Source organism: Lactobacillus paragasseri (assembly GCF_003584685.1).
In the GTDB taxonomy this organism is placed as follows: Bacteria; Bacillota; Bacilli; order Lactobacillales; family Lactobacillaceae; genus Lactobacillus; species Lactobacillus paragasseri.
On record NZ_AP018549.1, the window covers coordinates 57672 to 980417 of the forward strand.

Genomic DNA, 922746 nt, shown 5'->3' on the forward strand with positions numbered 1-922746 from the left:
AGCAATTAGCAACTTCTGGTGACTTGACTGGTAAGAGCGGTTCAGAAATCAACTACTCAACTGCTGACCAAATTAAGGAATTAATTAGCCAAGGCTACGTTCTTAAGAATGATGGCTTCCCAGCAGGTGCTGTATTTGATAATGATGACAGTAAGAATCAAGTATTTTATGTAGACTTCATTCACGGTCAAGTTCCAGTTAACCCAGATAATCCACATGAAGGTATTGATCCAAGTCAATACGAAAAGACTGTTAAAGAAAAAGTTCATTATGTAGGTGCGGGCGATAAGACTCCAGCTGATAATGTTCAAAACTCTAAGTGGACCAGAACTTTAACTGTTGACACAGTAACTGGTAAGGTTGTTGAAAATGGTCAATATACTACTGATTGGTCAATCGCTAAGGGTGAAAAGACTGTTTACGATCAAGTAAATACTCCAGTAATTGATGGTTACCACGCAGATAAGAGAGAAGTTCCTGCTACTGCTGTAACTCAAGATGATATTGAAGTAACAGTAACTTATAAACCAAACGGCAAGATCATCCCAACTGATCCAAGTGGCAACCCAATTCCGAACGTATCAACCCCAACTTACCCAACAGATCCAACAGACCCAACCAAGGTAGTACCAAATGAACCAGTACCTGATATCCCAGGCATGACACCAAGTACACCAACAGTAACTCCAGAAGATCCAGGTAAGGATACCCCAGTACCATATAACCCAATAGTTCCAGCTAAGGATCAAGCAGCTATTGTTAGCTACGTTGATGCTGATAATGGTAACGCTGAAATTACTAACTCAGGCAATTTGACTGGTAAAGCAGGCGACAAGATCGACTACTCAACTAAGGCAACTATTGCAAGTCTTGAAAATAAGGGTTACGTACTTGTAAATGATGGTTTCCCAGCAGATGCTACATTTGACAATGATGACAACACTACTCAAAGATTTGTTGTTGTATTGAAACACGGTACAGTACCAGTAACTCCTGAAAACCCAGGTAAGCCAGGTGAACCAATCAACCCTAACGATCCAGACGGTCCTAAGTGGCCAGAAGGCACTGATGAAAATAGTGTAAAGAGAACAGGAACTCAAACTATTCACTATGTTGGTGCAGGCGACAAGACACCTAGCGACGATGTACAAACATTTGACTTCACTAGAAATATGGTGGTTGATAAGGTAACTGGAAAAGTCATTGATGGTGGTTCATGGAACGTAACTAGTCACACATTTGGTTACAAGGATACTCCAGTAATTGATGGTTACCACGCAGACAAGCGTAACGCTGGTGGAACAGTTGTTACTCCAGATGATTTGAACAAGATTGTGACTGTAAACTATAGTCAAAACGGTAAGATCATTCCAACTGATCCAAGTGGCACCCCAATTTCAAACGTACCAACTCCAACTTATCCAACGGATCCAACAGACCCAACTAAGGTAGTGCCAGATCAACCAGTTCCAAAAGTACCAGATATGACACCAAGTACACCAACAGTAACTCCAGAAGATCCAGGTAAGGACACTCCAGTGCCATATAACCCAGTTAAGACTCTTGATAAAGTAACAACTGTTGAAGGCAAACAAATTGTTCACTTTGTAGATGGTGACAATGGTAACACTCCACTTAGAGATCCAAATACTCAAACTCATGAGTTTAAGATCACTAATGGTGTACCGGATGAATCAAGCCACACATTTACTTTGGTTGATGTTCCAGTAATTCCAGGTTATGTTGCCGAAGTTAAGTCTGCTGGCGGAAAGACGGTAACACCAGATACTCCTCTTGCAGAAGTAACTGTTGTCTACCATAAGGTTGGTAAGATCGTGCCAGTTGATCCAAATGGCACCCCAATTCCAAATGTACCAACTCCAAGCTACACTAACGATCCAACTGATCCAACTAAGGTTGTTCCAGATGAACCAGTACCAGCTATTACAGGTAAAACTCCAGATAAGACTTCAGTGACTCCGGTTGATCCAACTAAGGACACTCCAGTTGTTTACAAGGATAATGAAGTTCCAGCAACTCCAAATTCACAAAAAGCTGTAGTTAACTTTATCGATGTTAATACTGGTAAACTCATCAAGACTTCTGGTATTCTAAGTGGTCGTCCAGGTGAAGACATCAATAAGTTGTACTCATCTGCTGAAGTAATTAAGCAATTAGAAGAGGCTGGTTACGAAGTTGTTTACAATGCATTTGATGGCGATGGCGTAACTAAGTACTTCGACGATGATGACAATACAACACAACAATTTACTGTTGCTTTGAAACTAAAAGAAAAAGCTAAGACGCCAGATCCAGTTGTTCCTGCTCCAGAAACCCCAGCTAAAGAGCCAGAAGCTCCAGCAGAAAAGGTATCTAGACCTGAACAATCAGTTAAGCAAAATGTTAGTGTTCCAACTCCACAAAAGCCTGTAGAGAAGAAGACTAATAATAAGAAAGAAGTTCTACCTCAAACTGGTGCAGATCATAATGAAGCAGCTTCAATTTTGGGAGCTGTTGCAGCAGCAATCGGTATGACTAGCTTAATTGGAGCAAAGAGACGCAAGAAAGATGATAAATAATTTTTAAAATTAAATATCTTTTTCAAATTAGCTAATAAAAAGGGCGTTGAGACTTGATTCTCAGCGCTCTTTTTTAATACATTATATTTGTAAATAATACGTATATAAGGTAGGAAAAGACATACAATGATAGAGAGTAATTCGCTTTAATAAGGGGCAGCTAGTGTATGAATAGTTTAAGTGAAAAAGCCGCATCCGTGGTTATCAAGTATACCGATTTAGATAATAACTTAGCCGAGCTTTCAAACTCTGGAAGTCTTACAGGGAATATCGGCGAAATAATTAATTATAGTACGACAGATGAAATAAAAGAGTTAACAAAGCAAGGATATGTATTAGTTAATAATCCTTTTGATAATAAAGAAAAAGCGCCAGTATTTAGTGGAGATCAAGACAGCTACATGATTACTTTTAAACATGGCAGAGAACGTGTGACTGCTGATGATCTAAAATACGGCTGTAAACTTGAAGATTTACAAGTAAAGGGAACACAAACTGTTCATTATGTTGGTGCAGGAAGTCGAACTCCGCGAGATGAAGTATCAACAATTACTTTTAATCAAATCCTGGTTTACGATCAAGTAACTGGTAAAAAAATCGGTAGCAAAGGCTGGGAAAAAGTTGAACAGTCTTTTCCCGTAGTTGCCGCCCCGAGCATTTTAGGTTACATTCCTGATCAAGTATTAGTCGGAGGTAAGGCAGTCACTGCTGATAATCCTAACCGTGAATATACTATTACTTATCAGGTTAATGAGCATATTTCTAATAAAGAGCAAAAGGCTGAAGTTAAGTATCTTGACATTGATAGTAATAATGAAGAGATTGTAGAATCTGAACTTTTAACTGGAAAACCTAACACTAAAATTAACTATAGTACTATCGATCAACTTAAAAAGCTAGGTGAAAAGGGATATGAAGTTGTAAGTAATGGCTTTGACGCTAACGGCGATGTCCAATTTTTTGATACTAGTGATGAATATGTCCAAACCTTTATCGTTACCTTAAAGCATAAGCAAGTCTTGGTAAATGCAGAAAATCCACTCGATGGGATTGATGAAACAGAATATCATAAGACAAGCAAACGCGTTATTTCTTATGCTGGTGCTGAGGATAAAACACCAGAAGAAGTAGTTCAGTTAGTAAATTGGAATCGAAATCTTACTGTCGATGCAGCTACAAAGCGTGTTATCGCAGACGGAAAATATACTACTGATTGGAAGCCAGAACAGGAATCGTACTCAGCAATTTCTGTACCAGTAGTTAGTGGATATCATACTCGTATTAAAGAAATACCCGAAGAAAAGGTAAGACTAGCTAATATAACTGAAAAGATTAGATATGTAAAAAATGGCTATGTGATTCCAATTGACAAAAATGGACAAAAAATCGATAGTTTACCAAAATTACATTTTGTTTCAGATAAAGATGATCCAACTTTAGTATCCTTGCCAGAGAACAGCTTAGAAGATGAAAAGTATGAGCCAGAAGAGATTGATCTTACTGGAATTGATCCAGCAAAAGATTTTGAAGCTAAATATCTTTTGAAGCATAAGTATGTGACTATTAACAAAGATAACTCTCATTTTGATGTTAACCCTGGTTCATATCGTCGTACTGCTACGGCAATAGTTCGCTATGAAGGAGCAGGAGATAAAAATCCTAAGGATTCTATTCAAACTGTTCAGTGGAATAGAAATATCACTTACGATGAAGTAACAAAAGAAATTTTAGAGGATGGAAAATATACTACTGATTGGAAGCCAGATAAAGAATACTTTGAAGCTGTAGATACGCCAGTAATTTCTGGATTTACTGCTGATATCGGTGTTGTTGCTAAGCATGATGTAACGCAAAGTGATCTTTTCGCGACGGTTAAGTACCAAAAGAATGGTGCTATTATTCCGGTTGATGAAGATGGAAAAGAAATTGCTAAAGCGAAATCAATCCCATTTCTTAATGATTTAACAGATCCAACTAGAGTTTTAGCAACTGAAGAAGTTCCTGAAATCAAAGGCTACCGTCGTACTGAAGAATCAGTTTTAATTAAGGATCCAGCAGAGGATATTAAAGTTATCTATATCTTAAAACCACACTATGTCTTAGTTGATAGTGAACACCCATATCGAGCTGTTAAACCGTACAACTATAGTATTCCTGTTAAAGAAACTATTCATTATGTAGGTGCTAATGAAGAAACACCAGCTGATCGAGTTCAGGGTGCACGCTGGCGCAGGTCTTTGACAGTAAATGACAATAATGGAAAAGTGATTGAAGACGGAAAATATACTACTGACTGGAGCGTTGATAAGAAAGAATATAGTGCAGCTGTAACGCCAGTAGTTGATGGCTATCATGCGGATCAGTATCAAGTTAAAGCCCGTGAGATTGATAAGGAAGATATTGATGTAGAGGTAAAATACCAGAGAAACGGTCAAATTGTACCAGTAAACTCTAAAGGCGAAAAAATCGAATATGCAGATTGTCCAACTTATATCACTGATCCAACAGATGCGACAAAGGTTCTGATGGAGCAACCTGTACCACGATTATTGAACTATATGGCGCAAGATTCTTCGATCGTTGTCAAAGATCCGAGTCGTGATACTAAAGTTACTTATTATACTTTTACTGAAATTAAAGAACTTAGCTCAGCTCAGAACTTGAAAACTGAGATTCAGTCAATTGATGGAAAGAACGAATCTTCAAACGTCGTCTCTCTTCCAGTTAGTGGCAAGAGAAGAAAAGCTATTGTTACATTTGTTGATTTGAATAACAATGCAATTCAAATTGCATCTTCTGGTGTTTTAAGTGGAAATGTTGGTGATAAAATTACTGACTTATATAACACGAGTAAGCAAGTTGAAGAGCTCAAAAAGAAAGGCTATGAAGTTGTTTACAATGGTTTTGATCCCAAAGGTGCAAGCAAGTATTTTGAAGAAGATCAAAGAAGGGTTGCTACCTTCACAGTCGCTGTCAAAAAAGTAAAGCAGGTAAAACCTAAGAAAGAGATGCAAGCTGAAAAAACTTCTAAAATAGAAGAAAAGCCAAAAGCAGCTAATTCTGATCAAAAAAAGAAGCAAGATCATAAGGTTTTGAAGCATATATTTCCGTGGATGAAATAGAAGATAGAAGGCTAGATTTGTTTAAGCAAATCTAGTTTTTTTATTGCAAAATTTTTAGACCAATTTTTATGAAGAAGTGTATAATTAATTTTCGAAAAAACTTTTTCGGAGGAAATATTGTGTCTGATAAAAGCGAATCGCTGACTAAATTAGAAGAGGATGAAAAGTATAATCGACTAACAGCATTGAAGTTATTTGCGATGACTTCATCGATGGTTATTTCAGTTAATGAACTAGCTCCTTTTGGAAAAACTGGACCAACCGCAGTCTTTTATTTACTATTAGCTGGGTTAATATGGTTTGTACCAATTACGCAGATGGCAGGAGAAATGGCTTCTGTTGATGGCTGGGATAAGGGTGGAATTTTCACCTGGGTAAAGGGATCGCTGGGAGATCGTGCTGGCTGGACCGCAATGTTTTATCAGTGGATTCATATTACAGTTGGGATGAATACGATGATGTACGTTATTATTGGTGCATTGTCGATTACCTTTAATACTCCTTGGTTTAATACAACACCAAGTATTAGATTTTTACTGATGATGGTAATTATCTGGTCAATTACTATTGTTGAAATGGTTGGAGTTAAAAAGATTGGTCATATTGCAGAATGGTTATTTGCATTAGGAATTGCGTTACCAGTCATTTTACTAATCGTTACGTTCTTTATATATTTAATTCAAGGCCGTCCCTTATATATGCATTTAAACTGGGATAATATTATTCCACATCATTTAACTGGGACTACCTTAGTAGCTTTTGTGCCATTTGTACTTGCCTTTTGTGGTGGTGAAGCATCTGCACCACATGCTAAATACTTAGAAAATCCAAAGAAGTATTCTACAGTTATGCTTGCTCTAGCGATCACTGCTATTTCTTTTGATTTATTAGGTAGTACGGCAATTGGAATGTCAGTTCCTAAAGATCAAATTCAAAATTCAACTGGCTTTGTTTATACTTTCGGAAAAATTTTAGATTCAATTGGTTTACCTGGCGACTTAATTAAAAAATTTATCGGTGTGTTATTGGCAGCGGGTATTATTGGGGAATTAGGCAATTGGCTTGCTGGTCCTAGTCAGGGAATGTTTGAAGCAGCTAAAGAAGGTTATATGCCTAAATTTTTTGCAAAATCTACTAATCGTGATGTTCCGATGAGATTAATTGTTTTACAGACTTTGATTGTAACGGCATCGGCTGTTTTAATTACTTTTACCAGTGGAAAGAACTCAGATTTTGCCTTTAATGTTTCTTTAGCAGCAACTACTGCGCAATATTTAATGGTTTATATTTTGATGTTAATTTCTTATATTGTTTTGAAAATAAAGCATGGAAACTTAAAGCGTAGTTATTATATGACTAAAAATAAAGCGTTAGGCATTACGATTGCGATTATTGCCCTGGTAATAACTGTAGTTGCTTTCTTTATTTCATTTATTCCTGCTCAAGGTACGCCAACATACTTAAGAGGGGTTTATGTTTGGACGATGATTGGGCTTTGCATGATTGTTACGATTCTGCCACTGGTGATTTATCATTATCATCGCCACTTTTAAGTAGAATAAATGAAAGTTTAAAAAATATTAATAAAATAAACTTTTTACTTGTAAAAAGTTATTAATAAGATTACATTTAAGATGTATTCAAGTAAGAAGTGTAAAGCAAAAGAGCTATGGTAAATTTGAGGTATCCATAGCTCTTTTGTTTTATTAAATTTAATGACTTAAGGAATAAAAAAGAATGAATAATCCTGAAGAAATACAGTACTTCATTGACGTTTTAATTAAAGAAGATAGCTTTGTCAAAGCTGCTAAAAAATTATATATTTCGCAACCATATTTAACTCAACTGATCAAAAGAATTGAAAGTCATTTAGGTACTCCAATTATTAATCGAGATAAAAAGCCATATTCACTAACGCAAGCAGGGCTACTTTATTACCAATATCTAGAAAATGTTTCTTACGATAAACAGCAATTAAATAAAAAGATTGCTAAATATACACACCCTAATAAGGAAATTATCAAAATTGGTATTCTAGAAAGTTTAGGAACGTATTTGCTACCAGAAATATTGCCAGATTTTTTAAAGCAAAATCCGCAAGTAGAGATTCAGCTTTTCGAAAATTTCCCTAGGGAAAATGAAAAGAACTTGCTAAGTGGAAATATTGATTGCTACATTGGACAAACTCCTGAAGCAATTGATTCAAGCCTAGATATTGTTAGTAATGGTGGGGAAAAGTATTATATCGTAATTTCACCAGCTTCTCCTTATTATCAAGCTGGAAAGTTTATACTTGATCCACATGAATTAGATCTAAAAGAGTTACTACAAGAGCCGTTCGTTTTAAGCGTTCCGGGTTCTGCAATTCGCCATCAAGTGAATGGCGTGTTTCAAAGGTTTCACTTAGAGCCCAAAGTGATTTTAGAGTCTAAAAGTATTATTACGGCTACTAGTTTGGCAATTCATGGGATGGGGCTCACAATTTCCACTGCTAGTATTATTAAACGAATTGGTGAGACACCCATTAATTTGTTTCCTATTAGCCATGACCTAATTAATGTCGTTTTCTTTATTGCATCTAGGCGGGAAAAAACTAAATCAAAGGCTCTAAAAAATCTAATTAGAGAATTTAAGAATAAAAACCTGCAAGCAATTATCAGGTAATATTCTCTACTGTAAATTAGCTATAACAAATTTGTTATTGGTAAGTTACAAAAAAGATATTTAAGCAGTGCGTTTCAATCACCTATAATTTAGGTATGAAAAAGGTTTAAGAAAGGGCATTAGAATTATGAAATCAGGAAAGTATGAAGTAAGAGCTAAGGGCCATGGCGCAAGTTTCATGCCTATGGAAGTAACCCTCTCTGAAGATAAAATTGAAGATATTAAGGTAGACGCTAAGGGCGAAACTAAAGGTGTGGCAGACGAAGTCTTTAGACGTTTGCCAGAGGAAATTGTTAAAAATCAGACTTTAAATGTTGATACCGTCAGTGGTGCCACTATTTCTAGTCATGGTGTGATTGACGGAGTAGCCGCTGCAATTAGTGAAGCTGGTGGTGATCCTGATGAATGGAAGAAACGTGCTAAGCCTGCAGAACAAAGAGAAAAAGATGAAACGTATACTACTGATGTTGCAATTGTAGGTGCTGGTGGTGCCGGTTTAGCTGCAGCAGCAAGAAGCATCCAACATAATAAAAAAGTTATTGTGCTTGAAAAATTCCCACAAATTGGTGGTAATACCAGTCGTGCAGGTGGTCCAATGAATGCGGCTGAACCTGATTGGCAAAAGCAATTTAAAGCTTTAGCTGGTGAAAAGGAAACTCTTGAAGAATTGGCAGCAACTCCAGTTGAAAAAATTGATCCAGAATATCAAACGGATTTTAAAGAGTTGCAAAAGCAGATAAAAAAATATGTTGCTTCTGGAGCTAATTACTTATTTGATTCAAAATTACTTCATGAAATTCAAACTTATTTAGGTGGTAAACGTACAGATTTGAAGGGTAATGAAATTCATGGAAATTATGCCTTAGTTAAAGAATTGGTTGATAATGCTTTAGATTCAGTTCACTGGCTGGCAGATTTAGGAGTAGATTTTGATCGTAGCCAAGTGACAATGCCGGTTGGTGCTTTATGGAGAAGAGGACACAAGCCAGTTGAGCCAATGGGTTATGCTTTTATTCATGTTTTAGGTGACTGGGTAAAAGAACATGGTGGCACAATTTTAACCGATACTCGTGCTAAGCATTTAATTATTGAAGATGGCAAAGTTTGCGGTGTAATTGCAAAAAGACCCGATGGCAGTAAAATTACTATTCATGCCAAGGCAGTAATTTTAACTGCTGGAGGATTTGGTGCAAATACGCCAATGGTTCAAAAATACAATACTTACTGGAAACATATTGATGATAATATTGCGACTACTAATTCTCCAGCTATTACTGGTGACGGGATTGGCCTTGGTAAGGAAGCAGGCGCAGATTTGGTTGGAATGGGCTTTATTCAAATGATGCCTGTTTCTGATCCTAAGACTGGTGAATTATTTACTGGTCTTCAAACTCCTCCAGAAAACTATATTATGGTCAATCAAAAGGGAAAGCGTTTCGTAAATGAGTTTGCAGAACGCGATGTTTTAACTAAGGCAGCGATTGACAATGGCGGTTTATTCTACTTAATTGCCGATGACAAGATCAAAGATACTGCTTATAACACAACGCAAGAATCAATTGATGCGCAAGTTAAAGCAGGTACCTTATTTAGAGCAGATAGTTTAGAAGAGTTAGCTAAACAAATCGGTATGGATGCAGATACTTTAGTCGATACAATTAAGAAATATAATTCATATGTCGATGCAGGAAAAGATCCTGATTTTGAAAAGTCCGCCTTTAACTTAAAATGCGAGGTAGCACCATTTTATGCTACGCCAAGAAAGCCAGCCATTCACCATACAATGGGTGGTTTAAAGATTGATACTGGCGCGCATGTTTTAGATAAAACTGGCAAGCAAATTTCTGGTTTGTATGCGGCTGGTGAAGTAGCTGGTGGTATTCATGCCGGCAACCGCCTAGGTGGAAATTCTCTTGCTGATATTTTTACTTTTGGTAGAATTGCCGCAAACAGTGCTATTGATGAATTAGAAAAATAGTATAGATAGATTAAAACGTTGTAAACACTGGAGTTTGCAACGTTTTTTTGCTAAAATACTAAAAATACTTGATTTTTTTGGAGGACTTGAATTGAGAGAAGCGCAGGAAAAAAAGCTAACTACAAAACAGTACTTAATTGTAGCATCAATGATCTTTGCACTGTTCTTTGGCGCAGGAAACTTAATTTTCCCACTTCATTTAGGTCAGCTTGCTGGTAAAAATTGGGGACCAGCAGCAATTGGCTTCTCAATTACAGGGGTAGTCTTACCTTTACTTTCACTTCTTGCAGTTGCAATTACTCGCAGTAATGGTGTTTATCAAATTGGATTACCAGTAGGAAAGATCTTTGCTCTTTCTTTCATGACCTTAATGCAGCTAGCAATCGGTCCATTATTTGCAGCACCAAGAAATGCCACTGTATCTTATACTGTGGGGATTGCACCGCTTTTGCCTAAGCAATTTCATGGAATTGGTTTGATTGTCTTTACGATTATCTTTTTTGCCATAGTTTATGTGATTGCCTATAACGAGAGTGATATTCTTTCTTCTTTAGGTAAGGTTTTGAATCCGATCTTTTTAATTTTGCTTTTTATTGTCTTTGTAATTGCGTTTGCTCGCCCGCTTGGTAATCCTGATATGGCTACAACTACTAAAGAATATATGAACGGTGCGATAGTTAAAGGCTTTTTAGAGGGCTATAATACTATGGATGCTTTAGCTGGTTTAGCCTTTGGGGTTACTGTAGTAACAGCGATTAAAGAGCTAGTTAATAATGATGAAAAGAAAACTGCTAAAATGACTGCTAAGTCTGGGTTAATTGCAGTTATTGCAATTGGTGTAATCTATACTTTATTAATCGTTATTGGTGCGATGTCATTGGGGCATTTTAAAATAGCGAGTGATGGCGGTATTTTATTTTCAGAGATCGTTAAATATTATGCTGGTATTTTTGGGCAGGCGTTGTTAGCTGTTTTAATCTTTTTAGCCTGTTTAACTACCGCAGTTGGGGTCTTGGCGGCTTTTGCCTTAGATTTCAGTGCCCATTATTCAAAGATTAGCTATAAGGGGTGGCTAACAATCGGATGTCTAGGTTCGTTAGCTACAGCAAATTTGGGCTTGGAAAAAATCATTCATTGGTCGCTTCCTGTTTTAATGTTTTTATATCCCTTGGCTATTGTATTAATTATTCTATCTGTATGTTCACCGCTATTTAAAGACGACATGGTAGTATACAAAATTACGATGCTTTTAACTCTAGTTCCAGCGATTTTTGATTTAATTACTAACTTGCCTGCACCAATTTCTGGAACACAGTTTTATAAAGTAGTAAGTCAGATTCGCTTGCAATATTTACCTTTAGCCAATATTGGCTTATCTTGGGTTGTACCAACAATTTTAGGATTAGTTATCAGTGTCTTGATTCATTTTTGGCGCCGTAAAGCTAATAAAATATAGTAATTCAGCTATGGTTCATTTGAATCATAGCTTTTTTGTTGGGATAATGAAGCTAGGTGATAAAAATGAGTTTAACCAATAAAGTGCCCGAAAAAGATGTGCATGATTTATTTACTCGGGTAGCTCTGCATTATGATCAGATGAATAATTTAATTAGCTTAGGTACGCAAAAAGGTTGGCGCAAGAAATTTCTAAAAGAATTAAAAGTAGCACCGGGTGAATTTGCCCTAGATTTATGTTGTGGTACTGGCGATATCACGATTGCTTTGGCAAAACAAGTTGGTCCGTCAGGAAATGTAATTGGACTTGATTTTAACCAAGAAATGCTTGATTTAGCTGAGCAGAAAATACGCCAGCAAGATTTACAAAAAGAAATTCAATTAAAGCAAGGGGATGCAATGGAATTGCCATACCCAGATCAGAGCTTTGATATAGTAACGATTGGTTTTGGCTTACGGAATGTTCCTGATGCAAATCAAGTCCTGAAAGAAATCTATCGAGTATTAAAGCCAACTGGTAAAGTGGGAGTGTTAGAAACATCGCAGCCAACCAACCCGCTTGTTAAGTTAGGATGGAAGAGCTATTTTAAGTTATTTCCTAGCTTTGCAAAATTATTAGGTGCTAATGTATCTGATTATCAATATTTGTCTCATACTACCGCCAAATTTGTTTCTGCGGAGCATTTAAAAGCAATGCTTATAAAAAATGGATTTAAAAATGTGCATGTAGATAAATTAAATTTAGGTGCGGGTGCAATTCATATCGGAATTAAGAAGTAAATGAGCTAAAATATAAAATAAAAACTAAAAAAGGAGAATTTTATGAAAACTGGTACTAAAATTATTACTTTAGACAACGGTTATCACTTGTGGACTAATACTCAAGGTGAAGGCGATATTCACTTATTAGCGCTTCATGGTGGACCTGGTGGCAACCATGAGTATTGGGAAGATGCTGCAGACCAATTAAAGAAACAAGGATTGAATGTACAAGTTACTATGTATGATCAATTAGGTTCATTATATTCAGATCAACCAGATTACTCTGATCCAGAAATTGCCCAAAAATATTTAACTTATGAATATTTCTTAGATGAAGTTGATGAAGTTCGTGAAAAACTTGGCTTAGATAATTTTTACTTAATTGGTCAAAGTTGGGGCGGTCTTTTAGTTCAAGAATATGCTGTTAAATATGGCAAGCACTTAAAGGGTGCAATTATTTCATCAATGGTTGATGAGATTGATGAATATGTTGATTCAGTTAACAGAAGAAGACAAGAAGTTCTTCCACAAACAGAAATTGACTTCATGCATGAATGCGAAAAGAATAATGATTATGATAATCAACGCTACCAAGAGGATGTGCAAATTTTAAATATTAATTTTGTGGATCGAAAGCAACCATCAAAGCTTTATCACTTAAAAGACTTAGGTGGCAGCGCAGTTTATAATGTCTTCCAAGGTGATAATGAATTTGTTATTACTGGTAAGCTTAAAGACTGGCATTTTAGAGATCAACTTAAGAATATTAAGGTACCAACATTAATTACTTTTGGTGAAAATGAGACAATGCCAATTTCTACTGCTAAAATTATGCAAAAAGAAATACCAAATTCACGTCTTGTTACTACGCCTAATGGTGGACACCATCATATGGTTGATAACCCTGACGTTTATTATAAGCACTTAGCTGACTTCATTCGTGAAGTTGAAAATGGCAATTTTAAGGGTGAATAACGATAAAAAGTCCATGCGATAGCTTCTATATTGAAGCTATCGCATGGACTTTTTAAGCATATAAATCGCTTTCAAGGTATGTATCCTATATAATTAATAGTAAATATAGCTTTATTAATTTAAGGAGAAAAGCCATGAAGAGAAAAATAAGTAAACTGCTAGCAGCAACTGCTTTAATAGGGACATTAGGAATCTCAGTAGTGGCTTGCAACAATAATGATTCAACTAGTAAAACTAAGCAATCAAGTGTAAAGAAGACCGTTAAAGATAAGGCAAGTAATACAAAAAATACAGCAAGAAGAAGTAAGATTAAACTTAGTCAAACTGAAGCAATAAATAAATTTGATAAAAAGTATTCTGATAAAAAATTAAAAGAAATAGATCTAAAATTAGATGGTAATAAGTACTTTTATGAAATTACAGGATTTGATAAAGATAAAGAATATGAAATGACCATTAATGCTATAAGTGGAAAAGAAGTCAAATCTAGTTCTGAAAAATTAGACTTAGATGAACGTTTGCAAAAAGGACTTGATTTAGATAAGGTGATTTCTCGTGATCAAGCAAGTGAAATAGCAGAAAAAGAAGTTAAAAATAGCACTGCTAAAGAATGGACTCTAAAAATGGATCAGGATAAAGTCATTTGGGATGTAACTGTTGAATCAGGTTCAAGTAAACATGAAGTAGAAATTGATGCTATTTCTAAGAAAGTTATTAAATCAGAAAAAGATGATTAAACAAAAAATTCAGAGTTTTTAAGCTCTGAATTTTTTTATTAGTATTTTTGTAGAAATTAATTTAATAAGTAATTAGCTTATCGGCGTTCATTGTTTTATCGTCTAACTTGTAAGTCTTTAATTCAAAATCATTTTCAAAGTTGCAGTAATAAGTCTTAGTAGCAGCAGAATAGCAAGCAGTATAGACAGTGTATTCATTGCTACCTTGTTTGTTAACTACGCTGCCTTTAATCATCGCAACAGACTTTAAGATGTTAAAGAACTTGGCAACGTTAGCTTTTTCACCTTTAACAGTTGGATAATTAACATTTAAGTAAGCTGCTTTAACAAAGCGATCTGCTGGAATGCTATCACCTGGTAAACCTAAGCTGCCAGTGCCAACGCCCCATGGAGCAACTTTTTGACCGTTCCAGCTTTGAGCTGTAGCGTCATGTGGATCTAATCCAGTATAGTTGCCGAGATTAGTAAGGTGCCAATTAAAGTCTGGGCTGTTAGTTAGAATGCCAAGCTTATCATCAAAGACTTTCATTCCGTATTGCTTTGAAACCTCGACAATAATAGCTTCATCTTTGTCACTAATAATCCAGTGAAGAGGAGCAACTGCAAACGATGAATTAATGGCTTCATTAACTAAGTTAACGTTCTTTAAAGCTTCTTTTACGTCGCTGACTTTAGTAAAGTTTTGGGTGACCCAGAGCATAATTTCGTAAGAAGCTAAATTAATTTTTCCATCGATTGGACCGTCACTGAATTTGGCAAAATGCGGGAAGTTTAGACCAGCAATTCCCAAACCATCTTCATTGAAACAGTCAAAGTAAGAAGGATAGCCATCGACTACAATTCCCATGCCGATAACAGCCTTTTTAGTAGTTGTATTATCTAAAAATTTATATGGAAGAGGATAGTTGCGAGGTGTAATAATTACACCTTCACCATAATCTTGTCCAACGTCTAAGTTACGTCCAAAGTATAGATTTCCTTGATCATCAGTAAATCTTAAACCAGTACACATTTTAAAATCCTCCTTATTTATTCAGTAGTAGTTTTAGTTTCTTGCTGAATGATGTATTTCTTTTGACTTCTCTTAATTTGAATAACAGCAAATACTAAGATGATAAAACCAATTGCTACAAAGGCAATCATGAAGTACCAAGCGACTGTAAAGCTGGCTTTTCCTTTAATAATTCCGAATAATGGAGCACCAATAGCATATCCAATCGCATAAGCCAAACCAACGTATCCTAACATTACACCCTGATCTCTTGAACCAAAGAGGTCCTTAGCCATAAATGCAGGACCAGACATGTAGCTAAATACGGCTAAACCACAGAAGATAGCGTAAGCAATACCTGCAATTTTACTTACGTGAGCGCCATAAGGTTGAAAACTGATCAAAACCATCATTAAGATGGATAAAACATACATGCAGCCAGCATAGGTCATTGATTTAGCAGTACCAAATTTATCAAATAAGAATCCACCGGAAACATTTCCAATTAAACAACCAACACCGTACATTGATCCAATGAGACCAACATCGGTTAGTGAAAGTTTAGTATCAAGAAAGGCTGCATAATCTTCATTTAAGGAAGCTAAGCCTAAGCCAATAATTAGAAAACCAAGACTGAAAATCCAGAACCATTTCATTTGTAAAACTTGTTTACTAGTCCAGCCTTTAAATTCCTTAGCTTTAGCCAATTCTGCTTCTTTCTTGCTTTCAGCTAACTCAGCATCAGAAATAACGATTTCATCTTTCTTAGGAGTTCTAATAAAGCAGGCAATAACTATACCAATTACTAATAGAGCAACTGCGAAGATGAAAAATGGTGCCATTGAAGTCAAGTGACCGGTCTTAGTATTACCAGTCATAAAGTGCTTTAAAATAGCTTGCGTTGCAGGTTGTAAGAAAATATTACCAATTGAGCCACCGCAGAAGGCAATTCCTAGAGCAGCTCCACGTCCTTTTGCAGGGAACCAGTGGTTAATAACCCAAGGCACACCTTGACCGGAATAAAAAGTTGAGCCAATCATACAAATGATAGCGGCAATATAGAATCCTGGTAGTTTTGTACTAATTCCAAAGATTACATAGGCAATAGCGGAAAGACCAATACCGATTAAATACATAAGTCTGAAATTAACTTTCTCTAATGCTTTACCAATAAATGGCGAAGCAACTGAAGCAAAAACTGCCCCAAACGTAAAGATTAATGTATATGATGCTAAGGTAAAGTGAAAAGTATTAACTAAAGGGTGGATAAACAAAGGTTGAATATTTTGAGCAATCCCGTAAGGAATGGCTTGGGTTAACATACAAAGGAAAACCATAAAATACTTATAGCCTTTGCTGACGACCTTATCTTTAGTAGCGACATCAGTAGACATGTAATTACCTTCTTTCTAAACTAATTACTTATCTAAAATAATATTTGGTTTGCTGACGACAATATTTTTTTGCATTTGCTTAATTTTAATAGCTGCAAAAATTAATAATATAAAACCAATTGCTACAAAGAAAGTAGTGCAGCACCAAGCAGTTGTAAAACTGGTAGCGCCTTTTATGACGCCAAATAATGGGGCGCCAATTGCAAAACCAACAGCATATGCCAGGCTAATGTAACCTAAGTTAACACCTTGGGCTTTTGCACCAAATAAGCTTTTTGACATAAATGCGGGACCAGACATATAGCTAAAGACAGATAGACCACTTGTAAAGGCCCAACCCATACCAGCGTAGAAATTAACGCGATCGCCATAAGGATGGAGGCTAATAAAGATCATCATTAGGATAGCTATAATTAACATTATTCCTGCATATGCCATTGATTTTGCTGTGCCGAACTTATCAAATAAATAACCTCCAGAAATATTTCCGATGATACCAGCGAGTCCAAATACCGAGCCAATCATTCCGACTTCAGTTAAGGATAATTTAGTATCAAGGAAGGCCGCATAGTCTTCGTTTAACGAGGCCAAGCCTAAGCCGATAATTAAAAATCCAATACTAAAAATCCAGAACCATTTCATATGTAGAACTTGTTTACCGCTCCAGCCTTGAAATTCATGTGCTTGCTTTTGAGCAGCTTCGTGCCGGTTTTGCTCAACTTCTTGAGCAGAAGCTAAGATTTCATCTTTCTTTGGTACTCTAATAAAAGCCGTAATAATCAATCCAACTATTAGCAAAGCAATAGCAAAGATAAAGAAAGGTGCCATGGAAGTTAAGTGACCAGTTTTAGTATTACCGGTCATGAAATGCTTTAAAATTTCCTGGGTAATAGGTTGGAGGAAAATATCACCAATCGAGCCACCGCAGAATGCTAAACCTAAAGCAACGCCGCGTCCTTTAAACGGAAACCAGTGGTTGATAATCCATGGAACACCTTGACCAGAATAAAAGGTTGAACCAACCATACAAATAATTCCAGCTAAATAAAAGCCAGGTAACTTTGTGCTAATTCCAAAAATTACATATGCTCCAGCTGAAAGACAAATACCAATCAGATATAAAATTTTAAAGTTTACTTTTTGTAAAGCCTTACCAACTAATGGTGAAACTAAAGACCCTACGACAGCCCCAAAAGTAAAAATTAATGTGTAAGAAGCTAATGTAAAATGAAAAGTATTAACTAGAGGGTGAACAAATAAAGGTTGAATTAATTGAGCGATTCCATATGGAACAGCTTGAGTTAACATGCAGAGAAATACCATAAAGTATTTGTAGCCTTTACTGACCACCTTTTGTCTATCGTTTGACATCGTATCTCTCTTCTTTCTGACAAAATACTATTAGCTTGATAAGTTATATATTATTAAGTGCGTGAGCTTTGACTATAGCCACCTATATTGTGGCTCACTGAATCGAGTAAACCAAAAATAACGGCTTATAATGTTATTTAATAGGCATAATAAAAAGCCTATCTTTTTTAAGATAGACTTAAGAAAATTATTTTTTTACATATCCTGCGATGTCATCATCGTCAAAACTATAGCTTAATTTCTTGCCATATGCCTTTTCATAGGCTTTTTTCTTTTGTAGATAATCAATATCACGCATTCTTTTGGCGTTTTGATCAACTGTTAGACGGTCAATTGGATAGATTGTTGGCAAAACGTGAAGAATGTAGCGAGTTTTATGGAACTCGCTACTATTTTTCTCCATTTCAGGAAGATCCTGAATCTCTACAAAACAGGAAATAATTGGAACGTTGGCCTTAGCTGCGTAGTAGTAGGCACCTTTTTGAAGAGGACGCGGCTTTCGATAGTTATACCACATTTCTTGTTCTGGATAGATCAAGACCCAGCCCTTTTTATCAAAAACTTGCTGCAAATGTTTAGGAAATTCACGCCCCAAATATTGGTAGCTTTGAACAATTGGAATTGCATTAATGTTGTTCATTAAGAAACCAAAGAAACCGGGTAATTTTAAATTAGAATCTTCAATCACAATATAAAGCTTTTTGTGACATTTGTTGGCTAATTTTTTGATTGGAAGACTATCAGTTTGTTTGAAGTGATTACTAGTAACAATTGCGCCATATTTAGGCCCTTGAGCACGATGTTTATTCTTGATTTGCGTGTGGGCCATCAAAATTAAAGTATCAATATTAATAATGCCTTGGGCAATAATATTCTTTAGTTTATGACTAAACTTTTTTTGTTGTTCCCAATAATCATTAACCAGCTTGATTCTTTCGCTTTTAGTTAGGATAGGATCGCCTAATTCGACTTTTGCATGCATTTTTCCTTTTTTAACAGCTGCTTTGATGTTTTCGATAACTTTTGCGCGATTTTCTCCAATAATCATAATTTAACCCTTTCGCCTTTTCTTTTAACTTGAGCCCAATTATTTGGATCAAGTGCTGTGCTAGCTTCTTTTTCAAGCATATGATCTAATTTTGCTCGGTCTTCGGCTCGCTCTTGGTCAGTATAGTTGTCTAATTCTCCCTTTAACTCCTCATAAAAAGGTGTGCTAGAGGCATATTTCCAGAAATAATCATTATATTGGACATCTTTAAAGTGCCAAGGTTTGAAAAACAAATTATAGTGAATTAGCCCAGGTTTAGAAATGGGTTCGGTATTTTCATTAGGCATTGCATCCCAGCGTGGATCAAGATGCAAAATTCTTCCATCGCCAATCTCATTTAGGTAGTCTTGATCAGGAGCAATACAATCAAAGTGATATCGTTCAAGTAAATGCATAAAGTGATCGATAAAGTGTTCATCCCTAAAAGCCTTAGAATTTAAGACTAACATCCCCGAATTGATATATTTCTTTGGATCGAGAGATAGAACCTCTTTAATATATTTCACCATTTTATCTACATATTGAATCGATGAGTCTGTACAAGCGGCGAATAGCTTATTATCTAAGTCGTTATTATACAGCTTAGCAATGTCATCAACGACGACGGTGTCACTATCGATGTAAATTGCTTTATCATATTGTGGAAATAGGTCCGGAATAAAGAGACGATAAAAAATAGACATTGTGAAAAAGTCTGCTCGAAGGTAGTTTTCTTTACGATTCTGGATCGGTTTTACTAATTTTTCATCGATATGGAAAAATTTAACATGTACATAGTCATTAGCAAAAGCTGCAAGTTGCTTTTGGTGTTTCTCAGACAGGTCTTGGTTTAAAAAAGTAACTGTGTAATCATTTTGCGGACTAGCATTCTTAACTAAGGAGTTAAGCGAAACAGCCGCATACTTGGTAAAATCATCACTAATACTATAAAAAACAGGGATAGTCATTTTTAGTCCTCTTTATATCTTTACAGATGTTGTTTTCTTAACTTTTGCCCAAGTTACATCTTCATCTTTGATTTCGTCAACTTTTTTAATCATCCAATCAAGGTCAGTACGTGCTTTTTTACGGTCCTCATCGGTAAAGCTAGCTAATTGTGCTTTTAGTTCTTCATAATATGGAGACTTCTTAGCAACATCCCAGAAGTATTTGCCATATTGAACATCTGCAAAATGCCAGGGCTTGAAGAAAAGATTATAATGAACAATTTTAGGATTTTTAATTTCATCCATGTGTTCATTAGGCATTGCATCCCATTCAAGTGGTAAATGATAAATTTTATCTTCGCAAATCTCATTCATATAAGCTTGATCAGGATCGATATTATCGAAATGATACTTTTCAATTAATGAATAGAATTTATCGACAAATTTCTTATCTCTAAAGGCTTTCATATTGAAGAGAATAACGCCGTTATTAATATATTTTTCTGGTGGAAAAATACCTTGACATTCCTTGATATAAACTTGAAGTGGTTTAATAAATCTGATTGACATATCTGGTACGCTGGCAAACATGTTATCACCAATTTCGGTGTTGTAAAGCTCAGCGATGTCAGTACAAATAATAGTATCAGCATCTAAATAAACAGCCTTGTCATATTGAGGAAAAAGGTTAGGAATAAATAGACGGTAGAAAATAGACATCGTGAAAAATTGTGCCCGTAAGTAATTCTCTTCACTGTTGTGAATCGGAGCTACCATTTCGTCATCAATATGAAAAATATTAACATGGACATTTTTGGTTGAAAGATCTTCCAAATCTTTCTTATGCATATCACTAATGTTTTGAACTAAGAGAGTAATGGTATAGTCCTTGTTTGGATCAACATGGTCAATTAGTGACTGAATTGAAACAGCTGCGTAAGGTGTGTAGTTGTCGCTAATTGTATAAAAAACAGGTATAGTCATCAAAAATAGACTCCTTATATATTAAAAGTTCCTAGGCCCGCTTTAATTGTGACCTAAGCTCTGTATACTGCTTAAGTAAATCATCATATTCATGTAATTTCAAGACGCTGTGCACACGCTCTATATCCCATGGTTTAACAGTTAAAGTATGGAAGTATGGCTTAAAGCGAAAGCTAGTTGTAAAATGTTGAATTTTAGTATCGGGTCGTAAACGATATTGTTCATTGTAGCAGCGCGGAGCAATTTTCTTCTCAGTAGCAAGTTTATTTAGAGCAGACTGATCTGGGAGAAGCATTTTTTTATCACTCATTTTTTCTCTAACTTTGGCAAATAATTGTGTTTTTTTAATTTCAGACATATTAAGAAGCAAGACGCCTGAGTTTAAGTAATCAAATGGCTTATGAGTATGGATATTATGAAAGAAGAAACGACCCCAGAAGTCTAAAACACCAACTAGCTCGATATTAGTTAGATCTTGATTATAAAAGTCGCTAATATCTTTACGCACAATAATATCATCATCTAAATATAAGATACGATCAGGAATTTGTGGTAGTTGATCCGCAAAAAGGCGTAGCATTGCATATGGAGTAAAGCGTGTTTCCATATTTGCTCGTGGAGGTTCTTTTTTAAATAATTCAGTACAATCGATTAATTCAGCAGTATTGTTAGGATCTTTTTCCTTCAGCAGTTTTTTAATTAGTCTAAATGCTTGCTGATTAAAAGCTGTGTATCCCTCTGCGTGCATCGTTAAAATGTAAAAGTGTAGGGGAGTTGATGTGTTTTTTAGTAAAGATAGTGTTGTAATTAAAATACCATCTTCGGCATGAGAATCGCCGCAAAACATAATGTTCATTTTTATCCTCCGATTTTTCGCTGCTGGTAGCGATAATACTCATAGTTGCTTAATTTTTTTGAACGGTCCTTTAATTGAGTAAATACTTGATCATGTAGCTTTTTTTGCTGTAATTTTTTAGGCAGAGAAGTATCTGGGAAAAAAGGCCCATCAATATAGACAGTAATCCTAGGTCGCTTGCTGAATTTTCTTTTCTGGTAGGTTGTCGTCATGACAAAGCTTGGCTTATTCGTTTGAACTGGAAAATTAAAACTAGTTGCTGGAAATGGGCGAATATCAGTATAGTAAGGCCAGACATGTGCTTCTGGGTAAATAATAATATGGGCATCTTCCTTAGTTAGAGTATTAACTGCCTTAAGCAAATGAATTGCTTGTTTAATATTTTTGCCAACTGGTAGTCCTCCATAAGGTAAGAGAATTTTTCCAATTATTGGAATTCCCCAGTTTGCTTGATTAGCAATTGCATAATAATCTTTCCAGCCAAAGAGGGTTAGAGGCATAAAGGCATCATTAACCATTTGAGTGTGATTTCCATAGACAAAATAGCTTTGATGTTTATATTTAAATAACTTATCTCTCCCTATTACTTTAACATGCATTACGCCATAAGTAAAAAGATAAGCAAAACCAGTAGCTAAAAAACGCATTAAATAGTTAAGAGGAGTACGTTTAATGATTTGATAATTGCTAGGTAGGGTGAAATCTTGTTGCTTACTTTTGACAATGTCATCAGTTAAAGAATTATAGTAAATAACATTACGTTGAGATGTTTTAGTATTCATGATATTAATTATAAAAGAAGTTTAAAAACAAAAAAAGACATCGCCACAGCGATGCCTTATAAATATGGGTGGTCAGGGGATCGAACCCTGGACCCACGGATTAAGAGTCCGTTGCTCTGCCAGCTGAGCTAACCACCCAATTGGATAACCAACAGATACTATTATGCCAAAAAAAAATAAAAATGCAAGAACTTTTTTGCCTTTTTTAAATACAAGGAGCCAAAAACAAAAAAGACATCGCCACAGCGATGCCTTATAAATATGGGTGGTCAGGGGATCGAACCCTGGACCCACGGATTAAGAGTCCGTTGCTCTGCCAGCTGAGCTAACCACCCAATTGGATAACCAACAAATAGTATTATGCCAGGAAAAGAACTAAAGTGCAAGCTTTTTTTGCATAAGTTTAAAAAAAGTGTGGAAAACAGTATAATATAGTTATTAATATTGAGGAGGCATCATTTATGCCAAAAAAGATTTTAGTCGTTGACGATGAAAAACCAATTTCTGACATTATTAAATTTAACTTGACTAAGGAAGGCTTTGATGTCGACACTGCTTATGACGGCGAAGAAGCGGTAAAAAAAGTTGATGAATATGATCCAGACTTGATGATTCTAGATTTAATGTTGCCTAAAAAAGATGGCTTAGAAGTTGCACGGGAAGTACGTCAAACTCACGATATGCCAATTATTATGGTAACTGCTAAAGATACTGAAATTGATAAGGTATTAGGGCTTGAGATGGGGGCAGATGACTATGTTACTAAGCCTTTCTCCAATCGAGAGCTAGTTGCTAGAGTAAAGGCAAACCTACGTAGACGTGATTTAACCCAAAAAGCTACTGAAGATGATGAAGATAAGAATATTACTATTAGTAATTTAGTAATTATGCCTGAGGCCTATATGGTCGAAAAAAATGGCGAAAAAATTGAATTAACGCATCGTGAATTTGAATTACTTCATTATTTAGCTCAGCATATGGGTCAAGTGATGACTAGAGAACATTTGCTGCAAACCGTTTGGGGCTATGATTACTTCGGGGATGTTAGAACTGTTGACGTAACTGTGAGACGTTTACGTGAAAAAATCGAAGACAATCCGAGTTCGCCAACAATTTTAGTTACACGGCGTGGAGTAGGATATTACGTTAAAAACCCATCAGATGAATAAGGATCAAAGTCACTAGTAATAGTGGCTTTTTTTGCAATTAGGACAAATGAAGAAAATAAAAAGTGTATTAAATTCTATCAATTTTAAAATCGCAGTAATTTTTATGCTGCTCTTATTAGCAACGATTGAAGTGGTTGGTGCGTCTTTTACAAGGCAACTCGAACAAAATTCAATTCAAAATTTTGAATCATCAATTCAAGTTCCCAATATTATTACTAACCAAATTTCTAGTCAATTAAGTAGGGCTAATTCTAAAAAGGCTAATCAACAGTTAAGCCAGATTATTTCAAACTATAATTTAGGCGATATTAGCCAGTTAATGGTAGTTGACAATAAGGGAGTAATTAGAGCTGTTTCAAATGTGAATGATCAAAACCGGATTGGACAGCGAACTAGTAATGTAGATATCAAGAGCGTACTCTCAAATGGCAAGCAAGTTTCAAAAGTTATTAATGACAACGGAAATTATATGGTGCAAATTTCACCTTTGACTTCTGCTAATGGAACTAATACTCCTGTAGGAGCAATTTATGTCCGCGCTAGTTTACAAGGTGTCTTTAATAACTTAAGACAGGTATCAATTTACTTTCTGATTGCTTCACTGATTGCAGCTGTTTTGGGAGCAATTGTAGCCTTAGTCATTTCCCGGGCAATAACTAGACCTATTGAGGAGATGCGTAAACAAGCATTAAGAGTTGCAAATGGAGATTATTCTGGACATGTTCGAGTTTATGCGCAAGATGAATTAGGTCAACTAGCTGAGGCCTTCAATACTTTATCAGTAAGAATTGAAAGAACTCAAGAAATTTCAGATAGTGAGCGAAGACGGCTAGATAATGTCTTAACACACATGACAGATGGCGTTATTGCAACAGACAGACATGGAAATATCACGATTATTAATGAAACGGCACTTGATTTTTTAGGAAAAACTGAAAAAGACGTTATTGGAAAGCCAATTACTAATTTACTTGGACTAAAAGATGTCACTATCCAAGATTTATTAAGTACTCAGCAAGAATTAGTTGTTCGAGTTAATGATAATACGCGCGATGAAATGATTTTGCATGCTAACTTTTCTCTGATCCAGCGTGTAACAGGATTTGTTTCTGGCTTAGTTTGCGTGCTTCATGATATTACCCAACAACAAAAAAATGAACGTGAGCAGCAACAATTCGTTTCAAATGTTTCACATGAGCTTAGAACACCGTTAACAAGCTTAAGGGCATATGTTGAAGCATTGAATGATGGAGCATGGAAAGATCCAAATATTGCACCGCAATTTCTCCATGTTATTCAAGATGAAACTGAGCGAATGATTCGAATGATCAATGATTTGCTTAGCTTATCAAGAATGGATCGAGGAGTAGCAAGGATGGATTTAGAATGGGTTAACTTAAATGACTTTGTTAACCACGTTTTAAATCGGTTTGATATGATGCTCAAGTCTGATTCTGATAAGATGCACAAAAAGAAATATACGATTAAGCGTGAATTTCCTCATCAAGCCTTATGGGTTGAGATTGATACGGACAAGATGATGCAAGTAATTGACAACATTATGAACAATGCTATCAAGTATTCACCTGACGGTGGCGTTATCACAGTTCGCTTATTGCAGGCTCAAAAGCACGTTATCTTAAGTATTTCTGATCAAGGATTAGGAATTCCAAGAAAAGATTTAAACAAAATCTTTGATAGATTTTATCGTGTTGATAAGGCACGTTCTCGTAAACAAGGTGGAACTGGTCTAGGACTGGCTATTTCTAAAGAAATAGTAGAAGCACACCATGGTCGAATTTGGGCAGATAGTGCTGAAGGAGCTGGCTCAACTTTCTACATTTCTTTGCCATATGAAGCAATTAGCGAGGAGGGAGAAAACTGGGATGAGGTTTAAAGATAAGTTTTCTAGAATTACATTACGAATTAGTTTAATTGTAATGGTTGTCTTATCAATTATCTTATCAGCTATTATTTGGGGTTCTGATGCACGATTTTCAAGAATTGAAGAGACGTCTAATCAAACTCAAACTAAAGATTTGGGTCAACGTTCTTTAAGAGATATTTATTTGCCTACTCAAACTTTTTATTTTAAAGATAAGCAAATGTATCAGGTTTACGATACTAAAAATAATCTTCCGCTAGAGTTTTCAAAATTAACTCAATCAGTTAAGCCATTATTGCCAATTAGAGTTTGGTCTAGTCAAAGTAAATATGAAAAGTTATTAAAAAATCCTAACTATGTTCAGTTGACATATCCAGATCAGATAACTATCTCCTTATTCTTAACTAATGTAAGAAAGGCTGATAGTCGGGAATTTAATCGCTTTTTTGTACCCGCTCGATCCAGTAAGTATATCTATTTAGGTAATGACGAAAACTATACTATTTATCGAGTTCGTCTAAGTGATGTATCATTTGACAATTTGGTAGAACATATTCAAAGTGCTAAAACACAGATGCCAGTTACACTTCAAAAAGTTCATGATGATTACTTGCCCTTCTATGACAAGAATTTAAGTTTACCAACGTATAGCTATTTAACTAAGGAAGAGTCAGATTCATACTTTGTGTATCGCTTGCTAGGCTCTAATAATCCTACCCAGCATAGTTCTGGAGAAAGCATTACATATTCTAATGGAGTATATGAGCGGTTGATTGCCGCAAAGCATACTCATAATTATGAATATATTGATTATCAACAAGATCAGGTTCCCAAGACTATTAGTCGAAAATTAAATGATAGTTTATATTTTGTTCGTAAAATTGGATTATCCGAGCCAGATTTAAGGTTCTTTGATGCTGATAATAATACAGTTATTTATCAAAATTATGTTGAAGAATATCCGATCTTTTTGCCAGGAAAATATAAGATGCGGGCGCAAGTTAAGTTTGCTTCTAATGGAATGACAATTAACTTTAATAGCTTAGACTTGCAGATTCCAATTCCAACTAGTGGAGAAAAGAAGACGCTTATTCCGACTAATGAAGCGATGGATGAATTATATCAAAAGGGATACCACCAAAAAGATATTGAGCGCATTGTTATTGGTTATACGGCTAAATCTGATAATAGTAAAAATAAAAAATTAGTAGATCTAGAACCAACTTATTATGTAAAAATTAATAAGCAGTGGAAGACTCTAGATGAATGGCTGAATATTAATAATCAAGTTGTGAATTCTGGAAAGGAGGGGCTAGTAGATGGACTTTAAGAGAATTGAATGGATTTTTTTAGTCGTATTTATTGGAATCAATATCTTTTTGGGTATTGAACTTTGGCAAACGCCGACGCTTTTGTCTGCTGGCTCTACTCCGGCTCAAACTGATATTAAAAGTGAAACAAGCGCAGATCAGATTACTATCCCTAAAGTTAATGATAAGCAAGAGGATGGGTATTATTTAGCTGCCAAAGTGGACAATTCTTGGACAAAAAAAGCAGCAGCACAGGTAAATCAACAAGTAGAAACTAATGCAAGTGAAAATAGTATTTCAGTTAATTTGAGCAAACCAATTGCTCTATCGAAAGATTCCAAAAAAGCCCTGAAAGAAATTATTCACTTTAAAAACAATAGTCAAAACGTGTATGAGGGTAAAGATTATGTCTATCTTTCAGAACTATCTGAAGGGGATGATTATGTCTTTAATCAGAAAACAAAGTATGGAGAAGTTTTTGCTGCAACTGCACGATTGCACATTATTGTTAAAAATAATCAAATTGTATCTTATTCGCAACGCTATGTTAGCAATTTGAACCCGGTACGCGAAAGACAAAATACAATTAGTTCAAAAGCTGCTGTAAATTCCTTATATACTTATAGTGAATTACCAAATAATTCCAAGATTATCTGGTTAAAGCAAGTTTATACCAAGTTGATCACTGTTCGAGAAAGCGAAATTTATATTCCTACTTGGGTGGCAGCGATTGAAAATAATAATTCGCATACGATGACCCTTAAACGCGTAAATGCATTTACAGGGACAATTATCCAAAATAATATTGCTGCTGATGATTCAAAGGAGTAGAGAAATTTGAAAGTATCGGTTTTATCAAGTGGTTCAGCAGGTAATTCTACGTTGATTGAGACTCCGCAGCATAAAATCTTAATGGATGCAGGTTTATCTGGAAAAAAGACTAAAGATTTACTGGCACAAGTAGGCGTTGATATTAAAGATATTGATATGGTATTTATCAGCCACGATCATACTGACCATTCCGGTGGATTAGGCGTATTAATGAGAAGATATCCTAAAATTTCGGCTTATGCGAATTCAGGTACTTGGAATTATTTAATTGAAAGTAATAAGATAGGAAAATTACCTGTTGAACAAATTAATACGTTTGAATCTGGTATAACTAAGACTTTTGGTGATTTAGACGTGACGAGTTTTGCGACGAGCCATGATGCAGCGCAGCCACAATATTATGTCTTTACAAGTGGTGGTAAAAGATTTGCGTGTTTAACAGATACTGGTTATGTTTCAAGTACTGTTAAAGGTGAAATAAAAGATGCAGATGGTTATTTGATGGAATTTAACTATGACGATATGATGCTTAGAAATGGTCCGTATTCTTGGTCATTAAAGCAACGAATTATGTCTGATGTTGGACACCTTTCAAATGATCAAGCAGCAGACACCTTACTTGATGTGGTTTCTCCAAAAACTAAACATATATTTTTAGCGCATCGCAGCCAACATAATAATACCCAGTATTTGGCGCATGAGACGGCTGAAGACTTATTAGTAGCTGGGGATGCAAATTTACCAGCTGATGTTAAGATTATTGATACTAATCCAATGCAAGCTGGCTCTTTAACGAAAATATAAATTTTTAGCAAATAATTTGACTTGAATTCATAAAAAATTCAAAATTTGTGATTAGGCTAGAAATGAAGAGAAAAGGAGAAATTTTTATGGCAGAAAATAATACTAAGCACCCTACTAAACATAACGCTTTAATCAAAACTGGTATTGTTGGAGTGGTTGCCGGACTTCTTGGGGGCGGAGTTGCTTATGCAGGTTTATCTCAAGTTAATGGACAAAATGCACCACAAACAAGTATCGTTCCAACGACAAAAGTTGAAAAGTCTAGCAGTAAAAATAGTAGTCAGATGACTAATGCCTTTAATACTGTAAAAAAATCAGTTGTTTCTGTGGTTAACTTAAAGAGACAAAGTTCATCTTCAAGTAGTGATCCGTTTGGTATTTTTGGCTCTGATAGTTCTAGTTCTTCAAAGAAAAACTCTAAATCTGACTTGGAAACTTATAGTGAAGGCTCAGGTGTTATTTACATGAAGTCTAATGGTAAAGGCTACATTGTAACTAATAACCACGTTGTATCTGGAAGTGATGAGATTCAAGTCATCTTAAGCAATGGTAAAAAAGTAACTGCTAAAAAAGTAGGAACTGATTCAGAAACAGACTTAGCTGTTTTAACCATTGACGGAAAATATGTTACTCAGACTGCGCAATTTGGCTCATCTAAGAATTTAGAGCCAGGTCAGCAAGTTATTGCTGTAGGTTCACCTTTAGGTAGTGAATATGCTACAAGTGTAACTCAAGGTATTATTTCAGCTAAGAATAGAACTGTTGATGTAACTAATTCTGCAGGCCAGGTTACTAACCAGGCAACAGTTATCCAGACTGATGCTGCTATTAATCCGGGTAACTCAGGTGGTCCACTTGTGAATATGTCTGGGCAAGTAATTGGGATTAACTCAATGAAATTGTCCTCTTCTAGTGACGGTACAGCTGTTGAGGGTATGGGATTTGCAATTCCAAGTGATGAAGTTGTTTCTATTATTAATCAATTAGTTAAGAATGGAAAAATTACTCGTCCAAAATTAGGTATAAGAATTGTATCAGTTGATGAATTAACAGAGTATGGTCGTAAGAAGCTCGGTTTACCTGATAGCGTTAAATCTGGTGTCTATGTAGCTAGCGTTACTAAGAATGGTAGTGCAGATAAAGCAGGAATTAAGTCACATGATGTAATCACCAAGATTGATGGCAAAGCTGTTGATAGTGTTGTTTCACTACATACTGCTCTTTATACACATAAAGTTGGCGATACAGTAACACTTCAGGTTGTTAGAGACGGTAAGTCACAAGATATCAAGGTTACTTTAAGTTAAGTGAATATTATTAAATAGAGATAAAAAAGCTATGATTATGCGTTTTGTAAGCGGTAATCATAGCTTTTTCTTAATATTTAAAGTGTGAAACGTAATAAAGTTCGACTTTTAATGCTGTCAAGAACTGAAAGTTATCCATAAGATTGTGGGAAAATGTGGAAAACTCTGTGGATTGTGCATAACTCGGTTAAAATAAAAATAAATTGTGTGGAAAACCTGTGAATTGTGTGTAAATAAAATTTTAAATTTATCTGTTCTGAACGGCTGTTCAAGTTGACTATGTAAGGAATAGACTAAAAAGTTTGGAAAAATAGTAGTGTTTATAAAAATGTGGAATAAATTCAGTAAAAAAGTTATCCACTTTTTTATAAACCACAATTTATTGATAATCAATTAGTCTGACCACTAAATATAGTTTTTAATAATCCACAGTTAGGGGAAAACTGATGTGGACGCTATGTCAATTAGGGGATAAAATTAAAAACTAGATGCGTGAAAGGTTAGATAGTTATAATGAATATCAAAATTGTTTGTGTAGGTAAACTAAAAGAAAAGTATTTTAAAGATGGAATTGCTGAATACGTCAAAAGAATGGGTCGTTTTGCGAAGATCAAAATAGTTCAAGTACCCGACGAAAAAGCCCCCGAAAAACTAAGTCCTGCTGAAATGGAACAGGTCAAAGAAATCGAGGGGAAAAGAATTCTAGATAAAATAAAAGATAAAGAATATGTGTATGTGACGGCAATTAAGGGCAAAGAAAGAACTAGCGAAGACTTTGCCAAGGAGCTAGCTGACTTGACTACCTATGGACATTCAGATATTACCTTTGTGATTGGGGGAAGTTTAGGAACAAGCGATGCAGTAAATAAACGAGCTGATGATTTAATTAGTTTTGGTAAATTTACAATGCCGCACCAATTAATGCGCTTAGTTTTAGTTGAACAAATTTACCGTGCGTTTATGATTAATAGCGGAAGCCCTTATCATAAATAATTATTTTATAAAGAATAAGATTGGTTGAAGTAGGATTAAAATACTACTAAAAATAAGCCAGTCTTTTTTTGTTAGAGTAATTGGCACGATGATGCTTCGTGCTTTATCTTCACGATATCCATGTGAAATCATCCCTTCAGCTAGGCTATTTGACCAAGAGATAGCTGCTAAAATTGCTTTAAAATATAATATTGGCGAATAAAAGGAGAGATGATAATGGCGCATGTCCCCAACTAAGCGAATACGATTAACTTCAGCATGGATTTTAGGAATTACGTTGAATGCGGCTAAAGTTCCATAGGTAAATTTACTTGGTAGTTTGAAATTTTGTTCTAATGAGCGAGCGAGCGCAAGGACACTGGTGGTTTCAGTAAATGTAGCTCCTAAAAATATATAAGCGTAAATTCGCGTAAATAAGACGCTGGCTTGGTAGAGGCTATGGCCGGGAGTAAAGTAATAGATTGTAATAAAGACCACTAAAGCTGCAAATAATGGAATTAAAAAAATCAAGAGTAGTTTTTTAAGACTTAGATGCTTAAATGCGAGATAGCTAAGACTAGCTACAATAATTATTATATTGGCGATCAAATTAGGAATAAGCGATATTTCAAGCGAAATAATTAAAATCAAAAATAGTTTCAATCCGGGATTCATGTTATTTACCTTTTTTATTTAGTGTAGAAAAGTTTCTGATCTTTGATAGTTAAGTGATAGTCACAGAGATGCTGAACTTGCTCAAGTTGGTGGCTAATGACAAGTAAGGTGTGGTTAGAATCTAGAAAGTACTTTTTAAGCAAATAAATGACCGCTGAGACGCTTTCTTGATCTAAACCACTAAATGGTTCATCTAGAAGTAAAACCTCAGGATAAGCCATTAACATCACGAGAATTTGCAGCTTTCTTTTTTGTCCTCCAGATAGAGAATAAACAACTTGTTCGTCTAAATTCTGCAAGTTGAGTTTAGTTAGTAGGTGTTCTAGCTTAATTTTATTTAAGGAAAGATTTCGATTGTACTTTAGGCTAAAGTCTAATTCTTCCTTTACTGTAACATTTAAGAATTGTTCATCTGGATTTTGAAAAATTTGTCCTACTTTTGCTAGATAGGGCCTCCGATGCCATTTCTTGATGTCTTTACTTTCAAATATTAATTGTCCTTGATACGGAATAATTTTGGTTAGAGCCTTAAATAAGGATGTCTTACCGCTTCCGTTTTCTCCAGTTAATAAAGTGGCTCTTCCGGGATAGATTTTTAGATTAGTTGGAGAAATTAGATTTTTTTTTGGAAAAGATAGTGAGAATGATTTAAGGAAATAGACTGGATTTTGTTTTAAGTCAGGAAGAGAGAAAGATAATGCTTGATTTTTTAGCGTGTTGTCAGGCAAAGTAATAGTCTTAATATTTTTGTCGTTAATAGCCAAGACCATAGAAGCTAGCTTTTCATAGCCAGAAAAATTATGGTCACTAATTAAAATCGTTTTTCCTTCTTTGTGAAGTGTAGCTAAGCAAGTTAGTAGAAACTGTCGATTGTGAGAGTCGCAATTAGCAAAAGGCTCATCTAATAAGAATAAGTCGCTTTTCATGGCAATCAGGACGGCTAAGGCAACACGTTGCTTTTCACCACCCGAAAGCTGAAGAAAAGGTTGGTCTAATAAAGATGAAATATTAGTTTTAGTACTTGCGTAATTAATACGCTTTAAAGCAGAAGTACGATCAACTAGTTTGTTTTCTAAGGCAAAAATTAGCTCTTCTCGAGGAGTCGCCATCGTGAATTGTCGACTAGGATCTTGAAACACCATGCCCCAATTAGTGAATGGCTGTTTTAAAGAACCGGCAGTTATTTTGCCATTGAAAGTCGGGTCAAGACCAGAGATAAGCTTTAATAGAGTTGATTTGCCACTACCAGTTGGACCAGTTAATAGAACAAAATCGCCTTGATTTATAATCAAATTTAAATCTTTAAAAATTGGCTGATTTTGATATTGAAAAGATAGCTGATTAAGTTTAATTTGTTTGGACGACATGAGCTTTTACCAAGAGATTAATGATTAATTTAACTAAAACGCAGGTAAATAAAAGCATTGAAAGCCAACGAACTACAAAGTAGAAAATCATGTTAAAAGTTGAGAAGTAGCTGTAGCCGTTCTTAATGAAGTCGTACAGGTAAGTAACAATTGTTGTCGTTGTAGCAGATAAGAAAAGCGTGAACCAATTGTAGCGGTGGTAGCTAGTAAAGGTAAAACCTAATTCACACCCTAGGCCTTGAACAGCTCCAGAGATTAGATTTACTGCGCCCCATTGTTCTCCAGCAAGTAGTTCAACGCAAGAACCTAAAAATTCTCCTAGAAAAGCAGCTCCAGGAAGTCGAACTAAGAATCCTGCTAAAGGACCTGCCATACACCAGATTCCCATCATAATATCATTGGCTAACATTCCATAGCCAACTGGTGTAAGGAGGGCAGTCAAGACGTTATAAAGACCGTCACTAGCTAAATAAATTAAGCCAAAAATAATAGCAATTAAAGCAATTAGGATAATATCTCGAACATGTAATTTCTTCATTTTTTCCTCCCAAAATAAAAAAAGCCACCTCAAAGAGGTGACTAAATAAAAGTCTAAAAATAAATCATTTTCCCTACGCTGATGTTAATCAAACAGGTTCAATGGGTATATTCTCAGCCATCTGGCACCCCAGTTATATTTCTAGGTTTAGCTTACGCTTAATAAGCCGAAATGACAATTAAAAATAGTAAAAAGGTTATAATTAAAATAGAGTAAAAGCAAAGGGGACCAGTTGAGATGGCAACAGCGACATTAAAAAGTTATTTATCAAGTTTAATGCAAAATACTCAAGGTACTGAAATAGAAATCCGTACTGAAAACCTTCTTTTGCCGTATAGTCTTTATTTAGAAAAAGTGCATTATGATTTTACTGAATATCAATCTAATACTAGTCAATTAATTTACTGCTTAGCGGGTAAGTGTGAGGTTGAAATTAATAATAAAACTTTTTATTTGGAGGCAGGAAATATCTTGCTAATTGAAAAAGACACTGACTATACAATCAAAGTTAGCGATAAAAATGCAATTATTGTTAAATTTAAACTAGATAACGATTTTTCATGGCGAAAACAATTAGAGCAGGTAGATGCCAATACACCTAATGAACAAAGATTGAGTACATTATTTTTAGAAAAGTTAAATCAAGATCGTGCCTTTTTATTTACAACTACTTCTGTGATGTGGGGGAGTCAAAACTTGAAAGGTATAATTCAAGACTATCTTAATAATGTCGCTTTTAACGGAACAATTGGCTTAGAGCTGCTTAAAATTATAATCTTGCGCAATTTGCGTGAACAAAACTTTAAATCCAACGAAGTAAAAGAAAGCACATTTAAGGATGAAACGTTAGATCAGTACATCGACCAACACTATAATGATATTAGTTTAGCGCAAGCTGCCAAATACTTTGGTTTTAATCGAAATTATTTTTCTACAATGGTAAAAGAAAAAACGGGAAAAAGCTTTGTTGAGCATGTTGATGAAAGACGGATGAAAGAAGCTAGAAGATTATTGGCCAAGCCAAATATTTCATTAAAAGAAATAATCGAAACTATTGGATATTCAAGCAAATCGTTTTTCTATAAGAAATTTAAGCATTATTATGGCATGACTCCAGCAGAAATGAGAAAGAGACTATTTAGAGAGGCTCATATCAATTTGAAATAATAGATACGTAAAAAGGGATGCATGTGCATCCCTTTTATTACATGTTTTCTAATCTCTTAATTCTGTCAGCTGTAGGCGGATGAGTATCAAATAGTGAACTCAACCCCCGCTTGTGCAGCGGATTTTCGATGTATAAGCCAGCACTTGACGGATCTGGATCTTTCATCGGTTCACTATTTGAAATCTTTTCTAAAGCTGAAATCAAACCTTGGGGATTTCTAGTGAGCTCAACCGAACTTGCATCAGCTAAATATTCACGATTACGAGAGAGAGCCATCTGAGCTAGTGCGGCAGCAAGAGGTCCTAAAATTAGTGTGAAAACAATGGCCACTATTTTAAAAATTATTTCTAGAGGACTAGAGTCATCGTCATCACGGTCAGAATTGCCGCCCCACCACCAAATACGGGAGGCAAAACTAGAGATAAATGAAATTACAGCAGCTAAAGCAACTCCAATTGTAGATACTAAAATGTCATAATTTCGAATATGAGAAATCTCATGGCCAAGAACGCCCTCTAATTCACTTCGATTAAGTCGCTTTCTTAATCCAGTAGTAACAGCTACGAAGCTGTGTTTAGGATCACGTCCAGTCGCAAAGGCATTAGGACTTTCATCGTTGATAATAAAGACTCTTGGCATTGGAACCTGACCAGCGAGTGCCATATCTTCTACAATATGCCACAGTTCTGGGTCATCTTCTTCATGAATCTCTCGGCCATGATTCATACTCATGACTAAATTTCCCGGATTTTGAAGAACAATAAAAAGATAAATTAGGCTACCAATTAGGGCAATTACAATTCCTGATAGCGGTTCACCGTTAATCAAATATCCTAGCCCACCACCAACAAGAGCTAGAATAATAACGAATATAACAAGCAAAAATGCTGTTTTACGCTTATTGCGTGCTATTTGTTGATAGAGCATTGATAAACCTAGAATTTAACTTTAGGAACAGCCTTTTCTTCAGTTGGTGTTTGAAGGTAATCCATATTCTTAAATCCGTGAATCTTAGCGACTAAGTTAGATGGGAAAGTTAATAGTTTCTCATTAAACATAGCAACAGTTGAGTTGTATAACTGACGTGAATAAGCGATCTTATTTTCGGTGTTTGTAAGTTCTTCTTGAAGTGACATGAAGTTTTGATTTGCTTTTAGGTCTGGGTAATTTTCAGCTAGGGCAAAAATACTCTTCAACGAATCAGTAATTTGGTTAGAAAGCTTAATAGCTTCTTCGTGATCAGAAGTAGGAATATTTACTAATTGATTCCTTAGGGCAACTACTTTTTCTAAAGTGCCACTTTCATGCTTGGCATAACCCTTAACTGTTTCAACTAAGTTAGGAATTAGGTCGTTACGACGTTTTAATTGAACATCAATTTGACTCCATGCTTCATCGGCATGAACTTTAGCTTTTTGTAAGCCATTGTAGATTCCGATATAAACGGCCACCAGTAAAATTAAAATGATAATAATAATCCATGTTAAAGTCATAGAAGTAAATCCTTTCTATTATCATAAAAATATGGTTAAAATGTTAGGAACATTGTACCAAATAAAGAAAGTTTAGAATATAAAAAAAGCGCAATTTTGCGCTTTTTTATGATATTTAAATAACAAAGTCCAAAACTATCCAACCTAGAATTGTCAGAATAATTAAACCTGCAAATTCTAATACTGAAAATACCCAGAAAAATTTTCTCTTTGAAACAGTCCCGTTTTCAACAAAACTCTTGAAAACAAGCATATTGGCCATTGAACCAACGATTGAACCAAATCCTCCAATATTTGAGCCAAGGAATAAGGCTTCCGCAAAGTTGGTAAATTTACCAATTAAAATTGTTGAAGGAACGTTAGAAATGAATTGACTTGAAATAATAGAAGTCAAGAATACAGAATGTTCAGAAAACATTGTCTTAGAAATTAAAGTAACAATAAATGGAATTTGCTGGATATCGCTAATAAAAATGAAAAAGCATGTGAAAGTTAGAAGTAGAGCATAATCCACATGTAACATAATAGAGGGATTAATAATAAGAGCAAGGATCACTGCAACAATTGCAGGGACGTATGCGGGTACAATATTGAAAACACCAAAGAAGAAGAAAATTGAAACAGCAATCGTTAAAAGCATTGGTCGAATGCTGATTCTAATGTCTTCTAAAGGCATAGTAGGGATTGGCTTATCTTTAACAAAAAAGATAAACACTAAAACAATAATTAAACTAACTAGTAATAATGGAATTGACCAACTAAAAAACTTAATCGGTGAAACATTATAACGGTTAACAACAAATATATTATGAGGATTTCCCCATGGTGTAAAAGCAGCACCAATGTTTGCGCCCATCCCAATTAAGGTGACAGGCAAGATTTCAGGTAAATGATGGCGTCTAGCAATCGTTAAATATAACGGTATAAGAGTTAAAACAGTTATATCATTAGTTAAAAACATCGCAGAGATAATTGACAAAATTGTGAAGATTGCAGTTAATCTTCGGGTACTCCTAGCGCTTGCAGTTAGTTTGTAGGCTAAGACATCCAAAACGTGTAAGTAGGAAAAAATTTGGATGATTGTAAGCATTGCTAGAATTGAGTAAAGTGTATGAAAGTTAATATCTTCAATACGCGGTCTTGCGAAGAATAAGCTTATGATCGTTATGACAACCGTAATTTGTAAAATACGGTCTTTAGCAATATTTTTGATGACGGTCATTAAGGTCCCCTCTTAAAATTAATTCAACACTACTATTTTGAACTCTTTACGGCAAGTTCGCAACGCTTTTTTCGCATTAGTCCTTCCTATTAGTAAGATTTTGAGCATTTTATTAGGGAAAAAGGTAATTAACCTGCTATATTTAAGTTAGTAAAAGAGGACGGAGGAAAATAAATATGGTTGATTCTAAGAATCTCGAATTAAAAATCAAAGATAGTGCTAAAGACGTTTTAGAAAAGAAAATTAAGCCAGGACAAGTTGTTTTGCTGGCTTTAAATGATGGTTCAAATGGTTATTCTAAATTAGGGGGAACTTGTACTATCGGTGCTAATTTTCAACTGGTGTTATTAGATCATCCGGATCCAGAGTTTTCAATTGAGGTTAAAAACAACATGGGTTTAGATATGTATACATCTGATAAAGAATTAGCATTTCTAGACAATGGCTTAGTTCTTAATGCGCGCAATGCTACTCTATCCTTATCTTCTAATGAAGGAATCATCGATGGTGGAGTTACTATTTCTGAATTCAAAGGCGAAAAACTTTCTGCTGATGAGATGAAAAAATTAGGTGGAAAGATCTGCTAGGTATTGAAGTGACGTGCTTCTTCGTGGTATGATAATAAAAGATTTTCGAAAATTTTATTTGAGAGGAAGTATAGATCTATGCGTAAAGGTGAAAACTACAACACTGGTGTTACACCAAACTTAAGACCTAAGAACAAGAAAAACTCTAAGGCTCGTGTTAAGAGAGCTGCTGAAGTAGTTGCTTTCTTAAACAAAGCTGCTAAAGATGAAAACAAGTAATTAAATTTACTGCATAAGATAAAGAGAGACGCTAGTTAGCGTCTCTCTTTTTTGCATGTAAAAGTTATATAAATCCTAGTTTATTTAATAACATTTTGTTGTAAATGAAATTATATTACTATATAAAAAGACTTATAAAATGTGACAAATTAAGCATAGGATAGAATTTTAAATGAATAACATTTCAAGAAAAGGGGTAGAAGTAAAAGCAATTTTTGCCCTTGTTTTACCGTCTATTTTTTTAGGACTGGCAAGTAACTTTTCTCGTAATATTTTTTTAGGGGTTATGCTGCTCTTAATTCTAGGAGCAGTTATTGGATTGAGCGCACCAACTATTGTTAGTACCTGGCTTATTTTAATTTTGACTGTGCTAGGAATTAGTGCTCTAACTCTTGGATATGTAGCGATAGATTTTTATGGGAAGGCCTTGCTACTTGTTTCCTTTCCCTTAGAAACATATTTAACTAGTCAAATTAAAGAGTGCATCTTTAGATGGCAAATATTTAAGAAAAATCAGTCTAGCGCCTATCGCTATCTCAAGCACTATGATCAAAACGTAAAATTACAAACGACATATAATGCAGAAAAGTTATATAAAAAGATTAAGAAAATTTTAACAGAGAAAAATTATTTACCTCTGTGGTGTGATTTTACAATTATTGATTGGGAACATGATCAGCAATTTGCGCAATTTAATTTAGAAGATCATGACGAGATTTTGCGGCAGATAGCAACAGTACTTAAAAAGAGCAGGTTAGTTGATGAGAATTTATATTACCTGGGAAATGGTCAATTTCTGATTATCTCTAATACGATCGCACCGGGTACATTAATGGTTTTAAATGATGAACTAAAAGCTGAGTTAAAAAGGCTACAGTACAAGGAATATCAGCCTGCTTTTAAGATGGCAACTCAGCATATTACAGAGAAAGATTTACTTGAATATCCTGACTTTAAAGCCATTCTTAAACGTCTAAAAAGAAAACTTGAAACAGACTTAGTTGTTGAATATTTAAAGGGAGTAGAAGTATGAGTAATTGGTTCTTTTTCTTAGTAATTTTGATTACTTTAACATTTTTAGTGGCATTTTTTGCTATGTTTCGTAACCTCTGGACTATTTATCATCAAACCGAGCATACAGTACGTCATTTAGGAAGAAAGCATAATGTTAAATGATTTTTTAGCTGTTTCAACTTTAGTTTCAATTTGGTTTTCACTTTTAGCCTCATTAGTTACGCTTTATGGTGCAACTTGTTTTTGGCTTAAGCATAGTAAAAAAGTTATTTCAATTACGCCATTAAAGCGTTATCCTACAATTACGATTGTTGTTCCAGCACATAATGAAGAAGTGGTGATTGCAAATACCACCAAGGGAATTCTTAACTTGAATTATCCTGCATCAAAGATCGAGCTCCTCTTATATGCCGACAATTGTCAAGATAAAACTGCAGCTGAAATGCGTAAGGCGACAGATTTACCTCAATATAGATACAGAAATATACAAATAATTGAACGTCATGGTTCAGGCGGTAAAGCAGGTGTCTTAAATGATGCTTTAAAGATAGCGCAGGGAGAATATATTTGTGTTTATGATGCCGATGCATTACCTGAACAAAATGCTCTCTATTTTTTAGTGAAAAAAGTTTTAGAGAATCCCCATCGATATATGGCAACTTTTGGCAGAAATAAAACACGAAATGCAAAACAAAATTTTTTAACTAAATGCATTAACAAAGAAGTTATTGTATCTCAAAGACTTCAACATGTAGGCGTTTGGAATTTATTTAAAATTGGGCGAATTCCAGGAACGAATTTCATCATTAATACAGAATATGTAAAAAAGATTGGTGGCTGGCAAAGCGGCGCCTTAACTGAAGATACCGATATTTCTTTTCGGATTATGGAAGATGGGTACTTGATTGCTCTGGCATATAATTCAGAAGCTTTTGAGCAGGAGCCTGAACATTTACGTGATTATTATTATCAACGATTACGTTGGGCTAAGGGTAATTATCAAGTGGTGATGAATAACTTTAAGCACTTATTTGATAAGAGTAACTGGCGTGTGAAATTAGAAACTTTTTATTTAACATGTACTTTCTTTTGGTTTAATTTAGCTGTTATTCTTTCAGATATTATTTTTTTTGTGGATTTGGGATGTATAATTGCACGATTTTTTAATCCGGAAATTCCAATTATCTTTGCGATGAATTCTAATGTTCTCTTAATGCAGCTACTATTAATTAACTGGTTATTAATGATCTTGCTCTATGTAATTCAAATAAATCTAGCTTTAGCTACCCAATATGGTCAAGCCACTAGTGACCAGATCTGGCTAGCTTTAGTGTCATATTTTACTTATTCACAGCTCTTCATTGCTATTTCTCTTCAAGCAGTCTGCTCAGTAATTGGAGATAAGTTGTTTAGACGTGATGGTACTAAGTGGGTGAAAACCAAGAGGTTTGCAGATTAGGAATAAGAAATGAAAGTAAAGAATTTAATACTAATTTTAGGAACTATTATTGCTTATTTAGGAATCATTGGCTATGTGAGGATGAGCAATGATCGAACTCTAGAAGAGCGATATTATCATGAGTGGCGTGAAGATTATATAAAAAATAAAAAATAAAAATCAAAACGAACAATACGTAAATGCAGCAGGGGAAAAGGGCTCTTCGTGTGCTTTATCTGAAGCGCAAGGCTATGGAATGTTATTGGCTGCTAAAGCAGGAGAGAAACATCTAGGAAGCCGGATTGATTTTCAAAAGCTAGACAATTATTACTTGGCTCATCGCTTAATAAATTCAAACTTGATGAGCTGGAGACAGAAAGATAGGAAAAATATTTGGCGTGATAATCCTGTGAGTGCAAGTGATGGTGACATAATGATTGCTCAAGCTTTGCTACATGCTAATAGAGTTTGGCCAGGACATGGCTACAAGTCACAAGCTGTTAACTTAATTAATGATATAAAAAGGTTTGAGATTAATCAGAAAGCTAAAATGGTAACTGTCGGAAATTGGGCTAATAAAGACTCACGCTTTTATAATGTCCTGAGGACATCAGATGTAATGCCAAAAGCGTTTGAAGAATTTTACCAAGCGACCGGTGATCGGGAATGGCTAACAATTAAAAGCAAAATGCTTAACTATTTGCAAAAATTAAGCAAGGAACACGATACTGGTTTAGTTCCTGACTTTGCATGGGTTTCTAATAATTATGTGAAACCCGCAAAAGCTAATGAAGTGGCGACTAATGATGATGGTCACTATAGTGCAAATGCTTGCCGAGTCCCAATGCTATTAGCGGAAAGTAATGATAAGAATGCGGCTCAAGTAGTAAAGAAAATGCTAAAATTTTTTAAGAAAAAAGGAACTTCGGCTGGTTTTACCTTAAAAGGTAAAAAATTACATTATTATCAATCAGCGAGCTTTAGTGCACCAATCTTTGTAGCAGCTAATAAGTATCGTAATCAAGGCTATGACACTTTGGTTGAACAAGAAAAGTATATCTTTTCAAGACCCCTTCCGAAAGATAACTATTACGATGCTACTTTAACGACTTTAGCTGCTTTAAATACAAATGAGTTGACTGGATTAGAAAAATAGAGAAAGATTAAGTTGTTGAATCTTTCTCTATTTTTGATTTGCAAGAGTAGAACGGTTTTGCTATGATAGTAGAAATTTTAGACATTTTTATATTTCTGGAAGGGGTAAGTTTTTATGGGATTAAATGCATATATTCAAGGTTTTAATAGTTTAGAGTCAATCGATCGTGCACCAGGTTATTTTAAATATCAGCATCATTCTGTCGCTGATCATAGTTTTAGAACGGCTGAACTTGCTCAAATGATGGGAGATATTGAAGAAGTTGTTGGTAAGCAAAAGATAAATTGGAAAGCTCTATATGAAAAGAGTCTTAACCATGATTATACTGAGCGGTTTATTGGTGACATTAAGACTCCAGTTAAATATGCAACTCCACAATTGCGAAAGATGATTGGAGACGTTGAAGAAACAATGACTGCCAAATTTATTAAGGACGAAATTCCAAAAGAATTTCAAAAAATTTACACTAAGCGTCTATCTGAAGGTAAAGATGATACTTTAGAAGGTAAAATTTTATCTATTTGTGATAAGTTAGATTTACTTTATGAAGCTTATGGTGAAATTGAATTAGGAAACCCCAATCCAGTTTTCATGCAAATGTTTAAAGAAAGCCTTGAAACGATTAAAAAGTTTGATGACTTAACTTGTGTTCAATACTTTATTAAGAAAATTTTGCCAGACTTATTTAAAGGCGACTTTGCTGGTAAAGATAAGATGCAAAGAATTGCTTTTAGTATTTTACTAATGGGGGAAGAATAGTTTGAAATTACAATGCGCATCCTGCGGGTTGCGACTTGATAGCCTTCATTTTAAGCAAGAAGGATTAATGAATCCCAAGTTAACAAGCATTTGTGATATTTGCTTAACACGCAATCTGGATGCAGAAGATTATGAAAACTTAGTAATTGAAAATATTTCCCAGGTAATGCTCTATGGCTTTGTAGGAAAGAAAAATACGGGCAACGCTAATCCGGAGGCTTTAAATCAGTATCTTGTAGGAAGCGATCATAGACGCCAATATGAATCTTTTATTCAAGACTATGATGGTAATGAAGTAGCTTTGCAGCAATTGCCACGATTCAAATTTAATCAGGCAATTATTAAGAGCGAAGATAAAGAAATAGATTATATTCCTAATAGCAATGTTGATTTTGCTGTTAATATGAAAAACATGGGAATTGAAGTCGACTTCTCCTTAAATGAAGTAGATTTTGTTGACCGTGAAAGAATTCGTCACAAATATAATTATCGTTGCCAATATTGTGGTAGACGCGGAACAAGCGTAGATCACAAAGATCCAGTTTCTTTATCGCATGATAATTCTTTTGATAATCTGATTTTGTCATGTAGCGAGTGTAATCGAATTAAATCTAATATGCCCTATAAATTATTTATTAAGTTGAATAATCAACTTAGTGTTGTAAATAAAAAATTGGTTAAGTACGAAGACACTCTTGCTAATTTAAAAGAAGAATTTCAGCAGGCAAAACGTGATTTAGCTGGACAAGTTCATTTGAAGGGAATAGTTAATGACCCTGAATTAAATGCGATGAGAAAGCAAAATAAAAAGCTTCAAGATGCGATTGATAGCTTACAAAGTGATTATGATGCCTTAAGAAAATTGCGTAAGACATATTTTGAAACCGGCTGGAAGCTAGCACAAGAAAAAGAAAATAGTGAGATTATATAGAAAAAATGCATTGGACAAAAATCCAATGCATTTTTTTACTATCTTAAAGTTCATTGCTTCTAAAGTTACGTAAGAACTTCTTAGTCTTCTCTTCTTGAGGATTATTAAAGATCTCTTGTGGTGTACCTTGTTCCGTAATAACTCCATCGCTCATAAAGATAACTTGATCAGAAACGTCACGAGCAAATCCCATTTCGTGAGTAACAATGACCATTGTTAATCCAGTTTTAGCTAGTAACTGGATGGTATTAAGTACTTCACCAACCATTTCAGGATCTAGCGCACTAGTTGGTTCATCGAAAAGTAAGATTTCTGGATCCATCGAAATTGCCCGCGCAATAGCAACACGTTGTTGCTGTCCACCAGATAGTTGTTGAGGCTTTGCAGTTAAGAAAGGCTCCATACCAACTTTCTTTAAGTTTTCAATTGCAATTTTCTTGGCCTCCTCTTTAGAGCGTCCAAGAACCATTTCTTGACCGATCATACAATTTTGAAGCACATTTTTATTATTAAACAAATTAAATTGCTGGAAAACCATACCAACCTTTGATCGAAATTTATTACGATCAAAATGAGAATCTAGAATATTGTTGCCATGGAATAAAATCTTACCATTACTTGGTTCTTCAAGAAGGTTAATACATCTAAGCATGGTTGATTTACCACCACCAGATGGACCAATAATGGTCATTACTTCACCTTTATTGATATCAAAAGAAATGTCTTTTAATACTGTGTGATCGCCGTATTTCTTTTGTAAATGTTGTACTTGTAAAATGTTTTCTTCGTTATTATTGTTCATGTTCAAATCCAGTCTCCTTTGGATCTTCTACTTGTAATTGATTAGCCATTAAGTTGTAGTTCTTTGGACCTTCAAGCTTCTTTTCAATGAAATTAAAAATTCTAGTGATTGAGAATGTCAAAATTAAGTAGATCATTGAAATAATGAAGTAAGTTTGGAAGAATTGGAAGGTTTGACTGGCAACAGTTGTACCAACAAAGAACAATTCTGATACAGAAATAATACTTAATACTGAAGTATCCTTAATGTTAACAATAAATTCATTAGTAATTGATGGTAAACAGTTTCTGATTGCCTGCGGTAAGATAATATGCCACATTTGTTGTGAGTGAGTCATACCGATAGCAGAAGCTGCTTCAAACTGACCTTTAGGAGTAGCGTTAATACCACCACGAATAACTTCGGCTAAGTAAGCACCAGTATTAATTGAAACAATTACTAGAGCAGCTATTGTACGGTTTAAGTTAAGGTGCCATAATTGGGCAATTCCGTAGTAGATAACAGCTGCTTGAACCATCATAGGAGTTCCACGGAACACTTCAATATAAACTGCTAAAATCCAGTCAACGATCTTTAAGCCCCACTTTTTACCAGTAGACTTAGGGGTTGGGATAGTTCTAACAATCCCAACAAGTAAACCGATGAAGAAACCAACAATAGTACCAACTAAAGCTAAAAGAAGAGTCATTCCAACACCGCCAAGGATCATTGAACCATAGCGATGCATAATTGACATGAACCAGTTTTCTTTCTTGCTGCTACCGGCTTGAGGCTGCTCTTTTACAGCATCAGCCATTAATTGGTCGCGCTTTTTCTTAGAAATACCGTTTAAAATGCTATTAACTTGGTTAAGTAATTCAGTGTTGCCTTTCTTAACACCAATTGAAGTAATTGAATCATCGTGGGTAACCTTGAATCCCTGCATCTTGTTTAAGTTAACGGCAACGATGTTAGGGTTAACTGCCTTATAACTTTGGTATTCAATATCTTCTGCAACATAACCATCAATAGTACCTGATTGCAAGCTTTGACGCATTGCAGAAAAGCTTCTCATTGCTGGTTCACGCTTAGCACCATGTAATTGCTTAATTAAGTCGTAGTGCAATGTACCTTGTTGAGCAGTTAATTTTGCTCCCTTAAAATCGTTTAAGCCTTTTGCTTGAGCAAATTTTCCAGTCTTGCTTGTAATAACAACGAAAGTACTCTTTCTGTATGGTTCAGAGAAATTGATTGCCTTTCTACGTTCAGCAGTAGGAGACATACCAGCAATAATTAGGTCGATTTTGCCAGAAGTTAAAGCTGGCAATAAACCATCCCATTCGGTTTTTTCAACGACAACTTTACGATGAAGCTTTTTACCGATAATTTTTGCGATTTGTACATCATATCCATTTGCATATTGCTTAGATCCATCAATTGGAACTGCGCCATTTGCATCTGTAGTTTGAGTCCAATTGTATGGTGGATAATTAGCTTCCATACCTATTTTTAGGGGTGCTTCCTTTTTAGCCGCTTCGGTTTGGGTAGAATTAGAACTAAAACCGATAACCAAACTTAAAATTAGGGCTAATAAAGCACTAAACCATCTTATTTTTGACTTCACTTTGAAATACCTCCAAAAATTATTTCAAATAAAGCCAATACAATAAAAGCGTAAATAAAAAGCCTCGCTGTTTACCAAAAACAACGAGGTTTGAAAATCATCAGTAATTAAACCAAATCATATAGCGCTCCCTGGGGACTACCAGGACAGTATGTAAGATATGCTCTCACATCCCAACAAGCTTAATTCGCGAAAGTAAGCTTGTTTCGGCGATAATCCTAAAAAACTACTGTCAATGTATTCGCGTACTCAAGTAGATTTTGTGGTTATCGCAACCTCTATTGCATTGGGGATTTATTTAACTGATGAAAAGATTAAACGATTTTTAATCTTTTGTCAAATAAATCCGTGATTTTTTTTAACATCTTTTTTCTTAATATCTGAAACATAGGGATTACCAGCAACTATAAATCTTAGTTTTTTCTTGGCCCATTTAGGATCTGACTGATTGATCCCGACTCTTGGAAGAGCAGTAATTTCTTCAATTTTACGTTTATGATTAATGTCAATATCGAAGGGAGAATCTTCTAACCGAGCTAAATCCCATTTTCTACTAGTAATTCCTAAAGCCTGCATCATCTTTCCAGGACCATTAGTTAAAAGCGGACCAGTTTTGCCATTACGGTTTTTAATCATGGTATCAATTCCAGTTAGTGGGTCAATGGCCCTAATTAAAACTCCTTGTGGTTCGCCTGCTGCTTGGCAGGCAACATCAAAGAAAAAATATTGCCGCTGAGAATAGATATATAAACTGCCACCAGGACGATATAAGCCTTCATTTGCTTGACTGCGTCTACCACCATAAGAATGAGCAGCACGATCTTTTACACCAACATAGGCTTCTGCTTCAACTATTGTGCCTGATAAAATTTCGTTTCCATTATTGAAAGATAGAGTTCTACCCAACAGATCTTTGCTAATTTCACTAGTAGACCGATTAGTAAAAAAATCTTCATAGTTCATATTGCTACTTCTTTCTAAAAATGTTGTACACTCGTATTTGAAAGTAAATATAAATTGTAAGGAGGAACTAAAAGGTGAATGAGATAAAAGTTGTTAGAATTTATGATCATGAGCAACCCGCAGGTTATAGAATCTTAGTAGATCGTTTGTGGCCAAGGGGAATGAGCAAGGTAAAGGCTCATTTAGATGAATGGGATAAGGAAATTGGACCAACTAATGAGTTAAGAAAATGGTTTAATCATGAAGACGATAAGTTTCCTGAATTCAAGACTAAGTATATAGCGCAACTGAAAGCTAATCCAGTAACCCCGAATTTTATTAAGAATGTGAAAGAAAAGTTAGCTCAAGAAGATGTTATTTTCTTATATGGTGCTAAAAATAAAAAGCACAACCAGGCCGTTGTGCTTAAAGATTTTATTGATAGTCAATTAGGTTAAGGCATTTTTTTGCCATGTAAGTTTTGTCGAACGTAATGAAAAATAATTGTTAAAATAACTGTACCAAAAACAATGCAGGCAAAGATTGCATCGGGCAATTTAAAGTTTAGCGGTGGCAATGAAACAAGTAGTTTAACTGCAATAATTGTAATTAAAACATAGGCCATTGTTTGAAGTTCAGGAATAATTTCCATTAATTTGATAATAACTTCTGCAACTCCTCGCATGCATAAAATACCAATCATTCCGCCAACTAAGACGACAACTGGATTATTTGACATTGCTAAAGCTGCTAAAACAGAATCAATTGAGAAGACGATATCCATTGACTCAATTGAAATAACAGTTCTCCAAAATAATGAAAGATGGTGCTTTCTTGTTTTGGAGTTCTTTTTCTTGTGGGCTTCTTTTTTTGCTGCTTCTTTCTTAGCAACTTGTGCAGGATGGCGAACATCATAAAAATACTTATAAACTAAATAAAGTAAATATAAACCACCTAAGAGTTTGATTTCCCAGAAATTAATTAGGTAAGTACCGATCCCAATTACAATAAAACGGAATAGATAAGCACCCCAAAGTCCATAGACCAATGATTTCCTTTGCTCATCTTTAGTTGGTAAAACTTGCGTTTGTGCGGCTAAAACTACCGCATTATCAACTGATAGCAAACACTCCATTAGAATTAGAGTCAGAATCATCATCCAATCTTGTCCGCTAGTTAGGACATGAGCCCAGTTATTAGCGTCAAAAAAAGGCTGATAAAGTTTAATCAATTGCATTCAAATAGCCTTCTTCAAGTTTTATTAAGCGTTGCTTTTCCTTTTCTCCCATTCTATAACTTCCCACCTTGTCTGACGCTAAAATTACGCGATGACTTGGAATAAAAATTAGGGATGGATTTAGGGCTACCGCATGTGCAACTGTTCGAACAGAAGTTGAGCCATTAATAGCAGAGGCTAAATCATTGTATGAGATGGTTGTTCCGTAAGGAATATTTTCAATCATTTTAACAACTTGATTTTGAAATGGAGTACCAAAGCTTGAATAGTCGATAGGAACGGTAAAAGAGCGACGCGTGCCTGCAAAATATTCTTTTAATTGTTGAACATAAGGAGCCAATTTTTTTGAATCTTGAACAAGAATGTGGTTAGGATAAAATCCTAAAATAGAAGATTCAATATTACTATTCTTGGAACCAACGAATGCTAATCCCAAGTTACTGATGACTAATTCATAGGTCCATGGCTTAATTTCAACAAAATCGTAATAAAAAACTTTTGCTTGGGCAAGTGGCATTTAATCCTAACCTTTCTTTTAATTAATATATTAACTCCATCTTATATTGTACAACAAAAAATAACAGAAAGAGCTATGGATAAATTAAATAAAATGTTAGTTAAGATAATATCGGTTATATATATAATTTGTCAAATACTTTTTCAGCATTTTCAATAATTGTTAAAACTTCTTTAGGAGCTGGTACAGGAGTATTATTGATAACCCATACTTTAGCAGCAGCTTGTCGATAGGCAAGAAGTTGAGCGAAAGGATAGACAACAAAACTAGTTCCAGCAATAATAACTAAGTCACTATTTTGAATTGCTTTGATTGATTCAGTTAAAACCATTTCATTAATTGGTTCGCCGTATAAAACAATGCCAGGACGAATTATTCCGTGGTCTTTTGCGTGTAGATATGATTCTTTATATTCTTCGTATGAAATTTTTTCATGACACTTAGTACAAAAAATATTATAAAGATTGCCATGAAATTCAATGACATGTTTATTGCCGGCTTTTTTGTCCAAGCCATCAACATTTTGGGTAATTAAAGTGCCATTTTTATTACAGCTAGCTGCAATTTTTTGGTGAATAATATTTGGCTGAGCATTAGGAAAATACATATTCTCCATTACAAAGTGATGGAACTTAGCTGGTTCGTGAAAGAGGGTGTCCTCGCTTAAAATTTGTTCCGGGCTTTCAGATATGCCATTATAAATGCCATTTTTTGATCTGTAGTCAGGAATATGAGAGGGCGTAGAAACTCCGGCACCAGTTAAGTACGTGACATGGTGAGCATTGTTGAGATCTGCTTGCAGAGCAGCAATTTGATTGTCTAAATCCATATGAAACCTCCTATACTTTTAATTTTCAACTAAGTCAATTATAGAATGCTGAGAGAAAAAGTGGTATTTGTTATAATTGAAGTAAGAATTTTAACGTTAATAAATAATTTTAGAAGGAAAGATATGTCACTTTTGTATATTGCTTTTGATATTTTGCTAATTGGCTATATTTTTTATAGTTGGTATTGGCAAGCAAACATTGATTATAAGGCTCGCTTTAGAAGTTCATCGGTTATTTGGGCCTTGATTTTTCTATTAATTGGATTTTATTTAGATTACTTTACTGATCCAACTTTACTCATGAATGTGTTTATTGCAACATTCTTGTTAATGAGCATTATTGATGGCGTTAGTGGATTAGCTAAAAAGAGATTAGTTGTAAGTGGATATTTTAAACGAACAGTTAAGTATAGCGACATTGCACATGTTACTTTAATTGCAGTTCCTAATCCTAAAAAGCCTACTGTAATGGCGATATTTCAGACTAATAATCGGCAAGCGTATTATCTACGCTTTTCACAGCAAATTAGTGATGTAATTGCTAACATCAGAAAATATTTAGGTTCAAATGTTGGTATTGAAGTGCAGTCAATGATGTAAATGTAAAAATACGAATATAAAAAAAGGATAAGTACTCTGATCACTACACGAAGAAGCGAAAGAGTGCTTATCCTTTTTTGTTTTTTATAAAATTGGAGAAAGTAATCTAGAAAAGGCCTGTTTAAAGCGAAGATAACGAGACCAATTATTGGTGATGTCTAAAGTTAATTCAGTACAGTTAGTAAGATCCTTTTCAAAAATCTGATTTAATTCCCGGGTAATATTTTTATCGTAGAAAACGGCATCGGTTTCAAAATTCAGACTATATGAGCGAAAGTCTTGATTCATAGAACCAACTGCTGAAAATCGTTCATCAACCATGACAGTCTTAGCATGAATAAAGCCATTGTTATAGACATAAATTTTTATTCCCTCATGTAATAAGTAGTTTGCATACCACTGAGTAGCGCGGTAAATGAAGGGGTGATCGGGCATTGAAGGAATCATGATTCTGACGTCAACTCCTGAACGGGCAGCAATAACCCAGGTCGCGATCATTGGATCGTCTGGAACTAGGTAAGGCGTTTGAATCCAGAGCGTTTTTCTTGCCATCATCATCATTCTAATCATCCCATTACGTAAGTAAGGGGTAGAGGTATCAGGTCCATCTGACACGATTTGCGTTGCAACATCATCTTCAGTTAGCTTATTTTCTTCAATCTTGGGAAAAAGTTTTTCATTGAATGAAATTGTCTCATTCTTATTAGTAACTGAAGCATTCCAGTCCATTACAAAACGTTCTTGGAGCAGTAGTGAGGCTGATCCTACAATTCTAAGATGTGTGTCGCGCCAGTAACCGAACTTTTTGCTTTTACTTACATATTGGTCGCCAACGTTGAAACCACCCGTCCAAGATATTCGGCCATCAACAACAACAATCTTACGGTGAAGGTGATAATTCATCCGATATTTTTTGATCATATTCTGAGACGTGATAAAAGCTGCCACTTCTCCCCCTAGATCAGTTAAAGGCTTAAACCAAGCTTTTGAAGCACCTGGCGATCCCCACGGATCATAAATCAATCTTATTTTCACGCCTTCACGAGCTTTTTTGATTAATAAATTAAGAAACTTGTTTCCTAAATCATCATTCATGAAGGAATAATATTCAACATTGATTGTTTCTTTAGCCTGATTGATATCATTAAAAAGAGCTTTGAATTTTTCTTCTCCGTCAGTATAAAAACTAATTTTATTGTTTTTAGAAAGCGGGGAGTCATATTTAAAGTTGAAATAGTCAATTAAAATTTTTGCTTCTTTAGAAGTATCTGTTGGTCCAGTATCCTTAGGGATACGCGGAATCATCTTATTTACTTTATTTAAGCCGATGTGTTTTTGATTATTAATTGCAAAAAGGTTTTCTTGCGATAATCCACGCCCAATAAAACCGTAAAGAATAAAGCCGAGTACAGGAAAAATAAGTAAAATAATTAGCCAGGCCCAAGAGGTAGCGACCGATCTTTTTCTATGGAACACTACGTAAAAGGCTAAAAGTGTATTAACTGCCCAAAGAAGTGTCCAAAATTCATTTGAAAAAATAATTATCCCTCCCTGTTAACTCAGTTGTTATCGTTGTTATGTCCTCCAAAAATAAAAAGAAGTCTAAATAATTGTAGCATGCTTGTTAAAACTGCTGCGACATAAGTTAAAGCTGCCGCAAATAATACTTTACGTGCCATCGGCATCTCTTGTGGAGATAAAATAGCGCCATTATTTAGCATTCTTAGTGCACGGTGTGAAGCATTAAATTCGACTGGTAAAGTTACTACCTGAAAAAGAAGAACTAGTGCAAAACACCAAATGCCAATTCTAATCAAAGTTTGATTCATTCCTAAGACTAGTCCCAGAAGAATTAATGGCATTGATAAGTTAGAACCAAGAGAAACAATTGGCACTAAGGCAGAACGCATACGCATTGGTGCATAGTTGCTAGCATCTTGTAAAGCATGTCCGACTTCATGTGCTGCTACTCCAACTGCGGCAATAGAAGAAGAGTTATAAACAGACTGCGAAAGGCTGAGAACTTTATTAGTAGGATTGTAATTATCGGTTAAGTTTCCAGCAACCTCACGAATTTCTACTTCATATAAACCAGCTTGGTCTAGAATATAACGAGCTGCTACTTTACCAGTGTAATTACCTTGATTTTGAACCTGATCGTAACGGTTAAAAGTCGAATTAACATTCATTGAGGCCCAGCCGGAAATTGCTACGCCTAAAATAATCATCCAAAAATATGGGTCATAGAAAAATGGCATATAGTACATAACGATTTTCTTTCTTTATAAAATTAATCAGTTAACTTCAAAAACTTATTGATAATATTAATTACAAAAGGATTATCATGTAGAACACTATGCTCAGCTGCGTCCCCGCGAACTTCGACTTCTTGGAAGGTGTGGGCACCAGGAGCGAGGATATAGCGAATTGATTTAGCAGAAACAACAGAAATAAACCTATCTGTATTAGTTTCATCTAAGATATTTCCATAAATATTTAAAACAGAAATATTAGGATTAAAGCGACGCTGATTGAATAGCATTCCTAAGTAGGAAATACTCATCAAAATAGGACGTCCTTTTTCATTAAGACGATTAACATTGGGTAAATCACCTAAATACATTACTCCATCAAAAGGACCAGCAATTAAAGCACAATGATCTAGGTGGGGAAAGTTCTTTCTTAAGCTTGTTTTCATTTCAACCTTTACTACTGAAGGGGCGCCTAGAGAATGGGCGACCGCACTATATTTTTTGAAATGGTATCTCTTACTTAAGTAAGACAAGGCAGTGCGCAAGTAATAGGAACTTGCATAAACGCCAGCAATTCGGTCTTTAAAAACTAATTGAACGATGGGTTGTGGATCAGCTGTCCAAGTTCCTTCCAAAATAAAATTACCAAAGGGATCAATTGTAACTTTAAGAAATTTATCTGTGCCTTTTGCCTTGCAAGCAGCATGAACCATTTTGTTAGTTGTATAATCGCCTCCGCGAAAACCATGTACGTAAAAAATTGGCGTTTGCGTAATTGTAGAAGTTGCTGCTTCTGTTGTTGAACTATCTTCAACTTTGCGTTTGTGCATTCTGAGCAGCCAGCGAGTAGGAGTAAAAGTAGCCATTAAACCTAAAAAAGTCATTCTTGCAATACTAGGTTCTTTATTTTTATGTTTATTATTCTTTTCAACTTCTTCGCTATATCTTTTTTGAATAAAAAACATGCTACATCCTCCCTTCGTATTAGTTTTAGCGTTAAAATTATTCTAACATTTTATCAGCTAGAGCAGATAGGAAAGGAATATTTATGAAATACTATGCAGTAAAAAAAGGTCGTACACCGGGTGTTTACCGAACATGGGAAGATGCTAAAAAACAAGTTGATGGCTTTTCCGGTGCGGAGTATAAGTCTTTTGAAAAGATAACTGATGCGACTGAGTATTTAGACTGGAATAAAGAAACACAACCAGATATTGTTAAAGAAGATTCTTTAAGCAATGCGATTAAGAAAATCCAAGCTGCTAACATCACACACCAGTCTAAGAAGCAAAAAGTAAAAAAGACTAGTTCTAATAATTCAGCAGACTATTTTGCAACAATTTATACAGATGGTGGATCACGAAATACTGGGGTACATAAAGGTGGGCACGTTAATAAGACTGATAGAGCAGCTTGGGCTTATTTAATTGAATGGCAAGATGGCCGTACTTATGGATCTGGCGGAGAATTCGGCGCTACGAATAATAAGATGGAATTATTGGGTCTAATTAATGCTTTAGAAAAATTGCTTGAGTTGAAATTTAATGACAAACATCTTTTATTTGTTTTAGATTCACAATATGTTTTAAATGGAATTAATAAACACTGGATTGAGGGATGGAAGAAACGTGGCTGGAAGCGATCAAATGGCCCTTTAATTAATGCTACCGAATGGAAAAGGCTAGATAGTTTACTAGGTCATTTTCCGGATAGTACTTTTAGCTGGACCAAGGGACACGCTGATAATGAAGGCAACGTTTTTGTGGACCATGAATTAAATCGTTATATGGATAAAATGAAGTAATAATCTGCTTAGTAAACAAAAAAAGTCTGCAATTTGCAGACTTTTTTAATGCACTTTTTTTAGTAGTTGCTATAATAATAACTGAAAGACTAGAACGCACGCAGGTACTAGTTTTTGACGACGGAGACGGCTATTTTAAGCCGTCTTTTTTTTAACGTTTTAGTTTAAGATAATGACACCGCCAAAGATACTTCTAAACCAGCTAACGATTGAATCAATTAATTTTTGAAACCAGTTACGAGTTTCAGGAGTATTAAATTTTGAAAAGATGTTCTTAGCACCAGATTGAATTTGGTCTGCTAGTTGACCAGCTTGTTGTTGGAAGTTTTTGTCTTTTAATGCACCAGAATTTTTAATCTTAATTAAGACATTAATAATTTGTTCTTTTTGATTATTTGTAATAGTGTCACCAAGGTGGTTAATGTTAATTTGGTTATTAACAATATCCCTGATTTGGCTATCAGAAATATTTTGTCCCTGTTTAGCCATTTCTTTTTTTGCACCAGCTATGGCATTGTTTAATTGGGCGTCAGAATAGCCATCTTTTCCCTTGTTTTGGCTAGTAATCTTACTTAAGGTATTCATTTCAGTTTGTGCTGCATTAATTTGATTTTGATTTAAAGAATTGCCATTTTTAGCATATGCGGCATAAACGCCGGCTAGGGCACCTGATCCGTCAATTGGTGTAGCAGAAGTGACGTAAATGTCCGCGTCAGAAATACCAGCAGTTAAAGCAGCATTTTTGTATTGGTTAGCAGTAATAGTTGTAATGTTATTATGGCCATTATAAGGTAAAATATGAACATTAATCCCGCTACCAGAGCTAGTTTTTTGGATCATGGCACTAGACCAAACGCCCGAATTATTAGTGAAGTCATAGCCTGAAGGATTAAGATATTTTACAAGATCTGCGCCAGTAATAGTGATGGTGGTATAATTACTACCATTTAAGGACTGCGTCAGAGTGTTAATTGTTCCCTGCTTTTGAGAAGAGGTAAGGGATGTACCTAAGGTTACAACAGGAGTGTCATTTTCATTTGCCTTAACTGTTTTAGTATTACTAATAGCAGTTAACCCTAAAATTCCGCTTGTTAAGATAGCTACAAGCGCGGTTAGTATTTTTTTCATAATAAAATTTTCTCCTTATGAATAAAATATACTCAATATGATGGCTATATTATAACCTAAATAGCTAACTGAATTATGTAAATAAGTATTAAGATGCTATAATCATAAGCAAAAGGAGGCAGACGCTGTGTTACGCCAGCCAATGTTAACGGTAATTATGCCTGTCTACAATATGGAAAAATATTTGGGCCGGGCATTAGAAGCTTTAGCAAAACAAAAAGATAAAAATTTTAAATTATTAATTGTTAATGACGGATCAAAAGATAAAACTCGCGAAGTAGCTGAGAAGTATCGTGATCGGTTTCTTTATTTTGACATTATTAATAAAAAGAATGGTGGCCTTTCTGATGCTAGAAACGTTGGAATGGCTCATGTAACTACCCCATATTTTACTTTTCATGATGGGGATGACTGGGTTGATCCTGGCTATACTGCTTATTTTGTAAGAGCATTTGATGAGCATCCAGATGTAGATATTGTTTCTTGTGGTTTTTGGATTGATTCAGAAAAAAGACATGAAAGTCATCCAGTAGGAAGTAAGCAAAGCGGGGGCTTGATCGACAAGAGAGAAGCTTATTTGAAGATGACTAATGTCTTTGGGTCACCTGTAAAAGGATATACCTGGAATAAGGGATATAAAATTAGTGTCATTAAGAAGTATCATTTGCGTTTTGTTGAAGATTTAGCCTTTATGGAAGATCAAATCTTCAACGTTAAGTACGTATCATTGACTAATGGTTTTTACTATAGTTCAACACCTTACTATCATTATTGGCAACGTGCGGATAGTATGGTGCATGATCTTAATCCCAAGAAAATACCAGATAATTTCCGAGCTAATTATCGTGTATGGCACCAAATTATTAAAAGCTTGATGGCAGAGCGTGAAGCTCAAAAAGAGAATAAAAAGATTGCAAAAAAAGCATCTTTAAGTGATTTGGATCATCAAGATTTATAAGAATTTATAGCTAAAGGAATTGGTATGAAAGTAAAAGTTAATGGAGTTGAAATTTACTATCAGAAATTAGGTAAAGGGCATCCTTTAATTTTGTTACATGGGCACCACCAAGATGGTGGAATCTTCGATAAATTAGTTGCGCCGCTTTCTTTATATTACACAGTTGTGGTTCCTGATATGCGAGGCCACGGTTTAAGTGAAGGAGAAGCAAGCGAGCATTATCAAACTGAAGTTGAAGATTTACGGGCTTTTATTAGCGCGCTTAAACTTGAAAAGCCTTATATCTTAGGCTTTGGGTCTGGAGGTTTAGTTGCTCTTTCTTTGGCCGCCCAAGCACCAGAACTGGTTTCTAAAATAATTGTTGCTGGAACTTACGTTAATGGAAATGGCGTGAATGCAAAGCACATTGCGGCTAATACTATTCGAGGCTTTTTTAAGGGAGATCGTGACAGCAGAGTGGCTTTAAGAGAGAGTCATATTCCGGTTGAAACGTTAAAACGGATTAAGACGCCTACTTTATGCGTAGTAGGTGAAAAGGATTGGGTTAAGGTTGAACATGTTCGCTGGTATAGTCAATTGCTTCCTAATTGTCGTTTAGTTTTAATGCCTCGTCAGACGCATTATAGTTATGTTGTTCATAGTTTAAAGTTACTAGATTTAATTAAAGATTTTTGTAAAGAGAGCTAAAAAAGTAGCGCTCTTTTTCTTTTTGATCTAAAAATTCGATAGAATTAATATATAAATGGAATTTAATAAATAGCAGAAGGTTAGAATAATGACAAAAATAGTGGTTCAGGGGATGAATGGCGAGATGTCTATAAATGATGACAAAATTACAATTAAGCATACTGCGCCGTTATTTCCAGGTAAACGAGAAGTAATACTAGATGTTCACAGTTTACAAGCTGTTGTATATAAAAAAGCGCATATCTTAATTAATGGCTTTTTAAAATTAGTTCCTAAGGGTGATAATCCTATGATTTATCAAACGGCTAGTTTACACCAAATGGGAAAAGATGAGCTGGCAATTGTTTTGAGAGCTTTTGAAAATACAAATCCCAAAGATGCAGAGGATTTTTATAATTATGTCGTTGGTCGCTTAGATCAAATCAAGGCAGCAGAAAATAATCAGTTATAATCTATAGCTAGAAAAGTAGAGCAAAACAGGAATTTTTAGTTATAATAAAACTAGCTGTTAATTTTACAAGGAAGGGCAAATTGATGAATAAAGAAGAATTGCACGAAATGTTGCACCCAATGAAATTAATCGGTCTTGGTGGAAACCAAGCTTTAGCAGAGAGAATTGCGGCAGCTTTGGATAAACCATTGTTAGAGACTGCTGTTCAACACTTTAGTGATGGAGAAATTCAAGTTAACATTACGGAAAGTGTTAGAGGCTGTGATGTCTACGTAATTCAATCTATTCAAGATCCAGTAAATGAAAACTTTATGGAATTGATGATTGTATTGGATGCTTTACACCGTGCATCTGCTCACTCTGTTAACGTAGTAATTCCTTATATGGCATATTCACGTCAAGATACTAAGAATCGTTCACGTGAACCAATCACTGCTAAATTATTAGCTAACTTGCTTCAATTGACTGATATTGATGACTTGATTGCTGTTGACTTACATGCATCACAAATTCAAGGCTTCTACAATATTCCTGTTGATCACTTGCACGCTATGCCAATCTTAGCTCAATACTTCTTAGATAACGGTATTGCAAGTAAGGATGATGATGATGTAGTAGTTGTTTCTCCAGATCACTCTGGTGCAAAACTTGCACGTACTTTTGGTTCTTACTTTGATGCACCTATTGCTATTGTTGATCAACGTGGTGCGCGTTATGACGCAGAAGCTCATGATATGATCGGTGACGTTAAGGATAAGACTGTTATTATCGTTGATGACTTAATTGATACTGGTTCTAGAATTGCTTCTTCAACTAAGTCAGTTTTAGCTGCTGGAGCTAAGAAAGTTTATGTTGCAGCAACTCATGCTCTGCTTTCACAAAATGCAACTGAGGTTTTAAATGGATTACCCGTTGAACAAATCGTTGTAACTGATACTATCAAGCACAAGAAGTATCCAGATAGAATGGTTCGTTTATCTGTTGCACGTTTGCTTGCTAAGGGTATTGATTACATTTACAACGATAAGTCAATTCACCGAATCTTTGATGAACAAAATAGAATTCAAGGATGATTCACATTAAATTTTAATATTTATTAAAAGGCTGAAAATTAGTAACTATGCTAATCTTCGGCCTTTTTATTTACGATAAATTTATCCTATTGTTGAATCCTCATCAATAATTAAGATATAATTAAACGAAAATTAGCATAAATGAGGTGATGAGGATGAAGAAAGTGTTTCAGGCGCAACTATATCTAAATATTTTGATAGCTGTAATTATTTTAATTAATTATCATACAGTTAAGGATTGGATTTATCTTGGAATTTTAGCTCTAGCAGTTGTAGTAAGTAAAAATAAAAGGATTTCGCAGCTAATAAATATTGTACTTATACCTATGATTTTTATCGATCAAGTTAGAAACTTGAGTGATATTCTCATTCAGCACTTTTCTCAGTTAACACTACTCATCTTTTGGATTTATGCTGTTGGGACCATAATAGTATTGATTCCGGTTACAATAGTCGAATATGGGAAAATTAAAAAGCCAATTTGGCGATTGATAGCATCGGTCTGGATGATTAATTTTGTTATTATGTTTTGCTATCTTTTAACCTTAAAAAATGTAAATCCAGACGGCTTTTTAGTGAGTTTAAATAAATCTGGCTTGGTTTATGCTTTAGCAATTTTAGTTTATGTATATTTTGCTGTTAAAAGTTGGGGTTATGAATTTTGTTTTAATTTACCAACTTTTAAAGGCAAAAAATTGCAGCTGCTTTCATTTATTTTAATTTTTGGGATAGCGATTTGGCTTTCATTTTTCCAAACATTCAGTAGATTTGCTCAGAGATGGCAAGAATTATTCTGGAATTGGGATTTTTCTTTACTTAATCCTACTGAGTCGGTCCGTCTAAAAAACGCTTGGTCTGTCTTTCTCTACTCAATAGAAGCGGAAATTGGTGAGGAAGCAGCCCGATATATAAACTTAGTTTTATTATTAGTGATTTTTAAAAGCAAAAAGTGGCAAATTAATGGTGCAGTTTTAGGCAGTGCTAATTTTATATAGCGGTAAATTATGGCCGACAATGGTAATCCATGCACTATATGATATTCTTACATTTTCTGAAACCCCATTGACTCAAGATGGCGTGGGAATTTTTGGTGGAAATATAGGTTCGCTTATTCATGTAATTATTAGTTTAGTACTTTGGGTAAGTTTTGCCGCTTTTCTTTTAATCAAGAACAGAAAATTAATAAAACAGAATGTCCAAATCTTGACCCAAGTCCAAAAAACAGATTTGACAATTTCATGAAGCAAGTTATAATACAAGCAAATAAAATAGCTAATTGATTTACTATACAAGAATTTTAATTTCATAAAATAGAAATGCCTCTAGTATAAGTTAAGTACTAGAGGCATTTTTGTCTTTAAGGGGGAGTATAAAATGGATGAAAAGGAGAAGCTAAAACTAAAGAGATCGCTTAAGAGCCGTCATGTAACAATGATTGCAATTGGTGGAGCTATCGGTACGGGGCTGTTTTTAGGATCTGGTACAGCTATTCAAAGTGCTGGTCCATCAATTATCTTGTCTTATTTGATTGTTGGTATTATTAGCTTTTTCATGATGAGAGCGTTGGGAGAGCTAATCTTAACTGAGCCTGATCAACATTCATTTATTGAATCAGTGAAAAAGTATCTAGGAAATAGAATGGAATTTGTTGCGGGGTGGACTTATTGGTTATGCTGGCTTAGTTTAGCAATGGCTGATTTAACTGCAACTGGAATTTATTTGAAATATTGGTTTAAAGATTTACCTCAATGGGTAGGGCCGTTAGTCATTGTTGTGCTGCTAATGCTTGTTAACATGGTTAATGTTGGACTATTTGGCGAGCTTGAAAGTTGGTTTTCAATGATTAAGGTTCTAGCTATCTTAGCCTTGATCATTACTGGAGCGATTCTACTCGTTATGCATACCAAAATTGACTCTAGAACAGTTTCTCTTACTAATCTGGTAAATTATGGGGGCTTTTTTCCAACAGGCTCATGGGGCTTTTTAAAGTCATTTCAGATGGTAGTTTTTGCCTTTGTCGGAATAGAAATTGTCGGTTTAACAGCAGGTGAAACGGCCAATCCAGACAAGGATATTCCCAAGGCAATTAATACTTTGCCAGTCAGAATTGGATTATTCTATGTTGGTTCCATGATTGCTATTATGGCTGTTTACCCTTGGAACAAGATTGTTACTACAACTAGTCCATTTGTACAGGTTTTTGGCGCAATTGGGATTCCTGCAGCAGCTGGAATTTTAAACTTTGTTGTTTTAACGGCAGCAATGTCCGCTACTAATAGTGCTATCTTTTCAACTAGTAGATCACTATATGCACTTTCACGTGGAAATAATGCCCCTAAAAGATTTGGAAAGTTAAGTAGAAAAGCGGTTCCTAATAATGCCTTGACCTTTTCATCGTTAATTTTATTTATCGTTGTAATTCTGAATTATATTATGCCAGCACAAGTTTTCGATATTATTTCTAGTGTATCAACAATCAATTTTATTATGGTATGGATAATTATTATGTGGACGCATTTGAAATATCGCGCAGAAAATAAAGGAAAACTAGGTAGCTTTAGAATGCCGGGATTTCCAATAACTAGCTGGGTTACAATCATTTTCTACTTAGTAATTTTAATAATTTTGGCGCTAATCCCAGCAACGAGACTACCATTACTTATCTCAATTATTTTTATTTTAGCTTTATCATTGAGCTACACTTTTTTAGAAAGAAAAAATTAAATATCACGTAAAGACTGACAAATAAAATTGTCGGTCTTTTATATAGCATTAAATTTGAAAAAAAGCAAAATCCTATCTCGTTATTAGTAATAGGGCTTGGTATAATGATTGTAATTAATGCTGTGAAAACGCTATACTGTATAGGAATAGAATAATAATAACGAGGCAAAGGATATGGCAAGACAAAAAAATTTAGCAAGACGACATGAAATACTGCGCAATACTTTTATGCTCCTGAAAAAAAGAGGCATGGAAAATGTATCACTACAAATGATTGCAGATAAATCTGGCATTTCTAAATCACTACTCCAGTCATATTACCCACATAAGAATCTATTAATTACCGAAATTGTTACTAATTTTATGACAGCAGTCTTAAAGAGTTTAAATGCGACTGATTTCAAAAATTTGAATACATATTCTAAGATGAAAATCTTTATTTATTTGATTTTAGAACAAGGTATCCAAGATGAAGGCGTTGAACGCGTTGTCAAAAGTATTTTAAGTGATGGTGATTCATTGGATCGCTGGAGCCAGATTCTTGATGATTGGCTTAAGCATGAAGGCGTTAAGCATGATTTGGGAAATGATCGTCAAGTTCAGATTGGTTTAAACTTTATTGTTACAGCTGGAGGAGGTCTATACGTAAAACGGACTGAATTTGATTTAGATGCTGATCAAATTTCTGATATAATGGTAAAAACTTTTATGTCAACATTTTTATCAATAGATGAGTCAAAGATAAGTCAAACACTTGCAGAGGCTAAATCTGCCTTACAAAAATACGAATTAACTACTTTAACTCAGGCTATTAATAAAATGTTCGACAATTAATTTTAAGGAAGGTCGAGGAAATGGCAGTACGCACACGCAGTGAGCTGCGTAGAATTGATCAGGCTCAAACTGTGCATGATAAAAGATCTTTTGGAATTGCAATCTTTACAATTGTGGTTTTGTTTTTCAGCTTAGTAACTTTTATGAACCCGATTTTTATGAGGAGTCAGATTGCCAAAGAAAGCAATGGAGTTGTAGCTGAACGCTATATCAATCAGAAGTTTGATAATTTCGCTGCAGCAATTGGTGCTGATCGAAGTAGTAACAACAGTACTAATAATCTATTAACTGTTGAGCAAACAAGACCGATTGCGAATGCAATGATTGACTATACTTTGGGAATTCATTTATTTAGAGCAGAAAATTCTAGCTTAGCTAGTCAAATTCGTAAGGTTATCTTGACTAAAATTGATGACAATTCTTCCATGGAAGCTAAGTCTGTTCAGGAAAAATTGAAGAAGAATAAGGAAAGTGGGCTTTACGCAATTATTACAAGCTTTGGCTTGGCTAATGCCACTTTAGCAGCAAATGTTGAGCTTGTATTTTTGATTTTAAATATCTTGGTTATCATTTTTGTGGGCATCTTAGCTTATCAACAAATTAAAAGACTCAAAGAAATTGTTTCAACTGGGCGCTTAATTAATATGTTTGCCGCTGGAGGGATGAGGGCATCACTAGGATTGATCGTGATTTTTGGACTATTGGCGTTCATTCCGACAATTTTCAATGTTGAAGGTTTGATCTTGAATATTGGCTATTTTTTGGAGATAGCGAGTGGCATTTTCTTAGAGTTAGTAATTGTCGGAGTAGTTTTGTTTGTAATTAGCACTGTTACTTGGCAGCTTACGAGTGCAAAATAATAAGAAGTTAACGAATATACAAAAAAGGTCTCAGGTTTTTACCTGAGGCCTTTTTCTGGGAAATGGCGCCGGATTGGATGATCTTAATTGTATTCAAGTAAGTGTAAAGTAGTTAGGGTATAAAATAATTGTAATATGCAACAGCCATAACGGCTCTTGTAAGGGTCCTCAACCATTTCTCACTACTTATTTTTACAGTAATTAGGGTTTAAATCAAGTTGAAAGGCCTAATTATTCTTAAATAATATAATATGTTTGGCTTGCGCTGAAAGAATATTCTAAAATTATAAATTCGTTACTTTAAAGCCTTTTTCAAGATGTTAGTTTATTAATTATTCTGCCTAATCCACTGGTTTTTGCCGAGATAATACCAAGTTATATGATCGGTAGTAATTGATTGACCATAAGCGTAACTTTTTCCAGAAGTAACATGATTGGCAGTGCGTTTTCGTAGATTTGGATAAGGACTAGTATAAATATTTGTATCAAATGACTGGTTATTGATATTGACTACACCAGCAGTAAAATCTGGATTGTTGTAAACATAAAAATTATGAAACCACTGATCATTGCCTAAGTTGTAGTAAGAATAACCATCTTGATAAGAACGGCCAAAAATCACTGTATTCATCTGGCGCTTTTTATTCAAAGAATCACGTAGTTTTTCTGCTTGAAGTAAAAGAGCTGATTTAATTGTTGTAGATGAATCAGGATCAGCTACTTGGTTTAAAATTTTGCGAGTTGTCTTGTCGCTACTATCTTTAATATTTTGCGAGGAGGATATTTTTTCAGAGCTCTTTTCTCCGTTCTTAGTCTTAGTGTTATCGTTTGAAGTTTTTAGTTTAGGCTGATTAGCAGCAACTTGATTAAATAATTTAAAACTATATTGGTAGACATTATCAATATTTACGTTATATTCATGCCCTGAAACTAACTTAATATCTCCTGGGAAGTAAGTGATAATTGTTTTGAAGTAGCCATATGCCTTATTACTGAAATTATTAACATTTGTGGCTTGGCTAACTTCGCCTGTATCTAAATCGGTGACGGTGATTTTAGGAATACCGGAGGTAGTTTTATCAGATAAATAAAGAGACCAAGCAATGTTATTTCCTTGAAGTAATTCTATTGGGAAAACGCCACTATTAGGATAGGCAACGGCACTTTTAGCAGCAGCCTTATAGCCATCGCTTGAATATGCAACTTGCTGGACTGAATAGCGGTAGCTATTTTCACCGTATGCTGCACCAATACCAGTGGTAGTAAGTCTACTTGATAAAAGCCACGCACGATGTCCAGTATCCGATCCATCAAGATTATAGGTATCAGTTAATAAATCTGTGATTACATCACCAGCAGATTGATTGCTTACATTAAAATTCAAATTAGAGCTAGCAGAAACATTTTTGGCAATTGTCCAGTAAGTATCGCTAATATAGTTCGGTCGTGTTTCACTAGGTAACCCGTGTTGATTAGTAAATGGGTTAGCCTTAATTGCAGCCATAACACTTGCGGTAATTTGCGCGTTGTCATTATCTGTCTTATTTGTAGAAATACTTGGCAGATCAAACAAACCACGATAAAAATTAATATAGTCTAATTGAGAATTAATATAAGAATTAGTAACAGAACCAGGTGAAAATGGTGCTGTTAAGTGAGGGCTACTTGCATAAAGATTACCAGAATTAAAAGTTTGTTTGGGTAATCTTGAATATTGATTTTGAATTCGATGAACTTCTTGGATTTCATCTTTGGTAAATGTTGCGGCCAGCGCTTCGCTAATCGTAACGGTGCTAGTTGTAGCACTGAGTGTAATAGCAACTAAAAAAGCGGTGGCTTTTTTTGTAAAATTCATCTTATCTCCTTTGCGGGATTTATTATTAGAGTAATAGTAATATATATAACTTAATTATAAAAAATTTTCATTCTTTTGGGACTTTTTTTCAAAAATAATGCATTATAGCGTCACGATTGTTTATAATAAGGTTTCGAGGACAAAAAGGAGATAAAAATATGACTGACAAAATTAAGGTAGGTTTGATCTTCGGTGGAAATTCTTCAGAATATGAAGTTTCTATCATGTCTGCCCACAACATTTATGAGGAAATTGATACTAATAAATTTGATGTTTATCCAATGTGGATTACGAATGATGGGTATTTGGCTGACGATGCCGATTCTCGCAGAGTCTTAGACAATCCTAAAATGGAAGTAGCTAACCCTCATAAAGTAGCAAATATTTCTAATATTGTTGAATTAAAAGATCGTCCCGAAATTGACGTATTTTTCCCAATTGTACACGGAAACTTGGGTGAGGATGGTTGTTTACAAGGTTTATTTAGAGTTCTAGATAAGCCATTTGTTGGGGATGATGTCTTAGCTGCAGCTGTAACGATGGACAAGGAAATGACCAAAATTTTAGCTCAACGTGCTGGTGTTCCTGTCGCAAAGTGGATTGCAGTTAAGCGTTTTGAATATAACGATCCAGATAATGAAAAGTTAGACTATGAATACGTAGCTAGTCAATTAGGCTCAGATTTATTCGTTAAGCCATCAAATCAAGGATCTTCAGTTGGTGTAAGTCACGTTACTAACGAAAAAGAATACAAGGTCGCTTTAGCTGAAGCTTTTAAATATGATGATAAGGTTTTAGTTGAAGAAACTGTTCACGGTACTGAAGTAGAAACTGCTGTTTTAGGTAATGATAAGCCAATCGTTGCTGGTGTTGGTCAAATTATTAACGCCAAGGATTCATTCTATACTTATGAAAATAAGTATGATGATGATTCAACTTCAACTTTAGAGATTCCGGCTAAATTGCCTGAAGGGATTGTTGAAAAGGTTAGAAAAAATGCTTTAAAGGTATTTCAAGCAACTGAATGTAGTGGCTTAGCACGTATTGACTCAATGCTTCGTACGGAAGACAAGGAAGTTGTTTTAACAGAAGTAAATGCTCTTCCAGGATTCACTAATATTAGTATGTATCCTAAACTATTTGAAGAGGTTGGAATTCCATATACTGATTTGATTACTAAATTAATTGACTACGCAATGGAACGCTACGATCACAAGAAAACTTTGTTACATAAACATGATTAAACTTAGTTTAAGTAAAGGGAGAATTTAGGATGGCAAGCGACCATAATTTTGAAGAACTTGAGGCCCCAGCAAAAACGGCGGAAGAACTTCATATTAGCGTAGCAACATTAAGAAAGTATTCCTTAATTGTTGAAAAAGTTACTGGAAATAAAGACTACTATGAGAGGACTAAGCAGAAGTCTCGCTTATATTCAGCTAAAGATATTGAAGACCTAAAAGCTTTTAAAGCTCTGTCTAAAAAAGCTGATCTGACTTTACAGGAAGCAGCAAGACAAGTTTTTGCAGTGAGTGATAAAAAAGCTGAAGAAGCCAAAAAGGCTGCAAAAATGCAAAAAGAAGTTGCAACTAAGACTGCTACTGTAGACGCTGATCAAGTAGTTAAGCTTTTGACTATGCTCCAAAATACGATTGCAAGTCAAAATCAAGCAATTCAGGATTTGCAAAAGCAAGTAGCGCGCGTTGAAGCTCAAAATAAGAAGTTAATTGATAGCTCACACCAATTAGCTGAGCCAGAATCAAAAGATTCACAAAAAGAAGTTCAAGCTAATAAAGATCAGGAAGCTGCCGATAAGATTACTTAAGAACAAAAGAGTGAGCAAGAGGCTCATGAAGAAATCTTAAGAAAAGCTAGAGAGAACGAAGAAAAGCGTCGTAAGCAAAAAGTAGAAGAGAATATTCATCGTACTTTAGCTCAGATGCAAATTCATCCCAAGAAAAAACACCATTGGTGGGATCGCTTTTTTAATTAAAAAATAGGATGCCTGTTTGTAGGCATCCTATTTTTATTCGTCTTCAGGTTCAATAATTAATGACTCTGCTAACAAAACGTCGTTATATAGATTTAAAATATAGGTTCGATATTTGCCTTCCTTTTGTCCAATCATTTCTAGATATTCGCGTTCAATCGCAAAAGCCCTAAAAAAAGCAAGACGCTGTAGATACTGTTCTGATTTGCTTAGGTTAGGCTGGTCAATCGTCTTTAGCAGAACTCGCATATACTCACGCGTTTTAACAACTCGTTTTTGATTAAGTAGGGTATAGATAACATGGCGTTTTACTCTTTGCGGTAAATACATTTTATGAACAGCAATTAAGGCGCGTTTAACCATTTCACTTCGTATTTTATCCATTACGATGTGGGCCTCTTCGTCACTGACATTATGCGGAAGAATAAATTGAAAGACAATTGTTGGAACAAGCATACTTAAAATAATTAAAACAGCCTCAGACATGATGACTAGGTTATAACTTTGACTTCCTAGGAAGTCAACGCTTATCGTTAATGCTAATGCTAAAGTAACTGCACCATGAATCCCTCCAAGTGAAAAGACTATGCTTTCTCTTCGATCATAACGAATAATTAAGCGACCATATAGGTAACGAACTAGCAAGTTGGCAAGGTAGACTATAATGCCAACAATAATCCATTTAGCTAGATCTCCATTAAAGAGCTTATTACGTGAAATTCTTACCATCATCAATCCTAAAATAATGAAAACCATACTATTAAAGATATCAGAAATAAGATTTTGTAAGTCTTGGCTCATATGAACCTGTCTTGAATTAAGCAATAAGCTTTGTTGAGATTCTGCATTATGTAAGAGACCAGCAACCACCACCGCGATAATTCCAGAGACATGGAGATGTTCTGCTAGAGCATACAAGGCTAATGGGGTAAGAATATAAATAAGATTTTGAGCATTTAAGGAATTAAATCTGGATCTGACAAGAGTCTGACGAAAAATAATTATTACCCATGCTACAGCGAAACCTAGAATTGCACCGCCAATCGAAGAAATACAAAAGTCCTGAATTGTCTGTCCATAATTAATATATCCATTTGCAAACCAAAGAAGGCTCATGTTGAGCAAGATAATTCCAGATGCATCATTAAAAAGTGATTCAGCCTTTAATGCTGACGTTACACGGCGAGGCATTCTTAGGCCATTAGTTACTGCTTCACTTGCTGTGGCGTCTGTTGGCGTACTAATACTGCCAATAATAAATGCAAGCGGTAAGCTAACGTCAGCAAGCAGATGAATGCTAAAGCCGCTTACAATTAAAGCTAGTAAAACCATGATAATAGTTAGCCCAATTATCTCTTTAATACGTCTACCAACGTTATGAATCCTAGTCTTTTGCCCTTCAAAAAATAAAAGTGGCGCAACGATCAACTCCATAAAAATTTCTGAATCAAAACTAGCTATTTGTTGGTTTAAAAAGGGAATAAGACCAATAATAATTCCGATGATCATACTTATATAGTTAACTGATACTTTATCAATTGCTTGAGCAATAATAATACTGATAGCAGCTGCAATTGCTAGAGTAAAAGTTGAAATCATAAGTTCCATATTTTAGATTTACCTCAGATAAATTACTATTTTTTAATAATTAGTAAAAACTTTTAATGCTACTATATTAGCATACTCACCATTTAGGTTATTAGGGAAGGTGAAGATGTGAAAAAGAATCAAAAAGTTTGGCTTAGTTTAACGACTTTAATTGTTGGCATAGTTTTTACGGTGATTACGTATTTTTCTACAACTTTTGCTAGCAAGCCAATTGCTGTAATTACCGATAATCACATTCAAGACACGCTAATTAATAAAACCAAAGACAATTATGAAAATAAAGATGAAGTTAGGCAACAAATATTGCATTTAAAAATCATCTCAGGAAAATACCGAGGTAAGAGATTCGTTGTTACCAATACCTACTCTCCTTCACAGGCTGTTTCACAAAAATATCGTCCTCATCAACGTGTGATTGTATCTTTTATTAAAGAAAAGCCAAAATTAGTTGAACCTAAACGTGATTGGGTAGTTGTCTTGAGCATGTTTTTAACTATTAGTCTGATCATTTTAATCACCGGAAAACAAGCTAGTTTATTGTTAATTTCAATGATTTTGAATAGTATTATTTTTTATTTTGTGATTAAGAATGATATTAAAGAAAATGGAACCAAAATTTTCTTAGTTTATGGTATTGCAGCTATTTTGTTTACTTTTATTTCCCTGATAATTGTACAAGGATTTAATCAAAAGATGCTTGTTACACTAGTTGCTACGCTTCTAGGTGTTTTTGTGTCATTTGGAATTTTTTATTTAGTTATGAGATTGACACATGAACGCGGGATTGACTATGAAGCAGTTGATTATGCAACGCAAGATCCACGAGCGCTATTTTTATCTCAGACCATTTTAGGAGTTCTTGGGGCAGTAATGGATGAAGCAACTGATATTGTTTCGAGTCTTTATGCGTTAGCTAAACATAAGGTTGACTTAACCTTTAAGGAGTTATTTCTTAGTGGCCGTACATTAGGACAAGAAATTATGGGACCATTAATAAATGTATTAGTACTGATTTTTATGGCCGAAGCACTGCCAATGACAATTTTGTATCTAAGAGATAATAATACTTTAGTTTATACTTTTAAATATACTCTTTCTTTAGGTGTAATTCAGAGCTTAAGTTCAGCAATAGGCATAGTTTTAACTGTGATTTTTGCCACTCTTGCTAGTTCTGTCTTTTTAAAAAATAAAAAAATAGAGGAGGCAGCGAAATGACAACTTTAACGGCTCTATTGATAATTCTCTTAATTTTAATGATTATTGTTGGTGGAAAAACGGGCCTTAAAAGTTATCTTAGTGTGGTTATTAATGCCTGTTTGATAATTCTTGTTGCTTTGTTAATTTCTTGGGGAGTAAATATAATCTTGGTAGGAATAATTTTTATTCCTTTAAAATTATTAACAATTATTTATTTAGGGACACACGATTATACTGTAGCTAAGAACGCGTTTTTAACCGCTTTATGCGTGAGCTTGATCGTAATGCTGATAATTATCCTGCTTGAAAGCTTAGCTCAAACTCAGGGCTTTGGAGACCAAGCAGGAGAAGAATTAATTGGTTTATCGTTGAATGTAGGAATTAGTTTCGCTCAAATAGCTATTTTAGTTGCAATTTTTTCAATGCTAGGGGCAATTGCAGAAGCAAGTGTAGCGATGAGTGCAGGCTTACTTGAATTAAAAAGGCACGATCCGAATATTACGCAGAAGCAATTGATCAAGAGCGGAAATGAAGTTGGTTCTGATGTGTTAGGAACAGCCATGAACACAATTTTATTTGGTTTATTTGGTAGCTTTTTGCCAATATTTATTTGGTATATGAGGTTAAATTATTCATTATTTGAGATTTTAAATGATAAACTTTTTGTAGATGAATTCTTAATTATTGTGTATTCATTTATCGGCGTACTTTTAACAGTCCCATTGACAACAATATTTTTAGCACATACGTTGACGCATAATGAACTTAAGAAATAAATAGCATAGAGGCTTAGCAAGATGAAAGTAGAGTATTTAACACAAAAAAATTTTAATAATCGCGAATTTAAAATCACGTATTATGGATTACAAGATAATCCGCAGCTTTTGCAAAAAAAGAGACCATTGATACTCGTTTTCCCTGGAGGAAGCTTTGACCATTTATCTTTAAGAGAAGGAGAACCAGTAGCATTGGCATATGCAGCTCATGGTTTTAATGCTGCCGTTGTTTCATATAATCTAACTACCGATCCAGGTAAAATATATCCTGATGCAGCCTTATCAGGATTAAAAGCTGTTTCTTATTTTAGAGAAAATAGTGAAAAGTTAGGAATTGATCAAGAGCGAATTACTACAATTGGATTTTCTGCTGGCGGTCATGTTGTTAGTTCAATGAACGTGATGGCAGAAAGTGAAAAATGGCAGGCAAAATATGATTTTAACCATGATCAAGTAGCGCCTAATGCCACAATCTTGGGCTATCCTTTAATTAATATTAAAGATATTGGTTTTCCGTTGCCAGCTGATGCTAATCAAAAAATGCCTACTGCTAAAGAGTTATTAGATACAGCTTTAGGAGTGACGCCTGATACGCCCCCGACTTTTATTTTTCAAGCTGTTGATGATCCAGTTGTCTTGATTGATAATACAATCGAATATATTACAGCTTTAAGAAAGAAAAAAGTTCATTTTGAAGCACATTTGTTTAATAAAGGCGGCCATGGCTTTTCACTTGCTACTCCTGAAGTGGCTGTGGCTGGACGTGAGCCCGATTCGCATCTTGCACATTGGTTTAAACTAAGCCTTAAATGGTTAAAAGATAGAAAAATTTATATTTAGTTTCACGTGAAACAAGACCTGATTTTATATAAAAAAGTCCGAAAAGAAAATGAAGTTAATCATTTTGCTTTTCGGACTTTTTGTTTAATATTAGATATTTTTATTCTTTAGCCATAAAGAATAAAACTTCTTTCCCAGAAGCTAGATTATCAGAGGTAGCTAAAATTCTAAGTTTAATTGCTTTTGCTACTACGTCTCTTAAACCGATTACTTTGTTTTTAGCATCATTTGGCCAATTAATTTCTTTACTGAAATCGCTGAAGTTTTCACCGTCTTTTGAAATGGCAACTTGAACTCGCAAAATATGACCTATCCGGTCTCGTGAACGAGGTACGTAAACCATCCGGCTCAGCTTATAAATGTGATTGAAATTAAAAGTCAAGTCTAGTGGACTATCTTTACTAATTTGGTCTTTTGAGAGCCATTCACTAGCTAGCTTAAGATCAGTTAAGTTTTCGACTGGAGAATCTTTTTCACTTTCTGCTGTGCTAGTAACTTTTACATTAGAAATTGCATAATCCATTTGATCGCGCTTGGTATGAGTTCCAAAGTATTCAGACCAATCTGATACCTTGTTACCGAATTTATTTCTAATTCTAAACCGATAGCGTGTGTTAGGTTCAAGCTCGTGGAAAGTGAAGGTATCTCCATCAATATTAGTATGAACAATTCCATTAACTTCGATATCAGCCATTATATTTTTACCGACGAAGTTAGTTGGATTAGTCCAAGTAATGGTGATGCTCTTTGAAGTTAAACGGTCCGTCAAAATTGCGGCACTTCTTGGTGAAGCCATAGCTGAATCGATAATAGCATGTTGTTCGACTTCACTACCATAACTAAAGTTTTCAATCGTAAGTTCAAATTTATTGTCATGGATGTCAACAACTGGCATTTTTACCTTAAGAGCAGGCTGCAGTTGACCTGTAAATTGACCAAATTCTTTGCATGGCACGTAATCTTGCTGGTAGAAAATACCTTCTTCTGATTTGTTAAAACTATCTAAATCATTATATTCAGGTAGTGGAATAATTTGATCATTTAATTTAAGTGAAACTTTACCAGGATAGCGATCGGCCATGATTGTTAAGATAGTAGCTTGTTTTTCTTCAAGTCCTTCATAGCTTCCCTCGGTTGGATAAACCGTAATATGAAGTTTAGATCCATTAACCGAACTGGTAATTTGTGTTGTAGCTGCATTTCCCTTTTCATAATCATTAGTTTGATTATCATCTTCATATAAGATGGCAGAACTCTTATTTTGTGGGTAAACAAGGGCACTTCTAAGTGATTCCTGTAAGATTGCCCCTCCGCGAACGTAAACAGGAAGATGCCACAATGGATAGTGTAACTTATCGTAAATTCTGCCACCGATTAATTTTTTACCAGTAAAGAGATCGATCCACATAGTTCGATGATCAGGCAGGTAAAGATTGTCTTTTAATGAAGCTCCACTTGGATCTTCTCGACCATTAGTAATTGGGGCTATTAATAAGTTGTTTCCTAGCATAAACTCATGTTTTACCTGATTTGTGTAGTTAACTTTTTCGTGCGGGAAGGACAAAAACAGAGGTCTAACAATCGGCATGCCATCTTGAGCAGCTCGGGTAAGAGTATAGAGATAAGGCGTAATTTCTTCCCTAAGTTTTAGGTAAGCGCGAGTAATTCGCGTCATTTTTGCATTAAATGCAAACGGTGTTTTTTGGATATTGCCGTAATTATCAATTGAGTAAAGCAGAGGCGTGAAGACTTTCCACTGTAGGTCACGGATGTTTACTTGAGCATTACCGCCGCCTTCTTTTCCATCAATAGCACTTCCGATATTTGGTTGACCAGAAAGAGACATACTTAAGAAACTAGCAATCTCTGTTGCAATTTGTTCCCACTCGCCTCCTACACCTTCATTTGCGGTGGTAGCTAAGGTTTGAACAGCGCTCCAGCCATTACTTGCCATTGCCCAAGGACGATTAGTTTGGTTTTTATCAACTAAAGGCTCACTAGCAATTGCAAAATCTTGCATAATTTTGTCATTAGCTAAATTAGGAGCTTCTGTCTTAAATTTTAAGAAATTAGCTGGTGCATTTGCAGGTAAAGCTCCGTAGAAACCAAGTTTTATATTTTGCTCCTTGGCAAAATCAACTAAGTTAGCTAATTCGGTTTCATTTAAAGTTTGCTTACTCTTGTAGTTAGGAACAAACCAGCTAAGTGGAAAATGATGTGAGCGGTAACGTTCAATCATTGCACGAGCAGAAAATTGATACTGCTCTTCACCATTAAGAGAAGACTTAGCAACAATTTCATTATCAGCATGGGCAATTTTATAAGTATTACCATCTTCAAATTTAATGGCATTATTTTCTTGAGGCTTCGCAACACTCCAGCAAGTATCAAGATAGTTACCTAAGTATCCTAGACCAAGAGCATATTTAGGCAAGAAGAGGGGAGAGCCGGTAATTTTGTAGTACTGACGTAAGATTTCAGCTGGAGAATCTCCTAAAAGATAAAAATTATCAAAAATGGGAGTTTGATGGGTAAGAATAGCAGTATTGCCATTTTCACCTTTAAAGTCATAAATTCCGTTTTTCCAAGTATTGCGCAATTCTGCAAAGCCAGCATTGGACCAGAAAAAGCCTTCTGGACAAGCAACTGCACCAGGACCGGTTAAATTTGTATTTTTGATTTCAATTATTTTTCCTTTATGACTAAAGCTTCCATTTTGCATTCCGCCGCCATAATAGAATTCATTTTTATTTTGACGTAAGAATTCACTAGAATAATCTGCTCCTAGTTCAATCGGACTACTTTGCATCATACGATAGCGATGAAGTTGATCATCAAAAATGCTAAAGATTGCAGGATTTTTTTGTAAACGAAGTGAAAATTGACCACTTTTAATCGTGAAAGTTTCATCAGTGACTAAAAGTTGTGATTCTTCAAAAGGACGCAAACTAAAGTTACCTGCGGTAATCGTTAAAGACGGCGACAAAGGTTTAAATTCTGCTGCCGGATCGATAATTAAGCGAAAGATTCCTTTAGCAATAATGTATAGACGTGCTCTTTTTCCATCTGCAAATTGCAGATCGTAGTAGCGAGTACCTTTCGCTACTTGCACTAAACGACTTAATTGTTGTGGTTGTTGGTTGTTAGTAATTTCAGACATATTACATTTCTTCTTTAAATTAAATTTTTCATTTACGTATAGTTCATATTATAACGAAAAAATGCATTTCGTGTTTTTTTAGATTTGACATAAAGCGCTTTCTAGAATATTCTGTAGAAGGTGGTACTAACCAGTTGAAGATTGGATGGGGTTAGAAGATGAAAAAGCCACTTTATCAGCAAGTAATTTTAGATCTTGAAAAGAAAATTAAGACTGAAATGAAGCCAAATAATCGACTGCCTAGTGAAAGGCAACTTTTAAAAGAATATGGTGTGAGTCGAAATACGATTCGATTAGCATTAAATAATTTAGAAGAGCGAGGCATTATTTATCGATTGCATGGAAAAGGTACATTTGTTTCCACAATTTATCTAGATCAGACCAACTTAGGAAGTATGTATTCATTTAGTGAACAGATGTCAGAAGCAGGACACAAGCCAACAACACAAAACCGCACATTAGAGCTTGTTGTTCCCGACGCAGCTGTCGCAAATCAGCTTAATTTGAAAGCTCAAGAAAAAGCGTACAAGTTAGTTAGGTTACGTCTAGCTGATGGAGTACCACTAATGTATGGAGAAACATATTTACCAGAAAGTATTTTTCCGGATCTAAAAATGTCGGATTTAAATGAAAATCATTTGTACACTGTTATGAAGCAAAAATACAATGAACAAAGTGTTCTTGCCTTTGAAGATGTACAAGCGGTTAATTTAGATGAAAGAGACAGTAAGATTTTAGGCGTAAAGCCCGGGGATGCTAGTTTAAAAATTTTTAGACGGGCAATCAATGATAAAAACGTGCCGATTGAATTTACCATTTCTCTAGCTAGAGGGGATAGATTCATTTATCGATCACGGCAATACAATCATTTAGTTTAGTTATCGAAAGGAATAGGCCAATGTTTACAAAAAGTGATGCAGAACTAAAAAAGATGGGCGCAGATATTACTACTAGAGAAATTCAGCAACAACCTTCTTTATGGAAAGAGACTTTTAAGATTTATCAAGAAAAGAAACAAGAAATTGATGAATTTTTAGCTAAAATCAATCAAAAATTTAATAAAGTAAAAGTCATTTTTACAGGTGCAGGAACAAGTGCTTATGTTGGCAACACTGTGATGCCATATTTGAGAAAGCATGCCGATCGTACTAAGTATGATTTTGAAGCAATTGATACTACTAAGATTGTTTCAACACCAGAAGATTATCTTGAAGCGGAAACACCAACAATTCTAGTTTCTTTTGCTCGGAGTGGTAATTCTCCTGAATCAGTTGCAACCGTTGAACTTGCTAAGCAATTAGTTACGAATTTATACCAAATTGCTATTACATGTGCTCCAGAAGGACACTTGGCTCAAGACTTAAAAGATGATCCAAATGGACTTGTTCTTTTAATGCCTGCTAAGTCATTAGATCAAGGTTTTGCGATGACAGGTTCATTTTCATGTATGAGCTTAGCTACTTTATTGGTATTTGATACCAGAAGTGATGCAGAAAAAGAAACAATTGTTAATGAAATTGCTGAGATGGGCGAAAGCGTAGTTGATCGTGAAGCTGAAATTCAAAAATTAGTTGATACTGACTTTGACAGAATTACTTATATCGGTAGTGGTGCTTTAGGCGGCTTAGCTGAAGAAGCTCGACTTAAAATTTTGGAATTAACAGCTGGAAAAGTTGCGGCTTTATTTGATACTTCAATGGGATTAAGACATGGTCCTAAGTCATTTTTAGATAAGAAGACGATTGTTTTTGACTTTGTTTCAAATAATTCTTACACCAGAAAGTACGATTTAGATATTTTAGATGAGATTAAAGCTGATGAAATAGTTCCATTGGTAATGGGGGTAGGACAACTTAAGAAGGGACAAGACTTTGATGGTAAATTCTTCGCCTTTTCTGGAAAAGAGTTACCAGATGCATATTTAGCATTGCCGGATATTATGTTTGGTCAAACAATTGCCTTGCTTACTTCGGTTAAGGTTGGAAATACTCCAGATATTCCTTCACCAACCGGTACAGTTAACCGTGTTGTTAAGGGAGTAACAATTCACAAATTCATCAAATAAAATTCAAATTTAGAAAACACTTTCAATTTAGAATAGAAGTTAATTTAAGGAGTTAAATACTATGTCATATTATATTCATGCCGGAAAGTTCTTTTTAGAAAATAAAACTGAAAATGGTGGTTATCTTGAAGTTCAAGATGATGGAAACTTTGGTTTATATTATCGAGAAGATGAAAAGCCCAGTCATGGTCTAATTAAGGAATATGGCGATCAATGGATTGCACCTGGTTATGTTGACACGCATATTCATGGCTTGCTTGATGAAGATACGATGAAGAGCGACTGGGAAGGCGTTAATAAGATTTCTGAAGGTTTGCTTCAAGCTGGTGTAACTAGTTGGCTACCAACTACAATTACTGCAAGCGATAAAGAATTAACTGAAACTTGTGAAAAGTTTGCGGCACATAAGGGTGAAGAAACTGGTGCTAAAATTCAAGGATTACACTTTGAAGGTCCATTCTTTACTCCTAAGCATGGTGGGGCAGAAAATCCTAAGTATATGACTGATCCTTCGATTATGCTTTTAAAGAAGTGGCGTAAAGCTTCAGATAACATGTTGATTAAGATCTCAATGGCACCTGAAAGAAAGAATGCCCGTCAATTTGTACGTGAAGCTGTAAAGATGGGCTTAGTAGTTGCTTTGGGACATTCAGATTCTGATTTTGAAGATGCTATTGCTTGTGTTGAAGCTGGAGCTAGCGTCTTTACACATACTTTCAATGGGATGAATGGATTGTCACAACACTCACCTAACATTATTGGTGCCGCATTTTCTTCTCGTTTAACAACGGATGAATTAATTTGTGACGGTCACCACGTTGAAGAGCCAGCTGTTCGCGCCTTAGTAAATGCACGTGGGCCAGAGCATATTGCCTTGATTACTGATTGTATGCAGGCTGGATTAATGCCTGATGGTGATTATGTTTTAGGTGAATTGCCAGTTTATGTTAAGGACGGTATGGCTCGTTTGAAAGATACTAATAACTTAGCCGGCAGTATTTTGCTCTTAAAGGATGCAGTTAAGAATGTAGTGGACTGGAATGTTGCAACACCTGAAGATGCAGTTATGATGGCTAGTTATGTACCAGCTAAGAGTTGTAACTTACTCGATAAGTGTGGTGTGATTAAACCTGATCACCCAGCTGACTTTGTTGTTTTGAATCATGATATGACTGTCAGTGAAACTTATCTAAATGGTGAGTCACGTTACAAGGCTTAAAAGAGTATACTTTTAGTAGGGACTTTAGAAATTCTTAAAAAAGTGGTCACAACCAGTTGACTAGTAAAAGTTAATATACTAAGATTGAAACTGTAGAAAGCGTTTACAGAAATATTTTACGGAATATGGAGGAATCTATATGAATATTGTGGGAGCTAGAATTGATGGACGGCTGGTCCATGGTCAAGTAGCTAATCTTTGGACCCCGAAGCTTCAGGCGGATCGCATTATGGTTGTTGATGAAGATGCAGCAAAAAGCGATATCCAAAAAAGTGGTTTGAGAATGGCTACGCCTCTTACGACTCGTCTTAGCGTTTTGCCAGCACAGGTTGCAGCAGATCATTTGATTCATGAGCGTTATGGTAATCAGCGAATATTTATTGTCGCTAAAAAGCCAGCAGCCTTCTTAGATTTACTTAACTTAGGTCTTAAGCTTGATACTTTAAATGTAGGTACAATGTCTCAAACAGATACTACTAAGCAAGTAACTAAGCAGATTAATGTTGAAGAAAAAGATGTCGAAGATTTTAAAAAGATAGCAGATAAGGGCGTGAAAATCACAGCTCAGTTAACTCCAAGTGATGATTCTCATGACTTTATGAAATTAATGAATGAAAAGATTAAATAGGAGGTCTAACGATGGCTTGGTGGCAAATATTACTACTTACCCTCTATGCTGGTTATGAAATTCTTGATGAATTGCAAATTTATTCATCTTTGAATACACCAGTTGGTGCCGGCTTAATTGCTGGTTTAGTTATGGGCGATTTAAAGACTGGTTTAATTATTGGTGGTGCCATGCAACTTACTGTGCTAGGTGTTGGTACTTTCGGTGGTGCTTCTAAGATTGATGCAACTACCGGTACAGTTTTAGCAACAGCATTCTCTGTAAGTATTAAAGGAATGAGCCCACAAGTAGCTATTTCTTCAATTGCGGTTCCAGTAGCTGCAATTATGGTTCAATTGGATGTTTTAGCAAGATTTGCTAACACTTACTTTGCACACAGAATTGACCACTTAATTGAAGAGAACAACTACAAGGGTATTGAAAGAAACTTCCTCTATGGTGCAATTCCTTGGGCTTTATCTCGTGCAATCCCTGTATTTATTGCTTTAGCATTTGGACGTGGTTTAGTTCAAACTATTGCTAACTCATTAAACGGAAACTTGAAGTGGTTAGGTACTGGTTTAACAGTAGCTGGTGCGGTACTTCCTGCAGTTGGTTTTGCTATTTTGCTTCGCTACTTACCAGTTAAGAAACACATTGCTTACCTAATTATGGGATTCACATTTACTACTTTATTCTCAGTATTATTCACAAGTATTCAAACTTTAGGTACAGGTCTTCAAGCAGCAAACAAGTCATTTACTGCAACTTTCAACGGCTTGCCAATGCTTGCAATGGCTTTAATTGGATTAGCATTTGCAATCTTGCACTACAAGGATGAAATTAGTGGTAAAGGTGGCAGCGGTAAAGGTGGAACCAAAGAAGCCGCAGCTACTACAGAATCAACTAATGTAGCTTCAGAGGGGGAAATCACCGATGATGAACTCTAAACCAAAATATAAATTAACTGACAAAGACTTTAATCAAATTAACAGACGTTCTTTATTTGGTTTCCAACTAGGTTGGAACTATGAAAGAATGCAAAACACTGGATATTTATTCTTGATCTTGCCACAACTTCGTAAGATTTATGGTGATAATACTCCAGAATTACAAGAAATGATGAAGACACACGTACAGTTCTTTAACACTTCTAACTTCTTTAACACAATTATCACTGGTATTGATTTAGCCATTGAGGAAAATGAAGGTGTTGAAGGTAAGGATACTGTTACTGGTTTGAAGGTTGGTTTAATGGGACCATTTGCCGCAATTGGTGACTCAATCTTTGCTGCTTTGATTCCAACCATCTTCGGTGCCTTGGCTGCTTCTATGGCTTCACAAGGAAACCCAGTAGGTGTATTTATTTGGATTGCCGCTCAAATTGCGATCTGTTTCTTCAGATGGAAGCAACTACGTTTTGCTTATGATAAGGGTGTAACTCTTGTTACTGAAATGAGAGACCGCTTGAATGCTTTAACTGATGCTGCTACAGTACTTGGTGTGTTCATGGTAGGTGCTTTAGTTGCTACGATGGTTAATGTTAAGTTTGCTTGGGTACCACAAATCGGTAAAGTTACGATGGATATCCAAAACAACTTAGATATGATCATTCCTAAGTTATTACCTGCCTTGATCGTCGGCTTTGTTTACTGGTTACTTGGAAAGAAGAAGATGACTTCAACTAAGGCTATTTTAATTGTTTTAGTTCTATCAGTTGTTCTTGGCGGTATTGGTGTTCTTGCTAAGATTTAGCAGTCAATTAAAGGAAAAATATTATGGCAAAAGAATTAGTATTGATCAGTCACGGTAAGATGGCTGAAGAAGTTAAAAAGAGTGCAGAATTAATTATGGGTCCCCAAGAGCATATTCATGCTGTATGCTTGCTTCCTGAAGAAGGACCTGAAGATTTTGAAAAGAAGTTTCAAGATACTATTAATGGCATTCCTGAAGAAGATTTAACAGTATTTGCTGATTTAATGGGAGGTACTCCTGCTAATACAGTTAGTCGTTTGATTATGGGTGGTCAAAATATTCATTTAGTTGCAGGGATGAACCTAGCAATGGTGATTGATTGGCTCAATAGTCAAATGATTGGCAATGATTCAGATGCTGTTAATGCTGGTAAAGCTGGAATTGTGGATATCAATCAAATGCTTGCTAGCATGAAGAAATAGATTATTTAGATAGATGTTGAAAACGACTCACGGTGGTAAAACCACACGTGGGTCGTTTTTTATAATAAAAAAATTTATAGATTTATGCGTAATAAACATATGGGATAACCCCTCAAATATTTTTAGAGAGGATTCTATGAGTCGTACCATACTTATTCTGATCAAGATAGATCAAAACAATTGCAGGATGGCGTGACAAAGATTATTATTATTAATTCACAAGTTTCAGCTGAGGGGCAGAGTGAAGACTTAAAGGCTCTAGCTAAACTGATGAATAATGAACCTGTGAATTTAAATAAATATTTTGATTACGCGCAAAGAAGAATTAAGGAAATCAACGAAGATCCAGAAATGAGGGAAAAGATTATGCTTTACGAAACAAGAATGCTAGAACGTGAACAAGCTGCTGGGAAAATCGCATATGCAGAGGGTAGAAAAGACGGTGTTGAACAAGGAAAAGTAGATTCCGCCAAAGTTATTCTTGAGAATCAAATGGATAATGGTAGCACCTTAGAACAAGCTACAGAATTTGTTAGAAATTTGAAATTGATTTCTGATGAAGAATTGAACAAGCTAATTGCCTTGTATAAATAGTTTGTAATTACACAAAGGCTATAAAAAGCTGATAGATTTCATTTCTATCAGCTTTTTTTGTCGAGTAATTTGTTACAATATAAATAATTTGATGATAGCGCTATAATTTACCCTTTTAGAAAGGTCAAGATATGAATAAATTTTGTCCCCATTGTGGGAAACCAATTAAGCCTACGGATCGATTCTGTTCACATTGTGGAAAGACAGTTATATCTTCCAAATCTGGAAAACAATCGATGCCTAAAAGAAGTGAAATTCACAGCAATAAATTAAAATCACAAAAACGAAATATCATTATTGGAGCAATTATCGCTGTATTTGTCCTTATTCTTGGTGGTTGGGGATTATATCAACATGGTCGAAATTCAGCGGAAAGCACAGTAATTGGTGGCAACGGAAGGCTAACTAATGCTGAGATTAAAAAGATCCCGCGTAAGCAATTAGCAGCTTGGGCAATTCTTTATGCTGATAAAAAATATGGCAAAAAATGGGGCGAAGCAGCCGATGATCTAAGAAGTGGTCACTTGACAATCAAAAGTTATTCAAAATATCGTTTTGGAGATTATGAAATCAGTGCTACTGACGGAAGTACTTTATATGTTATAAATGATCAGGTTGGCTATTTGGTTTCTAAAGATAACAAAGAGATAACTTATGTTGGAAATAAGTCTAGCTATAGTAACAGAAGTGTTTTAAGTCAGATTTATCCAGAAATTAAATCTGAAAATACGGAGAAAAATGTAAATATTTGGAATGATAATCTATCGATTGTTGCTGGTAAGTCGGATGAAAATGTTAACGATCAGAGTTCTAAAACTAGCACAAAATCTAAGAAGACTACGTCTGAAAATAAATTATGGTCAAGCAATCAAAATGATGAACTAATTAGTTACATGGATGAATTTGGGGAGAAAATGCATCAATCGTATGAGCATTATATTGATGGCAAAGATGATCTAGTAACGTTAGCTGGAGAACATTTTCCAAGTGATATTAATGAAAATACTTATCCATTTAAATTGAGTTCTGGAGATCATGATAGTAGGGATCCTAAAGATATGGACAGCATTAAATTGAAATGGAATCCGCAAGTAACTAGTAAAGATAATGACAGTGATACATATAATGTGGTTGCTATTTTTAATCATAATGGTAAAAGTGCAGAAGATCATATAACGTATCTGTTCTGTTTTTACCATGGGGAACCTGTTGCCTTGGTTGATCAGACGACAAATGGTGGTTATGTAGTAGTTCACCCAACGGCTAACCAAGACTTAACTTCTCACTTTGAAGAAATTGCGAATAATGATTAAAAAACTACTTGGAGATAAAAATGAAAAATAGAGTATTTATTTTTTTACTAGTAGGATCTGCTGTTTTAGCTATGGCTGGATGTCAAAGCCGTTATAAGCAAGAAAAAGGCAGTAATGAACAAGCTAAAATTATTAAACAAAGTATAACAAATAAAAATGTAAGTATCGTAGGAAGTTATCGTGATGATACTGATGGAGCAGCAATTGCTTTTAATTCTGATCATACTGGAAGATATGTATATGCTGATCCTAAGAATTCAGATACTGATGATCGGTTAACCTGGAAGAAAACTGGTAAAAATACTTATATAATTAGACTTAATGACAATGATGTGAATAGTGCCTTAACTGCTAAGCTTACTGGTAGCACTTTGGTTATATCAGGGGATGACGACTGGAATACAGAAACGTTTAATAAAACAAAGAATAAACTTAATTTGGATGACTTTCTTTCAAGCAAGAAAGTAGAAAGTTCAACATCAAGTAAGGCTAAAAATAATGTGAAAAATTCTAAGTCTACAAATAGTGTTCCAGGTGATGAAGGACTATTTGATATGCCAAATGAATTACGTGGTACATGGTATTTAGCAAATGAAAGCGACGGAAGCGTAAGTAAATTGATAATTGATAAAAATACCATTACTGGTGAGGGATTTATAGAAAAATTGCATAAAATGAATAAGAACTTTGATTTTACCAGTTATGCTCAAAATCATCCGTCTTATCAAGATATGACGAAGGATTGGGCAAGAGTAGTTGTTTTATCTGAAAATGGCGAAAGTAAAGTTAACGTTCGTGGTTGGTTGCAAAGTGCTGGAGCTGGAGAATATTATAATTTAGCTACAGAACATGGACAAAAAGTTTTAGTAATAGGTGGCGGTGCTGAGGCTTGGGTAGATGGCATTGGCTGGAGAAATAAAACCGATGCCGAAAAATATGGAAAAGAAAAATTTAGTGATCTTCATTATCGAGAAGACATTAGTTTAGAAAATAATGATGATTCTGATAGCGCTGCCACAAATGACGAAGATTAACCAATGAATAATTGGAGAAGTTCTTTGGTTAATAATTTATGTACAAAAATAAGCTGATAGAGTAAAAGAACTCTACCAGCTTATTTTATCTAATTAATATACAGCACCATCGTAGAAGTTGTATCTTGGACGGTTGAAATCAAATGTAGCTAATTCGCTCATCTTGATTACGTTGTCTGCAACACCCCAGCTCATCAAGTTGATTGATTCGCCGTATAATTCATCAGGAATTACAAGTAAAACGTATTTACCTTGAGACATTGCATAACCTAATTCCATACCTAAACCAACATCTTCTTCTTTAGGAACGTAAACGCCAAGCATGATGTCGCTAGTTTTAATTCCGACTAAATCTCCATTGTAGGTAGCTTGAGCCCATTCTTTGTCGTGTAAATATTCAGGGTGTTCATCAACACGAATGTCTTTGTATTGATTTTGAAGTGGAACATAGCTGTTTTCTAGATCGATAGTTGGGTTAGCATTTAAAGCACTCATTGCATCTTTGTATGCCTTGTTTTGAGTTTCAGTGAACCAACCAGCACCAAAGTAAACTGTCTTTTGTTTTGTCATGGAAAAACCTTTCTTTCTTATCGGTGGAACATTTTTACATTAACTAACTTTAACAAAATTTGAACAAAAGGAACACCCACTTTTGTGTTTTTGAAATCGGTTTTATATAATGAAACTAGAAATTTTTGCTTAGGAAAGGCGGAACCTACTACGAATACTAAAAAAAGTCTTTTCGATCCAGAAGCTGTCTTTGTAACAGATTTAACTGATCGAAATGAAATCTTTAAGACCGTTTCTCAAAAATTATATGACTTAGGCTATGTTAAAGAAGATTTTTTAGGCGATATTATTGAACGCGAAGATAAATATCCAACTGGAATTTCTATGAGACCCTTATCTCGAGAATTGCCTGATGTTGCCGTACCTCATACTGAGGGTAATTATGTTAGCACGCAATTAATTGTACCTATTGCTCTTAGAAACTCTGCAACCTTTAATAACATGGTTAATCCAACTGAAAAGTTAAAGGTAAAATTCCTGTTTTTAATTTTGAACAATGACCCAGATATGCATTCAACTATTTTGGCTAAGATTATGGACTTTTTAGCTGGAACTTCAGTTGATGATCTAAATGAATTATTTAATTCGGATTCAAATGAAGAAATTTATGATTTCTTAGAAACTAATTTTGAAACTGAGAAATAAAAAAAGAAGCTGCTTAGCAGCTTCTTTTTGTCTCCAGATTAAATTATTAAACTCCCGGATAGTCAGTACTTGAGAATGAAAGTGAAAAGTAATCGCAACGCTTATAGCCAACGACTAATTCAACTACTTCTCCTGTAGAAGATAAAATAGTTTTCTTGACTTGGCGTACAACGGGATAATCTTTAGCAATTTTGAGTTGCTGGCTAATTTCACTATCAGCTTTTACAATTGTATCCGTTTCTGTAAAGGGCTCATCGAATAAGTATAATTGCTTATCTTTTTGAAGCGTTTCATAAATACTATGATAGTTATTAGGATCTTTAGCTAAATTTTTATTAATGAATTTAGCTGGAATAAAAGAACGGTGCACCATAAAAGGTGTGTCGTCAATTAAACGCAAGCGTTCAATATAGTAATAACTCTCATATTTTGGTAAACCAAGTTTCTTTAACATTTTAGCTTGGTTATCTTCTTGTAGCTTTACAACTTTAACTCTGTCTTCTTCTTGTTTATCAGAGAAAACTTCATTATCACTTAAACGGACTAATTTATCCTTTCTTGAGCGTGAAATGAATGTGCCTTTACCTTGATGACGAACTAAGTATCCTGCCTTAACTAGATCTTTAACAGATCTAATAACAGTAATAGATGAAACATTAAACTTTTCTTTTAATTGAGCTTCACTATAGAATTTATCTCCGTATTTAAATTTGCCAGAGATAATTTCTTTCTTTAGCTCGTTTTCAATTTGTAAATATTTTGGAATATCCATAATATATCAATCCTTAAGATAGATTCTCCTAAGATCCATGATATCACGGCTTGAGAGCTTCATGGTAGAACGAAGGTATTCATTGATTCCACCATATTGCTGGTTTAGAACGTGTATGGCATGATCTAAGTATTCTGGATAGACTGACTGAATATCCTTAATAGATTGCAAGACGCGCTTGCTAGAGCCGTCAGCGGCAGCTTGCTTAAGCATTCCATCAACGAAATCTTTCGTGGTAACATTTGTTAAAGTGTAGTCATATTTGATAGTAGTAAAAGGTACACCTAATGCTGATAAAACTAGCAATGCACCGAATCCAGTTCTGTCTTTTCCTGCGGTACAGTGGAAGAGCAGGGCATTTTTCTCTTGATCGTTAGCAAGTAAAAGATCGAAAAACTTACGATAGGCTTTTTGAGCTGTTTGTCCATTAATCATATCTTCATATGCAAAGAACATATGCTTAAAGCCGAATTCGGGATCCTTTTCCGCATTTTCTTCTAAAGCAAAAATCCCTTTAGAAGCGTTAGTTAAGTCATCGCTGAAAACTGGATCAAAAATATATTTTGCACCTTCAGGTACACGATCAGGATGCTCAGTTTTTTCTTTTTCGGTTCTAAAGTCAACGTCATATTTTACGCCGTGTCTTTGCAATAAATCTAAGTCTGATGAAGAAAGATCAGCTAAATTTCCGGTTCTAAGCAATTTATTGTATTTGATAGTTTGACCAGATACGGTTTTATAGCCCCCAAGTTCGCGGAAATTGCGACCATTTTGGATGCCAATTAATTTTGTCTCATAATTTTCGCTCATTAATATTTTTCCTCACTAAAGTTATTTAAATACAGTATTATTACTTTAACATATTTTTTCATAAATATTTTAGATTTATTAGATCTATAAAAAGAAAACAAATTTATTAATTGTTATAATTAATGGTAAAATTACAATGTAAAGATGCAAATTCCATTTGGAGATGATTACTTATGGTAAAAGATTATAACAATATTTTAGTTCCTGTTGATGGATCTGAAACAGCAGAGCGTGCATTTGATAAGGCAGTAAAGATTGCTCTTGATAATAACGCTCACTTGGATGTATTAAACGTTATCGATACTCGTCAATTCATGGGGGAAATGCAAGATACTTTGATTTCTGGAGACACCATTTATCAAATGACCCAAGATTCTGAGGAGTATCTTAAGAGCTTAAAAGAATGGGCTAAGGAACATTTTAACTTTACTGATGTTTCTTATCACATTCGTTACGGTTCGCCTAAGAGAATCATTGCGGTTGATTTTATTAAGGACCACCACAATGACTTAATTATTATGGGTGCAACTGGTATGAATGCAGTGGAAAGAATGCTAATGGGAAGCGTTACTGCTTACGTTAACCAACATGCTTTATCTGATGTTTTAATTATTAAGACTGATATTGATAACAAAAAAGTCGCAAAACCTAAGAAAAAATATTTCTAAAAAGCGAACATTAAAAAATCACTCTATTATTTACTAATGGAGTGATTTTTTTATAAAGTGGATCGATCCAATTCAATCAATTAAAAATTACGAGCGCTTTCATTAAAATAATAGTATCCAAGTACGAATATTTTTGGTATGATACATAAGAACGAACGTTAGTACTAGGGAAGGAAGAGCGATGATGGTGAATTTCGATTACAACATTATAAAACGTAACCAAGATTCAGTGGCTCGTTCTTGGGCTGGTTCTTTCTGGGAATCAGTCTTCATTGGTGTTGGCGCTTTCGTTGGTTTTTTAGCGACTTTTAAGACTCAATGTGATTAGCTATTTTTGTCAGCTTATCATATTGAGTCTTTTTTTTGTATTTGTCATTTAATGTGTTTCATTAGGAGGAAACGATGAAAAAGTTCAAAAAAGTCTTGGTTGGCCTTTTTGCAATTTTACTTGCTGTTGTTGCAACTGCTTGTTCTAACAAGTCAAATAGTTCAAAAGATGGTTATACACCTAAGTCATTAACTATCCAATTTGTACCTAGTCAAGCTGCTAATAAACTTGAAGCTCGTGCTAAGCCTTTAGAAAAGATGCTTTCAAAGAAACTTGGTATCCCAGTTCATGTTTCAATGTCAACTGACTACAACACTGTTGTTGAAGCAATGAAATCTAAAAAGGTTGATGTTGGTTTCTTGCCACCAGATGGTTACGTATTAGCTCACAAGCAAGGAGCAGCTAATGTTTTACTTCAAGCACAACGCTACGGTGTAAAACAACCAGGTGGTCAAGCTACTAAGAACTTGGTTAACTCTTATAGAGCCGAAATTCTTGTTAAGAAGGGTTCTAAGATTAAGTCTTGGAAAGATTTAAAGGGTAAGAGTATTTCAGTTCAAAACCCAACTTCTTCAGCAGGATATGTTTTCCCAGTTGCTGAACTTGAAGAAAAAGGATTAAACGTTCCAAAAGATTGTAAGTTAGTTACTGTTACTGGACACGACCAAGCAGTGCTTAACGTATTAAATGGCGATACTGACGCAGCATTTGTTTTTGAAGATGCTCGTAACATCGTTAAAAAAGATAACCCTAAGATTATGGACCAAGTTGTTCCAATTTACTTCACTAAGCCAATTCCTAACGATACTATTTCTATTAGAAGCGATATGTCTAAGTCATTCCAAAAGAAACTTGCAAAGGCATTTATTGAAGTTGGTCAATCTAAAGAAGGTAAGAAGATTATCGAATCTGTTTACAGTCACGAAGGCTACACTAAGTCTAAAGACAGCAACTTCGATATTGTTCGTAAATATGACAAGATTATTGCCAAGGACAAGAAATAGTCAATTAAATATAGCTTAGTTAGTAAAAAGATAATTGTCTCTAAAAGATGATTATCTTTTTATGCACTGTAAACAATATAAATATGTTAAGGAGAAATTTAGATTAAATGGCAGCTACTAATCAGCCAATGATTCAACTTAAAGACGTTAGCAAAATTTATGATAACGGAACAGTTGGTTTAAAGGATATTAACTTAAATATTGATAAGGGAGAATTTGTAGTAGTGGTAGGTTTATCTGGTGCAGGTAAATCAACATTACTTCGCTCTATTAATCGTCTACAAGATGTTTCTAAGGGAGATATCTTAATTGATAGTAAATCAATTACGTCTGCTAAAGGAAAAGACTTGCGTGAAATCCGTCGTGATATCGGTATGATTTTCCAAAGTTTTAACTTGGTTAAACGTTCAAGCGTTTTGCGAAATGTTTTAACTGGTCGAGTTGCATATTATCCAACTTGGAAGACAACTTTTAACTTATTTACTAAAGAAGATAAGCAAAAAGCGTATGAAGCATTGCAACGTGTTGATTTGGCAGATAAGGTTTATACTCGCGCAGACCAACTTTCTGGTGGACAACAACAACGTGTTGCTATTGCTCGTGTACTTACTCAAAATCCTAAAATTATTTTAGCCGATGAACCAACAGCTTCTCTAGATCCTCAAACTTCACGTCGAGTTATGCATGACTTAAAGATGCTTAATGAAGAATACGGTATTACAGTTGTTGCTAACCTTCACAGCGTTGAACTTGCTAAAGAGTTTGGAGATCGAGTAATCGGTGTCCGTGCCGGTCAAATTGTTTATGATGGCAAGATGAGTGAAACTTCTCAAGCTGTCTTTGACGATATTTACAATGGCGGAAACGGCAAGAAAGGGGAAGAAGATGCCTAAATCTAAGGAACAGCATTTAGCTGAATTGCCTAAAAAGAAATTTAAAATTATGAACCTTGTTTGGGTCGTAATTATGGTTTTAGGTCTCTTTCTTTCGGTAAATGTAACCAATACGCACATTAGCGTTTTGTTTAATAACTTTAGCCAATTTACCGATATTTTTGTGCAAATGTGTCACCCAGACTGGGGATATGCTGCTACAGCAGTTCCGCTTTTAATTGAAACAATTAAAATGGCTATCTTAGGAACTGTGATTGGTTCAGCTATTGCATTTGTATATTCGCTTTTAATTGCAAGAAATATTGTTAAAAATAAGGCAGTTACTGGCATTTTGAGAGTGATCATGAATATTGTTAGAACTATTCCAGATTTACTTTTGGGTGCAATTTTTGTTGCAATTGTTGGTATTGGCCCAGTTGCCGGTGTTTTAGCCTTATCAGTATTTACTTTTGGTGTAGTTGTTAAATTGTTTTATGAAGCAATTGAAACCATTGATCCAGGTCCAATTGAAGCTTTAACTGCTGTTGGGGCAAACAAGCTTCAAATTATCCATTTTGCTGTGATGCCACAAATTATTACTTACTTTATTTCTTATGTTTTATATGCATTTGAAATTAACGTCAGAGCTTCAACAGTTCTTGGATATATCGGTGCTGGTGGTATCGGTCTTTACTTGCAACAAACTCTACAAGTCTTTGACTATGCTAAAACTGGTCTAATTATTTTGATTATTATCGTCGTCGTAGTTCTTATCGACTATGTTTCTACTAAATCTCGGGAGGCGTTGATGAAATAATGGATACTACAATGAAAAAACTACCTCCTAAACCAATTGACACTAAGAAAAAAATTAAGCATTGGGTAATTGCAATTGTTACTGTAGCTTTAATTATTTGGTCATTTGTAGGAATGAACTTTGGTGGAATAAAAGCGACTGCTGGTCAAATTGCCGGTGCTATTTTGGCTGGTATTTTCCATCCAGATTGGTCTTATGTATATAACGGAAGCGGCGAAGATCTAATTTCTCAATTATGGGAAACAATCTGTATTGCTTTCTTAGGTACTTTTATTTCTGCAGTTATCTCATTACCTTTTGCTTTTTGGGCAGCTAACACGCGCCACAAAAAATGGTATACTTCCCGCTCGGGAAAAATTGTTTTAGCTGTTATTCGTTCTTTCCCAGAAATTGTTTTGGCTTTGATGTTTATTAAAGCTGTTGGACCTGGTTCAGCAGCCGGTGTTTTAGCTTTAGGTTTTCACTCCGTGGGGATGCTTGCTAAATTGTTCTCGGAAGCAATTGAGAACCTTGAAGAAGGAGCTAATGAAGCTGTTACAGCAGCTGGTGGATCTAAGTTTAACATTATTATGTTTGCAACAATGCCAAACTTAATACCAGCTTTAATTTCTAATACTTTGTACCGTTTTGACGTTTCAATTCGTTCAGCATCCATTCTAGGTTTAGTTGGTGCTGGTGGTATTGGTTATCCATTAATTATTGCCTTGCAATATCGTCAATGGAACCGTGTAGGTGTTATCTTAGTTGGTATTATTGTCATGGTTGTCATTATTGACTGGATTTCTGGCTGGATTCGAAAGAAATTAGTCTAATTTATTATTTAAACGAGTAGAATTTTTAGCTACTCGTTTTTATTTTTGTCAAATTCTAAATTTTTTTGTAATATCTACCTATAATAATGATAAGTAAAGGAAAAAAAGAACTTTTTTGTTATAATGGAAGTTGTATTTCAAGGAGGACAATGATGGATAATTTAACTACCATGACATTGGCTGATGATATTGCTTTATCACAAGAAAAAATTATCAACGGTCAACAAGACCTGAATACCAAAAGAATTTATAATGAAATTAATAGTCTAGGCATTCTTGATAAGCCAATCGAAGAATACTTTGATATGACTCAAGATGAATACTACAACAGTGAATCTGATGGTAAATTAACTCTACTTCATTTAGATCAACCACTAAGTGAATTAAGCGATCGCATTTTGACTAATCATGTAGATGGCTATGTTGATAAGGATGAAATTAATTTAACCTATAATCATGAAGATCCATTGCAAGATGGTAGCTATGATCGTGCTACTGACTTACATGTACTTTTATATAGTTTGAAAGTTATTGGTGCTGTCAGAGCAATTGCTCCAGATGACTTAAAAAAGGTTTTGTCTAAAGATGCGGTTTTATCATTGGGTCTTGCCGCAGCTGCTTTGGCAAAAAATTAACCCCAAGGCCAATTAAAGGCCTTTTTTTGTGTGATGAGTGGGGAAGAGTATCATGAAAATTATCAACAAAACCAAAGGTATGATTGATAAGTTTTCCGGGATGACTCGGAAGATGATGCGAAAGAAAAATAATGTTCCATTTGACGGAATGCAAAAATACATGACTGTCGGTGAGTATAACGTTGGAGCACCAGAAGGCACGCCACATGGCGAAGAATATAAGCTTATTGTTTACAAAGATACTGATAATGTTTTGCACCAAGCTTTGCGTTCAGTGGACGCTTCTGATTTAGCACCAGCTTATGTCAGAAAGTTTGATAAAAGGTTAAATCGGTATACTGCCTTTGTTAATAAGCGGACCGGACGTCGTTATATCGTTGAAGATCAGTTAGATCAATTAGTCGACTATGTAAAAAAGCATAGCAGAAAAGGCTATAATTCGATTAATATTGGCGTTTTAACTGATACTCATTATAAAGATACTGATAGTATTGATTTTTATGGCCATAACGGTTTAAGACATGTTAAGGAATTTAATTATCTTGAAGACAAAGACATTTTAGACTTAAAAGCTCATTTAGGCGATTGGATGGATGGGTCTGATCCAGGCTTAGTAGGTGAAGCCGAATTAATTTCCTTATCACGAACATTTCGCTCTAAAAAGACTAATTTTGCTGTGATTAAGGGGAATCATGATGAAAATGACAAATTTGATGAACATCATGATTTAAGGGCTAGTTTTCCTGAAAATGAATTCGAAGATATTATGTGGCCAAGCATGTATGCACAAGATGGCATTCATTACATCACGCGTAAACATGGTGTCGCATACTTCGATAAAGATGATGTCAGAATTATTACCGTTAATACTTCTGACTTACCCTATGAATTAGACGATCAAGGAAAGAAAAAGTATGACACGAAGCTTTCTTTAGCTATTCGTGAAGACCAGATGCAAGAAATTATCGAAATTCTTGAAAATTCAAATGGTAAAACGATTATTTTCATGAGTCATGCTAACCCTATTACTCGCAAGGGAACAAATGCCCTAAAATTCAATGGGCGTTCGCTACATGAATTGATGGTTGCTTTTAATCAACATGAAAAAGGATACCTTAATTCTAGAGACGTTCCTCCTGAATTTACCTTAGCTAATAGCTTTGATTTTACGAAAATTAAGAATGCAAAAATAGTTGCATATTTCTGTGGACACCGTCATACTGAGGACCAATATCGGATTAATGGTATCCAATATATATTTTTTAATTGTTCGGCCCTTATGGGACCAAACCATGCGCTTACTACGCAATATAATAAGCGCTGGAATAGACAAATGGATCATGCTAATGAAGCAGCAGGCTACATTGTAAATGTTGATATTAAAAGACATTTACTACAGGTATTTGGTTATGGTGCGGCTTCTAAGAGAAGATTCTATCGAATTTAGTTTTTGAAATGTAAATAGCTTATAATAAGACTACTGTTTATTTTGAGGTGAAAGTTACTTATGTGTGGAATTTGTGCGTTTTTCGATCCTGAATTGAAGGATAAAGACTGTGCTATTCAAGGAATGATGGACACGATCAAGCACCGTGGACCATCTTCAGATGGAAAGTATACCAATGATCAGGTGGCTTTAGGTTTTAGACGTTTATCAATTATTGATTTGCGTGGCGGAAGTCAACCTATTTTTAATGAAGATAAAAGTAGAGCAATTATTTTTAATGGTGAAATTTATAACTTTAAACCATTAAGAAAAGAATTAATTGATGCTGGTCACACCTTCACTACTAAAGCTGATACTGAAGTTTTACTTCACGGCTATGAAGAATGGGGAATGGACGGCTTATTGAAGCGCGTTCGTGGTATGTTTGCCTTTGTAATTTGGGATGATAATACTAAGACTTTATATGGTGCACGTGATTTCTTTGGAATTAAGCCAATGTATTATTCAGACCAAAATGGTAAGTTGATCGTTGGTAGTGAATTGAAGAGTTTCTTAGCTTATCCTGGCTTTAAGAAGGAATTAAATACTGAAGCAGTTAAGCCATATTTAATGAATCAATACAATGACTTAAAGGAAACTTTCTTTAAGGGCGTTTACCGTTTTCCAGCAGGTCACTGGTTTGAATATAAAGATGGTAAAATGAAGACTCATCAATACTGGGATGCTAAGTATGTTGAGAATAGCTTAAGCTTTGAAGAAACTTTAGATAAGATCAACGAAGATTTAAAGGAAACTGTTGACTTATATAGAAACGCTGACGTACCAGTTGGTGCGTTCTTATCTGAAGGTATTGATTCTTCTTACTTAACTAGCTTACTTGATCCTGAAGATGTCTTTTCAGTTTCTTTTGATGATTCAACTTATAACGAAGCATCGAAGGCTAAGGCACTTTCTGATTTACATGGCTGGAAGTTCTTCGCTGATAAGGTTGATGCAGATGAAGCCATGCGCGACTTTCCAGAAATGCAATATCACATGGATGAACCAGATGCTAACCCATCAATTATTCCATTATGGTACTTGTGTAAATTGGCTAGAAAGCATGTTACTGTTGCTCTTTCTGGTGAAGGTGCTGATGAATTATTTGCTGGTTATGTAAACTATGGAATGCATACGCATAACGACGTAATCAAGGTCTTTACTGCCGGTTTGAAGAAATTACCTAAGAAGAGCCGTGTTCGCTTAGCTCATAAGATTAAGAAGATGCCTAACTTCCCAGGTAAGGTACATATGTACACTAACTTAGCAGAACCAAGCGAGTTTTACGTTGGTCAATCCGTAATTTATGATATGGATTATCCAACTATCTTTACTTCTAAAGATGCTAATAATATCTTACGTGATAAGTACAAGAATGATTTGACAGTTAATGGCATTTATCAAGAAGACTTCAAGAAAGTTAAGAATATTGATGAAGTTAAGCAAATGCAATATATTGATCTTCACCACTTTATGCTTAATGATATTGAGCAAAAAGCAGATAAGATCTCAATGGCTCACTCATTAGAGTTACGTGTGCCATATCTTGATAAGAAGATTGCAGAGCTTGCTAACTCAATTCCAACTAAGTATTTAGTTAACCGTCATGATACTAAATATGCTCTTCGTAAGGCCTCTGAAAAAGTCTTGCCAGAAGAATGGGCACAAAGACCAAAGCTTGGCTTCCCAACTCCAATCAAGCAATGGCTTAAGGAACCTAGATTCTATAAGCAAGTTAGAGAATTGTTTACTGAAGACTTTGTAAATGATATTTTTGACCAAAAGAAGATTGTTAAATTACTTGATGATAACTACAAAGGCGATGGCTCAGCTCGTCGTCAAATCTGGGCAATTTACACTTTCTTAGTATGGTACAAGTTGTTCTTTGTTGACTATGATGAAACTGTTAAAAAGTATCAGCATGTTCAACCAGAGGTTGCAGAGTTAATTGAAAGTGGCAGACTTGTTTAATTAAAGTTAGAGAGAAGTACGGATACGAAATGGTACAAGCAAAATTTACTCCTATTTTATTAGGTAGCGACATCAATGTTTATGGAATGGCACGTTCATTCAATGAAGCCTATGGAATTAAGGTTCAAGCATGGGCAGCTAGCCAATTAGCAGCAACGCGTTACTCTAAAATTGTTGATGTGGAAGTTCATGAAGGCTTTGAAGAAGATCCAGGCTTTATGAACGTAATGAAGCAGAAAATTGAAGAATACAAGAATCACCCAGAACCAGTTATTTTAATCGCTTGTGGGGATGGATATGCAGAATTACTTGCTAAGCACAAAGATGAATTAAAGGATACTTTCGTTGTTCCTTATATTGATTATGACTTGCTAGAGAAGTTAATTTCTAAAGAGGGATTCTACGAAATTGCTGAAAAATATGGTCTTCCATATCCACATACTAAGATTGTGACCATGGATGACTACAAGGCTGAAAATTACTTAAATTTACCATTTGATTATCCAATTGAATTAAAGCCAGAAGATCCTGTTTCTTGGTTAAATTGTCAATTTGAAGGCCGTAAAAAGGCATTTACTATTCACGATGAAACTGAATTAGTCGATATTGTGGGCAAGATTTATACTAACGGTTATACTGAAGACTTGATTTTGCAAGACTTTATCCCAGGTGATGATTCTAATATGCGTGTTCTTAATGCCTACGTTGATAAAGACCACAAGGTTAAGATGATGTGTCTAGGCCATCCACTTCTTGAAGACCCTACTCCACAGTCAATCGGTAACTACATGGCAATTTTGCCAGCATTTAGTCAAAAACTTTATGATACAGTTCAATCATTCCTTGAAAAGTTGAATTACACAGGAATGGCCAATTTTGACATTAAATATGATCCAAGAGATGGAGAATACAAGTTCTTTGAAATTAACTTGCGTCAAGGTCGTTCAAGTTTCTATGTAACTTTAAATGGCTATAACTTGGCTAAGTGGTATGTAGATGATTATGTAGAAGATAATTTAAAAGATAAGCCAACTGTATACGGCAACAAAGATGGTGCTAACTACATGCTTTGGCTTGGTGTTCCTAAAAAAATCTTTAAGGAATATGCTTATGATAACGGCTCAAAGCGTTTAGCTGAAAAATTAATTGATGAAGGTCATTATGGTACTACTGTCTTTTACGATAAAGATCGGAGTTTCAAACGTTGGCTATTAATGCGTTACATGTTCCACAACTACTATGCTAGATACAAGAAGTACTATGAGGTAAATAAGGGACAATATTTTGAAGAAGAAGCTAAGAAGTTAAAAAAACAAGCACTTCGTGATGGTCAACAAGAAAACCATGAAAGTGAAATTTAGTTAAGGAATACCCTCTAAGTAGAATGAGATTGCTTAGAGGGTATTTTTGTATCTAAAAGTATTAAAATAAAGATGATAGGAAAGCTACTTGAGAAAGTAGGAAAATAGAATGATTGACTGGGGATTAATGGCTCTATGCATAGTAACGATGTTACTAGGATTTTTTGAGCTGTACCGTACTTTTAGATTTTATAAATGGGATAAAAAAACTAAAGAAATGCCAACTGCACCTTATGTGATTTATTTTGGAACGTTTTTTAGTGGGGTATTAATTGTCGTGTCAGCTATGTTTATGATGGGGAATACTTCATTGACACTTCCTAAAATTTTTTACATAATTTTGGGAATTATTCTAGTGGTCGTGGCAGTTTTAATGTATCGTCGTGGGCACCAAATGGCGAAGAAATTAGGTAAGGATGATAGTAACATTGCTGTTTGGCAAACCTATTTGATTAGCACAGTAATTTTAATTACTGGCTTAATTAATTTTCTTAGATGATAAAAGAGAGCTGAAATTCAGCTCTTTTTTTGTCCAATAAATTGTGGCTTATTATTTGCTAATAATTTTCTACTTTACTGATTATAGAAAAAGTTTAAAATTCTCTTCTTTCTTGTCTGACGTGAATTTTGCTAAATACAATATATATGTTCTGAAAAGTCAATACCTACAATATCATGTAGTTTTTGGTAGAATATAACCATACATATTGTGAAAGAAGAGAATGACCATGTTACAACAAGATGCTCAAATTAAATCAATTACTCAAATGACCCTTCCAGAAACAGCCATTAAAAGAGATGGTAGCATCTATCCTTTTGCTCTTTACAAAATTGAAATGGTCTTAGACAACTTGCATCTTACAGAACATGAAGCAGATATTTTACCTTCTATTTTGAAAAAATTAAATGGTGTAAAACAAACTTCTACGAAAGATATTGCAGATGCCTTTGTCCAAACTTTAACAGAACTAGGATTTGATGATGAGGCCAATGCTTACGTAGACTACCGCAGGGAAGACGAAGCTAATTTTGAAAAGCAAACGGAAACTACCAACCGTCTGGATCGTTTAGTCCACCATGATCCAACGATTGTTAATGAAAACGCCAATAAAGACTCACGTGTTTTTTCAACTCAGCGTGATTTAACTGCTGGTGTTGTTGGTAAGACGATTGGATTGACAATGATGCCTGAACATATTGCTAAGGCGCACCTACGTGGCGATATTCACTGGCATGATTTAGACTATACTCCACTTAGCCCGTTAACTAATTGCTGTTTGATTGATTTTAAAGAAATGCTTAGTCATGGCTTTACGATTGGAAATGCCAATATTGAGTCTCCTCATTCAATTGAAACTGCTACGGCGCAAATGTCGCAAATTATTGCTAATGTAGCTTCCAGTCAATATGGTGGCTGCTCAGCTGATAGAGTTGATGAAGTTTTAGCTCCTTATGCTGAAAAGAATTACCATAAGAATATTAATGAAGCGCGCGAATTTTTTGATGATGAAGAAAAAATCAAGGCTTTTGCAATCAAGAGAACTAAGAAAGACATCTACGATGCTATGCAAGCTCTTGAATACGAAATTAATACCTTATTTTCAAGTCAGGGACAAACTCCATTTACTACTTTAGGATTTGGTTTAGGAACTTCATGGATTGAGCGCGAAATTCAAAAGGCTATCTTGAAGATTAGAATTGAAGGTTTAGGTAAAGATAAAAGAACTGCTATCTTTCCTAAATTAGTTTTTACCTTAAAGAAGGGGCTTAACTTACATCCTGGCGATCCAAACTACGATATTAAGGAATTAGCCTTAGAATGTTCAACTAAGCGGATGTACCCAGATATTGTTAGCTATGACATGATTAAGAAAATCACAGGTTCATTTAAGGCTCCAATGGGTTGTCGTTCATTTTTACAGGGCTGGAAAGATCCAGAAACTGGTAAGGAAGTAAATTCTGGTCGAATGAACTTAGGTGTTGTTACTTTGAATTTACCTAGAATTGCAATGGAATCAAAAGGTGACAAAGATTTATTCTGGCAAATCTTTAGAGAAAAAGTTCAAACAGCACATGAAGCTTTACAAATTAAGGCTAAGCGTTGTACTGAAGCCGTTCCTGATAATGCCCCAATTCTTTACGAATATGGTGCTTTTGGAAAGCGTCTGAATGCAGAAGATAATGTAAATGACTTGTTTAAAAATGGTCGTTGTACTGTTTCTTTAGGCTATATCGGCTTATATGAAGTCGGTACCGTTTTTTACGGGCCAAACTGGGAACACAATGAAGAAGCCCATCAATTTACAATTAATATTGTTAAAGAGCTTCATGACTACTGCGCTAAGTGGGAAAAAGAAGATCCAAATCACTACCATTACAGTGTTTACTCAACTCCAAGTGAAAGTTTAACTGATAGATTTTGCCGTTTAGATACTAAGAAATTCGGTAAAGTGAAAGATATTACTGACAAGGAGTACTACACTAATTCTTTCCACTATGATGTTAGAAAACACCCAACTCCATTTGAAAAATTAGCCTTTGAAGCACCATATCCATTTTATGCGGCTGGTGGCTTTATTCACTATTGTGAGTACCCAAACCTTAAACAAAATCCTAAGGCTTTAGAAGCTGTTTGGGATTGGGCTTATGACAAGGTAGGATACTTAGGAACTAACACTCCAATTGATCAATGCTATAAGTGTGGTTTTAAGGGTGAATTTAAGGCAACTGCTAAAGGATTTGAATGTCCTCAATGCGGCAACCACGACCCAGAAACTTGTGATTGTGTAAAACGTACTTGTGGCTATCTTGGTAATCCTTTGAAGCGTCCGATGGTTCATGGTCGTCACGAAGAAATTGTTCACCGTGTAAAGCACTTGAACTTAGGAATGGAAGAAAAAATGGCTAAGGATGAAGTTAGAAAGAATGACGAATATTAATGCCAGAAAAAGATAAAAACAGTCAAGAAGGTCCTGATGTTCGAGGTAACTTAATTAAAGTTAATGTTGGTGGCGATACAATTTTTGTGGATTCTAACCAATATAAGCCGCAAGTTGAACATGCTAAAAAATTAAAGCAGCAACATAGGAAACCTAAAAATCCTAAACCACAAGAATGGATATCGGAAGAATATTCTAAGCATAAAATTGCGGACTATAAACCATTTAACTTTGTTGATGGGGAAGGCGTTAGATGCAGTTTATATGTAAGCGGATGTTTATTTGATTGCCCTGGCTGCTATAATTTGGCAGCGCAGAACTTTAATTATGGACGTCCTTATACACAAGAGTTAGAAGATAAAATTATTGAAGATATGTCTCAATCTTATGTGCAAGGATTGACTTTATTAGGCGGAGAACCATTTTTGAATACTTGGGTTTGCTTAAAATTAATTAACCGAGTGCGCAAAGAATTCGGACATACTAAAGATATTTGGTCTTGGTCAGGTTATACTTGGGATGAACTCCAAAAAGAAACGCCAGATAAGAAAGAAATGCTTTCAAAAATTGATATTCTGGTTGATGGACGTTTTATGGATGACTTAAAGGATCTTACTTTACAGTTTCGTGGTTCAAGTAACCAAAGAATTATCGATGTTCAAAAGTCTCTTAAAGCTAAGAAAGTCATTATTTGGGACAAGCTAGTTAGATAAGTTTGATAGAATAAGGGAAACGATAAAGTTTCTCTTATTTTTTTAGGTGAAAAAGATGCAAGAAAAGAATTTGAAATTAGTCGATAAAATTATGACAGCTCTTCAAAAAGTAGAAGATCCTGAACTACTAGTTGATGTGGTTAATCTAGGCTTGATTTATGGAATTGATATTGAAGGAGATCATGCCACGATTAAGATGACTTTAACTATTGTTGGCTGTCCCTTGTCGACATATCTACAAAATGCAATTGAAAAGGCAGTTTTGACGGTTCCTGAGATTAAGACTTGTGATGTGAAATTAGTTTGGTACCCGGTTTGGAGTCCAGAAAGAATGACGACAGCTGCTAAGCAGCAATTAGGGATGCTTGATGATGAACAAGCTCTTGATCAAGAAGAAGAAATTGAAGACACCGAGGAAAAGCAAAGGATCATTGACTTTTCAGTGCCGATTAAGAAACTAGCTGAAGAATATCCGGATTTCGTTCAAATTATGTATGATTGTGGTTTTACTAGAATTAAAATTCCGGGCTTATTATCAACAGTCGGACGTGTGATGACCATTCCGCTTGGAGCACAGGCAATGAAAATTGATTTGAATAAGATAAAGCAGGCTTTTGAAAATAAAGGCTACAAGGTGATTGATAAATGAAAGAATTAGCTAAACAACGCCAAGAGGCAATTTTGAAAATTTTAAATTTTATTCAAAATGGTGGAGAATTAGAAGAAGCAAAAAAAATGTTTCAAGCTGCTTTTGATCAGGTTGATGTAGCTGAAATTACAGCAGCTGAAAGAGAATTAATTGCGCAAGGACTTGATCCAAGAAAGATTCAATACCTGTGTAATGTTCATGCGGATGTTTTTAAAGGCAATATTAAAGAAAATAAAGAAAGTCCAGAATTCGAAACTCCTGGTCATCCTGTTCATACTTTTAAGTTAGAAAATATTGTAATTAAATCTTTAATTAATGATGCCTTGCTTCCTGATTTGGCTAAGTGGGAAGCTGGAGCTTCTAATGCTCTACCTAAGTTGAAGCAAGAGTTAAAAGATCTGGCAAAAATTCACTATCACTATGCCCGTAAAGAAACTTCTATGTTTCCACTTATGACTAAGTATGGTATTACTGCTCCACCTAAAGTTATGTGGGGTGTTGATGATAAAATTAGAAAATTAATTGGTCAAGCTAATATGCTTGTTAATCAAAAAAATGTGGACCAAAGTGAAGTTGCTAGTGTAATAAAAAGTGCTGCTCATGAAGTTCTTGAGATGATTTTCAAAGAAGAAAAAATTATGCTTCCAATGCTTGATGAAGTTGCTAGTGAAGAAGACTGGGGCAATGTTAAGAATGAAGAAGAGCAGATTGGCTATACTTTAATTCAAAAGCCGATGAACTGGAAGCCAAAGATAAAGCCAAAAGTTGCAGGGCCGATCTCTTTAGATAAGTTAAGCAGTTTAGCCTTGAACTTTGCAGAAGGTAGCTTAAATTTAGAACAGCTGTCAGCAATCTTAGACTTATTGCCATTTGCGATAACGTTTGTCGATGAAAATGACAAGGTTGCATATTTTGGTGGGGGAGCAAGTATTTTTCCGCATTCTAAAAATGCGATTGGCAATAGTGTATATTCTTGTCATCTTCCTGAGAGCGTTCCACGAGTTAAGAAAATTTTTGATGATTTCCATCAAGGAAAGAAAGATAAGTATGAATTTTGGTTTGAGCCGCGGCATATAGGGCGATATTTATATTTGCAATATTTAGCCGTTCGAAAAGATGGAAAGTATCTGGGATGCTTAGAGGTTGCACAGGATGTAACAGAAATTAGAAGCTGGAAAGAAGAAAAAAGATAAAAAATAGCTCGTATTTTGCGAGCTTTTTTTGTTTGGGATCTATTGTGTGTTATGTTAAAAATGTAATCTATAAAACTTAATTTTGTTTTCCATTAGTTTACGTGAATGTCAATCATAACTTTTATTTAACCTGTAAAGTATATGTATTGGAAATTCGTAATAATGTAATAATTGATAAAATTCTAGTATAATAAGAATAGCAATCTCTAGAGTTAATACTGATAAAGTAGTAAATTGAGTTGTTATAATAAATTAATCAAAAATCCTATAAGAATTATTTTTAACGCGTTAAAATAACTATAGAAATCTTATAACTATTACCAATTTAAAATTGAAGGGACAGGCTAAAATGTTATTCAATAAAAAAGACTTTGATTCTAAACAACGTTTTAGTATTAGAAAATTGAGCGTTGGTGTTTGTTCTGTTTTACTTTCAACTTTATTTCTAACTTTTAATGAAGGTCAGACAGTTCACGCAAGTACGAATGTTAATGCGGCGGACACTACAACGACTAGTGTATCATCTAATACTACTAATAATAGTTCTGATAATAATACTGATAAAAAAGATGACTCCAAAGTAGAGGCATCTTCTTTGGCAACCGCTGAAAAGCATGCTCCAATTCCAATTGCTGCTGAAATTAAGAGTAACAAGTCAGAAGATCAGACAAATAGTGCATCTGCTGAAACTGATACTCAAGTAAGTAAATCTAAGCAAGCGCAAAATCAAACAACTACTAATATTGTTAAAGCTACTGATACTCAAGCGGCAACTTCTTCAAAAGATAGCTCTGACACAACAAGCTCTAAGGATAATTCTGCCCAAAATACTGTTGAAAAAAATAGATCAACCTCAACTTCAAAATATACACCTGTCTTAACTAGCGAAACTTCCGTTTCTACTAAAACTAATCAAAGTAATAGTAATTCTGCTACTCAAGAAAAATCGAATATTAAACCTGTAACCCCTCATGCTGATTCAACCGAACATATTGCACCAGAGACTTATACTATGGATAGCGACACACCTGCTTATGTGATTGCTGGGAGTGATTTGACAAATTTAGCCTCAAAATTTATTTCCAATGCGGCTGCTTTAACTCAAAGCGGGGCTACTTTTTCTTGGGTTGGCAATGCCCCAACTGCAACTCAACAAGATGCCATTGATGGTAATACGATATCTGGGATCATTAAAGTAACGTATAAAGATGGTACAAGTACAACTGCTGATATTGAATCTTACGTTGAAGCACGATCACAGCTTCAACCAGATACTTTCTACTATGTGAATAGGGTAAACGATACCCCAGACTTTAACACCGCCGATGCTAACGGCAATAACTTTTCTACGATGATTGGCAATCAATATGCATATGATTCTACTGCCTTTTCTTACAAGATATTAGGGACACTTGATACAAGTAGTTTAGGCATCCACTGGGCCAATGTTCAAGTTACGGATAACAATACTTTTGCTGGTGATTCCGATGCTCCTAAAGTTATCGGTGATCCTTATGTTGTTAAGGTTCCTTATGTAGTTCAAGGGCTTAAATTGCGGGATGATATTCCAACTGATTCTAATGGTAATCCTGTAATTAATGCTCAGCTGGCAACAATGCCGAAATCAACATCTGCAACACCGACAACACCAGAACTTGCTTTTGATCCTGTCAAAGGTGAGCCTTCGACTAATAATGTACCAGCGGGCTTATGGGGACAATATTTCTACCAAGATTATGCTTTGGCTTACGCATTAGGTATCAAAGTGCAAGTAGCTGCAGATGACCTAGATAATAATAGAAAGTGGAAAAACAAACCAACTGATTTAGTCAATACTAAGACCAACCACTTCGCAATAACTTTTAACAAGTTGTCTAATGCTACCCAGCAGAAAGTAGACATAAATTACGTATCTGCTCCACATGCTGAGGATATGTATATCTATAATGCCGCAAACAAAACTTATATGACTGGTCGACCAGAAAATGTGCAAGCAATTAAGGATTTGCTTGCTGCCGGCTACATGAATGATAAAGTTTGGGTAACGTTAGCTGATGGCACTAAGGTCTATGCTTCTAAGCTTGAGTATATTGAAAATCGTAATAACTTTGTTGTTGGTGGTGCAAGAAGCGGCAAATACAACATTAACTTCAATGCTAGTTTTAACCAAACAAATAGCGCTGGCCAACCGTTGATTTTTTCAAATAACATTTTTAGTACAGCAAGTGCTGACTTTAATGCTGAGCTAAATAAGTGGTATCAGAAGACCAACAATACGACGGTTGCTAATTATGCTGCACCTACTGCCGCAACTTGGGATAAGGTTTCAACTAATGGGATTTCCTTAGCACCAACGATCAAAGCCAGTGATGATCCCCACGTTCAAACTTTAACCAACGGTCCAGTTACTTTTGATAGTGAGGCACTCGAAAAATTAGTAAAAAACCCAAGTACGGGTGTAGAAGTGCGTAAAGTTCAACATACTTGGCTGGCTAATATAGTCCCTAACCCAATTCTGGACAATAACACGAAATGGCCAGAAGGTACTAAACTCACTTGGGCCGGTAATGATGGCAGTACCAAATTAACCTTCGATAAAGCCGGTGAAAGCAAGACCGGGAACGTAACAATTACTCTTCCCAGTGGTTCGTCATACACGGTTAAAGACATTACAGTTATCTCTAAAGCTAATGTGATCGCAAAGAGTGAAACTGTTGACTATGGGACTACTTTGACAGCAGCTGACTTAGTAACTAATAAGAATGTCTTCCCAGAAGGAACTACTTATCAATTCGTTGATAATTCAGAACCAACCTGGGGGACAGCTGGTTCATATAATAATGTTAAAATTACAGCTACTTACAAGGATGCTAGCGGAGCAAGTGTTACTACACCAGTTGCAAACTGTGCGGTTGCTATTAACGATAGCCGCAGCATCAAGGTATTAGTTGGCAGTGATGTTCCTTCAGTTGATAGTGTCTTGAACTTGCCAAGCACTTGGGAAGAACATACTGCATCTTGGACTACTTCACCTAACACCAACTCGACTAATGAGGGTGTAATTACGATCCATTATCCAGCTAGCAATTTGGATCAACAAATTAAGGTTTATGTAACGGTTATTCCGAAGACCACCGCAGTTGATGGACAAAACTTCTTCACCAATGGCGAGAAGTATGATGGAACTACTGGTAGTATTGCTAACGGCAATAACCAGGGAGCAATTTTAACCCAAGCTAATGGTCAAGCAATTGACTATACCACTTATAGTGGTCAAAAGACGCCGGGTGAACAAACAGTTTATGATACGAAGACGACCAGTTACACACCAACTTACAGTTTGTCTGGTCTTGAAACCAATAGTGATGGTAGTTTAGTTAGTGGCGTTCAAACCGCAACAGTTCGCGTATCTGTACCTAAAGGCACGATTGGTGCCAAAGTAGACGCTGATGGCACTTACTACTATGAAGTAAATGCGAAGGTAAATATTGCTCAAAAAGTTAATTTTGAGTTTGTGGATGAATATAATGATAACAATGTTGTTGGTGAAACTTACTCACAAGAATTTGTTCCTGGAGTTGAAACAAATCTTAAATTCCATATGGCAATGCCAGACGGCTATGAACTAGGAAACGGTGCGTCAATTCCAAGTCAATATACTTTGGCTGCTTTTAGTCAAACGACGCCTGTTGTTCAAGTTCCAATTCACCAAAAGATGCACTTCTACATTACTTTCCATGATGAAGATTCAAATACTAATCTTGGGACGGTAGAAGTGTCAGGCAGTGCTGCAGCAGGAACTGGTGGCTATTATCCAAGCATTAACACGAAATTAACATTTCCAGCAGGTGCTGATGCTGGTGACTATTATTCTGTTTCAACTTCTGGCGTGCCGGATGGGGTGTAGTTAGTTGGGAGTTACGGGGTATCGCTTACCAATCCAACCGCCGATTGGACAACTCCAAACTATCAGTGGGAGAATACTTTCTCCGTTCTTAAGGCTTTAACCGGTGCAACGATGACCATTAATCTTAAGCACAAGATCCAGGAAACACAAGAACAACAAACTCGTAAGCCGACTGTGAACTATATTAAGGCTAAAGTTAATGCCGATGGTACTTATACGCCAGACGGGTCTGCATTTACTTCTGCTGTCCTTGATGTGTACTACTCAAGAACTAAGTCAAAGGATCTGGTTACTAAGAAAGTTACCTACACTCCATGGCTTTGGGATACCAAGCAAGGGCAGAATGGTTACCATGTTGAATCAGGTACATGGACTAGTCTGCCACAGCAGTGGGCAGCTGTTGTTGCAGATGTGCCGACATTAGATGGTTACACTGCCGCTAAAGTTACCGATACATCAGGTAAACTAGCAAATCAATTTGTCTTCCCAACTTGGAATAATTCAGATCAAGGGACATCTGATATTAATAAGGAATCTTTAGCATATACTGAGAACGCCCCAATCTATGAAGCACGTCCAGTTCATACTGTTTTGTATATTCCTAATGAAACTACTTCAAGTACAGTAACTGCGAAATTTGTAATTGCTGGCGGTGACAAGAATGGTCAACAATTTGCGCCTGACTCACAGATACAAGTGTTTTATGACCGAACTGGTAGTTTAAACGTCGCCAATAATAAGATTACTTATGGTAATTGGCAGTTTGATCAAAACGCAGGGGATAAAACTACTCCAGGCTTCCATGTGATTTCTGGTAACTGGTCAGATGGAATTAAGACAGGAGCTACGGCTGGCTTTACAGTGATTCCGCCTGATGGTAATAATGAGTACGTTGCTGTAACAAAATCTATTCACCCTTATGTTGCGGGATTTTATTACTCTACGATTCAGTTTGCTAATCCGACAGGAACCACCTTCCCAAATGCTACTGATAACACTTGGTTTAACCGTAATGTACTAACTACTTACTATGTGCCAACTTCAATGGTAAATAAGACCGTAACGCGGACAATTACAATTACTGAACCTGGTCAAGATAGTAAGACGATCACGCAAACAGCTAAATTAACTAGACAGGTAAGAGTTAACAATGATGATACCGGTGTTGTTTATGATGGCTTTGCAGGTAGCGGCTGGAGTACTGGTAACTGGGCAGCTCAAGATGTACCAACTTATGCTGGTTACACGATGTCTGTAAATCAAACAGTTAACGGGATTACTACTCCAATTCAACTTGTTAATGGTCAAATTCCAGCTGAAACGGTTAATGGTACTACCCAAGATACTGCAATCACCATTAGTTGGGGTGCTGTTACTACAGCTGCATTAACTGGTAATGGCAATAGTACTTACAATGGTCAAGCAATTACTAATGACGAGCTTAACAATGCATTGAAAGTAACTGTTACAGGACCTACTGCTAGTGCTGGTGCTTATACTCTTCAAGCGGGGGATGTTGCATTCTCTACTGATGGCACTAATTGGACTACTGCTTTGCCAACTAATGCTGCTAAGTACCAAGTTCGTTTAACTGAACAAGGCAAAACGAATATTGTTAACAAATATGGCAATAACAGTATTATTTGGACTCAAGATGGTAAGTCAACAATCACCAGTGATGCAACTTACACAATTAATAAGCTTGCTAGTGATGCAGTAATGGCTAATGCCCAGACTGGCAATTATGAGATGACCTACAATGGTGCTGCGCCAAGTTCAATTGATCCAAGCAAATTCGTCTTTACAACGACTGTTAATAGGCAAACTGTTACCCTTGATGCCACTGGCTTAGATAGCGGTGACTTTACTTGGGCTGATGGCACTGCGCCGGTTAACGTGGGTACTTACAAGGTTGTCTTGACTGCTGCTGGGTTAGCTAAGCTGAATGCTAATAATCCAAACTTTAAGTTAACTAATTCTGGCAACGGGACTTTCACGATTAACCAGGCAAATGCTTCAGCTATTCTTTCCGGTAGTGCAAGTCGTGAATACAATGGTCAAGCAGTCAGCGTTGATGATATCAACTCAACTAGCACTGGCGACAACATTACTTTGACCTTGCACTATCCAAAGGATGGTAATGCTAACTACTCGACGACTGTTAAGTTGAACAGTGGTGACTTCACGTGGAATACACCAAATGGTCAGGCACCAGTTAACGCAAGCGATCAGCCTTACACGATTAGTTTGAATAGTGATGCCATTGCAGAGATCATCAAGCAAGCTGTTGGTAGCGGTCAAAATGATGTAAGTAACGTTAAGTTTGCTAGTGATGCAATTAGTGGTAGTGCAAATTACACAATCACACCATTAGAAAGTTTAGCAGAACTTTCTAATATTACTAATGGTAATTACACGAAAGTTTATAACGCTGAAACTACTAACCAGATTGATGCTTCGAAGTTGCACATTACTGCAAATCTTGGCGGTCAAAATGTGGACTTAGATACTACAGGAATCACTGGTAGTGACTATCAATGGGTTGATGCAAGTGGTGCAGAATTGACTTCTAATCCAAAGAACGTTGGTACTTACTACATCAAGTTAAGCGATACTGCTTTTGCTAGATTGCAAGCACAAAACCCTAACTTCAAATTGACAAGTAACGACGGATTAGGTGTTTATACGATTACACCAGCTACTGCTAATATTACTTTTGGCGGTACTAACTCTCGTGTTTATAACGGTCAAGGTACCACTACTACAGAAATTAACAGTAACGGTCAAATTAAAGTTCACTTTACTTTCCCGGGCTCAGTTTTAGATGCCTCTTATACGCTTAAAGATCGTGATTATTACTTGGTTGATCAGGATGGGGCTGGTTATGATGGTGCTCAAATAATTAATGTTGGCACTTATACGATTAAGCTGACCCAACAGGGGATGCAAAATGTCATTGATACGATTCATCAACTATCAGGTAGTGGCGATAGCGGCTATAACATTAATGTTGACCCCGCAACTCAATTGGGTAACTTAACTTCAACATTTAATATTGTTCCTTCGCAAAATACGATTAGCGTTTCTGGTACACAAACTGAAACCTACAATGGTTCACCAATTAATGTTGTCTACAATGCTGATGGCACTAACAGTGTGAAGGTTTCAATCGCTCAAACTAGTGGTAATACCACTGGCGCTGTCGCAAGTTTAGCCGATGTAGCCCTTGATTCAGGTGACTTTGCAATCGTTAACGATCCAGCCGAAAATGCAGGTAGCTATCAAGTTAAGTTGACTGATGCTGGCTTAGCTAAGATTCAAAATGTAGTTGGCGATAATTATCATATTAGTATTGATCCAAATGCTTTTGGTACTTTAGTAATTAAAAAATACAAGGCTAGTGCAGTCTTCAGTGGTGATCCTTCATACACTTATACCGGAACGCCTGTTAGTGCTGATGATTACTTGGGTAAATACTCAATTACGTTAAATGAGCCTAACAATCCAACTTATAACTTGGTTGCTGGCGATATTGAATTTAAAGTTGACGGTAATTGGACCCCCCAAGCTCCTGTTAAAGTTGGTAAGTATGATGTTCGCTTATCACAGTCAGGCTGGAAGCACATTAAGGCAATTAATAGCGATAATGTTGAATGGTCTGCTACTGCCTCTGCAGGAACCGGCACTTACACTATTAATCAGGCTAAAGTTACCGCTGAGCTTAGTGGTAATAACTCAATGATTTACAATGGCTCACATGTAACTACTGCTGACTTGTATACTGAGGGTTCAACAATTAAGGTAGCTATTAACGGTACTGGAATTGCCAACTTGCCAAAGAGCTTCACTTTAGAAGATGGTGACTATACTTGGTCAACGAGTGATAACCAATCGCCAGTAAACGTTGGTAATTACACGATTAAGTTGACACAGGCTGGTATCAATAAGATCCAAAGTCAGATTGATCAGGTTGTGGGTGCTGGTAACGTGGGCCTTACGACAACTACTGACGACGGAGGCTCTGCAAGCTTTGAGATTAAGCAGGCAGTTGCTGCTAACGTTCAACTATATGGTGGAGAAAATACTATCTATAATGGCAATCCAGTCAGCTTTGATCCAACTAAGACTGAAACAGCTAACAACTTTGGCTTCCATAACGTTGAAAACTTAACAGTTCCTACTTTCACAGCTAGTGACTTTACTTGGTATGATGGTCAAGGCAATAAACTTTCATCTGCACCAACTAATGCTGGTACTTATTACTTGAAGCTGAATACTCAAGGTGAAAAGGCCTTTGCGGATGCTAACCCTAATTACACTTTTGAAGAAAATGGTAAGAGCACAATTTCTGGAGAAATCCCATATGTAGTAACTCCAGCTGAATTAACAATTGGTGTTTCAGGTAGTGCTTCTAAAGTCTTTAATGACAAGAATGCTGAAATTACGCAAGAGCAAATCAACAATGGCGATATTAAATTAGTTTGGGGCAATTCAACTACTGAGCCAACTGATTTAGGTAAATTTACTTTAACTCCATCTGATCTTGAAGTAGTTGATGCCAACGGCAAACATGCTATCCATGCTAATGCCGGGATTGGTGCCGATGGTCAACCTGTAAAAGGTAATCCTTACAAGGTTCAATTGACTGCTGACGCTATTAAAAGAATTAAGCAATTATCAGGTGCTGCTAATTATAAGATTAGTCAGTCAGCTAAGAGCGGTGAGTACTTCATTTATGAACATAAAGCTGAATTAACCTTAACTGGTAATCAAACGACTGTTTATGGAACAGCAATGCCATTTAGTCCAAGTAAGTATCAATTAGCCTTTACTAATTGGCTTTCTACTGATTTACCAGTTCCAAACTTAACTTGGAAAGACAACAAGCTTTTAAATAATGATAATGATACTGGACTTACCTGGACAGTTGGTGACTTATATGTTGAAGGCTATCCGGATGGTGGTGTTCCAACTAATGTCGGCACTTACCGCGTAAAAATTTCTAAGCAGCTAACTGATAAGTTACGCCAATTATTCCCAGACTATGACTTCTCGGGTAACATTGGGGAAAACGGTGTTGATGAACAGGATAATGAAGAGATTGTTGAACCAAGTCATACACCAGCTTCATATGTTATTACGCCAGCTAATACAACGGTAAAAATTACTGGGGCTCAACATGTGAAATATGGTGAATCGACTAACATTAATGTTGGTGATTACAGTATTTCTATCACCGCACCTGTTCACAATGAAACTGTTGATAATAATGCAGAACGAATTTATACAAACGTAACTTTAGCTGCTGGTGATCTTGAGTTTGTTACTGTACCTACTAATGTGGGTACTTATCAAGTTAAGTTATCAGCACAAGGTTTGCAAAAGCTTAAAGATTTAACGGGTTCAAGCAACTATGATTGGACGCAAGCTGCGGATGCTAAGGCTAACTTCTTTGTTGAACAAATGCCAGTAACTATTGCTGTTTCAGGTCAATCAAGTGTAACTTATGGTACGCAAGATTGGCTCAATGCAATTAAAGTAAACCCATCTGGCTATGTATTAACAATTACCACTGAAAATGGGGCTGCTCTAAGTTATCACACAGTTGATGGTGATCTAGTATTTAACCAAACCCCAGGTAATGTTGGTGAATACCAAGTAGAATTGTCTGCACAAGGTTTGGCTAACATTGAAGAAAAGCTCGGCACTAATTACTCATACCCACAAACCGCTGCTGATGTAACTGCGAAGGGAACATTCACGGTTAAACAAGGTGAAGTTACTGTTACTCTTAATGGTAGTGACGGCAAAACTTATAATGCCGTACCAACCTTATCAAGTGGTCTTAACTTAGATAAGTACAACGTAACTTACTCTGCTACGGTTTACTCCGCTGATGGTAAAGCACAGACTCTAACTTTGACAGCTAATGATTTACAAATTATTGGTGATGCAACTAATGTCGGTACTTATCAAGTAAAACTATCAGAAATTGGCCAAGAAAAGCTAAAAGCATTAACTGGTAATCAGGGTGCTAACTACAAGTGGGCATTTAATACTAATGCTGATTATGTAGTAAAAGCAGCCACAGCTAGTGCAGAACTTAGTGGCTCTAACCAAAAGACTTTTGATGGAACTGCTGTAACAACTGCTGAAGTTAATAGCAATGGGCAGATTTTAGTTCACCTTACTTACCCAGGCTCTAATGTTCAAAGTACTTACACTTTGCAAGACGGTGACTACATTTGGGAGACTGAGGATGGTCAAATAATTTCTGCACCGACAAATACTGGTACTTACACTATTAAGTTGAACAAGTAGGCTATCTTAGTTCACTTACAAGCTGCTCTGAACCAGCAAGCTGGTTTAGGTGACAATGATCAGTCTAATGTGACTGTTTCAGCAGATAAACTAAGTGGTCAAGCAAGCTTTAAAATTAATCCACAAACACTCACTGACGTAACAATTTCTGCACCTGATCAAAGTAAGACTTATGATGCTCAAGCAGCGGATCTTGATGTTAATGGAATAACTATTACTGCAAATGGAATCGTTGCTAATAATCCATTAGTAAATCCGGGTATTAGCGCTAGCGACTTCACTTGGTATGATGAAACTGGTAATAAGCTTGAAAGTGCACCGGTTGATGTTGGAACTTACCAGGCACGCTTAAATGCAAGTACGCTTGCTGAATTGCAAAATACAAATCCAAACTATCAATTTAGCTCTGTAGCTGGTTTGATTAACTACACAATTAATCCAGCTCCTGCCACTGCAAAAATTAGTGGTTCAGCTGATCGTGACTACAATGCTCAAACTACTTCTGTTTCGGATGTAATGAACAATATCAAGTGGAAGGCAACAGGTTTAGTTACTGACCAAGAGCTTAATCTTAATGGTTTAACTGCTAATAGTTATGCTTGGTACAGTAAAGATGCTGACGGTAACTACGTTGCAATGACTGGTAATCCAGTAAACGCTGGCACTTACTACTTACGCTTGACTAAGGATGCAATTGCACAAGTAAAAGCTGATAATTCAAATTACAACTTTACTTCAGTTGATGGCGAATTTACTTACACGATCAACGTTGTAAACGGTACTGCAACTCTTAGGGGCTCATCTTCTAAGACTTATGATGGTCAAGCTGCAACTACTGCTGAAGTGAATAGTACAAACGGTGATATTATTGTTAACTTTGCTTTCCCAGGATCAAGTGCTCAAAGTACTTATGCTTTGCAAGCTGGAGATTACATTTGGGAGAACAAGGATGGTCAAGAAATATCAGCACCAACTAATGCTGGTACTTACACTATTAAGTTAAGTGCAGATGGTATTACAAACTTGCAAAACGCAATCAACCAATATGCTGGCCAAGGAAATGTAACTTTAGACACACAAGATCTTTTAGGTGCTGCTGTTTACACAATTAAGCAAAAAGCTCTTAATGTAATCCTTGGTAATAATAGTACTGGTACAGATGGCAAGACTTACGATGGTCAGCCAGCAGTAATCAATACTCAAGCTGAAAACTTTGGCGTGTTCACCACTAGTGGCCTAGTAAATGGCGAAGACTTGAATGCCGCTAACTTAACTAATGACGACTACGAATGGGTAGACGCAAATGGTAAGGCAATATCAGCACCAACTAATGCTGGTACTTACTACATTTCTTTGACCGCAAATGGATTGAAGAAATTACAAGCTGACAATCCTAACTACGCAATTTCTGAAAGTGGACAATTTACTTACGTAATTAGTCCAGCTGAAGAAAATGTAACAATTTCTGGTAGTCAGGAAAGCACATCAACCTCAATTGATAATGCAAACTTCACGGTTCACGCTCCAGCAGGTATTACAGTTCCAACAGGGATGACTTATGAGTTTGCAACTGGAGTTCCATCTGAATCTGGCGTTTATGTAATTAAATTAACTCCAGAAAGTATCGCTGCTCTTGAAAAAACAAATCCAAACTACAAGCTGAATATTTCTTCAGACGCTAGATTTACCTTGGATGCAACTTTAAGTATTGAGTTTGAAGATACACAAGATGGTAATAAGCAAGTCGGTAAGACAATTACTAAGACAGGTGTTGCTAATTCAACTATCAATGATCTTAAATTAGTTGTTCCTGACAATTACGAATTAGCTCCAGATCAAGAATTACCAACTAGTTATACTTTTGGTAAGACATTGAATCAAAACTTGTATATCAAGTTAGTTCATAAGTTGAATGAGCTTAATCCAACTGATCCAAGTACTAATCCACATCCAACTAATAAGAATTGGTTCAGAGAAAATGGCTTAGTTAAGGACGTTACTCGGACAATCAACTACGAAGGATTAAGTACAGCCCAATTAGCTCAAATTCCAGAAACTCAAAAAGCTCAAACTGTTGAGTTTACTAGAACTGCTAAGTATGACTTAGTTACTGGTAAGATTGTTGTAAATAGTGAAGGTTCATGGACTGCAGTAGATGGTAAAGATATCTTCGCTGGCTTTACTCCATTTGCCTTTGCTGGATACACAGCAGCTCCTGCTAAGGTTGAGCAAGTGAAAGTAACTGGTAATGATAAGAATAGTCAAATTACTGTTACTTACACTGCAAACAATCAAACAGGTAAGATATCTTACGTTGATAGTGATGGTAAAGAAGTTGGCCAAACCACAATCAGTGGTAAGACTGGTGAAACTGTCAAGGTAACGCCAGAAGCACCAACAGGCTGGCAAATTGTTTCAGGCCAAGATATTCCTAAGAGTGTTACAGCAACAGCTACTGGTATTCCAACAGTAACTGTGAAAGTAGAGCACAGTACAATAATCGTTACTCCGGAAACCCCTGAAAAGGATATTCCAACAGGTCCAGTACCTGGTGATCCAAGCAAGAATTACGAGAAGATGGAAAGTTTAACAGCTTCACCAACTCGAACAATTGTTGTAACTGACCCAAGCGGTAAGACTACTAAGGTCACTCAAACTGTAAACTTCACTAGAACAGCAACGTTTGATGAAGTAACAGGCGAGATAACTTACAGTAACTGGGCAAGTTCTGAACCAACAGAATGGTCAGAATACACAGCACCGGAAGTGGCAGGCTACACCGCAACTTCAAGTGTCAGTGCAAAAACGGTGACTGCTGAAACTGCAGATGAAACGGTAAACATTTCTTACACTGCAAACAATCAAACAGGTAAGATTTCTTACGTTGATAGTCAAGGCAATGAAGTTGGTCAAACTGCATTAACAGGCGAGACCGATCAAAGCGTTGCAGTAACTCCAGAAGCACCATCAGGCTGGAGAATAGTTTCAGGCCAAGATATTCCTAAGAGTGTTACAGCAACAGCTACTGGCATTCCAACAGTAACTGTAAAAGTAGAGCATGGAACAGTTATCGTAACTCCAGACACACCAGAAAAGGATATCCCAACAGGCCCAGTACCTGGTGATCCAAGCAAGAATTACGAGAAGATGGAAAGTTTAACAGCTTCACCAACTCGTACGATTGTGGTAACTGATCCAAGTGGTAAGACTACTGAGGTAACTCAAACTGTAAACTTCACTAGAATGGCAACATTCGATGAAGTAACAGGCGAGATAACTTACAGTAACTGGGCAAGTTCTGAACCAGCAGAATGGTCAGAATACACGGCACCAGAAGTAGCAGGTTACACTGCAACTTCAAGTGTTAGTGCAAAACCAGTGACTGCCAAAACTGCAGATGAAACAGTAAGCATTTCTTACACTGCAAACAACCAAACAGGTAAGATCTCTTATGTTGATGGCGATGGTAAGGAAGTCGGTCAAACCACAATATCTGGCAAGACTGGCGAAACAGTCAACGTAACTCCACAAGTTCCATCGGGTTGGAAGATTGTACCAGGTCAAGATATTCCTAAGACAATAACAATTAGCGAAAATGGTATTCCAACAGTAACTGTGAAAGTAGAGCGCAGTACAATAATCGTTACTCCGGAAACCCCTGAAAAGGATATCCCAACAGGCCCAGTTCCAGGAGATCCAAGCAAGAACTACGAGAAGATGGAAAGTTTAACAGCTACACCAACTCGTACGATTGTGGTAACTGATCCAAGCGGTAAGACTGCTAAGGCAACTCAAACTGTAAACTTCACTAGAACAGCAACGTTCGATGAAGTAACAGGTGAAGTTACTTACAGTGACTGGCAACTTGAAAAATCAACGTCTGCTAACCATACAGCTCAATGGGATAGCTACACTCCTCAGTTCATTACACACTATGTTCCAAGCATAGCTGAAGTACCTGCTGAAGAAGTGAACGCTAATACTGCTGACCGCCAAGTAACAATTACTTACACTCCTGCTTCAGAAAGCCAAGTAATTCGCTATGTTGATCAGAATGGTAAAGAAATTAGTACCCAAATTGTTTCAGGTAAGTACGGCTTAGATACAACATTTACACCAAAATTACCTAACAACTGGCAAGCTGCTAATACTATTCCAACTTCAATCAAGATTGGTGAAAATGGTGGTTTGACTACAATTGTCGTTGAAGCTAAGACTGAAAAAGTACAACAAGCTAAGACTGTTACTGAAACTATCCATTATCACACTGCTAATGGCAAACAATTATTTGCTGATAAAGAAATGGAAGTTAACTTCTTTAGAACTGGTGTAAAGAATCTTGTAACTGGTGAGATTACTTGGAATAACTGGAATAAAGATAAAGAAAGCTTTAATGAAGTTCTTTCTCCAAAAGTTTCTGGATACACGGCTTCTCCAGCTAAAGTTGCAGCTCAAACTGTAACTCCTAACTCAGAAGACCTAGTATTCAACGTAATTTACACTAAGAATTCACAAACTTATCCAACAATTCCAGAAAATAAACCAAATAAGCCACAAGAAGAAAATGTTTCTAAGCAAGAAACTAAGACTCAAGATAAACTCATTCACGAATATGGATATAAGAAACGTGCAGATGGTCGTTTAGTAGACCATACTGGTCATGTATATCCAGCAAGTAGCAAAGTTAAAGAAAATGGAGCTATCTACAGTGAAAATGGTGAACTATTATCAGTTGGTTCAAGAAGAAAACATGAATTGCCGCAAACTGGTCTTCATGACAATAGTTTAATTGCTGCAATTGGATCACTTCTTGCTGGTATTAGTATCTTTGGTTTACTTGGTGGACGGAAGAAAAAGGATGATGATAAATAAAACTGAATAGGTTTTGAAAGAGGCAATTTGCCTCTTTTTTTTAACTCTCGTGCAAAATAGTTCATTAATTGCTAGACTGAATGTAAGAGTTTTAGAGAAAAGGGTGAAAAAATGCACGGCAAACAGAATATTCAACCAGATGATGAGATTAAGCTTCATTGGCTTCTATTAGGTGAGTTATTTACCTGGATTGGAGCTAGTTTTATCTGGCCATTGACTTCGGTTTATTTAAATAAGAGATTACACGTATCTTTGGCGATGATTGGAATTGTACTGCTCTTTAACTGTTTAGCTAATATGCTTGGCTCCTTTGTTGCAGGTTGGGCGTATGATCATTTCAATCCCTATTATTTAATTATTGCAGGAGCAGGTTTAGATGCCTTAGTTTTGTTTGGAATGGCTGCTAATCATACTTGGCCGATTTATTGGGTTTGGATGACTTTGACTGGGCTACTTGGTGGCTGGAATGGGGCTTTAATTAATTCAATTGCAACTAGCATTAAGTCTAAGCCCGGCAGGTATGTTTTCAATACGATCTATTTTGCACAAAATCTAGGTGTGGTACTTGGTACTTTAATCGTAGGTTATATTTATGATTACTCTGTTACGATTTTATTCATTATTGCGGCTAGTCTTTTCGTAATTGTATGTATAAACTCAATTATTAATTATCGTCCAATTATTAAGTTTCATTTGGAAAGAAAAGCTCAGCAAAATACTAATAGTAAAAATAAGATAACCCCAATGCCTAGTGCTAATCTAAAATTAACTATTGGCTTTTTTACTACTTTGGCTGTGATCTGGCTAATGTACATGAACTGGGAGTCTAATCTTTCAGTTTATATGGTTTCTTTGGGCATTCCATTTCACTTATATAGTTTACTTTGGACAATTAATGCCAGCATTATTGTGATTGTACAGGCTTTTTTAAGTCGTTTTCCTAATACTTTTAAGAATTTATTCCATCAAGTTGTGTTCGGAGTTACAATGTTTGCTATCTCTTTTGTAACTTTAATTTTCGCAAAAGATTATGCACATTTTGTATTCTCAATGGTTACTTTGACTTTAGGTGAATCCACTGCGATGCCCGCAATGCCAGCCTATGTAAATGATTTATCTCCAGTTGAAAGTAAAGGAAAATACCAAGGATTAACAATTTCAACGTCTGCGATTGGTAGAGCCTTTGGTCCTTTATTTGGAGGACTAGTGATTGATAAGTTCGGCTATATCAATTTCTTTATTGTAGCTGCAGCTGGAATCTTTATGATGTTGGCAATTATTGTGCCGCTCCACGCACAATTGAAAGATAAGTTGAAAATATTTAGGTAAACTTTTACATGATTTTTCTCTTTAGATGAAAACCTTTACAGAATGTAAGCGATCTCTTCTATTTGTGAAAGCGCCATCTTATAATATAGATGTGCGGTTAAGTAAAAGGAGATACACAATGAGAAAAATTTCACCTGAAGTTGCAAAACATATGGACAATTTGTCTAATGAAGCTGGAGTAATCAGCGCATTAGCAATTGACCAAAGAGGATCATTAAAGAGAATGTTAGCTGAAGCAGCAAATAAACCTGCCGATGAAACAACAATCGTAGATTTTAAAGAAGCTGTTTCTAAAGAATTAACACCATATGCTTCCGCAATTTTAACGGATCCAGAATATGGTCTTCCTGCAACTAAGGTAAGGGATAAGAATTGTGGTTTATTACTATCTTATGAAAAGACAGGTTATGACACCACTGAACCAGGTAGAATGTGTGATTTAATTGCCGACCAATCAGCTTTAAGAATTAAAAATGATGGTGCCGATGCAGTTAAATTCTTGCTTTACTACGATCCAGACGAAAGTGATGAAATTAATGATAAGAAGAAGGCTTTCGTTGAAAGAGTAGGAGCTGAAACTAAAGCAAACGGTCTTCCATTTTTCCTTGAATTATTAACTTATGATGGCAAGATGGATGACGTTAAGAGCGAGGAATATGCTAAAGTAAAGCCTGAAAAAGTATTTAAGACAATTGAAGAATTTTCAAAACCTCAATATGACGTTACTGTTCTTAAGGTTGAAATTCCATTCAATATTAAGTACGTAGAAGGTTTCAATGGCGACAACAATGTTGTTTATACTCAAGAAGAAGCAAAGAAGTTGTTGAAGAAACAATCAGACTTAACTGATTTACCATACATCTTCTTATCAGCTGGTGTAACAAGTGAAGAATTCATTGCCGAAATTAAGATGGCTGAAGAAGCTGATGCAGACTTCAATGGTGTTCTTTGTGGACGTGCAACTTGGAAGCCAGCAATTAAGCCATTTGCTGCCGAAGGTGAAAAGCAAGGTAGAGAATGGTTATCAACTGAAGGTAAGAAGAATATCGAGAACTTGAACGATGCACTTAAGGGTGCTAAGTCATGGAAAGATAAGCTCGAAGTTGAAGATTAATAGATTAGTTTAATAACTAATGAAAAACAAGGCTAGAAATTTAGCCTTGTTTTTTTGTGGAAAATTTAGCTTGATTTTATATGTAAAATGCCAATGTTTATGCACTTGAAAAGCCATTTATAAGTTATTAGAATAAAAGAGTAATGTTAATTGGAGGAGAAAAAATGAAAGGATTAAAATACACAAGTTTAGCTGTGGCAGCATTAACTGCTACTATTTTGGCAAGCACCAATAATGGTAAAGTTCAAGCTGCATCAACTAATGAAAACGATACTGTTACTGTAGCAAAATCAGATCAAGAAAATGCTCAAGCAGCTGTTAATGAAGCACAGAATTCAGTTAATAATGCTCAAGCAGCTGTTGATAGCAAGAAGAGTGCATTAACTGATGCTCAAGCAAAAGCTAAAGCACCGGATAATGCTTACTCTGCTCAACAAGCTAAAGTAAATGACAGTCAAAAGAATCTTTCTGCTAAGCAAGCTATCGCAAAACAAGCACAAGATAAATTAAATAGTGTCACTGAAATTTCAAAGAAAGCTACTCCAGAAAATATTCAAAAAGCACAAAAGAGTATTGCCGCTCAACAAGATGCAATTAAAAATGCTAAGCAAAATGTTAGTGATGCAAATGTAGATTTGAATAAAGCACAAGCTCAATTAGCAACTGCTAAGCAAAAACAAGCTGATGCTCAAAATGTAGTTAATGCTAAAGAATCTGCTAAACAAACAGCCGATAAGAATGTTGCTAAGGCAGAAGCTGATGTTAAGAACAGCGGTTTAGATGAAGCAAAGCAAGACGTTGAAAAGGTTCAAACGACATTAAACGACATTAAAAAGACCAATGCTAACAATGAATCTATTTTAACTACAAATAAGTCTGCTTTAACTGAAAACAATCAAAAGATTGCAACTGTTAATAATAAGATTGCAACTGCAAATCAAGCTGTAGTAGATGCCCAAAACAATGTTAATACTAAACAACAAGCATTGGCTGATGCTAAAAAGGCTTTAAAAGATTTACAAGATCAAGTTGCTAAAGATCAAGCAAGTGGTGCGGCTGGTTTCTTTAAGTCAATTGCCGATAATAAAGATAATTCTGAAAGTTTAAGAGAAGATGCACGTACTGCATATGATATTGTTACTGGTAAGCCAAATGCTTACCAAGATATTACTGTAAGATGGGTTAAACAAGCTGTTGAGTTGGGTCAAGAAAAAGACTCTACTTCATTCAGTAATATGGAAAAAGCTCTAGGATATTATGAACATTGGATGACATACCGTGATAAGTATGGCTTGAGTCATCCATCAATTTCTTTAACTGCTGTTGCCATTGCAATGCTTAGTTCTGATTTTCAACATTATTCTGATGAATTTAATCACCCTATTTTATTAACTGCTAAATATGGTCCATTTTATGAAGATGAAGAAGATATTTCAGCTGGAGACGTTAATCCAATTGATAACTGGATGAGTGAAAAAGAAGATATCGATAACTATATTAAGGATCATCCAGATGCAGCTGCTTATAGTTTTGAAAGTAGTCATCCATTAACTGAAGATGATTGGGCAAGAGATGTTGATTTCTGGAGTAATAAACCAGTAGATATTGGTCACTATACTTCTATGATAAAACCAGATGCCAACTATGTTGGATTAGCTGGAAATGAATATGAGATTGAACCATTCATGGATAATGCAGATAGCATGGATGAAATTGAATTTGATCCAATTAACGGTATGGACTTCAATAGTTACCAAAATCTAGTTCACTCATATTTGCAAAACATTAAACAAGAAGATCAAATTAACACTCTTAAAGCTAACGTAGAAACCGCAAGCCAAAACTTAACTGCTGCACAAAATGCCGTTCAAGCAGCCCAAAACAATGTTAAGAGTTTACAAGCTAACTTAGCAGAATTAAACAATGGTTCTACTAAGATTAACAAGGCAATTGCTGATACTCAAGATGCTCTTGCAAAGGGCAGAGAAAATCTCGAATTTGAACAAAAGCAACTAGATCAAGCAAACAAGAATTTAGCAGCTGTACAAGCTAAAGTTGGTGCAAAGGCAAAAGCATTAGATGACGCAAAAGCTGCTCAAGCTAAGGCTGCCGATGCTTTAGCTCAAGCTCAAAATGTTTTAGCTGGAGCTACTGCTGCAGTGAAGTCAGCTCAAACAACTGTTGATAATGCACAAGGTAATGTTAATGCCAAGAACAAGGATCTTAAGGCTGCACAAGCAAGTCTAGAATCATTGAAGCAAACATTAAGTAGCTTAGAAAATGCTAAGGCTAACTTAGCAGCAGCTCAAGCAGCTTTAACTACCGCAAACAATGATGTATTAACAGCTGATAAAGATGTAAAAGCACAAGAATTAATTTTATCTTCTTTAGGAGAAGCCAAGGGTAAGTCAGATGCTCAAGTTGCAAGTGCAGAAAAAGATTTGGAGAAGGCTGAGTCAGATTTAGCTAATGAACAAAGTAAATTGGCTGCCGCAAAAGCTAAATTAGCTGAATTGAATAAAAAAGCCAACAACAATACTGGTAAGTCAGATTCTAAACCTGAAATTAATAATCAAAAACCTGCTAAACCAGCAACTAAGCCAGGTTCAGAAAGTGTAAATACTGAAAAGCCAGAACCTGATTTTTCAGGTAATAACAAATCAGATTCAAAGAAAGAACAAAATTCTACAGATAATGTAAAATCAGATGTTAAATCTGAAAACAAGTCAAATAAGACTAAGGAAGAATCAAAATCATCATCTTCTGTAAAGATTGTTGATAATGGTGACGACTCAGCTGCATCTGTTGTTTTAACTGGCTCTGATACCGCAGTTAAAGTTTTTGGTGAAAAGACTGTAAACGGCACGACTTACTACAAGATCGGAGCAAATCACTGGGTAAAAGCTGATAAAGCACATGTTGTTTCTATTGGTGGTCAAGCAACTACTAAACACTTGCCACAAACTGGTGCTAAGAATGAAATTATTGCAGCAATCTCAGGCTTAACAGTTGCTTCAGTTGGTATTGCTAGTGCAATGGGCATGAGCCGTAAGAAAAAGAATAACTAATTTATAAAATTTAAACATTTATACAGAAAGAGTTGATAAACAAATGGTTTATCAACTCTTTTTTCTATCTTTAAAATCAAGTATTAACAATAATTATTGCCTAGCAAAACCTGTTCTAACTGAATAAGCATCTGAAAAGATCCGAGTCATAATCTGTAAAGGTAGTCTAGAACGTACTTCATAGTCGGGGAAGTAGTTGGTTTTAGACATGTATCCCATAAAAGTTAATGTCGAAAGCGAAGCGAGTTGGCCGTTGGGATTAGTAGTAAAGGTAATAATAGGAACATCGTGGTGAGATAAGCTTTTAGCTGCATCAACTAATTCGGGCGTATTGCCGTTTAGGCTAATAAAAATAACCAGAGCGTCTTGTTTAATTCGCTTAGAGGCGGTTTTAATAATGTTAGGATCAGCATGGAACTCGACATATTTACCAGTTAGTTGAAGTTTAACCATAATTTCTTGACCAATCGATTCAGATAAGCCACGCGCAAAGATATAGACTACCTTTGCTTGTTTGGTCATAGAAATACTATCTTCAATATTGCTATAGCTAAGATTATGGAGAGTATTATTCATTTCAATCTCATTTTTGGTGATTACGCTCTTAATTTTATCGTCAGCGTCATTTAAAACGTCAAAGTTGCTATTAGAACGATCTTGCAACTTTAAAGATTCTCGATAAGAAGTATAGCCACTATAGCCCATCTTTTGCATTGTTCTAACAATAGTAGCTGTTGAAACATGAGCAAACTGGCTCAATTTTACAATTGACATTTTTGCAATTTTTTGCGGATTGTTTTGAACTATTTCCCATAAATGTAATTCCGCATTACTAAGATCATTATTTTGCATATTAGTACTTCCCTTTCTGTAAAACTTTACCACTTATTTTATAAAACGCTTTCAATTCGGAAAATCCTTACGTTCATATCTAAGTATACTAATAATGTAAGCGGTAAGAAAAGGGAGAAAACTCATGATTTATACAATAACACTTAATCCAGCGATCGATTTGGTAATTATTACTAAAAAATTAGAATCAAATACTGTTAATCGAACTGAAAATTTTGAGCTTCAACCTAATGGTAAGGGTGTAAATGTATCGTTTATTTTAAAAAAAATGGGTATAAAAAACATGGCGACCGGAATTGGAGGAGGCTTTACTCTTGATTACATTACAGCAGGTTTAGAGGAAAAAGGCATCAAGACTAAGTTTCTTAAGGTAAAAGAACCAACTAGGATTAATGTCTTTACACGAGTTTTAGATCAAAATGTGGAATACAAAGAAGTAAATCCTGGTCCAGAAGTTGGACAAGAGGTTCAAGATAAGTTCTTGAAATACTTAAAAGACACCTTAAAAGCAGACGATACTTTAATTATTTCAGGTAGTTTTTCAAGAGGAATTAAAGCAGAATATTTGGTTGAAATTGCGAAGATTACAGCAGAAAAGAAGGTCAAACTAGTAATTGATTCTAGTTCTAAAGTTGTGTTAGATACGCTGGAGTATCAGCCGTATTTATTAAAACCAAACGATCAAGAGCTAGCTAGTTTCTTTGATCTGAATGAAAAATTAGATCAGAAAAAGATTATTGAATTAGCTCGTAAGTTAATTAGTGCTGGCTGTCAAAATGTCTTGGTTTCACTTGGAGAGAATGGAGCAGCCTTAATTAATAAAGATCATGCCTACTTTGGCAATGCACCGAAAATTCAAGCACTTAATACGGCTGGTGCTGGTGATACAATGCTTGGAACCTTTATTGGAGAAAAAGAAAAAGATAAAAGTGATACTGCAGCTTTAAAATCTGCAATAGCAGCGGGTAGCGATACAGCTAGCCGATCGGGGTTAACAGATTTTAAATTAGAAAAATATTTAAACGAAATTCAAGTAAGTGAAATTAAGTAGTAGGAAGGATGAAATAAGATGGCTCAATATGATTTAGTTGGGGCAACGGGATGTGCTACTGGAGTTGCCCATACCTTTATGGCTGAAGAAGCTTTAGAAAAAGCTGCCCAAAAATTAGGCTATAAGATCAAAATTGAAACACACGGGCAAACTGGTGTTGAACACGAACTTACACCAGAAGAAATAAAAGAGGCAAAAGGTGTTGTTATTGCTTCTGATGTTGACGTTGATCCAGATCGGTTCGCTGGAAAAAGAGTGGTAATTGTTCCAGTTGCCAAAGGTATTAAAGAACCTGAAACTTTAATTAGAGAGGCATTAAGTTCGGACACGCCAATTTATAAGCCAGGGCAAACGGCTAAAAGTTCTACTGGAAAAAGTAGTGCTGGTGCTGAGAAATTAGGTACTAAAATTTATACTTCATTAATGAATGGTGTTTCCCACATGTTGCCATTTGTTGTGGCTGGTGGTGTTTTAATTGCTGTTTCATTCTTCTGGGGTATTTATTCAGCTGACCCTAAGAGTAGCCAGTATAATCAATTTGCCTACATGCTAAATACAATTGGTAGCACAACAATGGGATTGATGGTTCCAATTTTAGGTGCTTTTATTGCAGAAGCTTTAGCTAAAAGATCAGGGCTAGTTGTTGGTTTTGCAGCCGGGATGATTACCAGCGTTGGTGGTGGTGGCTTCTTAGGTGCGATCATTGGTGGTTATTTAGCTGCTGTTGTAGTACTTTTATTGCAAAAATTAATGAAACCATTGCCAGACAAAGAATTTAGAGGATTAAAATCAATTTTCTTATTGCCTGTATTAGGGGTATTCATCACTGGTGCAATTATGTTCTGGTTGAATGGACCAATTAAGGCAATTAATACAGGAATGATGTCTTGGCTAAAAGGTTTTGAAAATTCAAGTCCAATTCTTTTAGGTATTATCATTGGTGTAATGTGTGCCTCTGACTTTGGTGGACCAATTAACAAGGCTGCTTATGTAACTGGTACTGCACTTCTTGCTCAAGGTAATTACTACTTCATGGCAGGTGTATCTGCTGCATGTATTGCACCGCCTCTAGCAACTGGTTTTGCAGTTTTGTTAAACAAGAAAGCATATTCTAAGAACGAGCGTACTGCTGGATATGTTAACTTCTTATTAGGATCAACGCACATTACAGAAGGTGCAATTCCATTTGCTGCTAAACACCCATTATGGAATATTCCAGCATTTATGGTCGGTTCCGCAATTGCAGCAGCTTTGACTTATGTTTCTAGAATTCAAGTTCCAGCTCCTCATGGTGGTTTTATTATTTTGCCACTCGTTAATAAGCCATTTCTATGGGTATTATGGATCGTAGTCGGTGCACTAGTTTCCGGAATTTTACTAGCTTTAATTGCCGGTAGATTTGCTAAGACAGAACCACAATTTGAAGATGGTCCAGATATTGATGTCTTTGGTGAAGAAGAAAATGTTAACAAACCAGTAGCTGAAAAAGAAACTACTGACTATAACCCTAAAGATATTTTGGATACTCAAAATATTAAAATTAATGTTGATGTTCCAGATAAAGATTCAGCACTAAAGTATTTAGCTAACTTAGCTGTAAAGAATGGCTTAGCTTCTGATAGCGAGGAAGTTTATGATAAATATTTAGCTAGAGAAAAGGAAAGCCCTACAGGGATGACTGATGGTTTTGCAATTCCACATGCACAATCTACTGCTATTAAGCAATCTGCCATGCTTGTTTTGAAGTTGAAAAATCCGATTGATTGGAATTCCTTAGATGGGCAAAAGATTGATACGGTGATTTCTTTCTTAATTCCAGCAAAGGACAGTAAGACTCACTTACAGTACTTATCTAATACAGCTAAGTTGCTTACGCATAAAGACTTTATTGAAAAATTGAAGCAAGCTAACACGCCAGAAGGGATTAAGAAGTTATGTGATAAGGAATAGAAAGTTGGATTTTAATAATAGACTAAAAATTTTAATAATGATATCATCTATATAACCACTTATGAATTACAAGGAGGAATTAATTAATGGCATTATTCAATGTACGTGGCGGTGCTGGTGATATCACTAAGCCAGATCTTAACGCAAGACCACAAGATAATCTTTACTTAGCAGTGAACTCTGAATGGATTGAAAAAGCAAAGATTCCTTCAGACCGTTCAAGAATTAGCTCATTTGATGGCATTGACTTGAATATTGAGAAGAGCTTAATGCAAGACTTTGCTGATTTTGCAGATGGTAAAAAAAAATTGCCAGAAGTTCCTAATTTTGAAAAGGCAGTTGAACTTTATAAGATCGCTAATAATTTCGATAAAAGAAACGAAGATGGTGCGAAGCCAATTAAGGCTGACCTTGAAGAAATTACTAGTTTGCGCAACTTAGCTGATTTGAACTTAAGAGCAGCTGATTTCTATAAGAATGCCTTTGACTTGCCAATTAGCGTTTCTGTTGATGCCGACATGAAGGATACAAAAGTTCACGTTGTTTACTTTGGCGGACCTGGTTTGTTCTTGCCTGATACAACTACTTATGACAATCCTGCAGCTGCTGATTTATTAAAGGTATTGCAAGACCAATCTGAAAACTTGTTGAAGATGGCTGGTGTAAGTGAAGCGGATGCTAAGAAGTATGTCGAAGATGCATTGAAGTTTGATAAGAAACTTTCTAAAGTTCTTAAGTCAACTGAAGAATGGGCAGATTATCCAGCAATGTACAACCCAATGTCTTTAGCTGAATTTGAAGCAAAATTTGATAGCTTTAAGATTGATAACTTCTTAACTAGTTTATTTGCTCAAAAACCTGAAAAGGTTATCGTAACTGAACCAAGATTCTTAGATCATGTTGAAGAATTGATCAACGAAGATAATTTTGACGAAATTAAGGGATGGATGGTTGTTAAGTTCATTAACGGCGTAGCTGCATATCTTTCTCAAGACTTCCGTGAAGCTGCCTTTCCATTTAGTCAAGCTTTATCAGGTCAACCTGAATTATCTTCTGGAACTAAGCAAGCTTACCGTTTAGCTAATGGTATGTTCAGTGAAGTAGTTGGTGTTTACTATGGTCAAACTTACTTTGGTGCAGAAGCTAAGGCTGATGTTGAAGATATGATTCATAAGATGATCGATGTTTATGAAAAGCGTATCTCTGAAAATGACTGGCTATCTGAAGACACTAAGAAGAAGGCAATCGTTAAGTTACGTGCTTTAATTTTGAAGATTGGTTATCCAGAAAAAATTGAAAAAATTTATGATCGTCTTCAAGTAACTCCTGAATCTGAAGGTGGCAGTCTTTACTCAAATGAAAGTGTCGCTGCTGTTGAATCAGTTAAGTACAACCTTGAAAAATTAAACGAACCAGTTGATAGAACTGTTTGGTTAATGCCTGGTAACTTAGTCAATGCATGTTACGATCCACAAAGAAACGATATTACTTTCCCAGCTGCAATTTTGCAAAAGCCATTCTATGACTTAAAGCAATCACGTAGCTTGAATTACGGTGGTATTGGTGTGGTTATCGCCCATGAAATTTCTCACGCTTTTGACAACAATGGTGCTAAGTTTGATGAATTCGGTAACTTAAAGAACTGGTGGACTGATGAAGACTTTGCTGAATTTAAGAAGCGTACACAAGATGAAATTGACTTGTTTAACGGCATTGAATATGGTCCAGTTACCTTAAACGGTAAGCAAATTGTTTCAGAAAATATTGCAGACCAAGGTGGTTTAACTGCTGCTGTTGAAGCTAATAAGGGCGAAAATGGCAATATGAAGGAAGTCTTTGAAAACTTTGCTCGTGTTTGGGCAAACAAGCAACTTCCAGAGTCAATTAAGACGCAAGTTTCAGTTGACGTTCACGCTCCTGGTCCTGAAAGAGCTAATGTTCAATCACAATGCCAAGAAGAATTCTACAAGGCATTTGATGTGAAGCCAGAAGATGGTATGTGGCTTGATCCAGAAAAACGTGTTGTAATTTGGTAGGAATTAAATAAGAATTATTAAGAATCAAATGGTAAAAAGCTGTTTGATTCTTTTTTCATAGTTTGCAAAAAAAATTCGTTAATAATATTATGAATTGGTATTCTTATTACCTAAGACAATCTTCTTAATTAGAAAAGGTTAAAAATGTTAGAAAAAATAAAAACTAATAAGTTCTGCCAATTTATTTGGCCATATCTATTAATTGCTTTGGCCACTACAATCGTTATCTCGCCACAATTAATTTCGCATACTATTCTAGCTAGCGATGATACAGCAGATACTTTGTTTCACTATAGTCGTTTTTATGATGCAGGAATGCAGTTAAAAACTGGAATTTTTAGTATCTTTCAAACTAATTTTACTTTCCAGCAAAGCGGCAGAATTATTAATGCGATTTACGGGCCATTATTTGCCTACTTTAATGGAATTTTAGTTCTTATTGCTGGTAATTGGTTTAACTACCAAGTCATTTTAGCCTATGTCATTTCGCTATTAGGCGCTGGTAGTATGTATTACTTACTTCAAAAAGTAGGTATTAATAAGCTACTAGCCACAGTAATGGGAATTATTTATATTAATATCGGGATGATTCCAGCCTTTATTAACCGTAGTTCATTTAACGGTTGGGGACAAGCATTAATGCCGTTAGTTGTGTTATGCGGCGTACGCATGATTCAAGATAGAGAAAAGCCAATTAACTGGATTCAGTTAATGTTAGTAATGAGTTTGTTAGTGCAGGTTCATGTTTTAAGTACCTTAATGGCAGCTCTTTTATTACTTCCTTTCTTTCTCTATTCCTTAATTATTAATCAAAATTCTAAAAAGATATGGATACCTTTTATTAAGGCTGTTGTCGGAACAATTGTACTATCAGCTAATGTCATTGGGGCCTTTTTAGTTTTAATGCCGAATAATCACCTAGCTGCAAATACTGAATTTGATCTATCTCGTGGTGGCTTACGTCCACATGTGCTATGGCATAATGAATATGGCACAGCCTTTGCCTATATTTTGCCAATTTTTGTTTTATTAATTATTGCGCAATTTGTCTATGTTGTAATGCACTACAAAAAAGATAAATTAAATACTTTCGTGACTATTTGGGGTACGGTCTTACTAGGATTATCTTCATTTGTTTTTCCTTGGGGATTGGTTCAAAGTATTTTTCCAAGTTTAAAGTCATACTTCCAATTTCCGTTTAGATTAACTGTTGTTGCCTATCCACTAATTCTGCTAGGGATGGCGCTAACTGTTAATCAATTACTAAAGCAAGGAGTTAAGCCAAGGGCAGTTGGAATTAGTTTAGTAGTAGTTCTTCTTTTAGAAGCTGCTTTGCCGAATATCATTACTAATCACATCTTTACTGTTGCTTGTGGAAAAGATGCGCAAGTTCAAACAGTAGCTAAAGCATCAAACAGTGATCAGATGCTTAAGATATTGAAATGGCACTACTTGCCTGATTATTTACCAACTAAAGACAAGTCTATTGACCAAAACGCAGCTTATCTTTACAAAATAAATGTAGTTGATCAATATCAAAAATTTAATCATAAAGTTGCTAAAAATGGTGATTTGATTCTTTCTTGGAAAGGAAAAAAGGATAAAGATATTGTTTTGCCCGTTGTTTTATACAAGCAAAGTGAATTAACTGTGAACAGTAAAAAATTCACTGGTGCAAAAAACGTAATTGGAAATCCAATTATTTCTCAAAAATCAGGTCTAAATCGTGCTGTTTTACACTTTATTGCTCCGGCTTGGTTCTATGTAGTCAGCGCAATTTCGTTAATAGCATGGCTTAGCGTACTCGTATTTTACTTGTGGAAGAAATTTATTAATAATAAAAACAATAAAATAAAAGTTGCTTAATCATATACAAAAGTAGTCTTTTAATAAGATAGTCTTATTAAGAGGCTGCTTTTTCTTTGTATGGTTTTACTTACTATTAATATCAATTTATTTTTTGATTATTACATGGCTATAGCTGTCTTGTTATGTTATGATTTAATTGTAATCATTGAAACCGCTTTCTATGGTTTCAGAGGAGGAAAAATAAGTTGAGTACACAAGAACGTTATTCTCATGATGAGTTAAGAAAAGCTAACAAAAAATTTAGTCGGGTTCGTTCTACTATTGAATCTGCCTTTTATGGCAACAATGTACACGAAGTAACTAGTGTTGCTGAAGCTTATAATTTAGCTAAGAAACAATCTGGTGTTATCGAAACTGACCTACCAATTTTACATACTAAGGAACTAGGTTTGCCACAAGGAGCAAAGCAGTTAGTTTATAACCACGGTAAAATTTTGGGTAGAACAGCAAGTGCACGTCACTTTGTTGATGATCCAAAAGAAGATCCAGAGGCATTAGCAGGTAACTTACGTGAAGATATTTATAAGGGCCACGATCAAAAATTCTTAAAGGCAATAGTTCTAGTGGGATTAGACCCAAGCTTTACTGTTAAGGCACATATTATGATGCCAGAGGATCAAGCCTTTAACTTACTTTCATATATTTTGAATTTCCACTTCTTTGATGAAGAAGCAGAGAAGATTTACAAGAATTCTAAAGTATATGACGAAGGAGATATTTACTTCTACTTCGATCCAAATACTCAAGATGAAGATTATCCTAAAGGTTTTGGCGTCTTTGACGCACCACATAACTGTGCTGCAGTCTTTGGCTTACGTTACTTTGGTGAATTGAAGAAGGGTACTTTAACTCTTGCTTGGGCTATGGCTCATAGAAATGGTTATACTGCTTGTCACGGTGGTGAAAAGTCATTCCACTTTAAAGATAAGGACGATAAAGTATTTGCCTTCTATGGCTTATCTGGTTCAGGTAAATCTACTTTGACTCATGAAATGTATGATGGTAAATATGATATCACCGTTTTACACGATGACGCATTTATTATTTCTCGTGAAGATGGTTCTTCAGTAGCATTGGAGCCTTCATACTTTGATAAGACTCACGACTATCCAGCAGGTCACCACGAGACCAAGTACTACACTACAATTATGAACTGTGCAGTTACTCAAGATGAAGATGGTAAGAAAGTTATTGTAACTGAGGACTTACGTAACAACAATGGTCGTGTCATTAAGACTCGTTACACTTCACCACATAGAGTTGACTACGAAGATGCCCCAATTACTGCTTTGTTCTGGATTATGAAGGATGGTTCACTACCACCAATCTTAAAAGTTGATGATCCAGTTTTAGCAACAACAATGGGACTTACTTTAGCTACTAAGAGAACTAGTGCTGAAAACTTACCAAAGGGCTTTGACATGAATACTTTGGTAATTGAACCATTCGCAGACCCATTCCGTGCTTATCCAGTATCTGGTGACTACTCAGACTTCAAGGAATTATTCACTAAGCGTGGAGCTTCTTGTTACATCTTGAACACCGATGCCTTTATGGGTAAGGACATTCCAAAGGAAGTAACTAAGAAGCTAGTAGAAGATCTTGCTAATGGCAGTATCAAAGATAGTGATTGGAAGCCATTTGGTAACTTCAAGGGTGTATCTTACTTACCAATTGAAGGTTATGAAGTTCACCTAGAAGATCCTGAATACCAAAAGACCTTAGCTAAGAGAATGCAAGACCGTTTAGACTGGTTGAACAAATATGATGAAGAACATCCTACTCAACCAATCCAAGAAGAAGCTAAGAAGACTTTGGAAGGTATCATTAAAGAATTAAATTAGTTAATTGAAAAAATCCCCTATCAATTTCTATATTAGAACATTGAAAAACGCATCCCAATTGGGATGCGTTTTTTGTATGTCTATATCTATTTATTACTCTTTGAGTTCGCCTTCAGCTCGAAGTCTCTTTTTGATATCTTCAAATTTCTTTGGTGCGATGCGAGTAATATGTTGTCTTCGTTGATCTCCTAAGATCAATGGTACCCGTTCAATAACTGTATCAGCATAATCTAAGCCAAACCATGAAGCTGGGTTAGAAGATAGATTTTGAAGCCATACACGTGCTTCAACTAAGAATTTTTCATAACTTCTAAGTTGTGTTTGTGGACTAATTACATCGTTAACGATGACGAATGAAAAATCACCAACATCTCTACCAGGTGTAGTAGTGTATTCCTGCGGCTGTGATTCAATCGTGCCATCAGCAATTAGATCATGTACGATTTGACGTAAGTATACATTCACACTAGTTTGCTGCTTGAATCCTAGGAAGAGTTGAACGTTAATTACGTTTTTAGTTCCGTAAGTATTAACGGCGTATTCAGCAGTAAATGGCTCATTAGTAACGTTAACCGTTACGAACCAGTATGCTCGTGCACGTTTAGGACGTTTATCTAAGATAGAGTAGAGAATTTCTCGCTTAATGAATTTATTGTATTTAACTTTGGCCATGTAAACGAGGTTAGTAGCAAAAGTAGGGTAATCTTCATCATGACTCAAGTTTGTTAACATATCTACATATTCATCAAGCCTTACATAAGCATTGCGCGATTCACGTTTGTCTCTGATCTTATTACCATAGAACCAAACATACATAATGATTCCGATGAAACCGGCAATAATTAATGATACGTAACCACCATGTGTAAATTTACTCAAGCTGGCCAACATAAACATGATGTCTAAAAAGCCAAAGAAAATTAAGAATATCCAGTTCCAGATTGTACGAATGCCCTTCATTGCTAACCATTCGTAAAGCAAGATCGTTGTCATTAACATTGAAATAGTAATTGACAAACCATAGGCTGCTTCCATGTGAGCGGAAGTTTGGAAGAAAAGAACAATCGCAATTGTTGCAATACAGATCATCTTATTAACAGAAGGAATATAAATCTGTCCCTTTTTAGTTGAAGGATACATAATATTCATTCTTGGTAAGAACTTCAATCCACTAGCTTCAGCTACTAAAGTAAATGAACCAGTAATTAAAGCTTGTGAAGCAATAACGGCGGCAATAGTAGCCAAGACAATGGCAGCTAGACGAATATTTTGTGGGATGATTTCAAAGAATGGGTTGAAATCACCGTTTCCAGCGTTATAGTTAGGATTATTTAGAATCCAAACGCCTTGACCAAAGTAATTGAGTGATAAACAAACAAAGACATATGGCCAAGAACCAATAATATTTCCTTTACCAACGTGACCAACGTCAGAATATAATGCTTCTGCACCAGTAGTAGCAAGGAAGATGGATCCTAAAATAAAGATTCCAACCTTGTTATATGGACTAAATAGAAGCTTAATTGCGTAATAAGGGTTAAGAGCTTGTAAGATAGATAAGTCACCCATCATATTCATCAAGCCCATAACACCTAAAAAGGTAAACCAGATAAACATAATTGGTCCAAAAGCTTTACCAATAATACTTGTTCCCATTCGCTGAATCGAAAACAGAATCAGCAAAATTACTACCGTAATTGCAATAACGGCTCCCTGCGTAGAAACTGGAACGTTGCCGTGACCAAATTCAATTCCTTTTAGCCCTTCAATAGCTGTTGTAACAGTAACAGCAGGAGTTAATGTACCATCAGCTAAAATTGCAGCTCCACCAATTAAAGCGGGAAGCACTAACCATTTTGCACGTTTACGTACTAAAGTATAGAGAGCAAAAATACCACCTTCACCGTGGTTAGTAGCCTTTAATGCAATAAAGACAGTCTGCAAAGTTGTTAATAAAGTAACTGTCCAAAGTACTAGGGAAATAGATCCGACAATGAAGTCACGATTTACGTGAGCAATCCCACCATTTCCGGCGACAATCGACTTCATAACATATAACGGACTGGTTCCAATATCACCATAGACAATACCAATCGCAATTAATAATCCCGCGGCCGATATATTTTTCCGTGTTTTTTCATTCATTTTTATTCTCCCAATAAATAGCCAAAATGACTAAATATCTAAATAACGTAAAAAAAGAATGCCAAAAAAGGGACATTCTTCTTTAAACATATCTATTTTCATCTATTTATGCAAGAGTTGCAAGTATCTATCGGAGAATAATTTAAAATAATTATCTTAGTTTGGTTCTGTGAATAGATTTAACATCTTGCGAACCTAGAATTAATGGTACGCGTTCAATTACTGTATCGGCATATTCTAATCCAAACCAAACAGCAGGATTAGAGGATAAGTTTTGAAGCCAGACCCGGCTTTCAACGAGCCACTTTTCATAAGAACTTAGTTGAGTTTCAGGACTAATTACGTCATTTACAATTACAAACTTAAAGTCACCAACATCTCTACCTGGAGTAGTAGTGTATTCTTGTGGTTGCGATTCAATTGTGCCATCTTTAATTAAGTCATGGACAATCTGACGTAAGTAAACATTAACTTTTTGCTGCTGCTTAAATCCTAAGTATAGTTGAACGTTAATTACGTTTTTGGTGCCATAGGTATTAACTGCATATTCAGCAGTAAAAGGTTCGTTAGTTACGTTTACGGTTACAAACCAATAAGCATGAGCTCGCTTTGGACGCTTATCTAAGATTGAATACAGCATGTCACGCTTAATAAACTTGTTGTATTTAACTTTGGCCATGTAGACCAAGTTTGTTGCATATAGCGGAATACTTTCGTCATGGCTTAGATTGCTGAGCATAGTAGTATATTCGTCTAAGCGAACATAGGCATTTTCGGCTTCACGTTTATCACGAACTTTATTACCAAAATACCAAACATACATAATTGCCCCAATAAAGGCTGCAATAATTACCGTGACATAACCACCATGTAAGAATTTAGCTAAACTAGAAATCAAGAACATGGTTTCAATTGCCCCGAATAAAAGCAAAAAGATTAGTCGCAAACTAAAGTTAACTTTTCTAAGTGATAGGTATTCAAAGAGCAGAACTGTCGTCATGAGCATGGTTACAGTGATTGCTAAACCATAAGCCGCTTCCATGTGTTCAGAGGTTCTAAATAAGAAGACAATTCCGATTGTAGCAGCGCAAAGCATCTTATTAATTGACGGAATGAAAAGCTGTCCCTGTTCAGTAGAAGGATAAATAATTTTCATTCTCGGTAAAAACTTCAAACCACTAGCTTCAGAAACTAGGGTAAAGGAGCCGGTAATTAAAGCTTGCGAGGCAATGATTGCGGCTAGGGTAGCTAGAATTATTGCAAAGAACTTCCACTGGCTTGGTAGAGCTTCAAAGAATGGGTTAAAGTCTGTGGCACCAGCATGATAATTAGGGTTCTCTAAGATCCAAACGCCTTGACCAAGATAGTTTAGGGCTAAGCAAATAAAAACGTAAGGCCAAGAACCCATAATATTACCTTTACCAACGTGTCCAACATCTGAATAAAGGGCTTCCGCACCAGTAGTAGCTAAGAATACTGCTCCTAGAATTAAAACACCGACTTTATTAGCAGGACTAAATAAAATTTTGATAGCAAGAAGTGGATTGAGTGCTTCAAGTAAGGACCAGTCATGACTTAAGTTCATAATTCCAGTTAATCCTAAGAAGGTAAACCAGACCAGCATGATTGGCCCAAATGTCTTACCGATAACGCTCGTTCCCATTCTTTGGATAGAGAATAGGAAAAGCAAGATGACAATTGTGATCATAATGACACTATTTTGATTTGGCACTGGAATATCGTTACCAAATTTCATATTTTTAAGACCTTCAATAGCGGTTGTAACAGTAACTGCTGGTGTTAAAGTGCCATCAGCCAGTAAAGCAGCTCCTCCAACTAAGGCAGGGATAACTAGCCATTTAGCCTTTTTTCTAACTAAAGCATAAAGAGAGAAAATTCCACCTTCACCATGGTTAGTTGCTTTAAGGGCGATTAAAACATACTTAACAGTGGTTAAAAGTGTAATCGTCCAAAGAATAAGTGAGATGGAACCTACAATATATTCGCGGCTAACATGAGCAATTCCGCCGTTTTCGTTTACGATTGCTTTCATAACATAAAGTGGACTTGTACCAATGTCGCCGTAAACAATTCCAATTGAAACTAAAAGTCCCGCTAAGGTGACTTTTTTACGTAAATTACTATTCATAATGAGCTTTCCTCTTAAAAAGTATTAAATAACATTTTGAATAAACAAAAAAGAATGTATTGTAATAATACATTCTTTTTATTTTCGCTAGCACTATTTTGGCTCTTTGGAACCTAATATGCAAATAATAAATTGTGATTTTTTTATGAAAGAGTTTGTTTGATTTCGTTACGACGATCAGTGTACCATTTGTTCCAATCTTCGTAAGTCTTCATATTTTGTGGATCTACGCCAGTTTGCTTTTGAATATTGTTAAGCATATCCATAAAGCGTTCAGCATGAATATTTAATACGTGCTTGACTAAGTTTTGACGGCTGAAGGCCATGTTGTTAGTTAAGTAAGTGTTAATTTCAATAACGTCATGATTACCATCGTAAACATCCATAATTTCAAGATCGCTTTCGTCGAATTTTGAAATATAGAAGTTAGCAAATGTCTTTAAGTAATCAGGTTGTTCTTTAAATTCAGTAGCTGGCATTTCTACACGATTTGCCTCTGGCATAACTACTTCAAATTCTTCTTTTTCTTGAGTTTCTTCGGTGTTCTTCTTGTCTTCAGTCAAAGTTAAGAGCTCCTTTACTGTTTAGCTGTACAAAAATTCAATATAATCTTACATTGAATTACAAGCAAAAGCAAATTTTGTAGGGTTTATTGGAAGTTTTCTACATCTTGTTTAGTGTATGAATCAATTGTAGTGTGACCATTATTAGCAGCTGCTCTCATGAAGTTAACTACTTTTTGGTCAGACCAAGAGCTAGTATCAACACCAAGTGAACTTAATTGGTTACGAGTTTGTGCAATTACTCGACCAGTAACTGTTTGACCATCGATCATCATGCCACTATTTGAGTTTGATGAAGAATTGGTATTTGAGCTATTGTGAGCATTACTATTTGAAGTGGTAGCATGGGATGATTGTTTGTTTGCTGCAGAGTTGTTTTGAGCGTTAGCAGTATTTGAATTACTTTGGTTAGAGCTAGAACTAGTATTGGTATTACTACTATTAGATGAATTAGATTTTGAACTAGTAGATTTGTGTGAAGTAGTTGCTTCATCGTCATCATTAGCATCTAAATTATCAGTATCAATATCGTCGTTAACGTCTTCGCCATTTAATTTAGCATTAGCAACTTTACGTAAATGCTTTACATTTTTCTTTACTTTTTTGTAGTACTTACCATTAATGTAAGATAAATCTAAAATTTGATCGCAAGATTCAACTGTTGCTTGATAGTTACCATCACGATAGCTTAATTTAGCTTGCTTGTATAAAGGATTGATATCGTGAGTGATATGGTCTTGTACCTTGTTAATCGTCTTATAAAGCTTAGCAGCTTGCTTAGTCATTACAGAATAGCCATTAGTTTTGTTAGCTGCCTTGTCTAATTCACCTAAAGCATCTTTAAATTCGTACTCTCTGATTTCTTCTTGAGCATCCTTCATAGCGCCTGCTTGATCGGCATAGGCTTTTGATTCAGAAGTTGCTTTTACATCGTGAGCATCTTCAAATTTTTCTTCAGCTGCTTCGTACTTTTGACTAGAGGCAGCATCTTTTCCTTGACTCATATAAGTAGTGTACTTGTCTGAGCCATTATTAGATGAGCTATTTGATGAATTAGAACATCCAACTGCGAATAAGGTAATAAAGAATGCCATAATGGCAACTCCGATTTTTGATCGTTTCATTGTTTCTTCCTCCTATAAAAATGAATTTATCTTACTTAAATTATACCAAATTTAACTCATAAAAAATTCATTGAAAAAATTGGCACAAATCTTTGTGGTAAATCGTTAGTAATAGTGTAAGGCAATTCACCGGTGATAACTTACAAAATATATTTAGTTACTAATTAGATTATCAGAGGTAGAAAAATGGAATTTGTTTTAAAAGATCAATCAGTTCAATTTACTTTTGCAGGTGAAAAATACAGCAATGGTAAGAAAAACAGAATTTTGAAGAACGTTAAAAAGCAAGCTAGTGCTGAAGACGTGATGAAAGTTGGCAAGGCTTTGTCTAAATTGCAAAAAGATGATGGTATTAAAAGTGCTAGATTAATTTCTTATTCAGATATTCAAGCTTAAGAAATGAAAGAATAATATATAGAAAATTTTAAAGGAGAATTCAAAATGACTACTACTAAAACTTTAAGACTTACATTTAAAAATGCTAAAAATAAAAAAGTAAACTTATCATTACCTGATGCAGCAGAAAATTTAACCGAAGAAGAGGTTAAAACTGCCATGAACGAAATCTGTGAAGCTAACTTGTTTGTCAAGGAAGAAGTTGATCAATATCAGGCTCCTTTATCTGCTCAATATGTTGAACGTACAGTTACTTCTGTGTTTGATGATAGTGAAAAGAATTAGAGCAATATTTTATGAGATAAGGGTCTTAATTAAGTTATTAAATAAACTCTTAAAAGGGTAATGTTTCGGCATTACCTTTTTTATTTTGAGACGAAAGTATGTAATTTATGTTACTTTTTTATTTCAGAATGTCTGTTCGGTTGTATCTGACAACTTGCCACACTACAATAAAGGGTGTATGTAAATTGGAGGGAGTTTAAGCAATGAAAAAAAGAACATTCACTGGTATTGCTACCGCGGCACTTATCACAACTGCCGGTATATCAGTTACCAACAACCTTAAACCAGAAAATCCATTAAAAACTGGTGAAGGTACTGTTCAAGCTGCAACATATCAACAAGAATTTTTAAACAAAGCTATTCCAGCTGCTACAACTGCATCATCTAAGTATGGTACTTATACTTCAGTTATGCTTGCTCAAGCAGCGGTCGAATCAGCTTGGGGTCAATCAGGTTTGGCACAATCGCCTAATAATAACTTATTCGGTATTAAGGGCTCTTACAATGGGCAATCAGTAAATATGAATACTGGTGAGTACGGCAGCAATGGTTATTACACTACTAACGCTGGATTTAGAAAGTATCCATCATATACTGAATCATTTGAAGATAATGGCTCTTTATTACGTAACCAAATGGGTAACTATTACTCTGGTACGTGGGTAGAAAATTCAAAGAACTACGCTCAAGCAACTCAAAATGGTTTACAAGGTAAGTATGCAACTGCACCAAACTATGCTCAGACACTTAATAGTGTTATTGCAGCTAATGGATTTGATAAGTACGATCCCGTTACCCAAGTTGTTAACGAAAATCGTACAGTTGCACAAACCACACCAATTATGAGTGCCCCAGTTGACGCTAGCGTTGGTACTCAAGTTGGTACTGCAAGAACTGGTCAAAACGTAAATGTTACTAAGTACATCACTTATAACAATGGTGTTAAGCGTGCATATATTGGTACTGGCTGGATTAACGCACTTGCATTTAGTCCAATTACTACTAATACAACTACTAAGCAAAATACTGCCGCTAATACTAATAATCAAGCAAGTCAAGCAGTTAAGACGCCAGTAGCACAAACTCAACAAGTTAAGAGTCAAGCACCTGCAGCTCCAGTAAAAACTGCAACTGTAAAAGTAAAGAGTGCCGCTGAAGTTAAAACTCCAGTTCAAACTACCACTTTAAACGTTAAAACTGAAAATAAAGCAGCACAACCTGTAAAGCAATTAGCTGTTTCATTAGCTGTTGCACCTAAGAAGGTTGAAGTTAAGAAGAACGTTGTGAAAGCTGAACCAGCTAAGACAACTCCAGTAAAAACTGAAACTACTAAAACTGAAAACAAAGAAGTTAAGACTGCAACTCCAGTAGTTAAAACTACTGATACAGTTAAAAAAGTTGAAACTCCAGCAGTTAAACCAGTTAAACCAGTTGAATCTGTAAAGAAGGAATCAACGCCAGTTGTTAAGACTACTCCAGTTACTGTAACTAAAGAAGCTGCAAAGACCACCGAAGCTCCAGTAGTTAAACCTAAGAAAGTTGAAGTTAAGGAAATTAAGACAACTCCAGTAACTACTAGTGCTAAAACTGTTGTAAAGCCTGTTCAAAGTTACCAAAGTGCAGTAACTACTGCTGCAAACAATAACTATGGTACTCAATGGATTAGTACTAATACTGCTCCTAAGGCTGCATCTACTGTTTTAATTAAGGTTACTAAGACTGTTGATGTTTTATCAGCACCAGATGGTCAAAAATTAGACCAACAAGTTGAAGCTGGCTCAGAATTTGTTGTTATTGCTTCTAAGTACTACAATGGCAACTTATATTACGAAATTAGTAATGGTAAATGGATTATGGCAAAATATACTACTCAAGAAGCACAAATTACTGCAAAATCTGGTGTATTAACTATTAATTCTAAGCCAGACTATGGTGTACCAGTATGGCGTGTTCCAGGTCAAGATCAAATTGCTGGTAAGTTCTTGAAAGACGGCTCAAGCTGGAGATACTTCCGTGTAGCAAACGTTCAAGGACAAACTTGGTATGACCTTGGCGGAAATCAATGGGTATCTGCCAAGTCTGTACTAGTTCGTTAATGTATAAATTGGGATAGAATTTAATTCATTAAAATTTTTTGGAGGAGAAGTTTTTAATGCGTTCAACAAATAAAAGATTTATTAGTGCATTGGCTTGTGCTAGTGCTATGACAGCTTTGGCAATTGCTGATCCAATGGGTATTACTAAGACCCATCAAGTAGTACAGGCCGCAACTGATAATGTACCTGCAAGATCTGCAGGTGTGGATGTTTCAAGCTGGCAAGGTACTAATTTGACTCAACAAGCTAAGTCAGGTGCTAAATTTGCTGTAGTTAAAGTATCTGAAAGTACAAACTACCAAAACCCACATGCTCAAGGTCAAATTAATAATGCTGAACAAAACAATATGATGCCAATGGGTTACCACTATGCTCACTTTGGTGCTGATAGCAACAGAGCTGTTCAAGAAGGTAATTATGCTGTTAATTCAGCTCAACAAGCTGGTTTGCCACAAGGTTCATATTTAGCAGCTGACTGGGAACAAGATGCACATAACAACACTAACGGTGGTCGTGAAGCAAGTGCTAACGCAATTACTAGCTTTATGGATACTGTTCACAATGGTGGCTATAACCCAATGCTTTATTCAAGTGAATGGTTATTAAAGGCTAAGGTTGATACTAACAAGGTTACTCAAAAGTATCCAAATTCATTATGGGTAGCTTCTTATAAAACTATGGGTCGTCAAGATCAACCTGACTATAACTACTTCCCATCAATGAATAATGTTGCTATTTGGCAGTATACTCAAAATTGGCGTGGTCAAAACGTTGACGGAAATGTTAACGTACTCCCTCTTTCAAATAAGAGTAACAACGCTAGCCAAGCTAACACCAACACTTTGAACGTTCATACTAATGGCCAAAGCAGTAGTCAAGCCCCTTCGAATCCATTTGTTAATACTTCTAACAAGGCAGTTAATACTAACTGGGTTAAACAAGAAGGTACTTTCACTACTGGTGGTGCAATTAACTTGAGAACAGGTGCAAGTACTAATAGTAGTGTCATTGCTCAACTTCCAGCAAACAGTGAAGTTAAATACGATGCTTATAGCACTAGGGGTAACTACACATGGTTAAGACAGCCACGTGCTAACAACCAATATGGCTACTTAGTGGGACGCGCAAATGGTCAAGATTGGGGTACTTTTAAAGTTGCTCCAGTTACTAACCATGTAACTAAACCAACTACTAACACTGTTAAGCCAGCTAACAAGCCAAGTCAACCAGTACACGTAAATACAAACAATAATGTAAACAATAACTGGACTAAGCAAAACGGTGTATTTATTACCGGTGGAGCAATTAACTTAAGAACAGGTGCAAGCACCAATAGTAAGGTAATTGCATTATTACCAACCAATACTGAAATTAAATACGATGCTTACCGTACTGAAGGCCAATATACATGGTTGAGACAGCCACGTGCAAATGGTCAATACGGTTATTTAGTAGGACGTGATAATGGTCGTGCATGGGGCACTTTCAAAGCAGGCTCTGCTGTTGCAACTAAACCAGCAACTAATAATAAGCCAGCTCAAAAACCAGCAACTAACAATAGTGACTGGACTAAGCAAAACGGTGTATTTATCACAGGCGGCGCAATTAACTTAAGAACAGGTGCAAGCACTAACAGCAAGGTAATTGCATTACTTCCAACAAACACTGAAATTAAGTACGATGCTTACCGTACTACTGGTCAATACACATGGTTGAGACAACCACGTGCTAACGGTCAATACGGTTACTTAGTAGGACGTAACAACGGCAATGCATGGGGTACTTTCAAAGCAGGTTCTGCTGCAGCAAGTAAGCCAGCAACAAATAATAAGCCTGCACAAAACACTAACAAGCCAAGTCAACCAGTACACACTAATACAAGCAATAATGTAAATAGTAACTGGACTAAGCAAAATGGCGTATTTATCACAGGCGGCGCAATCAACTTAAGAACAGGTGCAAGCACTAACAGTAAGGTAATTGCATTATTGCCAACAAATACTGAAATTAAGTACGATGCTTACCGTACTACTGGTCAATACACATGGTTAAGACAACCACGTGCAAATGGCCAATACGGTTACTTAGTAGGACGTAACGACGGCAATGCATGGGGCACTTTCAAAGCAGGTTCTGCTAAGGCTACAACTCCTGTTGTTCGCCAAAATACTCAAAAAGTAGTAGCTACAACTAACAATAATGCTACTTGGACTAAGCAAAACGGTACTTTCATTACCGGTGGCGCAATCAATTTGAGAACAGGTGCAAGTACCAAGAGTCCAATTATTGAAACTTTACCAATCAACACTGTAATTAAGTATGATGCTTACTACCGTGCTGGTAAATATGTATGGTTAAGACAACCACGTGCCAACGGTCAATACGGCTATTTAGTAGGTCGTTTAAACAACCAAGCATGGGGAACTTACAGATAGTTTTCAAAAATAAATGAATAACTTGAAAAGACATGATCCGAATAGGAATCATGTCTTTTTTGTCTTATAATAAATTATGAAAAAAGTATGGAGGACATAGTTTTGATTTATACAGTAACTTTAGATCCTAGCGAAAGTGTAGTAGGTAAGGGAATTAATATTTCACTTGTTTTAAAGAAATTAGGTATTGAATCGATTGCAACTGGTATTGTGAATCATAAAAACGTAGAACAAGTTGCAGAAGAACTTGATAAAGCAGAGATTGAAAATCAATTTATTGAACAAAAGCGTGGAATTAAGATCACCGCTAAAAATCAACAAAAGTTATTAGATTATTTGAAAGTCTTAAAAGCCGGCGACATTTTAGTTATTGCCGGTGGTTTTGCCAAAGGAATTGATCCAGTTTACTTAACCGATCTTGCTAAAGTAGCTGATAAAAAGGCAGCAGGCTTAGTAGTGGATGTTCCTTATGAAAACGTACTTGATATCTTACCAATGAATCCTTTATTGATTAAGCCAAATGAAACGGAATTAAAGCATTGGTTTGAAAAAGATAATCAAAAGGTAACTACGAAAGAATTAATTAATATGGCGCATGACTTAGTAGTTAAGGGTGCACAGCATGTTCTTTTGTCTTTAGGTGCAAATGGCGCTGCAATTGTTAATATGATGGATGCCCTGATGGCACATGCACCTGAAATTGAAGAAGTAGTTGATAGTACGGGTAGTGGTGATGCGCTCCTTGGTACTTTTCTTGCTGGGATGCTAAAAGGCTATATGCCAGTTAAAAATTTGTCAGATGCAATCGCAGCAGGAAGCGATACAGCTCGAAGCGACTGGCTTACTGATTTTAGAACTACACCAGCACTTCAAAAGCAGGTAATTGCAAGACGTATTACCTTTGAAGAAGCAGAATAAAGAAAATAAGTTGGCTTTTTAGGGCCGACTTATTTTTTGATGCTTTTTTTAGTATAATGACAGTAATTTTATAATAAGGGAGAAGAAAAGTGGACTTATCTCTATTTATTGTTAGTCTAGCTGCTCTAGTTATTCCAATTATTATGGCACGGTTCAAGATCAATGCTATTCCAACTGCCGTTGCTGAAATTGTAACTGGAATAATTTTAGGTAAGAGCTTATTAAATACAATTAAAATTACCAGTAGCGTATCACTTCTATCGAATTTAGGCGTGATATTACTGATGTTTCTATCTGGAATGGAAATCAATTTTGACTTATTCAAGAAAAAAGATTTACCTGATACTAAGCAAAGTAGCATTAATCCAGCTCGGATAGCAGTTTTTTCTTTCGCAATGATTACAGCTATGGCACTTATTTTAGCTGAGGTATTAAAATTAATCGGACTCTTTAGCGATGTAATGCTAGCAATGATCATCTTTATGACTGTAGCTTTAGGAGTGGTTATTGCAACCTTAAAAGAAAAAGAAATCTTATCTCGTCCAATTGGACAAACAATTTTACTAACAGCAGTTTTAGGAGAAGTAATACCATTACTGCTTTTAACTATCTATGCTTCGATTAATGGTGGTAATGCAGGAAAATTATGGTTAATCATTTTATTATTCCTAGTGGCAATTCTTCTACTAAAAAGATTTAAACAGCCATATCAGTGGTTTAACCGAATATCTAAATCTACTACGCAATTGGATATTAGACTAGCCTTTTTCTTAATTTTCACTTTAGTGACAGTTGCCGAACGAGTAGGTGCTGAAAATATTCTTGGAGCCTTCTTAGCCGGAATGGTTATGAAATTACTTGAACCAAGCGAAGCAACGATGGATAAATTAACTTCTATTGGTTATGGCTTTTTTATTCCAATTTTCTTTATTACAACTGGTGTTAAGCTAGATCTTAAGACTTTAATCACTAATCCGAATGCCTTAATGTTAATTCCAGTTTTGGTTTTATTCCTGCTTTTATCAAAGCTGCCAATCTTTTTAGTTTATGTTCGTAGCTTTAATAAGCGTAATAGTATTGCAGGAACATTTTTAATTATGACTACGATTACGATCGTGCTTCCAACTTTAGAAGTTGCTCGTAAGTTAAATGCAATTACAGAAACTCAATCAGATGCCTTTATTTTAGCAGCCGTTGTGGTATGTATTTTAGGACCAATTTTGTTTAACTCAATCTTTAAGCTGACTAAAGAAGATAAGATTAAGCAAAGAGTTGTTATTATGGGGACAAATGTGATGACTGTACCGGTTGCGCAGGAATTACATGATAACTGGTACGACGTTCTTTTAGTAACTCATAAGCAAGAAAATTATGATACTTATAAGAGTAAGGTCGCTAATTTAAAGTTGATTTCAAGTCTTGAAGAAACTTGTTTAGAAAAAGCCGGCGTCTTTAACTGTGATATTTTGGTAGCTGGATTTATTGAAGATGAATTAAACCGTAAAATTGCTCGAATGGCTAAAGAACATGGCGTTCAAAGAGTAATTGCAAGTCAAGAGCGACCAAAGCCAGAAACAATTAAGAACTTAACCAATGAAAAGATTGAAATCTATAATCTCTTTAATGTTCAAACTTCAGTTTTACGTGCTTTGATTGAATCGCCATCTATTCTAAGAATTCTAACTGATACTAAGAATGGTCTTTTTGAAGTTACGGTTAGAAATCATAAATATGCTGGTCAAAAGTTGATGAATCTTGACTTTATTGAACAAATGACGGTAAGTCGAATTTGGAGAAATGGTACTTGGTTAGTACCGCATGGTAATACGATTATTGAAACTGGTGATCATTTGATCTTTACAGCTAAAGGTGAAGATGCAGAAAGAGTACGAGAAGAACTAGGAAGAAAAAATTAATAAAATAAAAGGGCAGGATTTTAATTCCTGTCCTTTTGGTTAACGTTGACTTTTAGCTTCTTGTAAAACAGATAAGGTATTTAAACTATGGACAAAGGCGTGATCAGCTTCTTTGAACTTATGCTGATCAATAATTTTAGTAAATTCAATAAATTCAGCCACCATTCGGTGAGAATACTTATTGTTGTTGATAACTTTAACTTCTTGTCCTTTTAATTGCATTCCGACTTTAGGTATTTCATTAGGATGACCATAAATAATAAGTGCACCTTTTTCACCTTCAATAGTGCTGACATTAGGTGAAAAACTGTCTTTAGCGGCGATTGAACTAGCTTGTTTGTCAGAATAACTGAGGTGCAGGATGCCTGAGGTGTCGATATTTTTCTGCATTGTAGGGAAATAATTGATAGATTCTGGCTTACCAAATAACTTGATAATAATATGCAAATTGTAAATTCCTAGATCCATCAAAGCGCCACCGTCTTTTTTAGGATCAAAGGCTGGTTGAATATCTCCAGCTAGAAAGGCATCATAACGGCTAGAATATTGAGTGTAATTAAGGTTAACTACGTGAATTGGAGCAATTTTATCTAGATTTTCTTCGATAAATTTAAAGTTTTCTAAATAAATGTTAGTTATGGCTTCAATAATGATCAGCTTCTTTTGATCAGCGATTGCTTTTAATTTTCTTGCTTCATCAACAGTTGCAACAAAAGGCTTTTCGCAAATAACATTTTTACCTGCTTCAAGGGCTTCTTTTGAAATAGAAAAGTGCAAACTGTTTGGTACCGCTACATAAACAGTATCAACATCAGGATCATTAAATAAGTCAGCATTATTATCGTACAATTTATTAATCTGATACTCTTTTTGTAAATCTAGGCCAATTTTATGACTTCTCTTAGTAGTTGCAAGAGCTGTAAGTTCGAGATCGGGAATTTGATCAGCAATTGTTAGAAAATCATGGACAATTTTTCCAGAACCAATAATACCTAATTTCATAAGTTTCTCCTTTAATTTGATTTAATATTTAGCTTTTTTGCATTTTTAGTAACCGAGGTTGGAATCTTTAGTTTCTTAACTTGGTTAACATCATATAAATGAAGTGATAAGGTGCCTTCTTTTTTACTATAGTACGTAACTTTGTAGTATAGATCGGTTAGTTCTTTTTGGCGGTTAACCTTAACTCGAAGTTCAATTCTTTTTACATTACTTGACTGCGGGTCACTTGTGGAAGCTACTGAAGTGGCTTTTTGCATGCTTTTAATGACATCTTGATCATCGCCATGGTAAGCAATTACATAGCCATTGAAGCCATTAGATTTGAGTTTTAACTGCTTAAAAGCATCATCAGAGAATTGCTTGAAGTTATGAGCTGTATAGAGTTTTTTGTAGCCAGAGTAAACTTCATTAAAGATTGCATTTTGCTTAATATAATTCCACGCTTCATTATTATCACGATGGTAGACATAGTGATCGTTAGTCCAGAGCTCGGAATTTGTATCTGATTTTGGAATGCTTTTCATTGTGATATGAATTGTATTATTAGGACCAACGACGTAATTTGAGTACATTTTGCCTTTTGAATTGGTAGTTTTAACATCAACACGAGCTGTTTTGATAGCAGTATCTGCTGCTTTGGTTAAGGCAGCTTTAGGACTAGGCTTGCCAAAGGCTAAGATGGCACCCCAAATAATTACTACTAAAATAATAATGGCTAAAATTAAAGCGGCAATTTTGCCGCCTTGATTGTTAGGAAAAATAATCTTTTTATTTTTTGCTTTATTTTTCTGCATTAGTTTTTCTTTCTAGAATGATTATTGATTGTTTTGCTCAGCTTGAGCTTTCTTGATCTCTTCAGCGTCAATCGCATTCTTCTGAATATCAGCAGGAACTGCTAAGTCGGCATGTTGGCCAAGTTGATCATAAGTTAAGTTCCAAGTGAAGTTATATTTTCCACCAGCAGTGTATTGAGCCTTGAAAGTCATCGACTCAATCTTTTTTGTTGCAGGATCAACTAAATAAGTAACTTTTAAGTTCTGTACTTGAGCTGATTTAACTAGACGAGCTACTTGCATGTTTTGTGAACCTGGAGTGTTCATAGCGTCAATGACAAGTGGATTAACTGCATTCCATAGGTTAGAATCAGTACCGTTAAAGCTGATTTCATAGTTGCCGTTTTTCTTTTGAACAGTAGCCTTTTTAGCAAGTGCTTTATTGATTTTCTTAAAAGTTGCAGGATCAAATCTTTCTTTTACTTGATCTGGATCAAAAGTATCGGCATTAACCGAATTTTTAATCCAGTGCCCTTTATTTTGCTCTAAAAGAAGGTACATGTCTTTTTTAGTTAACCACATTTGTTCCGTTTGTGATTTTTTCTTTTGAGTCAAGGTGTAAGTGAGATTCGTTACATCGCCTTTATCTTTAAAAAGACCTTCCGATTTTGATTTTTGACTCATTTCATCAGAATTAATTGTTTGAGTGAAATGACCGCTGGCTAAGCTAGAATTAAATTTGGCATTAATTAGCGAACTTGCAGAAGGCTCAGGATTAGTTTTGGGTTTACTGGTATTCTTTGAACAAGCTGTAGTTATAGAAACTAAAATTGCTCCCAATAAAAGTAGCAAGCCGAATTTTTTCTTCATAAAAATATTCCCCCAATAAATGTATCTATCGTATACTATTTTACTCTATTTTCTGTTGAAAAAAGTATTATAAGAGCTTAACTTTAGTGCTTTTTAAGGACATTTAAAATATTTCGTAACTTACTACCCTTGACTTGCAAATTTTTAACTGCTTGTGTTACTTCGATGCAACCAATATATTTTCCATCTTCGTTGTGGAGACTATAGAAAGAAATATTTATCGGCTGTTCATCTTTAGTGATCATAATTGAAATATTTTTACGATTACCTGCGTGCATTTGGTTTAAAACTTCTTTAACGTGTCTTTGGCTATGGCCGGGATGCACCTCAAAAACAGTTTTACCAATATCTTTTTTTGTTCGCTTGAAGAGGCGATTTTTATTCATTGATGACCAGACAATGCGGTCATTTTCATCTAAAACGTCCATTTCTTGTGGAATAGTTCTAAAGATTGCATTTAGCTGTTCAAGTGAGAGATGACCTCCGTCTAAATTGATATTATCCATAGGTAATTCTTCCAATCTATCCAAATTAATATATCTATTGTTATTTTAACATTAAAAAATTGTGGATTAATAAAGCTTTTTTTTCGTAATTCCTATGAAAATTTCTCGTAAGCGTGTAAAATAGTTAATGAAACATTGAATTTTAAAGGAGATACAGTTCATGTCGAAATTAGTTTTAATTCGTCACGGTCAAAGTGAATGGAACCTTTCTAACCAATTTACTGGTTGGGTTGATGTAAACCTTTCAGAAAAAGGTGTTGAAGAAGCTAAGAAGGCTGGTCGTTTAATTAAGGAACACGGTCTTGAATTTGATCAAGCTTACACTTCATTATTAACTCGTGCTATCAAGACTTTGCACTACGCACTTGAAGAAAGTGACCAACTTTGGATTCCAGAAACTAAGACTTGGAGATTAAATGAACGTCATTACGGTGCTCTTCAAGGTTTAAACAAGAAAGCTACTGCTGAAAAATATGGTGACGAACAAGTTCACATTTGGCGTCGTTCATACGATGTTTTGCCACCAGCTATTGATGATGACAACGAATTTAGTCAAGCACATGACCGCCGTTACGCAAACTTGGATCCACACATCGTTCCTAAGGCAGAAAACTTACACGTATGTCTTGACCGTGTAATGCCATTCTGGGAAGATCACATTGCTCCAGATTTACTTGACGGCAAGAACGTTATTATTGCTGCACATGGTAACTCACTTCGTGCTTTAACTAAGTACATTGAAAACATCTCAGATGATGACATCATGAACTTAGAAATGAAGACTGGTGAACCAGTTGTTTACACATTTGACGATAAGTTAGATGTTGTTAACAAGGAAAAGCTTGACGACTAATTTTTAGTTATTGAGTATTAAAGAACTCCGACGAAAGTCGGAGTTTTTTTGTTATAAAAAATTTTTTACTCTTTTGCGTAATTAAATATAATCTTTGATTTACTAACAAAGATTAATTTCTTAAGGCTAAACAAAAAAATAAGAAAAAAGCCTCCCATTTGGGAGGCTATTTAAGTATGACTATTATATTTTGTATTTAAGTTTTGCTTTAACTAAGAGCTAGTCTTATAATTTTTACCAACTAGCCTTACGTACACCAGGAAGTTGTCCTTTATGTGCTAGTTCTTTGAAGCGTAAACGTGACATACCAAACTTACGCATATAACCATGTGGTCTACCATCGTGTAGATCTCGATTATGATAATGAGTTGGGTGAGCATCAAGTGGCAGTTTTGCTAATGCTTCTACGTCACCAGCTTCTTTTAATTCGTAGTATTTTTTAATTAATTCGCGCTGCTTAGCAGCTTTAACAATTTTTGATTTTTTTGCCATATATCTTTCCTTTCGAATATAGAATTTGAATGTGATAAAGATTAACTATAATAATTTGAGCTAACTTAAAGTAAGCATATTGTATTAAATTATTAATAATTTGTCAAAAAGAAAGTATTTTAAAAAGAATTAGTTTAAAATAAGTAATGATTGATTAAAGAAGGGAAAAGAAGCCGTGGGTATTTTTAAAAGAATACTTCATAATGAAGACTTGCGACAGCTGATTATTTATGTATTAATTGGTGTGTTAGGATTAGGTGTTGATTTTGGAATTTTCGCACTCCTTACCCATTTTAAGATGCAAGTCGAAGTAGCTAATTTTATTTCATCATCTTGTGGGTTAATCAATAACTTTTTCTGGAATAGTTTTCTTAACTTTAAGGTTCACGATAAGTTGTTAATAAGATTCGTTTCTTACTATTTAGTTGGACAAATTACGACTTTATTTACTACATTATGTTTATTTATCTTCGTAACTCAGTTAGGTTATAATCAACTAATTGTTAAGGCCGTTTCTACATTTATCGCTACCTTAATTCAATTCGTAATTAATAAGTTACTTACATTTAGAAAAATTAAAACTACTAAGTCAAAAGTAGACGTTAGAAAGTAATCAGAAAGCCTGTTAAAGTATGAAAAAATTGTCAATTATTGTTCCGTGTTATAACGAAGAGGAATCTGTACCACTTTTTTATCCAGCTGTGAATAAAGTAATGGATACAATTCCAGATTTAGAGCCAGAATATTGGTTCATTAATGATGGTTCAAAAGATAATACTCTTAAGGAAATTAAAGAATTACGTAAAAAAGATCCAGAACATGTTCACTTTGTCTCATTTTCAAGAAACTTTGGTAAGGAGTCTGCGCTTTATGCTGGACTTCAAGCTGCAACTGGAGATTATGTAGTCGTAATGGACGTTGACTTACAAGATCCACCTAAGTTTTTACCACAAATGTATGATTTGATTAAGACTGGAGAATATGACTGTATTGGAACTCGTCGTGTTGACCGTACAGGGGAAGCTAAGTTTAAGTCTTTCTTAAGCGATATGTTCTATAAGGTTGTTAATAAGATTTCTGATACTGAAATTGTACCAGGTGCTCGTGACTACCGAATGATGACTCGTCAAATGGTAAATGCGGTTTTAGATATGCCTGAATACAATCGTTTTTCAAAGGGAATCTTCTCTTGGGTTGGATTTAAGACTAAGTATTTGGACTATCACAATGTTGAACGTGTAGCTGGCGAAAGTGATTGGAACACTTGGAAATTGTTCAAATATGCAATGGACGGAATTGCGGACTTTTCACAAGCACCACTTAACTTAGCTGTTTGGATTGGTACTGGATCATTTGTTTTATCAATTATTGGCTTGATCATTGTGATTATTCGCAGAGCACTCTACCCTGGTTCAAGCATCTTTGGTTGGGCTTCGATGGTATGCATTATTTTGCTGCTGGGTGGTTTGCAACTACTCTGCATTGGTATTTTAGGTAAATATATCGGCAGGGTATATATCCAAGTTAAGAATCGACCAATTTATATTATTAAAGAGAAAAAATAAACATGGCAAAAAGTTTCGGAATTATCACCTAAATTCCGAAACTTTTTTTGTGAGATTATAAATTTGAAAAGTGAGATAATCTTAACGAGGGAGAATTTTAGAATGAAAAACTTTAGTCAAAATACGTGGATAAAAATTGCTTTATCTATTCTTGGAGTTTTGGCTGCAATTTTGGTTTATGTGCCTAACTACGCAGCAGTTGATCAGGGACTTAAGGGTAGATGTGCAATTTTCTTTATTATTGCAGTGGTCTTACTCTGGCTACCAATGGAATTAAAAAGCAGTATTTTTGCTTTGAATTTCTATTATGAATTAGGATTGATTTTAATTATTGTCTTTTTAATGACTAATCAAATGGCAATGAATTTCGTTATTGGTCTAGTTATTGCTTTCCTTTTATTAACCTGGATTGGGATGGTAATTTTTAAAAATAATCTTGTAATGAAACAAAAGAATAGTGAATTGTTAATTATTAGGTTAGTGATGATGCTGGCTTTAGCCTATTTGGCCTATATCAGCGGTTTTGCGGCACTAATGGGTGCTGAAATTTTTACTGTACAAGGACAAACTTGGCTACTTATTTTAGGATTTCTACTTTGTGTATACTATCTAGTTTTAGCAGGAAGTATTTGGCAGCCTTGGTTTAGAAGATGGACTTCTTGGATCATGATTTTAGCGGCAGTTGTCCTGCACATGATCTTTGCAAGTGCAACCTCGTTAAATATTATCTTTTTGCCAATAATCGGTGAAATAATTATGCTAATTTCAGTCTGGCGTAGCAATCGGATCTTAATGAAAAAGAAAAGGATTTCATAATTGACTCTTGCCAGACAGTATTAATCCCTGATAGAATAAATTGTTTAAAAGTTTAGGGAGAGATACAAAATTATGAAATATGTTTATTTGTTTTTACCAGCAATTGGCTGGGGACTGATGCCCCTTGTTATTGCTAGTGTAAAGAATAGTACAGTTTATAATCAAATCGTTGGTACAGTTGCAGCTTCATTTATTTTTGGTGCAATTGTAATGGCAATTATGCATCCAGCAATGAGCTGGTCACTATTTTTGCTTTCTGCATTAGGTGGTGCTTGCTGGGTAATTGGTCAAGTTGGTCAATACATTTCTTATGAAAAAATTGGTGTTTCTGAAACAATGCCGATTTCAACTGGTTTGCAGTTGATTGGTGTACCTCTTGTAGGTGTGCTTGCTTTTGGTGAATGGGCTAGTCCGCAAGCTAAGCTTTATGGCTTTATTGGTATTCTAGTATTAATTATTGGAGTTGTTTTAACTTCATTAACTGATCGCGGAACAAGCGAAGGTAATAAGTCTAATCAGATAAGTACAATTATTTTGCTTGTTTTAACTTCACTTGGCTACATTACTTCAAGCTCAATTCCAAAGGCTTTACATGGAAGCAGTATTTCAATCTTCTTTGGTCAAACCTTTGGTATGCTTGTAGCTGTGTTTATCTATACGCTTGTTACTAAAAATTTACATGTTTGGAAAGAAAAATCTACTGTTCAAAGTGGTGGAGCAGGTATTCTATATGCAATTGCTGCTTTAGCTTACATTCTTTCCGTTCAAGATAACGGAGTTAACATGGCTTTTGTTATTTCACAACTTTGCGTAGTTATTTCTACTTTAGGTGGCTTGATTTTCTTACATGAAAAGAAAACTCGCAACGGTTTGATTTTTACCATTGCAGGCCTAGTTTTAATTATTGGCGGTGCAATGTTAACTACATTATTCTAGAAATGAAAAAAGGCATCCCAGAGGGATGCCTTCTTTGTATCAACTTGTCCTAATTCTTAAATATTTTTAGTATTAGAACACTTTTAATTGTATTAGAACCAAATTAAAAGTCAAGTTAAATACAATAGAGGTTTAAAAGGTATATTGTACGTAAAAATTAAATAACAAATTAAGAAATAAAGAATCCAATAATAAACTATATGTTATCGCTTACAGTTGACATATTGAGTGTGGCGTGATATTTTCAGAATAGGATCGGTCGAAATTGTTTAGGAGGACAATGGATGCTAACAATTGAAAACAACCAGTTAAAGGTTGAAATTAATGAGGTCGGTGCTCAGCTTACGCACGTAGTCGATAAGACTACTAATGCCGACTACATTTGGAATGGGAGCGAGTGGGAAAGACATGCTCCAATTCTTTTTCCGGCAATCGGAAGATCAAATGACAATAAATATATTTTAAATGGGAAAACATATGAAATGAAGCAACATGGCTTCGCTCGTGACTATCCTTGGACAGTTGTTGATAAGGGAGACGATCGAGTAAGTCTGACTTTAACTGAAAATGAAGAAACTCTAGCTGTTTATCCATTTCATTTTAGTCTGATGGTTACCTATACGCTAGAAGCTAATCAATTAAAGGTAGAATTTTTGGTTAAAAATAATTCAGAAGAAACGATGCCATTTGGACTTGGTTTTCACCCAGGCTTTAATGTGCCAATAGCTGGAGATGAATTGAAATTTTCAGATTATGAGTTAACTTTAAGCCCAGAAGTGACAGAATTAACTCAATTTCAAATTGATCCAATTCCATTTAGAAATGGTAAGGTCATTCCAGTACCTAATGCACAAAAGGGAACTTTGCCGCTATCGTATTCAGAATTTGATGATGGTTTGATTATTATTAATAATCCAGGTTTAACCGGGATTGAGTTAAGTAGTGCCAAATCAGAACATAAAATTTCTTTAACGTTGGAAGATTTCCCATATGTAGCGCTATGGACCATGACTGATCCAGAAGCTAAGTTTTTATGTATGGAACCTTTTGCTGGCTTGCCAGATATTAAGAGCAGTGAATTGACCGACTGGATGGAAAAAGAAGGCAATAACTTCCTAGCACCAGATGAAAGTTCACATTTTTCAACTACAATTACTTTAGAATAAATATGAAAAGAGGGAAGCTGTGTGAAGTTTTCCTCTTTTTTTACTAATTGTTTAAGATTTGGCATAATAAAGTTTTCAGAGTGTAATTTTGCTATAATATCCTTGTTTTAAGAAAGTTTGAGAAAGAATATTATGGATAATAAGCCCAAAGAACCTGTTCTCTCAAGAGTTGAGCTGAACAAAGAAAAACATAGTAAGAAAAAGCCAATCCGTATTATTATTGCGGTTATTTTAGTGCTGGTTTTAGGACTTGGAGCCTATGCAGGATCTGTTTATTTAAAAGCTAAAAATGCCTTTGATAAAACATATGACCCAAAGACTGCTGTAAAACAAGATAGCTTTTCTGGTAAAGAACCATTCAATATTCTCTTGTTAGGTACAGATACGGGAGCTTTTGGTAGAAAAGAAGTTCGCGGGAACTCAGATACAATGATTTTGGTAACCGTTAATCCGGCTAAAAAGAAACTTTCTCTAATGTCGATTCCGCGTGACACCATGGCAAGAATGATTGGCACCGAAAACTTTAGCGTTCATAAGATTAATGCCGCTTATAATATTGACGGTGCCAAAATGGCAATGAAGACTACAAGTAAGGTCCTTAATGTGCCAATAAAATACTATATTTCAATGAATATGGGCGGAATGAGAAAGATTGTAGACGGCGTTGGTGGCGTTACAGTGACGCCGCCTCTTACCTTTACTTACGATGGCTACACCTTTACCAAAGGTAAAAAGGTACACTTAAATGGTAGTCAAGCCTTAGCTTACTCTCGAATGCGCTATGACGATCCTCGCGGAGACTATGGTAGACAATTACGGCAGCGTGAAGTAATTATGTCCGTTTTAGAACATGCAATGTCATTTAGTACGCTAAAGAATTTAGATTCAATCTTAGGCTCTGTTTCAACTAGTTTGAGAACTAACTTAACTTTTGATTCAATGGTCAAAATTAGTAAAAACTACCGTAAATGTACTCAAAACATGTCCAGCGACTATTTGCATGGAGTAGGAGCAATGATTGGAGATGCTTCATATCAAGTAATGTCTGATAGAGAATTGCAACGAACATCTAATATTGTGAGAAATGATCTTGGTTTAGATTCAATGAATATTGATAATAATGAAACTTATCAAAATTCAATGAATTCTCAATTTGATTGGACCAGTGGTGATTCTAATCAGGTATACTACATATATGATCCTTATACGGATGAATTATGGAACGGAGATCGTGCTTATTAATGAATGAATTAATTTCACTAGTAATAGGATATTTCCTCGGAAATATCCTTTTTGCTATGATTGTCGCAAAAATATTTTTACATAAAGATCCAACTAAGTATGGTTCAGGTAATCCTGGTACAGCTAATATTGGTGCAGTTTTTGGTAAAAAATGGGGTATTCTCACTTGTATTGGAGACTTAGCTAAAACTTTGGCAGCATTATTAATTGTCTACTTTCTTTATCATGGTAATCGCTTAGATTTATCTTTTGCTGGTATTGGAGTCGTCTTAGGGCATTCATTTCCGTTCTGGAATCACTTCAAGGGTGGTAAAGGAGTGGCAGTTACTGCATTGTGGATTGTCTTTTTTGACTGGCGAGCTGGTTTGATTGCTTTATTAATTGGCTTGTTTTTAGTGATTATTATGAAAAATCTTACTATTCCGCCACTTGTATATATGTTGGGGTTCAGTATTTTTACTTGGCTTAACTTTGGCTGGGAACAAGGATTAATCTTTTTAATTGCTACTTTAATCATGATTTTTCAATTTAGAAAAGATATTGTCGACTTCTTTACTGGACACGGTAAGCGAGTAGATGTTTTGGTAACAATTAAGAAAAAGTTAGGGATATACAAATGAAATCAGCTTTAAGAAAAACAATCCAGTGGATCTTACTTTTGTGTTTGTTGCTGGGAATATTAATTCAAACCTTAGGCTTTTGGAATTATAATCCAACGTCAGTTTCTACTAAAACGCGAATTGGCATGGTAATTAGCTTAATTCAATTGATAGTGGTTGTCTGGTATGGGATGAGTTACGGCAATAAGGAGTATAGCTTTAAAGAGGCAGTTAAGAACTGGCTTGAAGGCGTCGTTACTCTTATTATTTTCTATTTAGTATTTGTCATTTCGTTGCCACAGTTTTTCTCAGCTTGGAATTTATGGGGAATCTTTTTCCCAGTTTTAACTAGTACATCAGCTTTATTTAGCGGAATTATAATTTCTTTATTCTTTCAACCATTTATTTTTAGATTACAAGAGAAATTAAATACTAAGCAAAATGTGTTGCTGCTGACAGCCATTACAGTTTTGATTTTTGCCTTAAGTGCAGGAAATTCGCTTTTAACTAGTTATAGTATTTTTGGCCTTTACTTAGCTGTACCTTTTGCCTGGGGAATGCTTATTTCAAAGATTAAGGCATCTAAGAAAGTAGTTCTTGGCTTAGTAGTAGCAACGATTATTTTGCTACCAGCAGTTTATTATCTTACGATTAAATTAATGCCGATTCAGACGCCGCAAGGATTCATCTTTTCTCAGATGAATATGTCTTGGAATACTAGTCTTTTAATGGCGCCATCATCACCATTGATGATTTTATTTGTCATTGCTGGAGCATTATTATTTAGAAGTTCAATGCTTGGAGTATCTCACAGATTATTTTCAATTCTAATTCCAGCAATTATCTTTGGCACTACTTCTTATGGGATGAGTTTGTGGAAGGAAAAATTGCAACTTTTGCTTGCACCTGTAAGTAAGAAAGTTACTGTTTTATTGATTCTTTCTTTATTAGTTGCAAGTTTCATTATTAATTTTGTTTTTGTTAAGTTTCTACTTTCAAATAAGCATGTTCAGAGATTTTTGAATAAGTTTGATGAAAATAATCTGGATGGTCTTATTAAACTTTTAGAAGCGGGAGTAGACTTTTTAAAGCGACACTCTAAATCAATTATCTTATTTGCATTCCTGATGTTCTTAAGTGTCATTGGCTTTTATACTGTTCGAGACATTCAATCTGCAAGTGACTTTTGGGCTGCTCTAGTCTTTATTTTTACTAGCAAATTTGGCACCTTAGTTTTATCGTCGATTTTCTTATTTACAATTTATGAGATCTTCTATGTAATCACTACTAGGTTCTGGGTATCCGCAAGTATTCCAACTGTTTTGGCTTTAGGAATTGCAATTGCAGATGGAATTAAGATGGATTTAAGAGAAGAGCCAGTTTATCCAAATGAAATTAGTGAGATCGTTAATTGGAAGACGCTGATTCCAATGATTGGTGTGCAGACTCTAATTTACATTCTTGTTGGTATTGCACTTTTAATTGCAATTATTGTTTATCTAGAGCTAAAGCACCCACATAACTTAAGAAGAAAGAAAAAGAGCTGGGTTGCTTTAATTGGAAGTCTTTTAATTTTGATTACACCGGTGTGGTTTAATGATGAAAATTCAGCGATTTACTATATTTCAAAGGGTTTTGATAATAATCCTGACTTTAGAAATCCACCGGATAGTACAGCTAATAATGGTGCTGTCTTAACTTTCTTAGATTTCATCAAAGTGCCAATTATGGAAAAAGTTGATGGTTATTCTGAACATGCCATCAAGCAAATTACTAAAAAGTATGAAAAAGAAGCTATTGCTATTAATAAGACTAGAAAGAACAAGTTATCCGATCAAACAATTGTCTTTAATCTTAGTGAAAGCTTTGTAGATCCAGAAGAATTCCCAGGAGTCAAAATTTCTGATAATGTTAGAGATCCGATGAAGTATATCCGTAGCTTAATGTCGCAAACGACTTCTGGCAAGATGCTTAGTGCTGGATATGGTGGTGGAACTGGAAATATGGAATATGAGTCCTTGACTGGATTTAATATGGGAAACTTCTCGAGTGCTCTTACTCCATATACTCAGGTAACTTCACGTTATAATTTTTACCCAACAATTGGGATGAATTTCCCTTATAGTAGCGCAATTCATCCGTTTAATGGTACTTATTATGGCCGAATTGATAATTATCGCCGGTTTAAATTTAATAAGTTTGCTTATTTAGGCTCTAAATATAAGATCTATGATAAAAAGTCGCTTGGAACGAGTCCATATCTTTCTGATGAGACGGCTTACCAGAATGGCTTGAGACAAATTAAGAGTAGAAAAAATGGTCAATTTATTAACTTGATCTCAATGCAAAACCATATGCCATATGGTGATTATTATTCACCAAATGAATATAAGGATAATGTCAGTGGCTCTTCTCTTGCAGATGATAATGTTAAGACTAGCTTTGCGGCATATACAAAGGGTGTTGAATATACTGATAAGGCAGTGAAGAAGTTTATTAAAGAAATCGATGAAATTAATAAGCCAATCACGCTTGTCTTTTATGGCGATCATTATCCATCAATTATTGATCAATCGTTATTATCTAAGTATCCAATTAAAATGCATTCTACTACTTACTTTATTTATTCAAATAAGTACGCTCGTGAGCATGGTGCTAAGAATAAAATTGTTCCAGATAAGTATGTTGCAACGAGTTCCTTTATTTCGATGGCTTTAGAGCAAACGAATTCTAAAGTTACAGCTTACCAAGCATTACTTACTCGGATCTACAAGGATCTTCCTGCAATGACAATTAACTATAGTAGCAGTGATGGTTTTGAACTAGTTGATCAAAATGGTAAGAAAGTTTCTGAAAAGAAATTAACTAAGAAACAAAAAGAACTACTTAAAGACTATCAATTGATTCAATATGATATGTCAGCAGGGAAGGGATACACATTGGACGTCAAGGGCTTTTATAAATAAGCGGTTGACTAAAAGGCTATTCTCCCTTATTATCATAGGTAAATAAAAGTAGCTACTTAATTCAGTGTTCAGAGAACTAGCGGTTAGTGTGAGCTAGGCAGGTTAAGCAAGCGAAGTACGTAATGGGGTAGTTTCCTTATCAACTGACTTAAGGCGCATTGAGCGCAAACGTGGGTGGTACCACGGCTAATGAAGTAATTTAGTCGTCCCTAGATTTCGAGAGAAGTCTAGGGACGTTTTTTGTTAGGAGAAATTATTATGGCAAAATTTGACATTTTAGAAGATTTAAAATGGCGCGGTGCTATTAACCAAGAAACCGATGAGGAAGGTTTACGCAAGTACTTAGCAGAGCATGATGATTTAGCTCTTTACTGCGGAACTGATCCGACTGGAGATTCACTTCACATTGGTCACTTGATTCCATTTATGATTTTGAAAAGATTCCAAATGGCTGGCTACCATCCAGTAATTTTGATTGGTGGAGGAACTGGTTCAATTGGTGATCCATCAGGTAGAAAGACCGAACGTGTTCTTCAAACTGCTGAACAAGTTAAGCATAATGAGGAAAAGTTGACTGCTCAAATGAAAAAGTTATTCGGTACGGAAAACTTTGAAATTAAAAACAATGCTGATTGGCTTGGAAAGCTTAATTTGATTGATTTCCTGCGTGACTATGGTAAATTTTTTCAAGTTAATAATATGATTAACAAAGATGTTGTTGCTAGCCGCTTAGAGAATGGTATTTCATTTACTGAATTTAGTTACCAAATCTTGCAAGCAATTGACTTTTACCACTTGAACAAAGATAATGGCGTTCAACTTCAAATTGGTGGTTCTGATCAATGGGGCAACATTACAGCTGGAATTGACTTAATCCACAAGCTTGAAGGTGCAGATCGTCCTGCCTTTGGTTTAACTATTCCATTGATGCTTAAGGCTGATGGTACTAAGTTTGGTAAATCTGCTGGTGGTGCTGTATGGCTCGATCCAGAAAAAACTAGTCCTTATGAATTCTACCAATTCTGGATTAACCAAGATGACCGTGATGTTGTGAAGTACCTTAAGTACTTTACTTTCTTGAGTCGTGAAGAAATTGAAGACTTAGCCGAAAAGACTGAAAAAGAACCTTGGAAGCGTGCAGCTCAAAAGAGATTAGCAGAAGAAGTAACTAAGTTTGTTCATGGTGAAGAAGGCTTAAAAGAAGCTCAAATGATTACTGAAGCACTATTCTCAGGTAACGTTAAGAGCTTGTCTGTTCCTCAAATTGAACAAGCTTTGAAGAACGCACCAAGTGCAGAAGCAACTCATGAAGCTAAGAATATCGTTGAATTCTTAGTTGAAACTAAGATTGAACCATCTAAGCGTCAAGCACGTGAAGATGTTAAGAACGGTGCTATTTATGTAAATGGCGAACGTCAAAATGATGTTGACTTTATTGTTGAACCAGATAGTGATTTTGATGGTAAGTACGTAATTATCCGTAAGGGTAAGAGAAAGTACACTCTAGTTAAAATTAAATAGTAATCAAAAAGGGAAGACGAGGGATGCAATAAGCGTTCCTCGTCTTTTTTGTTATAATTAAACTGTATATGCCGTTTTAGCTCAGGAGGTAGAGCACCGCCGTGGTAAGGAGGAGGTCCCCAGTTCAAATCTGGGAAACGGCTTAGTTATTAAATAAGCTTAGGCTAGCAGAAGCTTTTTTGATGGATGATGCATTAAGGGATGGTCAAAACGACTGTCCCTTTTTATAATGGAGATAAAATATTGTAATTTATGAAAGAGGAATAGACATGGCACATGAACTTACACTAGAAGAAATTGAAAAATTTCAACAAGATTATCAACAAAACAAACAAAATAAGATCGCTGAATTAGCTGTTGTGAATAACGGCGTGCAAAAAGCCAGCTTCAACAGTGAAGGAATTCGTGATTTAAATCGCACCTTCTCAATTGAAATTCCAACTGATAATGTGACTGATCAAAAACAATCAGGTCGTTGCTGGTTGTTTGCGGCATTGAACGTTTTACGTCACAAGTTCGCTAAGCAATATCATGCAAAGAACTTTACTTTTTCACAAAGCTATCTCTTTTTCTGGGATCGAATCGAAAGAGCAAATATTTTCTTCAATCATATCTTAGAAACTGCGGATAAACCTGTGGATGATCGAACTGTGCATTTTTATTTGCAAGCTCCAGATACTGATGGTGGACAATGGCATATGGCTATCTCCTTGATTAGAAAATATGGCTTAGTGCCAACTTATGCACAAGATGAAAGTTTTACTGCTAACAATACAGCAGCGTTTAATCAAGCCTTGAACATGAAGTTACGTGAAGATGGACTAGTTTTACGTAAACTTGCTCAAGAAGGAAAAGAAGCTGAAATTGAGCAAAAACGCCAAGAATTTTTAAGTGAAGTTTACCGTATGGCTGTGATCGCTTTTGGACAACCTGTGCATAAGTTTGATTTAGAATTTAAAGATGATGATGGTAATTACAAGTTAGATCAAAATCTTACCCCACTAGACTTTTTCCACAATTATTTTGAAGATGATTTGGATGACTATGTTGTTCTCTTTAATGCGCCAGATCATGAATATGACAAGCTTTATGCTTTTCCATTTGAAGATAATGTTGAAGGCGGTAGTCCAATTAGATTTTTGAATACAAATATCGAAAATCTTAAGGAAGCTGCTATTAAGCAATTAAAAGATGGTGAAACGATCTGGTTTGGTTGTGATGTAGGCAAGCAAAGCGACCGTCAAAAGGGAATTTTAGCTGCTGATTTATATGAAACAGATACTGTTTTTAATATTGAAACTAAATTAAGTAAGAAAGAGCGTCTTGAAACTGGTGCTAGTGGCTCTACTCATGCAATGACCTTGGTTGGTGTAGATGTAGTTGATGGTAAGCCTCGTCAGTGGAAGGTTGAAAATTCTTGGGGAACCAAAGTTGGTGAAAAAGGCTACTTTGTAATGGACGATAAGTGGTTTGACGAATACCTCTTTAAGGTTGTAGTGAAGAAGCAATACTTACCTGAAAAATTAGTAAAGATTGCTGAAGGAGAAGCTACTCCAGTTCCTTGCTGGGATTCAATGGCTTAATTTTGGTGATAAACAGATGGATATTGAATTAGTTAAGCAGTTTACCCAAGATCATTTAAAAGGTGAAAAAACAGGACATGACTACTATCATGGACAACGAGTAGCAAACTTAGCTATAAAAATGTATTTAAGTGATTATCCCGATGCGCATGCAGATAGCCGAGTTGTTGCTATTATTCAGACTGGTAGTTACTTGCACGATACAATTGATGAGAAAATTTGCGATGACCCAAGTAAGGTAATTGCAGAAATTAAAGAGTTACTACCTAAAGTTGGATTTACTGAGTTAGAAGCACAGGATATTTTATTTACGATTCAGCACATGTCTTTTTCCGCCAATATTGAACATCACTACAAGTTGCCCTTGAGTGGACAATATGTGCAAGATGCAGATCGAATCGAAAGCTTAGGTGCAATCGGAATCGCACGAGCATTTACTTATGGCGGAAAGCATGGAAATAAGATCTATGATCCAGAGATTAAGCCTGAAAAGTTAGTAAGTCATGACCAATATCGTAACCATGTTGAGACAACGATTAATCACTTCTATGAAAAATTATTTGATTTAGAGGGATTGATGAATACTCCTGCTGCTAAGAAAGAAGCACATCGAAGAACTGAATATATGCGTGAATTCGTTCAAGAATTTATGGATGAATGGAATGTGTAAGATAATAAAGCTAGCTAATCTTTTGGCTAGCTTTATTATTCACTTAATTAAGGGGATGAAGTCATGTCTTATATTGCAGATTATACTAATAGTTATGACATTCGTGGACAACAAATTACAATTACTGCGTCTGCTCGTTTTGACAAGAATACTGGTAAGGTAATTGCTGACTTAGAACTTGATGATCATGCAGCAAAATTAGCTTTGGAAAAGTATCGGAGAAAGTTTGGTATTATTTCACCAACTGATCTTAAAAATTTACGACATCATTGGAATTTTAGTAAAGAAAAATTTGCTGAAGTTTTGGGATGGAATGTGGCAACAATAGCTCTTTATGAAGCCGGAGCTGTGCCATCGATTAGTGATAATCGTTTACTAAAGATTTTAATTAAAAATCCCAAACTTATGGAAAAGTTTATTGAAGATAGTGAAAAAGAAGAATTATAAAAGGGATCTGTGTCTATAGCGACGCAAATCCCTTTTTATCAATATATTTTATTTTCACTAAGCAAGTGAATCCCAAGCTGGAAGTGGAGTAGGCTTGCTTTCTGCAAGTTTCTTTTGATCGTCAGTTAAGAATTCTTTTCTAACAACTACTTCATAAACAAACTCATCAAACCATTTATCACTCATTGTGAAGTAACCCTTACGGCCTGACTTTTCACTCCATGAGTTTTCAACTTTCCACTTACGGATTTCGCCTTTGTCTAAGTCGACACCAACTAAGGTCATTGCGTGACTAACTTCACCTTCGCCAGTAGCTAATCTTTCAGCCTTAGTCATGTAAGTATCAACGTCAAATAATTCGTCGGTCTTGTATAACTCAGTATCTAAGTAACCAGTCTTGCGGTCCATTTCTTTTAAGACATCATTACCAAACCAAACGCTTTCGCCATCCTTAAGTTGCTTGATTGCAGCTTCTTTTAAGTATTCGATTGGTACATTCAAGAAAGTAATTGGAAGTCCGCCATTAACGTTATCTTCGAATGGAAGTGAGTAAAGCTTGCCATATTCGTGGTCAGGTGCATTAGTCAAACAAACGTAGTCATCGAAGTTAACATCCCAATACTTGTTGAAGAATTCAACTGGAGTTAAGTTCTTATCTAAGTGCAATTTTTTATCGTCGTCGCGATACTCTAAGTCAAAGGTCTTAGGAGGCTCGCCAACAGCAATCGCAGTCATACGGTAGATTTCACTTAAGAATTCTTTGCGCTTCTTTTCAACTTCTTCAGTTTTGCCTGCTTGAACTAATTTACGTAAAACTAAGGCATCTTTTCTTTCCTTACGAGCTAAAGCATCAGCTAAGCCAGCAGTGTGATTGGTATTAAAACTTTCAGGCATTGCATTAGTTGGTACAACGCCGTATTTCTTAACTAGTGAAGCAGCCATTGCCCATTGACCACCATCTGAACCGGCAAAATTCATATATGCTTTAACAGTACGATCATCTAATGGCTTATCAGCAGAATCAATGATTGCGTCGTAGAAGATATTTGCACGTTCAATTTTATCCCAGAAGAAGTTATATGCTTGAGATAAAGTGAAGTTCTTAGCCTTATACTTTTTACCAAAGTCATGACGTAAGGTGTTTAAAGTAGCAAATAACCAGCAACGTCCTGATTGCATTTGGTTAGTAACATTATCAGTTTCCACTTCAACAGAGAAAACATCATTTAAGCGGTTAGTAACTGTTGGGTTAAATGAGGCTTCTAGAACACCGGAACGCATTGCTGCGCGAGAAACAACTTCATTGCGTGAATTATCAAAGTCATTACGGAATTGATCAATTTCTTGTAGGGTTAATTCGTGAGACATAAATTACACTCCTTTAATTTTTTTATAATATTTTTCATTATATTTACTATACAGCAAATAATGATTTAATACACTAATTTTATGAATGAAAGTAACTTTCATAAGTATTTCAATAGACGTTATGAAGTATAATGTTTATAACAATATCGGAGGAAATGAATATGAAAAAGAACATTTTTGTATCAGGAATAACTTTAATGACAATGCTTCTTGCTGTAGGTTGCAGCAATAGTGCCAATCAATCTAGTACTAATAACGAAGCAAAAAGCAGTAAGACAAGTCACAAGAAGAGTCATAAGGCTAAGAAACACACTACTAAGAAAGATAAGACTGATGTAGATACTGATGATTCAGAAACTACTAACTCTGATAAGAAGAGCGATAAGAGTAGTGAAAGTTCAAGTAATACTACCAGCAAAAAGACTAATAAGAACAAATCAACTGACTCTAACAATTCTTCTGATTCAACTGGATCAACTAATTCGAACAATGCATCAAATTCAGCTGCATCTAACACCCAAACTAATGGTAATAGTCAAAATGCATCATCATCTCATAATGCTTCAGATGCTATGTTTAACAAGATGGTTTCTGACACAATTAAAGAGCATGGTTATTCAAGTAATTATGGTCCAGACAACTTTACCTTAATTGATGGTGGCAATGGTCAATACTCTTTAGCTGAAAAGTCAACTGGAACAATTGTTGGTCATTATTCAGTCAAGAATGGTGAACTTTACAAGCAAGACATTCTTACTGGAAACGATGTTAAGGTTAAATAATGGTTTACTATCAAAAAATGACGCCAGAAGGCTATCAAGAAATTAAAGACGAGATAGCCCGTTTAAAAAAAGATCGACCACGTAGAATTAAAATTTTGCAAGAAGCTCGTAGTATGGGAGACTTGTCAGAAAATTCAGAATATACGACTGCTAAGATGGAATTAGGGCATTTGCAGAGTCGACTGCGTTATCTAGATAAACAATTAAGATATTCAGAAATTATTCAAAAAGATAAAAGTGGCACAATTGATTTAGGTTCAAATGTAAAACTGCTTTTTGAAGGTGATGATGATGCGGAAGAATACCGGATTGTTGGTAGAATGGAAGCAGACCTGACTAAAGGAAAAATATCTTTTGATTCTCCTTTAGGACAGGCCTTAATGAAGCAAAAAGCTGGTGCAACAGTAACTGTTGAAGCACCAGCTGGAAGTTATGATGTAAAAATTATTGCAGTAAATTAAAAAGCACCTCGCTTTGCGGGATGCCTTTTTTTGTAAGCAATCAAATTTATTCAATTGTGATTGTGTTTTCTTTGTCTTCTTCAGTTAATTTTGGCAAGGTAATGGTTAAAACGCCGTCGATGTCCTTAGCAGAAATTTCTTTAGAATCAACATCAGGAATACGATAGCTTCTTTGAATGTGACCAACGCTTCTTTCACGGTGAATAAGGTTGCCATTCTTGTCATCTAAGTTGTCAAATGAGTCACGGCTACCTGAAACATTCAAGATGCCATCTTTATAAGAAACTTTAATGTCTTTCTTATCCATTCCTGGCATGTCGACTTTAACGATATAGTCCTTGTCTGTTTCAGCTACATCAGATTGCATAATGTTCTTAATTGAACTATCGTCAAAAAAGTCTTTTGGAAAACTAAACCAATCGCTTAATTGATCCATCATATTATCATTGTTACGATTCTTCATCATTTCGTTTGCCATAATAAAACTTCCTTCCATTACGCTCTCTACACTTTCTATTGTAGTAGGTCAGAATAGAATGTAAAATATTTAGCACTCTAATTGACAAAGTGCTAATTTTAGCACAAAAAAATAGGATTTAGAGTAATTCTAGATCCTATTTTTCATGATTAGTCTAAGTCTTTGCCGTTAGATTCAATAACTTTCTTGTACCAGTCAAAGGAATCTTTCTTTGAACGCTCAAGTGTTCCTTCACCCTTGTCATTTTTATCAACGTAAATAAAGCCATAACGCTTGTCCATTTGACCAGTTCCAGCTGATACTAAGTCAATGCATCCCCAAGGAAGATAACCCATCAAGTCAACACCATCTAAAACGACAGCCTTTTCCATTTGTTCAATGTGCTTTCTTAAGTAATCGATTCTATATGGGTCATGAACTGAGCCATCAGCTTCGCGTTTGTCGTAAGCACCAAGACCATTTTCAACAATAAAGAGTGGCTTGTGGTAGCGGTCAGTTAAGTGGTTAAGAGAAATTCTTAAACCTTCTGGATCGATTTCCCAACCCCAGTCACTACGTTGCAATGTAGGATTTTCAACAATTGCTTCTTGTAAGTCAGTTAACTCATCAGGTTTAACTTTCTTACTTGAGACAGTAGTTGATTGGTAGTATGAAAAGCCAACGTAATCAACAGTACCTTCCTTTAAGGCAATCTTATCTTCTTCAGTAATATCTGGACGGTAGCCATTTCTTTCAATGTAGTCTTCAACTGCGTTTGGATATTCACCATTAACGTGAACGTCAGAGAAGAAGTCACGTCTTTGTTCAAACTTATCAGCAAGTAAGACATCGTCTGAAGATGGAGTTAAAGGCCGAACAGGTGAGTAATTAATCATACAGCCAATTTGGAAGTCTGGATTAATCTTGTGTCCTTCTTTAACTGCTAAAGCAGAAGCAACTAATTCATAGTGAGCTGCTTGATACATTGCTGCTTCTTTTTCTTTATCGCCCATGCCATTCTTGAATAAAATTCCGGAGTTAGTAGCCATCAAGAAGTCATTGTTAAAACTAGATTGGTTATCAATTTCGTTAAAGGTCATCCAGTACTTAACCTTGTTCTTGTAACGCTTGAAGCATACGCGAGCAAAGCGAACAAAGTAGTCAATTAATTTACGGTTAGTGAAGCCGCCATATTCTTTAACTAAGTGATAAGGAATTTCAAAGTGAGAAAGAGTAATTACTGGTTCAATTCCATATTTGTGACATTCGTCAAATAAGTCATCATAGAACTTAAGACCTGCTTCATTAGGTTCTTTTTCGTCGCCCTTAGGAAAAATTCTAGTCCAAGCAATTGAAGTACGAAAAGCTTTAAACCCCATTTCAGCCATTAATTTGATATCGCCCTTGTAATGGTGGTAAAAATCAATAGCATCATGGTTAGGGTAGTTCTTACCAGGGATGACGCCATTTGTGATTTCACGTGGTTTAGTTGCGGATCCTACAGTCATTACATCGGCAACTGACATTCCTTTTCCGTCTTCATTCCATGCACCTTCAAGTTGGTGGGCAGCAACAGCGCCGCCCCATAAAAAGCCTTTTGGCATAGTGTATCCAGTCATATTCAATACATCCTTTCTAAAGTAAGCGTTTTCGAAGTTCATTCTACAAATTAAAAACTCGCTTGTAAAGTTAAAAAGTATAGAATTTTATTTTTCATAAGAAAACAGTCTTCATTGTTGCAACCGTTTTCAATTAGTAGTATTATACAGGTGTTGTCTGAATTGTTCGGGAACAATATTGAAAGGGCAGATACAATAATGACTAAAAAAGATCAGAGTTTAGAACAAAAGAAACATGACATGAGTGTAAGATCTATAAATTTTAGCCGCTATTTAATGATTCGTTATTTTTCTGCGGCGTTCTTATTCACTAATCTATTTTGGTTAGTTTTTGCAATTTGCTACAAAGATATTGTTGCTTCGATAATTTCGGGATTATTGTTTGTTTTATTATTAGTAGCTTCAGTTGAGCAAGTAAGTAAATGGAATGTGAGAAATACTGATTTGAAATTTACGAAACTTTATTATCAACTGCAGCTAGGTGCAAATGTAATCTTTGCTATAGGTTGCTATTTACCATTTGGAAAGCTTCTATTTCCTTTTATGACTACAAATGATGTCGCAAATGTAATTGTTACGATTTTAGTAATTGGAATGCTAGGTTCCATTTTGATCTTAAGAAGAATTAGTAACATTCAAAATGGTCGCGACAAATATGCACGAGCAATTAAGACATTTGAAAGTAATAGACAGTAGGACAAATTGAGGGGGATGTACTATGTCTGACACTGCGCAACCATCATTTAAAGATAAAATGATGAAGATACTAGGCAAGTTCTCAGGTTCACGTTTTGTACGTGCAATTATGGGTGCTGGTTATTCGATTATTGCCTTTTCTATCATTGGATCAATGTTTTTGGTCTTAACAGTTTTAACGCAAGTTATTACTGCTAAAGGATTTGTAGATTTTTACAATAATACATTTGGACGTTTTAACAATATTTATACTGTTATTTACAACGCCACGATGGGTATTATCGCAATTTACTTTGCTGGATCATTTGCTTATAACTATGCAGATATTTATCGTAAAGAAGAAAACTTATTGCTTGATCCATTGAACGCAGTTTTCTTAACTTTAATGGGTTTATTCATTACCGTTCCACAATTAGTATGGAAGGGCGGTAACACTGTCTTTGTTAACATTTTGAAGAAAGATAATGTTATTGCTGGTGGTTATGGCGTTTCTGGTTCTGGTTTAACTAGAATTGGTGCTACAGGTATCTTTACTGGTTTAATCGTTGCCTGGTTAACTGTTCAAATTTATCGTTTCTGTATTAAACACAATTGGCGAATTAAAATGCCCGCATCTGTTCCATCAGGTGTTGCTAACTCATTTACTGCTTTGATTCCTGGTTTTGTGATTGCGATTGTCATTGCTTTAATTGACGTTATCTTAATTGTTCTTGGTACAGATATTTTCCAATTATTGTTTATTCCATTCTCATTTGTTTCAAACATTGCTAATACCTGGTGGGGAGTTTTGATTATCTTCTTCCTGATTCACTTCTTATGGTGGTTTGGTATTCACGGTGCGACTATTATTTCAAGTTTCTACCAAGCAATTGTTTTATCAAACATGGCTGCTAATGCTTCTGGTGCTCACTATGTCTTTGCTGGTGAATTCTCAAACGCATTCGTAATCATGGGTGGTTCTGGTGCTACTTTAGGTATGGCACTCTGGATGGCTTTTGCTTCTAGATCTAAACAATTACGAGAACTTGGTAAACTTGAAGCTGTTCCTGCTGTATTTAACATTAACGAACCTTTACTATTTGGTTTGCCAATTGTTTATAACGTACGTTTATTTGTTCCATTCTTACTAGCACCTATGACTTGTTCAATGGTTGCTTATGCAGCTATTGCAACTCACTTAGTACCTAAGATTATTGTTCAACAACCATGGCCAATTCCTGTAGGTCTTGGTGGTATGATGGCCACTGCTAGTTGGCAAGGTGCTGTTTTAGCTTTAGTCAATGCTGTAGTTGCATTCTTAATTTGGTACCCATTCATTAAGCATTACGACAATGAATTGCTTAAGAAAGAGCAAGCTGGTGCTGAGAAAGCTTAATTATAAAATATAGACTTTGAAAATTCTCATAGTTAGAATATAACTATGAGAATTTTTCATTTAGGGATGTAAATAATGAAGAAATATGAATTAGTTGCGGATAAAATAAAAAATTATATTAATAAAGAGCAACTTCATCATGGTGATAAATTGCCAACTATAACTGACTTAATGAAGAAATATCAAGTCGGAAAGTCAACTATTTTGCAGGCAATTACTTTACTTACACAGCGAGGGATTGTCTATAAGGTGCAAGGGTCGGGCGTCTTTGTTAGGCCTACCGGGCAAGATGGTTATATGTCTCTAACAGACAATGCTGGTTTTGCCCATGTATTAAAAAAGCCGACTACGGAAGTAATCGAGTTTTCGGAGAAGAAGGCACCTAAACCAATCAGTGAACATCTTCATTCTGATGAAGAATGCTACTTTATTAAAAGATTGCGCAAGCAAGATGGTAAGCCCTTTGTCTTAGAAGAGTCATATTATCGTAAAAGTATAGTTCCCTTCATGAGTAAAGAAATCGCAGAAGGCTCGATTTTTGATTACATCCGAGAAGGACTAAAGAAAGAAATTCGGTTTTCTGATAAGTATATGCGTGTTAGAAAATTAACTGCTGATGAGGCAAAATACCTTGAATTAAAAGAAGGAGATCCTTGTTTAGAAGTCTATGATACCTTCTATCTAGCCAATGGAACTGCTTTTGATAGTTCTAAATTAGTTTATAATTACAAAAACTCTAAATTTTACGATCAAAGTTCTGATGATATTATTTAACAAAAATAGCCCTAATCTCGAAATATTGAGACTAGGGCTATTGTTATTTGGCGTAAGCTAACACATTATTCTTCATTTGTTTTAGTTGTTTTTTAGCACCTTGTTTTAACTGCCAGTTGTAAAACCAGGTACCAAGATTAGAATGTTTCTTTTCATCAAAACTAAGAACGTCTTCTTTAAAAGTGATCTGACAGCCACGTTCATTGTCTTCTAAGTAATAAGCAATTTTAACATCTAGCTTAGCAGATTTAAAAACCGAAACATATTTTTTGCCAAATTCGTACTCAGTAATTTCAGCTTTTACATTTTTTTCTAATAGGTAGTTCCTGCGACAATTTTTACTGGTAAGTCATTGCCTCGTGCTTTTTTAATTGCTTGTGTGAGCTGCATATTAAGGTAATTAAAGAAATCTTTTGCTTTAAACTTTGCTTGGTCTGTAATTGTAATCATTTTGCGTCTTTCTAATATTAATTTGTCAAAAAAATAGAGCCTAGAAAATGCTAGGTTCTATTTTGCCTTTAGTCTAAATCTTCACCTGTGATGCAATAACCTTTTTGTACCAGTTAAAGGAATCTTTAGGATACCTCTTTAATGAGCCGTTACCCATGTCATCGCGGTCTACATAAACAAAACCATAGCGCTTCTTCATTTCGCCAGTTCCGTTTGAAACTAGGTCAATTGCTGACCACATTGTGTAGCCCATTAATGGAATACCGTCTTCATTAACTGCTTCTTCCATAGATTTAATTTGGGCACGAAGATAGTTAATGCGGTAATCATCATGAACCTTATGATCTTCAGTTAATTCATCTCCCCAGCCAAGACCATTTTCAACAATAAACAGTGGCTTGTGGTATCTATCCCAGAGATCATTTAAGGCAATTCTTAAAACATCAGGGTCTGTTGCCCATCCCCAAGCATTATAGCCAAGATATGGGTTCTTAACGCCACCTGCTGACATATTACCGTTTGCTTTAGCATCAGCTTCATGAGTAGTGAGGACATTAGATGTGTAGCAAGAGAAACTTAAAAAGTCAGCGGGATATTCTTTGATTAATTCATAATCTTCTGGGCGGTCATCTAGCTTAATTCCATCTCGTTCATACTCCTTAAGGCGGTATTCAGGGTAGTGGCCACCAGTTTGAACATCCGAATAGAAAAGCATCTCTTGCTTAGCTTTCATGACTAAAAGCTGATCTGCTGGATCTGATGTATATGGATAGTAAGCAGAGTAGGCAAGCATTTGACCAACTTGGTTATTTTTATCAATTTCATGAGCTAACTTAACGACTTTGCTGCTGGCTACAAATTGATTATGAGCTCCTTGAGCACGATTTTGCTTGCTTCCATCAATTAGACCTCCACCCATATAAGGAGCCATATCCATCGCATTAATTTCGTTAAAAGTAAGCCAGTACTTAACTTTACCCTTGTAGTGGTTCATAACGATGTCTGCATAGTGAACGAAGATATCGATCATTTTTCTGTCTTTCCAGCCGCCAAAGCGATTGATCAGAGATAGGGGAGTTTCATAGTGTGAAAGGGTAACAAGTGGCTCAATTCCGTACTTAGCACATTCATCAAAGACCTTGTCATAGAAAGCTAAACCTTCTTCATTTGGTTCTTGATCGTCTCCATTTGGTAAAATACGTGACCAATTCAGGGATAAACGGAACATATTAAAGCCCATTTCAGCCATATATTTAATATCTTCTTTATAGTGGTGGTAGAAATCGGTTCCTTCATGGCTAGGATAGTAATAGTTATCTAAAAGTGCAGGCTTTGCACCATCAGGTAATTTAAATTCTTTTCCCCACGTCATTGGAGTAACACCAGTTTTGCCATCGTTTGTTTTCCAAGTTACTTTTCTTGGCTCAGTAGCAGAACCATTAGTCAAAACATCAATAGCGTTTAATCCTTTGCCACCTTCGTTATAACCACCTTCATATTGGTTAGCAGCACTAGCACCGCCCCAATAAAAATCTTTCGGCATTGAGTAGGTTTTAGTCATTATTTTTCCCTTCTTTATTTGTTTAAATTTATAAAAAAAGTTCTAGACTTGCTCTAGAACTTTTACTTAAAAGCTGTTTGTCTCTAAAACGACATAATTTCGTTCATCGTAACGATTACGACTGGTTGAATATTCAACTGGTTGACCATTATTTAACCATACGATTTGCTCAAGCTCTAAAATTGGGTCATCTTTTTTAGCTTTAAGATATTTTTGATCCCAATCGTCTGCTTTAGCAGCCTTGATTTTACGATATGCGACGCCAAACTTAAGTTTTAAGTCATGATGAAGATAATTATAAATAGAATTATGCAAGATATCCTCAGTTAAGTTGGGAACTAAGTGAACTGGCATAAAAGTATGTTCAAGAATCAATGGCTTTCCTTCAAGTCTTCTTAAGCGACGGATATTATAAACTGGGTCGCTAGACTTTAATTTTAGGTAATGTTGAATATCTTCACTAGGAAACTCAACGTTAAACTCAATAATATCGCTAGTAACCTCATCTGATCCAAGTAGATTGGCTAAGCCACTAAAGGCATTTGCTGGTGAATCAAATTTATCCTGGATTGGAACCGGACCTAAGACAAAAGTTCCTAAACCAGATTCTTTATATACAAGACCTTTTCTTTGTAATCCATCTAAGGCTTTTTTGACAGTTAACCGGCTTACTTGTAATTCGTCTGCAAGTGTTTTTTGGTCAGGAAGGGGAGCTTGAGTTTTGTAAACTCCATCTTCAATTCTTTTTTGTAGAATTCGAGCAACTTTTAAGTATTTTGCTTCCGTAGTCATTATTTTTCAGCCATTTTTTTGTAAACAGCTACTACTTCTTTAGCTAAATCAATAAAGGTAATAGCTGTCATTAAGTGATCTTGAGCGTGAACCATGTAAAGGTCAACTTTTACGTGGTTACCTTGTGCTTCTTGAGTTAACATATCAGTTTGAACATTATGAGCATTTACTAAGCCTTCATTTGCTTGCTTAATAAATTCATCAGCCTTGTCAAAGTCGCCCTTCTTAGCAGCTTGGATTGCTTGCATAGCAGCAGCTTTTGCATTACCTGCTTGCATAATAATTCCCATTACAACTTGCATGTTATCGCTATTTTCTTGTGCCATGATTTAATTCTCCTAGATAGTATTTTCAAAATAAAAGATGCTCCTGACAATATTTTATTTTACTATGTCAGCGAGCATCTCCCATAAATTATTTCTGTTTTAATTTTTGAATTCCTTGATCAACTGCTGCATCACAGTCAATTGGTAGTTGCAGCATCAATTTTCCATCTAATTCAAGTCCCTTAGGAATCTGAATAATACCTGGAAAATGATAGCCGTGGTGAGCTTTAGTTTCATCGTCTATATAGATAGAAACTTGTCCATCTGCATTAACGCCAATTTTGAAGTGATGACCATCACGATCAAATTCATTAACAATTTTTACTTCGTCATTCATTTTGACTATTTGTCGCCCATTAATTCTTGAGCAGTTTCAAGAACATGTTCACCATTCATCATGCCATAGTCTTGCATGTTGATGACTGTTAATGGGATGCCTGCTGCATCAGTAATCTTCTTAACACTGTCTTCCATGTATTGAACTTGAGGTCCAAGCATTAATACATCTGGGTGTTCCTTGTCAATTTCATCTTGAATGCCTGATGCTGCAGTAGCAAAGATCTTATAGTCCTTGCCTTTTTCTTTAGCTGCGTTTTGCATCTTTGATACTAATAATGAAGTTGACATTCCTGCTGAACAAGCAAGCATAATAGTTTTGTCTGCCATAATAATTATCTCCTTTGTGAATATAATTAAGTGTTTTTCAGTGTCTGAGTGTTGATCTATAAATTAAATGTATGCACTTTCATCATTGAAAGCATTTACATTATAGCACTTTTTTAATGATAAGTGTCAATTAATAACTGAAAAAATTATTTACCTTCAGCCTCGTCTTTCTTGAGAGCGGCAGCTTCACGTTTAACAAGAATGTTGTCGTATTTCTTAGCAAATGGCCAGTAGATTAAGGTTGAAATTACTAAGGTACATGCTTGCCAAATTGCCATCTTCCAGCCGCCAATTAGGAAACCAGAAATAACTGCTGGCATCGTCCATGGACAGGCAAAACCATTTAGAGGAGGAACAATACCAGTTTTAATTACGAAGTAGGTTGAAATAGCAACTACAACTGGAGTTAAGAAGAATGGTATTGCAAGGAATGGGTTCATAACAATTGGTAAACCAAATAGGAATGGCTCATTAATGTTAAAGATACCAGGAACTAATTCAACTTTACCAATTGAACGTAATTGTGCTGACTTAGCTGCAATTAAGATAAAGATAATTAAACCAATAGTAATACCTGAACCAGTTAAGTTAATGAAGTTGTTGTAGAATTCGTTAGTAACAACGTGAGCACCATTAGCAATGGTTAACTTGCCAGCCTTGTATAATTGAGCGTTGTCAAATGAGTTTGCTTGAAGCATAGGACCAGCAAGAGAACCGACGATTAAACCACCGTGGACACCGAAGAACCAGAAGAATGGTACTAAGAATCCAATGGCAATTGCGCCACCAAGTGAGTCAGAGATACCTTGAAGTGGAATTTGAAGAGTTTGGTAGGTCCATTGTAAGAAGTCTGAACCAGTAGTTAACTTGAAGCCTGCGTAAATAAGCATAGTACCAATTAAGATAATTCCTGATGGAATCATAGCAGTAAATTGGTTAGAAACAGCTGCTGGAACTTGTTCAGGCAACTTAATAGTCCAGCCTTTTTTCATAATAGCTGAGTAAATCCAGCCGACTAATAAACCAACAATAATTGCGGCGATCATACCGTCTCCGCCAAGCCAGGTAATGTTAAATACACCGGTAACTGGAGATTCTAAAAATGTTTGTAAAGCATGTGGTAACTTGTCGATATTTTCGGTTACGGCTTTAGCAGTCATTTGACCGTCAATACCTTTAGCCATAGCATTCTTTAATGGACTGTCAATAGTTAAAGTTTGAAGCATTAAGAATGCGGCTAAAGAAGTAAGACCGGGAGCTAATGGCTCGTAGCCTTCATTTTTAACATAAATATAAGCTATACCAACTGATGCCCACATAGCCATAATACTAAAAGTAGTAGTGTAGGCTTGGTTAAAGAAAGCTCCCCAACCAGAAGCATTAATGGCATCAGCTACTGATTTGATCGGAATATTTCCTAGAATAAGGAAGATAGAACCGATTAAGATAAATGGCAAGGTGTAAATCATACCATTTTGCAAGGCCTGAATAGCCTTGGTGTTAACAAATTTCATTACTGGGGGCAAGATGTGTTTATTAACGAAAACACTAACGCCCGATTTTTTCTGTTCACTCATTATATTTCGTCTCCATTATCTTTTAATACTTTTTGGAACCAATAAAATGATTTCTTAGGAACACGTTTTAAATCTTTCAAATCATGGTTTGACCGGTTAACATAGACAGCGCCATAACGCTTTTCCATATCGGCATGTGAACTTGGAATATCAATTAATCCCCAGCCTAGGTAGCCAAGAACTTTGGCACCATCTAAGAACATTGCATCTTTCATTGCTTTGATATGTTCTTCATGGTAAGCAATTCTCTCATCGTCTTCGATCATATGCTCGCCATCCCAAGTTTCTTTTAAGCCAATTCCGTTTTCAATTGGGAAGACTGGGATCTTGTAATGGTTGTACATTGTCGTAATGGCGTTTCTAAAACCAAGTGGATCAATCGTCCAGCCCCAATCATTAGTCTTGAGATATTTATTTTCAACACCGCCATAATTCATGTAACGGTTAGGTGCTGCATCTTTTGGAATTTTATCGGCTGAGAGAGTCCAAGAAGAGTAATAGCTGAAAGCTAGAAAGTCAGCTTTTGCTTTTTTCATTTCTTCTTTGTCTTCCTCAGTAATATCCCAGTTAATATGATGATCTTTTGCATACTGCATAACTTCTGGCGAGTAACCACGTCCAGTATCTGCATCATAAATATTAAAGTTCAAAAATTCTTGAACTTGCTTAGCAGCCCAAACGTCAGTAGCCTTTGAAGTTTCTGGATAAATTTGTTGGTAGGCTAGCATGCCGCCAATTTTTACATCATCATATTTTTCATGAATATAATTAGCTAAACGAATGTGGCTAATCATTGTATGGTGAAAGATTGTGTACATGTCGTCTAAGGTTTTGTCGCCTTTTTCATAGCCAGAAATATTAAATACTTCGTCTTGGAAGTAGAGATTATGTTCATTAAAGACAATCCAGTATTTAACACGGTCTGAAAAATGATCAATCATCTTTTTACCAAATCTAACAAAGGCATCAACAACATGTCTTGACATAAAGCCGTTATAATTTTGGGCTAAATGTAGTGGCATGTCGAAGTGATAAAGACAAATCATTGGTTCAATACCACGTTTAAGCATGGCATTAATCAATCTGTCGTAAAAATCGATTCCTTTAGGATTAAATTCTCCATCTCCTTCAGGACAAACTCTTGACCAGGAAATTTGAATACGATACATATTCATATTCATTTCTTTCATCAGGTCTAAATCTTCATCATAACGGTGGTACTCATCAATTGCGGTGTGCCAATCTGTGGTGTTTTCTGTAGCAGGTCGTACATCGTAAACTGATAAGCCTTTACCATCCTCATTCCAGGCACCTTCAGTTTGCATACTTGAAACTGAATTACCCCAGAAGAAGTCTTCAGGCGTTTTCTGCTTATTCATAACATTCCCTCTTTGCAATCGCTTACATATTTTACGTGTATAAATATAAACTTATTTCTAATAAAAGTAAAGCATTTTTATATAAAAATATATATTTTTATAAAATTGAATAACAAAAAAGGACCGAGATAGTATTCTCAGTCCTTTTTGTGATGCTTTCAAACACATTTATTTAATAATAAAAAAGTGTCTATATAAAATTTAATGCTCTTTTTCAAAATCTGCAACAGCTCCACGCAAATTTGCTTCATTTTTTAAGGTACAGATGTCTAAAATTGGCTTAACAGTCGCAATATTTAATTTATTTCTTATTTTTGAAATTTCATCATTAAGAAGAGGTATTAATTCTTGGTTTTGAGAAATTCCGCCACCGATGATGATTTTTTCTGGATCAAAGCTATGTTGAATATTATAAATAGCAGTAGCTAAAGCATGAATCAGCTTGCCACGTTCTTCCTGTGCAACCAAATCATCAGTGTCAGCAAGTTCAAATACTGTCTTTCCATCAAAATCTTTACCAGTTTTTTCATTATAGCGTTTAGCCATTGAAACCGGAGAAGCCAAGGCACTAAGTTGCTGACCATCAATAATCATAAAGCCAAACTCACCGCCATATAGATGAGCACCATGCCAAATTTGATTATTAATGATAATACTACCCCCAACGCCAGTTCCAATTACTAAAAATGCCATACTGCTGCAATCTTTAGCTGACCCGGCAACTAATTCAGCTAAAGCTGCACAATTTGCATCATTTTCAATACTTACTGGCAAGCCAAAGCGTTTTTCTAACTCAGGTACAATTTTGAAATTGTGAATATAAGGTAGGGCACTAGCACCTTCGATTACCCCAGTCTTTTTATTAACAGAACCAGGTGAAGAAATAGCTACACCATCAATTTTATTACTAGCTTTGATTTCGTTTACAGCATCAGTTAATTCTTCATAGAAAGTATCTAAATTATTAGGTGTATCAATCGTAAAGACCATTTTTAGTTTTTGGTTTATCCAAGTAGCGATCTTGATTGTTGTACCGCCAATATCAATTGCAATTAAGTTCATAATAAATATGTCCTCTCTTATTTATGTTGCTTTTATGCTAATTATATATGAAAGCGATGTTAATAAGTATATATTTTTCATGAACTATAAATAACGTTATCTGCTTTGCTATAATGAATACAGTTGATATAAAGGGGAAGAAACCATGAATACGCCATCATCAAGACAAGGAAATTTAACTAGGTATGCTGTTTATTTAGTTCTTTATTTGATAGTAGTTGGAGTAAAGAAATTAACATTATTAAATGATCAAGTAAATAAGATTGGATATTTTTTCTTTTTAATTTTTTCGCTGTTTGCCTTATATTTCTACATTAGGCAATTTAATCGCGAGCAACGGTTCTTTGAAAAAAAGCCAAGTATGCCTCTTTTAGCAGATTACGGATTTATTGTGGGAGTTTCGATCTTAGTGATTCTAGGAAGAATTTTTATTTCATATCTACAGGCTAAAGGAACGGTTCCGTTGATGAATTTTCAAGTAATTTATCAAAAGGGTGAGTGCAATCTCTTATTTTGGTTTTTCATTTTTTCAATCGGAATATTGATACCAGCGATGCAAGTGTATTTAACTACCGGCTTTTTCTTTAATTATGGTTTTAGAGCACAAAATATGACTAGCGGAATAGTTGGGATCATTTGTTCAGGTTTTTTCTTCGGAATTCTCAATTTTCAAACTTCATTTGCCTTGTTTATTATTAACAGTCTTTATGGGATGCTTCTTGCTTGGTCGTACCTATATTCACAGCGAATAATGATGCCAATTTATCTAGCAATTTTAAATGGAATTTTTATGGTTATCTTGGCATAACAAAAAGGAGGAACAAAAAGTTCCTCCTTTTTTAATATAAGCGGATAGCGTGAATCGAACCCGCATCTTCAGCTTGGGAAGCTGACATTTTACCATTAAACTATACCCGCGTAAGCAAAATGATTATATCATTTTTGTTAACGATGTGGCAACTGATGTCGAGCCAAATTATATTCTGAACGGTTAAGTAGAGAAGTGAAGTTTTGAAAGAGCCAGCGACGTAATTCGGATGGCTTTAAGACTAATGGCATGCGTTCATGAACAGGAAGAACGGTACTGTTAGCAGCAGTTGTTACCATTGAAAAATCGTCGCCTTGATAAATGCCAGCGATTAAAGTCATTGGTTCTTCTTTAGCAGTAAAAGAAGAGTGTTCATGGTAGGTCTTATTATTTGAAGCAAGGTAAGTTTGTTTACTGCTTTCCCAAAATTCATTGGCTAAGATAATGCAGCGCTGCCGAGCAAATGAGTTGTCCCACATTGATGGTTTTTCTTCATAAAAACGTTCTATGCGAGCGTTGTAAAGAACACGATTCTTTTGAAAAGGGCTCGGATAGCCCCATTTCTTTTCAACGAGTTTTAATTCGTTGTTGCTGTAAAGCATTACTAAGGATGAAGATTTAGGATAGATTTGCGTGACAGCAGAAAATTTTTCTTCAATGTTTTTAGGTACAATCAGTGGTAATTTTAAATCAGTTGTCAAGTAAGTCTTAATTTCTTTAAGAGAGGGCATTGCATAGTGGCTACACATGATTTTTCATTCTTTCTAGTTTGATTAGTTCTTTCAATTTAATTCTAGCAATTTTTGAGTAAGTTTAAACGAATAAGGTTTTTTGCTAGAATTGGAGGTAAAGCTAAAGATTAACAAATATTGGAGAAAATTATGACGAAAGAAATTTTATTAACTGGAGATAGACCAACTGGTAAGCTTCACATTGGTCACTATATTGGGTCCTTAAAAAATCGTGTTAAGTTACAAAATGAAGGTAAATATGAGCCTTATATTATGATTGCGGATACGCAAGCCTTAACTGATAACGCAAGAGATCCTGAAAAAATTAAAAATAGTTTGATTCAAGTAGCTTTAGACTACTTAGCTGTTGGTTTAGATCCTGAAAAGTCTACTATTTATGTTCAATCGCAAATTCCCGCTTTGTTTGAGTTAACTGCATATTACATGGATTTAGTAACAGTTGCACGTCTAGAAAGAAATCCAACTGTTAAAACTGAAATTAAGCAAAAGAACTTCAAGGATTCAATTCCCGTAGGATTTTTAAACTATCCGGTTTCTCAAGCAGCAGATATTACTGCTTTTAAGGCAACAGTGGTCCCAGTTGGGGATGATCAAGAACCAATGCTTGAACAAACTCGTGAAATAGTACGTACTTTTAATCGGGTTTATAACACTGATATCTTAGTTGAGCCAAAGGGCTACTTCCCACCAAAGGGTCAAGGAAGACTTCCAGGATTAGATGGAAATGCCAAAATGTCTAAATCATTAGGAAATGCAATCTATTTATCTGATGATGCAAAGACTGTTCAAAAGAAAGTAATGTCCATGTACACTGATCCAAACCACATCCACGTGGAAGATCCAGGACAAGTTGAAGGAAATACTGTCTTTACTTATCTTGATGTGTTTGCACCAGACAAGGATAAAGTGGCTGAACTTAAAGAACAATACCAAAAAGGTGGCCTGGGCGACGTTAAAATTAAGCGCTACTTAAATAAGGTTCTCGAAGAAGAGCTTGGACCAATCAGAGAACGTCGTGAAAAGTTTGCTCAAAATCCAGACGCTGTTTATGAAATGCTACTAGAAGGATCAAAGAAGGCAAATAAAGTTGCTAACCAAACTTTAAAAGAAGTTAGAGAAGCAATTGGTTTAAATTATTTTGACAGATTAAATAAATAATTTAAAGAGGGTAAGAACAATGACAAGAGACAGGATTCCGTGGAAGCAATATTTTATGATGCAGGCTTTAGTTATTGCACAACGTTCTACCTGTGATCGTGCCTTAGTTGGAAGTGTATTAGTTAAAGATGACCGGATGATTGCGACCGGATATAATGGTAGTGTTTCGGGACAGCCTCATTGTGATGATGTTGGTCATTTGATGGTGGATGGACACTGCGTAAGAACGATTCACTCTGAAATGAATGCCTTAATTCAATGTGCAAAAAATGGTATTTCCACTGAAGGTACTGAAATTTACGTTACTTATTTTCCTTGCTTTAATTGTAGCAAGTGCTTAGTGCAAGCTGGCATTAAGAAAATTAACTATTATTATGATTATCATGATAATCCTTTAGCCTTAAAACTATTGCGTGAAAAAGGTGTTGCAATTGAACAAGTAACACTTGATCATAAATACGTTCAAAGCTTAGCAGACAGGCTAGAGAAGGCTGACAATGAAAAATAAAATTATTGGTTTGGTGTCACTGCTTATTTGTTTATTAACGTTGACTGCTAGCACCAAGTCTTTTGTTAGTGATCCGCAAGGATTATTTGATAATCAGACAAAAGAACTTGTTAATCAGAAAAATGAGAGTTATCAAAAGACTAAAACTAAACCTGAAATTCGCCTTTTAAGCTTAAAAGACAGCAATGATTTAAATCGAATTCAGCCACTAAAGAATCAGATAATTATTGCTGTTGCTCTTCAAAACAAAAAGAAAAATGTTCAAATTATTGTCGGTAAGAATTATCAAGATCCTTTAACTCAAAGTAAATGTGGCAATATTGTTCGTTATGCGGGGAATAAATTAAGAAGTGAAAAGGCAGCAACTTTTAATTCCGGAATTCGATTAGTGTTTAATGCTTGCGCTACTTTGGTTGCCCAAAAAGATAAGCTGTCTTATGATAAAAATTCGCTAACACAAGATGAACTGCAAAAAATAGATCATCCACAGAGTGTAAACTTGGTTTGGGGATTAGTAATTGCAGCTTTAATCAGTTTCGGACTAGTTCTATTTAAGAGTTTTCGAAAAAAGAAGTAGGGACTTGACTAATTCTTAGTTAGCCGTTAAAGTATCAATAGAAATTAAATATTAGAGCAAATAAACTGTTAGGTGAGACTCCTACGTGAACATATGCTGTCGCCCAGCAACATCCAGAGATGCCAACGGGTCAAACAGGGATCGTCGATATAAGGCCCTCCCCAGCCAGCTAGTTATGTTAAATAACCTTACGTCACGTAGTGTTAAAACTGAACGACGAGTATAAAAATCGCTTGGATTTGAGCCGATGCAGTTTTTGCATCGGTCTTTTTGTTTGTTTGCTAGGTTCTTAAGAAAGGATGTTGAAGATGTTCAAAATCAACACTTCCGGCACAAGAAATACTACAGACACCAAGCTGGTGCGCCGGATTGCATGCGAAGATAAGTTTGCGACGCTGCAACGATTAAAAACCTCAATTAGCGGCCTTCAAAGTAAAGATGCGAGGCAACGCTTAGCAAAATACGGATCTAATGAAATAATAATTAAACATGATAAGACAAAACTTCACTATTTGTTAAAGGCTTTTATAACTCCTTTTTCCCTTGTTCTGCTTTTTTTAGCAATTGTAGCAATTTTTTTAAATTCCTCTCAACATACTCTTAACCTAAGTCCAGCAATTTTTGTTTTAGCAATTTTATTTATTTCAGCCATTTTAACTGCTATGCAAAATATTCGTATTAATACTAATATTCAAAATTTGATAAATCGAATTTCTAGAACAACTCAAGTAATGCGTGATTGTGAACCACAGCAACTTTTAACCCGTGATCTAACAATTGGAGATGTGGTACTACTTAAAGCTGGAGATATTGTTCCAGCTGACGTTAAATTACTGAAAAGTAATGATTTAGAGTGCTCATTACTTGGTGAAGAAGACACTGTGAAAAAGAGTGCTACTAATTACACTGGTAAAAATAATAACTTAGATTATGCTAATATTTTATATGCAGGCACAATTATTCTTTCAGGTTCAGGCATTGGCGTTATCTTTGCGACTGGTAAAGAAACTGTTTTTGGAAAGGTAGTTCAAAATCTTTCTAAGATTAATCTAGAGAACCATCTCTTTAATTCTAGTATGAAAAAATTAACCAAAATCTTTTTAACATTAATTCTAGTTATTGTTCCAGTTGTTTTGCTAATTAATGAAATAATGCGCGGTAATTGGGAGAATGCTTTAATTTTTGCTGTAGCAATTACTATTGGCATAACGGCTGAGGTAATGCCAACAGCTATTGTAAATAACTTGGTAAAAGCCAATATCGATATGCCTAGGATTCGAGCGACATATGACAATTAATTATCTAAATAATTTATAGGAATTCCGTATTTTATAGAATTCCTTTTTTTAATGTACAAATTAAGTCCTACATGCTATGTTATACTAGCAATTAAAAGACTTATGAGAGGAAGAATAAAGATGGCTGAAAAGAAAACTTTCTATATTACTACACCTATTTATTATCCATCTGGAAAATTAACTATCGGTAATGCTTATACTACGATTGCTGCTGATACAATGACTCGCTACAAAAAATCTCGCGGTTTTGATACCTTCTTTTTAACAGGTACTGATGAACACGGTTTGAAGATTGAACAAAAAGCTGAAGCACAGGGTATTAAACCTCAAGAATTTGTAGACAAGATGGCAGCTTCTTATAAAGAGTTATGGAAGATGTTAGATGTTTCTTACGATCGCTTTATTAGGACAACTGATGAAGACCACGTTAAGGCTGTTCAAAAGATTTTTGAAAAGTTGTTAAAGCAAGGCGATATTTATTTAGGCGAATATACTGGCTGGTATTCAGTTGAAGATGAAGAATACTTTACTGAATCACAACTTGCTGAAGTTTATAAAGATGATAATGGTAATGTTATTGGCGGTAAAGCTCCGTCAGGCCACGAAGTTCGTTTGGTTAAAGAACCTTCATACTTCTTTAGAATGAGTAAATATGCTGATCGTCTTTTACAGTATTATAAGGATCATCCAGACTTTATTTTGCCTCACTCTCGTGAAAAGGAAATGATAAATAACTTTATCAAACCAGGTCTTGAAGATCTTTCAGTAACTCGTACAACAGTTGACTGGGGAATTCCTGTACCAAGCGATCCTAAGCACGTAGTTTATGTTTGGATTGATGCACTTTCTAACTATATTACTGCCCTAGGTTATGGCTCAGATGATGATTCATTATTTAAGAAATACTGGCCAGCTGATGTTCATTTAGTAGGTAAGGAAATTGTGCGTTTCCATACAATTTATTGGCCAATTATGTTAATGGCATTAGGCTTGCCACTTCCTAAGCAAATCTTCGGCCATGGCTGGGTTTTAATGAAAGACGGTAAAATGTCTAAATCTAAAGGTAATGCCGTTTATCCAGAAATGATTGTTAAACGCTATGGATTAGACGCTCTTCGTTACTACTTGATGCGTGCAATTCCATTTGGTTCAGATGGTATTTTTACTCCTGAAGATTTCGTTGAGAGAGTTAACTTTGATTTAGCTAATGACTTGGGTAACTTGCTAAATAGAACTGTTTCAATGATTAACCAATACCAAGATGGTCAAGTTGCACCAGTTGCAGCAGAACAAGATGAATTTGCTCAAGACTTGATGAAGACAGCTAAGGAAACAATTGCTGAATATCAAAAACAAATGGACGCTCTTCACTTCTCTCAAGCTCTAGATAGTGTTTGGAAGCTTATTTCTCGTGCAAATAAATACATTGATGAGACTACTCCTTGGACTTTGAATAAAGAGGGCAAGAGCGAAGAATTATCTAAAGTAATGTCTAATTTAGCTGAAAGTCTTCGTTTAGTTGCTATTTTAATTGCACCAGTAATGACTCAAAGTCCAGTTAAGATGTTTGAACAACTTGGTCTTGACTGGAATAATGAGGAACAAAAGAAACTTGAATTTGGCGGCTTTGACTGGAATGTTAAAGTAACTGAAAAACCAACTCCAATCTTCCCAAGACTTAAGAATGATGTTGAAGTTAAATACATTAAGGAAGAAATGAAGAAGGCAAAACTAAAGAAGAAGACTAGAAGCCAGCAAAAAGAAGAAAAGCATATCACCATTGATGACTTTGACAAGGTTAAGATTCAAGTTGGTCAAATTTTATCAGTAGAACCAGTAAAGGGTTCAAGTAAGCTGTTGATGTTTAAGCTAGACTTTGGCGATGGAAATGAGCGTCAAATTTTGAGTGGTATTCGCAAGTTCTATCCAGATGCAAGCGAACTTTTAGATAAAAAGGTGCTAGCAGTAACTAACTTGAAACCACGTAAAATGTTAGGTCATGAAAGTCAAGGTATGCTTTTATCTAGTGAAAAAGATGGTCAGGTTAAATTAGCTATTGTAGGCGATGAACATGAAGTTGGGGCTGAATTAGGCTAATGAAAATTTTTGATTCGCATACGCACTTAAATGACGTGCCTTTTCGAGGAAAAGAAGAGATCTACCTTGATCGAGCAAGAGAATTAGGTGTGGTAAAAAGTGCGGTTGCTGGACAAGATCCAGAATTTAATGAACGAGCAGTTGATCTAAGTCAAAGATTTGATAATTTATATGCTATTGTTGGCTACTGTCCAGACGTAGCTAAGGATTATGATCAAAAATCAGAAGATAAGCTAGTTGAGCAGCTAAAAAAGCCTAAAACTGTTGCTTTAGGAGAAATTGGACTAGATTATTACTGGGATGAATCGCCAAGAGATGTTCAACGAAAAGTTTTTGCGCAGCAGCTTGACTTAGCTCATAGCTTAAAGATGCCAGTAAATATTCATACACGTGATGCTTTTGAAGATACATATCAAGTTTTAAAAGATAGTCATGTCGGTGAATATGGAGGAATAATTCATAACTTTAATGGTGATCCTGATTGGCTTAAAAAGTTTCTTGACTTAGGGATGATGGTGTCATTTTCTGGCGTTGTTTCTTTTACTAAAGCAACTGACGTACATGCTTCTGCCAAAGTTGTACCATGGGATAGATTTCTGATTGAAACTGATGCTCCATATTTAACGCCAAAGCCATACCGCGGAAAGCAGAATGAAACAGGATATGTGCGTTATGTTGCAGAAGCGATCGCTAAGTTACGTGACACATCTGTTGAAGAAGTGGCAAAGCACACGTTTGAAAATACGATGAGGGCATATGGAATCAAATAATCAAAAACAGTTTAATGCGGTAGTTGTTGTTGAAGGACGAGACGATACCAAGAGATTAAAACAGTTTTTCCCAGGAATTGAAACTATTGAAACTAATGGCTCGGAGGTATCTGATCAAACTTTAGCAGAAATTAAGAAACTGGCAAAAACACGAGAAATAATTATCTTTACAGATCCAGACTATAATGGTGAAAGAATTAGAAGACTGGTGACTAATGCTGCACCCAATGCTAAACAAGCTTTTATCACTCGTAAAGAGGGAGAGCCAACTAAGAGAGGAAATAGCTTAGGAGTTGAACATGCGTCAAAAGAAGCACTAGTACGTGCTTTGGGTGATTTGCACGAGGTTCAAGCAGTAGAGAGTGATATTACTAAAGAAAAGTATGATGATTTGGGTCTAGCAGTTAGTCCAGAAGCGCGTCTTTTACGTGAAAAAGTTGGGATTAAGTTAGGAATTGGATATGGAAATAGTAAACAATTCTTAAAGCGCTTAAAAATGTTTGGAATTACTTATAAAGAATTAAAGAGGGCAGTTGAAGATGTCAAATAGTATGCCGATTGCTAGTCCAGTTCGGACTCAGGCGATTGTTAATCGCTACTTTATGCATGCAAAAAAGAATTTGGGGCAAAATTTCTTAGTAGATTTAGCCGCAATTAAGGGAATTGTTGAAGCGGCTGATATTCAAACAGGTGATCAAGTTATTGAAATTGGACCAGGAATTGGGTCTTTAACTGAGCAGCTTCTTTTAGCTGGTGCCAAGGTGTTAGCTTATGAAGTTGATCAAGATTTACCTGAAATTTTAAAAAATGAATTGCCACAAAAAGTTGCTGGTGAAGAATTAAGCAATCGCTTTAAATTAGTCATGAAAGACGTATTAAAGGCAAACTTTACTAAAGATAGCGATGGTTTTCTTGATTTAAATAAGTCGGTTAAAATTGTTGCTAATTTGCCTTACTACATCACAACGCCGATAATTTTTAATCTAATTAAGAGTAATTTAGCTTTCAGTAGTTTAACGCTAATGATGCAAAAAGAAGTGGCTGAGCGTTTAGTTGCTAAACCCAAGACTAAGGAATATGGCCCTTTAACAATTGCTGTTCAAAGCAGAATGAATGTGAAGCTAGCAGAAGAAGTGAAAAGTACGTCATTCATGCCACGCCCAAAGGTTGACTCTGCAGTTGTTGTCTTGACGCCACTTACTGAAAAGCCAGATATTGACGATTATTCTTTCTTTGATCATGTTGTAAAAATGTGCTTTGCTCAGCGCCGAAAAACACTAGCTAATAACTTAAAATCCTTAGTCAAGGATAGAGATATGCGTGAAAAAATGATTAATGATTTAGGACTAGATCTTCGAGTTCGTCCGGAAGAATTAACGCTAAATCAATTTGTAGAGTTAGCACATCTTTTAAAAGATCAGCAAGCATAGAACGCTTACAATTTACAGACTTGAAAAAATATTAATTTTTTGATAGAATAGTACCCAAGCAAAGGAGTGACGTCCAGTGCCAACAACACTAATGGCAATTAAACATAATTTGGATTCTCATTTGGGCGAAAGCTTGGTAGTAGTAGCTCAAGCAGGAAGAAAGAAAGTAACACGCCGTAAAGGTAGATTAACTAAGACTTATCGTGCAGTGTTTGTAGTTGACCTTGATCAAGATCAAAACAACTTTGAACGAGTATCTTACAGTTACACGGATTTATTAACCAAGAACATTGAGCTTGAGTTTGATGAAATGTAAGCGACAATAGAATATATTACGAACAATCACTAGTATTTTTCTTAAAATGCTAGTGATTTTTCTTTAGATAGAGTATATTTAAGTTTAGAAATTTAATTTAATGTTTAGGAAGGTAAAAGCATGAAACGTTCAGAAAGATTAGTTGATATGGTTAAGTATCTTTTAGCTCGCCCTCATACTTTGATTGCATTGCCATTTTTTGCAGATCGCTATGGCGCAGCTAAATCTTCAATTTCAGAAGACTTGGCAATTTTACGTCAAACTTTGGCTAGCGACCAAAATGGTATTTTAGAAACTGTAGCAGGAGCTGCTGGTGGAGTGAGATACATTCCTTTTGTTGGGAAAAAAGAGGCTACTAACTATCTTCATGATTTAGCTGACCGTATCGAAGATCCTGATCGTATTTTGCCTGGTAATTTCGTTTACTTATCTGATATTTTAGGCTCACCACAAGATTTGCAGCAAATTGGACAATTGATTGCAACCAAATATGCCTACAGTAATGTTGATTATGTAATGACAATTGAAACTAAGGGGATTGCTATCGCGCAAGCAGTTAGTCGCTTTTTAAACGTACCATTTGTGATGGTTAGAAGAAGACCTAAAATTACTGAAGGATCAACAATCTCGGTTAACTACGTTGCTTCGTCAAGTGAACGAGTTGAAAAAATGGAATTAGCAAAAAGACTACTTCCAGAAGGAAGCAATGTATTAATTGTTGATGACTTCATGAAAGGCGGCGGAACTTTAACTGGGATGGAAGAACTAGTTAAGGAATTTAAGGGAACAGTTGCTGGAATGTGCGTTCTCTGTGAGACAAAATACGCTTCTCAAAAGGTCGTAGATGATTATCAATCACTGATTAAGATTACTGAAGTTGACAGAACTAAAAAGCTAATTAAAGTGCGGCCAGGTAATTTCTTAGAGCAGACGGACTTCAATCGTTTTCCAAAATGATATACTGATAGTTGTTTAAATATAAAAATTGAAGGGATATAAAACTAATGAATAAGTATATTGTTATCTTAGCTGCTGGAAAAGGTACCCGCATGAAGTCCCAACTTTACAAGGTATTACACAAGGTTTGCGGTAAAACTATGGTAGAGCATGTGGTGGATGCTGCTAAGGGCACTAATCCAGATAAGATTATTACTGTAGTTGGAAATGGTGCAGATAGCGTTAAAGATGTTTTATCAGGTCAATCAGACTTTGCTTTTCAAAAGCAACAATTAGGTACTGGCGATGCTGTACTGGCAGCTAGTGATTTATTAGCAAATCTTGAGGGTTCAACTTTAGTTGCTACTGGTGATACTCCGTTATTTACTGCTGAAACTTTTAACAACTTATTTAAGAAGCATGAAGAAAGTGGAAATAGCGCAACTGTTTTAACTGCAAAAGCGCCAAATCCATTTGGTTACGGCCGTATTATTCGTGACGAAGATGGAAATGTTTTAAGAATTGTTGAACAAAAAGATGGTACGCCAGAAGAATTAGCAGTAGATGAAATTAATACTGGTGTCTTTTGCTTTGATAATAAAGAACTATTTAAGGCTTTAAAACAAGTTGGCAATGACAACGCTCAAGGCGAATATTACTTAACTGATGTTTTAGAAATTATGCGTAAAGCTGGTCATAAAGTTGGTGCGTATGAAATGCCAGATTTTAGTGAGAGCTTAGGAGTTAATGACCGAATTGCTCTTGCTCAGGCAACTAAGATTATGCAAAGAAGGATTAATGAAGAGCACATGAGGAATGGTGTTTCATTTATTGATCCAGATACAGCATATATTGATAGTGACGTTAAGATCGGTAATGACACTGTTATTGAAGGAAACGTTGTTATTAAAGGAAACACTGAAATTGGCAGTGACTGTTATATTACTAATAGTTCAAGAATAGTTGATTCTAAGATTGGTAATCATGTTACTATTACTTCTTCAACTCTTCAAGAAGCTCAAATGGATGATAATACTGATATTGGACCTAATTCTCACCTTCGTCCAAAGGCAATTATTAGAAAAGGTGCTCATATCGGAAACTTTGTTGAGATCAAGAAAGCTGAAATTGGTGAAAATAGTAAAGTAGGACACTTAACCTATGTTGGGGATGCTACTTTAGGTAAAGATATTAATATTGGCTGTGGTACTATTTTCTCTAACTATGATGGTGTGAAGAAGTTCCATACTAATGTGGGGGATCATTCATTCATTGGTGCTGGTGCTACGATTATTGCCCCAGTTAATATTGCAGATCATGCATTTGTTGCAGCTGACTCAACTATTACTAAAGATGTTGAACGCTATGATATGGCAATTGCTAGGGGAAGACAAACGAACAAGCCTGATTACTGGCATAAGTTACCGCTCTCAAAAGATAAAGAATGGGAATAAATTAAAAGAAGTTGTTAAACACAACTTCTTTTTTTGCTATTTACAAGCGTAAAGGATATTTTTTTGCTATTATTAAGTATGGAATTGTAATTTTTCAGTGGAGGAAATTATGTCTCAATTAGACAAAGAAATCAAAATTTTTGCGCTTAACTCTAATAAGCCTTTAGCAGAAAAAATTGCTGATAAGGTTGGAGTTAAGCTTGGTAAATCTGATGTTAAACGTTTCAGCGATGGTGAAATCCAAATTAACATCGATGAGTCAGTTCGTGGTAAAGATGTTTACTTGGTACAATCAACTTCAGCTCCAGTAAATGATAATTTAATGGAATTATTGATCATGATTGATGCTGTTAAACGTGCATCAGCTAGAAGCGTAAACTTAGTTATGCCTTACTACGGATATGCACGTCAAGATCGAAAGACCCGTGCACGTGAGCCAATTACAGCTAAGTTAGTAGCTGATATGTTGCAAAAAGCTGGTGCTGATCGAGTTCTTTCGCTTGATTTACATGCCCCACAAATCCAAGGATTCTTCGATATTCCAGTTGATAATTTAATGGGTGCCCCACTCCTTGCTGACTATTTCTTGAGTCATGAATTAGAAAAAGATGCTGTTGTAGTTTCACCTGACCATGGTGGCGTAACTAGAGCAAGAAAATTAGCAGAATTTCTTAAGACTCCAATTGCTATTGTGGACAAACGCCGTCCAAAGGCAAATGTTGCTGAAGTTATGAATATTATTGGTGATGTAGAAGGCAAACGTGCAATCATTATTGATGATATGATTGATACCGCAGGTACCATTACCTTAGCTTCTCAAGCTTTAATGGATGCTGGTGCAACTGAAGTTTATGCATCTGCAACTCATGCTGTTTTGTCTGGTCCAGCAATTGAGCGTTTAAATAATTCTCCTATTAAGAAATTGATTTTAACTGACTCAATCAATCAACCTGAAGAAAAAGACTTGTCTAAGGCTGAAATTGTTTCTGTTGGGCCATTGATGGGTGAAGCAATTAAATTGATCCAAGAACATAAACCAGTTAGTCCACTGTTTAATACTCGTTTTCAATCACATAACTAAATGAACTATAAGGTGATACCTATAAGTAGGTATCGCCTTTTTTTATTGCTTTAAAAATAATAGTTTTAATTTTTAGACTCGCTAAGCGTTTACATTATTAGAATAATTACGGTAATATTAAGTTATACAGTTTTAAAAAAGGACTTAGAAGTATTATGACTACTTTATCTGATGTAGCAAAAAAAGCTAGCGTGTCTAAGATGACGGTATCACGCGTCATTAATCATCCTCAACAGGTTACGCCTGAATTAAGAAAAATTGTCGAACAGGCAATGGAACAACTAAATTATCATCCAAATTCAGTTGCTAGTGCACTAGCCCACCACCGTACAAATGTAGTTAAATTAGTAATTCTGGAGGATATTGATACAACTGAACCTTACTACATGAATTTACTTTTCGGGATTGCTAGTGGATTAGGTAAAAAACACTATGCACTACAGTTAGCAACCGATAGTGAGGTTGGTGGCGGCGATGGTTATATTATCACAGGTGGCAGAGCAAATGATGCCAAATGGCTGGACCAATTAAATAAACCATTTGTGTTATTCGGTGAAAATCGCTATGGCTATGATTTTATTGATACCGATAATAAATTAGGTGAACAAATAGCCACACAATATGCTCTGGATAAAAATTATCAATCAATTGTTTTCATTGGAATTGATGAAAAAGAGCCTTTTGAATATTCGAGAGAAGCTGGATATATCAACACCTTGCAGAAGCATAATATGATTCCTAAGATTTTTAGAATCCAAAATCATAGTAGTTTAGCTGAAAAACTAATTATTAGTAATTGGAAAAAGTTTGCCCCCAACACTTGTTTTATTTGTGCAAGTGACCGAATAGCGGTTGGGGTTGTACGTGCTATTCAAAGAAAAAATGGAAATATTCCACGGGATTTTGGAATTATTGGCTTCGATGGAGTTTTCTTAGATCAGGTATCAAATCCTAAGTTAACAACTATTAAACAAAATTTATTTAAGTTAGGTGAACTCTTAGCAGAAATGATTTTGCAAAAGATTCAACAAGGCGGAGCTCAGCAGGGCGAGGTTCTTATTGAACCGGAATTAATAAAAAGTGAATCTACTAGAATTTAAGAAGCTATGGATGAGCTTCTTTTTTTGATACCGGTAACATTTAAATAGCATTGTAAGCGCTTAAAATTATTGCTTAAAATAGGATTTATGGAGGAAGTTTATTATGAGACATTGGTATGACCAAGCAATTATTTATCAAATTTATCCTAAGTCTTTCCAGGATTCTAATGGTGATGGTATTGGTGACCTAAATGGTATTAGGAAAAGAATACCGTATTTGAAGGAATTAGGGGTTAATGCTGTCTGGCTGAATCCGGTCTTTGTTTCCCCGCAAGTTGATAATGGCTATGATGTATCAAACTATTTTGCCATTGATCCCAAAATGGGAACTATGGAAGATATGGATAATTTAATCAAGGAAATGCATGAAGCTGGAATTCATGTAATTATGGATTTTGTTTTAAATCATACGTCTGATCAACATCCCTGGTTTCAAGATGCCATTAAAAATCCTGATAGTATTTATCGGGACTATTATATTTTTGCCGGCCAAAATAATCAGCGACCAAATAATTGGGGAAGCTTTTTTGGAGGTAGTGTTTGGGAAAAAGATCCTGCTGGAACAGGACAGTTTTATTTTCATCTTTTTGATAAAAGAATGCCTGATTTGAACTGGAAAAATCCTGAAGTTAGACATGCAATGAGTGAAATTGCAAAGTATTGGCTAGAAAAAGGAATTGATGGTTTGAGATTAGATGCCTTTATTCATATTGCTAAAGCAGACTTAAGACAGAATTTCCCAGTTAATAGTAAAGCTGAAGAACCCGTAGTAGCCGAACCATTTTTTGCTAACTTACCGCAAGTACAAAAATGGATGCGACCTTTCTGTGAGGAAATAAAGCAAGATTATCCTGATGCACTCTTGTTAGGAGAAGCAGCGAGTGCGAATGTTAATTTAGCAGTCGATTATACAAATAAAGATAACCACTTGATGGATAGCGTAATTACTTTTAGGTACTTTACAGAAGATCAAAGTCAGGTGGATCCTAGTTTTTCAGCTCAATATCAGCCGAAATCATTAGATTTAGTAAAATTTAAGCAAAATCAGGCTGTCTGGCAACAAACTTTAAGTGGCGTGTCTAAGCCCACTTTGTACTGGAATAATCATGATATGGCTAGAATAGCTACTAGAATTGCTAAAAATGATATTCAAGCTCGGAGCTTAGCCATGCTAATGTATTTACAAAATGGCCTGCCGATTATTTATTATGGCGAAGAACTCGGAATGAAGAACTTGGAGTTTGAAGACGTAACACAATTTGAGGATGAAACAGTTAAAGAATTTATTGAAAGTGCCAAAAAAGCTGGAAAAACTAGTCAAGAAGCATTGTTAATGGTAAGTAAAACTCATAAATTGCCAGCTAGAGGGCCAATGCCTTGGAATAATGCAAAAAATAATGGATTTAGTGATGGGAAACCTTGGCTTAAAGGAAAGAAAGTTGATCATGCTAATGCGGCTGATGAAATAGCAGATAGCCATAGCATGTTTAATTTCTACAGAAAATTAATTAGCCTAAAGAAAGAAGCATTGTTTGAAGATGGGGGCTATTATTTATTGCCAACGTCAAACGATAGTTATGTTTATGAGCGTAATTTAGGAGATCAAAAAGCATTAGTCGCTGTTTCTTTAAGTAAAGATGCTATAGAACTTGACGTAGATCCTGAATTTAAGCAAGAAAAATTAGTAGCAGGCAACTACCAATTGAAAGATGGAAAATTAAAATTGGCTCCGTATGCAGGAGTAGTATTAACAAAAGACTGAGGAGTAAAATATGCAACTAGCAGCTTTAAGACATAGAACTGAAAGCGAAGACTGTACTGTAATTGATCATTCGCACGTGAAAATTAGACTTCATACTGCTAAAAATGATGTAAAAAAAGTTATTGTTCACTATATTGATAATTATTTGCCACCTGCAGATGCAGCAACGCTAGAAATGAAAAAAGCAGGTAGCGGCCAAGTAAACGATTATTGGACAGCGACTTTAACAGCACCGTATCATCGAATTAAGTATACTTTTGAAGTTATTGGTAATGATGGCAGCCACGTTATTTTTGGTGATCGTAGTATTGAAAAATTTAGCGATGAGAAATTAAGAGAAGATGGCTTATATTTTAAAGTGCCATATTTTCATGATATTGATCGTATTAAAACGCCTGCTTGGCTCAAAGACATTGTTTGGTATCAAATTTTTCCAGAACGCTTTGCTAATGGAGATAAAAGCAATGATCCAGTTAACGTTAAGCCTTGGAATCCAGAGGATCATCCCGGCAGAGAAGACTTTTACGGTGGAGATTTGCAAGGAGTGTTAGATCATTTAGATGATTTACAAAAGTTAGGAATTACTGGCTTATATTTTTGTCCTATTTTTAAGGCAAGCTCTAATCACAAATATGACACCATTGATTACTTACAAGTTGATCCAGCTTTTGGCGATAAAGATTTATTTGCAAAAGTAGTTAATGAAGCCCACAAGCGCGGGATGAAAGTGATGTTAGATGCAGTTTTCAACCATCTTGGTGACCAATCAATGCAGTGGCAAGACGTGGTTAAAAATGGTGCCAACTCTCGCTTTAAAGACTGGTTCCATATTAATTCTTATCCTGTTGAACCTTACCGGGATCCAAGTAAGGGAGAAAAGAATCCGCCATATGAAACTTTTGCTTTTGAAAAGCACATGCCCAAATTAAATACTGCTAATCCAGAAGTACAAGATTTCTTATTAGAAATTGCAACTTATTGGGTAAAATATTTTGATATTGATGCTTGGCGCTTAGATGTAGCAAATGAAGTTGACCATCACTTTTGGAAGAGATTCCATGACGAATTAATTAAAATTAAGCCAGACTTCTATATTGTTGGCGAAATATGGCATTCAGCTCGCCCGTGGCTTCAAGGAGATCAATTTACGGGTGTAATGAATTATCCATATACTTTGCAAATTGAGGATCATTTCTTTAAGCACAACTTAGATGCTAAGGAACTTAGTGAACACTTAACTGATCAATTAATGATGTATCCAGATATTGTGGACCAAGCGATGATGAATATGCTTGATTCGCATGATACAGCTCGAATTTTGACTTTAGCAAAAGGTAATCAAGACTTAGCTTTGCAAGCGATAGCTTATGAATTTGCTCAACCCGGGATACCATGTATTTACTATGGGACAGAAATGGGGATGAGTGGCGATAACGATCCTGATTGTCGTAAGCCGATGGATTGGAGTAAGTTGAATGGACCAGTCTGGAAGAGAGTTCATGAATTAGTCAAATTCCGTTTAAAACATCGAGATACTTTAAATCAAGGTGACATTAAGTTAACGGTAACAGAAAATGGTCTACTAAAAGTTGAACGAATAGGAAAAGAAACAATAAATGCATACTATAATACCAGTGCTCATGATGTGAAAATTGATAAGAAACCAGCGCTTAGTCAAAACTATGAAGACGGTATTTTAGCGCCAGATGGCTTTTTGGTAGAAGTAAAAGCTTAAATTTATGATAAGAAAAAGCAGCGATAAGAGGCTGCTTTTTTTCTTATAATTTTTTGATACCGGTAACATGAAAATAATCATTGTTAAGCGCTTTCAGTAAATAGATAATAGACTTGTAAACAAAAAACCTCACAGAAGTGATGGAGAATGATGATGAAGAGAATTTTTGAAGTTGATCCTTGGAAAGTAACAACGCATAAATTTTCTAAGGAAGATAAAAGATTACAAGAAAGTATTACCGCAATTGGTAATGATTATATGGGAATGAGAGGAAACTTTGAAGAGGGTTATTCTGGTGATACTCTTCAAGGAACCTATTTAGCAGGTGTTTGGTTCCCAGATAAAACTGTTGTTGGTTGGTGGAAAAATGGTTATCCAAAATACTTTGGTAAGACTCCAAATGCACCAAGCTTTATTGGAATTGGAATTACTGTTAATGGTGAAAAGCTTGATTTAGCAAAAGTTAAATTTAGTGATTTTGAATTATCACTTGATATGCATCAAGGTCTTCTCTCAAGAAGCTTTGTCTATGAAGGAAAAGATGTCAAAGTTAAGTTTGAATTTGAACGTTTTCTTCATATTATTCAAAAAGAAGCAGCCTTAATTAAAGTTAAAGCAACTGTACTTGAAGGACATGCAAAAATTGATTTTGATTCAACTTTAGATGGAACAGTTGTTAACGAAGACAGTAATTATGATGAACGTTTCTGGGTTCCACTTGGTGAAGATAAAGATAGAAGAACTATCCAAGTAAAAACTAAGCCAAATCCATATGAAGTTCCTCAGTTTACGGTTTTGCTTAAGCAAGCATTACGCCATAACGGGGAAGCACTTCAAGGTGAAGTTTCAAGTCAAGAAGCCAAGTTAAGTGAAAAAATTTCAGTTGAACTAGATCAAGATCAGAGCTATGAGCTTGAAAAAGACGTCATCGTTGTAACAAGTCGTGACGTTGAAGAGAAAGATCAAGCTGATGTTGCAGAAAACTTAATGAGCAAGCTTCAAGCAAAAAGCTTTGCAGAAAACTTGGCTGAACATACTGCTACCTGGGAAAAGCGTTGGGAAACAAGTGATGTTGAAATTGCTGGGGATGCAGCCGCTCAACAAGGCATTCGTTTCAATATTCTTCAATTATTTATGACTTACTATGGTGAAGATGAAAGATTGAATGTTGGTCCAAAAGGATTTACTGGTGAGAAATATGGTGGTGCTACTTATTGGGACACCGAAGCATTTATTGTTCCAATGTACTTAGCCATTACTAAACCAAGTGTTACTAAAGCATTGCTAGAATATCGTCATAATCAATTACCAGGCGCTTATCACAATGCTAAGGAACAAGGTCTTCCAGGTGCGTTATTCCCAATGGTTACCTTTAACGGTATTGAATGCCACAACGAATGGGAAATTACTTTTGAAGAAATCCACCGAAATGCTGATATTCCGCACGCAATTGCAATGTACACCGAATATACTGGTGACGATAGCTATGTTAAGAACGAAGGCATGGATGTCTTAGTTGGGACTGCAAGGTTCTGGGCAGCTAGAGTTCATTGGTCTAAATGGCGTAATAAATATGTAATGCATGGTGTTACTGGACCAAATGAATATGAGAATAATGTCAATAATAACTGGTTCACTAGTACTATGGCAAGATGGCTCTTGAAATATACGCTAGAGCGTTTGCCGCTTGCAACTAAAGAAGCTCAAGAAAGAGTTCATGTCACTGAGGAAGAAAAGGAAAAGTGGCAAGACATTGTTGATAAAATTTATCTTCCAGAAGATAAAGATTTGGGCATTTTCTTACAACAGGATGACTTCCTTGATAAAGAAATTCGTCCAGTAAGCGAAATTGAGGATCAAAGACCAATTAATCAACACTGGTCATGGGATAAGATTTTAAGATCGCCATTTATCAAGCAAGCAGATGTATTACAAGGAATCTACTTCTTCCCAGAAAATTACACTAAAGAACAAAAAGAGAAGAACTTTGATTTTTATGAACCATTAACCGTTCATGAAAGCTCATTATCTCCTTCAATTCACTCAGTTTTAGCAGCTGAACTAGGAAAGAAAGATAAGGCTGTTGAGCTTTATGAAAGAACTGCAAGACTTGACTTAGATAATTACAACAACGATACAGTTGACGGTTTGCACATTACTTCAATGAGTGGCTCATGGCTAGCAATCGTGCAAGGCTTTGCAGGTATGCGTTATGATCACGATCAATTAAAATTCAAGCCATTTATTCCAGATAACTGGAATCATTACAGCTTCAAGATTAATTATCGCGGTCGCTTGATTGAAGTTTATGTTGATCACCAAGAAACTAAGATTTCACTGCTTAAAGGTGAAAATCTCGAAATTTTAGTTAATGATCAAAAAGTTATGCTCAAAGAAGGTGAAACTGAATGCTTAAAGGCTTAATTTTTGACTTAGATGGGGTTTTAACTAACTCGGCTGTTTACCACTTGACTGCTTGGAATAATTTGGCTAAAGAATTAGGAATTAACCTAACAGATGAACAGCTTAATAGCTTAAGAGGTATTTCAAGAATGGATTCATTAAATTTGATCTTGAAATACGGTGGTCAAGAAAATAAATATTCTGAAGCAGAAAAAGAAAAATTTGCTGCAGAAAAGAATACTAAGTTTGTTGAACAAGTTGAAAAGATGACGCCAGCAGATATTTTACCGGGCATTCCTGAATTACTTAGTGATGCAAAGAAGCAAAATTTAAAGATGGTTATTGCTTCTGCCTCAAAAAACGCACCTAAGATCTTAACTAAATTAGGAATTATGGATGAGTTTGATGGCATTGTTGATCCAGCTACTCTTCATCGAGGAAAACCAGATCCAGAAATTTACGAAAAAGCACAAAAATTACTGGGTTTGAATGCAGATGAAGTTATTAGCTTTGAAGATGCTCAAGCTGGTGTTCAATCAATTAAGAGTGCTGGACAATTTGCAGTAGGGATTGGAGATAAAGAAGTCTTAAAAGAGGCTGATTATGTTGTTCCAACTACTAAAGAATTAAAACTTTCAGAAATTGAATCAGTTTTTAATAAAAAATAAGAGGGAAGTAGGGAAAGAGAATGGTTGAAGTAGATTTAAACCATATCTATAAAAAGTACGAAGGAAATGATAAATATTCAGTTAATGACTTTGATTTACACATCAAAGACAAAGAATTTATCGTTTTTGTTGGGCCATCTGGTTGTGGTAAGTCAACTACTTTAAGAATGGTTGCTGGTCTGGAAGATATTTCTAAAGGTACTTTAGAAATTGACCATAAAGTAATGAACGATGTTGCTCCTAAAGATAGAAACATTGCGATGGTATTCCAGAACTATGCTTTATACCCTCACATGTCAATTTACGACAACATGGCTTTTGGATTGAAGCTTCGTCACTACAAGAAAGATGAAATTGATAAACGGGTTAAACATGCTGCTGAAATTTTGGGCTTGTCTGAATACCTTGATAAAAAGCCATCGGAATTGTCTGGTGGTCAAAGACAGCGTGTTGCCTTAGGACGTGCAATTGTGCGAGATGCACCAATCTTCTTGATGGACGAACCTTTATCAAACCTAGATGCAAAATTACGTGTCACAATGCGTGCTGAAATTGCTAAATTACACCAAAACTTAGGAACTACTACTATCTATGTTACTCACGATCAAACTGAAGCTATGACTTTAGCTGACCGAGTAGTTGTTATGTCAGTTGGTCAAGTTCAGCAGATCGGAACGCCACTTGAAGTTTACAACAAGCCTGTAAATATGTTTGTTGCTGGTTTTATCGGTTCTCCGCAAATGAACTTCTTCAATGTTCACTTTAAGGGTAATCGAATTAGTGACGGCAAAGGTTTAAATATCGAAATTCCTGAAGGTAAGGCTAAGATGCTTAAAGATAAGGGATATGAAGATAAAGACTTAGTCTTTGGTATTCGTCCAGAAGACATTCACTCAGAAGAAGCCTTCCTTGAGACTTGGCCAAACCAAACTGTTAAATCTACAGTTGTCGTTTCTGAATTGCTGGGATCAACTATTCAACTTTATCAAAAAGTAGATGGCACAGAATTTGTAGCCATCGTAAATGCCCGTGATTACCATACTCCAGGCGATAAGGTAGAAATGGGATTTGATGTCAACAAAGCTCACTTCTTTGATAAAGATACAACGAATGCCATTCGTTAACTTGCAGAAGAGGACGCTTCTGCAAATATTAATTAAGCTTACAACGAGTGTGAAACTTGGTTCACGGTTGTAATAATGTGTTTAGCCTTTTATGGCTAGGAGGAAATATCATGAAGTTATGGAAAAAATTGGCTTTAGGTAGTGTCGTAGCTTTATCAGCTATTTCATTAACTGCCTGTGGTAAGAGTTCTAATTCAAACGAATCAAAGAGCTCAGATAAACAACTAACCCTTTGGGTAGATACTGCTCGTGTTAGTTGGTACAAGGGTGTTGTAAAAGACTTTGAAAAAGAACACCCTAACATTAAAGTTAAGGTTACCCAAAACCCTAATGGTTCTGCTAATGCCAAGACTGACGTTGGTAAGGACCCTTCAAAGGCCGCAGATGTTTTTGGTGTTCCAAACGACCAATTAGGTCAAATGGCAGATTCAGGTTATATCAACCCACTTTCACCATCTGATACTAAAGAAATTAAGAAAAACTCAGTTCCAGAAGCATATAAGGGTGCTGAATGGAAAGGTAAGCTTTACGCATATCCATACGCAGAACAAGCACAAACCGTTTACTACGACAAGTCTAAGCTTTCTCCAGAAGATGTTAAATCTTGGAAGACCATGACTTCTAAAGGTGTAGTTGCAACCGACTTTACTAACGCTTACGTAATGTGGCCAGTAATGTTCTCAGCAGGCACTAAGCTATTTGGCGACAGCGGAGAAGAAGTAAAGGGTTCAACATTTGACTCACAAAATGGTGTTAACGCAATGAAGTGGTATGCAGAACAAAAGAATAACAAGGGTGTTATGCAAACCTCTAACGCACTTAACCAATTAAAGAAGGGTCACGCTCAAGCTATCTTAGATGGTCCATGGAATGCAGCAAACATTAAGAAGATCTTAGGTAAGAACTTGGGCGTTGCACCATATCCAACTATTGAACTTGGTGGCAAGACTGCTCAAATGGAAGCTTTCTTAGGTATTGAATGTTTCGCAGTTAACTCTCATACTTCTAACGCTAAGAATGCTGCAATATTGGCTAAATACTTATCAAACAAAGAAAACCAATTAATCGTTCACAAGAATGCTGGTGAAATTCCTGTAAACAAGGCAGCTCAAAATACTACAGAAGTTAAGAATGATCCAGTTGCTAAGGCTGTAATTCAAATGGCTCAACCAGGCTACTCAGTTCTTCAACCAAAATTGCCACAAATGTCAATCTTCTGGAACGACTCAGCTCCATTAATTAGTGGTGCATACGACGGCAAGATTAAGCCATCACAATACAAGACTAAGCTTGCTAAATTACAAAAGAGTATTTCTAAGAAAGAATAATCTTAAAAAATCACATAAGCAAAGGTTTGATTAATTATGTTTAAGAAAAAACATGCTACGCCTGCGGTTACCTTAAAGGAAACGTGGAAAGATGGAGATACCGCAACCAAATTAACATTCTTCATCATGGGTTTAAATGCTATAAAGCATCGGCAATGGCTAAAAGGATTTTCGCTTTTATTTTCCGAAATTGTATTTTTAATTTGGTTCTTTTTAAGTGGAATTCATTCAATTGCTGGCTTGAGCAATTTAGGTGCAATAAAAACGAAACGAGTTATATTTGATAAAGCACAAGGAGTATATGTTACTCAGCAACCAGATAATTCAGTTTTGATCTTATTATTTGGTATTTTGGCTTTATTCATCGTTGCTGGCTTTATTTACCTATATATCATTAATCTGAAATCTAATAAGCATACTTTCTTATTAGAAAAAAGACATGAACATATTCCAACTAACCGCGAAGAGATTGCATCTTTGTTTGACCAAAGATTACATGCAACCTTGATGACAATTCCAATTGTTTTAATTATCTTATTTACTGTTTTGCCAACTGTCTTCATGATTTCCATGGCCTTCACTAATTATGATCGTCAACACTCAATCGGATTTTCATGGACTGGATTCCAAGCATTTGGAAACGTGTTAGGAGGAGACTTAGCTGGTACTTTCTTCCCAGTTCTAGGTTGGACTTTGATTTGGGCAGTGGCAGCTACTGCTACTACTTTCTTCTTTGGAGTTTTGCTTGCACTTTTGATTGAATCAAAGGGGATCAAGCACAAGAACTTATGGAGAACAATCTTTGTAATTGTCTATGCTGTACCACAATTCGTTTCTCTATTAATGATGGCTCAATTCCTTGATTATCAAGGACCATTGAATACATTACTTATGAACTGGGGCTGGATTAGCCACCCAATTCACTTCATTGATAATCAGGCTAGTCCACTTGTCGCAAGAATTACAGTTATCGTGGTTAACATGTGGATTGGTATCCCAGTTTCAATGCTAACTTCAACTGCTATTATTCAAAACTTACCTCAGGACCAAATTGAAGCTGCACGTATTGATGGTGCAAGTCCAGTACAAATTTTTAATCACATTACATTCCCACAAATTCTCTTTGTAATGTCTCCAGCTTTGATTCAGCAATTTATTGGTAACATCAACAACTTCAATGTTATCTACTTGCTGACTGGTGGTGCGCCAATGAATAATAACTACAACGGCGCTGGTTCTACTGACTTGCTAGTAACTTGGCTATATAACTTAACATTTGGTCAAGAGCAACGCTACAATGCCTCAGCTGTCTTAGGTATCTTGATCTTTATCATTAGTGCAACATTCTCACTAATTGCATATCGTCATACTAATGCGTACAAGGAGGGCTAAAAATGAAGTCTTATCATAATCAAAGAAAGATTGCATTAATCTTTAGATATGTTCTATTAGCCATCTTGGCCGTTTTATGGATATTCCCAATTATTTGGATTATTTTAGCTAGTTTTTCATACAACAACACAGGATTCGTATCTACCATTTGGCCAGATAAGTTTACTTGGCAAAATTATATTGGTATCTTTACTAACTCACAGTATCCATTTGTCAACTGGGTATTAAATACATTGTTTGTCGCTGTTATCTCAGCAACATTATCAACTTTTGTTACAATTGCGGTTGCTTACGTATTATCAAGATTACGTTTCCGCTTCCGTAAGCCATTCTTACAAATTGCTTTAGTTTTAGGGATGTTCCCAGGCTTCATGTCAATGATTGCTTTATACTACATCTTAAAAGCTTTGAACATGTTAAACCTTGGCGGCTTGATCTTAGTTTATGTTGGTGGTGCAGGATTAGGTTTCTACATTGCTAAAGGATTCTTTGATACAATGCCACGTGCAATTGATGAAGCCGCTGAAATTGATGGTGCAACTAAGTGGCAAGTATTTATTCATATTGGATTGCCACTTTCAAAACCAATGATCGTTTATACCGCACTTACTTCATTCATGGCTCCATGGGTAGACTTCATTTTCTCAGGTATTATCCTCTCTACCTCTGGAAATCCGAAGACTTACACGGTTGCGTATGGTTTATACAACATGGTCCACTCATCAAAAGGTATGATGGCTCAATTCTTTACTCAATTCATTGCTGGTTGTGTGGTTATCGCTATTCCAATTACAATTTTGTTCATTGTAATGCAGAAGTTCTACGTTAACGGAATTACAGCAGGTGCTGATAAGGGTTAATCAAATTAAAGTTTATGTGAAAAAAGTGTTCTGCGTTTGCAGGACACTTTTTATTTAAAGGAGGAAATTTATGACACCATGGTGGAAAAAAGCAGTTGTTTACCAAATTTATCCCAAGTCATTTCAAGATAGCAATGGAGACGGAATTGGAGATATTCCTGGGATTGTCTCAAGACTTGAATATTTAGAAAAATTAGGAATTGATGCAATTTGGCTGTCGCCCGTTTATTTATCGCCTGGGATTGATAATGGGTATGACATTTCTGATTATCAAAAAATTGACCCACAATACGGCACGATGAAAGATATGGATAATCTAATTAAAGAAGCTAAAAAACATCATATACGGATTATTATGGACCTTGTCGTAAATCACACTTCTGATCAACATCCTTGGTTTGTTGAAGCAAAGAAGAGTAAAGATAATCCATACCGTGATTTTTATATTTGGCGTGATTCAGTAGATGGACATGAACCCAACGATTTAAAATCTGCTTTTTCAGGATCAGCTTGGAAATTTGATGAAAAAACAGGACAATATTATTTGCATTTTTTTGCAGATCAACAGCCAGATTTGAATTGGAAGAATCCGAAACTAAGAAATAAAATTTATGACATGATGAATTATTGGATTGATAAAGGAATCGGCGGCTTTAGAATGGATGTCATTGAACTAATTGGTAAAGAGCCAGATCAACGAATCCGTGAAAATGGTCCAATGCTTCACCCATATTTAAAAGAAATGAATGAGCATACCTTTGCCCGTCAAGATATGATGACCGTGGGTGAGACTTGGAATGCAACGCCTAAAATTGCAGAAGAATATTCTGACCCAGCACGTCATGAATTGTCGATGGTCTTTCAATTTGAAAACCAAAATTTAGATCAAGAGCCAGGAAAAGAAAAGTGGGATTTAAGACCGCTTGATTTGGGAGAATTAAAAAAAGTATTAGTTAAATGGCAGACAGAAATTGATTTTAACCATGCTTGGAATAGCCTTTTCTGGGAAAACCATGATATTCCACGTGTTATTTCACGTTGGGGAAACGATCAAGAGTACCGCGTTCAATGTGCTAAAATGTTTGCGATAATTTTACATTTAATGCATGGAACTCCTTATATTTATAATGGTGAAGAAATTGGTATGACTAATTGCCCTGTTAAGTCTATTGCTGAGGTCGAAGATATTGAAAGTATCAATATGTATCATGAAAGACTAGAGCAAGGATATAAAAAAGCTGATCTAATTAAGTCAATTAACGCCAAAGGCCGCGATAATGCAAGAAGGCCAATGCAATGGTCTAATGAAGAGAATGCAGGATTTACTAGTGGAAAACCGTGGTTAAAAGTAAATCCAAACTATCAAAAAATTAATGTTAAAGCTGCTCTAGCAGATCCAGGTTCAATTTTTTATACCTATCAAAAATTGATTAAGCTTAGACATGAAAATCCAGTCGTAGTCGATGGTGATTTTGAACTCGTTGAAAATACTGGCGATAGTGTGCTAGCCTTTTGGCGTAAATTAGGAAATGAGAAGTGGCTAGTTGTTGCTAATTTGTCTGGTGAAAAACAAGGATTTAATTTAGATAGTGATTTCAAAGAAGTTTTAATTAGTAATTATGAAAAACGAGCTAGTTTAAAGAATATTGTTCTAAAGCCATATGAGGCTTTTGCAGTTAAGGCGTAAAGAAAAAGTACATTGATTTCTGCAATCAATGTACTTTATTTCATAACTATTTTTTCTTATTTGGACGTCTTAAGTAACGCAATGTATTGTTTCTGATATACTTTTGAAATTCTTGATAAATTGGATCAAAAATTTGCGGCTCATCAGTTTCTTTAACCATTACTTTAGGAAAGAAGAAACGTTCGTCTCCTTGAAGCGTACCATTTAAGGATTTAACTAGGGGACTTAACTCAGATAGTTCTACTAAGCTACCATCAGCTTGCATGATTTCAATTGGGCTATGAGCATTTTTACCGGTGGGCTTGTAAGCGTCATATGGTTCATCAAATGCAGAATTAGTGGCAGTGTAGTAGTTAGGATCAAAACCTGCTTGTTTAATTAAATTCTTTAATTTGGGTAGTAAACTCTTAGTATCTTCATTAATCTTGACACTTTCAAGGGGATGACGATATAAATAACGGCTTGAAAGATCTGATAGAATTTGGTCACCTGAATTAGTCCATAATAGAAAATTGGTTTCCATTACGCCATCATCTAAATTCAGATAATCTTCAAGTGTCCAATTTCCTTTTAGAAAGGCCTCTAGTTGTGGAGTAACTTGGAGCTTACCTGCTTCATATATGATTTGCGCTCTTTCAAGTAAGTGATGCAAGATGACTTCCATTGAACGATTTACGCGGTGAAAGTAAACTTGTTGATACATCTGGTAGCGACTAATAATATAGTCTTCTACAGCGTGGATACCCTTATCAGTGAAGCAAATTCCATCACGGTAAGGACGAATCACTTCTAAAATTCTAGTTAAATCAAAACTGCCGTAGGTTACTCCGGTAAAGTAAGCATCGCGAAGTAAGTAATCCATTCTATCAGCGTCTGCTTGACTAGAAATTAATTTCACAACTTGTGGGTTAGAGTAGGTCTTGGCAATTACGCTAGCTACTAATTCTGGAAAATTAGGACTAACTTGTCTTAAAGCTTGATTGACTTCAGTATTTTTATCAGTAATAATTTGTTGGCCCATTTTTTCATGGTTAGTACCAAAGAGATGCTCAAAGGTATGAGAATATGGACCATGGCCAATATCATGAAGTAAGGCAGCACATTCTGCTAAAAGACGTTCGTTAGGATCCCATAACCCATCTCCGGGTTCTTTGCTAGTATATTTTTCTTCAAAAATATCGCAGATTCGGCGTGTTAGTTCATAAACACCTAAGTTATGTTCAAAGCGGGTATGTGTTGCTCCCTGAAAAACATAGGAAGCGGGTCCTAGCTGTTTAATACGACGCAGGCGTTGAAATTCTTTTGAATTAATAATGTCTAGAATGACTTTATCTTTAACATGAATATAATTGTGGACAGGATCACGCAATACTTTTTCATGATCCAACTTTTTACTTTGAAATTTTTCCATTTTTCTTATACTATTTTCTCGGATAATAAAATAATCGGTTAACTCTTAATTAACTTGATTATAACAATAATGCTACTGTAAGGCTATCTTAGCATGGATGAAGGTGAAAATAATGAATAAAGAAGTTGAGATAAAGATTACCAGTGAAATTCATCAAGAAGATGATTCGGCTGTTTTTGAAAGAGAAGGTTTGGGAAGCCTTGAAAGAATTGGTAATAATTGGCGATTAAAGTATAACGAAAAAAACAAGGAAGGCGACGTTGAGGTTAAACTATTAATTAAGCCAAATGAATTAGTAATGCAGCGAGGAGATATTAAAGGCGATCATACATTAATGAAATTTGAACCAGGAGAGAAACAAAAATGTAAAGTTATGGCTGCTGGTAAGCAAATGGATTTAGTATCTTTGACCAATAAATTAGATTTTTCCAAAATTTCTCCAGGAAAGATGCAACTTAAAGTTGAATATGATCTCTTTTCTGGTCTATACTTAGTAGGTAACTATGCAATAAAGATTGAAGTAACAGATCTTTAGCAAATTTAGATAAATTGATTACGTGAAAGGACGTGCCACTGTGGGGTTAGATGATTTTAAAGGCCAAAATAAAGACGAATTGTCAATGATCGAAGTTGCTCGTGCAATTTTACAAGATAGCGGCAAGCGAATGGCCTTTGCTGATATCGTTAACGCCGTCCAGAACTTTCTGGGTAAGAGTGACGAAGAAATTCGTGAGCGTTTGCCACAATTTTACACTGATATGAACACTGATGGTGAATTCATTTCAATGGGTGATAATGTTTGGGCATTGCGTTCTTGGTTCCCATATGAATCTGTTGATGAAGAAGTAAACCATCCAGAAGATGAAGATGATGTGCCACGTAAGAAGCACCACAAGAAGGTTAATGCCTTTATTGGTGATTCTGACGATGATGACATTATTGACTATGATTCAGATGATCCAGAAGATGAAGATTTGGACGTTGATGACGACGACAATAATGAAGATGATTACTCAGATGATGATCTTGACGATGCTGACGACAATGAATTAGATGACGGTATCGAAGGACAATTATCAGAACTTCATCAAGATGATCTTGATGACGATGACGATTAAAGTACTTGACGGGAAGAGAATTTCCCTTTAGTATTTTGTATGGGCACTCTGTGTGCATTTAAGCTCCCATGAACTTGGGAGCTTTTTTTGATTTTAACGAATAATAAAAGAAAAGAGAGGAAGCACGGCATGACAAAGTATATTTTTGTAACTGGTGGGGTTGTTTCATCATTAGGTAAAGGTATTTCAGCCTCAAGTTTAGGACGCTTACTTAAAAATCGTGGTTTAAAGGTTACCATGCAAAAGTTCGATCCTTACATTAACATTGACCCAGGTACAATGAATCCATATCAACACGGTGAAGTTTACGTTACTGATGATGGTACTGAAGCCGACCTTGATTTGGGTCACTACGAAAGAATTGTTGATGTTAGAACAAGTAAATATTCTAACGTGACTACAGGTAAGATTTACCAAGAAGTACTTGATAAAGAACGTCGCGGTGACTATCATGGTGCAACTGTTCAAGTGATTCCACACATCACTGACATGATTAAGAAAAAGATCATGCGTGCTGCCTTAACGACTGATTCAGATGTAATTATTTCTGAAATTGGTGGTACAGTAGGCGATATTGAATCAACTCCATTTATGGAAGCAATTCGTCAAATGCGTCGTGAAGTTGGTGAAGAAAATGTAATGTACATCCACTGTACTTTAGTACCTTATCTTCATGCAGCTCACGAAATGAAGACTAAGCCAACTCAACACTCAGTTGCTGAACTTAGAAGTATTGGTATTCAACCTAATATGCTTGTTTTAAGAGCAGAAAAACCAGTACCTCAAGATTTAAAGAATAAGATTTCAACTTTTACAGATGTTCCAGTAGATCGAATTATTGAGTCTATTGATGCTCCTTCACTTTTTGATTTACCACTTGCCTTTCAAGCACAAGGGATGGATCAAAAGGTTTGCGATTTCTTACATTTAGAAAGTCCAAAGCCAGAAGCTGATATGGAGGCTTGGAAGAAGCTTGATGAGCGTGCAAAGAACTTGAAACACGAAACTACTATTACTTTAGTAGGTAAGTATGTAGAGCTTGAAGATGCATATATTTCAGTTACTGATGCATTGCAACACGCAGGCTACTTGTACGATACCAAGATTAAAGTTAATAAAGTTCAAGCAGAAGATATCACTGAAGATAATATTGCAGAAATCATGGAAGGTTCTGACGGTTTAATTGTACCTGGTGGTTTTGGTACACGTGGTCTTGAAGGAATGATTACTTCAATTAAGTATGCTCGTGAACATGACATTCCTTTCTTGGGTATTTGTTTAGGTATGCAAATGGCAAGTGTCGAATTTGCTAGAGATGTACTTGGATTAAAAGATGCAAATAGTGCAGAGGCTGATCCAGAAACTAAGAATAATATCATTGATATCATGGCTGACAAGCGTGACGAAGAAAATATCGGTGGAACTCTTCGCTTAGGGTTATACCCAGCAACTTTAAAGAAGGGTACCAAGACTCGCGCAGCTTATGATGATCAAGATGTTATTCAAGAAAGACACCGTCACCGTTACGAATTTAACAACGATTATCGTGAAGCTTTTGAAAAGGCTGGCATGGTCTTCTCCGGCGTTTCTCCAGATAACCACTTAGTAGAAATTATTGAAATTCCAGATAAGAAATTCTTCATTGCAGCTCAATACCACCCAGAATTTTTAAGTCGTCCACAAAGACCAGAGGGTTTATTCAAAGCCTTTATTGGTGCAGCTAGTGGTCTTCCAGCACAACATTTTAATTAGGCTTTTCAAAAATTAAATTTCGGTAACAAGAGGGCCATAATACACGGGTTCTCTTGTTTTTTTTGCGTTTTTCATTTAATATATTTTGTGATACATTTGGGTATTACAAATAGAGAAAAGGATTGTTTCCCCAATGAAACAGATGATTATTCATGGTGGAAAGCCCCTGAAGGGCGACGTATGGATCGGCGGTGCTAAGAACTCCACTGTAGCACTGATTCCAGCGTCAATACTTTCGCGGACTCCTGTTACCCTAGAAGGGGTTCCGCGAATTGCTGATGTAGATAATTTGATGGATCTGCTTAGTGAAATGGATGTGAAGTGTGATTTTCACGAAACCACTTTACGGATAAATCCTGATGACATTAAGCGTAGTCCCCTTCCAGCAGGTAAGATTAAGAGTTTGAGAGCTTCTTACTACTTTATGGGTGCATTGTTAGGTCGTTTTGGTAAAGCTGTAGTAGGCTTTCCAGGCGGCGATGATATTGGCCCTCGTCCTATTGATCAACACATTAAAGGTTTTGAAGCACTAGGCGCAACTGTTGAAAATGAGAACGATCAAATTATCATCACAGCTCCTAAGACTGGGCTTCGTGGTGCAAAAATTCATTTAAAGATGCCGTCTGTCGGCGCAACAATGAACATAATTATGGCTAGCGTAATGGCTAAGGGACAAACTATTATTGAAAATGCAGCTAAAGAGCCAGAAATTATTGATTTAGCAACATTTTTAAATAATATGGGAGCCGTTATTCGTGGTGCTGGTACTGATGTAATTCGAATTGAGGGAGTAGAAGAGTTAAAAGCTCAAACTCCGCATACTATTATCCCTGATCGAATTGAAGCTGGAACCTACGTGGCTTTAGCTGCATGCATTGGTGATGGAATTAGAATTCATAATATCATTGAAGAACACCTTGATTCATACTTAGCAAAAGTAGAAGAGATGGGTGTAGTAATTGATGCGGACGAAGATTCACTTTATGTGTATCCAGCAGGTGACTTAAAGATGGTTCAGGTTAGAACCGACGTCTATCCAGGATTTGCAACTGACTTGCAGCAACCAATTACTCCACTTCTTTTAACCGCTAAGACGGGTGAGGGTGTAGTAATTGATCAGATTTATCCTAAGCGAGTAGGACATATTCCTGAACTTCAAAAGATGGGTGCAAACATCCATGTTGAAGATAATATTATTTTAGTTCACCCAACTCATCATTTACATGGAGCACACGTCAGCGCAGGTGAAATTAGAGCAGGAGCATGTTTAATGCTAGCTGGTTTAATGGCTGATGGCGAGACTATCATTTCAAACGCAGGTAACATTTTGCGTGGTTATGATAGAATTGAGCAAAAGTTGCGTCAATTAGGTGCAGAAGTATCTGTAATTGATGTTTAAAGTTTTTGAAAATAGAAAAATAATTTAAAGATAAAAAGGTTGATAGTATTTTGTTTAAGAACAACGATATTATCAACCTTTTTGCTTTGTAACCGAAATAATGCAAAAAACATAGCTGATTATTAATTTAAAATGAAAATATTTGTTGAATTTAATAAAACTTAATGTAAAATATAATCTATCAATTGGGAAACTGAGGTGAATTAGCTAATGATAAAATCATTTTTTAAGTCTAATTATAAATATACTTTTATTTTTATTGTTTCGACTGTTATTGGCGGGGCCTTAGTTGCTTATGGAAGCTATGGCTTAACTCCTGCGACTGATTCCTTAAAAAGTCTTGATACTAAAAAATTTATTTTATGGATTGTTGTAATAACAATCGCATCAGCTGGTGGTAGAGTATTACAATTCTCAGCTGGTTATCTCTTTGCAAAACAGGAGCAGGAATATTTTCATAGTTTAAGGAAAAAACTTATAAATCATTATTATGAAAGTACATCTATAGATAAGCTATCTAATATGCAAAATAGATTAACAAATGATCTAAAAATTATTAGCGATCAAGCTTTAGATCCAGTATCTAATGTAGTCCTTTGTGTAGTTGATTTAGTATTTTCTGCATATGTAGTTTTAACTTTTAATTTTTGGCTGCTTTGTTTAATTTTAGTTTTAGCAGTAATTATGCTTTATTTGCCAGATTTGTTGTCTAAGCAATTAGAAAAAGCAACAAATGAAGTTTCCTCTAACTATAGCAAGTATATTGATACCATTGAAAAATGGTTAGCAGGGCTAGCAGTTTTACAAAGATATCGGTCAAGGACAAAATTATCTGCTGCCTTAGCTAGAAGTTCTTCAGGATTAGAAAAAGCCACAGTAATTCGAGATAAAAAATCTGTTGAATTACGTAATCTCACTTATACTGCTAATATGGTTGCTCAAGGAGCTGTTCTTCTGGCAACTGGATTATTAGTATTGAATCATCAGTTAACTATTGGTACCCTTATGAGTATTGCGAATTTTTCTAGCTTAATTTTTTCTCAGCTTGTTAATGTTACTTCACAGATTGGTTCAATTAAGTCAACTAGATCGTTAGCAGATAGTGTAATGAAAGAAATTAAAGAGTTACCAAATTCAGAGAAAAAAGAAGGCTCTCTAACAAACTTTGACACTCTTTCTACTCATGGTTTAGTTCTTCAGTATCCTAATGGTGAAAAAATCCAGTATCCTGATATTCAGATTAAAGCTGGAGAAAAAGTACTTTTAAGTGGTGACAGTGGAACAGGTAAGTCAACGCTGTTCAAAATGATTTTAAATGAAATAAAGCCTACTCAAGGTAAAATTGTTTTTAAAGATAAGCTAGGCAAGATTCTCAATCCTGATTATTCACAAATTGGATATATTCCACAAGATCCAGTTGTTTTTCCAGGAACAATTGAAGATAATATTACGATGTTTAATAGTAGACTGAATAAAAAGGCAGCGAATTGGGCACAAAAGGTTCAGTTAGCAACAGACTTTGAAAAGTTCCCTGATGGTATTAAAACCGTTGTAGATCTAGATAAAAATAATCTTTCTGGAGGGCAAAGACAAAAAATAATTTTGGCTCGAACTGAAGTATATAACAGTAAGATTATCTTAATTGATGAAGGTACTTCAGCAATAGATTCGGTTGCGACAGAGCAAATTCTAAAAAATATTCTTAAAGAACCTGCAACGGTAGTCTTTATCGCGCATAATTTAACTGATGAAATGGTTCAATTATTTGATCGTAGGATTAACTTAAGTAAGTAAAAAGGACTTGGAAAATTCCAAGTCCTTTTTGTGTGGTTTTAAGAAAAATTTTTAATTAGTGTTGTACCTCAATTTTTTCTGGTGCAGCAGGGATATGCTGCTCTTCTAAGCCAGATTTTCCTTTAAAGAGGAGGTTGAGGATAGTAGCACTTAAGCTAGCTACAACAATACCGTTTCCAAGGAATAACTGAACAGTTTCAGGTAAAGATTGGAAAACTTGCGGATAAACAGTAACACCTAATCCTAAACCAATTGAAATGGCTACGATTAAGATGTTGCGAGTATCATCGAAATCAACTCGCTTGAGCATCCGCATTCCTTGGACGGCGATCATAGTGAACATTACTAGCATTGCACCGCCCAAGACAGAATCAGGAATAATAGTTACTAAAGCACCAAATTTTGGTAATAGTCCCATTAACATTAAAAATCCAGATGCCCAGTAAATTGGTCGTTTAGTGGTGATGCCTGATAATTCAAGCAAACCAACATTTTGAGAAAAAGTAGTATATGGGAAAGTGTTGAAGATACCACCGAGAATTTGAGCTAATCCTTCAGCACGGTAGCCCTTCTTGAGGTCATCGCTTGAGATATCTTTGTGGAGCAAGTCCCCAATAGCAAAGAAAACACCCGTTGATTCAACCATTGAAACTAGTGCAATGATAATCATGGTTAAGCTAGATGACCACTCAAATTGTGGCATACCGAAATAAAATGGTTGTGGTAAGTGGAACCAAGAAGCTTGTGCAACTGGTGTTAGTGATACCATTCCAAGCATACTTGCAATTAGAGTTCCCGCAATTAATCCAACTAAAACAGCAATTGATTTGATAAATCCTTTGCCCCAAACCTGTAATGCCAAAATAATTGCTACAGTTATAAAACCAGTTAAAAGATTTTTGGGATCACCAAAGCTCTTAGCAGCAGAATTTCCTCCGCCAAGATTTTGGATAGATACTGGAATTAAAGAAAGCCCGATAACTGTGATTAAACTTCCAGTTACAACTGGTGGAAACAATTTTTTGATTTTTGAAAAATATCCTGCTACTAAGAAGACGAAAATACCTGCGACAATAATAGCGCCATACATCGTTCCGATAGTAAATTTCTTACCAATCATTTGAAGAGGAGCAACTGCTTGAATTGCACATCCTAAGACAACTGGCAAGCCAATTCCGAAGTAGCGATTACGCAAGAGCTGCAGTGCAGTGGCTAAACCACACATAAAAATATCAATTGAAACTAGATAAGTCATTTGTGTGGAGTTAAATTTTAAGGCTGTACCAATTAAAAGAGGAACAGCGATAGCTCCAGAATACATCGCCAATAAATGCTGCAATCCTAATAAAGCTGCTTTTTTGTGGTTAACTTGCATATGCTTCATTTATTTTTCTCCTACAAAATGTACTTGATTATTTTCAAAGTTAGCAATTCTAGCTAGGGCTTCAAGACGATAGCCATGTTCTTTAACCCAGTCGCTACCACCTTGGAACTCTTTGGCTACTACCACGCCGACGCCTGCTACAGATGCATCTGCTTGCCTGGCAATATTAAGCATTCCCTTAACAGCTTCACCGTGTGCTAAGAAATCGTCGATAATTAATAAATGGTCATCACTACTTAAAAATTTCTTTTCAACACAAATTTTATTGTTAACCTTTTTTGTATAAGAAAATACATCGGCCCAGTAAACGGCATCATTGAGAGTAGATGGCTTTTTCTTTCTTGCAAAAACCATTGGAACACCCAATTGATAAGCTGCCATAATACCAGGTGCAATTCCTGAAGCTTCGCAGGTAAGAACTTTAGTGATTTTTTCGTTTTCAAATAAACGTTTGAATTCTGCTCCTACTTGCATCATAAGTTCCGGATCGACTTGATGATTAAGAAAAGAATTAATCTTTAAGACGTCACCATCTAGTACTTCACCATCTTTGCGAATCCGTTCCTCAAGTAATTTCAATTTGTTCCTCCTGCATAAAAAAGACTTCTTCTACCCGTGAATTTAGGGTAAAAGAAGTCTATTGTAGTGCTACTTATGACATCGATTACCTATAGTCCAGAATTAATTGGTTCCGGGTAGAAACTGTCGACCTTATTACGACGATATATAGATATTTTGATATTTAGAGTGTAGCAGAATCATTTTCCGAACACAAGTGCCTTTTTAGCGATGAATCATTCTGAAACTGCTTTTTTCTTTTTTAGCGACATGACTGCTTCAAAGATTCCATATGCAATTCCAGCTAATGGCCAAATGATCCAGCTCTGGTTCCAGTTATTACTTAAAAAACTATAAGCAAGATAGATAAAAGAAATTATCATCCAGTAAATAGTTGCGTATTTTTCAATCAACTTTTTACCAGCTTTTTTCTCACTTGTGTAGTCATCAAGTTGTAAGATAATATTGAAACTATCATGAATGATATTGGTTTTAACTAAGAAAAAGACGCCAATGCCAACGAGTAAAAGCGTCGCTGAAGAAAAGCCAGTCATTAAGTCATCAAGTCTACTGCTAGCAAGTGCATCTACAAATAAGGCGCCACTCATTAACGGAATAGCAGACAAAATGCAAAAAGTAATGCCAATAATTTTAAAAATCATATGTTGGTTTTCATAGACTTTGTTTTCTTTGATAATTTTTTCTCTTACATTGTTTGAAAGATTACAGTCTTCATATTCGTAATTTTCATGAACTTTAAGCCATCGATTCCCAGCTATGAATAACGCAACTGCTGTGGCGATAAAAGTTAGTAAAACAATTACTCCAATTCCAGTTGCAAAATTGATTGACCAGGTTAAGATGTCTAATCTAGTAAGACTAATTAAAATTAATAAGACAATTGGTGAGAAAATACATAGCATTACGCCACTAGCAATTAATGTAGAACTGCGTCTTCTGGCAGATAAGAAATCTTGGGTAGCAGAATAAGATATGTAATTTTCGTTAGACATGATAATCACCTCTTTAATATATAAATAGAAGTTTGTATAGACTATTTATATTTTATCGATCAAGAAATGAATACGCTATTTTAATGCTTAGGGATAGAAAGATAAAAGAAATGATTGACCAATCGAATTTTTCTTAGTAAAGTTTCTAGTAAATAGGGATGAATTATTTTAGAAGGAGAAAATTGTGGCTAAGACTAATCTAAATGACTTTGACAAGATTATCGTGCTTGATTTTGGTAGTCAATATAACCAACTGATTACCCGTCGAATTCGTGATTTTGGTATTTATTCAGAACTTTTGCCTCATGACTTGAGCATTGAAAAGATTAAGAAAATGGCACCTAAAGGAATTATCTTTTCAGGTGGTCCTAACAGTGTTTATGATGAAGGCGCATTAAAGGTTGATCCTGAAATCTTTAAGCTAGGTATTCCAATTTTAGGTATTTGTTACGGGATGCAGCTGATGAGTTACGACTTAGGTGGCAACGTAGAAAAGGCTGATAATTCAGAATATGGCCGTGCAGATATCGAAGTAACTGATCCAAATGCGGTCTTGTTTGAAGGTTTACCTAAAGAGCAATATGTATGGATGAGTCATGGAGATTTAGTGACTAAGGCACCAGAAGGCTTTAAAGTTACTGCTAAGAGTAAGAACTGCCCAATTTCTGCAATTGCTAATGATGAAAAGAAATTCTATGGAATTCAATTTCATGCGGAAGTTCGTAATTCAGAATATGGGTTAGATATTTTAAAGAACTTTGCATTCAATGTTTGCGATGCAAAAGCTAATTGGACAATGGACGATTTCATTGACATGCAAGTTGATGAAATTCGTGAAAAAGTCGGTGATAAGAAAGTCATCTTGGGCCTTTCAGGTGGTGTTGATTCAAGCGTTACAGCAACACTTTTGCACAAGGCAATTGGTGATCAATTGACTGCGATTTTTGTTGATCATGGGATGCTTCGTAAGGACGAAGGCGACCAAGTAATGCAAGCCTTGAACAAGGATCTTGGTGTAAACATTATTCGTGTTAATGCACAAAAGCGCTTTTTAGGTAAACTTAAGGGCGTAACCGACCCTGAGCAAAAACGTAAGATCATTGGTAAGGAATTTATTGAAGTCTTTAATGAAGAAGCTAAGAAGCTTAAGGATGTTGATTTTTTAGCTCAAGGTACGTTATATACTGATGTGATTGAATCAGGTACTAATACTGCTCAAACAATCAAGTCTCACCACAATGTTGGGGGCTTGCCTAAGGACATGCACTTCGAGTTAATTGAACCACTGCGTAAGCTTTTCAAGGATGAAGTGCGTGAACTTGGTGAAAAATTAGGTATTCCTCATGACTTAGTATGGCGTCAACCATTCCCAGGTCCAGGTCTTGGTATTCGTGTACTTGGCGAAGTTACCGAAGATAAACTTAAGATTGTGCGTGAAAGTGACGCAATTTTACGTGATGAAATTAAAAAAGCAGGACTACAAGAAGATATTTGGCAATACTTCACAGTACTTCCTGGTATCCGTTCAGTTGGTGTTATGGGGGATGGACGTACTTACGACTACACTATTGGTATCCGTGCTGTAACTTCAATTGATGGAATGACAGCTGACTTTGCAAAAATACCATGGGATGTATTAAGTAAGATTTCTACAAGAATTGTAGATGAATGCGATCATATTAACCGTGTAGTTTACGATATTACCAGTAAGCCACCTTCCACAATTGAGTGGGAATAATAGAATATATAAATAAAGCTCGCAATTAGATTTGCGAGCTTTTAGTTTTTAAAATATGCTATAATTTAAGTAAAGAAAAAGGAGATCCGATGATCTCCTTGCAGCCCGCTTTAAGAGCGGTGGTCGACATTATAAAAAAACGTTGAAAACGACGCTCTATAACTCGCCAAAGTTATATAAGTAGAGCGGCGTTTTTATTTTTTGTGGTGGTCGATATAAGTTAGCAGAGCTAACACAAACGTACCAAACAAAAGCATTAAAGAAATACTTTCGTAAACCGACATGGTTGACCCCTTTCTGTAGTATATTGACCATAGGCCTCACCTCCGGGAGGAAAAACAACCGCCGCTCATAAAACTTTCTGCTATAAATATTATATCGAAAACTTGTTCGTAATAAATATGATCAAATTAAAAAGGCTCGCAATTTATTTTGCGGGCTTTTTGAGTAAATTATTCAGCTTTTTCTTTAATAAAGAAGTATGTAAATAGACAGTAAACAATAATACTGAAGTCTATGAAAAGTGCAGGATTAAAAAAGGGTATATACAAGCCATAAGGAAGTCTAGTAGTAATATAAAAAATACCCAGGACACAGAAAGCATAAATCCAACTGCCATAGACAAACAATCTGTGGAGCTTAATTGGCAAATGCTTTTTATGCTTAATCAAAATAGAAAGATAATTTCTTTGGAATAAATAAAAAGTAAATAAATATGAAGCACCACTAAAAATTATAAAAGTTATTCCCCAGGTAATAATAAATCCTATGCTGGAGCTTGAAAAATTACTGAACCAATTAATCATTGGTCCGATAATACTTAAAACGGCTAAAATACTAGCAAAGACTACGTATTTATCATTATTTTGGTGAAATAATTTAATTGTGAATTCTAATTTCTTTCTCTCTTCAGTCAAATCAAAGTGTTGCTTTTTGATTTGTTTGAACTCACGCATATTTAATAGACTATAAATAAAAAGTCCCAATGCAATGGCAATAGTAATAATAGCTGCTACGTAGCCACTGAGAGAAATTGTGAAAGTTAGAGGAGTTTCATAGTGACTGTCGTGGTCGAAGAAGATAGATAAGATACATGCAAAACATATCCACACAGGACTAAAAATAATTAAGGCAATAGCTAAAGCACGTAATTTGGAACTTTTCTGACTAGCAGTTAAATATTTTTTAACTAATTCATCAGATAAAACAGGTAATTTATCTTTATCATTAATATCTTCATTTTTAAGCTCAAATGAGGGCTCGCCGCTCTTTAATAGATAATCAGTTGTTACACCAAATAATTCTGATAAATTAACTATTTTTTCAATATCTGGAATTGATTGTTCACTTTCCCATTTTGAAACTGCTTGGCGACTAACGTTCATTTTTTCAGCTAAGCTTTCTTGAGAAAGATTATTCTTTTTCCGCAAGTCTGCGATTTTTTGACCTAATCTCATAATAGATCGTCCTTTCTGTTTTTATTGATCTTAATTTATAAAAAATCTTGGTTGCAGACAACCACTTTTTGATTGCTTAGCACGCAACTATTAGTTGCAGCCATCTATTTATAGGCTAAATGACGCCACATGTATCTACAAAATGATAAAATGTAATCACATAAAATGATTGGGAGGTAGTCTTATGGACTTTTTGAAAGGTAAAGAAAATAATAAAACAGCCAAAGTTTTTAAAGCAGGAAATTCAGAAGCAATTAGGTTAACTAAGCAAGATACTGCTATTTTTAAAGTTAAGCCTGGAGATCAGGTAATCAAAGAAGTCGCTCCAGATGGAATGTCAATTACATTTAAAAAAATGCCTGAAGTATCAGAGGATGTAAAGAAAGAAGTTAGTAAGATCTTAAATGAAGATGCAGATTTAATTCAAGCGTTAAAGGATTTATAAAATGGAATATAGATATTTATCTGCTAGCGATTTGATATATGTTAACAAAAGAGTTCTAGAATTTACCGGCGAAAAGCAAGAAGTTATTCAATACCCCGAAGGATTAAGTGTAATTATTGAACAGCCACAAATGGTTCTTTTTGGACATGAATTATATCCAAGTTTATGGTTAAAAGCTGCCTTTGTTTTGCAAAAAAGTACTAAAAAACATATTTTTACGGATGGAAATAAGAGAACAGCATATGTGGTAACGAAATTATTTTTAAAATTAAATGGATATAGTTTAAAAGTCTCAAAATCTCAAGGCATCGCGTTAATGCTAAGTGTAACTACGAGTGCAGATTCAGAAGAAATGATGCAAAAAGTAGCAATATTTTTGCAGAAAAATAGTGTAAGGATCAATAGGTAAGTTGTTTATAGTTTAAGCAGCATGATCAATTTGTATAAAGCTGTCTTTGTCCCAATTTATGACTTAGAAGTGCTGCGATTATTCCATAATGGGGAAATGTATGATCTATGATCCATTAGTAAAAATATGCTATAATCAAAATAAAGAAAAAGGAGATCTTCGGATCTCCTTTGCAGCCCGCTTTAAGAGCGGTGGTTTTAAACGTTAATTTTTGCGATGAACGCTACTCAATAACTGGCCAAAGTTATACATTGAGCGGCGTTTTTATTTTTTGTGGTGGTCGATATAAGTTAGCAAAGCTAACACAAACGTACCAAATAAAAGCATTAAAGAAATGCTTTCGTAAACCGACATGGTTGAACCCTTTCTGCAGTGTGTTGACCATAGGCCTCACCTCCGGGAGGAAAAACAACCGCCGCTCATAAAACTTGCTGTGAAGATAATTATAGCGAAAGTTTGTTTGTAAAAGAAGACGAACAAGATAAAAAGCTCGCAATAAAAATTTAAATAAAATATTAAAACTCCCAACAAAAATTGGGAGTTTTTTGCGTAATAAGGATTAGAAATAAATTTTTTAGTAGAAGAGGAAAAATCATGGAATATATTAAAAAATTATTTGCTGATCCAAAAATGTACAATGAAGTTGAGTTTGGTAAGAAGATTCGTGAAGAGAATGTATTACTAAAATTGATGCAAGAAATTCTTCCTGAAGAACATGTTGTATCAGCCGGATTTCGTTTTCCCGAAGATAAGGATAATCGAAATATTTTTGCTAAAACTGCTGATGGAGAAACTATAATGATTGGACTGCTTGTAGCTGATAAAGAAACTTGGCCGAGTGGTTTAAACTATCTTCAAAATATGTTGAAAGATGAAGTCTATCGTTTTATGAGAAATGAATTATTGCTTTGTAGAACTTATTTTATTTTGTTAACTCCAGTAGATCCATGGAAAAATGGAAGAGAAAAATACACTATTTCATTTCTAAATGAGCAATCAGAAGAATTGACTGAGATGCTTAAATCTAAGTTAGTTATTGTTTGTCCAGAGAATTAAGAGGTAATAGCTTTGCGCAATTTAGATATAGATAGGTAAAATAGAAAGGAGAAGATAATGATTTTACTGATGAGAAAAGGTGAGAGAATGTTATATCCATACATTGAATTGCCAGATGAAACGATTATTACACATTCGGAAATTTTAGAAAATAACTCCGTTTTGATTAATTTTGAACAGCCTTATGATGACGGATTTAGGGAAGCAAGAATTGAGTTGCCAAGTTATAAGTGGTTATATAATGACGGCTTTAGTAATGAACAAATAAAGTTCTTTGTTCAATTTGCACATAAAAATGCTGCTGTAATTTATAAATATGCTAGATTAGGTGGAATAGATAATGCCTAATATTTTTAGTACTTTAGGATATCATATATATTTTTAGTCAAATGAGAATGATGAACCTATTCATGTTCACGTATCTAAAGGAAGACCAAACGCTCATGCAACAAAGTTTGGCTTACTAAATCTGGAGGATGTGTGCTGGCTAGTAACGGAAGTAATCTTAGCAGTCATGATATTAATAAATTGATTGATGTTATTACGGCGCAATACGATTTGATTTGTGAAAGCTGGTTGAAATACTTTAATGCAAAACAAATTCAGTTTTATATATAACCAAATGGTTCTAAATCAAAACTATATTTTATAATTAATGCCAAAAAGCTCGCAATTAATTGCGAGCTTTTTACTATGCTTAGATTAATTATTACCATACTAATCCTATAAGCGAGAAGATGATTTCACTGACTAGTACTAACAAAACATTCGTTAAAATTCCTTTAAACGTAGTTTCTTTATGAGGATCCTTAACAAAGGTTCTAGTTGAACGATAGACTAGTGGAATGGTGAGTAAACCGCCTAAAGCAAGGGTAGGTAGATAGTGCAAGACAACGCTTAGAATTAAAAAAATATATGCTAAAACGTAATATATGCATAGAACAATCAAAGCATTCTTACGACCAATATAAAATGGGAGAGTTTTACGACCAATTTTAACGTCTTCTTCTACGTCACAAATATTGTTGGCTAGCATTACGTTGGCAATAACAAAGATCGCAGGGCAGGCAACAATGATTGCTTTAGCCCAGAAAAAACTATCAAAGGGATGGATGTTGTAAATATTGACGTAGATACCTAAAAGAGTGATGTTATAGCCCATTGTAATTCCAGAGGCGGGTTCGCCAAAAGGAGTTTTCAGAATTGGGTAAGGACCGCCTGAGTAGCAATAACCAATTAAGTAGCTAAAGAAACCGATTAAGAGAATTATCCAACCGACTTTAAAACTAAGTATGATGCCAATAGTCGCGGAAACAAGGGTTAATAGAATAATTACATTTCTAGCCCATTTTCGGGAGATGTTGAATTTTTCTAAAATATTATTGTAACTAGTAACATGATTTTTCTTATAGCGAAGATAATCAGTATATTGATTATGACCATTAACGGCTAAATGAAAAGAAATTACGGCTAGAAAAAGCCAAAGACAATAAGATAAATTGAAATGGTGATAATAGTAACTAGCCATTAATGAGCCAATAATATATGGCAAGGCTGAAATGATAATTGTCTGTATTTGAACAAGTGCGTTAAATTTTTGAATTATAGAGTATTTTTTCATAAGTAATTACCTTAAATAGTGATTACTTAAAATTATAGTCTAAACTTTGCTAAGTTGAAAAGAATGATAAAAATGGAAACTCAGTAAAATTATATACAAGTTTATTTTTATTAAGGCTTTTTAAACTGGCTTATGTCTACTCCTTCAAGTTGAAGTAGTTTAATCTTTTTATCAATACCACCACCATAACCGGTTAAATTGTGGTTAACGCCGACAACACGGTGGCAAGGAACAATAATGCAGATATGATTTCGACCAACAGCCCCACCAGTTGCTCTAATAGGTAAATGTTTTTTATCTTGTGCAGCTTTCATAGCGGTATCTTTATAAGTAGTAGTTGTCCCATAAGGGATTTTTAACAATGCTTGCCAAACTCTTTTCTGGAAATCAGTACCAGTAAGGTGCAATTGAGGAATAAAATTAGGCTCTTTTCCTTGAAAAAAAATATTTAACCATTTTTTAGCAGAAGATAGATATTTGTTTTCTCCTTCGGAATAGTTTTTTGCAAGAATATCTCCATAGTAACGATCAGTATCTAGCCATAGACCAACTAGACCTTGCTCGTCACTAGCGAGCAATATTTTTCCAATAGGTGAATTGTAGTAAGAAATAGTTTGCATGAAATACATCCTCTTTTGTTTAATATATATCAATTCTAAGCCTAGCAAAAAGACCAGTGACTTGAAGTGTTCACTGGTCTTTTCATTATTTAGCGATCTTATGTACCTTATGTGCAATGACCATTTCTTTATTACGGTCAGTATAAATCGCATCTTTGAGATAATTTAAAGGTTGTCTTAACAAACCTTTATTAGCTAAGAATAAAAAATCTGCATGATGATGATTCAAATGACGCAAATATCTTTTAGCGTTCTTAATCTTAGCATGATGCTCTAAAGCAAGTTTGGGCTCAAAGTCAGTAATCTTGTGTTCAGCATTATATACTGGCGTAACTTTGTGATGCCACTTGTCGATATGGTGGGTATTATGTGCACCAATTTCTTTACTTGCCTTAACAATGTCTTTTTTAGTGGCTAAATTATCTTGATGCTTTAACTGTGAGTTTTTGTCATAGTAGTAATTTCCAAGGCCATCTTGACGATAAAGCTGCAAATTCTTTAATGACTTATCTTTATTATCAACAGTTACCTTCAGAACATCGCCATTTTTATGATTCATAAGATACATATCATGGTCAATTGTGTAATTATCCTTCATGACTAAAATATCCACCTCTTTTATTTATATCTGAATGATATTATAGCCACATTTTAAGAGAAAGTATAGTGATTAAGTTATAGTTTTAATCAATTATTAAATTAGTTAAACTTTATTAATAATTAAAAAAATTATTACGCTAAAAGGCAGTTAGAAATTAATCCTAGCCGCCTTTTAGTGTATATACTTAAATTTATTAATCTTAATTAGTGTTCTTTTCCATCAATGATAACGTGAACACGAGGATTCTTTGGACCTTTGGCTTTAGAAATAACGCCCTTGTTAACTAAATCTTCGATTTGATCTGCATCATAACCAAGTTCAGTTAAAATTTCCTTGTTGTTTTCACCAAGGTCAGGTGCTCTGTCATAAGCTGGTTTGTAGTTTGAAAGACTGAATGGTAAACCAATAGTCTTGAACTTACCACGATTACCACCTTGGTCGATAGTAACGATTGTACCATCGCTATTTAGATCTGGATCGTTTTCAAGTTCGTGCCAGTCTAGAACTGGTCCAACTGGAACGCCAGCAGCACCGAGCTCTTTAGTTAGAGTATATTTATCGTATTGCTTAGTGTAGGCTTCAATTAATGGGTATAATTCTTCTTTGTGTAATTGACGGTGTTGCCAGTCGACAAATCTTGGATCTTTTTCCCATTCTGGGTGACCCATGGCTTCACACATCTTATCCCATTTCTTATTTTCGTTTTGAATAACGATGTATACATATGCATTAGGATCAGTTTCCCAACCCTTAGCCTTGTAAGTCCAACCGATAACTTGTCCACCTTCAGTGTTCTCAGCACGCGGAATTGCCTTGCCCCACTTCCAGTCAGGGTAAACTGCATAGTGAGGTAAAGCACCCAAGTTATCAAGCATAAGTTGGTCACGTAACTTAATACGGCAAAGGTTAAGAACAGCATCTTGCATTGATTGATAAACAAAAGTACCTTCACCTGTGTGCTCACGTTGTAATAAAGCAGCTAAAATACCGATAGCTAAGTGCATACCAGTATTTGAATCACCTAGAGCAGCTGCAGATTGAGTAGGAACATTGTTTGCACCTTTGTTCCAACCTGTTGCAGATGCAGAACCACCAGCAGCTTGAGCAACTGGTTCAAAGGCTTTAACATTTTCAAAACGTGATCCTTCGTTAAATCCCTTTAATGAAGCATAAATTAATCTAGGATTGATGGAGTGAAGCTTTTCCCAACCAAAGCCGTTACGATCAGCTGAACCTGGTGCAATATTTTCAACAAAGACATCAGCTTTTTTGGCTAAATCGTACATAATCTTTTTACCTTCAGGAGTCTTAATATCCAAAGTTAAAGATCTCTTGTTGGCATTTAATTGTAAGTAGTAAAGACTCCATGAATCTTTAATATCAAGCAATTCATTTCTAGTTGGGTCACCGGTATTAGTACGTTCAATTTTAATAACATCAGCACCGAGCCAAGCTAAAAGTTGAGTACATGATGGACCTGATTGGACTTGAGTCCAGTCAACAATTTTAATACCTTTTAATGGAGCATATTCATTTTGTTCGTTTTTTTCGTTTTCACTCATCTTAATTACTCCTCATCAATTTTCTTTTGTTCAGCTTCTTCAAGAGGCTTTAAGTTTAATTCTGGGTTTAAATTACCAATGTGGCCTGATTCTTTGCCCATTGAAGGATCAATTTGAACGTTGATAATACTTGGGCGGCCTGAGTCAACAGCTGTAGCAAAAGTATCTTTCATTTCTTGATAGTTAGTTACGTAGTAATTATCACCGCCGAAGGCTTTAGCAATTAGGTCATAGCGACCAGTTGGATCAAGTGTAGTTGGACCCAATTGATCTGGAACAACATTATCAACACCATTATAAATACCACCATTGTTAATAACGACAACAGTAATTGGTAAATTGTAACGGCACATTGTTTCAACATCCATACCGTCAAAACCAAATGCACTGTCCCCATCTAAGGCAACAACATGCTTACCAGTTTCGACAGCAGTAGCGATGGCATACCCCATGCCAACACCCATGACGCCCCAAGTACCAGTATCAAGTCTGTGGCGAGGAAGTTTCATACCAATCATGTCACGACCAATATCAAGGGTATTAGCACCTTCACTTACAAGGTAGGTGTCTGGATGTTCTTGGAAGTAATCATTAATAGGTTCGATAGCGCCATAATATCCAAATTCTGGGTTAGTTTCCCCAGCTTTAATTCTTTTAGCGAACTTAGCGTCATTCTTAGCAGTATCTTGAGCAATTGCATCAAGCCAGTCAGAAGGCACCTTGTAGCCAGTTGCAGTAAGAGCTGGAACTAATTTATTTAAAATAGAGGTTAAGTCACCTTGAAGTGGTGCAGAAATCTTTTGTGCAGAATCAAATTGGGTTGCATCAATATCTAATTGGATAAACTTAGCATCTGGGTTAAATTGTGGTGCATCACCATATGAAAGCATCCAGTTTAATCTTGCGCCAATTAGAATTACTACGTCTGCATTCTTTAATGATAATGAGCGAGCAGCGGCAGCAGAGTGTTTGTCGTCATCTGGAACAAGACCTTTAGCCATTGACATTGGTAAGAATGGAATATCAGTCTTGTTAATCAATTCTTGAACTTGCTTTTCAGTTCTGTCATAAGCAGCACCTTTACCAAGAATGATCAAAGGCTTTTTAGCTTGTTTAATGATGTTAACTGCGCGGTTAATTGCATCGTCACTTGGTTCTTGAAGTGGAGCTGGATCAACTAACTTGTAAACACCCATGTTCTTTTCACCCAGGTCATCATTAAGTTGGGCAATAGTGTCAGCTGGTAAATCAAGGTAAACACCACCTGGTCTACCAGATACAGCAGTACGAATAGCACGTGCAACTGCTAGACCAACATCTTGTGCTCGATCAACACGGTAAGCTTTCTTACAGAAAGGCTTAGCAACATTATATTGATCTAAACCTTCGTAGTCACCTTGAGCTAAGTCGATAATATGACGTTCTGAAGAACCAGAAATCATAATTAATGGAAAACAGTTTTTAGTAGCTTGTGCTAAAGCAGTTAATCCATTCAAAAAACCTGGTGCGGAAACAGTCATTGCTACACCAGGTTTTTTAGTTAAAAATCCGGCAGCTGCGGCAGCGTCTACGGCTGAGTCTTCACGACGAAAGCCATAATACTTCATTCCTCTTAATTCAGCTAATCTAGCTAAATCAGTAATCGGAATACCTACAACTCCGTATAAGTTGTTAATACCATTTTTTTGTAAAGCGTCAATTAATAAACTGGCACCAGTTCTATTTAAAGAGTCATCTACCATAACGTAACCTCCATGGTAATGATAATTACTATTTTATATAAAAGCGCTATTCCAAAATGGGATTGCGTACAACTAATTTATAACTTTTTTTGAATTTGTTAGCAAGAAAAAAACTATAAAAAAACTTTTATTTCAATATAAAAAGCGCTTTCTAAGTATGAATATATAATAGTTATCTTCTATTAACTGTTTCTTATATATTGCTTCTGATATACAGTGAATTTAAAATAACGATTTTGTCAGAATTATGAAATCGTTCCACTTGCTTATATTTTGATAAAGTCTATATTTAGTTTGTGATGAAGAAAGTTTTCATCGGGAATAAACTGGTCAGATTATGAGCGAGGTATAGAGATGATTAGTATCTTAATCAATGACATAATCCCAATTTTGGTGATTATGTTACTAGGTTATCTCTGCGGAAAGTTTTACTTTTTCGATAATGATCAGAGACAAGGATTAAATAAATTAGTTCTTGATATCGCATTACCAGCAGCTTTATTCATTTCAATTGTTAAAGCTACCAGAAAAATGTTTGCGCAAGATATCGTATTAACGTTAATTTCTATTGTTGGTGTAGTAGGTCTATTTATGTTGAGCTACTACTTAGATAAATTGTTGTTCCACAGAACTACGCAACAAGCAGCTGTTTGTGCTTTAATTGCAGGTTCCCCAACAATTGGTTTCCTTGGTTTTGCTGTATTAGATCCTATTTATGGAAATAATGCAACAACTAACTTAGTTATTGGAATTGTATCGATTGTGGTTAATGCTATTACCATTCCATTGGGATTAGCTTTAATTAACAAAGGTCAAACCTTAACTAAGAAGAAAGCTAAAGCAAATCCAAATAATAAGGGAACTAAAGTTGAAGTAGAAGACATAAAGGGAAAGGGCTTAAATAAGACTAAGAAGAAGGTCGTAGTAACTATTCCCGATGGTGTTCCAGTTACTGATGCGGAAGCTAAGGCTTTGAAAGAAAAGGGGATTGAGCGTGAAATTGATTTAGCTCGAGCAGAAATTGCTGATCATGCTGATGAGCCTCATAAGCCGATGAACCCAACTTTGAAGTCTGTAATTAATGCTATTAAGCAACCAGTTGCGGCAGCTCCATTAATTGCGGTAATTTTAGTTTTGATTGGTATTAGAATCCCAACTTCTTGGGCCCCAACTTTTGATTTAATTGCTAAGGCTAACGCGGGTGTTGCTGTTTTAGCAGCTGGTCTTGCCTTATCTACAGTTAAATTTTCAATTGACAAAGAAGTTATTTGGAATACTTTCTTTAGACTATTCTTAACACCGGCAGTGATTGTTGCAGCAGCATATCTTTGCGGTATGGGATCAGATCCTACCAAGATTTCAATGCTTTGTTTGGCAACCGGATTGCCACCAGCATTTTCTGGAATTATTATTTCCAGCCGCTACAACATTTATGTCAAGGAAGGTGCAAGTTCAGTCGCAGTTTCAACTGTATTCTTTGCAGTAAGCTGTATTTTCTGGATCTGGCTATTACCAATCTTGGCACATATGTTTTAGAGAGAATTTATATATAATTAAGAGACAGGATGTTAACCTGTCTTTTTTATTAGGAATAGAAAATGATAGATAATAAAAATTTATTGAAACTTTTACGAATTGAATTGCGAAAGATGAGTAATGGTAACAAACTTAAATTTTTAACTTATAAAAAGGATCGCAGCGTTCTTGTGGAAAAGAATGGGGATAATTTTAGAATTGTTGAAGATGGCTATCGTAAAATCGTTTGGGATGATTTGACTGAAGCAGAAGTTTTGAAAAGAGTAAAAAGATTGCAGAAAATAGAGTTTCCCAGGAGCAATAAATTATATTTAGCTAGAGAAAGATAGAAAAAGACAGGCTTTATAAAACCTGTCTTTTTTACTCACTATTTAATTTTAATATCTCCGTCTTGGCTAGAAGCTGTTAATACATTAGAGCTATTTTGATTTTCAACAAAGAAGTCATTAGAAGAGCGGCCCTTAATGTTAATATCTCCATCACTTACATTCAGTTTATAGCCAGTAAAACTAGACTGAGTTATCTTAATATCTCCGTCGTCTGTATTTACCTTAAAGTTATTTTGGTTACTTAATTTGTTAATGGTGATATCACCATCGTTTGTATCAATTTTTCCACTTGGAGCTTTTAGGTTGTTAATGTTAATATCACCATCATTTGTCTCAAGTGAAATTGGACTTGTTGTAGCAATATTTTCAACTTCGATGTCTCCGTCGTTAGTTGATAAGGTCAGATTCTTTAATAGTTGTTTGGGAACTGTGATTGTAATAGCTGGGTCGCCGTTAACATGATGGATACCAGTAGCTGATTGTTTAATAGTTAAAATACCGTTTTTTCTGCTAACAGTTGGCTTCAAATTCTTAGGCCCTTCATATTCAACCTGATATTTATCGCCATATTTGACAGAAATATCAGCGAGAGCAACAGAAATTTCTAGTTTATTGAATCCTTGATTACTGATTGTAGTTTTGATTTCTGGCTTAGTATCATCATGATTCGAAATGATAATACTACAAGCGGAAAGGATCATTGCTAAAGAAAATAGTAGAGAAATTAAGCCAAACTTTTTACTAATATTTTTCATAAAAAACTCCTAAGATAATAGTTAGGTTAATTATCTTATATTCATTAAATGAAGTAAATTCAAACCAAAAGCAGGAGGATAAGTTAATGAAAAAATTACCACCAATTCAAAAAATTTTAGAAGCTTATACTGCAATTGTGGATAATCATGTGAATTTAACAGAGAATGAGGCAAAAGTAACATCATCTAATGGAGCTAAAACTTACACAGTAAGTTGGGAGAACGATGTATATCATTCAAATGATAACGCGACTTACTGGCAAGGATATGCTGGCTATCCCGTGATTGCGGTTTTAATGCTGCAGGGAAAATTACCGTTTAATCAAAAACTAGCTGATAATTTTAAAGCAGTTAATTGGAATGAAATAAATTTAAGTTTTAAGCGCAACTACGCCAAGGCTGCTACTGAAGTTATTGAAGAAAAGGGGCTAAATGAAAATGAAGTAATGGCAGAACTTGAAGTTGTTTATGAAAACTTAAAAAAGTTACCAATTACAATTAAGCGTGGGTCTCTTAGACCGCCTAAGGCTAGAAAATAATTAAGAAGTACATTATTTTTCTATCCTACTCCTTATTTGCTAGCCAGTTCTTATATATTTGAATTAGATCTGTATTAATAGGATCTTTTTCAGCTTCAGGGTTACCTTGATTTTTAACCATGATCATTCCTGTCAAAACGTTAGGATCATCGGGAAAATCTGGTCGATCATTAGCAATGACAATATTAGTAGGATAACCATAGCCAGCATTACGTTCTTCTTTTAAATAACGACGACAGTTTATTTTCAGTTTTATTCCAGGATTTAATATTCCTAGGCTTTTAAATCCTTTAGTTAAATTGAATAATAAATAGTCTGGCATTTTTAAATCTATATTATTCAGATCTTTACAATCTTTCATGTATACTACAGGACGATAATAGAATGTTCCGTTGCTATCAACACTTTGTTGAACACCGTAGCGATGAAATGTTCCGATAACTTTAACACATTCGTAAGTACCTTGCATATTATGTTTCCTCTTTATCTTTTTAGATTTGGTTTTCACATTATTATATACGCAAAGAATACTAATAATTTTTTATTAATTTTTCAATTTTTAATTTCTATAAAAATATTTAATTTATATTTTCTGATAATAAAATCTGGGATAAGATAATATTCTAGACCGTAAAAAGAACGTTGAGTTTTATGCTCAACGTTCTTTTTACATCAATGAATTTTTACAAATTAATCAAGTAAATCATACTTCAAAGTCATTAAACCATGACCTTCGTTAACCATGTTTCCTAATAATTCAACAGTATTATTGTAGACCGTATCAGCCATCTTTTGGTTTGCTTCATTAAGCTTGTCTTGAAGTTCGTCGCCAGAATATTTTTCGGCTTCTTTGTCAGTTTCATGTTGAATTTTATGGCATTGAGCAAGACTCTTTTGTTCAAAGTCAGCTTCTAATTCGCCATAAACGCGGAAGTTAGTATCACCTAGCTGAGCAGTTAACTTGTTTAACCAGAAGATCTTATTTAGATCAAACTTAGGGCCAGTTTGAAAGCTTGCTGGAGTAGTAGTGATATTAGTGTAGAAAGGAACCATGCTGTTAAAAGTATTTGGACCAAATGCTAACCATTGAACACCAGCAATTTTTTCTGGAACATCATTTCTAATTTGTAAGATATGAGTTTCAAAGTTTCTGTTAATACCAATTGGACGGAATGTCTTCTTTTGTTCAGCACTTCCTTGATCACCATATGCGTCAAAAGGTGTGTCTTGGTAGTGAGAACTTTCTGCCCATTTAATATCTTCAATGCTAATCTTACGGTTAGCGTGACAGATGAAGGGTTGATCTTGATCACTTGGCTCGCCGCCAAAATCAGGGTCAAAGTAATTGTGGATATACCAAGCACGAGGATTATTGTAGTGAGCATCTTTGATTGTTGATGAACCAAAAATATGACGTAAATTGTAGCCTTCGAGATCTGGATTTAAGTGATATTCTTCAATTAAATCTTTAAGATCTTTTGATGAAGCAAAATCATCGTCATCAAAATAAAATTCATCAATGTTTAAACGGTTAGGTGCAATAACATAAGCGTTATCTGGAATACGTCTAGCAGCCCAGTGGTGTCCGCCAATAGTTTCAAGATACCAAATTTCATTCTTATCAGAAAAGGCCATACCGTTCATTTCGTAAGTACCATACTTTTCAAGTAGATAACCTACACGTTCAACACCTTCATATGCAGAATGAATGTAAGGAAGGGTCAAGGTAACAAAATCTTCTTCACCTAAGCCGCCTTCTTCAAGTAATGGATCAATACCTTGAATACGTGAGTTAGTAGTAATTGTTTCAGTTGCAGTCATAGCAATATTATCTGAGTTGATACCAGCAGCTGCCCAGATTCCATTTTCACCAGATGCATCAGGTGCACTAGTGTAGCGGAGCGGATTAGGAAGAAGATCTTTGTCATCAATCTTTTGATGGCTAATTACGCTTTCGTAGTGCTTGGGTTGATCTTTTGGCATTACTACGTCGAATCTCTCAGGAATAATGGTACGACCACCATCTTCACTACGAGCGATCATTGTTGAACCATCAATAGTTGCATCTTTTCCGACTAAGATAGTAGTACATTCGGTTTGTTTCATTAAAAAAGCTCCTTCTCTATTAACGTATTTATTTATATTTTAAAAGATCTTTCTAATATAAAGCAAACCTTGAAGCTAAATTTACAACAAATATAAGGTATAATTTGGTAAAGCATAAAGTTTCTGAAAGCATGGGAGGAATTAATCGATGAATTATGGAGAGAAAGCACCAGCACTTTGGGATGCAATTAAGAGTGAAGAAAAAAGGCAAGAAGATACAATAGAGTTAATTGCATCAGAAAATATTGTTTCCGATGCTGTCAGAGAAGCACAAGGATCTGTGTTAACGAATAAATATGCAGAAGGATATCCGGGTAAAAGATATTACGGTGGTTGTCAATATATTGATCAAGTAGAACAATTGGCGATTGACTATGCTAAAAAATTATTTAATGCGGAATATGCAAATGTTCAACCACACTCTGGTTCACAAGCTAATATGACAGTTTATAATGCTTTATTAAAGCCAGGAGATACAATTTTGGGGATGGGAATGGATGCTGGTGGGCACCTTACTCATGGCTCAAAGGTTAATTTCTCAGGAAAGATTTTTAATTCTGTTAGTTATGACCTAAATCCAGAAACTGAAGAATTAGATTTTGAAAAAATTAGACAAATTGCCTTAGAAAATAAACCCAAATTAATTATTGCTGGGGCATCAGCATATAGTAGAATTATTGACTGGCAAAAATTCCGTGAAATTGCGGATGAAGTTGGTGCTTATTTAATGGTTGATATGGCTCATATTGCTGGGTTAGTTGCTACAGGGGCTCACCCAAGTCCAATTCCGGTTGCAGATGTAGTTACTACTACTACTCATAAAACTTTACGTGGACCACGGGGCGGGATGATTTTGTCTAATAATAAGAAATTAGGTAAAAAGATTGATTCTGCTCTTTTCCCAGGTACTCAGGGTGGACCGTTAGAGCATGTAATTGCTGCAAAGGCACAAGCTTTTTATGAAGATTTGCAGCCACAATTTTCTACATATATTGAGCAAGTGGTTAAAAATGCCCAAGCAATGGCAGACGAATTTAAAAAGAGTGAAAATATTCGCGTAGTATCAGGCGGAACTGATAATCACTTGATGATTATTGATATTACTAAAACCGGTGTAACAGGAAAAGATGCGCAGAACTTGCTTGACTCAGTAAATATTACAACTAACAAAGAATCAATTCCCGGTGATACTAGAAGTCCGTTTGTCACTAGTGGATTGAGAATTGGAACGCCAGCAATAACTAGTAGAGGCTTTAAAGAAGATGATGCAAGAGAAGTTGCAAGAATCATTATTAAAGTTTTAGATAGCCCTGAAGATAAAGATGTATTAACAAATGCCAAAAGTAGCGTTAAAAGCTTGGTGGAGAAGCATCAAATCAAATAAAAAAGAGAGCTAGTTTACTCAGAAAAGACGCAGTATTTGAATAAGTTAGCTCTTAGTAAGGTTGAAACAAATGATTGATGTAATTGATAATAAATATTTCTATCTACATAATAAAGAAGTTGCTTATTTATTTGATTTGTTACCTAATCAACAATTAGAGCACTTATATTATGGTGAAGATTTAGGTAAATTATCTAAGAACGATTTGGAATATATGTCGCTTCATCCAAATAAAGCTTCTGGAACAGTAAAATTTTCTAAAAAAATAAAAAATTTGACACTCGCTGATCGAATGCAGGAATTTCCAACGTATGGTACAAGCGATTTTCGTGAGGGCGCTGTAAGTATTGAAAATGAAGACGCTTATCTATATCCTGAGTTTAAATATGATCATTTTGAGATTACAACAGGTAAGAGGAGGAGCTTAGATTTTCCTACTTCATATGGAAATGATAGTGAAAATTTAATTGTCTACTTAATCGATACTGAGCATCAATTAGAATTGCAACTTTCATATAGTATTTTTGAAAACTTGTCAGCAATAGTGCGTAAGGCAGCAATTATTAATCATGGTCAGCAAGAGATTAAACTTACCAATTTGCAAAGTACAGTTCTTGATTTGCCGAATGATAGTTATGATTTTCTTCAATTATCTGGAGCTTGGACCAAGGAGCGGCATATTATCAGGCGCCCTCTTACACAAGGAATTACCAAAATTGAATCATTAAGAGGAGCATCAAGCCATCAAGAAAATCTTTTTATTGCACTTGTGGATAAGGATGTGACAAATGATGGTGGAAATATTTATGCAAGCAATTTGATCTATTCCGGTAATTTTATCAGTCAAATAGAAGTTGATGAGTGGGGACAAAGTCGGTTGATGACTGGAATCAATCCAGCTACCTTTACTTGGAAATTAAGTCGGAATCAAGTATTTTCTACACCAGAAGCTGTTTTGTTTTATAGCAGGCATGGATTTAACGGTTTAATGAAACAGACGCATAATTTTGTTACAAAGCACATCATTGATCAAAAATGGCAACGGCGAGATAGACCAATTGTAATAAATAATTGGGAAGCTACTTATTTTGAATTTAATGAAGCTAAATTGTTAAAGCTTGCAAAAGAAGCTAATAAACTAGGAATTGAGTGTTTTGTTCTTGATGATGGATGGTTTGGTAAACGAGATAGTGATAACAGTTCATTAGGAAATTGGACAGTAGATAAAAGAAAGTTTCCACAAGGATTGGATCATTTTAGTGCACAGGTGCATAAAATGGGGATGAAATTTGGATTATGGTTTGAACCAGAAATGGTTTCACCAGACACCGAACTCTATAATATGCATCCCGACTGGATCGTTAGACACCCCTATAATCGTTTTTCTGTTGGACGGAGCCAATATGTCCTAGATTTTGCTAATCCAGAAGTAGTCGATAATATTTATAGACAAATGGAAAAAGTAATTGAAACAGCCCAGGTTGACTATATTAAGTGGGATATGAATCGAAATATTACTGAAGCATATTCACCATATTTGAACAAGTCGGGTTATTCACAGGGAGAGTTTTTCCACAGATATATTCAAGGCGTTTACAAGTTATACGCAAAATTATTAACAAGTTTTCCCGATCTGTTAATAGAAGGATGTGCTAGTGGCGGTGGTCGCTTTGACTTAGGTATTCTATATTATAGTCCACAAATTTGGCCAAGTGATGACAGTGATGCGGCAGAAAGGTTAGATATTATGTCAGGCACCTTACTTGCTTACCCCTTATCTACGTTTAGTAATCATGTTTCTGCTGTTCCTAATGATCAAGTAAAAAGAATAACAAGTTTAAAATTTAGACAAAATGTTGCTTGCTTTGGTCCTTTAGGATATGAGCTAGACCTAGGTAAGTTATCAACAGAAGAAAAGAACCAAATTAAAAATTGGATTAGATGGTATAAAGAAAATCGTAAATTGTTAGTCAATGGAACTTTTGATCAACTACTAAAATTTGATCCCTCACAAAATACTTATGCTTGGAGTGTAAGTAACTCTAACAAACAAATTGTTGGATTTTATCGCAAACTCGCTCGACCTAATGAAACTTTAGATCAATATCTCCCTCTTAAACATTTAAATGATCAGCAAAAATATCAGATTAATTCTGACCAACTGGTATCGGGTAGAGTTTTACAAAAATTTGGATTACGTGAACCATATCAATTTAATGCTTCAAATCCTGACACTGCGCAAATTAGCGGTGACTTTCAATCGTATTTATATCAAATAAAAGCTATTGACAGAAAAATATAAGCCAATTACAATATAGATAAATTTTTTGAGGAGTACTTAATTATGAATACACAAGCTAAGTTTATTAAGAATAATCGTTGGCAAGGCCAGTAAATCAGGTTGTTAGCAAGATACAACCTGAAAGATTCAGATTGTATCTGTGCTGGCTGTGTATTTATTGTGGTCTGCATGGAAGAAACATGCAGACCTTTTCTTTTACAATAAAAAATGATAGGGATCTGCATGGAGTCAGATTCCTATTTTTTGTGGAGAAAAATTATGAAAAGAATGTATGGATTAATTGCAATTTTAATAGCTTTTTTAGCAATGGCTTTTTTCACTGAAAATCGTAAACAAGAAACAGAGAGAAAAGTACCGCAGGTCGGTGTTTTAACTTTAATGCATCACCCAGCTCTTGATGAAATATATCGTGGTTTTAAAGCTGAATTAAAAGCAGCAGGTTATGTAGATGGGAAAAATATCAAGATTGATTATCAAAACGCAAATAATGATCAAAGCAATTTACGTACTATGGCTACTAAGTTAAATGATGAGCAGTCAAAAGTCCTTGTTGGGATCACTACGCCGGCTGCGCAAGCATTAGCAAATTCAACTAGTAAAACACCAATTGTTTTAGGAGCAGTAACAAATCCGAAAGCAAGTGGTTTGGTAAAAAATGAACGTCATCCAGAATCAAATGTAACTGGTGTATCCGATGCCGCTCCGATTAAGCAACAATTAGATTTAATTAAAAAATTTATGCCTAATCTGAAAACATTAGGGGTAATTTATACTTCAAGTGATTCTTCCGCAGTTAGTGGCTTTCGTGAAATCGAGCAGGAATGTAAAAGAAGAAAAATAAATTTAAGAGTATTTTCAATAGCAAATAGCAATGATCTTAATCAAGTATCAGAGCAAATGTTTAGGCAGGTGGATGCGGCTATAGTACCTACGGATAACACAATTGCTGGAGCAATGGAAACCTTGGCTAAAAATGGCAATGCAGCTAAGAAACCTATTTTCCCAGCGGCCGCAACGATGGTAAAGCAAGGGGGCTTAGCAACTTACAGTGTTAATCAGTACAAGCTAGGACAGATGACTGGAAAAATGACGATTGCTATTTTAAAAGGTAAAAGGGTCAGCTCATTACCAGTAGAAAGAGTTCAAAAAGGAGAACCTGTGGTTAACTTAAAAGAAGCAAAAGAATTGAATCTCCAAGTGCCACAAAGATTTCTAAAAGAGTGTCAAAGAAATGGGGTTGTTTACAGATGAATTTGATCGTATCTGCAATTGGTCAAGGATTATTATGGGCATTATTAGGCTTAGGGTTATATTTAACTTTTAGAATCTTAAATTTCGCTGATATGACAGTCGAAGGAACTTTTCCCTTAGGAGCAGCTGTGGCTGTTGCTAATCTTGCTCATGGGATGTCACCATATTTGGCTACTTTTTTAGCTTTGCTTGCGGGAATGATCGCAGGATTAGTGACCGGTTTATTATATACAAAGGGAAAAATTCCGATTTTGCTTGCTGGTATTTTGACGATGACTGCAATTTATTCGATTAACTTAAGGATTATGGGCGGTTCTAATATTTCATTAATTGGTAAGAAAACCCTGCTTAATAATGAGTTTTTGAAATCTCTACCTCAGTATTTTAATAGTGTGGTCTTAGGAGTAATAGTTGTAGTAATTATTACAGGAATTTTGGTTTTCTTTTTAAATACGGATTTTGGCCAGGCTTTTATTGCTACGGGAGATAATCCTAAAATGGCTAAGTCTTTAGGAATCTATACTGATTCAATGATAATTATTGGTTTAATGCTTTCAAATGGAATTGTTGCTTTATGTGGAGCATTAATTGCACAAAATAATGGCTATGCTGATATTAATATGGGGATTGGAACGATTGTCATTGCCTTAGCTTCAATTATTATTGGTGAAGTAGCTTTTGGCGAATTAACCTTAAATCAAAGATTAGTAGCAGTTACTCTAGGAAGTATTATTTATCGCTTAATTTTATTAGCAGTTTTACAACTAGGCTTTTCAGCTAATGATTTAAACTTAATTTCTTCAATTGTTTTGGCACTTTGCATGATGCTGCCACAATTAGAAAAAATTGTACATTTGAAAAAACCAATAGAGAGAGGAGTGAAGAAGCATGACTAAGCCAATTTTAGAACTAAAAGATGTAAAAACCACTGTAAAGACAGCTGATGGTGAAATAGTTCCTATTTTAAAAGGAATTGATTTAAAAATTAAAGCTGGGGATTTTATTACTATTATTGGAACGAATGGGGCAGGTAAATCTACACTGTTGAACACTATTGCGGGTAGTTTGAGACCGGATAGTGGTTTTCTTCTCCATAATGGACACGACATTACTAAAATGAGTGAGGAAAAACGGACGCAATTTATTGGACGCGTTTTTCAAGATCCTAAGATGGGGACTGCTCCTAGAATGACAGTGGCGGAAAATCTTTTGTTAGCAACTAAGAGAGGTAAGAGAAGATTTTTGAAAATAAGAAAGTTAAAGCAAAACTTACCACGTTTTAAAAAATTGGCTGCAGTTATGAACAATGGACTAGAAAATCGCTTAAATACTTTCGTAGAAGGTTTATCAGGTGGTCAAAGACAGGCTCTAAGTTTCTTAATGGCTACGATTGAAAGGCCGGATATTTTGCTGTTAGACGAGCATACGGCAGCACTAGACCCACATACAAGTGAAAATTTATTGGCTGTAACTGATCAGCAGATTAAGGAAAATAAATTAACTGCCTTAATGATTACGCATCACATGGAAGATGCTTTAAAGTATGGGAACCGTCTTTTAGTTTTAAAAGATGGGAAAGTTAAAGCCGATATTAATGAACAAGAAAAGCAAAATTTAAAAGTAAGTGATCTATATAAATATTTTGAAGATTGAAATGAAAGCTAGAGCCAGTTGTCGGCTCTGCTTTTTTTAGTTAAAATAATTTTTAATTGTTTTAAGTGTGTATTTAATAATAAAAATGGGGGAAGCTGTGAATAATAAAGGACATAAAATAAGTTTATTTTCAGCAATAATGCTAGCCCTTAATTCATTGATTGGATCGGGATGGCTTTTTGGATCGGGATCAGCAGCCAAAATTGCAGGTCCAGCAGCTATCTTGTCGTGGATAATTGGTGCAGTTATTATTATTGCAATTGCTCTAACTTATGTTGAACTCGGAGCGATGTTTCCTGAGAGTGGCGGAATGAGCAAATACGCTCAATATAGTCATGGTCCCATGCTTGGCTTTATTGCTGCTTGGGCAAATTGGATTTCTTTAGTAACTTTAGTACCAATGGAAGCAGTTGCTGCAGTTCAATATATGAGTTCATGGCCTTGGAAATGGGCAAATTGGACCCATCATTTTATGCAAGGTGGTAATATAACGACACCTGGATTATTAGTTGTGTTTGCGTTCATGATTATTTTTACTTTAATTAACTTTTGGTCAATTAAGATTATGACGCACTTTACTAACTTGATTTCTGTTTTCAAGGTTTTACTACCTACAATTACAATTATCATGTTATTTGCATCTAGTTTTCACCCTGCTAATTTTGGTCATGATGTGAAAACTTTTATGCCTTATGGAAGTCGAGCAATTTTTGAAGCAGCTTCCGGAGCTGGGATTATTATGTCTTATGATGCTTTTCAGACGATTATTAATATTGGTGGAGAATTAAAGAATCCACGTAAAAATATTATTCGCGGAGTTTTGATATCGATGCTGGTAACTGCAGCTATCTACATCTTGCTTCAAATAGCCTTTATTGGCGCAGTAGATCCTGCGATAATTGCTAAAAACTCATGGCAAGGAATTAACTTTGCTTCTCCATTTGCGGATATTGCAATTTTGTTAGGAATTAATTGGTTGGTTATCTTACTGTATATGGATGCCTTTGTTTCGCCATTCGGTACTGGGGTAGCTTTTGTAGCAACGGCTTCTAGAGCATTGGCTGCAATGACTCATACTAAACATTTACCAGCTTGGCTAGGTAGACTCAATCGACGCTACTTAGTACCTCGCTTTGCGATGGTTGCTGATTTAATCTTAGCGATGATTTTAGTTAGTGTTTTTAGAAATTGGAATTTATTAGCAACGGTAATCACTTGTGCAACTTTAATTGCTTATTTAACTGGTCCAGTAACTACGATTACTTTAAGAAAAATAGCACCTGACTTAGACCGCCCGTATAAGCCAGTATATATGCGATGGTTTGCTCCATTAACATTTGTACTAACTAGTTTGGCTATTTATTGGACAATGTGGCCAACAACAATTCAAGTTATTTTGGTAATCGTGTTAGGCATACCGATTTATTTCTATTATGAGGTTAAATATCAAAAAAGAAATTTTAAGTCACAGTTTAAGCATGCTGCTTGGCTTTTAGGTTATTTAGTATTTATCTCGATTATGTCTTATTGCGGTAGTGATGGTTTTGGCGGTCAAAATTGGATTTCATATCCTTGGGATTTCTTGGTTATTAGTATTGCATCATTATTGTTCTATAAATTTGCAATCAACAGTGGTCTAGAAAAAATTGATGCTACTGCGATAAAAGTAAACGAAAAAATTAAGCTTGAAGAAGACTAGGATTTGAAGTCGTAACTATAAAATAGCTTGAATTATGGTTAGAAAGGTGCTATTCTTAACTAGTCGTGAAATAATCTATGATCTGAAATATTGGTCATGGCAAAGGAGTATTAAACAATGAGAAAAGGGATTCATCCAGATTACCAAGAAGTTGTTTTCATGGACTCAGCAACTGGTGCTAAGTTCGTAGCTGGTTCTACTTTAAAGCCAGAAGAAACAATTGAATTTGAAGGTAAGACTTACCCATTAGTTCGTGTTGAAATTTCTTCAGATTCTCACCCATTCTACACTGGCAAGCAAAAGTTTGCACAAGCAGATGGTCGTATCGAAAAATTCAACAAGAAGTACGGTATTTCTTCAAAGAACTAATAATTCTTGGTATTTTTTACCAAAAGAGCAGCCCACTTTGGACTGCTCTTTTTTCATGATTAACGTGGTATAATTCTTATTGATATGCAGGTGACCTTTTTCTGATAAGTGTAAATCAGTATAATATGGTTACATGCAATTTTAGGTAGGAGTAATTTATTTATTATGAAAATGCAACTTGCTGAGATCGCCAAAGCATTAAATAGTTCAGTTAATATGGGAGAAGATAAGGTCATCACTTCTGTTGTTTTTGACTCAAGAAAAGCAACACCCAATTCTTTATTTATCCCATTAGCCGGTGTAAGGGATGGACATGATTTTGTATCGAATGCAATGGCAAATGGAGCAGAAGCAACTTTGTGGAAAAAAGGTCATGAAGGTAAGCCAACTGATGTGCCAGTTATTGAAGTTGAGGATCCATTAACAGCACTTCAATCTTTAGCTAAATATTACTTAGGTAAAGTTAACCCAACCGTTGTTGGAATTACTGGTTCTAACGGTAAGACTACAACCAAGGACATGGTTGCAGCTGTTTTAGCTAAAAGATTTAACGTTCATAAGACACAAGCCAACTTTAATAATGAAATTGGTGTTCCTGTAACCATTTTAGAGATGAAGCCATCTACTGAGATTCTAGTACTTGAGATGGGAATGGATCGTCCAGGACAATTACATCATTTAAGTGAATTAGTAAGACCAGATGTTTGCGTGATTACCATGATTGGCGAAGCTCACATTGAATTCTTTGGTACTAGGGATAAAATTGCTGATGCTAAGATGGAAATTACCGATTTCTTAAAAGAAGACGGTAAGTTTATTTATAATGGCGATGAACCATTGTTAGAAGAACGTGCAGCTAAGATTAAGCAAGACAAGAGTACTTTTGGATTTAGAGAAGAAGATACTGTTTTTGCAACTACTTTTAGGTCTTACATGCACCATGCTACTTTTGAAGTAAATGATTCAGAGCAGCAATTCAAAATTCCAATGATTGGTAAGCATAATGTATCAAATGCTCTTGCGGCAATTAGTGTAGGACGTCACTTTGGCGAAAATGATGAACAAATTGCTCAAGCCTTAGCTAACTTTACCCCAACTGCAAATAGAATGCAGTGGAAGAAGGGAGACGTAGGCGAAGCAATTATGGACGATGTTTACAACTCAAATCCAACTGCGGTTAAGGCTGTTACTACTTCATTTGGTCAGGTGATGGTTAAAGATGGCGGACGTAGAATTGCAGTCTTAGGCGACATGTTAGAGCTTGGGGATGAATCTGCTGAGCTTCATGCTTCACTTGCTAATGCGTTAGATCCAGCAATTATTAACGAATTATATTTGTATGGCCCAGAAATGAAGAATTTATATGATGCACTTGTTGATAAGTATCCAGCAGCCAACTTGCATTATTATCCACAAGATGAAATGAATCATATGATTGATGACTTAAAGAATGATATTAAGCCAGATGATATTGTTATGCTAAAAGGATCACATGGAATGCATTTAGAAAAGGTTTTAGACCGCCTAATGTAGGAAGGAATTAGATATTTGAAATTTTCTGAAATGAACTTGAAACCTGAAATTTTAAAAGCTATTAAACGTTCAGGTTTTGAAGAAGCTACTCCAATTCAAGAAAAGACTATTCCCTTAGTTTTAGAGGGAAAAGATGTAATTGGTCAGGCACAAACTGGTACTGGTAAAACTGCTGCTTTCGGTTTGCCAATTTTACAGAATTTAGATAAACAACACGACTCGATTCAAGCCATTGTTATTGAGCCAACGCGTGAGCTCGCTATTCAAACCCAAGAAGAATTATTCCGTTTGGGTAGGGATGAAAAGGCTCGTGTCCAAGTTGTTTATGGCGGGGCAGATATTCGTCGTCAAATTCGTGCTTTAAAGCAAACCCCAGCAATTTTAGTAGGAACACCAGGACGATTATTAGATCACTTGAAACGTGGAACAATCGATATTTCTAAGGTGAAAACAATTGTTTTAGATGAAGCAGATGAAATGCTTGATATGGGATTTATTCAAGATATTGAAAGCATCTTGAATTATGCTTCAAGTAAACATCAAACTTTGCTTTTCTCAGCAACCATGCCTAAGCCAATTCTACGAATTGGTGAGAAATTTATGCATGATCCCGAAATTGTAAAAATTAAGGGAAAAGAATTAACTGCCAATTTAATTGATCAGTATTTTGTAAGAGCAAAAGAAAACGAAAAATTTGATATTTTATGTCGTTTGATTGATGTCCAAAATCCTGACTTGGCTGTTATTTTCGGTAGAACCAAAAGACGTGTCGATGAATTAACACGTGGTTTACAAGCTCGCGGCTATAACGCTGCTGGAATTCATGGTGATCTTTCTCAAGCTAAGCGCATGAGCGTGTTAAAGAGATTCCGTAAAGGTAAGCTTGATATTTTAGTAGCAACTGACGTGGCTGCCCGAGGATTAGATATTTCTGGTGTAAGTCACGTTTATAACTATGATATTCCACAAGATCCAGATTCTTACGTTCACCGTATTGGTAGAACTGGACGTGCTGGTCAAAACGGAATGTCAGTAACTTTTGTTACACCAAATGAAATTGGCTACATGCGTACTATTGAACAATTAACGCATAAAAAGATGATGCCGCTAAAACCGCCAACAGATGAAGAAGCATTTAAGGGACAATTGAGTGCAGCAAATAAGAAGGTAACAGAATTATTAGATGGTGATCTTTCTAAATATACTGCAGAAGCATCACAACTACTTGATGACTATTCTGCTGTAGATTTAGTAGCTGCCTTGTTAAAGAATTTATCTAAAGATGCTGAAAGCGTAAAGGTAAAAATTACACCTGAAAAGCCATTGCCATTTAAGTCAAAGCATGGTAACAATAATCGCCATTTTAAACGTAACTTCAAGCGTGGTGGCGATCGTAATGAAAGATATCATCGTAAGCCAAATGCCCGTCGTGGTGGTAGAAAACATGACTTTGTAATTAAGAAAAAAGACTAGTTTTTAATTGGGAGCTGTAGTTGCTACAGCTCTTTTTTGTAATATAATGTATCAATGTGTGAGGTAAAAATAATGATTAGAGGCTTTGGAATTGACTCTGTTGAAGTTGAACGCATGAAAAAAATTGTTGAAAAAGGCGATAAATTCGCTAAAAGAGTGTTAACTCCAAAGGAATTTACACAATATCAACAATTAAAAGGAAAGCGAAAGGTTGAATATCTTGGTGGACGTTTTTCATTAAAGGAGTCTTTTTCTAAGGCATTAGGGACAGGTCTAGGTAAGTATGTTGGCTTTCAAGATATTGAAACCTTATGGGATGATTTAGGACATCCAGTAATGACGTCGACTAAGTTTTCTGGAAATATTTTTGCCAGTATCACGCATGATGATCATGAGATTATAACAGGTGTAGTTTTGGAGGAATTAAATTAATGGTTCCAGGTATTCATCGCCCAGCTGTAGTAAAGGTTAATTTGGGCGCAATTAAGAGAAATATTGAAAATGAAATGCAGCATCTTGAGCCAGGCCAAAAGATGCTTGCTGTTGTAAAAGCTAACGGTTATGGCCATGGCGCAGTAGAAGTAGCTAAATTAGCAGATCAGGTTGGAGCTGCTGGATTCTGCGTGGCAATTTTAGATGAGGCGTTAGAATTAAGGCGTGCAGATATTACTAAAACGATCTTAGTCTTAGGTGTTGTTTCTCCTGAATATGCTCCTATTGCTGCAGCCAATGATATTTCACTGACTGTTCCAAACCTAGAATGGCTTAAAGAAGCAGAAAAATATTTAGAAAATTCAGACTTACAATTGAAAATTCATTTAGGTATTGATTCAGGAATGGGTCGAATCGGATTTAATGAAGATAAGGACTTTATTGCTGCTAACAAATTTTTGAAAAATAATGACAATTTTTACATTGAAGGAATGTTTGCTCATTTTGCTTCTGCTGATAGCAGTGATGAAACTTACTTTAAACATCAATGTGAAAAATTTAACCATATGAAGAGTTTGCTTACAGTAAAGCCAAAGTGGATTCACGTTGATAATACTGCAGCAAGTATTTTTCATGATGGAATTAAGAGTGATTTAGTTAGATTTGGAATTGGTATTTATGGCTTAAATCCTTCATCTAATCCTAATTCAACTGATTTGAAGTCAAAAATTGCCTTAGATCCAGCTTTATCATTTGAGAGTGAATTAACACATGTGAAGACAATTCATCAAGGCGATGGGGTTGGATATGGTTCGACATTTGTTGCCAATAAGGATACGATTATTGGAACAGTGCCAGTTGGTTACGCAGATGGTTTTATCAGAAAATTCCAAGGTTTTAAAGTTAAGGTAGGTAATGCATATTGCCCAATTGTTGGCCGTATTTGTATGGACCAGTTCATGGTTGAAATGCCAAAAGAAATGCCGATTGGAACTAAAGTAGTAATTATTTCTAATAATCCTGATGATCCAAATAATATTAAAGCAGCAGCTGATTATGTTGATACAATCCATTATGAGGTTGCTTGCTTATTGAACGATCGTTTACCGCGTGTTTATTACGAAGATTAAATTAAAAAGAGCTCGTTTAGCCAAATTAAAATGGCTAAGCGAGCTTTTTTATTGATTAAAATTTAATCTTTTAATTCCCCAGGTTGTTCTGCGCTACGAATTGTTAGTCCAGATTGAAGATCTTCAATTTCGGGAACTACAAAGCCTTTCTTTTCTAGGCGATTTACAATTGCAGTCATAGTTTCGCGAGAGACACCGATTGGCAAAGTAAATAAATTACGACGAACTAGTTCGCCAGTTTTAACATCTAAAGTTAGGCAGCCTGCGATATTACTGTACTTAGAAATGATTTTTGCCATTTTAACTAAGTTACCACGATCATTGTCAGAAAGAATAGTTAAAACATAAGAACCATTCTTAATGTTCCAAGCATCGGAAAGCATGTCTAGTAAACGAGCGTGAGTTAAAATTCCATAGAAGTGGTTTTCTTCATCCAATACAGCGATGTATGGGAGGTCTTTAATATTAAAGAATACACGGAAGAAAGGTGAATTTACCTTAATAGTTTTAGTAGCATTCTTAAGCAAGTAAGTTACAGGTAGATTCATGTCGCCACCTTGGGACTTATGACGGTAGATATGCATCTTATAAATATTTCCGCGGAAAATAGTTCCTGTATCATCTAAAATAGGAACACAACGGAAACCGGAGTCTTCTAAGATTTTTAATGCTTCGGCAAGAGTAGCTTTTTCGTTGACTGTAGTTAAGTAATCTTTTTTATAAACAAGAGATTTAATTAGCATGATTAGCCTCCATACATCTGAAATTTACAAGCCATTATACCATAGTTTTATATAAAAATTAAAGTCTGATTAAACAATTTTAATTTGAAGAAGAAAAAAGCATTCACGATAAGTGAATGCTCTTCCGTAGAAAAAGTCTTAATTATTGACGAACTTTTACGCCAGTTTCTTTGAAGGCTTTGTCCATAACTTCTTTCAATTGTTTTGCAGAAGCTTCCATCTTAGCTTGTTCGTCAGCGCTTAATGGCATTTCAATAACTTGCTCTAAACCGTGACGACCAACAACTGCTGGAGTACCAATGTGAAGATCGTGTAAACCGTATTCACCGTCCATAGGTACTGAAAGTGGAAGAACTCTGTGTTCGTTGTTCAAGATAGCTTTAGTAATAAATGCTAATGCAGTACCGATACCGTAGAAAGTAGCACCCTTTTTGTTAATGATATCGTAAGCCATGTCAGCAACTTCTTTGTGGATTGCTTCAAGCTTGTTTTCACCAACTTCTGGATGAGCCTTTACCCAGTCGCTAACTTTTACGCCACCAACATTGTTGTAGCTCCATACTGGGAATTCGGTATCACCGTGTTCACCAAGCATGTATGCATTAACTGAACGAGGATCAACGTGTTCCATTTCACCGATAACTTTTTGAAGACGACCAGTATCAAGTGAAGTACCTGAACCGATAACACGATCCTTAGGGAAACCTGACATTCTCCAAGTTGCGTGAGTTAAAATATCAACTGGGTTAGCAGCAACTAAGAAAATACCATTGAATCCAGATTCAACGATTGGTTCAACAATTGAAGATAAAATCTTTAAGTTCTTGTTAACAAGGTCAAGACGAGTTTCACCTGGCTTTTGTGGAGCACCAGCAGAAATAACTACTAAGTCAGCGTCTTTTGCGTCTGAATATTCTGCAGAGTAAATAGTCTTTGGTGCAATCCAAGGAGTTGCGTCTGCTAAGTCAATAGCATCACCTTGAGTTCTTTCTTTAACGATATCAACGATACCTAATTCTTGGGCGATACCTTGTTGAACTAATGAAAATGCGTAAGTAGAACCTACAGCACCGTCACCAACAAGAATAATCTTATGAATTTTTTCTTCTGACATTTGCTAATACTTCCTTCCATATTAGTGATTTATTTAACAATAAGATTATATCATATTGAAATTTAAAAATTAAAAATATAACTTTAAAGATGTAGTTTATTATTTGTAAGTAAGCCTGTGCTATAATCTCAAGAGCGAAAGAATATAGAATTAGATATTTGTCAAAGAGGATGAAAAATAATGAAATTAATTGCAGGTTTAGGAAATCCGGGTAAAAAATATGATCAGACCAAGCATAATACTGGCTTTATGGCATTAGACCATTATTTAAACAAAAACAACTTAGATTTAGATAAGGATAAATTTGAAGGATTATGGACTAAGCAGAAGATTAACGGCGAAGATGTGATTTTTCTTGAACCGCAAACTTTTATGAATGATTCCGGAAAGTCAATTGCGCAAGTGGCCAATTTCTTTAAGATTGCTCCAGAAGATATCTTAGTTATTCACGATGACATGGATATGCCAATCGGGAAGATCAGAATTCGTGCAAATGGAAAATCAGGAGGTCATAATGGAATTAAGAGTATTATGGCCTGTTTAGGAACAAATAATTTCAACCGATTAAAGATTGGAATTCGTCATCCGCAAAAAGAAAGCGTTGTTTCTTGGGTATTAAGTCCTTTTAATGATGAACAGCAAAAGTTAATGGATGCAGCTTTTGATGTTAGCGAAAATATCATTAACGATTTCATTAAGGGGAAGAATGCCCAGTATTTAATGAATCAGTACAATTAGAATGAACATTACAGAATTACTTAATAAAGACAAAGATTTAAATAATTTTATTAATAAAGTTCCAAAAGAAAAACGTTCACTTTTAACTGGAGTAAATTCTGGAGCTTTTAGTGCTGTCTTGATGCAAATGCTAAGCACTTGGCAGCGCCCATTAATTTTGGTTGAAGATAGTGAAGACAAGGCACAGATGCTTTTAGATGAACTAGGAAACTTATTACCTGATAATATGGTATTTAGTTTTCCAGTTGATGCCACAATTGCAACACAAACTGCTATCGCTTCTCCAGATGAGCTAAGTCAAAGACTGCAAACTTTGAAGTTTTTGACTGAAAAAAGAGCTGGAATTGTAGTAGTTACTCCGCAAGCATTGCAATATAAGTTAAGTGATCCGCGAGATTTTACTAAAGCAAAGCAAGTATTTAAACCTGAGGCAGAATTTGACTTAGATGAATTAACTGCATGGTTCACACAAGCTGGATATCGTAGAGAAAATATTGTCGCACGTCCAGGAGAATTTGCTCGTCGTGGCGATATTCTTGATGTTTATCCTTTAGACCAAGAAAATCCTTTTAGAATTGAATTTTTTGGTGATGAGGTTGATACCGTAAAAGAATTTGATGCAGCAACACAACGTAGCTTAGAAGAAAAAGATATTGTTTCAATCGGCCCGGCTTTAGATAGAGTGTTTTCTAGTCGTAATCTTCATGAGGCAGTTAAGAAAATAAAACAAGACATGAAGGAATCAATTGCCAAAGAAGAAAATGTTAAAAATCATTTTGTTAAAGCAATTGATTTGCTTGAAGCGGATGGACTTCCTGAAAATTATGCTTTTTTAGTTGATTACTTGCTTCCAAAGTCATTCAATTTGATTGATTATCTTGATAAAAATGGACTACTTTTATTTGATGATTGGCAAGCAATCAAAAAGAATGTTGCTGATGTAGATGCTCAAAATGAAGCTTTTATTTCCGAAGAAATAAAAGCAGGTGCAATGTTAAATAGCCAAAAATTACGACATAATTTTGAGCAAGTAGTTCAAAAGGTGAAACAAGCACAGGTAATATTTTCACTGTTTCAAAAAGGAATGGGTCGCTTAAAATTTGACCAAATACTTAATTTTACTACGCGAGAAGTCCAGCAATTCTTTAGTCAAATGCCGTTAATTAAGAGTGAATTGAAGCGCTTTGCGAATGAAGAAAATACGGTTATTTTACAGGCTGATTCTGCAACTCGTGCTAAGCAAATCACTCAAAATTTGGTAGATTATGGTGTTGATCTTCCGATTGTTAAATCTGATCAAATTTTGATAAAAAAAGCTCAAATAACTGTTGGTGATTTTGCACACGGTTTTGCACTTCCTAGTTTGAATTTAGTGTATTTAACTGAACGTGAACTATTTAATCAAAGACCACACCATCGTAAACGTATTAAAACACTCGAAAATGCTCAGCGTTTGCGAAACTATAACGAATTAAAGCCAGGTGATTATGTCGTTCATGTTAATCATGGTATTGGTCGTTTTGAGGGAATTAAGACGTTAGATGTAGATGGTAAAAAACGCGATTACATAACAATTACCTATCAGCATCATGATCAATTATTTGTTCCAGCTGATCAATTAGGATTAGTTCAAAAATACGTGGCATCAGAGGGTAAAGTTCCTCATATTAATAAATTAGGAAGTGCAGAGTGGGCCAAGACCAAAAAACGAGTTCAATCAAAGGTTGAAGATATTGCAGATGATTTAATCGAACTATACGCCAAACGTGAATCTGAAAAAGGTTTTGCCTTTAGTCCAGATGATGATTTACAAAAAGAATTCGAAGATGCTTTTCCTTATCCAGAAACGCCTGATCAATTGCGTTCAATTAGAGAAATCAAGGCGGATATGGAAAGCCCTAAGCCAATGGATCGCCTCTTAGTTGGAGATGTAGGTTTTGGTAAGACTGAAGTTGCTTTAAGAGCTGCTTTTAAGGCTATTCGTGATGGAAAGCAAGTTGCATTTTTAGCACCGACTACTATTTTGGCACAGCAACATTTTGAAACAATGCAAGATCGCTTTAAAAATTTGCCAGTCAATTGTGCGCTTTTATCGCGCTTTCAAACTCCTGCTGAAGTAAAGGAGATAATTGAAGGTGTAAAAAATGGTCAAATTGATATGGTTGTTGGTACGCATCGCTTATTATCAAAAGATGTAAAGTTTAAAGATCTTGGTTTATTAATAGTTGATGAAGAGCAGCGATTTGGCGTTAAGCACAAAGAAAGATTAAAGGAATTAAAAGCTAATATTGATGTTTTGACTTTGACAGCTACGCCAATTCCGCGTACTTTACACATGTCAATGGTTGGCGTGAGAGACCTTTCTGTAATGGAAACGCCGCCAACTAATCGATATCCAATTCAAACCTATGTCATGGAAGAGATGCCTAGTGTTGTACGCGAAGCAGTTCTTAGAGAAATGAAGCGAAATGGACAGGTATTTTTCTTGCATAATCGGATTGATGACATTGATAAAGTAGTTAGCCGATTAGAAGAACTGATACCAGAAGCTAAAATTGAATATATTCATGGTCGCATGAGCGAAAACCAAATGGAAGATATTATGTATCGTTTTTCAAGAAATGAGTTTGATATCTTAGTAACAACAACAATTATCGAAACTGGAGTTGATATGCCTAATGTCAACACAATGATTGTTGAAAATGCAGATCACTATGGATTAAGTCAGCTTTATCAATTACGTGGTCGAATTGGACGAAGTGCTCGTTTAGCTTATGCCTATTTCTTGTATCAGCCTAATAAGGTTTTAACGGAAATTGGTGAAAAAAGACTAAGTGCTATTCGCGATTTTACTGAATTGGGATCTGGCTTTAAGATTGCAATGCGGGACTTGTCAATTAGAGGAGCCGGCAACATGCTAGGAAAACAGCAACACGGCTTTATTGATAGCGTTGGTTATGATCTATATGCTCAAATGCTAGATGATGCAATTAAGAAACGTAAAGGCAAGAAAGTTGCTGTTAAATCTAATGCAGAAGTGCAATTTAATTTGGAAGCATATATTCCCGATGATTATATTGCTGATCAGGAACAGAAGATTGAATTTTATAAAAAAATTAAAGGGATTAATGATCAAAAAGAAGCAGAAAGTATTGCTGATGAATTAATTGATCGTTTTGGAGATTATCCATTAGCGGTGGAAAATCTGTTAAATGTGTCAAAAGTTAAAGCAGATGCTGATTTAGCTCAAGTTGTAGCAATTAATCAGAAGTCAGATGATAAATTACAGGTTATTTTCAATAATCGTGCTAGTGAAGAATTAGAAGGGCCAAATATTTTTAAGGCATTAGAACATGTGTCGTTAAGAGCTAGGATTAATATGGATCCACAAAAGAGAATGAATGTCATGCTTGAACTTAAAAAAAAGATGAGCACTAGACAATTATTTAATGAATTACATGTATTTTTGGCAGCGGCGAGCGATATTGTTCAAAGATAGAGAGGAAAATAAAATGAGAATCGATAAGTTTTTAAAAGTATCTAGATTAGTTAAGAGACGTACAGTTGCTAAAGAAATGGCAGATCAAGGGAGAGTAAAAGTTAATGATCGAGTAGTTAAATCCAGTTATGACGTAAAAGTCGGTGATGTTATTGAAATCGGATTCGGTACGAAACAATTGAAAGCTCGTGTACTTGACTTGAGAGAAACGACTAAGAAGGCTGAAGCAAGCGATTTGTATGAGCTAATTGATTAATGACAAGGGAAGAGTAAGGTGTTATATTAATAACAAGTGGTGATATAATTAAGATTTAGAATGTAAACGAAAAGGCAGGGACACGCGTATGCAGAGAGGGCCACGACTTTATAATGCCTTAAGCGATGAAGAACGCTTGGCGCGCTTACGGCGCAAAGCAGCTAGGAAAGAAAAAGAAGTTCATCGCGTTCGGCGAAACCGAATTGTTGCTTGTTTTGCAATTGCAATTTTAATTTTTGGACTACAGTTAATTATGGTCCATGTACAAACGGGTAGAATTAATAGTCAAATTCAAACGAATAAGACAGAGTTAAACCAAGTTAATAAAACTAATAAAAAATTAAAGGCGCAAGTGGCAGATCTGAAAGATCCTGATTATGTGGCTAAAGTAATACGTTATAAGTTCTACTATTCTAAATCTGGCGAATCAATATATACTCTTCCTGATAAAGAGGAGGATTATTAGTGAAATTTCCAATTGGATTAAGACTTAATGCTAAAGTTAACAATATTACTAAACTTGGGATTTTTGTGACTTTACCGCACCATCATCATGGCTTGATTTTTCATAAAGATTTTGGTGATAAGTGGGAAAGTGCTAGGAACAAGTACAGTATTGGAGATGAGATCAGGGTAGTTATTATCAATAATCGTGAGGGAAAGCTTTCGCTCTCTCTGAGTCAAGTAAATAATCCTGATCTGATTGATCCGACTAATGAATTTAAAGATAGTAAAGACTTTACTCCTTTAGCAAAGCTAGTAGAAAGTTCTACAAAGAAAATAGCAGATTTAAAGAATTCAATTGAGTTAAGTGACCAGTAAAGGTCACTTTTTTATTTAACAATGACAGAATTTACAAATTTTTTTACTAAAAATAATATTGAAATTAAAAATAAAAAGTTCTTGTTAGCTGCAAGTGGTGGACCTGATTCAGTGGCATTATTCCATATGTTAGTTAACTTCTTACCTGATCCTTCAGAACAGTTAATTGTGGCACATTTGGATCATTGTCTAAGAAAAGATAGTTATTTAGAAAGTGAGTTACTACAAAGATTAACCACTGCTTTTAAAGTAAAACTAATAGAAAAAAGCTGGCCCCTTGCGCTTCATCCTCAAACTGGTATTGAAGCAAGGGCGCGTGAGTTTCGCTATGCATTTTTAGCCAATACCGGGAAAAAATATCAGGTTGATTACTTGTTAACAGCACATCATGGCGATGATTTAATTGAAAATATTTTACTCAAATTTATTCGTTCAGGGGATGTAGCTGAAATGAATAGTCTTCAGGTCGTAGGAAATTTTAACTCTATGAAGCTATTACGGCCGTTAATTAAGTATTCAAAAGATCAGTTGTTAGAATATGATAAGCAGAATGACTTAGACTATATTGAAGACGAGACTAATTTTGAAGATGATACTTTAAGAAATCGTTTAAGGCATCATGTTGTTCCTTTATTGAAAAAAGAAACGAATCATTTAGTTGAAAATGCCTATCGTTTTAGCGAAAGTGCAGCGCTACTTTCAGACTGTCAAAGTAGCTTTTTTGAAAGTTTGATTTTAACTGTTAGCTTTGGTAAAGCTTTACAAGGTAGGAAATCAGATCTAATAGACTTAAATAAAAATCAGTTAGCAGCTTTTTTTGATTATCTAATTTATAAAAAGTGGCATCAACGAGTTCACTTTGATGAAATTAGGTGGAGCAAAAATGCAACTTTTAACAAAGAAAATTTTCAATTAATTTTTTATCAAGATTATTATTACTTGATAAATAGAAACCAGTTAACGCCAATTGACGTTAATAAAAAGAAAATTAAGCTCGATGAAAAGTTTTCTTTAAACGGAAAAGAATACATGATTTCAAATGATAAAAAACTGGGCAACTTAGTTGGATATTTCTATGGAGCAAAAAGTGATTTCTTAGAGGTGGGAAGTTTACCTCAGGGAAGCAAATTAAGACTAGCTGATGGCAGGCAAACAAAAGCTAAGAAAAAATTTGCGGAGAATGGAATTCCTTTGATATTAAGGCCGTATTGTCTAACTATTTGGCAAGGAAAAAATCCAGTTTATGTTGAAAATGTCTATCAAAATCAAGAATATAATCCAGATTTTATTCGATATAATGTATATATTTATCTTTAAGTTTGTGCAAAGTTCTATGGTAAAAGCGTAATTTGTGGTAAAATCGTTGGAGTAATTCCAAGAAGTGTCGCGGAGGTTTATAGATGAAAAATAGAAGAAATAGACTGCTTTCTAACGGTCTTTTCTATATCATAGTATTCGTGATCCTCTTGGCTGGAATCAATTGGGCTGTGGGTGGCTCAGGTAGTAATGGTTCCACAGAAAATATCCGTTATTCTCAATTAGTAAAAGATTTAAAAGCGGGTAAAGTCAAGAGTATCAATGTACAACCATCGAATGGTGTATATACGGTTACTGGATCTTATAAGAAAGCTCAAAAGTCAAAGAATCAAAATAATACTGGATTTGGACTTATTCCAAGTTCACAAAGTAGTAGTGAAGTAACTCGTTTCAGTACTACGATGCTTCAAAATGACTCAATGGTTAAGACAGTTTCAGATCTTGCTCAAAAGAGCGGAGCATCAATTTCTGGACAAGGTGAATCTCAATCTGGAACCTGGATTTCTACTATTGTCATGCTTGTTCCAACTTTGATTTTTATTGTCATGCTTTGGATGATGATGAACCAAGGTGGACAGGGTCGTGGTGGCGGCATGATGAACTTTGGAAAATCTCATGTTAAGCCACAAGATCCAAGTAAAAATAAGGTTAGATTCTCAGATGTAGCTGGTGAAGAAGAAGAAAAGCAAGAGTTAGTTGAAATTGTTGAATTCTTAAAGAATCCAGCAAAATATACTAAATTAGGTGCTAGAATTCCGGCTGGTGTTCTTCTCGAGGGTCCTCCTGGTACTGGTAAAACTTTACTTGCCCGTGCGGTTGCTGGTGAAGCTGGCGTACCATTTTATTCAATTTCTGGTTCAGACTTTGTTGAAATGTTTGTCGGTGTTGGTGCATCTCGTGTACGTGACTTATTTGAAACAGCTAAGAAGAATGCCCCAAGTATCATTTTCATTGATGAAATTGATGCCGTTGGACGTAAACGTGGCAATGGTGTTAGCGGTGGTCATGATGAAAGAGAACAGACTTTGAACCAACTATTGGTTGAGATGGATGGTTTCGAAGGTGATGAAGGTGTCATTGTTATGGCAGCTACTAACCGTTCAGATGTTCTTGATCCGGCACTTCTTCGTCCTGGCCGTTTTGACCGTAAGGTTTTAGTTGGTCGTCCAGATGTTAAAGGACGTGAAGCTATCTTAAAAGTTCATGCTAAGAATAAACCTTTAGCACCAGATGTCGACTTAAAAGAAGTAGCACGCCAAACTCCTGGTTTTGTGGGTGCTGATCTTGAAAATGTTTTAAACGAAGCTGCTTTAGTTGCTGCTCGTCGTAATAAGACTGAAATTACAGCATCTGATATTGATGAAGCAGAAGACCGCGTTATTGCAGGACCAGCTAAGAAAGACACTGTTATTTCTCCTGAAGAAAGAAAGCGTGTTGCATACCATGAAGCAGGACACGCAATCGTTGGTTTAGTCCTTAGCGATTCTAGAACCGTTCGTAAAGTTACGATTGTACCTAGAGGTCGTGCTGGTGGATATAACATTATGCTTCCAAAAGAGGATGAAAATATCATCACTAAGAAGCAATTAATGGAACAAGTTGCTGGTTTAATGGGTGGTCGTGCTGGTGAAGAAGTAGTTGTTGGTGATAAATCTACGGGTGCTTCAAACGACTTTGAACAAGCCACTAACATTGCTCGTGGTATGGTTACTCAATATGGTATGACTGATGTTGGTATGACTGAGCTTGAATCTCCAAGTATGCAATCACCTTATGGAACTAAGCCATACAGTGAAGCTACAGCTGCTAAGATCGATGAAGCAGTTAAAGAAATTCTTGATGAAGGTCACAAACAAGCCGTTGATATCATTAAGAGCCACCGTGAAACTCACAAGATTATTGCAGAAGCATTGCTCAAGTATGAAACTTTAAACGAAAAGCAAATTCTTTCATTATTCAAGACTGGTAAAATGCCAGAAAATGATGAGAATGAATTTCCAAGTGAATCTAAGGCTTCAACTTATGAAGAAGCAAAAGCTGCAATGGAAAAGAAGGATCAACAAAGAGAAGAAACTGAAAATAAGGATGACAAAGAAGACGTTCATCCACTTCCTGATGATCATAAGAATATTGACGATATTCCACTTAATCCACCATCTGAAAAGAAAGATTCTGACGAACACAATTCAGATGAAAACGAGGATAGGTAAGAGTTTATTGTAAGAGTAATGTTTATACTCCTTTCTAATACTGAAATTACAGATTTTAGAAAGGAGTTTTTTGGTATTAAGAATGAAATATTTAAGTAAAAAAGACAAAAAGATTTTAAAATTAAGCTTAATAAGTTGTTTGACAACTATAGTGCTCTTTTTCCTTTTATCTACTTTCACTGATTGTAATCCAATCTTTGGAGGAGTATTGTACGGAGGAGATTTACCTAATCAGTACTTATCTTTCTTTCAATACTATCGTCATTTAGTTTTAGGAAATTGGGCTAGTGCTGGGTATACTTTTTCTAATGGACTAGGTGGAGATATGGCTGGTAACATTGCTTACTATGTCTTAAGTCCGTTAAATTTTATAGTTTTTCTTTTTCCTGCAAATAAAATCAATATTGCCGTTTATGTAATAATCCTGCTTAAGCTAGGTTTGATGAGTGGTACATTTACTTGGCTTATTTTAAAATGGTTTAACTTTAAATATCAGGCCTATGCAATTTTTTTAGGAATTGCGTATAGTTTAAGTGGCTATTCAGTTGCTTATGCTGGAAATGTCATGTGGTTTGATGGATTAATTTTGTTGCCTTTAATCACTTATGCTTTGGTTAGAGGAATCAAGACTAATAAATGGCTCGCGTATAGTATCTTACTGGCTTGTGCCATTATATTTAATTACTATATTGGTTACATGATTTGTATTTTTATGGTAATTATTTTCCTAGCATATACAATCAATAATTTTAAAGACATAAGACTATTTTTCCACCAATTCTTGAATTTTGCGATCAGTTCAATTATTAGTGGTTTAATTAGTGCAATAGTCCTATTACCAACTCTATTTAATCTCTCAAGTAATAAATTAGCACAGTCGGATTTTAATTCAGATTTTAATATTAAGCTACTTATTACTGGGGGAAAAACAGTATCAAGACTGTTTATTGGGGATACTTACAATGATTGGCCGCCAATTTTTGTAGGTACATTAGCTGCTATAATTTTTATTATCTACTTTATTGATTCTCGTAATTCAGTTAAAGCTAGAATTACTAATCTGATAATTGGAATTATGTTTGTCTTAAGCATTATCGTGCGTCCGTTATACTTATTCTGGCATGGTGGACAACAAACTATTGCTTATCCTTATCGGTTTAGTTTTTTAATCGTATTTTGGATTTTGCTTTTAGCAGCAAAAGAGCTGTCATATCAAGACTTTAAGAGAAAAGATAGAATTATAGCTACCACTATTTATTTATTGCTGAGTTTGATGACTGTATATATTCGTCGTCGAATTGGACCAAATAATTTTTATGAATGGATAGCCGTAGCTTTAGTACTTCTCTTTGGACTATTAATCTACTTTTCAAATAAAAACTTCGTTCGAATTATTCTAATATTAGTTGGACTAGTCGAATTATCGGGAAACGCATATACTGGCCTTAGCCATCTTGGAATGAAGAGTGATTACTATCCTAGATACGTTGCAGAAAATAATGAAATAATTTCGAAGATCCCAGCAGCTGATAAGACAGGTAGAATCGCTAAAAATTATGAACTAAATAATGATCGCGGTGAAGGATATACTTTTAATTATCGTGGGGTAGAAGAATTTTCATCCAATAATGATTCACGAATTAGTAGTTTGATGACTGATTTAGGATTTTCAACATTTAGATACTTCTATTATTATCAAACTGGTACTGTAGTTACTGATGCTATTTTTAATGTTAAGAGCTTTATTAACAGTTCTTTGACTAATCAAAGCATTTCACCAGAATATGTTAACTATGGTTTAAGAGATGATTTAAAAACTAGACCAGTTATTTTAAAACAGGGCGATAAAACTGTGTATCGAAATGAAACACTTCCATTTGCCTTTGCTGGTAATTTATCCAATAAATTAAAGTTTAAAGATGAAAATCCTGTCTATAATCAAAACTTAGTTTTAAATTCTTTGACCCAATCTAAATCAAATGTGTTGGATTATAGTACTAAAAAGGCTCGAATTACAACAAATAACTTGTCAGTGAAATATGGTACAGTAAAGTATCATGTCATAAAGAAACATAAGAAGATTACTAAACGTACTGAACAAAAATATTTCACAATTAAAAGATATGATAAAGAGCGTCCTGGTACGATGAGTTTCACCTATGATAATCTGAAACCTAACCAAGTGGGATATATTCGATTTAGCAAAAATTTGATGCAATTAGTACTTCCTTTAAATAATTATCAATGGAATAAAAATCCTGATTATCGTCCTCCATTTAGTTTGACTATAAACGGTAAACAAGTTCAACTTCAAGAATATACAGATCAACTAATTGGCGTTCAAGCCGATAAGAATGGAAAAGTTGATATTAAAATGACCATAGATGGAAAAGGCGGCAAGTTCATTCTCAAATACCCTAAATTTGTGAATATCGACTTTTCAGCTTTGCATGATAAAGTCAAAAAAGCTCGTAACAGAGAAATGAAATTTACAAGCTTTAAAGATGGATATGTAGCTGGTAAAGTTACAATTGATAAAAGTCAAAACTTAGTGACTACTATCCCTTATAGTAAGGGCTGGCAAGCTAAAGTAGACGGAAAACCAGTTAAAATTAATCGTACATTGGGTGTATTTATTGGATTAAAGATGAAACCAGGAACTCATCAAATTACATTGAAATATAGAACCCCAGGTGTATTAGTAGGTGCTATCTTGAGCATTATTGGTATTATTTCCTTAATTGTATTTACTTTATTTTTAAAGAAAAATAAGAAAGATTAATTGATTAGATACACTTCTCGATGCTTGTTTTGGAGAAGTGTATTTTTTAAGTAGGTAAAAATTCAGTAATATCGACAGTATTAAATTGCTTATTGGCGCTGTAACAAGTATCATAGGTATAATCCTACTAGTGGTATTTAATTTTTTTGAAAAAGAAAAAGTATTAGTCAAAAAGTAAAGTCTATGTTTTATAGGCTTTATTTTTTAGGGGAAAGAAAAAATGAAAGATTATTTAGTAAAAGCAATTGATAAAACTAAAAACTTACGATTGATTACAGTTAATGCCAAAGGTCTTGTTGGTGAAGCGCAAAAAAGACATGATACATGGAGCGCATCGTCAGCTGTACTTGGTAGAACTTTAATTGGCGGTCTGCTTTTATCAGCAGCCTTATTGAAAGATAAAGATGAATTGACAGTTAGATTACTAGGCAACGGTCCAGTAGGAGCAACTGTTGTAACAGCAAAAGCTGACTTGACTATTAAGGGGTATATACAAAATCCGCATATTGCTCTTCCTCCTAAGAAAGATGGACATATTGATGTAGCAAGAGCTGTTGGTGAAGGTTGGCTTGAAGTAACCAAAGATCAAGGCCTAAAAGAACCTTATACCGGTCAGGTTCCAATTGTTAGTGGAGAAATTGCGGAAGATTTTACATATTATTTAGCAAAATCTGAACAAATTCCTTCAGCTGTTGGCTTGTCTGTTTTTGTTGAACCAAACAATAGTATCGGAGCTGCGGGCGGTTTTGTATTACAAGCATTGCCAGGAGCAACTGACGAACAATTAGCTCAAGTAGAAAAGAGAATTAAAGCTCTTCCGAATCTTTCAACTTTATTCCTAGATGGAATGACACCTGAAAATCTAGCCGAAAGGATCCTAGGAACTGATTGCAAGATTTTGGCTAAAGAAGATGTTGCGTTTTCCTGTGATTGCTCAAAAGAAAAATACAGCAAAATTTTAGCTACACTTAAGCCAGGACAACTAAAAGAAATGATTGAAAAGGATCACGGTGCAGAATTAGTTTGTCGTTTCTGCAAAGAAAAATATCACTTTACTGAAGATGAATTAAAAGATGTCCTTAAGAAGGTAAATTAAAGTGGTGTGTAGTAGATAGTTTTGCTATGATATTAGGGTATTTGAAAGGATGAGCAAGTGTGAAAAACGATAGTTGGAAAATTAGGGATGTTGAAATTCCTAATCGTGTAGTAGTTGCACCGATGGCTGGAATTTCAAATGCTGCTTTCCGAGTAGTATGTAAAGAATTTGGCGCAGGCCTAGTGGTTTGTGAAATGATTTCAGATCATGGAATTATTTACCGCAATAAAAAGACTTTAGAGATGTTGACAGTTGATCCTAGAGAGCATCCGATGAGTATTCAAATTTTCGGTGGAAGTGAAGAAACTTTAGTTGAAGCTGCTCATTATGTGGATACTCATACTGCAGCTGACATTATCAACATCAATATGGGTTGTCCTGTACCAAAAGTAACCAAGACTGATGCTGGAGCTCGTTGGTTATTGGATCCAAATAAGATTTATCAAATGGTTCATGCTGTAGTGAGAAATGTGAACAAACCAGTAACTGTTAAAATGAGAACAGGCTGGGATCAAAAGCATATATTTGCTGTTGAAAATGCCTTGGCTGCCCAAGAAGCTGGTGCTAGTGCTGTTGCTATGCACGGACGTACTAGAAAACAAATGTATATGGGTGAGGCAGATTGGGAAACCTTAAAAGATGTTGCAGATGCATTAACCATACCTTTTGTTGGTAATGGAGATGTTACAACACCTGAAAAAGCAAAATCAATGCTTGAAGATGTTGGAGCTGATGCAGTAATGGTCGGTAGAGCAGCCTTGGGAAATCCATGGATTATTAAGGACATGGTTCATTATTTAGACACTGGTGAAAAACTACGTCCACAAACTGTTGAAGAAAAAGTGGCAACTGCTAAAGAACAGTTAAATGGCTTAATTGATCTTAAAGGTGAAAAAATTGCTGTACCGGAATTTAGACGTCAAGCTGCTTATTATTTGAAAGGAATTCCCCGTTCAGCTCGAACCCGTGCTAAAATAAATGATGTTTGGACGAAACAAGAAGTTTTTGACTTGTTAGATGACTTTGTGGAAAAATATGAAGCAAGACAAAAGCAAATTAATCGATAAAAGGAGTTTTTAGAGTGGCAAAGAATGAAATGAACGACCAACTAATTGTTCGTCGTGAAAAAATGGACGAAATGCGTGAAAATGGCATTGAACCTTTTGGTGTAAGAAAGTTTGATCGTCAAGACTTAGCTCGTACTTTGAATGAAAAGTATAGTAAAGAAGATAAAGATGAATTAAATGCCGATATGCCTATGACCAAAATTGCAGGTCGTATGCTTGCCAAGCGTGGTAAGGGTAAAGTAGGTTTTGCTGATCTTTATGACCGTACTGGTAAGATTCAAATTTATGTACGTAAAGATATTGTTGGCGAAGACAACTACAAGATTTTTAAGAAATCAGATATTGGTGACTTCTTAGGCATTGATGGGGAAGTAATGAAAACTGATACTGGTGAGTTAACTATTCGTGCTACTCACGTTACTTTCTTAGCTAAAGCTCTTCGCCCATTACCTAATAAATGGGACGGTTTGAAAGATGTTGAACAAATTTATCGTCAACGTTATCTTGATTTGATTACTAATCACGAAAGTTACATGCGTTTTGTTCATCGTACTCAAATTATTCAAGCTATTCGTAACTACTTAAATAACCAAGACTTTTTAGAAGTTGAAACTCCAGTTCTTCACAATATTCCAGGTGGTGCTGAAGCACGTCCATTTATTACTCACCACAACGCTTTAGACATTGATCTTTACATGAGAATTGCGTTGGAACTTCCACTGAAGCGTTTGATTGTTGGAGGTATGGAAAGAGTTTATGAAATTGGCCGAGTATTTAGAAACGAAGGTGTTGATACTCGCCATAATCCTGAATTTACTGAGCTTGAAACTTATGCTGCTTACTGGGATTTCCACGATGTCATGGATGAAGCGGAAGGAATTATCAGAGCAGCTGCTAAAGTAGTTTCTCCAGATGGTAAGATTAACTACCAAGGTACTGATATTGACTTAGGTAAGCCATTCCGACGCGTTCATATGGTTGACTTAATTAAGGAAAAGACTGGTGTTGACTTCTGGAAAGAAATGACTGACGAAGAAGCTAAGAAGATCGCCGAAGAACATGGAATTCATACTGAACCATTCTGGAAAGTCGGTCATGTAATTAATGCTTTCTTTGATGAATTTTGTGAAAAGACTATTGTTGATCCAACCTTTGTTTATGGGCACCCGGTAGAAATTTCACCACTTGCTAAAAAGAATGCAGATGATCCAAGATTTACTGATCGTTTTGAAATCTTTATTTTGGGAATGGAATACGGAAATGCCTTCTCAGAACTAAATGATCCAGTTGATCAACGTCACCGTTTTGAAGAACAAATGGAAGAACGCGAAGCTGGTAATGATGAAGCTGATATGATTGATGAAGATTATATCCGTGCAATGGAATTTGGTATGCCTCCTACAGGTGGTCTAGGTATTGGTATTGACCGTTTGGTAATGCTTTTAACTGATGCTCCAGCTATCCGTGATGTATTGCTCTTCCCAACAATGCGTCCTGAAAAGGTTGAAGACGTTGATGCCGAAGTGCAAGAAGACTTGAAGAAAAAGAATAAATAATTTAAAAAATAGGCTGTCTTTGAAGATGGTCTATTTTTTTGATTTTTTCAGAAAAAGTACTTGCAATCGAATGATGTTTTGCTATACTAGTAAATGTACTGCGGAAGTAGTTCAGTGGTAGAACATCACCTTGCCATGGTGGGGGTCGCGGGTTCGAATCCCGTCTTCCGCTCCAGTATAAAAGACTCACCGAAGCGTGAGTCTTTTTTGATATTCGGGATGTGGCTCAGCTTGGTAGAGCGCTACGTTCGGGACGTAGAAGTCGCAGGTTCAAATCCTGTCATCCCGATTGAATATTATTTTTATTAAAAGGTTCGTCTTAAGCTAGAAAGACGAACTTTTTTGTATATAATGTTCATGAAATATCAAATAGTTTACATTTACTAATTGTAAGTGTAAGATATTTGTCTAAAGATTGTAGTATGATCTTAAAAGAAATAAGGCGGTGCAGAATGGAAAAATCATATAGTGATAGTGCAAAGAATGTTCTTGAAATTGCTAAAGAGCAAGCACAAAACTTTCACCATCGAATTATTGGAACGGAGCATGTTTTGCTTGCTTTAGTAATTGAAGCTAACGGAGATGCCGGTAAGCTTTTGCGTGAAAGAAACGTAACACCAACCTTAGTGCGAGAAGAAATTGAAAGATATACTGGCTATGGTTCAAGTCCCAAAGCTACATATATGGAAATGTCACCACGCTTAAGCTTAGTTTTGAATTTTGCTAAGCAAAAATCTGACGAATTAGGCACTCCTCAAATTGAAACAAAGCATATTTTGCTAGGGTTATTAGCTAGTGACCAAATTTTGGCAAGTTTAATTTTGAAAAATATTGGTGTAGAACCACGTGACTTAAGTCAAGATATTAATGATAGTTTCATGGATGATTCTGGAGAAGCAAACAATATTTTTGATGTTTCTTCTGCAACTAGAACTAAAAAAGGCAAGTCACTGACACCTAATTTAGATAAAGTAAGTGTAAATTTAAATAAACGTGCACGCGAGGGTGCAATTGATCCAGTAATTGGTAGAGATAAAGAAATAAAGCGAGTAATTCAAATTTTATCTCGAAGAACTAAGAATAATCCTGTTTTAGTTGGAGAACCCGGAGTTGGTAAGACAGCAGTTGCACAAGGAATAGCTTCTGCAATTGTAAATCGTGAGGTTCCGGATAACTTAGCTAAAAAACGTGTCATGGCACTCGACATGGGAAGCTTAATTGCTGGAACTAAGTATCGCGGGGAATTTGAAGATAGAATGAAAAAAATTCTAAAAGAAATTCAACGTGATGGTTCTGTAATTCTATTTGTTGATGAAATGCATACCTTGATTGGTGCAGGTGGAGCAGAAGGTGCAATTGACGCTTCCAATATCCTGAAGCCATCTTTAGCGCGTGGTGATATTCAGATGATTGGTGCCACTACTTTTGATGAATACCAAAAATACATTGAAAAAGATCAAGCCTTGGCAAGACGTTTTCAACAAGTGAAAATCGGTGAGCCTTCAAAGGAAGAAACAGTGGACATCTTAAAGGGGTTACGTCCTAAGTATGAAAAATTCCATAATGTAAAAATTGAAGATGAAGCAATAAATGATGCAGTAGAATTTTCAACAAGGTATATTGCTAACCGCTTTTTACCTGATAAGGCAATTGACTTAATCGATGAAGCAAGTGCAGCGGTCAAGATTCAAGCAGTTGGTAAGGCTGATCCACGTTTGACTAAATTAGATACACAAATTAATGATGTTATTCACCGAAAAGAAGAGGCTGCTGAAAATCAAAACTTTGTTCAAGCGGCTAAATTACGTGATGAAGAAAGCAAGCTTACACAAGATCGAGATAAATTAATTGCAAAAGTAGAAAATAAGAATTCTAAGAAGTCTATTGTTGATTCAAATAAAATTGCCCAAATTGTATCAGAATGGACTGGCGTACCAGTTACTCGAATGAAGAAGAGTGAAACGAAACGTTTAGCTCACCTCGAAAGCATTTTGCATGAACGCGTAATTGGACAAGATAAGGCAATTAGTGCAGTAAGTCGTGCGATTAGACGAAGCAGAAGTGGAATTAAGGATGAAAATCGTCCAATCGGTTCCTTCTTGTTCTTAGGTCCTACTGGTGTTGGTAAGACTGAATTAGCAAAAGCATTGGCAGCAGCAGTCTTTGGCTCTGAAAGGAATATTATTCGAGTTGATATGTCTGAATATATGGATCAAGTAGCTACAAGCAAGTTGATCGGTTCTGCTCCTGGTTATGTAGGCTATGAAGAAGGTGGACAACTTTCAGAACGGGTAAGACGTAATCCATATTCAGTAATTCTGCTAGATGAAGTAGAAAAAGCTCATCCGGATGTTTTCAATTTATTGTTGCAAGTTTTAGATGAAGGTTTCTTAACTGACTCTAAGGGAAGAAAAGTTGATTTCAGAAACACAATCATTATTATGACTTCTAACCTTGGTTCTCGTAGCTTGCAAGAAGATAAAACTGTTGGTTTTGCAGCTGATAATGAAGATAAAAATAAACTTCAACAAGAAAAGGTTACAGCAGCAGTTAAGCAATTCTTTAGACCAGAATTTTTAAATAGAATTGACGAAACAGTTGTCTTTGATAGTTTAACTAAGAAACAATTGCGTGAAATTGTTAGTTTAATGACTAGTCATTTGATCACTCGATTAGCTCGGAAAGAAGTTACTCTAAAAATTTCTCCAGCAGCGTTAGATGTGTTAGCTAAAGACGGTTTTGATCCAGAAATGGGTGCTCGTCCTTTACGTCGTGCAATTCAACATGAACTTGAGGACGTGATTGCAGAAGATTTAATTAGTGAAAAGGTTAAAGCCGGGCAAACAGTTAAGGTTGGCGCTCATCAGGGAAAATTAAAGTTCACAATTGTTGATGAGAGTAAGCCTTTAGTTAAAAATTAGTTCCTTTTGACAAATTAGTAATATAAGTGTAAAATACAAAACGTTTAAAAGGCTGAAATTCAGGATTTCGCTGATCTATTGTCCAGCGAGATGATAAAACAAAAACGACTATTACGTTGTTTTTGTTTTTTTGTACCCAAATTTTGACTTTTTGCAATTTGTAACACAAATGTAATATTTAGATTCTTATATAAGAAAGGATGTTTTCTTTGTTAGGACACGCTGTGAACTACGGTAGTCACCGGACAAGACGTAGCTTCTCTCGAATTAAAGAAGTATTGAAGTTACCTAACTTGACTGATGTGCAAACGCAATCTTACAAGTGGTTTCTTAATGAAGGTATTCGTGAAATGTTTGACGACATTATGCCGATTTCAGACTTTTCAGGAAAACTTTCTTTAGAGTTTGTTGACTACAAACTTCTGAAGCCAAAATATACTCTTGAAGAAGCACGTGATCACGATGCTAATTATTCTGCTCCTCTTCATGTAACTTTAAAGTTAACCAACCATGAAACTGGAGAAATTAAGACTCAAGATGTCTTCTTCGGAGAATTCCCATTAATGACCGATTCAGGTACTTTCGTTATTAATGGTGCTGAGAGAGTTATTGTTTCTCAGCTTGTTAGATCTCCTGGTGTTTACTACCATTCAGATTTTGATAAAAATGGTCGCCAAATTTTCGGTGCTACAGTTATTCCTAACCGTGGTGCATGGCTTGAATATGAAACTGATGCTAAGGATTTAGCTTATGTTCGTATTGACCGTACTCGTAAGCTTCCTTTAACAGTTCTAATTCGTGCTTTAGGATTTGGCTCTGACAGTGAAGTTGCTGATATGTTTGGTGAAAGTGATTCACTTCGTTTCACTTTAGAAAAAGATATCCATAAAAATCCCGCTGACTCTCGTGTTGCCGAAGCTTTAAAGGATATCTATGAAAGATTACGTCCAGGTGAACCTAAAACTACGGATTCATCTCGTTCACTTTTATATGCTAGATTCTTTGATCCAAGAAGATACGATTTAGCTCCTGTTGGTCGCTACAAGATCAATAAGAAACTTTCTTTAAAGAATCGTTTATTAAGACAAACTTTGGCTGAAACTTTAGCTGATCCTGATACTGGTGAAATTATCGCTAAGAAGGGTGACGTTGTTACTCATGAAATTCTTGATAAATTGTCACCTTACTTAGATCGTGATGACTTTAAGATGGTAACTTATGAACCTTCAAAGGAAGGTGTATTACCTGATCCAGTAACAGTTCAAGAAATTAAAGTATATTCCAAAGTTGATCCTGAACGTGTAATTAAGTTAATGTCTAACGGTCATATTGCTGATGACGTTAAACACTTAACTCCAGCTGATGTTTTGGCATCAATTAATTACTTCTTTAACCTTCAAGATAACATCGGAACTACTGATGATATCGACCACTTAGGTAACCGTCGTATTCGTCGTGTAGGGGAATTACTTCAAAACCAATTTAGAATTGGTTTAGCAAGAATGGAACGTGTTGTGCGCGAAAGAATGTCAATTCAAGATATTTCTACAGTTACACCACAACAATTAATTAACATTCGTCCTGTTGTTGCTTCAGTTAAGGAATTCTTTGGTTCATCACAATTGTCACAGTTCATGGACCAAAACAACCCACTTGGTGAGTTAACTCACAAGCGTCGTATGTCTGCCTTAGGGCCTGGTGGTTTATCTCGTGATCGTGCTGGGTACGAAGTTCGTGACGTGCACTATACTCACTATGGTCGTTTATGTCCTATTGAAACTCCTGAAGGACCTAACATTGGTTTAATTAACTCTTTGGCAACTTACGCTATTGTTAATAAGTATGGTTTTATTGAAACACCATACCGTCGTGTTTCTTGGGATACTCACAAGGTTACTGACAAGATTGATTACTTAACTGCTGATGTTGAAGATAATTACATTATCGCTGGTGCCAACGCTCCATTAAACGAAGACGGTTCTTTCAAGGATAAGATTGTTTTAGCTCGTCATAAGGAAGATAACCTTGAAGTTACTCCTGATAAGATTGACTACATGGATGTTATTCCTAAGCAAGTAGTTTCCGTAACTTCTGCATGTATTCCTTTCCTTGAAAACGATGACTCTAACCGTGCCTTGATGGGTGCTAACCACCAACGTCAGGCTGTTCCATTGATTAATCCACACGCTCCAATTGTTGGTACTGGTATGGAATATCGTGCAGCTCATGACTCTGGGGATGCATTAGTTGCTAAAGCACCTGGTGTAGTTGAATACGTTGATGCAAACGAAATTAGAATTAGAAGAGACGATGATACTTTAGATAAGTATGTTCTTGAAAAATTCCGTCGTTCAAATGCAACTAAGAACTACAACCAAACACCAGCTGTTAAGCAAGGTGAAAGAGTAGTAGCTGACGAAGTTATTGCCGATGGTCCAGCAATGGAAAACGGCGAATTAGCTCTAGGTCAAAACCCAATTATTGCTTTCTTGACTTGGAACATGTACAACTATGAAGATGCCGTTATGATTTCTGAACGTATGGTTAAAGATGATGTCTACACATCTATCCATATTGAAGATTATGAATCAGAAGCTCGCGATACTAAGCTTGGACCTGAAGAAATCACCCGTGAAATTCCAAACGTTGGTGAAGATGCACTTAAAGACCTCGATGAAGAAGGTATTGTACGTATTGGTGCCGAAGTTCAAGACGGTGATATCTTAGTTGGTAAAGTTACTCCAAAGGGTGTTACTGAATTATCAGCTGAAGAACGTTTGCTTCACGCTATCTTTGGTGAAAAAGCTCGTGAAGTTCGCGATACTTCCTTACGTGTACCACATGGTGGCGGCGGTATTGTTCAAAACGTACAAGTCTTCACTCGTGAAGCAGGAGACGAATTACCACCTGGTGTAAACAAGATGGTTCGTGTCTACATCGTTCAAAAGCGTAAAATTCAGGTTGGTGACAAGATGTCTGGTCGTCACGGAAACAAGGGTACTATTGCCTTAGTTTGTCCTGAAGAAGATATGCCATACTTACCAGATGGTCGTCCAGTAGACATTTGTTTGAACCCAATGGGTGTGCCTTCACGTATGAACATTGGACAGGTTCTTGAATTACATTTAGGTATTGCAGCTAAGCAATTGGGTATTCATGTTGCTACTCCAGTATTTGATGGTGCTTCTGAAGATGATATGTGGAACATGGTTCGTGAAGCTGGTATTGGTAAAGACGGTAAGACTGTTCTTTATGATGGCCGTACCGGTGAACCATTCCACAACCGTGTTTCAGTAGGTATTATGTACTACTTGAAGTTGACTCACATGGTTGATGATAAGATCCACGCACGTTCAATTGGGCCTTACTCACTTGTTACTCAACAACCACTTGGTGGTAAAGCACAATTTGGTGGTCAGCGTTTTGGTGAAATGGAAGTTTGGGCTCTTGAAGCTTACGGTGCTGCATACACATTGCAAGAAATCTTGACTTACAAGTCAGATGATGTTGTTGGTCGTGTGAAGGCATATGAAGCTATTGTCAAGGGTGAAAGAATTCCAAAACCAGGTGTTCCAGAATCATTTAGAGTTCTTGTTAAGGAACTTCAATCCTTAGGTTTGGATATTAAAGTCTTAGATATGGACCACAAGGAAATTGAATTACGTGACATGGATGATGATTCTAATGATCACTTCAACATTGACACTTTATCTAAGCTTGCTGAACAACAAGAAAAGAAGAAGTTAGCCGAAGAAGCTGCAAAGAAAGATGATAAGTCAGCCGAACCTGTAGATCAGAGTGATTCTTCAACTTCATCTGATGATAAGGTTTCTAAGTAATAGGAGGTTAAACTTTTGATCGACGTAAATAAGTTTGAAAGTATGCAAATTGGTTTGGCTTCTCCAAACAAGATCAGAAGTTGGTCTTATGGCGAAGTTAAAAAGCCAGAAACTATCAACTATCGTACTTTGAAACCAGAAAAAGATGGTTTGTTCGATGAAAGAATTTTCGGACCAACTAAGGACTGGTCTTGTGCTTGTGGTAAGTACAAGGGTATTCGTTATCGCGGTATTGTTTGTGACCGATGTGGTGTAGAAGTTACTTCTGCTAAAGTTAGAAGAGAACGTATGGGTCACATTGAATTAGCTGCACCAGTTTCACATATCTGGTATTTCAAGGGTATTCCATCTCGTATGGGATTAGTGTTAGATATTTCACCTCGTGCACTTGAAGAAGTAATATATTTTGCTGCTTACATTGTAATTGACGCAGGTGATACTGATCTTGAAGATAAGCAACTTCTTACAGAAGCTGAATATCGTGAAAAGAAAGCAAAATTCGGTAACCGTTTTGAAGCTAAGATGGGTGCTGAAGCTGTAAAGGAACTTCTTGAGCAAGTAGATATTGATAAAGAAGTTCATGACTTAAAAGAAGAATTAAAGACTGCTACTGGTCAAAAGAGAACTCGTGCTATCAGAAGATTAGATATCTTAGATGCATTTAAGAATTCAGGCAACAAGCCTTCATGGATGGTTATGGATTGTATTCCAGTTATTCCACCTGATTTAAGACCAATGGTTCAACTTGATGGTGGTCGTTTTGCAACTTCTGACTTGAATGATTTATATAGACGTGTAATTAACCGTAACAATCGTTTGAAGAGATTATTAGACTTAAATGCACCTAGAATTATTGTTCAAAATGAAAAACGTATGCTTCAAGAAGCTGTTGATGCATTAATTGATAATGGTAGACGTGGTCGTCCGGTTGTAGGACCAGGTAACCGTCCACTTAAGTCTCTTTCTCACATGTTAAAGGGTAAGCAAGGACGTTTCCGTCAAAACTTGCTTGGTAAGCGTGTTGACTACTCAGGTCGTTCAGTTATCGATGTTTCACCAAAGTTGAAGTTTTATCAATGTGGTGTTCCACGACCAATGGCTTTAGAGTTATTTAAGCCATTTGTGATGCATGAATTAGTAAAACGTGGTTTAGCATCTAACATTAAGAACGCTAAGCGTAAGATTGATCGTGAAGATGACGATATCTGGGATATCTTAGAAGATGTAATTAAGGAAAGACCAGTTCTTTTGAACCGTGCACCTACTCTTCACCGTCTAGGTATTCAAGCATTTGAACCAGTTTTGGTGCCAGGTAAGTCAATTCGTCTTCACCCACTTGCTTGTGAAGCTTACAATGCCGACTTTGATGGTGACCAGATGGCCATTCACGTTCCATTATCTGATGAAGCTGTAGCAGAATCACGTTTGCTTATGCTTGCTGCTCACCATATCTTGGCTCCTAAGGATGGTAAGCCAATCGTTACTCCTTCTCAGGATATTGTTTTAGGTAACTACTGGCTAACTCAAGCAGAACGTGGTCGTGAAGGCGAAGGTATGATTTTTGATTCACCAGCTGAAGCAGCTATTGCATATGCAAATGGTGATATTCACTACCACACTCGTATTGGTTTAGCGGCTGATTCAATGCCTGAAAAGCCATGGCCGAAGGGATATGAACACGGAATTTTTGTAACTACTTATGGTAAGTTAGTCTTCAACCAAATTTTTCCTAAGGATTTCTTCTACATTAATGATCCTACTCAAGAAAATCTTACTCATCCTGTGGATGAAAGATACTTCTTACAACCAGGTGAAGATATCCATGAAAAGCTTGACAATATGAAGCTTGGAAAGGCATTTAAGAAAGGATTCTTATCAGATTCCATTGCTCAAATTTACAAGGATTATAAAGTTCAAAGAACTTCTGATTTCTTGGATGACTTGAAGGAATTAGGTTACACCGTATGTACTACTTCTGGTTTGACTATTGGTGTCGAAGATATTCCTACAATTACTGATAAGGATGATATCGTAGCAGAAGCTCGTAAGAAAGTTGATGTAGTTTCTAAGCAGTATTGTCGTGGTTTGATTACTGATGAAGAAAGACATGATCGAGTAATTAGTATTTGGAATAATTGTAAAGATATTGTTCAAAACGAAATTGCTCAAATTCATGCCCCAAGAAACCCAATTACAATCATGGCGGATTCTGGTGCTCGTGGTAACATTTCTAACTTTACTCAACTTGCTGGTATGCGTGGATTGATGGCCGCTCCTAACGGAGGAATGATGGAAATTCCTGTTACCTCAAACTTCCGTGAAGGATTATCTGTTTTGGAAATGTTCATGTCTACTCACGGTGCTCGTAAAGGTATGACGGATACTGCTTTGAAGACTGCCAACTCAGGTTACTTAACCCGTCGTTTGGTAGACGTAGCTCAAGACGTTATCATTCGTGAAGAAGATTGTGGCACTGATCGTGGCTTGACTGTTCATGCAATTACTGAAGGCGATGAAATGATTGAACCATTATTTGATCGTCTAGTAGGTCGCTACACTTCTAAGAGCGTTTATGATCCAGAAACTCATGAAGTTATCTGTCCAGCAGATGTCTTAATGGATGAAGATATGGCTCATAAGATTGTTGATGCTGGCGTTACTGAAGTAACTATTCGTTCCGTATTTACTTGCAACACTCAACATGGTGTATGTAAGAAATGTTATGGTATGAACCTTGCTACTGGTGACGATGTTGAAGTTGGTGAAGCAGTAGGTACTGTTGCTGCTCAATCTATCGGTGAACCTGGTACTCAGTTGACTATGCGTAACTTCCACAACGGTGGTGTTGCCGGTGCTGCAGATATTACTCAAGGTTTACCTCGTGTTCAAGAATTGTTTGAAGCTCGTAATCCTAAAGGACGTGCTACAATTTCTGAAGTAACTGGTGAAATAACTTCCATTGAAGAAGATCCAGCAGAACACACTCGTCAAATTACAGTAAAGGGTCAAACAGATACTCGTACTTATGATGTACCATATACTGCATCTGTAGCAGTTGCTGAAGGTGACCATGTTGTACGTGGAGATAAATTGACTCTTGGTTCTATTGATCCTAAGGAATTGATTCGTGTACGTGATGCATTGACTACTGAAAAATACATTCTAAGCGAAATTCAAAAAGCTTATAGAATGCAGGGTGTAGAAATTGCCGATAAGCACGTTGAAGTTATGGCACGTCAAATGCTTCAAAAGGTTCGTATTCTTGATCCAGGTGAAACTGATATCTTACCAGGTGAATTGATGGATATTGGTGAATTTAAGGCAAGAAACCGTGAGGTAATTATTTCTGGTGGTATTCCTGCAACTGCACAAAGTGTAATTCTTGGTATTACCAAGGCCGCTCTTGAAACTAACAGTTTCTTGTCTGCAGCTTCATTCCAGGAAACTACTCGTGTTCTTACTGATGCTTCTATTCGTGGAAAGAACGATCCATTACTTGGTCTTAAGGAAAATGTTATCATTGGTAAGATTATTCCTGCTGGTACTGGTATGCCTGTTTACCGCGAAATGGAACCTAAGGTTGACATTCCTGAAGATGAAAAGAAAAAGTCAGTTTATTCTATAGCTGATATTGAAAAAAAATTAGCTGCAGCTGATGCAGAAAAGAACGATGGCTCAGCTGACTAACTATCCTTTTAAAACTTAAACATTTGTGTTAAAAAAGTCTATTCGCTTTTGTGCGAATAGACTTTTTTTATATGAAATTATAAAAAATAATACTCAGAAATATAAAAGGTATGAAAGGATATTGTTTTTTGTTCCGAGCAATTAAATGAGTAATTATCAGAAAAATGGATGACAATAGGAAAAGATACTCAGCAATGTAGAAGTTATAGTAAAAAATAAGAATAATAAAAATTATTGTATCGCCATAACCAAATTTCTTTTTCAAATTCATTATTAAAAAACTTAATATAACGAAAGAAATTAACATCCATTCAATTGGAGTGTAATCAGAAATAAAGTAGGAAATTTTAAATCCTACTACTGCTATAAGTGGGATAAGGATTTGAACTGGAAAAGATTGATCAAAATAATCAAAAATACTAATTAAAAAAATAAAAATAATGAAAAAGTATGAAATTTGATTAGTAAGCGGATTTAACGGCATAAAAGCTAATCCACCTAAAATTTCGCAATAAAATGTTTCAATAGGAATATAAGCGTGACAGAAGAAACATTTTCCTTGATATCTTAGAAAAGAAAAAATAGGTATTTGGTTAAGAAGCGTAAGTGGGATTTGGCAGTTATCACAATGAGATTTATCGGTTATAAAGTCTTCTGTCTCAAAGCGCTGAACAATTACTAGTAAATGAGAACCAATAATACTACCGATTATAAAATTAAGTATATAAATAAATGAATTTGACATCTTTTAACCTCCAATATTTATATACGCAAAATCAAAAAATTTTTTTAAAATGTTTACGGAATTAAAAAATCATGTTACACTAGCCATTGTGCTATTAAAAACATGATATCCGTGAGGTCAAAAAAGAAACTCCCGGATGTGTGAACAATTTTAGGAGGAAATTTTAATGCCAACAATTAACCAATTGGTTAGAAAAGGCCGTCACTCAAAGACGACTAAATCTGATTCACCAGCTTTAAACTATGCTTACAACAGCATGAAGAAAAAGATGAACTATAATCCAGCACCTCAAATGCGTGGTGTTGCAACTCGTGTAGGTACTATGACACCTAAGAAGCCTAACTCAGCTTTACGTAAGTATGCTCGTGTTCGTCTTTCAAACTTAATCGAAGTTACTGCTTACATTCCTGGTATTGGTCATAACTTGCAAGAACACTCCGTTGTTTTAATTCGTGGTGGTCGTGTAAAGGACCTTCCTGGTGTTCGTTACCACATCATTCGTGGTGCTTTGGATACTGCAGGTGTTGATGGTAGAAAACAAGGCCGTTCTAAGTACGGTGCTAAGAAAGGTTAAAACAGTTAAATAGGAGGGACTACTAATGCCTAGAAAAGGTAATGTTGCTAAGAGAGATGTTTTAGCAGATCCAGTTTACAACTCTAAATTGGTTACTAAATTAATTAACCACTTAATGATTGATGGTAAGAAAGCAAAGGCATCTTCAATTCTTTATGATGCTTTTGGTATTATTCAAGATAAGACTGGTAAAGAACCAGTTGAAGTTTTTGAAGAAGCAATGAACAATGTTATGCCAGTTTTGGAAGTTAAAGCTCGCCGTATCGGTGGTTCTAACTACCAAATCCCAGTTGAAGTTCGCCCAGAAAGAAGAACTACTCTCGGCTTAAGATGGCTTGTTTCTTACGCTCGTTTACGTAATGAACATACTATGGATGAACGTCTTGCAAACGAAATTATGGATGCTGCTAACAATACTGGTTCAGCAGTTAAGAAACGTGAAGACGTCCACAGAATGGCAGAAGCAAACCGTGCATTTGCTCACTACCGCTTCTAATCGTTAGTTTGTAAAAGGAGATTAATCTTATGGCTAACAAACGTGAATTCCCTTTGGATAAGACACGTAACATTGGTATTATGGCTCACATCGATGCCGGTAAAACTACCACTACTGAACGTATTTTGTACTACACTGGTAAGATCCACAAAATTGGTGAAACTCACGAAGGTGACTCACAAATGGACTGGATGGATGAAGAAAAGGAACGTGGTATCACTATTACTTCCGCAGCTACTACTGCTCAATGGAAGGATTACCGAATTAACATCATTGATACCCCAGGACACGTTGACTTTACTATCGAAGTAGAACGTTCCCTTCGTGTTCTTGATGGTGCGGTAACTGTTCTTGATGCTCAAGCTGGTGTTGAACCACAAACTGAAAATGTTTGGCGTCAAGCTGAAACTTACGGCGTTCCTCGTATTGTTTTCGTTAACAAGATGGATAAGATTGGTGCTGACTTTGATAAATCTGTTAAGTCATTGCACGAACGCTTAAACGCAAACGCACATGCTGTTCAAATGCCTATTGGTTCAGCAGATACCTTTGAAGGTGTTATTGACTTAATCAATATGGTAGCTGATGTTTACGATGAAGATAAGCTTGGTTCAAAATGGGATACTATTCCTGTTCCTGATGAATACAAGGAAGAGGCTTTAAAGCGTCGTAACGAATTAATTGAAGCTGTTGCTGATGTTGATGACGGCATTATGGACAAGTACCTTGGCGGTGAAGAAATTTCTAATGATGAATTAAAAGCAGCTATCCGTAAAGCTACTTTGAACTTGGAATTCTTCCCAGTTTATGCTGGTTCAGCATTTAAGAACAAGGGTGTTCAAATGATGCTTGATGGTGTTATTGATTACCTACCATCACCACTTGACGTAAAACCTTACGTTGCTCATGATCCTAAGACTGGTGACGAAGTTGAACTTATGGCTGACGATAAGAAACCATTTGCAGCTTTAGCATTTAAGATTGCAACAGATCCATTTGTTGGTCGTTTAACTTTCATCCGTGTTTACACTGGTTCACTTCAATCTGGTTCTTACGTATTGAATGCATCAAAGAATGCTCGTGAACGTGTTGGACGTTTACTTCAAATGCACGCTAACTCAAGAACTGAAATTCCTGAAGTATTCTCAGGTGATATTGCTGGTGCTATTGGTTTGAAGAACACTACTACTGGTGATTCTTTAACTGATCCAGATCACCCACTTATTTTGGAAAGTTTACAAGTTCCAGATCCAGTTATTCAAGTATCTGTTGAACCTAAGTCAAAAGCTGACCGTGATAAGATGGATGTTGCTTTACAAAAGCTTACTGAAGAAGACCCAACTTTCCGTGCTGAAACCAACCCAGAAACTGGTCAAACTTTGATTTCAGGTATGGGTGAATTACACTTAGACATCATGGTTGAACGTATGAAGCGTGAATTTAACGTTGAAGCAACTATTGGTGAACCTCAAGTTGCTTACCGTGAAACCTTTACTAAGGAAGCTAAAGCACAAGGTAAGTTCGTTCGTCAATCTGGTGGTAAAGGTCAATATGGTGATGTTTGGATCGACTTTACTCCAAACGAAGAAGGAAAGGGTTACGAATTCGAAGACGCTATCGTCGGTGGTGTTGTTCCTCGTGAATTTATTCCTTCAGTTGACCAAGGTTTACAAGAAGCTATGAAGAATGGTGTTCTTGCAGGTTACCCATTAATTGATGTTAAGGCTAAGTTGTACGATGGTAGTTACCACGAAGTCGACTCATCAGAAGCTGCTTTCAAGGTTGCTGCTTCTCTTGCTTTGAGAAATGCTGCTGCTAAGGCTGGCGCCGTTATTCTTGAACCTATCATGAAAGTTCAAGTAACCACTCCAGAAGAATACTTAGGTGATGTAATGGGATCAATTACAGCACGTCGTGGTTCTATGGAAGGTATGGAAGACAGAGCAGGTGCTAAAGTAATCAACTCATTTGTTCCACTTTCAGAAATGTTTGGTTACGCAACTACTTTGCGTTCATCAACTCAAGGTCGTGGTACGTTTACAATGGTATTTGACCACTACTCACCAACTCCTAAATCTATTCAAGCTGAAATCATCAAAAAACGTGGTGGAGAAGACGCTGAATAATTTATAAATAGAGAGTTTGAAAAAGAGATATCATTTGATATCTCTTTTTTTGTATAAAAAAATAAAATAAATGCTGAGAAAGCTTGATATTTAAGGAAAGACAAAGTACAATAGTAAACGTGCGAAAATATTGGAGGGGTATACCCCGCGCACAAAAAGCAATGCTTTGACGCAAAAGGTTGCGGCACACCAGGCTGCATTGCCACAGAGGTGAGTCGGTAATTTTTGCCGAGCTAGTCATCTTTTAAAGAAGACGAAGGAGGTTATTAGATGGCAAGTCAACAAATTCGTATTAGATTAAAGTCATACGAACATGGTATTCTCGATGAATCAGCTGCTAAAATTGTAGCTACCGCTGAAAGAACTGGAGCACAAATTTCTGGTCCTGTTCCACTACCTACGGAAAGAACTTTATTCACTGTTTTACGTTCACCACACAAGAACAAAGATTCACGTGAACAATTTGAAATCCGTACACATAAGCGTTTAATTGATATTTTGAATCCAACACCTAAGACTGTTGATTCATTAATGAAGCTTGATTTACCAAGCGGCGTTGATATCGAGATTAAATTATAATTTAAAACATATATGGAGGTGTAATCATGACCAAAGGAATCTTAGGAAGAAAGGTCGGTATGACTCAAATCTTCACTAAAAACGGTATTTTGGTTCCTGTAACTGTTATTGAAGCAACCCCTAACGTTGTTTTACAAGTTAAAACTAACGAATCAGACGGTTACGAAGCAGTTCAAGTAGGTTACCAAGACATGCGTGAAGTATTGAGCAACAAACCTGCCAAAGGTCATGCTGCAAAAGCAAAGACTTCACCTAAGCGCTTCATTCGGGAAATCCGCGATGTCGAGCTTAAGGATTACGAAGTCGGCTCAGAAATCACGGTGGACTCATTTAGTGAAGGTGACGTAGTTGACGTTACTGGAACTACAAGAGGTCATGGTACTCAAGGTAACATCAAGCGTTGGGGCCAATCAAGAGGTCCAGAAACCCACGGTTCTAGATACCACAGAATCCCAGGTTCAATGGGTTCAATCATTAACCGTGTACCTAAGGGTAAGAAGTTACCTGGTCACATGGGTGGCAAGAAAGTTACCGTACAAAACTTAGTAATTGAAAAAGTTGTGCCTGAAAAGAACGTACTTTTAATCAAGGGTAATGTTCCAGGTGCAAAGAACTCATTAATTTTTGTAAAATCTGCTGCTAAAGCTGCTAAATAGGAAGGAGGACTATAATGGCTAATTTAGAAATTATCGATCAAAAAGGTAAGTCTGCAGGTAATGTAGATTTAAATGAAGAAATCTTCGGTATTGAACCTAATGAAAGTGTTGTTTTCGATGCAATCATTAGACAAAGAGCTGGTAAGCGTCAAGGCACTTCTGCTGTAAAGAACAGATCAGCTGTTCGTGGCGGTGGTAAGAAACCTTGGAGACAAAAAGGTACTGGTCGTGCTCGTCAAGGTTCTATTAGAGCTCCACAATGGCGTGGTGGTGGTACTGTATTTGGTCCAACTCCTCGTTCATACAAGATGGACATGCCTCGTAAAGCACGTCGTTTAGCTATGAAGTCAGTTCTTTCCCAAAAAGTTGCTGACAAAGATTTAATCATTCTTGATCAATTAACTTTAGAAGCACCTAAGACTAAAGAATTAAAGGCTATCTTAGATAATGCTAATGTTTCTGGTAAGGTTTTAGTTGTGTCTGATGATAAGAATGTTCAATTATCAGGTAAAAACCTTCCAAAAGTGAAAGTTGTACCTGTTAATGGCTTAAATGTTGTTGATGCGGTTGACTACCAAAAACTTGTATTAACTCAAGACGCTATTAAGAGAATTGAGGAGGTTTTGGCATAATGGATGCACGTGATATCATCTTACGGCCTGTAGTTACCGAAAAATCCATGAATTTAATGGATGATAAGAAGTATACTTTTGATGTGCTTGTATCAGCTACCAAGACTCAAGTTCGTAATGCTGTTGAAGAAATTTTTGATGTAAAAGTTAAGAATGTTAACATTATGAACGTTCGCGGTAAAGAAAAGAGAGTTGGTCGTTACACTGGTAAGACTGCTCGTCGTAGAAAAGCAATCGTTACTTTAACTGAAGATTCTAATGATATTAAGATCTTCAATGATAATAAAGAAAATTAGTAAATAGGAGGTCAGTCAATTGGCAATTATCAAATATAAGCCAACTACAAACGGCAGACGTAATATGACTTCTTCCGACTTTGCTGAAATTACCAAGAAAAAGCCTGAAAAGACTTTACTTGAATCTCAAAGTCATACTGCTGGTCGTAACTCATACGGTCATATTACTGTTAGACACCGTGGTGGTGGTCACAAACAAAAATACCGTATCATTGACTTCAAGCGTAATAAGGATGATGTAAAAGCAGTTGTTAAGGCTATTGAATATGATCCAAACAGAACTGCTAACATCGCTCTTCTTCACTACACTGACGGTATTAAAGCTTACATCTTAGCACCTAAAGGTCTAAAAGTTGGTACTGTTGTTGAATCTGGTCCAAATGCTGATATTAAGCCTGGTAATGCATTGCCATTATCTGCTATTCCAGCTGGTACTGAAATTCACAATATTGAATTGAAGCCTGGTAAAGGTGGTCAATTAGTAAGAAGTGCAGGTACTGTTGCACAAGTTCTTGGTAATGATGGTAAGTACACTTTAGTTAGACTTCAAAGTGGCGAAGTTCGTAAAATCTTATCAACTTGCCGTGCTACTATCGGTTCAGTTGGTAATGAACAACACTCATTAATTCAATTAGGTAAAGCTGGTCGTAAGCGTTGGTTGGGCAAGCGTCCACAATCTCGTGGTTCCGTAATGAACCCTAACGATCACCCACATGGTGGTGGTGAAGGTAAGGCTCCAGTTGGTCGCCCACAACCTATGACTCCATGGGGTAAGAAGTCTCGTGGTATTAAGACTAGAAACTCTAAGGCTAGAAGTGAAAAACTTATTATTCGTCACCGTAAAGGTAACAAGTAATTAAACGAAGGAGGTTAATTAATGAGCCGTAGTATTAAAAAAGGTCCTTTTGCTGATGCAAGCCTTTTAAAGAAGATCGAAGCCCAAGAAGGTTCCGAAAAGAAGCAAGTAATTAAAACATGGTCTCGTCGTTCAACTATTTTCCCTTCCTTTGTTGGTTTCACAATAGCTGTTTACGATGGAAGAAAACATGTGCCAGTATACATTACTGAAGATATGGTTGGTCATAAGTTAGGTGAATTCGTACCTACTAGAACTTTCCGCGGTCACAAGGTCGCTGATAAGGCCACTACTACAGTAGGTAAATAATAGGAAGGAGAGACATCTAAATGGCAGAACAAATTAGTTCAGCTAAAGCTGAAGCAAGAACAGTTCGCATCGCTCCTAGAAAAGCCCGTTTGGTAGTAGACCTTATTCGTGGAAAGAGTGTTGCTGAAGCTCTCGCAATTTTACAATTTACGCCAAGAGCTGCTTCCCCAATCGTTGAAAAAGTGTTGAAGTCAGCTATTGCAAATGCTGAACACAACTACGATCTTGAAAGTGCAAATCTTTACGTATCAGAAGCATACGTTAACGAAGGTGCAACTTTAAAGAGATTTCGTCCACGTGCTAAGGGTATGGCTTCTCCAATTAACAAGAGAACAAGCCACGTAGTAGTTGTAGTATCTGAGAAGAACGATTAAGGGAGGTAAATTTAATGGGTCAAAAGATTAACCCAAATGGTTTCCGTCTCGGTGTTAACCGTGATTGGGAAGCAAAGTGGTATGCAGACAAAAACTACGCTGACACTTTAAATGAAGATTTACGTATTAGAAAGTTCATCTCTGAAAAGTTAGCTGATGCATCTGTTTCCACTGTGGAAATTGAACGTGCTGCAAACAGAATTAACATTTCTATCCACACTGCAAAACCTGGTATGGTTATCGGTAAAGGTGGTAAAGAAGTTGAAGCTTTAAGAAAACAACTTAGTGCTTTAACAAAAAAGAACGTTCACATTAATATTGTTGAAATTAAGAAGCCTGATTTAGATGCTAAATTAGTAGGCGAAGGTATTGCTCGTCAACTTGAAGCAAGAATTGCATTTAGACGTGCAACTCGTCAAGCAACTCAAAGATCTATGCGTTCTGGTGCTAAGGGTATCAAAGTTCAAACTGCTGGTCGTTTGAATGGTGCTGATATGGCAAGAAGAGAATGGCATACTGAAGGTAGTGTTCCACTTCATACTTTAAGAGCAGATATTGATTATGCTTGGGTAGAAGCTGCAACTACTTATGGTCAAATTGGTGTTAAGGTTTGGATCAATCGTGGTGAAATTTTACCACAACGTAAAAACAAACCTTCTAAGAAAGCGAAGGGAGGAAACTAATAGTGTTAGTACCTAAGCGTGTAAAGCACCGTCGTGAATTCCGCGGTAAAATGCGTGGTGAAGCTAAAGGCGGAAAGACCATTGCATTTGGTGAATATGGTTTAGAAGCTGTTGAATCTCACTGGATTACTAATAGACAAATCGAAGCCGCTCGTATTGCTATGACTCGTTTCATGAAGCGTGGCGGACGTGTTTGGATTAGAATCTTCCCACAAAAATCCTACACTGCAAAAGGTGTTGGTGTTCGTATGGGTTCCGGTAAAGGTGCACCAGCTGGTTGGGTAGCTGTTGTTAAAAGAGGCAAGATTATGTTTGAAATCGGTGGCGTTTCAGAAGACGTTGCTCGTGAAGCTTTAAGACTTGCTTCAAACAAGCTTCCAATTAAGACTAAGTTTGTTAAGAAGAGTTCGGAAGTAGGTGGCGAATCTAATGAAGGCTAAAGATATCAGAGCATTAACCACTGATCAAATGTTAGAAAAGGAAAAGCAATATAAAGAAGAACTTTTTAATTTGCGTTTCCAACAAGCAACGGGTCAATTAGAGAACACCGCTCGCTTGAGACAAGTCCGCAAGAACATTGCTAGAATTAAGACAATTCTTAGCGAAAAAGAATTGAGCAAGAATTAGTTAACGGAAGGGAGTTATTAACTTGAGCGAAACTAACGAAAGAAATAATCGTCACGTATACCAAGGTCGAGTTGTTTCTGACAAGATGGATAAGACTATTACAGTTGTTGTAGATACCTACAAGAACCACCCTGTTTATAAGAAGCGTATTAAATACTCAAAGAAGTATTACGCTCACGATGAAAACAACGAAGCTAAGATTGGCGATACTGTTCGTATCATGGAAACCCGTCCATTATCACATGCGAAGCGTTACCGTCTAACTAAGATTGTTAAGAAGTCAATTTAATTACGCGGATTTTATTGAGGGGAGGATAAACTAGTGATCCAACACGAAAGCCGTTTAAAGGTTGCTGACAACTCCGGTGCAAGAGAACTCCTAGTTATCAAGGTTTTAGGTGGTTCTAAGCGTAAGACCGGTAATATTGGTGATATCGTAGTTGCTGCTGTTAAACAAGCAACACCAGGTGGCGTTGTCAAAAAAGGTGATGTTGTTAAAGCAGTTATTGTTAGAACAAAATCAGGTGCACGCCGTGAAGATGGTTCATACATCAAGTTCGACGAAAATGCAGCAGTTGTAATTAATGCTGATAAGAGTCCTCGTGGAACTCGTATTTTTGGGCCTGTAGCCCGTGAACTGCGTGAGCACGATTTCATGAAGATCGTATCTCTTGCTCCTGAAGTCTTATAATTTTTTAGGGAGGTGCACTGATGTTTGTTAAAACAGGTGACAAAGTAAAAGTTATTGCCGGTAAAGATAAAGGCAAAGAAGGCACTGTACTTTCAGTCAACGCCAAGACTAACCGTATTGTTGTCAAAGGTGTTAATAAGATCAAAAAGCATGAGAAACCTTCACAAGCCAACGCTAATGGTGGTGTGGTAGAAAAAGAAGGTTCTATCCATGCATCAAATGTAAAAGTTATTGCTAAAAAAGAAGATAACAACAAATAGGAGGGAGGACGCACATGGCAAACAGTTTAGTAGAAAAATATTCAAATGAAATCGCACCAGCTATGAACAAAAAGTTTAATTACGATTCAGTTATGGAAATTCCTAAAATTGATAAAATCGTTTTAAACATGGGTGTCGGTGATGCAGTTTCTAATGCAAAGAATCTTGATGAAGCTGTAGAAGAATTGACTTTAATCTCAGGTCAAAAGCCTTTGATTACTAAAGCTAAGAAATCAATAGCAAACTTCCGTTTACGTGAAGGTATGTCTATTGGTGCTAAGGTTACCCTTAGAGGCGATAGAATGTACGATTTCTTGTACAAATTAATCAACGTTTCTCTTCCTCGAGTTCGTGACTTCCGCGGAATCAGTTCTAGATCATTTGATGGTCGTGGTAACTACACTTTAGGTATCAAAGAACAATTGATTTTCCCAGAAATCGACTACGACAAGGTAAACCGTGTTAGAGGTTTGGACGTTGTTATTGTAACTACTGCCAATACAGATGAAGAAGCTCGTGAACTTCTTACTGAGTTTGGTATGCCTTTTGCTAAATAATTTGGAGGACATTAATGGCTAAAACATCACAAATCGTCAGAAATCATCGTCCTGCTAAGTTTTCATCTCGTGAATACACTCGTTGCGAGAGATGTGGCCGTCCACACTCTGTTTACCGCAAGTTCAAATTATGCCGTATTTGCTTAAAAGACTTAGCACACAAGGGTCAAATTCCTGGTGTTAAAAAGGCAAGTTGGTAATTAACGGTAAAGGAGGCAAATTAAATGGTCATGACAGATCCAATTGCAGATTACTTGACTAGAATTAGAAATGCTAACATGGCAAAACACAGTTCTGTTGAGATTCCTGCATCATCAATGAAGAAATCACTTAGTGAAATCTTAAAGAACGAAGGCTTTATTCGCGATTACCAAGTTGAAGATGACAACAAACAAGGTATGATCAAGATCTTCTTGAAATACGGTCCTAATAATGAACGTGTTATTTCAGGTTTAAAGCGTATTTCTAAGCCTGGTTTAAGAAACTACGTAAGTGCAGAAAACTTACCAAAAGTTCTTAATGGTCTTGGTATTGCTATCATTTCTACTTCTGCAGGTGTGATTACTGATAAAGAAGCTAGAGAAAAGAACGTCGGCGGCGAAGTTATTGCTTACGTTTGGTAATTTTGACAGAAAGGAGAACTATTAATGAGCCGAATTGGTTTAAAGGTCATCGAGGTTCCTGAAAAGGTCACAGTTACCAAAAATGGTGACGACATCACTGTTAAGGGACCAAAAGGTGAACTTACTAGATACTTTGATCCACGCATTACCTTTGAACAAAAAGATGGAGAAATTCATTTTAGTCGTTCAAATGAAGCTGATAAAGCTCTTCATGGTACTGAAAGAGCAAATCTTGCTTCCATGATTGAAGGTGTAACTGATGGATATGTTAAGAAGTTAACTTTAGTTGGTGTTGGATACCGTGCAGTTGCACAAGGTAAGAAATTAACTTTAAATGTTGGTTACTCTCACCCAGTTGTATTTGAAGCACCAGAAGGTGTTACAGTTAAAACTCCATCAGCAACTTCAATTGAAATTGAAGGTATTTCAAAACAAGTTGTAGGTCAATTTGCGGCAGAAATTCGTGATGTTCGTCCACCAGAACCTTACAAGGGTAAAGGTATTCGTTACGAAGACGAATATGTACGTCGCAAGGAAGGTAAGACTGGTAAATAATAAATAGAAAATTTTTGAGGTGAAATTGTGATTTCTAAACCAGATAAAAACAAATTACGCTTAAAGCGTCATAAACGTATTCGTGGAAAGATTTCTGGTACTGCTGAGCGCCCACGCTTAAGTGTTTTCCGTTCAAACAAAAACATCTACGCTCAATTAATTGATGATGTAGAGGGTGTAACGCTTGCAAGTGCCTCAACAAATGATAAAAATATTTCAGCTGAAGGTTCTAAGATGGAACAAGCTGCTGAAGTAGGTAAAGCTTTAGCTGAAACTGCTGCTAAGAAGAACATTAAGAGTGTTGTATTTGATAGAAGTGGTTACTTATACCACGGCCGTGTACAAGCTCTTGCTGATGCAGCACGTGAAAACGGATTAGAATTCTAGGAAAGGAGAATTAACTAATGGCAAACCGCAACGATTCTCGTAGAGATTCTCGTAAAGATCGTAAAAAAGACGATATTGAAGATCAATTAGTAGCAATTAACCGGATCACCAAGGTTGTTAAGGGTGGTCGTCGCATGAGATTTGCTGCTGTTGTAATCGTCGGCGATAGAAAAGGTCATGTAGGTTTTGGTACTGGTAAGGCTCAAGAAGTCCCAGAAGCTATCCGCAAGGCTGTTGAAGCTGGTAAAAAGAGAATGATTAAGGTACCTACTGTTGGTACTACTATTCCACATGAAGTTATGGGCCATTACGGTTCTGGTAACATTATGTTGAAACCTGCTGAAGCTGGTTCTGGTGTTGCTGCTGGTGGTGCTGTTCGCATTATCATGGATTTAGCTGGTATTTCAGATGTTACTTCTAAATCACTTGGTTCAAATACACCAATCAATGTTATCCGTGCTACTATGGACGGTTTGAGTAAGTTAAAGACTCGTGAAGACGTTTTGAAACTTCGTGAGTCAGCAAAAAGCTTAGAAGATTAAGGAGATTAAATAATGGATTTAAAAGTTACCTTAATTAAAAGCGTCGCACACCGTCTTCCAAAACAAAGAAAGATTGTTAAAGCTCTTGGTCTTGGTAAGGTAAATAGCACTGTTGTTCTTCCAGACAACGCTGCAACTCGTGGCGCTTTATTGAAGATTGCTCACCTGATCTCAGTTGAAGAGGTTAATAAGTAATTAGAATCCAAGGAGGTGCCAATTAATGAAGCTTAATGAATTAAAACCAAATGAAGGTTCACGTCGCAACAGAAAGCGTGTTGGTCGTGGTACTTCTAGTGGTTACGGTAAAACTGCTGGTCGTGGTCAAAAGGGTCAATTAGCTCGTACTGGCGGTAAAACACGTTTAGGTTTCGAAGGTGGTCAAATGCCATTATTCAGAAGAATGCCTAAGCGTGGTTTCAAGAACGTTAACCGCAAAGAATACGCTATTATTAATTTAAATGATTTAAATAGATTTGATGATGGTAGCGAAGTAACTATCGATACATTAAAATCATCAGGTTTAGTTAAAAAAGAACTTGCAGGAGTTAAGTTGTTAGCTAACGGTGAATTAAAGGTTAAGTTGACTGTAAAAGTTAATAAAGCCTCAGAAGCTGCTAAAAAAGCTGTTGAAGCTGCTGGCGGAACTGTTGAGGTGATCTAATGTTCTCGACCTTGAAGAACGCCTTTAAGGATAAAGATATTAGATCTAAAATCTTTTTTACACTCTTTATCCTGTTGCTTTATCGAATCGGAGCTAATATAACAGTTCCGGGAGTTAATGCAAAAGCTATTACACGGGTTGCACAAACTGGTTTAGTCCCAATGTTGGATACAGTCAGTGGTGGTGGATTAGATACATATTCAATCTTTTCTCTAGGTGTTTCACCTTATATTACTGCTCAAATTGTTATTCAATTACTCCAAATGGATATTGTTCCTAAGTTAGTTGAGTGGGGAAAGCAAGGAGAAGTTGGAAGACGAAAGACAAACCAAGTAACACGCTATCTTACTTTAGTAGTTGCTTTTGTTCAAAGTCTTGGAATTACTCTTGGCTTTAACGTTTTAACCGAAATGGGTTTAGTTAAAACGCAAACTCCTCAAACCTATATTGAGATTGCCATTATTATGACGGCTGGGACTATGCTTTTGACCTGGCTGGGTGATGAAATTACTGATAAAGGTTTAGGAAATGGTGTATCTGTAATTATTTTTGCAGGTATTATTGCCCGTCTTCCTAATGGAATTTATCAACTATTTAAAGATTTCATTATTAATAATAGTGCTAGCGATCGTTGGCAGGGGATTTTGTTCTTCATCGCGATCATTATTGCCATTTTACTAGTAACTCAATTTGTTACATGGTTTCAACAGGCTGATTTGCGAGTACCTATCCAGTATACTCGTAGGGCAGCAACAAGTGGCTCCGAAAGTTTCCTACCTTTAAAGGTTAACGTCTCTGGAGTTATTCCAGTTATTTTTGCCAGTTCCTTTATTATTACACCAGCTACAATTTTGATGGCTTTTCAAAGATCTCATGGAAATGAACAATGGTTTAAGATTTGTAATCAAATATTTAGTTTACAAACTACACCAGGTGCATTAATTTATACACTTTTGATTATTTTGTTCACTTTCTTCTATGCCTTTGTTCAAGTAAATCCAGAAAAGTTGGCTGAGAACTTGCAAAAGCAAGGAGCCTACATTCCTAGCGTTTGGCCAGGAAAAGATACACAAAAGTATGTATCTAAAATTTTAATTAGATTATCAACAGTAGGTGCGGTATTTTTAGGACTTGTTGCCTTGCTGCCGCAGCTTGCTACAAATATTTTTGGTTTACCAAGTTCAATTGGACTTGGCGGAACAAGTCTTTTAATCGTTATTGGTGTTGTTTTAGAGTTAGCCCGTCAAGTTGATGGACTACTAATGAAGCGCGAATACGTTGGATTTATTAGATAGTAAGGATAAAAATGATTAATTTAATTCTTTTAGGATTGCCTGGTGCAGGCAAAGGAACAGCTTCTGAAAGCATTGTAGATAAATATCACTTAGCACATATTTCTACAGGTGATATGTTCAGAGAAGCTATGGCTAATAAAACTCCAGTTGGTTTAGAAGCTAAAAGTTATATTGATAAAGGCGATTTAGTGCCAGACGAAGTTACTGCTAAGTTAGTTGAAGAACGTCTTAAGCAACCTGACACTAAGAATGGATTCATCTTAGATGGATTTCCAAGAACCACTGTTCAAGCTGAACTTCTTGAAGGTATAACTAAACGGTTAGAAAAGCCGTTAACTAATGTAATTGCAATTGATGTTGATGAAGATGTTTTAATCAAGCGCTTATCAGCACGCTACATTTGTAAAAATTGTGGTGCAACTTACAACAAGATTTCAAATCCAACTAAAGTAGAAGGTACTTGTGATCGTTGCGGAGGACATGAATTTTTCCAACGCGAGGATGACAAGCCAGAAGTTGTTAAAAATCGCTTAGAAGTTAACAAGAAGATGAATACTCCTCTTCGTGATTTCTATGAAGAAAAAGGAATTCTTTCAACTGTTAACGGTGAACAAACTCCGGAAAAAGTATTTGAAGACATTGACAAAATCTTAAGTAAAGATTAGTCTCTTATTGTTTTTTTTACATTCCGTGTTATAATGCCTAAGTGTGACTATTTGTTCATGTGGAGGAACAATTTTGGCAAAAGAAGATGTCATCGAAGTTGAAGGTAAGGTAGTTGATACCTTACCTAATGCTATGTTTAAAGTTGAATTAGAAAATGGTGCAACAATTTTAGCTCACGTTTCTGGTAAAATTAGAATGCACTACATTAGAATTTTACCTGGTGATAGAGTAACAGTTGAATTATCACCATATGATTTAACCAAGGGTAGGATTACGTATCGTTTTATTAAGTAATTACGGAGGCAAACATGAAAGTTAGACCATCTGTTAAACCAATGTGTGAACATTGCAAGATTATCAAAAGACATGGTCGTGTTATGGTGATTTGCTCTGCAAACCCTAAGCACAAACAACGTCAAGGTTAATAGTTATATATTTTTATTAGGAGGTGCAATTTAATGGCACGTATTGCTGGTGTTGACTTACCCAGAAATAAAAGAGTTGTAGTCGCATTAACTTATATCTATGGTATTGGTGAATCAACTGCAAAGAAGATTTGTAAAGATGCTGGTATTTCTGAAGATATTCGTACTAATGACTTGACCCCAGAAGATCAAGAAAAATTACGTAGCGAAGTAGATAAGTACCGTGTTGAAGGTGACCTTCGTCGTGAAGTTAGTCTTAACATTAAGCGTTTAGTTGAAATTGGTTCATACCGTGGTATTCGTCACCGTCGTGGATTGCCAGTTCGTGGACAAAATACCAAGAATAATGCTCGTACTCGTAAGGGTTCAAAGAGAAAATAATTTATTAAATAGGAGGTTAAGTTAATGGCTGCAAAGAAAACAGCACGTAAACGCCGTGTAAAGAAGCATGTTGAAAGCGGCGTTGCTCATATTCATTCTACGTTTAACAATACCTTGGTCATGATTACTGATGTACAAGGTAACGCAGTCGCATGGTCTTCCGCTGGTGCTTTAGGTTTCAAGGGTAGTCGTAAGTCTACACCATTTGCTGCTCAAATGGCCGCAGAAGCAGCTGCAAAGTCTGCAATGGATCAAGGCATGAAGCATGTTGAAGTTTCAGTTAAAGGACCAGGTGCAGGTCGTGAAGCTGCTATTAGAGCACTTCAAGCTGCAGGTCTTGAAATCACTGCTATTCGCGACGTTACTCCAGTGCCGCACAACGGTTCCAGACCACCAAAACGTCGTCGTGTCTAGTTTATTCCTGCGTGCAGGACATTACGTTTTGAAAGGGGCCCAGTAATGATTGAATTTGAAAAACCAAATATTACCGTAGTAGACCAAGAGGAGGCATACGGTAAGTTTGTTGTCGAACCACTGGAACGCGGTTTCGGGACTACTTTAGGTAACTCACTCCGTCGAGTTTTACTTACTTCTATTCCAGGTACGGCACTTTCTTATATTCAGATTGATGGTGTGTTACATGAATTTTCAACAATTCCTGGCGTTAGAGAAGACGTCACAAAAATTATTCTTAATTTGAAGAAACTAGAGTTAAAGTCACTCTCAGATGAAGAAAAAATTGCCGAAATCGATGTAACTGGTCCAGCAATCGTAACTGCTGCTGACTTAAAGGTCGACTCTGATATTGAGGTCTTAAATCCAGATCAATATATTTGTAGTATTGCTGATGGTGGCCATTTGCATATGAACGTTGCGATCAAGAATGGTCGTGGTTATGTTCCCGCAAGTGAAAACAAGACTGATGACATGCCTATTGGCGTCATCCCCGTTGATTCACTCTTTTCACCAATCAAAAAAGTTAACTACCAAGTTGAAAGTGCTCGTGTTGGTAAAAGAGACGATTATGACAAATTAACTTTAGAAATTTGGACTGATGGTTCAATCACACCTAATGATGCCCTTAGTTTCGCTGCGAAGATTCTTGTAGAACACTTCAAAGTATTTATGTCTACTGATATGGATGCGCAGTTTGATGATGTAATGGTAGAAAAAGAGGACGATAAGAATGAGAAAAAGCTTGAGATGACGATCGAAGAGCTTGACTTATCTGTTCGTTCATATAACTGCTTGAAACGTGCAGGAATTAATACTGTTCAAGAATTAACTGATAAATCTGAAGCAGATATGATGCGCGTACGTAACTTAGGACGTAAGTCATTAGAAGAAGTAAAGAATAAACTTGCCGAACTTGGTCTATCACTTCGTCAAGATGACTAAGTTGGAAAAATAAGGAGGGAAAACTCATGGCATACCGTAAATTAGGTCGCGATAGTGCACATAGAAAAGCAATGCTTAGAGAAATGACTACCCAATTGATCATGAACGAACGCATTGTTACTACTGAAACCCGTGCTAAAGAAATCCGTAAAACTACCGAAAAGATGATTACTTTGGGTAAACGCGGTGATTTAAGTGCTAGAAGAAAGGCTGCTGCTTTTGTTCGTAATGAAATTGCTGATATTCATGAAGAAAAAGATGCAGTTGTTGTAAAATCAGCACTTCAAAAACTTTTCAGTGACATTGCACCTCGTTACAAAGACCGTAATGGTGGTTACACTAGAATGTACAAGTTAGCTAACCCACGTAAGGGTGATGCTGCTCCAATGGTAATCATTGAATTAGTTTAATTGCGCAAAATATAATATTATTTTATAAATCTTTCACAAAAGCGAGAATAAGCGTGATGATGGTGGCTTTTGCCTAGTCTAGCTTAGATGTTAAATCATCCCTCTTTGTGGATGATTTTTTTTTGCTCTTTTTTTATAATTGATACAATGACATATTTGAAAAAGAGAAAGTGATATTTATGAAAGACAATATAGTAACCGTCGAGCATCTTTCTTTTACTTATAAAGACAGTGAGGAACCTGCAGTAAAAGATGTTAGTTTTTCAATTCCTAAAGGTACTTGGACCACTTTGGTTGGTCATAACGGAAGTGGAAAATCAACTATTGCTCGTTTATTGAATGGTATTCTTTTACCAGATGATAATCCTAATACTTTGATCAATATCGATGGTATAACTCTAACTGAAAAAACTATGTGGGATATTAGAGATCGTGTGGGAATTGTATTTCAAAATCCTGATAATCAGTTTGTGGGAGCTACGGTTGAAGATGATGTAGCTTTTGGTTTAGAGAACCGTCAAGTCCCTCGTACCAAAATGAAAAGCATTGTTCAGGATGTACTTAATCAAGTAGAAATGATAGCTTTTCAAGAAAGTGAACCCCAATATCTTTCTGGTGGTCAAAAGCAAAGAGTTGCTATTGCAGGAATTTTAGCAATTGGTCCGAAATTGATAATTCTAGATGAATCAACGAGTATGCTTGACCCAGCAGGAAAGTCAAAAATTCTTAGGCTTATAAAAAAATTACAAAAAGAAAATGAGCTAACAATATTTTCAATTACGCATGATATTAATGAAGCGGTGCACGCAGACCAGATTTTAGTTTTAAATAAAGGCAGCTTGCTGGCTAGCGGTTCGCCTGGAGATATATTTAAAGATGATTCTCTTATTAGAAGCGCGGGGTTAGATCTTCCTTTATTTTATAAAATAAAAAATAAGCTAATAAATGAAGGAATAGGTATCCCGCAAGAAGTCAATACTGAGGAAAAGTTGGTGAACTATTTGTGTCAATTGAATTCAAAAATGTAGATTATATTTATGCGCCAGAAACTCCATTTCAGACTCAAGGATTAGCTGATATATCTTTTAAAATAAAAAGTGGCTCATTTGTTGCAATTGCTGGTCATACGGGAAGTGGTAAATCTACCTTAATGCAGCATTTTGATGGCTTATTATTGCCAAGTAGTGGAGCAGTTAATATTGATGATAAGACTATAACTTCTAACACTTCTAGCAAGTCTTTAAAAGAAATTAGAAAAAAAGTTGGTTTAGTATTCCAGTTTCCTGAAAGCCAATTGTTTGAAGAAACAGTTCTTAAAGATGTCATGTTTGGACCGCTTAATTTTGGCTTTTCGGAGCAAAAGGCTAAAGAACAAGCTATTGAGTGGATAGAAAAAGTGGGTTTATCTGAGCAAGTTATGAATAAATCTCCCTTCGAACTTTCTGGTGGACAGATGCGCCGAGTAGCAATTGCTGGCGTAATGGCTTATGAACCAGACATTTTATGTTTGGATGAACCAGCTGCTGGCTTAGATCCTGAAGGACAGAAGCAAATGTTTGATATATTTAAAAATTATCAACAGGAAGGACATACTGTCATTTTGATCTCGCATAATATGGATGATATCAGTCAATATGCAGATGATATGCTGGTTCTTGAACATGGTCGTTTAATAAAGCATGCAAGTCCAAAGGAAGTTTTTTCTGATCCTAACTGGGTAAAGGAGCATTTTTTAGATGAGCCTGCTACTAGTAAATTTGCTAGAGAATTAGAAAAGGGTGGCTTTCAATTTTCAGAAATGCCTTTAACTATTGATTCTTTAGTAAATAAAATTGCGAATGAATTAAAGGCGAAAGGAGGAAATGAATGAGTAAAATTATTATCGGTCGATATATTCCTGGGAATTCTGTCGTCTATAAGATGGATCCAAGAGGGAAAATAATCGCTACTTTTTTGTTTATTGTCATTATCTTCCTAGCTAATAACTGGTTATCCTATCTCTTTCTATCTTTTTTTACTTTACTTGCTGTTGGAGCAACTAAATTAAAACCAAAAGTATTTTGGGATGGAGTGAAGCCTTTAATTTGGCTGATCCTTTTTACATCAGTTTTACAGCTATTTTTTACTACTGGTGGAAAAATCTATTGGCATTGGGGAATTTTTAATGTTAGTGAATACGGCATTCAAAACTCTATTTTTATTTTTATTCGTTTTGTAATGATTATTTTAATTTCTACCGTTCTCACTCTGACAACAACTTCATTAGAAATTGCAGATGGAATGGAATGGATTCTAAGACCTCTTGGCTACTTAAAAGTTCCTGTAGCCCAGATTGCACTTGTAATGTCGATAGCACTCCGTTTTGTACCGACTTTGTTAGATCAGGCTGTTAGAATTATGAACGCTCAGAGGGCACGTGGAGCAGATTTTAATAGTGGTGGATTAATTAAAAGAATTCATGCAATTATTCCAATTTTAATTCCTTTATTCATTAGTTCCTTAACAATTGCAATTGATTTAGCTACTGCAATGGAAGCTAGAGGCTATCGAGAAGGGACAAAAAGGACGCGCTATCGTGTTTTAAAATGGTCAAAGTATGATTGGATTAATCTGGGATATTTTGCCCTCTTGACGCTGATTTTATTACTTACAAGGACATATTAAATAATGACTACGAGATATAAGTTGACAATGGCATATGATGGACACCTTTTTCATGGCTTTCAAATTCAGCCTAAGGAGCGGACTGTGCAAGGCGTAATTGAAGAAGCACTAAAAAAGATGACCAAAGGAAAACGGGTAGTGGTGCATGGATCTGGAAGAACTGATGCTGGTGTTCATGCTAAAGGTCAAGTTATCCACTTTGACTATCCAGGAAAAGAAATTCCAGCTAAAAATATGATGCTTGCTCTAAATGCATTAATGCCAATTGATACAGTTTTTTTTGATAGTGAAATTGTTAATTCAGATTTTCATGTGCAATATTCTACTAAAGGAAAATGGTATCGCTATATTGTAGATCAACATCGTTTTACTGATCCTTTTAACCGTTTTTATACGGGACATTATCCATATCCGTTAGATATTGATTTGATGCAGAAGGCTGCTAAAGACTTGATCGGAAAACATGATTTTACTAGTTTTGCAGCAAGTGGTGGACAAATTGTTGATAAGGTACGAACAATTTATTACGTAAATATCACTTCTGATCCAGATAATAAAAAAATTATTTTTGATTTTATTGGAAATGGATTTTTATATAACATGGTTAGAATTTTAGTTGGTACTTTACTGGAGATTGGTAATAAAAAACGTCCAGTTGATGATATACCGAGAGTTTTAGCAGCAAAAGATCGACAAGAAGTTCGCACAACAGCACCAGCAAGTGGATTATATTTGCAGCATGTTTTTTATGAAGAAGTTCCTAAAAAATATCGATTAGACCTTAAAAAAGATTGACTTTTTGAGCAAAACGACGTAAATTAGTATACGTATGTTTGTCCACGATAGGCCCCGGAAACTTATTGTTTGTCAAACAGAAGAAAAACGGAGGAATTTAAAGTGCGTACTACCCCATTAGCTAAAACTAGTGATATTAAACGTAAGTGGTATGTTATCGATGCGACTGATGTTTCACTTGGTCGTTTATCAACTGCTGTAGCATCAATTTTAAGAGGTAAGAATAAGCCTCAATATACACCAAATGTAGATACTGGTGATTATGTTATTGTTGTTAACGCAGGTAAATTAAAGTTGACTGGTAAAAAGGCAACTGATAAGATCTACTACCACCACTCAGATTACCGTGGTGGTTTAAGAGCTACTCCTGCCGGTGAATTATTAGCTAAGAACCCAGTAAGATTAGTTGAATTATCTGTAAAGGGCATGTTGCCAAAGAATACTCTTGGTCACCAAGAATTCATGAAGATGCATGTTTACGCTGGTGAAGACCACGAACACGCAGCACAAAAGCCTGAAAAATTAGACATCAACGAATTAATCTAGGAGGTTTTAAATAATGGCACAACAAGCAGCTTACGCTGGAACTGGTCGTCGTAAAGATTCTGTTGCCCGCGTACGTTTAGTACCAGGTAACGGTCAAATTACCATTAACAAAGAAGACGTAACTAAGTACATTCCATACCCTAACTTGGTTCAAGATATGAAGCAACCATTAGCATTAACTGAAACTGAAGGTCAATACAACGTTGAAGTTAATGTTAACGGTGGTGGTTTCTCAGGACAAGCTGGTGCAATTCGTTTAGGTATTGCACGTGCACTTCTTGAAGTTGACCCAGATTTCCGTGGTCCACTTAAGAAGGCTGGCATGTTAACTCGTGACCCAAGAATGAAGGAAAGAAAGAAGCCAGGTTTGAAGAAAGCCCGCAAAGCTTCACAATTCTCAAAGCGTTAATATTTATATTACGTTTTTATCGAAAAGACATCTCGAAAGAGGTGTCTTTTTTTGTCAGGTGTAATTATTCAATATAAAAATATTATGTTTTTAGAGAGTTAAAACTAATAATAGGGAATAATAATGATTATATACACTAAATATAAATTTAATGGTGAAGTATTCTTTTCAAGATTTTTCAATTTTGAAGAGATAATGGATCGTAAATATAGTTGCTTGGGATAAATGACTCGAGTGACTATAAAAGGTGGAAAGACTTATGAAGGTTTTGCTGATGAACCTTATTTGTCAGATAAAGGTAAATGTTTAACTTTAATATGGTATGATATCGATTATGGCACTTTAGGGTTAAGAAGTGGTAAAGTAACCACAATATTTATACCGTTAGACATAATTATTGGAATTGAGTCAATTTTACACAGTAATCCACGTTGGGGACATCCACCAATTAATGAATTTATTTTTAGTAGTGAGTTAAGATCAAAATTAATGGAATTGCATGAAAAATATATGCAAAGTGAGAGAAAAAAGTAGTCTAATGAACTATACTTTTAAACTTCGCTTAAGAAATTGTGAAGGTTTTGAACTATAATAATATAGACAAGTTATCCTAAGAAAGGTTCTATATTGTTTACATGAAATATTTAATTACCGGAGCAACAGGTAACTTAGGTGAAAAGGTTACTCGTTGGCTTAGAACTATGACTCCCGAAAATAATATTCGAGTTGGAATTCACAATTTAAAAAAAGCGAATAAGTTTGACGACTTAGATGTTGAAAAGATTAAACTAGATTACTTTGATTTAGATACACTTGAAAAAGCAGTTTCTGGCGTTGATTTGGTTATTTATATTCCTAGTATTACTTATGATTTGCAGAGAAGAATCACAGAATTTGAAAATGTACTGCAAGCTGTGAAAAAGGCAAAAGCAAAGTTGATTTTTGTCAGCTTTTTTGCGGACCAAGAAAATAATCCCTTTGTGATGTCACCATTTTATGCTTATGTTCCAAGGCGACTAGCTAGTTCCAAGGTCGAATATAGTATTGTTAAAAATAGTCTTTATGCTGATCCTTTAGTTCCATATCTTGAAGAATTAATTAAGTGTAAGAACATTATTTATCCTGTTGGTGCACAACCACTTTCTTTTATTACTCGAAATGATAGTGCACATGCGATTGCATGCCTAGCTATGCAGTCTATAATGCGTGACCAAGGTCAGTCTTATTTACTAAGTATGGATAAAAACTATAATATGGTTGAATTGTCCTACATCATGTCGCGAATTACTGATCATAAAATTGGTTATGCACCAGTCACAATTACTGAATTTGCTAAAATTTATGCCCAAGAAGGCGATGGAAAAGAATTAGCATCAATGTATGCTGGTGGTGCAAAGGGCCTATTAAGCGAAACATCAGACGATTTTCATCGCTTAACTGGACGTGAACCAGAAGAGATGGAGCATTTTCTGCGAAACGGCTACCAGATAGCTCGTTTATAAAAGAATTCTATATTAATACATAATATTTCAAGTTAAAATAAAAGATGTTATACTATAGATAGTAAGTGCTGAGAGAAAATTAATTGTAATTAAAGTGTAGATGCAGAGCTGAGTAAGACCGTAGGCATGCTAGTAATACACAGACTTTTAGCTTAGGGATGAGGGTAAAAGTCAACTTCTTATTTTAACTGTTATATACGAAAGAAGAGATCAGACATTAAAATCTGATCTCTTTTTCGTGAAGTTTATTAATTAAAGACTAGCATTAATATTCTTAGCCAAGTAGTCGTAAAGCATACCTTTCTCTAAGTCACTGGTATCATGTCCGAGTGTCCGAGCGATAGTGTAAGCATATGCCCAAGCAGTAGCTGGACCACGACTAGTGATAATTTTATGTTCTTGGTCAACAACAGTGATGTCAGTGCTAAAGTGACCATTTGGACATTCTTCTTCGATTTGTTTTTCAAAGCCTGGATAACAAGTATAGTTAGCACCTTCAAGTAAACCGTAGTGCCCTAAAGCGATTGGAGCTGCACACATTGCGGCATCCCACTTACCTGCTTTATTTCTTTGAATCATCAAGTCTGCAAGCTTTTTATTATTTCTTAAATTCAAAGCGCCAGTTCTGCCACCAGGGAAGGCAACAAGATCATAATCAAGAAGTGAGTCATCCACAACCTTATCACAGGTAAGTAAGATATGATGATCACCATCAATTTCTTTTTTATCTAGACCGACCATGTCGCAGTCAATATTTAAACGACGTAAGACATCAACGACACTTAAGCCTTCAACTTCTTCACAACCGTCTGCAAAGACAACAGCTACTTTTGTCATAAAAAAGTCCTCCTTTTTAGTAATTACTATACATTCTTATTTTAACGCAATGACTTTATCTTTTTTTATTTGAAGATTGAAAAAAATAACTAAAAATTGCGTATATAAATATAGAGAGGAAAATGAAAGAATGGGTGAGGATCTTGTAGTAGAAAATATGTGAAACACTAAATATAGTATTGATTTTTAAAATACTTGAAATAACGCAGTATTCTGTTAACATTGAGATAATTGTAATAAAATTTGTGAAACAATTTAAGGAAAGAGGGTAAAAAATGGCTACTGAAGTTTATTTAGTAAGACATGGAGAAACGATGTTTAATCAGTTGAATAAAGTTCAAGGGTGGGCTGATTCTCCATTGACTGTAAAAGGAATTAATGATTTAAAAGTAACTGCTGCTAATTTATCTCAGGTTCACTTTGATAAAATGTATAGTTCTGACTTGAAGCGAGCCATTGATACGGTTCACTTAATTGCAGATACAAATGAAGTTTCAGAAATTGGCAAAATAAAAAAGCTTCCAGCCTTTCGCGAGGTATTTTTTGGAACTTTTGAAGGCGACGATATTGATGAAACTTGGAGAAAAGTTGCGAAAGCTGGTGGCATGAAACCAACGAGTGATGTGGTAAAAATTATTCAGACACTTGGTATTCATGATTTTCGCGAAGCTACTAAAAAAGCTGATCCCCGTCACTTAGCTGAAGACGCCGAGGCACTAGATGATCGCATGGATCAAGCAATTAGTCAATTAGCACAAGAAACTAAAGGATTAGGAAGAGTATTAGTAGTATCTCATGGTGACTTTATCAAGACTCTAGGTATTAAATATTGGGATCAAGCAAGTGGTGACCATGATATTCCATTTCCTGATAACGGAAGCGTTACTCGAGGAATTATTGACGATAATGGAAAATTTAGAATTATTAATTATGGTGTAAAAAATACTGATATTCCAAATTTATAAGATGTAACTAGTTTGTTGCATCTTTTTTAGTATAGGTTAGAGGGATGTTCTTTAGCGGTATGTTCAACATGCTCAATCATTGCGTCGATCATTGATAAGACATCAGGATCATTTAAAAAGTAAAAAACGTGTGTCCCATGCTTATGATGTTTAACTAGATTGTACTTTTCTAAAATTCCTAATTGTTTTGACACGACGGGTTGAGCCAATTCAAGTGTAGTTGCAATTGTTGAAACATCGACTTCTTTAGAAGAATTGCGTAAGAAAAATAAAATTGAAATTCGTCTGCTATTACTCAAAACCTTGTATATCTTAGCTGCTTCGTTAACTAGGGATGTGTTTAAACTCATTATGATCACCAAACCTCATTGACAATATATCGAAAATGGAATATTATACTTTCTGCATATAAGTATACCAGATTCGATATATTTATGGAGAAAAAACATGAAAGATAAATCATCATTACGCTATTTTTGGGTAACACTATTAAATATTATTATTACAATTGCTGAATTTATTGGTGGGGCAATTTCTGGCTCGTTAGCTTTGCTATCTGATGCTGTGCATAACTTAAGTGATGTCGGTTCGATAGTTTTAGCTTTTGTAGCTAATTCAATTTCTAAAAGAAAAAGAAATACTAGCAAAACCTTTGGTTATGATCGGGCCGAAATTTTAGCAGCTTTTACTAATGGAATTATTTTAATTGTAATTAGTATCTATTTATTTATTGAAGGGATTCAACGCTTCAGCCATCCAGAACCGATTAGAGGGACAATTATGTTGATTGTTTCTTTAATCGGTCTAGCCGCAAATGTCATTTCGATGTTTGTAGTTATGAAAGAGGCTAAGACTAGTCTTAATGCTAAAGCTACCTTTTTAAATATGCTTTCTGATGCAATTACGAGTGTAGCGGTAGTTTTAGGCGCAATTGTTATTTCGATCTGGAAAATTTATTGGATTGATCCAGTATTAACAATCGCTGCGTCGGTATTTTTACTCAAAGAAGCATATGAAGTAACAATTAAGGCAGCTAATATTTTGATGGAGACAAACCCAAGTATCGATTTGAACAAGGTAAATGAGTTAGTCTTGTCTTGTCCACATGTGAATAATATTCACCATGTCCATGTCTGGCAATATTCAGATAATGTGACAATGCTAGATGCTCACATTAATGTGGATAAGAACTTAGATGCTGTTCAGCTAGAAAAAATCTATACAGAAATTGCAAAAAAGTTAAAATCTCTTGGAATTAATCATGTAACATTGCAAGCAGAATGCACGCGCGGAATTGATGATAAGATGATTTTTGCAGATAAAGAAGATTAGTTATTCTGGTTTTGCTGCTATTTGGTAAAATAGGGGCAAAGCCTTTTATTTTTAGGGAGAAAAAAATGAAGTTCGATACAGATGACTTAAAAGCAAGCCTAAAAAATTATCAACAAAAAGCTAGTGATCAATTTAAAGATTTCGCTGAAAACGATTGGCCTGACATTAAAGATCATGTGACAGAAAAAGGACAACAAGCGGGCGACTATTTGAAGAAAAATGGTGGAAAAGTTTATCAAAATTCTGTTAAAGCTTTTAAAAAAGGCGTTAGAGATCTTGATCAGTGGGTAAACGGAACTAGCGTACATAAGGACGATAAATAATATGAAAGTAAATATTTGGGTAGCATTAATTGTCTTGGTAGTTGGTTTATGGGACTTATATTATGCTTATAATCGTTATCAAGAAAAGAAGATAACTAAAAGAGGTAGTAAAGCAGACGCTATTTCTTTTGCAATTTTAGGGACAATTTTTACAATTGGCGGAATTATTATGCTGTTTATGCATTAGGATTAGGTGGTAAGAATTTTGGTTAAGTTGGTTTTAGTTCGACACGGCGAGAGTATAGCAAATCGGGACAATGTTTATACTGGCTGGAATGATGTGCCATTGAGTAAAAAAGGAATTGAACAAGCAAAAGATGCGGGACTCAAAGTAGCAAAAATTCCTGACTTTGTGCCAACTCATATTCATACTTCCGTTTTGTCGCGTGCAATTATGACTGCAAATATAATTGCGGATGTTTGTAGTTTTCTCTATTTACCAATTACTAAAACTTGGCGCTTAAATGAAAGACACTATGGAGCTTTGAGAGGTATTAATAAAGATGTTTCAAAGAAGATCTTTGGTAAAGAACAAGTATTAAAGTGGAGACGTGGGTTTGATAGTGTACCACCGCTTTTAACTCAGCCCGTTCAAGACCGCAGATATCAAAAGTATGATATGCGCTTAATGCCGCAGGGAGAAAGTTTGCATCAAACTCAAGAACGATTGATGCCATATTTTTGGGATCATATTGCACCTGAATTAATGTCCGGCCATGATCAATTGATTGTAGCTCATGGCTCAAGCTTGCGCGCTCTTATTAAAAAAATTGAGGGTATCAGCAATGAGGATATTGTGAAGGTTGAAGTTCCAAATGCAGAACCAATTGTTTATACTTTTGATTCTGACTTGCATATTATTAAAAAAGAAATTTTACACTAAGCGAGCAGACTTTCGGTCTGCTCCTTTTTTAATAGTTTGTATAGGTGGTTTTATGGTAAAATTTTTTACGAGTATATTTGAACAAATTCTTGTAGAGTAGGAGAAAATAATGCGTAAAATATTTTTATTAAGAGGAGCACCAGGATCAGGTAAATCTTCCTTCATTGCTCGTCACCACTTGCAGCCTTACGCTATTTCTCGTGATGAAATTAGGCTGCTCTTGGCGGATTTGACGGTCTATTATGAAGAAAGTACTGATCATTTGCACCAAGTTATTCCTCGTCATGTAACTGTGCGTACAGAGCAAATGGTTGATAATTTGGTCCAGCATAAAATGGCCTACGGCGAAACTGTCATTGTCGATGGCACACATATCACACCTGATAAAATTGAACATTTTCGTCCTTGGGTTGAAAAATATCGCTACGAACTATTTGTAGTTGATTTAATGCAAAATAATAGCTTAGAAAGCTTACTACGCAGAAATCAAACTAGAATGCACTATGACTGGGTTAAACCTGATGTAATTAAGATGATGTATGAACAATATGAAGCAAATCCAGAAGTACCATCTTGGGCCTATTCGATTTTACCCAATGGGATGGAAAGAGCTTTGAGCCAAAGGGAAAAGAACCTAGATCATTATTCACATGTGGTTTGTATACCAGATAAGGTTAAGCCAGAAGATTTTCCACATGTTCATATTTCTAATTTTTATTTTTCTTTTAATGATGAATTTACTAGAAAATATGGAACTTATCGAAATGTTATAACCTTAGCTAAGACTCAGGATGAGGTAATTGAACAATTTAGACTTCCATATTTTGTATTTAAGTTCCACCACAAGCATTTCTTAATTTCTGCTTATCCAATTCGAAATGAAATGTTAGATCCTATTCGAAAAGTAAAAGGAGTTTGGTCTTACTCGACTGGGCTATATAATGTAGCTGATTTTGTAAAAGAATTTCCAGAAAATGAACATCAACATGTTCATCAGTTCAATTTAAGTAAGATTGACCCTACTCGCTTGCTACATATTTGGTAAAAAAAAAACACTTCAAACTGTATTCTTAACAGTTGAAGTGTTTTTTGCTTGTTTTAAGAGTTAAAATTAATAGTTTTTAGCTAAAGCGCCCATTGGATCCCAAGGAAGTAATTGAATTGGGGCTTTGCTTCCTTCATCAAATGCCTTCTTTAAGTCGTCGCTAAGGTATTTCTTGTTGATAACTGCTTGGTAAACAAATTTATCAAACCATTTATCACTCATGACAAAGTAACCTTTAAATCCTGGTTTTTCGCCCCAAGAATTTTCAATCTTCCACTTAGTAGGTTTGCCATCTACTAAGTCAACACCAGTAATAACCATGGCGTGATCCATCATGCTTTCCCCTGAATCAAGCATATCAGCTTTTGACATATCAAAGTTAACATCAAATAAATCATCACGCTTGTATAATTCGGTGTCTAGTAAACCGGCTTGGCGTTCAGAGTCCTTAACAACATTTGAACCAAACCAAACAACTTCACCATTTTTAAGTTGTTTGATAATTAAGTCCTTCATTTCATCAACTGGTAAATTCAAGTGACGAACTTGACGACCGCCTTCAACATTTCCTAAGTATTCAACAGAAAATACCTTATGGAAAGGCTTATCTTTAGTTGGTGCATTAATTGTGGAAATGTATTCGCTCAAGTCCCAGTTAACATATTTCTTGAAGAAGTCTTGTGGACTCAAGTCAGCATCTCTGTGGTAATTACCATCATCATCTTTATATTCAAAATCAAATTGCTTAGGTGGAACACCAAGAGAAATTGCTAAAATACGGTAAACTTCGCGAAGCATTTCATTCTTGCGTTCTTGAACTTCCGCTTCACTCTTACCAGCTTGAACCATCTTACGTAATTCAAGACCATCTTTTCTAAGTAAAGTATTCAAGGTATCGTTTAATGCACTAGAGTTAGTTGCATTAGCTGTTTCTGGGTAAACTTTCTTAGGAACAATACCGTATTTTTCAATAATTCCGCAAAGCATATCCCATTGACCACCATCTTGTTGCGGAGTAGCAAATAGGAAAGCAACTTTACGATCGCCTAAGTCCTTGTCAGCAGTAGCGATTACATTTTCAAAGAACCAGTTTGATTTTTCAAATTTATCCCAGAAGTTAGTGTAGTTTTGAGATAATTCAAAATCTTTAATTTTGAAGTTCTTTTGAATTGAATGACGCATAGTGTTTAAAGCACTGAACATCCAGCAACGGCCAGATTGTTTTTGGTTAGCAACTTTACCAGTATCAATTTCGATTGAAAAAGTTGGATCTAAATCAATCTTAGTTTGTAAATTTTGACTAGCCTTGAAAATACCGTTTTCTTGAGCAGCACGAGCTGCAATTTTGTTAGCTTTACTTGAGTTAAAGTCATTTTCAAAGTCATTAATAAGATCGTTTGTGATTTCCTTACTCATAGTCTTCCTCCTTAATTAAAAAAAGCTTAAGTATATTTTAACTTAAATTAAAGATAAATGTCTAGTGATTGAGAAAAAGAATATTGGTTCATAAAATTTATTAAAAAAATAAATGATTTTTTTCGTATATATAATCAGGGACATCTTACGAGAATTAACGTAAAATATAGGTCTAGGAAAAAGAGGGGAAAATAATGAAAAAACGTGGTTTTGAAATAGTATCTAAATATCATAATGCAGGCTTGCACTTGCCGCAAAGACAAACAATTGCCAGTGCAGGTTATGATTTTGAATGTGCGCAAGATATAGTTTTACCATCAATTTGGTGTATGAATTTTGTTAGAATTTTCAGATTAATTAGAAATAGCCATGAGCTGAATGAACGAGACCTTGAATTAGCAGAAAAAGTTTTAAAGCCTTTTTTAGTACCAACGGGAATTAAAGCCTATATGCCAGAAGATGAAGTTTTGATTCTTGCCAATCGCTCGTCGAACACTTATAAGCGTAATGTTACCTTGCCGAATGGGATTGGAGTAATTGATAGTGACTATTATAATAATGAAAAAAATGAAGGTGAGATTTACTTTCAGATGATTAATTACGGAGTTCGTCCACTAAAAATTAAGAAAGGCGAACGAATCGGTCAAGGAATTTTTATGCCTTATCTAAAAGCTGATAATGATGAACCAGTTCAAAGACAACGTCTTGGCGGATTTGGCTCTTCTGGAACAAGGAATGAGGAATAATGGCAAAAGTTAAAACACGTTATAAGTGCCGCAATTGTGGTTATATTTCAGCTTCTTATTTAGGTAGATGCCCTAATTGCGGTGCCTGGAATCAATTTGAAGAAGAGACGCAAGAAGTAAAAAAAGTATCAACTAAGGCAACTGCTAGTCGCTTAATGACTAAAATTGGAAATAATGATCCAGTAAAATTAAATGAAGTAAAAGCTGAAAAAGAAAAAAGAATTGTAACTCCTTTTGAAGAACTAAATCGAGTTCTAGGAGGCGGAATAGTTCCGGGTTCTTTAGTTTTAATTGGTGGAGATCCTGGAATTGGTAAGTCAACTTTGATGCTTCAAATTACCGGTGCTTTAGCTAAAGAGCATAGTGTTTTATATGTTTCAGGAGAAGAGTCGGCTAGTCAGATAAAGATGCGAGCTGATCGTTTAGGTGTAAGCAACAGCGGAATTTTGCTTTATCCTGAAACCAATATGCAGAATATTCGCGAACAGATTGATGAAATTAAGCCGGATTTTTTGGTAATCGACTCTATCCAAACAATGAATGAGCCATCTCTTGATTCGATGGTTGGATCAGCTTCTCAAGTTCGAGAAGTTACGAGTGAGTTAATGAAGATTGCCAAGAATGATCAGATTACTACTTTTGTTATTGGACATGTGACTAAAGAAGGTGCAATTGCTGGCCCTAAGATTATGGAACATATGGTTGATACTGTACTTTACTTTGAAGGGGATGGCCACCATTCATATCGAATTTTAAGGTCTGTCAAAAATCGTTTTGGTGCAGCTAATGAGATTGGTATGTTTGAAATGAAAAATGAAGGACTAACAGAAGTAAATAATCCTTCAGCGATTTTCTTAGACGAACGTTTACCAAATTCTACAGGTTCAGCAGTTGTCGTTTCGCTTGAAGGAACAAGGCCACTTCTAGCCGATATTCAAGCTTTGGTAACTCCAACTGCCTTTGGCTATGCTAAAAGAACTACTTCGGGGTTAGATTTCAATCGTGTAGCCTTATTATTAGCGGTTTTAGAAAAACGTGGTAACTTAATGTTACAAAATCAAGATGCATTTTTAACGGCAACAGGTGGAATTAAATTAAATGAGCCAGCGATTGACTTGGCAATTTGTATGGCTGTAGCTTCTAGTTATAAAAATAAAGAAATTTCTTCTACTGATTGTTTTGTAGGCGAAGTTGGCTTAACCGGTGAAATTAGAAGAGTTAATCAAATTGAAGCTAGAGTTAAAGAAGCTGCTAAAGTAGGCTTTAAGCGAATTTTTATTCCAAAACATAATTTAACTACTGAGCTTAAGAATAATTCTGAGATTGAAGTAATTGGTGTAGCAAGTTTGCCGCAAGCTTTAAAACTGGTTTTTAATTAGAAGATAGATTGAACTTTTGCTCGTTAAAAGTTACACTTAAATGGATGAATTTTAATAAATTTTGAAAGAGGCGCTTTAATTTTGGCAAAACAAAAAATCCGTGTTCGTTACGCACCAAGTCCAACAGGTCACTTGCATATTGGTAACGCACGTACTGCATTATTTAACTATTTATTTGCACGTCATAATAAAGGGACTATGGTCTTAAGAATTGAAGATACTGACCAAAAACGTAATGTTGAAGGCGGTTCTAAGTCCCAAATGGAGAACTTGCACTGGTTAGGTATTGACTGGGATGAAGGTCCTGATAAGGGCGGCGACTTTGGCCCTTACCGCCAATCAGAGCGTAAAGATATTTACAATAAATACATTAAGCAATTAATTGATGAAGGTAAGGCTTACTATTCATACAAGACTGAGGAAGAACTAGAAGCACAACGTGAAGAACAACGTGCAATGGGAATTGCTCCTCACTACACTTATGAATACGAAGGTATGACCGCTGATGAAATTAAGCAAGCTCAAGCAGATGCAGAAGCAAAAGGCTTAAAGCCAGTTGTTCGTATTCACATTCCCGAAAATAGAACTTATGCTTGGGATGATATGGTTAAGGGTAAAGTATCATTTGAATCTGATACTATTGGTGGCGACTTTGTTATCCAAAAACGTGATGGTATGCCAACTTATAACTTCGCAGTTGTAATTGATGACCACTTAATGGAAATTACTCACGTTCTTAGAGGAGACGACCACGTAGCTAATACTCCTAAGCAATTAGTAGTTTATGAAGCACTTGGCTGGGAACCACCTAAGTTTGGTCATATGACTTTGATCATTAACTCTGAAACTGGTAAGAAGCTTTCTAAGCGTGACGAATCAGTTCTTCAATTTATTGAACAATATCGTGACCTTGGTTACTTGCCAGAAGCAATGTTTAACTTTATTACTTTGCTTGGTTGGTCACCTGTAGGTGAAAGCGAAATTTTCTCACAAAGAGAACTAATTAAGTCATTTGATCCTAAGCGTTTATCTAAGTCACCAGCTGCTTTTGATCAAAAGAAGCTTGAATGGATTAATAACCAATACGTTAAGAAAGCCGATCGTGATGTTTTATTAGATCTTGCTTTGAACAACTTACAAGAAGCAGGATTGGTTGGCAAAGAAATTTCACCTGAAAAGATGGAATGGGTTCGTCAATTGGTAAATATTTACGCTGTTCAAATGTCTTACACTAAGCAGATTGTTGATATTACTAAGATCTTCTTTGAAGAAGCTCCAGAATTATCTGATGCAGAAATCGAAGAGATTAAGAAAGACGACGCTCGTCCTGTAATTGAAGAATTCAAGAAACAATTAAATGCAATTCCTCGCTTTACTGCTGTTCAAGTAATGAACGCAATTCAAGCTACTCGTCATGAAACTGGCGTTAAGGGTAGAAAATTATTTATGCCAATTCGAATTGCTGCTACTCGTTCAATGGTTGGACCTGGTATCGGTGAAGCTATTGAATTAATGGGTAAAGAAAAAGTTAACAAGCACATTGATTTAACTTTGAAGCAATTAAGCGATTTAGGTCTTTAATTATTTCTGATAAAGTTAAAGCTACGTGAAAGCGTAGCTTTTTTTGTTAGAATATACTAGGAAATAAATGTCTTAAGTGAAAGAAGGATGATCATGAAGGTCTTTAATACTTTAACTCGGCAAAAAGAAGAGTTTAAGCCATTAGTAGCTGGTAAAGTAAGCATGTATGTCTGTGGACCAACTGTTTATAACTATATTCATATTGGAAATGCCCGTAGCGTGATTGCATTCGATACAATTCGTAGATATTTTGAATATCGCGGCTATGATGTGAAATATGTTTCTAACTTTACAGATGTTGACGATAAGATGATTAATGAAGCCCGCAAAGAACATACAACTGTGGGTGAACTGGCTAACCGCTATATTAAGGCTTTTATGGAGGATACAGAGGCATTAAATATTGAGCCAGCTACTCTTCATCCTAGAGCCACTCATGAAATTAAAGAAATTATTGATTTTGTTCAAGATCTAATTGATAAGGGCTTTGCTTATGAAGTTGACGGGGATGTTTATTATCGTGCTAAAAAGTTCCCTCACTACGGTCAATTAAGCGATCAAAATATTGCTGAACTTGAAGAAGGTGCTTCTGAACATATTAATGAAGAAGAACAAAATAAGAAGGAGGATCCAATTGATTTTGCCTTATGGAAGGCTCAAAAAGAAGACGATGAAATTGCTTGGGATTCTCCATGGGGAAAGGGGCGTCCAGGTTGGCATATTGAGTGTTCAGTAATGTCAACTAAGTATCTCGGTGAGACGATTGATATTCACGGCGGTGGTCAAGACTTAGAATTTCCACATCATGAAAATGAAATCGCTCAAAGTGAAGCTAAAACTGGTAAGAAATTTGTTAATTATTGGATGCACAACGGTTTTGTAACTGTGGGTAAAAAACAAGAAAAAATGTCAAAGTCGCTACATAATTTTGTAACTGTGCATGATATTTTAAAGGAAATTGATCCACAAGTTTTACGTTTCTATATGTCTAGTGTTCAATATCGTCGTCCAATTAATTATTCTGAAGACGGTTTAAAACAAGCAGAGACTGTTCTTAAACGTTATCAAAATACCTTGCGTAATCTTGATGCTCGCTTAGCAGATGAGCAAGAACCTCTTGAAGATAATACTTTAAGGGATAATTTAACGCAGGCAAAGGCTGAGTTTATTGAAGCAATGGATGACGATTTTAATGTTCAAAATGCTTTGAGCATTATGTATGACCTAGCTTCAAACCTAAATACGCATCTTCAAAAAGATCAAGTGGATAAACCTGCTTTAAAAAAGGCCAAGAAATTGTTGCTTGATTGGCTTGAAATTTTTGGTGTTAGCTTTAATGAAAAGCAGGCTGATGACGAAGACGAGATCGAAGCTATGGTTGCTAAACGTGATGAAGCTCGTAAAAATAAAAACTGGGCTGAAAGTGATCGTTTAAGAGATGAACTACAAGCAAAAGGCATTGTAATTGAAGATACCCCACAAGGAACGAGGTGGCACCGTGCTTAAGCCAAAGGTTTTGACAGAAAAAAAGACTAATCCAGATGCCTTAGGACCGCTTACCCTAGCTTATTTAGGTGATGGAGTGTATGAAGTTTATATTAGACGCCACCTTGTGAAAGGCGGTATTGTGAAACCACAAATGCTTCAAAGATATGCAACGCACTATGTTTCAGCTAAAGCTCAAGCTGCTTTGATTACAAAGATGCAAGACTTAAATATGCTTGATGAAAATGAATTAGCAGCCTTTAAGCGTGGAAGAAATGCTAAAAGTCATACCCACGCTAAAAATACTTCGATCAATACTTATAAGTTATCAACTGGTTTTGAAGCAATGTTTGGCTATTTAGATTTATTAGGCAAAAAAGAGCGTGTTGATGAGCTAGCAAATTGGTGCATTGACCAAGTAGAACAGGGAGGATTAGACAACTATGAGTTCGAATAATGATGAGTTTGTGTATGGACGTCATGCAGGAATCGACTTCTTAAAGACGCAAGATGCTAACTTAATTAATAAAGTTTTTTTACAAAATGGCGTTCAAGAAGAATTTGCTAATCAAGTTTATCAATTAGCACGTAAAAAGAATTTAGTTGTGCAGAATGCTCCGAAAAATAAATTGGATCAAATGGTTAATCATGAAAACCATCAAGGATTAGTTTTAACAGTCGCTCCATTTGAATATGCGGATTTAGATAAGCTTCTTGATAAATTTGACCAAGATGGGAAAGATCCCTTTATTTTAATGCTTGATTCAATTGAAGATCCTCATAATTTGGGTTCAATCTTAAGAACTTGTGATGCAACAGGCGTTGATGCAGTAATTATTCCAAAAAGAAGAGCAACTGGCTTAACTTCTGTTGTTGCTAAGACTTCAACTGGTGCTATTGACTATGTTCCAGTTGCTCGAGTTAATAATTTAGTACAAACTACTAAAATGCTTAAAAAGCGCGGCTACTGGATTTTTGGTACTGCCATGAAAGGTGAAGATTACCGTAAGTGGAATGCTAATGGTAAGACTGTACTTGTAATCGGCAATGAAGGTAAAGGAATTTCACCTCTTCTTTTAAAGCAAATGGATCAAACTTTAACGATCCCGATGGTTGGACATGTTCAATCGCTAAATGCTAGTGTAGCAACTGGTGTTTTACTTTATGGGATGTTTAATAGCCGTCATCCAGAAAAATAAAAATGTAGGAAAACGCTTGCATATATTAATTGAACCTGATATGATAACAATCAGTAAGAGATTGAAAAAGTAGATTGTTACTATTGGATTAGGCGAGACTACTGAATAACTCTAACTAGCAATACGTTAGTGGAGTTTATTCAGTAGTCTTTTTTTATCCTTTTTTAAGGAGGTGGGGAGAATTGTTGTTGATCAAGCGCGTGTTTAATAATAATTCAGCTTTGGTTGAGCTAGGCAATAATCGTGAAGCAGTTGTAGTCGGAAACGGAATTGCTTTTAAAAAAACTGAAGGAAAGGAGATAGATACGAGTAAAGTTGAAAATATTTTTTATCTTGAAAATAGTGCAACAAAACGGACTATTTTCTCATTATTAAAGAATACACCAGTAGATATTGCTGTAACTACTATGCATGTCGTTGATCACGCACATAGAAAGTATCACTATGAATTATTTGATTATTTTTACTTGTCGTTGAGCGAGCATATTTTAGGAGTATATCGTCGAATCTTGGATAATACTTATCAAGCAAGTCAAATTCCTGATATTAAAGATGAATATCCTCTGGAAAATAAAATTGCACAAGAAAGCGTAAAAATAATTGAACGGGATCTAAAAATTAATTTGCCGGTATCAGAAAGAAAAAATATTATGTTGCATTTAATTAATGCAAAGATTCCTGAAAAAAAGCAGTTTAATCAACCAAAAAATATGATCAACATTGAAGAAATGCTGCATATAGTTCAGGTGATCCTTGATCAACATAATATTTATCGATTAGCTAGTAATAATGATGAATATGAGCGTTTTATGATTCATTTGCAATATCTTTTCAGGAGATTAGAGCAGGGAGAAAAATTTCGCTCATCGGATATTACTAAAAAAGTAAAGGATGAATTAATATCCGAATATCCGGAATCATTTGCAGTAGTAAAAGAAATAGATGAACAGTTGAAACAAGATTTTCAATGGAAAATATCGGATGAGGAAAAGTTGTATTTGATTGTTCATATTCAAAGAATTTATGAGAAAAGTTCAAAATACTAGGAGAAAAAGATGGTTAGTAAAGAAGAAATTTCAATGGTTGGATTTACAATTGTTGCTTATGCTGGAGACGCAAAAACAGACTTGTTAAATGCTCTTAAATTAGCTCGTGAAGGAAAATTTGAAAAAGCTGAAAAGTTGATTGAAGAAGCAAATAATTCATTAGTAGATGCGCATAATGCACAGACTAAGTTAATGAGTCAAGAAGCTAATGGAGAAGAATTAGAGACAACTTTTATTATGTCTCATGGACAAGATACACTAATGACAACAATGCTTTTACGTGATGAAGTTAAATATTTCATTGACTTGTATAAGCAAAATTTAGCTTTGCGAGCTGAAATTGAGCAGCTTAAAGAAGAAATGAACTAAATAAATGGAGGAGTAAAAATGGATGGGTTGGTAAAAAGAATTGAAAAAGCGCAGCCATTTTTTAGAAAAGTTGCGACTAATCAATATTTAAGAGCAATTCGTGATGGCTTTATCGCGTTAATGCCAATTATTATCTTTTCAAGTTTTTTCTTGTTAATTGCTAATGTGCCTCAAATTTGGGGATTTGTTTGGCCTAAAAAAGTAGCTACAGCTTTAAATTTATTTTATAACTTATCAATGGGCTTTTTGTCCTTAATGGCCGCTTCTACTGTAGCTAAGGCCTTAACTGGAAGTTTAAATCTAAAGTTGCCAAAAACTAATCAAATTCCAGTTGCTGGAGTTCAATATACAGCTCAAATTTCCTTTGCATTTGTGGCAATAGATACTTTGTTAAATAAAGGAAATTTATATTTAGCTACTGATATGATTGGAACTAAAGGATTAATTTGTGCCTTCTTGGTAGCATTTATTGTACCTAATATTTATTATTTTTGTTTTAAACATAATGTCACGATCACGCTACCTGATGTAGTACCTCAAAATATTGCTCAAGCTTTTAAGAATATTATTCCGTTTGCTTTAGCAACTACTTTCTTTTGGGCATTTACGCTAATTTTTAGAGCTTTAACTAATATGAATTTGGCAGCTTGGATAATTAAAAGCCTAACTCCACTTTTTACCGCAGCGGATGGGTATGTTGGGTTAGCAATTATTTATGGTGCAATGGCGTTTTTCTGGTTTATCGGAATTCAAGGGCCCTCAATCGTTGAACCAGCAGTTACGGCAATATACCTAACCAATGTTGAAGCTAATTTAAGAGCATTTAATTCTGGAAATATTCAAGGCGCTAATCATATTTTGTCACAAGGAATTCAAATGTTTGTTGCTACTTTAGGAGGAACTGGAGCAACTTTAGTAGTAACGTTTATGTTTGCTTTTTTATCTAAGTCTAAACAATTAAAAGCAGTTGGACGTGCATCAACAATTCCAGTTATTTTCGGTGTTAATGAGCCTATATTGTTTGGTGCTCCATTAATCTTAAATCCGATTTTCTTTATACCTTTTATTTTTGCACCAATTCTTAATGTTTGGATCTTTAAAATTTTTGTCGATGTGCTTCATATGCCGTCATTTATTTATAACTTACCATGGACCACGCCGCCAACATTAGGATTGTGGATGGGAACTGGTTTTAATATTTTGGCTTTATTACTAGGAATTTTATTACTAGTAGTTGATTCATTATTATATTATCCATTTTTTAAGGCTTATGACGCTTCAATGCTAGCCCAAGAAGAAAAAAAGGAAGAACTTGAAGAAAAAGATGATAAAAAATCGGTTGTAACGTCTGCTGAACCTAAATTTAATGAATCTGAAATTCCACTTGGCAAAACTAAAGATCAACAAGCACTCAATGTTTTAGTTTTATGTGCCGGCGGTGGGACATCTGGAATTTTAGCTAAGTCACTTAATAAGTTAGCTAAAGAAGATAAATTACCTTTAAATGCAGCAGCTGCTGCATTTGGATCACATCATGATTTAATATCTGGAATGGATGTAGTAATTTTAGCGCCACAAATGGATACCATGAAAGATGAACTTGCAAAGGAATGTAAACAAAATAATGCTCGTATGATTACCACTACTGGGAAGCAATATATTTATATGACGCAACATGCTAATGAATGTTTGAAACTATTAATCAATGATATTAATAAATGACGGAGGCAGTATGTCAACTTTATTGAAAAGGGTAAAAAAGTTACCCAAGAATTTTGTATGGGGTGCAGCCACTGCGGCTTACCAGGTTGAAGGAAATACAAATTTAGATGGTAAAGGAAAGATTATGTGGGATGACTATTTGAAAAGTCAAGGAAATTTCTCACCCAATCCTGCTTGTGATTTTTATCATCGTTATCCAGAAGACTTAAAATTGGCCCATAATCTGGGGCTAAATGCAGTTCGTATATCAATTGCTTGGACTCGTATTTTCCCTAATGGTTATGTAACGAACAAGCCAAATGAAGCAGGGGTTAAATACTATCATCGACTTTTTCATGAATGCTTAAAAAATAATTTAGTACCATATGTAACACTACATCATTTTGACAGCCCTAAGACTTTGTTTGATCAAGGTGATTGGCTTAATAGAGAAATGATCAATGAATTTGTAAAATATGCAGACTTTTGTTTTCAAGAATTCGCCGAGGTTGATAATTGGTTTACGATTAACGAATTGATTTCATTAGCTATGTGTCAGTATATTCAAGGCACTTTTCCCCCTAATAAGTTATTTGATGTTTCTGATGCAATTCAGGCTCAGCATAATGAATTAGTAGCACATGCAAAAGTAGTTAATCTCTTTAAAGCTAAAGGATATAAGGGACGAATTGGGTTAATTCATGTGATTCAACCTGTTTATCCAGCAACAAATTCAGAAGCAGATCGACATGCAGCTGATTTAAGAGATGCATTTATGAATCGCTTTTTATTAGATGGAACCTTATTAGGTTTTTATTCTGATCGAACGCAGCATTTAATTAAGGAAATTTTAGTTGCAAATAATGCTGAATTAAAGATTCTTCCTGAAGATCTTGAGATTCTCAAACAGGCAAGTAAGCAGAATGATATGCTGGGGATTAATTATTATCAAAATCAAACCGTTGCTAGTTATGAAGGACCAAGTGAAACTTATCATAACGGTAATGGAAAAAAAGGCAGTAGTATTTTTGCCTTTCATGGAGTTGGTAAAGATGTGCGAAATCCCGCTATTCCGACAACAGATTGGGACTGGAATATATATCCTGAAGGGCTATATGACGTACTAAAGAGAATAGAACACGATTATCCTGACTATCCTGTGATCTATATAACTGAAAATGGAATGGGTGCAAAAGAAGCGTGGGATAGTTCGAAACAGTATCTTGATGATGATTACCGAATTGATTTTATTGACCAACATTTGGCAGCTATCTTAAAGGCTCGAAATGAAGGAGTTAATGTGCAAGGATATTTCCTTTGGTCTTTACAAGATCAATTTTCATGGTCAAATGGCTATAATAAACGTTACGGCTTAATTTATGTGGATTTCGCTAGTCAAGATAGGCATTTAAAAAGAAGCGCCTTGTGGTTTAAGGCCCTAAGTAAGACTATGCAATAATAATTTTTTAACAGATAAGAAATTATCGTTCCGAAACTAAGCACAACTTTGCTATACTTGTATCCCATAAACATTCGTTCCCTTAGAAAGGATTCATTCTTTTTTTATTCTGATTATCAAATAGAAAAAGGAGGAATTTCCTGAGATGGAAAAAGTGAATGAAGTTTACTTGATTAGAAGGGTGAAAGAAAAGCAAGATATGAAGGCTTTACATGAGCTTTTGGATCGCTACCGGCCTTTAATCAATGGCGCTAAAATGAATTTTTTCATTCGTAATTTTGATAACGATGACTGGGAACAAGAAGCGTTAATTATGTGTTATCAGAGTTGCTGCACATATGATGAAGATCGAGCAGATAATTTTGGTGCCTACTATCGAACGAAATTCTATAATCATTTAAGATCGCTTTTAAGGTATGAACTAGCCCAAAAAAGGACCGCTTTTACTAAATCAATTTCTTACGACAATGTAGTGCAGAAAAATTTAATTAAAGAAGAAGTCGAAGAAATGCATATCACGCCTCGAAAAGAAATGTATCAAAAGTTTATTAAAAAGCTTTCTGATAAAGAAGTAATTGCTCTAAAAGTTTTTTTAGGAGAATTAACGATCGAAGAGGCAAGTCAGAAAACAAAATATAGCCGTTATCAATTATTGCAAGCAAAGGCTCGCTGCAAAGCAAAAATGCGAAAAGAATTGTTTTAAATTCGCATAGAGGTGATAAAAAGACTATAATAATATTTGTAGAATTTATTTAGGAGGTAATTTTAAGATGGCAGATGAAGTTATTAAGACAGAATTGTTAGACCGTCACATGAAGGAAGTTTTTGATTGGAGCGACTCTGACATCCCTGTTAGAGATGCACTATGGGACTACTTTATGGAAAAGAATGGTAGAGATACCATGAAGACGGAAAGTGACATGCTTCCGTTCTTGAAAGACTCTGACGATAAGATCGAAGCCTTCGTCAACGAAAATCTTAAGAAGTAACATCACCTAAAAACAATAATTCTACGCACCGTGGTCACGCATTGTTTGACCACCAAAGAACAATCTCTAGGGATTGTTCTTTTTTTGTGAGAAAATATATTTTAAAAGAAAGGGGTGGCAGAATGAACTATATTATTGGAATGGATATTGGAACTACAGCAAGCAAGGGTGTTCTGTACCGAGAAAATGGAGAAATAATTGAAGAATTATCCATACCTTATCCCTTGATTCAGGAAAAAGTAGGCCAAGCAGAAGAAGATCCGCAAGTAATTTTTGATGCTGTGCAAAAGATTATCTTTGACTTGAGTAAAAATGTTTCAGGAAAAATTAGTGCAATTTCATGGTCGAGTCAGATGCATAGTCTGATTGGTCTTGGTAAAGATAATCAGTTATTAACCAACAGCATTACTTGGGCAGACAATCGCAGTAAGGATGTTGTAGCTAGAGCAAAGAAAAGTAGATTAGCTAATAGTATCTATCAACAGACAGGGATGCCACCCCATCCAATGGCTCCTGTATATAAATTGCTGTGGATTCAAGAAGAAATGCCAGAACTTTTTGCACAGGTGCAAAAGTGGATTGGAATCAAAGAATACATTATCTGGCGTTTAACCGGAAAAATAATGACAGATACAACAATGGCAGCCGGTACTGGTTTACTGAACTTAGCTACTTTATCTTGGGATAAAAATTTACTTAAGCAAATTGGCCTAGCAGCAGAAAAATTGCCAGTTTTAGGCCGGCCAGAAGATATTTTGGGAAGAGTATTGCCTGAGTATGTGCAAAAATTAAACTTAAATTCTGAAACCAAAATTATTTTAGGAGCAAGTGACGGGTACTTATCAACAATTGGAGTTGGCGTTTTAGACGAGAAGTCATTTGCTTTAAATGTAGGCACTTCTGGAGCTGTGAGAGTAATTGCACCTGAAGCAGTAGTGGATTCAGAAAATCGATTTTTCTGCTATCCTGTTGATAAAAAACATTATTTATTGGGTGGACCGGTAAATAATGGTGGCATCGTGTTTGAATGGGCTAGAAAAACTATTTTCGGTCCTGATCAGACAGCTGAAGATTTTATCAATGTGGCAGAAAGTGTCCCTGCTGGAAGCAATGGGTTGATCTTTCATCCTTACTTGGGCGGAGAGCGGGCTCCAATTTGGAATGCCCAGGCGCGTGGATCTTTTATTGGACTCACTAGAAATCACACTAAGCCGCAAATGGCACGCAGTGTTTTAGAAGGAATTGTTTTTAATCTTTTGGGTGCAGCTAGAGGCTTATGTGAAAAAATTGGTGAACCAGAGGCACTAAGAGTGACTGGTGGTTTTGTAAAGAGTGATTTTGTGAGACAGCTAATTGCCGATATTTTTAATTTGCCAGTAATTATAATTAAAAATGACCAAAGCGGAACTTTAGCAGCAATGTTTTTGGCACAAGTGGGGATGAAAAGAGAAGCAAATTTAGAAAAGATTGTTAAGAAGATTGATGAGAGTAAGGTCTATTTCCCTAATCCGAAAAATGTAGCAGTATATCAAGATATAATTCCAATTTATCGTGAAGTTGAACATGATTTGGATCAAAGCTACGAAAAAATCGCGAGCTTTCAGGAAAAATACCCTAAATTGTTTGAATAAAGTAAAATGATCACCTAGTTTAAGTACTAAGTGATCATTTTTTTGTTTACTTATTTTTGAATTGAATGGGCGACATGTCATAAATCTTATAGAAAGAATTATAAAGATTTCGATATGTTTTAAAACCGGTTTTAACTGCAATTTTTTCTAATGGTAGTGAAGTTGAGCGAATTAATTCAATTGATTTGTTAATTCTAATAATTCTAAGTAAGTTTGAAAAAGAAACACCTAAATTTTCGTTAATTAAACGAGAAGTGTAATAAGTCGAATAAGAAAAGTGTTGTGCAATATCATTTAAGGTTAAATCAGAAGTATAACTCTTTTCTAAATAACTTAGAGTTTTTGTAATGAAGCTAATTCGATTATTAGAGTATGAATTAACATTGTCTTGAGCATAGAATTGTACCAATAAACGGATAATTCTTGTGACATTGGTTAAAATCATTAAATTTTTAACTATACCTTTGGATTGAAAAGTTTCTCGGAGAGTTAAAGTTTGGGACATATTTTTAATTAGTTCGGCATCACTATCTTGTTTTTGCTTAGTCGAGTTTGCGGAAAAAGTAAACTGATTGTAAAAAGAATTACTTGTAACGTATGAAAGAAAGGAGAAAGGAAGTTGAATACATAGAATGTGATTTTCTATTGGACTCTTTGAGGTGTGTATTTCGTAAGGATTAATAACAATGAAGTCATTCTTTTTTAGCAGATATGATTGATTTTTTACTGTAACTTGTAATTCTCCAGATTCACAATATAAAATTTCTGTACTTTGATGCCAATGAAGTGGGATCACACGAGCAAGATTATGGGCATGAAAACTAAAAAGTTTAAATGGGAGCTGAGGATTATTTTGAATATATTCGTGCGAAATATGATGCATAGCTTGATACTCCTTTGAATTGTAAATACTTTGAAATGACAAATATTTACATATTTTTCTATATTTATTTGTATTTTAACATTTTAGAAAGCGCTTTAATATAGTAGCTGAAGAGTGAATTTGGAGGTCTATCAACATGAAAAAGAAAGTCATAGCATTTTTTAATCGATTGCAACCTATTTTTGGAAGGTTAGGAAATAACAAATATTTACAAGCTATTATGGGCGCTATGATGGCAACATTAGGACCTATGATTTTAGGGTCGTTAGCAACTCTAATAGCTGTATACGCTGGTAAATGGGGATTAAAACCATTAGCTAAAATCATGGGATTTGTTAATACAGCGACAATAGGTGCGATTGCACTCTATGTAGCTTTTTTGATGGCTAAGCATATTGCACATATGGTATTGCAAGAAAGTGATGATGGCACTAATGCGGGGATAGTATCATTAATGTGTTTTTTGATTATTACTCCATTAACTAGTTTAAAGAGCGTAACTGTAATACCAACAACTTGGCTTGGATCAGATGGATTGTTTTCAGCAATTATCGTCGGACTAATTGTCGGGAGATCATATGCTTATATGAAGCAACATAATTGGACGATCAAAATGCCCGCTGGAGTCCCACCAATGGTATCGAACACTTTTGCTGGACTAGTACCAGCATTATTAATTGGTTTGTTCTTTATTTTAGTTGCATTTGGATTCAGCTTGACGCCATTTGGTAGTTTTCATCAATTGATATTTACGATGATTGAGGCTCCTTTACAACACTTAGGTGGATCATTCGGAGCAATGATTTTAATTTGTTTAATTGAACAATTAGTATGGTTCTTTGGCATTCACGGAACTAGCGTCATTGTTCCAATGGTGATGCCGATTTGGATGTCATTGGATATGCAAAACTTAACTGCTTACCAGGCAGGTAAGAATGTGCCACACATCTATGGAAATGCATTTTTTAATATTTATACATGGGGTGGTACTGCTCTGGGATTAGTATTACTAATGCTATTTTTTGCTAAAAGTAAAAGATTCAAAACTCTGGGTAAAGTTGCAATAATTCCAGCTTTATTCGGAATTACTGAACCAGTTATTTTTGGTACACCATTAGTTTTAAACTTCGATTTCTTTGTTCCATTTATTACTAACAATGCAATTGCTGTTATGATTGCTGGTTTATGTACAAAGCTCGGCTTAGTAGCAAGGTGTACTGGGGCACAACCAGTGTTTGGATTGCCTTTAGGCTTTCATGCTTTATTAGGTGGTCATATTTCGATCGTAGTTTTAGTATTAATAATTCAATTAATAATTTCACCACTTTTATGGTATCCATGGTTTAAGATGGCAGATAATAAAGCAGCAGCTGAAGAAAGTAGTAAGAATTAAGCTAGAAGAGATAAAGTTATGAAACAAAAGGAATTAAAAGCATTATTAGATGATATGAGTCTTGATGAAAAAATTGGTCAGTTAGTTCAATTATCAGGAGAATTTTTACAAGCTAATGATATTTCTTATGGCCCTCGAGAAAAGTTAGGCATTACAAAAGAAACTGTTAATTTGATTGGTTCTGTACTAAATGTAGCTGGAGCAAAAGCAACTAGAAAAGTGCAAGATATGCAGATGAGAGTACAGCCACATCATATTCCAGTCTTGTTTATGTCAGATGTTATTTATGGGTATAAAACGGTATACCCAATTCCTTTAGGTTTGGGAGCTACCTGGAATCCAAAATTAGTTGAAAATGCATTTCAAAAAGCTGCTAATGAAGCAAGTGCAGCAGGAATTCAAGTAGCGTATGCCCCGATGATAGATGTAGTACATGATGCAAGATGGGGCAGAGTTTTAGAATCGCCAGGAGAAGATCCATATTTAAATTCAGTTTATGCTAAAAGCATGGTAAATGGATTTCAGAAAAAATTAGGAGAAAAGCAAGGAGTGGTGTCTTGCTTTAAGCATTATGCAGCTTACGGAGATGTTGAATCTGGTAGAGAATATAATACAGTAGATATGTCTCTTAGTAATCTATTTCAAAATTATTTACCGCCTTATAAAGCTGCTGTTAAGGCTGGAGCCAAGATGGCTATGACTTCTTTAGCTTCTTTAAATGGTGTTCCATCAACTGCTGATAAATGGTTATTAGACACAGTATTAAGAAGAGAATGGGGATTTAAAGGCATAATTATTTCTGATTATGCTTCTATTTACGAATTAATTAAACATGGCTTTGCAGGAAACATTGAGCAGGCCGCAAAAAAGGCGATTAATGCTGGTGTTGACATTGACATGAAGTCGCCATGTTATGCAAAAGGGCTAAAGTCTCTAGTTACTGACGGTAAACTTGATGAAGAAAAAATCAATCAAGCAACGTGGCGAATCTTGTGTTTGAAGAATGAATTAGGATTATTTGAAAATCCATACTTTGGTATAAGTGAAGAAAAAGAAAGTAATAAAAATGTTTCATTATCTAATAGAAAATTAGCAAGAAAGTTGGCAACTGAATCTTTAGTATTGCTTAAGAATAAGAATGGAGCACTACCATTACATAAAGAAGAAAAGGCTGTACTCATTGGGCCTTATGCCGATAATCATCAATTGTTAGGCATGTGGGCTATTCATGGAAATTCACAAGATACGGTTTCTATTTTGGAGGGAATGCAAAAATATAATCCAGATATTAAAGTGGCGAAAGGCACAGATATAAATAGAAATCGTCATCTTTTTGAAGAAATGGGATTCTTTTCTGAAAAACAAATTGATCAGCTGGTCTCTGCTCCAGAAGTAGAGAAAGAAAATAACCAAGAAGCCCTTAAATTGGCTGCCGGAGCTGATACCGTAGTTCTTGCACTAGGTGAAAATTCGCTTGAATCTGGAGAAGCAGGTGCTAAGACAAATTTATGTTTACCAGATAACCAGCTTAAATTAATTAAAGATATTTCTAAATTAGGAAAGAGAATTGTTGTCTTGGTAATTAGTGGTAGACCTCTGGTTTTAACTAATATTGTTGATAAAGTAGACGCGATAATTGAATGTTGGTTTCCAGGTACTGAGGGAGGAAATGCAATCGCTGATGTTCTTTTTGGTAAAGAAAATCCCTCAGGTAGGTTGTCAATGACTTTCCCATATGATGTGGGGCAAGAACCGATTTACTATAATCATTTTTCAACTGGCAGACCATACCATGGTTCACAACATAAGGGACGGTTTGTATCAAAGTATTTAGATGCTCCTGTTGATCCTTTATATCCATTTGGGTATGGCTTATCTTATGGAAAGACCAAGATAAAAAACATAGAATTAAGTAACAAGTATTTTAAACAAAATGGAAAGGTAAAAGTAAAAGTTAATTTAGAGAATACAAGCGATTGGGATCAAAAAGAGGTAATCCAATTATATATTCATGATAAAGTTGCAGGTTTAGTTCAGCCGGTAAAGAGATTGATAGACTTTACAAAGGTGGATATTAAAAGGCATTCAGAAGAAGAAGTTTCTTTTGAAATTTCACCTAATCAATTAGCTTACTTTGATAACACTGGAAAGGAAGTAGTAGAAAAAGGAGAATTTGATATTTTTGTAGGTAAAAATTCGATGGAATGTTTATCTACAAAACTAGAATTAATCTAATTTAAATATGCACTTTCTTAATTTGAAAGAAAAACTTCTGAAGTTTATAATTCTTCAGAAGTTTTTTAATTTACCACAATTTTTTAATCAACCGGCCAATATTTTCACTAATCTGAGCAAGATCATGTTGACTATCCTTAATTGCTTGTTTCAAATCCTTAGCGCCACTTTCAGTCGCAAAAATTGCATCAATTGGACCATAAAGCTCGTCAACTTTTTTACCAATATTACCAGTTAAGCAAATTACAGTGGAAGTTGGTGCGACTTCTTTGGCTGCTTTAGCAACACCATATGGAGTTTTACCAAACTTGGTTTGAAAGTCAGTTGCTCCTTCGCCGGTAAAAATAAAGTCTGCATTCTTTGTTTTTTCTTTGAAATGGGTCATTTCAAGTACGGCTTCAACGCCAGACTGGATAGTAGCATTTGTAAAGGTGAGTAAACCAAAGCCAAGACCACCAGCAGCTCCGGCACCAGGAGTATTTTCATAATTTTCTTTAACATCTCTTCGTACAACAGCAGCGAAATGATGTAAATTTTGATCTAATTCTTCTACCATTTCAGGCGTAGCTCCTTTTTGCGGACCGAAGACAGAAGAGGCACCATTTTTGCCAGTAAGTGGATTAGTTACGTCGCTAGCTAAAATGATTTCGGTATTTTTTAGCCGAGGATCAATTTTAGAGTTATCAATTCTTACTAGATGATTTAAGTTTCCACCGCCTAGAGGAAACTCTTGGCCCTGTAAATTAAGCAGTTTAACGCCAAGTGCTTGAGCCATTCCAGCTCCACCGTCATTAGTACAACTTCCACCTAGTCCGACAATTATTTTTCTAATTCCTGTGTCTAGAACTGTTTTAATTAATTCTCCAACACCGTAAGTAGTAGTTATTAGTGGGTTTTTAGTTTGATCATTAACATATTGCAGACCTGCTGCTTCGGCCATTTCGATGACAGCAGTTTCTTTGTCGCCTAAAATACCATAATGAGCAGTGACAGAAGTATTTAAAGGACCGGTAACTGATTTAGTAAAAATTTTTCCATTTGTGGCATCCACTAAGGCTTGCATTGTACCTTCACCGCCGTCAGCCATTGGAATTTCAATGTATTCGGCAGAAGGGAGGGCTCGTTTTAGGCCAGTATAAATGGAATTAGCGACTTCTTTTGCAGTAAGTGAGCCTTTGAATGAATCAGGTGCGATGATAATTTTCATAGATATACCTTTTCTCTTTAATAAAATATTTTTCAATAAAAAAGGTGTAAACTGTATAACCTTAAGTACAATTTACACCTTTTGACAAAAATATCTAAATTATTTAATTATCTCCAAAATTTCACTGGCAATTTGCTCTGGCATCAAATGATCACGCTTATAAATAGATCCTTTTGGTTCGTTATCAGTGTATTCTTTCTTAGCACCGTAATTCTTAACCATCATCTTAGTTGGTCCGTAATAGCTTGCGACTTTTTGACCAAAACCACCATCAATACTATTATCTTCAAGAGTAACAACTAATTCGTGATCTTTTTGTAGGTCATCTAAAGTATCAGTATCAAGGTGAGCAGCAGATTTTGGATTAATTAAAGTGGCGTTGATATTGTCTTTCTTTAGTAAATCCACTACTTTTTCACCTAATTGATAAAAGTCGCCTAAACCAATAATTGCTACTTTAGAACCAGATTTAACATCATAGTGAATAGTTGAGTAATCTTCACTAACTACGTTGCCTTCAGGAAGTGGGTTAACTGGAGATTTAATTGCTACGGGATGCTTTCTTTGCTTAACTGCCCATTCGAGCATTGATTTTAATTCATTCAAGGTAGTAGGAGCCAAGTATTCCCAGCTAGGCCAATTTGCAACCATTGTATTGTCGAAAATACCTAAATGAGTTTTAGAAGCAGCAGTAATTCCACCACCAGCAACAATCATTACGACTGGTAAGTCATTAGCAGCAACATCGTGAGAAAGTTGATCATATGCACGTTGTAAGAAAGTAGAATTTTCAAATAAAACTGGCGTAATTCCTTCCTTAACAGCACCGGCAGCAAAGGCAACTGATTCTTGTTCAGCAATTCCAACATCCTTGTAGTTCTTTGGATAATTCTTTTTAATCGCACCTAAACCAAAGACGCCTGGAATAGCAGCATTGATTGCAAGAATATTTTCTTGGTTTTCAATATGTTTCTTTAATAAATCAAGAATTACAGTACTTGCATTTGGAGTTTTTGGTGCAGGAACAGTGGTTTTATCAGTCTTAAGGTCAAATGGAAGGACCCAGTGGTGACTAGCTTCATTTTCAACTGCTGGTTCATATCCCTTACCCTTGAGAGTATTAATGTGTAAAACGATTGGATGATCAATATCCTTAACTGCTTTGAAGGCATCGATCATAGATTTAATATCGTTTCCTTGACCAACATATTTATAGTCAAGTCCCATAGCTGTGAATGGATTGTCTTCAGCTTGACCGTTTGATTCACGTAATTTCTTTAAGGCAGTTACTACGCCACCAACGTTGTTATCAATAGACATTTGATTATCATTAACAACAATGATTAAGTTGTGCTTTTCATCAGCTGCATTATTGAAGCCCTCAAAAGCTAAACCACCAGTTAATGAACCATCCCCAATTAAAGCAGTAATATTTTCATGTTTGCCCATCATGTCACGTGCTCTAGCCATCCCTGTAGCTAAGGCAACAGAAGTAGATGTATGACCTACTGCGTAATAATCATATGGACTTTCATCGGGATTTGAATAAGGAGTTACATCTTCGTACTTATCTGGATCAAGCCAGGCATAAGCACGACCTGTTAACATCTTATGTGGATAAGTTTGGTGAGAAACGTCCCAAATAATCTTGTCCTTTGGTGCATCAAAAACATAATGATAAGCAATTGTAGCTTCGACAATTCCAAGGTCTGGTCCAAGGTGACCACCTTCTGCAGCATCTTTTTCTAGGATTAACGTTCTAATCTCACTAGCTAATTTTTCTAACTCTTTTAAATCTAATTTTTTAAGATCTTTTGGACTTTCAATCTTGTTCAGTAAAAATTCTGGATGTTTGTTCATGTTTTTTTCACCCCAACATTAATAAAAAAGCTTACTCATTTATTGTAGGTCAATGAGTAAGCTTTTACTAATATAAAGTTAGCATAGTGATCTATATATTTAATCTATACTTTCTTCTAATTCTTGAGAGGTTGCTTGTTTTTTAAGGGTCAAGAATAATGCAATAAAACTAAGGGCAAAAGCTGCGGAGTTAATTGCCCAGCCAAAGTTGTAAGAACCAGTTGTATCAAATAACAGACCATTCAAGTAAACAGAAGCAGACATTGCAAATGCCCCAGTCATGTTAATGACAGAAAGAATTGTACTGTAATCTTTAGCACCAAACTCTTCACGAATGAGGTAAGGAAGAGCAACTAAGCAAACACCTTGTCCTAATCCTAGAATGAAGGCAGATGCGATAAGAGGCAAACTAGTTTTAAAGAAAATCTCACCGCTCCAGCCTAGTAAACCAAATAAAGAGTAGATTAATAAGGTTAGACGAGTATTAAAACGGTCAAGCATAAAACCAATAGAGATTTTACCAGCTGCTGCCCCTAGCATTACTCCTGATACTACTGATGCTCCAATTGTTAAAGGCAGACCTTGACTAGTGATATGTCCTGAAATGTGCTGTACAGATCCAGAAACAAATTGTAAAGCTAGCATTGCGAAGGCTAGAGCATAGAAGACTGGGGTCTTTAAGGCAGCTTTTAGGCTAATACCAGTAGTTTCAAGAACTTTTTCTGGAATATTTTTAACTTTGCCATAAGCATGGTGTTTTTCATTTGGCTTTTCACGTAAAAAGAATGCCGCAGGAACTAAAATTCCAAGAATTAATAGACCCTCACAAATAAAACCGCCTCGCCAGCCAAAGTTAGTAATAATATCACCAATTATTGGATTAAAGATTGTACCACCGAAGGCAGAAACGCCAAGTGCAATCCCCATAACTGTACCTAATTTTTCATTAAACCAATTCCCTAATAAGACAGGAATTGATAAGGTAATGGCAATTGGCTGACAAATTCCAATAATGATCCAAGCAATGTAAAAATGAGTCAAGCTTTGTGCTACAGACAAACTTAGCATTGAAAGACCAATTGTGGCAAAACAGAATGTTAAAAGCCAGCGTAAATTAAGCTTGGTCATAATTTTACCAGCAAATAAAAGCGTAATAGCTGCCGCTGCATTTTGCAGAGTGGTCATTAAAGCAACACTTGCTCGGCCAACATGGAAACTCTTACTAATTGGTTCAAAGAAGAGGCCGATTGTATTAACTATTAGACCGAAGCCAACTAATGAAATCAAGCATGAGGCAATAAAGACCCACCATGCAAAAAAGTGTGAAGTATTTTGTTTTTTGTTCACTTCTTATCCTACTTTCTAGAGTATTTATCCAACCAAATATTATATCGAAAGTGAATGTTAGAGGAAAAGAAAAGAGCGTTCTTCTTAACGCTCTTTTAATATTGTCTTTTTAATAATCTACCTGTTAATTGTTCGATCAAAGCACGATTCTCATTATCTGGCCAATGTTTTTTTAGACTAGCTAGGGCTTTTTCGGTATATTGATCAGCTAACTTTTGTGCTCGTTCCACACCGCCGAGATGATTAACCAAATTTTCAATTTCATGTAATTGATCTTGGGTCAGATCTTTTCCCATTTTTACCAATTCGTGTAAATGATTATTATTATCGTTTTGCAAGGCGAAAATTAAAGGACCCGAATAGATTCCATCTTTAACATCAAGTAAGACCGGCTTTTTAAAAGTAGAGCTTGTAGTTGTGTAATCTAAAATATCATCTCTTAGTTGAAAAGCTTGCCCTAGGTATTCTCCAAACTGTTTAGCTTTTAAGGCTTTAGTTACTTTAATTCCACTTTCATAAGCACCAATAAAACAAGCTAAGCCAAATAAAACGCCAGTTTTGCCCTTAATTTGGTTTAAATATTCTTTTTCAGAAATATTGATATTATAGGCATTGTTATATTGTTCAGTTTCCCCAACTAGGATATTTTGCATTGTTTTTCCGTCAGCAATTACACTGTGTAAACTTTGAGCATTTTCACTTAAAAGCGTTAACGAAAGGGCGAATAAATAGTCACCTGCATAAACGGCGATATGTTTGCCGTACTTAGTTTGAATAGATGGACGCCCATGTCGCATACTAGATTCATCAATAATGTCATCATGAATTAAGGTTGCGTTATGAAGCGTTTCAATAGAAGTTGCTATTTTCTGGAGATCGTCATGTTTTTGAGTAGCGTCAGGACCAAATGCACCAAAGAGCATTACACAAGCAGGGCGGAGCATTTTTCCAGGAACAGCAAAAGTATCTTCTAGTGCTTGTCCTAATAAACCGGGAACGCTATTAATGTGTTTTAAGATAATCTGATTAATCTCAATCATATCTTTTTGCACTTGAGGGAAACTATCCCAAAAAGTGAATTTATTTTTGATATTATTTCTTTTTTCTAGCATAGTATAGGTAATTAAAAGACTAAGTTATTAACTTGTCTTTTGTCTTTGATCCTTCCAGTCATTGAATATTGGTTATAAGAGTAGTCAAAGTTAATAAAAATAAAGTAAGTTGAAGCAATGGATGTTATTTTTCCGCAATATTTTTTAATTTGAATTATTAAGAACTAGAAGATGTAGATCTAAATAGATAATTATAAAAAATGCGATATATCAAGACTTACTATTCTTTATGATTATATAAAATATCTTTATTTTTAGTTAAATAAGATCTTATAATGTATAATTTTACACTATCTGGGATCATTATTTAAAAGTAGATATTGAATTTATATTTATTTATTAATTATGCTAAAATTAATAAATAAATATTAAAAAATATTGAAAATATTAAATAATTCGACTATAATGCAATTAATAAATCTATTAAATGTAAAGGAGAATCAAGATGAAATTAAAAAAGAGTTTATTAACTATTGGTGTTGTAGTTACTTTGGGGTTAAGTGCATCTGTTGTTTCTTCTAACAAAGTTTCTGCAGCAGAAGTAGGTAATACCGAGACAACAACATTTGAAATCAAAAATAATGTACAATCTTTTAATCAAGAACATCTTTTCTTGGAAAGCAAAGCAGGAGGATGGCTTAATCATATTGCACATACAGGATACTGGGGAGGCGGTCCTTTAGGCGGTGGAGAGAGTCCAACTAATCCAATTAAAGAGTATTATCCTTGGAGATAGCGAAAATTACAAAAAAATATTTAATGTACTAATATTATTTTTAATAATATATTAATTTATTTACTTATAAAATCTCCAAGTATACTAAAAGGAGAACCGAAATTTCGGTTCTCCTTTTTATATAAACATAGAAAAAGGGATTATGAATTAATGAAAAAAATCAGCTATTCCAAAATTTTAACAATCCAGATAGTACTAAATATAGTATTTACGCTACTTATATTTAATCAAATAGGTATATTTTTCTTTATTTTTCAAGAGATTATTTTAATACTCGTCTTATTCTTAAAAAAGAAAAATATTTATTTAAGTGTAGTATTTTTGCCATTTATTTTTATGTATACGTATGGGTTAATACTTTATACGATAGCTCAAACAAATCTTAAACTAACTTTGCCCATATATATAGTCTATTTTACTGGTATGCTTCTAATCTTAATTCCAGTTGTTAAAGAAAAATTTGGAAAGATAAAGCAAGAATTAATCAGATTAATATCTCTAATTTGGCTTGTTTTGATAAGTATTCATTCAGTAGGTATTTTCCCAATAGTTACAAGGGAACAAAATGAATTATTATATGCAATAAATGCGAGTGGAATTTTATATGCTTTTGTTACATTTATTTGTGTATATATATTGTTAAAGCTTTGGGGACATGATTTTCACTTTAATCTTCATGTAAAAAATACAGGAATGAGATATTATGGTGTATTATTATTGTCGCTTCTATTTATTATTTGGTATACTTTTTTCTCTATTTTTTTAGGTTTAGCACAATCAAGTAATGAGATTTTTAATAATTGGAACGTTTCTTTGATAAATCCAGATTATTCAGCAAAATATATAAATGTTGTAGAAATTGTATTGAATTCTTTAGATCCCGCTATCTATGAAGAAGTAGAAAGATATGGATATATTATAATTTTATTAGTTATTTTTAAAAGCAAAAAATATCAAATGCAAGGGGCAATATTTATAAGCGCTTTATTATTTTCCTTAAGTCATATTGGTAATTTTTTCACTACCGACATGTCTTTCAATGACGTTATATCCCAAACTATAGTAGCATTTGGATTAGGCTGTTTTTTAGCTGTAATGCTACTATATACTGGTAAGGTATGGATAAATATTTTGATTCATTTTAGTTTTGATTTTTTAGTTTTTTCGATAACGGATATTGGATATTTAACTGTAAGTATATTTAATAAAAATAATGGTTGGCTATTAAAGTCAAGTATAGAGCTATGTATTCTGCTTTTTGCTACATTTATATTTGCGAAATTTAATAAAAAAATATTGAAAATGAACATTGAAGAATTGATCTAGCCATAAAATATAATACTAATTAGAAAATCTATGAATATAAAAGAGGATCAAGACGAGATTAGTCTATTGAAATTCTTGCTATGAAGTACAATTATCTTACACTTTACTTTTTAGATAGTAATTGCTAAAATAACGTTTTTTTGCTAAGATAAATGCAGTTTAGGAGTGGTTTTATGGCAGTAAAGAAAGCAGCTCTTGCATGTACTGAATGTGGCTCTCGCAATTATTCAATTGCAGCCAGCAAGAATAGAACGCAAAGACTTGAACTTAAGAAGTTTTGTAAGCTCTGCGGCAAGCAGACTTTGCATAAGGAAACGAGGTAGGTAAGCGATGTTTAAATTTTTTAAGAGTGTTAATCAAACTATGGCAAAGGTATCATGGCCAACTTGGAAACAAAATAGACGTGATACCGGGGTCGTAGTAATTAGCTCAATTTTATTTGGTGCTTACCTTGGATTGCTAGATTTATTATTTAGCTACTTAACGCAATTGTTCTTATAGTGACAGTATATGTGTTATAATTGAATCAGCTAAAAAGCCTCCCTTGGAGGTTTTTTTATTTGCACTAAGGTATTATTTTAAGGAGTTTAAAGACAATGGTTGAAACCAGCGAAAAGAAATGGTACGTTTTACACACTTATTCTGGCTACGAAGAAAAAGTTAAGAAAGATTTACTTTCTAGAGCCCAATCAATGGGAATGCAAAACTATATCTTTCGAGTAATTGTTCCTGAAGAACAAAAGACTGAAACTGTTCGTGGTAAGAAACAAGAAGTCGATGAAAAGGTATTTCCTGGATACGTTTTGGTAGAAATGGTAATGACTGACGAAAGTTGGTACGTTGTTAGAAATACGCCAAACGTTACTGGATTTGTTGGCAGTCACGGTGGTGGATCAAAGCCATCTCCTTTATACGATGAAGAAATCGAAAGAATTCTTAAGTCTCAAGGACAACCAGCTAAGGAGCAAAAAGCTGACTATGAAGTTGGTGAAACAGTAACTATTATCGATGGTGCATTTAGCGGCATGAGCGGTAAAATTACTGAAATTAATCCAGAAAAAGATAAACTTTATGTTTCAATTGATATGTTCGGCAGAGAAACAAATGCTGAACTTGACTATAACCAAGTAAAAGAATTTGATGAATAATAAAGTCTAATTAACTATTGTCAATTTGAGTAATTGCTGGTAGTATATTAGAGTATCTTTATTATTGTGGGAGGAGAAGAAGGAAAATTCTCCATTATAACCGCATCACGGAATCAAGGAGGTATTGACCGTGGCAAAGAAAGTTATTAACGTAGTTAAACTGCAAATTCCTGCTGGTGCAGCAACTCCTGCACCTCCAGTTGGTCCTGCATTGGGTCAAGCTGGAATCAACATTGTTGGTTTCACTAAGGACTTCAATGCACGTACTGCTGATCAAAAGGGTATGATTATCCCTGTAGTTATTACAGTATATGAAGATCGTTCATTCGAATTCATTACTAAGACTCCACCAGCAGCTGTTCTTTTGAAGAAGGCTGCTAAGGTTGACAAGGGTTCTGGTGAACCTAACACTAAGAAGGTTGCTAAGGTAACTAAGGACCAAGTTAAGGAAATTGCCGAAACCAAGATGAAAGATCTAAACGCTGCAGATGTTGAAGCTGCTATGCGCATGATTGAAGGTACTGCTAGAAGCATGGGCTTCACTGTAGAAGACTAGTGTTTTTAGGAACGTCGGATCGTTAATCAAAATTAACGAATCAAGGTGGGAGAGTTTGAGAAGACTCGTTTGACCACATTTTCAGGAGGATTTTTACATGGCAAAGCATGGAAAGAGATATTTAGAAGCAGCTAAAAAAGTTGATTCAACTAAATTTTATTCAGTAGATGAAGCTATGAAGTTAGCAAAAGAAACTTCATACGCAAACTTTGACGCAACTATCGAAGTTGCATATAACTTAAGCGTTGACCCAAAGCAAGCAGATCAACAAATTAGAGGTGCATTGGTACTTCCAAATGGTACTGGTAAATCTAAGAAGGTTGTTGTTTTTGCTGAAGGTCCACAAGCTGACCAAGCTAAAGAAGCAGGTGCTGACGAAGTTGGTTCTGACGATTTAGTAGAAAAAGTTCAAAACGGTTACTTAGACTTTGATGTAGTTATTGCTACTCCAATGATGATGGCTAAGGTTGGTCGTTTAGGTCGTATCTTAGGACCTAAGGGCTTAATGCCAAACCCTAAGACTGGTACTGTTACTATGGACGTTGCTAAAGCTGTTGAAAACCAAAAAGCAGGTCAAGTTGAATACCGTGTTGATAAGCAAGGTTTAATCCACGCACCAATCGGTAAGGCTTCATTTGACGCTGATAAGTTGGCACAAAACTTTGATGCATTACGTGACGTTATTCTTCGTGCACGTCCTGCATCAGCTAAGGGTCAATACATTAAGAGTGTTGCCGTTTCTGCAACCTTTGGCCCTGGTATCCACTTGGATCCATTGAACTTAGACTAATTAATAGTTACTTAATTAAGCAAAAAGACTTCACATTTGTGAAGTCTTTTTTTGTACTAAGGTTGAAAGTACAATTAGATTTTAGTTAGAATTAAACAATACGCTATTTTTAGAACAGGAGGTGAAGGAAGTGCTAAATTATATTTTTAGTATTTTACCTTCATTGTTTTCCGGTGCTTGGTTAACTATCGAAATCTTTTTTTGGACGACTGTAGTTTCTATTCCATTAGGTTTGTTAGTCGCTTTTGGCTTACATTCAAATTTAAAACTGGTTAAGGCTATTTTGAAATTCTATGTATGGATTATTCGTGGTACGCCGCTTTTACTCCAATTAATTTTTATTTTTTATGGCTTACCAACTGTCGGAATAGTTTTTCCAAGATATGAGGCTGCTTTAGTTGCTTTTATTATTAATTACGCCGCATATTTTGCTGAGATTTTTCGTGGGGGTTTACAAGCCGTTCCTGTTGGACAATTTGAAGCTGCACAAGTGCTGGGGTTAAGTCGCTGGCAGACTATTAATCGAATTGTTCGACCACAAGTTGTTAAAATCGTTCTTCCTTCAATCGGAAATGAATTAATTAATTTGGTCAAGGATTCTAGTTTAGTTTATGTAATTGGCTTAGGCGATTTACTTCGTGCTGGAAATGTGGCAACGGCGCGTGATGTATCTTTAGTTCCACTTGTCTTAGTAGGATGTGTATATTTGGCAATGACTGCGGTTTTAACAGCTTTATTACGAGTAGTGGAGAAGAAGAGCAATGTCTGGAAATAAAGTTTTAGAGCTTAAGAAGATAAGCAAGAGCTTTGGTACAAGAAAAATTATTGATAAATTAGATCTCTCACTTGATCAAGGCGATATCCTAAGTATCATTGGGCCATCAGGCGCAGGTAAGACAACATTATTACGTTTAATTGCGGGCCTTGAAAGTGCAGATAGTGGAAAATTTATCCACAATGGAAAAGAATTTGATCCAACTGATCGTAATAATCATTTGGTAGGGATGGTTTTTCAAGATTATAATCTTTTTCCTAATCTTTCGGTGATGGATAATATTACTTTGGCACCAATTATGGTGAATAAGGTGAGTAAAGAAGATGCTGAAAGGGCGGCAGAACCTGTTTTAAAGCAGTTAGATTTGGAAAAGTTTAAGAATTTGTATCCTTACCAATTGTCAGGTGGACAAAAGCAACGTGTAGCAATTGCTAGAGCATTGCAAATGAAGCCAGAAATTTTGTGTTATGATGAACCAACTTCAGCTTTAGATCCTGAATTGGTAGGAAAAGTAAAAGAAATTTTCTTAAAGCTTAAACAAACTGGAATGACGCAGGTTGTTATTACGCATGATCATCAATTTGGGAAAGCTGTCGCTGATAAAATCTTAAAAGTTGAGCCAATAGAAAAATGATGAAAAAAATAATAAAAGTTTTAGGCTTACTGATGATTGTTATTACAGCCTTGGGATTATATGGTTGCCAAAGACAGGAAAGCTCTTGGCAAAAAATTAAAGAGCGTGGAACCTTAGTAATTGGTGTGGATGATAGTTTTGTGCCGATGGATTTTAGACAAAAAAATGGTAAGTTAGTTGGCTTTGATGTCGACTTAGCAACAGCTGTTTGCAAGAAAATTGGTTTAAAACCTGATTTTCAAACTATCGATTGGTCAATGAAAGAAACCGAATTGCGTAATGGAACAATTGATGTTATTTGGAATGGTTATACCAAAACGAGGGCTCGAGCAAAAAAAGTAGCATTTTCACGACCTTATCTTGAAAATGACCAAATTTTAGTTACGCGTAAGAAAGATAAGATAGATAATTATCGTCAAATGAAGGGAAAAGTCCTTGGCGTTCAAACTGGGTCTTCTGGAGCAGACGATTTAGATAATTATCCTAATGTTCTAAAAAAGCGGGTTAAAAGCATAGTTTTATATGATACTTATAATAATGCCTTCATTGATTTGAAAGCCGGTAGAATCACCGGTTTATTGATTGATGGAGTGTATGCCAATTACTACCTAGCTCATAGTAAGTATCAAAAAGAATTTAAGAAAGAAAAACTACCATATCCGAGCGAAAAGTTTTCAGTAGGAATAAATAAGAAAGACAAGATTTTAAAAGATAAGATTAATCAAGCTCTTGAGCGTCTAGAAAAGACAGGGGAGTTAGAGAAAATACGACAAAAATGGTTTAATTAAAAAAAGCTATTGACGACTTATCTAATTTAAGGTAATATATTGTACAGTAAATTCTACCTAAGACTCGGGTGGCTAACGTGCCTTAATATCCCGCCGAGGCCAGAAAAACTAAGAGTTTTACAACTCCATGTCTTTTTGGCATGGAGTTTTTATTTCGGCTGATAGAATTTATCTTAAAGTAAATTTGGAGGTGAATTCGTTGAGTAAAGCAATCATTGCTAAAAAAGAAAAGCTTGTTGATGACTTTGCAGCAGAACTTAAGGAAGCTAAAGCTATCTTAGTAATTGACTACTTAGGTTTAACTGTTGAAGAAGTAACTAACTTACGTAAGGATTTACGTGATTCTAACGTTAAGATGAAAGTTATCAAGAATACTTACTTAAAGCGTGCTGCTGAAAAGGCTGGTATCGAAGGTTTAGACGAGACTTTTGTTGGTCCTACTGCTGTTGTTTACACTGCTGATGCAGATGACATTACTGAACCAGCTCGTATTGTTTCTAAATACGAAGACGATATCGACGCATTATCAATTAAAGGTGGTATGCTCGAAGGTAAGGTTGCCAGCCAAGAAGAAATCAAGAAACTTGCAGCTATTCCAGGTCGCGAAGGTTTACTTTCAATGCTTGTATCTGTATTACAAGCTCCAGTTCGCAACTTTGCATATGCTGTTAAGGCTGTCGCTGATTCAAAAGACGAATAATTATAGTAAATTTACACATATCTAATTTCGGAGGAAACTTATAATGGCTTTAGATACTGAAAAGATTATTGAAGATTTAAAAGGTGCTTCAATCCTTGAATTAAACGACTTAGTAAAGGCTATTGAAGACGAATTTGGTGTTTCAGCTGCTGCTCCAGTTGCTGCTGCAGGTGCTGCAGGCGCAGGTGCAGAAAAGACTGAATTTGACGTTGAATTGACTGATGTTGGTCAAGAAAAAGTTAAGGTTATCAAGGTTGTTCGTGACATCACTGGTCTTGGCCTTAAGGATTCTAAGGACCTTGTTGATGGTGCTCCTAAGAACGTTAAGGAAGGCGTTTCTGAAGACGAAGCTAACGACATCAAAGCTAAGCTTGAAGAAGTTGGCGCAACTGTTACTGTTAAGTAATAAGGTCTTAACTGAACACACTATTAAAAATGAGGACTCTATTTTACGGAGTCCTCATTTTTGTTTACAATAAAATTATGCTTAAGAAAAATTTTTATAAATGGTTTAAGGCTACTTTAGCTATCATTTCAATTGTATTGATCGTTCTAGACTTTGCAGCCATAATTGATATTAATGGTACTAATAGTAAGTGGTTTTGGCTTAACAATATTATTTTAATTATTTTAGCAATTGATTATTTTTATAGGCTATATCTTGCTAAAGATAGGCGGGCTTTTTTTAGCAATAATATTTTTGAATTAGTGGCAATTATTCCGGTTGGAATTGCTTTTAACTGGATGAAATTTGCGCAATTGGGAGATATTGGTCTATATTTTAGACTTTTGCGTTTAATTCGCCTGGCCGGACTAGTGGGGATGCTGAAAGATATTTTGCACACTCATGGCATTTTATACGTAATATACTTTAGTATTGCATTTTTAATGTTAGGATCAGTTGCAATATCAATTACTGAACACGTTTCACTTGATCAAGCCTTTTGGTGGGCGATTACCACTGCAAGTACGGTTGGTTATGGTGACATTTCACGGCATACAATTTCTCCACAATCTTTGTTGGGAAAACTAGTGATTCTAGTAATGATCTTGATTGGAGTAGGAGTAATGGGAATTGTTACTAGTTCTCTTACTGCCTACTTGATGAGGAGAAATGAAGGAAAAGTCAGTATTAAAGATAAAGATGCAGAATTAACCTTAATTTTAGATAAATTAGACCGGCTAGAGCAGCAAAATAAGCTTCTCGCTCAGCAAACCCAAAATTTACAAGAACAAATTCAAGAATTAAAAGATAGTCATACACCTAGCGAATGGAACAAGTTTAAGGATTGGATAGAAAAAAGAAAAGATAAAAATTAAAGCGTAAATTCAAAAAAGATGAATTTACGCTTTTTTACATGGTTAAATAAAAATGTAAAATGATCATGAATAAAAGATAGCAGCCCGCGATGATAATAATAACCCACCCAGCAGTCAGCCAAAATCTAGCCCAAGTTTGACTGTTAGTTGAAAGAACACGGCCAAAGACAGCTTGATTGCCTTTTATTCTGAATCCCATCCATAGACAGAAAATTCCGACAATAATTGCTAAAATAAATATAGGAATAGAAACTAACATTCTATCTCTTCCTTTCTGTAATCATTCTAATTATAAAGCTTTGTAGAAAAAAGCAAAGTAGAATTGATAAACTATAAGATAGAAATTGAAGAAGCGAGAATAATTATGACAAAAAAGAATCAAATGTATTTTGCGGCTAATCCGGATGCTAAACATGATGAACATTTAGTTGATTATCATATTGACGATATTGATTTGAAATTTACAACTGATGCAGGCGTATTTTCAAAGCTAAGAATTGACTATGGTTCTGGTGTATTAATCAAAACCATGAAAGACTTAACCTTTCCAAAAGCTGGGATTTTAGACGTTGGAACAGGGTATGGTCCAATGGGCTTATTTGCAGCTAAATTTTGGCCAGATCAAGAAGTTGATATGGTCGACGTAAATGAACGAGCTCTTGATTTAGCTAGAAGAAATGCAAAGTTTAATCAAATTAACAATGTTAATATCTACCAATCAGATATTTATGAACAAGTGGATAAAAAGTATGGGCTAGTGATTACTAATCCACCAATTCGGGCTGGAAAGAAAGTAGTTGACCAAATTTTATCTGAAGCTAAAGAGCACTTAGTGGAAAATGGAATTTTGCTAGTTGTCATTCAGAAAAAACAAGGAGCCCCAAGTGCAAAGAAACTAATGACAAAAGTATACGGAAACTGTGAAATTTTAGCTCGGGATAAGGGATATTACATTTTAATGAGCAAAAATAATTAAAAAGATAACGATAATGGTTTATAATGAAAGCGAATACAAAGTAGAGAAGATAATACTTTGAAAGAAGTGAATCATTATGAAGCTATTGATTAATATTATTTTAGTCTTAATTGTTTTGGCTGGGTTTGGTGGAATGATTTATTTATCAGTTAATGGTAATAGATTCCTTGGTGCAGCTGGTTTGGCTATGCTTTATTTTGTCGGATCAATTGGCTATTTTGTTAACTGTTATACGATTAAAAAACGTGGCCGAATTTAATAGAAGAGATCCAAAAGATCTTTTTTATTTTTACTTTTTATACTATACATGAATATGTTTAATAATGAACTTCTTTACGTTAGCAGTTAATTTAACTGGCTTTTTCGATTACAATAATAATGATTAATAAGAATTATAGGAAAGATATTGAATAAAATATATGTTTGAAAAAAGCGATAAGGAAGAATACATGCAGCTAGCTTTTGCACAGGCAAAAAAAGCTGAAGACCAGGGAGAAGTACCGATTGGTGCAATTGTTGTGGATAAAGATGGAAAAGTAATTGGCGAAGGCTACAACAGACGCGAGCTTGATGAGGATGCAACCCAGCATGCAGAAATGATTGCGATTAGAGAGGCCTGCAAAAATCTGGGTTCTTGGCGTTTAGTTGATTGCAGCTTGTTTATTACCCTTGAACCATGTCCGATGTGCAGCGGTGCAATTGTTAATTCACGGCTAGCTGAAGTTTATTATGGCGCTTTTGATCCTAAGGCCGGAGCTGCTGGAAGTGTAATTGATTTATTCAAAGTAGAAAAATTTAATCACCACCCTCAAGTTTTTGGAGGCTTATTTAAGGATCAAGCAGCGCAAATGTTAAAAGATTTTTTCCGTGAAATTAGGCGTAAACAAAAGCAAGATAAATAGTGGAAAAAATAGTTAAAATACTGTATTATAGTTTGTGGGCAATGTCCGACCTCCAAATTGTGTCAGGACCGGAAGGTAGCAGCACTAAGGTTGCTTGGGCATGTGCCTTTTTTTGAGAAAATAAACAGCTCTTAGCTCGTTTGAGCTAGGAGTTTTTTTGATAAAGGAAGTGCAAAATGGCTTATCAAGCGCTATATCGTAAGTGGCGTCCTAGAACTTTTGATGGAGTTGTAGGGCAGACAGCGATTACTGATACATTAAAAAATGCAATCAAGCGTGGCAAGATATCACATGCTTTTTTGTTTGCGGGACCACGTGGTACTGGTAAAACATCATGTGCAAAGATTTTTGCAAAGGCCTTAAATTGTACTAATTTGCAAGATGGTGAGCCATGTAATGAGTGTGAAAACTGTCTTGCGGCAGATCGAGGGACGATGAATGATATTATCGAAATCGATGCAGCATCAAACAATGGTGTTGATGAAATTCGTGATATCCGCGATAAGGTAAAATATGCTCCCACACAGGGGAAATATAAAGTTTATATTATCGACGAAGTTCATATGCTTTCGATGGGTGCCTTTAATGCCTTACTTAAGACACTAGAAGAGCCACCTGAGCATGTAGTATTTATCTTAGCTACAACTGAACTTCAAAAAGTCCCAGCAACTATTATTTCAAGAACTCAGCGCTATAATTTTAAACGGATTGATCAACATGATTTAATTGCTCGCATGACTTATATTCTTGGTCAAGAAAAAATTGGCTTTGAAGAAAAGGCACTTGAGGTAATTGCTCAAGTTGCTGATGGTGGAATGCGGGACAGTTTAAGTATCTTGGATCAAATTTTATCCTATGATCAGGATAAGGTTAAGTATGACGATGCCTTAAAAATTACTGGTTATGCTGCTCAAGAAAAGATTGAGCAAGTCTTATTAGACTTACTTAAGGGCGAAACGTCAGAAGCATTCGAAATAGTTCATAATTTACTTCAAGATGGGGCATCAACTAAGAATATCTTAGATGAACTAATTAGCTTAACTGTTAAAGGGATGCTGGTTATTAAGAGCAATAAAGAGGCAACTTTTTTAACTAAAGATTATGCAGCAGAATTAGCTAAGATCCCAGAAGAAAAATTTTATAATTTAGTTCAAGCAGCCAATACTGCTTTAAATGATTTGCGCTACACTAATCAGCAACAAATTCCACTTGATGTGTTTGTGGTTCAAGTCACGCAAGGGGTAGGCGGAAATGCACCAGTAGAACAAGGTGATTCAGTTTCTTCAATTGTCGTTCAAAAGTTAAAAAATGAAATTGATAATTTAAGTAAACAAGTTGCTGAACTAAAAAATAGACCAGTTCAAGTAACTAATAGAAGTAGCTCTGACTTTTCTGGGACTATTAAGACAGAAACTAATTCTCGTCCTAAACAAATTGCTGCTCAAACAGCTAATACTGATCAAAAACCTAAGAGAAGAAAAGCTAGTGCAAATAACCAAGCAGCACAGGAAAATAATCGCCGTCAAGTCTACCATGTACTTGAAAATGCGACGAAAGAGGACTTAAATACAGTCAAAGATATTTGGCCAGATTTATTGTCTACTTTGAAGGTATCTCAAAGAGCCGTCATGGAAGTTTTGAATCCTGTAGCTGCAAGTCATGAGCAAATTGTTTTAAAATGTAAATATGAATTATGGTTTAAACGGGCAAATCAAGATGGAGATTTAATTTCTCAGCTTGAAGCTGAAATTGCCAAGTTAACGAAGCATAATTATAGTATTGTTTTAGTTGCAGATTCTTCATGGCTAAAAGTACGGCATGATTTTGTAGCAAGTCATAAAGAAGAATTACTTGCTAAGAAATTTCAAAAAATAGAAAAATCTGAACAAGAAACAAATGAAAATCAGGTAGATCCTCAAGCTAAAAAGGAAGTTATCGATAAAGCAAAAGAACTTTTTGGAGATCTAGCGCAGATTAAAGATTAAGGAGAGAAAAAATGAGTAGAAGACCTAATTTTGGTGGTATGGGCATGGGCAACATGCAAGGCTTAATTAAGCAAGCTAAAAAGATGCAACAACAAATGGAAGCTGAACAAGCAAATTTAGCTACTCAAGAATTTGTTGGCAAGTCTGCTGATGATATGGTAGTAGCAACTTTTAGTGGTGACCGTCAATTAAAAGACTTAAAGATTGATAAGGAAGCAATTGATCCAGATGATCCAGATATGCTTCAAGATTTAGTTATTGATGCTGTTAATAAAGGAATTAAGGCAGTCGATGATGCTACTCAAGCATCAATGGGAAAATACACTAAAGGTTTGATGTAATTATGCAATATCCATTACCAATTGCACGTTTAATTGATAATTATATGAAGTTGCCTGGTATTGGTGAAAAAACAGCAACGCGGTTAGCTTTTTATACAATGGACATGCCTGAAGATGATGTGGAAGACTTTTCCAAGTCATTAATGCAGGTAAAAGAAAATCTTCACTCTTGTTTTATTTGTGGAAATATTACCGAGAGCGATCCATGTGAAATTTGCCGAGATGCAAATCGTGATCGTTCAACAATTATGGTGGTAGAGCAGCCAAAAGATGTAATGGCTTTTGAAGAAATGGGTGAATATAACGGTTTATACCATGTTTTACATGGTGTTCTGTCCCCAATGGATGGTGTTGGCCCAGAAGAAATTAATATTAAGAGCCTAATTACTAGACTGCAAAAGCAAGATGAGGTTAAAGAAGTCATTTTGGCTTTAAATTCTAGTCCAGAAGGTGAAGCAACTGCAATGTACTTAGCTAAGCTAATCAAACCAGCCGGCTTGAAAGTGACGCGCCTAGCTGCAGGGTTAGCTGTAGGTAGCGATATTGAATATGCAAACTCAATTACTTTGAAGCGCGCTGTTCAAGGGAGAACAGATCTATGATTGGAAAAAGGCATAAAGTTAAAAAAGCAGGCGATGAGCGACTATTAAAAGTAGTTGCTCAATTACAAAGACAACTTGCAGAACAAAAAGTTTTTGATCAGACAACAATTGATTATTCATTTGATAATCGCGTTTTAAATAAAATTCTACATGCAAAATTTATTTTTTTGTATGAAGAAGCAAGAAGAAGAAACACTAAATCTAGTAGCTCATCAAGCGTGATTACTAGATAATGTAGTCCACCACTGGTGGGCTTTTTTTGTGGAAAAATAAATAATCTGAAAAAAACAAGTCTGTCTTTCTTTTTTCTTTTACAGTACAATGCCAATTGGGGGTAGACATGAAAGGATATTTAATTACATTTGAAGGCCCAGATGGGGCAGGAAAAACCACAGTTATCAACGAGCTTATCAAGCAGTTGCCAAAAGAAATACAGAAAAAGACGATTATTACACGTGAACCTGGTGGATCAAAAATTTCTGAAAATATTAGGACAATTATTTTAGATCCAGCAAATAAGGAAATGGATGATCGAACTGAAACTCTTCTTTATGCAGCTCAAAGAAGTCAGCATGTTAGTGAAGTTATTCGCCCAGCTTTGGCAGCTGGAAAAATTGTTTTATCTGATAGATTTATCGATAGTTCTTTGGCATACCAAGGTGTTGGCAGAGATTTAGGCGTTGAAGCTGTAAAGCAAATTAATGATTTTGGAACTGGCGGTCTTGAGCCTGATTTGACGATCTTTTTAGACTTAGATCCTGCAACTGGCTTGGCTAGAATTGAAAAGGAACGAGCAGGGCAAGAAGATCGACTTGAACAAGAAAAATTAGCTTTCCACAAAAAAGTTTATGCCGGATATATAGACTTGTTAAAACGATATCCTGATAGAATTAAAAAGGTGGATGCTAATTTGCCAATCGAGGAAGTTGCAGCTAATAGTGTTAAAATAATAAGAAAGCAATTACCTGATATTTTTATGTAAGGATTTGGTAAGAATGAAACTCGTTTTAGCAATTGTACAAGATAAAGACGCGGATGCATTGGCAAGAGAATTTATTCAAAATAATGTGCGTGCAACAAAATTAGCTACAAGCGGCGGCTTTTTAAAGGCAGGAAATACAACTTTTATTGTTGGGATTGAAGATGACCGAGTAAATGAAGTATTAGAAATTATCAAAAAGAGTTCCCACACTAGAGAACAGTATGTTTCTAATATGAATATGGATGCAGCGGGAACTTCAATGCTAGGTAAGCCTGTCCAAGTTACTGTAGGCGGAGCAACGGTCTTTGTATTACCAGTTGAGGAATTTAAGCACTTTTAATGATTGATTTAAAAAATATAGGTCAAAAGCAGACTGATCTTTTAAGGGATGCATATTTAAATAAAAAAGTTGCCCACAGTTATTTGTTTGTCGATCCAATGCAAAAAAAAGGACTTAATACAGCTTATTGGCTGGCATGTCTTTTTAATTGTACAGGAGAAAATAAGCCTGATGGGACGTGCAATAATTGCCAAAGAATTTTAGATGGCAATCATCCTGATGTCTTTTTAGTAAAACTAGAAGGAAAACAGACGCTTTCAATTGATCAAATTCGTCCTTTGAAAGAAGAATTGGCAAAAAGTCCTGTTGAAGGCAAGCGACGTTTTTTTATCATTGAAAATGCTGAAAAGCTAACTTTAGCTGCAAGTAATGCTTTGCTTAACTTATTAGAAGAGCCGGTAGCACCTGTAGTTACGATTTTGATAACCAATAATGAAAATCAAATCTTGCCAACAGTTAAGTCTAGAACGCAGATTCTTAATTTCTCTGATGAAAAAATTGATAGTAAGAGAGCGCAGTTGCTTGAATATGGCTTAACTGATGAAGAAATTGATGATCTAGGCGATACGGCTAAGCTTGAAGAAGAAAGTAAGTATTTGTTCCAAGAGTTATTAGAGCAGAATGATTTAGCACTGGTACGCGTGAGCCAGATTAGCGGTCTTGCTACAAAGCCAGCAAGTCAAAAATTTGTTTTTTATCAACTTAAGACTTTAGCGATGAAGAGTCTAGCAGCTGGTGAAAAGTTAAGGAAAAGTGCATTCTTATTGGAGTTGTTGATGACTGCTGATAAGATGCGAGCTAGTAATGTTAGTTTCCACAATACGTTAGATTATTTAGTATTGAGTTTTGAACGGTAGGTGTTTTTGAGTGGATCCATTTTCACAATTGTCACAATTACAGCAAAATCTTCAGGCAATGACAAAAACTGTTGCCGGTCTGGAAAATGACATGCTTGAAGTATTGAAAGAAAATACAGAGTTAAAGGTTGAAAATCAACTATTAAGAGAAAAAATTAGTAAATTAGACGCCAACAAAGAACCAGCAGAAAGTAAGTCCCAAGCTGGTCTAAAATCACTACGTAATATTTACGATTCTGGCTATCATATTTGCAACATGTATTATGGCTCTCACCGTGAATCTGGTGAAGATTGCATGTTTTGCTTAGATATTTTAGATAATTTCGTAAATCACGGACAAAAAAATAGGGGATAAAAGATGCAAGCGCAAAGTAGTTTTAATGAAAAAGATAAGGGGCGTCTTTACCTTGTCCCTACACCAATTGGCAATTTAGAAGATATTACTTTAAGGGCGAAGAGGATTCTAACTGAAGCTGATTATATTGCTGCTGAAGATACTAGAACCAGCGGAATCTTACTTGAAAAAATTGGCGTTCATAATAGGATGATTTCTTTTCATAAGTATAATTCTAAAGAACGTGCGCCAGAATTAATTAAATTGCTTAAAGAAGGAAATACGATTGCCGAAATTTCTGATGCTGGGATGCCGGTTATTTCCGATCCTGGTTATATTTTGGTCCAAGAATGTATCAAAAATGATATCCCGGTTGTTTCGCTTCCAGGACCTTCAGCTTTTGCGACAGCTTTAATTGCATCTGGCTTTGATGCTCAACCATTTACCTATTATGGCTTTTTACCGCGTAAGAGTAGTGAGCAAAAAGTATATTTTGAGATGATGAATCAGGCACGTGCGACTTCAATTTTCTATGAAGCACCTCATCGTTTAAAGAAGACTTTAAAAACTTTGGCTGAGGTAATTAAACCAGATAGAAAAATTGTGTTAGCTCGTGAACTAACGAAGATTCATGAGGAATATTTAAGAGGTACAATTAGTGAAATTAATGAATACTTCACTAAGAATGATCCTCGAGGCGAGTTCGTAGTTTTGGTTTCACCAAATGATGAGAAAGAAAAGCAACTTTCTTGGGATGAGCTAATCAAGCAAGTGGCTGATCGAGTTGAAGCTGGCGAAAGTAAAAAGGATGCTATTAAGTTAGTCGCTAAGGCTAATAAAGTATCAAAGAATGAGCTCTATGATAAATATCATCAAAATTAATTGCGTGGTGATCGCTAATGGAAAAGATTTTTAAAGAAGAACATCAGGTTACTTATGGCGACTGTGATGAAACGGGGAAAATTCAGCTTCCTAAATTAATTGAACATTTTATGAAAGTTTCAAATGATCAATTAACTCAAGGCAATGCTGGGATTCATGATTTATTAAAACAAAACTTAGGCTGGGTGGTAGTTGAATACCATCTTGATCTTGAGCGTCTTCCTGAAGCTGGTGAAAAAATTACCGTTACAACAAACGGTAGCGGTTATAATCGCTTTTTTGAATATAGAGATTGTGGTATAATAGACTCTACTAACAAAAAGATATTAGATGTCAAAAGCCAATGGGTGATTTTAGATCTAAAAAATCGAAAAATTACTGAAGCAGATAGTCAAATGATGGAAAAGTTTGGAAATCCATACTTGAAACATATGCCACGTTTTAAGAGATTACGTCCTTTGAAGGATTATGAATCGAGTAAGACATATGCGGTTCGTTACTATGATTTAGATACAAATCATCATTTAACTAATAGTGTTTATTTTGATTGGATGATTGATACTTTACCAAGAGAATTTTTGAATTCTCATACTGCTAAAAGTGTCGATATTTCATTTAAAAAAGAAGTACAATATGGCGATCAGGCCGTATCTGAGCTTACGCTTGATCAAGATACGCTTACGTCGTATCATTTGATTTCTAATCAAGGTGAAATTTCTGCTTTGGCTGAAATTAGTTGGAGAGAAAATTAAGAGCATGACTTGTTAGTACAGTCGTGCTTTTTTGGAAGGTAGGGATGCCAATGAAGACGGGAATAAAGAAAATAGATTTGCAAGGTTTAGTTACTTTGGCACTATTTGTAGCGATGGATATTGTATTAGAAAAAATTTCTTTTGGTACTTCAACTGTAAAAGTAGGATTGGGATTTATTGGAAGTGCGCTTTTAGGATATTATTTCGGTCCACTTTGGGGTGGAATCGGCGCATTAATTAGTGATTTATTGCGGTCAGCTATTTTTGGAGTTGAGGGAGGTTTCTTCCCCGGCTTTACTCTGTCAGCTATTGTTGGCGTGGTGATCTATGCCTTATTTTTATACCAAAAACCAATTAAATGGTGGCGCGTTATTGCAGCGACTTTATTAGTCACTTTAGTAGTTAATGTATTAATGAATACTTATTGGCTTCACCTACTATATGGCCTAGACTTACGAGCAGCCTTCTTACAAAGAATCTTGAAAGAGTTAATTACGCCATGGATTCAGATTGTTGTACTTTACGTGATTTTAAATGCTTTTCAACGTGTTAAAATAAGAAGGTAATTTCGATAATATTAAGGATAGAGTTTAAATGAAGATATTAAGTATCACGACTGCAACCAATCATTTGAATGTAGCTTTGAATGATGGGGATAAAATTGTTGAAAAAAATGAAGAGGATCATCGCAACCATAGCGAGCATTTAGATCCTTTGATTACTGAATTACTAAAAGAAAATAATCTTACCTTAAAAGATATTGATCGTTTTGCAGTGGCAGAAGGGCCAGGTTCTTATACGGGATTGAGAATTGGAATTACAACTGCTAAGATGTTTGCTTCTATTTTAAATAAAGATTTAGTCGGAGTATCAACTTTGGCTGCTTTAGCTAATGGAGTAAATGACGGAGTGATTGTAAGTGAGTTAGATGCTCGTAACAAGAATTTCTTTGCTGGGGTTTATCGAAAAGTAAATGGTAAGCTAGAGAACTTAGTTCCAGATGGTCATTATCATTTAGACGATTTAATTAATAAGATTAAAGAATTGGGTCTGCCTGAAGAAGTTGTCTTTGTCGGCAGTCCAATTGATAAATATCAAGATGAGATTGAAGACTTGTTAGGGTCAGACAACTTTAAGCAAGCTGCAGGCGATAATCAAATTCATGCTGGGGAAATTGGTAAGTTAGCACTTAATAAGAAAGCAATTGATCCTGATAAGATGGTGCCAAAATACTTGAGACGTACGCAAGCTGAAATTGATTGGCATAATAAGACTGGAAAGGCATTTGGTCCAGATAGCGACTATGTTGAAGAAGTTTAGTTTATTTTTTCATCCAGCAGAAATTGACTTGAGTTTTTCGCCTTTTGCTTTGAGACTTGATAATCAAACTTATCAAATTATGAAGGCAAGCGATGAAAATATTGCTGACTTGTTGGGCTTAGAGCAAGAAGTTTATTTTGGCAGAACCCCATGGAGTCGATTTTCTTTTAAGAGCGAATTGAAAAAGCATGCCAATTCTTTGTATCTTGTGGTTTATCAGGGTTCAACCTTGGTAGGCTTCGTCGGGATGAGAATGCAGGCACAAGAAGGACATATTACTAATATTGCTGTTAAGCCTGCTTTTCAAAAAAGAGGAATTGGTGGATTTTTGCTCAGGACGATGATTGAAATTGCTCAAAAAAATCATGCTGTTCAGATGACCTTAGAAGTTCGAAGCGATAATTACAATGCGCAGAGCTTGTACCGGAAGATTGGATTTAGGGATAATTTTATTCGGAAAAATTATTATTCGGCTGAACATGCGGACGCCGTAAGCATGATTAAAAAGATAGCAGATAGAGAACAGGAAGAAGTAAATTGACAAAAAAAGATATTCGAATTTTAGCATTTGAAAGCTCATGTGATGAAACTTCTACCGCCGTAATTAAAAATGGGCGCGAAATTGAAAGCTTAATTGTAGCTACTCAAATAAAAAGCCACCAACGTTTTGGCGGGGTAGTGCCAGAAGTTGCAAGTCGTCACCATATTGAAGTAATTACTCAAATTACTAAGGAAGCTTTAGCTGAAGCAAACGCTACTTGGGATGATATTGATGCAATTGCCGTTACCTATGGACCAGGTCTAGTTGGAGCTTTGTTAATTGGGGTTAGTGCCGCAAAGGCAGCTTCAATGGCAACTGGGATTCCATTGATTGGCGTTGACCATATCATGGGTCATATTATGGCAGCGCAATTAAAGGATGAAATTGAATATCCAGCACTTGCCTTGCAAGTTTCTGGTGGTCATACTGAAATCGTCTTGATGAAAGATCCAATCCACTTTGAGATTGTGGGTGATACAAGAGATGACGCAGCTGGTGAAGCCTATGACAAGATTGGTCGAGTTTTGGGAGTTAATTATCCAGCTGGTAAGACAATTGATGAGTGGGCACATAAGGGTAAGGATACTTTCCACTTCCCACGGGCAATGATGGAAGATGATGACTATGATTTTTCATTCTCAGGCTTAAAGAGTGCCTTTATCAACACTTGCCACCATGCAGATCAAATTCATGAAAAACTTGATAAGTATGATTTAGCTGCAAGTTTTCAGGCTTCAGTTGTTGATGTGTTGAGCCACAAGACAATTAGAGCGATCAAAGAATATAAGCCGAAGACATTTATCTTAGGCGGCGGTGTCGCCGCGAACCACGGCTTACGCGATAGATTAGCAGAAGAGATTGAAAAGTTACCTGCTGATATTAAGCCAAAGGTGATTTTACCGGACTTGAAACTTTGCGGAGATAATGCGGCAATGATTGGTGCAGCTGCATATAACTTGTACAAGGCTGGTAAGTTTAGCGATGAGAATTTGAATGCAGATCCATCACTTGAGTTGCCATATGCAGAGAGCATGTTGAAATAGAAAAATAGTTATGAAGAGAGTCGAACAGGGATGTTTGGCTCTTTTTTGGTAGAATGTTTTTATTTTCTAGTTTTAAATAACTGACACATTAACATTTCATTAAAAACAAGCAATTTCTCCGTTGCTTGTTTTTTCTTATCACTAACATGTTTCCGCAAGCCCTTATTCTGCCGTTTTATAACGATTGTTGTTATAATAAATACGAAAGATAAATAGTCTTGAGGAGGAATTATTATGAAAGATGAAGTTCAATCTCCACAAGAAGAAACTCCTAACACTTATTGGCGTTGGTTAGTAGAATCATGGCGCTATCCTTTAGGCCACAATCCTGCAGAGAAGTGGTATGGAGTTGTTACCTTATTAGGTGAAGATATTGTATTATTCATTGGTTTAGCAGTGGCAGGTAATTATATTGCTAACCTGTTTGACATGCCATTAGTACATCATGGATCTGGTGCAACTTTCTGGGCAATAGTAATTTTATTTGTTGTTCAGATTATTACAATTCTTTGTTCCATGGTTGGTCACTTATTCGTGTTTGGTAACACAGGTGGCTTTTGGCAGTATGTCAATAAGGTTGCACAAGTAACTAACTGGAACTTCTGGATTGCAATTTGTGCATTCTTTTTCTTAATTTTGAGCTTAAGCTCAGGCTTGCTGGGATTTGGAGAAGGTTTAGTTTGGATTTTCTACGCACTATTTGCATTGGGATCATTTCTTTTAGTTGTCTGCCCAGATCCAGGAACCGAAAAGATGATTCACGACCCATTCTGGGGAGCAGTTATTTACTTAGTAATGGTAGCTGTAGTTTATGCCATTATTTGGGGCATAGCATTAAGTATTTTAATTAACTTGTAGAAGGTTATTATTTCTATATAAAAGGGTGTTGATCATCTTCGCTTATTGCGTTGAATGATCGACACCTTTTGTTTTGAAAATATTTATGAATTATTCTTCTGCATGTTTAACTTTAGGCAAGTTAGATAGCTTGTGATAATTCATCTGAATTCTTAGAGCTGCGTAAATTGGTTTTCCACCTAAGAGATCTAACACAAAGTAAGCGATAAAAGTGGTGATCAGCATTGGAAAAATCTGTTCAACTGAACCTACCATTTCTGTTAAAAGCGTCAGCGCAGTGAAAGGAGCCTTTTCAATAGTACCAAAGTAAGCACACATCGAAGTGACAATAATAATGCCATAGCAGCGCTTTGGCGCAATATTGAAGTGAATCATAAGCACAGCGAATACTACGCCGAGAAGGGCTCCTAAGACTAGAATTGGCATGAAGATACCGCCAGGAACAGATGCCCCATAAGAAATCATTGAAAAAATAAACCGAACGGCGAACCAAACAAGTGGTAATAGTATCAGACTTAAGGCTCCAGTTTGAATACTTTTCATGAAAGTTGGGTCAAATAGACTTGAAATAAAGTCGTGTGAGCCGCCAAGTAGGTTAGCATTCCATAAACCAATTGGAATTACGAGCAGAAGCGGAATAACACTAATGATAAATTGCTGGAATTTTGGTGATCTTTGCATAGACTGGTTTAAGGCTTAAGAGGCAGTATTGATAAAGGTATGCGAGTAAGCCTAAGACTACACCAATAATTGCTACAAACCAATAAGAAGTAAGTGGCAATGACTTGTCTAAAGGAAGATATAGGCAAGGCTGCGTGCCAAAGAAGCAAAGCGTCATTAAGTCAGATGACATGGCAGCAGCTAAGGCAGTCAGGACTTCTTTGGGAGTGAAGTTAAAGGTTATTTCTTCTACTAGGAAGAAGACACCAGCTAGCGGTGCGGAAAATGCGGCGCTTAATCCAGCAGCTATTCCGCATCCCTGGAGTCTTTTAAGGTCATCTGGATCAGCATGGAAGAGATTTTCACCAAAGGCCTGACCAACCATTGCGCCCATTTGAATACAAGGACCTTCTCGTCCTAAGAATAGACCGGGACAAATAGCTAGCAAGCCACCTACAAACTTACGCCATAGAATGCTCCACCAGTTCATTTTATTTTCGTTAAGCATCACAGCTTCAACTTGCGGCACACCGGAACCAGTAATATTACTTAGAACGGGTTTAATAATTTTTCCTAGAATTAGAACGATTGACAAAGTTGCAATGATGTAAGGAATTAGGTAGATCGGTTTTTGCCGCATTAGGGGATAGATAAAGAATAAGAACTTCATTGTGTGGTCGATAATCCACCTAAAGGTACCGACAATTAATCCAGTTATGATCCCGATGATAATTCCCTGTAAGAAGATAAAGAAGAAGTTTGATGTAAACGGCTTAGCTAAGACTTGCTTGGCAGTTTTAATCAATTTTTTCGCCAGCTTTCTAAAAAGTACTTGCTTAATTTAGTTTACATCAATTAGAAGTTAAACTAATAAAAATAACGATAGCTGTGCGCCATCGTTGTTTTTATCAGTATTAATCTGTTGGTAACTTATATAGTTGAGGATTTTGCATTAAATAAAGTTGATTGTTGTCGACCATTAGTCCTTTATGCTCTAAGTTTTCATACATTTCATAGAAATATTGTGGATCTTCTTCATAAAAATAATCCGGTGGAAAACATAGAAAATTATAGACTTTTGATTCTTTAAATAAATTTTCAGCTTTTTCGATCGACATATGATCATTTGCAGCAATTAAAATACTGACTTCCTTAGTAATTGCATTAATAAATGATTCGGTTACGTATTTATTTTTCTTCATAAAAGACACCTCCATATTTTAAACAGTTAATTGAATTTTGAGTTTTAAAGGCCCATTGGTCAGTTAAATTTTCTGGTTTAAGACGAGATATAGCTTTCTCAAAAGATATTGTACCATTAGAATATAGTGCCAATGCTTCCCAGGAATTTGCTCCATCAACTACAGGACCTATAACTAGATCATAATCTGTATTTAAAGCGAAATCGATATTCTTTCTATTTTTTATGATATAGTTTAGCCAATCTTCGCTTACATGATCAAATATTTTGACTCTTAATGAATAGAATTGGTTTGTATCAAATACATATTTAGAAATTAAAATGTTGTACGGATTTTGTTTTAATTTTGAAGAATTAATTTTTATTTTATGTTTGCTCCATTTTGCTGCTTGATTAATATCTGTAGTTAAGTAAAAGCCTTTACCGAAGTCATGTCTTGGTTTTCCCGCATGAATATCTGGTTTTTCTACAATAACGTCATTGCCATGGTACAAAAGATTTGGAATGGAAATTTTCATACTAAATCAACTTTCTAAAAATATATAGAGAAAAAGTTAGTCTCTATATAAATAAGTACGCAAAAAGAAGATGATTTTTTGTATGAAAATTGAATGAATATAAAAACCGAAGTATCCACTTATATGAATACTTCGGTTCTCATGATTTAAATTTTATTTATCGCCATCAAAAATGGAAGATTTTACAATAACATAATCTACTACTCGAATTGCACTCAAGTCTTTACCGCCAGCATATGAAATAGAAGACTGTAAATCTTCCTGCATTTCACGCAAGGTATCTTTAATAGAGCCACGATAAGGAACTAACATTTGCTTTCCTTCAACATTGCGGTAAGCACCTTTTTGAACTTCAGAAGCTGAACCCCAATATTGCTTATATCTCTTGCCATCAATTGTAATTAAGTTGCCAGGAGATTCCTCGTGTCCTGCAAATAGAGATCCAATCATTACCATTGAAGCGCCAAATCGAACAGACTTGGCAATATCCCCGTTGTGGCGAATACCACCGTCAGCAATCAATGGCTTTCTAGCAGCTTTAGAACACATTCTAAGTGCTGCTAATTGCCAGCCTCCGGTACCAAAACCAGTTTTTAACTTAGTGATGCAGGCGCGTCCTGGACCGACACCGACTTTAGTTGCATCAGCTCCGGCATTTTCTAATTCACGAACTGCTTCAGGAGTTGCAATGTTGCCAGCTGTTAAAAATGTATCGGGCAACTTATCTTTAATGTATTTAATCATCTTAATTACATAATCTGAATGCCCGTGAGCTACGTCGATTGTAATATATTCAGGGATGATCTTTTCTTTAGCCAAATAGTCGATAAAATCGTATTCGCTATCTTTAATCCCAACAGAAATTGAAGCAAATAAGCCTTTATCATGCATCATTTTAATAAAATCAGCGCGCTTTTCTGGATAAAAACGGTGCATTACATAGTAGTAGCCGTTTTCCGCTAACCAAATAGCTAAATCATCATCAATTACGCTCTCCATGTTTGCTGGAACAACCGGGATTTTAAATGTTCGGCTTCCAAATTTTACGCTTGTATCGGCCTCTTTACGGCTCTTGATAATGCATTTATTAGGTACAAGTTGGATGTCATCATAATCGAAGGCTTCCATACTAAAGTAATTGCTCATCTAATTTACCTCGTGCTTTTTAAAAACTACATGAGTTAATATACGGGGGTTATGAGGTAAAGTCAAGAGTAAAAATGAATGTTTATTTTATTGATTATTAAAAATGTTCGGAAATTAATTGACTATTAAGATATAGATTGTTAAACTAGTCTTCGGTTTTAAGAAAATGATTTTTATGAGGTGAAATCAAATGACAGCAATAGCAGTTGTAGGTAGTCAATGGGGCGACGAAGGAAAGGGTAAAATTACCGATTTCTTAAGTAAAGATGCAGCAATGGCTGTACGTTCAAATGGTGGTAACAATGCAGGCCACACTATTGAAATTGGTGACAAGACTTTCAAGATGCGCCTAATTCCATCTGGAATTTTTGCTGCTAAGAAGGGTGCTGTAATTGGTAATGGTGTCGTTATCAATCCAGAAGTAATGTTCGGAGAATTAGACAACCTTGAAAAAGAAGGTATCGATATTAGTGGCTTGAAGATTTCTAATCGAGCACATGTAATTATGCCTTACCACATTTTGCAAGATACTTATCAAGAAGAAGCTAAGGGTGACAAGAAGATCGGAACTACCAAGAATGGTATCGGCCCTTGTTACATGGATAAGGCTTCAAGAATTGGTATTCGTGTTTGCGATTTACTTGAAAGAGATACTTTTGAAGAAAAATTACGTACTAATTTAGCTGAAAAGAATGCTTTATTTACTAAGGTTTATAACAAACCTGCTCTTAAGTTTGAAGATATTTTTGAAAAATACCTTGAATACGGTCAAAAGATGAAGAAGTACGTTACTGATACTTCAGTAGTAGTTAATGATGCGTTAGATAAGAATGAAAAAGTCTTATTCGAAGGTGCGCAAGGCGTAATGCTTGATATTGATGAAGGTACTTACCCATACGTAACTTCATCAAACACTATTTCTGGCGGAATTGCTTCTGGTATCGGTATGGGAGCTAACCGTTTGAATACTGTAATTGGTGTCTGCAAGGCTTACACTACTCGTGTTGGTGAAGGTCCATTCCCAACTGAATTATTAGATGAAGTTGGTGATCGCATTCGTGAAACTGCTCATGAATATGGTACTGTTACTGGTCGTCCACGTCGTGTTGGTTGGTTTGACTCAGTAGCTCTTCGTCACGCAAAGCGTGTTGCGGGTATCAATGCTTTAAGCTTGAACTTATTAGATGTATTTTCTGGCTTTGACAAGATTAAGATTGCTACTGCTTATGAACTTGATGGTAAGAAGATTGACTACTACCCAGCAAGCTTGAAAGAATTATACAGATGTAAGCCTGTTTACGAAGAATTACCAGCTTGGGATGAAGATATTACTAATGTAAAGACTTGGGAAGACTTACCAGAAAACGCTAAGAAGTTCTTGAACCGCGTTTCTGAATTAGTTGGTGTTCCTCTAGTTACTGTTTCTGTTGGTCCAGATCGTGAACAAACTATTGTTTTGAAGAATCCTTGGGAAATGTAATTTATGCTAGAACGTTATACTCGTCCCGAAATGGGCAAAATTTGGTCATTAAAAAATAAATATGCTGCTTGGTTAAAGGTTGAGATTGCAGCAACTAATGCTTGGGCAGAGCTTGGTGAAGTTCCTGCTGAAGATGCTAAGAAAATTGCTGATAATGCTTCTTTTACAGTAGAACGCGTTAGTGAATTAGAAGCAATTACGCACCACGATGTTGTTGCTTTTACGAGAACAGTTTCTGAGAGTTTAGGCGAAGAAAAGAAGTGGGTTCACTTTGGCTTAACTTCAACCGACGTTGTGGATACTGCACAAGGCTATATCTTAAAACAAGCTGACGAAATTATTCTTAAAGATTTAGAGACCTTAAAAGAAACAATTGCAGATAGTGCTCGTAAGTATAAGTACACCGTTGAAATGGGAAGAACTCATGGTGTTCAAGCAGAACCAACTACTTTTGGCTTGAAGTTAGCTCGTTGGTATGCAGAAATTAATCGTGACATTGAACGCTTCAAGGCAGCTGCTAAAGATGTTGAATCTGGTAAAATTTCTGGAGCGGTTGGTACTTTTGCCAACGTTCCACCAGCAGTTGAAACTAGCGTTTTGAAGCAACTGGGATTAACTCAGCAACCAGTTACTAGTCAAGTTTTGCCAAGAGACTTACATGCTTACTACATCGCTACGATTGCTTTAATTGCTACAAGTATTGAAAATTGGGCAACAGAAATTCGTGGTTTGCAACGTAGTGAAATTCATGAAGTTGAAGAGCACTTTAGAGCTGGTCAAAAAGGCTCTTCTGCAATGCCTCACAAGCACAATCCAATTGGTTCTGAAAACTTATGCGGTATGGCTCGAGTAATGCGTGGCTTTATGGTGCCAGCTTATGAAGATGTAGCTTTATGGCATGAGAGAGATATTTCTCATTCAAGTGCTGAACGTGTAATTTTACCTGATGCAACAATTGGAATTGATTACATGTTAAACCGGTTTAACCGGATTTTGACTAACTTAGATGTTTTCCCTGAAACAATGCTTAAGAATATGGATCGTACTTATGGTTTGATTTATTCACAACGGGTGCTTTTGAAGTTAATTGATGAAGCAGGTTTGTCACGTGAAAAAGCATATGATATGGTGCAAAAATTGGCTAATAAGTCATGGCAAGAACAGACTTCATTTAGAAAGTTAATTGAAGATAGCGAAGTTATGAACTACTTGTCTGAAGCTGATTTAGATGATGCCTTTGATTATCATTATCACTTGAAGCATGTAGATGAAATTTTTGAAAAATGCGGCTTAGATTAGGATAGAAATAGAAACGTTTTGTTGGATATAATTATGTCTGACAGAACGTTTTTTATTTTGGGGAGAGATATTTGATCATGAAACATGAACATTCAGCAGGTGCAATTATCTGGCGCAAGAAAAATAACGAAATCCAATATTTATTAATTCAAAGTCAGCCTTATAAGCAATTCAAGAGTGCATGGGCTTTTTCAAAAGGACATCTTGAAGCTGGAGAGACAGCGCAAGAAGCTGCAAAACGAGAAATTTTTGAAGAAGTAGGTTTGAAGCCTGAATTTAATTTTGATTTTAGTGAAAGCTATTCATATCAAGTTACTTCAGAAATTGAAAAGACTGTAACTTTATTTTTAGCAAAATACAATCCTGACCAGAAAATAAAACGGCAAGAAAGTGAAATTAGGCAAACTGCTTGGCTAAACTATGAAGATGCGCAGAAAAGAATTAGAGAGCAAAACTTTAAGGAATTCAGTTTCGAAGATCTGTCTTCTATTTTGGAAAAGGCTAATGATTATTTGAATGGACATTGATTTTGAGAATAGAGCCTGATGAGATTCTTTATAATTCAAGTAAGATTATATCTAGTTAAAATTAAATACAATGTATATAAATTGTAGTATAATTTTAGAAAAGGGAGTGATTAATATGGCACATACATATAGTTATCGTGCAGATTCTAAAGATCATGATGAAGTTAAAAGAATTTTAGATAATCTAGGTTTAGATATGTCTACTAGTATTAAAATGTATTTTAAACAAATTATTAGACATAATGGAATTCCCTTTTCAGTAACTAATTCTGATACGCTTACAGAAGATACTAAGAAAGCTCTTTTACTTGCGGAAGCTAAGGATATGGGCTTAATTGAAGACGATACTCCAGCCTTTAAAGATACTAATAAATTGATTAGTTATATGAAAAAACGTGCAAAGGAATTAGAGTAATGTATGAAATAAAAGCCGAAGATACTTTTATTCAGGATGTAAATCGTTGGAGTAAGAAAGTTCCTGAGTTATGGGATGAAATTCAAGCAATAACTTCATATATGCAAGAAACTGGAGAAATACCGGAAGAATATGATCCACATCTTTTAACTAATGAAGAGCTGAATTATGTAGGATATTTTGAGTTTCATTTATATTTGAGGGGAAACTTGACTTGCTTGTTATTCATACAAAAAACAGAAATAAAAAAGTCTTTCGATTGGTTAGACTAGGGTCTCATAATGAATTATTTCATTCTGATTTACGATAATTAAAATTAAAGTCGTTGCTATCAAACGGCTTTTTATTTTGCTCATTTTTATCTAAAATAAGACTTGAATACAGTTAAAACAAGAAAGTGTATATAAAAATGTCAGAACCAAATTATGCCAAGTTAGAAGCAAGCAACCCTCATTTAGATAAAGAGAAGCCATATCCATTAGCAGGAATCTTGGTTGTGGATTTCACCCATGTCTTGTCAGGTCCAACTTGTACAAGAATGCTTGCCGACGCAGGTGCACGGGTAATCCACATTGAGAGAAAAACAGGGGATGATACGCGTCACATGGGACCATACATTGCGGATGGTTCAAGCGAATATTTCAGAATCTGCAATGCAGGAAAAGAATCAATTGCCTTAGATCTGAAAGATCCAAAAGACCATGCCTTAGCTGAAAAAATGATTGCCAAGGCAGATGTAGTTGTAGAAAACTTCCGTCCAGGTGTTATGGCGCGTTTAGGTTTTGATCCAGAAGAAATGGTAAAAAAGTATCCTAAATTGATTTTTGCATCAGTATCTGGCTTTGGACAATACGGACCTTGGTCAAAGCAAGCTGCGTACGACACAATTATTCAAGCTGTTTCGGGATTAATGGATGCTACAGGTGAACCGAACGGTAAACCAACTCGTGTTGGAACTTCAGTTTCTGATGTTGTTGCAGGAATCATGGGTTATAGCGCTATTACCACCGCATTAGTTGCAAGAGAGCGCACTGGAAAAGGAACCACAATAGATGTTTCGATGCTAGATTCCACATTTTCATTAATGGTGCAGGACTTGATGCTTGCTCTTGGGCCACATGAAGTACCACACAGAATTGGTAATCGCCACCCTGACATGTATCCATTCGATACCTTTGATTGTCAAGATCAGCCAATTGCTATTTGTTGTGGTAATGACCACTTATGGAGTTTATTATCTAAGGCATTGGACCATGAAGAATGGATTAATCAAGCAGATTTTAAGACAAATGATTTGCGTGAGAAGAACTGGCAAAAAGTTAAAAATGCAATGCAAGATGTACTTAAGACCAAGCCTGCTGCTGAGTGGGACAAGATCTTACACGAAGCAGGTGTGCCAGCTGGTTTAGTGCTCAATGTGGATAAGACCAGACGCCTTGATCAAATTATTGAGCGCGGGATGGTTAAGACTTTGCCCGATGGAAATGAAGTTTTAGGTTCGCCACTTAAGTATGGAACTTGGAATTCTTATGGATTGCAAAAAGATGCACCGAAATTGAACGAACAAGGTGAGCAGATTCGTAAGGAATTTGAATAAAAATATACATGAAAAAAGATCAAGATTTTCTATTTTTTGAGAATCTTGATCTTTTTCATATGGCGTAAAGATTTTTTTAACATTAGATCTTTATTTCTAGCCTATTCTACTATATTCTAAACTCTACTATTGTTATATAATTAACAAAAAAATTAATAAATTATAAAAATACTAGGAGATGAAATTATGGCAATTGGAGAAGCACTGTATGAAGAGCGACAAAAATTAGGATTAACGCAAGAAAATATGGTGAAGGGAATTATTAACAAAGGGCATTATTCAAAAATTGAACGAGGATTGGAAAATATTTCAATTGATACATTGTTTAGAATTATTTTGAAACACCATATTGATATTAGTGACTTTTTCAATAAAGTGAAAGATACCTATTATACTTTTGAAGATAAAAAAGCTGAAAAACTAAAGCAAAAGATAATGTATGCTTTTAATAATAATCAAAGAGATGAATTAAGAATTTACTTAAATGAAATTTTGGATTTAAAAGAGCATCAGATTTTTAAATATCGAACCGTAATTGCTATTGCATCTTTAGAAAATAATTTAGCTGACTTAAGTCCATCTTTTAAAAGTAAGATAGTTACTAAATTTTCCGAGCATGAAAATTGGTTTGAAAATATTGGAGCATTACAGTTATTTTCTGACTGTATGAAAATATTTACTTTGGAACAGCTAGACTATTTTCTTGGTCAACTATTAAAACATTATCAAAAACATACTTATTCTGAAAGTATGCAAGAAAGAATAGCAATTATTTGCAATAATTATCTTTGCTATTGTTATAAGCAAAAAATAGTTGGAAGTAATATTCAAAATGCATTGAGCTATTTAAAAAATTTAGAACCGATTGGTCATTTTTTACTTTATAAAATATGTTATGATCTATATTTTTATTTATTTGAAGGCAATACAGAAAAAGCAGATGAAATAAAGAAATTACTGATTAATTGTGGATATCAAGACTGTATTGAACGGTGGCAAATTTAGTTGTGTCTGACGCAACTAATTAAGTAAATATGAAGAAAGATGTGATAATTATGAGCAACAAATGATAAATTTTAAGTTGTCATTTGTGAAAATGTAATATTTATGCTTATGGAGGGAAAAATGAAATTTAATCTAAAAAAAATAGTAACTAGTTTATTAATGTTGTCAATCTTAGGTGTTTTTGAAACATCTAAGGTTGATGCGGCTGAAGTAAACACTAGTAGGAGTGAGTCATCAGTGAGTGTAAACCAATACACTCCTTCAAGAATTTGGATTACTTTGGGAGCTTATGATAACAGTCCGACTCATTATTTTGAATATAATGGTTATCGTGGATATTTATCTAGAGTTACTCGTGAAAGGATAGTTGGGAGAGGATCGATGACTTTTTATAGAGGCTACCTATATAGCAGAAATGTACGTAGTATACCTACCCCTTATTCTCGGAATCCACAATTATTGAAAAATGTCTTAAGTTTGGAGGATAAATAAAATGTCAGTGAAAAAATTATTATTAGCAATGCTTTTATCATGTAGTGTAGGAGTAACGTATGTAAATAATACAGCTAAAGCACAAGTAGTATCTCAAAAAAATGAGGTTTCCGTCCAGGTATATGGACCTAGTAAAAATGGACCGTTATATAAATATGTATCCAATGTTTATAGATATAGTGCTTGGCAAGGAGGAGATAATTGGAATTTAGCCAATACTACTCCCGGTAAGGTTTACTATAACGATGGTAAATATAACGGGTATCTATATCGAAAGGGCACTTGGATGGAACATAATTATAGAACTAATAAAACCAGATGGGTGTCAGTATATGGGGGAAATGTTAGGTTAGTAGCATATGGACTTGCTACGAACTATTAAATGTACGAGGACAAATATGAAAAATAAGAAATTAGTTGTGACTGCTTTGGTAGCTTTATTACTTTTAGTAGGCGGTGGAGTATGGTTTTATCATAATCAGACGACTGTCCCTAAAGGCTGGGTTAATCAAAGCTTAATGACTTTGGAAAAATCAGATAATAAACTGAGTAATTCTTTTTATTTGATGTTTGACAAAAATACAGCCTATCTGGCTACACGCTTAGGGGGTAATGAAGAAAGCAAACCTTCAAAATTAAGTAAAGATATTTTAAATGCTTTTTCATTGAAAGAAAATGAACGCCCACAAGCAGGTCAATGGGTAAAATTGGGCAGAGTTAAAACCGAAAAGTTGAAAAATGGTTACAAATTTAAAACGCGTAAAGTAACTTTTATTTTAAAGAAGACTGCTAATGGTGCTTATCAAAGCCAAGATGGTACTTATTGGCAATTTGTTCCAGAAGGAGTGACAGAAAGTAAATAATCAAAATGGATATAAGTGATATTAATATTAACCAATATAAAAAATATGCCTAGTTAGACTAACGAAATCTAATTAGGCATATTTTTATTTATAAGTATTGTAGAAATTGAGTATAGTCAATCTTGATCTTTTACTTTATTCAAATTCATCTAGTGCATCCAAGGCATTTTCCCACTCATTATTTGCCTGGTCTAATTGCTCTTGAACAGCAGATAATTTTTCTTGCAATGGTCCAAGCTTTTCAAATGAAGCGGCAATCTCTGGATTTGCCATCTCAGTTTGAATTTCTTTTTCTTCTGCTTCTAATTTTTCAATCTTAGCTTCAGCATCGCTAACTGCACGTTCTAATTTTCTCTTTTGAGAATCGCGTGCTTTTTGTTCTTGATAAGATAGTTTACCTTTATTTTGACTGGCAGCCGGAGTGGTTTCAGTTTCTGCTTTTTGTGCTTCTGCTTCTTGAGCAGCTGCAGCTTGCTTAGCCTTTTCATCTAGGTAGTAAGAATAGTTACCATTATAGATCTTAGCGTGGCCATCGCGAACAGAAATAATCTTGTTAGCTAACTCATTAATGAAGTAACGGTCGTGAGAAACGAAGAGCAATGTTCCATCGTAATTATCTAGTGCTTCTTCAAGAACTTCTTTAGCTTCAATATCTAAGTGGTTGGTAGGTTCGTCCATTAGTAAGAAGTTATCTTTTTCAAGAGACAAAACGGTCAGAGTCAGCCGCGCTTTTTGACCACCAGATAATTGACCAACTGTCTTATCAATATCTTCGGCAGTGAACAAGAAGGAAGCCAAAATAGATCGGACGTCTTTTTCAGGCATTGTCTTGTGACGATCCCAAATTGTATCAAGAACAGTTTTTGAAGGATCTAAACTTTGGAGTTCTTGATCATAGTAACCAATATCTAAACTTGCACCATATTTAATTGAACCACCTTTTGGTTCAAGCTTTTTCATGATGGTCTTGAGCAAGGTAGACTTACCAATACCGTTAGGTCCGATAATAGCAACTCGGTCATTCTTATTAACTTGGAAGTCGATATCGGAAACCATTACCTTATCTGGATAGCCAATGGTTAGATCTTTAGCGATCAACACTTCCTTACCAGAAGGACGTTCACTAGTGAAGTTAATACGAACTTTTTGCTTGTGCCTAGGTAGCTTGATACGCTCCATCTTGTCCAAAACTTTACGCCGGCTTTGGGCGCGTTTAGTAGTTGAAGCACGAACCAAGTTCTTTTGAATGAACTCTTCTTCTTTTTTGATCTTTTCTTGTTGTTTTTCATAAGCGGCTTCTTGCTGGCTATCCATCAATTCACGTTCTTTAACGTATTGACTGTAATTACCCTTGAAAGTAGTCAGCTTTCCAAAGTTCAGTTCAAAAATTTGATTAGCTAAGTGATCTAAGAAGTACTGGTCGTGAGAAACAGTAATAATTGCGCCTTGATAATTCTTTAGGAACGCTTCTAACCAATCTAAAGTATCTAAGTCAAGGTAGTTAGTAGGTTCGTCAAGCAGCAGTACTGGTGGCTTTTGTAAAAGCAATTTAACAAAGGCAAGTCGTGTCTTTTCACCGCCAGAAAGGGTGCCAATTACCTTATTCCAAGTATTTTCTTTAAAATTAAAACCGTTAAGAATACTCTTAATTTCAGCCTGGTAGGTAAAGCCGCCTTCTTGTTCGAAGTCGTAAGCTAATTGATCATACCGCTTGAGCAAGTCTTCATCTTCGGGATGGTCGGCAATTTGCTCTTGCATTTTAGTGATTTTTTTATTTTTTTCGATTAAGTCATTAAAGACAGTAAGCATTTCATCCCAGATTGTTTTGTCTTCATCGAGGCCATTTTCCTGAGCGATGTAGCCGACTTTTAATCCCTTATTAATAGTAAATTGACCACTAGTTGGTTCTTGTTGACCAGTCATGATCTTTAATAAGGTAGTTTTTCCGGCTCCGTTAGGTCCAACAAGACCGATTCTGGCATTGTCAGGAACCGAGAAAGAAATGTTACTGAAGATAATATTGCCTCCAAAACGTTGTTCGAGGTCTTGAGCTTGTGCAATAATCATAATTATTTTCTCCTAGTGCTTATTTTAACATAGTGAATCTTTTAAATTTTATGAAAATATGACCTTTGTGAAAATTGTTTCTTGATTTATCCTTAAAGAATGCCTATTATTAGTTTGATTAGTAAATATTTCACATTCGTATTTATAAAAGAAAGAGGCCTCTTAATGGATGAAATTAAGATTCCTAAGGCTACTGCCAGACGCTTGCCGCTATATTATCGCTATTTAATCTTTTTAAATGATGAAGGAAAAGAAAAAGTGTCCTCAACTGAACTTGCGGAAGCAGTTCAAGTTGACAGTGCTTCAATTCGTCGTGATTTTTCTTACTTTGGTGCCTTGGGTAAGCGTGGCTATGGCTATGATGTTAAGAACTTGCTTAATTTCTTTAAAAAGATTTTGAACCAAGATACTTTAACTAACGTTGCCTTAGTTGGTGTTGGTAATATGGGACATGCGCTTTTGAATTATAACTTCAAGCGTACTAATAATATCAGAATTAGCGCTGCTTTTGACATTAATCCTGAAATTACTGGAACAATTATGTCAGGTGTGCCTGTTTATGATATGAGTGAAATGAAGAAGCAGCTTCGTGAGCAACAAATTACGATTGCAATCCTTTGTGTACCGCAAACAGCAGCGCAAAGGACTGCCAATGAAATGTTTGATGCCGGAATTAAAGGAATTATGAACTTTACGCCACTTCGTTTATCTGCACCTTCTAGTGTTCGTGTACAAAATGTTGACTTGGCGACTGAACTTCAAACTTTAATCTATTTCTTGGATTCAGATAAAGATAAGAACAAAAAATAATTTACTATTAATATAGCTTTTGCACAAGCTTAACTAGGCTTGTGCATTTTTTATACATTTTTATTTGTAATCAGAGAGAAAATAATTTTAAGATAAATAGGCATAGAATTTTTAAATTTAGAAATAAGGTAGATAAAATGATTAAAAAAATGGCAGTTTATTGTGGTGCACGCTCAGGTAACCGTCCTGAATATGCCAAGGCTGCTTATGAATTTGGTAAAAAAATGGCAGACCACCAGATTGAGCTAGTCTATGGTGGCGGTAAGTATGGTTTAATGCGAGCAGTTGCTGATGGCGTTTTAGAAAATGGCGGTATTGTTCATGGCATTATTACTGAAGAATTAAAAGATCGTGGTGCAGCTTACAATAAGGTGCAAGATTTTCGCGTGGTGCCAAGTATGGATAAGCGCAAAGATACGATGATGAACTTGGCTGATGGGATGGTAGCTCTTCCTGGCAGTATTGGTACTTTAGAAGAAATAAGTCAAGCTATTTCTTGGACTGCAATTGGCGATAATGCTAAGCCCGTTGCTTTTTATAACTATGCTGGCTTTTATGATTATTTAGATAAGTTGTTGAAGCGCATGAATCAGGATGATTTTTTAGAAAATATTTACTTAGATACGGTCTATTTTGGAACTGATTTTGATAAGATTTTGCAGTTTATGGAGGATTATCAGGCTCCGGCTTATCGTGAATATTGATTTATTAAACTAAAGAAGCATAATCTAAATTTCCCCCTCGTATTTAGGTTCATACTTCTTTTTTTGACCACTTAGAACTTTAAAATGACCGCTTAGTCAATTTCACTAGATTTTAATCTTATATTCATGTTTAATATAAATATCAAGAACGAAACAAGGAAGTGAGAATTGTGAAAGTTAAGCTTGAACTTGATCCAGATCAGCAAGAGACAGAAATAACAATTCATGCTAAAAGCTTAACGCCTGAAGTAGAAAGAATATATCATCAACTTCAAACTGATTCAGAACATCCTGATCAAATTGAGGGGATGATGGACAATACTTCTTATTATTTAAGTATTAACGATATTCTCTTTTTTGAAACAGACGCTAAGCAGGTAATGGCGCATACGACGAGGAATGCATATTTTGTTAAGTATAAATTATACGAACTAGAAAACTTATTAAGTGGACAGTTCATGCGAGTATCGAAATCGACTATTTTAAATTTAGATCAGATTTACGCTGTTACTAAATCGATTTCTAATTGTCAGATTAAGTTTCATGATTCCTATAAGACAGTCTATGTTTCAAGAAGATATTACCGAGATTTAAATGAAAGATTAAAAGAGAGAAGGGCATTATCATGAGAAAGGCCAGTTTTGGAAGAATTCTTTGGGGGTTAGGTTTGCTTGCGGCAGCTGCGTTTTTAGTTTTAGATCAGCTCCACTTGATGCCATTAGAATTAGGCTTTTGGGCAATTTTTTGGACAGTAGTCTTTGGAGCAACCTTAATTACTTCTTTAATTAATAAAAGTTTAGGCGGCAGCATTTTTTCACTTGCTTTCCTATTAATCATTTATGCTAAACCACTTCATATTGAAAGTATTGTTCCTTGGACAGTACTTTTAGCAGCGTTCTTAATTTGGGGAGGTTTGAGATTAATCTTCAAAAAAAGCTGGAAGCCGACTGTGATTATTAATGGTGAAAAAGTTAACGCTAATTGGTCAGACTTGAAGGCACCACATAAATTTAAGGCTGAGCATGTATTTTCTGATACGTCTAGTTCAGATAATGATGACAATATTGTGATTAGCGAAAAGTTGTCTTCTACTTCACGTTATGTTCATTCGCAACACTTAGAAACGGTGACTGTGAATGTTTCAATGGGAGATGTTAATGTATATCTTGATTCAGCTAAGCCTGCTGGGGATGAAGTACTTGCTAACATCAATATGTCGATGGGAGATATAAATATTTACATTCCAACTTCTTGGCGAGTTGATGATCAACTTGAACATAAATTTGGTGATTTTACTATTGATGGTGATCAGCCAGCAGAAGGTCCAACATTAGTACTTCAAGGTCGTGCTAATATGGGGGATGTTACTATTAAGAGAGTTTAGAACTAGAAAAGTCGATCAGCTCTAATTTGAAGTAAAAATTAATTTGCTGTAAAATACTTGTAGTAAAGAAATACTTGTAGTATAAAAAAAGAGAGCTACTGAGAATAGCTCTCTGAAGCACAAGCCGCTAAAAGTGCGGTGGCAAAATTATTATTAGCAAACTAAAAAGTCGCTATCAAACTCGGCCAAAAGTTATGGAGCGGCTTTTTTTGTTTGCTTATTTTTTCTTCCACAAATCGTGGATAGCCTTTATGAGCTTTTTTACGGCTTTTACCAACTTGGTCATATCTCGCACCAGCTTTACCAATAACAAGACAATACAATCCAAGAGCCCAATAAAGACATAGACAGCGCCAAATAAGGCAACCATCAAGCAAAGTGTACCTCCTTTCAGTAAGATTCTGAACAATAGCTATTACACCATTGGCATCATCTCCTTAAACGAAAGTACCACCGCATATTTAACTTTTTGTGCTTGTTTAATTTTATCAAAAATTACAGACAATCCATATTGAATTTTTAAATAAATATTAAATAAATTAGCACTTTTTAGCACTCAAGCAAGAAAAGTGCTAATTTTTGTGTCTAAATACTTGCTTTTCTTTTATAAACAAGGTACTATCGTAAATGTAAGTTAGCACTTATGAGATATGAGTGCTAAGTGATGTAATAATAGATTAAATATGTACAGGAGGGACTAACGTGTTACAACCAATCGGTGATCGCGTGATCGTTAAAGTAAAAGACGAAGAAGAAGAAAAAGTTGGAGGCATTGTCCTGGCTTCTAACGCTAAAGAAAAGCCTCAAATGGGCGAAATTATTGCCGTAGGAAATGGTAAGCGTAACGCAAATGGCGACTTAATTCCTATGTCAGTTGCAAAAGGTGAAACAGTATTCTTTGATAAATACTCTGGCACTAACTTGAAATACGAAGGCGAAAAGTACTTAGTACTTCGTGAAAGCGACTTATTAGCTGTCGTTAAGTAATTAAATTAGAAATAAAAGGTGGCATATAAATATGGCTAAAGACATTAAATTTTCTGAAAATGCAAGACGCTCATTATTAAAGGGTGTTGATAAATTAGCAGACACTGTTAAGACAACTTTAGGACCTAAGGGTAGAAATGTTGTTTTGGAAAAGAGCTATGGTGCTCCTGACATTACTAACGATGGTGTTACTATCGCTAAGAGTATTGACTTAGAAGATCACTTTGAAAATATGGGTGCAAAGCTTGTTTCTGAAGCTGCACAAAAGACTAACGATATTGCTGGTGACGGTACTACCACTGCTACTGTTTTAACTCAAGCAATTGTTCGTGAAGGTATGAAGAACGTTACTGCTGGTGCTAACCCAGTTGGTATTCGTCGCGGTATTGAAACTGCTACTAAGGCAGCTGTTGACGAATTACACAAGATCAGTCACAAGGTAAGCACCAAGGATGAAATTGCTCAAGTTGCTTCTGTTTCATCAGCTTCAACTGAAGTTGGTAACTTAATTGCTGACGCAATGGAAAAAGTTGGTCACGATGGTGTTATCACAATTGAAGAATCAAAGGGTATTGATACTGAACTTTCAGTAGTTGAAGGTATGCAATTCGATCGTGGTTACTTATCACAATACATGGTAACTGATAACGATAAGATGGAAGCAGACTTAGACAACCCTTACATTTTAATTACTGACAAGAAGATTTCTAACATTCAAGACATCTTGCCATTATTGCAAGAAATCGTTCAACAAGGTAAGAGTTTGTTAATCATTGCTGACGATGTTGATGGTGAAGCTCTTCCAACTCTTGTTTTGAACAAGATCCGTGGTACTTTCAATGTTGTTGCTGTTAAGGCTCCTGGCTTTGGCGATCGTCGTAAGGCAATGCTTGAAGATATCGCTATTTTAACTGGTGGTACTGTAATTTCTTCAGACTTAGGTCTTGAATTAAAGGACACTAAGATTGATCAATTAGGTAAGGCTGGCAAGGTCACTGTAACTAAGGATTCAACTACTATTGTTGAAGGTGCTGGCTCAAAGGATGCTATTAGTGAACGTGTTGACCAAATTAAGAAGCAAATTGCTGACACTACTTCAGACTTTGACCGTGAGAAGTTACAAGAACGTCTTGCTAAGCTTGCTGGTGGTGTTGCTGTTATCAAGGTTGGTGCTGCTACTGAAACTGAATTAAAGGAAAGAAAGTACAGAATCGAAGATGCCTTGAACGCAACCCGTGCCGCTGTTGAAGAAGGTTACGTTGCTGGTGGTGGTACTGCATTAGTTGATGTTATGAAGTCCATCCAAGGTAATGTTAAGGGCGATAGCCAAGATGCACAAACTGGTGTTAACATCGTTATGAAAGCTTTAGGTGCTCCTGTACGTCAAATTGCTGAAAATGCTGGTAAAGATGGTGCTGTTATCTTAGATCACTTAGAACATGAAGACCCAGAAATTGGTTACAATGCTGCAACTGACAAGTGGGAAAACATGGTTAAGGCTGGTATCATCGACCCAACTAAGGTAACTCGTTCAGCCCTTCAAAATGCTGCTTCAATTGCTGCCTTGTTGTTAACTACTGAAGCTGTCGTTGCTGATGCTCCAGAAGATGACAAGAACCAAGCCCCTGCAGCTCCAAACCCAGGTATGGGAATGGGAATGTAATTTAATTCCTAACAAAAAATAAGAAAGAATTATCATTATGACACTATTAGTTTACTGATAGGCATAATGTAAAAGAATCGAGCAATCGCTGATGGTTGCTCGATTCTTTTTTTATGGGCTTTGTAAGATTAAGGGATATTTCTTTAGGTTGTACGGCAATAAATATAAAAAAGTGAAATCGAATTCAATATTAGTATAGAATTTATAAAAATAAGTGTTATTATATAGTTGTCGATTGAAAACGTTATTTAATTAAGGAAATAACCATTTAGGTCTATTGGAGGTAATTTGTATGAGTAGTAAGATGTTTGGAGATAAACACAACCATTATAGTATTAGAAAACTTTCCGTTGGGGCAGCATCTGTTTTAATTGGTGCCACAATTTACTTGGGAGGGGTAAACGCCCAAGCTGTACGCGCTGATAGTGTTAATGAGGATGCTACTGAACAAGTAGAGAAGAAGGATGAAGCTAATGTTAAGGCAGCAGAAGTAAAGACTACTGAACAAAAGCAAGAAAATAATAAGACATCGGTTTCTGCTACTAATGAAAATGCTAAGCAAAATGTTGCTGAAACTACATCAGATAGCAAAAAGGTTGCATCAAATGGGGATGTTAATGTTATTAAAAACGATGTAACTACTGATGAAGAAGCAGCTACTAAGTCTAGTGTTCAAGCAGATAAAGATGTTAATGCAAATAAGTTGGACACTAATACTGTTTCAGTGAATAAGCTTCAGAGAAATTTTAATGTTGCTGGACTTACTGAGAGCAAGGCTGCTAGTGAGAATGTTGAACAAGAAGCTGAGGAGAGTCCACTTGGTGCACGTTTTATGAACCATGTGAATGAATTTCAATCTCTTAGTGATGTTACAACAACGCGTACAGTAACCTTAAATAAACCACAATCTGCTGGTGGTAGGGAAACTATTACGCAAAAGTTAGGTGGATTTGGCTATCCTGAAGTAACAAAAGCAAGTAATGTATCAACAAACATAACTACGATAAAGTTTGAGTTTACTGTGATGCTAACCCTTAACGGTCAAGGACTGGATACTGGTATTCGTGATTTTTCAACAAATTTAGTCCTTTATAATAACAGCTGGACATTTGCATCTGCGGAAGATGAAGAAAATTATAATAAATTCCTGGCTTTTCAACCATCTGATTATAAGGGAACTTTACCAGCTATTAAGAATAGTGAAATTGCTGTAGATGGATATACTTGGAAGATCACAAGTGCTACTCCAGATGGTGCAGGACTTGGTGCTGAAACATTATCACCATATGCTGGTATTTCACAAAATATCGTTATTGATTATACAAAAGAAGAACACACTGTAACTTACAAATTTAAAGATCCATTTGGTAATCAAGTAGGTAGTTCAGTACCAGTAACCGGTGCAGCTGGTAGCAATCAATCAGTTAGTTTAACTCTTCCAACTGGTTACCAACTTGCGTCAGGAAGCCTTCCAACTAGTGTTACTATCCCTGATAAAGATAAAAGTATTTCAATTCCTGTAAAACATCAACTTACAATCACTCTTTTAGGTGAAAGCACATTTAATTATGCGGATGATAACTGGAAAAATTTAGTTGAAACTAATGAACTTCCGGCTAGTGGCTATGATATTAGGTTTAATGATGTTAACGCTAGAGTACAACTGTCTAATGGCGATGTAACGTATAATGAAAATAGAAATGCTGGAACTTATACAGTTAGTCTAACCGAAAAGGGTCTTAATCACATTAAGGGTCAATTTCATGATAAGTTCATTTATCCAGATCTTAAGGATGTCAAAAGTGAGGCCAAGTTTATTATAGATAAAGGAAATAAAACAATTTCTCTTATGGGAGGAGATACAAAGGTATTTGATAATACTTCTACTCTTCCAGATCAAGGTACTTTCTATTCGGGACTAGGTCTTGCGGATAATGATCAAGGTAGAATATCAGTTTACAATTCAGATGGCACTCTTAGAACAATTCAATTAACACCAGCTGATGTAGAATTTTGGTTTAATGGACATAAAATCGATAAAGACCAAGCTAAAAATGTTGGAACGTATAATCTTCGTTTAACTGATGACTTTATTAATAAAGTTAAAGCTGCTGATGGTAATAATGGAAATAACTATGAGTGGGCTTATGGAACGCACACGCCTACTGGTAGTGATACTTACACTGCTGACTATGTAATTTATCAAGCAACCGGTAAAGCTAACTTAAGCGGTAACAATTCTAAACTTTATGATGGCAATGCTGTAACTACTGCTGATGTCAATAAGGATGGGAAGATTACTATTGATTTAACTTTACCAGTCTATAAACAAGCTGATGAACCAGGTGATGTGCCTCAATTATTGAGAACCGTTCCTTTAGGTAAGTACACACTCCAAGATGGTGACTACACTTGGAACACTACTGATGGTTCTGCACCAACTAAAGGTGGTTCCTACACAATTAGTTTGAATAAGGATAAGATTTTATCTCATTTGCAAGATCGTTTAAAGACTTTAGCAGGTGTTGGTACTGATCCTGATTCAGAAGATCCAGATAATCCTACTCCTATGGATAATGTTACTGTTTCAGCTGAAGATCTTGCTGGTACAGCAAACTATGATATTAATACTAGCGTTTCTTATCAATTCATTGATAATGATAACAATGATAGTAAAGTTGGTGCTCCTGTAGTTGTAACGGGACTTAATGGTGAATCAAAGGATGTTAGCTTAGTTGTACCAGAAGGTTATGAACTTGTAGATGTATTACCAACTAAAGCAACTTTTGGTGATATTAATCGAACTATTAGAATTAATTTGAAGCATAAGAAAACATCAGTTGATGGCAGAGATCATAAAGATGATAATGACATTTATCGTACAGTAACTCGTACCATTACAGTTAATATTGAAGGACAACCTACACAAGTTATATCTCAAAAAGTTTCACTATATAGAATCAAGACAGTTGATGAAGCTTTAAAGGCAGCAGGTAAGCCAGAATCTGAGTACACAACTTACAGTGCTTGGACTTCAAATATGTCTGATGGATCAACTTCATTTGCAACAGTATCAGTACCAGCAGATGGAAACGGTTATGTTCGTTCAATTACTGGTGGCACAATTGAAAAGGATAAAGTTACAGAACAATCAGCTTTAAACAACGGTGAACCAGCCAAGGATAACTGTTAACTATGCAAAGGCTGAGCAATCTACAACTGTAACTTACGTTGATAAAGATGGTAATGAAATTAAGATGCCAGATGGTCAGCCAGTAGCAGGGAGTCACTATGAAATTTCAGGTAAGACTGGAGACACAGTTAATACTGATGTAAAAGACAAAGTACCAGCAGGCTGGGAGATTATTCCAGGAACTAAGTATCCAACTACAGTAACGTTTGGCTCAACTCCAACTAGTCCAATTAAAGTTAAAGTAGAGCACAAGATTACTAAAACTGATGGCAGAAATCACAAAGATAAGCAAGATTTGTACCGTGAAGTCACTAGAACAATTTTAATGAATGTTCCAAATGCAACGAGTCAAGGTAAAGAAACTGAAACTTTGAGTTTCTACAGAATTATGACCCATGATGAAGTAACTGGTGATAATACTTACAGTGAATGGAAATCAGATGTAGCAGGTGATAAGACTGCCTTTGATGAATTTGATGTTTCAAAGACTAATGATGGTAAAGAAATCGCTGCTGGTTATACTCCAACTTCAAGAGATGTAACGTTAGAAGCTAAGAACGGCGACAAATTTGTACCAAGTCAATCAGCCTTGAAGAATGGGGTTCCAGCAGATAGTTTCATTGTTGAAGTTGCTTACACACCAAATGCACAAAAGACAACAGTAACTTATGTTGATGAAAGTGGTAATGAAATTACCAATCCAGATGGTAGCGTAATTCCTGGTAGTCACTATGATTTAACTGGTGTAACAAATAAGAAAGTTGATACTAATATTCAGAAGAATGTACCAACTAATTGGCATATTACTGATCCAGAAGTTCCAGCAACTATTACCTTTGGCGCAGATGGTCATACTCCAATCACAGTTCACGTAGCTCACAACACTAAGCCTGTGGATAAGAATGATGTTCCAGATGGTTACACTAAAGATAATTTTGTTAAAGAGATTAAACGCTCAATTACTGCTAAGGAGCCAACTGGTGATGTTGATCTAAGTCAAACAACTGAATTGACGAGAACTGGAACTTATGACGAAGTAACTAAGAAGGTTATTTCTTATGGCAACTGGACAACTGGTAGCTTTGATGAAGTTACAGCTCCAGAAGTTGCAGGTTACACACCAAGTCAAGCTAAAGTTGATAGAGCTGATGTAACAGTAGATAGTAAGTTTGATCCAACTGTTATTACATATGCACCAAATGCACAGAAGACAACAGTAACTTACGTCGATAAAAATGGTAAGGAAATTACCAACCCAGATGGCAGTGTAATTCCTGGCAGTCACTATGATGTAACTGGTGTAACAAATAAGAAAGTTGATACTAATATTCAGAAGAATGTACCAACTAATTGGCATATTACTGATCCAGAAGTTCCAGCAACTATTACTTTCGGTTCAGATGGATATCCTGCAATTACAGTTCATGTAGCTCACAACATTAAGACTGTGGATAAGAATGATGTTCCAGATAACTACAAGGAAAGTGACTTTAGTAAGACCATTAATCGTACAATTACTGCTAAGGAGCCAACTGGTGATGTTGATCTAAGTCAAACAACTGAATTGACGAGAACTGGAACTTATGACGAAGTAACTAAGAAGGTTATTTCTTATGGCAACTGGACAACTGGTAGCTTTGATGAAGTTACAGCTCCAGAAGTTGCAGGTTACACACCAAGTCAAGCTAAAGTTGATGGAGCTGATGTAACAGTAGATAGTAAGTTTGATCCAACTGTTATTACATATGCACCAAATGCACAGAAGACAACAGTAACTTACGTCGATAAAAACGGTAAGGAAATTACCAACCCAGATGGTGGTGCAATCACTGGCAGCCATTACGATGTAGATGGTGTAACTGGTCAAAAAGATATTCCAACTAACATCGAAAAGAATGTTCCAACAAATTGGCACATTACTGATAAGACTATTCCAGGAACTATTAGCTTTGGTCCAAATGGACATGATCCAATTAAAGTTCATGTAGCTCACAACACTAAGCCAGCTGATAAAGATAATGTACCAGATGGCTACAAGAGGGAAGACTTTGATAAGACTGTAACTCGTACAATTACTGCCAAAGAACCAAGTGGCGATGTTGATCTAAGTCAACATGTTGAATTAACAAGAACTGGTACTTACGATGAAGTAACTAAAGAAGTTACATACAACCCTTGGACTACTAGCAGCTTTGTTGAAGTAACTGCTCCAGAAGTAGCTGGTTATACTCCAAGTCAAGCTAAGGTTGATGGTGTTAAAGTAACTGCAGATAGTAACTTTGATCCAGTTGTGATTACTTATGTTGAAGATCCAATTGGTCAAGACATCACAGTAAAGAAGGGTGACACCCCATCACCAGAAGATGGCGTTAAGAATCATGGTGACTTAGACAAGGTCACTGATCCAAAGCATCCAGATGCTAAGACAACCTACACTTGGAAGAAGACGCCAGACACAAGCGTTCCAGGTAATGTCCCAGCAACAGTGATTGTTCATTACCCAGATGGTTCTAATAAGCCAGTTGATATTACAGTTCATGTTATAGATGAAACTCCAATACCAACCAAGGACCCAGATCCAATTGGCCAAGACATCACAGTAAAGAAGGGCGACACCCCATCACCAGAAGATGGCGTTAAGAATCATGGTGACTTAGACAAGGTCGCTGATCCAAAGCATCCAGATGCTAAGACAACCTACACTTGGAAGAAGACGCCAGACACAAGCGTCGCAGGAGATGTCCCAGCAACAGTGATCGTTCACTACCCAGATGGTTCTAATAAGCCAGTTGATATCACTATTCACGTTGTAGATGACACTCCAGTAGTACCAACTAAGAATCCAGATCCAATTGGTCAAGATATCACAGTGAAGAAGGGCGACACTCCAGATCCAGAAGATGGGGTTAAGAACCACGGTGATTTAGATAAGATCACAGATCCAAAGCACCCAGGCACTAAGACAACCTACACTTGGAAGAAGACGCCAGACACAAGCGTCGCAGGAGATGTCCCAGCAACAGTGATCGTTCACTACCCAGACGGTTCTAATAAGCCAGTTGATATTACTGTCCATGTTGTAGATGACACTCCAGTAGTACCAACCAAGAATCCAGATCCAATTGGTCAAGATATCACAGTAAAGAAGGGTGACACCCCATCACCAGAAGATGGGGTTAAGAACCACGGTGATTTAGATAAGATCACAGATCCAAAGCACCCAGGCACTAAGACAACCTACACCTGGAAGAAGACTCCAGATACAAGCGTCGCAGGCGATGTCCCAGCAACAGTAGTTGTTCACTACCCAGATGGTTCTGAAAAGACAGTTGATATCACAGTTCATGTTGTTGACGATACTACAGTAGTACCAACAAAGAACCCAGATCCAACTGGTCAAGATATTCATACTCCACAAGGTAAGGTTCCAACTCCTGAATCAGCTATTACTAACAAGGACAAGATGCCAGATGGAACTAAGTACACTTGGAAGGAAATCCCAGATGTTAATACTTTAGGTAAGCATCCTAGTGTAGTTGTTGTAACTTACCCAGATGGAACTGCTGTTGAAGTGAAAGTTAATGTCTTTGTCGACGGCACTCCAGAAGCAAAGAAAGAAACTAAAGCTCCAGTAGTTAAGAAACATGTTGTTGAACCAACAAAAGTTGAAACAAGACAAAAGTTGGTTAATAATTACGTGGCTCCTCGTGCAGTAGAAGTTCAAAGAGCTCAAGCTAAAGGTAAGCGTCAATTACCACAAACTGGTGCTAAAGAAAATATTGCAAGTGAAGTACTAGGCATGCTTTCAGTAGGCTTAGGTGCATTGACTGCAGGATTTGCTTCAAAGCGTCGTAAGAAGAATAGATAGTTTTTAGGATAACTAATTAAAAACACTCCATGATTTTTCAGAAATCACGGGGTGTTTTTGCGTAGAAAAAACATAAAATTTTAATTTAAAAATAATTTTGCATGATATAATTTAATAAAAATATTATCTTAGGAGGATGAAAAAATGATCATGGTAGTAACAAACGCTCATCAAAATGTACAAATCACTAGATAATAGATGAGCGGAACTTAATTAAATTTCATTTTGTTAAATCCGTTCATCGAGGAGGCAAAATGAAACATTTACATAAATTAAACCAATACTTCAAAGAATTAACTCGAACTTATCACCTGTTCTTTAAATCAGCTCCTTTAGTTGCCGCTTGTGTCTTATTACTTGCACCACTTCAAGCAGTAATTCCTTTACTTGCTGTGGCAGCAGGACAAAAGGTAATTGATCAAGTTACTAATCATTCACCTTTTATGGAAATGATCATTGTTTGGATTGTGGCAACGGCATTTCAACAATTTTTACCATCGCTTTCGACAATGGTTCAAGGAGTTCTAACTGATAAATTAACAGGCTTTATCAATATTAGCTTGATGAAAAAGTCGGCGGACTTACAATCGATCAGTATTTTTGATGACAGTAAGTATTTTGACGATTTACAAATGCTCAGAGATGATGCAAGCTGGCGTCCAGTTAATTTAATTGTTTTTGGTGTATCGGTTTTGCAATCATTTCTAACGCTAGCTTTCATGCTAATATATCTGGCGCGATACAATTGGTGGTTAGCCTTGCTTTTATTAGTAGTGATGGTGCCGCAGAGTATTTCTTACTATCGTATTCAGCAGCAGTCATTTGAGACAATGGTTGAAAGAAGCAAGAACGCAAGATACTTGCACTACTATAGTGGATTGTTGCTTGACCGCAGGGATGCTAAAGAAGTTAGACTTTTCAACATGTTTCCAAAGATCATTGAAAAGTACATAAACTTGTTTGAGCAAACGAAAAAAGATGTTAATCAAATTCGTAAAAGGCAACTTGCGACTAGTTCGCTATTTGTTGTATTGACTGTTGGAGTGTTTGGCTATGGCTTTTATTGGTTTACTAATTCAGTAAGAACAGGTGCATTAGAAGTTGGTGTCTTATTGATGTTTGTTTCAGTAATTGGCTATATTTCTACCAGTATGGCGCGAGTAGTAGAAGACAGCAGCTTGTTATACGATTCATTATTATGGATTGAAAAATACTTTAAGTTTCTTGAGTATCAAGATAATTTTGAAAACGGCAGCCAGAACTTTCCGGATGATTTTGATGATATTAATGTTAAGAATCTGTCTTTTACATATCCGTTTTCTGATACTGAAATTTTACACAATGTTAGTTTCTCAGTTAAAAGTGGAGAAAAAATTGCAGTTGTTGGAGAAAATGGGTCGGGAAAGTCTACTTTGGTAAAATTATTAATGCGTTTTTATGACCCGACTAATGGAAAAATTTCTGTTGATAATTATGATTTAAAAGACTTTAATATTTTTGACTTACATAAAAATTTATCAGCTACTTTTCAGGATTTTTCTCGCTTTAAATTAACGCTTCAAGAAAACGTGATTACTGGATATTCATTCAATAAAGATAGGGTAAATAATGTTCTTAAAGCATCTGGATTGGGTGATTTGTTAGCTAATGACCATCTTAATCTGAATACGATGCTGGCTAAAGATTTCAAAAATGGAACTGATTTGTCAGGTGGTCAATGGCAAAAAGTAGCTTTGGCACGAGACTTATATGCTGATGGTAAGATTGAATTTTTAGATGAACCAACGGCAGCTTTAGACGCTAAGAGCGAAGCAGAAATTTATCAACGTTTCTTGAAGGAAAATGATAAGAAGACAATTTTCTTTGTTACTCACCGCTTGTCAGCAGTTAGATTTGCTGATAAAGTGCTATTTTTAGATGGTGGAAAAATTAGCGGGTTTGACACGCATACTAATTTGTTGCAAACTAATCCAAAATATAAAGAAATGTATGACTTACAGAAAGATGCATATCTGTAAAGTTAAATTTTAAATAAGTAATAAAATTCTTCATGCAAGCAGGCATGGAGAATTTTTTTTGCCTTTTAACAGTTAAGATTTTTTATCAGTTTTTACGTTATAATAGAACATAGGTTTTTGGAAGAAAGGATATTTGGTAACGAATGGCAAAAAAAGATACGACACCAATGATGAAGCAATACTACGAGATTAAGGAACAATATCCCGATGCGTTTTTGTTTTATCGTGTGGGCGATTTCTACGAATTATTTGAAGATGATGCAGTTAAGGGTGCACAAATTCTAGAATTAACGTTAACTCATCGTTCAAATAAAACTAAAAATCCGATTCCAATGGCAGGAGTTCCTCACCTAGCTGTGGATACTTACGTCAATACTTTGGTGGAAAAAGGATATAAGGTTGCACTTTGTGAACAACTTGAAGATCCCAAGAAAGCTAAAGGAATGGTCAAACGCGGGATTATTCAATTAATTACGCCAGGAACCATGATGCAGGAGCGTCCTGACCAAGCAAAAGATAGTAACTACTTAACTTCAGTTATTTCAACAAATTCTGGCTTTGGCCTAGCTTACAGTGACTTATCCACTGGGGAAACTTTTTCCACACACTTAACTAATTTTGAAGGTGTCGCAAATGAATTATTATCCCTTCAAACAAGAGAAGTTGTGTATAACGGGCATTTAACAGAAGCAAACAAAGACTTTTTGAAGAAAGCTAATATTACTATTTCTGAACCAGTTAAAGTAGAAAGTGAACATGCAGAAATTTCTTATGTAGCCCAAAACTTAACTGACGATGCGGAAATTAAGGCCACTAAGCAACTAGTAGCTTACTTACTGTCAACGCAAAAGCGTAGTTTAGCCCACTTACAAGTTGCTCAAAGCTATGAGCCGACGCAATATTTGCAGATGTCTCATACTGTGCAAACAAACTTAGAATTAATCAAGTCAGCTAAGACTTCTAAGAAGATGGGCTCTTTATTCTGGCTCTTAGATAAGACAAGTACGGCAATGGGCGGTAGATTGTTAAAATCATGGATTGAGCGTCCGCTTTTATCAGTTACTGAAATTAACCGACGTCAAGAAATGGTTCAAGCACTTCTTGATGATTACTTCACCCGTGAAAAAGTTATTGACAGTTTAAAGGGTGTGTATGACCTAGAAAGACTGACTGGTCGAATTGCTTTTGGCTCAGTCAATGCACGTGAAATGCTACAATTAGCGCATTCTTTAGGTGCAATTCCTGATATTTTGAATTCCTTGCTTGAAACGAATAATCCACATCTGCAAAACTTTGCTAAGCAAATTGATCCTTTAAAGGGAATCCATGATTTGATTGTTAATACTATTGTGGATAATCCCCCACTTTTAACGACAGAGGGTGGTTTGATTAGAGAAGGAGTTTCAGACCAATTAGACCGCTACCGGGACGCGATGAATAATGGTAAAAAATGGCTATCTGAAATGGAAAGCCACGAACGTGAAGTGACTGGAATTAACAACTTAAAGGTTGGCTATAACAAGGTCTTTGGTTACTATATTGAAGTTACGAATTCAAATAAAGATAAGGTGCCCACTGATCGCTACACTAGAAAGCAAACATTAACTAATGCAGAGCGTTATATCACGCCTGAACTAAAGGAACATGAATCATTAATTCTAGAAGCAGAAGCTAAGTCAACTGGCTTAGAGTATGACTTGTTTGTAAAGCTAAGAGAAGATGTTAAAAAGTATATTCCAGCTTTACAAAAATTAGCTAAACAAGTTGCAAGTTTAGATGTTTTGACAGATTTTGCGACAGTTAGTGAACAAAATAATTATGTTCGCCCAGACTATACAGTTGATAAGCAAGAAATTAACGTAGTTAATGGTCGCCACCCAGTTGTTGAACAAGTTATGACTGCTGGTAGTTATATTCCAAATGACGTGAAGATGGATCAAGATACTGATATTTTCTTAATTACTGGACCAAATATGTCTGGTAAGTCTACTTATATGCGTCAAATGGCCTTGATTGCAATCATGGCGCAGATTGGTTGTTTTGTTCCAGCAGATAGCGCAACTCTACCAATTTTTGATCAAATCTTTACTCGAATCGGAGCAGCAGATGATTTGATTTCTGGTCAGAGTACTTTTATGGTAGAAATGAGCGAAGCTAATGATGCTTTGCAACATGCGACAAAACGTTCTTTAATTTTATTTGATGAAATTGGACGAGGCACTGCTACTTATGATGGGATGGCTTTGGCCGGAGCAATTGTGAAGTATCTTCATGATAAGGTCGGAGCAAAGACGCTCTTTGCGACTCACTACCACGAATTAACTGATTTAGACCAAACACTAAAACATTTAAAGAACATTCATGTTGGTGCGACCGAAGAAAATGGCAAGTTGATTTTCTTACATAAAATTTTGCCAGGACCAGCTGATCAATCTTATGGTATTCATGTTGCTCAATTGGCAGGCTTACCACGTAAAGTTTTAAGAGAAGCAACTACGATGCTGAAGAGATTAGAGCGGCAGGGAGCAGGAGAGTTACAGCCGGCTAGTGAGCAACTTGATCTCTTTACCGCTGAAGAAGCAAGTGAACCGGCAATTTCAGATGATGAAAAAGATGTCTTGGATGATATTCAAAATGTGTATCTTGCTGACAAAACTCCTTTGCAAGTCATGGAACTTGTATCTCAGTGGCAGCAAGAGTTGAAAGATAAGGACTAATAATCATGAGTAAGATTCATGAACTTTCACCTGAATTAACTAATCAAATTGCGGCTGGTGAAGTTATTGAACGACCAGCTAGTGTTGTTAAAGAATTATGTGAAAACTCCCTTGATGCTGGTAGTAGCCGGATTAGAATTGATTTTATTGATGCGGGCTTAAAGCAAATTACGGTTCAAGACAATGGAAGCGGAATTGCAAAAGATCAGCTTGACTTAGCTTTTACTCGTCATGCAACAAGTAAAATTGCAACTGAGCGAGATTTATTTAATATTTCTACTTTAGGATTTCGCGGAGAGGCCTTGGCTTCAATTGCCGCAGTTTCTCATGTTGAAGTAATAACTAGTAGCGATAATTTAGGCGGTGTTCGTGCAATTTTTGTAGGCAGCGAAAAGAAACTACAAGAAGATGCAGCTTCACCAAAGGGAACTAAGATTTCAGTTAGTGATTTATTTTTTAACACGCCAGCTCGGCTTAAGTATTTACGCTCTGAAAGAACGGAAATTCTAAAGATTGTCGATATTGTTAACCGACTTGCTTTAGGACATCCTGATGTTGCTTTTACTCTCACTAATAACGGTAAGATCTTACTAAAAACCAATGGACGTAATGATTTAAGACAAGATATTGCGAATATCTATGGCCGTCAGCTTGCGGAAAAGATGGAGGTTCTTAAGGGCACTAGTCCTGATTTTAAGATTACTGGCTTACTTTCTGATCCTAATACAACTCGTTCAAATCGAAACTTTATTTCTTTATTATTAAATGGCCGCTATATAAAAAATTATCGTCTGACTCAGGCAATTATAGCTGGTTATGGCAGTAAGTTAAGGCCGCGCCGTTATCCAATTGCTGTTGTCAACATTGAACTTGATCCACTTTTAGTTGATGTTAATGTCCATCCAACTAAACAAGAAGTGCGCTTGTCAAAGGAGCAGGAATTAGAGCGTTTATTAACTACAAGTATTTCAGAAGCCTTAGATCAGACCAGTCAGATCAATTCAGGTTTGAATAATCTATTAACTCCTAAAAAGTCGACAAATATTGACCAATTAAAATTTAACTTAAATAAAGATGTGGTTGATACTGTTCGTCCAGTGGAGTTTATTCCGCAAGTGGAAGCTGATAAAAGTGCTGAAGTTCATGAAACAGCAGCGAGTTTTGTCAGTTTAGATAAGGTTCGCAATGACGATAAATATGTGATTACTGCAAGCTGGGATGAAAATGTGGATAAACAGGTGCGGCTAAGTCCATTTGATGAAGAAAAAGATATTCAAGGAAAAGATGATAGTCTTATTTCTTCAGGGGATGAAATTTTAGCTAACAATTTACCCGAATTAATTTATTTAGGTCAGACTAAGTCATATTTAGTTGCGCGCCATAATGAAGACTTATACTTAATTGATCAAATAGCAGCTTATCGGCGTTTAGCCTATGATCAAATTTTTCATGATTTAAATAGTGAAAATATTTCTCAGCAGGGTTTACTTAGTCCTTTGATTTTAGATTTTAGTAATGTTGACTATTTGAAACTAAAAGAAAATCTTAATAATCTACAAGAATTAGGGATATTTTTAGAGGATTTTGGTCAAAATAGCCTGATCTTAAGAACTTATCCGATCTGGCTCCAACCTGATGTAGAAAAAAATGTGCGCATGATTTTAGATTTATATTTAAATCAAAATGAACAAGATTTTACCAAGCTTAAAGCACAAATTGCTGGCGAAATAACAATGCGCCAAAGTACTAGAAGAAGAAATTTAAATCCAGTTGAAGCACAAGAACTATTGAAAGACTTGAGAAATAGTAGTGATCCTTATCAAGATTTTGAAGGAAAAATCATTATTATTCAATTAAGTGAGAATGATCTCAATAAGATGTTTAAAAAAGATGAGTAGGTAAAATGTTTGAATATCTCAAAGGAATAGTAGCAAAAATTGATCCAGCTTATGTAGTATTAGATGTAAATGGCATTGGGTATAAGATTCTTTGTCCCACTCCTTATAGCTATCAAGAGAATCAGCCAGCAACTATTTATGTTGAACAAGTTGTTAGAGATACAGGAATTACCTTGTATGGCTTTTTATCTTTAGAAGACAAAGAATTATTTTTAAAATTATTAAGCGTTTCAGGAATTGGACCAAAATCGGCCGTAGCGATTATGGCAGCTGAGGATACGGATTCGTTAGCCAGTGCAATTCAAAATGGAGAGGTAAAATATTTAACTCGTTTTCCAGGAGTCGGAAAGAAGACTGCTTCTCAGATTGTCTTAGACTTAAAAGGAAAGTTAGGCGACTATGTGAAGAAATCAACAGTTGCTGCCGATCTTTCGCCGAGCCTGCAAGACGCTGTGCTTGCCTTGGTAGCACTTGGTTATACTCAAAAGGAAGTTGATCGAATTACTCCAAAATTAGCCAAGTTACCTGAAAATACTGCCGATGGCTATATTAAAGAAGCGTTGGCTTTACTACTTAAGAAGTAAAAGTAAAAATTAGTTAAGGATAAGGAAGTGAAAGATGTGAATGATGAAGAACGAATTATAGGCGCTGAAAGTAGCGAAGAAGATGAAACGATCGAATTGTCTTTGCGTCCGCAACTACTTGCTCAATATATTGGACAAGATAAAGTAAAGAGCGAGATGAAAATCTATATTAAAGCTGCTAAAAAGCGAGACGAAGCCTTAGACCATGTTTTGTTATACGGACCTCCTGGTTTAGGTAAAACTACTTTGGCATTTGTAATTGCTAATGAAATGGGTGTTCACTTAAAGAGTACCTCGGGCCCAGCAATTGAAAAAGCGGGAGATTTGGTGGCTCTGCTTTCAGAATTAAATCCAGGGGATGTCTTATTTATTGATGAGATTCACCGCTTAGCAAAGCCAGTCGAAGAAGTCTTATATTCAGCAATGGAAGATTTTTATATTGATATTGTGGTCGGAGAAGGGCAAACAACTCATGCAGTGCACGTGCCACTTCCTCCTTTTACTTTGATTGGAGCAACTACCAGGGCTGGTCAATTATCTGCGCCGCTAAGAGATCGGTTTGGAATTATTGAACACATGCAGTACTATTCTGTTGATGATCTAGAAAAAATTATTCAAAGATCAAGCGTAGTTTTTAACACTAAGATTGATCCAGAAGCAGCAATTGAATTAGCGCGACGTTCTCGTGGAACGCCACGTGTTGCTAACCGTTTACTTAAGCGGGTTCGCGATTTTGCGGAAGTAAAGGGAGAAGAAGCTATTTCTTTAGCAACTACTAAGCACTCACTTCATTTGCTAGAAGTTGATGATGAAGGATTAGATCAAACTGATAGAAAACTTTTAAGAATGATGATTGAAAATTATGGTGGTGGTCCTGTTGGAATTAAAACCATTGCAGCTAATGTTGGTGAAGACACGGATACAATTGAGGAAGTTTATGAACCATATTTACTTCAAAAAGGATTCATTACTCGAACTCCTAGGGGAAGAAGCGTTACGCAAAAAGCTTATTTACAATTAGGATATCCACCAAAAAAAGCAGAGTAAGTTTTTAGTTAGACTAAAAATACGGTATAATTATTATTTGAAAGTTAATTAATAAAAATAATGAGGTGTAATACTTTGAATACATTTTTCTTAGCACAAAGTGCTGCTGGTATGAATAACATGTTCATGATTATTGCAATGATTGCAATTTTTGTCTTCTTCTACTTTTCAATGATTAAGCCACAAAAGAAGCAACAACAAGAACGGATGAAGATGATGTCTGAACTTAAGAAGGGCGATCAAGTAATTATGGTTGATGGTCTTCACGGTAAAGTTGATTCAATCAATGACGCAGATAAGACTGTTGTGATTGATGCCGATGGAATCTTCTTAACATTTGAAAGAATGGCTATTCGTCGCGTTCTTCCAACTGCTGCCGCTCCAGCAAAAGATGTTGAAGCTAATGAAGCAAAAGAAGAAAAGGTTGAAACAGAAGAAAAGCCTACTGAAAGTAGTAAAACAGAAGAAACAACTTCTAATAAAGCTGATAATACTAATTCTGAAGATAAATAAAAAACGTCCGCAAGGACGTTTTTATTTTTTCATTGTCATAGATTAATATTGTAAAATATGAATTGGTAAAGTAAATTTTAATAAGTTTAATAGGTAGGTAGTTAGAATGGAAAATATTCCAGTTGTCATGATTATTTTTGGTGGCTCGGGTGATTTAGCTCATAGAAAGCTTTATCCAGCCTTATTTAACTTATATCAGAAGGGATTAATTCATGATCATTTTGCCGTAATTGGTACAGCTAGAAGACCATGGAGTCATGAATACTTACAAGAACAAGTTGTTGCAGCAATTAAAGAAAGCAACAATAGCTTTGATGAGAAAGATGCAAAAGAATTTGCTTCGCATTTTTATTACCAGTCACATGATGTAACTGATGTTGATCACTACATTGCTCTTAAAGAATTAGCTACAAAGCTTGATAAGAAATATCATGCAGAAGGCAACCGTATTTTCTACATGGCAATGGCACCAAGATTTTTTGGCACAATTGCAACTCATATTAATGATCAAAAGCTAGTTGGTAGTGGTTTTAACCGCTTGGTAATTGAAAAGCCGTTTGGTCATGACCTAGCTTCTGCTGAAAAATTAAATCAAGAAATTGGAGAAAGTTTTGCTGAAGATTCGGTATATCGAATTGACCACTATCTCGGTAAAGAGATGGTTCAAAATATTATGCCGCTTAGAATGACTAATCCAATTGTTAATAATATTTGGTGCAAGAAGTACATTGCTAATATGCAAGTCACTCTTGCTGAAAGCTTAGGCGTTGGTACTCGTGGTGGATATTATGAAACTTCTGGTGCTTTACGCGATATGGTTCAAAACCATATTTTTCAAATTATTACTCTCTTAGCAATGCCAGAACCTAAAGCCTTAGATTCAGATCATATTCATGAAGCAAAGCAAGAACTACTTGATAGCTTGGTTATTCCAACTCCAGAAATGGTAAAGAAGCATTTCTCACGTGGTCAATATTTAGCAAGCGACGATGAAGTAGAGTACTTAAAGGCTGACCAAGTTGCTCCTGATTCTAAAGTAGAGACATTTGTTGCTGGTGAAGTTAACTTCAAAAAGGGTCCTGTAGCTGGTGTTCCAATCTACTTTAGAACTGGTAAGAAGATGAAGGATAAAGTTTCTAGAATTGATATTGTGCTCCACCACATGAATAATTTGTACGGCAATGCACATTCAAATAATATTTCAATTATTATTGATCCAAGAAGCGAGATTTTCTTTACAATTAATGGAAAGAAGATTACTACTGAGGGCTTAAGAAGAGAAAATCTTAGCTATAAGTTTTCTAAAGAAGAAATGGATCAAGTTCCAGATGGCTATGAAAGATTACTTCATGATGTCTTTGTAGCTGATCGTACTAACTTTACGCACTGGTCTGAATTAAAGCAATACTGGAAGTTTGTTGATGCAGTTGAAGCTGCATGGCAAGATGAAAACAAAGATATTAAGCAACTTGAGCAATATCCAAGTGGTGAATTTGGTACTGAATCAAGTAACCATATTTTTGAAAAAGATACTGAGCATTGGATTTACCGTTAATGGACTTACTGCCTAAAAATAATATTAAGCGTAAAATTATTCATCTGGATATGGATGCTTTTTATGCCTCAGTAGAGATTCGAGATAATCCTGCTTTAAAAAATAAAGCTGTTTTAATTGGCGGCGATCCTAAAAAAAATAGGGGACACGGGGTTGTGGCAACTGCTAATTATTTGGCCCGTCAATATGGTGCGCATTCAGCCATGCCAACTGCTAAGGCAGTTAGGTTAATTCCAGCAGAAAAACTTGTAATTATTCAACCACATTTTGAAAAGTATCGAGCTGTTTCAGCTGAAATTCACCGTTTAATGCATGAGATGACTGATCGAGTAGAATCAGTTTCTTTAGATGAAGCATACTTAGATGTAACGGAGAATAAGCTTCACTTAGATGATCCTGTTCGAATTGCAACTATCCTTCAAGAGCAAATTTATCAAAAGGTTGGATTGACAAGTTCATTTGGCGTTTCTTACAACAAGTTTTTAGCTAAAATGGGGTCGGAATATGCTAAACCCTTTGGTAGAACTGTAATTAAGCCTGAAACTGCACTTGATTTTTTAGCAAAGCAAAAAATCGAAAAGTTTCCCGGCATTGGACCTAAAACGCAAGAAAGATTAGCAGAGATGGGAGTCTACACCGGAGCTGACCTAATAAAAATTCCAACAGATGTGTTGATCAAAAAATTTAATCGTATGGGCTATTTGATTGCCCAACATGCACATGGTATTGACTTGAGAGAGGTAGTTACTGATTCAGAAAGAAATCGAAAGTCGATTGGGATTGAGCGAACTTTTAATCAAAGTTTATTTGATGAAAATGAAGCTTTAACTAAACTGCGAGCTTATAGCGGTGAACTTGAAAATAAGTTAAAAAAACGACATTTTCTTGCAAATTGTGTTGTTTTAAAGATTCGCGATGTTAATTTTAAGACAATTACTAAGAGAAAGAAGCTAAAACAAGGCACTAATGATAAAATTGTTATTTACGACACTGGTCGTGTCTTGTTTGAAACAGAAAAAGGGATGCTCGCAACTGGAGTACGTCTGTTAGGACTTACTGTAACCGATTTTGAAGAACATCCAGTTGAGAACTTATCGTTAGATATTTTTGAAAACAAGTAATGATAAAATAAATTTAGTAAACAACAAGGAGAACAGATTAATGGCAACTTTTGATGAAATTTATGAAAAGATAAAAGAATACCCAACAATTATTTTGCACCGTCACACTAGTCCTGACCCAGATGCAATTGGCTCTCAAGCTGGTTTAGCAAGATCATTGAGATTAGCTTTTCCAGATAAAAAGATTCTTTGTGCTGGTGAAAATGATGAAGGTGACTTGATCTGGATTAATAAAATGGATGAAGTAACACCTGAAGATTATCAAGGAGCTTTAGTAATTACTACTGATACTGCAAATACTCCACGTATCTCTAATAAGAATTACGATAAGGGAGATCTTTTAATTAAGATTGACCACCACCCAGATGTAGATCCATATGCAGATATGAGCTATGTAGATCCAGACGCACCAGCTGCTTCAGAAATTGTCTTTGACTTTTTGAAAGCAGAGAACTTACCAGTTACTAAGGAAGTTGCGGCAGCTTTATATGCAGGTATTGTCGGCGATACAGGTAGATTTATGTATCCTGAAACTTCAGCGCACACTTTTGACGTTGCAGCCGAATTAACTAAGACAGGAATTAACATTACTGATATTGCTAGAGAAATTGCAGATGTTACTTTTGATGAAGCCAAGTTGCAAGCTTTAGCAATGGATAAGATGGAAATTAACCCAGTTGGAGCAGCTTACACAATTTTGATGCAAGACGATTTAAAGAAGATGGGATTAACTGACGATCAAGCAAATGTTGCTGTTTCAACTCCAGGTCGAATTAAGGACGTTTTAGCTTGGAATGTATTTGTTGAAAAACCAGACGGTACTTTCCGCGTTCATTATCGTTCAAAGGGTCCTGTAATTAATCATTTAGCTGAAAACCATGATGGTGGTGGCCATGCATTAGCATCTGGTGCCAATGCCAAGGATATGGATGAAGTAAAACAAGTCTTTGACGAAGTAGTAGAAGTAACAAAGAAGTACAATGAAGAACATGGCACAAACAAATAGTATATTTCAAAGTGAAAAGATTAGACCAGAATTACGAACTGGTCTAGAAAAAATTAACTTTAGTAAACCCACTAAGGTTCAAGCTGCAGTTATTCCGGCTCTTTTAAATAATAAAAACGTCGTAGTTCAAGCAGCTACTGGTTCAGGTAAGACTCATGCCTACCTGCTTCCACTTTTGAACATGATTGATGAAAATGCCCCAGTAACGCAAGCTGTAGTAACCGCGCCTAGTCGTGAATTAGCAAATCAATTGTATAAAGTAGCGCGTCAATTAAGGGATGCGAGTGGTCTAAATATTTCAATTGAATATTTAGGTGGTGGCAATGACCGGAATCGCCAAATTGAAAAAGCTGAAAATAGGGCTCCACAATTAATTATTGCTACTCCTGGTCGTTTACATGACTTTGCATCAAAGAAAGTTATTAATTTAGATAACGTCAAAGCCTTTATCATTGATGAAGCAGACATGACACTTGATATGGGCTTTTTAGGGCAAATGGATGAGATTATCTCTAAGTTAGATAAAAAAGTCATTTTAGGTGCTTTTTCAGCAACTATCCCAGTTAAGCTAGAAAATTTCTTAAGGAAGTATATGTCAAAACCAGACTTTATCGTTATTGATAATCCGGCAATTATTGCTCCAACAATTCAAAATGACTTAATTGATGTTGGTTCAAGAGATAAAAAAGAAATTTTATATAAGCTCTTAACAATGGGACAACCATATTTGGCCTTAGTTTTTGCTAATACTAAAAAGACTGTTGATGAATTAACTGATTATCTTGAAGAGCAAGGACTTAAGGTGGCTAAGATCCATGGCGGAATTACTGAACGTGAGCGCAAGCGTATAATTCGCCAAGTTAGAGAAGGTCAGTACCAGTATGTTGTAGCTAGCGATTTAGCTGCTAGAGGAATTGACGTACCTGGCGTTAGTTTAGTGGTTAACTATGAGATTCCTAAGGATCTTGAATTTGTTATTCACCGAATTGGTAGAACTGGTCGAAATGGCCTTAAAGGTCACGCAATTACCTTGATCTATGATGAGGAAATGCCACAAATTGAAGACTTAGAAAAATTAGGTATTCACTTTGACTTTAAAGAAATTAAAAATGGTGAATTAGTTGAAAGAACACACTACCATCGTCGTGACAATCGTCAAGCTCGCAGTCACAAGCTTGATAATCGCATGATTGGAATGGTTAAGAAGACTAAGAAAAAAGTAAAGCCCGGTTATAAGAAGAAAATTAAGCAAGCCATTCAAAAAGACCGCCAGCAAAAGCGTAAAATCGAAGAGCGTCATCAAATTAGAAAAGCTAAACGTAGACGTAAGCGTGAGCGCGAACAAGCACGCGAAAATTTTGACAACTAGAAAATTTGTAGTAAAATAAATCACGTTTAGGACATATTACTGAAGTATTTTCTTCAAAGAGAGGACCAGGCGGGTGAGAAGGTCTAGAAGTACTTAGTAATGCTACCTAATTTAACTAAGAAATTAAATATTTAAAGAGGTAACAAACACTGTTGCAATCAAGGTGGTACCGCGCTGGGAGCGTCCTTGTTTTGTGCAATAGTGTTTTTTATATTTGTAGGAGACTTTTTATGAAACAATTGACTAGTTCACAAGTACGTCAAATGTTCTTGGACTTTTTTAAAGAGCATGGCCATATGGTTATGCCTAGTGCATCATTAATTCCACAAGACGATCCAACCTTATTGTGGATTAACTCTGGTGTTGCTACGATGAAGAAATATTTCGATGGTTCTGTTGTACCTAAGAATCACCGAATTACTTCTTCTCAAAAATCAATTAGAACTAATGATATTGAGAATGTTGGTAAAACTGCACGTCACCAAACTTTCTTTGAAATGCTTGGTAACTTCTCAGTTGGGGACTACTTTAAGAAAGAAGTTATTCCTTGGGCATGGGAATTTTTAACTAGTCCAAAATGGTTAGGCTTAGATCCAGATAAGCTTTATGTAACTGTTTATCCTAAGGATACAGAAGCATACCATATGTGGCATGATGTTGTTGGCTTACCTGAAGATCACATTGTGAAGTTAGAAGATAACTTCTGGGATATTGGTGAAGGTCCATGTGGTCCTGACTCAGAAATTTTCTATGATCGTGGTCAAGAAAATAACGATGTTGCTGAAGATGATCCTGAAAACTTCCCAGGTGGGGAAAATGCTCGCTACCTTGAGATTTGGAACATCGTATTTTCACAATTCAATCACTTACCAAATGGTAAATATGTTGATCAACCACATAAAAACATTGATACCGGTATGGGATTAGAGCGTGTTGTTTCAATTATTCAAGATGCACCAACTAACTTTGAAACTGACTTGTTCATGCCAATTATTAAAGAAACTGAAAAGTTAAGTGATGGCAAGAAGTATGCAGCAAACAAGGAAGATGATGTGGCATTTAAGATTATTGCTGACCACGTTCGTGCTGTAAGTTTTGCGATTGCTGATGGAGCTCTTCCTTCAAACTCAGGTCGTGGATATGTTTTACGTCGTTTAATTAGACGTGCCGACTTGAATGGTCAACGTTTGGGTATTAAGGGTGCATTTTTGTACAAATTAGTACCTGTAGTTGGCGAAATCATGAAGAGTCACTACCCAGAAGTTGTTGATCAACAAGCATTCATTCAAAAAGTAATTAAGAACGAGGAAGAAAGATTCCAAGTAACGCTTTCATCTGGTTTGAACTTACTTGATAACATTATTGCTGAAGCTAAGAAGAGCGATGACAAGACTGTTTCTGGTAAAGATGCGTTTAAGTTATTTGATACTTACGGCTTCCCATATGAATTAACTTTTGAAGCTGCTCAAGATGCCGGTCTTAAGGTTGATAAGAAGGGCTTTGATGAAGAAATGAAAGCCCAAAAAGAACGTGCTCGTAAGGCTCGTGGTAACTTGCAATCAATGGGATCACAAGATGTTACTTTGATGAACATCAAGGACAAGAGTGAATTTGAGTACGGCACTCTAGAAGAAAAGCATGCTAAGTTAATCGATATTGTTGTTGATGATAAGCTAGTTGATAAAGCCGATGGTGAACACGCAACTTTAATTTTTGATAAGACTCCATTTTATGCAGAACGCGGTGGACAAGTTGCTGACCATGGTGAAATTTTGAACCAAAATGGTGAATTAGTTGCTCGCGTAACAGATGTACAACATGCACCAAACGATCAAAATTTACACTTCGTTGATATTATTTTGCCACTTGAAAAGGGACAAGAATATGTCTTGAAAGTTGACCAAAAACGTCGTCGCGGCTTAAAGCACAACCATACAGCTACTCACTTATTGCATGCTGCTTTACGTGAAGTTTTAGGTACTCACACTCACCAAGCTGGATCTTTAGTTGAACCAGACTACCTACGTTTTGACTTTACTAGTTTAGAGCCAATGACTAAGAAGGAAATTGCTAACGTAGAAAAGATCGTTAACGAAAAGATCTGGGAAGAAATTCCAGTTAAGACAACAGTTACTGATCCTGATACTGGTTTAAAGATGGGTGCTTTAGCCCTATTTGGTGAAAAATATGGTGACACAGTTCGCGTTGTTCAAATTGATGACTTCTCAACTGAATTCTGTGGTGGTACCCACTGTGAAAACACTGACCAAATCGGTATGCTTAAGATTGTTTCTGAATCTGCTGTTGGTGCTGGTACTCGTAGAATTATTGCTGTGACTGGCCCAGAAGCTTATAAGTATGTAACAGACCGTGACGAGATCTTGAAAGAAGTTCAAGATGAAGTTAAGGCAACTAAGGCTGAAGATGTAACTAACAAGATTTCTTCTCTTGAAGAAGACTTACGTGCAAGCCAAAAAGAAGCTGAACAATTAAAGGCACAAATTAACAAGGCAAAAGCAGGCGACTTGTTTAATGATGTCAAGCAAGTTAAAGATTTAACTGTAATTGCTGCCCAAGCTGATGTAGAAGGCATGAATGATTTACGTGAACTTGCCGACAATTGGAAGAGCAGTGCTAAATCTGATGTTTTAGTTTTAGCTGCTGAAGTTAACGGTAAAGCCAACATGGTTATTAGCTTGAACGATAAGGCAATTAAAGCTGGTCTTAAAGCAGGCGACTTAATTAAAACAGCTGCTCCAATCTTTGGTGGTGGCGGTGGCGGTCGTCCAAATATGGCACAAGCCGGTGGTAAAAATCCAGCAGGTTTAAAGGACGCTATCGCTAAAGTGTTACAAGAAGTTGAAGAAAAACAAAATTAATTGAGTTCGTTCGATATTTCAAGTAAAATTAAGAAGAATAGGAGGAATTTTATTATGAGTTCGCTAGATAAAACAATGCATTTTGACTTTAACCAAAATAAGGGTAAGAATGTATACGACACTCTACAAGACGTATACAATGCACTTGAGGAAAAGGGCTACAGCCCAATTAATCAAATTGTTGGTTACTTACTCTCAGGCGACCCTGCATATATTCCTCGGCATAATGATGCCCGTAATTTAATCTTGAAACATGAACGTGATGAAATTATTGAGGAATTGGTTAAGAGTTATTTAGGTAAAAATAAATAATGCGATTACTTGGACTGGACGTTGGCTCTAAGACTGTGGGGGTCGCAATTAGCGATCCTTTGGGAATCACTGCTCAAGAGCTTGAAACAATCAAAATTGACGAGAGCAAGTTTAGTTTTGGCATGCGTCAAATCAGAAAGATTGTCCGTAAATATGACGTCGAAGGTTTTGTTTTAGGGCTACCCAAAAATATGGATGGCAGTAGTGGGCATTCTGTAGAAAGAAGTAAGCAGTACGGTGAACGCTTGAAAGAGAAATTTGACTTGCCTGTTCATTATATGGATGAGCGGCTTACAACCGTACAAGCTGATCGTATTCTAGTTCAAGAAGCTGGCGTACATGATCGTGTTGAAAGAAAAAAAGTTATTGACCAAATGGCTGCTGTTTTGATTTTACAAAGTTATCTAGAAGCAACCAGAAAGGATAAGTAAAATGAGTGAAAAAATTAGCGCTAACCAAGATAATGATCGTCAAATCACTTTAGTTGATGATCAAGGCAATGAAGAACTTTTTGAAATATTATTCACTTTTACGTCTGAAGATTATGGTAAATCCTATGTTTTACTATATCCAGCAGCCGTTAGCGACGATGATGATGTGGAAGTACAGGCTTTTAGCTACGATGCTGACGAAGACGGTGATGTAACCAGTTCTGACTTACATGAAATCACTGATGATGACGAGTGGAATATGGTACAAGGCGTTTTAAATACATTTTTGTCAGACGATCGCTTAAGTGGCGAATAATCTTCAAAAAAGACTGGCGGATGGGCTAGTCTTTTTTGCTTAATAAGGATGAACAATGATTTCTATTCTCATTTTATTAATTTTTATTTATTGTTGTTATGTAGGTTATCGACGTGGCATAGTGTATGAAGGCTTGGCTGCAGGTGGATATGTAGTAGGGTTGATTTTTGCAACATTATTGTACAAACCCTTTAGTAACTTCTTAAATCTTTGGGTGCCATATCCTTCAGCGAGTGATCGAAGTAGTTTTGCCTTCTTTGATAAGACTACAGGATTAACTTTAGATAAGTCATTTTATGCAGCAATAGCTTTTTCGATTGTTTTGTTGCTTGTTTGCTGTATATGGCGTTTGGTGATGTTAGGTTTTAATCAGCTAAGGTATATTACTGTAGATGCTAGATTAAATACATGGGGCAGCATTATTATTGCTTTTATTGTGACCCAGATTAGTGTTTATTTGCTTTTATTTATTTTAGCTACGATTCCTAATAATAGTTTGCAAAATATGCTGGGGCATTCTATTTTAGCAAGTGGTATCTTGCATTTTTCTCCAGGAATTTCACAAATTTTCATAAAATTATTCATTACAACAATATAAAAAGTGGGCCCAGTTATGGGGCCCTTTTTGCTAGGTGGAAGATATGAACTCTAAAATTATTGAAAAATTAGAATATAATCGCATAATTAAACAATTAAGTGACTTGGCAATTACTGCACCTGCAAAAGCTCAGGCTTTGAAATTAATGCCAAGCAGTGACTTTGATGAAGTAAAAAAATCGATTGATCAAACTAGAGTACTTTCGAATATCTTGCGGGTTAAGGGACCAATGCCGATAACGGACTTTAAAGATGTTCGACCTAGTTTGAAGCGACTTAAAGTTAAGGCTAACTTAAATGGCGAAGAATTAGGTAATATATTTCTAGTCCTTAGTCTGGCTAAAGACGTGGGACAATTTACATCGGACCTTGAAGAGCGTGAAATTGATACACGTCCTATTGAAAAATATCTCAAAAATTTAGCAGTTTCAGAAGATTTGTTTAAAAAATTAAATCAGTCAATTGAATATGATGGAACAGTTAAGGATACAGCTTCTTCAAAATTGATGCAGCTTAGACATGATATTCAGAGTAATGAAACTGATATTAAGAACCACATGAATGACTATATTAGTGGCAAACATACGCAGTACTTGTCTGAAAATATTGTAACTATCAGAGATGGACGTTATGTTTTGCCGGTAAAACAAGAATATAAGAATAAATTTGGTGGAGTTGTTCATGATCAAAGCGCTAGTGGTCAAACTTTATTTGTTGAGCCACAAGCAGTCTTAGTACTTAATAATCGTCAGCAAAATTTGCTGGCTCAAGAACGACAAGAGATTCACCGTATTTTAATCGAGTTATCAGAACTTGCTGGTACTTATCAAAAAGAAATTAAGAATAACGCAGTAGCTTTAGCTCAATTAGACTTTTTAAGTGCTAAAAGTAAATTAGCAAAGAAGATGAAAGCTACAGAGCCTGTTCTAAATCGAGATCATGTTATCAAATTAAGAAAGGCACGACACCCTTTAATTGATCCTAAAAAAGTAGTACCCAATAATATTGAACTAGGAACTACTTTTGATACTATGTTAATTACAGGACCAAACACCGGTGGTAAAACGATCACGTTGAAGACTTTGGGATTACTTCAATTAATGGCACAAGCTGGCTTATTTATTACTGCAGAAGAGGGGAGTCAGTTAACGGTCTTTAATGAAATCTATGCAGATATTGGAGATGAACAATCGATTGAGCAATCTTTAAGTACATTTTCATCGCATATGGATCAAATTATTAAGATCATGAATAATGTTACTGAAGATGATTTGGTTTTAATTGATGAACTTGGTGCTGGAACTGATCCAGAGGAAGGTGCAAGTCTAGCAATCGCAATCTTAGATGATTTACGCCAAACACAAGCAAAGATTGCGATTACTACGCACTATCCAGAATTAAAACTGTATGGTTATAATCGCGAGCGAACTACCAACGCTTCAATGGAATTTGACTTAAAAAAATTGGCACCAACTTATCGCTTGAGAATTGGAATTCCTGGTCAAAGTAATGCCTTTGCGATTGCACATCAATTAGGGATGAATGAAGCTGTTGTAGATAAGGCTAGAAGTTTAATGAACGATGAAGACAGCGATATTAATAAAATGATCGAGCGTTTAACTGAACAAACTAAGGCTGCTGAACAACTTCATGAAACTTTGAAGCAAAATGTTGATCAAAGTATCACGCTTAAACGTCAACTTCAAAATGGACTTGATTGGTATAACCAACAAGTACAGAAACAACTTGAAAAATCTCAGGAGAAGGCTGATGAAATGCTTGCTAAGAAACGTAAGCAAGCTGAAAAAATTATTAATGATCTTGAAGAGCAAAGAAGAGCTGGCGGACAAGTTAGAACAAATAAAGTAATTGAAGCTAAAGGCGCTTTGAATAAACTTGAGCGTGAAAATCAAAACTTAGCTAATAATAAGGTGCTACAGCGTGAAAAAAAGCGTCATGATGTAAGTGTAGGCGATAATGTTAAAGTCCTTTCATATGGCCAACAAGGTGTAATTACGAAGAAGTTAGGCAATCATGAATTTGAAGTCCAAATTGGTATTTTGAAAGTGAAGGTAACTGATCGTGATGTTGAAAAGATCGCTGCACAAGCCAGTCAAAAAAAGCCAGAAAAATCTGTTCGCTCTAGCCGCGGTCTTCGCTCTAGTCGTGCAAGCAGTGAACTTGATTTAAGAGGGCAGCGCTATGAAGAAGCTTTAACTAACTTAGATCGTTATCTTGATGCCTCGCTTTTAGCTGGTTTGAATACGGTAACCATCATTCATGGTATTGGTACAGGTGCAATTAGAAATGGTGTTCAACAGTATTTGAAACGTAATCGACATGTAAAGAGTTATAATTATGCTCCAGCCAATCAAGGTGGAACAGGGGCTACAATAGTTAATTTGCAATAAGCAATATACTTGCAAAAAGTAAGTAGTTCTACTAAACTATATTTATAATTTAAAGAATTTATTTTGTGAGGTAATAACTATGGTTGATGAAATTACAGATGCAACTTTTGAAGATGAAACTAGCGAAGGTGTTGTTTTAACTGATTTCTGGGCAACTTGGTGTGGTCCATGTAAAATGCAATCACCAGTAATTGACCAACTTTCAGAAGAAATGGACGATGTAAAGTTCACTAAGATGGATGTTGACCAAAATCAAGAAACAGCTCGAAACTTAGGAATCATGGCAATTCCAACTTTACTAATTAAAAAAGATGGTAAAATTGTTGACCGCCTAACTGGCTATACTCCTAAGGAAAAGCTTGAACAAATTTTAGATCAATACACTGATTAATTTACAGTCAAAAAGGGTACAAACTATGAATTTTAAATAGTTTGTACCCTTTTTAGTATTAATATTTTTTCTTCATTAAGAGTAATTAATCAGACTGAGCTGTGATTTGAACGACATGTTTTTTAGTAATCGTAGCTGAAGCCTCAGTAGGAGTACCATTTTGGCGTTCTAAACATTCTGCAATAATTCCACTTTCTAATGAAAACTCATCACTTTGACTATCTAGTCGATCAGTAACAACTTGTCCTGAAAGTTCGAAAACTGCAGTGTGTTTACGATCTTTGAGTACTTTTAAAGTTCCAAATTGAGCCATGTCAAAAAATTCGATTAAGTCATCGATATCTGATAAGTCATATTTACGACTGACATGTTTACCAGCCCAGTAAAGAATTTCTTTATCTTCGCTACCTAAGATAGTAGGCAAGATAAAGTCACGGTATAATGAATTTAAAAAATAAAGATGTTCGTTTGTATGTTCCATGCTTTCATTTCCTTTTGTCTTCTATAACATTTTAACTTAAAATAGGTGGAGGGGAAAAGAGATTTTAATCATCATTTGTTTAAAGGAGTTTTTTTAATGGATAATCGACCAATTGGAGTTTTAGATTCAGGCTTAGGTGGCTTAACTGTATTAAAAAAAGTAATTGAAAAAATGCCTAATGAATCAACTATTTTTATTGGTGATCAGGCTAATATGCCATATGGAGATCGCTCAAAAGAAGAAATTATTTCTTTAACTCGCGATAGTGTAAACTTCTTATTAAGTAAAGATGTAAAGATTATTATTTTTGGTTGCAACACAGCGACTGCAGTTGCAATGTCTACTATTCAAAAAGAAGTTCCTTTGCAAATAATTGGAGTGGTTCAATCTGGTGCCTTAGCTGCAGCTAGAACCACAGAAACAAAGAATGTTGCGGTAATTGGTACTAAGGCAACTGTTAATAGTCATTCTTATTTAAAAGAAATTCAATATCGTGATCCAGAAATTCAAGTAAGCGAATTTGCACAACCTAAATTAGCACCTCTTGCTGAGGAAGATCCTGCTGAAGAGATTAAACAGGCTGTTGTCAGCGAAAGCTTAGCGCCATTGAAAAATATTGATTACGATACTCTTGTTTTAGGCTGTACTCATTATCCATTATTAAGAGATGAAATTGTTGCAGTGGTTGGTCAAGATAAAAAAATTGTTGATCCAGCTGATCAGGTGGCACAATATACCTATAACGTTTTACGGCGTGACGGCTTATTTGCTGCTGATGATTCTGATACAACACATGAGTACTATACGACAGGGGAAGCTAAGAAGTTCACTGAAATAACACGTCAATGGATGAATGATGAAACAATTGTTGGTCATCATGTAGATGCTGAGGATTAAAATGGATACTTTATTATTTGCAACTAACAACAAAAATAAGGCTAAAGAAGTTGAAGAAGCCTTACAAAAGAATAACTTTCCAATTCATGTGATTACTAATCAAGATTTAACTGATCCGCCACATGTTTTAGAAACTGGTACCACATTTTTAGCTAATGCCAAGCTAAAGGCTCATCAGATGGCAGAATTTAGCAATCTACCGACTTTAGCTGATGATTCAGGATTATCGGTCGATAAATTAAATGGTGCTCCTGGCGTCTATTCTGCGCGCTATGGCGGGGAAGCTCATAATGACGCTTTGAACAATGCTAAATTATTAGCTGAATTAGGCGGCGTGCCAAAAGAAGAAAGAAAGGCTACTTTTCATACAACAATGGTTGTTTCCTGGCCAGGTAAATTTGAGGATGATTTAGTAACCGAAGGCGAAATTCGCGGTGAAATTTTAACTTATCCACAAGGTAAAGGCAATTTCGGTTATGATCCGCTTTTCTTTGTTCCTGATAAGGGCAAAACGTTTGCTGAAATGACAGTGGATGAAAAGAATGCAATTTCTCATCGAGGTCAAGCTTTGAGAAAATTACTTACTGAATTGCCAGCCTGGTGGAAAAAGATGGAAAATAAATAAATTTCGAAGAACTTATTCTGATTAATGGATAAGTTCTTTTATTTTCTACTTTTAATTGTTAAGATGAAAGCGCTATACTAAAATTATGAGTTTACTTGATAAATGTAAGTTTAGTTGAAATTGAGGTTATAGCGTATGAAAAAAGTTTTAGCAATTAATTCAGGAAGCTCTTCCTTTAAATATAAATTATTTTCTTTCCCTGATGAAAAAGTCATTGCTTTGGGAATGGCTGATCGAGTGGGGATGGAAAATGCTGTCTTTAAAATCAAGCTAAGTAATGGCCGAGAATATATCAAAAATATGCCTATTCATGATCAAGAAGAGGCAGTGAAGCTTTTAATTGAGGATTTGAAAAAATTTTATGTAGTTGAAGACCTGAGAGAAATTACTGGAATTGGTCACCGAATTGTAAATGGCGGTGAAATATTTAAGGAATCTGTTCGTGTTAGTGACAAAGAGTTACAAGAAATATTTGATTTAGGTGAACTTGCACCTTTGCACAATATTCCTGAGGCAAATGGAATCAAGGCCTTTTTGAAAATTGTTCCTAATGTTCCACAGGTAGCGGTTTTTGATACTTCTTATCATCAAACTTTAGATCCAATCCACTATCTATATTCGATTCCTTATGAATATTATGAAGATTATGGCATCAGAAAATATGGTGCGCATGGAATTTCTATTTCTTATGTTGCACCGCGTGCAGCCAAGATGCTTAAGAAAAATCCTAACTTAGTTAACTTGATTGTTTGCCACTTAGGATCAGGTGCTTCAGTTACTGCGGTTAAACGTGGAAAGTCTTATGATACTTCAATGGGAATTAGCCCGTTAACTGGTGTAACAATGGGAACGAGAAGTGGAGATTTTGATCCTTCAGCGCTGCAACGTTTAATGCATAAGACCGGAATGAATATTGATGAAGCAATTGATGTTTTGAATTATAAGTCAGGATTATTAGGTATTTCAGGTGTATCTTCTGATATGCGTGATTTAATTGAAAGTAAAGATAAGCGTGCTAAGTTAGCACGTAAGATATTCATTAACCGAGTTGTTCGCTATGTTGGCGCCTATGCAGCAGAGTTAGGCAGAATTGATGCAGTTGTCTTTACTGCAGGAGTAGGTGAACATGATCCTGGCATTAGAGCTGGTATTATGTCTTCATTAAGATATTTGGGTTTAGAACCAGATTTTAAGGCTAATCGAACAGATGGCGAAAAGTTTATTTCTAAACCTAAGTCTAGAGTAAAGGCACTTATTGTCCCAACTAATGAAGAATTAATGATTGCTCGCGAAGTAGTTCGCGTTGTGCAATAAAAAAGGATTAAGCAATAGATAAAAGTCTAGTTGCTTAATCCTTTAAGATGCAGAACTATTTTCTTGTTTTGTTGGCATGGGACTGAATTTAAGCCCGCGTTGATTGAATTCTTTGATATAAGCACTGAGATAGGCATTTTTAATCGTACTTTGGCTATTTGCAATTACTTGAAAATGAATTTGATAGGTAATACTTGAGCCGGTTTGATTAATGATTCCAATAATTTGAGGGCCCTTTTTGATTTGTTTTTTAAACTTATCTTTTAAAGCGGCGTTTACCGTATCAACGGCATGATTAATTTCAGTAAGATTATTTTCTACTGAAAGATTTAAATTAATATCCATGCTCCAGCCGGAATGTGAACCATGACTCAAATTTTCAACTACGGTAATGTTACGATTAGGAATATAGATTACAGCGCCATTAGTAGTTTTAAGGTGGGTATTGCGCAAGGTAAAGGAGAGAACAGTTCCGGTGTAGTTGCCAATTTTGACAGTATCGCCGATATTGTATTCACCTTCGCTTAAGATGTTCATCCCAGTTATGACATCGCTAACTAAGCCCTGTGCGCCCATTCCTAAGGCTAGAGATACTAACCCTACACTAGCTAACAACGTGCCGACTGGGATTCCCATTAATGTTAAAACGCTATATAAATAAAATAAGAGAACAGTATATTGAAAAAGAGCAATTCCTAATTGAGCTAGAGTTCTTTTCCTTCCAGTCATACGTTCTTGAAATTTAGGATTCTTTAATAAATATTTCGTTAATAAGCGTTTCCCTATATGCCAAATTAAAAAGAAAATAATTGTAGTAATAATAATTTGTATACCACGACTTAATAAAGTATGAAGTACATTGTCCCAATTAATTAAGGAATCAATGTTATTAGTTTTTTTAGTTGTAGAAGTTCCTTTTAGAAGAGTAGACCAGTTCAACTCATGCCCTCCTTATCTAATTTCTTTAAAAATAGTATATCAAAAACTTGGGTACTATTTCATTGCTTGAGGGGAGGAATAATGCTAGACTTTTTTATGAGAGGAATAATTAATGGAGGATAGATTATGTCAATTTCATATGGTGCATTAGCTGGCTTAATTGCAGCAGTTGCCTTTTTAATCTTGGTCTTATTTACTTTACCTTTAATTGTTAGAGTTACTAAGACAATGAAAAAAGTTGACGCAACTATGGACAGCGTTAATACAGCTGTTGATGATTTAACGAAACAAACTTCTGTATTAATGAAGCAAAGTGAAGATTTATTAGAAAAAAGTAATGCTCTTCTAGCTGACGTAAATGGAAAAGTAACAGAATTAGAACCAGTTGTAAAGGCGGCAGCAGATTTAGGTGAAAGCTTGTCAGACATCAATTCTTCATCAAGAAGAATGGTTGAACGCTTCTCTGGTATGGGTATTAGAGGAGCCGGAATTGGCATTTTTTCATCTCTAGTTAGTCGCATGTTTGCAAGACGTAAACGTCGTCGCGGTGAAGACTAATATTTATTAAAGGAGAACAATTATGCGTAAACTTGGTGGATTTTTATTAGGTAGCGTTGTTGGTTTAGGTGTTGGCTTAATTGCTGGCTCATTATTGTTGCCAGAAGACGCAACTGACGATGTAAAGAAAAAACTTGCTGAAAATGAAAAATTGCAAGATTTGAAAGAAAAGTATGATAAAGGAACTGAAGCAATTAAGAATCAATTAGCTTCTTTCCCTAAGTCAGTTGAAGATGATTCAGAATTAAGAGATTTTGATGATATCGTAATTGATGACACTAACAAAGATCTTGGCGAAGATGAAAAATCTGATAAGGATGCTGTTAGTGACTTAAACAATGCTGAAGATACTGAAAATAACTAAAATTAAATATTTATAAAGAGAATCAAGTTTTGCTTGATTCTTTTTTTTACAATAAAAAACCTGCTGATAAAGTTTATCAACAGGTTTTTGATTAGTCTTTAACTGGAATGTATTTTAATTCCTTACTTGTCTTAGTGAAGGTTTCAAAACCGTTTTTAGTGACTACACCACAATCTTCAATTCTAACGCCTGCTACGTTAGGAATGTAAATACCAGGTTCAATTGAGAAGCACATACCTTCTTCAAGAACTACGTCGTTTCCTTCCATGATTTGTGGAAATTCGTGAACGTTCATCCCAATACCATGACCAAGACGGTGAATAAAGTATTCTCCATAACCAGCTTTAGTAATAGTATCTCTAGCAACAGCATCAAGTTCGCTGGCAGTAATACCTGGTTTCGCTGCTTCAATAGCTGCTTGTTGTGCTTCACGGTCGACTTCATAAATTTCTTTTTCTTTAGCAGTTGGTTCGCCGTAAGCGACAGTTCTACTTGAGTCAGAAGCATAGCCGTTGTGCATGGTTCCAAGATCGAATAAAACTAATTCGTTTGGTTCAATTTTGTTCATTGTTGGACCAAGGTGAGGGTTAGCTGCATTTGTACCTGCTTGGACGATCGTTTCAAAACTAGTATGCATTACACCTTTTTGAAGTTTTAGTTGGTAATCAATTTGTCCAGCAACATAACGTTCAGTTACGCCGTTTCTAAGAGCATTGAAACCAATTTGAAAAGCAAAGTCAGCTTCTGCACCGGCAGCTTTTAATTGTTTTACTTCTTCTGGGGTTTTACGTAAACGTGCTTCAGCTACGAATGGAGAAACGTTATTGGTAAATGAAGAATCAGGAAAGGCAATGCGTAATTGTTCTAAACGATCAACTGAGAGATGTGATTTTTCGATTGCGATATTATTAGGTTTACCGACACGTTGATTTACTAGATCAGCAATTTTTGCCCATGGATTTTCATGGTCAAGATAGCCATAAACATCACCATCCCAGGCAGAATTTTTAGCTTCTTCAACATTTAATTCAGGCGCAAAGATAAATGCAGGCTTGTCTTTAAAAGCAAGTAAAGCAAAAATTCTTTCATGTGGATCCATGCTATAGCCAGTGAAATAATTAATACTGATTGGATCAGAAATATAAGCAACGTCATTATTGGTTGAAATTAACCAATTTTGTAACTTGTCTAAGTTCATAATTTTGGCTCCTTTTTTAATATATACTGGGAGTATACCATATAATATGGTAAAATAATGAGTTTTTAGTCGTAAACGGTTGCAATGTGTGAATATTCTTGATAAGTTATAAAAGAGTGTTTTTACAGGAGTGTGAGAAATTTATGCAAAAGCAAGAAGTAACTATTTATGATGTTGCTCGTGAAGCAAAAGTTTCTATGGCTACTGTTTCAAGAGTAGTAAATGGAAATAATAATGTACGTAAAGAAACACGTGAAAAAGTATTAGCTGTCATTGATCGCTTGCATTATCAACCTAATGCAGTTGCTCAAGGATTGGCTTCAAAGAGAACTACAACAGTTGGCTTAATTATGCCAGATTTGACAAATATGCACTTTGCTGAATTATCTAAAGGAATTGACGATATTGCTACGATGTATAAGTACAATATCTTACTTTCCAGTGTTGGTAATACTTTGTTGAATGAAGATCAAGTAATCCAAAACTTACTTAATAAGCAAGTTGATGGTGTAATTTACATGTCAAACTTAATGAGTGAAAAGGCTCAAGAAATCTTCAAGCGTACAAATACACCAGTTGTTTTAGCTGGTACTGCTGATGCTAACCAAGACTTTCCAAGTGTAACAATTGATTATAAGGCTGCTGAAAAGGAAGCTTTAGGTTTATTGTTGAAGAATGGTAAGAAGAACCTTGCTTTAGTTGTTGGTGACGGTAAAGCTTATGTTAACAAGGACAACCGTTTCGTTGCTTATAAGGATTTCATGGAAGAACATAATTTGAAGAATGTTCATATCTATGAAGATGCTAAAACTTATGAAGATGGCTATAAGTTATTTAAGCAAATTAAAGCTGACAAAGTAGATGGAATTATTGCAACACGTGATGTAGTAGCTGCTGGTATTGTTAATGCTGCTTTTGATGCAGGTGTAAAAATTCCAGGAGATTTAGAAATTATTTCTGCTGCATCAACTAATGTTGCTAAAATTGTTCGTCCGCAATTAACTACAGTTCAACAACCACTTTATGATATTGGTGCTGTTGCAATGAGAATGTTAACTAAGTTGATGAACGATGAAGAATTAGATGATGCTCATGTTATCTTGCCATATACTTTGAAGAAGTCTAGTTCTACTAAGTAGATAAGTTAATATTAAAAAAGTACTGTTACTCTGCGGTTGAAAAAACGTCGATGTTAACAGTACTTTTTTGTATTGTGAATTTAAATGGTTTCACTAGCTGTATTTTTTATTTCATTTAAATTAACTACTTTGTTAGCTAATTGTTCGATTTCGTTCCTTAAGTGATGAGTTACCATAATCACTGTTTTATCCTGTTTAGTCAGAATCAAACGTTCGAGCTGTGTACTTGAGGCTTTATCTAATGCAGACGTTGCTTCATCTAGTAAGTAGATTGGAGTATCACGTAATATTTCTCTAGCAAATGCAATACGTTGTTTTTGTCCGCCAGATAATTGCTTTCCTTGATCATCTAAAACTGTATCAATTCCATTAGGTAGTTTAGTAATTAAATCTTCTAGGCCACATTCTTTGATTACCTTATTAATTTTCTGAGTTGATATCTTTTTTCCTAAAGTTAAATTCCATTTTAGGGATGCTGAAAAAATATACGGATCTTGCTGTAAATAAGAAATTTTCTGATGTAGGTCATGATCTGAAATTTGATCGTAACTCATATTGCCAAGATTGATTTCTCCTTTATAGTCTCTTAGTAAACCACCAATTAGATTTAAAATCGTTGATTTACCAGCTGCAGAATCTCCTGTTAGTATATATTTATTTTGCAATATAAAATCTAAATTCAAATTATAGAAAATTGGTTCATCATTTTCAGCATAATGATAGGAAACATTCTTTAAGTTGAGTTTTCCTAGTTGCCAATTAGAAATTGAATGCGGCTCACTTTCATTGTTAGATACAGATTTAAATTTTTCCATTATTGGTTTTATAGACTTAAATTCCTGCCAATTAAAACTAATACCACTTAATTCAGCGAAAATTGTACTAGCAAAGAATTGTGCACCACTAATCGTACCAACTGGTGTAAGATGATGTAAGATTAGCCAACCAGTTTGTCCTAAAATAATGACTTGGCTAATAAATGCTAAGCCATTAGTTATTGCTTGAGTTATTCCAGCGGTTTTACTGTAGTTTAGTGTATGCTTTTTTACATCGTCTGAAGAACCATCGATTTTTTTTACGATAGTCTGAGGGAGATTAGCTAAAAAGAGTGTATTGAAGCCATTTAATATATCATTAATTGTATTAACTAATCGTTCGTTAGCATGAGTATATTCTAATGATCGTTTAGCTAAGATTTTAGAAAACATATTTGGCACGATTCCCATAATAACTGTTAAGACAACAACAGTTACTACCAAACTTATATTGAAATATGCTAGTGTAAGCATCCCAAAAACTATTTCACTAACTTGTCTGACAATCATTAAAAAGTCAGTAATTCCGAAATTATTAATAGTAGTAATATCATTAGTTAGCCAAGAACTGTATGTTGCTACAGTTTGTTTATGAAAAGTAGCATAATTTGCCTTGGATAAGTCTGTTGCAATACTATTTCTGATTAATTTGTCTACATTTTGAGATAAACGTGTCTGTTCTACGTTAACAAGACAATTAACAATAGCATAAATGATATAGGCTCCGCCCATTATTGCAACCCACATAAAGAATTCAGCGGCACGTAATTTAGCAACCGAACTCAATGCATTAGCGCTAGAAATACCTGCTAGTGTTAAAAATCCAGCATTAACAACTATGAGAAAGACTACTAATAGAAATTCCCATTTTAACTTTTTGAAATATTTTAGTAATTCCATTAATTCTCCTTTAAATATTAAAATTTGATTTAAATAATAATACTTTGATTAATTTTATTCAATATATTTTAATAATTAGTTTGAAAATTATAGTTTTAGTCAAACAAAAAACTGATAATCGTTAATTTTGATTATCAGTTTTTATTGATTTTAAAACTATATTTTTCTATGGAGCAGTTGGACCATTATTAGTGGCTGTACTGCCTTCAGTGGTCTCGCTGCTAGTATTTGTGTTAGCAGCTGAACCTTCATTAGAACTAATATTTGAATTTACATCATTTGCAGCATTGTTGCTCTCGGAATTACTACTTTCCGCGGAAGAAGATGATTCACCTGTGGAACTTGAACGATTTCGCCTAGTAGAAGTAGATGATGAAGAACCATTATTATTTCCTCCTTGACCAGTACTTCGAGCTTGTTGGTCATTTGCTCCGACATTTCGGTTAGTCGAAGATGAGGAATTATTATTTGATTCACGGTAAACCTCGTGGTTTTTGCCGTAATAATTTTTAGCATCTTCTGAAGTTGAACCATCAGCGACAGCAAATAGGCTGTTGATGTTTTTCTTCTTAGAAATTGTCTTGCCAGTATAGATTAAGACTTTGCCATAATCATTATTCTTGCCTTCTAAGTAATCATAGAAGAGGTTGTAGTCTTTAGTTGATCCACCGATACCAAATCTAGCAGTAGCAGCTGGAGCAGGGGACAAACTTAATGCAGTAGTCTTTTTACCAGAAAGCTCAATATTATCGCCATCATAGCTTACAGTTCCTGGTAATGTTCCAGTTCTTGCTAAGACTCTATTTTTATAAACCGAGCTTGGAGGACTTGGTGCATCATTTAATTTAAAAATTGATGGATCTTCTTCGTAAAGTGCATTAGCGATATTTGCCCAAAGGTTTAAGTTGGTCTCACTAGAATTAGAATCTAGGTTGTATGAGTGACCGTAGAAGTTGTCATAACCCATCCAACTAGAAATCGTGATTCCAGGAGTAGACCCATTAAACCAAATATCACGATAATCGTTACTGGTTCCAGTCTTACCAATTAAGTTCTTGTAATTAAACTTCAAAGTACCGGTTAAACTTGATGCAGTACCCTTAGTTACTACTTGGTGAAGCATCTTCTGCATAATGTAAGAAGTACCAGTAGAGAAGACCTTTTGTGGGTTTTGCTTATGCTTATAAATTACTCTACCTGATGGATCTCGAATTTCTTCAATGTAGTAAGGATCAGCACGCTTACCATTGTTATAGAAGTTAGAGAAGGCACTAGCATTATCGGCAACTGAAAAACCATAATCTGTACCACCGAGGGCCAAACCTAGGTTTTCAAATTCGCTTTTACTCAAGTTTAAGCCGAGTTTTTTCATATCCTGACGCAAGTTAATGTTCTTATCGTTGACTAACTTACTGTATAAGTTTACGGCAGGTAAGTTGTAAGATTTACTTAGAGCTTCTTGAGCTGAGATAAACCGGTTTTCTACAGTTGAATTATAGTCAGTTGGAATATAGTTGCCAAATCTAGTAGGGAAATCTGCCAGTGCTGTTTGGCTAGAAATCAGCTTATGTTCAATTGCTGGACCATAGACTAGGTATGGCTTAATAGATGAACCAGGTGAACGATAAGTATCAAAAGCGTGGTTAATTTGAGAGTTCTTAAAGTCAACTCCGCCACTGAATGCTAATACCTTGCCAGTTGCGTTATCAATTACGACACTACCATTTTCTACATGCTCAGTAGTATTAACCCACTTGTTAGTAGATGAGTCAAAATCACGAGATGTCTTATCTTGACCATATTTATTTTGCTTAACTATACGTTGCATGGTTTGATAAAGTGGCTGTCTAATCGTGGTCTTAATATGATAGCCCTTTTGATGAAGTAATTCAGTTGCACTAGTTAGGTATTGATTATAACGGTTAGTATCTTGTTTAACATCTGATACCTTTAAACCATCTTGCTCAATTAATTTTTCTGCTAAGAGACTGGTACTCTTATTCATTACTAGATTATATAAGTAGCCACTTTGCTTCTTTTGTTTGGATGCTTTTTCAGGAGCAAGAAAATCAGCGCGTAAATCATATTTTTTAGCTGCAAGATAGTCTTTTTTACTAATATCGCCATTTCGATACATCCGAAATAGAACAATATCTTTTCTGCGCATTGCTAAATCAAGGTCTTTTTTAATTTTTCCGTTTAAACGATATGGGGTATAAATAGATGGACTTTGAGGTAAACCAGCAATGAAAGCAGCTTGTGGCAAGTTAAGTTCAGAAATAGACTTACCAAATATACCTTGTGCCGCAGTTTTAATACCCACAATGTTTTCTCCACGGTTGTTTTTACCATAAGGAGCAGCATTTAAATATGAACGGAGAATATCTTCTTTTGAGAAATGCTTTTCGATCTTATGAGCATAAAACATTTCGGTAACTTTTCTTCTCCAAGTGGTCTGACTAGTTAAAAACTGCATCTTAACCAATTGCTGAGTTAAAGTTGATCCACCAGTTTGTACACCAACACCAGTTAGTTCAGAAAGGACAGCTCTAACTAGGGATTTAGGTAAAACTCCCTTATGAATATAGAAATTTTCATCTTCAGTAGCTGTTACAGCATTCTTAACTAAAGGGGTTAGTTCGCTTTCACTTGCCTTTTTGGTGACTGTATCTGAGCGAACCGTAGCAATTTTTTTATTGCCAGCATAGTAAAGTGTGGCTGAATTTTGTGCATGGTTTATTTGCTGATTTAATTCGCTAATTGTTGGAATGGGCTGCTGGCGAACAATGCCAAGGGCGTAGCCACCACCAAAACCAATTAGGAGAAATAAACCAAAAACTGCAATTAAGATCAAATAATGGAAAACACGACGTAAAGTTAAATAAACGATGCCGCTGTAAAATTTCCATTGGCTTTCGTCTGATTCGCTTTGAAGTGTTTTAACTTCTGGCCCCGCAGTTAGGAACTCTATGATTTTTTCTTTTAAATTTTTCACAGATCAGGATCCTTTGTTAATTACTTTCCCCCTATTATAGCAAAAAAAGGACTAGCATTGACGCTGTCCTTTTTTACGAATTTATTAATATTTTGATTTATTTAGTTAATTCATAGATTGCTTCAGCATAAATAGCAATTGAATTAATCAAATCTTCAACCTTCATGTATTCATTTGGTTGGTGCATAACAAGTGGGGCACCTTCTGGTTGAGCACCAAAGGCTACACCATGTTTAAATAAACGACCATATGTACCGCCACCAATGATAACTTCATGACCTTTCTTGCCAGTTTGCTTTTCATAAACTGACAGAAGAGTTTTAACGATTGGATCGTCTCCAGGAACATAATGAGGAGCTTCTGCTGAGCCATCAACTCTGGCATCTAAGATATTGCCAAATTTTTCGTTGATGTTTTTAACCATTTCTTCTGGTTCAATACCTTGTGGGTAGCGAACGTTGTTTAGTAGGTATGCATTTTGACCTTCAAAGTTAAACATACTTGGTGAACTGGTTAAGTCGCCCATTAAGTCGTCATGATGGAAAATACCTAACTTCTTACCGTTAAAGTCTTTATGTTCAACAGTTGCAAGGAAGTGTAAGAAATTCTTGGCTTGACCATCAAAATTAAGACTATCAAGGAAAAGAGCAAGATAAGTAGCAGCATTTCTACCAGTTTCAGGAGCTGAAGCATGAACACCGTGACCGGTTAGAGTTAATGAAAGACGACCGCTAAGCATTTCTGCTTTTCCTTCAAGTTTATGTTCTTTAAGGAATAAGTTGAATTTTTCTTTGATGCCATCAATATCGCCTTCAAGTTGAGCATGAGCGGTTTGAGGGATGACATTAGTTGCAATTCCTGATTGGAATGTCCAAAGTTTAACGTCGCCTTGGTTTGGATTATCTTTAAAGTCAAGTTTTAAGGTAACAATGCCTTGTTCACCATTGATAATTGGAAATTCTGCGTCAGGTGAGAAAGCAACATCTGGGGCAGGTTGATGCTTTAAGTAGTAGTCAATTCCAACCCAGTTAGTTTCTTCATTAGTTCCAACTACGAAGTCAATTTTCTTTTTAGGTTTAAAGCCGTGTTCTTTTAAAATTAGCATCCCATAGTAAGCTGCTAATGATGGGCCTTTATCATCGGCACTACCACGTCCATAAATTTTGCCATCTTTGATAGTCATCTTAAATGGATCGGTCTTCCAGCCTTCACCAGCAGGAACGACATCCATGTGACCGATAATACCGACACGCTTGTCGCCAGAACCCATGTTGATTCGACCAGCATAGTTATCAAAGTTTTCAGTATCAAAGCCGTCACGTTTAGCAAATGATAAAAACTTTTTCATAGCCTTAACTGGTCCGGGACCTACAGGATATTCTTTGCTAGTATTATTTAAATCTTCAGAAGAATCAATTGCAATCAATTCTTTTAAATCATTTAAAATAGCATCCTTCTTTTCTTGTGCTAATTTTTTATAATCTAGTTCTTCCATAACATACTCCTTTATTTTTATCTCTGATTAAATATTACAGCATTTACATCTGAATAAGTCGACCAAAAGCTTTTATTTGGGACTTTTTCAACTGGTAAATAGGGAAATAGGGCAACGTTTGTTTGACGATAAGCAGGATCAAGTTTTTGATAATTCTTATAGGCAAATGTATTTTTATTAAATAAGCCATAATATAAGACTTTAGAAGACTTAACCCAGCCATCATTAGTAAGAAGCCATAAATCTTTAACTCCGCCACTTACACCTAGTATTTTATAGTGTTTTCTTGGCATAAGTCGATTCTTTTTACCAGATTGCTTATCAGGTTTATTATAAGTGAAAATTGGATTTTGAGTAGGGTTAATAATGCTTAAATTCCAATATGGCAGAATCCATTCTGGCTGTAAGTCTAAACTAACCAGGTCGGCAGGAACAAATTCCTTATCGCCAATTTGATAAAAAGTTTGTCCTGAGGCGATAACAGCTGAAGAAACATGAACTGGGTCTAAAAAGTTAAGTTCTTTTGATGTTGTCACTTTTAGATATGGATTTTCACTAATTGCAGTAGGCATCCGACCAAAGTAAATTCCATCTTTATTGACGTCATATTTTTTAGTACCAGTTTTAGCTAATTTGTATTTATAGCCTCTTGCGGGGAAGTTAGTGACAACTCCATCAACATCATTGTTGATTAACCAGTTCCATAGCTTCGGCGTTTCATTCATTTCAGCCCAAACAAATACTTTTTGATGTAGTGCATGAAGCTGGCTAATTAGCTTGGGATTTTGAGTAATTAGATCAGACGAGATATTGATCCCGTTTACGTAACTTAATACTTCAAAATTAATTCTTTGCAAAGAACCAACAATAAAGATTCTTGGAACATCTGGTAGCAGTTGACTCATAGTTTTTAAGCTCGGTGCAGAAAAGCTGTGAATCATTACCCGATCTTGCATATGGTACTTTTTGATACTGGCAGCAAGTAATTCTTCCATATTTTTAGGACTATTATGTTTAGTTTTTTTGGTTTCAAGTAGGAATTTAGTGTTAGGTTTATCTTTGTAGTAATCAAATAATTGATCTAAAGAGATAATTGATTCACCATTAGCTTGTTTTAAGGTGTTTAAATAGGAGAAATTATTTTGTGATACAATAACCGATGATCCAACAACTCGGCTTAAATCACGGTCATGAGAAACAACTAAGACGTTATCTTTGGAAACATGCAGGTCAAGTTCAACATAGTCCGCGCCATCCGCAAAAGCTGAGTTATCACTTTGAATTGTTTCTTCTGGATATTTACTGGGATTACCGCGGTGACCAATGACTAGGAATCCCGATTCAAAAATAAAAATCAAACTAAAAAAAAGGGCTAGGAAATAATGCCTGCTTGTTTTCATGTGTACACCTCTATTCTTTTTAACAATAGCATGGATGTATACTTTTTTCTATAATTAATATAGTAGTTAATAATCATTTTAAGAAAGTAGATGCTGAAATATGGCTTATGAGCAACTAGATTTAATCGAAGAAGTTACTCGCAATGACGGATCTAAATATTATGAAATTTCAAATATTGATCAAAATGGTATCGCTGAATTAGCCGTAGACCGTGGATTAATAAAGAAAGTACGGATACTTCAGCTAAATTTGGCTAGAACAAAGGCACTTCAATTATACGAAGAATATATTAATAAAACATATCAACTAGAAACTTTAACTAATGAGGATGATTGGAAAGATCCGCAGTGGGTTGAGTGGGAAAAACCTAAAGGAAAAGTTTTAGATGCCTTTAATACAGTATTAAAAGCCAATCATATTGGTTAGAAGAGAGTAAAGTATGGAAAAATTACGTATTGTTCATACCAATGACTTACATTCTCACTTTGAACAATTTCCTAAAATAAAAAGATATTTACATCAAGCGCAAAATGATAAAAGCGTTGATCAAACTTTTACCTTTGATGCTGGCGACTTTATGGATCGTTCTCATCCTTTATCAGATGCAACTGAGGGTCAAGCTAATATTAAATTGATGAATGAATTTAATTATGATGCGATCACAATTGGTAATAATGAAGGAATTTCTAATTCACATGCAGTTTTAGAAAAATTATTTGATCATGCGAATTTTCCAGTTATTTTGGCTAACTTACGTGAAGAAGATGAAAGTATGCCGAAATGGTGTACTTCATATAAAATTTTTGAAACTAAAAAGAAAACGAGGATTGCAGTTGTTGGTTTAACTGCTGCTTATCCAATGACGTATGGCCCTAACCATTGGCATGTAAAGTTGATTTCTGATACTTTAGATAGATTACTTCCTACAATTAAAGGACAATATGATATGTTAATCATTGTTAGTCATATTGGCTTAAGGATGGATCGATATATTGCACATCATTATCCAGAAGTGAACCTGATTGTTGGTGGACATAGCCATGATTATTTGCCCAAGGGCGAGAAAGTAAACAAAACATGGATTACTCAGACTGGAAAATGGGGTCAGCATGTCGGCGATATTGCGATTCAATTAAATGATAACCACCAGATAGTGTCAATTGTGCCAAATACTGTCAAAACAGCTGATTTACCAAGTTTAGAATCGGACCAAGCTAAAATTACTGCTTGGCGTAAGCAAGGTGAGCAGATGCTTCAATCACGTCAAATTGCAAAGTTACCTGCTAAATTTAACAATGATAAAATGGCGGCAATTCAAGTTTCTCTCGATGCAATTAGTAATTTTGCTGGAACTGATATTGCGGTTTTAAACAGTGGCTTGTTTTTAACGCCATTTCATCAGGGAATTTTAACAGAAGCTGATTTACAAGCTGCTTTGCCTCACCCAATGCATGTAGTGTAAACTAAATTATTTGGAAGTGATGTTTGGCGCATGGTAATGGAGATGGAAAAGAATCGTCATTTTCTAAGTAAGTTTGCTCTTAAAGGAATGAGTTTTAGAGGAAAAATCTTTGGCGATCTTGTTTATAAAGGTATTCAAGTTGATCATGCAAGTAGAACAGTCTACATCAACGGAAAAGAGATTGATCCTGAAAAAGAGTATACGCTTGCCTTGCTTGATCATTATGTTTTAATTCCATTTTTCCCTACCATTTCAATTATGGGCAAAAACAAGTTTTTGTTCCCTGATTATTTACGGACTGTAATTGGAAACTATTTAAAAGAAAAATACCCGATAGATAAATAGAAAGAAAAATAATGGAGTATAAAGAAGCAGATAAAGAACAACCGCTTTATCATCCTTTGGCTCATGTAATTGTCAATGAAGACACGATAATGATTAATGGGCGAAAGTATGAAATTTTAGCTAATGTAAAAGATGCTCTAGATATTGAATTGCTAAAGGAAAAATATGATCCTTACCTTGATCAGTACGATTATTTAGTAGGGGATATTTCAAGTGAGCATTTAAGATTAAAGGGATTTTATGATGAAAAAGATCGCGTTGCAATTGATAAAAAGGCTAATGCGATTGTGGATTATTTAGAGGAATATTGTAATCCCGGCAGTGCGTATTTTGTTTTACGACTAGCTCAAGAAAATCAGATCAAGAAGGTTGCGTTTGGCAGACAAAATAAGAGAAAAAACATGTCTAATAATCGCTATCATTCTAAACGTCCCTACTTTAAAGAAAGACGTGTCCACAAAACAAGAATTGGTGGTCATAAAACAGCTGTAAAATTTCAACGTGGAAAGGGAAGTCATAAAAATAGGGGCTTCGTAATTAAGAAAAGAAAGGGCTAATTGTGGAACATAAAGATTATAAATGTTACTTAATTGATTTGGATGGAACTATCTATCGCGGTAGCGATACGATCGAAAGTGGCGTGAGATTCATTCATCGTTTGCAAGAAAAAAATATTCCCCACTTATTTTTAACTAACAATTCTACTCGTACGCCGCAAATGGTAGTTGATAAGTTGCGCGGACACGGAGTTAATACAGATATTTATCATATTTATACGCCTGTTTTAGCTACAGAGTCTTACTTGCTAGCTCAAAATCCAGATACTGCTAAGATACCAGTTTATATCATTGGACAAACAGGATTAGTGCAAGGGCTATTAAAAAATGAACGTTTCTACTACGATGATCGAAATCCTAAATATGTGGTAGTTGGAATGGATACGGATTTAACTTATCATAAAATTCGCGTGGCTACTCGCTCGATTAGAAATGGTGCAACCTTCATTGGGACGAATGCTGATAAAAATTTACCTTCTGGAGATGAGCTATTGCCAGGTAACGGTGCACTTTGCACAATGCTAGAAGTAGCAACAGGTGTTAAGCCTATTTATATTGGTAAACCGTCATCAATTATTGTGGCTAGTGCTTTGAAGATGCTAAATGCTCAAGGTAAGGATGCAATTTTGGTTGGGGATAACTATGATACTGATATTATGGCAGGCGTTAACTGCAATATTGACTCTTTGTTAACTTTGACTGGTGTAACTACTAAGAAACAATTGGCAGAAAGGGATAAGCAGCCAACTTACGTTGTAGAAAATCTGGATGAATGGAAACTATGAAGAAAAAGCCAATCGTTGCAGTTGTTTACAATTGTTTGATGGCTCTTGCTACTGCTACTTTGGGAGCAGTAGTTTTAAGCTGGCCGTTATTAGCAGTTTTTGTAAAAATCCAAAAAACAAATTTAATAGTAAAAACAACCTTAGCAACAGTGATGAAGAACTATACACAGCTCTTAGATTATTTATTGTTGCCATTTAATGATAAACTTCAGATGTCTAATTTTCCGACTTCTTCAAGCGCAGCGCGTCATTTTTATGAGTGTAAGTTATTATTTGAATTAGCAATAATTGTTTTTGTAGTTGGATTACTTATTCTTATTTTCTTAAAAATGAGAAAGAGAATGAGTTATATTTATATTTCGAGAACAACAGCGCTAATTTTCATGATTTTACCTGTGATAATCTTACCGTTTGCTTTAATGAATTTTGATGAATTTTTTATAGCATTTCACCATCTCTTGTTCAACAATGGTGATTGGCTGTTCAATCCTGCAACTGATCCCATTATTAACGTATTAACTGAAGAATTTTTTGCTGGTTGTTTTGCAACTGGCGGAATAATTTATGAGTTATACTTCTCTTGCTTTATTTTGTCAAAAAAATAAAGGAGCTTTAACGAAGCTCCTTTTTTAATACTAATTTTTTCTTTAACCAGATAATTAAGACTGGCAAAACCGAAATTAAAATGATTGCAATCACGATCAATGAGAAATGTTCCTGGACAACTGGAATGTTCCCAAAGAAGAATCCTAATGCAGAGAATAGAGTTACCCAGAGAAAACCACCAATAAAGTTATAAATGATGAAAGTTCGATAATGCATCCTACTTGCACCTGATACAAATGGAACAAATGTACGAATAAATGGAATAAATCTTCCAATTACAATAGTAATGCCGCCGTGTCGATCGAAAAAGTTTTCAGCGGCTTTTCGTTTATCTTGATTAATTAATTTGTTGAACCAACTATGTTTAGTTCCTTCAGCTTGCGACCAGTGTCCGATTTCATAGTTAATCGTATCACCTAAAACAGCAGCTCCTATGAAGATTAGATAGCAAACCCAGAAATGAAGATTATATTTAGGTGTGGCTGCCATAGCACAACATGCAAATATAAGTGAATCTCCAGGTAGAAATGGAAAGATAACCAGACCCGTTTCGATAAAGATAATTGCAAATAAGATTAAGTAAGTCCAGTTTCCAAACATATTCACAATGGTGACTAAATGGTCATCAATATGAAGAATAAAATCGATAAGTCCCATAAATAAAAATATATTCCTTTCACAAATTAAATACTGGTAGAATGAAGAGTCATTGTTTTTTCTGGAAATAGGTCTTGCATAATATTGCTAATTGCAATTTGTGCTTCACCAAATCCTAAAGCAATCATTGGTACTCTTCCAGGATAAGTAATAGCATCGCCAATTGCATATACATGGGGAAGATTAGTATGCATTTGTTGAGAAACAGCGATTAGATTATGGTCTAATTTGATTCCCCATTTACGTAATTGTCGATTATCACTCTTGAAGCCATATGCAACTAGTATTTCATCAACATTTTTAGTAACAAAATCTTGACTTGCACCAACTTTATGCAAAACTAATTCCATTCTATTATTGTTTAACTGCACATTTTTTGGAAGATAAGGAGTTAAAAGTTCAACATTTTTTAAACTTTTAAGCTTGTTGACGGAGCTTTCAAGACCACGAAACTCATTTCTACGGTGAATTAAAAATATATCTGATGTGGTTGCTAACTCTAGCGCCCAGTCAAGTGCAGAATCTCCACCACCAAGAATAGCTACTTTTTTGTTAGCAAAGATTTCAGGATGCTGCATTGAGTAATGGATATGTTTTTGTATGTCTAAAGTAGTTGATAAAGGAAGTGTTTTAGGCTTAAATGCTCCAAGCCCTGTAGCAATTAATAAACTTTTAACTTCATATGTTTTATCGATTAGGATATTTTCGTTTTCTAAAAAAGAAATCTCTTTTACTTTATGAGAGAGTATGAATTTAGTATTAGTGTTTTGCTCAAGTAATTGAGAAACTAGTTTTTCACCTTTAATAGAAGGAAAAGCGGGAATATCCTTAATATTTTTTTGTGGATAAAGCATATTAATTTGCCCGCCAACTTCGTCTAATGCATCAAAAGAAATTGTCTTTAATCCGTGTAAATTAGCGAAAGAGGCTGCAAAAAGTCCAATAGGACCTGTACCAATAATAGCTAAATCATATTTTTCCATCTTTATAAGAAATCCTCCATAAAAACTAAGCATAGAAGTCATGTCTTTAGCGTTAATTAAAAAGACAGTTATAATTAATATTAGTAAGGGATGAGATAGTATGCAAGTTAAAATTGGCGATATAGTTCATGGAAAAATTAGTGGGATACAACAATATGGAATTTTTGTAAGGCTAGATAGCAAGGTAGAAGGCTTGATCCATATCTCTGAAATACATGGTGGATATGTTAAAGATATCGGAAGAGAGTATCAAGTTGGCGAAACAATAAAGGTACAAGTTATTGATATAGATCCATACTCTAATCAGATTAGTTTATCAAGAAGAGCAGTCCTTCCAGAAGTAAAAGAAGCAAGAAAAAAGCGAGTCCATTTTTGGACTTCAAAACGAGTTAAAAAAGGTTTTACTCCTTTAAAAGAGGTACTGAGTACCCAAATTAAAGAAGCAAAAAATAGATATTCGAAATAAAGAGCAAATAAACATGTTAAGTATTACTGCTTAACATGTTTATTTTTATATCCGAATTTTTAAAATAAAGATTGCTTTTAAGTTGGAAAAATAAAAGACGAAAATCAGACAATTGAAATCTATTAATAGTTAATATTCGGAATATATCTTTTTGTTAAAAATTATATTGACGAAAAGGAGAAAAGTCTGTAAAGTAATACATGCTGTTTGAGGCAAGCAAGAAGCAGAGCGAGGAGGCAAAGCGAGAAGCTTGTCAAGAGAGCAGAAAGATGATAATATTATAAAGCTGTCATTTGAGAGAGATGAGAAAGAGAAAAAAGACTTGTCAAAACTCAAGAGGCATGATATAATATAAAAGTTGTCACACGGCAACGGTAGTACCTTGAAAACTGAACAAAGTTTCGCTGAAAGTGTGCGGGATATAAAAATCCCAAACAAAAGCGAAGTCAATTCGCAAGCAATAAATTTGAGATAACTCAAAGAAAGTTTTAGAGCTAAACGATAAAAAGCTCATTTTCAAGAAGGAAAATGAGAGTTTGATCCTGGCTCAGGACGAACGCTGGCGGCGTGCCTAATACATGCAAGTCGAGCGAGCTTGCCTAGATGAATTTGGTGCTTGCACCAAATGAAACTAGATACAAGCGAGCGGCGGACGGGTGAGTAACACGTGGGTAACCTGCCCAAGAGACTGGGATAACACCTGGAAACAGATGCTAATACCGGATAACAACACTAGACGCATGTCTAGAGTTTAAAAGATGGTTCTGCTATCACTCTTGGATGGACCTGCGGTGCATTAGCTAGTTGGTAAGGTAACGGCTTACCAAGGCAATGATGCATAGCCGAGTTGAGAGACTGATCGGCCACATTGGGACTGAGACACGGCCCAAACTCCTACGGGAGGCAGCAGTAGGGAATCTTCCACAATGGACGCAAGTCTGATGGAGCAACGCCGCGTGAGTGAAGAAGGGTTTCGGCTCGTAAAGCTCTGTTGGTAGTGAAGAAAGATAGAGGTAGTAACTGGCCTTTATTTGACGGTAATTACTTAGAAAGTCACGGCTAACTACGTGCCAGCAGCCGCGGTAATACGTAGGTGGCAAGCGTTGTCCGGATTTATTGGGCGTAAAGCGAGTGCAGGCGGTTCAATAAGTCTGATGTGAAAGCCTTCGGCTCAACCGGAGAATTGCATCAGAAACTGTTGAACTTGAGTGCAGAAGAGGAGAGTGGAACTCCATGTGTAGCGGTGGAATGCGTAGATATATGGAAGAACACCAGTGGCGAAGGCGGCTCTCTGGTCTGCAACTGACGCTGAGGCTCGAAAGCATGGGTAGCGAACAGGATTAGATACCCTGGTAGTCCATGCCGTAAACGATGAGTGCTAAGTGTTGGGAGGTTTCCGCCTCTCAGTGCTGCAGCTAACGCATTAAGCACTCCGCCTGGGGAGTACGACCGCAAGGTTGAAACTCAAAGGAATTGACGGGGGCCCGCACAAGCGGTGGAGCATGTGGTTTAATTCGAAGCAACGCGAAGAACCTTACCAGGTCTTGACATCCAGTGCAAACCTAAGAGATTAGGAGTTCCCTTCGGGGACGCTGAGACAGGTGGTGCATGGCTGTCGTCAGCTCGTGTCGTGAGATGTTGGGTTAAGTCCCGCAACGAGCGCAACCCTTGTCATTAGTTGCCATCATTAAGTTGGGCACTCTAATGAGACTGCCGGTGACAAACCGGAGGAAGGTGGGGATGACGTCAAGTCATCATGCCCCTTATGACCTGGGCTACACACGTGCTACAATGGACGGTACAACGAGAAGCGAACCTGCGAAGGCAAGCGGATCTCTGAAAGCCGTTCTCAGTTCGGACTGTAGGCTGCAACTCGCCTACACGAAGCTGGAATCGCTAGTAATCGCGGATCAGCACGCCGCGGTGAATACGTTCCCGGGCCTTGTACACACCGCCCGTCACACCATGAGAGTCTGTAACACCCAAAGCCGGTGGGATAACCTTTATAGGAGTCAGCCGTCTAAGGTAGGACAGATGATTAGGGTGAAGTCGTAACAAGGTAGCCGTAGGAGAACCTGCGGCTGGATCACCTCCTTTCTAAGGAAGGCGAAAGATGATGGAGAGTGCGAGAGCACTAAAGAGAAGTCATCGAGAAAGCCAAGCGGAAGCACACTGAGAAACTTTGTTTAGTTTTGAGGGTATTACCTCAAACAACTTGAATAACAAGCCAAGCACAATCGGGCCTATAGCTCAGCTGGTTAGAGCGCACGCCTGATAAGCGTGAGGTCGATGGTTCAAGTCCATTTAGGCCCATTCAAAGTGAAAGCTTTGATAAAAGGCAATGATGGGGGCTTAGCTCAGATGGGAGAGCGCCTGCTTTGCACGCAGGAGGTCATCGGTTCGATCCCGTTAGCCTCCATTGAGACCTTGTGTCTCAAGGGTTAGTACATTGAAAACTGAATATAATCTAAAGCAAAAAACCGAGACAATCGAAAAAACAGATTGAAGAGCGACCGAGAAGAGAGAGAAACTCAACTTGAAATAGGTCAAGTAGAAAAGGGCGCATGGTGAATGCCTAGGCACTAGAAGCCGATGAAGGACGTGACGAACCACGAAAGGCTTCGGGGAGCAGTAAGTAAGCGATGATCCGGAGATATCCGAATGGGGGAACCCAATACCGCGAGGTATTATCAAGAGCTGTTAAGGCTGTTGAAGGAAGACGCAGTGAACTGAAACATCTAAGTAGCTGCAGGAAGAGAAAGAAAAATCGATTTCCCAAGTAGCGGCGAGCGAACAGGAAAGAGCCCAAACCAGCTGGCTTGCCAGTTGGGGTAGTAGGACTGCAATAAAGTACTTGAAGCGATAGCAGAATTATCTGGAAAGATAAGCCAGAGAGGGTGAGAGCCCCGTAAGCGAAATTGCAGAGAGACTTAGCAGGATCCTGAGTAGGTCGGAACACGAGGAATCCCGATTGAAACCGCGAGGACCATCTCGCAAGGCTAAATACTAACTAGTGACCGATAGTGAACCAGTACCGTGAGGGAAAGGTGAAAAGAACCCCGGAAGGGGAGTGAAAGAGAACCTGAAACCGTGTGCCTACAAGTAGTCAAAGCACATTAAAGTGTAATGGCGTGCCTTTTGTAGAATGAACCGGCGAGTTACGTTATGGTGCAAGGTTAAGTCAGAAAAGACGGAGCCGGAGCGAAAGCGAGTCTGAAGAGGGCGAGAGAGTATCATGACGTAGACCCGAAACCAAGTGACCTACCCATGACCAGGTTGAAGGCGTGGTAAAACACGCTGGAGGACCGAACCCACGTGAGTTAAAAATCGCGGGGATGAGTTGTGGGTAGCGGTGAAATTCCAAACGAACTTGGAGATAGCTGGTTCTCTCCGAAATAGCTTTAGGGCTAGCCTCGTGTGAATGATAATGGAGGTAGAGCGCTGTTTGGACTAGGGGCCCGTCAGGGGTTACTGAATCCAGATAAACTCCGAATGCCAGATATCAATGCACGGGAGTCAGACTGCGAGTGATAAGATCCGTAGTCGAAAGGGAAACAGCCCAGATCACCAGTTAAGGTCCCCAAATCTATGCTAAGTGGAAAAGGATGTGGAGTTGCGTAGACAACTAGGATGTTGGCTTAGAAGCAGCCACCATTTAAAGAGTGCGTAATAGCTCACTAGTCGAGTGACGCTGCGCCGAAAATGTACCGGGGCTAAGCATAGTACCGAAACTGTGGATGCATATCAAAGGATATGCGTGGTAGGAGAGCGTTCTAAGTGCGGAGAAGTTAGATCGAGAGGACTAATGGAGCGCTTAGAAGTGAGAATGCCGGTATGAGTAGCGAAAGATAGGTGAGAATCCTATCCGCCGAAAGACTAAGGTTTCCTGGGGCAGGCTCGTCCGCCCAGGGTAAGTCGGGACCTAAGGTAAGGCCGAGAGGCGTAGCCGATGGACAACAGGTAGAGATTCCTGTACTGAAATTGTTCGATAAGAGCAAAGGAGGGACGCAGGAGGCTAATGACGCATGTAGCTGGAAAAACATGTGCAAGCAGTAAGAAAAAAGATGAGTCAAATGCTTATTTTTAGATTTCAAGCTGTGACGCGGAGTGAAATCAAAGTAGCGAAGGTCATGATGTCACACTGCCAAGAAAAGCTTCTAGCCAGAGCAATTTTACCCGTACCGCAAACCGACACAGGTAGTCGAGTGGAGAACACTCAGGTGAGCGAGAGAACTCTCGTTAAGGAACTCGGCAAAATGACCCCGTAACTTCGGGAGAAGGGGTGCTGATGGTAAAAGATCAGCCGCAGTGAATAGGCCCAAACAACTGTTTATCAAAAACACAGGTATCTGCAAAATCGTAAGATGACGTATAGGTGCTGACACCTGCCCGGTGCTGGAAGGTTAAGAGGAGAGCTTAGCGTAAGCGAAGGTTTGAATTGAAGCCCCAGTAAACGGCGGCCGTAACTATAACGGTCCTAAGGTAGCGAAATTCCTTGTCGGGTAAGTTCCGACCTGCACGAAAGGTGTAATGATTTGGGCACTGTCTCAACGAGAGACTCGGTGAAATTATAATACCCGTGAAGATGCGGGTTACCCGCGACAGGACGGAAAGACCCCATGGAGCTTTACTGTAGCTTGATATTGAGTATTTGTTAAACATGTACAGGATAGGTAGGAGCCAGAGAAAGTAGGACGCTAGTCTTACTGGAGGCAATGTTGGGATACTACCCTTGTTTGATGGATCCTCTAACTCGCAGAGCTGAGCGTTCTGGAGGACAGTGTCAGGTGGGCAGTTTGACTGGGGCGGTCGCCTCCTAAAATGTAACGGAGGCGCCCAAAGGTTCCCTCAGAATGGTTGGAAATCATTCGCAGAGTGTAAAGGTATAAGGGAGCTTGACTGCGAGAGGTACACCTCGAGCAGGGACGAAAGTCGGGCTTAGTGATCTGGTGGTACTGCATGGAAAGGCCATCACTCAACGGATAAAAGCTACCCTGGGGATAACAGGCTTATCTCCCCCAAGAGTTCACATCGACGGGGAGGTTTGGCACCTCGATGTCGGCTCGTCGCATCCTGGGGCTGAAGTCGGTCCCAAGGGTTGGGCTGTTCGCCCATTAAAGCGGCACGCGAGCTGGGTTCAGAACGTCGTGAGACAGTTCGGTCCCTATCCGTCGTGGGCGTAGGAAATTTGAGAGGAGCTGTCCTTAGTACGAGAGGACCGGGATGGACATACCGCTGGTGTACCAGTTGTCTTGCCAAAGGCATCGCTGGGTAGCTATGTATGGAAGGGATAAGCGCTGAAAGCATCTAAGTGCGAAGCCCCCCTCAAGATGAGATTTCCGATGCGCAAGCAGTAAGACACCTTAAAGACGATGAGGTAGATAGGCTAGGAGTGGAAGCATGGCGATATGTGGAGCGGACTAGTACTAATCAGTCGAGCACTTGACCAAAGCTCAAAGGTTTAGAGCGGAAGATTATATTCAGTTTTGAGTGTAAAAGCTCAGAAAGAGTACGGTGGCGATGGCAAGAAGGATACACCTGTTCCCATGCCGAACACAGAAGTTAAGCTTCTTAACGCCGAGAGTAGTTGGTGGGAAACTGCCTGCGAGGGTAGGCAGTCGCCGTGCTCTTTTTTAATATTCCGGCTTAGCTCAGTTGGTAGAGCACCTGACTGTTAATCAGGTTGTCGTCAGTTCGAGTCTGACAGCCGGAGTTTATGGCAATAATAAAATGATGGAGTGTTGTCCGAGTGGCTGAAGGAGCATGATTGGAAATCATGTATACGGGCTTTACCTGTATCGAGAGTTCGAATCTCTCACACTCCGTTGGAGAATATTTTTCGCCATAATGTGTATTTCATTTATTGAGTATTTTTCAAAAAAAGTTCTTGATTTTTGAAAATCATCTGGTATAGTAATATATGTGCTCAATTGTGAGATCTGACCCGTTGGTCAAGTGGTTAAGACACCGCCCTTTCACGGCGGTAACATGAGTTCAAATCTCGTACGGGTCATTACCATATTAAATATGGTTGTTGGAGGATTAGCTCAGCTGGGAGAGCATCTGCCTTACAAGCAGGAGGTCACAGGTTCGAGCCCTGTATCCTCCATCGTTCATGGACTACCGAATATGGTAGTCTTTTTTTGTGTTTAAAAATTAATGAACGAAATTTTGTATATATTGTTATTCGGTTAAGGTCCCGAAAGGATTCGTTTTTTAGCGAAGATGCCTTGTAACCGAAAGATGGGGGACTCTATGAGAAAAGAAAAACGTTTATTTACTTCAGAATCAGTTTCGGAAGGACACCCTGATAAGGTTGCCGATCAAATCTCTGATGCAATTTTGGATGCTATTTTAGCTAAGGATCCAAATGGTCGTGTCGCATGTGAAACTACGGTTACTACTGGTCTTGTACTAGTAGTTGGTGAAATTTCTACTTCTGCTTATGTAGATATACAATCAGTAGTTCGAAAGACAATTTTAGAAATTGGTTATAATCGTCCTGAACTGGGTTTTGATGGTAATAATTGTGCCATTTTGGTTGATATTGATGAACAATCGAGTGATATTGCTGGCGGTGTTAATGAATCTCTAGAAACACGTGAGAATCATGAAGATAAAGATGATTTGGATAAGATTGGTGCTGGAGATCAAGGCTTAATGTTTGGGTTTGCGATTAAAGAAACACCTGAATTAATGCCACTTCCTATTTCTTTAGCACATTCATTGATGAGACGGGTTGCTAGTCTTCGCAAAGAAGGACGTCTTGATTGGCTAAGACCAGACGCAAAGGCACAAGTAACTGTGGAATATGATGATGACAATAAGCCAAAACGTGTAGACACAGTCGTTATTTCTACTCAAACTGATGCAACAGTAACTAATGATGAAATTCGTGAAGCAATGATTGATATGGTAATTAAGAAAGTTATTCCATCTCAATATCTTGATGAAAATACTAAGTTCTTAATTAATCCTTCTGGCCGCTTTGTCATTGGCGGACCTAAGGGAGATTCTGGTTTAACTGGTCGTAAGATTATTGTTGATACCTATGGTGGATATGCCCGTCACGGTGGTGGTGCATTTTCAGGCAAAGACTTAACAAAAGTTGACCGAAGCGCTAGTTATGCAGCTAGATATGTAGCTAAGAATATTGTAGCTGCTGATCTAGCTTACCAATGTGAAATTCAACTTGCTTATGCAATTGGAGTTGCTCATCCAGTTTCAATCATGGTGGATACTCATGGAACAAGTAAGGTAAGTGAAGATTTGCTAGTTGAAGCCGTTAGAAATGTCTTTGATTTAAGACCAGCTGGTATTATTGAGATGCTTAACTTAAGACGTCCTATTTACCGTCAAACAGCCGCTTACGGACATTTTGGAAGAACAGATATTGACTTACCTTGGGAACATACTGATAAAGTAGAAGCTTTGAAAAATTATGTGAGTGAGCATGCAAAATAGAAGTAATACTAAAATTGTTACAATTGCTATCTTTTTGACGACTTTTATGACTGCAATTGAAGGTACCATTGTTTCAACGGCGATGCCAACTATCGTTTCTGATCTAAATGGATTAGAAATCATGAATTGGGTAGTTTCAACTTTCTTATTGATGACTGCTGTTTCAACTCCAATTTATGGAAAATTAGCTGATAGTATTGGCAGAAAACCTGTTTTTCTGTTTGGAATTGCGGTTTTTGTAGTTGGTTCTGCGCTCTGTGGAATTGCTCAAAATATGGTAGAACTGATTCTCTTCCGTGTGATTCAAGGATTAGGTTCAGGTGCTGTTCAGCCGGTGGCAGTTACAATCATCGCTGATTTATATACACTAGAAAAAAGAGCAAAAATGTTAGGATTGAACTCCGGCTTTTGGGGAGTAGCTTCTGTTATTGCTCCTTTATTAGGTGGATTTATTGTACAGCATCTTTCATGGCACTGGATTTTTTATATTAATGTGCCGTTAGGAATCGTAGCTTTTCTTTTGGTCGTTTTCTTCTTAAAGGAAAGGAAAACTAGCAGTAATTCTACTTTGGATTTAAAGGGAACAACTTGCTTGGTTATCTTTTTATTGGCTTTAATGGTATTTTTACAAGAGTTAGAAAATGGCTTAAATATTGTCTTATTAGGTTTAGTAGTTATTATTATTGTTTCGGCGATTATCTTTTTCAAAGCTGAAAAAAGAGCAAAAGATCCAATTATGCCACTGGATATGTTAAGCAGTAAAGAATTTACAATGATTAACTTGATTACGTTACTTATTTCTGGTGTGGTTATTGGTTTTGAATTTTATATTCCGACATGGATGCAAGGAATAAATGCCACAAGTGCGTCTGTTGCTGGCTTTGCAGTAACACCAAGTTCTTTAATGTGGATCGTGGGTTCATTTTTAATTGGTGGTATGTTAGGTCGATGGGGGATAAAGAAAACATATGATTATATGTTGCTTATCTTGATAATCGCTGATTTAGCATTAATTTTAGTTCCGATTTACACATCGTTTTGGGTATTTTGCTTAATTGCGGCCTTTAACGGAACAGCTTTTGGGGCCATTACTACAGCTTCACAAGTTCGCTCTCAAGTACTTGTTGGACGCGATAAGATTGGTGTTGCTACTAGTTTTAATACACTAATGAAATATTTAGGACAGACTATGATGGTATCGATCTATGGTATTACTTTTAATGTGGTCGTAGCTAAACAATTATCGCATCATCCAAATTTAACGCAAAAGATGATGAATGATATAGTTTCAGCTGATAAGGCTAAGCATTTGGCTGCTAATTTAATACCAGGTTTAAGACAAGTATTATTAAGCGGGTTAAAGTCTGTATATGTAGTTTCTTTAATTGTTATTGTTTTATCTTTAATTCTTAATCAACTTTATAAGCAAAAGAAAATTGCAAAATAAAAAGCGCTAACTGAGATTGATCTAGATTAGATCTCAGTTAGCGCTTTTTTTAATTATGCTTTTTTAAGTAAGAATGGTACAGAACTGAAAAACCTAGTAAAACAAAAGTAGTACCTTCTAACCATCCACCGACTACATCGGAAGGATAATGAACATGACAGAAGATTCGAGTATAACCGATAAACAGTGGAAAAATAATCCAAATAATAATTAGCGTGGTGCGCCAAAATTTATTTTTAACTAATAAGATAGTTAAAATAATTAGAATTCCGAAGAAAGTTGCGCTGCCGACAGAGTGGCCTGATGGAAAGCTATAACCATCTGCAAAAACTAAATGATGAACTAAAGGACGATGGCGTTCAACCGCATGTTTAGTAATCCAATTGTAGCCATTGGCGCATATCATTAATCCCGCTGAAAAGAAAGCATAACTAAATTTTTTAGCGATAAGTAAACCGATGAATAAAACGATAGTTGCAATCGTTAAAGTACTAGTATTCCCGATCACAGTTAACTTAGTTGCAATTGCAATGTTGACTGGATTGTTATTAGAAATAAGATGAATAATTGTTTGGTCAAAAGAATGAATAAATGGATTTTTATATATGACCAAAAGGGCCCAGACTACATAGAGAATTAAAAAAATAAATCCTGGAACCAGTGTGTCATGAACGACTATATTGTTATCTTTCTTTTTCAAAAAAATTTCTCCCCTTGTAATTTCTAGTAGATGTGGTAAATTATAATCATTATCCATAAAAAAATAAAGACTAGGGAGTAGTAGCAAGTCATAATTGTTTTTAGAGATGAGCTGGTTAGGTGCAAAGCTTAACAGTTATGCTGTGAACTTACCCTTATGAGAAGTCTATCGTTTGCTTTCCGCGTTAAGGGGCATGAGTGTCGCACATAATCTGTGTGGAACTTAGGTGGTAACGCGAAAATGAAGTTCGTCCTATGATTTTTATCATAGGGCGTTTTTTAATTTTAAGGAGAGATTTAGGTGTACAATCACAAAACTGTAGAAAAAAAGTGGCAAAAATATTGGGCAGAGCATGATACTTTTAAGACAGGAAATGATCCTAAGAAGAAAAACTATTATGCTTTAGATATGTTTCCATTTCCATCTGGTAAGGGGCTTCATGTAGGACACCCAGAGGGCTATACCGCAACTGATATTATCTCTAGAATGAAGCGAGCACAAGGCTATAATGTGCTTCATCCGATGGGATGGGATGCATTTGGTCTGCCAACAGAGCAATATGCTTTAAAGACTGGTGAAGATCCAGAAAAAGTTACTAAAGAAAATATTGCTAACTTCAAAAAGCAGCTTAATAAGCTTGGCTTTTCATATGATTGGGATCGCGAAGTAACAACCTCTGATCCTAACTACTATAAGTGGACTCAATGGGTTTTTGAACAGATGTACAAGAAAGGTTTAGCTTATGAAGCTGAAGTTCCTGTTAACTGGTCACCAGATTTAGGGACAGTTGTTGCCAATGAAGAAATCGTTGATGGTAAGACTGAACGTGGTGGCTACCCAGTTTACCGCCGTAATATGCGTCAATGGATGCTTAAGATGACTGCTTATGCAGATCGTTTACTTGAAGATTTAGACGATTTAGATTGGCCAGAACCAGTTAAAGAAATGCAACGCAACTGGATTGGTCGTTCAGAAGGTGCACAAGTTACTTTTAAGGTTAAAGATAGTGATAAGACTTTTGATGTCTTTACTACTCGTCCAGATACTTTGTTTGGTGTTAGCTACACAGTACTTGCTCCAGAAAGTAAATTAGTCCAAGAAATCACTACCCCTGAACAAAAAGCAGCAGTTGATTCCTACATTAAGAAAATTGAATCTAAGTCTGATCTTGAAAGAACTGATCTAAATAAGGATAAGACTGGTGTATTTACAGGTGCTTATGCAATTAATCCTGTCAATGGTAAGGAAGTTCCAGTTTGGATTTCTGATTATGTCTTAGCAAGTTACGGTACTGGGGCAGTAATGGCAGTGCCGGCTCATGATGATCGTGATTATGCTTTTGCTACTAAATTTGGTTTACCAATTAACCGAGTTATTGAAGGCGGAGATTTAGAAAAAGAGGCCTTTACTGGCAATGGTAAGCATATTAATTCAGACTTCTTAGACGGCCTAGATAATGAAGAAGCTAAGAAGAGAATGATTGAATGGCTTGAAGATCACAATGCTGGTCAAAAGAAGGTCAACTATAAACTTCGTGACTGGGACTTTTCTCGTCAACGTTACTGGGGTGAACCAATTCCTGTTATTCACTGGGAAGATGGTACTACTTCATTAGTTCCTGAAGATGAATTACCACTTCGTTTACCACATGAAACTGACATTAAGCCATCTGGTACTCCAGAAAGTCCACTTGCTAACTTAACTGATTGGGTCAATGTTGTTGATGAAAATGGTCGAAAAGGTAAGCGTGAAACTAATACGATGCCTAACTGGGCAGGTTCTTCTTGGTACTACTTGCGTTATGTTGATCCACACAATGACAAAGAATTAGCTGATTACGATCTCTTAAAACAATGGCTTCCAGTTGACCTTTATATTGGTGGTGCAGAACACGCAGTTCGCCACCTGCTTTATGCTAGATTCTGGCACAAGGTACTTTACGACTTAGGTGTTGTACCAACCAAGGAACCATTCCAACGTTTGTATAACCAAGGCTTGATCTTGAAGAATCACGAAAAGATGTCTAAGTCTAAGGGTAACGTAGTTAACCCGGACGATGTGATCGATGAATATGGTGCAGACTCACTTAGAATGTACGAAATGTTCATGGGTCCACTTGATGCTTCCATCGATTGGGATGACAATGGTCCAGCTTCAACTAAGAAGTTCCTAGATCGTGTATGGCGTTTATTTGTTAACGACCTCGACTTAAAGGCAATTCCGCAAGAAAGAATTGTTGACAAAAATGACGGTGAACTTGATAAGGTTTATGCTGAAACCGTTAAGAAAGTTACGGAAGATTTTGATGCCTTACACTTCAACACAGCAATTAGTCAAATGATGGTATTTATAAATGCTGCTCAAAAGGCTAAAACTATTCCACGTGAATATGCTGAAGGTTTTGTTAAGTTACTTGCTCCAGTGGCGCCACACATGATGGAAGAAATCTGGCAAGTCTTGGGTCATGATGAATCAATTACTTATGCTAAATGGCCAACCTATGATCCAGCTAAATTAGTTGAATCAACTGTTGAAATTATGGTTCAAGTTAACGGTAAACTTCGTGGTAAATTTAAGGCTGCTAAAGATTCTGATAAAGATGCCTTAGAAAAAGAAGCTCTCTCTCTTGACCATGTTCAAAAATTCTTAGATGGAAAAGATGTTAAGAAAGTGATTGTTATTCCAAACAAGATCGTTAACATTGTTGCTAAGTAATTTAAGTTTTTCCTAAATAATTAATATTTGTAAATACTGTTTACATTAATGAGTAATATATAATTCAGACGCTTAACTGGATATAGGGAAAATTTATTTTTATGGAAAATAATACTAAAAATACTAAAGAGACAATGGTCAAAGGCTCCGCATGGATGACCTTTGGCTCTATTGTGTCACGAATTTTAGGTGCATTGTATATTATTCCTTGGTATGCCTGGATGGGAAGCCATGGAAATATTGCTAATGCCCTAACAGCGAAAAGTTATAATATTTATAGCTTATTTATCATTATTTCTACGGCTGGTATTCCGGGTGCAGTTGCTAAGCAAGTAGCGAAATATAATGCTCTAAATGAATATGACATTGGACGTAAGCTGTTTAGACGTGGCTTAATTTTGATGGCAATTTTTGGCGTAATTTGTGCTGCTATCATGTACTTCGGTGCTCCAATTTTAGCTACTGATAATATTATTGGCGCACTCTTACATGGGGCAGAAAGTGATCCACGACAAGTTGCTGTAATGAGAAGTTTATCTTATGCAGTTTTAATTATTCCAATTTTGAGTATAATGCGTGGATATTTCCAAGGTTATGCAGATATGATGCCTCCAGCTATGTCTCAATTTGTTGAACAATTAGCTCGTGTATTGTGGATGCTTTTAACGGCATATATCATCATGCAAGTTCAACATGGTTCCTATGTCCATGCCGTTGTTCAATCAAATTTAGCTGCAGCCATTGGTGCGGTATTTGGAATTTTGCTTTTAGTTTGGTTCTTATATCGTAGAAGAAATGAATTAAACGCATTGATGGAGCACTCAAATCATGCAATTAAAATTTCTACTGCTGGGATTTTTTGGGAAATTATTAATCAGTCAATTCCATTTATTATCATTGATTCAGGAATTACATTATTTCAATTAATTGACCAATACACTTTCCACCCAATGATTGCGATGTTTGTTCATGCAAGTTCTGATCAAATCGAGTCATGGTATGCGTTATTTGGATTAAATGCAAATAAATTAATTATGATTATCGTGTCTTTAGCTACTGCTATGTCAGTAACTGCCATTCCACTTTTGTCAGGTGCTCATGCAAGACGTGATTATGCTAGCATTTCTAGCCAAATTGAAAACACATTGGAACTATTCCTATTTGTTATGATTCCTGCTTCTTTAGGGATGGCTGCAATTGCAACACCAATTTATACGATTTTTTACGGCTATGATCCATTAGGCTCAAATGTCTTATACCTGTCGTCTTTTACAGCAATCAGTTTAGGACTTTTTACGGTTTTAATGGCAATTTTACAGGGACTATCAGAAAATGGACTAGCAATAAAATACTTAGTTTTGGGAATCATTATTAAATTTGCTGTTCAGTTACCAATGATTCAATTATTTAAGGTATATGGACCACTTTTAGCTACAAATATTGGATTAATTATTACTATTTGGCTTTCTTTGAAACATTTAAAGGTTAGATACAAATATAATAGTGGGCGTACATCCAGAAGATTCATTGGAATCGCAATTTTCTCAATGGCTATGTTTGTTGTAGTTACTGGAGTAGTTGATTTTGGTGGAAAACTCATTTCGCCTGAGCGTCGTCCAACTTCCTTTATTTTAGTTATACTTGCTGTTGCTGTTGGTGGCATTTTGTATGCATTCTTATCAGTGAAATTTGGCTTAGCGCAAAAGATTATTGGACCAAAGGTTAACCGAGTATTAGCAAGATTGCATATTAGAATTTAAGAATATAGAGAAAAAGGGAAACTTAGTGATTATACCTAAGTTTCCCTTTTTTGCCCCTGCCAAGGAACTTCATTATATAATATTCTAGAGAAAGTGAGGAAGAAAAGATGAATAATATGCTTGTATATGCTGCGAAAGAAAGGAAAAGCTTTAGTGAAGCTTCTTTAAACGAGATAGACAGCATGATTTTTTCACAGTTAGCATATTGCAATTTTGATCTTCTTCCTCAAATCACTAAGTTGACCGATTTGGTTTCAGACGACGAAATTAAGACTTTAACACAAGGCAATCTTGGCGGAAAAAATACCGAAAAATTAATCAAGATTATGATTAAAAATCCACGTTTTAAAAATGTATCTTGGCATCAAGCCATTAGTAAGGTTGATGCAAAAACACAGATGCAGTTTAATGCTGTTACTTTTTATGTCGCTACGGGCGAGTATTATGTTGCTTATCGTGGAACAACAGCGACGACTATTGGATGGAAAGAAAACTTTAATATGTCTTTTAGAGATTGGGTGCCAGCTCACTATTTTGCCCGTTCATATTATCGAAAAGTAAGAAATAAATTTCCCGGGAAATTTTATATTGGAGGTCATTCGAAAGATGGTAATTTAGCTTTTGCCGTTGCATTAGGCCTAAAAGAGGTCGATTTAGCTAATATTGTTAGAATAGACTGTTTTGATGGTCCCGGCTTTCATAATCAAGATCGATTAAAAAACAAATTTTTAAAATTAAAAGGAAAAATCCATAAATACATCCCACAAGGATCCTTAATTGGAATACTTCAAGATGATCTTATTGGAGAAAAAGATTACTGCACAATTGTAGCAGCTGCGGGTGTGAATATACTTCAGCATGACATGTTTAATTGGCGTGTAAAAAATGGCAAGTTTGTGACTTTAAAACAATTAGATAGTACCTCTGAAATTTCCTGGAAGGCAATTGCTGAATGGCTAAAAAATACTACTGATGCTGAACGAAGAGATTTCATTGAAATGTTGTATTTAACTGTTAGCGATACTAATCAAATTTATTTTAGAAATCTATTAACGCCTAAAACAACGTATAAACTAGCCACTCGTTTAATTAAAAATAGTTCTGTCAAAAAAGAGGTATGGGAACCAATAATTAGAAAATTATTTCAAGCTTATGTTAACTCAGGTACAACAACGCTCAGTGAGCAGAGAAGAAATAATTTAATGAGTTTTAAAAATATTTTAGATGAGCAACGCCGATAGTAATAAAAAATTTAAAATTTCCCGCTTATCAGGAAAAAGAGTAAAATAACGTTTGAAAGAGGTGGACAAAATTGAAAAAAGATACATATATGACTTTGCTAGGATTGCGTGATACTTGTTATAACAATTTCAATTTTGATATTGATGAAAAAGATTTCTACTTAGGAACCGATACATATAAAAAGATAGATAAGATCTTAAAAAACGCACAAGACGAGCAGCTTCTAATTCAGTTTGAAGAAGGTACTCACCTTTATCAAGATTATGATCCCGAATATTTGAGTGTAGCTCAAAAGAGAGAAGTGCAACATGATATTAACGCAGCTCGTGACTTTTTAGATAACTATGATGGTAGCAATGATGATAAGCATGATAATTATGCTGCTTACTTAGATGACAATTCATTAAGTTATTCTTTTGGCGCAGATAGTAGTTTAGATGAAGTGCAAAATAATTTAAACGATATTGAAACTGACGCAGTTATTGTTTGGCAAAGAAGAAAAGATGAATATATCTTACTCCCACATACTATTCACAGCCTTGAAAGAATTAAAAAACAAATTTCATCGAATAAGCATGTTGATGATAAAAAACTTCGTTATGCAATGGAGCGTTTGTTTGATAATATAACTGATTTCCTTAAGCCATTTAGTGATAGCGAACTAGGAAAATATGAAAATTCGATTTCTGAAGAGTTAAAGGACAATTTTGAGCATTATGCTTTAGGCGTTCAAACAGATGCACGAGAAACAGCAGCTGATAAATTGACAAAATATGCTGTTGAACTTGCAGAAAAGGAAAATAACGATAAATTATAAAGCTGAAGCTCATCGATTTGATGGGCTTTTTTGGATAAGATAAAAATGAAAAGTATTTCAAAAGAACTAATGTCTGAGGTAATTAAAAAGCGTGAAAGTGCCACACATAAGGGTAATTATGGGCGAGTACTATTAATTGGTGGTAATAAAAAATATGGTGGTGCTCTCATTATGTCAGCTGAAGGAGCACTAAACAGTGGTGCTGGTTTGACTACGGTGGCGACAGATTCAGTAAATATTAGTGCCCTACATACCAGAGATCCTGAAATTATGGCTCTTGATTGGGATAAAAGAGATGAATTAAAAAATCTAATTGTGGGCTCTAATGTAGTAGTTTGTGGGATGGGACTTGGTTTAGATGACCAGGCACGAGATATTTTGGCTCTTATTAGAGATAGCATTAGCTTAAAGCAAGTATTGATTTTAGATGCAAGTGCACTTGATTTAATTAGCCAGCAAAAAGATTTATTGCCAGTAAACTCAAAATTAGTAATTTTTACACCTCACCAGATGGAGTGGCAAAGATTGAGCAAAATAAAAATTGCTGACCAAAATGATCAATCGAATCAAGCTTTTTTAAATGAATTAGTCCCCAGGAAAAATGCTATTTTAGTATTAAAATCTAATCATACTAAAGTTTATGATCAAGCAGGAAATATTTATCAGAATCCTTTTGGCAATCCAGGAATGGCGATTGGCGGAATGGGAGACACGTTAGCTGGAATCATTGGTGGTTTCTGCGGTCAATATACACCTAATTTAAAGACTGTCGCAGGTGCTGTGGGCATTCATTCAATAACTGCTGATGAAATTGCGAAGAAACACTATATTGTTCGACCGACACAACTGTCAGCCCTTATTCCTGCAATGATGAGAAAATATGAGAAGTGAATAAAATGAAAAAGATAAGTAAATATCAAAACTCTGTTTTAATTATTGGAACAATACTAACTATTTTAGTATTTGCAATTATTTTATTTCCTCATCGTAATGTATCGCTGGCAAGTCCAAATAAAATAGTAAACAGTAAAGTAACAAAAAAAGTAGCCCAAAAAGTAAAAAAAGTTACACATAAAGATTCTAATTTACCATATCCGGATCCTAAAGATTTACAGCCAGCTGGTAGCTGGAAAGTTAAAAGTGAAAGTAAGGCACATCCTGATCTGGTAAGACTAAATAATTTGTGTATAAGAGTTTCAATTAAGGGAAATCGTGTTTATATTATGGATGGTAACAAGCCAGTTTACACAATGCTTGCATCTTGCGGGGTGTATCATAATGGTAAATCTGCAACGCCAACTGGAACTTATGCTGTCGAAGCTGAAAGGGGAGCAACATTTTTTAACCAGAGTCTCCAGGTTGGCGCACGTACTTACATTAGCTGGCACGGCCATGGAACTTATCTCTTTCATTCGGTCCCAACAGATGGTAATAATAAAATCATGAAAAATGAAGCAAAGAAACTTGGTAAAACCCAAGCCTCGCATGGTTGCATTCGCTTGAGTATTCCTGATTCTAAATGGCTATATGAAAAATTACCTGTTGGCACTAAGGTTGTAGTAAAGGATGAGTAGACTAAATATGTGCAGCGAAAGAAATTAGGTGACGAAATGAGGCATGCAAAAAAGAAATCTAGAAAAAAATTTCTGTGGATAATAGGTATAGCAATAATTATTATTTGCTTTTTTCTGTGGAAAAATGATCATGGTCCAAATGGGATGCCGTCTAATTATCATGCCGATCAAGTGAACTTAAATGTTAAAGCTGCCGTAGCAATTGATGCCAAAAATGAAAACGTCATTTATGCCAAAAATGCCAATCAAAGTTTGCCAATTGCTTCAATGACTAAGTTGTTAACTGCTTACTTAACCTTAAAAGCAATTAAAGAGAAGAAAATTTCTTGGGATACAACTGTTAGTCCTACTCAAGAAATCATTAATTTAAGTTCTAATCCTGATTATGCAGGTGTGCCACTTAGTTTAGGTCAAAAATACACTGTTAGAGAACTTTATGATGCGGCATTGATAAAGTCAGCTAATAATGCAGCTCGTATGCTGGCGATTGCAGTTAGCGGAAGTGAGACTAATTTTTTAAATCAAATGCGACAGCAAGCCAATAAATGGAAACTTTATAATGTTAAATTGGTAACAGTTGATGGGTTACCGGAGAAAAATAAAAACTTCTTAGGGATGACAACGACAATTGAAAATAAAATGAGTGCTAATGATATGGCAATTATTGCGAGAAAATTAGTTACAGATTATCCTGAAGTTTTAAGTACGACTAAAGTAGCAAAGTCCGATTTTAGAAATACATTAATGACTAATAGTAATAAAATGCTAAGTGGACTTTCAGACTACGATCCTAATTATCCTGTCGATGGGTTAAAAACAGGAACAACTGATGGAGCAGGCGCTTGCTTTACTTGTACAATGAATAAAAATAATAAGAGAGTAATTACAGTGATTTTGGGTGCTCAAAATGATAACGAACGCTTTTCAGAAACCAAAAAGTTACTTAATTATTCTTTTAATTAAAATTTAGCTATGAATTCGTTTTAATATTGCACTTTGGCTAAGATTGCTGATATAATCTTCATGATAAAGAGTTAAAAGTAGTAATATTAATCTATTTTCAGCGAGTCTATGGTTGGTGGAAGTTAGGCAATAGAGTGATATGAAGGCGTGTTTAACTACAATTTTAAAATCAATTAATAAGCGGATACTTTGTATCAAGTAGAGTGGTACCGCGGGAAACTTTCTCGTCTCTTTCTAGATTAGCTAGGAAGAGACTTTTTTTATGCAAGAGGTGTTATCAGTGGATTTTAAACAAAAAGTCGTAGATTTAGTTAGTGAACAGGTAGATTTGCCTAAAGAAAAAATTGCAATGTTAATTGAAAGACCGAAGAATGCTAAGATGGGAGATTATGCTTTTCCAGCATTTGCTTTGGCTAAGATTGAACACAAGAATCCAGCTTTGATTGCAAAAGACATTGCAGAGAAAATTAGTGACGATAATTTCACTAGTATTCAGGCAGTTGGACCATATGTTAACTTTGCGATTGATCATGCTAAACTTGTTAATGCAACTTTAAATGATGTTTTGACAGAAAAAGACCATTTTGGTGATCAACAATTAGGCGAAGGTAATGTACCAATTGATATGTCTTCTCCTAACATTGCTAAGCCAATGTCAATGGGGCATTTACGTTCTACTGTTATTGGTAATTCAATTGCTAAAACTTTGGAAAAAGTTGGTTACACTCCAATTAAGATTAATTACCTTGGCGACTATGGTACACAATTTGGTAAGTTGATTACAGCGTATCGTTTATGGGGCAATGAAGAAGATGTTAAGAAAGATCCAATTACTAATCTTTTCCATTATTACGTTAAATTCCATGAAGAAGCTGAAAAAGATCCTAAATTAGATGATGAAGGACGGGCTGCATTTAAGAAACTTGAAAATGGTGACGAAGAAGAGATTAAATTGTGGAAATGGTTCCGCGAAGTTTCCTTGCAAGAATTTAACCGTATTTATAAAGAATTAGGTGTAACTTTTGATTCATACAACGGTGAAGCTTTCTTTAACGATAAGATGCAACCAGTAGTTGACGAATTAAGAGAAAAAGGATTACTAGAAGAATCTCGCGGAGCTCAAGTCGTTAACTTAGGTGAAGATGAGAATCCAGCATTAATCTTAAAATCTGATGGCTCTAGTCTTTATATGACTCGTGATTTAGCTGCTGCATTATATCGTAAAAAAGAGTATGACTTTGTTATGTCTCTTTATGTTGCTGGTGGTGAACAAAGCGGTCACTTTAAGCAATTAAAGCAAGTTTTGAAGAAAATGGGATATGACTGGGCTGATAATATTCACCACATTCCATTTGGTCTAATTACGCAGGGCGGTAAGAAGTTATCAACAAGAAAAGGTAATGTTGTCTTCTTAGATAAAGTATTGAAAGATGCGGTTTCTTTAGCAGAACAACAAATCGAAGAAAAGAATCCTAACTTAGCTAATAAAGACCAGGTAGCTCATGATGTTGGTGTGGGTGCAGTAGTATTCCACGACTTAAAGAATGATAGAATGGATAATTTTGACTTTGACTTAGAAGAAGTTGTTCGTTTCGAAGGGGATACTGGTCCATACGTTCAATATACTAATGCTAGAGCACAAAGTATCTTGCGTAAGGCAAATAAAGAAATCTCAATGGATAATTTGAGCTTAAATGATGATTGGTCATTTGCAGTTGCGAAAGCTTTAGCTGATTTCCCAGCTATTGTAGCAAAAGCTTCAGAAAAATTTGAACCATCAATCATTGCCAAATATGCGTTAGATTTAAGTAAGAAATTTAATAAATACTATGCAAATGTGAGAATTTTAGATGAAGACGATCAGTTAAATGCTCGTCTTGCACTAGTTCAAGCAACTTCAATTGTTTTAACTGAAGCTTTGAGACTTTTAGGCGTAAATGCACCTAAAGAAATGTAATATTTATCAAAATAAAAATATTCACTGAATTTTTTTGAGCTAAAGTATGTTAATTTTTGCACTAATGGGTTAAACTAATGATGTGTTAAAAATTTAGGAGGTATTTTTTTAATGGCTTATTTAGTAAATGGTAATGACATTTTCAAAGCTGCTCGTGAAAACCACTATGCTGTAGGTGCATACAACACTAACAACCTTGAATGGACTCGCGCACTTTTAAGAGGTGCTAAGGAAACTAGAACTCCTTTATTGATTCAAGTTTCTACTGGTGCTGCTAAGTACATGGGTGGTTACAAGACTGTTAAGGATTTAGTTCTTAACGAAATGGACAACATGGATATCGATGTTCCAGTTATTTTGAACTTGGACCACGGTGACTATGAATCTGCTAAGGAATGTATCGCACTTGGTTACTCATCAGTTATGTTTGATGGTCACAACTTACCAACTGACGAAAACTTAGCTAAGACTAAGGAAATCGTTAAGTTAGCTCACGAAAGAGGTATCTCTGTTGAAGCTGAAATCGGTAAGATTGGTGAAAACCAAGGTGCCGATGGCGGTGAATTAGCATCTGTTGAAGACGCTAAGACTTTCGTTGCTGCTGGTGTTGACAAGCTTGCTTGTGGTATTGGTAACATCCACGGTGTTTACCCAGAAGGCTGGAAAGGCTTGAACTTCGATCGTTTGAAGGAAATCGCAGAAGCTGTACCAGGTGAACCACTTGTTCTTCACGGTGGTTCTGGTATTCCTCAAGACCAAATTGAAAAGGCAATTAAATTAGGTATTGCTAAGATCAACATTAACACTGAATTCCAATTAGCATTCCAAGCTGCAACTCGTAAGTACATCGAAGACAAGATGGACTTAGACAAGGGCAACAAGGGTTACGACCCACGTAAGCTTTTGAGAGCTGGTACTGACGCAATTACTGATTCTATGAAGGAAATGATTTCATGGATGGGTACTGCACCAATCGACTCAAAGGAATCATCAGTTAAGTTTGACGAAGCTTCATTAAACGAAGAATAATCAACTAATTCTATTAAAAAAGACCTCAGTTTTTCTGGGGTCTTTTTTGTTTAGGTGAGATAAAAGATAATGCGTGTCGAATTTTACGAAAAGGGTTGTAAAAGTTTCTTTAAAAAATATAATAAGCAAAAAGATACCATTGTAGAATTTGTTGAAGACACAATTGACAAAGAAGTGGCTAGCGGGATGACAAAGGTTAAATTGGCGACCAGAAAAAGAATAAAGGGTAGAAATATTTATGAATTTCGTCTTAATGTTGGTACAATAGGTTCGATTCGAATTGCATTTTCAATTTTTGATAAAAAAGCAATAGTTTACTTTATTAGTAAGAACATTCAAAAATCAGCGTTTAGTAAAGATTTTGAGAAAATAATTTCTAAGTTATAGTAAAATACTTTTAACGCAATACATATTTAAAAAGTAAGAATTTGTTACTATGAAAATTTTGAAAATTAAAGATCTAGATCAAGAAATAGAAAATAAATTATTAGTAATTTGGGAAAGTAGCGTCAGAGCTACGCACAATTTTTTATCAGATCCAGAAATCAACAATATTAAGAAATATGTTCCTCAGGCTCTAAAAGGAGTAGCGCACTTAGTAATTGCATACAATGATGCAAATGAATCTGTTGCCTTTATGGGAATCAATGATCAAAAGTTAGAAAGGCTTTTTGTTGCTGCTAATCTTACGGCATCAATAATTTAGATATTAATGAGCTTGCCGTTAATGAGCAAAATCCAGGAGCTCGTGGTTTTTATGAACATATGGGATTTAAAGCAGTAGAAAGATCTGAGTTTGATGATCAGGGTAATCCTTACCCAATTTTAATTATGAAAAGAATTTAGAAAGAAGGATTTAGATGTCTTTAACAGTTAACCTTTATTACACTGGAAAAAATGGAAGTGCCCGCAAGTTTGCTGAAGAAATGGAAAGTAGCGGTGTGGCTGATCGTATTAGACAAGAGCCAGGCAATGAAAAATACGATTATTTCATTCCTATGAATGACCCAGAAACGATACTTTTGATTGATAGCTGGAAGAACCAAAAATCTTTAGATGCTCATCATGCTTCGCCAATGATGAAAGAATTAGCAGATTTACGTGAAAAGTATGATCTACATATGCGTGTTGAACGTTATATTTCTGATGAGAATGGGATGCCAGATACGGATCAAAAGTTTATTAGAAAATAGTAACAGAAAAACTCGTTGATCTATCAATCAACGAGTTTTTGCGTTCAATACTAAAAATAGAGGAAAATGAAGAATAGAATTATAGATTTATTTCCGACGAACCTTTACAGGAACTGGAACTGGTTTATTTACAATAGCGGCATTTGCAGCAAGTACTGCCATAGCGCTAACTCCTAGAATTAATAATAATTTCATTAAACCATTCCTTTCTTTATTTGATTGATATCCATCTTAAAGTGAAGTTGTGAATTTTTTGTGACTTATATTTAAGAGAAAATCTAAAAAACTATAAATAATTTTATTCCCTTTATAAATACGAACAATTTTGCAATATTAAGTAAAAATAATTAATAAATAAGTGTAAAAAGACTAAAAAAATCTCTTTATTTATGTTAAAATTTCATCATTGACGATTTTAAGTAAAGAGGAATTACAGAATGAATAACGATATCGAACGTATATTGTATACTCAAAGCGACTTAGATAGTCGTATGGATGAAATGGCTGCGGAATTAAATGTGAAGTATAAGGACGAAGAGCCGATTGTCGTGCCCGTCTTAAATGGAGCCATGATTTTTGCTAGTGACATGATTAAGCGATTGAATTTTAAGTTGACTATTGATCCGATTAAGGCCTCTAGTTATGCTGGTACGCAATCAACTGGAGAAGTAAAGATTACGCAAGATATTAAGTCAGATGTAAAAGATCGTCCAGTAATTTTTATGGAAGATATTATTGATACTGGTCGGACTTTACAAGCACTCAGTGAAGTCATGAAAGGTCGTGGAGCTAAGAGCGTTGAAGTTGTTGCAATGCTTGATAAGCCAGAAACACGTGTAGTAGATTTTCATGCTGATTATTACGGTTTTAAGGCACCAGACGAGTTTTTAGTTGGCTATGGCTTAGATTATAATGGGTTGTACAGAAACCTTCCTTATGTGGGAATTTTAAAGCATGAGGTTTATGCTAAATAAGGGGGGATAAGTAATGCGTGTAAATGTTTTACAACATACTCCAAATGAAGGACCTGGTTCAATTAAAACTTGGGCTGATCAACATCACTATGATTTCTATGTTTATCATCCTGAAACTTTTGGTAAACTGCCAACTGTGGAAGAAACAGATTTATTAATAATTCTTGGCGGACCAATGAGCCCTAATGATGATTTAATTTGGATTAAGCAAGAGAGAAAATTAATTAAAGCAATGCTTGATGCGCATAAACCAATGTTTGGTGCATGTCTTGGTGGACAACAAATTGCAAAAACTGTGGGCGCTAAGATTTTAGATGCTCCCCATAAAGAAGTTGGATGGGCACCGGTTTACTTGAAGGATCAGACAATTCCTAACTTACCGGAAAAATTAACAGCTCTTCATTGGCACCAGCAAATGTTTGAAATTCCAGAAGGAGCTAAGTTATTGTTCTCAAGTGATTTAGTAAAGAATCAAGGCTTTTTACTTGGTGATAATGTGATTGGTTTACAATTTCATTTTGAACCAGAAGAAGATAATGTGAGAGAAATTGCAATTAATGATGTTGATTATCCGTTAGAGAATAATGATTTACATCAAACTGGTGAAGAAATTATTGCTCATGGGGTACCGAAAGAAAACCAGAAAGTAATGTTTAAATTACTTGATTTCATTACTAAATAAAAAGTGTAAATTCTATGCTACTAATAAAAAGTAAGCTAATATAAAGCTGTAAGTTTTTCGAGGAGGAAAATGATTATGGCGAAGATTTTTATTTTTGGTGGTTCTGGAAGAGTTGCTACAGACTTAATTAAAAACTTAGTAGCAGATGGCAATACTATAACAGCAGCTGCACGCCATCCAGAAAATATTATTAAACTTGATGGTGTTACGGCAGAAAAATTAGATTTACATGCTGATGTTGATGATATTGCCAAGCAAGTAAAAGGTTTTGACGCAATTTACTTTACTGCTGGTTCACGTGGTAAAGATCTTATTCAGACAGATGCCATGGGTGCAATTAAGACAATGATGGCTGCTGAAAAGGCAGGCGTTAAGCGCTACATTATGCTTAGTTCGATGCTTAGTTTAGATATTAATTCATGGAAGAAGATTCCAAGCTTAGAGGATTATTTAGCAGCTAAGTTCTTTGCAGATACTTATTTGATGGATTCTACAAATTTGGAATATACTATTTTACAACCAGGCAGTCTTATTGAAGAAACTGGAACAGGTAAAATTCAACTTAATGTTGAAGCGACAGATTCGAATCCAATCCCTGATGTTGCCAAAACATTAGCAGCAATTCTGAAATATCCGAATACAATAGGCAAGGTTATTCCAATGAGTAGTGGTAAGACACCAATTGATGATGCTTTGAAAGAAATCTAATAAAGAGAAAAAAGACTCCATTATGGGAGTCTTTTTGTGTGTTAAGGAAATATGCTATTTAAAATTTAAAGACATTAGAAATTGCTTCCAAATATTTTTGATCTAACTCATCAAAATTAGCAATTTTAGTTGAATCAAAGTCAAACACACCCCATAATTCACCATTTTTCTTAAAAATAGGAATAACAATTTCAGAATTTGAATCACTATCACAAGCAATATGTCCTGCAAACTCATGTACATTTTTTACAATTTGAGTTTGCCTTTCTTTTGCAGTTGTTCCGCAAACTCCTTTACCAACAGCAATATGAACGCATGCTGGTTTTCCCTGAAATGGACCAAGGATTAATTCATTATTTTCATAGCGATAAACACCAGCGAAGTTAACATTATCAAGTGAATTAAATAAGAGTGCAGAAATATTTGCAGTGTTAGCAATCCAATCACTTTCTCCGTCTACTAGAGCTTCAGCTTGTTTTACTAATAGTTGGTAATTGCTTTCTGTTGTTGCTGACATAAGTGGTACCTCAATTTTTAGTAAATTTATTTAATTTTAACACTTATAAAACATTTAATAGAGAAAATTATATTTTTAATTTAAACATTTGTCTTTCTTCACATCCTAATCAGATTTATGTTAGCAGTTTACTTTATTTGTTGTCTGGATTCAAATCGCTCATAATAAAATTGAGAGAAGGGTAAATGAAGAAAGGATTTGTCCAAATTATGATTGGAAAAGAAACTCAGCTATGTTTGGTAAATAAATTAGAAAATATACATCACGTTGTTGTTCAGGCTTCAGCAATCGATGGAAATAACGTTTTTGCTTTACAGCTCCTTCATAAACAGAGCGATGTTATTGTTTATCAAACTCCAAATGATAGTGAAACTGTGACTTTTAATGAGGATCGTCCAATTTTATACTTGAAAGGACCAAATTCAGCCGGTACAGCAGGTGGACATACTCAAACTTGGGTACAAAGCGGAGAAAACAATAAGTGGTTTGTAGGTACTAAGCCTAAGCGGCATGGCAATACTTATTGGACTACTCAAATTGCGCGCGTAGCAGTTTCTGGATATCAAACTCAAACTTTTACCAATAATACTGAATTACCACGACTTTCTTATCTTAACCGAGCAGGCTCAGGTTATGGTGATGGAAGTGTGGCTTATCCCGGAAAGGATTTAGTTAGGGTAGAAGCAGCTGTTTCACCGAATAGACAATATTTTTTGATTGCAAGTATTGACATCAACCATACAGGGCATTTTGCTGTCTATAATCTTGATGAAGTTAATAAAAAACTAGATGAAGCAGAAGAAAAGGCTGAAGATGTCAATATTCAAAACCTGAATTGTCTAGGCGCGTTTAATGTCCCGCATTTTAATGATCAAAAGATTATTTCAATTCAAGGCTACGGAATTGATGATAATAAGAATATTTACATTTCTAGTCAGCCTAGCCCGCATACAACTTTTTTAGGATTTCCAAAACAAGGCAAACCACGTGAAATTGTTAAAATTCCCTGGGGAATATCCGATCCAAGTAAATGGTCAGTGGTAAATTTAGACAACAGTTTAAAATTAGATGCACTAAACTTTTGTACTGAATTTGAAGGAATACAAGTAACAAGTGATTGTCTTTACTTAACCGTTGCCTATCACCAACGAAACAGTGATTTGACTACTTTGATGAATCGAATATATCAGGTTGAAAAATTTTAGAAAATGGACAGACTATTGAGTCTGTCTATTTTGTTATAATTGATAAAAATGAGGTGTAAAAATTGAAACTAAGTCGTTGTAGTTGGGGAAACAGTAAAAATTCTCTGTATCAAAAGTATCATGATCAAGAATGGGGAAAGCTTAATTTAGATTCAACTTATTTATATGAAATGCTAGTTTTAGAAAGTTTTCAGTCAGGATTATCATGGGAGACAATTTTAAATAAACGAAGAAATTTTAGAAAAGCCTTTGCAAATTTTGATTATCATAAAGTGGCTGAATTCAATCAGGATGATTTTGAACGATTGATGCAAGATAAAGGAATTGTACGCAATCGTTTAAAGATAAATGCAGCAATTAATAATGCAAAAATATTGGTTAAACTAGAAAAAGAAAATCGGACTTTTGAAAATTTTCTAACTGAATTTATTCCTAAGCCAATAATGCATCATCCACAAAAGATGGAAGATATTCCTGCTTCGGATGGTTTATCTACGCAAATTTCAAAAGAAATGAAAAAACTTGGCTTTAAATTTGTAGGACCAGTAACTGTGTACTCTTTCTTACAAGCGGTTGGATTAATTAATGATCACTTAGAAAATTGTAGTTTTAAGAATGGAGGACGTTGATGTCTTTATTACTGCCGACAAAACAAGTAGTAATCATGTTCATTTTGATGATTGTCGGCTGGATTTGTTATCAAGTTAAGTTTCTACATGAACAAACGGTTAAGGATCTAAGTAAGGTCCTTTTATATGTAGTATCTCCTTGTTTGATTATTAACTCATTTCGACAGTCCTTTTCGGCTGCTAGATTATTACAATTTGGGCTAGTGTTTTTACTAGTAATTGCTTTATTTATATTTAAAATTATTACTAGTGAGTTTATTTTTGGTAAAAATTTAGTCAAAGATCGTCAGAAAAGAACAGTATTGCGATATGCAGGCACCTATACCAATGCAGGCTTCATGGGAGTTCCATTAGTACAGGCAATTCTAGGAACTAAAGGAGTCTTTTTTGCAGTTCCTTATTTAATTGCTTATAACATTTTCATGTGGACACATGGAATTAGAATGTTCACACAGAAAAAACAGTCATTTAGAGAAAGTTTTCGGCAAGCCGTGATTAACCCTAATATTATTGCGGCGGTTATTGGGATGATTTTATTTATAACGCAAGTTAAATTACCTGATGTAGTTTCAGATCCAATGAATTATATTGCTAATTTAAATACTCCCTTAAGTATGATCGTAATCGGTACAAATCTTGGTTCCATTAATTTAAAAGCAGATTGGCAAGATAAGCTAGCTTGGAGCGGAGTGTTTGTTAGAAACCTATTTTTTCCAATAGTCATTTTAGGGATCTTATATGCCTTACCATTACCGGCAATTGCCAAAATGACTACGTTAATTATGGCTACTTGTCCAGTTGCAGGTGTTGTAGTTCTCTTTAGTTTACTTAGTAATTTTGATGTGAAATTTCCAACGAAATTAATGTGTTTATCGACTTTAGGAGCGATTATTACTATTCCTTTAGTGATTTGTTTAGCTACGTTGATAGGCTTATAAGCTAAAGGGTGAGGAAAGATAATGAAAAAAGATAGTTATTTAGCAATCAGTAAAACAAACGCATCAATTAAATGGATGCTAATTGCGTCTATAATTTATCTAGTGGTTTATTCCCTAGCTGGGAGATTAGAATTTCAGTCTCAATCGATTTGGATGCAAATCTTGTATTTAATCATTGTCTGCGTTTTGGCAATAACGTTTAAAAAGTTCTATAAGACAGACAAAGTTTTTATTAAATTGCCTAAAGAAGGAAAAGTAAAGATCATCACAATTATTTTTTGTACTCTGGTGATCTTACTCTATGCTCTATTGGGTAGTGTGGTAAGTTGGGCGGAAGTTTTAAATTCAATGCCTGAAATGATGTGGGGATCCATTTGCGTTGCTTTGGCTGCAGGAATTGGCGAAGAAGTTTTATGCCGAGTTTTACTATTTAATTTGTTTGCTAAAATTTTTGAAAATAAAAAATATGTTTTAGTTTGGGCTTCTTTAGCTTCGTCAATCTTATTCGGATTATTTCATTTGATTAATTTAACGCATGGAGCAGCTATTAATGCTACTATGCAACAAGTATTTTACGCAACTGCTATTGGATTAATATTTTCATATATTCATATTTTTACTAATCGAATTTGGTTGTGTATTGTGATGCACTTTTTATTAGATTTACAGCCCAATATTGGAACGATGGAAGCACAGGCATCTCCATGGGGGTTAATTTTATTAATCTTTGGTACAGCAATGATTGTTTCTTTATTTTCTATTTATGTATTTAATAGAAGAGCTAATAAGGTGTTTGAACATTAAAAAAAGCAGATCAACTGATCTGCTTTTTTACATACTTAATTAATTTCCAAAAGGAATTTTGTAAAGAAAAATTCCGATAATTGCACCAAGAGTAGGAGCGATAACAGGAATCCAGCCATAACTCCAGTGTGCGCCACCCTTTTTATTAGGGATAGGTAATAATGAGTAAACAAGTCTTGGACCAAAATCACGTGCTGGGTTAAGAGCTGGACCAGTTGGACCACCAAGAGCCATAACTAATGCAGTGATTAAGAATCCTACACCGATATTAGCAATATCAACAGCCTGTTTGAAAAACATACCCTTGTAAAGTCCGATTGCAACAAACATTAAAACTGCAGTACCAACAACTTCTGAAATAAAACCGTTCCATTTGCTGTTAGTACAATCGCTAGTAGCAAAACAAGAAAATACAATGTCAGGATCAGTAGATTCTTTAAAGTGTGGCCAATACATTGCTAGAACAAGAAGCTGACCACAAATTGCACCTAGTAATTGGCAAATTATATAAGGAGCGACTTGTGACCATGGAAAGTTACCAGCAGCTGCTTGAGCAACAGTAACGGCCGGATTAATATGGTTACCAGAAATTGAACCAAATAGCATGGCAGGAAGCATAACACCAAAGCCAAAACTGAAGGCAACCAAAATCCAACCACCATTAGCCTTACCGTCAGGTGCATTACCAGTTGTTCCTTTTAAGAAAGAGTTGGCAACTGAACCATTACCAAATAATACTAAAATTAAAGTACCGAAAAATTCGGCAAAATACTTGAGCATCCAACTATGTTCCATAGATACTTTTTCCTCTCTTGAAAAAATAAGTGAAAAATAAACACAGCTACTGATTATACCTAAAGTTCTAGAAAAATCCTAGATATTTTTTAAGATTCTTGCATTTTTGAGCAAAAAGTTTGCATAATATAAAGATAAATGTTTTAGCTCTAATTACTTGATGTAATAAGGGCTCTTTTTATTGTTGAGGAAGTGCTTTAATGAACAAGAAACAGATCAGGATGGTAACAGTGGCCTTGATGCTGGGAAACGTAATGGCTGGACTAGATGGAACGATCACTAATACTGCAATTCCAGCAATTGTATCGGCTTTACACGGAATTCAATTTATGGGTTGGATTGTAGCAATCTATCTTTTAGGAATGTCTGTTTCAATACCAATTTGGACCAAAATTGGTGAAAAAATCACTAATAAATTAGCTTTTGAAATTGCATTAGGTCTGTTTGTTTTAGGGTCAACTTTAGAAGGGTTAGCACCAAACATCTACTTTTTCTTAGTGGCAAGAATGATCATGGGCATTGGTGGCGGTGGTATGGGATCACTACCTTATATTATCGCTGGCTATGTTTTTCCAAATATTAAAAAGAGAACACAAATTTTAGGTTACTTGACTGCAAGTTTTAATGGTGCAGCAATTCTGGGACCTTTAGTGGGTGGCTGGCTAATTGATGCCCTATCTTGGCACTGGGTTTTCTATATTAATATTCCAATCGGATTAGTTGCTTTACTAATCGCCCTAGTTTACTACAAACCGGTGACACCAAAATCTGCACCAGTCTTTGACTTAAGAGGAGCATTTTTATTAGTTAGTGGTTTGATTATGTTTCTGATGGGGATTCAACTCTTAGGTTTAACTGCAACTTGGATTGTAGTCGGATTAATATTATTGAGCTTAGTTCTTTTAATTTTCTTCTTCTTACACGAAGCAAAGGCTGAAAATCCAATTATTCCATTATCGATCTTTAGAAACAGAGATTTAAATGGTGATCTAATTCTATTTGCAACTACCTGGGGTGCCTTCATTGCCGTTAACACTTATTTACCAATGTGGGCACAGGCACTTTTAGGGATGTCGGCGTTAATGGGTGGAATGACTTTAATTCCTAATTCAGTTGTTGAAATTATTGCTTCGCAAACTGTTGCTACAATTCAAGAAAAAATTAGAACTTTTACCTTAGTAATGATTGGAATTGTCACAATGATGATCTCTTCTGGTGGACTATTTTTAGCAAATAATCATACACCGCTATGGGTATTAATTGTAGTCGGTGCTTTTTCTGGAATTGGAGTTGGTTTTATCTTCGTGGCACTTCAAGTAAAAGTTCAGATTGATGCTGGAATGAAAGATATGGCGACTGCCACTTCGACATCTTACTTAATTAGAATCTTAGCGCAAACAGTAATGGCAGCAGTATATGGTGTGATTATGAATTTGGCTTTAGCTAGCGGAATTAATTCACATAGCAATATTACGATGAAGATGATGAATGAATTGAGTGATGCAAAATCTGCTAAATTATTACCACAACACCTTTTGCCAGAGATGCGTGAAATTTTTCATAGTGGTATCCACGAAATAATGGCAGTTTCTTTTATTCTATTGTTGATTGCTACTGTTTTTAATTTCTATTTCAACTTCAAACAGCCAAATAAAAAAATTAAAAATTATTCAAAATAGTTCTTGTTTTTAAGTAAGTGAGCAAGTATATTTTAGATAGATTATTAGCCTTGATTATTGCGAAATAATTGGGGCTTTTTATTTTTTAGAAAAGTAGGTGTAGACATGACAAAAAAGCAAGTAACGATGGTGACGTTTGCCATGGTTTTAGCAAATGTAATGGCAGGATTAGATAGTACGATTATTAATACCGCGATTCCCGCCATTATTGCGGACTTACATGGAATCCAATTTATGGGCTGGATTATTGCAATTATGCTCTTAGGGATGTCAGTTTCAACCCCAATTTGGACCAAAGTCGGTGAAGAAATTGGTAATAAAGCCACCTTTGAATTGTCGTTGCTCTTTTTTGTTTTAGGCTCTCTATTTCAAGGATTGGCTGATAATATGTATTTCTTCCTTTTGGCACGTGCTTTAATGGGGATCGGTGCTGGAGGAATGGGATCGCTGCCTTATATTATGGCTGGGTTTATTTTTGATAATATTAAGGCAAGAACCAAGATTTTAGGTTATTTAGGTGCTGCTTTTAGCGTTGCAGCGATTGTGGGTCCACTAGTTGGTGGCTATTTAGTAGATTCTCTTTCCTGGCACTGGGTCTTTTATATTAATATTCCAATTGGTCTTTTAGCAATTTTATTATCGTTAATGTATTATCACGAAGGCAAGATCAGAAAAACGCCTAAGTTTGATATACTGGGTTCTTTTTTAATCATTGTTGGATTAACTTTGCTTTTATTAGGGATTCAGTTGCTTGGTCTAACTAAGCCATGGAGTGTAGCAAGTTTAATTATTGCTGGTTTAGTGTTATTAGTTTTATTCTTTATGCATGAAGGAGGGCACCCCAATCCTGTAGTACCGATTAGTATGTTTAAAAATCGAGCTTTAGTCGGTGATTTTTTACTCTTCATTTTTAGCTGGGGTGCATTTTTAGCAATTAATACATATTTACCGATGTGGGCGCAAGGTTTGCTTGGCACAACTGCGTTAATTGGTGGAATGACCTTAATTCCGAATTCCTTAGTTGATGTGGTAGGAACTTTAGTGGTTAATCCCTTAAAGGCGCGTTTTAATAATCGAACACTACTTTCGATGGGATTAATTTGTATTTTGATTTCGTCCTTAGGACTAGCACTGGCATCGCAAAGTACTAATATTTGGTGGTTGGCAATTATTGGAACTTTTTCTGGCTTTGGGGTGGGGTTTATTTTTGTATTGCTTCAAATTAAAGTTCAAGTTGATGCTAGTGAGAAAAACATGGCGCCTGCAACATCACTTTCATATTTAATTAGAATTCTGGCTCAAACTGTCATGGCTGCTGTTTATGGTGTGATTATGAATGTACAATTGGCCAAGGGAGTTGCTGAAAATTCAGGTATAACGATGGGAATGCTTAATAAGTTAAGCGATGCTTCATCTGCTAAAAGCTTGCCACAGAATTTATTACCGACAATGAGAAATATTTTTCATTTAGGATTGCAAGAAATTATGTGGTGTGCCACTGCTTTGCTTGTAATTGCGATTGGATTGAATTTTATTTTTAATGAAAATAGTAAATAAGAAAAAAGCTGGTAGACGAATCCTAAAGTTGGAATTGTCTATCAGCTTTTTTTGTAGTATCAAATCGCTGTAGTCTAAACACTACTTAGTGCTGGCACTAATAAATTAAAGAAATATTGACATTTTAATAAAAAAATAATATTATTGTGGTAATTTTTAAATGGTTATCTCCAACTAACAGATATGTATATTTATCAGTTCCCTTAGAAAAAGCGGACGCTATTAAAAATAATTATAGGATCTAGATGATTAAAAATGAGTTTTCAAAAATTAATTAAAACTAATTTGCTCTTATTCATTGTAATAATTGTTTTAGAGATTTTGTTTGCAGCAGGATCTGCAACAAGTTCGTATATTATACAATTCGCTTATAATCAACTAGTTAAAAATATTCTTCTAGGTTTTTTGCTAATTATTGCCAGTAGTGTCTTTCTTTCATTCGTTTCTTATATTTTGAGTTCGTTAGCTACATATCTTTTTTGTAAGCAAACGCAAAAATATATTCACAGTATTAGGCATAAATTAATAAGCAAATACTATCATGACAAGGCGCCTAAAGTAGCTGAAATGGAAAATGAATTAAATAGCAATTTACAAGTGCTGACTAAAAATTATGCCGATCAGTCTTTGAGTATTATCCAATCAGGTTTTTTATTGGTTACGTCAATTAGCAGCCTTCTTCTAATGAATTGGATGCTGACATTGTTAGCAATAATTCTATCAGTTATTACGCTTTATATTCCTCGCTTTACAAGACAGAAAGCTTCTAATGCAACGCAAAAAGTAGTTAATAGAAATAGTAAATACTTGTTAGCTATTGAAGAATGGTTTAATGGTCTAGAAGAATTAAGAAAGTATACTGCTTTTAATAAATTAGACTTAGTCATGCAAAAAGTTAGTCAGAATCTAGAAACAAGTTTCGTAAAAAGAAAAAAGGTAATTTCTGTTGCTGATTTCCTTAATGGATGTGCTAATTCTTTTTCTCAAATTGCGATTACTTTGTTAGCCGCAATTTTGTTTTTTAATCATCAAGTAACTTTTGGAGTAATAATAGCAGCAGGTAACTTCTCCTCTATGATTTTAAATTGTTTATTGACAATTACTACATCGCTAACAAGAATTCAGTCAGTTCAAGGTCTTAACAAACAAATTATTGAATCCCAGAAGTTAGCCTCTTCTCATAAAGAAACTAATACTGATGAAATATACTCAATTAGTACGCATAATTTAAGTATTTCATTTAAAAATGGAGAAACGATCTATTTCCCAGATATTCATATTGAAAGAGGAGAAAAAGTGTTGCTTAGTGGCGACAGTGGTACTGGTAAGTCTACGCTATTTAAGCTAATTCTTAATAAATTACAACCAACTAATGGACAAGTTGTTTTTGAAAATAAATATGGTAAAGAAGTTAGTCCTGATTATGCTGAGATAGGATATATTCCTCAAGATGGGAAGCTTTTTCCTACTTCTATTATCAACAATATTATTATGTTCGATAATAAATTGAAAAAACTGGTTAAAAAAGCAGTTGAAAATAATGATTTAAGTAAAGATATAGCTAGTATGCCAAATGGACTTGAAACGGGAATTGATTTAGATACGAATAATTTTTCTGGAGGTCAAAAACAGAAAATTATTTTAGCTCGTAATGAGATACATAATTTTTCTATTATTTTAGCTGATGAGGCAACCAGTGTGATAGATTCAAAAAGTAGCTATCGAATTCTAAAAAACTTAGTATCATCGAATAAAACAGTTATTGTAGTAGCTCATAATTTAACTCCAGCCATTGAAAAACTATTTAGTAGAAAGATTAGCCTTGTAAATAATAAGAGGTGACTATAAGTGTCTTTTAAAGATCTGTATGCTGTTAATAGAATAAGAATGATATCGCTATTAATTCTAGAATTCCTAACTTCTGGTTTAATAATTGGGGTCAGCTATATTAATACATATCAAATAACAGCCATTAAGAACCGAAAATGGCAACAATTTATTTTCTTGATTACTCTATCTTTGATTTTGTTCATTATAAGCTATGCTGGCCTTAATGTTTGTCAGTATTGGATTGAAAAACAAATTCAGCAATACAATCATCAAATAAGATTTAAAATAGTAAATCATTATTTTTATGATAATAAAACGCATAGTACTGCCCAAGTTCAGAATCGATTAACTAACGACCTGAACTTAATAAAAGATTCAAAGCTTGCAGTATATACGGATATTCCATACTATTTAGCGCAAATTATCTTTGCATCAATTGGCTTGCTGCTGTTTCATTGGAGCCTATTAATTGTCGTTTTGATATTAGGAACGCTTAGTTTTTACTTGCCTAAACTTCTTCGTCCCGCCATGCAAGCAGCTGCTCTAAAGTTATCTCAAGCAAATAAGCAATATTTAGATACAGCTGAAAAATGGTTAGATGGTCTATCAGAGCTCAAAAAGTTTTCAGTGGGTTCACAGTTGTCTAAAATTATGGATCATGCATCTGATACATTAGAAAGTGCAAATATAGCAAGAACAGGTACTATGCAAGGCTTAGCTGTATTGAATAAGGCTACTTCCGCCTTGTTACAATTTGCTTTATTAGCCGTTACGGCTATATTAGTTACAAACCATATCGTTATATTTGGTGTAATAGTAACTGTTGAAAGCTTTAGCTCTTATATCAATGTATCAGTTAAGATGCTTGCAACTGAATTAGGACAGATTCACTCAGTAGACCGTTTAAGCAGTGAAGTTAATGCGGACACAGCTGTAGTTGAGCATACGGGCGACTTACAATCTCCAGCTAGTTTAATTACAAAAAATGTGTCAGTAAAATTTCCTAACGGTAAAATAATAAAATTTCCTGATTTAAATATAAAAACTGGTGAGAAAATTCTGTTGACTGGTGACTCAGGATCCGGAAAAACTACTTTATTTAAAGTACTTCTTGGTAAGATTAAACTTCATACCGGTATGATCAATTTTAAAAATAAATATGGTGATGATATTAACGTCGATAAGGCTAAGATAGGATATATCCCACAAGATCCGGTTTTATTTCCTGATAGTATCGAAAATAATATTACGATGTTTAATTCAAAATTGAAAAATAAAGTGCTAGATTATGTTAAAGACGTTTCTTTTGAATCTGATATTAGAAAAATGCCGCTAGGTCTAAAGACAGAATTAAATTTGCAAAAATTAAATATTTCTGGAGGTCAGCGACAAAAAATTGTGTTAGCTCGGGCTTGCGTTCACGATGACGATTTTATTTTGATTGATGAGGGTACTAGCGCTATAGATAAAAAAGCAACGCTTGATATCTTAAAGAAGTTATTAGATGGCCCATACACTGTGATCTTTATAGCTCATAATTTTAATGAAGAAATGAACAGTCTCTTTGATAGAGAAATACACTTAACTTAGATGCGTTTTTTGTATTATTAATTATTTGCTTTTTCTATTTTTCCAACTGCAATTGGAAGAGTAACATGTGGACCATATTTTACTACATTTATATTGAAAGGAACCATTGTTGTGCCTGACACTAGCTCAGTTTCTGGTAAATCAACAAATCCATCTCCATTTAAGTCATTGTCCATTGTTGCTACATGAGCATCTTTACCATCAGGGAAACCATGGAAGTGTTGCCAGTATTCGATGTTTGCTGGAGTGTCGAACATTTCAATCATAATATGTAAGGTATCTTGTTACTCATCTTCAGTAAAAGTAGCAGTTCCGTGAGGAGAGCAAGCTATTTTTTCGGCATTAAGTGGTCCAATTTTAGCAATATATTTCTTTGTTTCAATTTCCTTTCTAAAAACTTAAACTTTCAACTGTATTATAGAAAACAAAATTGAGAGGAAGAAAATATTATGCTTATAAATTAGTAATAGATAATGATAACGGAGAATTTAGCTATTGATGACGATATGATTCTCAATATATGATAAGAGCTCATCAATTGGCTTTTGATAATTATGACCAACCCACCAGACCAACAGCATGTAAATGCCACCTGACTGGTAGCTAATTGCACCAGAAAAGGATTTGCAAGATAAGAAAATTAATGAAGTCTTTGACGATGAATTTTTAAGTCAAACTTCTGGTTATATTGGCAAACAATGTTTGCATTTATGCTTTGGGCAAGTGCAATGGAAATGCGTCGTTACTTAATGCGGTTTGTACAGCACGTAGCAACTTTGAAAAATCTATCGTCACTTCGTTTTACTAAGTACAACCAATACGAAGACTTAATTATGCCTTTGATTAGTTACTTAAAGAAGCATGACGTAAAATTCCATTACGATACAATTGTAGATAACATTATTGTTAACAGAATTGAAGATGAAAAGGTAGCTACGGAAATTAAGATGACTGAGAAGGGTGAGCAAAAAGTTATCAAATTAACGCCTAACGACTTAGTCTTCGTAACTAATGGCTCAATTACTGAAAGCACAACTTATGGGGACAACACGCACCCAGCTGAACAAAAACATGAGCTTGGACCAAGTTGGCAATTGTGGAAGAACTTAGCAGCGCAAGATGAAGACTTCGGTCATCCAGAAAAGTTCTGCGAAAATATTCCAGCTGCTAACTGGGTAATTTCAGCTACAGTTACTTTCACTAATGATGATATTGTGCCTTACATTGAAAAGGTTAATAAAAAGGATCCACATTCTGGTTCCATTGTAACTAGTGGTCCAACTACGATTAAGGATTCTAACTGGTTACTTGGATATTCAATTAGTCGTCAACCACAATTCCATAAGCAAAAGCCAAATGAACTGATTGTTTGGTTATATGGCTTGTATTCAAACACTAAGGGTAACTATGTCAAAAAGACTATGCCTGAATGTGATGGTATTGAACTTTGCGAAGAATGGCTTTATCACATGGGTGTTCCTGAATCTGAGATTAAGAAGATGGCAATTGATGCAACTACGATTCCAAATCATATGCCATATATTACGTCTTACTTCATGCCACGTGCATTAGGCGATCGTCCAAAGGTAGTGCCAAAGAATTCCAAGAATTTAGCCTTCATTGGTAATTTTGCTGAAACTGAGAGAAACACTGTCTTTACTACTGAATATTCAGGACGTACTGCTATGGAAGCTGTCTACACTTTGCTTAATGTAGACCGCGGTGTTCCTGAAGTATTTGCTTCGGCATTTGACGTGAGAATGTTAATGAATGCAATGTACTATTTAAACGATAGAAAGAAGTTAACTGAACTAAATTTGCCTTTACCTGAAAAATTGATGGTTAAAGAAGGTTTGAAGAAAGTTAAGGGAACTTACGTTGAAGAATTACTTAAGAAGTATAAGTTGATATAGATAAAAATTTAATTATTTGACTAATAGGGATGAGTGGAATAGCTTGTCCCTATTTTGTATAGTATTAGAAATTTGCTTTTTATTGAAAAGTATTTTTTAATTAGAGAAGTAAATTATATTATTAGAAAAGAGAAGGATTTTTATTTTAGACGAACAACCCGCCCGATGGGGCTCTAAGAATTATCGTAAAGTTAAAGATTTATATTATAGTGCTTTTCCAGAATGGGAAAGATTTTCATGGATGTCAATGGTATTAATGAGCTTGCGCAAGAAGCTACAACTTAATGCCGTCTATGATGGAGAAGTATTTTGCGGGATGGTTTGTTACTACATTAGTGACAATACTGTTTATCTGGCTTACTTAGCTGTTGAATCCGAATTACGTGGTAATGGATATGGAAGCAAAATTTTACATATGCTTGAAGAAAAATATCCAGATCAGCAAATTGTGTTAGATATTGAACCGCTTGATCCTGATGCCGAGAATTATCATCAACGTGTTAGCCGTCTGCGTTTTTATCAAAAGAATGGATGGCGTAGAACTCACCAGATGTTAGTTGACGCAGATGGTGAATTTGAAGCTTTAGTTGATCAAAATCATTTTGATAAAAAGGATTTTGCTAAGACCTTGAAACAAATGAGTTTAGGCTTTTATCGCTTTAGAATTGAAAAATAATATTAGCAGTCACTTAACTATTGAGTGACTGTTTTTTATGAAAGTATATTTAAAATATAAAGTTGAAGAATTTGGCGATATGTATTAGAAAAAGTAAAAAGGCTTGAAACAGAGAGGGGGATTGTTTCAAGCCTTTTTACTAGAGAATATTATTTTTAATGTAGGTGAGAACACCTTGTTCATTGTTTGATGTTGTTGTATGATTCGCGACCTTTAAAAGTATTGGAGCTGCATTTGACATAGCTACGCCATCGCCAACTTCTTTAACCATTTCTAAGTCATTTCCACCGTCACCGAAAGCAGTCATTTCAGTAAGAGAAATACCAAGTACTTTACCTAATTCTGCTAAGCCATGTGCCTTATGAATTCCTGGTAAGATAAGATCGATATCGCCGTGCCCACTACTTGTTACATTACAGTAATTGCCAAGGTTCTTTTTTAGAAAACGAATATAATAATCTGTCTTTTCATCAGGACAGGAAATAGAAAATTTCAGAACTTTGTCGCCAATTTCACTAAAGTCGTGTATTTTCTTTAAACGATAGTAATACTTAGTAGAGATTTCGTAATAAGCGTCCGTAAATTGAACTGGAAAATAGGCACACTCTACTCCTGATACTAAAAATTGTAATTCAGCTTGCTTTAAAAGAAAATCTTCAATCTTTTTAACGTTTTCTTCAGAGAAAGCATGTAGGGCTAGAATCTTTTCTTTGGTTCTAACTAAGGCACCATTTTCTGCAACGTAAACTACAGCAGGAAATTTCTTAAAGAAAGTAGTAATTTGATAATATTGATTACCACTAGCAACTGTGAATATAATGTTTCTTTTTTCTAATTCCTGGTAGATTTTAGCAAATTTTTCTTCATCATAGCTTTTATCGTCTCTTAAGAAAGTACCATCCATATCAACGGCAATTAATTTTGTCATTTTGCAGTCTCCTTTTAATAATTTATTAAAAAATAAATTTATCTAAAGCCTTTGCGATGCCGTCATCATCGTTTGATGCAGTGATAAAGTTTGCGTGATCTTTAGCTTCTTGACTTCCATTACCCATAGCCACAGCAGTTCCTACGATATCAAACATAGAAATGTCATTTCTTTCATCCCCAAAAGCAATCATTTCGTTAGTGCTAATGCCAATCTTTTCACCTAATTCTTTCAAACCGTTTCCTTTGTTTACATTTGGATGTAGACATTCTAAGAAATGGTCATCTGCACGAACAATATATAAATCTTGATCAAACTTTGTTCTTAATATTGGTTCAAATTGATCAAGAAGAGCTTTATCGCCAACAAAGCAGCCTTTAGAAATCTGAAAGTCGTTAGGCATTTCATCAGGAGTTCTAATGAACATGGGAGCAGTATTCTCCCATGCTTGCAATAATTCAAAGTAATCTACGTTACGGTCGGCGGTAATAATTCTTGAATCTGGATCAACAATATTGAAAGGAACTTTTTGCTCTTTAGCAAATTTAGTCAGCTCGCGGTAAAGCTTATTGCTGACAAGATCTTGCGTCATTATTTTTCCGTCTGCGGTTTTCGTAATTGCACCATTTAAAGTTACGGCATATTGATCACTGCCTTCAATTCCAAGTTCTTTCATGAAATGCGCAAGCCCCGCGATTGGTCGACCAGAGCAAAGTACGACCTTGATTCCCTGATCTAAAGCTTTTTTAATTGCTGCTTTAGTAGAGGGAAGAATTTTATTTTTAGAGTTTAAAAGTGTACCGTCTGTATCTAGGGCGATTAATTTAATCATTTTTATTTCCTCCTCGTATTTTTTACACTATTAAGATACCATTTATAAATAGAAACTAAGTGTAATTTCTGTAACTAAGAAGTAATTATTTTGAAAGGGATTACAATGGCTGAGCATGAGGAAGTTCAAAATAATCAAAGACTGCCATTTTATTTTTATCATGATAATCAGGTAAATGAGCCAGAGCATTGGCATCAGGGAATTGAGCTAAACTATTTAATTAAAGGGAAAGATTTGCGTTTTGCACTTGAGGGTAAAACTTACCATTTCGATAGCGGCGATATCTGGCTAGTTAACCGCCGGCAAATTCATAGTGCTTCAGGTGAAAATGAAGACTGGGAGTATGAAGGTTTTATTATTGATGATGACTTTTTATTGAGCCAGTATCCAACGAGTATCAATTGGAATCTTGATTTATTAGGTAAAAATAGTACTAATAATCAAACTGCTTATAAGGAGTTAAAAAAAGAAGTTGTTGAACTTGGTGAATTGTGTCAAAAAAGCTTGACTGACGCTCGACGTTTTATGATTTTGAGTCATTTAATGAGAATTATTGTCTTACTTGATCAGAATTTTAATAAGAGAGAGCCAGTTACTAGAAGTCCTAATCTTCCCTTGGGGGATGAAATAATTAAATATATTAATGATCATTTTCAAGAAGATATTCAGGTTAGTGATATTACAAATAAATTTAATATTTCGCATGTAACTCTGAATCGGCAACTTAAGCAGAGCAATAATATGAGCATGGGTAAATACTTAAAGCTGGTTCGTTTGATGCACGCTAGAGAATTGTTGTTGAGCACAAATAAGTCAATTGAATTGGTGGCGTTTGAGAGTGGATTTTCGAATGCACGGGTGTTGAATAGAAATTTTAAAGAATGGAAACATAAGACGCCAACGGAATATCGAAATGAGTTTAGTAAATACTTTATTAGATGAATTATCAATATTTTTTAGCAATAAAAATACAATAAGATACACAGAGATACACAAAAATATTTAGTAATTTGTCGAAACAAGATAAAAAATTTGTTTTGGCAATGGCACAAAGCTCAAACGAACGGGTAACTATTAAAGAGATACGAGAAAAATTAAATCAACCAAGTAACTTTATTGCTAATTATCGAAGACGTTTATTAGACGATGAAATTATTAAAGCTACAAATTATGGAGAGGTTGCATTTACTTTGCCATTTTTTAAGGAGTATATATTGCAACAATATAGATTTGAACAAGAATGGACTACTAAAAAAGCTAGAATCCGTATTACACGGGTTCTAGCTCTTTTCATATATTCAACTAATTAAAGTATTTTTGCTCTTTTTCTTTCTTTTCAGCTTCTAATGCTTTTTCACTGGCTGCCTTCTTAGGTAAGATCCAGTTCATTAACATACCGAAGATTGTACATAAAGCGACTGAAGTTAATTGGAAATTACCAAGTTGGAGGTAGGCACCACCAATACCGATAACTAAAATAACTGAGGCAATTAACATATTACGTTTTTCACCAAAATCAATCTTGTCGTCAACTAAGATCTTAAGACCGTTAGATGCAATAGTTCCGAATAATAGGAAAGAAATACCACCAATAACTGGCATTGGAATTGATTCGATAACCGCAGCGACTTTACCAACAAAGCTAAAGATAATTGCAAATACAGCAGCTCCAGCTAATACCCAGACTGAGTGAACCTTAGTCATTGCCAAAACACCAATATTTTCACCATAAGAAGTGGTAGGTGGACCACCGATGAAACCAGCAATAATTGTTGAAAGACCATCACCCATCATAGTTCTGTGAAGACCAGGATTCTTAAAGAAGTTTCTCTTGGTTAAAGAGTTAAGAACCATAATATGTCCCATGTGTTCAGTCATAGTAACAAAGGCAATTGGAGCCATAGTTAAAATAGCTGCAGGATACCATTTAAAGTGGTAGCTGATTCCAGGTACATCTAAAGCTGGCATGGAGAACCAAGCGGCTTTTGCTACACCAGAGAAGTCAACAATTCCTAAGACGCAAGATAAGGCATAACCACAGACAATTCCAAGCATAATGGAAACTAGACTAGTAAAGCCTTTAAAGCACATTTGGAAAATTAGTGTCATAACTAATGTGAAGATTGCAACTCCAAAGTAGGTTAAGTTGTATTTAGTGCCTTTCATCATGGCGTCGTTAGCGGCAGTAGTTGCTAGAGATAAACCAATTACGATAATAATTGGACCAACTACAATAGGTGGCAAAACTTTATTAACCCAATCAGAACCAACTTTTGCAATGACTAAAGCTACAATTACATATACAAGACCAGCAGCAATCGCACCTTGAGCAATTGCTGGATAGCCATCTTGTCTCATTAAGGCTTGCATAGTAGCAACAAAGGCAAAACTTGAACCTAAGTATGCTGGAATCTTGAAGTGGGTAAGAAGCATGTGGACTAATGTACCTACACCAGATGAAAGCAAGGCAATACTTGGATTGATTCCGACTAAAATTGGAACTAAAACGGTTGAACCGAACATGGCAAACAAGTGCTGCATTGAAAGCAAAATTCCTTGTCCAAGTTCAGGCTTTTCATAAACGTCTAAGATCGCATCATCATTATGAAATGTGTCTTTAGGCATCTTTTTCATTTTTTCCTCCTTGAAAACGACATTTGGATGACCTAAAGAAAAAACGACTATCTAAAGAATTACCTTTAAGATAGTCGTTTCTGTTTAAAACTATGCAAAAAATAGTTTACGCGCAGACTTCCTTGATAGCCTCACAGGACTAAATTAAAGGTCATCACTTATATTTCTTTTTTATTTAACTAAGTTATAGGAAAAAAGTCAAGTGTGAAATTTGAGCTGTTCTAACTTGTGAGTTTGAAAGTTCACAAAAAATTTAAATATTTTATTTGTAAGCGATATCGTTGCTATAATACGGCTTAGAAGGGCTATTTGGCAATTTTTAATGAAAATGAACACAAATTAACTTTGACAAACATAAATGAACATTTATAATAAAGATGTAATGAGTTGGTTAGCCAAATAGAATTAAGGTGAACAATGCTAAAAAGAGAACGATTAAGAAATATTTTAGAAATTGTGACTGATAGAAGGTTTGTGACCGTTGATGAATTGGCTAAGGCGTTGCAAGTTTCAGATATGACAATTAGACGAGACCTCAATGAATTGAATACGACTGGTAAAGTGATGCGAATTCATGGGGGAGCGCAAGTGATTTCTCAGCAAGATTCAGTTGAAAAGAATTATATGCAAAAAAGAGAAATCAACATTTCTGAAAAAAAAGCAGCTGCTGAAGTTGCAAGTAAGATTGTTCAAGATGGCGAAACTATTTATGTTGGACCAGGAACAACCTTAGAGTTTATGGTTGCTAAATTGAATCAAAAAAAATTACGAGTTGTTACTAATTCTTTACCTGTTTTTGAAGCAGCTAAAAAGAATCCAAACAATTATGAACTAATTTTGATTGGTGGCTCATATCGCAGAGTTAGCGGAGCATTTATAGGTGCATTGGCAAATAATCAGTTAAGAGGAATATCTTTTGATCGTGGCTTTGTTGGCGTAAACGGAATCAAGGACACCTCAATGATGACTGCTAACTTAGAAGAAGGACAGACGCAAGGCTTGGGATTAAATCGCTCACGTAAAAAGTATGTTGTGGCTGATTATCACAATATTAACCGCAATGACTTTTATGAGTTTTATCACTTATACGATGTTGATGGTTTGATTACAAGTCCTGGGCTTGATCCGGATATCGTAAAGCATTACAGCCAAATCACGACTTTATATCAGGGTAGTGAATAGCGAAAGGAGAACAACATGAAAGTTGTTATTGGTAGTGACAAAAAAGGTTTTGAATTAAAAGAAAAAGTTAAAAAGTATCTAGAAGATGGCGGCTATGAAGTATTAGATGTAACGCCAGAACCAGCAGAAGACTTTGTAGAATCTAGCTTAAAAGTTACGCATGAAGTCTTAGACCATGGTATTAAGAAGGCTATTATGTTTGATGAATATGGCGTTGGTTCAGCAATGGCATCAAACAAGGTTAAGGGCATGGTAACTGCTGATGTTAACGAAGAAAGAACTGGACACATGACTGCTATGCACAACGGGGCTAAAGCCTTGGCAATTGGTAGTGGCATTGTTGGTGAAAAGCTTGCCGAATCAATCATTGATTACTACTTGCATACTGAATATGCAGGCGGACGTCACCAAGTTCGTTTAGACATGCTTGAAAAAATGATTTAGAGGAGGCTTGAAAATGTTTGATAATGATAGACCACAACCAGAATTTGTAGATCCAAAGATTGATAAACATACTGTTGTTGCATTAGGTAATGACCACATTGTTACGCCAATTAAGATGGCATTATCTGACCATTTGAAAGAAGAAGGATACCAAGTCTTAGACTTTGGTACTTATGACAACACTAGAACTCACTATCCAATGTATGGTAAGCGTGTTGCTGAAGCTGTTGCTGACGGCAGAGCTGATGTTGGTATTGTAATGTGTGGTACTGGTATTGGTATTTCAACTGCGGCTGATAAGAATGAAGGTATTCGTGCCGCAATGGTTGGCGATGTTGCTCAAGCTAAGTATGCTAAGCGTGAATTAAATGCTAACGTCTTAGGTATGGGCGGTATTGTTTTAGGAAGAGACTTTATTTTCTACATTGCTGATGCATTTTTGAATGAAAAGTATCAACCAACTGAAGAAAACAAGAAGTTAATCGAAAAGATCGATAGTATTGCTAAATCAAATCCTGACCAAAAGGACAATGAACACTTCTTTGACGAAGAAAACAAGAAGTGGGCTGAAGGTGTATATCACGATTAGTTAGAATGGGGTAATAACATGAGTAAATTAGAAGAATTTAGAAAAGCAAATCCCCAATATAAGATTTTAACTTTGGATGATCCATCTTTTAAAGAATACGGTGTACTCTACACTAATGACTTTAATTTAGATGATGTTTATAAGGTAATGGAGAAGGTTCCAATTCCCGAAACCGGCATGAAGTATATTGCTAACATTCCTGAACTAGCTGACACTTATACTATGCTTGCTGTAAAGCGTGATATTTTTGGTGAAATTCCAATTGATGCTGGTGTTACATTAGGGCATTCCGATACCTTTACAGCATTTGAATATCACCAATGTTCAGAAGTGAACATTATGCTTGATGATGTGTTAATGGTGCTTGGTAAGCGTGAAACTTTGGAAGAGAAGCATTTTGTTGATCCAAATACTGAAGCTAGAATGTTCTACATGCCAAAAGGTACTATTGTAGAACTCTATAATGATACTCTTCACTATGCTCCAATTCAGATAACTAAGAAGGGCTACAAGGTAATTGTGGCTGTAATTCATGGTACTAACGCTGTTTTACCTGAAGGCGTTAAGAGTCTGAATCCACGCGTAGTTAAATGCGGAAAGTTCCAAGTCGTTCACCCTTCTCGTAAAGATAAGATTGAACAAGGTTATCAAGTCGGTTTAAGTGGGGATGTAATTAAAACAACTCCACTTGATGAATAAATAATAAGCGCAATAAACTACAATATTTATAAATTTCCCTCAACTTTTATTAATAGAAACTTATGGAGCATATGATTATATGTTCCATTTTTTTATGCAAAAATAAGTTCAAAATTATTTTTGAAAGCGCTTGTAATTTAACGAACAGTATTATATGATAATGGTGTAGTAAATGAACAATATCTAACATATAAAAACAAAAGTAAAAGTTCGTTTACAGATACTGGAAAGGTGGTTCATATGACAGTGGCAACTAGTTTATTTGCTCCTGACGCAGTTTTTACCAGCGACAAGACAAGTAAGGCAGAAGTCCTAAAAGAGGTCTATGGTAAATTATTAAAGGCTGGCTATGTAAAAGGAAATTTCCTTTCACATATTATTGAAAGAGAAGAGCATTATCCAACTGGAATTGACACTTCGCCAATTTCGAAAGAGTTGCCAAATGTCGCAATTCCTCATACAGAAGGCGAATTTGTAAATGCTCGTCTGATTGTTCCAATCGCTTTGAAACATCCAATTAAGTTTCAAAATATGATTGCTCCGGATGAAAGTTTAGAAGTTAAATTCTTATTTATGATTTTAAACAATGATCCGGAAGGACAGGCAAATGTCCTAGCACAGATTATGGGGTTCTTATCCACAACGCCAGTTGAAGATTTAATTAGGCTGTTTAATCTCACTTCAACTAAAGAAATATTTGATTTTATGAGTGAGAATTTTAAGCAAGAATAGCAAGAATAGGAAGATATTTTTTGGGAGGTATTTATTATGGCAAAGGAAGTTAAGTTATTAGCTGCATGTGGTGCAGGGGTTAACTCTTCTCACCAAATTAAGGATGCTGTTGAAGAAGAAATGAAGAAACGTGGACACAATGTTCATGTTGATGCTGTGATGATTAAGGATGTAAACGAAGATATGCTTAATCACTATGATGCATACTTGACTATTGCTAAAACTGATTTAGCATTTCAACCTAAAATTCCTTTAATTGAAGCAGGTCCAATTCTTTACAGAATTCCAGCAATGGCTCAACCTGTTTATGACAAGGTTGAAGAAGTAGTTAAAAAGGTAGAAAACGAATAGCAGTTATTCCTGGGGGAATAGAAAATGAACGCGATAATTGATTTTGCGAATGCTATCTTTAAGCCTTTAATTGATATGGGAGCACCAACAATCATGTTGGTTGTTCTTACTATTATTGCTCTATGTTTCAGAGTTAAATTTAGTAAGGCTCTTGAAGGTGGTATGAAATTAGCCATTGCCTTAACGGCGATCGGCGATGTTATGAACTTATTGACTACCAGTTTTGCACCAGCGATGAATCAATTCGTTAAGAATACTGGTATGCATAAAGATATCATGGATATGGGATGGGCACCACTTGCTACTATTACTTGGGGTTCACCATATACTTTGTACTTCTTGTTAGTTTTAATCATCTTGAATGTTTTAATGTTAATCTTCAAGAGAACTAACACATTAGATGTCGATATCTTTGATGTTTGGCACTCAGCTTTCGTTGGTTTGTTTGCAGTATTCTGCGGCGCACCACTTTGGTTAGCAACTTTATTAATTTTACTTATTGGTTACTTAAAGATCGTCAACTCAGACTTAATGAAGCCAACCTTTGACGACTTGCTAGATGCTCCATCAAGCAACCCAATGACTACTACTCACATGAACTACATGATGAACCCAGTAATCATGGTCTTCAATAAGTTTTTTGATAAATGTTTACCATGGCTTGATAAATACGACTTTGACTCAGCTAAATTAAATGAAAAAATTGGTTTCTGGGGCAGTCGTTTCGCAATTGGTGTTTACTTAGGTATCTTTGTTTCATTACTTGCTGGCTACAACTTTACAACTGAACAAGGTTGGAAGACAATGTTTACTCTTTCCTTCACAGCCGGTGCATGTATTGAGTTGTTCTCAGTTATTGGTTCTTGGTTCATTGCTTCTGTTGAACCATTATCACAAGGTATTTCAAACTTCGCTACTTCAAAATTTAAGGGACGTACATTCAATGTTGGTCTTGACTGGCCATTCATCGCTGGACGTGCTGAAATTTGGGCAGCTGCCAATGTTTTAGCTCCAATTATGATGGTTGAAGCTATGGTTATTCCAGGCAACAGATTAATGCCTTTAGGTGGTATTATTGCCATGGGTGTTACTCCAGCCTTGTTAGTTGTAACTCGTGGTAAGATTATTAGAATGATTATCATTGGTACCATTGAATTACCAATCTTCCTTTGGGCAGGTACTTTAGTTGCTCCATTCGTAACTCAAGTAGCTCACCAAGTTGGTGCTAACATTCCTGCTCACACTTTAGTATCAGATACTACTATGGAAGGTCCTATTGAAAAATTCTTAGGTTACTTAGTAGGTAACGCTTGGAAGCATCAAGGAATGTTCATTGTTTATGCAATCTTAGCCATTGCTGCTTACATTTTAATCTTCTGGTGGTACTCAACAGAAATGAAGAAGCGTAATGCTAAATATGCAGCAGCTGCTAAAGAAGCATAGTTAATAATATTATTTAGAAACGGTAGAGATGATTTTTATGAAGACAAAGAAAGTTAGCCGCGAAGAAGAAGCACGACGTAAGCGAGTATTATATTGGACAATATTTGTAATTGCGATTAATATTCCACAACTTTTCTTTAAAAATATTTTTATTGAAGGCTTTGCAATGATTGGTACTATTTATGCCCTTTATCGCTTGGTGGTATTCGATAATAAAAAGAATCGTCTCAGCCGTAAATATTATGACTGGAAGGGCAGACCTTTAGACGCCAAGAATAAGAATTAAGACAGTTTAGAATAAGTTATTAAAAAAAGTTAAGATTTATATTTTTAGAAAAACCGCACGCAAAAAGAGATTGGAATTGAAACCAATCTCTTTTTATTTAGGGACAATAAATAATAAAATAAAGTAATTCTAATAAAAGCGTTTACATTAGACGGATTACATGCTAATATACATGTGTAAGCAAAAATAAATGTGGATTGTTACTAATACGATTAGGCAAAACCGCGAATTTTTAATACAGATGACTAACTGTAATCTCGTATTAAAATTCGTGGTTTTTTTATTTTTCCTGGAGGGGTGAGAGATGGAATACCGAATAGTTCAAATATTAAACAATAATGTTGCTATTGTTCATACCAGGAATAATAAACAAAACATTGTTATGGGAAGGGGTGTTGCTTTTCATAAGCAAAAAGGAGATTTAATCCAAGAAGAGAATGTCGACAAGATATTTGAGATAAGAGATAAAAATACCGTTAATGATCTAACAACTTTGTTATCAAACGTACCGCTAGATTTTGTAACTACAAGTTATGACTTAATTGATCAAGTGCAGGCAAAATATCATTTTGCTGCTGAACCTTACATCTACGTAACTTTAACAACACACTTGTTTGGTGCATATCAACGCTTAATCAATGGCGATGATGATGTTAATTATTTACCAGATTTAAGTGATAACTATCCAGTTGCTTATCAAATCGCGGATGATGTAATTAAAGGTTTTCGGAATAGTTTAGATATTTCTTTTCCAGAATCAGAACATAAGAGTATCGCTCTTCATTTTATCAATGCTCATACTAGTGGAAGCGTTGAAGAAGAAAAGAGTCAGACAGGAAATGATGAAATTATCGAAGTTGTTCAAAAAGAACTGGAAAGGAATGGAATATATCGAACGCAAAAAAATGCCAACGATTATGACAGATTGTTAGTTCATTTGAAGTATTTTATTAATCGGCTTAATAATCATGAGCCAGCTAATTTACCTATTTCCGAGGGAATGATTGGAGAAATAGAAGCTAGTTATTCGAAGGCTTGGAGAATAGTTCAGAGAATAAAAGAATTAATGCAAGAAAAATTAGAAATAAAGTTATCGTTAAGCGAACAAACATATTTAACAATTCATATTCAGAGATTGATCTAAGGAGAATAAAAATGGACGCAGAAAATCAAATTACTAAAAAAGATATTTCAATGACTGGTTTTTCAATTGTTGCATATTCAGGGGATGCAAGAACTTACTTAATGCAGGCAATGGATAAAGCTAGTGAAGGAAAGATTACTGAAGCAAAAGAACTTGTTAAGAAGGCGGAGGAATCAATCAACTTAGCTCACAATGAACAGACTAAGCTCTTGAGTAAAGAAGCTGGAGGAGATGATATGGATGTAACCTTCATTATGGTCCATGGACAAGATACATTGATGACCACAATGCTTTTAAAGGATCAGATGAGGACAATTATTAACCTTTATGAACGAGTAAATAAGCTCGAAGGAAATAGTATTGAATAAGTAGTTTAAAAATAAATGATTTTTAAACTTAGGATGAGGAGGAAGAAAAGATGAATGGTTTTACCAAAGCAATGGATAAAATGAAGCCAAAATTCGAAAAAATAGCGGCTAATCCATATGTTTCAGCAGTTCGTGACGGCTTTATTGCTGCCATGCCAATTATTTTGTTTTCAAGTTTGTTTACGCTGATTGCATATGTACCAAACGCATGGGGATTTTATTGGCCAAAGGCAGTAGAAAACGCATTGGTTTTGCCTTATAGCTATTCAATGGGCTTGCTTGCTTTATATGTAACTGCAACTTGTGCGAAGAATTTAACTGATTATAAGAACTTAAAGCTTCCTAAGACAAACCAGATTAATCCAATGAACGTTATCTTGGCTGCTGAAATTTCATTCATTATTATTGCTATTAAAGTTGGTAAAAATGGATTAGATTTAACTTACTTAGGTACGCAAGGATTAATCGCTTCATATATTGTTGGTTTGATCGTACCTAATATTTACTATGCATGTGTTAAGAACAATGTAACTATTAAAATGCCTGATGTTGTACCACAAAACATTGCTCAAACTTTTAAAGACATTTTCCCAATGACTTTCTCAGTTGCATTGTTCTGGATAGTTCAAATTATTTTAAACCAACTCTTTGGTGCAAATTTATCAGAATGTGTAGTAAAGGTTCTTTCACCATTATTCCACGCAAGTGATACTTATGGTGGTTTAGCATTAGTTGCTGGTGCGATGGCATTCTTCTGGTTCGTTGGTGTACAAGGTCCTTCAATTGTTGCACCAGCCGTAGCTGCAATTGAGACTACTAACGTTGGCTTAAACCAACAATTAGTTCATGCAGGAATGCAAGCAAGCCATGCTTTAACTATTAACTGTCAAGACTACGTTATAAACATGGGTGGTACTGGATCAACTTTCGTAGTTCCATTCATCTTCTTACTTTTAGCTAAATCAGCTCAAAACAAGGCTGCTGGTAAAGCCGCCGTTATTCCTGGATGTTTCTCAGTTAACGAACCTATTTTGTTTGGTGCTCCAATTATCATGAACCCAGTATTCTTCATTCCATTTTTGGTAACACCAATGTTCAATGTCTGTGCTTATAAATTCTTTGTTCAAGTTCTTCACATGAACGCTTTATACAACACTTTACCTTGGACTGTTCCAGCTCCAATTGGTATTATCGTATCTTCTGGTTTTGCTGGTTTATCATTTGTTTATGTAATTTTAACTTTAGTTGTTGATACTTTAATTTGGCTTCCATTCTTTAAATTCTATGACAATGACTTATACAAACAAGAACAAGCTAAGCTTGCTGCAGAACAAGCTTCTGGCGTAGCTACTGCTACTGATGATTCAACTGCTAGTCTTGCAGCTACTGACAAAGAAGCTAAAGAAGGTATTACCAAAGATACTAACGTAATGGTTATCTGTGCCGGTGGTGGTACTTCAGGTATCTTAGCTAAGGCCTTAAACAAGATGGCTAAAGAACGTAATTTGCCACTTCACGCAGCAGCTCGTGCTTATGGTCAACACATGGATATTATTCATGATATGGACTTAATTATTTTGGCTCCACAGATGGATAGTATGAAGGATAACTTGAAAGAAATTGCTGATCATGACGGTTCTAAATTAGTCACTACTACTGGACGTCAGTACATTGAATTAACTCAAAAACCTGATTTAGCATTTAAGTTTGTTGTTGATAGCCTTGAAGGCAAGAATGAAGATAAATAATTGAGGTAAAAATTAATGAAAGAATTTAAATTTCCAAAAGGATTTTACTTTGGCGGTGCAACTGCTGCTTACCAATGTGAAGGTGCAACAAAAGAAGATGGTAAAGGTGAAGTAATCTGGGATAAGTACTTGCGTGAACAAGGAACAATTAATCCAGATCCAGCTTGTGATTTTTACCACCGTTATCCAGAAGACTTAGAATTATGTAAAAAGTTTCACATTAACGCAATTAGAGTTTCAATTGACTGGGCAAGAATTTTCCCTGAAGGTGAAGGAAGAATTGAGCCAAGAGGTGTTGAATACTACCACAAGTTATTTAAGAAATGTCATGAAGAAGGCGTAGAACCTTTCGTAACGCTTCATCACTTTGATACACCACAAGCCTTACAAGACAAGGGCGGCTGGCTATCACAAGAAATGTTAGATGCTTTTGTTGAATATGCTAAGTTCTGCTTTAAGGAGTATGCTGGCGAAGTTAGATACTGGATTACCATTAACGAACCTACATCAATGGCTGGTCAACAATATGTTGGTGGAACATTCCCTCCTGCATACAAGGATCAACTTGATAAGTGTTTTAAAGCTGAATATAACCAGAATCTAGTTCATGCCCGAATTGTTAATGCTTATAAAGAAGCAGGCTATACTGGCCAAATTGGTATTGTTCATGCTCTTCAAACTGTTTATCCAGCAACAGACAGCGAAGGTGACAAGCATGCTGCTGAATTAAAAGACGTTTTAGAAAATAAGTTTTATCTTGATGGAACGTTAGCTGGTAAGTATTCTAAGCATACGCTTGCTTTAGTAAAAGAGATTATTGATGCTAATGGTCAACAAATGATTGACATCAAGCCAGAAGATGAAAAAGTACTTCTTAAAGCTGCAAAACAATTAGACTTTGTGGGAGTTAACTATTACTTCTCGAAGTTTATGAAAGAATATCATGGAGACACCGAAATCATTCATAACGGTACTGGTGAAAAGGGAACTGATGTCAACCGTATGAAAGGCGTTGGTGAAGAAATTCACCCTAAGGACTTACCAGCAACTGACTGGGATTGGATCATTTATCCACAAGGGATGTATGATCAATTGAAGCGTGTTTACGATGATTATCCTTTAGTTCATTCAATCTATATCACTGAAAACGGAATGGGTTATAAGGATAAGTTTGAAGGAGAAGATAAGATTATTGATGATACTCCAAGAATTGATTATCTAAAGCAGCATATGGAACAGGTAGCTAAGGCAATTGAAGCTGGCATTCCAGTTCATGGTTACTTTGTCTGGTCATTGCAAGACATGTTCTCTTGGACAAACGGTTATTCTAAGCGTTATGGCTTATTCTATGTCGATTTTAAGACGCAGAAGCGTTATGCTAAAAAGAGTGCATATTGGTATAAGAAATTAGCTGAAACTCGAGAAATTCCTTCTATTGATTAAAAATAAGCATTTGAAAAAACTAAGTACTGAATAAAAGTACTTAGTTTTTTTGATGGAAAAGTTTAAAAGTATATATTAAGTTCAAGTAAACGTGCAGGTAAAAACCAGCCAAGCATTCAGTGCTTAGTTGGTTTTGTTTAATTTAGATGGAACTTCCGAAGAATGTCAATTCCTTGTTTTTGATATTTATTGGGAATAAAACTTTTTCTCATTGCAATTTGCATGTACGCCCAGAGTTTTTGTCCTGAACGAAGACGAATTATGTGGAGATCCTTTTCCTCTTTAACGGAATTCTCCATTGCTAGAGCAATACCAACGTTTCTTTTAACTAAATCGATCATTAGCTTCATTGTTCGAGCCGTGTATAAAATGTTTGGAGTAAAATCGCCGAGCTTTGCCTCTTCTTCCAAACATTCTCTGGTTAAGTAACCTTTTTGTCTGGCCACAAACTTGCGGTTTCTTAATTCCTGGGCATCAATGACTTTTTTATTTTTCCAAGGATCATCTTTACCGGTAATGATAACTAACTCTGTTCTATCTAAATTACGGATAAAATAGGCAGGATCGTTGATTGGCACCATCCAAGAATAGATAGCAACGTCTACATCGCCATTATTTAAATCTTTAAATGCAGTCGCACTTCTTTCTAAGCGAGCATCTAACAGGTTAACAATATCTTCTTTATAAAATTTTTCTATAATTTCAGGAATATAAATACTACCAGCAATCCCAGAAAAAGCTACTCTAATTTTTTTAATATTGGCGTGTTTAACGTCGTAATCGATACTTGCCATTTCTTTTAAAAGATATTTGGCTTTCTGATAAAGTAATTCACCTGCGGGTGAGAGTGTAATTTTACTTTTGCGATTCTTTTGAAAAATCAAGGGATCATCAAATCTATTTTGAAGTCGCTTGATCGCCATCGAAATTGTCGGTTGTGTAACGTTGAATGAATTAGCAGTCGCGGTATAGTTCTGCGTTTCAACTAATTTGCAAAAATATAATAGATCCTTATCGTTCATATTATTATCTCTTTTATAAATATTTTTTATAAACTAATCTTTTTTAATTATAAGTTACATTTTTCACAATTGCAAGGAAGCTATGATATATGCGGTTTTATAGAGTTGAGTAGTTCAATTTTATTCACAATTACCCACTAGAAAAAGTTTATAAAGAGATATAAATTGCTATGTGTAAAGGATGAAACAAGTTTGTGAGGAGAAGAGCATATGGTGTATAAGACGAAAGTATCTTGGGATGCCACATATGATGTAATTGTAATTGGTTTTGGTGGCGCCGGAGCAGGTGCAGCGCGTTTTGCTGCTGATAATAATGCAAAAGTTCTTTTGATTGATGCTGCTCCTGAAGGAAGCGAAGGTGGTAATACTAGATATGCTGGCGGTGCTTTTGCTTGGGGATCAAATTTCGATCAACTGAAAGAATACTATAAGCAGACCTATTATCCATTTGAGTATGATGAAGAAGCTTTAGATACCTTTATCAAAAATGTAATGCAAATGAAGGAGTATTCAAAAAAGTATTTTGGAATTGAAGCTCAACCAACGGGTAGAAGACCAAATGGAGAATATCCAGAATATAAAGATGCAGCTTCTATGCAGTCTCAAAGTATGACTAAAGGGATGTACAATGGCGGATTTTGGAAATTGCTTCGTAAGCAAGTTTTTGATCGATTAGACAAAATTGATATTTGGTTTGAATCGCCAGCAGAGCACTTAATTCAAGATCCAGAAACTAATACAGTAATGGGTGCTGTTATTAAGCGAAATAATAGAGAAGTAAATGTTGCTGCTAAAAGAGGAGTTGTCTTAAGTCTAGGCGGTTTTGAAAATAATCAAAGTATGATTCAAGACTTTTTAGGTCAAGGCTCGCTTGCGCCAATTGGTACTTTGTATAACCGTGGTAAGGGAATTGATCTTGCTGTTGAAGCAGGTGCGCGATTATGGCATATGTCTAACTACGATTCACATGGCTTATCACTTAGACAAAATGAACCACGAGAAAAATTTGCTTACATGATTAATTGGAAGAGCTTATTTAATGGGTCAATTTTTGTGGCAGGGGATGATGGAACTCGTTACTTTAGAGAAGATGAAGAAGATCGTCATGGCTACAAGTACAATCATGGAAATTGGGTTATGATTCCTAATCAAAATCATCCACATATCATTATGGATCAAGCTCAATATGAGCAGCTTTCTAACGATCAGTCAGCTAAGGCAGATCAAATTAAAGAATTGATTTCATATGCAATTAAAGCTGATTCAATTGAAAAATTATCTAAAAAAATTGATGCGCCATATTTAAAGCATGCAGTTGAAGACTTTAATTTCTTAACTGATGTGAAAAAACGAGATATGTTTTTGAACAGAAAAATTGAAACTATGAGATCTTTAAAAGAAGGCCCATACTATGCAATTCCTGTTCGTCATAATATTTTGCATACACATGGTGGTGCACAGAGAAATTCTAAATGTGAAGTAATTGGACTTGATGGAAAGGCAATTCCTAATTTATATGAAGCCGGAGAATTAGGAGACATTTTTGCCACTAAGTATTTAGGGGCCAATTCAATTGCTGATTTATTAATTTCAGGAAAGATTGCTGGAACTAATGCAGCAAAAATAAAGAATAACGTAGATCTTTCAGATGCTGTTACTAGCGCAAGTCAAGTTCATGAAGATTTAAAGAGTGATGCACATCAAGTTAAGATGCATTTTGAAGCTGGTAAAAATCAAGGAATTGGGTCAAGCGATCAAGGGATTAATGATCTTCCAATTGTTGTTCGTGTAACTTTAGATGAAAATCAAAACTTAAAGAATATCGAAACGCTTCAAGAAAAAGAATCTGGCGATTTGGGTGGTCAGGCAATACCAAAATTGACCCAAGAAATGCTCGACCATAATTCTGCTGACGTGGACTCAGTTTCTGGTGCAAGTACAACTAGTAGAGCATTTAAAGATGCTGTTAAACAAGCAATAGAGAACGCTCGTAAAAGCAAATAGCTTTGGTTAGGGGAGAAGATATACAAATGTTAGCAAAAGTAAATTGGAAGGGATTTATACTTCCAGTAATTATTGGATGTGTATTGTGGATCATTACACCTTTTAGACCGGCTGCAATAACACCAATTGCATGGCATTTATTTGCCTTATTTATTGCTACAATCGTGGCATGTATTACTAAACCATTACCGATGGTTGGTTCTACTTTGGTTGCTGTTACAATTGGTACGCTACTTCATATTTTTAATATTAAAGAAGTATCTGCATCTTTTGGGAATACGACTGTTTGGTTAATTGCAATGTGCTTGTTCATGTCTGCTGGATTTATTAGATCAGGATTGGGTAAACGTGTTGCTTATCTATTTATTAGGTCTTTTGGTAAAAGAACAATTGGCTTAGCTTATTCACTTTCAACGGTTGAAACCTTAATGGCGATTGCCATTCCAAGCAATATTGCACGTGTTAATGGTATTATGTATCCAATTATTGACGCCTTATCTAGACAAATGGGGTCAGATCCAAAAGAAGGAACACAAAGAAAGTTAGGATCGTATTTAATTTTTAACGAATACGAGGTAAATATTGTAACTTCAACCATGTTTTTAACTGGATTAGCTGGAAATATGGTTGCCTTGGGTATTGCAAAAACGCAAGGAATTACTGTCTCATGGATGCAATGGTTTTTAGCAGCAATTGTTCCAGGTCTTATTTCTCTGATTTTAGTACCATTTATTTTATATAAAATTTATCCACCAGAAGTTAAAGAAACACCTAATGCTAATGCATGGGCAAGTAAGAAGCTTGAAGAAATGGGGAAAATGACGCCTGCTGAAAAGATCATGGCTTGCGTATTTGTTTTGGCACTACTTTTATGGTTATTAGGATCAAGTATCGGAATTGATGCAACTTTAGTTGGTTTTATCGCAGTTTCAATTTTACTGATTTCTGGTGTCATTACTGTTAAAGATATGATGGATCAAAAGGGTGCTTGGAGCTTGATTGTATGGCTATCAATTGTGATGCTTATGTCACAGAAATTAATGAAATTAGGATTTTTCCCTTGGTTCTCAAAGGAATTAGGTCTAATGCTTCATGGCGTTAACTGGGTTTGGGTCTTAGTAATTCTATTCTTGGTTTACTTCTATATTCACTATATGTTCCCATCTATTACTACGCAAAGTTCAGCCGTTTTAGCAGGTTTTCTATCAATTGCACTTGGAGCTGGTGTTCCAAAGCTAATGGCGGGATTAATGCTAGGCTTTGCAGGGTCGATCTTTTGTTCAACGACTCCTTATTCAGCTGGACCAGCTGCACTTCTTTCAACTACAGGATATGTAAAATCATCAGATTGGTGGAAATTGTCCGCAATTTTCGGTGTCTTTTTGAATATTGTATGGCTTGGCGGCGGTCTGCTTTGGACTAAAATAATTGGTTTTTGGTAAAAAAATAAAATATCAGCGGTGCATGTTATCGCTGATATTTTATTTTGTAATCTCAAATATTTCACCTAATCAATTGAATCATCTATGCTTAAAGTGAGAGTGTGTTTTTCATAGAAAAGAAATAGCTATGATTCAATTAGAGCAATTAGTTCAGAAAAATTTAGCTAAGGAAAAAGAAGGTAAAGTTGCAAGTTATATTCCTGCCTTAGCAGAAGTTAACCCTAAGCAATTAGGAGTAGCGCTTTATGATTTAGATGATGGCGAAATCGGTGAAGCTGGGCAAAGTGAAGTTCGATTTGCAATCGAGAGTATTTCAAAAGTAATTACCTTGATGCTTGCTATAAAGAAGATGGGGATCCAAGAAGTATTTAAGCATGTTGAATTTCGTCAAACCGGTTTTGCCTTTAATTCAATTCTTAATATGGAGATTGAAAAGGTAAAATATCCACTGAATCCGTTTATTAACGCCGGCGCTATTGCCACAACATCGATGGTAGTAAGTAAGACCGGAGAAGGAGCATTTGAGGAAATCTTATCATTTGCCCGTGATATTTGTAATGATCCTAATCTTTATTTAGATCAAATTATTTATCATTCTGAAAGACGGACTGGTAATCTCGACCGGTCACTTGCATATTATATGGAATCTAAAAATATGATGCTTGGAGATGTGGTAACTAGCCTTGATACGTATTTTAAGCAGTGCTCAATGATGGTTACAGCTCATTCTTTGGCTAATTTAGGTGCCGTTTTGGCAAATGGTGGGGTGAAGCCATGGGATAACAAGCGGATTATTTCTGATGAAGAGGCTAGATGTGTTAAATCGCTGATGATGACAACGGGTCTTTATAATCAATCAGGAACCTATTCGCGTTTAATTGGCGTGCCAACTAAGAGTGGGGTTGGTGGTGGTTTAATGTCAGCAGCTCCACATAAATATGGAATTGGGATTTTTAGCCCTGTACTTGATAAGGCTGGCAATAGTGTTGCTGGATTAGAGTTATTGAAGGATATTGTTGAAGACTTAGAGTTAGATATTTTTGATTAAATTATAAATTTTGATAGAAAAAGCTAAGTTTACTCGCTGTTTTTTGCGGGAGGCTTAGCTTTTTTATTGTCCTTACATCGAATATTTTTCAATTAAGCGTATTCAAATTATATTGGTTAAAATATATTTAATACTAAGAAAGGAGTTAGAATCATGCTTATTAAAGATCAACTTAGAGAAAAAAAGAATATGAGTAATAATGAAAAAGTTGTTGCAAATTATCTTTTAAAAGCTGATGAAAATATAGAGAAAGATACAGTAAGAACAGTTGCAGAAAAAACATATACTTCACCATCTACAATTATTAGATTATGTCATAAGCTAGGCTTTACTGGTTTTAGTGATTTTAAAAATAAGTTTTTAAATGAAGTTAAATATTTTAATTTGCAGTTTCAAAATGTAGACGTAAATTTTCCATTTAGAAGAGAAGATACAGCACGCGAAGTTATGTCTAAAATAACTGATTTATATATTGAGACGATTAAAGATACTGAAAAAGTAGTAGATATGAGAACACTTCTTCGTTGTCGTAAAATTTGTAGCGAAAGTGAGGAAATTCATATTTTTTCCTATGGTACTTATTTGAATCAAGCCTATTCCTTTAAAGAAAAGATGATGAAAATTGGAAAGAAGGTTATGATTTCTTCTAATTTGAATTATCAATTGTATGAAGCAGAAATTATGCAGGCCGGCGATATAGCTATTATAATTTCTTACTCTGGGGAAACGAATAATAGCTTACTTATAGCGAAACAATGCAGGAAAAATAATATACCTACTATTGCTATTACTTCAATTGGAGAAAATGATCTAACAAAGATTTGTGATGAAACTTTATATATTTCTACCAAAGAATCTCTTTATAAAAATATTGGGGATTATAGCATTCATTTATCAGTGAGTTATGTGTTAGATGTTTTGTATTCATTAATTTTTCAAAATGACTTTGAGCATTTTTATGAAACTAAGATGAATCTAGCAATGTCATTAGAGAAAGATAGAAGATCTAGTAATTCGATTATTGATAATAAAAAATAGTAGAAGCATAATTAAATATTTAATATTGAAACTATGTTTTAAAAAATAAGGCATAAAAGGAAGAATTGTTAGAACAAAATTCCTTTTATGCCTTTTGGCATTGTATGCGCTATCAAAAGACTATAAATTAAAAATGTAAGGAGGGAACGGTATGAAATTAGATAATACATTTCTTTGGGGAGGAGCTACAGCGGCTAATCAAATTGAAGGAGCATATTTGGCTGATGGAAAGGGACTGAACATAGCTGATGTAGAGAGAGTAGCTAATGATAAGCATATTAGAAAAGTAGATTCTAAGCCATTAAAAGATATTTATTATCCCAGTCATGAGGGAATCGATTTTTATCATCATTATAAAGAAGATATTAAACTGTTTGCAGAAATGGGATTTAAATGTTACAGAATGTCTATTTCGTGGGCGAGAATATTTCCTAATGGTGATGAATTAGAACCTAATATAGCTGGATTAGAATTTTATGACAAGATATTTAAAGAACTAAAAAGATATAATATTGAGCCTGTAGTTACGTTATCACATTATGAAACCCCATTAAATTTAGTACAAAAATATGGGTCATGGAGAAACGAAAAATTAATAGAATTCTTTTTGCGATATTGTCGTGTAGTATTTGAAAGATATGATAAATATGTTTCTTATTGGGTAACTTTCAACGAAATAAATGAGATTCTTAATCAAAATGAGCCATACCATCAGGCTGGAATTCTCTTTAACGACAATGAAAATCGATTTAAAACTAAAATTTTAGTAAGCCATAACATGATGGTGGCAAGCGCCAAAGCCGTAAAATTGGGACATGAGATTAATCCTAACAATAAAATCGGATGTATGGTCCAATGGCCACTAACATATACTGCTACTTGTCGTCCAAAGGATATGCTGGCAAGACAAAAATTCATGAAAAATGATTTTTATTATACAGATGTTATGTGTAGAGGATACTATTCAAACGTTTGCAGGTCAATCTGGAAAGAAGAAAATTTAACGTTCGATTTTAAAAAAGAAGATTTATATGCGTTAAAAACTGGAACGGTGGACTTTATTTCGTTTTCATATTACTTTTCTTCAGTGGTAAAAATGAATTCAAAAGACAAAGTTGAGAAACTTGATGGTAATCCTTATGTCAAAAAAACATCGTGGGGATGGGATATTGATCCTATTGGACTAAGATTGTCGTTAAATCAGTTGTATGATCGATATCAATTGCCGCTCTTTATAGTTGAAAATGGTTTAGGAGCAATTGATAAAAAAGATGAGAGTGGAGATATTAATGATGATTATAGAATTCAATTTTTAAATGATCATATTAAAGAAATGATGAAAGCGATCATTGAGGATCAAGTAAAAGTAATTGGTTATACTTCTTGGGGACCTATAGATTTAGTGTCTGTTGGTACTGGTGAAATGAAAAAACGTTATGGTTTTATTTATGTAGATAAAGAAAATGATGGAACGGGGAGTTTAAAAAGAAAAAGAAAAAAATCATTTTATTGGTATAAAAATGTAATAAAAACTAATGGAGAGTCAATTGAGTAATGAGGTGTTATTATGAACAAGTTTATGAGTGTTTTACAAACTAAAGTAATACCTAAAGCCAATAAGATAGCTAGTGAGAAACACTTATCTGCTCTTAGAGATGCTATGGTTTTAACAATACCATTTATTATTATTGGTTCAATATTTTTGATATTGGCTGATTTTCCAATACCAGCATATCTTTCCTTTTTAAAAGCACATCCTCAAATTCAACAAGCATTGTTATATCCATATAACGCAACATTTAATATTGTTGCATTGATTGCAACATTTGGAATGGGATATAAGTTAGGAGAGAGCTATAAAGTTGATGGTATAAGTTCAGGATTGATATCATTAGCAGCGTATTTTTTAGTAATACCAACTAATGCTGTAAAAATAGCTAATAATCCAACTACAGTGATTAACACAAATTATTTTAGTAGTGCAGGTCTATTTGTAGGATTAATTATGGCAATAATTTCAACTGAAGTTTATCATTTTATAGTTAAGAAAAATATTGTAATAAAAATGCCAGATGGTGTTCCTCCAGCCGTAGCGAAGTCCTTTAATTCAATCATACCTGGATTTTTTGCAGTTATTGTTATTTGGATAATTAGATTAATTGTAGAAATAACACCTTATAAAAACGTTCAGAACTTAATTCAAAGTATAATTGCACAACCATTAACTAAATTAGGAACAAGTTTTTGGGGAACTCTGGCAGTATTTTTAATAATTAACTTGTTGTGGTGCATAGGATTACATGGATCAATTATTGCTAATTCCGTAATGTTACCTATTTGGCTCTCATTAACTAGCCAAAACGCTGCTGCTTTGGCTGCAGGTCATGCCGTTAAAAATATCGCTTCTGCAGAATTTAGATATATTATATTTGTTGGTGGATCTGGTGCAACTTTAGGATTGGTTATTGCTATGGCATTCTTTGCAAAAAGTCAGCAATATAAAAAACTTGGAAGATTAAGTCTGGCTCCAAGTATTTTCAATATAAACGAACCAGTATTATTCGGTTTCCCGATAGTTTTTAACCCAATTATGTGGATTCCATTTTTATTAATGCCTATTATTACAGTTACTATTACCTATTTATCTATGCAATTTGGAATTGTAGGTAAACCTATCGGAGTATTACCTCCTGGTACAACCCCAATGATTATTGGTGGTTATATAATGACTGGCGGCATTTCTGGTGCTATCTTACAGATTGTAATTTTTATAATTTCATTTTTTGTATATTACCCATTTTTCAAAATTGAAGATAACCTTCAATATAAAAAAGAAATGGAAGGTGATACTAAAAAGTAATTGTGTTTAATGATTTATTAAATTAATTTGTTGTTCTATTAATTAAATGTAAAAAGCTAAGCTTACCGCTGTTTTTTGCGGGATGCTTAGCTTTTTTATTATGCGGTTAAAAGAAATTGTAAATATAAAAATGATCAAATCACAACATTTATTTGATTAAGTTCTGGTATTTATATGAATCAATATGATAGATAATAACCATAGATATCAATGAAAGCGCTTTGATATAAAAGATATCAATGATAATTGAACACTAAAAAATTTTTTTGAGAAAGGAGAGAAAAATTTGAAATTTTATTTTATTCAGAACAATGACAATATTGTGATAAATCCATCGCATATTTCAAATCTAATTAAACAAAAATTTTCTCCCTCAAGTAATTTTGAAATAAAGAGTTTAACGTATAAAGGTGACAAATGGAAACAAACTGATATTAATCAAGATGATGTTGTTATCCTAGGATTAGGTCATTTATTTAACCCAGAATATGTAAGAGGTGAGATAAAAGCTCAAGTTAGTTATTTCTTGAAGAAAAAAGTTAAAGTCGCTCTCGCAACAGAGTATCGTTATTTTAATTATTATCGAAATTATTTCGATAAAGATTCCGATGGAATGGCTATTCATAATCTAGCCTGGAAAAATAGATTACCGGTTTTAGATGTATACAGTTTTCTTAATTCATGGTATTTAAGCGATGTCAGAAAACAGAGTGATTTAGAACCCGTTAAATATAGAGATAATGAACAGCAAATCAAGTCAGGTGTAAAGCAACAATTATTTGAAAATTTTATTTCTACTTGGTTATATCGTAAATTTATTAAACCTAATCGCTCTCAATACTTATATGGGGCCTCAATTTATCCTGAAGTATGGAGTGATGAAATCAATGAAGAAGATATGGACCATATGGAAAAAATTGGTTTTAATACGGTTCGAATTGGTGAATTTTTCTGGAGTAAATTAGAACCAGAAGAAAACCACTATGATATGGAATATCTTCGAAACTTATTAGAGAAATTAAAGAGACATCATCTTAAAGTGATCTTGGGAATCCCTTCCCCAACGCCTCCAAGATGGTTTACATTACATTATCCTGAAGCACGAGTGGTTAATAAAGATGGTCAAGTTGATGAACATGGATCAAGACAACATGTTTGTACGAATAATTTGGTTTTTAGAAAAAAAGTTTATCAACTAACTAAAAAAATTGCAGCAGTTGCTAATGATTTTGACAACATTGTTGCTATTCAAATTGATAATGAATTTAAATGTCATGTAGACCAGTGTTTTTGTGAATCGTGTAAGAAATTATGGCCGAGATGGTTAAAAGAAAAATACGGAATAATTGAAAATCTAAACAAGTCTTGGGGAACAAATTTATGGAGTGAAAGATATCCTAATTTCGATTCGGTAGTAATGCCGACTAAAACGCCATTTACTCATAATACCGGATTAGAAAATGCTTTTGCTGATTTTACTGCTGATACAGTTAATGATTTTGCTTCTGGAATAATTCAAATATTAATTGATAATACAAAAATTCCAATAACTCATAATTCGTCGATGAACTTTAACTTGAATAACTTTGAATTATTTAATCAGCTGGATATCGCAGGCTACGATACTTATCCAAGGTTTGATCAATACTGGAACTTTCCAATTAATCTTGATTTGTTTAGAAATGTAAAAGATACTAGTAACTTTTATTTGCTAGAAACGTGTACTTCACATGTTGGATATATAGGTAATTATGTTCCACCTTACTCTAAAGGATATTTACCTGTAGAGGTATTTTTAGGATATGCAGCAGGGTTAAATTCGATTTTGTATTGGCCTTATCGTGGGCAACGTGTTGGTGTTGAACAAACGCACAGCGCAGTTGTTACACAAGCAGGAACACCAGATCTTGGTTATGAGGATGTCTTAAAAGGTGAACAGATTTTAAACAGAATAAAACCAATATTAAAAGAAACTACGGTTCGAAAAGCAAAAGTAGCAATAATTTATTCTGATGAAACTAAACGTAAGATGAATACAGAATCGGGTGGAATATATCAATATCGTCCAACGTTTACGGAAGTATATGAAGCAATTACAAGACTTGGAATATCAGTTGAAGTAATTCAACCAAATGCTGATTTTAGTGAGTTTAATTGCATTATTGCTCCGTATATTCGGTCAGTTGACCAAGATTTATTAAATAAATTTAAGTACTTTTCTGAGAACGGAGGTGAATTAATTTTAGGACCTTTAACAGGAGATAGAACGGTTGAAGGAAATTGGCATAATAATGATAACGGGTTAGGGCAACTAGGAATTTGGCTAGGTGTAAAAAATGTCGTCCAATATCTTTCTAGTGAGGATAAAACTGCGGCTAGAGTTCAAGTAGATAAAAAAGAGGATAGATTTAGTGGTTTAGTAACTTTATTTGATACCGATCATGAAATGAAGGATGTAAGAACAATTGCACCAGTTGCCGGAAACCGATCAATTACTTATCAAAATAAAAATGTAATCTATATAGGCGGAATGCCAGAAGATTGTATGAAAAGTTGTTTTTGGGATTATGTAATTGATAAATATATTAAAACAAACAGTGAGCAAATTATTGAACAAATGGACGATGGTATCTATAAATATGAACGAGAAAATGATGACTTCGTGTATATATTTATTGCCAATATGTCTGATAAAAGTAGGAATATACGAGTAGATAAAGAAAATATACTTAACGAAAATAATGAAAAAATAAGTGTAGGATTACATAAATTTGAACCATATACATATCGAATTTTTAAAATTAAGAAAGAGAGGAAATAAAAATGGATGCAATGAGTGATCAACAGCCGTTGGCTGTAAAAGTTAATGGTGGAAAACCAATACCTAAGTTTGGTTTAAGAGATAAAATTGGTTACGCTTTTGGTGATGTAGGTACTACCTTTTTAATGGGTATTTTAGCCTCATTTGAATCAATTTACTTTACTAACGTTTTGGGAATTTCGCCAGTTATTAGCGGGACAATCTTATCGGTTACAACAATTGTTGGTGCATTTACTGATTTAGCCGTTGGTAGAATGGCAGATAAACGTCATTTAGGAAAGAAAGGTCGTTTTCATCCTTGGATTAAATCAATGAAGTGGGCATTAGGATTGTCAGTTTTGCTAATCTATATGCCGTTTATTCAAAGTTGGTCAATGGGAGCAAAGATTACATATATTTCATGTGCAAGTATTTTCTATATTGCTTGTTTATCTGCATTTAATATCCCTTATGGATCTTTAGCTGCTGCTATTAGTTCTGATCCAGATGATAGAACGTCTCTTTCAATTTATCGTAGTGTAGGTTCTGCTATTGGTGCTGGTGGTACAGGATTTGTTTTACCATATCTTGTTTATACGACCTCTAAGACAGGACAGCAAATTTTATCTGGTACTCGTTTATTCTACTGTGCTATTGGTTGTTTTGTATTAGCAATGATCTGCTACACAATTATGTACACCTTAACTACTGAAAGAGTTGTGGTTGAACATAAAAATCCTGTTAAGGGTGGAAAACTAGCCGCTTCATTATTTAAGGACCGTGCACTAATTTCATTCTTAGCAGCAGAAATTGTCATTGTTTTATCAACGAGTTTTTCATCATTCTTAACTACTTATATGTTTTCAACTTACTTCCAAAGTAAGCAAGCTTTATCAATTGCATTATTGTTTAACTATGCCAATACTATTGTTCTTTCATTCTTTGCAAAACCATTAGCTTCAAAATTTGGTAAGAAAAAGATTGTTTCAATTGCCTTATTTATGTCGTCAATTTTGTATTTAGTTGTTTACATTATGCAAATCCATAATGTATGGCTTTACTTAGTTTTAAGTTTCTTTACTACATTATGTTTCTCTATGTTTAATATTATGACTTGGGCCTTTATGACTGACGTTATTGACTACCATCAATATGTTTCAGGGATGCGTGAAGACGGGACTATTTATAGTGTAAATATGTTTGGACGTAAAATTGCACAAACTTTGAATTCATTCTTTAGTGGTGCAATTTTGACAGCAATTGGTTATAAGGCATCAACAACTGGTAGTTTGACACAATCACCAGAGGTTCTAAGAGGAATTTACGCTTTGGCAACATTAGTTCCATTTGTTTTATTAATGATTGGTGCTTTGATCTTAACTTTCTGGTATCCATTAAGTAAAAAAGAATTAGAGAAAGTATCCGCAAAATTAAAGGTGGTTAATAAGACTAATAAAGAATAGAGAAGAGATAAAATGAGATATTTTTCACAAAAAATAAACTCACCACTTTCTGAAAAAGCAGTATTAGATTGCTATATTCAAAACACAGAGAAATGTGCTCAAGGCAGGAAGAGACCAGCAATTATTATTTGCCCAGGTGGTGGCTATGAAGAAATTGCTGATCGAGAAGGTGAGCCAATTGCAATTAAGATGATGTCTTATGGATTTCAGTCTTTTGTATTGAACTATAGCCTAACGCCAGCCCATTTTCCAATAGCCTTAACTGAACTAAGCACTGCAATAGAATATGTTAGAAAAAATGCTAAAGAATTTCATATTGATCCAGATGCTATTTGGGTAGCGGGATTTTCTGCTGGAGGTCATTTGGCGGCTAGCTTAGGAGTTTATTGGCATACTGATTTTCTGCAAAAATATGGTTATCAAGCCGAAGGAATTAAACCTAATGGATTATTGCTTGGTTACCCTGTAATTACAGCAGGTAAGTATGCTCACCGTGGATCAATTGTTAATTTGCTAGGTAAAGACAAAGCAAATGAAATTGAGTATTTAAATGAAGTATCTTTAGAGTTGCATGTAGATAGATTTACCCCACCAAGTTTCATTTGGCATACAGCAACAGATGATGTTGTACCTGTAAATAATAGCTTAATGTTTGCGAATGCTTTGAAACAAAATGATGTTAAATTTGATTTGACCATTTATCCAGAAGGTGGTCATGGATTAAGTTTGGGGACTATTGAAACAGCCCATAAAAGTGGTCACGATATTGTTCCTTGCGTAACAAATTGGCCAGAAAAATTTGTTGAATTTGCTAAAAATGTAGGAAATACCTTTCTGAGTGAAAGCAAATGATTATGTTAACTAATTTAGATAAGTATAAAAATTATAAGGGAGTCGGTGAAAGACCAAAAGATTTTGACAAGATTTGGAATCAAGGGAAAAGAAAAGTAGACGAAATAGGTTTTGATTATGAACTGCAAAAAGTAAGTGAGCCTTCAAATATTGTAGATTTTTATCATTTATATTTTTATGGAATCGGTGGAGCCAAAATTCATGCTCAGCTAATTGCCCCTAAAAAATTAATTGGTAAGCATGCTGGACTATTGTACTTTCATGGTTATCATTGTAGTGCAGGTGATTTTGAAGATAAAGTTGGTTGGGCAGCTGAAGGATTTATTGTTCTTGCTTTAGATTGTCGCGGACAAGGAGGTTTATCTGAGGATAATGTTTCTGTAAAAGGAGATATTATGAATGGACTAATTATACGTGGCGTTGAAGAGTGGAATCCAGAGAAACTATACTTTTATCGCCAGTTTTTAGATACTTACCAAGCTGCAAACATTCTCATGAATATGACTCATGTTGATGAAAAGAAAATATTCATTAAAGGAATTTCACAAGGTGGTGGTTTAGCACTAGCATGTGCAGGCTTAGTACCAGAAACTTATAAAGTTCAAGTTGCGTATCCATTTTTATCAGACTATCGAAAAGCATATCAGTATGGACCAACGACAGCTTTTGGTGAATTATCTTATTGGTTTCATTATCGCGATCCTCTTCATAAAAAAGAAAAAGATCTATTTAATCTTTTAGATTATATCGATGTTAAATTCTTTGCTGATAAAATAAAAGCTCAAGTGTTGTGGGAAATGGGTGGTTCGGATAAACAGGTCCCTCCTGAAACACAAATGGCTGCTTTTAATCGGATTACGTCTAAAAAGAAGATTTATTTGGCTCCAGAATATGGACATGAATTTATTCCTCGATTAGGTGATGAAATTAGAGACTTCTTTTTCAAATAAAATGTAAGCGAATACATCTTATGCTACAATTAAATTGTAACTATAGATGAAAAGCGTAGATAAGATGAGTATAAAATTCAATTCTTCAGAAAGCGAATATCCACTAAAGTTTTATGATATCGGATTAAAGTGGGTACAACATAAAGTTTATCGTCCTCATGGATTCAGATATTATCATTGGCTTCAAACAGATAAAGGTACTGGTTTTATAAAAATCGGTCAAAAAATAATCAAATTATCTCCCCATCAAGGTTTCCTAATGAGACCATATACTCCCTATTCTTGCTATCCTGATACAGATCAAATTTGGATAACATCATTTTTAACTTTTGAAGGAACAATGATTGATTCCATGGCATCATTTCTTGACTTAAATGAATTTCAAATTTATCAGGATCTTGATAAAAATCTGGAGAATTTTATTGAGAATAATTACAAGTCATTTACAACGTATGATTATTTATCTTCATTAGAACAATCTACCTTAATTTATACATTTTTGATGTATTTAAAGCGTAATGCCTATATTAATGAATTGGATTTTTCGCAAAGTAAAATAGTCAATAAAATTATTGAGTACATTAGACTTCATTATCAAGAAAAAATAAGTAATGAGATGCTTGCATCACTTAGTGGTTATTCTATCCCTCACACTGTAAGATTATTTAAAGCCGAAGTTGAGGTTACTCCAATGGAATATTTAACACGTTTTCGCTTGAGAATGGCTAAGACACTGGTAGATTTTAAGCCAGAGATTAGTATTGATGAAATAGCCTCGTTAGTTGGCTACTCGAATATTTCTTACTTTATTCAACAGTATAAAAAGATGTTTCAAACAACTCCTGGGCAGGAACGACATCATGTTTTATAAAGTAATATTTTAATTATATATAAAAGCCAATCATATTATGTTTGGCTTTTTTATTAGGAGAAAATGCCATGTTATCTAAATTAAAAGACCACATAGAAGATAGTAATAAAGAATTATCTTTAAGCAATAATGAAGTACAAATAACTTTCACTAAACAAGGCTATGTCACAAAGCTACTGTATAAAGGAAAAAATGTCTTAGAAGACTTAGCAGGTGAACCTCATGATCGCGATAAAAATTATAGTTTCTATTGCGATTATCATATGGATGGAAAAACAAGACATATGCATATTGATCAAACAAAAACTATTGAAAATAATGATCAGATGATTCATGTGGCGTTTATTGATTCAAAAAGTGAACTTGGAATTGAATATCATATTATTTTGAAAAATAACGATTCTGGCATTTATTCGTATGTTAAGGCATGGAACAATACTGATCATCCCTTGAAAGTAAATGAATTAAGAACTGTTTATCGTTTTAATCAAGGCTTGTTTAATTGGAGTACTAATGGAGTTCGATTCGGCAGACAACCTTCATCAAAGGAAATGCTGAGAGGTAAAAAATTCCAAGATGAAACTTATAGGATGAAGCGGGGAGCTTTATTTTCAAACAGTCAGATTTATTCCAAATATGATTATGCTGGTTACTATAAAGATACAGATTTCTGGGGACAAGCAGGAAATAATTTTGGTGCATGGCTAATTACACCAAATAAATCTTTTTATGGTTCAGGCCCGTTAAATCAAGATCTTATGATTCATTATGATGGATTAATCTTGAATTACTTATTTAGTGAACATTTTGGTAAGGGACTGAATGTTCTGCCAACTGACTTTAAGAAAATGTATGGACCATGGTGTCTCTATTTAAATAATGGCTCATTTGAAGATGTAGTAAAAAGAAGCAAGAAAGAAAAACAGGCTTGGCCATATTCCTGGTTGGATGATCTAGATTATCCGTTAGAGTTAAGCGATGTTGTTGGTCAGATTAGTTCAGCTGTTTCTAAAAAATATGAAATTATTTTGATTAGTAATACTAAGGATAAAAAGACATTTATCGAGCAACAAAATTCTAATACCTATTACGTTGAGACAGATAAAAATGGAAAATTTAGTTTAAAAAATATTCGACCAGATAGCTATTCCTTATATGCTTACGCTTTAGATGGTACAGATCTTGATGAACATTTATTGATAAAAGATATTTCAATCAATCAAAGAAAGATTGATTTAGGAGAATTTGAAATTCATCCATCTACAAAATCTATTTGGCAAATTGGTTATCCTTCACACACAACCGATGGATTTAAGTATAGTGATCAGCTACGTAATTATGTTTGGCAAGAATTAGTGCCTAACAATTTAACATATCGGATTGATAAAAATGATGACTGGTATTATCTCCAAAATGATAGTGGGAAATGGAATATTGAATTTTCTTCTAATAATTTATCTAATAAAAATTTATTACTTAAGGTTGCGTTAGCAGGAGCAACGCAAAAACAAATGGATCAAGGAAATGGGGTCCTGATTAATATCAATTTAAATGGAAAAAAGATTTTTTCTGAAAGATTTGAAAATGATCGGGCTGCATATCGTTCAGCCTTAAAGAGTGGAAGATATCATCTGATAATAGTGCTGATTACTTATAATCAACTAAAGCAAAATCAAGTTAATACTATTAGTTTTACTACTGATGGATATTTAATGTATGACGCAATCCAGTTAGGAGAGGAGTGTAAAAGCAATGAATAAAAAAAAGATAAAATTGCAAAAATTAGCAATAGGCGGAGAAAATGCAAAGATCCCTATGTGGCGTAAATTAGGGTTTTCGGCATTTCAAATGTCTAATATTATGATGACCTTGGTCACAACATGGTTGATGTATTACTACACTACATTTTTGAAAGTGCCAATTGTTACTGTAACTTTGATGTTTACGACAGCCAAAATTATTGGAGCAATTATTACACCAATTTATGGCTATTTTTCAGATCGTTTATATCAAACAAAATTTGGACGTAAACACGGTAGACGCAAATCAATGTTTCTAATTGGCGTACCACTTAAGGCGATTACTTATATCGTGATGTGGATACCAGGATTAACAACGCCATTTTATTTCATTTTCTTTATGCTGTATTTCCTTGTAACACCAATGCTTTCTACCTCTCAATTAACTTTGACTTCAGAAATGTCAGAAAGTTCTGGGCAAAGAGCACAATTAGTTGGCTTTAATCAAGCGGGGAGTGCAATTGCTGGTATCTTTGGTTCTTTATTCATTGCTTGGATTTTTAAGCTTTGCGGTCAAAACAATCTAAAAAGTTTTGTAATTGCAGCAATTATTTATGACATTATCGGTACTATTATGCTGATTATTTTCTATAATTCCGTTTATGAAAGACCAGTCGATGAATCAACTATTCTTGAAAATAATAAACTAGGATTGTGGGAGAGATTAGTTAATATTTTTTGGAATTTCTTCAGTGCAATCAAGAATAGATCTTATTGGACTTATGTATTAATGTGGCAGAGTGAAGAACTTTTTAGAACAATTCGTGGTGACATTAATACTTACTTTATTATTTTTGTATTGTTATTAACGCCATCGGATGTTGCGGTCTCAACTAGTGTTGGTTTCTTCTTTGGTATTTTGTTTTTACTATTCTTTATGTGGTTGCAGAGCAAGACAAATGGGATGCTCTCATATCGTATCGGTGCCTGGGCAGGAATTGCTGTCTTTTTGTTCATCGGATGCTTGGCTATCTTTAGACCAGCACATTTAAGTTTATGGTGGATTGTGGCAATGATTGCATTAAACTTCGGTATTACTGGAGTTGTTAATTCATCACAATATATTTTTACTTTTATTCCAGATATTGACGAGATGGTAACTTCGAAGCGTCGAGAAGGTGAATTTGCAGGTATTAATACAACTTTAGATACGGTTTTAGATTCTCTGTTCACCTTAATTGTAGGTGTTGTTTTGCAAGTTACTGGATTTAAACCAGGCGCAAAAATTCAGTCAGCTACAACAGTAAATGCGTTGATGATTTTATATATAGCTGTCCCAATTTGCTTGTTATTGTTAGGAATTGCTTTTTCTTATATTTGTAAATTAAATGTTGAAAATCATACGATTATTTTGAATGAAATTAAGAGATTACGTAATGGTGGTTCAATGAGAGAAGTTACCCCAGAAACTAAGAAAGTAGTAGAAGATCTTACTGGTTTTAAGTATGAGAACTGCTGGGGTAATAATGATGTGATGAATTATCGAAAGAGTAGGAAAAAGTCGAAAGAGATAGAAATGAATTAAAGAAAAAAGAAAGCAGAAACAAAACTGCTTTCTTTTAATATATAAGCTACATTTAAGGCTTAATCTTTAGTAAAATATAATCCAGGTTCAAATATAGCAGGTAGCTCCTGCTAGAGCTTAGTAACTTTAGCATGGCTATACGCCCCTCAAGCATTTAAGTTACGGAGGTGGAAGCTCATGCAAAACTGGGTGGACTGGAGAGTTAGATTGACGAGTGATATCTTTCGCTATTGCGGTAAGTATTATCTTAGGTGCTCTTGGAACATGTGCCATACGTATCGCAAAAGCTTACGCAATAATAAAAAAAGCTAATCACAAGGATTAGCTAAACTCAAAAGTCATCTTAAGTTACGATTGGAGTTAGTGACTCGCACTCACTAGCTCCTTTTCTTTTACAATTATACACTAAAAAGTTCATTTATGGTGTGAAAGCGTATGTAAAAATCATATATGATAAATTAAGTGGTAAAATAATAAAAAACATTAATGGAAATAGGAGTAAAAATGAAAAAATACGCAAAAGCAATATATTGGGGATTACCAATCAGTTTAATCCTTGCTATTTCAATTATTTTGCATTTAGGTTGGATTAATGCCTTTGATAATTTCTTTGAAGGATTAGTTCATATTGTGCCTAATTTAAAAGGGCTAATGCTAAAGATTACGTTTTTAGCTGATACCAAGGTTGATTTGGTTTGGATGGTTTTAATTGCCGTAATTCTATGGTTTAGAAAACAACGTCCTCTTGCGACTAACTTGGTTTTAACAATGATTACTGGGGATGCAGTAGGTTGGGTAATTAAGCATTTAATTCAAAGAGCACGTCCAGTACAACACTTGGCAGTTGATGATGGATTTAGTTTTCCGAGTGGTCATACCTTAGGTATGGGGATGATTGTAATCTGGATTATTATGGTTCTTTTACCAGTTGTCTTGAAGGATAGAACTAAACGTTTTTGGATTGATTTTCTTTTAATTGTTTGGTTAGTCATCGTAATGATTTCTAGAGTGTACGTATATGCTCACTATCCATCAGATGTTTGTGGCTCCGTTGCAATTGCCTTAACTTGGGTTGCTGTCATGCAATTTGTGTTTGAAAAGATTAAGCAAACGATAAATAAATAGTAAAAAAAATAGGGTTAAGCGTAAATGCTTAACCCTATTTGTGTGAGTAGTTTTATAATTATATTTCTGATTAAGTTAATAGAAATTTATTTAGTCAAATAATGTCCAAGGTTGACTTGGTCTGTCATACAGATAACCTTTTTGCCAGTTCCATTCTGGATGTTGCTTCATAAAGTCTTTTGCATCAAATGGCTCGCCATCGGCTCTGCCAAAGATGCCCCACATATTCAAGTTTTGAATATCAGTAGCATCTGCGCATTTACCATCGCATGAGCCACCTGGGAAGAATGGAACATTCCATACACCATGTGGATCATCAGCATAATATTGTGGGTCAACATCATAGTGAGCACAAATATTACGTGAAGAAGCACATTGATAACCAAGATATGGATCATATTTATCAGCTAAAATCTTTTTAGCTACTGAATCGTCAATTGTGCCTGATACTTCTGGCAATAATTGCTCAAAGCGAGCCCGGCGAGCACCAGTTTGCTGACGAGTATCATTATAGCCGTTGTCGACACACTCAAGATTGCGAATTCGAGGATTATGACAAGCATTGCAGCCATAGTAGAAACCATCAGTTGATTCTAGTAATTCTTGATTCTTTAATCCTTGTTCATAACGGGCAATTTCACCGGTATTAATATTGCAAAGAAGCCAAATATTAGCGTAGCCACCGTTATTCCCTTCATTGACTAGTTTTACCCATTGTTCAATATTATTAGCATATTGAGTAGCTTTACGAGCCCGGATAAATTCTGGCATCCCGTTTACATCATAACCAACAAATCCAGCAATAGTGGTTTCAGTAATGCCAAGACCTGCATCTGTTACGTAAAAGTCGGTCATTGAATCGATGTAGCCAGGAACGGTTTGCATCTTAAAGGCATGACCATTAGTTGGGTGAACTTCTTCGCAAACGTTGAAGTATTGTCCACTCCAAAAATCGTCAAAACTTTCGTGAGCAATGACAGGTTTTCCATCCCGCGTAGCAGATCCAGTTGCAACAAAACCAGAGCAGTGTGATCCGCGTGGACCTTGAGGTGGATTGTTTGAGTAGTTAGCTGCAACTTGTGGCCACCAATAGCCGGTTAACTCCATCCAATCGTTCCAGCCGATAATGTCGTCAAGGCTAGTTTCAAAGCCATTTGCTGTAAAGCCATCAGCCATCCCTTGCATTTCTTCTAGGTATTCTTCAGAAATCTTATTTTTATGCAATTTAACAGCTTCCTGAACAAAGAATGAATAATCCATTCCATATAGTTCAAGAGTCATATGTGTGTAAACACGAATTGCATCCCTGAACTCATCAGTTAAAAGATAGCCATGTTGAAAGCCAATTTCATAGGGATCTCCCTGAACTGATAAGTAGTGCCAGCCATTGAGATCTTTTTTACTAGCTTTTGCAATAATTTCTTTTTGCGTATCTGTTAATGTCATAGTATTTGCCTCTATGTTTTACTTTTAAAAGAAAAAGCTAGATGAAATTGTCACCTAGCTTTTAAAAATTTTATAGCTATGGGAGCTTTAAAGCTACTAAATTGGGTTCATTGCGTTCCAGTATGGAAGCATTACAGGTTCTTTTTCGTATGCGGCAAGTTGCTCATCAGTTAAATACTTCTTGTTGACAACTGTTTCGTAAGTGTATTGTTCCATCCAATCGTTACCCATAATGAAGTAACCTTTGTGACCAGGCTTATTGCCCCAAGAGTTTTGAATCTTCCATCTAATTGGCTTGTCATCACGCATGTCAACACCAGAAATAAGCATTGCGTGTGTTGGAAGACTTTCACGATATTCAAATCTCTTGGTCTTATCAGTACCTAATTTAATTCCAAATGAACGATCCCAATCAAATACCTTAGTATCTAACAAGCCGGCGTTTGGAGCCCATTCTTGCAATACATCACAACCAAACCATACAGGTTCATCATCTTTCAATTGCTCAATGGCGGTCTTTTCCATATCTTTCATTGAAACGTTAAAGTAACGACTTGGTTGACCACCAACCATATTTCCAGAAATTTCAACGCCAAATGGAGTGTTATATGGATAATTTTCACCTGGTAAGTTCATTAATTCAACATAATCATCAAAGTTAATGTTAACGAACTTCTTGAAGAATTCCATTGGAGTAACTTGACCAGTGGTGTGGTATTCATTGTTTTCGTCACGATATTCATAAGTAAACTTCTCTGGAGGAGTACCTAAAGAAATAGCTAAGACACGATAGTTTTCTGCGTTTAAGTGGTGAAGAACACTCTTCATCTTTTCATCAGATGCATCGCTGTTTGCTAAATCACGTAACTTTAAGGCATCCTTTTGTAATTTTCTATTAAACATCCGGTTTAATTCCTGAGAGTTAGCACTGACTGCATCTTCAGGCATAGCTTCAAATGGAACAATACCGTACTTCTCAATCAAATCAACTAATAATTGCCAGTCACCACCATCTTGTTGTGGAGTAGTAAGTAACCAGTTAACTAAACGATCTGATAGGGGACGATCAGCAGTGTTAATAATGTTTTGATAGAAGTAATTAGCTTTTTCTAACTTGTCATAGAAGTAAACATAAGTGCCAGATAATTCCATATCCTTGATATGATGTTCTTTTTCCACGTGATAGCGGATAAAGTTTAAACCTGAAAAGTCCCAGCAACGGCCAGATTGCTTTTGGTTCATAACTTTGTTTGAGTCAACATCAACTGAAAATACGAAGGGTTGAGAATTAATTACGCTTTGGTTCGTAATTGATTTCTTAATGCCATTCTTCATGACAGCATTTTGTGTATTGCGGTACTTTGGAGTATCTAAAAATTCAGATCTAACTTGTTTTAAATCTTCATTATCAATTTGTACCATAATATAATCTCTTTTCTTTAAATCGATAATTTATTTAATTTTTACCAGTAGAAATATTATTCTCTTCATCAGCTTTAACTACATGCTCAGAAACTTGTTGGTCTGGCTTGTATGGACGCTTGATTGGCATACCCATTGGATTTTGATCTTTAGACATAAGTGTAGTAGGTACATTTGATAATACCTTGCCAGGCTTCTTAAGACCTTCAATTTCCCAAGTAAACGGAGCAAATTCATTATCTGGATTTACCCAATCGTGGTGCTTTGAAAGTTGATACAAGGCTAGACAAATAGCAAGAATAATTGCAACTAAAATTACAATTACTGAGATATAAATAGCTGGTGAACCAACTTCTGACTTAACTTGTGCAGGTGGATAAATAGCTAAAACAATCGCAAATACGCTTGAAATTAACCCTATACCAGCAACGATCCATGCACCGACCATACCGCCAGGAACTTTAAATGAACGTGGACGGTTAGGTTGATCGTAACGTAAACGTAAGAAAGCAGTGAACATTAAAATGTAGTAGAACATGTATAAAACGGTAATTGTTTGTGTTAGTAAAATAACGAATCCTTCAACATTTGGAATTAATTTTACTAAGTAGGCAATAATCGTCATACCTGCAATTTGCGTGTACATTAAGTGAGCAGGCATATTATGCTTGTTCTTTTCTTGAAGCCAATGTGGTAAAAATCCACTACCGCCAGCTTGACCAAGCATAAATGAAGGACCAGCCATGTTGGTAACAACCATCGCAATTGTGTTGCAGAGCAACGCCCAGACAAGAACCATGTATAACCATGGCATTCCGATAGTTGATCCTAAAATCCTGAATACAGAGTAGAGAGTGTACAAAACGTTAATTTGTTTTTCAGGAATAATCATCGCAATGATGACAGTACCAACAACGAAGATTAAGAAGGCAAGAATAATAGAAATAAACATTGCCTTGGTAAAGTCCTTTTCAGGGTGCTTCAATTGCTTAATGTGGGCGGCGTTCATATCAATACCAGTGTATGAGAAGAACACACCAGCAGCTAATGCTAAAGTACTCATTCCATTCCATTTAGGAATTAAATCTTTTGGTGTCATTGGAATAGCAGGAGTATGTCCTTGAGCTACCCAAACAATAGCTAAAATAACCATGACTGCTAAAGGAATTAAACTTCCGATAATAACACCGTATTTGGCAAGGTTTGAGAAAGTTTTAACACCTTTAGTTGCTAAATACGCTAAGACCCAATATAGGATGATCCAACCTGTCATGATTAATAACTCATGCTGTGGGTTTTGAGCGAATTTTACAGCGGCATCATAGTTCGGTGTATAGAACATAATCGTGGCAGTAAAACTAGGCATTCCCATCCCAAAGTTCAGCATTGTCTGGAACCATAGGATAAACAAACAGGTTAGTCCCCAGCCTTTACCTAAACCTTCACCAACCCAGCGGAAGATTCCTCCGCGGTTACTCCAACCAGAAGCAAGTTCAGCCGCAACCAAAGCGGTTGGGATGAAGAAGCAAATAGCTCCGATTGCAAAGTACGTTACTGATGCAAGTCCGTAGAATGATTGCTGAACATCATTTGCAAGACCGGCAACCATAGAGACATTCATCATTGTCAAGGCAAGGACGGATATATAGGTCTTCTTTGTTTTGGTTTTTTCGTCTTCCATGAAAATACCAACTCCTTACTAGAAAGGCAAAAGAAGCTAACTAAAAAGATGCTTAGCTTGTGATAATCATTAATAATAACTTATGTTATAATCAATTGATTAAAAAACGCTAAATTAATTTAAAATAGCGATTTACACGAGTTTTCATCAAAATAGAAAGTTTAAATATTTCAAATAGATATTTACATAACAACTTGCAAGCTAAAAAATAATTATCTATTCGTTTCTTAAGATAGTTTCTTATAGACGAAAAAGCAAATAAAAGGAACCGCTTAAGTAATAGTTTTTATCGAAATTCATACTATAGTAATAAATAATAATAAAATAACATTAATGAATGCCGTATTAATAAAGAAAAGGTATTCGTATTATAAAATTATATTTTTTATAAATAGTTAATATTTTATAGGTAAGTTAGATTGTTTTATTGAACTCGGTTTCTTTTATTTGCTTTTAAAAAAGACAATAGTTATCGTTGAGGTGAGAGTTAATATTTTAAATTAATAAAGTGAACAGTTTCAAAGGTGGTAAGTACTTATGGTTAAGAAAACTGTTCCTAAAAAGTTAACTTTTATGTCGATTTACTTTTTGGGAATTAACGGAATTATAGGTTCTGGGGCGTTTTTACTTCCACAATCTATCTATAAAGACATGAATTTGCTTAGTGTAATTGTTTTACTATCTGCTGCCTTAACAGTTGGCTTAATTGCTTTGTGTTATGCAGATTTGGCGAGTCGTTTTACAGGATCAGGAGCTGCATGGCTATATTCATATAACGCTTTTGGTCGATTTGCTGGTTATGAACTAGGTGTATTTACCTGGTTTTTGGGTTGTTGTACTTATGCAGCTGAAGTCGTAGCATTTTTAACAACGCTTAAGAGTTTTGTACCTGCTTTTAATCAAAGCTCAATATATTTTGCAGTAGGGATCGGATTGATCCTATTATTCTCAATAATTAATTTCTTTGGTCGAGCTTTAGTTAAAGTGATTGATAATACTTCATCAATTGCAAAGCTTTCAACGATTATTCTATTTATTGTGGTTGGGATGTTCTTTATGCATATTACGAACTTCCATCCAGTACTGCCAGTGGCTGCTGCAAAAGGCGTAGGACCATTCTTCCATCACTTTGGTGCAGCATTCAGTGTTGTCTTTTATTTGTTTAGTGGCTTTTCATTTATTCCAATTGCTGCTTCGCAGATGAAAGATCCAGCTAAAAATATTCCACGAGCCTTAGTTGCAGTAATGGTAAGTGTAAGTATCTTATATACATTAATGCTTTTAATTGCTATCGGTATTTTAGGTCATAAGATGTCTTGGTATACCATTCCAATTGCAAATGCCCTTAAGTCCGCTGTCGGTGAATGGGGCTACATTATTATCATTATTGGAGTTGTATTAAGTATCTTTGGTGTAGCATTTACCTGTTCATTTAATACGCCAGCTTTAATTGCTTCACTAGCGCTCGAACACCAATTATTACCAGCTTGGGTAGGTAAGAAGAATAAGTTTGACGCTCCATGGGTTGGTATTATTCTGACCGCTGCGGTAACTTTGCTTTTGATCACGCAATCTTATTTGTTCTTAGTTGGCTGTATTGTTTTAGCATCATTTGTTCAATATGTACCATCGATTTTTGCTGTAATTAAGTTTAAACACACAGGTCAATATCCAAATCATGGCTTTAAACTTCCCGGTGGTTATACGATTCCAATTTTGGCCTTATTAGTAGCATGCTACTTAGTATTTAACTTTACTTGGGAAACCATCTTACTTTCAATCATTGTAGCAGCTGTAACTGCCATTCTTTATCTATTCTTGGGTAAAAAGAGATTGGCAAAGATTGGCGGTATTCCTACTGCAATTAGGGAACAGAAGAATCATCAAGACGCTAAGAAACAAAATTAATTTTTTTGAAGTATATTTCAATTTTTAGCAATTTATGTGCTGAAATGAAGTATACTTCATTTTTTTATGAATTTAAGGCAAATTTGAAGTATAATTCAAGAAAATAATTTAGAAACAAAAATACGCCATTTCTATCTAATTTAAATTAGGTAAGAAATGGCGTTTTTTGTTAGTTATTAGAATTTAAGAAAAAGCGACTATATAAGCATTATAATTTCTCAAATAAAGGTATTTTTTCCTGAGATTTTACATCGAACAACCCTTTATCAGAAATTTTTATTTGAGGAGAAACCAATAGAGACAGTGTTGAAAATGACATAATTTCGTTTGTATTTTTATATCCTAAGTCTTGCAGAGTATGTCTAATGTTACTAATTTTTTCTCCTAATTTTGTCATTGGTTCATCACTAACAACTCCGCCGATAGGTAATGGAGCATCTTCTATGATTTCGTCTCCTTTAGCAACCACATAACCACCTTGTTCATCTATTAATTGATGTTGTATTTTTAGCATAGCCTTAATGTTTGTTCCCATTATCATTATATTGTGGTGATCATGAGCCCATGTGGCTCCAACAGCACCGTCTTTAGAAATTCCGCGATCTACTAGTCCTAAAGTGTAGTTACCATTGTTTTTGCCATAACGGTCTTGCACCATAATAAGATTTAAGTTTGCTTTTTTCCATTGCACTTCATGATTTTTAACTTCTAGTTTTACTTTAATATGATTGGTAAAAGTTCCAACAGGATTAATTTGGATTCCATTGGCAACTACTTGACCATTGTTAATCAGATCAGTTTTTAATTTGAAATCATTGATTTCTAGTTTAGGAGCTTTAACTGATGATCTTAGAGAAGGCAAGAATTGATAATCAGATTTCTTAAATTTGTTTTCTATAGGAAGGCCATTTTTGTATACGGTATTAATAGATAATGTTCTAGGATTGTCTAGAATTATAAAATCAGCTATTCTTCCTGGTGCAATACTTCCGCGATCCCATAAGCCCATATGTCTTGCAGGAGTATATGTTGAAATATAAATTGCTTGCTCTGGGGTCATTCCCATATCAATTGCTTTCTTTACTAAAGCATTTAAGTGGCTATGAAGAAGAGTATCAGGCATTGAGTCATCTGTTACAAGAGCAACATGTTCGAAAAAGTCATTTTTAATGATAGTGTCAATTACATCTTGATGCATAGACTTTAGTTGGACTTCTACAAACATTCCATTGCGAACTTTTTCTTCAACTAGTTCGGCAGTTTGTTGAGTATGATCAGTTGTAATGCCAGCATAAATGACCTTTGTTAAGTCTTCTCCAGTGTAAGCTGGAACGTGACCTTCAAGTGGCATTGTAGGGTGGATGTTTCTACACGTTTTTATTATTTTCTTGATTAAAGTATTATCAGGGGAAGTCATACCTTTAAAGTTCATTACTTCACCCAAACATATGAAGCGGGGATCCTTTAATAGCTCTTTAACTTCATCGGGCCCAATTTGACCACCAGTAGTTTCCATATGTGAATTAGTTGAAGGAACTGATGATGGTATTCCGAAATAGATGTCTATTGGAGAAGGCTGATTAATAAAATTTTTAAGACCTTTTATACCAGCGACGTTAGTAATTTCATGATCATCTGCAATAATTGTCGTTGTACCATATTTTCCAATTGTTTGTCCCATGATTTCTGGTGTTGTCATTGAACTATCAATATGCATATGAGCATCAACAAAGCCAGGAATAAGATATTTACCTTTCAGATCTATAACTTTTTTAGCTGTAACGTTAGCTAGATTATCGCTAATCCAATAAAATTTATCATCTTTTATAGTTACATCGCTGTGAATGAACTTTTTCAAGAAGACATTGAAAACTTGAGCGTTTTTAATTAATAAATCTACCTGTGTCATGTGTTGCTCCCTATAAATAAAAGAGTTGGTAATTCCAACTCTTTTATAATGTTTGCGTTAAAAACTAATTATTCATTATCTTGTTCCATTGGTTTATTCATTTGGAAATATGGCTGTTAACATAGAAGAAATCAATGGTTTTAGCACGTTTAGCTACATCACCGTAAGTTTTATTAGCTGCCTCTTTTTTGCTTAAATTAACTTGTTGATTAACAGGAGCGTTATTAAGTGATTTAGTATTAGCAACTTTCTTTTGCACTGATTCGCTTAAACGGTAATTAATATATTGATAAGCTGCATTCGTATTTTTACTATTTTTCAAAATAGAAACATTATCATAGTTAGCATAAGTGCCAGAAGCTGGTACGAAATATTTTAAATCAGGATTAGTTGCTTGAAGCATTCCGACAGCATAGTCACCTACAACTGCAGCACTAATTTCTCCAGTCTTAAACATATTACTTAAATCAGAACTTTGAGTATAAGTTTTTACGATGTTAGGTTTTAATTCCTTCATTGCTTTAAATGCGGCAGTACCATCATCTTTAGTAACTTGGGTACCAGCATGATCACCGGCAATATATAGCATAGCAGGGCCAAATGTAGTAGTCATATCTGGAACGGATATTTTTTGCTTGAGCTTATCAGACCAAAGATCGTTCCAATCTTTAATGTTTACTTTTTTAGGATTATAAATAATTCCTACACTATTTACTGTATAGGGAACAGTATTGGTTTTCTTAGCTAATTGCTGTTGATCTTTAGATAGATACTTGAAATTTTTGATTTTTGAAAAGTCTAGTTTTTTAAATAATTTCTTTTTTGCTCCTGTAACAGCATTATTTTGAGCGAGTTCAATAACATCGACATTAGAGTTGGGATTATGTTCTATTTGAGTTAGTCGAGTTGAACTGTCTCCAAATTGAGTTGAGACTTTGACGTTATATTTTTTTGAGAAGGGATTTAAAACATCTGAGCGCATTTGCTTAGTAGATAAGCCAAAGGTTGAAACTACCAATTTTTCGCTTGATTTTGATGAACAAGCAGAGGTACTAATGGCAACACCAGCAGTAATTAAGATAAGGGACCAAAGGTAAAACTTTTTGAATTTCATGATATTCCTTTCTGAAAACAAAATTCAATTATTCTGATAGAGGATGAAGATGTTTAGCTGGGAGAGTGAGAGTTACTGTATCTCCTGAACTGCGCATCTTTGCTCTAGCTTCTTCAACTTGAAAAATTCCTAAATCACTTGTAATTGTGTATTTAAAACTTTGTCCTAGATATTCACGAGATGTAATAGTTCCTAAGAAAGAGTTTTCTGAATGATTATCTTGATCAAGAAGAATATTTTCTGGTCGAATGGTTAAAATTTTGGCATTGCTGTTTGATTCTTTTGTGGTTAGCAAAGTGTTTTTAACTAGAATATGATGGTCGTCGTTTCTTTCATTAGAATTTATAGAAATGAAGTTATCGTAACCTATAAAACGAGCTACATATTCTGTACGAGGGTGATGAAAAATATTTTGCGGAGTATCGTATTGCTCGATGTGACCATCTTTCATAATTAAAACTTTGTCAGAAATTGCGAAACATTCTTGCTGATCATGTGTAACGAAAAGAACAGTCATTTTTAACTTTTGCTGTAAATTACGAATTTCTTCTCTCATTTTTAAACGTAATTTTGCATCTAAGTTGCTTAGAGGTTCATCCATCAATAATAATTGTGGATTTGTAACTAAAGCACGTGCTAAAGAAACTCTTTGTTGCTGCCCTCCTGAAAGTTGAGCAGGGTATTTTTCCTTTAATTGATAGAGTCCTGTTGTGTTAAGGATTGAAGTAACTTTATCTTTTATTTCATCTTTAGAGACTTTATGCATTTTTAAACCAAAAGCAACATTATCAAAGACATTTAGATGAGGAAACAGAGCGTAGCTTTGAAAAACCATCCCAAAGTTTCGTTTATAGACTGGAATATTTGTAATTTGTTTACCATTGAGTAAAATTTGTCCCTTACTTTCTGGAATTAAGCCAGCAATAATTCGTAATGTTGTAGTTTTACCACATCCAGATGGTCCTAATATTGAAACTAAATCACCGTCTTTTATATTGAAAGAAATATTTTTTAAAATGTTGTTTTTTCCATCGTATGACTTAACTAAATTTTTAATTTCTAAATTTGCCAAAATAATACCTCTATTTAGTAAGACTATTAATCCCAATTGCTTTTTCGACTAAGACCATCATTAAAGCTGTAAAGATCATTAAAAGAACGGAGATAGCTGAAACTGTTGGATCATAATTGTTTTGCAGATAATTTAAAATTGCTGGCGGAAGCATTGTTAGAGAAGGACCATTCATAAACAATGAAATTGGAATGTTGTTGAATGAGTTAATAAAACACAGCATAAAAGCCGCAATAATACTGGATTTAATATTAGGTAAAACTATTAAGAAAAATCCTTTTCTTGGTGAGCATCCATATATCCAGCCCGCTTCTTCTATGTGTTTATCCATTAATAGCATGCTAGCTGTAACTAGGCGAATTACGTAAGGTAAACATAGTAAGAAATGGCCTATAACTAGACCTATAAAGACTGGGATTCTTAGAGTAACAACTACGGCTTGATATAGGGCAAAACCAATAACAATTTCTGGGATTAATGTAGGGCTGAGGAAAAATGATTGAAACCAAGCGGCATGTTGAATATGAAATCGAGTTAGTGCATAAACAGCTGGAATACCAATTAACAAAGCTAAGCTACTAGCTAAAAGAGCTACTATTAAACTTGATTCAAAACCAGAAATAAAGTCAGGTTGCTGAAAAATATTCGCATACCAATTAAAAGTGAAACCTTTTATAGGTAAAGAAATTGAACTCTCAGTATTAAATGACGTAATAATAACTAGAATTAAAGGAATCAGTAATAACGCTAATATGATAAGTGAAATAGCAGTTAAAACTTTATTTTTTCGATCAAGCACGGCTAGGTCTCCTATCTAAAAAGTAATTTATTTTTTTCATAATCCACATAGATAGTGCAGAAATAATAATTAAAATTAGAGCAATTACGCTAGCTTTTTGCCAATTACCTAAAGTCATTGCTTGTTGGTAAATTAACGTAGACATAACCAAATGACGATTTCCTCCCAAAATTTGAGGAGTAGTATAAGCTGTCATTGTTCCTGCAAAAACCAAAATGCAGCCTGTGAAGATTCCTGTCGTTAACTGAGGGATTATTATTTTAAACAAAGTTTGTAATGGAGTAGAGCCAAGTACAGCAGCAGCTTCTTCCACTTCTAGATTGAGTTCAGAAATATTACTAGTTAATGTGATGATCATAATTGGTAAAAATAGATAAATGGATCCGATTATGATTGCTAGATTGGTATAAAGCAGTGACAAGGGATGATTAATTAAATGCAAATTTAATAAAAATTTGTTTACTATGCCATCTCGTCCTAGGATGATAATCCAAGCAAAGTTTCTGACAACTGCGTTAGTTAACATTGGAAATAAGATTAGGATCATTAAAATTTGTTTAATGGATTTTTTCTGACGAGCAATCCATAGAGAAATGGGTAACCCTAAAATTAAGACAAGGATAACTGTTACGATAGCTATAAAAAATGTTCTTCCAATTATTTGCCAATTATAAGTATTCCTTAGGAATGTAGAATATAGTCCCCAGAAACCATATCTAGTTTGAAATGTAGGAATAATGATTTGAATGATGGGAAAAAGTGCGAATAATAAAACTCCCATAAAAGCTGGAAGAAGTAACCAAATGACTGATTTTCGATTCATTTTTAACCTCCGATTTGTCTATTAGCTTAAATGATTGTAAGTCTAAAGTCAATGATAAATACGAATATTATTAAACATATGCTTGTCTAAAGATTGCATTTATGCATAAATAAAGCTGATAAAATTTTTTAATAATGAATCAAATAAATAAAAACACGAACATTAAAAAGGAATAATGTTTTTGTAAGATATAGCATTACTATAAATAATTGGATATAAAAAAACTGATATACCGGCGTTGTGATTATAACGTCTGCATATCAGTGCTGATTTTTTATTTTAGATTTTAATTTTGAAAATTATACATAAAAATATAAACGCATTAGTTTTTATGCGAATCATACAAAGCAATAATTTTCTCTAATTCTTTATTAGAAATCAGTTTCAAATTTCTAACAAATTCTGTAGCTTGTGTCAAAGTACTACCATTATTCAGTTGGTTTTCGAGAATAATTTTGGCAGAATCGACTTTTCCTTGTTCTAGTCCTCGAGCTACTCCTTGTTTAAGGCCTTCCTGTTTTCCTTTTGCTATACCGCGTTGCATTCCTTGCTCATATCCTGCTTTCCCAGCAGCTTGTTCTCGTTCTAACATTCTTGTCTCGTAAAGCATAATCTTCTCCCTCGTTTCCGGATCTTCGTTAATTTCTTTAATTCTTCTTTGCGCGTAATCGAAATGTTTATTTAATTTAACTGGCTCATTATTCATCAGTTTAGCTAGAGCTTTTAATTCTTCGCTTTGACCTTCAGCTGAAACTTGTGAATTAATGATAATCTTTGTCACGCCATCTTGCAATTGCTTTGATCTATCTTGATCAGAATAAGTATGGTACGACTCATAAAATTTATCATCTTTCTTGGGTTTGAAATTACAGAGAAAAATAATGAAGGCGTCTTTCAAATTTCGATAGGTCTTGCCTTTATTTAAAGTATAGCGTAGATCAAGTCTTGAAAGATAGTAGCGCATGCGTCTACCAATATCATCCTGATCCGTTGTTTGCATTTCTATATTAAACACGCGTCCTTCATGGTCTGTGACTAAAACATCAAGTCTAACTTCTTTAGCCTTATTCTTGCGCTCAGAATTATTAATCTCAACTTGCTTATCTAACCAGTCTATATTCTTAATTTTCAAATCTGGAATAATAATTTCAAGCAAATACTTGCAGAAGTCCTTGTTTTCCATCACCATCCCAAAGACCTTATCTTCTGTGAACCCAAACCATGGTTCAATCTTTTTAACCATATGAGCAGTCCTCTCTAAAGATATTTGAGGAAGTAATCCCATATGTTTATTACGCAAAGTAGTAAGATTTTTTATAATTAATTTAAAATTTATTCTAGCTAAAAAAGCATATCCCAATATAAAATCAGAATATACTTTTTCACTCTAATTAATAATGTACTTTAACAAATAATTATTAGGGCCTTTAATCTTCTTCAGCCTTAAAACCATTGGCTAGGTCAGGTTTTCTTCTACCAATTAGCCAAACAATCAGTAGACTAAATATACTTTCAACAGCAATGTAGATTCCACGTCCAGATAAGTGCTTTAATCCTCCTAGGTAAATTCCGAAGATAATTGAACACATAATGATTGCAATCATTGAAATCCATTGAACCTTATCAAAAGCAATACCGTATTCAACTTCTCGGTGTCTGATTCCAGGCAGAATTGCACCTAAACCAATTAAGACGATTACAGCAACAATATTAATAATTAATTCATACCACCAAATACTGCTTCCTTCTGGTACATCTTGTGGCGTAATTCCCATAATCGTGGCTATAGCAGTAACAAGAAGGAGAATTAATCCAACAGCATAGGCAATTTTGTCGTTTTTAATAAAGACATATTTTGAAGGGAATTTTTTCGAATCTTTTCTAACCCGCATAAATGAGTAGAAGATCCAGCAGGTAACACCTGGTGAAACGATTGCGTTTAAGTTAAGCAACCAGTTAAAAATATCGTTCATGTCAGGCAAAAAGATACCTAAGATCATAATGAATGATGACAAAGCTACAGTTAATATATATCCATTAATTGGTAAGCCATTTTTATCCTTTTTTCTAAGGAACTTAGGCATATAGCGACTACCAGTATCGGAAATTAACATTCTAGTCATTGCATCAAGTAAAACTGCTAGCAACGCACAGTTAAAGAAGAAAGATGTCCAAGCCCAGAGATAAAGAAGAAAATTGCCCCAACCATATTGGTGACCAATCATCTTAAAGGCATAGTAAGCACCGTTCATTTTTAAGTCGTTTGGCATATGATTAGCGTTAAAGTAGATTCCTAGAGCAAATGAGCCTAAAATTGTTAAAAATGCAGTCATTGCTGCTAAGGCAATCATTGCCTTAGGGAAGTCATATTGTGGCTTTTTCATTTTGGTTACATAAGGAGCCACTAGTTCAGCACCGTTCATTGCATAGATTAACATGGCAATCGTTGAGAAATAGTGCCAGTCAAATTTAGGAAAAATATCTTTCCAAGTAAAATTGGTTGTCGCCATATGACCGCCTGATTTTGCCAAGCCTACAAAGGCAAGAACAACAAAAAGAATGGTCATAATTACCATTAACCCACCACCAATTGTTGACAAGAATTCCATTGAATTTGAAAAATGGTGTTCAATAATAATGAATACAATAAAAGTTACAAAAGTTAATAGGGCAAATAAAGAATTGGGGATTTGATCTTGAAATTTTTCTGATCCAGTAAGGGCCCAACCTAAGTCAACGATAACTTCATTAGCTGAATCAACAGCATAAGGAATTGAAGCAGCCCAATAAGTCCAAGCAGTGAAATATCCTAAGAATTCACCATCAGTTCCGCGTACCCAGGAGGAAAGCCCTCCACCCTCTGTACTAAAGGCAGAGCCTAATTGGCCAACCATTAAAGAGTAAGGAATGACATAGAATAAAACCATTACAATCCATGAGAATATGACAGCCATTCCTTGGTTTTGAAAATTGAACATGATATCGTCTAAACCAATAACAGTACAGAGCGCCATCAAAAATAAAGTCTGCCAAGAAATAAATTTCTTATCTGGGTTTAATGCATTTAATTCATCCACGTTTAAATTTTCTCTCTTTTCTAGTAATAATTATTTATGCGTTATTACTAGGATTAACTCGGTGACTTATTTTTAAATTTAATATTCATAAATCTAAAATCGATCCTTATATATTTTTTCTTTATCTAGTATAGATTAAAATTGTCGTTAAAAATAGCACCTCTCAAATTTATGAGGGATGCTATTTTTGTTATTTGGCAAGATTTCTAACAACATTAAGATTAAACAAAATTAAATTTAAGACTACGATTGCTGCAGTGACAATAAATACCATGCTGTAGCTGGAAATTCCAGCGATAAAGGAACCAAGAAGAGGACCGACAATATTTCCAATATACATTGAACTTTGATTCCATGAGAAAATTCGACCGGTTACTGCTGCCGGGGAATTTTTAGTAAGCAAGGTTTGTACTTGAGGAAAAAGACAAGCATCAGTAAAACCAACAAAAAATCGTAGAATACCTAATTGAATTGTATTATGAACAAAAGCAGTTAAAAAGAAGAGAATTGTCGCTCCGATAAAACCACCAATAATAATCTTGTGTGTACCAATTCTGTCGCCTAAAGCACCAAAGCGAGAAGCAGCTAAGAAAGTTGCAATTCCGGGAAGCGCCGCGATAATTCCGGAAACAAAAACGACATTGCCATTTCCATTCATTAATTGTTTAACGTAGAGTGAGACGATTGGATTAATTGAATTATTGGCAGCCTGGATAATTAAGGTTGTTAAGAGTAAACCAAAGATTAACGCAGGCGAGCGAAGAGTCGCAATAACGCCACTTGCTTTATCAAGTTTCTTTTCAGTAATAGGTTTAAATCCTTCTTCATGAACAAAGAATAATGAAAGAAGGAAAGAGATTAATAATAAACCGCCCGTAATAAAGAAAGTAACACGGTAACTAAATGCAGAAGCAAGTGCCCCTCCTAAAAATGGTCCCAGCAAGTTGCCGGCAGTAAAAGATGAAGCCATGGTTCCTAAAGCTTGACCAGATTTTTCCTTTGGCGTTTCTGTAGCAATTAGAGCATTTGAATTTGATACAAAACCCGCAAAAACTCCTTGTAGCATTCTTAGGAAAAATAGTTGCCAGACGTTAGTAACTAGTCCCATGCTTCCAAGAACAATTGCCATTCCTAGAGAAGCTCGCAAGATCATTAGTTTTCTACCTTTTTTGTCAGCTAATTTTCCCCACCAAGGCGAGATAATAGCGGAAACAAAGTATACTCCTGAAAAAATGAAGCCAGACCAGAAGTTTAATTGCTGGTGAGTAAAATGACCAAGAGTATCAATATACAGAGGCAAAAAAGGCATGATTTCTGAAAAAGCGATTCCCGCAATAAAAACGGCAATTGAAAGGACATAAAGGTTCTTTTTCCAAATAGGTTTATCAGATTTTTTTGTCATCCTATTCCTCCAACTTTTTAAAGTTTACGGTCTTATTTTTCAAGGAGATCTTTCCTACTTCAAATCCATAATCTTTGAGTTCTTTTTTATAAGTTAGAAAAGAATGGTCGATTGGCAGACCAGCAATTTCTTGAATTTGATCAAAGGATAACTGGAAATCACTATTTTTATTGTTTTTAATATATTCCCATAAGGGATTAAACTTACTCATCATTATGCCTTCTTTGAACTTGTTTTTCTAAATTATTTGATATTTCTTCTAGTTTAGTTAAAGTGTCAGATTTTACCGTGCCGACTAATTGATTAACTTCTTCAAAAGCTTGATTAACTTGATCAAGAACATCTTTGCCAGCTGGTAAAAGAAATAATTGCTTCTTTAAACCGTTCTTGGGATCAGGACGGCGTTCAATCATCTGCTTTTTTTCTAATAATTTAACTACATTGGTAAAGCTAGCAGGTTGATAAAAGAGATATTCAGCAACTTCTTTTTGGATACACCCGGGATGTTTTTGAATATAACGTAAGGCATGAGCATGCGTCATCCTTAAGTTAATTGGACTCAATTTTTGATTAATTAAAAGATTCTCTAGTTTACCAATATGATATAGAAGATTGGCTAGTGGTCGTTTTCTCATAGAATTCCTTCTTAAAAAGTTGTAATTACAACTAATGTCAAAAATAATTATACCGTAATTAATTGTAATTACAACTAGTCATTGATTAATTACTTGGATTAGTGACTTGTGAGAAATCATATTTACGATATTTTAAAGCAGCTTTTCGATCCTTAAAAATAGCACTGTGAATATCACCTGATGAATATGCTAAATAGAGGCAGCGATGCCTTTTAAAAGTACCTGTAATATAAATAATATCAACAGTATCTAAGAAACCATGTGCTCGTAACCACTGAGAGCCGTTTTTGTCTTCAAAAGATACCATTGTTGCGTTTCCAGCATAGGTTTTATTGTCTTTTTCAGAACGATGGCTCAAATTTAAGTTGGGATCTGTTTTTTGATAAACCACAGAATCCATGATTGTATGTTTGGTAATGATAAATTTTCGAGCCTGGGTGCTATAGATATCAGTTTGGTACCAAGTACCTTGAAAGTTGTCTGGAATTGTAGCCAGTTTAAAGCCTGGATATTTTTTATTTAAGTTTGGTTTAGGCGTGGCTGTTTTGCTCCTCTTTGAAGTAGTGATTGAAGATTTTGAACTGGAAGATTTATTTTCGGTATTATTAGACGAAGTATTGCTGCAAGCAGTGAGCAATATGGTTGAAAAAAGTACTAGGACCAGCTTTTTCATGTTTTTTACTTCCTTAAGATATGAATTTTTGCTATAAGTATAACAAAGGATAGGAAAATCTATGATATTTTTTAACCGTAAAACAAAAAGCAGACATCTGGGGGAATAGAAGTCTGCTTTTTTAATGTCGTATGTTATTCTGGGAGAATAAGTAAGGTGTAGAAGTTCACTTACTTGTCTAATAGAATACCTTTAATTTTTTAAATAAAGCTAGGCATAAGATTTAAAATTTGCAAAGAATTTCTTTAAAAAGTTTAAAGAAGTAAATATAATTAAAATAAAGACGTTTGCGAGAGGAAAAATTATGAAAAAAGAACAAGAAATTGAGATGCTAAAAGAATTCTCTGATGCAAATTCAACCTCTGGATTTGAAGAAGAATTTGTAAAATTATTTTCGACTTATGCTAAAAATACAGCAGATATTACAGTTGATGGCATGCTTAATGTGTATGCTGCAAAGAAGGAAAATAAGGGAGATCGTCCTGTAATTCAGATGGATGCACACTCAGATGCAGTGGGCTTCATCACTCAAGCGGTTAGACCAAATGGTTTAATAAAATTCGTGCCACTTGGTGGCTGGGTAAAATATAATATTCCTGCATTAAAAGTAAAAATTAGAAATCGTGAGGGTGAGTATATTCCAGGTGTAGTTGCAACTAAGCCACCACATTTTATGACTGCAGCTGAAAGAAATTCGATTCCAGAAGTAGCTGACATGTCAATTGATGTTGGCTCATCAAGCAGAGAAGAAACAATAAAAGACTATAAGATCGATACCGGTTGTCCAATTTTTGTTGATGTGAAGTGTGAATATCATGAAAAATCAGGTCTTTTCTTTGGAAAAGATTTCGATGATCGATTTGGTGCTGGTGCAATGGTCGATGTTTTAGATAATTTAAAAGGTGAAGAAACTGATTTTGATGTTGTGGCTGCTTTATCAAGTCAAGAAGAAGTTGGTCTTCGCGGAGCTTATGTAACTGGTAGAAAGATTAAGCCAGACTTATGTATTGTGCTTGAGAGTTGTCCAGCAGACGATACTTTTGAGCCAGACTGGCTATCTCAAACTGGATTAAAACGTGGTCCAATGTTGAGAGATATGGATACGACATTTTTACCAAATCCTAAATTCCAACAATATGCTTGTGATTTAGCTGATAAAAATAGAATACCGTATACTCGCTCAGTAAGAACTGGTGGAGGACAAGATGGAGCTGCCATTTATTATGAATATGGTGCACCAACAATTGTAATTGGAATTCCAGTACGTTATGAACATTCTCCATATTGTTTCTCTGCGTATAAGGACTTTAAGGCATCAGTTGATCTAGCAACTGCAATTATTCGCGATATGACGCAAGAAAAATTAGATAGTTTTAAGGAGGTAATTTAATGGATTGGAAAAGTTTCTTTAGAAAAATGACAATTATCATTTGGATGCTATGTTTGATTAATTTGTTGGTGCTAATAGTTCGCTATACTGCAAGCGATATTGGAACGTTTTTTTCGTGGGATTATCCGCTAATATGGGCTTTTATACTGGGATGTATTTTTTGTATTTTGGCGATTTTCTGGCCCAAGAAAAATAAATAAAAGTATGAAAAAAGTGAAGGTACATTGAAGTGCCTTCACTTTTTGTGTGATCTGATTTTATTCTACGCGTGCAATTTCATCATGAACCTTAATATTGTGTGAACCTAGACTTGGCTCTTGACCATGAAGATTAAATTTGACGTTAACACCAGGTCTAAATAGAAGTACATGAGTTGAACCACCAAAGTGGAAAATACCTAATTGATCACCTTTATTAATATGTTGACCAACTTTAACTGTTATTTCATTACCAGATACTTCTGCCATACCTACAGCAACAAAGCACATTAATCCAATCTTTGGATTATCAGCTTTGATGAAAATAACAGCACGTGATGCAGTTTCAGTAATATAAGCTTGAGAATCATTAGGTGCAGCTGGGTCAGGACCGTTAGGATTTTCAAAACCTTGTGGTAAAGTTTCAGAATAGTATGAACCATATAGGTTATAAGCTTTAACAACCGTACCACTAACAGGACTATTCCATCTGTGGTAACTTAGTGCACTAAGAAAGGCTTGATAGAGAGTACCACCAACAAATTCTGATGTTAATGAGTCATTGTGAAGCAAATCGATTAATGAATATGGTTGTCCCTTAATCCAGAATTTAGCTTTAAGTGGAAGGTTATGTGCAATACGATATGGTGCTGATTCACAAGCATTAGCAATTGAATCAGGGTCATCAGCATTAGCAACAGGACGAACGCCAGGATTAAAAGTTCTCGTGAAGAAATGATCCCAAGATTTAAATCCGTATTGCTGATCAATATCATTATTAGGACAGGCAAAAATGTCATGGAAGTTTTCGCCATAAGCAGCATTACACATACTCTTTAGTGCTTCGTCTCCAAGCCATCCTTCTTTAGAACGATTAAGAACATATGTAGAATCAGGAGATTGTAAAAATCTTCCCCAATAATCTAAAATATCACGTAATTTTTGATTAACACGTGGATCCATAAAAGCGACATAGCCAGCTTTGGTTGCCATTGGGTAATCTAAGATAGCATTGATTGGGAAGCCGACTAATCCAGTAGCATTGAATTCTGGAGCCCGGTGCATGACACGGTTAATAACTCTGAGCATTTGATGATAATTATGAACAGCTGGGGTGCCCATTGGTGTTTCGACATATTTAGCTGGAACTTCTTCAAACATCATATGGAATAAATTCCAAAGATACCGATCGGATTCAATTAGATCTTTCAAGGCTTGAACAGGTGGTAAAAGAGTTTGATCTTGTTCTGCTTCAGCTTCTTTTAACACCTTTTTTAGCCAATTATTGTAAAACTCTTGATCGCTAGGTAACCATTGTCCAACATTAAATTTTGCATCTTTTTTCATTTTTAACACCTTTTAATATTAATAACTATAATGAAATCTTCTTTGTGACTAGAAGGTAGACAGAAACAACAGCCAAAATACAAATGATAATAGCCAATGCTAATTCCCATTTGTTAAATAGAGGGGTACCTTTTTTGTCGTATTCTTTTCTGGCAAAGTAGTAGAAGATTATACCTACAGCATAAATAATTGTTGAAATCAGTAGGTAATTAAGTCCTGCTGCATATAAGAGCCATAGACAATAGATGGTTGATAAAATACCTATGAATAAACTCTTATTACGTTTACGAGAATCATTAGCAAATATTTCACGTTTTTGAGCAATTTTCCATAAGTACATTGAACTTAATAAGTAACAAGGTAAAATTATTACCCCGGTAATGTCGATACATGCGAGATAAACATTATTAGCTGTTACTACTAAGATCATGAACAAGGACATCAAAATACTTGAAATGTATAAGGATACACTAGGTACCTTTTTCTTATTTTCATGAGCAAAGAATTTTGGCAATACATGTCCTTTAGCTGCAGCATATGGAAGTTGAGCCATCATAACGGTCCATGCAACCCATGAACCACCAACAGAGATAATTACGGAAATTGTGACGAAGTCTATGAACCATGGGCCTAATAAGTTTTTCATCAAGTAAGCTGTTGATGGATCAGTTAATTTAGAAAGAGTTGGTTGATGATAAATACCATAAGCAACAATACTAATTAGAACATAGGCGATTAATGAAATTAAATAGCCCATTACAGTTGCTTTACCAACATCTTTAGGATTTTTAGCGTGGTTAGAAATAACAACCGCACCTTCAATACCGATAAAGCACCATAATGTTACTAACATAGGAGCTTTAATTTGGCTAACAAAGTTTCCTAAGTGAAGACCTTGTCCCCAGAATCCCCAGAAAAATGTTGGGAAGCGGAAGAAGATTAGCATACAAATTAGAATGATTCCTAAACTAATGAACTTGATGATAACTGTAATGTTGTTAAGAAATGAGGCTTCTTTAACACCATTAAGAACTAAAAAATTATAAATCCAAATTAAAACAATACCGAATATAACAGTTGGCCATTGGTGTTTAAGCAAGACCGGAAAGTAACGACCGAATGAGTCATTAAGCATAACGGCATAAGCTACATTACCTGTAATTGCTTCAATCCAATAACCCCATGCTGAATTGAACCCAACATATTTACCGAAACCAGCGCGTGCATACGAATAAATACCAATATTTAAATCTGGTCTTTCTTCAGCTAAGATTTTGAAAGTAAAAGCAAGTCCAAACATGCCAATACCGGTCAAGATCCAAGCAATAAGGACAGCACCAAGTGATGAAGAAGCGACCATATTTTGAGGAATATCAAAAATTCCGCCACCAATCATGGCGCCAACTACCATAGCTATTAAGCCAAAGAGACCAATTTTATGACTTTTAGTTTTAGTCATTTTGAAGTCTTCTTTCTTTTAATTAAAATCCAACTTATTTAACGCGAGCTATTTCTTCTCTAACTTTAATATTTGAGCTACCTAATCCAGGCTCTTGATCATGTAAATTAAATTCAACTTGAGTTTCAGGCCTAAATAGAAGTACATGAGTTGAACCACCAAAGTGGAACATTCCTAGTTGATCACCCTTGTTAACGTGTTGACCAACACGTACAGTGATTTCATCACTTGATACTTCAGACATACCTACAGCGACAAAACACATGAGACCAATCTTTGGATTATCAGCTTTGATGAAAATAACAGCACGAGTAGCTGTAGCAGTTAAGAAGGCTTGTGAATCGTTTGCGGCAACCGGATCAGCACCACGTTCATTTGCGAAGCCTTGATATAAACTTTCAGAGTAGTATGAACCTGGTAAATTATATGCTTTTACAATAGTTCCACTAACAGGACTATTCCATCTGTGATAACTTAAAGCACTTAAAAATGCTTGATATAAGGTTCCACCTTCAAATTTTGAGGTCCATGGGTCGTTATGAAGAAGATCCATTAATGAGTAAGGTTGTCCTTTAATCCAGAATTTAGCTTTCATTGGTAAATCACGAGCAATTCTAAATGGAGCAGATTCACATGCATTGGCGATTGAATTTGGATCTTCAGGATCTTGAACTGGACGAATGCCAGGATTAAATAAACGAGTAAAGAAATTGTCCCAGGAAGTAAAACCTAAATGTTTTTCACGGTCATCTGACTCACATTTAAAAATAGTTGTAAAATTATCGCCATCAGCTGCTTTAGACATTTCATTTAATGCGTAGTCACTTAACCAGCCATTTTTAGAAGTGTTAAGAACATAGGTAGATGCGGGAGTTTGCAAATATTTGCCCCAATAATTCAATATATCTCTTAATTTCTCATTGATTTTTGGATTCATGAAAAACACATATCCAGCCTTAGTAGCCATTGGATAATCCAAAATTGCATTGATTGGCGTTCCGACCAATCCAGTAGTATTAAATTCTGGAGCTCTTTGAATAATACGATTGAGCATTAAAAGCATTTGACGATAATTTCTTACTTGAGGAGTGCCCATCGGTGTGTCGACGTATTTTTCAGGAATTTCATCAAACATCATTTGAGTAATATTGTACAAGTATCTATCAGACTCAATTAAATTTTTCAAGGCTTGAACAGGAGGTAGTAACTTTTGATTTTCTTCACTTTCTGCTTCTTTTAAAACCTTTTTCAGCCATTTGTTGTAAAATTCTTGGTCACTTGGTAACCATTGTCCTACATTATATTGGATATTCTTTTTCATCTTATTTACCTCTTGTATTTATAAAAAATAACAAAAAAACATAATAAAGTGCACTTTCATCATCACTATAAGGCTAAATGTAAGTGGGATCAAAAAAAACGTATTTTTAAATAAAAAAACAGGTAGCGCTAAACTACCTGTCTTTGCATACATTTAATTTAAAAACTATTATTTAATTCTTTGCAGCGTCACTAATAATTATGGTGAAAAGCTTGGAACAATTGTTGTTGAAAAGAAGGATGGCAAGATTAAAGCATATAGTGATGTAGTGAAAAATTTTGATTTAATCATTCATGATGCAGGAAAAGAAGATCAAAAGTTAAGTACAAATGACGGACAAATTAAGAATTAAAAGCAGTATGATTATCTTAAAGGAATAGCTACGTTTTCTGAAATTGCAGATAGAAAGAAACAAGGAATAAAGTCATGAAACGTATCTTAAATACTAACGAATTTCTACATGGCGGTGATTATAATCCTGAGCAGTGGTGGGATGAACCGGATGTGATCAATCAAGATTTTGCACTGTTTAAGCAGGCAAAGATAAATACAGTGACAGTAGGAATTTTTTCGTGGGCAAAATTAGAACCAGAAGAAGGAAAGTATGATTTTTCATGGTTAGATGAGATTTTTGACCGAGTTGAGGAGATGAATGGTCATGTTGTTCTTGCTACGCCTAGTGGCGCAAGACCTGCATGGCTTGCACAAAAATATCCTGAAGTTCTTCGAACAGATAATCTAGGAAATAAGCGTGGTTTTGGTGGTCGTCATAACCATTGTTTGACCTCACCTATTTATCGTGAAAAAGTGCGAGAGATTAATACGAAATTAGCGGAGCATTTTGGTCAAAGAAAGAGTCTAGTGCTTTGGCATATTTCTAATGAATATTCAGGCGAATGCTACTGCGAGTTATGCAAAAATGCTTTTAGAGAGTGGTTAAAAAATAAATATGGAAATTTAGATAATCTCAATCATGCTTGGTGGAATACTTTCTGGAGTCATACTTATAACGATTGGTCGCAGGTTAATCCACCAAGTCCTTTAAGTGAGATGGGTAATAAAGGGATGAATCTGGATTGGAAGAGATTTATTACAGATCAGACAATTTCGTTTATTGATAATGAAACTGCACCCTTGAAAAAGATAACGCCGAATATTCCAGTTACTACTAATGTGATGGCTGGAAATCCTTTAATGGATCCATTTGCTGGTTTTGATTATCAAAAAGTTTCAAAGCATTTAGATTTTATTTCTTGGGATTCCTATCCTGCTTGGGGAAATGATAATCAAACTACAGCAGAACTTGGAAGAAATGTTGGTCTAATTCATGATTTCTTTAGAAGTTTGAAACATCAGAACTTTTTAGTTATGGAAAACACTCCGTCGCGTGTTAACTGGCATAGTGTTGATAGGGCAAAGAGACCAGGAATGCATGAATTAGCCAGTTTACAGGATATAGCACATGGCAGTCAAGGCGTGCTGTATTTTCAGTTAAGAGCGTCACGCGGATCATCAGAAATGTTTCATGGTGCGGTAATTGAACATCGCCATCCTGAGCAAACGCGTGCTTTTAAAGATGTCACTAAGGTAGGCAAAGACTTAGAAAAAATTAGACCAATTGTTGATACTAATTACGCTAAAGCACGTGTAGCGATTGTATTTAGTTATGACAGTTATTGGGCTTTGCAAGATGCTGAAAGCTATAGTAAAGATAAAAAGATCTGGCAAACAATTCAAAAACATTATCGTTATTTTTATGACCATGATATTCCAGTTGATTTTGTTAGTCCTGAAGATGATTTTTCAGAGTATACCTTATTGATCGATCCGATGCATTTTTTGATGAGTAAAGCATACATTGAAAAAATTGACAGCTATGTTAAAAATGGTGGTCAGATTGTTGGCACTTATATTAGCGGGGTTGTAGATGAAAATGATCTGGCTTATATGAATGAGTGGCCTAAGGAATTACAAGATATATATGGAATAGAGCCACTTGAGACGGATGTTTTGTATCCTGGACAAGCAAATACGATTATTTTTAAAGGAAAAGAATATAAGACACACGATTATTGTGAAACTTTAATAAATTGTACAGGAAAGGTGCTTGCAAAATATACTAGTGATTTCTATCAAGATACACCTGCTATTGTGGAACACGAAGATGGGCTAGGAAAAGGATATTATCTTGCTTGCCGGACCGATTATGATTTGCTAGAAAAATTTTATGAAGAAATAGCCAGTGATTTAATTCCAGAACTGCCAATTTGTAAATCTAGCAGTAAAGTTTCGATTCAAGTGCGTGAAAATGGGAATACACAGTATTGGTTTGTTCAGAACTTTTCTGATAAAGAGGCAAAGATTAAATTAGATAAGGAACTTCTTGACCTCATAGGAGGTAAAAAGGATAAAGGAGAAGTTGTTTTAAAGCCATTTGAGAGTAAAGTTTATGGTGTTGAGTAGATGAGTTTAAAATAGGCATTCTAGGATAAAAAGAGAATGCTTATTTTTTATATTGATCTACACCGATTTGACTACTTATTCTAAATAGGTATAAAATTAACCTTTCTGTGTGAATAAAACACAAAAGACGGAAAGGAATAATTTTTGATGAATAATTCGACAACAGAGAAGACTTTCTTTGGACAGCCACGTGGTTTGTCCACTTTGTTCTTCACTGAAATGTGGGAGAGATTTAGTTACTACGGTATGCGTGCTATCCTACTCTTCTACATGTACTATGCTGTAGAACGTGGCGGACTAGGCATGGATGAAACAACTGCTGCCTCAATCATGTCTATTTATGGTTCGCTAGTTTTTCTTTCTACAGTAGCTGGGGGCTGGCTAGCAGATAGAATCTGGGGAGCAAGGAGTACTGTCTTCTTTGGTGGTGTCCTAATTATGATTGGACACATTGTTTTAGCTTTGCCAATGGCAGAGTTAGGCTTATATATTTCAATTGCATTTATTGTAATTGGTACTGGATTGCTTAAACCAAATGTTTCTAACATGGTAGGTGGTCTTTACTCTTTAGATGATCGAAGAAGAGATGCAGGATTCAGTATTTTTGTTTTCGGCATTAACCTTGGATCTGCTTTAGCTCCCTGGCTTGTTCCTTGGGCAAGTGAAGGATTTGGTTTTAACTTATTTGGCAATCATCTTAATTTCCACGCTGGTTTTTCTTTAGCGGCAGTAGGAATGTTCTTTGCCTTGGTGCAATATGTGTGGGGAGGTAGAAAATACCTTTCTGATGATGGGATGCAGCCGACTGATCCAATTGATCCTGCAACTCGTAATAAGCTATTGAAGAGAGTTCTTTTAGGTGCTTTAGTTTTAGCAGCTGTTTTAGGTGTGATGGCTGCGTTAGATCAATTAAACGTCGATAACATTATTACCCTAATTACTATTGTGGCTATTGCTTTGCCAATTTACTACTTTGTTTTAATGCTTAGAAGTCCTAAAGTAACTAAAGAAGAACGTTCGAAAGTATGGGCTTATATTCCATTATTTATTGCTGCTGCAATTTTCTGGGGAATTGAAGAATCTGGATCAGTTGTTTTAGCCTTGTTTGCTGCGCAAAGAACAGTTCTTCATATTGGAAACTGGCACTTTACTGCTGCTAACTTCCAAACTTTAAATCCATTATTTATTATGATTTTAACCCCATTTTTTGTTTGGCTATGGGATAACTGGAAGAAGCAACCGAGTGCTGCTGGTAAGTTTGCAGCTGGTTTAGTTTTTGCTGGACTTTCATACATGTGGATGGCACTACCAGGTATGCTCTATGGAACAAATGGACGGGTTAGCCCATTCTGGTTAGTTGGTTCCTGGTTCATTGTTGAAATTGCTGAGATGCTTATTTCGCCAATTGGATTATCCGTAACAACTCGTTTAGCTCCTAAGGCATTCCGCTCGCAAATGATGAGTCTTTGGTTCTTAGCTGATGCAACTGGACAAGCTGTTAATTCGCAGATTGTTAAGTATTACTCAAGTAAAACTGAAGTAGCTTACTTCTTAGCTGTTGGTTTGGTAAGTGTGTTATTTGGTGTTGTAATGTTTTTCTTCACAAAGAAGATTCATAATTTGATGGCTGACGCTGAGTAATTAAGTAAAAAATTGAATATTTAAATTAAAAAGATTCAAGCTTTAGCTTGAGTCTTTTTTCTGTAGGCATTGTAAATTATTAAAAAACGAGTAGAATGAATTCTGAAGAAATAATTGGATGACAGAGAGCATTCGTTTTGGAGGAATTAAATATGGATACAATGGTTAAGCACAGACATAGTCTAAGCAAAAATCAGAAGTGGGTTATAGCATCTACTTCTTCAGGTTTTGCTCTTGAAAATATGGATGTGCTTTTTTTATCGTTTGCAATGAGTTCAATGATTGCTGATCTGCACTTATCAGGTGGAGCAGCAGGTTTTATTTCGACAATTACTAACCTTGGAATGTTAGTGGGTGGAATTGCTTTTGGAATTTTAGGAGATAAAATTGGCCGTGTTAAGACTTTTAGTCATACGGTAATTATTTTTGCGATTGCGACTGCTTTGATGGCTTTTGCTAATAATATTTATATGATCTATGGACTACGTTTCTTAGCAGGAATCGGAGCTGGTGGTGAATATGGTGTCGGAATTGCTTTAATTGCTGAAAACTTTCATAAAGAGCAAATCGGTAAGATGACATCAGTTGCAGCAATTGGTGGTCAAATTGGCGCAATTTTGGCAGCTTTGATTGCGGCTTGGATTATTCCAACGGCTGGTTGGCATATGCTATTTCTAGTAGGAATCATTCCAGTAGTTTTAACAATTTTTATTAGAAAGCATGTTCATGAAAGTGAACAATTTCTTGAGGCTAAAGCGAGTGAAAAGAATTCATTATTGTCAGATGTAGCTAAAAAGATGTTCTCTACGCCTCGTCTTGCTTGGCAAACACTGGGTTTGATGATTATGATGACTGTTCAAATTGCTGGCTACTTTGGCTTAATGAACTGGTTACCAACAATTGTTCAAAAGCAATTAAACTTAAATGTTTCAAATTCTAGTCTTTGGATGATTGCAACTATCATTGGGATGAGTATCGGAATGATGACCTTTGGTTCAATTTTTGACTACTTTGGTCCTAGAAGAGCCTTTGCAATTTTCTTAATTGGTTCTGCCTTGATGGTATATACTTTGAGCTTAGCTCAAAATATGGCTACTCTTTTAGTAATTGGTGCGGTTGTCGGCTTTTTCTCAAACGGGATGTTTGGCGGTTACGGTGCTGTGATCAGTAGATTGTACCCAACTGAGATTAGATCAAGTGCCAACAACATTATTGTTAATGTGGGTAGAGCAATTGGTGGTTTTTCATCAGTAGTAATCGGTATTTTAATGGATAGATATAATCTTGGTGTAGTAATGGGCTTTTTATCAGCCTTATACATTATTAGCTTCATTGTGATGATTACTTTACCAGGTTTAAGGGATTTATCAAAAGTAACAAAATAGTATAGCTTTTAGCAATAGTAAACTAGTGAGAATAAATATTTTTCAATTAATAATTGTCCTTGTATACTAGAGAAAAGTAAGTGTGAGAGGAAAGATTATGAAGAAGAGAAAAATTTATCTTGCTAGTTTTTTTGTTGCTTTATTTTTATTGGTTTTAACGGGATGTAGTCAAAAGTCGCAGGAAATTCCAACAAAAAAGGTTACAGTTTCATTGAGTAATACTAAAACAATTCCTACCTTTTTCTTCCACGGTTGGGGCTCCAGTGTAAATGCCGAAAAGCATATGGCAAATGCGGCTAAAAAGGCCGGTGCGACTAATACCATTGTTCAAGCTGACGTAAGTAAAAATGGTACTGTTAAGTTGAACGGAACTATTCCCAAAAGTGCCAAGAACCCAATTATTGAAGTTAATTTAGAAGATAATCAAAGTGGTAAGACGTCCTATGTGAAAGACGTGATTACTGCCGTTTCAAATAAATATCACTACGCTAAAATCAATTTAGTTGGACATTCGATGGGAAATTTGCAGATTGCTAATTATATTAATGAGAACTACAACAATAAAAAATTACCACAGATTAATAAAGTAGTTTCAATTGCTGGACATTACGATGGCTATTTAGGCGAAGAAGCCGGACAAAAAGCCAAGATCAAGAATAAAGAAACAGGGCAACCAGACATTTACAGTGATGGATTTAAGAAATTGTTGCCTTTGCGTAAACATTATCCAAAGCAGATCGAAGTTTTGAATATTTATGGTAATAAGAAAGATGGCTCGAATTCGGACGGTTCAGTTTCTGTAGCTTCTGCTCAAAGTTATAAATATTTAATTAATGGACGTGCAAAATCATATCGAGAAGTTGAAATAAAAGGAAAGAATGCGCAACACAGTAAATTGCATGAAAATAAAGAGGTTGATCGTCTTCTAATTGACTTTTTATGGAAATAAAAATAAAAAATATTGACAAATAGTCCTTGTAGATACTAATATAATTAAACGATTAGTATCTACAGGGACTATTTTTGCGAGGCAAAGCATGGAACTAAGTGAAACAGAAAAATTAAATTTTGCGATTATTCGTGGTAGTAAGGCTTATGAAGAATGGGATAGACAGCAAGGCATGCCTGCTTATTTAACGATTATCTTGTATGAATTACTATTACGCAAAAGATTGACACAAAAGGACTTAGTTTATCTAAGTGACTTACCTAAACAATCAATTAATAAAGGGATTCATCGTTTATTAGAAAAGGATTATTTGAAATTAACAATTGATCCGGATGACAATCGAGTAAAGTATTGTCAGTTGACTGAATCTGGTAAAAAATATGCCAAGGAAAAAATGACACCCTTATTTGAAATAGAAAATAAAGTAGCTCAAAAGATGGGTGCGCAAAAGATGAAACAATTGGTAGCTCTAAATGAAGAATGGAGTGAAACATTTTGGAGATTTTTAAGAAAGAAGGGAGAAAAATAAATGCAGATTTTGAAGCCGCATTTCAAAAAATATCGTAAAGAAATTATTTTGGCAGTTATCACCATTTTGGTTTCAGCTTTTGCAACCTTATGGCAACCGCGATTGTTAGAAAACATTCAAAAAGCAATTTTAGCTGATAATCATGATACTGTTTTAAGAGATGGGATTGGGTTAGTAGTACTTGGTTTATTAGCGATTATTGCCGGAATTTTTAATGTATATTATGCTGCAAAAATTGCCCAGGGAATAACTTCAGATTTACGAGAAGAAACTTATGCAAAAATTCAGAGCTTTTCATTTGGAAATATTGAGAAGTTTTCTAGTGGTTCTTTAGTAGTACGTTTAATTAACGATATGAACCAAGTTATGAATATGATGATGATCTTGTTCATGCAGCTGCTTAGAATGCCGATAATTTTGATTGGTTCATTTGTATTAAGTATTGTTACTATTCCTCATTATTGGTGGGCTCCAGTATTAATGCTTGCTTTAATGATGGGTGTTGGCTTTATTGTTATTCAAAATATGAACCAGCTGTTTGCCAAGTTTCAAAAATATATGGATAAAATTTCTACTCGTGTAAAGGAAAATTTACAGGGTGTTCGTGTAGTTAAATCTTTTAATCAAGGTGAAAATGAAATCAAGAGATTTAATAAGACTTCTGATAGTTTGAATGAGTTAAACATTAAAATTGGTTATTGGATTTCTACTATATATGCCAGCATTTATGCTAATTGCTTATTTAGTAATTGCATTAGTAGTCTTTTTAGTAGGCCGCAGTGCTAATTTAAATCCAACTGATGTAGCTGTTGTATCACCATATGTTTCTTATATTTTAACTTTGCTCTTTGCAATTTTAATTGGGGGCTTTGTGATTATGAACTTCACCCGTGGGATGGTTTCTTTGAGAAGAATTAAGGAAGTTCTTGATACTGAGCCGGATGTTCAATTTAATCCCAATGCTTCAGCTGCACCAGAAAAAGGTAGTATTGAATTCGATAATGTTTCTTTTACTTATCCAGATGGGGATAAGCCAACTCTGAAAAATATTTCCTTTAAAGTAAAGCCAGGAGAGATGGTTGGTATTGTTGGAGCAACTGGATCGGGTAAGAGTACGCTTGCTCAACTTATTCCGCGTCTTTATGATCCAACTGAAGGAATGATCAAAATTGGTGTCAAAGATTTAAAAACTATTGGTGAAAAAGCTCTTCGTAATACAGTTTCAATGGTTTTGCAAAAAGCAATTTTATTCTCTGGTACAATTGCATCTAACTTACGGCAAGGTAAAGAAGATGCAACCGATTATGAATTGAAGCGTGCTTCAGAAATTGCACAAGCGCAAGAATTTGTAGGTCAATATCCAGATGAATTCGATCATGAGGTTGAAGAGCGATCAGCCAATTTCTCCGGCGGTCAAAAGCAACGTTTATCTATTGCTCGCGGTGTAATCGGTCAACCACCTATTTTAATTTTGGATGATTCAACTTCAGCCTTGGATGCTAAATCTGAAAAATTGGTTCAAGAGGCTCTAGAACATGATCTAAAGGATACTACAACAGTAATTATTGCTGAAAAAATTGTGTCAGTAATGAATGCTGATAAAATTTTAGTTTTAGATGATGGAAAACTCGTCGCTGAAGGGACTCATGAAGAGCTATTAAAGACTTCTCCAATTTATCAAGATATTTATCGCACACAAAAAGCTAAAGAAAAGAGAGGCGAGATTGATGAGTAATACTAAAAAAGCCTTGAAATATTTTGCTAAGTATCTGAAGAATTACTGGAAAGGAGTTACGGTAGTTGTAGTCCTTTCCTTGGTTTCGACTTTAAGTCAAGTTTTAGGACCGCTTTTCCTGGGAAATGCTGTTCAAGAATTGACTAAAGCTGTCAGCAAAGTAGCTAGTCGCAGTCATGATTTAAGTAGTTTTTATCAGTCTCTTGGCTCAATGGTCAGCGTTTATGCAGCAGGAATTGTTGCTTCGTTCATTGCTTGGATGGTAATGTCTAAATTTACTGCGAACGCTACAAATGACATGAGAGAGAACTTATTTGCCAAGTTTCAGAGGATGCTAATTCGTTATTTCGATACTCATCAAGATGGAAAGTTATTATCTTTGTTTAATTCAGATTTAGATAATATTTTTAACGCCTTAAATAATGCAATTTTTGAAATTATTTCTCAAGGTGCATTATTAATCGGAACAATTATTATGATGTTTATTGTTAATCCAGTGATGGCTTGGTTTACAATAGCTACAACCCCGTTTATTTTGATAATTAGTTTAGTCATTATGAAAAAGGCACGGATTTATTTAGACAAGCAGCAAGATAAAATCAGTGACCTTAACGGATATGTTAATGAACAGATTAATGGTGAAAAAGTTATTATTACTAATGGCTTACAAAAAGAATCTGTTCAAAACTTTAAAAAATATAATAACGATGTTCGTAGCGCTATGTTTAAGGGGCAATTTTATTCTGGAATGCTTTTCCCATTATTACAAGGAATTTCTTTATTGAACTTAGCTATTGTAATTGGTGGAGGTGCATGGCTAATTGTTAGCGGTCAGGTAAGTGGAGCAGTGGGTTTAGGATTAATTGTTGCTTTTGTTGAATATTCGCAAACATATTTCCAGCCTTTAACTCAATTAACTTCTATTTATTCTATGACTCAACTTGCTTTAACCGGTGCAAGAAGATTGGCTACTGTTGAAGAGCAAGATGAAGAAGATACTGTGCCAAATGGCAAAGTTTTACAAGGAATTGAAAAAGGCGTTAAGCTTGAAAATGTGCATTTTGGTTATAACGCTGATAAAGAAATTTTGCATGGTGTTTCAATTGACGTTGATAAGGGGAAATCTGTTGCCGTAGTTGGTCCAACTGGATCAGGGAAAACAACTATTATGAACTTGATTAATCGCTTCTACGATGTTAATAGTGGAAAAGTAACCTTTGATGGCGTTGATGTGCGTGATATTACGCTTGAATCTTTAAGAAATAATGTAGGTATTGTTTTACAAGATTCAGTACTGTTTACTGGAACAGTTGAAGAGAATATTAAGTATGGTAAGCCAACTGCAAGTCGAGAAGAAGTAATTGCAGCAGCAAAAGAAGCGAATATTCATGACTTTATCATGACGCTTCCTGAAGGTTATGATACTCAAGTTTCGGAAGAAAATTCGGTCTTTTCTACTGGCCAGAAACAATTAATTTCGATTGCTAGAACTATTTTGACTGATCCAGAATTTTTGATTTTAGATGAGGCCACTTCTAATGTTGATACAGTTACTGAGTCTAAAATTCAAAAGGCAATGGATGCTGTTATTGCAGGCAGAACGAGCTTTGTTATTGCTCACCGTTTGAAGACAATTCTAAATTCAGATAAAATAGTAGTATTGAAAGACGGAAATGTCATCGAAGAAGGAAACCACGACGAGCTGATTAAGAAGCGTGGATTTTACTACGGACTATATACTAACCAAATGGCATTTGAATAATTTAGAGGGATCTTTTCCCTCTAATTTTAGTTAGGGGGGAAACAAAAAAGTGAAAAGAAAGCTACGAATTTTTTCTTTATTTACTGTTTTATTGAGCGTTTTTCTACTATCAGCATGTCAAAAAAATACGCGGAATGTATATCAAGAAGTCAAAAAAAGCAATGAAATTACCTGGGGCGTTAAAGCTGATACCCGTTTATTCGGTTTAATGAGCATTAAAACTGGAAAGATTGAAGGCTTTGAGGTTGATTTAGCCAATGCATTGACCAAAGAAATGCTGGGAAAAAATGCTAAAGCCAGCTTTGTACAAACTACTGCTAAAACCAAAATTCCGCTGTTAAAGAATGGAAATATTGATGCAGTTTTAGCTGCAATGACAATTACACCAGAGCGTAAAAAACAAATTGATTTTAGTAATCCATACTTTTATGCTGGTCAATCTTTGCTAGTTAAGGAAGATTCATCAATTAGAAATGTTCAAGATTTAAATGGGAAAATAGCATTAGCTGTTAAAGGTACAACAGCTGTCGCTAATGTTAAAAAATTTGCTCCCAAAGCAAAGGTATTAGAATTTGACGATTATGGTCAAGCATTTACTGCACTAAAGGCAGGTCAAGGGCAAGCGATGACAACTGATAATGGTTTACTTGCCGGAATTGCTACTGAAAATAAAGGCTATAAGCTTGTTGGTGGTACATACACAAATGAACCATACGGTATTGCCGTGAATAAGGGACAGAAGCAAATGAAGAATGCAATTAATCGTGCTCTAAATAAATTAAAAAAAGATGGGACGTATAATGCCTTAGTAAAGAAGTGGTTTAGCGGTATTCCAGGCTTTAATATTAAAGAGGCTGAAGGTGAAAAATAAATTTTTTACTTGCCTTTTTTGAAAAAATATTATTAAATGTAATCAACATTTAAATTTAAAAAGCGATGAAAAGAAAAGTAAATAATTTATTTCTTTTAGTGAGTTAACGGTAGTGGAAAAGTTAGCAGACCCTGGATTATTGAAAGACACTTTTACAATGCTGCTGGCTGAAATCTTTAATGAGAGTAAGTTTAGCCGTAAGCGGTACGTTATCTAGCCGCTGGAGCATGTTTGTGCTCTAGTCAAGTTGGTCTTTAAGTAGACAATTTAGGTGGTACCGCGGAAAAAAGCCTTTCGTCCTGAGAAATCTAGGAGCGAGGGGCTTTTTTCTTTACTCCAAATTAAAAAAGGAGTTATGTCTGAGTAAGCAATAGCTAAGCTATATTAAAGTTAATTTTAATAATTTTAGAGTAGAATGAAAAGTGAGTAAAAAAGAGAGGGGAAGCACAATGGCTGCAATTATTGATTTTAAGCATGTAAATAAGTACTATGGTAAATTCCATGCTTTAAAGGATATAAATTTAAGTATTGAAGAGGGTCAAGTTGTTTCAATTATTGGACCATCTGGTTCTGGTAAGAGTACTTTGATTCGAACAATGAATGGACTAGAGCGAATCAATTCTGGTACTTTAATGGTTACTGGCTATGATCTAGCAGATAAGCATACGGATTTAAACAAAATTCGTAAAAATGTGGGAATGGTTTTCCAGCATTTTAACTTGTATGACAACCATACTGTGCTTGAAAATATAACTTTAGCTCCTAAGATTGTTTTACACCGTCCAGAGAAGGAAAACCACGATATTGCAATGGATCTTTTGAAAAAAGTGGGTCTTGAAGAAAAGGCTAATATGTATCCAAGACAGTTATCTGGTGGGCAAAAGCAACGTGTTGCAATTGCTCGTTCATTAGCAATGAGACCAAAAGCTATTTTATTTGATGAACCAACTAGTGCGCTTGACCCAGAAATGATTCAAGATGTTTTAGATGTTATGAAGTATGTAGCAGATCAAGGAATTACAATGGTTGTTGTAACTCATGAAATGGGCTTTGCTCGTGAAGTTGGAGATAGACTTATTTTCTTTGATCAAGGAAGAATTTTAGAAGATGCTAAGCCAGAAGAGTTCTTTGAACATCCTAAGACTGAACGTGCACGTCAATTTTTAAGTAAGGTTATTACTGAAAAGCTAGGTGGCTAAAATGAAAAAATCAATTAAGATTTTTATTTTACCTTTGGTATTAGGTTTACTGATTACTTTAACTGGATGTGCCAAGAAGCAAAAATCAAGTAATGTTTATGAACAGGTTAAAGCAAGTAAAACCATTACTTGGGGCGTTAAGGCTGATACGCGATTATTTGGTTTAATGAGTATTAAAACTGGAAAAATCGAAGGTTTTGAAGTAGATTTAGCAAAGGCTTTAACTAAACAAATGTTAGGTAAAAATGCAAAAGCTGAATTTGTGCAAACTACGCCTAAGACGAGAATTCCGTTACTTAAAAATGGTAATATTGATGCAATTTTAGCAACAATGACAATTACACCCGATCGTAAAAAACAAGTAACTTTTAGTGAACCATATTTTACTGCAGGTCAATCTTTACTAGTTAAGGATAATTCAACTATTAAAAATGTTAAGGATCTTAATGGTAAAACGGCTCTAGCTGTTAAGGGAACAACAGCAGTTGATAATGTTAAAAAATTTGCACCAAAAGCAAAGGTTTTAGAGTATGACGATTATGGTCAAGCTTTTACGGCCTTAAAAGCAGGACAAGGTCAAGCAATGACTACTGATAATGGCTTGCTTGCCGGAATTGCTAGTGAAAATAAGGGGTATAAGTTAGTTGGTGGTACCTACACCAGTGAACCTTACGGAATTGCTGTAGAAAAGGGACAAACTGGTTTTGCTGATCGCATTAACAAGGCACTAAATGAATTAAAGAAAAACGGAACATATCATCATTTGTTAGTTAAATGGTTCAATGGTATTCCAGGATTTAACATTAAGGAGGTTGAAAATTCGTGATAGGGATTTTAACAAATCACTGGTCTGAATTCTTATCAGGCTTTTGGAACACAATCTTATGTAGTCTAATTGCCCTGTTCTTTAGTTTAATTCTTGGGGTAGGCTTTGCTTTATTAGAAGTTGCACCGAATAAGTTTGGTAGAGCAGTGGCACATGTCTATATTGAAATTTTCCGTAACATTCCTTTGCTAGTTATTACAATGATTTTTTACCTTGTTGTACCGCAAATTTGGTTTAAGGTATCAGGTTTTGCAGCTGGAACAATTGGATTAACCTTGTATACTTCAGCTTTTATTGCAGAAACTGTTAGGGCAGGAATTAACTCAGTTGGAGATGGACAAATGGAAGGAGCTCGTTCAAATGGGATGACTTATACGCAAGCAATGCGATACGTTATTTTGCCACAGGCTCTAAAGATTGTAATTCCTCCATTGGGCAATCAATTTATTAACTTAATTAAAAACTCATCGGTATTAGCCTTTGTAGCCGGTTTTGACTTGATGTATCAAGCAGATGTCATAGCTTTTTCATCTTTTGAAACTATTAATACCTATGTTGTTGTAGGTTTATTTTACTTAATTTTAACCTTGCCATTAAGTTACTACATGCGTCACTTGGAAAAGAAATTAGCCTAGGGAGGAGAAAAAGATGGAAAACTTTATTCATGCATATTCTTGGATTAACATTCGCTTTCTCTTACAAGGTTTGTGGGTGACTATATATGTATCCTTAATATCAATTGCCTTGAGTTTTATTCTAGGATTAGTATTCGGCTTTATTCGATATGTGAAGATCAAATATCTTTCAACTATTGTTGGTTTTGTAATTGATATTATAAGAAATTTACCGCTATTGCTGATAATCTTCTTTACGTACTTTGGATTGCCAGAGTTGGGAATTGTTACTAATCCAACAGTAGCATCGATTATTGCTTTGGTAGTATTTGAAGGAGCAATGCTTGCTGAAATTGTTAGAAGTGGAATTGCTGCTGTGGATCCGGGACAAATGGAAGGAGCTCGTTCAAATGGGATGACCTATATGCAGGCGATGTATCATGTGATCATTCCGCAAGCTCTTAATAAGATGATCCCGTCCCTTCTGTCACAATTCGTTTCATTAGTTAAAGACACATCACTTGCAACAATTATTGTTTTGCCAGAGTTATTGTTTCATGCACAGATTATTTACAGTCAAAATACGACATATTTGATTCCAATGTATGTAATTATTGCAATTATGTATTTCATTGTTTGTTTCTCGCTTTCAATGATTGCTAAGCATTTGCAAAGTAAGTATTAATTATATGAAAAACCACGTGAGTTCAACTCACGTGGTTTTTTGTTGATTAATTATTTTTTATAAATTGTTTTAGTTCTTTTTGAGAGAAGTATGAACCATAATCTTCAGTTAATTGTTTTAAAATGAAGTCATTGCTAGCATTCAATTTTCTACTGAGCTTAATCATTTTCTTAATAGCGTCAATTCGTTCTTCTTCTTTTCCCGTTTTTTCTCCAACATATCGCATATCGTCAAGTTTCATTTGGTAATCCATGAGCTCTTTCCTTCTTTCTGGATTAGTTTTATATTTCTCAACATCGCTTTGTAACTTTTGAATAAAGCTATCATTTGTATTAATTTTACCACGCATTAAATCAAAAAATCCTTGCAGACGGGCAGTTAGTTAACCCAGCTAAAGATGGGATCAGCGGTGATATTAGCTTCATCAACCCGTTTTTCTAATTCTTTCCTATCCATAGAAAACTCCTTTAAGTGTATTAGAGAAAGATCTCTAATCTTAATTACGCAAAAGGGAGTTTTCTTTTTTTGAAAAGAAAAAGAAGATCAATCTGATCTTCTTAAATTAAAGTTTGATTGCTAAAGCTTCATAAGGCTTTAATTGCAAGGCTGAAGGCAGAGAAGCAAGATTTTTATCGTAATTTTGAATTAAAATATGCCCCGCCTTATTTAAATATTCAGCAGGTATTTTAACTTCAGTTTCTTTGCCATAGAAGTTCGCAAATACTAAAAGTTTTTCATTAGAGTCATCTAAATAACGCTCATAGGCCATAACTTGTGGGTGTTCCATTAAAAATGGTTTGATGTGACCTTCAGAGATCAATTTTTCTGATTTTCTGAGTTTAATTAATTTTTGATAGAAATTAAAAATTTCACCATCCTGTAGTTCTTTTTCAACGTTAATTTTATCTTGGTCTGTTGGCATGAGCCAAGGTTTGTGGCCACTAAAACCAGCATATTGAGAATTATCCCAGTGCATTGGAACCCTTGAGTTATCGCGAGCTTTAGACTGAACAATTTCAAAAGCTTCTTTTTCATCAATACCTTTTTTGATTAATGCGTCATAGGCATTCAAAGCTTCGACGTCCACATAATCCCTCATGGAAGTATAGTGAGGATCCATCATACCAATTTCTTCACCCATATAAATGTAAGGCGTTCCGCGTAGTAGATGAAGAGCAAGAGCTAACATCTCAGCAGATTTATTGTGATATTTTCCAGTATCACCGAATCGATTTAATGCCCAAGGCTGGTCGTGATTATTCCAGAATAGAGCTTGCCAGCCACCACCTTGATCAATCTTACTATTCCAGGTAAGCATAATATCTTTTAATTTCTTAAAGTCAAAAGGCATCTTAGACCATTTTTCACCGTTTTTATAGTCAACTTTGAGGTGATGAAAGGTGAAGACCATTGAAAGCTCATGATCTTCTGGACGGGTATAAGCAATTGAATTTTCAATTGTAGTTGATGACATTTCTCCAACAGTAACTGATTCTGGGTCTTGACCGAAGGATTTGGCATTTAATTCTTTTAAATATTGCTGCACCACTGGTGTATCAGTATAAAGGGATTTTTCTTGCACCGGATCTGTTGAGTTAACTAAGGTAGTATCTTTCCCTGTAACGTTGATTACGTCAAAGCGGAAGCCGTGAACTCCTTTATTACGCCAAAAGTTTACAACATCTATTAAGGCAGCACGAACTTCAGGATTATGCCAGTCAAGATCTGCTTGAGTTGGGTCATAGAGGTGGAGATAGTAGTAATCGGTGTCGCCAAATTTTGACCAAGCTGGACCACCAAATTTTGATTGCCAGTTATTAGGTAGTTGTTCATCCTTACCTTTTCTAAGATAAAAGAATTTTTGATACTTTTTATCTCCGGCTAGAGCTTTTTTAAACCATTCATGTTCCGTTGAACAGTGATTTAAAACCATGTCTAGCATCACATTAACATTAATTGCTTTTAATTTAGCGACTAGTTCTTCGAAGTCGCTCATTGTTCCGAATCGAGGATCAATTTTTTTATAATCAGCAATGTCATAGCCGTTGTCATTTTGTGGAGAAACAAAAAATGGGTTAAACCAAATGAAGTCTACATTTAGCTTTTTGATATAGTCGATTTTTTCAATGATGCCACGTAAGTCGCCGATACCATCATTATTTGAGTCATAAAAAGATTTTGGGTAAATTTGATAAATTACTTTATTGCCTAAATTATTCATTGCTGATTCCTTTCTAAAATTTAATCTTTTTTCTGCGAGCAAAATCCACAAATTTGAATTTGTCAGGTCGATGATAGGACAGGGTTAATTCGAATTTAGTTGTGTCAGCTAAATAATTTCTACTTGCAACTAGCACTGCAAGTTTATTGTCTAATTGAAGTAAATCTTGAATTCTCTTGTCAACTTTACAAACAGAAATTTCTTTCGTTGCATAGGAAATTTCTAATTTTTCTTTATTTTCTAAATAATTATAAATAGAAGTTTCTGCGGCATCTTTTGGAAGTGAATTAATAGGAGGAGAAAGCAAATAGTCGCAATCTAAGACATCAGCTTGTCCTTCTATTAATCGCAAGCGTTCAAGATGAAAACCAGCACTGTTTTTTTCTTCAGGAAAATATTTGATAAAGCTAGTTGGCAAATGATCTTCTTTTTGTAAAAGTAAAACTTTTGTTTCTGCTTTAAGTCCTAATTGATTATTCAATTCTGCAAAACTGCTAATTCCTGAAATGGGAAAAGTGTAGCGATCGAGATTTAAAACTATTGAACCTTTTCCACGAATCTTCTGAATTAAGCCTAGGTCGGTTAAGCTAGTAAGTGCTTTTCGAATTGTTTCTCTTGAAGCACCATATAAGTCCATTAATTGATGTTCACTAGGGAGATATTCGCCAGGTTTATATTGTTGATGCTTAATTTTATCAACTAAATCTTGAGCAATAGCACTAACTTTAGATTGAGCCATAAAAAATCCTCCTTTGTCTTTAATTATATACACTTGTTTAGACAAGTAAAGCAAAACTTTTTCATCTATAAAATACTTAATTTAAAAGAAAAGTAAGCTTTTTCATAAAATAGTATTGACAGCTTGTACAGACAAGTATAATATTTAAATCAAGATACGTGAAAGCGGATACTTTCAAAGAGGAGAATGAAATTATGGTACAAGATACTACTAATTTATTAGCTCCAGCTACTGGAGCGGTTATTGCTTTAGCTAAGACTTCAGATCCTATTTTTTCTCAAGGAACAATGGGAGATGGATTTGGTTTGACCCCAACTATTGGAAAGGTTGTAGCACCTGTTTCAGGAAAAATCAGTATGGTTGCCGATACTAAACATGCTGTCGGAATCGTTACTAACGAAGGGCTAGAAGTACTAGTCCACATGGGCGTTGATACAGTCGGCTTAAAGGGTGCACCATTCACGATTAAGATTGAAAATGGTCAAGAAGTTAAGGCCGGTGATGAAATTGCTGAAATGGATTTAGATGAAATCAAAGCTAAGGGATTAGATACAACAATCATGGTTTTGATTACTAATTCAGCTGACAAGATTTCAGGACTTGATGTAACTGAAGGTGAAGCAAAAGCTGGTGAAGTTGTAGCAACGGCTTACTTAAAGACGGCAGAAGCAGAAGACACTTCAAGCAAAAAATTATCTTATCCAGAGTTAGCTTCTTTTATTATTAAAAATGTCGGCGGTAAGGAGAATGTTAATAATGTAATTCACTGTATTACACGCTTACGTTTTTACTTAAAAGATGAAAGTAAAGCAAATGATGATGTTTTAAAAAATCAACGTGGAATTTTAGACGTGATGCATGCGTCAGGACAATATCAGGTTGTAATTGGTAATGAAGTAACTAATGTCTTTGATGAAGTAGTTAAGCAATTAGGACCTTTAGATAGTGAAGCAGCTCCTGCTCCAGAAGATGACGGTAAAAATCCAGTTTCAAAAGCTTTTGGTAATTTAATTGGATTTATCACTGGTTCAATGAGTCCAATTATCGGTGTAATTGCTGCAGCTGGTATTATTAAAGGTATTTTGGCATTGCTTACTCTGCCACAATTAGGTAGTTTACTTAGTGTCAAGAGTACAGCCTATATCACTACTAGCGCAATTGCTGATTCGGCTTTCTTCTTCTTGCCAGTTCTAGTTGGTTACTGCGCAGCTAAAAGATTGAATTCTGATCCAATCATCGCAGCAGTAATTGGTGGAGTATTAGTTTATCCGCAGTTAGTTGAATGGGGCAAAGCCTTTAAGACAATGTTTGAAGTTGGCGGAATTAAGTTTGAATTTTTGAACTATACTTACTCAATTTTCCCAATGATTTTAGCCGCATGGCTTGCTAAGAAGTGTGAAGATTGGCTTAAGAAATGGCTACCATCGTACTTACAAATGATTTTTATTCCATTAATTACTGTTTTAGTAGTTTCAGCATTGACTTTAATGGTAACCGGCCCAATTATTCAAGGTGTTGCTAATGGTATTGCAGTCTTCATCAACTGGTTAGTTCATGCATCTGGCTGGATTGGTGGATTTATTATTGGTGGTTTCTACCAAGTATTGGTTATCTTTGGTTTGCACTGGGGTGTTGTACCGCTTGTTGCACAACAAATTGCTGGAACTGGTGAAAGTGCATTGAACGCAATTATTTGTTCATCAATGATTGCTCAAGGTGCTGCCGTATTAGCGGTAGCTATTAAGTCTAAGAAAGAAGACTTAAAGGAATTAGGTTTTGCTTCAACTATTTCTGCAATGTGTGGTGTTACTGAACCAGCTGTTTATGGTATTAGTTTAAGATATAAGAAAGTATTTATTTCTGGTTGTATTGGTTCTGCATTTGGTGGTCTTGTTACTGGTTTAATGCACGGAACAATGTATGGCTTTACTGGTGGATTAATTGGATTTTATTCATTCTTTAATCCTAAGCATCCTACTGATTTATCTAGCTTCTATACATTTTTGATTGCTAGTGCTGTAACAATTGTGGTTTCATTTATCGTAACTTGGGTTTGGGGCTACAATGATAGCATGGTTCAAGGAGCTAAGGTTGCAAAGAAAAAGAGACCTGGTAGTAAGTAAAAGAATTTATTTAAATTAGATAAAAAATAAAACAACGTTGAAAATTTCAGCGTTGTTTTTTGCGTTTAGGAGTTGCAAATATTAAATCATATTAATATAATTAATAATAATTTAATTAAGTCGTGGATTAGGGGGAAAGGCTATGATTTTTGAAAAGCTTTTTTCTAAAGAGAATAAAAAAGATGAGATAGTTGATGTAAAGTTAAGTGATAAAAAGTTCAATGAATTAAGAATAAAGCTAAGTATTGGAGACGTAACAGTTGAACAAGGCGAGAATTTTTCGGTTAATTTTACTGGGAAAAGACACTACTTACCGCTTATTCGCTTAGAAGATGGTAAACTACGACTTAAGCAAAAAATGAATTTGATTGAAAAGGGAGAAGCTCACTTAAAAGTTGTAATTCCTGCAAAGGCTACTTTGGATAGTCTTGATATTCAAACTAGTAGCGGTGATATTGAGATAGTTGATATTAAGACTGAAAAAGCTTATCTTAAATCGACTGAAGGCAGAGTCAGAGTAAGACGAGTGGCGATAGCTGAGTCACTTCTTGAATCAACAGATGGAAATGTAACAGTACGAAATAGTGATCTGGCCGATGGCAAGTTAGCGACATATGATGGCGAAATCAAAGTATCGGGATCTATTTTATCTAAGATTTCTTTAAATGTAACAGATGGAGATATGAATCTAACTGATGTTACGATTGACGAAGGCAGCGCAAATTTAAAGGCTGGCAACTTTACGCTCGATCATGCTGTATTTAAGAGTGATTATGAAATAAAGAATATTGAAGGAAATAATACTGTTTGGAGTGCAAATTTAAAATATGCCCATGTAAGAACGGCAAATGGTTTAAATAATATTTCGTTTGATCCACAACCTTCAGGCGTTGTTTTAACAATGACAACGGTAGATGGAGATAATGTAGTTGAGTAGAAAAAAATAAACCTCGTAGAGTAACCTACGAGGTTTATTTCTATTTAACGTTACTTAAAACTGAACGAATTTTAGTAGTAAGCATATCAATTGCTACATCATTTTCGCCGCCTTCTGGAACGATGATGTCAGCGTAGCGTTTAGTTGGTTCAATGAATTGATTGTACATTGGTTTAACGGTCTTTAAGTATTGATCAATAACTGAATGAACTGAACGACCACGTTCTTGCGTGTCGCGCTCTAATCGTCTAATGAAACGAATGTCATCATCAGTATCGACGAAGACCTTGATGCTCATTAAGTTACGTAAGTTTTCTTCACCAAGGACGAGAATACCTTCTAGGATAATAATATCAGCTGGTTCGGTGTGAATAGTCTTTTCACTTCTAGTATGAGCAGTAAAATCATAAACTGGCATTTCAACTGCCTTATAGTCCATTAATTGACGAAGTTGGTCAACAAGTAGTGGCATGTCAAAGGCATCGGGATGATCGTAGTTAATCTTCTTACGCTCTGACATTGATAAGTCATCGTTATTTTTGTAATAAGAATCTTGCGTCATAATTAAAATATGGTCATCTTGTTGTAATTGGTCATAAATTTCATGGGCAATGGTCGTTTTACCACTACCTGAACCACCGGCAATTCCAATGATAATAGGGCGTTTACTTTGCACGATTAAAATCTCCTTTTTTAAACTATTACAATAATACCTTAAAATTACGCTCTGTGATAGATTTACAGGCAATAATATTGACAAATATGTGTTTTTTCTGAACATGTGAAGTAAAATAAAATTGAAAGTGTGATATATGGTTTTAAAAAGAAGGTTTTACTTTGACTGCTCAAGAAAAAGCCGCAATCAAGAATTGGAATCCCCGATATCGGAGAAATGTTTATTTATATCTATGGATTTACGGAATTTTAGGTGCGGTAACTGGAATTACTAATGATGCAGCTTTGTCATACTTTGATATAGTAGCACCAGGATTAATTTCAGGTCTGAATATCTTTAATGCGATTACTGCATTATTAATGTCGTTGATGATTGTTTGGGTGCATGAATTAGGTTATCGTAAAATTTTGTTGATTTTGCCGCCTTTAACTTCTATTTTCCTGGCGTTGACTACTATTACAACTAATCAAATAATTATTATGTTTGCCTACATTATTTCATGGACTGCAATTGGAGTTTATGACTTAATGTATCCTTTGATGTGGACTTCTTATGTACCTAAAGAAATCAGAACTAAGATGTTTACAGTAGTAATGGTTGTAAACTTAGTTGCTCAAACTATCTTAACTTTTATCGGTGGAAAAGCAGTAGTGTACTTCTTTAGTAAGATGCAGGGTATTTCTTATGATATTGCTTCTAATCTATCTGCTCATACCGCCCAATTAAGTGGAAGTTATCTAGCTAATTATACCAATGCCTTTAGAATAGTATTGATTTTGACTGCTTTAGTTAATGTAGTTGCTTTTGTATTAGCAATCTTTATTAAAGATGAGCCAAAGGACTATCGAACCGTGGGGATGAAAAAACCGCAAACGCCAGAAGAGAAGAAAAAAGCTTTTGAAGCTTTGATTAATAAAAAGACGATTATGTGGATCTTGTATATTGCAGGTATTCAACTAGGTGCTAGATTGGTTGTTCCTTATATTCCAATTTATTTGAATGATTATCTGCATATTCCCCGGGGAATTACCTCAACAATTAATACATTTCAGACCGCAGCAATGTTTATTGGATATTTCTTTGCTCCATTCTTAGCCAAGAAGCTAGGTGCCATTGTTTCTATTGCTGCTGGGACCTTAACTTGTGCACCGTTAATGTTTTTAATGGCTAACGGTCGACACTTCGGCACTGGAATTACTCTTTTTGTAATTGTAGGGGTTTTGCTATTCTTACGTAGTGGTTTAGCAAATGCAACAATGCCGATTCAGCAAGAAGTACAGATGATTATTGTTGATAAAGATATGCGTCCAGCCTTTACTGCTGTGGTTCAGATTGCATATGCGGTAATTGGAATAATTGATGGATTATTTACAGCCTTTTACTTACTTAAGACGCCAGCTGGGTATGCGAATGCATACTACATTGCGACTGCTCTATATGTAGTAGTAAGTATCTTATTAATTGTAATGTTTGCTAAGCAATATAACTGGATCTTAGATGAGAAAAAGAGCACATCTAATGAAAAATAGTTAATTGATAACTTAAGAATAATAATAAAATACCGAATTAGTCGTAAAAGTGACTGATTCGGTATTTTTGGTATTTTCGAGGGATGAAAGATGGTAATATTTAAGACATAAAAATAATATTTATTATTTAAGGAGAAGAATAATGAAAGAAATTAGAAAAGAAAATATTGTTAAAACTACTACTTTGAGTGAAGAAGAAATGATTGAAGTTGTTGGTGGTACTAGAGTAAATGGTTTTGTTAATGGAAATTTTAGTAAAGGTATATTTTACTGGACGCGCAACATTTGGAAATAAAAATGTTGTTAGTTTATAGCTTTTTAATGCTTATTTCTGGAATAACTGATTTATGGATATTTTTTAGAGTTTCTCAAATTGCAGCTAGTAAAAAAAATATTTTGATTCTCGGTGGAGTGTTATTCTTACTTCCAATTTTATGTGGAGGAGTTGTTGAACTAGCCACTTTTTTGGAAATTTTATTTTTCATATTTTATTTTAGAAAGAGTAAAGAAAAAAATTTGGCTATTGGGGCAATTTTAATTGTAGGAGTTGTAGATTCCATAATAGATATACTAAGTAGTATCTTAATGGAGCTTTTGCATATTGAGGATATAATTTATCTTAATTTATTAGTCCAAATTAGTATTATACTTCTTGCAGTTTTTATAATTGAGATCTTCTATAAGTATCTTCACTCATATTTAATGAATGAAAATCACAATGTGTTTATAGGACTGTTGATCTATCTATATGTTTCCACTACTTTAACAATGACTTTTTATGGACAAACCCAGAAAAATGCATCGTTAAGTATGTTTTTTACAATTTTTGTATTAATTCAAATAGTTTTTGCTATGGCGACTTACGTGGAACTAATAAATTTTCAAAAGCATCTTTTAAAAAAATCACAACAAGATAAATTAATAAAAGAGCAAAAACAATTACAAGACTATGCGCAATATCTCGAAGAGAGCGAAGATGAGTTACGTGCTTTTCGGCATGATTATCGAAATATGTTTAACTCATTAAAAATCAGTGCACAAGAAGGAAATACTAAAGAAGTAATCCAAAAGCTTGATGAATATACTAAGGCCAATTTAAATGCAAAAGCATTTGAAAAATATAGAGATGTTAATCATATAAAAATAAAATCTCTCAAAAGTATCATTATTGCTAAGTTAACAGAAATGTATAGAGAACATATTCCATATAATTTTGAATGTAGCAGTGAAATTACGAAATTGCCTAAAAATATTAATGAAATAGATTTAGTCAGAATCGTCGGTATAAGTTGTGACAATGCGATTGAAGAAAGCAAAGTATTAATAGAGCAAAATCAAGAAGCTCATATTGAAATTATGGCTTATTCAAACGAACGTGGTGAATTTGAATATGAAATACAAAATAAACGAGGTGATTCTGAAATTTCAATTAAACAAATACAACAAAACGGTTATTCAACAAAGAAAAGTCACTCTGGCTTGGGCTTAGCCAATATCAATAGTATTAAAAATAAATATGAAAATATGACTATTTCTTATGAAGTGCCTGAAGGATACTTTGATTTCTATCTCGTGATTGAACCAGAGGAGGAAAGTGAAGAATGAAATATTCCGTAATCGTTTGTGATGATGACGAAGTATTAGCAAAAAATTTAGCGAAAAATATTAAATATGCAGTTAGTAACTTTACCGATGATAATCCAGTCTACGAAAATATTGAAATCAATTTAGAGCTAGTTGCTAATACATTTGAGCAAGTTGTAAGTTATGTAGTTGCTAATGATATTCAAAATGCAATTTACTTTTTAGATATTGAATTAAGTCAAAATTCAAAAGCTAAAAACGGAGTAGACTTAGCAGAATTTATTAAAAAGCAAGATCCAAATGCACAAATAATTTTTGTTACTGCTTATGACAAATATGCTCCTTTAACTTATCGTAGAAGAATTGGTGCTATTGATTATATTAATAAGGCCTTAGATTCAAGAGAAATGATGCAGCGATTAGAAGAAACCTTGACTGGCGCCGTTCAAAGTATCAATAATCTTATGAAATCAGGAAGAAAAGAACTTATCTATAAAATTGGACGGAGAGTTAATAAAGTTGAAGACACGACTATTTATTATCTTGAAAATAGTACTTCACAACACAAAGTTAATTTGATAACTGAAACTGGTGTAGCTGAATTCAGAAGTAATATCTCCAAAATTAACGAAGAAAATGATTTTTTAGTTAAGGTATCTCAATCTTGTGTAGTAAATCCAAATAATATCAACAGCATCGACTTTTCAAAAAAGACAATAAAGTTTCCTAATGGAGATGAAGTAGTGTTCGCTCGTAGTTGCAGAAAAACTGTTGAGGATCTATTAAATAAATATCCAGAAATTAATGTTAAGTAAAAGGTAAGACTTATGTTATTCAAATATAAATGCGTATACGTGCCACAAGTGGATGAGATGGATTGCGGCGTTGCTTGTCTAGCAATGATCTTAAAGCAATATCATTCTCGCGTATCTTTAGCACATTTACGTCATGAAGCTCGTACTAATCTTGAAGGCACAACTGCTTTAGGACTAGTGAAGACAGCACAAAAATTTAATTTCAAAACAGAAGCCGTAAAAGCAGATATGTCTTTATTTGATGAGAATAGTATTCAATATCCTTTTATTGCCCACGTCCTAAAACAAGGAGAACTACTTCATTATTACGTAGTTCTTAAAAATGCTAAGAATTATTTAGTAATTGCAGATCCTAATCCATCAGTTGGTGTAGTAAAGATGCCAAAAGACAAATTTGCTCAAGAATGGACTGGTGTTGCACTCTTTATGGTTCCTAACGAAGACTTTGAACCAATCAAAGAAAAGAAGAATAATTTATGGTCTCTCTTTCCATATATGTTTAAACAAAAGCGGCTGATGATTAACATCATTTTAGCCGCTTTATTAATGACCATAATTAGTATCTGTAGTTCATATTTTGTTCAAGGAATAATTGATACTTACATTCCAGATGGAACCTATCAGACTCTTTCGATCTTAGCTGTTGGACTATTAATTGCTTATGTCTTTAATTCAATTTTTTCTTATGGACAGAATTTTTTATTAAATATTTTAGGTCAAAGATTAAGTATTGATCTAAATCTGCGATACATCAGGCATATTTTTGAATTACCAATGGAATTCTTTGTAACAAGAAGAACGGGTGAAATTACTTCGCGTTTTTCTGATGCAAGTAGAATTATTGACGCTTTGGCAAGTACAGTTATTTCGCTCTTCTTAGATCTCTCAATTGTGATTGTGATGGGATTAGTCTTAGCAGCACAAAATATGACATTATTTGGGATTACACTGTTAGCTTTGCCTATTTATGCAGTTGTAATTCTAGGTTTTACTAAAAAGTTTGAAAAACTAAATAACGAACAAATGGAAAGTAATGCTGTTTTGAGTTCTTCAGTTATTGAAGATATTCAAGGAATTGAAACTATTAAAGCTTTAAATAGTGAGAATACAAGATATAGAAGAATCGATAGTCAGTTTGTAGATTACTTAAAGAAGTCATTTAAATATAGTAAGACTGAGAGTTTACAGACAGCACTCAAGACATTTATTCAATTATCTCTTAATGTAATTGTTCTTTGGGTTGGTGCAAAGATTGTAATGCAAGGACAATTGAGCATTGGTCAGTTAATGACGTTCAATGCATTGCTGGCATATTTCATTGATCCCTTGCAAAGTATTATTAATTTACAACCGCGACTTCAATCAGCTAGTGTTGCTCAAAATCGATTAAATGAGGTCTATCAAGTAAAAAGTGAATTCAATCAGAAGGCTACTATTGAAGATCGTAAGCTCCTAGAAGGAAATATTGAATATAAGAATGTGGATTATAGCTATGGTTATGGCACAGATGTCTTAAAAGATATTAATCTCAAAATTAGCCAGGGCGAAAAATTAACGATTGTTGGAATGAGTGGTTCTGGAAAATCTACGATGGTTAAGTTGTTAGTAGATTTCTTTTCGCCAAGTAAAGGTCAGGTTACATTAAATGGACATGCAACAAGTGAGATTGATAAGCATACGTTGCGGTCATATGTAAATTATGTACCTCAAACTCCATATATCTTTTCTGGAACAGTTAAAGAGAATTTGTTGTTAGGTTGTAGGCCAGATATCACTGAAGAAGATGTAATAAAGGCTTGTCAAATTGCTGAGATTGACCAAGAAATAGCTAATCTACCTTTGCAATTTGAAACAAAATTAGATGAAAATGCCAAAATTTTATCTGGTGGACAAAAACAAAGGTTAACTATTGCCCGGGCATTACTATCTCCTGCAAAGGTATTTATTTTTGATGAAGTAACAAGTGGCTTAGATACAATTACTGAGAAGAAAGTGATTGATAATTTGATGAAGCTAAAGGATAAGACAATTATCTTTATTGCGCATCGACTAGCAATTGCAGAACGGGCAGACAAGGTAGTTGTAATTGATCATGGTCAAATAGTTGAAGAAGGCAGCCACAGCGAATTGATGAGTAAGCATGGTTTTTACTATGACTTAGTGAAGGGATAGGTGAGTACAGATGGATGCAAAAGAGTATGAAAGTACAGAATTCTATTCCTATAAGTTCAAGAATTTCTCGACAATGATTATTATTCCAGCCGCTATTTTTGTTCTACTTTTATTTATTGGATCTTTTTTTGCTGTTAGACAGAGTACAGTCTCTTCGGTTGGCGTTGTTGAACCAACGGTTGTAATTAATCAGAAAAATGTTAGCTATGATGAGGGACAAGTCGTTACAAAACATGGTCAAAAATGGGTAGCTCATGTTGATCAAGATAGTGGGATTAGTTTAATGCCTGTTATGAAAGCTAAAGGAAAAGTGAGGATTGTTACCTATGTGCCCACTAATAAAATCTCGTCTATTAAGAAGGGGCAGAAGTTAAACTTTTCTGTACCTACAGTAGACGGCTTGAATAGTAGATTAACTGGTAAGGTAAAGGAGATTGGTGTTTATCCAATAAATGTGAACAAGCAAAGTATGTATGAAGTTATTTCGATTGCCAAAGTTAGTGATATAAATGTTAAGTACGGAATGCAAGGTAATGCCACAATAGTGACAGGTCGTAGCACATATTTTAACTATTTTTTAGATAAGGTATTGAATAAAAGATAAATTTGATAGAATAAAAAATTAAAATTTTATTAATCTAAAGATAAAAATATAAGTGAATAAAAAAGAGATGTTAGATAAGAATATTGATTTGCAAAGAGCAATATTTCATATAAAGCAAGATATTAATTTGTATTCTGTAGTGTATGGATTTAAATTGCCTGAAACTTAATTTTGGGAACGAATTTGGATAAAATATACTGTTTTGGTTAGTAAGTAAGCAATATTAATCCATATAAAAAATAAATTGTTTTTTACAGTAGGCTAAATATATAAAGATTATTAATTATAGGAGGTCTTTATTATGAAAAATTTTAATACATTATCATTTGAAACATTGGCTAACATAGTTGGTGGGAGAAATAATTGGGCTGCTAATATAGGTGGAGTAGGTGGAGCGACAGTCGCTGGATGGGCTCTTGGAAATGCAGTTTGCGGTCCTGCTTGTGGCTTTGTTGGAGCACACTATGTTCCAATAGCATGGGCTGGCGTAACGGCAGCTACTGGTGGATTCGGAAAGATAAGAAAGTAGGGAATTAATATGGCTTTAAAAACATTAGAAAAACATGAATTAAGAAATGTAATGGGTGGAAACAAGTGGGGGAATGCTGTAATAGGAGCTGCTACGGGAGCTACTCGCGGAGTAAGTTGGTGCAGAGGATTCGGACCATGGGGAATGACTGCCTGTGGCTTAGGAGGTGCTGCAATTGGAGGATATCTGGGATATAAGAGTAATTAATTTATATAGAGATTTATGTTATTCTTTGTAACTATTATTAATGTAATACTTTTTTTAGGTAACTTGTATCAAACGGGCTTTAATTATTTTAACTTTAATCAATTGCAAGCACTTTTACTAACTATTTTTCTTATTGTTACTGTAATAGTTATCGCTATTAATAAAAAATTAGAAAGAGGTTATGATCTTTCTGTTTTTGCACTTTATTTGTATTGGCCAATTTATGTTTTTGAAGTTAAATTATATAATTCAACAAATTATAAAGATGGAATAGAATTTTGGGTTTATTTCGTACTAATTTTGGCCATATCGTTTGTAATAGGAAAAATATTAAAAAGAATCATAAGAAAGTAATAATAAAACTGAAAGTACTAAATTAGTTTTTGAATGACTGATTTAGTGCTTTTTCTACTTTCTCCTTTATTTAAGTAAATATGAAAATCTAATAGATTTACTTAATGTTAAGCTTATTTTATAAAATTTTGAAAGAGATGGGATTACATGGAATTAAATAAGAAAATCACTACATTAATGTATCTGGGAAAAACTCAGAAATTAAGAAATGCTATTAAATCTTGATATTAATAAACCTTGGTTTAATAACGTTTTTCTTTTGAGTAAAAGTCCAGAATTAACTAAAAATAGACTTCTTTCCCAGACACTACTTATCGTTTTGTTTGCTAAGCCAGTAAATGCGCAAGAAGTATAAAATACATAACTTCAAGAAATAAAAATAGAAAAGTATGCTGATGTATCACCTCAGAAATATGAAAACAATGTTTGAGATCAAATATGACTCAAGTTAAGGATTTAATTAGTAAACGCGATAATAAAGAATATTTGCTTTATATTGGACGTCCAACTTGTTATTACTGTCGTGAATTTTTTCAGCATTAAAGGAATTTAATCGGGTAACAGGTGAAAGTCATTATATTTTGATATTTGATGCAAGGTAATGCCACAATAGTGACAGTACGCAGTACATATTTTGAATATTTTTTAGATAAGGTATTGAATAAGCGGTAAATTTGATAGAATAAAACGACATTAAATTATATTATGTGAGGATAAAAAGATGAACGAAACCAAATTAAAAGAGATGTTAGATAAGATTAAAGCAAACTCTGATATTGCAACTGATCCAGAAGCTCAAAAATTGATTGACACCGCTATTGAAAAATTGGATAAGGAAATTAATTTACAAAAGGTAGTATTTAATCTAAAGCAAGATATTAATTTGTATTCTGTAGCACATGGATTTAAATTGCCTGAAACTTTGACCAAGTTGCAACTTTTATTAGATAAAGATCTCGACAAGTGGGCTGGTGCTGGTGCAACTTTGTCATTGACTAATTTTTAGATAAGAGTAAGTGATTTAATCGAATAATGAAATGTTAAAGTACTAAATTGGTCTAAAATGACTGATTTGGTACTTTTTTCCATTTTGGTTTTATTTTGAACAGAATTGGTAGATATAAAAACTTGTCGTATTTAATCATGTTAGTCTTATTTCATAAAATTTAGAAAGAGATGAGATACATGAAATTAAATAAGAAAATGACTGCATTAATGGTTGGAACAGCTACACTGGCTTGTTTATCAATTGCTGAGCCGGTAAAGGCACAAGAAGTACAAAATACTCAAACTCAAGAAGTAAAAGTAGAAAAGGATGCTGATGTAACACCTCAGGAATATGAAAATAACGTATCAGAATTTACGAGATTAAATATGGCGCAAGTTAAGGGGTTAATTAGTAAACGCGATAATAAAGAATATTTGCTTTATATTGGACGTCCAAGTTGTTATTATTGTCGTGAATTTTCTTTAGCATTAAAGGAATTTAATCAGTTAGCTGGTAGAAAATTACTGTATTTTGATATTGATAAGGAAGTTACGGCACATGACTATGTATTCAATGAATTGGGAATACCAGGTACACCATTTGTTATGAGAATAAAAAATGGAACAATCATAAGAGCATGGGTAGGTGGGGGAGTAAAGGCAACAGAACTTTTCAATTTTATCTATGCGTAATTAAAAGTATCAATTAGGTTCATTTTAACAATATTAGTACAAAAGATGGTAAATTTAGTCCATTTTTAAAATTATGAATTTATTTTTAGTATTGTATTTATAGAAAGTTGAAAATTATTAGAAAAAGTATTTATTACGGAGGACCTAAAATGAAAACTTTGAATGAACAGGAATTAACTCAAATCGTAGGAGGAAAAGGAAATAAAGGAATTAATTGGGCAAATGTTAGATGTGCTTCAGCAGTAACAATAGGAGCTTTAGGAGGGGGGTTAGCTGGACCAGGGGGCATGGTTGGCGGCTTTTTGCTTGGTTCAGGTGCATGCTTTTAAATAAAATTTTTGAAGAATAGAGCTAATTTTATATAATACAAGGAGAAAGATCATGAGAAAAATTAATAAAGAAGAATTAGTAGAAATTACTGGTGGATTTAATGCAGCTAAGTGTGCTGTTGGTACAGCAGGAGGAGCATTTTCAATTGCTCGAGGGAGTGCTGCTTTTGGAGTTCCTGGTATGGTAATTGGAGGAATTTTAGGTGGTGCAGCAGGAGCCCTTGCGTCTTGCAAATAATTATGAAATTTAAAGTACTGAATTGATAAGAATATCAGTTCAGTACTTTTTATATTTGAATAAAAATAAAACTGTAGAACATTTTTAGTATAAGATAAAGGGAGGATAAGAGAAAATATGGAAGGGTATATTCCGATTATTCTGTTTTTAGTAATTATTTTGTGTAATATTATTGTTTCGCTAAAACTGCATAAGATAGTCAAATTATCTGACACCACGAACATCTTAGTTGTTGGAATGGCGACTATGGTTATTTTTGCTTTAAAAGATTTAGACGCGTTTTCTTGGAGTTCAGCAATTGCTTGTGTTTTTATGAGTATCGTTGTTTTTAAAGATCTGTATGATGAATATCAAAATAAGTCTGAGGATCGTAACTAATGGGGAAGTCATATTCTTCCTTTTAATGTTTAATTACTAAAAAATTCAAATGTCAAAGAAGTAAAAAAGAAAAGGTATAGATAAAATTTATTGAAATCAATAAAAAGAAAGATATACGTACATCGTGAATGGATCGCAATTATTGTTAATGCACTCTTTGCATATTTGATTAACAAATTGTTTTTAGCTTTGACTAATAGTAGTGTTACGGCAAGTCTTGTAATTTTAATTGTCAGCATGAATAGTTTTTAATTACTTATTATGGTAAAGATAAACTTCAACAAAAGTTAAAGAACCAAAATGAGAAGTAAATTGGCTGTAAAAAGCGCTAAATAAGTCCATCTTTCATTATTGTAAAATTAATGAATAAATGATAATATTTGGAAACAAAACTACTCTTTGGAGGACAGAAATATGAAAAATGAATTGAAACAAGTGTTGAATGACTTTATCTCACTTGCTAAGACTCATTATGATAGGAAAGGCAATGAATACTTACTAGAACAACTTGAAGTTGCCTTAGACAAGTTAGAACATAATGTTCAAGATGAAGTAGATGAAGCCCGTGCAACTTATCAAAATATAAATACTATTTGCTTTGCTAATCATCTTCACTTAGAAACAGATGAAGAAGCATTACTTGAAAAGATTAAAGAATTTTCAATGAGTAAAGGCTGGCTTGGTGGATTAAACAGTTGGAATACAACTAATACTTGGCCTGGAAGATAAGAAAAATTTAACAAAGAATGAAGAGTAGTCGAATGCTACTCTTTTTTAATATATTAACTTTATGTGCATATTTTTTTAAAGTGAACTAAAATGGATCTGTAAAAAGGAATAGAAGTGATAACTTTGACTAAAAATGATGAAAACGATGAGATAATTAAGGTTGCTCAATTATCTGTTGAAGATGCACTGAAGGAATTAAATACTAGTCAAAGCGGCTTAACAATTGATGAAGTTCATACATTGCAGCAAAAATATGGAAAGAATATTTTTGCCAAAGCAAAACAGGAGCCACTTTGGAAGAAATTTTTAGCTAATTTTACTAATTTAATGGCGATTCTGCTTTGGGTAGCAGGTATTATTGCTTTTTGTGCTGATTTAGTGCAATTAGGAATTGCTATTTGGGCAGTAAATATCATTAATGGTATTTTTAGTTTTTGGCAAGAATTTCAAGCTGATAAGGCAACTGAGGCCTTAGCGAATATGCTTCCCTCTTATACTCGTGTTATAAGAAATGGTAAGGAAGAGAAGATTTTAGCTAAAGACTTAGTTCCTGGCGATATCGTTAAGCTTGAAGAGGGAGACGATATTCCAGCTGATATTCGTGTAATTGCAGCTACAACGGCTCAAGCAGATCAGTCCTCACTGACTGGTGAAGTGAACCCAGTTCATAAGGGGGCACATGCTGTTGAAGACGTTAAGAAGAAAAATCACGCTGATCTTAATAACATGATTTTTTCTGGTACTAATATGATGAAGGGCAACATTACCGGTGTTGTTGTCAAAACGGGCATGAATACTGATTTTGGTAGGATTGCTGAATTAACTCAAAACGTTGCTCAACAAAAGAGTCCGCTTGAAAAGGAACTAGATACTTTAACTAAGCAGATTTCAATTTTGGCAATTTCAATTGGAATTATTTTCTTCCTAATTGCTACTTTCTTTGTTCACTATCCTTTAGTAAAGGGCTTTGTTTTTGCCCTGGGAATGATTGTAGCCTTTATTCCAGAAGGATTAGAGCCAACAGTTACTTTATCTTTAGCTGGTGCAGTACAACGAATGGCAAAAAAGCACGCTTTAATTAAGCGCTTGTCTAGTGTAGAAACGTTAGGTTCAACATCAGTGATTTGTTCTGATAAAACAGGAACTTTAACTAAGAACGAAATGACAGTTAAGGAACTTTGGACACTAGAAAAGAGTTATCATGTGTCAGGTGAAGGCTATGCTGTTCGAGGCCATATTAAAGAAGGACCGAAGCATGTTTTTGCTAAAGATAACGATACTTTAAAAGAAGTATTACTTGGTGGCTTTTTTGCAGACAACGCAAGAATTCAAGCACCAGATAAAAAGCATGTCCGTTATCAAATCTTGGGCGATCCAACTGAAGCATGCCTTGAAGTGGTTGCTCGAAAAGGTAAAGTTGATGTTGAAGCTGAATTAAAAAATACGCCGCGAGTTAAAGAACTACCATTTGATTCAAGCAGAAAAATGATGACGGTAATTCAAAGCTCTGATGGCACACACCGTTTTAATACCTATACTAAAGGTGCTCCAAATTGTGTGGTTGATAAGTGTACTTCTTATTTAGAACACGGTGAGATAAAACCTATTACCCAGGAAATAAAAGATAAGATTATGCGAGCTAATGATGGCTATGCGAAGGATGGACTGCGTGTTTTAGCAGTTGCGGGACGTAATCTTGATCAAAAGATGATGAACAATTTAGACTCAGCAACGATTGAGACAGTTGAAGAAAATCTTACTTTCTTAGGTTTAACAGTCATGATGGATCCACCAAGAGCAGAAGTATATAAAGCTGCTCGTGAGTGTCGCAAAGCTGGAATTAAGGTAACGATGGTTACCGGTGATTATGGTTTAACTGCTAAAAGTATTGCGCGCCAGATTGGTTTGACCGATCCAGATAAGCCTTTAACTGTAATTACAGGGGATGCTTTAAAGACAATGCCAGATGATGAATTAAGACATTATCTTGAAGGTGAGGTTGTCTTTGCTAGAATGGCACCTGAGCAAAAATACCGTGTCGTTTCTATGTATGAAAAAATGGGCAATATTGTTGCTGCTACCGGTGACGGTGTTAACGATGCTCCAGCCTTAAAGAAAGCCAATATTGGAATTGCCATGGGCGGTACTGGTACTGATGTTGCAAAAGAAGCAGCTGATATGATTTTAACTGATGATAACTTTGCTTCTATCGTTGGTGCAATTAAAGAAGGACGCGGTGTGTACAGTAATATTCGTAAGTTCTTAATTTATATTTTGAACTCAAACATGCCTGAAGCAGTTCCTTCAGTCTTGTTCTTGCTTTCAGGTGGTGCAATTCCGCTTGCTTTAACTGTAATGGAAATTCTATTTATTGACCTAGGAACAGATATGATTCCAGCCCTCGGATTAGGACGGGAAGATCCTGAAAAAGGTATCATGGATCGACCTCCAAGGTCACCTAAAGATCACTTAATTAATAAGCATGTTTTAGCTAAAGCATTTTTATGGTATGGCTTAATTGCTTCAATTATTGCAACAGCAGCATTCTTTGGCGCTAATTTCTATCGTGGTCATATTTTTCCAAATTTGCCAGTGGTAGGTTGGGATTATCGTCAAGCAACGACAGTAACTTTAGCTGCAATTATCTTTTGTCAGATTGCGGCAGTATTAAATATTCGTTATTCAAGACAATCAATGTTTAATAGGCATTTCTTCAAGAATTCCATGATCTTTATCGGAATTATTATGGAGATAGTTTTGCTGCTATGCATTTCTTATGTGCCAGTTTTCCAGTCATTCTTTGGTACAGAGCCACTTAATGCACATGATTGGATTATGCTAGTATGTATTCCAATTCCTCTAATTTTAATTGATGAATTAAGAAAGTGGATTCTCAGGAAAAATTATAAAAAGTAAATAAACTTTAACTGCTAGTTTTAACTAGCAGTTTTTTCTTGCTAAAATATTAAAAATAAAGGTGGCGAAAGTATGAAAAAAGGATTGGTAATGGAAGGCGGAGCGATGCGCTGCATGTTTACCGCTGGTGTTATTGATACTTTAATGAAAGAAAAAATTAAGTTTGATGGAGCAATTGGTGTGTCAGCTGGGGCTGCATTTGGCTGTAATTATAAATCTGAACAAATAGGAAGAGTTTTACGTTATAACATTAAATATGCTCATGATCCTCGCTTATCAAGTTGGCAGTCGTGGCTAAAGACAGGAGATTTATATGGCGCTGATTTTTGCTACCGAGAGCTACCAGTTAAATTAGATATCTTTGATACAAATGCTTTTCAAAAAAATCCAATGGATTTTTGGTGTGTGGCAACTGACATTGATAATGGAGAAGCTGTATATCACAAGTTGTTGTCAGGCAAAGAGGCTGATTTAAAATGGATTCGTGCATCTTCTTCTATTCCAGTTTTTGCAAGGCCAGTAGAGATAGGTAATCGTAAATATTGGGATGGGGGAATTAGTGATTCAATCCCGATTAAATTTTTTGAAAAAATTGGCTATCAGAAGAATGTTGTAATTTTAACGCAGCCACTATCTTACCGAAAAGAAGCAAGTAAACTATACCCAGCGTTAGAGTTAGTATTACACAAGTATCCTGCTGTCTTAAAAAAATTGAAGACTAGGGCAACAGATTATAATGATGTCCTTAGTTACATTAGAAAAAAAGAAGTACAAGGCAAAATGTTAGTTATCAGGCCTCCTTATCCTTTAGATATTGGTACGATGGAAAAAGATCCTAAGGAATTGAAACGAGTATACAATATTGGCGTAAAAGAAGCTCAAAATTGTTTAAAAGCAGTTCAATCTTATTTAAAAGAATAATATTTACTTGTCTTCATTGCGTTTCATTCGCTATAATTAACAAAAGCTTAAAATTTCAGTTTTTAATTTTTAATAGTAATAATATAGAGGGAATGAGCGTAATGAAGAAAACAAAACTATTTAGTTTTTTCTTTGCATTTTTACTCTTCTTCTCACTCGGTGCCACTTTTATTCAACCAGCTCAAGCAGCTAGTGAAAAGAAAGTAGCAGAAGGTAGTGTTTTAAAGAAGATTAAAAAGAGTGGAGAGCTAGTAGTAGGTACATCCGCCGACTATCCGCCATTAGAATTTACAGCAAGTGAAAATGGCAAGACTAAGTATGTTGGAGTCGATATAGAATTAGCTAAAGATATTGCCAAAGATTTAAACGTAAAGCTTGTTATTAAAAATATGTCTTTTGATTCGCTGTTAGTTGCACTTGAAACAGGAAAGGTAGACATGGTTATTTCTGCCATGACGCCTACTCCTGAGAGAAAACAAAGTGTGGCTTTTTCAAAAATTTACTACAAGCCAAGTGGTGAATATTTTTTAGTAAACAAAAAAGATAAGGATAAGTATACAAGCATCCAAAGCCTTAAAGGCCAAACTATTGGTGCTCAAACAGGAAGTAACCAATATAATTTAGTTAAGTCGCAAATGAAAGATTCTAAGTTAAAAGGTCTTGGGAAAATTAATAACTTGGTCTTAGCTTTACAATCTGGTAAGGTTTCGGCAGTTGTCGTTGAAGAATTAATCGCTAAAGCTTATGCGGAAAATAATAATAGCTTAGCCGCAGTACGTTCAAACCTGAAAGAAACACAGTCTGGAAATGCAGTAGCAATTGCAAAGGGACAAGATGAATTAGTTGCTCAGGTGAATAAAACTATTGATCATGTTCAAAAGAAAGACTTAATTAATAAACAATACCTTCCAGCAGCTGCCAAATATATGAAAACGGAAAAGAAAAGTAATACTTTTGCTAAATATATTCCATACTTCTTCAAGGGCATCTGGTACACGATTGTAATTACTGTCTTTTCTGTCATTATTGGTATTGTTTTAGGAATCATTTTAGCCTTGATGCGCCTGTCTAAGAATCCAATTTTACATTGGCTTGCTGTTTGTTATATTGAATTTATTCGCGGTACGCCTCAAATGGTTCAAATCTTGTTTGTATACTTTGGAATTGGATATTTGATTTCTAATCTTTCAGCCTTGGTTGCTGGTATTATTGCCATTGGGCTTAATTCTGGAGCCTATGTGGCTGAGGATATTAGGTCAGGAATTGATTCTTTGCCAAAAGGACAAATGGAAGCAGCACGTTCCCTAGGTTTAAGCCGTCAGAAGGCATTTAGATATGTAATTATTCCTCAGGCAATAAAGAATATTTGGCCAGCCTTAGGTAATGAGTTTATTACTTTATTAAAGGACAGTTCTTTGGTTTCAGTAATTGGGGTTGCTGAATTAATGTACCAAACACAATTAGTTCAAACTTCAACTTATAAGGGTGTATTGCCATTATTCATTGCCATGATTATTTACTTTGTTATGACTTTCTCATTGACGAGATTGTTGAATCACTTTGAAAAGAGGATGAAGCGTAATGACAGCAATGATTAAGGTTGAACATTTAAAGAAAAGTTTTGGAAAAAAAGAAGTCCTCAAAGATATTTCAGCAAATGTTGATAAAGGAAAAGTTATCAGTATCATTGGCCCATCAGGTTCAGGAAAAAGTACATTTTTACGCTGTCTTAATGTACTTGAAAAGCCAAGTAGTGGTAAGATCGTTTTTGATGGACAAGATTTAACGCATATTAATGAAAAAGAGTTAGATGTTTTACGTGAAAGAATGGGAATGGTTTTTCAAAGTTTCAATCTTTTTCCTAATATGAATGTAGTTGAAAATATCAAACTTGCTCCAATGAAGGTTAAGGGCGTAAGTGAAGATGAGGCTGAGAAACAAGCTTTAGAATTACTGGCTAAAGTTGGTTTGAAAGATCGGGCTGAGCAATATCCTTCGAGTCTCTCTGGTGGTCAGCAGCAGCGTGTTGCCATTGCTCGGGCGTTAGCGATGGATCCAGAGGTAATGCTGTTTGATGAGCCAACAAGTGCATTAGACCCAGAGATGGTCGGAGAAGTTTTAAAGACAATGCAGGATTTAGCTGATTCGGGAATGACGATGGTTATCGTTACTCACGAAATGGGGTTTGCTCGTGAAGTTTCTGATGAAGTTTGGTTTATGGCGGATGGATATTTACAGGAACAGGGCAGTCCTGAACAAATTTTTGAAAATCCGCAGAGCCCACGTGCACAAGATTTCCTTTCTAAAGTTTTATAAATATTAATATTTCTTTTAAATAAGCACTTTCTTTTTACAAGGAGAGTGCTTTTCTTTATAATGGTTTCTTGATAAAAAAGTTGGAAAGGGATGAGTTTAATGAAGATTAGACAAGCTACAATGAATGACTATAATCAAATCATGGCGATTTTGAAGGATGGAGCAAACCAACTAGCAGAGCGCGGAGTTGATCAATGGCAAGGAGATTATCCTTCTCCAGATCAAATTAAAGATGATATTGAAAAAGGCTTTGCTTATCTTGCTGTTTCAGCTGATGGCGAAACTGTTGGAGCCATTTCAATTGTTGAAGCTCCAGATCATTCCTACGATAATTTAAAGGGTAAATGGCTTCGTAATACAGACAAGTATGTGGTAATACACCGTGTCGCAATTCATTCAAAGCATGCGGGCAATGGTTATGCTACTAAATTGTTGACTGAGGTAATTGATTATATTCGTGATAATCGTAAAGATATTGATAGTATTCGTATTGATACTCATGAAAATAATACTGCAATGCAGCATTTAATTGATAAAATGAGCTTTACTAAAGTAGGAGAACTACATGGCGTTTATCGTCCCGATGAAATTTCATATGTTTATGAAAATATCAGAGAATAGATAACTTTTTGGCTAGGTTGAAAAACCTAGCCTTTTGTTTAATTTAGACGTTCTGTTGACAAAGAATATTATGATAAAATATTCTTGTTAAATACTGTAAATTACATGGAGAAATTGATGAGAACAAATTTTAAATTTAAAATAGTTGCTGTTTTAGGACTGCTAGCTATTTTAATCGGACTTACAGGCTGTGCTAACAATAATAGCAATAAGATTACTGTTGTTGGATCTAGTGCCATGCAGCTTTTAGCTGAGCAAGCTGGAAATGACTATCGTCTTTCTCATCCAGACAGTAATATTGTTGTTCAAGGTGGAGGTTCTGGGACTGGTCTTAGCCAAGTACAGGCTGGTGCTGTTGAAATCGGAACTTCTGATGTTTTTGCTGAAACACAAAAAGGAATTGACACCAAAAAATTGCAAAATCATCTAGTTGCAGTTGTAGGTATTGTACCAATTGTTAATAAGAGCGCTGGCGTGAAAAATTTAACCAGACAGCAATTGAGTGATATTTTTACTGGTAAGATTACCAACTGGAAACAAGTTGGCGGAAAAAATCAAAATATCACTGTAATTAATCGTTCTAAAGGTAGCGGTACTCGAGGAACTTTTGAAGGCCTAATTCTGAACGGAAAAAAGCCAATTCAAGCGCAAGAACAAGATTCTAACGGTACTGTGCGTAAGATCGTCAGCTCTACGCCAGGGACGATTTCTTATATTTCTTTCCCATATGCTAATGATGAAAATATTCAAAAACTGAGTATTGACAAAATAAAGCCTACGAATAAAAATGTGGAAACAAATCGTTGGCATCTTTGGTCTTACGAGCATATGTATACTAAGGGAAAGCCTAATAAAAATGTTCAAAAGTTTATTGATTATATGCTTGGTAGTAAAGTTCAAAATGACTTAGTGCCAAAGCTAGGCTACATTAGTATCAATAAGATGCAAGTTGAACGTGATAGTAATAATCATGTTGTTCAAAAATAAAGAATAGGACGTTTTGATGAATAACAAAGATCTAAAAAAAGTAGTTGAATCTGCTTTAGATAAGCAAAAGGTTCCTCATGTTAAATTAAAGAAGATTGGAGCTAGCAAGGTTGATGTTGCTAGTTTAACTGAACCCTCAAAAGAAACGCGACAAGAATATTGGGGTAAGGGGTTAACTTACTGTGCTATTATCTTAATTATTATTTTAGTTGCTTCAATTATTGGTTTTATTGGCTTCCATGGCTTAGAAACATTTACTAAAGACCACGTAAATGTATTTCAATTTTTGGCTTCTAGTGACTGGGATCCAGGTGAAGGAAAGAGCCATGTTGGTGCAGCTGCAATGATTGTAACTTCTTTTTCAGTAACTTTATTAGCAGCTTTAGTAGCAACACCATTTGCCATTGCAGTAGCCTTGTTTATGACTGAATATTCTTCTAAAAAAGGCGCGCGCTTTTTACAATCCGTAATTGAATTATTAGTTGGGATTCCATCTGTTGTTTACGGATTTTTGGGGTTAACAATTATTGTTCCATTTATTAGAAATATTTTTAGTGGCACAGGATTTGGTATTTTGTCTGCTACTTTGGTTTTATTTGTCATGGTCTTACCAACGATTACTTCTTTGACTGTTGACAGTTTAAAGGCTGTTCCTTCTGACTACCGAAAGGCTTCTTTGGCTTTGGGAGCAACTAAGTGGCAAACAATTTATAAGGTGATTTTGCGAGTTGCTTCTCCTAGAATTATGACTGCGGTAATTTTCGGAATGGCACGTGCTTTTGGGGAAGCATTAGCCGTACAAATGGTTATTGGTAATGCGGTTTTAATGCCAGCTAACTTAGTAAGTCCATCAGCTACTTTAACTAGTCAATTAACTAGTCAAATGGGAAATACCGTGATGGGAACTTTGCCTAATAATGCCCTTTGGTCCTTAGCCTTGTTATTATTAATTATGTCTTTAGTCTTTAACTTCTTAGTCCGCTTAATTGGAAAGAGAGGACAGAAATAATGAATGCAAAAACGCGTAATAAAATTGCTACGGCTGGTATTTATACCTTGGTGAGTATTGTCGTAATTATTCTTTTTGGAATTTTAGGCGATATTTTAGTTTCTGGTGTACCACATCTTTCATGGCATTTTTTATCTTCTGAAGCCTCTTCTTATCAAGCTGGTGGTGGAGTAAGAGATCAGCTTTTTAATTCTTTATATTTATTAGTCTTGACACTGATTATTTCTTTGCCAATTGCATTAGGGGCTGGGATTTATTTAGCAGAATATGCTAAGGATAATTGGTTTACAAACTTAATTAGAACAACCATTGAAATCTGAGTTCTTTACCATCCATTGTTGTAGGTTTATTTGGTTACTTATTATTTGTAGTGCAATTTGGTTTTGGCTTTTCTATTATTTCTGGTGCATTAGCACTAACATTTTTTAATCTACCAACTTTGACTAGTAATATTGAACAAGCTATTGAAGGTGTTCCACAAGCCCAAAGAGATGCTGGACTTGCTTTAGGCTTATCGAACTGGAAGACAATTCGGGGGATTGTTTTACCTGCAGCTTTACCTGGAATTTTAACAGGTATTATTTTAAGTGCTGGTAGAATTTTTGGTGAAGCAGCAGCTTTAATTTATACTGCAGGTCAAAGTGGATCAACAATTGACTATAGTAATTGGAATCCGCTTAGTCCAACTAGTTTCTTAAATGTTATGCGCCCAGCAGAAACTTTAGCTGTTCATATTTGGAAAGTTAATACCGAAGGAATCATTCCTGATGCAACAATTGTTTCAGCTGCAACTTCTGCTTTATTAATCATTGTGGTTATTTTGTTTAACCTGGGTGCACGTGCCTTAGGTAACCATTTATACCGCAAGTTGACAGCTGCTAAGTCATAAGGAGAAATTTATGCAAAATGTAAATGAAGCACCTACTTTTATTCATCAATTCGATCAAGATGAACAAATTATTTCTACTAAGGACCTTAGTGTTTTTTACGGTGGGAGTATTCAAAAGCTTTTTGGAGCTAGTCTGCAATTTAAGAAAAAAACAATTACTGCCTTAATTGGTGGATCTGGATCAGGAAAGTCGACTTTTTTACGTTGCCTTAATAGAATGAATGATAAGGTTGCTCGAGTTGATGGTGAAATTTGGTATCACGGCTTAGATATTAATAAAAACAATATCAATGTTTACCAATTAAGAAAAAATATTGGCATGGTCTTTCAAAAGCCAAATCCATTTCCAAAATCAATTAGAGAAAATATTACGTATGCTCTAAAAGCAAATGGCGAAAAAGATAAGCAAAAGCTAGATCAAATTGTCGAAGAAAGTTTAAGAGCAGCTGCTTTGTGGGATGAAGTGAAGGATAAGCTAGATAAGAGTGCCTTAGCCATGTCAGGTGGACAACAGCAACGTTTATGTATTGCTCGAGCGCTTGCCTTGAAACCCGAAATTCTGCTTCTTGATGAACCGGCTAGTGCGCTTGATCCTGTTTCTACCTCTAAGCTTGAAGATACGCTCAAGCAATTGAGAACCGATTATACGATGATTATGGTTACTCATAATATGCAGCAAGCTAGTCGTATTAGTGACTATACAGCTTTCTTTCATTTAGGACATGTTCTAGAGTACGATAAAACAGAAAATATTTTCACTAATCCTAAGGGTGAAATTACGGAAGATTATATTCGCGGAAGTTTTGGATAAGGGGTTTACTGTGGAAAATATTATTACAAGTAGAGATGTTCATCTAAGTTATGGAAATGTTGAAGCCTTGCATGGGATTAGCTTGGATTTTGAAGAAAAAGAATTAACTGCTTTAATTGGACCTTCGGGATGTGGAAAGTCAACTTTCTTGCGCTGTTTAAATAGAATGAACGATGATATTCCCAACATTCATATTAGCGGTGATATTCAGTTCGAAGGACAAAACATTTATGGTTCTAAGATGGATCTGGTAGAATTGCGTAAAGAAGTTGGGATGGTTTTCCAGCAGCCGAGTCCTTTTCCATTTTCTGTTTATGACAATATTGCTTACGGATTAAAGATTGCTGGAATTAAGGATAAAGAGTTAATTGATCAGCGCGTTGAAGAAAGTCTTAAGCAGGCAGCAATTTGGAAAGAAACAAAAGATAATTTAGATCGCAATGCCCAAGCCTTTTCTGGTGGTCAGCAGCAAAGAATTTGTATTGCGCGTACTTTAGCAGTTCGTCCGAAAGTAGTTTTGCTTGATGAACCCACGAGTGCGCTTGATCCAATTTCAAGTAGTGAAATTGAGGAAACCTTACTTGAATTAAAGCATGAATATACTTTCATCATGGTAACGCATAACTTGCAGCAGGCCAGTCGAATCAGCGATTATACTGCTTTCTTAATGAGTGGGGACTTAATTGAATATGGTAAAACAGCTGATATGTTTATGAATCCTAAGAAACAGATTACAAGTGATTATCTGAATGGACGTTTTGGTTAATAAGGAGAAGTTTTAAGATGCATGAAGTTTTTTTAGATGAATTACGTAAATTAAATACCCGCTTTATGGGGATGGGGATTGATGTTAGTGAGTCAATTGAGGAAGCTACCCAAGCCTTTGTTGATCATGATAAAAAATTAGCTCAAAGCCTAGTAAAAGATGATCAAAAAGTTTCTCGGGCTGCTACTAAAGTTGAGAAGAGAACCTTGAAGTTAATGGCTCTTCAGCAACCAGTTGCTAGTGACTTTAGAAATGTAATTAGTATCTTAAAGGCAACGGGAGATTTAGAACGAATTGGCGAAAATGCACTTTCAATTGCTTGGGAGACAATAAGAGTAAAGGGTAATCCACGTATTCCAGAAGTTGAAACAATTATTAAGTCAATGTCTAAGAAAGTTAACTTCATGCTTGATCAAGTTTTAAAAGCTTATGTTCAAGGTGATGAAAAATTAGCTCGTGAAGTTGCTAAAAAAGATGACGAAGTAGATGAAGATTATGTGAAGGCGCGTAAGTTGATTATTGCTGGGATTAAACAAGATCCAGAAGCTGCAGTTGCTTCTTCAAGTTACTTTATGGTAATTCGTTTACTAGAACGTATTGGTGACCACGTAGTTAATTTAGCACAGTGGGTTGTTTATAAGATGTCAGGTGAATTAGTTGACTTAAATACTAAAGATACTGATGAAATGACTGAACTATAATTGAAAATATTTAAATTAGAAGACTGCAATTTTGCAGTCTTTTTTGTGTAGATAAATGTAAGCGCGTGCAAATTTTCATAAAGAAATCTATAATAAAACTATAAATAAAACTGTAAATGTGATCGGGGGAAGTTATGAGTAATACAGTTCAAAAAAAGAAAAAGCATCAATTTCCAACAGCGTATACGGTTATTATTATCGTTCTGCTATTGGTGCAGATTTTAACGTTTTTTATCCCATCAGGTAATTATGCAACGCTTGAGTATGATCAACCTAATAAGGAGTTTGTGATTACTAAGCCAAATGGTAGTAAACATAAAGAAGCAGCAACTCAAAAAACTTTAGATAAGTATAAAGTTAAGATTGACGTGAAGAAGTTTACTAATGGTACCATTTATAAGCCTGTGGCAATTCCTGATTCTTATGAAAAGATCGATCAGAAAAAGCCAGGACTAGGCGGAGCAATTTATCAATTTTTATCTTCACAAGTAAACGGGATTGCGCAAAGTATTGATATTATTGCCTTTGTTTTAATTCTTGGTGGATGTATTGGTGTTGTTCACGCAAATGGTGCAATTGATGCCGGTATGCAGGCACTTTCTAAAAAGATTAAAGGTAAGCAAGTATTATTGATTGTTTTGGTAATGGGCTTGATTGCCATTGGTGGTACAACTTTTGGTTTAGCTGAAGAAACCATGGCCTTTTATCCAATTTTGATTCCAGTATTTTTACTGGCAGGATTTGACCGTATGACGGTTGTCGCGACGATCTTCTTAGGAACCAGCATTGGTACGATGGCGTCAACTATTAACCCATTTTCAACTGTAATTGCTTCTAATACTGCTGGTGTTAACTTTACAGAGGCATTGCCGTTAAGAATTTGCATGTGGGCAACTTGTGTTATTGTGGGGATGATTTATGTTATTGCATATGCTAAAAAGGTACAAAAGAACCCTAAGGCTTCATATGTTTATAATGATTTCGTTAAGGAAGATCAAGAATATCTGAATCAAGACCAAACAATACAAGAGCATGAATTTACTTGGCGCCAAAAATTAACATTACTTGTTTTCGCAATTGCATTTATTGTAATGATTTGGGGCGTTCAGCAAAAGGGCTGGTACTTCACTGAAATTGCAGTTGTCTTCTTAGCAACTGGATATATTTTTGCCTTTATTTCAGGCTTAAGTGAGCACAAGTTTGTTGAAAGCTTCGTAAATGGTGCAGGCGACTTATTAGGTGTAGCTTTAACAATTGGATTAGCGCGTGCCGTTTCAATTGTGATGGAAGAAAGTCAGACTAGCGATACCATTATGAACTTCTTTAGCCAACAAGTTTCTGGTATGCCACCACTACTGTTCATTTGGTTTATGTTCTTGGTCTACATTGTTTTAGGATTCTTTATTCAATCATCTTCAGGTTTAGCCGTTCTTTCAATGCCAATTATGGCACCATTAGCTAACGTAGTTGGTATTGACCGAGCAAGTATTATTGATGCTTATAACTGGGGACAAGGCTTTATCAGCTTGGTAGCTCCAACTGGTTTGATTTTAATGAGCTTAATGATGGTGAATATCGGCTTTAATAAGTGGTTTAAGTTTTGCTGGAAATTATTAGTAATTGAATTTGGTATTTGTTTAGCCTTTTTAGCAATTGGCTTAGTTGTTTACTGATAAGGCAGATAAATAGCTTTTATTAATTTTTATAGTTATGATTTAAATATAAATATTGTTTTATTCAAGGAGGCATTTTTATGGCTTATCCAAAAACTAAAAAAATTATGAATGAAATCGTTGCTGATTTAACTCAAGCGCATATGGTTGTTCATCAACATCATTGGTATATGCTCGGAAGAGGATTTTTGAAATTACACCCATATTTAGATGATGTAATGGATGAATTAGCTGAACAACAAGATGGAGTTGCAGAAAGATTAATTGAGATTAACGGTAGTCCAATTTCAACTTATGAAGAAGTATTAGAAGAAACTAACGTTCCAGATCAAGTTGGCAGCTGGGACTTATCCATGGAAGAAAGATTTCAATTAATTGTTAATGCATATAAGCAATTACGAGATGATTATGAACGTGGTATTAAGATTAGTGAAGATGAAGGCGACAATTCCACTAATGACTTATTAATTGCTTATCATACCGCCGTTGAAAAGAGAATCTGGATGATGTCAGCTGAACTTGGTAAGAGACCTGGCGAAGGTGAATAGATTTTAAAGAATAAAAAAGGAGCGAATGAATTTTTGCTCCTTTTTATCGTTTATTGTATGATTTAGAAAAATTATAAGTTAAATATATTCTTTTAAGTGAAATGAAAAATTTAGGTATAACAATGGATCTATTTAACAACCAACAAGCTCGAGATGCTGCAATTAAAGCCATGCATGAATATCATTTAGCCTATAAAGCAGGGCAAAGTATTGATACAACAGAAGTTAAACAATCGCTGAAAAAGCTATCTCAATCAGATAGAACTTTTATGTTTATTATAGGAAATACAAGCAATCCATTAGTTGCAATTCCGTCGATCAATTATGATATAAAGAAAAACACTTTAAATAAATTAATTATGGCCTACTTTTATTTCAAAAAAGAAACCGAAAACAAAATGGACAGGCAAATATTAGTGGTGCAGGCAGATAACTTTTATAAATCAGTTGCCTTAAATAAATAATAAATGCTCCTTTTTGCTATAATTAAAAGAAAAAGATCGTGCATGAAAGGAAAAATTGATGAATAAAGTTACAATTGTTGGATCAATTAACGTTGACAACATTATGCATATCAAGAAACTTCCTCAACCAGGAGAAACAATAGCAATGTCCGAATTTTCAAAGGCAGCTGGTGGAAAAGGCGCAAATCAAGCAGTTGCAAGTAGTCGTGCCAAGAATGAAACAATATTTGTTGGCCGTGTTGGAGATGATGACAATGGCCGCTTTATGCTTGAACAATTTAAGGATAATGGAGTTAATGTTGATCATGTAACAGTAACGCCTAATGAACAAACTGGTCAAGCTTATATCTTGCTTCAAGAATCTGGTCAAAATTCGATTATTATTCAACATGGTGCCAACTTTGATGTAACTGCTGAAGATGTTAGAAATGCCAAGGATCAAATTGAAGATAGCGATTTTGTGATTGCACAATTTGAAACTCCACTTGAAGCAACTATTGAAGCCTTCAAGATTGCTAGAGCTGCAGGTAAAACTACTATTTTAAATCCTGCTCCTGCTCGTACTGACATTCCAAAAGAATTATTAGAGTTGACCGATTTAATTACTCCTAATGAAACTGAAGCTGAAAGTATTACCGGGATTAAGGTTGATAGTGAAGAATCAATGAAGAAAAGCAGTGAAGTCTTTCATCAGATGGGGATTAAAGGCGTAATTATCACTATTGGTGAACGTGGTTCTTATGTTTCCTATGAAGATATTGAAGAGATTATTCCAGCCTTTAAAGTCAAGGCCGTAGATACAACCGCTGCAGGTGACACTTTCTTAGGTGCTCTATCTAGTGAGTTAAAACCTGATTTAAGCAACTTAAAAGATAGTGTTGTTTATGCGTCTAAATCTTCGTCATTTACTGTACAAAAACTAGGTGCATTTCCATCCATTCCGACTAGAGATGTAGTTGAGCAAGCTTTAAAGGAGAATTAAATAATGGACAAGAGTGAGCAAGATCAATTAAAAAAGGAAGCAGCCACTAAAGCTGCTATGATGGTAGAATCTGATTCTGTTTTAGGTGTTGGAACTGGGTCAACAGTTGCTTTCTTTATTGATGCATTAGGTGAACGCAAAGAAAAAGAGGGTTTTAGTCTTAAGCATATTGTTACTACTTCTAATCGTAGTAAAAAGCAACTTGAAGGTTTAGGCTTTAAAGTTGATGAGTTAGCAGATATTGACCAGGCAGATTTGACTGTAGATGGAGCAGATCGTGTTGATGATAATCTAGATGGAATCAAGGGTGGCGGTGGCGCTTTAACTTTAGAAAAGAATGTCGCTATTAACTCAAAGAAGATCATTTGGATTGTTGATGAATCTAAACTGGTTCACCACCTAAGTGGTTTTCCGCTTCCAGTTGAGGTTTTACCAGTTTCAGCTGAACAAAATTTTAAACGTTTTGAAGTAGAAGGCTTAAAGCCGCAATGGCGTCTAGATGATAACGGCAAGCGTTATGTAACGCATTATGGAAATTATATTATTGACTTAGCTGCTGATCCAACTCCTGTACCATATGGCTTAGCAGATTACTTAGATCACACAGTTGGTGTTGTTGAACATGGATTGTTCTTAGATATGTGCGATGAAGTTATTATTGCTCATAGCGATGGTACGATTGAAGATAAGAAAAGAAAATAGATAGTTTTAAAGAAAATAATCTAACTTTTAAAGACTTGACTAGTTCAAGTCTTTTTTTGTAACAAATCTTAGTTCATAATAAATATGATACGTAAATTTAGAAAGAAGGACCTTTATGTCAAAAAAGCCCTTAATTATTAGTACAGATCCGGGAATTGATGATGTAGCTGCAATGACGATTAGTCTCTTTGCAGCTGATCTTGATGTTAAGATGATTGTTCCTACTTGGGGAAATGTATCCTTAGAACACACGCTTCAAAATACTCTTGATTTAGAAAATTTTTTACATACTAAGGTACCAGTAGTTAAAGGTGCTAATCAACCACTAGTACGTCCAGCAATTAGTGCTGCTTCAGTTCATGGCGAAACAGGAATTGCAGGTTTTGAATTTGAAAAAGCAAATAATGATTTATTAATGTCAGGTCTTGCTGCTACTAAAATGTATGAAGCAATTAAAAGTAGTCCTGAAAAGGTAACTCTTTTAGGAATCGGCCCATTAACTGATTTTGCACTTTTATTTAAGCAGTATCCTGATGTAGTAGAGAATATCGCTAAAGTTTACATTATGGGTGGAAATATTGGTCATGGAAATCATAGTCCATTTGCGGAATATAATATTGCTGGAGATCCAGAAGCTGCTCAAATTGTCTTTCATTCTGGATTACCAGTCTATGTTGCTCCACTTGAAATTGGCGACAAGGCGCATTTGACACAAGATCAAATGGATAAGATTAAGGAATGCGGCGAAGTTGGAAAGATGCTATATTCGATGTTTTCACATATTCATGAGCCAGATGGTGATCTTAGAATTAAGATTTATGATCCAACTGCTGTAGGTATAATGCTTCATCCTGAATTCTTCACCTTGAAGCCTGCGAATGTTGAAATTGAATTAGCTGGACGTTATACTTATGGCGCTAGCGTGATGGACTTTTTAAGCAAAGAACATAACGCACAAATCGCAACCGACGTCGATACAGAGAGGTTTGCAACTTGGTTCGTTCAAAGTATCCAAGCTGCCAATAACGGGAGAAAATAATGACTGATTTAGTCTATCGCTCAGTAATGCGCGATATTAAACAAAAAATACTTAATAATGAATATGAAGATATGCGCTTACCAGATGAGCGGAGTTTAAGCGACTATTACCATGTAAGTCGTTCATCAATGAAGCGAGCTTTGGGATTACTTGCACAGCAAGGAATAGTCTTCAAAAAAAGAGGTAGTGGAACTTTTATTAATCCTCTTTACTTAAAGAATCAAGCTCTCTTTAAATATGAAGGATCAAATTTGGGTATTACTGACTCTTTTAGTGTTCCTGGTAAAAAGCAAAGTATTGAGCTATTAGACTATCAAGTAATTAAAGCTGATGAAGATTTAAGACAAGATCTCTTTTTAAAAGAATCAGACTTTGTTTATCAAATTAAGCGATTACGTTTATTAGATGATCAACCATTTTTGATTGAAACAGGCTTTATTCCAATTAAGATTACGCCAGAATTAAATCCAGATATTTTAAAAGGATCTCTGTTTAATTATTTAGAAGATACGCAAAATAAAACTGTAACGCGGTCATTCTTAACGATTACAGTTGAACCTTCAACATTAGAAGATCAATCTAAGTTAATGCTGGCTCCTAATGAACCAGTTGGCGTGATGGAAGGTATTTTCTTTTTAGATGACGGAACGCCATTTGAAGTTTCAAATATGCGAATTCACTATAAATATATGAAATACAATACTTTTGTTAACTTAAGTCAAGAATAAAAAAATAAGGCATCGTTTTTCTCGGGGGATGAGAGAAACGATGTCTTTTTTGATTGAGGGGATAGTTTAATCAAATTGCAAACTATCATTAATTGGTGCCAGATATACATAGTTTAAGTTAGTATTTTTGCATTGTTCACTGAGAGAATTAATTAAAGCATCTTGTTCCTTAGTGATTGGAATTTGTTTTAGCGCTATTTGAGATTGTAAAAACATAACTAACTTATTACTCCAAGCAGCTGCGTCATCATGATTTTCCGCTTTTGCTATAACCTTTAAAATTGCTTTTTCAAGAGGAAGATATGCGTTAATTTGTACTTTATTAAAACTAGCATATAAGTCCTTTAACGTTATGACAACTTCATTTTGTTTAGTAATAGTATTTTCTAACATGATAATGACCTCGCTTCGTAAATAACTAATTTATTTCTGGGCCCACTTAAATACTAGCATCTGCAATGTATGAAAAGGTGTTTTTACGCCCATATTGCAGCTTTTGTTAAGTGTTTGTCTTGATTTAAATAACGCTATGCTGAATTTTTTCAGTAAATAGTTTTTTAAATACAGATAAATCCTTAAAATAAGTATAGAAATACAGACAAATACATAAAAATGTATGGATTTTTGTTAAGATTGACCTTGTGAGGTGAGAAAAAATGCAGTCACAAATAGAAAGATTAGATCTAATTCGGCAAAAATTAGATAAAAGAAAGACGATTAGCACTCGTGAAATTATGAAATTATGTCACGTTTCTTTTGATACAGCAAGAAGAGACGTGATTAAGTTAACCAGCACTGGTCAAGCAATTAGAATTCACGGCGGATTAATGAAAATTAAACAGGGAACAGTCCCAGATTATAATTCTCGGGCTCATGTTTTATCTCCGATTAAAAATAAAATAGCTAAAATGACAGCTAAGTATTTAACCGCTGATCATTTGATTTACTTAAACGCTTCAACTACGATTTCGCAGCTATGTCATTATTTAACTGGTTTAAATGCTACGATTATGACTAACTCAATTGATAATGCCGGAGCATTAATGATGGATAATTTACCTAATGTGATTTTGTTAGGCGGATACTTAAATAAAGAAAACCACTATACTTCTTCTTTAAATAGTTTAAAAGAAATTGATCAATATGAGTTTGACGTTGCTGTGATTGGAACGTCATCGGTTAATAAGAATGGTGTATTTGTAGTTAATCATCCTGATGCCCAGATTGAAAGAGAAGTAGTTAATCGGACAAAGACAGTTATTCTACTCGCTGAAGAATATAAATTTAAAGAAGATCGTTCTTCACCATATAAGGTGATGGATTGCGACCAGGCAGATATATTGATTACGGATAATAAGTTAGATCCAAAATATAGAAAGTATTTTAAAAAGAATATTAAAGTCCGAGAAGTATTAGAGGAAGAAAAGGCATGATAAAACAAATTTTTAGTGATATGGATGGCACGATTTTAAACGGCTCGGGTGAAATTAATACAAAAACAGTTGATTTCTTAAAAGACTATCCTATCCCGCTGACTCTGGTTTCCGCACGAGCACCAATGGAAATGGAATTTGCAATTGATGAACTAGGTTTGACTGGACCGCAAATCGCTTTTAATAGCGGTTTGATATTTGAAAAAAACGCTCATGGAATAACTAAGTTATTATCTCATCCCATTCCACATGATTTGGCTATAAATATTATTGATTTTATTAAAAAGAAATTTCCTAAAGCTACTATCAGTTGGTATACGGCAAACAGCTGGAATGTATTTGAATTTAATGAAGATGTTGACTATCAAGTCAGGCTAACGAAGAGAAAATATCATCTGCAAACTGAAATCGGCAAAGAGGATATTTATAAAATTATGATTCTAGATGTTAAGGAAAAAATTACGTGTCCTTTAACAGCTGCCTTGAGAAAAAATTTTTCAAATTTGGTTAATACTAAAACAACAGGTCCTAAATACTGCGAAATTACTAGTTGTAAGGCAATTAAAAGTTCAGGAATTAGATACATTCAAAAGATGAGAAACTTACAAAAAGAAGAATTAATAGCCTTTGGAGATGGCGAAAATGATTTAGAAATGCTGAAAGAGGTTGGTGTTAGTGTAGCCATGGGAAATGCAGTCAATGAAGTAAAGAAAATAGCAACTATGGTCACCGATTCTAATGAAGAAGATGGCCTTGTAACCGAACTTTCTAAAATTGGACCGTCCCAATAATTTTAAAAGTTGAATTTTAATGCTTGATGAATTATGATTAATACTGTAATAAGCAATGAAAACTATTTCAAGGAGATACTTGCTATGGTAGTAAATTATGATTCTGAAGAATATTTAAAGAGCGTCGATGCATATTGGCGTGCAGCCAACTACTTATCAGTTGGTCAACTATTTTTAATGAATAATCCACTATTAAAAGGCGAATTAAAAGCTGAAGATGTAAAGCCCAAGCCAATTGGTCACTGGGGGACAATCGTTCCACAAAACTTTATTTATGCTCATTTAAATCGTGCAATTAAAAAGTATGATTTAAACATGTTCTATATTGAAGGTTCTGGTCATGGTGGTCAGGTAATGGTATCTAATTCATACTTAGATGGTTCTTATACTGAACGTTATCCAGAAATTACCCAAGATGAAAAGGGAATGGCTAAATTATTTAAGCAATTTAGTTTTCCAGGTGGTGTTGCTTCTCATGCTGCACCAGAAACACCTGGATCGATCCATGAGGGTGGCGAATTGGGCTATTCACTTTCTCACGGTGTAGGTGCAATTTTAGATAATCCGGATGTAATTGCAGCGGTTGAAATTGGTGACGGTGAATCAGAAACTGGACCACTTGCTACTTCTTGGTTTTCAAGCAAGTTTATTAACCCAATTAAAGATGGTGCTGTGATTCCTATCTTACAAATTAATGGTTTTAAGATTTCTAACCCAACTATCGTTTCAAGAATGAGTGATGAAGACCTAACTAAGTACTTTGAAGGAATGGGCTGGAAGCCATATTTTGTTTCTGCATATAAAGATGGCGAATTTAATGGTTACAAGGACCACATGGAAGTTCACCACGAGATGGCTAAGACAATGGATGAAGTTGTTGAAGAAATTAAGGCTATTCAAAAGCATGCCCGTGAAAATAACGATGATTCATTAGTTAAATGGCCAATGATTGTCTTTAGAGTGCCTAAGGGATGGACTGGTCCTAAATTTGACTTAGATGGTAATCCAATTGAAAATAGCTTCCGTGCTCACCAAATTCCGATTCCAGTTTCTCAAGGTGATATGAGTCATAAGGAAATGCTTACTGACTGGATGGAAAGCTATAAACCAGAAGAGCTATTTGATGAAGATGGGTCACCTAAGGAAATTGTTAAAGAAAACACCTTATTTGGCGACCAAAGAATGGCGATGAATCCAGTAACTAATGGCGGAATTAATCCTAAAGTGTTAAATATGCCAGATTACCGTGATTTTGCAGTGAAATTTGATAAACCTGGTTCTGTTGAAAAGCAAGACATGGCTGAATGGGCAAAATACTTAGACATGATGGCTGCCTTAAATCCAACTAATTTCCGTGGTTTTGGTCCAGATGAAACTAAATCTAACCGTTTATTCCAACTTTTAGATAATCAAAAACGTCAATGGATGGAAAATATTCATACTCCAAATGATGAAAACTTGGCTCGCGAAGGTCGCGTGATTGATTCGCAATTATCTGAACACCAAGATGAAGGATGGCTTGAAGGTTACGTTTTGACAGGCAGACATGGTTTCTTTGCTACATATGAAGCATTTGGCCGTGTAGTTGATTCAATGCTTACCCAACACATGAAGTGGTTAAGAAAGGCTAAAGAACAAACTTGGCGTCATGATTATCCAGCTTTGAACTTAGTTGATACTTCAACTGTTTTCCAACAAGATCATAACGGTTATACTCACCAAGATCCTGGTATGTTAACCCACCTTTATGAAAAGAACCGTCCAGATTTAATTCATGAATACTTACCAGCAGATACTAACTCACTTCTTGCTGTATCTGATAAGGCATTTAGAGATCGTGAATGCATTAACGTTTTAGTAACTTCCAAGCAACCTCGTCCGCAATGGTTCTCGATTGAAGAAGCTAAAAAGTTAGTTGATAAAGGTCTTGGCTACATTGACTGGGCATCAACTGATAAGGGTGCTAAGCCAGATGTTGTCTTTGCTTCCACTGGTACTGAACCAACGATTGAGTCGTTAGCTGCGATTGATTTATTGCATAAAAAGTTCCCAGACTTAAAGATTCGTTACATTAATGTTATTGATGTCATGAAATTAATGTCTCCAGAAAAGAATCCGAATGCAATCAGCAATGAAGAATTCGATCGTCTTTTCCCTAAAGACACACCAGTCATCTTTGCATGGCACGGCTTTAAACCAATGATGGAGTCAATTTGGTTTGATCGTGGACGCGGAAAGAATGATGTTCATATTCATGGCTATGAAGAAAATGGTGATATTACTACGCCATTTGATATGCGAGTATTGAACCATATGGATCGCTATGATTTAGCAAAAGATGTTGTCGAAAGTGTTCCTGAACTAAGTGAAAAGAATGCTGACTTTATTGATGAAATGGATAGCTTGCTTGCTAAACACCATCAATATATTCGCGACAATGGTAAAGATATGCCTGAAGTTACAGAATGGCAATGGAATGGCTTAAAATAGAGTTTAATAAATGATTTTTATAGAAAGACCTAATAAATGTTAGGTCTTTTTTTATGGTTAATTAGTTATTAAAATTAGCTCTATCCTAAGTGCAGCATAGCTGTTATAATGAACTTATAGAATGTAAGTGTAATTTTATTAGTAAAATATTGAAGGGATGATTGGATGGAATTTAAAGATGTCTTAGCACGTGAACATGCAACAAGAAAATTCACGGATCAAAGAGTAAGTGAAAAAACTGTACGTAAGGTTATCGAAGAAGCACAAAGAACACCATCTTTACTTAATTCGCAGCCTTGGCGCATTTATGTTGCTGAAGGTGAAGTAGCAAAAGCAATTAGAAAAGAACACGAAGAAAAGACTTTGGCTAATGAAGAACCTCACGAAGAATTTGATTCATTATTAAAAGTTGAATGGGATACGTTTCCAAGTAAGAACATGGCAACAATGAGTGAAACTTTAGATTATTTCTTACGAGGAGAAACAGATGATTTTGATCAAGCTCAACTAAAATTATTCAATGCTCCTGTAATTGTTTTTCTTACTATTCCTAAACAATCTCCAGCTTGGTCAATCTTTGACTTAGGTGGCTTTTCACAGACTTTAATGCTGGCTGCAAATAATCGTGGCTTAAGTACAATGCCAGCACATGCTTTTGTTAAGTATCCAGAAGTAATTAGAAAATATTTGAATATTCCAGAAGATGAAACAATTGGAATTGGGATTGGCTTAGGATATCCTAATAAAAAGGCAACGATTAATGATTATAAGTCTAAGCGTGTACCACTGGATGAAATTTTAAAAATTAAGAAAAATCTTTAACCATGATTTCCTGAAGAATTGAATATAGGTATTCTAGTTCCTCAGGATTTTTTATGTCCAATTATTTAAAATAAAATTAAAATATGGCATAATTATAAAAAATGGTAAAAGGGATGAAAATAATGACTTTATTAGTTTCTCCGCAGCAGTGGGCTAATTGGGATCAATGGTATAACTACACTTTGCCTGGCTATGTTTTAATTTTAGGAACTATCTTTTTATTTGTGGGCTTAATCCCATTTTTATGTGTAAAAAATAAATTAACGGCGATTTTATTTGGACTAACGACTACAACTCTATGCGTTTTTTTAGGCCTATCGTATTTTAAAAATAAGGAATCAACAGAATATAGGAAGGAAAATCATTACTTAACTGCAATGGTAAGAGTATATGATGCTCAAATTTTTGCCAAAAAGTATTATGATCCAAATGAAATTGAAGCATTTAAATATGTGGCAGATATTAATACACCTTCTCATTTGCCTTCGATTTATCAAAAAATTCCTGTTAAACAAGAAGTTACTTATCTTGGTAAAAATGATTATTATGCCTTTGTTAAACTAGATAATACAGTGATGAAATTTAGTTTAGCAGATTGTAAGAAGATTCCTGGTAATAAAGCCTATTTTACTGGTTATCATTTTAAGATACGAAATAAGAAATTCTTGAAATTAGGTTTTATTGATTTAAAACATGATTTACGCGATAAGATTGAGTTACCAGCAGATTCTTATAATAAGCAAGTATCAGAGAATATTGAAGAAAATTACAATCATCCAGGATTAGTTGCAAACTGGATCCCTGATTCGGAGAAATAATGCTAAAATAGAGATGTAATTATTTAATATATAAAAAAGGTGAAGATCACTTGTCTACAAGTACTATAACTACTAATTTAATTGTAATTTTCATAACGTTTTTAATTGCGATATTCTTTGTTGTTGCCGAATTTGCTTTAGTGCAAACTAGATCTAGTCAGCTAGAAGATATGCTAGCAAACGGTCAAGGTAGCCCTAAGAAATTAAAGCGAGCATTATACATGGTTCATAACTTAAATGAATCATTATCTACTACTCAAGTAGGTACGACCTTGGTCGGTGTTATTTTAGGTTGGATTGGTCAAGGAACGATCGAAGAGTTATTGACTGATGTATTTAAGATGACGCCCTGGTTTGGAGTAAAGACTAGCGGAGTATTAGGAGCAACTTTAGGTGTTGTACTATTAACATACTTAGAAGTTGTTGTAACTGAAATTGTCCCTAAAAATATTGCCATTGATATGCCTGTTAAGTGTTTGATGGCTGTTGTTACTCCTTTGACTGTATTTCATACGGTAGTATACCCATTTGTTTGGCTACTTAACCATAGCGCCAATGGCTTACTTCATTTGTTGGGAATGCAATCAGCTGATGAAGAAAGTGAAGTTTATTCACAATCTGAAATTCTCCGTTTATCGCGTAATGCTGTGACTGGCGGTTCACTTGATAAAGACGATTTGTTATATATGGAGCGTGCCTTTGAATTAAATGATAAGGTTGCTAAAGATATTATGACTGACCGTACTCAGCTTCAAGTTTTGAATGCCACTGATAATGTTAAGACGGCTTTAAAGAAATATATTGAGGATGGTTTCAGCCGTTTTCCAGTTGTTCGTGATAACGATAAAGATGATATTGTGGGGTATGTTTATGCATATGATATTGTAAGTCAAGATCAGGAGAATCCTGATGTTCCCATTACTAGAATTATTAGAGCGATTATTACTGTGCCTGAATCAATGTTGATTCAAGATATTTTGAAGTTAATGATCAAAAAACACACTCCAATTGTTCTAGTAGTAGATGAATATGGTGGTACCAGTGGTATCGTAACGGATAAAGATATTTATGAAGAACTCTTTGGTTCGATCAAAGATGAAATCGATGATGTTTCCGATGAATATATTGTTCGTGACGATCACGGCGACATTCATGTTTCAGGAAAGACTACTTTATACGATTTTGAACGTTACTTCCATACTAAGCTTAAGAGTTTTGAAGACAGCGATATAATTACTATCGGTGGCTATATGATGGAACATTACCCTAACCTAAAGAAGGGTGAATCTGTTGACTTAGAAGGCTTTAAGTTTAAGTTAGTAAATATTGAACAAGGTTTCATGCGTTGGTTCCTTGTTTCTAAGATAGCTAAGGATACTGGCAAAAAAGCAGCAGATAGCGATCAAAATAGTGAAGAAAAAGCCAAATAATCGGCAAAAGCACCTTAAGATGGGTGCTTTTTTTGATAATTAAATGTTATAATTCTACTAATAACAAAGCATTTATAAAAAGATATAGAGGGTTAAGATGCAAAATAGTGATAATATTGACAACATTATTGATCGTGTTTTATTCAGCCAGGATGATATTGAAGAAATTTGCCAAAGACTGGGCAAACAATTGACTGAAGACTACGCTGGAAAATTTCCTTTAGTCATTGGTGTATTAAAGGGTGCAGTTTATTTCATGACGGATTTAACTCGTCACATGAATGTAAAGATGCAAAATGATTTCATGGATGTTTCAAGTTATGGCGACGGTTTTGAGTCAAGCGGCAAAGTTAGACTAGATATTGACGTTCAAGCTGATGTCAAAAATAGAGACGTTTTACTCGTTGAAGATATTGTTGATACTGGTCATACTTTGAAGTTTATGAAGGATTTATTAACTAAGCGCGGTGCCAAGAGCGTAAAATGCTGTGCTTTGCTTAATAAAACTGAACGTCGTGAAGATGATGTAGTTGTAGATTACTTTGGATCAAAAGTTGAAAATGAATTTGTTGTTGGCTATGGTCTAGATTACTTAAATGCATATCGTAATTTACCTTATGTCGGTGTTTTAAAACCAGAAGTTATTCAGGCAAACTTAAATCGTTAATAATTAAAATATTACTTTAAAAGACAATCATAAAAGGGTTGAAAGCTACTCGTTAGAGATAGTTTCAACCCTTTATTTGTAAATTAATTCTGCTGATTGTGCTTCTTCATATAGTAGTAAACTGGTAATCCCAAAGCCGTTAATCCAATTCCAGTTATTGAAAGCCAAAATTCATTAATTACGGTACTAATTACAATAAACAAACCGCCGCCGATTGAAATGATGGGGATAATTGGGTACCAAGGAACAACATATGGACGATCTAGCTTAGGTTCACGATAGCGTAGAACTACCACTGCGATTGAAATTAATGTTGTAAAGGTCCACATGACAAATACCAACATATTAGTTAAGAGATCAAAAGTTCCTAAAAAAATCATTATTAAGGAAACAGTCAAGATAATTAAAGCACTAATTGTCGGCACACCTGTATTAATGTTAGTACGGCCGATTTTATTTGAAAATGGCAACATTTTATCTTTTGCTAGAGTATATGGAATTCTCATTCCGGTAAGCATGAAGCCATTAATTGCTCCATAAACAGAGATTAAAATTCCAATTGTAATTAATTTGCCGCCCAGACTGCCAAAGAGCTTTAATGAGGCAAGATAAGCTGTATTTTGGTTGCCAATTATTTCTTTAAAGGGAATTGCAGTTAAGAAAGCATAATTTACTAACACATAAATCAGGGTAATTGCGGATAGTCCGATAATAATCGCTCTTGAAAGGTTCTTTTCTGGTTCCTTTACTTCACCAGCTAAATTGGTAACATTAATCCAGCCATCATATGCAAATAAAGCAGCTAATAAACCACCACTTAAACCAGCCCAAAAAGAAACATTATGGCCAGAACTTAAGGGAAGTAAGTTGACACTAATTTTAGCTGGATTAAAAAGACCAAAAATCACAATTAAAGCAATTGGAATTGCCTTCAGAATTGTCATCGCTGACTGCATTCTGGTTGAGAACTTGGTAGAAATAAAATTTAAACTCATTAAAAAAAGAGCGAGCAATAAAGCAATCAGGGTTGCATATTTAGTAGGGAAACCAAATAAGACAGCAAACTGTTGCCCAAATACCACGCTTAAAGCGGCGATATTGGCAGGAAAGTAGACCAGCATTTGTGCCCAGCCAAATAAAAAGCCCCAAACTTTCCCATAAGTATATTCAATATATTTAATTGATCCGCCAGTAACTGGGAGTGCAGCAGCAATTTCAGAAACTGTTAGACCAGAAGCAATAGAAACGATACCGGCTAGAATCCAAACAAAAAGAGTTAAAGATGGTGTACCTGTTTCATGACTAATGCTACCAATTTTAAAGAAGACACCCCCGCCAATTACAGTTCCCACCACGGTTGCCAGAGCTTGTCCAAAGCTAATTTGTCTTTTCAATATGTGCTTTCCTTTCAATTCATTTATAACTTTTAGTATTGATATCATTTTATACTAAATTTTAGTGAAAGTGGTATAGAAAGGAGAAGTTCGTTAAAATAACTAATGGAGGGATGATTGTGCATCGTTATCGACATAAATATACTTTTCCAAGTATTATTATTTTGCTCATTCTAGCCTTTTCTGGACTGGTGTGGGGATATTTCAACATGAAGCAAAATACAACTGTGCCACGTGGTTCAAATATGAGCGTGCTTGGAATTGAATTAGATCAAACTAAAGATTATATTGACCTTCATAAATTAGAAAAGAACGGTATTTCATTTGTTTATTTGCGTTCAACGCAGGGGAAGTCGTATTTTGACGACAATTATTTGCTTTACCGTGATCAACTTCAGGGGACTAATCTTAATTTTGGTACAATTATTGCCTATAGTGATGAAACCAGCAATCAGGATCAGTATCAATATTTTGTAAATAAAGTAGGAACTAATACTGGCAGTTTACCAGTTATGATTGTACCGGCTACAAATCACTTAACGAAATCATATTGGAAAAAAATGGGTGAATTTGCTCAGATGATAAATAATCTTGGCAAGAGAACGATGATAGCAGGTGACTATCATTATCATAATTACTTTCCAGAAGGAACAAGATTTTTATATACGGGAGCAAGTTTAAAAGATAGGCGACATTATGCCTTTTGGTGTTACACTCAAAATGGAAGAGTTAAAAATATTGATAATTTAGATCGAGATGTAACAATGTTTGCTTACATTGGTACCAATACGCAATATGCGCAATTATATAGTCAAGAAAAAACACAATAGAGGAAGTAAAATGTATTCACAAGCAGTTTCACAAGTTCTAGAAAGAGAGCACAAGACTAAACCAACTTTAATTCAAGAGCGGACGTATGATGCAATACGCAATGGTGCAAGTCTGGTTGGACTAGCTAAGACTGGTACGGGAAAGACTTTGGCATATGGATTGCCAGTAATGGAGCGCGTTGCAGACATTGGCGGTCGAGGGATAATTTTAGAGCCAACAACTGAACTAGCAATTCAAACGAGAAATAATCTTTTGCATTATGCCAAAGCTTTAGGACTTAAAACAATTGCACTAGTTGGGGCTGGTAATAGAAAAAGACAATTAGAGCGTTTAAAAAAAGAAAAGCCAGAGATAATTATTGCTACTCCAGGAAGATTTTTTGACTTTCTATCAGAGAATCGAATTAAGTATCAAGATATTAATGCCTTAGTAATTGATGAGGCAGATGATATTCTAGAATTTGCAAAATTAGATTTATTGAGTTCCTTAGGACAAAATTTATCTTCAACAGCTCAAATTTTACTTTTTGGTGCCTCAGAATCTGAAGTTACAAAAAATGCAGAAAATCTTTTTAATCATACTTTTTTATTAGTTGATGTACGCCCAGAGCAAAAGTCTGAAGTTAAACATTATTTCTTGCAAGTTTCAAATGAATATAAAATGCAGTTTCTACAACGCTTAGCAAAGTTAGATAAATTCAAAGGTATCCTGTTCTTTGACAGTAGCGAAACTGAAATGAGATTTGCGCGAATTTTTAATCACAGCAAGACTAAATTTGCTGTTTTAAGTAATGAAACGAGCAAGCAAAACCGTGAAAAGTTGCTTAGTGATTTCAGAGCAGGTCGAATTAAGTTTTTATTTGCGACTGATTTAGCTGCGCGTGGCTTAGATTTACCTGATGTTAGTTATGTCATTAATTTTGAAATACCAAGTGAAGTTAATACATACTTGCATCGTAGTGGTAGAACTGGACGGATGAATAAGTCAGGAACAGTCGTTACTCTTGGGGACGATCATGATTTTAGAAACCTAAAGAAATTGCTGGCTGGTACGTATCAAATTGAAAGAGCATATTTTGCTGGCTATAGTTTAACCACTGAAAAACCTAAGCTTAAAAAGGAAGAGAATGCAGAAAAGAAAGAGAATAAAAAGGTGGAAAAAAATAAGCCAAAGCATAAAAAGAAACGTTGGCGTAATAAGAAAAATAAAGGATATCATCCTCGAAAGAGCAGAGGAGAGAAATAATGTCATCTTTAGTTAAATGGCTTGAAACTTACGTTTTACCTCCTGCATCTCGCTTAGCTCAAGTCCGCTGGCTAGTTGCAATGCGGGATACTTTTATTTCTTTACTACCAATTACAATGGCTGGTTCAATTGCAATGCTATTTAATAGCATCATTAGAGCCGCTAAAGTGCAAATGCATTGGGATACCTTTTATTCTTTAATGCAGCCGATTGTCGCAATTGATAATATTATTTGGGAAGGTACATTTGCACTTTTTGCAGTTTATTTTGCGATTTCTTGGGGCTATCACTTAGCTAAGACCTATGAAGTAAATCGTTTTGCTGGTTCAGTTGCTTCCTTAGTTGCTTTTGCAATGAGTATTAGCGATTCAGTGAAATTACGTATTGATGGAGATGTGGTTGATATTAAAAATGCTTTTGATATTAAGCAGTTTTCAACAATGGGATTATTTACAGCTATTATTTTTGGCTGTATTGGGACTGCCTTGTTTATTGTATTTTATAAGGCAAGAATTCGGCTTAAAGTTGATACCAGTATGCCCCATGCGGAATGGGTAGCATTTAGTACTTTAATTCCAATTCTACTTTCAGTATTTATTGTTGGCTTTGTTAATTACGCCTTTCAACGGCTTACTGGAACTTATTTTGGTAATTGGCTTCTTGCTACTATTCAGCGTCCCTTGGTTAATTTGGGGCAGGGTTTTGGAGTCGTCTTATTGGTTACCTTTCTAGTTCAAATCTTTTGGTTCTTTGGGATTAACGGCATTAGCGTTTTAACTCCAGTAATGGACTCTTTGTGGTTAACTCCAGAAAATATTAACGTTACAGCTGTTCGAAATAGTGAGCATGTACCATATATTTGGGTTCGTGATTCATTTAATGTATTTGCTTGGTTTGGTGGAGCAGGAGGTACATTAGTATTAATTATTGCGATCTTAATGTTTTCTAAACGTAAAGATTATCGAACAATAGCGAAGATGGCTGTAGCACCTGGGGTATTTAATATTAATGAGCCTATTATTTTTGGCTTACCTGTAGTTTTTAATCCAGTTTATTTAATTCCATTTGTTGTTGCTCCGCTTGTAAATGTATCACTAGCATATTGGGCTACAACGGCCGGCCTAGTTAATCCGGTTCAAATTTTTGTTCCAACAGTAATGCCGCCACTTATTGGACCATTTCTAGCATGTAATTATGACTGGCGTGCTATTGTTTTAGCGCTTATTAATATGGTAATTGCACTTCTTATCTGGATGCCGTTTGTTTTTGCAGCTGACAAGATTGCTAAACAAGATAATAATCAACGCAATTTCTATTTACCACAGTATTAAATTTTTAATAGTTAAAAGTCAGTTTTTATGTTAAAGTAGAAACTGATTCTGACCCCGTAGTTCATCTGGATAGAACAATGGTCTCCTAAACCGTAGAGGTGAGTTCGAATCTCACCGGGGTCATAATTAAAAAGGTATGTACTTCAATTATAAGGAGTACATACCTTTTTGAATATCAGACGTATTTTAATGGATTGATAAAAATTTTCAAAACAACCCAGAGAAAAATAATTAATAAGATGGCAATAATTCCAATTAAAAAATATTTAGTCCTTCGGGGATAGGAATTTCCTAAAAGAAAAACCAGACAGAACACTATAATGGTAATCAGAATTGCAGCCAGAGATAAAAAACTAAACATAATATATTTCACTTTCCTTATAATATATAAGTATAAATTAGTTCGGCTAATAGTACCAAAGAAAATTGAATTAGGCTATAGTATAAGAGATAAGCTATAAGGCGAGGAAATATTTATGAAGAAAATCAAAGTTATGACTGTTTTTGGAACTAGGCCAGAAGCTATTAAGATGGCCCCCTTAGTGTTAAAGCTAAAACAAGATGAGCGGTTTAAGGAAATAACGGTAGTAAGTGCGCAGCACCGTGAGATGCTTGATCAGGTGTTAGATATTTTTAAAATCAAACCTGATTATGATTTTAATATTATGCACAAAAATCAAACTTTGGAAGATATTACTTCAAAGGTATTGATTGATATGGCAAAAGTAATCAAAACAGAACGTCCAGATATCGTTTTGGTTCATGGTGATACAACCACTAGCTTTGCGGCTGGTCTTGCAACGTTTTATGAACAAACTACTTTAGGTCATGTTGAAGCAGGTCTTAGAACCTGGAATAAATATTCACCGTTTCCTGAAGAAATGAATCGGCAAATGACAGATGATTTAGCAGATTTGTATTTTGCACCAACTGAATTAAGTAAAAAGAATTTAATTAAAGAAAATCATCTAAGCGATAATATTTATGTTACTGGAAATACGGCAATTGATGCATTAGAGCAAACAGTAAAAAAAGATTATCACCATGACGTTCTTGATGAGATTAAACCTGGCAATAGAGCTATTTTAGTTACTATGCACCGTAGGGAAAATCAAGGTGAACCGATGAGACGCGTTTTTAAAGTAATGAAGCAGGTAGTTGATAGTTATGATGATGTAGAAATTATTTACCCGGTTCATCTTTCACCAAGAGTTCAAGAAGTTGCAAAGGAAGTATTGGGCGGGGACCCTCGAATTCACTTGATTAAACCACTTGATGTAGTTGATTTTCATAATTTGGCTAAAAGAAGTTACTTTATTATGACTGATTCAGGTGGGGTACAAGAAGAAGCACCTTCTCTTGGTAAACCGGTATTAGTTTTACGCGATACGACTGAACGCCCAGAGGGTGTTGAAGCAGGAACTTTGAAGCTTGTAGGCACTGAAGTAAATAAGGTTCATGATGAAATGATTCGCTTACTTGAAGACAAGAATGCCTATGATGAAATGGCTAATGCTAAGAATCCATATGGAGATGGCAAGGCTTCAGATCGAATTATGGATGCAATTGCTTATTATTTTGATAAAGAACATAATCAAAAACCAGCAGATTTTAGATAAAAATAAAGCTCCAGAAATTAATCTGGAGCTTTTTTCATTATTTCTTATTAAAATGATCTTTAAATTTTTTAGCAAACTTGTTACTAGTATTAAGGAAAATTGATTTAGTAGTTAAATAGTTAAAAATACCTACTAAAATTTGATCGACAATTTTTACAAAAAGAGCATTCCAGTGAAGCCAGGAAATACCAACTAACATAATTAAGTTATCAGGAATCAAACTGATAATTCGGTAAATAAAGAATAAACATAATTGGTAAACAACGCCATGCTGCTTATCAACATTTTGAATGAAGACGCCATGTTTATTAAAAGAAAAAGAGGCTAAGTTAGAAATAATGAAAGCGACTGTGTTGGCATAAATTACTGGAATTTTCCAAACATTATGAAATAAAAGAAAGCAGACAATATTGATAACTGCTGCTAAAAAGCCAAAGATAACGTAAACATAAAAGTTTCGGTGCCTGGCAACAAGCTTACTTCCAAGCTCTCGTAACTGGGCTTGGGTAATCTTTTGCCCCTTTCTTTTATGATGATTTTTAGTCATTAAATGCCTCGACTATTTCTTCGGTAGCTTGATCAATTAAATCAATATCTTCGTCATCAACAGCGTTTTCGATTTTTACTGGTTTTGCTACTTCAACTGCGCCGCACTTAATAAATGCCTTTTCAAAGTCATCTACGTTTTCACAATAATGATCTTTGTATGTTTTATCTCCAGACCCCATAACGGCGAATTTTTTACCCGATAAGTCAAGAGTAACTAATTGGTCATAAAAGTCTTTTAATTCATCAGTCATCACACCTTCGCCGTAAGTATAAGTAACCATTACGCAAAGATCAGCATCAAGATAAGAAGAAGCATCTGCAAAACTGACATCAATATTTTCTACGTCAAAACCTGCATCTTGTAAATTTTCTTCTAAAATTTCTGCCATATCTTCATCATTACCAGTCATACTGGCAAAGACAATCTGTGCTTTCATGTAAAAAACTTCTTTCTATAACGTTTTCTCCTATTATACTAAAGAAAGTTGGTGGTTTGTAATCTTAAGAGAAATTATTTAAGAAAAGCTTTATAATGAATGGTTGAGACTGTCTTAATGACTACTAAATTATGTTTATTTAAGGTATGCTAATAGTATATAAATATTAAAAAAGGAGATTTTTTAATGATAACAATTAAGTCAAAACGTGAACTTCAGGGTATGCAAAAATCAGGTCGCGTTTTAGCAGCAATGTTTGAAGGCTTACGTGATGTTATTAAGCCTGGAATTTCTACTTGGGAAATCGAAGAATTTGCTCAAGATTTTATGAAAAAACATGGTGGTCGTCTTTCAGAACAAGGTTTTGAAGGCTATAAATACGGCACTTGTATTAGTGTCAATGACGAAATTGCACATGCCATTCCTCGAAAAGATAAGATCTTAAAAGAAGGCGACTTAGTTAGTGTTGACGTAACTTGTAACGTCGATGGCTATGAAACTGATTCATGCACTACTTACGGCGTTGGTGAAATTTCTGCTGAAGATCAAAAATTAATGGATGTTACCAAAAAGGCAATGTACATGGGAATTGATCAAGCTGTAGTTGGTAATCGTATTGGTGATATTGGTAGCGTTATTCAGAACTACGTTGAAAATGAAAATGGCTACGGAGACGTTCGTGAATTAGTTGGTCACGGAATTCAACCATCTATTCATGAAGATCCTGAAGTTCCTCACTGGGGTAAGGCTGGTCACGGCTTACGTTTACGTGAAGGTATGACAATTACTGTTGAACCAATGGTCGAAGCTGGTGGTGATTGGAGAATTGAACAAAAGACTGTTTCTGATCCAAACGATGACTGGGTTTACTACGCAACTCCAGATGGCTCAAAGTCAGCACAATTTGAGCATACTTTTGCTATCACTCCAGATGGTCCAAAGATTTTGACTTTGCAAAAGCCATATGATGGCTATGAAAAGTATCTTCCTCATTTTTTAGATGAAGATTAATAAGTAAAATATTTTATGAAATCTTTTCTCAATCAGACTAGGAACCGTACAGCAAATTTTATTCAATTACTATCAAAACATATTAGCCAGGGTGAAATAAACCAAAATTCCATTATTATTGCTTATTATGTATTGTTAAGTATTTTTCCAATCATAATTATTATTGGAAATGTTTTACCTTTATTTAGTATTGATACCAAGCCAATTGCTCGTTATTTAGAATTGATTTTTCCAAGTCAAGTTTCAAGCTTAATTATGCCGATTGTTAATGCTTTATTGAAAAAACATTCAAGTGGATTTATTTCCTTAGGTATTGTAGTTGCAATTTGGTCATTGAGTTGTTTGGTTAATTCGATTCGCTTGGGCGCAAATAAAATTTATGGCGTTGATAAGCAAGAAAAGGGAAAATCTTGGTGGAATTATTTACTAGCCAGAACTTTCACTTTTGCTTTATCAGTAATTTTAGTAGTTGGATTTTCAATAATAATTTTCATTTTCACTTTTGGTAGACAAATTATGGAATTTTTGGCTCCAATTTTTAACCTATCCTTATGGTGGGTTTATAAATTAGAAAATTATCGCTGGCCGATCATAATTTTAATGACAGTGATAGTGAATTTGTACATTAACTATGTAATTCCAAATATTCGAGTTCAAAAACGTGTGGTTTGGCCAGGAGTATGGTTTACTGTAATAAGCTGGAGTGCCTTATCATATTTCTTTGGGTTATACCTAAGACAATTTGGGACACGCTGGCAAAATTACGGGATTGTAGGCTCATTTATTATCTTTATGCTTTGGCTTAATGTAGGTTCATTCTTATTATTGCTGGGTATTTGTATTAATGCAGCAGGAGACGAACTAAAAGGTAGAAAGATTGAATACAGTCAAAGCCCGATTTTGAGAATTTTTAGAAAAAACAAAGAATTACCTAAATAAGTTGACGTAAGTTTGGTAAAATACATTATGGAAAGCTTATTTTTGTGAGGAGAATAAAATGAAAGTAAGAAAAGCAGTTATTCCAGCAGCTGGATTAGGAACTAGATTTTTACCTGCAACTAAGGCTATGCCTAAGGAAATGGTACCAATTGTTGATAAACCAACAATTCAATTTATCGTAGAGGAAGCAAAAAAATCAGGAATTGAAGATATCTTGATTGTTACTGGTAAGAACAAGCGCTCAATTGAAGATCACTTCGATGCTAACCCAGAACTAGAACAAGATTTGGAAGAAAAGGGTAAGACTGAACTTTTACACTTGACTCAATCAATTACTAATTTAGGTGTTAACCTTTACTACACTCGTCAACCACACCCAGCTGGTTTAGGAGATGCGATTTTAAGAGCTCGCAGCTTCGTTGGGGATGAACCATTTGCTGTTATGCTTGGTGACGATTTGATGGACGATAAAGTTCCATTAACTAAGCAATTGATTGATCGCTATGACAAAACACATGCTTCAACTATTGCTGTTATGCCTGTACCACACGAAGAAGTTTCTAAGTATGGTGTTATCGATCCAGATAACGAAATTGAACCAGGTTTGATTAACGTTAAAGCCTTTGTTGAAAAGCCAGATGTTGATAAGGCACCTAGTGATTACGCAATCATTGGTCGTTACTTATTGACTCCAGAAATTTTTGATATTTTAGCACATCAAAAACCTGGTCGTGGTGGTGAAATTCAATTAACTGATGCTATTGATACTATGAACAAGACTCAACGAGTATTTGCTCACGTATTTAACGGCGAACGTCATGATGTTGGTAACAAGGAAGGCTACCTTGAAACATCAATTGAATATGGTTTATCTCACCCACAAATTAAAGATGATTTACGTAAGTACATCATTGCAATGGGCCAAAAATTACAAAATGAAGATAAAAAGACTAATAAGAAAAAATAATAATTTTTATTAACATTTTAGAAAGAAACTATCGATCGATAGTTTCTTTTTTTGATAAAAAATTTTTTTCGTTTTTGCGTAATAGTAATTAGAAACTTTTCATAAAAAAGGAGATGCCTATGCGCAAAAATGAAAACGAGTTAGTAGCTAAGATCACTGATGATCCAGTATTCAGCTGGGTAATGGAACAGGATGATAATTGCTGCAAACTGTTGCAGGCAATTTTGCCTGAATTGAATATTACTCGAGTTGAGTTTGAAACACAGAAGAGATTGAAGTTTCATCCTGAAAAGCGAGGGACAATTCCGGATATTTTAGCTTATGATCAAGAAGGAAGAGTATATGACATTGAACTACAGGTATTACAGAATAAGTTTCTTGCTCAACGAATTCGATATTATTTTTCAATGATTGATCAGAATTTGTTGATGAGTGGTGGTAAGTATCGAGATTTACCAGAAACTTATGTGATTTTTATTTTGCCAAATGATCCATATGATCAAGATGAAAAATACTACGAATTTGCCTTTCAGCAGTTGAAGCGAAAAAATCCATTGGTGCTTGATACTAAGCAACACGCAATTATCTTAAATGCGAGTGGGAGTATTGGTGAGGTTACACCGCGTCTACAAGGCTTTTTTGACTTGATTCATGATAAAATAAGTACAAAAGATGAGTTTATTGAAAAATTGAATCGAGAAGTTAAAAAGTTTGGTACTGATCCGGGAAGGAGAAAGGAACTTATGGATTATCAGATGCGACTAGATGATGAGAGAGAATTTGGAAAAGAACAGGGAAAATAAAAAGAGCAAATTTCTTCAATCAAGAGACTAATAAAAATGGCTCGGCAATTTAAAGCAAGCGATGATTTTATCTTAAAACAGCTTATGGAAGATTATGGCGATAATTTTTCAAAATCAGAATTGCAAGAGTTTATTAAAAAGAATAAATAAAATTAAAACAAGAATTATGTAAAAAAGAACATAATTCTTATTTTTTTAGTTAAAAAGTGTAATCTTTTTGCCAACTTCTTGTAAGTAGTGAGAAAATATAAGTAACACTTTTTATAAGGATTAAATGATGATTGAATATAAAAATATTTCGAAGAAATATCAGGATCAAGAAATCCTAAAAGATGTTTCTTTTACAGTGAAAAAAGGAGATATCTTCGTCTTAGTTGGACCTAGTGGTAGCGGCAAGACTACGCTACTAAAAATGTTTAATAGACTGATTGAACCAACAAAAGGTGAGATATTGTTAGATGATAAATCAATAAAAGACTACGATTTACGTAAATTAAGAGAAAAAACAGGCTACGTTTTGCAGACGGCCAGCTTGTTTCCAAATTTGACTGTTGGTGAGAACATTACCATTGTCTTAGAGCAAGAAGGCGTTAGTCGAAAAGAGCGACGCAAGAAACAAGAAGAATTACTAAAGTCAGTTGGTTTAGACCCAAAATTGTATTGCGATCGGATGCCAAATGAGCTTTCTGGTGGTGAGCAACAAAGAGTAGGTATTATTCGTGCGCTAGCTGCAAATCCTGAGGTAGTTCTTATGGATGAGCCTTTTTCTGCACTTGATCCAGTAGTGAGAAAGCAATTACAAGATTTATTGCTTAATCTCCATGATCAGCTCAATAAGACGGTGATATTTGTAACCCACGACATGCAGGAAGCAATTCGGCTAGGCAATACAATTGGTGTTTTACATAAAGGCGTCTTAGAACAAGTGGGTAAGCCCAGAGAAATTTTACGTCATCCTGCAACAAAGTTTGTTCGAGAGTTTTTTGCCGGAAATCGAATTAATCAAAAACTTGATCTAGAAACCTTGCTCAAGAGCGAGTTGGGAGTAGATCCAAGATTTTATCCAAAGGTAGAGACTTTAGTTCGCTATCATGTCTACAGTGTGCAAGATTTGATTAAGGATTGTTCTAATCATCCTGATAGTTTATTTATTGCGGAAACGGAGTTTGGCGAATTTCTAATTGAGCCAAAACGCGTTTGGAATTTCTTTTTAAAGTGGGTGGCTGGAAATGATTAAATCTTTGTGGCAAATGCTGATAACAGAACATGATCAAATTTGGGCTACAACGCTTGTTCATATTAAAATTTCATTGATTGCGCTTCTTATCGCAATGGTCATTGCAATTCCGCTAGCTTTTATCTTAAAAGGACATAAAAAGGCAGCTGAATTCACACTGCAAATTGCTGGTATTATCCAAACTATTCCAAGTTTAGCAATTCTAGGTTTGCTTCTACCATTTGTCGGAATTGGTACGACGCCTGCAATCATTGCTTTAGTTTTATATGCAATAATGCCAATTTTTCAGAATACTTATTCAGGTTTAACAGATATTCCTGATAACTTAGAAGAAGCAGCAACTGCTTTTGGTCTGACTAAATGGAAAAAGCTGCAGCGATTAGAAATTCCAATGGCAATGCCAATGATTTTTGCCGGAGTTAGAATTGCTTTAGTAATGATTATTGGTACCGCAACTCTTGCAGCCTTGATTGGTGGTGGCGGACTAGGTACTTACATTTATGTCGGTATTAACTCAAATAACAATACTGAGGTTTTAATGGGTGCGATTTTATCTGCACTACTTGCCTTAGTATTTAGTGGTGTTTTAAAATTTATTGCTAAAAATAACAAACGACTCAAGTGGGGAAGTATTATTATCGCTGGAATTTTGCTTATTTGGGGCGGAAGCAGTTTATATAGTCACTTTACCAGCACTTCAAAGAATGTCGCTGAACCTAAGCAAACAATTACAATTGCCGGGAAAATGGGCTCTGAGCCTGCTATTTTAATTAATATGTATAAGGATTTGATTGAGAAGAATGATCCAAATACAAAGGTAGTCTTAAAACCTAATTTTGGAGGAACAACTTTTTTGTTCAAGGCACTTCAAACAGATAAGGTTGATATTTATCCTGAATTTACAGGAACAGTCTTACAAACTTTAGTGAAAACGGGCAAAAAGACTGGTAATGATCCAAATCAAGTTTATGTTGAGGCTAGAAGCGATTTAAAGAAACAATTTGACATGGAATACTTAAAGCCAATGGCTTATCAAAACGGCTATGCCTTAGCAACAACGCAAAAATTTGCGAAAGATAACCATCTAACAAAGATGAGTGATTTAAATCGAGTTAATAAAAAAGTTCATGCGGCTTTTGATCCAGACTTTACTTCTTTAAAAGATGGATATCCTGGTTTAAAGAAAATTTACAAGTTAGATTTTGCTTCAATTAAAAGTACTGAATCAAGCATTCGATATCACGCTATTGCGAATAATCAAGCTAATATTGTTGATGGATACACTACTGATGCTGAGATTAAAAAGTATAACTTAGTGATGCTTGATGATGATAAAAAATTCTTTCCGCCTTATCAAGGTGCTCCGTTAATGAAGGCAAAGTTTGCAGAGAGAAATCCTCGAATTGTAAAGGCATTAAATAAATTAGCTGGTAAAATTACAACTCAAGAAATGCAGGAAATGAATTATCAGGTTAATGTTAAGCATGAAAAACCAGCTGAAGTAGCCCATGATTATTTGGTAAAACATGGATTAATTTAGAAAAGAGATAAGAATGACAAAGTATACAGTAAAAAGTGAGTTAACTGGGACTCCCTGGCAAATTGAAAATAGAACCAAAAAACATAAATTTATCGTAGATGAATCAGCAAGCGGTAAAAATGTTGCTCCTAATCCAGTAGAATATTTAGCTGGTGCAGTAAATTCCTGTATCTCAATTTCTGCGGGGATGATTGCTAACGTCCACCATCTAGACGTAAAGAACTTCAAGGTGACAAATCAAGCGATTACTACTAAGTTAGGCCATGGAAAATCAGTTGTCAGTGAAATGTTAATTACAGTTTCCTTTGATAGCTCCATGTCTAAAGAAGAAAAGCAGGACTTTTTAGCACATACCTTGCATGTTTCAACGGTTTATCAAACAGTCTCTCAAAGCATTAAAACTTATGTAGAATTGGAAGATTAATTTATAAAATACTCTTAGTTACTCGGACTAAGAGTATTTTTGCTTTTTTAGGAAAGATAGGGCAAGATATAAATTAATTGATATAGTCCTACTTTTGTTTTTGTCTTTAGTTTTGATGTTTGCGAGCTATGCAATTTTATCAGATAAGTTAATCAACCATCATCAAATTAGTAAGGGCTTCGTGCTGATGTATAGTCATATCGCAATTGTAGTTTCGATTTTATTATCGACAGTATCTTTGCTTTATTTACAAATAAAAAATGTAAATAAATCATTTCTATTTTTCTTACTTATTGGCTCACTAGGTTTGTACTATTTTTCCTTAACTATTAATCAAATATATAACAAAAATACGTGCAAATTTGCCATTCGTGATTTTCTCACATTAATAACTATTTTCTCGTTGGGAGCAGTTTACTTATGGTTGGTAATAAGTTCTGAATTAGGTATTGCAATCTGCTTATTAATTTGGAACCTGGTATTTTTCTTAGATTTTCTAATGAAAAGCAAGAATTCTTTAAAATAGTGTAAGTGTGATTATTAAAAAATCTTTGACTGCTATAATATTAGTAAATCAATAAAGAAGGTTTAATATGGACATTTATGGTGGCTACGCCCCAGTTTTAGATAAACTACTTAATCAAATGCTGGAATATTTTAGAAAAGAAAATAGAATTCACCAAGAGCAAACCGGGGACAGTCTTTATGAACACTTAATTGGTCGAGTAAAAAGACCCGAAAGCATGATTGAAAAATGTCAGCGAAAAGAGCTCCCAGTAACTCCAGAATCAGCAATGAAAAAAATTCGAGACAGCGTTGGAATTCGGGTTGTCTGTAATTTCATTGACGATATTTATACTTGTATTGACTTGATTCAGGACTGGGATGATGTAGCAATTGTTAAACAAAAAGACTACATTACCAATGCCAAGCCCAACGGTTACCGTTCTTACCACATGATTTTAGATGTTGAAAGACCTGAAAAAGACATTGAGGGCAATACTCCAGGACACTACTACGTTGAAGTACAACTTCGAACAATTGCAATGGATACTTGGGCAAGTTTAGAGCATGAAATGAAGTATAAGCATAAGATAAAGAATCCTGAAATGATCGGTAAAGAGTTGAAGAGAGTTGCGGATGAATTGGCGTCTTGCGATGTAAGTATGCAGACCTTGCGTCATTTGATTAGAGAGGAAGACTAACTTAATGAAAATTTTACTGGCAGAGGACGAAGAACAGTTATCTCGTGTTTTGGTAGCAGCAATGAAAAGAGTTAATTATGATGTCGATGCTGTTTTTAATGGCAGAGATGCGGTAGAACTTGCTAAAAAGAATTCATATGATGTAATTATCTTAGATATCATGATGCCAATTATGGATGGCATTACTGCGCTGAAGCAAATTCGTAAAAGTGGCGACAAGACCTATGTATTAATGCTTACTGCAAAAGCAGAAATTGATGATCGCGTAACTGGTTTAGATAGCGGGGCAGATGATTATCTGACTAAACCATTTTCATTAAAAGAGTTGCTCGCTCGTTTACGTTCAAAAGAAAGACGAGATGATCAATATACTCCTAATGAGGTTGAGGTTGGCGATCTAGCCTTGAATGTATCTGAGCAAGAGCTAGTAAGTCATAATTCAATTCGCTTAGGAAGTAAAGAGACGCAACTTTTGAATTATTTGATGCTCAATGAAGGTAAAGAATTTTCAACTTCAGACCTATTAGCGCATGTTTGGAAAGATGAAGACGATGCTAATGAAGAGGTAGTCTGGATTTATATTTCTTATTTAAGACAAAAACTACAATCGATTCGAAGTTCAGTTCAGATTGTAGGCGAAAAAGGCGGTAGTTTTTCATTAATTAGGTAGGTGAGATTAATGATTCAAAAATTTCGCTGGAAATTTATTGGAATGTCGATTACGGCGCTGTTCGTAGTTTTAGTTATTACATTAGGTACATTACTTGGAATTAGCTACACTCAGAGCCATAATGAAGTCGATCGAGTATTGACAACCTTAGTCAATAACCAAGGTCAATTAACACCGCGTAACGCTAAACCAGTTTTTGGTAATCAAAAAGATCCAATTAATAAAAATTTCTTAGCTGGTGAGTATAATCCAGAAGCTATTTTTCAGTATCGCTATTTTACGGTTGCAAGTACTAAGAATAATACACCTAAAATAATAAACGACGCTAACGTGTACGATGTAGCGCAAAAGAAAATTATTAATACGAGTAAGCAGGTTTTTAAGGATAAAGTAACTAGTGGATCAGTCAGTATTGGCAATAATCAATATGCTTATCGAGTAGGTAAGGACCAAAAAGGTAATCAGTTTATTGTCTATTTGAACGAATCGCTGATCTATCATCGATTTTCTCTCTTATTTAGAGTTTCAGTGGTGCTGGGATTAATTGCTTTAATTGTTTTTGCACTGATTCTAATCTTAGTATCAAAAAAGGCAATTGGACCAATAATTACTACTTATCATAAGCAGCGCGAATTTATTACTAATGCAGGACATGAATTAAAGACGCCTTTAGCAATTATTTCGGCTAATACTGAAATGGAAGAAATGCTGGGGAATAATTCAGAATGGAATAAAAGTACAAAAGAGCAGGTTGATCGCTTAACTCGGTTAATTAATCGTTTAATTGCTTTAGCTAGAACCGGTGAAACTGGAGAAGTAGTTTTAAATAAGGTTAACTTTTCTGAAATTGTTAAAAAGAATGTTACTAGCTTTAAGTCGGTCATGCAGAAGAATGATTTGAAATATAATGCGATAATTATGCCAGATTTGTATGTAAAGGCCGAAAGAAATATTTTAAGTGAATTGACTAATATTTTATTAGATAATGCACGAAAATATTGTGATAAAGATGGTGAAGTTAAGGTAAGTTTGACTAAGGGCAGACTTGGTACAAATGCAATTTTAAAGGTTGCAAATACTTATAAAGAAGGAAAGGGGAAAGATTATTCTCACTTCTTTGAAAGATTTTATCGTGAAGATGAATCTCACAATTCAAAAAAATCTGGTTTTGGTATTGGACTAGCAATGGCGCAAGAAATTGTGCAAACTTTCCATGGTAAGATTCATGTTAATCATAAAGACGAGATGATTGTTTTTACAGTGATTTTAAGATTAGCAAAATAAAAGCAGTTAGTTTTCAGTTTTGAAGACTAACTGCTTTTTTGCATATATTATATTTTTTTTATTATCATCTTAAAAATGAATCCAATACATAGTCGAACTTGAAGTTTCCATCTAAAACATCTCCGTTTCTTACATTTCATGAAAGATCAATTGAGTCTTATCTAAGTCAATTGTATAAGTCTCATCTTCAAGTGGGCGCTTAGTCATCCCCTGATCGGTTGAATAGATAATCAAACCTAACCTTGCACCAGCTGGTAAGCGATAGAAAGTAGGTTGCAATTCAAACTCCAAGTCATAGAATTTACCTGCTTCAATCTTTTCAGCGTGTTTCATATCAGCGTAGTTTTGGACGTTCATATGCCCCTTAGTAATCAACTTAGCCTTTGTTTCTTTATCAGGAACAAATTCTTTCATTACTTCAGTTCCGAAACGGTAACCTAATTCCTGAATTTGATCGTTAAAAGACTTAGGAATTGGAGTAAGACGTTTTCTTGATCCTAAATCAACCAAAGCTACTGAAATTTGTCCTTTTGGAAGAGAAGTAGCAAGGCTCATCTTAATCTTAGGACGACCGACTAAAGTTACAGGATGAATGAACTCGTCAGTTACAAAGCGTAATTGTTGATCAAGCCACTTTTCTTTACCAGAGATAAAGTCATATTGCCATTTACCTTCGGAAATTTTAGCTTCTTTGAAGACTTTACCGCCTTGGTCGGTAAATGAAAGTTTATCATTGTCTTCGCCGCCATCTTTTAAGAGCTTACCTTTTTTATCAGGGAAGTAAATTTCTTTTTTACCTAGTTCGTTGTTCCAAGTTGGTTCTTCATGCCAGATATCTGGTTGCAAATTATCTTGGATCATAACATCTTCCCATTGCTTGTAAGCATTATTCTTAATGCCTAATAATTCATGACAGAACCACAAATTCATTAAGTCTGAGAAGTCGATTGAAAGTAAGTTGTTCATGTTGTAGTGCGGACCTTGGTGCAAGAAAAGTTTGTGAGCAATTGGCAATTTAGAAACTTTTTGCCAAATCTTGTAAACATTCTTTGGCTTTACATTCCAGTCGTTTAAACCATGAACAGAGATCCAAGAACACTTGATGTTATCAGTGTGATGACGATAATTTCTAGCTTCCCAGAAATCAGAATATTGACCAGTTTCACGGTCTGACTTTTCTAAAAGACGTTTTTGCATAGCATCAAATTTAGGCTTGATCTTTAAATAGTCGCCTGCATCCCAAAGGTTAGACTGACAAGTTTCAGCAAGCATGTCTAAATCTTCGCCTTGGCAAGCTTCTGGAGCAATTACTAATCCATGTTCACGATAGTAATCATACCAAGAAGAAATGGCAGCTTCTGAAACTACAGTTTTAAGCCCAGCTACCCCAGTAGTGGCAATGGCAATTTGAAGTGTTCCTAAGTATGAACGACCAGTCATTCCGATATTGCCATTACACCAAGAAGCTTTAGTTTCATGCTTTCTCGTACGGTCAGTATAAGCAATTCTATCGCCATGAAGCCATTCAATAATTTCTTTAGCAGATTCAGTTTCTTCTGGAGCTCCCGTAATTCTTAAACCATCTGAACCACGAGTTCCAATTGCACCTGCGTAGACATTAGCAAATCCACGTGCAAGCAAGTATTCATTTAAAGAGTAGGCAGCTTTATGAACTGCCTCTTCTGTTGCTGCTTGATCTTCACTAGCTGGCTTTTTAGCTTGAGCAGTTGGCATTGCTTCATATTTAGGATAAGTACTCTTAGTTGCATCTTCTAAGTTGACGTCAACATTGTGGTTACGCTTTTCATTAGCAATGATGCCACCAAAGTAAGGATCAGCAGTGTAGAGTGCAGGAAACTTAAAGTTGTTTGATTGATATGGGCGAAAAACTGTTACTTGAAGTAAATCAGGTTTACCATCTTCATCAGTATCAAGATCACTTTCAACATAAACAACTTCACGAATTACCTTACTCATATCAAAAACAGGTAAAGATTTTCCATTAAAGTACATAAACTTATTATTACCGTAAAATTGAGTGAAATAGCCCTTACCAGCCATATTATCAATGAAGGTTTGACCGTTTCTGGCACGAGTATTAAGTAAACGATAGAAGACCTTAATTAATTCATCACGATCAATCTCTTCTTTTTCGGTATATGGAAGGGCATTAGCCTTCATGCGAGCTAGGGGATCTTTTAAATCATAGTCATATCCCACGTGATATCCTAGCAATTGCAAAGCAATATTATAGAAACTATTACGTGAAATTGTAGCAGGCTCTTTAGCTAAAAAGTCTTTTAAATTTTCATTTTCACTAACTGCGAATTCTGCCAGCTTAGCTTCTTTTGCGCCATAAGTTTTTGCTTCCGCAACTGAATTCTCAACTAAAGTAGCTAAAAGATCAGAAAAGCTGTTTTCTTTCCAATTATCAGGCAAGAAATTGATGGATTCTAATTCTTTGATCATTTGGTCAAAATCAGTTTGAAGATAACCATATTGATTGTATTTCATTAAATATACGCTCCCTTTTATATAATCTCTTACTCATAATTTTACTAGTTTTACCTCAATAAAAGAAGAAATAAAAATGCCGCAAATTTTGCGACATTTTTGTTGAAATTAAGAGGTTAGTTTTAATTAATTTTGTTCTCAGTGTATTCATTACCAGATTGATAATCATTGAAATCTTCACCATTAAGATGGAAGTGTTCACCGTAAACTAAGTTAATGATTTTTGGATTTCGATTATCTTCTAGACCGAAGAGGACATAATCCGTCCATTTATTTCTACTAAAACTAGCATCAAAGTCTTGATTAAATTGAATTTCTTTATCTTTGCCCAATACAGTTAATTTAGCAAGGAGCAAACTTTTATCTAGATGAGCTACTTCTTCAAAAATTACAGAATCGATGACTGTTTCATCAACTGTTCCGGCGTTTCTCTTAAGTTCAATTTCTTTAACCATTGCCTTGTAGTAATTTCGATCAAGATACTGCTTTAGACTTTTAACTTGGTACTTTGAGTTAACATACTTCTCTCTTAACAACTGACTATATAGGAACTGTGCTTGAATATAGACTTCTTTATAAGCCGTGAAGTCATCTTTAGAATCTGGCTTAGTGAATTTGATATGGAGACGATGCAATAGTTTTTGGTATTTATCGAATCTTTGGTTAGGATAGAAAAGTTTATAATTATTATCGCCAGAGTTCTTAATGAGGTGATTAGAATCATATTCAAAACGTAGCCGTACTTTAAATATGAAATCAAAAAGAGCAGCAATAATATAAGAACTGAAAAAGATAAGTACTAAAATGGCGAAGCCACCTACTATACCGCCAATAGAAGAATTGTTACTATCGCTACTATCAGATGAAGTGTAACTAGTTCCTCCGCCTGAAGAGCCACCAGTACTGTGACCACCACCGGTTGATCCCATGGAAGCAAAGGCTGGTTGAGAAAAATTGGTATTAGTCGTAGTGACGCTTACACCAAAGAATAGAAGACAAACTAAGATAAATATTTTTACTTTCTTTTTCATAAAATTACCCAATAAATAAAATGCGTTATTTATATTTTAACTAAATAAGAAGAAAAAAAACAAATTAAGATTTAAAGATATTTTTTAGATTTTAATGAATATAACTAAATTATTTTTAATTCAAAAACTGGTAAGTAAGATTTTTATTTCTTATAATAAATATTTGAGAAGCTATAAATATTGGAGGTCAAAATATGGCAGAAGTTAAACGTTTTTATGAAACTTTTCACCCAGATCATTATGATATCTATTTAGATATTAGCCGTGAAAAAAAGAGCTTCCACGGTAAAACTATTGTAGTTGGGGATGCTCAAGAAGAATTAGTTAAATTAAATCAAAAGTACTTAAAGATTACCTCAGTTAGAGTAGATCAAAAGAAAGCTGATTTTGATTATAACGATAAAGAAGAAGTCGTTAATATTAAGGCTGGCAAAGTTGGTAAGATGAAAATTGAGGTTGACTTTGAAGGCAAGTTAACTGATTCAATGATGGGTATTTATCCTTCTTACTATGAAGTGGATGGCGAAAAGAAGCAATTAGTTGGTACTCAATTTGAAACTACTTTTGCTCGTCAAGCCTTCCCATGTGTTGACGAACCAGAAGCTAAAGCTACTTTTGCACTTGCAATTAAGTTTGATGAGAAGCCTGGTGAAACAATTATTTCTAACCAACCAGAAGAGAAATTTAAAGATGGGGTTCACTACTTTAAGCCAACTGTACGTATGTCTAGCTATTTAGTTGCCTTTGTCTTTGGCGATATGCAAAAGAAATTGACTAAGACTAAGTCTGGTGTTGAAATTGGTGTATTTGCAACAAAGGCACATAAAGCAAAAGAATTAGATTTCGCTTTGGATATTGCTAAGCGTTCAATTGAATTTTATGAAGATTTCTATGAAACTCCATATCCATTAGAGCATTCATACCAAGTAGCACTTCCTGACTTTTCAGCAGGTGCAATGGAAAATTGGGGCTGTGTAACTTACCGTGAAGCATATTTATTGCTTGACCCTGATAATACTTCATTAGATATGAAGCAATTAGTTGCAACTGTTATTGCTCACGAATTAGCTCACCAATGGTTCGGTGATTTAGTAACTATGAAGTGGTGGGACAACTTATGGCTTAACGAAAGCTTTGCTAACATGATGGAATATGTAGCAATTGATGCCTTAGAGCCAAATTGGAAGATTTGGGAAATGTTCCAAACTTCTGAAGTTCCTGCCGCTCTTCAAAGGGATGCTACTGATGGTGTGCAATCAGTTCACGTTATGGTAAATGACCCAGCTGAAATTGATGCTTTGTTTGATTCAGCTATTGTCTATGCTAAGGGTTCAAGAATGTTAGTCATGGTACGTGCTTTATTAGGTGATAAAGCACTTCGTGAAGGATTGAAGAATTACTTTGCAGTTCATAAATATAGTAATGCCACAGGTGACGATTTATGGAATGCACTTGGTAAAGCAAGTGGCTTAGATATTGGTGCAATTATGCATTCTTGGTTAGAGCAACCAGGTTATCCAGTCGTTAATGCCAAAGTTGAAGATGGCAAGTTAGTCTTAACTCAAAAACAATTCTTTATTGGTGAAGGTAAAGAAGTTGGCCGTAAGTGGCAAATTCCTTTGAATTCTAACTATACTGCTGTTCCTAAGATTATGAAAGATGAAGAACTAGTTGTTGGAGACTACAATGATTTGCTTGCTAATAATGGTGTGCCATTCCGCTTAAATGTAGGCAATAATTCAGACTTTATTGTTAAATATGATCAAACATTGCTTGATGATATCCTAAGTCATATCGATGAATTAGATGCAGTTGATAAATTGCAATTATTGCAAGACTTTAGATTATTAGCAGAAGGTGGTCAAATGTCTTATGCAGATATTGTTCCACTTCTTCCTAAATTTGCTGATTCTACTTCACCAATTGTTAATAATGCTTTATACAGAATTATGTCTACGTTACGTAATTTTGTAACCCCAGGTTCAGATGAAGAAAAACAATTAAAGAAGCTTTATAATTTACTTTCTGAAAAACAAGTTAAGCGTTTAGGTTTGCTTCCAAAAGCTGGTGAATCTAATGATGATAACTTAACCAGACCATATGTTGTGGCAGCTTCTCTATACGCAGATAATGATGATACAATTAATGGTCTTCACGCTATTTATTCAGAAAACTCCGATAACTTAGAGGGTATTTCAGCTGATATCAGAAGTGCTGTTTTAGTTAACGAAGTTAAAAACTTTGGTAATATGACCTTGTTTGATAAGTTGCTTAAGAAGTACCAAGAAACTTCTGACGCTAGTCTCAAACAAGACTTATGTGCTGGTATTACTTCGACTAAAATGCCTGAAATTATTGACGCAATTGTTGATGATTTTGAAAATGCACAAGTTGTTAAACCACAAGACCTACGTGCTTGGTACCGCAATGTTTTAGCTAACCCATTTGGTCAAGAACAAGCTTGGAATTGGATTAGATTAGAGTGGCCATGGCTTGAAGCAACTGTTGGTGGTGATATGGAATTTGCTACTTTCATTACTGTGACAGCAAATATTTTCCATACTGAAGAAAGATTGAAACAATTCAAAGACTTCTTTGAACCAAAGATCAATACTCCAGGATTAACTCGTGAGATTAAGATGGATACTAAAGTAATCGAAACTAAGGTCAACTTAGTTAAGAAAGAACAAGCTGCTGTTAATGCTGCAATTGCTAAAGCAGTTGCTTAAAAATAAAGATTAAATAAATAAAAAAGATGCGCTTTCAGTTTTGAAAGCGCATTTTTGATATAATTTATAAAATAGGAGTGACTTAATTTGATAAAAACAATCTTTTTTGATGTTGACGGAACATTAGTTTCGCATAAAACGGATAGTGTGCCTAAAAGTACTAGAAAGGCACTTAAGCTTTTACGTGAAAATGGAATCAAACTTGTGTTAGCTACTGGGCGTGATATGAGCCAATTAAAAAAATTACCGGTTAAAGATATAAAGTTTGACGGTTATTTGACGATGAATGGGCAACTCTGTCTAGATGAAAATGGTAATGAACTTTTTGGTAATCCAATTGATGAAAAAGATACTGAAAAGATGATTGAATTAATTAAAGAGGAGGCTGTCCCGATTACTACGATTGGTAAAGAAGGACCATACATTAATTTTGTGACAGATCAAGTAGTTGCTGCTCAAAAAGCTGTTTCTAGTAAAGTTGCACCAGTTGGTAAATATCACGGTGAAAAGGTCTATCAATTTATTGCATATGGAAAGCGCGATGACTTAAAGAAATTAGTCGATAATCTTCCAAATTGCAAGTTAAGTTGGTGGAATGAGTATGCAGTCGACATTATTTCAAAAGATGGTGGTAAACTAGCTGGCGTTGAGAAGTATCTTAAATTGCAGGGACAAACTTTAACAGATGCCATGGCTTTTGGCGATGGCGAGAATGATTTAGACATGCTAAAGGCTGTTCAACTTGGTATTGCTATGGGCAATGGAGAAGAGCAGGTGAAACAGATTGCTGATTATGTGACTAGCGATATTAATGAAGATGGAATCTATAATGCCTGTAAGCACTATAAGCTGATTTAAAATGGCACTATAACAGCCGACATTTTATCGTATGGCTAACTTTTAACCACTAATAATCTGCTGTGTACAAGTCTGGAACTAAAGGGGTAATTTAAATGAAAATTTCTTCAAAAAATAATTGACATCCAACTTCCTTTTCCCTATACTAGAATATGTTCTGTTAAGGAACTGGTTTGGTAGCTCAGCTGGATAGAGCAACGGTCTTCTAAACCGTGGGTCGTGAGTTCGAATCTCACCCAAATCACTGATATGACGCTCCGTATGGGGCGTCTTTTTTGTGCAATTTTTTATTTGACCCCCAAATGACCCCCAAGTATATTTTTTAAGCATTTTTCTTAAGATTGTTAAAGACAGAATTAACTTTAGAGTCAATTTTTTTGCGATGTTTTTCAAATGTTTCTGCATATATTTCCTCTGTAGTTTTAGTGGTTGCGTGTCCTAATCTTTGAGCAATATCATAGGTGCTTACATCAGCACTTAGTAAAATTGCAACTTGAGAATGTCGAAGCGAGTGGATATGATATCCTTCTCGTTTAATTTTTAATTCAGCCAAGTTATCTCGTAAAGTTCGATTTAAACTCTTTGAATTAGGAAAGCCATTTCGTGCTTTTGACCAAAAAACTTTTTCTGGATCATTTATCTTTAGTTCTTTGATTTTTTTCATTATAAAATTTGGAACTCCAATTGGACGAACAGAAGACTCATTTTTAGTTGGACCGTACTCTTTTTGAGAATAAACCCAAGAACGTCGAACTTTAATAGTATTATCCTCAAAGTTCAAATCGTCCCATTTAAGCCCAGCCATTTCGCTTTCCCTAAGTCCAGTGGTCAATCCTAATAAGATCATATAGCTACCGGGAAAATTAGGATTAGCAGCGTTATAGAGATGATTAAGTAGTAACTTTATTTCATCATATTCAAGATAGTCCACTTTTAAATCATGATCTTTATTAAATGCCAACTGGATATTCTCAGTAAAGTCTCTTGTAATAATTCCATCTTGAATTGCTGACTTAACACAAGTGCGGATAGCTCTATGCAATTTTTTTACTGAATTTTTTGCGTGATTTTCCCCAAATTCATTAATAATTTTTTGATATTTGGAGCGATTTATATTTTTAATTTTGGCAGCTCCTAATAGCTTCCTTATTCTTTTTCCTTCAAGATTGTATTCAATAAGGGTATTAGGGGCGACATTTCCTTTCTTATAGGTCTTAACCCAATCATCATAACAATTTGCAAAAATGGGGTTTTCTGTAACATCTATGCCATCATCTATTTCTACTGCAAGCTTATTATCCGCTTTTTCAGCTTCACGTTTTGTTTTAAAGCCCCGTCTGGTTAGATAATGCCGTTTACCATCAATATCATACCAAGAGCGTTTTACATACCACTTTTTGGATTTTTTATCTTGATAAACTCCCATACTATTCCTTTTCCTTATCTTTTTTTCCTAGCATCTCGACTATTTTTTCAAAGTCTTCATCACAAATATCTTTCTCTTCTCCATAGGGATCGCAAGCGAAAATTCCTAATCTTCTAAGTTTTTCTCGATTGGTCAACATTTTTGTCACCTCCTTTCAGAACACCAGTTCTATTGAGCTGTAAAAATAAAACCAGTGTTAACTGGTCATATTTACTATTTAAGTTTAGTTTGAGATTTAGTGGTTAATTTATCGTTTTCGAATGATAAGGTAGCACTAGCTCCATCGTCTCCCTTAATACCTGTTAGCCACACAGCATTAGTGATTTTTGTTCCTGCAACATTGGCTTCATGTAATCCGTCAGGTTCGCCATACTTGTTAACGATATCTTGGTAAGTAGAACCGTCAGCAATATTGTTAAATTCGCCTAAAGTGATTTTTTCATCACGCTTGCCCCATTTGAAGCCAGTAATTTCTTTTGAGACAACCTTGTTTGAGTCTAAAGTTTGAATTGCTACTGTCACAGCGCCTTTAGTCCAAGTGAGTTGCTTAACCTTAACTCCATTAGATGAGGTAGTGGTAGAAGAAGCAGGATTACCAAGCAATTGTTTTACTTCATCAGTGGTTGATCCACCTTCTCCTTGAGATAAGAAGTTACCAACTTTAATTTGATCGAACTTTCCCCTTAGTTCCTTGTTTTGAGAGATAACTTCGTTCTTTTTCTTTGATTGTTCAGTAGTCTTTTCAGAGTTTCCCTTACTACTGCTATTTGAAGAACAAGCTGATAAAGACAAGCCGAGTAGGGCAAGTCCAGTAGCAGCAACTAAATATTTCTTTTTCATAATATCCTCCTATGAGCTATACCTTAACAATCAGCTTTTAAAGTCGTCAGTATTGGACTATTAAAATAGTAGATCGTTGTTGCTTTTGAATTTTTTAGCAACAACTTTTTTTAATCTTTCTGGAATGCCAAAGTGTAGCATAAACTCTCCAGGATCTTCACAAGTGTAGCCTTGGGAAGAGGCATAGTCCCAAATAAGATTTAAGCCAAACAGATCAGCTTGATCTTCCTTGAAAGCATCATCATTACGATTAAAGGCATCGTGTTCTTGCCAGTCATAATCATGGGCATAGTACATAACTCCCTTATCGCCATTTATATAATGTCCTAATTCGTGAGCAGCCATAAATGGCACTTCTGGTGGATTCCACCAGTTTGTATTAATAATGATGGTTTTTTGTTTAGGAAGATACCTAGAACGAAAATGTCTGTCTTCTAATCGAGATAGTATGTAACTAAGATGATGATCTTCAATTAGGTTACATATATAAATGAGTAAATCATTGTTATACATAGGCGTTACTCGTAATGAGGCTCTCCGTCATTCTTATGTCTTTCAAGGATAGCTTTGATAACGTCCATATCTTCATCTGATACAGGGCGACCGCCGTAGCTAAGAACAACAGGGTCTTTTTCTAGGTCAACGGATTTAGGCTCACTAGTTTTATCTGAACCTAATAAATAATCAGCTGACACATCAAAGTATTCAGCTAGTTTAGCTAAAGCACCGCTTGAAGGCTCAGCTTTCCCATTTTCCCATTTAGTAATAGTTTGTTGAGATACATGTAATAATTTGCTTAGTTCTGTTTGTGAGAGTCTATGAGATGTCCTCAACTCACGTATTCTATCGCCAATCATGCTCTTCAACCTCCGTTTATCAACTATTGTACTTAAATTATAATACTTTATACATATTTTTAACTTGAAAAGTAAAAAAAGTAGTAAAAAGTGTTTACATTATAAACTATAATGTATATAATATATATGTAAGTTGATAAAGGAGTTGATAAAATGAAGCGGGAACTTAAAAGCTTACGAGTTGGAGCTGGGCTTACGCAAGCTGAATTAGCAAAGCGATTAGGCGTTACTAATGTTACAGTTTCAAGGTGGGAGAGAGGAGAAGTAGTTCCAAAGCCCAAGTATATTAAAGCTATGGCAAAATTATTTAATATCAAGGGGCAGGATATTTTTTTAAATTTAATTACTACTAAAGTTTATAAAATTGTTACAAAATAGAAACAAATAGTGATAATAAAGTAGGTGATTAAATGCCTGAGTTAATTAATAAAGATGCTCTCATAGTTATCTTTAAGCCGATTATCAAAGCTTTATTTGATAAGGAAAAGGAAGAAGCAGAGGGCGCAACAATTAACATTGATGAGTTCCGAAAAAAGTATTGCGGAGGTAAAGGTCAAGAGTGGGTAAGGTTGTATGTTTTCGATAAGTTTAAAAAGGAAATTGATTTCGAAAATGGTGGTTTTGTAGTTAACCCACACAACGGCAAGAAAACAATCATTTTTAGAAAAGACGCTAAAAAGTGGATTGAAGAAAACTATCACCGCATTGATTGGAATGCAAGTATTAAGAAAGATTTTGGGAGGTAGAAAAATGATAAAGGTTACAACGGGCGACGTAATTAGACAATTGGTATCAAGAGGCGTATTCGAGTGGAAGAAAGATGCTGAATATCAGATTGGCATCAAAGATGAACAGATTGTTGTTAACAAAGATGGATCGGCTGAAATTGCCTATCTAGGTAACACCTTAGAAAGTGTTATTCAGTTAGCCGATATGTTTAAAAAGGTAGGTACTAAGGAACAGCAAGAGCAAATTAACGCAGCACTTACAGATTTAGTAACGATTGGAGATCGCTGGAATGAAGCGTAAGAAGACAGATTGGCTAGTTGCAATTGTGTGTTCAGAAGTAATTGCAGCAGGGGTTATATGTATCACTATGTTGGGCTATTACTTTTGGAGAATGTTCCTTTAGGAGGTGGAAACAATGGAAAAAGAAACAAAAAAATACAGAGATCCATTTAAAGGTATGAGCTTTAATGGAAACCCTGTATCAAAAGAAGAATATATTGCAGCTTATGAAAGCTACGTTAAGCGTTGTTCTGGTGAAGCCAAAGGTTAGTTCTAGACGAATTAGTCATAAAATCAGAAAATTCACAAACTGAAACTCGAATTGTTTCTTCAAGACATTGTATTTCGTCAAAAATTTTATCAATGCTCAAAGGACTAATCAAAATGATTTCTGTGGGCAAGTGTTGAAACCATTTTGTATCAGGTAAAGTTTCAAGTTTTGTTCGAATAGCTACAGCTAATGGCTCATTATTAGGAGCAATTTCGTAATCAAATGTTACAAGATATTTATGCATAATTAGACCTCCTTTCTTGAGACTAATTATAGCAATAAATTACGTATTTTAAGGAGGTGGAGTAAATGACATTAGAAGCAAGATTAATTAGTAACAGCAACGCATTTTTTGCTAGACAAGATAAGTCACCACTAGCTATTGATGAGTACCAGAAACAATTCGAAATTGCTTTAATGCAACAAAAAAAAGCCGTTACCGACTGCAATCAGTAACGACTAATCAAAGGTTTTATAAATTAAATTACTAAGGAGTATTTTACCACAATGATCGAAATAATGACACCCGCACAGGCTGTTACTTTTAGGGAGCAGCGTTTAAAAGAAGAACAAAGAAGACTAGCAGATCAAGGTATTAGTTCAGCATTTGAAGGCTGGAACTTAGTTACTATCGGCGACAGTGATTGCGATTATTTAAATTTTAAACATTTTGTCACTACTCAAATTTTCAGCCTAGGAATTGATAACTATATCAGTCGTACAGGCTGGGACAAGAAAGAATTGATCGAATACTTAGCCACTGTTGACCAATACGATGATATTTGGAAAGACGATGTCTTAGATTTCTTCGATGGACTGGAGGGTAACTACTGATGACCTCTAAACATGCCGAATTTGAAAAAGAGTACATGACTTGGCAATACAAGTTGGAAAAAGAAGCGAGCGATTGGAGAAAGAAGATAGCTGCCGAAGCCTTAACTCAAGGATCATATCAACAAGGTATTAACTGGATCAATAAGTTGAAACCAAAAATTGACGATAGTTTTCCCGGAGGAACGTTAGGAGCAGAGATCAATTACTTACGAGAAATTGCAGAAGACGCACGTCAAGACGTGATGAAACAAGCATTATCACAGAAACCTAAGGAGTAACCACTATGACAGAAAAAGTAAAAGTTCCAATTTTAACTCAAATTCAAAATGAATTAAAAGCACCGAAGAGCCAGTATAACAGCTTTGGTAAATATAAGTATCGAAATGCAGAAGATATTGAGCAAGCGTTGAAACCATTGCTTGCTAAGTATGGAGCAACCCTGACTATTGATGAAGATGTTCGAATGGTTGGAGAACGGATTTACTTTGTTGAAGCTGCAAGGTATAAGGACGCAGAACAAGAAGTTAGTGTTCAAGGTTGGGCTAGAGAAGCTTTAAACAAAAAAGGAATGGACGACAGTCAAATTTCAGGAGCTACTAGCTCTTACGCAGTTAAGTATGCTTTAGCGAAATTGTTCCTAATTGATGATACGCAAGATACCGATAGTAATGGTTATCAGAGAAACCAACAACAAGAACCAGCACAGAAGCAAAAGCCAGTAAGGCGACAAGCAACGCCGAGTAAACCAAAGAAGATGACTAAAGATCAACTTTACGAATATCAAGCTGACTACAACGGGGAAAAGAAGTTCTTAGTTACCATCTACACCGAGTGCGACAAACAAAAGAAGATGGGACTTGATGCTAAGACAAGTGTTCCGATTGAGTGGTGGCACAAAAAGCTAAAGGAAAATTCAGCTGACGGAGAAGCAGTAAGACAGTTCACAGAAATGGCTATAGCTGCTAACAAAAAGAAACAAGCTAAAGCCAAAATAGAACAATCTAATAGTATTCCTGACTATGCTCAAGATCCCGAAGTTGAAAAAGCAATTGAAGAAGCAATTTCTTAAGAGAGGAGATAAAAATGGGCAGAAGAATGATAAGTAGCAAAGTAGTTGATACAGATAACTTCTTAGATATGCCTGCCACTTCGCAAAACTTATACTTCCACTTATTAATGCACGCAGATGATGATGGCTTTCTTGGAAATCCTAAAACTATCACTAGATCAATTGGAGCACATCAAGATGATTTAAAACTTCTAATTGAAAAAGGTTATCTGTTTGTGTTTGAAGACGGAGCAATTGCAATTAAAGATTGGTTCATTCACAACTATATTCCTAAAGATCGTTATCATGAAACAGTTTATAAGGAAGACAAGAAGAAATTAGAAGTCACTGAAACTCAGCAATACCGCCTTGTTACAAGAAAACCGATTGTTCAGGATACGGAAAGTAAACAAGATGATAGCAACATGGATACTAAAAAAGAACAAGATGTAAACAGTTTGGATACAACTTGTATACAAGATGATGACAACGTGTATACCGAAGATAAGTTAAGTAAAGATAAGTTAAGTAAAGATAATAATATAAATAAATTGTCGAGTTCAGAGAACGTCGACTCCGAACCAAAACAAAAATCTCAAAAAATACCTTACGAAAAAATTATTGACTACCTAAACAGAAAGACTAATTCACATTATCGACCAACTTCTAAAGCTACAAGGCGACTAATTAAAGCTAGATACAACGAGGGCTTTACTGATGTTGATTTTAAAACAGTTATAGACAAGAAATGTGCTGAATGGCTACAAGATGGCAACATGGTTCAGTACTTAAGACCAGAAACACTTTTTGGAACTAAGTTTGAAGCATATCTAAATCAACCAGACACAGGACCTATTCCACGAAGGAATTTTGGAAGCAAGCCAGTTCGAAGGGCTACTGATTGGGGACAGGTTCAACAACAAATTCAGAAACAAAATCCAGTATCGCATATATCACGAGAAGAACGTGACGCAATTTTTAAAAATTTTGGAAGGTAACCACTATGCAAAACAGAATAAAGGAATTACGAGAAAAAAGAGGAATTAGTCAAGAAGAATTAGCTAATGAGGTAAATCTTAGTAATCAAGTAATTAGCTTTTATGAAAATGGTAAGCGTGAACCCAAAATAGAAAAGTGGCAGAAGTTAGCTGATTATTTCAACGTATCAGTGCCTTATTTGCAAGGAACTGTTGACGAGTATATCGACATCCACGATTTAAACGAAGAGGAGCAAGACGCATATAACCGTATCACGGACATGCTATGCGAAGAGTACCCAGAAGACAGCATTTCTTGGTCAAAGATTGGTCAGCTATTAATTAATTCAGCGGAGGAATAGAAAATGGAAAAAGTTGTTTATAGAGAAGAATTATGCGGAAGAATTGCTGTAGTAAAAGAGATGGATATGCCTTTTGGTCGCTATTACACAGGGTATATTGAGATCTTGCATAAAGATCCATTTAGCTGGAGAAATCACGTAGAAATGGGCAAAGAATTATTTTTCGACTCGTGGGATGAATTTGAAGAATTTCCGGGTGGAGTAACATTTGCTGGTACTTTTTCAGATATTGAAAGTGAGGAAGGTTTTGTCGGGTTCGATACAGAACCATTTACGCCGGGCGAATACACTCAAGAAGATTGCATCGACATTTTGAAAAAAACAGCTAATATTTTGGCAATTAGAACTAGAGCAGCCGAAGAAGCAATTGCTAGTAGAAAAAACTCAGAGCCAAAAAACAAATCTAATAAAAAATCAAAGAATGTGGGGTTGCTACTAGAAGCAGTTAATGATCTAGCTAACGCTAGTGCATTTAATGAACGTGATAAGAAAGATAAGGTAAGTGAACGGCTGGATAGCGCAGGAAAGAATATAACACTATTTCTTGTAAATGAACTGCATGTTAAACCAAGTGATATCGCTATGTTCACAATTTTAAAAAACTGTGTTGAGTGAGGATAACAACGATGAATAACGAATTAATCAAAGTAACAGTACAGAATGACCAGCAACTTGTTAGTGCTAGAGATTTGTATAAGGGACTTGAACTAAAGGGAAGATTTAGTCGATGGGTTGATAATAATTTTAACTTTTTCACTAAAAATGAAGATTTTTACAAGTGTACAGCAAGTACGGTTGTCGGAAATGGTGCTAAACGTGAGTTAGAGGATTATGTTTTGACAATTCCAATGGCTAAGCAATTGGCTATGATGGCAAGAACAGAAAAATCAAAACTGTATCGTGAGTATTTCTTAGACTTAGAGCGAAAGTGGAATGATCCACAAAACGTTGTTCAACGTGCTATGGATATTCTTCACAGCGAAAACTTGCAACTTAAGCTGGAAAATAAGAGCTTGAACCGCCAACTTGAAGAAAGCAACAAGAAAGCTAGCTACTTGGATGTTATTCTTGGTACTACTGACGCAATGGTTACTACTCAAATTGCTATGGATTACGGTTATACGGCTGTTAAGTTTAACAAACTGCTACATGCACTAGGTATTCAGCATAAAGTCAACGGACAATGGATCTTATATAAAGCTTACATGGGCAAGAAGTACACTACAACGAAACTTCACACCTACACCGACAAGCATGGTAAGGATCATGCTAAGCCACTTACTGCTTGGACTCAAAAGGGTAGACGCTTAATTTACGATATTTTGAAAGAAAATGACGTACTACCGTTGATTGAAAGAGAGGACATTGCGTAATGCTTGAAGAGAGTCACGATTTAGAGAAGATCATCGAAGACGCTAAGGTGCTTCATGGCGTGGTCAGAGAAGTAGTTGGAGGTTAAGCAATGAAGAGATTTAAAATGCCAAAACTTGGTAACAATGTAGTTTTAAGAAATAAAAAGTCAGCTGATTTTAAAGAAGTAAAACTAGTTGAAGTCGAAGACGAATACTTCTATGCTATCGAACTTGCTACAGGTAAATCTTTAAAAGATAAATCAGACACTGTTGTTGGAGAATCAATTCCGGATTTGCTAGGTTGCTTGCAAAATACATATGAAATTTACTTAGAAGATGATTCTGTAGCAGAGGATAAATTAACAAATGACTAGAAAAAATCAAGTAGACGAGTTGCTTACTAGGTTTGAGAGAAAAGATATAAAAAGAGAAAAATGTCTTTGTTGTGATTTTGATGCATACGGTTTTGGTAAAAACATAATTGACAAAGGTTACGGTAGTTGCGAAATTAGATTATATAGAGCAACTAAATATGACTTCTACATTTATTCATATTCAGTTGGAGCTGAAGCACTTTTAAAAGATGGGTTTGAAATATATTCTCAAAAAGTTAAATTTTGCCCAGTATGTGGAAGGAGATTATCAATTGGCTAGGAAAAAGCAAAAACAAAAACCACATATTAGGTACAATACAGAAATTCAATACTACAGGGGAATTCCTTTTAGGTTGATTGAATATACACAGAAGCATTTCGATAGATTGCGAGCTAAGAGATTTTTACTTAATCCAGACTTTGAAACAGAATACAGAACTCAAAACTTCTGGATACCTAATTGCTATCTTGAAGAAGATGGAACGCTTAAGCCTAACGTCTTCGTGGATTGGATTTTTGTGAAGTGCGTGAAAGCAAATAAGTTTAAGTATGCAGGTTTAGAGATACCTGACTGGATGAGAGGAAAACTATGAAAGTAAGAGTTTCGTGGGATTCGCCAGATTATTATCAACCTCCAGAAGATACTTATGAAGATATTGAAGTAGATGATAATGCTACCGAAGAAGAGATTGAAAAAGCTGTAAAAGAAACCGCATTTGAGCATTTTGAATATAGCTATGAAATTTTATCAAAAAAGAAAACGCCGAAGTCTAATCATGAAGTGATAGAAGGCTGGCGTAGAGTAATTAGAGGAGAAAATGATGAAAGAATTTAAAGTAGAGAAAGATAGTGTCGAAGAAAGTTATCGTTGGGCTTATGGCTGGCGAGTTGTAGATGGTAAGTGTTCACCACCTGCAATGAACTTTCCGTTACCGGATTTTGTTCAAGCAAGAATTGATTGGGCATCTCACGAAATGCAGGCAGGAATGGGGTTAACTTTTCAAGGAGCTTTTAGAGCATTGCTAGATATTGATGATGAAAAGTCAATAAGAGAGGACTGGGAATGTTGGGGTTTAAGTGAATATATGCCAGTTAGCGATAAGTATCGAGAATGGTTGCAAGATCCAATTCTTCATGATATTAGACGAGTTGCAGTTATGGTGGGGTTTATTTATGCCTGATTGGATTTTTGCAGCAGCATTCTTAATTCTGCTAGCTATAGTGATTTTGGTGGTAGGAGCGATGTAAACATGGAACAAATTTCAGAGAATACCTATTTTTTAAATCCAGAAAAATGGCAAAACATAGCTAACATAATTGGTGGTTTAGAAATTTGCGATAGTGAAACAGGTTGGCCTATTGGTGTGCTAAAACCTGTTGGAATTGAATATTATGAGGATAGTGACGATTGAGAGTTAACTTTACGATTGAAGGAGCGCCAGTAGGTAAGGCTAGACCGAGAGTTACTAGGACGGTAACTTACACGCCAGCTAAAACGGCACGATATGAAGATTTAGTCAGGTATACAGCGATCAACAGTTTCAAAGGTATATTTGATAAAGATGAGCCTTTAGACGTTAAGATTATGGCATATTTTGAAGTACCGAAGAGTTTAAGCAAGAAGCGTAAGGCTTTATGTTTAGCTAACCAAGAACTGCCAACTAAGAAACCAGATGCTGATAACGTGGGTAAAATCATCATGGACGGCATGAACCCAAAAATGAAGCGTGATAAACGACTTCACAAAATGGTTGAAGTTTTGAGAGGCGTTTACCACGATGACAAGCAAGTAACAACCTTGTTAGTCAAAAAGAGGTATGCCGAACGTGCAAGAGTTGACGTGAGAATTAAGAGAGATATGGGTGATTAGATGAACGATTTTAGTTTTATTGAAATTACTATGAATAATGGTTTGACGTATACAATTCAGAGTCAATTCGAACCAAGAACAGTAATTCAACGTATAAAAGACAATATGGAAGATGAACTAATAATTATTAGGGAAATAGGTGGCTATGTTGTGCTAAATAAAAACAAAATAGTCGGTATAAATGTGAAAGCTATTAAAGGGTGTTGAGAAGTCGGTATGCAAAAAATTGATTTGAGTTTGGTAAGTAAATTTGTAGATGCAAGCATCGCTAACGATAAGAAATTAGCTTTAAAGTTAGCAAAAAGACAATATGAAGCATAGTGCTGAGTTAATCACTGTAGCAGGGATGTTAATCTGTCTGGGTGCTGTCGGATTTGTGGTGTTCTGCCTATGAGTAGTGATTTGAAGTATCAAAAAGGTGGATGGTATCACGTACAAGAAGACGGTTCACTTAAGCCGGTAGATTACGACAAAGAAGTTGAAGAATATTACAAGAAATGGAGAGATAACTATGGCAATTGAGTTAAAGATTGGAACTAGAGGAACAAGAGAAGAGTTTGAGGACACGTACACTAGAAGTTTTTTAGAAGATCATGGTCTGTTGAAGTTTGATCCAAGAGAGTTAGCTAATTGCACTTGGGGAGTTCATACTAAATTGGGTTATATGTGTTCTTTCAGTTATGATGACATTTTGACATACATGGGCGATGGTGTCTGGGACTTAAGAGTAGCTGAAGAAACAAAAATAACTGATGAAGAGTTGAAGAGAGCATTATCAGAACCTGACAAGGAGTTCTAGCAATGCAACTATACGGGCATGAAGTAAATCCTTATACGTATAAGGATTTTAAGACAGAACAACTTAAGAATTTTAGATCAATGCTTAAATCAAACATCAAGAATTTTGAAAACATTATAGAGCCAACAATTGAAGAAATGATTTATGAAGATAAAGCTGAGGAGCTGCTACCTTTGATTGAGCATGAAATCAAAGTGAGGTCGAATGATGGACGAAACTAGGAACGATTTAGAAGTAGGCAATGAAACAGCAGTCATGATGTACTTGAACATCTTGAAGTATGCTAAGCATCATTGCCCCGAAGATGAAGATCCTTATGAGATCACGGATCGAATATTTACTGATATGTTCGCAGCGAATAAAGCAAGTAACTAAGCAACTAGAAGACGAGAGGGAGTGTAAGTGTGTATCAGATTGACTTAGGATTACAGCCAAATTTAAGAGCTACAGCTAAAAGGGTGGATAAGTTCCTGACTATTAATTTTCAGAGCTATCTTAATTTAGCTGGCTTACACCGTAATCAACTTACAAGCCCTCAATTATCATTTGCACCGGGATCAACAAATAAGAATGGTGTTGAGAAGAATTTCATTGACGAAGCACAAGACGACATTGATGTTGCTGATCCTGTGAGAAAGGTCTGTGCAGCGATTTATCGGACGATGGATAATTGCACTGATACAGCTTTAAAGCCTTACAGACGTATCTTAATTGGAACATACATTGACCAGCTACGTATCGTTGATGTAGCAGCTACAGTTAATCTGTCGACTAGGTCAATTGATACTAAGAAGATTAACGCACAATGCGAGTTCGCTGATCGTTGGCTTTACTGGAAAAGATATTTCGGCGTTGATGATTTACCCGACCTACGAGTGTTCAGCCAAAAAGTAAAAACAGTATGGCCGGATAAAATTAAGATTCGGAAAAATTAGTCGTGCGTAAAGCTTGCGTAAACCTTGCGCACTAGTTGCGTACGTTTCATGCTAAATTAGTATTGTCGAAAGATTAGACGTGGTGGTTACGATCTTTCGACTGCACCTCGACAGTACTACGTGCGGTACGTTCGAAAAAAATCTCCTTTCGAAATTAATACAGAAGATCTTAATTTGTTTCGGTAAGTAACGAATTAAAGTAACCGTTCTTGGTAGACGCTAGCAGTCGTTCAATTCGACTGGCGGTTATAGCCTGATTAAATTCAGGCGATACAAATTCCTCTAAATGACTTTTATTTTTGGTTTTTGGCTTACAATTCTTTTATTTTTACTTTTTCTTATTTACTTTTTTTATCTGATACAGGCAATCGGGTTCGAATCCTGATTGCTTGATAACCTAGGCGGTAGTTCATTGTTGATTATTGTATATAATAGTTTGCCTAGGGAGATCCTATGCCATGACCCTCAACGGTTTCGAGGAGAGCGTGGGAAGAGCTGGGTAGTTGTTGGCTGGACCGCAGCAGCAACTGCCGTGGGTAGAGTGGCACAATTTGAAATTTAGAAAGAAAAGAGGAATTTTCTTTCACAACTATGTAGCGGGGTTCAATTCCTCGCCTGCCCATTGCCTGTCGGAAAGCAGGCGTAAAAATAATATTATTCAGATCACGAATATATTTTGTTTGTCTGATTTTAATTTACAGAATTGCATCTGGTTTAGCTCTGTACCTAACAGAGCATTCTAGGACTATAGCCAAATGGTAAGGCATCAGGTTTTGATCCTGTGTATTGTTGGTTCGAGCCCAGCTAGTCCTATAGATCAGCTCTATATTTTTTGAAACATTTTTGGATAGAGCTAATCTAAATATTTTACCTTCTAAAATGGTTGATTGTTTTTAGCGGTTAGCGGTAAGGCGAGCATCATGGCAAACGTGACTCCGTATTAAATCTAAAAGTGAGAAGCCACGGCAATCGTAAAAGCGTAGCATAATAGACGCGGCTTTCCTATTTTGGTAACTTAGCTCAGTGGGTAGTCCATTAGGTCCAATTGATATGTTAGTTGGAACGTCAGCAACTTTTATTACTGCTGTCATGATTTATTTGATTAATAAACACATTTCCAATTTAAAAATGAAGTTAGTGGTAAGTACCCTAATTCCTACTTTTATCGGAATGTTACCGATAGCCTTGGAACTTCACTATATTCAACATGTACCATTCTGGTTAACCTATGGAACATCCATGCTAGGTGAATTTGGTTCATGCTTAATTTGTGCTATTTTGGTTTACTTTTTATCTAAAAGAATTGATTTATCAAAATAATTATTTAGGTTACTCAAGGAAGTAGCCTTTTATTTTTGCTTTTAGAAAGGACGGTGATTTAGGTTGTGAGCAATGAAAAAGGCGCTGGTAGACCGTGCAAAATTGATCAAAAGATGATTGACGAAATGAAGCAATATATGATTGCTGGACTAACGCTTAAAGACGCCTGTTCTTTGCTTGAAATTGATACGTCTACATGGCGTAGGTTCGAAAAGAAAAATCCTAAATATGCCGTCAAAAGGAAGAAATGGCAAAGCATGTTAAAAACACAGGCTTTGATAAACATTGCTGGTCAAATTATGAAAGAGAATGATGCCGGTTGGTCAGCATATTTACTTAAACGAGAAATGACTTTAGAAGAGAAAAGAGCTACTAATGCCTTGGCTAGAGCACAAGCCAAAGAGTCCAGAGCGAGAGTTAAAAATATTGAAGCTGATACACGTATTAAAGAAGCTAAGGCAATTGTTGCTGAAAGATTAGGCATGGAAGACAATGAGCAACTTGAAGAAGTGCTTAATAAATTGACTAAGGAGGCAGGAAAAGTTGGCACTGATAAATCTACTAACGAAGAAACAGATTAAGGTGCTGCAATCCTACCTTAACGATGATTGGAAGTACTTGATCTTAAATGGTGCTGTCCGTGCTGGTAAGACAGTGATAGATAACTATCTTTTCTTACTAGAGCTTAAACGAATTAAAAAGCTTGCTGAGATCGAAAAAGAACCACATCCTCAATATATTCTTGCAGGGTATAGTTCAAATTCAATCTATACAAATGTCATCTCATCAATTGAAAATCAATTCGGAATAGTGATGAAGACCGACAGACACGGGCATTATCATCTTTTTGGCATTGATATAGTGCCAGCTTATACAGGATCAGTTCGAGGAATTGGTGCTATTCGTGGTATGACTTCTTACGGGGCTTATATAAACGAAGCAAGTTTAGCCACGCATGAAGTTTTCCAAGAAATAGTGCAACGTTGTTCTATTGGATCAGCAAGGATTATCTGCGACACAAACCCTGATATTCCTACACACTGGCTTAAGACAGATTACATTGATAATCATGATCCTAAGGCAAGGATTAAGGCGTTTAGTTTTACAATTGACGACAACACTTTTCTTTCAAAAGATTATGTTGAAGCTTTAAAGGCTGCTACTCCAAGAGGAATGTTTTATGACCGTGGTATTTTAGGTCAGTGGGTTACAGGTGACGGAATTGTCTACCAAGATTTCAATAAAGATACAATGGTAATTCCTAAAAATCGTGTTCCAGATGGTTTAGATTACTATGTTGGCGTTGACTGGGGTTATGAACACCCTAATCCGATCATCTTATTAGGCGATGATAAGGACGGTAACACTTACGTCTTGGAAGACTACACACAGAAGCACAAGTTCATTAATTACTGGGTTAAGGTTGCACAGAACTTACAGACAAGGTTCGGGCGCAATCTTATTTTTTATGCTGATTCGGCAAGACCTGATAACGTGAACGAGTTTCAATCCAACGGGCTGAACTGTATCAACGCAAATAAGAATGTGTTGCCCGGAATTGAATGCGTAGCAAGGAAAATGCGTGAGGGAAAGTTCTATGTGGTTGATACAGCGTCAAGTGGCTTACTTGATGAGATATATCAATATGCTTGGGACGAAAGTACAGGGCTCCCACTCAAAGAAAATGATGTAAGACACAACGACAGGCTAGACGCTATTAGATATGCAATTTATAGCAGAAACAAGAAGGGAGGTTTCATACCTTGGAATTAGACGCATTAAAGAAGTTAATACAAAACACTTCTACTAGTAGAAATGATCTAATCAATAATTACAAACAAGCAGTAAATTATTATGAGAATAAGACTGATATTACTACTAGAAACAACGGTAAAGCTAAGCTTAATAAGGAGGGCAAGAAAGATCCTTTAAGAAGTGCTGATAATCGTATTCCATCTAATTTTTACCAACTACTGGTAGACCAAGAAGCTGGTTATGTTGCTTCTGTCTTCCCTGATATTGATGTAGGAAAAGATGCCGATAACAAGAAAATTATTGATGTCTTAGGTGATGATCGTGCTTTGACGCTTAACGGCTTGTTAGTAGATAGTTCAAATGCCGGTCGAGCTTGGTTGCACTACTGGATTGATGAAGATGGCAATTTCAGATATGGAATTATCCAACCTGACCAGATCACTCCTATTTATGCAACAACGTTGGATAATAAGTTGCTGGGTATTCTAAGAAGTTACAAGCAGTTAGATCCTGATAGTGGTAAGTATTTCACGGTTCACGAATATTGGACGGATAAAGAAGCACAATTCTTCAGGACAAATGCAACCGATAGCACAGTGATTGAGCCTTACAATATCATTACTTCTTATGATTTAAGTGCAGGATATGAAACAGGACAGTCAAACACCTTAAAACACAACTTTGGACGTGTTCCTTTTATTGAATTTTCTAAAAATAAGTACAGATTGCCTGAGCTTAACAAGTATAAGGGCTTAATTGACGCTTACGATGATATCTACAACGGATTTATTAATGACTTAGACGATGTTCAAACTGTAATTCTTGTCTTAACCAACTATGGCGGTGCTGACTTACATCAATTTATGAACGATTTAAGAAAATATAAGTCTATTAAGATTAATAATACAGGTAACGGGGATAATAGTGGCGTTGACAAGCTACAAATTGATATTCCTGTTGAAGCTCGTGATGATGCACTTAAGATAACCCGTAAAAATATCTTTTTGTTTGGTCAAGGAATTGATCCAGCTAACTTTGAGAGTTCAAATGCTTCTGGTGTAGCAATCAAGATGCTGTATTCTCACTTAGAATTAAAGGCTGCTAAAACACAAACTTACTTTGAACATGCTATTAATGAATTAGTTCGGGCAATCATGCGTTACCTTAACTTTTCAGATGCTGACAAGCGCCATATATCGCAACATTGGACGAGAACTAAGGTAGAGGATAGCTTGACTAAGGCTCAAATAGTTTCTACTGTAGCAAATTACAGTTCTAAAGAAGCAGTTGCTAAAGCTAATCCTATTGTTGATGATTGGCAACAGGAACTGAAAGACTTAGCCAAGGATAAAGAAGAAAATGATCCATATTCTAACCAAGCTGACGAGCTAAACGGTAAAGGCGTGAACGATGAACAGTAGTAAATACTGGCGCAAACGTGCTATCGCTGAAAAGAAAAAGCAACTTGAATCGTCAGCAGATTATGAAGCTGCTATGCAAGTTCGACTGAGACGTTTAGAGCATGAATTTGAAAAGGAAGCTTTAGTTTACTTACAAAGATATGCTAATGAGAACCATGTTGGCTTGAAACAAGCTGCTAGTGTTTTGGGTAATATTAACTCAACTAAGTGGTCTATGACCCTAGAAGAATTTGAAAGAAAAGCTAAGGCTGGTGGCTATGAAAAAGAGTTAAATGCTGAATACTACAAAAGCCGTATTTTCAGACTTCAACAGTTGCATGAACAAATGGTTGAGTTTTCTAAGAAGTACGGCATGGCCGAACAGTTAAGAATGCAAAAAGGCTTAGCTAAACAGTACCAGAATAGCTATTACTTACATGCTTACGACAAGTATCGAGCTACTGGTCAACTAGATATCAAGCTAAATCATTTCAATGAACAGCAATTAGAAAATATTGTTTACAGTCCTTGGAAAGGTAGCGACTTTAGCAAACGAATTTGGAAAGAATACACTGAAATTCTTCCTGATGAGTTAACTGACACAATGCTGAGAGCCACTTTATTTGGTTATTCTCCAAGCAAGGTTGTTACGATGATGAGAGATCGGTTTAAAAAGGTTTCTGATCGAGATTTGCATAGGCTAGTTATCACTGAAATGGGACACGCTGCCGAAGAAGCAACAGCACAGTTTTATAAAGATAGTGATATTGAACAATACCAATATTTAGCTACATTAGAAAGCAACACTTGTGACCAATGCGCCCACTTAGATGAGCGAATTTTTAATGTCAAAGATAAAAAAGAGGGTATTAACTATCCTTTGATTCACCCTTATTGTAGATGTACGACTGTTCCTTATGATAAAGACTTACCAGATGTTGAAACTCGCTGGAGTAGAGATCCTAAAACAGGTAAAAGCGTTTATGTTAAGGATATGAATTACAGTGAGTGGAATAAGTCCGTTAATCAAAAGCGTTTAGGATATCAGGACTGGAAGAAAGTATCTGGCATTAAAATTATTGGTTTAAATATGCTGAAAAGTTTAAGTTCTCCCAAAAAAGACTATCAACAAGTTCCTAAAACTTTGGAATGATTATTATGAGGCTGTTTTGAGAGAAACTTAATATTTGACCTGAGTAAGTCGTTAAACTGCTCTTTTTGTATGACCTTATGAGAGGCGAACTCGTATAAAACGTGTGAAAGGATAGAACAATGAAAAGAAAACAATTAGAAGAGCTTGGATTACAAGAAGAGCAGATTAAGAAGATCATGGATTTAAACGGCGAAGACATTCAAAATGCTAAGGATAAAGCAAGTGCTAGCAATGCTGAAATCTTAGAAGAGAATGAAGCTCTTAAGTCCCAGATGAGTGAAAGAGATAAGGATTTAAAGAAGTTGCGCTCTCAAGTTAAAGATAATGAAGACTTGACTAAGCAATTTAATGATTTAAAGAGCAAGTATGACAAGGATACGGCTGACCTTACTCAAAAACTTGCTACTAATCTTTTAAATAGTGCAATTGACCAATCATTAAGCAAAGCTAATGCTCGTAATAATAAGGCTGTTAAAGGTCTTTTGAACATGGACGAAATTAAGCTTGATGATGATGGTAATTTAACTGGCTTAGACGATCAAATTAAATCTTTGCAGAAATCTGATGGTTATTTATTTGATGAAGGTAGTAAGCAAGATTACCAACCAAATAATGGAAAACCTGCTAACGCTGATCCAGTCCAAGCAATGGTTGATATATTTAAAGGAGACAAATAATGGCAATTAATTACGCTGACAAATATCAAAAAGCAGTTATTGATGGTTTTTATCCAGACGTTTTATATTCAAGCGCTTTGTGGCAATCACCATCTAACAAGACAATTAATTTTTTAGATGCAAAACATATTAAAGTTCCACGGTTATCAATTTTATCTGGACGTCAAAACCGTGATAGACGTACTATTACACAACCAGCAGCAAACTATTCATTAGATTACGATGTTTATGAATTGACTAACGAACGTTACTGGAGTACTTTGGTTGATCCATCAGATATTGATGAAAGTAATCAATTATTATCAATCGCTAATATCACTAGACAATACAACTTAGATAGCAAGATGCCTGAAAAAGACCGAGAAATGTTTTCTAAGTTATTCAGTCAACGTCAAGCTGCCAATACTGCCGAAGGATTAGATCAAAATACTGGTATCCATTCAGAAAGTTTGGACGCAGCAAACATCTTAAAAGCTTACGATCAAATGATGCGTAACTTTGACCGTGCCAGAATTCCAGTTCAAGGACGTATTCTATATGTTGATACTGGTACGTATTACATGCTTAAAGAAGCGGAAGCAGTTAATAGAACAATCATCGTGGGCGATCAACAAAACATTAATCGTGCTGTTCGTTCACTTGATGAAGTCACTGTTGTTGCAGTACCAGAAGATTTATTCCAAACTAAGTTTGACTTTACCAATGGTTCTAAGACTGTTGCTGATGCTAAACAAATTAAGATGATGCTTATTTACAACGGTGTTCAAATTGCACCTGAAAAATATGACTTTGTTGGGTTGGATGCACCGGCAGCCGCAAACTCTGGTAACTGGTTATACTACGAACAAAGTTACGATGACGTTCTTTTACTTAAACCTAAGTTCAGAGGTGTTGAGTTCTTTATTGCTGAAAAAGACGGTAGCGCTGATCCAGTTGGACGTGATAAAACAGCCGAAACAGATGCTAAACCAAACGCAAATAACACTGTCGAAGAAATTAAGGCTTACTTAGATAAGAAGCACATTGATTACAATGGTAAGACCAAGAAAGACGAATTATTAGCTTTAGTGAAGTAGGTGGTTAGATGGATAAATACCCACGATTTGAAGAGGTCAAAAAACATTTAGCTGATTTTCTGCCTAATAATGATAATGCACCTAACTATGACAGCGTATTGGAATTTACACTAGAAAAAGTTATTTCTGATGTTTCAATTTACACAAATATTCCAATTTTAGAGCTACCAGAAGAGCTTGAACCAACTATTTTAGGCTTAGCAGTACAAACTATTGACACTCATCAATGGCTAGTACCAAAAGATCAACAAGTAGAGAATATTCAATCCCTATCAGAGGGCGATACATCTGTTTCTTTTAGATCTCCAAGTGATATTTATTCAGCATTGCAAGCTATTGATACGATTACGGATAACTATGTATTGTTACTCAATAATTTTAGAAGGTTAGCCCAATGAGTTACTTTAATGGTTTAAAAAATGCACTTCCTAAGCTATGGAATGATCGAGTTAAGATTGTGGGTACTCAGCCAACCAAACATGGTTACATCACTAATAACGAAGATGTGACTATTGTTGAAGATGAACCAGCTAAGGTTGTCTTAAAAGGGCAATCAGCTAGTGAACAATCATTCTTCGGCACTGACGAATATGATGCAAAATTGATTATTCGAAATGGCATTAAAATCCCTGCTGGTGCAGATATTTATGTGACTGATGTAAATGGTCAAATTACTAAATATAAACGTGCTAGCAAGGGCTATAGTGGTTATTTCAGTCATCAGGAAGTAGCAATGGTGAGGAGTGAGAAAGCATGAGTCTAGGACATGTTGACGATGCTCAATTTCAGCAATTTGCTAGTAGAGTGAGACAGAAAATTGATAGTGGCTATGTAAAACAAGAGCTTGGAAAGAGTTCTAAGCGTATTGGTACACAATCATTACGAATTTTGAAAGCAAATACTCCTGTAAAGCAAGGTAACCTCCGTAGATCATGGACGGCAGAAGGACCGAGCTATGGTGGCGGTGGTTGGACGATCAAATTAATTAACAATGCTGAATATGCTTCTTACGTTGAAAGTGGTCACAGACAGACACCTGGAAGATATGTACCAGTACTGAAAAAGCGCCTGGTTAGAGATTGGGTGCCTGGTCAGTTTTACATGAAGAAATCTATTCCACAAATTCAAAGACAGTTGCCACAGTTGGTAACAGAGAATCTGTGGGGGTTAAAGGACTTGTTTGAATGACAATAGTTGAAAGAATAGCTAAGCGAATATCAGAGATATTTCCTGATGTGACAATTTATTCAGAAAAACAGAAAAGCGGTTTTCAAGTGCCGTCATTTTATATCAGTAAGATAATGACAGTCACTAAGAGTCGCTTTTTTGATATTCAAGATAGAAGCTTGTCTTACTCAATAACATATTTTGCTAATCCAGATCGACCTAATGCTGATATGGAAGAAGTAGAGCAAAAATTACTGAATAATTTTACAATATTAGATGATTATGCAACTGTTAGAAACCGAGAAACGACTATCAACCAAGATGATGAAACTTTAGTAATGAGTTTTGATTTGAGGTTAGAGATGTATCCGGTTCAAGACGGTGAAAAGCTAGAAAGGATTGAAGTTAATGGCGGACTCAAATAAGACGGAAGCCCAAGCAACGATCAAGGCAACCGTTAAAATTGACAATCCGAAATTTACTAAAAGGGCGCTAGTTGCAAATAAAGGATTTTCTCCGATTGAGAGAGACGTTTTAAAACTGGCTTTAAATGATGATAAGGAATATACAATCGCAGAAGTTAAAGAAGCGGTTGAAAAATTTAAGGAGGGATATTAATGTCAGGCGGAACTTGGAAAGCTCAAGATAAGCGCAGACCTGGCGCTTATATCAATGTCGTAGGTAATGGTCAAAGAGAAGCAGCTTCTTCTCTAGGTAGAGTGTTGTTAATTCGTGATAAAGGCTTAGGCTGGGGCAAGAATGGTGTCATTGAAGTAGAAGCTAACAGTGATTTCACTAAGACATTAGGTACTACTTTAGATGATCCATCTCTTACAGCTTTAAAGGAAACACTAAAAGGTGCTTCTAAAGTTCTTGTTCTTAACCCCAATGAGGGTACAGCAGCGACTTTGACTAAAGAAGGGCTGCCTTGGACTGTTACTGCAAATTATCCAGGTGAAAAGGGTAATCAAATTACAGTGAGTGTTGAAGTTAGTCCAGCTGATAAGAATGCGGCTACTGTATCAACTATCTTTGGTACTAAGTTGGTTGATGAACAATCAATCAAGTTCAATGAATTAGATAAGTTCAAGGGCAATGATTACATCACTGCAAAAGTAGTCGAAGAGGGGAGTTCAAAGCCTACTGCATTCACTAATGTTTCAGGCACTTTGACTGGTGGAGCTACCACAGAGCCTAAGAAAGTTGAAAGCTTATTGAATGACGCTTTAGAAAATGAAGAGTACGCAGTTGTTACTACTGCTGGCTTTGAACCATCAAGCAACATGAACAAGTTGGTTGTGGAAGCAGTTAAGCGTCTCCGTGAAAATGAAGGTCGCAAGGTTAGAGGTGCAATTCCTACTGATGCAGATACTACTTATAACTATGAGGGTATTTCAACCGTTGTGAACGGTTACACTTTAAGCGATGGTACTAATGTAGATGTTAAAGATGCTACAGGTTTCTTTGCTGGTATTTCAGCATCAGCAGATGCAGCAACTTCTTTAACTTACTTTGATGTTGAAGACGCTACTGCTGCATATCCTAAGCTTGATAATGAAAAGACAATTAAGGCTCTTGATGCTGGGCAAATTGTGTTCACTACACGTCCTGGCCAAAGAGTAGTAATTGAACAAGATATCAATTCATTACACAAGTTTACAGCTGAAAAGCCACAATCATTCTCTAAAAATAGAGTAATGAGAACTTTAGACGAGATTGCTACTGACACTGAAAATACTTTTGAAAGAACTTATTTAGGCAAAGCCGGTAACAATGCAGCTGGTCGTGATCTCTTTAAGGCAGACAGAATCGCTTACTTAATGGGTTTACAAAATAGAAATATCATTCAAAGCTTCAAGAACACTGATGTCACAATAGAAGCAGGGAATGATACTGACTCTATCGTTGTTAACTTGGCAGTTACTCCAGTTGATGCAATGGAAAAACTTTACATGACAATGGTAGTTAGATAGGAGGAACGTAAATGGCAGCAATTGATGAGTTTTTAAATGGTCGAGATACTATTTCAACCAAAGATGCTACTTTATCAATCAAAATTAATGGCAACATTATTAAGATGATTGAATGTGATAAGTTCACAGCTAAGCTTGAAAAGAACAAGGAAGACGTCCAAACCTTAGGTTCTCACTGGAAGAGAAAGAAAACTACTTCTGTTGAAGGTACGGGAACTTTAGGTGGTTACTTGGTTAACTCAAACTGGATTAAGTACGGTATTCCTTATACTCAAGATGGTGGGGATTTGTATTTTGATGCAACTTTGACTATCCATGATCCAACTTCAAGAACTGGTAAGCAAGTGGTGCAATTAACAGATGTCAACTTGGACGATATTCCAATTGCCGATTTTGAAGCTGATGACGGCGTAATGGAATGGGAAAGTGATTTTACTTTTGAAGGCGTCAACTTAGTCCAAGCATTTAATGGAATTAATTAAGGAGAAAATAAATGGCTGAAAGTGTTGAAGATTTTTTGTTTAAAAATGTTGGTAGTCCAGTAGAAGAAAAAGAAGTTAAGCTTGAAAGATTTAAGTCTCCTTTTAAGATTAAGTCTTTAACTGCTGATGAAGTGTCAAATATTCGAAAGCAAGCAACTAAGAGAGTTCTCAACCGTAAGACACATAGATACGAACAAGAAACTGATGAAAATCAGTTCCAAGGTTTAGTTGTAGCAGAAGCTGTTGTTTCTCCTAACTTAAACAATGAAAAGTTGCAAACTTCATGGGGCTGTATTGCTAAGCCGGAAGAAGTTTTAAAGAAAATGCTTAAAGTTGGTGAATACACTGAGCTATCACAGGCAATTATGGACTTATCAGGTCTTAACGATGATGACAGTTCAGAAGACTTGGTTGAAGAAGCAAAAAACTAATAAATGAGTCTGTTGGCGACTTTAACATTTATCACTATGTTCTTAATGAATATCACTGGACGCCTAAACAATGGGCGGAGATGTCAAGGCGTGAGCAGGCTTTAGTCGTCGCTTCGATTGAAGTACGACAAAAATACGAAAAAGAAGAAGAGAGAAAAGCAAAAAGAAAGGCTAGGTCTAAGCATATTTAATGCTTAGCCTATTTTTTTGCATTCAGCAAAGAAAGGAGGTAGTAAATGAGTACAATTAGCACCACTGTTAAGATTAATGACGCTTTTAGTAACCCATTAGATCGCCTGTCTAGTGGTTTGCAAAAAGCGCAAAGTGGTATGAGCAAATTGAAAGAAGCTATTTCTGGCGGTTCTAGTGGCGGTAGTATGTTCAAGTCAATTGTTGGCGGTACTGTTGTTGGCGGAGCAATCAACAAAGGTATGGAACTTGCTAGTACTGGAATTCGTTCCATGTATGGCGAATTAGATGAAGCAAGTAAAGCATGGCAGACTTTCGATGGGAACATGCACCAATTGGGCAAAAGTCCGGCTGAAATTGCTACTGCTAAAAAGTCAATGCAACAGTTCGCCCAGCAAACTATTTACAGTGCTTCTGATATGGCAAGTACTTACTCACAATTGGCTGCTGTTGGCACGAAAAACGTGGACCAATTAGTTAGAGGTTTTGGTGGTTTAGCTGCTGCTTCTTCTAATCCGCAACAAGCTATGAAGACTTTGTCAGAGCAGGCAACTCAAATGGCTGCCAAGCCAATGGTGCAATGGCAAGACTTTAAACTTATGCTAGAACAAACTCCAGCAGGTATTTCTGCCGTTGCTAAGACAATGGGTGTAAGTACCCAACAATTAATTAAGAACGTTCAAGATGGAAAGGTTAAAACTGAGGACTTCTTGAACGCAATAGCTAAAACAGGAACAAACGCCAACTTTACCAAGATGGCTACTCAATTTAAAACAGTTGGGCAAGCTATTGACGGTTTAAAAGAAACAATGGCTAACAAATTGCAAGGTGCATTTGATAGAGTGGGTAAAGTTGGCATTAAATTTGTTTCTGATTTAACGGATCAGCTATCAAATGTTAATTTTGATGGTTTCGTTGACGGATTATTTAAAGCTGTTGCTGATATGGAACCAATTTTTGACGATTTAAAGACTGGTTTTGATGATTTTAAAAAAGGCTTTGCTGATTCTGGCGCTTTTAATTCTCTAAAAGATACATTTGATAGTATTACTGACTCTGTCGGTAAGTTAGTCAATACGATGGACCAAACTAACGGAGGAGATAGCTTATTTAAGCAACTAGGAAAGCTAGCTGGTGGAGCATTGGGGGGTGCTGCTAAATCTATTTCTGGAATTGCAGAAGCGCTTGGTGAACTAGATCCAGGCACACTTCAGATGTTAGCCCAAGCTTTTATCATCTTAAAAGGTGGGCTAAAAGGCTTAGTGTTTGAAGCTGTTATTTGGGGGCTAAAAGAACTGAATAAACTAGATCCTGGCACAATTAATAATATTGCGCAAGCTCTTACCGCATTAGCAATAGCTTTTACAATGTTGAAGGCTATGGGAAAAATTGCTGGCTATATGAAAGAAGTTTCTAAGTTCTTGAAAGGCTTCAAGAATGCTAAGAAGATCAAAGCTCCTGAAATTGATTCGCCAAAAATGACTAAGCCGGGTAAGATTTTAAGTAATGCTGGAGCATATATGAAACTAGGTGCAGCATTTGCCCTAGTTGGTGCTGGGGCTTTAGCGCTCGGTGCAGGATTTAAATTGTTAGCTGATGCAGCTACTCAGATATCTAGTGCAGGTGGCGGTGCTATAGCAACATTCTTTGGGATGATTGCCGCTATCGCTGCCTTAGTGGTCTTAGTAAGATTTTTAGGACCAGCTTTGATTGGTGGAGCGGTTGGCTTTGCTATCTTTGCTGCCGCACTGCTATTAATCGGCGTTGCCGTTTTAGTAGCAAGTGCGGGTATCGCACTTTTAGCTACTCAACTACCTACTATTTCAGAATATGGAACTAGCGCAGCAGTTGGCTTGCTTGCTTTAGCTGGAGCAATTGCTGTATTTGGTTTAGCTGCAATAGTTGGAGCTGTTGGAGTACTTCTTTTAGGCGTTGCTTTAGCAGTTCTTGCTGTAGGTTTAGTTGCAGCAGGTGTTGGAGCATTAATTTTTGCTGTAGGTTTAGCCTTAGTGGGAATTACTGCTCTAATTGCAGCTGTTGGTGTCTTACTTTTAGGAGTAGCAATGGCTCTAGTTGCTGTAATGGTAATTATTGCAGCTGTTGGAATGCTCCTATTTGGTGTGGCACTTGTCTTAGTCGCTGCAATGGGTATTGTTGCCGCAGTCGGCTTGCTTTTGATGGGCGTAGCTTTAATGCTAATCATGGTTAGCGCAATGGTTGCTGCTGTTGGTTTAATTCTCTTATCAGTTGCGTTACTACTAATTGGTCCAATGTCCTTAATAGCGGCTGTCGGACTACTTCTTTTAGGTGTTGCATTAACTCTAGTCATGGCTATGGGATTAGTAGCTGCTGTAGGTATCTTGCTCCTCGGAGTTGGACTAGTCTTAGTAGCTGCAATGGCTATGGTTGCTGCTGTTGGATTAATGATGATGTCTGTAGCTTTAATGATGATTATGGTTACAGCTATGGTATCAGCAGTAGGTTTGATGTTACTGGCAGTTGCTTTAATGATGGTTGGTCCTATGGCAATGATTGCTGCAGTAGGTCTGATGCTCTTGGCAGCCGCTGCAATTATGCTTGGCGCTGGCTTAATGGTAGTAGCTGCCGCCGCAATGGCTGTAGCCACTGCTCTAGTTGCAGTTGGTGCTTCTGTCATGGTTATGGCGTCACTATTTGTTGCCGCTGGATCAATGCTGGTTTCAGCAATGACTAGCGCAATGAGTAGAGTAGTAAGTGCTGTTAGAAGCGGTATTTCCAGCGCTGTAAATGCTGCTAGAAGTTTTGGAAGTGCCTTAGTTTCTGTGGGTAGACAGTTAATTCAAGGTTTAGTCAATGGTATTAAGTCAATGATTGGCGCTGCCGTTAGTGCAGTGCAAGGAGTAGCAAGTAAAGTTGTAAGTGCCGCTAAGAGCGTGCTTCATATTGGGTCTCCTTCAAGATTGTTTAGACAGTATGGTCGCTGGGTCGATCAAGGTTTAATCATAGGATTAAACAGAGATGCTGGTGCAGCTGCTGATGCTTCTGCAAGTATGGCGCAAAGTGTTGTAGATGCTGCTAGTGGTATGTCGCCAACCTTAGATCCTATTGGATTAAGTGGCATAAATCCAGGAGATTTACTTGCAGCTGGATTTGATAGAGCACTGGACGCAATCAGCAATGTTGCTGGTGCAATTACTGGGCTTGATGGTTCAAGAGCTAATATTGGCATTTTCGGACAAGGTGCTGTTTCTTCAGCAGTGGGTAGCGATACAGTAACATCTGGTTCAATCGCTCCAAATTCAGTATTGACTAATAACAACAGTAGTAGCCAAACAGACAATAGTACTCAAGTTCAAATTGATAAAGGTGCTATTGTCATCAATGCTTCTGGCAATCCAGATGCAGACGTAGACAAGATTTTAGATAAGATCGATCAAAAGATTATTGATAGACGTAATAAAGCTCTAGGAGGTGGTTAATATGCCGGTCAACGGCTTTGGTGTTTATATCACTGATTATTCAACTAATAGAACGGTTGAATTGCCTGTGAACCCGTCAGAATTAACTTTGAAATATGAAACTGATGATAAATCGGAAACTATTGTGAACTTGGGAGAGATTAATCGAGTAGGTAACATGAAATTGGTATCTCTTACGATTGATAGTGTCTTTCCAAAGAAACATAGTTCTTGGATTAGTTCAGATAAGCTGTTAAAACCTGATGAGTACATTAATTGGCTTAAAAACATTCAAGCTAATAAACATCATGTTCAATTAGTTGTCAGCTCTACTAAAATTAGTGTAACTATGACGATTTCTAGTTTTGAATATGGCTTTAAGAGCGGCTTTGCAGATGAATACGCTTATACTTTGGGCTTAAAGCAGTATAGAGAAGTTAAGTACCATAAAGTTAATGTTCCAGCTCCTCCTAAACCTAAACCAAGACCAGCTCCTCCTAAGAAGTTGGGTATTGGTTCAATTGTGATTGTGAATGGTCGCTTACGGTTGGATAGCTATGGAAGTGCACCGGGTGTATATGAGAATAACGTAAGAAGACGCATTACTTATTTAGCACCGGGTCACCCATTCCCAATTCACGTTGCATTAGTAAATGGCGGACCTCGGGGCTGGGTTAGGCAGAGTGAAGTGAGATTAGCATGATTACAAAACTTCAAATTCTAAAGCACGATAATGGTGGCGCTAGAATTGGTGTCGAAATCAAGGACATGGTTAAAAATCTTAAGTGGGTAACTGATTTAAATTATTCCGCTGGAGAATTAACCTTTGATATCGTGAACGGCAAAGATCCAATAATCCCAGCAATGGGAGCAATTGTAGACTTTGCTTGGGATAATAAAGATATTTTCTGGGGTTTCGTTTTCAGTGCTGAATGCACGTCAGACACTACAGTGAGCGTTAAAGCTTACGACTTTGAAAGATATCTAAAGAGTGAAGGTTCAGTCGTCTTTCAATCAGGGACGCTTGGAGATAGATACAGTAATGTTTGCCGCCGTTTCGGTGTACCATTTCATATCAAGGAACAGCCAACTTACAGAGTGCCTGCGGAAGTTTGTGATGGAAAAACTGGCTTTGACATGATTAAGAGTGCAATTGACAAGACATACTCTGCCACTGGCGAGATGTACTGCATTGTTGCTAATCATATGTATATCGAACTTAGGAGAGCGCCTATTCCTACAAGAACTCTTTTAGTTATTGATACTCAAAACACGATGACCGATTACACTTACTCAGAAAGTATTGATAATGCTGCTAACGTGGTTCAAGTAGTTCAGAAGAACACTGATAACTCGCAGACTAAGACAGCAACTGCTACTTCTGACACTGGAGATGATCCAGCTACTACGAGTTTTACGATTGCTTCTGCTAGAGGAAATACGATTAGAACTTGGGGTCAGATTGTTAAGGTAGTCAATGCCAAGAACAAAGCTAACTGGGCACAAATGGTTCAGCAAGCTAATGACGAGTTGAAGAAACGTAATGTTTCAGAAAGAAAGCTAACGCTTGATTGTATGGGCGATACTTCTCTAATTGCAGGTGCTGGTGCTAACGTCAAAATTAAAGACTTCGGTAAAACTTGGACTAATTGCCCTATTTTGAAAGCAACACATAACTTTGGTACTGATTACACTTGTAGCTTAGAAATGAAAGTAGGTACAAAATGGCAGGAGAACAGCTTATAAAAATGTTGACGGAACGGGGCGGTAGTGATTCTGAGTATTCCGATGTTATCTATGGTCGTGTTATCAGTGCTTCTCCTTTAAGGGTACAAATTTCTAACTCAATGATTATTGACGATAATTTCATTGTATTGGGAAAGCACATTGGAAGCTTTTCAATGAGTGGTAGTTTGACGACTACAGAAGAAAAGAAAGGCAAAGACGGAGAAAAGCCTAAAACTGAAAAGACCACTAAACCCGCTACTTTTACTTTTGATAATTCCCTAAGAGTTGGAGATAAGGTAACTATGATCCGTGCTGATGGCGGTCAACAATTCTACTTATTTGAGAGAGAGGGTGGTTAATTTGGATAATGAAGAAAATCAAAATCCAACACTAACCTTTCAGATTGCTAACAGCAGAATACGGAATAAGTTTGATGGCTTAGGTGCTATGGTTCAAGCTGTAGATAAGATCCTAAAAACAGAACGTTTTGTTTTTCCGATTTATACAGATCAATATGGTAATGATTTAAACGATTTACTGGGAAAAGACTTAGGCTATGCCAGAGTTGAAGCTGAGCGAATAGTCAAAGAAGCATTGCTGGCTGATGAACGTGTAATAAAAGTTGATATTACTAGTATCAGTGAAACAAGTCCCAATACTCTAACTCTTACTGGAGAATGCCAAACTAGTTATGGAAATATACCAATAGAAAGCGAGGTAAGCATTAAGTGAGTCCCAATGAATTAATTACTGAATTTCAAAACAAGGATTATGACTATTTTTTAAGAAAAATGCTTGACGCTGTGCCTGATAACATAGATAAGCGTGAGGGTTCAATAATCTATGACGCTTTAGCTCCTGCTGCATTGGTTATGGGTCAGCAATCCTTAGATATGGCTAATGTAATCAAAGAAACTTATATCAAAACAGCTTCTGGAGAGTTCCTAGACTATCGAGCAATTGAACATGGTACAAGTCGATATCCTGCTACTCAAACCGAAGCTAAGGCAAAAGTTTTAAATGATAAGAAAGAACCATTAAACAACGTTCAAATAGGAGATAAATTTGCCAGCATTGGCGACTCGCCTATTTTTTACGCTGTGACAAAGGTCAATGATGACTTGACTGTTGAATTAACAGCAGAAGTTAAAGGATCAAGCGCTAATGGTTATATCGGACAGATTTTACCTGTTACTCCCAACGACTTGCTTTCATGGGCTGAAATTACAGAAATTACAGCTCCTGCAAGGGATGTAGAAAGTGACGACCACTTAAGAGCAAGATTGCTGAGTTCTCAAAGTTGGATTGCTTACGGTGGTAATGTGGCAGACTACCTAGAAATGACCAGTAAGATTGACGAAGTAGGAGCAGCACAGATTTATCCGACTTGGAATGGTGGTGGTACTGTTAAAGTGGTTATTTTGAATAATGATTTAATGCCTGCTAGTGCTAGTTTAGTACAGAAAGTTAAAAATACACTTGACCCAGAAGATAAACAAGCAGAGGGTTATGGATTAGCTCCAATTGACCATGCTGTAACTGTGACTGCTCCTGAAGAATTAATTGTAAATGTTGATATTTCAGTAAAACTTGATGATACAAAAGCAACACGGTATGTGAAAGACAGCATTACTAAAGCAGTTGAGGGCTACTTCCAATCATTGAGAAAGGACTGGGCAGATATCAATCAAAAACTTGGTAGGGGTTATCAAGAAACCATATATCGTTCTAAGATCCTGTCTCAAGTTATGCTGACGGAAGGTGTGGTCAATGCTAAGCTTCCATCTTTAAACGGCAGGGACGCCGATATAGATTTAGTTTTTACTAATTCAAAGTCACAATTACCAGTAGTCGGGACGGTGACGATCAATGAACAATAAGTACGAACTTCTAAACTACATGCCTGATTATTATGAGGGCGTGTATGAGATGGAGGAGTTGCTTAAGTCTGAAAGTTTAACACTTAAGGATTTAGAAGATAGCCATTTGCGGACATTACTAAATGAATTTGTTTCAACTGCTGATACAAAAGGTATTTCACTCTTTGAAAGTCAACTGGGTATAGTTCCAGATGAAAACGATACTTTAGAAATGCGCAGAAACAAGGTCTTGATGTATGTACTACCACCAAGACCGATAACAATTAGGTTTTTCAGAGATATGCTAAACAACGTTAATCTTCCAGTGAAAATTGATGTTAATTACGGTGCAAGGGCTGTTGTAGCAACTGCTAAATCAGCAGAAATGACAAGTAATCAGATAAATTACTTGAAATATCTGTTAAATGTTTACTTGCCAGCTAATCTCTTGTATCAAGTAAAGATTTTGCTAAACACTGCAAAGGTTTCTGATAATTTGAACTTGGGCATTGGTAACGTTGTAAAAGCAGCTAGCATAGCAAAAGCAAGTCCCAGCCAAGTGTTTAACTAGTGAGGTGATGAGATGTCAGAATATAATAAGACAATTTTAACTAACGAAGGTATCGACTTAGCCCGTAGAGCTAACAAAGGTACAGCAACTTTTTCTTTAACGAGAGGTGTTTCATCAACTGATAACTTATCAGGAAAGACTGTTGAAGAACTTCAAAACTTAACCCAGTTACCAAGTATCCAGCAATCAGTGAAGTTGAGTGATGTAGGAGATGCGTCTGATAATTCAGATACTGTTTTAGGTGTTAGAATGACCTTTGATAACCAGAATTTGAAGACTGGTTATAATGTGCATACTGTTGGTATCTACGCAAAAGAGCCTGATAAAAATGAAATTCTTTACGGTATAGCTACTGCAAAAACGCCAGAATACATTCCAGACTTTGGGGAGCAAACTTTATTTAAGTTTGATTTTTTGATGTATCTAGTAATTGGTAGAACTGATAAGGTAACTGTTGAAGTTAGTCCGGATGATGTTTATCGTAAAAAGGAAGTGTATAGCAAGTCCGAGGTTGATACAGCTGTAGCAAAACTTGATAAAAAAGACGCTGAAATCGTTAAGAGCTTAAACGATTATAAATTGGAGAACTCTACTTATCACACAAACTTTGAGAAAAGCGTAACTGATAGGCTGGGTACTAAAGCTGATAAAACTACTGTAGAACAGCAACTTGGAACAAAGGCTGATAAATCAAATACTTACACCAAAGATGAAGTGAATAGTAAAGTGGCTCCTAAGGCAGACAAAGGCTATGTAGACAGCGAATTAAACAAGAAAGCCGATAAAGCTACTACTTACACCAAGAAAGAAGTTGATAATAAAATCACTGGTCAGGTTAAGTCGGTAAATGGGCACACTGCTAATGCCAGTGGTGCAGTAACCTTACCAACTTTAACAGCTAATGTGCTTACTGGCTATGATGTAAAGAATAAGGCTGCTACTTTTGATAACAACGCTCATTTTGACGCAAATGGGCTTTTTTCAAGATGGCTTGTAGATCAAGGCGTTATCGGACAACTTGCTGATGCAATTAATGCAAAGTTACCCATTGAAGCAGGAGATCCTAATGGAGACTTGTTAGATCATGCTGGTAATAAGATTGAATATTGGAACGGTAATGGTGATGGTGTCAAGAACTTGCCACCAATGAACAATAAGAAATGGTTCTTTGCAGTCAAACTATTCGATTCGGGTTGGGGTTCAGTTACTATTGTAGATCAAGACGGTAGTTATTGGTTGAATACTAAGAATGGCGATATTTGGACTGGTTGGCGTTCAGTAGTCACGAATGAACATCTTAAAAAGTTGAAATTTGTAAAGCAATCATTAGATCAAAACGGTAATATTTTCCAAGATACTAAGTTTGTAACTCAAGAGGCAGACGGAACATATAAGATTAACATTTTTGATAGCGACTGGACTGCTAATAAGGTTTCATGGCTGTTAAATAATACCAAGTCTTACAGCATTCAAAATAATACTGATTTGAATAACGTTAAGAATACGGGGTTCTATAATGCGGCAGGTCCTTCCGGATTAAAAAATTCTCCTGTGTCAGCTTGGTTTAGTATGTCCGTAAATGCCAATCAATGGAACGGCCAACAAACTCTGTATGATACAAATAGTGGTCAATTATATGTGAGAACGTGGAATTCAACTAGATTTACAGATTGGCAAAGAATAGCTAATGCTGGCGACTTAACTAATCAGAGTATTACATCAATTACTGATTATGATGTAGCTTCCGAAGGCTGGCATAACACCCAAGTTGGAAAATTTGATCCATCAGGACACTTTAGTAATTTCTTAGTTGATGCTGCAGCTTTGAAGCCGATAGCAGAGGCAATCAATAACCTGAATACCAATTTAACAACTATGCGAACTGAGTTAATGAACTTGAAGAAGAGAACTGATTACAATACTCCTCAAGGAGAGTTCAATAATACCACTGTAAATCTTAATAACTTAAGAAGCACAGGAATGTATCGTCTTTCAAATTGTCATGTTCAAAGTGGACCATATCCAACCGATAATGCGCACTGGGTTTACGTTAAAGTGACAGTATTTGATGCTAATACTGTTTATCAAACGCTCTATGAAGGCGATAATATGTACGGCAGAAAATCCTCAAGTCTCTCAGCTTGGGGACAATGGCATGAATATTTGAATAGACCTATTTAATCCTTAGTTTAACTAAGGATTTTTTTATGGAGGAAAATTATGGAAGCAGAAAACTTTTTAGATTTATTAAAACAAGTCGTTGCTGATGGAAAAATCAGCTTTTATTACTTCTCTGATCCAACTAGTCCAATTACAGCTCTTCATCACTTGGAAATTCCTTATCCAGGAGAGCTTAGTCCAGTAGACTTGCCTTATCGCTGGCATGCAGAAAAGCCTAGTGAGGATTTAATTGATGCAGTTTGGGACGATGACTCTCATAGTTGGATTGAAAACAGTGATAAATCTCAACCAGCTTTAATTGCTAAGTTGCAAGCAAGTAATGCAGCTATGCAAAAGAAAATGGAAAACTACGAAGCAGCTAAGATTAAAGATGCTCAAAATAATGATAAAGTCGTTCAAGCTTTAAGCGGTGTACAAAAGGGACAAGCACAAACTACAGCAGTTCTTGCTCAACTTGTGCCAATGGTTCAACAACTTTCTAAGCCAGTAAACACACCAGATAAGTCAAATAAAGCTGATGAAACTAAGAAAAAAGAAGGTGCTGAATAATGTTTGATTTCGATTTCAGTTCTATCTATTCAAACCTTGAAAGTTTGTGTAAATCTGCATTAGATAATGGGTACTTTACAGACAACACCATTGCAGGATTTGTGCAGCAAGGGGCATTTGATGCAGATGGCTATAAGAGAATTACGGGTGATGATTATGTTGCAGGAGATCAAAATACTGTGGCAAACGGCTAAACTTAATTTGCTTCATTTGATTTTGGGAAATTTGCTTACAGCTTTTGGAATTATTCTTTTAGTGAACGATTACTTTTTTTACTGGCCGCCAGAATGGCAATGGCTCTTCAATAACGATCTAGTCGATGCTTTTGCAATTATGGTCGGAATTGGCTTGATTGCATTTGTTTTTTCGGGTGGAAAAAGTCAGCTGGCTAATGCTGTGTTATTAGCTTGCTCAGCATTCTTTTTGATGATGCTAACAGTTTTGCAACTGGGGCATGTTTTGGTCATGCATGACTATAGCAGATTGCTTTCGATTGTAGCGTTAATTGGGTGGCTATTAGTAATTCAATATTTAGCAGTATTTTCTAAGACTGTAAAACGACGAAAGTAGGTGATGAGAAGTGCAAGATTGGGCTAACTTAATCCGTGAAATAGCACTTCTTTTTTCTGTTTTTGTTGCAGGACTTACTGCTTGGAATGCTCTACGCAAGACTAGTCATGATGTTTCAAAAGACGATAAAGAAGAATTGAGAGCTGACCGTGATTTATATAGAAATCGTTGGCTTGAAAGTGAGAAAGCTTTTGATGAAATTGATGCAGAAAATGACAAGTTGCGCAAGAAGGTTAAACGGTTAGAAAACAAGATAGATGATTTTAAAGAAAAAGAGGATAGAAAATGAGTTTAGGACAAATTACAGACTTGGTTATTGTTGTTCTATCGGTAGTTGTGACAATAATCTTTTATTTTTATTCAAAGCACAAAATTGAAATTGATAAGAAAGCACTGCAAGGAGACGCATTAGCTAAGGCTGAGCAAATGATTGCTAGATCTGCAGGAGCAATTGTTTTTCAAACTGACAAAGAAGGTGGATCAGGCCAAGAAAAGCTGGTAGCGGCTTTTAATGCCCTTATCAATATTTTGGATATGGCTCATTTACCGCATCCCTCAACAGCTTATATCAAGGGCGAGATTGAGAAGTCGGTTACTACGATGAAGCAAACGAAAAATTTCGTTGATAGTATGCAAACACTGACTAAGGAAGACGATGCAGCCAAACAATTGAAAAGTAAGACCATTGTTGGCGAATTGAAAGAAGTAAAGAAGTAGGAGGTAACTATGGTTGAAGTAGCTAAAAGAAGTTACGGTGTAGATGTATCAAGTCATAACAGCGGCAATTATTCCGGATCGAAATTTGCCGTTGTTAAAGTGTCAGAGGGCTTAGATTATCGTAATCCTAAAGCACAATCTCAAGTATCTACTGCAAGAGCTAATAGTATGTTGCCAATGGCTTATCACTATGCGAGGTTTAGTGGCAATAGTAACGTAGCAATTCAAGAAGGTAACTATGCAGTTACTTCTGCAAAAGCTGTTGGTCTTGAAGCAGGTACTTACTTAGCTTGTGACTATGAACAAGGAAGTGGAAACGAAACTAGAGGAGATCGTGAAACTAATACGACTGCTATCTTATCTTTCTTAGATACTATTGTGGGTGCTGGTTATAAGCCTTTACTATACTCAGGCGCTTATCTTATGAGAGACAAAATTAATACTTCTAGAATTTTAGCCAAGTATCCTAATTGTTTGTGGGTAGCAGCATATCCATCAGGTAATGGTACTGCGGTAAGTGAACCAAACTTTGGCTACTTTCCATCAATGAACGGAGTAGCAATTTGGCAATTTACCGATAACTGGCGCGGGTTAAATGTTGACGGAAACATCAGCTTGATTGATCTAAAAAATGATAGCAAACCAGTAGCTCAGCCATCTGTTGCACAATCAGCATCAGAAAAAACATGGACTGATGTACAAGGTGTGACTTGGCATGAAGAACATGGTACTTTCATCACTGGTGGAGCGATTAATCTTCGCTGGGGCGCTAATACGCAAAGCACACTGATTACCACCTTACCAGCAGGTTCAGAAGTTAAATACAATGCTTGGGCTAGAGATAGTGCTGGGCGTGTATGGTTACAGCAACCGAGAGAAAATGGTAAGAATGGCTATTTAGTTGGTCGTGTCGGCAGTGAGCCGTGGGGAACTTTCAAATAATTTAATATAATTCAAAAGCCGCTCTGGAGATGTTTCTCTGGAGCGGCTTTTTGCATACAACAAATTTTCTATTATTTTAACTATGTTTTCTTGTTACAATTTTACTTACAATATGTTATACTTAACTTGCAACAAGTTAGGAATTCTAAAATTCAATGAACTCAAAAAGCATTACCTGATCGCTACAAAAGGTAATGCTTTTTTTATCGCTTGACGCAACCTATCAAACGTTGAGGGTGGAAATGCGACTATTTATGTTTTTTGTTGTTACGCCGATCATCCAGCCAGTGATCGAATAGTGATTTCACCATTCCCACAAGAATTGGAGCTATAACTAAAGTTAGAAATTCCTTCAACGAACTCACCTCCTTTCAAGGGGAGGCAATAGTCGCTGAAATAATTATAACAAAATTAGATGTATAATATATGTAGAAAATGAAACTATAAGTAATTATCAACTGACCCCCGCTGTGACCCCCAAACTTAAAATAGAATAAATTCAAATAAAAGAAAAAGTGCCATATCTCAGGCACTTAAAAACATAGAAAATTACATAAAATCAAACGATTTGGTCTTCTAAACCGTGGGTCGTGAGTTCGAATCTCACCCAAATCACTGATATGACGCTCCGCATGGGGCGTCTTTTTTTGTGCAATTTTTCTTCTTTTTGATATAGACCAATTACAAATAAAACTTCTTGACCAATTTTTAATATAGGGTTATTATTGCTCATATGACAACAAATAAAAGATAGTCCATTTATTTCAAATGAACTATACCAAAGGAGAAAAATGTATGTGTGGAATTGTTGGTGTTGTTGGAAAACCTGCAAGAGATATTATTTTAAATGGTCTAACTAACTTAGAGTACCGTGGTTACGATTCAGCAGGTATGTATTTAAATGATCTTAATGGCAATGAATATTTAACTAAGGCAGTTGGTAGAATTTCTAACTTAAAAGAAAAGTTAACTCCAGATGAACAAGGCTTAGTTGGAATTGGTCATACTCGCTGGGCAACTCATGGTAAGCCAACAGTTGATAATGCTCACCCTCATTTTGATGAAACTAAGCGTTTTTACTTGGTTCATAATGGTGTAATTGAAAATTATGTGGAGTTAAAAGAAAAATATTTACAAGGTGTTAAGTTCCATTCAAATACTGATACTGAAGTGGTTGTTCAATTAATTGGTAAAATTGCACGTGAAAAGAATTTAGACGGTTTTTCTGCATTTAAAGAAGCTTTGAAGTTAGTGAAGGGCTCATACGCTTTTCTTTTGGTTGATAATACTGAACCAGACCATGTTTTTATTGCAAAAAATAAGTCACCAATGATGCTCGGTCTTGGAGATGGATTTAATATTATTGCTTCTGATGCAATCTCTGTTTTAGATCAAACTAAGACTTTTGTTGATTTACAAGATGGTGACGTAGGTGACATTACCAAGGATTCTTACACAATTGAAACTGTTGACGGTAAAAAAGTTGAACGTAAACCTCACGTATTAGATATTGATCCAAATGCTGCTTCAAAAGGCACCTATGAATTCTATATGCTAAAAGAAATCGATGAGCAACCAAGCGTTATGCGTAAAATTTCTCAAACTTATTTTGATGAAAATGGTGACGTTAAGGTTGAGCCTCAAATCATTGATGCTCTTTCTAAAGCAGATCGAATTTACATTTATGCAGCAGGTACTAGTTACCATGCTGGATTAGTAGGAAAGACGCTTTTAGAACACTACACAGGTATTCCAATAGAGGTTGGTTTAGCTTCAGAAGCTGGCTATCATTTCCCAATGCTGAGTAAAAAGCCATTCTTTATTTTTCTAACTCAATCTGGTGAAACTGCTGATTCACGCGTTGTTTTAAAAGAAGTTAATAAGCGTAATATTCCAAGTTTAACCATTACTAACGTAGAGGGTTCAACTTTATCAAGAGAAGCAGACTACACTATGCTGCTCGAAGCAGGTCCTGAAATTGCCGTTGCATCTACTAAAGCTTATACTGCTCAAATTGCTGTTCAAGCAGTGCTTGCTAAAGCTTTGGGTGAAGCACTTAATAATCAAGATGCAAAAGACTGGAACTTAAAGCATGATTTAGCCATTGCAGCTGAAGGGATGCAACAGCTTGTTGACAGCAAGGAAAGTTTAAAAGAAATTGCTGACAAGTACTTAATTAAGTCACGCAATGCCTTCTATATTGGACGCGGAATTGACTATGCTGTTGCCTTAGAAGGAGCATTGAAGCTTAAGGAAGTTTCATACATTCAAACTGAAGGTTTTGCTGCAGCTGAATTAAAGCATGGAACTATTTCTCTTATAGAAAAAGGCACTCCAGTTATTGCTTTAATTAATGATCCAGCAACTGCCGATTTAACTCGTGGTAACATTCAAGAAGTTGTTTCTCGCGGAGCTAATATTATTACAATTGTTGGTAAGGACTTCGCTAGAGAGGGCGATGATGTGGTATTACCAGAAATTAACTACTATATGTCTGCGCTTTTAACTGTTGTACCGGCACAGCTGCTTGCATATTATGCTTCTAAAGATAAGGGATTAGACGTTGATAAGCCACGTAACTTAGCTAAGAGTGTGACTGTTGAATAAAATTTAAATAAGTTAGTAAAATAGCGAATTAGTGATCTTGAAAGTGACTAATTTGCTATTTTTAATTGAATGTTTTTTCGAAAATATGAGCTTTTGATTTAAAATAAGGATAGTTAATAATCAGTGAGGATACTTATGCTATCAAAAATATCAATTTTACTTACAAATCACCAGCTTACATTAAAAGATATTTCTCAAAATCAACATTTGGCAGAACAAGATTTAAGAAAAGCACTCGACGAAAATCCTGATAATTGGTCCAGTTCGGTCTTATCAGCTTTGTCGTCATCTTTGAATATGCGACCTGGAGATTTATTAGAATTACTTGATCCGGTTTATTCTTTAAAGATTAATGATCATAGCCAAATGATTCAAGGAATCTATATTGAAGATCCTGAAATTTATGAACAAATTCGCTTTGTGGTAGAAAGTGAGCATTTAGAAGGTTGGCAACCTGATGAAGAGGATATTTTAAGATTGCTTGATGAAGCACTTAATCCATCTCCTACATTCCAAACTGAAATAAGTCAGATCTGGGGTGGGGAAGATGATTGAGGAGAGAAAAGATACAGAATGGTATCGTAGAAAATTTCTTTATCCCAATGGAACACTTAAAAATAAACTCAATATTAAGGATGCAGCAGAATTAGCGCAAAAAGAATACTTAGGTTCAGCTGTGCGCGCGTTAGCTTTTTTGAGGAAGAATAAAAAGATTACTAGCGTTGAAGACTTGAAGAAAATTCATAAAATTATGTTTGGTTGGCTTTATGATTGGGCAGGACAAATTCGAGATTATGAGCTGATTAAAGGAGATACTGAGTTTTTAGAATATACTCGAATTAAGTTTGGAATTGAAGAGATAGATGAGAAAATGAGGCAATTGGCTAGTCAAAAAGAACTTGCCAACACCGATTATGCCTTTTTGCTTGATCGCTTAAATTATCTTCATCCCTTTAGGGAAGGAAATGGTAGGAGTAGCAAGTTGTTTTTACAAGCTTTTGCTGCAAATCATGGTCAAGTTATTGATTATCCGCGGTCAAATAAAGAATTGATTATTGCTCAAAATAATGCAGATATTAACCAAATTGCTAGATTAATTAAGGTCAAGTCCAAATCCAAGAGAATTAAGTGTTAAATAAAAAGGCATCCCAATGATAGTTTTTCGTCATTAGAATGCCTTTTTAATTGAACAGAAAACTAATTCTCGATAATTTATTTTCTTTAACCCAACTCCAGCAAAGATGTAATAAGTAAGCAGAAGCAAAAGATAGACACCAAGTAAAAATCCATGTTCCAAAGAAAGTTAAAAAGGGATGATAGTGAGCATGAAACGACATGTTTAGACCGCGCCAAACTAATTGGTTCCAGAATACATTAGAAAGATACGCACGATAGGCGTAAATAGCCAGAAAATGAAAAACTTTTAAACTAGTTTGAGAATTTTTCTTTACTTGATGCAAGCAAAATGCAGCAATAAGAGCAATTACTGCTAAAGAGTATAGTGTCATGGAAGGTTTATAATATGGAGCATTATTAAAATTAATGGGGTGGCCAAAATCTTGCAATTCAATATTGGTCCAAATAAAACAAATAATAAAAATAATACTAAGTAGCCACCAAAAATTAGTTAAAAATGCGTTGACATAATCGCGTAATTGCCAGGCTAAAACTCCATAGACGCCATAGATAAAGAAAGAGATAAAAACTCTATCCAGTAAATACCAGTCATTTTGATGGATGCCATGAAAGACATAGGTATCGTAAAACCCAAGCCAAGTGAAATAAAGGATAAATGTGACAATTGCAATTATTATTCCACGTTTAGTATTCTTCCCTACATAGCGACTAATCGCCCAAAAGAGTGGCATTAGGATGATAAATTGTAGCATCATCGTGTTATACCAAAGGTGCGGTGCCGCATTTCCGTTAATGAATTGCCAACAAAAAGTTGGAAAATTATAGTATTTATTTACTTGTTGTTCCCAGGGCATTTCTAATAAATAGATTGAGGTCCACCAAATGGTCGGTACAAATAAATTAGACCAATTACTGCGAAAATATTTCCGATAAGAAAAATGTTTTTTCAAATCATAAGTTCTAATAGTTGTATATAAGATTCCAAAAATAAAAGCAGGGGCGGTATATTTTATTAGGTTATATAGAAAGCCAAAAACATCTTGAGTATGTGTTGGTTGCTTAATATCCATAACTAAGGCCATAATTGGTTGCGCCATAACTGCAGTACATGCAAAGACCTTAAGATAGTCGCCAATATCAGCTATTCTAAATGATAAAAATTGATATTTTTTCATAAATTAGTCCTCTCATGAGTAGAGTCTAAAAGCTAATTCTTAATATATGCATCTTTTTGAAAAAAGACAAGATGTCTATAATTAGGCACTTAACAATTATTAAAATTTGAACTAGGATATAGGTGACTGATCGAAACTTCTCCTCCTAAGAAGTGTAACAATTTATTTTCTTCATTAGGTCATGTTAAGCTGTAATCAGAAGTGGTTGCAGCTTTTTTTTATAGTCATAAAAGGGTTAAAATATAAGATATTAATACAATAAAGAGGGAATATATGATGAACGTAGAAGAAGCAATTTTAACTCGGCATGCAGTTCGTTTATTTAACCCAGATGATAAAATTTCAAGAGAAAGTTTAGAAAAAGTTGTTGAGTTAGCGCAACATGCACCTTCATGGGTAGATTCACAACCCTGGAAGGTATATATTGCAACCGGTAATACACTAGCAGCAGTTAAAAAGCGCCATGCTGAAAATGTTAAGAATGGTGTTAAGGCAAATCCGGATTGGCCAACTACTCACCGAGAAGATTGGGCTAAGTTTCCCAGAGAAAATATGCTAAAGCACAATGAAGCAACTGCACATTTTTGGGAAAATCCAGAGTTGTCTAATATGACACGTCAAGATTTACAGACACGTCTTTACGATGCGCCAGCAATTTGTTACTTAACCATTCCTAAAGATTCAAATCAATGGTCAGATTATGACTTGGGTGCTTTTGGTCAAACTTTGATGTTAGCAGCTAGAGGAATGGAGATTGACTCAATGCCAGCTTATGAAATTGTAAAATTCCCTGAATCAGTTAAAGAAATTATGAATATCCCTGATTCTGAATGGCTTGCCATGGGTATAGCATTAGGATATGCCGATATGGCAACAAGAGTTAATGAATATCGAGCTCCACGTGTACCACTAGATGAAATGCTAAAAATAAAAGACTAAAAAAAGACGCCGCTCAGGACGTCTTTTCTGAAGAAAATATAATTAATGAAGGGATGCAGCTTTTTGAGACTGCATTTTTTCTTGCATTTGTTTTTGTAATTTCTGCATATCTTTTGTCGAGATAACCTTCCAGTTTGAAGGAAGGGTAAAAATATACTCTCTATGTTTTAACTCGTTATTATGACTAAACGCACTAAACATAATCCGGCTAAAATTATCTTTGTAAACATATCGAGTAGTTCTTATCTTAAGACTAGCTTCTTTTCCTTGCTTAACTTTGGTTGAAACCTTATCTAGTTTAATTGCTTTGGGCTTCTTTTGATTGTTATTAGTCTTATATAAATATACTTTTTCTGTTCCATTACCCAGAGATTGATAAAGTAAAATTGGTAGGTTAGGGTTAACGCTTGAAGTTAAATTTTGTGTGCTAGTCTGTGTTTCTGTCTTCAGTCCCCAGTGATTGTAGTCATGTTCGACGATACCCAGCACGCAAAGCAAAGTAATGATTAAAGAAATCCATGAAACTAGAGTATGACCTTTCCCAGGGATGACATTAAAGTATATAAATAAAATTACTGCCAAAATTAAAATTACAATTATCATTATCCGTTTACCTCTTCTTGATTTTCACGTGCACGGTTGCCTTTCTTTAAGAAGAAAGAAAGAACTAAAGCAACTAAGGCAAAAAGAATACTCATTGCAAATGAAGCACGGAATCCATCTAAAGTTGCATTGATTGCTTGATTCTTATATTGAAGTGGGAGGGTATGAAGCAGTTCTTTTGCTGGCATATGGTTGTTGGTTGTAGTAGTTAAAATTGAAACGAGAATAGCAGTACCAATTGAACTTAAAACTTGTCGAAAAGTATTGTTCACTGCTGTTCCGTGGGAGATTTTGTTTAAAGGCAATGAGTTCATTCCTGAAGTGGTAACGTTCATCATAACTAAAGCAACACCGACCATTCTAATTGCGTACAAAACAATAATCATAGTATATGAGCTTTCTGCAGTTAAGAATACAAATGGAATAGTGCCAAGTGCTAAGAGGGTCATTCCAGTAATTGCCATTTTTCGTGCACCATATTTATCGAATAAACGTCCCGTAATTGGTGACATAATTCCGATCATCAAGGCACCAGGTAATAGCATTAATCCTGAATGAAATGCTGATACACCACGTAAATTTTGAATATATAATGGCAAAACCATTTCAATACCAACCATTGCTAAATTGGTAATACCACTTAAAGCAGCTGCTAGAGAAAATTCGAAATGTTTGAAGACGGTAATATCTAAAAATGGATCTGCCATCTTTAATTGTCGCATGCCAAAAAGAATAACAAATATAATTCCTACGCCAATAAATCCTAGAATTTCAGGGTTAGTCCATCCTTTATTACCAGCTTCTGAAAAGCCGTAAAGTAAACTACCAAAACCAATAGTTGAAGTTGTCACTGACCAAACGTCAATTTTTTCTTTCTTAGTTGGAAGAACGTCTTTAATTAAGAAAAACGCTAAAATAATAACAATTCCAGCAATTGGAGCAATAATACTGAATAAGTAACGCCAGGAAAGATTATCAACAATCCACCCAGATAAGGTTGGACCAATAGCTGGTGCGAGACCAATAACAATACCAACTGTTCCCATCGCAGCACCGCGTTTATTAGCGGGAAAGATTGAAAGCATGATGGTTTGAAGAAGCGGCATAGTAACACCCACGCCGAGTCCTTGAATAATTCTTCCAGTTAATAAAGTCCCAAAATTTGGCGCAACTGCAGCAGTCACTGTTCCAATAAAGAAAACTGACATTGCTGTCAAATACATTTTTCTTGAGCCAAAACGATTAATTAGCCAAGCTGAAACTGGAATCATGACTCCATTAACTAATAAAAATGCAGTTGAAAGCCATTCAGCAGTTGCTGTACTGATATGAAAGGAACGCATAATTGAGGGAAGAGCTGTTGCAAGCAAGGTTCCATTTAGCACAGTACAGAAAGATCCAATAATTAAAACTAGAACAAGCAAGTTTCGATTATAGGCTTTTCCGTGAATATCGGTTGGTTGTTGATCCATTTGAATTTTCCTTTCTATTGTTAAAAAATCTTGCAAACTATAAAAACTATATTCTTAAATAATTTCTTTGTCAAATTATCTTACATAAAAGTCATGATATTTAACATATATGTTGTCAAAATTAACATAAGCTATTAAACTATAAATAAGATTACGAGGTAAGGAATTTATAATGGAATCAAAAAAGATACTTCATAATGTTTTTCAAAATATTGAAGTAGGAATTGGAGAAGTTAGCAAAGTAGTTGGTGTATCTCAAAGACAATTACGCTATTGGGAAGAAAAGGGCTATATTAAGCCTGTTTCTGATGATAATAGCGGTGTTAGAAGATATAATTTATCGACGCTTTACTTAATTGTTTTTATTAAAGAACAACTTGATAAGGGATTTACATTAGCAGCAGCTTTTGAGCGTTCAAAAGATATTAGGGTAAAGAGTAAAATTGTACGTACCTTTTTTGAACATACTTTTAATGATGTAAAAATTACCAATCCTGATAAAGGATATGGTGAAATTGACCTAGGTGAATTACGAACTGACGATGGTAAAATGTATCATTTCAAGGGTGTTGTTGATGAACGTGGTCGCTATGTAAAAATTGATGAATAAAAAGGAAGCACCAACAAGTAAGTTATGCTTCCTTTTTTAGGACAAGTCGATATTGTTTTTATTTTTATAAGTATATTAATAATATTTATTTACTAAAACCAGCTTCATACCAAACGTTGGCAGAAGGTTTCAGTGACCAGCCAGTTACTTTGCTATTAACTGCCGTCACTGAGTAAGCACCGCTAGTTGGAATTACATAAGCTTTGTTGTACATCCATCTTTGCCATTCGTGGAATTTTTGCACCCGATATTTTTTATCAAAAGATTTGGCAGAATCGATTTCATTCAATAATTTAGTATTAGTCGGAGAGACAAAACGGGCAAAATTATAAGGCATCTTTTCACCGTAGAACACGCTTGGAGAAGGATCACCTGCTGCACCCCAAGCTCCTTCAAGAACGTCAATTTTAGGATCACTTGCTTTAACTGCAGCTACCCAGCGGTTAAATTCCATCGGACGGCCGCCTAAGAATTTAACGTTTAAACCGGCTTTTTTCCATTGTTGAATGTAGTTACGCCAGATGGCCTCGCTGTTTTCGCCAGAACCACGTACTGCTAGATTGATAACTAAGGGCTTACCATTTGGTTGACTCCGATAGAGTGCACCAGGTGCTTTTTTATAGCCAGCTTTATCTAGTAATTTATTGGCTTTATCTAGATTATAAGAATAGGTTGGAATATTTTTGTCATAATATGGAGTAAATTGTGAGGGAATCAAAGAATTAATTCTGAATTCTAAACCATGGTAGAACCGTTTATTAATGACATCAACATTCATTGCATAGGCCATTGCTTTTCGTAAAGCGGGATTATTCATCTTAGCATGAGGATTTTCAACATTTTTACCAAGTTTTGCATCCCATTTTCCAACTTTAAAGGCTAAGTAATCGTAGCTAAGTGTTTTTTTACCAACAAAATTAACTCCCTTAGTGTTTTTTACCTGTTCCCATTGTGAGCTTAGAACATTTGCAACGTCGAATTTTTTGCTCTTAATTGCTTGTGAGACATTAGAATTAGTAATATTTGACATGTAAATATGTTCAAAGTTAGGTTTACCGCGCCAGTAATATGGATTTCTTGACCAACTAGTAGATTGTCCTTGAACGGTTTTATCCATTTTATATGGACCAAAGTAGAGTGGGTGCTTTCTTACTTGCGGACTAGAAACAAGCTTGTCAAAGGGAACGTGCTTCAAATAATGGTAAGGAGCAGCGTGTTCCCAGAAGAAGCCATTAGCGGAGTTCATCATTGCTGGTTTTAATTCCTTAAAGTGAAGGATTAATTTCTTTCCATTTGGTCCATCTGGCATTTCAAGACCAGAAATATTATTAGCTTTTCCCCGATGGTATTCAGCCATTCCTTTAATATTTTCAAGCGAAGAGGTATATTGAGTAGTTTGAACTTTAGGATTAGCTAAAATTTCGTATGCATACTCCAAATCCTTAGCGGTTACTGGCTTGCCATCCGACCAACGAACTTTCTTTTTCACTTTGATTTCAGCAGTATTGTTACTATGATTTAGTTTTAAACTGGCAGCTCCTTTATTGGTGAATTGATAATGATCATTAATATCAAAAAGTGCTTCGTCTCCTGGAGCAGCTGCTTCAGAATCGGGACTAGTATCAGCAATTTCAGCTGAAAAAATTCCAGTAAATGGTGATTCATTTTCTAAAGCATAGGTCAAGGTTCCTCCTTTTTTAATGGTTTTATGAGGAACGGCCTGGGAAAACTTGATGGGCTGGTTGCTCGAATCAGTTTTCTTGGCACCACAAGCAGTTGATAAAATCGCTAGTGAGCTCGCTAGTGTTACATACAGCAGTTTGGACTTTGACATCTTCATATAAAATTCTCCTTTCGTCAAAAATCCAATAACAGCATGATTAAGAAAACAAAAAGACGCTCTATTAGATCGTAATGATCCAATAGGGCGTCTTGTCGCTGTACCACCTATTTTTACTAGAAAAACTAGTCTTTAATAACGTACGGTTCAATACAAGAGAACGATACGCCGTCGCTATAAAGGGCTGTCCCTTAAACTACTTTAAATCGTAGTTTACGCTCAAAGGTGATTTTCATTAAGACTCTATCTATTTCTTCACACCAACCAGAAATTCTCTGAGAGACGAGTACTTAATTACTTTTCCTTATCAAAGCTGTTTGATAATAATGTTTGTGCTCATAATAATACGCCGATTTGAAAATATGTCAACATAAAATTATATTTTGCTTATTTTAATTATAAATTTATTTTTATATTGATATGATATACCTCACTGCAAGTTTCATACAAAAAAATTGCAAATAATCTTTAGAAGATAGGCAAATTTAAGGCCACTGATTTAAAGCAAATGTTATTGATTAAAAATATGAATGGGAGGGTAAAGCAAATAATTTATATATTTATTGATTGAAAGATAACTGTCAATTTGTTATTTAATATAATAAAAATATTATAAAAACTTGAGCAAAAAAGAAGATTTTTTCTCTTAAGAGGCCTATAATTGTAATTGATAAGTGATAGAAAGGAACTGTATACTATGAAAAAATTAGATACAAATAAATTAACTGAAAAACAAGCAGATCTTTTTAAGAACAATTTAGTTTATATTGCTACTGTTGACGAAAACGGCAACCCACAAGTTGGACCTAAGGGCTCAATGACTGTGTTAGACCCAAGTCACATGCAATATCTTGAAAAGACTAAGGGAGCAGCTTTTGAAAATATTAAGAATGGTTCAAAGGTCGCATTAGTTGCAGCAGACGTTCCTTCTCATACTGCTGTTCAAGTTTTAGCAACTCCTCATGTTCATGAAGATGATGAATATGCAAAGAAAGTTGTTTCAGGTACTGATACTCCTAATGCATTTGTAGTAGTACTTGATATTGATGAAATTTTTGAATAATTTAAAAGTACAAAAATTTTATTCTACCTGCAATTTGAATAAAGTAAGAAAGACTAAGTATTGATAAAATACTTAGTCTTTTTTTTGCTAGATAACTTGCTTATTTTTTATATTAATGTAAGATTAAAACTAATTAAATGAATCTAATGAAGTTAAAAGGAGAGATAAAAATGGGTGCTTTATCAGAACAAGAACTAGCAGCTTTTTCTGCAGATTTTAATAAAAATGGTAAAAATAAAGTAGCGTCTCGTGCTGCTCGTCGAAATGGATTATTTGAAGCATCATTTAATGATGAAGTTTCAAAACGGTTAAATCACACTTTTTCTACCGAACTTGATATTGGTGGAGTAACTGACCAAAAGCATTCTGGTCGTTGCTGGGAATTTGCAACTTTGAATGTTTTGCGTCATCATTTTGGTAAAAAATATCATGTTAAGGACTTTACTTTCTCACAAGCTTATAATTTCTTCTGGGATAAGATTGAAAGAGCTAACGCTTTTTATGATAGTATGATTCGTTTAGCTGATAAGCCAGTTGATGATCGTGAAGTTGAAACCTGGTTTGATTTTGCAGGTCAAGATGGTGGTTTGTGGCAAATGGCAATTAATCTGGTAAAAAAATATGGTGTAGTTCCATCATACGCAATGCCAGAAAATGCAACTTCAAATAATACAACTGCATTAATTGATTCCTTAGCTCGTAAGGAAAGAAAAGATGCGCTAGTATTACGTAAATTAGTTCAAGAAGGTAAGCTTGAAGAAGCTGAAAAAGCTAAGAAAGAATTCTTAAATGAAGTTTACCGCATGGCTGCAGTAGCGTTGGGTGAACCACCAAAGAAGTTTGATTTGGAATATCGTGATGACGATAAAAAGTATCATTTAGAAAAAGATTTAACTCCACGTCAATTTGCAGAAAAATATTTAAAAGATTTTAATTGGGATGATTATGTTGTCTTATTAAACTCACCTAATTATGATTACAACAAGCGCTACCACCAAGGTTTATATGATAATGTTGCTGGCGGTCAACCAATTACTGGTTTAAATGTGCCGATTGAAGTTTTGGCACGAGCAGCTGCAACTCAATTGAAAGATGGAAGAGCAGTTATTTTTGGAAATGACGTTTTAAAACAAATGGAACGTAAAACTGGTTTCCTTGATACCGATTTATACAAGACTGATGACTTGTTTAGTGTTGATACTCAAATGAGTAAGGCTGATCGTTTAGCTACTGGTGAAGGATCTGCAACACATGATATGACTTTAGTCGGCGTTGACGAAGACAATGGTGAGATTCGTAAGTGGAAGGTTGAAAATTCTTGGGGCGATAAGTATGGTCACAAGGGCTTCTACGAAATGAGTCAAAAGTGGTTTGAAGAGTATGTTTATGACGTAGTTGTTGATAAGAAGTACTTATCTGAAGACTTAGTTAAACTTTGGGAAGAGCCAGCTGTTGACTTGAAGCCTTGGGCACATATCGGCTTATAAAAATGAGAAGAGATCGAAAGATCTCTTTTTTTAATGTCAATTTTTAAACTAAAAAATGTCAATCTGTGACTTGTTTTGAAAATGAATGCACCATAAAATATCATTTGTAAGCGCTAAACATTAGAAGAGGGGATAATAATGAAAAAGAATTATTTAAGCATTGATATCGGAGGAACAAACGTAAAATATGCTGAACTTAATAATGCGGGGAATATTATCGAACAAGGTAAGATTAAGACATCACATGATAAAGAACAATTTTTAAAAAATATTGATCAAATTGTAGAGAAATATGTAAAAAAGAAAATTAAAGGGATAGCTTTTTGTGCTCCAGGAAAAATTGCGCATACTAAAATTCACTTTGGCGGAGCTTTACCTTTTCTTGATGGCATCGATTTTGCAGTAAGGTATAAAAAATATGATATTCCAGTTACGGTGATTAATGATGGTAAAGCCAGCGTTTTAGCTGAGAATTGGCTTGGCAGTCTAAAAGATATGCAAAATTGTGCTGCTATCACTTTAGGTACGGGCGTTGGTGGAGGAATAATTGTTAATGGGAAGCTGTTAAATGGGGCGCATTTTCAAGCAGGTGAATTAAGTTTTTTGCAGCTTAATATGAAAGAGCCTGGATTTGATGGCTTTGCTGGTGGTTATGCTTCTGCTGTTCAAATGATCAGAAATGTTAACGAAGCCATCGAAAATGATGATGAGACTGATGGTTTAGCTGCTTTTGAAGCAATTAATAATGGAAATGAGAAGGCAAAGAAAATTTTTGATGAGTATTGCAAGCGAATTGCTGCTATTATTATCGATATTCAAGCTGTAGTGGACTTAGATGCAATTGCAATTGGTGGCGGAATTTCTGCACAGCCAATTGTGGTTCAAGGAATTAATCAAGCTTATGATAAAGTTTTAGCTGATAATGAATTGATTAGAAAAACTTTCACTCGCCCAAAGATAGTTGAAGCTAAGTTTAAGAATGGGGCGAACCTCTATGGTGCTCTATACAATCTCTTTATTCATGTAAATGGTGAAAAACTATAATGACATATGGCAAAAAAATAAAGCAGCATGAAATAGTAATTCCTACTGATCCGCTGCCTGTATGGTATTTTATTTTTCATGATCATAATTCTGAAAAATACATTGCTCCGCATTGGCATCGGGGAATTGAATTAAGTTATGTTGAAAATGGTAGAATAGATGATTTTTTGATTAATAAAAAGCACTATTCTTCTAAGTCAGGCACTATTTTGGTAGTAAATACGCAAGAGATTCACAGTATTCATGACTTTAAAAACACTAATTCACTTGCATTATCAATAATTTTTCCATATGACTATATTACTAACCTATATCCTGATATTGCCCATCAAGTCATTAAAATTAATGATCCTGCTACTTTTACCGATAAACAAAAACTTGCCTATCTTCACTTGCAGGGGTTACTAAGTCAATTTATTAAAGTATATTTTCTCAAAATTCCAACTAAATACTTAGAGCAGCAACGTTTAATTGATGAAATTTTATGTCTATTATTAGCTAATTTTACTGAAGATAAGAAGGATCAAGAACAAATTAGTGAGCGTAAGATATATACTATTAATCGTTTGCAATACATTACGCAATATGTAAATAATCATTATCAAGAAGAGTTGAATTTAGCTTTACTTGCTGAAAAGTGTAATATTTCAAAAGAATATTTAGCACGCTTTTTTAAGAAAGAAATGGAACTTACGGTTGAAACATATATCAATAATGTCAGAGCTGAACATGCTTATGGCGAATTAAAGAATTCCAAAAAGAATTTGACTCAAATTGCCATTAGCTGTGGCTTTTCTAGTATTAGGACGATGAATAGAGCTTTTAAAAAACTATATGGCAAAAGTGCATCTGAAATGAAGAAGAAATTAATAAAATAGGTCAATTTGCGCCAATAACTGGTTAAGATTGACCTATTTTTTAGATTCATTTTTAGTTATTATGAAAGCGAATTCGATGAGAGAGGGAAATATGATGAAAGATCAAGAGATTCTAAATGCAGTTAAAGAAATGCGTATTAGCTGGAAAGAGAATGATGATAAGAGAGATAGCGGTTTGCCACACGATATTCCTGAAGTAACACGTATAGATGATCTTCAATATGGTAAAGATCCCAAATGGAATTTATTAGACTTATATTTACCTAAGAACGTTAAAGGTAAGATTCCAGTGATTATTAATATTCACGGTGGCGGCTGGGTTTATGGAACAAAAGAAACCTATCAATTTTATGGCTTAGGGATGGCGAAGAGAGGATTTGCATTTGTTAATCCAAACTATAAATTAGGTCCAGAAGTAAAATTTCCTAAGGAACTTGACCAAGTAAATGAATATATTCATTGGGTAGCAGATCACGCTGATGAATATAATCTTGATAAAAATAATGTCTTCTTAATTGGAGATTCAGCTGGTGGTCAAATGGCTGAACAATATACAGCTATTTTGACTAATCCTGAATACCGTGAAAAATTTGGCTATACACTGACAGATTTGAAATTTAGAGCAGTTGCTTTAAACTCACCAGCTACTTTTATTAAAGATCCAGGCATGATTGGAGACGGTACTTTAGCATATTTTGATCCAGAAGTAATGAAGAGCGCGAAGAATCAAGATTTAATTGATGTTGAAAAGTATATTACTGAAGACTTTCTGCCAACCTTTATTTCGACTGCTAATGAAGATTTCATTCATGATTGCGCTGTTAGATTAGATGGATTTTTAAGAGCTAAGGGAATTGAAGTTATTCAAAAGTCTTGGGGCGATGAAAAGCACCCTGAGCCACACGTCTTCTTAATTAATCAAAAAGATGAGTTAGCAAAAGAAGCTAATGACGAAGAAGCTGAATTCTTCAGAAAGCACCTTGTCAAAGATTAACAGAAATGAAGTGGGAGGAAAATAAAATGAAAGAAAAGAATCCGCAAGATCATGTGATCTTTAAGATATCATTATTATCGATTTCAATCTTTTTAATGATGGCACCAGCCATTGCGCCTGCTTTACCGCTAATGTATCATGCTTTTCCAGGCATAGATAAAGCTGGGGTTGAAATGTTATCGACGATCCCTAATATCGGAATTGTAATTGGTTTATTAATTAGCCCATTTTTAATTAAGTTAATGGGAGAAAAGCCGACTATTATTACAGGGTTGGTAATAACCTTATTAGCTGGTACTTTTCCAATGTATGCCACTGCTTATACACCTATTTTAATTTCTAGATTTTTGATCGGTGCTGGAATTGGTTTATTTAACTCACTTGCGGTTAGTTTGATTCCACAGTTTTATAGTAGTAATGAAGAAAAATTAGCTACAATGGTAGGTTATCAAAATGTAATGGGTAGTTTGGGTGCAGCTCTTGCATCATTTCTGATTAGTTGGCTTTTAACTATTTCATGGCATGCAGCATTTGCAATTTATTTCTTAGTAATTCCAGTTTTGATCTTGTTTATCTTATTTGTTCCGCTTCCTTCTTCAAGACAAAAGAAGACTGACAAGGCAAGAAAGACAAAAGAAAAACAAACTATTAATGGTAAAGTGATTTTAATCGCCATTTTAATGTTCTTTATTTTTCTATTTTATATGCCAATGAGCTTTAAGATTCCAGCTTTAGTTGTTCAAGAAAAGCTAGGAACAGTTAGTGAAGTTTCAGCTTTAACTGGGGTTTTGAATTTAGTAGGCATTCCAATAGGTGCATCATTTGGGTTCTTCTTTAAGAAACTACACGATAAGATCTTTCCGTTAGGATTTGGTTTAGTAGCAATCGGTTTCTTTATAATTGCTTTTGCAAGTAATTTCGTTATGTTAAGTCTTGGTTGTTTGATTTTAGGAATTGGCTTTGGCTTGGGCGTTCCATATATGTACAATTGGCTTGACTGGTCAGCTCCAGCAAATTCAGTTAACTTAGCAACAACCATTGTTTTGGTACTAGTTAATGTAGGATGTGCAATTTCACCAATGATTATTAATGCAGTTACGTCAAGTGCTAAAATGGGATTATTGATTTCGGCTATTTTCTTTGCTTGCTTTTCAATATATGCGATTATTCACTATCTCAGAGTTCACAAAAAGCAAAGTGCAACTGCTTAAAACTAAATAATTTACTAATTAAGCGTTAGAATATTATCTAGCGCTTTTTTTGTGTATTAAGTTATAATTAAGCCACAGCTCACTTTTTCTTACGGGGGACCTATGAAAAAACTTTTTCACCTAATAATTGGGATGATAATGCTTGTAACTTTGACTATCATCTTCACAAAACCAGCTTTAGCTGATGTAGATTATAATATTACTAACGTTGATGTTACTGCCCATGTAAATGCAAATGGATCATTGTTGATGGAGAGAAGAATCACTTATAAGTTTGACGATGATGCCCATGGCGTTTTTTATCAACAAAATCTTACTGATAATCAAGAATTAAAAAATCAGCAGGTTAGAGTAATATCTGGTAAAAATTCACAGCCAGTCGTACAAAGTGATAGTCACGCCAATAATACTTACGAATTGAGTCACAGCGATCATGGTTATCGCTTTAAGGTATGGCATAACGTAACTGATGGTGATAAATTCACGATAATTTATACTTATGAAATTACGAATGCCATTATTAACTGGAAAGATACGGCCGAGCTTAATTTTAAAATTATTGGTGATGGCTGGGATACAGACCTTGATAACGTTCGAGTAGGGATCTTTTTCCCAAGTTCAGTTAAGGATCTTAAGGCTTGGGCTCATGGAGATTTGTCGGGCCAGATTACAGTTAATCCTGAAAAAGGCAGTATTATTATGACAGCTGCAAATGTAAGCGGAAATGAGGGAATAGAGGTTCATAGCCTTTTTCCTACGGCAGTGACAAGTCAAAATAAAAATATTAGAGACCAAAATCATAAAAAATATGTCTTAAATCAGGAAGCAAAATTTGCTCATGAAGCTAACGAACGTCGTCAAAGAAGCAGAATGCTTGGCTTAGGTGCTTTGGTACTATCAGGATTATTTTCTTTATCCATAATAATTAGAAGTTTTACTTTGAAGAAATCTGGAGTTAAACCTAAAAAAGAAAAGCAATTACCTAGAAATTATGATGTCCCTACAGTTTCACCAGTAATGGCTGAAATTTTGGATCTGGACGATAAGCCAAGTTCTAGATCATTAACTGCTTATTTAATGGAATTAGCTGTAAAAAAGAGGATAGAAATTGAACCTATTAAGGTAAGAAGAAAAACATACTATAAAATTTCTTTAATTGATAAAGATTTAATGGGTGAAGTTCCTTTGATGAGATACTTATTTAATAAGGTTGGCGATGGGAAAAGTTTTTCAACTTATGAACTTAAAAAACAACGATCTTCTAAGCTAAGTAAACTCTTTGCTAATTGGCAAAAAAAGGAAAAACAAGCAGCAATTAATGCTGGCTTTTTTGATAAAAAGGTTGAACATAAGAAGGAAACTAATTTAGTCTTAATGATCATCTTATTAGTATTAAGTGGTGCTGGAATAATTGCTGCTTTCTTTTCTAGTGAGGGAACGGCAGGTCTATTTATAGTGGCCACAATTATGCTAGGATTAGCAATTCTAGCAACTATTTATAGTAATAAAAAGTTATCGCCATATACTGCTAAGGGAGCAGAATCAACTAATCAAGTACGTGGTTTTAAGAAAATGCTAGATGAGATTGGTAATTTTAAAATGCGCGAAGTCGGAGAATTGCCTCTGTGGGAAGAAATTATGCCATATGCGGTTGCTTTGGGTGTATCTAAAAAGGTGTTGAAACAACTTAAAATAGAATTTGCAGATGAAATTGATGACACAAATATTTTGTTCTGGGGTCCATTTTATAGCTTAGGACGGGATGGATTTGCAAATAATTTTAATTCAAGCTTTAATTTAGGCGCAAACTTAAACTCATCAGCTTCTGGTGGATCGGGTGGATTTTCCGGTGGTTCATCAGGTGGCTTTGGTGGCGGTAGCGGAGGAGGTGCCTTTTAAATATTATGAATAAAATCAAAATTAGAGAATTTCAGAAAAAAGACTTTAATGATTTATGTGTAATACATGATCAAGCAAGAAAACAAGAACTAAAAGCGGCTAATTTAGAAGCGGCCTTTAAACCGCTGAAAATTGCCGCAATTGAAGAAGATTTATTTTCATATAATATTTATGTAGCAACAATAGATGAAAAGATTGTCGCTTTTGTTGCATTTAGCGATGATGAACTCGCCTGGCTTTACGTAGATCCTAGTTTTCAAAAGCAAGGAATTGGCAGTAAGCTGATTGAGTTTTCATTAACTAAGATGAAACGACCAACCTATTTAGAAGTATTAACTGGTAATCCTGCTAAAAGTTTGTATTTACATAAAGGTTTTAAATTTCTGAAGCACGAATCAGGAAAAATGCCAGGAAATGAGACATTTCACGTTGAAGTTGACTTATTGATTTATAAGTAGGAAATTGATAGTTTTAGCTAATAAAAAAAGTTGGGGAAAATTTGCGAAAAAGACAAGAATACATTTGGTGTTTAATTGAGCTATCAGACGGTAATAAGGAGTGGTATTGCTTAAGTAAGGTGCTAAGACGGGCACTTTTTATTGAAAAGAAAAACAATCAATTTTGGAAACAAACCATGATTGGCAATTATATTACTGTTGCAAGAAGTAAGTACATTAAAGGGCGAGCACGGTTAACAGTTGGTCGAATTGAAAAAATCAGGATTCGTAAAAGCAGTGCTGCTGATTGGCACTGGAGCCGTAATCAATTCATTACAGCAGAACATCTGCTCAACCTTAAGGATTCATATAATTATTTAAGGCATGATTATTGTTGGTATAATCGTTTAGCGATCAAAATGGCCTTAATTTATTGGCATAACAAGTTGCTACAAATTAAATTGAATTCTAAAAGATATGCAGTTAAAAAGAAACGGTTAAAATTAGAAAGAACATTAAAATGAAAGAAAAACTTTTGATTAGTCAAGATCTCTCCTGCCTAGGTCAAGTTTCATTAAGTGTTGCTTTACCAATTTTAGGAGCGTGTGGCTATCAACCAGATGTATTGCCGACGGCGATTTTGTCTACCCATACTGGTGGCTTTGGCGATAACACTTTCTTAAATTTAAGTAGCGAAATGAGTAAAATTATTGCTCATTGGCAGGACCAAAAGATTGATTTTGAAAATTTATACTTAGGTTATTTAGGCAAAGAAGCCATTGATTTTTGGATAGATCATATTTCTAATTTTAAAGTCAGTAAAGTCCTGCTTGATCCTGCTATGGCAGATTCAGGTAAATTATATCGCGGCTTAAACTTAGATTATGTGGCAAAAATGCGCGTGCTTGCTAATTTTGCAACAATTTTAACACCAAATTTAACTGAAGCTTGCTTATTATTAGATAAAAAATATCGAAGTTTTTCAATTGATGAGATTGAAGAGCTGGCTTTAGAATTAAAGAAAAAGTTTAATGTGAATGAGGTATTGATTACTGGAATTCAAATGCAGGATAAAATTAAGATTGCTGGAGTGTCAGCCAGGGATACAGCTTTTGTAATAGAAACTGATAAGGTGAAACGTTCATTTTTTGGTACAGGCGATATGTTTGCAAGTAGTTTATTAGCGGCAATTTTATCAGGTTATTCGCTAAAGGAGAGTTCGCAGATAGCAGCAATTTTTGTTAAAATGACAATTAAAGCAACTGATTCAACTCGAGATAAACGGTTAGGACCTAATTATGCAGGTGCTTTATCTTGGTTAATGAAGAAAGTAGAGGAGAAAAAGGTTAGGAAATGCGAACAAGGGAAAATTCGTTAGTTTCAATAATTATGACCGGTTTATTTGCGGCGATAATTTATCTAGGAGTCTGGGTTTTACGAATTCCAGTTCCTGCTTTAGTTGGTCGTCCCTTTATCCATTTTGGTAATACCTTAACTGCTGTTGCAATTTTGTATCTGGGATATCGGAATGGAATGCTTGCAGGGATTATTGGGTTAGGCGGCTTTGACTTACTTAATGGCTATGCAGCCACTTCTTGGTTGACAATGCTTGAAGTGGTGGTAGTTGCAAGTGTTTTAACGGCAGTATATAAAGGAATGCACTATCAAGATAGCAAGAAAAATATTATTATTTTGGGAATTATCGCTGGGATAACTAAAATTTTTACAACTTACTGTGTTTCAATTGTTGAAGCATTGATGGTTGGAACTAGTTTAAATGTAGCCTTAGTGAGTTCTTTTGTGAGTTTACCAGCAACGGTCATTAATTCGATTTCAACTGCAATTTGTACGCCAATTTTATATTTTGCAGTGCGAGATGGTGCAAGAAGAGTTTTAAGAAAGAGTGTATAGCTTAAAATAAGTCTGCTATAATTTTGGTTAAAAAAAGGAGAAATTTAAAATGCCATTTGTACATGTAGAATTAATTAAGGGTAGAAGTGATGAGCAATTAACTCAAATGATAAAAGATATCACTGAAGCTGTTCATAAGAATACTGGTGCACCGAAGGAACATATCCATGTAATTATTAATGAACTTGATAAACATACTTACGGCCAAGGCGGCGAATGGAGAGCTTAGTTAAATTTAAGTATTCTTATTGGGCTACTGTTCTTTAGTCAAAAATATTTAAATAATAAATAAAAAACTCGTGATTAGTGTAAACATCTAATCACGAGTTTTATTTTGGTAAAAATTGTAAGAAACTAATCTTCTTTTTTAGCTTCTTCTAACGCCTTCATAATTGAAGGGTTCTTTGAGTGACAATCTTTTAACATTTGGTAATCTTCTTCAGATAATTTAACAGTGTATTTAGTCATAATTTTCCCTCACTTTTTATGTTTACCTTTAATATATCACTTTCTTGAAAGATTGATAGAGAAATTTTGAATTGAAGCAGGTTAAATCGATATAATAGATAAAAAGTAAGTAAGAAAGTGATTAAAATGTTTGATTATCGAAATAATTTAAAAAGAATTTTAAATAATACTGCAGGCGATGACAAAAGTCTTCAAAATAGCTTAAATGCAATTAAGGTAGTATTGGGTATGACAGGCGAAGCAGAGTCTACCTCAGTAAATAATAAAATGGATGACAAAGTTATTGCACAAATAAATACTTTTCTTCAGGGAATAACTACATTAATTGAACGCCCAGGCGACAAAAATGCTAAAAAAATTGCCTTAGGAGCTCTACATAAGTTAACCTTTGATCACAATATTGCCACAAATTTTGGAAAGAAATTAGGATTATTAGACCAAGCTATTCAAGCTTCAGAAGAAACTAGTACTGCAGTAAATCGAAAAATTTTTGAGGATGCGGTAAAGCCTAAAAAAGAAAAAAATCGCGATTATCGAAAGGGTAGAAGATATACTGTCATTCGTGCATTAAAGGGTGCGGATTTGATCAATAATAATGGTGAAGTTGTCTTTGAAGTAAATGAGGGGCAAATTCATGATTTGAATTTAAAGAGTGGTGATATTGTTGAAGCTTTGCCTTTAGCAAATAGTTTAAATGAAGCTGAAGTTTTGCGAGTAGTTGGTTATCGAAAATTGCGCAGCCGTGATTATGACAAAATAGCAGACTTTAAATATGGGGTAGTACAAGGAAGTCCAGGCAATTTAAGTGTTTCACGAAATATCCATGGAGAAAAGCTGGTTATTAATCATAAGCCAGTAATTGTTGCGCTTGATTCTAGCTATTATCAAAATGGCAATATTCATTTAGAAGACGGCGCAATTGTTGATTTAGCTTGGTATACAGGAGATGTTAGATTAAAAAAAGATCCAGCAAGCGCAGTTCAGATTCGCTGGATTTATGAAACAGAGCAACCTAAGCGAGTTTCTAAAACAAAAAAAGCAAAGACAAAGGTAGTAGCAAGTACCCAAGTATTAGCTAAGTTAGATATGAACTTACATTATCAACGAGTAGGGATTGCTGTTGGCGATAATCAAAATGAAGCGATTTTAGAAGGGATTGTTAACCGTTACAATGGCATTCCAATTCCGATTGATGCATTTGAAGGCAAGAAAAAGGTAATTGAAAGTCAAATTAAAGATTTAGACATTGTAATTTTGGTTACTGCATTTGCTGCCCATGATAGTACTTGGAATATTAGCGAATTTGCAAGTAAATATCACGTTAAATTTGCTGTTAGTTCTAGCAAGGGATATCAAGCATTTGAGCGTGCACTATATCGAGCAGAAAATGGGATGCCAGCTTATGAAGGTAACCAACAATTAGAATACAAAATGTTAAAGAATAATTAGGAATAAGCAGTGTAGCTGACAAGATGCATGAAAATTAGATAAAATATTAATAACTTATTTTTAGGAAGGACGATGAAATGACAAAAAATATTAAAAAGAAATCTTGGATGCGTTGGCTAGTATTTTTAGCCGGCTTAGAAATTATCGCCATTTCTATTAATTTCTTCTATGGTCCAATTAATATTGCAGCGGGTGGCTCAACTGGTATTTCAATCTTAGTTGATGCAGTATGGGGTATTAATCGGTCAATTACTGTTTTAGTTGTTAATATTTTAATGCTTATTCTAGCAGCGATCTTTTTAGGAAAAAAGACAACGAAAAACGTTGCCTTAGGTAGTTTATTACTTCCAGTGTTAATGGGACTTACGCCTAGTTTTAAAATTACTAATAATCAATTACTAGCAGTAATCTATGGTGGTGCTTTGATGGGGCTAGGTGTTTCTTTACTATACCGCGTTAATGCATCAAGTGGTGGAACAACAATTCCGCCAATGATTTTAAAGAAATATTTTTACATTAATCCAGCAATTGGATTACTTGCGATTGATATGGTAATTATTTTCCTTAATATATTCGTTGATGGCTGGAATGCATTTTTATTAGCCGCCTTGTCACAAGTAGTGACAGCCATGACTATGAACTATGCAGAAGCTGGCTTTGACCGTAAATATCAGGTGCGTGTGATGAGTAACGAGCATTTTGAAGAACTAAAGACAATGCTACTTGATAACTATAACGGTTTAACAATTTACGATGTTGTTGGTGGCTACAGTGATGATGACAAAAAGCAGCTACTATTAGTAGTTGATACCCGTGAATATGGTCCTTTAATTAATAAAATTCATGAGATTGATTCAGATGCTTTTATTATCACTGACACAGTTGCGCGTGTTCATGGCGGACAATGGGGACTATAACCAAGTTTTTTCGTATATGTCTTCTTTAAAGCCGCAAGTTAATTTTTTACCGTCAGTAACTAAGGGTCTTTTAATTAATTTTCCGTTTTGTGAAAGTAATTTTGCTGCTTCTTCAAGCGTCATCTTGTTTATTTGATCTTTTAAGTGCATTTGGCGGTAAACTTGGCCAGACGTATTGAAAAAATATCTTAATCCGCGATCTTGAAAATCAGTTAGCCATTTAAGTAGATCTTGTTGCTTAGGTGTTTTTTCTACTAAGTCTTGATATTGATAAACAACTTGATGATCATCAAGCCATTTTTGAGCTTTTTTAGAAGTTGAACAACGTTTATAACCATAAAATTTAAGCATATTCTTTCTCCTTATTATAAATACTTGTAAATTTATTTTAGTATTTTTTTAGAAATTTTGATATTGAATTGCTTTAAAAGAGGGATGAGAGTATACTGTAAGAGTTGTATTTGTGGAAACCTCACATCTGCAACCGCACGTTTATGGGGTAAGAAGAGAATTAACGTTAATTCCACCTCATACGGCGAGTCTAAGTATTTTTTCGGAGGTGTACAAATGTACGCAGTTATTAAAACCGGTGGTAAGCAATACAAGGTTGCTAAGGGCGATAGCGTTTTTGTTGAAAAACTTGAAGTTAAGCCTGGCGACGAAGTAACTTTTGATGAAGTTATTCTTGTAAATGATGGTAAGTCAACTAAGATTGGTACTCCTGTAGTTGAAGGTGCTAAAGTTGTTGCTAAAGTTGAAAAGCAAGGCAAAGAAAAGAAAGTTGTTACTTTCAAATACAAGCCTAAGAAGCACTCACACACTAAGTACGGTCACCGTCAACCTTACACTAAGGTAACTATCGAAAGCATTGAAGCTTAATTAAGGGGTGAAACAAATTATGATGATTAATAATCTTGAAGCACTTAAATTATTTGCCCACCACAAGGGTGGTGGTTCAACTGCTAACGGTCGTAACTCAGCTGGTCGTCGTTTAGGCGCAAAGCGTGCTGATGGTCAAAAGATCAACGCAGGTTCAATCATTTTTCGTCAACGCGGTACTAAGATCCACCCAGGTAAGAACGTTGGTATCGGTGGCGACGACACTTTGTTTGCTTTAACTAGTGGCGTTGTTAAATTCGAACGTTTGGGCAGAGATCGTAAACAAGTTTCTGTTTACCCAGTTGAAGAAGCAAAATAATTATTTCTTTTGCAGACTGGACGTCCCTAAGGAACGTTCGGTCTTTTTTTATCTACTCAGGAGGTAGGTCATATGTCTTCAAATCAAGAGTTGCTAACTTTAATTAATAATCGAATTGATAAAACTACTAAATTGATTAAAGAAGAACAAGCAGATGCTTTAATTATTTTTAATCAAGCAAATTATCGTTTCTTAACTAATTTTTCTGGTGAAGAAGCTGAGCTTATTTTGACTGCTGAAGGGGATCGTGTTTTGTTGTCTGATTCACGCTTTAAGGATCAAATTCGTCATCAAGCTCCTGGTGAAATGAAGGTCGTAATGCAGACAATGGATGTGGTAAAAGAAATTGCTAAGCAATTAAAACAATTAGATGTAAAAAATGTTTTAGTTGAAGGAGAATTTATTTCTGCAACTCAATTTGAAGCTTTGAAAGAGGCCTGTCCCGATCTTAATTTTGTCTTAAGTGCTGAATTGGTTGAAAAAGTTCGCAATGTAAAAGACGACTTAGAATTGGCTACTTTACAAAAAGCGATTGATATTTCTGTTCAAAGTTTTAAAGAGATCTTGCCTTTAATTAAACCAGGAGTTAGCGAAAGAGCCATCGGAGCTAAATTAGACTATTTGTTTAAAATGAATGGCGGAGATGGTCCTTCTTTTGAAACGATTATTGCTTCTGGATATCGTGGTAGCTGGGCACATGGCGTTGCTAGTGATAAAAAAATTCAACAAGGTGAATTGATTGTAATTGATTTTGGAAGCTTTTATCATGGTTACACTGCGGATATCACTAGAACAGTAGCTTTAGGACAAGTAGAACCAGAATTAAAAAAAATATACTATATTGTATTAGAAGCCCAAAAGCGCGGAATTGCTGCAGCAATTGCTGGAAATACTGGAAAAGATATCGATCAAGCTGCTAGAAACTATATTAAAGAGCAAGGCTATGGTGAATACTTCGGTCATGGGATTGGCCATGGAATTGGACTAGAAGTACACGAACTCTGTACGCCAGCAATGCCATATGGAAAAGAAGTTATGAAGAATAATATGGCAATTACTGTTGAGCCTGGGATTTATTTACCAGATCGCGGCGGTGTTAGAATTGAAGATGATGTGTTGATTAAGGACGATCATCCTTATGTAATGTCACAATTGCCAAAAGATGAGCTTTTAATTCTATAATTTTATCTAATTATGTGGTTAATGTTGCGAAACAATGGATAAGATTGGTAAGATAAGTAAGTGTAGAAATGAGGTAATTTTACTATGACAATGATCTCAGTTAATGAATTTAAAAATGGATTAACTATTGAATATAACAACGATTTATGGCGTATTGTTGAATTCCAACATGTTAAGCCAGGTAAAGGTAGTGCTTTCGTTCGTTCAAAGCTTAAGAGCTTAAGAACTGGTGCAGTACAAGAATATACTTTCCGTTCAACTGCTAAAGTTAATACTGCTGACATTCAAACTAAAGCTATGCAATACTTATACAATGACGGTACAAGTTTTGTATTTATGGATACTACTACTTATGAACAACTTGAAATTCCAGAAGCTCAAGTTGAAAGAGAATCTAAGTTCTTAAAAGAAAACATGGTAGTTAATGTCATTATGCACGACGGTGAAACTTTAGGTGTTGACTTACCAAACACAGTTGATCTTGAAGTTGCTGAAACTGAACCTAACATTAAAGGCGATACTTCTTCTGGTGGTGGTAAGCCTGCAACTATGGAAACAGGTTTAGTAGTTAATGTTCCATTCTTTATTAATCAAGGTGATGTATTAACTATTAATACTGCTGATGGTACTTACGTTTCTCGTGCAAATAAATAATTTTTGAGGTAAAAAATATGGCTGATAATTCAACGATTCTTTTATCAAGCAATGACAAAGGCGATGAAACCCGAGTTGATCTTGGTGTTTTAGAAGTTATTCTAGGAATTGCTGCCAGAAAAGTCGATGGCGTCAGCGAAATGCGTGGGACGCTGAAGACTGGCATTAATACTCTTTTTGGTCGTTCTAATCAAGGTAAAGGCGTTTCCTTAAGTGTTGAAGACGATAAGTTAACTGCTGATGTTTATGCTTATCTTGACTATGGCGTAAATGTGCCAAAAGTATGCGTCGAACTGCAGAAAAACTTGACTTTGCAATTGAAGCAAATGACGGATTTAGATTTAACTCAAATTAATGTTCATGTAGTTGGCCTAGTTTCAGAAACAGAAGAGACTGAATCTGAAGTGAAAGCTGACACAGAAGCACTTTTCCCAGATGATAAAGAGGACGAGGCTAAAGACTAAATGACACAGCATGAGATGAGAAGAATTGCAATGCAAGCAATTTATTTAGCTAACCAAGGAAATTTAACTGATGCGGAAGAAGTTTGTCAAAAAGCACTAAAAGCTTTAGAGTTAAAGAGCTTTCCGGATTATTCTGCAGAAATAGTAAATGGTGTCTTGGCTAATAAAAAAGAGCTTGATGAGCAATTAAGTAAATACTTAAAAAAGGGTTGGCGTCTTAATAGGATTAACGAAATTGACTTGGCCATCCTTGAAGTGGCTCTTTATGAAATGCAAAATAGTAAGGCAATTGAGCCAGTAGCTGCTTTAAATGAAGCGTTAAATTTATGTGATGAATTTAGCTCTAAAGAATCAAAAAAATTTATTAATGGTCTCTTGGCCAATTTCATTAAGAAAGACTAACTAATGAGTCGGCTCGTTGAGCCGACTTTTTTTGATGAGGTGATTAGGTGAAAAAATTACTAGAAGGAAAAACTCCTGCAAATGAAATTACAGAAAATTTGAAAAAAGAAATAAAAAATTTAAAAAATGACGGAATAAATCCAACTTTATGCGTAATAGAAGTTGGAGACGATCCTGCAAGTAAAATTTATTTGCGAGTTAAAAGAAATTTAGCAAAAAAAGTAGGTATCAATGAAGTTGGATTGCATTTTCCAGCTGATACTTCTCAAGCTGAACTTCTAGGAAAGATTAAGGAACTTAATCAAGATCCAAATATTAATGGGATTATGGTTCAATTACCAGTTCCACCTCAAATTAATCCAAGAGCCATTTTTGAAACTATTGCTCCTGAAAAAGATGCTGATGGATTTTCTCCACTTAACTTAGGTCGTCTTTGGGAAGGACAGAGTGATATTATTCCAGCGACAGTTCGTAGTATTTTAACATTGATTGATTATTACGGAATTAAGATGGCCGGAAAGAACACAGTGATTATTGGTCGGAGCGTGATTGTTGGTAAGCCTTTGGCTGCAGTTTTACTTGAACGAGATGCAACTGTAACCATTGCTCATTCAAAGACTAATAATCTGGCAGACTTGACAAGAAACGCTGATGTAATCATTTCTGATGTAGGTAAAGCTCATTTAGTAACTGAAGATATGGTAAAAGACGGTGCAGTTTTGATTGATGTTGGGATGAACCGTGAAAATGGCAAATTAATGGGTGATGTAGATTTCGATACAGTAGCCCCTAAGGCTGAAGCAATTACACCGGTTCCTGGAGGAGTTGGTCCGTTGACAGTTGCTAGTTTAATGAAACAAGCAGTAATTTTAACGAGGAAGCAGCATGGCAGATAATCCAGTTTATCTTTCTGTGAGTGATTTAAATTTTTATATTTCACAAAAATTTAAAAATGATCCTTATCTACATAAGGTTTTTTTACAGGGAGAGTTATCTAATTTTAGATTCAGGATGCATTCCCATCAATATTTTTCATTAAAGGACGATAAGTCTAAAATTAACGTAGTTATGTTTCGCTCCTTTTTTGAAAAATTAAAGTTTAAGCCTGAAGAGGGAATGAAAGTTTATGTAAGTGGTTATGTGGATGTTTATGGTCCGCAAGGCTCATACCAGTTTTACGCTCAAACTATGGAACCAGCCGGGTTAGGTGCTCTTTATGAACAACTAAGACAGCTACAAGAAAAACTTGAAAAAGAAGGCTTATTTAATGAAGATCATAAAAAGCGTTTGCCACTGTTTCCAGATCGTATTGCAGTTGTAACTAGTGCCTCTGGGGCAGTTATTCACGATATTATGGTTACAGCTAACCGAAGGTTTCCGCATGCTGAAATTGATCTCTATCCAGCTAAAGTTCAAGGAGATGAAGCAGCTGATACTATTGTTGCTTCTCTAAAGCAGATTCAAGCGCAGGGCGATAAGTATGATGTAGTTATTATTGGACGCGGTGGAGGATCATTAGAGGATCTGTGGCCTTTTAACGAAGAAAAGGTTGTACGTCAAATTTACGCAATGCAAATGCCAGTTATCAGTTCTGTGGGACATGAAACTGATACTACTTTAGCTGACCTAGTTGCAGATGCTCGTGCAGCAACTCCGACAGCTGCTGCAGAATATGCAACGCCAAATTTAGCTGATGTATTAACTAAAATTGTACAATTACGCGCTCGGCTTTATGCAGCAATGCAGGCTAATATTCGTGCTAAACGTCAGATTTTAGATCGTCTGAGGAACGCTCCAGTTCTACAAGAGCCAACTAGAATTTATGATCAACAAATTCAACAAGTTGATATGCTTACTCATCGACTCAATCAAGCAATGTCTAACCAGCTTCAGCATGATCGTTCAGGTGTACGTTTGCTTCAGGAACGGTTAAAGGCGCTTAATCCTGGTCGAAGACTAGAACAGCTAGAACGTGAACGAACTTTTATAGTTGCTAATTTATTTTCAACAATGACAACTTATCTAAAAGATCAAAGAAATAAATTAAATCGAACCATGCAGCAGTTAGATGACATTAGCCCTTTGAAGACAATTAGTCGGGGCTACGTTTATACAACGGATCAGGAGGGAAATACAGTTACTTCTGTTGATAAGTTAGAAATTGATGAAAAATTAAAGTTACATTTCAAAGATGGTCAAGTACAAGTAAATGTAGAAAATATTCGGAGAGAAAAAGATGGCAACCAAGAAAAATAATTTTGAAGAACAATTAAATGAATTACAAGAAATTGTCAATAAGCTTGAAAGTGGCAACGTTCCTCTTGAAGACGCTTTAAATGAATTTCAAGCTGGAGTTAAGTTGAGTCGTGAACTGGAAAAGAAACTTAATGATGCCGAGCAAACAGTTGCTAAGTTAGTTGATAAAGATGGAAACGAGAAGACGCTCGATCCCCAAAATGCGTCAGCTCCTGAGGAAGAATAAATGAATTTAAAAGATTTTCAAAAAATATATACACCTCAAATTGATAAATTTTTAGAGGATCACTTAGCAAGTGAAGTTGATAATCCAATTTTTAGTAAAATTATGTCATATTCAGTCATGGCTGGTGGTAAGAGATTACGACCGCTTCTTTTCTTAGCAACACTTGAAACATTAAACTATAAAATTAGTGAATCAGAATTAAGAATCGCATGCGGAATTGAATTAATACATACTTATTCACTAATTCATGATGATTTACCAGCAATGGACAATGATGATTATCGCCGCGGAAAGCTTACCTCTCATAAGAAATGGGGAGAGGCTGAAGCTATTTTAGCTGGGGATGCCTTGCTTCCATTAGGAATTCAATGGATTACAGAAGGTAGTAATTCAGCGGCCTTGGCTATTATAATCTCACAAGCTGTTGGTCCAAACGGAATGGTAGGAGGACAATATCTTGATATTGATTCAACTAATAATGATTTAGTTAAAGAAAACGTCAAAGTTATTGATCAAATGGAGTGGTTAAAGACAGGTTGCTTAATTGAAGCTAGTGTTAAAATGGCAGCTGTTTATGCTGGTGCAAGCACTGATCAAGTTGATCGCCTAGATAATTTTAGTAAACAGTTTGGTAGATCTTATCAAATTTATGATGATTTAGTTGACGTAGTTGAAACAGAGCAAGAAGCAGGTAAAGCTACGCACAAAGATGCAGATGAAGGTAAAAACAATACCTTAACTTTACTTGGAATTGAAGCTAGTCGTAAGCAGCTTTTAAAAATGATTAAAACGGGAAAAGAAGCTGTAAAAATCTTTAAGCAGCCTTTGTTAGGCGATTTTTTTAATTTATATCAGAAGGTATTATAGTAAATGGCTAAAAAGCGTGCAGATGTTTTATTATTTGAACAAGGCCTTTTTAATTCTCGCAGTCAAGCGCAACGAGCTATTATGGCGGGCTTAGTTAATGACCATAATCATCAAAGAATTGACAAAAGTGGTGAAAAATTTCCTGAAGGTGAGATTTTTCATATTAAAGATGATGGCAAAAAATATGTTTCTCGTGGTGGATTTAAATTAGAAAAGGCTTTGCAAGTATTTAATATTAACTTGAAAGATAAGATTTGTCTTGATATTGGTGCTTCAACGGGTGGATTTACTGATGTTGCCTTGCAAAATGGTGCTAAGTTAGTTTATGCCCTTGATGTTGGTTATAATCAACTTGCTTGGAAATTACGCGACAACCCGCAAGTTATAGTTATGGAGAAACAAAATTTCCGCTATAGTAAGCCTGCTGATTTTACTGATGGGCTTCCTGATTTTGCAATGACAGATGTGTCATTTATATCGTTAGATTTAATCATGCCGCCAATGTATGAAATTTTAAAAGATCAGTGTGATGCTGTTTGCTTAATTAAACCCCAATTTGAAGCTGGTCCTGAAAATGTTGGCAAACATGGAATTGTTCATGATCATGATGTTCATGCTAATGTCATTAAGCATACAATGCAAATGGCTCAAAAGATTGGATTTAATATTCTTGGAGTAGATTATTCACCAATTAAGGGTGGCAAGGGAAATATTGAGTTTTTGATCCATTTAGGTAAAGATTTAGCAAATCCTGGACAAGATTTGTGGCAAGGAAATCCAGCTGATGTGGTTCAACGTGCAGTTAGTGGCCTTTAGGTGAGAAAAATGTTAGTTGAATTAGATATTAAAAACTTTGCGATTATTAAGACGCTTAAAGTTCGTTTTCAAGAAAAAATGACTGTTTTAATTGGAGAAACAGGTGCAGGAAAGTCAATTATTATTGATGCAGTTTCTCTTTTACTAGGAAGTCGAGCACAAAATGAAATGATTCGCTCTGGTGAAAAAAAAGCAGTCATCACGGGCTTATTTGTGCTGAGCGAGCAAAAAGAGTTAATTGAGAAATTATGTGAAAAATATGGTCTTCCATTTGAAGATGATCAATTAATAATTAGTCGAGAGTTAACGCATAAGGGTAGAAATGTAGTTAGAATTAATGGTCAGCTAACAACAATTAATGTACTACGAGAAATCGGTAGAAATCTGGTTGATATTCATGGCCAAAATGATCAACAAATTTTAATGGATCCAGATCGGCAAATTGACTTAATTGATAATTATGCCAAACCTAAGTTTAAGGATGAATTAGAAGATTATGCGGCTGATTTTGAAACATGGCGTCATCTTACTTCACAATTGCGTAAATTAAGAGAAGATGCGCAAGAAATTGCTCAGAAGCAAGATATTTTAGAATTTCAAAATAATGAACTTGAGAGTGCTGATTTAACTGATCCAGATGAGGACGAAAAGTTAGAAGAAGAATTTAATGAATTAAATAATTATCAAAAAATTGCTGATACAGCCAATTATTTTATGCAATTATATGACGATGACGAGCATGGTCTAGCTACTTTACTTGGGGATGCACAAAATGCAGCAGAAGATTTAAGCAATTATGGTAAGAAATTCGAAAATTTTGCTACTAGTTTTAATGATGGCGTTTATTCGTTAAATGACGCTCGTAGTGAATTGTCTTCTCTAATGGATCAGATGGATTTTGATGAAGAGCGCTATCAATATGTTTCTAGCCGCTTAGATACTCTAAATACTCTTAAGAAAAAATATGGACCAACTCTAGAAGATGTTTTTAAATTTGCCCAGAAGGTTAAGAACGAACTTGGTAAATTTGAAACTGGAGATTTGGACGAAGAAAAAATTCAAAAACAATTAGCTGATGTTGAAAATAAACTCAGCAGGAAGGCAAAAAGACTACATAAGCAAAGAGAACAAACTGCTCGTGAGCTGGAGGAAAAGATAAAAAAAGAATTAGCTGATCTTTATATGGAAAAAGCTCGTTTTTCTATTCGAATTAATGAGACTGATTCTTTTACAAAATTAGGAACAGATCAAGTGATTTTTATGATTGCGCCAAACCCTGGTGAGTCCTTGATGCCTTTAGTCAAGATAGTATCTGGCGGGGAGCAGTCACGCTTAATTTTAGCTTTAAAAGCGATCTTTAGTCGCGTAGAACCAGTTGGAACGATGATTTTTGACGAAATTGATACTGGTGTTTCTGGACGTGTTTCAGCAGCTATTGGTAAAAAAATGCATGCAATTGGTCAAGAAAAACAAGTTATTACGATAACTCACTCACCGCAAGTTGCTGCTGCTGGTGATCAACGATATTCTGTTGTAAAACAAGTTAAAGATGGAGCTACCTATACTCAAGTTGGACCTCTTACTCAAGAAGAAGCAATTACGGCAATTGCTCAAATGATGGCAGGCTCTGATGTAACTGATGCTGCTAAAAGAAATGCTGCTGATTTGATGGAAAGCTTTAAAAAATAAAATAAAGGACTTCTTGTAATGATGATTTAAAATTGCATCACTTTAAGAAGTCCTTTATTTTTATGCTGTTTCAACATTAAAGATATCATTTAAGTCAATAATTCTAATTATATTATTATCATAACTATCTAGTACAAAACGTCCAGCTGATGTTCGTTTAATTAGCTGTCCAATTTCCGTTTTTCCATTTTGGTAGGTGAGTAAGATGTATTCTTTATGAAAGAGCGCATGCTCTAAAATTCTAATAATTTTACCTGGATCTTGTGCAAAAGTAGTAAGCTTATTAATATTATAGTTAAAAAAGTAATTATAGATTTTTTTGCTATAATTATTAAGTGATTTCAATAAATTCATATCTCATTCCTCGTATATCCCGAACTTGTGTTTGCACTATGTATTATACGAACAAATGTTTTTAATTGCAAGCAGAATTTATATCTCTTTGCGAAACTCTTGAAATTGTTCGCTTTTTAGTGCAATATATTCTTGTTACTATAATTTTTAGGAGCAAAAATGGCACATCAAGGTTTATTATTAGTTCTATCTGGTCCTTCAGGTGTTGGTAAGGGGACCGTTAAAAGTGCAATGGTTAAGCAAAAAGCTTTTTCATTTGAATATTCTGTTTCAATGACGACTCGTAAGCCTCGTCCAGGTGAAGTTGATGGCAAGGATTACTATTTTGTTTCGGAAGATCGTTTTCAAGAGGCGATTAGAGATAACGAACTTTTGGAATATAATGAATATGTAGGTAATCACTATGGCACTCCTCTTGCACCTGTTCAAAAGATGCTTAAAGAAGGCAAAGATGTTTTACTCGAAATTGATGTTAATGGAGCAAAACAAGTGCGTAAGTTGATGCCCGATGGTGTTTTTATCTTTTTAACACCACCAGATTTGCACGAATTAAAGCATCGAATTGTTAACCGCGGAACCGATTCTGATAAGGTAATTGCAATGAGAATGAAGCAGGCACGTAAAGAGATCTTAATGATGGAGGACTATGATTATGCTGTAGTTAATGATACTGTGGCTAATGCAGTTGATCATATTAAATCTATTGTTGAAGCAGAACACGTGCGTGTACCGCGAGTAATTAATGATTATAGAAATATGGTTAAGGAGGATTAACAGATGAAAATTACATATCCATCTATTGATAAATTGCTGTCACGAGTAAATTCTCGTTATTCTCTTTCAGTTTTAGCTGCTAAAAGAGCTCACGAAATTCAAGCCGGAGCACCGTTAGCTTTAAAGCATTATAAGTCTGACAAAGCAGTTGGCAAGGCGCTTGAAGAAATTGCTGCTGGTAAAGTTACAATTGATCCTGAGCATCGTGAAGATATTGGCTAGAATTTTTTCCTTCATTGTTAAGCAATGAAGGTTTTTTAGTAGGTGATAAGTTAGATGATTGCACAAGTTATTGTAGATGTGGCTGCTAAGCAAACTGATCGCGTATTTGAATATCATATTCCTCAAGAACTAACTGATGTGGCTGTTGGCTCGAGAGTGGTCGTTCCCTTTGGGAGGCGAAAAGTACAAGGCTTTGTTGTTGGTATCAGTAAAACAACTTCTTATTCAGGAAAATTGAAAGATTTACTTGTTGTTGTTGATGAATTGCCACCTCTTACTCCAGAATTAGTTGCTTTGTCTAAAACTTTAGCCGATAAAATTTTTGCCTACCGAATTACAATCTTGCAGTCGATGTTGCCAAGGGTAATGAGGGCAAATTATCGAAAAATTTTAGTTCCAATTACTGAAGAAGCAAAAAAGCTTAAAATTTTTAAAGGTGAGCCACTTGATTTAAATGAAGTTTCAAATCTTAATACTATTGTAGAAATTAGAAAGTTAATTAAAAATAATCAGGCTAAGATTGAATACCTAGTTGAAAACAAAGCCAAGAAAAAACAGGCTGCAATCTATCTTTTAACTAAAACTAAAGTAGAATACCAAGAGATTTTAAAAGGATTAAGAAAAACCGCTAAAAAGCAGCAAGCTTTATTGGATAATATCGTAAAAAAATATCATGAGTATCCAAAATTAGGTTCAAAAATAGTGTCTGAGCTGGATGTGTCAAGTTCTGTTCTAAGAACCGCTGTAAAAAAGGGCTGGCTTGTAAAAAAAGAGCAAGAAATATATCGTGATCCGTTAAAAGACTTTGAGTCTAGGAAACAGAAAAATCAAATTAAGTTAAATTCAGAACAAACTCATGCTTTAAATTCAATTGGAAAAAGTATTCAAAAAAAAGAAGCTAAAACTTTTCTTCTTGAAGGAATTACTGGTAGTGGTAAGACAGAAGTATACCTTCATGCAATTAGTGTCGCACTTGAGCAGAAAAGAAATGCTTTAATGTTAGTTCCAGAAATTTCTTTGACACCGCAAATGGTTAAGCAAGTAAAAGAACGTTTTGGAGATAATGTTGCAGTTTTGCATAGTGGCTTATCTGAAGGAGAAAAATATGATGAGTGGCGCAGAATTCGTCGCGGAGAAGCTCAAGTTGTAGTCGGAGCAAGAAGCGCGATTTTTGCTCCTTTAAAAAATATTGGCTTAATAGTAATTGATGAAGAACATGAATCTTCCTATAAACAAAATGATACTCCTCGTTATCATGCTAGAGATGTTGCTTTATTGAGAAGTAAATTTCATAAATGTCCAGTTGTTTTAGGGAGTGCTACGCCTTCTTTGGCAAGTCGTGCAAGAGCTCAAAAAGGAAGATATGAATTATTGCTTTTAACTAAACGCGCTAATCAAAAATCTTTGCCTAAAGTTGATTTAATTGATTTAAAAACAGTCGAATTTGCTGGAGCTCAGTTTGATTTATCGATTCCTTTAGTGGATGCAATCAAAGAAAAAATAGCTAAAAAAGAACAGGTAATTTTACTTCTTAATCGTCGAGGTTTCGCTAGTTTTATGCTTTGTCGCAATTGTGGCTTTGTCCTAAAATGCCCAAACTGTGACATTTCATTAACGCTTCATAAAGATACCCAACAGATGCAGTGTCATTATTGCGGACATAAAGAACCGATTCCAAGAAAATGTCCAAAGTGTCAAAGTGAAAAAATAAGATTTTTAGGTACTGGAACACAAAAAGTACAAGAAGAACTTGAAAAATTACTACCCGAAGCAAAAATTTTAAGAATGGATGTTGATACGACTAGACGTAAGGGAAGTTATAAAAAAATCTTAGATAGTTTTGGCGATCATAAAGCTGATATTTTATTAGGGACACAGATGATCGCAAAGGGATTGGATTTTCCCAATGTAACTTTAGTTGGTGTAATTAATGCTGATACTGCCCTCTCACTACCAGATTTTAATTCTGCAGAAAAAACTTTTGATCTGCTAACGCAAGTATCAGGAAGAGCTGGAAGAGCAGAAAAAACTGGCAGGGTAATGATTCAAACTTATAATCCTGATAATTATGCGATAAAATTAGCACAAAGTCAGGATTATGAGAGTTTTTACCAAAAAGAAATGCAGGTTAGATTTCAAGGCAACTATCCGCCTTTCTTCTATACCACACTAATTACGATTACATCAAAAAATGAGCAATCGGCTGCTAAAGAAGCATTTGTGATTAAAAGAAAGTTGATGAGGCATCTACATGCTCCAACAATTATTTTGGGACCGACTCCAAGTAGCGTAGCAAAAATTAAAAATCAATATTATTACCAAATCTTGGTAAAATATAAATATGAGCCTAAATTGCATGATTTGCTTCATCAAATTCAGGATGATGCACAATTAGCGCAAAAACGTGGTTTAAATATATATATATTGATAATGAGCCAGAAAGAATAATGTAGTTAAGAAGGAAGTTGAATCTATGTCATCAGTTATTTTTTTAGGAACGCCAAATTTTGGTAGTGTTGTTTTGCAAGGTTTAATTGATCAAGGATATGATGTTAAGGCTGTAGTTACTCAGCCTGATAAACGAGTAGGACGTAAGCAAGTAGTTCATCAATCTGCTGTTAAGCAAACTGCGCTAAAACATAATCTTCCTGTTTATCAGCCAGCTAAGTTATCTGGATCAGATGAGCTTGCAGAATTAATGAAGATTGAACCAGACTTTATTGTAACTGCAGCTTATGGACAATTTTTACCAACTAAATTTTTGAAGTCTGCTAAGATTGCACCGGTTAATGTCCATGGCTCACTCTTGCCAGAATATCGTGGTGGTGCACCGATTCAGTACTCCGTTTTAAATGGAGATAAGGAAACCGGAATTACCATAATGGAAATGGTTAAGAAAATGGATGCAGGAGATATTTTCTCTCAAAAAGCTTTACCAATTGAAGCTGACGATACCAGTGGTACTTTATTTGATAAGTTAAGTATTTTAGGTAGAGATTTACTGCTAGAAACCCTGCCAAAATTTATTGATGGAACAATTACACGGACTCCTCAAAATGAAGCTAAGGTAGTTTTTTCACCAAATATTTCTAAAGAACAAGAGCAAATTAAATTATCAATGACGGCTGAGCAAGCTAATAATTTGATTCGCGCCCTTAATCCTGATCCAGGCGCATACTTAATGCTTGATGGCAAGAGATTTAAGATTTGGAAGGCAAAACCTTTAGCTGAGAAAACAAGTTTTCCTGCTGGAACTTTAGTTACTAATAAAAAGAGATTTGTAATTAGCATGGCTAATGGAAGTGAATTAGAACTACTTGAAGTTCAACCAACTGGCAAGAAAAAAATGAATATTAAGGACTACTTAAACGGTCAAGGCAGTCATTTTACAAGTGGAGAAAAGATAATTGATGAGTAATGCGAGAACAGTTGCTTTAGAAACTTTGATTAAGGTTTTTAATCAAAAGAGCTATTCTAATATTGCTTTAAATAATGAACTAGTAAAACATGAGTTAAAGCCAGCTGATAAGGCTTTAGCAACAAGAATTGTTTATGGAACTATTCAATATAAAATATTTTTAGAATATCAATTAAAACCGCTGATTAAAACCAAATTACGCGATAAATTTTTAATGCCATTACTTTTAATGTCTGCATACCAATATTTTTTCCTAGAAAAAGTACCAGCAAATGCAATCTTTGATGAAGCAAATAAATTAGCTAAAAAATTTAGTAAGAAAAATAGTGGTAGCTATAAACTAGTTAATGGAATTTTACGTGCTTTAGAGCGCCAAGGAAAAGTTTTACCATCGTCTGATAATTTAGTTGATTATTTGAGTATCAAAGAAAGCTTTCCTAAGTGGTTGGTAGAATATTTATTGGATCATTTTGGTGAAGATCAGACTAAAGAAATTTTGGTGCGAAGTAATCAACCAGCAGCTAACTCAATCAGAATGGCTGCAGTGAAAGGAAAGTTCGAAGAAATTAAAACCGCATTGAGAAAAGATGGTTTTGATTTTAAAGAATCTTGTTTAACAGGGCATAATTTGAACCTAAGTAAAGGCGGAGTAGCACAAACCAGCTTGTTTAAGGACGGAAAAATTACTATTCAAGATGCGGCAGCTTCACTTGCTGTAGATGCTTTTAATTTTACTGGGAATGAACAGGTTTTAGATGCATGTAGTGCCCCTGGAGGAAAGACTGTTCAAATTGCAGAAAAATTAACAAATGGTAGCGTAATTGCTTTAGATATTCATGAAAATAAACTAAGGCTTGTCAAAAATGCTGCCAAAAGACTTCATGTTAGTGATAAAGTAAAAACAAAGGCTTTGGATGCCAGAAAAGCTCAAGAATATTTTACTGCAGGACAATTTGATAAAATCTTAGTAGATGCTCCTTGTTCTGGTCTCGGTTTAATAAGACGTAAGCCAGAGATTAGATATGAAAAGTCACTAGATGATATTAAAAATTTAGCTAGAATTCAGCTGTCTATCTTAGAAAATATTAGTGGACTTTTAGCTCCAAGTGGAGAGTTGGTTTATTCAACTTGCACGATTAGCCTTGAAGAAGATGAGGGAGTAGTTAATCAATTTTTGAAACTGCACCCTGAATTTGATTTAGTTCCAGTTCAGGTAGGAAAGCTTCCAAAACAGAACATGGTAAGAATTTTTCCTAGTGTAGATGGCAGTGATGGATTTTTTATTGCAAAATTAAAAAAACGAGGGTAAATAATTTTGATTAAAACAGCGTTTGCTTCAAGCATTGGTAGAGTCCGAGAGACTAATCAGGACTTCGTAAAAGTATTTAAAAATCAAAATAATATCATTATGGGGATCGTTTGTGACGGAATGGGTGGCCATCAGGGCGGCGATGTTGCTTCAACAATGGCCGTTAGCCATTTAGGTCACAATTTTGAAAAGACAGATTTTACTGATCCTGATCTAGCTCAAAAATGGCTAACTGTACAATTGCGATTAGAAAATGAAACTATTTTAAATACAGCAGACCGTTTTGCTGATTTAAATGGGATGGGTACTACAGTTGTTTTGGCAATTGCTTTTACCGAAAAAATCTTAATTGCTCATTTAGGGGATTCACGCTGCTATTTGTATGGCGGAAATGAGTTTAAGCAAATCACTGAGGATCATTCCTTAGTACATGAATTAGTTAAGATGGGACAAATAACTGAGCAACAAGCTAGAAATCATCCTCAAAAAAATATCATTACTGAAACATTAGGTGTTTCAAGTACTGTGAATCCAGAATTTGATGTACTTGAAGTACATGCAGGTGATATTTTTCTTCTTTGTACAGATGGACTAACAAATTCTTTAACGGATCCTCAAATTCAACAAATTCTCGCCACTAAGAACTTAAGTTTAAAAGAACGTTGCAATAAATTGATTAATGAGGCAAATCGTTTAGGTGGCGGAGATAATATTACTGTTTGTTTACTTGCCTATGTAGAAAAGGATGGTGACAAATAGCGATGGAAAAGGGCCATTTACTTGGTGGTCGCTATAAAATCATTTCTGTTCTAGGCGAAGGTGGAATGGCTAATGTTTATTTAGCTGAGGATATCATTTTGCAAAGAAAAGTCGCTGTTAAAGTATTACGGCTTAATTTGCAAAAAGATCCTCAAACTATTCAACGCTTTCAAAGAGAAGCACTTTCAACTAGTGAATTAAGTCATCCTCATATTGTTTCTATTCTTGATGTAGGAACGGAAGGAGATTGCCATTATTTGGTAATGGATTATGTTGATGGCTCCGATTTAGAGGAATACATTCAACGCAATAATCCAATTCCTTTGCCTAAAGTGATTGATATTATGGATCAGATTTTGAGTGCTGTAGCTTTAGCACATAAACACAATGTGATCCATCGCGATCTAAAACCACAAAATATTTTAATGGATAAAAAGGGTAATATTAAGATTGTTGATTTTGGTATTGCGATTGCACTAAATCAAAGTACCATGACGCAAACTAATACTGCTATGGGATCAGTACATTATATGTCTCCTGAACAAGCACGTGGCAGTATGGCTACAAAGCAATCAGATATTTATTCTTTGGGGATCATTTTATATAAATTATTGACTGGAACGGTTCCTTTTACGGGAGAAAATGCGGTTGCAGTTGCCTTGAAACATTTTCAAGAAAAAACGCCGTCTTTAAGAGCTAAAAATCCGTCAATTCCCCAAGCACTAGAAAATGTTGTCTTTAAAGCTACCGCTAAAGATCCGAGAGATCGATATAAGTCTGTTTTAGATATGAAAAAAGATTTAGATACTTGTTTGGATCCCAAGCGTAAGGATGAACCTGTCTATAAGCCCCAACATGATCCCGCAGCAGATGAAACTATCGTTATTCCTCCGCTAGAAGGAAGCGTTCATAATAAAGATCATGAAACACAGGAAAAGTCAGAGCCAAAAGAAGAAAAAAAGAATTTCCTAGATAACCTAAAAGGCCATAAGTGGTGGTGGATAGGTGCTTTAATTGCATTTTGCGTGATTATGGTAATTCTCTTTTTTGCTCTTGGTAGAAAAGATATGGTAGATATTCCTAATCTTAATAAAATGACGCAGACAGAAGCTAAAAATTCTTTGAATTCTTCTGGTTTAGAACTTGGAAAAATTAGTTATGAGTACTCTGATACTGTACCTAAAGGAAAGGTAATCAGAACTAAGCCTCCAATTGGTTCGCAAATAAAAGATGGACAAAAGGTAAATCTGATTATTTCTAAGGGGCCTCATCTTGTCGAAATGCCTAATGTGATTGGTGAATCATATACTGTTGCTAAGAAACAGTTAGTTAAATTAGGCTTTTCGGTTGCTAAAACTGAAGAATATTCTAGCAACCCTAAGAATCAGGTTAATGCTCAAGATGTTGAGCCTGGCCAGCAAATTAATCCTGATAAGGCAACTGTAACTTTATTAGTTTCTAAAGGACCTTCTTCGGCGAGTAGTACCCGATCTAGAAGACATACAATAAAGTTAAGGGATATTGTAGGCTATTCTTTAAAGGGCGCTCAAGATTATGCTCGTGAGAATCATTTAACACTTAAAGTTGAAGAAGAAGATTCAGATGATAAGAATGATGGTACTGTCTTGCGTCAATCGCCAGAATCGGGTACTGACGTAAGTTCAGGTTCTACCTTAACTGTTATAGTAGCTAAGTCTAAAAAGACAGATGCAAATAGTAGTTCAAACAGTAGTTCAAACAGCTCTACTACGACTACCACGGTTACTAAGTCATATACAATAAATTATCCAGCAGATTCTAGTCAAAGTAATTCACAAAAGACACCTGATCATATTCAGGTTTATGTTTCTGATGATGATCATTCGATTAATAATATTTATCGTGATATGAATATTACTTCTGAGCAAAGTTTTACTGTTCCTTTTAAATTAACTAAGAAAAATGGCCATATAAAGATATTAAGAAATGGCAATACTATTTTAGATGAGGACGTTAATAAATAATGAATAAAGCACAAGGGACTATCGTTAGCGCTATTTCCGGTTATTACGACGTTGAAATTGAGAACAAGGTAGTTAGAACTAGAGCACGTGGAGTTTTTAGAGATCGTAAGCAAAAGCCATTAGTAGGTGATAGAGTAGTTGTTCAATTAGACGATCAAGGGATGAATTACTTGATAGAAATATTACCTCGAACTAATGAAATTGGACGTCCTGCAGTAGCCAATGTATCAAGAGTATTATTAGTCATTTCAGCGGTTGAACCGGATTTTTCACTTGAATTGCTAGATAGATATCTGACCTTTTTTGCTTGGAAAAATGTGGGAGTAGTTATTTATTTATCAAAATCTGATATTACGCCTAATGAAAAATTAAAAGCAATTAAATGTAAGTTAGATTATTATCAAAAAATTGGCTATTCTGTTTTTGAAGATGCAGAAGAATTAGAACGGCAATTGCCTACTATGATTCAGAAAGATCAAATCTGGACTTTAGCAGGTCAATCTGGAGCGGGAAAGTCAACTTTGCTAAATAAACTGGAAAGAGAAGCAAACCAAGCGACAGGTGCAATTTCAACAGCTTTAAATCGTGGTAAGCATACAACAAGACAAGTTAAGCTTTTTAAATATGCATCTGGTTTTATTGCAGACACTCCAGGTTTTTCAGCAATTGACTTATTTAAAATTAAAGTTGATGAGCTTGGAAATTATTTTTATGATTTAAAAGATGCAAGCGTTAAGTGCAAGTTTAGACGATGCCAGCATATAAAAGAGCCTGGTTGTGAGGTTAAGAAACTAATTGAAGAGGGAAAAATAGCTAAAAGCCGCTATGATTCTTATTTAAAGATTAGACAGGAAATTTCTGAAAACAGAATGCCTGAGTATTTAAAGAAATAGGTGAAGAAATGATAGCACCATCAATCTTGAATGCAGATAACATGCATTTAAGCCGTGATATTAAAGCAGCCATTGAGAGTGGCATTGAAAGGTTTCATATTGATATAATGGATGGCCATTTTGTTCCTAATTTATCCTATGGACCAGAATTGGTAAAAGATTTTAAACGCTCATTTCCTTTTACTAAGGCGGAAATTCATTTAATGAGTAATAATTTGGATACTACTTTGCCACTTTTTGTTGAAGCTGGGTGTGATATTTTAGAATTTCACTATGAAGCCACAAATAAGCCAGATTACTGGTTAAATTATTTGAAAGACCATAATGTTCGTTGCGGAATGGCAATTAATCCTTCGACGCCAGTTAATAAATTAAAGCCTTTTTTAAATAAATTAGATCAAGTGCTATTAATGACTGTCAAACCAGGTTTTGGTGGTCAAAAATTCGAAGAAGTATCGGTTGATCGTTTGACTGAACTTCAAGATATGATTAAAAATGAAAATCTAGATTTGCCGATTGAGGTAGATGGCGGAATAGATCGTGAAACTTTAAAATTAACTCGCGATGCTGGAGCTAAGATTTTTGTTGCTGGATCGTATATTTTTAAAAATGGCAGTATTGAAGACCAAGTAATGAAGTTGAAAAAAGAAGATAAATGAAAGCAATTGCATTATTAGGCGGTCCAAAAGAAGAATGGCCACAAAATTTAGCAGATAAAATTAAATTAGCACAAAAAAAGGGCGCCCTAATTATGGCTAGTGACCGGGGTAGCCTTTTTTTATTAGAACTAGGAATAGTTCCTGATGTTGCATTAGGAGATTATGACTCATTAACTAATCATGAAAGACAATTAGTTGAACGTAAAGTTAAAGATATGCGTTACTCAAATCCTATTAAAGATTTTACAGATTCAGAAATGTTGTATTATGCAGCATTTATTGACTATAAGGTTGATGATTTGACTGTATATGGTGCAACAGGGGGAAGATTAGATCATTTTTTTGTTAATATGTACGCTGTATTAAAAGCACCTTTTGCCAGTTTTAAAGAGCAAATTAAGTTCGTTGATAAACAGAATATTGTGCGCTTTTTTGGCAAAGGAAGACACTTAATTTCTTATAATTCTGACTACAAATATTTAGGGATTGGTGCTTTAACCGAGGTGAAAGATTTTAGTATTAAAAATGCTAAATATGATTTAGCCCCAGTTGATTTGAAAGTGCCAACTATGTATTCTTCAAATGAATATTTGCGTCAGCAAGCAGTAAAAATTTCTTGTAAATTTGGTGTTTTAATTGTAATTAATAGCCGAGATAAAAAATAAAAGGGATCAAGTTTTATACTTGATCCCTTTTATTTTTTTACTTCTTAATTAGGCACGTTTAACCTTACCGGATTTCAAAGCGCGAGCAGATACCCAAACACGCTTTGGCTTACCGTCAACAAGGATGCGAACTTTTTGAAGGTTTGGCTTCCATGAACGCCGCACGGAGTTCAAAGCCTTTGAACGCTTGTTACCAAAGACCGTCTTGCGGCCAGTAATAATGTCTTTTGCCATTTGTGCTAAACCCTCCTTTATTTGTGTTGTAGTACTTATCTAATTTATCACAGCTTTTAGTTTTGTGCAATATTGTCTTTTCATTTTCTTAAAACTAACATTGTTGATATAAAAGCTTGCTGTGTTAAAATAAATTGAGAAAAAATTGTTCTTCGTTAATGGAGGAATACGATGGCTGTTAAAATTAAAACAAAGTATGGCTTAATTGATATTTCAAATAGTGTGATCGCTACTGTCGTTGGTGGCGCAGCAACTTCTAACTATGGTGTAGTTGGAATGGCTTCAAAGAACGCTTTGCGGGATGGAGCTTACACTATTTTAAATCGCGAGAATTATCGACGCGGTGTAGTAATTAAAACTAATGATAATCAAATAGTCGTTGATGTATATATTATTGTGGGTTATGGTCTAAAAATTTCAGAAGTAAGTCACAATGTACAAGATAGTGTAAAATACAATCTTGAAAATCTTTTAGGCATTAAAACAAAATCTGTTAACGTGATTGTTCAAGGCGTAAAGATTTTAGACGATTAATGCAATCTGGAGGAGCTAATTGTGGTTTTAACTGAAATTAATAGTGATCAATTCAGAGATATGGTTCGTGCAGCAACTCATCGCATGGGCAAAAATGCTGAATTTGTAAATAAATTAAATGTTTTCCCAGTACCTGATGGTGATACTGGAACTAATATGAACTTAACCATCGAAAGCGGAGCTAAGGCAGTTAATGAAAACCTCAGTGAATCTGTTGGCGATTTAACAGAGAGTCTATCAAAAGGTATGCTAATGGGAGCTCGTGGTAACAGTGGTGTTATTACTTCCCAACTCTTTAGAGGCTTTTATAAAGCTACAGAAGGTAAAAAGGCCTTAACTGCACAAGACTTAGCAGATGCTTTTGCAAATGGTGTTTCAACTGCTTATAAGGCAGTTATGAAGCCGGTTGAGGGAACCATCTTAACTGTTGCTCGCGTTGCGGCTGAAGAAGGTAAAAACAAGGCTAATGAAACTGATGATGTCAGTGAAGTAATGAGAGCAGTAGTTGACGGTGCTAAGAAAGCTTTAAAGACTACACCAGATTTATTGCCAGTTTTAAAGCAAGTTGGAGTAGTTGACTCAGGTGGTCAAGGACTCGTATTTATTTATCAAGGTTTTTTAGAAGGAATACTTGGTGAAAAAGATAATGATGATTATCAACTTGATGAAGGTGAAATGGATGAGTTAATTAATGCAGCTCACCATCAAGCTGAATCTGCGCAAGTTCAATTATCAACGAGTGATATTAAGAATGGCTACTGTACTGAAATAATGGTTGACTTGACTGCAGATGTTCCAAACAAAGAGAAGTTTGACCTTGACCAATTCAGGGAGCATCTTTCTAACTTAGGTGATTCATTATTAGCAGTTTCTGATGGTGAAGTTGCTAAAGTTCACGTTCATACGGAGCATCCTGGAGATGTCTTTACTTATGGTAAAAAATTTGGTCAATTAGGCAAAATTAAGATTGATAATATGCGAATTCAACACGAAACTATCTTAGAAAATAACGAAGAACAAGAAGAAAGTGTTGATTTTGCAGTTATTGCAGTTGCTTCAGGTCACGGAATTCGTGAACTCTTTAAGAGTGAAGGCGTAAATAGAATCATTTCTGGTGGACAAACTATGAATCCATCTACTAAGGATATTATGGACGCCATCACTAAATCAGGTGCTAAGAAAGCCATTATTTTGCCAAATAACGGTAATATCATTATGGCAGCTAAACAAGCTGCTGAAGTTAGTGATATTCCAGTTGGAATTGTGCCAACTAAGACAATTTCTCAAGGTTTAACCGCTATGCTTTCATTTGATCCTGATGCTTCAGTAGAAGAAAACGTTGAAGCAATGTCTGAAGATTTAGATACTGTTAAATCTGGTGAAGTTACAAAAGCAATTCGTGATACTAAGATCGATGATATCCAAGTTAAAAAGGATGATTATCTTGGAATTGTTGACGGTACAATTAAGGTTGATAATCCAGATTTAGTTGATACCACTGTATCTATGATTGAAAAGATGTTAGATGAAGATAGTGAAATTATCACTATTATGTACGGTAGCGATGCTACTAGAGAAGAAGCTGATGCAGTAGTTAAAAAACTTGAAGCAAGCCACGATGATTTAGAATTTGAAATTCATGATGGTGGTCAGCCGGTTTACTACTTCTTGGTATCCGTGGAATAAAATATGAATAATAAGCAGAGTAAGTTATTTGAACCAGTAACTGAGCTAAAAGGCGTAGGAGCTAAAACTGCTACGGCTTTAGCTGGTCTTGGCATCAATACAATTTATGATTTACTATTTTATTTTCCTTTTAGATATGATGACTTAGAGACAATCCCTCTTGATCAAATCGAAGATGGACAAAAAGTTTTATTAAAGGGAATAGTGGTAACAGATCCATTTGTTAGCCGATTTGGTTATCGAAAAACAAGACTCAGCTTTAAAATGAAAATTGATCATGACATAATCATGGTCAATTTTTTTAATCAGCCTTGGTTAAAAGATAAGGTTGAATCAGGTAAGGAAGTTGCCGTTTACGGTAAGTATCAGGTGGCTAGACAATCACTAAGTGGCTTTAAGTTAGTAGCAGAAAAGAAAGACTCAGGCTTTGCGCCAATTTATTCTGTTAACCGTCATTTGAAGCAAAATAAGTTACAAAAACTAATTGATCTGGCTCTAGAGGAAGTCTTGCCTGAAGTTGAGGAAACAATTCCAGCAGTCTTACGAGAAAAGTATCGCCTACTTTCTGATCAAACCTTAGTAGAAAAAATGCATCATCCTAAAAATGGTAATGAAGCCAAAATAGCGCGTAGAAGTGCTATTTTTAGGGAATTTTTTCTCTTTCAAGTGCAACTAGCTCAGCTTCTTTCTCAAAGGGATGAAGATGTGCCTGGTGTAGAAAAAAGATATGATTTAGCTGCCGTGAAAGAATTAATTCAAGCGATTCCTTTTGAACTATCAGATGATCAAAAAAAAGTAGTTAATGAAATTTTTGCCGATCTTCATTCTCCAAGACAAATGAGAAGACTGCTTCAAGGAGATGTTGGTAGCGGTAAAACAGTTGTAGCAGTTTTTGCTATTTATGCCGCAATTACTGCCGGTTTTCAGGCAGCCTTGATGGTTCCTACAGAAATTTTGGCTCAGCAGCATTTTACTAAAGTGGACGAATTATTAAGACCTTTGGGAGTTAGAGTCGCCTTATTAACTGGTGATACTAAGGAATTAGAAAAGAGAGAAATTTATCGCGAATTAGCTGACGGAACAATCAATGTAGTGATTGGAACACATGCTTTAATTCAAAAGGATGTTCATTTTAAGAATCTCGGTCTTGTAATTATTGATGAACAGCACCGCTTTGGTGTCAATCAAAGAAATACATTAATTAAAAAAGGAGTTGCTCCAGACGTATTAGCAATGACAGCAACGCCGATTCCACGTACTTTAGCTTTAACAGTATATGGCGATATGGCTGTTTCAGAGATTCGTCATTTACCTAAAGGACGTAAGCCAGTGGTTTCTTCATGGGCAACATCAAGCAAGTTAAAAGAAGTTCTTGAATTAATGCGTTCACAGCTTGATAAAGGTTTTCAAATTTATGTTGTAACTCCTTTGATTAGCGAATCAGAAAAAAGTGATTTAAAAAACGCTGAAGATCTGCAAGCTAGACTTGCTCACTACTTTAAAGATGAAAATGTGGTTTTGCTTCATGGTCAAATGAAAGGCAACCAAAAGAATGAAATCATGGACAGCTTTGCTGCTGGCAAGATTGATATCCTTGTTACAACTAGTGTGATTGAAGTTGGAGTCGATGTTCCAAACGCAAATATGATGGTAATTTTTAACGCTGATCGCTTTGGTTTAAGTCAGTTGCATCAGTTGCGCGGACGAATTGGGCGTGGACAGACGCAAAGTTTCTGCGTTTTTGTGAGTGATCCTAAAACTGAAATCGGTAAAAAGCGGATGAATATAATTACCTCTACCAGCAATGGTTTTAAGTTAGCAGAAGAAGATCTGAAGCTGCGAGGTGAAGGAGACGTTTTTGGTAAAGCACAGTCTGGCTTACCACAGTTTCAGGTTGGAGATGTGGTAAATGACTATAATACTTTGGTTACGGCTCAAAAAGAAGCTCGTGCCCTAATTAAAGCTGATCCTAATTTGACTAGCTCAGAAAATAAATTCTTACTAGAAGTGCTAAAATATAAGAAAGATTTAAATAATAATTAAACGGAGTAAGTATGAAAAAAATTGCAATTGATGCGATGGGCGGAGAGAATGCCCCTCAGGCTATTATTGATGCTGTTTTAAAGGTAAAACCTAAACTAAAAGATACAAAATTTATTTTATTTGGGGACGTAGAGAAAATTAATCAATTGATCCCTGATGAGCAAAAAGAAAGAATTGAAGTTATTGCTACGAGTGAGGTTATTGTCGATAGCGACGAGCCTGTAAGAGCGATTAGACGTAAAAAAGATTCCTCGATGGTAGTTGCTGCTAACTATGTTAAAGCAGGAAAAGCAGACGCATTATTTTCATTAGGAAATACTGGAGCACTGCTTGCTTGCGGAATTTTTATTATTGGCAGAATTAAGGGCGTTGAACGTCCAGCCCTAATGCCAACGCTGCCTAGTGCTAAGAGTGAACAAGGCTTTAATATTATTGACGTTGGTGCTAACGCGCAGAGTAAGCCTGAATACTTAGTTCAGTGGGCTCAAATGGCTAACTTCTATGCTCAAAAAATTAGAAATATTCAAAATCCTACTGTTGCTTTACTAAACAATGGTGCAGAAGATGATAAGGGAGATCCACTTCATCAAGAAGCTTATAAACTTTTAAAAGAAACTAAGCTTAACTTTATTGGTAATGTTGAAGGAAATGATTTGATGGAAGGTAAGGCTGATGTAATTGTGACTGACGGCTTTACTGGAAATGCTACTCTTAAAGCTATTGAGGGAACTGCTAGTGTGATTCTACGTTTACTTAAAGATTCGCTCTTAAATAATGGTTTACGCCCTAAAGTTGGCGCCTTGCTGGCTAAACCAGGATTAACTGCTTTAAAGAAAAGATTTGATACAGCAAGATACGGCGGTGCAGTTTTATTGGGCGTTAATGCGCCTGTTGTTAAAACACACGGAAGATCTAATATTCGACCAATTTACTACACTTTGTTGCAAATTGATAGGATGCTTAGTCAGGATTTAGTTGGTGAATATAAAAAATACTTTAGTGAATCTCGCTAGACTTTAATAAAAAAATGCCTTAGAATTAAACTAAACTTTTTTGGAGGTTAAAGAAATGACCGAAGAGGAAATTTTTAACAAAATTGCTGATATGATTTCAGAACGTTTTAGTATTGATCGTGATAAGATCACTAAAGATTTAAATTTTCAGAATGATTTAGATGCAGATTCAATTGATTTCGTTGAGTTAGTAATGGATCTTGAAGATACATTTGGAGCAGAAATTCCAGATGATGACGCAGAAAAATTACAAACTGTTGGTGAAGCAGTAGAGTATATTAAGAATCACCAAAATTAAAATTTTAATCATTGAAATTTCAGAAGATACTGTCATTTTTCATTTACTTTTATAAAAGTTATTGAAATAGCAGTATCTTTTGTTTATAATAATGACATTAAATTGAAAATCTAATTGACTTTTAATAATGTCGTAAGGTTTGAGAGGAGAATGGCCTTTGGAAAAGCAAAGTGATCTTTTATTAGATATCGAACACTTGCATACCGCATATCGTTTGCACGGTAAGTTTTATGATGCCGCTGATGACATTAACTTGACCTTGAAACGAAATGAAATTTTGGCAGTTGTTGGTGAATCTGGTTGTGGTAAAAGTACAATTGCTTCAAGCATTATTGGTTTGTACGACCACAAAAATACGAGAGTAACCGGAGATATCTTGTACAATGAATTAAACTTAGTTAACTTAAATGAATCATTGTTTAACAAAATTCGTGGAAACAATATTGGAATGATTTTCCAGGATCCATTGGCATCTCTTAATCCATTAATGAAGGTTGGAGATCAAGTTGCTGAGACACTTTACTACCATACTGATATGGACGAGAAAGCTCGTCATGCACGTGTAATTGAGCTCTTTAACCAAGTTGGTATGCCACGTCCTGAAGAAATGTATGAGATGTACCCACATGAATTATCTGGTGGATTGCGTCAACGTGTCGTAATTGCGATCGCAATTGCATGTAAACCAGAAATCATTATTGCTGATGAACCGACTACAGCATTGGATGTTACTATTCAGGCACAAATTTTGGATTTACTTAAGGAAATTCAAAAAGAATCACATTCAGGAATTATTTTGATTACTCACGACTTAGGTGTTGTTGCTGAAACCGCTGATCAAGTGGCAGTTATGTATGCTGGACAAATTGTTGAAAAAGCTGATGTTAAAACAATTTTTGAGAATCCACTTCATCCATATACACGTTCACTTCTTCATTCAATGCCGCAAACGGATGATGAAAGCCAAGATCTTCACGTGATTCATGGAACAGTTCCTTCGCTAGTTAATATGCCTAGAACTGGTGACAGATTTGCTGCAAGAATTCCTTGGATTCCAGCTAGTGCTCATGAAGAGAACCCTAAGATTCATGAAGTGGAACCAGGGCATTTTGTAAGATGTACTTGCTGGCAAAGCTTCCATTTCCAAGATGAAGAAAAGAAAGGATAGGAAATTATGGCCGATGAAATAATCGAAATAAAAAATTTAAAAGTTCACTATCCAATTCGTTCTGGCTTCTGGAATAGAGTTACTGGATATGTTAAAGCCGTAGATGGAATTAATCTTTCTATCAAAGAAGGAGAAACTTACGGCTTAATTGGTGAATCAGGTTCAGGTAAATCAACAACTGGTAAAGCAATTGTCGGAGTTGAAAAAGTAACCAGCGGACAAATTTTATACAAGGGCGTTGATGTAACTAAAGCCTCAAACCGTAAGAGACTCAACTATAACAAAGATGTTCAAATGATTTTCCAGGATTCTATGTCTAGTTTGAACCCTAGAAAACGTATTGAAGACATTATTGCTGAGCCAATTAGAAACTTCGAAAATTTAACTACTGATGAAGAAAGAAAGAGAGTTCAAGAACTCTTAGATATCGTTGGGATGCCTAGTGATGCAATTTACAAGTATCCACACGAGTTCTCTGGTGGGCAACGTCAAAGAATTGGTGTAGCACGTGCTGTTGCTACTCACCCAAAGCTTATTGTGGCCGATGAACCAACATCAGCTTTGGACTTATCAGTTCAAGCTCAGGTTTTGAACTTTATGAAACATATTCAGCAAGAATATAACATTGCCTACCTCTTTATTTCACACGATTTAGGTGTTGTAAAGCACATGTCAGAAGACATTGCGATTATGCACCGTGGACGTTTTGTTGAAATTGGTAAACGTGATCAAATTTATAAGAATCCAATGCATATTTATACTAAACGTTTACTTTCCGCAATTCCTGTTGTTGACGTTGAACATAGAGAACAACATAAGGAAGAGCGTCAACGTGTAGAAAAAGAATTCTTGCAAGATCAAGACAAGTGGTATGAAAAAGATGGTCGTGTCTTACCACTTCAAAAAGTTGGCGATCGTCATTTCGTTGCATTACCTAAAGAAATGATTAGGCAAGAATTGAAGGAGGGAGAATAGGTATGTGGAAAACGGTTTTACGTCGAATCCTGATTATGATCCCCCAGTTACTTATCTTGAGTTTGCTAGTCTTTATTTTGGCTAAAATGATGCCTGGTGACCCATTTACTGGAATGATTAATCCGAATTCAGACCCTAAGGAAATTGCAAGATTAAGACAAGAATATGGTTTAAATGATCCAGTTTGGGTGCAATATACTCGTTGGCTGGGAAATATGTTCCATGGTGATTTAGGTCAATCATATATTCAGAAGGTTCCAGTTACTTCTTTGATTTGGGATCGTGCAGTTAATACTTTCTGGTTGTCTTTAATGACTGTTGTTTTAACTTACTTAATCGCCATTCCATTAGGTGTTACAGCAGGCCGTCACCAAGATGAATGGCAAGATCACGGAGTACAAATATTTAACTACATTACTTATGCTGTGCCTCCGTTTGTTTTCTACATTTTAGGTATCTGGCTATTTGGATTTACACTAGGTTGGTTCCCAATTTCTGGGTCCGTTAGTGCAGATGTCAACCCAGGAACTTTTGCTTACTTCTGGAGTAGGTTCTATCACTTGATTTTACCTTCAATTCTTTGTGCTTTAATTTCTACTACAGCAATTGTTCAATATTTAAGAACTGGTATTGTTGATAACAAAGTTGAAGATTACGTAAGAACAGCTCGTAGTAAGGGTGTTCCAGAAAATGTTGTCTTTAATAAACATATTTTGAGAAACTCACTTTTACCAATCGCTGCTTTCTTCGGTAACACTATTACTGGTTTATTATCAGGTTCAATGGTTATTGAATCAGTCTTTAGTTACCCTGGTATGGGTAAGTTGTTCCTAGATTCTATTGGACAACGTGACTATACAACTTTGACAGCCCTAATTTTATTATTTGGTGTGTTAACTTTAATTGGTAACTTATTATCTGATATTATCATGAGTATCATTGACCCAAGAATTCGGATCAAGTAGGGAGGAGTAGAAAATTATGGCTAAAGATAAAAATACATCAAAAAAGGATCAAAATGCTAAAACCTCTCTACCACCGTCTGGATTTAAGATTATCGTTCGCGAGGTTTGGCGCGATAAGGTAGCATTTGCTTCATTTTGTATTATCGTTGCTATCTTACTATTTACTTTTGTTGGCTCATTGTTCTTAAACAAGGGTCAAGTAACAGAAATTAATATCGCTGAAGCATATTATGGATGGGGTGAATCAGGTCACGTCTTCGGTACTGATGACGGTGGTCGTGACATCTTGAAGTTATTGATGATGGGTGGACGTAACTCTATATTAATTGGTCTATCTGTTACTGTACTTTGTGAAGGTGTTGGACTTTTAGTTGGTTTATTCTCTGGTTACTTTGGTGGAGTTACTGACGCAGTTATTATGCGTATCGTAGACTTTATCCAGATTTTGCCTCAGTTCCCAATTATCATTGTTTTGACTACTGTTATTCCTAACTACAATGCTGGAACTTTAGTATTGTTAATTTCTATGTTTGGATGGACATCGACTGCTCGATACTTCCGTGCCTTTGTTCTTTCACAAAGAGAGCGTGAATATGTTTTAGCTTCAAAGACTTCGGGTTCATCTAATTTAACAATTATTTTCCGTGAAGTTTTGCCAAACATTACTTCAGCGTTGGTTATCGATGTCGTATTGATGATCGCTGGTAACATTGGTATTGAAACTACCCTATCTTTCTTGGGATATGGACTACCAACTACTACACCATCACTTGGTACTTTAATTGGATTTGCTAACGACCCAGTTAACGTTACTACTCGTCCATGGTTATGGATGCCAGCAACATTTTTATTGCTAATTATTTCATTGAGTATTAACTACGTTGGTCGTGCTCTTCAAAGAGCTGGAGACGCTCGTCAACGTGAAAATTAAATTTAATTGTATTAACATTAAAAAGCAACTCATAATTGAGTTGCTTTTTTTGATATATAGCTAAAAGTACAGCTAATATACTAATTTATTTATTTAAATAATGGGCATAAGCTTAATTTTCGACTTTAAAAATAAAATTTTTATGGAACTGAAAGTAATTGCTTAACGTTGATATATCAAGATATGTGGCTAAAACGAATAAATTAAAATGAAAAAATATTAAAATTAATTGAGCAAAAGCGTTGTTTTATGAGTTTGATGATGATACTATTAAATCATCAACTTGTCCCAAATAGATGGAGGAATATAACTATGAAGAAAGCCAAACTATTTGGAAGTTTAACTTTACTTTCTGGTGTTGCTTTAACATTGGCAGCATGTGGTAATAATTCAAATTCAAAAGTAGATAACCCAACTAAGAGTTTTAAAGAAGCTACTCCTAAGAAGGCCGTTAAGAAGGGCGGTACTGTAAGTGTAGCTCTTGAAACTGATACTCCAATTACCGGCGTCTTTTTAAATGAACTTTCAGATACTCAAAACGACTCTGATGCAATGGCTCCTGGTAATGAAGCTTTATTTGATACAAATGATACTTATCAAATTAATGATAAGGGACCTGCTACCTTAAAATTAGATAATAAAAATAAAACTGCTACTATCACCGTTAAAAAAGGTGTAAAGTGGTCAGATGGCAAGCAAGTAACTGCTAAGGATATTGAATATTCTTATGAAATTATTGCTAATAAAGCAACAAAATCTTCTCGTTATACTGAATCACTTCAAAATATTGTTGGTTTAAGTGAATATCACGATGGAAAATCTAACACTATTTCGGGTATTGAAATGCCAGATGGTGAAAATGGTAGAACTGTAGTACTCCACTTTAAGGAAATGAAACCTGGTATGAAGTATAGTGGTAATGGTTACTTCTGGGAAGCTGCAGCACCATATCATTACTTAAAAGATGTTCCATTTAATAAGTTACAATCCTCTGATCAAGTAAGAAAGAACCCATTATTCTTTGGTCCATATAAGATGAGTAAAGTAGTTCGTGGTCAGGCCGTAACCTTTGTACCTAATAAATATTACTGGAGAGGTACGCCAAAATTAGATAAGGTTACTATTCAAGTTTTGAACCCTAACTCAGCTTCTCAAGCTATTAAGAGTCACAAGTATGATATTGCGGGTGTTGTTAACTCACAATGGAAAAACGTAGCTAATACCAATAACGTTAACTGGATTGCAAATATTCCATTAGCTTACAATTACTTAGGCTTTAAAGTAGGTAAGTGGGACGGAGCTAAAGGCGAAAACGTAATGAATAAGGATGCTAAGATGAATAATAAAGCATTACGTCAAGCTATTGCTTACGGTATGAATGTTTCTGCTGTAACAAAACGTTATACTAATGGCTTAACTTTCCATATTCCAACTTTAATTCCAAAACAATTTGGTCAATATTACGATAAGAATGTTAAGGGCTACGATTACAATATCAAGAAAGGTAATGAAATTCTTGATAAGGCAGGATACAAGAAGAAGGGTAAATATCGTGTACAACCAAATGGCAAACCTTTAACTATTCGTTTAGCCGCTATGACTGGTAACTCTACTCAAGAGCCAATCATTCAAAACTACATCCAACAATGGAAGAAGTTAGGCTTGAATGTTAAGTTAACTGGTGGTCGTTTGATGGAAATGAATTCCTTCTATGACAAGGTTCAAAATGATTCTAAAGACGTTGATATGTTCATGGGTGCATGGTCATTATCTTCAGAACCATCACCAAATGACTTGTACAGTGTAAAGGCTCCTTACAACTTTACTCGTTTCGTAACTGCTAAGAATACTAAGTTACTTCAGGAAATGGATTCTGAAAAGTCATTTAACACAAACTACCGTGTCAAGAAGTTCCATGAATGGCAAAAGTACATGAATGATGAAGCTTATGTTGTTCCAGTATCTAACAGTTACAATGTAAATGCTGTTAACAGCAAGATTACTGGTTACTCATTGAAACCTTCAGCTGCCAATAGTCTTTGGTACAATGTTGGAATTGCAAAATAACAATTTAAAAAAGATTTTCAAAAGGTCGTCAAATTTGACGACCTTTTTTGTGATTTGTTAAAAATTTTTTCAGTGCTAAAATTAAATATATCAACTTGTCCAATATTATTGGAGGAAAATTTAATGAAGAAAGGCAAATTAATCAGCACATTAACTTTGCTTTCAGGTGTTGCCTTAACTTTAGCAGCCTGTGGTAATAACAACAAAGATACGAGTCACCCTAACTTTAAGGAGTATACTCCTAAAAAAGCAATAAAAAATGGTGGTAGCGTTAGTGTTGCCGTAGTTACTGATACACCTTTTACTGGTATTTTTAACGATGAGCTATCAACTAACAATACTGACTCAGAAGTTATGCAATATGGTGATGAGTCATTGTTTGCAACTAACGACACCTATAAATTTGTTAAAGGCGGAGTTGCTGATATTAAGATTAATAAGAATGCAAAAACTGCAACTATTACAATTAATCCTAAAGTTAAATGGTCAGATGGTCAGCCATTAGTTGCTAAAGACTATGAATATGCCTATGAAATTATTGCTAATAAGGCAACGCATTCTCAACGTTATACTTCAAGTTTAGCTGACCTTGAAGGGTTAGAAGAATATCATGAAGGAAAATCTGATACTATTTCTGGTATTGAAATGCCAGAGGGTGAAAATGGTCGTACAGTAGTACTTCATTTTAAAGAAATGAAGCCTGGCATGAACCAAAGTGGTAATGGTTATATTTGGGAGGCAGCTGCCCCTTACCATTATTTAAAAGATGTGCCATTTGATAAGCTGATTTCAAGTAATAAGGTTCGTAAAAATCCATTATTCTATGGTCCTTACAAGGTAAGCAAGGTGGTTCGTGGACAATCAGTATCATGGGTTCCGAATGAACATTATTACAAGGGTAAGCCACACTTAAATAAAATTACAGCTTCTGTAATTACACCAGCTTCAGTTGCTCAATCCATTAAGAGTAATAAGTTTGATGTAACTCAAGTAAGTAATTCACAGTGGCCTAATATTAAAGGAACTAAAGGAGTAAACTTTATTGCAAATATTCCACTTTCATATTCTTACCTAGGCTTTAAAGTGGGTAAGTGGGATTCAGCTAAGGGCGAAAACGTGATGAATAAAGATGCTAAGATGAACAACAGAGCATTACGTCAAGCTATTGCCTATGGTATGAATGTTGATCAAGTTTACAAGAGATATTCATATGGTCTTTCATTTAGAATTCCTACTTTAATTCCAAAACAATTCGGTGATTACTTCGATAAAGATGTTAAGGGCTATACTTATAACATTAAAAAGGGTAACGAATTACTTGATAAGGCAGGCTACAAGAAGAAGGGTGCTTACCGTGTACAACCAAATGGCAAGCCTTTGACTATTCGTTTAGCTGCGATGACTGGTAGCAAGGTTCAAGAACCAATTATTCAAAATTACATCCAGCAATGGAAGAAATTGGGCTTGAATGTTAAGTTAACTAGTGGCCGTTTGATGGAAATGAATTCCTTCTACGATAAAGTTCAAAATGATTCTAAAGATGTTGATATGTTTATTGGTGCATGGTCACTTTCTTCAGAGCCTTCACCTCAAGACTTGTACGGTGCTAAGGCTCCATTTAACTACAGTAGATTTGTTACTAAAGAAAATACTGATTTGTTGAACGATATTGATTCTCAAAAAGCCTTTAATAACAGCTATAGAGTTAAGAAATTCCACCAATGGCAAGCATATATGGACAAGGAAGCTTACGTTGTTCCAGTTTCAAATAGTTACAGTATTTATGCTGTTAACAACAAGTTGACCGGTTACTCATTAGCTCCATCTAAGAGTATGGGTGGCGGATTCCCTAATTGGTACTATGTTGGTTATGCTAAATAAATCAAATAAACAAAAGGTGCGACTGATGGCCGCGCCTTTTTCTTTAGCTTTTTTTAATAGCAGAAAATAGGTATAATTAAAGGGTTAAAGAAAGGAAGCAACTATGGTTTCAGTAGCTTTTAAAAATAATTTAAAAGAAAAATACGGAATAAAGTTTAATAACGAAAATTTACTTGAAGATGCATTCACTCATTCTTCTTATGCAAATGAACATCCCGGGAGAAAAGATTATGAAAAGTTAGAGTTTCTAGGGGATGCTGTTCTTGAACTAGCTGTATCCGATTATCTATATCGGCATTTTCCAAGATTAAATGAAGGTGAATTAACGCGAATGCGTTCTAATATTGTTAGAACTGAAGGATTTTCTGAATTTGCGATTGAATGTGGTTTTCCAGCAGAAATTAATCTTGGTAAGGGAGAAGAAAAGGCTGGGGCAAGAAAGCGCAAGACACTTCTTGAAGATGTCTTTGAGGCATTTAATGGAGCATTGTTCTTAGATCAAGGAATGCCAGCTGTACAACATTTCTTGCATTTGACAGTTTATCCATTGATTGCTGAAGGTGATTTTAACGCTTCAAGAGATTATAAGACTGAGCTTCAAGAACGTCTACAAGTAAATGGGCCAGTTAAGATTGAATATCAAGTAATTGCCGAAGATGAATCAAAGCCATCCTTTAAAGTACAATTACTTGTAAATGATAAAAAGATTTCTGAAGGACAAGGCCGCAATAAAAAAGCTGCTGAGCAGCAAGCGGCTCAAGCTGCATTAGATAAAAATAAATAAGAAAAGGTGAGTCTGTGCCACTACAACAATTAGTTTTAAATGGTTTTAAGTCTTTTGCTGATAAGACGACAATTAGATTTAATAATGGTATTACGGGAATCGTTGGTCCAAATGGTAGTGGAAAAAGTAACATTACTGAAGCAATTCGCTGGGTAATGGGTGAAGGTTCTGCCAAGTCTTTACGTGGTGAAAATATGAAAGATGTTATTTTCGCTGGTAGTCAAATGCGTGCTCCAATGAATCATGCTGAAGTGGAGTTGATTTTCGATAACCGCGACCACCAACTTGCTTCTGATGAAAAAGAAGTTATCGTAACCAGAAAAATTTTGCGTAACGGCGAAAGTGATTATCTTTTAAATCATCATCCCGTAAGATTAAAAGATGTTAGAACACTTTTTATTGAGTCAGGTATGTCTTCTGACAGTTTGGGCATCATTTCTCAAGGAAAAGTTGATGAAATTCTTAATTCTAAACCGCAGCAGCGTCGCGGGATCTTTGAAGAAGCAGCTGGTGTGCTTCATTTTAAACAACAAAAAGAAACTGCTTTAAAGCAATTAGATAAGACTAATGCTAATTTAATTAGAATTAATGACTTAGTTAAAGAATTAGAAGGCAGAATTGAGCCACTTCATGAACAAAGTTCTTTAGCAAAAGAATATAAGTTTCAAAAAGAACAGCTAGACCATAAGTTAAAGCAACTTTTAGGTTTAGAAATTGAAAGCTTAAATGAAGAGAAAAAAGATGTTGCTAAGAAAGCAAATACTAATCAAGAGATACTTGATAAGTTAGATAATGAAGTTAAGCAATCACAGGCTGATTTAGAAGAAAAACGCAAACAATCAAATAAACGTCACGCTGAAAAAGATGAAAAACAACAAGAGCTGTTATCTTTGACGCAAAAACTTGCTGCTCTTAATACTGATCTTCAGATGCACCAACAATCAAGAGAATATGATGTTGCGACACAAAAAGAATATAATGCTCAGGCTGAAGAATTAAAAGAACGACAAAAACATTTATATAAGCAGCTGACGGCTAATGAAGAAGATCTAAAGAGTCAGAATCAAGTTCTTGCAGAATTTTTAAAGAAACAAAAGGAATTAAAGCAGGAACTTAAGCAAGGACCAGAACAATTAAATAATCAGTTAGAGAAAGTTCGATCCGATTATATTCAAACTTTACAAGATCAAACTAGCAATAATAACGAGATTGTTTACCTAAAAAATGAATTGACGCGAAGCCAAAAATCAAGCAATAATCGCCAGCAAGAGGTTGAAGAGCAATTAGCAGTAGCGAAAAAAGTTCTTGCAGAACTAAAGAAGCAAGGCCATGATCTTGTTTTAAAACGACAACAATTAAATGAAACTATTTCGTCTCTTGACCAAAAGATTACTCAAAAAAGTAAGCTTAAAGATCAAAATGAACAAACCTATTTGAGTGTCAGAAATAAATTACAACAGATTTCTGCGCAAGTAGAGGGGCTAAAGCGAATTAGAGATCGCCATGAAGGTTATTATTATGGAGTTAAATACGTTTTAAACCATCAAAGTGATTTTCATGGAATTGTTGGTGTTATTGGCGAGCTGATTTCTTTCCCAGCTGAATTAGAAGCAGCCTTATCAACTGCTTTAAGTGGCGGAGTACAAGATTTAGTAACTATTGACCAGAATAGTGCAAGAGATGCAATTAATTTGCTAAAACAAACTCGAAGCGGGAGAGCTACCTTTTTACCATTAGATGGCTTGCGTCATAATGAAATTGCAACTTCTACATTGAATTCTCTTCAAAGCATCGAAGGATTTAAGGGTGTAGCGGCAGATTTAGTAACTGCTAAAACTAAAGTTAATATTTCAAATGCAATTTCTTATCTTTTAGGGAATGTGTTAGTAGTTGATACTATTGATACAGCTTTACGTGTTCAACGCAGAATTGGTCGTTACTATCGTATTGTTACTTTAGACGGAGATATTATTAGCCCTGGTGGAAGTATGACGGGGGGAACCAGAAATACCAGAAATAATTCTCCACTTGCAACTAATGCGGAAATTGATAAATTAACAAATCAAATTAAAGTTGGTAAAGAAAAATTTGCTAAATTAGAAGCGACTTTGAATGATCTAAATCATAAGTTATCTGATTTACAAACTGACTTAGAAACCAAAAATACTGAATTGAATTCTTTAAATCAAAAGATTAGTGAACAAGCAATTAAGTATGAAAATGAAGAAAAAGAAGTAAAGCGACTAAATCAGTTAAACGATCTACAACAAAAAGCTGAGCTTGAGAAAAAGCAAGAAGAAGCAGAACTTACCAGTCGCCTTGAAAAGGCACAAGTTAAAAAAGATCAACTTGAGAAGCTAGCTCAAACACAAAGGTCAAAAATGGATCAGTTAAAGAGTGATCTAAATGATTTTGATGAGGCTTATCAAAAACTTCAGACTAAATTAAGTAACTTAAATTCTGATTTGGCTGTAGTAAAGAATAAGCTTGAAAACCTTAATGCGAAAAAAGCAGAATTAGAAGAGCAATTGGTAAATACTAATTCTAGACTTAAAGACATTGATGAAAAAATCAAGGCACTTGCTTTATCTCAAAATGGTCAAAGCGAAACTGAGATAGAAGAGCAAGTCGCTGAATTAAGTAAAAAGAAAAAGCAGATGCAACAAGCTTTAGCTGAAATAAACCAAGATTTAGGTAAATTTGATGCTCAGATAAATAATCTTGACCAAGTAGCAACCAGAAATTATAACTTACGTAAAAACACAGCTGCCGAACAGGAAGAATATTCTGCAAAACTTGGAGAATTAAAATCTCAAATCAATCAAAAACTTGGTACTTTGAGTGAAGAATATTCTTTGACTTTTGAAGCTGCGTTGCAATTGTCTAAAGGACAGAATACAACAGAGTTGCGTAAAAAGTTAGAGCGTGAGGTTCATTTGCATAAGATGTCTTTAGCAGATATTGGCGAAGTAAATCTGAATGCGATTGAAGAATACGAAGATGTTAAAACTCGTTATGATTTCTTAAATGGCCAGCAGACTGATTTACTAAAGGCTAGAAAAGATATTGAAGAGTCTATGTCTAAACTTGACGACGAAGTAAAGAACCGCTTTAGTACAACCTTCCATCAAATAGAAAAGAGTTTTGCAAAGATCTTTCCAATTATGTTTGACGGAGGACATGCAAGATTAGAGCTAACTGATCCTAAGAACTTACTTGAAACGGGAATTGAGATTATTGCCCAGCCGCCTGGCAAAAAGTCACAAAAATTAACGCTTTTGTCTGGTGGTGAAAGAGCTTTAACTGCAATTACCTTACTATTTGCAATGCTACAAGTTAATCCCGTCCCATTCTGTATTTTAGATGAGGTAGAAGCAGCTTTAGATGAAACTAATGTTGATCGCTTTGCTCAGTTCTTGAATCACTATGACATGAAGACTCAGTTTATTGTAATTACTCACCGTCGCGGTACAATGCAAAAAGCAGATAATTTATATGGAATTGTAATGCAGGAATCTGGTATTTCCAAGGTTTTATCGGTATCGTTAAACGAAATTAAGAAAGAAGTGAATTAGCAGTGGGGTTATTTGATAAGATCAAAAAATCTCTTTTTGGTCATAAAGATGAAGATCAAGAAGAAAAAGAAGAACATAAAGTAGATGAAGAAACGACTGAAGAAGCTCAAGATTCTGAAGTGAATACTGAGGCTGAAGAACCTGAAAACGAGTCAGACCTAGCTTTAAAAGAAACTAACAAGCCTGATGAAGAAACCGAAGACTCTGACGAAACTCCTGGCTGGAGTGATGCTGGTAGTGCTTTTGAAGAAAGTCAAAACGAAGTAGAAGAAAAGACAACTAAAGCTGAAGATACTTCTTTAGAAGAATCAAAATCTGAAGAATATGAAGATAAGATTTCAGTGTCTGAGCCAGAGACTGATTTAGCTGAAAATACTGAAGAAGAATCAGCTGAAAAAGAAGATGAACAAGAGCGATATGATAAAGGATTGGAAAAGACGAATCATTCCTTTGGTGCTCGTCTGAATGCATTTTTTGCTAAGTTTAGAACAGTTGATGAAGACTTTTTTGATGACCTTGAAGACTTATTAATTGAATCAGATGTCGGTTTTGAAACTGCTGAAGAATTAACCGATTCTTTAAGGGATGAAGCAAAACTTCAAAATGCCAAAAGTCACGACGACTTAAAACAAGTCATTGTCGAAAAATTAGTTGATATTTATGACAAAGGCGGCGAAGGCAAAGATTCAAAACTAGCTGATGATCCAGAAGCAAAGCCAAATGTATATTTGTTTGTTGGTGTTAATGGAGCTGGTAAAACAACGACGATTGGTAAATTGGCCAAGAGAATCAAAGATTCAGGCAAGTCTGTCATGATGGTAGCAGCTGATACTTTTAGAGCTGGAGCTGTAGAGCAATTGGTTGAATGGGGACGACGTGATGGCGTCGAGGTAGTCACTGGACCTGAAAAAGCTGATCCTGCTTCTGTAGTTTATGATGGTGTTAAAAAAGCTAAGGACAGACGAATAGATTTCCTATTAGTTGATACGGCTGGTCGTCTTCAAAATAAAGTAAACTTAATGAGTGAGCTGGATAAAATCAAGCGAACAATAAAGAAAATCTTACCTGATCAACCTAATGAAGTTCTTTTAGTTCTTGATGGTTCAACTGGCCAAAACGCATTGCTTCAAGCAAAAGATTTTGATAAGACTACAAAACTTACAGGTTTAGTTTTAACCAAGCTTGATGGCTCATCTAAGGGTGGAGTAGTTTTAGCAATTAGAAATGAAATGGATTTGCCAGTTAAATTAGTTGGTTTGGGAGAAAAGGTTGATGATTTAGCAAACTTTGACGCAGAAAAATTTGCAATCGGTCTCTTCCAAGGATTAATCTAATCATAGATGAAGCTATAAGTAATATAAAAGGAGTAAATAATGAAGCATTTAAGCGCATGTACAACTATCTTAGTTGGTAAAAAAGCCTCAATTGATGGCTCAGTGATGATTTCACGTAATGATGATACAGCAGGTGCAATTACACCACAAAAGTTTATTATTGAACCAGCTGCTCATGGTGAAAAGGGACGTAAAATTAAGTCTTGGCTTAATAAATTTGAAATGGATCTTCCAGAAGATGCTCAAAGAGTACCAGCTGTTCCAAACGTTGACTATAAAAAATTAGGTTACTATGACGAAAGCGGTATTAATCAAAAGAATGTTGCAATGTCATGTACTGAATCAACTTATGGTAATGAAAGAACTTTGGCATTTGATCCATTAGTTGAAGATGGCTTAGATGAAGATTGTATGCAAACTGTAGTTTTGCCATACATTGACTCTGCTAGAGCTGGTGTTAAGCGTCTGGGTTCATTGATCAAGAAGTATGGATCTCCTGCTGGAAACTCAGTTTTATTTGGTGATAAAGATGAAGTTTGGTACATGGAAATTGTTACTGGTCACCACTGGGTTGCTCAACGTATTCCAGATGATTGTTATGCAGCAACAGGTAACCGTGTAGCTATCCAACAAGTTAATTTTGATGATCCTGATAACTTTATGTGGAGTGAAGGAATTCAAGAATTTGTTGAAAAGAACCACTTAAATCCTGATCACGAAGGTTGGAATTTCCGTCATATTTTTGGAACATATACTGAACAAGATCGTCACTACAATACTAGTCGTCAATGGTATATTCAAAAACTTTTCAATCCAGAAATTGAACAAGATCCTGAAGATCCAGATATTCCATTCATTAGAAAAGCTTCTAAGAAATTAGCTAAAGAAGATATTGAATTTGCACTAGGTTCTCATTATCAAGATACGCCATTTGATCCATTTGGCCATGGAACTGAAGAGGAAAAACACCGCTACCGTCCAATTGGATTAAACAGAACTCAAAACTCACATATCTTGCAGATTAGAAGTGATGTTCCTGAAGAAATGGCGGGTATTATGTGGTTATGTATTGGTGGTCCAACATTTACTCCATATATTCCATTCTTTGCTAATATGAATGAAACTGATCCATCATTTAACAACACTTCAATGACTTACAATAAAGAAGATGCTTGGTGGTATTACAAGTCCCTTGCTGCTTTGGTTGAAAGTCACTATCCTCAATTTGTTCAACTTGATACTAAGTACCTTGAAGAACTTAACCGCTATTACCGTGGTAGAGTTGAAGAAATCATTGAAAATGCTAAAGATTTGAGTGGCGAAGAATTAACTAACTACTTGACTCGTGAAAATCAAAAGACTGTTGCTCATACTAAGAAAGACAGTGAAGAATTGATGGGTCAAATGTTCACGGATGCCATTAAGATGTCTAAGTTAACATTTAAGATGGATCCAAATCTATAATTAAAAGCTTTAATAGAAAGAAGGTTAAGCGTTCATTTGCTTAACCTTCTTTTTGATAAACTAAAAAAGTTGATTTAAAAGTATATGGCTATTATTTTAGAAAAACGTTTTTTTTGCTATACTGGTTCAAGGTGAGACAAATGGATGAACTAGAAAAAAATGAAAGACTAGGTGACTTGTTTGCCTATTATGGTCCACTCTTAACCAAGGGGCAGCAAGATTATTTTGAAGATTATTATTATAATGACCTGTCTTTAGGTGAAATTGCTGATAATCACCATGTATCTCGTCAAGCTGTTTATGATAATTTAAAACGAAGCAGCAAGGCTTTAGAAAAGTATGAAGATAAACTTCATATGAAGCGTGATTATATAAGAATAGAAGAAAAAATAACTGAAGCCGTTTATGCCCTTGAACATGGCAAAATTAATCGTGCTCAGATTGAACTTTTAAAATTATTGAAACAAATGGGAGTAGAATAGCATGGCTTTTGAAAATTTAAGTGAAAGACTTCAAAAAGCATTAAAAAATTTAACAGGTAAAGGAAAAATTTCTGAAGCTGATATTAACGATGCAAGTCGTGAAATTCGGTTAGCTTTACTAGAAGCTGATGTTAACTTTAAGGTTGTAAAAGACTTTATTAAGAAGATTAAGAAAGAAGCCTTAGGTAAAGAAGTTCAAGAGAGCTTAAATCCAGGACAACAAATTATCAAAATCGTTGATGACGAGTTAACTAAGATGATGGGAGAAGAGGCTGTTTCTCTTAATAAGTCTCAACATATTCCCACCATTATTATGATGGTCGGTTTGCAAGGTACTGGTAAAACTACTACCGTTGGTAAACTTGCAAATTATCTAATGAAAAATGAAAAAGCACGACCTTTATTAATTGCAGGCGATATTTATCGTCCAGCTGCGATTGATCAGTTAAAGCAAATTGGTCAGCAGTTAAATGTACCAGTTTATAGTGAAGACAATCAAGATGTAGCAGAGATTGTAAAGCATGGTCTTGAAGAAGCAGATAAGAATAAAAATGATTATGTCTTAATCGATACAGCTGGTCGTCTTGAAATTGATGAACAGTTAATGGATGAATTAAAACGTGTAACAGCTGTTGCTCATCCAGACAATACTTTGCTTGTTGTTGATGCAATGACCGGTCAAGCAGCTACTCAAGTTGCTGAAGGATTTAATAATGATTTAGATCTAACGGGTATCATCTTAACTAAGCTTGATGGTGATACTCGTGGTGGTGCAGCTCTTTCAATTCGTGCTGTTACTGGTCTTCCAATTATCTTTACTGGACAAGGTGAAAAATTAACTGATCTTTCAACTTTCCATCCTGATCGAATGGCGTCACGTATCTTAGGTATGGGAGATATGTTGACCTTAATTGAAAAGGCTCAACAAGACTATGACGCTAAAGAAGCCGAAAAAATGGCTGAGAAGATGCGTGAAAATACATTTGATTTTAATGACTTCATTGATCAAATGGATCAAGTACAAAAGATGGGACCGTTGGATCAAATTATAAAAATGATTCCTGGTTTAGGAAATAACCCTGCTTTAAAGAATATCCAAATTCCAGAAAAACAAATTTCTCATATTAAAGCTATCGTTTACTCAATGACACCTGAAGAGCGTGAAAATCCTGATATTCTTAATCCATCAAGAAGACGCAGAATCGCTGCTGGTTCTGGTAGATCAATTGCCGAAGTCAATCGCATGATTAAACAATTTAAGCAATCAAAAGAAATGATGCAAAAGATGACTAAGGGAGATATGGGCGAATTCGCCAATCTGCCAGGTATGAATTCACCAATGGGTAAGATGGCGATGAGATCAATGAATAAGCGCTTCAAGAAAAATAAAAAGAAGCGCATGAAGAAGATTAAACGATATCGCTCAAAATAATTTTTAACTGTTAAGGAAAAGCACTTTACACACATTTAGCTTTATGCTATATTATTTAAGTCAAGAAATTTAGGAGGAATTAATTAATGTCTGTTAAGATTCGTATGCGCCGTATGGGCTCAAAGAGAAAACCTTTTTATCGTATCGTAGTTGCTGACTCACGTATGCCACGTGATGGTCGTTTTATCGAAGAAGTTGGTTACTACAACCCACTTACTAACCCTGATGAAGTTAAGCTTGAAGAAGATAAGATTTTTGAATGGCTTGAAAAGGGTGCTCAACCATCAGATACTGTGAGAAGCTTGCTTTCAAAAGCTGGTTTGATGACTAGATACCACGACGCAAAGTACGGTAAGTAATTTACTATTGCAATTAGAAGTTTGGGAAAGCTTTTCCCAAACTTTTTTTATTAGAAAGAATAAGTATAATGACTGAGTATTTTGAAGTTGGAAAGATATTATCTCCTCATGGTTTGACGGGGGAAGTTAAGGTAAATGCAACTACTGATTTTCCTGAGGAAAGATTAGCTAATGGAAGCAGATTATTCATTAAGAATAGTGATCAGTACCAAGAATTAATTGTAGAAGCTACACGTCGTCATAAACAATTCTACTTGGTTAAATTTGAAGGAATAGATGATATTGATCAAGCTGAAAAAGTTCGTGGTAAAGAATTATATGTAGCAGAAACAGATCAGCAAGAATTACCTGAGGGCAGCTACTATTTCAAAGATATTTTGAATTGCCCAGTCTATGATGCTAAAACTGGTGAAAAGCTTGGAGTTTTGGCAAATATTGAAACTCCTGGTGCTAACGATATTTGGGAGATAAAACCAGAGCATGGCAAAAGTTTCTGGATCCCAAATATTGAATCAGTCGTTAACAACGTTGATCTAGCTAATAAGAGAATAGAAGTAACTTTACTTGAAGGATTACGAGATGAGAATTAATGTTTTAACCCTATTTCCAGATATGTTTACCCCTTTACAAGTATCAATGTTAGGAAGAGGATTAGAAGATAAAAAATGGGAGCTAAATTTAGTTAATTTCCGTGATTTTACTACAGATGTCCACCATCATGTTGATGACACTCCATATGGAGGAGGAGCTGGCATGGTGTTACAAATTATGCCGATAAAAAAAGCTTTAGATTCTTTAACTAATAAAGGAAAGGTAATTATTACAGCCCCTCAAGGAAAGACTTTTAATGAAAAGATGGCGCAAAATTGGGCTAAAGAAGAAAATTTGACCTTTATTTGTGGCCACTATGAGGGATTCGATCAAAGAGTCTATGATTTAGCGGATGAAACAGTTTCAATCGGTGATTATGTCCTTACGGGTGGAGAATTGCCGACGATGAGTATGATTGATGCAACTGTACGTTTATTGCCTGGAATTTTAGGAAATGCTGCTTCTCCAGTTGAGGAAAGTTTTTCTCATGGACTTTTAGAATATCCTCAATATACTCGTCCAGCTGATTTTGAAGGAGAAAAGGTACCTGAAGTATTAACATCTGGAAATCATCAAAAAATTGCCGAATGGCGCCACAAAGAAGCGTTGCGAGCAACTTATCTTCATCGCCCAGATATGTTAGCTGAACGAGAACTAACAAATGAAGAAAAGAAGATGCTTGAAGAAATTAAACTTGAAAAAGAGAATTAGTATTTACAAGCTTTTTTCTATTTGGTAAACTAGTCGTTGTGGCATAAGCCACTTATTTATGGGTATTCCGCTGGCACTAAGTGTTGATGAATGCCGTAGAAGGAGAGAAAATAATGGATCCATTAATTCAAGAATTAACTAAAGAACAATTACGTGATGACATGCCTGACTTCCGTGCAGGTGATACTGTTCGTGTTCACGTACGTGTTGTTGAAGGTACTCACGAACGTATCCAGATGTTCGAAGGTGTTGTAATCAAGCGTAAGGGTGCTGGTATTAGCGCAACTTACACTGTACGTAAGATGTCATCTGGTATTGGTGTTGAACGTACTTTCCCAGTAAACGACCCACGTGTTGCTAAGGTTGAAGTTCTTCGTCACGGTCGTGTACGTCGTGCTAAGCTTTACTACTTACGTGACCGTCATGGTAAGGCAGCTAGAATTGCTGAAAAGCGTCGCGGTTAATTCAGTTAATCAAGACAATATTAGAAGCTATCTCGAGAGAGATAGCTTTTTTTATACAAAAAATAAGAGTTTCAAAAAAGAAACTCTTAATTATTAATAAAATGTAATATGATTTAATGGCCAGTATCTCATTTTTACCACGCCAACAATTTTACTTCGTGGAATTGTTCCAATGTAACGACTATCCTTTGAAACACTTCTATGATCTCCCATTACAAAGTAGGTATTAGCGGGAACTTTGTTAGTTTTCTGCATTTCTTTTAGTTGCTTAGCAGTGTAGAATTGGCGGTAATTTTGTGTTTTAGCTAAAGAACTTAAAGTAAAGTTTTGAGTATTGGTATATTTAGTACCAGAAACACCATCTTCACCATTATCAATTAACTTTTGACCAGCCTTCAACCAAGGCTGATTAATTTTTTTACCATTGATATAGATCTGATTATTTTTACTTACAACGGTATCACCTGGTAGCCCAATAACTCTTTTAATATAAAGAGCTCCAGGCTCATCAGGAGCATCAACAATTACAATATCGCCTTGTTTAATCTTTGCATGGCGAAGTGCAATAACACGATCATTATTTTCAAAAGTTGGCTGCATTGAAATTCCAGATACTGTTAAATTAGCAAAAACAAATTTATTTAGTACAAAGAATATACCAAAAAATATCGCTACTAAAATTAGTACTTGGAGAATCCACTGTCCCCAGCTTTCAGTTTGTTCTTGTTTTTTCAATTTCTTCACCTTATTTAATCTATTTCACCATAAAGTGTAACCTTAAATTTGCATTTTGTCGATTAAACTAAAAATAAGAGAGAAAAATAGAAAAGTAACAAATCTCAAAAAGGTTTAAAATGATAATTTAGCTTATAATGAAGTAAACTGTAAATTAAGAGGAGGGCGCATAATGAAGACAGTGCATGAGTATTCAGCGGGCAGTATCATTTATAGAATTAATAAAAATGAAATAGAGTTTTTATTAGTTCAAAGTATGCTTAATCGTACATGGGGTTTTCCTAAAGGACATCTTGAAGCTGGAGAAAATAATGTACAAGCGGCAAAAAGAGAAGTTTACGAAGAAGTGGGATTAAGACCAAACTATGATTTTAATTTTAAAGAAAGTCTCACTTATAAAATTACTCGTGATCGTTTGAAGACAGTAACTTTGTTTTTAAGTGAATTCATTCCAACTCAAAAAATTAAATTACAAAGAAGTGAAATTGGCTCTTCTAAATGGGTGAATTTAGAAGAGGCCAGTAAATGCTTGCATTATGAAGAATTGAATGAGCTCTTAAAAAAGGCACAGGACTACATTAAAAATGAGATATCCAGATAAGTTATTAGTTGAAGTTAAGGAAAGATCAAGAGGGATGAAATTAGAAGGGATCAATTTTGGAGCTGGTCCAGTTCATCCTAAACTAATGATTATTGGCGAAGCACCAGGAAGAGAAGAAATAGAGTCGCTGATTCCTTTTCATGGTGCTTCAGGAAAAGAATTGATGAAGTCATTAGCTTCAATTGGCTTAAAGCGAGAAGATGTTTACATTACAAGCGCAGTAAGAAGTCGACCTTATAGTGTTAAGAGGGTATTTAGTAAAAAAGAAAATAAAGAAGTAATAAAATACCCTAACCGAAAGCCAACTAAAAAAGAAATTCTAGCGCATGCTCCTTTATTAGATTTCGAGCTTCAATATGCTCAACCTAAAATTATCGTAACTGTGGGCACGACTGCTTTGAGCCGCTTACTTGATCATAAATATGAGATTAGTAAAGTGCATGGTAAGATTATTAAAAATACCTCGATTTTGAAATTAAATAGTAAAAAAGATGGCTACGTTTGGTCTAAAGAAAAATATACGGTAATACCACAATATCACCCAGCCGCGGTTTTTTATAACCGAAAACTGACAGATACAATTGCTCAAGATTGGTTAAATATAAAACCTTTAATTAAATTAGTGAAAAAATAAAAACTGGTAGGAATTAATTTCCTAACCAGTTTTTTTAATCAATGTTATTACGGTATAGACCGACAACTTTGCCTAAAATTTGAACCACAGGTAAAATAATTGGATCCATAGTATCATTCTCAGGTTGTAAACGATAATATCCATCTTCTTTAAAGAATCTCTTAACTGTTGCTTCATTGTCTTCAGTCATTGCAACAACGATCTCGCCATTATTTGCACTAGATTGTTTGCGCACAATCACGTGATCACCGTTTAAAATTCCAGCATTAATCATTGATTCACCATGAACGCGTAACATGAAAAGTTCGCCAGCATCATTTTCAAGATCAGGTGGAAGAGGAAAGTATTCATCGATATCCTGAACCGCTAAGATTGGTTGACCAGCAGTCACTACACCAACAATTGGAATATCTTTAGGCTTAATTCCTAAAGCTTCTCGTCCCTTTTCAGTTACTTCAATTGCTCTTGGCTTAGTGGCATCTTTTAAAATATACCCTTTCTTTTCAAGTCGAGCTAAGTGACCATGAACGGTTGAAGTTGATGAAAGGTCAACTGCACTACAGATTTCTCTAACTGTAGGTGGAAAAGCTCGTTCTTCAACGGTATCGTAAATAAAACGTAAAATTTCTAATTGTTTATTTGCATGTGGTTCAGTCATAATTTTTTCTCCATCTAGTTACTTACTAGTATTTTAACAAAAAAACTTTATCTCAGCAAACAGGCGTTCTTAGTAGTTGAGTCTTTTTTTATTGCTATAATTAGGGTAAACTAACATTGTTTAGTGAGGTGTTTACTTATGGATAAAAAAGAAGAAGAAAAGCTAATTAAAAGAATTAATGAGCTAACTAAAATTAGTAGAGAACGCGAATTAACTCCCGATGAAGTTGAAGAACGCAAGAAATTAAGATCTGCTTTTCTAGAAAACTTCCGTGCAGGCTTTAGGCAGCAATTAGAAGACACTGTAGTTATTGATGAAAATGGTAAAGAAGTAACTTCAGAAAAAGCAAAAGAGGCACAACGTCGTAAAGGATTAAGAAAAGATTAATCTTTTACTTTAAAAATAGCTGTTTTTTTGGTATGCTGAAAAAGTACATTAATTTTCGGAGGTTTTTGGGAAATGAATTTAGGTTTAGCAATTTTTCTTATTATTATCGCATTATTAATCGGTCTTGTCGGCGGATTTTACGGTGCTCGTGCATACATGAAGAAGTATTTCCAAGACAATCCTCCTATTAGTGAAGATATGATTGCAGCTATGATGGCGCAAATGGGACAAAAACCATCCGCTAAGAAGCTTAATCAAGTTATGAATATGATGAAGCATCAACAACAAAAGTAGTAGCTTACTTTACTAATATTTGGTAATAGACAGAGGACCGGATTCCTCTGTCTATTTGTATATTGTGAGGTGAAAAAATGAACATTTTCAGCAAATTGGGCTGGTTTTTCAAGCAAGAAAAAAAGAGATATATTATTGGAATTAGTTTTCTGGCTTTAACTTCGATTGCAAATTTAGTACCTCCTAGAATTTTAGGATTGATGGCTGATCAATTAGATAAGGGATCAATTAGTTGGAGTGAATATGCAGCTTTAATTTTAGCGGTTGTTGCTGCTGCGATTGTTTTGTATTTATTACGCTACTTTTGGCGTAAGCAGATTTGGGGTGGTGCGGCTGAATTAGAAAGACAAATGCGGTCACGTTTGTTTAAGCACTTTATGGTTATGGATCGCACTTTTTATCAAAGACACCGGACTGGTGACTTAATGGCGCATGCAACAAACGACATCAATTCTATTCAAAATGTTGCGGGAGACGGCGTTTTAACTTTAGTAGACTCATTAGTCACTGGTGGAACAACGATGATAGCAATGATTATCTTTACAGACTTTCGCTTAACTGTTATTGCACTTTTGCCACTTCCGTTTTTGGCTTTAGGGGCCTGGAAATTAGGAGATAAACTTCATTATAGCTTTGATAAGTCACAAGCGGCATTTTCTCGTTTAAATAATAAAACTCAAGAATCTGTTTCTGGAATTAAAGTATTAAAAGCTTTTGGCGAAAGCACGCAAGATTCTACTGCCTTTAATAAAATGGTAGATGAAACTATTCAAATCAATAAGAAGGTTTTTAAGTGGGATTCAATGTTTGATCCACTAGGAACTTTAATTATTGGAGCTACTTATGTAATCACAATTATTTATGGTGGTTTACTAGTAACAAATCATACTTTGTCAGTAGGGCAATTAGTTTCATTTATTGCTTATATTTCTAATATGGTCTGGCCAATGTTTGCGATTGGTTATTTATTTAATATTTTAGAAAGAGGATCAGCTTCTTATGATCGTGTTGAGCGTCTTTTATATGAAAGACCACAAATTACAGATGAAAATGCTGATCAAAGTTTAACAGTTAAAGATATTCAAGGTGATCTGAAATATGATATTAGATCTTTTGCCTACCCTGATGAAAAGGAAATTCCGGTTTTACAAAATATTGAGTTCACGTTAAAGCCAGGACAAACATTAGGTTTAGTTGGAAAAGTTGGAGCTGGAAAAACTACAATTATTGAGCTTTTACTTAGAGAATTTGATCACTATCAAGGCAAAATAACTTTAGGCGGACATGATATTCGAAATATTCCGTTAAAACTACTTTTAAATGAAATTTCCTATGTACCGCAGAATAACTTTTTGTTCTCTACTTCAATTGAGAAGAATATTGCATTTTCTGATCAAGATGCAACTAAGAATAAAATAGAATCTGCAGCTCAAAAGAGTGATTTACATGATGATATTATGCAGATGCCAGCGGGCTATCAAACTTTAGTTGGAGAAAATGGTGTTTCATTGTCTGGTGGACAAAAGCAACGATTATCAATTGCTAGAGCATTATTAAAAGAAAGTCCGATTTTAATTTTAGACGATGCTCTTTCAGCAGTTGATGCAAAGACAGAAACTGCTATTTTGAATTCGCTTCGATCTGAAAGAAAAGGCAAAAAGACGCTGATTGCCGCACACCGTTTAACCTCGGTAATGGATGCTGATTTAATTCTAGTTCTGAAAAATGGAAAGATTGTTGAAAGAGGAAAACATGCTGACTTATTGGCGCAAGATGGTTGGTATGCTGAAATGTGGCGTAAACAAGAACTACGAGCAAAGGTGGGTGAAATAGATGGACAATAATGAAGAAACTAAATCAGTTTGGTCAAAGGCAATCCCGCTTAAAGAACAAATCCATATTTTTAAACGTGTTTTGAAATATGTTAAGCCTTTTAAAGTAGAGATGGGGATCGCAGTTTTTGGAGCTTTCTTAGTAAGTGTAATCAACATGCTTTTGCCGAGAGGGCTGCAATTTTTCTTAGATAATTATTTGATTAAACAAAAAGCAACCGTTCAAATTATTATCTGGGCTGGTTTGTTGTATGGGCTGGGAACGATTATTAAGGCAGTTCTTCAGTTTATTTACCAGTATTTGTATGCACTTGGAGCTGAAAAAACGCTTGAGAGTGTCAGAAAGGATTTGTATCGTAAGCTTCATAGTTTGGGGATGCGATATTTTGATCAGACTCCAGCTGGTTCAATTGTTTCAAGAGTTACTAATGATACGATGACTTTGAGCGATTTCTTGGGAGTGCTTTGTCAGGTAGTTATTGGAGTTTTCTCATTAGTAACTGCTTTTGTAGCAATGTATGTGACCAATAAATTTGCTGCTTTAATTGTGCTATTATTTTTGCCAATTTTAGGTTTTGTCTTTTGGATTTATACGCAGAAAAGTTCAAAATTGTATCGTGGTTTTCGTGAACGTCTAAGTAGGATTAATACAAATTTAAATGAGTCAATAGAAGGTGTTTCCTTAATTCAGCAATTTAAGCAAGAAAAGAGAATGACTAATCATTTTGAAAATGAAAATGGCACATTGATGAAGACTCGCTTTAATATGATTAGGGTCAACTCATTGCTTTTATCTCCGATGACTAGTTTGCTTTATTCTTTAGCATTAGCCTTAGTGTTGATGTATTTTGGCTTTCCGCTTCAAAAGACATTTGTTCCAGCAGGGATTGTTTATGCATTTTCTCAATATGTACAGCAGTTCTTTAATCCAATTTCTACTATGATGGATCGAATGACTTTCTTTCAAGATGGAATTGTAGCTGGAAAACGTATCTTTCGAATTATGGATGAAACAGAATATGAGCCTAAGCAAGAAGATGATAAAAATGCAGTAATCTCTAAAGGAAAAATTGAATTTAAAAATGTTAGTTTTTCTTATGATGGCAAACATGAGATTCTTCATAATGTATCTTTTGTAGTCAACCCTGGTGAGACTCTAGGAATTGTTGGTCATACTGGATCAGGAAAAAGCTCAATTATCAATGTGATGATGAGATTTTATGAATTTGGTAGTGGAGAAGTCCTAATTGATGATATTGATATTAGAAAGTTTTCGAAAAAAGAGTTACGTAAGAAATTAGGCTTGGTTTTACAGGAACCATTCATGTTTTATGGTGACATTTCTTCAAATATTCGTTTATATAATAATCAAATTACTGATCAACAAATTAAAAAAGCTGCTCAAGCAGTACAGGCTGATTCTTTTATCGAAAAGATGCCTGGTAAGTATCATGCTAAAGTGATCGAAGGCGGATCAGAACTTAGCCAAGGCCAAAGACAGTTAATTTCTTTTGCTAGAACCTTAGTAACAGATCCTAAAATTTTAGTTTTGGATGAGGCAACAGCGAATGTTGATACTGAAACAGAAAACTTGATTCAAGATGGGTTGAAGAAGCTTCGTCAAGGTAGAACAACACTAGCAATTGCTCACCGTCTTTCTACAATTGCTGATGCTGATCAAATTATTGTTTTAGATAAAGGACGAATTGTTGAACAAGGAACACATACAGAATTATTAGAAAAGAAAGGTTACTACTACAATCTTTATAAGTTGCAACAAAATAGCGATAAATAAAATGCTCGGTCAGTCGACCGAGCATTTTTACTGCTTAAACTATTTTTAAGTTATTATCTATCGTTTAACATGTACTGACGAGTCATTGGCAAGCTTTTACCTGATGGACCTTTGGTTAATAGATATTGAATAACGTCAATGTTTCCTGATTCAAAAGATGCTGCACAGGCTTGGAGGTACATATCCCACATTCTTGCAAATCGTTCCCCCAGCATGCCTTCAACTTCTGAGCGATGGTCATTAAAGTTCTTATCCCAGATTTCAAGAGTTCTTTGATAGTGACGACGAAGCATTTCCATATCGGCGATTTGCAAGTTAGCTTCTTCAATTCTTGAAACAATTTCTACTAAACCAGGAATGTAGCCACCGGGAAAGATATATTTATTAATCCAAGCATTAGTAGCGCCGCCTTGTTGACGAGTAATTCCATGAATTAAAGCAATACCGTGTGGCTTTAAATATTTAGCAACATCCTTGAAATATTCACCTAGATTTTCAGAACCAACGTGTTCAAACATTCCTACGGAAGTTACATAGTCAAAGTCACGATTACCTAATTCGCGATAATCTTCAAGTAAAACTTCTGCTTGATCTTCGAGCCCCATATCTTTAATTTTTTTGTTAACTAAATCAAATTGTTCTTGACTCAAGGTAACACCAGTAACTTTTAATCCATATTCTTTAGCTGCGGTTAACATTAGTGTCCCCCAACCACAGCCAATATCTAACAAGGTTTTACCTGGCTTTGGATCTAGCTTTTGAAGAATATGATGCACTTTTGCAATTTGAGCTGCTTCAAGATCATCTGTATTTCCGTTAGTGAAGTAGGCACATGAATAAGTCATAGTTGGATCAAGCCATAATTTGTAGAAGTCATTTCCGATATCATAGTGACTCTGAATATCTTCTTGACTTTGTTTTTCAGTATGCTTTTGCTTAGGTAAAAATTTTCTGAATTTTGAAGCACGCATGAAAGATTGGCTACTTTCATAAGCTGCTTCGATTAACTGTTGAATACTTCCCTTGATTTCAAGGTCCTTATTCATATATGCTTCACCTAAAGCTAAAGATGCATTACTTGTAATATCTTTAAAAGGAATCTTTTTGTTAAAAATAACCTCCACTTCCGGTGTGCCATTTCCATAAACTTCTGATTTTCCATCCCAGTAGGTAACTTTTACTGGAATATTGAATGAATGACTAAGCATCATTTTGTATAAAGGTTTTTCTAACATTACTGATTCTCCTTTTCTACATTAGACTATGTTATTCTAACACTAAAAAACTAAAATACTAAAAAATTATTTTGCAATATAGTGGAAACTAGGGTTCTGTTCCTTATCTAGTTTATCCCATGCCTCTTCTAATTGATGGTACAAGGCGGGCGTAGTTTCTTTGTTGACTTTTTCTTTGCGCGGAATATAAATAGGGTCGCCAAAACAAACCTCTAATGGTTGTCTCTTAAGTAATCCTTTAAAAGTAAGAGGCCCTTGATAGACAACAGGAACTAAAGGCTTATTGGCCATTTTAGCGATTACAAAGGCGCCACTTTTAAGTTCTTCAGAATGACGAGTTCCAGATGGAAAAATAATTAAAGAGAGGTCACTCTTTCGTAATCCTTTAACTGGAATTTTAATTGCAGAAGGTCCAGGATTATCTCTATCTACTGAAAAAGCATGTGCATGCACTAAAATAAAGCGCAGTACAGGGTTTTTAAAAAGTTCTTTTTTTGCCATAAACATAAATTCCATTGGGCTAGCGGCTAAGGCAAAAAGAATTGGCTCCCACCAAGTTCTGTGCGGTGCTACTAAAATATAGTTTCCCTTTGGAATCCGATCTTTGTGATGAACATGCAGATGTCCATTAAGTACCCATACAATAAAACGTGCAATTGGGCGAATAATTTTATAAAACATATTGTTTCCTCCAATTTTATGTATAGTATTATACAATACAGCAAAGAATTTTTAGAAGGGTATAGAAAATGGATCTATTAAAACCTAATGAACGAATTGACTATATGTATAATGATGATTTACGCATTATTCAAGAAAAAGATGCTTTTTCTTTTTCTTTAGATACACTTCTTCTCGGCTACTTTGCACAGATAAAAATACATGATAACTATAAAGTTGTAGATTTATGTAGTGGAAACGCCGCAGCTAGTATTTATATGTCATATTTTAATCGAGCTCATTATGATGCTGTCGAAATCCAAGCAGATATGGCTGATCAAGCAAGACGTAGCATTGAACTAAACAAGTTGGAAAATCGAATCGAAGTACACTGCTTAAATGCTTTAGAGGCACCCAAGAAGTTGGGCAAAGATAAATATGACATGGTTGTTGTCAACCCACCTTATTTTAAAGTTCCAAAGGGACATGTTATTAACCCAGATGAAAAAAAGGCTTTAGCAAGACATGAATTAGCAATTAATCTTGAACAAATAATAAAAGTTTCAAGCGATATGTTAAAGATGAAAGGAAAAATGTTTATGGTTCATCGTCCAGAACGTTTGGGCGAGATCATGCATTATTGTTTAGAAAACCATTTAAGTGTGAAATGGGTACAGCCATTTGTTTCAAAGAGAAACGCAGATGCAAATTTAGTGGTGGTTGAGGCAATTAGAAATACAGCTAGCGATGGCTTAACTTTAAGGGATGCAATTGTAGTTCACAACCCAGATGGATCATTTACACCTGAGATAGAGCAAATTATTTCTGAAAATAAAAAGCAAGGGAAAGAATCTAAGAAAGAAAGCTACTACTTTTATTGTTTATTATGTAATGATGGAAGTTTTTATGGCGGTTTTACAAACGATTTAAAACATCGATTAAAAATGCATAATGAAGGAAAGGGAGCTAAGTATACGAAGTCACGGCGACCAGTAAAGATGATCTATCATGAAGAGTTTGATGATAAAAGGCTGGCTTTAAAAAGAGAGTATTGGTTTAAACATCACTCAAGAAAATGGAAAGAAGATTTTCTAAAAGAACATAATGTGAAATTTTAATTGCATTTAAGAACTTTATTCGTTACAATATTTGAGTATGCATTTTGCATATTTAATTTATATCACATCAAGAGCGATTAAATTCCTAGGTGCCAATTTTTGGTCAGAATTTAATACGACCTCTTGAGAGGAATTAACCAGGAGGAATTTTTTATGACAGTTGTTACTATGAAGCAATTGCTTGAAGCAGGTGTCCACTTTGGTCACCAAACTAGAAGATGGGATCCAAAGATGGCTCCTTACATTTTCACTCAAAGAAACGGAATCTACATCATTGATTTACAAAAGACTATCAAGATGTTAGATGATGCTTACAACTATGTTAAGGCAGTTGCTCAAGACGGTGGTGTATTCTTGTTTGTTGGTACTAAGAAACAAGCACAAGACGCCGTTAAAGAAGAAGCTACACGTGCAGGTCAATACTATGTTAACCAACGTTGGTTAGGTGGTACTTTGACTAACTGGACTACTATCCAAAGCCGTGTTAAGAGATTAAAGCAATTAAAAGAAATGTCAGAAGACGGCACTTTCGATGTATTACCAAAGAAGGAAGTTGCACTTTTGACTAAGGAAATGGAAAAACTTGAAAGATTCTTAGGTGGTATCGAAGATATGCCTAGAATTCCAGATGTTATGTTTGTTGTTGATCCTAAGAAAGAAAAGATCGCTGTTCACGAAGCAAACATTTTAGGTATTCCTGTAGTAGCTATGGTTGATACTAACACTGATCCAGATCCAATCGACGTTGTTATTCCAGCAAACGACGATGCAATTCGTGCAATTCGTTTGATTTCAGGTGCTATGGCTGACGCAATTATCGAAGGTAAGCAAGGTCAAGACGATAGCGAAGACGTTGAAAAGGAAATGGCTGATAAAGCTGCAGCTGAAAACGGTGACGAAGAATCTATCGAAGAAGTTGTAGAAAAATCAGAAGACTAATTTGTTTTTACTGTTAGTTCTGTAGGAGGACATATTAATGGCAAAAATTACAGCTCAATTAGTTAAAGAATTACGTGAACGTACTGGTGCTGGCGTTATGGACGCTAAGAAAGCATTAGTAGAAGTTGACGGTGACATGGACAAGGCAGTTCAATATCTTCGTGATAAGGGTATGGCTAAGGCTGCTAAGAAAGCTGATCGTGTTGCAGCTGAAGGTTTAACTGGTGTTTACGTTGATGGTAATGTTGCAGCTATTACTGAGGTTAACTCAGAAACTGACTTCGTTTCTTCAAACGATAAGTTTGTTAAATTGGTAAATGCAGCTACTAAGACTATTGCTGAAGGTAAGCCTGCCAACATGGAAGCAGCTGAAGAATTAAAGATGGCTGATGGTACTACCTTAGCTCAATCTTTTGTAGACGCAACTGCTACAATTGGTGAAAAGATTGTTTTGCGTCGTTTTGCTTTGGAAGAAAAGACTGATGACCAAGAATTTGGTGCTTACCAACATAATGGCGGTCAAATTGGAGTTATCACTGTTTTAGAAGGTGCTGACGCTGCTACTGCTAAACACTTAGCAATGCATATTGCTGCTATGAGTCCTAAGGTCATTTCACCTGAAGAATTAGATGACGAATTCATTACTGATCAATTAGCTGTGATGAACCACAAGATTGATCAAGATAATGAAAGTCGTGCTTTGGTAAACAAGAAACCATTGCCACACCTTGTTTATGGTTCAGAAAAGCAATTAAGTGATGAGATTCTAGCTAAGGCTAAGGAAGATATTAAGGCTGAACTTAAAGAAGAAGGTAAGCCTGAAAAGATTTGGGATAAGATTATTCCTGGTAAGATGCAACGCTTTATTGACGATAATACTCAAGTTGATAAGCAATTCGCAGTCTTATCACAAAACTACATTATGGACGACAGCAAGACTGTTGGTGAATTCTTGAAGGAAAAGGGAGCTAAGTTAGTTGCTTTCCAACGTTATGAAGTTGGCGAAGGTATTGAAAAGAAGCAAGAAGACTTTGCTGCTGAAGTACGTGAACAAATGAAGTAATTATTTACTTAAAAGGGAGTAACGCTAAAGCGCTGCTCCCTTTTTTTCTGTATAATATATTACAGTGATTTTATGGTAAAATGATAAAAGCATATGAGGAGGTAAATTTATGAGTCAAATTAAGTACAAACGTATCATTTTAAAAGTTTCAGGAGAAGCTCTTGCTGGTGAAAAAGGTACTGGTATTAATCCAGAAGTTATTAAGCACTTAGCTGAGGAAATAAAGTCTGTACATGATATGGGCGTTGAAATCGGAATTGTTTGTGGCGGTGGAAACATGTGGCGTGGTGAAACCGGTGCAAACTTAGGGATGGAAAGAGCTCAAGCTGACTATATGGGTATGCTAGCTACAATTATGAACGGCTTAGCTTTGCAAGATGGTTTAGAAAATTTAGGTGTTCCAACTCGTGTTCAAACATCAATTGAAATGCGCCAAATTGCAGAGCCTTATATTCGTCGTAAAGCTATGCGCCACTTGGAAAAAGGACGTGTAGTTATTTTCGGTGGTGGTAATGGTAATCCTTACTTCTCAACTGATACTACTGCTGCCTTGAGAGCAGCCGAAATTGATGCTGACGTTATTTTAATGGCTAAAAATGGTGTTGACGGAGTTTACTCAGCTGATCCTAAGGTTGATCCAAATGCTAAAAAGTATTCTGAATTAACTCAACTTGATTTGATTTCAAAGAATTTAAAGGTAATGGATAGTACAGCTAGTTCGCTATCTATGGATAATAATATTCCTTTAGTTGTCTTTAATGTTAATAAGCCTGGTAACATTAAGAAAGTTGTTATGGGCGAAAATATTGGTACTGTAATTAAGGGTGATAAATAATGGCTAATGAAGTAATTGAAAAAGCAAAAGATAATATGAAAAAGTCTATCGCTGTCTTTCAAAAAGAATTGGGCGGTATTCGTGCCGGCGTTGCAAACGCAAGCCTACTAGAAGGAATTAAGGTTGATTACTATGGTGTTCCAACACCTCTTACACAAATGTCTAGTGTAAGTATTCCAGAAGCACGTGTATTAATGGTAACTCCTTATGACAAGTCAAGTTTGGATGATATTGAACATGCTATTTTGGCTTCTGATCTTGGTATTACACCAGCTAACGATGGAACTGTAATTAGAATTGTTATTCCACAATTGACTGGTGAACGTCGTCAAGAAATTGCTAAGCAAGTAGGTAAACTTGCTGAAAAAGGAAAGATTGCAGTACGTAATGTTCGTCGTGATGCAATGGATACTTTAAAGCGTCAAGAAAAAAATGGCGACATTACTGAAGACGAACAACGTAGTTTAGAAAAACAGGTTCAAAAGGTAACTGATGATGCTACTAAAGAAATTGACAAATTAGCAGATCAAAAGAGTCAAGAAATTACTCAAGGTTAATCTAGGACTTGATAAACTATGTCAGAATCGAAAAAATCACTTAATCATTTAGCCATAATTATGGACGGAAATGGCAGATGGGCAAAAAAAAGACATTTACCTCGTTTTGTTGGTCATCGACATGGAATGGACAATATACGAAATATTGCGCTTGCGGCAAATGAGATGGGGATCAAAGTTTTAACGCTCTATGCCTTTTCAACTGAAAACTGGGCAAGACCTACGGATGAAGTAAATTATTTGATGCGTTTGCCAATTGACTTTTTTGATAAGTTTATGCCTGAATTAATGGAAAATAATGTGCGGGTAAATATCATGGGATTTTTAGATGAATTACCTGAGAAGACTTATTTGGTAACACAAAAGGCAATGTCAGATACGGCTAATAATACCGGAATGATCTTAAATTTTGCCTTTAATTATGGATCTCGCCGAGAGATAACTGCTGGTGTTCAAAAAATTGCTCATCAGGTAAAAGCAGGAGAAATAAATCCTAATGATATTGATGAAAAGATGGTTTCTGATCATTTATTAACTCATTCTTTAACTCCATATGATGATCCCGATTTATTGATTAGAACCTCAGGAGAAGAACGCCTATCAAATTTCTTGTTGTGGCAGATGGCCTATACTGAATTTAGTTTTTCAAGTAAATTATGGCCAGATTTTGATAAAAATGATTTAGAAAAATTAGTTAAAGATTACTACGGACGTAATCGTCGATTTGGAAAATTGTAAAATTATTAGAACTGTAGATTTTTAAATGAAACAACGTGTAATAACAGCTATTGTAGCTTTAATTTTATTTATTCCGATTGTTTTAATGGGAGGCATCTGGATTGATGTCCTTGCTTGTGCCTTTGCAGCAGTTGGAATTAGCGAAATTTTTATCATGAAGAAACAGATTATTGTTTCTTGGGATTTTATCTTGGCATTATTGGCCACTTTGACTATGGCAGTGCCTGACTCATTCTTTAAGTTTTTACCAGCTTTTTTGAATAAGTATGATGTTTTTTATATTTTTGTAATGTTAATGCTGGTAAGAACAGTTTTATCTAAGAATAGAGTAACTTTTGATGACGCTGGCGTTTATACTATTGCAGCATTATATATTGGTACTGGATTCCACTTTATGGCAGCTATTAGAAATGCTCATCTTGGATTAGCAATCTTAGGTTATGTTTTTGCTGTAGTTTGGTCCACAGATATTGCGGCTTATATGGTCGGTCGTAAGATCGGAAAACATAAGTTATGGCCAGTAATTAGTCCAAATAAAACTTGGGAAGGCTCTATTGGCGCAGTTATCTGTGCAGTAATTGTTGCAGCAGTTTATGTTGCGTTAGTTCCTACTGGTAGAAATAATGTTTTAATGATTATTTTAGCCTTTTTCTTGTCAATTATTGGACAAATGGGAGATTTAGTTGAGTCTGCTTACAAGCGCTTTTATGGTGTAAAAGATTCAGGAAAAATCCTACCTGGTCATGGCGGAATCTTAGATCGTTTTGATAGCATGCTTTTCGTTTTACCTGTTGTTGCATTTATGGGTATTTTATAGGAGAACTGCTAAATGAAAGGTATTTTAATCTTTCTAGTTGTTTTTGGGATACTTGTTTTTGTTCATGAATTTGGACATTTTATTGTTGCAAAAAAATGCGGTATTCTGGTTCGTGAATTTTCAATTGGTATGGGACCAAAACTATTTCAAAAAATGCGCGCCAAGACCACTTATACGATAAGATGGCTTCCATTAGGAGGTTATGTGCGTTTAGCTGGTCCTGATGATGCTGCTAAGATTGATCCAGGTACTACTGTAGTTTTGCAGTTAGATAAGCAAAATAAGGTAAAGCGAATCGATGCTTCTGGATCTCAAATGCCAATTGAAGGTATTCCTGTGCAGGTTAATTCAGCGGATTTGGTAGATGATCTAATTATTCAAGGCTATGAAAATGGAAATGAAGATCAGCTTAAAACATATGCCGTTGATCATGATGCAACGATTATCGAACAAAATGGAACTGAATTATTAATTGCGCCACGTGATACACAATTTCAAGAAGCAAGTGTTGGAAAAAAACTAGCAACTAATTTTGCTGGCCCTTTTATGAATATTTTATTGGGTTTTATTGTATTTATTATTTGGTCTTTAGCAGCTCCTGGTGCTCCGACTACAACAGTAGGAAGTACAATTGCTAATCAACCAGCTCAGGTTGCTGGTATTAAAGCTAATGATCAAATTATTGCAATTAATGACAAGAAGATTAGTAATTTCAATCAAATTGCTTCTGAACTTGCAAAAAGCAAGGGAAAGACTGTTGAAGTGACAGTAAAGAGAGAAAACAAAGTTAAAGATTTCTCAGTAAAACCCAAAGCTAGAAAAATAGACGGTCAAAGAATTTATCAATTAGGATTTTATGGCAAACCTGACAATAGCCTTGGAGCTAAGCTAAAACGGGGCTGGGATACAAGTATTAGTACTACTGGTTTAATATTTAATGCAGTCGGAAATTTATTTAGACATTTTAGTTTGAATAAGCTTTCTGGCCCAGTTGGTATTTACTCGCAAACAGTTCAAGTTTCAAATATGGGCTTTACGTATTTGCTAGCTTTTTTAGCAATGATTTCTATCAATTTAGGAATTGTAAACTTAATCCCAATTCCAGGATTAGATGGTGGTAAGTTGTTACTTAACCTAATTCAGCTAATTATTGGAAAGCCAATTCCTGAAGATAAGGAAGCTATTGTAGATGTAATTGGTTTTGTCATTCTATTACTATTAATCGTTGCTGTAACTGGAAACGATATTTATCGATATTTTATTAAGTAAATTTTTGGAGGAATAAATGCGTCAATCAAAATTTTTTATGCCAACATTAAAAGAGGCACCTTCTGATGCTGTAGCAAAAAGTCATCAATTAATGCTTAGAGGTGGTTATATTCGTCAGGTAACCGCTGGAGTATATGCATACTTACCATTAGGTTATCGCGTATTACGTAAGGCAGAAAATATTATTGAAGAAGAAATGAACAATATTAATGTGCCTGAAATGATTATGCCTCATCTATTGCCTGCTACTCTTTGGCAAGAATCTGGTCGTTATAAAAAATATGGCGCAGAAATGTTTAAACTTCAAGATCGTCATGGTCGTGAAAGTTTGCTTGGACCTACACATGAAGAAACTTTTACTGAAATTGTTGCCAAGAATTTGAAGAGCTATAAGCAAATGCCACTTGCTTTGTATCAAATTCAGACAAAATTCCGTGATGAAAATCGTCCTCGCTTTGGTCTTCTTCGCGGCAGGGAATTCGTTATGCTTGATGGATATAGTTTTGCTGCAACTCGTGAACAACTAGATGAACAGTTTGATGATCAAAAGGGTGCATATTTAAAGATCTTTAATCGTGCTGGTGTGACTGTTCACCCAGTTATTGCTGACTCTGGTACAATGGGCGGAAAGAACTCAACTGAGTTTCAAGCTCCAGCTGCAATTGGTGAAGATACAATTGCTACAAATGAAAAGGGAACTTATGCTGCAAACCTTGAAATGGCTAAAAGTATTGATACCTTTAAGCAGGAACCAGAAGACGCAAAGGAATTAACTAAAGTAGCTACTCCAGGTATGGACACAATTGATAAATTGGCTGAGTTTCTTAAAGTACCAGCTACTAGAATTGTTAAAAGTATTTTATATATTGCCGATGATCAAAAAGTCTTAGTTTTGATTCGTGGTGATAAAGAAATTAACGAAGTTAAATTAGGTCATGTCTTAGATGCTGACGAAGTAAGAACTGCCAATGCTGATGAACTAGTAGAAATTACTGGTTCAGAAAAAGGCGGTGTAGGACCAATTGGTGCCGACTGGGCTGACAAGATTGTTGCTGATGAAACGGTTAAAGACCTTTATAATGTAGTTGTTGGTGCAAATGAAACTGATTATCAATATCAAAACGCTAATCTAAATCGTGACTTTAAAGTCGATGAATTTGCTGATATTCGTACAGCAAATGAAGGCGAACCAGATCCAGTTGATCATTTACCTTTGAAATTTACTACTAGTATTGAAGTAGGTCATATTTTTAAATTAGGTACTTACTATACAAAGACGATGGGTGCTGATTTCTTAGATAACAATGGTAAGGCAAAGCCTGTAATCATGGGCTCTTACGGAATTGGTGTTACAAGAATGCTTTCCGCAGCAGTTGAACAGCATTTAACTAAGAACGGAATTGCTTGGCCAAAAGAAATTGCTCCGTTTGCGATTCATTTAATTCAAATGAAGATGAAAGATGAAACTCAAACAGAATTGGCTGAAAAACTTGAAAAAGAACTTTCAACTAAGTATGATGTTTTATACGATGATAGAAATGAACGTCCAGGTGTTAAGTTTAATGATGCAGATTTAGTCGGTGCACCATTAAGAATTACAATTGGTCGAAAAGCAAAAGATGGAATTGTAGAAGTTAAGCGTCCAACTGATGAAAAGGCTACGGAAATTAGCATTTCTGATTTGGATGCGATGATTACAAAAGAGTTAGGATAATTTTTGTGGCAAATAAAAACGAACTTTTCAAAAAACTATTAGATCAAATCAAGTTTCCTGATAAGTTTGAAGATAACGATATTGTCCAAAATGGTGAAATTGAAAACGTGGATGTATACGCTAATGAAAGAAAGTGGCAAATCCACGTTTTTTTTGATACACCACTAGATTTTGAAACTTATCGTTCTCTTAATGAACTTATCCATCAAACATTTGAACCGTTTGTAAATGTTGAATTATTAGTCCGGACCAAGGATGGAAATAGTAAAAATTTACCTGAATACTGGACATATGCAATTCAAAATTCAACTAATTTGAAACCTGCGGTTCGAGAATTTTTACAAGGACAAGCCCCACATTTAGAAAAAGAAAAATGGTTGATTCCAACCCAAAATAATGTTGTAAACGGGCTTCTTTCTGAACAAGTTTTAGCAGAACTTAATAGCGAATTTAGAAGATATGGCTTTTTTAATATTAAGTTTACTACCAAGGTTGATGAAACTAATATTGATGAGAATCTAAAAAGTTTAGAACAAGTGCAAGCTCAACATGAATCTGCAATGCAGGAATTCTATGAAAAGCAACCAGCTGAACCTAAGAAAAAGATGCCCATTAAAAGTACGAGAATGGGCAGTAATAAGGTTGATAAAAAGGCTAAATTTATTCAGATTCAAGATTTGGAAGATGGAAGCGGTAATGTAGCTATCGAAGGTCACATTTTTAATACCGATATTCATGAATTAAAATCCGGAAGCGTAATTTTTACTGGTGAAATAACTGACTATACTGATTCAATCAGTTTTAAGAAGTTTGTTTCTGATAAGGATCAAATTGATTATCTAAAAGGAATTAAGCCTGGTGTTTGGGCTCGTATGCAAGGTTATGCAGCTGACGATCAATATCAGCATGATGTTGTTTTCAATATTCGAAACTTGGAATTAATTGAACATAAGGGTCGAGAAGAAAAGTATGAGGGAGAAGAAAAACGAGTTGAACTGCACCTTCATACAAATATGAGTCAGTTAGATGCAACTAGTACTGCTAGCGATTATATCAAAACTGCCAAAAAGTTTGGTCAAAAAGCAATCGCAATTACTGACCACGCTGACGTTCAAGCATTCCCAGAAGCATATCATACTGGTGCGAGTGAGAAGATGAAGATCCTGTATGGATATGAAGCTAATATGATTGATGACCATGCTTTGCTCGTGCTTAATCCTACTGAAATGGATTATCGTGATCGTGAATATGTGATTTTTGACGTTGAAACAACAGGTCTTTCTTCAGTGTATGATACTATTATCGAAATTGGTGCTGTTAAGATGAAAAATGGTGAGGTGCTTGAAAGATTTGATGAATTTATTAATCCTCATCATCCTTTAAGTGATACTACTATTAATTTGACATCAATTACTGATGAAATGGTTGGAGCAGCTGATGATGAAAAGGATGTAATTAAGAAATTTAAAGATTTCTATGGAGATCGTCCTTTATGTGGACATAATGTTCAGTTTGATGTAGGTTTTGTAAACGCTGCTTTACGTCGTGCGGGCTTAGATGAAATTTCTCAACCTGTTGTTGATACTCTTGAAGTTTCAAGATTGCTGCATCCTGAACAGACTCGACATACTCTTGATTCGCTAGCCAAAAAATATAATGTTGTTTTGGAGCATCACCACCGAGCTAACCAAGATGCTGAAGCTACAGGATATTTAATGTTTAAGTTACTTGATGCTTTTAATGCTCGTTTCCATGAAGCTGATTTAGGTAAGATGAATGACTATGCAAAGTATGGTCAAGTATATAAAAGAGCTAAGCCTAGCCATATGAGTGTTCTTGCTTTAAACCAAGAGGGCTTAAAGAATATGTACAAGCTTGTTTCACTAGCAAGCACTAAATACTTCTATCGGATACCTAGAACGCCTAAGTCCGAACTAAGAAAATATCATAAGGGTTTATTGTTTGGTAGTGGTTGCTGGCAAGGTGATGTGTTCATTTCAATGATGCAAAAGGGATATGATGAGGCGCGTGAAAAGGCTCGCTTTTACGACTATCTTGAGGTACAACCACCTGCATCCTACCAGACGCTAATTGACGATGATTTAATTAAAGATGAAGCTGAATTGCATGAAATTATTCAAAATATCTACAAATTAGGTAAAGAATTGAATAAACCAGTTGTTGCAACTGGTGACTCGCATTATGTTGAGCCCCATGAAGCTATTTATCGCAAAATTTTATTAGCTGCCCAAAAATCAAATCCTAATCGTAATAAGAATTTACCTGATTTGCATTTTTATTCTACTCAAGAAATGCTGGATGCTTTTAGCTTTTTAGGAGAAGATGTTGCTAAAGAAATTGTAATTGAGAATACAAATAAGTTAGCAGATCAAATTGAAGAAATTGCTCCTATTAAGAGTGGCTTATATCCGCCACATATTGAAAATGCAGATCAAGAAATGAAAGATCTGACTTACAATAAGGCTTATGAGTTATATGGAAAACCGTTACCTAAGATTGTAGAGGACAGAATTGAACTTGAATTAAATTCGATTATTTCTAACGGGTATGCTGTTATTTATCTTATTTCTCAGCGTCTTGTTGCCAAATCAAATAAAGATGGATATTTGGTAGGTTCTCGTGGATCGGTTGGTTCTAGTTTGGTAGCGACGATGTCTGGAATTACTGAAGTTAATCCTTTAGCTCCACATTATCGTTGTCCTAAATGTAAATATTCTAAATTTTTTGAAAATGGGGAATATGGATCTGGTTACGACTTACCTGATAAAGATTGCCCTAAGTGCGGAACTCCCTTAGTAAAAGATGGACAGGATATCCCATTTGCTACTTTCTTAGGTTTCCACGGAGATAAGGTTCCTGATATCGATTTGAACTTTTCTGGAGACTATCAGCCAGTTGCTCATAATTATATTCGTGTGATGTTTGGTCCAGATAATTCGTTTAGAGCTGGTACTATTGCGACTGTTGCTGATAAGACGGCATATGGATATGTGAAGCATTATGAAGATGAAAATGAATTGCATCTAAGAAATGCTGAGCTTGACCGTTTAGCTGCTGGTGCTTCCGGCGTAAAGAGAACAACTGGCCAGCACCCAGCTGGTATTGTTGTTGTGCCAGATAATATGGATATTTATGACTTTACTCCTGTACAGTATCCCGCTGATGATTTAAGTGCGGCTTGGCTTACAACGCACTTTGACTTCCACTCTATTCACGATAATATTTTGAAATTCGATATTCTAGGGCATGATGACCCAACTATGATCAGAATGCTGCAAGATTTATCAGGAATTGACCCATTAACTATTCCACCTGATGATCCAGGAGTAATGTCCTTATTTTCAAGTCCAGAAATTTTAGGTGTTACCCCTGAGCAAATTCAGTCAAAGACTGGTACTTTAGGTGTTCCAGAATTTGGAACAAAATTTGTTCGAGGAATGCTTGAAGAAACAAAGCCAACAACTTTTTCAGAATTATTGCAGATTTCGGGTTTGTCTCACGGGACTGATGTATGGTTAGGAAATGCAGAAGATTTAATTAATAACGGCACTTGCAAGCTAAAGAACGTAATTGGTTGTCGTGATAACATCATGATGGACTTAATTCACTGGGGAGTAAAACCAGAAGTTGCTTTCTTTACCATGGAATCTGTACGTCACGGTAAGGGAATCAGTGATGAAAACATGAAAATTTTGAAGAAAAATGATAAGATTCCTGACTGGTACATTCCTTCTTGTTTGAAGATTAAGTATATGTTTCCGAAGGCTCATGCTACGGCTTATATTTTAATGGCACTTAGAATTGCCTGGTTTAAGGTATATTATCCAGTGATTTATTATGCTTCTTATTTCTCAGTTCGTGCTGATTTGTTTGATTTAGTTGCAATGAGCCATGGAAAAAATACAGTAAAGGCTGCAATGAAGGAAATCCAAGATAAAGGAATGGATGTTTCTGCTAAGGATAAGTCGTTACTTACTGTTCTTGAAATTGCAAACGAATGTTTAGAACGTGGTATAAAAATTAAGATGGTCGATGTAAATGAATCAGAAGCAATGGACTTTAAGATTATTGACGATCATACTATTCTAGCTCCGTTTAATGCAGTTCCAGGTTTAGGTGATAATGCTGCTAAGCAAATTGTTGCTGCCCGTGCAGAGCAAAAGTTTCTTTCAAAAGAAGATCTTGCAACACGCGGAAAAGTATCACAAACAATTATGGAATATTTTGAGAATAATGGAGTTCTTGAAGGGATGCCAGATCAAAATCAATTGTCACTATTTTAGCGTGTTAATTTACAAATATTAGTAAATATGCTATTCTAAGAACGAAGTTCGAATAGCAAATTCGAGTGAGCAGCAATGCTCACTCTTTTTATTACGGAGGAAGAGATTTGACAAAAGTTACCGAATTGGTGGCAGACGTAGTTACGCCTTTAGCTGAAGCAAGAGGCGATGAACTGGTCGATGTTGAATATGTAAAGGAAAAGAAGCAATATTATCTTCGCATTTATGTTGATCGTCGCCCAGGCGGAATCGATATTGAAGAGATCGCAAATTTGAGTGAATTGGTATCAGAAAAGTTAGATGAATTAGATCCTGATCCTTTTCCTGAGCCGTATATTTTAGAGCTTTCATCTCCTGGTTTAGAGCGTCCAATCAAAAATGAAAAAGATTGGGAGCGCGCCAAAGGATCATACATTCATGTTAGTCTTTATCAAAAAATTGATGGGGAAAAGACTTATGAAGGTACTTTAAAAGATCTCAATCAAGATCAGATCGTCTTAGAAGTAAAGATCAAAACACGACGCAAAGAAATAACAATCCCTCGAAAGACGATTGCCTCTAGTCGCTTTGCAGTTGAATTTTAGAAAGGATGATCAAAAACTTATGTCTAAAGAAATGGTGGAAGCTTTTGCAACCTTAGAAAAAGAAAAAGGCATCAAGCAAGAAATTATTGTTGATGCAATCAAGGCTGCTTTAGTAGCTGCATATAAGAAAAATTATAATCAAGCTCAAAATGTAGAAGTTGTTTTTGATGAAAAAAAGGGCAATTTCAAGGTTAATGCAATTAAGACAGTTGTCGATGAAGTTCAAGATAGTCGTCTTGAAGTGAGTCTTAAAGATGCACTTGAAATTAATCGTGCGTATGAAGTTGGCGATGAAATCCGCTTTGAAGTAACTCCTAAAGATTTCGGCCGTTTAGCTGCACAAACCGCTAAACAAGTTATCATGCAACGTTTACGTGAGGCTGAAAGAGAACATATCATTAGTGAGTATTCTCAATATAAGGATGAAATTGTTACTGGTACAGTTGAAAGACGTGATAATCGCTTTGTTTACGTAAAGATTGGTAACGTTGAAGCTGTAATGCCACATAATGATCAATTACCAGGTGAAAATTATAATCCTCAAGATAAAGTTCGCGTTTTAGTAACTAGAGTAGGGTCTGATTCAAAAGGAGCTCAAATTACTGTTTCAAGAACTGCACCTGATTTAGTAAAACGTCTCTTTGAACAAGAAGTTCCAGAAGTTTATGATGGGACTGTAGAGATTGTATCAATTGCTCGTGAAGCGGGTGACAGGACTAAGATTGCTGTTAAGAGTAATGATCCTGATATTGATCCAGTTGGTACCTTAGTGGGACCAAAAGGAGCTCGGGTTCAAAATATTGTTAACGAATTAGGCGGAGAAAATATCGACGTTGTAAAATACGAAGAAAATCCATCTGATTTTATTGCCAATGCTTTGAATCCTGCAGAAGTGATTGCAGTTCAATTTAGTGGTGATGATGATGACAAGAATGCGCTAGTAATTGTTCCTGATTATCAATTGTCTTTAGCTATCGGAAAGCGTGGACAAAATGTTCGCCTTGCAGCCCGTTTGACAGGTTATAAGATTGACATTAAGCCTGAATCTCAAGTCGAATTTGTCGATTCAGAAGGCGATGACGTTGAAACAGATCAAGATATCGATGATAGTAATGAATCATCAAATGAAGAAACTACAGAATCTACTGCTGAACAACTAGAAGAAGATTCAAGCGATGATTTTCCAAATGGGGAAGATGTTGATTCAGCACTAGATGATGATGCAGATAAAGATGAGGAATAGGTGACTTTCTTTGAAAAAAAGAAAAATTCCAATGCGTAAGGATCTATTGACTAATACTATGCAACCTAAAAAAGAATTAGTTCGCGTAGTTGTTGACAAGGATAAAAATATTTCAGTAGATCCAACTGGAAAGAAGTCAGGTCGAGGAGCCTATGTATCTTTAGAACCTGATAAGATTGCTGAAGCGCAAAAAAATCAGGTTTTAGAAAAAAGCCTTGGTGTTAAAGTTTCAGCTGATTTTTATGATGATCTTTATGCATATGTTGATCATCAAAAAGCAAGAAAAGAATTGTTTGGTGATAAATAATTTTGCAAAACAAACAAAAAACTTTGAATTTACTTGGATTAGCGCAAAAAGCTGGAAAGCTAGCGACAGGATTTGATGCAGTAAAAATATCTTTAAGCAAAAATCAAGCAAAGTTAATTTTTATTGGTAGCGATGTGAGTCAGAATACTAAAAATAAGCTTGCTTTTTTGATGCGTAAAAAAGATGTTAAATTAGTTGATGTATTTTCTAGCGCTGAAATAACACAAGCACTTGGAAAAGAAAGAAAATTAGTTTCTGTTACAGATTCAGGTTTCAGCAAAGCAATGATAAAGAATTTAAACGAAGGAGTGTGATTTGATGGCTAAAAAACGTATTTATGAAGTAGCGAAAGAATTAGGCATTGAAAACAAAATTGTTGTAAAAAAGGCACAAGATTTGGGTTTTGATGTAAAGAGCCACATGTCCTCCCTAGATGATAAGCAAGTTTCTAAGTTAGTAGATAGTTTTAAGTCTGCTAATACTACTAAGCCATCTACTGAAAAGGATTCTAAAAATTCAAGTCGTAAAGAAAAAACAAAAATAAAAGTTTCTGTAGGTGCAATTCGTCGTCGTGATAATAGAAATGATCATGATAATCGCCATAGTAATAATAAACGCAGAAACAATAAGATTAAAAAGCAGCAAAATGATCGTCGTGCCGAACGAAATAAACCACAAGCAGAGGCTAAACCGGCAGCACGCGATTTATTGAATAAATTTAAGAAGAAGCAACGAGCTGAAGCTAGTGAATTAAACGCTCAGACTGAAGCTTCCCGCCGTAAATGGCATCAAGAACAAAATCCTCAAAGATCAAAGGTTAAAAAAGTGGAAAATACTCGTAAGCCAAAAGAAGAAAAACTCGAAGGAGCTGCAGCTGTAAAAGCTCGTGTACAAGCATCACAAAAACCAGTTGGTCCAAAGATTATAAAACCATCGCCGGCAAGAAACAAGGCAAAGAGACCTACTGTGAAGAAGGTTGAACCGATTGCTCCAGTTGTACCTGCTCCTCAAAAAGAAGAAGCAAAGCCAACTCGCAAAAAAGACTTTACTCGCAAGAAACGTGAAGTACCAGATTATGAACGTGAAAGAAGCGAACATTCTGATAAGGCACGTCGCCGTAGAAATAAGAAAAATAAGCGTATTAATCAAAGTAAAGAAGTTAAGAAGCAGCCAACCCAAAGAAAGGAACGTCCATTGCCAGAAACATTAGTTTATGAAGAAGGCATGAATGCTCAAGATTTAGGAAAACTTCTCCATAGAGAGCCTGCAGAAATTGTTAAAAAGCTCTTTATGCTTGGTGTCATGACTAACCAAAATCAGTCTTTAGACAAAGACACTATTGAACTCTTAGCAGCTGAATATGGTATTGAAGCACAAGAAAAAGTGCATGAAGATATTTCAGATATCGATACTTTGTATACTAAAGAAATGGAAGAATCCAAAGCTTCTAAGCATCAAGAAAAACGTCCCCCAGTTGTTACAATTATGGGACACGTTGACCATGGTAAGACTACTTTACTTGATAGATTGCGTCATACTAACGTTTCTGAACATGAAGCAGGTGGTATTACTCAAAAGATTGGTGCTTACCAAGTACGAATCGATGATCGTTTGATTACTTTCTTAGATACTCCAGGGCACGCAGCCTTTTCTAACATGCGTGCTCGTGGTGCTGAAATTACTGATATTGTTGTCTTAGTAGTTGCAGCTGATGATGGTGTAATGCCACAAACAATTGAAGCCATTGATCATGCTAAAAGTGCCGGTGTACCAATTATCGTTGCTGTTAACAAGATTGATAAGCCAGGTGCAAATCCAGATCACGTCATGGAACAACTTATGAAATATGGCTTAGTTCCTGAAGACTGGGGTGGCGATACAATCTTTGTTAAGATTTCTGCTAAGACAGGTAAAAATGTTGAAGAACTCTTGCAAATGATCTTGCTTCAAGCTGATGTTATGGAACTTAAAGCTGATCCTGATCAAAAGGCGATTGGTACTGTAATTGAAGCTCGTCTTGACAAAGGCCGTGGTTCAGTTGCCGACGTATTAGTTCAACAAGGTACTTTAAAGGTTGGAGATCCAATTGTTGTTGGCGATACGTTTGGTCGTGTTCGTGTTATGACTAACGATAAGGGACGTAGAGTTAAAAAGGCAACTCCATCTGCTCCTGTTGAAATTACCGGTTTAAACGATGTTCCAGAAGCAGCCGATAAGTTAGTGGTCTTTGAAGATGAAAAGACGGCTAGAAGTGTTGGTGAACAACGTGCTAAGAATGCTTTAGAGAAACAACGTGAAAATGTCCAACATGTTACTTTGGATAATTTGTTTGACACAATGAAGAAAGAAAACATGAAGGAAGTTGACATCGTTCTAAAGGCCGATGTTCAAGGTTCAGCTGAAGCATTGCAACAATCTCTTGAAAAGATTGAGGTTGAGGGCGTAAGAGTTAACATTATTCACTCTGGTGTTGGTGCAATCAATGAATCTGATGTTACATTAGCTGGTGCTTCAAATGCATTTATCGTTGGATTTAATGTTAGACCAACTAATACCGCCAAGAGTCAAGCAGATGCTGAAGGTGTAGATATTCGTCTTTATAACATTATTTACAAGGTTATGGATGATGTTGAAGCTGCTATGAAGGGTATGCTTGAACCTACATACGAAGAAAAGGTCACTGGAAACTTAACTGTTCGTGAAACTTGGAAGGTATCTAAGATTGGTACAATTGCTGGTGCTTTTGTTGATAATGGATATGTTACTAGAGATTCCGGTATTCGTGTAATTCGTGACGGTATTGTGAAATACGATGGAAAAGTTGCATCTCTTAAGCGTTTCAAGGATGATGTCAAGGAAGTTAAGCAAGGATTCGATTGTGGTATCACAATTGAAAACTTTAACGATATTAAGGTTGACGATCAACTTGAAGCCTACGAAATGCAAGAGGTACCTGTAAAATAGGCATCTTTTTTCACAAAAAGGAGCTTAATTATGAAACATAGAATTGGTCGTGTAGAAGGCGAGATCCTACGTGAACTAACAAAAATTTTACGTAAAGATATTCGTGACCCACGTTTAAGTGATATTACTATTACAGCTGTAGAATGCACAAATGATTTGTCATATGCAACTATTTACTACAGCTTGTTAACAGAAGACCCAGCAAAGGAAAAAGAAGTAGCTGAAGGACTTGATAAAGCAAAAGGAATGATGCGTCACTTGCTTGGTCAAACCTTGACTGTTTATAAAGTTCCTGAGTTGATTTTTAAACGTGATACTTCTGTTGCTTATGGTTCAAAAATTGATAATTTAATTAACCAAGTAAAGAAGCAAGATCAAGAACGTGAAAATAAGAATAAGTAAAAAGGCGCCGAAAGGCGTCTTTTATTTTGGAGATTAAGATATGCTGAATGGAATTGTAGTAGTAAATAAGCCACGTGGGGTAACAAGCAGTGATTGTGTTTATAAGTTAAGAAAGATACTTCAAATTAGAAATATTGGACATGCAGGCACGCTTGATCCTGAAGTAAATGGCGTATTACCAATTGCTATTGGACAAGCCACGAAATTGATCGAATTGATGCATGAAAAGCCCAAATCTTATATTGGAAGTGGAATGTTTGGACGGTCAACTGATAGCTATGATTTAGATGGTAAAACTATTGCTGAAGAAAAAATAAATACACCATTTACAAAAAGTGAGATTATTGCTGGAATGAAGCAGTTAACAGGAAAACTTGAACAGGTCCCTCCAATTTATTCAGCTGTAAGAGTAAATGGTAAAAGACTTTATGAATATGCTCGAGAAAATATTCCAGTTGAACGTCCCAAGAGAAAAGTCAATGTTTATAGTTATGAATTAACAAAAGATCCTGAGTACGATCCACTGGAAAAAACGGAAAGCTTTGATTTTGCAATTCGTTGCTCTAAAGGAACCTATGTCAGGTCATTAGTAAATGATCTGGGTGAAAAGTTAGGTGTTCCTGCTGTAATGACTAGTCTTACCCGAACTAGTAGTTCAGGCTATGACTTAAATCAAGCTGTAGATTTAGAAACAATTGAAGCAGAAGTAGATACTCCTGAAAAATGGCTTCAGCCAATTGATAGTTTTTTTGCTGAATTACCTCAACTTCAACTTTCGCCGGATCAATTTAAGCGGGTCTCAAACGGTGCAAGTATCAATTTAAATACCAGTTATGCTAAGGTCGCTTTGGTTTATAATGGTCATATAAAAGCTATTTATCAGCGACAAGGAAAAATCTATCGCCCTGAGATGATGCTTTTAAAAAATGAATAGCGAGAGTAAAAAATGAAAGTAATAACCTTAGATTATCCGATCTCTGCACCTATTACAAATCAAAAGGTAATCTTAACGTTAGGTTTTTTTGATGGGGTGCATATTGGTCATCAGAAACTTATTAAAGATGCAAAATTAATAGCCGAGGAGAAGAAGTTGCCATTAATGGTGATGACTTTTGATAAGCATCCTAAAGAGATATACAAAAATGATCATAAATTTGTTTATTTAGAAACGGCCCATGAAAAAGAACAAAAAATGGAAAAGCTGGGAGTAGATTATTTAGTGATTATTAAATTTACTAAAGAATTTAGTCAGCTTAAACCGCAGGATTTTGTAGATCAAGTAATTATGAAACTTAAAGCAGATACAGTTGTGGTAGGTTTTGATTATACTTATGGTCCAAAAGATATTGCTAATGTAGAAAATCTTCCCAAGTTTGCGCGAGGTAGGTTTCAAATTGTAGTGGAGCCTAAACAATCTATTGATAAAATTAAAGTTGGTTCCACCTACATTAGAAAGGCAATCCAAGGTGGAAATGTTGAATTAGCGGCTGCCTTACTAGGACAACCATATGAAACTTCAGGTATTATTGTTCATGGGTTTAGAAGAGGACATAAAATAGGCTTCCCGACTGCTAATCTTGATATTTCTGATGCTAAAGTTTTACCAGCTGAGGGAGTTTATGCAACCAGGGCTAAAATAAATGGAAAATGGCATGATGCTATGACTAGTGTTGGTTACAACGAAACTTTTAAAACAAACCACGGTTTAACAATTGAAACGAATATTTTTAATTTCGATGAGGAAGCATATGGTGAACCATTAACTTTAGCGTGGTACAAGTTTATACGTTCAAATAAAAAATTTTCTGGAATTGAAGAATTATCACGTCAACTAGACCAAGATAAACGAAATATAAAGCAATATTTCTATGATTTAGAAAAATAATTATTTGGATCTATCTTTTTATAATTAATGTGATAAAATGTCTTTATCAATTGAAATCTAATATTGAAAGAAGGTTACGCCATTGCGTTTTTAATCTTGCAAAATAGCATAGTTGAATTTTAATAATTATTTTTTCTTTTATAGGGGACAACTGTGCACTTTTGACAAGATTGAACGTAGATGGAATATCTTCTTTTTTGCTTAATAAGGAGAAAGTCTGCACTTGTCAAAAGTGTAGGCTTTTTTCGTGAGGTGATTATATGAGCAATATTAAGATTTCAAACCTTTCTTTTAAATATTCCGACAGTAGTGAAAATATTTTTAATAATTTAAATTTAGATTTGGATAGTAGTTGGAAATTAGGACTTGTAGGCAGAAATGGCAGAGGAAAGACAACATTCTTGAATCTGTTACGTGGAAAATTGCAAGGAACAGGAGCCATCAAAGCTAACCTTGAATTTAATTACTTTCCTCTTTATGTGGAAAATGAAGAACAATTAACTCTCTATGCTTTAGAAGAACAAGTTCAATTTGACCGGTGGGAACTTGAACGTGAATTGAATTTAATGCAAGTAGACGCTAATCTTATTTGGCAACCTTTTAATACTTTAAGTGGAGGGGAGCAAACTAAGATATTATTAGCTTTATCTTTTATTAATAAGGATGCTTTTCCATTAATTGACGAACCAACGAATCATTTAGACGAAGAGTCGCGAAAACAAGTGGTTAGATATTTGCAAAAACATTCGCAAGGTTATATTGTTGTGAGTCATGATCGAGATTTTTTAAATCAGGTAACTAATCATGTTCTTGCAATTGAAAATACAGAGATTCATTTATATCAGGGAAATTATGCAAGCTATGAAGATACTAAAGAGAAGCGTGATAAGTTTAACCAGGAGAAAAATGAAAAACTCCGTGGTCAAATTAAAACTTTAAATGCAAGTAGACAGCGTATTAAAGGATATTCACTTCAATCAGAAAATAATAAAAAAGCTAGTGCACATAAGAATGAAATTCATGCAGATATTAATAAGGGATTTTTTGGTCATAAGGCTGCTAAGATAATGAAAAGATCAAAAAATATTGAAAGAAGGATGAATAAAGATATCCAAGATAGAAAAGGTTTAATAAGGAATGTTGAATCTGTGCCAGAATTAGAGATGAATTTTCAACCAAACTATCACTCGACTTTATTAGAAACTCGGCATTTAGATTTGAAAGTTCAAGATAAAAAGTTGTTTAAAGACCTAAATTTAATTGTTAAAAAACGAGGAATTGTTTCCCTTGAAGGAAAAAATGGATCGGGAAAATCTACTTTTTTGAAAAGTGTTTTAAATAAAAATATAGATGTAACTTATCAAGGAATTTTAAGTTTAACTAATGGTTTAAAAATTTCCTATTTACCACAAAATTTTGTAGAATATTCAGGCACTTTGGCAGAATTTGTTCAAAAGGAACATTTGTCTTATGAGAAAATGCTTAATATGCTTAGAAAAATGGGTTTTCCTAGAACAAGTTTTGAGACGAGAATTGAAGAAATGAGCATGGGGCAGCAAAAAAGAGTGGCCATTGCTAAGTCATTAGTTGAAGAGGCTGACCTTTATCTGTGGGATGAGCCAGCAAATTACCTAGATGTGTTTAACCAAGATCAATTAATTGATGTTTTAAAGAAGGTTAAACCAGCGATGCTTTTAGTTGAGCATGATGAGTATTTTATTAGTCAAGTAGCAAGTAAACGGATAAAATTAAAGGTAGATGACTAGCAGATTGTATAGAAAGAATAAAAATGGCATTTGATTATAAAAAAGAATATAAAAATTTGTATCATCCAAAAAAGCAACCTGAAATTATTAAGGTTCCTAAAATGAATTACATCGCAGTTTCAGGAAGTGGAGATCCTAATCAGGAAGGTGGGACTTATCACAAGGCGTTAGAATTACTTTATGGGCTTGCCTATACTATCAAGATGAGCAAAAAAAGTGAGCATAAAATGCCAGGATATTTTGATTATGTAGTGCCACCACTTGAAGGACTATGGTGGTCAAAAGATAAGCAAAAAATTGATTATGCTCACAAGGAGAACTTCGCCTGGATATCGATGATTCGACTGCCTGATTTTGTTACAGAAAAGGAATTTAATTGGGCAGTTAAGACAGCTACTGAGAAGAAAAAGCAAGATTTTTTTCAAGTTAAATTCTTTACTTATGATGAAGGACTTTGCGCTCAGATAATGCACATTGGTAGTTATGATGATGAGCCAGCGACAATTGAAGAGATACATCGATTTGTAAAAAAAGAAAATTATCAGATAGATATTCAAAATCCACGCTATCATCATGAAATATATTTAAGTGATCCAAGGAGAACTAAGACTGAAAGGCGTAAAACTGTAATTAGACTACCAATTAAATGATTAAGGTAAGCACTTGTTGCTTATCTTTTTTTATAAAAAGCAAATTTAATTAGCACTCTGCTTGCACAATTGCTAAGTTATGGTATCATATTAATTGTTAGCACAAGAGGAAGAAGAGTGCTAATGATGGGGGCGAGAAAATGTTGACTGAACGGCAAGAACTTATTTTAAAGACTATTATTATGGACTTTACTCAGTCTCATGAGCCAGTAGGTTCTAAGACCGTGATGAATCAACTGCCTGTCAAGGTTTCAAGTGCTACAGTTCGAAATGAAATGGCGGCACTAGAAGAAAAGGGACTACTTGAGAAGACTCATTCTTCAAGTGGTAGAATTCCTTCAACTGCTGGTTATCGGTATTACTTAGATCATTTGATTAATCCCGTAAAAATACCAGCATCCGTCTATAATCGAATTATTTATCAATTAGACCAACCCTTTCAACAAGTTAATGAAATCGTACAAGAAGCTGCAAAAATTCTGTCTGATTTAACTAATTACACTGCTTTTGCAGCGGGTCCTGAAACTCGCTCGGTTAAAGTAACTGGTTTTAGGATCGTTCCCCTTTCAAGCCATCAAGTGATGGCAATATTAGTTACGGATGACGGTAATGTAAAGAATCAAATCTACACGTTACCTCATCATACAAATGGGGAGGAGATTGAAAAAGCAGTTCGACTAATTAATGATCAATTAGTTGGAAAACCACTTAGTTCAGTTAATGAAGTGTTACTTAAGAGAATTGCAGACCATCTAGTTGCTGGTGGATCAGCAACTGAAATTTTGGATTTGCTTCAAGATGTTATTAAGGATGCTGCTAGTGAGCAAATGTATGTGGATGGTCAGATTAATCTTTTGAGTAATTATGAAAGTGACGATTTAGCTAAAGTTAAATCTCTCTACAAATTAATTGATCAAAATGATGCTATTTCAAGCTTGATTGGTTTTAATCCTAAAGATGAAATTAAGAATGATTCAAAGTCGAAAGTTCAAGTTAAGTTAGGTTCTGAATTACAATCAGATCTACTTGAAGATTATAGTTTGTTGACTGCACAATATAGCGTTGGTAAATATGGTAAAGGAACAATAGCATTACTTGGACCAACTAACATGCCATACTCGCAGATGATCGGATTACTCGAGTATTTTAGGAATGAACTAGCAAAGAAATTGTTAGATTATTATGGTAGATTTAAGTAAGGAGGTTAGCTGTGAGTAAAGAAGAGTTTCCGCATGAAAAAGATTTAAAAGACGAGGTGACCCCAGATAAGGCACCAAAGAAAGATCCAAAAGCAACTCCGAAAGAGGAAGTTAAGGAAAATCCAGCAAAAGATTATGAAAAAGAAATCGCTGAATTGAGAGCTAAGAATAAGGATCTTGAAGATAAATATCTACGTAGTGAAGCTGAGATTCAGAATATGCAAGCACGTTATGCAAAAGAGCGTGCGCAATTGATTAAATATGAATCTCAAAGCCTCGCTAAAGAAGTTTTGCCAGCAATGGATAACTTAGAACGCGCGTTAGCTATTAAAGCAGATGATGAGGCAGCTAAGCAACTCCAAAAGGGTGTTCAGATGACACTTGACTCATTAGTTAAATCAATGAAAGATCAAGGAATCACTGAAATCAAAGCCGAAGGTGAAACTTTTGACCCTGCGCTACATCAAGCTGTTCAAACTGTTGCAGCAGAAAATGATGATCAAAAGGATCACGTAGTTAAAGTTTTACAAAAAGGATATCAATATAAAGATAGAACATTAAGACCAGCAATGGTTGTAGTGGCTCAATAAGAAAGGAAGTTACATATATGTCAAAAGTTATTGGTATTGACTTAGGTACGACTAACTCAGCTGTTGCCGTACTTGAAGGAAAAGAACCTAAGATTATTACTAACCCAGAAGGTAACCGTACGACTCCTTCTGTAGTTGCCTTTAAGAATGGTGAAATTCAAGTTGGGGAAGTTGCTAAGCGTCAAGCTATTACTAACCCTAACACTATTGTTTCAATTAAGAGCCATATGGGTGAAGAAGGTTACAAGGTTAAGGTTGGCGATAAGGAATATACTCCACAAGAAATTTCAGCCTTTATTTTGCAATACATTAAAAAGTTTTCTGAAGATTACTTAGGTGAAAAGGTAACTGATGCAGTTATCACTGTTCCTGCTTATTTCAATGACGCACAACGTCAAGCTACTAAAGATGCCGGAAAGATTGCTGGTTTAAATGTTCAAAGAATTATCAACGAACCAACAGCTTCTGCTTTAGCATATGGTCTTGATAAAGATGAAAATGATGAAAAAGTTTTAGTATATGACCTTGGTGGTGGTACTTTTGATGTTTCCATCTTGCAACTAGGTGATGGTGTCTTCCAAGTATTGTCAACTAATGGTGATACTCACCTTGGTGGTGATGACTTCGATAAGAGAATTATGGATTGGTTAATCCAAAACTTTAAGGAAGAAAATGGTGTTGACTTATCTAATGATAAGATGGCATTACAACGTTTAAAGGATGCTGCTGAAAAGGCTAAGAAAGACTTATCTGGCGTTTCATCAACTCACATTTCACTTCCATTCATTTCTGCTGGAGAAGCTGGTCCTCTTCACCTTGAAGCTGATTTAACTCGTGCTAAGTTTGATGAATTAACTGATGACTTAGTTCAAAAGACTAAGATTGCTTTTGACAATGCATTAAGTGATGCTGGCTTGAGCGTAAGTGATATTGACAAAGTTATTTTGAATGGTGGTTCAACTCGTATTCCTGCAGTTCAAAAAGCTGTTAAGGAATGGGCTGGAAAAGAACCTGATCACTCAATTAACCCTGATGAAGCTGTTGCTTTAGGTGCAGCAATTCAAGGTGGTGTTATTTCTGGTGATGTTAAGGATATCGTTTTACTTGATGTCACTCCATTATCACTTGGTATTGAAACTATGGGTGGTGTCTTCACTAAGTTAATTGATAGAAACACTACTATCCCAACTTCAAAGAGCCAAATCTTCTCAACTGCAGCAGATAATCAACCAGCTGTTGATGTTCACGTTCTTCAAGGTGAACGTCCAATGGCAGCAGATGATAAGACTTTAGGACGTTTTGAATTAACTGATATTCCACCAGCACCACGTGGTGTTCCACAAATTCAAGTTACTTTCGATATCGACAAGAACGGTATTGTAAATGTTTCTGCTAAGGATATGGGTACTGGTAAGGAACAAAAGATTACCATTAAGAGTTCTTCTGGTCTATCAGACGAAGAAATTAAGAAGATGCAAAAAGATGCTGAAGAGCATGCTGAAGAAGATAAGAAGCGTAAGGAAGAAGTTGATTTACGTAATGAAGTAGATCAATTAATCTTTACTACTGAAAAGACTTTGAAAGAAACTAAGGGTAAAGTTCCTGAAACTGAAACCAAGAATGTTCAAGATGCTTTGGATGCTTTGAAGAAAGCTCAAAAAGATAACAACTTGGATGAAATGAAAGAAAAGAAGGAAGCTTTATCAAAGGCTGCTCAAGATTTAGCTGTTAAACTTTACCAACAAAACGGTGGTGCTCAAGGTGCTGCTGGTCAAGCTGGACCTCAAGGAGCGCAAGGTGGTCAACCAAATAATGATAATGGCTCAAGCAACGGTCAAGGTGGTTCAACTGTTGATGGAGACTTTCACAAGGTAGACCCTGACAAGTAAAAAGATTTATAATTAAATCAAACAAGAAAAGAACTGCGTGATTGTAGTTCTTTTCTTTTATGAATGAAGGAGTTTTCAGATGGCACAACGTGATTATTATGATGTGCTGGGTGTTGATAAGAATGCTAGTGAAAGCGACATTAACAAGGCTTACCGCAAGCTGGCAAAAAAATATCACCCAGACTTAAACCATGAACCTGGCGCTGAAGAAAAATACAAAGAAGTAAATGAAGCATACGAGGTTCTGCATGATAAGCAAAAAAGGGCTCAATATGATCAATTTGGTCAAGCCGGTGTAAACGGTCAAGCTGGTTTTGGCGGTCAAGGTTATGGTGGCTTTGGTGGCCAAGGTGGTTATTCATCTCAAGGCTTTGGTGATTTTGGTGATATTTTTGGTGATATCTTTGGTTCAGCTTTTGGTGGTGGACGAAGTCGAGTAGATCCAACTGCTCCTCAAAAGGGTCAAGACTTGGATTATACAATGACAATTGACTTCATGGATGCGATCAAAGGCAAGAAGACAGATATTACTTACACAAGAAGTGAAGTTTGCCCAACTTGTGATGGTTCAGGTGCTGAAAAGGGAACTCACCCAATTACCTGTGACAAGTGTCACGGAACTGGTGTCATGACTGTAACTCGTCAAACGCCACTTGGAGTCATCCAGCAGCAAACTACATGTGATAAATGTGGTGGACGTGGTACGATCATTAAACATCCATGTCAAACTTGCCATGGTAAAGGAACCGTTGATAAAAAGCAAACACTTGAAGTTAAAGTCCCAGCTGGTATTGACAATGGTCAACAAATTCGCTTAAGTGGTCAAGGCGAAGCAGGTAAGAATGGTGGCCCTTATGGGGATTTGTATATTGTCTTTAGAGTTAAACCAAGCAAAGAATTTAGAAGAAATGGTACTACTATTTATAGTGATGCACCTATTTCCTTTGCTCAAGCAGCTTTGGGCGATAAAATTCGCGTAAATACTGTTCATGGACCGGTTGACTTGACTATTCCAGCTGGTACTCAACCTAATACTAACTTTAAGTTACGTGGTCAAGGCGTCCCTAAGATTAACGGTACTGGCAATGGAGATCAAGAAGTAACGGTTAAGGTTGTTATTCCAAAGAAAATTAACGATAAACAAAAAGAAGCTTTAGTTGATTATGTTAAAGCTGGTGGAGGAAATATTTCACCTCAAGAAAAGAACTTTTTTGAACGTTTAAAAGATAAATTAAACGGAGAATAAAAGTTAAAAGCGTATATCTCTATGAATAATGAGATATACGCTTTATTTTTAGTAAAAATTATCTTTGAAAATATTACATTAAGAATTTTATCTAAGTATCAGCCTTTGATATAATTAATAGAGCGAAAAAGGTGAGAACATGGATATTAAAAAATTACAAGACTATCAAAAACATATTCGGAATTTTTCGATCGTTGCTCATATTGATCATGGTAAGTCAACGATTGCAGATCGTATTTTAGAATTAACCGATACTGTATCTGAACGTCAAATGAAAAATCAATTACTTGATGATATGCCATTAGAGCGTCAACGCGGTATTACCATTAAACTTAATTCGGTAGAAGTAAAATATCATGCTAAAGATGGAGAAACATATATTTTTCACTTAATTGATACTCCGGGACATGTAGACTTTTCTTATGAAGTTTCGCGTTCTTTGGCAGCCTGTGAAGGAGCACTTTTAGTAGTAGATGCAACCCAAGGTGTTCAAGCGCAAACTTTAGCTAATACTTATCTAGCAATTGACGATGATTTGGAAATTTTGCCAGTCATTAATAAGATTGATTTGCCTTCAGCTGATCCTGAAATGTGCAAAAACGAAATTGAAGAGATGATTGGACTCGATGCCTCTGATGCTGTTGAAGTGTCCGGTAAGACAGGTCAAGGAATTCCTGAACTACTTGAGGAAATTGTTAAAAAGGTACCAGCACCAACTGGTGATTTGAATGCTCCTTTGAAGGCCTTAATTTTTGATTCAAAATATGATGATTATCGCGGGGTCGTTTTATCGGTTCGAATTGAAGAAGGAACTGTAAAACCTGGTGATAAGATTCGAATTATGAATACTGGGAAAGAATTTGAAGTGACAGAGGTTGGTGTTTCAAGTCCTCATCCTGTTAAAAAAGATATGCTTATTGCAGGGGACGTAGGATACTTGACTGCGAATATCAAGTCTGTTCGTGAAACTCGTGTAGGTGATACGATTACTAGCGCTGAAAATCCAACTGAGAAACCACTTCCCGGTTACCGCCAAATTCCACCAATGGTTTACTCTGGTATGTATCCAGTTGATAATCAAAAATATGATGATTTAAAAGAAGCACTGCAAAAATTGCAGTTAAATGATGCTGCCTTAGAGTTTGAACCTGAAACTTCTCAAGCATTAGGTTTTGGCTTCCGTTGTGGCTTTTTGGGATTGCTTCATATGGATGTGGTACAAGAAAGACTTGAGCAAGAATTTGGTATGGATTTAATTATGACTGCACCAAGTGTAGACTACCATGCAATTATGAATGATGGTTCAACTAAATTAATTGATAATCCTGCTGATTTACCAGATGCTGGTGAATATAAAGAAGTTCAAGAACCTTATGTTAAGGCAGAAGTGATGGTGCCAAATGACTTTGTAGGTCCAGTAATGGAGCTATGTCAGCGAAAACGCGGAGAATTTGTAACTATGGATTATTTAGACAAATACCGTGTTAATGTTATTTACAATATGCCCCTAGCTGAAATTATTTATGATTTCTTTGACGAACTAAAGTCTTCAACTAAAGGTTATGCTTCTCTTGATTACGAAATAACAGGTTATCGTGCAACAGACTTAGTTAAGATTGATATGTTGCTTAATAAAGAGCCAATTGATGCTCTTAGTTTCATTGCACATCGTGAAGAGGCTCAAAATCGTGCTCGTCAAATGACAACAATGCTTAAGAAGTTAATTCCACGTCAAAACTTTGAAGTTGATATTCAAGGTGCAATTGGTGCTAAAATTATTTCTCGTGCGACAATTAAACCATATCGTAAGGATGTTACTTGGAAAATTCATACTGGTGACCCAGATAGACGTGCTAAATTACTTGAAAAGCAGCGTCGTGGTAAGAAGAGAATGAAGGCAGTCGGAAAGGTAGAAGTACCCCAAGACGCATTTATGGCTGTTCTAAAAATGAATGATGACGATATTAAAGGTAAATAATTGTAACTTTCTTGACGTACTAAGCTTTTTGGTACGTCTTTTTTGATTTTTAAAAATATATAATAGTCTTTCAGCAAGTTATAGCTAACTTGATTTAGTATGTTTTTTGAAAAATGTGTTAGAATTTATAACAGCATTAATAAAATTGAGGATAAAAAACGTATGGCAAAAAAAACAAGAAATACTTCTAAAAAAGCTTGGATAGTTAGAATTGCTGCGATTATTTTATTAATCATCGGTTTAGGGATGATTTTTAATAGTCAAATCCGAGATTTCATGGTTCGACAAAATCAGACTACTGCTTTGAAGAACTTAAACAAAGATACTGTTAAAAAAAATCAAGCAAAAAAAGGAATGTTCGATTTCTCAAAAGTTGAAGAAATTGATTTTGGAAAGGTGACTAAATCAAGGGTTAATAATACTGCTGATGCAATTGGCGCAATCGCAATTCCAAGTGTAAAAATGTATCTTCCAATTATGAAGGGGTTAAGTAATGATGCCATGTCGACTGGTGGTGGAACAATGCGTCCAGACCAAGTTATGGGCAAGGGAAACTATCCTTTAGCAGGTCACTATATGACAGCCAAGGGTGTTTTATTTTCACCACTTGAAGACACTAAATTGGGCGAAAAAGTATACTTAACTAATCTTGATAAAATTTATATTTATCGAATTTATATGAAAAAGGTTGTAGACCCAACTGCTGTTTGGTTAGTCGATAATACTAAGCAAAATATTGTTACTTTAATTACATGTGCTGATGGTGGTGTTAATCGCTGGGCGATTAGGGGAAAATTAATTGCTGAAAAGCCAGCTACAGATAAGAATTTACAAGTTTTCAAACTTAAATAAAGAGGATTTGCTTTTGTTGAAGAAGTAAATCCTCTTTAACTTTTGCTATAATAGAAACTTAGATGTTATAAATGATTTAGGTGAACTAAAAATAATGAAATGGCAACAAAGACAAGCAAGTAGTTTAGATCAAGAATTAATTGAAGATTATGGATTAACAGATATTCAAGCTAAGCTTTTCGCATTAAGAGGTATTAATACCGCGGAGAAGTTGGATTTTTGGCTAAATGCAGATGAAAATGATTTGGCCGATCCGTTTTTAATGCACGATATGGAAAAGTCTATTAACCGCATTAATCAGGCAATTGATAATGGTGAAAAAATAACTATCTATGGTGATTATGATGCTGATGGGATCACGGCAACTAGCATCATGATGGATACCTTAGAAATTTTAGGTGCCGATGTTCACTTTTTTATTCCGGATCGTTTTAAAGATGGATACGGTCCAAGTATGAGCCGTTACCAAGAGATAGTAGAGGATGGGACTAAATTAATCATTACGGTTGATAATGGGGTAACCGGTGTTGAAGAAGTTAAATATGCCCAGGAACATGGCGTTGACGTAATATTAACTGACCACCATACATTTCAGGATCAAAAACCAGCTGCTTTTAGTACAGTTCACTGTAACTATCCTGGTCAAAAATATCCATTTGATGATTATTGCGGAGCCGGTGTTGCTTATACAATGTGCCGAGCACTAATGCAGGATACAATGCCAGAACTATTAGATTTAGCCATGATTGGAACTATAGGCGATATGGTTAAAGTAACAGGTGAAGGACATATTATCGTTAAGCGTGGCTTAGATATTCTGAACCAAACAGAGCGTCCAGGATTACGAGCTTTAATTAAGCAAGCTGGTTTAACCATGGGACAGATTACAGCCACTGATGTTGGCTTTAATATCGCTCCTAGATTAAATGCTGTGGGTCGTCTGGCAGACGCGAGTTTAGCGGTTGAACTACTTTTGAGTGATGATGAAGAACAGGCTGAAGAAATAGCAGCGAAAATAGAAGAATTAAATAATGAAAGAAAAGAGCTTACAGCTGAAGTTTATGAAAAATGTTTGGCTCAAGTTGAAGAAAAAGGGTGGCAACATCGAAATACATTAGTATTATATGATCCTGACTTTCATGAGGGCGTGTTAGGCTTAGTAGCCAATAAAGTTGTTGAGAAGCTTCATAAACCCACGCTTGTTCTTACCGAGGATGAAAATGGTGAATTAAAAGGCTCAGGTCGGTCAAGCGAAGGCTTTAATTTATTTGATGCTTTAGAACCAATGAAAGATGATTTTTTAGATAAATTTGGCGGACATGATTTTGCCTGTGGCTTATCTTTAAAGGTTGATAAACTTGAAGAGTTGCGTTCACGTTTTGAAAAAAGTTTTAAGCCAAGTACGGATCTTGAAGTAAAAGATTTTGATTTTGAATTAAATTTGAGAGAAGTTACACCAGATACATTAACAGAAATTAATTTGGTTGGTCCCTTTGGAACTGGAAATCCTGAGCCTGTATTTAGTATTAGCGAACCGCACATCAAGAGCCTATTTAAGATGGGAAAAGATAAGAATCATGTTAAGTTTACTGCAGAAAAAAATAATGGCAAGCTAACAATTGTTGGCTTTAATAAAGGATTTTTGAATCAGAACTTGCTTCCTTTTATCAAAGAATTATATGTAACTTTAGCGCTCAATAGCTGGAAGAATGTTTCGTCTGTTCAAGGAATGCTAGCTGGTATTGAATATGGAGCACCCAAACTAGCTGTTTTTGATCAAGTGATAGACATGAGGCAAGAAGATTATGTGATGGGATTTGCGGATAAGTATTTGATTTTTGATAAAAATACTATTTCTTGGGCTAGAAATGGTTTAGGAATTCCAGAAGAAAAGATTAGTCTTGCTAGAGATTATCATGGAAATTCTGAGGTTGTAGCTTTATTAGATACTCCGCGTAATCAGGTTGAATTAAATACCGCTTTAGAAAATAAATATCATCAGCTCTATCTGCGTTTTTTATTTGATAGATTGCCAATTACTAATTTGCCTAGTAGGGATGCTTTTGGCAAAACATTGAAATATATTTATGCTCACCCCAATCTAACTGTTGAAGATTATCAGGTAGTATCTGTTTATCTCGGCTTAGATTATCAAGCTGTTTTGTTTATTTTAAGAGTGTTCTTTGAATTACGCTTTGTTTCATTTATTGATGGAAAAATTATTGGCAATAAACGTCCTGAAAGTAAAAAACTAACTGCTTCAAAGTATTTTACCAGTGTAGCATCACAGATTAAATTTAAAAATCAGCTAAAGACAATACCTAGTGATCAACTAATTAGTTATGTTAAGCAATATTTAAAGTGATCATTACTAGTTATAAATTAATAAAAAGTTCGGTATAAAACTGATTTTAATCTAAAAATTTGGTAAAATATACAGGTCAAAGGCCGTTAGGTCTGATTTTTCAATGAAAGTCTAAAATGGAGGTTTCTCTTTAAATGGCAATTGATTTTAAAGAACACATTGCAAGTGTAAAAGATTTCCCAAATAAGGGAATTATCTTTCGCGATATTACCCCAATTTTGCAAGATGGGAAGCTATATCGAGCTGCTACTCATGAATTAGCTGAATACGCTAAGAGTCGTGGAGCAGAAGTAATTGTTGGTCCTGAAGCTCGTGGATTTATTGTCGGCTGTCCTGTTGCAACAGAATTAGGAATTGGTTTTGTACCGGCTCGTAAGCCTCATAAGTTGCCACGCGAAGTAGAAAGTGCTTCTTATGATTTAGAATACGGTTCAAATGTCTTAGAAATGCATAAAGATGCAATTAAGCCAGGGCAAAAAGTTGTTATTTGCGATGATTTGATGGCTACCGCAGGCACCTTGCACGCAACTAAGGAATTAATTGAAAACTTGGGCGGAGAAGTAGTTGGTGCAGCATTTTATATTGAATTAACTGACTTGAAGGGAAGAGAACAATTCCCTGATTTAGATATTTATTCTCTTGTTAAGTACCACGGTGCATAAGAGTTATTAAGAAGGCCGAATTAAGGCCTTTTTTATTTTGCTCAATTTCAATCAGTTTTGTATTAATTTAATAAAAAGCGCATAATAGTTAATGTTTGTTTGAAAGAGGGAGTGTTTTAGTTTTTTATGAAAAAAGACAAATCCGTCAAAATTGGATTAAAAAGTCTAGTTTTGATGATCTTTTCAGCCATTTTTGGCTTTAGCAATTCATTAACTGCCTATTATCAAATGGGGTATGCAAGTATTGTTTGGTACATTATAACCGCAATTTTATTCTTTTTGCCTTCTGCATTAATTTTTGCAGAATATGGAGCTGCTTTTAAGGGAGTTAAAGGTGGAATTTTTTCTTGGCTTAAAGGATCAGTTAGTGAAAAAACTGCATTTATTGGTACTTTTATTTGGCTAGCTGCTTGGGTTGTTTGGCTGGTGTCGTCGACTCAATTTTTCTTGGTGTCAGTGTCGACTGCAATTTCAGGTCATGATACAACGCAAAGTTGGCATTTTTTAAGTTTGTCATCAACACAATTATTGGGAATTTTAGAAGTAATATTTTTAGTAGTAGTGACTTTTTTTGCAGCTAAAGGTGTCGATAAAATTGCTGCTGTAAGTAATGTTGGTGGCTTTTTTACTTTAGCTATTACCATTGGCTTTACTTTAGTATCTATTTTAGTTTTCTTTTTGAATCATGGACATTTAGCAGAACCGTTGACTACGCAATCACTAGTTCATTCACCTAATCCAGCTTTTCAATCTCCAATTGCTGTGGTGTCATTCATTGTTTATGCATTATTTGCTTATGGTGGTTTAGAGACATCAGCAGGAGTAATTGATTCTGTTGATAAACCTGAAAAGACTTTTCCTAAAGCTTTGATCACAGCTATGATCTGGATGACAGCTTTATATGTCTTAAACATTTTAATGTGTGGAGTTGCTGCAAATTGGAGTAGCGAATTAAGTGGCAAAAATGTTGATTTGGCCAATGTGGAATATGTTTTGATTAACAATTTGGGGGTTGAAACAGGAAAGGCTTTCGGACTTTCTCATTCGGCTTCATTGACACTTGGTGCAACATTTTCTCGGTTTGCTGGGTTAGCTGATGTATTGGCTGGAATTTCAGCAGCATTTTTAATGGTTTATTCACCTGTTAAGTCTTTTATTGAAGGCTGTGACCCTAAACTTCTACCTAAAAACTTGGTTAAATTGAATAAACATGGCATGCCAGAACGTTCAATGTGGGTTCAGGCAGTGATTGTTAGTGTTATTATCTTATTTATCTCTTTTGGTGGTAATGCAGCGGGTCAGTTTTATACTATTTTGATGGATATGATGAATGTTTCATCGTCAGCTCCTTACTTATTTTTGATTGGAGCTTATCCTTTCTTTAAGATGAAGCAGGGAATTGATCGTCCATTTGTATTTATTGAGGGAAAAAAGCGTGTCTGGACAGTAACACTTGTGGTTTGGCTTGTGGTTGCAATTGATATTATCTTTACTTGTGTTGAGCCGCTCTTTACTGGAGATTATGCAACATCCTTCTGGACTGCTATTGGACCAGTAGCCTTTGGAATTATTGCTTGGATATATTATTCGTATCAAGAAAGAAAAAGCGTTACTGTAGTTGATGAAGAAGAATAACGAAAAAATAAAAGAAGCTTCTATAGTTTAGAAAACTAGGAGGCTTCTTTTATTTTTACCAGTTTTATAAAATAGGTGATAGCAATCTTGAGAAATACTGTTTGAATTTGCGCCAGTGAGATTGATCATTAAAGTATTTTTTAGTTAATAATGTTGATTCTTTTAGATCTTTTTCAAATATTCCTTTTAATTCAGTTGTAAGAGCAGGATTGTATGTAAAAGCATTTACCTCAAAATTAAGCTGGTAACTCCGAAAATCTTGATTAGCCGAGCCAACTGAAGCAATATTAGAACCACTTACAATGGTTTTAGCATGTATAAAACCATTATCATACTTATAAACTTTTACGCCGTTATTAACCAGGTACTTGGCGTAATATTCAGTTGCTCGATAAACGAAGGGATGATCTGGCATAGATGGAATCATAATTCGAACGTCTACGCCACTTTTTGCAGCAATAATTAAGGCTTCTAAGATTGAGTCACCTGGAATTAAATATGGCGTTTGAATGTAGACGTAGTTTTGGGCTTGCGCAATTATTTCTTCATAGGCACGACGAATACCAAAATTACTGTTATCAGGACCTGAAGAAACAATTTGCATTGGAACTAAGTTCTTAGCTTGAACAACATTTAATCTGAAGTTTTCAATTAAATTATCAACACTATATGTAGAAAGATGAGATTTACGACAACTTGTATTCCAATCCATTGCAAAACGAATTTCCATCAGGAGGGCTGCCTGTCCTGTAACTCGCAAATGCGTATCGCGCCAATGACCGAATTTTTTGCTTCGATCAACATACTGATCCCCAATATTAAAACCACCAATATAACCAATTTGATTATCGATGATAACTAGTTTTCGGTGTAAATGATAATTAGCACGCGGGGTAGTAAAGAAACGATTACCAGCTGTTGAAATAAATGGTTGGGCTTTTCCACCTAGTTGTCGAAGCTTATTGAAAAAGGAGGGCTTTGTACCGCGGGAACCACTAGCATCGTAAAGAACTCGAACTTTAACACCGCGATTAGCAGCTTTTTCTAATGCTTTTAGAACTTGGTTACCTAATTGATCATCATAAAAAGTATAGAATTCAATATTGATGCTACTTTTTGCTTGTTCGATATTTTTAATGAGATTTTGAAATAAAACTTTTCCATCAATAAAAGTTTCTACCTCATTGTTAAAGGTAAGGAGAGCATCGTCATTGTTTAAATTTAATTCAACCAGTCTTCGTGCCCGGGGATTTTGATCTTTATTAGGTAATAGATCATGTAACTTTAATAATTTATTTTGCTCATTTAAAAACTGGTCTCGGAATTTTTGCTGTTCAGCTTTAATTGAAAAAATATCATCATGAGATAGTTGGCGACCAGTAAATAAATATAGAATGAAACCAACATATGGTAAGATCGATAGAATTAAAAGCCAAGCCCAGGTTGAGGCAATATCACGATGGCTGCGAAAAACTGTCCAGATAGCTAAGCCAACATTAATTAACCAAAGTATTTCAATAATGCGTCTAATGATATCCCAGGTTAAAATCATTAAAATCCCTCCAATTGTATAGATAATTAATTCTACCATATCTCGAAATATACAAAATATAGTATTTGTATTTACCAAAGCACTAAATCTATGATAATTTAAGTTATAACGTGCGCAATAGAAAGAAGAAAGACAATGGCAACTTTAGAGCAACCATACTTGGATTTATTAAATAAAATTATGACTGAGGGTCATGATAAGGAAGATAGAACTGGAACGGGGACAAGAAGTTTATTTGGAGCTCAAATGCGGTTTGATTTAAGTGATGGTTTTCCTATTTTAACTACTAAAAGAGTTTCTTTTGGTCTTATTAAAAGTGAATTATTGTGGTTTTTAAGAGGAGACACTAATATTCGATTTTTGTTAGAGCATAATAATCATATTTGGGATGAATGGGCATTTAAGAATTGGGTTGAAAGTGATGAATATCATGGCCCTGATATGACTAATTTTGGGCTCAGAAGTCAAAAGGATGCCAAATTTAAGAAAGTTTATCAAGAAGAAATGAAGAGGTTTGGCGAACGAATCTTAGCTGATCAAGACTTCGCAGCCAAATTTGGTAATCTTGGAGATGTTTATGGCGCTCAATGGCGTCACTGGCAAAAGCGAGAGGGAGGTTTTATTGATCAAATTCAAAATGTGATTGATCAAATTAAAAAGACGCCATACTCAAGAAGATTAATTGTTAGTGCTTGGAATCCAGAAGATGTCCCAAATTCAGCGCTGCCACCTTGTCATGTTTTATTTCAATTTTATGTTAATGATGGTCGTTTAAGTGTTCAGCTTTATCAGAGATCTGGAGATATGTTTTTAGGAGTTCCTTTTAATATTGCTAGCTATTCTTTACTAGTTAATTTAATAGCTCAAGAAACTGGTCTTAAACCTGGTGAATTTATTCATACTTTAGGGGATGCACATATTTATCGGAACCATTTTGATCAAGTAAAGGAATTATTAACTAGAAAACCTTATGATTCACCAAAGCTTTGGTTAAATCCTGATAAGAAAAAGATTGAAGATTTTGAAATGTCAGATATCAAACTTGTTAATTATAAGCATCATGGTACTATTAAAGCACCTGTCGCTGTTTAGTTTATACAATTTATAAGGGAGAGTTGAGAATGATAAGATTTATATGGGCAGAGGATGAAGACGGACATATTGGTTATCAAGGCACCTTGCCCTGGCATTTGCCAGCTGATCTAAGGCATTTTAAGGATTTAACTTCTAATCATGTAATTGTTATGGGAAGACGGACCTTTGAAAGTTTCCCTGGATTATTACCTAAAAGACAGCATATTATTCTCTCGACTAGTCCAACTTTACAGCGTAAATACCAAGATAATGTACACGTCCAAATTTTTTCTCAACTTGAAGAATTAAAGAACTGGATAAAGCATCATAGCAACCAAACAATTGATATTATTGGCGGAAGAAGAGTCTTTGAAGAATTTATGGACGAGGTTGATATTTTAGAAAAGACTAAGATTCACCATGTTTTTAAGGGTGATACTCTGATGCCAGAGATAAATTATGGAGATTTTAAATCAGTTAATTCTGAAATTCATCAAGCAGATGAGAAAAATAAATTTGCATACGATTTTTTAGAATATAAAAGAATAGAAAAATGATAAACTTTATAAAAAGCTAACAATCATTATTTAGTTGTAATAATTGTTAGCTTTTTTGATACATTTAGTTACCGGTAACACTTCATTTTCCGTTGAAAGCATTTTCAGCCTCACTTAGTATAAAATATTGAAAGCGCTTGTGCGTTAAATAGCGAGGGAGAAAACTATGAATGAAAATGATAAAGTAGCTGGTTTACCAGAACTTGCTAAAAGTGTGATTTGGATGATTAATTTTGGGTATTTAGGTATCCAAATTGCTTTTACACTTGAAACATCACAAATGAGTCGTATTTTTCAAACTTTGGGTGCGGATCCTACGAAGTTAGGTTGGTTTTTCATTTTACCGCCTTTGGCTGGTTTAGTTGTTCAACCAGCCATTGGATCACTTTCTGATAAAACTTGGGCACCTAAGCTTGGCGGAAGAAGATTACCGTATTTATTAATTGGAATGATTTTTGCGGTAATTATGATGCTACTGCTACCAAATATCGGAAGTTTTGGTTTAGGTTATGGATCGGTTGAAGCCTTGGTATTTGGTGCTATTGCAATTGCTATTTTAGATGTATCTGCAAATATGGCTATGCAACCCTTCAAAATGATGATTGGTGATATGGTTAATGACGAACAAAAATCATATGCATATGGCATTCAAAGTATGCTTTCGAATTCTGGTGCAGTAATCGCAGCATTTTTCCATTTCTATTGACTATTCTTGGAGTTGCTAATACTGCTAAAAAGGGTGTAGTACCACAATCAGTTGTAATTTCTTTTTATGTAGGTGCCGTAATCCTTGTTATTACTAGCTTGTTAACAGTAACAAAGGTGCATGAATATGATCCTAAAACTTATGCACGTTATCATGGTATTAATGAAGAAGATAATAAAAAAGATGGAAATTGGTTTGTCTTATTAAAAAAAGCACCGAAAGTCTTCTGGGAAGTTTCATTAGTCCAATTATTTTGCTGGTTCTCATTTCAATATTTATCAACTTATGCTACAGGTGCAATCGCAGCTAATGTATGGAAGGCATTTGACCCAGCCTCTGCTGGATATCAGCTTGCAGGCAACTGGTTTGGCGTTTTGACTGCTGTGCAATCAATTGCCGCAGTAATTTGGTCATATATTTTGGCAAAAGTACCAAATAATCATCATAAGTTGGGGTATGGAATTAGTTTATTATTTGGAGCTGTGGGATATGGCTCGATCTTTTTTATTAAATCTCAAAATTTACTTATCTTGTCATTTATTTTAATTGGAATTTCTTGGGCAGCGATGAATACTTATCCTTTGACGCTGGTTTCAAATGCCTTATCTGGCAAACATATGGGGACATACTTGGGTTTATTTAACTGTTCAATTTGTTTACCTCAAATTATTGCTTCATTGTTGAGTTTTATCTTATTCCCACTCTTAAAATGTTCAATGCCTGCAATGATGCTAACGGCAGGAATTTCCGGGATTTTAGCGGCAATTTCTGTTTTATTTATTAAGGAAACGTATCGAAATTAATTTATTTAATAATGTTCATTAAAAATTCCATCTTAGCGAGCAAAAAGAAGCAGACTACTTTCAAAATAGTAGTCTGCTTCTTTTAATTATTTATTTTTCATAATTGGTTGATAGAACAAATCAATTACGATAGCGGCGATTAAAGCTACAATTATTGTTAATCCAAGATTGGTAAAGTTGATTTTAGTCATCGCTAAGCCTAATAGTGCGAGTGTAAAAGTTAATAAAACATCAATAATTTGAACAATTGCAACTGATTTTGATGGAGCTGATTGCCAGAAAAATTTTCTAGTCCTAGTGATTAAGACAATTAACATTGCACTTAAAACGAGGTAAACATAAACCATTGTTGATACTGTTCCTTGAGCATAATTGTGAGAAACCAGATACCAAACAAAACCAAAACCGATCACAGTCCAACCAGCTGCCAGTGAGAAAGCAATTTTGGCTAATTTAAGCATATTCCAGCTTTCTGGCTTATAAGTGATATGTGTGTTATCGGTACCAATCATCATCGTTACCATATTATTCATGATAGTGTAAATAACCATTGCATTTAAGGCCATTGGGATGTAGTTGAAACATAAGTAGCCAAATGTTAGAAGCATAGTTAATTCTGCTGTACGAGATAATTTGGTTAAAGACCAAGTCGTCATTCTTTGATAAACGCGATGACCAGCATCTAAGATTTTAACAATTGGAGTAAGACCATCCTCTAGAAGTACCATCTTACCACTGCGTTTGGCAACATCAGCGGCATTTGAAACGGCGATTCCAACTTCAGCTTGCTTTAAGGCTGGTGCATCATTAACACCGTCCCCAGTCATTCCAACAATATAACCATCTTTCTGGAAAAGTTTAACCATTTTTAATTTATCTTCAGGTAGCACATCAGCGATTCCTGCTAAATCATTAACATCAGTTTTATCATTAAAATCGTGAATTGAAATTACTTTTCCGGTTAAGCCAACTTCTTTTGCAACTGCTTCAGCAGTTCTGCGATTATCTCCAGTCAGCATAATTGGCTTGATTCCACGCTTCTTAAGCTCTTCTAAAGCCTTTTTTGAATCTGATCTGACTTTGTCGCGTAAAATAAATACACCGGAGAGTTTATCATTAATTAAAACAGCAACTGAGCGTCCCGCTGTGAAATCAATGTTTTTTGCCTCTTGATCAGCATTTTTATCAATTAAAGATAGCTGCTTAAAAGAACCTAATTTAATATTGTAGTTTTTAACTTCAGCCATCGAATAGCCAGTATTGGAAGTAAAAGGCGTAAAAGAGTTAGGTATATCAGGAGTAATTCCTTTTTCTGTCAGATAGTCGTTAATAGCTGTATCTATAATGCTTGGGCTACGCTTATCTATTGCAGCTCCAACTAAAGCTAAAACCTCTTTATTTTGAAGTTTGCTTAAATTATCCCATTGAGAAACTGCGGTTTTATTTTCGGTGATAGTTCCAGTTTTATCAAGTAAAAGCAAGTTTAAGTTAGCAGCGTCTTGAATTCCTGTTAAGTCTGAAGTTAGAACACCTTCTTTGCTAAGGCGCGTAGCTTCAAAGGAGTTAGATAAGGCAAAAGTAGATGGCATTGCAACCGGGATAGAAGCGATGAACATCATGGCCAAGAATGGCAACATTTCAATGACATTTTGTCCCCTAATTAAAGCAGCAATTACTAAAATTAAGGTTAAAACTCCATCTAATAAACAAAGGTAGTAAATAATTCTTGTAAGAAGTTGTTGCAAGTGACCTGGAGCTGCAGAATTATTAATTAAGTTAATAGTTTTACCTGAGCGAGAATTACTTCCAGTTGCAATTACTGTCGCAAGCGCATCACCATCAACTACAGTAGTTCCAGCATAGGCAGTTTTGCCAACAGATTTTTTTATAGCTTTTGACTCGCCTGTGATAGAGCTTTCATCAACTGTAATTTGACCTTGGACAATTTTTACATCAGCGGCCAAAACATCTCCGCGTTTTAAACTAATTAAGTCTCCCGCAGCTAAAAACTTTGAATTAAGCTGCTTCCATTTTCCATTTCGTTTTACTGAAACAGTAGGAGTTAATTCGTGAGAAATTGTATTTAAAACTCGACGAGATTTTTTCTTTTGAGTTGCACCATTAAAAGCAGCAAACAAAAGCATCAGTAAAACAAATAGGGACTGAATCCACTTGCCCAAAATGCATTCTAAGATTAGGGCGGCTTCTAAGATCCAAGCAGATAAGTTCCATAATTTTGACATGAATTCTTTAAAGAAATTAAATTCAGGTTCAGGTACTTCATTGAGACCGTCTTTTTTTAGACGCTCTTTTGCTTGGGCGTCAGTCAGTCCATTTAAGTCTTTATTTTCCATGAAAATCCTCCATTAAATCTTTATTTCCTAAAGTATTTTAGCGCAGTTCTTGCTATTAAGAAAATATCAAATTAAGATATAAGATATTAAAAAAATAGATATCAATTAAGAAGATGAACGATAATGAATCTAAAACAATTAAAATATTTTTTAGTGGTAGCTGAAGAAAGACAGATTACATCGGCTGCTAAAAAATTATTTATTGCTCAACCACCATTGAGTTATCAATTGAAACAATTAGAAAAAGAAATTGGGGCACAACTTTTTATTAGAAATGCTCATGGGATGGAATTAACTGAAGAGGGGAAGGCTTTTCAAAAGTATGCTGAAAAAATTGTTGACCTTAGCTTAACTGCGACAAGTCAGATAAGGCAAATTAAAACAGGTGAATTAGGTAAAATTCGAATTGGAGTTATTTCTTCTTGCGGAGGAGTTGTTCCGAATAAGCAATTTAAGAAATTAATTGAATATTACCCCAATGTATCTTTTGAAATACATGAAGCAAATACCTTTGGAATTATTGAACAATTGCAAGATGGAATTATTGATTTAGGAATTGTAAGAACTCCGTTTAACCTTGAAGGATTGAATTTTAAAGATTTTCATCAAGAGCCGATGGTTGCAGTTACAAATAATAATGACTTTGATAGAGGAAAGATTGAACATTTAAGTCAATTAAAAGGTAAGCCAATTATTTTATATCGTCGTTTTCAGGAAATATTCAATCGGAGTTTTCGTCATCAAGGGATTCGACCTTTCTATGCAGTAACTTGCGATGATGCCCGAACGGCAATTCACTGGGCTGATGAAGGCTTAGGAATTGCTTTAGTTCCCCAATCAATAGCGCAGACATACGCAAAAAGTAGTATTGTTTCAATTAAACATGCGCACTGGGTTACTCATTTAAATATTGTATGGCGTAAGGATAGACAAGTTACACCGTTAATGGAAAAAATTATTGAAATGTTTTAACCAAAAAAGCCAACCGAAACGGTTGGCTAGAAATTTAATTGCTTTTAATAATTTTATGGTTTAGGTAACGCTCAATAGCCTGGCGCATTAATTTTATTTTGCGGGGCTTGTAAATAATTATCTTTGCCATAATATGAGTCCTTTCATTGTCAATCAGTATATTTTTAAGATACATGAAAAATATGAAAGAATAGTGACTTTTTGAAGACAAATTTTAGAATTGGGATTTTTTTATTTACCATTTATTTCTTAATTGCTATAATAAAAACGTTGCAATTGGAGAGTTGGCAGAGTGGCAATGCACCGGACTCGAAATCCGGCGAACCGGCTTATACCGGCGCGCAGGTTCAAATCCTGTACTCTCCTTAACTTCGTATAGCCTAGCGGTATATTAGTATTATTTAATATTGATATACCGCTATTTTTATCTTAATTTGTTAAATAAATTTTAAAAACATATGTCTTTTATTTATTTGCTGTTACAATGAGCATTAGCACATTTGATTGAGGTTAGATAAAAGTGAAATTACATTGTTTAATTCAATTAATGATTTCAGCGATAATTCTGTTAGGATTAATATTTAATATTAGAAATTCACGTCTCTTTAATTTCTATGATCATTTATTGCACCATAAGCTTGTTAGAAATAGAGATAGCAAGATTTGGAAAATTATTACGATTTTAAATGAGCCTAAGGTGATTGTAGTTTGGGATTTTTTGCTAGCTGGACTTTTAGTTTTGCTTAATCATCCTTGGCTGGCAGTTTGGTCACTTGGCACTTTAGCAGTAACCGATGCAGTTGGAATTTTTTTGAAGCATTCAGTAAAAAGACAAAGACCTCTATCGATGAAAACATATCGAGATGGATATAGCTTTCCAAGCGGTCATGTTTTAAGTGCAACAATAATGTCATTAATGCTCTGGCAAATTTTTGGACATACTATGGGTATTTGGTTGTTAATCATTTTGATAATTGCTTGGGGATTAGTAGTTATATCACGCTTAAACATGCGAGCACATTATCCATCTGATGTTTTAGGAGCGACTAGTTTAGCTCTATTTTGTTTTACAATTGCACAACAACTTTTGGGATTGGCCTTTTAAAAGGTCAATCTTTTTTTGCAAAAAAATAATTGCCTTCTTTAGTTTACATACTCACAAAGTTGCTTTAAAATAAATCTGTAGTCAAAAGGGCTATGCCTAAAAGCGACGAAAGACACTGACTAGTGCCAATTCGGTTAGTTTGTATTTTTCGCCACAAATTTAAGGAGGATTTTTTTAATGCTCAAATCAGTTATTGAGAATATACATGCACTTGAAATCTTTGATTCACGTGGTAACCCAACTGTTGAAGTTTTCGTTACCCTTTCAAACGGTGTCGTAGGTAAGGCCGAAGTTCCATCTGGTGCTTCAACTGGTGAAAACGAAGCTGTTGAATTACGTGATGGTGGTTCACGTCTTGGTGGTAAAGGTGTTATGAACGCTGTTAACAACGTTAACACTGAAATCAACGATGCTTTAAAGGGATTAGATCCACACGATCAACCAAACATTGACGCAACTATGATCGCTTTAGACGGTACTCCAAACAAGGGTCGTCTTGGTGCTAACGCTATCTTGGGTGTATCTATGGCTACTGCTTGTGCAGCTGCTAAGGATAACCACCAACCATTGTACCGTTACCTTGGTGGTACTGACCTTGAAATGCCTCAAACTTTCCACAACGTTATTAACGGTGGTGAACACGCAGACAACGGTATCGATATTCAAGAATTCATGATTACTCCAGTTGCTAAGACTTCATTCCGTGATGGTTTTGAAAAGATTGTTAACGTATACCACACTTTGAAAAAAGTTCTTGAAGACATGGGTTACGAAACTGGCTTAGGTGACGAAGGTGGTTTCGCTCCTAACATGAAGAACTCAGAAGAAGCTTTAAAGGCATTACATGAATCAATTATTAAGGCTGGTTACAAGCCAGGTGAAGATATTGCTATTGCATGTGACTGTGCTGCTTCATACTTCTACAACAAAGAAGACGGCAAGTACCACCTTGAAGGTAAAGTTCTTACTGACGAAGAATTGGCAGATTACTACGACAAGTTACTTGACGAATTCCCAGAATTAATTTCTATGGAAGACCCATACGATGAAAACGATGTTGAAGGTATGGTTAAGTTCACTGAAAGCCACAAGGACCGTATCCAAATTGTTCTTGACGACTTCATTTGTACTAACCCTAAGCTTTTGAACAAGGCTATTCACGAAGGTGCTGGTAACGCTTCATTAATCAAGTTGAACCAAATCGGTACTGTTACTGAAACTCTTGAAACTATTCGTCTTTCACGTAAGAATGGTTACAACACTATGATTTCTCACCGTTCAGGTGAAACTGGTGATACCTTCATCGCTGACTTCGCAGTTGCTGTTAACGGTGGTCAATTGAAGAGTGGTGCTCCAGCTCGTTCAGAACGTGTTGAAAAGTACAACCGTTTACTTGAAATTGAAGAAGAACTTGGTAAGGGTGAACGTTTAGCATTCTTCCCAGACAACGTTGACTTAGACTAATTTAAGTTAATATTTCTTTAAAAAGAGATTGATTTTTGATCAATCTCTTTTTTTATGCTTGAGTTAGTTATGGAAAGTAAGTAAACTAGATACTATAGATAGAAAGGAAGATTAGTTGAAAAAGAAAATTAAATCTTTTGATAATAAAACTGTGTTAACAATTGGACGAATTGGATCTGTCTTGTCTGTTTTGATGTATGTTTCTTATATCCTCAAATTATGAATAATTTGCAGGGAAATTATGGTAATCCAATTCAACCATTGGTTGCGGCTATTAACTGCTTTATTTGGGTTTTATATGCCCTATTAAGAGAGAAAAAAGATTGGCCGTTATTTGTAGCTAATTTTCCAGGAATCTTATTTGGATTAGCTACATTTGTTACTAGTTTGCACTAATTTTTCAGTCGATCGTTTTCTATAAAAAATAGATGTAAGAGGGGAAAATAATTTGATTACTGTCTCAGATTTGAGTTTAAATTTATCTGGTCGTACTTTATACGAAGATGTTAACTTAAAATTTACTCCCGGTAATTGTTATGGAGTAATTGGCGCTAATGGTGCGGGTAAGTCTACTTTTTTAAAACTTTTAGAAGGTAAAATTGAACCTACAACAGGAAATATTTCTATTGACGCTAATGAAAGAATGTCTAGCTTAAATCAAGATCACTTTGCGTTTGAAGATTGTACTGTTTTAGATACAGTGATTCAGGGGCATAAAGAACTTTATCAAGTAATGAAAGATAAGGATGAGCTTTATTCTAAACCTGATTTTAGTGATGAAGATGGTGTAAAGGCAGCTGAACTTGAATCCAAGTTTGCGGAGCTTGATGGCTGGAATGCGGAAGCTGATGCTTCTAAATTGTTGCAATCTTTAGGTATTCCTGAAGACTTGCATCAAAGTAAAATGAGCGAGTTACCAGAAGCAGATAAAGTTAAAGTTTTATTAGCGCAAGCCTTGTTTGGTAATCCTGATATTCTTTTACTTGATGAGCCGACTAACGGTTTAGACGTTCACACCGTAAATTGGCTTGAAGATTTTTTAGCTGATTATCCAAATATTGTTATTGTTGTATCTCACGATCGTCACTTCTTAAACCAAGTATGTACACAAATGTGTGATGTTGATTACGGCAAAATTCAGCTCTATATGGGTAATTATGATTTTTGGTATGAATCAAGTAAGCTAGCTTCAGAATTAGCAGCTAACCAAAATGCAAAGAAGGAAGAAAAAATCAAAGAACTTCAAGAGTTCATTGCTCGTTTTTCAGCAAATGCATCTAAGTCTAAGCAGGCTACATCAAGAAAGAAACAATTAGAAAAAATTACGCTTGACGATATTAAACCATCTTCTCGTAAATATCCTTATGTTAAGTTCGAAATGCATCGAGATTTAGGAAACGATTTATTAAAGGTTGAAGACGTATCTTACAGCGTTGATGGCGAAAAAATCTTAGACCATGTTTCATTTATTGTGCGACCTGGAGATAAGGTTGCCTTTTTATCACGCAATACTTTAGCAACTACTGCTTTAATGGATATTATTGCTGGTAAAATAAAACCAGAAACTGGCACTGTGACATGGGGACAAACAACTGCTTTTAACTATATGTCTCGTGATTTGAACGCTAACTTTAACAATGATGAACTAACGATTTTAGATTGGCTACGTCAATATGCTACTAAAGAACAGGATGATAATACTTTCCTACGCGGCTTCTTAGGTCGAATGCTCTTTTCTGGAGAAGAAATTGAGAAGAAAATTAAGGTGCTTTCCGGTGGAGAAAAGGTGCGTTGCCAACTGTCTAGGATGATGTTAGAACCAGCTAATGTATTGGTAATGGATGATCCGACAAATCACTTGGACTTAGAGTCAATTACTTCTCTTAATGATGCATTGAAAGATTATCAAGGATCAATTCTGTTTACTTCCCATGATCATGAATTTATTCAAACGATTGCTGATCATATTGTAGAAGTTGGACCTAAAGGAATTGTTAGTCGAGCTGATACGAATTATGATGAATTTCTAAACAGTACAACAATTCAAGAACAAGTAGAAAATATTTATTAAAATATAGGAAAAAAGGAATTTTATTGTGAAAATTCCTTTTTATTTTGTCAAAAAAGAGTACTATAAAACTTGTGAGCTTTTTTAAGGAGGATTTGTAAAATGTGTACCTCAATTATTTATGATTCAAACGGCCAACATTATTTTGGGCGTAATTTAGATTTAGAAATTTCTTTTGGTGAACACCCAGTAATTACACCGAGAAATTATGTGTTCAAATATCGGAAGTTACCTAATAGAAAGGCAACCTATGCTATGATTGGGATGGCAATCGTTAAAGATAACTATCCTTTATATTTTGATGCAGCTAATGAGAAAGGGTTAGGAATTGCTGGACTTAATTTTGATGGTCCATGTCACTATTTCCCCGAATCAGCAGAAAAAGAAAATGTGACTCCATTTGAATTAATCCCATATTTATTGAGTCAATATGCTTCAGTTGATGAGGTAAAAGATGCATTAGAAAATGTTAATTTGGTTGATATTAATTTTTCTAAAAAATTACAATTATCACCGCTACATTGGTTAATTGCTGATAAGACTGGTAAGTCAATTGTTGTAGAATCAACTGTAAGTGGCTTACATGTCTATGACAATCCAGTTCATGTTTTGACTAATAACCCGGAATTTCCAGGTCAATTAACCAATTTAGCAAATTACGCTAATATTTCTCCTGCACAACCTAAAAATACTGTGGTTCCTGATGCTGATATTAATCTTTATAGTAGAGGTTTAGGTACACATCACTTACCTGGAGGAATGGATTCAGCCAGTCGATTTGTTAAAGTTGCCTTTGTTCGAGCTCATGCACCTGAAGGCAAGGATGAGGCAAGTAGTATAACAAATTATTTCCATATTCTTCATTCTGTCGAACAACCAAAAGGAACAGATGAAGTAGGTCCAAATTCATATGAATATACTATTTACTCTGATGGAACTAATTTGGAGACTGGAACTTTCTACTATACCAACTATGAAAATAATCAAATTAATGCTATTAAATTAAGCAATGAAAATTTAGATAGTGACAAGTTAATTGATTATGAATTGCTTGAAAAGCAACATATTAACTATCAAAATTAAATTTTAAAAATAAAAAACTTTGACAGATAGAATACAATTGTAATTCTAAATGTCAAAGTTTTTTATTTATCTTCTTTAGCAAAAGTATTAATTATAGTAATAAAACTCTTAGCTAAAGCTTCTTCCTGAGCGACAGGAAGCTTTTTCATGTCATTTGTAAGTTTGTCAAGAAAAACACGGTCATTACTTAACTTGTTTACAAATGTCTGTGATTTGGGAGTTTTTGAGGATTCATCAATTAAAGTAATTACGGATGTTTGTAGTGCTTTTGCAATCGCATCTAATTTTTGAATACTGATATTTTGGTTACCTGTTCTTTCAATCTTAGAGATGAAATTTACTGATAGACTACTGAATTCCGCAAGGTCCTCTTGAGTCATTCTCAAACTCCTGCGTCTTTTTTTGATCGCAGCTCCTAAGTTGTCTATCACTTCAATCACAATTCCTTTCACACAGATTTCTGCCTGCGCTTTTTAGAATAAAGTTAAACTGTAATTAAATGAAGAATTTATAATATTATCTTCCTTCATTTAGTATATTCATACACCAAAACCTGCTGGACAAACGCTAACCATATTGGTGTTATGAGCTATTAAAATTAATTTAAACTTAGGAAATTTGAGAGAGGCGAAAAGCAGTATAACAAATATCAAAATTTTAATGTAGTTATTTTATTAAATTTTAAGAAATTTTGCTGTTTCCAGTATTATAATCTAGGGTTACTCCATCTTGTACATTAAAAATATAAACATGAAAATGAACGTCATTTGAATTAATAGATTGTCCTTCCATTTCAACTCCGCGAGCGAGTAATTCATTATTTCTAAAAATTGGTGTTACTCGGTAGCGGACATAATTGGTCGGCGAAGATTTTAAGTAAGTGGCTACTTCATTTTCATACATTAGCATGTCAGGATCATTTAAGTGCCTAGTTCCTGTCATTAAGTTTTTCCAATTATTGTTTTGGCCAGTTAATTGGTAGCCAATTAAGTGTGAACGATTAAAGAGCCAATGATGATTTATCTTTTTATTATGCCAGCCAGTTGGGTTAACATGAAGCGCTTCTCTTTTAGTCTTGGGCATTAATGATTTGTTTAAAAGTGCATTGGCTGCTGTTACTCGATTTTGAGAATCAAGATCACCATATTTTTGCCAAGCGCCCTGGCTGGTATCCAAGTCTTCCTTTGAAAAATCAGGATTATTGTTATTAACATTAACAACGCTTTTACCTTCGTAATTGAGAGTAGACAATTTTTGTTTACTTAAAGACTCAACAGCATTGGGATTTGTGTAATGCTTTAATTGTTTTTGAAGATCAGCTATTTTTTTATCTAGAGAACTAATTTTCTTTTCAACTTTATGATTTTTATTTTTTAAACGACTAGCTTCTTTTTGATCACTATAGTCATACTTGTATTTTTTAACAATCTTAATAGCACTAGCTGAACTTATCTGAGAGGTATATGTTTGACCGGCTCCTAATGAAAACAAGAGGGCAGCGGCTAAAAATTGAGTAATTTTTTTATTTATCATTATCTTTTCGCCTTTCTATAACCAGCATTAATAGCATCTTGCTCACTATTAAAATAGACTGCATTGGCTGAATGCATGTGGTAGCCTGCTTGTCCGGGAACGTGGTAGATCTTTGAATTGCAATTGCCGACAATTGTACCCTGATTTGCAGTATATAGATCACCTTGACTTTGACTAGATGAGCCATTATTGTTTGTTTCTTGATTTTGCTTAGCTTTTTTCTGTGCTTCTTCAATTTCTTTCTTTTTGGCAGCAGCTTCTTTTTGGGCTTGAGCTCCAGCAGCCTTTCTTTCCTGTTCAGCTTCTTGTTTTTGCTTTTCTTCTTTTGCTTGATAGTCATCAAGTTGATTTTTTAATTTATTATATTCGGCTTGCTTGTTTTTTTCTTCCTGCGTAAGAACTTTAGCTCTAGCTTTTTCTTTATTAAGTTCTTTCGTACCTACTTTTTTAGTAATTGTCTTAGTGACAGTTTTGTGGGCTATTTTTTTACTTTTAGTTAAGGTAGTTTTTTGAGTAGACTGTTGGCTTGTATTGTGCGAACTAGGAGAGGTGACCAATCCTAATACGAAGAATAAGCCAATTGTGACACAGTTGGCCCAAAGAATCGGATGAGCGGCTTTTTTGAATAAAAATTTTTTAACAAGATAATATGGAATTAGGTAGAACCAAAAGAGGATCCACATAATTATTTTGACAACTTTATTTTTCATCTTACTTTCTCCATTCATAAATATCCTCATGTATCAGGATAATATAATGGTTTCGATAAGAAAATAAAAAATTAAAAAAAGACTTGACTAAAATTGATTAAGATTATAATATATTTTTAACAATTAACTTAAACATTTTGCTAGTTGAGTAAATTAGGGATGTTCTTTTAGAGAGTCTATGTGTGGTGGAAGTAGATAGGACAGCTAATTGAAGATGGACTAGAAATTAAAATGGTGGTAATGAATTTTAATAATAAGTTACCAACGGAGTTGCGATCGTTAACAACGCAAGGTAATTCTTAATTAAGTTTAAGAGCTACTTACTAAGGTTATTTACGTGAGTAAATAGCAAATTAAAGGTGGTAACGCGAGCACTCGTCCTTCTTGGGATGAGTGCTTTTTTGTTTTAGGAGGAAAGCACGATGCATAAGAAAAGAATTAGAAATCGGATAATTTGGTCAGTGGTAGCAGTTTTAATCGTCATTGCTGGGTGGTTTAGTTTTGGCCCCACGAGTACTAATACAAAAGATCAAAAAGAAGTAGTTGTTGGGGTAGTTGGTCAAACCAAGCAAGACGCAGAGATTTGGAAAAGCGTCGCAGAAACTGCTAAAGAAGATTATGGTATAAAAATTAAAATTAAGAATTTTACTGATTATAACCAGCCAAATAAGGCTCTTCAAAATGGTGATATTGATCTAAATGCCTTTCAGCACTATACATTTTTAAACGCTTGGAATAAGGCAAATCATGGTTCATTGGTTGCAATTGGAAATACTTATATTGCTCCAATCAGATTATATTCAAAGAAATATAAGAATATTAATGAGTTGCCACAAGGAGCTACAATTGCAGTTCCAAATGATGCTTCTAATGAATCAAGAGCTTTATATGTATTAAAGAATGCAGGATTAATTAAATTAAGAAAAGGCGTTAAATTAGCTACAGTTGCTGATATTACTTCAAACCCTAAAGGATTAAAAATTAAAGAAGTTAGTGCTGAGCAAACAGCTAGAGTAATTGATGATGTTGATGCAAGTATTGTTAATAACACTTACGCGGTTCCAGCTAAATTAGGTGATAAGCAGACAATTTATATTGAGCCATTAAATAAAGATTCAGAACAATGGATTAATATTATTGTTGCTAACAAAAAGGATAAGAATAACAAGATCTACAAAGATCTAGTTAAGGCATATCAGACTGAAAAGACTAAGAAGTTATCTGAAAAGCTCTACGGTAAGACCGAAATTGCAGCTTGGGGATTGAAGTTGAAGTAAGAAGGAGAAAGTCGAATGACAGCACAAATTAATTTAAAAGATATTACTGTTAAATTTGGAGAAAATAAGGCAGTTAATAATGTAAATTTAGAAATAAACAAGGGCGATATTTATGGTGTAATTGGCTTCTCTGGTGCAGGGAAATCTACCTTGGTTAGGACAATTAATTTACTGCAATATCCTTCTGCTGGTTCTGTAGAAGTTAATGGAACAATTTTGTTTAAAGAAGGTAAACTTCAAGTTTCTAAAAAGCAGCTTCAGGAAAAAAGACGAAAAATTGGAATGATTTTTCAGAATTTTAATCTTTTAAATGAAGAAACTGTGATTGAAAATGTTGCTTTTGCATTGCAGCATACGCATTTATCTGACAAGGAATTAGAAGAAAAATCACTTCATTTATTAGAATTAGTAGGTTTGAAAGATAAATCTGACTTTTATCCAGCGCAATTATCTGGAGGTCAAAGACAGCGTGTAGCAATTGCCCGTGCCCTAGCTAACGACCCTGATATTTTGATTTCTGATGAAGCAACTAGTGCACTTGACCCTAAAACCACTAATCAAATCTTAGATTTGCTTTATGATTTAAACAAAAAACTAGGTTTAACGATTGTTTTGATTACACATGAGATGGATGCGGTAAAAAGGGTTGCAAACAAAATTGCTGTCATGGAAAAAGGGAAAATAATTGAAAAGGGCGATTTGAGAGAGGTCTTCTTGCATCCTCAAAAACAGCTTACACGTCAATTTGTGGGTGGTGCTTTGCAGGCTCAACATATTTTAAATACGTACAACTTTGATAAGCTAGCAGATAATGCAGAATTATATCAGTTAGTTTATAGCATTAATGATGTTACTAAGTCAGTAGTTGCTGATTTAGATGTTTCATTAAATACTAAAGCAAGTATTTTGTATGGAAATGTAGAAGTCTTAAGTGGTGAACCAATTGGAACACTTGCCATTTTATTGAACCTTGATGAGCAAAAACAAAAAGAAGCAATTAAATTTTTAGAAAGTAAAAATGTTGTAGTAACAAAATTAGATAAAGGAGTGCTGACTAATGATTAGTTTTTTGACTAAAAACTTTCCTAATGTTGTGGCCCTAGGGTGGGGCGGAGATGCTGGTTGGGGAACAGCTATTTTCCAAACCTTATTTATGACTTTTTGGTCAGCTATTTTTGGAGGAATTCTTGGTTTAGTTTTTGGTTTACTGCTCGTTTTGACAAAACCAAAAGGAATTTTAGCCAATAAAGTTCTTTACTGGATCGTTGATAAACTAGTATCTATTTTTAGAGCCGTTCCATTTATTATTTTACTGGCTTTTGTTGCTCCAGTTACTCAAAAAATTGTCGGCACTCAAATTGGGATGAAAGCTGCTTTAGTACCATTAACTTTAGGTGTTTTTCCATTTTTTGCTAGACAGGTTCAAGTTGCACTTGAAAGTGTCGATAATGGAAAGATTGAAGCAGCTGAAGCTTTAGGTGCATCAACCAAAGATATTATTTTTGATGTTTATTTAAGAGAAAGTAGATCCGAATTAGCTAGAGTTTCGACAGTAACTTTGATTAGTTTAATCGGCTTAACAGCAATGGCTGGTGCTGTTGGAGCTGGCGGTTTAGGTAATACAGCTATTTCTTATGGTTATAATCGATTTAATAATGACGTTACTCTAGTAGCAACATTATTGGTCTTATTGTTAGTGCTAATTGTACAAGTAGTTGGAGATTTAGTAGCAAAGAGATTGAATCACCAAGAACGTTAATCAGATGGCATTGAATAAGTATTTTTAGTATAATTTAATACAATTATATTAGCGAAGAATTATATTCTCCGCTTTTTGTATGCCCTTTCATTTAAATGTAGCTTATAATGAAGATAATGAAAACGGAGGACAAAAAATATGGTAAAAAAAGGTTATCGTGTTGAAAGTGATACATTAGGTCCAGTGGAAGTTCCTGAAAAAGCATTATGGGGCCCACAAACTCAAAGAAGTAAAGACAATTTCCACACTGGAGCATTAATGCCAATTGGTATTATTCGGGCGCTTCTTCAAATAAAACTAGCTGCTGCTCAAGCTAATATTGAAGCTGGTACTGAAACGGAAGAAAAGGGACGCGCAATAATTGAAGCAATTCATCAATTGCTCGATCTAAATAATGAAGAATTGCAACCATACTTTCCACTTCATGTTTACCAAACTGGATCTGGTACTCAGACTAATATGAACGTTAATGAGGTCGTAGCTAATTTAGCTAATCAGAATCATCCTGGGTTGAATGTTTTACCTAATGATGACGTGAATATGGGACAATCTTCAAACGATACTTTCCCGACTGCAATGAATTTAGTGGCTACGCAAGCTTTAGATGATTTAAAACCATCTGTCAAACACTTAATTAAAGAATTGAAGGTTAAGCAAGATGAATATTGGACTACAGTTAAAGTAGGTAGAACTCACTTACAAGATGCTGTTCCATTGACTTTTGGACAAGAACTATCAGGCTATATTGCTGCTCTAAATCATGATTTAGCTTATATTAATGAATTGGAAGAAACTTTATATGAATTGCCAATTGGTGGAACTGCTGTTGGTACTGGACTTAACGCAGCTCCGGGTATGGCTGAAGATATTGCTGAGCGTTTATCAAGAAAATATGGTCACCAATTTGATGTAAAAACTAATAAATTTTTCGGTTTAGCAAATCACTCAGGCTTGAATGTTGTTCATGGTGCTCTAAAAGCCTTAGCTGCCGATATGTTTAAGATCGCTCAAGATATTCGCTTCCTAGGTTCTGGTCCCAGAGCTGGATTAGGAGAGTTAAATTTGCCGGCAAATGAACCTGGTTCCTCAATTATGCCGGGTAAAGTCAACCCTACTCAAGCAGAAGCGGTTACTATGGCATGCTTAAGAGTATTTGGAAATGACACGACAATCACAATGGCAGCTTCTCAAGGAAACTTTGAAATGAATGTCTTCAAACCTGTCATGATTGCAGCATTCTTAGAATCCGCAAATGTTTTATCAGGAACTATTTCAAGCTTTGCTAATAAGATGATTCATGGTTTGACTGTAAACAAGGAAAGAATGGCAAAAGATGTCACTGATTCCTTAATGACTGTTACTGCGCTTTCACCTCATATTGGCTATCATGAAGCAGCTACAATTGCACAAACTGCAGCTAAAGAAAATACAACTTTACGAACAGCAGCCTTAAAGAGTGGATTAGTCACTAAAGAGCAATATGATAAATGGATGAAGCCAATCACAATGACCAATGCGATGAACACGAAACCAATTGATGATTAAAAGAAGGGAAAAGCATGGCATATAAATTTCCAACACAAACAGTAGATAATTTAAAGGAAGAATATGATGCAATTATCGTTGGTAGTGGCGGTACTGGTTTAGCAGCTGCAATTCAGGCGCATCAATATGGCTTAAATGTTGCTATTTTAGAAAAGAATAGCTTTTTAGGTGGAAATACTATGAGAGCCAGTTCAGGGATGAATGCAGCTGAAAGTATCGTTCAAGCTCGTCTAGGTGTAAACGATAGTATGCAAAAATTTTATGATGAAACGCTAAAAGGCGGCGGTTATATGAATGACCGTGAAATGCTTCATTATTTTGTCGAGCATGCACCGCTAGCTATTGCTTGGCTTGAAGATTTAGGCATTAAGGTAGATGATTTAACTATTACAGGTGGTATGTCCAAAAAGAGAACTCACCGTCCATCTTCAATGGCTCCAATCGGTGCCTTTTTAGTTAATAATTTACTTAAGCTAGCAGATGAGCGTCACATTCCAATTTTTATCGATTCAAAGGTTACTAGCCTGTTACAAGATAAAGATAAGAAAATTACTGGTGTAGAAGTTAATAAGGAACATCAAGTAAGAGCTAAAGCAGTTTTACTTGCTACTGGTGGTTTTGGTGCTGCTAAAGATTTAATTGCTAAATATCGTCCTGATTTGCGTGATTATAAAACAACCAATCAAGCAGGTGCTACTGGAGACGGTTTGAAATTAGCTGATAAAGTTGGGGCACAATTAGAACAGTTGGAGTTAGTTCAGGTTCATCCAACTGTGCAGCAAGATACCGATCACGCATATTTGATTGGTGAAGCAGTGCGCGGCGAGGGAGCAATTTTGGTCGACCGTGATGGTGAGCGGTTTATTAATGAATTAAGTACTCGTAAGATTGTCTCTAATGCGATTACTGAAACTCCTGAGCATTCTGCGTATTTAATTTTTGATCAAGGAGTTAGAGATAGAGTTAAAGCAATCGAATTCTATGACTCAATTAACTTGGTTGTTCATGGAAGTACAATTGAAGAATTAGCTGAAAATATTAAAGTTCCGGCTGCAAATCTGAAAAAAACTCTTCAAAGTTGGAATGAAGCAGTTAAAAAGAATAGTGACACAGAATTTGGACGAACAACTGGTATGGCTAGCTTAGATCATGCACCGTATTATGCGATTCATATTGCACCTGCTATTCACTATACAATGGGCGGAATTCATATTGCGCCTGATACCAGAGTTTATGATACAAATGGCAATTTTATTGCAGGATTATATGCTGCTGGTGAAGTTAGTGGTGGTTTGCATGGAAATAATAGAATTGGCGGTAATTCAATTGCTGAAACGATTATTTTTGGACGTGAAGCAGGGAAAACTATGGCAAAGTTAATTAAATAAAGCGCTTTCAATAAATAGCTTATTTGTGTATACTTAAAGTGTAAAAATTAAGTTTTCATTCAAAGGAGTTATATATAAAAATGAGTCGTAGAAAAGTATTTTTAGTCGGTGACGGTCGTGTTGGCTCAACTTTTGCAAATGATTTATTACAAAATGTAAAAATTGATGAATTGGTAATTTGCGATGTAGTTAAGAAAATTACTGAAGGGGATGCGTTAGACTTAGAAGATCTAGCCCCATTTGTTGGTCAATGTACAGTAAAGAGCGGAGATTACAGTGATGCTAAAGATGCAGATATTGCCGTAATTACTGCTGGTGCTGCAAGAAAACCGGGAATGACTAGATTAGATTTAGTAAATACTAATGTTAAAATCCTAGAATCCATTGTAAAGCCAATTGTCGATTCTGGCTTTAATGGTATTTTCGTTGTTTCTGCAAATCCAGTAGATATTTTAACTACTTTAACACAAAAATTATCTGGTTTTCCTAAGAATAAAATTATTGGAACAGGGACATCTCTTGATACAGCACGTTTGCGTGTAGCATTATCACACAAGACTGGTGTGAATGTTGATCACATTGATGCTTATGTTTTAGGTGAACATGGAGATACTTCTTTTGAAAACTTCGATGAAGCTATTATCGACCATAAACCACTTCGTTCTTACAAAGAATTAGATGAACAAACATTAGTTGAATTGGAAACTGATGTACGCAAAAAAGGTGGCAAGATTATTGCTAACAAGGGTGCAACATTCTACGGCGTTGCAATGTGCTTAACTCAAATTTGTAAGGCAATTTTAGAAAATAATGCTCGCGTTATGCCGTTATCAGCTCCAATGACTGGAGAATATGGTATTCATGATCTTTATCTTGGAAGTCCAGCGGTTGTTACTGCAAATGGAATTAGTGATGTGATCGAGCTTCACTTATCAGAAGATGAGAAAAAGAAAATGACTTATTCAGCAACAAAGATGAAAGAAGTTGTTGATGGAATTGAGCTATAAACAATAGATCCTAAATAGAAAAAGGTTTTGCACTTACTTAAATTAAGAGTGCAAGGCCTTTTTTCTGTGATAAAATTTTAAAGGTATGATATTTAATCAAAGTTTGGGGACTATGAAAAGTGAAAAACAAGGAAAACAAAATTGAGCGTGTAAATCAATTACACCATAAGCATACTTTGTCGCATCACCATCATATGCGAATTCGTTGGCAAGAATTTTTTACGAGTGATAATATTACACCTGCTAAAAATGCTACTTTGGCTGAGCGTTCTGTGATTGTAGGTCATATTGGAATGATGCTTTTGTCATATGGGACAGGAGCTTGGCGAGTAAGATCTGCGATGAATACAATTGCTCGTTGCTTAGACATGACTTGTAGTACTGATATTGGTTTAGTATCAATTGAATATACTTGTGTTGATACCGATGGGAAGAGCTATACTCAGGCCTTGAGCTTACCAACAACTGGCGTTAATACTACAAAATTAGACCGAATGGAAAATTTTGTTAATCAGTTTAAAGAAGATGATGGAAACTGGACTATTGGTCAAATTCATAATCGTTTAGAAAAAATTTCAACTATGAAGTCACGGTATTCACCTTGGCAAGTTGGGTTAGCAGCTGGTTTAGCCTGTGGAGGATTTATCTTCTTACTTGGTGGTGGAATTTTCGAAGTTATTTGTGCCTTTTTTGGGGCTAGCTGCGGAAATTATGTTCGCCGTAAAATGGCAGACCGTCATCTCACTATTTTGGCTAATATTACTGTTGCCGTAGCGGTTGCCTGCGCAGTTTATGTGGGAAGTTTTTATTTAATCAGATTATTTTATCCAGTAAGTTTACATCATTTAGATGGCTATATTGGAGCAATGTTATTTGTAATTCCAGGATTTCCATTTATTACATCAGGGCTTGACCTTTCTAAGCTGGATATGCGATCAGGTTTAGAAAGAATGGCTTATGCAATTATGATTATTGTTGTTGCCACAGCGGTTGGTTGGGTAATGGCTTTGATTTTAAACTTGCATCCGCAGAATTTTGAAAAATTAGGATTAACTCCAGTAGTTTTAACATTATTGAGATTAGTAGCTAGTTTTTGTGGAGTCTTTGGTTTCTCAATTATGTTTAATTCTAAGATTTCAATGGCAACAGTTGCTGGCTTGTCAGGAGCAGTTGCAAATACTTTACGTTTGAGCTTAGTTAATTGGTCAAACGTACCTCCAGCAGTTGCTGCTTTTATTGGAGCTTTCGTAGCAGGGATGCTTGCGTCAATTATTAGACGTAAAATTGGTTTTCCAAGAATTGCAATCACTGTGCCCTCAATAGTAATCATGGTTCCAGGTTTGTATATGTATCGAGCAATGTTTAATTTGGGATTAACGTCATTGAATGCTGGTGCATTATGGATGGTGCAAGCCTTGATGATTGTTATTTGTTTACCATTAGGACTGATTGCAGCACGTATTTTAATGGACAAAGACTGGCGGCATGCAGGATAATTTTTTCACAAAAAGTTGTCATAGAATTTAAACTATGGCAGCTTTTTTCGTATAATTAATAGAACAATAGAGAATAGAAAATAAAGAATGAGTGACGAGTATGCAAAAGAAAATTTTATTGCTTTCTACTGGGGGAACGATTGCTTCTGTGGTTTCTGATGCGGGGTTAGTACCTAAAGAATCTGGAGAACAATTGATCAATATGTTGGGTGAGCTGCCATATGATATTACAGTTGAAGATATTCTGCAGTTAGATTCTTCTAATATTCAACCTGAAGAATGGAAGTTAATTGCAGAGAAAATTTTCGAAAACAGAAATAAATATGATGGTATTGTAGTTTCCCACGGTACTGATACAATGGCTTACACGGCATCGATGCTCGCCTTCATGCTGCAAAATATTAATATTCCAGTTGTTTTAACTGGAAGTCAGGTGCCGATTAACGTGGTTTTAAGTGATGCACCAGATAATTTAAGATTGGCCTTCGCAGCAGCAGCTAGTTGTTGTCCAAATATTTATTTAGCTTTTGATCGAAAAGTAATGCTGGGATGTCGTAGTGTAAAGGTTAGGACAATAAACTTTGATGCTTTTGAGAGCGTAAACGTGCCACCTGTTGCTAAGGTTACATCCGATGGTCTAGTTTTTTCTGAGCAAAATTTACCTAAAAATACTAAAGAATGTACTTTAAATACGGAAATTAATCCCCATGTTTCACTAGTAAAATTATTCCCTGGCTTTGATCCTAAGTTGCTATTTGCGATGGTTGAGAGTGGATGTAAAGGAATCGTCATTGAAGCGTATGGCTTAGGCGGAATGAATTATATTAGAAGAAATATGGTAGGAGCAGTGGGTGAATTAATTCGCTATGGGATACCAGTGATTGCAAGTAGTCAATGTTTATATGAACGAAGCGACCTTACCAAGTACGAAGTAGGGAGAGAAGCCCTTCTTGAAGGCGCAATTAGTGCGCGTGATATGACATCAGAAAGTGCCATTACTAAGTTAATGTGGGGCTTAGGTCAAGGATGGGATGTACATCAAATTGCTGAATTTTTTAATACGGATGTAGTTGGTGAAGTAACAATAGAAAAAGACGATACACTTCGTGTGGATTAAATTTAGGAAAATAAATGAAAGATAATTTTAAGCAGCCAATTGGGTTAACGAGTGCAGAGGTTGACCAAAGAACTAAAGAAGGTAAAGTAAACCGTGCTGTTAATGATCAAGCTAAAACAGCATGGCAAATTATTAAAGAAAACACTTTTACGTATTTCAACTTAATTTTTCTAGTGTTGTCTATCTTACTAGTAATTGTTGGTGAATATAAAGACTTAACTTTTTTACCAGTAATTATTGCGAATATGATTATTGGAATTGTTCAAGAATTACGGGCAAAAAGAGTTTTAGATAAGTTGAACGTAATGAATACAACAAAGATTGCCGTAATTCGCGATGGAAAAGAAGAAGTTATTCCTATTGAACATTTAGTTTTAGGAGATGTAATTGTTCTTCAGACTGGTGATCAAATCCCGGCTGATGGTCAGGTGATTTCTGGAACATTACGTGTAAATGAAGCCTTGTTAACTGGTGAAGCAGATGAAATAGAAAAAGACGTTGGCACAGAATTAATGTCTGGAAGTTTCGTAGTATCTGGAAAAGCATACGCGCGCCTGGAAAAAGTTGGGAAGAATTCTTATGTTTCTAAGTTAACTTTAGAAGCTAAGGCAATGAATTCCAAAGAAGGATCAGAAATGGTCCGTTCGATTAATCGATTAATTAAATGGGTTGGGATCATTATTATTCCATGTGGAATTGCGCTGTTTATTGTAGCTAGATATGTAAACCACTTGAATTTAGCTGATAGCGTAGTATCGATGGAAGCAGCAGTAATTGGGATGATTCCAGAAGGATTATATCTATTAACAACGATTGCATTAGCTTTAGCTGCTATGCGTTTGGCTCGTTCGCAAGTAATGCTTCATGATATGAAAAGTGTAGAAACTTTAGCCAGAGTTAATGTTTTATGCGTTGATAAAACTGGGACAATTACTGAACCAAAAATGGAAGTTGAAAAAATTATCCCGGTTAATACAAATAAAGATGATTTAGCAAAAAATATTTCTGTTTTTGCTCAAAATATGCCACATGATAATGCCACGATTAAGGCAGTAGCAAACGCTTTTAACCAAAAGGCTAATATTCAAGTAAAAAAAATCATTCCCTTCACATCAGTAAATAAGTATAGTGGAGCCGTTGTTGGTGAAAGCACGTTACTTATGGGTGCACCGGAGTTTGTATTACGTGGTCAATTTAAAGATTATGAAAAAGAAATCAATAAGTATACTAGTCAAGGCTATCGTGTTTTAGCTTTTGCAAAATATCCGGAAGCTTTAGAAGATGAAAAGCAGAAACTCTCTAAAGAAGTTGATTTACTCGGTTATATTTTGATTTCTAATCCCATTCGAAAAGAAGCTAGAAATACCTTTAAGTACTTTGAACGTCAAGGAGTAAATGTCAAGGTTATTTCTGGAGATAATCCGTTAACAGTAGCTAGAGTTGCTAAGCAGGCTGGAATTAAAGATGCTGATAAACTAATTGATGCTACTGAAATTGGTGAAGGTGACTACGAAGAAGTTGTCAGAAAATACAATGTTTTTGGTCGGGTAAAACCAGATCAAAAGAAGAAGTTGATCAAAGCACTTCAAAAAAATGGTAATACAGTTGCTATGACAGGTGACGGTGTTAACGATATTTTGGCGATGAAGAGTGCAGATTGCTCAATTGCGATGGCATCAGGAAATAGTGCCGCTGTGCAAGCATCTCAAGTAGTATTACTTGATTCTGACTTTGCTAGAATGCCTAAGGTTGTCGATGAAGGTAGAAAAGTCGTTAACAATATTGAAAGATCAGCTAGTTTATTCTTGGTTAAAAATATTTTCTCATTCCTGATGGCTATTTTTTCTCTCGTTTTTGCAATGTCGTATCCATTAAGACCAGCACAGATTGCCTTAATCTCGGCGTTTACGATTGGGCTTCCTTCATTTTTACTTGCTCTTGAAAACAACTACAGCCGTATTCGCGGGAAATTTATCCCGAATGTTTTATCCCGTGCAATTCCAGGTGGAATTACGGATATGCTCGCTGTGTCGATCTTGGTAGTTGCTGATATGGTTTTAGCTTTAGGACGCCAAGAAGTGGCAACAACTGCTACGATGCTTTTAGTGGCTGTGGGGATGATGGTTCTGTACCATATTTCAAGACCTTTGAATAAATTTAGATGGACTGTGTTAGGTGGTTCCTTTTTAGCTTTAGTCTTGGCAGTTATTTTCTTCCATAATTTGTTTGCTCTTTCTCGTATTTCAGCAACAGCGGTATTCTTACTGCTAGTGTTGTTCTTCGCAGAAATTACAATTTTCAGATTCTTAAGTAAATTTGCGGACGGAGTAAGGGAAGTCTTAGTTGTTTATGACCAAAAAGGAAAAGATTTAACTTTAAATGACATCAAGCAGGCATATCGTAAGGGAAGAAACTTGGTAAATATGCCGATAAGAAAATGAAATTTAAAATAAGTATAATCTTTTAGCTAGTTGAATGATACAATTAAAAAGTCAAATAACTAGGTTATCAGAGGTTAAAAATGAAAAATAGTGATATAAAAAAATATAAGAGTAAAGTAATAGATTATCTTATCCCGATAATTTTAAGTTTAGTAATTGCAACTATCTTGATTTGGACGATATTGAGCACTCGATCAGGTCTTACTTTAGATGATACTGCTTTTCATTTTCATCGTTTTTATGATACAAATCAGCAAATTAAAAACCATAATTTTTCTTATTTTCAGATGAACTATGGAATGGGTGAAAGTGGTCGAATAGTTAATGCACTTTATGGTCCATTTTTTGCCTACATAATGGGATTTTTATTGCTATTTTGTAGTTCTTGGCTTCGCTTTCAAGTTGTAATAACTTATCTGATTTTTCTAGTTGGTGGTTTAGGAGTATATCATTTAAGTCGAAAGGTAAAGATGACAAGGACTGTTTCCTCAGTAATTACTGCTTTATTTTTGACAACAGGTTATATTGCTTACTGGTTACGGTCCAACGCTTTTAATTCTTGGGGTGCAGTTTTAATACCCTTTGTTTTAATTCAAGGAATTAATCTTTTAAATAATTATAAGAAGAGATTTAGCTGGATCAGTTTAGGCGTCGTGATGGCAATCGTGGCACAGGTTCACTTATTGAGCACATTCTTTTCTATCTTAGCCTTAATTCCTTTCTTTATTTATGGGTTAATTCTAAGTGAAAATAAACGTCAAATGTGGTTTGATGTCTTTAAGGCTGTGGTGTTATTTGTTGTTTTAACAGCAAATGTGTGGGGAGCATTTTTGCTTCTTTATCCGACAAACCAAATGGCATCTCCAATTGATTTTTCACCCGTTCTTACTTCTGTCAATCTTTCACTTGCTGGTACAAGTACTATGTGGACGTCGATTACAGAAGTCACATTATTGCTATTTATTGTACAAATAATTTATGTAGCATTTAACTTTAAGTCTTCAAGAATCAATACTTTTGTTACTCTCGAAGGATTAGTATTCTTTTATTTAAGTTCTAATTTATTCCCGTGGCAGTTTGTTAAAGACAATTTTCCAGCTGTAACTGGATATTTACAATTTCCAAATCGATTTACTGTTGTAGCTTATCCTTTATTGTTTGTTGGGGTAGGTTTAACAATTACAGAACTAATTAAAAAACACGGCAAAAAGCTTGGCTTGCTAGCTAGTGGTTTGGCTATAGTAATAGTTCTATTTAATGTCAGAGCTGATTTTAATGAAATTAATAATAATATTTCTTATAATAAGGGAATCACTAATAGTTCAAGAGAGATGCAAGAGAAGGGGCTAGAAGCATATATTAATAAAATTGATATTAATACTCCTGATTATCTTCCCGTCCAGAAAAAAATTAAATCTGCTGATGTTACAGGAATGCTAATGAACATGGCACCACAAAGAAAAAACTTTAGTAAAAAAGTTTTATCAGGGGGACGACTTGAAATTAAGTGGAATGGAAAAACCGCTAAGTCAACTACGCTTCCAGTTTTTATTTACCATCAGTCTGAACTAACAGTAAATGGCAAAAAGGTAAATCCAAAACTCAATAAGATCGGAATGCCAATTGTTAAATCAAAACAGGGTCAAAATACTGCAATTCTTTCATTTAAGACACCAACATGGTTTACAATTCTGCTTTACATTTCAATTCTTGGTTGGGTAGTAATGTTGATTTATGGCGTGTTTAGATTAGTTAAAATAGTTAAAAAATAATGCAAAAAAACTTCCTTAAACTAGAAATTCTAGTCTGAGGAAGTTTTTTAATTACTCTAATAAATCAACAAAAGTGGCTTCGGTGATTTTTTGTAAATCATCTGGATTAATCATAATACTGCGTCCAACTTCACCGCTTGAAACAGCAATTTGATCATGTTCTTTCATACTGCTGTCGAGATAAATTGGAAAATGATGTTTTTGATAAATTCCAATTGGTGTATTTGCACCGTGAACATAACCAGTTGTTGCAACTAGCTTCTTAAGAGGAAGCAATTCGCACTTTTTATTGTCAGAAGCTTTAGCGAGTTTTTTCATACTCAAATGCTCAGTAACTGGTACTACGCCAACTACTGGGCTATTTTTATTTCCTTTGCATACTAAGGTTTTGTAGACCAAAGCCTCTTCATCGTCTAAAATGGAAGTATCCATTTGTTTAACATCACCCTTTTGTATGGTGTTAAATGATAGTTGTTTATATGGAATTTTTTGTTGGTCGAGCATTTTTTCGACTAACGTCTTATTAAGTTTTTTCTTTTTATTTTTTTTCGACATTTTTCTCACCTTTTAATATCATAAACGTGGGAATTTAACATGTCAAAAGGGGACAAGATTAGTGAAATTATTAGCAGTAAAAGTTGAATGTAGTCATGAGCTGGAAGATGGATTAAGCTTTTTCATGCAAGATGAACTAGATGCACAAGGAATAGAAAGTCGTAAGCGAAGCGATTTTGTTGCTGAAGGTCAAAAACATGATAGTAGCTTGGTTGAACTTGATGATATTGAAAATTTACCCAAGGATTTAGAGTTAACAGCATATTTTGATTATGAAAGTGCTGATAAAAAAGATCTAATTAAAAAGATTATGGATAAAATTGCGGAGATGAAGAGCTATGGCTTAGATACTGGCGAAGTTTCAATTAGCACTAAAGAAGTGGCAGATGAAGATTGGAATACAGCTTGGCAGAAATATTATCACGTAATTGATTTTTCTCGTCATCTGGCTATTGTTCCTGAATGGGAAGATTATCAACCAGCCTTTTCAGATCAAAAATTGATTCGTCTAGATCCAGGTCTAGCTTTTGGAACGGGTGGTCATACTACAACTCAACTTGTTTTGCTTGCAATGGAGCGAGCACTAGTCAAACCAATGTCGGTTTTGGATGTTGGAACTGGTTCAGGCATTTTAGCCATTGCAGCTAGTAAATTAGGGGCAAGTCAGGTTTTAGGAACAGATATTTCAGATGAAGCAGTTACTGCTGCTAAAGAGAATATTGCGTTAAATAATATAGACAGTATCGATGTACGAAAAGCTAATTTGTTAAAAGATATCGATGAAAAATATGATTTAATTGTAGCAAATATTTTAGCCGACATTTTACTAGAATTAATTCCAGATTTGGATAGTCATTTAAATGAAAATGGCAAAGTGATTTTTTCAGGAATTGATTATTTACAACTTCCTAAAATTGAAAAAGCTCTTGCAGAAAATAACTTTGAGATTAAAATGAAAATGCAAGAAGGACGCTGGATTGGTCTATTAATCGCTAGAAAACCAGACTAAAAATATATTAAAAGAAAAGGTAAGCAAAAAATGAAGAAAAATAGTGAAGAAAAGAAAAATTTTAATTTTAAGGCTTGGTGGAGTAAAATAAATGAAAAATCATTTATGCCACTAGTTTGGTTAACTTTGTTAGGAGTAATTGTCTGGATTATTTGTCCATTAGTCCATTTAAGCCGTGTTTGGCGAATTGGATTAGTATTCTTTATTTTTAATAGTTATTTAAGTTACCAAATTGGCCGCATTATGCAAATTAGAAAATTGAGCTATTGGTGGTTGCTTTTATTCCCAGTAGTGTTTGCAATCGCTGTTTTAATTCATTTTGCAAAATATAATTTTCTACTTTGCTTAGTATATTTAAGTTTTGAGTTGTTTGGACTCTGGCATGATGATTTTTACAAAGAAAAGAAATAAAGAATAGGTGATGCTTTATGTCAAAATATCGTGAGATGACTCATGAAGAAGTTCTTGCAGAATGCAAGAAATATATGAATGATGAACACTTAGCTTTTGTTGAATCGGCATATAAATTTGCTAAGAATGCTCATGAAGGTCAGTTTCGAGTTTCTGGACAACCCTATATAATTCACCCAACTCAAGTTGCGGGAACTTTAGCTACTTTACGTTTAGATCCCGATACGGTAGCAGCTGGTTATCTTCATGATACTGTAGAGGATACGCCGGTAACTAATGATGATATTAAGGAAAAGTTTGGAAAAGATGTCGCTTTTATTGTTGACGGTGTAACAAAGTTAAGCAAGATTCAATATAAGTCGAAGAGTCACGAAGAATATCTAGCAGATAATCACCGTAAAATGCTAATCGCAATGGCTAAAGATTTACGAGTAATTATGGTTAAGCTTGCTGACCGCTTGCACAATATGCACACTTTAGACCATTTACGTCCTGACAAGCAGAGAAGAATTGCTGATGAAACGCTAGACATTTATGCACCACTTGCAGACCGGTTAGGTATCGGAACTATTAAGTGGGAACTCGAAGACATGAGTTTGCACTATTTGAATCCTCAGCAATACTACCGAATTGTTAACTTGATGCAGTCTAAGCGAAGTGAGCGGGAAGGATATATTGCTGATGCAATTAAAACTTTAAAGCAAACGCTTGATAGCTTAGAAATTGAGTATGAGATTTATGGACGCCCTAAGCATATTTATTCTATCTACAAGAAGATGGTTAATAAGCACAAAGACTTTAGCGAAATCTATGATTTACTAGCAGTTCGTGTAATTGTGAAGTCTGTTCGTGATTGTTACGCCGTTTTAGGTGCTGTTCATACTAAATGGAAGCCAATGCCTGGCCGCTTTAAAGACTATATTGCTGTTCCAAAAGTTAACGGATACCAATCGTTACATACAACAATTATTGGACCTGGCGGCAAGCCACTTGAAATTCAGATTAGAACTGAAGCGATGCACCAGGTTGCTGAATACGGTGTTGCTGCACACTGGGCATATAAAGAAGGCGTTAAGGGCGAAGTTGAGCAAACTGACGCAAATAAGAAGCTTAACATGTTCCAAGAAATTCTTGAACTTCAAAATGAAACAAAAGACTCGCATGAATTTATGAAGAGTGTTAAGACTGATATCTTTTCAGATCGTGTTTATGTCTTTACTCCTAAAGGTGACGTTTATGAACTTCCAAAAGGCTCAGTACCATTAGATTTTGCATATATGGTTCACTCAGAAGTTGGTGCTCATTCAGTTGGTGCTAGAATTAATGGCAAGATTGTTCCATTGGACTATAAACTTAAAAATGGTGACGTAGTTGAAATGCTCACTCAGACTTCAGCTCGTCCATCCCGTGATTGGGTTAACTTAGTCAAGACTTCAAGAGCAAGAAATAAGATTAAGCGTTTCTTCAAGGCTGAAGATCGCGAGGAAAATATTGAAAAAGGTCAAAACTTTATTGAACAGGAACTTCTTAATCGTGATTTAGCTCCAAAAGAATTTATGGACAAAGAACATATTCAAAAGGTAATTAATCATTTTAATTATCATAATGAAGAAGAAATGTTTGCAGCCGTTGGGTATGGAGAAATTTCTGCAGCTACTGTTGCTAATCGATTAACTGAAGACCTACGTAAGAAGGCTGAAGATGAAAAGCAGCGGCAACTTGAAGAAAAGATTATGAATGCTGGCCAGCAAAGTTCAACTGAAGAAGATGATAGTTCTGATGCACCAGCTGATATTATGCGTGTTAAGCATAATAATGGCGTAATGGTCCAAGGTGTTTCTGACTTAATGCTTCACTTAGCTAAATGCTGTAATCCAGTTCCAGGAGATCCGATTATTGGCTACGTAACTAAGGGACGCGGGGTAACAATTCACCGTGCTGATTGTCCTAATATTACTGAAGAAGCTAAGAAACAAGGTCGATTAATCGATGTAGCTTGGGAAAACATTGCTAAAGATAAAGATAAAGAAAACTATAATGCAGATATTGAGATTTATGGTTTCAATCGTTCCCGTCTTTTAAGTGATGTAATCAATGCTTTAAATTCAAAGACCAAGAATATTGTTAATATTTCTGGAAAAGTAGATAGTAATAACATGGCACATATTTATGCTACTGTGTCAGTTAGAGATGCAGCACACCTAGAAGATATCCTGAGCCGGATGCGTGATGTGCCAAATGTTTATGAAGCAAAGAGGTCAATTAATTAATGCGTGTTGTTGTTCAAAGAGTGAATAAAGCCCAAGTTACCATTGATAATGAAGTTGTGGGTAAAATTAAACGTGGCTTTCTTCTGTTAGTTGGGTTACGTGAAGGCGATGAGCTAGATCAGGTAAAAAAGGCTGCTGATAAAATTGCTAAAATGCGTATTTTTGAAGATGAAGATGGAAAAACTAACTTGTCTTTAAAAGATGTTAATGGAGAAATTTTAAGCGTTAGTCAATTCACCCTGCTAGCTAATACTAAAAAAGGTAATCGTCCAAGTTTTGTAGAGGCAATGCGACCTCCTAAGTCAAAGGATCTTTGGGAAAATTTTAATAAAGAATTAGAAAATAGAGGCTTTCATGTTGAAACCGGCGAATTTGGAGCTGATATGCAGGTTAGTCTTGAGAATGATGGCCCATTTACAATTGTGCTAGATATTTAATTCTTTAAGTAAAGGCTTACAAAGGTTGACTTTACTGGCTGAAAAATATAAGCTAAAAAGGAATTATCGATGACAAAGAATGTAGATTAGCATGATCTATTTCAGAGACCGCTCGTTTGGTGAGAGAGCGGATAGGTTGCGATCTGTGACACCTTTAACAGATAATAGTTCGTTTCGCGAGCGTTAATCGCAGCAAGCAAAAGGTGGTACCGTGCTAATTTATTGCGCCCTTGATTAAGTTCAAGGGCGTTTTTTTATTAATATATTAAAGGATGATTAAATGAAAGTTCAAAGACCAAAAGGTACAGTCGATATTTTGCCAGCAGATTCTGGTTCATGGGAAAAAGTTGAAACAATTGCAAGAAATTTCTTCAAACGTGCAAATTATCGTGAAATTCGGACACCAAGTTTTGAAAATTATGAAGTCTTTTCTCGTTCATCTGGTGAAAGTTCAGATGTTGTAGAAAAGGAAATGTATGACTTTAACGATAAAGGTGGTCGTCATATTGCACTTCGTCCTGAAGGAACAGCTGGTGTGGTTAGGGCATATGTTGAAAATAAATTATATGGTCCTGATGTAGTAAAGCCATTTAATGTTTACTATATTGACAATACTTTTAGATATGAAAGACCTCAAGCAGGTCGTCAACGTGAATTTCACCAAATTGGTGTTGAAAGCTTTGGCTCAAATAGTCCTCTAGCTGATGTTGAAACTATCATGATGGGGCACGATTTATTAGCTGAGTTAGGCGTTAAGAATTATGAATTGCACATTAATACTTTAGGTAATGCACAAGTACGTAAAGATTATCATGATGCTTTAGTAAATTACTTCACGCCTCTTAAAGATCAACTTTCAGAGGATTCACAAAGACGTTTGTCTATGAACCCACTTCGTATTCTTGATTCAAAGGCTGATGAAGATAAGCAGTTTTTACCTGACGCTCCAAGAATCGTTGATTACTTAGATGAAGACTCTAAGAAGAATTTTGAAACTATTACTGATATGCTTGAACAATTAGGCATTAATTATGTATTAGATGACGATTTAGTACGTGGACTTGACTACTATACTGGTGTAATCTTTGAATTTATGGTTGAAGATAAGAACTTATGGGAATCAGCAACCACAATTTTGGGTGGTGGACGCTACAACCACTTGGTAGAAGAATTTGACGGTCCAGAAACTCCAGCCGTTGGTTTTGGTATTGGCGAAGAGAGATTAATGCTTGTTCTTAAGGAACAAAATCCAGCTTTATTTGAAGATGAAGGTATTGATTTCTTCATCACTAATATTGGCGAAGGAACAGAAATGAAGGCTGTTGAAATTGCGCGTTCTCTTCGTAAGCAAGGCTTTAAAGCTCAATATGATGTTGATCAAAAGAAATTAAAACAACAATTTAGAAAAGCAGATCGTGTGCATGCCAAATTTGTAATTACCTTGGGTGCTAAAGAGCTTGAAAATGGCGTACTTAACATTAAACGTTTAGCTGATGGTAAGACTTTAGACTTAAGCTTAGAAGATCTAAATGATATGAAATCTGTAATGGAAAAGATAGAGGATTAAAAATTATGATGAATATGGAAAAAAGAACGGACTATGCTGGCAATATAACTAGCAAATACGAAGGACAAGAAGTAACCCTTTATGGTTGGGTACAACGCGTTCGTAACTTAGGTAACTTGGTATTTATTGACCTTCGTGACCGTGAAGGTATTGTTCAAGTTGTTGTTAACAAAGATTCTGGTAAAGAGTTAATGGATATTGCGGATTCTCTTAACAACGAAGACGTAATTGAAGTTAAAGGTAAGGTTGTTAAACGCTCTAGCGTAAACCCAGATATGAAGACTGGTGAAGTTGAAGTTGATGCAACTGAAATTGATATTTTAAATAAGTCAAAGGTACCACCTTTTGAAATCAAAGATGATATTAATGCAGCCGAACAAACTAGATTGAAGTACCGCTACCTTGATCTTCGTCGTCCAACTTTGCAAAAGGCAATTATGCTTCGTTCAAAGATTTTAAAAGCAACTCACGAATATTTTGATGAACATGGTTTTATTGATATTGAAACTCCAATTTTAGGTAAGTCTTCTCCAGAAGGTGCTCGTGACTACCTTGTTCCGTCAAGAATTTACCCAGGTAGCTTTTATGCACTTCCTCAATCACCACAATTGTTCAAGCAATTGTTAATGGGTGCAGGTTTTGATAAATATTACCAATTAGCACGCTGTTTCCGTGACGAAGATTTGCGTGGTGATCGTCAACCTGAATTTACCCAAATTGATATGGAAACATCATTTACTGATGAAAAACAAGTTCAAGACTATACTGAAGGTCTTTTGAAGAAGATCATGAAAGATGTAATGGGAATTGACTTGAAGACACCAATCAAGCGTATTACTTGGAATGAAGCAATGAATAAGTATGGCTCTGATAAGCCTGATACTCGTTACGAAATGTTTATTCATGACTTAAGTCCAATTTTCAAAGATTCTGACTTCAAGGTCTTCTCTGGTGCAATTGCTGATGGTGGTTACGTGAAGGGGATTGCTGTTAAGAATGGTGCTAAACAATATTCACGTAAGAAGATTGAAGAAAAGCAAGATTATATCAAACGTTACCATGCTAAAGGTTTGGCATGGGTTAAATATGAAGATGGTGAATTCTCAGGTCCTGTTTCTCGCTTCTTAACTGATGAAAATAAAGAAGCTTTGAAGAAAGAATTTGACCTTGAAGGTGGCGAATTAGTAGTATTCGTTGCTGATAAGTGGAAGGTTGTAACTGATTCTCTTGACCATTTACGTCGTGAATTCGCTAAAGAAACTGGAATTATTCCAGAAAATGTTTACGACTTTGTTTGGGTTGTTGATTGGCCACTATTTGAATATGACGAAGGTTTGGGTCGCTGGATTGCTGCTCACCACCCATTTACTATGCCAGATGATGAAGGAATTAAGTTGCTTGATACTGATCCACATAAGGCTCATGCTCGTTCATACGATATTGTTATGAATGGTGACGAAATGGGTGGTGGATCAATTCGTATCCACAAACGTTCAATTCAAGAAAAGATGTTCAAGGCACTTGGATTTACTAAGAAGCGCGCTTATGAACAATTTGGCTACTTACTTGATGCATTGGACATGGGATTCCCACCACATGCTGGTCTCGCAATTGGATTAGACAGATTTGCAATGATGTTAGCTCAAAAGGACAACATTCGTGACGTAACTGCCTTTCCAAAGAATGCTTCTGCTTCAGAGCCGATGATGCATGCTCCAGCACCTGTTGCTGATCAACAATTAGATGACATTGGTATTAAGGTAGAAGACAAGTATGAAGACAGCGTGAAGGAAATTGAAGCACGTCTTGAAAAGGAAGCTCAAGAAGACGCTGATAACAATTCAACTTGGGATGAATAAAAATTAGCTTAATAAATAAGAGTAAGGATTATTTTTGAGAGATAGTCTTTACTCTTTTTTTATTGGCTGAAACTAGATAATATTAAACTTGAAGATTGTTGAATATTAAAAATCATAATGTATAAAAAAGCACTGATAAGCTCAATTCAAGCTATCAGTGTTTTATTTTGTATAAGTTAAATATTTTCAACAAATTCTGCAATTCGTTTTAATGCTTCTTTTAATTGCTCAGTTGAAGAAGCATAAGACATTCTAACGTATCCTTGACCGCCATCACCGAAGTAGCGACCAGGAGTTACACCAACTTTTGCCTTGGTAGCTAGTTCATTTGCAAATGCCTCATCATCAGTACCAAAGGCATCTGGAATTTTAGCAAAAATGTAGAAAGCTCCTTGTGGGGTGGACATTTCAAAACCTAATTTTTCTAATCCAGCTTTCATGAATTTGAGTCGATCCTCGTAAATTTTTCTGGATTCAAGTGGATCAGCTTGGCCATTGTTTAGGGCTTCAATTGCTGCTGCTTGTACATTATCGGTAACTGAAGTGACTAAGAAAGCATTCACCTTTTGAATTGTTTTCATAATATCTGCGGGAGCAGCAATATATCCTAATCTCCATCCCGTCATTGCATAGGCTTTTGACAAGCCAGAAATTAAAATGTTTCTTTCAGGAATATATTGTGATAGAGAATGATGAACATTATTGTCATAAACTAATTCTCCATAAATTTCGTCAGTTACAGAAAATAAATGATATTTAGTAATAATTTCTGCTAGTGCCTTTAAAGTTTTTTCTGGATATACTCGCCCGGTAGGGTTTGATGGATCAGTTAAGATAATTGCCTTGGCACCTTTACCTTCATTTTGTAAAACTGTTTCAAGGTGTTCAGGAGTAAGAATAAAACCATCTTTTGAAGTATCCATTTGGACTGGGATAGCACCGGTCAATTTAATCAATTGGAAATAAAGTGCCCAAACAGGAGTAGGAACTAGGATTTTATCTCCTGGGTTTAAGATGGACATGAAAACATCATTTAAAGCACCAGTAGCACCTACAGTAACGCAGATTTCAGTTTTTGGATCATATTTCACGTCAAGACTACGTTCAAGATATTTACTAATTGCTTCTAATAATTCTGGTTTACCAGCTTGTGGAGCATAATGAGAGTCATTTGCTTTAATATCAGCAATTGCTGCTTCTTTAACATGATCTGGTGTATTTAAATCTGGCTCGCCAATTGTTAATTTAATAATTCCAGGAATTTGAGAGGCCTTTGCATCAAAAGCTCTTATTTTTGAAGGTCCTAAAGAATTTAGTCGTGTATTTTTTGTAAGTGATAAGTCATTTGCTAATTTTGGCATAATATAAATCCCTCCGTTAGTATTATAGATTATTGTATAGAAACAAAAATCATGAAACAACAATTTTCTATTAAAATTTGATATGTTTAAACAAGAAGGTGAGAAAATGTTTAATAAAGAAGAAGCACTGAAGAAATTAAACTCAGAGCAATATGAAGTTACTCAGCATGCTGCGACTGAATATCCTTTTACTGGAAAGTATGATAATTTTAACCAAAAAGGAATTTATGTTGATGTGGTATCTGGTGAGCCATTATTTTCTAGTGAAGATAAGTATGATGCTGGTTGTGGCTGGCCAAGTTTTACTAAGCCGATCGAAAAGCTTGTTTATCACCGAGATCAATCTCATGGGATGGAGCGAACTGAGGTAAAGAGTCCAGTAGCTGATTCTCATTTAGGTCATGTTTTTATAGATGGTCCCGTTGATCAAGGTGGATTAAGATATTGTATTAATTCTGCTGCGTTAAAGTTCATTCCATATGATAAGCTAGAGGAGGAAGGTTATAAAGAATATAAGAAGTTATTCAAAGGACGATAAAAATGAATTTTGAAGAAGAACTTTATAATTTAGATGTACCTGAAGAACATATTCCAGAATTATTGAAATTTGGAAAGAATAATCCCGAATTTTTAACTAAGGCAATTAAGGCTGAAGGAAATGCAAAAAAATATAGCGTTGCTCAAACTAAGATGGAACCCAGTGATTTAATTAATAATCAGATTGCTTTTTTGGGTAGTTCAGTGACCTATGGTGCTGGTGCTTTAGGTGAATCATTTGTTGACTATTTAAGTAAAAAAGATAATATTTGTGCTTTTAAAGATGCTGTTTCGGGAACAACACTAGTTGATAATGACTCTAATTCATACATTGGTAGAATCGGAAGATTGCCAGTTTTAGAAAAGTTGACAACATTTGTCTTGCAACTTTCAACTAATGATGCAATTAAAGGAAAAGAAGATCTAGGCGAAATCGCTACAGATGATAATTTTGATGCACAGACAGTAACGGGTGCAATTGAATATATTTTAAATTATGTAAAGAAGAACTGGAATTGTCCTGTTTTGATTTTTAGTAATCCAAAATTTGATTCAGAATTCTATGGTCAAATGGTTGAAAGAGTTAAAGAATTGCAAAGTAAATGGGGCTTTGATTTTCTTAATATGTGGGATGATGATTCTTTTAATTATAGTGAAAAAGACAGAGAACTTTATATGCTTGATCCAATTCATCCAACACGTGCTGGCTATAAATTAAGCTGGCTACCAGTGATTGAAAAAGAATTATTAGAGATAAAATAATAGTAAATATTAAGTAAATAATTTAAGCTAAATAGTGAATTGATTATGAACTAAATAATTAATTCGCTATTTTTATATATAAAGCTATAACGAAAAAATAGTGAAAATAATTCACAATTATTCGAAATTAGAAAGAAGTGCTAATAAAATGAAAGTAGCTAAACCCCTTGATAATACTAAAGAATCGCACTATGACACAGCTATCTTTGCTGGCGGATGTTTCTGGTGCATGGTTGAACCTTTTGACACTTACTCAGGCATCATTAGTGTTGTTTCTGGCTATACTGGTGGTCATGTTAAGAATCCAAGTTATGAAGAAGTTTGTACTGGGACAACAGGACACGTTGAAGCTGTAGAGATAACATTCGATCCCAAAATCATTTCATATAAGAAACTAGTTGATATTTATTGGCAAGTAACTGATCCAACAGATGCAATGGGACAATTCCAAGATCGGGGAAGTCAGTATCAACCAATTATTTTCTATAATTCTCCTAAGCAAAAAGAAATTGCTGAAGAATCTAAAATGCAGCTTGAGCAATCTGGTAAATTTGATGAACCGATTGTGACTAAGATTGAACCTGCCAGTACCTTTTATCCAGCAGAGGATTATCATCAAGATTTCTATAAAAAGGATCCATTACGTTATCAAATTGAAGAAGCTGGTGGCAGATCACAATTTATTGAAAAGCACTGGAAAAAATAATAGCTAAATAGGGACTAGAATTAGCTTTATTTTTTAATAATGATTGTTAGAATAGATAGTGCAAAATATTATTTGATATAAAAAGGAAAATCAAGATGAGTCAATTAGAAAAGCTGTCTCGTAGACACTATCTAATTTCAAAATTATCTGCTGCTTTTCTTTATGCTTTGGCGGTTGCGGTTGCCCTGAACTTTTTCTGGGGACCTGGTAAGATTTACGCCTCTGGTATTACGGGATTTGCGCAGATTATTCAATCAGTGTCTGAACGATTCATGCCGTTTACCTTATCGACCTCAGTGATGTACTTTGTTTTAAACATTCCGCTTTTTATCTTGGGATGGTGTAAAATAGGACATCGCTTTACAATTTTTACTATTATTGCCGTGTTACTTGGATCGATTATGATGCGAGTAATTGCTCCAATCAAGATTACTTATGATCCAATCATTTGTGCTTTATTTGGTGGCGTAATTAATGGTGTTGGAACAGGAATCGCCTTGAAATCAGGAATTTCTACAGGTGGTTTAGACGTTTTAGGCATTATTTTAAGAAAAAAGACTGGTAAAAGTTTCGGTCAAATTAACATTTTCTTTAATCTGATCATTGTTATCTGTGCTGGTTTTGTTTTTGGCTGGACGAGAGCTTTATATACGGCTTTGAACATTTTTGTTAATGGTAGAGTGATTGACGCTGTTTATACGCAACATCAAAAAATGCAAGTCTTTATCGTTACCGAACACCCGAAACATATTATTGAAGGAATTCAACGCAAGATGCACCGCGGTATTACAATCTTTCATGATGTTGAAGGTGCATATAGTCATACGGAAAAAACTGTTTTAATGACAATCATTGATCGTTATGATATGTTTGATATTTATAATATTGTTATTCAATCTGATCCTTATGCATTTATGAGCGTAAGCGAAGTTGATAAAGTATATGGACGCTTCAAGGAGCAGAAACCAGTTTAATAGGTAAGTAAAAAGGCTTAATCTACATAAGTTGTGGGTTAAGCCTTTTGAAATATGTTTATAAAACTAATTATTTAGCATAGTCATCGATGCCAAGGTGTTCCATAATTAAAGCAGCTGTCTCTTCAATTGAACGGTGTGCAACATTAATTACGTAACAACCAAGTTTCTTATAAAGCTTATTAGCAGCGTCAAGTTCGGCATTGATAGAATCCATATTTGAGTAAGTTGTATCAGGATTTAAGCCGTAAGCAATCATTCTTTGGCGCCTAATTTCATTTAAGACAGATGGGTCATTAGTTAAGCCAATAATCTTTTTAGGATCAACTTTATAAATTTCATCTGGAATATGAGTTTGAGGGACAAGAGGTAAGTTAGCTACTTTCAAATTCTTGTTTGCTAAGAATAATGAAAGAGGGGTCTTCGAAGTTCTTGAAACTCCAAGCAAAACAACGTCTGCTTCTAAGAATCCTTTAGGATCTTTTCCATCATCATACATTACGGCAAATTCCATTGCAGAAATTCTGTCGAAATAGTTTTGTCCCATGTGGTGAACAGCACCGATTTCGTGTTTTGGTTCTTCACCGGTTAAGGAGTGAATGTTTTCAATTACACCTGAAAGTAAGTCTACATACTTCATATTATGTTCACGTGCGAATTTGATTGCGGCTAATTGTTCATCTTCGTGAATTAATGTAAACGCAATTAATACGTTTTCAAATTCTGTGATTTCGTCGAAAACTTTTTCTAGTTTTTCACGATTAGTAATAAATGGATAGCGACGGTAATTAAACTTCACGTCTGGATATTGAACAGCACCAGCTTGCACCATGTTAAACGCAGTATCTCCAACAGAGTCAGAGATAATAATTAAGTTAACGATTTTTTGATTTTCTTTCTTTTCTTCAGTCATATATCTTCACCTCATTGTTTACCTAAATTATACCAAAATAAGTTAGAAAAATGTTAATCGACTATTGACCGACTTTTCTCGTTTAGCTATAATTTAACTATATTGTTGTGGCACATATTTGTGTGCCAAGAAATGGAAGGAGGGATCTCACATGGCTAAGACAATCGTTCACGAAAACGAGTCTATTGATGATGCTCTTCGTCGTTTCAAACGTTCCGTTTCTAGAAGTGGTACCTTGCAAGAATACCGCAAGCGTGAATTCTACGAAAAACCAAGCGTTAAGAGAAAGTTAAAATCCGAAGCTGCTCGTAAGCGTAGACATTATTAATATAAAGAAAGCTCTTGATAGAAATTCGCTCTATCAAGAGCTTTTTTTGTATAAAAAGTTTAAAATAGACTTTGTAAGTTTTGATTAAAGAGGAGAAAAATAAATGTCACTAAATGATACTTTAATGCAAGATATGAAATCAGCTATGAAGGCTAAAGATAAGGAAGCTTTAACAACTATTCGCTCACTTAAGGCTGCAGTAATGAATTATAAGATTAAAGTGGGACATGACCTAACTAGCGATGATGAATTAACAGTTTTGTCTAGTGCACTTAAGCAACGTAAAGAATCTTTAGAAGAATTTACTAAGGCAGGTAGAGACGATTTAATTGCTCAAACTAAAAAAGAAATGCAACAAATTGAAAAATATATGCCAAAACAAATGTCTAAAGAAGAGCTTGAACAAACAGTTGAGGAGACAATTAAAGAAGTCGGTGCAAGTTCTAAGAAAGACTTCGGTAAAGTTATGCAAGCTTTAATGCCAAAAATCAAAGGTAAGGCTGATGGCAAGGCCGCTTCTTCAATTGTTGGTAAGAAGCTTAACTAATCGCTTGATATAATGGAGGTTCAATTTTAAGTGGGACAAACTATAGAAGCAACATTTACACCAACTAAACCTGAAACAATTATGAACTTAGTTGGGATTAACGATGCAAATTTGCGTTTAATTGAAGAATCTTACGATGTACAAGTTACTGATACTGGTAGTGAGATTGAAGTAACTGGGGAAGAAAGCCTTGTTAAGAAAATTATGCAAATTTTTACTGCTTTAGATAAGGTTGTTACCCGAGGAGTTACTATTACTGCAACTGATGTCGTAAGCGCAATTAAAATGGCCGACAAAGGAACTTTGGAGTTCTTTGGTGAGTTATACAATAAGATTTTAATCAGGGATACTAAGGGACGCCCGGTTCGAGTTAAGAACATGGGGCAAAAGCGCTATATCGAAGCTATTCAAAAATATGACGTTGTTTTTGGAATTGGACCGGCTGGTACAGGGAAAACTTTTTTAGCAGTAGTTATGGCAATTGCGGCCTTTAAGAAAGGTGAGGTATCACGCATAATTCTAACCAGACCAGCTGTTGAAGCAGGAGAATCACTGGGATTTCTACCTGGAGATTTGAAGGAAAAAGTTGACCCATATTTAAGACCAATTTATGATTCTTTATATGCAATTTTAGGAGTTGAAACGACTAATCGGTTGATGGAGCGAGGAGTGATTGAAGTTGCACCTCTTGCTTATATGCGTGGTAGAACTTTAGATGATGCTTTTGTAATTCTTGATGAAGCACAAAACACTACTCAAGCTCAAATGAAGATGTTTTTAACTAGATTAGGTTTTAATTCTAAGATGGTTGTTAATGGTGACCAAACTCAAATTGACTTACCAGGAAAAGCAAAGAGTGGGTTATTGCAAGCTGAACATATACTTGCAAATATTGAACAAGTAAAATTCATTAACTTTACCTTCAATGATGTTGTTCGTCACCCAGTAGTAGCTAAAATTGTTAGAGCTTATGAAAAAGAAGGACACTAAAATTTGAATAACTTAGATATTTCTTTCAATGATGAAGTTAATTTCTTAGATAATGACGATAAAGATTGGATCCCTTGGATTACCAATCTGCTTTTGTCGGCCAAAAAAGAAATTAATAAGGAAAATGCTCAAGAAATGAGTATTAATTTTGTTTCTTCCGAAAAAATTCACGAAATCAATAAAAAATATCGTGGAAAAGATCGACCAACCGATGTGATTTCTTTTGCAATTGAAGATGGATTAGACGAAGACTTTATGTCTGCTTTTAATGATGATCCTGATTTTGTTGAAGATATTGGAGATCTATTTCTTTGCCCAGAAGTAATAAAAAGACATAGTGTCGAGTATGAAACTGGATTTAATCGTGAGTTTGGATATACACTAGTTCATGGATACTTGCATTTAAATGGTTTTGATCATATTGAGGATGATGAAGCTAAAGTAATGTTTGGTATCCAAGGCAAAGTTTTACGTGAATATGGGCTTCCGCTTCATCCGGATCAGGAAAATCACGGAAAGCAAATTCACTAAGACTTAAATAAAAGGATGTAACAATGATGGATGAAAAAAAGGACTATAAATCAGGCTTTGTAGCTTTAATTGGTAGACCCAATGTTGGTAAGTCGACACTTTTAAACTTTTTGGTAGGTCAAAAAGTAGCGATTATGTCACCACAGCCACAAACAACTAGAAACAAAATATCTGGTATTTATACTGATGATCAAGAGCAAATTGTGTTTATCGATACTCCTGGGATTCATAAGCCTAAAAACAAGTTAGATGACTTTATGGATAAGTCGAGTTACTCAGCTTTAGATGAAGTAGACGTTGTTTTATTTATGGTTGAACCTGAACCAGCAGGTAAGGGAGACCAATATATTGCTGAACTTCTTAAGAAAATTAAAAAACCTGTATTTTTAGTGATAAATAAGATTGATAAAGTCCACCCAGATAAGTTATTATCTATTATAGATTCGTACAAGAATCTAGGCGATTTTGCTGAAATTGTTCCAATTTCTGCTTCTCAAGGAAATAATGTTTCCGAATTGATTAAAACAATTGCCAAGTATCTGCCAGAAGGTCCGCAATTTTATGATGCAGACCAATTGACTGATCGTCCAGAATATTTTATTGTGGCTGAATTAATTCGCGAGCAAGTTTTGAAGCTCACTCATGAAGAAGTCCCACATGCAACGGCCGTGGTAGTTGACCGAATGCGGGATCATGAAGGTGGTAAGCTTCAAATTGAGGCTACAATTTATGTTGAACGTCCAGGTCAAAAAGGCATTATAATTGGTAAAAAGGGTCAAATGCTGAAGCAGATTGGAATTGCTGCACGTCAAGAAATTGAAGCTTTATTAGGCGAAAAAGTTAATTTACGTCTATGGGTTAAGGTTCAAAAGAATTGGCGTTCTGATCCTGCCTTCCTTAAATCTATTGGATATAATGCCAAGGAATTAAGATAGATGGTACGTGAACTTTGTGAGGTTCAAGGATTAATTTTTAAAAGAAAAAAATATAAAGAAGCTGATGTTCTAGCCAAGATCATGACGAAAGATCATGGTATTTTTACAATAGATGTTAGAGGAGCACTGAGACCAAAGTCCAGATTAGGAGCTGCAACCCTTAACTTCTCTTATGGAAAATATATTGTAAATACAAATTGGAAGGGAATCAGTACGCTGCGAACTTTTAAGGATGTAAAGCAGTTAGACCAATTATATTTAGATTTAACTAAGAATGCGTATTCGAGTTATGTTTTAGACTTGCTTGACCATGCTTTTGTTGAATATAAGGATATTGGGAGCTTTTATGATTTGATTATGAAAGCGTTGCTGAAGATAAATTCTGGAGAAGATGCGGCAGTCATTACCCAAATGGTGCAATTGAAGTTGCTTAATGCATATGGAGTAGCACCGCAGTTAGATCGATGTTTAATTTGCGGGAAGGTGCAAGGCACGTTTGACTATTCGTTGGAATTAGGTGGAATTATTTGTAGTGATCACTTTAATAGTGTCAGTCAAAGGATGCATCTAGATCCTAAAGTAGTTGCTTTGATACGGACTCTAGCTTTAGTTGATATTGATCGTTTAGGAAAAGTAAAAATTAATCCGCAATTAAAAAAGAATTCTGGCAAGGTTATTGATCGGATGTATGCTAACTATTTAGATCTTAACTTGAAAACTAAGAAGTTTCTTGATGAATTGGCGCTTTTTTAGCTGTTGACTTTTTATATTCGTTTAAAGACTAGTGAGGTTTCTTACTAGTCTTTTTTTATAAAAGATGATAAAATATAAACGTATTTTGACAACTATAAAGGAATAGAAAAGTACCAAGACAGCGAGTGCAGAATGGTGGAAGTGCATTTGGGAAAAGGCACCTTTTAGTCAAAGTTGTTAATTAAGGGCAGGAAGAATATTTTCCTGAATTAGGGTGGAACCGCGAAGTAAATCGTCCCTATGCAATTTTTGCATAGGCTTTTTTTATGCCTATGTTGTGAGGAGAGAGTATAGATGTCAGAAAAACTGAATATCCAGAATATGATTTTTAAATTGGAACAGTTCTGGGCCTCTAAAGGTTGTATGATTATGCCTTCATATGATGAGCAAAAAGGTGCCGGGACAATGAGTCCATATACATTTTTACGTGCTGTTGGGCCAGAACCTTGGGCAGCTTGCTATGTTGAGCCTTCAAGAAGACCTGCTGATGGTCGATATGGTGATAACCCTAACCGTTTATACCAACACCATCAATTCCAAGTTGTTATTAAGCCTGCACCAAAAGACATTCAACAATATTACTTAGATAGTTTAAGAGTTTTAGGAATCGAACCTCTTGAGCATGATATCAGATTCGTTGAAGATAACTGGGCAAATCCATCTATGGGTTGTGCCGGTGTTGGTTGGGAAGTATGGCTTGATGGAATGGAAGTTTCTCAATTTACTTACTTCCAAGTTGTTGGCGAACTTGATGTAAAACCAACAATGAGTGAGATTACATATGGTGTTGAGCGTCTTGCTTCTTATATTCAAGATGTCAATTCAGTCTTTGACCTTGAATGGGGAGATGGCGTCAAGTATCGTGATATTTTCAAGCAACCAGAATATGAACATTCTAAGTATGCCTTTGAAGAAAGCGATCAAGACCAGTTGCTTAAGTTCTTTGATATTTATGAAGCAACCGCTAAACGTTTGTTGAGTCAAAACTTGATTCACCCAGCTTACGATTACATCTTGAAGTGTAGCCATACATTTAATTTACTTGATGCACGTGGTGCTGTTTCAGTTACTGAGAGAGCAGGTTACTTATCAAGAATTAGAAACTTGGCTCACCTTGCTGCGAAGGGATTTGTTGAAGAACGTGAAAAGCGTGGCTTCCCATTATTGAAACACCAAGAAGAAACTAAGAAAGCGGGGCAAAACAATGACTAAAGATTATTTATTTGAAATTGGTACTGAAGAAATGCCAGCTCACGTTGTTTCTAGAAGTGTTAAGCAATTAGCTGATCGTACTAAAAAGTATCTTAAGGAAAATGGCCTTTCTTTTAAAGACATTAAGACTTATTCAACTCCACGTCGCTTGACTATTTTGGTTGAAGACTTGGCTGAAAAGCAAGATGATATTGATGAAGTAAAAAAAGGTCCTGCTAAGAAAATTGCTCAAGATAAAGATGGCAATTGGACGAAAGCTGCTCAAGGTTTTGCTCGTGGTCAAGGGATGACGACTGACGATATTTACTTTGAAGAGCTTAAAGGAACTGAATATGCTTATGTTCATGTTCAAAAAGAAGGTAAAAAAGCTTCTGACATTTTAATGGGCATGAGCGATATCATTAAAGCCATGACTTTCCCAACTAAAATGCGTTGGGACAGCAATGATTTTGAGTTTGTACGTCCAATTCATTGGATGGTTTCTTTACTTGGTAGTGAAGTTGTACCAGTTAAATTACTTGATGTAGTTGCTGGTCGCAAAACTCAAGGCCACCGCTTTTTAGGTGATAGCGTTGTACTTGCAAATGCAGATGACTATGAAGAAGCATTGAAGAGCCAATATGTGATTGCCGATGCTGATGAACGTAAGGGCATGATTCTTAATCAAATTCAAGAATTAGTTGCTCAACATAACTGGAAAGTAAACATTGATAAGGGATTACTTGAAGAAGTTACCAACTTAGTTGAATATCCAACTGTTTTTGCTGGTTCTTTTGATGAAAAGTACTTGAATATCCCAGATGAAGTTTTAATTACTTCAATGAAAGATAATCAAAGATACTTTGAAGTTTATGATGAAAATGGCAAGTTGATTAATCACTTTATTGCTGTTAGAAATGGTAACAGTGAATACTTAGATAACGTAATTGCCGGTAATGAAAAAGTTCTTGTTGCACGTTTAGATGATGCTCAATTCTTCTATGACGAAGATAAGAAATACCCATTGGCACACTTTGTTGACAAGCTTAAGAATGTTTCTTTCCACGACAAGATTGGTTCTGTTGCTGAACATATGGCACGTGTCCAAATTATTGGTGACTACCTTGGTAAGAAATTCAATATTTCAGAAACTGAAATGAAGGATTTTGATCGAGTTAGTGATATTTACAAATTTGACCTTGTTACCTCAATGGTTGGTGAATTTGCCGAATTACAAGGTGTAATGGGAATGCATTATGCTCGTTTAACTGGTGAAGATGAAAATGTTAGTGTAGCAATTAAAGAAAGCTATATGCCAACAAGTGCTGAAGGAGATTTGCCAAGTACAACTGTGGGTTCTCTTCTTTCAATTGCTGATAAATTAGATACAATTATTTCATTCTTCGGTGCAGGTATGATCCCTTCATCATCTAATGACCCATATGCTTTAAGAAGAAACGCTTACGGAATTGTAAGAATTTTGTTGAACGAAGGTTGGTCACTTCCTGTCAAAGATGTTTTACCAGAATTAATTCAATTATTGTCTGGTAAAACTGCAGCTAAATTACCTAAGGATGCTGAAGCTGAAAATGAAATTGCTGACTTTATCCGTGACCGTGTAAAGCAACAATTGCAAGTTGAAAAGTATGATTACGATGTTATCGATGCGGTACTTGCATCTAGCCAACAAGATCCAATTCAAATTTTAGCAGCAGCTAAGACTTTACAAATGCACCACGATGATGCTGACTTTAAGCCAGTAGTTGAAAGTTTGACTAGAATTACTAACATTTTGAAGAAGGCAAAATATAGAAATGCTGCTAAAGTTGATGAAAGTCTTTTCCAAGATGTAAGTGAAGAAGAACTAAACGCTGGTGTAAATGCACTAGAAGAAAATACTGATTTGAGTATTGCTGATCTATACAAAGGTTTTGTTGAATTACAACCTGTAATTAACAATTACTTTGAAAGTAATATGATTCTTGATAAGGACGAAAAAGTAAAGAATAATCGTTTGGCACAATTATTAAAGGTTAATAACTTGGCTGATCGAATGGGTGACTTAAGTAAATTAGTAATTAAATAATAGTTGATTGGGATGATCCATTGATGGCAGGACGTATTCCTGAACAATTTATCGACGAAGTTCGCAATTCTGTCGATATTGTTGATGTAATAAGTCAATATGTTTCTTTAGAAAAAAAGGGTAAAGACTATCTAGGACTTTGTCCCTTCCACCAAGAAAAAACGCCATCTTTTACTGTTAGTGAAGGTAAGCAGTTTTTTAAGTGCTTTGGATGCGGCAAAGGCGGAAATGTATTTAAGTTTTTAATGTATCAGGATCATCTTACTTTTCCTGAAAGTGTTAAAAAAGTGGCTGAATTGGCGCATCTTCAGATGCCAGAAGGTTACGGAGAAGCGGGCAAGCCACTTAGTCCATTAAAGAAGATGTATCGGCAGGCAACGGAATTTTACCAACATATTCTGCTAACCACTAAAGTTGGTGAAAGAGCGCTTAAATATGCCAGAAAGCGTGAATTAACCGATGACTTGCTAAAGCATTTTAAGGTAGGGTATGCACCAGATAGTGATAATATTCTCCTTACTTATCTAAAACAGAAAGATTACACTGATGATGATCTAAGAGAAAGTGGGTTATTTGTTGAATCGCAAGATGGTCAATTATTTGACCGCTTTCGTGATCGTTTGATGTTTCCTTTAGGGGATGAATCAGGCTATACAGTTGGTTTTTCTGGTCGAAGAATTAGCAATGATAAAACTATTGCTAAATATATGAATAGTCCAGAAACTAAGATTTTTAATAAATCTAAACTGTTATTTCATTTTGCTGAAGCAAAAAAAGCAGCTAGAAGTGAAAAACATTTGATTCTTTATGAAGGCTACATGGATGTTATTGCTGCTTATAAAGCTGGCATTCAGTCTGGTGTAGCTTCAATGGGAACCAGCTTAACGACCGAGCAAGTTTATATGCTAAGGCGAATTACACCTAATATTTTGGTTAACTATGATGGAGATCCACCTGGTATTCATGCTGCTGAACGTGCAACAAAATTATTTGGGCAAGTTCAAGGCTTTAATTTAGGAATAATTGTTTTACCAGAAAATCTTGATCCAGATGAATATGTAAAAAAATATGGAAAAGAAAAATACCGTGCAGAAGTTGCAGGTGCTCTTAGTTCAACAGATTTTCTACTTGAAAGATTAGCAAATCAGTATAATTTGCATAATGATCGAGAAAAACTAGCTTATATAACAGCAGCTGTCCAAATGATTGCAGGATTAAATGATCCTGTAGCTGCTGATTTGTATCTTGATAAACTGGCACGTCAAACTGGCGTAACTCGTGAATCTCTTAAAGTGACTTTTGTACGTGAGAGACGAAAATTACAAAGAGCTAGAAATCATCAGCAAGCTTATCAAGCATCTACATTAATGGAGAATGTAAGTGAATCAGCAGAGCCTAAAGAAGCTCAAGCAGGAACTGATAGTGAAACTAGAAATCCAGCTTTAGATCGCTTACTGTACCTATTTATACATAGTGATGAAGCAAGAGATTACCTTTTAAGTCAGCAGTTTTTATTCCCGGATGAGCGTTATGCAAAATTAGCAGAATTTTGGCTAAAATATCATCAAACCCATGATGAAGCAGAAGTGAAGGGTTTTATTGATTTTATTCCTGAGGAACTTCAAGGTATAATTATTAATATGGAAATGATTCCGATGCCTCCTGATTATTCTAAGCGTGAGTTAGATGATCAATTAAGGGCATTGGAAAAGAGCAAGATTGATGAGCAATTAAACGACTTGCTTAATCAATTAAAGGAAGCTCAAAGAAAACAAGATAATAGTTTGGAGCTTGAAATAGCGCAAAAAGTAATTGCGTTAAGAAGAAAGAAGTTTTAGAGGGGGCTTTTTTACATGGCAGAGAGTAAGACTACCAAAAAAGAAGCAACAATGACACTTGATAAGAAAGTCAAGGAAGTTGTTAAGGAAGTTAAAAAAGATAAACAAATCACTGAAAAAGAATTTACTGCTCAACTAATTAAGCCATATAATCTTCAAGGAAAAGCGGTAGATCAACTTGTTCAAGAATTTGAAGACAATGGAATTAGTATCGTTGATGAAAAAGGCGAACCTTCTAAATTAGCTTTAAAGAAGCAAAAAGATGTTGAAAAAGCTGAATTAAAGGATATGTCTGCACCTTCAAGTGTAAGAATGAACGATCCAGTGCGGATGTATTTGAAAGAAATTGGACGTGTTTCGTTGTTGAATGCGGACCAAGAAATTGCCTTAGCTAAGCGAATTGAAGCTGGCGACGAAGAAGCGAAGCAAGAACTTGCTGAAGCTAACTTACGTTTGGTTGTTTCTATTGCCAAGCGTTATGTTGGTCGTGGAATGTCCTTCTTAGACTTAATTCAAGAAGGTAACATGGGCTTAATGAAAGCTGTTGACAAGTTTGACTATCGTTTAGGATTCAAGTTCTCAACTTATGCAACTTGGTGGATTAGACAAGCAATTACTCGTGCAATTGCTGACCAAGCTAGAACTATTCGTATTCCAGTTCACATGGTTGAAACAATCAACAAGTTGATTAGAATTCAAAGACAACTTTTGCAAGATTTAGGTAGAGAACCAACTCCAGAAGAAATTGGTGCTGAAATGGACATGCCAACTGATAAGGTTCGTGAGATCTTGAAAATTGCTCAAGAACCTGTTTCTCTTGAAACTCCAATTGGTGAAGAAGATGATTCTCACTTAGGTGACTTTATCGAAGATAAAGATGCAACTAGTCCCGAGCAACATGCTTCTTACGAACTATTGAAGGAACAACTTGAGGAAGTTCTTGATACTTTAACTGATCGTGAAGAGAATGTATTGCGTTTACGTTTCGGTCTAGATGATGGACGTACTCGTACTCTTGAAGAAGTTGGTAAGGTATTTGGAGTAACTCGTGAACGTATCAGACAGATTGAAGCTAAAGCGTTACGTAAGTTACGTCATCCAAGTCGCTCAAACCAATTAAAAGATTTCTTAGATTAAGATATTTATATGATGACAAGCCTTGTAGTAATCGTAAAATTGCTACAAGGCTTGTTTCTTATAAAATATTTTCAAGTAAGTTTTAAACTATCTATGCTAAAATTTTTAGTAAGAGGTGAGAGTGTGTTAGAAGAAAGACTAGCTCAAATTGGTAAAATGGTAGATCCTGAAAGTCGATTGGCTGATATTGGCACTGATCATGCGTATTTACCAATAGCATTAGTAAAAGAAGGAAAAATTAACTTTGCAATTGCAAGTGATGTTGCAGCCGGCCCCTTGAATAATGCAAAACAAGATATTGAACAAGCAGGTTTAGAAAATAAAATTGAAACAAGATTAGGATCGGGCTTAGAGACTTTAAAGGCTGAAGATCGAATTGATACCGTGGTAATCGCGGGAATGGGCGGAAAGCTGATGACTAATCTTTTAGAAACGGCTTATCAAGAAGGTAAAAAATATCCAACCTTAATTTTGGAGGCTAATATTGGTGAATCACTAGTAAGAAAGTGGTTGATGGATCATCAATATGAAATTGTAGCTGAGAAAATTATTGAGGTAGCTGGCCATATTTATGAAATAATTAAGGCAGAAATTAAGACAAACAAGCATGATTTATCTGAGCAGGAATTGTCATTTGGTCCATTTTTATTAAAAGAAAAAAATCCTGTTTTTATTAAAAAGTGGACTAATCAACTTAGATATTATCAAAATTTAAAGGCTAATTTGAATAAGGCTAAGAATAAAGATGAGGATAAGATTAATAAAATAAATGACTTAATTAAAATGATTGAGGAAGTGTTGAAATGACAAAAGTAGCAGATATTGTAAATCGTTTAAGGGGAGATTTTCCGGAAGAAATTGCCTCTGAAGGTGATCCAGTTGGAATGCAAATTGGATCGATGGATGCTGAAGTTACTAAAGTAATGACTACCTTAGATGTTCGCCCTCAAGTAGTAGATGAAGCAATTGAGAACGGCGTTGATTTGATCATTAGTCATCATCCGGTAATGTTTAGACCAGCAAAGAACTTGGACTTTTCTGATCCTCAAAATGCAATGTATGGCAAATTAATTGCTAACGGTATTACTGTATATTCAATTCATACTAATTCTGATAAAGCTCAAAATGGCTCAGCTGATTGGCAAGCAGAAGAATTAGAGTTAAGAGATGTTGAACCCTTTGCTTTAGATGCTGATGGAATCGCAATTGGTCGAAAAGGAAAATTACCTAAATCAATGACCGCTAAAGAATTTGCTTACTACGTGAAAGATAAAATGCAAATTCCAATGGCAAGATTAATCACTGCTGATAATGATAAAATAATTTCTACTGTAGCATTTATTTGTGGTGATGGTGGCAAATTTTGGCGCCAGGCATTGGTAGATGGTGTCGATGCATTTATTACTGGTGATGTATATTATCACGTTGGGCATGATATGATATCTGCAGGTTTAACAGTAGTTGATCCAGGTCACTATACTGAGAAGCTCTTTAAATATAAAGTAGGCGAGCGTCTTGAAAAGTGGAATAAGGACTATAATTGGAATGTGCCTGTAGTAATATCAGAAGTATCTACTAATCCATTTCAAGATTTATTTTAGGGGAGATTAAAATGACAGAATATCCAACTTTACTACCAAGATTTTTAAAATACGTTAAAGTAAACTCACGATCTGATGAGCATTCAGACCGTTTTCCATCAACTGAAAGAGAAGAAAACTTTCAAAAGAATGTAATTATGAAGGACCTAGAAGAATTAGGCCTTAAAGATGTTCATTATAATCAAAAAAGTGGCTGTGTAATTGCTACTATTCCGTCAAATATTGACTATAAGGTGCCAACATTCGGCTTGTTAGCACACTGTGATACAGCCGACTTTAATTCAGTTGATGTCAAGCCGCAAATTACAGAGAATTATGATGGTAAGTCTAAAATTCAATTAGGGGATAGCGAATTTTACTTAGATCCTGAAGTCTTTCCACATTTAAAAAATTATCAGGGTCAAACGATTATTTCAGCTTCTGGCGATACTTTACTTGGTGGGGATGACAAGTGTGGTATTTCAGAACTTATGACTTTTGCGGAATACTTGATGGAACATCCCGAAGAAAAACACGGTGAAATTAAATTAGCTTTTACTCCAGATGAAGAAATTGGAACCGGAGCAGAACATTTTGATGTTGAAGAATTTGGAGCAGATTTTGCTTATACAGTTGATGGTGAAGCACCAGGAAAACTTGACTGGGGTACGTTTTCAGCAGCTCAATTTGGCTTAGATATTCAAGGAGTAAATGTTCACCCAGCAGTAGCAAAGGGACAAATGATCAACGCAATTCAGGTTGGGATTGATTTCCATAATCAATTACCTGAACATGATCGTCCAGAACACACTGATGGTCGAGAAGGATTTTTCCACTTAATGAATTTTGATGGAACTGTTGATTCAGCACATATGGATTATATTATTCGTGATTTTGAACGCGATGGACTTGAAAGAAGAAAGAATCTGGTTAAAGACATCGTTAAGAAGATGAATGACGAATTTGGCACTGAGAGAATTAAGCTTAAGATGTGGGATCAATATTACAATATGGCTGATGAATTAGAAAAGCATATGGAGATTGTTGATTTAGCTAGAGATGCTTATAAGGCTGAAGGTCTTACTGTCAATGAAGATCCTGTTCGTGGCGGTACTGATGGTTCACAATTAACTTATATGGGCTTGCCTTGTCCAAATCTTTTTGCTGGTGAAGAAAACATGCATGGTAGATATGAATATACTGTCCTCGAAAGTATGTGGAAAGCTGTGGATGTTTTACGTAAGATCAATCAATTGAATGTTGAGAGAAATAAGAAATAAATAGAAAGTGAAACAATTTTTAACTATTTTTGATTAAATTCATTACTTTTTATTTTTCTTGAACTTGCTTAATTGTACAAATATCAACATTTATAAATTAATTAAAAATTAAAAATAGTTTTACACTGATACTATTAACCTGCTAAATAGCAGATAAAAAGCTTGAAATATAAGCATTTTGTCTGCTATTTTTTTATTAAAAAATATAATTTTAAAACTGTGAAACAAAAATATAACTTGTATTTAAAAATAGATGTTGGTATTATATTAGTGTAATAGATAAACCATACACTAGTGAAGAAGGTGTAAAGATTGCAATTCCAAGATAATATTCCAATTTATGTTCAAATTGAAAAGTATCTTTACCGACAAATCGCTCTGGGCAAAATAAAGCCAGGAGAGAAAGTTCCTTCAGTTCGCCAATTAGCCGTTGATCTAACTGTAAATGTAAATACTGTTCAACGAGCACTTAACCAAATGAATACTGAAGGTATTCTTGAAGTTCGAATAGGACTGGGATCATTCGTTACAACGGATACAGAGCTGATTTTACAAAAGCGTAGAGAGCTAATTAAGGACACAATGAGCGAATTTCTAGAAAGTACAGCACAATTGGGCCTAACTCCAGAAAAGACGCTTGAGGAGCTTAAAAAGTTCATAGAAGAGAAGAAGGGAGATTAAAATGAGTAAACTACTTGAGGTAAAAGGATTAACATATCGCAAAAATTTAAAAACTATTCTTGAAGATGTAAATTTAGACGTTGATTCTGGTAAGATTATTGCGCTTTTGGGTGAAAATGGTGCCGGTAAGACTACTTTGATGAGAGTGATTGTAGGAATTGCCAAACATTATCAAGGAGAAGTACTTCTTAATGGCGATGGCAGTGAAGTTTACCGCAAGGCTAACATTGCTATGACAGATAACCTAAAAGGTTTAAGCGATTCTACTAAGGTTGGCGAGGTAGAAGAATTTTATCAAAAATTATTTGTTGATTTTGATAGTAGTAAATTTGAACAGCTACGTTCATTTATGAAACTCAACAACGATATGAAGTTAGGACAATTATCACGTGGTATGCGCGAAAAACTTGAAATTGCGCTAACTTTGAGTCGAGAAGCAAAATTATACTTACTTGATGAACCGTTTTCTGGAATTGATCCAATGGCTAGAAAAAGAATTATTAATTCAATCTTACTTTGGAAGAGCCCAGATAGCACTATTGTTATTTCTGATCACTTCGTAAATGAAATTACGACGATTTTAGATGAAGTTGTAATTGTAAAAGATAAGAAAATCGCTAGTCATCTCTCAGCAGATGATATTAGAGCAAAGGGACATAGTATTGAGGAATACTATGAAAGCTTATATGCAGATGAAGGAGCTGAATAAACATGACTACTTTTAAAGCATTATTTAATCAAATGGGTAAAAAGAAACGTCGCAGCGTTTATTTACTGGCTCTCTTGCAATTGGTAGCAGCCTCCGTTTTCGCACTCTGGGCATTATTTTCAAATGGCGGTGCATTTTCTAATCAAGATAAACCAATAGCCTGGTTTGTAATGGTCTTCACTTTTGCCCCTTTGGCAGATATGGCTTATGTAGTGCTTTCTGCTTGGCAGAATGAAAAGGAATATAGTTCGCAAACTTGGCGTCTGGTTCCAGTTTCATCTAGTAAGTTTTACTTAGCTAATATATTATCAGCTATTGTTAACGGACTTTACTTAGTTTTAATCCAAATTGGAATGGGCGTTGTTACATTTTTACCAGCGTTAATAAGTAATGATGTAAGAACCAATATCTGGGAAATTAATCAAGCTATCTCTAAGTCAAGCCACGCAGGTGACTTTTGGCAAAAGCTCTCTGATTCATTTCCAATCGGAGAAATGCTAAGTGCATTATTAGCATTTTTATTATTTGCAATTTTAGTTTATAGCATTGTAACAACACTTAATCTTTCAAGTAGAACAATCACTGATTTTCTTCCTGATAAGCATAGTAAGTTAATTCGTTTCGTGATTATGATCGTTTTGATTTTTATCTTTATTGTATTAACAAACAATTTAGGCAGTTTACTAAATCAATTATGTTGGGGCGAAACAAGTAATGGTCTAGTTGCATTTGCTGAAGGTAATTTAATGATGGCCTTAATTGATATTATCTTAGGTTCAATTAATATCTGGCTTTTGAAGGACTTCCATGAGGGAAAGTAGGTATGCCTAATGACGTCTTTTTCATCAATATTTAAAGAATTAACTAAAAATAAGGTACGACTAGTTCGGCGTCTTGTATTTTTACAAATAGTAGTTGGTATTCTGCTTGGTTTTTGGGCACTATTTTATTCTGCTTTTGAAGGTGAAAGTAAGGCATATTTCCTAATTTCGTTTATTACTATTACACCTTTGTTTGATGTAGCTTACTTATTTCTATCAAGTAGAAAAAATGAACAAGTTTATGCATCTCAGACTTGGCGTTTAGCACCAATCAAGGAAAGTACCTTGCTACTTGCAAATTTGTTTTCTGCAATTGTTGATGGCTTATATTTAGTAGTTATTCAATTAGCAATGATATTAATTGCAGGTTTACCAATAATTGGCACAAACGAGTTTTGGAAAACGACATTTAAAAATTTCGGCTCAATTGGTGAAGGAAAGTTATGGCAAGATATCCATATAACAGATTTGATTTCAGTTATTGTTTTGCTGATTTTAATTGGAATTTTTATTTATCTTGCGGTTAGTTTAATTAACTTTACTGGAAAAATAGTTAGCGATTTCTTGCCAGAAAAGATAAGTAAACTAGTTTACTTCCTTGTAGTTGTTTCGCTAACTTGCATCGGATTAATATTCTTAATTAATGTTTATTGGTTCGTCATGGATTCAGTGACAGGATTTTTACAAAATGGAATGTTTTTAACAACTTTAGGTAAAGATGCTATTGACGTTAGGTCTGATCTAACTGGTAATTATCTGACCATGGCAGTTGTTTTAGCAGTTGATATAATTTTGATTGCAATTAATGTCGTACTTCTGCGTAAGTATCATGAAGCGAAGATATAAGAAAAAGGAATAAGATTTTGAAAATTTGTTTTCAAAACCCTATTCCTTTTTTTGCTGCCAGTAATTTTAAATTAAGAATTAGCTTGAATATAATCTAAAACTTGTTCAGCTTCTTCCATTGTGTACTTAGCTTCGCCAGTCTTCATCGCATGCAATTTTTCTACAGATAGGTGACTTGAGAAAGCAAGCGCTGTATCGTTGACATTATTTTTAACTTCAAACTCAATAATTGCATCGGATAATTCTTCAGGACTCATTTTATAATTCACACTTTCTAAAAAAATCTATTTAAACCATTGTATTTGATCAAATGGGAAATATCGTAATTTGACCTCACCAACAATATCTTTTTTCTTGATAAAGCCAAACATCCGTGAATCTTTTGAAACATTCCGGTGATCGCCCATTACGAAATAACAGTCTTTTGGCACTCGCTTTACATGATAAAGCTGCTGCAGGCTGAAATTATTGGTGTATAGTTGACCCTTAGCAAGCTTTTTCTTGTATTCTGTTAAGTACGACTCTTTGATTGGCTTTCCATTAATATACATTACATCATTTTTTGATTTAATGCTGTCTCCAGGCACTCCGATAATTCTCTTAATATAAAGTGCGCCTGGTTGATCTGGCGCTCGTAAAATCACAATATCACCACGTGAGAGCTTAGAATGTCTTACTGCAATGATTCGATCATTATTCTCAAAGGTTGGCTGCATTGATGGTCCAGTGATAGTTTCATTAGCAAGTAATACGCGGAACATAAAAATATATAAACCAAAAATTACAATTGCTAGAATGAATACCTGCAGGAGCCAATGACCAAGCGATTCAGCCGATTCAGTTTTATGTTTTGACATAATTTTTGCTCCTTAATGCTTACATCACTTTTATTATACCTGTTTTTATTAATTTTGAATGGTAAAATCATTTCATAGGGAATGTATCAAATGAAACAGTATCAAATTAAACTCAATCAATTAGACAGAGAACTGAATTATTTACCTCTTCATAGACAAGTTGACATAATTAATAATATAATTGCCAATATTCAGCAAAAAAAGATTTTACCAAAATCACCTAATTCACTTGGATTTTTACCTGATAGCTTAGATATAATGATAGATAATATTGGAAATAAAGATAAAGCCCAAGAAGCAAATAATTTACTTAATAATTTCCGTAGTTTTCTTTCAAGAGAATATGGAGTTTGGTCTTTGCCAAACTTAGAAACAGCAAGGTTAATTAAGCAAGAGTATCATGTTAAATCAAGCTTAGAAATTATGGCAGGAAATGCATATTGGTCGAAGGCTTTAAGTCAGGTGGGGATAAAGGCAACAGCAAGTGATTCTTTTTCTTGGGCTAAAAGTTCAACAACCGGAGAAGCTCCAATTTTTGCAACAGAGAATCTGGATGCCTTAAGTGCAATTAAAAAGCATCCTGAAGTTGATCTGATCATTTGCTCCTGGGCGCCTAATTTTGGCGAAGATGATTTAAAGATTCTTGATTTATATCGTAGTCTTGATCATCAACCAGTGTTATTGTTTATTGGCGAAAAAAAATGGTGCTACAAATTCTACTTCTTTTTGGCAGAAAGCAAAATGTAGGACTAATACGAAAATTAATCGCAGCTTTCAAAGCTTTGATTTTATTAACGAAAAGGTTTTTGAAATAAAATAATGAAACTAAAACGACTTATTCTTTTAATAATTTCTTTTGTAGCCTTTTTGGGATTAGGGATGATTTTATCTCGCCAGCAATCTCAAAGAGCTGACCAAGTTTTGAATAATAATGGTTTGTCGAGTACATATTATGTTTTTAAATCTAAGAAAAAGCATAATATTAAGCAGTTATTAAACTATGTAAATAAAAATTTTGCTCATGATAAAGTGCAGATTCATTTTGAATCAGATTATATTCCAGATCGAGTATTAATTTGGGCTAATTATAATTTAAAGAGTCAACCATTGGCCAAAGGAAGCTCGCGTTACTTTACTAAAAGCGACTTTGATGGATCAATTCCTTTTGCAGTTATTTCAGCGGATACCAAAAGTAAAGTTGTAACTTTACAAAATAATCATTATCTAAAGGAAAATAATGATTATGTAACCATTATTGGTGAATTAAAGAGAAATAACGAAAGTCAAAATGGACAAGCAGTTTATTATCTTTCAACAGGGATTAATCAGCCCACTGCCAAAGAGTCAATTACTAATTATAAGATCGTAGTAGATGGTTTAAACAAAAACGAAGCTAATTCTATGCATGCGTATTTAAAAGGAAACATGCAGACTAAAGATTTCAGTAAAACTTACAATAGACAGCATGGAATTAGTCCTACTAAGAAACTTATTGCAGCTATCTTGTGTGTGGTAATTGCTCTTGTAGTTGCAGCTATAGCTGCTGTTTTAGCTGAAAATCCGGTAAACCTAAAATTTGTACCTGGAAAAATCTGGGCTCACTTATTGGCTGATTCTGGACTACGTTTTTTCTTGGCAAACGGAATTGTAGTTTTATTAACTAGTTTAGGATTACAGACTTGGAAGTTTTATTCTAATCATAGTCAACTTTATATTTTATATTTAGTTGTATTTGCTATGCAGATTATTACATACGTGTTGATGCTACTTGCGATAAAAATTAAGAAGGAAAAATAATGTCATTACCAGTTGAATTTATTAAGAAATATCAAAATTTGCTTGGAGAAGAAGAGAGCAATAAATTTTTTGCAGCAATTGATAGTTCTAGTAAGAAGGGCTTTCGATTAAATCCTTTAAAGAATAATTATCACGATGTCCAATATAGTCTTGCAGACCCCATTGAATTTACTAGTGATGGTTATTATGGTGGAATTTCGGGACGTGACAGTGAGTGGACTAGCGGTTATGTTTATTCTCAAGACCCATCAGCAATGTATCCAGCCGTTGCCCTTAATGTAAAACCTGGAGAAAAGGTACTTGATTTATGTGCTGCACCCGGTGGTAAGTCAACTGCACTAGCAAGTTTTTTAGAAAATAAAGGACTTTTAGTGGCTAATGAAATTTCAAAGAGTCGAGCTAAAGATTTACGTGAAAATTTAGAGCGGTGGGGAGCTACAAATGTTGTAGTTACAAATGAGAGTCCTGAACGTTTATCAAAAAAGTTACCCAATTTTTTTGATAAGATTCTGGTTGATGCACCTTGTTCTGGTGAAGGAATGTTTAGAAAAGATCCTGCAGCAATGCAGTACTGGTCTCCAGAATATGTCTTAACTTGTCAGGCAAGACAGAAAGAAATTTTGACACAAGCAATGAAAATGTTAAAGGCAGACGGTGAATTGGTTTATTCTACTTGTACCTATTCTCCAGAAGAAGATGAAGAAATAGTTGCTTGGTTAGTTGAAAACTACCATTTAAAAATCGAACCTTTAAAGTTATATCCAGGAATGTCAATGGGTAAATCAGATTGGTCAAAGTCTAATTTGCCTGAATTAAAGGATACAGTTAGACTTTGGTTTCAGAATGGAGTTGGTGAAGGTCAGTTTGTAGCCCATTTGAGAAATACTGAAGCAGTTGAAGATGCTTCAAGTAAAGTTAAGAAGAGAAAGAAAAAACATCAGAAAAAGAGCTCTATTACGCGTTTAACTAAGGATGAAATTACAACAGTAGCAAAAGTTTTAGATAATTTTGTACTGCCAGATAGTTTAGAAAATTGGCAGAAAACAGTTTTACAAAGTAATGGTCATGTTTTTGTCCCAGCTGTTGATCCAGAATTATTAAATGAATTACACATTTTAAATAATGGTGTTGAATTAGGCCTACTTAAGAAAAAACGCTTTGAACCTAGTCATCAGTTAGCTGAAGTTTTAGGTCAAAAAGAGCAAAAGCAATTGCTCAATTTGAAAAATGAAACTGATTATGAACATTATCTACATGGTGAAACTATTAAGGTAAATAGTGAGTTGCGAGGTTTTGTTTTAGTCGCATATCAAAATCACATCTTTAGTTTTGGAAAAATCGGCAATGATCAAATTTTGAAGAATTTCTACCCTAAAGGCTTAAGAAAATAAAAAAGACTGACTAATGTCAGTCTTTTTAGCTAGTCAATAAATTTAACAGCAGTTCCGTAAGCAACTACTGATTGCATATCTCCTGCAATAGATCCTGAGTCAAACCGCATCATTACTACAGCATCTGCTCCCAAATCTGCAGCATTCTGGCGAAGACGATTAATCGCTTGATCTCTTGATTCAGTTAGCATAGATGTGTAGGCTTTGATTTCACCACCAACAATACTTTTCAATCCAGCACCAAAATCGCGAATAGCATTCTTTGATTGAGTAGTTACACCGAAAACTTCACCAATAATTTCGTATTTTTGGTTGGGAATATTTTCAGTGGTTGTTACTAAAAGTTGATCTGTCATATTGATTCCTCCCTAAAAATATTTTCTTAATTATACTGAAGCAAACGTATCAGTGCAATTTATTTTGTATAATTAAGAAAAGGGTACATCTAGAGATGTTTACGTTACATTAAGGTGGTGAAATGATAAGTGATCTTATCATTTTCAATTGTATTAATTTTGTTTTTACTGGCTTTAGCAACCTTTGTTTGGGTATTGACCCATGAAAGACGAAGTCTGTGGTCAGGGATGACGTTAGTTTGGACAATAATAACTTTCGGTTTACTCACAGTAGTTAGCTTAATGATTGCAGCAGAGTTTTTTCCAATTACACACCAATTTGTTCTACTTGTTTTTGCAGTGATTTTAATTGCATTGATGGTTTTGGTCTTTGCCTTTATTGCAGTTTTAATAGTGATGTTTATTTATAATGGAATTAAAATTTTAATTCGGGAAGGTAATCGCTGGACTAACTTTTTATCATTAGCAATGGGAATTGGAATTATTGCTTACTTATTCTTATTCCCTGTAGTTGGACGATTAACGCGCAATAATTTTGGTACCTACTTGTATTTATTTGTTAATTTGACCATCATTTATTTAATTTTTATTATGATGATGTATACTTTGACTTCATGGATTAATCTGATTAATTTTAAGATAAAAAAATTAAATTATATCGTAGTTTTAGGTGCTGGTTTAATTGGAAAAAAAGTGACACCGCTGCTTGCCGCTAGAATTAACCGTGGAATTGAGATTTACCGTAATAATCCAGGTTCAAAAATTATTATGTCAGGTGGACAAGGACCAGGAGAAGAAATTCCTGAAGCAGCTGCAATGGCAAAGTATGCCGAAGAAAAGGGAATCTCTAAACAAGATATTATTGTTGAAGATAAGTCAAAGACAACTAGACAAAATTTAGCTTTTTCGCATAAGTTAATGAAAGCTGATTCACGTTTTGCAATTGTCACAAATTCTTATCATGTGTATCGCGCATTAGTTTTAGCTAAGAGAATGGGGCTAGATTGCATTGGCTATGGAGCTAAAACCAAATGGTATTTTACTCTAAATGCATTTGTGCGGGAGTTTATTGCTTATTTAACGATTACTTGGCGTTTACAGTTGAGTGTGGTTGGTTGTATTGGCTTAGTTGTTTTGTTAGGAGCTTTGTTGAGGTAAGAGAATGAATGAAATTAAGGTAATTGCAATTGATGTTGATGGAACTTTGTTGAATTCTCAAAAACAGCTGACCAGGGGAGTGAAGAATGCAATTTTAATGGCGAGAAAAGCTGGAATTAAGATTGTGATTGCAACTGGAAGGCCATTAAGCGGTGTAAAGCAAATTTTGCATGAATTAAACTTGGCTAATCAAAATGACGAATATGTCGTTTGCTTTGGAGGCGGCGTAGTTGAAACAACTTCTGGCAATGTTTTATTTGAAAAGAAATTGACCTATGACAATTACCTTGATTTAGAAACAATAGCTTTAAAATTAGGGCTGCATTTTCATGCTTCTGCTCCAGATCGTATTTATACAGCCGATCGAGATATCGGAGACTTTACGCTATACGAAGCTAATTTGGTTAATTTAGGCATTTCTTATCGGACTCCTGCTGAGATGAAAGATGTGCCAATTATTAAGTGCATGTACGTTGATGAACAAAAATACTTGGATAAAAAAATTGCAGATCATACGCCATTTGCGCATTTAGACGATAAAATTACATTTACAAAAACTGCCCCATTTTACTATGAAGCTAACCCCAAGGGCGTTTCAAAAGGAAATGCATTGAAAATTCTGTGTCAAAAATTGAATTTAACTAATGAAAATATAATGGCTATTGGGGATGAAGAGAACGATTTAAGTATGATTAAATATGCTGGAATTGGTGTAGCTATGGGAAACGCGGTAACGTCTGTAAAAGATAATGCTCAAATGGTTACAAAAGATTGTGATCATGATGGGGTTGCTGCAGCGATTGAAAAAGTTTTGCAAGAAAAATAAAAGGCCTTCGGAATAGATTTTCCGAAAGCTTTTTGTATCTTTAGCGATGTTTAGATGGCATACGTAGTTTTCTTTGCTTGAATAATTCCATTACTAGTTGGAAAAAGCCATAAATAATTAATAAAATTCCTAAGCTAATTACTGCCTGCCGACTAAAGTAATTTGGATTTATAATCACAATAATTCCTGCAGCAAAAGCGATCAAACTTTCTAGGACATCAATAATATTTCTAAAGATTCCATTTTTCTTATTTTTAACAATTACGCTACGTAATCTTACGTATGCAAAACCAATTAAGAAGATACCTAAAACGTAATGAGCTAAGAAGTTAAGCAAGCGATTATTTGAAATAATTGCAATTGCAAGGCCAAAAACTATTAGGTAGGAAATAATGAAGAATCTTTTGGGTTTAGGCAAAAGATGAGAATTTGCGGTCTCAACAATGTGATAACCACTCCAACCTACGCAAAAGAGGGCAACTAAGCCACCAAACGCGCGATAAGCGTAATCAGGAATTGTGAGATCAACAATACCAAGAAGAATTAAAACCCAACCGATAATTGAATTAGTATTAATAAAAAGTTTTTCGAGATGCGTTGCTTTAATACTACGCCAAATGGTTTCCCATAAACTACCTAACACGAATCTAGTTCTTCTTGAAGAATCTGTAAGTGAAAAAAGTATTGCGCCAAAACCGCCAAAACCATTTTTATTAAGCTCAGTAATTTTGGTTGCGCCACTTGCAGCAAACGCGCTGAATAAATCATTAGTTAAGGCTTCTCGCTCCTGTAGATTTGCTTCGCCAATCCATTGATTGATAATTTGATTATATATTTTAGAAGTAGGGTTTCTATGGTTTCTAGTAATAAAATGAGAGCCTGAAACTTCCCAACTCATTGGATCATGCTGAGCAAGTTTGGACCGATCACTGACTAAAATGGTTGGGGTAATATTTTCTGGCTCAAACAATCGTCCAATAATACTGAATTCTGGAACATAGCGTTTTAATTTATCGGTTACGCCATCAACTTGTGTACTAAGGCCGGGACTGTCGAAAGTATAAATAGTGTCAATATTTTCTTTTAGATCATCTGGTAAGTTAACTGCCGCATATTCAGCTAGATTACCACCTTTAGAATGTCCTGCGAGACTATATACTTGATTGGTAGTTTTAAGAATATTTGTGAGGTATTTCAATGCATATTTTTGAGCTCCAGTAGTTCTAAAACTAATTTCAAAATCTTCTTTCCAGCCAACTAATGTATCGTCAGTACCACGAAAAGAAATAAAATTAGTATCATTATCTAAACTAATTTTTATCGCAGAAAATTGAATGCGGTCAGTTAGAACATCAGCAAAATAAGATAATTTGGCATCCCCAAACCGAACTGAGTTAGCCATTAATTTAAGTAAATCTTGATACTTGTAGTGATCTAAGTTTTGATTTGATGAATTAAAATATTTTTGGGCAACGTCTTTAATTGAAACTTCTTTATTAGAGTCAGGGACGATACCATCGAGATGAATATAAGAAAATGTGGCAATCACTAATGCATCTACTTCGTCAAATGGTCGTGCAGAAAGGGAAATATCGCCACGCCATTTTATGTAAGACAAAATATTATTTGTATCCATATTTCATCCATCCTTTCTGCTAGTTACAATTATTATAAATAAAAATGTTGTATTTTTTATTAACAAAATACTAATAAAAAAGAAAATGACTTACTCTTCTTAAGTCTAACACAAGCAAAATAAAGCGATTAATTAACTTTGTTTTTATAAAAATCTCAAAAGAAAAAAGAAACGCGTAATAAACAAAAAAAGCAGAGATGATTGCAACATAATCGTTGTCTATCATCTCTGCTTTTTCAAATATTTGTATTAATTATTGAACTTTTTACCCCAAGCCCATGGATCTTCATGCCAAGTCTTCAAAATATCATATTGTTCACTAGTAATATGACCAGACTCGTTTTCTTTCTTCAGCAATTCAGGGTAGGAAAGAAGTGGTGCATATTTTACATTTGCCTTTTTAAAGTTTTCTTTAGCATCTGGTAAGTAATAAGTGAAAATTGAAGAAACACCAGCAACATGACCACCATCTTTTTCTGTGGCTTTAACTGCATTAAGGACTGAGCCACCAGTAGTAATTAAATCATCAATCAAAACGATCTTATCATTTTCTGAGAAGCGGCCTTCAATTTGACGACCTTTTCCATGATCTTTTGGCTTGGGTCTAACGTAAATCATTGGTAGGTGCAATTTTTCAGCAACTAAAGCAGCATGTGGAATTCCTGCTGTTGCAACACCTCCGACAATTGTTGCTTCAGGAAATTCTTTTGCAATTAAATTGGCCAAGTCGCTAGCGATCATGTCACGCAATTCGGGATAGGAAACAGTTAAGCGTAAATCGGTATAGATTGGTGAAAGCATCCCGCTTGCGTATGTAAATGGTTTATCAGGTGAAATAGTAATAATTTTTTCTTGGATTAATTGGCTGATAATTTGATCTTTATGCATTTTAGTTGAACTCCTTCTTAATTGCTTCATATGCTGCTTCTGGATTAGTTGCTAGAGTAATCGGACGTCCCACTACAATCGCGGTTGACCCCCATTCTTTTGCCTGGGCTGGCGTAGCTACTCTAGACTGATCATCTTTGGCATTTCCTGCTGGGCGAATGCCAGGAGTTACGTATAAAAAGTCGTCACCAACATTTTGACGCAAATTCTTAACTTCTAGCGGTGAACAAATTACTCCATCAGCGCCAGCCTTTTTAGCAGTTTCAGCTAGACTTAAAACCTGCTGCTTCATTGATAAATTACAATTTTGTTCTTCGTGCAAAATATCATCAGAAATTGAAGTTAATTCTGTAACAGCTAATAACTTAGGGATGTTTTTACCGACAGGTGTGCCAGCAATTAAACCTTCTTTTGCTGCTTTAATCATTTGACTGCCGCCAAGAGCATGAACTGTAGTATAAGTGATTCCTAATTGAGCTAGGGCTTTAGCCCCATTGTAAACAGTATTAGGTATATCACTCATTTTTAAATCTAAGAAAATTTGATAGCCTTGCTCAGATAAATTTCTAACAATTGCAGGACCTTCATTGAAAAAGAGTTCCATTCCAATTTTAATAAAAACATTTTCTGGTTTGCCTAACTTAGGTAAGAGTGCATTTAATTTCTTTTCATTGTCTAAATCTAAGGCAACGATAACTGGTCTTGTCATTTTTCCTCCATAAAAAAAGTCTACACCGAGCGCAGAGAGACACTAGGTATAGACTTTCCCAGATAATTTAAGCCAATAATTTTTAACTTGCGGTCTCTCTGTACCGTTTAAAGTTTAATCAAAATGAAGTTTAGCACCTTCGGTCAAGAATTACAAATAAAATTTTTAACTTTGAAAAAAACAAAAAAGCGTGTACAATCAGTTCTTGAAAAATAATCGAATGACCGTGAGCATTCATTTTGGAGGAAAATATGATTAATACGCATGTAAAATTACCAGGATTAGATTTAAAGAATCCAGTTATGCCAGCAAGTGGAACTTTTGGCTTTGGAGATGTTCCAGCAGCTAAGAAGTTTGATTTAAATGATTTAGGAGCAATGGTCATTAAGACTACTACTCCTCATGCAACAACAGGTAATCCTCAGCCACAAATAGCTGTTTTAGATACTGGAGTTTTAAATTCAGTTGGATTAACGAATCCTGGAGTTAATGCGGTAATTAAAGATAAGTTAGCGCCTTTACGTCAAAGTTATCCTGCTTTACCAATCATGGCTAGTGTTGGTGGGGAAGATGAAGCAGGTTATGTTGAAGTAGCCCAAAAATTATCTGATTCAGGTTTAGTTAATGCTTTAGAGATTAATGTTTCTTGTCCTAACGTAAACCAAGGCGGTATGAGTTTTGGTGTTCATCCAGATGTAGTTGAATCTTTAACAAAGAAAATTAAGGCAGTTACTAATGTTCCTATTTATGTGAAACTAACTCCAAATGTTACTGATATCATACAAATCGCTAAAGCTGCTGAAAAGGGCGGTGCAGATGGTTTGTCCCTAATTAATACTCTTTTAGGGATGGATATTGATATTAAAACAAGAAAACCTGTTTTAGGTCACAATGTTGGTGGTCTTTCTGGAGAAGCAGTTAAGCCAGTTGCGCTTAGAATGGTTCACCAAGTTCGTCAAAGTACAAGTTTGCCAATTATTGGAATGGGTGGAATTAGTTCAGCTCAAGATGTAATCAAATTTATGCTTGCTGGTGCTAATGCTGTTGCGGTTGGAACAGCTCATTTTAAAGACAGTATTGCATCAAAACATATTGCTGATGAATTGCCTAATGAATTAGAAAAACTAGGTATTGAAAATATTAATGATCTTGTTAATCAAGTTGAATTTAATTAAATTGCTTGACAAAGAAGATAATTTACAGTAATTTTAAAGCAATGAATGTCCTTTAAAATTAGTCCCGTGAGGCTAGCAAGGCAGGCTTAAATAAGTATTGACTTTACTCTAAGCTCCTAGTCTCTGATACTAGGAGCTTTTTTCATGGGCAAGATCAGGAGGGTAAAAGATGGCAAAGGAAATTTGGGATGCATTAGCAATGAAGCGTGCACTAACTCGAATTACTTATGAAATTATTGAACAAAATAAAGGAACAGATAATCTGGTTTTGATCGGTATCAAAACGCGTGGTGTTTACTTAGCTAAGAGAATTCATGATCGTATTCAAAAGTTAGAAGACGTTGATGTGCCAGTTGATGAACTAGACATCACACTTTACCGTGATGATCGTCATGATGCGTCCTTGAAGCAAGATCCAGTAATTAATTCAAATAAAATAAGCGTTGATATTAACGATAAGAAGGTTATCTTAATTGATGACGTAATCTATACTGGTCGTACAATTCGAGCAGCAATGGACGCTTTAATGGATGATGGACGTCCTAGTTCAATTAAAGTTGCGGTTTTAGTAGATCGTGGCCACCGGGAATTGCCGATTCGCGCTGATTTTGTTGGCAAAAATATTCCAACAGCAACTGACGAACAAGTTGCTGTTAACATGGTAGAAAAAGACGGTAAGGATTCGGTTGAATTGAAGTCTTTACCAAAATAGTTTAGAAATATTAATTTAATAGTCAACCATTTAATTGACTCCAGAGAGGGCCAGAAGGGTTGCTATATTTTTCGTGTACCAGAATACGAAAAATAGGCCTGAAGCAATTAAATGCTTCAGGCCTTTTGTTTTAGAAAGAATAAAAAATGGAAAAATTAAATCTTGTCAGTTTACCACATTTTGTTAGTGTAGAAAATTTAAGTGTTGAAGAAGTTGAAGCTTTAATTAAGCGAGCAGAGTACTTTAAAAATGGTGGAGCAACACCGCGTTTAACTCAGCCAGTTTATATTTCAAATATGTTTTTTGAAGATTCAAGCAGGACGCATACTAGTTTTGAAATGGCTGAAAGAAAATTAGGCTTAACAGTAATTCCTTTTGATCCAGCACATTCTTCAGTTAATAAAGGTGAAACATTATATGATACCTCGTTGATTATGGACGCTGTTGGGGTAAATATTGAGGTAATTCGTCACTCACAAAATGAATACTATCAAGATCTCATTCATCCAAAGAAGCATCAACATTTAAATATTGGCGTAATTAATGCAGGTGATGGCAGTGGACAACATCCTAGTCAATGCTTATTAGATATGATGACAATTCATGAACACTTTGGTCATTTTAAAGGCTTGAAAGTGGCTATTGTTGGAGACATTACTAATTCACGCGTGGCCAAAAGCAATATGGAATTGTTGACAAGATTAGGTGCAGAGGTTTACTTCTCAGGTCCTGAGTACTGGTATTCAAGTGAATATGATAAGTATGGAAAATATGAGAAATTAGACAAGCTAGTTCCTGAAATGGATGTCATGATGCTCTTGAGAGTTCAACATGAAAGACACAGCGGTGATCCGAATGAAAAGAGCTTTGATGCCAAAGCATATCATGAAGAATATGGAATTAATCATAAACGCTACCAAGAACTAAAGCCTGACACAATTATTATGCACCCAGGTCCGATTAATCACGACGTTGAATTAAGTGGAGACTTAGTTGAAAGCGATAAGTGTATGTTTACGCGTCAAATGCAAAATGGTGTGTTTATGAGAATGGCGATGATAGAAGTAGTTTTGCGTGGAAGAAAATTGGGAGGACTTAAGTAATGGCAACTGTAATAAAAAATGGAATAGTTTACCAAAATGGTCGCTTAATTAAAGCTGATGTCTTAATTGAAGGTAAAAAAATAAAGGCGATTGGAATAGATTTAGATGCAGAAAATGTCATTGATGCCCAAGGAATGCTTGTTAGTCCGGGATTAGTCGATGTTCATGTTCACTACCGTGATCCTGGTCAAACTTATAAAGAAGATATTAAAACTGGTAGTCAAGCTGCAGCACGTGGTGGTTTTACAACCGTCGGTGCAATGCCAAATGTTACTCCGGTTCCTAATACACCTGAATTAATGAAGAAGATGGTGGAGGAAAACCAGAGTAAAGGTGTAGTTCATATTTTTCAATATGGCCCAATAACTAACGATGAAACAACTGATATTATTCCTGATTATGCAGCATTGAAAAAAGCCGGTGCCTTTGCCTTGAGTAATGATGGCCACGGCGTACAAACTGCGCAAACAATGTATTTAGCAATGCAAAAAGCTAAAGAAAACAACTTAATCATTGCAACTCATGCCCAGGACGATTCGCTTTTTAACAAAGGAATTGTGAACGAAGGTATAACAGCAGAAAGACTTGATTTACCACCCGTTACTGAGCTTGCGGAAACTACTCAAATTGCGCGTGACCTACTTTTAGCACAAAAGACTGGAGTTCACTATCACATTTGCCATGTCTCAACTAAGACAAGCGTTGAACTGGTGCGTCTAGCTAAAGCACGTGGAATTAACGTAACTTGTGAAGTTGCCCCGCACCACATTTTATTGACTGATAACGATATTCCTAAAGACAATGGTTACTTCAAAATGAATCCGCCACTAAGAAATAAAGAAGATCAAGCAGCTCTTCTAGTTGGTTTGCTAGATGGAACAATTGACTTGATTGCTACTGATCATGCACCACATGCAAAAAAAGAAAAGCAGGGCGGCATGAAAGACGCTGCTTTTGGAATTACTGGAAGCGAAACGGCTTTTAGTACACTCTATACTAAATTTGTAAAAGAAGAAAAAGTTTTAAGGCTTGAGCAATTATTAGCACTTCTCAGCGACAAACCAGCTAAAGTGTTTGGAATTAAGAATGCAGGTGTTCTTGAACCTGGTAAAAATGCAGATATTGCAATTTTTGATATTGAGCATAAAACCAAAATTAAGGAAGCAGATTTTAAATCAAAAGGTGTAAATACACCATTTACTGGTCAAAAAGTATATGGTGAAACAGTGATGACGCTTGTTGACGGTGAAGTTGTATATCAAAGGGGAACAAAATGAAGCGCTATTTAATTTTAGAAGATGGTAGTATTTATGAAGGAGAAGCCTTTGGGGCTGACTGCGAAAGTAGCGGTGAAGTTGTTTTTACAACGGGTATGACTGGTTATCAAGAAGCAATTACTGATCAAAGTTATGCTGACCAGATTTTGGTTTTTACTAATCCCTTAATTGGTAATTATGGGATTACCTTAGCAGACTATGAATCACTTGAACCGCAAATTAAGGGTGTAGTATGTCATCAAGTTGCTCGTCATCCAGATAATTGGAGAATGCAAACAACTTTGCCAAAATTTTTAGAGAGATTAAATATTCCTGGCTTACAAGGAATTGATACGCGTGAATTGGTTAAGAAACTTCGAATTCACGGTACCTTAAAAGGAAAGATCACTGATTCTAAAGAAGACGCCACTAAGATTGCCCAAGAATTAAAAGAGCAAAACATTACTCAAGGTGTAATTAGCCGTGTTTCAACTAAGAACTCTTATCCAGTTCCAGGCTCTAAACGTAACATTGTTGTAGTTGATTTTGGAATTAAGCATAGTATTTTACGAGAGTTAGCTGAAAGAGATTGTAATTGCATTGTTTTACCTTACACTGCAAGCGCTGATGAAATTTTAAGTCTTAATCCAGATGGCGTGCTCCTATCTAATGGACCTGGAGATCCAGAAGAAATGGTTGAAGCTGCAAAGATGGTTCAAGAAGTTGAAAAACATGTTCCTTTGTTTGGAATTTGTATGGGGCACCAAGTTTTTGCACTTGCTAATGGTGCTAAAACCTACAAGATGAAATTTGGACACCGTGGTTTTAACCATCCAGTACGAGAAATTGCAACTGGAAATATTGGTTTTACTTCGCAAAATCATGGTTATGCAGTTGATCCTGCTTCAATTGATAAAGAAAATCTGATGATTACGCATGTTGAAGTAAATGACGGGACTGTTGAAGGTTTACGCCATAAAAAGTATCCAGCATTTTCAGTGCAATTCCACCCTGATGCAACACCAGGACCTCATGATGAAGATTCATTATTTGATGATTTCATGTCAATGATTGACCAAAGAAAGGAAGAAGAGCGTCATGCCTAAAAGAACAGATATTCATAAAATTATGGTGATTGGTTCTGGTCCAATTATTATTGGTCAAGCTGCTGAGTTTGATTATTCAGGTACTCAAGCTTGCTTAGCTCTTCGTGAAGAAGGTTACGAAGTGGTTTTGGTCAACTCAAATCCAGCGACAATTATGACTGATACAACCATTGCTGATAAGGTTTACATTGAACCACTAACAGTAGAATCAATTTCTAGAATAATTAGACAGGAATATCCTGATGCAATTCTGCCAACTCTTGGCGGCCAAGTTGGGTTAAACATGGCGCTAGCTTTGGCTAAAACTGGAATTTTAGACGAATTAAATATTGAATTACTAGGAACAAAGCTTTCTTCGATTGAACAAGCAGAAGATAGAGAAAAATTCAAAGAATTATGTAAAAAATTAGGCGAACCTGTTCCTCCTTCAAGAACTGTTAATACAGTAGAAGATGCTCTTGCATTTGGTGATGAAATTGGATATCCAATCATTGTTAGACCAGCATTTACGATGGGTGGAACTGGTGGCGGAATCTGCCATAGTCATGAAGAATTAGCTGAAATTGCTAAGAATGGTTTAGAGCTTTCTCCAGTGACTGAATGTTTAATTGAAAAATCCATCGCTGGCTATAAAGAAATTGAGTTTGAGGTAATGCGTGACCATGACGATAATGCAATGATCGTTTGCTGCATGGAAAATTTTGATCCAGTTGGTATTCATACAGGAGATTCAATTGTCTTTTCACCTAGTCAAACTTTAAGCGATAAAGAATACCAAATGCTTAGAGATTGCTCTTTACGTTTAATTCGTGCTCTTAAAATTGAAGGTGGCTGTAATGTGCAGCTAGCTTTAGACCCAAATAGTTTTGATTATGACGTGATTGAAGTTAATCCAAGAGTGTCAAGGTCAAGTGCTCTTGCTTCAAAAGCAACTGGTTATCCAATTGCTAAGATGGCAGCCAAAATTGCAATCGGAATGACTTTAGATGAAATTAAGAATCCTGTAACCGGAACAACTTATGCGGAATTTGAACCAGCATTAGACTATGTTGTCTGCAAAATGCCACGCTGGCCATTTGATAAATTCTCTAAAGCTGATCGTACTTTGGGTACACAAATGAAAGCAACCGGTGAAGTAATGGCAATTGGTCGAACTGCTGAAGAAGCAATGCAGAAAGCAGTAAGGTCACTTGAAATTGATGAAAAAGATTTATATTCAGAAAAAGCTCATCGGGCAAGTGATGAAGAAATTGAACAAAAGCTAGTTAGAGCACAAGATGATCGTCTCTTTTACTTAGCTGAGGCATTTAGAAGAGGGTACAGTTTTGAAGATGTACACGAATTAACGAAGATTAACTTTTATTTCTTAGATATTGTGAGTCATATGGTTGAAATGGAGAAGACCATTAAAGAAAATAAGGATGATCTTGAGACTTTACGTTTAGCTAAAAAATATGGCTTTAGCGATCCAACTATAGCTGCTTTATGGGATGAAAAGGCTGATCAAGTTAGAGACTTACGTAAAAAGCAAAATATCATTCCAGTTTATAAGATGGTTGACACCTGTGCAGCTGAATTTGAATCCAAAACACCTTATTTCTATTCAACTTATGATGGTGAAAATGAATCACATAAGTCTGGAAAGAAATCAGTTATTGTTATTGGTTCTGGCCCAATTAGAATTGGACAGGGAGTTGAGTTTGATTATGCCACAGTTCACTGTGTTAAAGCACTACAAAAAATGGGTTATGAAGCAATTGTAATTAATTCAAACCCGGAAACTGTTTCAACTGACTTTTCAATTTCAGATAAACTGTATTTTGAACCTTTAACATTAGAAGATGTCTTGAATGTTTGCGACTTAGAAAAGCCAGAAGGTGTCATTGTTCAATTCGGTGGTCAAACTTCTATTAATTTAGCAGCTGGTTTAGAAAAACATGGAGTTAAGATCCTTGGAACGACAGTTAAAGATCTTAACCGTGCAGAAGATCGTGAACTATTTGACCAAATTATTAAAAAGCTTCAACTTAATCAACCGAAAGGCTTAACTGCTACAACGCATGATGGCGTAATTAAAGCAGCTGAAGAGTTAGGATACCCAGTCTTAGTTCGTCCAAGTTATGTGCTGGGTGGAAAAGCAATGGAAATTGTTTATAACAAGAGCGAACTAGAAGAATATTTACATGATCACGTAGATATTGCAGCAGATCATCCAATTTTGGTTGATGATTATTTAGATGGTCGTGAATGCGACGTTGATGCAATTTGCGATGGTAAAGATGTACTATTGCCTGGAATTATGGAACATATTGAACATGCAGGTGTTCACTCAGGTGACTCAATGGCAGTATATCCACCACAAACATTTACTGATGACGTCAAAGAGAAGATTATGGACGTTACTCGGAAATTAGCGCTTACTCTTAATTGTGTTGGAATTATGAATATTCAGTTTATTGTTAGAAATGGTGAAGTTTACGTAATCGAAGTAAACCCTCGGGCAAGTAGAACAGTGCCGTTTTTGAGTAAAATAACTGGAATTGAAATGGCGCAAGTTGCAACTAGAGTAATTATGGGTGAAAGCTTAGCAGAGCAAGGCTACAGCGATGGTCTTGCTCCAGAGCCAGAAATGATTAGCGTTAAGGCTCCTGTGTTTAGCTTTAGTAAGTTGGCAGATGTGGATTCATATCTTGGACCTGAAATGAAGTCCACTGGTGAAGTAATGGGAAGCGACCATACCTTTGCCAAAGCACTTTATAAGGCCTTTGCAGGAGCAAAGATGCAGCTACCTGAAAACGGAAATGTTTTATTGACAATTGAAGATAGAGATAAAGATAAGATTTTACCAATTGCTAAGCGTTTTGCTAGAATTGGTTATCGAATTTTTGCGACAAAAGGGACAGCTGACTTTTTAAAGAATAATGGCTTGCATGTTGATCTAGTAACCAAAGTTCATGAGAACGAAAATGCAGATGATAATATCTTGAATGAACTGAGGGATGGGAAGATCGACTTAGTGATTAATACTATGGGACATGATATTGAAAAGAACTCAGATGGATTTATTATTAGACAGATGGCTATTCAACAAAATGTTCCCTTGTTAACTGCTCTTGACACAGCTGACGCGCTTTTAACTTCTCTTGAAAATAGATCATTTGCGACAGACGCCTTAAAATAAGAAATTCTTGATTAGGGAAGAGATACAATGGCAAAAGAAATTTGGGATAAGCTTGCAATGAAGCGAGCTCTTGTCAGAATTACGTATGAAATTATTGAAAGAAATAAGGGAGTAGAAGATCTAGTTTTAGTCGGTATTAAGACGCGTGGAGTGTATTTGGCTCGCAGAATGCGTGATCGACTTAAAGAGGTTGAAAAAGTCGACGTTCCATTAGGTGAATTGGATATTACACCTTATCGGGATGATCGGAAAAATGATTTTAGTCAGGAAAAAATACCTGATTTAGAGCCGATGGACTTAGATATTACTAACAAAAATGTTGTCTTAGTAGACGACGTTCTTTATACCGGTCGCACAATTAGGGCAGCGATGGGGATGCCTTGATAGCAAATGGACGACCCAAATCGATTTCTGTAGCTGTTTTAGTAGATCGAGGACATCGAGAATTACCGATCAAAGCTGATTTTGTTGGTAAAAATATTCCAACCTCTCTTAATGAACAAGTATCCGTTAATGTCAGTGAAATTGACGGTGTTGATAGTATTGAATTAATCAATTTAAAATAGAAATTTTAATCAAAGAAAATAAGCTGTATTATCTTCTAGAAAAAGTAATACAGCTTATTTTTCTTATTTAATTTTGTGACATTATCTCATAGTAATATTTTTCATTCATAACATTATATTACTTTTGCACCAAGTGAATTCTTGAAGTGGTCTAATGCCCATTCTTGTCCATGCTCGGTAAATGTTGTAACGCCTTTAGTTGGAATGGTGATGCCATAATTTAAATTATAGGCACTCACTGCGGTATGAAGTACACAAATGTCAGTACATACACCGGTTAGCCAAAGATCATCGATTTTACGTTCACGTAGGTAATTATCAAGATTAGTATTTTGAAAAGAAGAGTAGCGATTTTTATTAAACTTATAAATACGTTTGCTAGACTTATGACTTTCGTACCAGTCTTTTAATTTGCCATAAAGTTCTTGTCCCGGAGTGCCGACAATATTATGTGGCGGGAAAAGCTTGTATTCAGGGCTAAATTTATCTCCGGTATGACCGTCAGTTGGGAAAATAACGTAATCACCATTTTCATAAAATTTATCTGCAAGCTCAATTAAATAATCTTCCAAATCTTGGGCAGGTTTGCCGCAGGTAAGAGAACCATTATCTGCAATAAAATCATTAGTATAATCAATAATTAATAGTGCTTTTGTCATGTTGCTTTCCTCAAAATAAAATTCTTAAAACTATCCCGAATTACGTAAGCCAGAAGTTACACCATTGATAGTAATTGGTAAGATGCTTTCGTAAACACCAGCAATGTCATCAACACGATCCCGTTTAATCATCTCAATCTGAATGTAGTTAAGGATATTAAAGTATGGCATCCGGTAATTTAAACTCATTTGAAGGCTTGGATTATCAGCTAGTAGCTCCTTATTACCTTCAATTTGAAGAATAACTTCTTTGGTAAGTTTCCATTCTTGGTAGATAGTGTCAAAGACCTTCTTAGTATCTTCATCTTCACATAGGTCCGCATATTGCTTGGCGATATCCATGTTAGATTTTGATAAAACCATATCGACGTTAGAAAGTAGAGAGTGGAAGAATGGCCAGCCCTGATACATCTTTTGTAAAGTTTCTAAGTTGTGAGAATCGGCATCGATAAAATGCTTGAAGGCAGATCCAACACCATACCAACCTGGAAACATGATCCGACTTTGTGACCAGGAGAAGACCCAAGGGATAGCTCTTAATCCTGAGAAGTCAGTGATTTTCTTTCTTGCAGCTGGGCGAGAGCCAATATTTAAGTTGGAAATTTGTTTAATTGGAGTAGCTTGTAAGAAGTAGTCAAGAAAGGCAGGCGTTTCGAAAACTAATTTACGGTAAACTTTATTACTATCAAGTACAATCTTATCCATTGAATCACGGAAGCCACCAATATCATCTTCGCTTACGATTTGCTTAGAAACAATTCGGTCAATCGTTGCTGAAGCAAGCATTTCTAAGTTGTAATAGGCAGTATCTTGATTACCATATTTATTTTGAATGATTTCACCTTGTTCGGTCATTCGAATCCGATCATTAATTGAACCAAAAGGTTGAGCAGTAATGGCTTCATATGAAGGACCACCACCGCGGCCAACAGTTCCGCCACGTCCATGCATAAAGGTAATATTAACGCCTAATTTTTTGCCCATTGCAGTTAAATCTTTTTGAGCCTTATAGAGATTCCAGCAAGAAGCTAAGTAGCCACCGTCTTTGTTTGAATCAGAATAGCCGAGCATAATTTCTTGGTAATTGTTTTGAGAAGCAAGCCATTTTTTAACAATATCTAAGTTCAAAAACTCCTTCATGATTTCGCGGGAGTTTTCTAAATCTTCAACTGTTTCAAATAATGGAACTACTTGGATGCGGGCACCTTGATTGTCTAAAAGATCGTATTCTTTGAGCATAATTGCTTGCTCTAATAGGTCAGAAACGCTTTCCGTATGAGAAATAATATGCTGCTTAATTACGTCTTCGCCGATGCGATCTTTAAGTTGACGTGCAGTCTTGTAAATTTTTAATTCTTTTTGAAGTAGGTCAGACTTAGGCTTGTTATTAGCATGTAGATTACGTGGATCGTCATTTAGTTCTTTAAGTAGGACTTGAACTTTTTCTTTTTCTGGTAAATCACTGTAATTATCACAAATTCCAGCACTCTTGAGTAACTCAGCCACACATGCTTCGTTTACGCTAGAATCTTGCCGCATATCAATTGTTGCCAAGTGAAAGCCGAAAATATCAATTGCTTCTAAAAGCTCAGTAAAGAAACTTTTAATGACTGCCTGGTCATGATCTTGTTCAAGTGATTCTTTGATTGTAATTAAATCTGCTTTGAAATCTTGAGGATTATTATAAACAGGAATCTTATCTAAGTTTTCTAAGTCACGCTTTTTAACAAAACTATTTTTATCAGCTGTACCCAAAAGTTGGTATTCAGTATGAAGCAAGCGACTCTCAATATAGTAAAAAGCACGGCGATAAGGTTCATTGGTTCTAAATGGTGAGTCGTCGTTTGAGAGCTCTGAAAGTTTTTCAACAGCTGAGGAAGTTTTCATATAAGACGTAGACATTGAAATAGTGCGGTAAAGTTTATTTAGTTTTTTGATGTAATATTCAAAAATAACTTGGCTTTGTAAACCTGCACTTAGCTTTAAAGTATCAGCTGTTACATAAGGATTACCGTCCCGGTCGCCGCCAATCCACATTCCCATCGTAATTGGAGTTGCGCCTTTAAGATCTAAATTATGTTTTTTAGCTAATTCTTGATAGCGAGCCGTAAACTTGGTAATTGCTGGAATTAACGCCTTAGGATAGTATGCTAAAACATTAGTAATTTCGTTAGATACTTGCAACTTGTGACTACGAATAATATCTGTTTGCATTAAAATTTCAATATAGGCACGAAGCTTTTCAGTCCATTCAGCCTGATTGATAGTTCCATTCTTAACTTCACGATAGCTACGTAATAAGCCGTGAATCTGATCGGTTAATTCAAGAACGGTTTTTCTTTGAACTTGAGTAGGATGAGCCGTTAAAACTGGTACAACATTAACATACTTTAAGATTTCACGAGCGTTCTCTTTTTGTGCAACTAAATCAATTGTATCTTCAAGTTTGCCAAGATAATCTTGATCAGTATTATTGAGCAAGTTAACTTCACTTGCTAATTCCACATCTTCAGAAATATTAACTAATAAGGGTAGGGTTGCAAAGTAGCGGGCAACAACCATCATCTCTTGATTAGTTAAACCAGCAATTTGCTTTTCAAGAGCATCGTAGTCTTTTTGAGCAGAAATCTTGATCAAGTCTTGGATCTTATTAAAAACAACGTCGCCGCTCAATTGACGCGTACTTTCATTAAGCAAGTTGGTTAAAATCTTAACCTCTTCGGCAACCATTGCGTGGTCACTACTGTTTTCTAACTTCTTGATGGACATTAAAAAGTTTCCTCCTTTTTGTGAAAGATTTAACATAAGGATATCACAGATTTGTATATTTGAATATTAGTTTGAAACATAATTTTCTATGCTAAAATTTTCATTGATTATTATCTTTTCTAAGTACTAGATTTATTTTAACAAGTGAGGAAACTGAAGTGAAAGAAATAAGTAAGTATCAACGATTAAGAAAGAAATTAATCGAGAATAGTGATCCAGAACTAGCTAGACAAATGGAAAGCTATATGAGAAATAAGTTTAAATTTTATGGTTTGAAGACCCCAGAACGTCGGAAAAGCTATCATGATCTTATTAAGTTAGAAAAAGCGAATAAAAAAATTGATTGGAAATTTTTAGATCAAGCTTGGGCAGATGAACACCGTGAGGCTCAATACTTTGTTTGTGATTATTTAATTGCACTAGAAAAATATCTCAAATTTGAAGATATTGACCATATTTTTAATTATGTAAAGTCTAAACAATGGTGGGATACAATTGATAGTTTAATTAAGCCAATTGGAAATATTGGTTTAAGGGATGATCGAGTAACCGATTTAATGTTAGCTTGGTCAAAGGATGACGATTTTTGGGTCAGAAGAGTAGCAATTGAGCATCAGCTTTTGCGTAAAGATAAGATGAATGTTAAATTACTGAACGCAATTTTAGAAAATAATTTAGGCAGCTCCGAATTTTTTATTAATAAGGCAATTGGCTGGGCACTACGTGATTATTCAAAAACTAATCCAGACTGGGTAAAGAATTTTATTAGCAAGCATCATAATGAGCTGGCAATTCTTTCGATTAAAGAGGGAAGTAAGTATTTATCATGAAGTCTAGAGGTAATTTAAGCAAGCTTATGTTTTGTGTGTCTTTTTAATTTTAGCTGTTAAGCAGGGTAATATAATAGAAAGTTTGATTTTTAGTGTTTTGATAGTTATTTTTATTGCAGTAAAGTTTATTTTTAATAAGAATTAGTTGAACTACTAAAAAGTCTTTTCATATCAGTGCTTTTTATTCATATATTTGGTCAATTTTTCATACAATATATCTATAGGGATACTAGAAATAGGGGATGAATAAATTGGCTTTTATTGAATTAAGAAACTGTTCAAAGAAGTATGGCACGGGAGCAACTACCGTTTGGGCAAATAAAGATCTTAGCTTTGATATTGAGCAGGGTGAATTGGTAATTATTTTAGGATCATCTGGTGCCGGCAAGTCTACTTTATTGAATATTTTAGGCGGCATGGAGAATGTTACTGAGGGTGAAGTTATTGTTAATGGAAATAACATTGCGAATTACTCTGCTAAAGAATTAACCAAATATCGGAGGAACGAAATTGGTTTTGTTTTTCAGTTTTATAACTTGATACCTAACTTAACTGCTAAAGAAAATGTGGAACTGGCAAATGAGTTAGTGGCTAATCCGCTTGATGCAGAAGTTGCCTTAAAAGAAGTGGGACTTGAAAAAAGGATCAATAACTTTCCATCCCAGCTCTCTGGCGGAGAGCAGCAACGAGTTGCGATTGCGCGTGCCATTGCTAAGAACCCAGCTTTATTGTTATGTGATGAACCAACTGGAGCTTTAGACTATCAGACTGGTAAAAAAGTACTTAAGATTCTACAAGATCGTAGTTTAAAGAAAAAGTCAACAGTTATTATTGTGACGCATAATGCGGCTTTAGCTCCAATAGCTGACAAGGTCATTAGGATTCAAGATGGAAAAATAAAGCAAGTTGAAAATAACGCTCATCCCCAGGATATTGAAAAAATTGAATGGTAGGTGAGTGACATGAGTAAAAAAGTTTTATGGAAAGATGCTGTAAATTCACTCACTAATTCTTGGGGACGCTTTATTGGGATTATGTTACTAATGGCAGTTAGTGCTTTTGCCTTTATTGGCTTAAAGATGGCCGGTCCTGATATGAGATATACCGCCCAAAGGTATTATCGAAATATAAATTTAGCAGATTTAACAGTCAGTTCAAATTATGGTCTTGATAACAGAGATCTTCAGACGCTTAGAAATCACGCTAAAAACGCAACATTAGATTTAGGATATTTGCAGGATACAACTGTTAATAATTCTAAGATCAGCCTGCGTGTTTTATCAGAAACTAAAAGTGTTTCCACTAATCAAATAGTTAGTGGAAAGTTGCCAAACGAGAATAAACAAATTGCGATTAGTTATTTACTTAAAGATAAATATCGTTTAGGGGAATGGATTAAGTTAGATAATCATAATAATTTGAAAACTAATCGTTTTAAGATTGTTGGTTTTATTCGACCAAGCGAATATACGGATAAAAGCAATATTGGTCAAACTACTGTTGGAACTGGTCAGCTTTCAGGAATTGCAGTAGTGAAAAAGAGTGCTTTTAATTCTTCAAACTATAGTATTGCTCGAATTCGCTTTGATCAGACAAAAAATTTAGACCCATATTCTAGTGCTTATCAAAGGATCATTGATGATAAAAAGAAAAAGCTCACTAAAGCCTTAAGTAAAAATGGTAAAACAAAGAAAAAAGAACTTGATAAGAATTTAGTATTAGCTCAAAAGCAGCTTAATCAGGCTAGGCAACAAGTCGAATTAGCTGAAGGCAATGGCTTAAACGTAACTGAGCAAAAAGCTCAATTGGAAAGACAGGAAAGTAAATTAAGTAAGCAAAAGTGGCAAATTAAGCAATTGGGTAATATTTCTTATTATGTTAATAATCGTAAAAATGATCCGGGCTATGATACTTACCAGTCAAATTCAGAAAAAATTGAATTAATTACTGACATTTTCCCAGTTTTTCTATTTGCAGTGGCAGCTTTAGTCAGTTTTTCAACTATGACACGCTTCATTGATGAAGAAAGACAAAATATTGGTGTTTTAAGAGCTTTAGGATATAGCAAGTTTGATACTAGTCTAAAATTCATTGTTTATAGCTTAACAGCTGCTTTAACAGGCGTCTTAATTGGTGCAATTGGAGGCTACTGGCTATTGCCGCAGATAATATTTAATTCTTATACTGCTAATCTGACACTGACGAATTTTCAGACTTTATTTTCATGGAAGTATCTATTTTTAACTATCTTAATTGCAGTTTTATGTACAACGGGTGCAGCTTTAATTCAACTATTCTTGGTTTTAAGAGCAACAACAAGCGAATTATTGTTACCCAAACCGCCGAAGAATGGTTCGCGAATTTTCTTAGAAAGAATCAAACCACTTTGGCAACGTTTAGGCTTTAACTATAAAGTTACGTTAAGGAATATTTTTCGTTATAAAGTAAAAATGATCATGACAATTCTGGGAATTGCGGGATGTACAGGCTTATTGATGATGGGGTTCGGTATCCGTGATTCTTTAGCTGGTATTGGTCAAAAGCAATATGGCGAGCTGATTAAATATGATCTAATTGCGGTCGATAAAAAGGATTTGTCTGGAAATCAGAGCAGAAAATTAGAACAAAAACTTGATTCAAAGCAAGTAAATAAGTATTTGTCAGTACATTTTGAAAATCTTACTAAAAAGATCGATGGAACAAATCAAGATATTTCAATAATTGTGCCAAAAGAAGATAAAAATATTAACAACTACATTAATCTAAGAAATAGACAGTCAGGTCAAAAAATTAACTTGAATAACCATGGCGTGGTTATTTCTGAAAAGTTGGCTAATCTCTTGCATTTAAAGCCTGGCGATAAGTTAACTTTAAATACTAGTAATGGTAAGAAAGTTAAACTGCCAGTTAGTCGGATTTGTGAAATGTATATGGGACATTATGTCTTGATGAATTCAAATGTCTATGAGAGATATTTTGATCAGAAAATGAATACTAATGCCCAGTTAATTGAATTAAAGCCAGACGTTCAAACTGATGATTTTGCTAATTCGTTGATGAAAACTGGTGCAGTTAATGCAATTAATTTAAATACTAGCAATAAGCAAATAATTGATAGTCTAATTCAAAGTATGGATAAAGTAATGTTTCTGTTAATTGGCTTAGCAGCACTTTTAGCAATTGTTGTAATTTTTACCTTAACTACGACAAATCTAGAAGAGCGAATGAGAGAAATTTCTACTTTGAAAGTTTTAGGTTTCTATAATAAAGAAGCTAGTCTATATATTTATCGTGAGACGATTATTCTTTCAATCTTTGGTATTCTATTTGGCTTTTTAATTGGAAATTGGCTTCATAGTTTTATTATTGACAATTTGGCTCCGATGAATGCCATGTTTAGACCTGGAATTTTGATGAGTAACTATCTTTTGTCAGCAATAATCCCGTTGGCGATTACAGCAATCATGGCCATTTTCGTGAACCGTAAGATTAAAGATGTTAATATGCTTGAAGCATTGAAGTCACTGGACTAAAAAAGAACTGTGTGTATATCTAAAATGCACACAGTTCTTTTAGCTTAATGAATAAGTTTTAAAATTACATCTGACCAAAGCCAAGATAAGGGCATGACTAAAATCATGGCTGGGATCATTTCCGCTATTGGAAACATCTTGAGCTTTACCATTCTAAAGCCTGTCGCTAACATTAGAAAACCACCGCAAGCTTTAAAATCAGAAATCATTGATGGTGTAGTAAATGGCAAGATAAAACGAGCAAGCAAGAACAAAATAAAGAAAATAATAAATTGTGGAATAGCAATAATTGAAACTGCATAGCCTAAACTTGCTGCAAAGATTGCTGCGGTAAAGAAATCTAAGATTGATTTTGAAACAAGAATAGTAATATCTCCAGACATTCCCTCATCAAGTGAACCATAAATACCAGTTCCGCTTGCACAGAAAAGAACTGTGGCAGTAACCATTAAGCTCATAAATTCGTCTCTTGAAATAGATAAGTTTTCTGTTGGAATCATTCTAGTAATTGGACGCTGCATTAAAAGAGCACCTTGGTTAAAAATCTTTCCTAAATGAATTGCAAGACCAACAATTGTCCCAAGAATGACGGCAAAAATTACAGCAGGCATATACTTCATTGGCGCAATTGAAAAAATACCCATTCCCATTGAACAAGCACCAAAAATCATGTTCAATTTTTCTTTAAAATCTTCAGAAAGTTTATTGCCAAAGAATCCACCAAAAATTCCTCCCAATAAAACTGACGAAGCATTAACAATAACTCCGATTGGCATATTTGAACCTCTTTCTTATCAAATCAGGTTAATTATAAAAATTACAATAACTTGATCTCAATTCTAAATTGCGGTTTAATAATGCCAAATTGGAATACTTGAAGGGTAAATTATGGAAATTAATAAATTACGAGCTTTTGTTGATTTAGCAAAAACGCTGAATTTTTCAGAAACAGCAGAAAATTTGTATACAAGTCAAAGTACAATTTCTAAACAAATTAAGAGTCTTGAAAAAGAGCTAGGGCAAGAATTATTTGAAAGAAACAATAAGAATGTTGCCTTGTCAGAATATGGCAAGCTTATTTTGCCTAATGCTGAGAAAATTGTTTTGCTTTCTGATTGGATCAGTAAAGAAACTAGTGAGTTTAAGGATAATAATAGCGGTCAGATAAGGTTAGGAATCATTCCAACTTTTGCAAACTACGATATTTTTAAGCAAACTATGGTTTATCAAAAGTTGAAGCCAGATATTAGTCTTGCTTTGCAAGAAATTGAAACTAATCAATTAATAAATACTTTGAAACAAAAGCAAGTCGATGTGGCTTTTATTAGGACAATGGCGCCTGAAAAACTTGATTTTGAAAAAATAATCATTGCGCAAGAATCGTTTACTGTTTGTTTAAATAAGGAGCATCCATTTGCAAATAAAAATGAAATAAAGCTTTCAGATCTTAAAGACGAAACTTTTATTATGCTAGCAAAGAATAGTTTGTTATATGAACCAGTAATTAATTTATGTCGAAAAGCTGGATTTGACCCGAAGATTTCTTTTGTAAGTGATCGAATGAGTTCGATTCTTCAAATGGTAGAGAATAAACAAGGCGTAGCGATTTTAATGCATCCCCAAACAAAAAAGTCGGAAGTTTCATTTGTTTCGATTAAACCTACTTTAACAAGTACTTTATTATTTATTCGCAACAAAGGAAATCATTCTAAAATTGAAAATGACTTTTGGAATTATTTAAAGCAGTTTGAAATGCCAAATTGGAATAATTGCGGTAATAGATAGAATTGATGAACCTTTTACTTGACTCGTATGATAGACATGAAGTGAAGTAAAAGGAGATATTGAGATGACAAATTTACCAAAAGATCCTTGGGACTTAAGAAAAGTATTACGTGAAATTAAAGATAATCCAGAAGATTATCATGAAACAGACATTGAAATTGATCCAGATGCAGAAATTTCTGGTGTTTATCGCTACGTTGGTGCAGGTGGTACAGTTGAAAGACCAACAAAAGAAGGTCCTGCAATGATGTTCAATAATTTAAAGGGCTTTCCAAATACTCGGGTATTAATTGGTTTAATGGCTAGTCGCAAACGAGATGGTCGAATTTTGCACCATGACTACAAGACATTAGGCCGTTTCTTAAAAGACGCAGTTGAAAATCCAGTTCATCCAATTAAAGTTGATAAAAAAGATGCTCCTGCTCAAGAGGTTGTCCATTTAGCTAGTGATCCTGATTTTGATATTAGGAAACTAGTTCCAGCTCCAACTAATACCGAATACGATGCTGGTCCATACATTACTTGTGGTTTAGTTAAAGGTTCAAATCCTGACAAGACAATGACTGATGTTACAATTCATCGTATGGTGTTAGAAGATAAAGATACACTTGGAATGTATATTATGCCTGGTGGACGTCATATTGGACATTTTCAAAAAGAATTTGAAAAATTAAATAAACCCATGCCAATTACAATTAACATTGGCCTTGATCCAGCAGTCACAATTGGTGCAACTTTTGAACCTCCTACAACGCCATTGGGTTATGATGAGTTGGACGTTGCTGGAGCCTTAAGACAAGAACCAGTTCAATTAGTTGATGGTGTTTCAGTTTATGAATCAGCTTTAGCTAGAAGTGAATATGTTCTTGAAGGCTACATTATGCCGAATGAAACAATTAAGGAAGATATTAATACTGATTCTGGTTTTGCGATGCCAGAATTTCCAGGATATAATGGCCCAGCTAATCCTGCTGTAAATGTAGTAAAAATTACTGCAGTTACGCACCGAAAAAATAATCCAATTATGCAATCTGTTATTGGACCAAGTGAAGAGCATGTTTCAATGGCTGGTATTCCAACAGAAGCTTCAATTTTAGAATTGGTTGATAAAGCAATCCCAGGTAAAGTAGTTAATGTTTACAATCCTCCTGCAGGTGGTGGTAAGTTAATGACCATTATGCAAATTCATAAAGATAATCCGGCAGATGAGGGAATTCAAAGACAAGCTGCAATTTTGGCCTTTGGTGCATTTAAGGAATTGAAGACGGTTTGGTTAGTTGATGAAGACGTTGATATTTTTGATATGAATGATGTGGTTTGGACAATGAATACGCGCTTTCAAGCAGATCAAGACTTTGTCTGCATTCCAGGGATGCGTAACCATCCGCTTGATCCAAGCGAGCGCCCACAATATGATCCAAAATCAATTCGTGTTAAGGGAATGAGTTCAAAGACGATTGTTGATGGAACTGTCCCATTTGATATGAAGGATCAATTTATTCGTGCCAAGTTTAAAGAAATACCTGATTGGGAAAAGTATTTGAAATAGGGTTGATTAGTTTTGAAAAAGATAATAGTTGGAATTTCTGGTGCTTCAGGTAGTATTTACGGGATTGATTTATTAGAAAAACTAAGTAAAGCGACTAACGTTGAAACTCATTTAGTGATGAGTAATTGGGCCAAGGAAAATATTAAGCTTGAAACTGATTATTCTGTAGCTGAAGTAGAGAATTTGGCAGATTTTGTGTATGATAATCGAAATTTAGGTGCTGCGATTGCTAGTGGATCTTTTAGAATTGACGGAATGGTCATTGCACCAGCTAGTATGAAAACTGTGGCTGGAATTAGCATTGGCTTTGACGAAGATTTAATTATGCGCGCTGCAAGTGTCATGCTTAAAGAACAACGTAAGTTGATTTTAGTTCCCAGAGAAACACCACTATCAGCAATTCATCTAGAAAATCTTACTAAGCTAGCTAAATTGGGTGTTCATATTATTCCACCTATTCCATCTTTTTATGATCATCCTAAAACTATTCAAGATATCGTTGATCATCAAACGATGAAAGTGTTGGATAGTTTAAATATTGAAGCAGATTTTGCTAAGCGCTGGGATGGTGAATAGACTTGAAAAAGACGCTTACAATCACTAAAAGTTTTCAGCTAAAAGCAGATTGCTTATTGAACAATCAAGACTTATTAGTAAATTTGATCGGTGGAAATATTCCTCATGTTGGTGGAGTCGTTACTTTTGATCAAAAAACAAAAGAAGAAACCGTGGTTAAATTTGCTTCTCATGATGGTAGATTACATAAAGATATTTTTTTAGCACAACGTTTAGCTGAAAAGATTGAGAAAAAATTGCCGGGCAACTTAGTAATTAATGCGGGAGTTCACATTGATGGAATTTCTAAAGAACAAATTGATGACTCTTTTGTAATGACTGATAAGATTGCCCAAAAAATCTTAGCGTGGGTACAAGAAGAAACTTCTAGTTTTAAAGCTCCTAAATATACTACGCATCTTAAACGGGATGCGAGTGGTAAGTTAATTTAATAAAGCATATAAGGCTATTTCTTACGTAAATTAAGGAGTAGCCTTTTTTAATTTATTAAGTTAATAATGATAAGTACAAATTTTTCTTAATCTTTTTATGATTTAATTAGTCTTTTCTTAGCAATTCTATTAAATATTAAGCATATTTAGGTCACAATGGTTCGCTATTATTTTAGTCAATCAAAACCAAATAGAAAGGATTTCTCATTATGAAACTTACTAAATATACCACAATACCTTTATTAGCAGCTATTTTAGCTGGGGTTGCTGTTGAAGCTACCCCTCATCAGCAAGTGGATATCGTTCAGGCCAGTACGACTAAAAATCAGGGAGCTTCAAAGAGTGAGAAACCCGGTAAGCCAAGCGGTAAAAAGATGGGTACGCCTCCATCTGGAAATCCTCCACAAAAACCTAATGGTCAGACAGGGAAAGGTGGTCCAAATACTCAAAGTTATGACTACTCTGGCACACTTAAGGCAACGGTAAATGTTAAAACAGGTAGTAAAACTGTTGGTAAAAAGACTATTTCTAATTCTCAGGCAGATCAAAATACAGCTCTAGTTCAAAAAAATGGAAAATTGACTTTAGATGGCACTACCTTAAAGAAAACAGGCGCTTCAGCTAATGATGATAATGCAAACTTCTATGGCTTAGATTCAGTTATTCTAGCTAATGGCAAAAAAGCTGTTGCTACAGTGAATAATGCTAAAGTAAGTTCGAATGCTACCGGAGCAAATGGTATTTTTGCAACAAATAGTGGTACCGTTAATGTTAAAAACTCGACAATTACGACTACTGGAAAAGCTAACTCAAGAGGGTTAGATGCTACTTACGGTGGAAAAATTAACGCAGATCAAATTAAGATTTCTACCCAAGGTGATCATTCAGCTGGTGTGGCTACTGATAGAGGCGGCGGAGTAATTAAAGTTAAGAATTCTAAAATTACTACAAGTGGCTCAGGTTCACCTTTAGTTTATTCTACTGGCAATATTTCTTTGAAGAATGTAAAAGGAACGGCTAGTGGTAGTCAAATAGCTGGGATGGAAGGGTACAATAAGATATTTCTAAACAATTCCAAGTTAACTTCTACTAGCAATAAGATTTCTGGTTCTGATCCAATTAAAAATGGAGTAATTATTTATCAATCTACATCTGGGGATGCACATACTTCATCGGGTAAAAGTGCAACTTTTAAGGCCAAAGATTCAACGCTGAAGACTAAGATCTCAAGTGGCGCAATGTTTTACGTAACTAATACGACAGGAAAGATTACTTTAGAAAATACGAAACTTGATTTCAATAGTCAGAAAGTAAACTTGTTAAATGTTACAGGCAATAAATCAAATAATTGGGGAACCAAAGGCAAAAATGGTGGACATATTACTTTAACTGCTACTAAGCAGAAACTAAGTGGCAATATTACAGTTGATTCAATCTCTAGTGCTAATGTAAAATTACTTAAAAATTCAGTTTATACTGGGAAAACCTCAATTGTAGCTAATAGTTATGCCTCTTCGAAAGCTAAAACTCCGCTAACAATGAATATTAGTAATAGTTCAAAATGGGTTGTAACTGGAAATTCTACAGTTACAAATCTAAGTGTAGCTAAGGGTGGAAAAGTAGTTGACGCCAAAGGACGTAAAGTAACTATTGTCGAAAATGGTAAGACTGTTCAAAAGGGCAGTAGTCCATATAAAATTACGGTGAAAGGGGCGTTTTCAGAAAAAAATTAAAAACAATATCCTATTTCCTAAATTCACTTATTTATCTCACATCATATGAATAGCACTAAAAAGCAGTAAGAGTTATCTCTTACTGTTTTTTTGATTTAGAAATTTAACGTGGTTATGATATTAATAATACACATCAATAACTTGAAGGTGTTAAATATGGAAAATCTAGATAGCGAAAGATCACTTTATATTGAAGCTATTACTCAAGAAGTCAGCAAGATTTTGGCGAAAGAAGAAAAAATTCCATTAGAAAATGCAGAACACAATTTTATCCATTCAAGAACATACAATTATTTGGCATACTCTAATGATCCTTTTATCGAAGATGGACCAGAAGATTTTGTTGATTTATATCATAACGAACAAAAATATCATCGTTTAGTTTCTACTACTCAATTATTGGTGGAACAAGAAAATAAAAATTAGCTTAATATTTTTAATAATGGTATCATTTACCTAATTAAAGAAATGGGGTAAATAATTATGAGAAGATACTTCAGTGTTCGTGGAGGCGCAGGTGACTTAACTAAGCCTGATGTTAATACTAGACCACAAGATAATTTATATTTAGCAGTTAACTCTGAGTGGCTTTCAAAAGCAAAGATTCCAGCCGACAGAACTTCAACTGGAATTAATTTAATTTTAGATATGCGAATTGAAGACAAGCTTATGAAGGATTTTGCTGAATTTGCCAATGGTAAGAAGCCGCTTCCTGATGTAGCAAACTTTGAAAAGGCAATTAACTACTACAAGTTGGCAGCTGATTTTGATAAGAGAAATAAGGATCAAGCAGAACCAATTAAGAAAGACTTAGGCAGATTAGCTTCTTTAAAGAATTTTGAAGAATTTAATCAAAAAGCGGCTCAATTAATATCGAGTGGCTATGAATTACCGTTTGATATCTATGTATCTGAGGATATGAAGGATACAGATCATAATGCCCTATATGCGACTGGACCACAGCTTTTCTTGCCAGATACTACCGCTTATCAAGTTCCGGATGCTGAAAAGTTACTTGCTGTCTTAGAGAAGCAAACTGTAAAATTGCTTACTATGGTTGGAATAAGTGAAGAACAAGCTAAAACTTGGGCTAAGAGTGGAATTGAATTTGATAAAAAACTTTCTAAGATTTTGAAGTCAACAGAAGAATGGGCTGATGAAGTGGCAATGTATAATCCAGCTAGTTTGTCTGACTTTGAAGCAAAATTTGATCAGTTTGATATCAATTCATTCTTAAAGCAGCTTTTGCCTGAAATGCCTGAAAAGGTAATTGTAGCAGAACCACGTTACTTTAACCATATTAATGATTTCTTGAGTGAGAGCGAATTCGAAGAATTTAAGAGCTGGATGATTATTAAATTTATCAATAAAAGTGCAACCTACTTATCTCAAGATTTTAGAGAAGCTGCTTTTCCATTCAGACAAGCAGTTTATGGTGTTCCAGAGTTACCATCTCAAGATAAGCATGCATATCGCCTAGCTAATGTGGCTTTTGATGAAGTAATTGGTATTTACTATGGTAAAACTTATCTAGGAGATGAAGCCAAGGCTGACGTAATTAGTATGATTAAAAAGATGCTTAAGGTTTATGAACAAAGAATTCAAGAAAATACCTGGCTTTCAGAGCCTACTAAAAAACAAGCTATTATTAAATTAAAGGCTTTAAAGTTAAAGGTTGGCTATCCTGAAAAGAATAGAGCTCTTTTTGATAATTTAGTTGTAGATCCAAACAAGACTTTATACGAAAACCATGTTTTGATTAATCAAGAAAGAATTAAAGATATTCTTCAAAGATTAAATAAAAAGCCTGATAAAAGTATTTGGGAAATGCCAGGTAACTTGAACAACGCTTGCTACGACCCTTATAAGAATGACTTAACCTTCCCAGCAGGAATCTTGCAAGCTCCATTTTATGATGCAAAACAATCTCGGGCTGCTAACTATGGTGGAATTGGTGCAACAATTGGTCATGAAGTTTCTCATGCTTTTGACAATAACGGTGCCCAATTTGATGAAAAGGGCAACATGAAAAATTGGTGGACTAAGGAAGACTTTGCAGAATTTAACAAGCGTACTAAGGCAGTTGCTGATATCTTTGATGGCTTACAATATGGTCCAGTTAAAGTTAATGGTAAGCAAGTAGTTTCTGAAAATATTGCTGACTTAAGTGGACTTTCTTGTGCAATTGCAGCTAATAAGGCAGAAGGCGGAGAGATGAAAGATCTCTTTGAAACTTATGCTAAGAGCTGGATGCAAAAACAACGTCCGGAGTCAATTAAGGCTGAAGTACAATCTGATGTACATGCACCGCAGCCAACCAGAGTTAATATTCCAGCCCAAAACCAAGAAGAATTCTATGAAGCATACAATGTAACTCCAGAAGATGGTATGTGGCTTGATCCAGAAAATAGAATAACTATTTGGTAATGAGAAACCTAACGAAAAGAGCGATGAATTGATTCACCGCTCTTTTTAATAATATTTTTAATTAAAAAATGTTTGATAAATAGTTCGAATAACTTCTTCGGCATCGCCTCTTCTAGTTCCAATCATGATTGAAATCTGTGATGCGCCTTGATTAATCATTTGAATTGAAATGTTCTTTTGACCTAAAGGATAGAGAATACTTGCACATAGGCTCAGTTTGTCGCGCATTCCTTCACCAACTACCATGGTAATAGCGTAGTCATCGATCCACTGCATTTGATCAGGATTAAGCGAAACTTGAATTTCATTACAAATTTGGTCGATTAGTTCTGCATTAAGATCTTCTTTTTTGAAAATAATTGTAATATCGTCAATCCCAGACGGCATATGTTCATAAGCAACTTTATGTTGGTCTAAAATTTGTAAGATCTTTAATGTAAAACCAGCTCCTTTATTTAACAAGTACTTGTGTAAATAAAGGGCAGCAAAGTTCTTACCACCAGCAATACCGGTGATTGTATGTTGAGCTTTAAAGTTGGTCTCTGGCACGATCATTGTTCCTGGTTTTTCGGGATGCTGGGTATTTTTTACATTAACTGGAATCTGTGCTTGAATAGCAGGAATTAAAGCTTCATCATGAAAGACAGAAAACCCAGCATAAGAAAGTTCCCGCATTTCACGGTAGGTCATTTTGCTAATTGGCTCGGGATGAGAAACAATAGCAGGATTAGCTGAAAAAATGGCATCTACATCAGTAAAATTCTCATATAATTCCGCATTAAAACCGCGAGCTAAAATAGCGCCGGTAATGTCTGAGCCACCACGTGAAAAAGTGGCAATATTTCCAGAAGGTGAGATTCCATAGAATCCAGGAAAGATAATTTTCTCAGCGGGATCAAGTTCAAGATTGCGGAGGTTAACATAAGTTTCAGGGTTGACTGAAGCATCATTTGGACTGCCAGTCACAACTAAGCCAGCCTGTCTTGGTGTTAGAAGTCGCACCTTAAAACCTTGCTTTTTCATAATCATTGTTAAGAGCTTGGCATTTAAAAATTCACCATGAGCTTTAAATGCTGCCATCAGATAATCACGATTAGGAAAAGTATGAGTAGGAAGATCATTAATTAAAGCTTTGATTTCGTTAAGTCCCTGCATGCTCAAGTCAAAATATTCTCCAATTTCAGCATAACGAGAGTAAATTTGCGCTTGAATTTTTTCACAGTTTTGTTTACGAAGGGTAAGATTCGCATACTTAATTAAAAGATCAGTAACCTTGGTATCTGTCTTATTTCTTTTTCCCGGAGCGGAAACAACTACGACTTGGCGTTTATTATCGTTATTTAAAATATTAATTACTTGAGCAATTTTTGCGCCTGAAGCTACAGAACTGCCACCGAATTTAGCTACTTTCATACGGATTAGTTATCCTTCCTCGAAAAATTCTAGTTGACTTATATTATGCATCATTATAACCTACAAATAAAAGAAATGAGGACATATTATGAAAAAAGAATTTACGGTTGCTATCTTAGGTGCAACTGGCTTAGTGGGACAGCGAATGATCAAACAACTTGAGCAATCCACTATTCCGGTTAAAAAAGTTAAATTTTTAGCTTCTAAAAGATCTGCTGGCAAGAAGCTAAAATTTCGTGATCAAGAAGTAGAAGTTGAAGAAACTAGACCAGAATCATTTTCCGGTGTTGACATAGTTTTATCTTCTGCTGGTGGTGCAGTTTCTAAAAAGTTCTTGCCTGAAGCTGTTAAGAGAGGCAGTGTCTGCATTGATAATACTAGTGCATTTAGGATGGATCCTGATGTTCCATTAGTTGTTCCTGAAGTTAATGGCGAGGAAATTAAAAATCATCACGGTATTATTGCTAATCCAAATTGTTCTACCATCCAAATGGTAATGGCCTTAAAACCAATGATGGATAAATTTGGTTTGAAGCGAGTAATTGTATCAACTTATCAAGCAGCTTCTGGTGCTGGTCATGCAGCTTTAGAAGAGTTGTTCAAAGAAGCTAAAGATTATATGGCAGGTAAAAATATTAGAGATGAAGCTGAAGTTTTGCCAACTGCAGGAGATAAAAAGCATTATCCTTTAGCATTTAACTTATTGCCACAAATTGATGTTTTTGAAGACGATGGCTATAGTCATGAAGAATGGAAGATGATTCACGAAACTAAGAAGATTCTCTTAAACGATATGAATGCAGCTGATATTAAAGTGACAGCTACTTGTGTTCGTGTTCCAGTTGAAATTGCGCATGGCGAAAGTGTTTATTTTGAATTGGCAGATAAAAATGCTACTGTATCTGATCTAGAGAAGGTTTTAAAAGACTTCCCAGGAGTTCAAGTACAGAATGATTTTAGAAAACAAGAATATCCTCAACCATTAAATGCAGTTGGATCTAACGATACTTTTGTTGGTCGAATTAGGCCAGATTTAGAAACACCCGGAGCCTTTAATATGTGGGTTGTAGCTGATAATTTATTAAAAGGCGCAGCTGGAAATACTGTTCAAATTGCTGAAAAACTAGTTGCTAATGATTGGTTATAAAAAGGAATGAGTTTTTAACTCATTCCTTTTTTAGATATCCAAAATATTAAGTAAAGTATTTTCCATTTCACTGGCTTTAATTATTTGCTCTTGATAATTACCAGTTTGAATTAGATTATGTACATTCCCGCTTAAGTCTTCTTGTAGAAAACTATTCAGTTCTTTAATGGCTGGAACGCCTTTTTCTTTTACTTCTTTTCCAGTAAGAGCATGAAAGACTGTTTCAGGGAATTTATATGGGCTAGCAGTTGAAACTATCACCGTTGGCGTTTGATCAAGGCTTGTTTCTTGATATTTCTTGGTTACAAAAGAAGCGACAGCTGTATGAGGATCAAGCGTATACTGGTCTGCTATAAAAATACGGTTAATTTCATCTTCAACTTCGTTTTCTGTAGCAAAACCAGCAGCAAATAATTGGTCTAATTTTTCCTTAACAACAGGACTGACTGTATATTTACCTTTAGTACTTAGCTCATTCATTAATTGAGCTAACTTATTTGAATCTTCATCATAAAGGTCAAATAAAAGTCGTTCTAAATTACTTGAAACTAAGATATCCATGGCAGGTGAGTTAGTTAAGTAAAACTTACGTTGACGATCATAAGTACCAGTTTTAAAGAAATCAGTCAAAACGTTGTTTTGATCAGAAGCACAAATAAGTTTATGAATTGGTAAGCCCAATTTTTTAGCATAGTAGCCGGCAAGAATATCGCCAAAGTTCCCAGTTGGCACCGAAAAGTTAATTTTTTGTCCGGTTGTAATTTCACCATTTTTAACTAGTTGAACATAACTATAAAAATAATAGACAATTTGTGGAACTAAACGGCCAATATTCATTGAATTAGCGGAAGAAAATTGTAATTTGTTTAGTTTTAATTTTTTTACTAAAGCTTGATTATTAAAGATCTTCTTCACATTAGTCTGCGCATCGTCAAAGTTTCCTTTAATGGCAATTGCAGTTAAGTTATCGCCTTTAAGTCCCAGCATTTGTCTTAGTTGTACAGGACTTACACCGCCGTAAGGGTAGAAGACAATAACGTGAGTATGTTCTTGACCTTTAAAGCCGCTCATTGCTGCACCACCAGTATCTCCTGAAGTAGCAGTTAGAATAATGATATCAGAATCATTTTGCTTAATTTTGATAGCTGTATGCATTAAGCGTGGAAGTATTTGTAAGGCGATATCTTTAAAGGCAAGCGTTGGACCATGAAAGAGTTCCAGATAATAATTGTTTGCATGTTTAGCAATTTTGACAATTTCTTTGTCATCCCATTGATTACCATAAGCTTCATCTACAATTTGAGAAAGTTGGTCATCTGAAAAATCATCAAAAAAGGTTGCTAAAACTTTTTTAGCCATTTCTTGATAGGACATATTTTTAAATTGTTCTAAGTCAAAAATTGGCTTAGGAAAAGTAGTTGGAACAAAAAGTCCACCTTCTGGTGATAATCCTTGGATAATAGCTGCGGGAGCATCTAATTGATAATTTAAGTTAGCGCGTGTACTACGATATTGCATAAATTACTCCTTCTTAAAACATGTTTGTTCTTATCATTGTAACCTGTTTAGTGACTATGATACAATCAAAAATAAAAAAATTATTAAAGAGGCCCTTAAAATGAAAATCATTGAAGTTGCAATGCTCGGATTAGGTACGGTTGGCTCTGGTGTAATTGATATTTTAAAACATAGTAAAGAAAAAATAAGACAAATTACTAATACAGAATTTAAGACATCTAAAATATTGGTAAGAAATATTGATAAATATCGTAGTTTATACCCAGATCTAAATCTAACTACAAATTTTGAGCAAATTAGTCAAGATCAGGATATTAAAGTAGTCATTGAAGTTATGGGCGGTCTTCACCCGGCTAAAGAGTATGTATCAGAACTTTTAAAGCAGGGGCGTACTGTAATTACAGCTAATAAAGATTTAGTCGCAAGTTTTGGACCTGAATTAATGGCAATTGCTAACGAACATCAAGGTCGCTTGTTCTATGAAGCAAGTGTTGCTGGTGGAATTCCAATTTTGAGAATTTTAAATCAAAACTATGTTGGAGATCAGATTAAGCAGATTTCTGGTATTGTTAATGGCACCAGTAACTATATCTTGACCCAGATGGCAGATAATAACTGGTCATACGAGCAAGCTTTGAGTGAAGCACAAAAGTTAGGTTTTGCAGAAGCTGATCCAACTAATGATGTTAGTGGTAAGGATGCGGCATATAAGTTAATTATTCTTGGTCGACTAGCCTTTGGCATTAATTTAAAGCTTGATCAAATTAAAATGATGGGTATTACAGAAATAGATAAAAAAGAACTAGCAGTAATTAAAAAGTTTGGCTATACACTGAAGCTTATTGCCAAACTTGAAACTCAAAATAGTACTTATTATCCAGTTGTAATGCCCATGCTAGTTTCTGAGAATAGTATGCTGGGCCAGACCAAGAATGAATTTAATGGTATCGAAATAGAAAGCTATGCAATTGGAAAGTCATTTTATTATGGTCCAGGTGCTGGAAAACTTCCAACTGCTAATAGTGTTATCAATGATTTAGTAGCTGTAGCTAAAAAAGAAGCTCCTTTTAAAACTGATTGGAACTCTGTTTCAGTGAGTGTTAAGGATATTTTTACTAGACAATATTGGTTTAAGGTTGATAGTTCTCAAAACAAAGTAGTAGCCAATTTAATGGATAAATATCAAATTGAAGATGCTGATTTTTTGAATGATGAACAATATGACTACTATTTAACAGATAATGTTACAGTTGATCAAAAGGCAAAACTATTTAGCTCTTTGAAGGAAAAAAATATTAAAGTTTATAGTATGTATGAAGTTTATTAAGGATAGAAAATGAAAATTTTTGTACCTGCAACGTCAGCAAATATGGGGCCTGGATTTGATTGTCTGGGAACTGCCGTTTCGATGTTTTTAGAATTAGATGTACTGGAAGCAAGTGATAAATGGTTTGTTGAACACGATATGAATGAAATAAGTCATGATGAAAATAATTTAATTGTTAAAACCGCTTTAGAACTTGCTCCTAGATTAACGCCGCATCATCTATCAGTTAAGAGTCAAATTCCCTTAAGCCGTGGTTTAGGAAGTAGTTCAACTGCGATTGTAGCTGGAATTGAGCTAGCAAATCAACTAGCTAATTTTAATTTAAGCGAGCAAGATAAGTGTAGAATTGCTGCTAAGATTGAAGGACATCCAGATAATGTAATGCCTGCTATCTTAGGCGGAATGGTAGTTGCAAGTAAGATAGAGGATCAATATTATTTTCAAGAGTTACCCTTGATTCCATTTGATTTTGTTGCTTATATTCCTAGCTATGAATTAGACACGAAAGCTTCAAGAAATGCTTTACCTGAAAAGCTAGCTTTTAAGAATGCGACACATGCAAGCAGCATTTTAGGGACTTTAACGGCTAGCTTAGCTTTGCAAGATTATGAAACAGCTAAGAAAATGATTGAAGCAGATGAATTTCACGAACCATATCGACAAAAATTAGTTCCTGAATTAGTGAAAATCAGAGAAATTGCCCATCAGCATGAAGCTTTTGCTACTTATTTGAGTGGTGCTGGTTCTACAGTGATGACAATTATTGAACATAGTAGGACTGAAAAATTTATTACTAGTTTAAGAAAAGCTGGCTTAGATGATAGAATTGAGCAACTAAAGGCCAGTTCTCAAGGCGTATTTGTAGAAGAATAAGAATAATAAAAAACTAGAACTAACGCAATTGTGAAAGTTCTAGTTTTTTTATTTGTTAGGCTAATTGTTATTAAATGTCATGTTATAAGTATAAGTTTCGATTGATTTTATAAAACTATTAACTGCTTTTTTTCTGACAGTTTTAGAAGTTAAAATGGCAAGTTCCACCTTTGATTTCCAATTCAAAGGTATATAACATGAATTTTTTTCTAATTCTGGGTAAAGACAATATAAACCTAAAGCAATTCCTTGCTGCGATTTAATAAGTAAGTCTAAAGCAGAAATATCATTTGCGTAAGTTATGCTTATATTTGAAACTGAATTTTTAATTTTATTTTGAAGGCTAATAAGATCTATTGCTGCCCAAGTATTATCCAGAAAAAGCATATTTTGATTTGTAAAATCGTTGATATTTAAAATTTTTCTTTTAGAAAGAATATTATCGTTGGGTACAATGGCTTTAAAATATTCAGAGAATAAAATGGTTCTTTTTATATTACTTAAACCTTGTGCGTCTCTTCCGGTCGTAATAACAAGGTCTAAATTATTCGATATAAGATCTTGTTTAAAATCATTATGATTTAGGTCGGTTAAATTAAATTTTATATTAGGATTGTTTTTACGGAAATTATTTATCCAAATTGGAAGATATGTCTGGTTAAATGGAGTATATGAGTATCCTATTGTTATTTGACTTTCTGCATTTAAATTCTTCTTTTTAACATTTTGTAAGGCAGAATAGTAATTATTAATTAATGGTTTAATATCATGATAGAAAGTTTTTCCATTTTCAGTTATTGCTACGTAGTGTTTATTAGTATTAAACAATTGAGTGCCGATTTCTGATTCGATTGATTTGATAGTATGAGTAACGGTTGGTTGAGTTACGTGCATGTTTATAGCGGTTTTTGAGAAACTTCTAGTTTCAACTAAGTTAATAAAGATTGTCAATTTTTTAATGTCCATATTTGATATAACCTATTCTTATTACTAATAACAGATATTAATTTCACTTATAACTATATACTTTATATAATGAAAATGTAAACGATATCAATTGTTTTATAAGAAGGTAATAAAATGGTTCAATTTAGTGCAAGAGAAAAAGGATTTCATAATGAAATAGAAGCAGTTATTGATGTAGATAAAGATAATGAAAAACTAAAAAAAGTATGGGCAAAAGATATTGCTGAGAACACTATTGGAGCAGTTGGAATTAGAAAATGGCTTAAGGAAGCAAACCAAAAGGGCTCAGTAGAAGTTGATGCAATATCAGGAGCTTCAATTTCCACTGGAGCTTTTAGAAAGGCTGCTATTAAAGCAGCAAATGAAGCTGGATTGATAAAATTAAATACAGATGCAATAACAGGGGCATCTCAAAATGGCTCGCATTCGGAATTTAATGGAATTCCCAAACCAGCAAATTTTCCTCTTATTAATAAATTAACTACTGAAAAAGAAATAGTTAAATATGATGATACATATGATATTGTCGTTGTTGGAGCAGGTGGTGCAGGATTATCAGCAGCTGCTACAGCAGCAGAAAATAATGCTTCAGTAATGGTTATTGAGAAGCAGGGTATAGCTGGAGGAACAACAAATTATTCTGGTGGTGTTATTCAAGCTGCTGGTGATAAATGGCAGAAAAAATATACTAAATATCAAAATGATACACCAGAAAATCATGAAAAAGAATATATGAAGGCCGGTGAAGGACGAGTTTATCAAGAATTAGTTCATGATTTCACCCAAAATTCATCTAAAAATATTGAATGGCTCAGCAAGATGGGGATTAAGTGGACTAGTGTGTATGGACATACTGAAATTCCTTATGCTAAAAAGAATTTTGCCGATCGAATTCATGTGTACGAAGGCGGTGGAGCTGGAGGTAATGGAATTATTTTAACTCAAGCTTTACTGAATTATTCAAAAAAACAAGGCGCACGCTTTACATATAATACTGCAGTAGTAGGGCTTATTGTTTCTAATGATAGACATAAAGTATTGGGAGTTGTTACGGAAGATCATTCGCGTAAACTGAAATATTTAAAGGCAAGACGAGGAGTGATCCTTGCCACAGCTTCTATTGATCAGAATCTTGAACTAGCTAAAGATTTAAGTCCCCAACATTATGAAGATGTGAAAGCACATCATTGCTGGTCTGTCCAGACAGATAGAGGTGATGGAATTATTATGGGAATGTCTTTAGGTGCTGCTGTTACTGGTTTTGGCGGAACAATTGATTTTGATGCTAGAACTGGAAATGGGACAGATGACCGATTACCAACTATTCCGTCAATTTTTGTAAATGGTAAAGGTTTAAGATTTGTTAATGAAGACTCAACATATGCATATGGATTTAGAGCAATTTTCAATCAAGAAAAGCAACTTAATAAGCCTACTTATCAAATTTTTGGACAAACATCAATTTCTGAAAAAGCTTCTCCATGGAGTGCTGAATCATTAGATAAAGATGTAAAAAATGGTTTAGTAATTAAAGCATCTTCTCTTAAGGAATTAGCATCTTTAATTGATATACCAGTAATTAATTTAGTAAATAGTGTAAATACATGGAATAAAAATGCAGCAAAAGGTATTGATCCAGAATATGACAGAACGATGGGAGTAAAGCCATTTTCAGGTCCGTATTATGCATATAAGAATACTCCTGGAAATCTTGGAGCAATAGGTGGTTTAAAGATTAACAAGAAATGTAATGTTCTTGATATTTATCAGCAACCAATTACTGGTTTGTATGCAGCAGGATTAAATGCAGGTGGCTGGATTGGATCGTATTATCCTGGCTCTGGTACAGCTGTTGGTGGTGTTATTCACCAAGGCAGACGTGCTGCAAAATCAATTCTGGGATTAGAATAAAGACTAAAGATAAACTAAACGGATATGGTTTTAGATCATACCCGTTTTTGTATGCGTAGATATAAATTTAGACTATAATTATATATGTAAGCGCTAATATATAGGAGGTAAATTCGATGACACAATTTGAAAACAATAATTTTGGGGACGTATTACTTAATCGTCATTCAGTTCGTCACTTTGATAAGGATGTAAAAATTCCTCGTGAAGAGCTTAGAGAAATGATCAAAGAAACAATTACTGCACCATCTGCATGTAATTTGCAAGCTTGGCAGTTCATCGTAGTTGATACTGATGAGGGTAAAAAGAAATTGCATGAATTCTACATGCCATTCAATAATCCGCAAATTGATACTTCAAGTGCAATTATTCAAATCTTTGGCAATACTTTAGCATTTAAGAAGTATCGTGCCTTATGGGATCATATGTATGAAGAAAAGAGAATTTCTAAGGAAGAATTAGATAAGGTTTACAATACTTTCTTACCATTGTACGAACATGCGGATAAGACAATGCTTACAGCTGATGCAATGGTTGATTCTTCGCTCGCTGCCATGCAATTGATGCTAGTTGCTCGTGCACACGGTTATGAAACAAATGCAATGGCTGGTTATGATGCTAAAAAAGCTGCCAGTGTAATGGGACTTGATCCAGAACAATATGTTCCAGTGATGGGTATTGCGATTGGTAAGCCAGACGCAAGTGCAGAAGAGTTGAAGTCAGTTAGATATCCTGTTGATGATGTTTTGAAATTTGAATAGACGAGAGAAGCGGTATTGAAAAATATCGCTTTTTATTTTGCTAAGTTTTTAAGAGAGGTTGACTGCAGCAAGGCTCTTAAGTTTAAGTAAATTTTATCAGTAAGCATTTGTCAGTTTCTTAATTCCGTTTTATAATCATAGAAAAAGAAAAGGATGATTAACGATGGGACTAACTTTTAACAATCCTAACAACTTACAACAAATGCTTGATAAATTTGCGACTGTTCCAGATCCCAAAAAGACGCCGAAAAGACCAGGTGAAGGTCTTGATAAGCCTAAAAAGAATGGTGGTCAAACTCCAAATGTCATTAATGAGGAGAAGGAACCTGAAGTAAAGAGTAAAAAGAAGAAAGATAAGAAGTAAAGTTAAATCCACTAAAGCAGGTTGTTTTAGTGGACTTTTTTAATCTTTTTATATGTAACCGCTTTACAAGAAGCAATAATTATTCTAATATAAAAATGTAAATTGTATATCAAATCGCAACGTGGATTGTAACTCTTTGAGGCATTACCACAAACGATTTATAGGAGTAAATCTACTTCTATTGTTGTTTGTGATGCTTCAAGGAGTTTTTTTGTGGCTGAGCAAACTAGAAAGGTTAAAAATGTTTAGTTTGTTTAAGAAAAAGGAGAAGACAAATATTGTTGCTCCAATTTCTGGTGAGTTAATTGAATTAGAGAAGGTAAAAGATCCTGTTTTTGCTAAAAAAATGATGGGTGATGGTTTCGCGATTGTACCAAGTGTGCAAAATTCAACTTTTGATGTTTATGCACCAACTGATGCAGAAATTGTGTCACTGCCTTCTACTAAACATGCAGTTGGACTGAGGAATAGAGAAGGACAAGAAATTTTAATTCATATTGGGATTGATACTGTTGATTTAAAAGGAAATGGTTTTACTTCATATGTAAGTCAAGACGATTATGTTCATCAAGGAGAAAAGTTGATTTCAGTTGATGATAATGTGCTTAAGCAGAATAAACTTGATGACACCGTGATGGTAATCCTGGTTAAGGGTTATAAGAAGAACTTGCTTACGGCTTATGGCACCCAAGTAGATCAAGAGACTAACTTAATAGAGTAGAGAGGGATAAAAATGAGGGTTGAAAAGAAAATCAATAATAACGTGGCTGTTTGTACAGCTGGCAACGGTCAAGAATTGATTGAACGAATAAAGAAAAATGAGATTTTCGATTTTTCTTTGAGCTATGATATTCAACATCTATATCCCAAAGAGTACGATGTCGGTTTAAAGGCGTTGCAGTATGTTAAAGAAGATTTAAAGATTATTTTCCCCAAAGCAGAGGCTACTGCAATTGCAATGCATTTTATCAATGCTAGGGAAGTCTCATCTCAAAATATAAGTAAGAGTAATACTGATAATACTTTAAATTTAATTATTGGAACAATAGAAGATCAATTTAATATAAAAATTGATAAGAAGTCATTTGCATTTAATAGATTTAAAATCCATTTACAGTATTTTTTAAAGCGAATTGAATCAAACAAACAAATTCATGACGAGATTTCCGTTCAATTAATACAAGACATGATGGAAAATAATTATCAAATTTTTAAATGCGGTAAAGAAATTGTAGCTCAGTTAAATGAAAAATATCGTACAGAAATTACGGATGATGAAATGTTTTATTTAATGATTTATATTCAGAGAATAATGCGAGGAGTTAAAAATGAGTAAAGATAATTATAACAACTTAGCTCGTGAAATATTACAAGCTGTTGGTGGAATAAATAATATTAGTTCTGTAACACATTGCATGACACGTTTACGTTTTACTTTAAAAGATTCAAGTATTCCTAAAGATGATGAAGTAAAGAAAATAGAGGGGGTATTAGGAGTAGTTCGTGCTGGCGGCCAATATCAAATAATTATTGGTCAAACCGTGCCAAAGGTTTATGAAACTTTGTTGAAATTAGGCAATGGGAAGATAGCGGGTTCTGCTCCAATTGATGAAAATCTTGATGCTAATGCTCAAAAAGAAAAAATGACGTTTAAAAGAGGTTTTAATATTGTATTAAATAAGGTAGCTGGAAGTTTAACGCCAACGATTCCTATTCTTATAACTGCTGCAATGTTTAAAATGTTAGCTGCAATCTGTGGCCCAACAATGCTAAATATTACTCCAACTTCTAGTGATTTATATAAGCTATTTACATTAGTAGGAGATGCGGGATTTTATTTCTTCCCAGTATTTTTAGGCTATACATCTGCAAAACAATTTAAAACATCGCCAATGTTAGGAATGTTAATGGGTGCAATTTTGTTAGATCCTAATTTAGTTAAAATTGTTACTGCTGGAAAGCCTTTCACGGTGTATGGAATTCCAATGGCTTTAACAAATTATGGTAATACTTTAATTCCTATTCTCTTATCAGTTTGGATTATGTCTTATGTAGAAAGATTTTTTAAGAAATATGTTCCTACATCTTTAAGTACAGTTTTTGTACCAACTTTAACAATTGCTGTAATGATCCCGATAACTCTATGTGTCTTAGGACCACTTGGCGGATTCTTAGGAGACTATATCTGTAACGGATTATTGGCGTTTGGAAAATTAGGTGGTGTTTGGTCTATTTTAGCTATCGCAATTATTGGAGCTGTTTGGGAAATCTTAGTTATTTCTGGCATGCATTTAGTGATTATTAGCACTATGACTCTATTATTTGCTCAGGGTGGACATGATAACTTTGCTACTTTAGGCGCAGTAGCGGCAAGCATGGCTTGTGCAGGTATGGCACTTGGTGCAGCATTACGAATAAAAGGTAAGAAAAATAAAACTTTAGTATGGGGATATTTTATTTCTAATATTATTGGTGGTGTAACAGAACCTTCTTTGTATGGTTTGGCACTTAGATATAAGCGGCCATTTTTAGGAATGATGATTGGTGGTTTTGCAGGTGCTTTATATGCAGGTATTACGCATGTGACAGCATATGTAATGGTACCCGTCGCTAACTTTCTTGCTTTGACTGCTTATGTTGGAGGAAGCACAGCAAATATTGTTAATGGAATTATTAGTGGTGTAATCGCATTAATTGTTGCGGCGGTCGCAACCTATATAATTGGTTTTGGAAAAGAAGAGGAAATAAACTAAAATGAAACAAATACTAATTCGTGCAGATGATCTTGGTTATTCAAGAGCTGTAAATTATGGCATCTACGATGCAATTCATAATGGAATAATTAATAATGTTGGTGTAATGGTAAATATGCCTGCAACTGAACATGGACTAGATTTATTAAAGAACGAAGATATTGATTTCGGGATGCATACTGATATTACCAATGGCAAACCGATTCTTCCTCCTGATCAAGTGCCGTCGTTAGTAGATGAACACGGTAATTTTAAGCGTTCTAAAATTTATCGAGATAATTATGGTAAGCAAGATTTTACAAATTTAGATGAAGTTATTGCTGAGATTGACGCTCAATATCATCAATTTTTAGAATTAATTGGTAAGAAGCCTGACTATTTTGAAGGTCATGCGGTTATGAGTGATAACTTTATTAAAGGTTTGCATATTGTTGCTGAAGAGTATGATTTACCAATTTTAGATTTTGCTTTTGATAATCAGCCAGTTAGTTTTAAGAAAGAAACACGTTTCAGTCCATATATGGAAAGTATGAAACCTAATTATGATCCTGAAAAGGTATTTTTAACAATGCTTAAGCATGCTGATGAAGAAGTAATTCCAATGATGATTTGTCATCCCGGATATTTAGACCAGTATATTTTAAATACTTCTAGTTTAACTATTCCTAGAACTCAAGAAGTTGATTTTGCAATGGATCCGAAGATTAGAAAAATCATTGAAAAAGAGCAGATTCATTTAGTTAGATATAGTGAATGCAAATAAAAGATAAAGACTACGCCTGAAAAACGTGGTCTTTATTTGTATCTAATTGAAATATGAGTGCTTTAATTTCTTAATCAAATTAACTAGTTCAGTATCTTTACCATTTTGGATAATGAAATTATAAACTGGCTCGTACTTTAAGACAGGAACCAATAGATCGGAGTCAACAGAAGGAAGAATTGAAGTCATCGATTTTTTATTTAGTTGGTTAAATTCTTTTACTTCTGTAGTGTTTTTAACCTTTCTGGATGCTTGAGAGGGAGGGTAGCCAGTGCCCCAAGGCTGTTTAAATAGAGCTTTCATAGTTTCTGAAAAATTAATTTCTCCGCTCCATCCCCAATTTAGTCCCAAAGGAAAGGAAATCACATTTCCATTATTAATATGGCTGAATAGAAAAGCATCTTGTGGAGTAGGAAGATAGCCACATTGAATATTGGGGAAAGTATTGCAAGCAAGCATCATCCCTTGACCAGACGTGCAGCCAGTGACAATGAAGTCTAATGACTTACTATTAATTAATAATGCAATTGCTAGAAAAACTTGAACATAAGATAGGTTGGTATTGCTATTTGGATAAATACCGAAGTTGATTAACTGATCGTCAGAGTTAATTGCTGCATTTAAATAATGTTCTAAAATTCCGTTTTTTTGTTTTTGCGAACTTGCTTGAATAAGACCTATTTTCATTATTGTTTCTTTCTGATGAATATAAATTACTATAACTAAAATTAATTATAAGACAAATAAGAATTGAATAACCTTATTTACAAATGAAATATGATCATTCGTAAATAAAAATATTTTTAATGGCTAAATTAATCCATTTTTCACACTTTGCTAGTAAATAACGAACGATTTTGATATTGACGTAATAATAATTAAGAATATACTTAAGCGTGTAAAAGTTAATGTCTACTGTTTTAGAGGAGAAAGAAATGAAAAATCATCGTCGTGTTTTGATTGGTAGTTTAGCTAGTGCAGCATTAATGAGCTTGTTTTTGGTAAACAATGGTTCAGTTAAGGCTGATGAAGTCGTTCAGCCAAATCAAGTTCAACAAAGTAGTCAAGTAAAGGTCACAACGAATCAAGATAATGCTAAAAAGCCGAACAATGATCAATGGGCAAATCCCGCTGATTATAAGAATGATATTCCAGTCCAAGTGTTAGGTATTAATGATTTACATGGAAATATTGATACCACTGGGAAAGCATATGTTGGACGAGGAATGCATTATAATGCTGGAAATGCTGCACGCCTAAGTAGTTATTTGAACAATGCTGAAAAAGATTTTAAGGATAAGAATCCCGAAGGTAACACATTTAGAGTTGAAGCAGGAGACATGGTAGGTGCTTCTCCAGCAACGTCGTCACTACTTCAAGATGAACCAACGATGAAATCTTTGAAGGCAATGAACGTTAATATTGGTACTCTGGGTAACCATGAATTTGATGAAGGATTAGGTGAATTTGATCGAATTGTAGAAGGTAAAGCTCCTCAAAAAGGACAATTTAACCAAGAAGAGCAGAACTATCCTCATGAAAATTCAAATTTACAGATTGTCATTTCTAATGTAATTAATAAAAAAGATCAAACTGTACCATTTAATTGGCAGCCATATTTGACGAAAGAAGTAAAAGCTGGCGATAAATCAAGTAAGGTTGGCTTTATTGGTGTAGTAACTGCTGATATGCCTAAACTTACTTTTGCTAAAAATTTAAAAGATTATCAAATTTTAGATCCTGCTGAAACAATTGCAAAGTATGATCACATTTTGCAAAATCAAGGTGTGAATGCGATTGTCGTTTTAGCCCATACTGGTGTTTCAACCTATAAAGGTAAAACTAGTGGAGAAGCAGTCGATATTTTGAAGAAGCTGTATAAAATTGATCCTAATAATTCTGTAGATTTATATGTTGCTGCTCATTCACATCAGTATGCAAATGGTACAGTTGGTAGAACTAAAATTGTTCAAGCTAATAAATTTTCAATGGCTTATGATGATGCAATTGGTTATATTGATCCTAAGACGAACGATTTTGTTAATGGTAGTTTGGTAACTCATGTTTATCCTGTTATGTCACCAAGAGAGGATAAGCTTACCAAGGCTGACCCTAAAGTCGAAGCAATTATTAAAGATGCAGAAAATCGTACTAGCAAGATTACAAATTCTGTGATTGGTAAAACAACTCCAGGTACCGAAATTAGTACTAGTCTCAATGATAATAAAGAAAATGCAGTTGGCGATTTAGTTGTTGATGCCCAACTTTTTGAAGCTAAGAAGAAAGGAATTCAAGCTGACTTTGCTATCACTAATGGAGGCGGTGTTCGAAGTAATTTAAATATTGAAAGTGATGGATCAATAAAGTGGAAGTCTGCTCAAGCTGTTCAACCTTTTAATAATCAAATTCAAGTTTTTAATTTAACAGGAAAGCAAATTTACGATGTCTTGAATTCACAATATGTAAAAGATGGTGAGCGTTACTATCTCGTTAGTGGTATGCGTTATGCTTATACGGATACTGATGATCCTTCTCATCCGCAAAAAGTTGCTGTCATGTTAGACAGCACTGGTAAGCAAATTGATTTAAACAAGACTTATCGAGTTATTACAAGCAACTATTTAGTAGATTCAACTGCTGAATTTAAGGGTGCAAAAAAGGTGGCTGATGTAGGAATTGATACTGATTTATTCGTAGATTATTTCAAAGATCAAACAGCAGCTGGTAAACTAATTCTTGCTCCTGAATTGAATCGTAAGTTTTATCTAACTAAGCCTCAGTTAGCTGAATTATTAAATAAGCTAAAGCAAGAAGCGCAAGCATCAAAACAAAATACGGTAAATAATAAATTAGATGAGAAAAATAGTCAGCCTGCAAATAAAACTGATAAGTTGGTAAATAGAGTAGATGAGACTAAGGTATCTGAACCAGAACGATCAAAGAAAACAGCAGCGGTTGCAAAGGTTGTTTATGTAATTTATAAAGCTAAAAAAGATGAAAATACACTTAAAGTCGTAAATGAAACTGTAGGCAAAAGTTCTAGTTCAGCTATATTTACAAGAAGTAAGAATCTTAATAGAAATGAATCTAAAAAAGCTTCACTGCCAAAAACAGGGGCAGAGAATGTATCTTGGATTTCTTGGTTAGGATTAGCTTTAACTAGCTTAGTTAGCGTATTTGGATTGGGTATTAAGAAAAGAAAATAATTCAAAGTAAAAACCATCGCAAAAGCGATGGCTTTTTTCATATATAAATATAAGTATTAAAACTATTTTCTTTATCGACATTAAAGCAATCAAGTAACTTAGTTGCAGCCCAATCTGTGTCGTCTGCTTCAAAGAAAATGGAGGAATACTTATTGAACATTTTGCTTAAAACTGCCTGAATAAATAGATCACATGACTTTTCGCTAAATGAGCAGATATAAGCTATCTCATTTTTTTCAGTAAAAACGAAATTTTCAATTTTCCCATCTTTATTTGTACTATAATAGCCAGTTTTGGTTGGAACTTCTTTGACAAAAGTATTTTCAGAAACAGTTAAAGGAGATACAGCTTGATGCACTTCTTGATAGTATTGATATAGCAAATGACATAGCGCAGAGTAATTTTTACTATTTGCATTGAAGGGATGGATAGAATAATTAGAATTTAGCTTTATTTTCAAATCTTTCTTTGTTACTTCAGGAGTGTAGCATTGACGTTTACATTTAAATCCATTTTGAAGCAATAAATGAATTAAATTAGTATTAGGTGAAGAGGTCATTACTTGAAGCGATTGACCTTCGATTTGCTTGATTTTGCTAAATGGAAAGTAAGTAGGATATTTAGTCAAGTTAAATTTTAGATAAAGATACTTATTATGGAATTCGTTATGGTAAGTAGTAATAGTGCCTATGTCTTTTTCATCGCACCAAACAATATATTGACTATCTTTGATCTTTTTAATTTTTACCGACATTTTTCCATTCATCCCTTAATATTCCATATTTCATGGAGTCATAATATTTTCCGTTGTAATATCGTACTTTCCTAATTTGAGCTTCTTTTTGAAATCCGAGTTTCTCAGCAACACGCATCATTGAGGGATTACCAGACCAAGTTGTTAATCCAATGTGCTCCAGCTTGTCAGTATTTTGAAAAATATGATTAATCCAAATTTGTAGCGCGGTTGTGCCATAGCCGCCACTCCATTTGCGTGAATCATAGATTACAATTCCAATCTCAAGCCAGCGTGTTTGTTTATCAATCCAATCTTTTGAAACCATACCGATTGGCTGCTTGTTAACTGTAATGCAGCGACAATCTTCGCTTAATAAAAATTTGGCAATGGTACTTTCTTTGAATGATTTAAAATCTGTAAATTTTTGATAATCATTAAAGTACGGTGCATTAAATCTGGTCCATTCAGGCTGATCGCCTGAAAAACCTTGCTTCCAAATTTCTTTTAATGATGTTTCTTAAATTGGTTTAAACTAATTTTTTTCATAATGATCTCCTTGATTTTTTATAGTAGTGTTTTTGAAAGCGCTTTATAATATAGATGATGACAGAAGAAGGCGATTGAGATGAAAAATGCAAATGAAATAGTTATTGGTAAACCGGTAAAAATTAGCCATGTTTTAATCGGAGCAGCTGCAATTGTTATACTTTCATTATTTGTTACTGGCTTTGGCTATTTACCATGGTGGGTATTTCTAATTGTCTTAATTCTAGGAATTTTTATTACTTTGCCAACATGCTTTAATTCTTATTGGAGGATTAATAAGGAGAAAGTGAAGATTACTTCTTATAGCAATAATGATTCTATTAAATTGATGCAGCTTTTAGGCTTACATAAAAAAGATGAGCAAGTGGTAAAACTGTCTAACATTGAAAATGCCAAAATCGCTTATAAAAAGAATATCAGAATTAGTCCTGTTGATTTTAATACAGACTATCTTAACTTATATTTGAAGACAAAAGATGGTAATAGTTGCACATTACCTTTAAGAAATATTGACTATCAAAAGCTTGATACAATTATACAGTTTTTAAAGGAAAATCAAATAGAATTAATAGATAAGCAGGAAATTGTGCAACTTTTAAGAGAAAATAAGAATTTGTTTACTCATTTTCACAATAAAAAATGGACAGCTGTTTGATTACTATAAAAGAAATACGATCTAGGACATTGAGTCTTAGATCGTATTTTTTGCTAGTCTATTTAATTATTTCCTTTTTTTAGATACTTATCGCCTGCTAAACTGCGGTAAAAGTTGGCAACGGTTTGGCGATAATATGGTTGAAGGTAAAGGGAGAGTAAAAAGTTGATGATAGCGATTAGAATAATTGCAATTAAATATGCAATCAATGCTTGGAAAATGAGATCAGCTAACGGTTTATTAAATGGTTTCAGGTAAAGAAAAGCAATAACTATTCCAATTAAAGTAATAATAAAGTACCAAATATTGAAAGTTAACCAAATGATGAATAAAGTAGTTTTATTGCCTTTCATGATCTTGCGTGATTCACTGATTGCTTCTGTTGCTGTCATTTCGTGTTTTGAATCAATCATATCCTTCATAATGTAAGGTGTCATTGCGTAAGAAAATCTTTTAATGATACCAGGAATTATTAATAAAAGACCCCAGAAAAAAGTAAATAGGGTAGTTAGCAAGCTAGTAAGAAATGTTTTAGAAAAATAGCCATTAGTAAAACTAGAAAACATTGCTTTAAAAATATTTGGCTTTTCCCCTGTATCTCTAAAAGCTAATGTTGCATACTGGACTCCCCAAGCAATCATCGTAGCAATTAAACCGGTAATGATCGTAAATATGCTCCAGCCTAAGCCTTGCCACCATGAAACAAGAGAAAGATTATTAGTATTAAAACTACCGGTCCAGACATAATTAGTTATATATTCGAGGAATAAATTAACAATTCCAGGAATAATTAACAATCCAATTACCCACAGCCAGTTACCTTTAAGCTGTTTACGAGCAGTTTGTCTTAATTCTTTGCGGTTGATTTCCATTATTTGATCCTTTCTTAGTGAAAATAAAAGGCTTCTAGCTCAAAAAGGTTAGAAGTCTTTGCTTTTTTAGTCTTCATTTTTGCTTTGGTCCCAGATTTTTTTAGCAGCTGGAATTTTTCCTAAATTGCTAATTTCGTCTTTATCAACAACGATTAAATTGTTAGGACCCTGAGCAAGTTGGTTGAAGCTATCAAGACTTTGATTTCTAAAGTAGCCTTCGCCAGCCTTATCAAGTGATTCTTGTAATTTCTTAATTCGATAAGCATCTGCATCTGCTTGCGTTTTAATAGCTTCTGCATTTGCTTTAGCAGTTGCAACTAGAGCATCATTTTTAGCCTTAGTGGTTAATTCAATATTTCTTGCTTCACCTTCAGCACGTGCAATCGCAGCAGTCTTTTCACGGTCGGCTGTTAACTGTTTGTCCATTGCCTTTTGAATTTCTGGACTAGGAAGCAATTCGTCAACATTGACCCGAACAACGCGAATGCCGTAAATATCAGTCAAATCGCCAATTGCATCCGCAAGTTGTGCGTTAATCTGACTAGTTGAACCCAAGGCTTCGTTTAATTCCATTCGACCAATAATATCACGAAGGTGACCACGAATTAATTGCACCATCGATTCAACAGAATCAGTGTTGTTGTAGAAGTACTTGTAAGAATCAGTGACAAGATAGTTTAAAGTTAGGCTAGTAGTAATTTCAGCATTATCTTTAGTAATAATTCGGTATTTAGAAATTTCTAAAGGCTGAAGAGCTAGCGATACTTTTCTAATTCTTTGAACTCCAGGAAAAATCATCACAAAGCCTGCTTTTACAGTGCGTGAATACTTACCTAATGTTTCAACTAAGCCTTCATAGTTTTGCGGAACAATATGAAAGCTTAAAGCTAGTAAAACTAAAAGTAAGATCACCAAAACAATTAGTAAAATTTGCATTAACATAATACTTTGACTCCTTTTCTTAATTTTGACTTATATTATCCCAATATTTTTAGAAAAATGAAATAGTTTTTAAAATATTTTTCAGATAAAAATTATTTAGGCGGATAAAAATTGATTATAATTGTAGAAAGTAGAAGATGAGGTGGGCATATAATGACTATTGGTGAATTGCTAAAACAAACAAGACAATCTCTTGGCTTAACTCAAACAGAGATGGCAGCCGGCATTGTTTCAACTTCTTATTATTCAAAAGTAGAACGAAATATTCATCAAATTAGTGCTGATGAATTAATTGCTATTCTCAATAGACATCATATTGACAATGCATCTTTCTTTGCTCATCTTTCTAGTTCTAATTCTCAAAAAAAAAGAGATTTTATAAAAGAAATAGGGGATGCTTATGAGAAAAAAGATAAGCAAACGCTTTTGGCAATAAAAAAAGATATCGATCAATTGCCAGATTCTAAGCAAAAAAAGTATTATCAGCTGCAAATTGAATTGGTTTTGAATGTTTATTTAACAAAAGCAGATGATATTCCAGATGAATTAAAGAATGATTTGAAGAAATTTGTTTTTCAAGATAATAATTGGAATGAAAATTCGCTGCAGTTATTTAGAGAAACGATTCGTGTTTACGATATAGATGAGCTAACTTTTCTAGTAAATGCAATTTTAGTCAAGTATCAACAGCCAGCCGAGTTGCCTATAAAGACGCAGGAGATCTTAGGAGGAATTTGCATTAACTTTTTAGATAAGTGTTATGAACACAACACACCTGAATTGATAAAGCAACCACTACAATATATCTCAAAACTTTCAAATGCTTCGGAATTACTTTTAGTTAAAATACTTAAAAATTATTATCAAGCTGTTTTTAATAAAAATGCAGATGAAGTAAAGGATATTGGTGGTCTTCTTGAAAAAGCAGGCTGGAAAGATTTCGTTTCTGTTTTGCCTCATCTAAGCAACTAAATGTGCGTATACGACAATGCAATTTCTATTACGACAAAGCACTCTTTTCTTATTTACCTTGCTCAATAATAATTGCAGCGAGGTGAACAAAATGAATTACTTATTTCATTATTTAAGAAAAAGACCGGGAGCAGTAGGAATTGTAATTGTTTTAACTATTATTACTTCGGCTCTAAGAGTGACACATGCCTTAATTAACGTAAATATTTTTAATGCCTTAATTAAGTTAGAATTTCATGGCTTCTTTTATTGGGTGATAATTGATATTGCAGTGTTTGCGGTCTTGTCTGTTTTCTTAGTATTGATGCAAATCCAAATGGCTAAGACAGTGCAGCTTTTGAGTCTAGACTTAAGAAAAGATATTATTCGTCAATTGTCAGGAAAATCAATTGAAGAATTTGATAAGCAAGACACGGGAGTTTATGCGTCTTGGTTAACTAATGACGTGACTACGATCGAAAATGATGGCTTTTACAATATTTTGCAGAGCGTTCAAATCATTACAGATCCTGTGTTTTCAATGATTGCCTTAGCTAAGTTCTCATGGACTTTTATCCCAATTATTGCTTTAGTTTCTTTTTTAACAGTATTTTTGCCGCAACTTATTCATAAAAGGCTTGCTAGTGCTAGTCTTTCGACGACTAAGGCTAATGAAAAATTATTGAATGTTACTAATGATAGCTTACGGGGATTTAATACCTTTTCAATTTTTGGAGTTGAAAAGCAATTAGAGGCTAGAGTTACTGAAGCAGCATTATTTTTATTAGATAAAAAGGTTAAGCAAGCGAAGTACCAATCAATTGCTAATAATATCGCAGGTTTTTCTAATATTTTAGGTCAAGTTGGAATTCAAGCGTGGACCGGCTATTTAGCGCTTGAAAAGATAATTTCAATTGGTGTAATAGGTTCGTCTGGAAATTTAGCTTATAACGTTTTTAACTCTTTAGCTGTAATTGCACCGATATGGACTGAAATGACAGCGTTAAAACCAATTTTTGATAAGTATCATTTAACTGAGAAAAAGAATTATAAAGAAGAGGGACAAGATTTTACTGAAAATAAGTTTGATTCCTTGGAAGTAATTAATTTACAGAAGAAGTATCAAGATAGAGAGGTTTTTGCTCATCCGATAAATCTATGTATTCTAAGAAATCAAAAAGTTGGAGTTTATGGCAAATCGGGTAGTGGTAAGACTACTTTTATGAAAATTATTTCTGGACAAATAAGAAGTTATACTGGTAAGATTCAACTGAATAAAGTAGAACTAAATCGATTAAAGTATAGTGCGCTACAAAAAATTTTACTTTATGTGGAGCAAACTCCATATTTATTCAATGATACTGTTCGTTATAACTTAACCTTAGGAGAACATTTTGCAGATAATGAAATAATCGACGCGCTAAAAAAAGCTAATCTATGGGAAACAATAAGTAAATTACCCGATGGACTAGATACAGAAATAAATGAAAATGGTAACAACTTTTCTGGCGGACAAAAGCAGAGGCTTGCTTTGGCTAGAGGTTTATTGAGAAAGAGAAGACTATTTTTACTTGATGAAAGTACTAGTAATTTAGATAAGAAAACTGCGCTCAAAGTGGAGAATACTTTTTTAGGGCTAGAGGATGCAACTGTAATCTTTGTTAGTCATCAACTTCATAATGAAAATAAGTCTGCTTTTGACCAAATAATTGAAATTTAAAGAATTGCTTATTAAATATTAGTGTAATAGAATAAATTTGTGAAAGCGATTTATTAAAAATATTCATTTAAGGAGTAGAAAATGAACGCAATTTTTGAAAGAAGAGCAGTTAGAGAATATGCTAATGAAAAAATTGATGAAGAAAAGATTCAAAAATTAATTGACGCTTTTCAAGCTGCACCGTGTGCACTGCACCAAACTGAAGTTATGGAGCTGAGTGTAATTACCGACCCAGAACTTCTTAAGAAAATTGAGGACAATACTAACAATTCTTGCTATAATGCACCACTTGTTTTTATGATCAATACTAAAAAAGATAGTCAATTTGGTGAAAGAGATGCTTCGGTAGCAGCAGAAAATGTAATGGTTGAAGCTGTTGATTTGGGCCTAGCTTCTGTTTATGTAATGGGTGGAGTAATTGCACTAAATAAATTCCCTGAGTTTCAAAAAGAGTTGGGAATGGATGAGGGTTACGAAACTTCAGTACTTTTGCCAATTGGCTATCCTGCTGATAATGGAAAGCCTGAAGATAGATCAAATCGTTATAAGATTGTGAGAAAATAATTGGAGATAGTAAAAAACATTGATCCTAAGTCTGGACCAATGTTTTTTATTTGCTCAAGTCAATAATTCTATCAAACATTTCTTTTTCTTGGTGTGAGATTTTATGAGCAACTTCAATTACTGCAAAATTTGAATTTTTCAGCAAAGTCTGATGAATTTGTAGTGATAGTTCATTGTCTAAAGCGCTCGTTGCTTCATCGGCTAGCAAAATAGGACGTTTAGCCAAAATAGATCTGGCAATTTCGATTCTTTGAATTTGACCACCAGAAAGATTATTACCGTTTTGACCAATTTGGTAGTCGAGACCTTTTTCTTTGACTAATTCTGTTAGACCAGCTAATTTAATTGCTTCATTTAAATCTTCTTCTGAATATTTTTTACCTAAGGTTAAATTAAAATGCAGGCTGCGGTCAAACATGAATGGTTTTTGATTGATATAGCCAAAATAATTATGAGATTTTTGCCAGTTGCCAGTTACATTTTGTTGATCAATTATAATGGAACCACTCGTTGGCTGTAATTGACCGATTAATAGGCGGAGTAAGGTTGTTTTTCCAAAGCCACTTGGAGCCATTAAAAGGACCTTTTCATTAGCATTAACAGTGAAGCTTACGTTCTTTAGGATAGCTTTATCATCAACTGTATATGTTAATTTTTCAACTGATAGCTGGTTAAACGATGGATTTGCAGCATTTTCATTTTTATTATTAAAATTGATTGCTTTTTGAATTTTATCCCAAATAGGCTTAGTAGATCGAATCTGATTGAGCTGATCAAAAATCATTGTAATTGGATTAATGAAGTCGTTGGATAGCTGCACGATCATCACTAAAGTACCAGCACCAATTTGACCATTAAACATTAAAATTGCTCCAACCAAGAATGGAATAATAAAGCTGAAAATGTCAGCAATAGTAATAATTAGCGTAGAAATCGCACCTTGAGTGTAGTTTAAAGCTCTTAATGCATTTTCCATTTGTTTTGCCTGCTTGGCGACATAAGAAATAACAGGTATTTGTGCATCATACAGCATGGTTGTTTTTGATCCATTAATTGCATCAACTGCAGCTTGAGTATATTCAGCATTTTGCTTTTCCCAGATAGCAGATTTATCTTGAATATCCTTAATGAAGAACTTTTGAATAAAACCAGGAATAATTGTAGCAATAACGAAAATGATAGTTAGAAGCCAGGAATTGATCAGACCGACCAAGATTGAAATTGCAAAAGCAGCAATCTCAGAAATAATCATTAATTCATTCGTAATTTTTAATGATTCGATTTGTTTTAGGTCATTAGTCATTAAATTTAGACCGTCTTTTTGTGAATCATTTTGTTGAGCAATTAAATAAGTGATAGTTTTCTCTTTCAACTTCAAGTTGATATCACGTGTAATATCAGAACGTAAATATCTATAAGCAAAATTGAGAAACATAATAACAATCAGTAATGCTGCTCCCAATGCAGCGATAAGAATTAATTGTTTTAATGAGCCACGATGATATTGCGCGCTGTTAAGCATAATCTTCGTGACATAAGCGATAACGACATTACCACAAGCACTTATGCAGGCTAAAAAGATATAAAGTGCTAGCTTCTTTTTGTTAGCAAACTTTAGTGACATAAATATACCTTTCTAGACCCCATCAAAGTGACTTCATTTAAGTCGTTTCTTCTTTGATGAAAATAATATAGCATATTTTGTTGAAAATTAAAATAGTATTAGATATTATTTTAATAAAAGAATTTGGAGGAAGTGTACATGCAAGAAAAATGTAATGTCGTTTGTTAATATTTCACCTTTATTTATTGCAATTATTATTGGTTTTGTAGTTTCATTTAATGAAAATACTTCTGTAAAGGTACCTGCTATTGTAGTTATTATTTCAACAATTATTAGTTTTCTTTTTCCAATTTTTAATTTAAAATCTTGGGTTACTTATCCAGTAATTATCTCTGAAAGTGCAATGTTTGTTTTGGCTACAATGTTATTAAGTCAAAAGATGAAAAAGTGGCTGGCTTGGATTTTGGGTTTGATTGTAGGATTTGTTTGGGCAATTGTACTGCTTATTTTGCTAGGAGTGACTTTTAATATCTAATGCTTATTAGAAAGTATGAAAATTCTGATTTTGACCAATTGTGTCATGTGATGGATAGGGCACGCATGCAGGAATTAAAGACAGCCAATATGGAGCAGGTGTTTATCCAATTGAGGGATGCACCATATTTAGGGTATTTGTTAAAATGCAAAATGTATGTAGCCACTAAAGAAGAAAAATTGGTTGGATTCGTGGGGTTACGACCACATGAATTATCATTTCTATATGTAGATCCAACTTTTCAAAAGCATGGAGTCGGAAATAAATTGATGGCATTTGCTTTAGATCAATTAGTAAGACCGATAAAGCTAGATGTGTTTACTGACAACTTCGTAGCCAAAGCATTGTATGAAAAATATGGTTTTAAAGTAGTAAAAACTGTGGTTGAAAAGTGGTCTGATGAGTATCCAATAGAGTTTGCGCAGGATACTATGGAGATGAAGTAAATTAAAATGATTATTGATACTAAACAATTACAAAAAGCCGTTATCGAAAATAAGAAAAAACATAATTTTAATACTACTGACGTTAAGTTTGAACTTCTTTTATTATATGGTGAAGTAAATGAACTGTTTCAAGCTTGGTTAAAAGAAGACCAAGAAAATATCAATGAAGAGCTGGCTGATGTAGCAATATTTTTACTAGGAATATCCGAAATGCTTGGTAGTGATCTTGGTGAAGATATTGTTAAGAAAATGAAAATTAATGCAAAACGAAAATATGTGCACGGAAAGAAGATAATTAGTGATGACTAAAGTAGAACTTACTCGTTTTAGAATTAAAAAAGGGAAAGAAGCTAAAGCGCAAGAATGGATGGACTTTCTAAATGAACATCACGCTGATACTGTCGCAACAATGGCTGGTGAAAAGATGTACGTGGAGAGCGTCTTTAAAGAGAAAAATCCAGATGGATATACCTATTTTTACTGGTATTCAGTTCAAGGAGAAGGCGGAAATGCCGTTGAAGAATCAAAAAGTTACATTGATAAGAAACATATTGAGTATTGGGATGAATGTATCGATATGGAGTATAAGCCAGTTGATATGAAATTGGAAGAAAATTTGATTGCGCCGGCTGTTGAGAAGGTAATTGAAAAGGATGCGTAATGCTAAATGAAAGCATGGAAAATTAGTGGAAGTATTGTATTACTTTTGTATGCAGTTACTAGTGTATTTATTTGTATTAGAAAAGTTGACGGAGCAGGTGTAGTACAGACGCCAGAAATGAGAAATATTACTTTAATTATCTGGGGAGTATTTGGATTAATCATTTTAATCAGTTATCTAATTTGGCTGGCAATTTTAAAGCATAGTAAAAAGTAATATGTCAAACTATAGAAAATAAGATTAGTCGAAATGCTTATATGGAAGCTTTAAAACAAGCACAAATTGAGGATAATTATGAGTCATTTATTGAATTAGTGGCTGATTATGAGCAAGATGAATTAGATAAGCGAATAGATCTATTAACTAGGATTGAAAAAGAAAATTCGCACAAAGTCAAACTAGATTGGATAAGTTTGACAAGTAATTAGTAAGACTAAAGCAGATTCTTGTATGAACCTGCTTTTTTATTTATTGCAAAGTATAAAATGAGTATAAAATCACTTGTTTAAGTATAAAAAAAGTATAAAATCTGCATTTAAATCTAAGTGATGCAAAGTATCAAACTTCATTAGTTTACGGAGTTAGAAGAAGTGGAAAGACGGTTTTTCTGTTAAATGTTCAAAGAAATTAATGAAAAAGAGAAAAATCATTATTTTATTCGGTTAAACTTGGGTCGAGAAAATCATTTAATTTAAATAGCATTAATAAGCTAAGAAAAATTTTTCTTCATGTTGATTTAAACATTAGTTAAATAAGTCATAAGCAGAGATTGTAAAAGATCTCTGCTTATTTTTGTAGTTAAAAATTTTATAAGTAATCTATTGAAATATTAATTATATTTAAGTAATATTTAATTTAACTAAAAAACAAAAGATGAAAATGGGGTGGGACGATTGCATAATTATCCGTTTGTTTTACATAAATTTGTAACTGGTAAACATGATGTTGAGTTAGTTTTACCTGAAACTTGGCAAGCAAAAGATTTATTTGATCAGCTTCAGAAAAATCTTTTCGAATTCTCTAAATGGTTAGTTTGGGCTAACAAAATTGATTCTGTTCAAAAAGAAGTAGATTCAATTAAGCAATTTCAACAGAAAATGGTCGATGGTACAGCATTTAATTTGGTGATTTTAGTTGATGAAATTCCAGCTGGCATGATTGACTTACATTACTTAAATTCAGAGTCAGGCGAAGTTGGATATTGGCTGTCGAATGATTTTCAACATTTAGGAATTATGACTGAATCCGTCGAATTTCTTAAAAAGTATGCATTTGAACAATTAGGACTCAAATATTTAATTTTAAGAACTCATCCTCAGAATTTTGCAAGTCAGAATGTAGCTAAGCGAAGTGGATTTGAGTATCAAGGAATTGATGATAATGGGCATAAAAAATTTGTCTTAAGAAATAATGTTGGTAGGCGATAATTATGGAATTAAGAAAGGTAACTAATCAAAATCTTTGGGATGTTGTAAATCTTAAAGTTAAATCAGATCAAAAAGAATATGTTGCAGATAATGCGACTAGTTTGCTAGAAGCATATGCAACTCAAAATGAAGGTAAAAAGGTTGAAACCTTTGCTATCTATGAAAAAGATAATTTAGTTGGCTTTGCAATGATTAACTTTAATGTATACCACTGGGAAGGTGCACCAAAAGTTGCTCGTAATAATTATTGCTTGTGGCGTTTTATGATTGATCAAAAATATCAAGATCAGGGATTAGGGGTAGATGCGTTAGCTGTGCTTATTAAATATATAAAAACAATGCCTTTAGGAAATGGAAATAAATTGTATCTTTCTTACGTCCCTTCAAATTTCGCTGCTGAACAGCTATACAAAGCTGCTGGTTTTGTGCCTAATGGTGAAAAAATTGAAGAAGAAATTGTTTTAGTTTTAGATTTGGAGAAATAAATTTATGAAAAGCTTATTTAAATTAATGATTAAAGGAGTGGGAATATGGTTTATCCTATTAATGCTCTATTTTGTGATTAATTTATTCATCAATTTTAATGTTCTTCAAATCTCTAATCTTTTCGGCGTACGATTAATAATTGACGTATCAAAAGGAAGAGCAGTAACGATGAGCGGTATTGCACCTAATTTTTATATTAGTTTATTACTTTTTACTCTTTTTTATGGAGGAATAGCGTTTTGGATAAACAAGAGAAGAAGCAAAATATGAAGCAAGATCGACTTATTGATTGGGCAAAGCGACTTCAAAGTTTGGCGCAAGCTGGCTTAACGTATGGAAAAGATAATTTTGACTTAGAGTGATATCAAGAAATTCGTGATATTTCGGCTGAAATGATGGCAGAAATAGTTAAAGAGGTTATAGATTTTTAATCCATTCATCTAAATCGTCTAAAGAACCAATTTTTTTAATATTACCGTTTTCTACTTCTTTCTTTCCCTGTAATGCTTCGGGTGTATTTAAAAAGCTAGTCGACTTTCCAACAATTGTTTTAACTTTAGTTGAATCATAAAGATTTATATAGCATTTAATATCTTTTTTCATAATTAATTACCATTTTCTATAAAACTTTTTTGCTATTGTATCTTATTTTCAGTATTAAGAGAAAGTGAATAAAAATAATGACATCAAAACTAATTATAATTCGAGGAAACTCTGGCAGTGGCAAAACTACACTGTCTAAAGAAATTCACCATCGATTGCCACGCAATACATTATTGATCCCGCAAGATACAGTTAGAAGAGAAATGCTGAATGTTAAAGACGGAGAAAAGACTTTAGCTTTGCCGTTATTAGAAAACTTGCTTGAATATGGTTATCATCACTGTTCTTATTCTATTTTAGAAGGTATCTTGAATGCAAAATGGTATGCTGACTTATTTGAAAAATCTCAGCAGCTTTTCGGCAATCAAATTTATGCCTATTATTTTGATATTCCATTTGAAGAGACAATAAAACGACATAAAGCTCGTCATGAATATTCTTTTGGTGAAGAAAAAATGCGCTCTTGGTGGAATGAAAAAGATTATATTGGTTTTATTCCCGAATATGCCTTTACTAGTCAGATGCATTTAGATGATGAAATCTCAATTATAATGAATGATATTCAAGTAGAGGAATAGCAATGACTCAAGACTACATTAAAACTTTACGTCAAAAAGTTGGTCATGAACCAATTATTCTAAATTTTGCAGGCGGAATTTTGGCTAATGATCAGAATGAAATCTTACTTCAAAAAAGATCTGATTTTAATGCATGGGGTTTGCCTGGTGGTGCTTTAGAATTTGGAGAATCAGCACAAGAAGCATGTGTTCGAGAGTTCTTAGAAGAAACTGGCTTAAAAGTAAAAGTTAAGTCACTATTGGGTGTTTCAACTAATTTTATTCAGCACTATCCTAATCAAGATGTGGCACAGGCGGTGACTATTGAATTTATTGTGGAACTAGTAGAAGAAATGTCAAAAGAAATCAGCTCTGAAACACTTGACTTGAAGTATTTTTCTAAAGACAAATTACCGAAGATTTTTAACAAGCAACATCGACTTTTTATTGATCATTACTTTAATGAAGACTATCCATTTATTGATTAAGGGAGAGGGTATTGCATGAATAAACAACCATTTATTTTAGACTTTGATAAAAATCCTCACGCGGTTTTTGAACCTAATCATGATCAAGAACCGTTTTATTTTCATCCAAGATTGCTTTATGCGTTTGTGCCAGAAAAAGAAATCAATGCATTTTTAGATCAACACCTGCACCGCACTTTAGGCGAATTTGAATCATGCTCTTTTAACCCAAAAATCTATGAAGTTCAAATTGACAATGAATTTTTCACTTTGTGTCAAGCACCCTTGGGAGCACCAGCAGCTACTCAATTACTTGAGTGGTTAATTGCTTATGGTGTAGAAAAAGTGTTAACTGTTGGCACCGCTGGGGCTTTAGTAGATTTACCTGAAAATACAATGCTTCTTCCGACACGTGCTATTCGGGATGAGGGAACGTCTTTTCACTACATGCAACCTGGACAATTTGTTGAATTAGATTCCTCATTTTTAAAGGAAGTAGAAAAAGCTTTAACTGAATTAAATGTGGACTATGATGAGATAACAACTTGGACAACTGATGGATTCTTTAGAGAAACGCCTAAAAAGGTGGCCCAATTTCGCCAATTAGGCGCATCAACCGTAGAAATGGAGTGTGCAGCTTTAGCTGCTTGTGCCCAGTTTAGAAAGATTGATTTTGCTCAGCTTTTGTTTACGGCAGATACATTAGCTGATATGGATAACTATGATGAGCGTGATTGGGGCGGTGAATCGCACAGAACTGGCTTAAGCATTGGTGCCCAAATTTTAACAAGGATCAAATAGATATGGATGAGAATATACAAACATTTTGGCATCAGTTTTGTAAAAAGCATAATTTAAATGAAAATACACCTGTTGAAGCATGGGCCTTTGGTGCAAATCAAAAATATGCTAATGAGTTAGCTTCTTTGGTTGATAAAGAAATTAAGACAGCTACTACGTCAGCTTATGAATTGTATGGTAAAGATGAGAAATTACCTAAAGTAGGTGAGTGGAGCATTATTTTAGATGGTAATGCTAAACCAGTCTGCGTAATAAAAGATGTATGCGTTGAGATCATTCCATATAATTTAATTTCTCAAGAACATGCTTATCATGAAGGAGAAGGTGATTGTAGCTATGCTTATTGGCGCACGGTTCATGATGAATTTTTTACGCGGAAATATAAAGAGCGTGGAAAAATTTTTTATTCTCAAGCACCGATGGTCTGTGAAGTTTTTGAAAAAGTAAAATAAGCGACAAAAATTAGCGCTTGTATAAAAATAGCTAGAAATAGTAGGTACATGGTAAAATTAATTCCATATGCTAAATTTAAGAACGTATTTTAGTAAGGAGTTAACTAAACATGAAAAAGACAGGAGTAATGAACTCAAATATTTCTAGAGTGATTGCAGATATGGGACATATGGATTGGTTAGGTGTGGGGGATGCAGGAACTCCTGTGCCAGCTGGGACTGAAAAGATTGATTTATCTGTTAGACCAGGATTGCCATCATTTATTGATGTTTTAAAGGAAGTTCTCACAGAATTAGAAGTTCAAAAAATGTATATTGCTGAAGAAATTAAAACTGAAAATCCTAAGCAATTAGAAGCAATTAAAAAGACTCTTCCTAACGTTGAGATTAAATTTATTTCTCATTCAGAATTAAAGAAAGATTTAAAGTCCTCAAAGGCATTTATTAGAACTGGAGAGGAAACTCCATATTCTAATGTGATTTTAGAAAGTGGCGTAACTTTTTAATTAATTAGAAATGGAGGAATTAGTCTATGCAAGGAATTGCACTTTTAGTTGGATTAGGACCATTGATAGGATGGGGCTTATTTCCAACAATAGCTTCAAAGATTGGTGGTAAACCGGTAAATCAAATTATTGGAGCAACTTTTGGAACTTTTATTTTTGCAGTAATTTATAATTTGATGCAAGGAATTGCACTCCCTACAGGTTCAGCCTTGATTTGGTCAATTATTTCAGGAATTGGTTGGGCTAGTGCGCAAATACTTACTTTCCATTCCTTTACTTTAATTGGTTCATCAGGTACGATGCCGATCACGACGGCTTTTCAGTTGCTAGGAACTTCTTTATGGGGTGTGTTTGCACTAGGAGATTGGCCAAATACAAGTGATAAGTTAGTTGGTTTCCTTGCCTTAGCCTTAATTGTTTTGGGAGCTTGGATGACAACTTGGACTGAAAAGAAGACTGATGAAAACAGTGCCAAGCTGAGAAAAGCAGTCATCGTTTTATTAATTGGTGAAATTGGTTACTGGGCTTATTCAGCTGCCCCACAAGCTGCAAAAATTGACGGCTCAAAGGCATTCTTACCACAAGCTATTGGAATGTGCTTAGTGGCAATTTTCTATGCAATTTATCTAAAGGTTAAGGATCCAAAGCAAACGATTGCATTAGCTCAGGGAATTTCTTATAAGCAAATTATTTCTGGTTTCTTCTTTGCTTTTGCTGCTTTGACATACTTGATTTCAGCACAACCAGATATGAACGGCTTGGCAACAGGATTTATTTTGTCGCAAACTTCAGTAGTTTTGGCAACATTAACTGGTATTTGGTTCTTACATGAAAGTAAGACAAAGAAAGAAATGATAGTTACTCTAGTTGGATTAGCTATTATTATTGGCGCTGCAACAATGACAGTGATTGTTTAATTTAATATGAAAAAACTACAGCTCTTTATATGATGAGCTGTAGTTTTTTTGTGGAGTTAAAGTTCTAGTGATTGCAAATTATTTTTATCTTTTTTCTTAAACCACACTCTAGCAAAATTGATTAGTGGTTTTACTTTAATAACCTTAATAAAGCTATTGTTTAATTTAACTTGATTAAATTCATTAGGAAAGTTTCTTTCAAAGGCCAGTCCTAGATCATTAAAATCATCATAAGAATCCATATCTATATTTTGGTAATCAGTCCAGATGGTCTTCCCATTTTTATCTATTCCAGTTGCTGCTGAACAGGTTTCTGTTTTTCTACCAATTGTTGATTCAGCGTAATGTAGCATTGTGCAAGTTTCATAATCGGTTCCTAAAAAAATGATTTTACCATCGTTTTGATATAAATAATCTAAAGGACTATTCAAGCCATATGGCATATCAAGTGGCTGCTTGTTAGCAATTTGAACTTTATCTTTGCCCCAAATAGCAATGGGTAGATAGGGATGACAACTACGTACTACATCAGGTAAAGTTCTGAAGTATTCAGGCGTAATGCCTAAACCTTCGCTTGGAGAAGTATCAGGATTATATGGAGGCATATTGTCACGAACTAATTGAATCAAATCTTGTTTAACAGGAGGATACTCCCAATCCGCTGGGTCACAATTAGTAGTGACTTCCGATGGCATCATGATCGTGCCTTGATTTATTGTTTCTTCTAAAGCTTGAACTAAACTTTCCGGTCCACCAGGCACATAATAAAACTTGCTTAAAGCAGTATGAACCATTACCTTGTCAGTAGTTTTTAGCTGAGCACTAATGAAGGTGTTTTTAAAATCATCTTTTGTGGTGATCGTAGTAATTATGTCTTGAGTCATAAATTTCTCTTTTCTTGAATCTTAATAATTATTGACTGGGGCGATAGAATACTACTCTTGTTTTGATTTCTGTATTGTTGATTTTGTTTTTCTTGTTACTCATTTATAACTCCTTGTTTTTTTAGTGCTTAGCTTTCATAAAGATAATTAAGCTCATTAATACGTATTTTTTACGGTATTTTGAAAGTTCAGGGAAAAGTTATCTATATTTAGTTAACAAACCCCAAACTTTCATCAAATTTGGGGACATTTATTAAATATAGCTTAATAACTGAAAGAAAATAATTCAGTTTTAAGCTTAATCCTAAGTTATTTAGAATAAACACCTAGTTTTCACCTCGTTCTAACAAGATAAAAATAGTATAGCATAGCAGAAAGTATTGAATAAATACCGCTTAGTTGAAAAATATTACCACTTAAAAAAATATGATTGAAAATTAAAAAAGTATTAGTAAAATTAATAATAACTAAAGCGGAGGAGGGAAAATAATGACATTTAAAGAATTAATAAAAAGTAATATTCCACGTTCAATCTTAATCATGGCTTTGTACATTCTTTATGCCATTACAGGTGCATTAGGAGAATATCTATTTAAAAATTCATTGAATAATATACTTAAGGGAAATTTGAATGGGTATATTTATTGGACTTTTATTCAAGCAGCGATGGAAATAGGAGCAGCAATTTTATTACCAATTGCAACAATTGCTTTTACTAAACAAACACAGAGCTATTTACATCATATTAGAGAAGATATTATGCAGCATTACTATAATTCCGGTAATGATGAAAAGGTTTCTGAAATGCAAAATCAGTTAACAGGAAACTTAAAAATGTTAACAACTGATTTTGCTACTCCTTGGGTGTCTATTTTAAGTGGAGTTCTTGAAATGTTTATTTCCATAGGAATTTTACTTAAAATGAATTGGAGTTTGGTGTTAGTTAGTGCAATATTGTTAGGGATTAATTTTTTAATTCCTAAGATTATGGAAAAGAAAACTGCACAGGCTGCTAAGCAAGTTAACGTTAAAAATGAGAAATTACTCAATGCGATTGAGCATTGGCTTGGCGGTTTGCAAGAATTAAGACGCTTTAGTGCTTATGGTCGATTAAGAAAACAACTTCATCAAGCAAGTGATGATTATACGAAGGCAAGTAAGGAAAGCTGTAAGTATAATACGATTTCGTATCTTTTGAATGGCTGGGCAAATGCCCTAGCACAAGTAGGTTTGGCTTTCTTTGCTGGAATTTTGTTTATAAATCGCTCAATTTCTTTTGGTGAATTTGCAGTTGCTGGCTCATTTGGATTTGCAGTTTTCTCAGCTATTTGGGAAATTACTAGTGCAATTACACAAATCAAGTCAACAAAAGAATTACGTCAAGAAATTTCTGGACTACGTCGCAATGAAAAACGGACGGTTAAAGCAAACGCATATGGTGTTTCAGTAAACGATCTGAAAATTTCATATGATCAAGGTGAAACTATTTCTTATCCTGATTTTACAATTAAAGCTGGAGAAAAAGTGTTACTGACTGGTGATTCGGGAACAGGTAAATCTACATTATTTGCAGTTTTACTTGGAAAGTTGAAGGCGCAAAGTGGAACTGTTACTTACTTAGATAAAAATAATCAACCACTTGAAAATGCTACAGTAGGTTATTTGCCTCAAGATCCTGTAGTTTTTCCAGTTTCAATTAAAGAAAATATTACGATGTTTACTAAAAAGCTTGAACAACAAGTACTTAATGTAGTTAACAAAGTTCAGCTAAGCACTGATTTAGCTAAAATGCCTGCTGGTATCAATACAGTTGTTGATTTAAAAAATGAAAACTTATCAGGTGGGCAAAGACAAAAAGTGGTTTTGGCAAGGAGTGAAATTCATCATCAGCCATTTGTTTTGATGGATGAAGTAACTAGTGCGATTGATCAAAAAGCCACTGAAAAAATTATTGATGAATTGCTAAAGACAGATCAAACTGTTTTAATGATTGCTCATAACTTTACATCAGAATTGGAGGCCAAGTTTGATCATGAAATAAAGTTAGAAAAGAAGGGAGGACACGAGTAATGAATTTTAGGGAATTAATAAAAATTAATCCAGTTAGATTTTGTCTATTTGTTATAATTACTGTTTTAACACCAATCACATTAATTGGTAATACAGCACTAGTTCAACTAGAAACGACAATTGTTCTGTCACGGAATTTACGTAATTTTATAATTATTTCAGCAATAAGTTTAGTGGTTGCTGCTCTAGGCTATGTATTTATATATATCAGTCAATATTTGATTACATATCAAGCACAAGACTTAAATAATTCAGTTAGAGATAAGATTGTTAAACATTACTTTTATGATGGCAAAAAACATCAAGTTTCTGAGATGCAGAATAGACTGACTAATGATTTACAAATGGTTAATGAAAATTACGTTGGTGCTATTTTTAATTTGCTATATGGTAGTGTCATGATTGTTTCAATTATCATATATTTAATTATGTTAAATTGGATCTTGTTACTAACAATTTGCTTAATTGTAGCAATTACTTTAGTCCTTCCGAAACTAATTGAGAAACCATTACAAAAAGCAAATCAACTTATTTCTGATAGCAATCAGGTTTATTTAGATACTCTGAATGATTGGCTTGCAGGTTTAGAGCAATTAAGACAATTTGCCGCTGGGGCAAAGCTGTTTTCAGTTTCTAAATTAGCAAGTAAGAAGCTTGAAGATGCAAACGTTAAGCAAACTACTTATACCAAATTGCTTAATGCTATTACTGGTATTGCCTCTGCAATTTTTGGTTTGATTATCTTTTTATTGTCAGGTTTTTTAGTTAAGAATGGTTTATTAGAGATTAGTGCACTTCTAATTGTAGGTAATTTTAGATTTTATTTAAATCAAGCTATTAATCAAATTTCAAATGCCCGTGGTCAGATGAAAGGTATTAAAAAACTAGTTACGGAAATAGATAAGTCTGCAGAACCTGTCTGTCCTTCAAGTAAAAACAGTTCTATTGCTCCTGCGATAATCAAGACAAAATCACTAGGTTTAAAGTTTTCAAATGGAGAAAGTTTAACTTATCCTGATCTTCAAATTAAAGAGGGCGAAAAGATCTTATTAACAGGCGATTCAGGTGCTGGAAAGTCAACTTTATTTAAATTAATTCTTGGAGAATTAAAGCCAAGTTCAGGAAAAATAATATTTGAAGACAAAAATGGCAATCAGATCGTGCCAGACTTACGTAAAATTGGATATCTTCCACAAGACCCAGTAGTTTTTCCCGCTTCGATTTTAGATAATATTACGATGTTTAATGACAAATTAGATAATAAAGTAGCTGAGGCAGTGAAAGAAGTAAATCTTTCTGCAGATCTAAAGAAGTTTGATGAAGGAATAGATAAGAAACTTAACTTGGATAAATTGAATATCTCAGGGGGACAAAGACAGAAGATTGTTTTAGCTCGTGCAAAGGTTCATGATAGTGATATTATTTTGATCGATGAAGGAACAAGTGCAATTGATCAAAAAGCGACAATGGATATTTTGAATAATCTATTAAAAAGTAAGGCAACTATCGTTTTTATTGCTCATAATTTTAATAAAAAAATGCATGATCTATTTGATCGAGAGATTCACTTAGTAAAAGACTAGAAGAAAAAGGCTTTTGTAAAAAATGCAAAAGCCTTTTTCGATGCCTTCAAAAAATGGCTGCAAAATGCAGTCATTAAAGAAAGTAACTAGTTATAAATTTGTCTAGTAAAATTATATAAATCGGTATCAAGATAATATTTAACTTCATCTGCTTCAGCAATATTCTTTAATCCAAATAGGGCAGTTAGAAGACGTAACTCATATTTTAGATTTTGAATTGCGACAATCAAAGATTCGGTATCTTGATTAGCAAACTGTAAGAAATAATTTGCAATACCAACATATTGTGCCCCTAAAACTAAGGACTTGAAAATATCTAAAGCATTGGTAATCCCACCGGCTGCGATAATCGTTTTATTAACCGGAATAGTTCGTGCAGCAAGCAAAGTTTTAACTGTTGAAAGACCAATGTCTTCTAAAAACATTAATTTTTGATTTTTTCGTCTTTCATTTTCAATCTGAGCAAAATTTGTTCCGCCACTTCCACCTAAATCAATAATTGAAAAGTCATTGATCAAGAGGGTTCGTAAAGATTCGGGGTCAATTCCCATTCCCACTTCCTTGATAATGATTGGAACATCGACTGCTTGACGAATTGCTTTTAGATTATCAAGCCAATGAAAATCCCGATCTCCTTCAGGCATCACAGCTTCTTGAACACTATTAAGGTGAATTTGAAGGGCGTTAGCATTTAATACCTGCACAATCTTTTGGGCCACTTTAGGTTTAGTAGTTGGATTAACGTTAGCGAAAAGTAGGCCATCAGGATTTTCTTGTCGCGCAATTTCGAAACTTTTGATTTGATCAATTTCTTTTTCAAGAATGCTAGCAGAACCTAACGCCATCGGAATATTTTCTTTAGCAGCTGCTTGAGCTAAGCGTCGATTAATAGTATATGAAGCAACTGATCCACCTGTCATTGCATTGATAAAAAATGGGGCACTAATTTTTTGACCAAACATTTCTGTTGCAATACTTTCTTTGCTAACAGCACTTTCAGGAAGAGCGGGGCGAATTAGATGTATATGCTTGAAATCATTATTTTTATTACTATTAAAAAACATCTTAGCCAATGCTAGATGTTCTTCTTTTCTTTGGGATCTTTGTGACATAATCGTTTCCTAGTATTAAATTAATTAAGCTATTGAATGAACTAAAAAGTTCAGTGGCATAATTCCATTTTCACGCCAAATATTTTTCATTTCTTCAATATCAGTTTGCTCATCAGCAATCACAATGCCGCAATCGCCGTTTCCTGCGCCAGAAGTCTTAGCAGCACCATTAAATTGTTCTGCGATATTAATTAATTTAGTCAGACGTGGAATTTCGATAGCAATATGATTAAGTGCAGCAAAATCCTTTAGCAATTGACGATTTAGACGAATTTGCTTTTGAATTAAAGCAATATTCTTTTCATTAAAGCCCTTAATCATATCAAGAACGCATTGTCTAGATTGTTCTAAGAAAGTATCATATTGGGTCTTAATAAACTTCTTCTTAGCATTAGTCTTATCAACTAATTGTGAAGTTGAGGCAGGCTTTTGACTCCAACCAATTACTAAATTTAATCCTTCAGGGGGAGTTAATAATTGAATTTTTAGACCAGGCCAAGCTTCGTTTAAAACATCGCTAAGAGACTTGGTAGCTAATTCTTGCTTAAGCCATGCCTTGTCAAAAGTTTGATAAGCAAGCCATCCACCATAGACACTGGCGGCAATATCACCAGCTGATCCGTTTCCTTGAACACTATAGTGAGAGATAGCTGAAAGTTTAAAGATAAGATCTTTTGTACAATGTAAGCCATAAAAATTAAGAATTGCCTTTACAGTTGCAACTGTTACAGCTGCAGATGAACCAAGACCATACTTCTTACCATCAGCTGAATCAAGATCAGAATTAACATGTAAGTCATATAAAGACATTGGAACTTTTTGTTCTAAACAAAAACGTTCTGTAAATTTAATCGCAGATAAAATGTATTCAAACGGGTTATCACGATTATCGATTACCATTTGATTGCCTTTACGAATCCAGTGAATAGAATCTTGAGAATACTGCTTGGAGTGAATTAAACCACTAGTGCCAGTGCTCTTAGCAATAGATACACGTACAAATTCATTTACTGCAACTAAAATGGCAGGGCAGTTTTGCTCAAGAACTGCATACTCTCCCGCAATATACAATTTTCCTGGTGCTTGTTCTGTAATCAACGAATATTCCTCTAATCTTTTTATTTTCAAATTACTAAAGCAGAGTAACGCCTGGGCCGAAACTCGCAACGACTATTTTAACATTAGTCAATGATTTCTGAACAGCTGAAATAATTTCTTTTCTATTTCTTAAGGTACAGAGAATTTTTACATTTGGACCAGCATCGATTGTATAGTAACACTCAATGCCTTGCTGCCTTAAATTCTCTACTAATTTAATCGCTTTAATTGTCTCTGGTTCAAAGTATGTGAACGGCTCATTAGCTGTTAGGTTGCAAGCATGCATTTCATTAGCGCTTAATTCGCTGAGCTTGCCAATCTTAGTAAAATCTTTTTCCTTAATTGCTTGTTTTAATTCAGCAATTTCTTGTTTATTTCTAGCTAACCAAGGCTGATAGAAAGGAGATGTTTGAGCTAATTTCATCCCTTTTGTTGAAGAAATTTTCTTTTGTTTTGTATCAACTTCAAGTGCTAATAGGGACAGGTCAAGATCTGGATTTTCATCAATTGGAACAGCATAAGAACTTGCATCATCAATTCCTTTTTGCCATTCGACAAAACCGCCATAAATCGATCTTGTTGCTGATCCTGATCCAAGACGTGCCAATTTCGAAAGTTCTCTTCTTGAAAGATCTAAGCCATAACTTGCAGCAAAGCTGGTTGCTAAAGCCGCAAAGGCAGATGCTGACGAAGCAAGACCAGCCGAAGTGGGAACGTGGTTAGTAGACTTGATTGTAAAATGATCATTAAAGCCAAATTTTTCTTGTAATAGGTGAATATAATTAAAAACTCGTTTACTTTCTTCAGGTGTTTGCTTTTGACCATTTAAAATAAATGTATCTTCAGTTAGTGAAGAATCATGTTCAAAAGTAGTATCGGTATAAAAAGCATCTAAGGTCATTGATAGACTAGACATGAGCGGGGTCTTCAAAGCTTGATTAGCTTTTCCCCAATATTTGATTAGCGCAATGTTAGTATGCGCACGAGCAGTTTTTTTCATTAGATTTCCTCAATCCAGTAATTATCAAAATTTGCTTGAGCCTTTTTGGCAATTTTTTGTGCCGTTTCTTGATCAGGACATAGCGCAATCACGATTCCGCCAAGGCCACCGCCAGATAACTTAGTACCTAAGGCACCATTTTCGTTAGCAATTTTACAAATATTATCAATTTTTTTAGTTGAAAGGTTGAATGAGGCTAAAATGCTTTGAGCTTCGTTAAAGATCTTACCAATTTCTTTAGCATTTTGTTTTAGCCAATTCTCTTGAGTGGCAGTAGCAAGCTCCCCAAGACGGGCAATTTGTTTCTTTTTGAGATCACTTTCGTCCATTTGCTTTTTAACTGCTTGCACCGCCACTTTGGTATTTCCAAGTTCGCCAGTATCCATAATCAAGAGGGTAGCACCTAATTTTTGAGAAAGTTGCTGCGGACCATCCTGTTTATTAAAGAAGACTAGATAGTCTGAGCTAACAGTAGCGGCATCAAGTCCAGAAGCTTTACCGTGGTTGATCATTTCCGCATGGTTGGTAATTTCCATGATTTCATCGTGATCTAAATTCAAATTTAAGAATTGTGATAAAGCCTTAGTTGTCCCAAGAGCTACTACTGCACTTGAACCTAAGCCGCGTTCAATTGGAATTTCACCACTATAAGTAATTTTAACGTTAGGTGCATCTGCAACTTTAGCTAACATAGTTTTAACAATATATTTAATACCGTCATATTCATCTGGTGCATCAAAAAAAGCACCGTGGTAGTGATTTGTGTCCATCCAAGTAGGACCAGCAGTTTCTTCAACAGTTGTGCTGATATTTAGGGCTTGAATTGGTAAAGCAAGTGCATTATATCCATACACAACAGAATGTTCACCAATTAGAATCACTTTTCCATGTGCTTTAATTTCAACTTTTTTATTCACGATTATCGTTCCTATATTATAAATTTCATTAAGTCTATTTCGTTTGTTCCATATGCTAAAATATTTGCTAAGGAGACTTGAGACTTATGATTAATGTAATTACTGGTAGACAAGTAGACAACTTGCAAAATGATATTATTGATCAAGCTGTTAAGTCATATTACCAAGATAAAACGCACGATGTTTTTATTATCGTGCCAAACCATATTAAGTTTACCACAGAAGTACGCGCACTTAGCAAGCTCTCTGTTTTAACGAATAAAAAACAAGTAGCGGTTAATAAACTGCACATTTTATCATTTTCACGACTAGCCTGGTATTTTTTGAAGGATGAAGCAATCAAGTTGCCCCAGATTTTAGATGATGCTGCTAGTGTGATGTTACTTGAGCAAATTGTTAAGGATCATCAGAACGAACTAAAACTATTTCAAAATAAGAATCAGATTACGTCTGGTGCCTTAAAGCAAATGTATGAAGCAATTTTATCCGTTCGGGCTGGAAATATTGAACTAGAAAATATTGATAATGAAAAATTAAATGAAGAAACCAGCTATAAAGTCCATGATTTGCGAATTATCTATGATGATTTTATCGAACGGCTATCTGAAAAATTTGCAACAAAAGATGAAATGCAGCTCCTGCTTAATGAGTTTCTAGCTAAAAGCAACAATTTGAGCAGCATGGAATTTTATTTTTCTGATTTTTCGCATTTTTCCTTGCAGGAATTAACTTCAGTGCGTTTAATTTCAAAAAAAGCTAAAAATACAACTTTAGCGTTTAAGACAAAAGTCGGCAAGATAGACAGTAAAGCGGAACCTGGAGACTATGATTATGTAGTTCAAAGAACAATTGGACAACTAGAGCATTTTTGGCAAAATCAGCAATTAAATTATCAAACTACTGAATTTCCACTCAGTCAGACTAATCCTAGCTCCCTGTTAAATGGTGTTTGGACTAAGACTAGCAGTTTTGATGAAAGTTTGAGTAAATTTTTGCAACCAGTTAAAGCAGATTCTAGATATGCTGAAGCATACTTTGTCGCACGGACAATCTACCAACAAGTTGCTTTAAACCACTATCGCTATCAAGACTTTTTAGTTTTAGCGCCAAATTTAAGTGAATATGAAACTTACTTAACGCCAATTTTGCGTCAAAATAATATTCCTTTCTTCAATGACTTGCAAAAGGAGATGAAATATCATCCCTTGGTTGTTGCAGTAGAAAATCTCCAGCAAATTTTTAAGCGTGGTTTTCAAACAGATAATGTAATTGCGCTAATGAAAACGCAGCTGTTTATTCCCGAGTGGTATAAGAGTGTAGCACGTTATCAAAACGATGTGGATTTACTTGAAAACTTTGTGTTGGCACATGGTATTAAGGGAAGTCTTTGGAACAAACCTTTAAAAAAATTTGTGGATGCGGAAGTAATTGCACTTGATAAGTCAGAGCAAGAGGTGGAAGAACTTGAGCGATTACGTCAATACTTTATCAGTATTCTAAGTAAATTTTTTGAAGAAATAGAAGCAGAGAAAGATCCGCAAGCTGGAGTGACAATTTTTTGGAACTTCTTAATTAAAAATCGAGTTTCAAAAAGACTAGAGGCTTGGCGAAAAGAAGCAAATGATGCTGGAGACTTACAGTTAGCGCAGCAGCCTGAACAAGTTTGGTCAACCCTAAACGATTTGCTAAAGGATTACTTATTGGTAGCCAAGGAATTTTCATTAGAACAATTTTTTGATCTTTTAATTAGTGGATTTAGTGAGGCTAATTTCTCACAAATTCCATCTACTCTTGATGCAGTTAACATCTCTGAAATGGGAATGGTTCAAGGACAAGGTTATAAGCAAGTATTTATTATTGGGGCAACAAGTAGTAATTTACCGCAGATTGAGAAAATTCCAGGTTTCTTTAGTTCAGAGAACTTGGAACAGCTAAATGATGGGAATAATACTAGTGGCTATTTAGAGGATCAACAAAAAATTAATAATCTAGATCAGAATTATCAGTTTGGTAATGCATTAAGTTTAGCCAGTGATAAGATTTATATTTCCTATCCTGTAATTAATACGGCAAATGAACGATTAGAACCATCTATCTTTTATAAACAACTTCTTAGATTAACCCAGGCAGAAGAGTTTTCACAGCATGATTTACCTAATTCTCCTGGTGATCTTTTAACCTTTATGACTAATCCGGAAGCTAGTTTGGGCTATTTAACTTACTTAAAGAGCAAGCGAGCCGTTAAGGTAGATTCTATCTTAGAGATGACTGAGCAGAAAATAGGCGAAGTAGCTCAAAATGTCCTTGAAGGAAGCAACTTTAAGAATATTCCCGAAAATCTCTCACCAGAATTGGCACAGGAACTTTACGGAGATCGGATAGAGACTTCAGTTTCACAACTTGAAACTTATTATCAGAATTCTTTTGAATATTTCTTAAATTACGGCCTACATTTAAAGAAGCGATTTGAAAATGAACTTGATGTAATTCAGGCAGGTAATTATTATCATGAAACTTTTGACTATTTAGTTAAAAAGATTAAAGAGAAAAACTTAAATTTTGCTGATTTAACTGATAGTAAGTTAACAGAATTACTAATTGAAGTACGAGAGGAATTAAAAGAAAAAGGCAGATATCGTCAACTTTTAAATGATCCATTCAATAAATATTTGTTCCATAAGCTAGACCAAACCACATCTAATGTTGCTCATTATTGGCATAGCAATGTAAATAAAACAACTTTTAGACCACAATATTCAGAATTAAGTTTCGGTAAAAATCAAAAAGTAACAGGTCTATCCTATAGTTGGAAAGATGAAAATAATAAAAAGAAGATTGTTGATCTACGAGGAAAAATGGACCGAGTTGATCTGGCTAAGGTAAATGATCGAGTTTTAGGAGAGGTAATTGACTATAAGTCTTCTGCTAAAAAGTTTGATTTAGGTCTCTTTGCTAATGGAATTTCGATGCAAATGATTTCGTATTTGGAAGTCTTAAAAAAGAATAATAAGTTTTTTGCTCAAGGTAAAAACTTAGATGTTTTAGGAGCTTTTTATCAAAATATTACTAGCAGCTTAGAACGCTTAAGTAGTGATAAGATGATTCTGAGCAACTATCAAATTAAGGATCTTCTCAAAGAAAGTACTAAGAAACTAATGTATAACGGAATTTTAATTGCTGATGAAGAGATTCTGGACTTGATTGAACCAGGAATGGAGAAAGATCGAGCTAATTCAGAAATATATAGCAGCGTTAAAAGAAAGGTAAATGGCGACATAAGTTGGCCACGAAATCAGAGTTTTACTCCTGATCAATTAGAATTGCTATTGGCATATAATTCCTACTTAATCAAGAATGCTGGTAGTGAGATTTTATCAGGTAAGATTAAACTTGATCCATATACTTACGGACAACAGAGTTCCTTAACTTATTCTGACTTTAAAGATATTTTCTTCTTTGATGCTATGTTAAAAGAAAATAATTACCATAAAATTAAAGCAATTGATAAAAAGACGCTTTTGAACTTAATTAAAGAAAAACTGGATTTGGATGGTGATGAATAGGTGACAAAGTTTACTAAAGAACAAGATCAGGCAATTAATGATTCTGGAAAAGACATTTTGGTTTCCGCATCTGCTGGTTCAGGTAAGACTACAGTTTTAGTTGAGCGAGTTTTAAAAAAAATTCTATCTGGCACACCGGTTTCTTCTTTACTGATTATTACTTTCACTAAAGCTGCAGCACGTGAAATGAAAGAACGAATCAAACAAAAAATAAGTGATCAACTTGAAGTTGAACCGGATAACCAATTTTTACGTAACCAACTATTAGATATTGATACAGCCAATATTTCTACGATTGATTCTTTTTGTTTAGATGTGATTAGGCGTTTTTACTATGTAATTGACCTTGATCCGCAATTTAGTGTTTTAACTGATGAGACTCAAGGAGAGCTTTTGAAAGAACGCGCTTTGCGAGAGATAGAGGCGGATTATCTTGAAGAAGATAATCAAGACTTTCAGGATTTTTATGATAATTTTTCAGGAGAACGTGATGCAGAAGGAGCCCGCAACTTGCTATTGCAGCTGTATAATACAGTAACGACTCAACCGAATTATGAAAATTTTCTCGATGAGCTGCCAACTTGCTATGAAGTAGGCGACAATTTAATTCAATCTAATTTGTGGCAACAGCAAATAAAGCCGCTTTTACTTAAAGAAGTATCTGATTTAAAAGCAGAAGTAGAAGCTCTACTTGCTGAACCAGAAATAAATGGCTCTGATTTAGCTAAAGTTAAAGAAAATTATGACATTTTTTCTAACCGCCTAGATAGCTTTCTTGAATCTTTAAATAAGGACCAGCCTTATAATGAAATTCGTGCTAGTTTAATGAATTGTAAATTTGAAAAAGCAGTACGAAAATCTAAAAAATGGTCGGATGAAAGCATTGAAGTCTATCAAGAAAGTCAGGACTTAAAATCAGATTTAAATGATCAACTTAAGAAAATTTTTGCTAGCTTTTTTGTAGTTGAAGAAAAAGAGCAAGTAGCAGTCCTTCAAAAATCAGAAAAAATAGTTAAAACAATTGTTGCTGCTGAGAAAAAACTAATTCAAAAATTTGGTCAGTTAAAACGTGAGCAAAATTTAATTGACTATAGCGATATGGAGCAATTTGCCTTTAGTATTTTGACAACAGATACTTCAAACGCACATATTGCACAAGAATATTATCAAGAAAAATTTAACGAGATTTTGATTGATGAATATCAAGATGTGAACGCGCTGCAAGAAAATATCATTAAAGCCATTAAAAAGAAGGGGCAGAACACGCTTTTTATGGTTGGGGATGTCAAGCAGTCAATTTATGGCTTTAGGCAAGCACGACCAGACCTCTTTTTGAGTAAGTATCATACTTATGGCAAAGATAATGATAGTGAAAAAATCATCTTGGCTGATAACTTTAGATCAACAAAAAGGGTTACTAAAACAGTTAATGAACTATTTAATCCAGTTTTAACAACTAATTTTGGTGGCATTGACTATAAGAAAGAAGGTCAATTACAGTTTGGAGCTAGCTATTATCCAGCGGATTTACCGACAGCAAGCGAATACATTTTTACCGATAAAAAGCAAACACAGTCAGCTTATGAGGACCAATATGGCGATGAAATGGATTTTAGCGAAGTTCAGATGGTAATTGCGAGAATTAAGCAATTAAAAGCAGAAAATTTTCAAGTTTGGGATCGAAGAACGCAGCTTAAAAGACCACTTGAGTATTCAGATATTGCAATTATTACACGAACTAGAAGCGATAATTTACAGGTAATGCAGGAATTTGCAAAAGCCGATTTACCTTTATTTGTTACTGATGCGCAAAATTATTTTCAAACTTTTGAGTTGATTATGATTATGAATTACTTGAGGTTGATTGATAACCCTCAGCAAGATATTCCTCTAGTAGCTGTAATGAGATCGCCACTATTTAACTTCAAAGAACCAGAACTTGCACAACTTCGCGTTAAAACTCCAGCGGGCAATTTTTATACTGCACTTACTAACTTTGCTTCAGTTAACTCGGCTCTAGGGAAGAAATGCAGAGAATTTTTAAAGCAACTTGAAACACTCCGTTCATTTGCTGCTACGCACAGAATTTCTGAGTTAATCTGGAGCATTTACGAAAAAACACATCTTTTAGAAATTGTTACTGGTCTGCCAAACGGGCAACAACGTAGGGTTAATCTTGAATCTTTGTATGAGCGGGCAACTTCGTATGAAAGTGCTGGTTTTAAAGGTTTGTATCAATTCATTAGTTTTATTGAACGAATGAGAAAAAATCAAAAAGATTTAGCTCAACCTCTTTTAAGCGATAAAGCAGATAATGCAGTGAAATTGATGACCATTCATGCTTCTAAGGGACTAGAATTTCCCGTTGTATTTGTAATGGGATTAGGGCATCAGTATCAAACTAGAGACTTAAGCGGGAACTTTACAATTAGTCAAAAAGAACTAGGTTTAACAATAAAAGAAAAGAATTATCGTATTGATTCTCTGGTTAAATCCTTAGCTGATGTTCAAAAAAGACAGCAAATGCTTGAAGAAGAAGCGAGAATTTTATATGTTGGCTTAACTAGAGCACAGCAAAAATTGATCTTAGTGGCAAGCGTAAATGAAATTGAAAATAAACAAAAGAAATGGCTAAGCGAGCTTGATCAAAAGAAAGACACAATTCCATTAGTTAAAAAGATTAATGCTCAATCACCGCTTGATTTTTTAGGACCAAAATTAGAACAAAAACATGAATTTGACCAAACTATTCGAGATATGACATCTGCCTTAGAAGAACAAGATAAGCTCTATTATTTAAAATTCAATCTTGACTTAGAGCCTAAGAAAGTTAAAAGTCAAAATGAGAACAGTCAAGAAGTAAATTCCAAAGTAAATAAGGTAGTCCAAGAATTGTACGACTTTAAGTATCCGTTTGAAGATGCTACTAAGACTACAGCTTATCAATCTGTATCTGAAATTAAAAAGGCTTTTAATGATCCAATCGATAAAGAACTTGAAAACTCTCGTCTTATTTCTTCAAGTAATCGTTATTTGCAACCAATTGATGAAACACCAACATTTTTAGAAGAACAAAAATTTACTGGGGCTGAAATAGGAACGGCAATGCACTTAGTTTTGCAATATTATAATTATGAAGGTAATAAAGACCTAGAAAATTTAGACCAAGAAATCGATCAGCTTGTTGAATTAGGGAAGCTGAATTCTTTAATGGTTCCATATTTGTCTAAAGAAGCTTTAAATTGGTTTGTAATGAGTGATTTTGCTAAAGAATTTTGGAAGCAATCTGATAAATTGCACAGAGAAAGCCAATTTTCAAGTCTCGTTAATGCTAGTGAATTATTTAGTGACTTTTCTGATCCATCCGCGAAGATTTTAGTTCACGGAACGGTGGATGGATATTTTGAAGCAAAAGATGGCCTAGTTTTATTTGATTACAAAACTGACTTTGTTGATAAAACAAATGAAGAGCAAGCAATTGAAAAAATTAAACAAAAATATACTGGACAATTGCGACTATACGAACAAGCCTTAAATGAAATGAATAATGATAAAAAGGTTATTGGAAAATATTTGATTTTGCTTGACGCAAGGAAAGTGGTCCCAGTAGACTAGAAACAGAATAGAAGGGAGATTATTATGAAAAAAGCCTTTACAGATGATGTTTTTGCGGTCGTCGATCTTGAAACTACAGGCACGCAGCGTAATCAAGGCGATCATATTATTCAATTTGGTTGTGCAATCATCAAAAAGCGTAAGGTAGTAAAAACGTATTCATTCTTAATCAATCCTCATCGTGAAATCCCTCAAGCTGTTGAAAATTTAACTCATATTAGTAATAGAGATGTTGCTCAAGCACGCGATTTTAAGTACTATGCTCCCAAAATTCGAAAAATTTTAGAGAATACAATTTTTGTTGCGCATAATGTTAATTTTGATCTCCCTTTTTTGAACTATGAGTTAGTAAATGCTGGCTTAGAGCCATTAACAGGAAAGGCAATTGACACAGTTGAATTAGCTCAAATTGCTTTTCCAACTTTTCCATCCTATAAATTACGCGACTTAACTGCTCGTTTAAAAATTAAGCATTTAAATCCCCACCGAGCTGATTCAGATGCTTTAGTAACAGCTAAGTTATTGCTAAAGGTTATTAAAAAACTTGAAAATCTTCCTCAGGCAACGTTAAATACTTTAACTTCTTTATCTAAAGGCTTATTACGAGATACTGATTATATTTTTTATGAAATAGGTCAAGTTGCTCGTCAAACAAAGAGACCACTAGATAAAGATTTGATTCAAGTAAAGCATTTAATTCTTAAGAAACAAATTGCATCTACGCGGCAAATTGGAACTGCAAGTAAAGGCGAGTTCCCTCAAAGTGATGATGAGAAGAAGAAGTTATTTAAGAAAAATTTGCGATTTAGACGTGGTCAAGTAAGTTTAATTAATCGACTGCATGAATTTGTCTATAGTGATACAGATAACTCGTTAGTGGTTGAGGCACCAAATGGAAGTGGAAAAACTTTTAGCTATTTAATGGCGTATGCATATGAACTTTATTCAGGGAGAAAATTAGTTGTAGCAACGCCTACGAAGGTCTTGCAAGAACAGATACTAAAACAAGAGATACCGCAACTTTTAAGGGTAACTCACTTAGATTTAGACGCTCAAATTGTTAAATCAAGCAGTCACTATTTAGATTTAGACGGTTTCTATAATTCACTATATCAAACTGATAATCCAATTCAGCAAACTCTAATTTTACAAATGGGAATTTTGATTTGGCTTACTGAAACTGAAACTGGTGATTTAGATGAACTACAGTTAACTAATTATCAAGCACCATTATTCGCTGCAATTGAACATCCCGGGGATGCAAGAATTGGAACTGCATTTGCAGAATATGATTTTTGGAATCTGGCTCGGAGCAGACAAGAGCAAGCTGATATTTTAATTACGAATCATGCCTATTTGGCAAACCATTATATGGATTCAATTTGGGGACAAAACCCATTTTTAGTTGTAGATGAGGCTCATCGTTTTGTTGAAAATGTTGCAAGTTCAAGAAATGATTCGCTCCAGTTTGAAAGCTTTTGGGGCATGTGCAGCCATTTGCGCAACTTGCTTTTTTATGCAGAAGATAGTGCAAAAGTTAGATTTGGCAATAATATCGAGTTTAAGATAATTTTGGATAAACTTGAAAAAAATACCAACGATTTAATCCACTCGATAAACAAAGTTCAGCAAGCACTTTATGATAATCGAAATTTTGCTACCAGTCGGGAAGACAGAATACAAAATGCGGTTAGTTTAGGCTTTCAAGGACAGGATTTATTTAGAAGTGTTCCTCAGTTTAAACGTTTGCTAAGTCAAATGCAGGATAATATTGAAATTGTTCGTCAAGAAACAAATCAATTATTATTTTTGCTATATCATCAGCAAAAGAATCTTTTGACAAGTGATGATGTTTTAATAAGAGACTTACAAGAAGAGATAGACCATCTTGACTATTATTCAGAACAGAATTATCTTTTATTAGATCAGCTAAGCGAACCACAAAAATTAGATCATGAAGGATTTGTTTTGGAAATTAGTAACGAGGAGGATCCCTTATCAACCAATTTGACTTGGTTAATGCTTGATCCTGAAGAAGAAGTGCAACAATTATATCAATATTTTGACAAAAAGTTGTTTATTTCAGCTACTTTAGCGCAACAAGATGATTTTTCATATACAATTAAGAACCTATATTTAGATCCTGAAAAAACACTAACTTATCGTGCCAAGCCATCTTTTAAGGTTGAAAAACATTTAAAAATCTATGCACTCTCTGATAATGATGCGCCAGAAGATCCAAATAATCCTGAATATGAAGAGTTTATCAGTAATTTGCTTACGCAAATTAAAAATTACAATCATATTTTGGTTTTGTTTACAAATTTAGATGTTATTCGTGATGTCTTTAGTAAGTTAAGTGAAAATAATAATTTAAAAGATTATGAAATTTTAGCTCAGGGATTAACTGGTTCAAATGAAAAGATTGCTAAGCGTTTTGGAATTGCTGAAAAAGCTGTTTTACTTGGAGCAAATAGTTTCTGGGAAGGAATTGACTTCAAGCATAATGGGGTAGACTTGGCAATTGTTACGCGCTTACCATTTGAATCGCCTGATCAGCCAGAAGTAAAACTGCGAACAGAATGTTTAAAAAAGCAGGTTGGTGCTAACAAAATTTTTGAAGTTGACACTTTGCCAAGGGCTATTTTGCGGTTTAGACAGGGATGTGGTCGCTTGATTAGGAATGAGCGTGATCATGGCATCTTTGTAATTTTAGACCAACGTGTTTGGAATAAATCTTATGGTGAGCAATTTTTAGCTGGCCTTCCTGTAAGTGCCAAAAAAGTCAGCAAACAACAACTACTAAATGTTTTAAGGAATAGTAAGCAGAATGAATAAATATGTAAAAAAAGGGCTTGAAATTACTGGAATTGTGGTCGGAGTTATTGCAGTAATATATTTATGTTTATGTTTTGTGTTTTACTTTGCAACTAAACGGGCAAGTGATCAAGTTAAACAAACTAATGAAATTGCACTTGAAAAAACACCAATTACTACGATCACCAAAAATTATCATCTGAGCCGAAGTGTAGAAAGTAATAGTTTAGCTGGGACTAGTAAGAAGGGAAAGAAGTATTACTTCATCTATTTGCCAAAAAGCAAAAAAGCTTATCTTTATCAAGCAAATAAAGGAAAAAGCGAAGAGCAAATATTAAAGATTTTTAATGAGGCTCATCCTGGACATGATAATCTTAAATGCCAATTAGGTTGGTACAAAGGAATGCCAGTCTGGGAAGTGACTTATAACAAGAAAAACGGTAATTATGGCTATGTTCTTTACACCTTTAAAAACGGAAAAGAATTAGCCTATGCGGACAATTTGTAAATTTGTTAAACTAACGAGCAATTTTTTAGTATAATAAAATTAAATTTAATTAAAAAGGTTGGTAAGTAATGACAGAATTAATCTCAATTAAAGATTCTTCTAAACATGTAGACCAAGAAGTTAAGATGCATGTTTGGTTAACTGATAAACGATCAAGTGGTAAGATTATCTTCTTGCAATTACGTGACGGAACTGCATTTTTCCAAGGCGTTGTTCGTAAGAACGATGTTTCTGAAGAAGTTTTTGAAGCAGCTAAGTCTTTACGTCAAGAAGCTAGTTTTTATATTACTGGTACTGTTCATGAGGATAAGCGTTCTCACTTCGGTTATGAAATTCAAATTTCAGATTTAAAAATTGTTTCTAATAATGAAGGCTACCCAATCGGTAACAAGGAACATGGTGTTGACTTCTTACTTGATAATCGTCACTTATGGCTAAGATCAAAGCGTCCATTTGCTATTATGCAAATTAGAAATACTATGTTTAAAGCAACTGTTGACTTCTTTGAAAAAGAAGGATTTATTAAATTTGATGCACCTATTTTGATGCATTCTGCTCCAGAAGGTACTACGCAATTATTCCACGTAGAATACTTCAACAATGATGCTTACTTATCACAGTCTGGTCAATTGTATGGTGAAGCTGGTGCCATGGCTTACGGTAAAATCTTTACTTTTGGTCCAACATTTAGAGCGGAAGAATCTAAAGGCCGTCGTCACATGACAGAATTCTGGATGATGGAACCAGAAATGGCTTGGATGCACCAAGATGAATCCTTAGATATTCAAGAAAGATATTTAGCATACATGGTTAAGCAAGTTCTTGAAAATAATGAATACGAATTAAGAATCTTGGGTAGAGATCCTGAAAAATTGCGTCCAACTACTGAAGGTAACTTTACTCGTCTTCCTTACGATGACGCTATTAAAATGCTTCAAGAAGCTGGTCGTGATATTAAATGGGGTGACGACTTTGGTGCCCCAGATGAAGGATATATTTCAGAACAATTTGATCGTCCAGTCTTCATCGTTAACTACCCAACCACAATTAAGCCTTTCTACATGAAGAAGAATCCTGATAATCCTAAAGAATACTTATGTGCTGATGTAATTGCACCAGAAGGATACGGTGAAATTTTTGGTGGTTCTGAACGTGAAGGAAACTACGAAATTTTGAAAAAGCAAATTGAAGAAGCAGGGCTAAACTTAGAAGACTACCAATGGTACCTTGACTTGCGTAAATTTGGTGGTGTTCCTCACTCTGGCTTTGGTATGGGATTTGAGCGTACGATTGCTTGGATTTGTAAGTTAGATCATATTCGTGAAGCTATTCTATTCCCAAGATTGATTAACAGAATGCAACCATAATCAATAATTTAATATAATATAAAAAGTTGAACTATTTTAGTTCAGCTTTTTTTGAAAGGAAAAATGTATGGCGTCTTTTGCGGCTATCCAAAATGAAGGATTTACAGTCATTTCTAATAGTCTATTACGTTACTATCCCTCTTTAAAAATATCTGAAATTGAAGCAATGCTTTTATTGCAATTAGAATCATTCAAACAAATGAATAATTTCTTTCCAAGCAATAATGATTTATCAGAAAGAATGAATTTATCGCCAGTCGAAGTGTCGCAGCTAATTCAGGATTTAATTGATAAGGAATTACTTGAATTAGGGCAAAAGAGAGATAGCGAAGGTAGAATTACAAATTTTTATGATCTCAAGCCTTTATATCAAAAATTAGATACAATTATTGATGAGAGAGAGACGAATGCTAACGATCAAGTTCGTGCAGGAGAACTAACAGAAGAAAGACAATCAGTAAATCCATTGCAAGAGTTAGTGAGACAATTTGAAATTGAGTTTGGACGTCTTTTAAGTCCAATTGAAAAGCAAGAAATTGCTGCTTGGCTTAATATTGACCATTACAATCCAGAGATAGTTAAATTAGCTTTGCGTGAAGCAATTTTAGCGCAGGTATATAATTTTAAGTATGTTGATCGAATTTTATTGAATTGGCAACGACATGGCCTGACAACTACAGATCAAATTAAAAATTTCCTGCAACGAAACTAGGTGATTAAATGGAAAAATTATTATCGGATGAAGAAGCTCGATTAGTTTTAAAAAGAATTTTATCTCTTTATCCGGATGCTAAAGGAGAGCTTCACTGGGATACAAAGTTTCATTTACTCTGTGCAGTTTTAATGAGTGCACAAACTACTGATAAGATGGTTAATAAAACAACACCTAAATTTTTTAATGACTATCCTGACAGCGCCAGCTTAGCCCAAGCTAATATTAGAGATATCGAAGCACATATTCGCACCATTGGTTTGTATCGCACAAAGGCTAAGCATTTAAAGGAAACAGCACAGATCATTACAGACAAGTTCAATGGTGAAATTCCCCAGGATAAAAAGACTTTAATGACATTACCTGGCGTAGGAGAGAAAACAGCTAATGTTGTTTTAGCAGAAGGTTTTAAAATACCTGCAATTGCAGTTGATACTCATGTATCCCGTATTTCTAAAAGATTTAAGATAGTGGGGGAAAAAGCAACTCCCCACGAGGTAGAACAACGTCTTGAAGAATTACTTCCAAAAGAAGAATGGATTCGTACGCATCATGCAATGATTTTATTTGGCCGATATACAATGCCGGCTAGAACTAAAGATCAAGATCCGTATTCTTTTTTACCACCTTTAAAATGACTTTTTTTAATTAAAATACAATGCAAAAAAGCTCCAGAAGGCATCTCTGATATGATGCTTCTGGAGCTTTTATTTGATTTCAATAATTAATGATTATTATTGGAATTATTTGCCTGATGTTGTTGTTGATTTTGGTTATTTTGATTATTTGTATTTTGCTGGGAATTGTTATTTTGATTATCGGATTTATTTTCCGTTTGCTGATTATTGTTTTGATTCTGATTATTTGAATTATTATTGTTATTAGAAGTTGATGACTGCTTTTGACTCGATGATTGTTGTTCAGCATGACTTGATGAAGAGCTACTTTGAGAATGAGATTGCCCCTTAGATGATGTATCATCTTCTGTATCAAGTCTCGTATCAACGTCGTCATCTTCATCTTTCCGTTTATCAACGGTTACTTCGCTATAAGGATTTTTTGGCGCATGGCCTTTGACAAATAATTGCCAGCTTGAATTGCTTGCAGTAGGAGAAACTACTTTATCTTGGGTACCATTAGCAATTCTGCGTCTAACAACTGTGCTTGGCTTTGTCCAATCTTTATTAGCTTTATCTGTCATGAGATAAGACATCATTTGCTTATATAGAAGTTGAGCTGAAGAAGAACCAACGCCTGATGGGGTACCATCTTTCAAGTTATCGTATCCAGTCCAAATACCCATTGAATAAAGTTTAGTATAACCGACAAACCATGAATCTTTTGGCGAGTTCTTGTATTGAGGATATCTTACCAATTCTTCATCTGAATATTTAACAGTACCAGTTTTACCAGCTTCATATAAGTTTTTAATTCGAGCTTGTGTACCAGAACCCTTAGTTAACACACCCTTAAGCATATCAGTCATGATATATGCGGTTGATTCCTTCATTACTCTAGTACCACTGCTATCATAATTTCTAGTTAAACCATCCGGTGTTTCAATTTTAGAAACAAATTGTGGCTTGTGGTAAACACCATTATTAGCAAAAGCACCAAAAGCGCCTGCCATTTGAAGAGAAGAAGCATTAGCACCGATTGCAACTGATAAACCAGAATCAGAAGGAACGTTAACGCCAAGCTTTCTTGCAAAGAGCGATGCACGTGCAACTCCAACTTTGCTTAAGGTCTTAACTGCAGGGACGTTTCTGGATTGTTCTAGAGCATGGCGCATAGTCATTTTACCTTCGTATTTATTATCCCAGTCATAAAGCTGAATATTAGTACCAGGGTAAACATACTTAGAATCGTCTAATATATGAGAAGTTGGCCAGTTAAGATATTCAATTGCTGGACCATAATCTAATACGGGCTTAACAGTTGATCCAGTTGAACGGCCAGTTTGAACAGCGCGATTTAACCCTAATTGAACAGAAGGTAGCTTACGGCCACCAATAATAGCAATAACGTGACCAGTCCTTGGATCAATAATTGTTGCACCAACTTGCATCTTATCGTTAGTAAATGGAACTGATCCATTGTTTACTAGGTCATAAAGCTTTTGTTGTGCATCTTGATCAATATTAACTGTAATCTTTAAGTTGTCATTATAAGGATTAAATCCTTTGCTCTTAACTTCGCTGATTACTTCTTTAATATATGGATCGTCAACCTTCCTTAATTCTGAAGTTGCATTGTTCTTCTTTGGTTGTAATCCTTGAGTGATTGGCTCATTAACAGCTTGTGTATATTGAGACTTAGTAATCTTGTCGTTTTTAAGCATTGCTCTTAAAACAATATCTCTTCTATATTTAGCCTTTTCTGGATAAACATATGGATCATAGGTAACTGGTGCATTAGGCATGCCTGCCAGAAGAGCAGTTTGTGCTAAATCAAGATCCTTTAGATCTTTGCCATAGTAGAAATCTGCTGCAGTACCCATTCCATAGTTACCGTAATTCATATATACCTTATTAATATAGAATTCTAAAATTTGCTCTTTACTAAATTCTCGTTCAACTTTCATTGAAAGCCATGCTTCTTGTGCTTTTCTACGAAGAGTTCTTTGCGAAGCAGCAGTTGAAAAAACAGAAAGCTTAACTAATTGCTGAGTGATAGTTGATCCACCGGCAGCCACGCCCTTGCTTTTAGCGTTAACTAGGACAGAACCAACAATTCGAATTGGATCAAGCCCAATACCTTCTTTATAAAAACGCCTATCTTCGACAGAGACAATAGCATTTTTGAGTTCTTTAGGAATTTCATCATTATTAACGTAAGTTCTTTTTTCAGAACCTAAAGAAAGAAGAAATTTCCCATCTCGAGTATAAAGGCTACTCGTTCCTCCACTTTGAAGTTGAGCTTGTGAAATGCTAGGAGCGTCTTTAGCGTAATACGCAAATAGTCCTACCCCAGAAACAATGATTAACATTGCCACAATAAAGAACCATTTAATTATTTGTAGCCAAATTCTTTTACGTGGTTTACCTTCGGGGTGAAGGTTAGCCATTCTAGAATTGGTTGGCTTTTGATTGTTATCTGCCATTCTTTTTGTTCCTATCTATAAAATTATCTATTGCATCCAAGTAAGGAAGTGTTGGTCGAAATCCACTTTTGATTTCAATTGAATTGTCAATCAACTCTTGAAGTGTCATCGAACTCTTATGCGGTGTTTTCCAAGCTTTAATTACAAAACTCGCTGGAGTTACAAAATAGCGATTAAGAGTTACGAAGCGGATTATTGTAAAACAAATTCCTTTTTGCTTTAAACATCTTTCAAGATGGATGATCTGATGTTCATGGAAATTTTTCAAAGGGAAAGATCTTTTATTTCTCGTTTCTTTAGCTTCAAAATCTAAATATCGACCTTGATAAACGCCATTATAATCAGTTGTAGAAGCCTGCCTAAAGTAAGCTTCTTTAATGACTGCACGAGAACGTTTGGGATAATCTACTTTGACAATTTGAACCGGAGTTGGCTTTTTATGAACTACAGCAATATCTTCAAGAAGATAATACTTATTAGATTCATTGATTTGTTGCTCTAGGTTCATTCCACGATCAGAAAATACAACATCTTTACGATGTTTTTGCTTTCTTGGATGCAGAAGGTCAGTTTGATCTTTAGTATAATGTGTTAGACTGCCTGTTGGATATTTTACCATCAACATCACTCCTGTTTAGCATTATAGCAAAGATTTTAAATCATTTTTAGAGAAAGAAAGGATCATCAATGAAGCGTCTATGGGTTACTGGATATCGTTCGTATGAATTAAGTATCTTTAGTGATAAGGATCCTAAGTTAACTGTAATTAAATATACTCTAACTAATTATTTTAAAAGCTTACTTGAAGAGGGAAAAATTGACTGGATAATTAGTGGCGCAAACTTAGGAATTGAGCAATGGGCATTAGAAGCAGCAATTCAACTTCAGAATGAATATAGCATTCATACGGCCTTGATGACGCCTTATTTAGAATTTTCTAAAAGATGGAATGAAAATAATCAGATGAAGTATCAAAATTTAACCGAACAAGTTGATTTCACTGCTGCTACTTCAAATTATCCCTATATGAGTCCAGCACAATTAAAAAATTATCAAAGTTTCATGTTGGGACATACCGACCGCGCAGTTCTGATTTATGATCCTGAACATCCTGGTAAGCCCAAATATGATTATGAAGCCATCCAAAAGTATCAAGAGGGACATGATTACCCTGTAGATATAATTGACTTTTATGATTTGCAGGAATCAGCAGAAGAATATGAAGAAAATCATCGACAAGAAAATAATTTTTATTAGATTTTAGAGTAATTTTTTTGCTTGTAGCTTATATAAGACTAATTTAATAAGAAATTTTTTAGAAACAGGGGCTATTATTGCCTGAAGAAAATTTATAACTTATACTAGTTGTATACGATATGGTGAGTGCCATTGAGCTAATAACTAGTTAACACCTTATCGCCTAAATTAAAGACAGACATTAGTCTGCAATTAAGGAGTTTGACGAAATAAATGGCAAGTTTAAATGATATTCAACTAAATCCACAAAGTATTTTAAAAAAGCAATTTAGGACCAAAATGAAGGGGTATGACTCAGATGAGGTAGATTCATACCTTGATACGATTATTTCTGACTATAGTACTTTTGCGACAATTATTGAAGATTTACAGGCACAAATTAGTGAGTTAAAAGCTCAACAAAAACAGGCACCAACTCAGAGTGATGCTCCTAAGTTAGATTTCAAAAATGAAGAAGTTGAGGATGATGTTAAGACGTACACTCCTCATAATATCCAGAAACCTATAGTAAATAGCGCAAATGAAGAAAAAGAAGCTCCTGAATTAACTACTAACGTAGCTATGATTCAACGTATTTCTACTTTGGAGCGTAAAGTCTACAACCTTGAGCAAAGAATGAATCAACAAGATAGAACTTACCAAGCTAATTAAAACTATGATATAATTGTTATTGCAAATTTCGAGCGATCGCGGTTAGCTTATGCTAGCTGAGGAAAGTCCACGCACGCACAAGCTGAGATGCTTGTAGTTTTTGTACTCAGCCCAATAAGCTGGGGGACTTGTTTTATCAAGTTACGGCGGAAAAAGCACTAAATCATTTTTGACATGTGTGACTATCCTGAAAAGTGCCACAGTGACGAAGCAGCAAGGGAAACTTTGCTGGTGGAACGAGGTAAACCCTGCAAGCGGGCAACCCAAATTTGGTAGGGGCGCTTTCGTCTAAGTAAATGAACTAAAGACGAAGTCATTTTTAATGAAGATAGATGGTCGCTGAAGATAAGGTTTAACCGGATCTTATTGGAACAGAACGTGGCTTATAGAGATTTGTAGGTTAGGGTTGAGCTTTGGCTCAACCTTTTTTTATAGAAAAATTTAGTATAGATAGAGAATAAATAATGAAAGAATATACATTATATGCGACAATGGGCGCTGGATTTGAAAGCGTTGTTGCAAAAGAATTAAATAATCTAGGCTATGAGACTAGTACCGAGAATGGACGTGTATTTTTTAAAGGTACACAAAAGGATGTTGTAAAGACCAATTTATGGCTTAGAAGTGCTGATCGAATCAAAATTTTATTAAAAGAATTCAAGGCATTTAGCTTCGATCAATTGTACGATGAAGTTTATAGCTATGATTGGGCAGAATTATTACCAGTTGATGCACAATTTCCTGTGAAGGGAAGAAGCGTTCGTAGTAAATTACACTCTGAGCCTGATGTGCAATCAATTGTTAAAAAAGCAATTGTAGATAAGCTGACCGATCAATATCGGAGACGTGGCTTTTTACCTGAAAGTGGAGCTGAGTATCCTTTAGATATTCATATTTATAAAGATGTAGCACGGTTAAGCTTAGATACAACTGGCCAGAGTTTATTTAAGCGTGGATATCGAGTTGAACATGGTGGAGCACCTTTAAAGGAAAATTTTGCAGCTGGATTAATTGAATTAACACCATTTGATGGCTCTCATCCTTTTATCGATCCTATGACTGGATCAGGCACGATTGCAATCGAAGCAGCCCTAAAGGCTAAAAATATAGCTCCAGGTATTTGGAGAGAGTTTGCTTTTGATAATTTTGACTGGTTTGATAAAAAAATTCATCCCGAATTAGTGGAAGAAGCAAAAACTAAAGAAAAACAAGAGCATGCTCCAATTTTAGCAAGCGATATTGATCAGTCAATTTTAGAAATTGCTAAGGTTAACGCACATAATGCTGGCGTGTTACAAGATATTAAATTTAAACAAGTAGCTGTAAAAGACTTTGCGACCGACTTAGAAAATGGGGTAATTATTGCTAATCCACCTTATGGTAAGCGATTGAAAGACCGCGAGGCAGCTGAAAAAATTTATGAAGAAATGGGACAAACTTTGCGTCCATTATCTTCATTTAGTCAGTATTATTTAACCTCTGATCCGCAATTTGAAAAATTCTTTGGTGCTAGAGCTACTAAAAAACGGAAATTTTACAATGGTAATTTAAGAACTGATTATTATCAATATTGGGCAAATAAGAGATAAAAATGTTAACGCAAGACAAAAAGACGAGCTTTTGGGTCATTAGTGATACTCATTTAATTGCAGATAGCTTACATGATGATGGTCAGGCCTTTTCTCAAATGCAAAAAACTAGTCAGGGCAAGGATCTTTATTATCAAGAAACTGCTCTTAGTGCTTTTGTTAGAATGGCAGAAGAAAAGAAGCCTGCAGCAATTATTGTTACGGGGGATGTAACTTTTAATGGAGAGCGGGTTTCAGCTGAGAGATTTGCGGAAATTTTTAAACCTCTGACTAAAACTAAACTTCTTGTTCTTCCTGGAAATCATGATATTTATGATGGGTGGGCAAGAGAATTTCATGGTAAAAAGCAATATTATGCTGGGCAGATTAGTCCTCGAATGTGGCGTAATATTTTTAGAACTTCTTATGAAACTGCAGTTAGCGTTGATAATAGTTCATTAGCCTATAGTGTTCAGTTAAATCCAGATTATTTGTTAATCTTAGCAGATTCTAACGATTATGGAAAAGAAGAATCATCTACTGCTCCAGCTACAGCAGGCTTTTTAGGTAAAGAACAAAGAAAGTGGATTAAAGAGCAGCTTCAATATGCTAGTCAGAATAACTTGCGTGTAATTTTCTGTATGCATCATAATCTTTATGCACATAATCCAGCAGTAAATAAAGGCTATGTGGTTGATGACTATCGAGAATTACGTAAATTATTAGCTCAATATAATGTAAAACTAGTTTTTTCTGGTCATATTCATGCTCAAAATATCATGTCACCGCAAAATTCATGTCCAGCAACGGAAGTTGTAACTACAAGCTTTTGTTCTAATGATCAAGGGTATGGTGTAGTTAAAGTTTCTCCAAAAGAAATTAGCTACACATGTCACCATTTTGAGATGAAAGACTATCTAACTGATAAAGAAAAGCAAAATTGGACTTTGACTCATTTTCATGATTATTTAGAAAACATTCAGTTAGGGACTATTTCTGCAGAATTAATGCAAGAAGATTTGTATCGAAATCATGATGATTTAAAGAGTGTTCGACAGATGGGGCGTCTTTTTGGCGAAATGAACTATCATTTCTTTACTGGCAAGAATCATATCGTTTTTGACGAATTACAAAAACTAAAAAAGTCTGAAATCTATCAACGACTAATTTCAGAAAATCCTCAATATGAATTATATTTGCAGACTCTATATGATACTTCTGTACATGATAACTTACATGTGAAAATTAAGTATTAAAAGGCAAATTAACTAAAAAAGGCAAGTACTATATGAAATTTATAGTACTTGCCTTTTTTTAATCTTCAACTACTCGAGAATTAATATTTAAAAGTGGCTTACCATTTTTATCAAAATAAGAATCTAAGTCTCGGCACCAGATCATTGCCATTGTATGTTGACCAACGTGAACTCCAACAACTGGACCGATAATACTTTGATCAACTTTAATTTTTGGAAAACTCGTTTGATAATCATTAATCCACGCAGCTTCTCTTTCTTCATCGTCAGCATGAAAAATTGTTAGCTGAATTGGATAAGGCATGTTAGAAGTTAGGCGACTGAAATCTTTTTTAATATGATTATAAGCACGTTTATACTGTCTTTCTTTTGCAATTGCAGAAATCTTACCTTCGTTTTGAACGTCCATAGATAAGATAGGCTTGATTTTTAAAATAGAACCAACAAAGCTAGCCGCATTTGATAAACGTCCGGTTCGTTTTAAGTGATTAAGATTATCTACCATAAATCTAACATCAGTAGTATTTCGTAGATCCTTTAAGTCATGCATGATTAGATTAATATCAGCTCCAGCCTTAACTAATCGACCAGCTAAGATTGCGGCATCTGCCTCTCCAGCACATGTGATTTTACAGTCAAAGGGATGAATATTAATACGCGTTTCTTCATTTGCTACGCTTAAGACATTACTATAAAAACTAGAATTACCACTTGAGAGCGTAATAATAATTAGATCTGTATAACCCTCATTAATATACTTTTCAACATATCTTTTAACTGTTCCGATTGATGGCTGAGAAGTGGTAGGAAGAGTTGTAGAGCTATTTAATTTTTTATAAAATTCATGAAAACCAATATCAATTAAATCAAGATATTCTTTATTGTCCCAAATAATTGGAATTGGTAGTACATCAATACCATATTTCTCACATTGTTCTTTCGTTAAATAAGATGAACTGTCAGTTAAAACGCCGATTTTCATAATATTAATTTCCTCCATATTCTTGCTTAATATTATAGTCTAGAACACAACTTTAAACAAAAACGTAAATCTGTTTTATTTTTGTTACAATAGAGATAATTAATAAATAGGGTGTGACCTAAATTCTAAATTATGAAAAAACATTTTATTTTTTTAGGAGCTGCCGGTGTAATTTATTACTCCTGGCTCTTAGCACTAATTTTTGTAGCCTTTATTGTTGGGTATGAAAGTAACAAGTCAATTAGTTATCCTGCAATTGCTTTAGGAACTATTTTCGCAATTATTGTTATTTATACCTGGCTTAATTCTTATTTTCAAAAAGAAGCACGTGTTTATTGGTTAAAATTACCATATCGTCAAAAAATTCAGCTTCAGGACTTAAAAATTAAGTGGCAATGGAAGGCATTCGACATATATGAAGCAAGAGGTAAACTTAATACTTATTTGCTTTTAGCACTTAAGAGAAAGAAGAAATGAATTTGAAGTCAGATATCGAGATCGCTCAGAATACTAAAGAATTACCAATTACAGAAATTGCACAAAAGATAGATCTTCAGCCAGAAGAAATTGAACTTTACGGTAATGATAAAGCTAAGATAAGCTGGAAAGGTATTAACCGAATTAAGAAGAGCCAAAAACTGGGAAAGTTAATCTTAGTTACGTCAATTAGTCCTACTCCTGCGGGTGAAGGTAAATCGACCATTACTATTGGTTTGGGGGATGCTATTAGCAACCAACTCCATAAAAACACTTTAATTGCTTTAAGAGAGCCCTCAATGGGTCCTGTTTTTGGATTGAAGGGTGGAGCTACTGGTGGTGGTTATGCACAAATTATTCCGATGGAAGACATTAATTTGCATTTTACTGGAGATATGCATGCTTTAACTAGTGCAATTGATACTTTAGCTGCTTTGGTCGATAATTATATTTACCAAGACAATAGTTTAAAGTTAGATCCAAATCGGATTTTGTTAAAGCGCGGAATTGACGTTAATGATCGTACTTTAAGAAAGATCACTATCGGTCAAGGATCACGTTTTAATGGAATCGAACATGAAGCTAGCTTTGCAATTACTGTAGCCAACGAACTAATGGCTATTTTATGTTTAGCAACTGATATTAATGATTTAAAGAAGAGAATTGGAAATATTCTTGTTGGCTTTTCAGTAAAAGATGAACCTGTTTATGTTAAAGACTTAGGGTTTGAAGGAGCAATAGCCGCTTTACTATCAACTGCATTAAAGCCAAACTTAGTTCAAACGCTTGAACATACTCCAGCTATTGTTCATGGAGGTCCATTTGCTAATATTGCTCATGGTGCTAACTCAGTAATTGCTACTAACACAGCCTTACATTTAAGTGATTATGTTTTAACTGAAGCAGGTTTTGGTGCAGACCTTGGTGGTCAAAAGTTTATGGACTTTGTATCAAATCATCTAGATAAACGACCAGATGCCGTTGTAGTAGTGGCAACTGTGAGAGCATTAAAATATCAAGCTGAAGAAAGTACAGATCACTTAGATAAAGAGAACATTCCTGCTTTAGAAAAGGGATTTGCTAACTTGAAGCGTCATATGGAAAATATGGCTCATTATGGTGTTCCAGTAATGGTCTTGATTAATAAATTCGCTAGTGATACTGATCAGGAATTGTCTAAATTAAAGGAATTAGTTCAAAATGATGGCTTTGACTGCGAAGTTGTTTCTTACCATGATGAAGGTTCAAGAGGCGGAATCAAGGCAGCTGAAAAAGTTGTTGAGTTAACTGGTAAAGCTAGTGACTTTACTCCTGTTTATGAGCCTGAGGATTCTGTAGAAGATAAAATCGCTAAAATTGCTCATAAGATTTATCATGCAAAGGATATCGAATATTCGGATAAGGCAAAGAAGCAATTAGCAGAAATTAAGAAGATGGGCAAAGATCAATTACCAGTAATTATTGCTAAGACGCAATATAGTTTTACCGATAAAAAGAAGATTCTTGGAGCACCAGAGGACTTTACTCTTCATGTTAAATACCTTGCTCTTAAGAATGGTGCGGGCTTTATCGTGGTAGCAACTGGTTCAATTTTAGACATGCCAGGACTTCCTAAGCATCCTGCTGCTTTAGACATCGATGTAGACAATAATGGAAAGATTTCAGGATTATTCTAAATGAAGAGAGCTAAGCAAGTCTTATATTTAGTAATTTCTTTACTAGTGGTTGTTGCCGATCAATGGTTAAAAAACTATATTGTTACTAATTTTAAAATAGGTGACGAGAAAACTATTATTCCAGGAATTCTTTCATTTACGTATTTACAAAATGATGGAGCTGCATGGAATATTTTTAGCGGTCAAATGATCTTGTTTTACTTAATTAGTATCGCTGCAATTGTGGTGGTAGTTTATTATCTTTTTAATCCTAAATATAAAAATTGGCTTTTCGATACTGGTTTAGCCCTAGTTTTGGGAGGAATTGTCGGCAATTTTATTGATCGATTGCACTTGAAATATGTAATTGATATGCTGCAATTAGATTTTGTTCAGTTTAATATTTTCAATATTGCTGACAGTGCTATTACAGTTGGAATTGTCCTTGTTTTTATCTATTTGATATTTATAAGTGAAAAGGATTAAAGGCTGAAAGTTAAATGACCGAAAATTATCAATTAGTAATTGAAAAAGAAAAAGGACGCTTAGATAAAGTGATTGCTGAAAAGATTAAAGATCTAAGCCGAACAAAAATCAAAGAGCTAGTTAACGATAAAAATATTCTAGTTAATAATAAGGCCGAGAAAGTATCATATAAGGTGCAAGCCGGTGATTTAATTGATATTACTGTTCCTCCAGCTAAACCATTATCTTTAGAGGCGCAAAATTTAAATCTTGATATTGTTTATGAAGACGCAGACGTGATTGTAGTTAATAAGCCGCAAGGGATGGTAGTTCATCCTTCCGCTGGTCATCCTGATCATACTCTAGTTAATGGTTTGCTATATCATACGCATGAATTAGCTGATAGTCCTGAAGGTTTTCGACCAGGTATCGTTCATCGAATTGATAAGGATACTTCCGGGCTGTTGATGGTAGCTAAGAATGATAAAGCTCGTGAAAGTTTAGAAAAGCAACTAGCAGAAAAAATAAATAAGAGAGAATATTTAGCAATTGTTCATGGTAACTTTGAAACAAAAAATGGGGTTATTGATGCTCCGATTGGTAGAAATCCTAATAATCGGAAACAAATGGCAGTTAATCCTAAAGGGAAAGCTGCAGTAACTCATTTTACTGTGCTTGAACAATTTAAAGACTATAGTTTAGTTAAATGTGTTCTTGAAACAGGCAGGACTCATCAAATTAGGGTTCACATGAAATATATTGGTCATCCTTTAGCTGGAGATCCTTTATATGGACCTAAAAAGACATTGACAGGCCATGGTCAATTTCTGCATGCTGAAACTTTAGGTTTTTATCAACCATCTACACACAAATGGCTGGAGTTTTCTGCACCATTACCAGCTATTTTTGAAAAACAACTAGAAAATTTAAGACGAGAAACGAAGCATTAATTTATGAAACGATATTTAATTCTTGAAGATGGCACAGCATTTTCGGGACACGGTTTTGGTGCACCGATTACTGCTACAGGCGAACTTGCCATTCAAACTAGTAATTTTGGCTATCAGGAAGCTATTTCAGATCCTGCTAATTTTGGTAAAATCTTAGCTTTTACAACACCAATGATTGGAGGTAGTGGTATTAATGCCATCGATTACGAATCAATCGATCCAAGCGTGCGCGGAATAATTGCTAATGATATTGCCTTTCATATTTCTGCAAATCCAACTTTTCAAGACTTAAATGATTTTTTAAAGGAAAAAAGAATACCGGCAATCTATGGTGTTGATACACGGGCGTTAGTTCAAAAACTAAAAAATAAACAAGTAATCAAGGCATCAATTATGGATACCAATGATGCCCATGCATTTGATCAAATTAAGGCGCTTGTTTTGCCTAAAAATAAAACAGCTCAAATTTCTACTACGCATCCCTATGCTGCACCAAATGTTGGTAAAACTGTTGCTGTGATTGATTTAGGTTTAAAACATTCATTGCTACGATCCCTTTCATTACGCAAAATTAATAGTGTTGTTTTACCATACAATGCATCAATATATGACATTATTAATTTACGAGCAGACGCAATTGTGATTTCTAATGGACCAGGTAGGGTAGAAGAAGTTGCACCTTTTTTGAAGCCTGTTTTTGATAAATTTTATGGAAAATTACCAATTCTAGGAATTGGATTAGGCTTTCTTGCCATTAGTAATTTCTTAAATTTAGAGCTTTTAGACTTAATTCCGGCTTATAATGGTAGTAATTTTCCCGTTATTGAACAGACTAATAATCGAATTTGGCAAACGGCAATGAATATTGATCAATTAGTTGTTCCAGATAGTTTATCATTGAATCTTTCACGTAAATATTTTGACCTAAAGTCAGATTTATTAGCTGGTTTCAGTATTAAAGATGATAAAGTTTTGGCAACTGCATTCAATCCAGAAGGTTCACCAGGTAACTTTGATGCAGCTAGTATTTATGATCAGTTTTTGAATATGATGGAGTAAATTATGCCTTTACATAATGAAATTAATAAAGTTCTTGTGATTGGGGCCGGGCCAAGTATCGTTGGAGAAGTTACAGAGTTGGACATTCTAGCTAAACAAGCTTTAGCTGCATTTGAAGAAAGTAGTATTCAAGTTGTTCTAATTAATCCTAATCCAGCAACAGTAACAACTGATCCTCGTCCAGATGTAAACGTTTATCTTGAGCCAATGACGCTTCCCTTTGTGAAACGTATTATCCGAATGGAAAAGCCAGATGCTATTATTCCAGCTTTTGGAGGAAAGCCAGCCTTAAGACTTACTAAAGAGTTATTAGAATCTGGAATTTTAGCTCAAATGAACATTGAGCTATTAACCATTAATAGTTTGGCTTTAAGTTTGTCAACACCTCATAATTTTTATACTTTCCTTAAGGCAAATAAGATTGCTGTGGCTAATCAATGGATCTTAGAAAAAGAAGAAGATTTAAGACGCATAGTTGAACATGCACACTTTCCACTTCTTTTGTCAAAGAAACAGCATTATCGTCCAGATAATATGATTTCATTGAGCAATTTAACACAATTAGAGCAGTATTTTTTGGATGAAGAAAATGACGACCATTTTAATTGGCAAGACTATCGATTAAGTGAAGATCTCTCTAATTGGGAAGAATTGATTTTTGATATTGTCCGTGATAATAATGGCAATTTCTGTTTTGTTGGTAATACTGGTAGCTTAGAACCAGTAGGTATCAATTCTTCTGATTCTTTACTAGTTACGCCCATTTTAACCAGGAATAACAATCAGATTCAAAGATTACGAAATTGTTGTCGCAAAATTGCTAATTGCCTTAATTTGCATGGTGCATTAAGTATTCATTTTGCTGTTAAACAGAGTGGTGAATCTTTTAACTATAAAGTGTTAAGTATAAAGCCACGCCTAACACAAACTAGCCTACTTTCATATAGAAGTGGTGTTTATTCAATTGGCTATGTAACTGCAAAAATTGCACTTGGATATAATTTAAATGAAATAACTGATCCGCAATCTGGTATTTCAGCCGCAGTTGATCCAGTACAAGACGCTTGCTTTGTAAAATTACCTTATTGGTCATTTACTGAAGCAGGCTATAATCACTATGCTTTAAACAATAAGACTACTTCAGGTGGACAAGCACTTGGAATAGGTCGTAATTTTGAAAGTGCATTTTTAAAAGCCTTGCAATCAACAACTGGTTTTTCTAATAATGTAACAACTTTTAATAAAGAATGTGCTAAGAGTGAAGAACAGTTACTACAAGATTTAAGTCATCCTAATGAAATGCATTTAGTAACACTTTTAGCTGCCTTAGCTAAAGGAATTAGTTATCATAAGTTACACAAACTTTTACATGTTCATTTAGTATTTTTGCAGAAATTTAATCATATTTTGATTTTATTAAAAAAGCTGCAAGCAGATGAATTAACTCCTGATTTGTTACTTAAAGTAAAAAAGAACGGGTTTTCTAATCGATTAATTGCTGAAATTATTGGACGAGAAGAAAAAGCAATTGCTGATCTATGTACAAAATGGTCAATTAAGCCAAGTTATATTGAAATTGATGGTACAGCTGGATTAATACATCCTAATATTAAGGCAGTTTATAGTAGTTATGGGATTGAGGACGAAGTAAAACCATTAGCTAATTCTAAAAAATGTCTTCTTTTAGGGCTAAAACCATTTCAGGTATCTCTAACTGGAGAATTTGATTACATGCTCTATCATGCAGCGAAAACCTTGAAAGAGCAGGGAATTAGCCCAGTAATTATTAGTAATAATCCTGAAAGTGTTAGTGCTGCTTATGATGTATGTGACCGGGTTTATTTTGAACCAATTACTTTAGAAAATATTTTAGAAGTTGCTTGGAAAGAAAATATTACTGAAGTTGTAACTCAGTTTTCTGGTAAACAAATTAATCAGTATCGAATTCAGCTTTTAGAGCATGGGCTGACGATTTTAGGACAACCTAATTTAAAAGAGATTTTAAAAGAAGACCATGCTGAAGAGGTATATCAAGCAGGTGTTAATCCTGTTCCTGCTCTTCAATGTGATAATGAGAAAAATATTTTTGCTTTTGTAAAGGATAATGGTTTTCCAGCTTTGATCGGTGGTACCAGCAATGGCAAGAAACAAAAGTCTGCTGTTGTTTTTGATTTACCTGCCTTACAAAGATATATTGCCGAGAATTCATTAGAACATATAACGGTTTCTAAGTTCATTGAAGGCAAAAAATACGAAGTCACTGCTATTTCTGATGGTAAAAATGTTACTATTCCTGGAATTATTGAACATTTCGAACAAACTGGATCACATGCCAGTGACTCAATAGCTGTTTATCGCCCCCAAAACTTATCAACTAATGATCAGCGTAGGTTACGCGATAGTGCAATTAGTATTGCAACTAAATTACACTTAAGAGGACCAGTTAATTTACATTTTTTATTAGCTCATGATCAGATATACTTATTGCAAATGAAGAGTTATTCAGGCCATAATGTAGCCTTTTTAACTAAAGCTTTGAAAAGAGATATCACTGCAATTACCATGAAAGTTCTTTTGGGAAGTAAGCTGTCTGAATTAGAATTACCTAGTGACATTTGGCCATCAAATAACCTAATTCATGTTAAAATGCCTGTATTTTCTTATTTATCTTACCAAAGTGAAAATACCTTTGATTCCAAGATGAAGACGTCTGGAAGCGTAATCGGACGTGCCAAGCATTTACCAACAGCCTTATTTAAGGGGTATGAAGGTAGTGATTTAATGATTTCGACATATGGGACCGTATTTATTTCTGTTAAAGATTCTGAGAAACAGAATGCAATTAAAATAGCTGCGAGATTCCACCAGTTAGGATTTAAATTGCTTGCTACTGAGGGAACAGCTAATGTTTTAGCTGAAGAAGGTATTACAACTGGAATTATTGGAAAGGTTCAAGAGGGTAGCAATAGTTTATTAGAAAAAATTAAGCAACATCGCATTAATTTAGTCATTAACGTTACTAGTTTATCTGACTCTGCTAGTCATGATGCAATCATGATTAAGGATGCAGCTTTAAGTACGCATATTCCTGTCTTTTCTAGTTTACAATCTGCGCAAGATGTACTAACGGTGCTTGAAACCTTAGCAATGACTACACAGCCATTATAAAACTAAATATTTAAAATTATGTAAACTAGAGGAAACATAAAAACGCTCAATTTATAGAAAATGAAATCTATAAGTTGAGCGTTTTTTATATTTTTTTACTTAAAACGTCGTGTTCATCAGGGGTTACTTCAATTGAATTTTGACCAGTATAGATAACGAAACCAGGTTTAGCTCCATTTGGTTTCTTAATTCTTTTTACTTGAACATAATCTACGGGAACATGACCAGAAGTTTTTCCTTTTGAAAAGTATGCTGCAATTTCAGCTGCTTCTTTAATGTCTTCATCGCTTGGACTGTCATCTTGTAATATTACGTGGGAGCCAGGCATGTTTTTAACATGGAACCAATAATCACGTTTGTCAGCCTTTTTTAAAGTTAACCAGTCATTTTGATAATTGTTTTTTCCAACTAATACTTTCTTTCCATCACTCAATTTGAAAGTATTCAAATTTTTTTCGCTAATTTTTTTCTTGCGTCGACGGTTGTGAGTCTGTTCTTTCAAATAGCCTTGATTAATTAATTCATCCCTGATTGCATCAATATCTTGAGGATCAGCATTATCAATCGCGGTCTGAATAGAATCAAAATAATCTAAATTTTCATTGGCTACTTTTATCTGCTCGTTAACGTGTTTAATTGAATTACGTAATTTTTGATAACGAGTAAAGTATTTCTGAGCATTTCTAGCAGGAGAGAGAGCAGGATCAAGTTTTATTTTCAATGGTTGATTATTTTCATAATAATTTGGTAAGTCAATACTTTCCATACCAGGTTTTACCTCATGAAGATAAGCATTAAGTAATTCGCCCTTGATTCGATAGCCTTCAGAATTTTCAGCTTGATCTAATTGTTTACGTAATTTAATAATTTTCTTCTTGAGCTTTTTAAGTTCATTATTAACGATATTTTCAACTTTTTTAGACTTTTGTTTTACCCATTCGCGATTAGCTTGCTCGCGGTAAAAGTTATCAAGAGTTTCGTTGATATCGTCATTAGAGTAAATCAGATTTAGCTCAAGATGATAGGGAAGATAAGTATATACTCGATCTTTATGCTTAATAGTCTGTAAAACATACCCCTTAGGTCTATTAAATTGATTAAAAAATGTTTGCAAGGAGCTATAGGAAAAGTCATCTTCTAGATAACCTGTGAATTCTTTTTTATCATCTCCATCTAAACCGTTAAATTGCTTTACAAAATCTATCGGTTCAGGATATTTTTTCTTTAAATCGTTGAAATGGTCTAAAGATAAATGAAAACCATTAAGTCCTGGTAAAAGCGGTGGTAATTCATAAGATGCATGCGGAAGTAATAAACGAGCCCGGTTTTCATCAGGATTAATTCTCTTAAGCAAGTCAATAATCTTATTATCATCAGCATTATATAAGATGACATTACTGTGACGCCCCATTAATTCAACTGATAAGATAAGTTGCATTTCGTCGCCAAGCTCATTTCGATTAGAAAAATAAAAATTAACAATTCTTTCTACGCCGACTTGCTCAATTTTTTTAAGAATTGAACCTTCTAAGTATTTACGTAGAACCATGACAAAAGTGGGGGCAACATCGGGATTTGTAATTGTATCTGTTGTAATATAAAAACGCGGATTTTGAGCATTTGCAGAAATTAATAGACGTTGATTTGTACGATCTTTTCTAAAATTTAAAACTAAGTCTTGTTCGAATGGTTGATAGATTTTTGTAAGCTTTCCTCCAGTTAAAGCGGGAGAGAGATTTTGTAAAAGACTATGAATAAATAAGCCATCAAAAGCCATAAGTGTCCTCCTTAAAAATAGTATATATATTATACTCTTTAATACTATAAATTTCCTTAGTTACCAATTACGTGATTTTTTCACAAATATTGTTAAATTTTCACAAGTCTTGTGAAAATTTAAATTATGTCTTAGAATTATTGTTGATTAGACAAAATGGGAAATATAAGCATAGGTGGTAAATAAAAATGGATGTCCTAATATTTAATAGTGTTAGTGAAAGTATTAAGCGGGCGATTAATAAAAAATGTGGGTTAAATCTTTCTCAAACTCGTTTATTACTTTTCTTCGACCGTCATCAGAATGAAACATTGACGATGGGAGAATTAGCACAAGCACTAAGTATATCGCTTTCTACCTTAAGTAGACAAATTAAGCAGAAAAAAACTGCTGCTTTAATTCAAGTTGAACGTTCAAAGAAGGATTCTAGTAAATCTTTAAATTTGAATGCTGAAGGATTAGCCAAAGCCCAGGAACTAAAAGATGTTTTAAGACAAATCGAGGCGCAGGTTTTTTCTACTTGGAGTCAAGAAAAAATTCAAGATTTTGATAGTAAGATGCAAATTGTTGTTAACAACTTAATGGCAGATGAGTTATAAATCAACGATTATATTTAAAAAACAATTGATTTTATGATATAATTTCATTTTGATAAGTAGTATTGCAGCATGCAACTTAATGCTGCCATTTTAATTTTAAGGTAGGTTTTCACACGTGAAGATAGCACTCATTACAGATAGATATAAGCCCAGAAGAAGCCAAGGCCAACGATATTACTGTAGTACCAATCCCAGTTATCATTGGAGATAAGCAATATATGGATGGGATAGATATTACTGCGGAAAAACTTTTTGAGCTAGAACGCGATGGAGCACCTTTTCCGAAGACTTCGCAACCTAGTCCAGGTACTATGCTTGAACTATGTCAGAAATTAAAAGATGAAGGCTATGAAGCAATTATCGCTATTCCATTAACGTCAGGTATTTCCGGTTTCTACAATAGCTTAGTTAACTTAGCACATAATCATCCTGAATTTAATCTTTACCCTTATGATCCAGCAATGACAGTTCGTTCAATGGGAAACTTAGTACTTGCAGCCGCCAAAATGATTAAAAATGGGTGGGAACCTAAAGAAATTTTAGCTAAGCTTGATGAAATCAGAGATACAATCGATGTTTTATTTGTTGTAGATGACTTAAATAATTTAGTTCGTGGTGGCAGATTAAGTAATGCGAGCGCCTTTATTGGTACTATGCTTCAAATTAAGCCACTGTTAACATTTAAAAAAGATGATTATCAAATTGTAAGCTTTGATAAAGTACGTTCAATGAAGCGTGCGGTAAAGAAAGCAGAAAATATCACTATTGAACGAATAAATAATTCACCAATTAAAGATAAAATAGCATTAACCGTTTATAATTCAAATGACTTAGAACAAGCTACTAAGGTTAAAGATGATTTTCAAGCCGCTTTCCCTAATATGACCATCAAAATGTTCAATTTTAGTTCTGTGATTGCCACATATTTAGGAGAGAAATCTCTTGGTATTACTTGGATGGCAGACATTGATAAAATGGACTTTAGTAAAAAATAATCATATGAAAAATAGGAGAGCTAGAGTTGCTTTCCTATTTTTTTAATAAATAAAGAAAAACTAAAGTGAGAGTGAACTAAATTAATGAAAAATAAATTTTTAAAAATTTTAGGCTTAGTCGCAGGGGTAGGATTTACGTTAGTAATAGTCTTTCAAGTGATTTTAGCAATGAATACGAGCGCTATCAAAAATTCAACTCCCACAACTGTTAACTCAGCTACAAGTAATAGTAGTGATAAAGAAATTATTGCTGAAGCATTAAATACTGATTTTAAGAGTTACAAATTTAAAGTAAAGAATTCACCTGGAATTGAGGCTACTAGAACTTGGTCAGGCAAATATCAAAATGACCCGCTTAAAGCACAAGCTAAAGTAGATAAGACTTCTATGTGGCTAAATGAAGATAAGGTATATCAGAAGATGTGGGATAATACCGGAAGTCCAAAATGGAAGGCTTCATCTACAATGACGCCTAACAAGGTAGTCAGTCAGTTTGATCCAGCTATTATCTTAAGTGGAAGTAAAGCAATTAAGAATAATATGAAACTGAAAAAATCTGGCTCTGTTTATCGTGTTAGCTATAGCGGAAGTAGTTTACGTTTCTGGAATAAAACCCACAAGAAGCTAATTAAAAAGCTTAAGGGTAATGCTTCAGGTCTTGATAACGAAGGTGCACTTAAGCGACTAAAAGTTGAATATACTTTAAAAGAAAAAAGTGGACACCTAGTTTTGACTAGTTTTTCATTTTATTTGCGTTTTGCTTATGCTGGTTATAATATCTCGCAAGAGGGTACGTATTCAGAAATCAATGCTATTAAAGTAAGTACACCTAATGCATTAAAATCGAAGTCCTCTACCAAGAAGAGCCACAGAGTGTACCATCCAAAAGCTGATGATAGTTTTGATATCAATATAGATTCAGAAAACTCACATTCTTCTCAATCTAGTCAATCAAGTTCAAGCTCAAGTAGTCAGCAATCTAGTTCATCACAAAGTAGTAAATCTGAAGAGCATAATGATGCTAAGCAAGATTCACAAAACCAAAGTAACGCAACAAGCCAGTCAGCAGACAATAAAGAATCTAACCAACAGTCGCAAAACAATAATACAAATACTAATAATCAACAAGGGCAAAATCAAAATAATCAGCAGCCTGCATCAGGTCAGAGTCATTAGAAATAGATAATTTAAAAAGCTTTGAAAAATCCAATTTGGAATTTCAAAGCTTTTTTTACTGGACTAAACTTATTTTTCATTTTTTATAGAATTACGTAATAATTTAAGAAATAAACGCGCAACGTTTGATAGTTGAACTCGTGAATTCCAAATTAACCGATTATGATCAATTATTTTGGGTTGAAGTGGAATAAAACAAAGATTGCTCTCCGGGGAAAGTGAAAGTAAATCTTTATAAATTAGCAGGCAATATAGTCCTTTTTCTACTAGATATTGCAGATTATCAGGTAAATTAAATGTGGCTACGATATTTAATTTTTGCGGATCAGTACACCAATCTCTAAAGTTATCAGAATCAGCTGTGTGCTTAGAAATAATAAGTGGATATTTCTGAAGGTCTTCAGGGACAATATATGGTTGCTTGGCAAGAGGATGATCTTTACTTACAATTATTCCATATTCATTATTTTCAGGAAGCGTAAGGCTATTAAAGTTTTGAGTCGTGTCATATTGTCCCATTGTAATTCCAAAGTCTAAAATACCACGCTCAATTTTCCCTTCGATCATAGAAGAATTCCCATTAAAAACATGAATTTTTACTTGAGGGTAATTTTTAACAATATTATTTACAATATCCATTACACGCTTAATTGCAATACTTTCTCCAGCTCCAATATATAATTCACCAGAAATGATTTTAGAATGTTTTAAATTTTGTTGTGTCTTATTAGCTAAAGAAATAATTTCTTCAGCATGTTCTTGAAGATAATAGCCTTCCTGAGTTAACGTAATTTCTTGATGTCCGCGGTAAAACAAGGTTACACCAAGTTCTTCTTCTAGATTTTTTAACTGTCTTGACAAGGATGGCTGACTAATATGAAGAGAATTAGCAGCTTTTGATATATTTTTTTCTTCGCAAACTGCCAGAAAGTATCTTAAAACTCTTAACTCCATAAGTGATACCTCTCATTTTTAATATAAACTATCATATTTATTATAATTAAAATAGTA

864 protein-coding genes, 16 tRNA genes, 3 rRNA genes, 2 other RNA genes, 19 pseudogenes, 5 riboswitches and 5 other annotated features (1 of these 914 cut by a window edge) are annotated in these 922746 nt (G+C 35.1%); of the genes and pseudogenes, 717 read left to right on the top strand and 187 right to left on the bottom strand.

The features are described 5' to 3' along the window. From LpgJCM5343_RS00225 to LpgJCM5343_RS00265, 9 genes are all read left to right on the top strand, one after another. Nucleotides 1-2579 carry the 3' portion of a mucin-binding protein gene (locus tag LpgJCM5343_RS00225; protein ID WP_113576173.1) on the top strand. 9625 nt of this gene lie to the left of the window's left edge, so only the last 2579 of its 12204 coding nucleotides appear in the window; the start codon falls outside the window, past its left edge; the stop codon is at nt 2577-2579. A 167-nt stretch (nt 2580-2746) separates the two neighbouring features. Beyond that, a complete protein-coding gene (locus tag LpgJCM5343_RS00230) occupies nt 2747-5701 on the top strand; it encodes a mucin-binding protein (RefSeq protein WP_101890888.1) in 2955 nt (984 codons plus the stop codon). A 119-nt stretch (nt 5702-5820) separates the two neighbouring features. Next, nucleotides 5821-7254: an APC family permease gene (locus tag LpgJCM5343_RS00235; RefSeq protein WP_474063850.1), complete on the top strand. Its 1434-nt coding sequence runs from the start codon at nt 5821-5823 to the stop codon at nt 7252-7254. Between the two features lie 184 nt (nt 7255-7438). Next, a complete protein-coding gene (locus LpgJCM5343_RS00240; RefSeq protein WP_101890890.1) occupies nt 7439-8365 on the top strand; it encodes a LysR family transcriptional regulator in 927 nt (308 codons plus the stop codon). Between the two features lie 127 nt (nt 8366-8492). Continuing rightward, the gene (locus LpgJCM5343_RS00245; RefSeq protein ID WP_077959306.1) at nt 8493-10343 is read left to right on the top strand and encodes a flavocytochrome c; all 1851 of its coding nucleotides are present in this window, start codon (nt 8493-8495) and stop codon (nt 10341-10343) included. A gap of 91 nt (nt 10344-10434) precedes the next feature. Further along, the gene (gene brnQ, locus LpgJCM5343_RS00250) at nt 10435-11799 is read left to right on the top strand and encodes a branched-chain amino acid transport system II carrier protein (RefSeq protein ID WP_035430123.1); all 1365 of its coding nucleotides are present in this window, start codon (nt 10435-10437) and stop codon (nt 11797-11799) included. A gap of 65 nt (nt 11800-11864) precedes the next feature. Continuing rightward, a complete protein-coding gene (gene ubiE, locus LpgJCM5343_RS00255) occupies nt 11865-12578 on the top strand; it encodes a bifunctional demethylmenaquinone methyltransferase/2-methoxy-6-polyprenyl-1,4-benzoquinol methylase UbiE (RefSeq protein ID WP_077959307.1) in 714 nt (237 codons plus the stop codon). Between the two features lie 42 nt (nt 12579-12620). Beyond that, nucleotides 12621-13535 carry a prolyl aminopeptidase gene (locus tag LpgJCM5343_RS00260; protein ID WP_003657423.1) on the top strand — a complete coding sequence of 305 codons (915 nt, stop codon included), beginning with the start codon at nt 12621-12623 and terminating at the stop codon, nt 13533-13535. Between the two features lie 134 nt (nt 13536-13669). Continuing rightward, nucleotides 13670-14272 (top strand): PepSY domain-containing protein, encoded by a 603-nt coding sequence (locus LpgJCM5343_RS00265; RefSeq protein WP_077959308.1) that lies wholly within the window; start codon nt 13670-13672, stop codon nt 14270-14272. Between the two features lie 61 nt (nt 14273-14333). On the opposite strand, the gene bsh (LpgJCM5343_RS00270) is transcribed toward LpgJCM5343_RS00265, so the two are convergent. The 10 genes from bsh (LpgJCM5343_RS00270) to LpgJCM5343_RS00315 form a co-directional block, all read right to left on the bottom strand. After that, nucleotides 14334-15284 carry a choloylglycine hydrolase gene (gene bsh / locus LpgJCM5343_RS00270; RefSeq protein ID WP_077959309.1) on the bottom strand — a complete coding sequence of 317 codons (951 nt, stop codon included), beginning with the start codon at nt 15282-15284 and terminating at the stop codon, nt 14334-14336. A 17-nt stretch (nt 15285-15301) separates the two neighbouring features. Continuing rightward, the gene (locus LpgJCM5343_RS00275) at nt 15302-16657 is read right to left on the bottom strand and encodes a conjugated bile salt MFS transporter (RefSeq protein ID WP_020807279.1); all 1356 of its coding nucleotides are present in this window, start codon (nt 16655-16657) and stop codon (nt 15302-15304) included. A 24-nt stretch (nt 16658-16681) separates the two neighbouring features. Then, nucleotides 16682-18028, bottom strand: coding sequence for a conjugated bile salt MFS transporter (locus LpgJCM5343_RS00280; protein ID WP_101890891.1), 1347 nt, complete (start codon nt 18026-18028; stop codon nt 16682-16684). A 187-nt stretch (nt 18029-18215) separates the two neighbouring features. Beyond that, entirely contained in the window at nt 18216-19076 is an 861-nt protein-coding gene (locus tag LpgJCM5343_RS00285; protein WP_003657418.1) for a lysophospholipid acyltransferase family protein, read from the bottom strand. Then, entirely contained in the window at nt 19073-20023 is a 951-nt protein-coding gene (locus LpgJCM5343_RS00290; protein ID WP_003649685.1) for a glycosyltransferase family 8 protein, read from the bottom strand. The genes LpgJCM5343_RS00285 and LpgJCM5343_RS00290 overlap by 4 nt, the downstream gene beginning before the upstream one ends. 12 nt (nt 20024-20035) lie before the next feature. Beyond that, nucleotides 20036-20986 (bottom strand): glycosyltransferase family 8 protein, encoded by a 951-nt coding sequence (locus LpgJCM5343_RS00295; protein WP_174705291.1) that lies wholly within the window; start codon nt 20984-20986, stop codon nt 20036-20038. A gap of 31 nt (nt 20987-21017) precedes the next feature. Next, nucleotides 21018-21842: a glycosyltransferase family 8 protein gene (locus tag LpgJCM5343_RS00300; RefSeq protein WP_003649683.1), complete on the bottom strand. Its 825-nt coding sequence runs from the start codon at nt 21840-21842 to the stop codon at nt 21018-21020. Nucleotides 21843-21844: 2 nt separating this feature from the next. Then, on the bottom strand, nt 21845-22624 hold the full coding sequence (locus LpgJCM5343_RS00305) for a lysophospholipid acyltransferase family protein (RefSeq protein WP_077959313.1): 780 nt from the start codon (nt 22622-22624) through the stop codon (nt 21845-21847). A gap of 65 nt (nt 22625-22689) precedes the next feature. Further along, a tRNA-Lys gene (locus tag LpgJCM5343_RS00310) sits at nt 22690-22762 on the bottom strand. Nucleotides 22763-22886: 124 nt separating this feature from the next. Then, nucleotides 22887-22959 (bottom strand) — tRNA-Lys (locus tag LpgJCM5343_RS00315). 126 nt (nt 22960-23085) lie between these two features. Between LpgJCM5343_RS00315 and yycF the strand changes: the two genes are divergently transcribed. The 7 genes from yycF (at nt 23086) to rlmH (ending at nt 30923) form a co-directional block, all read left to right on the top strand. Continuing rightward, nucleotides 23086-23793, top strand: coding sequence for a response regulator YycF (yycF, locus tag LpgJCM5343_RS00320; protein ID WP_003649681.1), 708 nt, complete (start codon nt 23086-23088; stop codon nt 23791-23793). Between the two features lie 46 nt (nt 23794-23839). Beyond that, nucleotides 23840-25690 carry a cell wall metabolism sensor histidine kinase WalK gene (gene walK, locus LpgJCM5343_RS00325; protein ID WP_003649680.1) on the top strand — a complete coding sequence of 617 codons (1851 nt, stop codon included), beginning with the start codon at nt 23840-23842 and terminating at the stop codon, nt 25688-25690. Further along, nucleotides 25680-27008 carry a YycH family regulatory protein gene (locus tag LpgJCM5343_RS00330; RefSeq protein ID WP_049161855.1) on the top strand — a complete coding sequence of 443 codons (1329 nt, stop codon included), beginning with the start codon at nt 25680-25682 and terminating at the stop codon, nt 27006-27008. The genes walK and LpgJCM5343_RS00330 overlap by 11 nt, the downstream gene beginning before the upstream one ends. Continuing rightward, nucleotides 26998-27819 carry a two-component system regulatory protein YycI gene (locus tag LpgJCM5343_RS00335; RefSeq protein ID WP_003657167.1) on the top strand — a complete coding sequence of 274 codons (822 nt, stop codon included), beginning with the start codon at nt 26998-27000 and terminating at the stop codon, nt 27817-27819. The genes LpgJCM5343_RS00330 and LpgJCM5343_RS00335 overlap by 11 nt, the downstream gene beginning before the upstream one ends. A gap of 6 nt (nt 27820-27825) precedes the next feature. Further along, entirely contained in the window at nt 27826-28623 is a 798-nt protein-coding gene (locus tag LpgJCM5343_RS00340) for an MBL fold metallo-hydrolase (RefSeq protein WP_003657166.1), read from the top strand. Nucleotides 28624-28709: 86 nt separating this feature from the next. Then, nucleotides 28710-29930, top strand: coding sequence for a S1C family serine protease (locus tag LpgJCM5343_RS00345; protein ID WP_035423080.1), 1221 nt, complete (start codon nt 28710-28712; stop codon nt 29928-29930). 513 nt (nt 29931-30443) lie between these two features. Then, complete coding sequence (gene rlmH / locus LpgJCM5343_RS00350; protein ID WP_003649675.1) at nt 30444-30923, top strand: 23S rRNA (pseudouridine(1915)-N(3))-methyltransferase RlmH; 480 nt, start codon at nt 30444-30446, stop codon at nt 30921-30923. Here rlmH and LpgJCM5343_RS00355 read toward each other — a convergent pair whose 3' ends face one another. Genes LpgJCM5343_RS00355 through LpgJCM5343_RS00365 form a run of 3 tightly spaced genes read right to left on the bottom strand, consistent with a single transcriptional unit; the run spans nt 30924 to nt 33482 of the window. Next, the gene (locus LpgJCM5343_RS00355; RefSeq protein ID WP_020806670.1) at nt 30924-31577 is read right to left on the bottom strand and encodes an energy-coupling factor transporter transmembrane component T family protein; all 654 of its coding nucleotides are present in this window, start codon (nt 31575-31577) and stop codon (nt 30924-30926) included. Nucleotides 31578-31591: 14 nt separating this feature from the next. Further along, complete coding sequence (locus tag LpgJCM5343_RS00360) at nt 31592-32944, bottom strand: ABC transporter ATP-binding protein (protein WP_101890893.1); 1353 nt, start codon at nt 32942-32944, stop codon at nt 31592-31594. After that, a complete protein-coding gene (locus LpgJCM5343_RS00365) occupies nt 32925-33482 on the bottom strand; it encodes an ECF transporter S component (protein ID WP_020806668.1) in 558 nt (185 codons plus the stop codon). Before LpgJCM5343_RS00365 ends, LpgJCM5343_RS00360 begins: the two co-directional genes overlap by 20 nt. 52 nt (nt 33483-33534) lie before the next feature. After that, a riboswitch (TPP riboswitch) is annotated at nt 33535-33624 on the bottom strand. Between the two features lie 95 nt (nt 33625-33719). Between LpgJCM5343_RS00365 and LpgJCM5343_RS00370 the strand changes: the two genes are divergently transcribed. Further along, nucleotides 33720-34649, top strand: coding sequence for an AraC family transcriptional regulator (locus LpgJCM5343_RS00370; protein WP_101890894.1), 930 nt, complete (start codon nt 33720-33722; stop codon nt 34647-34649). Nucleotides 34650-34686: 37 nt separating this feature from the next. Here LpgJCM5343_RS00370 and htpX read toward each other — a convergent pair whose 3' ends face one another. From htpX to LpgJCM5343_RS00385, 3 genes are all read right to left on the bottom strand, one after another. Further along, nucleotides 34687-35577, bottom strand: a complete 891-nt coding sequence (gene htpX / locus LpgJCM5343_RS00375; RefSeq protein WP_003649670.1) for a zinc metalloprotease HtpX — start codon at nt 35575-35577, stop codon at nt 34687-34689. A gap of 8 nt (nt 35578-35585) precedes the next feature. After that, complete coding sequence (locus tag LpgJCM5343_RS00380) at nt 35586-36143, bottom strand: LemA family protein (protein ID WP_003657159.1); 558 nt, start codon at nt 36141-36143, stop codon at nt 35586-35588. 115 nt (nt 36144-36258) lie between these two features. Next, a complete protein-coding gene (locus LpgJCM5343_RS00385; protein WP_101890895.1) occupies nt 36259-37365 on the bottom strand; it encodes an SLC13 family permease in 1107 nt (368 codons plus the stop codon). 176 nt (nt 37366-37541) lie between these two features. Between LpgJCM5343_RS00385 and LpgJCM5343_RS00390 the strand changes: the two genes are divergently transcribed. From LpgJCM5343_RS00390 to LpgJCM5343_RS00420, 7 genes and pseudogenes are all read left to right on the top strand, one after another. Beyond that, the gene (locus tag LpgJCM5343_RS00390; protein WP_101890896.1) at nt 37542-37952 is read left to right on the top strand and encodes an iron-sulfur cluster biosynthesis family protein; all 411 of its coding nucleotides are present in this window, start codon (nt 37542-37544) and stop codon (nt 37950-37952) included. Nucleotides 37953-38030: 78 nt separating this feature from the next. Continuing rightward, nucleotides 38031-38171, top strand: coding sequence for a hypothetical protein (locus LpgJCM5343_RS09465; protein WP_003649666.1), 141 nt, complete (start codon nt 38031-38033; stop codon nt 38169-38171). Between the two features lie 172 nt (nt 38172-38343). Next, entirely contained in the window at nt 38344-39204 is an 861-nt protein-coding gene (locus LpgJCM5343_RS00400; protein WP_101890897.1) for a hypothetical protein, read from the top strand. A gap of 132 nt (nt 39205-39336) precedes the next feature. Next, on the top strand, nt 39337-40644 hold the full coding sequence (locus LpgJCM5343_RS00405) for a glycosyltransferase family 2 protein (RefSeq protein WP_113576174.1): 1308 nt from the start codon (nt 39337-39339) through the stop codon (nt 40642-40644). A 9-nt stretch (nt 40645-40653) separates the two neighbouring features. After that, a pseudogene (locus LpgJCM5343_RS00410) lies at nt 40654-41779 on the top strand (glycosyl hydrolase family 8). A 114-nt stretch (nt 41780-41893) separates the two neighbouring features. Continuing rightward, nucleotides 41894-42538 carry a YfbR-like 5'-deoxynucleotidase gene (locus LpgJCM5343_RS00415; RefSeq protein ID WP_003649661.1) on the top strand — a complete coding sequence of 215 codons (645 nt, stop codon included), beginning with the start codon at nt 41894-41896 and terminating at the stop codon, nt 42536-42538. Between the two features lies 1 nt (nt 42539). After that, the gene (locus tag LpgJCM5343_RS00420; RefSeq protein WP_003657152.1) at nt 42540-43469 is read left to right on the top strand and encodes an HNH endonuclease; all 930 of its coding nucleotides are present in this window, start codon (nt 42540-42542) and stop codon (nt 43467-43469) included. Nucleotides 43470-43512: 43 nt separating this feature from the next. On the opposite strand, the gene LpgJCM5343_RS00425 is transcribed toward LpgJCM5343_RS00420, so the two are convergent. From LpgJCM5343_RS00425 to LpgJCM5343_RS00435, 3 genes are all read right to left on the bottom strand, one after another. Then, nucleotides 43513-44271, bottom strand: coding sequence for an amino acid ABC transporter ATP-binding protein (locus LpgJCM5343_RS00425; RefSeq protein WP_003649659.1), 759 nt, complete (start codon nt 44269-44271; stop codon nt 43513-43515). After that, nucleotides 44261-45874 carry an ABC transporter substrate-binding protein/permease gene (locus LpgJCM5343_RS00430; protein ID WP_101890900.1) on the bottom strand — a complete coding sequence of 538 codons (1614 nt, stop codon included), beginning with the start codon at nt 45872-45874 and terminating at the stop codon, nt 44261-44263. The genes LpgJCM5343_RS00425 and LpgJCM5343_RS00430 overlap by 11 nt, the downstream gene beginning before the upstream one ends. Nucleotides 45875-45988: 114 nt before the next feature. Beyond that, nucleotides 45989-46163, bottom strand: a riboswitch (Lysine riboswitch). Nucleotides 46164-46210: 47 nt separating this feature from the next. Beyond that, nucleotides 46211-46837: a DNA-3-methyladenine glycosylase gene (locus tag LpgJCM5343_RS00435; RefSeq protein WP_003649657.1), complete on the bottom strand. Its 627-nt coding sequence runs from the start codon at nt 46835-46837 to the stop codon at nt 46211-46213. Between the two features lie 74 nt (nt 46838-46911). Here LpgJCM5343_RS00435 and LpgJCM5343_RS00440 point away from each other — a divergent pair, with 74 nt between their 5' ends. Continuing rightward, nucleotides 46912-47274 carry a DUF488 domain-containing protein gene (locus tag LpgJCM5343_RS00440; RefSeq protein ID WP_020806660.1) on the top strand — a complete coding sequence of 121 codons (363 nt, stop codon included), beginning with the start codon at nt 46912-46914 and terminating at the stop codon, nt 47272-47274. On the opposite strand, the gene LpgJCM5343_RS00445 is transcribed toward LpgJCM5343_RS00440, so the two are convergent. The 3 genes from LpgJCM5343_RS00445 to LpgJCM5343_RS00455 form a co-directional block, all read right to left on the bottom strand. Continuing rightward, the gene (locus LpgJCM5343_RS00445) at nt 47271-48053 is read right to left on the bottom strand and encodes a TerC family protein (RefSeq protein ID WP_003649655.1); all 783 of its coding nucleotides are present in this window, start codon (nt 48051-48053) and stop codon (nt 47271-47273) included. The two genes, LpgJCM5343_RS00440 and LpgJCM5343_RS00445, sit on opposite strands and share 4 nt — an antisense overlap. Next, nucleotides 48040-48570 carry a methylated-DNA--[protein]-cysteine S-methyltransferase gene (locus LpgJCM5343_RS00450; protein ID WP_003649654.1) on the bottom strand — a complete coding sequence of 177 codons (531 nt, stop codon included), beginning with the start codon at nt 48568-48570 and terminating at the stop codon, nt 48040-48042. The genes LpgJCM5343_RS00445 and LpgJCM5343_RS00450 overlap by 14 nt, the downstream gene beginning before the upstream one ends. 115 nt (nt 48571-48685) lie before the next feature. Then, nucleotides 48686-49399 carry an NAD-dependent protein deacylase gene (locus LpgJCM5343_RS00455; protein ID WP_049161835.1) on the bottom strand — a complete coding sequence of 238 codons (714 nt, stop codon included), beginning with the start codon at nt 49397-49399 and terminating at the stop codon, nt 48686-48688. A gap of 123 nt (nt 49400-49522) precedes the next feature. Between LpgJCM5343_RS00455 and LpgJCM5343_RS00460 the strand changes: the two genes are divergently transcribed. Beyond that, nucleotides 49523-49999: a hypothetical protein gene (locus LpgJCM5343_RS00460; RefSeq protein WP_020806657.1), complete on the top strand. Its 477-nt coding sequence runs from the start codon at nt 49523-49525 to the stop codon at nt 49997-49999. Between the two features lie 84 nt (nt 50000-50083). Here the strand turns inward: LpgJCM5343_RS00460 and cls (LpgJCM5343_RS00465) are convergent, their stop codons facing one another. The 3 genes from cls (LpgJCM5343_RS00465) to LpgJCM5343_RS00475 are packed head-to-tail and all read right to left on the bottom strand — an operon-like array spanning nt 50084 to nt 53216. Continuing rightward, nucleotides 50084-51541: a cardiolipin synthase gene (gene cls, locus LpgJCM5343_RS00465; protein WP_024273002.1), complete on the bottom strand. Its 1458-nt coding sequence runs from the start codon at nt 51539-51541 to the stop codon at nt 50084-50086. 17 nt (nt 51542-51558) lie between these two features. Then, entirely contained in the window at nt 51559-52266 is a 708-nt protein-coding gene (locus LpgJCM5343_RS00470; RefSeq protein WP_100733140.1) for a zinc metallopeptidase, read from the bottom strand. A gap of 23 nt (nt 52267-52289) precedes the next feature. After that, a complete protein-coding gene (locus LpgJCM5343_RS00475) occupies nt 52290-53216 on the bottom strand; it encodes an alpha/beta hydrolase (RefSeq protein ID WP_003649649.1) in 927 nt (308 codons plus the stop codon). Nucleotides 53217-53299: 83 nt separating this feature from the next. Here LpgJCM5343_RS00475 and LpgJCM5343_RS00480 point away from each other — a divergent pair, with 83 nt between their 5' ends. Further along, nucleotides 53300-54055 (top strand): ribonuclease H1 domain-containing protein, encoded by a 756-nt coding sequence (locus tag LpgJCM5343_RS00480; RefSeq protein ID WP_020806654.1) that lies wholly within the window; start codon nt 53300-53302, stop codon nt 54053-54055. Nucleotides 54056-54214: 159 nt separating this feature from the next. Here LpgJCM5343_RS00480 and LpgJCM5343_RS00485 read toward each other — a convergent pair whose 3' ends face one another. Then, complete coding sequence (locus tag LpgJCM5343_RS00485) at nt 54215-55183, bottom strand: DUF1002 domain-containing protein (RefSeq protein WP_003649647.1); 969 nt, start codon at nt 55181-55183, stop codon at nt 54215-54217. Nucleotides 55184-55310: 127 nt separating this feature from the next. Here LpgJCM5343_RS00485 and LpgJCM5343_RS00490 point away from each other — a divergent pair, with 127 nt between their 5' ends. From LpgJCM5343_RS00490 to LpgJCM5343_RS00525, 8 genes are all read left to right on the top strand, one after another. Beyond that, complete coding sequence (locus LpgJCM5343_RS00490; RefSeq protein WP_003649646.1) at nt 55311-56141, top strand: glycosyltransferase family 2 protein; 831 nt, start codon at nt 55311-55313, stop codon at nt 56139-56141. A 24-nt stretch (nt 56142-56165) separates the two neighbouring features. Continuing rightward, nucleotides 56166-56828: an alpha/beta fold hydrolase gene (locus tag LpgJCM5343_RS00495; protein ID WP_003649645.1), complete on the top strand. Its 663-nt coding sequence runs from the start codon at nt 56166-56168 to the stop codon at nt 56826-56828. An 88-nt stretch (nt 56829-56916) separates the two neighbouring features. Next, nucleotides 56917-57279: a hypothetical protein gene (locus LpgJCM5343_RS00500; RefSeq protein WP_101890901.1), complete on the top strand. Its 363-nt coding sequence runs from the start codon at nt 56917-56919 to the stop codon at nt 57277-57279. Between the two features lie 83 nt (nt 57280-57362). Next, the gene (locus LpgJCM5343_RS00505; protein ID WP_049149488.1) at nt 57363-58352 is read left to right on the top strand and encodes a ribose-phosphate diphosphokinase; all 990 of its coding nucleotides are present in this window, start codon (nt 57363-57365) and stop codon (nt 58350-58352) included. A 155-nt stretch (nt 58353-58507) separates the two neighbouring features. Further along, nucleotides 58508-59347: a hypothetical protein gene (locus LpgJCM5343_RS00510; protein ID WP_250881783.1), complete on the top strand. Its 840-nt coding sequence runs from the start codon at nt 58508-58510 to the stop codon at nt 59345-59347. A gap of 379 nt (nt 59348-59726) precedes the next feature. Continuing rightward, on the top strand, nt 59727-61076 hold the full coding sequence (locus LpgJCM5343_RS00515; RefSeq protein ID WP_077959328.1) for an amino acid permease: 1350 nt from the start codon (nt 59727-59729) through the stop codon (nt 61074-61076). 174 nt (nt 61077-61250) lie between these two features. Next, nucleotides 61251-61910 (top strand): TetR/AcrR family transcriptional regulator, encoded by a 660-nt coding sequence (locus tag LpgJCM5343_RS00520; protein ID WP_003649634.1) that lies wholly within the window; start codon nt 61251-61253, stop codon nt 61908-61910. Nucleotides 61911-61930: 20 nt separating this feature from the next. Continuing rightward, the gene (locus LpgJCM5343_RS00525; protein WP_003649633.1) at nt 61931-62770 is read left to right on the top strand and encodes a hypothetical protein; all 840 of its coding nucleotides are present in this window, start codon (nt 61931-61933) and stop codon (nt 62768-62770) included. A 328-nt stretch (nt 62771-63098) separates the two neighbouring features. On the opposite strand, the gene LpgJCM5343_RS00530 is transcribed toward LpgJCM5343_RS00525, so the two are convergent. Continuing rightward, the gene (locus tag LpgJCM5343_RS00530) at nt 63099-64625 is read right to left on the bottom strand and encodes a CAP domain-containing protein (RefSeq protein ID WP_039155468.1); all 1527 of its coding nucleotides are present in this window, start codon (nt 64623-64625) and stop codon (nt 63099-63101) included. Nucleotides 64626-64783: 158 nt separating this feature from the next. Between LpgJCM5343_RS00530 and LpgJCM5343_RS00535 the strand changes: the two genes are divergently transcribed. Together LpgJCM5343_RS00535 and LpgJCM5343_RS00540 are read left to right on the top strand one after the other, a co-directional pair. Then, complete coding sequence (locus LpgJCM5343_RS00535; RefSeq protein ID WP_039155470.1) at nt 64784-65869, top strand: D-alanine--D-alanine ligase family protein; 1086 nt, start codon at nt 64784-64786, stop codon at nt 65867-65869. Nucleotides 65870-65898: 29 nt separating this feature from the next. Then, a pseudogene (locus LpgJCM5343_RS00540) lies at nt 65899-66618 on the top strand (transcriptional regulator). A gap of 33 nt (nt 66619-66651) precedes the next feature. Here LpgJCM5343_RS00540 and LpgJCM5343_RS00545 read toward each other — a convergent pair. Next, complete coding sequence (locus LpgJCM5343_RS00545) at nt 66652-68223, bottom strand: cation:proton antiporter (RefSeq protein WP_101890903.1); 1572 nt, start codon at nt 68221-68223, stop codon at nt 66652-66654. A gap of 108 nt (nt 68224-68331) precedes the next feature. Here LpgJCM5343_RS00545 and LpgJCM5343_RS00550 point away from each other — a divergent pair, with 108 nt between their 5' ends. The 3 genes from LpgJCM5343_RS00550 to LpgJCM5343_RS00560 are packed head-to-tail and all read left to right on the top strand — an operon-like array spanning nt 68332 to nt 71036. Next, on the top strand, nt 68332-69438 hold the full coding sequence (locus tag LpgJCM5343_RS00550) for a YibE/F family protein (RefSeq protein ID WP_003649628.1): 1107 nt from the start codon (nt 68332-68334) through the stop codon (nt 69436-69438). Continuing rightward, the gene (locus tag LpgJCM5343_RS00555; protein WP_039155472.1) at nt 69435-70196 is read left to right on the top strand and encodes a YibE/F family protein; all 762 of its coding nucleotides are present in this window, start codon (nt 69435-69437) and stop codon (nt 70194-70196) included. The genes LpgJCM5343_RS00550 and LpgJCM5343_RS00555 overlap by 4 nt, the downstream gene beginning before the upstream one ends. Nucleotides 70197-70217: 21 nt before the next feature. Beyond that, complete coding sequence (locus tag LpgJCM5343_RS00560; RefSeq protein WP_003649626.1) at nt 70218-71036, top strand: alpha/beta hydrolase; 819 nt, start codon at nt 70218-70220, stop codon at nt 71034-71036. 100 nt (nt 71037-71136) lie between these two features. Here LpgJCM5343_RS00560 and LpgJCM5343_RS00565 read toward each other — a convergent pair whose 3' ends face one another. Then, on the bottom strand, nt 71137-74196 hold the full coding sequence (locus LpgJCM5343_RS00565) for a DUF5110 domain-containing protein (RefSeq protein WP_101890904.1): 3060 nt from the start codon (nt 74194-74196) through the stop codon (nt 71137-71139). A 158-nt stretch (nt 74197-74354) separates the two neighbouring features. Here LpgJCM5343_RS00565 and LpgJCM5343_RS00570 point away from each other — a divergent pair, with 158 nt between their 5' ends. The 10 genes from LpgJCM5343_RS00570 (at nt 74355) to LpgJCM5343_RS00615 (ending at nt 83205) form a co-directional block, all read left to right on the top strand. Continuing rightward, nucleotides 74355-75074 (top strand): GntR family transcriptional regulator, encoded by a 720-nt coding sequence (locus tag LpgJCM5343_RS00570; protein WP_003649624.1) that lies wholly within the window; start codon nt 74355-74357, stop codon nt 75072-75074. Nucleotides 75075-75094: 20 nt separating this feature from the next. After that, on the top strand, nt 75095-76261 hold the full coding sequence (locus LpgJCM5343_RS00575) for an SIS domain-containing protein (protein WP_101890905.1): 1167 nt from the start codon (nt 75095-75097) through the stop codon (nt 76259-76261). Nucleotides 76262-76322: 61 nt separating this feature from the next. Continuing rightward, a complete protein-coding gene (nagA, locus tag LpgJCM5343_RS00580) occupies nt 76323-77480 on the top strand; it encodes an N-acetylglucosamine-6-phosphate deacetylase (protein WP_020806636.1) in 1158 nt (385 codons plus the stop codon). 139 nt (nt 77481-77619) lie between these two features. Beyond that, nucleotides 77620-78108 carry a PTS sugar transporter subunit IIB gene (locus LpgJCM5343_RS00585; protein WP_020806635.1) on the top strand — a complete coding sequence of 163 codons (489 nt, stop codon included), beginning with the start codon at nt 77620-77622 and terminating at the stop codon, nt 78106-78108. An 11-nt stretch (nt 78109-78119) separates the two neighbouring features. Then, nucleotides 78120-79037, top strand: a complete 918-nt coding sequence (locus tag LpgJCM5343_RS00590; protein WP_020806634.1) for a PTS mannose/fructose/sorbose/N-acetylgalactosamine transporter subunit IIC — start codon at nt 78120-78122, stop codon at nt 79035-79037. After that, on the top strand, nt 79024-79842 hold the full coding sequence (locus tag LpgJCM5343_RS00595; protein WP_020806633.1) for a PTS system mannose/fructose/sorbose family transporter subunit IID: 819 nt from the start codon (nt 79024-79026) through the stop codon (nt 79840-79842). Before LpgJCM5343_RS00590 ends, LpgJCM5343_RS00595 begins: the two co-directional genes overlap by 14 nt. A gap of 23 nt (nt 79843-79865) precedes the next feature. Continuing rightward, entirely contained in the window at nt 79866-80264 is a 399-nt protein-coding gene (locus LpgJCM5343_RS00600) for a PTS sugar transporter subunit IIA (RefSeq protein WP_003647965.1), read from the top strand. Between the two features lie 180 nt (nt 80265-80444). Continuing rightward, nucleotides 80445-80858 (top strand): hypothetical protein, encoded by a 414-nt coding sequence (locus LpgJCM5343_RS00605; protein ID WP_101890907.1) that lies wholly within the window; start codon nt 80445-80447, stop codon nt 80856-80858. Nucleotides 80859-80989: 131 nt separating this feature from the next. Beyond that, complete coding sequence (locus tag LpgJCM5343_RS00610; RefSeq protein ID WP_077959336.1) at nt 80990-82171, top strand: DUF4767 domain-containing protein; 1182 nt, start codon at nt 80990-80992, stop codon at nt 82169-82171. A gap of 20 nt (nt 82172-82191) precedes the next feature. Continuing rightward, nucleotides 82192-83205, top strand: coding sequence for a lipocalin/fatty acid-binding family protein (locus tag LpgJCM5343_RS00615; protein WP_077959337.1), 1014 nt, complete (start codon nt 82192-82194; stop codon nt 83203-83205). Nucleotides 83206-83298: 93 nt separating this feature from the next. Here the strand turns inward: LpgJCM5343_RS00615 and LpgJCM5343_RS00620 are convergent, their stop codons facing one another. After that, complete coding sequence (locus tag LpgJCM5343_RS00620) at nt 83299-83775, bottom strand: nucleoside 2-deoxyribosyltransferase (protein WP_003649616.1); 477 nt, start codon at nt 83773-83775, stop codon at nt 83299-83301. A gap of 84 nt (nt 83776-83859) precedes the next feature. Between LpgJCM5343_RS00620 and LpgJCM5343_RS00625 the strand changes: the two genes are divergently transcribed. Beyond that, complete coding sequence (locus LpgJCM5343_RS00625; protein WP_020806629.1) at nt 83860-84420, top strand: PTS sugar transporter subunit IIA; 561 nt, start codon at nt 83860-83862, stop codon at nt 84418-84420. Between the two features lie 46 nt (nt 84421-84466). Here the strand turns inward: LpgJCM5343_RS00625 and LpgJCM5343_RS00630 are convergent, their stop codons facing one another. Together LpgJCM5343_RS00630 and LpgJCM5343_RS00635 are read right to left on the bottom strand one after the other, a co-directional pair. Beyond that, entirely contained in the window at nt 84467-85192 is a 726-nt protein-coding gene (locus tag LpgJCM5343_RS00630; protein ID WP_101890909.1) for a GntR family transcriptional regulator, read from the bottom strand. Between the two features lie 6 nt (nt 85193-85198). Further along, the gene (locus LpgJCM5343_RS00635; RefSeq protein WP_077959339.1) at nt 85199-86002 is read right to left on the bottom strand and encodes a tyrosine-protein phosphatase; all 804 of its coding nucleotides are present in this window, start codon (nt 86000-86002) and stop codon (nt 85199-85201) included. Nucleotides 86003-86175: 173 nt separating this feature from the next. On the opposite strand from LpgJCM5343_RS00635, the gene LpgJCM5343_RS00640 reads away from it, so the two are divergent. The 21 genes from LpgJCM5343_RS00640 to LpgJCM5343_RS00730 all read left to right on the top strand — a co-directional run bounded on the left by LpgJCM5343_RS00640 (nt 86176) and on the right by LpgJCM5343_RS00730 (nt 122061). After that, complete coding sequence (locus tag LpgJCM5343_RS00640; RefSeq protein WP_020806628.1) at nt 86176-86670, top strand: universal stress protein; 495 nt, start codon at nt 86176-86178, stop codon at nt 86668-86670. Between the two features lie 181 nt (nt 86671-86851). Then, a complete protein-coding gene (locus LpgJCM5343_RS09470; RefSeq protein WP_167435356.1) occupies nt 86852-86998 on the top strand; it encodes a hypothetical protein in 147 nt (48 codons plus the stop codon). Between the two features lie 74 nt (nt 86999-87072). Beyond that, nucleotides 87073-88002: a phosphate/phosphite/phosphonate ABC transporter substrate-binding protein gene (locus tag LpgJCM5343_RS00645; RefSeq protein ID WP_003649610.1), complete on the top strand. Its 930-nt coding sequence runs from the start codon at nt 87073-87075 to the stop codon at nt 88000-88002. A gap of 107 nt (nt 88003-88109) precedes the next feature. After that, nucleotides 88110-88895, top strand: a complete 786-nt coding sequence (gene phnC, locus LpgJCM5343_RS00650) for a phosphonate ABC transporter ATP-binding protein (RefSeq protein ID WP_113576175.1) — start codon at nt 88110-88112, stop codon at nt 88893-88895. After that, nucleotides 88888-89691, top strand: a complete 804-nt coding sequence (gene phnE, locus LpgJCM5343_RS00655) for a phosphonate ABC transporter, permease protein PhnE (RefSeq protein WP_003649608.1) — start codon at nt 88888-88890, stop codon at nt 89689-89691. The genes phnC and phnE (LpgJCM5343_RS00655) overlap by 8 nt, the downstream gene beginning before the upstream one ends. Continuing rightward, a complete protein-coding gene (gene phnE, locus LpgJCM5343_RS00660) occupies nt 89691-90503 on the top strand; it encodes a phosphonate ABC transporter, permease protein PhnE (protein ID WP_101890910.1) in 813 nt (270 codons plus the stop codon). The genes phnE (LpgJCM5343_RS00655) and phnE (LpgJCM5343_RS00660) overlap by 1 nt, the downstream gene beginning before the upstream one ends. A 152-nt stretch (nt 90504-90655) precedes the next feature. Further along, on the top strand, nt 90656-91138 hold the full coding sequence (locus tag LpgJCM5343_RS00665; RefSeq protein WP_003651367.1) for a hypothetical protein: 483 nt from the start codon (nt 90656-90658) through the stop codon (nt 91136-91138). A 52-nt stretch (nt 91139-91190) separates the two neighbouring features. Then, nucleotides 91191-92585, top strand: coding sequence for a metallophosphoesterase family protein (locus LpgJCM5343_RS00670; protein WP_020806626.1), 1395 nt, complete (start codon nt 91191-91193; stop codon nt 92583-92585). A gap of 60 nt (nt 92586-92645) precedes the next feature. After that, the gene (asnB, locus tag LpgJCM5343_RS00675) at nt 92646-94595 is read left to right on the top strand and encodes an asparagine synthase (glutamine-hydrolyzing) (protein WP_003647951.1); all 1950 of its coding nucleotides are present in this window, start codon (nt 92646-92648) and stop codon (nt 94593-94595) included. Between the two features lie 29 nt (nt 94596-94624). Continuing rightward, complete coding sequence (locus LpgJCM5343_RS00680; RefSeq protein WP_101890911.1) at nt 94625-95956, top strand: carboxylate--amine ligase; 1332 nt, start codon at nt 94625-94627, stop codon at nt 95954-95956. Between the two features lie 109 nt (nt 95957-96065). Next, nucleotides 96066-96455, top strand: a complete 390-nt coding sequence (locus LpgJCM5343_RS00685; RefSeq protein ID WP_003649603.1) for a hypothetical protein — start codon at nt 96066-96068, stop codon at nt 96453-96455. 229 nt (nt 96456-96684) lie between these two features. After that, entirely contained in the window at nt 96685-98895 is a 2211-nt protein-coding gene (gene nrdD / locus LpgJCM5343_RS00690; RefSeq protein ID WP_020806624.1) for an anaerobic ribonucleoside-triphosphate reductase, read from the top strand. Beyond that, nucleotides 98895-99608 (top strand): anaerobic ribonucleoside-triphosphate reductase activating protein, encoded by a 714-nt coding sequence (nrdG, locus tag LpgJCM5343_RS00695; protein ID WP_003649601.1) that lies wholly within the window; start codon nt 98895-98897, stop codon nt 99606-99608. Before nrdD ends, nrdG begins: the two co-directional genes overlap by 1 nt. Before the next feature lie 55 nt (nt 99609-99663). After that, nucleotides 99664-100257: an iron-sulfur cluster assembly protein gene (locus LpgJCM5343_RS00700; RefSeq protein WP_101890912.1), complete on the top strand. Its 594-nt coding sequence runs from the start codon at nt 99664-99666 to the stop codon at nt 100255-100257. Next, complete coding sequence (locus LpgJCM5343_RS00705) at nt 100254-101450, top strand: DUF438 domain-containing protein (protein ID WP_101890913.1); 1197 nt, start codon at nt 100254-100256, stop codon at nt 101448-101450. The genes LpgJCM5343_RS00700 and LpgJCM5343_RS00705 overlap by 4 nt, the downstream gene beginning before the upstream one ends. 349 nt (nt 101451-101799) lie before the next feature. Continuing rightward, nucleotides 101800-105357 carry a YSIRK-type signal peptide-containing protein gene (locus LpgJCM5343_RS00710; RefSeq protein WP_252148266.1) on the top strand — a complete coding sequence of 1186 codons (3558 nt, stop codon included), beginning with the start codon at nt 101800-101802 and terminating at the stop codon, nt 105355-105357. A 111-nt stretch (nt 105358-105468) separates the two neighbouring features. Beyond that, nucleotides 105469-111678 carry an MBG domain-containing protein gene (locus LpgJCM5343_RS09575; protein ID WP_252148267.1) on the top strand — a complete coding sequence of 2070 codons (6210 nt, stop codon included), beginning with the start codon at nt 105469-105471 and terminating at the stop codon, nt 111676-111678. A 69-nt stretch (nt 111679-111747) separates the two neighbouring features. Next, nucleotides 111748-116550 (top strand): mucin-binding protein, encoded by a 4803-nt coding sequence (locus tag LpgJCM5343_RS00715; protein ID WP_252148268.1) that lies wholly within the window; start codon nt 111748-111750, stop codon nt 116548-116550. A gap of 111 nt (nt 116551-116661) precedes the next feature. Then, a complete protein-coding gene (locus LpgJCM5343_RS00720) occupies nt 116662-117879 on the top strand; it encodes an MDR family MFS transporter (RefSeq protein ID WP_020806622.1) in 1218 nt (405 codons plus the stop codon). A 118-nt stretch (nt 117880-117997) separates the two neighbouring features. Further along, complete coding sequence (locus tag LpgJCM5343_RS00725) at nt 117998-118993, top strand: tagatose 1,6-diphosphate aldolase (RefSeq protein ID WP_020806621.1); 996 nt, start codon at nt 117998-118000, stop codon at nt 118991-118993. Nucleotides 118994-119157: 164 nt separating this feature from the next. After that, nucleotides 119158-122061, top strand: coding sequence for an LPXTG cell wall anchor domain-containing protein (locus LpgJCM5343_RS00730; RefSeq protein WP_113532461.1), 2904 nt, complete (start codon nt 119158-119160; stop codon nt 122059-122061). A 93-nt stretch (nt 122062-122154) separates the two neighbouring features. Here the strand turns inward: LpgJCM5343_RS00730 and LpgJCM5343_RS00735 are convergent, their stop codons facing one another. Next, entirely contained in the window at nt 122155-122913 is a 759-nt protein-coding gene (locus tag LpgJCM5343_RS00735; RefSeq protein ID WP_020806619.1) for a MurR/RpiR family transcriptional regulator, read from the bottom strand. A gap of 124 nt (nt 122914-123037) precedes the next feature. Between LpgJCM5343_RS00735 and pfkB the strand changes: the two genes are divergently transcribed. From pfkB to LpgJCM5343_RS00760, 5 genes are all read left to right on the top strand, one after another. After that, complete coding sequence (gene pfkB, locus LpgJCM5343_RS00740) at nt 123038-123964, top strand: 1-phosphofructokinase (protein ID WP_101890914.1); 927 nt, start codon at nt 123038-123040, stop codon at nt 123962-123964. An 18-nt stretch (nt 123965-123982) separates the two neighbouring features. Continuing rightward, nucleotides 123983-125914: a fructose-specific PTS transporter subunit EIIC gene (locus tag LpgJCM5343_RS00745; protein ID WP_101890915.1), complete on the top strand. Its 1932-nt coding sequence runs from the start codon at nt 123983-123985 to the stop codon at nt 125912-125914. An 86-nt stretch (nt 125915-126000) separates the two neighbouring features. Beyond that, on the top strand, nt 126001-127950 hold the full coding sequence (locus tag LpgJCM5343_RS00750; protein ID WP_101890916.1) for a M13 family metallopeptidase: 1950 nt from the start codon (nt 126001-126003) through the stop codon (nt 127948-127950). 144 nt (nt 127951-128094) lie between these two features. Further along, nucleotides 128095-129816, top strand: coding sequence for a cell division protein (locus tag LpgJCM5343_RS00755; protein ID WP_101890917.1), 1722 nt, complete (start codon nt 128095-128097; stop codon nt 129814-129816). A gap of 188 nt (nt 129817-130004) precedes the next feature. Beyond that, nucleotides 130005-131663: a phosphoenolpyruvate carboxykinase (ATP) gene (locus LpgJCM5343_RS00760; protein ID WP_101890918.1), complete on the top strand. Its 1659-nt coding sequence runs from the start codon at nt 130005-130007 to the stop codon at nt 131661-131663. A 93-nt stretch (nt 131664-131756) separates the two neighbouring features. Here LpgJCM5343_RS00760 and LpgJCM5343_RS00765 read toward each other — a convergent pair whose 3' ends face one another. From LpgJCM5343_RS00765 to LpgJCM5343_RS00780, 4 genes are all read right to left on the bottom strand, one after another. After that, nucleotides 131757-133808 carry a KUP/HAK/KT family potassium transporter gene (locus LpgJCM5343_RS00765; protein WP_077410100.1) on the bottom strand — a complete coding sequence of 684 codons (2052 nt, stop codon included), beginning with the start codon at nt 133806-133808 and terminating at the stop codon, nt 131757-131759. Between the two features lie 151 nt (nt 133809-133959). Beyond that, entirely contained in the window at nt 133960-135957 is a 1998-nt protein-coding gene (locus LpgJCM5343_RS00770; RefSeq protein ID WP_113576177.1) for a KUP/HAK/KT family potassium transporter, read from the bottom strand. 143 nt (nt 135958-136100) lie between these two features. Further along, nucleotides 136101-136520 (bottom strand): hypothetical protein, encoded by a 420-nt coding sequence (locus tag LpgJCM5343_RS00775; RefSeq protein WP_003649582.1) that lies wholly within the window; start codon nt 136518-136520, stop codon nt 136101-136103. 86 nt (nt 136521-136606) lie between these two features. Next, entirely contained in the window at nt 136607-137644 is a 1038-nt protein-coding gene (locus tag LpgJCM5343_RS00780) for a hypothetical protein (protein WP_101890919.1), read from the bottom strand. Nucleotides 137645-137830: 186 nt separating this feature from the next. On the opposite strand from LpgJCM5343_RS00780, the gene LpgJCM5343_RS00785 reads away from it, so the two are divergent. The 6 genes from LpgJCM5343_RS00785 to LpgJCM5343_RS00810 all read left to right on the top strand — a co-directional run bounded on the left by LpgJCM5343_RS00785 (nt 137831) and on the right by LpgJCM5343_RS00810 (nt 145690). Beyond that, nucleotides 137831-138040, top strand: a complete 210-nt coding sequence (locus LpgJCM5343_RS00785; RefSeq protein WP_003649580.1) for a DUF1659 domain-containing protein — start codon at nt 137831-137833, stop codon at nt 138038-138040. A gap of 45 nt (nt 138041-138085) precedes the next feature. Beyond that, on the top strand, nt 138086-138325 hold the full coding sequence (locus tag LpgJCM5343_RS00790; protein ID WP_003647935.1) for a DUF2922 domain-containing protein: 240 nt from the start codon (nt 138086-138088) through the stop codon (nt 138323-138325). 203 nt (nt 138326-138528) lie between these two features. Beyond that, nucleotides 138529-140421 (top strand): glycoside hydrolase family 73 protein, encoded by a 1893-nt coding sequence (locus tag LpgJCM5343_RS00795; RefSeq protein WP_101890920.1) that lies wholly within the window; start codon nt 138529-138531, stop codon nt 140419-140421. Between the two features lie 56 nt (nt 140422-140477). Next, nucleotides 140478-142856, top strand: coding sequence for a GH25 family lysozyme (locus LpgJCM5343_RS00800; protein ID WP_113576178.1), 2379 nt, complete (start codon nt 140478-140480; stop codon nt 142854-142856). An 87-nt stretch (nt 142857-142943) separates the two neighbouring features. Next, nucleotides 142944-143774, top strand: a complete 831-nt coding sequence (locus tag LpgJCM5343_RS00805) for a PfkB family carbohydrate kinase (protein ID WP_003649577.1) — start codon at nt 142944-142946, stop codon at nt 143772-143774. An 89-nt stretch (nt 143775-143863) separates the two neighbouring features. Next, nucleotides 143864-145690 (top strand): monovalent cation:proton antiporter family protein, encoded by a 1827-nt coding sequence (locus LpgJCM5343_RS00810; RefSeq protein WP_077410102.1) that lies wholly within the window; start codon nt 143864-143866, stop codon nt 145688-145690. A gap of 39 nt (nt 145691-145729) precedes the next feature. Here the strand turns inward: LpgJCM5343_RS00810 and LpgJCM5343_RS00815 are convergent, their stop codons facing one another. The 4 genes from LpgJCM5343_RS00815 to LpgJCM5343_RS00830 all read right to left on the bottom strand — a co-directional run bounded on the left by LpgJCM5343_RS00815 (nt 145730) and on the right by LpgJCM5343_RS00830 (nt 148841). Next, nucleotides 145730-146692 (bottom strand): Gfo/Idh/MocA family protein, encoded by a 963-nt coding sequence (locus LpgJCM5343_RS00815; RefSeq protein ID WP_101890923.1) that lies wholly within the window; start codon nt 146690-146692, stop codon nt 145730-145732. Between the two features lie 11 nt (nt 146693-146703). Continuing rightward, a complete protein-coding gene (locus LpgJCM5343_RS00820; protein WP_049161761.1) occupies nt 146704-147486 on the bottom strand; it encodes a hypothetical protein in 783 nt (260 codons plus the stop codon). A gap of 21 nt (nt 147487-147507) precedes the next feature. Then, nucleotides 147508-148335, bottom strand: a complete 828-nt coding sequence (locus LpgJCM5343_RS00825; protein ID WP_049161759.1) for a DUF6612 family protein — start codon at nt 148333-148335, stop codon at nt 147508-147510. Between the two features lie 83 nt (nt 148336-148418). Further along, on the bottom strand, nt 148419-148841 hold the full coding sequence (locus tag LpgJCM5343_RS00830; RefSeq protein WP_020806603.1) for a PAS domain-containing protein: 423 nt from the start codon (nt 148839-148841) through the stop codon (nt 148419-148421). A gap of 160 nt (nt 148842-149001) precedes the next feature. On the opposite strand from LpgJCM5343_RS00830, the gene LpgJCM5343_RS00835 reads away from it, so the two are divergent. After that, nucleotides 149002-149694, top strand: a complete 693-nt coding sequence (locus tag LpgJCM5343_RS00835) for a 2,3-diphosphoglycerate-dependent phosphoglycerate mutase (RefSeq protein ID WP_003650693.1) — start codon at nt 149002-149004, stop codon at nt 149692-149694. A 234-nt stretch (nt 149695-149928) separates the two neighbouring features. Here the strand turns inward: LpgJCM5343_RS00835 and rpsN are convergent, their stop codons facing one another. Further along, nucleotides 149929-150186, bottom strand: a complete 258-nt coding sequence (gene rpsN, locus LpgJCM5343_RS00840; RefSeq protein ID WP_003649568.1) for a 30S ribosomal protein S14 — start codon at nt 150184-150186, stop codon at nt 149929-149931. 175 nt (nt 150187-150361) lie between these two features. Here rpsN and LpgJCM5343_RS00845 point away from each other — a divergent pair, with 175 nt between their 5' ends. From LpgJCM5343_RS00845 to LpgJCM5343_RS00905, 13 genes are all read left to right on the top strand, one after another. Further along, nucleotides 150362-150799, top strand: coding sequence for a GtrA family protein (locus LpgJCM5343_RS00845; RefSeq protein WP_003649567.1), 438 nt, complete (start codon nt 150362-150364; stop codon nt 150797-150799). Between the two features lie 19 nt (nt 150800-150818). Beyond that, entirely contained in the window at nt 150819-151751 is a 933-nt protein-coding gene (locus tag LpgJCM5343_RS00850) for a glycosyltransferase family 2 protein (RefSeq protein WP_003647925.1), read from the top strand. Nucleotides 151752-151853: 102 nt separating this feature from the next. Further along, a complete protein-coding gene (locus tag LpgJCM5343_RS00855) occupies nt 151854-152567 on the top strand; it encodes a hypothetical protein (protein WP_077959356.1) in 714 nt (237 codons plus the stop codon). Nucleotides 152568-152639: 72 nt separating this feature from the next. Beyond that, nucleotides 152640-153503 carry a GRP family sugar transporter gene (locus tag LpgJCM5343_RS00860; RefSeq protein WP_003649565.1) on the top strand — a complete coding sequence of 288 codons (864 nt, stop codon included), beginning with the start codon at nt 152640-152642 and terminating at the stop codon, nt 153501-153503. 284 nt (nt 153504-153787) lie between these two features. After that, a complete protein-coding gene (locus LpgJCM5343_RS00865; RefSeq protein ID WP_003649564.1) occupies nt 153788-154669 on the top strand; it encodes an aldose 1-epimerase family protein in 882 nt (293 codons plus the stop codon). Between the two features lie 132 nt (nt 154670-154801). After that, nucleotides 154802-155911, top strand: a complete 1110-nt coding sequence (locus tag LpgJCM5343_RS00870) for an LCP family glycopolymer transferase (protein WP_020806598.1) — start codon at nt 154802-154804, stop codon at nt 155909-155911. Continuing rightward, complete coding sequence (locus tag LpgJCM5343_RS00875; protein WP_003649562.1) at nt 155911-156531, top strand: glycerol-3-phosphate acyltransferase; 621 nt, start codon at nt 155911-155913, stop codon at nt 156529-156531. Before LpgJCM5343_RS00870 ends, LpgJCM5343_RS00875 begins: the two co-directional genes overlap by 1 nt. After that, complete coding sequence (locus LpgJCM5343_RS00880; protein WP_113576179.1) at nt 156528-159476, top strand: LTA synthase family protein; 2949 nt, start codon at nt 156528-156530, stop codon at nt 159474-159476. Before LpgJCM5343_RS00875 ends, LpgJCM5343_RS00880 begins: the two co-directional genes overlap by 4 nt. A gap of 258 nt (nt 159477-159734) precedes the next feature. Continuing rightward, nucleotides 159735-160997, top strand: a complete 1263-nt coding sequence (tyrS, locus tag LpgJCM5343_RS00885; RefSeq protein WP_101890927.1) for a tyrosine--tRNA ligase — start codon at nt 159735-159737, stop codon at nt 160995-160997. 70 nt (nt 160998-161067) lie between these two features. Beyond that, nucleotides 161068-161140: transfer RNA gene (locus LpgJCM5343_RS00890), tRNA-Thr, on the top strand. 126 nt (nt 161141-161266) lie between these two features. Beyond that, nucleotides 161267-162580 (top strand): C1 family peptidase, encoded by a 1314-nt coding sequence (locus LpgJCM5343_RS00895; protein WP_101890928.1) that lies wholly within the window; start codon nt 161267-161269, stop codon nt 162578-162580. Between the two features lie 16 nt (nt 162581-162596). Continuing rightward, entirely contained in the window at nt 162597-163250 is a 654-nt protein-coding gene (locus LpgJCM5343_RS00900) for an HD domain-containing protein (RefSeq protein ID WP_113576180.1), read from the top strand. A gap of 63 nt (nt 163251-163313) precedes the next feature. After that, entirely contained in the window at nt 163314-163697 is a 384-nt protein-coding gene (locus LpgJCM5343_RS00905) for a transcriptional regulator (RefSeq protein ID WP_101890929.1), read from the top strand. Nucleotides 163698-163754: 57 nt separating this feature from the next. Here the strand turns inward: LpgJCM5343_RS00905 and LpgJCM5343_RS00910 are convergent, their stop codons facing one another. Next, nucleotides 163755-165065 carry a C1 family peptidase gene (locus LpgJCM5343_RS00910; RefSeq protein ID WP_020806594.1) on the bottom strand — a complete coding sequence of 437 codons (1311 nt, stop codon included), beginning with the start codon at nt 165063-165065 and terminating at the stop codon, nt 163755-163757. A 161-nt stretch (nt 165066-165226) separates the two neighbouring features. Between LpgJCM5343_RS00910 and LpgJCM5343_RS00915 the strand changes: the two genes are divergently transcribed. Next, the gene (locus LpgJCM5343_RS00915; protein WP_101890930.1) at nt 165227-165847 is read left to right on the top strand and encodes a hypothetical protein; all 621 of its coding nucleotides are present in this window, start codon (nt 165227-165229) and stop codon (nt 165845-165847) included. Next, on the top strand, nt 165847-166308 hold the full coding sequence (greA, locus tag LpgJCM5343_RS00920) for a transcription elongation factor GreA (protein WP_003649554.1): 462 nt from the start codon (nt 165847-165849) through the stop codon (nt 166306-166308). Before LpgJCM5343_RS00915 ends, greA begins: the two co-directional genes overlap by 1 nt. Nucleotides 166309-166354: 46 nt before the next feature. Here greA and LpgJCM5343_RS00925 read toward each other — a convergent pair whose 3' ends face one another. Further along, on the bottom strand, nt 166355-166786 hold the full coding sequence (locus LpgJCM5343_RS00925; RefSeq protein WP_003647914.1) for an Hsp20/alpha crystallin family protein: 432 nt from the start codon (nt 166784-166786) through the stop codon (nt 166355-166357). Between the two features lie 149 nt (nt 166787-166935). Next, complete coding sequence (locus LpgJCM5343_RS00930; RefSeq protein WP_101890931.1) at nt 166936-168384, bottom strand: 6-phospho-beta-glucosidase; 1449 nt, start codon at nt 168382-168384, stop codon at nt 166936-166938. 198 nt (nt 168385-168582) lie between these two features. On the opposite strand from LpgJCM5343_RS00930, the gene LpgJCM5343_RS00935 reads away from it, so the two are divergent. The 3 genes from LpgJCM5343_RS00935 to LpgJCM5343_RS00945 all read left to right on the top strand — a co-directional run bounded on the left by LpgJCM5343_RS00935 (nt 168583) and on the right by LpgJCM5343_RS00945 (nt 171229). Continuing rightward, entirely contained in the window at nt 168583-169080 is a 498-nt protein-coding gene (locus LpgJCM5343_RS00935; RefSeq protein ID WP_048687180.1) for a hypothetical protein, read from the top strand. A 22-nt stretch (nt 169081-169102) separates the two neighbouring features. Continuing rightward, on the top strand, nt 169103-170455 hold the full coding sequence (celB, locus tag LpgJCM5343_RS00940; RefSeq protein WP_020806589.1) for a PTS cellobiose transporter subunit IIC: 1353 nt from the start codon (nt 169103-169105) through the stop codon (nt 170453-170455). 75 nt (nt 170456-170530) lie between these two features. Beyond that, nucleotides 170531-171229 (top strand): GntR family transcriptional regulator, encoded by a 699-nt coding sequence (locus tag LpgJCM5343_RS00945; RefSeq protein WP_077959367.1) that lies wholly within the window; start codon nt 170531-170533, stop codon nt 171227-171229. A gap of 43 nt (nt 171230-171272) precedes the next feature. Here LpgJCM5343_RS00945 and LpgJCM5343_RS00950 read toward each other — a convergent pair. The 9 genes and pseudogenes from LpgJCM5343_RS00950 to LpgJCM5343_RS00990 form a co-directional block, all read right to left on the bottom strand. Then, nucleotides 171273-171679: pseudogene (locus LpgJCM5343_RS00950) on the bottom strand (DUF3284 domain-containing protein). Nucleotides 171680-171747: 68 nt separating this feature from the next. Next, nucleotides 171748-173240 (bottom strand): annotated as a pseudogene (locus LpgJCM5343_RS00955) (glycoside hydrolase family 1 protein). A gap of 66 nt (nt 173241-173306) precedes the next feature. Then, nucleotides 173307-174032, bottom strand: coding sequence for a GntR family transcriptional regulator (locus LpgJCM5343_RS00960; RefSeq protein ID WP_048687171.1), 726 nt, complete (start codon nt 174030-174032; stop codon nt 173307-173309). Continuing rightward, complete coding sequence (locus LpgJCM5343_RS00965) at nt 174032-174358, bottom strand: PTS lactose/cellobiose transporter subunit IIA (protein ID WP_003647909.1); 327 nt, start codon at nt 174356-174358, stop codon at nt 174032-174034. The genes LpgJCM5343_RS00960 and LpgJCM5343_RS00965 overlap by 1 nt, the downstream gene beginning before the upstream one ends. Nucleotides 174359-174446: 88 nt before the next feature. Further along, a complete protein-coding gene (locus LpgJCM5343_RS00970) occupies nt 174447-174695 on the bottom strand; it encodes a hypothetical protein (RefSeq protein ID WP_113576181.1) in 249 nt (82 codons plus the stop codon). 5 nt (nt 174696-174700) lie between these two features. Further along, nucleotides 174701-175024, bottom strand: coding sequence for a PTS sugar transporter subunit IIB (locus LpgJCM5343_RS00975; RefSeq protein WP_003649545.1), 324 nt, complete (start codon nt 175022-175024; stop codon nt 174701-174703). 146 nt (nt 175025-175170) lie between these two features. After that, nucleotides 175171-176601, bottom strand: a complete 1431-nt coding sequence (locus tag LpgJCM5343_RS00980; protein ID WP_101890933.1) for a PTS sugar transporter subunit IIC — start codon at nt 176599-176601, stop codon at nt 175171-175173. Further along, nucleotides 176601-177980 carry a glycoside hydrolase family 1 protein gene (locus LpgJCM5343_RS00985; RefSeq protein ID WP_101890934.1) on the bottom strand — a complete coding sequence of 460 codons (1380 nt, stop codon included), beginning with the start codon at nt 177978-177980 and terminating at the stop codon, nt 176601-176603. The genes LpgJCM5343_RS00980 and LpgJCM5343_RS00985 overlap by 1 nt, the downstream gene beginning before the upstream one ends. 201 nt (nt 177981-178181) lie before the next feature. Then, complete coding sequence (locus tag LpgJCM5343_RS00990) at nt 178182-179042, bottom strand: ROK family protein (protein ID WP_101890935.1); 861 nt, start codon at nt 179040-179042, stop codon at nt 178182-178184. A 145-nt stretch (nt 179043-179187) separates the two neighbouring features. Here LpgJCM5343_RS00990 and LpgJCM5343_RS00995 point away from each other — a divergent pair, with 145 nt between their 5' ends. Beyond that, nucleotides 179188-179850, top strand: a complete 663-nt coding sequence (locus LpgJCM5343_RS00995) for a CPBP family intramembrane glutamic endopeptidase (RefSeq protein ID WP_101890936.1) — start codon at nt 179188-179190, stop codon at nt 179848-179850. A 39-nt stretch (nt 179851-179889) separates the two neighbouring features. Here LpgJCM5343_RS00995 and LpgJCM5343_RS01000 read toward each other — a convergent pair. Both LpgJCM5343_RS01000 and LpgJCM5343_RS01005 read right to left on the bottom strand, forming a co-directional pair. Continuing rightward, nucleotides 179890-179960 (bottom strand) — tRNA-Gly (locus LpgJCM5343_RS01000). A gap of 27 nt (nt 179961-179987) precedes the next feature. Then, nucleotides 179988-180599: an SOS response-associated peptidase family protein gene (locus tag LpgJCM5343_RS01005; RefSeq protein ID WP_113576182.1), complete on the bottom strand. Its 612-nt coding sequence runs from the start codon at nt 180597-180599 to the stop codon at nt 179988-179990. A gap of 132 nt (nt 180600-180731) precedes the next feature. Between LpgJCM5343_RS01005 and trpS the strand changes: the two genes are divergently transcribed. From trpS to LpgJCM5343_RS01115, 22 genes are all read left to right on the top strand, one after another. After that, the gene (gene trpS / locus LpgJCM5343_RS01010) at nt 180732-181760 is read left to right on the top strand and encodes a tryptophan--tRNA ligase (protein WP_020806579.1); all 1029 of its coding nucleotides are present in this window, start codon (nt 180732-180734) and stop codon (nt 181758-181760) included. Between the two features lie 19 nt (nt 181761-181779). Further along, on the top strand, nt 181780-182268 hold the full coding sequence (locus tag LpgJCM5343_RS01015; protein ID WP_003649538.1) for a deoxycytidylate deaminase: 489 nt from the start codon (nt 181780-181782) through the stop codon (nt 182266-182268). Then, nucleotides 182258-182845 (top strand): TPM domain-containing protein, encoded by a 588-nt coding sequence (locus tag LpgJCM5343_RS01020; protein ID WP_048687157.1) that lies wholly within the window; start codon nt 182258-182260, stop codon nt 182843-182845. The genes LpgJCM5343_RS01015 and LpgJCM5343_RS01020 overlap by 11 nt, the downstream gene beginning before the upstream one ends. Before the next feature lie 57 nt (nt 182846-182902). Then, a riboswitch (M-box (ykoK) riboswitch) is annotated at nt 182903-183074 on the top strand. A gap of 70 nt (nt 183075-183144) precedes the next feature. After that, on the top strand, nt 183145-184143 hold the full coding sequence (locus LpgJCM5343_RS01025; protein ID WP_101890937.1) for a P-type ATPase actuator domain-containing protein: 999 nt from the start codon (nt 183145-183147) through the stop codon (nt 184141-184143). Nucleotides 184144-184263: 120 nt separating this feature from the next. Next, nucleotides 184264-186240, top strand: a complete 1977-nt coding sequence (metG, locus tag LpgJCM5343_RS01030; protein WP_101890938.1) for a methionine--tRNA ligase — start codon at nt 184264-184266, stop codon at nt 186238-186240. Further along, on the top strand, nt 186240-187010 hold the full coding sequence (locus LpgJCM5343_RS01035) for a TatD family hydrolase (protein ID WP_077959374.1): 771 nt from the start codon (nt 186240-186242) through the stop codon (nt 187008-187010). Before metG ends, LpgJCM5343_RS01035 begins: the two co-directional genes overlap by 1 nt. Beyond that, nucleotides 186997-187560 carry a ribonuclease M5 gene (gene rnmV / locus LpgJCM5343_RS01040; RefSeq protein ID WP_003649533.1) on the top strand — a complete coding sequence of 188 codons (564 nt, stop codon included), beginning with the start codon at nt 186997-186999 and terminating at the stop codon, nt 187558-187560. The genes LpgJCM5343_RS01035 and rnmV overlap by 14 nt, the downstream gene beginning before the upstream one ends. Beyond that, nucleotides 187550-188440: a 16S rRNA (adenine(1518)-N(6)/adenine(1519)-N(6))-dimethyltransferase RsmA gene (gene rsmA, locus LpgJCM5343_RS01045; RefSeq protein WP_101890939.1), complete on the top strand. Its 891-nt coding sequence runs from the start codon at nt 187550-187552 to the stop codon at nt 188438-188440. Before rnmV ends, rsmA begins: the two co-directional genes overlap by 11 nt. A gap of 76 nt (nt 188441-188516) precedes the next feature. Continuing rightward, a complete protein-coding gene (locus LpgJCM5343_RS01050) occupies nt 188517-188756 on the top strand; it encodes a Veg family protein (RefSeq protein WP_003647898.1) in 240 nt (79 codons plus the stop codon). Between the two features lie 120 nt (nt 188757-188876). Continuing rightward, on the top strand, nt 188877-189713 hold the full coding sequence (purR, locus tag LpgJCM5343_RS01055) for a pur operon repressor (protein WP_039155628.1): 837 nt from the start codon (nt 188877-188879) through the stop codon (nt 189711-189713). Nucleotides 189714-189760: 47 nt separating this feature from the next. Beyond that, a complete protein-coding gene (gene glmU, locus LpgJCM5343_RS01060; protein ID WP_003649530.1) occupies nt 189761-191146 on the top strand; it encodes a bifunctional UDP-N-acetylglucosamine diphosphorylase/glucosamine-1-phosphate N-acetyltransferase GlmU in 1386 nt (461 codons plus the stop codon). A gap of 109 nt (nt 191147-191255) precedes the next feature. After that, a complete protein-coding gene (locus LpgJCM5343_RS01065; protein WP_020806572.1) occupies nt 191256-192227 on the top strand; it encodes a ribose-phosphate diphosphokinase in 972 nt (323 codons plus the stop codon). 155 nt (nt 192228-192382) lie between these two features. After that, entirely contained in the window at nt 192383-193327 is a 945-nt protein-coding gene (locus tag LpgJCM5343_RS01070; RefSeq protein WP_003649528.1) for a LacI family DNA-binding transcriptional regulator, read from the top strand. Nucleotides 193328-193430: 103 nt separating this feature from the next. Then, nucleotides 193431-195089 (top strand): glycoside hydrolase family 13 protein, encoded by a 1659-nt coding sequence (locus LpgJCM5343_RS01075; RefSeq protein ID WP_003649527.1) that lies wholly within the window; start codon nt 193431-193433, stop codon nt 195087-195089. Between the two features lie 10 nt (nt 195090-195099). Next, the gene (locus LpgJCM5343_RS01080) at nt 195100-196824 is read left to right on the top strand and encodes a glycoside hydrolase family 13 protein (protein ID WP_003649526.1); all 1725 of its coding nucleotides are present in this window, start codon (nt 195100-195102) and stop codon (nt 196822-196824) included. Between the two features lie 153 nt (nt 196825-196977). Continuing rightward, nucleotides 196978-199248 carry a glycoside hydrolase family 65 protein gene (locus LpgJCM5343_RS01085; RefSeq protein ID WP_039155635.1) on the top strand — a complete coding sequence of 757 codons (2271 nt, stop codon included), beginning with the start codon at nt 196978-196980 and terminating at the stop codon, nt 199246-199248. After that, complete coding sequence (gene pgmB / locus LpgJCM5343_RS01090; protein ID WP_020806567.1) at nt 199233-199895, top strand: beta-phosphoglucomutase; 663 nt, start codon at nt 199233-199235, stop codon at nt 199893-199895. Before LpgJCM5343_RS01085 ends, pgmB begins: the two co-directional genes overlap by 16 nt. Nucleotides 199896-199915: 20 nt before the next feature. Next, nucleotides 199916-201019, top strand: coding sequence for an ABC transporter ATP-binding protein (locus LpgJCM5343_RS01095; protein ID WP_003647890.1), 1104 nt, complete (start codon nt 199916-199918; stop codon nt 201017-201019). 110 nt (nt 201020-201129) lie between these two features. Next, the gene (locus tag LpgJCM5343_RS01100; RefSeq protein ID WP_101890940.1) at nt 201130-202347 is read left to right on the top strand and encodes an extracellular solute-binding protein; all 1218 of its coding nucleotides are present in this window, start codon (nt 201130-201132) and stop codon (nt 202345-202347) included. Nucleotides 202348-202383: 36 nt separating this feature from the next. Then, nucleotides 202384-203739, top strand: a complete 1356-nt coding sequence (locus LpgJCM5343_RS01105) for a carbohydrate ABC transporter permease (RefSeq protein ID WP_003649523.1) — start codon at nt 202384-202386, stop codon at nt 203737-203739. 2 nt (nt 203740-203741) lie between these two features. After that, nucleotides 203742-204599, top strand: a complete 858-nt coding sequence (locus LpgJCM5343_RS01110; RefSeq protein WP_003649522.1) for a sugar ABC transporter permease — start codon at nt 203742-203744, stop codon at nt 204597-204599. Between the two features lie 70 nt (nt 204600-204669). Beyond that, nucleotides 204670-206286: a glycoside hydrolase family 13 protein gene (locus LpgJCM5343_RS01115; protein ID WP_077959380.1), complete on the top strand. Its 1617-nt coding sequence runs from the start codon at nt 204670-204672 to the stop codon at nt 206284-206286. 46 nt (nt 206287-206332) lie between these two features. Here LpgJCM5343_RS01115 and LpgJCM5343_RS01120 read toward each other — a convergent pair whose 3' ends face one another. Next, entirely contained in the window at nt 206333-207697 is a 1365-nt protein-coding gene (locus LpgJCM5343_RS01120) for an HD domain-containing protein (protein ID WP_003649520.1), read from the bottom strand. A gap of 112 nt (nt 207698-207809) precedes the next feature. Here LpgJCM5343_RS01120 and LpgJCM5343_RS01125 point away from each other — a divergent pair, with 112 nt between their 5' ends. The 5 genes from LpgJCM5343_RS01125 to LpgJCM5343_RS01145 all read left to right on the top strand — a co-directional run bounded on the left by LpgJCM5343_RS01125 (nt 207810) and on the right by LpgJCM5343_RS01145 (nt 213760). Further along, nucleotides 207810-208232 (top strand): YwiB family protein, encoded by a 423-nt coding sequence (locus LpgJCM5343_RS01125; protein ID WP_174705292.1) that lies wholly within the window; start codon nt 207810-207812, stop codon nt 208230-208232. A 40-nt stretch (nt 208233-208272) separates the two neighbouring features. Continuing rightward, nucleotides 208273-208815 (top strand): DNA-directed RNA polymerase subunit delta, encoded by a 543-nt coding sequence (gene rpoE, locus LpgJCM5343_RS01130; protein ID WP_003655719.1) that lies wholly within the window; start codon nt 208273-208275, stop codon nt 208813-208815. 129 nt (nt 208816-208944) lie between these two features. Further along, nucleotides 208945-210567 carry a CTP synthase gene (locus LpgJCM5343_RS01135; RefSeq protein WP_003649518.1) on the top strand — a complete coding sequence of 541 codons (1623 nt, stop codon included), beginning with the start codon at nt 208945-208947 and terminating at the stop codon, nt 210565-210567. Between the two features lie 133 nt (nt 210568-210700). Next, entirely contained in the window at nt 210701-211966 is a 1266-nt protein-coding gene (locus LpgJCM5343_RS01140) for a UDP-N-acetylglucosamine 1-carboxyvinyltransferase (protein ID WP_020806562.1), read from the top strand. A gap of 210 nt (nt 211967-212176) precedes the next feature. Next, nucleotides 212177-213760, top strand: a complete 1584-nt coding sequence (locus tag LpgJCM5343_RS01145) for an ATP-binding cassette domain-containing protein (protein ID WP_101890941.1) — start codon at nt 212177-212179, stop codon at nt 213758-213760. A gap of 55 nt (nt 213761-213815) precedes the next feature. On the opposite strand, the gene LpgJCM5343_RS01150 is transcribed toward LpgJCM5343_RS01145, so the two are convergent. The 3 genes from LpgJCM5343_RS01150 to LpgJCM5343_RS01160 all read right to left on the bottom strand — a co-directional run bounded on the left by LpgJCM5343_RS01150 (nt 213816) and on the right by LpgJCM5343_RS01160 (nt 216715). Then, nucleotides 213816-215144, bottom strand: coding sequence for a nucleobase:cation symporter-2 family protein (locus tag LpgJCM5343_RS01150; RefSeq protein WP_020806561.1), 1329 nt, complete (start codon nt 215142-215144; stop codon nt 213816-213818). After that, a complete protein-coding gene (locus LpgJCM5343_RS01155; protein WP_077959382.1) occupies nt 215145-215723 on the bottom strand; it encodes a xanthine phosphoribosyltransferase in 579 nt (192 codons plus the stop codon). Between the two features lie 72 nt (nt 215724-215795). After that, nucleotides 215796-215894: riboswitch (purine riboswitch) on the bottom strand. 44 nt (nt 215895-215938) lie between these two features. Next, nucleotides 215939-216715, bottom strand: a complete 777-nt coding sequence (locus LpgJCM5343_RS01160) for a beta-carotene 15,15'-monooxygenase (protein ID WP_077959383.1) — start codon at nt 216713-216715, stop codon at nt 215939-215941. A 184-nt stretch (nt 216716-216899) separates the two neighbouring features. Between LpgJCM5343_RS01160 and guaA the strand changes: the two genes are divergently transcribed. After that, nucleotides 216900-218453, top strand: coding sequence for a glutamine-hydrolyzing GMP synthase (guaA, locus tag LpgJCM5343_RS01165; protein ID WP_101890942.1), 1554 nt, complete (start codon nt 216900-216902; stop codon nt 218451-218453). A gap of 194 nt (nt 218454-218647) precedes the next feature. Here the strand turns inward: guaA and LpgJCM5343_RS01170 are convergent, their stop codons facing one another. Together LpgJCM5343_RS01170 and LpgJCM5343_RS01175 are read right to left on the bottom strand one after the other, a co-directional pair. After that, nucleotides 218648-218737 carry a putative holin-like toxin gene (locus LpgJCM5343_RS01170; RefSeq protein ID WP_077410116.1) on the bottom strand — a complete coding sequence of 30 codons (90 nt, stop codon included), beginning with the start codon at nt 218735-218737 and terminating at the stop codon, nt 218648-218650. Nucleotides 218738-218905: 168 nt separating this feature from the next. Further along, nucleotides 218906-219910, bottom strand: coding sequence for a helix-turn-helix domain-containing protein (locus LpgJCM5343_RS01175; protein ID WP_101890943.1), 1005 nt, complete (start codon nt 219908-219910; stop codon nt 218906-218908). Between the two features lie 184 nt (nt 219911-220094). Between LpgJCM5343_RS01175 and LpgJCM5343_RS01180 the strand changes: the two genes are divergently transcribed. Beyond that, complete coding sequence (locus LpgJCM5343_RS01180; RefSeq protein WP_101890944.1) at nt 220095-220355, top strand: AbrB/MazE/SpoVT family DNA-binding domain-containing protein; 261 nt, start codon at nt 220095-220097, stop codon at nt 220353-220355. 1 nt (nt 220356) lies between these two features. Further along, nucleotides 220357-220764 carry a type II toxin-antitoxin system death-on-curing family toxin gene (locus LpgJCM5343_RS01185; RefSeq protein ID WP_101890945.1) on the top strand — a complete coding sequence of 136 codons (408 nt, stop codon included), beginning with the start codon at nt 220357-220359 and terminating at the stop codon, nt 220762-220764. Nucleotides 220765-221028: 264 nt separating this feature from the next. Here the strand turns inward: LpgJCM5343_RS01185 and LpgJCM5343_RS01190 are convergent, their stop codons facing one another. Continuing rightward, on the bottom strand, nt 221029-221118 hold the full coding sequence (locus LpgJCM5343_RS01190) for a putative holin-like toxin (RefSeq protein ID WP_077410116.1): 90 nt from the start codon (nt 221116-221118) through the stop codon (nt 221029-221031). A 240-nt stretch (nt 221119-221358) separates the two neighbouring features. Here LpgJCM5343_RS01190 and LpgJCM5343_RS01195 point away from each other — a divergent pair, with 240 nt between their 5' ends. Together LpgJCM5343_RS01195 and LpgJCM5343_RS01200 are read left to right on the top strand one after the other, a co-directional pair. Then, nucleotides 221359-221820, top strand: coding sequence for a hypothetical protein (locus tag LpgJCM5343_RS01195; RefSeq protein ID WP_101890946.1), 462 nt, complete (start codon nt 221359-221361; stop codon nt 221818-221820). Between the two features lie 57 nt (nt 221821-221877). Beyond that, entirely contained in the window at nt 221878-222168 is a 291-nt protein-coding gene (locus LpgJCM5343_RS01200) for a hypothetical protein (RefSeq protein WP_003649506.1), read from the top strand. A 361-nt stretch (nt 222169-222529) separates the two neighbouring features. Here LpgJCM5343_RS01200 and LpgJCM5343_RS01210 read toward each other — a convergent pair whose 3' ends face one another. The 5 genes from LpgJCM5343_RS01210 to oxc all read right to left on the bottom strand — a co-directional run bounded on the left by LpgJCM5343_RS01210 (nt 222530) and on the right by oxc (nt 227966). After that, complete coding sequence (locus tag LpgJCM5343_RS01210; RefSeq protein ID WP_077959387.1) at nt 222530-223441, bottom strand: prenyltransferase; 912 nt, start codon at nt 223439-223441, stop codon at nt 222530-222532. Between the two features lie 110 nt (nt 223442-223551). After that, nucleotides 223552-224061, bottom strand: a complete 510-nt coding sequence (locus LpgJCM5343_RS01215) for a methylated-DNA--[protein]-cysteine S-methyltransferase (protein ID WP_101890947.1) — start codon at nt 224059-224061, stop codon at nt 223552-223554. An 85-nt stretch (nt 224062-224146) separates the two neighbouring features. Then, entirely contained in the window at nt 224147-224659 is a 513-nt protein-coding gene (locus LpgJCM5343_RS01220; protein WP_003649502.1) for a hypothetical protein, read from the bottom strand. 206 nt (nt 224660-224865) lie between these two features. After that, nucleotides 224866-226224 (bottom strand): formyl-CoA transferase, encoded by a 1359-nt coding sequence (gene frc / locus LpgJCM5343_RS01225; RefSeq protein ID WP_048686257.1) that lies wholly within the window; start codon nt 226222-226224, stop codon nt 224866-224868. A 5-nt stretch (nt 226225-226229) separates the two neighbouring features. Next, the gene (gene oxc, locus LpgJCM5343_RS01230) at nt 226230-227966 is read right to left on the bottom strand and encodes an oxalyl-CoA decarboxylase (RefSeq protein WP_049161324.1); all 1737 of its coding nucleotides are present in this window, start codon (nt 227964-227966) and stop codon (nt 226230-226232) included. A gap of 354 nt (nt 227967-228320) precedes the next feature. Between oxc and LpgJCM5343_RS01235 the strand changes: the two genes are divergently transcribed. Then, nucleotides 228321-229502: an AEC family transporter gene (locus LpgJCM5343_RS01235; RefSeq protein ID WP_020806547.1), complete on the top strand. Its 1182-nt coding sequence runs from the start codon at nt 228321-228323 to the stop codon at nt 229500-229502. Between the two features lie 62 nt (nt 229503-229564). After that, nucleotides 229565-229831, top strand: a complete 267-nt coding sequence (locus LpgJCM5343_RS01240) for a hypothetical protein (RefSeq protein ID WP_020806546.1) — start codon at nt 229565-229567, stop codon at nt 229829-229831. Between the two features lie 38 nt (nt 229832-229869). On the opposite strand, the gene LpgJCM5343_RS01245 is transcribed toward LpgJCM5343_RS01240, so the two are convergent. After that, nucleotides 229870-230586: a DUF4097 family beta strand repeat-containing protein gene (locus tag LpgJCM5343_RS01245; protein WP_101890949.1), complete on the bottom strand. Its 717-nt coding sequence runs from the start codon at nt 230584-230586 to the stop codon at nt 229870-229872. An 86-nt stretch (nt 230587-230672) separates the two neighbouring features. Here LpgJCM5343_RS01245 and LpgJCM5343_RS01250 point away from each other — a divergent pair, with 86 nt between their 5' ends. Beyond that, the gene (locus LpgJCM5343_RS01250) at nt 230673-231125 is read left to right on the top strand and encodes a hypothetical protein (RefSeq protein ID WP_003649495.1); all 453 of its coding nucleotides are present in this window, start codon (nt 230673-230675) and stop codon (nt 231123-231125) included. A 25-nt stretch (nt 231126-231150) separates the two neighbouring features. On the opposite strand, the gene LpgJCM5343_RS01255 is transcribed toward LpgJCM5343_RS01250, so the two are convergent. Together LpgJCM5343_RS01255 and LpgJCM5343_RS01260 are read right to left on the bottom strand one after the other, a co-directional pair. Further along, a complete protein-coding gene (locus LpgJCM5343_RS01255) occupies nt 231151-231594 on the bottom strand; it encodes a hypothetical protein (RefSeq protein WP_174705293.1) in 444 nt (147 codons plus the stop codon). 221 nt (nt 231595-231815) lie between these two features. Further along, nucleotides 231816-233231 carry a C69 family dipeptidase gene (locus LpgJCM5343_RS01260; RefSeq protein WP_020807240.1) on the bottom strand — a complete coding sequence of 472 codons (1416 nt, stop codon included), beginning with the start codon at nt 233229-233231 and terminating at the stop codon, nt 231816-231818. Between the two features lie 148 nt (nt 233232-233379). Here LpgJCM5343_RS01260 and glyA point away from each other — a divergent pair, with 148 nt between their 5' ends. The 11 genes from glyA to alr all read left to right on the top strand — a co-directional run bounded on the left by glyA (nt 233380) and on the right by alr (nt 246457). Continuing rightward, the gene (gene glyA / locus LpgJCM5343_RS01265) at nt 233380-234615 is read left to right on the top strand and encodes a serine hydroxymethyltransferase (RefSeq protein ID WP_077959390.1); all 1236 of its coding nucleotides are present in this window, start codon (nt 233380-233382) and stop codon (nt 234613-234615) included. Nucleotides 234616-234685: 70 nt separating this feature from the next. Continuing rightward, nucleotides 234686-236917, top strand: coding sequence for an alpha-galactosidase (locus tag LpgJCM5343_RS01270; RefSeq protein ID WP_101890950.1), 2232 nt, complete (start codon nt 234686-234688; stop codon nt 236915-236917). A 258-nt stretch (nt 236918-237175) separates the two neighbouring features. Further along, nucleotides 237176-238168 (top strand): tryptophan ABC transporter substrate-binding protein, encoded by a 993-nt coding sequence (gene trpX / locus LpgJCM5343_RS01275; protein WP_101890951.1) that lies wholly within the window; start codon nt 237176-237178, stop codon nt 238166-238168. After that, nucleotides 238165-239064: an ABC transporter permease gene (locus LpgJCM5343_RS01280; protein WP_077959393.1), complete on the top strand. Its 900-nt coding sequence runs from the start codon at nt 238165-238167 to the stop codon at nt 239062-239064. The genes trpX and LpgJCM5343_RS01280 overlap by 4 nt, the downstream gene beginning before the upstream one ends. After that, nucleotides 239057-239821 carry an ABC transporter ATP-binding protein gene (locus tag LpgJCM5343_RS01285; RefSeq protein ID WP_003649488.1) on the top strand — a complete coding sequence of 255 codons (765 nt, stop codon included), beginning with the start codon at nt 239057-239059 and terminating at the stop codon, nt 239819-239821. The genes LpgJCM5343_RS01280 and LpgJCM5343_RS01285 overlap by 8 nt, the downstream gene beginning before the upstream one ends. Nucleotides 239822-239906: 85 nt before the next feature. After that, entirely contained in the window at nt 239907-241520 is a 1614-nt protein-coding gene (locus tag LpgJCM5343_RS01290; RefSeq protein WP_101890952.1) for an APC family permease, read from the top strand. Nucleotides 241521-241637: 117 nt separating this feature from the next. Further along, on the top strand, nt 241638-241889 hold the full coding sequence (locus LpgJCM5343_RS01295) for a type B 50S ribosomal protein L31 (RefSeq protein WP_003647850.1): 252 nt from the start codon (nt 241638-241640) through the stop codon (nt 241887-241889). A 165-nt stretch (nt 241890-242054) separates the two neighbouring features. Further along, a complete protein-coding gene (locus LpgJCM5343_RS01300) occupies nt 242055-243422 on the top strand; it encodes a UDP-N-acetylmuramoyl-tripeptide--D-alanyl-D-alanine ligase (RefSeq protein WP_020807233.1) in 1368 nt (455 codons plus the stop codon). A 15-nt stretch (nt 243423-243437) separates the two neighbouring features. Continuing rightward, the gene (gene cshA / locus LpgJCM5343_RS01305) at nt 243438-244895 is read left to right on the top strand and encodes a degradosome RNA helicase CshA (protein WP_003649485.1); all 1458 of its coding nucleotides are present in this window, start codon (nt 243438-243440) and stop codon (nt 244893-244895) included. A 72-nt stretch (nt 244896-244967) separates the two neighbouring features. Beyond that, on the top strand, nt 244968-245327 hold the full coding sequence (gene acpS / locus LpgJCM5343_RS01310) for a holo-ACP synthase (RefSeq protein WP_077959395.1): 360 nt from the start codon (nt 244968-244970) through the stop codon (nt 245325-245327). Then, on the top strand, nt 245327-246457 hold the full coding sequence (gene alr, locus LpgJCM5343_RS01315; RefSeq protein WP_077959396.1) for an alanine racemase: 1131 nt from the start codon (nt 245327-245329) through the stop codon (nt 246455-246457). Before acpS ends, alr begins: the two co-directional genes overlap by 1 nt. 62 nt (nt 246458-246519) lie before the next feature. Here alr and cbpA read toward each other — a convergent pair whose 3' ends face one another. Further along, entirely contained in the window at nt 246520-247200 is a 681-nt protein-coding gene (gene cbpA, locus LpgJCM5343_RS01320) for a cyclic di-AMP binding protein CbpA (protein WP_003647846.1), read from the bottom strand. A 142-nt stretch (nt 247201-247342) separates the two neighbouring features. Next, complete coding sequence (locus tag LpgJCM5343_RS01325; RefSeq protein WP_003649482.1) at nt 247343-248314, bottom strand: L-lactate dehydrogenase; 972 nt, start codon at nt 248312-248314, stop codon at nt 247343-247345. Nucleotides 248315-248494: 180 nt separating this feature from the next. Here LpgJCM5343_RS01325 and pth point away from each other — a divergent pair, with 180 nt between their 5' ends. From pth to rpoC, 16 genes are all read left to right on the top strand, one after another. Further along, nucleotides 248495-249052, top strand: coding sequence for an aminoacyl-tRNA hydrolase (gene pth, locus LpgJCM5343_RS01330; protein WP_003649481.1), 558 nt, complete (start codon nt 248495-248497; stop codon nt 249050-249052). 1 nt (nt 249053) lies between these two features. Further along, nucleotides 249054-252551: a transcription-repair coupling factor gene (mfd, locus tag LpgJCM5343_RS01335; RefSeq protein ID WP_101890953.1), complete on the top strand. Its 3498-nt coding sequence runs from the start codon at nt 249054-249056 to the stop codon at nt 252549-252551. A 13-nt stretch (nt 252552-252564) separates the two neighbouring features. Next, nucleotides 252565-252807 carry an RNA-binding S4 domain-containing protein gene (locus tag LpgJCM5343_RS01340; RefSeq protein WP_003649479.1) on the top strand — a complete coding sequence of 81 codons (243 nt, stop codon included), beginning with the start codon at nt 252565-252567 and terminating at the stop codon, nt 252805-252807. 88 nt (nt 252808-252895) lie between these two features. After that, on the top strand, nt 252896-253273 hold the full coding sequence (locus tag LpgJCM5343_RS01345; RefSeq protein ID WP_003647843.1) for an FtsB family cell division protein: 378 nt from the start codon (nt 252896-252898) through the stop codon (nt 253271-253273). After that, nucleotides 253273-253629 (top strand): S1 RNA-binding domain-containing protein, encoded by a 357-nt coding sequence (locus LpgJCM5343_RS01350; protein ID WP_003649478.1) that lies wholly within the window; start codon nt 253273-253275, stop codon nt 253627-253629. Before LpgJCM5343_RS01345 ends, LpgJCM5343_RS01350 begins: the two co-directional genes overlap by 1 nt. 21 nt (nt 253630-253650) lie before the next feature. After that, nucleotides 253651-254946, top strand: coding sequence for a tRNA lysidine(34) synthetase TilS (gene tilS / locus LpgJCM5343_RS01355; RefSeq protein ID WP_113576183.1), 1296 nt, complete (start codon nt 253651-253653; stop codon nt 254944-254946). A gap of 83 nt (nt 254947-255029) precedes the next feature. Continuing rightward, nucleotides 255030-257156 carry an ATP-dependent zinc metalloprotease FtsH gene (gene ftsH, locus LpgJCM5343_RS01360; protein ID WP_020807226.1) on the top strand — a complete coding sequence of 709 codons (2127 nt, stop codon included), beginning with the start codon at nt 255030-255032 and terminating at the stop codon, nt 257154-257156. An 82-nt stretch (nt 257157-257238) separates the two neighbouring features. Then, nucleotides 257239-259938, top strand: coding sequence for a YfhO family protein (locus LpgJCM5343_RS01365; protein WP_101891001.1), 2700 nt, complete (start codon nt 257239-257241; stop codon nt 259936-259938). Between the two features lie 220 nt (nt 259939-260158). Further along, complete coding sequence (gene hslO, locus LpgJCM5343_RS01370; protein WP_048686304.1) at nt 260159-261034, top strand: Hsp33 family molecular chaperone HslO; 876 nt, start codon at nt 260159-260161, stop codon at nt 261032-261034. Nucleotides 261035-261093: 59 nt separating this feature from the next. After that, the gene (gene dusB / locus LpgJCM5343_RS01375; RefSeq protein WP_003649473.1) at nt 261094-262101 is read left to right on the top strand and encodes a tRNA dihydrouridine synthase DusB; all 1008 of its coding nucleotides are present in this window, start codon (nt 261094-261096) and stop codon (nt 262099-262101) included. A 14-nt stretch (nt 262102-262115) separates the two neighbouring features. Beyond that, on the top strand, nt 262116-263657 hold the full coding sequence (gene lysS / locus LpgJCM5343_RS01380; protein ID WP_020807223.1) for a lysine--tRNA ligase: 1542 nt from the start codon (nt 262116-262118) through the stop codon (nt 263655-263657). Between the two features lie 100 nt (nt 263658-263757). Then, nucleotides 263758-263832: transfer RNA gene (locus LpgJCM5343_RS01385), tRNA-Gly, on the top strand. A 40-nt stretch (nt 263833-263872) separates the two neighbouring features. Further along, nucleotides 263873-263946 (top strand) — tRNA-Pro (locus LpgJCM5343_RS01390). A gap of 163 nt (nt 263947-264109) precedes the next feature. Continuing rightward, a complete protein-coding gene (locus LpgJCM5343_RS01395) occupies nt 264110-266578 on the top strand; it encodes an ATP-dependent Clp protease ATP-binding subunit (protein ID WP_020807222.1) in 2469 nt (822 codons plus the stop codon). 200 nt (nt 266579-266778) lie between these two features. Further along, complete coding sequence (gene rpoB, locus LpgJCM5343_RS01400; RefSeq protein ID WP_021314886.1) at nt 266779-270417, top strand: DNA-directed RNA polymerase subunit beta; 3639 nt, start codon at nt 266779-266781, stop codon at nt 270415-270417. Between the two features lie 15 nt (nt 270418-270432). Next, nucleotides 270433-274104 carry a DNA-directed RNA polymerase subunit beta' gene (rpoC, locus tag LpgJCM5343_RS01405; protein WP_101890954.1) on the top strand — a complete coding sequence of 1224 codons (3672 nt, stop codon included), beginning with the start codon at nt 270433-270435 and terminating at the stop codon, nt 274102-274104. Between the two features lie 67 nt (nt 274105-274171). Here the strand turns inward: rpoC and LpgJCM5343_RS01410 are convergent, their stop codons facing one another. Then, nucleotides 274172-274849 (bottom strand): prepilin peptidase, encoded by a 678-nt coding sequence (locus tag LpgJCM5343_RS01410; protein ID WP_049161365.1) that lies wholly within the window; start codon nt 274847-274849, stop codon nt 274172-274174. Nucleotides 274850-275015: 166 nt separating this feature from the next. Here LpgJCM5343_RS01410 and rpsL point away from each other — a divergent pair, with 166 nt between their 5' ends. The 40 genes from rpsL (at nt 275016) to LpgJCM5343_RS01610 (ending at nt 297824) form a co-directional block, all read left to right on the top strand. Next, nucleotides 275016-275423 carry a 30S ribosomal protein S12 gene (gene rpsL / locus LpgJCM5343_RS01415; RefSeq protein WP_003647838.1) on the top strand — a complete coding sequence of 136 codons (408 nt, stop codon included), beginning with the start codon at nt 275016-275018 and terminating at the stop codon, nt 275421-275423. Between the two features lie 25 nt (nt 275424-275448). Beyond that, nucleotides 275449-275919 (top strand): 30S ribosomal protein S7, encoded by a 471-nt coding sequence (gene rpsG, locus LpgJCM5343_RS01420; protein ID WP_003647837.1) that lies wholly within the window; start codon nt 275449-275451, stop codon nt 275917-275919. Nucleotides 275920-275948: 29 nt separating this feature from the next. After that, a complete protein-coding gene (gene fusA, locus LpgJCM5343_RS01425) occupies nt 275949-278045 on the top strand; it encodes an elongation factor G (RefSeq protein ID WP_003647836.1) in 2097 nt (698 codons plus the stop codon). Nucleotides 278046-278315: 270 nt separating this feature from the next. Further along, nucleotides 278316-278624, top strand: a complete 309-nt coding sequence (gene rpsJ / locus LpgJCM5343_RS01430) for a 30S ribosomal protein S10 (protein ID WP_003647835.1) — start codon at nt 278316-278318, stop codon at nt 278622-278624. A gap of 26 nt (nt 278625-278650) precedes the next feature. After that, nucleotides 278651-279280: a 50S ribosomal protein L3 gene (rplC, locus tag LpgJCM5343_RS01435; protein ID WP_003649467.1), complete on the top strand. Its 630-nt coding sequence runs from the start codon at nt 278651-278653 to the stop codon at nt 279278-279280. A gap of 14 nt (nt 279281-279294) precedes the next feature. Further along, nucleotides 279295-279912, top strand: coding sequence for a 50S ribosomal protein L4 (gene rplD / locus LpgJCM5343_RS01440; protein ID WP_003647834.1), 618 nt, complete (start codon nt 279295-279297; stop codon nt 279910-279912). Next, nucleotides 279912-280208: a 50S ribosomal protein L23 gene (gene rplW / locus LpgJCM5343_RS01445; RefSeq protein ID WP_003647833.1), complete on the top strand. Its 297-nt coding sequence runs from the start codon at nt 279912-279914 to the stop codon at nt 280206-280208. The genes rplD and rplW overlap by 1 nt, the downstream gene beginning before the upstream one ends. Before the next feature lie 19 nt (nt 280209-280227). Then, complete coding sequence (gene rplB / locus LpgJCM5343_RS01450; protein ID WP_003649466.1) at nt 280228-281064, top strand: 50S ribosomal protein L2; 837 nt, start codon at nt 280228-280230, stop codon at nt 281062-281064. Nucleotides 281065-281085: 21 nt separating this feature from the next. Continuing rightward, nucleotides 281086-281373 carry a 30S ribosomal protein S19 gene (gene rpsS / locus LpgJCM5343_RS01455; RefSeq protein WP_003647831.1) on the top strand — a complete coding sequence of 96 codons (288 nt, stop codon included), beginning with the start codon at nt 281086-281088 and terminating at the stop codon, nt 281371-281373. Between the two features lie 20 nt (nt 281374-281393). Further along, complete coding sequence (gene rplV, locus LpgJCM5343_RS01460) at nt 281394-281747, top strand: 50S ribosomal protein L22 (protein ID WP_003649465.1); 354 nt, start codon at nt 281394-281396, stop codon at nt 281745-281747. A 14-nt stretch (nt 281748-281761) separates the two neighbouring features. After that, nucleotides 281762-282430, top strand: a complete 669-nt coding sequence (gene rpsC, locus LpgJCM5343_RS01465) for a 30S ribosomal protein S3 (protein WP_003649464.1) — start codon at nt 281762-281764, stop codon at nt 282428-282430. A gap of 2 nt (nt 282431-282432) precedes the next feature. Further along, nucleotides 282433-282870, top strand: a complete 438-nt coding sequence (gene rplP / locus LpgJCM5343_RS01470; RefSeq protein WP_003647829.1) for a 50S ribosomal protein L16 — start codon at nt 282433-282435, stop codon at nt 282868-282870. After that, the gene (rpmC, locus tag LpgJCM5343_RS01475) at nt 282860-283057 is read left to right on the top strand and encodes a 50S ribosomal protein L29 (protein WP_003647828.1); all 198 of its coding nucleotides are present in this window, start codon (nt 282860-282862) and stop codon (nt 283055-283057) included. The genes rplP and rpmC overlap by 11 nt, the downstream gene beginning before the upstream one ends. Before the next feature lie 22 nt (nt 283058-283079). Next, nucleotides 283080-283346: a 30S ribosomal protein S17 gene (rpsQ, locus tag LpgJCM5343_RS01480; protein ID WP_003647827.1), complete on the top strand. Its 267-nt coding sequence runs from the start codon at nt 283080-283082 to the stop codon at nt 283344-283346. Between the two features lie 33 nt (nt 283347-283379). Further along, nucleotides 283380-283748 carry a 50S ribosomal protein L14 gene (rplN, locus tag LpgJCM5343_RS01485; protein WP_003649463.1) on the top strand — a complete coding sequence of 123 codons (369 nt, stop codon included), beginning with the start codon at nt 283380-283382 and terminating at the stop codon, nt 283746-283748. A gap of 20 nt (nt 283749-283768) precedes the next feature. Next, a complete protein-coding gene (gene rplX / locus LpgJCM5343_RS01490; protein ID WP_003647825.1) occupies nt 283769-284008 on the top strand; it encodes a 50S ribosomal protein L24 in 240 nt (79 codons plus the stop codon). Between the two features lie 14 nt (nt 284009-284022). Further along, a complete protein-coding gene (gene rplE / locus LpgJCM5343_RS01495) occupies nt 284023-284565 on the top strand; it encodes a 50S ribosomal protein L5 (RefSeq protein ID WP_003649462.1) in 543 nt (180 codons plus the stop codon). 14 nt (nt 284566-284579) lie between these two features. Continuing rightward, nucleotides 284580-284765: a type Z 30S ribosomal protein S14 gene (locus LpgJCM5343_RS01500; RefSeq protein ID WP_003647824.1), complete on the top strand. Its 186-nt coding sequence runs from the start codon at nt 284580-284582 to the stop codon at nt 284763-284765. Between the two features lie 24 nt (nt 284766-284789). Continuing rightward, nucleotides 284790-285188, top strand: coding sequence for a 30S ribosomal protein S8 (rpsH, locus tag LpgJCM5343_RS01505; protein ID WP_003647823.1), 399 nt, complete (start codon nt 284790-284792; stop codon nt 285186-285188). A 24-nt stretch (nt 285189-285212) separates the two neighbouring features. Continuing rightward, on the top strand, nt 285213-285743 hold the full coding sequence (gene rplF, locus LpgJCM5343_RS01510; RefSeq protein ID WP_003649461.1) for a 50S ribosomal protein L6: 531 nt from the start codon (nt 285213-285215) through the stop codon (nt 285741-285743). Between the two features lie 27 nt (nt 285744-285770). Next, a complete protein-coding gene (rplR, locus tag LpgJCM5343_RS01515) occupies nt 285771-286130 on the top strand; it encodes a 50S ribosomal protein L18 (protein ID WP_003647821.1) in 360 nt (119 codons plus the stop codon). Between the two features lie 17 nt (nt 286131-286147). After that, nucleotides 286148-286672 (top strand): 30S ribosomal protein S5, encoded by a 525-nt coding sequence (gene rpsE / locus LpgJCM5343_RS01520; protein WP_003647820.1) that lies wholly within the window; start codon nt 286148-286150, stop codon nt 286670-286672. Between the two features lie 9 nt (nt 286673-286681). Beyond that, complete coding sequence (gene rpmD, locus LpgJCM5343_RS01525; RefSeq protein WP_024273012.1) at nt 286682-286867, top strand: 50S ribosomal protein L30; 186 nt, start codon at nt 286682-286684, stop codon at nt 286865-286867. Between the two features lie 25 nt (nt 286868-286892). Further along, nucleotides 286893-287333 (top strand): 50S ribosomal protein L15, encoded by a 441-nt coding sequence (rplO, locus tag LpgJCM5343_RS01530; protein ID WP_003649460.1) that lies wholly within the window; start codon nt 286893-286895, stop codon nt 287331-287333. Further along, nucleotides 287333-288628, top strand: coding sequence for a preprotein translocase subunit SecY (gene secY / locus LpgJCM5343_RS01535; protein WP_003649458.1), 1296 nt, complete (start codon nt 287333-287335; stop codon nt 288626-288628). Before rplO ends, secY begins: the two co-directional genes overlap by 1 nt. 11 nt (nt 288629-288639) lie before the next feature. Beyond that, a complete protein-coding gene (locus tag LpgJCM5343_RS01540; protein ID WP_077959402.1) occupies nt 288640-289293 on the top strand; it encodes an adenylate kinase in 654 nt (217 codons plus the stop codon). A gap of 73 nt (nt 289294-289366) precedes the next feature. Then, on the top strand, nt 289367-289588 hold the full coding sequence (gene infA, locus LpgJCM5343_RS01545; RefSeq protein ID WP_003647816.1) for a translation initiation factor IF-1: 222 nt from the start codon (nt 289367-289369) through the stop codon (nt 289586-289588). Nucleotides 289589-289602: 14 nt separating this feature from the next. Continuing rightward, on the top strand, nt 289603-289719 hold the full coding sequence (gene rpmJ, locus LpgJCM5343_RS01550; protein ID WP_003647815.1) for a 50S ribosomal protein L36: 117 nt from the start codon (nt 289603-289605) through the stop codon (nt 289717-289719). A gap of 33 nt (nt 289720-289752) precedes the next feature. Further along, nucleotides 289753-290100, top strand: a complete 348-nt coding sequence (gene rpsM, locus LpgJCM5343_RS01555; protein WP_003649457.1) for a 30S ribosomal protein S13 — start codon at nt 289753-289755, stop codon at nt 290098-290100. A 24-nt stretch (nt 290101-290124) separates the two neighbouring features. Continuing rightward, the gene (gene rpsK / locus LpgJCM5343_RS01560) at nt 290125-290514 is read left to right on the top strand and encodes a 30S ribosomal protein S11 (protein WP_003647813.1); all 390 of its coding nucleotides are present in this window, start codon (nt 290125-290127) and stop codon (nt 290512-290514) included. 45 nt (nt 290515-290559) lie between these two features. Next, a complete protein-coding gene (locus LpgJCM5343_RS01565; RefSeq protein ID WP_003649455.1) occupies nt 290560-291498 on the top strand; it encodes a DNA-directed RNA polymerase subunit alpha in 939 nt (312 codons plus the stop codon). Between the two features lie 26 nt (nt 291499-291524). Then, nucleotides 291525-291908, top strand: a complete 384-nt coding sequence (gene rplQ, locus LpgJCM5343_RS01570; protein ID WP_003649454.1) for a 50S ribosomal protein L17 — start codon at nt 291525-291527, stop codon at nt 291906-291908. A 179-nt stretch (nt 291909-292087) separates the two neighbouring features. Beyond that, on the top strand, nt 292088-292936 hold the full coding sequence (locus LpgJCM5343_RS01575; RefSeq protein ID WP_077959403.1) for an energy-coupling factor transporter ATPase: 849 nt from the start codon (nt 292088-292090) through the stop codon (nt 292934-292936). Then, on the top strand, nt 292912-293778 hold the full coding sequence (locus LpgJCM5343_RS01580) for an energy-coupling factor transporter ATPase (RefSeq protein WP_077959404.1): 867 nt from the start codon (nt 292912-292914) through the stop codon (nt 293776-293778). The genes LpgJCM5343_RS01575 and LpgJCM5343_RS01580 overlap by 25 nt, the downstream gene beginning before the upstream one ends. Continuing rightward, on the top strand, nt 293775-294572 hold the full coding sequence (locus tag LpgJCM5343_RS01585; RefSeq protein WP_077959405.1) for an energy-coupling factor transporter transmembrane component T family protein: 798 nt from the start codon (nt 293775-293777) through the stop codon (nt 294570-294572). Before LpgJCM5343_RS01580 ends, LpgJCM5343_RS01585 begins: the two co-directional genes overlap by 4 nt. A 3-nt stretch (nt 294573-294575) precedes the next feature. Further along, nucleotides 294576-295367: a tRNA pseudouridine(38-40) synthase TruA gene (gene truA, locus LpgJCM5343_RS01590; protein WP_077959406.1), complete on the top strand. Its 792-nt coding sequence runs from the start codon at nt 294576-294578 to the stop codon at nt 295365-295367. Between the two features lie 102 nt (nt 295368-295469). Then, nucleotides 295470-295913 (top strand): 50S ribosomal protein L13, encoded by a 444-nt coding sequence (gene rplM, locus LpgJCM5343_RS01595; protein WP_003647806.1) that lies wholly within the window; start codon nt 295470-295472, stop codon nt 295911-295913. Between the two features lie 13 nt (nt 295914-295926). Then, nucleotides 295927-296322, top strand: coding sequence for a 30S ribosomal protein S9 (gene rpsI / locus LpgJCM5343_RS01600; RefSeq protein ID WP_003647805.1), 396 nt, complete (start codon nt 295927-295929; stop codon nt 296320-296322). A gap of 234 nt (nt 296323-296556) precedes the next feature. Continuing rightward, nucleotides 296557-296856 (top strand): hypothetical protein, encoded by a 300-nt coding sequence (locus LpgJCM5343_RS01605; protein WP_223891588.1) that lies wholly within the window; start codon nt 296557-296559, stop codon nt 296854-296856. A gap of 101 nt (nt 296857-296957) precedes the next feature. Continuing rightward, complete coding sequence (locus tag LpgJCM5343_RS01610; RefSeq protein ID WP_101890955.1) at nt 296958-297824, top strand: NmrA family NAD(P)-binding protein; 867 nt, start codon at nt 296958-296960, stop codon at nt 297822-297824. Between the two features lie 252 nt (nt 297825-298076). Here LpgJCM5343_RS01610 and LpgJCM5343_RS01615 read toward each other — a convergent pair whose 3' ends face one another. After that, nucleotides 298077-298661 carry a DJ-1 family glyoxalase III gene (locus LpgJCM5343_RS01615; RefSeq protein ID WP_020807212.1) on the bottom strand — a complete coding sequence of 195 codons (585 nt, stop codon included), beginning with the start codon at nt 298659-298661 and terminating at the stop codon, nt 298077-298079. A 275-nt stretch (nt 298662-298936) separates the two neighbouring features. On the opposite strand from LpgJCM5343_RS01615, the gene LpgJCM5343_RS01620 reads away from it, so the two are divergent. After that, nucleotides 298937-299626 carry a histidine phosphatase family protein gene (locus tag LpgJCM5343_RS01620; RefSeq protein ID WP_049161383.1) on the top strand — a complete coding sequence of 230 codons (690 nt, stop codon included), beginning with the start codon at nt 298937-298939 and terminating at the stop codon, nt 299624-299626. A gap of 26 nt (nt 299627-299652) precedes the next feature. Here LpgJCM5343_RS01620 and LpgJCM5343_RS01625 read toward each other — a convergent pair whose 3' ends face one another. Further along, the gene (locus LpgJCM5343_RS01625; RefSeq protein ID WP_003649440.1) at nt 299653-299976 is read right to left on the bottom strand and encodes an ArsR/SmtB family transcription factor; all 324 of its coding nucleotides are present in this window, start codon (nt 299974-299976) and stop codon (nt 299653-299655) included. 97 nt (nt 299977-300073) lie between these two features. Here LpgJCM5343_RS01625 and LpgJCM5343_RS01630 point away from each other — a divergent pair, with 97 nt between their 5' ends. The 5 genes from LpgJCM5343_RS01630 to LpgJCM5343_RS01650 all read left to right on the top strand — a co-directional run bounded on the left by LpgJCM5343_RS01630 (nt 300074) and on the right by LpgJCM5343_RS01650 (nt 303209). After that, nucleotides 300074-300958 (top strand): cation diffusion facilitator family transporter, encoded by an 885-nt coding sequence (locus LpgJCM5343_RS01630; RefSeq protein ID WP_101890956.1) that lies wholly within the window; start codon nt 300074-300076, stop codon nt 300956-300958. 65 nt (nt 300959-301023) lie between these two features. Then, nucleotides 301024-301281 (top strand): hypothetical protein, encoded by a 258-nt coding sequence (locus LpgJCM5343_RS01635; RefSeq protein ID WP_020807208.1) that lies wholly within the window; start codon nt 301024-301026, stop codon nt 301279-301281. Between the two features lies 1 nt (nt 301282). Next, nucleotides 301283-301468, top strand: coding sequence for a hypothetical protein (locus LpgJCM5343_RS01640; RefSeq protein WP_020807207.1), 186 nt, complete (start codon nt 301283-301285; stop codon nt 301466-301468). Between the two features lie 18 nt (nt 301469-301486). Then, nucleotides 301487-302164, top strand: a complete 678-nt coding sequence (locus tag LpgJCM5343_RS01645; RefSeq protein ID WP_035430044.1) for a 2,3-bisphosphoglycerate-dependent phosphoglycerate mutase — start codon at nt 301487-301489, stop codon at nt 302162-302164. Between the two features lie 109 nt (nt 302165-302273). Further along, entirely contained in the window at nt 302274-303209 is a 936-nt protein-coding gene (locus LpgJCM5343_RS01650) for an AAA family ATPase (protein ID WP_003649435.1), read from the top strand. A gap of 66 nt (nt 303210-303275) precedes the next feature. Here LpgJCM5343_RS01650 and pepC read toward each other — a convergent pair whose 3' ends face one another. Continuing rightward, nucleotides 303276-304625 carry an aminopeptidase C gene (gene pepC / locus LpgJCM5343_RS01655; protein WP_048685634.1) on the bottom strand — a complete coding sequence of 450 codons (1350 nt, stop codon included), beginning with the start codon at nt 304623-304625 and terminating at the stop codon, nt 303276-303278. A 194-nt stretch (nt 304626-304819) separates the two neighbouring features. Between pepC and LpgJCM5343_RS01660 the strand changes: the two genes are divergently transcribed. From LpgJCM5343_RS01660 to LpgJCM5343_RS01720, 13 genes are all read left to right on the top strand, one after another. Next, on the top strand, nt 304820-305371 hold the full coding sequence (locus LpgJCM5343_RS01660) for a dCTP deaminase/dUTPase family protein (protein ID WP_077959410.1): 552 nt from the start codon (nt 304820-304822) through the stop codon (nt 305369-305371). Next, a complete protein-coding gene (radA, locus tag LpgJCM5343_RS01665) occupies nt 305371-306750 on the top strand; it encodes a DNA repair protein RadA (RefSeq protein WP_003649432.1) in 1380 nt (459 codons plus the stop codon). The genes LpgJCM5343_RS01660 and radA overlap by 1 nt, the downstream gene beginning before the upstream one ends. 81 nt (nt 306751-306831) lie before the next feature. After that, nucleotides 306832-308331 carry a glutamate--tRNA ligase gene (gltX, locus tag LpgJCM5343_RS01670; RefSeq protein WP_003649431.1) on the top strand — a complete coding sequence of 500 codons (1500 nt, stop codon included), beginning with the start codon at nt 306832-306834 and terminating at the stop codon, nt 308329-308331. A 93-nt stretch (nt 308332-308424) separates the two neighbouring features. Further along, nucleotides 308425-309837, top strand: coding sequence for a cysteine--tRNA ligase (gene cysS, locus LpgJCM5343_RS01675; RefSeq protein ID WP_077959411.1), 1413 nt, complete (start codon nt 308425-308427; stop codon nt 309835-309837). Continuing rightward, complete coding sequence (locus LpgJCM5343_RS01680; RefSeq protein WP_003649429.1) at nt 309830-310273, top strand: Mini-ribonuclease 3; 444 nt, start codon at nt 309830-309832, stop codon at nt 310271-310273. Before cysS ends, LpgJCM5343_RS01680 begins: the two co-directional genes overlap by 8 nt. After that, on the top strand, nt 310260-311015 hold the full coding sequence (gene rlmB / locus LpgJCM5343_RS01685) for a 23S rRNA (guanosine(2251)-2'-O)-methyltransferase RlmB (RefSeq protein ID WP_020807200.1): 756 nt from the start codon (nt 310260-310262) through the stop codon (nt 311013-311015). The genes LpgJCM5343_RS01680 and rlmB overlap by 14 nt, the downstream gene beginning before the upstream one ends. Before the next feature lie 182 nt (nt 311016-311197). Continuing rightward, nucleotides 311198-312061 carry a PRD domain-containing protein gene (locus LpgJCM5343_RS01690; protein ID WP_113576184.1) on the top strand — a complete coding sequence of 288 codons (864 nt, stop codon included), beginning with the start codon at nt 311198-311200 and terminating at the stop codon, nt 312059-312061. 9 nt (nt 312062-312070) lie between these two features. Continuing rightward, nucleotides 312071-312430 (top strand): PTS sugar transporter subunit IIA, encoded by a 360-nt coding sequence (locus tag LpgJCM5343_RS01695; RefSeq protein WP_003649426.1) that lies wholly within the window; start codon nt 312071-312073, stop codon nt 312428-312430. Nucleotides 312431-312448: 18 nt separating this feature from the next. Further along, on the top strand, nt 312449-314152 hold the full coding sequence (locus LpgJCM5343_RS01700; protein WP_039157473.1) for a PTS lactose transporter subunit IIBC: 1704 nt from the start codon (nt 312449-312451) through the stop codon (nt 314150-314152). A 10-nt stretch (nt 314153-314162) separates the two neighbouring features. Further along, entirely contained in the window at nt 314163-315590 is a 1428-nt protein-coding gene (gene lacG, locus LpgJCM5343_RS01705; protein ID WP_035430040.1) for a 6-phospho-beta-galactosidase, read from the top strand. A gap of 145 nt (nt 315591-315735) precedes the next feature. Further along, nucleotides 315736-316293, top strand: coding sequence for a sigma-70 family RNA polymerase sigma factor (locus tag LpgJCM5343_RS01710; protein ID WP_039157471.1), 558 nt, complete (start codon nt 315736-315738; stop codon nt 316291-316293). A gap of 67 nt (nt 316294-316360) precedes the next feature. Beyond that, nucleotides 316361-316579 carry a P8 family protein gene (locus LpgJCM5343_RS01715; protein ID WP_003647785.1) on the top strand — a complete coding sequence of 73 codons (219 nt, stop codon included), beginning with the start codon at nt 316361-316363 and terminating at the stop codon, nt 316577-316579. 122 nt (nt 316580-316701) lie between these two features. Then, on the top strand, nt 316702-318210 hold the full coding sequence (locus tag LpgJCM5343_RS01720; RefSeq protein ID WP_101890959.1) for a gluconokinase: 1509 nt from the start codon (nt 316702-316704) through the stop codon (nt 318208-318210). A gap of 46 nt (nt 318211-318256) precedes the next feature. Here LpgJCM5343_RS01720 and LpgJCM5343_RS01725 read toward each other — a convergent pair whose 3' ends face one another. Next, nucleotides 318257-319093: a helix-turn-helix domain-containing protein gene (locus tag LpgJCM5343_RS01725; protein WP_101890960.1), complete on the bottom strand. Its 837-nt coding sequence runs from the start codon at nt 319091-319093 to the stop codon at nt 318257-318259. Between the two features lie 136 nt (nt 319094-319229). Between LpgJCM5343_RS01725 and LpgJCM5343_RS01730 the strand changes: the two genes are divergently transcribed. Together LpgJCM5343_RS01730 and bglX are read left to right on the top strand one after the other, a co-directional pair. After that, complete coding sequence (locus LpgJCM5343_RS01730) at nt 319230-320486, top strand: PTS sugar transporter subunit IIC (RefSeq protein WP_101890961.1); 1257 nt, start codon at nt 319230-319232, stop codon at nt 320484-320486. 18 nt (nt 320487-320504) lie between these two features. Continuing rightward, nucleotides 320505-322721 carry a beta-glucosidase BglX gene (bglX, locus tag LpgJCM5343_RS01735; RefSeq protein ID WP_101890962.1) on the top strand — a complete coding sequence of 739 codons (2217 nt, stop codon included), beginning with the start codon at nt 320505-320507 and terminating at the stop codon, nt 322719-322721. 70 nt (nt 322722-322791) lie between these two features. On the opposite strand, the gene LpgJCM5343_RS01740 is transcribed toward bglX, so the two are convergent. The 4 genes from LpgJCM5343_RS01740 to LpgJCM5343_RS01755 all read right to left on the bottom strand — a co-directional run bounded on the left by LpgJCM5343_RS01740 (nt 322792) and on the right by LpgJCM5343_RS01755 (nt 328247). Further along, nucleotides 322792-323928, bottom strand: a complete 1137-nt coding sequence (locus tag LpgJCM5343_RS01740; RefSeq protein WP_101890963.1) for a glycerate kinase family protein — start codon at nt 323926-323928, stop codon at nt 322792-322794. A 99-nt stretch (nt 323929-324027) separates the two neighbouring features. Further along, a complete protein-coding gene (locus LpgJCM5343_RS01745) occupies nt 324028-325788 on the bottom strand; it encodes a 1-deoxy-D-xylulose-5-phosphate synthase (protein ID WP_101890964.1) in 1761 nt (586 codons plus the stop codon). Between the two features lie 99 nt (nt 325789-325887). Continuing rightward, nucleotides 325888-327135, bottom strand: coding sequence for an MFS transporter (locus LpgJCM5343_RS01750; protein WP_003649418.1), 1248 nt, complete (start codon nt 327133-327135; stop codon nt 325888-325890). A 95-nt stretch (nt 327136-327230) separates the two neighbouring features. Continuing rightward, nucleotides 327231-328247, bottom strand: coding sequence for a polyprenyl synthetase family protein (locus LpgJCM5343_RS01755; RefSeq protein WP_101890965.1), 1017 nt, complete (start codon nt 328245-328247; stop codon nt 327231-327233). 445 nt (nt 328248-328692) lie between these two features. Between LpgJCM5343_RS01755 and LpgJCM5343_RS01760 the strand changes: the two genes are divergently transcribed. The 13 genes from LpgJCM5343_RS01760 to LpgJCM5343_RS01820 all read left to right on the top strand — a co-directional run bounded on the left by LpgJCM5343_RS01760 (nt 328693) and on the right by LpgJCM5343_RS01820 (nt 337020). Beyond that, nucleotides 328693-328983 carry a hypothetical protein gene (locus LpgJCM5343_RS01760; RefSeq protein ID WP_077959418.1) on the top strand — a complete coding sequence of 97 codons (291 nt, stop codon included), beginning with the start codon at nt 328693-328695 and terminating at the stop codon, nt 328981-328983. Between the two features lie 150 nt (nt 328984-329133). Next, a complete protein-coding gene (locus LpgJCM5343_RS01765; protein ID WP_101890966.1) occupies nt 329134-330309 on the top strand; it encodes a CPBP family intramembrane glutamic endopeptidase in 1176 nt (391 codons plus the stop codon). Between the two features lie 173 nt (nt 330310-330482). Next, complete coding sequence (gene rpmG, locus LpgJCM5343_RS01770) at nt 330483-330632, top strand: 50S ribosomal protein L33 (RefSeq protein ID WP_101890967.1); 150 nt, start codon at nt 330483-330485, stop codon at nt 330630-330632. A 7-nt stretch (nt 330633-330639) separates the two neighbouring features. Next, entirely contained in the window at nt 330640-330810 is a 171-nt protein-coding gene (gene secE, locus LpgJCM5343_RS01775; protein WP_003647777.1) for a preprotein translocase subunit SecE, read from the top strand. A 95-nt stretch (nt 330811-330905) separates the two neighbouring features. Then, the gene (nusG, locus tag LpgJCM5343_RS01780) at nt 330906-331457 is read left to right on the top strand and encodes a transcription termination/antitermination protein NusG (RefSeq protein WP_003649415.1); all 552 of its coding nucleotides are present in this window, start codon (nt 330906-330908) and stop codon (nt 331455-331457) included. Nucleotides 331458-331587: 130 nt separating this feature from the next. Beyond that, the gene (gene rplK, locus LpgJCM5343_RS01785) at nt 331588-332013 is read left to right on the top strand and encodes a 50S ribosomal protein L11 (protein ID WP_003651949.1); all 426 of its coding nucleotides are present in this window, start codon (nt 331588-331590) and stop codon (nt 332011-332013) included. Nucleotides 332014-332110: 97 nt separating this feature from the next. After that, nucleotides 332111-332803, top strand: a complete 693-nt coding sequence (gene rplA, locus LpgJCM5343_RS01790) for a 50S ribosomal protein L1 (RefSeq protein ID WP_003647774.1) — start codon at nt 332111-332113, stop codon at nt 332801-332803. A 130-nt stretch (nt 332804-332933) separates the two neighbouring features. Continuing rightward, nucleotides 332934-333578: an amino acid ABC transporter permease gene (locus LpgJCM5343_RS01795; RefSeq protein WP_020807807.1), complete on the top strand. Its 645-nt coding sequence runs from the start codon at nt 332934-332936 to the stop codon at nt 333576-333578. Beyond that, nucleotides 333565-334212 carry an amino acid ABC transporter ATP-binding protein gene (locus LpgJCM5343_RS01800; protein ID WP_039157447.1) on the top strand — a complete coding sequence of 216 codons (648 nt, stop codon included), beginning with the start codon at nt 333565-333567 and terminating at the stop codon, nt 334210-334212. Before LpgJCM5343_RS01795 ends, LpgJCM5343_RS01800 begins: the two co-directional genes overlap by 14 nt. Next, a complete protein-coding gene (locus tag LpgJCM5343_RS01805; RefSeq protein WP_101890968.1) occupies nt 334209-335000 on the top strand; it encodes an amino acid ABC transporter substrate-binding protein in 792 nt (263 codons plus the stop codon). Before LpgJCM5343_RS01800 ends, LpgJCM5343_RS01805 begins: the two co-directional genes overlap by 4 nt. 38 nt (nt 335001-335038) lie before the next feature. Next, nucleotides 335039-335162: a sequence feature (ribosomal protein L10 leader region), on the top strand. Between the two features lie 37 nt (nt 335163-335199). Beyond that, nucleotides 335200-335700, top strand: a complete 501-nt coding sequence (gene rplJ, locus LpgJCM5343_RS01810; RefSeq protein ID WP_101890969.1) for a 50S ribosomal protein L10 — start codon at nt 335200-335202, stop codon at nt 335698-335700. 43 nt (nt 335701-335743) lie between these two features. Next, on the top strand, nt 335744-336106 hold the full coding sequence (gene rplL / locus LpgJCM5343_RS01815) for a 50S ribosomal protein L7/L12 (RefSeq protein WP_003647769.1): 363 nt from the start codon (nt 335744-335746) through the stop codon (nt 336104-336106). Between the two features lie 77 nt (nt 336107-336183). Further along, nucleotides 336184-337020, top strand: a complete 837-nt coding sequence (locus tag LpgJCM5343_RS01820; RefSeq protein WP_250881821.1) for an ion channel — start codon at nt 336184-336186, stop codon at nt 337018-337020. Nucleotides 337021-337054: 34 nt separating this feature from the next. Here LpgJCM5343_RS01820 and LpgJCM5343_RS01825 read toward each other — a convergent pair whose 3' ends face one another. Continuing rightward, complete coding sequence (locus LpgJCM5343_RS01825) at nt 337055-337279, bottom strand: hypothetical protein (protein ID WP_003649409.1); 225 nt, start codon at nt 337277-337279, stop codon at nt 337055-337057. A 105-nt stretch (nt 337280-337384) separates the two neighbouring features. Here LpgJCM5343_RS01825 and LpgJCM5343_RS01830 point away from each other — a divergent pair, with 105 nt between their 5' ends. The 19 genes from LpgJCM5343_RS01830 (at nt 337385) to LpgJCM5343_RS01920 (ending at nt 349735) form a co-directional block, all read left to right on the top strand. After that, nucleotides 337385-337996 carry a class I SAM-dependent methyltransferase gene (locus LpgJCM5343_RS01830; RefSeq protein ID WP_101890971.1) on the top strand — a complete coding sequence of 204 codons (612 nt, stop codon included), beginning with the start codon at nt 337385-337387 and terminating at the stop codon, nt 337994-337996. 76 nt (nt 337997-338072) lie between these two features. Then, entirely contained in the window at nt 338073-338255 is a 183-nt protein-coding gene (locus LpgJCM5343_RS01835; protein WP_003647765.1) for a hypothetical protein, read from the top strand. A 160-nt stretch (nt 338256-338415) separates the two neighbouring features. Beyond that, entirely contained in the window at nt 338416-338898 is a 483-nt protein-coding gene (tadA, locus tag LpgJCM5343_RS01840) for a tRNA adenosine(34) deaminase TadA (RefSeq protein WP_101890972.1), read from the top strand. 33 nt (nt 338899-338931) lie between these two features. Continuing rightward, nucleotides 338932-339012: signal recognition particle sRNA small type (gene ffs, locus LpgJCM5343_RS01845), an RNA gene on the top strand. Nucleotides 339013-339074: 62 nt separating this feature from the next. Then, nucleotides 339075-340883, top strand: a complete 1809-nt coding sequence (gene dnaX, locus LpgJCM5343_RS01850) for a DNA polymerase III subunit gamma/tau (RefSeq protein WP_101890973.1) — start codon at nt 339075-339077, stop codon at nt 340881-340883. A gap of 11 nt (nt 340884-340894) precedes the next feature. Then, nucleotides 340895-341224, top strand: coding sequence for a YbaB/EbfC family nucleoid-associated protein (locus LpgJCM5343_RS01855; RefSeq protein WP_003647760.1), 330 nt, complete (start codon nt 340895-340897; stop codon nt 341222-341224). Nucleotides 341225-341226: 2 nt separating this feature from the next. Further along, on the top strand, nt 341227-341826 hold the full coding sequence (recR, locus tag LpgJCM5343_RS01860; RefSeq protein ID WP_101890974.1) for a recombination mediator RecR: 600 nt from the start codon (nt 341227-341229) through the stop codon (nt 341824-341826). Next, nucleotides 341823-342059 carry a YaaL family protein gene (locus LpgJCM5343_RS01865; protein ID WP_003647758.1) on the top strand — a complete coding sequence of 79 codons (237 nt, stop codon included), beginning with the start codon at nt 341823-341825 and terminating at the stop codon, nt 342057-342059. The genes recR and LpgJCM5343_RS01865 overlap by 4 nt, the downstream gene beginning before the upstream one ends. Nucleotides 342060-342166: 107 nt before the next feature. Continuing rightward, nucleotides 342167-342808, top strand: coding sequence for a dTMP kinase (gene tmk / locus LpgJCM5343_RS01870; RefSeq protein ID WP_101890975.1), 642 nt, complete (start codon nt 342167-342169; stop codon nt 342806-342808). Nucleotides 342809-342821: 13 nt separating this feature from the next. Continuing rightward, nucleotides 342822-343148 carry a cyclic-di-AMP receptor gene (locus LpgJCM5343_RS01875; protein ID WP_003649403.1) on the top strand — a complete coding sequence of 109 codons (327 nt, stop codon included), beginning with the start codon at nt 342822-342824 and terminating at the stop codon, nt 343146-343148. Beyond that, a complete protein-coding gene (locus LpgJCM5343_RS01880; protein ID WP_003649402.1) occupies nt 343148-344005 on the top strand; it encodes a DNA polymerase III subunit in 858 nt (285 codons plus the stop codon). Before LpgJCM5343_RS01875 ends, LpgJCM5343_RS01880 begins: the two co-directional genes overlap by 1 nt. A gap of 10 nt (nt 344006-344015) precedes the next feature. Next, nucleotides 344016-344360, top strand: coding sequence for a DNA replication initiation control protein YabA (gene yabA, locus LpgJCM5343_RS01885; protein WP_003649401.1), 345 nt, complete (start codon nt 344016-344018; stop codon nt 344358-344360). 3 nt (nt 344361-344363) lie between these two features. Further along, nucleotides 344364-345221, top strand: coding sequence for a 16S rRNA (cytidine(1402)-2'-O)-methyltransferase (gene rsmI, locus LpgJCM5343_RS01890; RefSeq protein ID WP_003651995.1), 858 nt, complete (start codon nt 344364-344366; stop codon nt 345219-345221). Nucleotides 345222-345238: 17 nt separating this feature from the next. Next, the gene (locus LpgJCM5343_RS01895) at nt 345239-345973 is read left to right on the top strand and encodes an acyl-[acyl-carrier-protein] thioesterase (RefSeq protein ID WP_113576185.1); all 735 of its coding nucleotides are present in this window, start codon (nt 345239-345241) and stop codon (nt 345971-345973) included. Nucleotides 345974-346023: 50 nt separating this feature from the next. Further along, nucleotides 346024-346539, top strand: coding sequence for a folate family ECF transporter S component (locus tag LpgJCM5343_RS01900; RefSeq protein ID WP_167435357.1), 516 nt, complete (start codon nt 346024-346026; stop codon nt 346537-346539). A gap of 28 nt (nt 346540-346567) precedes the next feature. Beyond that, nucleotides 346568-347293 carry a tRNA (adenosine(37)-N6)-threonylcarbamoyltransferase complex dimerization subunit type 1 TsaB gene (gene tsaB, locus LpgJCM5343_RS01905; RefSeq protein WP_101890977.1) on the top strand — a complete coding sequence of 242 codons (726 nt, stop codon included), beginning with the start codon at nt 346568-346570 and terminating at the stop codon, nt 347291-347293. Next, on the top strand, nt 347277-347834 hold the full coding sequence (gene rimI / locus LpgJCM5343_RS01910; protein WP_039157420.1) for a ribosomal protein S18-alanine N-acetyltransferase: 558 nt from the start codon (nt 347277-347279) through the stop codon (nt 347832-347834). Before tsaB ends, rimI begins: the two co-directional genes overlap by 17 nt. Beyond that, nucleotides 347831-348877, top strand: coding sequence for a tRNA (adenosine(37)-N6)-threonylcarbamoyltransferase complex transferase subunit TsaD (gene tsaD / locus LpgJCM5343_RS01915; RefSeq protein ID WP_048685678.1), 1047 nt, complete (start codon nt 347831-347833; stop codon nt 348875-348877). The genes rimI and tsaD overlap by 4 nt, the downstream gene beginning before the upstream one ends. Before the next feature lie 234 nt (nt 348878-349111). Continuing rightward, nucleotides 349112-349735: a hypothetical protein gene (locus LpgJCM5343_RS01920; RefSeq protein ID WP_020807793.1), complete on the top strand. Its 624-nt coding sequence runs from the start codon at nt 349112-349114 to the stop codon at nt 349733-349735. Nucleotides 349736-349825: 90 nt separating this feature from the next. On the opposite strand, the pseudogene LpgJCM5343_RS01925 reads toward LpgJCM5343_RS01920, so the two are convergent. The 4 genes and pseudogenes from LpgJCM5343_RS01925 to LpgJCM5343_RS01940 form a co-directional block, all read right to left on the bottom strand. Further along, a pseudogene (locus tag LpgJCM5343_RS01925) lies at nt 349826-351200 on the bottom strand (ClC family H(+)/Cl(-) exchange transporter). Nucleotides 351201-351309: 109 nt separating this feature from the next. Beyond that, the gene (locus tag LpgJCM5343_RS01930) at nt 351310-351597 is read right to left on the bottom strand and encodes a hypothetical protein (protein ID WP_003649392.1); all 288 of its coding nucleotides are present in this window, start codon (nt 351595-351597) and stop codon (nt 351310-351312) included. Further along, nucleotides 351584-352114, bottom strand: coding sequence for a DUF3990 domain-containing protein (locus LpgJCM5343_RS01935; protein WP_003649391.1), 531 nt, complete (start codon nt 352112-352114; stop codon nt 351584-351586). The genes LpgJCM5343_RS01930 and LpgJCM5343_RS01935 overlap by 14 nt, the downstream gene beginning before the upstream one ends. Nucleotides 352115-352267: 153 nt before the next feature. Beyond that, entirely contained in the window at nt 352268-353260 is a 993-nt protein-coding gene (locus LpgJCM5343_RS01940) for a GMP reductase (RefSeq protein WP_024273020.1), read from the bottom strand. A 190-nt stretch (nt 353261-353450) separates the two neighbouring features. Here LpgJCM5343_RS01940 and LpgJCM5343_RS01945 point away from each other — a divergent pair, with 190 nt between their 5' ends. The 10 genes from LpgJCM5343_RS01945 to LpgJCM5343_RS01990 all read left to right on the top strand — a co-directional run bounded on the left by LpgJCM5343_RS01945 (nt 353451) and on the right by LpgJCM5343_RS01990 (nt 360938). Further along, nucleotides 353451-354740 (top strand): adenylosuccinate synthase, encoded by a 1290-nt coding sequence (locus LpgJCM5343_RS01945; RefSeq protein ID WP_003647743.1) that lies wholly within the window; start codon nt 353451-353453, stop codon nt 354738-354740. A 3-nt stretch (nt 354741-354743) separates the two neighbouring features. Next, entirely contained in the window at nt 354744-356039 is a 1296-nt protein-coding gene (gene purB, locus LpgJCM5343_RS01950) for an adenylosuccinate lyase (protein ID WP_048685687.1), read from the top strand. Nucleotides 356040-356116: 77 nt separating this feature from the next. Then, nucleotides 356117-356566 carry a bis(5'-nucleosyl)-tetraphosphatase gene (locus LpgJCM5343_RS01955; RefSeq protein WP_003649380.1) on the top strand — a complete coding sequence of 150 codons (450 nt, stop codon included), beginning with the start codon at nt 356117-356119 and terminating at the stop codon, nt 356564-356566. A 115-nt stretch (nt 356567-356681) separates the two neighbouring features. Next, nucleotides 356682-356981 carry a type II toxin-antitoxin system RelB/DinJ family antitoxin gene (locus LpgJCM5343_RS01960; protein WP_003652023.1) on the top strand — a complete coding sequence of 100 codons (300 nt, stop codon included), beginning with the start codon at nt 356682-356684 and terminating at the stop codon, nt 356979-356981. Then, entirely contained in the window at nt 356981-357253 is a 273-nt protein-coding gene (locus tag LpgJCM5343_RS01965; RefSeq protein WP_250881820.1) for an addiction module toxin RelE, read from the top strand. Before LpgJCM5343_RS01960 ends, LpgJCM5343_RS01965 begins: the two co-directional genes overlap by 1 nt. A 137-nt stretch (nt 357254-357390) precedes the next feature. Continuing rightward, nucleotides 357391-358578 carry a CoA transferase gene (locus LpgJCM5343_RS01970; protein ID WP_113532478.1) on the top strand — a complete coding sequence of 396 codons (1188 nt, stop codon included), beginning with the start codon at nt 357391-357393 and terminating at the stop codon, nt 358576-358578. Between the two features lie 186 nt (nt 358579-358764). Next, a complete protein-coding gene (locus tag LpgJCM5343_RS01975) occupies nt 358765-359583 on the top strand; it encodes a helix-turn-helix domain-containing protein (protein WP_101890979.1) in 819 nt (272 codons plus the stop codon). Nucleotides 359584-359703: 120 nt separating this feature from the next. Then, nucleotides 359704-360075 (top strand): hypothetical protein, encoded by a 372-nt coding sequence (locus LpgJCM5343_RS01980; protein ID WP_101890980.1) that lies wholly within the window; start codon nt 359704-359706, stop codon nt 360073-360075. Between the two features lies 1 nt (nt 360076). Beyond that, nucleotides 360077-360457 carry a hypothetical protein gene (locus LpgJCM5343_RS01985; RefSeq protein WP_003649370.1) on the top strand — a complete coding sequence of 127 codons (381 nt, stop codon included), beginning with the start codon at nt 360077-360079 and terminating at the stop codon, nt 360455-360457. A gap of 16 nt (nt 360458-360473) precedes the next feature. Further along, the gene (locus LpgJCM5343_RS01990; protein ID WP_101890981.1) at nt 360474-360938 is read left to right on the top strand and encodes a hypothetical protein; all 465 of its coding nucleotides are present in this window, start codon (nt 360474-360476) and stop codon (nt 360936-360938) included. 135 nt (nt 360939-361073) lie between these two features. Here the strand turns inward: LpgJCM5343_RS01990 and LpgJCM5343_RS01995 are convergent, their stop codons facing one another. Then, the gene (locus LpgJCM5343_RS01995; protein WP_101890982.1) at nt 361074-363005 is read right to left on the bottom strand and encodes an ABC-F family ATP-binding cassette domain-containing protein; all 1932 of its coding nucleotides are present in this window, start codon (nt 363003-363005) and stop codon (nt 361074-361076) included. 165 nt (nt 363006-363170) lie between these two features. Between LpgJCM5343_RS01995 and LpgJCM5343_RS02000 the strand changes: the two genes are divergently transcribed. The 25 genes from LpgJCM5343_RS02000 to trxA all read left to right on the top strand — a co-directional run bounded on the left by LpgJCM5343_RS02000 (nt 363171) and on the right by trxA (nt 396779). Then, on the top strand, nt 363171-363815 hold the full coding sequence (locus LpgJCM5343_RS02000) for a redox-sensing transcriptional repressor Rex (RefSeq protein ID WP_101890983.1): 645 nt from the start codon (nt 363171-363173) through the stop codon (nt 363813-363815). Nucleotides 363816-363952: 137 nt separating this feature from the next. Beyond that, nucleotides 363953-364519 carry an LOG family protein gene (locus LpgJCM5343_RS02005; RefSeq protein ID WP_101890984.1) on the top strand — a complete coding sequence of 189 codons (567 nt, stop codon included), beginning with the start codon at nt 363953-363955 and terminating at the stop codon, nt 364517-364519. A 170-nt stretch (nt 364520-364689) separates the two neighbouring features. Then, nucleotides 364690-365148, top strand: a complete 459-nt coding sequence (locus LpgJCM5343_RS02010) for a LytTR family DNA-binding domain-containing protein (protein ID WP_039157380.1) — start codon at nt 364690-364692, stop codon at nt 365146-365148. Next, on the top strand, nt 365145-365903 hold the full coding sequence (locus LpgJCM5343_RS02015) for a LiaF transmembrane domain-containing protein (protein WP_101890985.1): 759 nt from the start codon (nt 365145-365147) through the stop codon (nt 365901-365903). The genes LpgJCM5343_RS02010 and LpgJCM5343_RS02015 overlap by 4 nt, the downstream gene beginning before the upstream one ends. A gap of 702 nt (nt 365904-366605) precedes the next feature. Continuing rightward, entirely contained in the window at nt 366606-366890 is a 285-nt protein-coding gene (groES, locus tag LpgJCM5343_RS02025) for a co-chaperone GroES (protein ID WP_003647727.1), read from the top strand. Between the two features lie 31 nt (nt 366891-366921). Continuing rightward, on the top strand, nt 366922-368553 hold the full coding sequence (groL, locus tag LpgJCM5343_RS02030) for a chaperonin GroEL (protein ID WP_020807874.1): 1632 nt from the start codon (nt 366922-366924) through the stop codon (nt 368551-368553). 292 nt (nt 368554-368845) lie between these two features. Continuing rightward, nucleotides 368846-371746 carry an MBG domain-containing protein gene (locus tag LpgJCM5343_RS09580; protein ID WP_250881819.1) on the top strand — a complete coding sequence of 967 codons (2901 nt, stop codon included), beginning with the start codon at nt 368846-368848 and terminating at the stop codon, nt 371744-371746. Beyond that, nucleotides 371721-375614, top strand: coding sequence for a Rib/alpha-like domain-containing protein (locus LpgJCM5343_RS09585; protein ID WP_252148269.1), 3894 nt, complete (start codon nt 371721-371723; stop codon nt 375612-375614). The genes LpgJCM5343_RS09580 and LpgJCM5343_RS09585 overlap by 26 nt, the downstream gene beginning before the upstream one ends. 254 nt (nt 375615-375868) lie before the next feature. Further along, nucleotides 375869-377632 carry an ABC transporter ATP-binding protein gene (locus LpgJCM5343_RS02040; protein ID WP_077959538.1) on the top strand — a complete coding sequence of 588 codons (1764 nt, stop codon included), beginning with the start codon at nt 375869-375871 and terminating at the stop codon, nt 377630-377632. A 143-nt stretch (nt 377633-377775) separates the two neighbouring features. Next, nucleotides 377776-380349: a DNA mismatch repair protein MutS gene (gene mutS / locus LpgJCM5343_RS02045; protein WP_077959537.1), complete on the top strand. Its 2574-nt coding sequence runs from the start codon at nt 377776-377778 to the stop codon at nt 380347-380349. Nucleotides 380350-380354: 5 nt separating this feature from the next. After that, nucleotides 380355-382247: a DNA mismatch repair endonuclease MutL gene (gene mutL / locus LpgJCM5343_RS02050; RefSeq protein ID WP_101890987.1), complete on the top strand. Its 1893-nt coding sequence runs from the start codon at nt 380355-380357 to the stop codon at nt 382245-382247. A gap of 5 nt (nt 382248-382252) precedes the next feature. Then, nucleotides 382253-382831, top strand: a complete 579-nt coding sequence (gene ruvA, locus LpgJCM5343_RS02055) for a Holliday junction branch migration protein RuvA (RefSeq protein ID WP_003649357.1) — start codon at nt 382253-382255, stop codon at nt 382829-382831. Between the two features lie 27 nt (nt 382832-382858). Continuing rightward, the gene (gene ruvB, locus LpgJCM5343_RS02060; RefSeq protein ID WP_003649356.1) at nt 382859-383878 is read left to right on the top strand and encodes a Holliday junction branch migration DNA helicase RuvB; all 1020 of its coding nucleotides are present in this window, start codon (nt 382859-382861) and stop codon (nt 383876-383878) included. A gap of 60 nt (nt 383879-383938) precedes the next feature. Further along, complete coding sequence (yajC, locus tag LpgJCM5343_RS02065) at nt 383939-384391, top strand: preprotein translocase subunit YajC (protein ID WP_003649355.1); 453 nt, start codon at nt 383939-383941, stop codon at nt 384389-384391. Nucleotides 384392-384497: 106 nt separating this feature from the next. Then, complete coding sequence (zwf, locus tag LpgJCM5343_RS02070) at nt 384498-385946, top strand: glucose-6-phosphate dehydrogenase (RefSeq protein WP_003649354.1); 1449 nt, start codon at nt 384498-384500, stop codon at nt 385944-385946. Beyond that, nucleotides 385946-387067: a DNA polymerase IV gene (dinB, locus tag LpgJCM5343_RS02075; RefSeq protein ID WP_024273024.1), complete on the top strand. Its 1122-nt coding sequence runs from the start codon at nt 385946-385948 to the stop codon at nt 387065-387067. Before zwf ends, dinB begins: the two co-directional genes overlap by 1 nt. A gap of 40 nt (nt 387068-387107) precedes the next feature. Next, the gene (locus LpgJCM5343_RS02080) at nt 387108-388073 is read left to right on the top strand and encodes a DHH family phosphoesterase (RefSeq protein WP_101890988.1); all 966 of its coding nucleotides are present in this window, start codon (nt 387108-387110) and stop codon (nt 388071-388073) included. Continuing rightward, nucleotides 388057-389442: a DEAD/DEAH box helicase gene (locus LpgJCM5343_RS02085; protein ID WP_101890989.1), complete on the top strand. Its 1386-nt coding sequence runs from the start codon at nt 388057-388059 to the stop codon at nt 389440-389442. Before LpgJCM5343_RS02080 ends, LpgJCM5343_RS02085 begins: the two co-directional genes overlap by 17 nt. 230 nt (nt 389443-389672) lie before the next feature. Then, nucleotides 389673-392321, top strand: coding sequence for an alanine--tRNA ligase (gene alaS / locus LpgJCM5343_RS02090; protein WP_039157356.1), 2649 nt, complete (start codon nt 389673-389675; stop codon nt 392319-392321). A gap of 54 nt (nt 392322-392375) precedes the next feature. Then, the gene (locus tag LpgJCM5343_RS02095) at nt 392376-392633 is read left to right on the top strand and encodes an IreB family regulatory phosphoprotein (protein ID WP_003647717.1); all 258 of its coding nucleotides are present in this window, start codon (nt 392376-392378) and stop codon (nt 392631-392633) included. Continuing rightward, a complete protein-coding gene (gene ruvX, locus LpgJCM5343_RS02100; protein ID WP_003649348.1) occupies nt 392633-393064 on the top strand; it encodes a Holliday junction resolvase RuvX in 432 nt (143 codons plus the stop codon). The genes LpgJCM5343_RS02095 and ruvX overlap by 1 nt, the downstream gene beginning before the upstream one ends. Nucleotide 393065: 1 nt before the next feature. Next, nucleotides 393066-393380: a DUF1292 domain-containing protein gene (locus LpgJCM5343_RS02105; RefSeq protein ID WP_101890990.1), complete on the top strand. Its 315-nt coding sequence runs from the start codon at nt 393066-393068 to the stop codon at nt 393378-393380. Between the two features lie 55 nt (nt 393381-393435). Further along, nucleotides 393436-393978, top strand: coding sequence for a CvpA family protein (locus LpgJCM5343_RS02110; RefSeq protein ID WP_003649346.1), 543 nt, complete (start codon nt 393436-393438; stop codon nt 393976-393978). A gap of 43 nt (nt 393979-394021) precedes the next feature. Further along, nucleotides 394022-396388, top strand: a complete 2367-nt coding sequence (locus LpgJCM5343_RS02115; RefSeq protein ID WP_101891003.1) for an endonuclease MutS2 — start codon at nt 394022-394024, stop codon at nt 396386-396388. Between the two features lie 79 nt (nt 396389-396467). Beyond that, nucleotides 396468-396779: a thioredoxin gene (gene trxA, locus LpgJCM5343_RS02120; protein ID WP_020807775.1), complete on the top strand. Its 312-nt coding sequence runs from the start codon at nt 396468-396470 to the stop codon at nt 396777-396779. A gap of 85 nt (nt 396780-396864) precedes the next feature. On the opposite strand, the gene LpgJCM5343_RS02125 is transcribed toward trxA, so the two are convergent. Next, nucleotides 396865-397260: a YslB family protein gene (locus tag LpgJCM5343_RS02125; RefSeq protein WP_003647712.1), complete on the bottom strand. Its 396-nt coding sequence runs from the start codon at nt 397258-397260 to the stop codon at nt 396865-396867. Between the two features lie 96 nt (nt 397261-397356). On the opposite strand from LpgJCM5343_RS02125, the gene murI reads away from it, so the two are divergent. From murI to LpgJCM5343_RS02140, 3 genes are all read left to right on the top strand, one after another. Further along, the gene (gene murI, locus LpgJCM5343_RS02130) at nt 397357-398157 is read left to right on the top strand and encodes a glutamate racemase (RefSeq protein WP_101890991.1); all 801 of its coding nucleotides are present in this window, start codon (nt 397357-397359) and stop codon (nt 398155-398157) included. Nucleotide 398158: 1 nt separating this feature from the next. Next, nucleotides 398159-398782: an XTP/dITP diphosphatase gene (locus LpgJCM5343_RS02135; RefSeq protein ID WP_020807773.1), complete on the top strand. Its 624-nt coding sequence runs from the start codon at nt 398159-398161 to the stop codon at nt 398780-398782. A gap of 135 nt (nt 398783-398917) precedes the next feature. After that, entirely contained in the window at nt 398918-400096 is a 1179-nt protein-coding gene (locus LpgJCM5343_RS02140; RefSeq protein ID WP_113576187.1) for an acetate/propionate family kinase, read from the top strand. 42 nt (nt 400097-400138) lie between these two features. Here the strand turns inward: LpgJCM5343_RS02140 and LpgJCM5343_RS02145 are convergent, their stop codons facing one another. After that, a complete protein-coding gene (locus tag LpgJCM5343_RS02145) occupies nt 400139-401035 on the bottom strand; it encodes a mechanosensitive ion channel family protein (RefSeq protein ID WP_113576188.1) in 897 nt (298 codons plus the stop codon). A 126-nt stretch (nt 401036-401161) separates the two neighbouring features. Between LpgJCM5343_RS02145 and LpgJCM5343_RS02150 the strand changes: the two genes are divergently transcribed. Next, nucleotides 401162-401593 (top strand): DUF948 domain-containing protein, encoded by a 432-nt coding sequence (locus LpgJCM5343_RS02150; protein WP_020807771.1) that lies wholly within the window; start codon nt 401162-401164, stop codon nt 401591-401593. Nucleotides 401594-401615: 22 nt separating this feature from the next. Beyond that, nucleotides 401616-401957 (top strand): hypothetical protein, encoded by a 342-nt coding sequence (locus LpgJCM5343_RS02155; RefSeq protein WP_003647706.1) that lies wholly within the window; start codon nt 401616-401618, stop codon nt 401955-401957. Between the two features lie 91 nt (nt 401958-402048). On the opposite strand, the gene LpgJCM5343_RS02160 is transcribed toward LpgJCM5343_RS02155, so the two are convergent. After that, on the bottom strand, nt 402049-403155 hold the full coding sequence (locus tag LpgJCM5343_RS02160) for a M24 family metallopeptidase (RefSeq protein ID WP_101890994.1): 1107 nt from the start codon (nt 403153-403155) through the stop codon (nt 402049-402051). A gap of 143 nt (nt 403156-403298) precedes the next feature. On the opposite strand from LpgJCM5343_RS02160, the gene LpgJCM5343_RS02165 reads away from it, so the two are divergent. Next, the gene (locus LpgJCM5343_RS02165; protein ID WP_113532475.1) at nt 403299-404294 is read left to right on the top strand and encodes a substrate-binding domain-containing protein; all 996 of its coding nucleotides are present in this window, start codon (nt 403299-403301) and stop codon (nt 404292-404294) included. Nucleotides 404295-404374: 80 nt separating this feature from the next. Here the strand turns inward: LpgJCM5343_RS02165 and LpgJCM5343_RS02170 are convergent, their stop codons facing one another. The 4 genes from LpgJCM5343_RS02170 to LpgJCM5343_RS02185 form a co-directional block, all read right to left on the bottom strand. Beyond that, nucleotides 404375-406009 (bottom strand): ATP-binding cassette domain-containing protein, encoded by a 1635-nt coding sequence (locus LpgJCM5343_RS02170; RefSeq protein ID WP_101890996.1) that lies wholly within the window; start codon nt 406007-406009, stop codon nt 404375-404377. Between the two features lie 166 nt (nt 406010-406175). Next, the gene (locus LpgJCM5343_RS02175) at nt 406176-409004 is read right to left on the bottom strand and encodes a transglycosylase domain-containing protein (protein WP_101890997.1); all 2829 of its coding nucleotides are present in this window, start codon (nt 409002-409004) and stop codon (nt 406176-406178) included. 97 nt (nt 409005-409101) lie between these two features. Next, nucleotides 409102-410499: a dipeptidase PepV gene (gene pepV / locus LpgJCM5343_RS02180; RefSeq protein ID WP_101890998.1), complete on the bottom strand. Its 1398-nt coding sequence runs from the start codon at nt 410497-410499 to the stop codon at nt 409102-409104. A 17-nt stretch (nt 410500-410516) separates the two neighbouring features. Further along, a complete protein-coding gene (locus LpgJCM5343_RS02185; protein WP_020807924.1) occupies nt 410517-411899 on the bottom strand; it encodes a glycerophosphodiester phosphodiesterase in 1383 nt (460 codons plus the stop codon). A 100-nt stretch (nt 411900-411999) separates the two neighbouring features. On the opposite strand from LpgJCM5343_RS02185, the gene LpgJCM5343_RS02190 reads away from it, so the two are divergent. The 5 genes and pseudogenes from LpgJCM5343_RS02190 (at nt 412000) to LpgJCM5343_RS02210 (ending at nt 415654) form a co-directional block, all read left to right on the top strand. Beyond that, nucleotides 412000-412326, top strand: coding sequence for a hypothetical protein (locus LpgJCM5343_RS02190; RefSeq protein WP_003647701.1), 327 nt, complete (start codon nt 412000-412002; stop codon nt 412324-412326). Between the two features lie 13 nt (nt 412327-412339). Then, nucleotides 412340-413707, top strand: a pseudogene (locus tag LpgJCM5343_RS02195) (bifunctional metallophosphatase/5'-nucleotidase). Between the two features lie 11 nt (nt 413708-413718). Next, a complete protein-coding gene (locus tag LpgJCM5343_RS02200; RefSeq protein ID WP_003649331.1) occupies nt 413719-414264 on the top strand; it encodes a YutD family protein in 546 nt (181 codons plus the stop codon). A gap of 2 nt (nt 414265-414266) precedes the next feature. Beyond that, nucleotides 414267-415049: a TIGR01457 family HAD-type hydrolase gene (locus tag LpgJCM5343_RS02205; protein WP_020807926.1), complete on the top strand. Its 783-nt coding sequence runs from the start codon at nt 414267-414269 to the stop codon at nt 415047-415049. Next, nucleotides 415037-415654 (top strand): TIGR01906 family membrane protein, encoded by a 618-nt coding sequence (locus LpgJCM5343_RS02210; RefSeq protein WP_174705294.1) that lies wholly within the window; start codon nt 415037-415039, stop codon nt 415652-415654. Before LpgJCM5343_RS02205 ends, LpgJCM5343_RS02210 begins: the two co-directional genes overlap by 13 nt. 7 nt (nt 415655-415661) lie before the next feature. Here the strand turns inward: LpgJCM5343_RS02210 and LpgJCM5343_RS02215 are convergent, their stop codons facing one another. Both LpgJCM5343_RS02215 and LpgJCM5343_RS02220 read right to left on the bottom strand, forming a co-directional pair. Continuing rightward, nucleotides 415662-416312, bottom strand: a complete 651-nt coding sequence (locus LpgJCM5343_RS02215) for a VTT domain-containing protein (protein WP_101890999.1) — start codon at nt 416310-416312, stop codon at nt 415662-415664. A 26-nt stretch (nt 416313-416338) separates the two neighbouring features. After that, nucleotides 416339-417295: an NAD(P)/FAD-dependent oxidoreductase gene (locus LpgJCM5343_RS02220; RefSeq protein ID WP_101891000.1), complete on the bottom strand. Its 957-nt coding sequence runs from the start codon at nt 417293-417295 to the stop codon at nt 416339-416341. A 100-nt stretch (nt 417296-417395) separates the two neighbouring features. On the opposite strand from LpgJCM5343_RS02220, the gene LpgJCM5343_RS02225 reads away from it, so the two are divergent. The 12 genes from LpgJCM5343_RS02225 (at nt 417396) to LpgJCM5343_RS02280 (ending at nt 426672) form a co-directional block, all read left to right on the top strand. After that, entirely contained in the window at nt 417396-417761 is a 366-nt protein-coding gene (locus LpgJCM5343_RS02225) for a CvfD/Ygs/GSP13 family RNA-binding post-transcriptional regulator (RefSeq protein WP_003649326.1), read from the top strand. 524 nt (nt 417762-418285) lie between these two features. Continuing rightward, nucleotides 418286-419858 (top strand): 16S ribosomal RNA (locus LpgJCM5343_RS02230). 142 nt (nt 419859-420000) lie between these two features. Next, nucleotides 420001-420074 (top strand) — tRNA-Ile (locus LpgJCM5343_RS02235). 33 nt (nt 420075-420107) lie between these two features. Next, nucleotides 420108-420180 (top strand) — tRNA-Ala (locus LpgJCM5343_RS02240). 125 nt (nt 420181-420305) lie between these two features. Then, nucleotides 420306-423211 (top strand): 23S ribosomal RNA (locus LpgJCM5343_RS02245). A gap of 60 nt (nt 423212-423271) precedes the next feature. Then, nucleotides 423272-423388, top strand: a 5S ribosomal RNA gene (rrf, locus tag LpgJCM5343_RS02250). The 16S, 23S and 5S rRNA genes sit together here with 6 tRNA genes alongside, the layout of an rRNA operon. Before the next feature lie 13 nt (nt 423389-423401). After that, nucleotides 423402-423474, top strand: a tRNA-Asn gene (locus tag LpgJCM5343_RS02255). Between the two features lie 22 nt (nt 423475-423496). Next, nucleotides 423497-423586 (top strand) — tRNA-Ser (locus LpgJCM5343_RS02260). 116 nt (nt 423587-423702) lie between these two features. Next, nucleotides 423703-423774 (top strand) — tRNA-Glu (locus tag LpgJCM5343_RS02265). A 23-nt stretch (nt 423775-423797) separates the two neighbouring features. Next, nucleotides 423798-423870, top strand: a tRNA-Val gene (locus LpgJCM5343_RS02270). A 77-nt stretch (nt 423871-423947) separates the two neighbouring features. Further along, nucleotides 423948-424019: riboswitch (SMK box riboswitch) on the top strand. Then, nucleotides 424017-425225 (top strand): methionine adenosyltransferase, encoded by a 1209-nt coding sequence (gene metK / locus LpgJCM5343_RS02275; RefSeq protein ID WP_020807865.1) that lies wholly within the window; start codon nt 424017-424019, stop codon nt 425223-425225. (Overlaps the previous riboswitch by 3 nt.) Continuing rightward, on the top strand, nt 425215-426672 hold the full coding sequence (locus LpgJCM5343_RS02280; protein WP_077959211.1) for an MDR family MFS transporter: 1458 nt from the start codon (nt 425215-425217) through the stop codon (nt 426670-426672). Before metK ends, LpgJCM5343_RS02280 begins: the two co-directional genes overlap by 11 nt. A 49-nt stretch (nt 426673-426721) precedes the next feature. On the opposite strand, the gene LpgJCM5343_RS02285 is transcribed toward LpgJCM5343_RS02280, so the two are convergent. Next, a complete protein-coding gene (locus LpgJCM5343_RS02285) occupies nt 426722-427429 on the bottom strand; it encodes a phosphatase PAP2 family protein (protein ID WP_077959210.1) in 708 nt (235 codons plus the stop codon). Beyond that, nucleotides 427430-427630 (top strand) — a binding site (T-box leader). A 42-nt stretch (nt 427631-427672) separates the two neighbouring features. On the opposite strand from LpgJCM5343_RS02285, the gene leuS reads away from it, so the two are divergent. From leuS to LpgJCM5343_RS02360, 15 genes and pseudogenes are all read left to right on the top strand, one after another. After that, nucleotides 427673-430087: a leucine--tRNA ligase gene (leuS, locus tag LpgJCM5343_RS02290; RefSeq protein ID WP_113576189.1), complete on the top strand. Its 2415-nt coding sequence runs from the start codon at nt 427673-427675 to the stop codon at nt 430085-430087. A gap of 101 nt (nt 430088-430188) precedes the next feature. Further along, nucleotides 430189-431847, top strand: coding sequence for a putative polysaccharide biosynthesis protein (locus LpgJCM5343_RS02295; RefSeq protein WP_049161257.1), 1659 nt, complete (start codon nt 430189-430191; stop codon nt 431845-431847). A gap of 107 nt (nt 431848-431954) precedes the next feature. Beyond that, complete coding sequence (locus tag LpgJCM5343_RS02300) at nt 431955-433088, top strand: Mbeg1-like protein (RefSeq protein ID WP_101890436.1); 1134 nt, start codon at nt 431955-431957, stop codon at nt 433086-433088. Between the two features lie 71 nt (nt 433089-433159). Next, nucleotides 433160-433906, top strand: coding sequence for a hypothetical protein (locus LpgJCM5343_RS02305; RefSeq protein WP_077959206.1), 747 nt, complete (start codon nt 433160-433162; stop codon nt 433904-433906). Nucleotides 433907-433951: 45 nt separating this feature from the next. Further along, entirely contained in the window at nt 433952-434797 is an 846-nt protein-coding gene (locus tag LpgJCM5343_RS02310) for an NAD(P)H-hydrate dehydratase (protein WP_003649318.1), read from the top strand. Nucleotides 434798-434802: 5 nt separating this feature from the next. Continuing rightward, a complete protein-coding gene (locus LpgJCM5343_RS02315; RefSeq protein ID WP_113576190.1) occupies nt 434803-435480 on the top strand; it encodes a L,D-transpeptidase in 678 nt (225 codons plus the stop codon). 36 nt (nt 435481-435516) lie between these two features. Beyond that, entirely contained in the window at nt 435517-436443 is a 927-nt protein-coding gene (locus LpgJCM5343_RS02320; RefSeq protein ID WP_101890868.1) for a D-alanyl-D-alanine carboxypeptidase family protein, read from the top strand. A 280-nt stretch (nt 436444-436723) separates the two neighbouring features. Further along, the gene (argS, locus tag LpgJCM5343_RS02325) at nt 436724-438400 is read left to right on the top strand and encodes an arginine--tRNA ligase (RefSeq protein ID WP_020807855.1); all 1677 of its coding nucleotides are present in this window, start codon (nt 436724-436726) and stop codon (nt 438398-438400) included. Nucleotides 438401-438511: 111 nt separating this feature from the next. Beyond that, nucleotides 438512-439429: a class II fructose-bisphosphate aldolase gene (locus LpgJCM5343_RS02330; protein WP_003647684.1), complete on the top strand. Its 918-nt coding sequence runs from the start codon at nt 438512-438514 to the stop codon at nt 439427-439429. 69 nt (nt 439430-439498) lie between these two features. Continuing rightward, nucleotides 439499-439816: a hypothetical protein gene (locus LpgJCM5343_RS02335; protein WP_077959205.1), complete on the top strand. Its 318-nt coding sequence runs from the start codon at nt 439499-439501 to the stop codon at nt 439814-439816. A gap of 49 nt (nt 439817-439865) precedes the next feature. Then, a pseudogene (locus tag LpgJCM5343_RS02340) lies at nt 439866-440275 on the top strand (GNAT family protein). 14 nt (nt 440276-440289) lie between these two features. Next, nucleotides 440290-440622 carry a putative quinol monooxygenase gene (locus tag LpgJCM5343_RS02345; protein WP_020807852.1) on the top strand — a complete coding sequence of 111 codons (333 nt, stop codon included), beginning with the start codon at nt 440290-440292 and terminating at the stop codon, nt 440620-440622. Nucleotides 440623-441059: 437 nt separating this feature from the next. Next, complete coding sequence (gene hpt, locus LpgJCM5343_RS02350; RefSeq protein WP_003649311.1) at nt 441060-441596, top strand: hypoxanthine phosphoribosyltransferase; 537 nt, start codon at nt 441060-441062, stop codon at nt 441594-441596. Nucleotides 441597-441609: 13 nt separating this feature from the next. Then, entirely contained in the window at nt 441610-442278 is a 669-nt protein-coding gene (locus tag LpgJCM5343_RS02355; RefSeq protein ID WP_077959202.1) for a type 1 glutamine amidotransferase, read from the top strand. Nucleotides 442279-442353: 75 nt separating this feature from the next. Next, the gene (locus LpgJCM5343_RS02360) at nt 442354-442986 is read left to right on the top strand and encodes an NAD(P)H-binding protein (RefSeq protein WP_077959201.1); all 633 of its coding nucleotides are present in this window, start codon (nt 442354-442356) and stop codon (nt 442984-442986) included. 58 nt (nt 442987-443044) lie between these two features. On the opposite strand, the gene LpgJCM5343_RS02365 is transcribed toward LpgJCM5343_RS02360, so the two are convergent. After that, nucleotides 443045-443503, bottom strand: a complete 459-nt coding sequence (locus tag LpgJCM5343_RS02365) for a GAF domain-containing protein (protein WP_077959200.1) — start codon at nt 443501-443503, stop codon at nt 443045-443047. A gap of 209 nt (nt 443504-443712) precedes the next feature. On the opposite strand from LpgJCM5343_RS02365, the gene LpgJCM5343_RS02370 reads away from it, so the two are divergent. The 4 genes from LpgJCM5343_RS02370 to LpgJCM5343_RS02385 all read left to right on the top strand — a co-directional run bounded on the left by LpgJCM5343_RS02370 (nt 443713) and on the right by LpgJCM5343_RS02385 (nt 447079). Beyond that, nucleotides 443713-444708 carry a class III bacteriocin gene (locus tag LpgJCM5343_RS02370; protein WP_101890869.1) on the top strand — a complete coding sequence of 332 codons (996 nt, stop codon included), beginning with the start codon at nt 443713-443715 and terminating at the stop codon, nt 444706-444708. A gap of 62 nt (nt 444709-444770) precedes the next feature. Further along, the gene (locus LpgJCM5343_RS02375; RefSeq protein ID WP_077959198.1) at nt 444771-445337 is read left to right on the top strand and encodes a DNA-3-methyladenine glycosylase I; all 567 of its coding nucleotides are present in this window, start codon (nt 444771-444773) and stop codon (nt 445335-445337) included. Then, entirely contained in the window at nt 445337-446275 is a 939-nt protein-coding gene (locus LpgJCM5343_RS02380) for an AEC family transporter (RefSeq protein ID WP_101890437.1), read from the top strand. The genes LpgJCM5343_RS02375 and LpgJCM5343_RS02380 overlap by 1 nt, the downstream gene beginning before the upstream one ends. Nucleotides 446276-446296: 21 nt before the next feature. Beyond that, entirely contained in the window at nt 446297-447079 is a 783-nt protein-coding gene (locus LpgJCM5343_RS02385; RefSeq protein WP_077959196.1) for a CPBP family intramembrane glutamic endopeptidase, read from the top strand. 39 nt (nt 447080-447118) lie between these two features. Here the strand turns inward: LpgJCM5343_RS02385 and LpgJCM5343_RS02390 are convergent, their stop codons facing one another. Beyond that, nucleotides 447119-447874, bottom strand: coding sequence for an MIP/aquaporin family protein (locus LpgJCM5343_RS02390; protein ID WP_077959195.1), 756 nt, complete (start codon nt 447872-447874; stop codon nt 447119-447121). Between the two features lie 200 nt (nt 447875-448074). Between LpgJCM5343_RS02390 and LpgJCM5343_RS02395 the strand changes: the two genes are divergently transcribed. From LpgJCM5343_RS02395 to LpgJCM5343_RS02410, 4 genes are all read left to right on the top strand, one after another. After that, nucleotides 448075-449553, top strand: coding sequence for an MFS transporter (locus LpgJCM5343_RS02395; RefSeq protein WP_049161233.1), 1479 nt, complete (start codon nt 448075-448077; stop codon nt 449551-449553). 105 nt (nt 449554-449658) lie between these two features. Then, on the top strand, nt 449659-451110 hold the full coding sequence (locus LpgJCM5343_RS02400; RefSeq protein WP_101890438.1) for an MFS transporter: 1452 nt from the start codon (nt 449659-449661) through the stop codon (nt 451108-451110). Nucleotides 451111-451365: 255 nt separating this feature from the next. Next, nucleotides 451366-452952, top strand: coding sequence for an ATP-binding cassette domain-containing protein (locus LpgJCM5343_RS02405; protein WP_101890439.1), 1587 nt, complete (start codon nt 451366-451368; stop codon nt 452950-452952). 6 nt (nt 452953-452958) lie between these two features. After that, entirely contained in the window at nt 452959-454530 is a 1572-nt protein-coding gene (locus LpgJCM5343_RS02410; RefSeq protein ID WP_101890440.1) for an ATP-binding cassette domain-containing protein, read from the top strand. A 47-nt stretch (nt 454531-454577) separates the two neighbouring features. On the opposite strand, the pseudogene LpgJCM5343_RS02415 reads toward LpgJCM5343_RS02410, so the two are convergent. After that, nucleotides 454578-454913, bottom strand: a pseudogene (locus LpgJCM5343_RS02415) (hypothetical protein); the annotation flags it as partial. Nucleotides 454914-455133: 220 nt separating this feature from the next. Between LpgJCM5343_RS02415 and LpgJCM5343_RS02425 the strand changes: the two are divergent. Together LpgJCM5343_RS02425 and LpgJCM5343_RS02430 are read left to right on the top strand one after the other, a co-directional pair. Beyond that, nucleotides 455134-456443: pseudogene (locus LpgJCM5343_RS02425) on the top strand (oleate hydratase); the annotation flags it as partial. Between the two features lie 142 nt (nt 456444-456585). Then, the gene (locus LpgJCM5343_RS02430) at nt 456586-457119 is read left to right on the top strand and encodes a GNAT family N-acetyltransferase (protein ID WP_324249699.1); all 534 of its coding nucleotides are present in this window, start codon (nt 456586-456588) and stop codon (nt 457117-457119) included. A 139-nt stretch (nt 457120-457258) separates the two neighbouring features. On the opposite strand, the gene LpgJCM5343_RS02435 is transcribed toward LpgJCM5343_RS02430, so the two are convergent. Next, nucleotides 457259-458047, bottom strand: a complete 789-nt coding sequence (locus LpgJCM5343_RS02435) for a Cof-type HAD-IIB family hydrolase (protein ID WP_049161977.1) — start codon at nt 458045-458047, stop codon at nt 457259-457261. 25 nt (nt 458048-458072) lie between these two features. Beyond that, nucleotides 458073-458879, bottom strand: a complete 807-nt coding sequence (locus tag LpgJCM5343_RS02440; RefSeq protein ID WP_101890441.1) for a Cof-type HAD-IIB family hydrolase — start codon at nt 458877-458879, stop codon at nt 458073-458075. A 105-nt stretch (nt 458880-458984) separates the two neighbouring features. Here LpgJCM5343_RS02440 and LpgJCM5343_RS02445 point away from each other — a divergent pair, with 105 nt between their 5' ends. Together LpgJCM5343_RS02445 and LpgJCM5343_RS02450 are read left to right on the top strand one after the other, a co-directional pair. After that, entirely contained in the window at nt 458985-459821 is an 837-nt protein-coding gene (locus tag LpgJCM5343_RS02445; RefSeq protein WP_101890442.1) for a helix-turn-helix domain-containing protein, read from the top strand. A gap of 68 nt (nt 459822-459889) precedes the next feature. Beyond that, entirely contained in the window at nt 459890-460189 is a 300-nt protein-coding gene (locus LpgJCM5343_RS02450; RefSeq protein ID WP_250881816.1) for a hypothetical protein, read from the top strand. Here the strand turns inward: LpgJCM5343_RS02450 and LpgJCM5343_RS02455 are convergent. Further along, complete coding sequence (locus LpgJCM5343_RS02455; RefSeq protein ID WP_101890443.1) at nt 460182-461513, bottom strand: solute carrier family 23 protein; 1332 nt, start codon at nt 461511-461513, stop codon at nt 460182-460184. The two genes, LpgJCM5343_RS02450 and LpgJCM5343_RS02455, sit on opposite strands and share 8 nt — an antisense overlap. Before the next feature lie 417 nt (nt 461514-461930). Between LpgJCM5343_RS02455 and LpgJCM5343_RS02460 the strand changes: the two genes are divergently transcribed. The 12 genes from LpgJCM5343_RS02460 to lacG (LpgJCM5343_RS02515) all read left to right on the top strand — a co-directional run bounded on the left by LpgJCM5343_RS02460 (nt 461931) and on the right by lacG (LpgJCM5343_RS02515) (nt 471942). Next, nucleotides 461931-462695, top strand: a complete 765-nt coding sequence (locus tag LpgJCM5343_RS02460) for a DeoR/GlpR family DNA-binding transcription regulator (RefSeq protein WP_113576191.1) — start codon at nt 461931-461933, stop codon at nt 462693-462695. Between the two features lie 15 nt (nt 462696-462710). Beyond that, a complete protein-coding gene (gene lacA / locus LpgJCM5343_RS02465; RefSeq protein ID WP_003647662.1) occupies nt 462711-463139 on the top strand; it encodes a galactose-6-phosphate isomerase subunit LacA in 429 nt (142 codons plus the stop codon). A 13-nt stretch (nt 463140-463152) separates the two neighbouring features. Continuing rightward, nucleotides 463153-463728 carry a galactose-6-phosphate isomerase subunit LacB gene (gene lacB, locus LpgJCM5343_RS02470; RefSeq protein WP_101890444.1) on the top strand — a complete coding sequence of 192 codons (576 nt, stop codon included), beginning with the start codon at nt 463153-463155 and terminating at the stop codon, nt 463726-463728. A gap of 18 nt (nt 463729-463746) precedes the next feature. Next, entirely contained in the window at nt 463747-464427 is a 681-nt protein-coding gene (locus LpgJCM5343_RS02475; protein ID WP_003647660.1) for a DUF4867 family protein, read from the top strand. A 240-nt stretch (nt 464428-464667) separates the two neighbouring features. Continuing rightward, nucleotides 464668-465159, top strand: a complete 492-nt coding sequence (locus tag LpgJCM5343_RS02480) for a PTS sugar transporter subunit IIA (RefSeq protein ID WP_101890445.1) — start codon at nt 464668-464670, stop codon at nt 465157-465159. 36 nt (nt 465160-465195) lie between these two features. Then, the gene (locus LpgJCM5343_RS02485) at nt 465196-465510 is read left to right on the top strand and encodes a PTS sugar transporter subunit IIB (RefSeq protein WP_003647658.1); all 315 of its coding nucleotides are present in this window, start codon (nt 465196-465198) and stop codon (nt 465508-465510) included. A 24-nt stretch (nt 465511-465534) separates the two neighbouring features. Continuing rightward, a complete protein-coding gene (locus tag LpgJCM5343_RS02490; RefSeq protein ID WP_003649284.1) occupies nt 465535-466953 on the top strand; it encodes a PTS transporter subunit IIC in 1419 nt (472 codons plus the stop codon). 28 nt (nt 466954-466981) lie between these two features. Then, nucleotides 466982-467239 (top strand): hypothetical protein, encoded by a 258-nt coding sequence (locus tag LpgJCM5343_RS02495; RefSeq protein WP_003647656.1) that lies wholly within the window; start codon nt 466982-466984, stop codon nt 467237-467239. 304 nt (nt 467240-467543) lie between these two features. Continuing rightward, the gene (locus LpgJCM5343_RS02500; protein WP_101890446.1) at nt 467544-468383 is read left to right on the top strand and encodes a PRD domain-containing protein; all 840 of its coding nucleotides are present in this window, start codon (nt 467544-467546) and stop codon (nt 468381-468383) included. An 11-nt stretch (nt 468384-468394) separates the two neighbouring features. Next, nucleotides 468395-468751 (top strand): PTS lactose/cellobiose transporter subunit IIA, encoded by a 357-nt coding sequence (locus tag LpgJCM5343_RS02505; protein ID WP_101890447.1) that lies wholly within the window; start codon nt 468395-468397, stop codon nt 468749-468751. Between the two features lie 50 nt (nt 468752-468801). After that, nucleotides 468802-470499 (top strand): lactose/cellobiose PTS transporter subunit IIB, encoded by a 1698-nt coding sequence (locus LpgJCM5343_RS02510; RefSeq protein WP_101890448.1) that lies wholly within the window; start codon nt 468802-468804, stop codon nt 470497-470499. Between the two features lie 15 nt (nt 470500-470514). Beyond that, a complete protein-coding gene (lacG, locus tag LpgJCM5343_RS02515; RefSeq protein ID WP_101890449.1) occupies nt 470515-471942 on the top strand; it encodes a 6-phospho-beta-galactosidase in 1428 nt (475 codons plus the stop codon). A 137-nt stretch (nt 471943-472079) separates the two neighbouring features. Here lacG (LpgJCM5343_RS02515) and LpgJCM5343_RS02520 read toward each other — a convergent pair whose 3' ends face one another. Then, complete coding sequence (locus LpgJCM5343_RS02520; RefSeq protein WP_101890450.1) at nt 472080-472964, bottom strand: LysR family transcriptional regulator; 885 nt, start codon at nt 472962-472964, stop codon at nt 472080-472082. Between the two features lie 210 nt (nt 472965-473174). Here LpgJCM5343_RS02520 and LpgJCM5343_RS02525 point away from each other — a divergent pair, with 210 nt between their 5' ends. The 14 genes from LpgJCM5343_RS02525 (at nt 473175) to LpgJCM5343_RS02590 (ending at nt 492741) form a co-directional block, all read left to right on the top strand. Then, a complete protein-coding gene (locus tag LpgJCM5343_RS02525; protein WP_101890451.1) occupies nt 473175-474968 on the top strand; it encodes an FAD-binding protein in 1794 nt (597 codons plus the stop codon). A gap of 26 nt (nt 474969-474994) precedes the next feature. Then, nucleotides 474995-476410: a DASS family sodium-coupled anion symporter gene (locus tag LpgJCM5343_RS02530; RefSeq protein WP_003647648.1), complete on the top strand. Its 1416-nt coding sequence runs from the start codon at nt 474995-474997 to the stop codon at nt 476408-476410. A gap of 127 nt (nt 476411-476537) precedes the next feature. Further along, on the top strand, nt 476538-477458 hold the full coding sequence (glsA, locus tag LpgJCM5343_RS02535; RefSeq protein WP_101890452.1) for a glutaminase A: 921 nt from the start codon (nt 476538-476540) through the stop codon (nt 477456-477458). 153 nt (nt 477459-477611) lie between these two features. Continuing rightward, the gene (locus LpgJCM5343_RS02540; RefSeq protein ID WP_101890453.1) at nt 477612-478496 is read left to right on the top strand and encodes a MurR/RpiR family transcriptional regulator; all 885 of its coding nucleotides are present in this window, start codon (nt 477612-477614) and stop codon (nt 478494-478496) included. A gap of 151 nt (nt 478497-478647) precedes the next feature. After that, complete coding sequence (locus LpgJCM5343_RS02545) at nt 478648-480051, top strand: family 1 glycosylhydrolase (protein ID WP_101890454.1); 1404 nt, start codon at nt 478648-478650, stop codon at nt 480049-480051. 12 nt (nt 480052-480063) lie between these two features. Next, the gene (celB, locus tag LpgJCM5343_RS02550) at nt 480064-481356 is read left to right on the top strand and encodes a PTS cellobiose transporter subunit IIC (protein ID WP_003649274.1); all 1293 of its coding nucleotides are present in this window, start codon (nt 480064-480066) and stop codon (nt 481354-481356) included. Between the two features lie 286 nt (nt 481357-481642). Beyond that, entirely contained in the window at nt 481643-484177 is a 2535-nt protein-coding gene (locus tag LpgJCM5343_RS02555; protein WP_113576192.1) for a beta-galactosidase, read from the top strand. 2 nt (nt 484178-484179) lie between these two features. After that, the gene (locus LpgJCM5343_RS02560) at nt 484180-485619 is read left to right on the top strand and encodes an MFS transporter (protein ID WP_113532345.1); all 1440 of its coding nucleotides are present in this window, start codon (nt 484180-484182) and stop codon (nt 485617-485619) included. A gap of 12 nt (nt 485620-485631) precedes the next feature. Beyond that, on the top strand, nt 485632-486471 hold the full coding sequence (locus LpgJCM5343_RS02565) for an alpha/beta hydrolase (RefSeq protein WP_113576193.1): 840 nt from the start codon (nt 485632-485634) through the stop codon (nt 486469-486471). A 2-nt stretch (nt 486472-486473) separates the two neighbouring features. After that, entirely contained in the window at nt 486474-487421 is a 948-nt protein-coding gene (locus tag LpgJCM5343_RS02570; protein ID WP_306419358.1) for an acetylxylan esterase, read from the top strand. Between the two features lie 64 nt (nt 487422-487485). After that, on the top strand, nt 487486-488292 hold the full coding sequence (locus LpgJCM5343_RS02575; protein ID WP_158577502.1) for a helix-turn-helix domain-containing protein: 807 nt from the start codon (nt 487486-487488) through the stop codon (nt 488290-488292). 68 nt (nt 488293-488360) lie between these two features. Continuing rightward, complete coding sequence (locus tag LpgJCM5343_RS02580) at nt 488361-490052, top strand: polysaccharide lyase family protein (protein WP_113576194.1); 1692 nt, start codon at nt 488361-488363, stop codon at nt 490050-490052. Then, the gene (locus tag LpgJCM5343_RS02585; protein ID WP_101890461.1) at nt 490045-491616 is read left to right on the top strand and encodes an MFS transporter; all 1572 of its coding nucleotides are present in this window, start codon (nt 490045-490047) and stop codon (nt 491614-491616) included. The genes LpgJCM5343_RS02580 and LpgJCM5343_RS02585 overlap by 8 nt, the downstream gene beginning before the upstream one ends. A 504-nt stretch (nt 491617-492120) precedes the next feature. After that, a complete protein-coding gene (locus LpgJCM5343_RS02590) occupies nt 492121-492741 on the top strand; it encodes a phosphatase PAP2 family protein (RefSeq protein WP_020806857.1) in 621 nt (206 codons plus the stop codon). Between the two features lie 90 nt (nt 492742-492831). Here the strand turns inward: LpgJCM5343_RS02590 and LpgJCM5343_RS02595 are convergent, their stop codons facing one another. The 3 genes from LpgJCM5343_RS02595 to LpgJCM5343_RS02605 all read right to left on the bottom strand — a co-directional run bounded on the left by LpgJCM5343_RS02595 (nt 492832) and on the right by LpgJCM5343_RS02605 (nt 497290). Next, entirely contained in the window at nt 492832-494187 is a 1356-nt protein-coding gene (locus LpgJCM5343_RS02595; RefSeq protein ID WP_101890462.1) for a C45 family autoproteolytic acyltransferase/hydrolase, read from the bottom strand. 96 nt (nt 494188-494283) lie between these two features. Further along, nucleotides 494284-495609 (bottom strand): C1 family peptidase, encoded by a 1326-nt coding sequence (locus tag LpgJCM5343_RS02600; protein WP_048686068.1) that lies wholly within the window; start codon nt 495607-495609, stop codon nt 494284-494286. A 34-nt stretch (nt 495610-495643) separates the two neighbouring features. Continuing rightward, nucleotides 495644-497290, bottom strand: a complete 1647-nt coding sequence (locus LpgJCM5343_RS02605; RefSeq protein ID WP_101890463.1) for an APC family permease — start codon at nt 497288-497290, stop codon at nt 495644-495646. A 537-nt stretch (nt 497291-497827) separates the two neighbouring features. Between LpgJCM5343_RS02605 and LpgJCM5343_RS02610 the strand changes: the two genes are divergently transcribed. Beyond that, complete coding sequence (locus tag LpgJCM5343_RS02610; RefSeq protein ID WP_003649259.1) at nt 497828-499198, top strand: APC family permease; 1371 nt, start codon at nt 497828-497830, stop codon at nt 499196-499198. A 208-nt stretch (nt 499199-499406) separates the two neighbouring features. Here LpgJCM5343_RS02610 and LpgJCM5343_RS02615 read toward each other — a convergent pair whose 3' ends face one another. The 11 genes from LpgJCM5343_RS02615 to LpgJCM5343_RS02665 all read right to left on the bottom strand — a co-directional run bounded on the left by LpgJCM5343_RS02615 (nt 499407) and on the right by LpgJCM5343_RS02665 (nt 510702). Continuing rightward, nucleotides 499407-501107: an adenine deaminase C-terminal domain-containing protein gene (locus tag LpgJCM5343_RS02615; protein ID WP_101890464.1), complete on the bottom strand. Its 1701-nt coding sequence runs from the start codon at nt 501105-501107 to the stop codon at nt 499407-499409. A 97-nt stretch (nt 501108-501204) separates the two neighbouring features. Then, entirely contained in the window at nt 501205-502221 is a 1017-nt protein-coding gene (locus tag LpgJCM5343_RS02620; protein WP_101890465.1) for an ABC transporter substrate-binding protein, read from the bottom strand. Nucleotides 502222-502249: 28 nt separating this feature from the next. Further along, nucleotides 502250-503293: an ABC transporter ATP-binding protein gene (locus LpgJCM5343_RS02625; RefSeq protein ID WP_020806853.1), complete on the bottom strand. Its 1044-nt coding sequence runs from the start codon at nt 503291-503293 to the stop codon at nt 502250-502252. A 10-nt stretch (nt 503294-503303) separates the two neighbouring features. Further along, complete coding sequence (locus LpgJCM5343_RS02630) at nt 503304-504092, bottom strand: ABC transporter permease (RefSeq protein WP_003649255.1); 789 nt, start codon at nt 504090-504092, stop codon at nt 503304-503306. Further along, complete coding sequence (locus tag LpgJCM5343_RS02635) at nt 504085-504915, bottom strand: ABC transporter permease (RefSeq protein WP_003649254.1); 831 nt, start codon at nt 504913-504915, stop codon at nt 504085-504087. Before LpgJCM5343_RS02635 ends, LpgJCM5343_RS02630 begins: the two co-directional genes overlap by 8 nt. 322 nt (nt 504916-505237) lie before the next feature. Then, nucleotides 505238-506158, bottom strand: coding sequence for an Rpn family recombination-promoting nuclease/putative transposase (locus LpgJCM5343_RS02640; protein ID WP_101890466.1), 921 nt, complete (start codon nt 506156-506158; stop codon nt 505238-505240). Nucleotides 506159-506342: 184 nt separating this feature from the next. After that, a complete protein-coding gene (locus LpgJCM5343_RS02645) occupies nt 506343-507992 on the bottom strand; it encodes an APC family permease (RefSeq protein ID WP_003649252.1) in 1650 nt (549 codons plus the stop codon). Nucleotides 507993-508182: 190 nt separating this feature from the next. Then, nucleotides 508183-509394 carry an MFS transporter gene (locus LpgJCM5343_RS02650; RefSeq protein WP_101890467.1) on the bottom strand — a complete coding sequence of 404 codons (1212 nt, stop codon included), beginning with the start codon at nt 509392-509394 and terminating at the stop codon, nt 508183-508185. 1 nt (nt 509395) lies between these two features. Further along, on the bottom strand, nt 509396-509605 hold the full coding sequence (locus tag LpgJCM5343_RS02655; protein WP_020806848.1) for a hypothetical protein: 210 nt from the start codon (nt 509603-509605) through the stop codon (nt 509396-509398). After that, nucleotides 509598-510029 carry a MarR family winged helix-turn-helix transcriptional regulator gene (locus tag LpgJCM5343_RS02660; RefSeq protein WP_101890468.1) on the bottom strand — a complete coding sequence of 144 codons (432 nt, stop codon included), beginning with the start codon at nt 510027-510029 and terminating at the stop codon, nt 509598-509600. Before LpgJCM5343_RS02660 ends, LpgJCM5343_RS02655 begins: the two co-directional genes overlap by 8 nt. 85 nt (nt 510030-510114) lie before the next feature. After that, nucleotides 510115-510702 carry a membrane lipoprotein lipid attachment site-containing protein gene (locus tag LpgJCM5343_RS02665; RefSeq protein WP_113576195.1) on the bottom strand — a complete coding sequence of 196 codons (588 nt, stop codon included), beginning with the start codon at nt 510700-510702 and terminating at the stop codon, nt 510115-510117. Between the two features lie 304 nt (nt 510703-511006). Between LpgJCM5343_RS02665 and LpgJCM5343_RS02670 the strand changes: the two genes are divergently transcribed. Continuing rightward, nucleotides 511007-512092 (top strand): M42 family metallopeptidase, encoded by a 1086-nt coding sequence (locus LpgJCM5343_RS02670; RefSeq protein ID WP_101890470.1) that lies wholly within the window; start codon nt 511007-511009, stop codon nt 512090-512092. After that, complete coding sequence (locus tag LpgJCM5343_RS02675; RefSeq protein WP_003649245.1) at nt 512092-512292, top strand: hypothetical protein; 201 nt, start codon at nt 512092-512094, stop codon at nt 512290-512292. Before LpgJCM5343_RS02670 ends, LpgJCM5343_RS02675 begins: the two co-directional genes overlap by 1 nt. Before the next feature lie 57 nt (nt 512293-512349). On the opposite strand, the gene LpgJCM5343_RS02680 is transcribed toward LpgJCM5343_RS02675, so the two are convergent. From LpgJCM5343_RS02680 to LpgJCM5343_RS02690, 3 genes are read right to left on the bottom strand one after another with little or no spacing between them, the layout of a single operon-like run. Beyond that, nucleotides 512350-513636: a phosphatidylserine decarboxylase family protein gene (locus LpgJCM5343_RS02680; protein ID WP_113576196.1), complete on the bottom strand. Its 1287-nt coding sequence runs from the start codon at nt 513634-513636 to the stop codon at nt 512350-512352. A 25-nt stretch (nt 513637-513661) separates the two neighbouring features. After that, complete coding sequence (locus tag LpgJCM5343_RS02685) at nt 513662-515095, bottom strand: basic amino acid/polyamine antiporter (protein WP_101890471.1); 1434 nt, start codon at nt 515093-515095, stop codon at nt 513662-513664. 34 nt (nt 515096-515129) lie between these two features. Further along, nucleotides 515130-516416 (bottom strand): phosphatidylserine decarboxylase family protein, encoded by a 1287-nt coding sequence (locus LpgJCM5343_RS02690; RefSeq protein WP_101890472.1) that lies wholly within the window; start codon nt 516414-516416, stop codon nt 515130-515132. A gap of 426 nt (nt 516417-516842) precedes the next feature. Between LpgJCM5343_RS02690 and LpgJCM5343_RS02695 the strand changes: the two genes are divergently transcribed. From LpgJCM5343_RS02695 to LpgJCM5343_RS02750, 12 genes and pseudogenes are all read left to right on the top strand, one after another. Beyond that, nucleotides 516843-518879: a beta-galactosidase gene (locus LpgJCM5343_RS02695; RefSeq protein WP_101890473.1), complete on the top strand. Its 2037-nt coding sequence runs from the start codon at nt 516843-516845 to the stop codon at nt 518877-518879. Between the two features lie 147 nt (nt 518880-519026). After that, a complete protein-coding gene (locus LpgJCM5343_RS02700; protein WP_039157153.1) occupies nt 519027-520520 on the top strand; it encodes a peptide MFS transporter in 1494 nt (497 codons plus the stop codon). 152 nt (nt 520521-520672) lie between these two features. Continuing rightward, nucleotides 520673-521905 carry an MFS transporter gene (locus tag LpgJCM5343_RS02705; RefSeq protein ID WP_049161908.1) on the top strand — a complete coding sequence of 411 codons (1233 nt, stop codon included), beginning with the start codon at nt 520673-520675 and terminating at the stop codon, nt 521903-521905. Between the two features lie 97 nt (nt 521906-522002). Continuing rightward, nucleotides 522003-522854, top strand: coding sequence for an alpha/beta hydrolase (locus tag LpgJCM5343_RS02710; RefSeq protein WP_101890474.1), 852 nt, complete (start codon nt 522003-522005; stop codon nt 522852-522854). An 88-nt stretch (nt 522855-522942) separates the two neighbouring features. After that, a complete protein-coding gene (locus LpgJCM5343_RS02715; protein ID WP_101890475.1) occupies nt 522943-523383 on the top strand; it encodes a MarR family winged helix-turn-helix transcriptional regulator in 441 nt (146 codons plus the stop codon). Beyond that, nucleotides 523384-525118 (top strand): annotated as a pseudogene (locus tag LpgJCM5343_RS02720) (ABC transporter ATP-binding protein). It abuts the gene before it with no gap. Further along, a complete protein-coding gene (locus tag LpgJCM5343_RS02725; protein ID WP_101890477.1) occupies nt 525111-526880 on the top strand; it encodes an ABC transporter ATP-binding protein in 1770 nt (589 codons plus the stop codon). The pseudogene LpgJCM5343_RS02720 and the gene LpgJCM5343_RS02725 overlap by 8 nt, the downstream one beginning before the upstream one ends. A gap of 49 nt (nt 526881-526929) precedes the next feature. Continuing rightward, entirely contained in the window at nt 526930-527751 is an 822-nt protein-coding gene (locus LpgJCM5343_RS02730) for a transporter substrate-binding domain-containing protein (RefSeq protein ID WP_039157137.1), read from the top strand. A 56-nt stretch (nt 527752-527807) separates the two neighbouring features. Further along, nucleotides 527808-528056, top strand: a binding site (T-box leader). Between the two features lie 144 nt (nt 528057-528200). Next, nucleotides 528201-528950 (top strand): amino acid ABC transporter ATP-binding protein, encoded by a 750-nt coding sequence (locus tag LpgJCM5343_RS02735; RefSeq protein WP_003647627.1) that lies wholly within the window; start codon nt 528201-528203, stop codon nt 528948-528950. Between the two features lies 1 nt (nt 528951). Continuing rightward, nucleotides 528952-529776 carry a transporter substrate-binding domain-containing protein gene (locus LpgJCM5343_RS02740; RefSeq protein ID WP_101890478.1) on the top strand — a complete coding sequence of 275 codons (825 nt, stop codon included), beginning with the start codon at nt 528952-528954 and terminating at the stop codon, nt 529774-529776. Then, nucleotides 529773-530411: an amino acid ABC transporter permease gene (locus tag LpgJCM5343_RS02745; RefSeq protein ID WP_003647625.1), complete on the top strand. Its 639-nt coding sequence runs from the start codon at nt 529773-529775 to the stop codon at nt 530409-530411. The genes LpgJCM5343_RS02740 and LpgJCM5343_RS02745 overlap by 4 nt, the downstream gene beginning before the upstream one ends. Before the next feature lie 13 nt (nt 530412-530424). After that, the gene (locus LpgJCM5343_RS02750) at nt 530425-531075 is read left to right on the top strand and encodes an amino acid ABC transporter permease (RefSeq protein ID WP_048684948.1); all 651 of its coding nucleotides are present in this window, start codon (nt 530425-530427) and stop codon (nt 531073-531075) included. A gap of 46 nt (nt 531076-531121) precedes the next feature. Here the strand turns inward: LpgJCM5343_RS02750 and LpgJCM5343_RS02755 are convergent, their stop codons facing one another. From LpgJCM5343_RS02755 to treR, 3 genes are all read right to left on the bottom strand, one after another. Next, nucleotides 531122-531424 (bottom strand): Rpn family recombination-promoting nuclease/putative transposase, encoded by a 303-nt coding sequence (locus tag LpgJCM5343_RS02755; protein ID WP_003649227.1) that lies wholly within the window; start codon nt 531422-531424, stop codon nt 531122-531124. Between the two features lie 213 nt (nt 531425-531637). Then, entirely contained in the window at nt 531638-533296 is a 1659-nt protein-coding gene (treC, locus tag LpgJCM5343_RS02760) for an alpha,alpha-phosphotrehalase (RefSeq protein WP_101890479.1), read from the bottom strand. A 13-nt stretch (nt 533297-533309) separates the two neighbouring features. After that, complete coding sequence (gene treR, locus LpgJCM5343_RS02765; protein WP_101890480.1) at nt 533310-534035, bottom strand: trehalose operon repressor; 726 nt, start codon at nt 534033-534035, stop codon at nt 533310-533312. 194 nt (nt 534036-534229) lie between these two features. Here treR and LpgJCM5343_RS02770 point away from each other — a divergent pair, with 194 nt between their 5' ends. Beyond that, entirely contained in the window at nt 534230-536158 is a 1929-nt protein-coding gene (locus LpgJCM5343_RS02770) for a PTS sugar transporter subunit IIABC (RefSeq protein WP_113576197.1), read from the top strand. Nucleotides 536159-536300: 142 nt separating this feature from the next. Beyond that, the gene (locus LpgJCM5343_RS02775) at nt 536301-537095 is read left to right on the top strand and encodes a DUF4097 family beta strand repeat-containing protein (RefSeq protein WP_003649223.1); all 795 of its coding nucleotides are present in this window, start codon (nt 536301-536303) and stop codon (nt 537093-537095) included. 40 nt (nt 537096-537135) lie between these two features. On the opposite strand, the gene udk is transcribed toward LpgJCM5343_RS02775, so the two are convergent. Then, nucleotides 537136-537771: a uridine kinase gene (gene udk / locus LpgJCM5343_RS02780; RefSeq protein WP_003649222.1), complete on the bottom strand. Its 636-nt coding sequence runs from the start codon at nt 537769-537771 to the stop codon at nt 537136-537138. A gap of 161 nt (nt 537772-537932) precedes the next feature. On the opposite strand from udk, the gene LpgJCM5343_RS02785 reads away from it, so the two are divergent. From LpgJCM5343_RS02785 to LpgJCM5343_RS02955, 33 genes and pseudogenes are all read left to right on the top strand, one after another. After that, nucleotides 537933-539300 carry an MFS transporter gene (locus tag LpgJCM5343_RS02785; RefSeq protein ID WP_048684932.1) on the top strand — a complete coding sequence of 456 codons (1368 nt, stop codon included), beginning with the start codon at nt 537933-537935 and terminating at the stop codon, nt 539298-539300. A gap of 142 nt (nt 539301-539442) precedes the next feature. After that, on the top strand, nt 539443-539595 hold the full coding sequence (locus tag LpgJCM5343_RS02790) for a hypothetical protein (protein ID WP_003649220.1): 153 nt from the start codon (nt 539443-539445) through the stop codon (nt 539593-539595). Next, on the top strand, nt 539586-540905 hold the full coding sequence (locus tag LpgJCM5343_RS02795; RefSeq protein WP_223890308.1) for a sensor histidine kinase: 1320 nt from the start codon (nt 539586-539588) through the stop codon (nt 540903-540905). Before LpgJCM5343_RS02790 ends, LpgJCM5343_RS02795 begins: the two co-directional genes overlap by 10 nt. Next, on the top strand, nt 540902-541699 hold the full coding sequence (locus LpgJCM5343_RS02800; RefSeq protein ID WP_003649217.1) for a LytR/AlgR family response regulator transcription factor: 798 nt from the start codon (nt 540902-540904) through the stop codon (nt 541697-541699). The genes LpgJCM5343_RS02795 and LpgJCM5343_RS02800 overlap by 4 nt, the downstream gene beginning before the upstream one ends. Nucleotides 541700-541711: 12 nt before the next feature. Beyond that, nucleotides 541712-543871: a peptide cleavage/export ABC transporter gene (locus LpgJCM5343_RS02805; RefSeq protein WP_101890482.1), complete on the top strand. Its 2160-nt coding sequence runs from the start codon at nt 541712-541714 to the stop codon at nt 543869-543871. A 10-nt stretch (nt 543872-543881) separates the two neighbouring features. After that, complete coding sequence (locus LpgJCM5343_RS02810) at nt 543882-544475, top strand: HlyD family efflux transporter periplasmic adaptor subunit (RefSeq protein WP_003649215.1); 594 nt, start codon at nt 543882-543884, stop codon at nt 544473-544475. A gap of 301 nt (nt 544476-544776) precedes the next feature. After that, nucleotides 544777-545004 carry a Blp family class II bacteriocin gene (locus tag LpgJCM5343_RS02820; RefSeq protein WP_049159833.1) on the top strand — a complete coding sequence of 76 codons (228 nt, stop codon included), beginning with the start codon at nt 544777-544779 and terminating at the stop codon, nt 545002-545004. Between the two features lie 9 nt (nt 545005-545013). Next, on the top strand, nt 545014-545211 hold the full coding sequence (locus LpgJCM5343_RS02825; RefSeq protein ID WP_003649213.1) for a Blp family class II bacteriocin: 198 nt from the start codon (nt 545014-545016) through the stop codon (nt 545209-545211). 15 nt (nt 545212-545226) lie between these two features. Further along, entirely contained in the window at nt 545227-545565 is a 339-nt protein-coding gene (locus LpgJCM5343_RS09715) for a LacI family bacteriocin immunity protein (RefSeq protein WP_101890483.1), read from the top strand. A gap of 721 nt (nt 545566-546286) precedes the next feature. Continuing rightward, a complete protein-coding gene (locus LpgJCM5343_RS02835) occupies nt 546287-546571 on the top strand; it encodes a bacteriocin immunity protein (RefSeq protein WP_101890484.1) in 285 nt (94 codons plus the stop codon). A 179-nt stretch (nt 546572-546750) separates the two neighbouring features. After that, entirely contained in the window at nt 546751-547245 is a 495-nt protein-coding gene (locus tag LpgJCM5343_RS02840; protein WP_101890485.1) for a DUF6568 family protein, read from the top strand. 149 nt (nt 547246-547394) lie between these two features. Continuing rightward, entirely contained in the window at nt 547395-547574 is a 180-nt protein-coding gene (locus tag LpgJCM5343_RS02845; protein WP_101890486.1) for a bacteriocin, read from the top strand. Between the two features lie 52 nt (nt 547575-547626). Further along, nucleotides 547627-547812 (top strand): Blp family class II bacteriocin, encoded by a 186-nt coding sequence (locus tag LpgJCM5343_RS02850; RefSeq protein ID WP_101890487.1) that lies wholly within the window; start codon nt 547627-547629, stop codon nt 547810-547812. Between the two features lie 117 nt (nt 547813-547929). After that, nucleotides 547930-548190: a hypothetical protein gene (locus LpgJCM5343_RS02855; protein WP_101890488.1), complete on the top strand. Its 261-nt coding sequence runs from the start codon at nt 547930-547932 to the stop codon at nt 548188-548190. Nucleotides 548191-548604: 414 nt separating this feature from the next. Next, a complete protein-coding gene (locus LpgJCM5343_RS02865; RefSeq protein ID WP_101890489.1) occupies nt 548605-548919 on the top strand; it encodes a bacteriocin immunity protein in 315 nt (104 codons plus the stop codon). A 114-nt stretch (nt 548920-549033) separates the two neighbouring features. Continuing rightward, a complete protein-coding gene (locus LpgJCM5343_RS02870) occupies nt 549034-551835 on the top strand; it encodes a cation-translocating P-type ATPase (protein WP_101890490.1) in 2802 nt (933 codons plus the stop codon). A gap of 72 nt (nt 551836-551907) precedes the next feature. Next, nucleotides 551908-552756, top strand: coding sequence for a patatin-like phospholipase family protein (locus LpgJCM5343_RS02875; protein ID WP_039157117.1), 849 nt, complete (start codon nt 551908-551910; stop codon nt 552754-552756). A 101-nt stretch (nt 552757-552857) separates the two neighbouring features. Then, a complete protein-coding gene (locus LpgJCM5343_RS02880) occupies nt 552858-554354 on the top strand; it encodes an ABC transporter substrate-binding protein/permease (protein ID WP_035429810.1) in 1497 nt (498 codons plus the stop codon). Next, nucleotides 554338-555072 (top strand): amino acid ABC transporter ATP-binding protein, encoded by a 735-nt coding sequence (locus LpgJCM5343_RS02885; protein WP_101890491.1) that lies wholly within the window; start codon nt 554338-554340, stop codon nt 555070-555072. The genes LpgJCM5343_RS02880 and LpgJCM5343_RS02885 overlap by 17 nt, the downstream gene beginning before the upstream one ends. A gap of 99 nt (nt 555073-555171) precedes the next feature. Beyond that, on the top strand, nt 555172-555693 hold the full coding sequence (locus tag LpgJCM5343_RS02890; protein WP_167435359.1) for a GNAT family N-acetyltransferase: 522 nt from the start codon (nt 555172-555174) through the stop codon (nt 555691-555693). 117 nt (nt 555694-555810) lie between these two features. Beyond that, on the top strand, nt 555811-556680 hold the full coding sequence (locus LpgJCM5343_RS02895; protein ID WP_101890493.1) for a phosphate ABC transporter substrate-binding protein: 870 nt from the start codon (nt 555811-555813) through the stop codon (nt 556678-556680). Between the two features lie 16 nt (nt 556681-556696). After that, nucleotides 556697-557689 (top strand): phosphate ABC transporter permease subunit PstC, encoded by a 993-nt coding sequence (gene pstC, locus LpgJCM5343_RS02900; RefSeq protein ID WP_101890494.1) that lies wholly within the window; start codon nt 556697-556699, stop codon nt 557687-557689. Continuing rightward, nucleotides 557689-558578, top strand: a pseudogene (gene pstA / locus LpgJCM5343_RS02905) (phosphate ABC transporter permease PstA). The gene pstC and the pseudogene pstA overlap by 1 nt, the downstream one beginning before the upstream one ends. 10 nt (nt 558579-558588) lie before the next feature. Beyond that, a complete protein-coding gene (gene pstB, locus LpgJCM5343_RS02910; protein WP_003647608.1) occupies nt 558589-559389 on the top strand; it encodes a phosphate ABC transporter ATP-binding protein PstB in 801 nt (266 codons plus the stop codon). Nucleotides 559390-559399: 10 nt separating this feature from the next. Next, the gene (pstB, locus tag LpgJCM5343_RS02915; RefSeq protein ID WP_101890495.1) at nt 559400-560155 is read left to right on the top strand and encodes a phosphate ABC transporter ATP-binding protein PstB; all 756 of its coding nucleotides are present in this window, start codon (nt 559400-559402) and stop codon (nt 560153-560155) included. 17 nt (nt 560156-560172) lie between these two features. Then, a complete protein-coding gene (gene phoU, locus LpgJCM5343_RS02920) occupies nt 560173-560856 on the top strand; it encodes a phosphate signaling complex protein PhoU (protein WP_048684893.1) in 684 nt (227 codons plus the stop codon). Between the two features lie 134 nt (nt 560857-560990). Continuing rightward, nucleotides 560991-562529 carry a YfcC family protein gene (locus LpgJCM5343_RS02925; protein WP_101890496.1) on the top strand — a complete coding sequence of 513 codons (1539 nt, stop codon included), beginning with the start codon at nt 560991-560993 and terminating at the stop codon, nt 562527-562529. A gap of 80 nt (nt 562530-562609) precedes the next feature. After that, nucleotides 562610-563077, top strand: a complete 468-nt coding sequence (locus LpgJCM5343_RS02930; RefSeq protein ID WP_003649196.1) for a Dps family protein — start codon at nt 562610-562612, stop codon at nt 563075-563077. A gap of 101 nt (nt 563078-563178) precedes the next feature. Beyond that, nucleotides 563179-563541 carry a hypothetical protein gene (locus tag LpgJCM5343_RS02935; protein WP_231589391.1) on the top strand — a complete coding sequence of 121 codons (363 nt, stop codon included), beginning with the start codon at nt 563179-563181 and terminating at the stop codon, nt 563539-563541. Between the two features lie 58 nt (nt 563542-563599). Continuing rightward, nucleotides 563600-564523: a ribokinase gene (gene rbsK / locus LpgJCM5343_RS02940; protein ID WP_003649194.1), complete on the top strand. Its 924-nt coding sequence runs from the start codon at nt 563600-563602 to the stop codon at nt 564521-564523. A 3-nt stretch (nt 564524-564526) separates the two neighbouring features. Further along, on the top strand, nt 564527-565225 hold the full coding sequence (rpiA, locus tag LpgJCM5343_RS02945; RefSeq protein ID WP_039157104.1) for a ribose-5-phosphate isomerase RpiA: 699 nt from the start codon (nt 564527-564529) through the stop codon (nt 565223-565225). 115 nt (nt 565226-565340) lie between these two features. Continuing rightward, a complete protein-coding gene (locus tag LpgJCM5343_RS02950; protein WP_101890497.1) occupies nt 565341-566264 on the top strand; it encodes a nucleoside hydrolase in 924 nt (307 codons plus the stop codon). Then, a complete protein-coding gene (locus tag LpgJCM5343_RS02955) occupies nt 566264-566992 on the top strand; it encodes a GntR family transcriptional regulator (RefSeq protein ID WP_003647599.1) in 729 nt (242 codons plus the stop codon). Before LpgJCM5343_RS02950 ends, LpgJCM5343_RS02955 begins: the two co-directional genes overlap by 1 nt. Before the next feature lie 66 nt (nt 566993-567058). Here LpgJCM5343_RS02955 and LpgJCM5343_RS02960 read toward each other — a convergent pair whose 3' ends face one another. Further along, nucleotides 567059-567385 carry a bacteriocin immunity protein gene (locus LpgJCM5343_RS02960; RefSeq protein WP_020806810.1) on the bottom strand — a complete coding sequence of 109 codons (327 nt, stop codon included), beginning with the start codon at nt 567383-567385 and terminating at the stop codon, nt 567059-567061. A 263-nt stretch (nt 567386-567648) separates the two neighbouring features. Between LpgJCM5343_RS02960 and LpgJCM5343_RS02965 the strand changes: the two genes are divergently transcribed. The 7 genes from LpgJCM5343_RS02965 (at nt 567649) to hpt (LpgJCM5343_RS02995) (ending at nt 575443) form a co-directional block, all read left to right on the top strand. Beyond that, nucleotides 567649-568425, top strand: coding sequence for a DeoR/GlpR family DNA-binding transcription regulator (locus tag LpgJCM5343_RS02965; protein WP_101890498.1), 777 nt, complete (start codon nt 567649-567651; stop codon nt 568423-568425). Continuing rightward, nucleotides 568422-569216 carry an HAD family hydrolase gene (locus LpgJCM5343_RS02970; RefSeq protein ID WP_101890499.1) on the top strand — a complete coding sequence of 265 codons (795 nt, stop codon included), beginning with the start codon at nt 568422-568424 and terminating at the stop codon, nt 569214-569216. Before LpgJCM5343_RS02965 ends, LpgJCM5343_RS02970 begins: the two co-directional genes overlap by 4 nt. 84 nt (nt 569217-569300) lie before the next feature. Beyond that, nucleotides 569301-571706: a phosphoketolase family protein gene (locus LpgJCM5343_RS02975; RefSeq protein WP_101890500.1), complete on the top strand. Its 2406-nt coding sequence runs from the start codon at nt 569301-569303 to the stop codon at nt 571704-571706. Between the two features lie 165 nt (nt 571707-571871). Then, nucleotides 571872-572528: a nitroreductase gene (locus LpgJCM5343_RS02980; RefSeq protein WP_003649188.1), complete on the top strand. Its 657-nt coding sequence runs from the start codon at nt 571872-571874 to the stop codon at nt 572526-572528. A gap of 113 nt (nt 572529-572641) precedes the next feature. Continuing rightward, nucleotides 572642-573346 (top strand): hypothetical protein, encoded by a 705-nt coding sequence (locus LpgJCM5343_RS02985; RefSeq protein WP_101890501.1) that lies wholly within the window; start codon nt 572642-572644, stop codon nt 573344-573346. A 50-nt stretch (nt 573347-573396) separates the two neighbouring features. Further along, entirely contained in the window at nt 573397-574776 is a 1380-nt protein-coding gene (locus tag LpgJCM5343_RS02990) for a hemolysin family protein (protein ID WP_101890502.1), read from the top strand. Nucleotides 574777-574873: 97 nt separating this feature from the next. After that, nucleotides 574874-575443, top strand: coding sequence for a hypoxanthine phosphoribosyltransferase (hpt, locus tag LpgJCM5343_RS02995; RefSeq protein WP_077959124.1), 570 nt, complete (start codon nt 574874-574876; stop codon nt 575441-575443). Between the two features lie 83 nt (nt 575444-575526). On the opposite strand, the gene LpgJCM5343_RS03000 is transcribed toward hpt (LpgJCM5343_RS02995), so the two are convergent. Continuing rightward, on the bottom strand, nt 575527-576837 hold the full coding sequence (locus LpgJCM5343_RS03000; protein WP_020806805.1) for an APC family permease: 1311 nt from the start codon (nt 576835-576837) through the stop codon (nt 575527-575529). A 113-nt stretch (nt 576838-576950) separates the two neighbouring features. Between LpgJCM5343_RS03000 and LpgJCM5343_RS03005 the strand changes: the two genes are divergently transcribed. From LpgJCM5343_RS03005 to wecB, 5 genes are all read left to right on the top strand, one after another. Then, nucleotides 576951-577667 (top strand): GH25 family lysozyme, encoded by a 717-nt coding sequence (locus LpgJCM5343_RS03005; RefSeq protein ID WP_020806804.1) that lies wholly within the window; start codon nt 576951-576953, stop codon nt 577665-577667. A 10-nt stretch (nt 577668-577677) separates the two neighbouring features. After that, nucleotides 577678-578913 (top strand): DEAD/DEAH box helicase, encoded by a 1236-nt coding sequence (locus LpgJCM5343_RS03010; protein WP_101890503.1) that lies wholly within the window; start codon nt 577678-577680, stop codon nt 578911-578913. Then, nucleotides 578913-580244 carry a PTS sugar transporter subunit IIC gene (locus tag LpgJCM5343_RS03015; RefSeq protein ID WP_039157085.1) on the top strand — a complete coding sequence of 444 codons (1332 nt, stop codon included), beginning with the start codon at nt 578913-578915 and terminating at the stop codon, nt 580242-580244. The genes LpgJCM5343_RS03010 and LpgJCM5343_RS03015 overlap by 1 nt, the downstream gene beginning before the upstream one ends. Before the next feature lie 50 nt (nt 580245-580294). Next, a tRNA-Arg gene (locus LpgJCM5343_RS03020) sits at nt 580295-580367 on the top strand. Nucleotides 580368-580720: 353 nt separating this feature from the next. Next, entirely contained in the window at nt 580721-581863 is a 1143-nt protein-coding gene (gene wecB / locus LpgJCM5343_RS03030; protein WP_101890527.1) for a non-hydrolyzing UDP-N-acetylglucosamine 2-epimerase, read from the top strand. Nucleotides 581864-581900: 37 nt separating this feature from the next. On the opposite strand, the gene LpgJCM5343_RS03035 is transcribed toward wecB, so the two are convergent. Beyond that, the gene (locus tag LpgJCM5343_RS03035) at nt 581901-582410 is read right to left on the bottom strand and encodes a GtrA family protein (protein ID WP_101890528.1); all 510 of its coding nucleotides are present in this window, start codon (nt 582408-582410) and stop codon (nt 581901-581903) included. Continuing rightward, nucleotides 582403-582849, bottom strand: a complete 447-nt coding sequence (locus LpgJCM5343_RS03040) for a flavodoxin (RefSeq protein ID WP_003649178.1) — start codon at nt 582847-582849, stop codon at nt 582403-582405. The genes LpgJCM5343_RS03035 and LpgJCM5343_RS03040 overlap by 8 nt, the downstream gene beginning before the upstream one ends. A gap of 186 nt (nt 582850-583035) precedes the next feature. On the opposite strand from LpgJCM5343_RS03040, the gene map reads away from it, so the two are divergent. The 10 genes and pseudogenes from map (at nt 583036) to LpgJCM5343_RS03095 (ending at nt 592929) form a co-directional block, all read left to right on the top strand. Further along, nucleotides 583036-583860 (top strand): type I methionyl aminopeptidase, encoded by an 825-nt coding sequence (gene map, locus LpgJCM5343_RS03045; RefSeq protein ID WP_003649177.1) that lies wholly within the window; start codon nt 583036-583038, stop codon nt 583858-583860. A 15-nt stretch (nt 583861-583875) separates the two neighbouring features. After that, on the top strand, nt 583876-584799 hold the full coding sequence (locus LpgJCM5343_RS03050) for a YihY/virulence factor BrkB family protein (RefSeq protein ID WP_003649176.1): 924 nt from the start codon (nt 583876-583878) through the stop codon (nt 584797-584799). 58 nt (nt 584800-584857) lie between these two features. Further along, on the top strand, nt 584858-585766 hold the full coding sequence (gene galU / locus LpgJCM5343_RS03055) for a UTP--glucose-1-phosphate uridylyltransferase GalU (RefSeq protein ID WP_003649175.1): 909 nt from the start codon (nt 584858-584860) through the stop codon (nt 585764-585766). Between the two features lie 119 nt (nt 585767-585885). Beyond that, nucleotides 585886-586719: pseudogene (locus tag LpgJCM5343_RS03060) on the top strand (Rpn family recombination-promoting nuclease/putative transposase). A gap of 124 nt (nt 586720-586843) precedes the next feature. Further along, nucleotides 586844-587806, top strand: coding sequence for an ABC transporter ATP-binding protein (locus LpgJCM5343_RS03065; RefSeq protein WP_003649173.1), 963 nt, complete (start codon nt 586844-586846; stop codon nt 587804-587806). Then, nucleotides 587799-589346 (top strand): ABC transporter permease/substrate-binding protein, encoded by a 1548-nt coding sequence (locus tag LpgJCM5343_RS03070; RefSeq protein ID WP_077959118.1) that lies wholly within the window; start codon nt 587799-587801, stop codon nt 589344-589346. The genes LpgJCM5343_RS03065 and LpgJCM5343_RS03070 overlap by 8 nt, the downstream gene beginning before the upstream one ends. A 13-nt stretch (nt 589347-589359) precedes the next feature. Then, nucleotides 589360-589770: an OsmC family protein gene (locus LpgJCM5343_RS03075; RefSeq protein WP_003649171.1), complete on the top strand. Its 411-nt coding sequence runs from the start codon at nt 589360-589362 to the stop codon at nt 589768-589770. 593 nt (nt 589771-590363) lie between these two features. Then, entirely contained in the window at nt 590364-590975 is a 612-nt protein-coding gene (locus LpgJCM5343_RS03085) for a GTP pyrophosphokinase (RefSeq protein WP_101890529.1), read from the top strand. A gap of 4 nt (nt 590976-590979) precedes the next feature. Further along, on the top strand, nt 590980-591645 hold the full coding sequence (locus LpgJCM5343_RS03090; RefSeq protein ID WP_101890530.1) for a response regulator transcription factor: 666 nt from the start codon (nt 590980-590982) through the stop codon (nt 591643-591645). A gap of 9 nt (nt 591646-591654) precedes the next feature. Then, nucleotides 591655-592929: a sensor histidine kinase gene (locus tag LpgJCM5343_RS03095; protein WP_039157071.1), complete on the top strand. Its 1275-nt coding sequence runs from the start codon at nt 591655-591657 to the stop codon at nt 592927-592929. A 129-nt stretch (nt 592930-593058) separates the two neighbouring features. On the opposite strand, the gene LpgJCM5343_RS03100 is transcribed toward LpgJCM5343_RS03095, so the two are convergent. Next, nucleotides 593059-595443 (bottom strand): Xaa-Pro dipeptidyl-peptidase, encoded by a 2385-nt coding sequence (locus LpgJCM5343_RS03100; protein ID WP_101890531.1) that lies wholly within the window; start codon nt 595441-595443, stop codon nt 593059-593061. A 122-nt stretch (nt 595444-595565) separates the two neighbouring features. Next, nucleotides 595566-596474 carry a hypothetical protein gene (locus tag LpgJCM5343_RS09525; RefSeq protein ID WP_174705295.1) on the bottom strand — a complete coding sequence of 303 codons (909 nt, stop codon included), beginning with the start codon at nt 596472-596474 and terminating at the stop codon, nt 595566-595568. A 194-nt stretch (nt 596475-596668) separates the two neighbouring features. Between LpgJCM5343_RS09525 and LpgJCM5343_RS03115 the strand changes: the two genes are divergently transcribed. From LpgJCM5343_RS03115 to LpgJCM5343_RS03125, 3 genes are all read left to right on the top strand, one after another. Beyond that, the gene (locus LpgJCM5343_RS03115; RefSeq protein WP_101890532.1) at nt 596669-599203 is read left to right on the top strand and encodes a M1 family metallopeptidase; all 2535 of its coding nucleotides are present in this window, start codon (nt 596669-596671) and stop codon (nt 599201-599203) included. Nucleotides 599204-599290: 87 nt separating this feature from the next. After that, nucleotides 599291-600061, top strand: coding sequence for a Cof-type HAD-IIB family hydrolase (locus tag LpgJCM5343_RS03120; RefSeq protein ID WP_101890533.1), 771 nt, complete (start codon nt 599291-599293; stop codon nt 600059-600061). Between the two features lie 170 nt (nt 600062-600231). Beyond that, a tRNA-Arg gene (locus LpgJCM5343_RS03125) sits at nt 600232-600305 on the top strand. Nucleotides 600306-600383: 78 nt separating this feature from the next. Here the strand turns inward: LpgJCM5343_RS03125 and LpgJCM5343_RS03130 are convergent. The 5 genes from LpgJCM5343_RS03130 to LpgJCM5343_RS03145 form a co-directional block, all read right to left on the bottom strand. Then, entirely contained in the window at nt 600384-601487 is a 1104-nt protein-coding gene (locus LpgJCM5343_RS03130) for a site-specific integrase (protein ID WP_119609731.1), read from the bottom strand. A 1-nt stretch (nt 601488) separates the two neighbouring features. Continuing rightward, nucleotides 601489-601626 carry a hypothetical protein gene (locus LpgJCM5343_RS09475; protein WP_167435360.1) on the bottom strand — a complete coding sequence of 46 codons (138 nt, stop codon included), beginning with the start codon at nt 601624-601626 and terminating at the stop codon, nt 601489-601491. 74 nt (nt 601627-601700) lie between these two features. Next, nucleotides 601701-602327 (bottom strand): DUF3862 domain-containing protein, encoded by a 627-nt coding sequence (locus tag LpgJCM5343_RS03135; RefSeq protein WP_113576221.1) that lies wholly within the window; start codon nt 602325-602327, stop codon nt 601701-601703. A gap of 60 nt (nt 602328-602387) precedes the next feature. Continuing rightward, nucleotides 602388-602840 (bottom strand): ImmA/IrrE family metallo-endopeptidase, encoded by a 453-nt coding sequence (locus tag LpgJCM5343_RS03140; protein ID WP_113576222.1) that lies wholly within the window; start codon nt 602838-602840, stop codon nt 602388-602390. A 5-nt stretch (nt 602841-602845) separates the two neighbouring features. After that, nucleotides 602846-603184, bottom strand: a complete 339-nt coding sequence (locus LpgJCM5343_RS03145; RefSeq protein WP_003648015.1) for a helix-turn-helix domain-containing protein — start codon at nt 603182-603184, stop codon at nt 602846-602848. Between the two features lie 153 nt (nt 603185-603337). Here LpgJCM5343_RS03145 and LpgJCM5343_RS03150 point away from each other — a divergent pair, with 153 nt between their 5' ends. The 4 genes from LpgJCM5343_RS03150 to LpgJCM5343_RS09660 all read left to right on the top strand — a co-directional run bounded on the left by LpgJCM5343_RS03150 (nt 603338) and on the right by LpgJCM5343_RS09660 (nt 604463). After that, nucleotides 603338-603562 carry a helix-turn-helix transcriptional regulator gene (locus tag LpgJCM5343_RS03150; protein ID WP_113576223.1) on the top strand — a complete coding sequence of 75 codons (225 nt, stop codon included), beginning with the start codon at nt 603338-603340 and terminating at the stop codon, nt 603560-603562. A 32-nt stretch (nt 603563-603594) separates the two neighbouring features. Then, a complete protein-coding gene (locus LpgJCM5343_RS03155) occupies nt 603595-603930 on the top strand; it encodes a DUF771 domain-containing protein (protein WP_011678806.1) in 336 nt (111 codons plus the stop codon). A gap of 4 nt (nt 603931-603934) precedes the next feature. Further along, nucleotides 603935-604213: a hypothetical protein gene (locus LpgJCM5343_RS03160; protein ID WP_025012262.1), complete on the top strand. Its 279-nt coding sequence runs from the start codon at nt 603935-603937 to the stop codon at nt 604211-604213. Nucleotides 604214-604328: 115 nt separating this feature from the next. Beyond that, a complete protein-coding gene (locus LpgJCM5343_RS09660; RefSeq protein WP_020807690.1) occupies nt 604329-604463 on the top strand; it encodes a hypothetical protein in 135 nt (44 codons plus the stop codon). On the opposite strand, the gene LpgJCM5343_RS03165 is transcribed toward LpgJCM5343_RS09660, so the two are convergent. Further along, nucleotides 604432-604707: a hypothetical protein gene (locus tag LpgJCM5343_RS03165; protein ID WP_020807689.1), complete on the bottom strand. Its 276-nt coding sequence runs from the start codon at nt 604705-604707 to the stop codon at nt 604432-604434. The genes LpgJCM5343_RS09660 and LpgJCM5343_RS03165 overlap by 32 nt on opposite strands. Nucleotides 604708-604772: 65 nt before the next feature. Between LpgJCM5343_RS03165 and LpgJCM5343_RS09480 the strand changes: the two genes are divergently transcribed. The 50 genes from LpgJCM5343_RS09480 (at nt 604773) to LpgJCM5343_RS03405 (ending at nt 637191) form a co-directional block, all read left to right on the top strand. After that, nucleotides 604773-604919, top strand: a complete 147-nt coding sequence (locus LpgJCM5343_RS09480) for a hypothetical protein (RefSeq protein ID WP_020807688.1) — start codon at nt 604773-604775, stop codon at nt 604917-604919. A 51-nt stretch (nt 604920-604970) separates the two neighbouring features. Beyond that, entirely contained in the window at nt 604971-605297 is a 327-nt protein-coding gene (locus LpgJCM5343_RS03170) for a hypothetical protein (protein WP_113576224.1), read from the top strand. Then, nucleotides 605297-605575 carry a hypothetical protein gene (locus LpgJCM5343_RS03175; RefSeq protein WP_003648022.1) on the top strand — a complete coding sequence of 93 codons (279 nt, stop codon included), beginning with the start codon at nt 605297-605299 and terminating at the stop codon, nt 605573-605575. Before LpgJCM5343_RS03170 ends, LpgJCM5343_RS03175 begins: the two co-directional genes overlap by 1 nt. Before the next feature lie 5 nt (nt 605576-605580). After that, on the top strand, nt 605581-606366 hold the full coding sequence (locus tag LpgJCM5343_RS03180; RefSeq protein WP_113576225.1) for an ERF family protein: 786 nt from the start codon (nt 605581-605583) through the stop codon (nt 606364-606366). 14 nt (nt 606367-606380) lie between these two features. Then, nucleotides 606381-607343 carry a conserved phage C-terminal domain-containing protein gene (locus LpgJCM5343_RS03185; RefSeq protein WP_113576226.1) on the top strand — a complete coding sequence of 321 codons (963 nt, stop codon included), beginning with the start codon at nt 606381-606383 and terminating at the stop codon, nt 607341-607343. A gap of 5 nt (nt 607344-607348) precedes the next feature. Further along, complete coding sequence (locus tag LpgJCM5343_RS03190) at nt 607349-607684, top strand: helix-turn-helix domain-containing protein (RefSeq protein WP_188884728.1); 336 nt, start codon at nt 607349-607351, stop codon at nt 607682-607684. A 3-nt stretch (nt 607685-607687) separates the two neighbouring features. After that, on the top strand, nt 607688-608299 hold the full coding sequence (locus tag LpgJCM5343_RS03195; RefSeq protein ID WP_223225666.1) for a hypothetical protein: 612 nt from the start codon (nt 607688-607690) through the stop codon (nt 608297-608299). Nucleotides 608300-608310: 11 nt separating this feature from the next. After that, a complete protein-coding gene (locus LpgJCM5343_RS03200) occupies nt 608311-609057 on the top strand; it encodes a phage antirepressor KilAC domain-containing protein (RefSeq protein ID WP_113576227.1) in 747 nt (248 codons plus the stop codon). Nucleotides 609058-609146: 89 nt separating this feature from the next. Further along, entirely contained in the window at nt 609147-609410 is a 264-nt protein-coding gene (locus tag LpgJCM5343_RS03205; protein WP_113576228.1) for a hypothetical protein, read from the top strand. Continuing rightward, nucleotides 609403-609690 (top strand): hypothetical protein, encoded by a 288-nt coding sequence (locus LpgJCM5343_RS03210; RefSeq protein ID WP_113576229.1) that lies wholly within the window; start codon nt 609403-609405, stop codon nt 609688-609690. Before LpgJCM5343_RS03205 ends, LpgJCM5343_RS03210 begins: the two co-directional genes overlap by 8 nt. Then, a complete protein-coding gene (locus LpgJCM5343_RS03215; protein ID WP_100733148.1) occupies nt 609683-610003 on the top strand; it encodes a hypothetical protein in 321 nt (106 codons plus the stop codon). Before LpgJCM5343_RS03210 ends, LpgJCM5343_RS03215 begins: the two co-directional genes overlap by 8 nt. Then, a complete protein-coding gene (locus LpgJCM5343_RS03220; RefSeq protein ID WP_100733147.1) occupies nt 610000-610245 on the top strand; it encodes a hypothetical protein in 246 nt (81 codons plus the stop codon). The genes LpgJCM5343_RS03215 and LpgJCM5343_RS03220 overlap by 4 nt, the downstream gene beginning before the upstream one ends. Continuing rightward, a complete protein-coding gene (locus tag LpgJCM5343_RS03225) occupies nt 610229-610591 on the top strand; it encodes a hypothetical protein (RefSeq protein WP_252148270.1) in 363 nt (120 codons plus the stop codon). The genes LpgJCM5343_RS03220 and LpgJCM5343_RS03225 overlap by 17 nt, the downstream gene beginning before the upstream one ends. Before the next feature lie 69 nt (nt 610592-610660). Further along, nucleotides 610661-610822 (top strand): hypothetical protein, encoded by a 162-nt coding sequence (locus LpgJCM5343_RS09485; RefSeq protein ID WP_167435369.1) that lies wholly within the window; start codon nt 610661-610663, stop codon nt 610820-610822. Beyond that, on the top strand, nt 610819-611280 hold the full coding sequence (locus tag LpgJCM5343_RS03235; protein WP_113576231.1) for a RusA family crossover junction endodeoxyribonuclease: 462 nt from the start codon (nt 610819-610821) through the stop codon (nt 611278-611280). Before LpgJCM5343_RS09485 ends, LpgJCM5343_RS03235 begins: the two co-directional genes overlap by 4 nt. 390 nt (nt 611281-611670) lie before the next feature. Continuing rightward, on the top strand, nt 611671-611802 hold the full coding sequence (locus LpgJCM5343_RS09665; RefSeq protein WP_262975503.1) for a hypothetical protein: 132 nt from the start codon (nt 611671-611673) through the stop codon (nt 611800-611802). Beyond that, complete coding sequence (locus LpgJCM5343_RS03245; protein WP_113576233.1) at nt 611792-612079, top strand: hypothetical protein; 288 nt, start codon at nt 611792-611794, stop codon at nt 612077-612079. Before LpgJCM5343_RS09665 ends, LpgJCM5343_RS03245 begins: the two co-directional genes overlap by 11 nt. A gap of 2 nt (nt 612080-612081) precedes the next feature. Further along, nucleotides 612082-612300, top strand: a complete 219-nt coding sequence (locus tag LpgJCM5343_RS03250) for a hypothetical protein (RefSeq protein ID WP_113576234.1) — start codon at nt 612082-612084, stop codon at nt 612298-612300. Beyond that, nucleotides 612287-612454 (top strand): hypothetical protein, encoded by a 168-nt coding sequence (locus tag LpgJCM5343_RS09490; RefSeq protein WP_003648036.1) that lies wholly within the window; start codon nt 612287-612289, stop codon nt 612452-612454. Before LpgJCM5343_RS03250 ends, LpgJCM5343_RS09490 begins: the two co-directional genes overlap by 14 nt. Nucleotides 612455-612483: 29 nt before the next feature. Then, nucleotides 612484-613014, top strand: coding sequence for a hypothetical protein (locus LpgJCM5343_RS03255; protein ID WP_113576235.1), 531 nt, complete (start codon nt 612484-612486; stop codon nt 613012-613014). A 741-nt stretch (nt 613015-613755) separates the two neighbouring features. Continuing rightward, a tRNA-Gln gene (locus LpgJCM5343_RS03260) sits at nt 613756-613827 on the top strand. A gap of 210 nt (nt 613828-614037) precedes the next feature. Further along, nucleotides 614038-614334, top strand: coding sequence for a QueT transporter family protein (locus tag LpgJCM5343_RS03265; RefSeq protein WP_113576236.1), 297 nt, complete (start codon nt 614038-614040; stop codon nt 614332-614334). Between the two features lie 65 nt (nt 614335-614399). Then, the gene (locus tag LpgJCM5343_RS09590) at nt 614400-614915 is read left to right on the top strand and encodes a hypothetical protein (RefSeq protein ID WP_252148271.1); all 516 of its coding nucleotides are present in this window, start codon (nt 614400-614402) and stop codon (nt 614913-614915) included. Then, nucleotides 614878-616107, top strand: a complete 1230-nt coding sequence (locus tag LpgJCM5343_RS03275; RefSeq protein ID WP_113576237.1) for a PBSX family phage terminase large subunit — start codon at nt 614878-614880, stop codon at nt 616105-616107. The genes LpgJCM5343_RS09590 and LpgJCM5343_RS03275 overlap by 38 nt, the downstream gene beginning before the upstream one ends. After that, nucleotides 616098-617510, top strand: coding sequence for a phage portal protein (locus LpgJCM5343_RS03280; RefSeq protein ID WP_015981466.1), 1413 nt, complete (start codon nt 616098-616100; stop codon nt 617508-617510). The genes LpgJCM5343_RS03275 and LpgJCM5343_RS03280 overlap by 10 nt, the downstream gene beginning before the upstream one ends. After that, nucleotides 617500-618642: a minor capsid protein gene (locus tag LpgJCM5343_RS03285; RefSeq protein ID WP_113576238.1), complete on the top strand. Its 1143-nt coding sequence runs from the start codon at nt 617500-617502 to the stop codon at nt 618640-618642. The genes LpgJCM5343_RS03280 and LpgJCM5343_RS03285 overlap by 11 nt, the downstream gene beginning before the upstream one ends. 119 nt (nt 618643-618761) lie before the next feature. Continuing rightward, complete coding sequence (locus LpgJCM5343_RS03290; protein WP_113576239.1) at nt 618762-619319, top strand: phage scaffolding protein; 558 nt, start codon at nt 618762-618764, stop codon at nt 619317-619319. After that, nucleotides 619319-620395 (top strand): capsid protein, encoded by a 1077-nt coding sequence (locus LpgJCM5343_RS03295; RefSeq protein WP_113576240.1) that lies wholly within the window; start codon nt 619319-619321, stop codon nt 620393-620395. Before LpgJCM5343_RS03290 ends, LpgJCM5343_RS03295 begins: the two co-directional genes overlap by 1 nt. Before the next feature lie 8 nt (nt 620396-620403). Next, nucleotides 620404-620793, top strand: a complete 390-nt coding sequence (locus tag LpgJCM5343_RS03300; RefSeq protein ID WP_113576241.1) for a head-tail connector protein — start codon at nt 620404-620406, stop codon at nt 620791-620793. Then, nucleotides 620790-621152: a hypothetical protein gene (locus tag LpgJCM5343_RS03305; RefSeq protein ID WP_113576242.1), complete on the top strand. Its 363-nt coding sequence runs from the start codon at nt 620790-620792 to the stop codon at nt 621150-621152. The genes LpgJCM5343_RS03300 and LpgJCM5343_RS03305 overlap by 4 nt, the downstream gene beginning before the upstream one ends. Then, complete coding sequence (locus LpgJCM5343_RS03310; RefSeq protein ID WP_113576243.1) at nt 621149-621583, top strand: HK97 gp10 family phage protein; 435 nt, start codon at nt 621149-621151, stop codon at nt 621581-621583. Before LpgJCM5343_RS03305 ends, LpgJCM5343_RS03310 begins: the two co-directional genes overlap by 4 nt. Beyond that, nucleotides 621580-621987, top strand: coding sequence for a phage tail terminator family protein (locus tag LpgJCM5343_RS03315; protein ID WP_113576244.1), 408 nt, complete (start codon nt 621580-621582; stop codon nt 621985-621987). The genes LpgJCM5343_RS03310 and LpgJCM5343_RS03315 overlap by 4 nt, the downstream gene beginning before the upstream one ends. After that, complete coding sequence (locus LpgJCM5343_RS03320; RefSeq protein WP_174705296.1) at nt 621971-622180, top strand: hypothetical protein; 210 nt, start codon at nt 621971-621973, stop codon at nt 622178-622180. Before LpgJCM5343_RS03315 ends, LpgJCM5343_RS03320 begins: the two co-directional genes overlap by 17 nt. Next, nucleotides 622180-623535: a phage tail sheath family protein gene (locus LpgJCM5343_RS03325; RefSeq protein ID WP_113576246.1), complete on the top strand. Its 1356-nt coding sequence runs from the start codon at nt 622180-622182 to the stop codon at nt 623533-623535. Before LpgJCM5343_RS03320 ends, LpgJCM5343_RS03325 begins: the two co-directional genes overlap by 1 nt. 11 nt (nt 623536-623546) lie before the next feature. Next, complete coding sequence (locus LpgJCM5343_RS03330; RefSeq protein WP_113576247.1) at nt 623547-624017, top strand: phage tail tube protein; 471 nt, start codon at nt 623547-623549, stop codon at nt 624015-624017. A gap of 11 nt (nt 624018-624028) precedes the next feature. Then, nucleotides 624029-624448, top strand: a complete 420-nt coding sequence (locus LpgJCM5343_RS03335) for a phage tail assembly chaperone (RefSeq protein WP_113576248.1) — start codon at nt 624029-624031, stop codon at nt 624446-624448. 236 nt (nt 624449-624684) lie between these two features. Then, complete coding sequence (locus tag LpgJCM5343_RS03340; RefSeq protein ID WP_113576249.1) at nt 624685-628095, top strand: tape measure protein; 3411 nt, start codon at nt 624685-624687, stop codon at nt 628093-628095. Between the two features lies 1 nt (nt 628096). Next, nucleotides 628097-628777, top strand: a complete 681-nt coding sequence (locus LpgJCM5343_RS03345) for a hypothetical protein (protein ID WP_174705297.1) — start codon at nt 628097-628099, stop codon at nt 628775-628777. Next, complete coding sequence (locus LpgJCM5343_RS03350; protein ID WP_020807661.1) at nt 628774-629820, top strand: XkdQ/YqbQ family protein; 1047 nt, start codon at nt 628774-628776, stop codon at nt 629818-629820. Before LpgJCM5343_RS03345 ends, LpgJCM5343_RS03350 begins: the two co-directional genes overlap by 4 nt. Next, nucleotides 629799-630161, top strand: coding sequence for a DUF2577 domain-containing protein (locus LpgJCM5343_RS03355; protein ID WP_015981476.1), 363 nt, complete (start codon nt 629799-629801; stop codon nt 630159-630161). Before LpgJCM5343_RS03350 ends, LpgJCM5343_RS03355 begins: the two co-directional genes overlap by 22 nt. Further along, the gene (locus LpgJCM5343_RS03360) at nt 630118-630534 is read left to right on the top strand and encodes a DUF2634 domain-containing protein (RefSeq protein WP_174705298.1); all 417 of its coding nucleotides are present in this window, start codon (nt 630118-630120) and stop codon (nt 630532-630534) included. Before LpgJCM5343_RS03355 ends, LpgJCM5343_RS03360 begins: the two co-directional genes overlap by 44 nt. Continuing rightward, nucleotides 630531-631682 carry a baseplate J/gp47 family protein gene (locus tag LpgJCM5343_RS03365; protein WP_113576252.1) on the top strand — a complete coding sequence of 384 codons (1152 nt, stop codon included), beginning with the start codon at nt 630531-630533 and terminating at the stop codon, nt 631680-631682. Before LpgJCM5343_RS03360 ends, LpgJCM5343_RS03365 begins: the two co-directional genes overlap by 4 nt. Continuing rightward, a complete protein-coding gene (locus tag LpgJCM5343_RS03370; RefSeq protein WP_003648055.1) occupies nt 631672-632232 on the top strand; it encodes a putative phage tail protein in 561 nt (186 codons plus the stop codon). Before LpgJCM5343_RS03365 ends, LpgJCM5343_RS03370 begins: the two co-directional genes overlap by 11 nt. A gap of 12 nt (nt 632233-632244) precedes the next feature. Next, the gene (locus tag LpgJCM5343_RS03375; RefSeq protein ID WP_113576253.1) at nt 632245-634413 is read left to right on the top strand and encodes a pyocin knob domain-containing protein; all 2169 of its coding nucleotides are present in this window, start codon (nt 632245-632247) and stop codon (nt 634411-634413) included. A 39-nt stretch (nt 634414-634452) separates the two neighbouring features. Then, nucleotides 634453-634962 (top strand): hypothetical protein, encoded by a 510-nt coding sequence (locus LpgJCM5343_RS03380; protein ID WP_113576254.1) that lies wholly within the window; start codon nt 634453-634455, stop codon nt 634960-634962. After that, entirely contained in the window at nt 634962-635156 is a 195-nt protein-coding gene (locus LpgJCM5343_RS03385; protein ID WP_113576255.1) for an XkdX family protein, read from the top strand. Before LpgJCM5343_RS03380 ends, LpgJCM5343_RS03385 begins: the two co-directional genes overlap by 1 nt. Next, the gene (locus tag LpgJCM5343_RS03390) at nt 635113-635532 is read left to right on the top strand and encodes a hypothetical protein (protein WP_252148272.1); all 420 of its coding nucleotides are present in this window, start codon (nt 635113-635115) and stop codon (nt 635530-635532) included. The genes LpgJCM5343_RS03385 and LpgJCM5343_RS03390 overlap by 44 nt, the downstream gene beginning before the upstream one ends. A gap of 10 nt (nt 635533-635542) precedes the next feature. Next, on the top strand, nt 635543-635821 hold the full coding sequence (locus tag LpgJCM5343_RS03395; protein ID WP_113576256.1) for a hypothetical protein: 279 nt from the start codon (nt 635543-635545) through the stop codon (nt 635819-635821). Further along, nucleotides 635818-636249, top strand: coding sequence for a phage holin (locus tag LpgJCM5343_RS03400; protein ID WP_113576257.1), 432 nt, complete (start codon nt 635818-635820; stop codon nt 636247-636249). The genes LpgJCM5343_RS03395 and LpgJCM5343_RS03400 overlap by 4 nt, the downstream gene beginning before the upstream one ends. 9 nt (nt 636250-636258) lie before the next feature. Next, the gene (locus LpgJCM5343_RS03405) at nt 636259-637191 is read left to right on the top strand and encodes a GH25 family lysozyme (protein ID WP_101890526.1); all 933 of its coding nucleotides are present in this window, start codon (nt 636259-636261) and stop codon (nt 637189-637191) included. 248 nt (nt 637192-637439) lie between these two features. On the opposite strand, the gene LpgJCM5343_RS09670 is transcribed toward LpgJCM5343_RS03405, so the two are convergent. After that, nucleotides 637440-637556 carry a type I toxin-antitoxin system Fst family toxin gene (locus LpgJCM5343_RS09670; RefSeq protein WP_259592384.1) on the bottom strand — a complete coding sequence of 39 codons (117 nt, stop codon included), beginning with the start codon at nt 637554-637556 and terminating at the stop codon, nt 637440-637442. A 430-nt stretch (nt 637557-637986) separates the two neighbouring features. On the opposite strand from LpgJCM5343_RS09670, the gene glmS reads away from it, so the two are divergent. The 3 genes from glmS (at nt 637987) to LpgJCM5343_RS03425 (ending at nt 640933) form a co-directional block, all read left to right on the top strand. Beyond that, nucleotides 637987-639798 carry a glutamine--fructose-6-phosphate transaminase (isomerizing) gene (gene glmS / locus LpgJCM5343_RS03415; RefSeq protein WP_077959109.1) on the top strand — a complete coding sequence of 604 codons (1812 nt, stop codon included), beginning with the start codon at nt 637987-637989 and terminating at the stop codon, nt 639796-639798. Nucleotides 639799-639933: 135 nt separating this feature from the next. Further along, nucleotides 639934-640353, top strand: a complete 420-nt coding sequence (locus tag LpgJCM5343_RS03420) for a helix-turn-helix domain-containing protein (RefSeq protein WP_003649108.1) — start codon at nt 639934-639936, stop codon at nt 640351-640353. Next, a complete protein-coding gene (locus LpgJCM5343_RS03425) occupies nt 640346-640933 on the top strand; it encodes a Fic/DOC family protein (protein ID WP_003649107.1) in 588 nt (195 codons plus the stop codon). The genes LpgJCM5343_RS03420 and LpgJCM5343_RS03425 overlap by 8 nt, the downstream gene beginning before the upstream one ends. 46 nt (nt 640934-640979) lie before the next feature. Here the strand turns inward: LpgJCM5343_RS03425 and LpgJCM5343_RS03430 are convergent, their stop codons facing one another. Continuing rightward, on the bottom strand, nt 640980-642110 hold the full coding sequence (locus tag LpgJCM5343_RS03430; RefSeq protein WP_077959108.1) for an acyltransferase family protein: 1131 nt from the start codon (nt 642108-642110) through the stop codon (nt 640980-640982). Nucleotides 642111-642383: 273 nt separating this feature from the next. On the opposite strand from LpgJCM5343_RS03430, the gene LpgJCM5343_RS03435 reads away from it, so the two are divergent. Further along, nucleotides 642384-643049, top strand: coding sequence for a nitroreductase (locus LpgJCM5343_RS03435; protein WP_113576171.1), 666 nt, complete (start codon nt 642384-642386; stop codon nt 643047-643049). Between the two features lie 42 nt (nt 643050-643091). On the opposite strand, the gene LpgJCM5343_RS03440 is transcribed toward LpgJCM5343_RS03435, so the two are convergent. Then, complete coding sequence (locus LpgJCM5343_RS03440; protein ID WP_101890586.1) at nt 643092-643652, bottom strand: DUF4811 domain-containing protein; 561 nt, start codon at nt 643650-643652, stop codon at nt 643092-643094. Continuing rightward, nucleotides 643652-645124, bottom strand: coding sequence for an MDR family MFS transporter (locus LpgJCM5343_RS03445; RefSeq protein ID WP_101890587.1), 1473 nt, complete (start codon nt 645122-645124; stop codon nt 643652-643654). Before LpgJCM5343_RS03445 ends, LpgJCM5343_RS03440 begins: the two co-directional genes overlap by 1 nt. Nucleotides 645125-645296: 172 nt before the next feature. Between LpgJCM5343_RS03445 and LpgJCM5343_RS03450 the strand changes: the two genes are divergently transcribed. Continuing rightward, nucleotides 645297-645734: a MerR family transcriptional regulator gene (locus LpgJCM5343_RS03450; protein ID WP_003649102.1), complete on the top strand. Its 438-nt coding sequence runs from the start codon at nt 645297-645299 to the stop codon at nt 645732-645734. 85 nt (nt 645735-645819) lie between these two features. On the opposite strand, the gene LpgJCM5343_RS03455 is transcribed toward LpgJCM5343_RS03450, so the two are convergent. Next, nucleotides 645820-647574 (bottom strand): oligopeptide ABC transporter substrate-binding protein, encoded by a 1755-nt coding sequence (locus LpgJCM5343_RS03455; protein ID WP_101890588.1) that lies wholly within the window; start codon nt 647572-647574, stop codon nt 645820-645822. An 80-nt stretch (nt 647575-647654) separates the two neighbouring features. Further along, nucleotides 647655-647894 (bottom strand) — a binding site (T-box leader). 377 nt (nt 647895-648271) lie between these two features. Here LpgJCM5343_RS03455 and LpgJCM5343_RS03460 point away from each other — a divergent pair. The 14 genes from LpgJCM5343_RS03460 to LpgJCM5343_RS03530 all read left to right on the top strand — a co-directional run bounded on the left by LpgJCM5343_RS03460 (nt 648272) and on the right by LpgJCM5343_RS03530 (nt 661332). After that, nucleotides 648272-648637: a pyridoxamine 5'-phosphate oxidase family protein gene (locus LpgJCM5343_RS03460; protein ID WP_039157007.1), complete on the top strand. Its 366-nt coding sequence runs from the start codon at nt 648272-648274 to the stop codon at nt 648635-648637. Nucleotides 648638-648807: 170 nt separating this feature from the next. Continuing rightward, entirely contained in the window at nt 648808-650124 is a 1317-nt protein-coding gene (locus LpgJCM5343_RS03465) for a C1 family peptidase (RefSeq protein WP_101890589.1), read from the top strand. Nucleotides 650125-650262: 138 nt separating this feature from the next. Beyond that, a complete protein-coding gene (locus LpgJCM5343_RS03470) occupies nt 650263-651168 on the top strand; it encodes an ROK family protein (protein WP_113576170.1) in 906 nt (301 codons plus the stop codon). Further along, a complete protein-coding gene (locus LpgJCM5343_RS03475; protein WP_003649096.1) occupies nt 651168-652046 on the top strand; it encodes an AraC family transcriptional regulator in 879 nt (292 codons plus the stop codon). Before LpgJCM5343_RS03470 ends, LpgJCM5343_RS03475 begins: the two co-directional genes overlap by 1 nt. Before the next feature lie 94 nt (nt 652047-652140). Beyond that, on the top strand, nt 652141-653040 hold the full coding sequence (locus tag LpgJCM5343_RS03480) for an alpha/beta hydrolase (RefSeq protein ID WP_174705306.1): 900 nt from the start codon (nt 652141-652143) through the stop codon (nt 653038-653040). A 5-nt stretch (nt 653041-653045) separates the two neighbouring features. Further along, the gene (locus LpgJCM5343_RS03485) at nt 653046-654251 is read left to right on the top strand and encodes an MFS transporter (RefSeq protein ID WP_077959104.1); all 1206 of its coding nucleotides are present in this window, start codon (nt 653046-653048) and stop codon (nt 654249-654251) included. A gap of 102 nt (nt 654252-654353) precedes the next feature. Then, the gene (locus LpgJCM5343_RS03490) at nt 654354-656150 is read left to right on the top strand and encodes a DUF2207 domain-containing protein (protein WP_101890592.1); all 1797 of its coding nucleotides are present in this window, start codon (nt 654354-654356) and stop codon (nt 656148-656150) included. Nucleotides 656151-656155: 5 nt separating this feature from the next. Further along, entirely contained in the window at nt 656156-656608 is a 453-nt protein-coding gene (locus tag LpgJCM5343_RS03495; RefSeq protein ID WP_048686701.1) for a GNAT family N-acetyltransferase, read from the top strand. A 41-nt stretch (nt 656609-656649) separates the two neighbouring features. Further along, nucleotides 656650-657111: a DUF7679 family protein gene (locus tag LpgJCM5343_RS03500; RefSeq protein WP_003649091.1), complete on the top strand. Its 462-nt coding sequence runs from the start codon at nt 656650-656652 to the stop codon at nt 657109-657111. Further along, nucleotides 657108-657965 carry a PfkB family carbohydrate kinase gene (locus LpgJCM5343_RS03505; protein ID WP_101890593.1) on the top strand — a complete coding sequence of 286 codons (858 nt, stop codon included), beginning with the start codon at nt 657108-657110 and terminating at the stop codon, nt 657963-657965. Before LpgJCM5343_RS03500 ends, LpgJCM5343_RS03505 begins: the two co-directional genes overlap by 4 nt. Continuing rightward, nucleotides 657941-658498, top strand: coding sequence for an ECF transporter S component (locus LpgJCM5343_RS03510; protein WP_077959100.1), 558 nt, complete (start codon nt 657941-657943; stop codon nt 658496-658498). Before LpgJCM5343_RS03505 ends, LpgJCM5343_RS03510 begins: the two co-directional genes overlap by 25 nt. A gap of 49 nt (nt 658499-658547) precedes the next feature. Continuing rightward, nucleotides 658548-658727 carry a 2-hydroxymuconate tautomerase gene (locus tag LpgJCM5343_RS03515; protein WP_101890594.1) on the top strand — a complete coding sequence of 60 codons (180 nt, stop codon included), beginning with the start codon at nt 658548-658550 and terminating at the stop codon, nt 658725-658727. Nucleotides 658728-659092: 365 nt separating this feature from the next. Further along, the gene (locus tag LpgJCM5343_RS03525) at nt 659093-660415 is read left to right on the top strand and encodes a DUF2325 domain-containing protein (protein WP_101890595.1); all 1323 of its coding nucleotides are present in this window, start codon (nt 659093-659095) and stop codon (nt 660413-660415) included. Between the two features lie 77 nt (nt 660416-660492). After that, a complete protein-coding gene (locus LpgJCM5343_RS03530) occupies nt 660493-661332 on the top strand; it encodes a YitT family protein (RefSeq protein ID WP_003649087.1) in 840 nt (279 codons plus the stop codon). Here LpgJCM5343_RS03530 and LpgJCM5343_RS03535 read toward each other — a convergent pair. After that, a complete protein-coding gene (locus LpgJCM5343_RS03535; protein WP_039156994.1) occupies nt 661327-661683 on the bottom strand; it encodes an arsenate reductase family protein in 357 nt (118 codons plus the stop codon). The two genes, LpgJCM5343_RS03530 and LpgJCM5343_RS03535, sit on opposite strands and share 6 nt — an antisense overlap. Before the next feature lie 121 nt (nt 661684-661804). Further along, nucleotides 661805-661885: a sequence feature (ribosomal protein L21 leader region), on the top strand. A gap of 14 nt (nt 661886-661899) precedes the next feature. Here LpgJCM5343_RS03535 and rplU point away from each other — a divergent pair. From rplU to recN, 12 genes are all read left to right on the top strand, one after another. Beyond that, the gene (rplU, locus tag LpgJCM5343_RS03540) at nt 661900-662211 is read left to right on the top strand and encodes a 50S ribosomal protein L21 (protein ID WP_003647543.1); all 312 of its coding nucleotides are present in this window, start codon (nt 661900-661902) and stop codon (nt 662209-662211) included. A 19-nt stretch (nt 662212-662230) separates the two neighbouring features. Further along, nucleotides 662231-662530, top strand: a complete 300-nt coding sequence (rpmA, locus tag LpgJCM5343_RS03545; protein ID WP_003647542.1) for a 50S ribosomal protein L27 — start codon at nt 662231-662233, stop codon at nt 662528-662530. Between the two features lie 72 nt (nt 662531-662602). Then, on the top strand, nt 662603-663712 hold the full coding sequence (locus LpgJCM5343_RS03550; RefSeq protein WP_101890596.1) for an aminopeptidase P family protein: 1110 nt from the start codon (nt 662603-662605) through the stop codon (nt 663710-663712). A gap of 84 nt (nt 663713-663796) precedes the next feature. Continuing rightward, nucleotides 663797-664366 carry an elongation factor P gene (gene efp / locus LpgJCM5343_RS03555; RefSeq protein ID WP_003647540.1) on the top strand — a complete coding sequence of 190 codons (570 nt, stop codon included), beginning with the start codon at nt 663797-663799 and terminating at the stop codon, nt 664364-664366. A 17-nt stretch (nt 664367-664383) separates the two neighbouring features. After that, nucleotides 664384-664830, top strand: a complete 447-nt coding sequence (locus tag LpgJCM5343_RS03560) for an Asp23/Gls24 family envelope stress response protein (RefSeq protein ID WP_003647539.1) — start codon at nt 664384-664386, stop codon at nt 664828-664830. Further along, entirely contained in the window at nt 664831-665232 is a 402-nt protein-coding gene (nusB, locus tag LpgJCM5343_RS03565) for a transcription antitermination factor NusB (RefSeq protein ID WP_003649083.1), read from the top strand. 47 nt (nt 665233-665279) lie between these two features. Further along, nucleotides 665280-666128 carry a bifunctional methylenetetrahydrofolate dehydrogenase/methenyltetrahydrofolate cyclohydrolase gene (locus LpgJCM5343_RS03570; protein WP_020806953.1) on the top strand — a complete coding sequence of 283 codons (849 nt, stop codon included), beginning with the start codon at nt 665280-665282 and terminating at the stop codon, nt 666126-666128. Further along, a complete protein-coding gene (gene xseA, locus LpgJCM5343_RS03575; protein WP_077959096.1) occupies nt 666118-667488 on the top strand; it encodes an exodeoxyribonuclease VII large subunit in 1371 nt (456 codons plus the stop codon). The genes LpgJCM5343_RS03570 and xseA overlap by 11 nt, the downstream gene beginning before the upstream one ends. Further along, nucleotides 667469-667714 carry an exodeoxyribonuclease VII small subunit gene (locus LpgJCM5343_RS03580; protein ID WP_003647535.1) on the top strand — a complete coding sequence of 82 codons (246 nt, stop codon included), beginning with the start codon at nt 667469-667471 and terminating at the stop codon, nt 667712-667714. Before xseA ends, LpgJCM5343_RS03580 begins: the two co-directional genes overlap by 20 nt. Further along, a complete protein-coding gene (locus tag LpgJCM5343_RS03585) occupies nt 667715-668581 on the top strand; it encodes a polyprenyl synthetase family protein (RefSeq protein ID WP_101890598.1) in 867 nt (288 codons plus the stop codon). Nucleotides 668582-668584: 3 nt separating this feature from the next. After that, on the top strand, nt 668585-669397 hold the full coding sequence (locus tag LpgJCM5343_RS03590) for a TlyA family RNA methyltransferase (protein ID WP_003649079.1): 813 nt from the start codon (nt 668585-668587) through the stop codon (nt 669395-669397). 9 nt (nt 669398-669406) lie between these two features. Further along, entirely contained in the window at nt 669407-671086 is a 1680-nt protein-coding gene (recN, locus tag LpgJCM5343_RS03595) for a DNA repair protein RecN (RefSeq protein WP_039158058.1), read from the top strand. A 60-nt stretch (nt 671087-671146) separates the two neighbouring features. On the opposite strand, the gene LpgJCM5343_RS03600 is transcribed toward recN, so the two are convergent. Beyond that, a complete protein-coding gene (locus tag LpgJCM5343_RS03600; protein ID WP_048686725.1) occupies nt 671147-671440 on the bottom strand; it encodes a hypothetical protein in 294 nt (97 codons plus the stop codon). 159 nt (nt 671441-671599) lie between these two features. Here LpgJCM5343_RS03600 and gmk point away from each other — a divergent pair, with 159 nt between their 5' ends. From gmk to LpgJCM5343_RS03650, 10 genes and pseudogenes are all read left to right on the top strand, one after another. Beyond that, nucleotides 671600-672214, top strand: a complete 615-nt coding sequence (gmk, locus tag LpgJCM5343_RS03605; protein WP_003649076.1) for a guanylate kinase — start codon at nt 671600-671602, stop codon at nt 672212-672214. Nucleotides 672215-672217: 3 nt separating this feature from the next. Further along, the gene (rpoZ, locus tag LpgJCM5343_RS03610; RefSeq protein WP_003647530.1) at nt 672218-672436 is read left to right on the top strand and encodes a DNA-directed RNA polymerase subunit omega; all 219 of its coding nucleotides are present in this window, start codon (nt 672218-672220) and stop codon (nt 672434-672436) included. 54 nt (nt 672437-672490) lie between these two features. Continuing rightward, a pseudogene (gene priA / locus LpgJCM5343_RS03615) lies at nt 672491-674889 on the top strand (primosomal protein N'). Nucleotides 674890-674909: 20 nt separating this feature from the next. Beyond that, nucleotides 674910-675854, top strand: coding sequence for a methionyl-tRNA formyltransferase (fmt, locus tag LpgJCM5343_RS03620; protein ID WP_101890600.1), 945 nt, complete (start codon nt 674910-674912; stop codon nt 675852-675854). Beyond that, nucleotides 675847-677163: a 16S rRNA (cytosine(967)-C(5))-methyltransferase RsmB gene (rsmB, locus tag LpgJCM5343_RS03625; RefSeq protein WP_049159495.1), complete on the top strand. Its 1317-nt coding sequence runs from the start codon at nt 675847-675849 to the stop codon at nt 677161-677163. The genes fmt and rsmB overlap by 8 nt, the downstream gene beginning before the upstream one ends. 6 nt (nt 677164-677169) lie before the next feature. Beyond that, nucleotides 677170-677922: a Stp1/IreP family PP2C-type Ser/Thr phosphatase gene (locus LpgJCM5343_RS03630; protein WP_003649072.1), complete on the top strand. Its 753-nt coding sequence runs from the start codon at nt 677170-677172 to the stop codon at nt 677920-677922. Between the two features lie 2 nt (nt 677923-677924). Further along, on the top strand, nt 677925-679925 hold the full coding sequence (pknB, locus tag LpgJCM5343_RS03635; protein WP_101890601.1) for a Stk1 family PASTA domain-containing Ser/Thr kinase: 2001 nt from the start codon (nt 677925-677927) through the stop codon (nt 679923-679925). Then, a complete protein-coding gene (gene rsgA, locus LpgJCM5343_RS03640) occupies nt 679925-680818 on the top strand; it encodes a ribosome small subunit-dependent GTPase A (protein ID WP_020806943.1) in 894 nt (297 codons plus the stop codon). Before pknB ends, rsgA begins: the two co-directional genes overlap by 1 nt. A gap of 8 nt (nt 680819-680826) precedes the next feature. Further along, nucleotides 680827-681477: a ribulose-phosphate 3-epimerase gene (rpe, locus tag LpgJCM5343_RS03645; RefSeq protein ID WP_003649069.1), complete on the top strand. Its 651-nt coding sequence runs from the start codon at nt 680827-680829 to the stop codon at nt 681475-681477. Next, nucleotides 681474-682142 carry a thiamine diphosphokinase gene (locus LpgJCM5343_RS03650; RefSeq protein ID WP_077959089.1) on the top strand — a complete coding sequence of 223 codons (669 nt, stop codon included), beginning with the start codon at nt 681474-681476 and terminating at the stop codon, nt 682140-682142. The genes rpe and LpgJCM5343_RS03650 overlap by 4 nt, the downstream gene beginning before the upstream one ends. Before the next feature lie 48 nt (nt 682143-682190). Here the strand turns inward: LpgJCM5343_RS03650 and rpmB are convergent, their stop codons facing one another. Continuing rightward, nucleotides 682191-682376, bottom strand: a complete 186-nt coding sequence (gene rpmB / locus LpgJCM5343_RS03655) for a 50S ribosomal protein L28 (protein ID WP_003647522.1) — start codon at nt 682374-682376, stop codon at nt 682191-682193. A 171-nt stretch (nt 682377-682547) separates the two neighbouring features. Here rpmB and LpgJCM5343_RS03660 point away from each other — a divergent pair, with 171 nt between their 5' ends. The 21 genes from LpgJCM5343_RS03660 (at nt 682548) to rplS (ending at nt 707133) form a co-directional block, all read left to right on the top strand. Further along, nucleotides 682548-682910, top strand: coding sequence for an Asp23/Gls24 family envelope stress response protein (locus LpgJCM5343_RS03660; RefSeq protein ID WP_003647521.1), 363 nt, complete (start codon nt 682548-682550; stop codon nt 682908-682910). Between the two features lie 21 nt (nt 682911-682931). Beyond that, nucleotides 682932-684596 (top strand): DAK2 domain-containing protein, encoded by a 1665-nt coding sequence (locus LpgJCM5343_RS03665; protein ID WP_101890602.1) that lies wholly within the window; start codon nt 682932-682934, stop codon nt 684594-684596. A 3-nt stretch (nt 684597-684599) separates the two neighbouring features. Beyond that, entirely contained in the window at nt 684600-686639 is a 2040-nt protein-coding gene (gene recG, locus LpgJCM5343_RS03670; protein ID WP_113576169.1) for an ATP-dependent DNA helicase RecG, read from the top strand. Between the two features lie 11 nt (nt 686640-686650). Next, the gene (plsX, locus tag LpgJCM5343_RS03675; protein ID WP_039156969.1) at nt 686651-687652 is read left to right on the top strand and encodes a phosphate acyltransferase PlsX; all 1002 of its coding nucleotides are present in this window, start codon (nt 686651-686653) and stop codon (nt 687650-687652) included. Between the two features lie 55 nt (nt 687653-687707). Next, a complete protein-coding gene (gene acpP / locus LpgJCM5343_RS03680) occupies nt 687708-687950 on the top strand; it encodes an acyl carrier protein (RefSeq protein ID WP_003647518.1) in 243 nt (80 codons plus the stop codon). Nucleotides 687951-688107: 157 nt separating this feature from the next. Further along, entirely contained in the window at nt 688108-689118 is a 1011-nt protein-coding gene (locus LpgJCM5343_RS03685; protein ID WP_035429753.1) for an ABC transporter ATP-binding protein, read from the top strand. 6 nt (nt 689119-689124) lie between these two features. Next, the gene (locus LpgJCM5343_RS03690; RefSeq protein ID WP_020806936.1) at nt 689125-690093 is read left to right on the top strand and encodes an ABC transporter ATP-binding protein; all 969 of its coding nucleotides are present in this window, start codon (nt 689125-689127) and stop codon (nt 690091-690093) included. Nucleotides 690094-690095: 2 nt separating this feature from the next. Continuing rightward, nucleotides 690096-691058 carry an oligopeptide ABC transporter permease gene (opp4B, locus tag LpgJCM5343_RS03695; protein WP_003649062.1) on the top strand — a complete coding sequence of 321 codons (963 nt, stop codon included), beginning with the start codon at nt 690096-690098 and terminating at the stop codon, nt 691056-691058. A 16-nt stretch (nt 691059-691074) separates the two neighbouring features. Continuing rightward, nucleotides 691075-691989 (top strand): ABC transporter permease, encoded by a 915-nt coding sequence (locus LpgJCM5343_RS03700; RefSeq protein ID WP_077959084.1) that lies wholly within the window; start codon nt 691075-691077, stop codon nt 691987-691989. Between the two features lie 312 nt (nt 691990-692301). Further along, on the top strand, nt 692302-694056 hold the full coding sequence (locus LpgJCM5343_RS03705; protein ID WP_101890604.1) for an oligopeptide ABC transporter substrate-binding protein: 1755 nt from the start codon (nt 692302-692304) through the stop codon (nt 694054-694056). Nucleotides 694057-694179: 123 nt separating this feature from the next. After that, nucleotides 694180-695937, top strand: a complete 1758-nt coding sequence (locus LpgJCM5343_RS03710; protein WP_101890605.1) for an oligopeptide ABC transporter substrate-binding protein — start codon at nt 694180-694182, stop codon at nt 695935-695937. 103 nt (nt 695938-696040) lie between these two features. Continuing rightward, on the top strand, nt 696041-696721 hold the full coding sequence (gene rnc / locus LpgJCM5343_RS03715) for a ribonuclease III (RefSeq protein ID WP_039156961.1): 681 nt from the start codon (nt 696041-696043) through the stop codon (nt 696719-696721). A gap of 14 nt (nt 696722-696735) precedes the next feature. Next, on the top strand, nt 696736-700296 hold the full coding sequence (gene smc / locus LpgJCM5343_RS03720) for a chromosome segregation protein SMC (protein WP_101890606.1): 3561 nt from the start codon (nt 696736-696738) through the stop codon (nt 700294-700296). Nucleotides 700297-700298: 2 nt separating this feature from the next. After that, the gene (gene ftsY / locus LpgJCM5343_RS03725; protein ID WP_101890607.1) at nt 700299-701630 is read left to right on the top strand and encodes a signal recognition particle-docking protein FtsY; all 1332 of its coding nucleotides are present in this window, start codon (nt 700299-700301) and stop codon (nt 701628-701630) included. Nucleotides 701631-701669: 39 nt separating this feature from the next. After that, on the top strand, nt 701670-703094 hold the full coding sequence (locus LpgJCM5343_RS03730; RefSeq protein WP_003649055.1) for a C69 family dipeptidase: 1425 nt from the start codon (nt 701670-701672) through the stop codon (nt 703092-703094). A 140-nt stretch (nt 703095-703234) separates the two neighbouring features. Then, nucleotides 703235-703576: a YlxM family DNA-binding protein gene (ylxM, locus tag LpgJCM5343_RS03735; protein WP_003649054.1), complete on the top strand. Its 342-nt coding sequence runs from the start codon at nt 703235-703237 to the stop codon at nt 703574-703576. 1 nt (nt 703577) lies between these two features. Further along, the gene (gene ffh / locus LpgJCM5343_RS03740) at nt 703578-705008 is read left to right on the top strand and encodes a signal recognition particle protein (RefSeq protein WP_003647506.1); all 1431 of its coding nucleotides are present in this window, start codon (nt 703578-703580) and stop codon (nt 705006-705008) included. A gap of 86 nt (nt 705009-705094) precedes the next feature. After that, nucleotides 705095-705367 (top strand): 30S ribosomal protein S16, encoded by a 273-nt coding sequence (gene rpsP, locus LpgJCM5343_RS03745; RefSeq protein WP_003647505.1) that lies wholly within the window; start codon nt 705095-705097, stop codon nt 705365-705367. Nucleotides 705368-705435: 68 nt separating this feature from the next. Further along, a complete protein-coding gene (gene rimM, locus LpgJCM5343_RS03750; protein WP_003649052.1) occupies nt 705436-705957 on the top strand; it encodes a ribosome maturation factor RimM in 522 nt (173 codons plus the stop codon). Beyond that, complete coding sequence (gene trmD / locus LpgJCM5343_RS03755) at nt 705947-706669, top strand: tRNA (guanosine(37)-N1)-methyltransferase TrmD (RefSeq protein WP_101890608.1); 723 nt, start codon at nt 705947-705949, stop codon at nt 706667-706669. Before rimM ends, trmD begins: the two co-directional genes overlap by 11 nt. 113 nt (nt 706670-706782) lie before the next feature. Continuing rightward, entirely contained in the window at nt 706783-707133 is a 351-nt protein-coding gene (rplS, locus tag LpgJCM5343_RS03760; protein WP_020806926.1) for a 50S ribosomal protein L19, read from the top strand. 93 nt (nt 707134-707226) lie between these two features. Here rplS and lepB (LpgJCM5343_RS03765) read toward each other — a convergent pair whose 3' ends face one another. Continuing rightward, nucleotides 707227-707868 (bottom strand): signal peptidase I, encoded by a 642-nt coding sequence (lepB, locus tag LpgJCM5343_RS03765; RefSeq protein ID WP_035429749.1) that lies wholly within the window; start codon nt 707866-707868, stop codon nt 707227-707229. Between the two features lie 172 nt (nt 707869-708040). On the opposite strand from lepB (LpgJCM5343_RS03765), the gene LpgJCM5343_RS03770 reads away from it, so the two are divergent. Further along, complete coding sequence (locus tag LpgJCM5343_RS03770; protein WP_101890609.1) at nt 708041-708469, top strand: bis(5'-nucleosyl)-tetraphosphatase; 429 nt, start codon at nt 708041-708043, stop codon at nt 708467-708469. Further along, nucleotides 708453-709103: a uracil-DNA glycosylase gene (locus LpgJCM5343_RS03775; protein WP_039156950.1), complete on the top strand. Its 651-nt coding sequence runs from the start codon at nt 708453-708455 to the stop codon at nt 709101-709103. Before LpgJCM5343_RS03770 ends, LpgJCM5343_RS03775 begins: the two co-directional genes overlap by 17 nt. A gap of 34 nt (nt 709104-709137) precedes the next feature. On the opposite strand, the gene lexA is transcribed toward LpgJCM5343_RS03775, so the two are convergent. Beyond that, nucleotides 709138-709761, bottom strand: a complete 624-nt coding sequence (gene lexA, locus LpgJCM5343_RS03780) for a transcriptional repressor LexA (RefSeq protein WP_003647498.1) — start codon at nt 709759-709761, stop codon at nt 709138-709140. A gap of 138 nt (nt 709762-709899) precedes the next feature. Between lexA and LpgJCM5343_RS03785 the strand changes: the two genes are divergently transcribed. The 4 genes from LpgJCM5343_RS03785 (at nt 709900) to LpgJCM5343_RS03800 (ending at nt 714069) form a co-directional block, all read left to right on the top strand. Beyond that, nucleotides 709900-710148 (top strand): DUF896 domain-containing protein, encoded by a 249-nt coding sequence (locus LpgJCM5343_RS03785; RefSeq protein WP_003649045.1) that lies wholly within the window; start codon nt 709900-709902, stop codon nt 710146-710148. A 72-nt stretch (nt 710149-710220) separates the two neighbouring features. After that, entirely contained in the window at nt 710221-710442 is a 222-nt protein-coding gene (locus LpgJCM5343_RS03790) for a YneF family protein (protein WP_003649044.1), read from the top strand. 77 nt (nt 710443-710519) lie between these two features. Beyond that, complete coding sequence (locus LpgJCM5343_RS03795; RefSeq protein WP_113532379.1) at nt 710520-712286, top strand: ABC transporter ATP-binding protein; 1767 nt, start codon at nt 710520-710522, stop codon at nt 712284-712286. After that, nucleotides 712276-714069, top strand: coding sequence for an ABC transporter ATP-binding protein (locus LpgJCM5343_RS03800; protein ID WP_077959076.1), 1794 nt, complete (start codon nt 712276-712278; stop codon nt 714067-714069). The genes LpgJCM5343_RS03795 and LpgJCM5343_RS03800 overlap by 11 nt, the downstream gene beginning before the upstream one ends. A gap of 53 nt (nt 714070-714122) precedes the next feature. Here the strand turns inward: LpgJCM5343_RS03800 and LpgJCM5343_RS03805 are convergent, their stop codons facing one another. Then, nucleotides 714123-715304, bottom strand: coding sequence for an SAM-dependent methyltransferase (locus LpgJCM5343_RS03805; protein ID WP_003649041.1), 1182 nt, complete (start codon nt 715302-715304; stop codon nt 714123-714125). 66 nt (nt 715305-715370) lie between these two features. After that, nucleotides 715371-715985: a lysophospholipid acyltransferase family protein gene (locus LpgJCM5343_RS03810; RefSeq protein ID WP_003649040.1), complete on the bottom strand. Its 615-nt coding sequence runs from the start codon at nt 715983-715985 to the stop codon at nt 715371-715373. Between the two features lie 68 nt (nt 715986-716053). On the opposite strand from LpgJCM5343_RS03810, the gene LpgJCM5343_RS03815 reads away from it, so the two are divergent. From LpgJCM5343_RS03815 to yjeM, 29 genes are all read left to right on the top strand, one after another. After that, the gene (locus LpgJCM5343_RS03815) at nt 716054-717082 is read left to right on the top strand and encodes a GIY-YIG nuclease family protein (protein WP_048686761.1); all 1029 of its coding nucleotides are present in this window, start codon (nt 716054-716056) and stop codon (nt 717080-717082) included. A 153-nt stretch (nt 717083-717235) separates the two neighbouring features. After that, nucleotides 717236-718021 carry a 30S ribosomal protein S2 gene (rpsB, locus tag LpgJCM5343_RS03820; RefSeq protein ID WP_003649038.1) on the top strand — a complete coding sequence of 262 codons (786 nt, stop codon included), beginning with the start codon at nt 717236-717238 and terminating at the stop codon, nt 718019-718021. A gap of 37 nt (nt 718022-718058) precedes the next feature. After that, nucleotides 718059-719084, top strand: a complete 1026-nt coding sequence (gene tsf / locus LpgJCM5343_RS03825) for a translation elongation factor Ts (protein ID WP_003649037.1) — start codon at nt 718059-718061, stop codon at nt 719082-719084. Nucleotides 719085-719193: 109 nt separating this feature from the next. After that, a complete protein-coding gene (gene pyrH, locus LpgJCM5343_RS03830) occupies nt 719194-719919 on the top strand; it encodes a UMP kinase (protein WP_113576168.1) in 726 nt (241 codons plus the stop codon). Beyond that, nucleotides 719919-720476 (top strand): ribosome recycling factor, encoded by a 558-nt coding sequence (gene frr, locus LpgJCM5343_RS03835; protein WP_003647487.1) that lies wholly within the window; start codon nt 719919-719921, stop codon nt 720474-720476. The genes pyrH and frr overlap by 1 nt, the downstream gene beginning before the upstream one ends. A gap of 18 nt (nt 720477-720494) precedes the next feature. Then, the gene (locus tag LpgJCM5343_RS03840; protein ID WP_101890614.1) at nt 720495-721214 is read left to right on the top strand and encodes an isoprenyl transferase; all 720 of its coding nucleotides are present in this window, start codon (nt 720495-720497) and stop codon (nt 721212-721214) included. A 25-nt stretch (nt 721215-721239) separates the two neighbouring features. Then, nucleotides 721240-722031, top strand: coding sequence for a phosphatidate cytidylyltransferase (locus LpgJCM5343_RS03845; RefSeq protein ID WP_003649034.1), 792 nt, complete (start codon nt 721240-721242; stop codon nt 722029-722031). Nucleotides 722032-722043: 12 nt separating this feature from the next. Further along, nucleotides 722044-723300, top strand: a complete 1257-nt coding sequence (gene rseP / locus LpgJCM5343_RS03850; protein WP_077410337.1) for an RIP metalloprotease RseP — start codon at nt 722044-722046, stop codon at nt 723298-723300. A gap of 16 nt (nt 723301-723316) precedes the next feature. Then, nucleotides 723317-725014: a proline--tRNA ligase gene (locus tag LpgJCM5343_RS03855; protein ID WP_077959073.1), complete on the top strand. Its 1698-nt coding sequence runs from the start codon at nt 723317-723319 to the stop codon at nt 725012-725014. Between the two features lie 5 nt (nt 725015-725019). Then, entirely contained in the window at nt 725020-729318 is a 4299-nt protein-coding gene (locus tag LpgJCM5343_RS03860) for a PolC-type DNA polymerase III (protein ID WP_101890615.1), read from the top strand. Between the two features lie 107 nt (nt 729319-729425). Then, a complete protein-coding gene (gene rimP / locus LpgJCM5343_RS03865; protein WP_020806913.1) occupies nt 729426-729902 on the top strand; it encodes a ribosome maturation factor RimP in 477 nt (158 codons plus the stop codon). Nucleotides 729903-729921: 19 nt separating this feature from the next. After that, nucleotides 729922-731145, top strand: coding sequence for a transcription termination factor NusA (gene nusA, locus LpgJCM5343_RS03870; protein ID WP_020806912.1), 1224 nt, complete (start codon nt 729922-729924; stop codon nt 731143-731145). A 10-nt stretch (nt 731146-731155) separates the two neighbouring features. Continuing rightward, the gene (gene rnpM / locus LpgJCM5343_RS03875; RefSeq protein ID WP_003649028.1) at nt 731156-731452 is read left to right on the top strand and encodes an RNase P modulator RnpM; all 297 of its coding nucleotides are present in this window, start codon (nt 731156-731158) and stop codon (nt 731450-731452) included. Between the two features lie 2 nt (nt 731453-731454). After that, nucleotides 731455-731766, top strand: coding sequence for a L7Ae/L30e/S12e/Gadd45 family ribosomal protein (locus LpgJCM5343_RS03880; protein ID WP_101890616.1), 312 nt, complete (start codon nt 731455-731457; stop codon nt 731764-731766). 4 nt (nt 731767-731770) lie between these two features. After that, on the top strand, nt 731771-734416 hold the full coding sequence (infB, locus tag LpgJCM5343_RS03885; RefSeq protein WP_003649026.1) for a translation initiation factor IF-2: 2646 nt from the start codon (nt 731771-731773) through the stop codon (nt 734414-734416). Between the two features lie 30 nt (nt 734417-734446). Further along, the gene (locus LpgJCM5343_RS03890) at nt 734447-734818 is read left to right on the top strand and encodes a ribosome-binding factor A (protein WP_003647478.1); all 372 of its coding nucleotides are present in this window, start codon (nt 734447-734449) and stop codon (nt 734816-734818) included. Between the two features lie 40 nt (nt 734819-734858). Further along, nucleotides 734859-735752, top strand: coding sequence for a tRNA pseudouridine(55) synthase TruB (gene truB / locus LpgJCM5343_RS03895; protein ID WP_101890618.1), 894 nt, complete (start codon nt 734859-734861; stop codon nt 735750-735752). 12 nt (nt 735753-735764) lie between these two features. After that, the gene (gene ribF, locus LpgJCM5343_RS03900; protein WP_003649024.1) at nt 735765-736703 is read left to right on the top strand and encodes a riboflavin biosynthesis protein RibF; all 939 of its coding nucleotides are present in this window, start codon (nt 735765-735767) and stop codon (nt 736701-736703) included. A 260-nt stretch (nt 736704-736963) separates the two neighbouring features. After that, nucleotides 736964-738469 carry a ribosomal protection-like ABC-F family protein gene (gene abc-f, locus LpgJCM5343_RS03905; RefSeq protein WP_101890619.1) on the top strand — a complete coding sequence of 502 codons (1506 nt, stop codon included), beginning with the start codon at nt 736964-736966 and terminating at the stop codon, nt 738467-738469. Between the two features lie 23 nt (nt 738470-738492). After that, nucleotides 738493-739119 carry a GyrI-like domain-containing protein gene (locus LpgJCM5343_RS03910; RefSeq protein ID WP_101890620.1) on the top strand — a complete coding sequence of 209 codons (627 nt, stop codon included), beginning with the start codon at nt 738493-738495 and terminating at the stop codon, nt 739117-739119. A 140-nt stretch (nt 739120-739259) separates the two neighbouring features. Continuing rightward, a complete protein-coding gene (hrcA, locus tag LpgJCM5343_RS03915) occupies nt 739260-740318 on the top strand; it encodes a heat-inducible transcriptional repressor HrcA (protein ID WP_020806904.1) in 1059 nt (352 codons plus the stop codon). A gap of 11 nt (nt 740319-740329) precedes the next feature. Further along, entirely contained in the window at nt 740330-740908 is a 579-nt protein-coding gene (gene grpE / locus LpgJCM5343_RS03920) for a nucleotide exchange factor GrpE (RefSeq protein WP_101890621.1), read from the top strand. A 17-nt stretch (nt 740909-740925) separates the two neighbouring features. Beyond that, a complete protein-coding gene (gene dnaK, locus LpgJCM5343_RS03925; RefSeq protein WP_003649020.1) occupies nt 740926-742797 on the top strand; it encodes a molecular chaperone DnaK in 1872 nt (623 codons plus the stop codon). A 79-nt stretch (nt 742798-742876) separates the two neighbouring features. Then, on the top strand, nt 742877-744043 hold the full coding sequence (dnaJ, locus tag LpgJCM5343_RS03930) for a molecular chaperone DnaJ (protein ID WP_049159560.1): 1167 nt from the start codon (nt 742877-742879) through the stop codon (nt 744041-744043). 139 nt (nt 744044-744182) lie between these two features. Further along, nucleotides 744183-746021 carry a translation elongation factor 4 gene (gene lepA / locus LpgJCM5343_RS03935; protein ID WP_003649018.1) on the top strand — a complete coding sequence of 613 codons (1839 nt, stop codon included), beginning with the start codon at nt 744183-744185 and terminating at the stop codon, nt 746019-746021. A 162-nt stretch (nt 746022-746183) separates the two neighbouring features. Continuing rightward, a complete protein-coding gene (locus LpgJCM5343_RS03940; protein ID WP_101890622.1) occupies nt 746184-746873 on the top strand; it encodes a class A sortase in 690 nt (229 codons plus the stop codon). Nucleotides 746874-746967: 94 nt separating this feature from the next. Further along, nucleotides 746968-749238, top strand: a complete 2271-nt coding sequence (recJ, locus tag LpgJCM5343_RS03945; protein WP_101890623.1) for a single-stranded-DNA-specific exonuclease RecJ — start codon at nt 746968-746970, stop codon at nt 749236-749238. A gap of 134 nt (nt 749239-749372) precedes the next feature. Then, nucleotides 749373-749900 carry an adenine phosphoribosyltransferase gene (locus tag LpgJCM5343_RS03950; protein WP_003647467.1) on the top strand — a complete coding sequence of 176 codons (528 nt, stop codon included), beginning with the start codon at nt 749373-749375 and terminating at the stop codon, nt 749898-749900. A gap of 126 nt (nt 749901-750026) precedes the next feature. Then, complete coding sequence (gene yjeM, locus LpgJCM5343_RS03955) at nt 750027-751535, top strand: glutamate/gamma-aminobutyrate family transporter YjeM (protein WP_101890624.1); 1509 nt, start codon at nt 750027-750029, stop codon at nt 751533-751535. A 64-nt stretch (nt 751536-751599) separates the two neighbouring features. Here the strand turns inward: yjeM and cls (LpgJCM5343_RS03960) are convergent, their stop codons facing one another. Continuing rightward, nucleotides 751600-753087: a cardiolipin synthase gene (gene cls / locus LpgJCM5343_RS03960; RefSeq protein WP_039156906.1), complete on the bottom strand. Its 1488-nt coding sequence runs from the start codon at nt 753085-753087 to the stop codon at nt 751600-751602. Nucleotides 753088-753222: 135 nt separating this feature from the next. Here cls (LpgJCM5343_RS03960) and LpgJCM5343_RS03965 point away from each other — a divergent pair, with 135 nt between their 5' ends. The 3 genes and pseudogenes from LpgJCM5343_RS03965 to LpgJCM5343_RS03975 all read left to right on the top strand — a co-directional run bounded on the left by LpgJCM5343_RS03965 (nt 753223) and on the right by LpgJCM5343_RS03975 (nt 756227). Further along, nucleotides 753223-754179: a thymidylate synthase gene (locus LpgJCM5343_RS03965; protein WP_077959062.1), complete on the top strand. Its 957-nt coding sequence runs from the start codon at nt 753223-753225 to the stop codon at nt 754177-754179. 29 nt (nt 754180-754208) lie between these two features. Further along, nucleotides 754209-754718, top strand: coding sequence for a dihydrofolate reductase (locus tag LpgJCM5343_RS03970; RefSeq protein WP_003649012.1), 510 nt, complete (start codon nt 754209-754211; stop codon nt 754716-754718). Between the two features lie 166 nt (nt 754719-754884). Further along, a pseudogene (locus tag LpgJCM5343_RS03975) lies at nt 754885-756227 on the top strand (SLC45 family MFS transporter). Nucleotides 756228-756313: 86 nt separating this feature from the next. On the opposite strand, the gene LpgJCM5343_RS03980 reads toward LpgJCM5343_RS03975, so the two are convergent. Further along, a complete protein-coding gene (locus LpgJCM5343_RS03980) occupies nt 756314-758581 on the bottom strand; it encodes an HAD-IC family P-type ATPase (protein ID WP_101890625.1) in 2268 nt (755 codons plus the stop codon). A 123-nt stretch (nt 758582-758704) separates the two neighbouring features. On the opposite strand from LpgJCM5343_RS03980, the gene LpgJCM5343_RS03985 reads away from it, so the two are divergent. From LpgJCM5343_RS03985 to bsh (LpgJCM5343_RS04015), 7 genes and pseudogenes are all read left to right on the top strand, one after another. Next, the gene (locus tag LpgJCM5343_RS03985; RefSeq protein ID WP_049159593.1) at nt 758705-759553 is read left to right on the top strand and encodes a LysR family transcriptional regulator; all 849 of its coding nucleotides are present in this window, start codon (nt 758705-758707) and stop codon (nt 759551-759553) included. 278 nt (nt 759554-759831) lie between these two features. Further along, nucleotides 759832-759919, top strand: a tRNA-Ser gene (locus tag LpgJCM5343_RS03990). Between the two features lie 154 nt (nt 759920-760073). After that, nucleotides 760074-760658: a phosphatase PAP2 family protein gene (locus LpgJCM5343_RS03995; RefSeq protein ID WP_003649008.1), complete on the top strand. Its 585-nt coding sequence runs from the start codon at nt 760074-760076 to the stop codon at nt 760656-760658. Nucleotides 760659-760835: 177 nt separating this feature from the next. Continuing rightward, nucleotides 760836-762122, top strand: a complete 1287-nt coding sequence (eno, locus tag LpgJCM5343_RS04000) for a phosphopyruvate hydratase (protein WP_113576167.1) — start codon at nt 760836-760838, stop codon at nt 762120-762122. Nucleotides 762123-762237: 115 nt separating this feature from the next. Beyond that, nucleotides 762238-762518 (top strand): annotated as a pseudogene (locus tag LpgJCM5343_RS04005) (hypothetical protein). 52 nt (nt 762519-762570) lie between these two features. After that, nucleotides 762571-764193 carry an ABC-F family ATP-binding cassette domain-containing protein gene (locus LpgJCM5343_RS04010; RefSeq protein WP_101890626.1) on the top strand — a complete coding sequence of 541 codons (1623 nt, stop codon included), beginning with the start codon at nt 762571-762573 and terminating at the stop codon, nt 764191-764193. Nucleotides 764194-764292: 99 nt separating this feature from the next. After that, complete coding sequence (bsh, locus tag LpgJCM5343_RS04015) at nt 764293-765273, top strand: choloylglycine hydrolase (RefSeq protein WP_049159599.1); 981 nt, start codon at nt 764293-764295, stop codon at nt 765271-765273. Nucleotides 765274-765335: 62 nt separating this feature from the next. On the opposite strand, the gene LpgJCM5343_RS04020 is transcribed toward bsh (LpgJCM5343_RS04015), so the two are convergent. The 3 genes from LpgJCM5343_RS04020 to LpgJCM5343_RS04030 form a co-directional block, all read right to left on the bottom strand. Further along, complete coding sequence (locus tag LpgJCM5343_RS04020) at nt 765336-765725, bottom strand: helix-turn-helix domain-containing protein (protein WP_077410342.1); 390 nt, start codon at nt 765723-765725, stop codon at nt 765336-765338. Between the two features lie 229 nt (nt 765726-765954). Beyond that, complete coding sequence (locus tag LpgJCM5343_RS04025) at nt 765955-766806, bottom strand: DNA/RNA non-specific endonuclease (protein WP_020807341.1); 852 nt, start codon at nt 766804-766806, stop codon at nt 765955-765957. Continuing rightward, a complete protein-coding gene (locus tag LpgJCM5343_RS04030; protein WP_101890627.1) occupies nt 766806-767546 on the bottom strand; it encodes a sunset domain-containing protein in 741 nt (246 codons plus the stop codon). The genes LpgJCM5343_RS04025 and LpgJCM5343_RS04030 overlap by 1 nt, the downstream gene beginning before the upstream one ends. Before the next feature lie 392 nt (nt 767547-767938). Here LpgJCM5343_RS04030 and LpgJCM5343_RS04035 point away from each other — a divergent pair, with 392 nt between their 5' ends. The 10 genes from LpgJCM5343_RS04035 to LpgJCM5343_RS04080 all read left to right on the top strand — a co-directional run bounded on the left by LpgJCM5343_RS04035 (nt 767939) and on the right by LpgJCM5343_RS04080 (nt 781318). Beyond that, nucleotides 767939-768793 (top strand): MetQ/NlpA family ABC transporter substrate-binding protein, encoded by an 855-nt coding sequence (locus LpgJCM5343_RS04035; protein ID WP_039156886.1) that lies wholly within the window; start codon nt 767939-767941, stop codon nt 768791-768793. A 15-nt stretch (nt 768794-768808) separates the two neighbouring features. Next, complete coding sequence (locus LpgJCM5343_RS04040; protein ID WP_003649000.1) at nt 768809-769858, top strand: methionine ABC transporter ATP-binding protein; 1050 nt, start codon at nt 768809-768811, stop codon at nt 769856-769858. Then, nucleotides 769851-770552, top strand: coding sequence for a methionine ABC transporter permease (locus LpgJCM5343_RS04045; protein WP_101890628.1), 702 nt, complete (start codon nt 769851-769853; stop codon nt 770550-770552). Before LpgJCM5343_RS04040 ends, LpgJCM5343_RS04045 begins: the two co-directional genes overlap by 8 nt. A 138-nt stretch (nt 770553-770690) precedes the next feature. After that, complete coding sequence (locus LpgJCM5343_RS04050) at nt 770691-772097, top strand: class II fumarate hydratase (RefSeq protein WP_101890629.1); 1407 nt, start codon at nt 770691-770693, stop codon at nt 772095-772097. Between the two features lie 14 nt (nt 772098-772111). Then, nucleotides 772112-773485, top strand: coding sequence for a flavocytochrome c (locus LpgJCM5343_RS04055; RefSeq protein WP_039156884.1), 1374 nt, complete (start codon nt 772112-772114; stop codon nt 773483-773485). An 80-nt stretch (nt 773486-773565) separates the two neighbouring features. Continuing rightward, the gene (locus tag LpgJCM5343_RS04060; protein WP_101890631.1) at nt 773566-774492 is read left to right on the top strand and encodes an L-lactate dehydrogenase; all 927 of its coding nucleotides are present in this window, start codon (nt 773566-773568) and stop codon (nt 774490-774492) included. A 119-nt stretch (nt 774493-774611) separates the two neighbouring features. Further along, nucleotides 774612-775988, top strand: a complete 1377-nt coding sequence (locus LpgJCM5343_RS04065; protein WP_101890632.1) for a threonine/serine exporter family protein — start codon at nt 774612-774614, stop codon at nt 775986-775988. A gap of 100 nt (nt 775989-776088) precedes the next feature. Beyond that, complete coding sequence (locus tag LpgJCM5343_RS04070) at nt 776089-777105, top strand: asparaginase (RefSeq protein ID WP_077959053.1); 1017 nt, start codon at nt 776089-776091, stop codon at nt 777103-777105. 14 nt (nt 777106-777119) lie between these two features. Then, nucleotides 777120-779546 (top strand): cation-translocating P-type ATPase, encoded by a 2427-nt coding sequence (locus tag LpgJCM5343_RS04075; RefSeq protein WP_101890633.1) that lies wholly within the window; start codon nt 777120-777122, stop codon nt 779544-779546. A gap of 80 nt (nt 779547-779626) precedes the next feature. Next, nucleotides 779627-781318 (top strand): glycosyltransferase family protein, encoded by a 1692-nt coding sequence (locus LpgJCM5343_RS04080; RefSeq protein ID WP_101890634.1) that lies wholly within the window; start codon nt 779627-779629, stop codon nt 781316-781318. 51 nt (nt 781319-781369) lie between these two features. Here the strand turns inward: LpgJCM5343_RS04080 and ybaK are convergent, their stop codons facing one another. Then, nucleotides 781370-781873, bottom strand: a complete 504-nt coding sequence (gene ybaK / locus LpgJCM5343_RS04085; RefSeq protein WP_101890635.1) for a Cys-tRNA(Pro) deacylase — start codon at nt 781871-781873, stop codon at nt 781370-781372. A gap of 61 nt (nt 781874-781934) precedes the next feature. On the opposite strand from ybaK, the gene prmA reads away from it, so the two are divergent. The 6 genes from prmA (at nt 781935) to aspS (ending at nt 789426) form a co-directional block, all read left to right on the top strand. Beyond that, complete coding sequence (gene prmA / locus LpgJCM5343_RS04090; protein ID WP_101890636.1) at nt 781935-782882, top strand: 50S ribosomal protein L11 methyltransferase; 948 nt, start codon at nt 781935-781937, stop codon at nt 782880-782882. Nucleotides 782883-782912: 30 nt separating this feature from the next. Continuing rightward, nucleotides 782913-783293, top strand: coding sequence for a hypothetical protein (locus LpgJCM5343_RS04095; RefSeq protein ID WP_003648989.1), 381 nt, complete (start codon nt 782913-782915; stop codon nt 783291-783293). Between the two features lie 17 nt (nt 783294-783310). Then, nucleotides 783311-785563 carry a RelA/SpoT family protein gene (locus tag LpgJCM5343_RS04100; RefSeq protein WP_101890637.1) on the top strand — a complete coding sequence of 751 codons (2253 nt, stop codon included), beginning with the start codon at nt 783311-783313 and terminating at the stop codon, nt 785561-785563. Further along, nucleotides 785563-786000: a D-aminoacyl-tRNA deacylase gene (gene dtd, locus LpgJCM5343_RS04105; protein ID WP_003648987.1), complete on the top strand. Its 438-nt coding sequence runs from the start codon at nt 785563-785565 to the stop codon at nt 785998-786000. Before LpgJCM5343_RS04100 ends, dtd begins: the two co-directional genes overlap by 1 nt. Before the next feature lie 280 nt (nt 786001-786280). Further along, complete coding sequence (gene hisS / locus LpgJCM5343_RS04110; RefSeq protein WP_003648986.1) at nt 786281-787567, top strand: histidine--tRNA ligase; 1287 nt, start codon at nt 786281-786283, stop codon at nt 787565-787567. A 5-nt stretch (nt 787568-787572) separates the two neighbouring features. Further along, entirely contained in the window at nt 787573-789426 is a 1854-nt protein-coding gene (gene aspS / locus LpgJCM5343_RS04115) for an aspartate--tRNA ligase (RefSeq protein ID WP_077959047.1), read from the top strand. A 176-nt stretch (nt 789427-789602) separates the two neighbouring features. Here aspS and LpgJCM5343_RS04120 read toward each other — a convergent pair whose 3' ends face one another. Then, entirely contained in the window at nt 789603-790787 is a 1185-nt protein-coding gene (locus tag LpgJCM5343_RS04120; RefSeq protein WP_077959046.1) for an aminotransferase class I/II-fold pyridoxal phosphate-dependent enzyme, read from the bottom strand. 106 nt (nt 790788-790893) lie between these two features. Between LpgJCM5343_RS04120 and msrB the strand changes: the two genes are divergently transcribed. From msrB to LpgJCM5343_RS04140, 4 genes are all read left to right on the top strand, one after another. Then, entirely contained in the window at nt 790894-791325 is a 432-nt protein-coding gene (msrB, locus tag LpgJCM5343_RS04125; RefSeq protein ID WP_101890639.1) for a peptide-methionine (R)-S-oxide reductase MsrB, read from the top strand. A 2-nt stretch (nt 791326-791327) separates the two neighbouring features. Further along, nucleotides 791328-792086 (top strand): SGNH/GDSL hydrolase family protein, encoded by a 759-nt coding sequence (locus LpgJCM5343_RS04130; protein WP_077959044.1) that lies wholly within the window; start codon nt 791328-791330, stop codon nt 792084-792086. Between the two features lie 148 nt (nt 792087-792234). After that, nucleotides 792235-792792 carry a peptide-methionine (S)-S-oxide reductase MsrA gene (msrA, locus tag LpgJCM5343_RS04135; RefSeq protein ID WP_113576166.1) on the top strand — a complete coding sequence of 186 codons (558 nt, stop codon included), beginning with the start codon at nt 792235-792237 and terminating at the stop codon, nt 792790-792792. Between the two features lie 95 nt (nt 792793-792887). Beyond that, the gene (locus tag LpgJCM5343_RS04140) at nt 792888-793766 is read left to right on the top strand and encodes a YitT family protein (RefSeq protein ID WP_003647178.1); all 879 of its coding nucleotides are present in this window, start codon (nt 792888-792890) and stop codon (nt 793764-793766) included. Between the two features lie 70 nt (nt 793767-793836). Here LpgJCM5343_RS04140 and LpgJCM5343_RS04145 read toward each other — a convergent pair whose 3' ends face one another. After that, on the bottom strand, nt 793837-794679 hold the full coding sequence (locus LpgJCM5343_RS04145; protein ID WP_020807321.1) for a pyruvate, water dikinase regulatory protein: 843 nt from the start codon (nt 794677-794679) through the stop codon (nt 793837-793839). 151 nt (nt 794680-794830) lie between these two features. On the opposite strand from LpgJCM5343_RS04145, the gene rpsU reads away from it, so the two are divergent. The 17 genes from rpsU to LpgJCM5343_RS04230 all read left to right on the top strand — a co-directional run bounded on the left by rpsU (nt 794831) and on the right by LpgJCM5343_RS04230 (nt 810932). Further along, on the top strand, nt 794831-795007 hold the full coding sequence (gene rpsU, locus LpgJCM5343_RS04150; protein WP_003647180.1) for a 30S ribosomal protein S21: 177 nt from the start codon (nt 794831-794833) through the stop codon (nt 795005-795007). 103 nt (nt 795008-795110) lie between these two features. Further along, on the top strand, nt 795111-795554 hold the full coding sequence (locus tag LpgJCM5343_RS04155) for a GatB/YqeY domain-containing protein (protein ID WP_039156843.1): 444 nt from the start codon (nt 795111-795113) through the stop codon (nt 795552-795554). Between the two features lie 81 nt (nt 795555-795635). After that, nucleotides 795636-796544, top strand: a complete 909-nt coding sequence (locus LpgJCM5343_RS04160; protein WP_251827460.1) for a PhoH family protein — start codon at nt 795636-795638, stop codon at nt 796542-796544. A 3-nt stretch (nt 796545-796547) separates the two neighbouring features. Then, complete coding sequence (gene ybeY, locus LpgJCM5343_RS04165) at nt 796548-797075, top strand: rRNA maturation RNase YbeY (RefSeq protein WP_039156841.1); 528 nt, start codon at nt 796548-796550, stop codon at nt 797073-797075. A gap of 23 nt (nt 797076-797098) precedes the next feature. Further along, nucleotides 797099-798010 carry a GTPase Era gene (gene era / locus LpgJCM5343_RS04170; RefSeq protein ID WP_003656193.1) on the top strand — a complete coding sequence of 304 codons (912 nt, stop codon included), beginning with the start codon at nt 797099-797101 and terminating at the stop codon, nt 798008-798010. Then, nucleotides 798011-798763, top strand: coding sequence for a DNA repair protein RecO (gene recO, locus LpgJCM5343_RS04175; RefSeq protein ID WP_065169751.1), 753 nt, complete (start codon nt 798011-798013; stop codon nt 798761-798763). A 294-nt stretch (nt 798764-799057) separates the two neighbouring features. Beyond that, nucleotides 799058-799975: a glycine--tRNA ligase subunit alpha gene (glyQ, locus tag LpgJCM5343_RS04180; protein WP_003648974.1), complete on the top strand. Its 918-nt coding sequence runs from the start codon at nt 799058-799060 to the stop codon at nt 799973-799975. Beyond that, nucleotides 799968-802040 (top strand): glycine--tRNA ligase subunit beta, encoded by a 2073-nt coding sequence (glyS, locus tag LpgJCM5343_RS04185; RefSeq protein ID WP_003648973.1) that lies wholly within the window; start codon nt 799968-799970, stop codon nt 802038-802040. The genes glyQ and glyS overlap by 8 nt, the downstream gene beginning before the upstream one ends. Before the next feature lie 23 nt (nt 802041-802063). After that, nucleotides 802064-803878, top strand: a complete 1815-nt coding sequence (gene dnaG, locus LpgJCM5343_RS04190) for a DNA primase (RefSeq protein WP_101890644.1) — start codon at nt 802064-802066, stop codon at nt 803876-803878. Between the two features lie 15 nt (nt 803879-803893). Continuing rightward, a complete protein-coding gene (rpoD, locus tag LpgJCM5343_RS04195; RefSeq protein ID WP_003647189.1) occupies nt 803894-805015 on the top strand; it encodes an RNA polymerase sigma factor RpoD in 1122 nt (373 codons plus the stop codon). 93 nt (nt 805016-805108) lie between these two features. Beyond that, nucleotides 805109-805822 carry a tRNA (adenine(22)-N(1))-methyltransferase gene (locus LpgJCM5343_RS04200; protein WP_101890874.1) on the top strand — a complete coding sequence of 238 codons (714 nt, stop codon included), beginning with the start codon at nt 805109-805111 and terminating at the stop codon, nt 805820-805822. Beyond that, complete coding sequence (locus LpgJCM5343_RS04205) at nt 805819-806616, top strand: Nif3-like dinuclear metal center hexameric protein (protein ID WP_101890646.1); 798 nt, start codon at nt 805819-805821, stop codon at nt 806614-806616. The genes LpgJCM5343_RS04200 and LpgJCM5343_RS04205 overlap by 4 nt, the downstream gene beginning before the upstream one ends. Nucleotides 806617-806627: 11 nt before the next feature. Next, nucleotides 806628-807875 (top strand): peptidase T, encoded by a 1248-nt coding sequence (pepT, locus tag LpgJCM5343_RS04210; RefSeq protein WP_101890647.1) that lies wholly within the window; start codon nt 806628-806630, stop codon nt 807873-807875. A gap of 312 nt (nt 807876-808187) precedes the next feature. Next, nucleotides 808188-808556, top strand: a complete 369-nt coding sequence (locus tag LpgJCM5343_RS04215) for a GntR family transcriptional regulator (protein WP_113576165.1) — start codon at nt 808188-808190, stop codon at nt 808554-808556. A gap of 1 nt (nt 808557) precedes the next feature. Then, nucleotides 808558-809265 (top strand): ATP-binding cassette domain-containing protein, encoded by a 708-nt coding sequence (locus LpgJCM5343_RS04220; RefSeq protein ID WP_003648967.1) that lies wholly within the window; start codon nt 808558-808560, stop codon nt 809263-809265. A gap of 2 nt (nt 809266-809267) precedes the next feature. Continuing rightward, nucleotides 809268-810086, top strand: coding sequence for an ABC transporter permease (locus LpgJCM5343_RS04225; protein ID WP_101890648.1), 819 nt, complete (start codon nt 809268-809270; stop codon nt 810084-810086). 9 nt (nt 810087-810095) lie between these two features. Beyond that, nucleotides 810096-810932 carry a hypothetical protein gene (locus LpgJCM5343_RS04230; protein ID WP_048686857.1) on the top strand — a complete coding sequence of 279 codons (837 nt, stop codon included), beginning with the start codon at nt 810096-810098 and terminating at the stop codon, nt 810930-810932. Nucleotides 810933-811003: 71 nt separating this feature from the next. Here LpgJCM5343_RS04230 and LpgJCM5343_RS04235 read toward each other — a convergent pair whose 3' ends face one another. Together LpgJCM5343_RS04235 and lepB (LpgJCM5343_RS04240) are read right to left on the bottom strand one after the other, a co-directional pair. Then, a complete protein-coding gene (locus LpgJCM5343_RS04235; RefSeq protein WP_003648964.1) occupies nt 811004-811189 on the bottom strand; it encodes an LBP_cg2779 family protein in 186 nt (61 codons plus the stop codon). Between the two features lie 27 nt (nt 811190-811216). Further along, nucleotides 811217-811789: a signal peptidase I gene (gene lepB / locus LpgJCM5343_RS04240; RefSeq protein ID WP_101890649.1), complete on the bottom strand. Its 573-nt coding sequence runs from the start codon at nt 811787-811789 to the stop codon at nt 811217-811219. A gap of 90 nt (nt 811790-811879) precedes the next feature. Between lepB (LpgJCM5343_RS04240) and LpgJCM5343_RS04245 the strand changes: the two are divergent. The 3 genes and pseudogenes from LpgJCM5343_RS04245 (at nt 811880) to LpgJCM5343_RS04255 (ending at nt 814977) form a co-directional block, all read left to right on the top strand. Beyond that, nucleotides 811880-812609 (top strand): annotated as a pseudogene (locus LpgJCM5343_RS04245) (SAM-dependent methyltransferase). Next, on the top strand, nt 812609-813586 hold the full coding sequence (locus LpgJCM5343_RS04250) for a hypothetical protein (protein ID WP_101890650.1): 978 nt from the start codon (nt 812609-812611) through the stop codon (nt 813584-813586). The pseudogene LpgJCM5343_RS04245 and the gene LpgJCM5343_RS04250 overlap by 1 nt, the downstream one beginning before the upstream one ends. After that, nucleotides 813586-814977, top strand: coding sequence for an RsmB/NOP family class I SAM-dependent RNA methyltransferase (locus tag LpgJCM5343_RS04255; RefSeq protein ID WP_101890651.1), 1392 nt, complete (start codon nt 813586-813588; stop codon nt 814975-814977). Before LpgJCM5343_RS04250 ends, LpgJCM5343_RS04255 begins: the two co-directional genes overlap by 1 nt. Before the next feature lie 29 nt (nt 814978-815006). On the opposite strand, the gene LpgJCM5343_RS04260 is transcribed toward LpgJCM5343_RS04255, so the two are convergent. After that, nucleotides 815007-815333: a heavy metal-binding domain-containing protein gene (locus LpgJCM5343_RS04260; RefSeq protein ID WP_003648959.1), complete on the bottom strand. Its 327-nt coding sequence runs from the start codon at nt 815331-815333 to the stop codon at nt 815007-815009. Between the two features lie 129 nt (nt 815334-815462). Here LpgJCM5343_RS04260 and LpgJCM5343_RS04265 point away from each other — a divergent pair, with 129 nt between their 5' ends. Both LpgJCM5343_RS04265 and LpgJCM5343_RS04270 read left to right on the top strand, forming a co-directional pair. Beyond that, the gene (locus LpgJCM5343_RS04265) at nt 815463-816491 is read left to right on the top strand and encodes a YdcF family protein (RefSeq protein ID WP_113576164.1); all 1029 of its coding nucleotides are present in this window, start codon (nt 815463-815465) and stop codon (nt 816489-816491) included. A gap of 4 nt (nt 816492-816495) precedes the next feature. Beyond that, nucleotides 816496-817317, top strand: a complete 822-nt coding sequence (locus LpgJCM5343_RS04270) for a Cof-type HAD-IIB family hydrolase (protein WP_101890653.1) — start codon at nt 816496-816498, stop codon at nt 817315-817317. A 40-nt stretch (nt 817318-817357) separates the two neighbouring features. On the opposite strand, the gene LpgJCM5343_RS04275 is transcribed toward LpgJCM5343_RS04270, so the two are convergent. From LpgJCM5343_RS04275 to pyrF, 3 genes are all read right to left on the bottom strand, one after another. Further along, nucleotides 817358-818953, bottom strand: a complete 1596-nt coding sequence (locus LpgJCM5343_RS04275; protein ID WP_048686869.1) for an Mbeg1-like protein — start codon at nt 818951-818953, stop codon at nt 817358-817360. Nucleotides 818954-819202: 249 nt separating this feature from the next. Next, nucleotides 819203-819841, bottom strand: a complete 639-nt coding sequence (gene pyrE / locus LpgJCM5343_RS04280) for an orotate phosphoribosyltransferase (protein WP_003647205.1) — start codon at nt 819839-819841, stop codon at nt 819203-819205. 1 nt (nt 819842) lies between these two features. After that, nucleotides 819843-820550, bottom strand: a complete 708-nt coding sequence (pyrF, locus tag LpgJCM5343_RS04285) for an orotidine-5'-phosphate decarboxylase (protein ID WP_048686878.1) — start codon at nt 820548-820550, stop codon at nt 819843-819845. A 251-nt stretch (nt 820551-820801) separates the two neighbouring features. Between pyrF and LpgJCM5343_RS04290 the strand changes: the two genes are divergently transcribed. The 7 genes and pseudogenes from LpgJCM5343_RS04290 (at nt 820802) to pyrR (LpgJCM5343_RS04320) (ending at nt 829649) form a co-directional block, all read left to right on the top strand. Next, nucleotides 820802-821725 carry a dihydroorotate dehydrogenase gene (locus LpgJCM5343_RS04290; RefSeq protein ID WP_101890654.1) on the top strand — a complete coding sequence of 308 codons (924 nt, stop codon included), beginning with the start codon at nt 820802-820804 and terminating at the stop codon, nt 821723-821725. 169 nt (nt 821726-821894) lie between these two features. After that, nucleotides 821895-822437: a bifunctional pyr operon transcriptional regulator/uracil phosphoribosyltransferase PyrR gene (pyrR, locus tag LpgJCM5343_RS04295; protein WP_003648952.1), complete on the top strand. Its 543-nt coding sequence runs from the start codon at nt 821895-821897 to the stop codon at nt 822435-822437. Nucleotides 822438-822583: 146 nt separating this feature from the next. Beyond that, entirely contained in the window at nt 822584-823540 is a 957-nt protein-coding gene (locus tag LpgJCM5343_RS04300) for an aspartate carbamoyltransferase catalytic subunit (protein ID WP_101890655.1), read from the top strand. Continuing rightward, nucleotides 823540-824817, top strand: coding sequence for a dihydroorotase (locus LpgJCM5343_RS04305; RefSeq protein WP_048686885.1), 1278 nt, complete (start codon nt 823540-823542; stop codon nt 824815-824817). Before LpgJCM5343_RS04300 ends, LpgJCM5343_RS04305 begins: the two co-directional genes overlap by 1 nt. Next, nucleotides 824814-825902, top strand: coding sequence for a carbamoyl phosphate synthase small subunit (locus LpgJCM5343_RS04310; protein ID WP_077959024.1), 1089 nt, complete (start codon nt 824814-824816; stop codon nt 825900-825902). Before LpgJCM5343_RS04305 ends, LpgJCM5343_RS04310 begins: the two co-directional genes overlap by 4 nt. Then, a complete protein-coding gene (carB, locus tag LpgJCM5343_RS04315) occupies nt 825895-829083 on the top strand; it encodes a carbamoyl-phosphate synthase large subunit (RefSeq protein ID WP_101890656.1) in 3189 nt (1062 codons plus the stop codon). The genes LpgJCM5343_RS04310 and carB overlap by 8 nt, the downstream gene beginning before the upstream one ends. Nucleotides 829084-829110: 27 nt before the next feature. After that, nucleotides 829111-829649: pseudogene (gene pyrR, locus LpgJCM5343_RS04320) on the top strand (bifunctional pyr operon transcriptional regulator/uracil phosphoribosyltransferase PyrR). A gap of 113 nt (nt 829650-829762) precedes the next feature. Here the strand turns inward: pyrR (LpgJCM5343_RS04320) and LpgJCM5343_RS04325 are convergent. Both LpgJCM5343_RS04325 and ppc read right to left on the bottom strand, forming a co-directional pair. Beyond that, nucleotides 829763-830308 carry a cysteine hydrolase family protein gene (locus LpgJCM5343_RS04325; protein WP_101890657.1) on the bottom strand — a complete coding sequence of 182 codons (546 nt, stop codon included), beginning with the start codon at nt 830306-830308 and terminating at the stop codon, nt 829763-829765. A gap of 30 nt (nt 830309-830338) precedes the next feature. Then, nucleotides 830339-833077 (bottom strand): phosphoenolpyruvate carboxylase, encoded by a 2739-nt coding sequence (gene ppc / locus LpgJCM5343_RS04330; protein WP_101890658.1) that lies wholly within the window; start codon nt 833075-833077, stop codon nt 830339-830341. Nucleotides 833078-833235: 158 nt separating this feature from the next. Between ppc and LpgJCM5343_RS04335 the strand changes: the two genes are divergently transcribed. From LpgJCM5343_RS04335 to LpgJCM5343_RS04345, 3 genes are all read left to right on the top strand, one after another. Beyond that, nucleotides 833236-833907, top strand: coding sequence for a DNA alkylation repair protein (locus tag LpgJCM5343_RS04335; protein ID WP_113576163.1), 672 nt, complete (start codon nt 833236-833238; stop codon nt 833905-833907). A 251-nt stretch (nt 833908-834158) separates the two neighbouring features. Then, a complete protein-coding gene (locus tag LpgJCM5343_RS04340) occupies nt 834159-834860 on the top strand; it encodes an ABC transporter ATP-binding protein (protein WP_162496241.1) in 702 nt (233 codons plus the stop codon). A 9-nt stretch (nt 834861-834869) separates the two neighbouring features. Then, nucleotides 834870-837440 carry an ABC transporter permease gene (locus LpgJCM5343_RS04345; protein ID WP_101890660.1) on the top strand — a complete coding sequence of 857 codons (2571 nt, stop codon included), beginning with the start codon at nt 834870-834872 and terminating at the stop codon, nt 837438-837440. 44 nt (nt 837441-837484) lie between these two features. On the opposite strand, the gene LpgJCM5343_RS04350 is transcribed toward LpgJCM5343_RS04345, so the two are convergent. After that, nucleotides 837485-838216, bottom strand: coding sequence for a DUF554 domain-containing protein (locus tag LpgJCM5343_RS04350; protein WP_003648939.1), 732 nt, complete (start codon nt 838214-838216; stop codon nt 837485-837487). A 112-nt stretch (nt 838217-838328) separates the two neighbouring features. On the opposite strand from LpgJCM5343_RS04350, the gene LpgJCM5343_RS04355 reads away from it, so the two are divergent. The 7 genes from LpgJCM5343_RS04355 (at nt 838329) to LpgJCM5343_RS04385 (ending at nt 845941) form a co-directional block, all read left to right on the top strand. Beyond that, on the top strand, nt 838329-839225 hold the full coding sequence (locus LpgJCM5343_RS04355; RefSeq protein ID WP_101890661.1) for a LysR family transcriptional regulator: 897 nt from the start codon (nt 838329-838331) through the stop codon (nt 839223-839225). A 64-nt stretch (nt 839226-839289) separates the two neighbouring features. After that, nucleotides 839290-840774 carry a UbiD family decarboxylase gene (locus LpgJCM5343_RS04360; protein ID WP_113576162.1) on the top strand — a complete coding sequence of 495 codons (1485 nt, stop codon included), beginning with the start codon at nt 839290-839292 and terminating at the stop codon, nt 840772-840774. A 12-nt stretch (nt 840775-840786) separates the two neighbouring features. After that, nucleotides 840787-841350, top strand: a complete 564-nt coding sequence (locus tag LpgJCM5343_RS04365) for a UbiX family flavin prenyltransferase (protein ID WP_101890663.1) — start codon at nt 840787-840789, stop codon at nt 841348-841350. Nucleotides 841351-841352: 2 nt separating this feature from the next. Next, nucleotides 841353-841781, top strand: a complete 429-nt coding sequence (gene lpdD, locus LpgJCM5343_RS04370; protein WP_101890664.1) for a prenylated flavin chaperone LpdD — start codon at nt 841353-841355, stop codon at nt 841779-841781. A gap of 209 nt (nt 841782-841990) precedes the next feature. Then, the gene (locus LpgJCM5343_RS04375; RefSeq protein ID WP_101890665.1) at nt 841991-843514 is read left to right on the top strand and encodes a hypothetical protein; all 1524 of its coding nucleotides are present in this window, start codon (nt 841991-841993) and stop codon (nt 843512-843514) included. Between the two features lie 156 nt (nt 843515-843670). Continuing rightward, complete coding sequence (locus LpgJCM5343_RS04380) at nt 843671-843940, top strand: hypothetical protein (RefSeq protein ID WP_077959015.1); 270 nt, start codon at nt 843671-843673, stop codon at nt 843938-843940. Between the two features lie 57 nt (nt 843941-843997). Beyond that, nucleotides 843998-845941: a M13 family metallopeptidase gene (locus LpgJCM5343_RS04385; RefSeq protein ID WP_113576161.1), complete on the top strand. Its 1944-nt coding sequence runs from the start codon at nt 843998-844000 to the stop codon at nt 845939-845941. Nucleotides 845942-845998: 57 nt separating this feature from the next. Here the strand turns inward: LpgJCM5343_RS04385 and LpgJCM5343_RS04390 are convergent, their stop codons facing one another. Next, nucleotides 845999-847354: an aspartate kinase gene (locus LpgJCM5343_RS04390; RefSeq protein ID WP_101890666.1), complete on the bottom strand. Its 1356-nt coding sequence runs from the start codon at nt 847352-847354 to the stop codon at nt 845999-846001. Between the two features lie 88 nt (nt 847355-847442). Between LpgJCM5343_RS04390 and LpgJCM5343_RS04395 the strand changes: the two genes are divergently transcribed. Next, nucleotides 847443-848501 carry an aspartate-semialdehyde dehydrogenase gene (locus LpgJCM5343_RS04395; protein WP_101890667.1) on the top strand — a complete coding sequence of 353 codons (1059 nt, stop codon included), beginning with the start codon at nt 847443-847445 and terminating at the stop codon, nt 848499-848501. A gap of 30 nt (nt 848502-848531) precedes the next feature. On the opposite strand, the gene thrC is transcribed toward LpgJCM5343_RS04395, so the two are convergent. Continuing rightward, complete coding sequence (gene thrC / locus LpgJCM5343_RS04400; RefSeq protein WP_101890668.1) at nt 848532-850019, bottom strand: threonine synthase; 1488 nt, start codon at nt 850017-850019, stop codon at nt 848532-848534. A gap of 100 nt (nt 850020-850119) precedes the next feature. Between thrC and LpgJCM5343_RS04405 the strand changes: the two genes are divergently transcribed. Beyond that, entirely contained in the window at nt 850120-851346 is a 1227-nt protein-coding gene (locus tag LpgJCM5343_RS04405) for a homoserine dehydrogenase (protein WP_101890669.1), read from the top strand. A gap of 9 nt (nt 851347-851355) precedes the next feature. Next, a complete protein-coding gene (thrB, locus tag LpgJCM5343_RS04410; protein ID WP_101890670.1) occupies nt 851356-852219 on the top strand; it encodes a homoserine kinase in 864 nt (287 codons plus the stop codon). Between the two features lie 60 nt (nt 852220-852279). Here thrB and LpgJCM5343_RS04415 read toward each other — a convergent pair whose 3' ends face one another. Further along, the gene (locus tag LpgJCM5343_RS04415; protein WP_101890671.1) at nt 852280-853185 is read right to left on the bottom strand and encodes a LysR family transcriptional regulator; all 906 of its coding nucleotides are present in this window, start codon (nt 853183-853185) and stop codon (nt 852280-852282) included. A 114-nt stretch (nt 853186-853299) separates the two neighbouring features. Between LpgJCM5343_RS04415 and LpgJCM5343_RS04420 the strand changes: the two genes are divergently transcribed. From LpgJCM5343_RS04420 to LpgJCM5343_RS04450, 7 genes are all read left to right on the top strand, one after another. Further along, entirely contained in the window at nt 853300-855096 is a 1797-nt protein-coding gene (locus LpgJCM5343_RS04420; protein ID WP_101890672.1) for an FAD-dependent oxidoreductase, read from the top strand. A 116-nt stretch (nt 855097-855212) separates the two neighbouring features. Next, nucleotides 855213-855857, top strand: coding sequence for a nitroreductase family protein (locus tag LpgJCM5343_RS04425; RefSeq protein WP_077958986.1), 645 nt, complete (start codon nt 855213-855215; stop codon nt 855855-855857). Between the two features lie 163 nt (nt 855858-856020). Beyond that, the gene (locus LpgJCM5343_RS09695) at nt 856021-856221 is read left to right on the top strand and encodes an SPJ_0845 family protein (RefSeq protein ID WP_020807887.1); all 201 of its coding nucleotides are present in this window, start codon (nt 856021-856023) and stop codon (nt 856219-856221) included. A gap of 241 nt (nt 856222-856462) precedes the next feature. Continuing rightward, nucleotides 856463-856942, top strand: a complete 480-nt coding sequence (locus tag LpgJCM5343_RS04435) for a PTS sugar transporter subunit IIA (protein WP_157955004.1) — start codon at nt 856463-856465, stop codon at nt 856940-856942. A gap of 12 nt (nt 856943-856954) precedes the next feature. After that, nucleotides 856955-857557: a PRD domain-containing protein gene (locus LpgJCM5343_RS04440; RefSeq protein WP_101890673.1), complete on the top strand. Its 603-nt coding sequence runs from the start codon at nt 856955-856957 to the stop codon at nt 857555-857557. Continuing rightward, the gene (locus LpgJCM5343_RS04445) at nt 857550-858974 is read left to right on the top strand and encodes a PTS transporter subunit EIIC (protein WP_101890674.1); all 1425 of its coding nucleotides are present in this window, start codon (nt 857550-857552) and stop codon (nt 858972-858974) included. Before LpgJCM5343_RS04440 ends, LpgJCM5343_RS04445 begins: the two co-directional genes overlap by 8 nt. Nucleotide 858975: 1 nt before the next feature. After that, on the top strand, nt 858976-859737 hold the full coding sequence (locus tag LpgJCM5343_RS04450) for a ChbG/HpnK family deacetylase (RefSeq protein WP_101890675.1): 762 nt from the start codon (nt 858976-858978) through the stop codon (nt 859735-859737). 42 nt (nt 859738-859779) lie between these two features. On the opposite strand, the gene LpgJCM5343_RS04455 is transcribed toward LpgJCM5343_RS04450, so the two are convergent. Further along, nucleotides 859780-860424 carry an RpiB/LacA/LacB family sugar-phosphate isomerase gene (locus LpgJCM5343_RS04455; protein WP_101890676.1) on the bottom strand — a complete coding sequence of 215 codons (645 nt, stop codon included), beginning with the start codon at nt 860422-860424 and terminating at the stop codon, nt 859780-859782. A gap of 248 nt (nt 860425-860672) precedes the next feature. On the opposite strand from LpgJCM5343_RS04455, the gene LpgJCM5343_RS04460 reads away from it, so the two are divergent. Beyond that, a complete protein-coding gene (locus LpgJCM5343_RS04460) occupies nt 860673-862943 on the top strand; it encodes a bifunctional metallophosphatase/5'-nucleotidase (RefSeq protein ID WP_167435362.1) in 2271 nt (756 codons plus the stop codon). A gap of 37 nt (nt 862944-862980) precedes the next feature. Here the strand turns inward: LpgJCM5343_RS04460 and LpgJCM5343_RS04465 are convergent, their stop codons facing one another. Together LpgJCM5343_RS04465 and LpgJCM5343_RS04470 are read right to left on the bottom strand one after the other, a co-directional pair. Then, nucleotides 862981-863709 carry a GNAT family acetyltransferase gene (locus LpgJCM5343_RS04465; protein WP_077958980.1) on the bottom strand — a complete coding sequence of 243 codons (729 nt, stop codon included), beginning with the start codon at nt 863707-863709 and terminating at the stop codon, nt 862981-862983. After that, a pseudogene (locus tag LpgJCM5343_RS04470) lies at nt 863681-864225 on the bottom strand (GNAT family N-acetyltransferase). Before LpgJCM5343_RS04470 ends, LpgJCM5343_RS04465 begins: the two are co-directional and overlap by 29 nt. 79 nt (nt 864226-864304) lie before the next feature. On the opposite strand from LpgJCM5343_RS04470, the gene LpgJCM5343_RS04475 reads away from it, so the two are divergent. Then, nucleotides 864305-864880: a hypothetical protein gene (locus tag LpgJCM5343_RS04475; protein ID WP_101890679.1), complete on the top strand. Its 576-nt coding sequence runs from the start codon at nt 864305-864307 to the stop codon at nt 864878-864880. 62 nt (nt 864881-864942) lie between these two features. Here the strand turns inward: LpgJCM5343_RS04475 and LpgJCM5343_RS04480 are convergent, their stop codons facing one another. Both LpgJCM5343_RS04480 and LpgJCM5343_RS04485 read right to left on the bottom strand, forming a co-directional pair. Further along, a complete protein-coding gene (locus LpgJCM5343_RS04480) occupies nt 864943-865752 on the bottom strand; it encodes a DUF975 family protein (RefSeq protein ID WP_101890680.1) in 810 nt (269 codons plus the stop codon). Between the two features lie 66 nt (nt 865753-865818). Further along, nucleotides 865819-866688, bottom strand: coding sequence for an SPFH domain-containing protein (locus tag LpgJCM5343_RS04485; RefSeq protein ID WP_370738417.1), 870 nt, complete (start codon nt 866686-866688; stop codon nt 865819-865821). 159 nt (nt 866689-866847) lie between these two features. Between LpgJCM5343_RS04485 and LpgJCM5343_RS04490 the strand changes: the two genes are divergently transcribed. From LpgJCM5343_RS04490 to LpgJCM5343_RS04500, 3 genes are all read left to right on the top strand, one after another. Then, a complete protein-coding gene (locus LpgJCM5343_RS04490) occupies nt 866848-867666 on the top strand; it encodes a helix-turn-helix domain-containing protein (RefSeq protein ID WP_101890682.1) in 819 nt (272 codons plus the stop codon). 91 nt (nt 867667-867757) lie between these two features. After that, a complete protein-coding gene (locus LpgJCM5343_RS04495; protein WP_113576160.1) occupies nt 867758-869365 on the top strand; it encodes an ATP-binding cassette domain-containing protein in 1608 nt (535 codons plus the stop codon). Nucleotides 869366-869446: 81 nt separating this feature from the next. Continuing rightward, the gene (locus LpgJCM5343_RS04500) at nt 869447-869929 is read left to right on the top strand and encodes a nitroreductase family protein (RefSeq protein WP_101890684.1); all 483 of its coding nucleotides are present in this window, start codon (nt 869447-869449) and stop codon (nt 869927-869929) included. Between the two features lie 46 nt (nt 869930-869975). Here the strand turns inward: LpgJCM5343_RS04500 and LpgJCM5343_RS04505 are convergent, their stop codons facing one another. After that, nucleotides 869976-871553: an ATP-binding cassette domain-containing protein gene (locus tag LpgJCM5343_RS04505; protein WP_101890685.1), complete on the bottom strand. Its 1578-nt coding sequence runs from the start codon at nt 871551-871553 to the stop codon at nt 869976-869978. A gap of 154 nt (nt 871554-871707) precedes the next feature. On the opposite strand from LpgJCM5343_RS04505, the gene LpgJCM5343_RS04510 reads away from it, so the two are divergent. The 9 genes and pseudogenes from LpgJCM5343_RS04510 to LpgJCM5343_RS04555 all read left to right on the top strand — a co-directional run. Continuing rightward, complete coding sequence (locus LpgJCM5343_RS04510; protein ID WP_101890686.1) at nt 871708-872028, top strand: hypothetical protein; 321 nt, start codon at nt 871708-871710, stop codon at nt 872026-872028. Then, complete coding sequence (locus LpgJCM5343_RS04515; protein ID WP_039156676.1) at nt 872028-872474, top strand: GNAT family N-acetyltransferase; 447 nt, start codon at nt 872028-872030, stop codon at nt 872472-872474. Before LpgJCM5343_RS04510 ends, LpgJCM5343_RS04515 begins: the two co-directional genes overlap by 1 nt. 6 nt (nt 872475-872480) lie before the next feature. Beyond that, complete coding sequence (locus LpgJCM5343_RS04520) at nt 872481-872783, top strand: MazG-like family protein (protein WP_039156673.1); 303 nt, start codon at nt 872481-872483, stop codon at nt 872781-872783. Beyond that, a complete protein-coding gene (locus tag LpgJCM5343_RS04525) occupies nt 872776-873135 on the top strand; it encodes a DUF6176 family protein (RefSeq protein WP_101890687.1) in 360 nt (119 codons plus the stop codon). The genes LpgJCM5343_RS04520 and LpgJCM5343_RS04525 overlap by 8 nt, the downstream gene beginning before the upstream one ends. Nucleotides 873136-873141: 6 nt before the next feature. After that, nucleotides 873142-873351, top strand: a complete 210-nt coding sequence (locus tag LpgJCM5343_RS04530) for a DUF3923 family protein (RefSeq protein ID WP_101890688.1) — start codon at nt 873142-873144, stop codon at nt 873349-873351. Nucleotides 873352-873392: 41 nt separating this feature from the next. Further along, nucleotides 873393-873563, top strand: a complete 171-nt coding sequence (locus LpgJCM5343_RS04535; RefSeq protein ID WP_250881796.1) for a hypothetical protein — start codon at nt 873393-873395, stop codon at nt 873561-873563. Nucleotides 873564-874028: 465 nt separating this feature from the next. Beyond that, nucleotides 874029-874562, top strand: coding sequence for a GNAT family N-acetyltransferase (locus LpgJCM5343_RS04540; protein ID WP_039156665.1), 534 nt, complete (start codon nt 874029-874031; stop codon nt 874560-874562). Between the two features lie 2 nt (nt 874563-874564). Next, entirely contained in the window at nt 874565-875047 is a 483-nt protein-coding gene (locus LpgJCM5343_RS04545) for a GNAT family N-acetyltransferase (protein ID WP_101890689.1), read from the top strand. Between the two features lie 267 nt (nt 875048-875314). Next, nucleotides 875315-875407 (top strand): annotated as a pseudogene (locus LpgJCM5343_RS04555) (NUDIX hydrolase N-terminal domain-containing protein); the annotation flags it as partial. Between the two features lie 58 nt (nt 875408-875465). On the opposite strand, the gene LpgJCM5343_RS04560 reads toward LpgJCM5343_RS04555, so the two are convergent. Then, nucleotides 875466-875651, bottom strand: coding sequence for a hypothetical protein (locus LpgJCM5343_RS04560; RefSeq protein WP_003648888.1), 186 nt, complete (start codon nt 875649-875651; stop codon nt 875466-875468). 77 nt (nt 875652-875728) lie between these two features. On the opposite strand from LpgJCM5343_RS04560, the gene LpgJCM5343_RS04565 reads away from it, so the two are divergent. The 6 genes from LpgJCM5343_RS04565 (at nt 875729) to rbsU (ending at nt 879351) form a co-directional block, all read left to right on the top strand. Continuing rightward, nucleotides 875729-876229, top strand: coding sequence for a kinase (locus LpgJCM5343_RS04565; protein WP_101890690.1), 501 nt, complete (start codon nt 875729-875731; stop codon nt 876227-876229). A 2-nt stretch (nt 876230-876231) separates the two neighbouring features. Continuing rightward, the gene (locus tag LpgJCM5343_RS04570) at nt 876232-876696 is read left to right on the top strand and encodes an NUDIX hydrolase (RefSeq protein ID WP_101890691.1); all 465 of its coding nucleotides are present in this window, start codon (nt 876232-876234) and stop codon (nt 876694-876696) included. Between the two features lie 15 nt (nt 876697-876711). Beyond that, the gene (locus LpgJCM5343_RS04575; protein WP_101890692.1) at nt 876712-877476 is read left to right on the top strand and encodes a nucleoside phosphorylase; all 765 of its coding nucleotides are present in this window, start codon (nt 876712-876714) and stop codon (nt 877474-877476) included. Nucleotides 877477-877478: 2 nt separating this feature from the next. Further along, nucleotides 877479-877928: an ASCH domain-containing protein gene (locus LpgJCM5343_RS04580; protein ID WP_101890693.1), complete on the top strand. Its 450-nt coding sequence runs from the start codon at nt 877479-877481 to the stop codon at nt 877926-877928. A 110-nt stretch (nt 877929-878038) separates the two neighbouring features. Continuing rightward, the gene (gene rbsD, locus LpgJCM5343_RS04585; RefSeq protein WP_101890694.1) at nt 878039-878434 is read left to right on the top strand and encodes a D-ribose pyranase; all 396 of its coding nucleotides are present in this window, start codon (nt 878039-878041) and stop codon (nt 878432-878434) included. A gap of 26 nt (nt 878435-878460) precedes the next feature. Further along, complete coding sequence (rbsU, locus tag LpgJCM5343_RS04590) at nt 878461-879351, top strand: ribose/proton symporter RbsU (RefSeq protein ID WP_101890695.1); 891 nt, start codon at nt 878461-878463, stop codon at nt 879349-879351. Nucleotides 879352-879407: 56 nt separating this feature from the next. Here rbsU and LpgJCM5343_RS04595 read toward each other — a convergent pair whose 3' ends face one another. After that, nucleotides 879408-880235 (bottom strand): AAC(3) family N-acetyltransferase, encoded by an 828-nt coding sequence (locus LpgJCM5343_RS04595; protein WP_077958963.1) that lies wholly within the window; start codon nt 880233-880235, stop codon nt 879408-879410. A 489-nt stretch (nt 880236-880724) separates the two neighbouring features. Between LpgJCM5343_RS04595 and LpgJCM5343_RS04600 the strand changes: the two genes are divergently transcribed. Next, on the top strand, nt 880725-882305 hold the full coding sequence (locus tag LpgJCM5343_RS04600; RefSeq protein ID WP_101890696.1) for an ATP-binding cassette domain-containing protein: 1581 nt from the start codon (nt 880725-880727) through the stop codon (nt 882303-882305). Beyond that, nucleotides 882305-883888 (top strand): ATP-binding cassette domain-containing protein, encoded by a 1584-nt coding sequence (locus LpgJCM5343_RS04605; RefSeq protein ID WP_101890697.1) that lies wholly within the window; start codon nt 882305-882307, stop codon nt 883886-883888. Before LpgJCM5343_RS04600 ends, LpgJCM5343_RS04605 begins: the two co-directional genes overlap by 1 nt. A gap of 86 nt (nt 883889-883974) precedes the next feature. Here the strand turns inward: LpgJCM5343_RS04605 and fni are convergent, their stop codons facing one another. Genes fni through mvk form a run of 4 tightly spaced genes read right to left on the bottom strand, consistent with a single transcriptional unit; the run spans nt 883975 to nt 888015 of the window. After that, nucleotides 883975-885000, bottom strand: a complete 1026-nt coding sequence (gene fni, locus LpgJCM5343_RS04610; RefSeq protein ID WP_101890698.1) for a type 2 isopentenyl-diphosphate Delta-isomerase — start codon at nt 884998-885000, stop codon at nt 883975-883977. Nucleotides 885001-885024: 24 nt separating this feature from the next. Continuing rightward, nucleotides 885025-886098, bottom strand: a complete 1074-nt coding sequence (locus LpgJCM5343_RS04615; protein WP_020807382.1) for a phosphomevalonate kinase — start codon at nt 886096-886098, stop codon at nt 885025-885027. 34 nt (nt 886099-886132) lie between these two features. Then, nucleotides 886133-887098 carry a diphosphomevalonate decarboxylase gene (mvaD, locus tag LpgJCM5343_RS04620; protein WP_101890699.1) on the bottom strand — a complete coding sequence of 322 codons (966 nt, stop codon included), beginning with the start codon at nt 887096-887098 and terminating at the stop codon, nt 886133-886135. Beyond that, nucleotides 887098-888015 (bottom strand): mevalonate kinase, encoded by a 918-nt coding sequence (gene mvk / locus LpgJCM5343_RS04625; protein WP_101890700.1) that lies wholly within the window; start codon nt 888013-888015, stop codon nt 887098-887100. Before mvk ends, mvaD begins: the two co-directional genes overlap by 1 nt. 86 nt (nt 888016-888101) lie before the next feature. On the opposite strand from mvk, the gene LpgJCM5343_RS04630 reads away from it, so the two are divergent. The 7 genes from LpgJCM5343_RS04630 (at nt 888102) to nth (ending at nt 901235) form a co-directional block, all read left to right on the top strand. Continuing rightward, a complete protein-coding gene (locus LpgJCM5343_RS04630) occupies nt 888102-891578 on the top strand; it encodes a PD-(D/E)XK nuclease family protein (RefSeq protein WP_113532385.1) in 3477 nt (1158 codons plus the stop codon). Then, nucleotides 891579-895193, top strand: a complete 3615-nt coding sequence (addA, locus tag LpgJCM5343_RS04635; protein ID WP_101890702.1) for a helicase-exonuclease AddAB subunit AddA — start codon at nt 891579-891581, stop codon at nt 895191-895193. Between the two features lie 24 nt (nt 895194-895217). Further along, nucleotides 895218-898031 carry a helicase C-terminal domain-containing protein gene (locus tag LpgJCM5343_RS04640; RefSeq protein WP_101890703.1) on the top strand — a complete coding sequence of 938 codons (2814 nt, stop codon included), beginning with the start codon at nt 895218-895220 and terminating at the stop codon, nt 898029-898031. Beyond that, nucleotides 898024-898518, top strand: a complete 495-nt coding sequence (locus tag LpgJCM5343_RS04645; protein WP_101890704.1) for a hypothetical protein — start codon at nt 898024-898026, stop codon at nt 898516-898518. The genes LpgJCM5343_RS04640 and LpgJCM5343_RS04645 overlap by 8 nt, the downstream gene beginning before the upstream one ends. Nucleotides 898519-898586: 68 nt before the next feature. Next, entirely contained in the window at nt 898587-899885 is a 1299-nt protein-coding gene (gene asnS, locus LpgJCM5343_RS04650) for an asparagine--tRNA ligase (protein WP_113576159.1), read from the top strand. Between the two features lie 67 nt (nt 899886-899952). After that, entirely contained in the window at nt 899953-900597 is a 645-nt protein-coding gene (locus LpgJCM5343_RS04655; protein WP_048686980.1) for a DnaD domain protein, read from the top strand. Between the two features lie 8 nt (nt 900598-900605). After that, the gene (nth, locus tag LpgJCM5343_RS04660; RefSeq protein WP_003648865.1) at nt 900606-901235 is read left to right on the top strand and encodes an endonuclease III; all 630 of its coding nucleotides are present in this window, start codon (nt 900606-900608) and stop codon (nt 901233-901235) included. 86 nt (nt 901236-901321) lie between these two features. Here nth and LpgJCM5343_RS04665 read toward each other — a convergent pair whose 3' ends face one another. Both LpgJCM5343_RS04665 and recU read right to left on the bottom strand, forming a co-directional pair. After that, nucleotides 901322-903700 carry a PBP1A family penicillin-binding protein gene (locus LpgJCM5343_RS04665; RefSeq protein ID WP_113576158.1) on the bottom strand — a complete coding sequence of 793 codons (2379 nt, stop codon included), beginning with the start codon at nt 903698-903700 and terminating at the stop codon, nt 901322-901324. Beyond that, nucleotides 903690-904319: a Holliday junction resolvase RecU gene (recU, locus tag LpgJCM5343_RS04670; RefSeq protein ID WP_003648863.1), complete on the bottom strand. Its 630-nt coding sequence runs from the start codon at nt 904317-904319 to the stop codon at nt 903690-903692. Before recU ends, LpgJCM5343_RS04665 begins: the two co-directional genes overlap by 11 nt. A 68-nt stretch (nt 904320-904387) precedes the next feature. Here recU and LpgJCM5343_RS04675 point away from each other — a divergent pair, with 68 nt between their 5' ends. From LpgJCM5343_RS04675 to LpgJCM5343_RS04695, 5 genes are all read left to right on the top strand, one after another. Then, nucleotides 904388-904957, top strand: a complete 570-nt coding sequence (locus tag LpgJCM5343_RS04675) for an SLOG family protein (RefSeq protein WP_077958952.1) — start codon at nt 904388-904390, stop codon at nt 904955-904957. 213 nt (nt 904958-905170) lie between these two features. Continuing rightward, nucleotides 905171-905608, top strand: a complete 438-nt coding sequence (locus LpgJCM5343_RS04680) for a DivIVA domain-containing protein (protein ID WP_003648861.1) — start codon at nt 905171-905173, stop codon at nt 905606-905608. A 24-nt stretch (nt 905609-905632) separates the two neighbouring features. Next, nucleotides 905633-905999, top strand: an RNA gene (gene rnpB, locus LpgJCM5343_RS04685) — RNase P RNA component class B. Nucleotides 906000-906072: 73 nt separating this feature from the next. Next, nucleotides 906073-907197: a THUMP domain-containing class I SAM-dependent RNA methyltransferase gene (locus LpgJCM5343_RS04690; RefSeq protein WP_020807371.1), complete on the top strand. Its 1125-nt coding sequence runs from the start codon at nt 906073-906075 to the stop codon at nt 907195-907197. 2 nt (nt 907198-907199) lie between these two features. Further along, nucleotides 907200-908432 (top strand): metallophosphoesterase, encoded by a 1233-nt coding sequence (locus LpgJCM5343_RS04695; protein ID WP_101890706.1) that lies wholly within the window; start codon nt 907200-907202, stop codon nt 908430-908432. 58 nt (nt 908433-908490) lie between these two features. On the opposite strand, the gene LpgJCM5343_RS04700 is transcribed toward LpgJCM5343_RS04695, so the two are convergent. Then, the gene (locus LpgJCM5343_RS04700; RefSeq protein ID WP_113576157.1) at nt 908491-909414 is read right to left on the bottom strand and encodes a DegV family protein; all 924 of its coding nucleotides are present in this window, start codon (nt 909412-909414) and stop codon (nt 908491-908493) included. A 132-nt stretch (nt 909415-909546) separates the two neighbouring features. Here LpgJCM5343_RS04700 and LpgJCM5343_RS04705 point away from each other — a divergent pair, with 132 nt between their 5' ends. The 6 genes from LpgJCM5343_RS04705 to LpgJCM5343_RS04730 are packed head-to-tail and all read left to right on the top strand — an operon-like array spanning nt 909547 to nt 917188. Further along, on the top strand, nt 909547-909891 hold the full coding sequence (locus tag LpgJCM5343_RS04705; RefSeq protein WP_039156591.1) for a hypothetical protein: 345 nt from the start codon (nt 909547-909549) through the stop codon (nt 909889-909891). Further along, a complete protein-coding gene (locus LpgJCM5343_RS04710; protein ID WP_174705299.1) occupies nt 909888-911567 on the top strand; it encodes a formate--tetrahydrofolate ligase in 1680 nt (559 codons plus the stop codon). The genes LpgJCM5343_RS04705 and LpgJCM5343_RS04710 overlap by 4 nt, the downstream gene beginning before the upstream one ends. After that, a complete protein-coding gene (gene lspA / locus LpgJCM5343_RS04715) occupies nt 911568-912032 on the top strand; it encodes a signal peptidase II (protein ID WP_077958949.1) in 465 nt (154 codons plus the stop codon). A 14-nt stretch (nt 912033-912046) separates the two neighbouring features. After that, nucleotides 912047-912961, top strand: coding sequence for an RluA family pseudouridine synthase (locus tag LpgJCM5343_RS04720; RefSeq protein ID WP_039156585.1), 915 nt, complete (start codon nt 912047-912049; stop codon nt 912959-912961). 3 nt (nt 912962-912964) lie between these two features. Next, nucleotides 912965-914020 carry a carbamoyl phosphate synthase small subunit gene (locus LpgJCM5343_RS04725; protein WP_003648853.1) on the top strand — a complete coding sequence of 352 codons (1056 nt, stop codon included), beginning with the start codon at nt 912965-912967 and terminating at the stop codon, nt 914018-914020. A gap of 3 nt (nt 914021-914023) precedes the next feature. After that, complete coding sequence (locus LpgJCM5343_RS04730) at nt 914024-917188, top strand: carbamoyl phosphate synthase large subunit (protein WP_101890708.1); 3165 nt, start codon at nt 914024-914026, stop codon at nt 917186-917188. Between the two features lie 85 nt (nt 917189-917273). Here the strand turns inward: LpgJCM5343_RS04730 and LpgJCM5343_RS04735 are convergent, their stop codons facing one another. Further along, nucleotides 917274-918965 carry an Rqc2 family fibronectin-binding protein gene (locus tag LpgJCM5343_RS04735; RefSeq protein ID WP_003648851.1) on the bottom strand — a complete coding sequence of 564 codons (1692 nt, stop codon included), beginning with the start codon at nt 918963-918965 and terminating at the stop codon, nt 917274-917276. A gap of 188 nt (nt 918966-919153) precedes the next feature. Here LpgJCM5343_RS04735 and LpgJCM5343_RS04740 point away from each other — a divergent pair, with 188 nt between their 5' ends. The 3 genes from LpgJCM5343_RS04740 (at nt 919154) to LpgJCM5343_RS04750 (ending at nt 921735) form a co-directional block, all read left to right on the top strand. Beyond that, a complete protein-coding gene (locus LpgJCM5343_RS04740; RefSeq protein ID WP_003648850.1) occupies nt 919154-919564 on the top strand; it encodes a MarR family winged helix-turn-helix transcriptional regulator in 411 nt (136 codons plus the stop codon). A gap of 137 nt (nt 919565-919701) precedes the next feature. Further along, on the top strand, nt 919702-920559 hold the full coding sequence (locus tag LpgJCM5343_RS04745; RefSeq protein WP_370738416.1) for a DegV family protein: 858 nt from the start codon (nt 919702-919704) through the stop codon (nt 920557-920559). 84 nt (nt 920560-920643) lie between these two features. Then, nucleotides 920644-921735, top strand: a complete 1092-nt coding sequence (locus LpgJCM5343_RS04750) for a hypothetical protein (protein WP_101890709.1) — start codon at nt 920644-920646, stop codon at nt 921733-921735. Between the two features lie 69 nt (nt 921736-921804). Here LpgJCM5343_RS04750 and LpgJCM5343_RS04755 read toward each other — a convergent pair whose 3' ends face one another. Continuing rightward, nucleotides 921805-922689 (bottom strand): LysR family transcriptional regulator, encoded by an 885-nt coding sequence (locus LpgJCM5343_RS04755; RefSeq protein ID WP_039156572.1) that lies wholly within the window; start codon nt 922687-922689, stop codon nt 921805-921807. Nucleotides 922690-922746 lie beyond the last annotated feature (57 nt).

Coding starts and splice junctions, on each gene's coding strand:
- LpgJCM5343_RS00230 (WP_101890888.1), top strand. CDS start 2,747: ATGAATAGTTTAAGTGAAAAAGCCGCATCCGTGGTTATCAAGTATACC.
- LpgJCM5343_RS00240 (WP_101890890.1), top strand. CDS start 7,439: ATGAATAATCCTGAAGAAATACAGTACTTCATTGACGTTTTAATTAAA.
- LpgJCM5343_RS00245 (WP_077959306.1), top strand. CDS start 8,493: ATGAAATCAGGAAAGTATGAAGTAAGAGCTAAGGGCCATGGCGCAAGT.
- ubiE (WP_077959307.1), top strand. CDS start 11,865: ATGAGTTTAACCAATAAAGTGCCCGAAAAAGATGTGCATGATTTATTT.
- LpgJCM5343_RS00260 (WP_003657423.1), top strand. CDS start 12,621: ATGAAAACTGGTACTAAAATTATTACTTTAGACAACGGTTATCACTTG.
- LpgJCM5343_RS00265 (WP_077959308.1), top strand. CDS start 13,670: ATGAAGAGAAAAATAAGTAAACTGCTAGCAGCAACTGCTTTAATAGGG.
- bsh (WP_077959309.1), bottom strand. CDS start 15,284: ATGTGTACTGGTTTAAGATTTACTGATGATCAAGGAAATCTATACTTT.
- LpgJCM5343_RS00275 (WP_020807279.1), bottom strand. CDS start 16,657: ATGTCTACTGATGTCGCTACTAAAGATAAGGTCGTCAGCAAAGGCTAT.
- LpgJCM5343_RS00280 (WP_101890891.1), bottom strand. CDS start 18,028: ATGTCAAACGATAGACAAAAGGTGGTCAGTAAAGGCTACAAATACTTT.
- LpgJCM5343_RS00285 (WP_003657418.1), bottom strand. CDS start 19,076: ATGATTATTGGAGAAAATCGCGCAAAAGTTATCGAAAACATCAAAGCA.
- LpgJCM5343_RS00290 (WP_003649685.1), bottom strand. CDS start 20,023: ATGACTATCCCTGTTTTTTATAGTATTAGTGATGATTTTACCAAGTAT.
- LpgJCM5343_RS00295 (WP_174705291.1), bottom strand. CDS start 20,986: ATGACTATACCTGTTTTTTATACAATTAGCGACAACTACACACCTTAC.
- LpgJCM5343_RS00300 (WP_003649683.1), bottom strand. CDS start 21,842: ATGAACATTATGTTTTGCGGCGATTCTCATGCCGAAGATGGTATTTTA.
- LpgJCM5343_RS00305 (WP_077959313.1), bottom strand. CDS start 22,624: ATGAATACTAAAACATCTCAACGTAATGTTATTTACTATAATTCTTTA.
- yycF (WP_003649681.1), top strand. CDS start 23,086: ATGCCAAAAAAGATTTTAGTCGTTGACGATGAAAAACCAATTTCTGAC.
- walK (WP_003649680.1), top strand. CDS start 23,840: ATGAAGAAAATAAAAAGTGTATTAAATTCTATCAATTTTAAAATCGCA.
- LpgJCM5343_RS00330 (WP_049161855.1), top strand. CDS start 25,680: ATGAGGTTTAAAGATAAGTTTTCTAGAATTACATTACGAATTAGTTTA.
- LpgJCM5343_RS00335 (WP_003657167.1), top strand. CDS start 26,998: ATGGACTTTAAGAGAATTGAATGGATTTTTTTAGTCGTATTTATTGGA.
- LpgJCM5343_RS00345 (WP_035423080.1), top strand. CDS start 28,710: ATGGCAGAAAATAATACTAAGCACCCTACTAAACATAACGCTTTAATC.
- rlmH (WP_003649675.1), top strand. CDS start 30,444: ATGAATATCAAAATTGTTTGTGTAGGTAAACTAAAAGAAAAGTATTTT.
- LpgJCM5343_RS00355 (WP_020806670.1), bottom strand. CDS start 31,577: ATGAATCCCGGATTGAAACTATTTTTGATTTTAATTATTTCGCTTGAA.
- LpgJCM5343_RS00360 (WP_101890893.1), bottom strand. CDS start 32,944: ATGTCGTCCAAACAAATTAAACTTAATCAGCTATCTTTTCAATATCAA.
- LpgJCM5343_RS00365 (WP_020806668.1), bottom strand. CDS start 33,482: ATGAAGAAATTACATGTTCGAGATATTATCCTAATTGCTTTAATTGCT.
- LpgJCM5343_RS00370 (WP_101890894.1), top strand. CDS start 33,720: ATGGCAACAGCGACATTAAAAAGTTATTTATCAAGTTTAATGCAAAAT.
- htpX (WP_003649670.1), bottom strand. CDS start 35,577: ATGCTCTATCAACAAATAGCACGCAATAAGCGTAAAACAGCATTTTTG.
- LpgJCM5343_RS00380 (WP_003657159.1), bottom strand. CDS start 36,143: ATGACTTTAACATGGATTATTATTATCATTTTAATTTTACTGGTGGCC.
- LpgJCM5343_RS00385 (WP_101890895.1), bottom strand. CDS start 37,365: ATGACCGTCATCAAAAATATTGCTAAAGACCGTATTTTACAAATTACG.
- LpgJCM5343_RS00390 (WP_101890896.1), top strand. CDS start 37,542: ATGGTTGATTCTAAGAATCTCGAATTAAAAATCAAAGATAGTGCTAAA.
- LpgJCM5343_RS09465 (WP_003649666.1), top strand. CDS start 38,031: ATGCGTAAAGGTGAAAACTACAACACTGGTGTTACACCAAACTTAAGA.
- LpgJCM5343_RS00400 (WP_101890897.1), top strand. CDS start 38,344: ATGAATAACATTTCAAGAAAAGGGGTAGAAGTAAAAGCAATTTTTGCC.
- LpgJCM5343_RS00405 (WP_113576174.1), top strand. CDS start 39,337: ATGTTAAATGATTTTTTAGCTGTTTCAACTTTAGTTTCAATTTGGTTT.
- LpgJCM5343_RS00415 (WP_003649661.1), top strand. CDS start 41,894: ATGGGATTAAATGCATATATTCAAGGTTTTAATAGTTTAGAGTCAATC.
- LpgJCM5343_RS00425 (WP_003649659.1), bottom strand. CDS start 44,271: ATGAACAATAATAACGAAGAAAACATTTTACAAGTACAACATTTACAA.
- LpgJCM5343_RS00435 (WP_003649657.1), bottom strand. CDS start 46,837: ATGAACTATGAAGATTTTTTTACTAATCGGTCTACTAGTGAAATTAGC.
- LpgJCM5343_RS00445 (WP_003649655.1), bottom strand. CDS start 48,053: ATGCAATTGATTAAACTTTATCAGCCTTTTTTTGACGCTAATAACTGG.
- LpgJCM5343_RS00450 (WP_003649654.1), bottom strand. CDS start 48,570: ATGCCACTTGCCCAAGCAAAAGTTTTTTATTACGATTTTGTTGAAATT.
- LpgJCM5343_RS00455 (WP_049161835.1), bottom strand. CDS start 49,399: ATGGATTTAGACAATCAAATTGCTGCTCTGCAAGCAGATCTCAACAAT.
- LpgJCM5343_RS00460 (WP_020806657.1), top strand. CDS start 49,523: ATGTCACTTTTGTATATTGCTTTTGATATTTTGCTAATTGGCTATATT.
- LpgJCM5343_RS00470 (WP_100733140.1), bottom strand. CDS start 52,266: ATGTACTATATGCCATTTTTCTATGACCCATATTTTTGGATGATTATT.
- LpgJCM5343_RS00475 (WP_003649649.1), bottom strand. CDS start 53,216: ATGTTTTTTATTCAAAAAAGATATAGCGAAGAAGTTGAAAAGAATAAT.
- LpgJCM5343_RS00480 (WP_020806654.1), top strand. CDS start 53,300: ATGAAATACTATGCAGTAAAAAAAGGTCGTACACCGGGTGTTTACCGA.
- LpgJCM5343_RS00485 (WP_003649647.1), bottom strand. CDS start 55,183: ATGAAAAAAATACTAACCGCGCTTGTAGCTATCTTAACAAGCGGAATT.
- LpgJCM5343_RS00495 (WP_003649645.1), top strand. CDS start 56,166: ATGAAAGTAAAAGTTAATGGAGTTGAAATTTACTATCAGAAATTAGGT.
- LpgJCM5343_RS00500 (WP_101890901.1), top strand. CDS start 56,917: ATGACAAAAATAGTGGTTCAGGGGATGAATGGCGAGATGTCTATAAAT.
- LpgJCM5343_RS00505 (WP_049149488.1), top strand. CDS start 57,363: ATGAATAAAGAAGAATTGCACGAAATGTTGCACCCAATGAAATTAATC.
- LpgJCM5343_RS00510 (WP_250881783.1), top strand. CDS start 58,508: ATGAAGAAAGTGTTTCAGGCGCAACTATATCTAAATATTTTGATAGCT.
- LpgJCM5343_RS00515 (WP_077959328.1), top strand. CDS start 59,727: ATGGATGAAAAGGAGAAGCTAAAACTAAAGAGATCGCTTAAGAGCCGT.
- LpgJCM5343_RS00520 (WP_003649634.1), top strand. CDS start 61,251: ATGGCAAGACAAAAAAATTTAGCAAGACGACATGAAATACTGCGCAAT.
- LpgJCM5343_RS00525 (WP_003649633.1), top strand. CDS start 61,931: ATGGCAGTACGCACACGCAGTGAGCTGCGTAGAATTGATCAGGCTCAA.
- LpgJCM5343_RS00530 (WP_039155468.1), bottom strand. CDS start 64,625: ATGAATTTTACAAAAAAAGCCACCGCTTTTTTAGTTGCTATTACACTC.
- LpgJCM5343_RS00535 (WP_039155470.1), top strand. CDS start 64,784: ATGACTGACAAAATTAAGGTAGGTTTGATCTTCGGTGGAAATTCTTCA.
- LpgJCM5343_RS00545 (WP_101890903.1), bottom strand. CDS start 68,223: ATGGAACTTATGATTTCAACTTTTACTCTAGCAATTGCAGCTGCTATC.
- LpgJCM5343_RS00555 (WP_039155472.1), top strand. CDS start 69,435: ATGACAACTTTAACGGCTCTATTGATAATTCTCTTAATTTTAATGATT.
- LpgJCM5343_RS00560 (WP_003649626.1), top strand. CDS start 70,218: ATGAAAGTAGAGTATTTAACACAAAAAAATTTTAATAATCGCGAATTT.
- LpgJCM5343_RS00565 (WP_101890904.1), bottom strand. CDS start 74,196: ATGTCTGAAATTACTAACAACCAACAACCACAACAATTAAGTCGTTTA.
- LpgJCM5343_RS00570 (WP_003649624.1), top strand. CDS start 74,355: ATGAAAAAGCCACTTTATCAGCAAGTAATTTTAGATCTTGAAAAGAAA.
- LpgJCM5343_RS00575 (WP_101890905.1), top strand. CDS start 75,095: ATGTTTACAAAAAGTGATGCAGAACTAAAAAAGATGGGCGCAGATATT.
- nagA (WP_020806636.1), top strand. CDS start 76,323: ATGTCATATTATATTCATGCCGGAAAGTTCTTTTTAGAAAATAAAACT.
- LpgJCM5343_RS00585 (WP_020806635.1), top strand. CDS start 77,620: ATGAATATTGTGGGAGCTAGAATTGATGGACGGCTGGTCCATGGTCAA.
- LpgJCM5343_RS00590 (WP_020806634.1), top strand. CDS start 78,120: ATGGCTTGGTGGCAAATATTACTACTTACCCTCTATGCTGGTTATGAA.
- LpgJCM5343_RS00595 (WP_020806633.1), top strand. CDS start 79,024: ATGATGAACTCTAAACCAAAATATAAATTAACTGACAAAGACTTTAAT.
- LpgJCM5343_RS00600 (WP_003647965.1), top strand. CDS start 79,866: ATGGCAAAAGAATTAGTATTGATCAGTCACGGTAAGATGGCTGAAGAA.
- LpgJCM5343_RS00610 (WP_077959336.1), top strand. CDS start 80,990: ATGAATAAATTTTGTCCCCATTGTGGGAAACCAATTAAGCCTACGGAT.
- LpgJCM5343_RS00615 (WP_077959337.1), top strand. CDS start 82,192: ATGAAAAATAGAGTATTTATTTTTTTACTAGTAGGATCTGCTGTTTTA.
- LpgJCM5343_RS00620 (WP_003649616.1), bottom strand. CDS start 83,775: ATGACAAAACAAAAGACAGTTTACTTTGGTGCTGGTTGGTTCACTGAA.
- LpgJCM5343_RS00630 (WP_101890909.1), bottom strand. CDS start 85,192: ATGGATATTCCAAAATATTTACAAATTGAAAACGAGCTAAAGAAAGAA.
- LpgJCM5343_RS00635 (WP_077959339.1), bottom strand. CDS start 86,002: ATGAGCGAAAATTATGAGACAAAATTAATTGGCATCCAAAATGGTCGC.
- LpgJCM5343_RS00640 (WP_020806628.1), top strand. CDS start 86,176: ATGGTAAAAGATTATAACAATATTTTAGTTCCTGTTGATGGATCTGAA.
- LpgJCM5343_RS09470 (WP_167435356.1), top strand. CDS start 86,852: ATGATGGTGAATTTCGATTACAACATTATAAAACGTAACCAAGATTCA.
- LpgJCM5343_RS00645 (WP_003649610.1), top strand. CDS start 87,073: ATGAAAAAGTTCAAAAAAGTCTTGGTTGGCCTTTTTGCAATTTTACTT.
- phnC (WP_113576175.1), top strand. CDS start 88,110: ATGGCAGCTACTAATCAGCCAATGATTCAACTTAAAGACGTTAGCAAA.
- phnE (WP_003649608.1), top strand. CDS start 88,888: ATGCCTAAATCTAAGGAACAGCATTTAGCTGAATTGCCTAAAAAGAAA.
- phnE (WP_101890910.1), top strand. CDS start 89,691: ATGGATACTACAATGAAAAAACTACCTCCTAAACCAATTGACACTAAG.
- LpgJCM5343_RS00665 (WP_003651367.1), top strand. CDS start 90,656: ATGGATAATTTAACTACCATGACATTGGCTGATGATATTGCTTTATCA.
- LpgJCM5343_RS00670 (WP_020806626.1), top strand. CDS start 91,191: ATGAAAATTATCAACAAAACCAAAGGTATGATTGATAAGTTTTCCGGG.
- asnB (WP_003647951.1), top strand. CDS start 92,646: ATGTGTGGAATTTGTGCGTTTTTCGATCCTGAATTGAAGGATAAAGAC.
- LpgJCM5343_RS00680 (WP_101890911.1), top strand. CDS start 94,625: ATGGTACAAGCAAAATTTACTCCTATTTTATTAGGTAGCGACATCAAT.
- LpgJCM5343_RS00685 (WP_003649603.1), top strand. CDS start 96,066: ATGATTGACTGGGGATTAATGGCTCTATGCATAGTAACGATGTTACTA.
- nrdD (WP_020806624.1), top strand. CDS start 96,685: ATGTTACAACAAGATGCTCAAATTAAATCAATTACTCAAATGACCCTT.
- nrdG (WP_003649601.1), top strand. CDS start 98,895: ATGCCAGAAAAAGATAAAAACAGTCAAGAAGGTCCTGATGTTCGAGGT.
- LpgJCM5343_RS00700 (WP_101890912.1), top strand. CDS start 99,664: ATGCAAGAAAAGAATTTGAAATTAGTCGATAAAATTATGACAGCTCTT.
- LpgJCM5343_RS00705 (WP_101890913.1), top strand. CDS start 100,254: ATGAAAGAATTAGCTAAACAACGCCAAGAGGCAATTTTGAAAATTTTA.
- LpgJCM5343_RS00710 (WP_252148266.1), top strand. CDS start 101,800: ATGTTATTCAATAAAAAAGACTTTGATTCTAAACAACGTTTTAGTATT.
- LpgJCM5343_RS09575 (WP_252148267.1), top strand. CDS start 105,469: ATGACCATTAATCTTAAGCACAAGATCCAGGAAACACAAGAACAACAA.
- LpgJCM5343_RS00720 (WP_020806622.1), top strand. CDS start 116,662: ATGCACGGCAAACAGAATATTCAACCAGATGATGAGATTAAGCTTCAT.
- LpgJCM5343_RS00725 (WP_020806621.1), top strand. CDS start 117,998: ATGAGAAAAATTTCACCTGAAGTTGCAAAACATATGGACAATTTGTCT.
- LpgJCM5343_RS00730 (WP_113532461.1), top strand. CDS start 119,158: ATGAAAGGATTAAAATACACAAGTTTAGCTGTGGCAGCATTAACTGCT.
- LpgJCM5343_RS00735 (WP_020806619.1), bottom strand. CDS start 122,913: ATGCAAAATAATGATCTTAGTAATGCGGAATTACATTTATGGGAAATA.
- pfkB (WP_101890914.1), top strand. CDS start 123,038: ATGATTTATACAATAACACTTAATCCAGCGATCGATTTGGTAATTATT.
- LpgJCM5343_RS00745 (WP_101890915.1), top strand. CDS start 123,983: ATGGCTCAATATGATTTAGTTGGGGCAACGGGATGTGCTACTGGAGTT.
- LpgJCM5343_RS00750 (WP_101890916.1), top strand. CDS start 126,001: ATGGCATTATTCAATGTACGTGGCGGTGCTGGTGATATCACTAAGCCA.
- LpgJCM5343_RS00755 (WP_101890917.1), top strand. CDS start 128,095: ATGTTAGAAAAAATAAAAACTAATAAGTTCTGCCAATTTATTTGGCCA.
- LpgJCM5343_RS00765 (WP_077410100.1), bottom strand. CDS start 133,808: ATGAATGAAAAAACACGGAAAAATATATCGGCCGCGGGATTATTAATT.
- LpgJCM5343_RS00770 (WP_113576177.1), bottom strand. CDS start 135,957: ATGAATAGTAATTTACGTAAAAAAGTCACCTTAGCGGGACTTTTAGTT.
- LpgJCM5343_RS00780 (WP_101890919.1), bottom strand. CDS start 137,644: ATGAAACGATCAAAAATCGGAGTTGCCATTATGGCATTCTTTATTACC.
- LpgJCM5343_RS00785 (WP_003649580.1), top strand. CDS start 137,831: ATGGAATTTGTTTTAAAAGATCAATCAGTTCAATTTACTTTTGCAGGT.
- LpgJCM5343_RS00790 (WP_003647935.1), top strand. CDS start 138,086: ATGACTACTACTAAAACTTTAAGACTTACATTTAAAAATGCTAAAAAT.
- LpgJCM5343_RS00795 (WP_101890920.1), top strand. CDS start 138,529: ATGAAAAAAAGAACATTCACTGGTATTGCTACCGCGGCACTTATCACA.
- LpgJCM5343_RS00800 (WP_113576178.1), top strand. CDS start 140,478: ATGCGTTCAACAAATAAAAGATTTATTAGTGCATTGGCTTGTGCTAGT.
- LpgJCM5343_RS00805 (WP_003649577.1), top strand. CDS start 142,944: ATGGAGGACATAGTTTTGATTTATACAGTAACTTTAGATCCTAGCGAA.
- LpgJCM5343_RS00815 (WP_101890923.1), bottom strand. CDS start 146,692: ATGAAATTAGGTATTATTGGTTCTGGAAAAATTGTCCATGATTTTCTA.
- LpgJCM5343_RS00820 (WP_049161761.1), bottom strand. CDS start 147,486: ATGCAGAAAAATAAAGCAAAAAATAAAAAGATTATTTTTCCTAACAAT.
- LpgJCM5343_RS00825 (WP_049161759.1), bottom strand. CDS start 148,335: ATGAAGAAAAAATTCGGCTTGCTACTTTTATTGGGAGCAATTTTAGTT.
- LpgJCM5343_RS00830 (WP_020806603.1), bottom strand. CDS start 148,841: ATGGATAATATCAATTTAGACGGAGGTCATCTCTCACTTGAACAGCTA.
- LpgJCM5343_RS00835 (WP_003650693.1), top strand. CDS start 149,002: ATGTCGAAATTAGTTTTAATTCGTCACGGTCAAAGTGAATGGAACCTT.
- rpsN (WP_003649568.1), bottom strand. CDS start 150,186: ATGGCAAAAAAATCAAAAATTGTTAAAGCTGCTAAGCAGCGCGAATTA.
- LpgJCM5343_RS00850 (WP_003647925.1), top strand. CDS start 150,819: ATGAAAAAATTGTCAATTATTGTTCCGTGTTATAACGAAGAGGAATCT.
- LpgJCM5343_RS00855 (WP_077959356.1), top strand. CDS start 151,854: ATGAAAAACTTTAGTCAAAATACGTGGATAAAAATTGCTTTATCTATT.
- LpgJCM5343_RS00860 (WP_003649565.1), top strand. CDS start 152,640: ATGAAATATGTTTATTTGTTTTTACCAGCAATTGGCTGGGGACTGATG.
- LpgJCM5343_RS00865 (WP_003649564.1), top strand. CDS start 153,788: ATGCTAACAATTGAAAACAACCAGTTAAAGGTTGAAATTAATGAGGTC.
- LpgJCM5343_RS00870 (WP_020806598.1), top strand. CDS start 154,802: ATGGATAATAAGCCCAAAGAACCTGTTCTCTCAAGAGTTGAGCTGAAC.
- LpgJCM5343_RS00875 (WP_003649562.1), top strand. CDS start 155,911: ATGAATGAATTAATTTCACTAGTAATAGGATATTTCCTCGGAAATATC.
- LpgJCM5343_RS00880 (WP_113576179.1), top strand. CDS start 156,528: ATGAAATCAGCTTTAAGAAAAACAATCCAGTGGATCTTACTTTTGTGT.
- tyrS (WP_101890927.1), top strand. CDS start 159,735: ATGGCAAAATTTGACATTTTAGAAGATTTAAAATGGCGCGGTGCTATT.
- LpgJCM5343_RS00895 (WP_101890928.1), top strand. CDS start 161,267: ATGGCACATGAACTTACACTAGAAGAAATTGAAAAATTTCAACAAGAT.
- LpgJCM5343_RS00900 (WP_113576180.1), top strand. CDS start 162,597: ATGGATATTGAATTAGTTAAGCAGTTTACCCAAGATCATTTAAAAGGT.
- LpgJCM5343_RS00905 (WP_101890929.1), top strand. CDS start 163,314: ATGTCTTATATTGCAGATTATACTAATAGTTATGACATTCGTGGACAA.
- LpgJCM5343_RS00910 (WP_020806594.1), bottom strand. CDS start 165,065: ATGTCTCACGAATTAACCCTACAAGAAATTGATCAATTCCGTAATGAC.
- LpgJCM5343_RS00915 (WP_101890930.1), top strand. CDS start 165,227: ATGAAAAAGAACATTTTTGTATCAGGAATAACTTTAATGACAATGCTT.
- greA (WP_003649554.1), top strand. CDS start 165,847: ATGGTTTACTATCAAAAAATGACGCCAGAAGGCTATCAAGAAATTAAA.
- LpgJCM5343_RS00925 (WP_003647914.1), bottom strand. CDS start 166,786: ATGGCAAACGAAATGATGAAGAATCGTAACAATGATAATATGATGGAT.
- LpgJCM5343_RS00930 (WP_101890931.1), bottom strand. CDS start 168,384: ATGACTGGATACACTATGCCAAAAGGCTTTTTATGGGGCGGCGCTGTT.
- LpgJCM5343_RS00935 (WP_048687180.1), top strand. CDS start 168,583: ATGACTAAAAAAGATCAGAGTTTAGAACAAAAGAAACATGACATGAGT.
- celB (WP_020806589.1), top strand. CDS start 169,103: ATGTCTGACACTGCGCAACCATCATTTAAAGATAAAATGATGAAGATA.
- LpgJCM5343_RS00945 (WP_077959367.1), top strand. CDS start 170,531: ATGAAGAAATATGAATTAGTTGCGGATAAAATAAAAAATTATATTAAT.
- LpgJCM5343_RS00960 (WP_048687171.1), bottom strand. CDS start 174,032: ATGACTACGGAAGCAAAATACTTAAAAGTTGCTCGAATTCTACAAAAA.
- LpgJCM5343_RS00965 (WP_003647909.1), bottom strand. CDS start 174,358: ATGGCACAAGAAAATAGCGATAACATGCAAGTTGTAATGGGAATTATT.
- LpgJCM5343_RS00970 (WP_113576181.1), bottom strand. CDS start 174,695: ATGAATGACGAAGTAAAAATTGTTAATGAATTTGATCGTGATGGTCAT.
- LpgJCM5343_RS00975 (WP_003649545.1), bottom strand. CDS start 175,024: ATGGCAGACAAAACTATTATGCTTGCTTGTTCAGCAGGAATGTCAACT.
- LpgJCM5343_RS00980 (WP_101890933.1), bottom strand. CDS start 176,601: ATGAGTGAACAGAAAAAATCGGGCGTTAGTGTTTTCGTTAATAAACAC.
- LpgJCM5343_RS00985 (WP_101890934.1), bottom strand. CDS start 177,980: ATGAATAAGCAGAAAACGCCTGAAGACTTCTTCTGGGGTAATTCAGTT.
- LpgJCM5343_RS00990 (WP_101890935.1), bottom strand. CDS start 179,042: ATGAACTTAATTGCAATTGATATTGGCGGTACAACAATCAAGATCGCT.
- LpgJCM5343_RS00995 (WP_101890936.1), top strand. CDS start 179,188: ATGAATACGCCATCATCAAGACAAGGAAATTTAACTAGGTATGCTGTT.
- LpgJCM5343_RS01005 (WP_113576182.1), bottom strand. CDS start 180,599: ATGTGTAGCCACTATGCAATGCCCTCTCTTAAAGAAATTAAGACTTAC.
- trpS (WP_020806579.1), top strand. CDS start 180,732: ATGACGAAAGAAATTTTATTAACTGGAGATAGACCAACTGGTAAGCTT.
- LpgJCM5343_RS01015 (WP_003649538.1), top strand. CDS start 181,780: ATGACAAGAGACAGGATTCCGTGGAAGCAATATTTTATGATGCAGGCT.
- LpgJCM5343_RS01020 (WP_048687157.1), top strand. CDS start 182,258: ATGAAAAATAAAATTATTGGTTTGGTGTCACTGCTTATTTGTTTATTA.
- LpgJCM5343_RS01025 (WP_101890937.1), top strand. CDS start 183,145: ATGTTGAAGATGTTCAAAATCAACACTTCCGGCACAAGAAATACTACA.
- metG (WP_101890938.1), top strand. CDS start 184,264: ATGGCTGAAAAGAAAACTTTCTATATTACTACACCTATTTATTATCCA.
- LpgJCM5343_RS01035 (WP_077959374.1), top strand. CDS start 186,240: ATGAAAATTTTTGATTCGCATACGCACTTAAATGACGTGCCTTTTCGA.
- rnmV (WP_003649533.1), top strand. CDS start 186,997: ATGGAATCAAATAATCAAAAACAGTTTAATGCGGTAGTTGTTGTTGAA.
- rsmA (WP_101890939.1), top strand. CDS start 187,550: ATGTCAAATAGTATGCCGATTGCTAGTCCAGTTCGGACTCAGGCGATT.
- purR (WP_039155628.1), top strand. CDS start 188,877: ATGAAACGTTCAGAAAGATTAGTTGATATGGTTAAGTATCTTTTAGCT.
- glmU (WP_003649530.1), top strand. CDS start 189,761: ATGAATAAGTATATTGTTATCTTAGCTGCTGGAAAAGGTACCCGCATG.
- LpgJCM5343_RS01065 (WP_020806572.1), top strand. CDS start 191,256: ATGTCTCAATTAGACAAAGAAATCAAAATTTTTGCGCTTAACTCTAAT.
- LpgJCM5343_RS01070 (WP_003649528.1), top strand. CDS start 192,383: ATGACTACTTTATCTGATGTAGCAAAAAAAGCTAGCGTGTCTAAGATG.
- LpgJCM5343_RS01075 (WP_003649527.1), top strand. CDS start 193,431: ATGAGACATTGGTATGACCAAGCAATTATTTATCAAATTTATCCTAAG.
- LpgJCM5343_RS01080 (WP_003649526.1), top strand. CDS start 195,100: ATGCAACTAGCAGCTTTAAGACATAGAACTGAAAGCGAAGACTGTACT.
- LpgJCM5343_RS01085 (WP_039155635.1), top strand. CDS start 196,978: ATGAAGAGAATTTTTGAAGTTGATCCTTGGAAAGTAACAACGCATAAA.
- pgmB (WP_020806567.1), top strand. CDS start 199,233: ATGCTTAAAGGCTTAATTTTTGACTTAGATGGGGTTTTAACTAACTCG.
- LpgJCM5343_RS01095 (WP_003647890.1), top strand. CDS start 199,916: ATGGTTGAAGTAGATTTAAACCATATCTATAAAAAGTACGAAGGAAAT.
- LpgJCM5343_RS01100 (WP_101890940.1), top strand. CDS start 201,130: ATGAAGTTATGGAAAAAATTGGCTTTAGGTAGTGTCGTAGCTTTATCA.
- LpgJCM5343_RS01105 (WP_003649523.1), top strand. CDS start 202,384: ATGTTTAAGAAAAAACATGCTACGCCTGCGGTTACCTTAAAGGAAACG.
- LpgJCM5343_RS01110 (WP_003649522.1), top strand. CDS start 203,742: ATGAAGTCTTATCATAATCAAAGAAAGATTGCATTAATCTTTAGATAT.
- LpgJCM5343_RS01115 (WP_077959380.1), top strand. CDS start 204,670: ATGACACCATGGTGGAAAAAAGCAGTTGTTTACCAAATTTATCCCAAG.
- LpgJCM5343_RS01120 (WP_003649520.1), bottom strand. CDS start 207,697: ATGGAAAAATTTCAAAGTAAAAAGTTGGATCATGAAAAAGTATTGCGT.
- LpgJCM5343_RS01125 (WP_174705292.1), top strand. CDS start 207,810: ATGAATAAAGAAGTTGAGATAAAGATTACCAGTGAAATTCATCAAGAA.
- LpgJCM5343_RS01135 (WP_003649518.1), top strand. CDS start 208,945: ATGACAAAGTATATTTTTGTAACTGGTGGGGTTGTTTCATCATTAGGT.
- LpgJCM5343_RS01140 (WP_020806562.1), top strand. CDS start 210,701: ATGAAACAGATGATTATTCATGGTGGAAAGCCCCTGAAGGGCGACGTA.
- LpgJCM5343_RS01145 (WP_101890941.1), top strand. CDS start 212,177: ATGATAAAATCATTTTTTAAGTCTAATTATAAATATACTTTTATTTTT.
- LpgJCM5343_RS01150 (WP_020806561.1), bottom strand. CDS start 215,144: ATGAAGCATATGCAAGTTAACCACAAAAAAGCAGCTTTATTAGGATTG.
- LpgJCM5343_RS01160 (WP_077959383.1), bottom strand. CDS start 216,715: ATGTCTAACGAAAATTACATATCTTATTCTGCTACCCAAGATTTCTTA.
- LpgJCM5343_RS01170 (WP_077410116.1), bottom strand. CDS start 218,737: ATGTCGGTTTACGAAAGTATTTCTTTAATGCTTTTGTTTGGTACGTTT.
- LpgJCM5343_RS01175 (WP_101890943.1), bottom strand. CDS start 219,910: ATGAGATTAGGTCAAAAAATCGCAGACTTGCGGAAAAAGAATAATCTT.
- LpgJCM5343_RS01180 (WP_101890944.1), top strand. CDS start 220,095: ATGGACTTTTTGAAAGGTAAAGAAAATAATAAAACAGCCAAAGTTTTT.
- LpgJCM5343_RS01185 (WP_101890945.1), top strand. CDS start 220,357: ATGGAATATAGATATTTATCTGCTAGCGATTTGATATATGTTAACAAA.
- LpgJCM5343_RS01190 (WP_077410116.1), bottom strand. CDS start 221,118: ATGTCGGTTTACGAAAGCATTTCTTTAATGCTTTTATTTGGTACGTTT.
- LpgJCM5343_RS01195 (WP_101890946.1), top strand. CDS start 221,359: ATGGAATATATTAAAAAATTATTTGCTGATCCAAAAATGTACAATGAA.
- LpgJCM5343_RS01200 (WP_003649506.1), top strand. CDS start 221,878: ATGATTTTACTGATGAGAAAAGGTGAGAGAATGTTATATCCATACATT.
- LpgJCM5343_RS01210 (WP_077959387.1), bottom strand. CDS start 223,441: ATGAAAAAATACTCTATAATTCAAAAATTTAACGCACTTGTTCAAATA.
- LpgJCM5343_RS01215 (WP_101890947.1), bottom strand. CDS start 224,061: ATGCAAACTATTTCTTACTACAATTCACCTATTGGAAAAATATTGCTC.
- LpgJCM5343_RS01220 (WP_003649502.1), bottom strand. CDS start 224,659: ATGAAGGATAATTACACAATTGACCATGATATGTATCTTATGAATCAT.
- frc (WP_048686257.1), bottom strand. CDS start 226,224: ATGAGTGAAAACGAAAAAAACGAACAAAATGAATATGCTCCATTAAAA.
- oxc (WP_049161324.1), bottom strand. CDS start 227,966: ATGGTAGATGACTCTTTAAATAGAACTGGTGCCAGTTTATTAATTGAC.
- LpgJCM5343_RS01235 (WP_020806547.1), top strand. CDS start 228,321: ATGATTAGTATCTTAATCAATGACATAATCCCAATTTTGGTGATTATG.
- LpgJCM5343_RS01240 (WP_020806546.1), top strand. CDS start 229,565: ATGATAGATAATAAAAATTTATTGAAACTTTTACGAATTGAATTGCGA.
- LpgJCM5343_RS01245 (WP_101890949.1), bottom strand. CDS start 230,586: ATGAAAAATATTAGTAAAAAGTTTGGCTTAATTTCTCTACTATTTTCT.
- LpgJCM5343_RS01250 (WP_003649495.1), top strand. CDS start 230,673: ATGAAAAAATTACCACCAATTCAAAAAATTTTAGAAGCTTATACTGCA.
- LpgJCM5343_RS01255 (WP_174705293.1), bottom strand. CDS start 231,594: ATGCAAGGTACTTACGAATGTGTTAAAGTTATCGGAACATTTCATCGC.
- LpgJCM5343_RS01260 (WP_020807240.1), bottom strand. CDS start 233,231: ATGAAACAAACCGAATGTACTACTATCTTAGTCGGAAAAGATGCAACT.
- glyA (WP_077959390.1), top strand. CDS start 233,380: ATGAATTATGGAGAGAAAGCACCAGCACTTTGGGATGCAATTAAGAGT.
- LpgJCM5343_RS01270 (WP_101890950.1), top strand. CDS start 234,686: ATGATTGATGTAATTGATAATAAATATTTCTATCTACATAATAAAGAA.
- trpX (WP_101890951.1), top strand. CDS start 237,176: ATGAAAAGAATGTATGGATTAATTGCAATTTTAATAGCTTTTTTAGCA.
- LpgJCM5343_RS01280 (WP_077959393.1), top strand. CDS start 238,165: ATGAATTTGATCGTATCTGCAATTGGTCAAGGATTATTATGGGCATTA.
- LpgJCM5343_RS01285 (WP_003649488.1), top strand. CDS start 239,057: ATGACTAAGCCAATTTTAGAACTAAAAGATGTAAAAACCACTGTAAAG.
- LpgJCM5343_RS01290 (WP_101890952.1), top strand. CDS start 239,907: ATGGGGGAAGCTGTGAATAATAAAGGACATAAAATAAGTTTATTTTCA.
- LpgJCM5343_RS01295 (WP_003647850.1), top strand. CDS start 241,638: ATGAGAAAAGGGATTCATCCAGATTACCAAGAAGTTGTTTTCATGGAC.
- LpgJCM5343_RS01300 (WP_020807233.1), top strand. CDS start 242,055: ATGAAAATGCAACTTGCTGAGATCGCCAAAGCATTAAATAGTTCAGTT.
- acpS (WP_077959395.1), top strand. CDS start 244,968: ATGATTAGAGGCTTTGGAATTGACTCTGTTGAAGTTGAACGCATGAAA.
- alr (WP_077959396.1), top strand. CDS start 245,327: ATGGTTCCAGGTATTCATCGCCCAGCTGTAGTAAAGGTTAATTTGGGC.
- cbpA (WP_003647846.1), bottom strand. CDS start 247,200: ATGCTAATTAAATCTCTTGTTTATAAAAAAGATTACTTAACTACAGTC.
- LpgJCM5343_RS01325 (WP_003649482.1), bottom strand. CDS start 248,314: ATGTCAGAAGAAAAAATTCATAAGATTATTCTTGTTGGTGACGGTGCT.
- pth (WP_003649481.1), top strand. CDS start 248,495: ATGAAATTAATTGCAGGTTTAGGAAATCCGGGTAAAAAATATGATCAG.
- mfd (WP_101890953.1), top strand. CDS start 249,054: ATGAACATTACAGAATTACTTAATAAAGACAAAGATTTAAATAATTTT.
- LpgJCM5343_RS01340 (WP_003649479.1), top strand. CDS start 252,565: ATGAGAATCGATAAGTTTTTAAAAGTATCTAGATTAGTTAAGAGACGT.
- LpgJCM5343_RS01345 (WP_003647843.1), top strand. CDS start 252,896: ATGCAGAGAGGGCCACGACTTTATAATGCCTTAAGCGATGAAGAACGC.
- tilS (WP_113576183.1), top strand. CDS start 253,651: ATGACAGAATTTACAAATTTTTTTACTAAAAATAATATTGAAATTAAA.
- ftsH (WP_020807226.1), top strand. CDS start 255,030: ATGAAAAATAGAAGAAATAGACTGCTTTCTAACGGTCTTTTCTATATC.
- LpgJCM5343_RS01365 (WP_101891001.1), top strand. CDS start 257,239: ATGAAATATTTAAGTAAAAAAGACAAAAAGATTTTAAAATTAAGCTTA.
- hslO (WP_048686304.1), top strand. CDS start 260,159: ATGAAAGATTATTTAGTAAAAGCAATTGATAAAACTAAAAACTTACGA.
- LpgJCM5343_RS01395 (WP_020807222.1), top strand. CDS start 264,110: ATGGAAAAATCATATAGTGATAGTGCAAAGAATGTTCTTGAAATTGCT.
- rpoB (WP_021314886.1), top strand. CDS start 266,779: ATGTTTTCTTTGTTAGGACACGCTGTGAACTACGGTAGTCACCGGACA.
- LpgJCM5343_RS01410 (WP_049161365.1), bottom strand. CDS start 274,849: ATGTCAAATTCATTTATTTATATACTTAATTTTATAATCGGTAGTATT.
- rpsL (WP_003647838.1), top strand. CDS start 275,016: ATGCCAACAATTAACCAATTGGTTAGAAAAGGCCGTCACTCAAAGACG.
- rpsG (WP_003647837.1), top strand. CDS start 275,449: ATGCCTAGAAAAGGTAATGTTGCTAAGAGAGATGTTTTAGCAGATCCA.
- fusA (WP_003647836.1), top strand. CDS start 275,949: ATGGCTAACAAACGTGAATTCCCTTTGGATAAGACACGTAACATTGGT.
- rpsJ (WP_003647835.1), top strand. CDS start 278,316: ATGGCAAGTCAACAAATTCGTATTAGATTAAAGTCATACGAACATGGT.
- rplC (WP_003649467.1), top strand. CDS start 278,651: ATGACCAAAGGAATCTTAGGAAGAAAGGTCGGTATGACTCAAATCTTC.
- rplD (WP_003647834.1), top strand. CDS start 279,295: ATGGCTAATTTAGAAATTATCGATCAAAAAGGTAAGTCTGCAGGTAAT.
- rplW (WP_003647833.1), top strand. CDS start 279,912: ATGGATGCACGTGATATCATCTTACGGCCTGTAGTTACCGAAAAATCC.
- rpsS (WP_003647831.1), top strand. CDS start 281,086: ATGAGCCGTAGTATTAAAAAAGGTCCTTTTGCTGATGCAAGCCTTTTA.
- rplV (WP_003649465.1), top strand. CDS start 281,394: ATGGCAGAACAAATTAGTTCAGCTAAAGCTGAAGCAAGAACAGTTCGC.
- rpsC (WP_003649464.1), top strand. CDS start 281,762: ATGGGTCAAAAGATTAACCCAAATGGTTTCCGTCTCGGTGTTAACCGT.
- rpmC (WP_003647828.1), top strand. CDS start 282,860: ATGAAGGCTAAAGATATCAGAGCATTAACCACTGATCAAATGTTAGAA.
- rplX (WP_003647825.1), top strand. CDS start 283,769: ATGTTTGTTAAAACAGGTGACAAAGTAAAAGTTATTGCCGGTAAAGAT.
- rplE (WP_003649462.1), top strand. CDS start 284,023: ATGGCAAACAGTTTAGTAGAAAAATATTCAAATGAAATCGCACCAGCT.
- LpgJCM5343_RS01500 (WP_003647824.1), top strand. CDS start 284,580: ATGGCTAAAACATCACAAATCGTCAGAAATCATCGTCCTGCTAAGTTT.
- rpsH (WP_003647823.1), top strand. CDS start 284,790: ATGGTCATGACAGATCCAATTGCAGATTACTTGACTAGAATTAGAAAT.
- rplF (WP_003649461.1), top strand. CDS start 285,213: ATGAGCCGAATTGGTTTAAAGGTCATCGAGGTTCCTGAAAAGGTCACA.
- rpsE (WP_003647820.1), top strand. CDS start 286,148: ATGGCAAACCGCAACGATTCTCGTAGAGATTCTCGTAAAGATCGTAAA.
- rplO (WP_003649460.1), top strand. CDS start 286,893: ATGAAGCTTAATGAATTAAAACCAAATGAAGGTTCACGTCGCAACAGA.
- secY (WP_003649458.1), top strand. CDS start 287,333: ATGTTCTCGACCTTGAAGAACGCCTTTAAGGATAAAGATATTAGATCT.
- LpgJCM5343_RS01540 (WP_077959402.1), top strand. CDS start 288,640: ATGATTAATTTAATTCTTTTAGGATTGCCTGGTGCAGGCAAAGGAACA.
- rpmJ (WP_003647815.1), top strand. CDS start 289,603: ATGAAAGTTAGACCATCTGTTAAACCAATGTGTGAACATTGCAAGATT.
- rpsM (WP_003649457.1), top strand. CDS start 289,753: ATGGCACGTATTGCTGGTGTTGACTTACCCAGAAATAAAAGAGTTGTA.
- rpsK (WP_003647813.1), top strand. CDS start 290,125: ATGGCTGCAAAGAAAACAGCACGTAAACGCCGTGTAAAGAAGCATGTT.
- LpgJCM5343_RS01565 (WP_003649455.1), top strand. CDS start 290,560: ATGATTGAATTTGAAAAACCAAATATTACCGTAGTAGACCAAGAGGAG.
- rplQ (WP_003649454.1), top strand. CDS start 291,525: ATGGCATACCGTAAATTAGGTCGCGATAGTGCACATAGAAAAGCAATG.
- LpgJCM5343_RS01575 (WP_077959403.1), top strand. CDS start 292,088: ATGAAAGACAATATAGTAACCGTCGAGCATCTTTCTTTTACTTATAAA.
- LpgJCM5343_RS01585 (WP_077959405.1), top strand. CDS start 293,775: ATGAGTAAAATTATTATCGGTCGATATATTCCTGGGAATTCTGTCGTC.
- truA (WP_077959406.1), top strand. CDS start 294,576: ATGACTACGAGATATAAGTTGACAATGGCATATGATGGACACCTTTTT.
- rpsI (WP_003647805.1), top strand. CDS start 295,927: ATGGCACAACAAGCAGCTTACGCTGGAACTGGTCGTCGTAAAGATTCT.
- LpgJCM5343_RS01610 (WP_101890955.1), top strand. CDS start 296,958: ATGAAATATTTAATTACCGGAGCAACAGGTAACTTAGGTGAAAAGGTT.
- LpgJCM5343_RS01615 (WP_020807212.1), bottom strand. CDS start 298,661: ATGACAAAAGTAGCTGTTGTCTTTGCAGACGGTTGTGAAGAAGTTGAA.
- LpgJCM5343_RS01620 (WP_049161383.1), top strand. CDS start 298,937: ATGGCTACTGAAGTTTATTTAGTAAGACATGGAGAAACGATGTTTAAT.
- LpgJCM5343_RS01625 (WP_003649440.1), bottom strand. CDS start 299,976: ATGAGTTTAAACACATCCCTAGTTAACGAAGCAGCTAAGATATACAAG.
- LpgJCM5343_RS01630 (WP_101890956.1), top strand. CDS start 300,074: ATGAAAGATAAATCATCATTACGCTATTTTTGGGTAACACTATTAAAT.
- LpgJCM5343_RS01635 (WP_020807208.1), top strand. CDS start 301,024: ATGAAGTTCGATACAGATGACTTAAAAGCAAGCCTAAAAAATTATCAA.
- LpgJCM5343_RS01640 (WP_020807207.1), top strand. CDS start 301,283: ATGAAAGTAAATATTTGGGTAGCATTAATTGTCTTGGTAGTTGGTTTA.
- LpgJCM5343_RS01650 (WP_003649435.1), top strand. CDS start 302,274: ATGCGTAAAATATTTTTATTAAGAGGAGCACCAGGATCAGGTAAATCT.
- pepC (WP_048685634.1), bottom strand. CDS start 304,625: ATGAGTAAGGAAATCACAAACGATCTTATTAATGACTTTGAAAATGAC.
- LpgJCM5343_RS01660 (WP_077959410.1), top strand. CDS start 304,820: ATGAAAAAACGTGGTTTTGAAATAGTATCTAAATATCATAATGCAGGC.
- radA (WP_003649432.1), top strand. CDS start 305,371: ATGGCAAAAGTTAAAACACGTTATAAGTGCCGCAATTGTGGTTATATT.
- cysS (WP_077959411.1), top strand. CDS start 308,425: ATGAAGGTCTTTAATACTTTAACTCGGCAAAAAGAAGAGTTTAAGCCA.
- rlmB (WP_020807200.1), top strand. CDS start 310,260: ATGAGTTCGAATAATGATGAGTTTGTGTATGGACGTCATGCAGGAATC.
- LpgJCM5343_RS01695 (WP_003649426.1), top strand. CDS start 312,071: ATGGTTAGTAAAGAAGAAATTTCAATGGTTGGATTTACAATTGTTGCT.
- LpgJCM5343_RS01700 (WP_039157473.1), top strand. CDS start 312,449: ATGGATGGGTTGGTAAAAAGAATTGAAAAAGCGCAGCCATTTTTTAGA.
- lacG (WP_035430040.1), top strand. CDS start 314,163: ATGTCAACTTTATTGAAAAGGGTAAAAAAGTTACCCAAGAATTTTGTA.
- LpgJCM5343_RS01710 (WP_039157471.1), top strand. CDS start 315,736: ATGGAAAAAGTGAATGAAGTTTACTTGATTAGAAGGGTGAAAGAAAAG.
- LpgJCM5343_RS01715 (WP_003647785.1), top strand. CDS start 316,361: ATGGCAGATGAAGTTATTAAGACAGAATTGTTAGACCGTCACATGAAG.
- LpgJCM5343_RS01720 (WP_101890959.1), top strand. CDS start 316,702: ATGAACTATATTATTGGAATGGATATTGGAACTACAGCAAGCAAGGGT.
- LpgJCM5343_RS01725 (WP_101890960.1), bottom strand. CDS start 319,093: ATGCATCATATTTCGCACGAATATATTCAAAATAATCCTCAGCTCCCA.
- LpgJCM5343_RS01730 (WP_101890961.1), top strand. CDS start 319,230: ATGAAAAAGAAAGTCATAGCATTTTTTAATCGATTGCAACCTATTTTT.
- bglX (WP_101890962.1), top strand. CDS start 320,505: ATGAAACAAAAGGAATTAAAAGCATTATTAGATGATATGAGTCTTGAT.
- LpgJCM5343_RS01740 (WP_101890963.1), bottom strand. CDS start 323,928: ATGAAAATTATCATCGCACCTGATTCATTCAAAGGCTCACTTACTGCA.
- LpgJCM5343_RS01745 (WP_101890964.1), bottom strand. CDS start 325,788: ATGAACAAACATCCAGAATTTTTACTGAACAAGATTGAAAGTCCAAAA.
- LpgJCM5343_RS01755 (WP_101890965.1), bottom strand. CDS start 328,247: ATGCTAGAAAAAAGAAATAATATCAAAAATAAATTCACTTTTTGGGAT.
- LpgJCM5343_RS01760 (WP_077959418.1), top strand. CDS start 328,693: ATGAAATTAAAAAAGAGTTTATTAACTATTGGTGTTGTAGTTACTTTG.
- LpgJCM5343_RS01765 (WP_101890966.1), top strand. CDS start 329,134: ATGAAAAAAATCAGCTATTCCAAAATTTTAACAATCCAGATAGTACTA.
- rpmG (WP_101890967.1), top strand. CDS start 330,483: ATGGCAGTAAAGAAAGCAGCTCTTGCATGTACTGAATGTGGCTCTCGC.
- secE (WP_003647777.1), top strand. CDS start 330,640: ATGTTTAAATTTTTTAAGAGTGTTAATCAAACTATGGCAAAGGTATCA.
- nusG (WP_003649415.1), top strand. CDS start 330,906: ATGGTTGAAACCAGCGAAAAGAAATGGTACGTTTTACACACTTATTCT.
- rplA (WP_003647774.1), top strand. CDS start 332,111: ATGGCAAAGCATGGAAAGAGATATTTAGAAGCAGCTAAAAAAGTTGAT.
- LpgJCM5343_RS01800 (WP_039157447.1), top strand. CDS start 333,565: ATGTCTGGAAATAAAGTTTTAGAGCTTAAGAAGATAAGCAAGAGCTTT.
- LpgJCM5343_RS01805 (WP_101890968.1), top strand. CDS start 334,209: ATGATGAAAAAAATAATAAAAGTTTTAGGCTTACTGATGATTGTTATT.
- rplL (WP_003647769.1), top strand. CDS start 335,744: ATGGCTTTAGATACTGAAAAGATTATTGAAGATTTAAAAGGTGCTTCA.
- LpgJCM5343_RS01820 (WP_250881821.1), top strand. CDS start 336,184: ATGCTTAAGAAAAATTTTTATAAATGGTTTAAGGCTACTTTAGCTATC.
- LpgJCM5343_RS01825 (WP_003649409.1), bottom strand. CDS start 337,279: ATGTTAGTTTCTATTCCTATATTTATTTTAGCAATTATTGTCGGAATT.
- LpgJCM5343_RS01830 (WP_101890971.1), top strand. CDS start 337,385: ATGACAAAAAAGAATCAAATGTATTTTGCGGCTAATCCGGATGCTAAA.
- LpgJCM5343_RS01835 (WP_003647765.1), top strand. CDS start 338,073: ATGAAGCTATTGATTAATATTATTTTAGTCTTAATTGTTTTGGCTGGG.
- tadA (WP_101890972.1), top strand. CDS start 338,416: ATGTTTGAAAAAAGCGATAAGGAAGAATACATGCAGCTAGCTTTTGCA.
- dnaX (WP_101890973.1), top strand. CDS start 339,075: ATGGCTTATCAAGCGCTATATCGTAAGTGGCGTCCTAGAACTTTTGAT.
- LpgJCM5343_RS01855 (WP_003647760.1), top strand. CDS start 340,895: ATGAGTAGAAGACCTAATTTTGGTGGTATGGGCATGGGCAACATGCAA.
- recR (WP_101890974.1), top strand. CDS start 341,227: ATGCAATATCCATTACCAATTGCACGTTTAATTGATAATTATATGAAG.
- LpgJCM5343_RS01865 (WP_003647758.1), top strand. CDS start 341,823: ATGATTGGAAAAAGGCATAAAGTTAAAAAAGCAGGCGATGAGCGACTA.
- tmk (WP_101890975.1), top strand. CDS start 342,167: ATGAAAGGATATTTAATTACATTTGAAGGCCCAGATGGGGCAGGAAAA.
- LpgJCM5343_RS01875 (WP_003649403.1), top strand. CDS start 342,822: ATGAAACTCGTTTTAGCAATTGTACAAGATAAAGACGCGGATGCATTG.
- LpgJCM5343_RS01880 (WP_003649402.1), top strand. CDS start 343,148: ATGATTGATTTAAAAAATATAGGTCAAAAGCAGACTGATCTTTTAAGG.
- rsmI (WP_003651995.1), top strand. CDS start 344,364: ATGCAAGCGCAAAGTAGTTTTAATGAAAAAGATAAGGGGCGTCTTTAC.
- LpgJCM5343_RS01895 (WP_113576185.1), top strand. CDS start 345,239: ATGGAAAAGATTTTTAAAGAAGAACATCAGGTTACTTATGGCGACTGT.
- LpgJCM5343_RS01900 (WP_167435357.1), top strand. CDS start 346,024: ATGAAGACGGGAATAAAGAAAATAGATTTGCAAGGTTTAGTTACTTTG.
- tsaB (WP_101890977.1), top strand. CDS start 346,568: ATGAAGATATTAAGTATCACGACTGCAACCAATCATTTGAATGTAGCT.
- rimI (WP_039157420.1), top strand. CDS start 347,277: ATGTTGAAGAAGTTTAGTTTATTTTTTCATCCAGCAGAAATTGACTTG.
- LpgJCM5343_RS01920 (WP_020807793.1), top strand. CDS start 349,112: ATGAAAGATGAAGTTCAATCTCCACAAGAAGAAACTCCTAACACTTAT.
- LpgJCM5343_RS01930 (WP_003649392.1), bottom strand. CDS start 351,597: ATGAAGAAAAATAAATACGTAACCGAATCATTTATTAATGCAATTACT.
- LpgJCM5343_RS01935 (WP_003649391.1), bottom strand. CDS start 352,114: ATGAAAATTTCCATTCCAAATCTTTTGTACCATGGCAATGACGTTATT.
- LpgJCM5343_RS01940 (WP_024273020.1), bottom strand. CDS start 353,260: ATGAGCAATTACTTTAGTATGGAAGCCTTCGATTATGATGACATCCAA.
- LpgJCM5343_RS01945 (WP_003647743.1), top strand. CDS start 353,451: ATGACAGCAATAGCAGTTGTAGGTAGTCAATGGGGCGACGAAGGAAAG.
- purB (WP_048685687.1), top strand. CDS start 354,744: ATGCTAGAACGTTATACTCGTCCCGAAATGGGCAAAATTTGGTCATTA.
- LpgJCM5343_RS01955 (WP_003649380.1), top strand. CDS start 356,117: ATGAAACATGAACATTCAGCAGGTGCAATTATCTGGCGCAAGAAAAAT.
- LpgJCM5343_RS01960 (WP_003652023.1), top strand. CDS start 356,682: ATGGCACATACATATAGTTATCGTGCAGATTCTAAAGATCATGATGAA.
- LpgJCM5343_RS01965 (WP_250881820.1), top strand. CDS start 356,981: ATGTATGAAATAAAAGCCGAAGATACTTTTATTCAGGATGTAAATCGT.
- LpgJCM5343_RS01970 (WP_113532478.1), top strand. CDS start 357,391: ATGTCAGAACCAAATTATGCCAAGTTAGAAGCAAGCAACCCTCATTTA.
- LpgJCM5343_RS01975 (WP_101890979.1), top strand. CDS start 358,765: ATGGCAATTGGAGAAGCACTGTATGAAGAGCGACAAAAATTAGGATTA.
- LpgJCM5343_RS01980 (WP_101890980.1), top strand. CDS start 359,704: ATGAAATTTAATCTAAAAAAAATAGTAACTAGTTTATTAATGTTGTCA.
- LpgJCM5343_RS01985 (WP_003649370.1), top strand. CDS start 360,077: ATGTCAGTGAAAAAATTATTATTAGCAATGCTTTTATCATGTAGTGTA.
- LpgJCM5343_RS01990 (WP_101890981.1), top strand. CDS start 360,474: ATGAAAAATAAGAAATTAGTTGTGACTGCTTTGGTAGCTTTATTACTT.
- LpgJCM5343_RS01995 (WP_101890982.1), bottom strand. CDS start 363,005: ATGATTATTGCACAAGCTCAAGACCTCGAACAACGTTTTGGAGGCAAT.
- LpgJCM5343_RS02000 (WP_101890983.1), top strand. CDS start 363,171: ATGGATGAAATTAAGATTCCTAAGGCTACTGCCAGACGCTTGCCGCTA.
- LpgJCM5343_RS02005 (WP_101890984.1), top strand. CDS start 363,953: ATGATTAAAAAAATGGCAGTTTATTGTGGTGCACGCTCAGGTAACCGT.
- LpgJCM5343_RS02015 (WP_101890985.1), top strand. CDS start 365,145: ATGAGAAAGGCCAGTTTTGGAAGAATTCTTTGGGGGTTAGGTTTGCTT.
- groL (WP_020807874.1), top strand. CDS start 366,922: ATGGCTAAAGACATTAAATTTTCTGAAAATGCAAGACGCTCATTATTA.
- LpgJCM5343_RS09580 (WP_250881819.1), top strand. CDS start 368,846: ATGAGTAGTAAGATGTTTGGAGATAAACACAACCATTATAGTATTAGA.
- LpgJCM5343_RS02040 (WP_077959538.1), top strand. CDS start 375,869: ATGAAACATTTACATAAATTAAACCAATACTTCAAAGAATTAACTCGA.
- mutS (WP_077959537.1), top strand. CDS start 377,776: ATGGCAAAAAAAGATACGACACCAATGATGAAGCAATACTACGAGATT.
- mutL (WP_101890987.1), top strand. CDS start 380,355: ATGAGTAAGATTCATGAACTTTCACCTGAATTAACTAATCAAATTGCG.
- ruvA (WP_003649357.1), top strand. CDS start 382,253: ATGTTTGAATATCTCAAAGGAATAGTAGCAAAAATTGATCCAGCTTAT.
- yajC (WP_003649355.1), top strand. CDS start 383,939: ATGAGGTGTAATACTTTGAATACATTTTTCTTAGCACAAAGTGCTGCT.
- zwf (WP_003649354.1), top strand. CDS start 384,498: ATGGAAAATATTCCAGTTGTCATGATTATTTTTGGTGGCTCGGGTGAT.
- dinB (WP_024273024.1), top strand. CDS start 385,946: ATGGACTTACTGCCTAAAAATAATATTAAGCGTAAAATTATTCATCTG.
- LpgJCM5343_RS02080 (WP_101890988.1), top strand. CDS start 387,108: ATGGCAACTTTTGATGAAATTTATGAAAAGATAAAAGAATACCCAACA.
- LpgJCM5343_RS02085 (WP_101890989.1), top strand. CDS start 388,057: ATGGCACAAACAAATAGTATATTTCAAAGTGAAAAGATTAGACCAGAA.
- alaS (WP_039157356.1), top strand. CDS start 389,673: ATGAAACAATTGACTAGTTCACAAGTACGTCAAATGTTCTTGGACTTT.
- LpgJCM5343_RS02095 (WP_003647717.1), top strand. CDS start 392,376: ATGAGTTCGCTAGATAAAACAATGCATTTTGACTTTAACCAAAATAAG.
- ruvX (WP_003649348.1), top strand. CDS start 392,633: ATGCGATTACTTGGACTGGACGTTGGCTCTAAGACTGTGGGGGTCGCA.
- LpgJCM5343_RS02105 (WP_101890990.1), top strand. CDS start 393,066: ATGAGTGAAAAAATTAGCGCTAACCAAGATAATGATCGTCAAATCACT.
- LpgJCM5343_RS02110 (WP_003649346.1), top strand. CDS start 393,436: ATGATTTCTATTCTCATTTTATTAATTTTTATTTATTGTTGTTATGTA.
- LpgJCM5343_RS02115 (WP_101891003.1), top strand. CDS start 394,022: ATGAACTCTAAAATTATTGAAAAATTAGAATATAATCGCATAATTAAA.
- trxA (WP_020807775.1), top strand. CDS start 396,468: ATGGTTGATGAAATTACAGATGCAACTTTTGAAGATGAAACTAGCGAA.
- LpgJCM5343_RS02125 (WP_003647712.1), bottom strand. CDS start 397,260: ATGGAACATACAAACGAACATCTTTATTTTTTAAATTCATTATACCGT.
- murI (WP_101890991.1), top strand. CDS start 397,357: ATGGATAATCGACCAATTGGAGTTTTAGATTCAGGCTTAGGTGGCTTA.
- LpgJCM5343_RS02135 (WP_020807773.1), top strand. CDS start 398,159: ATGGATACTTTATTATTTGCAACTAACAACAAAAATAAGGCTAAAGAA.
- LpgJCM5343_RS02140 (WP_113576187.1), top strand. CDS start 398,918: ATGAAAAAAGTTTTAGCAATTAATTCAGGAAGCTCTTCCTTTAAATAT.
- LpgJCM5343_RS02150 (WP_020807771.1), top strand. CDS start 401,162: ATGTCAATTTCATATGGTGCATTAGCTGGCTTAATTGCAGCAGTTGCC.
- LpgJCM5343_RS02155 (WP_003647706.1), top strand. CDS start 401,616: ATGCGTAAACTTGGTGGATTTTTATTAGGTAGCGTTGTTGGTTTAGGT.
- LpgJCM5343_RS02160 (WP_101890994.1), bottom strand. CDS start 403,155: ATGAACTTAGACAAGTTACAAAATTGGTTAATTTCAACCAATAATGAC.
- LpgJCM5343_RS02165 (WP_113532475.1), top strand. CDS start 403,299: ATGCAAAAGCAAGAAGTAACTATTTATGATGTTGCTCGTGAAGCAAAA.
- LpgJCM5343_RS02170 (WP_101890996.1), bottom strand. CDS start 406,009: ATGGAATTACTAAAATATTTCAAAAAGTTAAAATGGGAATTTCTATTA.
- pepV (WP_101890998.1), bottom strand. CDS start 410,499: ATGGAAGAACTAGATTATAAAAAATTAGCACAAGAAAAGAAGGATGCT.
- LpgJCM5343_RS02185 (WP_020807924.1), bottom strand. CDS start 411,899: ATGAAAACAAGCAGGCATTATTTCCTAGCCCTTTTTTTTAGTTTGATT.
- LpgJCM5343_RS02190 (WP_003647701.1), top strand. CDS start 412,000: ATGGCTTATGAGCAACTAGATTTAATCGAAGAAGTTACTCGCAATGAC.
- LpgJCM5343_RS02200 (WP_003649331.1), top strand. CDS start 413,719: ATGGAGTATAAAGAAGCAGATAAAGAACAACCGCTTTATCATCCTTTG.
- LpgJCM5343_RS02210 (WP_174705294.1), top strand. CDS start 415,037: ATGGAAACTATGAAGAAAAAGCCAATCGTTGCAGTTGTTTACAATTGT.
- LpgJCM5343_RS02215 (WP_101890999.1), bottom strand. CDS start 416,312: ATGGGACTTATCGATTTTATTCTTCATATTGATGACCATTTAGTCACC.
- LpgJCM5343_RS02220 (WP_101891000.1), bottom strand. CDS start 417,295: ATGGAAAAATATGATTTAGCTATTATTGGTACAGGTCCTATTGGACTT.
- LpgJCM5343_RS02225 (WP_003649326.1), top strand. CDS start 417,396: ATGCAAGTTAAAATTGGCGATATAGTTCATGGAAAAATTAGTGGGATA.
- metK (WP_020807865.1), top strand. CDS start 424,017: ATGAGAAAAGAAAAACGTTTATTTACTTCAGAATCAGTTTCGGAAGGA.
- LpgJCM5343_RS02280 (WP_077959211.1), top strand. CDS start 425,215: ATGCAAAATAGAAGTAATACTAAAATTGTTACAATTGCTATCTTTTTG.
- LpgJCM5343_RS02285 (WP_077959210.1), bottom strand. CDS start 427,429: ATGGATAATGATTATAATTTACCACATCTACTAGAAATTACAAGGGGA.
- LpgJCM5343_RS02295 (WP_049161257.1), top strand. CDS start 430,189: ATGGAAAATAATACTAAAAATACTAAAGAGACAATGGTCAAAGGCTCC.
- LpgJCM5343_RS02300 (WP_101890436.1), top strand. CDS start 431,955: ATGAATAATATGCTTGTATATGCTGCGAAAGAAAGGAAAAGCTTTAGT.
- LpgJCM5343_RS02310 (WP_003649318.1), top strand. CDS start 433,952: ATGAAAAGTATTTCAAAAGAACTAATGTCTGAGGTAATTAAAAAGCGT.
- LpgJCM5343_RS02315 (WP_113576190.1), top strand. CDS start 434,803: ATGAAAAAGATAAGTAAATATCAAAACTCTGTTTTAATTATTGGAACA.
- LpgJCM5343_RS02320 (WP_101890868.1), top strand. CDS start 435,517: ATGAGGCATGCAAAAAAGAAATCTAGAAAAAAATTTCTGTGGATAATA.
- LpgJCM5343_RS02330 (WP_003647684.1), top strand. CDS start 438,512: ATGGCTTATTTAGTAAATGGTAATGACATTTTCAAAGCTGCTCGTGAA.
- LpgJCM5343_RS02335 (WP_077959205.1), top strand. CDS start 439,499: ATGCGTGTCGAATTTTACGAAAAGGGTTGTAAAAGTTTCTTTAAAAAA.
- LpgJCM5343_RS02345 (WP_020807852.1), top strand. CDS start 440,290: ATGTCTTTAACAGTTAACCTTTATTACACTGGAAAAAATGGAAGTGCC.
- hpt (WP_003649311.1), top strand. CDS start 441,060: ATGAATAACGATATCGAACGTATATTGTATACTCAAAGCGACTTAGAT.
- LpgJCM5343_RS02355 (WP_077959202.1), top strand. CDS start 441,610: ATGCGTGTAAATGTTTTACAACATACTCCAAATGAAGGACCTGGTTCA.
- LpgJCM5343_RS02360 (WP_077959201.1), top strand. CDS start 442,354: ATGGCGAAGATTTTTATTTTTGGTGGTTCTGGAAGAGTTGCTACAGAC.
- LpgJCM5343_RS02365 (WP_077959200.1), bottom strand. CDS start 443,503: ATGTCAGCAACAACAGAAAGCAATTACCAACTATTAGTAAAACAAGCT.
- LpgJCM5343_RS02370 (WP_101890869.1), top strand. CDS start 443,713: ATGATTGGAAAAGAAACTCAGCTATGTTTGGTAAATAAATTAGAAAAT.
- LpgJCM5343_RS02380 (WP_101890437.1), top strand. CDS start 445,337: ATGTCTTTATTACTGCCGACAAAACAAGTAGTAATCATGTTCATTTTG.
- LpgJCM5343_RS02385 (WP_077959196.1), top strand. CDS start 446,297: ATGAAAAAAGATAGTTATTTAGCAATCAGTAAAACAAACGCATCAATT.
- LpgJCM5343_RS02390 (WP_077959195.1), bottom strand. CDS start 447,874: ATGGAACATAGTTGGATGCTCAAGTATTTTGCCGAATTTTTCGGTACT.
- LpgJCM5343_RS02395 (WP_049161233.1), top strand. CDS start 448,075: ATGAACAAGAAACAGATCAGGATGGTAACAGTGGCCTTGATGCTGGGA.
- LpgJCM5343_RS02400 (WP_101890438.1), top strand. CDS start 449,659: ATGACAAAAAAGCAAGTAACGATGGTGACGTTTGCCATGGTTTTAGCA.
- LpgJCM5343_RS02405 (WP_101890439.1), top strand. CDS start 451,366: ATGAGTTTTCAAAAATTAATTAAAACTAATTTGCTCTTATTCATTGTA.
- LpgJCM5343_RS02435 (WP_049161977.1), bottom strand. CDS start 458,047: ATGACAAAATTAATTGCCGTTGATATGGATGGTACTTTCTTAAGAGAC.
- LpgJCM5343_RS02440 (WP_101890441.1), bottom strand. CDS start 458,879: ATGATTAAATTAATCGCCCTAGATACAGACGGTACACTTTTAAACTCT.
- LpgJCM5343_RS02445 (WP_101890442.1), top strand. CDS start 458,985: ATGGCTGAGCATGAGGAAGTTCAAAATAATCAAAGACTGCCATTTTAT.
- LpgJCM5343_RS02455 (WP_101890443.1), bottom strand. CDS start 461,513: ATGAAAAAGATGCCTAAAGACACATTTCATAATGATGATGCGATCTTA.
- LpgJCM5343_RS02460 (WP_113576191.1), top strand. CDS start 461,931: ATGCTAAAAAGAGAACGATTAAGAAATATTTTAGAAATTGTGACTGAT.
- lacA (WP_003647662.1), top strand. CDS start 462,711: ATGAAAGTTGTTATTGGTAGTGACAAAAAAGGTTTTGAATTAAAAGAA.
- lacB (WP_101890444.1), top strand. CDS start 463,153: ATGTTTGATAATGATAGACCACAACCAGAATTTGTAGATCCAAAGATT.
- LpgJCM5343_RS02475 (WP_003647660.1), top strand. CDS start 463,747: ATGAGTAAATTAGAAGAATTTAGAAAAGCAAATCCCCAATATAAGATT.
- LpgJCM5343_RS02480 (WP_101890445.1), top strand. CDS start 464,668: ATGACAGTGGCAACTAGTTTATTTGCTCCTGACGCAGTTTTTACCAGC.
- LpgJCM5343_RS02485 (WP_003647658.1), top strand. CDS start 465,196: ATGGCAAAGGAAGTTAAGTTATTAGCTGCATGTGGTGCAGGGGTTAAC.
- LpgJCM5343_RS02490 (WP_003649284.1), top strand. CDS start 465,535: ATGAACGCGATAATTGATTTTGCGAATGCTATCTTTAAGCCTTTAATT.
- LpgJCM5343_RS02495 (WP_003647656.1), top strand. CDS start 466,982: ATGATTTTTATGAAGACAAAGAAAGTTAGCCGCGAAGAAGAAGCACGA.
- LpgJCM5343_RS02500 (WP_101890446.1), top strand. CDS start 467,544: ATGGAATACCGAATAGTTCAAATATTAAACAATAATGTTGCTATTGTT.
- LpgJCM5343_RS02505 (WP_101890447.1), top strand. CDS start 468,395: ATGGACGCAGAAAATCAAATTACTAAAAAAGATATTTCAATGACTGGT.
- LpgJCM5343_RS02510 (WP_101890448.1), top strand. CDS start 468,802: ATGAATGGTTTTACCAAAGCAATGGATAAAATGAAGCCAAAATTCGAA.
- lacG (WP_101890449.1), top strand. CDS start 470,515: ATGAAAGAATTTAAATTTCCAAAAGGATTTTACTTTGGCGGTGCAACT.
- LpgJCM5343_RS02520 (WP_101890450.1), bottom strand. CDS start 472,964: ATGAACGATAAGGATCTATTATATTTTTGCAAATTAGTTGAAACGCAG.
- LpgJCM5343_RS02525 (WP_101890451.1), top strand. CDS start 473,175: ATGGTGTATAAGACGAAAGTATCTTGGGATGCCACATATGATGTAATT.
- LpgJCM5343_RS02530 (WP_003647648.1), top strand. CDS start 474,995: ATGTTAGCAAAAGTAAATTGGAAGGGATTTATACTTCCAGTAATTATT.
- glsA (WP_101890452.1), top strand. CDS start 476,538: ATGATTCAATTAGAGCAATTAGTTCAGAAAAATTTAGCTAAGGAAAAA.
- LpgJCM5343_RS02540 (WP_101890453.1), top strand. CDS start 477,612: ATGCTTATTAAAGATCAACTTAGAGAAAAAAAGAATATGAGTAATAAT.
- LpgJCM5343_RS02545 (WP_101890454.1), top strand. CDS start 478,648: ATGAAATTAGATAATACATTTCTTTGGGGAGGAGCTACAGCGGCTAAT.
- celB (WP_003649274.1), top strand. CDS start 480,064: ATGAACAAGTTTATGAGTGTTTTACAAACTAAAGTAATACCTAAAGCC.
- LpgJCM5343_RS02560 (WP_113532345.1), top strand. CDS start 484,180: ATGGATGCAATGAGTGATCAACAGCCGTTGGCTGTAAAAGTTAATGGT.
- LpgJCM5343_RS02565 (WP_113576193.1), top strand. CDS start 485,632: ATGAGATATTTTTCACAAAAAATAAACTCACCACTTTCTGAAAAAGCA.
- LpgJCM5343_RS02570 (WP_306419358.1), top strand. CDS start 486,474: ATGTTAACTAATTTAGATAAGTATAAAAATTATAAGGGAGTCGGTGAA.
- LpgJCM5343_RS02575 (WP_158577502.1), top strand. CDS start 487,486: ATGAGTATAAAATTCAATTCTTCAGAAAGCGAATATCCACTAAAGTTT.
- LpgJCM5343_RS02580 (WP_113576194.1), top strand. CDS start 488,361: ATGTTATCTAAATTAAAAGACCACATAGAAGATAGTAATAAAGAATTA.
- LpgJCM5343_RS02585 (WP_101890461.1), top strand. CDS start 490,045: ATGAATAAAAAAAAGATAAAATTGCAAAAATTAGCAATAGGCGGAGAA.
- LpgJCM5343_RS02590 (WP_020806857.1), top strand. CDS start 492,121: ATGAAAAAATACGCAAAAGCAATATATTGGGGATTACCAATCAGTTTA.
- LpgJCM5343_RS02595 (WP_101890462.1), bottom strand. CDS start 494,187: ATGACATTAACAGATACGCAAAAAGAAATTATTGCAAAAGCTAGTAAA.
- LpgJCM5343_RS02600 (WP_048686068.1), bottom strand. CDS start 495,609: ATGGTACAAATTGATAATGAAGATTTAAAACAAGTTAGATCTGAATTT.
- LpgJCM5343_RS02605 (WP_101890463.1), bottom strand. CDS start 497,290: ATGGAAGACGAAAAAACCAAAACAAAGAAGACCTATATATCCGTCCTT.
- LpgJCM5343_RS02610 (WP_003649259.1), top strand. CDS start 497,828: ATGGTTAAGAAAACTGTTCCTAAAAAGTTAACTTTTATGTCGATTTAC.
- LpgJCM5343_RS02615 (WP_101890464.1), bottom strand. CDS start 501,107: ATGACACAGGTAGATTTATTAATTAAAAACGCTCAAGTTTTCAATGTC.
- LpgJCM5343_RS02620 (WP_101890465.1), bottom strand. CDS start 502,221: ATGAAATTCAAAAAGTTTTACCTTTGGTCCCTTATCTTAATTACTGCT.
- LpgJCM5343_RS02635 (WP_003649254.1), bottom strand. CDS start 504,915: ATGAATCGAAAATCAGTCATTTGGTTACTTCTTCCAGCTTTTATGGGA.
- LpgJCM5343_RS02640 (WP_101890466.1), bottom strand. CDS start 506,158: ATGGTTAAAAAGATTGAACCATGGTTTGGGTTCACAGAAGATAAGGTC.
- LpgJCM5343_RS02650 (WP_101890467.1), bottom strand. CDS start 509,394: ATGACAAAAAAATCTGATAAACCTATTTGGAAAAAGAACCTTTATGTC.
- LpgJCM5343_RS02655 (WP_020806848.1), bottom strand. CDS start 509,605: ATGAGTAAGTTTAATCCCTTATGGGAATATATTAAAAACAATAAAAAT.
- LpgJCM5343_RS02660 (WP_101890468.1), bottom strand. CDS start 510,029: ATGAGAAAACGACCACTAGCCAATCTTCTATATCATATTGGTAAACTA.
- LpgJCM5343_RS02665 (WP_113576195.1), bottom strand. CDS start 510,702: ATGAAAAAGCTGGTCCTAGTACTTTTTTCAACCATATTGCTCACTGCT.
- LpgJCM5343_RS02670 (WP_101890470.1), top strand. CDS start 511,007: ATGAAAAAAGAACAAGAAATTGAGATGCTAAAAGAATTCTCTGATGCA.
- LpgJCM5343_RS02675 (WP_003649245.1), top strand. CDS start 512,092: ATGGATTGGAAAAGTTTCTTTAGAAAAATGACAATTATCATTTGGATG.
- LpgJCM5343_RS02680 (WP_113576196.1), bottom strand. CDS start 513,636: ATGAAAAAAGATGCAAAATTTAATGTTGGACAATGGTTACCTAGCGAT.
- LpgJCM5343_RS02685 (WP_101890471.1), bottom strand. CDS start 515,095: ATGACTAAAACTAAAAGTCATAAAATTGGTCTCTTTGGCTTAATAGCT.
- LpgJCM5343_RS02690 (WP_101890472.1), bottom strand. CDS start 516,416: ATGAAAAAGAATATCCAATATAATGTAGGACAATGGTTACCAAGTGAC.
- LpgJCM5343_RS02695 (WP_101890473.1), top strand. CDS start 516,843: ATGAAACGTATCTTAAATACTAACGAATTTCTACATGGCGGTGATTAT.
- LpgJCM5343_RS02700 (WP_039157153.1), top strand. CDS start 519,027: ATGAATAATTCGACAACAGAGAAGACTTTCTTTGGACAGCCACGTGGT.
- LpgJCM5343_RS02705 (WP_049161908.1), top strand. CDS start 520,673: ATGGATACAATGGTTAAGCACAGACATAGTCTAAGCAAAAATCAGAAG.
- LpgJCM5343_RS02710 (WP_101890474.1), top strand. CDS start 522,003: ATGAAGAAGAGAAAAATTTATCTTGCTAGTTTTTTTGTTGCTTTATTT.
- LpgJCM5343_RS02715 (WP_101890475.1), top strand. CDS start 522,943: ATGGAACTAAGTGAAACAGAAAAATTAAATTTTGCGATTATTCGTGGT.
- LpgJCM5343_RS02725 (WP_101890477.1), top strand. CDS start 525,111: ATGAGTAATACTAAAAAAGCCTTGAAATATTTTGCTAAGTATCTGAAG.
- LpgJCM5343_RS02735 (WP_003647627.1), top strand. CDS start 528,201: ATGGCTGCAATTATTGATTTTAAGCATGTAAATAAGTACTATGGTAAA.
- LpgJCM5343_RS02740 (WP_101890478.1), top strand. CDS start 528,952: ATGAAAAAATCAATTAAGATTTTTATTTTACCTTTGGTATTAGGTTTA.
- LpgJCM5343_RS02750 (WP_048684948.1), top strand. CDS start 530,425: ATGGAAAACTTTATTCATGCATATTCTTGGATTAACATTCGCTTTCTC.
- LpgJCM5343_RS02755 (WP_003649227.1), bottom strand. CDS start 531,424: ATGCGTGGTAAAATTAATACAAATGATAGCTTTATTCAAAAGTTACAA.
- treC (WP_101890479.1), bottom strand. CDS start 533,296: ATGAATAATTTAGGCAATAAAGTAATTTATCAAATTTACCCAAAATCT.
- treR (WP_101890480.1), bottom strand. CDS start 534,035: ATGGCTCAATCTAAAGTTAGTGCTATTGCTCAAGATTTAGTTGATAAA.
- LpgJCM5343_RS02770 (WP_113576197.1), top strand. CDS start 534,230: ATGGTACAAGATACTACTAATTTATTAGCTCCAGCTACTGGAGCGGTT.
- LpgJCM5343_RS02775 (WP_003649223.1), top strand. CDS start 536,301: ATGATTTTTGAAAAGCTTTTTTCTAAAGAGAATAAAAAAGATGAGATA.
- LpgJCM5343_RS02790 (WP_003649220.1), top strand. CDS start 539,443: ATGAAAGAAATTAGAAAAGAAAATATTGTTAAAACTACTACTTTGAGT.
- LpgJCM5343_RS02800 (WP_003649217.1), top strand. CDS start 540,902: ATGAAATATTCCGTAATCGTTTGTGATGATGACGAAGTATTAGCAAAA.
- LpgJCM5343_RS02805 (WP_101890482.1), top strand. CDS start 541,712: ATGTTATTCAAATATAAATGCGTATACGTGCCACAAGTGGATGAGATG.
- LpgJCM5343_RS02810 (WP_003649215.1), top strand. CDS start 543,882: ATGGATGCAAAAGAGTATGAAAGTACAGAATTCTATTCCTATAAGTTC.
- LpgJCM5343_RS02820 (WP_049159833.1), top strand. CDS start 544,777: ATGAAAAATTTTAATACATTATCATTTGAAACATTGGCTAACATAGTT.
- LpgJCM5343_RS02825 (WP_003649213.1), top strand. CDS start 545,014: ATGGCTTTAAAAACATTAGAAAAACATGAATTAAGAAATGTAATGGGT.
- LpgJCM5343_RS09715 (WP_101890483.1), top strand. CDS start 545,227: ATGTTATTCTTTGTAACTATTATTAATGTAATACTTTTTTTAGGTAAC.
- LpgJCM5343_RS02835 (WP_101890484.1), top strand. CDS start 546,287: ATGAACGAAACCAAATTAAAAGAGATGTTAGATAAGATTAAAGCAAAC.
- LpgJCM5343_RS02840 (WP_101890485.1), top strand. CDS start 546,751: ATGAAATTAAATAAGAAAATGACTGCATTAATGGTTGGAACAGCTACA.
- LpgJCM5343_RS02845 (WP_101890486.1), top strand. CDS start 547,395: ATGAAAACTTTGAATGAACAGGAATTAACTCAAATCGTAGGAGGAAAA.
- LpgJCM5343_RS02850 (WP_101890487.1), top strand. CDS start 547,627: ATGAGAAAAATTAATAAAGAAGAATTAGTAGAAATTACTGGTGGATTT.
- LpgJCM5343_RS02855 (WP_101890488.1), top strand. CDS start 547,930: ATGGAAGGGTATATTCCGATTATTCTGTTTTTAGTAATTATTTTGTGT.
- LpgJCM5343_RS02865 (WP_101890489.1), top strand. CDS start 548,605: ATGAAAAATGAATTGAAACAAGTGTTGAATGACTTTATCTCACTTGCT.
- LpgJCM5343_RS02875 (WP_039157117.1), top strand. CDS start 551,908: ATGAAAAAAGGATTGGTAATGGAAGGCGGAGCGATGCGCTGCATGTTT.
- LpgJCM5343_RS02880 (WP_035429810.1), top strand. CDS start 552,858: ATGAAGAAAACAAAACTATTTAGTTTTTTCTTTGCATTTTTACTCTTC.
- LpgJCM5343_RS02885 (WP_101890491.1), top strand. CDS start 554,338: ATGACAGCAATGATTAAGGTTGAACATTTAAAGAAAAGTTTTGGAAAA.
- LpgJCM5343_RS02890 (WP_167435359.1), top strand. CDS start 555,172: ATGAAGATTAGACAAGCTACAATGAATGACTATAATCAAATCATGGCG.
- LpgJCM5343_RS02895 (WP_101890493.1), top strand. CDS start 555,811: ATGAGAACAAATTTTAAATTTAAAATAGTTGCTGTTTTAGGACTGCTA.
- pstC (WP_101890494.1), top strand. CDS start 556,697: ATGAATAACAAAGATCTAAAAAAAGTAGTTGAATCTGCTTTAGATAAG.
- pstB (WP_003647608.1), top strand. CDS start 558,589: ATGCAAAATGTAAATGAAGCACCTACTTTTATTCATCAATTCGATCAA.
- phoU (WP_048684893.1), top strand. CDS start 560,173: ATGCATGAAGTTTTTTTAGATGAATTACGTAAATTAAATACCCGCTTT.
- LpgJCM5343_RS02925 (WP_101890496.1), top strand. CDS start 560,991: ATGAGTAATACAGTTCAAAAAAAGAAAAAGCATCAATTTCCAACAGCG.
- LpgJCM5343_RS02930 (WP_003649196.1), top strand. CDS start 562,610: ATGGCTTATCCAAAAACTAAAAAAATTATGAATGAAATCGTTGCTGAT.
- LpgJCM5343_RS02935 (WP_231589391.1), top strand. CDS start 563,179: ATGAAAAATTTAGGTATAACAATGGATCTATTTAACAACCAACAAGCT.
- rbsK (WP_003649194.1), top strand. CDS start 563,600: ATGAATAAAGTTACAATTGTTGGATCAATTAACGTTGACAACATTATG.
- rpiA (WP_039157104.1), top strand. CDS start 564,527: ATGGACAAGAGTGAGCAAGATCAATTAAAAAAGGAAGCAGCCACTAAA.
- LpgJCM5343_RS02950 (WP_101890497.1), top strand. CDS start 565,341: ATGTCAAAAAAGCCCTTAATTATTAGTACAGATCCGGGAATTGATGAT.
- LpgJCM5343_RS02955 (WP_003647599.1), top strand. CDS start 566,264: ATGACTGATTTAGTCTATCGCTCAGTAATGCGCGATATTAAACAAAAA.
- LpgJCM5343_RS02960 (WP_020806810.1), bottom strand. CDS start 567,385: ATGTTAGAAAATACTATTACTAAACAAAATGAAGTTGTCATAACGTTA.
- LpgJCM5343_RS02965 (WP_101890498.1), top strand. CDS start 567,649: ATGCAGTCACAAATAGAAAGATTAGATCTAATTCGGCAAAAATTAGAT.
- LpgJCM5343_RS02970 (WP_101890499.1), top strand. CDS start 568,422: ATGATAAAACAAATTTTTAGTGATATGGATGGCACGATTTTAAACGGC.
- LpgJCM5343_RS02975 (WP_101890500.1), top strand. CDS start 569,301: ATGGTAGTAAATTATGATTCTGAAGAATATTTAAAGAGCGTCGATGCA.
- LpgJCM5343_RS02980 (WP_003649188.1), top strand. CDS start 571,872: ATGGAATTTAAAGATGTCTTAGCACGTGAACATGCAACAAGAAAATTC.
- LpgJCM5343_RS02985 (WP_101890501.1), top strand. CDS start 572,642: ATGAAAATAATGACTTTATTAGTTTCTCCGCAGCAGTGGGCTAATTGG.
- hpt (WP_077959124.1), top strand. CDS start 574,874: ATGCAAAATAGTGATAATATTGACAACATTATTGATCGTGTTTTATTC.
- LpgJCM5343_RS03005 (WP_020806804.1), top strand. CDS start 576,951: ATGATTGTGCATCGTTATCGACATAAATATACTTTTCCAAGTATTATT.
- LpgJCM5343_RS03010 (WP_101890503.1), top strand. CDS start 577,678: ATGTATTCACAAGCAGTTTCACAAGTTCTAGAAAGAGAGCACAAGACT.
- LpgJCM5343_RS03015 (WP_039157085.1), top strand. CDS start 578,913: ATGTCATCTTTAGTTAAATGGCTTGAAACTTACGTTTTACCTCCTGCA.
- wecB (WP_101890527.1), top strand. CDS start 580,721: ATGAAGAAAATCAAAGTTATGACTGTTTTTGGAACTAGGCCAGAAGCT.
- LpgJCM5343_RS03035 (WP_101890528.1), bottom strand. CDS start 582,410: ATGACTAAAAATCATCATAAAAGAAAGGGGCAAAAGATTACCCAAGCC.
- LpgJCM5343_RS03040 (WP_003649178.1), bottom strand. CDS start 582,849: ATGAAAGCACAGATTGTCTTTGCCAGTATGACTGGTAATGATGAAGAT.
- map (WP_003649177.1), top strand. CDS start 583,036: ATGATAACAATTAAGTCAAAACGTGAACTTCAGGGTATGCAAAAATCA.
- LpgJCM5343_RS03050 (WP_003649176.1), top strand. CDS start 583,876: ATGAAATCTTTTCTCAATCAGACTAGGAACCGTACAGCAAATTTTATT.
- galU (WP_003649175.1), top strand. CDS start 584,858: ATGAAAGTAAGAAAAGCAGTTATTCCAGCAGCTGGATTAGGAACTAGA.
- LpgJCM5343_RS03065 (WP_003649173.1), top strand. CDS start 586,844: ATGATGATTGAATATAAAAATATTTCGAAGAAATATCAGGATCAAGAA.
- LpgJCM5343_RS03070 (WP_077959118.1), top strand. CDS start 587,799: ATGATTAAATCTTTGTGGCAAATGCTGATAACAGAACATGATCAAATT.
- LpgJCM5343_RS03075 (WP_003649171.1), top strand. CDS start 589,360: ATGACAAAGTATACAGTAAAAAGTGAGTTAACTGGGACTCCCTGGCAA.
- LpgJCM5343_RS03085 (WP_101890529.1), top strand. CDS start 590,364: ATGGACATTTATGGTGGCTACGCCCCAGTTTTAGATAAACTACTTAAT.
- LpgJCM5343_RS03090 (WP_101890530.1), top strand. CDS start 590,980: ATGAAAATTTTACTGGCAGAGGACGAAGAACAGTTATCTCGTGTTTTG.
- LpgJCM5343_RS03095 (WP_039157071.1), top strand. CDS start 591,655: ATGATTCAAAAATTTCGCTGGAAATTTATTGGAATGTCGATTACGGCG.
- LpgJCM5343_RS03100 (WP_101890531.1), bottom strand. CDS start 595,443: ATGAAATACAATCAATATGGTTATCTTCAAACTGATTTTGACCAAATG.
- LpgJCM5343_RS09525 (WP_174705295.1), bottom strand. CDS start 596,474: ATGAAAAAGAAAGTAAAAATATTTATCTTAGTTTGTCTTCTATTCTTT.
- LpgJCM5343_RS03115 (WP_101890532.1), top strand. CDS start 596,669: ATGGCAGAAGTTAAACGTTTTTATGAAACTTTTCACCCAGATCATTAT.
- LpgJCM5343_RS03130 (WP_119609731.1), bottom strand. CDS start 601,487: ATGGGAGTTTATCAAGATAAAAAATCCAAAAAGTGGTATGTAAAACGC.
- LpgJCM5343_RS09475 (WP_167435360.1), bottom strand. CDS start 601,626: ATGTTGACCAATCGAGAAAAACTTAGAAGATTAGGAATTTTCGCTTGC.
- LpgJCM5343_RS03135 (WP_113576221.1), bottom strand. CDS start 602,327: ATGAAAAAGAAATATTTAGTTGCTGCTACTGGACTTGCCCTACTCGGC.
- LpgJCM5343_RS03140 (WP_113576222.1), bottom strand. CDS start 602,840: ATGTATAACAATGATTTACTCATTTATATATGTAACCTAATTGAAGAT.
- LpgJCM5343_RS03145 (WP_003648015.1), bottom strand. CDS start 603,184: ATGATTGGCGATAGAATACGTGAGTTGAGGACATCTCATAGACTCTCA.
- LpgJCM5343_RS03150 (WP_113576223.1), top strand. CDS start 603,338: ATGAAGCGGGAACTTAAAAGCTTACGAGTTGGAGCTGGGCTTACGCAA.
- LpgJCM5343_RS03155 (WP_011678806.1), top strand. CDS start 603,595: ATGCCTGAGTTAATTAATAAAGATGCTCTCATAGTTATCTTTAAGCCG.
- LpgJCM5343_RS03160 (WP_025012262.1), top strand. CDS start 603,935: ATGATAAAGGTTACAACGGGCGACGTAATTAGACAATTGGTATCAAGA.
- LpgJCM5343_RS09660 (WP_020807690.1), top strand. CDS start 604,329: ATGGAAAAAGAAACAAAAAAATACAGAGATCCATTTAAAGGTATGAGC.
- LpgJCM5343_RS03165 (WP_020807689.1), bottom strand. CDS start 604,707: ATGCATAAATATCTTGTAACATTTGATTACGAAATTGCTCCTAATAAT.
- LpgJCM5343_RS09480 (WP_020807688.1), top strand. CDS start 604,773: ATGACATTAGAAGCAAGATTAATTAGTAACAGCAACGCATTTTTTGCT.
- LpgJCM5343_RS03170 (WP_113576224.1), top strand. CDS start 604,971: ATGATCGAAATAATGACACCCGCACAGGCTGTTACTTTTAGGGAGCAG.
- LpgJCM5343_RS03175 (WP_003648022.1), top strand. CDS start 605,297: ATGACCTCTAAACATGCCGAATTTGAAAAAGAGTACATGACTTGGCAA.
- LpgJCM5343_RS03180 (WP_113576225.1), top strand. CDS start 605,581: ATGACAGAAAAAGTAAAAGTTCCAATTTTAACTCAAATTCAAAATGAA.
- LpgJCM5343_RS03185 (WP_113576226.1), top strand. CDS start 606,381: ATGGGCAGAAGAATGATAAGTAGCAAAGTAGTTGATACAGATAACTTC.
- LpgJCM5343_RS03190 (WP_188884728.1), top strand. CDS start 607,349: ATGCAAAACAGAATAAAGGAATTACGAGAAAAAAGAGGAATTAGTCAA.
- LpgJCM5343_RS03195 (WP_223225666.1), top strand. CDS start 607,688: ATGGAAAAAGTTGTTTATAGAGAAGAATTATGCGGAAGAATTGCTGTA.
- LpgJCM5343_RS03200 (WP_113576227.1), top strand. CDS start 608,311: ATGAATAACGAATTAATCAAAGTAACAGTACAGAATGACCAGCAACTT.
- LpgJCM5343_RS03205 (WP_113576228.1), top strand. CDS start 609,147: ATGAAGAGATTTAAAATGCCAAAACTTGGTAACAATGTAGTTTTAAGA.
- LpgJCM5343_RS03210 (WP_113576229.1), top strand. CDS start 609,403: ATGACTAGAAAAAATCAAGTAGACGAGTTGCTTACTAGGTTTGAGAGA.
- LpgJCM5343_RS03220 (WP_100733147.1), top strand. CDS start 610,000: ATGAAAGTAAGAGTTTCGTGGGATTCGCCAGATTATTATCAACCTCCA.
- LpgJCM5343_RS03225 (WP_252148270.1), top strand. CDS start 610,229: ATGATGAAAGAATTTAAAGTAGAGAAAGATAGTGTCGAAGAAAGTTAT.
- LpgJCM5343_RS09485 (WP_167435369.1), top strand. CDS start 610,661: ATGGAACAAATTTCAGAGAATACCTATTTTTTAAATCCAGAAAAATGG.
- LpgJCM5343_RS09665 (WP_262975503.1), top strand. CDS start 611,671: ATGAGTAGTGATTTGAAGTATCAAAAAGGTGGATGGTATCACGTACAA.
- LpgJCM5343_RS03245 (WP_113576233.1), top strand. CDS start 611,792: ATGGCAATTGAGTTAAAGATTGGAACTAGAGGAACAAGAGAAGAGTTT.
- LpgJCM5343_RS03250 (WP_113576234.1), top strand. CDS start 612,082: ATGCAACTATACGGGCATGAAGTAAATCCTTATACGTATAAGGATTTT.
- LpgJCM5343_RS09490 (WP_003648036.1), top strand. CDS start 612,287: ATGGACGAAACTAGGAACGATTTAGAAGTAGGCAATGAAACAGCAGTC.
- LpgJCM5343_RS03285 (WP_113576238.1), top strand. CDS start 617,500: ATGAACAGTAGTAAATACTGGCGCAAACGTGCTATCGCTGAAAAGAAA.
- LpgJCM5343_RS03290 (WP_113576239.1), top strand. CDS start 618,762: ATGAAAAGAAAACAATTAGAAGAGCTTGGATTACAAGAAGAGCAGATT.
- LpgJCM5343_RS03295 (WP_113576240.1), top strand. CDS start 619,319: ATGGCAATTAATTACGCTGACAAATATCAAAAAGCAGTTATTGATGGT.
- LpgJCM5343_RS03300 (WP_113576241.1), top strand. CDS start 620,404: ATGGATAAATACCCACGATTTGAAGAGGTCAAAAAACATTTAGCTGAT.
- LpgJCM5343_RS03305 (WP_113576242.1), top strand. CDS start 620,790: ATGAGTTACTTTAATGGTTTAAAAAATGCACTTCCTAAGCTATGGAAT.
- LpgJCM5343_RS03310 (WP_113576243.1), top strand. CDS start 621,149: ATGAGTCTAGGACATGTTGACGATGCTCAATTTCAGCAATTTGCTAGT.
- LpgJCM5343_RS03315 (WP_113576244.1), top strand. CDS start 621,580: ATGACAATAGTTGAAAGAATAGCTAAGCGAATATCAGAGATATTTCCT.
- LpgJCM5343_RS03320 (WP_174705296.1), top strand. CDS start 621,971: ATGGCGGACTCAAATAAGACGGAAGCCCAAGCAACGATCAAGGCAACC.
- LpgJCM5343_RS03325 (WP_113576246.1), top strand. CDS start 622,180: ATGTCAGGCGGAACTTGGAAAGCTCAAGATAAGCGCAGACCTGGCGCT.
- LpgJCM5343_RS03330 (WP_113576247.1), top strand. CDS start 623,547: ATGGCAGCAATTGATGAGTTTTTAAATGGTCGAGATACTATTTCAACC.
- LpgJCM5343_RS03335 (WP_113576248.1), top strand. CDS start 624,029: ATGGCTGAAAGTGTTGAAGATTTTTTGTTTAAAAATGTTGGTAGTCCA.
- LpgJCM5343_RS03340 (WP_113576249.1), top strand. CDS start 624,685: ATGAGTACAATTAGCACCACTGTTAAGATTAATGACGCTTTTAGTAAC.
- LpgJCM5343_RS03345 (WP_174705297.1), top strand. CDS start 628,097: ATGCCGGTCAACGGCTTTGGTGTTTATATCACTGATTATTCAACTAAT.
- LpgJCM5343_RS03350 (WP_020807661.1), top strand. CDS start 628,774: ATGATTACAAAACTTCAAATTCTAAAGCACGATAATGGTGGCGCTAGA.
- LpgJCM5343_RS03355 (WP_015981476.1), top strand. CDS start 629,799: ATGGCAGGAGAACAGCTTATAAAAATGTTGACGGAACGGGGCGGTAGT.
- LpgJCM5343_RS03360 (WP_174705298.1), top strand. CDS start 630,118: ATGGCGGTCAACAATTCTACTTATTTGAGAGAGAGGGTGGTTAATTTG.
- LpgJCM5343_RS03370 (WP_003648055.1), top strand. CDS start 631,672: ATGAACAATAAGTACGAACTTCTAAACTACATGCCTGATTATTATGAG.
- LpgJCM5343_RS03375 (WP_113576253.1), top strand. CDS start 632,245: ATGTCAGAATATAATAAGACAATTTTAACTAACGAAGGTATCGACTTA.
- LpgJCM5343_RS03380 (WP_113576254.1), top strand. CDS start 634,453: ATGGAAGCAGAAAACTTTTTAGATTTATTAAAACAAGTCGTTGCTGAT.
- LpgJCM5343_RS03385 (WP_113576255.1), top strand. CDS start 634,962: ATGTTTGATTTCGATTTCAGTTCTATCTATTCAAACCTTGAAAGTTTG.
- LpgJCM5343_RS03390 (WP_252148272.1), top strand. CDS start 635,113: ATGATTATGTTGCAGGAGATCAAAATACTGTGGCAAACGGCTAAACTT.
- LpgJCM5343_RS03400 (WP_113576257.1), top strand. CDS start 635,818: ATGAGTTTAGGACAAATTACAGACTTGGTTATTGTTGTTCTATCGGTA.
- LpgJCM5343_RS03405 (WP_101890526.1), top strand. CDS start 636,259: ATGGTTGAAGTAGCTAAAAGAAGTTACGGTGTAGATGTATCAAGTCAT.
- glmS (WP_077959109.1), top strand. CDS start 637,987: ATGTGTGGAATTGTTGGTGTTGTTGGAAAACCTGCAAGAGATATTATT.
- LpgJCM5343_RS03420 (WP_003649108.1), top strand. CDS start 639,934: ATGCTATCAAAAATATCAATTTTACTTACAAATCACCAGCTTACATTA.
- LpgJCM5343_RS03425 (WP_003649107.1), top strand. CDS start 640,346: ATGATTGAGGAGAGAAAAGATACAGAATGGTATCGTAGAAAATTTCTT.
- LpgJCM5343_RS03430 (WP_077959108.1), bottom strand. CDS start 642,110: ATGAAAAAATATCAATTTTTATCATTTAGAATAGCTGATATTGGCGAC.
- LpgJCM5343_RS03435 (WP_113576171.1), top strand. CDS start 642,384: ATGATGAACGTAGAAGAAGCAATTTTAACTCGGCATGCAGTTCGTTTA.
- LpgJCM5343_RS03440 (WP_101890586.1), bottom strand. CDS start 643,652: ATGATAATTGTAATTTTAATTTTGGCAGTAATTTTATTTATATACTTT.
- LpgJCM5343_RS03445 (WP_101890587.1), bottom strand. CDS start 645,124: ATGGATCAACAACCAACCGATATTCACGGAAAAGCCTATAATCGAAAC.
- LpgJCM5343_RS03450 (WP_003649102.1), top strand. CDS start 645,297: ATGGAATCAAAAAAGATACTTCATAATGTTTTTCAAAATATTGAAGTA.
- LpgJCM5343_RS03455 (WP_101890588.1), bottom strand. CDS start 647,574: ATGAAGATGTCAAAGTCCAAACTGCTGTATGTAACACTAGCGAGCTCA.
- LpgJCM5343_RS03460 (WP_039157007.1), top strand. CDS start 648,272: ATGAAAAAATTAGATACAAATAAATTAACTGAAAAACAAGCAGATCTT.
- LpgJCM5343_RS03465 (WP_101890589.1), top strand. CDS start 648,808: ATGGGTGCTTTATCAGAACAAGAACTAGCAGCTTTTTCTGCAGATTTT.
- LpgJCM5343_RS03470 (WP_113576170.1), top strand. CDS start 650,263: ATGAAAAAGAATTATTTAAGCATTGATATCGGAGGAACAAACGTAAAA.
- LpgJCM5343_RS03475 (WP_003649096.1), top strand. CDS start 651,168: ATGACATATGGCAAAAAAATAAAGCAGCATGAAATAGTAATTCCTACT.
- LpgJCM5343_RS03480 (WP_174705306.1), top strand. CDS start 652,141: ATGAAAGATCAAGAGATTCTAAATGCAGTTAAAGAAATGCGTATTAGC.
- LpgJCM5343_RS03485 (WP_077959104.1), top strand. CDS start 653,046: ATGAAGTGGGAGGAAAATAAAATGAAAGAAAAGAATCCGCAAGATCAT.
- LpgJCM5343_RS03490 (WP_101890592.1), top strand. CDS start 654,354: ATGAAAAAACTTTTTCACCTAATAATTGGGATGATAATGCTTGTAACT.
- LpgJCM5343_RS03495 (WP_048686701.1), top strand. CDS start 656,156: ATGAATAAAATCAAAATTAGAGAATTTCAGAAAAAAGACTTTAATGAT.
- LpgJCM5343_RS03505 (WP_101890593.1), top strand. CDS start 657,108: ATGAAAGAAAAACTTTTGATTAGTCAAGATCTCTCCTGCCTAGGTCAA.
- LpgJCM5343_RS03510 (WP_077959100.1), top strand. CDS start 657,941: ATGCGAACAAGGGAAAATTCGTTAGTTTCAATAATTATGACCGGTTTA.
- LpgJCM5343_RS03515 (WP_101890594.1), top strand. CDS start 658,548: ATGCCATTTGTACATGTAGAATTAATTAAGGGTAGAAGTGATGAGCAA.
- LpgJCM5343_RS03525 (WP_101890595.1), top strand. CDS start 659,093: ATGTTTGATTATCGAAATAATTTAAAAAGAATTTTAAATAATACTGCA.
- LpgJCM5343_RS03530 (WP_003649087.1), top strand. CDS start 660,493: ATGACAAAAAATATTAAAAAGAAATCTTGGATGCGTTGGCTAGTATTT.
- LpgJCM5343_RS03535 (WP_039156994.1), bottom strand. CDS start 661,683: ATGCTTAAATTTTATGGTTATAAACGTTGTTCAACTTCTAAAAAAGCT.
- rplU (WP_003647543.1), top strand. CDS start 661,900: ATGTACGCAGTTATTAAAACCGGTGGTAAGCAATACAAGGTTGCTAAG.
- rpmA (WP_003647542.1), top strand. CDS start 662,231: ATGATGATTAATAATCTTGAAGCACTTAAATTATTTGCCCACCACAAG.
- LpgJCM5343_RS03550 (WP_101890596.1), top strand. CDS start 662,603: ATGTCTTCAAATCAAGAGTTGCTAACTTTAATTAATAATCGAATTGAT.
- efp (WP_003647540.1), top strand. CDS start 663,797: ATGACAATGATCTCAGTTAATGAATTTAAAAATGGATTAACTATTGAA.
- LpgJCM5343_RS03560 (WP_003647539.1), top strand. CDS start 664,384: ATGGCTGATAATTCAACGATTCTTTTATCAAGCAATGACAAAGGCGAT.
- nusB (WP_003649083.1), top strand. CDS start 664,831: ATGACACAGCATGAGATGAGAAGAATTGCAATGCAAGCAATTTATTTA.
- xseA (WP_077959096.1), top strand. CDS start 666,118: ATGGCAGATAATCCAGTTTATCTTTCTGTGAGTGATTTAAATTTTTAT.
- LpgJCM5343_RS03580 (WP_003647535.1), top strand. CDS start 667,469: ATGGCAACCAAGAAAAATAATTTTGAAGAACAATTAAATGAATTACAA.
- LpgJCM5343_RS03585 (WP_101890598.1), top strand. CDS start 667,715: ATGAATTTAAAAGATTTTCAAAAAATATATACACCTCAAATTGATAAA.
- LpgJCM5343_RS03590 (WP_003649079.1), top strand. CDS start 668,585: ATGGCTAAAAAGCGTGCAGATGTTTTATTATTTGAACAAGGCCTTTTT.
- recN (WP_039158058.1), top strand. CDS start 669,407: ATGTTAGTTGAATTAGATATTAAAAACTTTGCGATTATTAAGACGCTT.
- LpgJCM5343_RS03600 (WP_048686725.1), bottom strand. CDS start 671,440: ATGAATTTATTGAAATCACTTAATAATTATAGCAAAAAAATCTATAAT.
- gmk (WP_003649076.1), top strand. CDS start 671,600: ATGGCACATCAAGGTTTATTATTAGTTCTATCTGGTCCTTCAGGTGTT.
- rpoZ (WP_003647530.1), top strand. CDS start 672,218: ATGAAAATTACATATCCATCTATTGATAAATTGCTGTCACGAGTAAAT.
- fmt (WP_101890600.1), top strand. CDS start 674,910: ATGTCATCAGTTATTTTTTTAGGAACGCCAAATTTTGGTAGTGTTGTT.
- rsmB (WP_049159495.1), top strand. CDS start 675,847: ATGAGTAATGCGAGAACAGTTGCTTTAGAAACTTTGATTAAGGTTTTT.
- pknB (WP_101890601.1), top strand. CDS start 677,925: ATGGAAAAGGGCCATTTACTTGGTGGTCGCTATAAAATCATTTCTGTT.
- rsgA (WP_020806943.1), top strand. CDS start 679,925: ATGAATAAAGCACAAGGGACTATCGTTAGCGCTATTTCCGGTTATTAC.
- rpe (WP_003649069.1), top strand. CDS start 680,827: ATGATAGCACCATCAATCTTGAATGCAGATAACATGCATTTAAGCCGT.
- LpgJCM5343_RS03650 (WP_077959089.1), top strand. CDS start 681,474: ATGAAAGCAATTGCATTATTAGGCGGTCCAAAAGAAGAATGGCCACAA.
- rpmB (WP_003647522.1), bottom strand. CDS start 682,376: ATGGCAAAAGACATTATTACTGGCCGCAAGACGGTCTTTGGTAACAAG.
- LpgJCM5343_RS03660 (WP_003647521.1), top strand. CDS start 682,548: ATGGCTGTTAAAATTAAAACAAAGTATGGCTTAATTGATATTTCAAAT.
- recG (WP_113576169.1), top strand. CDS start 684,600: ATGAATAATAAGCAGAGTAAGTTATTTGAACCAGTAACTGAGCTAAAA.
- plsX (WP_039156969.1), top strand. CDS start 686,651: ATGAAAAAAATTGCAATTGATGCGATGGGCGGAGAGAATGCCCCTCAG.
- acpP (WP_003647518.1), top strand. CDS start 687,708: ATGACCGAAGAGGAAATTTTTAACAAAATTGCTGATATGATTTCAGAA.
- LpgJCM5343_RS03690 (WP_020806936.1), top strand. CDS start 689,125: ATGGCCGATGAAATAATCGAAATAAAAAATTTAAAAGTTCACTATCCA.
- opp4B (WP_003649062.1), top strand. CDS start 690,096: ATGTGGAAAACGGTTTTACGTCGAATCCTGATTATGATCCCCCAGTTA.
- LpgJCM5343_RS03700 (WP_077959084.1), top strand. CDS start 691,075: ATGGCTAAAGATAAAAATACATCAAAAAAGGATCAAAATGCTAAAACC.
- LpgJCM5343_RS03705 (WP_101890604.1), top strand. CDS start 692,302: ATGAAGAAAGCCAAACTATTTGGAAGTTTAACTTTACTTTCTGGTGTT.
- LpgJCM5343_RS03710 (WP_101890605.1), top strand. CDS start 694,180: ATGAAGAAAGGCAAATTAATCAGCACATTAACTTTGCTTTCAGGTGTT.
- rnc (WP_039156961.1), top strand. CDS start 696,041: ATGGTTTCAGTAGCTTTTAAAAATAATTTAAAAGAAAAATACGGAATA.
- LpgJCM5343_RS03730 (WP_003649055.1), top strand. CDS start 701,670: ATGAAGCATTTAAGCGCATGTACAACTATCTTAGTTGGTAAAAAAGCC.
- ylxM (WP_003649054.1), top strand. CDS start 703,235: ATGGATGAACTAGAAAAAAATGAAAGACTAGGTGACTTGTTTGCCTAT.
- ffh (WP_003647506.1), top strand. CDS start 703,578: ATGGCTTTTGAAAATTTAAGTGAAAGACTTCAAAAAGCATTAAAAAAT.
- rpsP (WP_003647505.1), top strand. CDS start 705,095: ATGTCTGTTAAGATTCGTATGCGCCGTATGGGCTCAAAGAGAAAACCT.
- rimM (WP_003649052.1), top strand. CDS start 705,436: ATGACTGAGTATTTTGAAGTTGGAAAGATATTATCTCCTCATGGTTTG.
- trmD (WP_101890608.1), top strand. CDS start 705,947: ATGAGAATTAATGTTTTAACCCTATTTCCAGATATGTTTACCCCTTTA.
- rplS (WP_020806926.1), top strand. CDS start 706,783: ATGGATCCATTAATTCAAGAATTAACTAAAGAACAATTACGTGATGAC.
- LpgJCM5343_RS03770 (WP_101890609.1), top strand. CDS start 708,041: ATGAAGACAGTGCATGAGTATTCAGCGGGCAGTATCATTTATAGAATT.
- LpgJCM5343_RS03775 (WP_039156950.1), top strand. CDS start 708,453: ATGAGATATCCAGATAAGTTATTAGTTGAAGTTAAGGAAAGATCAAGA.
- lexA (WP_003647498.1), bottom strand. CDS start 709,761: ATGACTGAACCACATGCAAATAAACAATTAGAAATTTTACGTTTTATT.
- LpgJCM5343_RS03785 (WP_003649045.1), top strand. CDS start 709,900: ATGGATAAAAAAGAAGAAGAAAAGCTAATTAAAAGAATTAATGAGCTA.
- LpgJCM5343_RS03790 (WP_003649044.1), top strand. CDS start 710,221: ATGAATTTAGGTTTAGCAATTTTTCTTATTATTATCGCATTATTAATC.
- LpgJCM5343_RS03795 (WP_113532379.1), top strand. CDS start 710,520: ATGAACATTTTCAGCAAATTGGGCTGGTTTTTCAAGCAAGAAAAAAAG.
- LpgJCM5343_RS03800 (WP_077959076.1), top strand. CDS start 712,276: ATGGACAATAATGAAGAAACTAAATCAGTTTGGTCAAAGGCAATCCCG.
- LpgJCM5343_RS03805 (WP_003649041.1), bottom strand. CDS start 715,304: ATGTTAGAAAAACCTTTATACAAAATGATGCTTAGTCATTCATTCAAT.
- LpgJCM5343_RS03810 (WP_003649040.1), bottom strand. CDS start 715,985: ATGTTTTATAAAATTATTCGCCCAATTGCACGTTTTATTGTATGGGTA.
- LpgJCM5343_RS03815 (WP_048686761.1), top strand. CDS start 716,054: ATGGATCTATTAAAACCTAATGAACGAATTGACTATATGTATAATGAT.
- rpsB (WP_003649038.1), top strand. CDS start 717,236: ATGACAGTTGTTACTATGAAGCAATTGCTTGAAGCAGGTGTCCACTTT.
- tsf (WP_003649037.1), top strand. CDS start 718,059: ATGGCAAAAATTACAGCTCAATTAGTTAAAGAATTACGTGAACGTACT.
- pyrH (WP_113576168.1), top strand. CDS start 719,194: ATGAGTCAAATTAAGTACAAACGTATCATTTTAAAAGTTTCAGGAGAA.
- frr (WP_003647487.1), top strand. CDS start 719,919: ATGGCTAATGAAGTAATTGAAAAAGCAAAAGATAATATGAAAAAGTCT.
- LpgJCM5343_RS03840 (WP_101890614.1), top strand. CDS start 720,495: ATGTCAGAATCGAAAAAATCACTTAATCATTTAGCCATAATTATGGAC.
- LpgJCM5343_RS03845 (WP_003649034.1), top strand. CDS start 721,240: ATGAAACAACGTGTAATAACAGCTATTGTAGCTTTAATTTTATTTATT.
- rseP (WP_077410337.1), top strand. CDS start 722,044: ATGAAAGGTATTTTAATCTTTCTAGTTGTTTTTGGGATACTTGTTTTT.
- LpgJCM5343_RS03855 (WP_077959073.1), top strand. CDS start 723,317: ATGCGTCAATCAAAATTTTTTATGCCAACATTAAAAGAGGCACCTTCT.
- nusA (WP_020806912.1), top strand. CDS start 729,922: ATGTCTAAAGAAATGGTGGAAGCTTTTGCAACCTTAGAAAAAGAAAAA.
- infB (WP_003649026.1), top strand. CDS start 731,771: ATGGCTAAAAAACGTATTTATGAAGTAGCGAAAGAATTAGGCATTGAA.
- LpgJCM5343_RS03890 (WP_003647478.1), top strand. CDS start 734,447: ATGAAACATAGAATTGGTCGTGTAGAAGGCGAGATCCTACGTGAACTA.
- truB (WP_101890618.1), top strand. CDS start 734,859: ATGCTGAATGGAATTGTAGTAGTAAATAAGCCACGTGGGGTAACAAGC.
- ribF (WP_003649024.1), top strand. CDS start 735,765: ATGAAAGTAATAACCTTAGATTATCCGATCTCTGCACCTATTACAAAT.
- abc-f (WP_101890619.1), top strand. CDS start 736,964: ATGAGCAATATTAAGATTTCAAACCTTTCTTTTAAATATTCCGACAGT.
- LpgJCM5343_RS03910 (WP_101890620.1), top strand. CDS start 738,493: ATGGCATTTGATTATAAAAAAGAATATAAAAATTTGTATCATCCAAAA.
- hrcA (WP_020806904.1), top strand. CDS start 739,260: ATGTTGACTGAACGGCAAGAACTTATTTTAAAGACTATTATTATGGAC.
- dnaK (WP_003649020.1), top strand. CDS start 740,926: ATGTCAAAAGTTATTGGTATTGACTTAGGTACGACTAACTCAGCTGTT.
- dnaJ (WP_049159560.1), top strand. CDS start 742,877: ATGGCACAACGTGATTATTATGATGTGCTGGGTGTTGATAAGAATGCT.
- lepA (WP_003649018.1), top strand. CDS start 744,183: ATGGATATTAAAAAATTACAAGACTATCAAAAACATATTCGGAATTTT.
- LpgJCM5343_RS03940 (WP_101890622.1), top strand. CDS start 746,184: ATGGCAAAAAAAACAAGAAATACTTCTAAAAAAGCTTGGATAGTTAGA.
- recJ (WP_101890623.1), top strand. CDS start 746,968: ATGAAATGGCAACAAAGACAAGCAAGTAGTTTAGATCAAGAATTAATT.
- LpgJCM5343_RS03950 (WP_003647467.1), top strand. CDS start 749,373: ATGGCAATTGATTTTAAAGAACACATTGCAAGTGTAAAAGATTTCCCA.
- yjeM (WP_101890624.1), top strand. CDS start 750,027: ATGAAAAAAGACAAATCCGTCAAAATTGGATTAAAAAGTCTAGTTTTG.
- cls (WP_039156906.1), bottom strand. CDS start 753,087: ATGATTTTAACCTGGGATATCATTAGACGCATTATTGAAATACTTTGG.
- LpgJCM5343_RS03965 (WP_077959062.1), top strand. CDS start 753,223: ATGGCAACTTTAGAGCAACCATACTTGGATTTATTAAATAAAATTATG.
- LpgJCM5343_RS03970 (WP_003649012.1), top strand. CDS start 754,209: ATGATAAGATTTATATGGGCAGAGGATGAAGACGGACATATTGGTTAT.
- LpgJCM5343_RS03980 (WP_101890625.1), bottom strand. CDS start 758,581: ATGGAAAATAAAGACTTAAATGGACTGACTGACGCCCAAGCAAAAGAG.
- LpgJCM5343_RS03985 (WP_049159593.1), top strand. CDS start 758,705: ATGAATCTAAAACAATTAAAATATTTTTTAGTGGTAGCTGAAGAAAGA.
- eno (WP_113576167.1), top strand. CDS start 760,836: ATGCTCAAATCAGTTATTGAGAATATACATGCACTTGAAATCTTTGAT.
- bsh (WP_049159599.1), top strand. CDS start 764,293: ATGTGTACCTCAATTATTTATGATTCAAACGGCCAACATTATTTTGGG.
- LpgJCM5343_RS04025 (WP_020807341.1), bottom strand. CDS start 766,806: ATGATAAATAAAAAAATTACTCAATTTTTAGCCGCTGCCCTCTTGTTT.
- LpgJCM5343_RS04030 (WP_101890627.1), bottom strand. CDS start 767,546: ATGAGGATATTTATGAATGGAGAAAGTAAGATGAAAAATAAAGTTGTC.
- LpgJCM5343_RS04035 (WP_039156886.1), top strand. CDS start 767,939: ATGCATAAGAAAAGAATTAGAAATCGGATAATTTGGTCAGTGGTAGCA.
- LpgJCM5343_RS04040 (WP_003649000.1), top strand. CDS start 768,809: ATGACAGCACAAATTAATTTAAAAGATATTACTGTTAAATTTGGAGAA.
- LpgJCM5343_RS04045 (WP_101890628.1), top strand. CDS start 769,851: ATGATTAGTTTTTTGACTAAAAACTTTCCTAATGTTGTGGCCCTAGGG.
- LpgJCM5343_RS04050 (WP_101890629.1), top strand. CDS start 770,691: ATGGTAAAAAAAGGTTATCGTGTTGAAAGTGATACATTAGGTCCAGTG.
- LpgJCM5343_RS04055 (WP_039156884.1), top strand. CDS start 772,112: ATGGCATATAAATTTCCAACACAAACAGTAGATAATTTAAAGGAAGAA.
- LpgJCM5343_RS04060 (WP_101890631.1), top strand. CDS start 773,566: ATGAGTCGTAGAAAAGTATTTTTAGTCGGTGACGGTCGTGTTGGCTCA.
- LpgJCM5343_RS04070 (WP_077959053.1), top strand. CDS start 776,089: ATGCAAAAGAAAATTTTATTGCTTTCTACTGGGGGAACGATTGCTTCT.
- LpgJCM5343_RS04075 (WP_101890633.1), top strand. CDS start 777,120: ATGAAAGATAATTTTAAGCAGCCAATTGGGTTAACGAGTGCAGAGGTT.
- LpgJCM5343_RS04080 (WP_101890634.1), top strand. CDS start 779,627: ATGAAAAATAGTGATATAAAAAAATATAAGAGTAAAGTAATAGATTAT.
- ybaK (WP_101890635.1), bottom strand. CDS start 781,873: ATGTCGAAAAAAAATAAAAAGAAAAAACTTAATAAGACGTTAGTCGAA.
- LpgJCM5343_RS04095 (WP_003648989.1), top strand. CDS start 782,913: ATGAAGAAAAATAGTGAAGAAAAGAAAAATTTTAATTTTAAGGCTTGG.
- LpgJCM5343_RS04100 (WP_101890637.1), top strand. CDS start 783,311: ATGTCAAAATATCGTGAGATGACTCATGAAGAAGTTCTTGCAGAATGC.
- dtd (WP_003648987.1), top strand. CDS start 785,563: ATGCGTGTTGTTGTTCAAAGAGTGAATAAAGCCCAAGTTACCATTGAT.
- hisS (WP_003648986.1), top strand. CDS start 786,281: ATGAAAGTTCAAAGACCAAAAGGTACAGTCGATATTTTGCCAGCAGAT.
- aspS (WP_077959047.1), top strand. CDS start 787,573: ATGATGAATATGGAAAAAAGAACGGACTATGCTGGCAATATAACTAGC.
- LpgJCM5343_RS04120 (WP_077959046.1), bottom strand. CDS start 790,787: ATGCCAAAATTAGCAAATGACTTATCACTTACAAAAAATACACGACTA.
- msrB (WP_101890639.1), top strand. CDS start 790,894: ATGTTTAATAAAGAAGAAGCACTGAAGAAATTAAACTCAGAGCAATAT.
- LpgJCM5343_RS04130 (WP_077959044.1), top strand. CDS start 791,328: ATGAATTTTGAAGAAGAACTTTATAATTTAGATGTACCTGAAGAACAT.
- msrA (WP_113576166.1), top strand. CDS start 792,235: ATGAAAGTAGCTAAACCCCTTGATAATACTAAAGAATCGCACTATGAC.
- LpgJCM5343_RS04140 (WP_003647178.1), top strand. CDS start 792,888: ATGAGTCAATTAGAAAAGCTGTCTCGTAGACACTATCTAATTTCAAAA.
- LpgJCM5343_RS04145 (WP_020807321.1), bottom strand. CDS start 794,679: ATGACTGAAGAAAAGAAAGAAAATCAAAAAATCGTTAACTTAATTATT.
- rpsU (WP_003647180.1), top strand. CDS start 794,831: ATGGCTAAGACAATCGTTCACGAAAACGAGTCTATTGATGATGCTCTT.
- LpgJCM5343_RS04155 (WP_039156843.1), top strand. CDS start 795,111: ATGTCACTAAATGATACTTTAATGCAAGATATGAAATCAGCTATGAAG.
- LpgJCM5343_RS04160 (WP_251827460.1), top strand. CDS start 795,636: ATGAACTTAGTTGGGATTAACGATGCAAATTTGCGTTTAATTGAAGAA.
- era (WP_003656193.1), top strand. CDS start 797,099: ATGATGGATGAAAAAAAGGACTATAAATCAGGCTTTGTAGCTTTAATT.
- recO (WP_065169751.1), top strand. CDS start 798,011: ATGGTACGTGAACTTTGTGAGGTTCAAGGATTAATTTTTAAAAGAAAA.
- glyQ (WP_003648974.1), top strand. CDS start 799,058: ATGTCAGAAAAACTGAATATCCAGAATATGATTTTTAAATTGGAACAG.
- glyS (WP_003648973.1), top strand. CDS start 799,968: ATGACTAAAGATTATTTATTTGAAATTGGTACTGAAGAAATGCCAGCT.
- dnaG (WP_101890644.1), top strand. CDS start 802,064: ATGGCAGGACGTATTCCTGAACAATTTATCGACGAAGTTCGCAATTCT.
- rpoD (WP_003647189.1), top strand. CDS start 803,894: ATGGCAGAGAGTAAGACTACCAAAAAAGAAGCAACAATGACACTTGAT.
- LpgJCM5343_RS04200 (WP_101890874.1), top strand. CDS start 805,109: ATGCTAAAATTTTTAGTAAGAGGTGAGAGTGTGTTAGAAGAAAGACTA.
- LpgJCM5343_RS04205 (WP_101890646.1), top strand. CDS start 805,819: ATGACAAAAGTAGCAGATATTGTAAATCGTTTAAGGGGAGATTTTCCG.
- pepT (WP_101890647.1), top strand. CDS start 806,628: ATGACAGAATATCCAACTTTACTACCAAGATTTTTAAAATACGTTAAA.
- LpgJCM5343_RS04220 (WP_003648967.1), top strand. CDS start 808,558: ATGAGTAAACTACTTGAGGTAAAAGGATTAACATATCGCAAAAATTTA.
- LpgJCM5343_RS04225 (WP_101890648.1), top strand. CDS start 809,268: ATGACTACTTTTAAAGCATTATTTAATCAAATGGGTAAAAAGAAACGT.
- LpgJCM5343_RS04230 (WP_048686857.1), top strand. CDS start 810,096: ATGACGTCTTTTTCATCAATATTTAAAGAATTAACTAAAAATAAGGTA.
- LpgJCM5343_RS04235 (WP_003648964.1), bottom strand. CDS start 811,189: ATGAGTCCTGAAGAATTATCCGATGCAATTATTGAGTTTGAAGTTAAA.
- lepB (WP_101890649.1), bottom strand. CDS start 811,789: ATGTCAAAACATAAAACTGAATCGGCTGAATCGCTTGGTCATTGGCTC.
- LpgJCM5343_RS04250 (WP_101890650.1), top strand. CDS start 812,609: ATGAAACTAAAACGACTTATTCTTTTAATAATTTCTTTTGTAGCCTTT.
- LpgJCM5343_RS04255 (WP_101890651.1), top strand. CDS start 813,586: ATGTCATTACCAGTTGAATTTATTAAGAAATATCAAAATTTGCTTGGA.
- LpgJCM5343_RS04260 (WP_003648959.1), bottom strand. CDS start 815,333: ATGACAGATCAACTTTTAGTAACAACCACTGAAAATATTCCCAACCAA.
- LpgJCM5343_RS04270 (WP_101890653.1), top strand. CDS start 816,496: ATGAATGAAATTAAGGTAATTGCAATTGATGTTGATGGAACTTTGTTG.
- LpgJCM5343_RS04275 (WP_048686869.1), bottom strand. CDS start 818,953: ATGGATACAAATAATATTTTGTCTTACATAAAATGGCGTGGCGATATT.
- pyrE (WP_003647205.1), bottom strand. CDS start 819,841: ATGCATAAAGATCAAATTATCAGCCAATTAATCCAAGAAAAAATTATT.
- pyrF (WP_048686878.1), bottom strand. CDS start 820,550: ATGACAAGACCAGTTATCGTTGCCTTAGATTTAGACAATGAAAAGAAA.
- LpgJCM5343_RS04290 (WP_101890654.1), top strand. CDS start 820,802: ATGATTAATACGCATGTAAAATTACCAGGATTAGATTTAAAGAATCCA.
- pyrR (WP_003648952.1), top strand. CDS start 821,895: ATGGCAAAGGAAATTTGGGATGCATTAGCAATGAAGCGTGCACTAACT.
- LpgJCM5343_RS04300 (WP_101890655.1), top strand. CDS start 822,584: ATGGAAAAATTAAATCTTGTCAGTTTACCACATTTTGTTAGTGTAGAA.
- LpgJCM5343_RS04305 (WP_048686885.1), top strand. CDS start 823,540: ATGGCAACTGTAATAAAAAATGGAATAGTTTACCAAAATGGTCGCTTA.
- LpgJCM5343_RS04310 (WP_077959024.1), top strand. CDS start 824,814: ATGAAGCGCTATTTAATTTTAGAAGATGGTAGTATTTATGAAGGAGAA.
- carB (WP_101890656.1), top strand. CDS start 825,895: ATGCCTAAAAGAACAGATATTCATAAAATTATGGTGATTGGTTCTGGT.
- LpgJCM5343_RS04325 (WP_101890657.1), bottom strand. CDS start 830,308: ATGACAAAAGCACTATTAATTATTGATTATACTAATGATTTTATTGCA.
- ppc (WP_101890658.1), bottom strand. CDS start 833,077: ATGTCCATCAAGAAGTTAGAAAACAGTAGTGACCACGCAATGGTTGCC.
- LpgJCM5343_RS04345 (WP_101890660.1), top strand. CDS start 834,870: ATGAGTAAAAAAGTTTTATGGAAAGATGCTGTAAATTCACTCACTAAT.
- LpgJCM5343_RS04350 (WP_003648939.1), bottom strand. CDS start 838,216: ATGCCAATCGGAGTTATTGTTAATGCTTCGTCAGTTTTATTGGGAGGA.
- LpgJCM5343_RS04355 (WP_101890661.1), top strand. CDS start 838,329: ATGGAAATTAATAAATTACGAGCTTTTGTTGATTTAGCAAAAACGCTG.
- LpgJCM5343_RS04360 (WP_113576162.1), top strand. CDS start 839,290: ATGACAAATTTACCAAAAGATCCTTGGGACTTAAGAAAAGTATTACGT.
- LpgJCM5343_RS04375 (WP_101890665.1), top strand. CDS start 841,991: ATGAAACTTACTAAATATACCACAATACCTTTATTAGCAGCTATTTTA.
- LpgJCM5343_RS04380 (WP_077959015.1), top strand. CDS start 843,671: ATGGAAAATCTAGATAGCGAAAGATCACTTTATATTGAAGCTATTACT.
- LpgJCM5343_RS04385 (WP_113576161.1), top strand. CDS start 843,998: ATGAGAAGATACTTCAGTGTTCGTGGAGGCGCAGGTGACTTAACTAAG.
- LpgJCM5343_RS04390 (WP_101890666.1), bottom strand. CDS start 847,354: ATGAAAGTAGCTAAATTCGGTGGCAGTTCTGTAGCTTCAGGCGCAAAA.
- LpgJCM5343_RS04395 (WP_101890667.1), top strand. CDS start 847,443: ATGAAAAAAGAATTTACGGTTGCTATCTTAGGTGCAACTGGCTTAGTG.
- thrC (WP_101890668.1), bottom strand. CDS start 850,019: ATGCAATATCGTAGTACACGCGCTAACTTAAATTATCAATTAGATGCT.
- LpgJCM5343_RS04405 (WP_101890669.1), top strand. CDS start 850,120: ATGAAAATCATTGAAGTTGCAATGCTCGGATTAGGTACGGTTGGCTCT.
- thrB (WP_101890670.1), top strand. CDS start 851,356: ATGAAAATTTTTGTACCTGCAACGTCAGCAAATATGGGGCCTGGATTT.
- LpgJCM5343_RS04415 (WP_101890671.1), bottom strand. CDS start 853,185: ATGGACATTAAAAAATTGACAATCTTTATTAACTTAGTTGAAACTAGA.
- LpgJCM5343_RS04420 (WP_101890672.1), top strand. CDS start 853,300: ATGGTTCAATTTAGTGCAAGAGAAAAAGGATTTCATAATGAAATAGAA.
- LpgJCM5343_RS04425 (WP_077958986.1), top strand. CDS start 855,213: ATGACACAATTTGAAAACAATAATTTTGGGGACGTATTACTTAATCGT.
- LpgJCM5343_RS09695 (WP_020807887.1), top strand. CDS start 856,021: ATGGGACTAACTTTTAACAATCCTAACAACTTACAACAAATGCTTGAT.
- LpgJCM5343_RS04435 (WP_157955004.1), top strand. CDS start 856,463: ATGTTTAGTTTGTTTAAGAAAAAGGAGAAGACAAATATTGTTGCTCCA.
- LpgJCM5343_RS04440 (WP_101890673.1), top strand. CDS start 856,955: ATGAGGGTTGAAAAGAAAATCAATAATAACGTGGCTGTTTGTACAGCT.
- LpgJCM5343_RS04445 (WP_101890674.1), top strand. CDS start 857,550: ATGAGTAAAGATAATTATAACAACTTAGCTCGTGAAATATTACAAGCT.
- LpgJCM5343_RS04450 (WP_101890675.1), top strand. CDS start 858,976: ATGAAACAAATACTAATTCGTGCAGATGATCTTGGTTATTCAAGAGCT.
- LpgJCM5343_RS04455 (WP_101890676.1), bottom strand. CDS start 860,424: ATGAAAATAGGTCTTATTCAAGCAAGTTCGCAAAAACAAAAAAACGGA.
- LpgJCM5343_RS04460 (WP_167435362.1), top strand. CDS start 860,673: ATGAAAAATCATCGTCGTGTTTTGATTGGTAGTTTAGCTAGTGCAGCA.
- LpgJCM5343_RS04465 (WP_077958980.1), bottom strand. CDS start 863,709: ATGAATGGAAAAATGTCGGTAAAAATTAAAAAGATCAAAGATAGTCAA.
- LpgJCM5343_RS04475 (WP_101890679.1), top strand. CDS start 864,305: ATGAAAAATGCAAATGAAATAGTTATTGGTAAACCGGTAAAAATTAGC.
- LpgJCM5343_RS04480 (WP_101890680.1), bottom strand. CDS start 865,752: ATGGAAATCAACCGCAAAGAATTAAGACAAACTGCTCGTAAACAGCTT.
- LpgJCM5343_RS04485 (WP_370738417.1), bottom strand. CDS start 866,688: ATGCAAATTTTACTAATTGTTTTGGTGATCTTACTTTTAGTTTTACTA.
- LpgJCM5343_RS04490 (WP_101890682.1), top strand. CDS start 866,848: ATGACTATTGGTGAATTGCTAAAACAAACAAGACAATCTCTTGGCTTA.
- LpgJCM5343_RS04495 (WP_113576160.1), top strand. CDS start 867,758: ATGAATTACTTATTTCATTATTTAAGAAAAAGACCGGGAGCAGTAGGA.
- LpgJCM5343_RS04500 (WP_101890684.1), top strand. CDS start 869,447: ATGAACGCAATTTTTGAAAGAAGAGCAGTTAGAGAATATGCTAATGAA.
- LpgJCM5343_RS04505 (WP_101890685.1), bottom strand. CDS start 871,553: ATGTCACTAAAGTTTGCTAACAAAAAGAAGCTAGCACTTTATATCTTT.
- LpgJCM5343_RS04510 (WP_101890686.1), top strand. CDS start 871,708: ATGTCGTTTGTTAATATTTCACCTTTATTTATTGCAATTATTATTGGT.
- LpgJCM5343_RS04515 (WP_039156676.1), top strand. CDS start 872,028: ATGCTTATTAGAAAGTATGAAAATTCTGATTTTGACCAATTGTGTCAT.
- LpgJCM5343_RS04520 (WP_039156673.1), top strand. CDS start 872,481: ATGATTATTGATACTAAACAATTACAAAAAGCCGTTATCGAAAATAAG.
- LpgJCM5343_RS04525 (WP_101890687.1), top strand. CDS start 872,776: ATGACTAAAGTAGAACTTACTCGTTTTAGAATTAAAAAAGGGAAAGAA.
- LpgJCM5343_RS04530 (WP_101890688.1), top strand. CDS start 873,142: ATGAAAGCATGGAAAATTAGTGGAAGTATTGTATTACTTTTGTATGCA.
- LpgJCM5343_RS04535 (WP_250881796.1), top strand. CDS start 873,393: ATGGAAGCTTTAAAACAAGCACAAATTGAGGATAATTATGAGTCATTT.
- LpgJCM5343_RS04545 (WP_101890689.1), top strand. CDS start 874,565: ATGGAATTAAGAAAGGTAACTAATCAAAATCTTTGGGATGTTGTAAAT.
- LpgJCM5343_RS04560 (WP_003648888.1), bottom strand. CDS start 875,651: ATGAAAAAAGATATTAAATGCTATATAAATCTTTATGATTCAACTAAA.
- LpgJCM5343_RS04565 (WP_101890690.1), top strand. CDS start 875,729: ATGACATCAAAACTAATTATAATTCGAGGAAACTCTGGCAGTGGCAAA.
- LpgJCM5343_RS04570 (WP_101890691.1), top strand. CDS start 876,232: ATGACTCAAGACTACATTAAAACTTTACGTCAAAAAGTTGGTCATGAA.
- LpgJCM5343_RS04575 (WP_101890692.1), top strand. CDS start 876,712: ATGAATAAACAACCATTTATTTTAGACTTTGATAAAAATCCTCACGCG.
- LpgJCM5343_RS04580 (WP_101890693.1), top strand. CDS start 877,479: ATGGATGAGAATATACAAACATTTTGGCATCAGTTTTGTAAAAAGCAT.
- rbsD (WP_101890694.1), top strand. CDS start 878,039: ATGAAAAAGACAGGAGTAATGAACTCAAATATTTCTAGAGTGATTGCA.
- rbsU (WP_101890695.1), top strand. CDS start 878,461: ATGCAAGGAATTGCACTTTTAGTTGGATTAGGACCATTGATAGGATGG.
- LpgJCM5343_RS04595 (WP_077958963.1), bottom strand. CDS start 880,235: ATGACTCAAGACATAATTACTACGATCACCACAAAAGATGATTTTAAA.
- LpgJCM5343_RS04600 (WP_101890696.1), top strand. CDS start 880,725: ATGACATTTAAAGAATTAATAAAAAGTAATATTCCACGTTCAATCTTA.
- LpgJCM5343_RS04605 (WP_101890697.1), top strand. CDS start 882,305: ATGAATTTTAGGGAATTAATAAAAATTAATCCAGTTAGATTTTGTCTA.
- fni (WP_101890698.1), bottom strand. CDS start 885,000: ATGTCACAAAGATCCCAAAGAAAAGAAGAACATCTAGCATTGGCTAAG.
- mvaD (WP_101890699.1), bottom strand. CDS start 887,098: ATGAAAAAAACTGCTCGTGCGCATACTAACATTGCGCTAATCAAATAT.
- LpgJCM5343_RS04630 (WP_113532385.1), top strand. CDS start 888,102: ATGATTAATGTAATTACTGGTAGACAAGTAGACAACTTGCAAAATGAT.
- LpgJCM5343_RS04640 (WP_101890703.1), top strand. CDS start 895,218: ATGAAAAAAGCCTTTACAGATGATGTTTTTGCGGTCGTCGATCTTGAA.
- LpgJCM5343_RS04645 (WP_101890704.1), top strand. CDS start 898,024: ATGAATAAATATGTAAAAAAAGGGCTTGAAATTACTGGAATTGTGGTC.
- asnS (WP_113576159.1), top strand. CDS start 898,587: ATGACAGAATTAATCTCAATTAAAGATTCTTCTAAACATGTAGACCAA.
- LpgJCM5343_RS04655 (WP_048686980.1), top strand. CDS start 899,953: ATGGCGTCTTTTGCGGCTATCCAAAATGAAGGATTTACAGTCATTTCT.
- nth (WP_003648865.1), top strand. CDS start 900,606: ATGGAAAAATTATTATCGGATGAAGAAGCTCGATTAGTTTTAAAAAGA.
- LpgJCM5343_RS04665 (WP_113576158.1), bottom strand. CDS start 903,700: ATGGCAGATAACAATCAAAAGCCAACCAATTCTAGAATGGCTAACCTT.
- recU (WP_003648863.1), bottom strand. CDS start 904,319: ATGGTAAAATATCCAACAGGCAGTCTAACACATTATACTAAAGATCAA.
- LpgJCM5343_RS04675 (WP_077958952.1), top strand. CDS start 904,388: ATGAAGCGTCTATGGGTTACTGGATATCGTTCGTATGAATTAAGTATC.
- LpgJCM5343_RS04680 (WP_003648861.1), top strand. CDS start 905,171: ATGGCAAGTTTAAATGATATTCAACTAAATCCACAAAGTATTTTAAAA.
- LpgJCM5343_RS04690 (WP_020807371.1), top strand. CDS start 906,073: ATGAAAGAATATACATTATATGCGACAATGGGCGCTGGATTTGAAAGC.
- LpgJCM5343_RS04695 (WP_101890706.1), top strand. CDS start 907,200: ATGTTAACGCAAGACAAAAAGACGAGCTTTTGGGTCATTAGTGATACT.
- LpgJCM5343_RS04700 (WP_113576157.1), bottom strand. CDS start 909,414: ATGAAAATCGGCGTTTTAACTGACAGTTCATCTTATTTAACGAAAGAA.
- LpgJCM5343_RS04705 (WP_039156591.1), top strand. CDS start 909,547: ATGAAAAAACATTTTATTTTTTTAGGAGCTGCCGGTGTAATTTATTAC.
- LpgJCM5343_RS04710 (WP_174705299.1), top strand. CDS start 909,888: ATGAATTTGAAGTCAGATATCGAGATCGCTCAGAATACTAAAGAATTA.
- lspA (WP_077958949.1), top strand. CDS start 911,568: ATGAAGAGAGCTAAGCAAGTCTTATATTTAGTAATTTCTTTACTAGTG.
- LpgJCM5343_RS04720 (WP_039156585.1), top strand. CDS start 912,047: ATGACCGAAAATTATCAATTAGTAATTGAAAAAGAAAAAGGACGCTTA.
- LpgJCM5343_RS04725 (WP_003648853.1), top strand. CDS start 912,965: ATGAAACGATATTTAATTCTTGAAGATGGCACAGCATTTTCGGGACAC.
- LpgJCM5343_RS04730 (WP_101890708.1), top strand. CDS start 914,024: ATGCCTTTACATAATGAAATTAATAAAGTTCTTGTGATTGGGGCCGGG.
- LpgJCM5343_RS04735 (WP_003648851.1), bottom strand. CDS start 918,965: ATGGCTTTTGATGGCTTATTTATTCATAGTCTTTTACAAAATCTCTCT.
- LpgJCM5343_RS04740 (WP_003648850.1), top strand. CDS start 919,154: ATGGATGTCCTAATATTTAATAGTGTTAGTGAAAGTATTAAGCGGGCG.
- LpgJCM5343_RS04750 (WP_101890709.1), top strand. CDS start 920,644: ATGAAAAATAAATTTTTAAAAATTTTAGGCTTAGTCGCAGGGGTAGGA.
- LpgJCM5343_RS04755 (WP_039156572.1), bottom strand. CDS start 922,689: ATGGAGTTAAGAGTTTTAAGATACTTTCTGGCAGTTTGCGAAGAAAAA.